Raw genomic sequence first — 922746 nt, forward strand, 5'->3', positions numbered from 1 at the left:
AGGAATCTGCTGCTATATTTACAATATTGTTTTTCAAAGCTCAAAACTGTATTTGAAATTTTAATTTAATAATATATTGACAAATCTATCACTGATAGAGTAGAATTAAGTCATTCGCAAAACCTATCACTGATAGATTTGTGATAATTTTATAGTTTACAATTAATATCTGAAAGGAGCTAAAACTATGAATTTTAATAAAAACAGTATACTGAAACAGTCTAGTCATATGCAGATGTACTGGGGTGTACCAATAGAAAAGGAATATCTATTGAAAAATTTGTCATCAACTCTCGAATTCGCAGAAAACCTGGACAAGTATTTTGCGGCTGATGTTACTGATGTTGTACCTAACAAATACATAGTTACTGAAATAAACGACTATCATGCCTTAGAAGTTACTGATCCTATCAAGCGGGTTTCACATGGTTGCACTTGTGTTTATGTGGATTCTGTGGGATCTAGAAGCTGCTCATGCAGAATGAATCTATTATGTTTTAGGGAGATATAGGAGGAGACTAGCAATGATTAACAATGATAAAAAATTCAATAAAAGTGAGCCCATACCGTTTATTCTATTTTGGCAGGCTATAATTATAGTTATTGGAGCATTTACTTCGATGTTATCTTCGACGATGCTTAATGTTGCTCTGCCATCAATTGCAGCAAGCTTACATACTTCAAGTTCAATTGTACAATGGATATCGACAGGATATTTTTTATCTCTGGCCGCAGGTGTTCCGCTAAGTGCATGGCTGTCCCGTAAATTAGGGCCAACCAAGCTTTGGCTAACCAGCTTAGTTTTGTTCTCGTTTTTTTCAATATTGTGCGCTGAGTCAAAGGTTATTTACATGCTTATAATTTGCAGAGTTCTGCAAGGCTTGTCAGGTGGCCTTCTTGTACCGGCTGGACAAATAGTTATGAGTATGGCAGCTGGTAAAAAACGACTTGGCAGAGTTGTGAGCATTGTAGGTATTGCAGTTGTTCTTGCGCCAACGATTGGTACAACTTTAAGTAATGCTATTCTAAGCAGATTAGATTGGACTTGGCTATTTTGGATCAACCTTCCTCTTTGTTTAGCTGCATTTTTCATGGGATTTAAATGGCTTCCCAAAATCAAGCTCGATGAGGCGGGCAAATTTGATTGGATTGGCTTTTCATTGATAACAATTGGCCTACCGGTACTTATTTATGGTATTACCTCTATTGGTAATACGACAAGCATTAGTTCAACCAATACATCAGTACTAATAATTATCGGAATTGTTTTTTTGGTTGGTTTTATTATAAGGTCGTTAAGTCTGGACAAACCAATATTGCAAATAAGGTTATTTGGTAATGGAATATTTTCAGTAGCTGCTATCGTCATGTTTTTAGGTGGTGCTATAAACTTTGGAGCACAAGTTCTTCTTCCTCATTACTTAACAGATGCTCGCGGTATGAACTTGCTTGCTACAAGTATATTGATATTATCTCAAGTAATAGGAACTGCTATTGGTTTCCCGCTTGCGGGTTGGTTCACAGACAGACATGGAGCTGGAAGAGTTATATTTGCAGGATGTACCATATTGGCTTTATCTACGCTATTGTTTGCTTCTTTTAGTATGAATACGGGAATGCCTTTAGTTGTCTTCGCTTTTTTCGTGTGGGGATTAGGCTCAGCAATGACTACTGTTCCCGCCATGACCGCTGGTCTAACCACTGTTACTCCTGATCAGACAGCAGATTCGGCACCTATACTGAATATGCTGCAGCGAACAGGAGCGTCCATAGGAACAGCTACAATCACTTTACTATATACTAGAAATTTAACTAGCAACTTAAACCAAGCCTACACTTTATCTGCTTTTAGAAATGTCACTTGGTTGTTATTTGGTAGTGTAATATTACTCCTAATATTATCCTTAATTCTAGTATTTGAAGAAATAAAAAAAGCACGCTAGTTAGTTTTATGTAAGCGTCAAAAAATCTCTGTATAGAAAAATAATGCCGCTTGGACCTGGTAAGGTCCAAGCGGCAAATTATTTTTTCTGGCTTTTTTAAGGAAAGACAAAATGACAAGTCACTCTAAAACTCTATCACTTCTGGTTTATATCCGTCAGGTAATTCTTCTTCACTTAAAAATTGGAAATTGTCATCATTCAGTATTGGGAAAAATATCTCGAATGGAATCCCAGAAAACTCACAGGCATAATTACTGGCTCCGAACCACTTGCCCTCTTTGCTACTCAAATTTAAATCTCTAGCAAATTTTGTATAGTTTGAGCAATCATGAACTGCTAAATCCCAGTTTTCTTCATCAGCTATCTTCATGAATTTCAGAGTTAATTCCCTACTCCAAATCGGAGATATATAGCCATGTCTGGAAATATACATGTTTTCCCCATAATAATTGTCTATGTTATTCTCATTTAAATGTAATTCAGCACAATTGATAAAATCGAGTTTTGTCTCGAAGATTGCTTGCTTTTTCTTAGAAAAAGCTTCAAAAAACTCAGGAGTCATTGGAGTTTCAATACCTACATTTTTAATATATTTTTTCGCTATTCCAATGTTTTCAATAACTTTGTCTGAACAGTTAGAAGCACCTAGGTTGAAACGTATCTCATTAAGACCGGCTTCACCTAATGCTTTCAATGTCTCTTCCGTAGCTAAAATGCCATTTGTATATAGATGTTGATAAATTTGAGCATCACTAAATTTCTTTATTACCGAATAGTATTTTTCAATTTCCATGAATGGCTCTAAATAAACGTAGGCAACACCAGTGGGTTTCTGGTGAATGGAAAGAAGTAAATCAATATCCTTCTCATAAAACTTTGTGCCTCCAATTTCCCACATGCCTTCGCCAACTGGTGGAATATTTTCTAGTTGTCCGTAATTATAACAGAACTTACACTCTATGTTACATTTGTTCGTTTTCCTAATTGCACCCAAGCCAGTGCCCAACAGACAAGAGCGACATCCTTTGGAAAATTTGCTTTCATTTCCCACAAAAAAAGTTCTATTCTCTAAAGTTTTTAAACCTCTAATTTTCGACATTAACGTATCATTTCTATGTTCGATCGCCGCCTCAATTTGTGCAAAGGTAGAGTAAATGATTTCTTCATGTTTTGGACTAATTTCCTCATCTTCAGGCATTTGCGAAAAAAAATCAAACCATATCAACGCATCTTTCTTTGAAATTTTCATAATGTATCCTCCTCTAATTAGTCTTCCTAAAGATTCAATTCAAATCTTCTTGCTATGATTTTTCACATATTCTTCTTCAAAAGACATACTTGCTCCACTATTATATCACTTTCATTGTTTCCTTACTATGTCTTTGAAAACATATAACTTTTTGCATAAAAAAACCCTGATTTCTCAAGGTTCTAACTGTGTTTCCTTTGCAGCTTTACCATTGTATTTCTTGAAAACCTGGATACTAATTACGTAATTACAATTTATTCTTCTAGTAAATGCACACTATCTGGAGTAATTTGACCATCTGGTGTATATAATATCCAGTCGGTTAAATCTTTTAAATTTAGTTCCATTTCAGTATTTACTGTTAATTCTCTTATATAATATGGTTCTTGAGTTAAAATTCTCTTTATCTTTTGACCATTTATTTCAAGAACTTCAAACCAAATATGTTTAATGGTATAATATACATAATGAAAAGCATACCTATTAAAACAAAGAAAATCACTTATGTCTCTATCATATAAAATACATCTAAACTAGTAATAACTTATTAAGAGGGGGAAAAATTAAAATGGTAATATGTAAAAATCTCTATGAAAATAAAAATATAGAAGTAGTAGAAGCTAAAGGCGATGTTAAAGTTCTTGAATATAAGAAAGATTTAAGTGTAGATGCTACAAATGCAATAGCTGCATACTTTGCTTCAGAAATGAACGTTAGAAAAAAACAGGTTTTGATTGAACTAAAAGGTAATGCTTATACAATTAGTGCTGGAGCAATGCAGTGGACTTCTGGAGCTGTTAATATGGCAGCAGATGTTAAAGGACTTGGTGATTTATTTGGTAAAGCTTTATCTTCTAAGGTAACAAAAGAATCTACAATAAAGCCAAAATATCAAGGAACTGGTTTATTAATGTTAGAACCTATATATAAACACATTTTACTTGAGGAGGTTTCAGAATGGGGTGGAATAGTACTAGATGATGGACTTTTTCTTGCCTGTGAATCAAAAGTTCAGCAAAAAGTAGTAGCTAGAACTAATCTTTCTTCAGCAGTACTTGGGAAAGAAGGTTTATTCAACTTATGCCTTAAAGGTGAAGGAATTGCTGTTCTAGAGAGCCCTGTTCCAAGAGATGAACTCATAGAATTTGTACTTGAAAATGATGAAGTTAGAATTGATGGAAACTATGCCATTGCATGGTCTGATTCACTAGATTTTAGAGTTGAAAAATCCAGCAAAAGCCTAATTGGTTCTGCGGTTTCAGGCGAAGGGTTAGTTAATGTGTATCGTGGAACAGGAAGAATACTTATGGCACCTATTGAATAAGTTATATCTGTAGTTTCTCTAGATGCAAAGATATTAGTTAACAAGGATACTAATTATCTTCCGCACCTAGGGATATGATATAAATGGGCATAAATTAAAATCCCGATTTTTTCAAATTCGGGATTTTAAATAAATCATTTAATTCTAAATGCCATTAAATAATTCCATATTCTTTCAATAATTGTTCAATATCTGTTCCTGCTAATTGTTTTACAATTTTACGTTTAGTAAGTGGTGGCAAATCAATTTGTGGTTTTTCGCCATCTAATAAACTTACACCTGCATTTAATAAGTAGCGGATATCATATCTGGACGCAAATACCTCAGGAACTCCTTTTTCAACTCCAGTCAAGACATATACTGCTTCCATAGCTGTACGTCCTGAATATTCAATAGTAAATACAGTATCACGTCCCGGATCATCCAATGTTTCAGCAAATTGTCCAAGGAAAGCAAAGTTTACTGCATTCTTTGGTACAACATAAGGACGATCTCCAAATGCACGTGGCATAAACATAGATGTGATAAATGGCATCATAACAGGAATTGCAGTGCAGCTTTCTGCTAATTCTTCTATTTCATCTGCAGGAACACCTATATGATATAGCCATTCTTTTGTGATTTCCTTACCAGTACAATCTCTCATAGATTTTTTAATATAGTCTCCAGGAACATCAGAAAATAAACCATATACCCAAACCACAACGTCTTTTTCAGGTTGTCCATAATACTGCTCTTGACGGTTTATGGTCCAGCTCATAAGCCATGAAGAGTCAACAGCTGTAACTATGCCGCCTGTTACAGTACGTCCGCCATATGGTGAACGTTTTGTGATCTTTTCAATGTACTTAGGAACACGTTCATCATGACAAGTTACTGTACAAGACTCCCAATTAGATTTTTCTGTATCTGTACAGAACTTATCTGGATTTCCAAATTCATCTGATTGAGCGGCTATATTCCTCCACAAATTCCAGCATCCTCCTAGTTCCTTGTTAAATGGAGCAGGGCTATTGTCATCACCATATCCAGAACCTTCAGTCATGGATCCATTAGTGATAAATACTAAGTCATTTTCTGTTAAATCAATAGAAATGTCCTTTCCATTCTTATCTTTTGCAACTATTTTCTTTGCAACCTTTTTATCATCTGAAATTGAAAACTCAACGTTATCCACAGTGATTCCGTATTCAAATTTAGCACCATGGCCTTTCAAATATTTAACCATAGGTTTTACAAAGGAAGTGTATTGATCATGTCTTGAAAATTGTAAAGCTGAAAGATTTGTCAAGCCGCCAACATGGTGGATGAAACGGTTCATATATAGTTTCATCTCTAGGGCACTATGCCAGTTCTCAAAAGCGAACATTGTTCTCCATAATGTCCAAAAATCAGAATTTAAAAGTTCTTCAGAAAAAATATCTTCTATAGATTTATTTTGAAGCTCTTCATCTCTCATGCTTGTAAAAGCAGCTAATTCTTTTGCCAAGTCTTGACCCAAATTAAATTTTCCATTGTCATAGCGCTCCCCTTGGTTTTTAGTAATACGACAATTGCTAAAGTTTGGATCATCATAGTTTGTATAATAAAAATGGTCTAACACAGTCATACTAGGATCTTCTGTGGATGGTAATGAACTAAATAGGCTCCATAAAACCTCAAAATGATGTCCCATTTCACGTCCACCACGTGCCACGTAACCCATATTTTCACGAATAGCACCATCCAAGGATCCACCAGGTATATCTAATTGCTCTAAAAAGGTAATCTTACTGCCATCCATGTGTGCATCACGAATCAAAAAGCATCCAGCAGCCAAAGCACCAATTCCTGTACCTATTAAGTAAGCTTTTTTATCATCAATTCCCTTAGGCTTTCTTGCATTTACTAAAGCATGATAACTTCCATTTGTAAGCTTAAGTCTATCATCATGTGTCTTTATTTTCATTTTTTCTCCCTCTTTCTTAATAGTATTCCAAATCCACTATTATGCTTAGAATTCTGCATATTCACTTTATTAGTATGTCCACGTGGTACAATACATAATAATTCCTACTTTAACTTTGTGAATACTTGCTGTCCGTAGGATTTGTTTATACTTATAATATAGCTTTTTAATATCTTTTACATTAGATAAAAAAACTGCAGTGTTCAAAATTCCAACACTGCAGTTTTTTGCCTAATTTTTAGGCATTTACATTATAATGTCTAGTAAAAAGAAACCTCTTACTACTTTTTTATCAGATATTAGTTAAACCAGCACTTCGCTTAAGGGACAGGACAATGTTTCCATCGAAAAGCTGCCCTATTCGTCTGCTGATAGCATCAGGATCTTCCTTCATTCCAGAAGCAATCCAGTGTAGCACCATTTGAGTGAGGGCACACTGATAAAAGGAAGCAATAAGTTTTTTATCCCCCGAAGAGGCTGAGATACCATCGCTTACTTTTTCAACATACCTAGTCATGACATTTCCTGATACATTGTATATATATTTCTCCAATTCTTCTCTTTGCATGGAATTATATACATGATAAATTGCTTTTCTGTTCCCTAAAGCAAACTTAGCAGCTGCAATAAAGCTCTCCTCCCAGGAGAGTGTATCATTATATTTGTCAATGACTGTCTGAAGTTCTGTTTGGAAGATCTCTGACAAAATTGCATATACATCTGAATAGTAATAATAAAATGTATTTCTATTGATCTCACATTCTGCAACAATAGCCTTAACCGTGATTGTGTTAAGTGGAACCTCATTCAGCATCTTTATGAATACCTCGCGAATCAAATTTTTGGTATATTTCTGTACCAAGACGCCACCTCCTTAATGCTTAATCTGTATTCAAAATTATAGCACATGGTAAGCTATTTTGCCTATTTGCGCCAAAATGACACTATTTCTTTACTCAAATGGATATTTTTGAACTAACATCATAATTCATTTTCATAACACAACTGTCCGCAAGCAGCACTAATTTCAGAACCAAATTGTGTTCTAACAGTTACACTAATACCAGCTTTCTTTAGTGTACTGCAAAATTGCTTGATAGCACTTGAAGATTGAAATTTAAAAGTTGTTTTGTCCGTAGAATTATAAGGTATCAAATCAATGTGATATAAATGCTCCCATGAACCACGATTTTTCAATAAACCTACAACTGCCTCTGCATGTTCTTTCGAATCATTAATTCCTTCAAGCATAATATAAGCAATAAACACTCGTCGTCCCGTATGAATGATATGTTCATCTAATGTCTTCATTACCTCATTCAATGGAAATCTTTTATTTATAGGCATTAAATCACTTCGTTGACTTTCAAATGGTGAATGAAGTGAAAAAGCCAGATTCACTTGTGGAAATTCTTTGGTCAATCTTTGAATTCCTGGTATAATGCCAATTGTTGAAATAGTAATTCTTCGTTGACTTAACCCAAATAAATTTTGATCAGTTAAAATTTTTACTGCATCAAATAACTCCGGATTTGCAAAAGCCTCACCCATTCCCATAAATGAAATACTATTCAATCTATGGTCATTAAAATAGAAATAAAGTAATTGGTCAGTTATCTCATCAGCAGTAAGATTGCGTTTAAATCCAGCACTTCCCGTTGCACAAAAACGACATCCAAAGCCACAACCACATTGGGAAGAAATACAAAACGATTCCCACCCCTGTTTATACTTTAGTCCAATAGCTTCTATTTTTTCTCCATCAGTCAATTCGAATAACAATTTTTGAGCTTGTTTAGAATCTTGTGAAAAAACAGGTATTACACTAGATACACTATTTCCAAACTCATTTACTAAAGCTATCCGTAACGCTTTTGGTAGTATATGCATATCATCAAAATTATCTATTCTTTGATGAAAAATAGCCTTTATAAGCTGCTCGTATCTATAATCAGGTAATTTTAGATTTGATATTATTTGTTTTATTTTCCCATATTTTGTTTTTGTCTGTTTCATGTAGGCTTCCTCCTCACTATTAATAGTTAAGAAGCAAAGCCAGTATAATTAGCGACTTATACTACTCCATGCAAGCGTCGCCCAAAACATCTGGCTTTGCATGGAGCCTATTGTGTGTTACTTTTATATTTCCATTAAACATATTAATTGCCATTTCTACCTTTACAATTTTATTATTTTTGTTGCAACATTTTCACAAAATGCACTATCATGCTCAACAAACAAAATTGTAGGTTTAAGTTCAATTAACAATTTCTCAATCTGCATACGAGAAATGACATCAATAAAATTCAATGTATTTGATTTTCCTCGTCCATTTCTTCCGGTAAAGCCCACTTTCCAATCGGTATCAATTTGAAAGCTTACATTTTCAAAAATATTATCATAACTGCCTTCATAAGCGAAGGTCAGGTTTTTTACATTTATTAAAGACATATTTTTGTCCTCCTCTGTATTTAATAATATAAATAACAAAGTCGGAACAATAGGCGACCTTGTTATTACTCCATATAAATGTCGTCTGCAGTATCCGACTCTATATGGAGATTATCATGTGTTAGCAAAGTGTCTTTATTTATCATAATATTATTTATCCTCCTTATTCGAATTATTTATAAAAAAGTAAGAGCCGCAAGAATTAATTATTCTTACAGCTCATAGATATACGTAGTTAAGCTAATCATTATAGCATAACACAAGTGTATATATTAAGAGAAAAAAGAATAACTTTCTTGCATAAGTACAACAAAACAAACAGAACACACCTGTTTATCTTTGTATTAAATGTACTTTAAAAATTAGCAAGAAAAATTAATCATTTTTTCACCTCAAATTTCAATTTTTTTATCATTATACTATTATACGTCGAAAAAGTCAATAAAGAGTGAATCAAGAAAATCTATTTCTTCTCTATCTTCACAACACACTCTACATGTGTCTAGGCAAAATAATGATACTGAAACGCATAATTACTACACTTATACCCCGGGGGACTTTTTAGAGAGCGGGGGTCGTGAGTTATACCCAATATACAAAAAGTTTTATAAACTATAATTTTTGAAATTGCCTATTTTTCTAGGTTTTGTTGTTTCACACAGAAACTCTATATCTCATAATTTAATTCGCAATACCCACTTCAACTTATCCTTATGGATTTCTAGATAACAGATACCCCCTTAAATTAATTTTCATTTCTTATATCTTTTAACAGTCCTTTAAACCATTGAACATTTACTAAATGATGAGAAAGTGAATTTTCCAACATTTTTCTAAAATAAGTAGGGATAGTTTCATTACGTTCAAGAGATTGTTCTATTAAAGAAATTTTCTGATTAGTTTGTTCGATTTGTATATCTATTAGCTTTTTTAGTTCCTCGCTTTTATATTCATTAGCAAATAGCATTGCTGCATAAAAAGATAAATTTATATACTCTGTCTTAGAGCCATACTTATACATCAATTTTTCAAATTCTTTATCCCCTAGTTCAGTGATGATATAATTATGCGTCTCTCTAGCATTGTCTAATTGGTCAACTTTTTTAATATATTGCTTTTCTTCTAATTGTTGAAGATTATAATAGAATGACCCTTTAGTGAAATTCACTATATATTTATAGTGTCTCTCTTCCATTAAGGCTAATAATTCGTATCCGTAAGAACCTGGGTTTTGTTTTAATAAACCTAAAATTAGTAATGGTATCAAAAAGACACCTCCTTTATGTTCTTCATCAAAATTATATTAATAGTCATTTTATAATTATAAAATTTAATCATTGTTGATTTGCATAACTTGAGATAGGAATTCATCATATGATATTTTTCCTAATGCAAAATCCATACTTTTTATATATATCTGTTCTGCTTTTGTATGTGTTCTAGCATCATTTAAATTTAGCACCTCATTTTCATTAATTAATGGCTTCAATACATGTTGCTTATTAGAAAAAGCTTCAAAATATCGTAAACCAAATTTTCTTTGAGAAATTGCATCGATATGAATACCATCAGGATTAGATGTTAAGCCTGAGGCTGTGACAAAGTAACAATTATCTTGTTCAAAAGCAAATTTTTGTAACTCTTCATTAATGAAATTATATTCAGTACAGCTTTTTCCGAATCCTTCTTTCCCTAAAAAATCTCCTAAGCCACCAAAAATAATTGGAATATCAGGAGCATTCAACTCCTTTCTAAGAGCCTCAATAATTAAAAGTAACTTTTTATAATATGCTTTGTAGTTACCATTAACACTATCACTTTCGCCTTGATGCCATAGAATTCCTGTTAACTCACTACTTTTCATCGCAAACTTAGCTTCAGTTATTGCATGTTTAAAAAGCACTTCGTCTACAGCCCACTCATCCAATGTACTTCCACCTTCTGCGCAAGGAATTAAGCTAATAATATCTTCTTCATTTTGACGACACCATGCATCTGCAAATGAACCCGCTAGACTTATTCCCGAAACTGGACGGTCATAATTGATTGGCTCAGTCATCATTTGCCATCTACCATTACGCAACATTTGTATTCTTTCATTATAAATCGGGGGTACTTCATGAATAAATCCCCTCCCAGCCATATTTGACTGTCCTAACATTAAAAATGATTTAACCATTTTTTTCATCCTTTCTTTTTATTTAATATTTATAAAGAAATGTTTCCAATTCTCAATAAATATTAAGTAGTTACTTATTAAATTCATTGCTTCTATAGATTTTACTAGATATCAAAAACTACCAAATTTATCATTAGTCTAATTAGACTAACGACACTTAAATATTATAGTCTAATTAGACTAATTGTCAACCATATATTTCTGCATAATTTTTAGTCCCCTATAATTTAACTTATTTCTTGGCATTTATACACTCACCTAATGCCCACTATTTTTGCGTATTTATGCACCCTAGGTTGCAAATTCCCCAAACTTTTAGTCTGAGGAATCATAAAAACACATATTAAAAAAAGGGTAAGATTTCTCTAACCCTTTACTATCGCCCTATTTCTTCTCTATCAATGCCACACTCTCTGCATGCGTGATAGCATAATATCTACACAATTACGTAAAAGGTTATTGATATAATAGCCTTTTAGCAAAATCTATCCCTATGAGTAAGTAATTACAAATGGATTAACATCTGATAATATTACGAGCTCTTTAAATTTCTAAATTAGATGTACTTATATAAAGATAGGTTATAATTTCTTATAAATCCTCATTGCAAATATATACGCAACAACTATTATTGCTATACACCAAGCCAAAGCAGCCCATATCTCATTTCCTACTGGCTGGTTTGCTAATAAATTACGAATAGCTTCTACGATAGGCGTTATAGGTTGATTTTCTGCAAAAACACGTACTGCTGAAGGCATAGTATCTGTTGGTACAAAGGCAGAACTGATAAATGGTAAGAAGATGATTGGATAAGAGAATGCCCCTGCACCATCTGGTGTTTTAGCGGCAAGTCCCGCAATTACAGCAATCCAAGTCAAAGCAAGTGTAAATATCCCAAGAATTCCAAATACCGTTAACCATTCTAAGATTCCTGCTGAAGAACGGAAGCCCATTAATAATGCAACAAGTATAATCACTACTACAGAAATTCCATTTGAAATTAATGAGGTTAATACATGTCCCCATAATACTGTAGAACGAGCGATAGGCATAGAGTGAAAACGTTCGAAGATACCACGCTCTTTATCTATAAACAAACGGTACGCTACGTATGCAATCCCACTACCAATAGCCATTAACATTATACCTGGTAATAGATAATTAACATAATTTTCCGTACCTGTTTTGATTGCACCACCAAATACATAAACGAATAATAACATCATCGCAATTGGCGTGATACAAACTGTAATAATTGTATCTATACTTCTAAAAATATGACGCATAGAACGTCCAAACATAACACTCATATCTTTAAAAAAATATTTATTTGCAGATTTCATTTATTTCTCCCCCTTTTTACCTATGATTGTTAGAAATATTTCTTCTAATGTAGGTTGTTTTTCAACATATTCAACTTTTGCAGGTGGGAATAATTTTTTCAATCCTTCTAGTGTATCTAAAGCAATGATCTTTCCTCCATGAAGAATAGCAATTTTATCTGCAAGTTGTTCTGCTTCATCTAAATATTGAGTCGTTAAGAATACTGTAGTTCCTGAAGCTGATAACTCTTTTACAATCTTCCAAACTTCTAAACGTGCTTCTGGATCAAGACCTGTCGTTGGCTCATCTAGGAAGATAATCTTCGGATTTCCCGCAAGACTCATTGCGATATCAATTCTTCTTTTCATACCTCCAGAGTAAGTACCCACTCTGCGGTCTGCCGCCTCTGACATACCAAAACGATTAATTAACTCATCTGCTACTTGATTTGGATTTTTAAGATGTCTGAGCTTTGCTATCATTTGAAGATTTTCACGTCCAGTCAAAATTTCATCAATAGCAGCAAACTGACCAGTAAGACTGATAGAACCTCTAATGTCCCCTGGATTTTTTTCAATATCAAAACCATTAATTACAACACTTCCAGCATCTGCTTTAAGTAAAGTAGCCATGATTCTAATCATCGTTGTTTTTCCTGCTCCATTGGAACCTAGTAATGCAAAGATACCTCCTTGCTCTACTTCAAAATCTACTTCTCTGAGTACTTCTACATCTTTGTAAGATTTCTTTACCCCTTTAACTTGTATGATATTTTTTTTCATTTTCTTTTCCTCCTCTACAATATAGTAACCTTACTCAAATCTGCGCCTAATCCTCTCAATGCAGCTTGAGCAGTTATCATAAAGAAAGAGCCGATAACTGTGATTTCATTCACGGTTATCGGCTCTGCGTCTTAGCGTCTGGCTCTTTGATAACTGATATATTCAGTTGTTTTACATTGATTATCGTTTCCTGTTTACACTTGGGACAAAATAGCGGGAAGTTTTCAAGCACCGTATCAACACCTATCTTGACCCGTGTTTTGTTGCCACAGACCGGGCATAATATCCACTCATATTTACACACTCTACCATCCCCTTACTTGATGTTTTTGTTGACCACTATTTACTTTGTTTTATCCGTAACCTTTTTCATGGCCTTGTTAACTTCTTGGTCAACAGATTCTTGATAGATGTCAGCGTAAGTTTTTGAATCTTTGATTAGATCGTCGCAGAAAGACGCTACGTCACTGCCCGTCACTTCGAGCACGCCTTTCCCCAAGGCCGCACCTTCTTCAAAAAGATCGATAATCCCCGAGAACAAACCAGTCCCGTCGGTTAGCTCAACAGGGCCGACCTTAAAGAGATATTTTTGAATCTCTTTATAAACAATCTGATAATCTTTCGGGAGCGCTTTGACACGCGCCACGTGCGCTCTCCACTCTTTTTGCCTTCGATGATATCTTGTATTCTCATTTTATCCTCCTATTTACCTAATTTTTTAGCGATATTATTGTTGAGTTGCTCGCGCCACTTGTCACGATAAGACTTTGCCCCTTCTTCGCCGACCAGCGCTGAACAGAAACCTTTGATATCGTCACCCAAAACCTCTTGGACACTCTGACCGTCCGCCGCCGTTTCTTCGAGCATGCCAAGCACACCGTCAAGAATTGGCATGAGGTTGCGACCAGTGAAATCTGAATGCGGCCAAAGATTGGCTTTAATTTTTTCCCATGCCTCTTGATAATCAGCTGGCAGCTTTTTGGCTCGCGATTCAAAAGTTTTCAATTCTTTAGTCATGTCGCTCCCTGTAATTCTTTCCCAAAAATTCATTATTTCTTCTCCTTTAACTCATTAATTTTTGATGATACGAACCCCCATTTTTCCCAAAACTTCCGTAGTTCCTCGCGTCCCGCGTCATTGAGTGTGAAAAACTTTCTTGGCGGTCCCATATCCGACGGCTTTTTCGTAGTTTCCACCAACTTGTTTTTCTCAAGCCGCACCAAGATGGTATAAACTGTCCCGTCTACAACATCCGAAAATCCAAGGGCATTCAGCCTCTTCGTAATCTCGTAACCGTATATTTCCTCATGGCTGATGATTTCAAGAACACAGCCCTCCAGCACACCTTTGAGCATTTCTGTAAGGTTCTCCAACGTAACCCCTCCTTGCTATTCTGTATGACTTGTATTCAGTATTACTTACTACCACTATATAGTATCACGCAGTAGTGGTTATGTCAATATGATATGTTTATATATATTTGGCATTTAACTCACTCCATCTCTATATTTAACGTTTGATTGTATTCAAATTCTATATAAGGGGGCGTTTTCTTCTATTTTTTTATTGTAGTTGTAGCTAAATCTATAGCCAAGCTAGTAGATATGTTATAGGCAAGTATTTCATTAGTCGAGCCATCTTTTATGGTCGACAAATAAGCCTTTTTACTATTACCATAAAATAAGTATGTTATGTCAGTAAGAAGCACTTTCCCAGGTATATTTTGTTTGAAATTTCTATTCAATAAATTAGGTAAAGTTGAGTGTTCCAATGTCGCTTTAATTATTTTCCTATAAGGATTAGCCTTTCTTATTGGGCAGATAATATCATATTTTTTCATAATACGTCTTATTCGTTTTAAATTGTAAATAATATCAAATTGTCCTGTTAATGTCATTTTAATCTGTCGGGCACCTTTTTTACGTCCTTTAAATTTATAAGCTTTTAGAATGTTATCCCTTAAAATCTCATCATTATGCCCCCTTTCTTTTCTTTTTTGTATAGAATAGTATAAATAACAAAGTCGGAACAATAGGCGACCTTGTTATTATTCCATATAAGTGTCGTCTGCAATATCCGACTCTATATGGAGATTATCATGTGTTAGCAAAGTGTCTTTATTTATCATAATATTATTTATAAAAAAGTAAGAGCCGCAAGAATTAATTATTCTTACAGCTCGTAAATATATCAAATCCACCCCTCTATTATTGGCACGAAGAGTACATATTTTCTGAGTGAAAAAACAATTAACTTTCTTGCGTAAGCACAACAAAAGAGCGACATTATACGAACCCACGATTTTGTTATGCTTTAAAAAATTAGCAAGAAAAATTAATCATCTTTTCAACTCCAACCATCGTATTTGTTTAAACTGTATCATACTTACTTTAAAATGTAACAAACAAATCAATTTTTCTGATTCAAAAATTTTTTGGAACAGCACATACAATACTACATTATTGCAGCAAACTCTATCTTTTGCATAAGATGTTTCACTTCATTTGATAAAAGCCATACAATGCCATTTGCAATTTCTTCTGGATTACCCTGGATCTATGTCAATATCTTGGACACCAAAAGTTGAACAAATTATGAAGATTTTCTAGCTAAATCTTCACATTTTTGTGGAGTCATATATCCAATGCTGCTATGCAATCTTCTTATGTTGTACCAGGATTCTATATATTCAAAAATAGCAAGCCTAGCAGAATTAAAATCTAAGTATGTAACAAGATTTACCTCCTCCTTCTTAAGGGATGCATGAAAAGATTCAATACAAGCATTGTCATAAGGACATCCCTTAGAGCTAAAAGAGTGAGTGATCAAATTAGTGCTTACTATATATTCTTTAAAGGCGGAGCTTATATACTGACAGCCTAAATCGCTGTGAAGTATAAGGTTATTAGTTGGCTTCTGAAGCCTTACGGCATTTTTTACTGCCTGTAGCGCTAATGTAGTATCAATTGATTTGGACATGGCGTAGCCTATTATTTTCTTACTATATAGATCCATAACCGAGGCTAAATAACACCATCCATCCTTGATAGTATGAATATAGGTTATGTCAGTTACCCATTTCTTATTGATGCTCTCAGCTTGAAAGTCTCTTTTGAGTATATTTTCTTTCTCTTCTACTTTATGCTTAGAAGTAGATGGTCTATATTTCTTTGTTATTACAGATTTTACTCCGATTTTCTTCATCAACCTTTGAGTTCTTTTTATGCTGATTGTTACACCAATTGCATTTAGAGATGCGTGTATCTTATGGGCTCCATAACGGCCTTTACTAGCTTTGTGTATATCTATAATTGCTTTCGCAATGTTATTATTCTCTAAATCTCTTTTGCTAGGCTTCTTTTTTAGGTATTGGTAATAAGAGCTCCTAGATACCTTAAGAACTTTGCACATTAGTTTAATATCATGATATTTCTTGTTGGCTTTTATAAATTCGAATACCGATGCTACTTCCTTGCGAATATGCCCATAGCTTTTTTTAGTATTTCATTTTCTTCTTCAAGCTTTGCCATTTTCTTAATCATTGCTTGATAATCTGCTGCTGTTATTGCTGTATCTTTACCTATAGCGACAGGTTTATTTTTTTTAATCCATCCAGTTATGGTTGATTTAGAAAGGGCATATTCACTACTTAACTCTGCTAAAGTCTTTCCAGAGTTGTACAATTCTATTATTGTATTTTTAAATTCTTCCGTATATTGTTTTTTGCCTCTTGCCATTGTAACACTTCCTTCTCTTTTCTTTATTGTAAAGTGTTCGGCTTTTCGTGTCTACAATATTATACTAACATCACCCATTCTTTATTCTTCATAAAAAACCTCCTTAATTTATAAACTAATCACTAAATTGAATGTTCATTCTAGTGACTTGATAATAAATTTCTTCTTACAAATTGCATATCTATAATAATGACTGATTTTCAATTTAATCTTTGTAGATCTCCTATATTTTATACTAACTTAAAATCCACTGCTCTCGCCTACAACTACTACAGTAATATCAGACATACCTGGCTTTTTTCTTATTACAGAATATGATCTGCAAATTCTAGTGTCAACCTGGCAATTAACACACACCCCTGTTTTGGTGCATGGATTTGTAGTGCTAAGTCTCTTATTATTCATAGGTGCTGCTACAGTTTTTAATCTTTCAAAGGCTGCAGCTTCATCTTTACAAATCTTATCAACACTCACTACTATTATCACTTTTTTTGGACCAAAGTTCATAGCTGCTATCCTATTTCCCCAAGCATCTACATTTACAAGCATACCATCCAAAGTAATAGCGTTGCTGCTACATAAGTATAAATCACTTAGCATTTCTTCTTTTGCTATAGCAGCTCTTTCCTCAATAGTTAGTCCTGATATAGAATGGTCTAAAACTTTACCGCCAGCAGCCCTAACTTTATCTTGCATCCCCATATTATATATAGTCATTGACCCTGGAAAACCTACTGTAGATTCTGAGGTAACATGCTTCATAATAAAATCAGAAGCTTCCTCAGTAGTCGCTACATACATTGCATCAAAATCATTTTTTATTAAAGCTTCCACTGCTTTTTTCCCAACTGTTTCATTGTGCCAATTTTTAATTTCCTTTGTTTCCATGTTTATTCCTCCTAATACTTTACATTGAAAAATAATTTATTATATTACTTTTATTAAGAATTGATCTTTTATTGCTTGTGTTCTTATTAAATGTATCTACGTCTACAAGCAAATTTTTAAACTGAACATTCATTCTAATGCGATCAATTTAAATTTCTTGACCCACTTATAAAGGAAATCAAGAAATTTATAATTTAATTCTTGCTAAATCTCCAATGTATATGCTTGCGAAACTTATAAGTTTTTCTCTTTTTGATTGCAGCATTCCAGCATGCATAAATCGCTGTTTGAATAATATCCTCTGTAAGATCCGTATTACCTTGAAAATATGACTTTAATAAGTAAACCATAGACCCATAATGCATTTGAACCATTAATTTAGGTTCTAATTCAATAAATAGCTTTTGTTCTATGGCTTCTGAATAAAGCATTGCAACTTTTCCGCACCAGACTCCATCATATATTTCCTTTTTTACCTCATCAGTAATATATGGTGAAAATGAATATTGCTCTATAAACTGAAAACCCTTAGGATAATTTATACCAAACTGAATAAAATTTTCCCAAATTCGTTGAAATCGTTCTTTAATTGTTTCATTGGAATAAAAACCTTTTAGTATTTGCTCAGAATGAAATTTAACAATTCCTTTATAAAGCTCATTTATGATAGCTTCTTTGCTATCAAAATAGTGATAAATACTTCCAGTTGATATTCCTGATTCTTTAGAAATCAGAGACATAGAGGTAGCTTGCAATTCTTTTTCACTTATTAGTCGAAGTGTAGTCTCTAGCACAGCTGCCTGAACTTTATTGTAATTCTCAAACATGATACTCCTCCGTATTAGAACTTTTGCGAAAATCATTAAATCGAATGTTCATTCTAATTGTATTTTAATTTCTATCAGTTGTCAATGTTATATTTAGTTCTCTTAAACTTATATAGTAGTACAAAAAGCAAACTAAGGTACAATAAAGTGTCATCATTTCCTACATTGATGACACTTTAAAACATTTAGAAGTATAGATGTTGAGAAAAATTAAGCTTAACTTATTTTCTTAACAACACCAGTACTGCCGTTAACAATTATAAAATCGCCTGTTTTAAGTTCCGTCGTTGCAATTCCACATCCTACAACTGCTGGAATACCCAGCTCACGTGCCACAATAGCGGCATGGGATAATGGTGCCCCAAGATCTGTAATAATCGCAGCTGCTTTAGGAAACAAAGGTGTCCAGCCAATGTTTGTCATAGTTGTTACAAGGATTTCTCCCTTTTGAAAATCTTCTGCTTCCTCAAAGCTGTGCAAAATACGAACGCTTCCTTCAACTGTGCCTGGGGCACCTGCAAAACCTTTAATTATATTTTCATCCTTTACTGGTGTCGCAGCATTAGGGTCATAATAGTCCTGTCTTCTATCCTTGGAATTGATCCATTCCTTTGGATTAAACCTGCCTCTAATTAACTGTGGAAAAACTGGCAGCTTTTGATATTCTTCAAAATTTTTTCGCCTCATTGGCAGCTTAACAAGCATTTCATTGTCTCCCTGCAGGAATTTTGGAACTTCAAAGCAGTACATCATAAATATATCCTCGCCAATTCCTGTTACTGATCCGATTTTCAAAAGCAAATGCCTCATGACTCTAAAGACCTTAACAAACTCATTTCTCAATGATTCACGAGTATGTGCATCCTTAGAGACCTTTTCAAGCTTTTTCTCAAGCCACTCCTGCTTACCAGGGAATTTTTGTAAAAAAATCTCCTTACCCTTCATAAACTCACTTTGCTGCTTTTTCATTAGCTCCGTGGCACTTAAGTTTGCATTCTTAAATTCTTTAACTTGCTTTTCAATAAAGGAAGGGTCATCTGCAGGATATTCATAATAAACCTCAAACTCATGAGGGCTTCTATGGCCGTAAAGCTCCAGATATTTTTCAGGAGTTAAGCTGCCACTCATAACTTGCTCTATTGCCAGCAGCGGCTTCATGCTTACAAGGCTTTGTTCACCGCTGAAATTAGAACATAACAGATTAGCCAATTCTTCTCCTGCCATCTTGGCAAGCTTTTTTCTGAGGGTTGCGAGTGTAGCACTTCCTGCTCCGCCAAACCATATATTCCATAATGCAGATAAAAAAGATCTTACATCAGATGTCCAGAGCCTTAATAACTCCTCCCTAGTGTTTGCAGCTTCTATCCTTTCAAGAGTTTCCACATACCACACAGGTGTATTCTCCAAGTAGTAAGCCTTTTGTTTTTTGAATCCCGCATCCTTTTTATACTCTTTTTGGATCTCTGAAACATCTCCTTGATTAAATAAGCCGTTCCAAAGGGATAAATAGGCACTTCAATGTTCTCAGGAATATTGCCAAACACGTCACTTATAAGCTCCTTAGCCTTTTCTACATTATATCCAAGTACTCTTAATGAAGAAATCATAACACTGATATTTGAATAAGTTCTGCCACAAATATTACCAAACATGAAATACCCAGGCACCTTTTGACACTCCAAATCCATCTCATGCAGCAAGCTCCAGGTAAAAGGACTCATTACATCGGGTACAGCCTCTCCTACATTATTACTGCTCCATAATGCATCTGTAGCAAGACTTTGATTTATCTCATAGGTATCATAACCAATGGTTTGAAGAGTTGTAATTGGACGTGCCTGCACTATATAAAGCTTTCCAACATCCTCATAAGTGGCGCCTTCTTCCATCTGTTTGCAAGTTCTTTAAACTTTGGTGCATATGGAATTGCTACTGCAAGTCTGTCACTTTCACTATACTCTTCTATAGTCATAAGTTGTCCAATTGCTTCTCTCATTAATGGATACTCCTTTGACCCAGCAGATCTCGACAATGGTCCTTTCTTGCTCTCAACGCGCAAATCTACTCCAGAAATTAGTTTTGCAACAACATCTCCTTTACCTGGATTAGAATGTACAATCATGTTGTAATCAAAATTGTCTATTTTGTATGTGCCTCGCCACTCAATTTGATTTGCAACTATTCTACACTTGTTTGCTAACAAGAACTCCTCGATTTGAAAATGTACTGTGCTACCGGTTTTTATCTGCGCACCGTCTATTGCAACTAATACGTCTGATGTAACAAGATTATTGCGAATCAGATATAACGCAAGGGTCAAACTCACTTCTGCTTCTGACATTTGGGTTTCATCAAAAATCATCGTATCTCTCCTTTGAAATTTTTCCACGAATAAAGACGCGGTCTTTTGCTTGTAGTGTCATATAACATATTGTTATACGGCGGCTTTATTGCTTACTTCGATTAGCAACTATCCACTTAAACTTTCTATCTGTAACTTTGCTTGTTGAATTATCTTTTCCTCAACATCACTTCTAGTAAAATACTCATTATAAAATGTGTTATAATTAATAGAATCTATCATTTCACTTATTTCATACCATTCCATTAATTCCTCCGGATAGTCCAATGAAGCAACAATATGGTAAATATCATATGCCAAATCAAAAATTTCTTCATTATTGTTTAAAATCTTCTCTGAAAGATGTTTTATATACGACCTTGAACATGAATCAAAACTTGGTTCTTCAACTTCTAAGTTTTTTAAAGCTTTATGAAAATATTCTTCAACTTCAAAGATATTATCTGATTTTGTGAAAGATGAAATGATACATATTTCTTCACTCTCAATATTATTCCCCAACATTGAGTAGGCCCAATTAATATAATCATCCACACATACTGATTGTTTGTATATTTTGTAGAAAAGTATATCTGTTACTATCATTTATATCTCACCTCCAAAAAAATTAAATCTATTTCAATAACTCTTTTGAGTAAAGTTGTCGTATAACGTTCCGCATTCAAGACGTTCCTGAACCGGACCCCAAAGGAATACCCCTTGGCGTGCTTGCACCGGTGAAGGAATGTGCTTTGGCTTCTTCGAAGGCTTGACCCCAAACAGCCAAAGCGAACTTGAATGCATTGTTATATGTAGTTTTAGCAACTAGACTTTAAGCTGAACCTACTTCATTATTTTCAAATTTAAACCACATTATTTTGAATTGTGACATAAGTTGATGTTACTTGTCACTAATTTCAACTAAATGTATATATTTTGACCCATATGCTTTTTCAATATCTTCAAGTCCAAGTTTAAGAGCTTTAATTAAAACAATTGTTTCATCTTTACCTTGCTTTGAATTAAATTTATTAAGCTGGCATTCTAAATATGGTTTTAAATTAATTTCTTTACTCGTGTAATTTATTTTTGTATCTGTTAATTTATTAATAGAATTAATAGTATTTATTGATAATGCCGACACTCCAGCAGCAACTATATCTTTTCCTTCTTCTGAATAATTTGTCACTCCATAAATTATGAATTTATATATTATCCCTTCTTTATTTGAAAAAAAGAATGCAGTTACCCCTTCATTAGATTTATAAGATTCCAAACTGAATTCTTTTGAATTTGTTTCAATATTACCGTCAAATGTTTTTTGTGAACAACCAACTGTCATAATTAAAATTATAAGTATCAATATAATGATATTATATTTTCTATTCATATTTAATCTCCCCCTTATTGTCCCATAATAATTTATAGTTTTGATTTATATCATAGAAGAATTGTACTAAAATTCAACATCCCAATTAACTAATTTCTCCAAGTTAAGAAACTCAAAATACCGTATTATTTATTTCAAATAACACTCTTCGTACTTTTAAATTCACTTATTAGTTTGTCTCATAATCAAATTGTGACTCATAAAAAAACAAAATTGAAACTTTAAGCTGTTGCTCTGTTTATCTAAAATTACATATAACGTTTCTAATTGCCGACACCAAGACGCTTAGCCAGACTTGGCTTAGTGTCGCAGGTGTGTCTTGGCCGTGTTTTTAGGACAAGACGAACGGCAATTTTTTGTTAGATGACGTTCTTTTACTCTCCCCAAAGTTTTTTATCATAATAATCAATTGAAAAATTTATTTCCTTCCACCTTCTTAAATATATATCAAGATGCTTATGGTCATGGTACCAGTTATATTTTTTAAAGAACTCATCAGGTTCCCCTTCTGCAAGCTCTTTACAGTCATTTGCTATACTTCCATACACCTTTGAACTTCCTACTAAGAATATTGTTTCAAATTTGTTCTTAACATCCAGAACATCTTTGTTTGATCTATAATTGAATTTTCTATAATCTTCATCAATATTTTTAAAAATATCGTCTTCTACTTCAATTGACACAATATCTTTTTTAGTTAACAATCCTCTAATTGTCTTCCAATCATTTATTTTAAGCTGAATTGTATGATGTAAAATTACCAAGTCCTTTGCAGAACGTTCTCCCTGGCTTGATTTTAAATACTCAGTTAATCCATGTCTCTTTAGTGGAAGGTACATAATTATATTTTTTTCATCATACATTACTGCAAAAATATATGCTAATCTTAAGAGACTGCTAATATCCCCTAATATGGTCAAATAGTCAAGATTCTGAGTACAAGTGAAAAGTTCATTATAGTCATTTAATGGTGTAAGGACAATAAACTCTTTATCTTTTAATCTTATCTCTGTTTTATAAAACTTTTCCTCCATGACTATCCTCCATATAAATTCTCTATCATCATTTAACCTGTAACTTTAATTAATGTCATCTAACTAAAGTATTCCTACACTCTATGTCGCTATATCCCTAAATATAATGGTATTCCCGACATTCATGTCGGGAAATATTACTGTATCTTACATCACTAAATCAGTTCAAAAAATTTTATTTTTCGACAATTTGTCTAATGGGCTCTGAATGTTAGAAAGATTTTTCTTAGTAACATGGGTATATATTTCTGTAGTTTTAGAACTTGAATGTCCTAACAATTCTTGTATAAACCTTAAATCAGTACCTCCCTCAAGAAGATGTGTTGCAAAAGAATGTCGTAGTGTATGCACTGATGCTTTTTTGTTTATGTTAGCAAGAAAACATGCTTTTTCAAATATTCTTTCCACTGTTCTTTCAGTAAGAAATTCTTCCTTATTCTGACCAGGGAAAAGCCATTTTTCAGGCTTAAATATTCTATAATATTTTCTTAATTGATTTAGAGCAATTTCAGATAGAAGTGTATATCTATCCTTTTTACCCTTTCCTTGAACAACATGAATTAGCATCCTTTTACTGTCTATATCTTCAGATCTGAGCCTTACAACTTCACCTACTCTTAATCCTGCAGAGTAAACTAAAAATAATATAGTCTTATGCTTTTCATTATTAAGAGCACCTAAAATTTTCTTTACTTCCTCAAAACTCAGTACTTTCGGTAGTTTATTTTCCTTCTTGGGCCTTGGAATGGATTCAATTATCTTCCCTTGTTTTAGCGTATCATTGCAGAGAAACTTAATAGAACTTATTGCTTGATTTGCATATGAATGTGATGAATTTTGTTCATCTAGTAGGAAAAGTATATATCTTCTTATGTCCTGTTCAGTTATTGAATCTAAATCTTTATCGATAAAGCTGGAGAAACGCTTTATATGCTTTATATAGGTCGTTCTTGTCTTAAAACTATATCCTTTCAATTTCAACTGTTCATCCATATATTTAATTATTCTTTCTGCCTTCTCATCGATAATAAAATCTATATATAATTGTTCATTTCTAAATATGTTTTTTAGTATATTAATATTTTCATCACAAAATGGTACTGACCATTCCTTTTCATTTGGATTCCATCTATATCCCTTAATGCTTTTTATCTTATTTATTCTCTCTGTTGAATAAGTGAATGTAATAATTAACTCATTTTCAAGTTTCGAAACTTTAACAGACATGGTAAAAACTCCTCTATCATTATTAGAACATATGTTTACAATTTAATTGTTACCATTATCTGTTTTGCTATTCAATATTTTATCAGTTACTATATAACTATTTAATATTCATTTCATTGTTAGATTACACTTTATAAAAGTTACCCTTATGATTGATGCCATCAAAAAAGTCCTTGATAACAACATACTTTAATTCTTTATAACCTTTCTTAAATTGTAACAAAAATGTATAACAACAAAAAATGAAAATGTCATGATTTTATAAATTAACAACATTTGAAAATACCCGACTTCCCATTATAAACATAATCTACATCTCATTATGACTTCACTTATTTTAATTATTAAACCTATATATTTCTTCTAACAATCCCTATTACATCTTCCCCATGCTTTTCACACTTAACATCTCCAAAGCCTTTAATAGCCTTTAACTCATCTATAGTCTTCTGCTTCTTATTGGCAATCTCCTCTAGCTGAACGTTAGTGTATATAAAATATGGCTTAATACCATCTGCTTTACTTCTTTCCAAACGATATCGTTTTAACTCTTTATACAAGTTATTTTCTTCAATATAAACACTATTAGTAGACTCATCAGCGCGCTTTTCCACATTACTAGATATTAAGCTTTCACATTCTTTAGTTTGCTTTCTTACTTTGTTATCTATATTTTCTATATGCTGCTTCTTTTGCTCTTCCGTAACCTGTGTAATAGTAATAACTTATTATAAATATCATCAATTTCTTGTTTTGTATAAATTATATTTCTTCCTTTGACATCTTTCTTTAACTGTTTTAACATATCAGGTCTTTTTAGAATAATACAGTTTGCACTACTATTAGGCACATCTTTTAGTTCCCAAAGTTGACTAAAGATAATATAAGATATAACCTGTGACATATCTATATTTAAAAATTGTGCCAATGCTTTAATGTGAGTTCTATTTTGCAATATAGGGTTGTAAAACCTACTCTTCTGTTTATTAGGTAGACACTGTGTCCTCTACGTATTTTCAGTCCTCCAAAAATCCAACCGCTATAATTTTTGCTTTCAAATACAAAAATTCCTTTTTCACGAATCATAAGAACATCTATTTCTGATGTTTTCCCATTATAAGGGACATATATGTTACGCAACACTTTTTGGTATCCTGGTATGTTCGCAAGCGCATACTTAATTAAATATTCTCCAAAAGAACCTTTATCATCATAATTTTAGCCTTTAACAGCCTTCAAATTTTACATCAACCCTGACACATTCCATATTCTTAAACTTGGAAATTTCATTCTCTATATCCTTAAACTTATTATTAAATATCGAAATATATTTTAATTCAACTATATTCCTAATACTCTCAGGCAACTCTTTGATTTTATTATTATGAATACCCATATACCATAAGTTAGTTAGCTTGCCAATCTCCTTAGGAATTTCCTCTATATTATTAAAGGCCACAAATAGCACCCAAAGATCACTTAAATTACATATTTCATCAGGTAAAGCAGTTATTTTATTGTTACTTAGTACTAGTACTGTTAGATTCTTAAGATTGCCTATATCTTTAGGTATAACTGATATCATTGTATCCTTTATCCTTAACTCCCTCAGACTAGGTAAATTAAAAATACTTGAGGGAATACTTGATATTTTTCTTCCAGATATACTTAATATTTTTAAATTAGTTAAATTACCTATGAATTCTGGAATTTCATTTATAGTATCATCTTCTACAAAAAGCATCTGTAAATTCTTAAAGTTAACAATTTCTTCTGGTAATTTATATAGATTCATATGATTAAAATTTAAAAATTTTGCTTCTTTATCCTTGAGCAACTGTTCTAAAGTTTTACTTTTATTTTCTTTCAGCTGTAAGTTAGGAATATAGTCTAAAATATTCTGCTTTTCCTCGTCACATATATCAAACCAAGACATTTCTTCATGAGTAGTACTAACAAACCATTCATGATTTTTTTCATCTATGAAGCTTAAATCCATTGGCAATTTTGGAGGAAGCCATGCATAAAGAGAATTAACTGTATTTTGCAATATGGAAACTGTATGTCTATTACATTGAAAATAGTATATGATTGAACAACATCCATAGCTCGTAGTTCCAGGCCAGCTATTATGCTTGATTTTTTTAATTAAATAAGGCTCTAGCTGAGCTAAAATTTTAGAACAACTTTCTTCAACCTCAAGATAATTTGAATCAACCACAAGTACAAACTGCGAGCTTCGTCTTGCTGCATATTCAATTAATTTTTTATAGGTTTCACCTACGGGTTCTTCTTGTATTGAAATCATTTTTTAATCATCCTTTCAGTGGGGTATGTTGTGCTTTTCTATGAGTTTAATCAAAAATTTATATTTCACAAACTTGACTCTTCACCTATCAACTTCTGCCCCATGATATACCTCACTATTTTGTCAGTTATAATCTCCCTTACTTTTCCATATCTAATCATAACATAATATTACATTTTAATCCATATAAGTACCTAAAATGATAAAATTCCAATGTTTACTTGCAACTAAGGAACACATTACTCCGCTACACTTCGTAATGCGGGCTTTCTCACTAAACTCAGATTTCGCTGCGCTCATCTTCACTAAGTGTTCGTTTAAGGTACACATTACTCCGCTTCTCTCCGTAATGTGGGCTTTCTCACTAAGTTCAGCCTTCGCTATGCTCGCCTTCACTAAGTGTTCAATGCCTGTATCTCCGGCATCCACCTAAACCTCACCGTTCCTAACTCTCCATTCCTGTTCTTCGCCACAATACATTCAATAATCCCCTTCTCCTCACAATCCTTGTCATAATAATCATCCCTATATAAAAGCATAACCACATCCGTGTCCTGCTCTATACTCCCCGACTCTCTTAAATCAGAAAGTATAGACCTGTGGTCGCCCCTAGCCTCTGGTGCTCTGGAAAGCTGAGAAAGCAAAAGTACAGTTACATCAAGTTTCTTTGCCATAAGCTTCAGTTCTCTTGTGATCTTGGAAACCTCAACATTTCTATTTTCCGCACCTTTTACACCTTCAATAACAAATAAAAAGAACCTGGACTTCCAAGTTCTTTCCTAAATTAATCTTAGTACTAATCTTTTTTATCTATCTTTTTCCTATGTTTAGCCCCAGCATTATTCGCCTTCTTTTCCTTTTCTTGTTGACTTGAAACGGAAGGATCTTTTTTCTCACTCATAGCAATTATTCCTCCAAAATAGAATTTATTTATTGTATCACTCTATTATTTTGTTTACTATATAAATTATGATACTAGGAAATTAATAACAAAAATCTATGTATAGTTCTTATATTTAAGTTGTCTAAGTTTTCTATTTATAAGGCTTCATAGATATCTATAAATTTTAATACAATTTGCTAAAAATCATTGTTTATATAAACTAAAGTACATCCAGAATCTTCAATTCATTAGCAAGTGAGCCTAGCTCACAAGAAACCCAGGGTGGAAAAGAGTTCTACCCTGGGTTCCTAGTGAGGACATGCTGGACTCACTTGCAGCAAAAACTAGGACAATTTTTGCTGCTGGTATGAAATGATTGAACTTAGTCAAAAAAAATGTTATGCTATCAATGTCGAATTCAGTAGAATGTAAAAATCAATTGTAAAATTGCAATTGACAAGATAATATGTTGAAGAGCTTATTTCTATAGGCTCTTTTTTAGTGATAAAGAGAGGTATTAATATGATAAAAGTTGATAACTTGTCCTACTCATTTCCGCAAAAGGATTTATACAATAACATTTCATTTACATTAGAAGATGGAGAGCATTGTGCTTTTATAGGAACAAATGGCAGCGGAAAAAGCACCTTGATAGATATAATTATGGATCCAGAAAAATATATGTTCGATGGTAATCTAGAGATAGACCCCAATTGTAGAATTGGGTATGTAAGTCAATTCTCCCAACTAGACAAAATAGAAGAAACTACAGTTTTCGAATATATAGGAGAAAAATTTATTAAACTACAAAATGAAATAACATCTATTTGTACTGAAATGGAAACATCGACCGATATTGATTCTTTACTAGAAAAGTACCAACAAGCTTTAGACGCATTTGATGCAATTAATGGAGAGGATTTCGAAAACAACATTAATAAAAAACTAAATCTTGCAAACTTAATTAAATATAAAGATTTAATGATATCTGACCTTAGTGGTGGAGAATTCAAGCTTATTCAAGTAATTAAGGAAATGCTAAATAGTCCCGAGTTAATGATTATGGATGAACCGGATGTGTTTTTAGACTTTGAAAATCTTAATTCTCTTAAAAATCTAATTAATTCACACAAAGGAATAATGTTAATTATTACGCATAACAGATATCTATTGAATAATTGTTTTAACAAAATTCTTCACCTTGAAAACATGGAGCTTCAAGAGTTTAATGGAGGTTATATTGATTATAACTTCTCACTACTTCAAACTAAAATTGAGTTACAAGAGCTGGCTATTGCTGATGATGAAGAAATTAAGAGAAACGAGATCTTAATAAATAAACTAAGAGTTATCGCAACTGAGAATTCTGAATCTGCTAAAGGTAAATCTCTAAATGCTAGAATTAAAATTCAAGAAAGATTAGAAAAGCGTAGAATTAAAGCGCCCTTTGTAGATATTAAACAACCGAATATCACTTTAGTTACAAATAATGAGATTGAAGAAACCATTGCTTTAAAAGTTAATGATTACAGTGTTAGCTTTGATGATATGCTTCTAGAGAATGTTAACTTTGAGATTAAATCTACTGATAAAGTAGCCCTTGTCGGTTCAAATGGTACTGGTAAAACCACTTTAATCCAAGAAATCTTTAAAAATAATCATGATGCTATTGAGATAAATGAACAGATTGAAGTAGCTTATTTATCACAACTTCAAGGAAACACAATAAATGAGTCTAATACCATATTGGAAGAGTTCCTAGCTGTTGGTTTTAAAACTTATGAAGAGATTAAAGCATATATTTCACGGTATGATTTTGAAGAAGAAGTCATTAATCAAAAGATAGGTTCCTTATCTGGTGGAGAAAAAAATATACTTCAACTGGCTAAAGTTTCTGCTAGTCAAGCAAACCTGCTGCTGCTTGATGAGCCTACCAGTCATTTAGACACCTATTCACAAATAGCACTGGAAAAAGCCATAAAAAGCTATAAAGGTGCGATTTTAATGATTTCTCATGATTTTTATTCTATAGTAAACTGTATGGATTATGTTTTAATCATTGAAGATAAGACCATTAGAAAAATGAGCATGCGAAAATTTAGAAAGATGATTTATGCTAGTCATTTTGATAAGGACTATTTAGAAATTGAAGAAAAGAAAAAATTAGTTGAAAAAAAAATAGAATTGGCTTTAAAAAATACTGATTTTACCCTTGCAAAAACTTTATCTGAAGAGTTAGAAGAGCTGATTAAGCTACTCCTCACATCTCAGAGATCCAGAGAATTTGCAAATTAGTAATTTCCAAAAACCCAGAGTGGAAAAGATTGCTACCCTGGGTTCCTAGTAAGGACATGCTGGACTCACTTGCTAATTTTACCCTTCTATTTTTGAAGCTCCGGCTCACTTCCTACAATTTTGTATATACGTTCTTCAATAACTGTTCCATCCGCTTTTAACTTTTTAAAAGTAATCAAATCATATCCATCATTACTTTTACTTTGAGATGTTTCATAAACTATTCTTACACCATTTTCTATCCTTTCTTTCGATCCTAGCCAATAAGGACAACTATTTAAAAATGAATCATCTTTTGTCAGTTCTGAAAACAGTTTATTCGATGCTGAAACATTAATATCTGGAAGTTTTCTTTCAACATAGTTTGGACTTACCAGGGCAGTTCTGCCAATTTTTTTTAGGTATTCTTCAGCTTGAGATTTCTGTGATTTGACAAGGTTAGAATAAGTTGAGTCGTTTCCAGATAAAACCTTATTCCATAACCTTTCAGGAAACATTTTTTTGTAGAATCTAAACAATCATCTCCATCTATAGGTTCAATGGAATATATGATCCATAGTTCTTTTTTAACCAATACAAATAAAGAGATAATGAAAAGAATGATTAATGCATTTCTCTTGCCAAAAAAAGGAATATTAAAATTTTATAAGAGAGGTAAAACTATTTACTATACTCCCCTTATGTCACAACAAGAGGATTCAATCAATTGTAACTTTATACTATGGTTTATATTATTAAAGGAGAAACTAATTATGATTAAAAGTAGGAAAAGCCATAAAAAAATAGCAAGCACATTGGTACTCACTATAGTAGTTGTGTTGATTATTACAGCAGAACTTGCAACTTGTGTCTTAGTGAAGGCAAAAGGTAATAAAGTCACTACTGATTTTGTAGTAATAGCAAAAGAGAATGGACTGTGGTTAGTAAATTTATCAAAAACAGATAAGGAAATGCTTATAGATAAGGGTGGCGTCTTTACAACCCCAAGTATTTCTCCAGATGGACAAAATGTTGCCTATACAAAAGATAAAGCTCTTTATGTAGCCTCAATTGACTTGAATCAAGGCAAAAAGAGATTATAAAGGTTTCAGAACAAGTGTTAAGTTATGGATGGGCAACTTCCAGTGATTTAGCATATTCAACAGAAAAAGGTGGACTAAATGGTTTTAATGCAGCCTCTAAAAAATTCTCTAATTATATAAAAAGTGAAGAGCATTATGAACAAATAGCAGGCGATGGAAAAGGAACAATATATGCAGGTGTATTTAGTTACTATACAAAAGATGGGAATCAATATTATAAAGACAAAGGGCTAATAAGCTATAATTTAGCACTAGGAAAAGAAAAAGTTGTGGTCCCTTCTAAACCTATTAGGAAGGATGCGAATGACATAAATGATTTGGGGTTTCTGCCTGAAGTTGCAGGTATTTCAAAGGATGGAGCTTATGTATATATATGGTGTAAAGTTCACTCAGCTTCCATGAATTCTGATGGAGTTGGATTTGGCGTATATGAAGTAAAAAATAATAAATTTACAGCTTTTAACAAAGAAAAAATCTTTGCTTTGGCTTATAGTGATAATTTAGCTATAAACCCTTTAGACGGGAGATTTCCAGTTTTAAATAACGGCGGCGCAAGAAATATGAATATTAATAAAACCTTAGACGTTGTAGATATAATAAATGGAACCTTTACACCTATTTTACCTAAAGACATGATAGCAAGTACTGAACCTTTTGGATTTACTGCTAAGGGGATGGTTACAATGACCCCAGCCTTCTCACCAGATGGAAAAAAAGTCATTTTTTCCGCAGCCAAAGCCAATGAGAATATGCAGCAGTGGCATAAGGAGCCACACAATATATATACTGTGGATTTACAGAATAAAAAAGTAGAAAAAATAACGGAAGATAACAACTTTAATTTCCACCCTACTTATATTTCAAAAGGAGAAGGAATTGTATTTGCTAGAGTAATGGAGGGTAATACTATTTCTTTATGGAAATTACAAGGAAATAAAAAAGAAAGTGTAGCTACAGGTATCAAATTGGATGAACGCAGCTGGTATTATGGGCATTTTGACTTGGCAAACAGCCTAGATATTTATGTTTCTGAAGAGTAGTACTCCATGTGAAAGGGTTTATTTTACTCAAGTTGATAAAAAATAATTAATTTTCAGAGAATATATTTGATCAAATAAATAATTAAAGGAGACTATATAAATGAAAAAGATTAGAGAAAGAACTTATAATGGCAAAATATTTTCATTTATTTTCGGGTTAATTATAGGATTTTTTATGGTTTTATGTATTTTTGCTATTATAAATAGTGATAAAGAAATATCAGATGTTCAAGGAATCATATCTTTTATACTTGCACTTATATCAATCATAGTTTACGAAATTTTAAGAGAATATTATTACTTAAAAAGATTAGAGCTAACCATTAGTTCAATATATAGTAATATCAATATATATAAGGAACGTGAAAGTAAACTGTTATTAAAAGTAAAAAATTCACACCCAAACTTTTCACATCACGAAAGCGATATTCAAAATACTGTGGCGTCTTATGGAAGTCAAAATGATTTAAATGAAATTTATAATAAAAACCAGATTTCTCTAAACGATTTAGAGGATATAATTGAAATTCTTCCTAACCTAAACTCAAACCCACATATTTCAAATATACTTAATAAGATTGAAGAATTACAAAATGCTATTTTAGGCTCAAAATTACTTTATAATGAATATGTTACATATTATAATTCTGCAATCATAAGTTTTCCTTCTATGCTATTTGTTGGATTATGGAAATTGAAAACATTGCAGTTTTATGGCGATAATGAATAATACCTCTATAACTAATAATTATAGAGGTAAAATCTTACTCAAGGGGTACTCCTAATTATACTCCTATAGCTTCTTTAAATCCTATAACATCCTTCTGATTAAACATACGCTCTATTCTAGGTAAAGAAATCCCCAAAGTTTCTTTAAGCACATCTTCTATAGTCTCTACAGGTATAATTGTAAGCTGCTTCTTCACTTCTTCAGGCACGTCCTTAAGGTCAATTACATTATCCTTTGGAATTAATACTTTTGTTACACCAGCTCTTTGAGCTCCTAATAATTTTTCTTTTAATCCACCTATTGGCAATACGGCACCTCTTAAAGTTATTTCTCCTGTCATTGCAATTTTAGAATCCACCTTAATGCCTGTGACTAAGGAAGCAAGTGCAGTAAATAATGTAATTCCCGCAGATGGACCATCTTTAGGAACCGACCCCGATGGAACATGAATGTGTAAATCTCTTTCCTTAAAATTAATTGAATTTATTGGCAACCTTGATTTTAACAAGCTTAAAGAAATTCTAGCTGATTCTTTCATAACATCGCCTAATTTACCTGTTAGGATAACTTGTCCACTTCCTGACATATCAGTTGCTTCAATAAAAAGTATTTCTCCTCCAACAGGAGTCCATGCCAGTCCTGTGACAACTCCCGGCGGATTATCTAATTGAGCTTTATCGTGTCTTGAAACTTGTTTTCCTAATAATTCCTCTAATTGATCTACATTAATTTTGTAAGGCAATTCTACTGTATTAGATACTATTTTTTCAGAGGTTACTCTCGCAATTGCAGCCAATTGTTTTTTTAGTCCCCTAACTCCAGCTTCTAAAGTATAATCACTGATTATTTTTTGCAACACATCATCTTCAATAACTAATTGTTCCTCTGTTAGTCCATGGTCTTCGAGAATTTCAGGAACTAAATGATTTTTTCCAATATGGAACTTTTCATTTATTGTATAGCTAGAAATTTGAATAACTTCCATTCTGTCCAATAATGGAGCTGGAATACTTTCAAGGGAATTCGCTGTAGCAATAAAGAAAACCTCTGACAAATCATAAGGTAGATCTAAATAATGATCTGTAAAGCTATTGTTTTGTTCTGGATCAAGTACCTCTAGTAGCGCACTGGCAGGGTCCCCACTATAACCACCAGTCATCAGCTTATCCACTTCATCTAGAATCATAACAGGATTACTTTCCCCTGCTTTTTTGATGCTTTGAATAATTCTTCCTGGCATAGCTCCAACGTAAGTTCTCCTATGTCCTCTAATTTCTGCTTCATCTCTAATTCCACCTAAACTCAAACGAATATACTTTCTGTCAAGAGCTTCTGCAATACTTTTACCTAGACTTGTCTTTCCTGTTCCAGGAGGTCCTACAAGTAATAGGATAGAACCCTTCTTGTCTTTTTTTAGCTGCATTACAGCTAAATGCTGTATTATTCTATCCTTAACTTTGGATAGGCCATAGTGTTCATCATCTAAAATTCGTCTTGCTTCCCCTAAGTTAATAGGTTTTGTTTCACTCTTTTTCCAAGGCAGTTGTACTAATAGGTCCAAGTAATTACGTATAATATTATAATCTGAACTATTAGGACTTTGAGCTTGCAATTTATCTAATTCATCAAGAGCAGTATTCTTTATATCAGGCGGCATCTGCGCTTCTTCAATTTTACTTAAATAATCTTTATCCTTTTTAGTACTTTCTCCCTTGCCTTCATTTAGTTCCTCTTGAATAACTTTTAATTGTTCTCTAAGCATTGATTCTCTATAATATTTATTTGTTTTTTTAGAAACTTTTTCTGCCATCTGAAGCTGTAATTCAAGGGTTTCTTTTTGCTTTAAAAGATAGTCCATAAACTTTAAACTTCTATTCTTCAAGGATTGTGTTTCAAGCAAATCATACTTTTCAGAATTTGATATAGGCATAAATTGAGATAGATGTACCATGAGTGAATTTAAGTCCTTTATCTCATCAATTACCTTCATGTACTGCTCTGACCCTTGGAACTTCTCACTTATTTCATAGGTAACTTTTTTCAAATACCCTTGCATTTCTTCCTGACTCTTTTCATTGAGATCAATATTATCAGGGGAAATATCATATTCAGCATGTATAAAATTATTTTGGATACTAAGGCTTTTTATTTCAACTCTATCTAAAACTTTAACCTTAAGCTGGTAGCCCTTTTCTGTTTTCTCCACTTCATCAACTTTAAAGGAAACACCCACTTTGTAAAAATCTTCTTCTTTTAATTCTTTTTTATTAAAGTTTTGCTTTAGGGACAAGGCAATATTTTCACCATCTTCCTTTAGTAAATTTCTAAGTTGCTCTTCACCAAGCCTGCTTACTTTAAGTATAGAAATTACGCCTGGTAATAAAACTATATCAGATATAGGAATAACCATTCCTTCTTTATTGTTTTCGTTAAAATTCATCATAATATTCATCCTTCCTTTACAAACATTCATAAGTGAACGTTCATTTAATTTTTTATTCAATTATGGCGAGAGAATTTTGTGATAATAGCTTCCACAAAATTGTCTCGCTTTTTAGTTTTTCTATTTTAGCAAAGCATACTGTATAATTTTAATCATTTCTTGGAGTAATTCGTCTCTTTCTGCTTCGCTTTTGTGGCTATTAACTGCAATTGCTTTTACTGGATAAAATATAATTGCTAATAAATTATCATTATTATAATTTTTAATAATATGATTTTTTTTCATCTCATCTATGAAATTATTAATATTGCAGATACCTTTTGCTTTTGAACAACTACTAGCTAATGATGGACAATTTGAAAACTGATCTACGAAGTGAAAAATTTCTTCATGTTCTTGAATATAGGTATAATAACTTCTCACAAGTATTTCTATAAGTTTTTGTCCTTCCATCTCTTTATGCACTCTATTTAAAAGATAATTGAAAATTTCTTCTGAGTACTCACGATAAATATCCTGCAGCATGCTTTCTTTGTTTTCATAATATATATATACCGTTGCTGGAGAAACTCCTGCCTTTTTAGCAATTTTTGAAATAGAAGTACCATGAAAACCTTCTTCAAGTATTAGTTTTATTACTGCTTCTTTTATACTTTTTTCTTTTTCATCATCTTTCTTTCTCATCTGACCACCTCTGTCTATGTCTTTATAATAAACGATCATTCATTTATTGTCAATAGTAACTTTACGCCCCTGGGGTACTTTTCTATAAACAGAGCTCCTTACCACATTAGCATATTCTTCATCAATAAACTTATCTGTAGAGGTTAAAACTCCTGCTATAATAAAATACTGATTTCTTTCATCATCTATTTCCTTAACTAACTCTATGGTATCCAATAAGTTCATGTTTATCTTTTTTAATATTCTTATCTTCTTCATAATACTTTCTGGAAATTCATTTGGAAGCATCTCAACTATTTTAGGATAGTTAAGTCCATACATAATATAAATAATAATAGCGCTCATCAAAGGTTTTATTTCATATAGCAAGTAAGGCTTGTCAAGAAACCCAGGGTGAAAATCTTTTCCACTCAGAGTTCCTAGTGAGTGTATGCTAGACTCACTTATAAATGCTTCTACGGCTGATTCCTTCCATATAGGAGAGTTGAGAAAAATTAAGCTTAACTTATTTTCTTAACAACACCAGTACTGCCGTTAACAATTATAAAATCGCCTGTTTTAAGTTCCGTCGTTGCAATTCCACATCCTACAACTGCTGGAATACCCAGCTCACGTGCCACAATAGCGGCATGGGATAATGGTGCCCCAAGATCTGTAATAATCGCAGCTGCTTTAGGAAACAAAGGTGTCCAGCCAATGTTTGTCATAGTTGTTACAAGGATTTCTCCCTTTTGAAAATCTTCTGCTTCCTCAAAGCTGTGCAAAATACGAACGCTTCCTTCAACTGTGCCTGGGGCACCTGCAAAACCTTTAATTATATTTTCATCCTTTACTGGTGTCGCAGCATTAGGATCATAATAGTCCTGTCTTCTATCCTTGGAATTGATCCATTCCTTTGGATTAAACCTGCCTCTAATTAACTGTGGAAAAACTGGCAGCTTTTGATATTCTTCGAAATTTTTGCGCCTTATTGGCAGCTTAACAAGCATTTCATTGTCTCCCTGCAGGAATTTTGGAACTTCAAAGCAGTACATCATAAATATATCCTCACCAATTCCTGTTGCTGATCCGATTCTCAAAAGCAAATGCCTCATGACTCTAAATACCTTAACAAACTCATTTCTCAATGATTCACGGGTATGTGCATCCTTAGAGACCTTTTCAAGCTTTTTCTCAAGCCACTCCTGCTTACCAGGGAATTTTTGTAGAAAAAGCTCCTTACCATTCATAAACTCACTTTGCTGCTTTTTCATTAGTTCTGTGGCACTTAAGTTTGCATTCTTAAATTCTTTAATTTGCTTTTCAATAAAGGAAGGGTCATCTGCAGGATATTCATAATAAACCTCAAACTCATGAGGGCTTCTATGTCCGTAAAACTCCAGATATTTTTCAGGAGTTAAGCTGCCACTCATAACTTGCTCTATTGCCAGCAGCGGCTTCATGCTTACAAGGCTTTGTTCACCGCTGAAATTAGAACATAACAGATTAGCCAATTCTTCTCCTGCCATCTTGGCAAGTTTTTTTCTGAGGGTTGCGAGTGTAGCACTTCCTGCTCCGCCAAACCATATACTCCATAATGCAGATAAAAAAGGTCTTACATCAGATGTCCAGAGCCTTAATAACTCCTCCCTAGTGTTTGCGGCTTCTATCCTTTCAAGAGTTTTCACATACCACACAGGTGTATTCTCCAAGTAGTAAGACTTTTGTTTTTTGAATCCCGCATCCTTTTTATACTCTTTTTGGATCTCTGAAACATCTCCTTGATTAAATAAGCCGTTCCAAAAGGATAAATAGGCACTTCAATGTTCTCAGGAATATTGCCAAACACGTCACTTATAAGCTCCTTAGCCTTTTCTACATTATATCCAAGTACTCTTAATGAAGAAATCATAACACTGATATTTGAATAGGTTCTGCCACAAATATTACCAAACATGAAATACCCAGGCACCTTCTGACACTCCAAATCCATCTCATGCAGCAAGCTCCAAGTAAAGGGACTCATTACATCGGGTACAGCCTCTCCTACATTATTACTGCTCCATAATGCATCTGTATCAAGACTTTGATTTATCTCATAGGTATCATAATCAATGGTTTGAAGAGTTGTAATTGGACGTGCCTGCACTATATAAAGCTCTCCAACATCCACAACCCATTCAATATCAAGCATGCAGCCAAAAATTTTCTCTGCTTTCAATGCTGCTTTATACAAAGCCTTTGCATAGGATGCCAAGTCCTTATCACCATTATACTTTCCACCAATTCTTGAAATGGTAAAAGGATAAGCGTTTTTCTCCCCTGAAACAAGCTGCTCCCCTGCACCAAAAACAAAGTTTCCTACCATATTTACATGGCTTCCGGTAATTGGGTCTGCAGAAAAAAACACCCCTGCCATCTTTGCATTTATCATGCTTTGAACTACAACTGCAATTTTGTGTTCATCATCAATACCATGAACCTTGCTATATTCACTCACACGTTCTGACTTTGCAGAAGCTGCAACCTTTTCTATTGCAGAAAACACATCAACTCTTGCCACATCCAGTACCGATTCAAACTCCCCTGCAAATGAGGTTTTTGCACTGTCCTCTGAAAGAGCAGAGGAACGAACTGCAAAAGTGCCCTCAGGCAGCATTTCAAGACACTTTTCAATGTCTAAGTGTGCCTCTTTCTTCAATTCATTATTTTCGAAAGCCTCAGACAAAATAACAAATCCATTCGGTACCGCAATTCCTGCATTGTACATTCTACAAAGGGAGCTTCCCTTTCCCCCTGCATAGCCAAGAGCTTCATTAGTAATGTCACTAAAATTATAAGCAAATTTCATACTATTATTCCTCCTTCATTACATTCGTCGGAACATGAGGCAACCCTAACATGTCAGTCCCGCTGGCTATGTTACCCGTTAAAGTCCCTTTAGATCTTTGACCTACTTATAAAATGCAGTACGCAGCACAGTTATATATTCATCTATTTCTCTTATATATCGTTCATGTTCCTTATTGTAATCTTCAATGAGTTTTCCCTGTGAAGCCTGAGCCTCACTGTAGCCCCTAAGGGTATATATAATAATGTCGATTACCTTTTGAATATCATTATTTTCTTTAAAAAGAGATAAATCAATGTCTTTAAGTATCTCCTTCTGTGCATCAAAAAACATTTGAGTTGAGTACTTATTAATTTTTTCAGACACAATAGGGTCTTTTTCAAAATAAGCTGATGACACAAAATCGAAAATAGCAGGATATTTATTGGTTAACTCTAATTTTAATAAAAACATTTTACGCAATCTCTTTAAAACATCCCTTTCCTTCATGTCAATCCGGGCATAGAAATCCTGCATTATAGTGGTGATCGCATATTCAAACAAGAAAGTATACAAATCCTTTTGTCCCGAAATAATGAAAAAGTAAGCCCTTTGATATCTCGGCTTCTGAAATTATCTCATCTGTAGCTGTTTTCTTGTAGCCATTCTTTGCAAACTTGCGCATAGCCACAGTAAGCAAGGTGTTCCGCTTCGTATCTTCCATTGTAAATATCTTGTGTTTTGTTAATTTTTCCACTTAAACCTCTCCCTACAATAGCATTGACTGATTTAGTCAATATTATAGACTCATTGACCAATCTAGTCAATAGATTCTGTGAAATATTTTAAGCACCTACTGCATTCACTAATCCAGCACATTTACCTAGTGCCTTCTAGTGTTTGAAATTCAAAAAGGAGTTCTTCATAGCACTCCTTTTAGATTGATTTATCATTTTTTCTTAAATTCCTTATTATCTAAAATAATTACCCCTGACTTATCTTCCTTCGCTGCCTTCTTTGTGTGATTTACAAGTTTTATAACGTCCTTGTATGATTGTTTTGCTCCCTTTACAAGCAAGGGCACTCCTATAAAATCTATTTTTAACCATCTAGAAAATAATCCACCAAAAGTCATTGGTAAGGGAACAGTTGGCGACGTATTAGAAAATATAATTTTCTCATTTAATATATTTTGTTTATGAAGCATAGAAGCTAAATTATATAATCCTGGAATTAAAACCTTAGAACGTCCCCTTCCTACAGCATAGACTTTGTTTCCATCTTCATCACTTCCATAATAAAAAAGTTCTCCACGATTTCCATATACTAACTTATTAAAGTTAGGTAATTCCAATATTTCATCCTTAGTCGGTTCTCGGGTTTCATCCAGCATTTTTAAGTGATAAGCAATTGCTAGAATAGATGAGTGGGTTCCTCCATAGCAATTATATATGTATATCATTTAAATCACCTAATTTCTTATTTTTTTGCTTTATTTTAATTATTGTATTATGTGCATTCTACATTGATATTAAACACTCTATAGTAATTCATATACCCCTACCAAAACTAATCTCTTAACAATTTCATTAATTTATGTGCACCTCCATCAGCATTAACAATATCATCATCTGTAAGGCCTGCCTCAACTGCAATATTATATGCATTACCAAAATCCCCTACATCCTCCGATTTGTGTGCATCACTTCCCAATGAAAATTTAACCCCCATATTCTTCAACTTTTTTATTGTTTCAATATCCATATTCCTATGACTTCTGTTAATTTCCAAAGCAGTATTTCTTAGAGCAGCAATCTTCCCAATTTCGATAATATCTGGATTTACATGCTCTAATGGATGATTTAATATTGCAATTTCATATTTTTTAATAGCATTAATTGCAGCTTCTGTATAATTCCTCAATAGAAGTGGATTTTGTAACGCTCCAGGATGATAACCCACACAAATTATGTCCAGGTAATCAATTATTTCATCTTTAATATCTATATCTCCTTTTTTAGTAACAATATTACACTCTACACCAAGAAGAATCTTAAAGTCATTCTCCTTCAATAATGAACTCTTATTAAAATCATCAATTACGTTACGTAATTTTTTATATTGATTTAGCTTCATTCCGAAGGTAATATGCTTATAACCATGATCTGTTATGGCAATTTCTTTTAATCCTTTTTTTATTCCAGCTTTAACATTTGATTCAATATTTCCTTTTGCATGCTCTCCCCAAATAATATTAAATAGAGGAATATGACCCTTAGCAATATTAGTATGAGTATGATAGTCTGCAATAATCTTAAAACCCATTTTATTCCCTCCATAGTTTAATATCTTGTGAACTACACCCCACTTACTTCGTTGAAGTGGAGGCTTCGTGGTCAATACTACTACTGTAGCAAGTTTACCCACGCTCCAAAGGTTGAACCAACCTCAATATAATACCAAAATTACATAGCTAATTTCAGCAAGTTTTTACTAGCATTTATGTCTCTGTCATGATGTATTCCACAGTTAGGACAAGTCCATTCTCTAAGTGCTAGGTTTTTTACTTCTTCATTTTTATAACCACATTTTGAACATAGTTGACTACTAGCATAGTTTGATGGAGCTATTATTATTTCCCTTCCATACCACTCTGCTTTATACTCTAACATTCTCCTAAACTCCGACCAACTAGCTTCACTTATAGCTTTCGCTAATTTGTGATTCTGTTGCATATTCTTAACTTTTAAGTCCTCAATTACTATAGATTGATTTTCTCTAATTAGTTTAATTGATAACTTGTTTAAGAAATCTGCCCTCTGATTTGCTATTTTTTCATGTAATTTTGCAACCTTTAATCTAGCTTTATTCCTATTATTACTGCCCTTTTGCTTGCGTGATAAATCTTTTTGCAGTTTAGAGAGCCTTTTTTCAAATTTTCTAAGATGTTTTGGATTAGGTTCTCTATATCCATCTGAACATATTGCAAATTCTTTCAATCCCATATCCACACCTATTTTTTTATCTACTTTAGGCAATACAAAATTTTCTATATCAACTAGAATTGATATATAATATCTATCACTAGGTGTTTTAGATATAGTACAACTTTTTATTAATCCCTTGAATTCTCTATGCTGCTTCATTTTAATCATTGATTTCAACTTAGGTATTTTTATATATCCCTTTTCTAGAAATACAGTCCCATTTTGATTATTAGTAGTATAACTATTAGTATTAGTTTTCTTTTTGAACTTAGGAAATCCAGTAGATTTATCTCTAAAAAAATTTTTATATGCTTTATCTAAATTTAATTGTGCATTAGCCAGTGCTAGACTATCAACTTCTTTTAACCATTGAAACTCTTTTTTATATTGTGTTGGTGTTGGATATTTTATATTTTTAATGTCTAATTCTTTATTTTCCTCATAGGCTTTAATCCTATCTGATAACATTTTATTGTATATAAATCTAGTACATCCAAAAGTTTTTCTTAAATATAATCTTTGTTCTTCATTAGGATAAATCCTAAATTTATAAGTCTTCAGCACAATATCACCTCATTTCATACCTTGATTTTCAATATACTTTCTAACTACATCTATGGGAGTACCGCCAGTTGTTATAAGACAGTAACTTCTTGACCAAAAATATTCCTTCCATAGCTGTTCTCTTATTTGAGAAAATTCCTTTTTTATAAGTCTACTACTAGCACTTTTGTAAGCATTAATAAATTTTGATATATCAGTATTTGGATAACCTCTAAAGAGTAAATGTACATGATCTAAATCATGATTCCATTCTTCTAAAGTTATATTTTGGACATATATACTCAAATATATCCTTTAATCTATTCGTCATTTTATCATCTATAACTTTTCGTCTATACTTAATAACTAATACCAAATGATAGTTTAGCAAGAATACTGAATAATTATTATTGTCTAATTTCATTGATAACACTACCTTTCAGTATATGTAATTGAATATCGATTATCATACTTGTTGCCTATCGGCAAGTGCTATCCATCTCCCGCCTATAGAGGATGGGAGAATTCCGCACATTAGGTTAAATAACTGCTTCATTATCAAATTGAAAAGCTTCTTGTATCCACCTATGAAATTCCCTATTGCGTGTTTATCATCCAGTTTTATTTTGCCCATATTACTGTATAATACTTCCTTCCAACGATTCGGAGAAAAGAACGTGACGATTTTGATTGCATTCAAAAGGGCTCTAGCACCAACTGCTAAAGCCCTTGTTTACGCATTTCTTCAACTGTTCCTTGAATATCATTATTTATTTTATTAACATCGATTGAGTTTATTGTAGCATCATTTAAGTTATATTTTTGTTTTAACTTAAGTATCCTGTATACGCTTTCGTTTATCCTTTCCATAGAAATTGTGCCATTTCTTGCTGCATTTATTAAAGCATTAATTACTTTTTCTTCATAATCATAACCATGGGCCACTAAAACTATATCGCTTCCTGCATTAACTGATCTAACGGCAGCATTGCTTATATCGTAGTATTTGACAATTGCACCCATAGTCATATCATCAGTAATAACTACACCCATGAAGCCTAATTGCCCTCTTAAAATATCTGTAATTATTGTCTTCGATAACGAAGCAGGATATGTCGGATCAATCTTATATAATAATATGTGGGCAACCATTACTGCATCTGCTCCATTATTGATTGCAGCTTCAAAAGGTATCAGTTCAAAGCTTTTAAGCCTGTTCAGATCACTGCTGACAGCGGGCAGTCCTACATGAGAGTCAACAGATGTATCACCATGTCCTGGAAAATGCTTGACAACTGGGATTACACCACCACCCTGGATACCTTTCATGGTCTGTACACCCAATTTGCTTACAATTTGGGCATTGGAGCCAAATGATCTGTCTCCTATTACAGGATTGTTGGGATTACTGTTTATATCCAAGACAGGTGCAAAATCCACGTTAAAGCCAAATGCTTTTATTTCTTCCGCTATGGTATATCCAGTCTTATAGGAAAGCTCGCCATTGTTCGCTTTCCCTATTACTTCATTAGAAGGAAACTTTCTAAACTCTGAAGGCATCCTGCTTACCCTTCCGCCTTCCTCATCAACCGACATAAATAAAGGTATTTTATTTATATGATTAGTAATCTTTATATAGTTTATTAAAGCTAAAAGCTGGCTCGCGTTCTTCACATTATATCCATATAAAATGAAGCCGCCAACATGGTAATTTCTAATCAAAGACCTGACCTGATCATTAACTTCATAGCCATCGAATCCTACTATAACCATTTGACCGATTTTTTCTTCCAGTGTCATTTCACTGATCAGCTTTGCTACAGGATCATATACCGGCACGCAAAGCTTTTGCCCAATAAATATTGCATTCGGATTTGTTATCTGAGGATTCGCAACCAATAATTCTTGAATGATTACAGAATATTTACCGGCTATTGAAAACAGGGTATCTCCACTTTTTACCGTATAAGTAGAATACCCTGAGGGACATCCAAGAGGTACGCATATATGTTGCCCAACCGAAAGATAATTGGGATTGATTCCCGGATTTGCTTCCAGGATACTTGCAAGGCTCACATAATGTGCTAGAGCAATTTTATATAACGTATCTCCTGGTTTAATAATATAGGAATATTGGTTTTGTGGACACTGCCTGTTGAGATGATACAGCATAAAATTTTCACCACTTTCATATGTGTTTCTATGCTATATTATGTTCTCTATGAAGGAACTGTTACGTATAGCAAATATTATTTTCCCAATATTTGTAGATTGTCAACTACTTTTGACCCACATTAACGAGCAAAACTGATCCACCAAATGATTATTTTATAACGTCAACATTATAACCATTTTCGCGTAAGCGAGCTAAGTTAATTTCAATATTTTTAGTACTTTGACTTATTTTAATATACTTTGATAACTCTATAAGCCTATCCTGAAGAATATCTATATTTAGTATATCAACAGGATCTTTATAGTAGATTTTTTCAGGGATAGATGCTACAACTTTTGTAGCATCGCCCTTATCTTTGTTAAATAAATCGTTCATACTAATAAATGTATGTTCATCATTAGAGGGAATCTCATATCTTTTAAAACTTCTATTGTATACATATCCTGTATATTTCTTTAATAGCCTAACAAAATAGTCATAATTGATATCTGCAATAGTAGATACAAATTCCTTTGCTGCCTTTTTACCCTCTGTATTAAAAATATGTATAAATTTATTAAAGTCCAAATCTTTATGTTCAGAGCTCATTGTTAAGATTCCCCCTTATTTTTTCCCTTTACTCTATAGCTATCGCCTGTTATACTTATTAAGTGACAGTGATGCATTAGTCTATCAAGTATGGCTGTTGCAGCCAATTTACTTGTAAATACATTATCCCAATTACCTAACGGTATATTGGTAGTAATTATTAGAGAGTGCTTTTCATATCGTTGGCGGATGATTTGAAAGAAGATACTCTCTTTTCTTTATCCATTTGAAAATGACCAAGTTCATCAATAATCAATAAGTTAATTTTATTAAAAGCTTTAAATTTGCTTTCCAGAGTTCCTTGTAGATAACTATTATATAGTTTGTCCATAAGTTCTTGAGCTGTGGTAAATAAAACTTTAAAACCACTTTGGCATGCCAATACGCCTAATGCGATAGCTATGTGACTTTTTCCAACCCCTGGCGGGCCTAGAAGAATTACATTTTCCTTATTATTTATAAAAGAGAGTGTTTCTAAATCTCGTATTTTATCCTTATTAATTTTATCTGGAAAAGTAAAGTCAAATCCATCTAAAGTCTTTATCCCTTCAAACCTTGCAGCTTTAATGTTACGTTCAGTATTTCTTTCTTTTTTACCCTTAGCTTCTATATCTAATAATCTTGCTAAAAATTCTCTATGTCCAAGGCTATTTTCTATAGCGTATGCTATTTCGGTTTCATAATTCAACTGAATATCTAATAATTTGAAGTGCTTTAAAAGAGATTTTATGTGGTCTGGTGATGTGTCAATATTATGTTTTATACTCAAAATTGACCCTCCTCATAATATGATAAATCACGACTAGTATCTTCCATAGTGAGGAGTTCTACTTGTGTATTAATTCCTTTTACAATTTCAAAATACTTTGTTTTTAAAACATCTCTAATTTCTTTAATTGTATAAACATTTCTATTTATGCAATAGCCTAAAATTAAGTCTAACGACTTTATATCATAAAGCTCCTTTAGCTTTATAAATTCTCTTAAATGGTAACTAGGCTGTTTCAAATGTGGAATGCACTTCTTATAAAAGGTTTTACCATTAGTAAATGTACTTTCAAACTGCCTTATTATTTCAGGAATAGATTTTGGAGCTATATTATTTAAGTCTTCATAATGTATATCTATAGTAACCATTCTTCCTTTTTCTTTAGTAATCTCATGTGTTGAAATCACGTCTAATGCTTTATTAAACACCTCTAATTTGTATCCTAATATGACCCTAAATAAAACCTTTTTCCCCACATATTCTACTGGAACGCTATATCTTATTCCATCAACAGAAATATACGAATCTAAACTAACTTTTCGTTCTTTAAGATCAGACATAATGAATGGTTCCATCTTTATCGGAGATAGATGTGGAATTTCTTCTGCAAAAAATCATTTGTTACTCTTAATGTTGTACTATGTAGCTTATTATTTGCTTCTTCTATAAATATATCTGCAGCTTCATTTAATTCTGTCATTGAATTAAATCTACTTCCTTTTACAAACTGTTCTTCAATATATTGAAATGGCCGTTCTACTTTACCTTTAGTCCTAGCCCGGTAGGGCTTACAGGCATTCAGGCTAACGCCTAAATAATGTGCTAATCTAAGGGCATTAGTATTAAAAATAACTTCTTCACCTGACTTATTTGATTCAACCAAAGCTTTCGGATTATCAATTAGTATCCCTTTTGTTACACCACCAACCTTTTTAAACAATAAATGTATTGCCTCATAAATGGCTTCGCCATCGCAAGACCTGGAAAACAAGATTACTTTTTTTCTTGACGCTGATAATATTAAAGCAAAACAGTAGACTGTTATCTTTTCTCCATTTATGTACATATTGTAATGAGCCCAATCAAATTGAGCCTGATCTCCTAACGGAGTTTCTATTCTCTTAGTAGCCTTTAATGAGATATTATTTTTTTCATCTTTCAATGTATTGATATACCTATAAATCGGAGAGATACTTCCTTCATAACCGAGCTTTTTTAATTCTCTATATATCCTTGTCCCAATAAAGTTGTACTCAAGGTTAAGATACCATGTTTGAATTTGATCAAGATATTCATCAATTTTAGTTGTATAGTCTCTTTTCTTATATTTTGGTTCCACCTCATATTTTATTAGTCTTTTAACTGTATTCCTTGATATTTTTAGATTTCTTGCTATTTGTCTAATTGGAATTCCCCTATTATGCATGGTCTTAATAGTAATCCAATCCTTCACATCTTTCACCCTTATTTTCCTCCTAGTCTTTAGTACAAGACTAGGATAATTTATCAATCTAGGTGGGTCAACTTTATTCGTTAAAGGTGGGTCAGTTCTAAGTATAAATCAACACTCCATCCCATATATCCTTCAGAAACATTGATATAATTTTTTATCTGACAATTAAATTTCACTGTTTACCTTAGGCCTTTTTCTTACCAGAGAAACATATATCTCACGTACAACACCTCTTAAATTTACACTTCTTATATTTTCATTATTTTTTATTAGCTTAAGAGTTGTTTCTACTACTTAATTCTTTGTTATTCCTTTCTTCATATAATTAGTCTCATTACATTACCATCAGTAATATATATTTTTCTACTTTTATTAATGAATTTAAAACATCTCAAGGTAATACATTAATTTTTATATTTGTATTCATTAATTATCTGCTTATTTTTATATTCACAGGATTTATAATCAACATTCTTTTCGAAATAAAAGACGAAGGAAAACATCCTCCATCTGGACTTTGTTCTCCTCCGTTACCTAAATACATTATCAAGTTATCATTTATTTTAAGTTCTATTGATTCAATCTCCCTAGCTTTATTTATAGTGAATTTTGAGATTAACAGATGCAGCAGTTTCTTTTGCTGTTCCCTTGTAAGTAAGTCTTACAAAATCTTATCAAAATTTGAAACACATTCTCTTGCAATCTCATATTGCACCTCTTGTACATTGTCATCTATAATGTTGTTTTTTATGTCGTTTGCTTCTTGTTAAAGTATTTTTTCCGTAACTTCTTGTCTGCTACCATTCTACCTGAAAGTCTTTTCAAAATCGTTTTTTGATTGGCTGGCATAGCTTTTCTACTTGAATCTGTGTTTGCTACTATATCCTTAATTGATTTAGTAATTCTTAAAATTTTTTTATTATAGATGACTTAAAAACTACTCCTCTCTATTTTTAATAATCTTTATCCATGAAATGATAGTATCAAGAACTAATTTAGGATTTCCAGTATTACAATGACTTGCTGCATTCTCTTTCTCCGTAAACATTCTGTATGTTAATGATTTTACATTTTTAAGACTATCAATAGCGTCTTTATATTTTTCTATACGTATTAAATGATCTTTTTCAGCACCTAGTAACATAAAATCCTGTGTGATCCTATCCGCAACATCCCTATATTCATATTTATTTGCTGCAAGCATATAATCGTAAGGGTTATTTACTCCCATATTATAAAAGCCATGATGCATTGACCAATCTATTAAAGGTTCCTTCTCCATCTGGTTATACATTATATTATTTATAGTATCTTTATCATTTTGTCTTAGCAATTTTGCTAAAGTCTCTTTTTCTTTTCTAGGAACAGCGTCAAGAAGTAATTCAAGCATATTAACACATACACTCCAGGCTACAACTCTTTTTATTCGGTTTTCAAACGCCGCCGCCCTTGGTGCCAGAATAGCCCCCATGGATATGCCTATTATTGTCACATCACTTAAATTGTAATAATCTAGTAAAGCTTTTACAGGCCTTTCCCATTTAATTGAAAATGTAATTCCTTGTTTCCTTAAGAGATTTCCCTGACCTGGACCTTCAAATAGATATACCTCAAATCCATTTTCCCTAAGATACAATAATGAAGGAAGGAATTCTTCCATATAGGAATCAAATCCGCCATGTATTAGAATTGTGTCTATACACTCCCCTTCAGGTACGGCATGTATTACTGGAAGATACCCTTGATCATATGGAACATGGTCAAACTTTAATATTCCAGATTGAAACAATTCATCATGATATCTATAAAACAATTCTATTGCCTTATCATATGTTTTTATTTTGTCTGGATTACCGTCATACATAAAAAATTCTGTCATTCTGAAATATGCAATAGCATCTTTTATTCTGTCTTCCTTTAAAGCTTTTTTAGCAAGAACCATCATTTCTTTTTCCCATGCTTTAATATCAGTTATTTTTTTAGCGAGTTCTAAAATTTCATCAAGATTCCCATTACTTACGTTGTAGGTCCGGTTTAATTGATAATTGAAATTAGGATTAGCATGTAATTGATATTCACCTAAATTGAAATCAACATCATTTTTCATATTAACCATCATTCCTTTCGCTGTACTCAAAATACAAAAAATATACTCTATATTAAAAATAGATATTATTTTTCACAGTATCCCTTAATATTTAATTTTATTCTATTTTGTCTCCATGCCATATATTCTTCAGAAACATTGATATAGTTTTTCTTCGTGGCAACGCAAGCTTCTACACGTCCTGTAATACTCATATTCGTACCCTAAATTATACATCATTTCAAGATACTCTTTTGCCACAACGTGAGAAGCGGAAAGCTAAATTCAAGTAGCACGAAAAACATGTACATATATGAAGGCAGGCCACACATTAATATGGATATCAAGCGACCAATTCCACCAAGAAAAAAGAAGATCGCAATAACACGAAGCGTGCTCTTATCCTTATCAACCCGCGGGATCATCCACAACATTATAATTCCGACACCTAACCATAATCCACTGTAAAAACGCATGTTGCTGTCTAGCATAAGAAGCCCTTTTGAATACCCCTGCTCAGCTGAAAATCCATAATACCAATTAACCGCACCATAAGCAAATCCTAGATAAGCTGTGTATATGGCTAAAATCGCTATTAGAGCAAATATCAACTGCATGATACGTTTCGACACAACCTTACTCTTGATGTTCTTATTTATCATATTTACTTTACTCAAGTTAATTCACACTTCCTCTCTTATAAATTACAAAATAAAATCTATTATAATCCAACTATTTATCTCTTTTCTCAATTTAAGATAAATAAATTTCCTCGTATCAGAATCAATACTTTTTACAAACGTTATTTTTGTATTATATCTTTTGTCAACTTATTAGCTACTTCCTTAGCTCTATCATTAAAATCAGGTGCTTCGCTTAATGGAATAGTATATTTTCCAATTAAATTGCATTTTAGCACATTTCTCATTGACCTATCGAAAATCTCCTCTGCAAGATCTGCATTTCCTTCTTCACTACCCATGCATGTAATTAAAAGAGCAACCTTCTTTCCCTCAATTGATGATGTGTGGTTGGGAGAACCAAAATTTATTGTAAGACAATAATGCCTGTCAATAAAAGTCTTTAACTGAGAGGTGAAATCATAACAGTAAATAGGAGAGGCATATACAACAGCATCTGCCGATATCATTCGTTTAAATATCAATACCGCATCATCTTTCAAAATACATCCAGGCCCATCGTTATTTGCCATGCAAGCATAACACCCGATACATCCTTTAATAATATGGTCACTAAGTTGCACCCTTTCTACCTCGTGTCCCTGTGAAATAAGATTTCCTTCGAGCATGTCAAGAGCTTTCGCAGTTTTGCCGTTTCTTTTCGGACTTCCTAAAATAGTTATTATCTTCATAAAATTTCTCCTTTCAATTCCTTTAACAAATTATTGCTCCATTCTATTACGTAATTGTAATAGCCGACTCCAAAAATCAATGTAGAAAATTCAAAAGTATCATATTTTCCCTTTACCTTGCTCTCAGCTTCATTAAATTTTTTATATACAGGCTCTACTTCATTAATAAAAGCTTTCAGCTTTTCTATTGCCCTTTCTTTCGGCAAAAACTTGAAGAAAAATATCTTTATAAGGTGATCTGGCTTTGTCCTTGAAAATTCCACTGGCAGTTCAAGCCAATTCAAAAACTCTGATTTTCCTAACTCAGTTATAGCATATAATTTTTTATACTTTCCTCCCTCAACAATTTCCCGTAAACTTATAGCACACTTAGCTTCCATTCTTTTCAAAGCAGGATATATGCTTCCATAACCTGCATCAAAAAAGTTTGATGTACTTTCAGTCATTTTTTGCTTTAAATCATATCCACTCATTTCACCGCTCATTAAAAAACCAAGAATAATATACTCTAACATTTTTCACCTCCATATATATTTATAATATATATCATTTCGATATATATATTATAGATACATATTAACTCGTTATAATAATATTGTCAACATTATTGATTTATTTAATTAAAAATTAATTAATAAAAACTAAATTTGCCTTGATAAATATTTGATTCATATAACTAAAAGAATGAAAAATGTGAATGTTAACATATTTAAAAATATAACGAAAAAACTTGCCACCATCTTAAAATAAATTGTAGCGAAATAGTGATAAATGCCTATTCGTAGAAAACTTTTCAATATTCCTTTCACCAGCATATTCTAGATTTCCGAATGTTTTTCCATGTTTGAAATTACATATTTTGTTCCACATGTTTTACCTCTTTTCTTTTTTTATATTTAAGATAGATAGCTTATTTCTGATATTTTTTTATTCTACTCTAGAAAGATACATAACTGACTGTGTTTTATCAATGGCAAGCCTTGTGCTTCGCACATTCATTTAGATAAATGGTAATTAAACAGACTAAGAAAATTTCTACTAGTTTTCAATGGTTGTGCACAATTCTCATTTTTCTGTTCTTTGCGTTATACGTGAATCACTCCCTTTCTAATTTTTTGACAAAAAATTAGACGCTCATCTATGAACGCCTAATTCTGAAAAATGAATACCATTTTTCACAGTATCACTTAATCTCTAATTTTATTCTGTTGTGTTCCCACACTCCATATCAATAACTACAGAAACATTAATATATTTTTTTAACTGTTTATTACGGATTTTATCACCCTCATTTGTAAAAACAAAATGGTTGAAGAAGTGCCTAAAATTAAGGATTTCTATATAGTTTTTCGTTGTAGCAACACACAAGTCTCCACATGTGTTGTCTTTGGAAACATGGCCTCCAAAGCCTCAGTTACTTATGATACGATTCTCCGTATCAGTTGTAAGTGAGGTTTTTCTATATTTTACCTAAACCTATTTTTCTATAAGAAAAAAATTCATTTCATGCTAAAAGTGATGTAGCCTTAACGTCTCAAAATATAATGCTTGCAGCCCATGCGGTTGGTCTTGATTATTGCTGGATAGGCTCTACAGGTTCATTGTTTAATAGCGCTAAAAGAGGCGAATATTTGGAGAAGTTACAAATACCACATGAATACTCTCCTTCCCATATAATTTTAATTGGAGAAAAAGACAGCAATCCGACAACAGCGCCAACAAGAAAAGAAAATGCCGTTAACTATATAGAATAGAAAATAAACGATTATTCGGATTCTATCGGGTGCATATAAAGCAATAAAAGGAGGGTTTGCTGTGGCTAAGAACATCATTTTTTAGATTTTTACCACTTTAGTGGAATAAGTATTCACAGTTGACTATTTTTACATATTACAATATAATTTGAATAATATGGAGACTATCAAAGTATAGTATTTTTTTGTGGAAACACCGTTGAAAAATAAATATGTCATACTACTGGTTTACCTTAATATATAAGTTGCAAAAATCTAAATACATTTCTTTAGCTTTAAAATCCTTAGGTTCGAACCTATTAAGCTGAAGGATTTTGCATCTAAAAAATGCAAAATTTTTATTACACCATATATATATGGTTCCATACCCAAAACTTATTTTATACATTAATCAAAATCTAGTAATTTCAACTGTTAACTATATGTATAAGTTAATTTTAGACTTAGGAACCCTATATATAAATACTAAGTGAAAGGATGATTGTTTTATGGATACAAGAATAGAAATTAGATTTCTTACAAATACATCTTGGGAAGAAATAGCTGAAACATTTAATAAAGCTTTTTCAGACTATTCTATGAATATGTCTTATATGTCAAGAGAAGTCCTTTTTGCAAGAAGTGTAAAAAATGGAGTAGATTTAAGCACAAGTCCCGGGTTATTCTATGACAATAGCTTAGTGGGATTCACTTTAATTGGTATTGGTGAATGGAAAAACCAAACAGGTGCTTTTGATGCTGCTACTGGCATAATTAAAGAGTTTAGAGGAAAAGGATATGCTAATGAATTATTTAGCTTTGCCTTGCCAGAGTTGCTTAAAAGACATGTTAGTGTTTTTGTATTAGAAGCACTTCAAAATAATTCTAGAGCTATTAAAGCTTACCAAAAGGCTGGTTTCAAAATACTTAGGGAATTTGATTGCTATAGTATGGATCTTGATAGACCTTTAGCTTTGAAAACGGAACCTTTAGATTATGACATAAAAAGTGCTGATAAAAGCATACTTAACAAATACGCCGAATTTGCAGAATGGGAGCCATCCTGGGAGTGTAACAGAAGCGCAATGATAAATTCAGATGAAAACATGGTATATTATGAAGCTTTTTTTCAAGATAAACCTATGGGATTCATAAGCTTTAACAGAAAGCTACATTGGATAATGAATTTGTTTGTTATGAAGGAATGTCGACAAAAAGGAGTCGCTACTTATTTGCTTCATAAGCTTATAGCCGAACATGAGAATTTTTCAGGTGGTAAAGTTAGATATTATAACATACCACCTCAAGACTACAACACTAAAAAAACCTTAGACAAGGTAGGATTTTCAAAAGTAGTTTCCCAGTTTGAAATGGAGCTTGATTTAATGCCATAATTGATTCTAAATATATAACCCTACTAAAATTTTAGTAGGGTTATATTACTTCTTAGATAAAAGAAATCTCTATAAATTATTATCCAGCTTACTATAATTGCTGCAGAATAGCCTGAATATCATTATTTATTTTATTAACATCGATTGAGTTTATTGTAGCATCATTTAAGTTATATTTTTGTTTTAACTTAAGTATCCTGTATACACTTTCGTTTATTCTTTCCATAGAAATTGTGCCATTTCTTGCTGCATTTATTAAAGCATTAATTACTTTTTCTTCATAATCATAACCATGGGCCACTAAAACTATATCGCTTCCTGCATTAACTGATCTAACGGCAGCATTGCTTATATCGTAGTATTTGACAATTGCACCCATAGTCATATCATCAGTAATTACTACACCCATGAAGCCTAATTGCCCTCTTAAAATATCTGTAATTATTGTCTTCGATAACGAAGCAGGATATGCCGGATCAATTTTATATAATAATATGTGGGCAACCATTACTGAATCTGCTCCATTATTGATTGCAGCTTCAAAAGGTATCAGTTCAAAGCTTTTAAGCCTGTTCAGATCATTGCTGACAGCGGGCAGTCCTACATGAGAGTCAACAGATGTATCACCATGTCCTGGAAAATGCTTGACAACTGGGATTACACCACCAGCCTGGATACCTTTCATGGTCTGTACACCCAATTTGCTTACAATTTGGGCATTGGAGCCAAATGATCTGTCTCCTATTACAGGATTGTTGGGATTTGGATCTATGTCAATATCTTGGACACTAAAAGTTGAACAAATTATGCAGATTTTCTAGCTAAGTCTTCACATTTTTGTGGAGTCATATATCCAATGCTGCTATGCAGCCTTCTTATGTTGTACCAGGATTCTATGTATTCAAAAATAGCAAGCCTAGCAGAATTAAAATCTAAGTATGTAACAAGATTTACCTCCTCCTTCTTAAGGGATACATGAAAAGATTCGATACAAGCATTGTCATAAGGACATCCCTTAGAGCTAAAAGAGTGAGTGATTAAATTAGTGTTTACTATATATTCTTTAAAAGCGGAGCTTGTATACTGACAGGCTAAATAACACCATCCATCCTTGATAGTATGAATATAGGTTATATAAGTTACCCATTTCTTGTTGATACTCTCAGCTTGAAAGTCTCTTTTGAGTATATTTTCTTTTTCTTCTATTTTATGCTTAGAAGTAGATGGTCTATATTTCTTTGTTATTACAGATTTTACTCCGATTTTCTTCATCAACCTTTGAGTTCTTTTTATGCTAATTGTTATGCCAATTGTATTTAGAGATGCGTGTATCTTATGGGCTCCATAACGGCCTTTACTAGCTTTGTGTATATCTATAATTGCTTTCGCAATGTTATTATTCTCTAAATCTCTTTTGCTAGGCTTCTTTCTTAGGTATTGGTAATAAGAGCTCCTAGATACCTTAAGAACTTTGCACATTAGTTTAATATCATGGTATTTCTTGTTGGTTATGATAAATTCAAATACCGATGTTACCTCCTTGCGAATATGTCCATAGCTTTTTTTAGTATTTCATTTTCTTCTTCAAGCTTTGCCATTTTCTTAAGAATTGCTTGATAATCTGCTGTTGTTATTGCTGTATCTTTACCTATAGTTACAGATTTGGTTTTTTTAATCCATCCAGTTATGGTTGATTTAGAAAGGGCATATTCACTACTTAACTCTGCTAAAGTCTTTCCAGAGTTGTAAAGTTCTATTATTGTATTTTTAAATTCTTCTGTATATTGTTTTTGACCTGTTGCCATTGTAACACTTCCTTCTCTTTTCTTTATTGTAAAGTGTTCGGCTTTTCGTGTATACAATATTATACTAACATCAAAATACAATTGAATCATATAAACAATTGGCTCAGGCAGATTTAGATTTTCACCAGCAAATATGTAAAATGTCTCATAATACGTTGTATGGAAATAGCTATACCCTTGCCAGAGAAGCGATATATCAATATTTACTGAATATTATAAAATTCCGTCATGATGACTGGAAAAGTAAATCCGTTCCTGCCAAACAGGTAATCGGGTATAATATACATAGAGATTTATGTGATGCGATCCGAAATAAACAGCGTGAAAAATGTAAACAAATTTATCTGACTATGATTGATCATGATATGGAACTTTGATCAAACAAACAAAACGATGCTTTGTGATTGATATCTTTCATATACGAAAAGTCGCCATTTTCCCGATTCGGAAACGGCGACTTTACTATTTTTAATGAATGCCTCCAAATTCTTGATATGTCTTTACTGCTTATATGAGGTATGCAACATCCATAGCACTTCTGGTTGCTGAACGCATGTTTCCAACTTTAACACTATCGCCAATTTGGTAAACTGGAATTCCTGCAGCATCTAAGCTGTCAATGATTTCTCTGCCATATGGCCGACTGCCGACTGCCGAGATGATTAAGTCTGCCCGAACCACCGCTTCCTTTCCATCAGCAGTTTCAAACATAACCTCACTGTCAGCAATTTCCGTTACCAAAACCCCTGTTTCAATCCGTATATTTTCTCGCAGGTATGCTTCTAAAAATTCCCGGTGCATTGGTTCTTCATCTGTACATATCACATTTGATTTTTCAAGAATTGTAATCTTATAACCTTTCTTGTGCAGAAAATGTGCCGTTTCACAGCCAACCATACCACCACCGATGATCACAGCTGTCTTTCCCTGTGAAAGCATTTCTTCATTACCACCTAAAATATCCCATGCTGTGGTAACCTTTTCTTTGCCCATAATCGGAGGTTTTACGGGTCTTGCTCCTGTTGCAATAACAATCGCATCAACAGCATTTGAATTTAGCATTTTGGCATCTGTCTCTGTATTTAACTTTACATTTATACAAAGCCGTTCAATCTCCTGCTGATACCAATGCAATGCCTTCTGAATTACTTCTTTATGGGGTGCCATACCCGCCAATATCATTTGCCCTCCCAGTTTGTCAGTTCTTTCTGTGATTGTCACATCATGACCTCTTTTAGCAGCAATAATTGCCGTCTGCATACCCGCAATACCACCACCGACAATCATTACCTTTTTACGAATACCGGCGGCTGGCACATTGTGTTCGCTGTATTGATGCTCATAACCAGTATATGGATTGATTGCACAACGCAGATTTCCATGACGAAATAATTGATTTAAGCATCCATCATTGCAATTCAGACAAGGCCGAATTTGCTCTTCTTGGCCACACTCAAGTTTTCTAACCCAGAATGGATCACATAGTAACTGGCGGCCAATGCAAATAAGATCGGTTTTCTCTTGTTCTATCACTTCATTACAGAAAGATGGGGTGCGAAATTTTCCGACTGCCGCCACTTTTGCTGTTGTCATGGCTTCTTTGACCGGAGTAGCCATATATAACCGACCACCTTCGTCTTGCCATTGGCTCTCTGTATCCATGCATTGACTTTTGAAAAAGCCCATGGTGGCGTTTATCATATCAGCACCTGCCGTTTCACATAGACGGGCCACCTCAACCCCTTCTTCGATACTTAGCCCATTAGAAATCTCTAAATCTTTGATAGCAAGACGAACACTGATCATAAAATTGCCAGGACACCTCTTTTTTATTCCAGAAATAATTTCTGTCAATATGCGTGCCCTATTTTCCAGTGCTCCACCATACTCGTCTGTTCGATGATTATATTCAGGCGTTAAGAATTCATTGATCAGGTATGTTGAGGAAGCATGTACTTCGACGCCATCTAAGCCAGCCTTATAGAGCATTTCTGCAGCGAAGATATGTTTTTCGATGATTTCGTTTACTTCATCATGTGACATTTCTCTGGCCTTAAACCAAAGGTCGCCATCATACCCCGAAGGCGACATACAAAGTTCTCCATTGTTATATTCCGGGTCTGAAAGAAAACCACCATGATGAATCTGTGCAATAATCTTTGTGTCATAGCTATGTACAGACTCCGCCAACCGACGCCAATCCGGCATAACGGAATTGCTGTTCACCTTTGGCTGACGCTCAACGATCAGACCATGGGGAAAATCTACTGCTGAACATTCTGTTATGATTAATCCAACACCCCCTCGTGCTCGTTCTGTGTAATAGGCAATGGAATTGGGGCTAAGTGTTCCGTCAGCATTCGCCAGGTTATTCGCCATAGGCGGCATGATAAAACGATTTTTTAATGTAATCGGGCCAACCTGAATTGGCTCAAATAATTTCTTATATTCAGTCATTTTTTTCTCCCTTCAAATCGATTAAGTTAAATATAGTACAATTCCGTTAACGTTTTGTGATTTCATTATAACTATCCACCAAACTACTTGCAAGAACGCACTTTTTTGATATATACTGACATAAATGATAGATAGGGGGAATAATTTTGAAACGTAAACCAGAACATTATCGTTGCGCTGTTGAAGCTACCATGGACTTAATCGGCGGAAAATATAAATCGCTTATATTATGGTATTTGAATGATAACAAAATTTTGAGATTTAATGAATTATCACGTTATATTCCTGATGCAACGTCAAAAATGCTGACCCGACAGTTGCGTAATCTTGAACAAGATGGCTTGATTGAGCGAAAAGTTTATCCCGAAGTGCCACCTAAAGTAGAATACAAACTTACGAGCTTTGGCAAAAGCCTTTATCCAATTTTGAATGCCATGGATAACTGGGGGCTTGAGTACCTGGATGATAACGGTATTATTATTGGCGAAAATTAATAATGGGTTTAATGCCTTGACGAAAAAAGCCGCCAGTCGTGATCTGAACCCATTTCATTGGACAGATTTTATGCTGCTTTGTGGAACTGTCAACAAAAAATAGACACAAAGTTAAGTAAATTTTATGAATTCAACTCCTCAAATTGGGCAGGAGAAAGATACCCAAGAGAGGAATGCATCCTCTTTGTGTTGTAGTATAATTCAATATATTTAAAGATTTCTTGTTGAGCTTGTTCGGGTGTTTCAAAATTAGCATCCTGAATAAGCTCTCTTTTTATTGTCCTGTAAAATGATTCCAATAATGCGTTATCATATGGATTGCCTTTCCTACTGACACTTGATATTGCTCCATGTGTACGTAGTAATGTCTGAAAGTTACCGCTGGTAAAATCGACTAAAGAAAAGGGATTACTCCCTTTTCTTTAGTCGATTACACTTCACAAGCATATTTTAACCTAACTCAAGAATATGGCATTATGGATCTATGTCAATATCTTTGTCTGCATTTTCTATGGTGCGAGATTTGGGTAAAATATGTTCAATAGAATTGCCGTTGTTTAAACGGCGCTTATTGAGCTTGACATTAAGTAAAATATAGTTGCATATTGAAATTTTATTATGTATAATAAAGAAAAGCAGACCAGACTGGTTCGGTCTGTTAGAAAGTATCAAATATCGAAAGGGGAATATGTATGAATTTAAATGCACAAGTAAATTTTGATCGTTTTGAAGCAGCTATTCAGGTGATTGATTCCCATACGGCTGGTGAATTTACACGTGTCGTAGTAGGTGGAATCCCTGAACCACAGGGGAACACGATGATTGAAAAGAAAAAATGGCTGGAAACTAACTGTGACCAGATTCGTACAGCTCTTATGCTAGAACCAAGAGGACATCATGATATGTTTGGAGCGATTCTTTGCGAACCTGTCAATCCGGAAGCAGATTTTGGTGTTATCTTTATGGACACAGGTGGATATCTGAATATGTGCGGACATGGTACTATTGGTTCTGCAACAGTAGCAGTAGAAACAGGAATCGTAGAAGTAACGGAGCCTTATACAGAAGTTGTTCTTGAAGCTCCTGCAGGTCTCATTCGTACAAAAGTTGAAGTAAAAGATGGGAAAGCAGTTTCTGTTTCACTTACCAATGTTCCAGCTTTCCTTTATAAAGAAGATTTAATTGCAGAAATTGACGGGCAGGAAATCCCATATGTAATTTCTTTTGGCGGGAGTTTCTTTGCATTGGTTGACTCAGAAAAAATAGGAATTGAAGAAATCAATGTCAAGAATGTTCCATACTTAACAAATTTGGGAATGAAGATGCTTGATAAGATTAATCGGGAAATAGAAATCCAACATCCTACTCTCGATATTACATCTGTGGATCTCGTTGAATTTTATGGCCCTACACCAAATTTAGATAAAGCTACGATGAGAAATGTCGTTGTTTTCGGTGATTCTCAGGCAGACCGCTCTCCGTGCGGAACTGGTACATCTGCGAAACTTGCTACATTGAATTCATGGGGAGAAATTGGTGTAGGTGAAGAATTTATATATGAAAGCTTTATAGGGACTTTGTTTAAAGGTGTTATCTTAAAAGAAACGGAAATAGGCGGATATAGTGCAGTAATACCACAGATTACTGGAAGTGCTTACATTACTGGTCAGTCAACATATTTAATTGATCCTACAGACCCGTTGAAATATGGATTCTATGCTGGTTAAAAGAAAAAGGAGAATAATTATGGATTTAAAACCTATTTTTAAGACACAAAGACAGACTTTTACTACAATAGATATGCATACAGTAGGAGAACCAGCAAGAGTTATTATTGGCGGAATACCTGAACTTCCAGCTGGTACGATGATGGTGAAAAAAGAATATTTCATAGAGCACTATGATTATATAAGGACCTCTCTCTGTTTTGAACCAAGAGGACATAAGGATATGCTCTGTGTTGCACTAGTTGAACCATCCAACGACAAATCAGATTTTGGTGTGCTCTTTCTGGAAAGTGGAGGAGTGGTTAATATGTGTGGACATGGTACGATCGCTGCAGTAACTGCAATTGTAGAATGTGGTTTTGTAGAAGCCACAGAACCTTATACCACCGTTACACTGGATACACCAGCAGGTATGATTATAACAAAAGTTAAAGTCGAAAATGACCATGTAATCAGCGTAGACTTAGAAAATGTACCAAGTTTTCTTTATAAGGAAAATTTAGTTACAGAAATTGAAGGATATGGAAAAATAATATATGATATTTCTTTCAGCGGAAGCTTCTGTGCAATCGTAGACGCAACACAGCTGAATATGAAACTTTTCGGGCAAAATGTAGACGCGTATACAAAACTTGGCATGAGGATGCTGGAACAAATGAATGAAGAAGTAGAAGTGAAGCATCCGTTACTTAATATTACTTCCATCGATGTCATTGATTTTTATGGGCCATCAGAAAGTGGTAATGCAGATTTGAAGAACATCGCAATATTTGGTGAATCCCAAGTAGACCGTTCTCCATGCGGAACCGGAATAAGTGCCAAAGTGGCAGAACTTCATGCAAGAAGGAAATTGGCAATTGGAGATAAATTTGTCTATGAAAGTATTGTTGAAAGCCTTTTCCATTGTGTGATAAAAAAAGAAGTCATGGTCGGAGATATTCCTGGCATTGTACCGATAATTACAGGAAGTGCGTATATGACAGGATACAATCAGTGGATGATTGATGAAAGTGATCCGTTTAAATACGGTTTTATTTTAGGAAAATAAGGCAAGAAGCGAAAGGAGCAATTATTATGCCATTTATTAAAGCAAATGTATCAACAAAAGTATCAACCGAAAAAGAAATTGAAGTAAAGGCAGCTATGGCAAAAGCAATCGGAATGATTGGGAAGAGTGAAGGCGGACTTATGGTTCAGGTTGTAGATGAATGCAAACTATATTTAGCTGGAAATCAGGATGGAGAAACTGCTTATGTGAAGGTTGAATATATGGGTACGCCGGTTGAGGAAGATGTAGAAAAGATGACAGAATGTATCTGTACGTCATTAGAGGATATCCTCGGAATTCCAGCTGCTCGCACCTATGTGACATATCAGAGTTATAATTTATGGGGATGCGATAAAAAGAACTTTTGATAAAAAGAGTTTTAATGCGGTTGAAAAGCAGTAATTGTACTATTTGAAAAATGAGCTTTCTGTGAAATAACCATAGAAAGCTTTTCAGCTATTGAAGTAATTGTTGTGATAAAAAACACAGTATCAGTGAACCTTAAAGAGAGGTGAAGAATTATGAATCAACGATATGAAGGATTCTTTAAAATTAAAAAAAGGGACAGACTTGTAAATGCTGCAATGGAGGAATTCTCTCAGAGCCAGTATGTAACATCTTCTTTGAATAATATTCTAGAAAAAGCTGGGATGTCAAAAGGCGGATATTATCATCATTTTAAAAGCAAGGATGATATGTTTCAATGTATGTGTATTTTCACACAATGCATATATCAAAAAAGGCTCTTTGAAACAATTGCTCAGGAAGGTACGGATTTGCTGAGTCGTGTGAGGCAGTACGCAATGGTACAAATACAGATTATGATAGAATACCCCTATTTCTTTAGATTTTTAAATTATATTTCTTCCTCGGAAGATATGAAAAATTTTCCAGACATTTTGGAAGAAATAAATGAACTGCATAAAAAAGTACTGAAATGTATTTTTGAGGATATAGACACTAACTTGCTAAAATATCCGGAAAAGTCAGAAGAAAGCAAGCAACTGGTTCAGTATACTCTGACTGGGTTTTCATCACTATTAAATGAGAGAGTATCCGCAGAAGAATGTATGGCGGATTTAGAAAAACTGTTGCAGTTTTTGAGGTTTTTATTGTATAAAAAGAGTTGTTAATAAAACATACTCGTAGCAAGTAGCGGAGTGTCCCCTCACTTTGTTTATATTGTTTAATGTTTAAGTTTCCTTTTTCAATCTTGTTTTAAGAAACATATTCACTCACTGCCACAAAAACTGTTACAATATGCTTGATTTTTATATCAACCGAATTCCGCTAAAAATGTATACCCCTAATTTAAAAATCCCTAGGGGTGTGCATTAATTCCAATTGAATCCAAAATTTTATGCCTTCTATTGCATATTTAGTCTTGTGTTTTCGCCAAAATCGAGTAGGAGCTGAATAATTATTTTATTCAGCGACCTCTCACACCACTGTGCGTACCGTTCGGTACACAGCGGTTCATTAAGAATTATGAATTAGTTGATATCTCTTGGAAATGCTTTTATAGTTAAGACTTTCAAGATATCTATTATTTAGAGTTGTATTAAGAATTGGGCTGTTGGATATTCTCCAGTAGCCTTTCCTTGTGTTAGCGTATTCCCAAGCTTTGTGCTCGTATACTCCAAGTTTCATGAGATTACGACCTCTGGTCTTAACCTTCTTCCATTGCTTCCAGATACATGCTCGCAACCTTCTTCTTAGTCATTCCTCCAGTTCCTTTATCCTGGCGGCAGCCTTCGCTACTCCATAATAGTTAATCCAACCTACGGTATACTCATTGAGTTTCTTTATTCTTAACTCCATACTTATACCCATATTTCGATTAGTTATCTCTCTAATCCTTAACTTAAATCTTTTATACAATTTCTCATGAATTCTTATATTCGCTCCACCTTTTCCAAAGTAGAACGAGAAACCTAGATACTTTCTTTTAGATACAAGGTCTACTGCACTTTTATTCTCGTTAACTTTAAGTTTTAGACGTCTTTCAAGTATATTTTTCATACTTTGCATTACTCTCAAACCTGCTCTTCTACTTTTCACGTACACATTTGCATCATCAGCAAATCTGCAAAATCTATGACCCCTCTTTTCAAGTTCCTTATCTACCTCATCAAGCATTATATTAGCTAGTAGTGGACTTAAAGGTCCTCCTTGTGGTGTACCTTCATCAGATTTTACTTTGATTCCATTTATCATAATTCCTGATTCAAGATAATCCCTTATTAATTTTAGAACTCTTTTATCCCTAATCTTCTTTGATAATCTATCCATTAATATATCATGATTAACTTTATCAAAGAACTTCTCCAAATCCATGTCGACTACCCATCTATATCCTTCATTGATATATTCTTTTGCTTTAAATATAGCTTGCTTAGCACTTTTATTAGGTCTAAATCCATAACTACTTTCTGAGAATGTATGGTCATAAATTTTATTAAGTTCTTGAGCTATCGCTTGCTGTATTAATCTATCAAGTACAGTAGGTATCCCAAGCAATCTTATTCCGCCGTCAGGCTTTGGTATTTCTACCCTCCTAACTGGAGATGGCTTATATCTATCTTCCAGTAACTTTTCTTTAATTTTTAGCCAGTTATCAATGATAAACGTTCGAAGTTCATCGACTCCCATACCATCAACACCATGACTTCCTTTGTTTTAAATTACTCGTTTCATAGCAATAAGCATATTTTCACGCTCTAATACTTTGTCGAGTAAGTTACTGGTATCATCTAACTCATCGTTTTCTCTTTCTCTCTTTGTAAACGCCAAATTTTCATTAAGCGCCCCTTGCTTATCTTGAAGTTCCACTTCTACCTCCACAAGGCGACCTCTATATTGAGTTGTCTGCTTTTTATTTTGATTCTCTGAGTTTATCAAAGCTGAAAACCTCCTAATGTTCAGTCCTTCCCACGCTAACGCGTTTTCACGTGGTACTATGACCTCTGCTGACTTCTTACAATTCAGCCATATATCACTACATGGGTTATTACCTAGAAATATATCTTTGGGTAATGTATTTGTAAGACCTCCCCAGGTAAGAACGCTTACTTTCACTCCATATATCTGCTACATTTACACCGCCTGTTTCGGATAGTTTAGGGTTTCGTTTTGGGTTGCAAACTCACCCACAAGCATATGCCTCATATGTAGTTTCTGTTCGTCAGACCAGAGCTTTGCCGCTGACTTCCTTCAGATTCCACCTCACGGTGGACACCCTTGTCTTAAGCTAACGGTTGGCACTATCAACCTCCGTATCGGACTTCCACCGACAAGTAAGCGCCCATGCTGGGCGCACAACTCTGAAGGCATCCTGCTCACCCTTCCGCCTTCCTCATCAACCGACATAAATAAAGGTATTTTATTTATATGATTAGTAATCTTTATATAGTTTATTAAAGCTAAAAGCTGACTCGCGTTCTTCACATTATTTCCATATAAAATGAAGCCGCCAACATGGTAATTTCTAATCAAAGACCTGACCTGATCATTAACTTCATAGCCATCGAATCCTACTATAACCATTTGACCGATTTTTTCTTCCAGTGTCATTTCACTGATCAGCTTTGCTACAGGATCATATACCGGCACGCAAAGCTTTTGCCCAATAAATATTGCATTGGGATTTGTTATCTGAGGATTCGCAGCCAATAATTCTTGAATGGTTACAGAATATTTACCGGCTATTGAAAACAGGGTATCTCCACTTTTTACCGTATAAGTAGAATACCCTGAGGGACATCCAAGAGGTACGCATATATGTTGCCCAACCGAAAGATAATTGGGATTGATTCCCGGATTTGCTTCCAGGATACTTGCAAGGCTCACATAATGTGCTAGAGCAATTTTATATAACGTGTCTCCTGATTTAATAATATAGGAATATTGGTTTTGTGAACACTGCCTGTTGAGATGATACAGCATAAAATTTTCACTACTTTCACATGTGTTTCTATGCTATATTATGTTCTCTATGAAGGAACTGTTACGTATAGCAAATATTATTTTCCCAATATTATTCAGAACTTATATGAACCTATTGAAATTATACCGAATTTTACACCCCTGGGGTACTTGCGAGGGAGAATTCCTGAGCTTGCTAATAATAAGTTATTCATTTATTCATTTATTGTAATTAGGTATTCTAATAAGAAAATTGTTCGTCAATTTTCTTTAACTAATCGACGAACAACTTCTAGCTGCCCATTATTAAATTTCGCTTATCTACCAAGTTCAATTATATTTGCAATAAGTACCTTACATCTTCCACAACCTTCTCCCGTACCTGCTCCTGTAATTTCACCAACTTTTTCTACAGTATTAGCACCGTTTTTAACAGCATCAACTACAGTTTTAAGTGAAACACCCTTGCATCCACAAACAGAAGAAAGAATTTGCTCAAGCTCACTTTTGCACCCTTCACAAATAGTACAAACACCTGTCTTTTCAACTAATTCTTCTACTGTTCTTACGCCTTGACACATTGCCTTTCTAATTGTTGAGTAGTCAACATTATTTGTAGTACAAATCATTTTGTTTCCTGCCATTTTTCATATGCTCCTTTATCTTAAATTTTTTATCACTTTATCCCAATCACTTTCAGCAAGTTCATCTGCTTTTCCAGGTATATATATTCCTGCATTATTAAATAATATATCTAATTTGCCAAAGGTTTTTATTGTCTTTTCAATGAATTTTTTAACATCTTCGTCTGAAACTATCTTTAGTTTACAATAGGTAAAGGAAACAAGCTTTCAATATTTAACCCTAGTCTTTTGAAATATCACCTTTTTTTAAAAGATTACGGTAATCTGTAGGAGATATTTTAAACTTATTATAAAAAGAGGAAGATAAGTATGCTGAACTACTAAAACCACATTCTAAAGCAATTTCTGTAATAGCTTTATCTCCTTCTAATAAGAGCCTTTTTACACGTTCCAAGCGAATTTGATTAAGATAACCTATGCTAGATTGTCCGGTTTCCTTTTTAAATGTTCTCACATAGTAGGAAGGTGACATATTTGCTATTTTAGCTAAGTCTTCCACTGTTATTTTTTTATGTAAATTAGAATGCATAGCTGTTACAGCATAATTACAGAAACCCGATACAGGCATAAACATAGCCACTTTATCACTGATAAAATTATCAGTATTATTTAGCTGATCTTTTCTAATAGGTCCTAAAAGCTTTTCGATTGTTTTTAAATTCGTTAAATTTTCGCTCATAATAAATCTCCTAATATTGCCTTGGAACATGGTTTAATAATATATTCATGCATTTTATTATAAAGTATTAATATATTATGAGATTATAATTTACATCTCATAATTTTACAACTATGAATTAAATGCTTAGCAAAATAATTGTATCATACAGTGATATTATAACTCTATTTCTTCTCTTTTCTGAATAAGTGTTTAGTTTTAAAATTGTTATTTACAACAAGATGTATTTGACAAGTGTAAAATGCTAAAAAAAGCAGTTAAAAATGTAGCACTTGCCACTCTTCCTTATTTTATATTAAATTTTTAACTTTATTTATTCTTTTGCCTTGATATAGATTGTTTTAACCTAAAGCTTTCACCTGTAAAAACTATAATATGAGCATGATATGTATACTCCTCATAATTAGTTGCGTCGTATTTAATTACTGTTGTTCATCCATCGTGAATTTATCCTTATCTTTAAAGAGTTTTAGTAAAATAATAGCGTTTTCCTGTAACAGGATAGTTTTCTAATGCAAACACTTCCTTGTATCCATGCTTTTTATAAAATTCAGGTGCTTGAAAACTAAAAGTATCTAAAAATGAATACTTGCAACCACGCTCTTTCGCTGTTTTTTCTGCCTGATTTAAAATATTACTTCCAATATTATGTCCCCTTAATTCTTCACTTACCCATAGAAATTTTATAAACAACCAATTACCATGTGTATTTCCAATTAGACCAGCAATTTTTTTGCCTGTTTCATCTTGTAAATAAACGCCTAAATCCTTTGGGTTTTTGTCTTCAATTCTCGCTAAATTATATTCTAATAAACCTTGAAAAATAATATCCTCATCTTGTTCTTTAATTTCATCAGTAATCTCAATTTTCATTTTAATTCTATCCCTCCTTTGTTGACATTCAAACACAGATAAATTGCTAATTTATAATCCTTACCTTAAAATAAGAATTTATCACTCTGAAATAAGAGCACTTTTTATCTGTTACCACACGAACTACCAATGTGAAATATAGAATTAAATCATCTCCCCAATCCACAAGTGAACCAGAAATAACAACTTTATCTGAATGTAAAATATCTTTCTTCATCATTTGAAGTCGCTCTGTTTTTTCTCTTGTTTTGTGTACTTTGGATTCGTTGGCAGTCAGAGATAATCATCTGTATCCATAAAAGTATATCCAAGTTGCTCTGATATAGATCTACCTAATGTAGACGTTCCTGAACCTGATGCTCCATATATATGAATTACACTTTTATATATATTTTCCTCCGTTACAAATTACTATTTACATTGCCCAACCTTAAATTGGAACTTTATATACTATATTTATATCGACGAATAGGTCGCTCAATGCCTTGATAATTGCCCAGTCCTGCATATTCCATAACAAAACCACACTTATCCAATACTCTTTGTGATGCAATATTTTCGGCAAGACAAATTCCATAAATATTTGATATTTTAAGTCGTTTCATTATCACCGGCAAAAAAGCAATTACTGCTTCTGTTGAATATCCATTGCCCGTATATGCTTTAGAAACATGATATCCAATTTCCCATTCATTCTCTATTGGCACTGCTTGCACATATCCAATGTTTTTTCTATCTTGTAACAAAATCGGATATACAAAAGGTCCTTTATTACCTTGATAACAAGAAATAAGCCATTCTACAGTTTCACGTGCCTCATCAATCGTTTCGAATACCTCATCTGGCACAAAACGTCTATTATCATCATCTAATGAATTCAAATGTACGCTTTCTATCATACTTTCGTCTAATTCAGTTATAAGTAATCTCTCTGTTTCTATCAGCATTTTATTATTCATTTATAATCTCCTATATAAATTTACTATTTACATTTATGCCAATTATAAAAATCTTTTAGCTCTGCTTTTCGTTCCTGTGGTAAGGCTGTTTTCTTAACACCTTGAATTGCACCTTCCAGTGCTAACAATCTATGAATACACGCAGAAGCATCAATTTCTTGTATTCTCAGCCACACCTGTTCTGCACCAATATCTTTTAATTCATCATAAGTAATTATGCCTACTTTATTCAACTGCCTTTCAACTTCTTTTCCGATATTAGGTAGTTTTGATAATTCACCCATAATAAAACTTCCCTTCAAATTACTATTTATTGAGTTGTTTTACATCTTTCATAAATCGCATTGATTTACTAATACCCAACTATCGTAGATTTACGATTGATAGATAAAAAAAGAATATTGTGTCTTAATCTATTGAATATTAATAATTTCCTTAACACTTTTTAAAAATGAAAGATATATAAATAGAATAAAAAACATTGCGTAGTCCACAAATATAATTTTATTCATTTGTATTCTTTCCCCCAATATACCCGCAAGTGTCATACCTATTGGCATTAAAGCAGAAGACAGGGTATTTCTAAATGCAAATACTTTTGACCTCATATCTGAAGGTACGCAATTTTGCATGCTTGTTTGCAATAATGAACCCATTACTGATAGGCATAAACCATCAATAAAAAATAATACAGCAATAAAATAAAAATTTAAAGTCATGGAGTAAATAATCATAGTACATGAAATAATAATCCCACTCAATATAAACGCATAAAACTTATTTTCTTTTTTAATTTCAAATACAGACAGAATAGTATAACCCGCAAAGATTCCAAATGTATTTATTGCCATTGCTAATCCATATAATCCAACTCCCAGTTGATTATTTATCTTGAACCAAGGTAATGTGAGTGTCATTGACATTGAAGCAAATAAATTCAAAAAAGAAATAGTAATATAAAGATACTTGAGACCTTCTAATTTACTTATAAACTGTATGCCTGTTTTCATATCTTCAATGAAATTCATATTTTTTTGAGATGATTTAATTTGAGGTATTTTAGTGAAACATTCTGAAGTGGCTGAAAATAAAAAACTAAAACCATTGAAAACAAATAAAATTGGAGCACCAACAGTTTGAACTAGAAAACCACCAAAAGCATATCCTACCATATCATTTCCTGAACTAATTGAAGAAAGGATAGAATTAGCCTTTAGTAATTTAGATTTAGGAACTACATCAGGCACACAAGAATTTATAGCTGGATTGAAAAAACAACTGCATACTCCTGTAATTATACCAGATAGAAACACCATCCATACTTGTAATAAGCCTAGTATTGCTGTTATTCCAATAAATAGAATAGTTATACCATTAATAATATCAGTAGTAATCAATACTTTTCTTCTATCATGCCTATCAATAAAAGTTCCAGCTAATGGAGAAATAAATACTTTAGGCAACGTAATAACTGCTAAAAGTATACCCATTAATGATACAGAACCTGTTTTTGTAAGAACCCAAAATTCAAGCGCAATATTAAAAACATTATTTCCCAAAATAGATACCAATTGTCCTTGAAATAATAAAGTAAAATTGCGATTCCATAATTTATCACATAATTTTGGGTTTGCTTTACTACAGTCAACTAAATTTAATTCCTCTATTGTATCTTTAACTAGTTTGTCCATAATTCCTCCTCAATATTGTAAATTAATAAAGCATTTTGGTGTGTATTATCTAACGAATATGACTTTAATCAATACCCTTATTATACAATTTTAACCAATACAAATAAAGTAATTTTATTACAACAAAAATGGCCTGCATTCTTTGTTTAGAATGTAGGCATTAGTTGTTTTACAATATAAATTTTACACCCCTGGGGTACTTGCGAGGGAGAATTCCTGAGCTTGCTACAAGGGATACGCCTCATAGTAATTTCCATTTCAAATAAATCTTGTTTATATAATTTTACACAAAACTATGCACATTCTCTAAAAAAATAGGAAGCTATACTATCATGGTTTCCTATTTTTTTAAGCTTATATTCAGTTAATTCCTTATATGTGAATAATGTCTCCTGCACTTGCTTTTTCCAATCGATTGATTATAGAATTTCCTAAACCACTGTTATTTGGAGCTTGTATATAAATATGACTTACATTCAACTTATCACATTCTCTAAGCAAATTAAATACCTTTTGTGCAGCTATATTTAACATTTTAAAACTTCCTAAACTATATACATGTTGATATTTTTTAAAATCGTTTAAAAATTCTTCAAAACAAATTATAACAGCATTCTCATTTGCATTTTCTTTAATCCATTTAGAAGTCTTTATATAATCTCCTTCAACCAATGTTACAGGTGCATCTGGTGCATAGTGCCTATATTTCATTCCTGGAGCCTTTGGAATTTCATTTTCTTTCACACTTAATAAATTCTTTTTATATATAAGATTTGGAACTATATTACATATGTCATCCAGGCTTACTGCTCCTGGCCTTAGAAGTATTGGAGTTGGGGTAGACATATCTATAATTGTTGACTCTAATCCAATTGAGCATGGACCTCCATCTAAAATACAAGAAATTTTTCCATTCAAATCATTATAACAATGCTCAGCACTGGTAGTTGATGGTTTTCCTGATAAATTTGCAGATGGAGCTACTAATAAAGTTCCGCTTTCTTTAATTATAGCCCTTGCTATTTCACTTTTTGGGAATCTAACTGCTACAGTTTTCATTCCGGCAGTAACTGTATCTGAAATACAATCTTTCTTATTAAAAATCAAAGTTACTGATCCCGGCCAAAAAGCATCAAATACTTTCTTTGCTTCCTTGGGAATGTCTTTACATATATCGTAAACTTGTTCTAATTTATATATATGTACCAATAATGGATTATCTTGTGGCCTCCCTTTAACTTCAAATACCTTTTTTATTGCATCTTCATTAAAAGCATCTGCAGCTAACCCATAAACAGTTTCTGTTGGAATTGCAACAACTTCACCTTTTTTTAGATACTCTGCACCTTTTACAATATTTTTATAATTAACATCTAAATCCTTAACGTTTAATATTTCTGTTTCTATAGCTTTTGCCATCATTTATAAATTACCTCCTATTTCTGTAACTTATGTGCCAAGTTACCATTTACCTAATTAATCATTATACCACACGAATACATCTTAGAAAACAGCTCTATGCAAGATAATTTAAGAAATCATTACTAATAATAGTGCTGGAGTTTTTCTCAGAAAGTAGCAATTTAATGGATTCTAGTGGTATAATTAATTTTTAATTGCTGCTGTTTATAGACAGGCTTTCCTTAGATTAAAATTATAGTTCATTATGAATGGTTGTATGTAAAGTATAACTGTTTCTCTTAAATTATGGCGGTGGAATTGTGATTAGTTTATTATTAGTGAAACAGATTGCTGGACTTTTTTTAGTTATGGCCATGAGATTCGTATTAGTAAAAACACATTTATTGAAAGCAGAAGAGAGCAAAAGTCTTTCAACCGTTGCTCTTTATCTGGTAATGCCTTGCGTGATTATCAATGCCTTTCAGGTTAAATATACAGAAAGCATACGGAATGGATTGATTCTTGCTTTCGTGGCAGCAGTATTGATTCATATTGCACTATTGATTTTAGTAAAAATACTTGAAAGAATATTCCACTTGGATGCAGTTGAAAAAGCATCCATGATATATTCGCCGAAAATCTGATCATTCCAATTGTATACCAAATTTTACACCCCTGGGGTACTTGCGAGGGAGAATTCCTGATCTTGCTATTTTTATAAAACACATCATTGGTTTCAACGTATTTAGTTATTCTTTCATCTTAGAATATTAAATTAATTCTTGTTGCTTTTTTCACTATTTATTTTTCTTATTAATTACATTTAAGAGTGTCTCCAATTCTGGAATCAATTCCGGCTCAAGTTCCCCTCTTTTAACTGTTCAATTAATTCATTCACACTTGTTTTTGCCTTTACTACTTTTTCCTTTTCTTCAACAGTACGCTCTCTATTCAATCTTCGGGTTCTTTCCATCTCCTCAGCAGTAGGTATTTTAAATTTTAACTCATAATTTCTTTCTATACATTGATTTATTTCATCCTCAAGAATGCCCATTAAATCACCAACCCCGCAAATACGAACCCAAGCTCTTGACCTTGTTATAGCAGTAAACAATATGTTTCTTAACTTTGTTAGTTCCATACCTGATGCACAAAAATCACAGTCCATTATATATACCATAGGTGATTCATTTCCCTTTGCTCTATAAATATGAGAACAAGTGATACTTCCATCTTCTCTAAAGATATCTCTATTAGTATCTACACCAGCTAAAACTGAGTTGATATTTTTTTGTTTTAAATATTTCTCAAAATTCTTATAGTGCCTCTTAGCATTATATACATCTGGAAATATAACCAAAATATCATCAGGATCTAGTTCATCATTATGAATATTCTTGTATATTTCTTCAGCAACCCATAAATATTGCTCCTCTTTTACATCAAACCTTTTAAACACTACGCTTTCTTCCTTTTTAATTAGGTTATCAAAGTATTCTGGCGTTGATGAGTTTTTTCTAGATAATGTTACTGTATAATTCGGCTTTAAACTTCCACTTTTAACGGTATAACCAATCTCCTTCCAAAGATCTAAAGAATCAAACATTTGTAAAATAGGCTTATGATATAACCCAAAACCAAGGGAATGTGCTAATGATAAAGTCCAAGGTGGATTTCTATAGCATATAGGCAAAATAATATCCCTTTTCGCTTCATCTTCTTCACTCTCTAGGCTAATATTTAAACTACCAGTAGAATCAGTTCCAAACATTTCTTCCAACGAAGGCATTTCAACTTCTGATAGATTTTGCAGCTCATCATATGCCCAAATTATCCTTTTAGGTTCCTTTACATCATTAAAAACCAACCTAAAAAATGCGCTTGGCATATCCTGTGCTTCATCAATTAAAATAGCATCATACGTTGGCTTATACCCATTCTTAATATAACCTAAAAGTTCCTCACACGCTCCACCAAATGCATTTTGCCTGCCAAACTTAGTCATAGCTGCTGTTAGGTTATATGGTTTTACATTAATCTTATCGGCTATGCTAGAATATACCCCCTTTTCAGAGCTACTGCCCCAGGCATGTATTATATCAAGATTTTCCCATTCAACTGCTTCTCCGGATAGTTCTTTTACGAAATCAGTAATTAAGCTTATATATTGCTGATACAGTGATCTTGTATAATACGTAACTGCGATTTTCATTTCAGGATATTGAGTATGCAGATATGCCGCTTTTAATGCTAAGACTATAGTCTTACCCGACCCAGCCAGTCCCCTTATTCTTTGTGGTCCATCAGGTATTTCAAAGGCAGCTTTTTTTGCCATTGGTCTAAGTTTGCAATTTCTTTTTCTATGCTTTTTATAACACCACCGTATGAATTTTCCAACTTGACATTATTACGTTTTTTTCTTGGTTTTATTTCTGATACTTTTTGAAGTATTTCACATAGCTTACGATACAAAGATTTGTTAAACCCATCTAAGCCATTAATGCTATTCACTATCTCATCATTAGTAACTATACAATATTCATCACTATCAATATCAATTGGCATTGGTAATATCGTAATAACCGTAGGCGTGAATGCCAAATTCCTTCCCTTTCTAAGACTACTGTAATTTCTAAGATAAAAATCCATATGAAAATATAATGCATCTTGTTGTTCATATAGCTCTATTTTAGAATCTGTACTGTTACCAAAAATAAATGCTATCATACCTTTATTTACAGTAACTAATAATGCATCAATTGTAACGGCTGTATCCCTATTTGCTGTTAACGGATATCCCAAATATAGTGTTCCATCATCATCTTGTTCACTCATATATTTTGTAATTTGATCTATTAACTGTTTCGTCTGTTCTGGCTTTGAGACCTTACCTCTAACAATATCAAAACTCAATCTATAACCCTCCTCAAACTATTCTATAACTTATAAAATAAATTCTAATAGACTCATTAATTCATGATTTAAAATAACAGAAACTCACATATTTTACAATACCCTCATATTTATTAATAATTACTTTATTCGTTATACAATCATTTTATCATTAAACTCTCCATTACAAAATATTATAATAAGATTATTACTTTCAATATTAATCTTCGATCTTTTATTTACAGGCTACATCAATTGGTTTTTCAACATGAATATTTAAACTAAGACTATATTTCAAAAGTTTTATAGATGTTTACGCTCCAAAATGCAATAAAAAAAGTAGTTAAAACTACTTTTTTTACTCATTTTTTATCTAGTTAAAAATAACAAAAGCTACTACAATTTTTCTACAAAATCCTTTAGCCTATTTATTTCATATAAACTTAAATCAATGCTACTTAAATCTAAATTTTTTAAAGTAAAAATCAAATCTTCATTATCAATTTTAAACCTCTTTACTAATTCTAATGCAAGTTCTCTCATTAATCCTAAGGAAATTAACTCTATAGCAGTGTCATCACATGCACCTAATTCTAAAAACATCGCTATATTAGATATTTTTTCTATTAGATGTTCTCTTTTCGTTCTTATTAAATATTCTTTTAGGACTTCCTGATACGCATATATACCTTTAATTAATTTATGCCTTATATGAGAATTTAAATAATTTATTTGCTCTTGTACTTGCTTCGTTACTTTATCTTCATCATTGAAATTGTCGAATTCATGAAATAATATCTTTTTTAAAGAATCTCCTCTCATCCAGGCGAGCGAACAAAATACCAAACTTCTATAACTCTTATTATCTTCAAATGATACATCTGGATTTAACTTATATAGTATTCCATCCATTAAATAGGTATTAATTATATCTAATGCTTCAATGTATCTAGAGAAAAAATTACGTTTGAACGGATGGGGAATTAAAAAAGACTCTATGTCATCATCATAACTAATGAAAAGCTGCCAAAGTCTTTGAATATTTTGTGGTCTAATCCCTATTAACTTAATTAACAATCCCTTTATCTCATCATACCTATCCACTATTTCCTTAACATGGTTTTGTATGACTTGTGAACTAAGAACAGTGATATTTTTTTGGTTAACAATCTCATCAAAGACCAATGCAGATTCAATACTATCTATAAACTCTTTCTTTTTGCTATCATAAATATCATATTTAAAAGCATTTTCTATATCTCTTACTTGAGATTCATTTAACTCTGTAGCATATTTTAATACAATATTTTTTTCATCATATGTATTTATATTATCCCATGATGAAGTATCAACTAAAATCACATTACCATTTAAGTCAAATCCTGTTCTACCTGCCCTACCAACTAAATTCCAAAAGTCTAACTTATCAAATCTATCTTTTTTGATTTTCTTGGATTACATATATAAATATTTTGAGCCGGAATATTTATTCCTTGTAATAAGGTTGAGGTACATACAATTGTATGTATCAATCCATCACTAGCCAAACTTTCTATTCCTAATCTTATAAAGCTAGGCAATGACCCATAGTGAAAAGCCATACCTTTTTTTAGATATTTAACTAACATGTAATTTTTATGAATATATCGTTCTACAAAGTTTGCAAATTCCGTCAAACTCTCACTATCATCTTTATCTTCTTTATCTTCTAATAAAGTTCTTTCATATAATTTTTTACAAACTGACTGAGTCATTTTAGGCGTATTACAATAAATAATACTTTTTTCTCCATTATTAAACTGAAAGTATGCATTCACTATATTTTCTGGTAATGTTGACCCCTTTGTTATATCAATCTTTTCCTTAATTGTTTCATTATTTAGTTTTAACTCATATCCTCTTCCTTCTAACCTAAGTAACTTTAAAATGTTTTGTCTAACGGTATACTCTTTCGTACAATATGACTCATTCTCTTCACTATTAAATTTCTTTAATAGTTTGTTGGGGTTATCAATCATAGGAGATAAAAATATAATTCTAATATCTTTCCATATATTACGAGCATACTTTATACTATATTCTAATAATACTCCTCTACTACCATACATTATATTTTGAGCTTCATCTACTATTAATGTACCTATTTCGACATTTCTATTATTGCATAATTGATATAACCTCTCTTGAGTTAATACAAATATTCCAACTTGTTCACTTTTTATATTTCGAAGGTCTGAAGATGAAGTTATAAAATATTTATTTTCTTTCATGTGATTTCTTAAATCTTCCATAACCTGATTTATTAGAGCTCTGGTAGGAACAAGATATACTATACTCTTTTTTGTACTATTTAATTTTTCTATAACAGCCCTCATTAATATATACGATTTTCCTGCAGATGTTGGTGCAGATATACTTATATTTTTATTTGATTCAATTAACTGATATAATGAATATTGTATATTATTTAATACTACTTCTTCGTCTAATATATTTACAGTATTGCTAATAACCTCATACTTTTGTTTTAATCGTTCTAGTATAGACAGAGAATTATTTGAATGTTCAGGAAACAACTCATCTAATCTTCTTTGTGTTAAAAAATTTCTTAATTTATTCAATATAATTTTACATCCAATTATTAACTTATAATCTTCTCTTATATTAGGAATTATTGTCGCTATTTTTAAAGCACGATCCCTATTTCTATATTTAGTCGATAAAGCTAATAAATTGGCACTTTCCACCATAAATACTAGTTCATCATCTATAATATCTTTTTCTATGTCTTCCTTTAAAAATTGCTTTTTTATTTCTAAAGTATTATATTTATGAATTAGTTCATCTATTCTCTTAACTTCTTCTAATTTAAATATTACCATATTCTCACCCCTATAAATACTTATTCTTAAAATTATTATTAAATTCACTAACGTCTTTGAAAGGGATAAAGAACCAGTTTACTTCAATTTTATTTATTAATTCGTTTCCTTGAATAACCTTCAAGAACTCTTCTTCATACTCATCAACACAACTTTTTAAATATTCCATTTTTTGTTCATTGCCCAATTCAGCTCTAAATATCGTCTTGTTATTAAACCCAATAAGTATCGCAATGCTTCCTGTCATTGTTGCTTGTCCAGAATTATGAAGCATATTCTTATTTAACTTATTTTGTATTGAATAGCTTAGCGACTCAATAGCTAATTTATCCTTAATAATTATATTTTTTTTAGTATTATTTTTCTGTATATGATCCTCAATTTCTTTAATACAATTCTTGAATAAATCAATTATAGAGTTATCTAAATAACCGTTACCTATAATAATACTTATATCCTCGCTGTTATTATTTATATATATATCCCTTGGTATATTATTCTCTATATCAACAATATAACTCCCTATTCGTGGACATCCTAATTCTCCCTCTATTAGTATCCATAGTAACATATGTACCAATTGCGATTCATTTTTAATAAGATTGATTATATGTAGCTTTTTGCTTTCAATTTTATCCTCTATTTCCCTTCTTTTCATTCTGTCTCTAGCTTTTCCATACTGCTCATCTAAAATCAGCTCTACACCATACTCGTGAATGTAGGATTTTAAAATAGTTGCTAAGTGCACTATAGAAATTTCATTATCAGAAAATACATGATATTTGAATGTATTTCTTTTTTTACCGCTGTAGCTATCTGAAAAAGTTCTTTACAATCGTTTGATAAGCATTTCAGTCGCTCCTTCAGCAATGGGTGGTATCCCACATCTATAGATTCCAATATTTCTGGTTTGCTTACTTGAAGTTTATCCGTTATAGATTCCATGCTTACAATTTCTAATCTAGTTTTTATATTTCCACCTTTTTCCTGCTCAAGTGCTATTCCCGCTATTTCCTCTTCAATTATAATAGGAGAACCTGATGCTCCAGTCCATTCACCACCTTCCTCTTGATTATTTATATACACTTCATGTCTATTATTATCTCTTTTTTCAGTAACATATCCATTAAAGCCCACCCCATCTATACTACTTGATGGATAACCAAAGGATTCCCATTCATCTTTTTTTTCAATAATATATTTTGATATTCTGTAATTATCACTTTCTATGCTATTCTCAAGTTCTAATATACCGAAATCATTTTCCTCGTCTTCATAAATCAATTTTCCAAATGATCTCTGATTTTTATAACTAAATACGCATTCTACTTTTTTCTCTATTTTTTTCGTCACCTTATCTTCTAGAATATGCCTAGCTGTAAAAACATATTTTTCACTTACTAAAAAACAAGTTCCAAGGGGTCTATCTTTACTATAAACTCTTCCAACTATATTTTTAACCATTATAATCTCCTATAAATCTATTTCCAGTATATCTTTATCATTAATTTTCTCATTTTTATATTCTATGTAACTCGACACGTTCTTCCCTAATACTTTTAAAGTGTCAATAACCTTCTCTGGCTTATAATTAAAATGTATTTTTTTATTACTGTTTCCCAAAAAAATTATTTTTGATATGGTTTCAACATCTGGGTGTTTAAACTTTTTTCCATTGGTTGAAACAAGATACTTTTCACAATTCATCATTTTTATCATTTCTTTTGATAAGTTATTTTTACTTCCGTGATGTGAAATTTTTACAAGTTTAAAATTGTTACAATTATTTTTTATATACCGTTCCATTTGTTCTTCCATATCTATAGGACTACTATCTCCTAAAAATAGCAATCTTTTACCTTTAAACTCAATAACTACAGCTATTGAAGACCTATTAACAATATCAGTATCATAATCGCAGTATTCAACCATATCACTAATACTGTCTAATGAACACTTGCTTTTTTCCACTTTTTTACAAACACTTCTTATTGCGACAAAATATTTTTCAAAAGCTTTAGCTACTTTAATATTTTTTACTTTAACTTCTCCATTAATATAATCCAGTAGGTAATCTTGCCACTCCTTGAATATATCGTCCAATATGCTCTTTCTAGGACCTAATACTGTAACTGCAACATCATTGATTTTAATCGTTCTAAGGTTATCTTCACCTACATATATACTCCCTCGATCGAATGTTTTATTCCATTTATTGTATAATTCATCTTTAGTCAAATACTCTGCAACACAAACAGCACTGTTGTGTCCAATTTTTTCCTTTACAGGGATTGTCGAATCATTTTTGTATTCAACTTGTGATAATGAACTAATAAACTCTTCCGCGTCTTTGGGAATATCTTCTTCTAAATAGTCACCTTCTAAAATTTTTAGATAGTCATTATACCATACTTCCCCAACATCAATTTTTTTTTCTAATAAATACTTTAATACATCTCTCGCACCATTTATATGGTCATTATCTATATGAGTTAAAATAATTAAATCTAGTTTCTGATTATTTTTTTTAATTTCCTTTAGTTCTTCTATAATGAACTCTGTTGTGGATACGTACCCACAATCTATTAAAATGTTGGTAGTAACATCCCCTTGTAATTTAATGAAAAAACTTTCTCCGTTTGAAGATGGAAATGATTTAACTTTTATATCCATAATTTTTGCCCCTATAATATTTAAACTTAATTTACTTATTAGTAACATTTTAATTATATAATACCATGTCGTCCAATATATTACAAAGTACTTCTTTACACATTTTTGGCGTTATTGGCAAAAACCACAAACTACTAATAGAAAAACCGCGACTATAAGTAAAATCTATTCTTTAAAACTGAAGATGATACTCTATTAGTTGATAATGCTTACTATATACTTCATTCGAAAAGAACAATATAAGCTTTTGAATAAGATATAAATTATTCTTACTTTAAGAATGGTTCAAAAAAGAAGAGAATAGCAAAATTAATTACTATACTCTAGCCGAAAAGTTGATATTTTTATTAATTATTTTCAAATATTCTTAAAGTGGTACCCAGAGATTAATCAGAGTTCTTAGGGTTTCTCAACTTTTAAAGTAAGAGTTATTTTCCATTTTAACACCCTTAGGAATATTCGAATCATAAAATTATCACATCTTTTTAATCAATTATAAGAAACGATTTTTTGCGACTGAATTATTTCTTTATAATTGTATTCAGTAAATTTTATTAATTCTTCTATATAATTTCGATAGTTTCTTATAATAATAGGATTTAATAAATATACAAGCTTAAAGAAAAAGGCTTGTTATAAAGCTAATTAGTATTTTAAATTTTTATAAAATTATAAATATATATTATATATGATACCTAGACGGTAGGTAATCCCTCGCGAGAGGCAAGAACATGTAAGCTACTTCATAAACTATACTAAAGTCCAACTAATTAAGAATATAATTATTTCGGATTAAAGAGTCAGTAACTTATTGTTACTGGCCCCTTTAGTCAATGTGCTTGCTTTCTTTTTAATCCTTAGACTTAAAAATCGGTTTGTCATCATCCTATATAAGAGTTAAATATTAAACAAAAAAATAATAAATAATTCAACAGACACTTCATATCTACTAATTGGAGGGTCTAAAGGATTTCGAGCCTCATCCCTTCACTAAGTGTTCAATGCCTGTATCTCCGGTAACCATCTAAACCTCACCGTTCCTACTTCTCCATTCCTATTCTTCGCCACAATGCATTCAATAATTCCCTTCTCCTCACAATCCTTGTCATAATAATCATCCCTATATAAAAGCATAGCAACGTCAGCATCTTGTTCTATACTCCCTGACTCCCTCAAATCTGAAAGCCTAGGCATATGGTCCTCACTCCTAGCCTCTGGTGCTCTGGAAAGCTGAGAGATCAAAAGCACAGTTATATCAAGTTCCTTTGCCATAAGCTTCAGTTCTCTTGTGATCTTGGAAACCTCAACATTTCTATTTTCCGCACCTTTTACACCTTCAATAAGCTGGAGATGGTCTATCACAACTATATCCAGTCCTTCTTTTATCTTAAGCTTTCTGCACTCACTTTTTATAAGGTTTATCTTATAAATTCTATTATAGATTTTCATATTAGAGCTCGCAAAAATCGCTGCAGACTTGGTTACTGCACACCACTGCTTATCCGTTAAATCTGCCTTTTTTATTTTATCCATAGGAATTGCCGTATGTATTGACAGCACTCTATCTATGATTTGTATTGGTCCCATCTCTAAATTAAAGAATGCTACTTTTGCTTTTTCTTTAAAAACAGAATTCAAAATTATATTAAGAGCCGTAGAGGTCTTTCCCATAGAAGGCCTTGCTGCAAGTATTACTAAGTCTTCCTTTTGAAGTCCTCCAAGCATTTTATCTAGAGATTTATATCCTGTTTTTACTCCCTGAACAGCTTCACCTTTTTCATATCTAGCCTGCAAAGTGTCCATATACTTATCCATAATAGGCAGCATTTCTCCAGTATCCTTTGCTTCCGAAGAGTCTAGTTTCATAAGGGAGTTTTGAGCGTAATCTATTACCTCATCCGTGGAATCTTCAGCTTTTTTAAGCTTTTCCATAGAGTTTTCAAAAATTTTCATAAGCTCTCTGTAGTTTGATTTTTCCTTTATGATCTGTCCGTATCTCTTTATATTTGTGGCTGTAACACTGCTATTTATAATCTCGGTTATGTAACTTACTCCACCTATTTCCTTTAAAGCTTCCCCCATCCTATCACAAAAAGTCACGATATCAATAGGTATCCTCTTGTCCTGCATTTCCACTAAATTTTTATATATTATTTTATTGTTTGAGCTATAAAAATCCTCTGCTTTTATCAGGTCTACCACTTCGCATATGCTGTCATTATTCATAAATATAGAAGACAGCACATTTTTCTCCGCGTCAAGGTTGTACATTTTTTCTATATTCAAAATGCCACCTCCTAATCCACATACCTATAGGCATCAAAGTTAACCCTAGGCTTGGTTCTATCAAGTTTTTTCATCAGCTCTTTCATTGTGGTAATGCCCTCTGCTGCCCAACTTTTAATAATGCTCTCAATGTATCCAATATGCTTTGCTTTATATTTAACCGCTTGTTCAATCGCCTTTATTATAACCTCTTCTTCAAAATCCTTTCTCCATTGAATAAATTTTTCTATTTCAGCTTTAGAGGCTTTCTTAATATTTTTACTAAACTCTAATAGAATTCTGCTTATACTTTTATTTATTACTTTTTGTTTATTATAAGATTTATTTATATATATTTCTTCTTCCCCTAGGGGCTTATAAGGGGCTTCAAAAGGGCTTGAAAGCCCCTCCTTAGCTGCTTTTGAAGAATCCATTTCTTCACTCCCATTTTCTAAAAAAGCACCCTCTATTTCTTTTTCACTATTTAAATCATCCACTTCAATGCCGTTAAAAATATCTTTTACAGGATGATTTCTTTCCAAACATATTCTGTACATTCTCTTTACAAACTCTTTATTTTTAACTTCTTTAAGTTCTTTGTTTATACATATTATTGTATTTTTGCTGATTATAAAATTATATTTAGCCCAATTTGTTATCATAATCTCATCTGTTTCTTCGCAGTAATCAATTTTTCCATAGTCCATAAAACTCTTTAAAAGCCTATCCAAAGTTTCTCCATCATATCCAAGTTCAAGCTGAGCAAGAGGCTTTACTAATTTAAATATGCCGCATTGTGTGGTTCTTGCGTTTGTCATAAGATACATGTAAAAATACTTTTCCTCTGGTTTAAGTTCTAATATGAAACCATCCTGCCAAAAACCTGTTCTTACCTGTCTAAATAATGCCATTAAAATCCATCCCCTCTAAACATTTTTTAAGCTTCATAAGTGCCTTTTTCTTTCTATCTCCAGCTGCCTTATAGCATATCCCCTTTAAATTTGCATAGTCCCTTAGACTTTTGCTTTCAAAGTAAAACCAGTAGATAATCTCTTTTTCCTGTTCATTAAGCTTCCTTAAAGCGCTAGCAAGCATAGCTTTTTCCTCTTTCTTAACCATATCTTCTTCAATATCATCTTCGCCCGGTAAAACTTCTATAAGCTCACAGCCTTCCTTGTTCAAGCTCTGTAGACTGCAGCATTTTGCTTCTTTTACACTGCTTCTTATAAGTAAATATAAAGTTCTTCTTACTGTATTGAACACATAGGTAGTAAATGCATTTTCTCTTTCAGTATCATACATGTTTACAGCCTTGATTATTGACACTTGTCCTATTTGTATTAAATCTTCAATATCGTAACCCTTTACATAGATGCTTCTGGCGGTTTTAATAGCAAAAGGCGTATACCTTTTTATTATCTCCTCCATAGCAGTCTTATCCCCTTCTTTTGCCTTTAGGATGAGCTCAATTATTTTGTTGCCATTAATCTCAAAAACCCCCTCATTATTAAATTAAGATAAATCATAAGCACTTTTAATATGTAAAGCTTCTATTACCTTCTTGATCTTTTCCTTAGCCCTCTTTAAAGCTTTCATAACACTTTCATACTTAACTCCTCTACACTCAGCAAAAGCTTTTAAATCTCCGCCATAAATAAATTCTTTCAATAGCTCTAGCTCATATTCAGATATTTTTCCGCATAAGTATCTATCACAGTTACTTTCTAGAGTCATTGTGCTCAATAGCTGCTCTTCAAAATCTATAAGGAAAGGATACTTTTCATAGGCTAAGTTATCTTCCAAATCTCCTAGAATATCCTTTCTACAAAACTTTTTATGTTTCTCACTCATTGTAAGTACTCTTTTACTTACTGTTTCTTCAATATAGCTAACCAACTGCCCAAAGGTGCTTCCTTTAAAATTTTCTGCACAATCTAGAATCATCAAGTGACATTCTGATCTAAAATCATCAAGTAATAACCTATATTTATGCCTTATATGTTTTCTGTACAGATTTCTTATAAATTCATTAAAAGCTATACACAAGTTATTTAAGTTAGAAAACTTTTTCCTTTTAATCCAATTCAGTATTTCATTCTTTTCTGTTTCAGTTAACACCTTAATCTTCATATTTTTACTCCTTTGCATTTAAATTTTGTCTATGTTTCCTTCTTTATATATTTTTTAAGAAGGAAATGTTTTATAATTATTGTTTTTTAAAAACCCCTCTACTTATACAGAGCACGTTTTTTAAAGAAATTCGGACACGATTTGAAAAACAAATTCTTTTACGATTATACATTTTGCGATATTAGTTTTTAATTTTATACCATTTCATTAAAAAGCACTTATTTAACTCTACAAATTAGCCTATAATTACAATTAAAACTATCTTTTTCTTTAATTTTTTCACAGGTATAATTTTTCTTTTGTCATACGATTTTTGCAGGAAATTTAAACAAAAAAGCAGATACAAGAATCTTTTAATTCTTGTATCTGCTTTTTTTATAGCAAAAAAATAAAAAGTTAACTTCTCCTTATAAGACTAAAATAGTCTATAGAAAAGTTAACTTACAATTTGTTTTTAAACAACTTCTATTACTACATCTACATTTCCTCTAATTGCTTTTGAATATGGACAGTTTTTGTGAGCTATATTGGCATATTTTATTGCTTTTTCTTTTTCAACTCCGTCAATTGATACTTGCAGTTTTACAGCTATTTTTAATCCCTTATCCTCTGGATCTTCTACTAAGGATACACTTGCTGTAACAGTAGTTTTTTCAAACTCTACCCTAGATTTTTGCAAAACAACTTCCAATGCACCATTAAAACAAGTACTATAAGTAGCTGCAAAAAGTTGCTCAGGATTTGTTAATGTTGTTTCCTCTCCCCCTAGTTCTTTTGGCATAGCTACATCTAAATTAAAAGACATATCTGGCGAATAAACTCGTCCTTTTCTAGCTCCTACATTAATCATAGTTGCCTCATATAAAGTTTTCATAATTTTACCTCCCTTTTATAAGTTTTTTAAATAAAATCAATCTCGCATTCAATATTATTTATTAATTAATAATATTTATTATACATCTAATATATCATAATTATTCCATTAAATCAACATGATTTAATTATTTTAAGATTATTCCAATTTGATTATATTAAGATTCCATAGTAGGCTTTTCTCTCATTGAGTCAAACCTCACATCGGTTTTGAGAATTGGTATTATTCCCATTTGAAAAATCTAAAAGCTACACCAGTACATATGACTCCAAGAGCAATCATTATAATGATAGGCATCATCACTCCATCTATAGTCAAACCAAGGGAAGTCGCCTTTAGAAGCTTTATTCCTTGTGTTAAGGGTAATACATCGGAATATTTTTGAAGCAATGTCGGCATAATCTCATATGGTAGGGTTGCTCCTGAAAAAATCAACATAGGAAAATATAATACGCTTGCGACAATACTTGCTGTCTTTAGATTTGGAGCAATACCTCCTACCATGATACCTATGCTAAACATGGATACCATTACCAGTAAGTAGGAACCCAAAAACTGAAACCATGAACCGCTGAATCGAAAACCAAAGAAAATTGCTGCTGTGGCATAAACAAGTATGAGCGAAATAATAGAATAGAATGCATAAATTACTAACTGTACCGCTAAAATTATAACAGGACTTATAGGTGTTACCTTAAACCTCTTTAGAATTTTTTTATGCCGATAGTCGGACACCACTAGTGGTAACCCCATCACGCCTCCTGCACATATTGCAATTGTAGTAATAGCTCCAAATGATTGTTCTAAAAATGTATATCCTGCACTATCAAAGGCTGATTTGTTTCCATAGATAATACCAAGAATGATTGTTACAACTATCGGCATACAAATTGCAAAAATGAACATATCCATCCCACGCAAGGACAATTTCATCTCTGTTTTTAAGATTGTTCTAAATGCTCTCATTATCAACTACCTCCTCGTCTGTATACCATAAATAAGCTTCTTCAAACTTTTCATATGGACTTCCTGCAATTGCTTCTTGCACAGTTCCATAGAAAATACTTTCTCCTTTTTTAAGAATGCAAATCCTATCACATAATGTTTCTACTTCATCCATAAAATGCGAGGTTAAAAAGATAGTAAGCCCTTTCTTCTTTAAATTCAAAAGTCCTTTCCATACCTCTTTCCTTGCTCTAGCATCAAGCCCTGTTGTCAGTTCATCTAAAAATACAACTTCTGGATTAGGAATTAAAGCAAGTATAGTAAATAAGCGCTGCTTTTGTCCTCCTGAAAGCTCACTCACTTGGCTTTTGCATTTATCCAAAAGACCAAATTGTTTTAACAACTCTGCATAATCTGATGGCTGTTTGTACAGGGATTGTGTAACTTCGCAAAGTTCTGCTACTGTTATTTTATCTTGATAATTTGATTCTTGAAATTGGACTCCAACTCGCTCAAATAATTTTCTTCTTTCTGTTTGTGGGTTCATTCCTAAAATCGAAATTGACCCACTATTAAATTTCTTTGTACCTAAAACACATTCAATAGTCGTGCTTTTCCCCGCTCCATTAGCACCAAGCAATCCGAAAACTTCGCCACGTTTAACTGATATACTAACATTATTTGCAGCTTGTGTATTTCCGTATGATTTGCATAAGCCATGAATTTTAATTGTTTCCATGTTTATAAACCTCCTATTTCTTAATACATAAAAGAGAATAACACCAAAACAAAGTCTGGTGTTAAACTGTAGGGTTCATATTAAAATTTTCTTGCATGGCTTTTAGCTGCCTTAAAATGCAATTTGCATTTAACTCTGCGCTACTTAGTGAAGTGAGTAGTTTATCACAGACTGCTACAATATTCTCATCAGATTTAGGTGTATTAATGACTTCTCGTATATTGATTTCTGAGTTATTTGATATTGCACTTATCATGCGTAAAATTGCCGAAAGGGAATAATTAGCACAACGTAAAGTACGTATTATCTTCAATAGTTGAATATCATTTTTAGTGTATACCCGATATCCATTCTGTTTTCTTTTTATAGAAAGTAATCCATTCATTTCCCAATTTCGCAACGTATCTATTGTAACTTCCAGATAATCTGCAGTTTGTTTTCTTGTTAAAGATACATTATTTTCTTTCTCCTGTATACCAGAAAGCAATTTTTTTGTAATTTCAATAGCTTCTTCTGCATTTTTTTGCTCTATTTTAACCTGATTTATATAGTTATTAGTACATACGATTGCCTTTTGAAATTCACCTTTGGCAGATAATTTAATAATATTAATCATATTTTTTCTAAGACCACTTTGCAGTACTTCAACTTTAAGTGCTGTCCTCGCCAGCTTAAATTGTGCAATATGAAAATTTGAAAAAACTCGATATCCATTGGATAATCTTTGAGGTTTAGATATCAATCCTAGTTTCTCATACAATCGTACTGTATTAGGATGTATCCCTATTAATTTTGCTACCTGTGCTGTCTTATATTTATTTTCCATTGCATTATCACCTCCATTTAATTCTATCATAACGCAGGTTTTAAGTCTGGTGTTACAGTGTATAGTTTATTATTCTTGTGTGCTTCATCAGGAAATTTTTCTAGTGTATGAATCTGTTATAAGATTTATTTAAATGCTTGTCCCTTTAATGATCTAGTCGCGTTAAGCAAATAAAATTCTCTGCCTTTATCTGTAGTATATTCATATACTACAAAATACTTAAATTCTTTAAATTCACTTTCACTTATTTGTAAGGATGGAAAAATGACTTCTATTTTTCCAGATGAGTCTTCAATTGTTGCTACAATGTATTCACCAGTTTTGGGTACTGAATATGAACGATGTAACTTTGAAAATATCTCCTTTTCATCTGGCAAACTTGCCATTTCGGCAAGTTTTTTGGCATCAACAATATCACTATTTACTATATAGCAAGATTTTATTGGAACTGCTTTGTTTTCTGTAATGTCACCAACCGTTGAAATATGTTCTTCTATTGAAACATCCTGGTTTCCCCAAAGCATAAATTTGACTGCACTTATACTTGAAAAATCAGCCCAGCTTTTTTTAGGATGCTAACAGAAGCAGAAGTAACCGTAGTAAAATTCATGGTGGGGTTTTTTCCAAGTTTAACATAAATAATGTTATCACCAACTACTTTTCTCCAGATAAGACCTTTTTTAGATTCGTAAAAATTCCAAAATCCTTCAAATTCTTTTGGATCAATACCATCGCCATATAGCTCGCATGCAACCGCGAACATGTCTGGCAATTTATCTTCAATAAACTTTCCAGGCTCTTCCCCGCCTATATAACGTTTGGGAGAGAAAGAAATATTTAAATACGTTGCTCCCTCTTTTTTATATGTGCTTAGTATATGATGCGTATGATTACCAGAATTATCGGCGGTCAATTTTACAAAATATCTTCTCTCTTCAATCCCACTTTCTCCCCTAATGCAGTATTTATGCTTACTCATATTATCATTGTATTCATCAATCTTGTTTATATCCTCAACAATAATCATAATATCGATTATTGGTTTTGTACTCATCCCTCTAATTGCAGTAGAACCAAAGTGAATTCCGCTCCATATTCGGTGTCTAGTATTTACAAATTCTATCATTTCAAAAAAGTCTACGTCATTTATGATACGGTTCACCGTACCTTAAACAAGTGCGATTTTTACTACCATATCCAAATACTCAAAATAAGCACATAAGTTATAATTTTTAAATTTAGCCAAAACTTATAACTTATGTGCCTGTCACCTATAATTTATACTAATATCAATTGTAAATGTACCAGATTACTGTCTGCTAGACTTATCTTTCATCCTAGGTTGCTATTTACATAATTCTCTTAATCACAATCATCTTCCACTGTCCTTTAATTTTTCACAATAAAGTAATACTTTTATTGAAATTGATCTTAAGAATTCCTATGGAATTCTTAAGTGTAAATTAATATTTATCCAGTACTATTAATGTATTAACGAATCGAATGTGATAGTTAATTTTTAATTATATTTTTTTGCATAAAGGAGTTAATTTTATTATGAAATCAATTTTTATTAACAAGGACGCTCAATTACGTAGCGGATTCAAGGTTTTGCTTGCACTAATAACAGTTATATTATCTATCATACTATTCTCCAGTCTTTACGGCACTCTATTGCACATACTCTTTAAAGATCAAGTACCTAAAAATGAATGGCTTACTATTCTAGAAAAAATAATTTTAGACGGTTCATTTACATTAATCCCGCTAGCTTTTTGGAAATGGATAGATAAAAAGCCTTTTCAAGAATTGGGTTTGATAAGTGTAAAAAAAGGATCTAGGAGTATAGTTAGTGGAATAATTTGGGGATCTATATCCATGACTTTTGTTTTTATTATTTTGATAGGTTGCGGAAGTTCCTATTTAGTTAATAGCCTTTCATCACCAGAAATATCTCAAAGTCTCATAATAGGTCTAATTATAAATATGTTTGTGGGCTTTAGCGAGGAATTATTTTTTAGGGGATACCTCTTAACGATACTTGCTGATAGAAAAAATAAACTTATGGCTTTGATAGTATCTTCTTTAATATTTTCTCTAATGCATATGGGGAATCCTAACATTAAGCCTCTAGCATTAATAAATATTTTTCTACTTGGACTTCTTTTAGGATTCTTATATTTGAAATCCTCTAACATATGGATGCCTGTTGGTTTTCATATTGCATGGAATTATGTTCAAGGATATATCTGGGGATTTCAGTTGAGCGGCGGTGAGACTCAGGGGTTATATCAAACTCAGTTTTTACATGAGAGTATATTAAATGGAGGTAAATTTGGACCTGAAGGTGGTTTAGTTGTTACTCTTATTTTGATATTAAGTTTTATTCTAGCTAAAATATATTTTAAAAACAAAAATAGTCAATAAAGTTAAAAAAACTCATGTTTAATTGAATGAACTGCACCCCGTCAAGTACACAGTAGAAATAACTATAAATTGGAAATGGTATAATAAAGTAGACACCAAGATAAGAGAAAAATGTAAAAAGGTGGTCTGCTTTATGAGAAGAAGTTATGATAAACAATTTAAAATTGCAGCTGTTAAGTTAGTACAAGAAGATGATATGTCTGTTGCTGATGCAGCAAAAGCATTATCTATTCATTATAATTCCTTATATCGGTGGATAAGTGAATATGAAGAATACGGAGAGAGTGCATTCCCAGGTCATGGAACTGCGCTCTATTCGTGTCAGTATGAAATAAAGAAGCTGAGACAAGAAAATAATGAGCTAAAGAAGGAATTAAAACTATTAAAAAAATACCAAGCCTTCTTGAAGCGAAAGAACAAGTAAGATTTCAGTACTTGAAAGAAAACCATGATAAGTACAATATCAAGAAGGCGTGTAAAGCATTAAATGTATCACGAGCTGGATATTATAAATATTTAAATCATAAACCTTCAAAAAGGGATATACAAAACGAAGTGTTAAGTAAGGAAATAAAACAAATTTTCGAGGAAAACAAAGGTAGATATGGTTCAATAAGAATTGCTAAAGCTCTAGAACAGAAAGGAATTCATGTTAATAGAAAAAGAGTGTCTCGTCTAATGAGAAATATGAAACTTTTCCCTAAAGGATGTCGTTATCGCTATAAACATTATAATCAAAAAGTAAATGCTGTTGAAAGACCAAATTTATTAAACCAAATCTTTCAATCCGATGGCAGAAATAAAATCTGGGTTGGTGATATTACTTATATTCCAACGAAAAAAGGCAACTTATATCTTGCAGTGTTTATAGATATATATTCAAGAAAAGTTGTTGGATGGTCTATGGATAATCGAATGAAAGAAACTCTTGTAATGGGTGCATTTATGCAGGCATATGGGAAGGAGCATCCTAAAAACGACCTAATTGTACATACAGATCAGGGTTCCCAATTCACAGGAGGAAGATTTCAAGCATTATTGAAGAAGTATGGAGCTGTTCATAGTCAAAGTAGAAAAGGAAATCCGTATGACAATGCAGTAATGGAATCTTTCTATAGAACTATAAAGAGAGAGCTTATTCAGGACGCTCATTACGAGTCACCTGAGCAAGCTCAAAAAGAAATCTTTAAGTATATTGAATTATATTATAATACTAAGAGAATGCATTCTTCATTAGGATATCTCTCTCCATCCCAATTCGAAGAATTGAATTCATAAAATTTACTTAACTTTGTGTCTACAAAAGCTGGACAAGTCCATTATATAATTTTACCAACCCATCTAATTTCATAACCCCAACCCCTTACTTAACTAATCATTTTTTCAAATTTATTTGATTAACATATTATAGTAATATATCATAAAATCTCATAGATTAAATAAAGTTTTTTATTAATTTCTCAATGATTATTTTTTTCTATATAATGAAAAGCACATATTATTCTACTTCTTTGAATTTTATCTTTACGTACCAAACAAGTACCTTTTGCACTTCCTTCGATTGGAATAAAATTCATACATGAACCACACCATCTTCTTTCCTTTTTCTTTCCATGTCCATCACATTTAATCATATTGTATCCAACAATATAATTTTCTAATTTATCCCATGGCATACATTCTTCAAGTAAATCTCCATCATTATTTCTCAATACAAAATGAATGTCATTTCCATTTATATCTGCTTTTAATCCAATATCATTATGTAGTAATGCTTCACAATTATAATCATCAATTTTCTCACAATCTAAACTCTTAATATATTGCAATATATCCTCCATTATATTAACTCCCAATCCATATCCGCCATAACTATATTCATAGTAAATATCCCCAAAATATTCTCCGTCCTGTAATACTATTGCTACTAAATAATCTCTTGATTTATAATCATCTGACAAATCATGATACATAAAAATTTCTCCTTTCAATATCAGCTATTGTTTATTATTTTATTTAAAAGTTGAAAAATACTATTAACTAATGTAGGTAGCCTGCTGATATAATTGTGATTTCACATCTTTCTTTTGTAATCAATAATTATATTCTTAATTTGTTTCTTTAATTGCTGAACTTAGTAAATCTATGTTTAATTATATCATAGAGATTTTAATTTTTTTCCAATATTGTAGAAGTATTTAATCTTATTTTTATTTAACTCTTCTATGTTGCCTTTGTTGTTATGTAATATATGAAAAAGTTAGTGCACATAAAAAAATAAAGACTTATATCACTACTAATTAATGATATAAGTCTTTTTAACATTGTTATAATTATAAATTAATTCAAGATGCAAAAACGTTTAACATTATCCTTGGTTTTCAATATTTAAGACACATTCTATCAAATTTCCATCCACAAAAGTCTACGTCACTTGTGGTACGGTTCACTATAGCTTAACGAAGGCGAATTATTAAAAATTATACATTTTATTCCTTAGTGTGGGTTTTGTCGGAAATGTTGACGAGACCCCAATAACATCTAAACATTAAGAAACCAGTGAGGAAAATATTAAGATTCTAAAAAGCAGGGTAAAAAAAGACATATTCGATTTCTCCAAAATGTCTAGTTACTCTTGTGTATATAGTTCAATATTAAACGTAATAATATGATTTTTGTATTCAACCCATATGTTTCCATCATGCAATTCCACAATTCTTTTTGCAATAGCAAGACCAAGCCCCGAACCATCATCATCTTTCCTGGAAGTATCTACCCTATAAAATTTTTCGAAAAGCATATCTAGGTTTCCTACTAGCATTTTATCTGTTTTATTTGAGATTGATACAAGGGCCTTTTTATTGCCATAACTGAGTTTTACATGAATATCAGAAGGCTTACAGCTATATTTTTTTGCATTTACTAAGATATTGTCAAAGACCCTAACTATTTTTTCTGTATCAACCTTTACATAAATATCTTTCTCAGGAATGTCTCCTTTAATTATTAAATCCTCTTTACTAAAGATAGGAATATATTCTCCAATTATTTGTTCTAATAATTGACTTAAATTAACGTTGCTATAATTGATTTTTATCCCGGGAGTTGTAAGTTTTGTATATTCAAATAATTCATTTATTAGTATATGAAGATTTTGGGACTTACTGTAGATAGTATCAATATATTCATCTAGTTGTTGCTCATTTTTATATTCTTTCTTTTTTAATAAATCAACATATCCCACAATAGAAGTAAGGGGGTTCTTAAATCATGAGAAACATTGGTTATAAGTTCATTTTTAGCCTCTTCTATTTCTTTTTCTTTTTCTTTTCTGTATTTTAACTCCTTTGACATGAAATTGATGCTTTCAGAAAGCTCTGCAAGTTCATCATTTCCACGAATTTCAATGATAGCACCTAATTCATCGTTAGATATTTTCTTCACCCTTTCTGCTATATATTTAATATATTTTACTTTTGTATTTATAATTAACAAAAAGCAGAGTATAAATGCCCCTAATGTTAGGAAAAAATCTAAAGGTTCAGGCATAACTGCAGAAAGATTTGTTAAATTTAATAACACGTTTACAAACATTGACATAATAAGACTTACTAAGATGGAGAGCAAAAGCTTAATGCCAATTTTGCTAGTAATTACACTTTTTTTCATATTTTATAACCTACCCCCCAAACTGTTTTTATATAAATGGGGCTCTTAGGGTTAGGCTCAATCTTTTCTCTTATTTTAGTTATATGAACGATTACATTATTATCAGATTTTAAAAAGTCCTCTTTCCATACCAATTCATAGATTTTTCTTACACTAAACACAATTCCCTTATTTCTTGCCAAAAGTTCCAATATATCAAATTCTTTAGGTGTAAGACGTATTTCAGAACCACTAATACAAACTATACGCGTATCTATATTGATAGTTAACTCGCCAATTTCAATTATAGTATTATCTACAACTGCATCCTTATTGTATTTTTTATATCTCCTTAGCTGCGATTTTACTCTTGCTATTAGTTCCATTGGATTAAAAGGCTTTGTTATATAATCATCAGCACCTGAACTAAGACCATAAATTTTGTCCATATCCTCTGACTTTGCAGAGATCATAATGATAGGCATATGCCTTTCTTCACGTATTCTTATACATGCTTCAATACCATTCATCTCAGGCATCATTATATCAAGCATAATCAAATCAACATTATCTTCTTCTAATATCTTTAAGGCTTCTATGGAACTACTTACCTTTATTGTTTTATAGCCTTCATTTTCTAAATAAATTGAGATTAAATTTCGAATTTTTTCGTCATCATCTACAATTAATATTTTTTCATCCATATTTTAAGTCCTCCTTTAGTATTGTCTCATTATATCATATTAGAAACTGCAATAAACCCATGTAGAAAATCTTAATAAATCTTAATAAATTTATTGATAGAATGTTAATGTATTCTCCTTAATATGAAACTAAGAAAATATTAATGTTTTGGGAGGAAGATAAATATGAGACCTTTAGAAATAACTTTAACCGTTCTTAATTTTACATTATTGTATTGGTATATTATTTGCGGTAAGCGGTATAGACAGAATATTGTCATCACTTTAGCGGTGGCATTTGGAGCTGTTGCTATGCAGCTCGTGGCGGAAGGTGGTCGTTGGGAAATGATTCCTGTGTATTTGATACCTATTATTTTAACAGGATATTATTTTCTGTACAGAAGAAATGATAACTCTATGAGTAAACGTACTATTATTATTCAAACCACAATATTGACTTTATTTTTATTAATATCAATAGCAATACCTACTCTTTTGCCAGTATTCACATTAGAAAAACCTACTGGGAAATATCTAGTTGGTACAAAAGTTTATCATTGGGTGGATAATACAAGAAAAGAGCCATATTCAAATAGCCCAAAGGATAAACGTGAGTTGATGGTTCAAATTTGGTATCCTACAAAAGATGGTAATAGAAAGGCACAAAGTCCTTATATTCAAAACGCTTCAAAAATGCTAAAGGCAGTACCAACAAGTGTGCTGGGTGTACCATCTTTTATTTTAAATAGTCTTGAGTTTGTTAAAACATACGCTGTTCCTGAAGCATCTTTGGCAAACTCAAAGACCAGCTATCCAATACTGATTTTTTCACATGGAATGTTAGGTTTTCGAAATCAAAACATGTTCCAGGTTGAGGAACTTGCAAGCCACGGCTATATTGTTGTAGGTATTGATTACACTTATGATGCCGCATCTGTAGTTTTTCCGGATGGTAGAGTCGCTGCCAATAAAACTGATGAAAAACTGAGTGGCTACAGCAAATTTGATGAGCACATTCCTCTTTGGAACGATGATTTTGACTTTGTTCTCAAGAAACTTGAGGATCTCAATAGTAAAGATGACAGTGGACGCTTTACAGGCAGAATGGCGATGGATAAAATTGGAGTATTTGGTCATTCATTTGGAGGTGCTATAAGCATACAGATGTTAATGAAGGACTCCCGTGTGAAGGCAGCTATTGGAATGGATGCAGGGCTTTATGGCTCGCCAGTACCAAAAAGTGGACTTGGAAAACCGGTTCTCATGATGCTTTCAGAAGAGACCACTGATAAAAATAATAGCACTTACGAAGATTTTATAAAAAGTGGTGGAAAAGCAGATCGTCAGTTATTTGAGGCTCCCAGAAAAGAATATAATCAAAGACTAAAAAATGCACTAGCCGGAGGTGGACTATCTATACTTATTCCAAAAACAACACATATTAGTTACTCTGACTTTACACTTTATTCTCCGTTACTACAGCGTCCTATTTTAGGGGGTAGAGGCGAAAATCCTCGGTTAGTCCACAAAATTATAAATGAATTCAGCATTGCTTTTTTTGATGGTTATTTAAAACAAGAGGGAAACACACAACTTAATAATTTAGTTACCAAATACCCGGAAGTCAATTTAACCGTGAATAAGTAAGCCCTGCAAATAGGCACAAATATGCTAACTAACTATAATAAACAAAGGAGGATAAATAGTAAATGATCATAATATTTAAATTGTCGCCATATCTTGCAGTTATGTTTTATATTATAAGTGGGTTTTATTATTTTCGATTCAAAAATATCAAAAATCAAATTAGGAACATAGATAAAAGCCATGTGAACGACTTGGCTAAGGATTATAAAAGAGCAGTGAGCCTGCATTGTATTTATGGGTATATTTCATTTTTTCTAACCCTAGTTCATGTAGTAAACAGATTTCAGAGCATAAGGCTATCATTAAGTTATATCCTTCTTTTGCTCTACATTGCAGTAATTTTTAGCGGTATATATGGTAAGTATTTAAAAAAACTTTCATTCTTTAATAGGCATTGGAAGAAGATACATGGATTTACTAGCATATTAGCATTATTACTGACTGTGGTACACATGCTAGCTGCAGAAATATAGGCTTTCATTAGTTACTCTGACTTCACCCTTTATTATCCAATACTATAGCTTCACATTTTGACTAGGTTTGGATTCAGAAGTTGAGTCGATAAAAGCTATCATCTTTAAGTATAAACCTAAATGATGATAGTCGCTAAAATTGCTCAATTTCTGAAACAAGCTATAGAACGATGCCACGTTGCAACTACTATGGGGATTCAATCTTTATTATAAATCAACATTTGGGGTAATAAATTTATATTTATCTCATCTATTTCCACTAATTTCATTACATCCTCAACTTCTAGCTTGCCTATATTAGGAATATTATTTTACAGTTTATAATTATTTACTATTACTAAATTTGAGCTTGTACTTCTTATAGAAATCATAATAATTCACAAATCTTACTCCATTTTCGTCTACTGTTATGAAATGAGATTTGTTTTTAGGTTCTTTTGCTAAATGAGAAATGTCAGTTGACAACGTCCCCCCATAAGAAATCTATTTTTGTTTACTTTTAAACTCTTACTTAATTCGTTGAAAATATAATAATGCATCATCAAGGAACTCATATTCCTCATCCTCTCTTATACGTAATAGTTTTCAATGACAAATTAAGTTCTAACTAAACTGTACCATACTTTTCCGTATTAGATATCAAAACTATAGGATTATTTTAACTTCACCGTGCTGCTGTATCGGTGGTTTTTCTCCTTATGAGTATAACTGGATAACTTAGTGCGTGGTACCTATCTTAATTGTCATGTTCAATGTACATACATTTTATAATTAGGCTTTGCTGTGATAATATTACAAATCTTAAGGGAAGCTTTTGCCTAACTTAATTTACATTTTAAAAATGTTGTGAAATTAATACTCATATTGAGGCTCATAAATTTAAAGCCATTGATGATACTACATCACCTATTTTTACAACCTATTTTTTTATGCAAATATCCTCCTATATACTGTGCTGCCATAACCCCTGGAATAAATCTTTTTACGCTTCTTATATCATTACATAATACTACTATTATTAAGTCACTCTTAGGATAGTAAGATAACTTAGATGCATAGCTCTTTGGAATGCTACCACTATGCCCAATTTCTTCTTCTCCAAATTTTTCTGTTATCATAAATCCATACCCATATTTTAACGTAATATTCTTTGAATGTATTTTTTGCATTTCTCGAACTAAGTCTTTATTTATAATCTTACCTTCGTTTATTCCCCATATAAATTTACTTAAATCTCCAGTTGTCGATATGATATCTCCACATCCAAAGAATGCACTGTGATGAAATAAATTTGATACTCTACCTCTCTTATAACCCCTTGCTATATCTTTATTATCTTTTGATATAAAAGAACTATCATTCATGCCTAATTGTAAAAATATATTATTTGATATATAATCTTCAAATTTTACCTTAGAAACTTTTTCTATAATTAATGCTAACATTACATAACCTGTGTTATTATAAGAAAGCCTTTTACCTGCTGTAAAACTTCTACTCATGCCACAAACTTTTTCAACTACTTCATCTGGTTTATTGTCTTCATATAAATTAAATTCTTTTCTACATAAAACAAAATTTTTTAATCCTGATGTATGATTTAAAAGATGGATTATTTTTATATCATCCTCTAATTTCTCTACGTCTAAATATTTGTTTACTGCTTCATTTATATCTAACATTTTTTCTTCATATAATTTCATTATTGCTACTGCTGTAAATATTTTAGAAATTGACCCTATTAAGAATTTTGTATTACTCTCATTCCTAATTCCTTTTTCTCTATCCGCAAATCCATAACTATCATTAATGAGAACCTTCTTACCTTTTGCTACAAAAATACTTCCACTAAATCTACTTACACTATCTCCCAATTTATTCATATTTCTCTTCTCCTTACTTAGAATTTAATAGACTATATTTCCACATGAGTGCAAATTGCTTCTTACTTTTCCCTGTGATACAATGCTTATTATAAACTCTCATGTAACATTAGAGTCAATAGGAGGTTTAGAAATTCGAAAAATTTATACAGTGTAGGTAAAACAGCGGAATTATCAGGAACAACCATAGCGACACTACATCATTATGATAAAATTGGTCTGCTAAAACCTTTTAAAGTAGACGAAAATACAGGTTATCGCTATTACTCGGATAATGAATTAGTTTATCTTAATGTTATCAATTTTTGTAAGCACAAAAATATGTCTCTTGAAAGCATTAAGAAAGTATTCGAAAATGATAGTTTTGGTTATATAATTGATTTTCTTGATAAAAAAGAAAAAGAAATAAACATTGAGATAAATAAGCTTGAGGAAACTAAAGTGCAAATCAATGCATTAAAAAATCAATTTATCCAACAACGTTCAAGCTGTAATGTGGAATTATCATGTACTAAATTTGCTACTAAGAAAATTGATGAAAGAGCTATTGTTAAAATCGAATCTTTACATGAAGCATCTATAGAAAATTTTAATAAAATGATGATTTCTCTCAATAATAACATGGATAAACATTTGAGGAATCAGTTTGAATTTGACAATAGTGTTAATATCATTACCAATAAATGTAATTCTTCTCTTTTTGCTAAGTGTACTAAATATCCTATTAATTCAGAATATGTTACTTTACTTCCTAAAGGAGAATACCTTTATGGATATTGTTCAATGGATGACCTTGATAAAACTTTAGAAAATATCATTAAATATGCTAATGAAAATTATCATATCACTCCAGAATTTATTATTAAGTCTGTTGTTTTTACAGGAATGTTCAATTGGTTTTATGAGGTTCAACTATTAATTAGTTCGACTAATAATTATTAAGAACTTATAATGGAATGAAAATACAAAAGGTCTACGTCATTTATGGTACGGTTCACCATATCATATTCTAAAGCTATCAGGAAATTTTAACAAAAAAGCGGATACAAGAATCATTTGATTCTTATACCCACCTTTTTTAAGTTGCATTAGATTTATTTATAACATTAGAAAGATTGTTTATGCTCTGTGTTAACACCTCAAGTCTGCTCTCTAGCCTTACAAGCAGATATACAGAAACTGCTATGGGAAAGCCAACATTACCTATCATGTTTAACAGATCATTACTCATAAGCTATCTTCCTTTAGACTTACTTCACTGCTAATTCAGTGCTGTTTTTATCATCAACCTGTGCAGAGTCCTTAGCTTTTAATTCCCCACCAGTAGTTGCAAATATGTTCTTAGCGAGTATTACATCCATAGCAGCCTTTACTTCTGCTTCAGTGATATCTTCCTTTACATTATTAACCCTTATAGCAGTCTTTTTACCTGACTCGTTTAAAAAGTTCATAACTAATGTTTTACTCATTTAACTTCCCTCCCTTAGGCATTCATTATTCCACTTTGATCTTCTCTTATAACTTCATCTAAAGTTTTTCCAAGAAGCTTACCAACCTCTACAGACACATCGTATATGTCCTGCTCTGTTGCTGTAGTTTTCACTTTTGAAAATCTCTGTGATTTTATTATTTCTTTTCCCTTGGCATCTACACCATCCTTATATTTAATTACTAGTGTAGTCTGCAGTTTTGTTGCTGTTGCAGCCATATTTATCAACCCCTTTCACTTAATATATATACAGCTTCAGGAGATGTAGGTAGTTGCAAGCTTAAATTATTTAATATGTTTTTAATTAGTTTACTTTATGCTTAGTTTACATAATTATATAATTGTTAACATACTGCCCGTTGCTCCCTGCAATAAGGGCTTTCTCGCTAGGCTCAGACTTCACTATACCTGTCTTCACTGAAAATTTCGCAAACTTACTTTAACCTTTTTAGTACGATCTCCTTGTTGCTTAAAATTTGAGAATTATCTGGTTCAAGATCTATTGCCTTTTCGAAACACTCTAGAGCTTCTTCATATCTTTCAAGTTTGCCTAATACAGTTCCTTTATTATTTAAATATTGAGAGCTATCTGGTTTAAGATCTATTGCCTTTTCGAAACATTCTAGAGCTTCTTCATATCTTTCAAGTTTGCCTAATGTAGTTCCTTTATTATTTAAGTATTGAGGGTTATCTGGTTTAAGATTTGTTGCCTTTTCGAAACACTCTAGAGCTTCTTCATATCTTTCAAGTTTATCTAATGCAGTTCCTTTATTATTTAAATATTGAGGATTTAGTGGAGCCAGTTTTATAGTCTTATCATAATAATATAAAGAGGTCTCTACATTACCTTTTCTCTCTTCTATACTTGCCCTTGCAGCAAAAGCTGGAGCATTTTTGTTATCTAATTCTATAACTTTAATTACTTTTTCTAAGGCTTTTTCATATTTTCTTTGGTTAAATAAGTTGCAAGCTTCACTAAGCAATTCATTTATCTGTCTTTTTCTCTTTATAACTATGTGCTCTTTATAATCCTTGCCATTCAAAACTATATTAACCATACCATCCTCTGATATAACAACTACAATACATTTGTTCTGTAAGTTTTCCTTCATTGAATATTTTATAGCTGAATTATATCTTGATCCCCTTGAAGAATCTCCAAAATCTTTTTTGCCAGCCCATCTAATATTACACCTATAGCATGACATGAAGCTTCTGTATCAATATAAATTGCCCCATCTATGTTGGTTATTTTAGATATAATACTCTCTAAATAACAATCTGCTGCACTGATGTCTATTTTTTTTATTTTTATAGACTGCTCTTCAAGGAGTGTAACTTCAGATTCTGCAATATCAGGTTTAGTTATAACTACAGCAGTACCATGCTTTTGATTTATGGCATAATTAATTACTTTTTTTATTGTATCTAGTTTTTTACTATTGTTTTCTTTTGAAAATTCCGGGAATATTTCTTCAAGAGCTTGTTCAAGCATTGTTTCACAATACTTACTTTCTCTTAAATCAGGTTTACCATATTTTATATTTACAATATTACATTCTTCTGAAGACCATTTTATAATTTCTTTATCTGCATTCTTATCTTCTTTTACAGTAGAATTTATAATAGATAAGGTATTAATTTTATATTCAAACTTCCCAATAAAATCAAATATAAAAATAAGGATATCGGAAGGAAAATTTTTAAAATTTGCAAACTTACCTAACCCATAAACTTTTTCACTATCTCCAATTAAATACGTATGCTTGTCGGACATTTCAAGTAACTTTCTTATTTTTCTGTAATCACCAAAATAAATAGGATTATCCAATTTCATGAAACATTTCGTGAACTTATTTATTAAAGTTTCATTACAGATGGCTAATTTAGCAGATACACTTATACCTTCATAGGTTAAAGTAGATATATAGTTAATTTCATCAAACAAATTGCTTATATTAGACTTAACTGGGTTAACCCTTTTATTCTTTCTTACAGATATAGTTCTCACTATGTACTCAATATATTCCCTAGTTTTTATAGTTAAGTAATCATCAATGTTATTATTAATAGTGCCCTCTTTTAAAAATCCATCCAATAAAAATTTTAGATAGGAATAAGCGTATGTATTTTTATAGTTACGTATAAATGTATCGCTAAAACCTTGAAAAGAATAGAAATATATTTTATCAGTTTTATTTTCTTTGAAGTTCATATAAAGTAATGAAGTTGTTGATATACTTTCATCCTCTCTGAACAATGCAGTATTTAATTCATCAATTGTTTCTATGTTTATTTCAATATTACTTTCGTTAATCAGCGAAACATATTCTTCAATTGATTTATTACTATTGATAAGTTTATTATCTTTCACGTTAATAATATATTCTTTGTATATTATCTCTGGATTAAGTTTTGTTATGATATCCCCTATAGTAATTTTGTCCATAAACATTTGGCCTCCTTCATAAAGTTATCTATATAAATGAAATTCAATAGTAGAATAATAATATAAATCCTCTGATGGATAATTCTTTATCAGAGGATTTTTGTGCAATACGTGCTTAAGCGCTGTATTTGGCACTATTTTATGCATGCCTAATATTTGTAAATTCAGATATTTCCTTGTTAATCGTACATAAATCATCCAAACAAATGTCATGAATATTTGAATGTCCAGTAATTCTTCCAAATGTTTTAAGCTCTTCTAATGAAACATTTAAAAAATTTGCTACCCTCTTAGCGGCAGCTTCTACATTTAGTCGTTTCCTAATTTCCGGATCTTGTGTTGCAATACCTACTGGGCACAATCCAGTTCCACAGATTCGATACTGCTGACAAGCTGCTGCTATCAAAGATGCTGAAGCTATTGCAACTGCATCTGCACCCATAGCCAGTGCCTTTGCAAAATCAGAAGATACCCGGAGTCCCCCAGTAATAACAAGTTGTATATTTGATTGAAGGTCATCTAAATATTTTCTTGCTCTATATAATGCATAAATGGTTGGAACACTTGTGGCATCTCTAATTATCTGAGGACTTGCTGCAGTAGCTCCGCCTCTTCCATCAATTGTAATGAAATCAGGTTCGGCAAACACACAATATTCCATATCGCTTTCAATCTTACATGCAGCAATTTTAATACCAATTGGTCTTCCGCCTGATTCGTTTCTTAGTTTACTTACTAACTCTTTTAAATCTTCTTTTGAGTTAATATTCTCAAAGTTAGATGGACTAATAACATCCTGTCCCATTGGTTTATTTCTTATTTCAGCTATTTCCTTAGTTACTTTGGGTCCTGGAAGAAGTCCGCCCATTCCAGGTTTGCTTCCCTGCCCAATTTTAATTTCAATAGCATCTGAATTTTGAAGATTTTCCTTAGTAACGCTGTAGAGATTTGGTACATATTCAAATATGTATTTATAAGAAGCATTCATTTCTTCTGTAAGAATTCCACCCTCACCGCTGCACATGGCAGTTTTAGCCATAGCACTTCCTTTTGCCAATGCAATTTTTGTTTCTTTAGATAAAGCTCCAAATGACATATGTGAAATATAAACAGGATTTTCAAGTATCATTGGCTTCTTTGCATTTTTACCGATTATTGTTGTGGTGTCAACTTTATCGAATTCATCCAAAGGAGGTGGATTTAGCTGATTTCCCAATATAAGAATATCATCCCAGTTTGGAATATACATTTTGGTTCCCATTGAACCAACGATTTGTTTTCCTGTAACTGCCATCTGATGTATTTCATCCATATAACGTTCGTTTTTATCATGTCTTTCATATTCCTTTAAATAGGATAAATCATTTTCATTTTGATATACATGAATATCTCCATCTTCTTTTTTGTTTATTTCTTTAATGTCTGTTATTTTTTCAAAAGCACTTGCAGGTTGCTTACACACAGGACATTCTTCAGGTGGGGCTTCTCCTTTGTACACATAACCGCATACTTTGCATTTATAAGTTGCCATACATTCATTCCTCCTATTGCTAAGATGAGCAGATACTATTCGTTTTATAAAAAATTTATATATATACTCTTTTTAATATGTATTAACCAATATTATTTGCGGCACATAAAAAGCTATATTCATTAATATAGCTTTTTACTTTTCGTATTATTTTATGCAACAGGGGGTTATAGTTTAATGGGGAAAAATTGCTATTCAGCTTGGTCTCCGGATTCAACTAAAATAGCTTATAGTTCAACCCAATTAATCTATTAAGTGGTTTCACCTTTTATAGCCTTGATTGGTCACCTACAAGATGGTGAATTAAAGCACATTTTCTAAACCTAAAATATATTATAATGTTGTAAGTCTATGAAAGGATGTATAGTATGTATAACTCAGATTTTTCGGAACAGCTTGACAATGAAAATTCTCCAATTTCGGAGGTTCCCCTAGGGTCACCTCCGAATAATTTATATATACTTTTGTCTACAAAAATAGTTTCTTCTTACTACTGAATTTCAAAAGTTTCTAAAAGTGTTTAGAAACAGAAGATATATACTGATCTTTCATCCATACTATAGTTATATTTGTATTCAAAGATGGTTCATTTACCCCTGTGTCCATGAGTAATTAGCCAAGCATTTTAAACAGGCAGCACAGTGGTACACATACACAGTGCACTTCCATATTCCTGTGTAATTAACAAATTATTTTTACCAATCCATCCTAATCCAGATAATATAGCAACTTTTTTATGTGGAAGTGGAGTGGTTTTCGTAGCTTGTTCAAAAAATCCATGTATTAGATTTCTATCCGATTGAGCAAAGGCTTTATACCCTTTTGCAATGATAAAATCAGCCGTCCATTCTGCAAGGTCACCTGCACGATGTTCCTTTTCTACAACTCACGACTTAATCTATCAGTATTTTATAATTTTGATTCATATAAAACTGTAAAGGAAGGGAATGGCTTGCAAACAATATAGGAGACAATGAGTATGAATAGCTTCCGGCCTTTGATACTATAACTAAATCACCAATGTGAGCTTTGGGAAGCATCGAATCTTTAACCATTATATCTGTTGATGTACAAAGGCTTCCTACGATGCTTACTTTTTCAAGAGAAGATTCATCTCCTTCAGGAATGAAAAATTCAAAAGCATCTTTTGTTGTGAACAACGGTTCTGAAGCTTTCATTTTATTGATTTCAGGTATATAGTCCATTAATAGTTCTGCAATAGACGTCCTTAAAAAACCATTAAGTCCTTTTTCTACGATTAAGTACTTTGTTCCCATAGATTCTTTTATATCTGCTATACGTGTAACGTATAGTCCTGCTTCACAAATTACAAACCTTCCTGTCTCAACAATAAGCCTTGCATTTATTTTATCCTTGAACCTTTGAACTAACTCTTTACATTCATAGCTAAGCTTATCAATATTAAGAGGAGCATCATTTACCAATGAATATACTATGCCAAGTCCTCCCCCAAAATTAATAAACTCAATATCCCATTCAAGCTTTTCTTTACAGTATACAGCAAGATCGAAGATTTTTTCATAGTATTTATAAAGTTTTCTGTGCTCAAGAACCTGGCTGCGTAAATGAACATGTATTCCAACAATTTTTATATTTGACAAACTATCAAAAAAATCTTTTTGATTAAACAGAGTATTCTCATCAACGCCAAATTTGCTGCTTGCCCCTTTTCCATCACCATCATCCATAGAGAAGTCAGCATTTATTCTTAGCCCTACTTTTATATGTATATTTTTCTGCTTTGCAACATCATTGATTAATAACAATTCATTGTAACTATCTGCTATTATTATTGCTTTATTTATGGTTTTCTCAATATCCTTGCGTGTTTTTCCAGGGGTTGAGTATAATATTTTTTCATAAGGAATGCCTGCCTTCTGTCCAATAATTACTTCTTCAGCTGAAGCTGCATCTGCCCCAAATCCTTTTGATGCTACAAAGTTTACTATTGGAGCGAACGGATTAGTCTTTACTGAATACAAAAACTCAAACTGAGGAAAATTTTCCGAAAGTGTTTTAACCTGCCTGGAGATAACACTTTCATCATATATATAAAATGATTCGCCATATTGTGTCATTAATTTTTTAATAACGTCTAAATTATTTTTCATTAATGAAATCCTCCTTATCTAATCATTTATTTGTCATAATTGGCTTATAGTTGCCAAAGCGAATTCTGATCTTGGAAGTCCATTACTAACTCAAAAGGCATTGTTACCTTTTGCTAAAATTTACTCCTTTGATTCTGAATAATATATTACATTTTGAATATAAATTCCCACTTGCCCTCTTCGGTTAAAAGATTTTTTCCCTCATTGCTTAGTAAGGCTAATAATATACCTAATACAAGGAGAATCATTACTGAAATGAGATTTTTCCCGTCCTGTGAAAACATTGCCGCTACTCCACCGAACATGGCAGGCACCACGTTGAAAATCGTTTTAATATTATTATCCCTCTTTTCTGTAAAATAACAAGGCCTGAGATCGCATTGATCGATTCAGGCCTTTGATCGTTAGTCAAATCAGATTGTGGTTTATGAATTATATGTTTACCTTATCATAATCATAGTAAGGAGTGCTACCATACCACTTGGTCATCATTTCGTAGGTTTCTACACGACGGTCACGCAGCATCGGCCAGAGCTGACGGATTTGACGACAAAGATTGTAGTCAATGTCATTAACCAGTACCTGATCGGATTTATTATTAGCTTGAGCAATAACCTGTCCCCAAGGATTGATAAAGCTACTAGTACCAAAATAGTAACGCCCTTCTTCATCTCCAACGCGATTGCACATCACAACCCAACATCCGTTATGGATGGCATTAGCTCTCAGCATCGTTGTGACGCACTCCACAATAGTTCCTCCTGGAAAATCAGTTTCAGGCAAACCATCACAGTACTTTTCAGCAGTCGGTACCATAATCATATCTGCGCCCCTTAGCGCAAGTGAACGACACACTTCAGGGAACCATGCATCGTAGCAAATAGCTATACCGATTCGGCCGACTGAGGTATTAAATACAGGATAAGCAGTATTACCATTTCCATAGTAGAACTTTTCGTTGAAATCACCAACTTCTTGTGTATGGACCATACGCTGAGTACCTAACAGAGCTCCATCCTTTTCAATTACGATGCAGCTGTCATAATATTCTCCTGTATATCCTTCTTCCATGTAACTAGCAACAACAACTATTTCATTTTTCTTAGCTTCTCTTCCTAAGAATTCACTAATTGGGCCTGGAATCGGCTCAGCAGAATCGAATGCCTTAACATCCCAAGGATGCTTTGGAAAGAATGGTTCAAATCCGATTTCTGGGAAAAGAATTGCCTCTGCGCCCTGCGCTTTCGCTTCTGCAATCATCTCGGCAGCCTTCTTAAGGTTTTCCTGAATTGTCGGTAAAACCTGAATCTGACCAACCGCAACTTTTGTGTTCATTTTTCTCATATAAATCACTCCTTCTTATTTTTATATGTACTTTGAGACGGCTGTGAAAAGCCGATCAAAGATTGACATATCTTATTATTCTATCCGACAACTATATTGCTCCATAATTTGTAGTGGTAATTCCATTCTACAGGTTATTAACGGATCAACGATCTGGCAAATACGCAAATCTGCGCTTGCGGATAAAAGCATTGCAGCTTCATGGGGTTCAATATTCATTTTGTCCACTAAAAATTTGTGCATCTGAATAGTCGCACCCTTTACTGCTTCATCAAGAGTCAATGCAGAAAAAATAGTAATTAAGTGTGTTTTATTAACCAGCATCGGCACAGGCATGTCTATATCCTTAAGTACTGTCACTCTCACGGTAATTTCGCCCGCAATCTCAATTCCACAACCAGAAACTTCGCCGTCCCCCATTGCTGCATGCATGTCCCCCATAGAAAGTAGTGCACCGTCAACATTTACTGGCAAGTAAATCGTACTACCTGATGAAATTAGCTTACAATCCATATTGCCACCATGATGGCCGGGAGTTCCTGTCGGTATCTCATCGCCGTTTGCGGGTGTAGTGCCTATTACACCGATCATTGGACTTGCTTCTAAAATAATCTTTTCATTGAAATAAACTTTACCATCATGAACAGGAACAATACGTGTCACTTCCCGATTCCACTGTTTCCCAAACACTCCCAAGCCTGGCGCAGTTGCAGTAACACCATATGAGGCAAGTTTGATATCCAAAATTTCCACCTTAAGAATATCACCACATTGAGCGCCATCTACGTAGAGTGGTCCAGTTGCAGGGTTGATATGTTCCCAACCAACACTGCTAAACATCTGATCTTCTCGCTTTATTTTGCAACTAAAACAATCCAAAGTTTCAAAGATAACGTTTTCTCCGGAAGATACATGGGCAACAGGAGAATGCTTGTCAGACATGGTTAGTACATGGTGGTCGCTTGTAATTTTTAACATATGAATTCTCCTCTTAATGTGTATTTTTTTACTGGTTCTTCTATAGTTATAGTTTACATAAATATTATTATAACTTCAATTTTTGCTTCTGTTGACTATTTTTACATATTTGATATTAATAGCAAAATCAGCAAACTTTACAACAAATATTACAATAAAAAGTGATTTTTATTATGCGTATATCTAAGGTTTTCTTTTTGTTGGTTCTTTTAGCTTAATTAATTATGCAATTTGTTCTGTATATTGCCTCTATTGGAATATGTTATCTTCATGTAAAAATATGCAACTTAATTAGCAAGAGCGTCCTCTATTAGCTTCAAAACACTTTACTTTCATATTTTAGTTATTATATTATTAGACTAAAGTGTATCTTGTTATTAGGAGGTGTTTTGTTATGTTGACTGTATTAATTGTGGATGATGAAAGGATTGAGCGCAGCTTTCTTCGAAAAATTCTTGAAAAGTATAATGATCAATATCTTATTGTTGGTGAAGCAGGTACCGGCAATGAAGCTGTTCAAATCGCAGAAAAAAACAAGCCGGATATCATAATTATGGATATAAATATGCCTTTTTATAATGGTTTACAGGCTGCCAAGCTTATTAAGGAGAAATCACCTAATCAAATTATCATTCTTAATAGCGCCTACGCAGAATTTGAATTTGCTCAGCAGGCTGTTAAATACAATCTAGACGCTTATCTGCTAAAGCCTGCGCAAGAAGAAGAATCTTTTCCACAATTGCTAACTGTGTGCGAAAAAAAAGCTAGAGCGCCTTGTAAATGGATCTATTTCACTGAGCTTTTCCCCTAAAAGGACATATCCTTTCGAAATTGTAGATCGTCTGCTGATTGCACTTACGCTAAAAGATATTTTAACCATAAAAAAAAATGTAGTCGATCTATTTAATTTCTTCAAAGCACAGCAGCAACAGTTAGATGATTACCGTTTATATATTATCAATATAATATTTTCAGTTGAACAAAAGCTAAATGAGATCAGCATTCCAGATAATCTGTTATTATTACTCGACAGCAATCGCTGTTTGTTGCAAATTAGTCAATCAACAACATGGTACGACATACTATCTTACGTCGAGGAATACTTCTCTCGTCTAATTATGTTGCTAGAAGGATATGATTCCAATAATCAAAGCTGTACAGAAATTGTCGCACAATATATTAAAAAGCATTTTCAGGAAAATATTACTTTGGAGAACTTAGCACAAATTGTTCATTTAAGCCCCACATACTTATCACGTGTGTTCCATCAAGAAAAAGGTGTAGCGATTCGTACATACATTAGTCAGCAGCGTATGGAACAATCAAAGTACCTTTTGTTACATTCTAATCTGCCAATCAAGAAAATAGCAGAGGATTGTGGCTTTATCAATATCTCTCATTTCTACCGTGTCTTTAAAAAATATATCGGCAAATCTCCTGCCGACATAAGAAAAGGAAGGTCTTAACCAATGAATATTAATTTACGTGATATTGTAACTGAGGAATTTCAACAGGAAGTACAGGACTCTTTTGCTTATGCTACCGGGTTTGGTGTGGTATTCACTGACCGCGAGGGAAAACATATCGGACTAGGCAGCAATTTTACCCGTTTTTGTTCTGCAATAAATCAAGATAAAGAAGGGTCTAAGTGTTGCCAGCTATCCAATCAGCAAGCGATTGCTATTGCTCTTAAAACAAATCAACCCTGCATTTATGTATGTCATGCAGGATTGATTAATATAGAAATACCACTGATTCATGATGACTATTATATTGGGGCTATTACAGCTGCACAAGTACTCTGTAGCGATATGGATTATTATCCTCGAGATACAATTTGCAGTTCAAAAAAGTGGCTTGATTATCCTGAATACGCTGAATATTTCAGTGAAATAAAGGTTCTTTCTAAGGCTCAAATAGAAGCTACCACTGTAGCCTTATCAAATTTATCAAATTACATTTTACAAAAGGCAGCCTACACAAAGATGCAGCAAGAACTTTTCGATAAAATGCAAAAACTCCTCATTTACGAGAAAAAGCAGATTGAACTAGAACATCAACTTATGCTTGCAAAATTCTCTGCTCTTCAAAAGCAGGTATCGCCTCATTTTATTTTCAATATGCTCAATTCCATCTCCAGATTAATCTATATGCAGGAATATGACACCGCTGAAAAAATGTTATCCTCTTTTACGAAAATGATGCGTTATAGCTTATACAACAACCAGTCATCTGTTACGCTTCTTCAGGAACTAAATTACATTAAAAGTTACTTATTGATTCAAAAAATTCGCTTTAATGAAAGAATTAGCTATGAAATCATATGTGACCCTGAAATAGAACATATACACATTCCGTTCTTTTCTCTTCAACCGCTGGTCGAAAATTCTATTGAACATGGCATTTTAAATGTACCATCAGGCGGACGAATATTAGTACACTGTCAAAACACCTCTGATAATTTTTACATTTATATATATGACAATGGCATCGGAATCAAAGACGATAAACTGCAGGATATTATTAATAATAGTCTAAGTACTAGTACTAAGCAGCAAATTAATCATGTCGGCCTTTATAATTGTTACAATCGTCTTAAACTTATGTATAATGAGGCCGTTACATTTAACATCGCCAGCAAACCGGATAAAGGCACTGAAATTACTATCTGTATTGCAAAAGGCAACTTATAGCAAAGAATTTCGATTGATTATGCTATGCTTTAATGCAGCTACTTAATCACTCCCCCTTGTACTATTACTTCAATCACATTAGTCCAGGTGGACCTTTGGCTTTGATAAGATCAATAATATCACCAATTTTATCATTTACTAAGGCTTCTCCGAAAGAAATATAGGTAGTTGCAAGCTTAAATTATTTAATATATTTTTAAATTAGTTTACTTTATACTTAGTTCACATAATTATATAATTGTTAATATACTACCCTTTGCTCCCCGTAATAAGGACTTTCTCACTAGGTTCAGACTTCACTATACCTGTCTTCACTGAACTGGTGGGTTGATTTTTTTATCCCAGCCACCTACTCCACTAAATGTACGATGAAACATGTTCTAAATAATACACCTACTTATGGTATGTTTCACTATTAATACTTTCATCACTATTTAAAGGAAAGCTAAAAAACCTCGACATTCCGTCGAGGTTTTCAATTATGGACGCTAAGCACAACCTTTGAAATCAATCATTTTTTTATTTTACTTCATATTGGGCATTAGAGACTTTTCAGAAATGAAATTATTGTCGTACTCACCTCTTCTGCTCTCTCTTGCTGGGCCCAATGTCCACAATCTTGAAGAAAGATAGTTTGACGAATGTTGGGAACTAGATTAGGCATTTCAGAAATTATCTGACCCATCCCTGGAATACTAAGACCAACATCACGATCTCCTACTATAAATAGAGCAGGAATTATTACTTTCACTCCATTGAAGCAGCTTAATAATTCTCTATTTCTATCTAAATTACGATAATAATTTAATCCACCACGAAAGCCTGTTTTAGCAAATGCTTCTGCATAAACATCTAAGTCCTTTTCTTTAAGCCAAGAGGTTGTTCTAGGCATTGGCAATGCTGAAAGCAAGCCGTGCTCTCTTGATACCATGTTAAATGGATTCGGAGTTCCATCGTTACCTTCACGTGGACCTGCATCTCCTGATGCTGAATATAATAAATTATGCATTGTAAAACGTACATCTTGCTCGAATTCTTTCTCTGCCACACCTGGGGTTTGGAAATAGAGGGTATAAAATAACTCATTCTCATTCTGTGGAAAAACTGTAGTTGGAGGAATTGGCGGTTGAGACATCATGGGTACTGTTAACGCAATAATTCCACGGAATCGATCTGGTCTTAATAATGCTGCATTCCATGCAAGTGTTGCTCCCCAATCATTTCCTACTATTACAGCGGTCTCTTCATGTAATGTATCTAGTAATCCCACTATATCACCAACTAAATGAAGCAGCGTATATTGATCAATATAATCTGGCTGTTCTGTATCTCCAAAACCTCTTAAGTCAGGTGCTACTACATGGAAACCTGCTTCAGCTAAAACAGGAATCTGATACCTCCATGAGTACCATATTTCAGGAAAACCATGAAGCAATAATACAAGTGGTCCTTTTCCTTGTTCAGCTATATGCATTTTAATACCATTTGTTTCAATAATTCTATGTTTTAATCCACTCATTTTACTTCCTCCTTTTCACACTAATTATAAATAACAGCATAATCGTTTGGTTATTAAACACGTGTTGTTAAAGCGATTTGTGCATGCTATGATTATAATGTACTAAAATTAATACTTCAACCAACAAAAATACTATAATGTTGGCTACTTAACAAAAACATAATTATAATATGAATTTGCTGAAATTATATACTATTTAAGTTAGAAAGGAAAAAATATGATATCAAAATCTCAGAAAAATGATAGACAAGTAATTAAAACTCGTAATTTAATTCAAGATGCATTTCTTTCATTAGCTAATGAAAAATCCTTTGAAGATATAACTGTTAAGGATATCTCAGAAAGGGCACCAGTAAATCGTTCAACCTTTTATGCTCATTTTGAAGATAAATATAATCTGTTAGATTCTTTTATATCTGATAAGTTTATGACAATTGTATCCAGTAGAATTCATTCTGACACAAAGTTAACTGAGGAAACTTTACGAAATTTAATACTTATTATGTGTGATTATCATCAATCCATAGGCAATAACTATACAAGATTGTATAAATCCGCAGCTGTACTAATTGATATCAAAGTTCAAATTAAATTACAAGATATCGTGCTAAATATGCTCATCAATAGCAAAACTTTTTCAAGGAATGAGCAAGATAAATTAGAATTGATTACTGTTATGATTAGCAGCGGCATATATTGTGCTACTAAACGTTGGCATAGTAAAGGTACTTTGAAAAACGCTTCTGCATTGATCAAAGAGGTTCTTCCTTTTATGAGTTCAGGATTAAAATCAGCAATTGGTAAAGTAACATAATTATTAAAAAATCCATGACAGAGATGCCGTGGATTTTTTGGTCTCCAGATCAGACTCAGATTGGATATATAGGAAACTCTGGCATTACCTCTATTATAAACTTTACAACAATGAGAGTTCCGAAAATTAATCAGATCACTGTTCCAGGGTTTATTGATTGGGCTCCAGACAGTAGAAAGATGGCTTACTTATCGGGATGCAGAAGTGAAAAAGCTAGTGTAATCCACTTAGCTTCCTTAAATCAGACATTGGTATAATTTAATCAATATCCTTATTTTCGAAATTATTAAGGATAAGGTTAAGTTTCTAAAAATTCTTTTATTCTAGTATCCCTCTTCAAATATTTCATCTGCAACGTACCCTATTTAAAGAAGTGCAACTAGTGCATCCTCAGACCAGTCCATAAGTCTTGTCGGTACACTATAATGCTGCATTAAAAACAGCTAGTCCCAATAGCTGGAAAGTTCTTCTGAAAAAGGATATGAGGGCAACTGCCCTAAATATGGTATTGCTTTTGATTTAAATTTTGATAAGAATATTGTCTCATAATCCACATTTAACCCCCTTCTAGAAATAGAAGGTAACATCACATAATCTTGAGCTTTAACACCTCTATACCAAATTTTAGGACTATATTTAAGTGTGTCAGCACTCTGAGTTTCTCCCCAAAATTTTTTATAAACACTGTCTATAGCCTTAAGATATTCTTCAACAGTTTTTATCTTGTCTTTACACTGACTCATTTTTTCTAATGGTTCAATTTTCACATTATCTGGTTTATTTGTACAATTGTTAGACATATCTATCCCCCCATGCTTTTTCACTCTATAATATGCATAATAAATCTGATGAGTCACAACAAAAAAGCAGAGATGCGTCTAACTTTCATAAGTTTAAATAATTCTAATAAACTTTTCACTGAGATACTAGTCTGTGCTCTTGAGGACATAATATCCATGTGAATTAAAGCACATTTTCCAAACATAAAACATATTATAATGTTGTAAGTCTATGAAAGGATGTATAGTATGTATAATATGTATCCATGCCCTTATTTCAGTAACACACCAATGTTTAACTTTGACAATATGTATAGAGCGTACCCTTGTCCTTACTATTTTAGTGAGTCAATGTATAACTCAGATTTTTCGGAACAGCTTGACAATGACTATATTCCTTTTAATGATGAAATAGAGTATGCGTCAAGATGTGATTCTTCATGTTCAGATATGAGAGATGATCCAGTTCAATTGAAGGATTATGGCCCAAAACCTTTTGTAGTTAATATTAATGAGGCTACCAAGCAAAACAATACTTATCGTACGGCTTTATGGACAGGAAAATATTTGCAGGTTACCTTGATGAGCATTAAGCCCGGAGAAAGTATAGGTTTAGAAATCCATCCAAACGTTGATCAATTCTTACGTGTTGAGGATGGCCAAGGAACTGTTAAAATGGGCGCTAGAAAAGATAGACTGAACTTTCAAAAGAAAGTCTCTGATGACTTTGCAATCATGATACCTGCTGGCACATGGCACGATGTAATCAATACAGGTAATAAACCACTTAAGATGTATTCTATTTATGCACCACCTCAGCATCCAAGTGGTACAGTTCATAAAACTAAAGCAGATGCAGAAGCTGCTGAAAAGGAGCACGGTCGCTAATATTAAAAGGATCTAGAAAGGGTCATCAGGTGGACCTCAAAGGTTCACCTGGCTAAGGAAACTTTTGCAAATTGTCCTTTTCATATATGAAACTTAGTTATTTAAAACTTAAATCCACTGTTCCCGTAAAATCATAATCCTCAATTCCGATGTACTTCCCATTAGTTTATATAAAAGTGGACATGCCTAGATTTGGTTCAATTTTTTCCGTAATCCTAATTTTGAAATCATGAGAAAAAATAAGTAATTGAATGCAATACAGAGACTATGTGTCCCTGAAAGGTAAAATCAATCAATAGAGATAAATACATGCATTTCATTAACTTGATATATAGTATAAAATACCTTATCATATATTTATCGCAATTACTTAATGCATTATGAATTTTGCAAAAGCATTTAAATTAATAATTTAAATTTAGGAGAGATAGATATGTGGACTAGAAAAGAATTAAAAGACAAAGCTAAAGCGGTTTTAAGAAAAACCTATTGGAGCGCATTTTGGGTTAGTATAGTTATTGCCTTGGCAGGCGGTAATAACGGTTGGGGGGGCGGAAGAGGCTCTCACTCTAAAGACTCAACAGACTATGTTTATTCAAATATCCATGATAATGGCTTTATAAATTTGAAATTTATATCAATTGCATTAACTGCACTTATAGTAATAATAGTTCTTCGTATTTTTATTGGATATTGCTTAGAAGTAGGCGGAAGAAGATATTTTGTTAAGTCTGCTCAATATAGAGATAATAAAAAGTGCTTTAGTTTTGGATTTGATGGACAAAACTATATGGGAATAGTGAAGACAATGTTATTAACAAATGTTTTTATTTTCCTTTGGACTCTACTATTAATCATCCCTGGTATCATTAAGTCCTATGCGTATAGAATGGTACCATATATCCTTGCAGACAATCCAAACATTGGAGCTCAAGAAGCCATTGCTCTAAGTAATGAGATGACTAAAGGACATAAATTTGATATGTTCGTATTAGACTTATCATTTATTGGTTGGTACTTATTAGGTGCAATAGCTCTAGGAGTAGGCGTACTGTTTGTAATGCCTTATGAGAATGCTACAAACGCTGAACTATATTTAGTATTGAGAAAAGATGCTTTAGAAAATAACTTGTGCAGCTATAAAGATTTATTGTTAACACAGCAAACCTCAGATGATGATAATGGTATGTACTAATGATAGTTAAATTCCAGTAACAACAAAACAAAATAAATGTTCTAAAAATAGGGATGTTTCAAAACTAAGCAATTAGTTGAGAAACACCCCTATTATATTGTTTTTTATTATCTATTGATTAGTTGATGTTTACTGTACTCATTATTATTTTGCTAATAATTGAGCAACTAATGCCTTATTACTCTCTACACATTTACCGCAGCCAGTACCTATTTTAGTAATAGCCTGCACTTCTTCAAATGACTTAGCACCATTTTTAATAGCGTTCATTAAATCTTGTACAGTAACTTTAAAACATCCACACACTATTGGATTTTCGTCAATTTTTTTGTTTAATAATAATTTATTAATTAATGCTTTATTGCTTTCAACACAATTACCGCAACCAGTACCTACCTTAGTAATATCTTGGACTTCTTGAAAGGAATTGGCACCATTTTTTATAGCATTTTTCAAGTCTTGTTCAGTGACATTAAAACATCCACATACTACTTTATTATTGCCTTCTTTATTTTCATCTTTACCTTTTATAAACTTTGAAAATATTGATTTTAACATTTACTTATCTCCTCTTTTAATTCCTATTTTTTAAATTACTTCATACAATTATTTGAAAACTTATATGCTAACTAGAATTAAAGCTTATTGAATACTATTTAAACTTTGAAGTAAGTCTTCTAAATTAATTCCGTGAACTGCAGCTGCTTGTTCTATGCTCTCGTTTTGAGATGCAGGACATCCAATACATCCCATACCAAAACTCATTAATATTTCTACTGCCTTAGGTCCAATTTTCACAATATCTTTTATTAATGTTTTTCCGTTAACTATCATTGTTCATACACTCCTCTATAAACAGAATTCTTTGCTTCAGGTGGAGTTTTAACTCCATCTGAAGCTTAGAAGTCGTTATCCAGGGACGTATCCGCTCTTTACTCCCACTTGAAGAAAAGCAGAGAACCAAAATCTCTGATTTTGTGTGAATCGCTTTCACAGAATGCGATGGGAGTATTAGAGCGGATAGTCACAGGATAAAATATAATTTTTATTCATATCAAATTAATTTTCTTAATATCCAATTAGTTTTACAAATTCTTTTATAATAATGCCCTCCAAGTACTAAGTTATCCTATTCTCATATATTCTTGCTTTATTAACTCTACAAGCTCTGGTTTTTGTTCAGCTACGTTAACTAAGTAGAATTATCTTTGATATTTTTGACAACATAATTAGCGAATCAAATATTACACTTTCTATAATTACATTTTTCTGATTCTTTATGATGACATTCATTACAAATTTCCTTAAAGTTGTTTTCTAAATTATGTGAACTACTCACCACCTACGCTAACGCTAATAGGTGGGGGCTTCGTGGTCAATACTACTACTGTAGCAAGTTTACCCACGCTCCAAAGGTTGAACCAACCTCAATATAATACCAAAATTACATAGCTAATTTCAGCAAGTTTTTACTAGCATTTATGTCTCTGTCATGATGTATTCCACAGTTAGGACAAGCCCATTCTCTAAGTGCTAGGTTTTTTACTTCTTCATTTTTATAACCACATTCTGAACATAGTTGACTACTAGCATAGTTTGATGGAGCTATTATTATTTCCCTTCCATACCACTCTGCTTTATACTCTAACATTCTCCTAAACTCCGACCAACTAGCTTCACTTATAGCTTTCGCTAATTTGTGATTCTGTTGCATATTCTTAACTTTTAAGTCCTCAATTACTATAGATTGATTTTCTCTAATTAGTTTAATTGATAACTTGTTTAAGAAATCTGCCCTCTGATTTGCTATTTTTTCATGTAATTTTGCAACCTTTAATCTAGCTTTATTCCTATTATTACTGCCCTTTTGCTTGCGTGATAAATCTTTTTGCAGTTTAGAGAGCCTTTTTTCAAATTTTCTAAGATGTTTTGGATTAGGTTCTCTATATCCATCTGAACATATTGCAAATTCTTTCAATCCCATATCCACACCTATTTTTTTATCTACTTTAGGCAATACAAAATTTTCTATATCAACTAGAATTGATATATAATATCTATCACTAGGTGTTTTAGATATAGTACAACTTTTTATTAATCTCTTGAATTCTCTATGCTGCTTCATTTTAATCATTGATTTCAACTTAGGTATTTTTATATATCCCTTTTCTAGAAATACAGTCCCATTTTGATTATTAGTAGTATAACTATTAGTATTAGTTTTCTTTTTGAACTTAGGAAATCCAATAGATTTATCTCTAAAAAAATTTTTATATGCTTTATCTAAATTTAATTGTGCATTAGCCAGTGCTAGACTATCAACTTCTTTTAACCATTGAAACTCTTTTTTATATTGTGCTGGTGTTGGATATTTTATATTTTTAATATCTAATTCTCTATTTTCCTCATAGGCTTTAATTCTATCTGATAACATTTTATTGTATATAAATCTAGTACATCCAAAAGTTTTTCTTAAATATAATCTTTGTTCTTCATTAGGATAAATCCTAAATTTATAAGTCTTCAGCACAATATCACCTCATTTCATACCTTGATTTTCAATATACTTTCTAACTACATCTATGGGAGTACCGCCAGTTGTTATAAGACAGTAACTTCTTGACCAAAAATATTCCTTCCATAGCTGTTCTCTTATTTGAGAAAATTCCTTTTTTATAAGTCTACTACTAGCACTTTTGTAAGCATTAATAAATTTTGATATATCAGTATTTGGATAACCTCTAAAGAGTAAATGTACATGATCTAAATCATGATTCCATTCTTCTAAAGTTATATTTTGGACATATATACTCAAATATATCCTTTAATCTATTCGTCATTTTATCATCTATAACTTTTCGTCTATACTTAATAACTAATACCAAATGATAGTTTAGCAAGAATACTGAATAATTATTATTGTCTAATTTCATTGATAACACTACCTTTCAGTATATGTAATTGAATATCGATTATCATACTTGTTGCCTATCGGCAAGTGCTATCCATCTCCCGCCTACAGAGGATGGGGTAATTCCTCACATTAGGTTAAAATAATCCATTCCACTCTCCCCTTTATATTATTAATCAGCTTATTAATATTTAGTAGTGCATAGCCATAATGTAAGGTTCATATATTTGTGAACATTGTAGGTTATTTAGAATTTTTTTCACTAACTTATAAATACTCACCTTATTCAATGAATTTACTTTATTAATTATTTATACTTTAATTAATTATTCAACTTAGTTACATTTAGTAAGTAACTTCAAATTGATTATTACACATTTACTTCAATCAGTCAAGAGTTTTTTCTAACTGCTAGTGTTCCTATATTTTACATTCATCAAGCCTTCCTATTTGAACAAAACCTGAAGATACCATCGCTGTTAAAATCCAACAAAAAAACAGCCCTGTTAGGCTGTTGAACCTTGCTCTTTAATTAAGTTTTACATAGTACTTTTATGAAGCTCATTAATTGCCCATTCCACAGCTTCTCTGCTACTGCCAAATTCCTCATTTGTACTGCTTACATAGGAATAACCCTCTTTGTCATCCACAGTTTGAATAAACAACTCTTTTGCTCCATTGTAGATACTTAGTTCACCATTTTCTTCAAGGACATCTACTAATTCCTCAGGCTTTATTAGGCTTCCTTCCATGTAGTAACCCACCTTTCTATTCTATTTATGAAATTATGATTCAACAAATTATATTATTTTATAACTTATTTTCAAAAATATCTTTCACAAATAGTATATATTGTAGCTATACTTTTTGGGGTGTCGCCAACATTTCCGACAAAACCCACTCTATTGAATATAGATATAAAAAATCAATCCTATAATTGATAGACAAAAAAAGTTTAATAAAATAAACTTCAATAGATATTCTTTCTTTTTATAAGGATATTCAAGGATCAACATCTTGTAAGAAATAATACTTGCCAGTGAAGCAATAGGAGTTCCCAGTCCACCAATAGTTACTCCATAAAATAATGCATGCCAATTGAATGCAAAAGGAGCAAGCAAAATACTGCTTGGTACATTACTTATAATTTGACTTAATAGCAATGCAGACAGATAAATACTTGCTGGTGTATGAGTTAAAAATGTTAGAAAATTACGTATTACAACAATGTTAGATATATTTCCTACCGAAATAAAAAAACAAACAAAAGTAATTAGCAATCCGTAGTCGAGTTTTTTAAATAGACTTTTATCTAAAGCAAGTGTCACCAATATTAAAATAGGCAAGGTTATAAAGTAAGGTATAGTACCAAGAATATTAAGTACCAGTAAAACAAATAATACTGAAAACACGATTATTTTCTTTTTTTTAAGTATTGAGATATCATTCACAATAAAGGAAATTTGTTTAGGATTAATAAAGAAGGTTATGCAAATTAGTAAAGACAAACTTACAATACAAATTGGCAATGAATAAGAAAAAAAGTTTTCAACATTTAATTTATAATGAGAAAAAATGTATAAATTTTGAGGATTCCCAATTGGTGTTGCACAGCTTCCAAGATTTGCAGAAATTGTTATAAGAATAGTAGGTAAAATAATATTATAACTACATTTCCTAGAAATATTAATTAAGATTGGAATAATTGCCATCAGTGCCACATCATTTGTTAAAAACATGGCTGATACAAAAGCAAACAAGCACAAAACTTGAAGTAAAATTCTTTCGTTTTTACACTGCTTCAAAATCAATAACGATATGTGGTTAATCAAGGAATATTCTTCAAAAGCTTTCACAATAATCATCAATTCAAACAAGCAAATAATCACTCTTAAATCCAAATATCTCCAACTTGGATTGTTAAAAAATGAAGTTATAATAGCAGCAGATAAGGAAATGGATAAAAAACAATCATTTTTTAAGGATGTTTTTATTTTTTCTAATATTTCAATCAAAAATTCGCAATTTTTATTTAATAAAAATATTTTAAATCCATTCAAAGCATTTACCACAGTTTTCATAATAGGGTCACCTTCTCTAATATTTAGTATAAAATAAGATCTATATCTTGTAGTACCAATTAAAATAAGCAAAAATATTCATTTGAATCACCGGAAGAATTTATTTGTGGTGGTGTAATGGAGGCTTTGGATGATGCCCATCTCTTTCATGAGGTGGAATGTGTTCTCTCAGATGAGGTGGTAATGGTTCGCTTAAATCATAATCTTCAAGAATCGCCTGTGCTTCAAAATGAGTACAAAGCTTTTTGATTGTATTATAAAATGAGTATTTTTCTTCACTGGATAGGCTTTCAAATACTTGTTCTGAAAAATCATTCTGATTTTCAAATTCTTTTAAAAACTCTAAACCATCAGGAGTTAAAAATACACGCATTTTACGTTTATCCACTTCATCTTTTGTCCTTCTAATAAGATTGGAACGTTCCAATTTATCTAGTAGCTCTGACAATGTTGCTGCTCTGACATCCAATATTTCAGCAAGCTCTTTTTGGTTTAATCCATCGTTTTGAGCTATAATATTTAAAAGTCGAACCTGACCACGATAAGGTGTATAATGAGCTCGTGTTCTATATAAACTTCTTTGGTACATATTTATAAATTTGTTTAGTGCAATTAATAATTCATCAGATGAAATAATTATTTTTTCATCCTTTTCATCAATAGTATTGTTGTCCATTTAAATCCTCCTTAAAATATAGCAAGGTACCTAACTATATTTATAATATAAACTGATTTTATGAGCAAGTCAAGCAATATTTTAAGGTACCTAATTAATTTTATTGTTATTATATCTCTAACATGAATCAAATAGTCTATAAATTTTGTACCAATTGCTTAAATATAAACTCGATAACATTTTAATATTGTTCATTTAATTTAAAAGCTTTATAAAATGATGCTTAGAATTAAGCTTCTTGATTTACTTTGATATATCAGATCTTAAGTTATATTGTATTGGAAAGGCTAGTGATTATCATAAAATAGAAAGATGTTTCTATAGTAGCTTCTATTTGACATTAATATTTATATATAATAAAAAAGCTGAAGAATATCTAACATTATATTCTTCAGCTTTTGAATTAATCTGTTGTAAATGGTAATAATGCTATGTTTCTTGCTCTCTTTATAGCATCTGTAAGTGATCTTTGATGCTTAGCGCAAGTACCGGAAATTCTTCTTGGAAGAATCTTTCCTTTTTCAGTAACATATTTTCTTAACTTATTTATATCTTTGTAATCTATGAATTCAGCTTTATCCATACAAAATGAACAAACTTTTCTTTTTGCTCTTCTCATCTTACCTGAATATCTTCTTCCGCCTTCTCTTTCTGCCATGCTTCTCCCTCCTTACCTTTCGGAATAGAATAACTCCATCATCTACCGGAGTTATATCTTTTCGTATGTTTCTTGATTAAAACTTTCAATTTTTTTCAAATGCTTCAGACATATTATTGTTAACTTTATTTTTCATTGTTAACTATTATGTGTCTTACAACACTGTCATTAATTCTGAATACTCTATCTAACTCTTTTGGTAATTCAGGATCAGCACTGAAGTTTATTAGAGTGTAGTGGCCTTCGCCAATTTTGTTTATCTCGTAAGCAAGCTTTCTCTTACCCCAAGCATCAACGTTATCTACTACTCCTCCACCATTTTCTATTACGCCCTTAAATTTTTCAACGTTAGCTTTAACAGCTTCTTCGTCTAATGATGGGTGTAATATAAATATAGTTTCATACTTTCTCATTAAATTTCACCTCCTCCCCCTGGACTAACGGCTGTGTTTTTCACAGCAGGGATTCCAATTATATATTCTATCACTAATTTGATAATAAAGCAACATATTTTTTTCTAAAATACATTGTTTTATTATTTTTCTACATCTTTTTCAAGTTTTATTTATCCAATGACTACCCGCTCTAATACTCTGATGGGTAAGTTTCAAGCCTTTGACTTTTTTTGAAGTTAACTTTTTGACCGGTAGTGTATATTCTCACTTTTTCAGCACCTGAAATAACCCTAAAGGCACGCTGATGATCTTTAATGATAAATCCTGATAGTGATTCAACTCCATAATCAAATAGCACAGGCGCCAGCGGAGTAGCAGGTCCTACCATGGTAACCCGTTTAGCGTTTTTTGACAATTCAAGCATTCTAGGCAAGGTTTTATCCATAATAGATGCACAAGTTATATAAACATAATCACACTCAGGCAACAAATATTCAGATGCAGATATAGGATAATCCCCGTCTTCTGGTTCCCATTCAATGATAGAAAGATCGCATATTGGCTCAAATAGATTTTCTAAATGTGGAAAATGTCCAACCACAGCAACTTTTTTACCTCTTACATCATTTTGAGACATAATAAAAGGATCAAATAACCTATCCTCAACCCGATTTGAATCTGAAAATTCCACCCCATTTTTTCTTGCCACTTCTGGATTATTATAATAAGCATTTATTGCAGCAACTCCAATAGAAGCTTCAACAAAGTTCCATGACTTTGCACAGGCTGCTACCTCACGCAGTGGTGCTCCAATCAAATTTTTTGTAAACATAGGCATTCTAGTTTCATAGGAGCGAAAACTAGCAATTCCTGATCCCTTTCCACTTCTAACATAGGAAGTTACACTTCCAGTTATAAGCTCATCAACTATAAAATCCTCTGGAATTCCATTTATCAAATCATCATATATTTCCCACATAACATACACTCCTTTTCACTACTTAAGTAAATCTTCTGTTATAATTTCACCTTCCCGCAGCCTGCTGCGAATCATCATCAATGTATTATCAAGCTTTTCAATAGCTGCAAGGCTTTGTTTTTCGGCATCAGAAATTTTTATAACTTTGTATATACCACCATTTTTAATAACAATACGTTTATCTGCACTAATAGCTAGCAGTGGATCATGAGTGGAAACCAAAATAATTTTTTCCTTTTTCGCCAAAAGCTCTATAGCCTGACGCCTGTCAATTCCGGCATTTTCAATTTCGTCAATTAATACAATAGGTGATTTACTTATATAAGCAGTGTCTGCGATCATTAAAGCTCTTGACTGTCCACCACTTAGCTGTGTCACTTTTGTATTTTTAAGAAATTTTTCACCAGCCAAATCATTTGCACACTTAAAACACTTTTCAACCACCTCATCAATGTTAGATGTCAATCTACTTTTTGCATGCATCTCTAAAAATTCACGGACAGTCAAATCCATGACAAAATTCATATTTTGTGAAAGTTGTGCCACCAGTTTGCCTTCCATATCAAAACGCTGAAGTTCATCAACGATCGCTCCATTTACCAGTACTTGCCTGCCTGTTGGAGTATCTCCTTGAGCAAGACACTCAATATCACTTAAAAGTCTACTTTTGCCAGACCCAGTCGGCCCTACAATGCTTATAACTTCTCCGGAACAAATAGTAAGTTTGATGTTTTCAGCTTCCTTTGACTTATTAAAGCCTCCTATAATCGTTATAGATGAAACATTGGTAGACAAAGCTTCTGTCTGTGTAAAAGTTTGAAGAAACTCACAAAAGCTCATCAAAATACTATGCCTGTCCAAGCCAAATTCATTTAAAATTTCTTCGTCTGCTTCTTCAAGTGCCTGAAATAGTGGACATTTCTTTGGAATGGCATCCAAACGAAAATTGGCAAGAAAATCTGCCGCAATAGGGTATGTCTCTATTACTTCCGCAAGATTTTTTTGGTTTATGTAATTCATTAATTCTTCCATTGTCATATCTTTTTAAACTCCATTTTTTTCATCATTCCCATTTGATAGGATTCTCCTATTTTCGTTTCCCCTGTACAATATGAACATATTGCTGCAGGCATTGTAAACTTAAGTTTCATATCTTTAAGGGTATTAATATCTCTGGTTTGCTTCAAATATTTTGACAACAAAAATGTCCCCTGCCCCGTAATACCGTTAACAAATACAATCTTTGCAGATGAGTTAGTCTGTTTTATATTAAAAGCAAATACCTCACGTTCCGCTTGGGAAACAATGTCCCCCTTTGTTACTACTATAATATCAGCAAATCTCACCATAGGACCTATCTTTCGTGGAGTGTTTATGCCTGACAAATTGTCTATTACACACACTGAAAGTATACCTTTAATGTAAGGTGAACAGCGATTACATAGACCAGCACTCTCTGTTATCAGCATATCAAAGCCGGATTGTACTCCCCACTGCACAGCATCTTCAATATTGCTAACAAAATAATGGTCGGGACATATCTTTCCAGAAAACCCAGTCTCTACAGGAATATCTGCTTCAATATATCGTAGATTATCAAAGGAAGTAAGACAATCGAATTTTACAACTCCAACACTTCCCTTTGGCATGTCCATACATTCAATCAGCTTTAAAATAACAGAGGTTTTTCCTGAAGATGGGGGTCCAGCAACAGTTATAAGTTTCATTTCAATCCTCCTCATATAAGTAATAAGAATAACAAATTATGACATCACATAATTTTGTTATTCTTGTTATTTTAGCTATTATTTTTTGAGCAAAGAATTTCCTACCAAAGCTTTATACTGATCTTCTGTCAGCTTGCAGTGATAAAATAATTCATAATATTTTGCTGCTTCCTTATAAACATCATACTGAGCTTTTTCTGGATATAATAACTGCGTAATCCAGATCATTCCCATATAACGATTTACTGATGGCGGATTACCCATCCAATTATATGGACCATTTGGCACTTCATAGTATTTTCCATTTTTAATTGCATCAAGCTTCTGCCATGCTGGATTATCTGCCACAGTGCTATAAATACTACCTGGAGCAAAGAGAATTACATCAGGATTCCATAAAGCAATCTGCTCCATATCCACTGGATCTCCACTTCCCTTGCTGGAGAACTTTTTAAGAACAGCAACATTGTTACTAACCTTATCCAAAATCTCAGCATGGAAAGAACCTTTTGCAAGTACACTAAGGCCGTCATTGCCGGAGCAGTATAAAACTTTAACCTTGCCATTCTCGCCTACAGCATTCATAATATCCTGGGTTTTTTTATAGGTTTGTTCACAATACTGTGCTAGAGCTTCTCCTTGTGCTTCTCTGCCCAGTAGTTTACCAAGTGTTCTATAAGTCTCAGGCATAGTAGCTGTGGTTGCATCAATATGTATAGTTGGAATATTGACCTTGCTTGAGATACTATTCATATCTTCCACAATGGTAGATTTAGCTTCTCCAACATCAATAACAACCTGTGGACTTAGCTTGGCAATTTCTTCAATATTCAAGTTTTTACCACCATAAAACTGTCCAATTACAGGAAGATTGTAATATTTTGAATCCAGATACTTTTTAGATTCTGTGGACCATTTGTCTGATACTCCTACAAGCATATCGGGAGCCAAAGCAAAAAGCACAATTTGAGCAAGAGAACCAGATGCTGCAATCTTGGTAATCTTTGCTGGAAGTTTTACCTGGCGTCCTGCAGAGTCTGTAAAAGTCACACTTTCACTCTTATTTGTTGACACAGTGCTTTTGCTGCAACCAGCTAGCGTAGATATCATAAGACAAAGCGCTAGCAGAGCCGCGAAGAGTTTTTTCTTTCTCATTTTAATTCCCCCTAAATAACTAAAGTATAATTAAGACCATATTAAGAATAGTCATAGCCTTCAAGAAATAACGCATTTTGGTATACAAACTTTTACCTTACCTCCGTATAAAGTCTGCATTTCAACGTCTATACCATATAGTGTTTGAATCAATGGTTCTGTAAAAATATCAGCAGGTGCACCACTTGCCAGTATCTTTCCGTTTTTAAGTGCTAGTACAGCATCTGAAAACTGAAAGGCTTGTTCTGGATTGTGTGTCGATTGAATAATAGTATACCCATCTCTAGTTAGAGATTTTATCTCACTCATAACACGAACCTGATTACCAAAATCCAAATTTGCTGTAGGTTCATCCATAATTAGAACTTTAGCCTCCTGTACCAATGCACGAGCAATTAAAACAAGCTGCCTTTCACCACCACTTATATGAGTGTAGCCCCTGTTTTTCAGATGCTCAATCCCCATTCTCTCTAAAGCCGCCAAAGCAAGCTTAATCTGTTTTTTTCCTGGGCTTGAAATGCTAGAGACCTGAGTAGTGGTACCCATAAGCACCATATCAAAAACACTGAAATTAAAGGATGGATAATGAGATTGAGGAATATAAGCAACTAGCTTGGCCATTTCCTTTGCACTAAGGTCTTTAATATCAATGCCATTAAAAAGAACTTTTCCTTTGTAGCCATTTAATAAGCCAAGTATGCAACGAAACATTGTACTTTTTCCTGCTCCATTTGATCCTATAATGGATAACAACTGATTATCATAAGCTGTAAAACTAATATCCTCAAAGATCAGATGGTCTCCATAGCTAAAAGAAAGCTTGGATACTTCAATACTCAATATGTTTCCTCCTTTCTTGTAATAAGATAGATGAAAAAAGGTGCTCCAATAAATGCAGTAAGGATGCCCAGCGGAATTTCTACAGCCAGCAAGTTCCTTGAAACATCATCTACTAGCAGAAGAAAAATCGCTCCGAGTAGCATAGAAGCAGGCATCAGATGTTTGTAATTGTTTCCTACAACTTTTCGTGCCAGATGAGGTATCACCAAACCTACCCATCCAATAATGCCGCTGACTGATACGCTGGCTGCTGTTACCATGGTGGCAAAAATAATAACAATCAGACGAATTCGCCTGGCATTTACACCCATAGTTCTTGCCTCATCATCGCCCATGGTGAGAACATTTAGCTGCCATTTTAAAAGAAACAGAACAATAAGGCCTACTGCCATAGGAATAATTACAAATTTAACCTGACTCATTTTAGCTCCCGCAAGACTACCTATTAACCAATATGTGATAAGAGGAAGCTGATCATTGATGTCTGCAACCAATTTGATATAAGAGGTTCCTGCTGAAAAAAGTGATCCGACCATAATTCCTGATAGGATTAATCCCAATATATTTTTGCCCTTAGCCCTCTTTCCGATGAAGTAAACCAGAGCAACAGAAAGCAACCCGAAACAAAAGGCACTGATTGTAATCATCTGGCTGTTTCCATAACATAAGATAGCTAATGCTGCACCAAAGGCAGCACCGGCTGAAGCTCCTAAAACATCCGGTGCCGCCATCGGATTTTGAAAAATCCCCTGATAGGCTGCTCCTGCAGCAGAAAGGCAACACCCTACCAGACAAGCCAAAATAATGCGTGGCAGACGGACATTTAAGAGAATAGCTTCAGTTTGATCCGTCCAAAAATGATTAATAGGATAGAATTTGGAGACCAGAATAGCAAGAAGATCTTTTGTTGAGATAGGATATCGTCCTAGTTTGAAAGAAGTTATAATAGTTACTATAAGAATAATTACAAGACCGAAAACCTTAAACGCATAGGCATTTGATGACTTTATTTTCAACATGCTTCCTTTTCCTCTTTCTTTCAAGTTTTTGCATTGTTATAGATTTTAATATTATGATGTAAACAAGCATGTACCAATATCATATGACATAAACAGAATTCTTGTCTCAACTTTTAAGCTAAAAAATTATCTTCCATTTTATACATATACATCTAAATATTCTAAAATACAACTATAGTTCTATATTGTGGTTTCAATAAAAATTCTATAACAATATCACATTTTATGTAAACATGTGGTTTGTAAATACTTTTGTACAATTAATGAGCACTGTTATAAAAACTAACATTATTATTTATATAACTCATTGTAATTTCTCTTCTTTAGGAATCATAACCACTTTAATTTCACTGAATCATTTGCTGGTATTAAGATTTCCGTTTCTATAGAAAAAATAAAAGCCACCTCAAAATAGAAATTAATTTCTATTTTGAGACAGCCCGTAATTATTTGCAAAGACATACAAAATTAATTATTCTTGTCCTCTAAAAATTTTATTCTTTCCTTAAATTGAGGTAAATATTCTTTGTGTGCAACTAACATTTCATCTAAAATTGTTTGTGCGATTTTCCCGCTTGGAACAAGTGGGTTAATTGTAAATGCTTGTAACGCAGTACTATAATCTCCTGTTACCGCAGCTTTAATAGTGGTTAACTCCATGTCTTTCATATGTTGTAACAATCCTCTGCTTGAAGAGTCAAAGGATCCCCATGAAAGTGGAACTGGCCCATTAGAAGTAATGATAGAACTTACTTCAACAACTACATCATCTGGTAGGTCAGAGATAGCACCGTTATTTTTCGTACTTACTACCATATGGCTACGCTTATCATTATATATGGAAGTAATTAATTCACATGCTGCATCAGAATAGTAAGCTCCTCCACGTTTTGCAAGTTGTGGTGGTTTTATACTTAAGTTAGGATCTTTGTAAAGTTCGAATAATTCTGCTTCTGTCCGTTTTACTACTTCTGCTCTAGTTTCACCTTTCTCAAAAGCTTCTAGCTCTTCTTTTAACATATCATCTGTAATATAGTAATACCTATGATACATACATGGTATAATTCCTAAATTGCGAACTTGTTCTGGTAAAAATCCAATATTAGGGATATTTTGAACTCCAGCTTTTTGCTCACCATTTTCATCAGGATTATTGTTTGGATTTATTGGACTCTTAACTCCTTCTAAAGCCTTCACCAATCCCTCAGGGGATGTATATGCAGCTTCAATTACATCTTTTGTTTTTTCTATTCCTGTTTTATCCCATACACGATGCCAATGGAAATGGTTTAATCCTCCAAAACGGAAGAATAAATCTTCCTCTTTTTCTTTTAAAGCTCCTGCTGCAATTTTACTACACATAATAGGTACATTACATAAGCCTACTACTTTATCCCAATGACCATAACGAATAACTGCTTCTGTCACCATTCCAGATGGATTGGTGAAATTAACTAACCATGCATTTGGACAAAGTTCCTTCATATCTTCCACAATATCTAATATTACAGGAATTGTGCGAAATGCCTTAAACATTCCTCCTGCACCATTGGTCTCTTGTCCAATTATTCCATGGGATAAAGGAATTCTCTCATCCTTAATACGAGCATCTAATAACCCTACTCGAAGTTGAGTAGAAACAAAATCTGCATCCTTTAGTGCTTTACGACGATCTAATGTTAAGTGAATCTCCCAATCTAGCCCTGCTGCTTTAACCATTCTCTTTGCTAAATTACCAACAATCTCTAGTTTTTCTCTTCCAGCTTCAATATCTACTAACCATAATTCTTTAATTGGTAATTCATCTTTTCTTTTTATAAAACCTTCTATTAATTCTGGTGTATAACTTGATCCTCCACCAATAGTTACTATTTTCAAATTCTTTTTCATATTCATCACTACCTTTCTATGACCATATTATAATTCAAACTATTAATCCTTAGAATATTTATAGCGCTTATAGTCACAAAGAGGACTGTTTAGTTACATGTTCCACCTAAAAAACAAAGTGTTTTTTGGACAGCAAAAACCCCCCTTAATTTTTTAAGGAGGGTTTTTAACACTCTGAAGGTGTTTTCATACTTTGCTTTTTTAATATAGTTAACTTAGCTAAAGCTTCAATTATGTACATTGCTGGAATTTGTGAAGTTATATCTACTTTCACCCATGAATTCTCATAGGCTAACTCCCTTTGTATATAATATGAAATATTATAATCTGACATTTTTGCTAGTGTGCTATTCTTACTATTGGTTATAGACACTACCGTGGCCTTACTTCTTTTCAATATTTCAGAATTTTGAACCAAAACCTCAACCTCACCCTCAACAGATAAGGTAATTATTATGGTTTCAACTGGTACTTCTAGATTTATTGGAAACATTGGATTGTTGATTCCTGTAGAAAAAATTCCAACATTACAAAAATATCGGCTAGCATAATCAGCAATTATTCCTGAATTACCTACACCTAAAAAAATAACATGTTTCTTTGACGCTATAATATTTGCGATTTTATCAAGCTGATTTTGAAAAGCTTCAGTATTTGCTCTTTGTAAGAAATCCATAACTATTGAAGAATCATACTTTTTGGGGCGATTACTACTCTTGTCTAATTCCAGCTTATATCTCACTTTGAATTCAGAAAATCCATCACAATTCAATTTCCTGCAAAATCTAGTGATAGTAGTAGTTGAAACATGAGCTTCATTAGCTACCTCTCTAATAGTCATATAGGCAATTTTTTCACTATTTTTTAATATAAAATTATAAACCTCATAATCTAAATCACTAAATTGACTTAAAACTTGGTTAGAAAATAAACTCACAATGTATCACCACCTTCCCAACATTATAAAATATAAAATGTTAAAAAACAAATTTCTATCAAAGTAGTTATTTATAGGTGGTTTCCATAGATAAATATTTCTTTATATAAATAATGGATAAAGCCAAGCCTTGAAGTATAATTTTCTTACCACAAAAAATTAATCATTATTATTAATACTATCATAAAAGTATTATCCTGAAAGGAAAAGACCATTTCTACTCTTAGTAATGTACAATATTCTACAGTTATTCAACAACGTAAGAAATATACGCATCAACTCAACCACACATTATGTTCATCTCGTTCAGTTAGACAAATTGGAATTTGTCTTTAAATTTATGCAAAAATTTCAGAATTTCTTTTTATTATTGCTTCAATTTTATTTTACCAGTAACATACTCCATCCCCAATACGTCTATCTATTCAGCATCAAAATCAATAAAGTACTTTCTCTCTGGTGTATGTATCGTGAGAGTTGCTAAATTAATATTGTCCTCTAAAATATCCACTCTGTATTCGAACATGATATCATCATTTTGCTTCTTCATGAATAAGTAACTTCCTTCTTCTTGATCCTCGGCCTCATCACTTATTTCAGCGTAGATTTCTTCGCCACTGACTTCTCCATGATATCCTGACTTTCTTATCTTTTCCTCTATTGCTTTAAAAAACTGCTCCATTTTTTCGCTCTCTTTCTTTTAAAATATCAATTTCTCTTCAAATCAAGTATATACTATGTTTCTAAATAACAGTAGCCCTAATCATTATTAATTAATGATCAGAGCAAAACCTCACTTATTAAGTTCACATGATTCTCAATGACCTCTAGGCTAATAATTACTTCATATTTTAATTATTGAATTAGATTATTATACCTTCAAAATGATCCATTTCATGTTGAATTATTTGTGCTATAAATCCAGTAAACACTTGCTTTTGCTTCTTGAAATTTCTATCAAGATACTCAACTTCTATCATTTCATATCTCTTTGTTTTTCTAAAGCCAATTAAAGATAAACAACTCTCTTCAGTTTCATAAATCTTTTCTTTATTTAATATAACTGGATTTATCATAGGCACAATAAGATTGCCTACCGTATATACCAATATACGCTTTTTTATTCCAATCATATTACCAGCCAATCCAACACAATTCTCTAGGTTTGCACTTAATGTATCTATTAAATCATCAATTACTACTATATCATTTATAGTTGCATCTTCTGATTTTTGTCCTAAAAACAATATATCTTTTACAATTGGTTTTATCATAATTCATACCTCTTTTTCAGTTATATTTTTTATAAATCATACTATCAAATTACTATTTATAATACTCAACCTTAAATTGGAATTTGACGGGCTGAGGTTATGCTCATAACCTCTATGGTAAATGAAAATTATAGTTCAACATCTACCTTGTATTCGTCATCAATCAGAATATAATCGCATCTATATTTTTTACACATTTCTAAATTAGAATCATTTTCTTTTATCAGCATTCCTGGACTTAAAAATGAATCATCAAGGCGACCCTCTATTATATTTTCATATCCTTTAATATCTGAAAAGTGATTATCAATGTATTTTTTTGTCATTACAAGACAATAATACTGAATGTGCTCAAGATATTCATCGCTAAAATCATCCTTCCAGTTGAAGGGAATATAGCACCCCTCTACAACCAAATTTTGATTGTTTTCTATTGCAGTTTTTACCATTTCCCTTACAATCGGCCATAAGTAATTTGTTAATAGGTCATCATCTTCCGGAGTAAGGATAGTCTGTCCACTGCGAATTAAACCCATCTTCAAATGGTCTATAGATAGATATGGATAACCATATTTTTTAAGTAACTTCTGGGCTAAAAGTGTTTTTCCTGTATGTGAACTACCAGCAATTAGAATTATCATTAAAAATTCACTCCCTAATGTAGGTTATATAAATAGTCCATACTTCAAATTACTATTTGTCTACAGATTTTAAAATAATTTTTACTCCGCTGTTTAAGAAGAATGCGAACTAAATTAATTTATAAAGGTGTTTTTTACCCTCTTAGATTTTATAAAATAAGTAATCCAAATAAGAGACGCTATTACAGATGATATTAGCTTAATATAATCCTCTCTAGTATATTCTTGAGTCAAATATGGCACCTGACTTCTAGCAATTACTACAGCAATAGGATATATGGCTAACAAAATATAGAAAATTATCATCATATTAATTGCCCTTTTTTTAGCATTAAAAAAGAATATAAGAGTAATGGCAATGTAAATTAATAACCCCATTTCAATTATAGTTTCAAATAAAATTACGGGTTTCCAGTTAGGGCTATAGTATAGATGACTTGGATTCGCTAAGGTATTTAATAATTTCGAATTATCTAAAATAGTTAAATTGTATTGTAATGACATAAACAAATTAAGAAAGTTACTAAAAACCTGTAACATTACAAGTATTAACCATCCACGTATTCCCTTAGGTCTATCTAGTGTTTTAACCTCAACAGAATTTAACTCATCATGGATTTCTTGATTATCCATAAACTTACTCCTCGCATTATTAATAATTAACACTATTCAATAACTTATGAACATAAATTAAATTCCTAAGTATTTACATATTAATTATACCATAAATTAACAATGAACACGAAATTTATTTATACTTCTAAAAGAAAGGAGAGCACTTCTGCTCCCATCATTATAAACAATTTTAGTTCGTCTAACAAAACTATTGTTTAGATATTATAAATCTATGATTAATGAATATAATAAGAATAATGTGCTACAACTCTTTAATTTTTTATCTTATTCTTTTCGTTTATAAATCAAAGATATTGGACCATCTTCGAAACTTAAACTTCTATAGAATTTCTCATTTTCAATATCTCCCCTTAGCATGTATGTAACTTGTTTGCTACTATCTAATATCGTATTTATTAAAACTTTACCAATACCTTTTCTTCTGTATTTTGAATCAACTACTACATTATTTATTTGTCCATTAAATACATAATCAGTTGTACATCTGGCAAATCCAATCATTGTTTCTTCATCCCATGCAGTAACTACTATTTGAGAATTTTCTACCATAGTTTTTAATCTATTAATATCATCGGTTTTATCAGTCCATCCTACCTCATTAAATAAAGTTTTTAACTTATCATAATCAACTTTTTTGTCTGTACGATACATAGTCATAGTATAACTCACTCCCTTTAATCAATTTTCTAAAAACTTGACGCATTAATTTACAAATATGACTTTATGTATTAATATAATTATATAAATTCTTTTAGTATAAATAGTCCTACATTCTTTTAATCAGAAGTGTAGAACTTATTAGTTTTACAATAATATCAAATATACGCATCGACTCAACCACACATTACGTTCATTTTGTTCAGTCAGACAAATTGGAATTTATCTTTATGTTTAAAGAATTTTAGTAAAATAATAGCGTTTTCCCGTGACAGGATAGTTTTCTAATGCAAACACTTCTTTGTACCCATGCTTTTTATAAAATTCAGGTGCTTGAAAACTAAAAGTATCTAAAAATGAATACTTGCAACCACGCTCTTTCGCTGTTTTTTCTGCCTGATTTAAAATATTACTTCCAATATTATGGCCCCTTAATTCTTCACTTACCCATAGGAATTTTATAAACAACCAATTACCATGTGTATTTCCAATTAGACCAGCAATCTTTTTCCCTCTTTCATCTTGTAAATAAACGCCTAAATCCTTTGGATTTTTATCTTCAATTCTCGCTAAATTATATTCTAATAAACCTTGAAAAATAATATCTTCATCTTGCCTCTTTATTTCATCAGTAATCTCAATTTTCATTTTGACTCTATCCCTTCTTTGTTAACATTTAAACATATATAAATTTGAATTTACTTACCATATTTTTATGTTTTCAGTAAAGACTTCTTCTCCATCTTTCTTTGCTATAACAGTTAAAGAACAAGGAATAAAACTATTGCCTCTATACTCTGGTTTACACTCATAGCCATTAACCTTTTCCTGCTCTAGCAAATTTTCAACCATATTATCATATCTGTCCTTTAATGTAACTACTACTGGAGGCACATATCATGAAAATTATACCATGATATCTATATATCTTCATTGCTTTGCAGAAAACATAGGTATTTTCAACACCACATTATTCGATTTTCAAAGACATTGTTTACATTTTCAAGTTCAATAGTTACGTTACACTATTTTTCATATTAAGCATTAATCTAATAAAAAATAAAATAAAAAGAGCATTTCTGCTCTTGACCTTACACATAGTCTTTGAAGTACGATATAAAAAACACCATAAAATTCACTTATAAATAATACGGCACTTTGTGTATTTTTACTATTTACCCAAAATTCACTATAATTTTTATGTATCTTAATCATATAATGTCTGCAATAAAGCGAGTTACCACTAATTTAGTATTATGTTACATTTTTTATATAAGGTAGCATCTTATTAAACATCTCTTTAGTTATTGTCCCTTTTTCTTCATCTGTTAGTTCTAAATAATCACCTATTTCTGGATAGAATTCTTGAACATTAAATATGAAGTTTGACAATGATACTAAAAATTTAATTATGTGGTTATTAGTGCTATTACTACAAATAAGCTGATCATCAAAGGAAATACTACCATACCTAGGAAAATATAAAAACTCTTTGTCAATATCAATATTATAAATCTTTTTTAATTTATAATTACTATCACTATAAATAAATAGTCCATCATTTATGCTCAAAATCGCATTATGTTTGAAACAACTCTCAATGCCATTTTTCTCATAAAAACTTTCAATTTCATCTATAATATTTGAATTAAAATTTTTTATACTTTCACATATTAGAAATGAAAATGGCAACTCATAAGGATTATTGTAATTTAGTTCCCCAGTGGTTTTACTTACTAACCTACATGGATTTTGAATTTTTCTAATAGCTTTATTTTTTGCTAATTTAATAAGGGCTTCAAATAAGGCATTTTTATCCAACGTTGATTTTATTTCACCAATACCAATAACAGTTTCTGTAGGGAAAAATTTCGTATTTTCATCAATCTCTATTAATGGTGTATTGTTAAAATCATATATTAAAATATCTATCTGAGTACTAACCTCATCCTGGGGATTTAATATGAATCCTGAAGAAATTTGATATTTTGAGGGAATAGCAAATTCTAGTAATTTTTTACATATATTCTCTCTATATGAACCATATTCACCAGCATGAATCAAATTATTTTTCTTATTTAAATCCTCAAATAAACTTGATGAATACTTAAAATCCCTAATAAATTGTTCTATCTTCTGTCTCATAATTTTTTTATAAATCAGCATCATTTCACTCCTAAATTTTATAAATTAACATCTAGCTTCTTTCTATGATGTTTCTTTAAACATATAATTTTTTAATTACCTAATATATAGTATTTTGATACTTTGAAACTAAACTATGAATTAATCTATATACAAATTATATCACATTATTGAAATTTTTGTATTAGTCACTTTAACTTTGTAACTTATCAAATACCATATTATCCACTTTTTAAAGAGCATTGTTCATATCTTCTTTCTATACAGTTACGTCACATAGTTTTTGAAATGCGACACAAAAACACCACAAAATTCAAACTGAATAATGCGGTGCTCTAATAAATTATTCGTTTTTTCAGTGGATCTATGTCAATATCTTGGACACCAAAAGTTGAACAAATTATGAAGATTTTCTAGCTAAATCTTCACATTTTTGTGGAGTCATATATCCAATGCTGCTATGCAATCTTCTTATGTTGTACCAGGATTCTATATATTCAAAAATAGCAAGCCTAGCAGAATTAAAATCTAAGTATGTAACAAGATTTACCTCCTCCTTCTTAAGGGATGCATGAAAAGATTCAATACAAGCATTGTCATAAGGACATCCCTTAGAGCTAAAAGAGTGAGTGATCAAATTAGTGCTTACTATATATTCTTTAAAGGCGGAGCTTATATACTGACAGCCTAAATCGCTGTGAAGTATAAGGTTATTAGTTGGCTTCTGAAGCCTTACGGCATTTTTTACTGCCTGTAGCGCTAATGTAGTATCAATTGATTTGGACATGGCGTAGCCTATTATTTTCTTACTATATAGATCCATAACCGAGGCTAAATAACACCATCCATCCTTGATAGTATGAATATAGGTTATGTCAGTTACCCATTTCTTATTGATGCTCTCAGCTTGAAAGTCTCTTTTGAGTATATTTTCTTTCTCTTCTACTTTATGCTTAGAAGTAGATGGTCTATATTTCTTTGTTATTACAGATTTTACTCCGATTTTCTTCATCAACCTTTGAGTTCTTTTTATGCTGATTGTTACACCAATTGCATTTAGAGATGCGTGTATCTTATGGGCTCCATAACGGCCTTTACTAGCTTTGTGTATATCTATAATTGCTTTCGCAATGTTATTATTCTCTAAATCTCTTTTGCTAGGCTTCTTTTTTAGGTATTGGTAATAAGAGCTCCTAGATACCTTAAGAACTTTGCACATTAGTTTAATATCATGATATTTCTTGTTGGCTTTTATAAATTCGAATACCGATGCTACTTCCTTGCGAATATGCCCATAGCTTTTTTTAGTATTTCATTTTCTTCTTCAAGCTTTGCCATTTTCTTAATCATTGCTTGATAATCTGCTGCTGTTATTGCTGTATCTTTACCTATAGCGACAGGTTTATTTTTTTTAATCCATCCAGTTATGGTTGATTTAGAAAGGGCATATTCACTACTTAACTCTGCTAAAGTCTTTCCAGAGTTGTACAATTCTATTATTGTATTTTTAAATTCTTCCGTATATTGTTTTTTGCCTCTTGCCATTGTAACACTTCCTTCTCTTTTCTTTATTGTAAAGTGTTCGGCTTTTCGTGTCTACAATATTATACTAACATCACAGTTGTTACGTTAAAGATGAAGATTATGCCATTAAATTATATTAAGGCTATTCATATTTCTTTTCAAAACCCTTCCATCCTGTATACCCCATTAGCATTCCGAACAGAGGTGATACAATGCTAAAAACAATTAGTTTAGTTGTAAATGTTTCTTTGTAAATAAAGTTAAACGTATAACTACTTTCTATAAAAGGGACTAAAAATACCCATATTAAGAAGAAAGATAATCCGTAGTAAATTATTCCTGTTTTAAGTATATATGACATTAATCCTTTACTTTTTATTTTTTCCCATTTTGCTAAACGCTTTTCTTGTTTGTCCATATTCCTCCACCTCCATTTTTATCTTTTAAGATTATTTTGCCATATATTACAACTTCGAACTAAACATATATAAATCATAACATATTTTCAATATTATTATATGGAAGTTTTCAACAAAGGAATAAGTACTTATTTTTTTACACCGCATTATTCGATTTTCAAAGAGCATTGTTTGTATTTTCATATTCAAAAGTTACGTCGCTTTATTTTCATATTACGAAATAAAAGCACCGTGGAATTCAGTCTTACTAAATAATACGGTGTTCTTGTAAATTGTTCGTTTTTCAGTTGTTACGTTGAATAAGAAAAACATGAATTAACTTAACCAGACATTATGCTTGTTTTGTTCAATCAGACAAATTGGAATTTATTTCTCAATCATTCTGAATTCTTTTTCCACCAAATGCATGAATTGTCCTAGTCCCTGCAATACATTTACCATGATGTGGTGTTCCCTTAGGCACTAAAAGTTCATCACCAGGATTTAAAACATGTTCTATGCCATCAAATATTTCTATATATTGTCCAGCAACACAAACAGTATATTCATCAAATTCATGTGTTTGTTCTTTTGATTCTCTATCAGAATAATACGTCCAGAATGCCATTTGACTACCATCTTTTCCTTCAAAATAATATCCATCAATATCTGGCGTATTTTGTTGTTTAGATGGAACTTTGTTCATCTCTTTTTTCATAAACTTAGGAAAATCTTTCATAATTATAATCACTCCCACAAATTACTATTTATATTACTCAACCTTAAATTGGAATTTAACCATACATCTTCTTCATCTCTATTTCTGATATAGTATCAGATAAAACATTAATTTTGCCCGTTTTTCGAAAGCCATACTTATAATATAGATTATATGCTCTTTCATTATTATCTAATATCCACAATATTGGTTGACTTTTACACTTACTAATTGCAAATAATAATAATTTGGTTCCATATCCTTTGTATTGTTCCTTTGGTAATACATATAGATTTTCAATAAGACTTTCATAAATCGATACAATTCCAACTGAATAGTTTTCAATCAACATATATACCTCTTTGCCAAATTCAATCTCCTGACGTAAGTATTCTATCTGATTTTCAACATTATGCTTTTCAATAAAATCTTTACTACAAAATGCTTTATGTGAATTTTTCCATGATAATGAATGAATCTCTGCTGCTTCTTGAATATTTTTTTCTGATACTCTTATCAACATTTCAGTTTCCTCCAAAACAATCTGTTGTTCAAATTACTATTTGTCTAAAGATTATATGAATAGTCTTTACTTCATTTACCACTTCGACAACACTTTTTAAATAAAATCTTTATATGCTTTAACTTCTTGTTATTAGCCTAATATATATCAATGATGGGAAGTTTTTAGTTAGTTTATTGCAATTTCAATGCTGTCAGATGATAGTGGCAGTATTCATAAAACTTACCTTAAGTATATCTATTGTCTTGTTCCTGAAGCATATTCACCAGGGCAGATATCCATCACTTCTCTAACCGGTTGAATCAGCGATTCCTCATATTGGCATCTCCATCTAACTGCTCTGCTCATCTTTCCACCTTCAAGTCCATCTATAGTTTCACCATTCTTTACTGGTGCATTTGCAGTAAATATATATGACGCTACATTATAAGCATGTCCCACTATATCATCTGGATTTAAATTATGAAAATGATACTGAACATCAGGCAATCCTATGGCATATAATCCTAAAGTGTCTACCAACATATCTTCTGTATTCTGAATATTAAAGAATCTCACATTTACACATAAATGTGTAAACTTGTCTTCATCCTTCACCTTGTTATTATTTACTTGCTCCGAAGTTAGTAATTTCCCAGCCGATGGAACCCAAATTGCTATACAACTTGGAAATAAGCTTAGCGCAACCTCTAACCACCCAACCAACAGTTCACATCTTTCTTTATATTCCATAGCAGCTGCCATCATATCAGAAATAATCAGCCTATATTTGCAACTATCTAGCAGTTCTTCATTATCTTTTACATCCCATAACTGTGTCCTATCGAATTCACTAATAGTTTCTTGTTTGAATGATTGAACTTCCATCATCAAAACCTGTGGAGGAATAGAGCCCTCTTTAAACTTTGCTGTATATTTTTTCACTGCAAAGGAAGTCAGACTTTTATCTCCTGATACAATATCTATATTGCCAAACTTTCTATTTAAGGCTTCCTTAATAATATTTGCCTCTGGTTTATTTGGTTTATCACAAAATAAAAGATGAATTTGAAATAGAGATTGAAAATCCGCATTTTTATCTAACTCCTGTTTCAATACTTTATCTTTTTTAAACCTATCAAATAATCCCATTTTATTTCTCGCCCTCCTAGCTAAGTTTATAAAATTTATTTTTTGTACTTCCCATTATAGACATAATAACTGTGTTATACCTTGCACTCTCTTATACCATTATTCTACAAATTGTAATAATTTCCTTTAAATTAGTATACTTTTTAGCTAAAAATAAAGAAATCTACAATCAAATTAGTTTGTAGATTTCAATCATTTTAAGTTAGTAAATTGCTAATTTTCTATCTAATACAAATATTATTTGTATACAGATTTTATAAATAATTTTTACTCCCAGTTTTAATAAATTTACGAAGTATAACTTAGTAATGTTTAATATCAATTCTTGTGTTCAACATACTCAACTATAGTGCCATCTAAATGTTGTACAGCCATATTCATTCCTGTTGGAACTTCTTCTAAATCTCTAATAATTGTAGCACCATTACTTAATAAAAAATCTTTAAATTCAATAATAGAATCTACTAAAAATGTTGCTTGTGTATCTTTAATTGGCTTTAATTCTTCATCAGAACCACTTATAATCAAAATGTTTCCAACTTGTGCTAATTCTAAATTTATTTGAGAATACTTAAATTTCAATTTGCATTTTCATTTAATACTTTTTCACTGAAGAAAGCTCCTCAAATTGAGGTTTAGGCTCAGTTATCTATAGAATTATTATAATCTGAGTCAACAGCCGAGTTTTTTTGTTCATATTTCGTAATAAGTATGGCTGATGCAATAGCTGTAATAGGTATAGCCAAAATTAAACCTATGCTCCCTGCTAATGCTTTTAGTATTTCTGCTGCAATAATATCTTGATTAATTGCAGTAGAAATTGATGTAGTATACGAAGCTATCATTATTATTATATACATGGCCCCTCCTACATAAGCAAGTATAAGTGTATTGGCCATAGTTCCCATAATATCTTTTCCTACATTCATTCCAGACTTAATAAGTTCTTTCTTAGTCATTTCTGGCTTTGCTTCTTTAATTTCTTTCATAGCAGAAGCTATGGACATACTTACATCCATTACTGCTCCTAGTGCACCCATAATTATCCCAGCAAAAAGTAACCCTTTAAAATTAAAATTAGGATTCTGTATTGTATAAATTACTGACTGAATTTCATCATCAGTAAGACCATTTACTCTTATAATTGAATTAGAGTAAATTGCGATAGTTCCTGCTATTAATACACCACCAGAAGTTCCAATGATTGCAGCTAAGGTTTTTTTATTTCTTCCACTTACTATAAAAAGATTTATAACAATTACAAAAATACATATAATCACAGAAACTATAATAGGGTTATACCCCTTCATAATTAATGGAATAAGAATTTTAGTTACTGCTAATCCAGTTATAGCTAGCGTTACTACAGATTTTATTCCCTTTACTCCACCAATTAGTATTAGCAAAATTATAAAAACAGCACTTAACTTATATAAATATTTATATCTAACAATATCATAGATATAGGCGCTAGTTATCTTACCTTTTGTATCTTGATCAATGTTAACTAACACTTCATCTCCAACTCTTGCAAAACTTTGGGTATTATTCTTGTCATCAGTAGCGTTTCCGTCTACAAAATTTTCGGCTGTAATAACCTGTCCTTTAAGTTTACCAGATGAAATTCTAATATCCGCATTACAGTATCTTTCTCCATTATTATCTGTTTGTATTCTATCAAAATAAATTTTAATAACAGTTCCATGTATTGCTGCAGCGTCACTATCGACCTTAGATATATTATTCTCTTTATTTGCTTTTGGCCCATCATAAGCCTTTGCAACAGTACCTGTTATAATTAGTATAAATAGCATTACAACAATTATAATATTTTTATTTATCTTGCGTATTTTTATCATCTTTTTCTTAAACTCCATTTTCTAAATAATAAATTTCTTTCCAAAATATTTTATTAAAGTGCACTTTATCAAATTTGGTTAGTTATATTTTATATTTTTCCTTTCCACGGTATCCTTCTAGGTACTATAATACATAAATGTGTGTGCTTGTAAAACTAATACTTGCATTTTAAAATAATAACATACCCAAATAGTATAAAGCTATAATAAATATAAAATTAAAGTGAGGTATAATAATGAAAGTATTACTCATTAATGGAAGTCCTAAAGCTAATGGCTGCACTTATACTGCCCTAACTGAAGTAGCAAAAGAGTTAGAAACTAAGGTCATTGAAACAGAAATTTTTCATGTTGGAAGCAAACCTATTCGTGGTTGCATGGCTTGTGGTGGCTGCTCCAATACTGACGGTCTATGTGTATTTGATGATGATTCTGTGAATGTTGCTTTAAAGAAAGCTAAAGATGCTGATGGTTTTGTTTTTGGTTCCCCTGTACATTATGCAAGTGCATCTGGACAAATAACATCCTTTCTAGACAGATTTTTCTATGCTGGAAATGTTTTTCAATATAAACCTGGTGCTGCAATTGTAAGTTGCCGACGCGGTGGTTCAACAGCAGCTTTTGAACAGTTAAATAAGTATTTTACCATTTCAAATATGCCTATTGTATCCTCCCAGTACTGGAATATGGTTCATGGAAACACTCCTGAAGAAGTAAGACAAGATCTCGAGGGAATGCAAACAATGAGAACACTAGGTAAAAACATGGCTTGGCTTCTAAACTGTATACATGCTGGTAAGGAAGCGGGAATTAAATTACCAGAAAAAGAAACTCGAGCTGTTACTAATTTTATACGTTAATACCCTAAGAGCCAATAAAAAACTATTGGCTCTCTTGTTATTAATACTATTTATCCGATGACTACCCGCTCTAATACTCCCTCGCACTCTGTGAAAGCGACTATCACCAAATCACAGATTTGGGATATCTGCTTTTCTAAAAGAGGGAGTAAAGAGCGGCTACATCCCTGGATTCGTTCAGCTAAGAATCAGATGGGGTTAAAACCCCATCTGATTCAAGTTTCACTTTATTAAACAGTTCTTCTCCTGCAATCTTTAAATTATAGTTTATCAACTATTGTATTCCATGTTAACTCTAGAACTCCTGTCATATTTGATGGTTCATTTGAAACGTAGGTAACCACTGCATTTTTATCTGGCAGCATTACTACATATTGTCCATACAATCCATCCATTCGATAGGAATTAGGGTATGAATTGATCCATATTTGATAACCGTAGCCTTGCTTGTGATCAACAGTTGCAAAATACTCATTAAATTCAGATGTATCAATTTGGGATTTTGTAGCCTGTGCAATATAATCTGCAGGTATAAGCTGTTTTTCCTTCCATACACCATTATTAAGCAGGAGCTGGCCAAATTTTGATAACTCTCGTGCTGTTAAATATAATCCTGAACATCCAAATGGTATACCATTTACATCAGAATCCCATTGTGGCTCAGGTATTTCTAATGGCTTAAAAATACGAGGCATTAAATATTCTTTCAAACTATATCCAGTTGTAATGCTAATAAGCTTTGAAAGCATATAAGTTGCAGCATTATTATATAAAAAATGTGTACCCGGTTCAAAAACAACAGGCTCCTCAAAGAAAAGCTTGCTAATATCATGAAGTGGCTTGTTTTCCTTCATTGCTTTTTCCACAGGACATCTTGCATGTCCTGTACCCATACAAAGCAAATCATGAATGGTCATTTTCTTCAAGTTATCATTTATCTGTATAACATCATCTGCAAAATAATCTACGACTTTGTCATTTAATCTAAAATATCCTTCCTTTTCTGCAATACCAATTGCCATAGATGTAAATGTCTTACTTACAGACCATAAAAGAATTGATTTTTCTTCTTCAAAATCATGTTCAGCAATTATATCCCCATCCTTTCTTACAACTACATTAAGAACGTGAAGATTTTGTATTTTAACTGATTTAATTAAATCATCCAATATATAATTTTTCATTTTCTATTCTCCTAATATTCATATAATATATTTAATTTTTACTAATAAAATTATAACTTTATTCTTCCTACTTTATCTAGTTCGTAAATAATTCTGTAATAAAATTGTCTACACATTACAATACAAAGCTTAAAATGAAAAATGGATAGATATAATAGGTTATTGTTACAAATTGTAATTTACACAAGAATGATATATAATAAAGCCAAAATATTATTACAACTATAATGAGTTACGAGAAAATAATTTGGAGGCATGAGCATGGGAAAAAGGGATTTTTCTGATTTAGAAGATCAAATTAAAGATACATTAAAAAATACATTCGACGCTATAGATTTTGCTAGAATAAAAGATGATATTAATAATAAAACTGAGAGCACTTTAAATGAAGTAAAAACAAATTTAAAGAATAAGTCACAGCATTTTAATGAAAAAATCAAAAATAAAGGGTATTATAAATTTAGAAATATTACAGATGTAACCTCAAAGGACAAAAATGAAGTACAAATGTATATTTCTAAAAGACCAGCCGGAAGCATATCGGGAATACTTTATATGATATTTGGATTTATAGGCTGCGCAGCATTTGGTTCTATGTTAACTATATACTCAATATTTACTTCTTTTCTTATAGCTTTTTCTGAGGCTAATTTTATTACTTTGGGAATTCTGTTTTCTTTTTGTATTCTGCATGGGCTTAGCTTTAAGAGGTGTGCATTTAAGAAAAAGAGTAAAGCGTTTTAAACAGTATGTAAGAACCCTAGGTAGTCAAAATTATTGTTCCATAGAAGAATTAGCTGCATCCATAAAAATGAAGAATAAATTTGTTGTAAAAGATTTAAGGAAAATGATTGACTTAGACATGTTTCCTCAAGCACATATTGACGATAAACAGACCTACTTCCTGTTAAATGACAAAGTTTATGAGAACTATTTGGATTCACAAGAAGCTCTTAAGCATCGTAATGAAGAGGAATTAAATGAAGAAATAAATGATCCAGAAAAAAAAGAGTTAAGATATGTAATTGAACTTGGAAAGAACTATATTGAGCAGATAAAAAGTGTAAGTGATGCTATACAAAAAGAAGAAATCTCAACAAAATTGCATAGACTTCAAAATATTGCGAGCCAAATATTTAATTATGTAGGGAATAATCCTAAAAAGCTGCCTGAGGTTAACAAATTTACTAATCATTATCTTCCTATAACTTTAAAGTTAGTCAATGCATATAAAGAGCTAAATGACCAGCCAGTTCAAGGTGATAATATAAAGAATGCAAAAAATGAAATTGAAAAAACCATAGATACTATAAATATTGCTTTCGAAAAGCTGTTAGATGATTTATTTGGAGAAGTAGCTTTAGATATTTCTACAGATATTTCTGTACTTGAAACACTGTTTACACAAGAAGGACTTACTAAAAATGATTTTGAAAAATAATATTAAAACAAAAAGGGGAAATTGAAAGTGAATAACGAATTCAAAGAAAATATTGATGTGGTACCAAGCTTAACCTTTGAACCTTTTCAAGAGGAAGCTCCTATTGTTAAGGTAAAAGAGGAAAATACACAGGGGGAAGTTCTTGATGATAGCTATTTAACAGAAGAAGAAAAAAAGATGGTGGATGAATTTGTTAATAAAATTGACATAACTAGCTCAAATTCAATTCTACAGTATGGAGTAGGTGCTCAAAAGAAAATTGCAGACTTTTCCGAGACTGCTTTAAATAATGTAAAGACTAAGGAATTAGGTGAAATAGGTGAAATGCTCTCTAATGTAGTAGGCGAGCTAAAAAACTTTGATGCTTCAGAAGAGAAAAAAGGCTTTTTAGGCTTTTTTAAGAAAACTACGGAAAAGTTTTCTCATATGAAAGCAAAGTATGATAAAGTTGAAGGAAATATAAACAAAATTTGCACCACTCTTGAAAAGCATCAGATACAACTTTTAAAGGATATTGCTATGCTTGATAAAATGTATGAAATAAATAAGGTATATTTTAAAGAGCTTTCTATGTATATCTTAGCTGGAAAAAAGAAACTTGCAAAATTGGAGAAAGAAGAGCTTCCTCTCCTAGTTGAAAGAGCAAAAGCCAGTGGACTTCCTGAGGATGCACAGGCAACAAATGATTTTGTAGCCCTTTGTAACCGCTTCGAGAAAAAAGTTCATGATTTGGAGCTAACTAGAATGATTTCTCTTCAAATGGCTCCTCAAATTCGCTTAGTTCAAAATAATGATTCTTTAATGTCTGAGAAAATACAGTCTACTATTGTAAATACTATTCCTCTTTGGAAAAGTCAAATTGTACTGGCTCTTGGAGTTGCCCATTCCAGCAATGCAGCTAAAGTTCAAAGCGAGGTAACAAATATGACAAATGAACTTTTACGTAAGAATGCAGAAACTCTTAAAATGTCAACTATAGAAACAGCTAAAGAATCTGAACGTGGAATTGTCGATATTGATACTCTTCGTCAAACAAATGAATCATTAATTTCCACTCTTGATGAAGTGCTTCGTATACAAACAGAAGGACGTCAAAAACGTAAAGAGGCTGAAGTAGAACTTCAAAACATTGAGGAACAATTAAAAAATAGACTTTTAAAGCTTAGGTAATAATAAAAAGTATTTCTAGGGTTACAAGACCGAAAATTGACTTACACCCCGGACTATGTTTCCAAGCTTCAGTCCGTTAAAAACTTTTAGTCAGTCTAAAGCTTGTGTTTTAGACGACCTAAGGACCTTCGAGAAACTCGCTGTGCTCAGACAACTCGAAGGTGCTAAGGTTGTCTTAAAACCCTTCACTAAGACTTACACAAAGTTTTTAAATCTACCTTCAGCTTTGGAAACATATCCCTTTGTGTAAGTCAATTTTCTAGTTTGGAACCCTATATATTTTTTTTAAAAATGTATAGGGTTAAAAATTGCTCTCTTTTTTTCTTATAGCTTCTTTCAATGTATGCCAAGCAAGCACCGCACATTTCACTCTAGCTGGCATTGTAGAAATATTTTTAAGAGCAATTGCGTCCTCTAATTTTTCTAGCTCTTCATCATCGGTAACTTCTTTTTTTATCATACCTATAAAGGTGTTTACATATTCTAATGCTTCTTCTTTTGACTTTCCTTTTATAAGGTCTATCATCATTGAGGTAGATGCCTGAGATATGGCACACCCACTGCCTTCAAAGGCTGCATCTTCAATGATATCTCCATCAAATTTTAGTGATAGAGTTATATCATCTCCGCAGCTTGGATTGTGCCCTCTCTCTGCACAATCTGCATGTTCTATATGTCTCTTATTGTGTTTACTTTGGTTATGCTCCATAATTATTTCAGAATATATTAAATTAAGATTCTCCATACCCTAACCACTTCCTTACACTTTTTATACTCTCAATAAATTTATCTACCTCTTCAAAGGTATTATAGAAGTAAAAACTTGCTCTTGAAGAAGCTTGAATTCCTAAATACTTCATAAGAGGTTGTGCACAGTGGTGACCAGCTCTAACTGCTACACCATAGCTGTCAACAATACTTGCAACATCATGTGGATGAACTCCTTCTATACTGAAAGACACAATTCCACCTCTATTACTCATGTCCTTAGGTCCATAAATAGTTACATAAGGTATTTCCTTCATTTTACTTAGGACGTACTCTGTAAGTTCTTTTTCATGTTCTGCAATGTTATCCATTCCCACAGCTTCTAGGTAATCTATAGCTGCACATAAAGCTACAGCTCCCTCAACATTTTGTGTACCTGCTTCAAACTTAAAGGGAAGTTCAGCAAAGGTTGAATCCTGCTCTGTTACATACTCTATCATGTCCCCTCCTCTCAAAAACGGAGGCATCTTTAAAAGAAGTTCTTCTTTTCCGTATAGCACTCCAATTCCCATTGGAGCAAGTGCTTTGTGTCCTGAAAATACAAAGAAATCTGCATCTAAGTCTGTTACATTTACTTTCATATGAGGTACACTTTGAGCTCCGTCAACAACAACAACAGCTCCTTTGCTGTGGGCATACTCTACTATATCTTTGACAGGATATATAGTTCCAAGTACATTAGACATTTGTGCTACAGCTACAAGCTTTGTCTTATCAGTAATCTTTTCCTTATACTCTTCTTCTGTAAGTCTTCCATCTTTATTAATGTACATATATTTTAAAGCTGCGTTTTTTGCTTTTGCTACCATTTGCCAAGGTAAAATATTGCTATGGTGTTCTGAAATAGCAACTACAATTTCATCTCCTGGCTGTATAAAAGCCATTCCGTAGGTATAGGCTATCAAGTTTAGTGATTCAGTAGCATTTTTTGTAAATATTATTTCACTAGCCTTCCCAGCTCCAATGAAATTTTTAACCTTCTCTCTAGCTCCTTCGTATGCATCTGTTGCTGCTACACTTAAATAATGGGCGCCTCTGTGAGGATTCCCGTTAATCTTTTCATTATAATCTGTTATTGCCTGTATAACGGATTTTGGCTTATGTGTTGTAGCTCCGTTATCTAAATAAACTAACTTTTTGCCATTTATATCTATAGAGAGGATTGGAAAATCCTCTCTTATTTTATTCACATCAATCTTACTCATCTTTACCCCTCCTATAGGAAATCCAGGATTCCAAGCTAAAAAATCAATTTCCTAGACTATTCTCCTTCTAAGTTCCTCTAATAAAAATTCTTTAAGTTCTTGTACCGGTACTCTATCAAAAATAGGGCTGAACTTAGCCTCCACTACAAGTTTCTTAGCTTCTTTCTCATTAAAGCCCCTACTCATTAAATAGAATAATTTATCCTCATCCATCTGCCCTACACTAGCTGCGTGCGCTCCTTCTACATCATCTTCCTCGCATAGAAGCATTGGCACTGAATCGGTTTTTACTGTAGGATCTAGCAAAAGTACATCTTCATCCTGTGCTCCTTTAGCCTTTGATGCACCCTTTTTAAAATCTATATTACCTTTAAACAATTTCTTTGCTTTATCCTTCAATACACCTTTGATTTCCATGTTACTTTCACTTCTTCTACCGCTGTGGTTTACAGTGTAATAAATGTCCTGCTTTCTAACTCCATCTACAAGGTATGCAGAATGTAGTTCTGAGGAGCTATTATCCCCTTTTAGATTAGTAACATAGTTAGTAACATTTATTTCACTTCCTATTTCAACAGTAACCCAGTTTACCTTTCCATCTCTTTCTACAAAGGCAACATTAGAGTCAAAATGAGTTGATTTATCATTCATTCTCTGTATTTTAACTATAGTTACTTCCGAATTTTCTTTTGCGAAAACTTTTGTTACACCGTTATGGAAGACCTTATTTTCTGCTAAAACATCACTCTTAATCTCCATGTCTGAGTCATTTATACTGTAGTCCATAACAACAGTAACTTTACTTCCTTTTTCTGCAATAATAATATTATGATCTATCACTGTAGGATTTTCTCTATCCATTACAAAGTTAAGCCTAATAGGTGAAGCAACAACATGATTTTCACAGGTTCTAAGGAACACGCCGGAATTAAAGTTATATTCACCTAAAGCTACAAATTTATCAGATACTCCAAAGCTTTCCTTCAAATTTATAAATTCATTTATGTCCTTTACTACTTCTAAAGCTTGTTTTGTTTCCAAAACCAATGCATTATCTAAAGTTCCATCTTCAAAGCTTAAATATTGTTTATTAAAAGCTTCCATTGTTGGAAGTGCAAACTTTTCTAGATTAAAGTTGTTTACCTTCAAATAACTCCAAGCAGGAACCACAGTTTGATTTAACTTATGCTCCTTTTCGCTGTTTACTGCATTTAAAATATCTACAATGTCATCATATTTATTCTTTGACAACTCTCTTATAGTACCATTCATTTTTTGCTCCCCTCCTTAACCTATAGTTCCTTCTAGTTCTAGTTTTATTAAGTTATTCATTTCAACTGCATATTCTAGAGGAAGTTCCTTTGCTATAGGTTCAACGAATCCTCTAACTATCATAGCTTTTGCATCTTCTTCACTTAACCCTCTACTCATTAAGTAGAATATAGCCTCATCACTTATTCTGCCTATTTTTGCTTCATGACCAATATCTATATTGTCATTGGCAGCACTTATAACTGGTACTGTATCTGATCTTGACTCATTATCAAGCATCAAGGATTCACAGGATACAGTAGACTTTGAATGATGTGCATTTGGAGTAGCACTTAAAAGTCCTCTATAAACAGCAACTCCTCCATTTTTAGATATAGACTTTGAGTTTATTGTTGAAGTTGTATAGGGTGCTGCGTGAACAACCTTAGAACCAGTGTCTAAATGCTGTCTTGCCCCTGCAAAGGTAACTCCAGTAAACTCTGACCTAGCCCCTTCTCCTCTTAAAATACTCATCGGGTAAAGCATAGATACTTTTGATCCAAAGGAACCAGATATCCATTCAATAGTTCCATTTTTATCTACTACAGATCTTTTTGTATTTAAGTTATACATATTTCTAGACCAATTTTCTATAGTACTATATCTGAGAGTTGCTCCCTCTTTTACAAATAACTCAACACAGCCTGCATGTAGGTTATTAACATAATACTTTGGCGCTGAACATCCTTCTATATAGTGAATCTTCGCTCCTTTTTCCACTACAATAAGAGTATGCTCAAACTGTCCTGCCCCTGGGGCATTTAGTCTAAAATAGGACTGTATTGGTATATCTACCTGAACACCTGCAGGTACATAAACAAAGGACCCACCTGACCATACTGCACCGTGCAGAGCTGCAAATTTATGGTCACTTGGTGGCACTAACTTCATGAAATATGGCTTCACTAAATCCTCATATTCCTTTACTGCAGTTTCCATGTCCATATAAAGTACACCTTGGCTTGTTAGCTCTTCGCTTACATTGTGATAAACAACCTCTGAATCATACTGAGCACCTACTCCCGCTAGTGACTCCTGCTCTGCCTTTGGTATTCCAAGAAGATCAAAGGTCTTTTTTATATCCTGCGGTACATCCTTCCAATTATGCTTCATGTCAGTGTTTGGTCTGATGTAAGTCACTATATTTTCTACATCTAAATCCGTTAAATCCGGCCCCCAGGCTGGCATAGGCATGCTGTTATATATCTCTAAAGACTTAAGTCTAAAATCTCTCATCCACTGAGGTTCATTCTTTTCCTCAGATATTTGCTCTATTATTTCTCTAGTTAACCCCTTTTCTGTCTTGTAGCTATATTTAAAATCATTTTTTATATCGTAAATACCTCTTTCTATGTCATCAATATAAGTTTTCTTCTTCTCCAATTTACTCCACCTCTTTTTCTGAATATGGTTTTGCTAAGTTTCAAGCTTACTTATCTAACTCAGCTCTTATCGCATCATATCCACTTTCCTCAATTTCTCTTGCCAATGACATGTCTCCTGTTTTAACAATTTTTCCATCCATTAAAACATGAACATAATCAGGCTTTAGATAGTCTAGTATACGATTATGGTGGGTTATTATTAGAATTGAATTTTCTTCATTTACAAGCTTGCTAACCCCTTCTGCAACAATTCTTACAGCGTCAACATCTAACCCTGAATCTGTCTCATCTAATATAGCAAGTTTAGGTTCTAGCACTGCCATTTGAAGTATTTCATTTTTCTTTTTCTCTCCACCAGAAAATCCTAAATTTAAATATCTTTGAGCATAACTCTCATCCATCTTTAGAAGTCTCATCTTTTCCTTAAGTACTTTTCTAAACTGTATAATGTTTTGAACTTTTCCTGCAACTGCACCTTTAGCTGAGCGCAAGAAATTCTCTACAGTTATCCCCGGTACTTCTTCTGGGTATTGGAAGGACAAGAAAATTCCCTTTCTTGCTCTTGCATCTACTTTTAAATCATTGATTATATCTCCTTCAAAGATCATTTCTCCATCTATAATTGAGTATTTTGGATGGCCCATTAATGTATTTGCAAGAGTAGATTTTCCAGCGCCATTAGGTCCCATTATTACATGAATTTCACCTTTTCCTATTTCTAAATTTAATCCTTTTAATATTTCCTTCCCTTCAACAGAAGTTTTTAAGTTATTTATTTTCAATAGTTCATTTTTCATTATTATCTCTCCTTATATATCCGAGTATTTCACTCTGATTTTAAATCAAAAAAATTTACACAATAATTTTTCCCAATGACTAACTGTTTTTCCTTTACAATAATCCTCTTTATATCCGAGAAGATTACTCTGATTTCTCTTTAGCTATATTTTACTACTTAAAACAAAAATAATCAACATCAAATTAAGGATAATTAATATCAAAAAATAATAATTGACAATTGATAATAATAATTGATATGATTTTAAAGGTAAATATTTTGACTATCAAACAAATAATCGCAAAAAAGTACATACTACTAGGAGGAATCAACATAATGAAAAATCTTTATAAAATTAGCTGGTATGCAGATCGCATATCGCCTTATTTACCTGAAAAAGCATTTAAGCCAGTACCTACTCGTCTCTTTGGAGGGATTGCTTATTTAATTGCTATTACTGCAGGGTTTCTTGCAATTGATTTATTCAATTTAAATCCATTGTTTAATTTTTTGATTTCAATTGTTTTGGGATTCAGTTTTGCATCTATAGGCTTGTTGGCCCATGAAATTCTACATGGTACTGTGGTAAAGAAACCTTGGCTCAGAAATCTACTAGGTGCAATTGGATTTTGGCCCTTACTCATTGGACCTAGACTTTGGATTAAATGGCATAATATGAATCACCATGCCTACACTCAGGACGATGATATGGACCCTGATGCATGGATGAGCATCGAGCAGTTTAATAATAGACCTTTTATAGGTTGGATATACCGTCTACCTATTGCATTTCGTTCTTTGTTTAGTTTTACCTTTTTAACTGTTTCATTTACGCTGCATTCTACTAGAATGTTCTTTCACTATATAAATGATTTTAAGCCAAATAAACGATTAGTTGTTTGGATACAATTCATTTTACCTTGGACAACCTCAATAGGATTGCTCTTTTACATAGGTCCTGAAAAATGGCTGTTCGCTTATTTGATTCCAGCACTTATTGGGAACTTTATAGTTATGGCTTATATTTCAACTAATCATCGATTAAATCCTCTTGTACCAGTTAATGATCCTTTAGTTAATAGTCTTACTGTTACAGTACCTGGATGGTTGGATGTCCTTAACTTTAATTTTTCTCACCATACAGAACATCATCTTTTCCCTAGAATGAATCCTAAGTACTATCCTTTAGTGAAGGAACAAATTAAAAAAATGTGGCCGGAGCGTTATCATGAGATGCCTCTAGGAAAGGTATTAATTTCACTTTGGAAGACACCTAGAGTTTATTATAATAATACGGAATTAATTGATCCACACAAAGGGAATATCTATGGCTCTTTAGGAAACGGATTCGATCCTAATAATGTTAAATATCGTAAAATATAAACTGAAAAAAGTAATTTTAGGATATCTAATCTTAAAATGATCCAAAAGAAATGAAGCAGGCCCTTTTAAAATTAACTGAACCCATGGCTTTAAGTGCCATGGGTTTAACTATCCTAAATCATCATTTTTTTATTTTAACAGTAAAACTCTTGTCCTTTAACATTTTCACATTTGAACCATCATAAGTTCCAACCATAATATTTCTTGATGTGCCAATTTTAAATATCCTTACATTATTCTTTAAATTATCATATTTACGATAAAGTTCATTTCTTTTATCATCATCAGCCTCCTTTACTTCAGTACCATCTATTGTTACATATATAGACATATCAAACATTTGTGTTAAACTATCTTTTCCAAAATATTTTTGATTATATCTTACAATCAGATAGTCACCATCTATAGAGTAATCCTTTATACTTACACTTCGATCTTTATCAATGGTTAATTCTATTGGCTTTACATTATTCACATCTAGCTTAACCGCTGGTAATTTTTCAGTATTTTCGCTTCCTTTTGTCCTGTAAGCTGGTATAATAGTTACACCTTTCATATCATTATTGGAAATAAAAGTTGAATTCCATTTATAGGTTCCACGTAAACCATTTGTTCCTCCAGAGCTACCATTCCAGCATAATCCATTACCTTTGTCATCCAAAACTATAAATTCAGAAACAGTATCATTGCTCATATCGTTAAATTTGCCTTCACCTTTTATAGTTACAGTAAGTGGAGAAATAGTTACCGTTGAAATCTCCCCTTTTTCACCATCTATCTCAAGCTTAGAATTAATTTTTTCTTCATAGGTTTTCTCTGTCTGCTTACTTTTATCAAGGAAGAAATGAACACCCCAGTCCCCTGTTTTGCCAAATAACTGTGATATATTGATATCTATATTCATCTTATTTGGCAACTTATCCGCTGACCAATCTATCTTCTTTAATACTCTAATTGTATTGTTGTCAATAAGCTCCCATGATGCTCCTGCACCTGTACTTACACTTTTTCCATTAACCTTCATCTCTGTTGGAATTAATAACGCGTCAGAATAGTTATCTTTAATTTCTTTATTATTATTTTTCACTACAAAATTTAAAAATAGCATATTATTATCCGCTACCGCACTTTCAAAGGTAACGTCAATACCTTCACAGGACTTGGTCTTACCAATTGCATCAAGGTAATTAGAGTATTTTTCATTTACACTAACTAAATCTCTTTTAAATAATTCTCCGATTATTGGAACACTAGTAGCTAATGCTGGGTTTACCACTATAGCAGAGGATATGAAAATCATAGTAATTGCAGCCGCTATAGAAATCTTTTTCTTACTGATAAATCTTTTCTTAGCTATTGGCTTTTCCTTACTTAAAGCTTCTTTTATATTCTTCTTAACCCTTTCTTTTTCTATTTCACTTACAGGCATTTCTTCAAATTCCTTTTCATCTACTTCTATATCATTAAACATTTCATAAATATCCTTCATATTAAATTACCTCCAAGTTTAATGCTTTTTCCTTTAATTTTCTCTTTCCTCTGTAGATTCTATTATCTACGGAGGCCTTGGTAATATTAAGCTTTTTAGCTATATCCTCTGATTTATAGCCAAGGAAAAATTTAAGAATAAAGATATCTCTATCTATCCTTTGTAAGCTGTTAATTAGTTCTATTACCTCACTTCTACTTTCCATAGTAATTAAATCATCTTCTACTGAACTTTTGTCAACAACTTCAATAGCCTCTAAAACTTCCTCAGCCTTTTTTACCCTTGACCTGTAATAATCAATAGCCTTAAACTTAGATATAATATAAAGCCATTTCTTAAATTCACTATCATCACCGTGAAATTTATTTGCGTTTCTCCAAACAGAAAGAAACACATCATTTATACATTCCTCTATAAGCCCTTCATCTTTAAGTGGACCAAGAACCCTATATATAGTTCCTTTAATTAAGGTCAGATAATTGTCAACTATATAATCTAAAGCATCTTCCTTCCCATTTTTTAGCCTTTGTATGTAATTTTTTTCGTCTGATTTCATAAACTCTCTCCTTACTAAAAGGTGTTGTTGTAAAAGCTTTTACACTTTATATAACGAATGAAAAATAAAATATTCTCAAATTTTTCTATTTTATTTTAATAATACATTAGTAAGATAGACTTGTAACTATTCAGCTATATATAATACTGTGAAATTTTAGGTACGCCAAAATGGGGCTGCTGTATTAAAGAATTTACATACAATACATTGTTCTTCAAATTTAAAATTAGAACAATATATTGTAGTATTTATTCTTAATGCAGCAGCCCCATTAATCCATTTTAACTAAACTATTTTAGCTACAACTATCTTTGTTACATAATAAACTAAAATATTATATGCTATAGCAATTGCCCATAATACTATTAAAACTTTTATTGCCTGTTCCGTTTTATTTTTTTCTGCATTTTTATATATATTTATAATTTTATATGAACCTCCAATACCAATACACCAGCTGAATAGGCCCTCTACAGATAATATTGGTATTAACAAATTCAGAAAAACAAGTATGAACATTATACTTTTATTGTATTTTACAGTTAATTCCTCTTGCAACCCATCTAAAGTGTTTTCTACATTCCTTTCTAAATTACTATTCATTCCTTTACTGCCTTTCTTTAAAATAGTTAGCTTTTATCATATCATTTGATTGCTGTAGTATATTAATATATTCCTTCTTCTCCTGACTGGAAATTTCTTTTCCTACATAAGATTTATTAGTTAGCACCGCATAATCTAGATTAGTATTTAAAAGATTTCTACCTAATGCAGTGCCAATATAATTGTTTTCTTTTATACCCATTAAATAGCTAATCGTTGGGAGAAAGTCTACTTGTCCACCATTAACCTTAAGTTCTTTGCCGTGAAAATTCTTAGAATATATTATTAAAGGTACTCTTCTATCGTTATTTCTCCATTTGTCTGATATTCCTTTAATATCTTTTACTTCTCCACAAAAAAACTTGTGAACACCTTCATGGTCGCCATATATAGCTACTATAGTATTTTCTAACATACCTTTTTTATCAAGGTCTTGTATAAACTTTCCTATCATTGCATCTGTATAATGTATGCTTTCTATAAACCCACCCATCTTAGTTCCTTTTAAATTATCTGATAAATCAATAGTTACCTGGTCTCTTGGAATAACAAAAGGGCTGTGGCTAGTTTCCGTTATCATGAAAGTATAAAAGGGCTCCTTTTGTTTTTCTATCTTTCCCGCCGCTTGTGATAAAAAGCTTCTATCACTTAAATTTATCCCTATTATTTCGTCTGCATTAAAATTTGTTATGTCTAAACAGTTATCAAAGCCCATGTGTTTTTCTGCTGCCATCCAATTCCAATAACTACCTTTTTCTCCATGCATCGAATAAGTGTTGTAGCCTTCCTTCTTTAATAGGTTTGGTAATGAATTATAATCATTATATGGATAATTAAAATTATTATTTCCTATTAATACAGGAAGCATAGAAGTATTAGAAACAAAAGTAGCATCAGAAGTTGTACCATTATAGGTTTGCTCATGATAATTGGAAAAATAAAGTGAATTACTGAGCAATTTGTTTAAGTTAGGTGTTATTTCTTGATTGTTTACTTTTTCGTTTATAATAAAGTTTTCCATTGATTCTACTTGAATAACAATCAAATTTTTTCCTTTAAAAATTCCACTATAACTATTTGATTTAAGATTTTTCTCTTTTGAACTAAAGTATCTTTTTATTTCGTCTTTCTCCTGCTGAGACATGATATAAGATGTGTTATCTTCGCAGTAATTATATAAATCATATAGATGATACCCTATTGGCGTCAAATAATACATGCTTTGGTTTTGTGACCATGATCTTTTAAATAAATATTGATAAGCATATCCTCTTTGAAATTTATCTACTTTGACATGATTATAGGCTAGATATAAATTTGGAATTAAAAATAATATGCCAAACTTATTTAGGCTTCTTCTAACATTCTTATAAGACTTTATATTTTTTATAAAAATTGCTATAAGAATTACAGCGTTTATTAAAAATATCAAATCTATTGTTCTAAACATTGCGAGTATACTTGGAGTTAATCTTTCTAAATTAGCTGTCATTTTAAACATATAGTAATTTAAAAATGAACTATTGCTTCTATAATACCATAAGTCCAGTATCAATAATAATGAAATAAATATATTCATTATTATCATAAACACATTTTGTGCTATACCCTTAAATAAAAATCCAAAAGAATAGGGTATTAACGCAAATACTATATATATTAATATTGGCAGTACCCCTAAAATAGCAGTTCTAAAATTTATACTTACTGAATTACCATCGGATAAAAGCAAGATAAATAGAATATATTGTATTAATGTGCCTACTACCGCTGTCATAAAAAATTTATCTTTTATAATTTCTTTTATGTTTTTTTCTATAAAACTAATGGTTCTCTCCACTTTTAGCCCCCTTTGCTCAAAAAATATGTAGATTTATTATATCACATTTTTGATAATAACAATATTTTTTTCATTCCTTAAATATAAAAAGCTAAACTGTGAATCCTTAGGTCACAGTTTAGCTTTTTATATTGTCGCATTGGAATTATACTTACAGCTGTTTATTTGAAATACTTTATAATAAAATCTTATTTTGCATAGTTATGAAATCCTTTTGAAGCCTTTCTTCCAAGCCATCCAGCTCTTACATATTTTCTTAATAACGAGTGAGCTCTATATTTTGAATCTCCAGTTTCCTTATATAATACATCCATTATTGCAAGGCAAACGTCTAAGCCTATAAGGTCACCTAGTGCTAGTGGTCCCATTGGATGATTTGCACCAAGCATCATAGCTTTGTCTATATCCTCAGCACTGGCTATTCCTTCAGCTAATATTCCGCAAGCTTCATTTATCATAGGAATAAGTATTCTATTAACAACAAAGCCAGGAGCCTCTGCTACCTCTACAGGGTCTTTTCCTATAGAAATTGACATCTCTTTAACTGCATCAAAAGTCTCTTGAGATGTAGCCATTCCTCTGATTATTTCTATAAGCTTCATCACTGGTGCTGGGTTGAAGAAGTGCATTCCTATAACTTTATCTGCTCTTTTAGTTGCTGCTGCAACTTCAGTTATTGAAAGCGAAGATGTGTTTGATGCCAATATAGTTTCTGGTTTACATATTTGATCTAATTCTGCAAATATTTTTTTCTTTATATCCATATTTTCAACTGCTGCTTCTACTACTAAATCACAGTTAGCTGCCAAATTTAAGTCAGTTGTTCCTGTTATTCTATTAGCTATAGCATCTGCATCTTCTTGTGCCATTTTTCCCTTAGCTACTAATTTTGAAAGACCTTTCTTTATTCCAGAAATGCCTCTTTCCACAAATTCATCTTTAATATCTCTTATTACAACTTCATATCCTTTAGCTGCAAATACTTGTGCAATACCTGCTCCCATAGTACCTGCACCTAATACGCATATCTTTTTCATTTCAATTACCCCCATTAATAAAAAATTATATGATATGGCATGTCCGCTTGACTAATTCAAGCCTTAGATACACTGTTTTTTCAAATCAACGTTCTACCCTAAAGACATGCCATTAAAAACAAAGTTACTATATGGCAGCTTCTTCTTTATGAGCTTTAATTTTAGCTGTTAGTTCAGGTAATACTTTATTTAAATCTCCAACTATTGCAAGATCCGCAACTTTCATTATAGGACAATCTGGATTTTTATTAATAGCTATTATAAATTCACTGTCCTGCATTCCAGCTAAGTGCTGAATTGCACCAGAAATTCCACAGGCAATATATAGTTTAGGTCTGACAGTTTTACCAGTCTGTCCAACTTGAATAGCTTTATCAGCCCAACTACTATCTACAGCCGCTCTTGAAGCAGCTACTGTACCACCTAAAACTTTAGCAAGTTCTTCAAGTTTTGAAAAATTTTCAGCATTTCCAATTCCTCTTCCACCAGATACAAGTACTGAAGCTTCTCCTATATCTATTATATTCTTTGAAAGTTTGATTATCTCTTCTGTTTTTGTTCTTATATCTTTTTCTGTTAATTTAACAGTTACATGATTAATTTTTTCCCCATTTATCCTTGAGTTATCTTTTTCTAGTCTTGAAAAAACTCCAGGCCTTACAGTTGACATTTGAGGTCTGTGATTTCCACAAACTATTGTAGCCATAAGATTTCCACCAAAGGCTGGTCTAGTCATCATGAGGTTATTAGTTTCAGGGTCTATGTCAAGTCCAGTACAGTCAGCAGTTAAACCTGTGCGTAATCTTGCAGAAACTCTTGGCCCTAAGTCTCTTCCTATAAATGTAGCTCCTATAAATATTATCTCCGGCTTCATCTCAAGAGCTAAATCACAAATAACTTTCGTATATGCGTCTGTTGAATAATGTGATAAAAATTTATTGTCACAAGCAAGGACTTTATCTGCTCCATAAGATAGCAAGTTATCTGCTATGTCTTGAATATTGTGTCCAAGCACAACTGCAGTAAGTTCAGTACCTAATTTATCTGCAATTTCTCTTCCCTTTCCAAGTAGTTCAAGGGATACTTTTTGAAGCTTCCCATCTCTCTGCTCTGCAAATACCCATACACCTTTATGTTCTGATATATTCATCTAAGATTCCTCCAAACTAAATATAGTGATTTTCAATTAATTTTGAAACTGTGTATTCTACTGCTTCTTTAACTGGTTTAGCCACCAATTCTCCGTTTCCCTTGGCTTCTTTAGTTGCTGATTTCATAACTCTTGTTGGTGAACCATTAAGTCCAAGAAGGCTTTTATCAACCTCTATATCATCTGCAGTCCAAACTTTTATTTCTTTATCAAAAGCACCAAATATTTTAGACATATGCATATATCTTGGAATATTTAATTCTTTTATTGCTGTTAAAAGTGCAGGAGTTTTAACTTTTATTATCTCATATCCATCTTCCCAAGCTCTTCTAACTTTTATATATCCCTCTCCTACTTCTTCAACCTTCTCAACATAGGCCACTTGAGGAATGTCAAGATGCTCAGCAATTTCTGGCCCAACCTGTGCAGTATCTCCATCAATGGCCTGCCTTCCAGCAAATACTATATCATAGCCAAGTTTCTTTAATGCACCTGATAAAGCATAGGAAGTAGCCAAAGTATCCGCACCTGCAAAAGCTCTATCTGTAATAAGTATAGCTTCGTCTGCTCCCATTGCTATTGCTTCAATTAAAGCATTTTTAGCTTGTGGAGGTCCCATTGTAATTACTGTTACATGTGCTCCATGATTATCTTTAATTGCTAAAGCCTCTTCTAGTGCATTCTTGTCATCTGGATTCATTATTGATGGAACCCCTTCTCTTATAAGAGTTCCTGTCTTTGGGTCAATTCTAACTTCATTTGTATCTGGAACTTGTTTTATACAAACAACTATATTCATTGTCTAATATCCTCCTCGTTATCTAAATATATTCCCGGAAATAACCATCCTTTGAACCTGTGATGTTCCTTCATATATTTCAGTTATTTTAGCATCTCTCATCATTCTTTCAACTGGATAGTCCTTAGTGTATCCATATCCACCAAATAACTGTAAAGCTTTAGTAGTAACATCCATAGCAACATTTGCAGCATGAAGTTTTGCTCTTGCCGCATCAACGCTATATGGAAGTTTGTTATCTTTCTTCCATGCAGCAAGATAAACAAGATGTCTTGCGGATTCAATAGCAACATCCATGTCTGCCATTATCCAGCTTAATCCCTGGAATTTATCAAGGGATTTACCAAATTGTTTTCTTTCCTTCATATAATTTTTTGCCTCTTCAAAAGCTCCTTCAGCTATTCCTAATGCTTGAGCTGCTATACCAATTCTTCCTCCGTCAAGACTCTTCATTGCTATTCCAAATCCTTTTCCTTCTTTTCCAACTAAATTCTCAGATGGAACTATACAGTCCTCGAATATAAGCTCAGTTGTTGATGATGCTCTTATACCCATCTTATCTTCTACTTTTCCTATTGAAAATCCAGGAAATCCTTTTTCAATTATAAATCCGGATATTCCCTTAACACCCTTACTCCTGTCCGTCATAGCAAATACTACAAATATATCAGCTTTTCCACCGTTAGTTATGAATATCTTTGATCCATTTAATACATAGTGATCACCTTGAAGAACTGCAACTGACTGCTGTCCTGCTGCATCAGTACCTGCATTTGGTTCTGTTAAGCCAAATGCACCGAGTTTTCGCCCTTTGCAAGCGGTACTAAGTATTTTCTTTTTTGTTCTTCTGTTCCATATTCATTTATTAATGAAGCACATAATGAAGTATGAGCTGAAAGTATAACACCTGTTGTAGCACATACCTTTGATAACTCTTCAACTGCCATAATATATGACTGAGTGTCTCCTCCTGCTCCACCGTATTCTTTTGGAAATGGGATGCCCATCATTCCATACTTAGCCATCTTTTTTACATTTTCCATAGGAAACTCTTCTGTTCTATCTATTTCAGATGCTATTGGTTTAACTTCTTTTTCAGCGAATTCTCTAACCATCTGTCTTACTAATTCTTGTTCCTTTGTTGGTGCGAAATTCATATGAAATTACCTCCTACTTATTTTTAAAGCTTTTTTCTCTTCTTTCTACAAAGGCTGTCATACCTTCTTTTTGGTCCTCAGTTGCAAAACACTCTCCAAATACTTCTGATTCATACATAAGTGCCGTTTCTATATCACACTGCATACCTCTATTTATAGCAGCTTTACAATACTTAACGGCTATGGGAGCTTGCGATGCTATTGTATTTGCAAAGCTTATAGCTTCTTCCATAACTTTATCTAGTTCAACAACCTTATTCACTAAGCCAACTCTAAGTGCTTCCTCAGCTTTAATAATTCTTCCTGTAAAAATTAGTTCTTTTGCTATTGCCATTCCTGCGATTCTTGCTAATCTTTGAGTTCCACCAAAACCTGGTGTTATCCCAAGACCAACTTCAGGCTGTCCAAATTTAGCATTAGTTGATGCAATTCTTATATCGCAAGCCATAGAAAGTTCGCAGCCTCCGCCAAGTGCAAATCCATTTACTGCAGCTATTACAGGTTTCTCTAACAAATCAATTTTTCTAAATACTTTATTTCCAAGAATACCAAATTTCCTTCCTTCAGCGACTGACATATCCTTCATTTCTGTGATATCAGCGCCAGCAACAAAAGCCTTTTCACCAGCGCCAGTTAAAATAACTGCATATATTTCATTATCCTCAGCTATCATGTCAATAACACAATCAAGTTCCTTTAAGGTTTCTGAATTTAAAGCGTTTAATGCTTTAGGTCTATTAATAGATATAATTGCAACTTTGTCATTTTTTTCAAAAATTATATTTTTAAATTCCATGTTAATCCCCCTCTGTATTTTAAAATTGCTATCTTTCAACTATAAGAGCTGTCCCCATTCCTCCACCTATACACAAAGTTGCAAGACCTCTTTTAGCATCTCTTCTTGCCATTTCATGTAATAGTGTTACAAGTATTCTTGTTCCTGAAGCTCCAATTGGATGTCCAAGGGCTATAGCTCCACCATTTACGTTTACTATATCCATATTGAACTTTAAGTCTTTAGCAACAGCTAAACTCTGAGATGCAAAGGCTTCATTAGCCTCAATTAAATCTATATCTTCTATTTTTAAGTTCGCCATTTCCAATGCTTTCTTAGTTGCATGGAATGGTCCGTATCCCATTATTGATGGTTCAAGACCTCTTTGACCATAAGAAACTATTCTAGCAAGAGGTTTAACTCCAAGTTCTTTAGCCTTTTCTGCGCTCATTACAACTATTGCTGCTGCACAATCATTTATACCTGATGCGTTACCAGCAGTAACTGTACCGTCTTTTTGAAAGCTGGTTTTAATTTTGCTAAAGCTTCAATTGTTGCACCGAATCTTGGAAATTCATCCTGTTCAAATATTATTTCTTGTTTTTTCTTTTTAACAACGATTGGGACTATTTCATCTTTGAATTTACCTTCTTTTATAGCTGTTTCAGCTTTTTTTGTGATGCTAAAGCAAATTTATCTTGCTCTTCCCTGGTTATTCCCCATTGCTGAGCTATGTTTTCTGCAGTTACTCCCATATGGTATTTGTTGAATACATCTGTTAATCCGTCAGTTATCATTTCATCAACAAATTCTCCATTGCCCATTCTTTGTCCCCATCTTGCATCATTTAAAAGATATGGAGCCTTTGACATACTTTCCATACCACCAGCTACAATTACATCTGCATCTCCAGCTTTTATTATTTGGCAAGCTAGAGAAACTGCTCTTAAACCTGAACCACAAACTTTATTAATAGTCATTGCTGGAACTTCAACTGGAAGACCTGCATTAACCATAGCTTGTCTGGCTGGATTTTGTCCGAGTCCTGCTTGTAAAACATTACCCATTATTACTTCATCTACAGCTCCGTCCTTAACACCTGCTCTATTTAAAGCTTCCTTTATTACTGCAGCGCCTAAATCTACTGCTGCTACATCCTTTAAAGTGCCCCCAAAGGACCCAATAGCCGTTCTTACTGCACTTGCTATGACTACTTCTCTCATTTTCAATCTCCTCCCCATCTATTGATTAAAACGTTATTTTATTAACTCATTATATTGATGTGAAAATGTTATCAATACTATAAGCTTGATATAAATATATATTCTTGGAAAATCTAAAATATAATTTTATATCCTCAAATAGATATAGCAAATACCTTGCCAAAGATATTCCATTTATTAAAACTAGTAATTTAGCCTTTCTACAAGTTCAATTAAATATAATATTTAACAAAATCAGTATTTCTTCAAAAATTTGTGTTAAATTCAAGACAATTTCAATTAAAAGTTGTATGCATTTCAGTACAATTGATAAATTTATAACAATTATTCTTTTTTAAAATGTCTTGTCTTCCGTACAACAACTATAAAAAATAAACAAATTGTTAAATATATAACTAAAAGCCCCAAAAAATATTTTTGGGGCTCTCTAATAGCAATTAACTTTATTCTCTTGCTTAACACATAATAAATTCAGTTTTAATATTATCACGCTAATCTATATGCAGCTTTGACATTTTTTCATATAAACTCGATCTGCTTATGCCTAAAAGATGCGCTGCCTTTGATTTATTTCCTTTAGCGACACTAATACTATTTAAAATTGCTTCTTTTTCTGCATCATTTAATATATCTTGAAGATTCCTAACAGGCTTACACTCTCTCATTGCTGTTATTTTAGAAGGAAGATGTTTTACATCTATCACTGTTTCATTTTCAATAATAGTTATCGCTCTCTCTAGTACATTTTCCAGTTCTCTTATATTTCCTGGCCAGCTATAATTTTTTATATATTCTAGTGCCTCATTTGAAATTCCCTCAATATATTTACTTACTTTGTTACTTATTTTATTAATAATATGATGAACTATAGTTTCGATATCTTCTCTTCTTTCTTTTAATGACGGCACATTGATTGTTAAAACGTTCAATCTATAAAATAAATCCTTTCTGAACTTACCTTCTTTTACTAATTGCTCTAAATTTTGATTAGTGGCTGCTATAACTCTTACATCTATTTTTTTTGGACCATCTGACCCTATTTTTTCAACTTCCTTTTCCTGAAGTACTCTTAAAAGTTTAACCTGCATATATATCGGCATATCCCCTATTTCATCTAAAAAAATAGTACCACCATCGGCTAATTCAAATTTACCTATCTTTCCTTCTTTTTTGCTCCTGTAAAAGAACCGCCTTCATATCCAAAGAGTTCAGATTCAAGAAGTTGTCCTGGAATAGCTCCGCAATTGACTTTGATAAAAGCACCATTCCTTCTTCTGCTTTCTTTATGAATAGCATGGGCAAAAAGCTCTTTACCTGTTCCACTTTCACCTAGTATCAAAACATTTGAAGAACTCCATGCAGCTTTTTCAGCAAACCTTTTTGCACTTTTTATTAATACTCCATCTCCAACTATATCATCAAAAGAATAAGTTGTTCTGTTTAGTGCTGATATATTATTGGTTAATCCTTTAAGTTGTTTTTTCATTGCATTCATATGTTCATGCATATCATTTAAATCTTTTATACTTTTAAATATAATCTTTGCAATGGCTCCAATTACTTCTCCATCTTTAACAATAGGTATACGACTTACAATTAAATACTGACTATTTATTTTAAGCAACTCTGCTATTTCAGCTTGTCCAGTCTTAATTACTCTAGGCAATCTTGTTTCTTCAACTATTTCTGTTATATGCTTCCCAATAATATCCTCTCTTTTCTTTTTAAAAATCATAGCATACCCTTTACTAATCATTGTAATAAAACCTTCTTTATTAATAGCTATAATTCCATCATAAAGTGTATCCATTATAATATTTAGAATGATACTATCGTTTTCTAAAATGTTTTTCTTGTACATATTTACAGCTCACCACCTTAGTAGATTATATTAAAAAAACATCTTCTTTTCCCATACATATAAATTTATCTTTATACTACCTATATAAGGTCCCTAACTAGAAAGTTAACATATCCGGTTGTATAAGTTAACTTTCGGTCTTTAAGCCTATAATAACATACCCTACGAATTATATTATAATCCTTATTTTCCAGCTTTTCCATAATCATATTTAATTTTATTTAATTTTAAATAAAAATTAAATAAAAGGAGCTGTCGCACTAAGAAAATTAGTGCAACGGCTTTCCACGCTCCCGTATTTTTTTGTTTTATGCCTCAGCTTGTATATTTCCGTCAAAAGAAATACAATGGAGCTATGGAGGTGTTATGCGTGGATTATGTAACGACAAAAGAAGCAGCGAAAAATTGGGGAATCACGGACAGAATGGTAGTGTACCATTGCTCTGCCGGACGGATTAAGGGGGCTAAAAAAATGGGAAATACATGGCTTGTTCCGGTTGACGCTGAAAAACCGGCTGACGGACGATACAGGAGCAGTAAAGTAAAGGATGGTGAAAATAAATGAAACGGATATTTTTGGTTGAGGACGATAAGGCAATCGCCAAAAACCTTGTGCTTTTGCTCCGCTCGGAGGGATTTACAGTCACTCACGCCCCTACGCGGAGTGAAGCACTTGCCGCCCTTGCTGGGAATAAATTTGACTTGGCGCTTATAGATATTTCTTTGCCTGACGGAAATGGCTTTACAGTTTGCACGGAAATCAAAGAAACGCAAGATGTTCCCGTTATCTTTCTGACAGCTTCTGGCGATGAGGCGAGTGTTGTTACTGGGCTGAACATGGGCGCAGACGACTATATCACCAAGCCTTTTCGTCCGCGGGAATTGATTGCACGAATTGGAACCGCCTTGCGAAAAAGCGGACGTTCTCCATCGGCTTTTGAAATCTGTGGGCTTCATGTCGATATGGCAAGCGGCGTCGTGAAAAAGGACGGCAGCGAGGTTTTCCTTTCACCCCTAGAATACCGCTTGCTGTTGGTGTTTATTAGCAACCCAAGAAGTATTATCACGAGGGGCAGGCTGCTTGACGAATTGTGGGACGCGGCAGGCGAGTTTGTCAATGACAATACATTGACCGTGTACATCAAGCGCCTGCGGGAGAAGATAGAGAACACCCCCGCAAGCCCGCAAATCATTCTGACCGTTCGCGGGACGGGATATAGATTGGGGGACGGGTATGCTTCGGAATAGAGAGTTTCGGCAGTTTGCCATTTTATTTTCCTTAATAGCTGCCACCACTGTAACACTGGGATTTGCAATCAATAGGTTGGCGGGAATCCTTGCCATTGCTTCTGCCGCCGCCTTTGGAATAGCGTTTTTTGCGTTTACACAAGCCCGATATAAGAGCATTGCACAGATTTCAAATCAAATCGATCTTGTGCTTCATAATGCTAACCATCTGTATATTGGTGAATCGGACGAGGGCGAACTTTCCATTTTGCAAAGTGAGATAACAAAAATGACGCTGCGTATTCGGGAGCAAAATGATGCACTGAAAAAAGAAAAAGAACATCTTGCCGATTCGCTGGCTGACATAGCCCACCAACTCCGTACCCCTCTCACATCCGTGAACCTTATTCTGTCATTGTTAGAGAATAACTCTGACGAAAATGAACGAAAAACATTGATACGGGAAACAAAGGAATTGTTTGTACAGATGGATTGGCTGCTTACTTCCCTATTGAAATTATCTCGCTTGGACGCGGGCATTGTGGTGTTCCAAAGCCAGCAGATAGATGTAAACAATTTGATATGCACCGCACTTCGTCCGTTCCAAATCTCGATGGAACTGCACCATATTGATTTGCAAATAGATGCACTGAAAGGGATGATTATTCAGGGAGATTCAGGTTGGCTTTCGGAAGCAATTCAAAATATCCTGAAAAATTGCATAGAAAGCGCAGGCGACAACGGGAAGATTGAGATTGTCTGCACAGATAACCCATTGTTTACTGAGATTGCCATCCACGACAGCGGCGCGGGCTTTGAAAAAGAAGATTTACCCTGCTTGTTTGACAGGTTCTATCGTGGCAAAAATGCAGGTGCGACAGGATATGGAATCGGATTGGCTCTTTGCAAGATGATTATAACACGGCAGGGAGGGACGATTACCGCAAAAAATCACCCGCAGGGCGGCGCGATATTTGCCATTCGTTTCCCAAAGTGACTAATCTCTCACCTAAAAGTCACAGAGATGTAAGTTGAAGGTTCTATTATATAGGTAAACCATGAGAAAGGAGACTCACATAATGGAATTTTTAAAAATTGAAAATCTATGCAAGGTCTACGGCAAGGGCGAAAACCAAGTTGCCGCCCTTGACCATGTTTCGCTTACAATCGAAAAAGGGGATTTTACTGCAATCATCGGTTCCTCCGGCTCCGGCAAATCCACATTGCTTCACATCATTGGCGGCGTGGACGTGCCGACAAGCGGAAAGGTGTATTTGGAGGGACAGGATGTATATGCCCAAAGCAATGAAAAACTCGCCATCTTCCGCAGGCGGCAGGTAGGACTAATTTACCAGTTTCACAACCTCATTCCCACTCTGAATGTGGTGGAAAACATCACCTTGCCTATACTGATGGATAAGCGGAAGGTCAACAAGGAGAGGCTTGATGACTTGCTGGAACTGCTTGGGCTAAAAGACCGCAAAACGCATTTACCCAATCAACTTTCGGGCGGCCAGCAACAGCGTGTTTCCATAGGACGTGCTTTAATGAATGCCCCGGCGGTCATGCTTGCCGACGAACCCACGGGCAGTTTGGACAGTCGAAATGGACATGAAATTATCAAGCTGCTGAAAGCAAGCAATAAAAAATACGGTCAGACCCTTATCATCGTTACGCATGACGAAAATATAGCTTTGCAAGCAGACCGCATTATCGGCATATCAGACGGCAAAGTAGTACGAGATGAGAGGGTGAGACCATGAATATTTTCAACAAAGTTACCCTGCAAGGCATGAAAAAAAGCCGTACCCGAACGATTGTCACGGTTATCGGAGTTATCCTGTCCGCCGCCATGATTACGGCAGTCGCTACCTTTGGCACTTCCCTATTGAATTTTCTGGTAAACGGTTCTATTGTGAAATACGGCGGTTGGCACGTTGAGTTTTTAGATGTTAATTCCTCTTTCGTGCAGGAGAGAACCCACGACAAGGGAGTTGTAAACACTGCAACCTTTGAAAATATCGGCTATGCAACGCTTAAGGGCGGGAAAAGCCCCGAAAAGCCCTATCTTTTTATAGCCGGATTCAGCGAAGAAGCCTTTGATACATTGCCCTTAACCCTGGTTTCAGGCAGATTGCCGAAAAACAGTGGGGAGGTTCTTGTCCCGGGTCACGTCGCTGCAAAGGGCGGCGTTAAATTCAGGGTGGGCGACACCCTTTCACTTGCTGTTGGAAGCCGCATGAATGGAAACAAGAGTCTCGGTCAACACGCCCCTTACATTTCTGGGAACGAAACTCTTGTGCCAAAAGCAGATAGAACCTACACAGTTGTCGGTATCTGCGAAAGACCCGGTTTTGAGGAACATTCCGCACCAGGATACACCTTGATAACGAAAGCAGATACTCAAGACAAAGCGGACAGCTTCAGCATATTTGTCACTCTTAAAAACCCGCGAGGAGTCCAGGCTTACGCAAGCAGTACAGCGGTCAGCCATAGCTATGTCTTTAACGATAATGTGCTGCGCTTCATGGGTCTTTCGGACAATAAACTGTTCAACACGCTTCTGTACACGGTTGGCGGCATTTTGGTTGCCATAATAATGGTAGGCTCGATTTTTCTGATTTATAACTCGTTTAACATCTCGCTGAACGAACGCACACGCCAGTTCGGGATTCTCTCGTCGGTGGGTGCCACGGCAAAGCAACTGCGAAATTCGGTACTGTTTGAGGGACTTTGCATTGGCGCAATCGGCATACCCATTGGCATTGTGGTCGGCATAGGCAGTATCGGGCTTGTAATTCCTATTGTTGCCAGTAATTTCGGGAACATTGCCTACAGCACCGTGCCTTTAACCTTGTCGGTGTCTGTCCCAGCCATTGTCGCAGCGGCGGCGGTCAGTTTGGTTACCATTTTGATTTCAGCCTATATCCCGGCCAGGAAAGCCGCAAACACTCCCGTGATGGAGAGTATTCGCCAGACGGGCGAGGTCAAAACCGAATCGAAAGCCGTGAAAACGTCAAAACTGGCGCAGCGTATTTACGGTTTGGAGGGAACTCTTGCGCTAAAGAATTTTAAGAGAAACAAAAAACGCTATCGCAGCATTGTGCTATCCCTTGTTTTAAGCGTCGTGCTGTTTGTATCGGGAAATGCTTTTGGAACAACTCTGAAACGGCTTGCAGAAAGGTCGATAATGGACTTTGACTATGACATCGCTTTTACCACTCAGGATATGAACGACAGCGAAATATTTCCCCTTTACGACAAACTAAAAACTGCAGATGGGGTTTACAAAAGCTCGTATCAAGCGATTTTGGCGTATTCATGCGCGGTTAAGGTAAGCGATTTTTCAGACCGTTACCGGAAATCCGCGGGTTATGCTGCGCCGGACCAAACGGTTCATCTTCCAATGGACATCCAGTTTATTGAGGACAGCGAATATCTGAGTTTTATCAAAAAATTGGGCTTGCCCGCAGAAGAATATACCGGGAAGGACGCGAAAATGATTGCCTGCGCCAAACAACGGGTTAACAATAAAGACGGATCAGAAGCGTTTGATATGTTTGCTAGTCGTTCCATGACTTTCAGTGTCGCTCCCGAAACAAATGACAAGCCGAAGATGGAACAGGGGCAAAGCATAAACATTACGTTTGTCGATACGTACCCGGTGGATCCTCTTAAATCCCTGAATCAATCTTCCGAGAAGAAGCCATACGTTTTTATGGTGGTAGCCCCCTATTCGCTCAAAGAGAAGTTTGAAACTTCGGATACCCATGCAGATATAGGCCTGACCTTTAGATCAAAGAATCCTTCGCAATCGGTGGCTAAAATGGAAGCGATGATTCAGGACGCAGGAATTACGTCTGCGTATACCCTGCTCAATATGTACACGATGGTTGAACAATACCGCAGTATGACATTTGTTATTGATGTTTTTACCTATGTTTTTGTCATCATGATTTCGCTGATTGCGGTTGCCAATGTGTTTAACACCATTTCCACGAATATCAGGTTGCGCAGGCGGGAACTTGCCATGCTCCGCTCGGTGGGGATGTCCGACCGCGATTTCCAAAAAATGATGAATTTTGAGTGTGTTTTTTATGGCATGAGGACGTTGCTATTCGGGCTTCCAATAGCGGGAACCATCTCGTGGCTGATTTACAAAGGGTTGGCGACCCAAGAAAGGATAGACAACTTCGATTTTGTATTCCCGTGGGGCAGTATGGCAATCAGCGTGTTCAGTGTGCTCTTTATCGTGTTCATTACAATGCTGTATGCCACTCGCAAGATAAAAAAAGAAAATATCATTGACGCGCTTCGGGATGACATGACTTGATTCAAAATCTATATTGACTTGATAGAAAATCAAAAAACATTTGCATGATTGGGTTCAAGTGATTCGCAATCGTTCCGAAAGGCGATTTAGACATTGAAAATACAGAATCCATCCTACACAAGTAATGTAAATTACAAATGAATGCTATCCTGCGGTAATAAAAAAAACCACAGTTGTGGCAGATGATGTTTTGCGGCCCAAATGTGGCCATGCGGCGGTTTTGAAATAACAATCAAAATCGCCGTTTTTGTGTAACAAAGTAAAGGTAAAGCTAATGCGACAGCCCCTTCGCTTTATGTTATATTAAATACTTCTCAAAGCACCTGGACAATTAGTAATTATGTCATCAACACCCATCTGAATAAGCCTTCTCCAATCATCTACATTATCTACTGTCCATACATGTACCTTTTTATTATTTTTATGGAGTTTTTCTACTATACTCTTATTAACTTTAGGATAGTAAATACTATAATAATCAACATATTCTAGATCTAACTTGTCTTTGTTATTCAAAACCGTAATATATCCTGTCCTAATTTTAGGATTTAGCTTTTTTACCTTTACCAGAGTGCGGTAATCAAAGGAACATACTAAACAATTATCTACGAACTTATTGTCTTCAATAAGTTGTACAACTTTTCTTGGTAAGTCCGTATCATTTTTATAGCTCTTAATTTCAATATCTAATTTAATTTTTCCTTTTGCTGCCTTTATAACTTGATCTAGTGTAGGTATCTTTTCCCCTTTATACTTTTCCGAATAAATACTACCTACATCTAGCTTCTCTACATCTTTATATGCTACCTCTGAGAGGTCTTCATCCACCTTTGCTACTCTTTTTAAGTTCTTATCATGCATTAATACAACTACTCCATCTTTTGTTTCCTGTACATCCAACTCAGCATAATCCGCCTTATCTTCTGCTGCACACAAAATAGAGCTTATGGTATTTTCAGGTGCACGTCTACTGCTTCCTCTATGTCCTATGATTTTTATATCCTTACTTTTAACGGTAAACCTGTTACCAGAGTAATTATCAGCAACCATAATAGAAACCATAATAACTATAAATATAACCAGCGCCCTTTTTATCATAACTAACTCTCCTTCTGCTATAAAATACACTTACTACAAAAATTATCCACAATCTAGATAAAAGTTACAGGTTGCTACAAAAAATTTAAGTTCTTATTATCCATTATATACTATTTATCGGTAGTTGTTAAATCACTTTTCAAAATAATTCTATGATAATTCTTTTTAAAACACAAAAACTGCCTACGTTTGTTTCAATAGGCAGTTAAAGATATAGATACTATATAAAATCTTCTTTGCGTTTGCATTTTTACTAACGAATAAAAGCTGCTTCTTGCTCGCAAAGAGCATCTTTCAACCATTGAGGATGCATTGGTAAAATATCAGTTGGAAGGTCATCTATTGCAAAATAACGCAATTCAAGGGTTTCAGGTGAAGAAGAAGTTATTTGTCCTCCCACTACTTCACCCTCAAAATACGTAGTTATAAAATGTGTTGTAATTCCATTAGGATATTTAAAAACTTGTGACTTTGGATCTGAGTAAACACCAATCAGCCTAGTAATACGAATATCTAATCCTGTCTCTTCCCATGCCTCTCTAACAGCAGCTTCCTTTACACTTTCGCCTAGCTCTACATGTCCCGAAAGTAATCCCCAGAGTCCTACATCTGCACGTTTTTGTAGTAGAACTTTTCTATTTTCATCAAAAATAATTATTGCAACTCCTGGGTGAATGTTATCAATTTTTTGCATCATAAGTATTCCCTCCTCTTAAATTACATTAGGTTATTCCTTTATCCAGTAAGTGCTACAATCATTAGAGCGTTCAATAAATCCATATTCTATTAAAGCCCTTCTAATAGTAGCGTAGTCATCATATACTCTTTTTAAAATTCTATTTATTTCTTTTTCAGAATATTTCTTTCCCTTTGAAAAATTCTTAACTATTTCAGATAAAACTATTATCTTATTTTTTTCTTTAGCTGGATAGGTCTTTATTGCCCCATTTTCATCCATATAATTTTTAATAGTGTTTTCTCGTTCTTTGTCAGTAATATTGTATCTATCATCTATGGTAGTTGCTGTTTTATGTGCGTCACACAAAACCTCTTTATCTAAGATATTTACCTTTTTTCTTATGTCACTAGATATAAGCTCCATCATCGCTAGAAACAATCTTGCTTGCTTTTCTTTTTCTCGTAATTTATAACGATGACTTCTTATAGTAGACTGTGCAACTCCTAACTTTAAAGCAATTTCTTTATCAGTTAACTCTGAAGCTATCAATACTAGCACATCTCGCTGAACCTCAGATATGCCAGTAAAAGCGGTGTTCATACCTAGTAAATATTCTAATGTTGAACCATGGCTTTTCTCTATATGAAGCTCAGCTGCCTTTCTTGAATCATAAAGAATAGAATCTATTTCATATATTCTTCCCTTTGTGAATTCCTCCTCACAAATTATACATTTATAATGCCCATCACTCTCAATAAAACCTTTCTTTACATCCTCAATAGTTGCATCCCAAAATACCTCTCTATTATTCATATTCTCCACCACCTCTTTTATATTTGTTTATACGTCAATTATATACACATTTTTAATTTTTGTCTATATATAAACAAACCTTTTTTGATTAAGTTTATTAAATGTTTTAACATATGCTTTTTAATGTACTATTTTACCCGATGTCTACCCTCTAATGCACTCTGCTTTTCTTAAAATTAGGACTAAGTGGCGCTATGTCCCTGGATAAGGAATTTTTATCTAACCTTTTGTTGACCGATCGATCGGTTAATGTTAATTTTATGCTTGCGTTGTTATAGTCAGTGCCCTAGATCTGCAATTCTTATTGGCGAAGGTACAAAAAATGAAGTAAAGTATCCACGCTATAAAGGTTCTGGAAAATATTTTGACATTATAGAAAAAACCTAAAAAATAGTAGCTCCAATCACAATTGGATGCTACTATTTATATTTAGATTCACTGAAAACCCTACACAAATTTACGTCCGTTCTCTAATTTATTCTTATACATCTCTTTATCCGCTAATTCAATAATCTGTTCTATATTAAGGTTCATTTCTGATTTATATAAGAATAAACCTATGCTTGCATTGATAAAATAAGGCTTACATTTATTCTTATTCAAATCTTTAAATCTATTCCTTATCCTGCCGCAGATCTTATTTATTTCATATTCACTTTTATTATCAAATAATATTATAAACTCATCTCCGCCATAACGAAAAATAACATCATTGGCTTGTATTTCTTCTTCAATGGCCTTACAGATCTCAGTTATTAAATAGTCACCTTCATTGTGTCCAAAGTTATCATTTACCATTTTAAGTTTGTCTATATCAACAAAACAAATAGCAAATTCATCATTTTCATTTTTTAGTCTTTCAAGCTTCCTCTTAGTTATATCCATTCCAATTCTTCTATTTAAAACACCTGTTAAAGCATCTATAGATGCATGTGTGGTCAATTCACTCTCCATCCTCTTTATTTCTGTTATATCTGCTATTCCGGTTAAAATAGACTTCTCTCCAAAATAATCAATAAGCTCGTAATTAACAATAACCCACTTGCTCTGTCCTGAAAAAGTTTTATGTTCAACCACATAATCACGAAATTGTCCACTTTTCTCCAGCATATCAAGCATTAATTCCAAATCAGATGTGTTTTTATATAAATCCTTATGATTTAAAGTATCAACTTGATCTTTTGTAATATTATAAAATACCATGGCTTTATTATTCGCATCTTGTATTTTGCCATCCTTAAGTCTAGATATAAATAAAGGAAAAGGATTCATCTCAAACAATTTTTGAAAAGTTAGCTTATCCTCTTTGATTCTTTCATCATTTAAAAAATTTTCAACATTATGTCTGTACAAAACAAAGAATAAAACAAATGAAGCTATAACTGTAGTAGTGGAGTTTAATTGATTTATTATTGCCTTCTCTTTATTTTCACAAAAAAATGAAAGGCCAATTATAAAAAAGGTATGGTTAAGACTGTATATCCAAAACATCGCTTTGGGATATATAGGAATTATCAATACCACTACAAGAATAGTTATGATATAGGCATCAATGTTCCCGGAAAATCTTTGACTATTTAGAGAAGTAACAGCTGCTAAAAAAATCGCTGAAAAAACATCTAAAATTACTGCTGCTTTAGCAATAAGAGAAGATCTATACCGCTCTCTACTCTCCAATAATTTAAAAATTATAATGTAAATCATAGAAAATATGAAAGCTATAATATGTATACCTATCAATGTTTTTCTGTAAAGTACATTTATATTATTATTTTTATAGAAAATAAAGTCAGCGTAGAAGCTATAAAAACTTGCTATAAGAATTATCCAATTAAATAACCTTCCACGTTGTAGACTTATTAAAATATACTTTCTTTCAAATTCTTTGCTATTTTTAAAGTCCATTTTAAAAAGTGATTTTATTGAAATTTCATCAATAAATTTTGAATAACTCCTCATATAGCATTCTTGCCCTTTCTAAGCAGATTTAATTAACATATTATAACATAACAAAATAATTTTGAATATATCTGCTAATTGGTCATTTTTTGATATGCTACACTAATTATAAAATTGTTATAAATATGCTTTAGAGCAAAACTCTACGTTACTTATGATATGTTTCACCATAACAGTAGTGTTGAAGGCTTCTAAGGAGTTTTTCTTTATTTATATGTTAATTCTTTGAGATATTCTAATTGGATTTTTGCCTTCACAAGGTACTCCAGTTTGACATAAACCACACCCAGAGCCTGGCTTTGGACTTTCGCCATAAGATTCAGCTAATTTACTTAATGCATCACCATAAGCATATTTATGACATTTTATCTTATCATGGCCTTCTTTAGATATAGCATTGACAGGACATCGCTTAATACAAGCTCCACAAATACCTTTGCTACATAACAAACAATTTTCCGTATGATTTTTAGCAACTCTAACATCTGGTGTGAGCTTTAATTCAGTTACAACTGAAATTAGCTTTACTGCTATTCCCTTCTCAGTAATAAAAGCATCATTTATAGAAAAAGTCCCTAACCCAGCTGCATAAGCTATATGACGTTCTGACCAATTTGATGTTAAGTCTGAACCATCTCCATGAATTTTAAACCATTCAGAAAGATGAGGAGCAATAGTTCTATATCCCATTTTATTTAAATAACTTTCTAAATATTTAGCAAAATCTCCAGAAGCACGAGTTAATGCCCATTCTTTTGATGCTAATTTTTTTTGTGCTCTATTACTTTTTCTAGTTTTTTCATTTATAGGCAGCACAACGCTTATAACTGTTCCACCCTTATAGGTACCTTCTCCAAAAGCTAATTCAAATGCTTCTTTGGGAGTAAAGTGATGCTCACCAATTATTTTTTTATACTCTTGAAATAAAGGATCTTCTGTATCTGCAAAGTTTATAATAGGCTCCTCATAATAAGTATCTTTAATTTCTTCAAACCAATTCTCTTTACTTTCCTTAAAATATCTTTCGATTTCATTTTTTATTAAATTCTCCATTTCAAAACCTCCATAAATAATTTAGTTCTAAACATTTAATAAATCCCCCGACTCCCCTAGTAAATACCAATTAGAGTGTATATACACGTTAACTAGTAAAAAATTAAGGCACTAAAGCCTCAATTTTGGAAAGCAATGTTGTAAAAATATCTATGTTGTCTTTGCCTAGATATTCTTCTAAAAAACTTTGTGCCTTTTCCCAAAGTTCTTCTGCATATTTATAGGTTTCAATTCCCTTATCCGTTAATTTAAGTTGTCTATTTCTAGCACCTTCTTCTGATATATCTTCTACAAATCCACTTTTTTCTAAAGGTTTAAGATTTCTCACAAGAGTAGTTCTATCTAGCCTTATGATTAGAGCTAAGTCACTGACACTTACTGGTTCTAATTGCTTTATATGTCTAAGTAATGCAAACTGACCTATCTTTAAGTTACTTGGTGCAAGAAATTCATCATAAACTTCGGTAACTGCTTGTGAAGCTCTTCTGATATTAAGACAATTACAAGGGGATGGTTTCTTATCATAAATGTTTCTATCCATAATTATCACCTTTTTTGATTTCGTGTATTTACACTATTAAATATACTTCTTCAATTCTTTTTTGTCAATATATAGTTTTATATATTTTAGTAAATATTCTTATATACTTCTATTAATTCTCTTGATACAGTAGTATGAAAATAATATGCATGTTAAGATTATCTTACTCTAAGTCCAATTTAATTAATACATAAAAGCATACTTTGTTTCCTTCACTTTCACCCCATATCTTTCCTTTATGCAAATCTACAATACTTTTAGCAATAGATAACCCTAAGCCCGAACCACCAGTTTGAGAATTTCTTGCTTCATCAGTTCTATAAAATCTATCAAAAATTTTAGTCAAATCTTCTTCTTTTATAGGTTTACCTTCATTTTCAATACTAACTATTGCTCCATGCTGAGCTTTAGAAACCTTTATTTTAATATCACCTGGTTTATCGCTGTGCCTTATGGCATTAATTATGATATTTTCAAAAACCCTTACCATTTTTACAGGGTCTATATTTGCATTTAGCTCTTCCTCAGGCTCTTCTAATAAAATGTTTAAATTGTTTTCGCTGCATATTGGCATCATTCCCTCTACAATCTGTCTCATGAATTCATTCAATGAAATCTCCATCTTTTGAAGTTTAATATCACAGGATGCAAGCTTCGTATATTCAAAAAGATCATTTATCAGCTCTTCAAGTCTATGAGATTTATTGTCAATTACATCTATATATTTACTTATTGCATCCTTTTCTTTATATTTTTCTTTTAACAGTTTTACATAACCTACAATTGATGTTAAAGGAGTTCTTAAATCATGTGAAACACTAACTATAAGCATATCCTTATTCTTTTCAGCCTGTTTTTCCTTCTCCTTCATATTCTTTAACTCTTGAGTCATATGATTTATATTTTCTCCAAGGGTGGATAGCTCATCTTTCCCTTTTATTTCAACCCTGTAATTCAGTTTTCCCTTTGATATTTCCTTTAATCCTTGTGAAAGATAATCTATATACTTTACTCTTCCATAGGTTAATACCAAAAATAACAGAATAAATATTACTATGCCTAAAATAAAAAACTTCAACTCATCTCCCATAACTAAAAACTTTGCAATTACAACATATCTATCATTATCTAATGGCTTTATGTTATAATATTTAATCTGTTTTTCATAAAAATTAGTTTGAGTTTTTCTATTTAAAAGACTATTTATATCTATCTGTTTTTCATAATTGTTTTTAGGCTTTAATATTATATATCCCTGCTTATTAACTATAAAAATATCTATATGCCCTGCTTTTTCATTAATAAAGTTTTGCAGTTCTTGAGTATTATTTCTATTTTTGTCCATTTCCTCAAGTAAAACTGAACATTCAGAGTTAAAAACAGATATTTCCTTTGTATAATCAGTTCTTTTTTCTCTTATGGTATCGTTCAGAAAAAACGCAATAAAAAGCCCCACTGTGAGTGATATAAAAAATATTGAAAAAAACTTAGCTCTTATTCCAAAAAAGTACTTACTTTTCAATTTTGTATCCAACTCCCCATACAGTTTTAATGTACTTAGGATTTTTAACGTTATCACCAAGTTTTTCTCTTATATTTTTTATGTGAGTCATGATGGTGGAATCTGATTGGTAAAACACATCATTCCACACGCTTTCATATATATTTCTACTACTGAAAACCACGCTCCTATTTTCAGCTAATAATTTCAATATCTCGAACTCCTTAACTGTAAGCTTTACTTCTTTTCCACATAAGGTAACTTCATGTGTCTCTGAATTTATAATTAAATCATCAATCACTATTTCATTGCTTTTTGCAATTATAGTAGTCTTAAGGTATCTTCTAAGCTGAGCTTTTACCCTAACTACAAGTTCTAAAGGATTAAAAGGCTTTGTTACATAATCATCAGCGCCAGTAATTATTCCTAGAATTTTATCATTATCTTCTCTCTTAGCTGACAGCATTATAATAGGTACATCTAATTCTTCTCTCACTCTTTTACATATTTGTATACCATCAATATTGGGCAGCATGATATCAAGAATAATAAGATGTATTTCATTTTTCTTTAAAACTTCCAATGCTTGCAGACCGTCTTCTACAGTAATTACATTATAACCTTCATTTTTTAAATAAATTTCTATAAGTTCTCTAATTTCTTTTTCATCGTCAACTACCAATATAGTAGCTTTATCCATAATTCTCCTCCTTAATACAGTGAGTACATGATTATTACCATCATCATTAAGGTTGATGTGAAGCTGTCTCTCACCTTAATACTGTCTTTTCTCAATGCTAGAAGTGTTATACCTTCACATATGAAAATCAATGCAGTAAAAACTATTATAGGATTTAAAGTTTTATTTCCTATAAAAATATTACCATTAACCACTGTTGCAATAATTCCTAATAGTACATAAAGTATAAACTTAAAAAATTTCTTAGCGGCAGTTTTAAATAAATTCTTTTTATCTTTATATCTATTCCTCATAACTAATACATAATAAATTATGAAAAATACAATAAACCATATTATAGATCTAGAAATCAAATGTTTTAAATTGGCAGAAAATATATTAGAAAAGCTTTTTTCAAACTTACCTTCGCCAAACTTCTTTTCAAGTTCCTTGCTGACTTCTTTAATTCTCTCTTCACTGCTGCTACTCTTTAATGTTTCAGCACTCCTCTTACTTATTCCTTCAATTTTTTCAAATTCTTTAACATCTTTAAAATATTTATTTTTATCTCTATATGCTATTATCTTTTCAGCGTCACTTTTACTAATATTTTTTAGTTTAAGTAAATCTTCCTTCTCGCAAGTATTTATATTAAATATATAAAAAGGAAACTCAAGCCCTCCGAATTGATCCATAATAATATTAATATGTTTGTCTTCACTGACAACCCAGATTTCTGGAGCACATTCTTCTGTAAAATCATGGCCTGTACTCTCTTTAAAAATATTTAATATCCTTTCCCTGTCTTGTGGATATTCTTTTATATATCCTTTAACAAACTGTATCAACTGAGGATTATTGTCCTTATTTACATATTTATTAAATACATTAAAAATTTTAGAGTATCTTTCATCCAGATTTCCTTTATCTGTAGTTATAAGTTTAATAAAAAAATGAGAAACAACTATTTCTGTAGATAAACTCTGCTCCAGACTTATCTTTTGAGACTTATTTTGGAAAAGCCCCATATTTCTATATAAAATTGTTTTCTCAGCATCTCTAAAGTCATAGCATAAATTTTTATACTTGCCATCCCCACTTAAACCAAGCTCATGCCTCTTTAAATTTTCGTATTTCTGCTGCCATAAAGGTGATGTTTCTCTGTAATAATCCAATCTTAAGGGAAGAATAAAATCTCTGGTACCTCTATTTAATACTGAAGCTATGTTACTTTTAGTTCTTTCTATATCATTATAGATTCCATTTTTAATTTGTTCATTTTCCTCATAGATTCTCGAAATAACTTCAAAGTGCTCTGCAAACCCTTCATTGAAAGCAGTACTGTACTCTGTAATAATATTGGAATAATGCATGTCCACACCATGCTGGTTCATATCTTTATCATAAGCAGCAGTAATTTGATATAAAATATGCCCCATTTCGTGTGGGAAAATCTGTGTTATAGACTCAAGTGCATCATAGTTACCCTTTAATTGATTAGTTGAAAGTTCAATATATGGTGACTTTTTTTTATCATAAAGCTTTCCATCTTTTTTTAGATAGAAACCAATCCTTCCATAACAACCAGAATTATTCTTAAAAGCTATATAGATATCTTCATTCTTTAATTTTGAATATTGCTGTGCTTGAGCATAAAGTTCAATAGAATTTTTAATAAAGGATTTATTATAGATGTCCATAAAGGATTTTTCATCTCCGCCTTCCTCATAGACTGGAAATCCATCCTTCAGTTCATCTGTGGCTTTAAGCACTACTATATTTGCGGCATCTTTTGCAAATACATTTTCCATTGTAAAAAACAGCATTATACATGTAATAAATACAAAAATAAATTTTTTCATAATTCCTCACTCCAATTTTATTTTCTCACTTTAATTTTAAAATAGATTTCTGATGGAAATCTAAAGCAAATCTGAAGAATTTCTGAAGAAATATAAAAAACCATACTGCTTTTGCAATATGGTTAATGTACAAAGAATGAAGGAAGGATTATAAAAGCTACATGAAAGTACCATTATTTTTACTAATTAATTTTTACTCTTTAATAATTGGTCTATAAGTGATGTTAAAACTTCAATCCCTTTAGGCATCAAATGCACACCGTCAGGTGTAAAATATTCCGGATGGGTAATTGCTGTAGAATGCCAATCAATCAATGTAATGTTCTTACTTTCTTTAGCTTTTTTGCTTAAAGTTTCATTCACTTCCTTTTCCCATTGGCGTGGTACACGTGTATTTACTAAATAAATATGTGCTTTCGAGAAAAAATTTAACAAACTATCTATCTGACGGTCTGTAAAATAACCATTTGTCCCCAACTCAATGATAACCGCATTATTTGTATCATTAAATGCTGCATAGGCAGGTGCTAACTCAACTGCTTGACTTAGCTGCCTTCCAACCTTACCATCAATTGTGATATTAGTATATTTTTTATTCAGGCTTGAAACAATATCCAGCATGATAGAATCTCCAATAGCCAGTACCTTGTTGTAAGAATTACCGGTAGATAGAGAGCTCGCTTCACTCTTTTCATTAGAGCTTGGTCCAGAATTTTTACTTGTAGAAGATTGCTTTTCATTATTTATTACTATTTCAGTTGAAGACGCTTTAGCCTTGTCCATTTGCTGTTTATCTTTATGTACACTTCTGATACAAGCAGTTAACAACACAATCACTAAAGGTATTATTATAATTGAAATCCCTCTAGCAAAAGTTAGTCTTCTCCAGTTAACAGCATTAATTAGTAAATTCCTCTTGAAAACTCCTCGGAACCCATTTTGGCGAATAGGCATTTCAATAAAGCGGTATGAAATTTCAGCAATAATAAGTGTAGCAGCCAGTTGCAAGCCCACACGCCAGTACGTTGGATTTCCAATTTCATAAGCTGGAGTACTTAAAACAATAATAGGATAATGCCAAAGGTAAATTCCATAGGATCTCTTGCCAAGCCAGCTTAAAGGCTTCCACGAAAGTAAATGTCCTAAATAGCTACTAGGATGACAAACACAAGCTATAAGTATGGCTGCGTTTAAGCTAAGAAGTAACATTCCACCTCTATATAAAAATGCTTGATATTCATTCATGAAAATAACACTAATAATAAAGATAATAAAAGCAATTATACTTGTAATATTTAACATATTTCTTTGCTTAATAGATTTTTTAGAAGACAGTCTTTTCATCGGGTAGATAATAGCCAGCCAACTGCCTATAAGCAGCTCAAAGGCACGAGTATCTGTCCCATAATAGACACGGCTAGGATCCTCTCCTGGTTTATAAAGTATAGCCAGTAATATTGCCGAGCATAACGCTGCAATAAAAACAATGTTCGAAAACTTTGCTCGCTTTTTAAAAACCTTTAGCCCTGTTATCAGTACAATAGGCCATACAATATAAAATTGTTCTTCTATTGCTAAGGACCAAAGATTCTTTAAAGGCGAAGGTAACCCGAAACTATTGAAATAAGAAAGTTTATGAAAAATAAACCACCAATTACTTACATACATAATGGAGGATGATGCATCACCTTTAAGTGTATTTACCATCTCGGATTTAAATATCATTGTCCACACAAAAACAGCTATTATCATAATATAGGCGGCCGGTAACAATCTTCGAATACGTCTAATCCAAAATTCACGAAAACTAAAATTGAGTTCACTTTCTTGTAATGCTAAAATATTAGATGTTATAAGATAACCAGATATTACAAAAAATATGTCAACCCCTAAAAAGCCTCCTCCAGCCCAACTGAAGTTAAAATGATAAGCTATTACAGCTAATACTGCAAAAGCTCGAAGTCCATCTAATCCTGCAATATATCGATGATTCTGCGTATTGTCTAACATAGAAATCTCCTCCCCGTAGTGCATTTTAATAAAAAAATATTTGCTATACCCATAGGCATTTATATATAATAGACGTTTAAGAGGTGCTAAAAGTTTTAAAAAGCTTTCATATTTATTCATAAAATGCATTTCATCAACCTTTTTCGACATAAAATCAAGTACCAATGACTCTTATAAACTACTAGAGTCATTGGTACTTGATCCTTGCAAAGGGAAAGAAATATTATTTAATATATTCATTACTTACTAAGATATCTGATACTACTTCTGTTGGAATAACAAATTCTACCACTCCCATGTATCCTGGAGCAACCTCGTATTTATTAAAGGAGATAACTAATTTATTTTCAGCATTTATATAAAAATTTTGATTGCTGGATATTTGTTGAAATAATTCCATAGTGGATTTCTGTTCTATTCCTGCAACCCAATAAAACTTATCTTTATCAGCTTTATACTGCTCATTCATTTGTTCTTTTATATTTTCACTAACGGCACCGATATACCTATCATCTTTAAATAAACTTGGCAGGGTTATCATAACCTCGTTTTTCTTATCGATTGTATCGTACTTTAATGTGGTCGAGGATGAACCTACAGTATTTACAACACAGCGGCCTATAGAGAGTATCCTATCAGTGTCAGTTTTTACAACATATCCGCTATCTACCCCTAAATGACCTCCACCTGATTGCTTTAAGTTTTTCATATCCACCATGAATTGATTATATAACTTCTTATTCTCATTAAGATATTTTTCATTTAAATATTTTTCTAAGCTTTTGTTTTGTAAACCAGTAATTTCAGGTGTTTTTATATTTGCTTTAAATTTATCTTCATTTATAGTATAGTTCTTAAAAGTTAGCACTTTTACTAAACTTTTGCCAATGGGCACTTCTGATAGTGTTTGTGCAAATGCCGGGCTTGCATTAATTCCTGCTGTAAGTATAATCACAGCTGCAGCTATTGAAGCAGCCACAGCACCTAGGCTTCTATACTTGTTTTTTCTTTTACTAGTATTTACTCCGATTGTATCTAATGTATTTTGAACCAAACTATCTAGTTCCTTTGGAATAGGTATATTCATATAATCCATTTTTAACTGGTTTAATTTTTCGTTTCTCATACTTAATCCTCCTCATATAAATATTCTAGGGGCTCATTTTTATGTGTAATTTTTTAAGGGCGGTATACAGTCTAGTTTTTATTGTGCTAATGTTCTCTTCAAGAATTTCAGCGATTTCCTCTATCTTCAAATCTTCAAAATATCTTAGTACTATCACATTACGATATTTATCAGGCAATTCATCTAGTGCTTCTTTTAAATCAATATCTTGATATTCGTCTATTACTCCAGAGTCATATTGGGATATAATCTCTTCGTCTAATACTATGCGCTTTTGTTTTCGAAGAAAATCTAATGAAGTGTTTACAATAATCCTATAAAACCAAGTTTTTATGTAATCAGAACTCTTTAATGAATCTATTGATGAAAATGCTTTTAATATAGATTCCTGCACAATATCCAAAGCATTATCAACATTTTTCACGTAGCTATAAGCAAGACGATAGTGATTTTCCTTATTTTCAATAATATAGTCTGCAATAAGCTTTTCCATCCTATCTTTGTTCATTCGTATGAATTTCTCCTTTTTCTCGTTTTGTTTCGTATCTTAGTTGCTTTATATTTTATAGACGTTTAAGCTGCGAATAAAGTTTTATATATGTAAATATTTTTTTATACTAAGCAAATTATTTATTTTCTATTATAGATGAAACAGATGCCACAAGTAATTATTGTATTTATGGAAATCTGAAAGTTTTCTACGGTCCTTTATTTCTTGTTAAATAATAAAAAAGTGGTATTTTATTAAAAAATAAGTACCACTTTATTTTTATCCAAAGTTCGATATAAGTAGACTACCCCCACCGCTTTCACAGCGGCTTAGTCCTATAAGAATATTACGAACTTAATATCTTTTTAATTTTCTCTTTTACTTCTGTCGGTAAATTACCCTTTAATGCTCTTTTTAATAAAAGGGGTTTCTTAATTCCATTCAATAGCAGGTAATCTTCTATTATCTTTGCTTTTGCTTCTCTATTAGGGATTAATTGATAAATTACATACCAATCCTCCAATGATGTGAAGGGGATATTTACTCCGTTAATTGTTTTAAGTTCTGAAATTGAGTTGAGGTCAAAAGTGTATTCAAATACTCCACTAATATGATTAACTGCAAATCCTGCCATTACATCAACATCAAACCCGTCTATTATATACTCATAAAAGTATTTTGTTGAGTAGGTAGCAGTCTTCTCCCATTTTTTCTTCTCACCAATACTTTTAAGAACTTCATCTGCTTTTTCGATATCCTTAATATCCACAAAAATATCTATATCATTTGGTTTTTCTATAAGTCCAAATTGATTTAATAATATAGAAGCACCGACTCCCCATACTATATTTGAACTATTAAGTTTTTCACCTATATAACTTAAGGTATTGAACATTTTATATATCACCTCTTATTCTCCATATTAATTATTGTATATTAAAATCCACATTCTTCATTAACTATGAACAGCTTAATTCTATCACTATCTGATTGTCCTTCAATTATTGAAAGGCTATTACAAACTCTTTCCTTCGATACACAGTTTACACACTTATTTAATGTTACACATGGTGGATTAAATCCTGCTCGTTTTGCATTTAAAGGACATGCAACATTTTTTACTCTTCTTATTGCTTCATCTACTGTATCTACAACCTTATTTTTTCCGACTACAACTATTACTTTATCTGGTCCAAAAGTAATTGCTGCTACTCTATTGCCGCTATGGTCTACATTAACGATTTGCCCATCAATCGATATAGCATTTGAACCCGTAATATACCAATCTGTAATAAGTGCCTTCTTCTTTAAGTCTTTACATTCCTCTCTATTTTTTGCAAGTTCTTTATCGTATACAATATTGCCTCTTTCTAATAAAGCCTTTGTAATATCTATCTTTTGGAGCGTAACTGAATGTCCGATTCCAACGGTACATTTAATGGGTATAATATTTAATATGCATGATTTAACATTTTCTAAAGTCTCAAAATACTGTACTTCTATATTTCTCAATTTAAAGTTTTCCTTTAATTTTATAAACTTTTCTTCATCCATTCCAATTCCTCCATAAAGTAAGCCATTTTAATCTTATTAAATAAACCTATTTTAATTTTTTAAATTCATCTGCTAAATATGTAATTACTTCATCCTTTGTTTGTGGTCTATCATGTCCCAAAACATATGTATTAAAATCTATTCCTTTTAATAATGAAATCAAAGCATCTAACTTCCCTTTATCATATTTACCATTATTATTATAATAATCTTCACAATCTGCATCTCCAATAAAAATAGTTTTTTCTTTAGGTATGTACATCATTACCGAATCATCTGAATGAGTTGCTTCAATTTCAGTTATTTCACAATAAATTCCACCTAAATCAATTTTTAAGCTTCCGCTGAACTCTATATCTGCAGGAGTTACTTTTATTTCTTGTCTATTTGGGTATTCTAGTTTAATACATCTATCACACATTTCAATATCTTTACCTGTTTCAAGTCTATTTTTCATATCTGCATCAGACCATTTCCATTTTGCAACTTCTTTCAACTTATTATTCGTCAATTTTCCTGCGATTGTTTTTCCTACTACTGAACACATTCCAAATGTATGATCCCAATGCCAATGAGTAATTACTGTATAATCTGGCAATTTTAGATTTTTATTATTTAATTCATTATAAAATTTCTCTACATGCTTGGATGAATTACCTGCATCTATTGCCAAGGAATAGTTATCCCCAATAATATATCCAAGAACGGGTCTGTCAGTTTCCTCTTCCGCAGGTAAGTAATAAATTCTATCAGATATTTTTTTTAATTCCATATCGCTATTCCTCCTTTTAGTCGAAACACTAGGTAATTTTGCTTGTTTCCACTAAAATTACCCGTTAAAGTCCATTTAGGACTTTAACCTCCTTCAAAACTGTATATTAGCATATATTATTGCTTCTTTTTTACTTCCACCTTTAAGAAAAGCAGAGAACCCAAATCTTAAGTAGATATCCCAAATCTTTAATTTGGTGATAGTCACTTACACAGCGTGCTGATTTGGTGTGAATCGCTTTCACAGAGTGCGCTGGGAGTATTAGAACGGAGAGTCATTTGAAATTATACCATATTCAACTACCATGTACTATAATTTCCCACACCATAACTACAGGCTTTACCGTTATATGCCTATTTTACCTAAAGCCCCTTTCATTCATAATTCTACAGAATTCCTCTTCTTAAACAAAAAGATAGCAAAACCTCATTATAAAGTTTTACTATCTTTTTTAATTTTCACCTGACATCAGTTAGCTATGCTAATATTTCTATATCATGTACCACAAAAGGTTCGGTAAGTGCGATCTGATTTTTCAGGCAGTGTGGAATAATCAGCCTGTTCAGGAGAGTGTGCGTAAGGGCACGAAAGAGCACCAATAAGTCTCTCCATCACACTGTAGTCTCCATGTTTCACCGCAGCTTCTAGTGCCTCTTCTACCCGGTGATTCCGAGGAATTACTGCTGGGTTGTTACTTTGCATCAACTGATAGGATGAGTCTTTTGATTCCTGCTGCCTATCTAGTCTCGCCTGCCATAGCTCATGCCACTGAGCAAATTCCTCAGTGTCAAACAGCATCATATCCGACCACTTATTAAAAGTTAATGCTCGGAAGGTATTTGTATAGTCCGCATCATACTGCTGCATCATGTTGAGGAGGTCTTGAATTAGAGACTCATCCTGCTGCTCTTCGTTAAAGATTCCCAGTTTTGCTCTCATTCCCTCCAGCCAATTAATATTATATAACTCAGTAAAATCTGAAATTGCATCCTGAGCTAGTTTTACAGCCTGATCCTGGTTGTCATGCAATAGCGGCAATAGAGTTTCAGCAAATCTCGCTAGATTCCACGCGGCAATACTAGGCTGATTGCCATAAGCATAGCGACCACGAATGTCAATGGAACTGAATACCGTTGCTGGGTCATAAGTATCCATGAAGGCACAAGGCCCATAATCAATGGTTTCTCCACTAATGGTCATATTGTCAGTGTTCATAACCCCGTGAATAAAGCCAACTAACTGCCATTTTGCAATCAGCACAGCTTGACGCTTGATTACTTCCTTAAGCAGTGAAAGATAGCGGTTCTCATCATCACCAACCTCTGGAAAATGCCTTTTCAATGTGTAATCAGCCAAGGCCCGAAGTTCCTCAATAGTGCCCCATTGTGCAGCATATTGAAAGGTGCCCACCCGCAGATGACTAGCCGCCACACGGGTAAGAATTGCGCCAGGCTGCTCGGTTTCGCGGATTATTGACTCACCGGTTGTGACTACTGCTAGACTGCGGGTGGTAGGAATACCAAGTCCATACATTGCTTCGCTAATAATGTATTCGCGCAGCATCGGTCCAAGTGCTGCTCGACCATCTCCTCCTCGGGAGTAGGTTGTTTCACCTGAACCCTTTAACTGAATATCAAATCGCTCACCTTTGGGAGTAATCTGTTCACCAAGCAGCACAGCCCGACCGTCTCCGAGCATTGTAAAATGTCCAAATTGATGTCCTGCATAAGCTTGAGCAAGAGGCAAGGCACCGTCTGGAATCTTGTTGCCAGCAAATATTGCTGTACCATCATCGCTTTTCAGTGCCAGGAAGTTCAGCCCCAAAGATGTTGTTAAGGAATCATTGAAAATAATCAACTTCGGTGAGGGCACAGGAGTTGGACTCTGTCTAGTAAAAAATGATTTTGGAAGACGAGCGTAACTATTGTCTAAATTCCATCCTGTTTCTATTATTGCTTCTGTCTCTATCATAGTCTCCTTTCCTCCTTTTATTTTTTATATCTTAGGTTTTTCAAAACAAAAATTATAGGTATTCATGATATTTTTAGTTATTTACTTTCTATATCAACATAACGCAACCCTTTTTAGTGTCTGCTTCTACCAATTTATTATACTCTTTACACAAAGATGCGTTCTATAAGTATTTTTGAGTTTAATTTTTATAAACCGACCATCTTTTAAAACACTATATTGAATTATTTTATTTTTATTTATATCTTATACTTAACTTTATTTCTAGTAAGAGACTTCAATATCTTCAAAAACAAGAAATCACCTTTTCTTCTATATCATCCCTTACTGAATATGTTATTTCAATAAAAAAATAACTCTTGATTTTATACCCCTGGGTGGTATAATTGTTTTATAGTTAGAAATTTTGATTATACTATTAATATAAAAACTAATACTATAGATGAGGAGTGCTTATAATGCAAAACTTTATGTTAATACTTGGTGTTGTTATCTTAGCATTTATACTATACCGTAGATTTGCCTTTACTACTAATAAGGATATACAGAATGTTAACGCTGATGAAGCTCATCAATTAATTAAAACTACCAAAAACCTCATAATTCTAGATGTAAGAACTAATCAAGAGTTTAAGTCTGGTCATATACCTGGTTCAAAATCTATTCCTGTAGGAGAACTTGCTTCAAGAATCAATGAACTTGAAAAATATAAGGATAATCCTATATTAGTTCACTGTGCTTCAGGAGGTAGAAGTCCGGCAGCAGTAAGAGTTCTTTTAAAACATAATTTTAGTAAAATATATCATTTGAATCGCGGTTTATCAGGTTGGAAATATGGCTTAAAATAATTTATCCGATGTCTATCGCCACTAACACCCCAACGCACTCTGTGAAAGCGATTCGCACCAAATTAGAGATTTGGGCTCTCTGCTTTTCTTAAAGTTGGGGATAAGTGGCGCTACGGCCTTGGATAACGACTTCTAAGCTTCAGTCCGGAATGTAATTCAATTTTCGGCCTTATAGCTCTATAATTATTTTTTGCTTAAAGATTTTTCCTCTAATTTTTTCAACTCATTCATTATACTTATGAATTCTTCACTTTCTCTAATTATATCAAATATAGGTTGTTCAAAAATCTTGAATATATTTTCATATAAATTCATTGTTATTGTGCGAGTTCCAACAGGAATTTCATTAAAGCACCAAATAGAGCTGAATTTAGCTGGTTCGTTTATATCATTCTTCCTTAAATCTTCTATCATATTGTGTAACATATCTATCGCTTTTTTTCTTCCATTAAATTGCAGATACGTTTCAGCAAAATTTAAATACTCCATTGACAACCCTAATGCCGGATATCCATCAGGAGAAAGAACTTTTTTCACATTGATAGATAGGTTATAGTATTTTTCTATTATGTTTAAATCCTTTTCTTCTTTCATAAATGAGTTGGCCAGTCCCATACATACCATACCTACATCATTGATACTTTTATATAAACTACCTTGCAGCAGTTCTCTTGCTTTTTTCAGTTCATTCTTATTAATATATATACTAGCAAGTAAAATATCAGGATCATGCTTGCTTTTATTTATTTTATTCAAAGCCTCAATAGCTTTATGTTCTTCTCCTAGTGAGGGATACAATGCACCAAGCTGATATAATGCCGCTTCAACCAACTCTGTTTTACTGCAGTTTTCAGATACATCTTCATATAATTTAATAGAATAATTCATCATATCCTTACGAATTTCTTCATCTGAACTCTTCCATGAATACATTGTAAATAAAAATCCTATTCTAAGTTTTAAATAATAACTAGATGGATACTTTAATATATAATTCTTGCACTTATCTATTGCCTCATCTAAAACACCACTGCTAAATAGTCTCTCACATTCACTAAATATTTTCATAACTTCCTCATCTGAAAGTTCGATTTTAAAATTTAGTAATCTATCAATTGTAATATTAAAAAATGTTGCAATCACTGGTAATAAAGTTATATCTGGATATGAGCTCCCACTTTCCCATTTCGAAACTGCTGCTGTTGATACTCCAATAAAGTTTCCTAATTGTTCCTGAGTAATTCCTTTTTCTTTTCTTAGTTTTAAAATAACTTCCCCTATTAGTAGTTTATCCATGCTTAATCACTCTCCTGATTTCATTTTGCTTTAAGAGCTCTTATACTTTTATTGTAATTTAATTTTCTTCATATACCAATAGATACATAGTTGAACGCTGTACGATAAATTTAACCGCTAGTTAAGTTACAGCTAAATTTAGATAAAACAATAGAACATCGGAGAAGTACCCCGATGTTCTATTGTTTTTATTTATTCATTCCTGTATAGATGAAAATAGCATCTCTTAGAAAGGCTGCTAAGCCTGGTTGATTCTTATCATAATATGCTGTAAATCTCTCATCATCTACATACATTTGAGCAAGTCCTGCATGTGCTTCTTTGCTGTAGTTAGGCCAAGAATAACTTAACCACTGACGATGCAAATCTGCAGCTTTCTGTGCAAGTTCACCAGATGGATCACCAGTTTCAAATGCTTTGCTTAGTGTATCAATTACATCACGTCCAAGCTTTTCTAACTCAGCATATTGCTCCTCTGTCATGTTTTTTAATTTAATATTTAATTCATCTACTGTTTCATTACCATATTTTTCTCTAATTTCTTTACCATACTTTTTCTCATTTTCATCAATCATCTTTTGTTTAAAGCCTTCAAATTTTTCTTTATTACTCATTTTAATTCTCCCTTCCGTTGCAGCTATTGTTTTATCAACATTTGTAATTAACATGTTTAATTGTTCGCGTTTCTCAAGAAGCTTTTCACGATGTTCTCTAAGTGCAGCTGTACCATCAAAGGAAGGCGAAGTTATTATTTCCTTAATACTTTCCAGGCCTACCCCTAGCTCTCTATAAAATAGTATTTGCTGTAATCTATCTACTTCTTTTTCTCCATAGATACGATATCCTGAGGAATTTATTCTTGCCGGCTTAAGAATTCCAATCTCATCATAATATCGCAGTGTCCTAGTGCTGACACCTGCCATTTTCCCTAGTTTTTGCACCGTGTATTCCATGTGTACCCTCTCCTGTATTCTCAATATGCATATTAAGGCTATCAGTCAGTATGCCTCCTGACAACATTAATATACACCTTTACGCAACGTGAATGTCAATAAATTTTTTGAAAATATAAGTAAAATGAAAAGGTAACTTCTTGTTTGCACTACTTAATTCGTGTTTCATGGTTTTAGTCTTGCGCGATATTTGTTACAATAACATTGGTTTAAGGAGACATGTTCGCTATAAATGCAAGGAACGAAAGAAAGGTATGCTAGAGAAGAACCATGAATACATACGTTATGTGATTCCAAAAGGGCAGAGCCTGGATTCCTATAATCAGAGAGATGCAACTGTTTTAATGAATCATGTCAATAGTGAAGCAAGAGACAGTCTAAACGGCTGTACCCCGTATAAGCTGTCTCTCATGCTCCTAAATAATAAACATTAATTTCTTTAATAAAAGTATATAATTAAAGATAATTTAAATAGGTTTTATCTTATAGTAAATTGTAAACCCACATCGGTAATTCTAAGCGAGCAGTTTTAAGCGGATCAACAATTTGAGATATTTGAACATTTCCACTTAAACTAAGCAGGGATATAGCCTCAGCTGCAATCATGCCCTTGGAAACTAATATATCTAACATATTTTTAGTTGCAATTACAGTTGCAACATCCAAGGATACATCAGAAGCAATTGTATAAATGGCATCCTTTGTGAAAACTACTGGAAGGTTATAGGACCGACCTTTAATAACCTCTACTGTAACAGTTATTTCACCAGGGACCTCGGCTCCGCAAACAGAAACCTCACCATCACCCATAATAGTGTGTATGTCACCCATAGCTAAAAGAGCTCCAGGCACTTCAACAGGTAGATAAATTGTTGCTCCAATTCCAATTATTTTGGAATCCATATTTCCTCCATGTATTCCTGGTGTACCACAGGATATGGAAACTGTTTTTGGAGCAGTACCGATTACTCCAATCATGGGTTTGATCGGAAAACTAATTTTATCTGAAAATACCACTTGCTCGTTTACTATTGGAAGAATTTTAATGAAGGTTTTCTTTAAACTATCACCTAAAATTCCCATGTCTGGACCAGTAACCATAACGGCCTGATGACCAACCTTAATATTTTGGATTTTAACAGCCAAGGTATCGCCTGGCATTGCTCCTTTAATATATACGGGCCCTGTAGCAGGATTGATTCTATTCCAATCAAGCTGGTGCATAACAGTGTCTTGTGATTGTATTTGATTTTCAAAGCAATCAAAGGTTTCAAATACAATCTGACTTCCTGATTCAACCTCAGCAACAGGGACATTGTCTTTGCTCATAGCATAAATTATATTTTTACTTGATACTCTGTATATTTCAAATTCCTCCTTTCTTTACTTTCTTAAAAGATACGAATTCAACCCAGCATTTCGGCTACCAATACATGATCAGTGCCATTTTCCTTATAAGTCTTGCAATGAACTATGTAATCTGTTTACATTCTTTATTTTATGCTCTAAAATGTATGTAATCAATAATAATATTGTATTGAATACATTTTTAAGGAGGTGAAGTGATGCCAGTTAATTCCTTTGAAGATTATCCTATGAACTGGAAACCAGACAAAGAGAGGCTGAAGTATCCTTACTACCTGTCTCTTGCAGAGCAATTGGAGCACGATATCAAGAATGGTAAACTTCAGGAAAATTCCAAGCTCCCACCTCAAAGAGAGCTTGCTGATTATTTGGACATAAATTTTAGTACCATTACACGTGCTTACAAACTGTGTGAAAAAAAGGGACTGATTTATGCAACTGTTGGTAAAGGAACTTTCGTTTCGCCCCATATTGGGGTACAAACAACCGTTGTAAGCCATAAAGATGAAATGGACATTGAAATGGGAATGGTACTTCCTTTTGACGAGGATAACCGCATTGTTCGCGAAGTTGCTTCTGAATTGCTTGCAAAACCTTCTGCCGAGCAGTATTTCGATTACAGCTTTCCCCTGGGAAGTCCGTTTCAGAGGAACATGATGAAGAAATGGTTGGAGGACTTTGGCTGCTCAGCAGATGCCGATCATATTTTGATTACCGCAGGAGCTCAGAACGCACTATCTATTGTGCTGACTTCACTCTTCAGTGCAGGCGATAAAATTGCTGCCGATTCCTACACCTATGCTAATTTTATCGGTCTGGCCAATATGCTGAATATCCAACTGATTCCCGTTAAAAACGATGGCTTGGGCATAAGTCCTTTGGAACTTGAAAAGGCATGCCGACTGACCAGCATCAAAGGGATATACCTCATGCCCTCTTGCAACAATCCAACCAATCAGTGCATGGGCGCTAAGCGAAGAAGTGAATTAGCCAAGGTGATAACGGAACAGGATATGATTGTGCTGGAGGATGACAGCTATGCCATTTTATCAGAAGAGAGAATCCCTCCCTTGGCGACGCTGGTTCCTGATCGGGCAATTTACATCAATGGTTTTTCAAAGCCTATCAGCACCGGGTTAAGGGTGGCCACCCTTTCCTTTCCGGAAAGATTTCGGGTGTTACTGGAGAGAGGGCTTCTTAACATAAATCTCAAAACGCCTTCACTCAACATAGAAATCGCCGCGGAACTGATCCGTAGCGGGGTGTATCGGGAAATTCTGCAAAAAAGCTAGAGCGTGCAGTCTGCCGAAATCAGCACTATCAGGAAATTATGAGCTCGTTTCCTCATATCATTTATCCGCGATCATTTTATCAGTGGTTTCCAATACCGAGGAACTGTACTGGCAGAGCGTTTGAAACTATGATGGCCGCCCAGGGAGTCAGTGTATATGGCTCAGAACGTTTTGCGCTGGGCGACACAGAAAATAATCACTTTATCCGCATTGCCACATCCTCGCCGCAAGATGTGAATAAATTACGCGAGGGGCTGCAAATAATCAAAGAGGGCTGCCTCGAACTTAGCCAAAAGGATACCATGTTCATTGTTTAACTTTCACCTACTTGTCAACGCCGGTGGACAAAACAGAAGAAATTACCCCCGCATCTCTTCACTTCGTTAAAAATGTATTCCATACAATATTGTCATTGATTACATACATTTTAAAGCATAAAATAAAGAATGTAGCCAGATATTGTATGGAGATAGATGTATAACGAAGGAGTGTTTAAGATGTCAATGATTTATTTACCTAGTTGCAAATTTACCGCTTATTCTATGGAGGCCAGCAAGAAAATAAAGGGTTATCTCTCAGAGAATTATGATATTCAAATTGGTGGATGTTGCAGACCAGGTCACAAGAAGCTTACGAATCATGATACAGTGGTTTATATATGTAATACATGTGCTGCATTTTGCAGGGAAAACTCTTCTGCCGAAAAAGTAATTTCTATTTGGGAGCTATTGGATAACGACAAACAATTCCCATATCCTGATTATGATCACAGAAAAATGGCCGTACAAGATTGCTGGCGTGTATATGACAATGATTCTCAACAAAAAGCAATCCGAAGAATCATACAAAGAATGAATATTGATATTGAAGAATTAGATGAAAACTATAATAAAACAAGATTTTGCGGAGTTTCGCTCTATGAGCCGCTGCCTAAGCAAAATGGAGATTTTGCACCAAAGCGTTTCATCGAGAACGCAGAAAGTTTTTTTCTTCCGCATACGGAAGAAGAACAGATAACATTAATGAAAAAGCACTGTGATACAATTAATGCTACTGAAGTTATTTGTTATTGTATTGGCTGTATAAAGGGCATCAACCTTGGAGGGAAAAAGGGCATACACTTATTAGACCTCATTTTTGGATTAGATCCTAAATAATGATAGTGTCATTCAAGACAACGTGCATGACAGCATGATTTTTGATATGACGTAACCAAGCAGAAAACGGAACGTGAGTAAAAAAGCGGGATGGTATCAATCAAAGTACCATCCCGCTTTTTTCGGAAGGTCGCCTACTATGGATCTATGTCAATATCTTGGACACCAAAAGTTGAACAAATTATGCAGATTTTCTAGCTAAGTCTTCACATTTTTGTGGAGTCATATATCCAATGCTGCTATGCAGCCTTCTTATGTTTTACCAGGATTCTATGTATTCAAAAATAGCAAGCCTAGCAGAATTAAAATCTAAGTATGTAACAAGATTTACCTCCTACTTCTTAAGGGATGCACGGAAAGACTCTATACAGGCATTGTCATAAGGACATCCCTTAGAGCTAAAAGAGTGAGTGATTAAATTAGTGTTTACTATATATTCTTTAAAAGCGGAGCTTGTATACTGACAGCCTAAATCGCTGTGAAGTATAAGATTATTAGTTGGCTTCTGAAGCCTTACGGCATTTTTTACTGCCTGTAGTGCTAATGTAGTATCAATTGATTTGGACATGGCGTAGCCTATTATTTTCTTGCTATATAGATCCATAACCGAGGCTAAATAACACCATCCATCCTTGATAGTATGAATATAGGTTATATCAGTTATCCATTTCTTGTTGATACTCTCAGCTTGAAAGTCTCTTTTGAGTATGTTTTCTTTTTCTTCTATTTTATGCTTAGAAGTATATGGTCTATATTTCTTTGTTATTACAGATTTTACTCCGATTTTCTTCATCAACCTTTGAGTTCTTTTTATGCTAATTGTTACACCAATTGCATTTAGAGATGCGTGTATCTTATGAGCTCCATAACGGCCCTTACTAGCTTTGTGTATATCTATAATTGCTTTCGCAATGTTATTATTCTCTAAATCTCTTTTGCTAGGCTTCTTTCTTAGGTATTGGTAATAAGAGCTCCTAGATACCTTAAGAACTTTGCACATTAGTTTAATATCATGATATTTCTTGTTGGCTGTGATAAATTCAATTACCGATGTTACTTCCTTGCGAATATGCCCATAGCTTTTTTTAGTATTTCATTTTCTTCTTCAAGCTTTGCCATTTTCTTAAGCATTGCTTGATAATCTGCCGCTGTTATTGCTGTATCTTTACCTATAGTTACAGGTTGGGTTTTTTTAATCCATACAGTTATGGTTGATTTAGAAGGGGCATATTCACTACTTAACTCTGCTAAAGTCTTTCCAGAGTTGTAAAGTTCTATTATTGTATTTTTAAATTCTTCTGTATATTGTTTTTGACCTCTTGCCATTGTAACACTTCCTTCTCTTTTCTTTATTGTAAAGTGTTCGGCTTTTCCTGTCTACAATATTATACTAACATCATAGTCTGTCTTAAATTAAAACGTCGCAAGCTTTTATTGTTTGTGACGTTTAATGCGTAATATTATCCTTTAGTACGTGGTTTTAAGGCATAATGGCAGTTTTAGTGGATAGATAAAAGTTATAGTTAGTGTTTCCGCTAGTTACTACAAGTATATCTCCTGTTACAATATTAGCATCGCTTCCTAAAGTATTGTGGTTCTTATCATGAAAAGTTAAGGTATATGAATCGGCATTAGTAAAGGCATCTATTAAACTTGATACAGATGTTCCTACCGGTATGTCTATAAAGTTACCAGCCATAAAACCAAATGAGCTAGGAATTCTAAGTGGTTTATAGTTTAATTGTTGATAAACAGGTAACTCTACCCCTCCTAAATTATAAATATTATCTGGTAGTACAATCGTGCCAGATATTTGCACATCTTCTGTTATACTTAAATCTTTTGGTATATTCCATTGAACAGGTAAGTTTACAGTTCCATTTGTAGTATCAATGCGCATAATTGAAGGTAAGTTCAAACTATTCGCCACGTCAGCAACAGGTACCGCTATTGGTTGAGGTGGAATTATACTTAATAACGAACTTGAGTTTGATGGTGCTTTACGTATGATACTAAAATAATAAGTATGTGTGTATAGTCCATCGGAGATTTGCAATGAATCTCCATCATTTACAATACCGTCATATACTCTTTCGTTATGTCTGTCTACGACGATTGCAGACATTTTGTCTGTGAGCTTTGCACCGTTGTAGCTTAAGTTACCTATAAGTTCCTTTATGGTAGTAGCCGGAGGTATGTTAACTATCTTGTTATCTCTCACTGTCCCTAGATTACTTTGAAGTCCCGTCCCTTCATATTTTACTGTCTGGGTTACATTTAACTTTATGCTTGTGGTATTTAAAATACTTGGGGGTAATACAATTTTACCGCTTAGTTGAGTAGTTGTATTTATACTTACGCCAGAATAATTAGACCACTGTAATGGTACTAACATAGTTCCTTCCGTAGTTGTAACTAATATATTAGATGGTAAGTTTAAATTACTTACTAAAGTAGGTTCATGTATTGTTATGTCATGAACTGATCCTACCGATACTATGTTTGAGGTTTCATTACATGTTTTTTTAGAATAAGTTTTATTATCCGTTAGTCTATTACCTTCATTATATAAATAAATATTTTTTGTACTTGTTATGCCTGGTAACGAATCTGCAAAAACTAATGTGTTCTGTAATAACATTGCTGAAGTAATTAATAATGGTGCTATTATTTTTATTTTCATATTTATCTCCTTTCCACCCTTTTTACAATATAATACTATTTTACCATTATACAATATAATAGTAAAAATTAAAATAACTTGAGCCTTATTTATATATATCTTACTGTTCTAATTTAACGATGCATAATATACCACATAGGTAAAGATCTAGGTTCTACCAATCCTTACCTATATATAGTTTCTTCTGTTTTCTTGGTGTCTATCATGCTTTTTAATTCTGTATATTGCTCTGTAGTTTTCTATAGCAAATTAAATTAAGCCTGCATTAGATAATAAAGCATTCCCCACAGCAGTTTTATATTCTGGAATTAAGATGTCGTCTATCTTAAAAGGTTCATTGGTCTTTGGATTTATCTCCTGTGTGCTTATTTTTTTAACTAAATTATCTACTAAATACTTCTTTATCAGTTAAAGGATGGTGAACCCTCTGTATCCATTGCCAGAAGCATTGATAAGCATCCAAGTACTGTTACAAAAGAAGTGAAAAAATACCGTTACTTTCCCCAAAGAGAGGATCAGAAAAAAATACTTCAGTGTGCCCATTTTAAGAGCTGCCAGATGCGCTTTATTCAGCCCAGAAGGCTGATGAATCTTCTCATGCCCTTTTGGTTTCCTGTAGAGATGGCATTAATCAATCTCTTGTTGATATTGCCTTACTTGATGAGCTTATTTCACCCTTGTTGAAGCAGGGCCAATCACTAGCTCATATTTATGCTAATCATGGTCATGAAATCCCTTGCAGTAGGAGGACTCTTTATAATTATATTGACAAGGGAGTTTTTACTGCCAAAAACATTGATTTAAGGAGACGTGTCCGCTATAAATGCAAGGAACGAAAGAAAGGTATGCTAGAGAAGAACCATGAATACATACGTTATGTGGTTCCAAAAGGACAGAGTCTGGATTCTTATAATCAGAAAGATGCAACTGTCTTAATGAATCATATCAATAGTGAGGCAAGATACAACCTAAACGGCTGTACCCCGTATAAGATGTCTCTCGTGCTCCTAAATAATAACCTGCATAAACTCCTTAAGCTGGTGGAAATACCGCCTGATAAAGTCACTCTGCGACCCGAACTTTTGAAGAAGTAAAATACGAATACATGGTGAAATCCACTGCCACGAACATAGAAAATCAAGTGTTTTAAGGTTCCTACAAAAAATAATAAACATTACTTCTTTAATAAAAATATATAGTTAAAGACTATTAGGAGAGTGTTAAAATGGTTAAGAGTTATTATTAAATATGGTCAGTCATTAGGATATATAAAACAATTTAGTTAACAGAGCATAAAATCATTTCTTATGGAATAGAAAAGAAAACTATAAAATATAAGAATGGTATCAAGTTCAATATCGTTAAAACAATAGTTATAATCAAACTTATTTTACCTAACTTACTAGGAAACATCCTTTTGGATATAAAAACTGCAATAACCCCTAGTATACACATAAGTAGTGTGAAACCAGGTGTAATGCCCATAATAGTTTTGGCATGAAAGAATCCAAACACCATAGTAATAAATGTAGCTAGAGGAACTATAATAGCACCAATACTAAGTATTCTAGCACGATTTTTAGTTAAATTTGCATTATCCATGTTTTATCTCCTTGTAATATATCATTTTGAAGTTTTTTATTTTGTACATCAATTATCTTATTTCCATAACCATATCCCACCACTTCCAGTCACTAAATAAAAATTGTTTCCCCTCACAAGCATATACATCCCGCTCTTGTAATTATGCATGGTGATATGAATACATATTACCACTCTTAGCAGGATCCACCTTATCAAATAGGTTCTGAACTGAGTGATATCCTACTCCGTACTTTCCGGTAGCCGGTGACCATAATTTGTAAGCACTTTGCGCATTTACTACTGTAGTTTGGTAAGCTGAGCTTCCTTCTTGATACGCTGTAACTCCACTAACCGTTATTGATGAAGGAATCCCGCTTGGGAAGTGCTCTGGGCTAATATAAAGTCTTAGATCTGCTATATGTCCGGTTGCTTTTAAGTATTGTACTACTTGGGCACAATCTTGGTGATCGGGGCTTGTATCTGTATAAGATGTAACCCTAACCATAGTTGCAGATGGTCCACCATAATCATATATCCAATCTTTTATTGCATTGAATATAGTTGTTTTATTAACATTACAAGTATCATCTTTTACACCAACTCTTATAATTGCATTTGTTACTCCTAGAGCATTAATTGCTCTCTGTTGCTCCTCATATCTAGCATTTGACATTTCAACTGCGTCCATATATGAACCTACTGTATACCCTTCTCCTACTGGATTATGATATCTTCCATGAATACCGCACCAGCATGGTTGTGGAGGTGAAACGTTCTCATCTAAGTTATTAATTATATATCTTGCTGAACTACCAGAACCATCTGTAACCAACATAACAAAAACATTATGTCCTACTGCTAAATGATTTTTGATAGCCATTCCCATAGATAAAGTTTCGTCATCTTGATGTGGTGATACAAATAATACGTTTGCCATAATATAATACCTCCGTCAAAATCGTAGTAGTTTACAGTTTCCATTGATTTTATATAAAATTTATATAAAGGCTCATCATTACTTACTAATTATACAATTTACTACAAAGAAAATAAAGGAACATTAGAAGGTTTATAGAATATATAGAAACTAAAGGAGGGTTTCATCATGGAACTTACATCAGATGAGAGATTTTTATTACTAATGCTTAGCAAAGAAGAAGACCATAAACTTGTTTTGGATGAAAATAGAATAATACCCAAAATAAAAGAAATAGGTGACTTATATTTAGATAAGGATTCTTATAATTCTATTGAAGATACAGATGATTTAGCAGACGAGTTAACAATTAGCCATGTTGCCAACACAGATTCTGAATTTTTAGGTGGAGTACAAGCCTTAGATTTTTGCCAAAGAGTAGATGGTCTTACCTTGTATCCACTAGTTAAGCTTTTTTATGATTTAAAAAATCCAATTGATAATGGCGATGAATATATGTTTAAGCCTTTAAGCGATGAACGTATATTTGAATTTATAGAGGAATGTAACACTTTCGGTATTTTAGACCAAGGGTTTTATGATGATGATATGGACGATATTCTTGATGAAGATATACCTGGCAAAAATATGACCTACTTAAATTAAATGTTGTTAATATTCACTATGAAATAAAAATCTAAGACATGTCAATTTCTTAAATGAAATGATTGACATGTCTTTGTTTTATCTGGGTTTATGAAGTTATTCCTTTATCCTTTTTCAGAATATGATCACTTGTCCATTCAACAATAAAATTAAGTACATCAAATAAATATTTATCTTGGTCCTCGTCCACTTTTCTTAGATCAACATTATTTACTTTTTTAATAAACTCATCATGTTCAAGCTTTTGGGAAAAAAACTTCTTATAATGAATACTTGCCATATATTCTTCTTCTGATCTAAAATGATAAACTGCATACTCTTTAAGCTCTTCTAAAATTGCAACGATTTTATCATATTTGTCCACACTAAAGTCATCCTTTAATACGGCATAGGCTTTTCCTGCTATATTAAATAATTCCTCATGTTGCTTATCAATTTCCGGCACACCAATTAAATATTCATCTTTCCATTTCAACATAAGTTCCCCTCCTAAAACCTTGTTATATAATTTTTATCCGATGTCTCTTTTACCTGTAAGTTCAATATGTTCTTCTTCTACTCCAGATAAAGCAGCAAATACTTCTACTATAGTTTTATCCCCTATTTCCTTGCTGTACTTTTCATAATATTCAACGGCATGTTTTTCTCTCTTACAAGCCATTTCCAGCAATATATCATCACTGTCATACTTTGAATAATCCATATCTCTTAAAGCAGGATCATCTTTAAAACCACCTATTTTTTTATGTATTCTTGCATGCATATACTCAATTCTTGATAAGGCCTCAAATATTTTTTTAACTTTTTCATCTTTAGCAATTTTTGATGCTTTCTTGTAAAAATCCCCATTAAATATTTCTAATTTAACAGCATGGTCAACTATTTTTAAGGCATTATCATCAAGTTTACTTTTACCATAATCAAACTCTTTGCCATCTATTTCCAAATATTGTTCTGGTGCACCACAAAATGGACAATATTTTACATCCTCTTTACTGTTTGAACTAAGAAAAGCTTCTTTATTGAAGTTATAATTCTTATCATTAATCTCCATACCACAAATTACGCATACTAATTTTTCCATAGCTCCATCCCTTTCTTCAATTAGCATAATAATCATAATAAGTATACCATAATTTTATGAAATATTACCCATAATCTTAATATTTTAATCCATAATTTGCGTGTTGATGTAAACCTTATTACTGTTTATAATTATGATTGCAGTTCGAAAAAATTCCTCACTAAGTGCATTCAATCCATTATAAAAGGAGGATTTATATAGTGAAAAGATATAAATCATTATTTCTTGCTTCCTTATTTGCAGTTGCTACAGTAGTTACACCTATGAGCATGGTAAGTGCTAGTATAGTACAAACGCCAATTACAAGAGTTCAAGCAGAGCAAAGAGTTTTGAGTATGATTAATCTAACTTGGACATACTCTAATACTCAAAACGGTACAGTTTCTTCTGACTATGCTTCAAGTATTACCCAGCCGAGTCAATTTGCTAACCTTACCGTTGCTCAAGTTACGGGAATCCCATATGACTGGGGTGGACAGGATAGCTTAGACTCAAATTCAATTGATGCTCCATGGGCAAACTTTTTAGACGCTATTAATAAAGGTGCTTATGCTGGCAATGTTAACACAACTGCTGGTCAACAATATGTGCCTACTACTGCCGGAATTGATTGTTCTGGATTTGTACAATCAGCCTTTAACATTCACGATTACAAGTTATCAACTTCAACTATGTTTGATAAGTATTTTGTTAAAATTAATCTAAGTGATATTAAGCATATGGACATATTGGACAGGCCAGGTGATCACGTAGTTATATTCGACAGATGGGGTTCATTAAATGGAATACAAGGTGCTTTCACATATGAATCTACTTATGAAGATGTCTTTGGTGGAATACAAGGTACAAAAAGATATTTCTTAACTATGGATGATATCAATAATGGATATATTCCAGGTAGGTATGTTAACATCGTTGAAGACAGCTCAGGTGATTCATCTACATCAAATTCAGTTAGTGCAGGGACATTTGGTCAGATAACAAATGTAAATAGTTATGCAAATTTTAGAGCTAACCCTTCAACTAGCGCTAATATTATAGGTACTGTTCCTAAGAATACTATTGCATATTTAATTGATTATTCTAACGGCTGGTATCAAATAAAATATAATGGACAAGTAGGTTGGATATATGGCAATTTAATTGCTCCAGTAAAAAGTGGTGAATATGTAACAGTAAACAATTCTACTTATCAGCTAAATATAAGAAGTAATCCTACAACGATATCTTCTAATATTATGGGAGTGCTAAACCAAGGCCAATATGCTCAAGTACTTGATTACTCTGTAGATGGCAGTTGGATGAAAATCAGCGTTAATGGAGTTCAAGGATGGTCATCTAGCAAATATCTAAGCTATATAAATTAAAGAAAAATTATAAGTATCTTTTCAAGTACAGCTTTTACGAGCTGTGCTTTTTTATGTTTATACACATCATTAAATGGAATATAATTATTTAATTTAACATAGTTATTAATACTAGGGAATACAAGCTTTATTTTACATCTGCTTTAGTTTTACTTTAATTACTAAAGTGATAACCTAAAAAACATTATTTAGTATAGGGGTTTGTGTATGAGAAGGGATAGATTTTTAAAGAATTCACTTATATTAATTAGCTCTAATTTAATTACAGGCGTATTCGGTTTTATATTTTCTATAATTTTATCTCGTGAATTAGGTGCTGAAGGAATGGGCCTTTATGGTCTTGTAATGCCTATCTATGATTTATTCATATGTCTTATATCTGGAGGAATGGTCGCAGCTATATCAAGGGTTGCAGCATTATATTTTTCTAAAGACGATTTCAGAAACTTAAACAGATCTATAGATATTTCATTATTATTTGATTGTGTATGGGCTTTAATTATAGTAAGTTTCGTATTTGTTTATGCTCAGTACATAAGTGTTTATATTATAAAAGATGTGAGAACTATACATGCTATACAAGTTATGTGTCCTGCTATGCTTTTCATTGCATTATCCGCAATTTTAAAGGGATATTTCTATGGTACTTCCAATATTAAAATACCTGCTTTTATCGATATTTTAGAAAAGTTTTTAAGAATAATTATTTTAGTAACTATAGTAACTCTCCTTTCACTTGATGATGTTAAAAACACCGTAACTGCTGCTTATGTAACATTGACAGTTGGTGAACTTGTAAGTTTTGTCCTTCTTTATATTGCTTACAAAATTAAAAAATCACATTATAAATCAAACTTTGCCTCAGCTGAAGACAAGCTTCAGCTTTTATTTAATATACTTGTTATATCTTTTCCTCTGTGCTTAAATGGTTTTTTATCAACAGCTATATCTGCTGCATCTGCTTTAATAGTACCAAGAAGACTTGTGAGCGCAGGAATAGAATATAGTACGGCATTGTCCATGATTGGTAGATTCAAAGGTATGTCTTTAAATATAATCTTTTTTCCAATGCTCATAGTTATGTCAATTTCAACTGTGCTTATACCAGATCTCTCTGAAAAAATAGAAAAGAAAAATTACTGGGATGCAGAGCATAGGATATCACAGGTTTTAAAAATAGCTTTATTACTAGGTATTACTACTATGGTAATATGCTTAAATATGCCTAATTCATTAGGAGAACTTTTCTATGGCAGAAAAGACCTAGGATCATATATTAAGTTTTGCTCCTTTGCCGCTCCTATTGTCTTTGCCGCTGCTACCACCTTTGGCATATTGAATGGATTAGGAAAGCAAAATATAATTTTACGTAATTCACTAATTGTAGCATTCGAGGAATTGTTTCTTTTGTATGTACTCACAGGAATATCATGGATAAACATTTATGGTTGTGGTATATCGCTCATAATAACCTCCATCACAACCTTAGCATTAAACTTATACGAAATAAAAAGAATATGTAGTTTAAACATTACCAAATATGATATATTCATAATGACACTTTTGGGAATACTTCTTTATTTTGTACTAGCTATATTAAACAATGTATTACCTTCACAAATGTTTGCACTTAAAAATCTATTCATGATAGCAATTGCTTTTCTCATATCACTTATTTTTACTTTATATATAATTAAAGACAGATATAGATAAGCATTTTACAGAGAATCCTAACATTATAAAAGCTGCAATTACCTAATCTGGATATAACTTGATCTTTTGGCTTGACAAAGGAAATTTGAAGTGTTATTTTAATAATAAAGTTATATAAAGTATCCTTCGGGGTTGGGTGAAATTCCCTATCGGCGGTATAGCCCGCAAGCCATAAGGCAGATTCGGTTAAATTCCGAAGCCGACAGTATAGTCTGGATGAAAGAAGGTGAATGTAAGTATACGTATTTTTAGTATGTATGTTCATTATGTTTTTAGGTCCCCTTAAGGTTGCTTAAGGGGACTTTTTATGTGTAATTTAAGTAAGAGTATTCAAAATAAAACAACTCATTAAATAAACAAGTAATTACATAAAATAATATACATACAATTTTAAAAATTGGAGGTACTTTATGTAAAATTTATTATAACTTGGAGGAATCTTAAATGAATCAATCATTATTAACTCAATTCGGTAATTCTTTAAACCGTGTAGAAAAAGCATTGGACAATCTTAAAAAGGCAAGGGAGTACTTCTTGTTGACGATGAAAATCGTGAAAATGAGGGAGATCTCATTTTTCCTGCTGAAACTATTACAACATCTCAAATGGCTATGTTAATTAGAGAATGTAGCGGCATTGTTTGTCTTTGTCTAACAGATGAAAGAGTTAAGGAATTGAATTTACCTCAAATGGTATCTAATAATACATGTAAGCATGAAACTGCATTCACTATCTCAATTGAGGCTAAAGAAGGGGTGACTACAGGAGTTTCTGCTGCTGATAGAGTTATTACAATTCTTACTGCTATAAAAGATGACTGCAAACCTGAAAACTTATGTCATCCTGGTCACGTTTTTCCACTTCGTGCGCGTACAGGTGGTGTTTTAGCTAGACGTGGTCATACAGAAGGCACTGTTGATCTCATGACTTTAGCAGGATATAAACCTGCAGGAATTTTATGTGAACTTACAAATCCTGATGGAACTATGGCTCGTCTACCACAGATAGTTAATTTTGCCAAAGAACATGATATGACTGTTGTTTCCATTGATGATATTGCAGAATATAGAAAGAGTATGCAAAAGGCTAAAATAAAAAACACCATAGCTTAAACCCTATAATTTCAGCCTGTTGATAAAATATTTTATCAACAGGCTTTTTAAGTTTTAACACTTCAGTATTTATTTTTTGAGGTTTAATCTTCCTGCAATTTATTTTTTAAATCTCGAATATATGTATCTTGTATCTTATTTAAATTCCAAAATAAATAAGAAATAATTCTCACTATAGGATTTTTAATAAAAATACTTTCCCTAATTACTAATTTTGTTCCACCTATTTCAGTAGGATAGAAATATCCTGTCCAATTGCCATAAAACATTTTATTTTCCATATTAAAATTATATTTTATATGCTCTGTCTTTTCACTGAGAGTAAATTTGGTATAATTTTTATTATCGTAATACTCCAACCATTGACTTCCATCCTCAATAACTTCTATCTTTTTTATATCAGAACGCCATTTGCAATCTTCGTTATTGGTTACAGCATTCCAAACAGCATTCACATTTGATTTAAAATATACCGTTTTTTCAGCTATCCTTGCTTTTGCCATACCTTGCCCTCCTTAATTTTGCAATATATTTCAATATCATTTCCTTCGCTATCTTTAAATTCCAATACCCAGTTGTTTTGAATAGCTTCCTTTCAAAAATCTTCATAAGTAAATTTTAACATATTAAGTATGACAACTGTATGTCATATCTAAATCTTTTATAGGCTACAATATGAGATTGAGTCATTATTTCTGAATCTAACTGAAACTCTTTTATTTAAAATTCACTTTAGAATAAAATAATTCACATATCAAAATTGTACATATTAATTATGAATCTTTATATGCATTTTAAATAGAAAACGTTTCAAAAATTTGAAAATCAAATAACTCTTGTAAAGAGATTAGAATCCCAGTAAAATATCATTGTCGCAATAATACAATTAATGACTAAGGAGGAATAATCATGCTCAAAATTTTATTAGCAGCAATCTTAGTTACAGGTGTAATATTTTTATTTGTACTTGTAAAGGACTACATGAATAAATCCAAGCAAGGTGAACTTGGAAATGAAAGTTTTTTAACATCAGGCCTTGTGGGAATGTTTGCAAACTTTTTCGACACTTTAGGTATAGGAAGCTTTGCTATCGAAACTTCATTATTTAAAAACCTAAAACTTGTAGGGGATAAAAAAATACCTGGTACATTAAACGTTGGTGCTACAATTCCAACAGTTTGTGAAGCCTTAATATTTTTAACAGTAGTACAAGTTGAACCAATAACTCTTATAAGTATGATTCTAGCAGCTGTAGCTGGTGCTCTTATAGGAGCTGGGATCATATCTAAACTAAATGAAAAAGCTGTTCAAGGTTCCATGGGACTTGCCCTTGTTTGTATAGCACTCATAATGATAGCAGGACAATTAAATCTTTTCCCAGTTGGAGGAACTGCAATCGGCTTATCTGGTGGAAAACTCATAATCGGAATTATAGGTAATTTTATATTTGGTGCTCTTAATACTCTAGGTATAGGATTATTTGCTCCATGTATGGCTCTAGTATTTGCTTTAGGTATGGATCCAAAGGTTGCTTTCCCAATAATGATGGGCTCTGGTGCAATACTACTTCCATTTGCATCCTTTAAATTTATAAAAGAAGGTGCTCACGCTCCTAAGACTTCTCTGGCTATTAATATTATGGGTCCAATAGGTGTCTTAGTAGCAGCTTATCTTGTTAAATCTCTACCACTTGCTACATTAAAATGGTTAGTTATCGGTGTAGTATTGTATACAGCATTTATAATGTATAAATCCTTTAAATCCAACAAAAATAAAACCTCAGAATTAGAAAAATCTGCTTAATAAAAAATAACACTGATTTTACATCAGTGTTATTTTTTATTTATTTACTTAATTCTTTTTAAAATGAACCTTGGTATAAGTCTAGTTATTTTTCTTGGCATACTTTGTAAATCCCTCTTAGTGATGCCTCCAGTTATTGTTAATCCCATCATATATACAAGCACACCTACTATAACACATACTATAGTTAGAGATGTATTAAGAAAGTATCCTCTCTTTGAAAAGCCAAGTGGATATTTGAATACATAGTTCACAACAAATACTGCTCCTCCCATTATTGCAGAGGCAAAGAAAGGTTTTAAAGCATGAACTACTATACTCAATCTTACTCCTAGAGATCTTCTGATTATTCTATGATTCAAAATTATAGGAACTAAAAATCCAACTACACTTCCGCCTATTGCTCCTAGAATATTTATGCTTGGTATAGCAATTAAGAAGTAATTTGTAACTATTTTAAAAACTATTCCTATAACAGAATATAGTGTTGCAGTATAAAGCTTTCCTATACTTTGTAATATTGTAGTTTGTATTTGCATTATCGACATCAATACTAAAACTATTGATCCATATGTCATTATATATGATCCTCCCCCAAATTTGAGCATTTGGAAAACTGGATCACTTAGTACTGCAAGTCCTACAGCACAAGGTACAGCAATTAAAAAGCAAAGCCTAAAGGAGTAATTAATTTTATCTTTTACTTGCATCTTATCTTTGATAGCAAAAGCTGCTGATATTGCTGGAAGTATTGCCATAGATAGAGAAGATATTATAGCTATGGGAACATTTAAAAGCTGTTGGTATTTTGTTAAAAATCCATACAGTATAGTTGCTTGTATTTCCGGTACTCCACCAGCCATTAATCTAACCTTGGTATTGTATAAATCCACCAAATTTCCTGCATATGTCATACCAACGCATACAGTAATAGGTACTCCATATTTTATAATCTTTCTTACTAGCTGTTTGGTAGTAAATCTTCTTATTTCTTCATTTATGTCGTCTTTATGTACTCTAAACTTTTTATTTTTTTCATAATAAAACATTAAAAATGCAGCAGATATTAGCGCACCTATAGATGTACCTATAGCTCCTCCTGCACATCCAGCTTCAACGCCATACTTTATAAGCATAGCCGCAAACAACAGTGAAAAAACAGTGTTGGCAACTTGCTCTATTACCTGTGAAACAGCTGTAGGGGTCATATTTCCTCTCCCCTGAAAATATCCTCTATAGGCGGAAGCTATTGATGTAAAGAGAATTGCCGGTGCTAATGTTAACAGCGAAAGATAAGCTTTTTTATAATGCACAGCATTGGCAAAGGGCCCTGCAAAAATAAGCAATATCACTGACATGACAACACCAGCTATAAGTAAAATAGATCTGGCTATTTTAAAACTTTTTACTGCATCTTTATAATTTTTAACTGCTATAAGCTCAGATACAAGTTTTGAAATAGCCACTGGTATACCTGAATTTGTCAGCACAAATATAAATACATATACCTGATATGAAGCCCCATATATTCCGTAGCCTTCATCACCTATAATTATTCTTAAAAATGGTATATACAGTAAGGACAGTATCTTTACCATCATACTTGCCACAGAAAGTATAGCAAAACCTTTAGTGGTTGATTGTTCCTTCATTTTAAAAACTCCCTATCCTAAGCATAATTAAGTAAAGTTAAAAGTTGAATATATTAGAATTTCTCAAATATATCATTCTTTATCTTTTTAAATACTGGCGGTAAGCTTTCTGCTATAGTCTTGTTTTCTAAGTAAGATAATTTTTCTGGACAATCCTTAAATATAAGCTTATATGCATATAAAAACTGATAGTTTAGCCCATATTTATTAACAAAAAAGTTGTTTAACTTTGATATTCCGTATTTAGCGTCACCTATTATTGGATTTCCAAGATGGTTCAAGTGAGCTCTTAACTGATGACTTCTTCCTGTCAATAGTTCTAATTCAACCAATGAATATGTTCCAACACTTTGAAGAGTCTTTACTCTAGTAGATATTTTTTTTGTATCTTTCTTTGGTGAATCAAAAATTTTGGATATATTTTCATCCTCATTTTTAGATATATATGCTTCATACAAGCCATCTTTTACTCTTCCCTTTACAACAGCCATATAGTACTTATCTATTTTTCTTTCTCTAATCATTTCATTTAATAATCTTAGTGCTTCAAAGTTTTTTCCGTATATAACGATACCAGATGTGTTTCTATCAAGTCTATTGCAAGGTGCTGGAGTAAAAGTTACTTCCTTTTCCGGATTATAATCTCCTTTATCATACAAGTATGAAAGCACATAATCTGTTAAAGTAGAATCTCCTTTTTGCTATCAGAATGCACCAATACACCTGGCCATTTTTCTACTATTAGCATATTTTCATCTTCATATGTAATCTTTAAAAAATTACTTTCTATTCTAGTAAATTTTTCTTTCTTTTCACTAGAAGATATGTCTCTTGTCTCTACTACATCACCTTCAACTAGAGAATACTTTTCCTTAACCTTTTTTCCATTTACTTTTACGTCACCTTTTCTTATAGTCTTATATATAGCACTTAAAGGAACATCCTTAAGCCATTTTCTCATAAACTTATCAATTCTTTGTCCTGCCTCATTTGGTCCAATTTCAATTCTCATGTAATCACTCCTAGTATTTTATAATAATGTTCTGCATTATTCTTCAATTTTATCTTCATATTGACATTTTAATATATTAAACAACATCTAATTATATACTACTATTGTTACCAAAATCAATACATATAAATACTAATATTTTATCCAGTAACTACCACACGCAGCACTCCCATTAGATATACTGAATAATGCATCTCTAAATAAGTTCTTCTAAGGCCTAATTGAAGAGAGATACTCTTCATAAGTAAGCTCCACTTGATCCTAAGAATCACTTGATATTAGCACTAAAAAAGTACCCTATATAAAATATATAAGGCACTCTTCTGATTAAATAACTATGTAAGGTTATAACTTAGAAAGTTAACTTGCACAAAGGGATATGTTTCTAAAGCTGAAGGTAGATTTAAAAACTTTGTGTCAGTCTTAGTGAAGTGTTTTAAGACAACCTTAGAATCTTAGATAGTGTCTGAGCGTAGCGAGTTTATCTAAGTTCTTAGGTCGTCTAAAACACAAGCTTTAGACTGACTAAAAGTTTTTAACGGACTGAAGCTTAGAAACATATCCCGACGTGTAAGTTAACTTTCGTTTTTGTACACCTACATATTATTTAAGAAATTCAACGGCTGCCTGACATTGTATTGCAACTCCAACTGCAATACAATCCTCATCAACATCAAATAAGCTTCCATGAGCTGGATGAATTATACCTTTGCTTTCGTTTCTAGAGCCTAAATAATAAAATGCCGAAGGTCTCTCTAGTGAAAAATATGCAAAACTCTCTACTCCCATACTTGGGCTTTGAAGCATCTTTATATTATCTTTTCCTATAACTTTTTCTGCAGAGTTTAGAAGTATATCCACAGCCTCATCGTTATTGTACAAGCAAGGATAGCTTTCTTCAATATCTATTTCGCACTGTCCTCTCATTGAATGTACTATACCCTCCACAACTTCCACAAGCCTCTGCTTTACATAAGCTCTGTGTTCTGTTGTCATTACTCTTATAATACCAGATATAGTCACTTCTTCAGGTATTATATTTGGAGCAGTACCGCCATGAATTGAACCTATAGTTAAAACTGCTGGATCTGTAGGTGGTAATTCTCTACTTATAATATTTTGAAGAGCTAAAACTACTGAGCTAGCTATAACTATAGGGTCAACACCTGTATGTGGACGTGCTCCATGTGCACCTTTTCCCTTAATTTTTATTGCAAAAGGATTAGATGCTGCATTTACCACACCAGTTTTTACACCTATTTTCCCTGTTTCCAAATTTTCTTCTACATGAAGTCCAAACACCATATCTACATGAGGATTCTCTAATACTCCCTCATCTATCATTACTTTTGCTCCCCCTGTTGTTTCCTCAGCTGGTTCAAAGAATAATTTTACATTTCCTTTTAATTCACTCTTTATACTATTTAAAACCTTTGCTGCTCCAAGAAGGATTGTAGTATGAGCATCGTGTCCGCATGCATGCATTCTCCCTTTAACTGTTGAAGCATAACCACAACTCTTTTTATCTTCAAGAGGAAGGGCATCTATATCTCCTCTAAGAGCAACAGTTTTTTGTCCATTACCTCTTATTATTCCACATATGCCAGTACCTGCAGTTTCTATATATTCTATGCCTTCCTTTGTTAAAAATTCCTTTATTTTATCAGAAGTTCTATGTTCTTCATAACCTAACTCTGGATGCATATGAAAATCTCTTCTTAAGTCCACTAACTCTTCTTTAATATTACTTGCTAATTTTAGAAAATCTAGTCCCATTGCCATCTCTCCAATCTGTATAATTTAATTCCAACCAAGCTCTATAACATCTCCGTCTAGCAGTTTATCATGATATCCAACATTTTTCCCATTTAATAATAGATATAAACTGCCTTTCGATATTGTTAAGTCAAATTCTATATAGTTGAATATATCTATAAATATATAGTCCTTTTTACCTTTTAAAATTACAGGTTCTTTATTAACTATCACCTGAATATAATCCTTAGCCGTATTTGTGCTATTTTCTTCTACCATACTAGCAGCAGCTTCTTGATGTATTTTTGTATCTTCACTGTTTTTCTGCATGTTCAAGCTATCTAAACTTTGCTTTTCTTCATCAATAACTTTTTGCTCTACTTTATCTTCATTTTCTTTTGTATTTTCACTTTCTGTAACTTCCTCATTTGCCTTGGCTTCTTCCACTATCAATTCTTCTTTACTGATTCTGTATATTCTGTCCCCTTCATTTATGGTACAATCATCAGAAAGTTCCTTACCATTTAAAAAGTAGTTGAAACTTAAATTGTTATCTGCAAAATACTTCTTGTAATCTCCTAGAGCTTCTGGATATATTATTTCAACGTCATCATTTTCTTTAATTTGCGCTTCTAAATCAGCTCTTTCACCATTAATATGTGTAACTGGTTCTAAATTTTCAAGAATATCATTAACAAAGAAGCTTATCGAGTGAATTTTTCTTACATAGTCCTTAATTTTCGGACATGCGTCATTTCCATTAATAGCATAATTTATTTCTATGCTATCTCCTTCTTTTACTTCTTCATCGATACTGCACTTTTCACCGTTTACCTTAATTTCTGCGTTACTTGCAAGTGTTCCAAAGGCTACTCTTTTTATACCATTCAGCATAAACCTTATATTCCTGCCATTCTTCCCAATCAACACCTTTGGATTTACTCCGGCTTGCATCATAACATCCATTATTGTGTGTTTATGAGAATTAAATAGACTAATGACATTATCATTTAAAAATATATCTATAAAATCATGTCCAAGCCTTTTGATTGAAACTAAAGCAATTCCCAAAACAGTAACACCAATACTGCCTAATGAATTATCCTCACATACACAATCTGTAACCGCATCTCTTCCCTTTATTCCTATTCTTTGAAGAGGTATATTTAGTTTTTCTGAAAGAAATTCTTTTAGCTTCGGCGTATGGGCTCCTCCACCAACTAAAAATACCGCATTAGGAGCTTTATCTCCATTTAATTCTATTATCTTGCTTCCTATTTCCTCAGCTATTTTTTTAACGGATGGACTTATTAATTTAATTATCTCTTCTGACGCAATTTCATTTTCAAGACCTAATACATCAGTATATGTAACTTTTTCTTTTTCGCTGCACTGTTTTTTTATAATTTCAGCAGTATTAAAGTCTACTAAATAGTTCTGTGCTATAATTTCAGTTATTTCATCTCCAGCCATAGGAACCATTCCATAGGCGCTAATAGTATCTTTACTACTTATAGCTATATCTGAAGTTCCAGCACCTACATCCACTAATGCCAAATTTAAAAGTCTTAAATTTTTAGGTATTGCTGCCTCCATAGCTGCTATTGGCTCTAATGTAAGACTTATAACTTGAAGTCCCACTTTATCCATTACGGAGTAAAGGCTATCTACAACGGATCTTGGAAGAAATGTAGCTATAACTTCTGCTGCTATATTTTCTCCCTTATGAGAAAGTAGATTACTAATAACATATCCATTTAAATAATAATTTTTTACACTATAGCCAACACAATACAGCTTGCCTTCTGTCTGATTATTAATTTTTTCTTCTGCTGCTTTAACAGCGGTTAACTCTAAGCTTCTAATTGCATCCTTGTCAATTTCTTTATCATAGTCAATTTTCAGTTCAGATTTACAAACTACTGTCCTCAGGAATCTTCCTGCCGCTGCAATTGCCACACATTCCATTTTTACATTTAGCTTGTTTTCAATCTGTTTTTTCACAGTACTTACTGCACTAGCAACTAACGATACATCGTGGATTTGCCCATCCACCATGGCTCTTTCTTCATGTTCCACGCAATACTCAGCTACTACATGAAACTTCTTGTCTTTTATAATACCTGCAGTACCTATAACTGAGCGTGTACCAATATCAAGTGCAAATATTAAATCTTTTGGGTTAACATTATTACCGTCCATAATAGTACCTCTTTTTTTATAATTTAAAAGCTCATATTCTAAGAATATGGTCTATTGTCTTAATAAAATTATAATTAATTATGAAATGTTTGTAAACTAGCCTATATGAATGAATTTATTAAGATTTAAATCATAAAAATATTTAATATCATATAAATTATTTTTGACGTATTTTTGACGACAAAAATAATTCTAATTAAAAAGCTCTGGACTACTCCAGGGCTTTATATAGTTCTATTCAAATTTATATTTTAAACAGTATCCATTTACATGTACTTAACTCGTATTTAATTTCAAATAGCTTTTGTGCTCCATTAATACAGCCTTGTCAGTTAAAAATAAGCATATGATTACCTGCTAGCTTCTCTTTATTCCTGGTAATAATCTTATCTATTTTTATAATAATAGTCTCATCTTTTTCCCCATCTAACCTAAATCTTACGGGATTAGGCACTCCGTTTTTATCGAACCATGCTACCATATCTATTGATCTTACAATAAAAATATCATACCATAGAACTTTGAGTATTACTATTTATTGAACAAGTTTGTTTGTGTCAATTCCAAGGAATGCAAAGAAATATAAAGGAATATATTAATAATGAAGATATTTATCTTACCTTCTTTTTTCTGTTGAACCCTAAAGTATTGAAGAGAACTCAGAGAAAAGAATGTGTTCAATAAATGATAAAGGAGAAAATATTATGACACAAGACGATTATATGTCTCAATCCGAGTTGCAATACAATGAGAGGAACTCACATTCTCAAGGAAATACCCTCTCAAGTCACATGAACCGCTATCCTATGGATACCCGTCATTCGCAAACAGTTGGAGAAAGAGGTCCCGTGGTATTACAGGACAACGTTTTGCACGAAAAACTGGAAACCTTTGTGCATTCTAAAATCCTCGAGCGACTAGTACATGTCAAAGGTTACGGCGCATTTGGATACTTTCAGACTATAAATTCGATGAGAAAATATACAAAGCTCTGCTTTTTGCAGACTCCCGGCCAGCAGGTGCCGGTGACGGTAAGGTTTTCATTTGCCGTAAGCGACAAGGGCACACCCGATACCACCCGCACTGCCCGCGGTTTTTCTACAAAGTTTTATACGAAAGAAGGTATATTTGATCTACTTTGCAATCATCTTCCTGTTCTTTTTGTGAGGGATGCCATGCGCTTTCCGGACGCAATCGCAGCTTTTTCGCCCTCGCCAGTAAATAACCTGACGTATCCGGAGCGGTTATGGAGCTTTATCGCTCGTGCCCCAGAAGCAACGCATTTCATCACCCGGGTGTTTTCTGACGCAGGCACGTTAAAAAGTTTCCGCCATATGCCAGGCTTTAGTGTGAATACGTATGTTTGGATAAATGCAGAAGGTGTGCGCCGCTATGTCAAATACCACTGGCTTCCTCTTGCCGGCGAACAGTATATCGACCGCCAAGAAGCAACTATGTTAGCCGCGAAAAATCCTAATATCGCCGGTCAAGATCTGTATGATACTATCGCGTCGGGAAAATCGGTTCAATATGAACTACGGGTACAGTTGATGGATCCGAGTGATGAATGCAAGCTGCCTTTTGACCCCCTCGACGACACCAAGGTGTGGGATGAACAACAATATCCTTTTATACCGGTTGGCCGGCTAGTACTCAATCAAAATCCAATGAACTTTATGGAACAAGTTGAGAAGCTCGCTTTTTCACCAGCCAACCTCCTGGAAGGCGTTGAGTTGTCTGACGACAAAATTTTGCAAGGTCGTGCGAATATCTACTGGGATGCGCAGCGTCGCCGACTTGGACCGGATTTCCGCAAGATACCTATCAACTATCAGATGAATTGGACACCGAATTCTCTGGTAACCAGCGGTAATGGCAGGTATGTAGAAGGATACCTGATGCGTTCGGGTCTGCCCGATCCAGATGATTTCACACAGGCTGGTCAGTACTACCGCTCGCTTTCCACTGTCCAGCAGAATCATCTAGTTGACAACCTCGCCTCCGACCTTGCAACCGTCTCCTTCGAAATACAAAGAATCGTGCTGGGGTACTTTCACAATGCCTCTGCTGAGCTAGGAGAACGGGTCGCACAGCAAATCTTGGTATATGCAAGGCGATAATATTTGCTACTTCTCAACAGATAACAAACCGCCCAGCTCAGCCCCTTGGTTTGGATGTTTTCTCATGCGTCACAGAGAATTTCAATCCATTTCCTATCATAGAGACGAAAAACTTATTACTAAGGAGAATTATAGGTGATGATACTTATGACATTTTTGAATTAAGAAAAGACCCCAGAATGAATTAATACACTGATACAATGCTGGATGAAAGCCAAGAAGAATAAAGTAAATAGAGTTGATGATGAAGGATACTACAACGACCGAATTTATCATATGTTTATATGTAGACTGGAAAAAATTAATCAATAGTACGCATTCTTCCTAAATACCGTAAAACTAACAAGTCCTACACTCTTGATTAAAAGAATGTAGGACTATTTATTGCTATAATAAAATTCCTTTATTTTATACAAACTATGAATGATACACACGAAACGATAGGAGATGTAACCATGTTAAACATTATATTATTCATTCTCATTGGATTAATTGCAGGAATTTTAAGTGGATTTCTTGGAGTAGGTGGTGGAGTAATTATAGTTCCATCACTTATCTATATTTGTGGATTTAGTCAATTAAAAGCACAGGGAACTTCTCTTGCTATTTTGTTGCCACCAGTAGGAATTCTAGCTTTCATCGAATATTACAAGAATGGCAATGTGGATATTAAGGCAGGTATAGTAATAGCTATTACCCTTATTTTAGGCTCCGCATTATCAAGTAGACTTGTTCAAAACATTTCTCCTATTTTATTAAGAAAAGGGTTTGCAGTCTTCATGATTGTAATATCTATCAAGATGTTTTTTAGCGAATAGATAATAAATTAGTTCGCAATGTTTTCTTAAATAAGGTGATATTATTGAAAAGTTATATAAGAATAGATGTACTTTTAACTATAGCTTGCGTTTTGTCGCTGGAGCGCAAGGAATATTCTTTATTTAATTATTCTTTATTTCCAAGAATAAGTTTTGCAAAAGCCTCATAGGAAGAATCCTTAATTACCTTTACATCCCTTAACTCTTCTGAAACAGCTCTAAAAAAACATGATGGAAGTTCACCAATATTTAGATTTTTTTTCATGCAAGGATTACAACCTTGATCGTGGTTAAGGGGGTGTAATTTACAACTGTAATTTTTACATGTACAAAACTCGGTATTCATCAAATAAACCTCCTTATGTATGCAGTACGAATTAGTTCAAGCTATCAAAGTAAATATAGCAGTTTATATACGGTTGTACAATAATAAGACAATAGATTGTCATGTTTTTTGTGGAAAAACTAACTAAAATACAATAACCAGATTAGAATCTCAAATTAAAATTTAAGATTAAGTGATAGACATTTATTCTTATTATGTATCTCTCTTGTTTTGTAAACTTAAATAAGCCTGTATCAACTTTCGAATACAGGCTCATATAGTATATCATATGTATTTTAGGATGATTTAAATGACTATTTTCCTTTTATCAAATCCACCATAGTTCGCTTTGGTTGACAAAATAATTCCTTAACACCTTCTCGAAATTGCTCGTGTGTGATGTGAGCCTCATGGGTCCCTATAATAATCTTAATGTCCGGAAAGCGCTCTTGTAACATTTTCTTATACTTTTCCTTATAAGGACATAAGGCTTCCATACAATATGAAAAGTGAATCGCATCAATCCTAAATTCCGCTAACGCACGTATTCGACCTAGCAACTTTTCAGGACCTGCTAAAGTTGGACATCCTGAGCAGTTAATAATTCCAATAAGGTCTAGCTTCTCATCATTTGAGTATTGACTAAATGCACCTTTTCTTTTTCTTAAATCGTTTAGGCAACTAACAGATGAACAACCTAAATCCTGAGTTGCGCTAGAACAAGTTAAAATTCCAATTCTCATCTTACCCCTCTCCCCTTACCTCGTTTTTATATCTTAAATATATATTTCTACATCTTAACCGAATTTCCTCTTAGGACTTTTAACTCTTATATTGTAAATAAATAGTCCTACACTCTTGTTTAAAAGAATGTAGGACTATTTATTTACAATTATTTTTCGATTTTTAGATTTTCATTGCCTGCCCATTCATAGAAGGATGCATCATAATTTTTAGCTTTATCGTAGCCCGCCATTCTTAGTACAAGAGCCATATGACCGGATCTAATACCTTTTGTGCAGTAAGTAACTATTTCGTCATTTTTATTAATTCCCTTTGAAGAGAATAGAGCCTCCAAATCTTTTTGACTCTTAAAAGTACCATCTGAATTAAATACTTCAGTCCAAGGAATATTTATCGCTCCTGGTAAATGTCCGCCTCTTTTTTCACCGTATTTTGTTGCTCCATTGTATTCGGAAACATCTCTTGTATCAATTATTTTGATTTTTCCAAGGTTAGCATTAATATAATCTGTAGTTGTATTTAAACTTTGATCCATTGATGCAATAGTAAAGTTTTTAGGTTCGGGAGTTGGTATATTAGCATCAGTTGGGTAGCCTTTTGCTTCCCAAGCATTCCATCCACCATTTAGTATTTTTACATTCTTAATTCCTGCCATTTTGAGTGTCCATGCGATTCTACCATCTTCACCCCAGGTTTTTTCTGGTGCACCGTTGTAAATAACAACTGGTTTTGAACCATCTATACCAAGTTTTCCAATAACTCCAGCAAGTTTAGTAGGTTCAAGTAATGTTCCCCATCCTTTGTCACCAGGTTTTTTAGCCTCCATATCCGTAAATGGCTGCCATGCAACATTTACGGCGCCTGTTACATGTTTAGCTTTATATGATTTTGCCTCTCTTGTATCAAGTACTACTACGTTGTTTAAATTGCTTTTTAGCCAGTCTGCATCGACTAGTAGATCAGGATGAGCATATGTAGGGCTAGAAGCCTGTTGTTCTTGCTTAGGCTGCTCCTGTGTCTTATCAGTTTGTTTTTGTGAGCACCCAGTTGCAAATAGAGAAATTGACATAACTAATGATGCAGCTAGCATTAATGTTTTCTTCATATTTATCCCCCTTTGTAACATTTTAAATTCCACTATAATAATAGCACAATTATATGCTCGTAATTATTTGAATGCTTAATAGTAAGATTAAGTAATATTAGAAAATGTAATGAAGGGTAATATTTGCTACGAAGCTTAATTTCATTTCCATAAGGCTTTATATTAATCTATAGCAATAGACTTGTAATTTATTATTTAAAGATTCCCTTAGATTTTGTATTTAATGATCCTGTAGAATACCAATGACACGATTTAAAATAAAGTATGATATAACAGGTAGTAGAGTTTTAAAACATACTATTTTATTAGGATTGTTTACAATATTGCTAGTATATGTGTTCAAAATATATTCCTATGTCTTAGCCGAATTTCCTCTTTATGGTGAGATTTATAGTATGAGATAATATTAATTGAAAAACTATATTAGAATAGCTGTACTTATAACTACAGCTTGTTTTTTTATCGCTGGAGCGCTTTGTGGAATATTATTTAAAGCAAAATAGAAGAGTCTGTATCTTAAGTAGATACAAGCTCTTTACTATAATAAAATTCCTTTATTTGTATTGGTAAAAACTATATAATTATATTAATGCATAAAGTCATATTTGTAAGAAAATACGAATTAACGGAATTTATTTTAGAGTTCCGTTAAAAAATGTTATATTATCAACACTATTCTTAAACTTAGCCTCTATTTTATATTATATGGGAAGGCGGAAAATGTTATGAAGAAATTATCTAAGAGAACTTATATTTTGATTGCAATTTGTATAACTATGCTTATATATTTTATAGGGATTTATAATTATGGAAAGCCAATTACCATACACAAAACATTTAGTAATGTAATTGTATTAAAATCAGGTACTGAAAAGATAGTAAAGGCTGAATTAAATGCTAAATTATATAGGGGAATATATCAGGGTTCAATAACTAGTATTAATCTTCATTTTACAAACCGAATAGAAGGAAACATTATAATAGATGGTAAGGAGTATAGATTTGATGGGTTTAATGGAGAATCTAAGCCTATCAATATAATAGGTTCTGTATATGAAAACAATCAAAATACTTCAGATGTTTTCTGGTTTAAAATGAATGATTTGGATTCCTTAGAATTACTAAGTGTTGATAAGTCTAGTTAAAAAATAGAAGAAAGCTTACATTTATGAGTGACGGAATGTTCTTTGACTGCGAAGTAAAAATTTTTTATAAAATCCGTATGCAAATAATAATTTGTATTAGATAGAAAAGTAGTAATTTGTAGGTGAGGTAAGAAACATGTACAAGATAATTAAAAAAGCTGATAATGGTTGGGAAGTGCATGAAGTTGTAGGAATTGATACGATTTCCCTTGTAAAGTACAGCGCAAATCATCATGACATAAATAAATTGATAGAAGCATTACGACTTTTATATAAAAGCAAAGTCGTAGAAGGTTCCATTGATATGAATCTGGCTATGCAAGATGAATATTTACAAGATTTATCAATCGGAGCGTATCAATTTATTATAAATTTAGATTTTTGGGAAACTTTTGTTTTTTATCCAAAGCAAAAAGAGGGAAATTTATATGTAATGAAAGTTTTTGATAAATTAGCGATAGATACTAATTGAAATTTCAATTTGCTGATGAGTGACAATAAAGATAAAAATCTTTATTGGAAAAATGATTAAAGGAATGGGCAAAATATACATGGATAAAGAAGAGATAAAAAATAAGCACCGGTTTTTACACCAGCGCTTGGTCGAATATATTATATAAGATTGGGTAACTTATATCATTATAACTTCCAATTATTACAAAAATATAACTAAATTGTTACATTTTTGTATATTTCAAACGAAATAAGCGCTAGTATTTCTACCAGCGCTTTAACAGTATGTTTTAAAGGGGACTGTTGATATATCCTATAAGTTTGGGTAACTTAGGATATTTATTATTATAAGCGCTAATTGTTACACAAATATGTAATTAATGTTAAAAAATTATATATTTTTAATTACTTGTAAAATAATAAGCACTAGTTTTTACACTAGTGCTTGGTCAAGTGTATTGTATCATAGGATTAGGGAATTTAGCCTACAAACTTATGATATCTTAGGACAATCATTATTATAACTTCTAATTATTACATAATTATAACCAAATTGTTACATTTTTATGTATTTTAAAGTAATAGAACTCAGATTTTTCCGAGTGATGAATATTAATATTTTTGTATAGTATATCAAATAATAAAATCATAGTTTCAAAATATTATTTAAGAGGAGCTGTTGTTATGAAGATTAGTGCAAGAAATCAGTTGCGTGGAAAAATTGTTGAGATTAAAGAAGGTGCTGTTAATGCCATAGTAATACTAGAAATTGGTGGTGGCGAAAAATTATCAGCTACTATTTCATTAGATGCTGTTAAAGAATTAAAGCTTTCTGTTGGAACAGAAGCTACAGCTGTTATTAAATCCACTTCTGTTATGGTAGCTACTGAGTAATTTAATATTTACATAAACATTTTTTTAAATATAAGCTAGATTGCTATTTCTAGCTTATCTAAATGACCTATTTTATAATGTTAAACGCCCTTAAGCTCATATTCTAAGAATATGAGCTTAATAAAACTATATAGCATTAAAATTAAACATTCAATAAACTACTCTGTAAGATTTAATGATCCTTCACTTTCTGTTATATAAGGTAATTTTTTAATGATCTTATATACATATTTAAAGGATGATTTTCCTTCTTGTGCAAAGCTCTCTTCATCTACCTTATTAAAAAATAACATGTTACACCAAAAATCAACGAAATCATCTTTATTTACAAAATAAGTGTTTTCGTTTTCTTTTACAACAAAACCACTATTATAATTTTCTATTATTTGTAGGTCTTTAACTTCATTATTTTCTAATATTGCACATACATCATCCCACATTTTTTTAAAGCGACCATCTTTATAACCTCCTAGGCTCAATGATTATAACATTCTCGTAATTAGTATATCATATATTACACAAAATTCATAGCACTTGTTAATAATGAAGCATAATAATGTATCACATTTTATTGAATTTTTATTAATAATTCGCCATTTTACAACAGAAAACGTTAACTTATCTTTTAATTTTATTACATAAGACTTTCTGCTGAAGATATTATTTCTTCTCCCTTTGCAGTAGTTTCTTGTATTGCATCAGAGATAGTTTCAATATCCGTAGCTATGTTTTTCATTTTTCCTGACAGCTTGTCTGATATCTCTAAAATTTTATCTATTAAATTTATCATTATCTCCTCATCTTGCTTGGTAGATATAGCAATACTTTTAGACTGTTCAGCTAGCTTTTTTACTTCTTCAGCAACTACTGCAAACCCCCTGCCTTCTTCACCTGCTCTAGCTGCTTCAATAGAAGCATTTAAGGAAAGTAAGCTTGTCTGTCCAGCTATATTTACAATTTCCTTAGAAGCATTAGAAAAATGTTCAACACTATTTTTTATTTCGTCTACGCCAGCTTTAAGGGAATTTGAAGTATTTACTATATCTTGTAGTTCTTCAGATATATTCTGAATTGCAGAAGCACTTTCTTCACTTCCTTTTGCTACTTCATCTATAGATAAGGCAATTTCTTTAACATATTTGCTTAGCTTTTCAGCATTTTCCTCTCTATTCTTGTTCATCAGTTCTATATTTTTTATAGCTTCTTGTACCTGTATATTTTTTTCTTCTAGCTCTTTATTTTCAATCTCAATAGCTTTTTTAATATAATACATACAGTTATCTTTTATGTTTATATTATTATAAATAGTTTTGGCCATATCCTTGCAATTATCATAACCACAGGCTGAGCAATTAAGTTCTCTATCACTGCTTGTATATTTTAGCATATCATTGAAAATAATATCATAGTCCGAGAAAGAAGGTTCTTTAATCTGATGAATATTCTCCTCGCTGTATTCTCTTATAAAATCATCAAGTTTTAAATTTTTATCAAAATAAATGTCTATAAATTGAACTCTTTTCTTAAACATGCTTTCCTTTTCTAAAAGCTTACTCTCTTTGAGTTTTAAAAACTTATGCTCTATGTCATAATCATCTAATCCTTCTACACAGGCAGTTCCTATATTGCATCCCTTAGAACAATTTAATATATCAACTACATTAGGGGTCTCTCTGCCTTTTTTAATATGTTCACTATATGTGTCTATATAATTTTTAAACTCATTATGACCTTCTACTTGCCTTATCCATAAATCCTTTCTTCTCGCTTCAATATTTGCTTTTAGTCCTCCTGGCATACTGTATATGCTTCCTAAACTGCTGGATACGTTTTCAAAATTTACCTCGCCGTAATTTCTTATATCTACATTGTTTTCTTTTATATATTCATTTAGCCTTTTATATGTAACATTATAATTTATAATGTTTTTTGTATTTTTATCATTAATTTCAACTAACTTCCCTATACATGGAGAAAGAAATGCTATAGAATCTGTTACATTTCTATACTTCCTTAAATAAATAGCAGTACACATAACAGGACTTTGTATAGGTGCTAAATATTCTATTAAATTCTGCTTATATTTCTCAATATATTTAACTACTACAGGACATGGCTGTGCAATTAATGACTTAACATTATTTTCTTTAATATATTTTAAGTATGCCCATGTAGTTATATCTGCGCCAAAGGACACGTCATATATGACCTTAGCTCCTAAATGCTTTAAATATCCAAATAGTCTTTTGTAATCAGAAAAGTTTGCACGTATTGCTGGGGCTGCTATTATACTTATAGATTTCCCACTGGCTAAATCTTTAAAAAATCTTTCAGTATCATCTTCAAAATATCTAGCATCATGCTGACATACTTCTATGCACTTACCACAACCTATACATCTTTCCTCATCAATAACTACTCTATTTTCTTTGTTTTCCCCCAAGAACAAATATTTGCACCAAGTATAGGACATGCTCTTATGCACTTATTGCAGCCTGTACACTTTTCCTTTACAGTCTTTATTGGACTTACACTATTCATAAAAATACTCCCCTTTTACTTTAAACATAATAACCTAAAACCCAATTATTTTATTTACACAAAATTATATCATCATTTGCTATATTACTCCATTAACTTATTTCTTTTTAATTACTAGTGTATTTTATGGTGGCAATCGAATAAAAAAAATAGGTACAAAATTAATTGTACCTTCGAAAGGGGGATATTTTAATGGCTCTAAATCTATATACGTAACAAAACCATTTTTTATTTTTTATCAAGTAATAAATGTTTTCTCTTGATATTTATTATTATACTCTTTTTTCATTATATTTCAAGTATTAAATTTCGACATTAATATGTTTAATATAAAGTTAAATATACATCATATAGCTTCAAAAATAAAAAAATAAGAGAAGATAACTTTATACCTCCTCTACTGCTTTACTTACAAATCATCCAACACTAAAATATCAAATTTTCTTTCTATAACCATTTTTAAAAGTTATACTTATTGTAAGTTGATATAAATAACATCTCCAATATATTTATATCCTTTGTCACTAGGATGACCAGTATTTGTTCCACTACCACCGGAATAATCGTTGGCTGCCATTCCAAATAACCCCTGTTTTTGTGCAGCAGTATAATCTTCAAAAAACGCTTTGTAAATATCGATAATACCGGTGTTATAAGTATCTGCTATTTCATACATCGATGTTACATAGGCAGGCCAATTTTTTGTCCATGAATCAGCAGGTTTTTGATTTGGTACTATACACACATTACTACCTCTTCCCTGCCAATAGGTTACTAATCCTATCATATTTGCTTTATAGTCTTCAACAGGAATGTGGTTTGCTGCTTCATTAAGACCAAAAGACAAAAGCACTAAATCTGGCGCTTGTAAGGTATCCCAACTTCTTTTCTGCAAAGGCGCATTAAAATAACTTGCCCCTTTACTAGAAATTGCTATTTTATCTACTTCAATTCCTGTTGTATTTGATGAAGCAATTGCACCTTCTATAAAAATATTTGAGGATGTGTTAGGAGTTATTGCTAATGTATGAGTAGTGTTACTTAAACCTGAATAAGAAGCTTTATGTGAGAAACTTGCTTCTTTATCTAAACAATTTATAGTACCTACTTCTTTATCATCTATTGTTACTGTTGCCGTACCTCCACCTATTGCCTTAGAGTGTAATAAATCTAAATCTGTTCCAGTAAAAACTAAAGTTGCAGATGAAGTATTTTTATTAGAAGTTGCAAAACAACCACCAAAACCACCGACATTAGAAGTCACAGTATTAAGAGCACCAGAAACACTCCACCCCTTTCCTAATGTCCATCTAGGCTTAGTACCAGGTGGTAAGGCACCTTCGTAGATACTAATAAAGCCTTCTCCTGCATTACCATATTGATTTTGTAAGGATGATTTCATTACACCAACCCAAGACTTATTCACCTCGTCACTGGAATATTCTCCCCTTGTATTAGACTCACCTATACAATATATTTTTACTTTCTGGATACTTGTATTTTTTAATGCATTTTTATATTTCAACAGACTTTTATCTATATTATATCCATATTTTTTATAAGGTGATTGCTCTTGAGTCGCTTTCGGTGGTGTTTTAATGTTCTTTGATAGATTATTTTTCTTTGATAAACTTACAAAAATCATCACACAAGATACAGCTACAGCAGAAATAATTATTACTGATCTTCCTCTCATGTTCATACTCCTTTATAGATTTTTTATGTTTTTCTTTCTCCTTTGCTTTAAGTTCATATACTTTAATATTTGTAAAACTCCTACATTACATACATCATGAAGTATAGTTTGTCTATTTAATTTCCTGATCTATAATGTTTAATAATTTCATCATTATCTTTTCATCATATATTTTTATTTATCTTTAGTTTTCTCTACAAATTCATTACAGGGCATTCCTATAGACTTGGAAACAATTATAGAGGGAACTTGTTTAGATTTAATTCCATACAATTTACATCCATAGGGGAACTGTATATCCCATGTAATATAATAATATTTACAATTGTGACACTGTACTTTTTTTCCTTCCATTACCTACTACCTTTCCCTATTACTCTAATATATCTCAGGTCTAATCCCATTAATATTCACAAATGTTTATAAAAAAAGTAGGATTTCTCCTACTTCAACCTTAATAAATCTTAAATTTTACATTTTATAACTTAAATTATTCATTTTGAATTGCATTTACTTTTTGTAAATAATCATTAGCAACTCTTTTACACTCTTCAACTTGAGCCACTAATTGCTGTTCAAATACTGTTTTCTTTTTTAATAAATCTGCTTTACTTGTACTATTTTCTGGCAGTGCATTAGCTTCTTGTGCTAACTGATCTGCTTTCTGTCGTAATTCATTTATTTTTTCACTATATGCAGCTAACTCTATTTGTTCTTGCTGATACAAAGCCTGAATTCTTGCTTCCTTATTTGCTCCACTATTTGAATTAGTATTTGGGTTAGTATTTGCATTACTATTTGAATCAGTACTTTGACTATTATTTGATTCAGCACTTGTATTATTGCTTGAACTAGTGCTTTGGCTACTTTTTAATTCAGTACTTGCATTATTACTTGAGCTATTAGAGCTTGTATTGATATTTCCAGCTGCACTAGATACATTACTTGTATTTACTTTAGTATTTTTTTGTACATTTTTTTGTGTTGTATAACTATAATTCTTTTTATTACTACTTATGTTATTGCTGGTCGTGCCATCATAGCCATTAACAACTGGATCATTTATATTAATATTAGAAACTTGTGCCAATATTTTTTTCTCTTCTTCAGTAAAACCATCAAAAGCATTACCCTCGGCATCTTTAAATGGTGTACTTTCTTCTTTATCTCCAGTAACACTTTTTTCATTAGTTTTAACACTCTTTGATAAAAATACTTTTAAACTTTTTGCAACTAATATTTGATTCTTAACCTCATTATCATCCTTTATCTGCAAAGCTTCACTATATGATGCTATAGCTGCATCATAATTACCTATTTTAAATTTATTGTTGCCAGAATTAACCAAATCATTAAATTTTTTAGCCTTTATTACCTTATAACCTCCAAATACAGAGCCTAAAAATAATATACTTACTACTCCAGCCATTATTTTTAACTTTTTACTTTTTTCCATATATGATCTTTACCTTTCTGTATTGTATTATATCAATCACTTATACACAAGTATACCAAAAAATGAAATAATCGTAAATAACCCTTTAGCATTCTATAGATAACTTGTTAATTCATCTAATTTGCCTTTACTAATAAATCACTGTTTTCTAACACAACAATATCAAATTTTCTTTCTATGCCATTTTTGAAAGTTATGTTTATACAGTTACCATCAATTGATACTATTTTCCCTTTTCCAAAGGCTTTATGTACAACATACTCTCCAGTTTTGTAGTCTCCACTAAAGCTTTTTTCCTCTTTTAAATCTTCCTTATATCCTATTCCACTCTCATTTATAAACCTTGATATTTCCTTGCTTTTACCCTTTAATACTCTAGTTGAAAACATATTTAAGTTTTTTATAGCTCTAGTTGCAGCAACATAAAAAAGCCTTCTTTCTTCTTCTATGTTCCCAGGTATGCTGTTTATATGAGGATTTACCCCTTCATTACAGTTAACAATAAATACATTGTCAAACTCCATACCTTTTACGCCGTGAATTGTACTTAAAATAACAGCATCTTCATTTTGAGATTTTTTATTTACCTGTTCCTTTATTTCATCTACATGAACTAAAAATGAGGTTATACTGTTAAAGTCTTCAGCAGCTTCTTTAAAGCCTTCTATTATATCTTTTAGTTCTTCAAAATCATTTTTCATTTTTTGACTATATTCATATATGTAATCCAAATACCCTAAATCATTAACTATAAAATTTATGGCGTCTCTTAAGAACATTCTTTTCAATCTAAGTACATTATTCTCTAATTTATCCATGGCCTTAATTTGAAATATAGGAATATCCTCTATATTTTTCAATGTTTCAAAGCAGCTTTCCTTTATTATGTTTCTCCTTACCTTTTCAATATTCACTTTGCTAATGTATCTAAAAGGCTTATTTATTATTCTTATAAAGCTTTCTTTATCAGTAATATCAATACTCAATTTTAAGTACGCTAATATATCTTTACATATGAAATTATCAAAAAAATCGTATTCTTTATCAAGAAGTTTAAATGGAATGTTCTTTTTTAAAAAAGTATCTATTAAACTTCTGCTTTCTAAATTAGTTCTGAACAAAACTGCATTGTTCCTGTATTCCTCATCATTTTTCTCTACTAATTCTTCAATAATTTCTCCAATTTTTATTGATTGACTTTTTTCATCTTCAAAATTAAAAAAGTTTATTTTTCCTTTTTCTTTTTTGTTTGCTTCTATCTCTTTAAAATTTCTAGTTTTATTATTCTCTATAAGCGTCTTGGATAAATGAACAATATTCTCTTTACTTCTATAGTTCATTCTTAAAAATATCTTCTTTCCATCATCAAAATACTTATCAAAATCCACCATACAATCTGGCCTTGAGCCTCTAAAACCATATATACATTGATCCTCATCACCTACTGCAAAAATAGAATTACCCCTGCCAAGCATTTGCAGCAATTCTATTTGAAGTGCATCGGAATCTTGAAATTCGTCTATAAGTATATATTTAAATAGTCTTTTGTAAGAAGAAAAAAGCTCCGGTTTATTTAAGAATAACTTTTTAGCATTGATTTGAAGATCATCAAAATCCATAAACTTATTTTCAGCTTTAAAATTCTCATAAGCATTAAAGCACTCTATAAAAATACTTTTATCTATCTTAGGCTTATAATATTCCATACATTCTCCACTATTCTTAAAAAGAGATATGTCATTTAAAACCTCTTTAACTTTTTCGTCACCTACAGAATCTAAATAAGATATTAAGATTCCATTGACTAGTCTAAAGGCATCACTGCTTTTTATTATATTTATATTACCTATATGTCTGCTCAATATTTTATAAAAAAGCGCATGAAAAGTTCCGAAAAAAGGAGCTTTGCTATTATTAGTTAATTTTAGATATCTATTCTTCATATTTAAGGCTGCTGCCCTTGTAAATGTTATTACTATCATATTATCTGGATTTACTTTTCTATCTCTTATAAGATGAGCAGCTCTATTTATAATTACCGTCGTTTTTCCTGCTGTATCATTATTTAAATATTCCCTCATATGTTCTAAGTCCTCTGTCTTCAATGAATTAGGAACATAATCAGTATTATATACAGGACCAAATGTACATAAGTAGTCTAGTCTATTTATTATAACAGTCGTTTTTCCTGACCCAGGACATGCAATAATTACACAATTATTAGAATTATTAAAAACTGCTTTTCTTTGCATTTCATCAAGATGTTGATATCGTTTTTCAATAATCTTATCTCTTAAGTAACAAAACTCTTTTTTTAATGTTTCTTCTAGCATTATTTGTCCACCTAAATTCTACTTTCTCTATATACTAACCACTTATAAAATAAATAGTCTTTCCTTTTGATTAACGTATATATTTTATATTTCTGCTCTTCAATAGTCAAACTTAAATACATAAAAAATTTAATATCACCTTAAAACTTAGCTTTCAATAATTATAAGTATAAAAAAATATAGGATTCTATTTTTATTGAATCCTATATCTAAATATATTAATATGGATAGTTGATATTTATGACCTCGTCAAATCCTTCTGAACAATCTATATTAAGATTAGATTTATTATAATTTTTTAATACCTCTTCTGACAATCTATTTTCATCATCTCTTTGCTTATTTCTTCTAAGGCATACATGTAAAGGTGTTAATATTACTATAGCAATTATCTTACTATTATATATTTTCCCCAGCTCTATAAGAGCTTTTCTATTTTTCTTATTAGTATTTGTAGCATCAAAAACTATATTAGTTCTCATTGTTAACCGTTCTTTTATTCTTAAGACAGCAATATCAAATATTTCATTATTTAATTCCTTATTGAACTTCATTGTTCCAGTATATTCTTTTCGGATTTCATCTGTTGAAACCACCACTACACCTTGAGGTTTTAAATATTTTTTTGCATAGAATGATTTTCCTGAACAAGGAATCCCTATAAGAATATAAAATATTGGTGTCTTATTACTTGCTTTATTAAAAAGAATAATATTATTTTTATGTAACATTACTTTTATTCCTCTTATTTTTTAAATTTTATCTTCCATATAGTAATTGTGTTTCGAGAGCTCTATTCTGTTTTCTCAATTGGGTAATTATTTTATTTTTGTATTCACGTCTTATTTTTATGTTAATATATTTTTCTCATGCTACGTAAACGTCAAAAATTTGACGTTTACGTAGGAATAATGATTAAAATGAAGGAGAAATCCTAAAGCCATTGATGATTTTTGTTTTGCAGAGTTTAAAGGTGTGCTTATGAGTATAGAGTGTGTTATTGAAAATAAGTGAATGTGAGAATATGTATTTAAATAAATAGAAATAAGTAAGTAAATAGAGAAGGCATGCTCTTAACTGAAGCTTTAGGTTGTTAAAATAGTTTCTGCTGAGACCATCTATGTATATGTTGCTATCCATAGTTGTACCTGTAGGCGAAGATAAGTATATAAATATATGGTTGAAAGATTAGTTTGTTTTTGCTGAATATTATAGTTATTTTGAATAAAGCGTGATTTGTTTTCATTGAACCATTGCTTACTATCGTAAATACGATTTTCAAAAATAAAATCAAAATATTGTTGAGTAATTGCCATTAATGTACATCACCTCCACATTAACTAAAATAAAGATATTTGTGCTGTCTTAAATGATTTTGCATCACGGTTTGTTACTTTATCTTCCCTGCTTGGCTCTCCAATTAAAATTGACGAATTTTTGTTGTGTTTTCGCATATTATTAATTACTGTATTTTGACTTGTAGTAGCATAACAATATATGCATCCGTGAGAGCAGCAATCATAACTTCCAATATCAACGCTCTCAATACACCCACAAGCAAGACGTTGATTAGCATCTTTCTTTGCATTTATAGGGAAGCCAATAATTTTTTCAACAATACCCTTATCAATGCAAGATGCATGGGTTATGCCATATGCACTAAGGTCAATTTCCTCCGAACAAGTTGACAATGTATATTGATGAGTTTTAGCAATTCTGGAAAAGCCCTCTGCAACACGCTTCATGTTCAGCTCATTTACCTCATAATCTACAATACCTTTTGTACTTTCTCTCACTTTAGCATACAAATCAATAAAGCTAAAAATGCATCTATCAGTATAATCACCCAATACATCTGCCATTTTTCCATATGTATCTAAATGGTATTGGACAGAAAATTCCTTACTTACAATAACAGGATCATAACGCCATACTGCTCGATGTGATCCGATTTTATCACTTAGTCGTTTAAATGTCTCCATAATTTCCTGTTTAGGTGGCAATCCTTTTTCAATCTTTTTGTCATATGGGGTTATTGTAAATTGAAAATAGTATTTATAATCCATAGCATCAATTGTGTTTAATTTACTTAGCATTGGCTTTGCATTCTTTGTCCAAAATACAATGCAATCAACCACATCGGAATTTATCATAACACGACTCGACCGGTTTGGATTTCTTGGATTCTTTATTAAAGCATATCCATCTTTCAGTCGATTAATAAACCAGTCAGAATAAAATGCCGGTATATCTGTACGCCTACTAGCACTGATTATCATTTATTATCATCCTTTCACTTTCTAGTTTTAATGTATCAAACACTAAGCTATCATTTACGTTTCATGCTTCTTATAATTGCTTTTGTCTCTTTATCCACTTGTAAAGACTCAGTAATTTTTTGTAGGGATTTATTAAATGTAAAATCATCTAAGCTATTGTTTTTTAAATATTTCATCGTTGGCTCTGGCAATTTCACATAACAAATAGAAACTGCCCAAGCAACTGCCATTTTCACATAATATCCATTATGTTTTACATTATCTAATAATTTAAGTACCCTGTCTATGTACTCCTTAGTAACGTAAAAATCAAGCAACATTACAACTCCAAAACGAACCCCATATTCTTCCTTGGAAAATAAAAAAGGTTGTATAAAATTCCAAACACGTTCCATGTTATTCTTAGTAAATTTTAAACCAATGCAAAAGCTGTCACAAACAGACCAATTATCAATTTTCGGCACAAAGGCAGCAACATATTGAAGAATTTCTTCAATGTCTGCTTTCGCATAACCTAGTACCATTCCTTGAATCATAACTTCTTCGAAATATTCGCTGTCAGCTGTTGCTATAAACCTGCGCCAATCCTCTTTTGCAATTTCTTTTGCCACTTTGCGAAGTGCAGGCAATCTAACGCCTAAGACATTATTTATATTAGGTAAAAGTGCCGAGGAAAACTTTTTATATTCCTCATCAGCTAATTCAAAGATCTGTTTTCTAATCGTTTTATCCAAAGCTTTACTCCTTTTTTTCTGAACTTGATTTTGGTGGTCTTGTAGAACTTCGCTTACAAGAAATATCTAATAATTCTATCTGCTTATAGACTTCATTCACGTTCTTATTAATTGCATCACAATCAATCCCATTAGCTTTTAGCTCATCCATAATCTCAGCAACAGCTTTTGCATATTTTGCTTTATACTTAGCGTTAATCTCTGTCCAGTTGATTCCTTTAAAGTATTCAGCAATAGAGCGATTCAATTTCAATTTACCTTGTAACATCATCACAGCTATCATCGGGTATCCAGCATAACCGCTCCAATAGGATCCATTATCATTTGAAGTATAGATATCATCCTTCCAAGTAACTATATATTCTTTAGCGTGATTTGAAGATGCTACTTTAGCAGAATTATTGCCTATTACTACACGGTTATCAGCAACAGCACTATAGGCCTCGTATATTTTTTCTATTGGTGGCATTTTATTCATTATTTACGACTCCAATCTATTTATATATTCTTTTACACATGTCTTGCAGAGGCTATACTTCATTCTGCTGCAACAGGTAATTCTTTTTTATTCTGTTTGGAAGTTTTGGTTGTTTTTTTTCTTCATAATTTTTTTCCTTCTCTTCTTTTTTGCTATTGGCTTCTTGCCCACTGCATCTTTGAGATCTAGTGCACCTCCTGCAATTTCCCATAAATAAAGAGATGCTACAGTACAGTAAGGAGAGTAACGCCGTCTATACTTTTCAAATTTCTTTTTATCCACTTTTCTATGATGATACAATATCCTAATCCCACGGTGGATAGCAAGATCATCCCAACTCATAACATTAGGACGCTGCATAGAGAAAGTCATAAGCATTTCAGCTGTCCACACACCGATTCCGTTTAATGCTGAGAGTTGTTTGCAAACTTCGTCATCCGGCAAAGTAGCAAGTTCTTCGATATTCAGTTCACCACTCATTACTTTCTCAGCAGCATCTTTGATATACTTTACTTTTCGCATAGACATACCACACTGTTGCACAGATTCATCGGTTTGAGCAACGATATTTTCAGGGGTTATTTCTCCGAAGCACTCCTTCATTCTATTCCAAATAGTATCCCAAGCTTTCATTGAAATCTGCTGACCAACAATGCTATTCACAAGGGCAGCAAATAAATTAGGAATAATCTGGCGCTCAATCATACCAATTCGATCAATGGCTTCCGCAAGAAATTTATCTTTTTCTTTCAAGTATTTAATTTCAGTTTCACCATATTGAAAAATCGGCATATTTTCCCTTCTTATCTCTTGTACAAACCTCTAAGCAAGCTAATTTCCTCGGCAAACCCTGAGAGTTCATTTGGTGTTTCAAGAAAGAGAGGAATACCCTGAAGCTTTGGATGATTCACAATTCTTGTAATTGCTTCTAAGCCTATAGAGCCCTTGCCAATTTTTTCGTGACGATCTTTATGACTGTTAAAAGGATTTTTACTGTCATTTAAATGAATAGCATAAAGCTTATCAAGTCCAATAATTTTATCAAATTTTTCAAGAATCCCATCTAAATTATTTACAATATCATATCCCCCGTCATAAACGTGACAGGTATCTAGACAAATCCCCATTTTTTCCGAATAAATTACTCTATTCAAGATTAGCTTTAGTTCTTCAAAACGGCATCCGATTTCAGTACCTTTTCCGGCCATTGTTTCAAGTAGAACAATGGTAGTCTGCTCTGGCTTTAATATAATGTTAAGCATATCTGCTATGTAGTCTATACCCATTTCTGTTCCCTGATTAACGTGACTACCAGTGTGAAAATTATAAAGGTTATTAGGAATATATTCCATCCTTACTAAATCATCTGCCATTACATCAAGTGCGAATTTTCTTGTTTTCTCGTCAGCAGAGCAGGCATTTAGGGTGTATGGTGCATGAGCCAAGACCTTTGCAAAATTATTCCCCTTAGCAAGCTCACGGAAAGCATCCACGTCCTTTTCATCTATATCCTTTGCCTTCCCGCCTCTTGGATTACGAGTAAAAAACTGAAAAGTATTTGCACCAATGCTAAGAGTTTCCTCCGCCATATGTCTAAATCCTTTTGATGCAGATAAATGACAACCAATATTAAACATTAATAAATCCTCCTCTATTTCAATTATCTTTATTAATAAATTTTAGAAAGTCTTTTTGGTTTATTTATGTTGAATTTTTGTTTTGCGGTACACCTCAAAAGTGTAACCCATTTTCTTTTTGAATAAGTTTGTAAATGAAGATATACTCCCAAATCCACAGTTTGATGCAATCATCATTAGCGTGTTTTTAGGATTGTCAAGAAGTTCTACAGCTTTTTCAATCCGCAGCTTCTCCACATATTCCTTCGGTGTTGAGCCAATCTGTTTTTGAAATAACTCTATCAATCGTCCCTGTGTCACACCTAGTTCTTTGATTTCAGCAGACATTTTCTTATCATTATTAAAATCAGTATCATATGTTTTTTTAGCTTTTTGAACAATTCTTTTTGCTAACTTTTCATCCGTAAGATCAGGACGACATCTCTTACAAGGGCGAAAACCACTTGCATAAGCTTCTCCAAGGTTATCAAAATATGTTACATTTTTTCTTACAGGAACCCTTGATCTACAGGATGGCCTGCAAAAAATACTAGTTGTTTTTACACCATAAAGAAACTGCTCATCGTAGATTTTATCGCAACTTACGACCGCCTCCCATTTTTCATCGTCTATAAGTGCCATAACATTACCTCCCTATACAAACATTTATCTTTAAATATAAACTATATTAAAAGCCTCCCATTTGAAATACACCAAATTCTTCCATTAGATAACACACCACGCATACCCTCAAAAGTGTCAGCACTAGAATATAGTAATAAACGAGCATCTGCAACAGATGCAAAACCAAAGGTTCTTTTAGGATTCCAATTGGTGTTATACTGTAACCGTCTGCTCATCTGCGCCCACCCTAACAGTGCACCTGTAACAACCCAAGCATCAGGATTACAGTATGTAAACTGTGTTGAAGTTTTAAACCAAGATGCAGATCCTTCTGCCCAGCTAATTTGCGTTGCTACGAAACCGCCCTTTGCTTTCCACATTTCAGAAAGTGCATTTGCAGCATTGATAGCCATACTATCTCGCCCGTGGCCTATTGCAATTGATTTGATTGATGGACGAACCAGTTGAAGCAAGTTGATGAGTGCTGTTAATTCTTGTTCAGTATGTGCTGATGGTATACTAATTTGACGAAGTAGTTCAATATTTTCTTGCCTCAATAAAGGAGAGCTATGTCTAAATTTAAACATTTTTATCTACCTTCCTTTTTTGCTTAGATTTCCATACAGCATATTCCTTTGGCATACAGACAGCACAAGGTCGATAACCAGCAGCGATTGCTGTTTCCTCGTCTGCAAAGAACACTCGATATTTTACATAATATCCTTTAGCAATCGCACGTAATGCAGATGGACAATCCAAACGACCATACAATTTATTCTTACGGTGTCCACCAAATTTTCCTTTTGTTCTACTTTCATATGGCTGTCTGTCAGCACCAATTAAGCTATATGTTTTTGGTCTCATCCACTCAATCACCTCCATTATTCAAATGATAGCTCCCATAGATAAATAGAAGCTACAGATCCATATGATGAATATCTCTCTTTATATTTTTTAAATTCCTCTTTAGTAATGCTCTCTAAACCATAAAGCTTACATATTCCTCTACGAATTGCAATATCACCAAAACTGATAACATCAGGTCGTTTCATTGAATTAATGAGCAGCATTTCGGCAGCCCACTTGCCAATCCCATTAAGAGAGGAAAGTCGTTTAATAACTTCTGCGTCTGATAAATTGTACAATTCACTTAAATTGAGCTTGCCTTGCTCTATTATTTCAGCAATATTTTTTATACACTCTGCCTTCTTCATTGTCATACCACATCTTTGAATTTCATCAGCAGCTAGCTTAGCTATGTTTCGAAGTGTGATTTCACTAAATCCGCTCCTGCATTCTATCCCAAATGGTATGGACTGCTTTAACAGAAATAAGCTGTCCAATGATGGCATAGACTAGAGCTGCGAATAGATCGGTGATAACTATACGTTCAACTTTTCCCAAACGATCCATCGCTGCTCCAAGCGTTTTGTCTCTACTTTTCAGATAATTCATCTCTTTTTCAGCATAGTCAAAATATTTAGTCTTAACATTTTCCATTTGTTTTTTCCACTGCCAGCAGATATTTCTTAACCTCCATTCCACCTGCATATCCAACTAAGCTGCCATTTGCACCAATTACACGATGACAAGGAATAAAGATAAGGATAGGATTCTTGTTATTTGCCATGCCAACTGCACGAGCAGCTTTAGGTTGATTAATGCTTTTTGCAATCTCACCATAACTACGAGTTTCTCCATATGGAATTTCCTGCAATGCCTTCCATACTGTTTGTTGAAAATCTGTGCCTACTGGTGAAAGAGGAAGTTCAAATTCTTTTCTCTTTCCTGAAAGATAGTCTAGCAGTTGTTGCCCTGCTTCTTTCAATAAGTCAGTTTCCACAACTTCAGCATCGCTCGGCAAAGTCTTTTCATTAAAATACAAATTGGTAATTGCAATTCCATTCTCAGCTATACCAATTTTACCGATTTCCGTTTGATAGAAATATACGTTTTTCATTTGTGTTACCTCCTGTTATATTTAGATTTTGTGTTGATATGACTATATAATACTTTATTTTTTAAGCTAAATCTTGTGGAATATCACATTCTAATTCTTAATAAAAATCATTAAATTTTTAAACTAAAAATCTACAGTTATTAATACAAAGTACTGTATTAATAAGAGCTAACTACAAACAAAGTATGGAATCATCCCTGGGAAAAGTGTTAAAGACTGAGAATCCTCAGCCTTTTTTCAGATTAAAAATCAATATTAATTTCAGATTTCTATTCCAAACCATGCTTTCCTTTATATAGATGGTTACATTTCCTTATGTGTTTTTCAAAATGCCCATCTTTCATATATAGACCTAATACTTTTTGCTCAATCCATGGAATAGGACAAAAATATAAACTGTATTTTTCCTCAAATCTCTTTCGGGTTACATTGGGGTATTGTGCCAATTATCTTGGCAAATCTTGCAACAGGTGGAGACCCACTTTATGCAATGGCAGGCGTCTGTGGCTTTGCTCAAGTTGGCGTAGCAGTAGCTATCTTCTTCAAAACAAAGGATAACAAATTAAAAGCACTTTCAGGTTCAGCAATTCTTCCAGGTGCCCTAAGCGGTGTAACAGAACCAATCATTTATGGTTTATTGATGCCATATCGCAAGACATTATTCTATGTAATCATCGGTGGTGCACTAGGTGGTGCAATTAATGGTTCCTTAAATGTAAAAATGATATCATTTGCATTTGCAAGTTTCTTAAGTATTCCTACCAATGCACCAATATTATCATACTGTATAGGTGCAGCTGCAGCCTTTATTACAGCAATTATGTTAACGTTTATTTTAGGTTATGAAACAAAAGAAAAATAAAATTAATTAATATAACTATCAGAGCATATATCGATGTATGCTCTGATCTTTTAGAATAAAAAATTAAGAAGTGAAATATCGTAAGAAAAACAAAACTATTTTTGATATAATTGTGTATAGAGTAAGGAGAGGAGGTAATACCTTATGGAATTGATAGATGAAGAAAAATGGAGAGCTGTTGTAGACTGTGATAGTAAATATGATGGCATATTTTATTATGGCGTTAAAACTACAGGTATTGTTTGTAGACCGTCCTGTAAGTCAAAAGAACCGAAGAGAAACAATGTCTTGTTCTTTGATAATATAGAAGATGCTTATGCTATCGGTTTGCGTCCTTGTAAAAGATGTAGACCTGAATTAATTGAATTTAATCCAATAGCTGATTTAGCAAAGAAGACAAAGCATATTTATGACACCTATTATGCTGATAGAGGAAACCTCCTGTTGCAAATAAGTAAATTGAGTATTAGTCAAAATCATCTAATTAATATATTTCGTGAACAATACAATATGACACCAGTTGAATATGTAAACAAAGTCCGAATAGAAAAAGCCAAGGAATTGCTTACTGGAAGTGAGTACAATATTTTAAACATTGCTTTTCAATGCGGATTTGGCAGTTTATCTACCTTTTATGAATTTTTTAAAAAGGAAGTAGGATTCCCACCAAAAGAATATCGTAAAATAAACGGCCTATTAAAAGAAAGTTCTTAATTATAAACAGCGCATGAAAACCATAGCTTGACCTTTATGCCCTGTTTATAATTATATCTGGAAGCAATGGACAAATGGGGAAAGTACTTTGTAGATACCTTTATGAGTTTAAATCATACATCTCAAAAATAAATAAGGTTATCGCTGATTATTAATCAACGATAACCTTGTTTATGAGCCATTGAATGGACTATTCCAAGTGTAGCATTAGAAACTGACATTCCAGCTAAGCATTGAGCTACATGCATATCTTTTCTATCTTGTTCTTCTCCATTAAATGATTTAGCTAAACTATCAACAATCATTTCTATTGATTTTATAGCTAGTGCATCAGTGAACGGGTTTCTAGCAGTTGAAACATAAGCCTCAAAAGAATGGGTTAAAGCATCCATTCCGCTATCATCAATTAATGTCTTAGGCATGTTTTTCACTAAGTTCGTGTCAACTATAGCAACATCTGGAGTTATATTATAGTCAGCGTTTTGTGCCCTTAAACACAAGTATTAGTATAAGCCTATTCATTTCTTAAAAAAAGGAGGCACTTTTTGGTAGTACGGTTTCAAAAAGGTAGGAAATATGTATTTATAATAAAAGAAAATTTTTTTACATTTTCTATACATCAGAACAAACTTATAATTTTGATCTAACCATAACATATAAGTATTACCTCATATGTTATAGTTATCTCTAATCCTTGCAATATCTATAATGTGCAACATATGAGTTTCATTAGTAATGATAAATTTCTAATCCTCTAACCCCTTTAAACATCTATGCTCTAAAATAACATATAAGTAACTTTCCCTCATATGTCACTTCTCTCTATCCATTTATATACAAATGTTCTAAAGCATTTATATTTTTGTACATTCAAATAATGATAACCAGACCCAGGAGGAGCTACCACCAAAACATTTTTTTCATCAGTATAAACTGCATTTCTCTGATAATCATCTAAATTTCCGTCTTTAAACATAGTTTTCTCCCTTTATATATTTTAAGCATACATTATATGATAAACCCTATTATATAATTATATCAAATAAATTTTAAATATATTGTATAATACATTCTTAGTTTTTTTACACTATTGTAATAATATTAGTAAAGTATTACAATATTTATATATATATGATTGTTAACATTTATTGATTTTACTAAAACAAATAAGGGAGATTTAACTATGGAATTCATAAAAAATTTTGACGTAAGAAATGGAAGAAATCTTACTATGTTAGTTGATTTCTACGAACTTACAATGGGGAATGGATATTTAGAAAGTGAAGTTGGAAATAAAACAGCTTATTTTGATATGTTTTTTAGAAGGGTTCCTGACGACGGAGGATATTGTATTATGGCAGGTGTTCAACAGATAATTGAATATCTTTCAAATCTAGAGTTCTCTGCTGAAGATATAGAATATTTAAAAAGTAAAAACATCTTCTCTGAAAAGTTTTTAAACTATTTGAGAAATTTTAAATTCTGCTGCGATGTGTGGGCTGTTCCTGAAGGAAATCCAGTATTTCCGAATGAGCCTTTAGTTGTTGTAAAAGGCCCTGCTATTCAAGCTCAGTTTGTTGAAACAATGATTCTTTTAACTGTAAATCATCAAACATTAATTGCTACAAAAGCTAATAGAATCTGTAGAGCTGCTGAGGGAAAAGCTGTAATGGAGTTTGGTTCTAGAAGAGCTCAAGGATATGATGGAGCAATTTATGGAGCAAGAGCTGCCGCTATTGGCGGATGTAATTCTACAGCATGTGCAATCGCTGAGCAAATGTTTGGTATACCAGCAGTTGGTACTATGGCTCATAGTTGGATACAACTTTTCCCAGATGAATATGAAGCCTTTAAAGCATGGGCCGAGGTTTATCCAGATAACTGTACTCTTCTTATAGATACATATAATGTATTAAAATCTGGTTTACCTAATGCTATAAAGGTTTTCAATGAAGTTTTATTACCTAAAGGTTATAGACCAAAAGGTATAAGATTAGACAGTGGAGATATTACCTACTTATCAAAAAGTGTAGAGAAATACTTGATGAGGCTGGATTTAGTGATGTAAACATTGTTGTGTCCAACTCTCTTGACGAATTTATTATAAGAGATGTATTAAGTCAGGGAGCGGTAATTGACTCTTTTGGAGTTGGTGAAAGACTTATAACTGCAAAATCAGAACCTGTATTTGGAGGAGTTTATAAGCTTGCTGCTGTAGAAGATAATGATGGCACTATAATTCCTAAAATAAAGATAAGCGAAAATGAAGAAAAAATAACTAATCCTGGCTTTAAGAAAATCTACAGAATATTCGATAAATCAAATAATAAAGCTATAGCAGATTTAATAACTCTTGCTGAAGAAAATATAGATGAAAGTAATCCTATAGAATTATTTAACCCTGTTTACACATGGAAAAAGAAAAAAATTAAGGATTACTATGTAAAAGAACTTTTAGTAAAAATCTTTGATAAAGGCAATCTAGTGTACGAAAGCCCTGATGTAATGGAAATTAGAAAAATTGTTCAAGAAGAAACAGAAAAATTATGGCCTGAAGTTTTAAGATTTGAAAATCCTCATAATTACTATGTAGATTTATCAAGAAAACTTTGGGATCTAAAAGAAGCGCTACTTCATAAGTACTCCAGCAAGTACGTTGAATAAAATTTAATTTATAATAAAAGGACAGAAAATAAATAGTCTGTCCTTTTATTATGCTAAAAAAATTGATTTCTTTCTTCGAAAAATGACTTTCCTATAAATGGAAAATCTTTTTCATATAATTCTACTAAATCATTTCTATTTCCTAATGCTTCACATGAATATTGAGAGACTTTTTTGAAAGGGCAAATTCCTCCAGTATCCTTATAGTTATATAGAGCACATCCTTTAAAGCACTCTACATCCTTATCATAAGTTGATAAAAATGGGCATTCATCCATAGTCAACACCTTCTCCCCAAAAGATATAATTCAAGCTAACCTTATTATACAATAACAAATTAGAAAATTGAATATAATTTACTAAATTTTTAAAATTTTCTTATGTCTACTTTAAAGTTTTCTAAATATAATAAATTGAATATAATATACTTAAATGATATAATTTTGTAGTGATATACGTTCATACCCTATACAACTATTAGGTATGAACGTATATAAAGTATACTACACATTTTTAAAAGGAGCATTGCTATGAACAAAGGATGTAATGTTATGAAAATACGTAACAAAGAGTACACTTGTTCAATGGAGTTAACATTGGACATTATAGGAGGAAAGTGGAAGACACTTATACTATGGCATTTAGGTGTTGGCGGAACCAAAAGATTCAGTGAAGTTAAAAAAGCCCTTCCTGGAATTACGCAGAAAATGTTAACTCAACAGTTAAGAGAACTAGAAGCAGACGGCATGATAAATAGGAAAATTTATGCTCAGGTACCTCCAAAAGTAGAATACTCCTTGACTGAGGAAGGACAAAGCCTTATGCCTATCTTAGGTACTATGTGTAAATGGGGCAAAGATTATTATGATAAATACGAAGCTAAATAAGTAGTACAACTATTTACTACTTATTTTTTATTTTTGGTTAAACTATTATCATCAAACCTATGAAAGGAGTTGTTATTATGTATTTGACAAGTATCTCCCTCTCCTATTTTATTTTAGGAGTTGCTATAGCAGCTATTGCAGCTTATTTGTATTTTAAATTGTTAGTTACTAAAACCTCTCCTGAAAGCCCTCAGAAAGATAAAATAATCCGCCAGATGAAAGATCCTGAAAGCTGGAGAATAAAAAACGGAAGAATGGCTAATGTATGTATGTTTTGGTTTATAATTTCTATAATAATTTATGCTTCTATAAAATTTTTATTTAAAGTGCAACTGATTTCAATAATATATTTATTAATATATGCAGTTCTCATAGTTCTATCCTTTATATTTGCTGCAAGAGTACAGAAGAAGGCATCTGCATAAGATTGCCTTCTTTAAATTTTTATATATTTCTTTTTATTATATCCACAAAAGATTTTATAATTAATGCTGTAAATCCCCATATTATATGATTATCATATTTATAAAAGTACTCTGGCATTTTACCACTTCTAAATTTATAATTTTTCCCATTTCTTATAAGATGATAAGGAAATTCGCTTCCTGGCTCTGGTATTATTGAAAGTTCATGCAACATAGGCGAATCTTCTAAAAAGAATTCTAGAGGCACCTTAAAAATATGATCAACTTCAGCTTTATTAGGCTCTATTTCAGACTTATTTGTTTTAGCTATAAAGGGATATATCATGAAATTATATGGTGTAACAATATAATCCATACTTCCTATAAATTCTATGTCTTCTCTTTTAAGATTTAATTCCTCCATTGTTTCTCTTATTGAGGCTTTTTCTGGAGATTCTCCTTTCTCTAGCTTACCTCCTGGAAGGCATATATCTCCTGGTTGATGTCTTAAATTCAAAGCCCTAACTTCAAAAATCACATTAGTTTTACCATTATCTTCGCAAAGCAAAATCATTACTGCACTTTTCTTGTATGGTCCTATTATTCCAGCTTCTCTATTAGCAAATATATTTTGTATTTTATCTAACATAAATGAATGTCCTCCTTAATATTAAGTAATTTTAAATTATAGCTCAATTGCTTTTACATAGTAACCTTATATATAAAATTTAACGGATTTAGCTCAATATAGTCGATTGTCAAATTTTATTGTAAGTGATATACTGAAAAATGTCATGCTTTAATTATAATATTTTCAGTAAAATATGTACACAAATTTACGGTAAATGGAGAGATGAACATTGAAACAAAGAAAACTATCTATTTTGCTAATTTTTATTTTTATACTTTCCTTAAATATTAATGTATTTGCCGCTGGCGACAGCCAAAAAACTGAACCACAAATTTATGGTAAAGCCGCTGTTACAATAGATATGCAAACTGGTGAAATCATATATTCTAAGGATATAGACAAGCAGATGTATCCTGCTAGTACTACTAAGCTTTTAACAGCTCTTCTTCTTGCAGAGAATAAGAATAAAACAGATATGCTTACATATACACAAGATGCAAAAGCTCAGCCTGAGTACTCTTTAAGTGTAAACCTTCACCCTATAGCTGTAGGTGAAAAAATGTCTGCAGATAATGCAATGGATGGACTTTTGTTGTATTCTGGTAATGATGTTGCCTATATGATTGCAGATAATATAGGTAAAGATGCCAAAGATTTTTCAGACAAAATGAATGAAAAAATTAAACAATTAAATTTGAGTAATACTCATTTTGTTACACCTAACGGATTACATGATCCAAATCACTATACAACTGCCTATGATTTAAGTGTTATAGCTCGTGCAGCTTTCCAAAACCCTTGGGTTAAGGAATCTATGGGAAAGCTTAAGAGCACTATCAAAACCTCTAGTGGAACTACTTATCTTATAGAAAATAGAAATAAGCTGCTTGGAACGGATGGCTGCATAGGTGGAAAGACTGGATATACTGTGCCTGCTGGAAGATGTTTAGTAGCAATTTATGATAGAGGTGGTAGAAAAATACTAGGTGTTGTAATGAATTCCGTATACGATCAAAACGATGCTTTTGTATTTGATGATATGAAGAAAGTGATAGACTGGAGCTATGCTGCGAAGCCTGTGAGCCTGCACACAAAAGATTCAGTTATAACTACTAAGACAGTTAAATATAAGCCATTAGTATTTATAGGACCTGAAAAGTCTATAGATGTTCCAATAACTATTAAAGAAGATATTAATTATTATGATAATGCAACAAATAAAAAAGACTTAAAAGAAGTTGTTAACTTAAATGATATAAAAGTTTCTAACCTAAAGGGAACTGACCCTATTGGTACATTAACAATTAAAGAGAGAAGTGCATCTAGAGATTATAAATTATATTCTGCTTTACCTAAAGGAGCTTTAATGAAAAATAACTTACCTATTTATGGAGTTGCCTTACTAGCAGTGCTAGCTTCCCTAGGAGTTATAGCCTTTGCAGTAAAGAAGATACTAGATATAAAGAGAAAGAGACGAAGAGGAAAATATACATGGTAAAAGGAGTGTTAATTCACTCCTTTTTACTTTTCTAATGAAATCATACTTTCAATTAGCTATAGTGTTACAAAGACGAAAATTGACTTACACCCCGGACTATGTTTCCAAGCTTCAGTCCGTTAAGCAGAGAGCCAAAATCTATGATTTTGTGCGAGTCGCTTACTCCTCTGACATAAGGAAGAGGAGTTTCATATAACATAAGTCGCTATGCTCAGTCAGACCAACTTATCAATTAGCATTGACAAGTCGCTCGTGAAAAGCCATTTAGGCTCTTCACCAACTCGAAGGTGCTAAGGTTGTCTTAAAACCCTTCACTAAGACTGACACAAAGTTTTTAAATCTACCTTCAGCTTTGGAAACATAGCCCTTTGTGTAAGTCAATTTTCTAATTTAAAGCCCTATATGTTACTTTAATACATCCTCTATAAACTTTCCATTTTCATAGAAAAGCTCGCCGTCAGCATAAATTTTGCCACCATTTCTCATATCACAAAGCATATCCCAATGTATATTTGATTTATTTTTACCACCGGCATCGGCCATGGAATCTCCTATAGCCATATGAACTGTTCCACCGATTTTCTCATCAAACAGCATATTCCTTGTGAATTTTTGTATGCCATAATTTGTTCCTATAGCTACTTCCCCAAATCTTGAGGCTCCTTCATCTATGGAAAGTAATTTTTGAAGCAATTCCTCTCCTTTTTTAGCTGTAGCCTTAATTACCTTTCCATCTTTCACTTCAAGTCTTATACCTTCAATTTCTTTTCCCATATAAATGCCTGGAAAGCTAAAAGTAATATAGCCATTTATTTTATCCTCTACTGGAGAAGTGAATATCTCTCCATCTGGAAAGTTAACTCTTCCATCACAATTGATCCATTTTCTATTTTCAATATTTACACTTATATCAGTCTCATCAGAAATTATATGCAGTTCCTTCTTTTTATCTAAGTATTTTACCCATCTCTCCTGTTCTTTACTTATTCTTTTCCATTCTGCAACGGGGTCTTCCACATCTAAAAGACCTGCACCATACACAAAGTCCTCATATTCTTCTAGGCTCATTAGGGCCTCTTGTGCATCTGCATAGGTAGGATATTGAGTACCACACCATCTAAGGGAACCCTCTCCTGTACGCTCAGAATAAACTTTTCTCCAGCTAGAAGCTCCTTTAGCAGCTAACTGTAACTTATCTGCTGGTACATTTGAGTTAACTCTGGTATTTCTTGTTGCCCAAGCTGTAAGCCATACATCCGCTTTTTCCAAAGCTGTTCTTTGTATGAAGTACTCTTCTTCAAGCTGTTTTTCACTACTGTACTTTAGTTTTATGTTTTTAACTTCATGAGATTCAAGCATGGTTTCTACGTGTGCCCCTGCTTTTATAGCTTCCTTAACTACTTCTCTCATCCAAGGCTCGGCTATATCTTCACAGCCAACTAACACAAAATCTCCTTCTTTTACTTCAGTAGAATAATTCACTAAAAGTTTTGCAAGTTTGTTAAGTCTCTTATCTCCCATTTCTATATCCTCCTATTGTTTTATTTAAATATTAACAGAGTTCTTGGCATCATATAGAATTTTAATTCAATACGATGCTTAGAAATCGTTATCCAGGGACGTAGCCGATCTTTACTCCCACTAAAAAACACAAATATTTCAAATCCCAAATATGCACCCAAATATATAATTTTGGGATGATCGCTTATACAGAGTACCTGTGGGAGTATTAGAGCGGGTAGTCATCGGATAAATTTTACCACAATATACAAAATAATTTAAGTCGTTTGCTATAATATTATTTTTATTATTTACTAAAATTATATTAGTCATATAAACACAAGCTTTATAGTAACTTAAAAATTTTAATGGACTAGGCTTTGAAAATATAGGCTAGTGAAGAAGTCAAATAGCAAAATTTAATATATATAACTCATTAATAATAATTTTCCTTTTTTTAATATTTTTAAAATTACAAATTTCATGTTATAATATATATAACGACAAGCTTAAGGGGGAATTTGTATGAAGATAGAATTTTATGGCGCCGCAGGTTGTGTCACCGGTTCATGCCATCTTCTAAAAGTAAAGGATAAAAACATTCTATTAGACTGTGGAATGTATCAAGGAAAAGATGAAAGAGAGAGAGGAAATGAAACCTTTAACTTTAACCCTAAGGATATAGATTATGTTATTTTGAGTCATGCACATACTGATCATAGTGCAAGGATTCCTCTTTTATATAAACAGGGCTTCAAAGGAGATGTTATATGCACTGAAGGTACTTTAGATCTTTGTAATGTTATGTTGGCTGATAGTGGACATATACTTGAGTCAGAAGCGGAATGGAAGAATAGAAAAAGATTGAGGCAAGGACTTCCTCCAATTGAACCTTTATATACTGCAAAAATAGCTCAAGTGACTATGTATCTTTTTAAAGGATATCCTTATGATCAGTGGATTGAGCTTTTTGATGGTTTTAAAGTTAGATTTAGAGATGCAGGACATCTTCTTGGTTCTGCTATCGTAGAAATTCTAATAGAAGAAGATAAAAAGCAAACAAAGTTGGTTTATACTGGTGATTTAGGAAATAAAGATATACCTATTTTAAAAGACCCTACTATTATTGATTATGCTGACTATGTTCTAATGGAAACTACTTATGGAGATAGACTTCACACTAATTTATCCTCAGAATTAGAAGATTTAGCTAAAATAATAAAGGATACCTTAAGACGAGGTGGAAATGTCATAATACCATCCTTTGCAGTAGGAAGAACTCAAGAAGTTCTGTATACTCTAAACAAATATGTTGAAGAAAATGTTCTAAAGGGAGTTTCTGTTTATGTAGATAGTCCTTTAGCTTCAGAATCTACTGCAATTTTTTCAAAATATCGAAAATACTATGATGAAGAAGCAACTAAACTTTTAGCTAGCGGTGATGATCCTTTAAATTTTAAAGGTTTAACATTCACAAAGTCTGCTGAAGAATCCGTAAATCTAAACAAACTTCAAGGTGGTGCAATTATAATTTCAGCTAGTGGTATGTGCGAAGCAGGAAGAATAAAACATCATTTAAAACACAATTTATGGAGAAAAGAATCTTCTATAGTATTTGTAGGATACCAAGCTGAAGGCACTCTAGGTAGAAGTATTTCAGAAGGTGCTAAAAAAGTTAAAATATTTGGCGAAGAAATTGCAGTTAATGCTAAAATATACACTCTACATGGACTATCTGGACACGCAGATAGAAATGGACTTTCAGGATGGTTAGAAGCATTTAAAGCAAAACCTGAAAAAGTTTTATTAGTTCATGGAGATACCTCAGCAATGTCTAGTTTTAATGAACTTTTAATATCTAAAGGATATTCAACCTTTGTGGCTAAATCTGGAGATACCTTTGATACAGAAGTTATACCACAAAAATTCAGTTTAACTAGAAATAAGATATTATCATTAATGAACTCCATTGAAGACTTAGATTCCATGGATAAAAATCTTTTACTTGAGCAAATAAATGACGCAATAAAAGACATTTAAAATATCCTTTATTGCACAAGTTATCTAAGAAAATATATTGGTGCCATTTATCCACCAAATAAACCTTGAATAATAAGATATCAGCTGGATACACTAACTAGCATAAGGAAGGTTTAAAGTGGCGGTATAAAGAATATTTTAGGTTTGTGAGAACCTTTATTTTATACCACTTAATCCACATTATTCTTTCCGGAAGCTATTAATACATTTAGTGTTAGTAGTAAGAGGTAGTTGTATTGATTACATCTACCTCTCAGACTGTAGACTTAAGTCTACAGTCTTGGGCAAGTGTCTTGGCACTTGCCCTGTTTGTTGTTTAGTGAATTTGTTTATTTAATCAATTATTATCAAATGATAACTAGCGTTTATTTATTCAGTACTTAGACGCTTTTGCCTCTCTTTTTTCACGTATAGCTCAATTCCTAAAATAATTATTTTAATATTGTTGAAATATAAACAAAGATTTAATATAATATTGTTAATACACCAACGGGTGGGAGGACAGGTCATGAACAAAGAAGAACAGGTCAAAATGCGTTTTAGGGACTTATACAACAAGATGACTTGGCTTAATAAGCTTAAGATGGAAGACAGTCTTAAGGGTTATAAGTCTTCTGAAGTACATTGCATTGAATACATTGAAAGAAATGTAGATTCCAACGTGACAAAACTTGCGGAATCCTTTTATATGACTACCGGTGCCATAACTAAATTAACTAAGAAGCTCATAAAAAAAGGCATTATCGAAAGCTACCAGAAGCCGGATAACAAGAAAGAAATCTATTTTCGCTTGACTTCGCAAGGGAAAGTAATTTATAAAATCCATGAGGAACTACACAAAGAGTTTCAAGAGCGGGATAAAGCCGTATTTGAGCAGGTAACCGAGGAACAATTTGACAGTATGCTTAGCTTCGTGGAAAGGTATAGTAGGCATTTGGATACAGAAATAAAGAAACTGGGTGTAGATATTAAGTCTGAATAAATTTGAATAATGAAAATGAAACCACAGGCAGCCAACTCTATTGAGAACAGGCTGCATTTTTATTGCTATTATTTTGTTGACAAGGAAGGAAAATAATGATACGATAATTTTGCTTCCAAGGAAGCTAAATCATAACTTTTGAGGGGAGAATTTAAATGTTCAAATTTAAATTACACAATGAACAGAACACAGAACAAACCATAGACAAAAAGGCTTTAATATTCGGTATTATATCTATGTTTCTTTGCGGATTAGGCTTCACTATCGTAGCACCTGTCGTCCCATTCTTAGTTCAGCCTTATACAAGAACTCCTGGAGAACAAGCTATAGTTGTTACGCTGCTTACCTCTATTTATGCAGTCTGCGTGTTTTTTGCGGCCCCAGTACTTGGAACTTTGAGCGACAAATATGGCCGTCGTCCAATACTATTAGTATGCCTTCTGGGTTCTGCAATCGGGTACTTAGTTTTGGGTGTAGGAGGAGCTATATGGATACTATTTGCTGGGCGCATAATAGATGGTATAACAGGCGGGGACATAAGCACTATCTTAGCATATTTTGCAGACATCATTCCTCCGAAGCAGAGAACCAAATACTTTGGGTGGGTGAGTGCGGTTGTAGGTGTAGGCACTGTCATTGGGCCAACTCTAGGCGGATTACTTGCCAAGTTTGGTTATTCTGTACCTATGTATTTTGGAGCAATAATAACTTTATTGAATGTTGTTTATGGATTCTTCTTTATGCCTGAGAGTCTTGACAAGAACAATAGACTGAAAGAAATTACTTTTGTAAGACTGAATCCATTTACACAGCTTGCAAACATACTTTCCATGAAAAGCTTAAAAAGGTTGCTTGTCTCAGCTTTCTTACTTTGGATACCCAACGGATCTTTACAGGCAGTTTTTCCACAATTTATAATGGATACTTTCAGTTGGAAGCCGGCACTAATCGGACTTATGTTTTCAATTATTGGCTTCCAAGACATCATTTCACAAGGGTTCATAATGCCAAAGCTTTTGATAAAACTTAGCGATAAACAGATAGCAATTCTTGGAATGTTTTCGGAGATTATAGGCTACAGTCTTATTGCAGCATCGGCTTTGTTCACATTCTATCCTCTTTTTATCGCTGGAATGTTTATATTTGGCTTTGGTGATTCGATCTTTGGGCCTTCATTTAATGGGATGCTCTCCAAGTCTGTGGATTCTAGTGAACAAGGAAGGATTCAAGGAGGTAGCCAGTCTATTCAGGCTTTAGCAAGAATGATTGGGCCTATCATTGGAGGTCAAATCTATGTATCACTTGGTCATGCCGCACCCGCTTTTATGGGTATGATCCTTATAGCAGCGGCAATACCAGTTTTGTATAAGTGTACGCATGTAAATATGTAACCAGATACCTCCTAAATTGTTGATGTGGTGGTCGGGAAACCTTCTACATCTTAACAGTTTCGGAGGTTTTTTAATACTCCACTGTAAGCTTTTAAGAATTATGTTTAATTATTATGCTAAATTTACTGTTATTATTAATAATGTCCTTAACCTCAATGAAATTAAACCTATCTTTTAAATAATCATTTATGTCTACAGTAAACTGTTTTGCATTAAACTCACATAGGTTTCTACTCATACTAAATCCCAATTTATCTAGCAGCGAAATTACTAAATCTGTTGAGCCTTTAGAAGAAATATTAAATACAATCTTCCCTTTGTAAAATTTATCGTATGTCAAAAATAAATTAAAATTAGGTGTCAATCTTCCTGGAGAAATTGTAACTTTTATTTTGTCACGTTCACAGCAAATTTGTTTTATCTGATTAGGCATTTTAACTCCTCTAGCGAAAATATCCACCAACTCACTTAATTCAAAATTAATTGAAGCCATAAGACATCTCCTTTATATCTAACTTAAAAGGCTAGAATATTTTCCCGTTTCACTAAATGTATATGCATGTTTTCCCATATTAATTTAAAAAGTCAAAAATTAATAATACTTTTTTCATGATTTATATATTTATTTTCCTTTATAAGGTTATACTAAGTTGAGAAATAAGAATAATTGTATTAAAGGAGATGTTAGTTATGGAAACAACTATTATGGCATTAACCATTGATCCAAGAAGTGCTCATGCACCACAAGTTCAGACAGTGTTGACAAAACATGGCTGCATTATCAAAACAAGAATAGGGCTTCATGAAACATCAACAGATTCTTGTTCAGAACGAGGTCTTATACTCTTACATATTAATTCTGATGAAAATAAAGTTAAAGAGTTAGAAAAAGAGCTTCTTGCCGTTGAAGGTGTAAATGTAAAATACATGTCTTTATAGGATAACTTCAATTAATAAAAACCTTGTAATGCAAAATTTTTATCTTGCGTCACAAGGTTTTTATTAATTATTATTATCTTATATAATTTATAGCTGCGTCATTACATTTTGTTAAGCAAAGACCGCATCCAAAACACTTATTCTGGTCTATATGGGCTTTATCCTCAATGGTTATTGCACTATAAGAGCAGCTTTTAGCACATATGCCGCAGGATGTGCACTTTTCTTTATTTACCTGCAGTAAACCAGGTTCTTTGTTAATCTTTCGTTCCTTCATTTTTATTGCAGTTAATCCTCTTATTTCATCCAAGCTTTTATAATTATGCTTATCAAGCCATTCATCTAATTCCTTAATTATTCTAGAATATACTTCTGGTCCTTCTAATATAGCTGCTGTACAAAGCTGAACTGCAGATGCTCCAGCCATTATCATTGCAACTACATCTTCTCCACTAGAAACTCCTCCTACTCCTATTACAGGAACTTTAACAGAATTTGATATAGAGTATACATATCTTAATGCTATTGGGTTTAACGCTTTACCAGATAGCCACCCATATCCCTTCTCATTTCCTAAATAAGGAAGTCCTGTTTCTACATCTATTTGGAGGCAAGGTCCTAAAGAATTTACTGCTACAAATCCATCTGCTCCTTCTTCTACCAATCTCTTTACATACCAGCCTATTTTAGTTATACCTGGATTTATTTTTATATAAACAGGCTTATCAAACTTTCTTGCTGCCTGCAATGATTTTATTACAGGTTCTATGTCTTGCTCCATATAGTGAGTTGATATTTCAATTATATCTGCATACGGAGCAACCAAAGGTGCTAATTTTTCTATATCTTCCGCTGTATATCCTAAGCTTATAATAAAAGGTACACCACAATCTTTACACAATTTATATTCTTTTTGTACCCACTGTTCAACAGGAATTTCTGACCATAATTCACTATATAAAAATGCTCCATGTTTCGTTTCTTGAAGAAAAGGTTTCGGAATCTTGGCAGGTATTTCAGATATAGTTTTTGTTACTACCGCTCCAACTCCCTGTCGTACGCACTCCATCATATGTCTAGCATCTCTAACCTGTGGCCCCGAAGCTGGCATAACTGGGTTTTTCAATTTAATGCTGCGTAGATTTACACTTAAATCCGCCATATAATTACCCCCTAAACTATTGTTTTCAATTATTGAACCTAATTAATAATTTCTACATTTTTGCTTCTTTTCCTTCTAAAAAATATGATTAAATTTAAAAAAGCTTATACAATAACTATTATATTCTTTTTTATAGTATATATGTATAATGATGGAATAAAAAAAAGTTGAGGTTTCCCCTTAGGAAACCAACAACTTTTATTGGTTAGCTGCCATCTTAACATCACATTCGCTTTGTTGTTTCATTAAGTTCGCTGTATAGTTCACTAAATCAACAGTTCTAGTGGAATATCCCCATTCGTTATCATACCATGATACAACCTTTATCATGTTTTCACTGATAACCATAGTTGAAAGCCCATCTACTATTGATGATCTATCATCACCTTTATAATCTATTGATACAAGTGGTTCTTCAGAATATCCTAATATTCCTTCCATGTGTCCTTCTGCTGCTTCCTTAAAGGCATTATTAACTTCCTCAACAGTAACTGGTTTTGAAAGCTCACATACTAAGTCTGTAAGAGATACTGTTGGTGTTGGTATTCTAACTGAAAATCCATTTAGCTTACCTTTAAGGTTTGGTAATACTTTTTCAACAGCCTTTGCAGCACCTGTAGTAGTCGGAATTATAGATTCTCCAGCTGATCTAGCTCTTCTCAAGTCCTTATGAGTTTTGTCCAAAATTCTCTGATCGTTCGTATATGAATGTATAGTAGTCATTAAACCTTTAACTATTCCAAACTTATCATCTAAAACCTTAGCAAAAGGAGCTAAACAGTTTGTAGTACAAGATGCATTTGATATAACAACATGCTTTTCAGCATCTAGATCCTTTTCATTAACTCCCATAACTACAGTTATATCTTCACCTTTTGCTGGCGCAGTTATGATTACCTTCTTAGCTCCAGCTCTAACGTGCTTCATTAACTTCTCTTTATCTTTAAATATTCCTGTTGACTCTATAACTATATCAACATTAAGTTTTTCCCAAGGTAAATTTTCAGGATCATTTACATTTAATATCTTTATTTCATTACCATTTATAATCATGGAATTATCTGTAGTTTCAACAGTTCCATTAAATTTTCCATAGCATGAATCATATTTAAATAAGTGTGCTAAAGTTTTACTATCCGCTCTAGCATTTATAGCAACTATTCTTACATCCTCATCCATTCTCTCTTGAGCAATTCTAAGTACCGCTCTTCCTATTCTTCCAAAACCGTTAATAGCAATATTTATAGACATAAACTCTCCTCCTAAAAAGTAATTTATTACTTATGTATCATAAATATATTATTCAATATTATTTTATGTAATAATATTATTGTTTAGTACATTATATATAACACATTAATGAAATGTGCTATATTATTTATACCAATAAACTATTTATATGTCAATTTTATTGAATACCGAGTTACACTTAATTAACTTTACTTTTCATTAATTTGCTCACATTTACATTATTATTTAAAGAAATTTTAGCTAAATTTGGAGTTCTATCAAAAATAGGTCAAAAAGTAACAATACTTTTTTGCATACAAATATGCCTGCTTAAAACAAAAAGATCATTAAAAAGTACTTCAATTACCTTTTAATGATCTTTTTATTTTATTCAACCTTAAATAAGTTTGTTTTCTCCCTAAGCTCTGCAGAATCTTTGTCTACTCTATCTGCCATATGTGATACTTCATTAGAAGAGGTTAATAATTCTTCTGAAGAAGAAGATATCTCTTCTGAAGCAGCTGAAATATCTTGTGCCGCTGAGGATATCATTTGAATTTTTTCTAGAACTATCTTGTTTCCATCTATTGTATCACTTAAAGTATTCGCTGTTTCTTCTATGGATTTCGGAACGTTTTTCATAGAAGAAATAATATCTTCAAAAGATATTATTGTATCATTTGCAGTTACTGCCTGATCCTCAAGTAATTCTCCAACTTTATTGGAATTTTCAATAACTTCTTGAGTTTCATCTGTTATAGATTTCACTAAATCTATTATTTTTTTTGATGAACTACTGGACTCTTCAGCTAATTTTCTTACTTCTTCTGCAACTACTGTAAAACCTTTTCCATGTTCTCCTGCTCTTGCAGCTTCAATTGAAGCATTTAGCGCCAAAAGATTTGTCTGCTCAGATATATTACTTATAACATCCGTTATTTTGCCTATTTCAAAAACCGTAGTAGATAACCCGTTAACTTTTTGAAGTACTACATCATAGGATTGTTTTATTGCTACGATAATATTAATTAACTCATAAATCTTGCTTTCGCCTTCTACAGCCTTAACTTCAGTGTCTTTTGCACCTTCTCCTACTTCAGCAAGCTTTTTACTAACTATATCAATTTCTTCTGTTAAAGCCATTAAAGAGCTTACAACATTTGATATTTCACCAGCTTGAGATGCTGCATTTTGCGACACCTCCTGTATAGAACAGGAGACCTCACTAGCTGATGCTACCATCTCCTCTGATATAGTAGAAAGAGTTGATGCTGATTCTCCAAGCTGCAAAGATGCATTTTTCACTAATCCTAAAGAGTCCCCAATAGTATTTAATGTATCATTTAACTTATTTGACATATTTGCTATTTCATCTTTACCTTTACTATTTATTCTAATAGTAAAATCCCCTTGAGCTATTTCATTCATTGATTGTGAGACTTTTTCTATTGGCTCTGATACATTTTTACCAATGAACATTGCCAATAACATTGACAAAATTCCTCCTATAATAGCTATTGATAATAATACTTCTACTATAGTTATATTAGACTTAGTAAGTTCACTTATCGGTACAGTAGCTACAAATATCCACCCTAAACTTTCATTGTAATCATAGGCTGATAACTTTTCTACTCCATTATAGTTATATTCAATTATGCCTTTTTTCGTTGAAATTATTTTTTTACCAAAATCCGTATCTACAACAGTCTTCTTAAGTATTTCATCTTCTTTGGGATGTGCTACAGTCATACCATCATTTTGAAGTATATACAAATATCCTGTTTCCCCAATCTTATTATTGGCAATATACTGCTTGGACAATAATTTTAAATCTACAGTTTGAGTTATTACCCCTATAAGTTCCCCACTATTGTCTAATACAGGTTCTGATATAACAAAAACAGGTTTTTTAGTTGTGATACTTTCCTTTACTTGGCTAACATAAGCTCTTTTTGTTTTTTAACCTCTGTAAAATAATTCATGCTACTTAAATCTTTTCCTGCTATTGTTCCAGTGGCGTCTAATATCCCTACACCATCTTTGCTAATTAATGCTACATTTTCATAAAATCCGTAATCGCTTTGGTATCTTTTAAATTCACTTATAATTGATGCTTCTAATGTTGGATTTAACTTACCTGCATTCAAATCATTTAAATAATCTATAGTGTTTTTAGAATAAGACATTTCATTTCCTATTTTCTCCATTATAGATTCCAAATTTTCTAATGACATTTTTACAGACTTTTCTTGATTGATAAGAGTATTCTTTGCATCTTCAATATTTATTTTACTATTTATAAAATATATTAGAATTCCACCTATAATTAAGGGTATTATTGCAAAACTAGCGAACAGTATTATAAATTTACTTTTTATTTTCATATAGCTCCTCCTCTTAAGTTATTAATTCATTGCAAATTTAAAATTTTTATTTTATGAAGCTTTCAGTTTTTTATAATTCAATTCATCGTGTATTATTTAACATAATTAGATAAATACAAAATTCATCAAATTATTATATTAATCAAAACATAACAACTCATATAAAAATTATACTAAATGTTAACAATTTTTTAAAGTGTCAAACATCATATTTTATTCATAATTTAAATGTATTTATATGTATATTTAAAACATATTTATTTAATGTGTTTGAAAATACGGAATTAAAATAATACTCTTACATTAATTGTTAAAAATACTACTATAAACTGACGGTAATATACAAGGATATTTCACTTTCCAAAATACAACTTGACAAAAAATGTACATTATTATATGATTTAGAAAGAATTATTTTTTGGTAGTGGACCTTTCGTCTATAATGATGAGAGGTTTTTATTTTAAGTAATGGGAGTGAAAAATATGGCAAAAATTAGAACGAGATTTGCACCAAGCCCAACTGGATATATGCATGTTGGTAACTTAAGAACAGCACTATATGCTTATTTAATAGCTAAACATGAAGGCGGAGACTTCATATTAAGAATAGAGGATACGGATCAAGAGAGATTTGTGGAGGGTGCTTTAGATATTATATATAACACTCTAAAAGCAACTGGATTAAAGCATGATGAAGGTCCAGATGTTGGAGGCCCTGTTGGACCATATGTTCAAAGTGAAAGAACAGAAATATATTTAGAATATGCTAAAAAATTAGTTGAAAAAGGTGAAGCTTATTACTGTTTCTGTACTAAGGAAAGACTTGATTCTTTAAGAGCAGAAGCTGAATCTGAAAAGAAAACTCCAAAATACGATAAACACTGTCTTCATCTTTCAAAAGAAGAAATTGAAAAGAATTTAGCTTCAGGTATTCCTTATATTATAAGACAAAACAACCCTCAAACTGGTACAACAACCTTTAACGATGATATTTATGGAGCTATATCAGTAGATAATTCTGAATTAGATGATATGATTTTAATAAAATCAGACGGATTCCCTACATATAATTTTGCCAATGTTGTTGATGATCATTTAATGGATATAACTCATGTTGTACGTGGAAGCGAATACTTATCTTCATCACCAAAATACAATAGATTATATGAAGCTTTTGGATGGGAAGTTCCAGTATATGTTCATTGTCCACCAATAATGAAAGATGCACAGCATAAGTTAAGCAAAAGAAACGGTGATGCTTCCTTTGAAGATTTAGTTGCCAAGGGATATCTAAAAGATGCTGTACTTAACTTTATTGCACTATGCGGCTGGAACCCTGGTACTGATAAAGAGATCTTTACACTTGAAGAACTAGTAGAAGTATTTAATTATAGAAACATAAATAAATCCCCTGCTATTTTTGATGATGTTAAATTGAGATGGATGAACAGTGAATACGTTAAAAAATTACCTCTAGATGAGTTTAACTCTTTAGCTCTTCCATACTATAAAAAAGTAATAAATAAAGATTTAGACTTTATGAAAATAAGCGAATTAATGCATACTAGAACAGAAATATTCAGTGACATCCCTGAAGTAGTTGATTTCTTTGAGGAATTACCTGAATACTCAATAGATATATATACACACAAAAAGATGAAAACTAATGTAGAAAACTCTTTAGAAAGCCTTGAAAAAATATTACCAAAATTTGAAGCTATTGTTGACTGGAATTTCGGAAATATTGAAAAAGCTTGTATGGAGTTAGTTCAAGAGCTAGGTGTTAAAAACGGAGTAGTTTTATGGCCTGTGAGAACTGCTGTATCAGGTAAGCAATCTTCACCAGGTGGAGCATACGAAATAGGTGAAATTCTTGGAAAAGATGAAACAATAAGAAGAATAAAAGTTGGTATTGAAAAACTTAAATCAGCAAAATAGCCAAAAGATGTGCATAAGCACATCTTTTTTTAATCTATAGCTTTCTATAGAAAGAAAAGGCTGAAAGCGCATTGATAAATTATATTTATAAGCGCATTTTAAACTATTAAAATAATTTATACTACAAAATAGAATGTTAAATTTATGTTAAAATAAACCTGTTATGTAATTTTAGACATAAAAATACTTTATTTTTTCCAGGGAGGGATAATATATGAAGAAAAAACTCGGATGCATTTTGAGCTTAATTGTAGCTGCAAGTATAACTTTTGCTGGATGTGGCAGTAAACAGGCTTCTAATGCTTCACAAAGTAATAAAGATTCAAAAGAGACAAAAATAATGTTTAGTGGTTCTTCCACTATGGCACCTATAATATCAAAAGTTGGCGACAACTTTACTCAAAAAAATAAGACATGGAATAAGGTTGATGCTAAGCTTTCGGACAAGCCTATACAAATAGCTGTTTCTTCTGGCGGTTCTGGTACTGGAGTTAAGGCAGCTTTAGAAAAAACAAGTAATTTTGGATTAGTATCAAAAGAAGTTTCAAAAGATGAAAAATCAAAAATGCCTGAGTATAAAGAATTTAAAATAGGTATGGATGCTCTTACTATATCTGTAAATCCTCAAAATCCTATTCTAACTAAGAAAAAAGGATTAACAAAAGAGGAAATACAAAAGATATTCTCTGGAGAAGCAAAATTATGGAGTGATCTTGATTCATCCTTACCAAAAAATAAAATAGTTGTAGTAGTAAGAGACGCCAGCGGCGGTGCAGGTGAAGTATTTGAAAAAAGCATAATGGGAGATAAAAAAGTAACTAAAGAGGCAATTCAATCCCCATCCATGGGAGCTTTAGGACAAAAAATAATAGAAAATAAAGATGCTATAGGTTATGCATCAGTAGGTATTGTAGATCAAAATAAGGGAAAATTGATTTCAATGGATGTAGATGGTGTAACGCCAACAGCTGAAAACATATTAGATGGCAAATACAAAATAGCTAGACCACTATTAATAATAAAAAATGGCGAATTAAGTGGAGAAGAAAAGGCCTTTATTAATTATTTAGCATCGGATGAAGGATTAGAGGTAGTTAAAGAATTAGGATTTGTACCTACGAAGCCTTCCAAATAATAGAGCTCGTCAGGAATAACACCTGGCGAGTTTATTTAATATTTTGAAAGGTGATTTTAATGCGTAATAAAATTGAAAAGATTTTTTCTATCTTGGTAAAGTTATTAGCTTTCATTTCTGTATCTCTTCTAACTTTGATTCTAGTATTTATTCTAAAAGAAAGCGTTGGATTGTTTAATAAAGTTTCTTTATCTAGTTTTATTTTAGGAAGTGAGTGGCAGCCTTTAAATGCTAATCCCCAAGTTTCCATAAAGCTTTTTTTAGCAGCAACCTTATTTGTTTCAATAATAGCTGTATGTATGGCAATTCCTATTGGAGTTGGATTTGCCATTTTTATTTCTATTTTACTACCTGATAGTATAAGCAAAGTGATAAAAGCCTTTGTAAATATGCTTTCCGGAATCCCCTCTGTAGTATACGGCTTTATAGGTCTTTCGGTTTTAGTTAAATTTTTTGAAGTCCATTTTTCTTTTTCAACTGGAGAGTCAGTATTATGCGCAGGAATACTTTTATCAATCATGATTCTTCCCTATGTAATTTCTAATTGCAGTGAAACTGTAAGTAAAGTTTACGGAAGATATAAAGTTCATTCTCAATCTCTAGGAATTTCTAAATGGTTTATGATGAATAATCTTATACTGCCAAGTTGCAAAGCAAGCATACTAGCTTCAGCAATTTTAGCTACAGGACGGGCAATGGGCGAAACAATGGCTGTTATGATGGTTATAGGCAACAGTCCAATTATGCCTACCCTGCTTGGAAAAAGCGAAACTATTCCAGCACTTATAGCTCTCGAAATGGGCTCTGCGCAAATAGGCAGCACGCATTATCATGCACTTTTTGCTTCTGGCTTTACTCTAATGGTGTTACTTTTAATAATAAATGCTGTGTTTTATAGTATAAGTAGAAAAATTACATTTTAAAGAAGGGTTTAGTATGAGTAGATTTTTTAAAAGCATACCTTTTGTATTGTGGTATTTTGTAAGTACTTTTGTAGTTGTGTCTATAGTTATATTTATATTTAGTTATGTTTTTATGAAGGGAGCTCCCTCTGTAAATCTTCAATTTATTTTTGACTCTCCTAAAGGCATGCCTCTTGGGATGGAAGGTGGAATACTACCTGCAATACTGGGAAGCTTAGCATTAATGCTTTTAGCATGTATAAGTGCTGCAATTCTTGGGATATCTACTGCTATCTATTTATGTTTTTATTGCAGCAGTAATGGTATCAAAAATTTAATTCATTTAATAGTAAGCTCTATTGCAGGAGTACCTTCTATAGTTCTTGGACTTTTTGGATATTCCTTTTTAGTATACTTTTGCGGTTTCGGAGTGAGTCTTATATCTGGAGGTATTACGCTGGGAATAATGGTATTCCCATATGTAGAGATTATGGCAGAAAAAGCTATTCTAGAAGTAGATAAAAATTTAATTTTTTCATCCTATGCTCTAGGAATAGATAAATGTTATACATTTTTTTATATAGTACTTCCTAGATGCAAGGATGAAATTCTATCTGGAATAATTATGTCTGGAGGCTTTGCTATGGGAGCAGCAGCACCGGTTATGCTAACTTCTGCAGTAGTTTCAGCGCCTAATCCCGACTCTTTATTTTCTCCAGTTATGGCTCTTCCCTATCATCTATACATATTAGTAAGTCAAGGCATCTCTTTTGAGAAAGCTTATGGAACTGCATTAGTGCTCATAGTAATTCTAATAATATTGAATACGACAGCTGCTCTTATCAGTGTAGGAAGGAGGCAGTAACTTATGAATGATATACTTAAAATACAAAATCTACAAGTTTATTTAGATAATAAATTGATACTAAAAAATATAAACCTTTCAATTGAAAAAGGGAAAATTACTGCAATAATAGGGCCTTCTGGCTGCGGAAAGTCAACTTTACTGAAAACAATAAATAGAATTATTGAAGAGGAAAGCAAATCTAAAATTCAAGGAAATATTTTTTTCAAAGGTGAAGATATAAAAAAAATCAGTAAAGAGACCTTAAGAAAAAATATAGGTTGTGTTTTTCAAATGCCAGCGCCTTTTCCCCTATCTATTTATAAAAATATGACTTATGCACTTAAATATTATGGTACAAGCAATAAAAAACAACTAAATGAAATTATCGAGGAAAAACTAGAAATGGTAGGTTTATATGAGGAAGTTAAAGAAATATTAAACATGTCTGCTCTAAAGCTTTCTGGTGGACAGCAGCAAAGATTATGTATAGCAAGGGCATTAACTGTTGAGCCTGATATTATTCTAATGGATGAACCTTGTTCCGCATTAGATTTAAATAATACTACTAAAATAGAAGATACCTTGAAAAAACTAAGCAAAGACTATACTATAGTGATCGTTACCCACAATCTAGCACAGGCAAAGAGAATATCAGACTACACCGCATTTCTACTTGATGGTCAAGTTGAAGAATATAGCGAAACAAAAAAATTGTTTTCAAACCCAACTAAAGAAACTACAAAAGAATATATTGGAGGATTATTTGGATAACATGAGTACAAAGATGATAAACTTAAATATACCAGGCAGATGCAATTTAGAACTAAAAAATGTTGTTTTTGATTATAATGGAACTATTGCCGTAGATGGTTCACTTTCCGATTATGTTAAAAATATGCTTACTGAACTAAGTACTTATTTAAATATATACATAATAACTGCAGACACCTATGGAAATGTAAGAAAACAATGCAAAGACCTTCCTGTTATTATTGAAACCTTCTGCAGAGGAAATGCAACTATATACAAGAAAGAGTTTATAGAAAAATTAGGCTATGGAAGTACCATAGCTGTAGGTAATGGACTCAATGACGTAGAAATGCTAAAAAAAGCAGCATTGTCAATAGCTGTTATAGGCGACGAAGGATGTGCCTCTCAAGCTATAGTTAACTCTCATATAACTTGTAAAAATATTAAGGACGTATTTGATATGATACTTAAGAAAAATAGAATCAAAGCAACGCTAAGAGATTAGCGTTGCTTTAATTTAGATGATAATATATTTTAAAATTCTATAATGTCTTTGCAAAATTTCCTCCGAAAGTCTTACATCTCTGTGCTTCCTCATCACCTGGATACCATAATTCTCTTATGCCTTCGTTTACTACTTCTAGACCAGCTTTATTGAGTTCTTCAGTAATCATCTTTACTGATTCTCCACCCCATCCGTAACTTCCAAAAGCTGCTGCTTTCTTATTTTTAAAACTAAGCCCCTTTATCATTTCTAAAATTCCAGCTGTTGAAGAAAGTATTCCTTTATTTATTGTTGAAGAACCTACCAATATAGCTTTAGATTTAAAAACTTCAGTGATAATATCATTTTTATCAGATTTTGAAGAATTAAATATCTTAATAGCTATGTCACTATTAGCGGATTTTATCCCCTCAGCTATCATCTCAGCCATTCTTCTTGTAGCATTCCACATACTGTCATATATAATAGTAACTTGATTTTCCTGATAATTCCTTGCATATTCTAGATATTTATTAACAATTTGAAGTGGATTGTCTCTCCAAATGATACCATGACTAGGACAAATCATGTTAACAGGCAAATTCAAACTAAGTACCTCATCTATTTTCTTTTCCACAAGTGTGCTGAATGGAGTTAAAATGTTCGCATAATATTTTATTACTTCCTGATATAATTCAGCGTTATCAACATAATCATTATACATAAGCTCTGAAGCATAATGTTGACCGAAGGCATCGTTACTGAATAATATGTTTTCACCGGTTAGATATGTAAACATACTGTCTGGCCAATGAAGCATTCTTGCTTCAACAAATATTAATTTATTTTCTCCAATTTCTAATGCGTCTCCAGTTTTAACCTCAACGAAGTTCCAATCTTCATGATAATATCCTTTAAGTAATTTAGCGCCACTTTTAGTACAGTAAATAGGCACATTAGGTATTTCTTTAAGCAATTCTGGAAGTGCTCCGCTGTGATCAGGCTCAGAATGATTTGCAATTATGTAGTCAATTTCTTTTAAATCAATTTCCTTTTTTAAGTTATCTACAAATTCTTTAGCAAATGGTTTCCATACTGTATCTATTAATACGGTTTTTTTATCCCTTATTAAATATGAATTGTAGGATGAACCTTTATGTGTTGAATACTCCTCACCATGGAATCTTCTAATCTCCCAGTCTATTTTCCCTACCCAGGTAACTTTGTCATTAATTTTAAAACTCATAGTAGCACCTCTTTTATTAATTAAATACTTTGCTATATTTTAATTTTTATATAAAACTTATTTAATCTGTGTTATCAATAGTTTGCCTATTTTTCTATTATATAAACAAAATTCTTGGTTTTAAGTGGAGATTAAGCGCTTAGATGGTCATATTTGATCAAATAGTCATGGAATAAAGCTAGCATAGTAAGATTTTGTTATTTTTAATAGACTAAGTAATATAAATTTTGTTATAATTATGTCATAAATAATTTGAATTTTCCGTAACAAGGGTTACTGACTAAACAAATACAACCTTGGTAAAATAATACTATGACAAATTATTAATTTTACGCATTATTTCACTTAAAAGTGAAACACTGTTAATATTATTAATTAAAGTAGGAGGTAATATTATGCAAAAGTATTTATGTGTTGTTTGTGGATATATCTATGACCCTGAACAAGGTGATCCAGATAACGGAGTTAACCCTGGGACATCTTTCGAAGACGTTCCAGATGACTGGCTATGTCCTTTATGTGGTGTAGGTAAAGATCAATTTGAACCTACTGAATAAAATAAAATGTATTTAAATTAAGAAAAACGGCATAACATTTTTATAATGTTATACCGCTTTTCCTTTTCTTACAACTGTAGCTTTGGATAATTCAAATTTAATAATTTATTTGCCTATCTGATTATATACATTAAAGGCATCTAAAATGTGAAATTGCTTTGTTTGGTGATTTCCGCTTGCTCCGGTAGTTACCAAGACATAGTCCTTGTCATTCACAACCGCTAAACTAGCAAGACATAAGCCTGCTTCTTCTGTATATCCCGTTTTTCCTCCTAATATTTTTCCTCCTACTATATCTGTATGATCCATATATTTAAACATTGTATTGCTAAAAGTTATTCCATTTGGATGCAAGTTCGTTGGTTTGGTACTATATCTACTACTAGTGTAGATTTCACGGAACACATCTTTTTGAAGTGCATACTGTAATAAAACAGCAAGGTCTTTTACAGTGGTATAATGCTGACTATCTTGTAGTCCTGTTGAATTAGAAAAGTGTGTATTTGTCATTCCTAATTTAACTGCCTTTTCATTCATCATTTTCACAAAGTTTTTTTCTGAACCTGCAATTTCATTAGCTAATCCAATACAGCACTCTGCGCCAGAGGGCAGCATGACTCCATACAGTAAATCAATAATCTTTACGTTCTCATTAGGCAAAAATCCAGCCATTGAAGCTTGTGCGTTATATAATTCCGGAAAAATATCAGATGAAAGTTTAATTGTTTTATTAAGATCTGATACAGTATCAATTACAACAACAGCAGTCATTATTTTAGTTAATGAAGCTGGATATATTTTATCTTCAGAATTCCTTTCCATTAACACCTGCTTGTCTGATAAATCTAATAAAATTGCATTTGAACTATATAACTTATTTGTTTTAATATCATTTCTTTGTTGTTTCTGATATTTTTTTAATTCTTGATTTTTCTCTGATATTTTAGCGGCATAGTTTTTTTGTTGAAGGGTAGCAAATTTTTTAAGTAATTTCGGTTCATTAAACAGCAATGATTTTCCTTGAACCAATAAAATAATTGAACAAGTAACTATCAAAATAAATATACTCATTTTTAAATAACTAGTTTTTTCCTTTATTTTTTCATTTTTTAACATATTCATTTCCTCCCTATCCTCCCTAATAACCTAACAATTTCTTATTAAAGCTCATAGCCTATTTCGCACTATTAAGAAACTGACCATAAATACGCTTCTCCCTGGAATTGTGAATGCATTAATCATTATCCTTTCCACAAAGAAAAAGCCTGCTCATATCGATAAAACCATTCTATCGAAAATGAACAGACTATACTTTAATATGAAATTATTTAATTATTAAGAAAAGATAAAGAAAAAATAAATATTTTACTAAAGCTAGAGGCTACAGTATATTTATGCTTCCTCCAACTCATTCTGTTTAACAGGTAAGGTGACTGTAAAAACAGTAACACCATTGCTACTTTCCGCAGAAATTGTTCCTCCATGTAATGTAACAATTTCTTTTGCTATGGCCAGTCCTAATCCGGATCCTCCAGTATTTGTTGTTCGTGCTTCATCCAATCTAAAAAACTTTTCAAATATGTAGTTTAATTTTTCTTTAGGAATTGTTTTTCCTGTGTTTCTAAAAGAGATTACAACATTGTTTTGTTGAACCTCTGCTGAAATATCAATGATGCTGTTATCGTTACTATAGACAACCGCATTTTTCAAAATATTATTGAATACCCTTGCTAATTTAGCTGGGTCACCATATATTGTCATGTTTTCATCAGCATGAATCACAGCTTGTTTTCCATGTGGCTCAAGTAACGGATAAAATTCATCTGTCATTTGAATAAGCATATAGTATAGATCAATGGTTTCTCTTTCTAATGTCATTGTTTGAAAATTATATCGTGTAATTTCAAAAAACTCATTAATTAAATTTTCTAGGCGATATGCTTTTTCTAAGGTAATTCGTACATATTTCGCCTTTTGTTCAGTAGGCATATCAGGAGCTTCATCAAGCAAACTTAAATATCCAATAACAGAGGTCAACGGAGTCTTTATATCATGAGCTAAATACATTACCAAATCATTTTTTCTTTGTTCTGCTTGTTGAGCATTTTGTTCCCTTATTTTTAAAGTTTGCTTTAATGCATTTAACTTGCTTTCCATGAAATCCATCTCTGGTGACATCTCAATTGCTTTATTTTCACCTCTTATTAAAGCATCAACACCATCATTCATTTCATTAAAATATTTTGTAAACCAAGAAAGAAAAAAACGAAAGAATATAAGAAAAAATATAATAATTGTTATCATCATAAAAATATCTAAATTATTACGGAAAGTGTATTGATAGATTGTAAATGCATCCTCATAGCGTAATAAAAAACTACGCTCTAGAAATCGAACAACCAGTTCTCCAATCTTCCCTCTACATAAAGAACGTAGAAACAAAGCGACAAGAACCGACGCTACTACAGTCAATAACATTTGAAAAAATATTTTACGCTTTAATTTTATATAGTCAGGCTTTTTTCTTTTATTTCTCAATTTTATACCCCACTCCCCATATGGTTTTAATATATTTGGGATTTTCTACGGAATCGTTCATCTTTTCTCTTAAATGCCGGATATGAACTGTGATAGTATTATTACTTTTGCTAAAATATTCATCGCCCCATATTTCATGGAACAATTCTTCTGCGCTAACAACATTACCTTTTCGCTGACACAGTATCCGCAATATTGAAAATTCAGTAGGAGTAAGTGTCAACGGCTGCTCATTCAACAGGCATTCATGAGTATCTATATTAAGAACTAATCCAGAATGAATAATGATATTTTCTTCTTGTTCTGAAGCCCTATTATATTTCCAATACCTACGTAATTGCGCCTTAACTCTTGCTACTAATTCCAATGGACGAAAAGGTTTTGTAATATAATCATCTGCGCCAAGTGTCAATCCTGTAATCTTGTCAATTTCTTCTTCCTTTGCTGTAAGCATAATCACAGGGTAAGTATATTTTTCTCTAATCTTCTGGCAAATTGTAAACCCGCTTGTGTCGGGAAGCATAACATCTAAAATCGCAAGGTCAATCGTATCCTTTGCAATACAATCCAAAGCATCCTTTGCGGAATAAAATTTATAAACGGTATAGTTTTCATTTTTCAAATACAATTCCACCAAATCAGCAATTTCCCGTTCATCATCCACCACAAGTATTCTTCCATTCATAGTCTTTCACCTCTCTTATGTAATATCTTATTTTACTAATATATCCGATATAAAATATTATTTTACTCTTAATAAATTATTAAGATTTTCCTAAGTTAGAGATCCTTCTCCTTTTAGTATCTATTTGTATAAATCAATCTTCGACTTTGTACCTCTATCTATAGGGAAACTAAATTTATGGTATTATAAATTTTACTCCTCCTGGTACTATCTCAAAAGTAACATTCTTTCTTTTTACTATTTCTCCATCTATATTTAAGGTAACCTCTTCTTCAGAATTTACTATTACCTTTTTTCCTTTATAAAAAGTAACCTCTTCTATTTGATGATGCTCACCTTTAATAAGCTTTGGGAATAGTATAAACATTTTTGCTCTACTTAACTTATCAATAGCACAAATATCAAGTAATCCATCTTGAAGATCTGCATCTGGAGCTACTTTCATCCCTCCACCGTAATACCTTCCATTCGCCAAAGCTAATAAAGTGTTTTTTATTTTTATTTCTTTATTATCAATTATCAACTGAATTTCTCTATACTTATACATAAGTATTGTAATAATAGCACTGAGTATATATGCTATTTTTCCTGATATAAAGGGACGCTTTTTTATATTCCTTGCATTATTTGCAACTTCAGCATCAATTCCTATAGATGAAATATTTATAAAATATCTATCATCAACCTTTGCCAAATCAATTGGTTTTATCTTTCCATTTACAGTGTCCTTTATTATATTTCTAGGCAGTTTTCCTTTATATACGCTTCTAATAAAATCATTTCCGCTGCCACTTGGAATAAAGCCGAGACAACTTTCGCTATTAATCATTCCATTTAACACTTCATTGAGTGTTCCATCTCCTCCAACAGCATAGACTCTATAATTTTCTTTACTGACATATTTTCTAACTATCTCTGTAGCATGTCCTACCTTTTCTGTTATTTCAATTAAAAATTCTTCATTAGTATTTTTAAATTCCTCCTCAATTTCAGGTATTAGCTTAAGTGCTTTTCCTTTACCTGCTTTGGGATTAATAATAAATAAGTGCTTCATAAATTTACCTCTTTCGTAAAGTGCAATCAAATATTGTCTACATACTATTATACACAAAAATGAAAACCCCTATAAAGTAATTCTACAGATTTTTATCTGCATATACTTTATAGGGATCCTAGACCGAAAGTTAGCTTTCTAGTTAATTTCTCTATATATTAGACACTGCTTTGAATTTTCATGTATACAAAGAATTTAACATGCTTATGAGAGTACCATTTTTACATTTATTTATATAAACATCATGAAATTCATTTTAAATCTTATGTGATATATATTCATACACATGATCTTTAAGAGACTTGTGTTCCATTATTCTCTTTCTCTAATTGTGATACCACATATATTACTGTGCTCTATAGGGAAGTTAAATTTTGTTACAGTATTAACTTCCCTGCTAAAGCACTAATTTAATTATGAGAAGATATTACTAAATTCTATTATAATACATTTTTCCAATTAATTCCAATGATTTGTGTTATATTTTTAGATATACTTATAAAAATAATAACTCTTATCCTTCAAAAGTTTTACCTTCAGAAATGAGCTGCATATTCTTTGTTCTTTTTCTGATTAGGAAGGATAGAATAAATCCAACTGCACCTAATCCGGTTAAGAATATAAAGATAAATGCACTAAATCTTAAATTCTTTTATAACTTCCTCTAATCTATCTACACTTTTTATATTCTCTACAGCATTTTCATTTACCTCCTGAAGCTTTTCAAATATATTGGCAGCTTTTTCAGTTATATTCTGCACTCCTTCAGCACTATCATTTACAGTAGAAGCTGTTTCATTTATAGCTTTCACTATTCCTTCAATTGAAGCATTTAACTCCTCTGCAACAGCACTGAAATCCATCATAAATTCATTTACATCATCTGCATCACTATTGTATTGATTAGCTACGTCTATGATATTTTTATACTCTTTTGTTACAGTATTTTCAACAAAATTTAGTATACTAACAGAACTGTCTATTAGTTTCTTCACAGAACCCTCTACTGTACCTACAACATTTTGTATATTACCAGCAGTAACTGCAGACTCCTCTGCAAGCTTTCTAACTTCATCTGCTACTACTGCAAATCCCTTTCCAGCTTCTCCAGCTCTAGCTGCTTCAATAGCCGCATTTAAAGCTAATAAGTTTGTTTGACTTGTAATACTAAGTATACCTTCTGTAAGTTCATTTATTTTATTTACCGCTTTAGTACCTTCTATAGCCATCTCAAGATCAGCTTTTACGTTAATATAGATATTCTCCGCTTCTTTTATAGATTTAACGGAAGTCTGTTTTAAATTTTCTGCTCTTTTTGAAATATCATTGGAGTTTTCTGATCCTCTTTCTGCCTTTCCAGCCATAGACGCTACAGCATTCACCATCTCTCCAGAGGCTGCAGAAATTTCTTCTGTTACAGCTGCAGTTTCTTCCATAGCATATGATAAATTCTCACTTTCTACTGAAGCTTCTTGAGCGTATCCCCTTAATTCCTCTGTAAGTCTTTGTACAAAAGCTGCATTACTGCTTACATTATTTGAAACCGAGGATAAATCTTCGATTATTCTTCTCAATATTTTTCTCATATTAGCAATAGCTCTAAATATGTCGCCTATTTCATCTTTATAATTAAAAAGATATTCATACTCTTTATAATATGTTAAATCAAGCTTACAAGTTTTGTCTACAATCTCAGTAACCTTTTCTATAGGATCTGTTATTTTCTTTGATACGATACTTGTTATAAAAACTGCTGCCAAAGCTATTCCAATCATGATGACTATTATCATAAAAGTTACTTTTCTAGCACCAGAAATTATATCAGATTTATCTGCTGATAAGACAAAGGTCCAATTCACACCTGGTATTATTTCATAATAAGAAATCTTTTCTTCTCCGCTAAATAAATATTCAATCATGCTGCCATTTACTTCTTCACCACTTTGTACTTTTTTTACAACTTCTTTTATCTTATCATTTTCTACTGGCTTACCTATTTTTTCTTTAGTAGGATGGAAGATCATATTTCCTTTTTCATCTGCTAAATAAGCATAACTACTATTTGTCTCTGCTATTTTTACATTTTTAAAATATTTAGAAAAACTTTCTGCTCTCACTGCAGAGGCAGAGTATCCGGAAATTGTTCCATTTATTATTATTGGGCTAGTTACCACTATAATTTGTGCACCGCTGGATTTTGAAGTTAGCGTCTCACTAATTGCTGTTTTACCTTTTAAGGCTTCTTTATTATAGTTTCTATCTGATATATTTTGATTAATAAGTTTTCTGTCACTGTCCGCTATTATAATTCCTTTGTTATCTACTATGAAAGTATGTTCTAAGTTACCTTGTTTTTTTACATATTCGTCCAACTCCTTACTTACATTTTCAATAGCAACTTTATAGGCTTCAGAATCATAAGAAGCATCATGAAGCTGAATAAGCTCAACAATTGATTTTTTGCTAGACAGTCCCCCTACCTCTGTACTTTCTTTTTCCAGCATTACAGCTATAGTTTCTGTAGAACTTTTAGCTATAGATTTCATTTCAGTTTGACTGGCATTATAAAGTTTAGTTGAAACTTGATAATATACTACTGAACAAGAAATTATCATTGTAATTAAAATAAGTGCTCCTATAAATATTGGAATTTTCCGTTTTATTCGCATTTTACCACTCCTTCGTCATTTAACTTAAAATAGATACTTTATTTCTATATTTATCGCGACTTTATTAAGTTTCTTTAAAAATATTATTGAATTTTGTCCATATTAAGCTAGCGGAGCGAGCTTATCTAAGCTCTAACTCTTTTCTTCAACCCTTCGCTGAAACTCAATTCTATTTTTATATACTTAAATGTTATTATAATTGCTTATTTACAAATACCCGAAAAAGTTTTATACTATGTTTAAGGTTAATTCAAACCATATAATACAATTAAATTGTTACTATATCATTAATTCTTATAAAGTGAAACTTATTCCACATCAATGATATAATAATGAATAATCTAAAACTATGATGGAGTAGATAATTATGGATCAAGATATTATAAATATATTTCATTTGTTTTTTATAGTTGTTTTCTTTGCAAGCATTTTTTCCTATGCTATTTATTCAATAAAACAACTTATCAGGAATTTTAGTTTCCAATTTATAAAAAAGATTTATTGTCAAGCTTTGAGCTTTAGGAAACTCATGTCGAGAAAAGACTATATGTCTTTTGAAAAATATGAGATATGGCGGTTTTGTGTTGAATTTTAAAAGAAATGATGTTACGGATAGTGGTAATCTGATAAATAAAAATATAAAATAAGGAGAGATACTATGAACATCATTTCTAGTATATTAAATACATCATTAAACTATTTCTTTAGCTTAACAGGTGATTGGGGCGTTGCAATAATTTTATTGACTATACTAGTTAGAACACTTCTTCTACCAATGTCAATGAAACAAAAATTAAGTATACAGCAGCAGCAAAGTTTATCTAAAAAGATGGAAGAGTTAAAGGAAAAATATAAAAATAATAAAGAAAAGCTAGAATCAGAGTTGCAAAAACACTATCAACAAAGTGCTAAAAGCATGTTTGGATGCTTAGTAAGTTTTCTGCAGCTTCCAATAATATTTACATTATATAGTGTAATTTTAAAAATGCCTGTCCATACAGGAACAATTATTATTCCTTGGATAGCAAATATTAAGCTGTCAGATAGCTATTATGTTCTTCCAATATTATATGCACTTACTACGTTAAGTCCGAATTTACTTTCGTATTTTTCATTTTTAAAAATAAGTTCATATAACAATATGCCAAAATCTACTCTTATACTGACAAGTATTTTCAGTATACTGATAACCATAAAAATCCCAATAGCTGTTGGAATTTATCTTATAACAACAAGTTTATTTTCTTTAATAGAAGAGATAGCCTTTAGATTATACTTAAAAAATAGAAGTTTAAGTTATTAATATCCTCTTATTTAAGGATCATAATAAATTTAAAAATATGTAGTGATAATCTTATCTTATAAATAAAGCCTATATCTTATTTTACACCGTAATTTAAGATATAGGCTTATATTTTCTTATTTTGAATAGCCTGTTGATAAACTAGAGTTTTTCTGTTTGTGAATAATACTAGTATACTCAACTAGCATAACGAGTAAAAATTAATATATTTATACGAAATATGGGTAATACTAAATACACATAATTATAAATTTATAAGTTTAATAGGTGATATCTATGTTAGATAAACTTTTAAGAAAGCTTAACTATTTTAAAATAATTAATGACCCCAAAAATTGTAAAGAGACCATTAGCAACAAACCACTTCCTACTCCTATTTCCAAAAATATTAAAGATAATTTCGAAAAAATTAAGAGTATTTTTGAAAATGATATAGATATAAATATTCGCCAGTTTTTAATAGGTCAAAATAATATAAAGGCATTAGTTGTTAGCCTGGAAGGTTTAAGCGAAACAAGCGCAGTAAGCAAAAATATACTCGACAATTTAATGTGGGAAATCCGAAAGATTCCTATTGATTATGACATTAACTTAGAAAATATTAAAAATTATGCAATAAGCAGTAATAAGATAAGAGAAGTGTCTACTATAGAACAGGCTGTAGATGGAATATTAAATGGTAATACAGTTCTTTTTCTAGATAAAGAAGATACTGCATTGGAATTAGGAACACAAGCCTGGGAGCATAGAGGTGTTGAAACACCACAAACTGAAAACACAGTAAGAGGACCTCGTGAAAGTTTTACGGAAACATTAAGTGTAAATACATCACTTGTTAGAAGAAAAATAAAAAATCCTGATTTAAAGATAGAAGAGATGGTTATTGGCAAAAGGACTAGAACTAAAATATGTATTGTATATTTAAAGGGTATTGCAAATGTTAAAATTCTAGAAGAAGTGCGGCATAGATTAAAATCTATAAATATCGACGCTATTCTTGAGTCTGGATACATTGAAGAGTTTATTAAAGATTCTCCATTTTCTATATTCCCTACAGTTGGTAACACAGAGGTACCAGACAAATTTGCAGCAAAAATACTGGAGGGCAGGATTGGTATTCTCACAGAGGGTACACCAATAGCGCTAACTGTCCCATTTCTTTTTGTGGAAAGTTTACAGGTCACTGAAGATTATTACTCCGCACCTTTTTTAGTAGCACAGATTAGACTGTTAAGATTAATAGCTTTTCATATGACTATTTTTGGCCCTGCAATTTTTGTTGCTATAACAACTTTTCATCCTTCTATTATACCAGAAAATCTTATGCTTACATTGGCGACAACAAGAGAGAAAATCCCTTTTCCTGCTGCTATAGAAGCATTTCTTATGGCAGGTGCATTTGAAGTAATTAGAGAAGCAGGAGTACGTATGCCCCGCGCCGTAGGTCAAGCAGTAAGTATAGTAGGAGCTTTGATTATGGGAGAAGTTGCAGTTAATGCTGGGTTGGTTAGCCCTTTTATGATTATAATAATATCATTAAGTGGTATGATGAGTTTTTTATTACCACCGCAAATCGACCCAATCACATTGCTAAAATTTCCATTATTGATAGCTGCGGCTACATTTGGATTAATTGGAGTACTGTGGAGTTACATATTAATGATAATTCATCTTGCCTCCTTACGGTCTTTTGGAGTTCCATATTTTTCACCAGTTATGCCTTTTAATTTTAAAGGTATGAAGGATTTTATCATAAGGGTTCCATGGTGGTTAATGAAAACAAGACCTAGTTCCATAGTATGGAGAAAATCTCAACGTGTTGGTGATAACAGTACACCTGATCCCAGTAATGGTAAGGTTGGTGATGAATAAAAGTGAAAAAGAAGTTTATTTTTATAATAGTGATAATTTTATCCATCATAAGTCTAACAGGATGTTGGGATTCCATTGAACTTAATCAAAGAGAAATAGTTACTGCAGTTGGTATTGATAAAGGAGATGAAAAGAGTAATATAATTGTTACATTTCAAAGTATAATACCTGAACGTGCATCTACACCCTTGAGACCTGCAAGTGAGAAAAGTAATATTCACGTAGTTTCGGTAACAGCAAAATCCATAACAGATTCATTGGTAAAATATCACAAAAGAACAAGTAAAACACCTGAATTTCAACACAATAGGATTTATGTCATTGGAGAAGATTTAGCAAGAGAAGGCGTTAACTCCTTTATTGATGGTATATTCAGAACCTACGAATTTCGTTCCAGAGGTTGGATTTTGCTATGCAAAGGAAAGGCATCTGATATTCTTCACAAAAGAGTTGAGGCTACAGCAATATCAGCTGATTATATAGGTAATCTTATAAACATTAGCAATCATGTAGCCACTGTGCCAACAGAAACTTTACATACCTTCTTGATGAAGCTTTCAAGCAAAACAACATCACCTGTAGTTACACAAATAGAAATAGAAGCTCCGAAGGAAGGAAATGCTGCTGACATAGGCTATAACGGATGCGGAGTTTTTAAGAAAGATAAGCTGGTTGGGTGGCTTACTATGAATGAGACTAGAGGACTTTTGTGGATAACTAATCAAATTGGTAAAGGAGTTCTTCTATCAGGGTATCCAGGTACAGCCAGTGAAAATATAAGCGAACAAATAGTAAGATCAAAAGTAAAAATAAACCCTAAAATAACAAATGGCAAAATAATGATATCTTTAGATATTTGGGAAGAAGGAGAAATACGTGAAAACGATAAAGGTGTGTATATAAATTCACCTGAAAGCATTAAAGCACTTGAAGATGGATTTGCAACTGAAATAAAAAGAGAAGTTAAAGAATCTCTTCAAAAAATTCAAAAAGAATATAAAACAGACATTGTTGGCTTTGGTAGTAAGATCCACAAGAAATTCCCTAGTCAATGGAAAAATATTGAGGCAAAATGGGATGAAGTTTTTCCTGAAATAGAAGTAGAGGTAAATGTTGAAGTGAAACTAAGAAGTACGGGCAAGATAATTAATTCTATCACCCCATAAAAGGAGTTGAAGTTTTTTGTTTCAGAGTGAAAAAATATCCGGCCATCAGGCTTTAATGCTTGTACTTGCAGGTGCCATAGGCGATATATTTGTAGTTATAACTTCACCTGCAGTTAAATATTCAGGAAGAGATGCTTGGATGTCAATTTTGTTAGCATACATTATTGCTGCAATAGATGGGCTACTGTTAATTAATTTAGGCCGTCGTTTTCCCAAAAAAACATTTGTTCAGTATCTGCCTGTAGTCCTAGGTAAGTTCGTAGGAAAGCTTGCTGGCCTTTATTATATTTTAGGTTTCTGGCTTATGGCTCCAATAATTATGAGAGATCTTATAGAAGCGCTGCGCCCTTTCCTTCCTTTCACTCCACCAATTGCAGTGAACATTCTAATGTCTCTATTAGCTATTTATGTGATGCGAAATGGATTTGAGGTATATGCGAGAACAACAGAATTATTTATGCCAATAATAATTATTTTAATAATTTCGCTCTTATGTCTTAATTTTACAAATGAAAATTTCTCAAATATATTACCTATTTTTGAAAATGGTTTTATGCCAATTTTGAGAAGTCAAGTGGTACTGTTTCCCTTTGCTGTAGAACCAGTACTTTTTATGGCATTATGGCTTCCATGCTTAAATATAATAAAGGAAAGTAAAAAAGTTCTACTTATAGGTATGTCCATATCAGGAATACTTTTAATGCTTTTATCAATTGTAGTAATAGGTTTTACTGGTACTGATATGACAACAAAAATTATAAGTCCTTTAAACTATATTTCGCATTATATTGATATTACTAATTTTCTTTCTGGCTTTGATGCATTTTTTATTATACTTTGGATGTTATCCAGTTATATTGAATTATTAGTTTTCTACTATCCTGAAATTGTGGGGCTAGCCCAATGGTTCAATCTAAAAGATTATAAACCATTAATTATCCCCATGGTAGCTATTAATGCAGGCTTGGCTATGATACCATCAAATATTGTTGAGCATATGAATTTAGACCTTTTAAAAAACCCTTTTATAATACTTCCATTAGGTATACTGATTCCAATTACTTGGCTTATAGCAGTAGTTAGAAAACTTGATGAATCAGGCAAAGATAACCTAAAAAAGAACTGTAAGCATATTAATTAAAAATCCACTTGCAGTTCTTCTATATTTGAAATTTATTTTATACTCTTAAACATCTATTTCAGGCATCTCTTTGATATTATCTTTGTTAAAGACTATTTTAAAGTCGATTTCCTGAAATCAATGTTCCTAACACTATTAATACAGCACCAAAGAATCCCATTAAACTTAAAATCTCTCCTGAAACAATATAAGCAAATATAGCTGCAAAAACTGGTTCTGCTGTATAAATCAAAGCTGTGTGTGTTGCAGTAGTGTATTTCTGAGCCACGTTTTGAATAATAAAAGCCCCTGATGTACAAACTACACTCAACATTATTATGCTTCCCCATATATTATAGCTTGTAGGTATTATAGGCTTTTCTATAAAAAATGATGTTAGCATACTTAGCAATCCAACTGTTCCTATTTGTATAATAGCAAAGGATATAGATTCTACCTTTACAGTATATTTGCCTACAAATATAATATAAAAAGCATATAGAACAGCGCTTATAAGCGTGTATATATCACCTATATTTATGTCCGCAATTCCCTGATTTAGCGTAAGCATTCCTAGCCCTACAAGAGCTAAAGCTACACTTATGCATATTTTACTATTTAATTTTGTCTTGGTCATGATTGAAGAAAAAACTGGTACCAGAACTACGCTAAACCCTGTAATAAATGCTGATTTAGAAACAGTAGTATAGCTCAACCCTACAGTCTGAAATGCAAAGGAAGAATATAAGAGAGCTCCAAGTATAGTTCCGTACTTTAACTCTTTCTTTCCTATTTTCATCATTTGCCTTATAAAAATAAGCGATGATATCATAAAGGCTATAATAAACCTAATTGCCAAAAAATTATAAGTTGGCATTTCAGATATGGAGTTCTTCGTTAACCAAAAGATGTTCCCCAACCTACTGTTACAAATAATAATGCTGCATCTGCTTTAACTTGTTTTGTCATTACTAAGATCCCCCTTAACATTAATAAAAGCAATATACTCTATTGCTTCAATCTACTTATATAATATACTAATTAAGGGGATTTTGGCTTTGTAAGATTTTAAATTCTACAATAGGTCCTTTTGTAATTTTTACAAACTGTTGTTTAGTAAATTATATATTCTTATGGCTACTGCGAGCTCTTCATAAAAATGTGTGTTATCATAATTTTCATTTAGTATCTTATTTATCCTTTCTATTCTGTATCTTATAGTATTACTATGTTGAAATAATTCTTTAGCAGTTGTTTTAATATCTCCGTTATTTTCAATATACTTTACAGCAGTTCTTAATAGTTCTGTATCATTATTTTCATCATAGACAATTAGTGGTTCTATAATTTCGTTATAGTATTTCAATACCCATGGATTATCTATAAGAGGAATTAGAATTCTGTTAACTCCAATCTCATCAAAAAATGAAATATCCTTTTTATAGGCTATTGAATATTTAAAAGAGTATATGCTTTCTTTTATAGAATTATTCAACTCACCTAGTTTTTTATACAAACTACTTACTCCTATGATATACTCTTTGGTAGTAATTCCACATTCCTCTAACTTTTTTACTATAAGTTTTTTAGATTCTTTAGAACTTATTTTTTCAAAGGTATTAATAAAAATATATCCATCTTTATATGGTATGATTTTATTTAAAGATTTATAATCCTCTTTACTAAAAAAAATCGACCTGTGTGTTAATTTTCCGTTACTTTTCTTTTTACAAAAGGCTACTATATTCTTCTCTTTAAAGTTTCTATTAATTTCATGCGCTATCTTTTTTATGATCAAACTATCTAAATTACTATATAAAATACTGTCTACCTTAAGTGATAATGTCTCATTTTCTTTTCTTTCCTGGATAGCTTTAGCAAACTCTGTAATTATGTGCTCAAAATATGTATCACTGAATATCATGATAGGAAAAAAGTTTTTATCCGCCAATTCTATAACTTCCTCAGGTATAGTATTAAAATACACACTTTTTATTGCTAATCCACTTATTTTTACTGAAATCATTTTTTCTACAATCTTGTATAACTCTTCAATATTATCTTTTATTACCATTAGTGTGCTTATTACAAACTCGCCTTCAATGAAGTTTTCTTCTATTAAACCACCCATTTCATAATCTAAAATTCCAACATTAGTGATTTTATTTGAAAGTCCCTTATTTCCAGCAATAATTTTAAATCCCTTAAAGCTCTCGAATTCTAAAGCCTCATGTATAGTTATAGACATATACAATCCTCCTTTCTCACATGATTATATCTTGCTATGTCTTGTAAATACAAATTCATTATCTGAAGACAGCTCCTCATTGTAAACGTAGCCTTCCTCTTCAAAGTTTTTCAATATTTCAATATTATTAACTTTATTTTCTGCAATATATCTGGACATCAATCCCCTTGCCCTTTTAGCATAAACAGCTACAATCTTATATGTACCACATCTGTATTCTTTAAAGCTTATATTAATAATTTTACCTGTGAAACTCTTTGTATCGATAGCAGAAAAATACTCATTGGATGCTAGATTAATTAAATTTTTATCATTATGTTTATTGATTTCCTCATTTAAATAATTAGTAATCTTATCTTTCCAAAAAGAATATAAATCTTTTCCTTTTGGATTTTTAAGTTTAATACCCATCTCTAGTCTATGTGGCTGAATTAGATCCAGCGGTCTAAGTATGCCATATAAACCAGAAAGAATTCTTATATGATTCTGAGCAAACTGCAGCTCATCTTCACTGAACTCATCAGCTCTCATTCCTTGATAAACTGTTCCTGAAAAAGTTAAAATTGCTTGTTTGCTATTTTCTAGAGTAGATTTTACTTGAAAACTTAGATTTCTTTTAAAGTTCAATTCCGCCAAATCATCACTTATTTTCATTAATGTACTTAATTCTGGAGGAGTATATTGTTGAAGTTCCCTCACTAGCTCAGTAGCTTCTTTCTGAAATATTGGCTCCGTATATAAATTAGCTAAAGTTTTTTTGTTATAATTCAAAGTTTTTGCTGGAGATAATACCACAATCATTATTCATTACTCCTTTCAGTATATTATCTTTTCAATAAATATATAGAAAACTATTTCTCTAAACTTATTTCTTATTTAGACAATTTATATTGTATTCTAATTTTACTATTTTCTCATAATTAAATACATAGATTTATCTTAAGGATTTTAAAATGCTAAGACAATTACAATATATTTACAACCATGAGCGAACTTTCATATTATATACCGCTGTAACCTTTTTAGTCAAATAACATATAAAATTCGCAATCACATATTGAATTATTTTCTATTAGTGTTATACTATATATGAAAATAAAATTAAATATGTGTGTTTTTTCGTTGATTACCGCATATTATATAGTATATATTACAATTGTGAGGTGTATGTTATGAACAATACTATAGTTAGAACTCCTGAAGAATTACTAAAAGATTTAGATGCTTGTCTAAAAAAATCTGGTATGTCTCCTGAAGAATTTTTAAACTGTTTCGCTAATTTTTATAATATAAAAGACATTGTTGAAAAGGATATCATTGACTCTGGCTCCTATTATGATAGCTTTATAGCTTAAATTATCAAAATCTAAGATATGTATCATCTCAATAATAATATATTTCAACTTTCATTTAAAAAAGCTAAGGACATGCTAAGTAAATTTAAACTTACTTTCATGTCCTTTTGCTTTTATAGGATTTCAAACTGGAAAATTGGCTTACACAAAGGGCTATGTTTCTAAAGCTGAAGGTAGATTTAAAAACTTTGTGTCAGTCTTAGTGAAGTGTTTTAAGACAACCTTAGAATCTTAGATACTGGTGAAAAGCCTAAATGGCTTTTCACGAGCGACTTATCGATGCTAATTGATAAGTTGGTCCGACTGAGTGGAGCAACTTATGTTATATGAAACTCCTCTTCCTTATGTCAGATGAGTAAGCGATTCACACAAAATCATAGATTTTTGTTCTCTGCTTAAAACATAAGCTTTAGACTGACTAAAAGTTTTTAACGGACTGAAGCTTGGAAACATAGTCCGGGGTGTAAGCCAATTTTCGGACTTGTAATCCTATATGCAAAAGAAAAATAGACCATACCACTAATTTAAAGCAGTATGGTCTATGATTAATAAATTTAGAAGCCTGCTGGTATTACAGCCTGCCCTCCTATCAATATTACAATACTATTTGAGTTAAGTTTATTCTTCATGTAATCTACTGAAGTTTTTGGAATAGATTTACTAGTTAAAACTATTGGTGAACTTCCCTCTGCTGCTAATGCTGCACCAGCTAAAGCATCTGCAAATTCATCTCCATTAGGACCATCTCCTAATGCAACATATACTTTATTAAAGTTAATGTCTTTTTCAAACTGTTTCAATATGTTTACATTAGTTTCAAATCTATCATTTCCACCTAATCTTATAGATGAAGCTGATACTGATCCATCTACTGATGCTTTAACATCTTTGTCTACGGAGCCTTCTAACCCAATTATATATGAATTCACTGGCTTGTTCTTAGCTAGGTATGCACCTACGCTTTCTGGAAGCTTGTTTCTATCTGTTAAAAGTACTGGCATTCCCTTCACAGCTGCTACAGCTGATATTGATAGGGCATCAGCATAATTATATCCATTTGCTATAACCGCACTGTCTTTTGTACCAAGCTCTTTTGCTATATTTACAGAAGTTTCAAATCTGTCTGTTCCTGATATTCTCTTTACATCAGGTTTTACTTTCAAAGAATTTTGGAGAGTATTTTCAATATTTTTTGATACTACTGACTCTCCACCTAAAACTATTACATGTTTTACTCCTAGTCTTTCTAATTCAGCCTTTGTAGCTTCTGGAAGCTCATTGGACTTAGTTAAAAGTATTGGTGCATTATATTTTTTGGCAAGTGGTGCTGCACAAAGAGCATCCGCGAATACTTCTCCATTTGCTATAAAAGCATACTCTGAACCTTTATCCCATCCATTCTTTGAAACATTTGCTGAAGTTTCATATCTGTCTGCACCTTTAATACTCTGCACTGTAAATGGAAGTATTGACATGGTGCTTATCTTCCAATTGTTTGCTACATCTGGAGTAATTGTCTTTTTATCTTGGATGTATTTAATCATCATATTTCTAACTTGTCCATCATCACCTAGTGTTTTTGCTGAATCATAGGTTGTTATGGAAGGATCTCCTGGCTTTAGTCCTGCGGCCTTCATAAAGCCTCCTCCGCCATTGTATCTGTAGTTGTTTATTGCAACTGTGAATACATCAGTATCCTTTACAGGCACACCATTGATTTTCAAGTTTTTAATTCTGTTGCCAGATGTAACTAATCCTGTTTTTGCATCAACAGTACATGCTGGTTGTATTAAGTCAATATCATAAGTTGCCCCATATAACTGGTCTAAATTATAATCCGGAATATTTAATTCTGAATCTTTAACTATTTGATCACCTGGATTTGATACCTGCTTATAGTATCTAACAGAATACTCCATCCAATTTTTAAGCTGAGCACCTGTCATTTTAACTCCATATAAGAAGTTCTCAAACACATATACTCCCATCATACTTTGAATTGTAACCTCTCCTTTTGGTATATATGCGCTTGCACTTAGAGGTGCTGCTATAGACAGCTGAGCTTTAGCTCCATCCATTTGCACTTTATTTATTAAATCCATAAGTGCTGTAGGCTCAGTTGTTTGATTTGTACCTGGAAATTCTCCTGTAGAACTTCCAATAACAGTTCCTACATATTTTACAGTTGCATCCTGATAAGGCTCAGCAATCTTTAATATATTCTGATCTGCCTCAACCTTTTCATCCATTTTTACAGTTTTTGTAGTAATCGTTCCTACAGTTCCATCTGCTTTTACACTTATATCAACCTGCGAAACAGCTTGAGCCCATTTGCCAGGCTCTGTAATTGGAACAACTTTTCCACTTGAATTTTTGACAGTAAGATCACTCGAGATATTAGAATGGGCGTGCCCACATATTATAGCATCGATTCCATTCACACTACTTGCCACAGCTTTAATTTGATTTTCAGGTATTGTATCATTAGCACTTTCTTCTCCACTGTGAATTGTAGCTACTAATATATCAACCTTTTCTTTATCTTTTAATATTGGTACCCACTTTTTAGCCTCATCTACCAAGTCATTAAATTTTAAGCCTTCATAATTTGAAGCATTCTCCCAGTTAGGTATGCATTTGGTTGTTAAACCTAATATACCAACTTTTATATCTTTTCCATTTACTTTAAATGTTTTAACAGTATATGGTTTTACAAAATTTGAATCATCTGAAGTTTTATAGGTGTTTGCTGATAAAACATTTATATTTTCATTTTGAGCATCTTTAATTACCCTATTTAAAACTGTTAAACCATAGTTGAATTCATGGTTTCCAAGAGTCCATGTATCATATTTCATTGCACCCATTATTTTCATCATTGGATATTCTGAGGTTGTATCTACTTTGTCGTAGTAATATGAAAGTGGAGTTCCCTGTATTGTGTCTCCTGAATCTACAAGCATTACATTAGGATTTGCATTTCTAATGCCTTTTACATAAGTTGAAACCTTTGCTAATCCTTGATTTGCAGGCTTCATATTACTATAATCAATTGGTAGTATGTTTCCATGAAGATCCGATGTACCCACTATAGTTATAGTTGCATTACCATTTCCTACAAGTCTGCCATTCATATTTGTAACTATACCTTTGTTAGCTCTTACATTTTCAATTAAAGCATCTCTAACAAGTATATGTGTATTATTTAAAGTTGTTTTAACAGAAGGCTCGTTAAATACTACAAATCCATCGCCGCCTTGTCCTAAAAAGTCATTAGTAGCAACCTTAATTACTTCACTGTCTGATATAGCTTTTCCATCTTCTCTAGTTAAGTTTATCACTCTACTGCCACTTGGTTTAGTCATATCATAAGAAACCTTAAGACCTGAAGATTGAATTCCCTTTCCGTTGTCTGCTACAGCCTGTTCAAATACTTTAATTAACTGAGCTTTATTCATATTAACTGTAACAACTTCATTGTCGAAAGGCATTAGGTAAAACATTGTTCCTACAGTTACATCTCCTGCTGGTACGTCAACTCTTATTCCTCCATTATTTTGGAATCCAACCTCAGCTTGACCCTTTGTTTTTATAATGTCAGAAGTCCAGTTCCCAAGATAAGATTCTCCAAAAGGATTAGCGTTCTGCATTCTTGTTAAATCAGTTTTTGTATTTCCTATAACTTCTTTAAATGTAGGTCCTACTTGATTCTTAGCATCATTTATTACCGCTAAAGCTTCACTGTCAGTAAGCGGCGGCTGAGCTTTATATCCATTAGGATTATTATTATCAAGTGCAATAAAGCTTGACTCTACATTTGTAAAAGATACTTTTCCTGATGGATCTACATTCATCTTTAAGTCTGTAAATCCTTTTCCTTGAGCCTTAGCTATTACAACCGGTATCCCTGTTTTGCTTATAGCTTGTACTGCAGTATGAGAATGTCCTCCTATAACTGCATCCACATTAGAAAGCTTATCAGCTATGTCAAATACAGGTCCTGTTTTGCTGTCTTGATTACTACCTTCATGCATAACAGCTAGTATTACATCGGCTTTCTTGCTATCTTTTATATCCTTTGCAATAGCATTTATTTCTGCTACCGGCTCTGTAAATTTGTAGTTAGCAACGTTAGCAGGTAAAACTACACTTGGAGTTTCTGTAGTTATTGCGCCAATAAGTGCTATTTTAACTCCATCCTTAGTAATAATTTTATATGGATCAAATACCCTTGTTCCTTTATTTTTGTCATAAAGGTTTGAACAAATTATTGAGTATTTTGCATCCTTCATTGTAGTGTTTATAATCTTGTCCAATCCCCAGTCAAATTCATGATTCCCTAGAGCAGTTACTTCCATTCCAATGCTGCTCATAAGTTTTTGAACTGGTACTCCAAATAATACATTGGACATCGGTGAACCTTGATATAGGTCTCCTCCACCTATAACTAGAGTCCTGCTTGGGTTTGCATTTTTTATGTCTTTTATGTTCTTTGCAAGAACTCCACCAACAGGTAGTGCTGGTGTACTAGAATCTTCTAAAGCCCCATGAAAGTCAGTAATTTCAATTAAGTCGAAGGCTTTAGCTGCTGCTTCTGCTTTAACATTCGTAAACGCACCAGGCGTTAGAAGTGAAAAAAGCATAAACAATGTCGTTATCCTTGCTGTCAGTTTTTTGTGCCTAAGCATTTTCAACACATTATTCACCCCTTCTAAAAAAAATAGAAATATAATGATGTATAACCATTATATAACATTGTGAATTTTTTGTAAACTGAACTTTTATCTAATCTCTCTTTATAGATATCTAACTAAGATACATGACTTAACTAAGTCTCCCCCATCAATACCGCTAATAAGCCAAGTACTCAGCTTGGATATCTATGGTATACTAATTCATATTTTCTTAATATGCCATAGATTGAAACTCTCAATATACAATGATATAATGAATTTAAGGAATTAAAATTAAATATAGCTCGGATGATTATAGCGTGAGATAACATTTTGTTAACCGAAGAAGCAATGATATAGCACCACAACTATATCAGAAACTTTCAGGTAAAAGTAGCGTTATATGACGAAACTCTGAAGATCTGTTTAAATACAGAACCCAAGGTGTAAAATATAGGTCTCTATATCTAAACTCTCAGGTAAAGAATACAGAGGACATGTGGGGTAAGCTTATACTTGCCTTCATGGCCTTTATTTTTTATGCAAAAATTAACTGGAGGCAAGGATTCCAATTAATAAAAATTGATACTTTAATTTATATTAAAGTAAAGGGAGGAAGATTTATGGATAGAGAATTATATGAAGTTGAAAAATTTTTAAATCAGTATGGTATGAAGTTAGGTCAAAATAAGAGAATGGCAGGAAATTTACTAAAACAGTTAAATAGAAAGAATATAATAGCACGATCTATGCGTTGCGTATATCGATTAGATAATTTTATAATTAAGGCTTCATCAGATGCCACAGGCTTTTCCTTACCTGTAGGAGCTGATCAATGCATTAATGAATTTAAAATATACACTTCAGAAGATGAACGTCTTGAAAAGTTTAAAGAAATATTATGTCCAGTATATGCAATATATGAAAGTAAATTTTTATATTTGACAGTTCATAAACTCTTAAATCCTATAGAAACTGGGACTGAATCTGATGAGACAATATATAGTTATATTAAAAAAGAGAAAAAATTTGCAAATGAAGAGAAGTTTTTTTCAGTACTAGAAAAGTTCAAAAAATTGTTAGTAACGGAAGTTCCTGAATTGCAAAATGAATATTGTAAAGTAAATTCCTTTGGTTACGATGAAAATAATAACTTATATGTTCTTGACTATGGTATGCTCTAAACTTTTTGACTTTAATCCTATATAAAAAATGGCTGTTTCGAATAAATTCGTAACAGCCATTTTATTTTCTAGCTATGTTTATTATACTTGATATCCCAAATCTCTGATTTGAAGTGAATCGCTTACTCAGCGAGTACTCATTCGACAATAGGAGAAGGAGTTTCATATACATATATTAAACTTTAAAAGTATTATTGCATATTTAGATACTGTATTAATCCTCTTTCAAAAATATCCATTGCATCTTCTAACTCATCAGAATTAATACAATATGAGAAACGAACTTCATCTTTTCCTAAACCTGGTGTAGCATAAAAACCTTCAGCTGGAGCAAACATGACGGTCTTATTATTGTAAGAGAAATCTGTAAGCATCCATTTAGCAAAGTCCTCTGCATCCTTAACTGGAAGTTTTGCAACTATATAAAATGCACCAGTTGGCTTATCACATATAATTCCTGGAATTTTGTATAGTGCATTATAAAGGATATTACGCCTGTTCTCATACTCAGCCTTTACTCCATAAAAATAACTTTCTGGAGTATTTATTAGATTTGCTGCTGCAATTTGCTCTAAAGTAGGTACACAGAGTCTAGATTGACATAATTTTAATATCTGGTTGATTAAATCCTTATTTTTGGACGCAACAAGTCCAATTCTTGCTCCACATGCACTATAACGTTTTGAAATACTATCAATTAAAATTACTCTATCTAAAACATCTGTCATAGTTAATGCAGATGTATATTTTAAACCATCATAAACAAATTCTCTATACACTTCATCAGCAATTATATAAATATTGTGCTCTTTTGCTATATCTGCTAACATTCGTATTTCTTCATATGTATATACAACACCTGTTGGATTTCCAGGATTAGAAATAATTATTCCTCTTGTTTTATTTGTTATTCTACTAACAATTTCATTCTTAGATGGCAAATGGAATCCATTTTCTGCTTTTGTCATAAAAGAAACCACTTTAACACCAGCTACATCTGAAAAACCACTATAATTTGTATAGAAAGGTTCAGGTATAATTACTTCATCACCAACATCGCAAATTGCCATCAAGGCAAACATAATTGCTTCACTGCCGCCATTTGTAATTAGTATATCGTTCTTTTCAAAATCAACGCCCCAAACTTTATAATATTTAATAAAGCTTTCAATTAATTTATCACTTCCTTGAGAACCTGAATACTTAAGTACCCTCTCCTCATACTCTTTGACAGCATTAAAGAAACAATCTGGAGTTACTATATCTGGTTGTCCAATATTTAAATGATATACCTCAACTCCCTTTTCTTTCGCAATTTCTGCATAAGGTGCGAGTTTGCGTATCGGAGAAAACTGCATATCTGATATTCTTTTAGAAAATTTCATTAATAATCTCACCTTCTCATTATAGTATTTATAAACTCTTACTAATATATAAAAACTTAGAATCCTTTATATAAAAACTTAGAATCCTTAAGCAAATATTCTTTTAATAGTCCTCTTCAGATGGCATTACGGAATAATTATTTTTAATTGTAGATAACGAAACTGTGGTCTTTGTCTTGCTAATTCCATTTAAGCCTTTTATTTTATTTAGAAGTTTTTCAAGAGTTTCGGTATTTTCTGTAATGATTTTTAACGCATAATCATAATCTCCTGCAAGATAATGACACTCTAAAATTTCCTCTTCTCTCTGAACTGCTTCTAAAAACTTGTTAGTGTATTTAGGTGATTCTAAACTAACAAACATAATTACTGTAAGATTTCTATTTAATTTTTTAGCATTAATAATTACAGTATACTTTTCTATTACACCAGATGCATCAAGCTTTTTTAATCTATCACTTACCGCTGGTATAGATAGATTAATTTTGCTGCTGATTTCTGAAGCTGTAACTCTTGCATTATTTTGTAGTAACTTTAATATTTTCACATCTAAACTATCCATGGACACACCTCTCTAGCTGAACAATTAATTATTCGTTCTGATTATAGTATATATATTTAAAGATTAAAATAATAACAGTTATAATACATAAATTTTAATGTATTTTATAATATTATCCTAAATTGATTAATATTATACAATCAAACACTACTAAAAGTCTACAAAATTTAAAGAGTTATAACGTTTTCATTTGTTATTTTTTTAACATTTTCCGCATTATCTATTTAAAAATTTAATCCATTTTTAAAGTTGCCTTAAATTTTTAAACAAAACTGTGTTTGTCCATTATTTGCAGTAATAAATTTAAGGTTAATTTTATTTATACATTAATTATTATTGAATTTAATTAAATAAGTTTAAAATTCCTAATAATTATAGTATTATGAATGTAAGCGATTAACCAATGTTATTTTTTATCAAAATTTAAATTAATTTGTCTGGGGGTATCATAAAATGACAAAAGAAAGAGTAACAGCTTATATCAATGGAGTAATTGAAAACGTTAAGAAAAGAAATGGCAGCGAACCAGAATTTCTACAAACAGTTGAAGAAGTTTTAGGTTCTTTAGGACCAGTACTTGAGAAACATCCTGAGTACATGGATGAAAACCTTTTAGAGAGATTCTGTGAACCAGAAAGACAAATCATGTTTAAAGTTCCATGGACAGACGACAACGGGAATGTACAAGTTAACCGTGGATTCAGAGTACAATTCAACGGAGCTATAGGACCTTACAAGGGAGGACTTAGATTCCATCCATCAGTTTACATAGGAATAATCAAATTCTTAGGATTTGAGCAAATATTAAAGAACTCATTAACTGGCCTTCCAATAGGTGGAGGTAAAGGTGGTTCAGACTTCGACCCAAGAGGAAAGTCAGATGCTGAAATAATGAGATTCTGTCAAAGCTTTATGACTGAGCTTTATAGACATATAGGACCAGACGTTGACGTTCCAGCTGGAGATATCGGAGTTGGTGGAAGAGAAATAGGTTACCTTTATGGACAATATAGAAGAATCAGAGGAGCTTTTGAAAATGGAGTTCTTACTGGTAAAGGCTTAACTTATGGCGGAAGCTTAATAAGACCAGAAGCTACTGGATTCGGCGTATCTTACTATTGCCAAGAAATGCTTAAGCATGAAGGAACAGACTTGAAAGGCAAAACAGTTGCTGTATCAGGCTTCGGTAATGTTGCATGGGGAGTATGTCAAAAAGTTAGCCAATTAGGCGGTAAAGTTGTAACTCTATCAGGACCAGACGGATATATCTATGATCCAGAAGGAGTAACAGGAGAAAAGATAGATTACATGGTAGAAATGTTAACAATAAACAAAGGTGCAAGAATTAAAGATTATGCTGATAAGTATGGTGTTCAATTCTTCCCAGGAGAAAAACCATTTGGAGTTAAAGTTGATATCGTAATACCATGTGCAATTCAAAATGACATTAAAATAGAAGAAGCTAAGAAAATAGTTGAAAACGGAGTTAAATTTGTTTGTGAAGCTGCTAATATGCCTTGTACAAACGAAGCTGTTGAATACTTCCAAAAGAACGGCGTAATAGTAGGACCTTCAAAGGCTGCTAACGCTGGTGGAGTTGCTACTTCAGCTCTTGAAATGTCACAAAACAGCATGAGATTAGCTTGGACTGCAGAAGAAGTAGATGCAAAATTACACCAAATAATGGTTAACATCTACAACAACTGTAAGAAAGCATCAGAAGACTATGGTTTTGGATATAACCTAGTTGCTGGAGCTAACATTGCAGGATTCGTAAAAGTTGCTGAAGCAATGCACCAACAAGGAAACTACTAGAAATTACAAGAGAGAATCTTTAAATAGATTCTCTCTTTTTATCCGATGACTTACCCGCTCTAATACTCCCATCGCACTCTGTGAAAGCGATTCGCACCAAATCGAAGATTTGGACTCTCTGCTTTTCTTCAAGTAGGAGTAAAGAGCGGCTATGTCCCTGGATAACGACTTCTAAGCTTCAGATGGAGTTAAAACTCCACCTGAAGCCAAGAATTCTGTTTATACTATACAGCTTATTATTAAGTATGAAAAATCTGAGTAAGAAAAAAACCACGCCATACTATAATCTCGTATGGCATGGTTTTTTTCTTCTATATTTTTATCTATTATCTTTGACTTACCATAGTCTTTTTTCATATCAATTCCTCCAATATTTCAGTATTTTGATCTAGTAATAAAATCAACTTTTTATCATTAATCACTCTAGGAATCTTCACTTGATTTACTGAAGCTCCCTTTTTTAAAAGCTCTTTTCTAACACTTTGAAAAGTTCCACATTTTACAACCTGTAATTTCAAAGGTGAAATCCTGTTAGCTTTTAGAGCTGCTAAATATCGTGGATTAGCTCCACCTAATGCTTTTTCTAGAATAGATCTATTTTGTTCAATATTATTTATCAATCCTTTAGGATTATTTACTTCCACATAAAATTTATAGAATCCAACAGTAGAACTTAAATCTTGAATAACAGTATAATCTACAAGTTCAGCTCCCCAATTCTTTGCTGCTGTCATTACAGCATGCTGTACTGCTGCTTCTTGTGTTTTTTCCGCAGCAATATTAAGCAGCTGACCTTTTCTATATAAAAATTCAATAACAGGACTTTCGTGATAATAATTTACAACTTTAATTACATCTCCAAGTCGATAACGATAAAAACCAGAATAGTTAGTTACCACTACCTCATAGCTTTCTCCTACTTTAAGCTCGTCTATATTTAAAGCTATTGGTTTTTCTGAATCTTGTTCACTTAAAGGTATAAATTCAAAATAAACACTTCCAGGAACAACTACATAAGTTGTATCATTTGGTTTAACTGCCATTCCAATAAGAGCCTCTGTTGCTCCATACACTGATGAAAAAACAGGTAATTCACCAATAAAGTATCTAAGCTTATTAATGTAGATACTAAAACTTCCCCCTGCCACGCAACTCACATAGTGCATATTGGGCCATATTCTTCTACTAATCCCATCCATGCCATTAGTAAACTCTTTCTTAAGCTCTTCTGCTCTTTTAGGATTAGGTTCCATTTTCTTCTCTAGTGTAATTTTAATTTTAGGATCAAGCTTCAACTGTCCACTAATAGTTCCTTCTGCTATATCTTTTATTAGTTCTCTCCAATTTTCTTCCATAGCCCCAAAGATTTGAACTATATTTGATGGAAAAGGAGATGCTATATATGATAGATTTTTTTCCTTTAACGCAAACAATAAGTGTAAATAATTTGCAACCTGCTGTTCAGGAATTTCAAGCACTTCAATTGGCGAAATCCAAATATAAGGCAATATACCTTTCATTGCCTTAATGCCTTCAGAGGTACCAGCTCCAGCTGGAATTCTTCCTTCCGTTATTAATGATGGCTTTGCCATATTCATCAGAAACATCCCCCTACCACCTTTTTTCGCAGCTGGAATAGAATTATACAATAGACCCTGATTTAAAAAGTTCATGTAACTATTATTTATTTTTCTAGCTCTTGTAGTGACTGGAATATATTTTTGTTGACCTGTTGTACCTGAACTCAATCCAAAGTATTCTACCTCTTCACAAGTTAGTATATTTGATTCACCCTTTGCAATTCTTTCAATAAAATTTTCATAGTCGCTATAACTTGTTATCGGTACATTTCTCTTATAATCCTTAACGTCTTTTATATCTTTAAAATTGTGTATCCGACCATATTCACTTTTTTTGTTCATTTCTAAAATTTCCATCAAGACGCTTTTGTTCACTTTTGCAGCTTTTTTGTATTCCTGTTAAAGTTTTTATAGTATCTATTAGAAATTAAGTCAAATGAAAAATTTAGCGCTGATTGAATAATATCCATTTTTGCATCAAAACCTCCATTTTATCTTATAATCTATTTACACAAAATGAACAACGTTCATTTCGTTTTAAAAAAAATTAATGCTTAATAAAATATACTTTTATTTTTAATGAACCACGTTCATATTATACTTCATAAAAAACTGCATGTCAACATTTATGAATTTTATTTGCAATTTTAAAACAAAAAAGCTTATCTCAAACTACTCCTATTGTATATGAGTTGTCTGAGATAAACTTTATATATCTAGCTATTTTAAACTAATAACATATCTTACCGAAAACACTAAGGATAAATTTCCTACTGCACTCTAGATTTCTTAGCTATACCTTCATACAAATAGTTAAGATATTCTATTTCTACACCTTCTTTTTTCAGCATTTCCATTCTGATGTTTGCCTTATTTAAAGCTTCCTTTGATTCATCAAAGTCCTTTTGTTTTACACAAGTACTTGCATATTCTAGCAAATAATCAACCCTTAATACTATTTCTGCCAAGTCTTCTTTACCCTCATTAACCAGATCCACTAATAAAGAATATATTTTAGGAGAAGTTTTTACCTTAGCATTGTTTAATAACTCATTATTTCTAGCACTTTTTTTTGCCACTTTATATCACCTCTTTATGTTGTCTTAATTAGACTATAATAATTACTTCTGTACCATCCTTATTTCTTATATCCACTAACTTTAACCCCTTATATTGTTTTAAAACATTAAAACTTTCTTCAAGCTTTTTAAAGTCAATACAATCAATATATTCAATACTATCTGACGGAATATTTTTTCTTACAATTGAACTATTGGCAAATCTACATCTTAATTTTACAATACCTAATCAACTAAAATAAACTCTTATCAGTTAGCATCTGAAATCAATTTATCCTTCTCATTAAGAATGGGTATATTGAATAGTTGAGCTGTTAAAAGCACACCTAGAAAGAATAATCCCCCAGCCAACATATACATTGCCACTAAGGAAAATTGAATCTTTAACCAACCTGCCAAACTCATCGTTATTACCATAGCCCCCATGAAAAGCGGATTTAACACTCCATTTACTCTTCCCACAAATTCTTCTTCTGTAAGTTGAAGAATTAATGTGTTTATACCAATTTGGATACAAGGCATAAACAATCCATTCAAGAATTGAAATGCAAGAGTAATTATCCAATTTGTAGATAACCCAATCCCTACAATTGAGATTGCGTTAGCAAGCATTCCAATGGCAAGCAGTTTTTGAGGGCTTATCTTTTTCGAAAGACCGAGAAGCACACCACCACCTATAAGCATAGCCGCACCATTTGCTGCAAGCAACCATTGTAGGTTTTCCTTTGGTAATCCCAATCTTTCCATAATAATAAAAATTCCAAGAGGTTGAATAATACCAACTGCTAAACCAGCTATAGCAAAAACGCCACCAAGTATAGTAAGTACTTTTCTTTCCCAAACATAACGGAAGCCATCACTTAGCTCCTGCCAAAAATTTGCCTGCAACTCCTTATTTTCTTCTTTTTCATCTGTTGGAAGAAATGTCAATACTGCAGCTGATAACAGAAATGCTACTCCCATTACCCCAATTGCAATATTAATACCAAATCTTTGATATACCAATGTGCCCATCATTGGTCCTATAATCATAAAAATTGCCATTAGTGTTTGAAACATAGCCATACCCATCTGGAGTTTTTCAATGGGAACATGAATTTTAAATAACTTCATTGCAGAAGGCTGAGAAAATTGTGAAAGTATAGATGAAATAAAAGTTACGAAAAATACAGCTTGCCAAGTACTAAAAATTATTGTAAATAATACTATTAATACAGAAATAGCACTTAATAAATCACACCATACCATTGTGCGTTTAGGACGCCAACGATCTGCATAGGTTCCACCTATAAAAGAAAAAATGAAAATTGGTGCAAATTCTGCAACAGAAATCATTGAAACAGCAAAAGGATTATTATGTGTTTTCTCCATTACAAACAAAAGTATTGCAAAATTACGAACCCATATTCCTATTTGCAGTAAAATACCTGAAATCATAATAACTTGAACAAAACGATTGCGAAAGATACCCGTCGTATCGGGTGTATTACTTTTCATCTTACCACTCCTTTAACTTAATACAATATATAGTTCTAAATATAAAAAATAAATTTTTACTCATTTTACGGTATATCAAATTATAATAGTAACCTCTGTACCATCACTACTGTGCACATCTACTAGTTTTAATCCCTTATATTCTTTTAAGATATCTAAACTTTCTATAAGCTTTTTAAAATCGATACAATCAATATATTGAATGGTATCTTGTGGAATATTCTTTCTTACAATTGAACTATTTACAAGCCTGCATCCTAATTTTGCAATCCCTATAGGTATAGGAAAGAATAGCCTAATACCTCCATTTATTCTTATATATAACCTCATCATACAATTTCTCCTACAAAAATATTAACCTTTTATAGCCTAGATAACTATTTATGATGTCTATTCTATAACAATTTCTACGATATCTCCCTGCGCACTTTTAACATCTACCAATCTACCTTCAATGTCTGAACTTACAGAATCAAGAATTATCTGTATGATATCTTGAATATCTATATCTAATCCTTCTATTTCTTTTATTGGTGGAAGCTTACTTATAGCCCCTCCTACTGCCTGAACTAATCTAACAGGAATAGTTACATTTACTGAATCATTGTCTTTTGAAAGTACTTTTATCTTAATCATTTTGTCATTTCTTTTAACCATTAGCTCTTCCTTGTTATTTCCCAATACTGCTATAAGTTCTGCTGCCTTTTCTGAGCTTATTTTGCCTTCTTCCACCATCTTTAATATTCTTACTACTTCTTCTTTCATTTTAAATTTCCTCCTATATATTTATATTATTCTTCTTTCATCATTTTAATCGCTTCTTCAGGAGTTATATCTCCTTTTTCAAGCATATCTATTATTGTCTTACTTCCTATTGATGTTTTTTTAATTACTGTATATCCTAAAGCTGATACTACATCATCTAACTTAGCTCTTACAGTAGGATAAGAAATACCCAGTTCTTTCTCTACATCCTTTATGTTGCCTCTGCATTTTACAAATACCTCAATAAAATTTATATGTTCATTATCTAAATACTCTAGTTTGGAAAGTTCAAATTCATTTTCAATTACTGTAGAACACTTTTGGCATTTCAATTTTATTATATTTAATTTAGAGTCGCATACAGGACACTTGCTTATTAATTTATATGCCATTTTCTCCACCTCTTTCATTTAATTTCATTATAACATTTTTATTGATTATTTCAATATAAAAATTAACAAAATTAATAAAGTAAATCTAAAAATTAATTTTATTAATTTATTATTCAATAAAAATCAAATCTTCCTTGATAAATTAATTTTATTGAATGTTTTTATTTATTTTATATGTAAGCCAAGTAGGAGCTGAATAAAATAATTATTCAGCTCCTACTTGATTTATTTTCATTTTAAACTAATTGTTTAATTCTTTAATTTGAGCTACAAGTTCAGGAATAATCTTCTTATAATCTCCAACTAATGCAAGATCAGCTACTTTCATTATAGAAGCATCTGCATTTTTATTTATAGCTATAATATAATCACTATCCTGCATTCCAGCTAAATGTTGTATTGCTCCCGATATACCACAGGCTATATAAAGATTTGGTCTAATTGTCTTACCAGTTTGTCCAACTTGATATGCTTTATCTAACCATCCATTGTCTATAGCCGCCCTTGATCCTGCTATTGTTCCACCTAAAACATTAGCAAGTTCCTTTAATAGTTCAAAGCCTTCTTTATTTCCTATTCCTCTTCCGCCAGAAACTATTATTTTAGCTTCTCCAATATCCGTTACTTGTTTGGTAAGTTCAACAACTTCTTTTGTCTTCGTTCTTATATCCGATTCTGTTAAATCTATGGATGCCTTTTGAATTTCTCCATTTCTTGATGTATCCTTAGCTAACTTTTCAAATACTCCAGGTCTTACTGTAGACATCTGTGGTCTGTGATCTCCACAAACTATTGTGGCCATTAAGTTTCCACCAAAGGCTGGTCTTGTCATAAGTAGGTTTTTGTTTTCTGGATCTATATCAAGAGATGTACAGTCTGCTGTTAGCCCTGCAGCAAGTCTTGCTGCCACTCTTGGAGCTAAATCTCTTCCCATAAAGGTAGCACCGACTAGTATTACTTCTGGTTTTATATCCTTTGCTAAGTCGCATATGACTTTTGCATATCCATCTGTTGTGAAGTGCTTTAATAGTGGACTATTAGCATATATTACCTTATCTGCTCCATAGGCTACTAACTCTTTTGCTATATCATCTATATCACTTCCAAGTAAAAGAGCTGTTAGCTCTACACCTAACTTGTCTGATAATTCTCTTCCTTTTCCTAACAATTCTAAGGATACCTTTTGAAGCTTTCCTTCTCTTTGCTCAGCCAATACCCATACGCCTTTATAATCTGCTATGTTCATTGTAACTACCTCCTAGATATAGTGTTTTTCTTTTAATTTTGAAACTGCATATGCTGCTGCTTCTTTTGCTGGTAGGTTTACTAATTCACCTTGTCCTTTTGCTTCCTTAGTCATTGACTTCCTAACCTTTGTTGGTGATCCAGCTAATCCAAGAAGAGATGTATCTACATCTATATCAGCTGCACTCCATACTTTTATTTCTTTCTTGTATGTTTCAAAGATATTTGACATATGCATGTATCTTGGTTCATTTAGTTCTTTTATAGCTGTTAGAAGAACTGGAGTCTTGACCTTTATTACTTCGTATCCATCTTCCCATGCTCTTTGTACTTTTAATGCATCTCTCTCAACCTCTACTTTTTCTACATAAGTGATTTGCGGGATGTTTAAATGCTCAGCTATTTCTGGTCCAACCTGTGCTGTATCTCCATCTATAGCCTGTCTTCCTGCAAATACTATGTCATAGTCTAGTTTTTTTAGTGCTCCTGCTAGTGCATTTGATGTTGCCAATGTATCTGCTCCAGCAAAAGCTCTGTCTGATATAAGTATTGCTTCATCTGCTCCCATAGCTATTGCTTCTCTTAAAGCTGCTTCTGCCTGTGGTGGCCCCATACTTATTATAGTAACTTTGGCTCCTACCTTTTCTTTTAATACAAGTGCTTCCTCTAAAGCATTTTTATCATCTGGATTTATTATTGATGGAACTCCTTCTCTTATAAGGGTTCCTGTCTTCGGATCTATTTTAACTTCTGTTGTATCTGGAACTTGTTTTAAACAAACTACTATATTCATTAATGTTGTCCTCCTTGTCTATTCTTATCTAAATATGCTTCCTGAAATAACCATCTTCTGAACCTGTGAAGTTCCTTCATAGATTTCAGTTATCTTAGCATCTCTCATCATTCTTTCAACTGGATATTCCTTTGTATATCCATATCCACCAAATAATTGAACAGCCTTAGTTGTTACTTCCATAGCAATATCTGCTGCAAATAATTTAGCTCTTGCTGCATCTACAGAATACGGAAGCCCAGCATCTTTCTTACATGCTGCTTTGTATACTAAGTGTTTTGCTGCTTCGATCTTTGTATCCAATTCAGCCACTATCCAAGATAGTCCTTGGAATTTATCTAAGGATCTGCCGAACTGTTTTCTTTCTTTCATATAAGCTACCGCTTCATTGAAGGCACCTTCTGCTATTCCTAACGCTTGAGCTGCTATACCAATTCTTCCTCCATCAAGAGTGCCCATAGCAACACCAAATCCTTTTCCTTCCTTGCTTAATAAGTTTTCCTTTGGTACTATACAATCTTCAAATATAAGCTCAGTAGTTGAAGATGCTCTAATTCCCATCTTCTCTTCTAACTTACCTATTGAGAAACCTTTAAAGCCTTTCTCAACTATAAATGCTGAAATTCCCTTTGTGCCCTTACTTCTGTCTGTCATAGCAAATACTATAAAAATATCAGCTGCTCCACCGTTTGTTATGAATATTTTTTGGCCATTGATTATATAGTTATCTCCATCAAGTACTGCTGTAGTTTGCTGCCCTGAAGCATCTGTTCCTGCGTTTGGCTCCGTTAAACCAAAGGCTCCTAACTTTTCACCCTTTGCAAGAGGTATTAAGTATTTTTGCTTATGCTCTTCAGTACCATATTTATCAATTACTGAAGCACATAGTGAAGTGTGAGCTGAAAGAATAACTCCAGTAGTACCACAAACCTTTGATAACTCCTCAACTGCTAATATATATGAAAGAGTATCTCCACCGGCTCCGCCATATTCTTTAGAAAATGGTATACCCATCATTCCGTATTTAGCCATCTTTTTCACTGTTTCCATAGGGAACCTTTCAGTTTCATCAATTTCTGCTGCTAACGGCTTAACTTCATTCTCAACAAACTCTCTTACCATTTGTTGCACTAATTGTTGTTCTTTTGACAATGTAAAATCCATAATTAGTCCTCCTATCTATTTCTAAAAGTTTTATCTCTTTTTTCTATAAATGCTGTCATGCCTTCTTTTTGATCCAACGTTGAAAAACATAGTCCAAACACTTCAGCTTCATATGAAATACCAGTATCTATATCACATTGCATTCCTTTAGCAATAGCTACCTTACAGAGTTTAACGGCTATTGGTGCTTGAGCCGTTATAGTCTTTGCCAGTGTCTTAACCTCTTCTATCAACTGTTCTGGTTCAACTACTTTATTGACTAATCCTATTCTTAATGCCTCTTGTGCATCTATTATTTTTCCTGAGAATATAAGCTCTTTTGCCATTCCTTCACCAACAAGTCTTGATAATCTTTGAGTTCCCCCAAAGCCTGGAATTATTCCAAGGCCAACCTCAGGTTGTCCAAATTTAGCTTTTGATGAAGCTATTCTAATATCACAAGCCATTGATAGTTCGCAGCCTCCACCTAATGCAAAACCATTAATAGCTGCAATTACTGGCTTTTCCATGTTTTCTAACTTTCTAAAGACCCTATTACCTAATAAACTAAAGTCTCTTCCCTCTATAGTATTAAGATCTTTCATTTCAGCTATATCCGCACCTGCCACAAAAGCCTTTCCCGTTCCAGTGACTATTAGTGCAAAAATTTCCTTGTCTTCTGATACGTCATTAATAGCAGCATCTAATTCTCTTAAAGTTTCTGAATTTAATGCGTTTAATGCCTTAGGTCTATTAATTGTAACTATCGCAACTTTGCCTTCTTTTTCAAGAATTATATTCTTAAATTCCATAATAACTCCTTTCATATAGCCCTACTTACTAACTTATATAGATATCTAACCTGGATATTAGCGGTATTCATGGGGTACCCCTATTAATACCTTGGTTAAGTCAATTATCGAAGTTAGATATCTATATAGGGAAACAAACTAGAAAGTTAACTTATACAAAGGGATATGTTTCCAAAGCCCAGGGTATAAGTTAACTTTCAGCCTAGTACCCCTATATCTCCTAGATTCGTTCAACTATAAGCGCTGTTCCCATTCCTCCACCTATACATAGAGTTGCCAGTCCAGTTTTTACATTTCTTCTTTTCATTTCGTATAATAGTGATACAAGTATTCTTGTCCCTGAAGCTCCAATTGGATGTCCAAGAGCTATAGCTCCACCATTTACGTTTACTTTATCCATATTAAACTTTAAATCTTTTGCAACAGCTAAGCTTTGAGCTGCAAATGCTTCATTTGCTTCAATAAGATCTATATCTTCTATTTTCAAACCAGATAATTCTAATGCCTTTTTAGTTGCATAAAATGGTCCGTATCCCATTATTGATGGTTCTAGCCCTCTCTGTCCATAAGAAACTATTTTAGCAAGAGGTTTAACTCCTAGTTCATCAGCTTTTTCTGCACTCATTACAATAACTGCAGCAGCGCAATCATTTATTCCTGATGCATTGCCAGCAGTCACTGTACCATCTTTCTTGAAAGCTGGTTTTAACTTTGTCAAAGATTCGATTGTTGTACCAAACCTTGGAAATTCGTCTTTTTCAAATATGACTTCACCTTTTTTGTCTTAATAGCTACTGGTGCTATTTCCTCTTCAAATTTTCCAGCTTTTATAGCCGCTTCTGTTTTATTCTGTGATGCTAGTGCAAACTGATCCTGTTCTTCTCTAGTGATTTCCCACTGCTTGGCTATATTTTCTGCAGTTATTCCCATATGATATTTGTTAAATACATCTGTTAATCCGTCATTTATCATCTCGTCAATTAATTCTCCATTGCCCATTCTCTGTCCCCATCTTGCATTGTTTAAAAGGTAGGGAGCTCTTGACATGTTTTCCATGCCACCAGCTATAATTACATCTGCATCTCCAGCTTTTATTATTTGACATGCTAATGAAACCGCCCTTAAACCTGAGCCGCAAACCTTGTTTATAGTCATGGCAGGAACTTCAACTGGAATACCAGCCTTAACCATCGCTTGTCTAGCTACATTTTGTCCGAGTCCCGCCTGCAAAACATTTCCCATTATTACCTCATCTACTATTTCGGGTTTAATACCAGCTCTACATATAGCTTCTTTTATTACAATGGCACCTAAATCCACTGCTGACACATCTTTTAATGTACCTCCAAAGGAACCAATAGCTGTTCTTGTTGCACTGACTATAACTACTTCTCTCATTCTTTATTACCCCCTTTTTGTATAAATTCTTATTTACATCTCAAAAATGCACTCTAATTTTCAATATTTATTTTTCCCTTCTTTTAACTATCTCAGTTATTGCAAAAGTAGCTACATCATCAGCATATTTCCCTGGACCAAACCCTGCATCATAACCCAGTTCTTTTGCAAGCTCATGGGTTATTCTTGGTCCTCCACAGATTAAGATCACCTTATCTCTTAAACCTTCTGCTTCTAGAAGTTCTACGAGCTCCGTTAAGTTTTGTATATGGATATTCTTTTGAGTAACTGTTTGAGACACTAAAAGTACATCTGCTTTAAATTCTATTGCCTTTTTAATAAACTCTTCATTTGGAACTTGGCTGCCCAAATTATGAGCTTCCATCATTTCATATCTCTCTAGCCCATAGTGTCCAGCAAAGCCCTTCATATTCATAATAGCGTCTATTCCGACAGTATGGGCATCGGTGCCTGTACTTGCTCCAACAACAACAACCTTACGCTTTATATTATCTTTAATATATTTATTCGCTTCACTCATATCCATAGTATGAACATCAACAGTTTGAACCTGAATTGAAGTATAATCAACAGTATGTGTTAAGCTACCATATACTACACAGAATGTGAATTCCTTGTCTAGAGCACAGTGATATGCTACCGAAGGATCTTCTAATCCCATCTTTTTTGCTAGTATCTTAGCTGCTTCCACTGCCTTGTCTCCGTCTTTTACCGGAAGGGTAAGACTAACTTGAACCTTACCATCATTCATTGTATCTCCATATGGTTTCAACCTTGTTAAATCTAAATTTTTATCAAATCCTTTTTTATCCGTTGAATATAATCCCCCACCCATTAACATCTACCTCCTTACATTACCTATACGGCACCTATGCACTGGTCATCTGTTTTATCTTTTAACATCATAGCTATAAATGGATTAAAATAATCCTTTCCTTTTTCAATTACTCCATCTAATCCCTTTCCTCCATCTATTGGCCTCTTAACTCCTGCAAACACTCCTCTTTCAAGAGTCTTGAATAATCCTATAGACTCTATCTCTTGTAAAAGCTCACAGGCTTTGTTTAGTACTTCAGACGCTCTTTCTTCCATTATGCCACCTTTTTTAAAACTTATTTCTTCACCTAAATCTTCCATGGTATTAAAAATATATCTGGCATTTTCTATAGATAATGCCCTATCAGACATAAATGGGGTATGAATAGCTTCCGTAAGCATTCCAAGTAGATGAAGCTTTTGAGAGGTTAATACGGTAATCATATTAAATAATGCATCTTGAACGTGACCCTTAAATATATTTCCTGTCATGAATTTTGTAGGAGGCATATATTTTAATGGCGCCTTTGGGAATATTTCTCTAACCATTTGAGCCTGAGCTAGCTCATATAGAAATCCATTCTTTAGTTCAGGATTAATTTCAAACGCATGTCCTAGTCCCATCTGTTCTTCAGGAAGCCCCGAAAGAAGAGCAAATTGTTCATTAATAAATTGGGAAGCAAGTACTGTATGAGCTTCCTCAACTGCATCTGAAGTAGTTAAGTAGTTATCCTCACCAGTATTTATGATTACTCCTGCAAATCCATTAATTATTCTAGAAAAATATTGATCCACAATAGTTCTCTTCATATTTATATCTCTAAATAATATTCCATAAAGAGCATCATTAAGCATAACATCTAATCTTTCTAAAGCTCCCATAGCTGCAATTTCAGGCATACAAAGTCCTGAACAATAGTTACAAAGTCTTATATATCTTCCTAATTCTTCTCCAACTTCATCTAAAGCTTTTCTCATAAGCTTAAAGTTTTCTTGAGTAGCAAAAGTTCCCCCAAAGCCTTCTGTTGTTGCACCATAAGGCACATAATCCAATAAGCTTTGGCCTGTTGTTCTTATTACTGCAATAATATCTGCTCCTTGCTTTGCAGCAGCTTCAGCTTGAACTATATCTTCATATATATTTCCTGTTGCAACAATTACATATAGATATGGCCCTTTTTTGTCTCCAAACTTCTGAAGATATTGTTCTCTTTTATCTCTATTTTTTCTTATTATTTCAACTGTTTCTTTTGCAATTCTATTAATGGCTATCTTTATTTCAAATAAATCTTTCATTGGAAGCTTAGTTAAATCTAGCTCTTTTTTCCCAACTTTTTCTGCTATCTCCTGCGGAGTTAGATTTGTATTGACTATTGCATTTCCTATAAATAAAGCTGCTCCCATTGAAAGCCCATTTCCCTTTTCTATGTTATCAACTACCACGTTAGGAAGAGGGACTCCATATTCATCTACTCCGTCAATTCCAAGAAGTCTACATATAGTTCTTTCTACAGATACAGTGGTATTTTTGTTAATGAATTCTTGAGTATATATCGCTATATTTTTAGCCGCTTGTCTGCTCTTATCCACTACAGTCCAGTCTAAATTTAATTTACTTTCCATAGTTTTTTCCCTTCTTTCCCTCTGATATATCACTTAATTTTGTAATCATCGTTATAATATTTTTTTGCTATATTTATAACCTCATCTTCCAATCCAAGCAGTACACATATATTTAAAGCATCCTTTGGAACTCCACTTTCTTTTGATACTATCTCCAAGCGGTATTCCATATGATCTTGTATTATTTCTACCGAATATCTTTTATTTAAATCAATCTTGTATTTTAAAGAATTAAAATCTATATTTTTAAGTCCTATTACTTGATAGTGCTCCATATCATCATCAGCTATTCCATCGTAGTGAGTTGAAATAAGGCTTACGGAACCGAAATTTTTCAAATACTTCGACACAGATTTAACTAAATAATAGCCTTCCTTAGGATTTGTTCCTCTAGCAAATTCATCTAAAGCAATAAAGCCTTTTTTCTTTTTTGCATCCTCAATAACTTCTTTAAGCTTAAGTATTTCAGCTCCAAAGGTGCTAAGTCCCTTAGATACTGACTGCATATCATCTGATATAAAATGTATAAAATCCAATGTTGGTACTACTGCATACTTTGCAAATACAAAAAATCCACACTGAGCAAGTAGAAGATTTAAAACTATAGTTTTTAAAGCGACACTTTTTCCGCCCATATTTGCTCCAGTTACAATAGTAGTACCTCTTTTAAGCTGTATATTTAAGGCTGTAAAGTTTTTGCCTTTATTCTCTAAAATCTCAGCAATCATAGGGTTAAATACATCTTCAAAAACAATCTCCATCTTGTCTGAAATCTCTGGCTTTACCCCTTTATATCTTAAAGTTAACTTTGCCTTTGCTAATAAAAAATCAAACTTACCAATATTTTCAATACTCTCTTTTAATATATAACAATACTCTTTTATTTTCTTAGTCAACTTTGTTCTTATAACTAATTCTTCTTCCTCTTCTTCTAATACTGTATTTAATCGTTCTTCTTTAAGAGCTTTAAGCCTCAAATCATCTTTTTCTATTATTATTTTTTCTTCAAGTCTTTCTTTATCCGCTCTAATTTTCTTCAATTTTTCAGAATAGCTATTATATATATAAAAGGTAGGAATTCTTTTGCCTTCTGGATCTAATATATTAACTAGATTTTCAAGAGAGTGAAATCTAAAATCTACAATATTTAAATTTAAACTTTCAAAAGCTAATAAAAACTCATTCATCAATAATCCGAAGCACTTTATCTCATATAACTCTATATCATCTAAGTTATCTAGGTTCTCACATCTTTTTATAGAACTTCTAATATCTTTAATTCTATAAAATATTCTTTCTATATCATTATAAATTGCTTTATTAATCCTTAAATTTTTACACATAATATCTAGAATGTTTAGTTCATTACACAACTTATGAATTTCATTTCTTTTAAAAGGCCTAATATTCTTTTTTTCCTGAACTCCATATGGCGTTATAACTTCTAGCTTATCTAATATAAATGAAAAACCTATTTGTTCTCTTTGCTCATCATCCAAAAACTTAATATTAATCACCTCCAACTACATCGAAAACTGGCAAGCTTATATTTTTTCTAAGTTCATCTAAAAACTTATGTCTATCAAATTCATATCCATAAGGTGATTTAGGATTACATGTAATACATATTAAACTTATCTTATTAAGTACCTTTAGTATTCCTCCCTGCTTTTGAAACTTATAAAAGGTCTCTCTTTCTGCAAAACATTTAGTTCCATCTTCTATTAAGAAAGTGACTCCTTTATATTTTTCTGTAGATTTCATAATATCTCTTAAAAGTTTATCTGATGCTATGCCTTTTATAACTACATGACTAACTTTTTCCTTTAAATTTTCACATATTTCTCTAGAAGCCTCTAATGAAGTCAATATATCTAAACACTTTATAGTCTTATCTTTATATATAAATCCAATTTTTGAACTTTTCCTTATCTCTCTACATAGTTCTAAAATTTTCTTGTCATTCTCTGTTTCTAATGATAATAATTGGGCTATATAACTAGTATTATCTACTACCTTATTAATACTCCTTCCAAGTGATGCTCCAGTGGATAATATTGCAGCTTCAGTTACTACTGGTGAAGCTAATGTCTTTCTGCTAAGAGCTCCATCTACTATAACTAATTCACTACCATATTCTAAAAGATTATGACATATATTTTTCATAGCAGAATTTATTGAAGGCCCACCTAATTCCACATATCCATCACTTAAAGCTCTAGTTATAATAACTTCTCCCATGGGAGTGTTAATTCCGGTGGTTTTTATAATTTCTTTAGTAATGTCGCTATTTAATAAACACTGTTTGGCAGTAGCTACATAGGTGCCCTTTTCTATATAAATTTTTGGCTTTTCTGTATAGGTAACTCTATCACTATCTTCTCCATCTCTACCTATGGAGGTAAGACCAAGGGAGATTCTTCCCCTGGCCTCATTTAAAATATAGTTCAACACTGTGGTTTTACCTACATTTTTATCCATACCTATTATGGATATTGTCTTATACCCTTTTATTCTTTCTAATATATTTATTTTTCTCATATTTACTGATACCTCATGAGCTAAACTAAAAGTGTATTATTACATCGAGTAATCATCTTATAAACAGAATTCTTACGCACTCATACTCTAAATTAAATCTCCTTCTTATGCTTTTCTCTTTGTTTTCTTTCTAAGCCTTCTGGCTCAAGAGCCATTTGTTGATGATTTAATAGTCCAGCAACTCCAACTCTCTTTTCTTTCTTTTCTCCGCGGCACTCCTCACAATGACAACCTGGAATATAGCCTGAAGGCTCTTCATAAGTGGTTATAACTCCTTCAAAGTTTCTAAGAATAACTTTGTTATATCCTTGAGAGATTACATAGTTTGGCATCACAGGAATCTTTCCTCCACCACCAGGGGCATCAACTACAAAGGTTGGAACACAGAAACCGGATGTGTGTCCTCTTAGCCCTTCTATAATTTCAATTCCTTTTGATACAGTCGTTCTAAAGTGTCCAAGTCCAACGGAGAGATCACATTGATATATATAATACGGCCTAACTCTTATTTTTACTAATTCATGTACAAGTTTCTTCATTACATGTACACAATCATTAACCCCTCTAAGAAGAACTGATTGGTTTCCAAGTGGTATACCGGCATTAGCTAAAAGTTCACAAGCTCTTTTTGATTCCTCAGTGATTTCATTCGGATGATTAAAATGCGTATTAAGCCATATTGGATGATATTTCTTAAGCATATTTACTAAATTCTCTGTAATTCTCTGAGGCATTACCACAGGAGTTCTTGAGCCTAATCTCACTATTTCAACATGCGGTATTTTTCTTAATCTTTGGATAATATATTCAAGCTTTTCATCAGAAAGAAGAAGAGGGTCTCCCCCTGATATAAGCACATCTCTAATAACAGGAGTCTTTGCTATATAATCTATTGCATTGTCAATTTGAGACACTGGCAAGGCAGTATCACTTTGACCAGCAAATCTCCTCCTAGTGCAGTGTCTACAGTACATTGAGCATTGGTCTGTCACTAAAAGTAATGCCCTATCTGGATATCTATGAGTTAACCCTGGTACTGGTGAATCTCCATCTTCATGAAGCGGGTCCGTTAAATCTACATCAGACTTAATTAATTCTGCTGCTGTTGTTATAGCTTGCTTTCTTATAACATCATTTGGATCATTGATATCAATTAGCGATAAATAATATGGAGTTATTGCCATTCTCAATGATTTAAGGCATTGCTTTACTCCTTCTTCCTCTTCTTCCGTCAACGGTATATATTTTTTCAACTCGTCTACAGTTTCTATTCTATTTCTTACTTGCCATTTCCAATCATTCCATTGCTCATCTGTAATATCTTTAAAGAGTTCATATCTTCTATTAATCTCCATTTGTAGCCCCCCTATGAATTTAGCATCATTATTAAATATACATTTCTTCAAATAATTTTCTTAATACTTCACTTTCTCTTAATTCAGCAAGCGTTATTTCAGCATGATCTTTAGTATATCCGTTACCTATTATCATAGTAACGTCTTTGCCTACACCTTCAGCACCTAGTGCTGCCTTTGTAAAGCTTGTTGCCATTGAGAAGAAGTAAACAGTACCATTATCTTTAACTGGAAGTATGCAAGCCATTTCAGTATTAGCTACATTTACACAGCTAATTGAAATATCAACTTCTTTTCCATCGTTAGCTTCTAATGCCTTATTTAATACATCTACAGGTTTTTGAGCATCACTAATTATAGCCTTATGACATAACCCAAGCTCTAATACTTTCTTAGCTTGAGCTTCCTTTCTTACCATTGCTATTACTCTTCCAGTTGGTCCCACTCTTTTCATAGCTTCATAACAACAAAGTAATCCCGACTTGCCATTGGCACCTAAAATTAAAACACTTTGCCCTGGTTTTACAAGCTTAGCAGTTTGAGCCGGAGCACCTGCTACATCCAATGCTGCTAATGCCAATGTTTCTGACATGTCCTTTGGAAGTTTTGCATATATAGCACTTTCAAACAATATTGCTTTTGCCTTAACTTCAACTCTATCTATTTCAGGTTTTATATCTGTTATTTCTTCAATTTTTAATGGAGTTAGAGAAAGTGATACAAGAGAAGCTATCTTATCCCCAACTTTTAAATCTATATTAGCTAAATCTTCACCTATTTTAGTTACAGTTCCTATTAGCATTCCACCAGATCCGGTTACTGGATTTTGCATTTTCCCTCTTTCATTGACTATTTCAAGAATTCTAGCCTTTATTTTTTCTATATCTCCCTTTGCTTCCTGTTCTATTTGAGTAAAACTAGCTGAATCTATATTTAATGCCTGAACATCAATTAATATTTCATTGCTGTAAATTTCCATATCATTATCAATTTTATATGCTGCTTGTGTTAAAACTCCCTTTGGTTCTATTACTCTATGTGTACCGTATTTACATCCTTTTTTCATAATGATTTCCCCCTATATACTCATAACTTTCAAGTTTTCATCTATAATTAAATCAGCTTCCGTCATGGATCTAATTTCTTCAACACTTGTATCTTTATGAATCTCTTTAAGTACAAGCCCTTCTTTTGCTACTTCTATAACGCAGAGTTCTGTAACTATGAGGTTTACAACCCCTTTCGCTGTTAAAGGTAAACTACATTTTTTAAGTATTTTAGGCTTACCTTTTCCGGTATGCAGCATAGCTACTATTACTTTTTTGCCCCTACAACAAGGTCCATGGCTCCTCCCATGCCTGGAACCATCTTACCCGGTATTATCCAGTTAGCCAAATTCCCTTCTTGATCTACCTCTAAAGCACCAAGCACAGTAATATCAACATGTCCTCCTCTTATTAGCGCAAAAGACATACTACTGTCAAAGAAAGCTCCATGAGGAAGTATTGATACATATTGCCCTCCTGCATTAGTTATATCTAAATCTTCTTCTCCTTCTTTTTTTAAAGGCCCCATTCCAACCATTCCATTTTCTGATTGAAATGTAACATTAATTCCTTCTGGCACATAGTTTGCAACTAAGGTCGGAAGCCCTATTCCTAGATTTACGAGCTGCCCATCCTGTAATTCTTGAGCAATTCTTTTGGCTATAATTTGTTTTGCAAGCTTGCCATCTGTAATCATACTACTCAATCCCCTCTATAATATAATCTACTAATACCCCTGGAGTTGTAACATAATCAGGGTTTAATTGTCCTATCTTAACAATTTTTTCTGCTTCAACTATTACTTTTTCTCCAGCCATAGCAATTATAGGGTTAAAGTTTCTAGTAGTTCCTCTATAAAATGTGTTCCCGGACTCATCCACTATAGTTCCTCTAATAATTGATAAATCCGCTTTTAATGGTAATTCTAAAAGATAATCTTTATCTTGAATTCTTATCTTTTGTTTACCCTCCTCAATGGTTGTGCCTACACCTGTAAGTGTTAAAACTCCTCCAAGTCCCGATCCACCAGCTCTAATTCTTTCAATTAGTGTGCCTTGTGGTACAAGTTCTACTTCCATTTCTCCTAAATTCATAAGCCTGCCAGTTTCAGAGTTTGTTCCTATATGAGATGCTATAACCTTCTTAACCTGCTTGTTCACAACAAGTCTTCCTATTCCTTTATCTACATAACTGGTATCATTTGCAATTATGGTCAAATCCTTTATATTGAGTTGTATTAGAAGATCTATAATTTTATGCGGAGTTCCACAGCCTAAAAAACCACCAATCATAATAGACATACCGTCCTTAAAGAGAGGCTTTAAATCTTCCGGCTTAACAATCTTATCCATTTTGTCCCTCCCTTAATCTTAAATTATTTGCTCAAACTATTTACTAATACCTAAAATTTCTCTTGCTTCCTTTGCACTAGCAATGTCTCTTCCAAGCTCCTTTGCCAGCCTTACTACCTTTTCAACTAATTCACCATTCGACTTGGCAAGTATGCCTTTTGATAAGTAAACATTATCTTCATAGCCAACTCTAACGTGTCCTCCTGAAACGATGCCCATAACAGCAACTGGAAACTCATTTCTACCTATTCCAGACACAGTAAAGGTGCTTCCTTGCGGTATACTTCCTCTTAGAAATTCAAAGTCTCTTATAGCAGCATCTATTCCTCCATTTACACCCATTACAAAGTTAAAATGCATTGGAGTTTTTATATATCCCTTTTTCTGAAGTCTTATTGCCATATCTATCATGCCTTTGTCAAAGACCTCAAGCTCTGGCTTTATACCTAAATCAATCATTTTTTTGCCAAACTCTTTTATTGTATTTTCAGTGTTGACAAATACTTCATCTCCACCAAAGTTACAAGTTCCGCAATCTAGCGTAGCCATTTCTGGCTGAAGATATACAGGTTGAAGTCTTTCCTCGTTAGTCATTCCGACTGCTCCTCCAGTAGATGGCTGAATAATTACATCTGGGCATCTTCTCTTAATTTCTTCCATGCATAATCTAAATCTTTCCTTATCTTGAGTAGAGATTCCATCATCATTTCTTACATGCAGGTGTATAATACTTGCACCTGCTTTATAAGCCCCTTCTGCCTCTCTTCCAATCTCCTCTACCGTATAAGGAACGCTAGGATTGTGCTTTTTTGTGACTTCAGCACCACAAATTGCTGCTGTAATAATCAGCTTCTCCATGAAATAATCTCTCCATTTCCTCTTAATATTTAACTCGTAAATTACTTTATAAAAAATATTCGGACTTTTACTGTGGTACTTATTTTTTTCTTTGTTTATCATTTGGCACAACGCAAGTTCCACTAGCTTTACATACTACAATAGGTTCTTCTAATACGTCACAAGCTGAATCATTGATATCTGGTCTTGGAATAATTACTTTTCTTGCTTCAAATACCATTTTTCTTGAAGAGTTTCCACAGCTTACAATTTCCCCTACTGCTTCAATGTAGTCTCCAGCATATACAGGTGCTAAAAACTCTACACTGTCATAAGCTCTAAATAATCCCTCGTCTCCATCATTTCTAATTAAGAGCTCCGTAGCTACATCTCCAAAAAGATTCAACATTTTTGCTCCATCTACTAAGTTCCCTCCATAGTGAGCATCATGCATACTCATTCTCATTCTAATCATTACTTTCATTGTTCTTCCTCCCTTAAACTATGATTTTTTTTGGACATAAATAAACTTAAAAAGAGCATTGAAAATTTCAATGCTCTAGAGTTATAAGTTATTTACACCACTCATGCAATGAAAATTTTCTTCTCATCACATAAATAGCGCTCCATGATTATTCACGGCAGTGATAGAACCACTATGCTCTATCCCCAAGGATATACCTAATATCAAATATACCCTTTCGGCAAATAAACCCTTTGCTCTTAATATCGGAGGATGTATTCTCCTTAGCACTTAAAAGCTACCTTTTTACTTGCACCTCTATTTATGTACTAGTCTATTTTTTTGTTAAATTGATTTAATTTACTTGTTGTGCCTTTATTTATTCCTATGTCTATTTTTAAGTATTACTTATGTGCCAAATCTGTTATTTTTTTATTTTGCTATACTTAATATTTATAATAGTTTATTGTAAAATATAACCAAATTTTAAATAAATACTTTTATTTTTTTAATTAGTTTTAATACTAATTAATGAAAATAACGAATCTAAAATGCACTCTCTTCATTCAAATATATTTAAATTTCTGTTTTGTAATCATATCATTTATATTTTGCTTCTTTTATTTAAAAAGCTATTATTTACAATAAAAAACACCAGGTAAGTTACCTAGTGTTTTTTATATCTATTTTTCTTATTTCATTTTTACAAGCCTTAGCAAATAGTTTTGCATATACATTTATAGCTATAAAAGTGCTTTATCTGGAGTTACAAGTATTTTAACATGCTTTTTCTTTTCTGGGCCAGTTAAAGAACCAAATCCTTCTTCAACTATATCATCAAGATCTATTTTCTTTGTTATATATCCTTCTGCTTTTATTCTTCCATCACTCATTTGTGCAATTGTTGCAGGAAACTCATGTCTATATGCTAATGTTCCAACAATTTTCTTTTCTGAGAATACTAAAAGATTAGGGTTAAAGCTTGTCTCATTTTCCCAAATACTTGTTATCACCATAGTTCCTTCAAATTTTAAACTGTTAAGTCCTGTCTCAAATCCTATCTTAGCACCAGTAGTTTCAAATGCAGCATCTACACCTACTCCATCTGTAAGTTTCTTAACTTCTTCCACTATATCAACTTCATTTGGGTCTAATACTACATCTGCACCAGCTCTCTTTGCATATTCCTGCCTTATGGATTTTCTTTGTAAAACTATTACAAGCTTTGCACCAGCCGCTTTTAAGCATTCTATAGTTGCAAGTCCAATTGGACCTGATCCTAATACTATTGCAGTATCTCCAGTTTTAAAATTAGCTATTCTTATTGAATGAAGTGCAACAGCCATTGGTTCTATTAATGCAGCTTGTTCGTAAGACATATTATCTGGAATTTTATGTACAAACTCTTCTGGAAATACAGTATATTCAGCGAGTCCGCCGCCACTTCCGCAAAGTCCATGGAAACCTAATGAAGAACAAAGATTGTACTTTCCTTCTTTACAGGCAGGGCATTTACCACATGCTACAATAGGCTCTACCGCTACTCTATCACCAACGTTAAACTTTGTTACACCTTCACCTATTTCTACTACTTCACCGGAAAATTCATGACCTAAAACCACTGGAGCTGTAGTACCACTTAATGGATGCGGCTGTCCAACTGGAATAAATATAGGTCCTCCTAAGTACTCATGTAAATCTGAGCCACAAATTCCACACCACTTAACCTTAATTTTTACTGAACCTTTTACTACCTTTGGCTCCTCAACTTTTTCAACTCTTACATCATTTTTTCCATACCATAATGCTGCTTTCATGATTATTCCTCCTAAAGTATATTTTAGCTTATGTATGTTAATCAATTCACAGATATATAGAGCAAATATTGTGCCAAAATAAAAAAGGCCTCTTTACAAGCCTTTTCATCAAAACAAGTGTCAATATGACACATTATTATATGTGTCATATTGACACTTATACTTTTTTATTCTCATTTTGACACATTTTTATTCTCTTTATTGTTAATATTATATCTTTTAATTTTCCTATATAAAGTTGATCTGCTCATATTTAACAATTTTGAAGCCTTAATTTTACTTCCACCACAGCCTTTTAAAGCATTTATAATGTTTTCCTTTTCTAATATTTGAATAGGAATAATATTATCTCTATTTTGGTGACATTCAATCACAGTATTATCATCCTCATAGCCTTGAACACTAGCTGCTGATACTAATTCAATATCACTTAAATAGTAGTCTCTTTCAACTACGTTTCTAAGTTCTCTTACGTTGCCAGTCCAATGATGATCTTTCAGTTTATCTATATAAGACTTATGTACTTTTTTACTTTGCCTGTTATTTTTAATATTTAATCTTTCTACAAAGTGACTGACAAGCACCTCTATGTCTTCTTTTCTTTCTCTTAGCGGTAAAATTTTAATATTCATTACACTTAGCCTATAATAAAGGTCTCCTCTAAAATTTTTCTTGCCTATTTCCTCCTGCAGTGTTCTATTTGTAGCACCAATAACTCTTACATTTAGTTGCTTTTCATAAGTTCCACCTACTCTAGTGATCTTATTGTTATCCAATACTCTCAATAGCTTAGATTGTATGTCTAGTGGAAGTTCTCCAATTTCATCTAAGAAAATTGTGCCACCATCAGCAAGTTCAAACTTGCCCGGATGACCTTCCTTAGAAGCTCCAGTAAAAGCCCCTCTTTCATAACCAAACAATTCGCTTTCTACTAGCTCTCTAGGTATAGAAGCACAGTTTACTGCAACAAAAGGGCCTCTTTCTCTATCACTAAAATTGTGTATAGATTGTGCAATAAGTTCCTTACCAGTTCCACTCTCTCCCTCAATGAGAATATTACAATCACTTTGAGCTGCCTTTTTAGCAAACTCTATTGTATCTTTCATTCTATTATTACAAGTAATAATATCTTCAAACCTATAGGTAGCTTTATATCCAACTACTTTATTTACTAAATTGTGCACATGTTGTACTTCTCTAAAAGTTATAACTACACCTACAGACTTGCTGTTAACTCTCATAGGTACAGCATTTATTGTGCATTTTATTCTTTTACAATTTATATAAAAATCGCACTCTACGTTATTATAGCATATATCTCCCTTACTTATTATTTCATTAAAGCTAACGCTTCTTAGCGAATCTTTCATATTTAATTTTACTGCTTCTTTATGATTAATTTCCAAAATTTCTAAAGCTCTATCATTAATTCTTTTTATTTCTAATTTTTCATCCAAAACAATCATACCTTCACAAATTGAATCAAAGGTTATATTCATGAGCTTATTTGAAATTGTTAAGGCTAATTGTTTTTGTATAGATTGAGCTGCAGCAGTTACAATTCCTAGTGTATGAGAGTGTGCACTATAATAATTGCCAGACATATTTATACATCCTATTATATCTCCTTCTTCATCATGAATTGGAGCCGCAGAGCATGTCCATGAATGCTGGTTTATTCCAAAGTGTTCTGCACCAATAGTTTGTATTGGCTTATCTAAATAAAGTGCTGTACCTATTGCATTAGTTCCCACCGCCTCTTCCGTCCACAGTTCGCCCTTTACAAAATTTAATTTATCTGCATTTTTCATGATATCACTATCACCAATTACGTCAATTACATAGCAATCCTTATCAACTAGCATTATAGCAAAACCTGAACCTGCTACAATACTATAGATACTTTCCATCGTAGGACGAGCTACTGCTATTAACTCTGAATTTTGTTCAATTTTAAGGTCTACAGAGATATTTCGAGTGTTATTTCCTTTTCCGTTCATCGGATCTACACCATATGCCTTACACCTTCTCCATGACTCTGCAATTTCTGGTCTTACCGCATGACTTATAAAACCCTTATCAATAAATTCTTTCCATGCATTAGATATAAATTTCATATAGTTCTCCAAAATCCTCACCTCATTTTACATATTAAAGCTTTTAGATTGCTAAAACAAGGAGTAAACTAAAAATTCTATTTCTTTATATCTATAGTAGTTTAGTGTATTCCCCCTGTATAGGATTCAAAACTAGAAAATTGACTTACACAAAGGGCTATGTTCCCAAAGCTGTTGGCTCTCTGCTTAACGGACTGAAGATTGGAAACATAGCCCGAGGTGTAAGTCAATTTTCAGCATTTGAGCCCTATACTTTCTTTGTCTTCTTCCATGATGAAACATATTCCTCTAATATTTTGTGGAGTACTCCTCCAATTTTCGAATAAGATTCATCATTTAGATTAGCAAGAGATATTCTAATTGACCATTCTGGACCGTGGAATCCACCGCCACTTAGCAATACTATAGAAGATTCCTCCGCTAAACGGAAAAGAACATCTACAGGTTTATGATTGCTTTGTAAGTAATCAGCAAATTCATTGCCATAATAATGATTTGCCCATTCTAGCAAGTCAAACTCTGTATAATAAGCTGCATCATAGGGATCTTTTCTTAAACTTATTCCTAGGCTGTTGAATAACAGCATCTGGCGGCGGCGACAAATATCCATTGTTAACTTTTTATAGTTATTTTCTTTATCAAGCAGTGCAAAAACTGAAAAAAAAGCCATCTGTACTTGCTGTGGTGTTGATAAGCCTGCTGTATGGTTAAGAGCTACCTGACGACTATCTGCAACAATTCTATCAATAAAAGGCATTTGTTCTGGATTTGTGGAAAGAGCTCCATAGCGTTGTTTCAATTCCTTCTTCTTGTCTTCTGGCAACTCTTTTAACAGTTTATCAAATACATTATGTTCATAGAGTGCAATAGTTCCCAAACGCCATCCTGTTACGCCAAAGTATTTTGAAAATGAATATACTCCAATTGAATTAAATGGCAAATCTGCTACTATAGATCGAAAATTATTAACAAAAGTTCCATATACGTCATCTGATATAATCATCAAGTTAGGATTATTCTTTTCCACTATATCTTTTAGCTGTTCTACTGATTCAGGCTTCATTGCTACTGAAGGTGGATTACTTGGATTTACTATAAAAAGAGCTTTGATACTTGTATCCTGAAGCTTCTCCAGCTCTGATTTAGGATATTGCCACGTGTGTGTGCCATCTTCGGTCATTTCTTTTGCAATAATTTCAACAACTTCTAAACTATAGCGTGGTAAATGAGGAACCTCTAAGTATGGTGTAAATATTGGTGCTGCCACTGCAATTTTATCACCTTTAGATAACAATTCATTAGCAATTAATGAATCAAATATATAACACATTGCTGCAGTAGCTCCTTCAACAGCAAAAAGGTTAAATTTACCTACTGGCGGCTTATTATAACACATTTCCTGAACAAGATAATCATGAACAACTTTTTCAATATGTATTAGCATTCTATCTGGCACTGGATAGTTATCGCCTATAATTGCATCTGACAATTCATATATCCAAGCATCTGGTTCAAAATCTTTGTTAATTATTCCATAGTCAACTATGCTTTTAAGAATTTCTATTCCAGGCTCCCCTTGATGCTTATTAATATAGATGTTGAATCGTTCTGATATTCCTTCCTTTTTAGGCATTCCTGCCAAGTCCTGATTATTCCATACTCTTCGAGTTTCTTCAACGGCAAATTGCCCAAAAGCAAAAAAGCTTCACGCGGTGTTGCTGCAGTCCAGTTAGGATTACCTCTTCCCGCGTCTAATAATGCATGAGCACTTTTCTCCTTCTGTCCTTCCGCTAAATTAATTAATCTATCTTTAAGTTCAAATGGACTAATTTTGCCATAAATAGCTTCTATCTCTTTACGCTGAACATTGTGAGTATTCATATTTACGCTATTCCTCCTTATAATAGTTATCTGCTATAAAAATAGCCATAATATTAGAAATAATAATTCGCCTGATATTTAAACTATCATACTGTTTTCTTTTTAATAATCAATATAGCTTCAAGCTATGAATTTATATTCTCCATTTTTTTGAATATGTATTCTTAATTATTAAGCCCTTAAATTATACTGCCTAATGATAAAAAAATTAGAGAAATGATGTATCATTAAGTCTACTAAGTTTAATTTCTATAACAAAAAAACTAAAGAGCACTAGGATATCTAATGCTCTAATGTAGACTTATAGTTGACTGTACCAAATTTACTGATAAGCCTTTATGATATTTACATTTTTAGAAAGCTTACATTTTAGATTGCACTTTTCATAATTCTACGCATTATATTTTCTGTATTATAGTCTTTTCTACATACTTTATAAGCATACATATTGTTGTCTGCTTTTTTAAAAAGCTCTGTCATTGATTTAAACTCTTTTCCTCTATATGCTGTTCCAGTAGAAATACTTAAATATAAATCTGAATTATCTAAGTTGAATTCATCTATAGCTTCTTGAAGAAGTTTATTTACTCTCTCCAACTCTTCCTTTAGGCAGTTATTTAAAATTATTGTAAACTCGTCGCCTCCAATTCTCGCTGCAATCCCATTGTTTCTTTCACAAATAGCATTAATTATTTTAGATGCTTGAACAATTAGCTTGTCACCAAAATCATGTCCTAAATTATCATTTACAAGCTTTAGCCCATCTACATCACAAACAATAATTCCTATTTTATCATGTTTTTCTTTATCATATTTATTAAGCAGATTTTCAAAATATATTCTGTTATATAAACCAGTAAGCCCATCATGAGTACTCATATAAGTCAGCTCTCTCTCTATTTTTTTCCTTTCAGTGATGTCCTTGTATATCCCAAATACACCTAATTGCTTATTTTCAAAGATAATTGGATAACCAAGTATACAAACCTCTATTAGACTTCTATCTTTTTTCAGCCTCACTGCCTCATATTCAATTACATTGCCATCCATAACTTCTTCAGAGATTTTAGTAGCCTCATTTACGGCTCCGCATTGGACAATACGATCATTTATATAATAATTTATAAGTTCATCTTTAGAATACCCAAAAAGCTTTTCAAAAGCATAGTTTACATCAATAAATCTATCTTCAGTATCTATTATACATATTGCTTCTGGAGAGCTTTCAAAAAGCTTTCTAAAGTAAGTTTTTTGCAATTCTAATGCCTGCTCTGATTTTTTCCTATCGCTAATATCCTTATATACTGCATATATTCCAATTTGATTTATGTCGAGTATGACTGGAAAAGCCAGCACACTTACATCTACTAATCCTCCATCTTTTCTTTTTCTTTTGGTTTCTGCAGTAACTGTTCCCCCTTGCATAACTATCTCAGATATCTCAAAAGCATCTTTTGTTTCACAACTTGCAATAATATCATCTACAAACAATCCTTTTACTTCATTATCTTTATACTGAAAGAGTTTTTCGAAGGATTTGTTGACACTTACTATTCTACTTTTATTGTCTAATATAATAATTGCATCCTCAGAATTTTCAAATAACTCTGTAAAATAAGTCCTTTGTAACTTTAATTCATCATTCAACTTTTTTAAGTTCTTATTCTCTTTTATGCTAAAATAATTTATCAACAAGGATATGAATATTATTGATATACCGTATAAAATAAAATGTATCATTTTAGCACCCCTTAAACTTACTGACAAAGGCATTAAGTTTTCAATAAAATTTAACTTTACATTTAAATTTTACCATAAAAATTTTAAATTTTATAGTGAAAAGTAAACTATTTAATCATGTTAGTTTAATAATTTTATTAAAAATATCAATTTAATAGTAAAAACTTTAAAAGCATATAGCAATTATAAAAATGCTATATGCTTTACTATACTTTTATTTTACTACAAACAAATCAATTCGTGATAAATCTATAGATATTTAACTTCGATAATTGACTTAACCAAGGTACCCCTATGAATACCGCTAATAAGTCAAGCATTTAGGTCGGTTTATTTATAATTCTAAATTAAAGTTTTAATTTAGAAAGTGCTTCTGCCAATGCTGAATTCATTGGTGCTTCACTTTCTTGCTTCATCTTCTTCATATAATTTGCTACATCTCTTTTACTGTTCTTGCCTTCCTTATTGTCAAATCTCTTATTAAAAGAGGCAGCTTTTTCTCTGAAGGTACAAGTTGTACATACATAGATTTGTCCTTCTCCCTGTCCTCTAAGCTCAAGTTTCTTATGACAATTCGGGCATCTCGCATTAGTCAACCTAGCTAGATTTTCTCTATGACCACAGGCTCTATCCTGGCATACAAGCATTCTACCCTGTTTACCTTTAACCTCAAGCATATATTTGCCACACTCAGGACATTTTTTACCGGTAAGGTTATCATGTTTAAACTTATCGCTGCTTCCCTTAACATCTTCAACTAGCTCTGCTGCATAATTTCTCATTCTATCTATGAATGCTCTAGGATCTTTCTTTCCTTTACTAATAAGCTCTAATTCTAATTCCCATTCTGCTGTTAACAATGGAGATTTAAGCTCATCAGGAACTAACTCTATAAGTTGTTTTCCCTTTGATGTTGGAATAATATCTTTTCCATTTTTCTCTACATAGAACATGTTAAATATCTTTTCTATGATATCAGCTCTTGTAGCTACTGTTCCGATTCCTCCAGTTTCCCCAAGGGTTTTAGCATGCTCTTTATCAATATTTACATACTTTTGTGGTTTTTCCATAGCAGATAATAAAGTACCTTCATTAAATCTTGCTGGCGGCTTAGTTTTTAGTTTTTTACTCTCTACTGATGATATATTTAATTTATCACCTTTTTTAATTATAGGTAACTCTTGGCTTTCTTTTTCATCCTCATCTTCAGTTAGATCACTGGCTCTGTCATATACCATTTTCCATCCCTTTGACTTTATAACATTACCTTTTGCTATAAATATTTCTCCATTAATATCTGCAGTTATAGTAGTTTGTAGGTATTCAAAAGGAGGTAACAGAACAGATAAAAATCTTTTAACTACAAGGTCATAAACATTTCTTTCTTCATTGCTTAAAAGTGCTATCCTTACAGTTTCTTCTGTTGGAATTATAGCATGGTGATCACTTACTTTTCTATTATCTACAAAGCCTTTGTGTCCATTTATCTTGTTCTTTAATATTTCATTTGTACAGGTTCTATAGTTACCTATCGATATTGCTTTTAAACGCTCTGGTAAAGTAGGTACTATATCCGTAGAAATATATCTTGAATCTGTTCTAGGATAAGTTAATATCTTATAATTCTCGTATAATCTTTGCATTATAGATAACGTCTGTTTAGCCGAATATCCAAAGATTCTATTAGCATCTCTTTGTAGTTCTGTTAAGTCATAAAGAGCCGGAGCATGTTGCTTCTTATAGCTCTCTGTGACAGCAACTACATTAGCCTCTTTGCCTTTAGTAGCATTCAGTATTTTATTTGCCTTATCTTCATCAAAAATATTACTATTATTATTTTTATCTCTCCACCCTAAAGTAAATCCTTTTGCCTTTGCACTTATTACAAAATAATCCTTAGGTTTAAAATTCCTTATTTCTTCTTCACGATTAACTATCATGGCCAAGGTTGCAGATTGTACACGTCCTGCAGTAAGCTGTGCATTATGCTTACAGGTAAGAGCTCTTGTAATGTTTAATCCTACAACCCAGTCCGCTTCTGCTCTACACTCAGCTGCCCTATATAAATTGTCATATTGTGCTGCAGGCTTTAAATTTCTGAACCCTTCTAAGATAGCCTTATCTGTTTGTGATGAAATCCAAAGCCTTTTTGTTGGCTTATTCACTCTTGCTTTTTCAATTATCCATCTTGCTACTAATTCTCCCTCACGACCAGCATCAGTAGCAATAACAATTTCAGTTACATCTTTTCTATTTAATTGTTCCTTAACTGCATTGAACTGCTTACCACTTTGCTTTATAATTACAAGCTTTAAGTGCTTAGGAAGCATCGGTAAATCTTCTAACTTCCAACTTTTATATTTATCATCATAAGCTTCTGGATCAGCTAATGTAACTAAATGTCCAAGTGCCCAAGTTACAATATACTTATCTCCTTCTATATATCCATTCCCTTTTTTACTGCATTTTAAAACTCTTGCGATTTCTCTTCCTACAGAAGGTTTTTCCGCGAGTACTAGTATTTTATTCATATTAACAATCCTTTCAATTAGCTGTAAATAACAGCTATTTAGTAACCTTATTAATATTAACATAAACTTTCCTATTATTAAAACATATTGTTTTTATAATAGGAAAATTTTAATTAATATATATAATTTTTATTTTAATGAGTGAAATTTTCGCAAATTTATGATATAATAGCGCGATGAGTGTCAAAATTTAAATAGAGGAAGGTATTAACGTGATTACAGTAACAAATATAAGTTTAAGATATGGCGAAAGAAAACTTTTTGAAGATGTAAACTTAAAATTTACTCCTGGTAACTGCTATGGTGTTATTGGAGCAAATGGTGCAGGAAAAAGTACATTTTTAAAGATTTTATCAGGAGAAATTGAACCTAATACAGGAGACGTAAGCATGGCTTCTGGTATAAGAATGTCTGTATTAAAGCAGGATCATTATCAATATGATGAATTTCAAGTGTTAGAAACAGTTATTATGGGTAATGCAAAGCTTTATCAAATAATAAAGGAAAAAGAAGCTCTTTATGCAAAACCAGAGTTTACCGATGAAGATGGAATTAAAGCTTCTGAACTTGAATGTGAATTTGCTGAATTAGACGGTTGGGAAGCAGAAGCTGAAGCTTCTTCAATACTTCAAGGTCTTGGTATTTCAACAGATCTTCATTATAAAAATATGGCTGACTTATCTGGTTCTGAAAAAGTAAAGGTATTGATTGCACAAGCTTTATTTGGTAAACCAGGCGTTCTAATTCTAGACGAGCCAACCAACAATTTGGATATAAAATCTATCAATTGGCTAGAAGAGTTTTTAATAAACTTTGAAGGTACGGTTATAGTAGTTTCCCATGACAGACACTTTTTAAATAAGGTTTGTACACATATGGCCGATGTAGATTTTGGGAAAATCAAGTTATATGTTGGAAACTATGACTTTTGGTATGAATCTAGCCAATTAGCTCTTCAACTTATGAAAGACCAAAATAAGAAAAAAGAAGAAAAAATTAAAGACTTACAGGAATTTATAGCTCGTTTTAGTGCTAATGCTTCAAAATCTAAACAAGCTACTTCTCGTAAAAAACTATTAGATAAAATCTCAGTAGATGATATTGAACCTTCTACAAGGAGATATCCTTTTGTAGGTTTTAAACCTGAAAGAGAAGTAGGAAATGACATATTAAGAGTAGATGGACTTACTAAAACTATAGATGGAGAAAAAGTTTTAGATAATGTCAGCTTCATAGTTTCTAAAGAAGATAAAATAGCTTTTGTTGGAGATAATGAAATTGCTAACACAACCTTATTTAAAATTCTAACTGGAGAGCTTGAACCAGACAGTGGAGAGTATAGATGGGGTGTTACAATTACAAAAGCATATTTCCCAAAAGATAACTCTGAATTCTTTAATGATGTTGACCTTAATCTAGTAGACTGGCTTCGTCAGTTCTCTGAAGAAAAATCTGAAAGCTATCTAAGAGGTTTCCTAGGAAGAATGCTATTCTCTGGTGAAGAAGCCCTAAAAGAAGCTAAGGTATTATCTGGTGGAGAAAAAGTAAGATGTATGCTGTCTAAAATGATGTTAAGTAGTGCAAATGTTCTAATTCTAGACCAACCTACTAACCATCTTGACCTTGAATCTATTACTGCTTTAAATAATGGTTTAAGAGATTACAGTAGCAATATTTTATTTACATCTCATGACCATCAATTTATACAAACTATTGCTAATAGAATTATTGAAATTACACCAACTGGATTGGTTGATAAAAAAGTTACTTATGATGAATATTTAGAAAGCATAAATTCATAAGACTATAAATTAGAATTTACCCCTTAAAGTAGACATTCAGAGAAAATCTCTGTAAAATCTACTCTAAGGGGTAATTTTATATTTAACTAAACATAACTAAATTTATGGAGGCTAACTTATGAGAATATTATTTTATTATATTTTACTTATTAATTTATACGGAGTAATAATTATGTATTATGACAAAAGCAGGTCAATAAAGCATCAATGGCGTGTACCTGAATCAAGACTTTTTTTAATATCACTTATATTAGGTAGTGCTGGAATATTATTGGGAATGTATTTATTTAGACATAAAACAAAACATAAAAAATTCACGATATGTATACCTCTAATTCTTATTCTTCAACTTTATGTATTAACAAAATTCGTTTTTCATTTGCTTTAGTTTCTTTATTATAGTTGATTATCTTTAAAATAAATTAGCCTTTAATATTATCAATAATTAATGTAACGCATATGATAATACTGTAGGAATTTATGAAGGAGTAAAATATATGGAATATAATCAAATGTATTATCCAACTGAGGACTACAATAATTATTCTCCATTGCCAACTCAACACTATCCTATAATGTATAATCAACAACCTATGAGACAGAGAGATGATAACTACTTACTCCCATTATTTTTATTAGGTCTATCATCTTATGCCTTAGGTAATGCTTATTATCCTCCACCTTACCCTTATTATATGCCTTATTACCCTACTTATTATCCACCATATCCTGTGCCTTATTACCCTACTTATTACCCACCATATCCTGTGCCTTATTATCCTTAACTCTATAATCCCCCTCAGTTAGCATAACTTTACAACAGATTGGGAGTTTATAAAATTATTAAATATCATATATAGGAACAGTTCATACCTTCTAAAATGATTTAGGGTGGCATGAGCTGTTTTATTTTAATAATATTGCTTCAATAAGCATAGAGATAAGTTGTAATTTTAGAACACTATTTCTTTATTTAGATAGGGTGTTCTTAATTCACTACTATTATTATAATAAATAATATATATCATAGGTAATTATTATATCATTTTATAATATTTTTTTAAAATGAATGTATAAATGCTTAATATATTGTATAATTTTAATTATGTATAAATAAATCAATAATAATTTAGGAGAATAAATATGGATAGAACAATGCAGGATTATTATTTTAACATATTCCTAAACCTAATAAGAACTACATACATGAACTTAGAAAAGAATTGGGAAAATGTAGCCAAAGAATCCGGTCTTACTCATGCCCAACAACACGCTTTGTGGATTTTAAATTTTTTAGATGGACTTACTTTAGATCAACTTGGTAATATAGCTCTTTGGAATAAATCAACTACTTCAGCATTAATAAGCCGTTTAGAAAAAAAAGGATATATAAGAAAGGATAAGTATTTAGATAATAGCAGGGTAATTAAAATTTATATTACAGAAGAAGGAAAGTCAGTGCTAGAAAATAGCGTTGCTACAAAAACTGCCTATGAATTCATGGGTCTTTTCGGACAGTTTGAAAATAACGAAATAGAATCATTCTTAAAAACATTGCATAAAATTACAGGTATGGTTGGAACATGGGATTTAACAGACTTTGAAAGTTTTTTGAAGATATCTTCTGAAAAAATACTTGATAAGGAAACAGAACAATAATCTTAGATTCTTCTCTGTTTTGCTTCTAATTATAATAATTTATCATAATTTTTAAATATATATTCATATACTTAATATGTATTCATTTATTGCATAGGAGGTACCATGAATATGAACAATGAGAAATTATTAGAAATACATAGTAAAACTTTGGAATTCGAAAATATAAAATATATCTATGTTGAGGATGACCGTTCTATTCTAGTTAAATTAAATAACTCTATATTGAAAATATCAAATGTAGATTATCAACATAAAAGCAGTGTATGCGAAATTATAGATCCTGATAATTGTGTATTTGTTGATAAGAGTTATTTAGACAATTTATTGGACAACATGTTTAAATAATTATACCAGATTTTATACTAAATACTGCAATATAATTTAAACCACAAAAAAGATACTGAAGTTTAACCAGTATCTTAATTTAGGAGGCTATTATAGACTAATTTATTTATATTATTAAATCTTATCATAATAAATAATCATTTAATTTTAGTAGCACTGCAAATTTACAGTGCTACTAAAGGGGACTTTATGAATATTATTTTGTATGTTTGGGTTTGTTATTTGGTGTACATCTTTATTATATGATTTAATTATGTAATAATTATTTCCTTTTGGAAACATTTTGTTAACAACAAAAAGTGCTGATTTGTACTCAGCACTTTGATTTTAAACTGTATAACTTAGTTTAAAATTTCATTAAACATATTACATAGTTCTTGTAAATATCCTTCTCTTACTTTGTCGTCAACATTTGGAACACCGCCTAAAAACTTATGTTGAATTACTTTCATACCACAGAAACTAAATATTCCTACATCACAAGTCTGTTGCATTGAATTAGTCATTCCGTAGTTATCGTAAGTTTCACATGAAGTTCCCATAGGGGTTACAATGATTACCTTTTTGTCTTTTAGCAAATCTGATGAACCTTTTTGTTCATTTGTTGAGCCATCTTTCTTTTGATTAGAATTTCCCGATTCCTCATTATTGCTATCTGATTTTTCACTAGAATTTTGTTTTGAACTATTTTGTTTCGAATCTCTACTTTGCTGCTTTTGATCATTACTTTCCTGCTGAGCAGCCAATTCGTAAGAAAATACTCTATCTATATATCCCTTAAGAATAGCCGGCATACCAGTCCACCATATCGGATATATAAATGTAATTAAATCAGCCCATTCTATATAATTTTGTTCTCTTTTGATATCTTCTGGAGTATTACCTCCACATAGCCCTTCAAAATCAACTGCCCTTAAAATTGGATCAAATCCTATAGAATAAAGGTCTCTTACTTCTGTTTTACATCCCTTTTTCATAGAACATTCTTTAACCTTTTCCAAAATGGCATTGGAAAAACTAGCTGAACTAGGGTGTGCATAAATAATTAAATGATTCATAAAGATGCCTCCGAATTATAATATTTCAATTTAAAACACCTCTATGTTTATTTTTACACTTATTGTTTTTACTTATCCAAATTAATTTAAATTTTCAGCATTAATTTTTTATTCCAAGATAAAAGACTATAATTTAATAAAAAGTTAAATTATAGTCTTAGTCAATTTTGCTGCTTTTGTGTATTTTACAAACAAAAGTATACATGATAAGAATATTAATTTTTAGGCCAATTGATAATTGACCTATTACTCTGTTTTTTATATGAATATTTGCTTTGTCCTTTCTTACAGAGGCTCTTTTCAATTAGTTTATTATTAAAATAATCCATATATTTGCCCATTAAAAATGAATCATCTACAAAATATCTATTCGGCTGTTTTTCATATGTCTTAGCATAGTTACTTTTAACATTAGGAGGGGTATTAAAGGTTTTAGTATCGCGTCGCAGAACTAGTTGTTTTTCACTTAAAGTTATGGAAATAGCTAACAACGCAAGTGTACTCAATACAAATATTAACATCATATTATTACATTCCTCCTTTTAGTTGGAACACTGGGCAATTTTGCTTGTTTCCCTTCGGGTACTTAGTAACTTAAAATTTTCGCTTCCGCTCACAAGTTACCCATAAAAGTTCATTTAGAACTTTTACCTAGCAAAATTACCCGTTAAAGTTCATTTAGAACTTTAACCTTCCATTATAAATATAATACTCAATAACATTCTGTTACTGTAAGTATATTATAAAACTTGAAAAAATTCACTACCTTTTTTATTCAAAATTTCAAATATTCAAATATTTTTTTATTTAATTATTAACTTGATTAAATTTCAGTAAACAAGTGTTTTCATAATACAAACATAATATTATCCAAATACTATATTTATATACCTTTATAATTAATATTTAAAAATATAAAAGTTCAGCGATGTAATCACTGAACTTAAATTACTATTTTTTCATTAATTCTTTTATTTGGATTATTAATAGGTACTGAAGATATTAATTGATTAGTGTATGGATGCTTTATTTTATAACTATTATCTTCATTGTTTATAGTCTCTACTATACTGCCCTTATACATTACCATTATTTTAGAGCATAAATATTTTACCGCACTTATATCATGGGATATAAACAACACGCCCATGTCATTAAAACTATTTAATTTTTTAATCATGTTTAAAATTGCCGCTTGAGTACAAACATCCAAACTAGATATGATTTCATCGCATATTAGAAATTTAGGCTCTAAAAGCAGTGCTCTACATATGTTTATTCTCTGTCTTTCTCCACCACTTATATCTAATGGATATTTATTTAATATATCTTCTTTGAGATCAGCAAAATAAATTATATCTTCAATTTTCTTTATTTTTTCTTTTCTCGGTATTCTATAATGATTATTTAGAGGTTCCATTAAAGAGTCTAATACTTTAATATTAGGATTAAGTGAAGTCATAGTATCTTGAAATATTACCTGACAGCTTTTTCTAAAGCCCTTTATTTCTTCTCTTTTTAACGCCCAAATATCTTTATCATTATACTTTATATATCCATTTGTAGGCTTTTCTAATCTCATCATTAAGCGAGAAAGAGTACTTTTACCGCAGCCACTCTCTCCTACCAGTCCTACTACATCTCCACTATCTATATTAAATGAAATGTTATCTACAGCTTTTATACTTTCGCTTTTGGATTTAATTAAAGATAATTTTGTTTTATAAATTTTAGATAGGTTATCTACTTCTATTAGCATACTTCTAATACCTCTCTATCAAAGGTTGCTTTAATTAATGAAATTGTATAACTGTGCTTTGGGCTATTAAAAATTTCAAATACATTTCTCTTTTCTACTACACAACCATCTTTCATAACAATTACCTCATCAGCCATCTCCGCAACTACTCCAAAATCATGAGTTATTATTAGTATAGTTGTATTGAACTTCTTTTGTATAGCTTTAAATTGTTTTAATATCTCCTTTTGCGTAGTAACATCTAAAGCTGTAGTAGGCTCATCGGCAATTATTATTTCAGGTTCCATAAATATCGCTGTAGCTATCATCATTCTTTGGAGCATGCCTCCGCTTAATTGAAAAGGATATTGCTTTAAAATTACTTGTGGATTTTCCAAATTCAAGCTTTCCATTATATCACAGAATTTAGCTTCAAATTCTTTTTGGGTTACTGTCATATTGCTAGATATCAAATCGTAGATTTGTGATCCCAAAGTTAAAGATGGATTAAAACAATTTATAGGATTTTGAAACACAGAAAATATCTTCTTTCCTCTTATATCTCTCATTTCTTTATCAGACATTTTAACTAGGTCTTGGCCCTGAAAAAATATGCTACCTTGAGAAATAGATGCATTCTTAGGAAGCATGTTTATAATAGACATAGCTGTCATACTTTTGCCGCTTCCACTCTGTCCCACTATGCATGTTATCTTGCCTCTCTTTACTTCAAAGCTTATTCCTTTAACTACTTCCTTAACTTCATTTTCAATTTTAAACTCTGTTTTTAAATTCTTTATTTCTAAAATGGTTTCCAATAGAACACCTCCATTTTTAGTTAAGAATTGAGAGTTAAAGCTTTAACTCTCAACTATCTATTTTTTTATTCCCGTTATACAAATTCTCTTATATGGGTTCATCAGCCCATACTAGTTTATATTCCACTCCTCTACATTCCATATAAAGCCTGCACCATGATGTCCAAGTACCTTTTCCTTTATACCAGAAACTCTTTTATTTACCCCATATAAGGCCTTTAGATAAACTGCAAAATTAAATGCAGGATCTTCTGATAATTCTTTTGAAATTCTGCATAGTATTTTTTTCTTTCATTCTCATCAGATGTAGTTCTTGCTTTTTGTAGTGCTTCATCTACTTTTGGATTTGAATACGCTCCATAGTTATCTCCGCCTTTAATTTCACTTGAGTGGAATAGCTTGAAGGTATGATCATCCGCGTCAAATGGACTTCCCCAGCCAAGTACAAAAGCTTCACATTGATCTATTTTTATTACACTCCAGTCAAGCGCATCTACTTTTACATCTGCACCTATCTTCTTAAACTGAGAAGCAAAATATTCTGCTATTTTAACTCTAACCTCATCTGTTTTTGGAGCAGTTACAGTAAAAGCTAACTTCTTGCCATCCTTAACTCTTATGCCGTCCTCTCCTTTTTTCCATCCAGCAGCATCTAAAAGAGAATTAGCTTTATCTAAGCTATAAGTATACTTTTCCACATCAGCATTGTTAAATTTATTTATTTGTAGAGGTGAATATGCTTCTGAACCATAGCCTAACAATATTCCATCCACCATTCCTTTTCTATCTAAGGCATAGTTAAAGGCTTTTCTTACATTAGCATCTTTCCATATATCTTTTCTCATATTGTACATCAAACATCTATAATCTGCTGTATCTGCTTTATATACCTTTATATTATCTAGCTTTTCAATTTTGCTTACTTGGCTTGGCTCAAGATATGCCAAATCTATTTCACCAGTTTGAAGCTGCATTGCTCTGACATTGTAGTCAGCTATAAACTTAATTACCAACTTTTCTATATTTCCTGTTTTTCCATAGTAGTCTTTAAATTTAGTTAATGTAAGATTATTATCTTTCTCTAATTTTTCAAATTTAAAAGGACCTGCTCCTATTGGCTTTTGATTAAACTCAGCATTATTTATGTCTTTTCCTTCTAATGCATGCTTTGGAACTATTCCTAAAGTAAGCTTGTCTAGCAGAGGTGGAAATGGTTTTTTCACAGTTATCTTAACTTCGTAATCATTTACAGCTTGTATATCTTTTATTTCATTAAATTCTGGCCTTATTTCTGAATTCACTTTTTCATCTAATACACTTTTTAAAGTGAAAACCACGTCTTCTGCTTTAACTTCTGTATCATCATGAAATTTGATTCCTTTTTTCATTTTAAAATCATATGTTAGTTTATCATCAGATATAGTATAAGACTCTGCTATTTCGGGCTTTGGCACATTATTCTCATCAAATCTCATTAAACCTCTAAAAATCAAATCATTTGTAAGTGCATGAGATGATAACAATATTGGGTTTAATTTTTCATCTTCAAACTCTGCACCATATACTAAGGTCTTACCGTTCTTTGAAGCTTGTTTTGTAGATGTAGCTTCTGACTTACCACACCCCGTAAATACTGCTGAGACTACTAGCATACAACTTAATACAATACTTGTTACTTTTTTCTTATTCATATGTATCCTCCTTATTGTAACCATTTAAAATTAAATTTGTTTTTTATTTTTAGACTATGCATAGGTAACTTTCTTTTTTAGATACTCACCAATAAAGTTAATAGAAAGCATAGAAATTACTATAGTAGCACCTGGAAATACAGCTACCCACCAGGCTCCCGATAAAATATCGTTTTGTGCATTATTAAGCATATTTCCCCAGGATGGTGTACCTTGCGGTACTCCTATTCCAAGAAAGCTCATAGATACCTCCATAAATATAGACTGAGCACAGTTTAATGTAGCTATTACCACAATAGCTGGCATGCTATTTTTAAGCAAATGATTGATTAATATTTTCCACGTAGGTGTTCCCATTACAATAGCTGCTTTAACAAAATTCTTGTCTCTTAGCTCTGAAAACTGTGATCTTACTATTCTGGCTGTAGAAAGCCATGATGTACAACCAATTACTAGTATAATGCTTGTAAGCCCTCCCCTAATGATAGCTTGAAGTGCAAGCATTATTATAAGTGTAGGTATAGCGAGAAATGTATCTAAGAGTCTCATCATATAGTTATCTACTCTTCCTCCAAAATATCCGCTTATACCACCATATATTATTCCTATAGCGGTCGATATCATTACTGAAAAAATTCCAACGCTAAGAGAAACTCTACCTCCATATAAAACTCTCGCAAATATATCTCTTCCCATTGAATCAGTCCCCATTACATTAAAACTGTTTGGTCTTTGAAGCACCTTTGATAACTCTACTTCATAAGGGGTGCTGTAAACTATGAATGGGGCGAAAATCGTTGCTAGAATTATAACTGAAAGTATAATTATCCATATAATATGTGTTTTCTTTTTCATTATGTCACCTGCTTTCTTAAGGAAGGATTTATAGAAAGCTCTAATATGTCTGTTATAATTATGCTTATAACCACCATAACTCCTGTTATAAAAATAGTTCCCATAAGCAAAGGATAGTCTTTAGAGTTTGCCGCTTTAACACTTATCATACCTAAACCTGGCCAGGAAAAAACTGTTTCAATCATGACAGATCCCCCAAAAAACTAGGTATAGTTATGCCTAAATAATTTATGAAAGGTACTAATGCATTTTTTATAATTCCCTTCATAAGCTTTTTCTCTTCCATCCCATTTGCTCTGGATGCTGTTACATAATGGCTATTACTCTCTTCTTTAACTTTTTCCTGAATAAATCTCGCATAAGCGCCTACATGAGCAATAACCATTACAGAAACAGGCATTATAAGATGCTTTATAATGTCAATCATACTTCCATCTCCACTTATGCTTTTGTTTCCCGATGAAGGCAGCAATCCAAGTTGCACTGAAAAAACTATTATAAATAAAAGAGCTAACCAAAAAGATGGGATAGAATAAAATATAACACTTAATCCACTTATAAATTTATCCCAAAAGGAACCTTCATTAAAACCTGCCTTCAAACCTAATATAAGTGAAAAAATAAGTATCAAAGTTATTGAATTTAAAAACAACATTAGAGTATTAGGTATTCTCTCTTTTAGTATGTCTGTAACCTTTCTTCCTTCCAAATAAGATACTCCAAGATCTCCTTTTAACATATTGCTTGTCCATTTCATATATCTTTCAGTTACAGGCCTATCAACTCCATAATTTCTATTTATTCTTGCTCGCTCTTCTGTAGTAAGTCTATCAGCTAATGGACCATATAATGCCGTGGCTGGATCACCAGGCGCAGCATTAATAATTGCAAAACTTAGTATGCTAAGAAAAAATATTACAAACAGTCCTTGAAATATTCTTTTTGCTATAAATCTTGAAATCATTGCACATTCCACTCCTCAGCATTCCATAGGAAACCTTCTCCATGATGACCTAAAACTCTTTTAGTACTATATCCTGAAATTTTCTTATTTACTCCATAAATTGCTGTCAAATATACATCCATACTAAATGAAGGGTTATCTGCCAACTCTTTTTGAAACTCTGCATAATATCTTTTTCTTTCATTTTCATCTGATGTAGTTCTTGCTTTTTCTAAAAGTTCATCAACTTTAGGGTTTGCATAATATCCAAAGTTATATCCACTTCCATGTTCTGCTTGACTGGAATGAAATATCTTGTAGGTATTGTCATCTGCATCAAAAGGGCTTCCCCATCCAACCACAAAAGCTTCTGTATCTTTGATTTTCATTGCTTTAGGGTCTCTTGCATCTACTTTTATATCGAAACCAACTTTTTTACCTTGAGCTGCTACATATTCTGCAATTTTAACTCTAACTTCATCATTATTTCTTGCAAATAGTGAAAATTGAAGCTTTTTACCACCTTTTTCTCTTATTCCATCTGCACCTTTCTTCCAGCCTGATTGCTCTAATAGTGCATTAGCTTTGTCAATATTATATTCATATTTTTCTACGTCCGGATTATTAAACTTATTAAACTGAATTGGAGAATAAGCTATTTCACCGTATCCAAGGAGTATTCCTTCTATAATACCTTTCTTATCTGTAGCATAACTCAAAGCTTTTCTAACATTCACATCTTTAAATAACTCTTTTGTTTTAAAGTTAAACATTATACCTCTATAATCAGCTGTAGGTATTTTATTTAAAACAACTTTGCTTTCTTTTTCCAAATTAGCAACCTGATTTGGCTCAATTAAAGTTGCGTCAATCTCTCCTGTTTTTAATTGCATAGCTCTAACATTGAAATCTGGTATAAATTTAAATATAAATTTATCTATATTACCTGTCTTTCCGTAATAATCCTTAAACTTTATTAATGTTAAACTGTTACCTTTATCCCATTTTTCAACTCTAAATGGACCTGCTCCTATAGGCTTTTGATTAAACTCGGCAGTGTTTATATCTTTTCCTTCAAGTGCATGCTTTGGAACTATTCCAATAGTAAGCTTATCTAGCAGCGGTGGAAAAGTTTTCTTCAAAGTGATCTTAACTTCGTAATCGTTAACAGCTTGTACATCTTTCACTTCCTCAAACTCTGGCTTAACTTCTGAGTTTATCTTGTCATCTAATACACTTTTTATAGTAAATACTACATCTTCTGCTTTAACTTTTGTGCCATCATGAAACTTTATACCTTTTTTAATTTTAAAATCATATGTAAGCTTATCCTCGGTTATTTTATAAGATTCAGCTATTTCAGGCTTTGGTATATTATTTTCATCAAACTTCATGAGTCCTCTAAAAACTAAATCGCTAGCAGAAGCATGAGATTGTATTAATATAGGATTTAATTTTTCATCTTCAAGCTCCGATCCATACACTAAAGTTTTTCCCTTATTTGCATCAGCGTTAGTTGCTGCATCTTGTTGTTTGCCGCATCCAGTAAATATTGCTGAAATTACAAACAAAAGACTTAGTAAAATGCTGGTGATCTTTTTCATTGTAGTACCTCCTTAGATTTTGCCATTTAATTTTGTTAATTATATACTTAATTATTCAGCAATTTTTATGCCAATCTTATAAACCTAATGGTACCAATATTTCATCAATTAATTTTATCTAAATGATACAATTTCGGTTTCAAAATGATAATAAATATTTATTTTTATCATTTTGAAACCAAAATTATGCAATTGAAATTTTCCATTTAAAACAAAAGTACTTAAGTGCAGGAGGGCTGCTCTTAAGTACTTTTGTTTTAGGGTTTTAGGCTTTTAGGGTTAAAAATTTATTTCAAACTACACTTAATTTATATAAGCAATTTTCATGCCAATAATAAATTCTCTAATTTTCATGACATATAGTTTATATTTTATCATTTTGAAAACATTTTTGTTTCAAAATGATAAAATTTCTAAAATAAATTTCATTTCGAAACAATGTTTGTAAGTCTAACCTATTGAATACTAACTTAGTTTTATCCGATGTCTACCGCCACTAACACCCCAACTTCTTAAAGTTGGGGATAAGTGGCGCTACGCCCCTGGATAACGGCTTCTAAGCTTCAGATGGAGTTTAAAACTCCACCTGAAACCAAGAATCCTGTTTATATATGAATTTTCTAAACTCAGCATAAAAGCTTCCCAATTCTATAGTTTGGAAAGCTTTTCATTTAACCTATTTTGCTATTGTTAATTTTTTATCTTCAGATCGTATTTCTACATTGTCTAATCCATTTTCCTCTAATTCTCTTTCATATTTTTCTTCTAATTTACAAACTAACTTTAGAAAATCATTAAAATTTTCCTCATTTATATCTTCTTTAAGCTTTTTGGCAGCATCTCTTCTAGCCATTTCAATTGGGAGCTTGGACCAGAATACATAATCATCATATTCATAAATTTTTTCTCTCATATGCTCATCAAACTTTTTAGTTGGAAAGTATTCCTTAAATTCCTCATCATACTCTACATAATCTTGCCATCCATATTCTTTTGCAAGAGAATATATATAGTACTCAAGTCCCTCATAATCTTTATTTATCTCTTCTTGATCCCTAAAGCCATTAATTAAGATGTTCCCAGCATAAACCAAATCCATTAAAAGCTTATACTGCTTTTTAGTAAATTCTACTTTCATAACACATATCCCCTTTATATTATATTATGTAAATATGCAGAATATTTATAAATTTAATTTATTTCTATAATACTATACTAACTTATTTCTATTAATTTTTCCATGAATTTCACAGTTTATTAACCTATTATTTAAAATTTTTATTAAATTAATTTACTTATAACCCTTATAATTTATTATAATTATGCTGTAAAACTTATTTTTCATTAAATAAAACGGTAAATAGAGTCATTTGGTTAAATTATGATTTATTTACATACTATAACCAAACAACTCAATGTTTTACTTAAATATTCTAAATTTAGCTCTTGTCCCATCTTTTTGACTGTTAAACATAGCCATTATATCTTCTTTATCTATAATACGTATATCGCCATTTATATTTCCAATTATCATATCTTTAGATGGATTGCTGCGTCTTCTTATCATTTTACAACACTCCTTTCTAAAAATATAATATCCTTCTAGAAAGCTTTTATCCTAGTATTTAATATCCTAATTAGCAATGCTTCTGCTATTTTTGGAAACAAAAATAAATTATTAAATTAATTTTATATAACTTAAAATTTATATATCTTATAAATTATTTTACCTTTTGTAGCATCTCTTAAAACTTTAATTATTTCTTTTATCAAGAAATTTAATGGTGCACAATCACTTCTTAAGTCTCCACAGACATCTGTGTTATTTCTTTAAATTATCCTGCTAATATTTTATACGAACTTATAATTTCTATAGGTTTTACGCCTTGAGAAATAAGCTTTATGATATCTGACTTTATGCTATCATATCTTTCGAAAGTATTTTTAGCTTTTTCAACATTGCTATTATGATAAACCTTCCAATAACCTACAAGTAAACATTCTCTAGTGGGACAGTTTGAAAATATAGCTACATCCTCTACAGGATACCCCAGGAAGATTCCTATTTCATGAGGACAAATTTTTTTAAAGCGTTGACTTAAAAGAGTTAAGTATTCCTCTAAATTCATATTTCCCTCATATCCAAATCTTTTTAAAAAATATATATTTCTTTTCTTCTTTAAAACCTCTAATAACATATTTTCATCGTAAAATAGTACAACTGAGCTTTCCTCACTAATGTTTAATTCAAAAAATTTTATTTTTAATTTACCTTTTAATTCATGTTTAACTTCTTCCCATACTTTCTTTTGATTTCGATTATATTTATTAAATATTAACAAAGAAGAAGGTTTTTCACCTGCTAATGTCGGTCCAATACTATGGGCTATTGTTGAAAATAAATAATCCTTTTCATTAAAGTTTTTTACAATATTTATATAATCAATTAATTTCTCTTTTACCATAATCCTATTCTCCTTTAAGTTACTTTAAAATATCTTGCTACTATTACGCTATTACTAATTTATTTCTTTCTAATTATAGTTTGTAAATGCATAATAAATTTTATATAGTTTATCTTTAGAAATATTTAATAACACTTTTATACAATTGATAACGATTCTCATTATCATATTAATTTTAATATCTTCTTTGATTTCTGTCAATAAACACTATACACTTTCAGCCAAAACTTTTAACTGATATATAAAATGATTTTCTTGAATTCTTCTTAATTTTAGGCATGTTTTTCCAAACAATACGGGATTAATCATTAAAGGCTCTGTGTACATTTTAGAATTTTTGATTGTGTTTTGTAGAATTTCATTATAAAATAAAGTAAAAGCAATAAATTTGTCAAAATATCAATATAATTAAGAGGTAAAAAATGAAAAAATTCAAAATAATTACTGATAGTTGTTGTGATTTACCCACGGCATATATTAAAGAACTGGATATTCCTTTTATTAGCTTAACCTATCATTATAATAGCATTGAAAGGCTTGATGATTTTGGCATAAGCTATTCATTAGAAAACTTTTATGAGGATATAAGAAATGGCGAAATGCCAAAAACCTCACAACCTAGTACCCAATCATTTTATAACGAATTTAAAAAAGTACTTGATGAAGGAAAAGATATATTATATATAGGTGCTTCCAGCGGTTTAAGTGGTACTGTAAATAGTGCAAACATAGCAAAAAACATGTTACAAGAAGATTATCCTAACTTAAGAATTTGTATAATTGATATTTTAACAGCATCTTTAGGACAAGGCTTAATGGTTTTAAAGTCGCTGGAGATGCAAAAGCAAGGAGCTTCTATTGATGATATAATAAATTACTTAGAAAAATTTAGACAAAATCTAAATACTTTTATGATAGTAAATGATATCAATTATTTAAGAAAAGGTGGAAGAATATCTGCAACTGCTGCATTTGCTGGCATGTTATTAAATATAAAACCTTTCTTAACAATAAGCAACATTGGCAAAGTGCTTCCTTTAAACAAGCTTAGAGGAAGAAAAAAGGCTTTGAATGCTCTTTTTGAAAAGGTTTTAGAAAAAATAGAGAACCCCGAAGATCAGACTATAGCTATATCTCATGGAGATTGCATAGAGGATGCCTTAACATTAAAAAATCTCATATTAAGCAAAATAAAAATTAAAAATGTAATAATGAGTTATATTGGACCTGTGGTAGGTTCTTATGGCGGACCGGGCGCACTTGCTGTATTCTTTTTAGGTAAAGAAAGAGATATTCATGTTGAAACTTAAAATTTAGAATATAATTATAAAAGTCCTAGCTTTTTCTAGGGCTTTTTATAATTATCTTTATAATATAACAGTTAAATCTTATAAAGATAATATATAATTCATTTAAATATAATATTGTCTATTTTATAAATAATATTATATTATATCGTAATTTTTATTACTTATCATTCTAAGTATTACATCTTATGGATAGTTTCCCTCTAATTTTATAGTGTAATAATTTTAAAACTGTGCAAACTGTGATTATAAGACATATAAAAATTTTATAAATTTAAGGAGGTTAAAGTCCTAAATGGACTTTAACGGGTAATTTTGCTAAATTACCCCGTGTTCCTACTAAAAGGAGGAAGTAACTTATGGCAAGTAGAGGTAATAGAGTTTTAGTTCCACAAGCAAAAGAAGGTCTAAACAGATTTAAAATGGAATCTGCTAGTGAAGTAGGCGTAAACTTAAAAGAAGGCTATAATGGAGATCTTACTTCCAGAGAAGCAGGTTCAATAGGCGGAAACATGGTTAAAAAAATGGTAGAAGCTTACGAACAAGGTTTAAAATAATATAGACAAAATAATAACTATATATGTTTATAAAAACATATATAGTTACCATGAATTTGAGTTAGGTAATTTTTAAATTACCTAACTTTATTTATATTTTAAATTGTTGTATTAAATCATTTAATCGCTCAGCAAGTTCCGCCTGGCTCTGCGATGCTTTTGCTACTTCTTCAATTGCAAAAGTATTTTCGTCCACACTTCCCATTATTTCCTGAGAACTTGCGGCAGATTCTTCTGCAATTGCTAATACATTTTCAATAGAACCACTTATATTACTTATAGATTCTGCTACTAAAACAACAGCAGTATTTATCTCTCCTGCTATACTATTAATGAATTCAGCATCTTTTTCATACTGTAATCCTGTATCAACTAACAATTGATAATCTGGCTTTACATTGTTTTCAACAAAATTTAAAATTTCTTCAGCATTCTGTGAAAGGTTATTAAATACTTCTCTTACTTCAGTAACCATACTTTGTATACTCATAACAGTTTGAGATGATTGTTCGGCAAGTTTCCTCACTTCCTCAGCAACTACAGCGAATCCTTTTCCATGTTCTCCAGATCTAGCAGCTTCTATTGCGGCATTTAATGCTAGTAAATTAGTTTGCTCTGCTATGCTTGCAATAGATTCAGCCATAATCTTTACATCATCAACTATTTTACCACTTTCAATAGCTTTGGCTATTTTTAAATGTTTTTCTTCATAAATTCCTATTGCTACCTTCATGGAATTTTGTCCTCTATCCTTTATTCGTGATGCACGACTTTGAATTTCCTGCGACGAATTATTTACTTCTGTCGATTTATTTGTAAGATTACTTACAATAGAACTTATATCATCAACTGAAGCATTAATCTCCTCTGTAGCTGAGCTCAGTTCCTCGGTCCCTTTTGATACATTCTTTGTAGCTTCATTGATAGAATCCATCTTTGATGATATTTCCTCCATGGTAGCTGATAATTCTTCACTGGAAGAACTGATTTCCCCAGAACTGTCATCTATTTGTGTTATTAACTTACTCATGCTTTCATTAGCTTTCGAAAGTTCCTTGGAAAGGCTTCCAAATTCGTCTTCTGAGTTGACTTCTATAGTTTTAGTTAAGTCTCCATTTCCAAGAGCTGTACCAAAATCAAGGATTCTTTTTATTGATGATGAAATATAATTACTAAACAATAATATTGCTAATATTATAACTGCTATTGTAACTAAAATTACAGGAATAAGCTTATATATAAGAACACTAAGTGGTGAATACAATTCTTTCTCTGGCATTGTAAGTACAAGGACCCATCCAGTTTCAGCTATAGGAGCCGAATAAATTATATTTTTCTCATTGTTATCAATAAAACTTCCTGTAGATTTTTTTCCTGACATTATATTTTTTGATAGATCAGCAAGACTTTTATTGTTATCTTCCTGTAGTTTCGTCTTCATAATTTTTGAAGAATCATTTCCTGCTATATAAATTCCATCCTTATCTACAAGAAATGCTTTACCAGTTTGTCCAACTTTTATTTCCTTAATCATCTTTTGAATTCTAGTTAAGTCTATATCTGCAGTTGTTACACCTAAAAATTTTTTATCCTTATCATAAAATGGTACTGCTACAGTTACCATTGATATCTTCGTTACATCATCTAAATATGGAGGTGTCCAAACTGCTTTTCCATCAGAATTTGCTCCTGCCTTATACCAACTCTGCTCTGGATAGTTGTAACTTTCGGCATTATAGTCATCCGTATAAACTAAATTTCCTTTATCTTTATATGCATATGGTCCAAAATATTTAGTATCGGCTCTATATTTATATGGCTCAAACCATACCCCTGCACCAAGAGTCTCATCGTTAGAATTTATATAAGATTTTAGCATTGATACATACTGCTCTTTATCCATAGTGTTCCCTACTACTTCTACTGTTCTTGCCAAAGTCACAGGAATTTTGCCGTGATTAGTAAGAGATTTTTCTATCGAAGAAACAGTACTATCTAACTTTTCATTCATTTGTTTATCAATTTCATTATTTATAAGGTTTTTTGAGGTTTGATAACTTATTGCAGATAAACTTAACATAGATAGTATAATTAATGGTAAGAGTAATGTTAATATTCTAGTTTTTATTTTTTTAAATTTAATTACTTTCATTAAAATCACCTCAAATAAAAATTTTGTCTTATCTTATTAGTATATTTTTATACTTTTACCCACTGCCAATAGCATTGCCAATGTTTATTTAACATCTCCCTTAATTAACGTTCGCTTACTAAATAATAATATGAAATTATTTCTAATGCAATAGTTACTTTATAGGTTTTAATAAAAATTTATAAGACACAGGCATATTAAAAGAACTACTTTCAATATGCCTGTGTCTTATTATTAAATTCATTCCTACCCTCTTATATTTATCTAAACCTTCGTATATTTCTCATGAAAGGTTAATATTTAATCATTTTACATAAGTTAAATTTAATACATAAAACTGTATTAAATTTAAAATCAATATAAAATTTTAAAAGGAGCATAGACCTTATGAAAAAAGATCAATTGTTTATGGTATCATCTACAGATATAGATATTACTCTAGATATAAACTCTGCGTGTTTACAACAGATAATTGCTAAAAGCAAATTAACTCAATTTATATATAACTACAGTGAAATTTCATCTAAACTTATTAACTTAAATAATAGAGAAGATATTATTGAATACATTGAAACTGTACTAGATAATAACCTAAACAGAAAAATTATTAACGCTACTCTTTCTAAAACAAGATTAGGAGAAAAAGCACCTAAAAAAAGTTTAAACTCCGAGCCTTCTAAAAACTTTTCTAGCTTTGATACAATGCTAGCAGTAAGAAATTTCCAAAATAAAAATCATATCTCTTCAGGCGGCAAAATGGATATGCAAATATTTAATAAACTAAATTCATCTAAATTGAATCATGTAGAAGAAACTAGATAGTTTTAGAATTAACTATAGGGGTACTAGACGGTCAGTTAGTGCCCCTATATATTGAATAATTACTCATTTAGTATGTGAATAGCCTCTTTGTTAACTGCAAGTACAGCTTCTTTCATCGCTTCACCTACAGTCGGGTGGGCATGTACTGTTGTAATTATTTCTTCTGTAGTAGCTTCTAATCTCAGCGCTAACGCAGCTTCAGCTATTAAATCTGTTGCTCTTGGTCCAAGTATATGAACTCCGAGTATTTCATCATACTTTTTATCCGAAATAACTTTTATTATTCCTGTAGTTTCATTCATTATAAGGGATTTTCCATTGGCTATTAGCGGAAACTTACCCACTTTGTAATCTATACCTTTCTCCTTTGCCTGCTCTTCAGTTAATCCAACGGTCGCTAATTCAGGTTTAGTGTATACGCAAGCGGGTACAGCTTTATAATCCATTTCTTTGTTTTCCCCCATTATATTTTCTACAGCTACTATTCCTTGATCTGAAGCCACATGTGCCAGCATATTTTTGCCTGTACAGTCACCAATTGCATATATGTTTTTAATATTTGTCTCCATTTTGTCATTAACTACAATGTAATTTTTTTCTGTCTTTATACCTACAGCTTCTAAATTTAAATCCTTAATATTTGCTGTTCTTCCTACAGCAATTAAAACTTTTTCTGCGTTAACGACTAAATCTTTTTCACCAGAAAAGCTAACTTGAAGGCCTTCAGAACTCTCTTCAATTTTTGTGACCTTGTGGTTGGTGTGTATTTCAATACCATCTTTTATTAATTTATTCTTAAGCATTTCCTGAAATTTCCCTATCTATTGGTGGCAAAATATGCCGCATCATTTCAATAACAGTTACCTTACAGTTCATGCTGTTAAAAATATTAGCCAATTCTATACCTATTACTCCTCCACCAATAACAACAAGACTACTAGGCACTTTCTCCAAATTTAATGCACCTGTGCTATCAATTACTCCTGTAAGCTCTTTTCCTTCTATAGGTGGTATAAATGTCCTGGAGCCAGATGCTATTACTAATTTATCATATTTAATTTCTTCTGTAGTCCCATCCTCTTTTACAGCTAGAACCACGTTATCTGCTTGAAGTTTTCCATTTCCGTTAATGACCTTTACTTTATTGGCTGTGAGTAAACCTGAAACTCCTGATACAAGTCTTTTTATTATATAATTTTTTCTGCTTTGAAGCTTACTCCAATTAACTTTTGCGCTGCCTTCAATATCTATTCCTATCTTTTTAGCTTCTTTAAGCTCTTCTAATAAATCAGATGTATGTGCTAATACCTTGGTCGGTATGCATCCAACATTCAAACAAGTTCCCCCAACCTTTTCTTTTTCAATTAATGTTACTTCAGCACCTAATTGCGCTGCTCGAATTGCAGCAACATATCCACCTGGTCCCCCACCTACAATAACTAACTTCATACTCATCATCTCCCTACAATATTAACATCTCTGGTTTCTCAATAAAGGCTTTAAGTTTTGCCAAGAATTGAGCTGCTACTGACCCATCTACTGCTCTATGATCAGCAGTAAGGGATAAGTTCATAAGAGGTTTTATAACTATTTCACCATTCTGGACTATTGGAGTTTCTGTTATTTTATTTACCCCTAATATAGCAACCTCTGGCTGATTTATAATTGGAGAGAAATACTCTATACCATACATTCCAAGATTTGTTATTGTGAATGTGCCACCTGTAATTTCATCAGGCTTAAGTGCATTCTTCTTTGCCTTATCAGCTAATTCTTTTATTGTTGTTGAAATTTCTTCTAATCCTTTTCCATTAGCATATTTAACTACTGGTACTACAAGCCCTTCATCTAAAGCTACCGCTACCCCCATATTTACAAAGTTTCTTAAGATTAATTCATTTCCATCAATAGAACAATTAAGTAAAGGATACTGCAATAATACCTTTGAAACTATTTTTACTAGCAAATCTGTATAAGTTACTTTACACACATCTTTAAGAGCATCCTTAAATCTCTTTAAGTTAGTCATATCAACCTTTATGTCATATGTTACTGTTGGAGAAGTAACCCAGCTTTCATGCATTCTCGAAGCAATTACCTTCCTCATTTGGGACATTGGAACTCTCTTTTCAACATAGGTATCCTCTGAAGTCTTATTACACTTACATAAGGATAGAATATCCTCTTTCATTATCCTTCCATCCTTTTCTATTTCTGATAAATCAACATTTAATTCCTTTGCTATTTTACTTGCCATTGGGGATGCTTTTACTTTGTTTTTACTACTTTCAATATACTTTTCTACATCTTCAATTGTTATTCTTCCCTGTGGGCCTGTACCTTCAACTAATGTGATATCTATATTATTTTCTGAAGCCATCTTCTTAGCAGCTGGAGAGGCTTTTATTCTTCCTTGTTTTCTCTCTTCACCATTCACTTCTTTTAATTCTTTTTCTGGTAATTTACTATCACTTTGCTCCACTGATTCACTATTTGATGAGGAATCATTTAATAAAGAAGATATATCTTCATCAGCACTACCAATAATTGCAACTGGCTTTAAACATTCAACTACATCTCCTTCTTCTACAAGTAATTTTCTCACTATTCCTTCATCACTTGATTCAAAATCATTGCTCAACTTATCTGTTGATATCTCGAACAAAACTTCTCCTACTTTGATTTCATCTCCCTCTTTTTTATTCCAAGTCACTAAGGTGCCTTCTTTCATCGTTAATCCGAGCTTTGGCATAACTACAACCTTTGCCATAAATATTCCCCCTTTTCCAATATCTTCAAAACTAATCTATTTTGAAAAAACCACTTTTTTGAGCTATTTCTAATGCGTTTATGATGTCAACCCTCAGCGGACCATTCCTCGTTATTTTAAAAGTAAATCTTTCTCCGGCCTTAAAGGTAATTTCCCGTTCTCCGTCTAAAGCAATAGTTCCGGCTTCTTTACTAGTAAATTCATACTGATTATTAAGATTGATTATATCAACATCTCCCATATAAATAGGTGTTACAATTCCAGCTGCAACTGGTGCAATAATTTTGTTTTTATTATTCATTAAATCAACACTTACTCCAAAATCATCATTTTTACTCACAATTATTTTACATCCGACAATAGCAGAAAAACCTATTGATGCCGGGTGTGCTTTTGAAACAATAATCCTTAATATATCATTAATATTCCATATAGCTTTGCTGCCAACATATAAATTCTTTGAAATTACTACATCTATTAAAGCAATGTCTATTAATCTTTCATCTTTATAAATCTCAATTCTTTTATCTTTAGAACATATTTTGTTAATGTCAAATTTCTTAGAAGCAATTACTCCTGCTGCCATCCCTGCTACTGTTCCTTCTATCATCTCAGGGTAAACATTATTTGTACCTGTGGACAGGGCTATTATTGGTGTATATTTTATAATCTTAGCTACAGCCCTACTTGTCCCATCTCCTCCTAGGACTACAATACAGTCTACTTCTAATTCTTCCATTTTTTTAGTTGCATTTATAGTGTCCTCTAAAGTACCAGTGATTTCTATATCTAAAATGTTTACTTTAGCTGTGAGCTCCCCCAAAGTTAATAAGTTATCTTCAACTTTATATCCGATTTGATAAACATCAGGCATAATATAAACATTACTCACACCACATGCTTGCGCAGCTAGAATTATTCTTTCAACTATATTTACCTTTTCATTATTATCAACTGTTGTAGCATGAGATACAAGCCGTCTAATATCTTTACCAGAGGATGGATTGGCTATAATTCCAATTTTATTCATATACAACCCTACCTAATTGTGGGGGGAAGTCCCCCCATTAAAATAATTTTTTAACCCCATCAACTATATCATTGGAATTAGGAAGCACAAAATTTTCAAGGACTGGTGAAAATGGTATTGGAGTGTTAAGTGCTCCAATTCTAACTACAGGTGCATCGAGATAATCAAAAATTTCTTCACTTATGATAGCAGAAATTTCTCCACCATATCCCCCTCTTTTATTTTCTTCTGTAACAACTAATGCTTTGTTAGTTTTCTTTACAGAATTAAATATAGCTTCTTTGTCCAGTGGGAATAACGTTCTTGGATCTACTACCTCCGCTTCAATACCTTCCTTTGAAAGCTGCTGTGCAGCTTTTAAGGCTTCATGAACCATTTTGCCTGTAGCTATAATAGTAACATCTTTTCCTTCTTTCTTTATATCAGCAACTCCAAATGGTATTGGTTTGATATCATCTGGTACTTCACCTTTTAAGCTATATATTCCTTTATGTTCTATAAATGCAACAGGATTGTCATCCTCTATGGCTGTAAGCAGTAATCCTGCTGCATCAGCTGGGGTTGACGGATAAACAACCTTAAGTCCTGGTACATGTGTAAGCCAAGCTTCTAAAGATTGTGAGTGTTGAGCTGCAGCTGATAGTCCACCACCACCTGGCAATCTAACAACCATTGGAAGACTTATTTTTCCTCCAAACATATATCTAAGCTTTGCAGCTTGATTAACTAACATATCCATTGCAACTGTAACAAAATCTGCCATCATTATTTCTGCAATTGGCTTTAATCCTGTAGCAGCTGCTCCTATAGCACATCCAACTATTGCTCCTTCAGATATTGGAGTATCTCTTACCCTTTTTTCACCAAACTCTGAATGAAGTGTTCCTGTTAACCCAAAGCAACCTCCAAATGCTCCAACATCTTCTCCAAGTATTAAAACATTTTCATCTTCTTTCATTTTAATTCTCATTGCTTCTCTTATAGCTTCCATATAAGTCATAGTTTTCATATTATCTTACCTCCTCTTTTATGTCACTATAGACATCTTCAAGTGCTACTTCTAATTCCGGCTGAGGACTGTTATCTGCAAATTCTACAGCTTCTTTAATTCGCCTATCAATATCAGCTTGTACTTCCTTGATTCCTTCTTCGTTTAAAATCCCATTCTCAAGTATATATTTTTCAAACCTTGGTATAGGATCTTTTTTTATCCATTCTTCCTGTTCTTCCTTTGGTTTATATGTGCAAGGATCTCCTTCAAAGTGCCCTCTTTGTCTATAAGTTTTGCATTCTACTATTGTTGGCCCCTTACCTTCTCTTGCTCTTTTTATGGCTTCAGCTGCTGCTTCATAAACTGCAAAAACATCATTTCCATCAACTACAACTCCAGGAACATTATATGATGCCCCTCTATCTGCTACATCCTTAATTGCCTGATGTCTCTTCTGGCTCATTGATATTCCATATCCATTATTTTCACATACAAATACAATTGGCAGCTTCCACACGCTTGCCATGTTCAATGCTTCATGGAAGGTGCCTTGATTTGTTGATGCATCTCCAAAGAAACATATACAAACTTCATCAGTTCCTCTGTATTGTGCACTTAAACCTGCTCCTAACGCTAGATCATGACCAGCACCTACTATACCATTTGCTCCTAGAATACCTTTTGTGGCATCTGCTATATGCATTGAGCCGCCTCTTCCTTTACAATACCCTGTTGCTTTTCCAAAAAGCTCTGCCATCATAAATTTTAAGTTTCCACCCTTTGCTACTATGTGACCATGCCCTCTATGAGTACTTGTTATATAATCGTTATCATTTAAACTAGCACAAACACCTGTTGCCACTGCTTCTTCTCCTATATAAAGATGAATAAATCCAGGAATGCTTCCTTCTGAGGAAGCATTCATAGCAACTTCCTCAAATTTTCTTATTTTTAACATAGTTTTGTACATATCAATTACTTTACTATTTGATATATTCAATGTTATTCCCCCCACTCAATTTTTTTCAATACCTACTTCAATACAAGCTATTGCAACTTCTATGCTGTCATCAACGTCTCCAAAGGCTGGATAATACAGCCCTGAGGTTTTTAGCCCCCCTTTAACCGCTACTACATTCTTTTTTCCTATTGGCAAACACCTTTTAATTTTTTCCACATCGATTTTTTCTGGATCTGAAACCGCTACGGTAACCTTTACAATAACTTCATTTTCCATATCCTTCAGCTCTAAAATTTCTTTTAGGCCGCAAAGGCAGCTTCTTGATACAGCATCTGTAACAGCTTTTTCTGCTGCTCTGTTGACACTCTGTCCGTGAAAATCAGCTCCTAATCCGAATTCTATTACAAACCTCCTAATAAAACACACCCCCTTTTCTTCTACTATTATTAATTAGCAAAAGATATGCCAACACTTAATTTACTGAAAATTCTTATGTTGATAAATAATGCTTTTACTTAAGGTTCATTTTGGGAAAAAGGAAAGTGCCAAAGTGGGAATTTTCAGTTATTTTTCCCACTTTGGCACTGTACTTAATTCATACTTTTTTATTTTTCTGTAAAGTGTAGACTTTCCTATACCGATTAGTTTACTTGCCTTAACAACATTTCCATCACAATATTCTAATGCTTTAACAATTAAACTTTTTTCTATTTCTTCTAGCTTGTCAGGTTTAAACTCATTATTATTAGAAAAATCTATGACTTCTTTGTTATTTTCATTAATATATTCAGGTATAAATAAATGAGATATAATATCGCTTTTCGATAGATAGTATGCCCTTTGAATAACATTTTCTAATTCTCTAACGTTTCCTGGCCAATTGTGCTTTTTAATGGAATTAATAAAATCTTTATCAAACACCTTCTTTGTCCCAGAATTTTTATCATTTAGTCTCTGCAAAAAGAATTCTGCACAAAGTTCAACATCTTCTGGTCTCTCTCTAAGTGGAATTAGCTTTATATTAAATACATTTATTCTATAATACAGATCCCCTCTAAAATTATTTGCCTGAATTTCATTATATAAATTTCTATTTGTTGCAGCTATAACTCTTACATCTAATTTTCTTTCGTACTTTCCACCAATCCTTGTTATAGTGTGATTATCTAAAACTCTAAGAAGTTTAGATTGAATTTCTAATGGCAGCTCTCCAATTTCATCCAAAAAAATTGTTCCTGTATTTGCTAGTTCGAACTTTCCAGGGCAGCCTTCCTTAGAAGCTCCAGTGAATGAGCCTTTTTCATATCCAAAAAGCTCACTTTCCACTAAATCCTTTGGTAATGCAGCACAATTTATTGCTACAAATGGTCCATTACGTCTATTACTTGCATTATGAATAGAGTGTGCAAACAATTCCTTACCAGTTCCGCTTTCTCCGTTAATTAATACAGTACAATCATTAGCTGCAATGCTTTTAGCTTCTTGAACAACAGATATCATTTTAGCATTATTGGTTATTATGTTATCAAAGGAATATTTTGAAGAAAAACCTGCTATCTTGTTAACCACATGCCGCAAACTATCAACTTTCTTAGCAAGAATTACAAAACCTATATGTTTTTCTTCCTTTTGTACTAATGTAACACTTATATTACATTCTACTCTACGATTATCTAAGTATAAACTGACTTCTCTATAATTGATTTTATTGCTTTGATTAAAGTTATTCATATCTTTAATTATATCTTTTAGTAACACTTTTATATCAATTTTATAGAATTCTTGCTGAGATATCTTTAATATTTCACACATTTTTAAATTAAAATCTCTTACTGTAAAATCATTATCTATAACTAAAATTCCATCATCAATAGAATTAAACGCTGTTTCTGCCCACTTCCTATGCTCGATTATTGAGAACTGCTTCTGTATAGCATTTGCAGCTTCAACAACTATTCCAAGAGTATGTGAATGAAAATCATAAAAGTGACCAGATAAATCAATAGTTCCTATAATCTTTCCTTTATCATCATGTATTGGTGCAGCAGAACATGTCCATCCATGTTGATTTTTACAATAGTGCTCTGCGCCTAAAGTTTGAATTGGTTTGTTTAGATAAAGACATGTACCAATGGCATTTGTACCTACATCTTCTTCTGTCCATTTACATCCTTTCAAGAAATGTAACTTTGTATTCTTGTTCATTATTTTTTCATTTCCAATTACTTCAAGAACTACTGCATTCTCATCGGTTAGAATAATGGAGTAATTTGACTCCTTCAAAAGATTAAATATATCAAGCATAACAGGTATTGCTATTTCAATAAGTTCCTTATGTTCATATAATATTTTATTAAATTCACTTTTAGATAACTCCTTGCCTTTTCCATCACTTGGATCAACTCTGTATTTTTTACACCTAATCCAAGAATTCAAAATATCTTGCCTTATATCCTTAGGTATCTCATTATGCTCTACAAATCTTCTCCACTGACTTTCAACTTTCAAGACATCAATCATAATTATCACCTTCTCCAGTTATAATTAAGTGCCAATAATTTTTATCATTGTTCGGTTATGGTAATTTATACTATAATCACTTTAATTATAGTACTTTATACAAACAGGAATCAATGCTTTATTGCATATGTATTGATGAAAGCTATATCTTCTTTGGCATTATAAGTAAAATAGCAGGAAAGACTTCTATCTTCCCTGCTCTTCTATTATTTTTCTAACAAATATTCGTGCGACTTATATTTGACTTATTACACAGTTCTAAAAAATATTTATGAAATTTAAGGTCCTTAGTTAATTCTGGATGAAATGATGTTACCAAAATGTTATCTTGTACTGCTGCCACAATATTTCCATTTAGCTTGTGTAAAGTCTTCACTTTATCACCTACATCTACTATATAAGGTGCTCGTATGAATACAAGTGGTATAGGCTCCTGTGTAATTCCCTCAATAGCAGCTTCTGTTTCAAAACTATCTATTTGGCGACCATAAGCATTTCTTCTAACTTTTATATCCATAACCGAAAGATGCGTAATATCTTCACTATCAATTTCTTTTGCTAATAATATCATTCCTGCACAAGTTCCCCAAACAGGTAACCCTGATATTATTTTTTCTCTAAGAGGATTAAGTAAATTTCTCTCTCTTAAAATCTTGCCTATTGCAGTACTTTCTCCTCCTGGAAGAATTAATCCGTCAATACCCTGTAAGTCTTCCAATTTTTTTATTTCAACAGCATCAACTCCCAGAGCCTTTACATGATTAACATGTTCTTTAACTCCGCCTTGGATGGATAGGACTCCTATCTTCATCCTACCAGCCCCTTTCAGCGTATCTGTTACTTAAATCCCTTAAGTCTAATCCACTCATTGGTTCTCCTAAATCCTCTGATACTTCTGCCAAAACTTTTGGATCATTATAATAAGTTGTTGCAAGCACTATAGCCTTTGCTCTTTTTTCTGGATCTGAGGATTTAAATATTCCTGACCCTACAAAAACACCTTCTGAACCAAGCTGCATCATAAGCGCTGCATCTGCTGGAGTTGCTACACCACCGGCAGCAAAATTAACTACAGGTAATTTCCCTTCTTTCCAAACATATTTTATAAGATCATAAGGCGCACACATTTCTTTAGCAATAGTCATTAGCTCTTGTTCTGATGCATTTCTTACTTTTTTAATATCATCCATCATAGTTCTCATATGACGAACAGCTTCAACAACATTACCAGTACCTGCTTCACCCTTAGTTCTTATCATTGAAGCACCTTCACCTATTCTTCTAAGAGCTTCTCCTAGATTTTTAGCTCCACAGACAAAAGGCACCTTAAAATCCCATTTGTTAATGTGGAAAGCTTCGTCAGCAGGTGTTAAAACTTCACTTTCATCAATATAATCTATTCCTAGACTCTCTAGTATTTGAGCTTCTACAAAATGTCCTATTCTAACCTTAGCCATAACCGGTATTGAAACCGCCGCTTGGATTTCCTTAATCATTTTTGGATCGGACATTCTTGCTACTCCACCTTGTTTTCTTATATCAGATGGAACTCTTTCCAAAGCCATAACAGCGCAAGCTCCAGCTTTTTGAGCTATTTCAGCCTCTCTTGGATTTACAACATCCATTATTACTCCACCTCTAAGCATCTGAGCAAGATTTTTGTTTAATTCATATTTTTCCATTTGAATACCCCCTAATAATGTTTTGGTAAATTTGTTTACTTCCTCTGAAACTATAATATATTAAATTTATATTTACTCAAAATGTATCGATACATTTTGAAAGGGTATGTCAAACTTTAGTTGCACAGTGCTCGATACGCACTTTTGCCTCTAGCGGTCCTCTTGTAATTCTATACGCTCCAGAAAAAATTGAAATATATTAGGAATTCACTTTAATTTATTATGAAAAACCCTTATCAAAAGAATTTACTTTGATAAGGGTTTACTCATTGAATAAAAAATATTAAATTTTTATGCGAGGGTCATATAACAGCCTCTAAGTCTAAGATGAAATTTTAAGATAAATAAAAAGTGTGACTTAAGCTATCTATTAGCATAAATCACACATAAATTCTATAAAAGATAACATTATTTATACATTTGATCCCTCAAAATTAAACAGAGTGTAAACAAACCTTCAAGATAGAATTACCTATCTTGTCGACTCCTTAGAAAGGAGGTGATCCAGCCGCAGGTTCTCCTACGGCTACCTTGTTACGACTTCACCCCAATCACTAACCCCACCTTCGGCCGCGTCTTCCTTACGGTTAGACTACGGACTTCGGGTGTTGCCAGCTCTCATGGTGTGACGGGCGGTGTGTACAAGGCCCGGGAACGTATTCACCGCGACATGCTGATTCGCGATTACTAGCAACTCCAGCTTCATGTAGGCGAGTTTCAGCCTACAATCCGAACTGAGGGTAATTTTATAGTTTTGCTCCACATCACTGTATTGCTTCTCTTTGTATTACCCATTGTAGCACGTGTGTAGCCCTAGACATAAGGGGCATGATGATTTGACGTCATCCCCACCTTCCTCCCGGTTAACCCGGGCAGTCTCACTAGAGTGCTCAACTTAATGGTAGCAACTAATGATAAGGGTTGCGCTCGTTGCAGGACTTAACCTAACATCTCACGACACGAGCTGACGACAACCATGCACCACCTGTCTTCCTGCCCCGAAGGGCTTCCTCCATTACGAGTAATTCAGGAGATGTCAAGTCTAGGTAAGGTTCTTCGCGTTGCTTCGAATTAAACCACATGCTCCGCTGCTTGTGCGGGCCCCCGTCAATTCCTTTGAGTTTTAATCTTGCGATCGTACTTCCCAGGCGGAGTACTTATTGTGTTAACTGCGGCACAGAAGGGGTCGATACCTCCTACACCTAGTACTCATCGTTTACGGCGTGGACTACCAGGGTATCTAATCCTGTTTGCTACCCACGCTTTCATGCCTCAGCGTCAGTTACGGTCCAGAGAGTCGCCTTCGCCACTGGTGTTCTTCCTAATCTCTACGCATTTCACCGCTACACTAGGAATTCCACTCTCCTCTCCCGCACTCTAGACTTCCAGTTTGAAATGCAGCACCCAAGTTAAGCCCGGGTATTTCACATCTCACTTAAAAATCCGCCTACGCATCCTTTACGCCCAGTAAATCCGGACAACGCTCGCCACCTACGTATTACCGCGGCTGCTGGCACGTAGTTAGCCGTGGCTTCCTCCTTTGGTACCGTCATTATCGTCCCAAAAGACAGAGCTTTACAACCCGAAGGCCTTCATCACTCACGCGGCGTTGCTGCATCAGGCTTTCGCCCATTGTGCAATATTCCCCACTGCTGCCTCCCGTAGGAGTCTGGACCGTGTCTCAGTTCCAATGTGGCCGATCACCCTCTCAGGTCGGCTACGCATCGTCGCCTTGGTGAGCCTTTACCTCACCAACTAGCTAATGCGCCGCGGGTCCATCTCAAAGCGGATTGCTCCTTTAATTAGTTCTCCATGCGAAAAACTAATGTTATGCGGTATTAATCTCCCTTTCGGGAGGCTATCCCCCTCTTTGAGGCAGGTTACCCACGTGTTACTCACCCGTCCGCCGCTAATCCACCCCGAAGGGTTTCATCGCTCGACTTGCATGTGTTAGGCACGCCGCCAGCGTTCGTCCTGAGCCAGGATCAAACTCTCAATTTAAAAGTTTGAATGCTCATTACTGTTGTTTTTGACTACTAACAAGTAGTTCAAAAGAATTGCTGGTTTAGTTTACTTAATAAAAATCATCTTGATTTTTAACCTCTGTTTAATTTTCAAGGATCATGTCACTCATTTGCGACTAGATTTATATTTTATCATGTTTACCTTAGCTCGTCAACTAGTAATTTGTTACCAGTTTAACTTAACTAAGTTATCGCTGATTTGCGATTGGATTTATATTCTGGTTGCGGGGGCAGGACTTGAACCTACGACCTTCGGGTTATGAGCCCGACGAGCTACCAGCTGCTCCACCCCGCGACATTTACTTTTCACTTTTGTCGCTCACTCTAGCAACGAATGTTATTGTATCATCTTTATAGTTATTAAATATTGCCGTCAGCTGCTTTAAACTAAGCATACACAGGTAATACTCTAATAACCTCTTAAATCCTTTCTATCTAATATATCGACACGCCTGGTCTTGTTGTTATATACTTTTCCTTTAGATTTCTATACTACATTTCTACATAAGAGTTCATGCTAAAAAAATTAAATTACTTTTAGGAATATGTCGCTAAAACTAAAAATACTTAAAGCATTCAAAGTTTAGCAACATATTCTAAAATATAATTTAACTTTTAATTCTCTAAACCTTACAACATAAAATAAATTATTTCTTTTAAACTGATATTACTTAAATTCCTGTACTAACTTCTCAAAAGCAGGAATTGATCTTTCAATCATATCAAACTTTACACAATAAGACATTCTAAAATGTCCTGGACATCCAAAACCACTTCCTGGAACAAGCAATATATTATATTTCATGGCTCTTCTAACAAACTCCACATCATCATCTATCAATGCTTTTGGGAAAAGATAGAAAGCCCCTTGTGGTTTTACACATTCAAAGCCTAATCTTGTTAAATTATCATATAAGAAATTTCTTCTTTTTTCATATCCAGTAATATCTACCTTAGCGTTTATTGCATCTCCAATAACCTTTTGAAATAGTCCTGGAGCATTAACAAAGCCGAGAGTACGATTGCAGTAGGCCAACGCATCTGAAAGAATATCTGCATTTTCTATTCTACTACTTACAGCTATGTACCCTATTCTTTCTCCTGCAAGACCTAAGGATTTACTAAATGAATTAACTATAATAGTGTTTTTAAAAATAGAAAGTAAACTTGGAACTTTAGCGTTATCATAAACTATCTCACAATAAGGCTGATCTGAAATAACATATATAGAAATTCCATATTCTTTTTCTTTTCTCGTCAAAATTTCTTCAATACTTCTTAAAATTTTCTCACTATATACAACTCCAGTTGGGTTATTCGGATTATTAATTATTATAGCTTTTGTCTTTGGTGTAATGCTTTTTTCGAAAATATCTAAATCTGGCTCAAAGGTTGATTTATTAGGAGCTACTACTACTGTTTGTCCACCACAATTGTCAACATAACAATTATACTCTACAAAATAAGGTGCAAAAACAATTACTTCTTCTAAAGGATTAAGAAGTGATTTTAATACAACATTTAGCCCTCCTGCTGCTCCAACTGTCATTACAATATTGTTTGCTGAAAGCTCAACTTTACTTTCCTTCTCTAAGCTTTCAGCGACTTTTCCTCTGACATCTGCATAGCCTGCATTACTCATATACCTATGTATTCCTTTTTCACCGCTTGTTATATGTTTTTTAAGTGAGTCTATGACTTCTACTGGTGGCTCTGCGTAAGGATTCCCTATGCTGTAATCATAAACATTTTCTGCTCCATACTTTTCTGCAAGTCTTGTACCTTCTTCAAACATTAATCTTATCCATGATGAATTTTTTAAATTATTTACTATCTTTTCTGAAAACATAAAACATCCCCCTTGTTTTCTTATATTATTGAAAAGCTGCAGTATACCTTTCAACTATTTTAATTATACCATTATTTTCTTCACTTTTGTGTCTTTATATTTTAAATTTACACTTAAATCTGAATATTTTTGCATTTTTCGTATCTTAATATAATTATAATTCCTTATATTTAAATATTAGTAAATTATTCATTCTACAATTGAAATTATGAAACTCCTCTTCTTTATGTAAGAGGAGTATTTACTGAGTGAGCGGCCATATTAAAATTGGCACGCTGTGTAAGTGACTATCACCAAATCATAGATTTGGGATATCTACTTAGGATTTTGCATCTCTGCTTAAAACAAAATCACTAGATATTTAGCTTCTAGTGACTTTGTTTTATATATTTCAGAATCTAATAGGATAAGACTTTTTGACCTTCTGAATCAAAATACTCTTTTACCGATTTAGCTAAAGAATCTGCTATCTTATTTTGATATTCTTCGCTCTTTAACTTTTCTTCTTCCTGTGGATTAGTCAAAAAACCACACTCCACAATCACTGAAGGTATATCACTATGACACCTTAGAACCTTATAAGCATTTTCAGCAGGTTTCTCCACACGATTATTTTTCTTATTTAAGTCAATTTTGAAATTTTCCTGTATAATATGTGCTAATTTTTCACTCTCCCACTTTTTGAGTACCACACTTGAGCGCCATGGTAATAACTTTGCTCAAAAAAATTCTGATGAATGCTTATAAAAACATCACAATTTGAATCTCTTTTCATTTTGCATCTATTATTTAAGTCTTCATTTTTTTTATTTCTTATGCTTCCTGTGAGCCCATAAAGTCCTTTATCACTGTCTCTTGTCATAACAACTACATACCCCATATTTTTAAGTCTATCTCTTAATTTTAAACCTATACTTAAATTTATATGTTTTTCCTGGCAACCTCTTTTTGATTTTGCTCCTCCATCAATTCCTCCATGTCCCGGATCTATCAATATTATTTTATCTATTTCTGCTTTAACAGGAGTGGTATAAGTTGCAACAGTACTGCTATATTTCACATATATTGCACATATCATACTTATGAATATTACACAAATTCTTAACGTTATTTTTTTATTTATACAATTCAATATCTTTCACCTCCACTTTATGTATTTCAGATTTTCATCAGTATTTTATGTAAATTTATAATTATTATTGCACTTATACTAAATTCAAATAAATAAAAACACCAGACATAAACATCTAGTGTTTTTAAAGCTTATAAATCTATTCTATTTAAAACATCTCTTAATTCTATAAGTTCTTCCTTAGTAAGTGTAACACCTTTACCCATCTTCTCATGTTCTGGTGCCCAGTCTCTAATATCATACTTAGGTTCTTTATCATTCCAACTTATAAGATTTAATTCTTTCTTCCATCCTTTTGAAGATTCTGAAAGAGTACCTATCGCTTTTGTTATTTCATATTTTATCTCTGGCATATTTATACCTCCCGTTTTATATTTTCCGTAAATTATTAATTTAAAAATTTAATGCTTATTTTATCTGAATACTCTATAGTTATTTTACCATGATGATGCTTAAAGTCCATAGCTTCAATAGTATTATAGTTTTATCCAAGTGATTATGTAATTTTAGATAAAATAAACTCCCCTATTGTATACATATCTACAATAAGGGAATTTATATAATACATATTTATGTAATTTTATGCTATTATTTTATTTCTTCCACTGTTCTTAGCCTCATATAATTTACTGTCTGCTTCTTTAATTAATTCTTCTTGATTTAACTGCTCCTCAAGCAGTGTTCTAACCCCAAAGCTAGCTGTAACTTTTATTGTTGTTCCTTCATATTTTATTTCAGCATCCTCTATAGATTTTCTCATTCTTTCTGCGACATTTATCGCAGAATTTTTATTTGTATTCTTTAAGTACACTACAAATTCCTCACCGCCATAGCGAGCTACCCAATCTATATCTTTTCTTATAGATCTACTAAGTATAGCTGCAACAGTCTTTATAACTTCATCACCAGCTACATGTCCATAAGTGTCATTTACTTTTTTAAAAAAGTCTATATCTACCATTATCAGAGATACTGGTTCTCCGTTTAAAGAGCTATTTATCATGTCAACAGGAAGTCTTTCATTTATAAATCGTTTATTGAATACATTAGTAAGAGGATCTGATATCACTAATTCATTCATATGATTTACTACACTATGAATTGTATCGCTGTCCTTACTTTCTATGTTTTCTATTACTCCACTGTTAGTTATATCTTTTAAAAGCTCAATGATTACTGAGGTATTCTCAAATTGGACAGGTATAGCAGTAAGCATGTACACTTTTTCTCCGTTATATTCTATCTTAACAAAAGTTTCATTTTCATTATAGGCCCTAGCCGAAACACAATTACTACAAACCTTTCCCTTTTTCCAAAAACTATAGCAGGATGCTTCTAGTTCAGTGACCTTATTTAACTTTAAGTCTAAAATTTGTTTTTTCATTGGGTTTACTATCCTAATTACATCATATATCTTTTCAAATACTGACATAGTATCTATTAATAACTTTACATTAATATCTTTATTATCCATGGCAGTTCCTCCCCAATATTAAAAATATTGTTTATTATCATATTATATCATTAAATACATTATACTAATAGATAATTATTGTTATATAACCTTATAACTTTTTTAGGGAGAATTTTATTTCTATATAAATAGAATACTGTAATTTAGGAAATACAAGTTAAGGCATCTTCAAAAAAATAACTAGTCAGTATACTAGTCTATTTTCTTTCAGATGCCTAAGATAAAAAATTAGTTTTATTTTTTATAAACTACTCCACCAGTTGCTTGATGGGTTGCTGTTACTGTTACTTCACATATTTGAACGTGATCTGGTACAGAAGCAGTATACAACACTATATCTGCAATATCTTCTGGAGTTAACGGCTTAATCCCTTCATAAACTTTAGCAGCCTTTTCCTTATCTCCATGAAATCTAATTACACTAAAATTAGTTTCTACAATACCAGGTTGTATATTAGTTACTCTTATAGGAGTATGTACTATGTCCATCCTCAATCCATCACTTATAAATTTAACTGCCGCTTTAGTAGCACAGTAAATAGTTCCTCCTGGGTATGCATGTATCCCTGCCACTGAACCCATATTTATAACATGACCTCTCTGATTTTCTATCATAGTAGGAACTATCTTCCTAGTCAAATATAAAAGTCCTTTTATATTAGTGTCTATCACAACATCAAATTCTTCTGGATCACCTTCTTGAACTTTTTCTAATCCTTGAGCAAGTCCTGCGTTATTTACTAATATATCTATATTTCTTAATTCTTTTGGTATATTCTCAAAAACTTCGTCTATAGCTTTTTTATCTCTTACATCTAATTCATACACATAAACCTTTGCTCCATATTCTTTTTCTAACTCACCTTTTAAGCTATGCAGTTTTTCCATGTTTCTTGCACAAAGTAAAAGTATAGCACCTTCCTTTGCAAATCTTCTAGCTGTAGCTTCACCTATTCCGCTACTAGCTCCACTTATAAAAACAATTTTATCTCTTATCATAAACTCACCTCATTTTAAATTTACGCTTATACAGGTATTATACCATATATTAGTATTGCGAGAATATTACCTCAAATAAATTTTATAAGCTTTATTTAATACCTCCCATGCAATTTCCATATCCTTTTCTTCCGTTCTCCAATTACTTATAGCTGCTCTTATTCCAGGTGTTCCTTTATATACAGTTTGAGTAAAGAATGCTCTGCCATCTTCATTAACTATTTTTAAGAACTGCTGTATTTGTTCTAATGTAGCACTATGATTACCTAAATTAATAGTAAAACAAACTACATTTAGTCTAGTATCAGACAATAACTTAAAGTTTTTAGATTCTTCAATCTTTTTAGTCAATACTTCTGCTAAACTACAATTTCTTTCAACTATCTCCTGGTATCCATTACTTCCATAAGCCTTCAAAGTAAACCATGCTGGAAGAGCTCTAAGCCTTCTGGAATTCTCTGGAGTTAAATGAACAAAATCAGGATTTTCTGAAAGTTCCCCTAAGTATATAGCATTATTTTGAAAAACTTGGATTTGAAGCTTAGTATGTTTAGTAAATTGCATTGCACTATCGTAAGGAACGTTAAGCCATTTGTGTGCATCTACCGTAATAGAATCAGCTGCATCTATTCCTTCCATAAGTTTTTTATACTTTGGAGAGCAGGCAGCAAAGCCTCCAAAAGCTGCATCTACATGAAGAAAGAAATTATATTTTTTCTTTAATTCCCTTATTTGCTTTAAATCATCAAAATCCACAGTATTTACTGTACCTGCACTTGCCACAACAATGCAAGGTGTTCCATTATTTTGTTTTAAGTAGTTTTCTAATGCTTCAATGTCTATTGCTTCTCTACCATTAATAGATGGAATATAGTGCATATTGTCTCTTCCCATGCCCAGCATAGATAAAGATTTTAAAATACTTGAATGGGGTGCAGCACTTATAATTTTTATTGGTGGAAGACTATACATACCATTTTTAGCTATATCAAAACCCAATTCATTAGCTACCCACTGTCTTCCAATTGCTAATCCCACAAAGTTAGCCATAGTTGCACCGGTAACAAAGGCTCCTGAATATGCCTGTGGTAAACCAAAAAGCTGTTTTAATAAATTAATAGTTTCTTCCTCAATTTTTGTACCACTGGAGTTATCTCTACCTGAGGCATTTTGATCAAAGGCACTTACCAGCCAATCTCCCATTAACGCCGCAGGAGTTGATCCTCCTGTTACAAAACCAAAGTATTTAGACCCTGCACTAGAAACTATTCCTTTATAAAACCTCTCTATGAATTCCTCTAAGGCTTTTTCTCCCCCTAAACCCTCTTGATTTAATTGAGAATTATTATAACCCTTTGAATCTTTCGAGAAAGTTGGTATCTCATCAATATCCTTTAGAAATGTACATGCATTATTTTTTACTTTCTCTAATAGATTATTTATATTTTCTAAATCACTTTTTAAATATTTGTCCATAATTATTCTCCCTTCAAATTATGTTATACTAGATTAATGACACTTTATAAGTAATTAATATGTTCTATATCTGTAATTCCATAATCTTTTCTATCTTTCCTTTATAGCATTTTTCCTCCTTTAATATTTTATTCGACTCTATTGTTATGATATGATATAGTATTTATATCATAATTATACCTTTATATTATGCATAACAGTCAATAACACACTATAACACTTAAGGAGAAAATAAAAATGCACATAGATTTAAATAGAAATTCTAATATACCTTTATCAGTACAGATTTACCAATCCATATCTGATCGCATATCCTCAGGTTTAATAGAAAAAGGTGCTAAATTACCTTCTGTTAGAAGTCTTTCAAAAACATTGAAAGTAAGCTTGGTTACTGCTGTTAAAGCTTACTCTTTACTGGAAAAAGACAACTTTATAGCAACTATACAAGGAAAAGGTACTTATGTTCAGTCAGAAGATGTAGTTAATAATAACAATCTTGAAAATGATTCAACTTCCCTTGATTGGCAGCTTTCAATCACTGACCATCTTCCAAGGGCCCAATTTTGGAGACAAAATATAAATTTAACTACAAAGCCACAAATTCAGATGTCTGCTGCTCACGTTCACAGTTCTCTACTTCCTGAGCAGCATATTTCTAAGCATTTATCCTCACTTGTTTTAAAAAATCCATCTTTGCTCTTTGAATACGGACCTATACAAGGAGATTTGGAATTACGAGCTTCCATCTCTAACTATTTAAAAACCAAAGATGTTTCCCTGTCTGCAGAAGAAATTGTAATAACTAATGGATCACAACAGGCAATCAATCTAGTTGCCAGAACCTTTATTGGAGCAGGAGATGTTGTAATTATGGAAGCTCCAACATATACTGCTGCTATTGATGTTTTTCGCTGGCAAGGAGCTACTATTTTATCTGTTCCTGTAGATAAGGAGGGAATGCGTATAGACTTACTTTTAAAAATTTGTGATTCTTATTCTCCAAAATTAATTTATACAATACCAAGCTATCATAATCCAACAGGAACCGTTATGAGTATGCAAAGAAGAAGAGAATTACTTCATATTGCAAGAGACTTTAATTGTTTAATAGTTGAAGATGACCCTTGGAGTGAGATAACTTTTGAAAAGAGTTTTTTACCATCTATTAAAAGTTTAGATACCAGTGGACGCGTAATATATATTAAAGGATTTAGTAAGTTTTTAGCACCGGGATGCAGAATTGGAACAGTATCCGCATCAGGCTCAATACTAAATAGACTTGTAGCCGCTAAAGCAAATTCTGATCTTGGAAGTCCATTGCTAACTCAAAAAGCACTGTTACCTTTCCTTCAATCTAACTTTATAGAAAAACACTTGAAGAATTTAAACTCTATTTTAATTAAAAGACGTAATTTAGCTTTGAAATTACTTACAGAGCATATACCAATTGATGTTAAATGGACTGTTCCACAAGGAGGACCAAATATTTGGATTACACTGCCTTCATGGATGAGTGCAGAAAGTCTTCTTTTTGAAGCCCAAAGCCGTAATATCGCCTTTCTTCCTGGCTCCACATGTTATCCAAGCGAACCCGAATTTAACCATATACGTATTGGTTTCTGCTTTTTAGATGAACATCAATTAAAAGAAGGCATTCTGGCTTTATGTAGTATTATATCTTCTTTTATAGATCAGAAATGTAGTCATAATGATATACCAATAATTTAGTAAATGTTAAAAATCATAAATAGAAACTTTTGTAGTGCTAAAAGTGTACTATTCGTTCCTATAAAATTAAAGGTTTATTTATAACTTTTTTACCATAGATGTGTTAATATATAGTTATAGAAAATTAATGAAAAGCATATTAACTTTTCCAAATAGGAGGAGATGACTTTAATGAAAAGCAAAAGAATAATCTCAATTGTACTTTCACTTTCAATAACTATTGGTTCTATATTAGGTGCCTCTTATGCAGCTAAAGCCGCCGATCCGCTGCATGGTGTTGTATCCTCTAAACAAGGTTTGAACGTACGAAGTGAATCTAACTCAAGTGCAAAAATTATAGGTAGTTTAAAATTAGATGATAGCGTAGAGATATTGGAAACTACAAGTGATTGGTATAAAATTAAATTTGGTTCCTCTTATGGATATGTATCTAAACAATATATAGTATTAGATAAAAATACACCTGGTAAAAATACATCAAATAACAATACTCCACCAAAAGAAAATCAAAATTCAAACACAGGTGATAAGACTCCATCTAAAGTACCAGAATATAAAAACTTTGATCAGAGAAAAAACATAGATACCCTTAAACAATGGAAAATCAAATTTAATAGAAAAATAAAAGATACTGAAAGTAATAAAAATGAATTCAAGGTTATAGATAGCAAAGGTAATTTTGTTTCTACTAAAGTTGTAATAGAGGATTACTCAGTAACTGTTATTCCATGGAGCACTAGCTATAACTATGAAGAAACCTATAAGCTAATTATAGGAGACAATATCGAAAGCGCTGATGGCATAAAAATAAAGTATACATCAACTTTACCTTTTAGTATTAAATCAAAGGTAAATTCACTTGGCCTCGGAGAAAAAGAAACAGAATCTGTAAATAATGATAGAGATTATGATTGGTATATTGGCCAGAATGATACTGGAAAATATTTAAATGTAAACTCCGGCCCTGCTGCTGTAGCTATGGCTATTAAATGGACAAACCCTTTGCTTGACAAGTCCACAGCAGATATAAGAGATGCATATGAAAACAGTGGATCAGCTTGGAGCATTAGCAATATTGTTTCCTATCTAAAGGATTCAAAGATAAATTATAGTTCTTGCGACACAATAAGCGAAGACTCATTAAAAAAGCAACTTAAAGATGGAAACATACTTATTGCTAATCTTAATCCTCAATATATAAATTATAATAACAGCTCAGAATCTAAGGTTGGACGTTTCCATGCAGTTGATGGAAATACATATACAGTTATTATAAAAGGTTATAGAGTAGTAGATGGTAAAACTTATTTTGAAATATACGATCCATTTAACATCAACTCAAATTACTCAGATGGTTCACCAAAAGGAAAGAACAATTATTACCCTGCAAATGAGATTTTAAATTCTCTTACTGCAGAAAATGTACATCCTATTGTAATAAGTAAAAGCAACTAAAATTAAAGCACTAGAGGTAAAATCTAGTGCTTCTTTTAAATTCTTTTTGTAGTTCTTTATATAATTAATTTTCAGCCTTGAAACCTAACTTATATTACTGCAATGTTACTACTTTTCTAAAGTAATTTATCAAGCTGTCTGGTTTTTCATCTCTATAAATGTAATATGCTAATTCATCATCTAACCATATAATCACTATACTTAAAATATACCAAGCTATACTATTTTGCAGGTTAATTTGTCCCATGAAGTTAAATTTATTACTTGAATAGTCCCATATGTGTAGACCTAAAATAATATTGAGAAATATTCCAGAAAGTAATTCTACCGCTATAATTAATGAACCTCCCATTATTGTTTGCTGCCACATTTTCAAATTATAATATCCTGGATAGTCATTCAAAGTTCCAATGATAACTGCACAAAAACCTCCTATGGGAAACATCCATAAAGAAGTCCATCCGCATAAACTCAACTCAGATATGCCATTGAAACCAACTAAAGAATTTCCAAGGGCTCTTGTTATAATTTCTATATTCAGATATATGCTTCCGAAAATAAGAAAGTGAATTAATTTATTTTTGAAGTGTCTCATATTTTCATCACTCTCCTAGGTTTGTTTACATATATTTTTATCTTTTAATATTCTTTTATGTTAGGAAAGAGGAGCCTTTTTGTATAAAGCTCCTCTCTTACTACTTGTATATTTAATTTTTATCACATTCGGAATACTAACTCATATAATTTCCGTAACTTTTTTATTTATTGTTTTAATCTTTTTGATTCCTTCCATTCTGCAGCATAGTCTTGTAATATTTTACGAAGAACTTGTCCAATTTTAGAATAAGATTCATCATTAAGATTTGCAAGTGATATTCTAATAGACCACTCTGGCCCATGGAAACCGCTGCCACTTAATAAAACTATAGAAGATTGCTCTGCTAATCTTAAAAGAATGTCAACGGGCTTATAAGTTTCTTGTAGATAATTGGCAAATTCATCATTATGATTACGGCTTGCCCACTCTAGTAAATCAAATTGAGTATAATAAGCAGCATCAAAAGGATCTTTCCTTAAATCCAATCCTAACCCATCAAACAACAGTCTTTGACGACGGCGGCAAATATCTTTTGTTAATTGTTTATATTTGTTCTCTCTATCAAGTACGGCAAATAGCGAAAAGAATGCCATTTGTACTTGCTGTGGTGTTGATAATCCTGCAGTATGATTAAGCGCTACTTGACGGCTATCTGCTACTATTCTATCAATAAAAGGAATCTTATCAGGATTAGTAGAAAGCCCTGAATAACGTCTTCTTGCTCTTTCTTTCTTATCTTCATCCTGTTCTCTTAACAATTTATCAAATACATTATCTTCATAAAGTGCAATAGTTCCAAGACGCCAACCTGTTACTCCAAAGTATTTTGAATAAGAGTATACTCCTATTGTGTTGTATGGCAAATCTGCCATTAATGAACAAAAGTTATTTACAAAAGTACCATATACATCATCTGAAATAATCATTAAATTAGGATTATGATTCTCTACAATATTTTTTAACTGATCTATTGTTTCTGGTCTCATTGCTACTGATGGTGGATTGCTTGGATTAACTATAAAAACTGCTTTTATAGTTGGATTACATAATTTATCCATTTCTGAAGCAGGATACTGCCATGTGCGGGCACCATCTTCAGACACCTCATCAGCTGTTACTTTAATAACTTCAAAATTATAACGTGGTAAATGAGGTATCTCAAGGTAAGGTGTAAAGATTGGTGCCATAAGTGCAATTTTATCTCCTTTTGATAATATATTATTTGCAATTAAGGAGTCAAAAATATAGCACATTCCCGCTGTAGCACCTTCAACAGCAAATATATTAAATTTTCCTTCTAGAGGCTCATTATAGCACAACTCTTGAATAAGGTAATCATTAACCACGCTTTCAATATGTCTTAACATTCTATCTGGTTGAGGATAATTATCACCAATAATTCCATCTGCTAATTCATAAATCCAATCGTCACCATTAAATCCCTTAACTGTTACACCATAATTAATTATTTTGCTAAGAAGTTCAATCCCTGGAGCATCTTGATGTGTTTTTGCAAAGTCTACAAAACGCTCTGCAATGCCTTCCTTTTTGGGCATACCAGCTAAATCATTATCATTCCATACCCTGCGGCTTTCCTCAACAGCAAACTGACCAAAGGTGAAGAATGCTTCTCTTGGTGTGGCTGCAATCCAGTTCGGATTTCCTCTACCTGCATCTAACAGCGAATGTGCACCGCTTTTCTTTGACTCCTCAGCAAGATTAATTAATTTATCTTTAAGTTCAAAAGGACTTATTTTTCCGTAAACTCTTTCAATTTCTTCACGTTGAAAACTAAAATTATTCATGTTTGTATCCTCCCAATCATGTTTCATTTATTATATTGTTGTATTGCTCTTATAATAATTATCTACTCTTGCCCTATGCAAATTGGATATATTAAACAGTCATTTGTTATTTTAGTACTGTAATTTAATTAAATGTTTTTATCATCGCTTATTATATGCTCTTTTTCTACCGAAGAAAGTATTATGAATGTCTCCGTATTGCCAAACATCTGTATCTTTCCAATAAGTTTTTCTAGACTTACAATATTCTCAAGTCTGGCTTTCAAAATCTTACAGTATGGCCCTGTAACATGATGGCATTCAATTATAGAATCCTCGTTTTTAATAAACTCCATAAATTTTTCATTTCTTTGAACATTCATACCTACGTTTATAAGCACATTAATTTTTTTCCCAAGTTTCTCATAATCTACTACTGCTTTGTAACCTGTTATAATTCCTTCTTCTTCAAGCCTCTTTACTCTCTCTGCTACTGCAGGAGCACTGAGTGCCACCTTTTGTGAAAGTTCCTTCATAGGTATTCTTCCATCTTCCAGAAGCAATTCGATAATTCTATAATCCGTAGAATCCATAAACATTCCTCCTAGGAAAATAAATTTTATTTTTAGAGTTTAAATTAATAATAGTTCTTCTCAAATATTTCTTTAATCTCAGACAAGTTCTTAGTCTGGCCTAATGCTACCATTAGCTTGATTCTAGCTTTTTGTCCCGGAAGATTATCTCCGAGAATTACTCCTCTTTCAGTAAGTTCTCTTCCAGCACCTTCGTAACCATAATCATCAAGAACCTTACCCATAAGGCATCTGGATACTAGAACAACTGGTATATTTTTTTCTAAAGCATATTCCACTCCAGAAACCATTTTTGGCGGAATGTTTCCTCTTCCCATACCTTCAATTACTATCCCATGCGTTCCAGAATCTACGCAGAACCTTAAGATACGATCATTCATACCACATCCACATTTTATAAGATCTACATTGCTGTCAATTTCTTTTGTGGATATGTACTGATTTTTAGTGTAACTATAATAAAAGTAAACTTTGTTGTTATCTACAAAACCGATAGGCCCAAAATCCTTGCTTTTAAAGGTATCTAATGTATGAGTATTAGTCTTAGTTACCTGAGATGCCGAATGGACTTCTCCACTCATTACTACCATAACCCCTCTATTTCTAGCCTCATCGGATACTGCAGTATGCACAGCATCTATTAAGTTTGGAGGTCCATCCCACCCTGGCTCAGAACTATTTCTCATCGAGCCTACAAATATTACAGGCTTTGAATCCTTATATGTCAAATCTACAAGATATGCTGTTTCCTCAAGTGAATCTGTACCATGAGTAACTATAACTCCATCATAGCCTTCGAATTCAATTTTATTACTTATTAATCTTGATAATTCTAGCATTTTTTCTGGAGTCATGTGAGGCCCCGGCATCATGCCAAAATCTAAGAAGTGAATATCTGCAATATCTTCAATTCCTGGTGTATGTTTTAATATATCTTCCCCACTCATAGCTGGTACAGCGGCATTGTTATTCTCATCCTTTTTCATTGATATTGTTCCACCAGTAAATATAATAATAATCTTCTTCATGACAGTGCTCCTTTTCCTATTATTATGCTAAAAAATAATTATATCTGGGATAGTTTAAATATATATTTGCTGAAACTCATGAGCTCACCATCTAAAGTAGTTTTATTTTAGCATAATGTATTTACAGCGTACATGCATGAAATAATGCTATATGATGCTTTTGCATAACTTAATTATTTATTTTTATAAAATTACTTAATTAAAAAAATCATTATTGAATTAATGATTAACTTAATAACAAAATACTTAAAATTTTACTGTATTTAACATAATATTGTAAACTTTAATATACTTAATATAGCTATAGATATCCGACTTCGATAATTGATTTAATCATAGTGTTAAAAATATTATTGGATATTATACAATGATTGCTACTTCACATCTTGTAAATGTAACTTTAACAGGTGGTATTGCATTACAAACAAAAGATACTTGGTCAACTTTTATTCACAAACAGGATAGTGGAATTATTTTTGGTAGTAATATTTTGAAGAAGATGATTTTGATGGTTTTATTAAAAAAATGAATGACACTGAAGGAATTACTGTTAGAATGGATGTATCAGTTGATTATGTGAAATCTTGCTTAGAGTAGATTATGTGCATAGTCTGTGTACAATCTTATTAAAGTAAGAGAAGACTTTCAGCTTGGTTTATAATGAATAAGCTGTAAAAAAAGTGCCAGCAAAAACTTTTCTATAGGTCTTATATAATATAGTCATATAAGACTTATAGAAAAATTTTTGCTGGCCATATAATATTATTTGTATATGTAGTTATAAATTACGATTGTGATTATCTATAATTTCCTACTTTATAACAAGTTCTACAGGACAATGATCTGATCCTAGAACCTCTGTGTGGATATTAGCGCTTATTAATCTGTCCTTTAAAGAATTTGAAACACAGAAGTAATCTATACGCCACCCTGCATTATTTTTTCTAGCGTTAAATCTATAAGACCACCAAGAATACATTCCTTCTTTATCTGGATTAAAGTACCTATAGGTATCAATAAATCCAGCATCCATAAGTTCAGCAAACTTTCCTCTTTCTTCATCTGTAAATCCTGCATTTTTTCTATTTGAACCAGGGTTTTTAAGATCTATTTCTTTATGCGCTACATTTAAATCTCCACAGACAATTATAGGTTTCTTTTCCTCTAAAGATTTTAAATAATCTCTAAAGTCATCTTCCCATTTCATTCTGTATTCTAATCTAGCTAACTCTTGCTGAGAATTAGGTGTATAAACTGTTATCATATAAAAATCGTCGAACTCTAAAGTGATAACTCTACCTTCTTTATCGTGATCTTCAATATTAATTCCGTATGCAACACTTAGAGGTTCCTTTTTGTAAATATAGCTGTACCTGAATATCCTTTCTTTTCAGCATAATTCCAGTATTGATGATATCCTTCTAGCTCTAAATCTATTTGACCTTCTTGTAATTTACTTTCCTGAATGCAAAATATATCCGCATCCACCTCTTTAAAATAGTCCAGAAACCCCTTAGTAACACATGCTCTAAGGCCGTTAACATTCCATGATATTAGTTTCACAGCTATCCCTCCAAATTTTACAATATGCTCACAAATTAACCTGCAATCTTCGCAAGTATTTCGTTACTTCTACTTATAAAGCGTGACATCGCCTCTGCATCAAGCTGTTTATGGCTTATCATAGCAAGATCATAAATATGCTGACAAATAAGATTTACATCCTCTTTTTTATCTTCCATCTTATCAAGCTCAATAAGCTTTTTAATGAGTATGTTATTTTTATTTATAACTAAGGTTTGCTCTGAAGGGAACATATCCTTCATATCCATACCACCAAACATAGAACTCATTTCAGACATTCTTCTTGACTGCTCAGAAAGTAATACCATAGCAGGTACCTCAAAAGTTTTTAGTGCCTCTATAGAAATTTTTAATTTATCATTGTTCAATACTCTTTTAAATATACTTTCTACATTTTCATTGAATTCTTTATTTTCATTATCATTATTAGCTTCTGCAGATTTTAGTGTTTCAGATAAATCTGAATCTATTCTATTGAATTTAACTTCACTTTCGTTAGATTCTAAGAAGCTTATAAAGTGACTATCTATTGTGGAATTCAATATAATTGCATCTAAATCATTTTCTTTAAAAAGCTTAATATACTGTGCTTGCTGCTTTTCATCATTTACATAGAAAACTTTGTTTTCATGCTTTTCTTTATTAGCTTCAAGATATTGTTTTAGTGTTATATATTCGCCTTTAATAGTCTTGAATACGATTATATCTTTTACCTTCTCATAAAACTTTTGATCTCTTAGACATCCATATTTAATAAATATATGGATGTTGCTCCAAAAATTATTGTAATTATCTCTTTCATTTTTATAAAGTGTAGTCAATTTGTCTGCTACTTTACTTACAATGTGTCTAGAAATCTTTTTAACATTGCCATCCTTTTGTAAAAAGCTTCTTGAAACATTTAGTGGAAGATCAGCACAATCAATAGCACCCTTTAAAAGCAGTAGAAATTCTGGTATAACTTCTTTTATGTTATCTGCAACAAATACTTGATTATTATATAATTTTATTTGGCCTTCTGTTGCTTCAAATTCGTGTTTTAGTTTAGGGAAATATAGTATTCCTTTTAAATTAAATGGATAATCTACATTTAAGTGAATCCAAAATAATGGTTCATTAAAATCAAAAAATACTTTTTTATAAAATTCTTTGTATTCTTCGTCAGTACAATCCTTTGGAGCTTTTAACCATAGAGGATTTGTATCATTTAAAGGTTGTCTCTCATTATCTTTTTCCTCACTTTTTGCATTTTCATTCTCAATAAATATTTCTACAGGCAAAAATGAGCAATGCTTGCTGATAACTTCTCTTACCTTGTATTCCTCTAAAAATTCCTTACTATCTTCGCTTATATATAACGTAATAGTAGTTCCTCTTTCATTTCTCTCAGATGAAGTTATTTCATATTCAGTACCACCATCACAAATCCATTTTACAGCTTCTGAACCTTCTACATAGGAAAGAGTATCGATTTCAACTTTATCAGATGCCATAAATGCAGAATAAAATCCCAATCCAAAATGTCCTATTATTTGGTTAGACTCATCCATTTTATCTTTATATTTCGCAATAAAGTCTTCTGCACCAGAAAAAGCTACCTGATTTATGTATTTATTAATTTCTTCTTCAGTCATTCCTATGCCGTTGTCAATGATTTTTAATGTTTTATTTTCTTTATTTACTGAAACAATTACCTCATATTTTGTTTCCTCAGGTATCTTTGCTTCGCCTATGGAAGATAGTCTTTTTACTTTACTTATTGCATCACAACCATTACTTATAAGCTCCCTTAAAAATATGTCTTTGTCAGAATACAACCACTTTTTTATAATTGGAAAAATATTTTCCGTATTGATTGATATATTGCCTTTTTCTTTTACCATGAAAACCCCTCCAATTACTTCATTTCAGCATAATTTTATATCTTTTAAAAATTTATGTCAAGAGTCCTCTATTATAGCTTTAAAGTGGAATATTGGATACTTCTAATTTATAGTATATATTATAATTAGTACTATTAAATAGCTTAAGAAGGTGATATACATGATAGTAACAAAAACTCTTGAAATGGGTGGAATTTATAGAGAAGATTTTGTAAAGTACTTTCTTAGTATTGGTGGTAAAACAGAAAATCAAGAAATCTTTAAGGGTCCTTATTGGAAGGTAGAAGTAGGTTATGAAGTTTGGTCTATGATGGGATCATTAAAACTTCATCATACTTTGATTGCCTTTCATGTTGAGGAGGATAAGTATGAAGAGTTTATTTCAAAATTTCGTTTAAGCTTTTTAAGATGTGGTGGTTAGTATTGTAATTTCAAAAGACCCTAAAATAGAAAATATTATTATAATAGTATAGAAGATATATTATTGTGGTGTTATAATTTAATTTGTGATATGTAATTGATAATGGTTTTCAACCTTTAACAATACTATACCTTACTATCAACATTAATAATATGAGGAGAATCAAGTATGAAGAAAATAAAAATATCCACTACAGAATTGACTAATTTGAAAATAAATAATAAAAATCCGAAGAAACACGTTCACGGAGGCAATTACGTAGGTGAACGTAAAGACGGCAAAATGCATGGTCAAGGAACTTATTTTTATAAGGATGGCAGCAAATATGTAGGACAATGGGAAAACAATGAAATGAATGGCGAAGGTACTTTTACTTGGGCATGTGGTGAAAAATACATAGGTCAGTGGAAAGATGATTTACAGCATGGATATGGCATATACACCTGGCCTGATGGCGATAGATATGAGGGTCAATGGGAAAAAGGTGAAAAATGCGGATATGGTATTTTTACTTGGGCTGACGAAGAAACTTATGTTGGCTATTGGAAAAAGGACTTACGCCATGGCAGAGGTATTCACACTTGGATAGACTGCGATAAATATATAGGTGATTGGGACAAGGATATAAGAGAAGGAAATGGTATGTATATACATGCCAACGGAAAAGTCTCCATAGGAAAATTTAAAGATAATGAACTTTTAATAGAGTAGACACTTTAATAAGAGCTTGTTGATATTTATCAGCAAGCTTTTTTATATTGCAGTCACATAGGATTAAAAATGCTTGTTTTCCATGTTAATTACAATGAAACTCCTTCTCCTTTCGTCGAATGAGTACTCGCTGAGTAAGCGAGTCACTTCAAATCAGCACTTCTGTGTAAGTGACTATCACCGAATCACAAATTTGGGATATCTACTTAAGATTTGAATTCTCTGCTTAAGCGATCATCACAAAATCAGCACTCTGTGTAAGTGATCATTTGAAAATCACAGACTTTGGATGCCTGCTTAAATGTAATATTTATACTTATTTGTATATTGACAACTTTGGATCACAGTTGTAAACTAAATATAGATTACAATTGTAGTTTTTAAAAAAGGAGTGACTCTTTATGAAACAAATACCTAAAATATCAGAGGCAGAATGGGAAGTGCTTAAAATTGTATGGGTAAGTTCACCTTGTACTTCAAATCAAATAATTAAGGCTTTAGAAGAAAGTACAAATTGGAGTCCTAAAACAATCAAAACACTAATAAACAGACTGGTAAACAAAAATGTATTAGGCTTCAAAGAAGATGGAAGAAGATATCTTTACTATTCATTAGTGGAAGAAAATGAATGTATAAAGGCAGAAAATCAATCCTTCTTAAGCAAGGTCTATAATGGTGCTTTAAAAAGCATGTTAGTAAACTTTATAAAAGAAAGCGATTTATCCAAGGAGGACATAGAAGATTTAAAGCGCATTTTAGATGAGAGGAAATAGTATTATGTATGAGTTGATTGGTTTCTTTAGTGATTTGTTCAAAATGATATTCCAAGTATCTATTATAGCTGGTACTCTTGTACTTTTAATACTTATGCTCAGAAAATTATTTAAAGGTAAGCTAGGTGTAAAGTTTCAATATGCTCTATGGTTCATTGTAGTATTGCGTTTGATAATGCCAACGTTACCCAGAAGCTCTTTTAGCATTTTTAATCTTATGACTAGAATAAGGGAGCTCCCTTACTTATTATTTGCTATGGGAAAAAACGAAGTTGGCAGCATTGTGGCATATAGTACAGATACTCTCAGCTATATATACAATCAAGGCGCTGTACTAGGTAATTTAACTTCACCGAATCTTAGCAGCAGTAATCCTGCATCTTTTAATTGGTCATTTGTAGCAACTCTAGCTTTTATATGGTTACTTGGTATATTTATAATTAGCCTATATATAGTTCTGGTAAATATAAAACTGAGATCTAGAATAAAAAAGCAGCCTAAATTTTGTAACAAAGAAGTTATATCAATGCTAGAACAATGTAAACAGCAAATGAAGATTGATAAACATATATCATTAATTGAGACGGGAGAGATTAGAACTCCTGCCTTATTTGGTTATATTGAACCTGTAATACTGCTTCCTGAAAACACTCTGGATGTATTATCAGTAGATAAACTAAGATACGTATTTCTCCATGAGTTATCTCATTTAAAACGTAAAGATATAATTACAAATTGGATTATAAGCATATTAAAAATAATTCATTGGTTCAATCCAATTGTTCAATATGGACTTAAAAAAATGTGTGAAGACATGGAGATCTGTTGTGATTCCCTTGCACTTTCCTATACAAAGGACGAAGAAGTAAAGGAATATGGATTTACAATCATAAGCCTTATAGAGCGACTTTCAAAACCTGCTCAGGTACCTGGGACTGCCCCTATGGTAAATAATAAATCTGAAGTGAAAAGGAGAATTGTTATGATTAAACTATTTAATAAAAAGGCCTATAAGTTCTCTGCATTTGCATTAGCAGCTTTGCTGATTTTAGGCTGCACTGCTCTTACAGATGCAAAAGCATCTGCCTTTAAAAAGAGTAAATCTGTGCATGTAGATAAAATTGATTATCCTTTTGTAAGTGATCCTCAACTAATCGGTAGATGGCAGAGTGTAGACTTTGTAGCTAATGTAGAGGATTTTAAAGTAGACACTAAAAGTTTTAAAGGCAATTTATATGTTAAAGAATTAAACTTTATAAGTGATGGTAAAGTTTCAAAAACAGCTTGCACCTGGACAAAAGATCACATTCTTAATCCTGTAGAAAAAACCGACAGTAAGTATCTAATCAAAGATATAAATGGCTCAACTTATATGTTCTTCGAGTGGAAAAGTGGCGATTACACTCTAAGAGGAATGAAGCCAGAATACTATGTGCTAAGAAAGATAAGTTCTACTCCTTCTCTTACAACTAATATGTTTGGAAAAGAAGTAAAAACTAGAACTGACAAAATAGACTATCCATTTGTAAATGATTCTCAGGTTATAGGTAAATGGGAAAGTGTAGACTTTGTTCAAAAAATTGAAAACTTTAAACCAGGCGTCCAAAAATGGAAATCAGACCTATGCATATCGAATTTGACCTTTAATGAAAAGGGAGACTTGCTTATGGAAGGTACAGCTGCCAATGAAAATGGTAAGACAGCTAGCATACACCTTTCCTGGACACAAGGATTAATAATTAATAAAGAGGTTAAAACAGCATCTAAATATATAATAAAAGACATACATGGAGAAAGATACATGTTCTTCGAATGGAAAAATGGAGATTATATAGAAAGAGGAGCAACTCCTTGCTACTATGTATTGAAGCAGGTAAAATAAATAAAAAGCCGTGCTGGATCCACTTCCAGTACGGTTTTTATATTGCCCATAGTTTCTGTTTATCCAAAAACTATTTATTGTCACATGTTCTTTTATATATTTCCATTAATCCAACTACTGCAAGTATAGTAACTATACAATAAATATTATCATACAAGTTAATATTATAATTCATAGTATTTAATCCAAGAAGCTTTTCAATTATAAACTTTATACAAAACATAATAATCATGAGAATAGCTATAGGTCCTATTATGCTTTTATCATTTATATTGATTCTGGAATTGATTCTTTTATGTCCTGGAATATATCCAGGAACATATGCAGGGGGAACCGATACAGTTCCCTGCTTTTTAAGTTTTAAAATAAATATTATAAGTATACACAATGCATTTGTTTCTATAAATTGATCCATAGTAATAGTAAAATTAACAGAATCACCATTAAGTATATTAGAAAAGCCCATTATAGCTACAATTAATATCATTAACATTAAATATTTTTGCGTATAACTAACTATTTTGTAGGCGCTGCTCTTGCTGTTATTATATTCATCAATAATTGATTTACAAAACATCTCATAGTCTTTTCCAATAAACAAATCTATAGATTTATCTTCAATTTGAGCCTGCAGCATCATATCCATAATTTGCTGCAAAACTTCTTCTTTTTCCCTAAGTGTTAAGTCGCTGCTTTGAATATACTCAGTTATATTCTTATATAAACGTAGATTTCCCTCACTCAATTTTTTCTGCTCTTTAAATCTAATTCTTTTTAATCGAATTGCAGATAACATAGTTTACTCCCCCAAGACATTATCAATATTTTTTTTTATTTCTTCCCATGATGATATAAACTCCTTTAATTCGGTAACACCTTCTTCTGTAAGGTAATAATATTTTCTCATAGGTCCTAAAGGAGATTTTTTCATAACAGAATATAATAATTTTTTCTTTTCAAGCCTTATAAGTATAGGATATACACTGCCTTCCGAAATATCTTTAAAACCAAATTCTATTAATTTCTCACATATTTCATAGCCATATGTTTCGTTATTATTTACTACCTTTAAAATGCATCCTTCAAGTAATCCTTTTAATATCTGTGTAGTATTAGCCACTAAATCACCTACTTTGTATTACATAATAGCTTATGTTTTAATAATACACCCACTACTTGGTAATGTCAAGTAGCCTTTTAGAAACTTCTGCTCTATACGCAATTGTATTGTTTCCCATTCTTTATAAAAGTTAGCTTAATAAAAAAACACTGCAAAAAATAAAAAGACTAAGAAATTTCTCTCCTAATCTTATTCTATGTTTTATTACCCTACAACTTCGTACTCTGGTCCCTTTATAACTAGTCCCAATTCACATCTAAGATCTCTATATAAGTCTTCACCTTTTTCATTTTTTCTATTTATAATTTTAACCTTAGGTCTTAGCGTAAAATTAGGATAAACTTCTTCTACTACTGCTATTTCTTCGTTACTTAATCTCACTATAGTGCCTTCTGGATATGGGACTATAGATCTGCTGAAAGCTTTGACTACCTCATAACTAAACTGAGTTTGTCCATTTGCCATAATGTATTCCACTGCATCATTAGGACTCATAGCTTTTCTATAAGGTCGGTCTGATGTCAGTGCATCATACACGTCTGCAACTGCCACTATTTTAGCTAATTGATTTATTTCATCATTGCTTCTCTTATCTGGGTATCCTTTTCCATCTTCTCTTTCATGATGCTGCAAGGCTATGATTCTGGAAACTGCTGATATATCTACACTACCTTTTAAAAAATCATATCCTCTCTTTGTGTGTTCTCTCACAATTTTAATTTCTTCTTCTGTAAGTTTATCATTTTTTTGCAATATACTATCTGGTATTAGCGCCTTACCTATATCATGAATAAGTGCTCCTAAGCATAAATCGTATAATTTTTTCTTATCTAATTGTAGTTGTATGCCTATTACCAAAGATAAAACAGCCACATTAACACTATGCTGATAAGTATAGCTATCTGTACTTTTTATATCTACAATATTAATTAAAACAGTTCTTCTACCAAGAAGTTCCCCCATAAGTTCATTAACAACATCGCCAATAGACTTAAAATAATTTTGCTTTTCCGCTATAAGTTTTTTATCCTGTGTACTGCTTTTTCCTGTATTTAAATTGAACTTGTCAAAGCTATAAAAAGTATCCTTTATAGTTTTAATAGCCTTTTGCCTTAATTCTGGTTTTATTAAATCCTCAACTTCCTTATCACTATATTCATCATTTATGTACATACTGAATATACCTAATTGTTTTACTCTTCTAATATAATTTTCAGTAAGCTTTACACCTTCTCTTAATAAAACCGCGCCTTTGTCATCATAAATAGTTTTCGCTAAAAAACTTCCCGCTTTAGCATATTGTATTGGCACAAGTCTCATTATATTCCCCCCTCTAAGTCAGCAATCATTACTCTGCTTATCTTCTATAAACAGGATTCTTGGCAAATTAGTTTAATATCAAAAGTTTATCTAATATATACACCAATATTTTATTACATATGAAAAAATTGCCAATTAAATTGTATTCCTCTTGAATTAAACATAACTGTCTAAGAACATTATACCAAAAACCTGCCAGTTTTTATACTGGCAGGTTTAAATTTATAAATTTAATCTTGTTTTAATAGAAATTTATCTTTAGTATTGAATGCTTTTTAAACATAAGCCCTTTGCCTGAGCTATTGGCCCTGCTTCTGACCTCTTCATTTCATTTAATATTCTTTCTACATCATCTCTATTAAGATTGCCTTTACCTACTTCTAAAAGAGTTCCTGTAATAATTCTTACCATATTTAACAAAAAGCTATTTCCATTTACCTCAATTTCTATCATTCCATCATCTTTTGTTATATGTATATAATTAATAGTTCTAACAGTGGATTTAGTGCTAGATTTTAAGCTGGTAAAACTCTTAAAGTCATGAGTCCCTATTAAACCCTCTGCTGCATTTTTCATTTCATTTAGATTTAATTCTTCATCAGTATGATAAGCATATTTTCTATTAAATACGTTTCTAAATCTATTATTATTTATTCTATATACATAAGTTTTTGATTTCACATTATATCTTGCATGAAATCTTTCTGTTGTATCTTTCATGGACTTTACTACTATATCTTCAGGCAAAAATTCATACAAATAATTTAACATATCATCTACAGTTAAAGTACAATTAGTATGGAAATTTGCTATATAATTTTCAGCATGTACTCCTGAATCAGTTCTTCCGCAACCTACTACTTGAATATCTTCTCCTGTCATTTTAGATAATACATTTTCTATTTTAGCTTGTATAGTTGGAATATCTCCTTTTTGTTTTTGCCATCCTTTATATCTAGTTCCGTCATACTCAATTGACATTTTTAAGTTTCTCATATAGTACCACCTTTAATTTATTTTCTTATCCTTTTCTTAATTTTTCCCAAGGACATTTTAATTATATACTTCATATTGAAATAAATCTAGCCAGCTGAAAATGTATGAAACTCTGATTTTAAAACACTCCCACTTCTGAGTTAAGTATTTTTAAATTGAAGATGCATACTTATAAATTACATTATAAACACCATCATCATTATTACTTTTAGCTACAAAGTTAGCATGTTTTTTTACATCTTCTGGAGCGTTCTCCATAGCATAGCTATAGTGTGCTGTTTTAAACATAGTTAGATCATTATAATAATCCCCAAAAACCATTGTATTTTTCTCTTCTATTTTAAACTTTTCCTGAAGTATTTTTATGGCATTTCCCTTACTTACTCCTTTGTTCATTATATCTATCCAACAATCCCCTGATACAACAAATTCAAGGTTATCATTAAGGTTATTTCTTAAGTATTGAAGCATAGGTGCTTTTACCCCATCTTTTGCATAATAGGTCATTTTATAAATAGGAACCTTTACTTCACTAAAAGATTCTAGTACTACTGCTTTAACTCCAAAAGTATTAAATTGATGTAATATTGTCTCCGATGGATTTACTATATATCCATCTTCTGCCCCAAATAAAAACAACTCTTCACCAAATTCACGCTCAAAATTTATTACTTCCTGTATATCCTCTTGGGAAATGCAATTTGAATACAATGTTTTACCGTTCCTATTATATTTTATGAGAGCGCCATTATGTGCAATAAATAACATATTTGTATCTACTTTTTCAAAGTTTTTATTAAGCTGATCATAAGATCGTCCACTTGCTGCTAAAAATTTTATACCTTTTTCATTTAGATTATTTATTAAATCAAATATCTTTTCATTTATTTTTCCTTGATCATTTACCAGAGTACCATCCATGTCAGTTGCAATAAGCTTTATCATGTTATTTGTCCTCCTTTAAAGCATGTTCTAAAAATTATAGTATCATAAATTATTCTATTGCTCTATAGAATTCTTCAATATATGCACGAAAAGAACATTAATTTTCACCCCATTAATGGAATGAAATACATTTATTTCCTAGGAAATATAACTCTCTAGTTTTAAAATATTTTCTCTTTATTGCCAATTAGCTTGAAGCGTTTAATTTTGAACTTATAGGTATTTAAAGAATGTTTTCTTTTAAACTCAAGTTTTTTGACACTCAAGAAATAGCAATTTGTTAAAATTATTGCTTAAATGATAAAAACATCAGATTAAATCTATATATTTATTTTCATTTCTCCAATAATTTTATTAAAAAAATGAAAAATTAATATTGACATATTTTAAAAATAGAATTATAATTTACTCAACAGTTAACAATAATAAATACAACGAACTTAAATACTATGAAGAGAAGAGTAGTTATAGGGATATTTATAGAGAGTCGGGAATGGTGGAAGCCTGATATGATACCTATATATGAAGAACGTCTCGGAGTTTCTAACCGAAATCTTTTGAAAGTAGGCTTAGACGGAGCCAACCCGTTAAATATTGGACAGTATCGAATTTTTATTCTGTACTGATTTAAAGTGAGCTATTTAGCTAATTTGGGTGGTACCGCGGAAGTTTGCCTTTCGTCCCTTTTATGGGATGAAAAGGCTTTTTTTATTGTAAAAAACATAGTAATTTAAATTATCAATTTGTGGGAGGAAAAAATTATGGAAATGTTGTACAGTTCATTAATCAAACCGGAAGGATATAAACCAGTTCATAATATAATAGAAACTGAAATTGGAATAAAGAAGCTTAAAGATTTTTTCGAAAAAAGAATTGCAGAAGAGCTTAGACTTACAAGAGTTTCAGCACCTATATTTGTAAAACGCAGTACAGGTGTAAACGACAATTTAAATGGTATTGAAAGACCTGTAGCTTTTGATGCAAAAGCAATAGATGATTCAGATATAGAAATCGTTCAGTCACTTGCAAAGTGGAAAAGAATAGCACTTAAAAGATATGGCTTTGAGGTCGGAGAAGGAATTTACACAGATATGAATGCTATAAGAAGAGATGAGGATCTCGATAACCTTCATTCAATATATGTTGATCAATGGGATTGGGAAAAAGTTATAAACAAAACAGATAGGACAATGGGAACATTAAAAAGCACAGTAGAATCTATTTATAAAGCATTTAAGGATACAGAAGAATTTATTCACCAGTTATATCCTGCGATAGAAGAAATACTACCTGAGAAAATCACATTTATAACTTCACAAGAACTTGAAGATAAATATCCGGAACTTACTCCAAAGGAAAGAGAAGATGCTATTGCAAAAGAATTTGGAGCGGTATTCATATCTCAGATAGGTAAGACTTTAGAATCAGGAGAAAAGCACGATGGTAGATCACCAGATTATGATGATTGGGAATTAAATGGAGATATACTTTTCTGGTATCCAATTCTTGATAGAGCTGTTGAACTATCATCAATGGGTATAAGAGTTGATGAAGAGGCTCTTATAAGACAATTAGAGCTTAGTGGATGTCAAGACAGAAGAGAACTTGAATATCACACAATGCTTATAAACAAAATGCTTCCATATACAATCGGTGGCGGTATAGGTCAATCAAGAATTTGTATGTTCTTCTTAAGAAAGGCTCATATAGGCGAAGTTCAAGCAGCTTTATGGCCACAAGAAATGATTGAAGAGTGTGAAAAAGAAAATATACTTCTATTATAAAATTATAGAGTTAAAAAAACGAAAATTGACTTACACTCCGTGATATGTTTCAAAGCTTCAGTACGTTAAAAACTTTTAGCTAGTCTAAAGTTTTTAAATCTACCTTCTGCTTTGGAAACATATCCCTTTGTGTAAGTCGATTTTCTAGTTTGAAACTCTATAATAATATATATAAAATCTTTTCTTTAAAACTTATTCGCTTGCACTTGAAATCTCTTTTGAAAATATCCAAGATTTTTTGCAAAATCTCTTCCTTTAATAGTAGTCTTGTTTCCCTTTACTTCCACATATAAGCCTTGGATCTCATCATAAAGTCTCTTTATTTTATAATCTTCTGGAAGTATAGCGTAACTTACCGCTCCTGTGTGAGCTGTAGTAAAAGGCTGATTTTGTTTTATATTATCTACACTTAACAAAACATGGGTATGGGATGTAAACAAGATAACTTCAGGATATGATGATAAAATTTTATTAAGTTCTCTCCTCTGCTCTACTCCTATCCATCCCTTTATGCTCGTGCTTAAATGCTGATGTAAAAATACAAAAATAGGTTTTCCCTTTTCGTGTTTTTCAGCTAATTTTTCCTTTAACCAATCTAATTGCTTTTGAGATAAAAAGGCATTTACTGCACCTAATTCCTTTGTATTTCCAGATTCAGACCCTAAAGATATAAAGTGATACCCCTTAATCCAGGTATCATGATATACTGACTTTTCACCAGCGAAATCCAAATACATGTTTTTAAATCTCTCAACATCCTCAGGTTTATTTGGTCCTCTTTGATAATCAAAATAATCATGATTGCCGATGTTTTTAATTATGGTTTTAGGTAATATTTCATGATCTTTATTTAAGGTGTTTTTTATTGCATCATACTGACTTTTTAGGCCTTGATCCACATTATCGCCATTTAATATCATTGCATCCATATTTTCTTTTACACTGTGCAAATCATTAATGGCATTATCTAACTTACCAGCATTCCCATGCACATCTCCTAAAACAGAAAATGTAAGACTATCGTCCTCAGGTACTTTTGTAGTTGCAGTGCTTTCATTTTTTTTAGAATTATCAGATTTTGATGCAGTTCTATTTATATATACTGCTGACGAAATAACTATAGCTATTAACATCACAATTAATGTTGTTATTTTTAATCTCTTCATATATTTTAAGTCCCCTGCCATTCTATAAAATTTCTATGTTACTATAATATTACATTATACCCCACAAAACTATTTTTTACTATTTTATATAAGCATAAATTAATATTTATTATGGGAATGACTTTCATGTACTGCCATTGTGCTGATATAATTAGTATAGTGAAAACAAATAAAGAACTTATATCTCGTATTTAAATTAATCCGAAACACTAGTATGTTTGCTTATAAATAAAATAACAAGGTGGGCATTTATGGAAAATAAAAATTCTTTACAAATTGACAATGAAAGATGTGTTGGATGCAGAAAATGTGAAAACTCTTGTTCTATGGGAGCTATCACTATAATTAATGAATGTGGATATATTAATACAAAATTATGTAATAATTGTGGTATGTGCATTTTAGTGTGCCATAAATATGCAATAAAATAACTTAATTATAAAAAGACTTATAGATAAGGAGCAAAATATGGCTGTTTGTGCTTTAATTGGTAATCCAAATGTTGGACAAGAAACTATTTTTAATAAAATTGCTCATGTGCAGCAAAAATCAGATGAAGAAGGAAACTCTAAAATAGATAAGCAACAAGGATTTATAGATAAGAATACTAAAATAGTTGCTTTTCCTGGAATTTATTCTATAGATACTAATTCTAAAACGGAAGCATTATTTGTTGATTTTATAAAAGAAAATAAAGTGGACTTGATAATTAACATTGTAAATGCTGCAAACTTAGAAAGAAACCTTTATTTAACTTTGCAGTTAACTAAGCTAAATATACCAATGATAATGATTTTAAATACCATTGATAAAGCTAAAAAAAATGGCATATATGTAGATCACGAGAATCTTTCACATATGTTAGGAATTAAAATTATACCTATAGATAAACTTAATAAACATCAGGCGAGGGTTATACATAAATATATAAAAGAAGCTAATTTTTCACTGCCTAATCCCCTACCTGAAAGCATAAAGACTGAAAAACATATATATTCCTATATAGAACAAATATTAGAGTCTTGTGTAAGTATTAAGGAGTATAATATAGTTAACATAACTGAAAAAATAGATAAGATTATTTTAAATAAATACTTAGCTTATCCTATCTTTGTTTGTATTGTTTTCTTTATTTTTAAGATAGTTTTTTCCTGGGTAGGCACTCCTCTTTCTGATATTTTAAGAAGTGCGCTTTTTGACTATACAATACCACTTGTTGATAAACTATTATCTCATCAAAGTCCTTGGTTTAAGTCACTTTTAATCGATGGGGTTATATCAGGTGTAAGTTCAGTATTAGTGTTTCTTCCAGTAATATTAACACTATTTTCTATATTATCCTTTTTAGAAGATTGCGGATATATGAATAGAGTTGTCTTCCTTATGGATAGAATTATGAATATGGGTGGAGTATCTGGTAAGTCATTTATGCCAATGATAATAGGCTTTGGGTGTTCTGTACCAGCTTTAATAGCTGCCAAAAACATTGAAGATGAAAGAGAGCGAAGTATTACGGCACTACTGATACCGCTTATGTCCTGTAATGCAAAGCTTCCCGTTTATATGCTTTTTGCTACTATATTTTTTCACGAAAAGGAAATTATAGTTCTCGCTTTTATGTATGCTACTGGTGTACTTGTAGCTTTTATTTACAGCTTAATTTTTAAACTTCTAGTAAAGGAAGCCAATTACGAACCATATATTGACGAATTACCAGCATACACAATGCCAGACTTAAATTTATTGCTTATGCATACATGGGAAAAGGGTAAAGGGTTTCTAAAGAAAATCGGAACTATTATATTTTCAATGTCTATTATAACTTGGACACTTTCTAATTTTAGTTTTAAAGGTATGGTAAATATAAATGAAAGTTTCTTAGCATTTATAGGAAAGTTAATCACACCTATTTTAAGTCCTCTAGGCTTTGGTAATTGGCAGAACTCAGTATCATTGCTTACTGGTTTAATGGGTAAAGAAGTTATTGCAGGTACCTTGGGAGTTTTATATGGAGGTAATCTCTCAACAACTATAGTACAGCATTTTAATACAATGTCATCCTTAAGCTTTTTACTTTTTATTCTTTTATATACTCCTTGCGCCTCAACTGTAATAACTTTAAAAAAGGAATTTGGTACTAAGATGGCTTTAACCTCTGTGTGTTACCAATTTGCTACCGCTTGGATAGTTTCATTTTTATTTTATAATATAGGAATGAGGTATTTTTATGGATTTTAAGAATTTTTGTGAGGTTTTTATCGCTGCTGCAATAATTGTTTCTGCTGTTTATATTATGTATAAAAAAATAAAAAATAACGGCAAACAATGCAGCAGCTGTGGAAGCTGTTCTAAGATGTGCCCCCATTACAAGGATAGAAAAAAATAAAATATTTATTGTATAATTTTAATTATCTCATATTTCTTTCTGTATAATACACAATAGCAATGGCGCCAGGCCCAACATGAGTTCCAATAACTGGTCCTATTGAACATATTCCAATTTTAATTTTTAGTTTTTCTTCTAATTCCCCTGCAAACTCTAGAGCTTCATCATAAGCATTAATATGATGTACAACAATTTCTCCTAATCCATACTTTTTAATATCCTCAAACATCTTATCAATCATTGTGACTACTGCTTTTTTCTTTGTTCTAACCTTTGTTAAGACTGTTGTTATCCCATTTTCTACAGTTAAAATAGGAATAATTTTCAAAAAATTACCGATTAAAGCACTTGCACGACCAATCCTTCCACCTTTTTGAAGATATTTAAGTGTATCTGGAATAAATAGAAATCTACTTCTCCTTATATTTTCTTGTGCTATTTCTTTAACTTGACCTAAGTTTTTACCTTCTGAATGCGGCCCTTGCAGCTACGATTACTGAAAAACCAAGCTGCATAGAATTTGAAGTGGAATCTATTATTTCTATCTCAGCATCTTTATATACCTCTAGAATCATTTCTCTTACCGTGTGTGCAGTGGAATAGGTACCACTCATATGTGATGATATAAAAATACAAAGAATAGAATCTCCATTTTGCACAATTTTCTCCATCTCATTATATAGTTCCTGTACAGAAGGTTGTGAAGAAGTTGGAATACCTTTTTCCTCCATCATTTTATAAAAAACTTCATTATCTATCTCTCTTTCTTTAAAACTTTCCTTTCCAAATATTACGTTTAAAGAAGCTACTTTTATATCTAATTGATTTTCAATAGTCCTATCTATATAGCTTGTACTATCTGTTAAAATTTTTACTGCCATTACATCATCACCTTTCCGATTATCCCATATACTGATATTACTTCATCTTATAATATTAAACTAAAACATCATAATTACTTACAATTCTTCCAAATTCAATTTGTATATTCTAATATTGAACAATGTAAAGTTTTATATTCTGACATTAATCCCCTCTTCCACAAGCTCTAAAAATTTTTCTCTTGAAACATTTACTGCCCCTAAGCTTTCAAGATGTTCAGTATAAACCTGACAATCTACCATAATATATTCTTTCTCCTCTAGTTTCTTACAAAGAGTAATAAAAGCAGCCTTTGATGCATTACTCATAGTTGAAAACATAGATTCTCCAAAAAAGCATTTTCCGATACTTATACCATATAATCCACCAACTAATTTATCTTCATACCAAGCTTCCACAGAATGTGCATAGCCAAGTTCATGAAGCTTACAATAAGCTTCTATCATATCATTAGTGATCCATGTACCACTTTCTTTTCTTAAATTCGAACAATTTGATATAACATCTCTAAAACAAGTATCAAAGGAAATTTTATATGTATTCTTTTTAAGCAGCTTTTTCATAGAGTGAGAAACCTTAATATTCTTTGGATAGAGAATAAACCTTGGATCAGGAGACCACCATAGTACTGGCTCATCCTCCGAAAACCATGGAAATATTCCATTACGATATGCAAGGATTAATCTCTCAGGGGACAAGTCACCATCTACTGCTAAAAGCCCATCTTCCTCTGCAAGAGAAGGATGGGGAAATATTAAATCGTCACTTAATCTAAAAATAGGCATATTTAGCTCCCTTCAAATGTATGCTTATTCTATCGCTGTTGAATCTTATCATCCATAAGCCGAAGATAGGATTCTCTAGATTCGGATAACAAATCTTAGGCTTGAAATAAAATAATACACCTCTAAAATAATACATCTCATATAAACAGGATTCTTGGCTTCAGGTGGAGTTTTGTCTACGACCACTGGGCAATTCTGCCCGTTAAATGCCATTTAGGCATTTAACCTCCATCTGAAGCTTAGAAGCCGTTATCCAGGGTCGTAGCGCCACTTATCCCCAACTTTAAGAAAAGCAGAGAGCCCAAATGTTAAGCAGACATCCAAAATCTATGATTTTGAGATGATCGCTTACACAGCGTGCTGATTTGGTGCGAATCGCTTTCACAGAGTGCGTTGCGGTGTTAGTGGCGATAGACATCGGATAAAACTTAAAATCCTATTTACATTTTAATATTCGCTTAGATATATGACAAGTACCTTGCATCTCAATATGATGCTATACATTATATTATTTTAAATTTAGTTATTACATATAATACATAATAATGTTAATATTAACTATATCAAATCTATTTCTAGGAGGTACTAAATATGAGTCTAAATTGGAGTCTAAAAGAACTCTATGAATCCTTTGAAAGCGAACACTTTAAACAAGATTTAAGTGAGTGCGTAAAATATATCGAAAGTTTCAGTGATTGGGTAGATCATATTACAGAGAACTACGACAATGTTGATTCAAAGCTAGAAGACTATATAAACAAAATAAGCTATCAAGAAAAGCTATTTAGCAAGCTATTTTCCTTTTGTGAACTTACTCTAAGCGTCGAAACTAATAATAAGGCAGCATTAAAAAACTTAGAAAGCTTAGAACAAAAGGCTTCCTCTTTAGCACAGGGAGAATCCAAGATAAAAAGCTGGATTGGAAAAATTGATAACCTAGATAGTATTGTAGAACAATCAGATTTATTAAAAGAACATTCCTTTTATTTAAGGGAAATAAAGCAAACCAATAAATATTTATTAAGTGATAAAGAAGAAGCAGTAATAGCTAAAATGAAAAACACAGGCTCTAGCTCATGGTCTAAGCTAAGAGACTTGTTAACTTCCTCATTAAAAGTAGATATAGAACTTAATGGAGAAAAAAAGCAGCTTCCTCTTACTGTTATAAGAAATATGGCCTATGATAAGGATGAATCACTTAGAAAAAAAGCTTATGAAGCAGAAATTAATTCTTACAAAAAAATAGAAGATGCTGTGGCTGCCTGTTTAAATGGAATCAAAGGTGAAGTTATAACTATATCTAAAATGAGAGGATATGAATCACCTTTGGAAGAGTCTTTATTAAACTCAAGAATGGATAAAGAAACCTTAGAGGCTATGCTTGCTGCCATGAAAGAGAGCTTTCCTAGCTTTAGAAGGTACTTTAAAAGAAAGGGAGAACTTCTAAAAAAAGAAAATGGGTTAGCATTTTATGATATATTTGCCCCAATAGGTACAGTTGATATGGAATTCCCCTATGAAAAAGGCAAAGCTTTTGTCTATGAAAACTTCAAAACCTTTAGTGACGAACTTGCAAACTATGCACAGAAAGCTTTTGATAATAATTGGATTGATGTAAAACCTAGGGAAGGAAAAGTGGGAGGCGCTTTCTGTAATAATATTCATGCTATAGGTGAGAGCAGATTTATGCTTAATTATGGTGACAGATTTACTGATGTAGTTACTCTTGCTCATGAGCTTGGTCATGGCTATCATGGTGAATGTTTAAATAATGAAAGTATATTAAATAGTGATTATCCAATGCCTATTGCAGAAACCGCTTCAACATTCTGCGAAACTATAGTAAAAAAAGCAGCAATAAGATCTGCAACAAAGGAAGAAGCCTTTTCAATACTAGAAAGTGAAATAAGTGATTGTGCTCAAGTAATAGTTGATATATACAGCAGATTTTTCTTTGAAAGTGAATTATTTAAACATAGAGAAAATAGTTCTTTATCCTCCGAAGAACTTAATTCTTTAATGATAACTGCCCAAAAAGAAGCTTATGGCGACGCTCTTGATGAGAAATATCTTCATCCTTATATGTGGATATGTAAACCTCATTATTATGATAGCGACTACAATTTTTATAACTTCCCATATGCCTTTGGTTTGTTATTCTCAAAGGGATTATATGCTCAATACTTAAAAACAGGTAAGGACTTTGTAAAAGACTATAATAAACTTCTAAGTGTGACAGGAAAAATGAAGCTATATGATGTGGCTAAGCTTATGAATATAGATATTCATAATATAGATTTTTGGAGAAGTTCATTAAAAACCATTGAAGAAGATATTGACAAATTTATTGAACTAAGCCAATATTAAGCTAGATTAATTTGCTCATTGATAGAAAGCAACTTAGCTCAGACATTCATACTGTCTGAGCTTACTAAATTTAGTATTAAGCAATTTCTACACAAAATTATTATTTTCTATATGTACTAAAGCTTTATTATATTAATTAATTTAGCACAAAATTGCAAATAACATTAAATTTTATGAATTTTTATAAAAACAGTTTTAAAGCTTAAGCACTTATACTATAATCAGTGTAAATAATTAATGTCCAATAGTAAAGTTATTATAATAAAATTATTTAAGTAATAAATACTATACACACATTATAAATTACATTTTGGGGAGGAATTTTACAAATGAATAAACCAGTATTATCAGATCATTTCAAAAAAGGATGCCATCAGACGTAAGACTTGGCCAGATGAGATTTGCAGAACGTAAAGAAAAACCAGCATTAATCAATGTCGCAATTGGAAACGTTTCACTTCCAACAAATCCTGCTATGCAGAAAAGAATGTTTGAATTAAATGCACCTGAAAGTCCATTTGCAAAGGGTGTCATAAGATATTCAGGTACTGCTGGTGTAGCTGAGGCTCAGGATGCTTTTAAAAACATTCTTAAGTGCGAAGGTTTTGATACTAGCAAATTATTTGTTCAGGTAACTGATGGCGGATCCAGTGGTATGGAGCTATTATTACTTGGCGTTTGTGGTGATGCAGGCACTGGGGACAGACCTCTTATGATGATTGACCCAGCCTATACAAATTATATTTCTTTTGCAGAAAGAATTGGACGTAAAACTGTTACAGTAAAACGTCATTTAAACGAAGATGGAAAGTTCAGTCTTCCAGAATTAGATAAAATTGAAGAAACTATTAAAGAGCACAATCCTGGAGCACTTCTTGTAATACCTTACGACAATCCTACAGGTCAGCTCTATGATTATCCAGCTCTTAAAGAGCTTGCTAAACTATGCGTAAAATATAATATGTGGATGGTAAGCGACGAAGCTTATCGTGAATTGTATTATGATGAAAACACTGATCTAGTAAGCATCTGGGGATTAACTGACGCAGATGTACCTGGTATAGAAGGCAGAAGAATAAGCATCGAAACTGCATCAAAGGTATGGAATGCCTGTGGTTTAAGAATCGGGGCTGTAATCACTGATAATTCAGAGTACCATACTCAATCAGTAGCTGAATACACTGCAAATCTATGTGCTAATGTAATCGGTCAGTATATATTCGGAGCACTAGCGCATGAAAGCAAGGAAAGCATTGCTGGATGGTGCAAAGGTCTTCGTGACTATTACAAAGGAATAATGTTTAAATTATATGATGGTATGAAGAAACTAGAACCTAGTCTTATAGTTTCTAGCCCTGATGCATCTATATACTCAGTAATTGATGTTAGAAATGTTGTAAAATCAGGATTTGATTCAATCGACTTTGTTTTATACTGCGCGCAAAAAGGTTCAGTAAATTACAATGGCATAGATACAACTCTTCTAGTAGCACCTTTAAAAGGTTTCTACGACATTAAGCCAGGTGAACCTAACCCAGGAAACACACAGTTCCGTATTGCTTTCATAGAATCTCCTGAAAATATGGAAAAAGTTCCTGAGTTATTTGTTAAGCTTTTAAGACAGTATGAAGCTCAACGCTAATATTTGCAATTAAATATCGAGTAGTAGAAAAATAATTGTTTTCTACTACTCGATTGATTTTATTTATTAGATTTCTCTAGTATATTCTTTTAACCATTCTTTTTCTTCTTCATTTAAGTATGGTGAAATTTTATCATATACTACCTTATGATATTCATTTAACCACGCTTTTTCTTGTGCACTCATCATTTCAGGGTTTACTGCATCTAAATCTATAGGTATATAAGTAATTGTCTCAAAGTACATAAATTGACCATATTCATTTTTCTCGCCTTTGCATGCAAGAAGTTCATTTTCAATTCTAACTCCGTGAGAACCTGCAATATATATTCCTGGTTCATCAGTAAGCACCATGCCTTCTTCAATTGGGTGAACTTCATGTGCACGGTACTGCCATCTAAATCCTGTTGGTGCTTCGTGAATATTCATTAAATATCCAACACCGTGACCTGTTCCATGGTTGAAGTTTAAGTTATTATCCCAGAATGGAGCACGTGCAAGTATGTCTAAATTCATACCATTACATCCATAAAGGAATCTTGCATGAGCAAGACGAAGATTACTTTGTACAGTCAAAGTAAAGTGATCCTTCATTGTTTGTGGTATTTCTCCAAATGCAATAGTTCTTGTTATGTCAGTAGAGCCTTCATAGAATCCAGCTCCTGTATCTGTTAAGAATAAAGATCCCTCTTTAAGTTCTACATCAGTTTCAGGAGAAGAAGTATAGTGTACGATAGCGCCGTGCTCACCAAATGCGCATATTGGTTCAAAACTTTGACGGATAAATCCTCCTTGCTCTGCACGTAATTCTTCTAATTTATTAGCTGCGCTCATTTCTGTAATTTTTTCTTTGCCTACGTTTTGCTTCAGCCAGTATATAAATTTTACGTGTGCTACTCCATCTTTAATTTGAGCTTTTTTAATATTTTCAATTTCAGTTGGGTTTTTCATAGCTTTAAATAAAACACATGGATTTTCTTTTTCTACTTTTTTAACATCTTTAGGGATGTTGTTATATAATGCATAATTCATTCTAACAGGGTCAACTAATAATGCATCTTTTGCAGTGAATTTTTTAGCTTCTTCATATACATCATTATATGGATGGAAAGCTGTTACACCATTTTTCATAAGATCTGCTTTTATTTCAACGCTTAGCTTATTTTCATTTATGAAAAGATGTACTTCATCCATCGTAACGATTACATAACTTAAAATCAGAGGGAAGAATTCAATATCGTCTCCACGGATGTTAAGAAGCCATGCTATATCATCTAAAGATGTAATTATATGCGCGTTTGCACCTGCAACTTCCATTGCTTCTCTAACACGTTTTAATTTTGAAGCTGTAGTTTCGCCAGTATATTTTACATCAAGGGCAAATGCTGGTTTTTCAGAAAGTGATGGGCGATCTTCCCATATATCATCAATTAAATCACAATCATATTTTATAGATCCATTTTTCTTTTGAACAATTTCTTCATAAACTTGTCCACTTCCCATAGCAACAACACGGCCATCAAATCCAAGTGTTCCTTTTTCAGGAAGAGTGCTTTCTATGTATTCTTCTATAGTTGGAACCTTTGGCTCACCCATTTTAAATAATTCAACAGTTGTTCCTTCTAGTTGTTTTCCAGCTTGAAGAAAATATCTTCCATCTGTCCAAAGCCCTGCACTATCCATTGTAATAACAGCAGTTCCTGCAGAACCTGTAAAACCTGTTATGTACTTTCTAGCTTTAAAATGTTCACCTACATATTCACTCTGATGAAAATCAGCAGTAGGTACAATATACATATTAATATTTTTTTCTACCATCAAGGCTCTTAATTTTTTAAGTCTTTCAGATACTTTCATTATATTAATCTCCTTTCAATACTTATATGTTCTCATGAAAAGTATAACACAAAAATATGGTTTTGATGACACTCTATGCACTTTTTAAGACTTAATATTTTTAATTATATTTCTATAGGCATTAATATATACCCTAGTATCCATGTCATAAGCTACACCATTAAAACCATCTTGAAAATATTTTTTTGCAGCTTCCTCACTTCCAGCATAAATTAGTGCAAATGTTCCAGACAACCTAATGGCTCACATTGCGGAATAATCATGGTACTTCTATTGCAAATTTCAAAATAATTATTTATATCTGCAGCAAACTCCTCAAAGCTAAATCCTCCTACACGAGTAGGTGTAAATCCGTACTTACTTACATATATAGTAGTTTAAAAGTTAGTCATTTTATTATTTATACACCTATTAATTTAAAAACTTTATTTAATGCATCTTCTGGATACTCTACCTCAATATCTGGTTGTAATGCCCTTTCACTATCCTTGCTTTTATCTGGTCTAGTCCATTTTTTGTATGAAATTTGAATTTCTAACTTAGAGTTATCCAGTTGAAAATTTAATACATCCCCAAATGAAGAAGGCATATTACTGCTTGGCTGTCCAACTATAGTACCTAAATTTCCATCCCTAACCAATGTAGCTAACCATTGAGCTGAACTAAAAGTTTCTTCATTTGTAATAACATATAAGTTTATATCTTTATTTTTCACAACCTCATTACTTCTATCATAAGCTATATACCCACTTTTTCTTAGATACCCATATCGTTCTTGTGCTAATGGAGAAAATCTTATTATAGATCCAAAATGTCCTGGCTTTATTTTAAGGGAGTCCAGTATCATATTGCAGGCCCGCGAGTCTCCTCCTGGATTATCCCTAACATCTATTATTACATTCTTTACATTATTATTAATACCCTCTTTTAAGTCTGTTACAACCCTGTTTAAGTCTTCATTAACTTCGCAAATACCTAATTTTACATATACTGTTTTATCATTAATTTTTTTACTTGAAATTTTGCTATTTATGCTTTCAGAACTATTCTCTTGGCCAAAGTCTACTTTGATATTTTCTTCTCCTGCTTCACTTCTCACAGTTACAAACATGTCCTTTGAACAATCGACACCGGAATTAGTAAGCACCATCTTTCCCTTTGAATAAGTAGAATTATTACTAATTTCAGCTGCGTAATTTTCTGCTGGAAACAAATCTTTAATTGCATCCATAACCTTATTTATTTCTACACCATTAATTTTTTTTACTATTTTATTTGTTGGTTTATTATTTTTATCAAGTAAAACTAAATTACCTTTTAAATATCTCCAATTAATATTTAAGTATTGATCCTCTTCAAACCAAACTCTAGTATGACCATCTTGTATTGCCGATAAATATCTACTAACAGAAAGTTGAAACTCAGCTGTAGTCATATCCTTATCTGTCTCTTTTGAAAATCTCTCCATCGCTTTTTTATACTTTTCTGTTTTTCCTTCCAAAAAAATTGGATGTGTACTTTCCGTTGTATTTATCAGCTTTTCTACATCTTCTTTTACCTCTAATTTGGTCAATTTTTTATCTAACACTACATTCCCACTAGATCTATAGGATTTACTTTTATATGCAGTTATAGGACTTTTAGCATATACATAAATACATGTCCCTAATAACAAAACAACTATAACCCCCAATATTATTCCAAAAATTTTAAGTTTTTTTCTATTCATACCTTTCTCCTTCTTTACCATTTCAATAGTAAACCGTATTACTCTACTGTAAATTATACTAAAATTTTGTGTTATACTCCTTATTTAGAATTATATTTATATAAATACAAATTCTATAAATTAGATTTAATTCCTCCATACACAATTAAATTTACTGCTATTTAAATAAAAAAATTGAAATATATAGAAACTTCATTATTTTGATAGTATACTAAAAGCATAAAATTCAATTGTTTTTGGGGGTATACTAATGAAAAGAGTTGACGAAAGAGATGTAATGTTTTCTAGAGTAAATTATCAAAAAGATACTGATGTTTATGAAGATTATTATAATAGAAATCCTGATAAAAAAGCTATTGATGACAGCATAAGAACTAGACCTCGTCTCTGCGATGAAGACACTATGACTTATAGTTCATTAAACTCTCCTATGGCAAGTTGTGCCTTTGATTTCTTAGGTGATATAAGACACCTGTGTGAAGGTGATGTTAATCCAATAAAAATTGAAGGTAATAAAAAAATCATAACTAAAAGAATAAAAGGCTTTGCTAAGCATTATGGAGCAAAATTAGTGGGAATCACAGAGCTTAAGGATTACCATTTTTACACTCATAGAGGTAGACACCCTGAGGTTTATGGGAAAGAAGTGAAATCGGATCATAAATATGGTATAGTTTTCGCAGTTGAAATGGATAAAGATATGATAAATAGAGGGCCTATGATTGCGGAGGTTATAGAAACCTCTAAGTGCTACGTAGATGCAGCTATAATAGGTATGGTTCTTAGCTATTACATAAGAAGTTTAGGCTTTGATGCCAGAAATCATATGGATGCAAACTATTTACTTATGCCTGTTTTAGTAGCTAAAGATGCAGGACTTGGGGAAATAGGAAGAAACAGCATGCTTACACATAAAGAGCTTGGTTCTAGACTTAGGCTAGGAGTTGTTACTACCAATTTAGAACTTGAAGTAGACGAACCTGTATCCTTTGGTCTTGAAGACTTTTGTGAACTATGTAAAAACTGTGCATTAATCTGCCCTTCTCACTCTATATCAACTGAAACTAAAAAAGAATGTAATAGTAATTTCAATTGGAAAACAGAACAAGAAACTTGTTACATTAAATGGACATACACCGGCACTGATTGTGGTATGTGTATATCAAGTTGTCCTTTTAGCCAAAACATAGAAGTTATAAAAGATATAGATACTTTTAAAGATAATCCTGAACTTATAGCAAATGTTATTGGTGAATTTAGAAAAAAGTATGGTAATAAGCCTTTTGTACCCGGTAATCCTGATTGGCTCCGTTAGATTTAACAAACCTGTGTAAAATAAAAATGCTAGGTACAACTCCTAGCATTTTTTACCTACCAGCCCTTGGCTACCTTAAGCACTTCGTCTGAAATGTCCCCTCTTAAATATTCCACTATTGAAGCCTCAATAACATCAAGTGCTTTATCAATTTGCTCTTTAGTTATTACGAGTGGCGGTTGAACACGTAATACATTGTTTGCAAAAAAGGTGAGCAATACTCCCTTTTCCCAGCATCTATAACAAATTTTTGCCGCAGCTTCTTGTGCTCTTTCTTTTGTGTCTCTATCTTTAACTAAGTCAACACCTATATTCAATCCGACACCTCTAACGTCTCCAATTAGTGAATATCTATCCTTCATCTTATTAAAACGTTCTTTTGTATATTCACCTAAATTTTTAGAATGTTCTAAGAGTTTTTCTTCTTTTATTACATTAATTGTGGCAAGAGCAGCTTTGCAGCATATAGGGTTTGCCATAGTTGTAAAAGCATGTGCAGGCGGTCCTACCGCTTCCATAATCTCCGCTCTTGCAACAATTGCACTCATCGGCATTCCAGAAGCTATTGATTTTCCCATAACTATTATATCCGGTTCAACTCCAAAGCTTTCTATTCCAAACCATTTTCCTGTTCTTCCAAAGCCCTGCTGTACCTCATCAACAGCAAATAAAATTCCATTTTTCTTGCACAAGTCATATAACTTTTTAATATACTTTTGTGGAGGCACAATAAGTCCTGCATCTCCTTGTATAGGCTCCATTATTACTGCAGCTACTTCTTCTGGCGGCAAATAACTTTTAAATTTATCTTCAAAATCTTGAAGACATTCTAAGTTGCAGCTTTCTTCTTTTTTACCAAACTTACAGCGATAACAATGAGGATAATTTATATGATAAATATCTGGAACTAGCGGTCCAATTTTTCTGCGCATATTTAGACTTATAGCAGAAAGTGAAATGGAGCCGTATGTGGAGCCATGATAAGCACCTATAAAGGAAATTATTTTACTTCTTCCTGTATAAGCTCTGGCTAATTTAATCATTCCATCATTGGAGTCAGATCCTGTAAGACCAAATACTACTTTCTTTTTAAAGTTTCCCGGTGTAATTTCTGTTAGCTCTTTTGCCAATTTAACTAAAGGCTCATGATATGTGTAAACTGGTGTGTAGTGAATAACTTCTTTTGCCTGCTCAACAATTGCATCTACAACTTTAGGATGTGAATGTCCCACATTGGTTGCTGCTGCACTAGATAGCATATCTATATATTCATTTCCATCGGCATCTTCAATTATCGCCCCTCGTCCACATTTTACAACCAGTGGGTAATAAGGTACTCTACAAGCAGCCCCAACTACTTCAGCATCTTGGGCAACAATATTTTCACAACGTTTTACATTTATAGCCATTATGCTCCCCTCCCCAAACAAATAATTATTTATTAACTTTTTAAGTATTTATTAATTTCTTTCTTATTAACTATTCTATTACACATTAAAAGCAATTTCAATCATTTTTTAATTATTTATTAAAAAATTAAGTTATACTTATTTAATTGTGTGTAAATGTAATAATTTATAAACCTGCAAATGCTTATTTTCCCCGAAGACAGGCCTAAACTAAATAAAAAATCTTATGACCAAATTGACTATGTACCAGATTTCATTTTAAGCCAATTGTCTAAGCATATAAATAATCTTCATAAAGAAATAATTCCTGTAGTATGGGTAATGTATAAAACGGGACTTCGTATATCTGATGCTTTAGGTTTGAAATAAAATTGCTTGGTCAAGCTTAATAATAAGTTTTGGATAGTGTCTGATATGGATGGCGAGTTACAAGATAAAACAATGGGGAGATACCCGAAGATATACTTGATCTGCTTTGTAATCATAAATCATAAATTCTACAAAGGCGCTTATGGAACAGGCTAATGAAGTTCGATAAAGAACTTGAATTAGATGAAGATGGAAATGTATATGAATATATTGAAAAAGATATTTTTGAACAGATAAGAAAAATGATTGAGAATAAATTCTTCATTTATGGGGGCAATGAGCATTGCCTCCATAAATGAAACCCACAAATATATAACGACCGTATTGGAGAAATTTATCTACTTCATCTTATATACATTTAATTTACATAAATTTATTTCATTTTATAAAAAAATACTATATTAATAAAATCATTAGGATATTGGTCGTATAATTGCTGTAATAAATCTAAATTAGCATTCCCACTACTTGCAATAGTCCACATGGTATCATAAGCTTCAGATTGTTTTTCCATTAAAATAGTTCCAAGGTAAGTGTTATTAAGATACGCTCTTTTAAGTTTTTTTGAACTTTAGTCATATAGAAAGATTTATCATGATTTTGATTAGCTTGTCCTTTAGCAAAATCAATTCTTTCATCTAGCCACTTTGTATGAGCAGCTTCAATCTCAGCTTTTCTTTCTTCTTCTTGTCTTTTTATTTCTGCACTTATTTTTTCAGCTTCGGCAGCTATTTGCTGTTGTGTAACTAATTTTTGCTGATCTTTTAAGAATTTTTCATATTCCTCCATAGAATTAAAGCCTTTATCTTCTAAAAATTGACGTTCTGCAGCCTTTGCTGCTTCTACATCTTGATCTACCTTGTATTGAAGAGTTGAATTCTTTTGTTCTAAATTTGTAAGTTCAGCTTTTAATTCATCTAATTTTGTTTTAAATGTACTAAATTTTTCTTTGAAAATTTTATCACTGCCTTTATCTCCAGTCGTAACATCAATGTTATATCTTTCTAATGCATTATAAGCTTCTTTAGCAGAATTAGCAGTGATCTCTATTTTACTTACAATGGCTTTATTAGAAGTAAAACCATCGAAATAACCAGGTTTGGAAATGTTTTTATTTGCTGATTCCAATAAATCATATTGAGCTTTGCCTTTTTGTAGAGCTTTATATGCTGAATCTAAATCATCATAGCACTTCACAAAATTTTCTGTATATTCTTTCGTAAATTTGTACAGATCTGAGTTAGCCATATTTACTTCTGTAGAATTAAATCCGTTATTTTGTACTATAAAAGAATAATTATAACAGTTTGAAAAATGTTCTGTAAAAGTTTTTATTGCATCATCCAATTGTGTAGTAGCTTTTTTAATTTCTCCTATTTCACCAGCTTTAACACATTTATAAAAGCTGTACCATCCTAATTTTTCTGCTACAGTACTTAATTCAGTACAACTTTTCTCTAAATATAATTTGCTATTACCAGATTTTTCTCCAAGTGGAATTGCAGATATTTCTCTATTCATTTCAGAAATCTGAGATTTTAATGCATCTACATCATCATCAATTGATTTGCTGTCATCTGCATCAACCATTGCTCTTAGAAGTGTAATTTTTTTGTTATACTCAGCAATTTTATCAACATATTTTTTATAGGTTCTATTATATTTTTGGTCAGCGCTATAAGAGTCCCAAAGCTTACGTTCTTTTTGTGCTTCTTTATCTCGAATGTTTAGGGTAGCTTGGTTTATAATCCAATCGGCATATTTAGGCGGCTCTGCTGCTAATACATTTATAGGAGTAGCTAATAAAGAGCCCCCTAAAATTGCTACAGATAAGTTTTTTATAAACTTATTCATTTTATTACCTCCAATGGAATTTTTTATTATAGTATACCATATAAAAATCATATTTTAAAGTGAAAGACTAATACTTTAATTGTAGATATGGAACCTACAGGACACTCTTAGTTTTGTTTAACAAAATTTATCAAACAAAATAGAATTAAGATAGATATTGTTAATCCTATGCATGTTAAGAAGAGTAAAGAGCTTGATGTTAACTCTTCATCTAAAATTGTTAGTTCAAATACAGATGAAGGAATTAGTGAAGCAGGAGTATGGGAATTTCTTGATGCTGCTGTCTTTGAATTTACAGCTTGAAAACTATGCTGAAGTGGATGTTCCGCTGAGGCGAAACATCATCAATCAAACTTCATTTATCGAAGGTAAAACTAAATTAAAGATTTTCCGTAGAGAATCGTAGAAAAATCCTCCGCAATTGTTAACTCTTAATTCTTAACTAATATATTGGTGGAGATATATTGCTTATGCCAATAACTTTTTCGGAAGTTGGATTATAAAACCTATGTGGAATATTTTCTTGTATATAAATACTATCACCTTTATTTAAGGTATGCTTTTCTTCTGATAGATATACTTCAACAGTACCTTCAATTATAAATATACATTCATCTGCCGGATGTATCATTAATTCATCATTGCTCCAGCTGTATGGATCTAACTGAAAATAAATAATTTCCATTTTAGAATTTACTTCTTTATCTGAAGCCATAGGAGTAACAAATTCATATACAATACTGGAATTAGGAAGTTCAAGTTTTTTTCGTTTATCTGCTTGAATAACTACATTTTGCTTCCTTTCATCAGTTAAAAATGTATAAATAGGTACTTCTAGCTCAACAGAAATTTTCCTTAACGATGAGATGGAAGGATCAATAAGATTACGCTCGATTTGTGAAAGGTAACTAGCTGTCAATCCTGTTTTATCAGCTAATTCATTCAATTTTAATCCTTTCTCCTGTCTTATCTCTCTAATTTTAGGTCCTAGCAAAAGTAACACATCCTTATCATCATATAAAATATTATAATGCCTAAGCTATCTTAATTATTATTTTACATTATTTATCTACAATGTCAATTATCAAACCTGGTTCTATTTCTACCTAATAATAAAATTAACATTTATGGTATAATTAAAAATACTGACACAAAAATTATATACATAATACTAATAACAAAAGAAAGCGGTGATTATTATAAATAATGAATATGAAGTAAAAGGAGATACTGCATATATAAAATTAAGAAAAAAAGATGGTAAAATCATTGATACTAAAATAGATACTGATGATTTAAAAATGGTGTTAGATAAAGGTCTTTGGTTTCCAGAGTGGAACAAAGATTTTAATAGCTACCTGGTACAAAGCCTAGTTTATTCCGCTGGTGGTAAAAAGTCTAAAGAGAAACAATCCTTACACTCATTTATTTTAGATGTACATACTAAGACTCCTATTAGACATATTAATGGGGACACTCTAGATAATAGAAGATGTAATATAGAAGTGTATGATCAAAATGCAGTAGTTAATGATTATGAGGATGTAGATTCAGAAACCATCGCTGTTATCCTTAGAGATAAACATGGAATAAAAAAAGATAAAACCTTAATTGATAAGGAAGATTTAGATAAAGTAATAAACAGCGGTTATTCTTGGGTTTATTATGTAAGCCGTGGAGAGCATCATGCTGTAGCCAATTCTCCAAATGGAAGAATTTTTTTAGAAAGCTTTTTAATGAATCCACCTGAAGATATGATTACAAAACATATAAATCATAACACTTTAGATAACAGAAAATCTAACTTAAATAATGTACTATTAGTTGAAGAACCAGAGGAATTACAGGATAGTAGCTTGGATATTAACAAATAAATCCATGTACAATAAATCGAAATAAAAGTGGCAAAGTAATAATTCCTTTGCCACTCTGATTTACTAAGGATTAAATTGTCTCATAACAATAGAATCAATAACAACCTTAAGTTAACTTTTCTTTTTTATTTCAACGAAAGTATCATAATAAGCTATTTGTTTGCCCATATCAGAAACTGCCCCTTCTGTTAAGAAATTTGGATTTGAGCATTTTTCCCACCAACCTATTTCCATATGAACTATGTTATCCATAAGTTTATTATTTATATTTATCTGCACATCTATTTCTCCATTAGAAGACTTTAATGCAACAATTTCTCTGTTAACTAAATTATGATTTTTAGCGGTATTCTGACTTATATTAGCTACAGCCATTGTATCTATATCTTTAAAGCTTTGAGACATTAAAGATCTTTTAGGGTGAGTAGTTATAAGTCTGAGTTTAGAGCTTTTCTCATTAATATAAACTGGTATTGGACTTACATTATTCTGTTTTGCACTTTCAGAATATATCTCTATTTTTTTTGACGGTGTTTTGAATATTAGATCCTTCCATGCAACATCATCTTCTTTTATAGTTACATACTCGTTTTTTATATTTTCAAGAGTTATTCTCCTATCTTCTAAAGGCTTTATAATTTGTGTTAAATATTCCTTCTTAGGTACATAAGGATATTCTTTCATTTCCATTTTTCTTGCAAGTTCTCTGAAGAAATAGTATTCGTCCATTAATTTGTGCTTTGGTTCTACACATTTTTCATTATATATTATATATGGATTACTCATTGAGGTGTATAATAAGTCCTCAGTTTCTAAGGTATTTGTGCATGGAATAACCAAATCGCAATGCTTTGCCGTATCAGTTAAAAACATGTCTATGCATACCTTAAATTCTATGCCTTTAAATGCCTTTGTAAATTCATTTAAATTAGGCCATTGATTAAGAGGATTTGCCTTGCTTATAAATATAGCCTTTAGGTTATCCTTTGCAAAATTTGGAAACTCATTTAAATCAAACTCTCTTTCCTTTGAAGCATATTTATAACTATTGTAAGGATCTAAATTTAACACGTCAGGATATACTTTGTTGCTGTAATTTACTCCCCCACCCTTTTTACCTATACTTCCAGTTATAGCTCCTAAAGCATCAATTGCTCTTATAGAGTTACCTCCATTTTTATATCTTTGAACTCCGTACCCTATATATAGAGAGCTGTATTTTTCTTTAGAATAAAGATAAGTAATCTCTTTTATTGTATTTATACCTACACCACATTCATCACATAGATAATTTATATCTAAAGTGTCTAAATAAGCTTTATATTCCTCAAAACCTATCACATTTTCTTTTATAAATTCTGTATCCTGCAGGTTCTCTTCTATTATTATTTTTGCCATTGCCATAGCAAGTGCAGCATCTGTGGATGGATTTATTTTTATATGAATATCAGCAATATTGGCGGTGTCTGTACAAAGAGGATCTACTACTATTATTTTTATCCCTTTTTCCTTTGCCTTTTTTATTCTATGAAACAACTGTATGTGAGAATTTGCCGGATTTTTACTCCAAAGTATTATATTCTTTGAATTTAGAACATCATCTATAAAATGCGATTTATTATATCCAAAATCATACTTTTGCGCTTTAGAACCGGCGCTCCAGCAAGTCCCTCCATCCGCTTTAGTTATACCGCCATAGAAGTTAAAAAATATGTCTTCTATTCCCTTTAGTATAGAGCCTGAACCTGATTCACTATAATGCATTACAGAATTCGAGGAATACTTTTCTTTATAATTTTTTAATTTATCCGCAATTATATCTATAGCTTCTTCAAAGCTTATGTTTACCCATTTTCCATCTTTCTTTTTCATAGGGGAATATAGCCTGTCTTTATCATTTAATCTTTTTAAATGATTTCTCCCCTTTTCGCACATTATTCCCTTTGTATAAGGATGATTTTTATCTGCTTCTATTTTTACTACCTTATTATCTTCAACATGAACATTTAATTTGCAGCATCCAAAACAATCAAGCGTACATCCATGACTTTTCATAATTTGCAATACCTCCTATAAGCTTCTATTGGTTTCAAATACACTACCTTTCTTGTATATTTTCAAAATTATAGCATATTTTTTTAAAATTGATAATAGAATAAAAACTCTTTCATTTAATCTTCTTATATAGAAAAAGGACTTAAGAAAGAATCCATAGTAGATCGAATTAGGTATAATTAGTAATGTGATATTTTTCATATGATTTTACAGATAACAAGAAAGGAATGTGTTATCTATAGGATATATCAACATTCCTTTTATTTTCTACTGATAACTATAAAAAGCCTTTGCTTTTATTAAGTTATAGATTTAATTTTCTTTTTAAGCTTTTTATAAGTCCTATAGCTTTTCCTTATGAAATTAAGTATAAATTCAGGAATAGGCATAGTAAACTTATATAAAAAAGGTAAATAGTATTTATAATAGGCCTTTTTAAAATCATCCCATAAACAACAATATTCCTTATGCTTAAAATCTGAAATATCAACTACAACTCCGCGATTGTCCATCATCATTATATTTTTTACATGAACATCATGAGGGTAAAGTCCCCTCTTTCTTGCGTACTTAAGAGCTTCGTCAATATCCTTTATTATTTTAGGTGGAACTTTTATTCCTGATCTAAAGCAATTATACAATGTAATACCTTTAATTCTTTTAAGTATTAGATAATTCTCTGTATAATATACTAAATTCGAATAAGCTGGATGATCTCCAATAGCTCTGTATACCTCTATTTCTTCTTTTAAACCCGGCCTTCCTTTAGCGTATATTTTTACTACATAATTCTCAAAGTCTTTATGAGTAAACACTGCTGCATAATTACCACACCCTAACAAACTCCAGGAATCCGGCACATTTTTTACTACTACTGGATCTTCTGAGTCTATACTTTCAATAATTATATTAACTCTGAGATTTTCATCTATTATAGATATAAATTTTTCAATTTCCTGCATATAAGATTCTCTTTCTCCTTTTAATAATGCCATGCTATAAAATAATACTTCCTTTGCAAACTCTTCCATTCATTAAACAACTTAAGTGGAAGCAGTACACTCTTAATGTAAATTTTAACATATACTTTATATTCATAAAAGCTCCTTAAAACTCATAATCTAATTTTTAACAGTATAAGTTTTTATTTTTAAAATTATCATAAAAAATCTGACACAATAAATATATGTATCAGATTTTTTTGTAATTAAAGTATATTTTTAAAAGTAATATTACTTTTCAGGTTTTACAAATATTAATTTATAGATCTGAACTACAACTAATGGAATAAAGGACAATCCATATATATATCCATGTTGACTAGCATTTAATGCTGTAACTTCAAATATTCCCATAAGTGGTCTGAATGTTAAAACTGCTGTTAGGAGCAAATAGCCAACTATAGTCGCAATCCATATATACTTATTTGAAAATATTCCTATCTTAAATATTGATTCTTTAGATCTTGAATTAAATCCATGTATCAACCTTGTTAAGCACAAAGTAGCAAAAGCCATTGTGCTTGCAACTGAAGCATCTCCTGTTGATAATCCTATATGAAAGGCTATAATTGTACTTAATGCTATTAATACCCCTTCTAAAATAACTTCTATTGCAAAGGACTTATTAAGAATTGGAACATTTACATCTCTTGGTTTTTCTTTCATAATGTTTTGATTATAGGGTTCAAGTCCTATAGCTATAGCTGGAAGACTATCTGTAACCAAATTGATAAATAAAAGTTGAACTGGAGCAAAAGGAACAGGTAATGCTCCTAAGGAAGCATAAAGTACTGATAGTATTCCTGCTGTATTTCCCGATAGTAAGAACTTTATGGAATTTTTGATGTTTTCATATATGCTCCTTCCGTTTGATATGGCTCTTACAATAGTTGAAAAGTTGTCGTCTGTCAGTACCATAGATGCAGCATCCTTTGCAACTTCTGTACCTGTTATTCCCATGGCAATTCCTATATCAGCCTGCTTTAAAGCTGGTGCATCATTTACACCATCTCCTGTCATTGCAACTATGTTGCCTCTCTCCTGCCAAGCTCTTACTATTCTTATTTTATGCTCCGGTGACACTCTAGCATAGACGGAAATGTCCTGAACCTTTTGCTTCAATTCCTCGTCACTTATATTTTCTAATTCAAAGCCCTCCATAGCTTCTTTTTCATCCTTTAGTATTCCTATTTGTTTTGCTATGGCGGATGCAGTTATCTTATGGTCACCTGTTATCATTACTGGTTTAATGCCAGCTCTGATGCAGTTTGCCACTGCTTCTGCCGACTCAATCCTTGGTGGATCCATCATAGCTATAAGTCCTACAAAGGTTAAGTCCTTTTCATCTTCTAGAGTAATATCTTTGTCTTCTTTTATATCTTTATATGCAAAGGCTAGTACTCTAAGCCCATTCTTTGAAAAATCCTTATTTATCTTTTCTATTTCCTTTTTATCTTCTTCAGTAAGTTCTTTTATTCCATTTGAGGTTTCTATCTTTACAGCTCTCAATAAAAGTACATCTAGTGCACCTTTAGTAATTGTAATTGGCCTATCTTTAAGCTTACTAACAGTACTCATCAATTTTCTATCAGAATCAAAGGGTATCTCACCTAATCTTGGATAGTCTTTTCTGATAGACAACTCGTCCATGTCATATATTTCACCCAAGTTAACTAGTGCAACTTCAGTTGGATCACCAATTTCCTTTTTTTCAGTAGTAATAGCATCATTACATAATAGCGCCATTAATATTAGCTTTTTCTCTAGAACCTTATTTTTATCCAAATCATCATGTTTCAGTACCTTGTTATCAACGTAAATCTTTTGAACTGTCATCTTATTCTGAGTCAAAGTTCCTGTTTTATCTGAACAGATTACAGAAATACTACCAAGGCTTTCAACTGCATGAAGCTTTCTCACTATGGCATTTTTCTTAGCCATCTTTTGAGTTCCAAGAGCAAGCACTATAGTTACTATAGAGCTTAATGCCTCTGGAATAGCTGCTACCGCAAGGGATACTGCAAACATAAAGGAATCAATTATTTCACGTCCTCTAAATATATCTATGGTAAAGATAAACGCTGATACAGCAAGTATAGCAATAGCAAGTTTTCTTCCAAAGCTATCTAAGCTTACTTGAAGAGGTGTTTTCTTTTCCTTTGCATTCTCAAGCAAATTAGCTATCTTACCAATTTCAGTATTCATACCTATACCAGTTACTAGTACAACTGCTCTGCCATAGGTTACAAAACTCCCAGAGAACACCATATTCTTTCTGTCTCCAATTGATATGTTGTCCTCATTTATTGGTTCACTCACCTTTAATACACTTTCAGATTCTCCTGTTAGAGAACTTTCATTTACCTGAAGGCTGTAAGTTTCTAGTATTCTACCATCTGCACTTACATAATCTCCAGCATCAAAATATAAAATATCTCCTACCACTAGCTCTCGCGAAGGAATTTCTATCTTTTGTCCATTTCTTAGAACTTTAGCCGTTGGTGACGAAAGAGCCTTAAGACTTTTTAAAGATTGCTCAGCCTTAATATGCTGTATGGTTCCAAGAACCGCATTGATTGTTATTACTACCATAATTACAAGCGTGCTTTCAAGTTTTCCAAGAAAAGCAGATATAAGTGCTGCAGCCAATAATATAATAACTAAAAAGTCTTTAAACTGATCAATAAAAACCTGTAAGTGACTTTTTCTTGCAGCTTCTTCTAATTCATTAAAGCCATATTGTTCTCTCTTCCTTTTTACCTCTTCATCATTTAGACCTTTATCCGTAACACCTAATATTTTCATAACTTCATTTGACGATTTCTTGTAGAATTCATTCATCATGTATCCCCCTTTCAAAACTTTAAAACCTTTTATCTAATTTTATTGTTACAAAGCTCACAAGCCTCTACCTTATTACTTAATTACTTACTGCATACCTTATATTTTTTTCTTTTATAAATTGCTATTATAATCACTATTCCAATAATAACCGAAGCAAATATACTGTATTGCTTCATTATCAATTCAATATAGCTCCAATTATGACCTATAAAATACCCTAATGTAATAAGTATTGAATTCCATATTATTATTCCTATCATTGAAAATAAAGTGAATGTTGTCATGCCTAATTTTGTTGTCCCTGCTATAATTGAAATGTATGTACGAGTGAGTGGCACTAATCTTGCAAAAAGCACTGCTAGCTTGCCATACTTTTCAAACCATTTATTTATCACTTCAATACTTCCTTTTATCTTTGGAAATTTTACCTTCATTTTTTCTATGAGAGGATTTCCACCATAATATCCTAAAAGATAGCATAAAAAAGAACCAATTAATCCTCCAATAATACTTGAAAGCAATGCTCCAAAGTATGTAATCTTGCCCTGTGCTGCAGTAACTCCAATGAAAGGCAATATGACCTCACTAGGCATTGCCGGGAAACAGGCATACTCTAAAGCAGTAATTGCTATTACTGCAACATAACCAACTTCATCAACTATATACGTAAGCTGATTTACCATAGTATTTAGTAACTCTATAATAATCACCTCCTAACTCTGCTTATTTTTACTTTACAGATTAAAAATTTAGCTAAAATAAAAAACTCTATAGCTAGAAAAATTACTAGCTATAGAGTCTCACTAAACATTTAATGTTATCAAAGCCGGGATTCTATCCGAAATGACGACTTTGAATCCTGTTAAATTACAGGCAGTTACTCCCTCTATAAACATGGTTTTTATTATTACATATCATATACTTATTAACTATATTATCATTGAATTAAAGGCATGTCAACTATTTCTATATTCCTTTTCCATCATAATTTTAAGATTCCTAAATAAACTTTCGGGATTGTAACTCTATATAAACCTAATTAATAAAATCTGTTATTGGAAGTTAGTGTTGAAAATATGTTTTTATGAAGCTATAATAAATAACTGTAGTAAAAAAGAAATAAATTTAGCACAGCACACTAAGGAGATTGTAATTTTATGAAAAAGATTTTTATAGATACAGAAACTACAGGCTTAGAACCTGGTGAAATTCTACAACTTACATATTGCGTATGTGATATAAATGATTCTGGAGAAGAGAAAGTTTCTTTTGCCAAAAATTTCTTTTTTGCCGTAGATTATATTGACCCTTCAGCAGAAGCAGTTCATGGTTTTAGTACAAAAACATTAAAAGTTCTATCTAATGGACGCAAATTCAAAGATGTAGCTAAAGAAGTAGCTGAAGATTTAAATGGAGGTATATTTATTGCCCACAATGTAAGATTTGATCAAAAGTTTATCACTGCAGAATTTAATAGATTAAACAGCATAAATTGGTCTCCAAAAGAATTTTTTTGTACTATGGAATTCTTTAAATCAATAGTACAGGCAACAACTAAAACCGGTAGATTAAAGAACCCTAGATTGGAAGAAACCATGGCCTTTCTTGAGGTGAATGAATCTACAGTTCTTAAAGGAGCACAGAGGCTCTTTAATTGTAAAGATGTAGGTTTTCATGATGCCAGATATGATGTAGCAGGCCTTGTATCCTGTTATTACAGAGCTAAAAAACTAGGATATGATTTAGATAGGGTTATATAGTAGAAAGGCAATAGGTTTAAAATTATCACCTATTGCCTTATATTTTAGTACTAAGAGGTAACCATGTATAATACTGTATTTCTTAGTTTAAACCTTGTCTATCATATCTAAACACTTACCTGCCCCAAGAACAACACATTCAAGAGGATTTTCTGCAATATGAGTAGGTATATGTATTTCACTATGTATAAGCTTGTCTAATCCTTTTAGAAGTGCACCACCACCTGAAAGCATTATTCCTTTATCCATTATATCCGCTGCAAGTTCTGGTGGAGTTTGTTCGAGAGTAGTTTTAATTGTTTCAATTACTAAAGCTACTGGTTCTTTCAAAGCTTCTCGTATTTGACTTTCTGTTATAGTAATAACCTTGGGAAGCCCTGTCATTAAATCTTGTCCTCTTATTTGCATATCTTTTTCTGTTTCATCATCATCTTCATAGGCGGAACCTAGTTCAATTTTAACATCTTCCGCTGTTCTTTCTCCTATCATTACATTAAATTCTCTTTTAACATAATTAATAATTGTTTCGTCTAATTCATCTCCTGCAACTTTTACGCTATTACTGGTAACAATTCCTCCTAGAGAGACAATTGCCACCTCAGTAGTACCTCCACCTATATCGATGATCATACTTCCAACTGGTTCATCTACAGGTAGACCTGCTCCTATAGCTGCAGCCACAGGCTCCTCAATTAGCATAATCTTACGTGCTCCCACCTGGCTTGCTGTCTCATTAATTGACCTCTTTTCGACCTCAGTAATTTCTGAAGGATGGCAAATTGCAATTCTAGAATTTTTGAAGGCACCTTTGCCACTAGCCTTTTCAATGAATTTTTTGAGCATTTGCTGAGCAATATCAAAGTTGGCAATTACTCCATCTCTCAATGGTCTAATAGTTACAATATTTTCTGGTGTCCTGCCTATCATATTCTTAGCATCTAAACCAACGGCTAGTACTTGTCTATTTGTAGTATTTATAGCTACAACGGAAGGCTCTCTTAATAAAATACCCTTTCCTTTTGCGTATATTAAAGTGTTTGACGTCCCTAAATCTATTCCTATATCCCTAGACGTTACAAAAAATCCCATCAAAATTTCTCCTTTCAAATTTACAATATATCTTTAAGATAATATTGAGGATAATGTATGGAAAAGTAGATTTGTATTTTTCATAAAGTCCCCTACATACTTTTTTTACAGTATATATTTAATCAAGTTGTTTTTCAATGCATAAACATTTCCTATGGTTCCACAATTTATTTAAACCATAAGATTTTTGGGATATATGATTACCAACTTTAATACCTATAGAAACCAAATAAAGCACTAATTTCTTATATTTTCAGATACTTCTCCTTCGCTAATATTAAGATAAAACTAAGCATGTATCTTTCTGCTTTTTTTATCGCTGTACATCTTTTTATCTGCAACTTTTATTAACTCTTCAAGAGCATCTCCATCATAAGGAAATAATGAGTATCCCAAACTTATTCCAGTGTTTTTTTCAGTAAAAATTTCATCTACCAACTGTTTTATTTTTAATAAGATCTGTTGCACTTGTTGTGTATCTTGATATTCTAAAATTATAACAAACTCATCTCCTCCAATTCTTCCAACATATCCTTTTTCTCCTATTGTATCAGTTATAATTTTAGCAGTACTTGTAATATACTTATCCCCCTGCAAATGACCATATTTATCGTTAATTTTCTTCATTCCATCAAGATCGCAAATAATGACGCAGAAAGGATTGTTTGATTCACAAATTGTTTTATATACTCTTTCTATTCCTGTTCTATTAAATAAACCTGTCATTGCATCTTTTAAAGTCATTTCCTCAAGCTTTTCAATTACTTTTTTTGTATAATGACTCCACAGTATTACACCTAATGTATAAATAATCGCTCCCAATGTAAAGAGTATTCTTATAAGTATGTGTACATGTTGAGTCTTAATTATAGGCGATGTCATATCAAGAAATGTAGCAATTGTAAATAACAATAGCCCTACAAATAAAATACTAAATGTGTATGTTCTAAATTGCCATTTTCGCCTTGTAAAAATTGATAATCTTATCATATAAAGGAGTAGGATTAAAACGAATAAAAACACAATTATTTTTTTAATATCAAACATAGAAATCTCCTAAAAATGCATATTTATTTATAATTTTTAATATTTTATTCTTATTTCAGTATATCAAATTATTTTTATTTATAGTATTAATATAATTTTTTTGATTACAACCATTATATGAAAATAGTGTTATAATTATAAAGATTACTTATATAGTAAATATTAGTGAATTATGATGAGATGATAAAATGACAAAAGCGTTTCCATTTATACTACCGCTATTTAGAAGCATTTTTAATAAAATATATAAATTTATTTAAGAAATAATATTTGTAGAGTATATTTTTTATCACAAGTTATATCAAGTTTTATAAACATAAAAATGATATTATTTTAGCAGGGAGTGATAGAAATTGTCAGTAAAAACTATAAAAAATATGGTTGATTGGATAGAAGAAAATATAACGGAAAATCCTACTTTAAGGCAAATGTCTGATTATGTTGGTTATTCTTCTTTTTATTGTTCTGAGAAATTTCATGAATATGTTGGTGTTACATTTAAAGAATATATATCAAAAAGAAAATTAAGTTTAGCAGCTTTGGAGATGAAAAATACAAATCGTAGAGTTTTAGATATTGCTATAGACTATGGTTTTTCTTCACAAGAAGCTTTTACTAGGGCCTTTTTTAATGCTTATGGTTATACGCCTTATAAGTATAGGAGACAATTACCTGAAATTTTATTGTTTAATAAAGTTAAGATTACTTAATAATTTCTATTACTCATAATATCAATTAAGGAGAAAAAATTATGAGTATAAAAATAGGACGAAATAATTTATGTTGGTGTGGTAGTAAAAGAAAATATAAAGTGTGTCATGCTGATTTTGATGAAAAAATAGAAAAATTTAAAAGAGAAGGGCATATAGCACCATCATTAAATATTATTAAGACAAAAGAACAAGTTGATGGAATCAGAGAAAGTGGTAAGGTTAATATTGCTATATTGGATTATATATCAAAAAAAGTACATCCGGGTATGTCAACAGATGAAATAGATAAACTTGTTTATAGTAAGACTATTGAATTAGGGGGAATACCAGCTACATTAGGTTACGAGGGATTTCCTAAAAGCTTATGTACATCTATTAATAATCAAGTGTGCCATGGAATACCATCAGAAAAAGATATTTTAAAAGATGGAGATATAATTAATGTAGATGTATCTACTATTTATAAAGGATATTATTCAGATTCTTCCAGAATGTTTTGTATTGGAAAAGTAAGTGAAGAGAAAAAGAAGCTTGTTGAGGTAACTAAAGAATGTATTTTAAAAGGTTTAGAACAAATTAAGCCTTGGAGTTTTTTAGGTGACATGGGGTATGCAGTGCATCAACATGCATTGAAAAACGGATATTCTGTTGTGGAAGAAATTGGAGGTCACGGGATTGGATTAGAGATTCATGAGGACCCATGGGTTAGCTATGTATCAAAACCTGGAACTGAAATGTTAATGGTGCCAGGTATGGTATTTACAATTGAGCCTATGTTAAACATGGGAACTAGTGATATATTTGTAGATAAAAATAATGATTGGACTGTCTACACTGTAGATGGAAAACCATCAGCACAGTGGGAAGTAACAGTATTGATAACAAATGAAGGATATGAAATACTAGCTTATTAAAAGAGCTGCTGCAAAATTTCATTTTGCAGCAGCCCTCTGGGAATGAGAGTTTTTTGAAGACTATGAAAAACTAAATTTTAGTTTTCAACAATTAAAGTGCCAGTTTTTCCTTAGATGCTAAAAATAATAGTTTAAATTTTCATAGAACAGATAAACTTATTAACTATAGGTGAAATTTTTTCATTTTTCCTTGTGCAAATAACAATTTCATTTTTAAGAGTAATATCATCTACATAAACTCTTGATAATTTTCCCATATCAACAAGCTCTTTAACAACCATTGAAGAGCAAAAATTGGCACCGTACCCTTCCACTACTGCCATAAGTACCTCATGCAATCCATTGAATTCAAGAGATACATTTGGTAATCTACTACCGTATGTGCGGCAGATAGATTCTAAACATATTCTAGTATAACTACCTTTTTCCCGCATTATAAATGGCTCTAACATCATGTTAGCCAAAGTCACTTTTTGATTAGCATATTTGTGGCTAGGAGCAACTATAAACCATAATTCATCTTCAGCAATTTTATTTATGTTAATTTCATCAATATGATTAATAGCTCCGCTACCAACAACTGCAACATCCACTTGGTAACTAATAAGTCTCTGTACTGCATCTTCAGTATTCATAGTGGTAACCTCAATATTTATATCTTCATTCTGTTGCTTCAAATATGAGGCCCATTTAGGTATTAAAAAATTAGATGCAAGATAGTTTCCAGCTATTTTTAAAGTACCTTTTTTCCCTTGTATATAATCACTTATAAGTATCTCCATTCTATCTTCCAATGTGAAAAGTATCCTTGCCTGATCTGCCAACTTTTCTCCTATTTCAGTTAAACGGACACCTCTTCCTTCAGGAGAAAATAGCGATATGCCTAGTTCTCTTTCAAACTTTTTAATCTGAGAAGTAATTGCTGGTTGACTAATTCTTAATTGCTCAGCCGCAAGAGTTACACTTCCAGTTTTTGCCACTACATAGAATAGTCTTAATCCATGTAAATTCATATTCTGACCTCATTCATATATTTTATTTATATATATATCAATAATATATATTATACTTATAAATTTATTTCTTTTATACTAAATTTATAAATCACTTAGGCAGCGCTGCACTAAATATACTTAGGAGGAAATTATGAAAGAAACTACTATCTATTTGGTTAGACATGGACAAACAGAATGGAATTTAGAGAAAAGAATGCAAGGGCATAAAGACTCACCTCTAACAAACCTTGGTATAATTCAAGCAAAAGGACTGCACAATAGACTTCTTAAAGAAAATATTGATATAATTTACTCCAGCGAAAGTAAGCGTGCTTATGATACAGCAAAAATTATCAAAGGTGACCGCAACATTCAAATAGCAATAAAACAACAATTAAGAGAAATTCATATGGGCCACTGGGAAGGCCTACAACAGCTAGATATTATCAATAAATATCCTGAATCTTGGAAGCATTTTTGGAACAAGCCTCATTTATATGTTCCTACTGAATCAGGTGAATCTTATCAAGAACTACAGAATAGAGTTATACCTGTTATTGAAGATATTATCAATATAAACCAAGGTAAAACTATTCTTATAGTAACCCATAGAATTACATTAAAGATGATTATGGCACATTTCAACAACCAAGAAATACATGAAATTTGGAATACACCAGACGTAGAACCAGCCAGTCTTTGTAAAGTATCGATTAAAGATGGAATAACTAAAATTCTGCTGCATGGTGATACTTCTCACTATAGATAACAATTAACCACCAGCTTAACTTTTTTCATATGTTAACTTAAAGCAGGCATCTATTTTAAAAGGCCTGCTTTGCTTCCTTTAAGTCAATATTCTTTGTCACTACAAAAGCATTAGATGGCCCAAATTTCACAAGTTCTTCTTGAAATTGATATAGTTCATTTATAGTTTCTGTCTTTAATTTAAGCAAATAATTATAATTTCCACTCACTCTTTTCATTTCTTTAACAAACTTAAAGTTTCGACAATAGTCTTCAAGTTGCAGACATTTTGATGTTTTTATCATGATATAAGTTTCAATAAAGTTTTCTTTTTCTTGAATTTTTATTGTATAACCTTTAATAATATTGGCTTCTTCTAATTTAGTCATTCTTTCTTTTACAGCAGGTGGTGACATATTTACTTGCGCTGCAATATCCACCAGTGGAATTCTTGAATTACTTTCTAAAATTTCTAAAATCATGTAATCCGTTCTATCTAACTGTAACGACTTCATTCTACTAACACCTCAATATTTTCTAAAAATAAAATTAAACACTTTTTATTTAAAAGTAATTTGGCTATATACCTTTGAAAAGATATTCTATTGAATTAACAAAAAAAGTACAATTTTATTATAAGGAGGAACTTAAATCAATACAATATAATTTTATTATAGGGAGTAGATTATATGAATACAAAAGGATTAGCTCATGTAGCAATAATGTCTTATGACTATAACAAAACAATTCAGTTTTACAGAGATGTATTTGACTTTAAAATAGGACATCATTGGGCCTTACCTTCATTTAAAATTAAGGACGCTACTATGCTTATTTCGCCAGATGGGGTGACATGCATAGAAATATTTGACCGTGACGCAGAGGTGCCCGCTCAAGGATTGAAGTCTAAGAATAAAGAAGATGTTAGATATGGTGCTTTACTTCACTTTGCACTATATGTTGATGATGTAGATGCAATATATGAAAAAGCTTTGGCACACGGTGCTAAACCTGTGGCACCACCTGATGGGTTGCATTTGGGTACACCTATATTAGATGTCTATAATGCTGTTTTTGAAGGGTTAAATGGCGAAATTATTGAAGTAATTAAAAATGTGAATTTTAAAGTAAAATAATATAGCAATTCGCCCTATGGAGTAGACAAATAAAAAAGTCTACTCTGTAGGGCATTTTTATGTACACTGGAGAACTAAGCTTCGTGCATTATAATGCCAATACTAGAAAATTATATTACATTGTAGTATTATTTATTATAATATGAATTTAGATACTTTATTAACATAATATAGATAGTTGTATATTATAGGAGGAAACATATGGCTTACAAAGACTTACAAGATTTCATCAAACATTTGGATGAAAAAGGCTTACTCAAAAGAATAAACACAGAAGTAGATTCCGAACTAGAGATTACTGAAATAGCAGATAGAATATCCAAGAAGTATGGTCCTGCTCTATTATTTGAAAATGTGAAAGGTTCGCCTTATCCACTTCTCATAAATGCCATGGGTACCTATGAAAGGATGAGCTTGGCTCTTGGTGTAGAAAAGCTTGATGATATTGGTAATGACATTGAAGAATTTATAGATATGTCAAATTATTTAGGAATTATGAAAAAATTCAAGTCTCTTCCACGGCTTGCTAGAATGACAGCTGTATTTCCAATAAAACTGCCTATTAAAGGTTCATGCCAAGAAGTTATTGAAAATGACCCTGATTTATCTACTCTGCCTATATTAAAGTGCTGGCCAGGTGACGCAGGTAGATTTATAACTCTCCCTCTTGTTATAACAAAGGATCCTGAAAGTGGGATTCAAAACATGGGAATGTATAGGCTTCAGGTATTTGACAAAAATTCTACTGGCATGCACTGGCACCTACACAAAGATGGTAGAGAAATTTATGAAAAATATAAAGCCTTAGGCGGTAAAATGCCTGTATCTGTCGCTCTTGGCTGTGATCCTGCTATAACTTATTCTGCTACAGCTCCCCTTCCAAAAATGATTGATGAAATGATGTTTGCAGGATTTTTAAGAAAGGCTCCGGTAAAACTTGTTAAATCAATAAAGAGTGATATATATGTACCTGCTGATGCAGAATTTATTATAGAAGGTTATGTGGATGTTAACGAGGCTTTAAGGCTTGAAGGACCCTTTGGAGATCATACAGGGTATTATTCTCTTGCGGATTTTTACCCCGTATTTCATGTAACTTGTATAACTCATAAGAAGAATCCTGTATATCCCGCAACTATAAGTAGGTAAGCCCCCTATGGAGGACTGCTATATGGGCAAAGCTACAGAAAGAATTTTCTTGCCTTTACTTAAAATGCAGCACCCAGAGATAGTAGATTTTAACTTTCCTCTTGAAGGAGTTTTTCACAACTGCGTTATTGTTTCTATAAAGAAGCGTTATCCTGGACACGCTAAGAAAATAATGAACTCACTATGGGGAATGGGGCAAATGATGTATACAAAAATGATAATTGTAGTTGATGAAAATATTGATCCTAAGGATATATCTACTGTAGCTTGGAAAGTTTTTAACAATATAGATGCTAAAAGAGATGTAGTTATATCAGAGGGGCCTTTAGACGCCTTGGATCATGCGTCAAATCTTCCACACTATGGATACAGAATGGGCATAGATGCTACTAAAAAGTGGACAAGTGAAGGCCATAATAGAGAATGGCCTGATGATATTGAAATGACAAAGGATATTAAGGAACTTGTTTCAAGGAGATGGGCTGAATATGGTATTGACTAAAGTTATAAAAAAGGCCCGTGACTATGGAATACTTGTTATGTTTTCACATACTATTTTTTCTTTATCCTTTGCACTTATTTCAATGCTCCTAGCAAGTAATGGATTGCCTTCTTCTCATACAATCTTTTGGATATTTATTGCCTTTATGGGCGCTAGAACCGGTGCAAATGCTATAAATAGAGTGATTGATGCAGAAATTGATGGTAAGAATCCACGTACTGCTATGAGGCAACTTCCTCAAGGCTTACTTCAGAAAAAGGAAGTTATAGTATTCTCTGTTGTATGTTTTTTAATTATGGTTATTGCAGCAGCCATGCTAAATCCATTATGCTTGCTGCTTTCACCTATAGCATTATTTCTAATGATTATATATTCCTATACAAAACGATTTACTTGGGCCTGTCACTTGGTTTTAGGTATCACCTCCGCCGCTGCGCCTGTGGGAGCTTGGCTTGCGGTTACCGGAAATTTTTCTTGGCTTCCTCTTTTTATGGGAGCCGCTAATACCCTTTGGGTTGCAGGCTTTGATATTATATATGGCTCACAGGATTATGACTTTGACACCACTAATGGAATTCACTCAATACCTGCAAGGTTCGGAGTAAAGAACGCTTTGCACATTGCTGCCCTTTTTCATGGGATAACATTGATTCTATTAATCGTAGTGGGAGTTTTAAGTAATCAACTTGGGTTTATTTATTACACTGGACTAGTATTGATATCCATTCTTTTTATAGCAGAGCATAGGATAGTTTCGCCAAATAACTTATCCAATGTAAAAATAGCCTCTTACAGTATAAACCAGCTAATAAGCATCATATTTTTAATCTGTGGAGTTATCGATGCACTAATATAATAAATATAAAGGAGATTTACTTATGAAAAAGATAGTTATTGGTATCACCGGTGCCAGTGGAAGTATATATGCAATAAAGTTAACTGAAGAGCTTTTGAAAAGAGGAATTTTTGTTCATATCATATGTACGGAAAATGGTAAAAAAGTTATGAATTTTGAGACCTCTATAGATATTAATGAGTGGGTGAAAGAATTAAAAGAGAATTATAACAATGTTAAGCTGGAGAATATAAATGATCTGTTTTCTGGAGTTGCCAGTGGTTCCTTTAAATTTGACGCTATGATTATACTTCCTTGCTCAATGGGAACTCTAGCTGAAATCAGCACTGGTTTAGCTAAAAATTTACTATGCAGAGCAGCCGATGTAGCCTTAAAGGAGAACAGAAGACTCATCATCGTTCCAAGAGAAACACCACTTAATGCAATACATCTTGAGAATATGCTGAAGCTGTCAAAGCTTGGTGTAACCATACTCCCTGCAATGCCGGGATTTTATCACAAACCTGAAAGCATGGAGGATTTAATTAACTTTGTAGTTGGAAAGATATTAGATTCTCTTTCTATAGAAAATATATTATTTAAAAAATGGGAGAGCTAAAAAATGATTAAACTAAAGAAAATATTATATATAATTACTGCTTCTGCTCTAGTATTATCCTTATCTGCTTGCTCATCTGCAAAGGAAGCTGCTTCTACTCCAAAGCAGACATTGAATTTTGGAGCAATATCTTCTGTAGATGCAGTACCAATTGTAATTGCTAATGAAAAAGGATTTTTTAAAAAAGAAGGTATAGAGGTTAACTTTCAATCATTTAAAAACTCAAAGGATAGAGATGCAGCTTTCCAAGCTGGAAATCTCGATGGAATAATTTGTGATGAAATAGCTATTTCTCTTTATCAAAATGCTGATTTTGATGTAAAGATAACAGGAGTAACCGATGGTGATTTTATGCTTATAGCAAATCCTAAATCAGGAATAAAATCTATAAGCGATATTAAAGGAAGAAGTGTAGCCATATCAGAAAAAACTTCTATTGAATATACTCTTGATAAAATATTAGAAAAAAATTCTTTTGAACCTAAAGATATAAAAAAATCTGTAGTTCCTGCTATACCTACCAGGCTTGAAATGTTAAGAACTAATAATGTTGATGCGGCACTGCTTCCAGAGCCATTCTCCACTCTAGCCATAAAAGAAGGCGGAATACTTCTTGGAAGTGCAAGTAATCTAACTTCATACCCTTCAGTAACAGCTTTTACACAGAAATCAATAGATTCTAAAAGCAGCGAAATTAAAGCTTTTTACAAGGCTTATAACGAAGCTGTAGATTACGTAAACAGTACACCGATTTCAGAATATGAAGCTACGATAATAAAAACTGTTGGTTATCCTAATGATATGAAAGGCAAAATCACCTTACCTAAGTTTAGAAAAAATGTGCTTCCATCAGATGCTGAAGTTAAATCTGCTATCGATTGGACTATAAAAAATGGATTAGTTAAGAAAACACTAGACCCTAAGGATTTAAAAAACGATATAGGGGTTAAATAGTATTATGGAGGTACCCTATGCTTGAGATAAATAATCTTTCCGTCAGCTATAGCTCTGAAAAAAAATTAGTGAATGCCTTAGGACCTATAAGTATGCAAATTACATCTGGAGATATATATGCGATTATAGGTCCTTCAGGTTGTGGCAAATCCACTTTACTGCATGTGCTTAGTGGTATTATAAATGGTTATCGCGGACAAGTCCAACTGAATAGCGAAGACTTAAGTCCAAAAAAGCATAACATTGGATTTATACCTCAAAACTTTGGGCTGCTCCCTTGGAAAAATGTTCAAAAAAACTGCCTTCTCTCTCTTAAGATAAAAGGGAAAACTATTGATAGTGCTACTAATGAAAGATTTGAATATATACAGAATAAGTTAAGTATCCATTCATTAAAGGACAGATATCCTAATGAGTTAAGCGGTGGACAAAAACAAAGAGTTGCTATAGCTAGAGCCTTTATAATGAATCCTGACTTACTTTTAATGGACGAGCCTTTTTCTGCTTTAGATGCACTTACAAGAGAAGAAGCTCAGGAGCTTTTCATAGATATATGGAATCAGTATAAAACTACTACAATATTTGTAACTCACAGCATTGAAGAGGCTATCTATATGGGAAAAAAGATTGTAATAATGTCACACTGTCCTGGTACCATAGTTGAAATAATTGATAATCCTCTATTTAATACAGAAAACTTAAGACAGAATGAAGAGTATCTAAGGTTATCTGCATATCTTAGAGCTATTATAAAAAAGGGATGGAAAATATGAAGGCAAGAAAAAAAATTAAGACTTTTGTACAAGGCTTTTTAATATTTAATATTTTGTGGTACATTTTTGCAGTAATAGTTCATATGAGAGTGCTTCCAAAGCCTACAGACATATATTTTAAAATAAATGATTTATATGGTGAAAAACTTTATATACATGTTTTAGCAAGTCTATACAGAGTAGCAAGTGGACTTAGCATATCTCTAATTATAGGAATTTCTATAGGACTGCTTATGGCTTATTCAAATGTATGGAATAAAATATTAAATCCATTAGTTTATTTTACATATCCTATACCCAAGACAGCATTGCTGCCAGTGGTAATGCTGTTATTTGGACTAGGAGATACCTCAAAGATTATTATTATTGTACTAATACTTCTATTTCAGATTATTGTGGCAGTTAGAGATGCAGTGCTTAACATTCCGTCAGAAACCTATAATCCCATAAGGAGTCTTGGCGCTTCAAAACTTCAAATATTTACACACATAACTGTGCCTGCTATTTTGCCAGAATTACTAACTAGCTTAAGGTTGTCAATAGGAACTGCTCTCTCTATATTATTTTTTACAGAAGGTTACGGAACTCAATATGGTATAGGTTATTATATCTTAGATGCCTGGACTAGAATTGATTATATAGGAATGTATGCAGGAATAATAGCAATAAGTCTTTTAGGTTTTACCCTGTTTATTTTAATAGATATCCTTGAAGAAACAGTATGTAAATGGAAGGCTTAAGCAAGCCTCTTGACATTCTTACACATTATTAAATTAAAAACTTTCTTAGTTTTCAATATGAAACTCCTTCTCCTATTGTCGAATGAGTACTCGCTGAGTAAGCGATTCACTTCAAATCAAAGATTTGAGTTCTCTGCTTAAGCGATCATATCAAAATCAGCACGCTGTGTAAGTGATCATCTCAAAATCATAGATTTTGGATGTCTACTTAAGATTTTGTATGCCTGCTTATATGTTCTAAAAAAATATTACTGAAATCTATAAATTTCAGTAATATTTTAATTTAAGTAATCTCTAATCTATGACATCGTTCTAAATTCATACCCTTGACTTTTTAAATACTCAATTATTTGAGGTAATGCTTTAGCAGTTTCTTCCTTACCATATGTATCATGCATTAATATTACTACTTTTTCTTTTGTTCCTACACTCTTTTTTACTTCATTCAATAGTTCTGATGCATTTTTCTTATTACCCTCTGAATCAAAATCGTAAGCATTCCAATCTATGCTGTACATATCCTTCTCTTTTAATTTACTATTAAATTCGGCCAAATTAGGATCTTTATAATGCTCTCTTGAAATATAGCCACCGGGCATTCTTAAAACTCTTGTATTAAAGTCCTGTCCAACTACATTTTTAATTGCAGTGTTAGTTTCCTCAATTTCCTCCATGAAATATTCTACATTAATTTTGTTTCCTGGGTATAGATTTTTTAATTTATGAGAATATGTATGATTTGCTAATGCATGTCCTTCTTCAAAAGTTCTTTTTACTATTTTTTTGCTGTTTTCATTAGAGTTTATGCTTTGCCCAACTAAACAGAATGTGGCTTTTATATTATAATTTTTTAATACATCTAATATTTTAGGCGTTACAGTTGTAGATGTCCCATCATCAAAAGTAAGAAAAGCTATTTTTTTACCATCCTTCTCTCCTTTATTGTCTAATATATCTTTAACTTTTTTTACATCATAAGTATATTTTTGTCCTTCACTACTTACATTAGATAATTTACCTTTTGAATTATCTTCTTTCATCGTTTCTTTTGTCTTCTTACTAACTGTTACGTCTTTAGTATTCTTTGTCGTTACAACTTTAGTAGCCGCTATTCCTTTATTGGCTTGTACCATTTTGCTACGATAATATTCATACCCCTTATATGATAAAATTGAAGCTCCAATTAGAAATACTACGATTAAACTCTTTCTTATAATTTTAGTGTCTTTATTTTTTCTTCTGTTTTTTCTTCTCATTATGTGAGACCCCCTTCTATCAACCAAAAGTTCTTCTTTAAATTTTAATTTATAATTAATAATGTCTAAAAGAATCATCTTTGATTTTCCTCAGTTAAGTAAGCATATAAAGGATACTTTTATTATAGAAAATAATTATTTCAAAACTTGTATCAGTTGTATCTAACTTGTATATAATCTGTAAAATTGTATTAAGTCTCATCAATATAAATCGAAATTAACTTATAAAGTCTTTTATAATTTCATTTTAAAGAAAATATCTCTACTTCTTATAAACTAAATATAAACAAAATATAAACTTTGTACTTAAAAATATATTTAATTTAACTTTAAAACGCGCTTAACACTATATCATGAGAAATATCTTTACTCAATTGGATTTTTAGTTTATGTATTAATTTTTCAAGTTTTTCTAATAATTGTTCTAGATTTGTTAATTACTTTTAAACAAAACCTAAACTACTTTTAATTTTGCAGCATTAATTGGAGATAGTATTTTTTCGATATTTATGCATTATTCGCATTGTGTAAATAGCAATAAAATTTCAACATAATTAATTACTATTAATAATTAAATAAAATAAAAAAACGTACCAGATCTCTCTGATACGGATACTATATTAAAAATCACATTCCAAATTTTTTCTTTAACCAATCTATTATCTCTGGAAACACTTCATCTAAATAATTCTGTGTACAATGTTCACCATCTTCATAATATTTAAGTGTCTTTTCACCTATTGCCCACTTCATCATCTTTTCAGCATGAATTTTAGGCGAAGGCATTACTTCATCCTTTCCTGCATGGTAGAATAATAATGGGACTTTTAAATTAGGCTCCTGTTCAATGTCCCAATCAAATTTGTCAACCGCTTCTTCTAATGTCTCACATCCAGTCATATATGTGACACCTCGTTGCCAAATTAGGTTAAGTCGTTTCATTCCTTCTAATCCACCTATATAGACAAGTCCACTATTACCAACTACATATTTTACCCGTTTATCATGTGCTGCACACACCGGTGCTAAATATCCTCCTAAACTAAAACCAACTAATCCAATTTTCTCTAAATCAATTTTATATATCTGTTGCTGACCAAACCAGTCAATAATAGCTGATACCACCTTATGATATTCTTTCGCATCAAATTTCATATCTTTCCATAGTTCTCCTTGCCCTGGCCCGTCAAAGGTAAAAAAGTTAAACCCATGTTGCTTATATATTGTGCCTTGTGAATGACCTTCAGCCTCCTTAATATTATCCATCCCGTTTACGAAAATTATAAGCGGTTTGTTTGAAGTATCTGAAAGTCTTAAATATCCTGGAATTTTTACTCCCTGGAATGGTATCTCAATTCGTATAGGTCTCTCTTTTTCATCATATAAATTAAGCGCTCTTTTATAACTTATTCTTGCTTGCTCTTGTATTCTTTGTTTTTGAATACTGTCAATAAAAAATATATGCTGTCCAATATGATAGCAAGCTACAGCTTCATGAAACAATGCTCTTGCTTTAAACTCGTACCCTTCATTTAAAGCTTGTTCTGCCTTCTTATATAACTCATCACCCTCTTTGCTCCATTCATTGCACCACTGCAGCCAATTAGGAATTCTTGTCACTACTCTTCTCAATCTCCCATAATCTATTCCGAAAGACAGAAATCTTCCATACCATCTTTGATATACTTTTTTCTCACTAAAAATGAGTTTGAATGCAAACTTTTCTTTTAAAGTTAACTCTACCATGATTTCCTCCTTTAAACTATTTTAAATCATAGATATAACCATAATAGTTATAACAACTATTTGGCAAAAATATTTATTCAGTGTTTCTATATATTTTTTCTAAAACATTTTTAAATATTTCTAATTCTTCATCTGATATGTCTTTTCTAAACTGTTCATTTATTGATTTAACAGAAGGTATAAGATCATTAAACATGTTTCTTCCTTCACCTGTAAGGTAAATACATGAACTTCTTCTATCTTCTTCATGTTTTTCTCTTACTACATATCCTTTTTTACAAAGCACATCTAGTATTCTAGTAACATTTGTTTTATCTTTGTACGTTCTCATTGCAATTTCACTTTGAATTAAACCGGGCTCTACATATAATACATTCAGTACTGTCCATTGTTCAAAGGTTATATCATATCCTTTTTCTAAAAATACGCTAAGAATCTTTCTCTTAACGCAAACTTCGCCTTTAACTATTAAATATCCAATTAGCTGTGTATAATCATATTTATTCTTCATACAATCGCCTACCTTAAACAAGTTGATATAACTATAGTAGTTTTATCAACTGTTTTTGTCAAGATACATTTTATCATATGAAAAAATAGTTACTTATGAGTTATTCATCTATATGATTGAAGTCAGAGGTTTCACTTAATCTATTTACTTTTTTCTTGTCTGCAAACATCTTTATAAACAGGAAAATATTTATTAAACCGCAGATTATCTCTAAGGACTGCAACAAATAAAAGGTTGTATCTATCCTATCATTCTGTGCAAGATAATTCAAAGTAATTGCTAGAGGAGCAAGAAAGATTGCCCCATTTAATCCAATACACTTTATTCGTTTAACTCTTCTAAGCTCATAGGAATTGTTCGGATATAGTATAGTCAGTTTTCTTTGTGAGACAGCTGTTAAAATCATACATATAATCAATAATAACAATGCATATAAGATAGTTTTTTTTACAGCAGCAATAAGAATATGATCACCAATAAACTCTGAGACTAAACTAGAAGTCATAAAACATGTAATCATTAAAAATGCAGTAATAGATGCTATTCGATTAAGCAACTTTAATCCCATAACAACATCCTCCTTAAATTTATTATATTATTAATTTTACTTTCAGCTTTTTAGGCACTATGGTGATCGAATAGTCAACTGAATCACCTAAATTAAATTCTATGCAAGAACATATCATATAAATTTGTTATAACAATATTAGTTTAAACAATTGTAGTTATAACAACTATGTTTAAGTTAATAATATAACGTATCAAATTCTAAGTCAATATAATATTACAAAAATTTAGATAAAATATATTAATTTTAATAATTATAAAAATAAAAAAACACTTTGGATCTCTCTGGAATAAAATATTTTTATAACCTAGAACTAACTATTAGTTAAATAATTATAATTTTACAAAGTATTTTTCGAGGAGTGATCTTTTTGGGTTTTATGAATATTCCTACTAAAACTTTGGGAGGTAAAGTATTTTGGTATACTTTAAAATCAAAAAATGGATGGAAGCTTCAACAAAATAAATTTACTTTTCACTATAGAATTCTAGATCCAGAAAATGTTAGGCGTGATTGGGGAACAGATTTAGCTGATATTAATAAAGCTTTTGATTTATTTACAGGTAGTTATTAAAGATTAATTTCCCCTAGTATTAAACTAGGGGGCGGAATTTTATTTTCATATAACTATTAATATTTTCTATCATAGATGTTAGTTCATTATAATCTTCTAGATTTATTTTACCACTTTATGCAACAAACAAACAATTGTTTTTATTTACAAATAATTATTATTAATATATACTACTATTATAAGATTAGTGATTATACAAAGAATAATAAGATATGAAAGAGGTGTTATAGATGCTTCCATCGTTATTTATAGGGCATGGTGCTCCAAATATCATATTTCAAAACAATGAGTATACAGAATTTTTAAGAAACTATGCTAAAACCATAAACAAACCTAACGCCATAGTAATATTTTCAGCTCACTGGGAGTCTGGTATCCAGTCCATAGGTGCTTCTGAAAACTATGACATGATATATGATTTCTATGGATTTGAAGAAGAACTATATACTATACAATATAAAACTGGATCTAATAAAAATTTAGCACTTAAAATTCAAGATCTACTTAAAACAAATGGAATTTCCAGCAATTTAGACTATAAAAGAGGAATTGATCATGGCGCATGGACGGTACTTAAACTTATTTACCCTAATATAGATATACCTGTTATAAATATATCAGTAAATATTAAGTTATCAAATGAGGAACAGTATAACATAGGAAAAGCTTTAGAACCTTTGAAAAAAGAAGATGTACTTATTATTTGCAGTGGTGGAATAGTTCATAATCTTTCTATGTTAAACTATACTTCTGAGAATAATATAAATCCATGGGCCTATGATTTTAATACTTGGATTAAAGACAAATTATATAAATGGGATTTGACTCAATTGTTCAATTATGAGAAAATGGCTCCTTATTCAAAGCTTGCAGTACCAAGAAGTGAGCATTTTATACCTTTATTAATTGCAATGGGTGCTGGTGATACTAATAAATCTCCAAACTTATTGAAGAGCATATATCAATATGGAAACTTAAGCCTTGATTTTTGGGAATTTAAATAACAGGATACAAATTCACTGCGCGTATGTAGCAAAATATATAATGTGCGCAGTGAATTTGTAATTAAACAGTTTTAAATTTATTAACCAAATTATTTAAGTCTTCAGCTAAATTGTTTAATTTTGAAGACATTTCACTAGACTCTGAAATAGTTCCGGTTTGAATATCTATATTATCTGCTATTTTATCTACGGCTAAAGATATCTGAGAATTACTATCGTTTATCAATTCCATATTTGTAGAAAGTTCTTCAATAGAAGCACTTTGCTCTTGAGAGGCTGATGCTATATTTTCAATTCTACTATTTGTATTCTGAATTCCATTTATTATATCTTGGAGTTGATTATATACATCCCCTACCATAATATCTCCCTGCTTTATATTTTCTACTACATCCATAGTAGAACTAATAGTATCACTAATTATTTCTTGAATACTACTTACAATCTCGGAAATCACTTTTGTAGAATTAATATTGTTATCAGCTAACTTTCTAATCTCTTCCGCAACCACACTAAAACCTCTGCCATGTTCTCCAGCTCTAGCAGCTTCTATAGAAGCATTTAAAGCTAATAAGTTTGTCTGATCTGTAATCTGTTTAATAGTATCAACTATTTTTTCTATTTCTTCAGCCTTAATTCCTAACTTCTTGTTTAATTCCACTGTGTTAGAAGATATTTTTTGTATTTTGTCCATTTCCATTTTAGCTTCTAATGCCACTTTACCACTTTGAAATGCAATATCATTTATTTGTTCCGACATACTAGATATCTCTTGTGTGTCTTCGGCCGTGTTATATGATGCTTGTGCTATGTTATCTACTGTTGCTGTAACCTCTTCTACAGAATTAGCTATATTTTCAATATCATTTTTCACCTTTGCAACACTATTATTTATTTCCATTGCTCTATCTTCTATTTTAATGCTACTTTTATTTAAGTTTTTAGAACTATTAGCAACGGTAACAGAATTATTTTTAATATTTTCTATCATTTGAGATAGTTTGTCCATAAAATTATTAAAGGATTGTGCCATAATACCTATTTCATCTCTCGATTTTATGCTTATTCTTTCTGTTAAATCTCCCTCTCCCATTTCCAGGTCTTTGAGAATTAATAACATACTATTAATTGGTTTTGTTATACCTTTAGTAAGTCTTAAAATTATGAAAATCGCTACTACTAATGAAACAGCACCTAATGCTAACGATATTATTAAACTATTATTCATTCTATTAGTTATATTTTTAAGCTCTATATCCATAGAGTTTTTACTATCATCACTTAACTGTTTTGTTTCAATTGATAATTTTGTGGCCATTGGATCAAACTGTTCCATCAATATATTGCCTTGTTCATAGCCTTTATCTATATAAGTATGAGTCATATTAACCCCAATCTCATAAAACTTATCAAAATCACTGTTTATATTTTCAATTCTATCTTTCATTTTTGGATTGACTTCTTCTAATTTCTTTATTGAATCTTTAAATTCTTTTTTGTATTTATCAGCTTCATTAAAGCCATCTTCATTTTTTGTCGCCGATGCATCAGAGAGAAACTGCTGCACTTGAATAATGGACTCATTAATCTGAGTTGAATACTCTACCTGTTTATAAGTAAGTTCTCTAATATTTGTAATACTGTCCTTGTTTTTTTGTATTATATTTATACTTATTATGATATTTGTAAAAAAAGTTATTAAAATGATCCCAAAGGCTATTCCCAGTTTATGCCCTATCTTAAAACGCATTAATATTCCTCCTTAGTATAAAATTACTCTTATTATACACTAATTACTAAAAGTATTAAATAATAGCTTTTATAAATCTATATTGATACTTAAAATTTTACTCGCTTGCTGAGAGAAAATAAAATGGCAAAGAAACAATCCTCTGCCATCTTAATTTTATCATCAATTCGATTCATTTTTAATTACAATATTATCACCATCAGCATCAATATTTATAGTACATCCATCATACACTTCACCAGCTATTATCTTCCTAGCTATGCTTGTTTCCAATGCATTTTCAATATATCTTTTTAGTGGTCTAGCCCCATAAACAGGATCATAACCTTCTCTAGCTAAAAACTCTTTGGCAGATTCTGTAATCTTCATAGTAATATTTCTGTCTTTAAGTCTTTTTCTAACATCCTGAAGGAATATATCTATTATCTTTTTAATTCCTTCATTATTTAATGGCCTAAATAATATTATGTCATCTAATCTATTTAAGAATTCAGGCTTGAATCTTACCTTCATCTCATTCATTACAGCAGCTCTAATATTTTCATCGATTGAGTTTTCGCTCTTGTTTTCTAAAAGATGGCTACCTCCTATATTAGATGTCATTATTATTATAGTATTCTTAAAGTCTATAGTTTTCCCTTTGTTATCTGTAAGTCTTCCATCATCTAAAATTTGAAGGAATACATTAAACACATCTTCATGAGCCTTCTCAATTTCGTCAAATAAAATTACTGAATAAGGCTTTCTTCTAACTGCTTCTGTTAGCTGACCTCCTTCTTCATAACCTACGTATCCTGGAGGCGCTCCTATAAGTCTTGATACTGAGTACTTTTCCATATACTCGGACATGTCTATTCTTATGATATTTTCTTCACTGTCAAATAAATTTCTAGCTAAGGTCTTTGCAAGCTCTGTTTTACCTACTCCAGTTGGTCCAAGGAATATAAAGGAACCAATTGGTCTTTTTTCATCCTTCATACCAGCTCTTGCTCTAATAACTGCATTTGATACACTTCTAACCGCCTCTTCTTGACCTATAACTCTCTTTTGCAAATCCTCTTCTAATCTTAATAGTTTTTCACGTTCTCCCTCTACTAATTTAGACACAGGAATTCCAGTCCATTTAGCTACTATATCAGATATTTCCTGTTCAGTAACTTCTTCTTTAAGCATTGATTTTTCGTTATTTTCTTTCATGGTTTCTTCCTTTTCTTTTATCTGCTGTTCAAGCTTTGGAATAATACCATATTTAATCTCTGCCACTAAATTCAGATTATATTCTCTTTCTGCTTTTTCAAGCTGACCTTTTGCATAGTCTAATTGCTGCTTAAAGTTTCTAACTCCCGTTATCTGAGCTTTTTCCTTTTCATACTTAGCGGTCATTTCATCGTTTTTCCCCTTAAGTTCTGCAAGCTCCTTACTTATAATTTCAAATCGTGCCTTTGACGCCTTATCATTTTCCTTTGATAGAGCCTCTCTTTCAGTTTCTAATTGGAAGATCTTTCTTCTAACCATATCTAATTCCGTTGGAAGAGAATCTATTTCGCTTCTTATCATAGCGCCAGCTTCATCTATTAAATCAATAGCCTTATCTGGCAAAAATCTTCCTTGAATATATCTATCTGAAAGTTTTGCTGCTGCTACAATAGCAGAATCATGAATTCTAATACCATGATGTATTTCAAATCTTTCCTTTAAACCTCTAAGTATAGAAATAGTGTCTTCTACAGTAGGCTCATCAACAGAAACCTTCTGGAATCTTCTTTCCAGCGCCTTATCCTTTTCAATATATTGTCTATATTCATCAAAAGTGGTTGCACCTATACAATGCAGTTCTCCTCTTGCAAGTAAAGGTTTAATAAGGTTACCTGCATCCATGGCTCCATCAGTTTTTCCAGCTCCTACTATGGTGTGGATTTCATCTATAAATAATATTATTCTCCCATTAGAACCTTGTACTTCCTTAAGTACAGCTTTTAATCTTTCTTCAAACTCTCCTCTGTATTTAGCACCAGCGATTAAAGCTCCCATATCTAATGAGAATATTATCTTATCCTTTAACCCTTCTGGTACATCGCCTCTTACAATTCTTTCAGCTAAACCCTCTACTATAGCAGTTTTACCTACCCCCGGCTCTCCAATTAGCACTGGATTGTTTTTAGTTCTTCTTGAAAGAATTCTAATAGTTCTTCTTATTTCTTCATCTCTTCCTATAACAGGATCTAACTTATGCTTTTTAGCTAATTCTACTAAATTTGTTCCATACTTAGCTAGTGCATCATAAGTTCCCTCAGGATCTTGAGTATCAACTCTTTGGCTTCCTCTAACTTGTGATAATACCTTCATAAAATCTGATTTTTGTATATTGAATTTAGAGAGTATATTTCCAACTACACCTTTACTGTCTATATCCATAATAGCTATCATAACATGTTCTACACTTATATAAGAGTCTTTAAAGTTTTCAGCTATAGACCCTGCTTTAACTAAAACTTCTTCTATTCTTCTAGTTGCATAAACTCCTGAGCTTTGTGCACCCTCTCCTAAAACCTTTGGCATTTTATCTAATTGAAGATGTGTATCTTTCTTTAGTTCTTTTAAATTTATCCCCATTTTTTCAAATATATTAGGTACTAACCCGTCCTCTTGATTTAGCAAAGCTGAAAATAGATGAATTACATCCATTTGTTGATGATTATACTTAACCGCCGTAAGTTGAGCCTCATTTAAACTTTGTTGTACCCTTATAGTCATTTTTTCTATATTCATGATTAATTTTCACCTCTTTGTGTTATTACCTTACTCTTTAATAAAATAATAATACAATAGTCAAAGAAAGTCAAAGTATATTTTTATAAAAACATTAAATTTTTATATGATGAAATATGGTAATACACCCCAGATCACAAGCTCGATTTATACTAAGTAGCCCATATAAGTACTATACTTTGTTCAAATTTATTTTAAGCTATCCATGAAATATTAACCAAACTGTCACTAAATTGTAACATAAGAATTATATGATATATTCATACCAAATAATAAACGAATGAATGTAAAAATAAAATTATATAAAAGGAGAGTATAAAGATGAACAGGAAAAAATTAATAAGTAAAATAATGACTGCAGTAATAGCTGGAGGAGTTCTGCTTTCAACAGGAAGTTATGTTTTTGCTAAAAGCAATGTAAATGGAACAACTGGAGCAAATAGAAAAACACAAGAAGCTAGAATAAATAAGAAAAATCCAACAGATAACATGAAGTCAGAACTTGATAAGTTAGTTACCGCTGGAACTATTACACAGGATCAGGAAGCTAAAGTTTTAGACTACTTCAAGCAAAAAGAGACTGACAGAAAAGCCGAAATGGATAAAGTTAAAAACATGACCGAATCTGAACGTAAAACTTATTTTGAAAGCAAAAAAACTACAGAAAAAACTGATTTCTTAAGTGAGCTAGTAACTGCTGGAACTTTAACTCAGGATCAAGCCAATGCAATTAACTCTGTGATTCATCAAGGACCTGGTCAAAAAAGACCTGGTACAAATGCAGAGCAAGCTAAAACTGAGCTTGATAAGCTAGTTACCGCTGGAACTATTACGCAGGATCAAGAAACTAACATAATAAATGCTATGAAACAAGAACAAACTGATAGGAAGGCTGAAATGGATAAAGTTAAGAACATGACTAAGGCTGAGCGCCAAACTTATTTTGAAAGCAAAAAAACTGCAGAAAAGACTGATTTCTTAAATAAACTTGTAACTGCTGGAACCATAACACAAGATCAAGCTACTGCTGTACGAAATGCAATTCATCAAGGCCCTGGCAGAAGAGAAGATGGAGCAAATCCGGAAAGATTTAAGACTCAACTTGATAGATTGGTTACAGCTGGAACTATCACACAAACCGAAGAAACTAACATTTTAAAGTATTTAACAGACAAACAAACTGATAGAAAAGCTGAAATGGATAAAGTTAAGAACATGACTGAAGCTAAACGTAAAACTTACTTTGAAAGCAAAAAAACTACAGAAAAAACTGATTTCTTAAGTGAACTTGTAACTGCAGGAATTATATCACAGAATAAAGCTGATGCTATTAAAGCCACTATGCCTACTCCAAAAGATCATAGTGTAAAAATTAACTAGGAATTTGTTTAAAAAGCTCAGAGATTAAATTCTGAGCTTTTTAGTGTTATAAAATTTTCGTTATAACTATAGTAATATTTTAACACTATTTTATATCGTACTTCTCCAATTTCCTATAGAAAGACATTCTAGGTATTTTTAATTTTTTAGCCGCTTTACTTTTATTATTATTGCATTCCACCAAAGCATTTAAGACCATTTCTTTCTCCATGCGCATCAAAAATTCATCTAATCCCAACTCATTTACATCATATTTGCTCTTAACTGCAGTTTTTAATATATATTCTGGAATATCTGCTTCTATTATATTAGCATCATCAGCATTAACGCAAATTCTATCAATTACGTTTTTCAATTCCCTTACGTTTCCAGGCCATTCATAGTTTACTAGCATGTCAATAGCAGGTTTAGAAATTTTTCTAAACATTCCAGAATGCTTATAAAAGGAATTTAAGAATTTATCTATGAGTACCTCAATATCACTTTTTCTTTCTCTTAAAGGAGGTATTTCTATAGTTAATACATTAAGCCTATAATATAAATCTTCTCTAAATTTTTCTTCTTTAATTAACTGCTTTAGATTTCTATTTGTAGCACAGCACACTCTTACATCTACAGGAATTGTAGTTTTGCCTCCTACCCTAACTATCTCTTTTTCTTGAAGAACCCTTAAAATTTTAACCTGCATGAAATAGGGCATATCCCCTATTTCATCTAAAAATATAGTTCCTCCATTGGCAACTTCAAACTTACCTATACTCCCACCTTTCTTAGCTCCAGTAAAGGCTCCTTCTTCATATCCAAATAGTTCAGACTCTAGAAGATTTCCAGGAATGGCGGAACAATTTATACTTATAAAAGGTTTATTCTTTCTTAAACTTTCATTATGTAAGGCATGGGCAAAAAGTTCTTTACCTACACCACTTTCACCTGTGATTAGCACATCTAAATCTACTTTCGCAAATTTTTCAACTTTCTTTTTACACTGTATCATATCCCTACTTTTTCCTATAATATCACCCAGCGTATACTTTGCTTTATTGAATTTTGCTATATGATTTTTATACAATTTTAATTCTTTATCAAGTGCGTCACATTTTTCTATAATTGACTTCATTTCAGTTATGCCTTCAAAAAGAACCATTCCAAATCCTCCAACTACTTGTCCTTCATCATCTAGGATTGGAATTCTATGGACAATAGCATCCTTACCATTAGGAAATTTGTGCTTTATCGCAATGTCAGCTTTTTTATTCTTTAAAGTATCCATGAATTTTGAAGTTGGATTTATATCCGTTACGAGCTTTCCTATCATTTCTTCTCTAGGAATCTTTAGAAAATCAGCAAAAACTTTGTTTATATAAATCATTTTTCCATCCTTGTCCAAAAAATCTACCGTAATTGGTATGTTTTCAAAAGCCTGATAGCAAAAATGTAAAAACTCTTTGGAATGTATAAAATTTGACATTCATATCCCCCTTAAAATTCTATCATTTATATGTATCTTTAGATGACATGCCTTTTATATGCAATTTTTCATTAAGTATAGCAAAAAAATTTTCACATAACAATAAACCTTATTAATTATGTGAAAATTTTATATTCTAATCTAATTTATACAGAAAGATTATTAGTTTTCTTAACATCTATTAAACGTCCTAATATTACTGTAAAAATTACTGCTAATATTAACCCTGCTATACCAGAGTACCAGATTATATTATAACTCTTAGTAACATCGTATATATATGCTCCAAGGTAAATTGCAACGGCTGCTCCAAGGGATCCAAAAGTTGCCATAACTCCGCTAACTGTTCCTAAGCCTTTACGTCCAAATAAATCCGCAGCTAAAGCACTAAAAAGTCCATAACATCCTGTATATGAAAGCCCTGCTACAAAAACAAAAGCATAAGTCATTCCCATAGAAGTAGCATTTATTAGCATAAACCCACCAACAACTTGAAGTGATAAAGCAATAATTATTGCTTTTTTACGTTCTATATAGTCTGAAATTGCAGGCCATGCTAACATAGATATAACATTTAAGAACATAGTAGCTGCCAGTGCATTAGTTGCATCGCCTTTACTTATGCCGTTATTAACTAGATGTGGAACTTGGTGCACAGCCTGTGCCCATCCGTTTCCTGCCATAAAAAAGTATGCCAAAAACAGTGCCCAAGCTTTTGGTGATTTTAAGACTTTTACTAAAGTCCACTCCTCTTCATAATTATCTATAGGCTTTGAGGTTGTATTTGCAGCAGCTTCTGCAATAACTTCTCCATCAGGACTTAATCCTAAATCTTCAGGCTTATTTCTCATTAATAACAATGCAGGTATTATTACAAGCACCCAAGACATAATGGCCATAATTCTAAAAGTACCTCTCCATCCAATTGTATTAAGCCAATCTTTGGATAAAACAGTGAACAAAGCACTACCTAGTGGAGATGCTGCTAATGCTATAGCAAGAGCACGGCCTCTTTTTTTAACAAACCAGCGACTTACTGCAGTTGGCCCTGGAACCATGCCCATACATGTGCCAGCTACTCCTAAAATAACACCATAGCATAAATAAAATTGAAATGGAGTTTTTATTACAGTCAAAAGATAATATGCTGTGCCTGTTAGAAAACCTCCAAAAGCTAGTGTAGCTTTTACACCTATTTTATCCATTATACGTCCAGTAAAAGGAACTACAATAGCATATATAAACATATTAGCTGATAAAGCACCAGCAACCTGTGCTCTTGTCCATCCTAGATCCTTAAGCATAGATAGCTGTATAACTCCAAAAGCTCCCTTTGTACCGTAAGTGATCCCTACAGAAAGGAAAGCTACAAGGACAATCCACCACCCATAGAAAATTCCTGATTTTTTATCCATAATCAAATCCTCCAATCCTTTAAAAATGTACTACCAAATCATATTCTTTTTTGCTTCAAATCTTAGCCAATCTCTGAAATCTGGATGGGCAATATTAATTAAAGCAGTTACCCTATCCTTTACAGATAGCCCTCTAAGCCATGCCACTCCATTTTCTGTAACAACATAATCTACATCATTTCTTGATAAACTTACAATTGAACCAAGCTTTAAAAAGGAACTATCTTTGAAATTGTTTCTTTTTTACCTTCAGCATTAGTTATTGTAGTAGTTGAATGCATAGCTATAATAGATTTTCCATCTTTAGATCTCTGCGATCCTAGTACAGTATCAGCTTGTCCTCCAGTTCCTGTATATTGTATGTTTCCTATGGATTCTGAACAGCACTGCCCAGTAAGATCAACTTCTAAAGTAGCATTTATAGAAACAAATTTGTTGTTCTTTCCAATTATATAAGGATCGTTAACCCAGGAACCTGATTTAAATAAAACCGTTGGATTGTCATCTAAATAGTCATAAAGTTTTTTATTACCAAAAGCAAAGGCGCATACTGACCTACCATTATAGAATCCTTTCTGTGAGTTATCTACAGCTCCACACTCTATAAGCTCTGCCATAGATTCCGTAAACATTTCTGTATGGATTCCAAGATGTTTTTTACGCCTTAATTCTGCTGCTACTGCATTTGGAATGTTTCCTATTCCAAGTTGAATAGTAGAACCATCTTCAACAAGCTCTGCAATATTTTCTCCTATTTTTCTGTCCACATCTGTATAAGGTACCAGCTGCACCTCTGGAATAGGACGATTTGTCTCAACAAGCGCTTCTACTTCGCTAATATGCACAATATTATCTCCAAAAGTTCTAGGGTAATTGGAATTAACCTCACATATTAGTACTGCACCATTTTCTATTAATTCTCTTTCATATATATTGCTTATGGAAAGTGATAAGTATCCATGCTTATCCATAGGAGAACAGGTTGTAAATAATACTTTTCTCCTATCTTGTATTCCATGTAACTTTTTCCATACCGCTATATGAGCATGTTGTGGAGTGCAAGTAGCATTCCCTCTTTTTGAGCATCTCTTAAGGCTTTAGTAAAATACCAGCCATGAACAAATATATTATCCTTATATTGAGAGTTGTTTATAAATTCATAATTTTTCATTGGTAGGCAATTTTGAAGTTCAACACCAGTTATACCATTAGCACTTATAGTATGCAGTTCATCTAGCAATGTTATAGGCTCTGCTCCTGCCTGAGCAACAAATATCACATCCTTAGACTGAATCAAGTTCAATGCTCCCGCTATATTCTTTACTTTACTGTTATAAATTTCCTGTACATTTTTCATTTTAAATACCTTCCTCTCTATAATCTATTATTACTTATAAATTATTAAACTATTTTAAACTCTTCATTGCAGCAGCTTAAAAATCCAAGAACCAATGAAGAAAATTCATAAGGTTTCTCGTACATAGATGCATGACCTGCACCTTTTATTACTACCATTTTTGCACCTTCGATTTTTTCGTATATTTCTTCTTGAAATCTTACAGGCAAAAGTGAATCATACTCTGCACCAATAACCAAGGTTGGTACCTTTATTTTATGCAAATTGTCTCTTACGTCATATTCTAATGAGCTGTTATTAAGCCTTCTAAATCCCTCATACCATTCAACAGTGAGAGCTTTTTGAAATAACTTTTCCCTATCCTTCAACCACTGTATATTGTCTTGGTAAAATTCTGAGGAATATATATGAGGCATAGTAGCATTAAAGAAAACAGAACCATCATGAGTAGCTGCTGCCATATCCCAACTTGCTCCTATATCTTTTAATCCATTAAAAGTATAGCTAGTGGTATTAGCAAGTATAAGACTACTTAATCTTTCTTCATACTTTATTGCAAACTGTATAGCGACTTCTCCTCCATAGGATACGCCTATCATGTTAACCTTTTCAAAGTTCAGCTCATCAAATACTTCTTTAAGAAATTCAACATGCATACTTTGAGTATATTTTTCTTCAGCCCTATCAGATTGACCCATATCAATAAAGTCTATTAGAAAAAGCTTATAATTTTTTGAAAAAGCCTTTATGAATGGACTCCAGCTTGCAGTACTCATCATTATGCCATTTAATAGTACAAGAGGTTCTCCTTCTCCATAGCTTTCATAATAAATATTCTTATTACGAATTGAAATTTTGGTCATATTACCTTTCCTCCCTTGTTATTTTTTATATATAATTAATAAGCAAAATGTGTGCCACTGCATATTCTAGATATATCAAGGCTTCTGAAGACTTTTTGCAACAAAATGGTACATGTAAAATTATAGTGCTCTTCAAAACTTTCTAAAATCACATGTACCCTTTACTTTATAGCCATACTATCTCAATAAACATGCCAATATAATTTTAAAATGTATCAACAAGATACATATTGCTCGCTACTGGTACATCTACATATAAAATTCATATGTATACTTGCAATCGTATCTGCTGCAATTTCAATACTTTCTTAAACACTGACCTCAATAATGGACATTGAGTTGAAAAACTCCTATGGTAGAATGAACTGAATTTTGAAAAGCGGACAAGGAAATAAAAAATCCCCTATGATAGAACTAAATTTAATCTATCATAGGGGTAAATTTATGTCTGAGAAAAAGAATTAGTTAATATATTTCATTATATTTTACAAACCAAAGAATTTATCCTTTAATCCTATTATACATATTTCTAAATTAGCAGTATAATAATTGTTGTTATTAACTTTAAGTATGCTTATAAAATTGCATTTTTATGGAAAGGAGTTATTCAGATTTTGCTTACTAATTATATTGGTACACTTTATAAAAATAAAACAAAAATATGTCTAAATAATGTTACCTCTGAATCTGTTCATCTCGGAATACTTCTTGCAATAGTTGGAGGTTTTTTGGATGCTTATACTTTTATTGGAAGAGGTGGCGTTTTTGCTAATGCCCAAACAGGAAATATAGTGCTATTGGGAGTAGAAGCCTCAAGAGGAAACTGGAGGCAAGCTCTTATGGCTCTTCCCCCTATTTTGGCATTTATATTAGGAGTAATAGTTTCCGAATGGGTAAAAAAAAGGTCTCCCATACCTTTTATAAAAGATTCGGCAAGGGCTATCTTGATCCTTGAGGTTGTAATTCTTTTTATTATAGGCTTTGTACCTAGTAGTATTCCAGATGAAGTGGTAACTGTTACAATTTCCTTTGTTTCTTCGCTACAAATATCTTCATTTAGGACGCTAGTTGATTCTCCATATAGTACAACCATGTCCACTGGTAACTTGCGCTCAGCATCCTATGCAGCTTATATTGCTTTCACAGAAAAAGATTGTAAAGCAGCTATTCGATCTCTTCGTTACTTTACGATCATATTATCATTTTTATTGGGAGCTTTTTTAGGTGGACTGCTCACATTATCTATTGGAGTTAAATCAATATGGGCAGCATCTTTGATATTAATTTTTTCGATTATTCTATTTAATATAGATGAACGTAGAGCCAAAAAAACCCTTACCTAATAAGTAAGGGTTCGGATTTTGTCCTTAATCTTCTACATTGTATCTATAAATTTTTTTCACCTTTTCCCGTAATTTATACTCTTCAATCTATTTTATCATAGATTATCTAAAGATTAGTAAGCTAATATTAAAGTTATTGTATTTAATAATTTACGATTTTGCTAAATGTATAAGTAGCTTATAAATGTAAATAGTAATAAACTTACAAAATTATACGCATTAAACTTACTCAAATATATTTTATTTTTTCCCTCATTTTCATTCACATATATTTCATATGATATAAGGCTTGCAAGTGAAGCTATAATAGTCCCCATTCCTCCTATATTAACTCCTAAAAGTACTTCTCTCCAGTTGTCTGTGAAATTCGATACCAGTATAGAACAAGGTACATTGCTTACAACCTGACTGAGAATTATAGAAGAAAAATAAGGCATACTCGGTTTTTTTAAAAACTCCTTTAGATATACCCGTATAAGCTCTATATTAGAAATATTACCAATAAATATAAAGAAACATATAAAAGTAGCTAATAAAAAATAATCTACTTTCTTTATAAGATACTTGTCCATACAGACTATACATAAAAAGAGGTAGAGACAGCTAGGAATAATGATATAACAAACACTTTTTCTTTCTTTAGTTTTTCAATAAATCTATATACTTTAATATCATTTGTAGTACAGTATTTCATATATGTCACTCCTTCAATCAAAATACCCTTTCATATTATACAAATATAAGTTGTTATTTACAATATTATAAATATATTAAGCATCATTTTTTCGTTTACTTTTAGTTTTAGTTAACATAATATAGTAATTGTTAACTTATAATTATTTTTGTCCAAATAATTTTGTAGACATATGTTACCTCACACCTTAGAATATAATAGTGAGTTTAAGTACAACAAGAACAGAGACGGAGGTTAAAGTCCTAAATGGACTTTAACGGGTAATTTGGGTAACTTTTGAGCGGAAGCGAAAATCTTAAGTTACTCAGTGCCCGAAGGGGAACGAGCAAAATTACCCAGTGTTCCGACTAAAAGGAGGAATATTTTATGCTACAATCACATTTAGGAGTATTAGCTGCACTTGCAACAGCTGTATGTTGGACAGTTACTGCAGTTGCCTTTGAATCTGCTGGGAAAAAAGTTGGTTCTTTATGTGTAAATTTGATAAGACTTATTATAGCCTTTATACTGCTTTCAGTATTTAATTTTTTCACTAGGGGAATGCTTTTACCTATAGATGCATCAAGCTATACATGGATATGGTTGCTCTTATCAGGCTTAATAGGCTTTGTTTTAGGAGATTTATTTTTGTTCCAGGCCTATGTAGAAATTGGTTCACGTATATCTCAATTAATAATGTCTATAGTACCACCAATAACTGCAGTAACAGGTTATATATTAATGGGAGAAAAAATAACACTATTAGGTTTTGTAGGAATGACTACAACAATTATAGGTATTGCCCTTGTAATATTAACTAAAGGTTCCGATGACAAGAAAATTACCTTTTCTCATCCTATAAAAGGATTGACATATGCTTTTTTAGGAGCATTAGGACAAGCTTTTGGGCTTGTTTTCAGCAAATTTGGAATGGGATCCTACAACCCTTTTGCTGCTACTCAAATTAGAATTATAGCAGCAATCTTTGGCTTTTGCATTGTTGTTACAGTAAAAAAACATTGGGAAAATGTTTTTACAGCGTTAAAGAATAAGAAAGCTATGAAAAACATAACTATTGGATCATTTTTCGGCCCATTCATTGGCGTATCTTTATCTTTGTTAGCTGTTCAGCATGCACCTACAGCTATTGTCTCAACAATAACCTCTATAACACCTATACTAATAATACCAGCATCAATCTTTGTGCTTAAGGAGAAAATAGTCCCAAAAGAAATATTCGGTTCTTTTATTGCTCTAATAGGTGTTGCATTGCTATTTCTATAAGAATAACTAGATATAAAAAGCACTATTTCTAAAACATAATTTTAGAAATAGTGCTTTTTCTTTATATAATTTATATTAATTTAAAAGTTATATGGATCTAGAGAATCAATCCCATTATGATTGTATTATAATAAACTCCATTTATATAATTTTCTTTCTTTAATATACCTTCTTCTTCAAACCCAACTTTCTTATATAAATCTATTGCGCGATGATTATCTTCTCTAGTTAAAAGGCTTATTTTTTTAGTTATGCCATTTGAACTTGCCCATTCTATAAGATAATCCATAATCTTTCTGCCTAAACCTAATCCACAGAATTGCTCTGCAATAGCTATTCCAAAAGTTCCTATATGTTTACATCTAGCTTTTTGATTAGAAGTAATAGATGCTATACTTATTATTTTATCATCAATTGTTGCTACCAATATTATTGAATTATTTTCTTCTGCTGTAGATTCTATAAACTTTTCATAATCTTTCAAAGGCATTTTAAACTCATTTTTCCCAAATGAAAGAAAATCAGTTTCTCCTCCTGCCAAATTGTGAAAATCTATCATAGATTGGGCGTCTTCCTTTTTAGCTTCTCTTAGGGTGACTTCTTGTTTATTTTTTAAACATAATTTTTTCATATCCCTTAATCTCCCTTAAAATAGTGTTAATATAATTTTACTATTACTTAATAAATTTCACAATATCTGTAATTTTTATTGAAAATAATTTTACCTAGTAAAGATTATTTATTGCACAGCACAAACAGGTGTTCCCTTTGTTTTTTTTATATGATATAATAATGTTCATATGAATTTAAACCATTTTTACTTTTGGAGGTTAAAGTCCTAAATGGACTTTAACGAGCAAAATTACCCGGTGTTCCGACTAAAAGGAGGAAAATACGGATGGAAAGAGTTATTCTACATGTAGATATGGATGCTTTTTTGCTTCTGTTGAAGTTATAGATAATCCAAAGTTAAAGGGAAAACCTGTTATAGTTGGAGGGATTTCAGAAAGAGGAGTAGTTGCAACCTGCTCCTATGAAGCTAGGAAATATGGTGTAAGAAGTGCCATGCCTGTGTATATAGCTAAGGCACTTTGTCCTAATGGAATTTATCTTCCTACAAGAATGTTTAGGTATAAAGAAGTATCTGAAAAAATATTTCAGATATTTTATGAAATAACTCCCTATGTGGAACCACTGAGCATCGATGAAGCTTACCTTGATATTACTGAATTAAAAAAAGATCCTGTTTCAGTAGCTATGTATATAAAAGAAAAAGTTAAAAACGCTACAGGACTTACTATCTCTGTAGGGGTTTCTTACAATAAGTTTCTTGCTAAACTTGCTTCCGATTGGAATAAACCAAATGGTTTAAAAATTATAACGGAAGATATGATACCAAAGATCCTCTTACCTTTACCTATAAATAAAATCTACGGATTAGGCAAGAAATCCGCTGGGAAACTTAATGCCATAGGTATATTTACTATTGAGGAATTATATCACCTTCCAGAAGAACTTTTAACTGAGTTTTTTGGTAAATATGGTGTTGAAATATATAAGCGAATTAGAGGGATTGACAATAGAAAAGTAGTAATCTCTAGGGAAAGAAAATCTATCGGCAGGGAGACTACTCTTAGAAGTGATACTAATGATAAAAAAGAATTAGAGGCTTATATAAAAAGCTTTTGCAGCTCTATATCTAAAACTCTAATAACTAAAGGTTTAGGCGGAAAAACTATAACTTTAAAAATAAAGACCTCAACCTTTGAAAATCATACTAAGAACAAGACTTTACCAATACATATATCAAAGGAAAACGATATTCTAAGAGAGGCTTTAGAAATATTATATTCTATAGACTTTCAAGAAAAAATTAGACTTATAGGGGTGTCTGTTTCTTCATTAGAAGAAACAAAACTTCAGCTGCTTACTTTATTTAATTCTGATTTTTAGTGACAAAGATCGTAAGAAGCATTTATGTCTACTCCAGTAGATCATGATTTAAAATTAGCTAGTATTTCTAAAAAGCTCAGAAATTAAATTCTGGGCTTTTAAATATTTTTATTAAACTACTATTTATCTAAATCTTCATTTTTCTTACATTCTACGCATAAGCTATAAATGTAAATTAAAATTTGGAGGTTATAGATGCTTATTCACGTAGTAAAGCCAGGTGATTCACTCTGGAAAATTTCAAATTACTATTATGTACCTATAGAAAAAGTAATAGCTGTTAACGAACTTCAGAATATAAATCAGTTAGTCATTGGTCAGGCTTTAGTAATTCCAACAGAAGACTTTTTGTATACTGTAAAATCAGGTGAATCTTTATGGAGAATTGCACAAACCTACGGGATCACTGTTCAGGAAATTATAAAAGCAAATCCAAATGTTAATCCTAATTCTATCTATCCTGGCATGAAACTATATATACCTGCACGCAGACATACAATTAGTCCAGGAGAGACTCTATGGGAAATTGCACAAGATTATGGAGTTTCTCTCGAAGCTTTGTTACAAGCAAACGAAATTAGTAATCCCGCTATGGTATCTCCAGGCACAACGATAGTTATTCCTCGCACCCAAAAGCCTAGTATATATGTAAATGGATATGTATATGATTTTAGTAATCAAAATATCTCAACTATAGAAAAAGAAGCTAGGCATTTAACATATCTAAGTCCTTTTGCATATAGAATACGAGAAGATGGAAGTCTTGAAACAATCGAAGATGACGCAGTTATAAGACTAGCTTATTCTGTAAATGCGGTACCAATGATGTCTATCACAAACTTTACCTCCACTGATCTTGGTCAAAATCTTGCTCATATTGTTCTATCTAGTGTAGATATTCAACAGAATTTATTTACAAACATAATTAATATAATGAAAACAAAAGGATATAGAGGTATAAATATTGATTTTGAAGGTGTACTACCTGCTGATCGTGAACTCTACAATCAGTTACTTCAACGTATGGTAACTCGCTTGCATAGAGAAGGTTTCTTTGTTTCAACTGCCTTAGCACCAAAAGTTAGTGCAGAGCAGCAAGGCACACTATATACAGCTCATGATTATGCTGCACACGGAAAAATTGCTGACTTTGTTATACTTATGACCTATGAATGGGGATATCGACTAGGGCCACCTCAACCAATTTCACCATTAAATGAAATAATACGTGTTCTAGATTATGCAGTTTCTGTTATTCCAAGAGAAAAAATTTATTTTGGTTTTCAATTATACGCTAGAGATTGGCTCCTTCCTCATGTACCTGGTCAGGAAGCTGAAACTTTCAGTATGCAAGAAGCTGTATCAAGAGCAATAAAATATAATGCTGCTATAAAGTATGATTCGCTATCACAAACACCATATTATAACTATACAGATTCTCAAGGAAGACAGCATGAGGTATGGTTTGAAGATGCTCGCAGTGCTCAAGCAAAATTCGATACAGTAAAAAGTTATAATTTGGGAGGTATAAGTTATTGGGCACTAGGTTTCCCATTCCCACAAAATTGGGCTTTACTTAGAGATAACTTTAAGATTAGGAAACTAATTTAGAATTTAACTTATAGGTTGTCATTCCAGACTGCGCTAATAGTAAGATTTTTTCTAAAATAAAAGCCTTTAAAAGGTTAAGAAATATAGGAATGACACCTATTTGCATAAATAAAAAAACACCAAGCATTTGCTTAGTGTTTCTACTATTACCTGGCGACGACCTACTCTTCCACAGGGTCTCCCCTGCAGTACCATCGGCACTATGAAGCTTAACCTTCGTGTTCGGAATGGGAACGGGTGTATCCTTCACGTCATTACCACCAGATTTAGGAAAATTGCTATAAGCTTCGCATCTCTTCGTCAAAGCATTCACTGCGGTGCTCATTTACTTATCAGTAAACTCCGCTCCTCACTCATACTTTTCCTCGATCTACTCGCTTCTATCAATTTTGTTGCTACTTTTTGCAACAACAAATTTTCAAATATTTGTTCTCTGAAAATTGCACAGTGAATGTATTTGGTCAAGCCCTCGACCTATTAGTATCAGTCAGCTGAACATGTTACCATGCTTACACCTCTGACCTATCAACCTTGTGTTCTTCAAGGGGTCTTACTAGCTTACGCTATGGGAAATCTAATCTTGAGGTGGGCTTCACGCTTAGATGCTTTCAGCGTTTATCCCGTCCCGACATAGCTACCCAGCTGTGCTCCTGGCGGAACAACTGGTGCACCAGAGGTCAGTCCATCCCGGTCCTCTCGTACTAAGGACAGCTCCTCTCAAATTTCCTACGCCCGCGACGGATAGGGACCGAACTGTCTCACGACGTTCTGAACCCAGCTCGCGTGCCGCTTTAATGGGCGAACAGCCCAACCCTTGGGACCTACTTCAGCCCCAGGATGCGACGAGCCGACATCGAGGTGCCAAACCTCCCCGTCGATGTGGACTCTTGGGGGAGATCAGCCTGTTATCCCCGAGGTAGCTTTTATCCGTTGAGCGATGGCCCTCCCACGAGGAACCACCGGATCACTAAGCCCGACTTTCGTCCCTGCTCCACTTGTATGTGTCGCAGTCAGGCTCCCTTCTGCCTTTGCACTCTACGAACGATTTCCAACCGTTCTGAGGGAACCTTTGGGCGCCTCCGTTACTTTTTAGGAGGCGACCGCCCCAGTCAAACTGCCCACCTAACAATGTCCCGTGACCAGATTCATGGCCGCCGGTTAGAATCCCAGTACTGTCAGGGTGGTATCCCAAGGATGACTCCATAAGAGCTGACGCCCTTATTTCTCAGTCTCCCACCTATCCTGTACAGACAATACCGAAACTCAATGCTAAGCTACAGTAAAGCTCTACGGGGTCTTTCCGTCCAATCGCGGGTAGCAAGCATCTTCACTTGCACTACAATTTCGCCGGATTTGTTGTCGAGACAGTGCCCAAGTCATTACGCCATTCGTGCGGGTCGGAACTTACCCGACAAGGAATTTCGCTACCTTAGGACCGTTATAGTTACGGCCGCCGTTTACTGGGGCTTAAGTTCACACCTTCGCTTGCGCTAAGTGTTCCCCTTAACCTTCCAGCACCGGGCAGGCGTCAGCCCCTATACATCAGCTTTCGCTTTAGCAGAGACCTGTGTTTTTGCTAAACAGTTGCTTGGGCCTATTCTCTGCGACCTACTTGCGTAGGCACCCCTTATCGCTAACTTACGGGGTCAATTTGCCGAGTTCCTTGACAACAATTCTTCCGCTGGTCTTAGGATTCTCTCCTCACCTACCTGTGTCGGTTTGCGGTACGGGCACCAACTTCCTCCATAGAGACTTTTCTTGGCAGCGTGGAATCAGATACTTCGCCCGAAAGGGCTCCCCATCACACCTCAACATTGACTAAACGGATTTGCCTGTCTAGTCTGTCTAAGTGCTTAGACACACATCCAATAGTGTGCACATCTTATCCTCCTGCGTCATCCCATTTGTAATAACGTCAGTTGGCGGTATCGGAATATCAACCGATTGTCCATCACCTACGCCTTTCGGCCTCGGCTTAGGTCCCGACTAACCCTGAGCGGACGAGCCTTCCTCAGGAAACCTTAGGTTTTCGACCAATAAGATTCTCACTTATTTCTCGCTACTTATGCCAGCATACTCACTCCTGTACAGTCCACCGCTCCTTTCGGTACGACTTCAATCCATACAGGAAGCTCCTCTACCGCTCTTTCGAGCCCATAGCTTCGGTGGTAAGTTTTAGCCCCGGACATCTTCGGCGCAGGATCTCTCGACTAGTGAGCTATTACGCACTCTTTGAATGAGTGGCTGCTTCTAAGCCAACATCCTAGTTGTCTTAGAAATCCCACATCCTTTTCCACTTAACTTACACTTTGGGACCTTAGCTGATGATCTGGGCTGTTTCCCTTTTGACCACGGATCTTATCATTCGTAGTCTGACTGCTGAGATTCAAGTATATGGCATTCGGAGTTTGATAGGGTTCAGTAACTGTTGTCAGCCCCTAGCCCATTCAGTGCTCTACCTCCATTACTCATTCTCAACGCTAGCCCTAAAGCTATTTCGAGGAGAACCAGCTATCTCCGAGTTCGATTGGAATTTCTCCGCTATCCACAGCTCATCCCATGGTTTTTCAACACCAACGTGGTTCGGTCCTCCACGGAATTTTACTTCCGCTTCAACCTGTCCATGGATAGGTCACCCGGTTTCGGGTCTACGACATGCAACTTATTGCCCTATTCAGACTCGGTTTCCCTTCGGCTGCGCACCTTAAGTGCTTAACCTTGCTACATATCGTAACTCGCTGGCTCGTTCTACAAAAAGCACGTCATCGCACGTAAAAGTGCTTTGACCGGTTGTGGACACACGGTTTCAGGTTCTATTTCACTCCCCTCCCGGGGTTCTTTTCACCTTTCCCTCACGGTACTGCTTCACTATCGGTCACCAGTTAGTATTTAGCCTTGGGAGGTGGTCCTCCCTGCTTCCCACAAGGTTTCACGTGTCTCGTGGTACTCTGGAGCAGATCTAGAGTCTTCTCTTTTCACTTACAGGGCTGTTACCTTCTACGGCGGAGCCTTCCAGCTCTCTTCAATTAAGATACCTCTCCGTTTATGATCTGTCCGCAACCCCAGGAACAAGTTCCTGGTTTGGGCTCTTTCCCTTTCGCTCGCCGCTACTTAGGAAATCGATTTTTCTTTCTCTTCCTCCGGGTACTTAGATGTTTCAGTTCCCCGGGTATATCTCTATAAACCTATGAATTCAGTTTACAGTACACTACGTTAGTAGTGTGGGTTGCCCCATTCGGAAATCTTCGGATCACAGGCTATTTGCGCCTACCCGAAGCTTATCGCAGCTTATCACGTCCTTCTTCGACTACTGGTGCCAAGGCATTCACCATGCGCCCTTTGTAGCTTGACCATCTAAATTAATATTACCTTCGCATTACTGCGTCAGCTTCCCTCACTGCGGTGCTCATTTACCTTAAAGTAAACTCCGCTCCTCATTCGGTTGCTTCCTTGTTCTGCTCGCTACTATTAATTTATATTAATTCTTAAATCTACAAAGGTTACTTACTTATATAATAAGTAGTTTTACCTTCAGCTTTACTTTTATTTAATATCACTGTGCAATTTTCAAAGAACAATTGAAGAATACTATGATCCTTCAAAATTAAACAGAGTGTAAACAAACCTTCAAGATAGAATTACCTATCTTGTCGACTCCTTAGAAAGGAGGTGATCCAGCCGCAGGTTCTCCTACGGCTACCTTGTTACGACTTCACCCCAATCACTAACCCCACCTTCGGCCGCGTCTTCCTTACGGTTAGACTACGGACTTCGGGTGTTGCCAGCTCTCATGGTGTGACGGGCGGTGTGTACAAGGCCCGGGAACGTATTCACCGCGACATGCTGATTCGCGATTACTAGCAACTCCAGCTTCATGTAGGCGAGTTTCAGCCTACAATCCGAACTGAGGGTAATTTTATAGTTTTGCTCCACATCACTGTATTGCTTCTCTTTGTATTACCCATTGTAGCACGTGTGTAGCCCTAGACATAAGGGGCATGATGATTTGACGTCATCCCCACCTTCCTCCCGGTTAACCCGGGCAGTCTCACTAGAGTGCTCAACTTAATGGTAGCAACTAATGATAAGGGTTGCGCTCGTTGCAGGACTTAACCTAACATCTCACGACACGAGCTGACGACAACCATGCACCACCTGTCTTCCTGCCCCGAAGGGCTTCCTCCATTACGAGTAATTCAGGAGATGTCAAGTCTAGGTAAGGTTCTTCGCGTTGCTTCGAATTAAACCACATGCTCCGCTGCTTGTGCGGGCCCCCGTCAATTCCTTTGAGTTTTAATCTTGCGATCGTACTTCCCAGGCGGAGTACTTATTGTGTTAACTGCGGCACAGAAGGGGTCGATACCTCCTACACCTAGTACTCATCGTTTACGGCGTGGACTACCAGGGTATCTAATCCTGTTTGCTACCCACGCTTTCATGCCTCAGCGTCAGTTACGGTCCAGAGAGTCGCCTTCGCCACTGGTGTTCTTCCTAATCTCTACGCATTTCACCGCTACACTAGGAATTCCACTCTCCTCTCCCGCACTCTAGACTTCCAGTTTGAAATGCAGCACCCAAGTTAAGCCCGGGTATTTCACATCTCACTTAAAAATCCGCCTACGCATCCTTTACGCCCAGTAAATCCGGACAACGCTCGCCACCTACGTATTACCGCGGCTGCTGGCACGTAGTTAGCCGTGGCTTCCTCCTTTGGTACCGTCATTATCGTCCCAAAAGACAGAGCTTTACAACCCGAAGGCCTTCATCACTCACGCGGCGTTGCTGCATCAGGCTTTCGCCCATTGTGCAATATTCCCCACTGCTGCCTCCCGTAGGAGTCTGGACCGTGTCTCAGTTCCAATGTGGCCGATCACCCTCTCAGGTCGGCTACGCATCGTCGCCTTGGTGAGCCTTTACCTCACCAACTAGCTAATGCGCCGCGGGTCCATCTCAAAGCGGATTACTCCTTTAATTAGTTCTCCATGCGAAAAACTAATGTTATGCGGTATTAATCTCCCTTTCGGGAGGCTATCCCCCTCTTTGAGGCAGGTTACCCACGTGTTACTCACCCGTCCGCCGCTAATCCACCCCGAAGGGTTTCATCGCTCGACTTGCATGTGTTAGGCACGCCGCCAGCGTTCGTCCTGAGCCAGGATCAAACTCTCAATTTAAAAGTTTGAATGCTCATTAGTTAAGCAGACATCCAAAATCTCTGATTTTGAGATGGTCGCTTAGTTAAACACGTCAGTGTTTAACTTCCTCTACTAATTATATTAGTAGTTCAAAAGAATTGCTGGTTTAGTTTACTTAATAAAAATCATCTTGATTTTTAACCTCTGTTTAATTTTCAAGGATCATGTCGCTCATTTGCGACTGGATTTACATCTTATCATGCTTGTGTCTATCTGTCAACTAGGAACTTATTCCCAAATCAACAATTACTGAGCTTAATTTTAAGCTATGCATTAGACAACCTAATTTGTTGTCAATACTTTTGGTTGCGGGGGCAGGACTTGAACCTACGACCTTCGGGTTATGAGCCCGACGAGCTACCAGCTGCTCCACCCCGCGTCATTATATATTGTATTGAACAAATTTTGTATCTAATCGCTAACTGCGACTGGATTTACATCTTATCATGTCTGTGTCTGTCTGTCAATCAGTGAATTATTGCCAATTTACAACTACTTAACTTGGCATTAAGCCATGCATTAGACAGCTTTCAGATAGTATCATACAACCTAATTTGTTGTCAATACTTTTTGGTTGCGGGGGCAGGACTTGAACCTACGACCTTCGGGTTATGAGCCCGACGAGCTACCAGCTGCTCCACCCCGCGTCATTATATATTGTATTGAACAAATTCTTGTTTTGTGTTTGCCGCTCCTTCAAGCGACAAGTGATATCTTATCATGTATGTAGATGTAAAAAACCGACTATGCACACCTTCAGTTCAAATTGTTATTATAATTCTCATGCATTCTTTAATATACTCATTATTTAATATAGTGATACGCCTGACTTAGTTTATGTGAAAACACTTAATTATATGCAACAAAATTCAAGCTAAGGTCAAAGTATCTCCCCCTGTACACATCTCTTTTCATATCTAAGATAAGATATAGAATAGCAAAATCATTAAAATTATATTTATATCTCACTCATGTGAATTAAAATAAGCATCAAATTATAAGTTAATTTGATATAGAAAAGTATAAATAGGATTATGAAATCAAATAATAAATTTAAAACCACATTTTTATTGATTAAATATACTAGATAAATTTAACTGAGAAGGTATTATCTTAGGCGAAGAATATATACTTCTAAATAAATATGTTAGGTGGTGATATATGGTATGGAAATTAGAGAAGGTCAAATGGTTCCACTTGGATACGGAAAATTTGCCCGTTCAGATAAAATTATCAGTTTAGAACGCATTGAAGACGAGCGCGGTCCTGGAAGAAGAACTCTTGTATACGTCGATAACGTAAAATCACCTTTGGTCGCATCCAGAACTGAAAACTCTATTCTTGCAAATATGGTAGAAATACCGAGTGAAGAATTGGAAGCAGCTGCAGCTTTAGAACTCTTATATGATATTCGAGATGATATACAACAAATTGGGCCCATGCTCCGAAAGAGTATTAAAAAAGAGGCTGAATTTGATTTAGACAAAATTGAAAAACGTATAAATGAAATTCTTCAACATGAAATTGAGTCTGGTGAATTTATGTAAAAATTAATCTAAATTCGGATAAAATATTAAATACAAGAAATAAACCACACTATATCCGCTTTTGATTTTTACAGATATAGTATGGTTTATATAATTATTTATTTTTGTTTTAATAATTAACCATAAATCTTCATTTTCAAAATCAACTCTCCATATGATTATATCCAATTTAATTGTTGTCGTTAACTATGGCACTTACACATCCGTTTTAGATTTTAATATCTTTTTCAATATTTCTTATAACATCTATTAAAGCATCTATCTCTTTAGGCACTCTTAATCTCACAAAATTTTTTCCAAGTCCTATAAAACATTCCCCAGATTCAGTAATGACGTTATTTTTCTTAAAAGCATTATACAAATCGAACTCATTATTCGGATGCATCATAAGCATAATAGGACATTCTAAACTAGTTTCCATAACCCTTAATTTCGAACATTCTTTTATAACCTTATTTTTTATTTCTTTTATTTTATCTACTGACTCTTTAATAAATCCAGTATCTCTTAATGCCATTCTAGCAATATTATAACTAATTGTATTTATACTAAAAGGAAGTTCTACTTTTTTAAAATATTCTAAAAGGAATTCACTGCATAAGATATACCCTACTCTTATTCCAGCAAGTCCGAATCCCTTAGAAAAAGTTCTCGCAACTAATAGATTTGGGTACTTATTTAGTAATGTAATTGCTGAGTTTTTTTTACTCATAAATTCTCCGTATGCCTCATCTATGACTACACATATATCCATGTCTTTTGCTACTTCTATAATTTCCTCTAATTCTGATAAAGGTATAATCTGACCTGTAGGATTATTAGGATTATCTATATAAATAATCTGATTTCTATTGTTCATTCGACTTATTAACTTTTTCTTATCAAACTTAAAATTTATATCATCTTTTAGTTCAACGTATTCATACATACCTCCCTGACTTTTTACATCTGTTATATATTCTGTAAATTGTGGACAATATCCTAAAACACTATATTCTTTATCTACAAACATCATATTAATAGTGTTCAAAATCCCCATAGATCCACACCCAAGTCTTATATTCTCGCTATTTATCTCAGCAACATCGGACCAGTATTTAGAAATTTCTTTTCTTATTTCTGTGTATGGGTATTGTGGATAGTTGTTTAAATTCTCTATGCTGAATAGATCCTTTTCTTCACTAATTAACTTTGAGCATCCAAAAGGATTAACTCCAAGTGAACAATCAATCAGCTTCTTTTCGCTATATATGTTTTCTCCACCTTCATCTACATAACTTACTCTATTGAAATCACATATATGCCTTCTCATCTTAATATTCATGCCTTTACCCTCCCTGTTACTATACTACTCTGTAATTAAGCAATCTTAACCATATCAAAATAAATAGCAAAATATATGCCAATAGACATTAAGAATCTAAACTCTCATTCTATGCATTCTAGAAGAGGTTTCCTTTAAAGTACAAAATAAAAAAGTGTAAAATGATTTACACTTTTTTATTTTGCTTATTATATACTTTTACGTATGATCTGCACTATTAAAGACTACGGCTATTTTTGTTGTGATTTTTCTTGATTGTGTAAATGTATTTACATGTAAACATATTTACACTTTTAATAAATTTTCACCTTCTAAAGTTCTCTTTATATTTTATACTCCTTTAACAATTTATATAAAGTCGGTCTTGAGATTCCTAATAATTCCGATGCTCTTTTCTTATTTCCACTAGTTAATTCTAATGCATCTGTTAAAGCTTTTCTATTTATTTTAATTATCTCTCTTTTTATAAATTTCTCATGCTTATATTCCTTTAATCCGGCCATTGCCAGATTTTCCTCTGTAATGTATTTCCCATCACAAATATACATACATCTTGACAATGTATTTTCAAGTTCTCTTATGTTTCCTGGCCAAGTATATTGCATTATCATTTCTTTTGCTCCACTGCTTAAACCATCAATATTTTTTTGTATCTTTTCACCAAACTTTTTAATAAAATAATCTGCAAGAATCAGCACGTCCTTTTCTCTTTCCTTTAGAGGGGGTACTTCTACATAAAGAACCTTTAATCTATAATATAAATCACTTCTAAATTCTCCTTGTTCAACAAGCTTCTCTAGTCTTCTGTTTGTAGCGGCAATAACCCTCACATCAACTTTAATGGGTCTAGTTCCCCCAATTCTATTAATGCACATGGTTTCAAGAACTCTTAATAGCTTAGCCTGAATGTGTATTGGCATTTCCCCTAATTCATCAAGAAATAATGTTCCTCCGTGAGCTAACTCAAACTTTCCAGGTTTCCCGCCCTTTTTCGCCCCTGTAAATGAGCCTTCCTCATATCCAAATAACTCACTATCTACTAGCTCATTGGGAAAGTTAGCACAATTTAATGCAATGAATGGCTTGTTTCTCCTACTACTGTAATTATGTATAGCCTGAGCAAATAACTCTTTTCCTGTTCCGCTTTCTCCAATAATTAAAATGTTTTCACTACTCTTAGCAAATACCTTTGCAAGCTTAATATTTTCTTTTATTTTTCTGCTTTCCCCTATAATATGATCAAATGTGAAAAAGGCTTCATATCCTGCCATTGTGCTTGTAAGTTTTCTAGACCTTTCAATACTCCTGAATATATCAATTGCTCCAATAACATCCATTTTTCTATCAAACACTGGATATCCTGAATTAGTTAATTGTACAGTTTTTTCCTTAAATCTTAAAAAATATTCTACATCAATAACACTCTTCTTGGTATCAATAATTTCTCTTAGCAGTGGCTTGTCCTTTGAAAGCTTATCCATTTTTTTGCCTATTAACTCTTCCTTACTGGTACCTAAAATGCTGCAGCAAGCTTTATTAACATAAATTAAATGTCCATCTTTGTCACAAAAGGATATCCCCTCATTTACTGAATCCAGAGCCCTTAATAATAGATCATTATGACTGGCATGCTTATCAATTAGGCTCATGTATTTTTCTATATTATCATTGATGCTATTAAACATATCCATACATTCTAAATCTTTTTCGCTTTCTGATATAAAATATAAATAATATTGTGATATATCAAGCATATTTATTTTATAAATATAATGATATAATTTATATTTTTTATCTAGGTCAATAAAGATTTTAGTCATTTTATCATCATTACTATCGGAATTAACATTAAAAGCAGCTCTTTTTCCAACCCATTCCTCTAGCTTTTCATTTTTTTCAAAGGACAATGCAGCAATAATATTTTTATTAATATCAGTAAAAAAGATATAGCCATCTTGCTGCTTGATACATTCAATGGCTAGAAAAAAACAATCCTTAATCTTTTCAAAGTAAGTTTTATCAAAATTTCCATCACTCTCTTCAAATGATGAGCTTATGTACTCTTTTACTAAATTATTGCTCATATCTTATACCTCTTATAAAAACTTATTTAAACTTCATAATTTTAATAGTGATGTTTACAACTATATACTGATTATTCCACACCCCTTTATTATTTCCTTTATTTTATAGATAAACCAACTGTATGATTGACTTATTCGAAAATATTGTTAGTGATTTCTGCACAAACTAAAATCAATTAGAATTTAGTTAGGAGATATTACTATGGGGAGAAAAGGTATTGAAGTTGAATCATTATACGGCTTCACAACAGAAAGCCTTAAGAAAATGAGAAATTCACACGAGAGTGAATTTGCACGCAATGTATTAACTGCTGTCGCTATGCGCTATGAAGGTTTTAGTACTATAAAAATTGCCAAGTTCTTATTAAAATCTAAGCAAACAATTATAGATTATATTAAGAAATGGAATTCAGTTGGGTTAAAAGCATTAGAGGATCATCGTGGAGGTTCTGAAGGAACTTTTACAGCTGAAATGCTTGATGACCTAATAAATACTGTACTGCATACACTTCCAAACGACTTTGGCTTTATAGGTAATGTATGGACATGTCCACTTCTTGTAGAGTATATCTATCAAAACTATGGTGAAAAGTACTCTAAAGAATATATAAGAATATTGCTAAAGCGAAACAATCTTAGCTACAAAAGAGCGCAGCGCAAGCCGACTAAGGCTGATAAGGTTGAACAAGAAGCCTTTAAAAAAAATGAAATACCTTCTACCTATTGTAGAAAACTCTTCTGATTGTGTATTTTATGCTATGGATGAAACTGGCCTTAGGACGGAGTCTGATATCCGTAGAACATGGAGCCCTGTAGGGATATCCCCTAATTTAGAAAGCAATAATTCTCATGAGGGACTTAATCTAATAGGCGCCACCGAAATTACCAAAAACTTTGATACTATCATAGATGCCTATTCGGCGAAACAAGTGATTACCTCTGAAGAAGTACAGACATTTCTTGAGAGGCTACTTGATATAAATGCAGGTAAAAAGGTGTATGTTTTATTAGACAATGCGAGATTTCATGTTTCTAGAGCTATGCAGGCTTTCGCCGAAGCTCATCGATATGAGATGTTTTTGATAAACACTCCTAGATATTCTCCTAAGTTAAACCCTCAGGAGAACATCTGGAATAAATTAAAGAACTGTGTCTTTAGTGTTAGTGCATATCCTTCTATTGATGAACTTTTTGAGTCAATCAAATTAGTTTATTATCATTTTAATGAACAAAAGGATATGATTAAGTCCTTAGCTTATGCTAGAAATTACTATATATGAGTCTAGTTTTGAGTTGGCTTATCTATAAAAGCAAGATAACTTTTTAATTTTCTAATCAAATTTTAATCTTTCACTAATTCTTCTCTAATTATCCTCCATTATTATATAAACATAAGCAATTGGTTCTCATATTAAACTAATTAAATTAAAAATATTGAATTGGAGGAATTAAAATGACAATTACAATTGAACAAATCGATTTATTAAGAAAAAGAGCAAATGTGGGATATAAGGAAGCCAAAGAAGCTCTTGAAAAATGTAACGGTGACATAGTTGATGCTCTATCATATCTTGAAGAGCAAAACAAGATCAGACCTGAACAGGAGGAGTGCATTAAAGGCTCGACTTTCATTAAAAAGGTTAAAAATTTAATTTCAAAGGCTAACAAAATAAAATTAGTAATATCTAAAAATGATAAAACAATATTAAATTTACCTTCTACATTGGTTGTTATATTTAGTATCTGCGCAATGCCAGTTGCAATAGCAGCTTTAATACTTGCTCTAGTTACAAATTGTAAGCTAAGATTTAACAAAGAAAACGGTGAGGAATACGACATTAATAATAAAATAGACAAAGTTGCTAATGTAGTAAATAATGTTACAAATAAGATAACAGAGGAAATTAAAAATGCTTAATACTAAGCCTGCTTATGATTTTTCATAAAGCGGGCTTAATTTTTCTCATATTTTCACAATAATATAAAAAGAGTATAATTAATTTAAAATGCTTTATTTTTGGAGGGTGTAAAATGATCAACGAAAAAATTCTTATTATAGAAGATGAATTAAAAATAGCTAGATTTGTACAGCTTGAACTTGAGCATGAAGGATATGTTGTTGATCAAGCTCGGGATGGAAGGATTGGCCTTGATAAAGCTTTAAACGGAAATTTTGATCTCATAATACTTGATGTAATGCTTCCATCTCTAAATGGAATGGAAGTGCTGAGGAGGCTAAGACAATCTTCTGAAGTTCCTGTTATTATGCTTACGGCCAAAGATGAAGTCATGGATAAGGTTATGGGACTTGACATCGGCGCTGATGACTATATGACAAAGCCCTTTGCTATAGAGGAACTTCTCGCACGTATTCGTGTGACCTTTAAGCGTAAAAGAGTCTCTATTTCTAAATCTAATCTTATTGAAATAGGAAATTTAAAATTGGATATGGATAAGTATACTGTAACCTACGATAACGAATCTATAGATCTGACGAAAAAAGAATTTGATTTACTAAAATACTTAATGATTAACAAGGATATAGTATTATCAAGAGAAAGTATACTTGAAAAAGTGTGGGAATATGATTATGCAGGCGACACAAATGTAGTAGATGTTTATATTCGCTATTTAAGAAGTAAAATTGATGATAAATATAATGAAAAGTTTATTCACACAGTTCGAGGAGTGGGGTATCAGTTAAAACATGAATAAAATAAAATCTATTTTCAAGGTTATATTTCAAGTTATAAGAATTATATTTCTAATAGTAAAGTCCACCTTAAGCTTTTTATCTAAGCTACTGGATAGAGTTATTGAAAATATCTCAAACAAACTTCGTTTTTCAATTACATTTAAAATAACAATAACGTATATCTTTACTTTTATAATAATTTTTTCTTTAATGAGCGCAGGAATATTGGCTAGCTTTAAATACTACATCGAGAGTGGTATAAATAGTGATTATCTATCCATTCTTGGTGCTATTTTAGCAGGCTGCAACATTATAGGATTGATAATAATTATAATAATTGGTTCAAGAGCAAGCAAAAAGTTCCTATCTCCTGTAGAAACTATGACTAAAACCGTAAAAGAAATATCCATAAATGCTCTTGATAAAAGACTTGATGTAAGAGGTTCTAAAAATGAACTTAAAGATTTAGCTAAAACCTTTAATGATATGCTTGATAGAATTCAAAAGTCTGTGGATCAGCAAAATCAATTTGTGTCCGACGCTTCACATGAGCTAAGAACGCCAATTTCCGTTATACAGGGTTATGTCAATCTTTTAAACCGATGGGGAAAAAATGACAAGGAAATATTAGAAGAATCTATTTTAGCTATTAAAAGTGAGTCTGAGAATATGAAAGATCTAGTTGAACAGCTCTTATTTCTAGCTCGCGGAGATAAAAATACTCAAAAAATTGAAAAACAAAATTTTATGCTCAATGAATTAATTCAGGAAATATTAAAAGAGACTAAGTTAATTGATTCAGCTCATCAAATAGAAAATGAATATAGTCAGGAATTTGAAATCAATGCTGATAGAAAACTTATTAAAGAAGCTATAAGAATATTTATAGATAATAGTATTAAATACACTCCAGAAGGCGGTACGATAAAGCTTGATTCTTACAAAAAGAATGATAAAGCTGTTATAACCATTGGTGATACCGGCACAGGAATTTCCAGTGAAGACCTTCCCTATATATTTGATAGATTTTATAGAGCTGATAAATCTAGGACAAAGACCAATGGCGGCACAGGACTAGGGCTAGCAATTGCAAAATGGATAATAGATAATCATGATGGTACAGTTGACGTTTGGAGTAAGCCTGACATAGGAACAGTTATAAAGGTAACTCTATCTATAAATTAATAATACTTCCCCAGCAAAAATCTTATTGCTGGGGTTTATTTAAATGATGTAGCTTATGGAATACTCCGCCGACACTTCCAGTACTCATATAAGCCCTGATAGCATCTAAAATTTAATATCAACAATCCACTCTTTTCTAAGTTCCCACAGACCTGCTTGCAAATCTCTTTCCTGCATAGCTCCAGACTTTATTAATTTGTGATATCTAAACAAGTTGTCCCAGCTCTTTTTTACTTTTGATTTTAAGTTTGGGTAAAAAGGCTTAGTAACTATATCTGATTCAATTGAAATATTCAGCTTTGCTAACATATCTTTATGCATTTTTTCATCTTTTTCATTATCTGCTAAATATTTTAGATTTAAAATCTTGTTCCAATCTTCAGCTTTAAAAAAAACGACTTCTTCAATAGGTACTTCCAAAGAAAGCAGATAATTGCCTGGATACCATCCAGCATACTCTATTTCCGTGTATGCCCAAAATGGATATTCAGCATTTTCAGGCTTTTTTACAATATTCTGTGCCTTACTTATGTACCAATTGTACGCCTCCAAAAACACCTTGGAAACCTCCTGATACTTTTTTACAATGAATTCTCTTTTCACATGGCATACCTTATGTTCCATCAATACTTTAACAACCTCTGGACTTTGAGAAGTATACAGCATTATCTTATTACTCTTTGCACCCATTCTTTTTTCACCTCCCAAATTGTTCCCTGCTTTAAATTTGACAATGAATAGGAATTGTCAAATAATCTATCCCAACTTTTAATTATTTCATTTTTAAGATGAGGGTAAAAGCCACTCATATATGCATTTGAACAATTTGATATTCCGTAATCCTTAAGTTTTTTATCGTATTCCTCTTCATCTTCCTTACTTAATGGAAGATACCAAAAATTAACCACCCTATCCCACTTTTCCGAATCTGTTACAATAACTAAATCCTTCTCTACTAAAAGCTCTAATATAACGGTACCAGGAGTCTGTTGAAGCATAAAATCAGGAGTTATTGAAACCCAGACAGGATATTTTACATCATGAGGCTTTAGAACTATTTCACTTGCTTTATTGGTATACCAAGAATACACTTCAAAATAATATTTAGCACAGCTTTCTAATTTATTTTCTATATATTCTTTCTTTACAATATATCTTTCTTCATTTTCTAAAACATCAAGAATATTCTCATCCTGTCTGGTCCATATTTTTACTTTTTCTTTCATAAAAATCACCTTACTATGAATATCTTAAATTAGTACTACTTAAATCCATTCTTTATAAGTAAATTGACAGCCTTTTCACTTTCATCTTCACTTACCAAAATGATTGGACCTGTGCAACCCATTCCGCTTTCAGAGTATATACCTTCCTTCCAGAGTACCCTGCAAGCATTCTCAAGCTCAAGAATATCGATTCCAGGTATTCCGTATGTTACTACCTTTTTAGGCGGTATCTCAACTTCTTCTACTGATGCTGCTGGCTTATCTTTCTCAAGTATTTTCCCTATTATCTCTCTTAATCCTGCAGCATTAGCACTTTTATACTCACACTCCGCAAGCTTTATTAAATTATTTTTTGCAGAAATAGCACAGTATTTTAAAGCCTCACAAATTAGCGGTGCCCCAGAAGCACGGGATACTATGTTTACTATTTTATCATAACCTTCTCCAACGCCTGAGCCATATCCATATCCGACAGTTTCATAGTTGCCTCCTGTTGTAAATGAAGCAAATATCTTTATTAGTAAATTTCCTGTCAATGAATCACAAACCATAACATCAGGTGTTCCCGCTAGTAAATCATTTCCTCTCATGACTGAACCGCCATCTGCTCTTAGTGATTCACCAAAAGTAAAATCATATCCTCTGCTTTGCAGTTCTTTAAGAGCTCTCTCAACTCCTCTAGCACCATCTACATTTAAAATGCCGACCTTTGGATCTTTAATACCACAGGCCTTTGCAACGGCTATACCATTTATTGTGTTTTTTATCATTCCTTCAACTCTATTCGTTGCGGTTGTCCCTGTAGTTGTTGCAATTATTAACTCTTTTCCAAGTCCTGGAGTTATTAATCTTCCCACTGTGGAAACTCCTATTGGAAAATCAAAATGCTGAGTTACACATCCATCTATTACCCTACTCTCTAATAGCTCTACCATTTTTTTATGACCTTCTTCAGCATCAGCGACTTCAACAACTTCAAAGTCACCTTCAACCTTAGGTCCAATTAAAACTATATCAAAATCACCATATTTACTCTTCGCAAGTGCTGCAGCTTTAGCCATCTCTAGGGCACCATGCTCTGAACCAAAAGTGGTTAATCCAATTTTGACTCTTTTTCCGAAGCTTCCAATTATAATTCCATCAGCTATTTCATTAAATACTTCTGCAATTACTTTTTTAGTTTGCTCCATGTTGCTCCCTCCTCTTTATTAGTATCTACTCGATAATTTCTAATAGCTGTTACCATACAAGGAAATTCTGCTACTTGGCTGAACTCCTCATTGTTTATTCTTCCACCATCTGAGATGCAAATTTCTTTAATTCTTCAGCTATCATACTCTTAATTTCTTCTTTTGAAACTGAAGCTTCATCACTTTCTACTACCCCAGTATTCTTCTCAACTAATATTGAAATTCCATCGAAAAGGTTAGTCATTCTCCCTAAAAATAGACTTCCTTTTCCTATTATCATAAAGTTATTTAACTTTCCTGACATTATATGTTCAATACCATGCCCAACTATAGGAACTCCTGATGGTATATGACCTTGTGTTGGTGCATATCCTGGATAGCCATGCTTTGATACAAAATTCGGTAGTTCCTTTCTATCTAATTGTCCACTCTTTACTGCAAGTGCCCCTATCATCTTGTAGTTTTGAGTTGGAACATCTCCTGCCCCTGCTGGCTCTGTTAAATCTGGAGTTTGCATTTCTGGAGCAAATTTATCAACGTCAGTGATTTTTAATCCATTCTTAGCTAATGGCTCTGAAACTAATGCCTCTAAAACCGCCTGTGGTGCAGCTCCATGTCCAATACTATGTCTTCCTACTACATCTGTTCTTAAAATTGGACTTACCCCATCATTTTCAGATATTAGTATTGCAAATCCTCCTAAGCAATCTTCTAAAACAGGTAATCCCTTTTTAACATGGTCCTTACCATTCATTCCAAGCTTAGCAGTAGCCCCACCAGCAAAGACTATTACATTCTTGTAAATTCCTGATTTAACTAATGCTGCTGCCGTAACTATTGAGTGTGAAGGACCAGCACAGAAACCTCTCATATCTATTCCTGTAGCACCTTTAATTCCTGCAATTTCCCCGCAGGCCTTAGCTATATTTCCGCCACCTCTCTGATTCATATCTCCTATAGCTTCTTCTGAACATTCAATTAAGTATTCCACTTGGTTAACATCAATTCCTGAATTTTTCACTAAATGCATCAAGGCAAGAACTCCTGAAGCCTTAACAGCTAAATTTTCAACAATAATATGTGAAGTCAAGTTCTTATCAAATTCGTGAGCTCTTTTTACACAGCCAATGAGCTTGCCCTTATCATATAGTCCTTCAGCTACATGATTTTCCACTAACTTCTCTATTTCAACTAATTCAATGCCTTCCTTTAAAGCATCAGCCTTTATATTTAAAACAGGGTGGGACTTGAACTTCTCTCTAACGGTTTCTGTAAAGTCCTTTTCTAATAGAACCAGGTCAAATACATCACTTACCTTCATCAAACCATAAAACTCATCTTGGGACATAATTTCGCCGAACTTACCAAATCTTGATAACCCCGTAATCTTTTCATTGTACCATGGTCTCTCTCTTTCACTTAGTTCCTCTGGAGTCATGTTTCCTATATAGGTTTGATTTGGTGCATAGTTAACTACCTCTTCATAAGATCTTAAGTGATTCGGTACAGCCTTTAAATACTCCGATTCTGAATTTGTCTCTCTTTCTAGTGTTTGAGTAGTACCATTGTGTAATATCATATCTGGTGTATTCACTAATACATATGCCGCATTTTTAATTACTGGAAAACTCATTTTTAAAAACCTCCATTCACTATTTTCAATTGCTTTTTATCCGATGACTACCCGCTCTAATACCCCATCGCATTCTGTGAAAGATGGAGTAAAGAGCGTCTACGTTCCTGGATTCGTTCAGCTAAGAATCAGGTGGGGTTAAAACCCCATCTGATTCAAGTTTCACTTTATACTAAAAGAGCATGCATTTCTGCATGCCATTTTAAAACTTCTAAAGCTTTTATAGGTTATTTATTGTATTTTGAATGCTCATCTCTAACAGTTTTTACTTCACTGATAATTGCATCTATATCAAGAACCATTTCCATCATTCCACACTGTTCATCATAAATAGCTGGATCAAATTCATTTTTAACTTCTGGTTCTACCACATGATACACACCAAGACCTAATGCAATTCCTGCAAGTGGTCCTGCAAAAGTAGGATCTCCCACAGCTACAGTTTCCGCTGATAGTCCTGATGCCTCAGCCTCAGCTCCCCCTATTATTACAACTACATTTTCAGCACCGTATTTTGAAGTTAAATCAATTACTCTTTGTTGGATCTCCAGATCCATAGCACCTGCGGCTGTTCAAACAAAGCATTCTGTTGAAGCAAATACGACTTCTCCTTTAGCACTTTTCACACATTCTTCAATAGCTGGACCTGGAATTCCATCTCTGTCCCCTATTGCAATTATTTTCTTTCCTTCTAATAAACTCATAGCTTTTTTCCTCCTATAATTTAAGCATTAATATGTTTTGTAATCATTGCATCAATACTTTCTTTTGTAGCATCTTCCTTTACTACTTCCTCAATCTTTTTCCCATCTTTATATAGTGATATTGTCGGAAGCCCAAGTACCTTTTGAGAAATTGCCAGTCTTCTAGCCTTTGTAGTATTTAGTTTACAAAATTTAACCTTACTTTCATACTTTTCAGCTAATGCTTCTACATCTGGTAATAAAGCTTGGCATGGTGCACAACCATCTCCAAAATAGTCTACAAGTACATATCCCTCCCCTTCTAAAACTTCAGAGTTAAAGCTGTCCTTATCTACAATTATCATATTAGCTACCACCTTTCCTTTAAAAATTATTTTCTATATATTTCTCTGCTTGTACAGCAGCAATAGCCCCATCTGCTGTTGCTGTAACAACCTGTCTTAAAGGCTTTTCTCTTATATCCCCAGCTGCAAATACCCCTTCTATATTTGTTTCCATCTTATCATTTGTTATTATATATCCACCTTCATTCAACTGGATTTTTTCCTTAAATAAATTGTTTATAGGTAGATATCCTGTGAATACAAATATACCAAAGGTACCATCCTCTTCATCAGCAAAGTATTCATGAGTTTCGGAAGTTTTAGTGTTTTTAAATACTGCTGATTCTAATATTCCCTCTCCTTTTATCTCATCAACAACAGTGTTCCACATAAAATGAATTTTTTCATTTTTAAAAGCCTTTTCTTGTATAGATTTAGCAGCTCTTAATTCATCTCTTCTGTGAACTATTGTTACCTTTCTTGCAAACTTTGTTAAATAAATAGCCTCCTCAACAGCAGAATCTCCTCCGCCAACTACGAAAACCTCTAAGTCTTGGAAAAAATCTGCATCACAAGTTGCACAGTAAGATACACCTTTTCCAATTAATTTATTCTCTCCAGGGCATCCAATATGTCTAGGTGATGCTCCTGTGGCAATAATCACAGCTTTAGCCTTATATTCTTCACTTTCTCCCCTAAGTAGCTTTATTTTCCCACTAAAATCTACTTCTTTTATATTGTCTTTTTTTCTTTCAGCCCCAAAACTTTCAACCTGTTTTTCCATTCTTGCTATTAAGCTTGAACCTGTGGCATCCTCCACTGATCCAGGATAATTAGCCACTTCATCTGTAGTTACAATTTGTCCCCCTACCTTCGTCCTTTCAAGTATTAAAGTTTTCATTCTAGCTCTCGCTGCGTATAAGGCAGCAGAAAGTCCTGCTGGTCCTGAACCGATAATTATAACATCGTATAAATTATTCATATTGCACCTTCTTTTTTAATATTTTAATAATATTTCCTTACCACTTAAGATAAATCTACTTCTAATTCCTCATTTTTAGATACTACTATTTCTTCTTTAGCCTGATCTTCTCTAAGAGCCTTGTATATGCTGTAGCACATAACAAGCATAATTAGCATGAATGGAAAGGCGGCAGCAATAGAGGCAGTTTGTAGTGTCTTTATAGCAGCAGTACCTCCTACTAAAACAATCATTATAGTAACTGTTCCTTGTGTAACTCCCCAAAATCCACAGAGTTTTTTACTTGGATTTAGGTCTCCTCCTGATGTCAACATACTTAGTACATATGTAGCTGAATTAGCAGCTCCTGCAAAGGATGCTATAATCAGAATAATAGCTAGAGGTGCAGTGATAACATATAATGGTAGATGCTGCAAGGTTGCAAATAAAGCAGTGGAAACATCAGTTTTAACAGCTGCTTGAATAGCACCATTTGACAATGCATCTAGATTAAAGGCAGCTCCCCCATAGATTCCAATCCATGCTAAGCAGAAACCAGAAGGCAGGAATACTGATGCCAGTATGAATTCACGAATAGTACGACCTCTGGAAACACGTGCTATGAACTGACCTACAAAGGCTGCCCAAGCTATATACCAAGCTCTGTAGAATACCGGCCAAGCCTTAGTCCATTCAATATTCCCCATCCACAAACTCTGTCCGATAAAGTTTTGAATATAATCACCAAGGGTATGAGTAAAACTATTTAGTATAAATACCATTCCACCAAAAAGGAAGATAAATACCATAAATCCAATTGAAAGCCATACCTTCACGTCAGCTACAGCCTGCATCGCCTTATGCAACCCGGATACGGTCGCCAGCGTAAATATCGCTGTCATGATTGCGATAATAATAGCAGTAATACCAGGCGTCGCTTGAATTCCCCAGATATATTGTATTCCTGTGGCAATCTGGCCAGCCCCTAGCCCCAAGCTAGTCGCTACGCCAAACATCGTCGCAAATACCGCTATTACATCGATGGCTTTACCGATAGGTCCGCGAATGCGATCACCAAGTATTGGATAAAAAGCGGAGCTGATTAAGCATGGAAGACCTTTTCGATACTGGAAATAGGCCAGGGCTAAACCGCAAACCGCGTAAATAATCCATACATGAATACCAAAATCATTAAATACAATCCGCATGGCATCATGCATAGCTTGCTCAGTCCCAGCTTGTCCTACAGGAGGTGACATATAATGAGTCATTGGTTCAGCAATGGACCAGAAAACCATTCCTATACCCATTCCTCCTCCGAACAGCATAGTGAACCACTGAAAATTTGTAAATTCTGGTTTTTCATCATCCTGCCCTAACTTGATTTTTCCAAACCTACTTAAAGCAATAATGAATATAAACACTGTAAACACAAATACTGATACAAGATATAGCCAACCAAAGTTTGTGGTTAAAAGTGATAATACACTATTGGCTCCTTTTGCCATTTGAGAAGGCAAGATTATACTAAATGCCACAAATATTAGAGCTATACCTGCTGAAACATACAAAACTGAGCGGTCTTTTAATTGTTGTTCATTTGACATAATTAAATTTCCCCCTTCATAAAGCCAATCCAAATAGGTCTCATCAATTAAGCAACCATGTAAAACCTGTGATTTTATGATGGTCGCTTACTCCTCTGACAGAAGGAAGAGGAGTTTCATTTTTAACAAGACCTATTTAGTTAACTGATTTAGATCTTTACTTTGAATACAGTTTGTTCCTTAATATCAGTTGCAAGAGAGTCTAAAGCTACACCGACTCTATGATATCTTAACTTCCACTGCTGCTCCTTAGAATCTCCAGGATTTCCAAGTGGATATGGTATAGATATTGTTGGAACTATTCTATTTGCACCTACTGTTGTTGCTACAGGGATTAAATTACACATTTGAACAACTGGGAATCCAGCTCTTTCAATTTCTTTTACCATTGTTGCACCGCAACGTGTACAAGTTCCTCAGGTGGAGGTCATTACAACGGCATCTACATTTGCTTCTTTTAGATGTACAATAATTTCTCTTGCCATTCTAGCAGCCTCACCTTGAGTAGTTCCAGTTCCAACTGTGGAGTAGAAATACTCATGAAGTTTACCTATTTTGCCCTCTTTTTCATAAGCTCTTAAAGCATCTAATGGAACTATTACATTAGGGTCTGAATCTGCTGCTGCTGGGTCAAAGCCTGCATGTATTGTCTTGAAGATTCCTCCTTCTAATTTATCTAACTTTGATATATCATATTTGCCCCATCTTGTTGCTGAAGCAGATTGAATTCTATCAGGGTTGTCCACAGGAACTATACCACCAGTTGTTACGCAAGCTATATTTGCCTTGCTTAAATCTTTAATAGCCTCCGCTATAGGCACTCTGTCCATTTTAGGAATAGGCAGTTCAGTTACAAATTCTTCCCCTTTTAATTTCTTTAACATCATTTCCACTACTCTATCCGCAGCTGGTTTTCCTGATTCAAGCCAAACCTGATGTCTCTTACCTCTTCCATAATATCCTTCTTCTTCTGCTGAAAGTAGTTTCTCACCACTTAATATTTTATTTCCAAAGTCAGCCATTGCCTTTATGTCTTTTCTCATTCTTCCAGCATTATTTCCACCCTTGAATATATAAACATCCTTTTTAAACATCTCAACACCTGGGTTTTCAATATGCATTGAGGATATAACTTGTACACCGAACTTCTCTTTTACAGCCTTACAAATAACTCCACAAGCATTTCCATATCTTCCGGCTTGGAAGGCAGGACCTGCAAAGAATATATCAAACTCTTTTCCTTCTAAAAAGCCTAGTATTTTCTCTACTGCTTCCTTCTCATTTGAGCCCATAAAGTTATCCCCACATATTATTGTGTGAGTAATTTCTGTATCTTTTAGTTGTTTGCTTAACTCTAAAGCAGGTCCAACTAGTCCATCTCTTATTTCTGGAGAAAAATCTGCTTTATCTTCTCCCCCTATTTGTCCAAAGAATTGATTTATATATAGAATTGCTTTCTTCATCTAATCTGCACCTCCTAAAACTCTTTCATTGTTTTTGGTGACCATCCAGAAGCTTGATCTCCACAGAACATTGCATTGTTTTCCATAATAATTGAACCATCTTCTCTTACTGAAGGTCCTAATATTTCATCATTTGCCCAGCCTCCTGAAAGACCATCTCTAGCTAGTGACTGTAGCTCTCCTATAACTGTTTCCATTGGTGGCAATTCAATTAGCTCTGAAACGTTTCCAGTAGATACAATAGCATCTGCCTTTACATCTAATGATACTAAAGGTTGAGATTCTCCATCTCTTCCAGTACATTCGTTTGTAATACCACAGGTTTTAACTCCAGCTTCTTCTAAAGCTACTATACAAGCTATAAAGTCAGCATCTGGATTACCATATCCTTCTTCTGCAACAATTGCTCCATCTGCTCCCAGAGATCTTGCCATTTGAGCTACAAATAGAGCTGAACGTTTCTTTTGCTCTAGTGCTACGTTAAGGTTAGACATTATAACACCTAAGAAGTTAAGGGTCTTTCCATGTTCAGCATAAAGCCTTTTAATAGTTGGATTGTTTTGAAAATCATATGTAGCCCATTTTGACGAACATGGCATGAAGCTTCCTGAAATCACAGCCCCATCTAAAACTTCATTTGGATGCATAAATGTAGGAACCATGTGATTTGCATCCCATCCATATACTAAATCGTTGTATCCCATTTCCTCCATCTGTGATTGAGGCTGCATTACAAATACAACTGATGGCAATTCTTGAACCTCTTTTGCTCTCTTAGTAACTGGTTCTAATTCAAAGGCTTCTATTTCTTCTGGTTCTAAATCTTTAACAGCATTTCCAATAAACTCAGCCAATTTATGCCCAGCCCATCTTAAAGCCCTATTTTTCTTTTGCTGTTCATGTTTTTCAAAATCTTCGTCTGTGTCTCCTACAAGGACTATGTTTTTTAACTGAGAATAGTAACTGTACTTTGCACCTTCTCCACTCATATCTATTAAACCGTCTTGGAATCCACCCCAGTGTTTTCCAACTACTAAAACACTACAGCCTTTAAGTGCATGAGTTCGTCCTTCTCCTACTGGAATAACCTCTCCTGTAACTCCTGGGAATAAAGTGTTACCGTTTACTTTTACTCTAGGCTCAATTGCCTCTTTTACAGGAACTAAACGAACCTTGTCTCCTGGTTTTACAATTAGTATATCAGCTTCTGTAATGTGTTCATCTTCTAAGACAAAATCCAATGCTTCCTTCTTATTTATTGTTAATATTCCATTTTTGTAGGAAGTCTTTTCTCCAAAAACAATATCTTTCACATGAAAATTTCCAAATTCTAATTTCACTTATACCACACCTCTTTCACATAAATGTCCATAGTATCACCATGATTTGTTTTTTGAAATATACTTCAATAGCGCTATTTGTTTAAATATTATCACAATTCATATCATTTTGTAAACATGATTATATTATAATCGCGATTATATTGTTATAAAAATAACAAATACCTTTTATTATAAATTAAAATAATATACTAACCTTCCTTATTCTCTAGCTTGAGAGGATGTACTCTAAATTTTAATTATAGAAATTATTAATATATTTTATTATGTTATGTAATAATACAAGTCCATGCTTTTAAAAAAGTGAAATTTAAGATATAATTGTTATGCTTACTAGTGTGTTAAAATTTTTTGCAAGATGGTGATTTTAATGGAAATGGATAAAAAAGCTATTCAAAAAAAACGAATGATGAAATATTTTATAGATGCAGTTCAAAAAATAATAAAAGAAGAAAGCATTGATTTTGTTACTATTAGAAAAGTTTCAGATATAGCTGGATTTAATAGTGCTACAATCTACAACTACTTTAATAATCTAAATGAGCTGATATTTTTTAGTTCAATTAAATATTTAGAAGACTATGCTCACGATCTTCCTAATTATGTTAAAAATCATGATAATGCTTTAGATACTTTTATGAACATATGGAAATGCTTCTGTTATCATTCTTACAATAACCCAAAGGTTTACTACAATCTTTTTTTGAGGAAGGTGTTAATCCTTCCAATAGTTCAATTAAGAACTATTTCCATATTTTTTCTGAGGAACTAAACAATCAATCTGAGGAACTACTTCCAATGCTGCTAGGGGAAAGGATTTATGATAGAAATCTAACTGTTTTAAAGCGATGCGCTGATGAAGGGTTTATACAGGAAAAGGATTTGGAACAAATTAATGAAATGATTTTGTTAATTTATCACAGCATGCTTTATAAGGTATTAAAACGTCAATGCGATTATACAGTTGAAGATGCAACAGAACGGACACTAAACTATATAAAACATACAATAGATTCATTTAGATAGTAAATCTCTACAATTGAATTTCAAAGTATTATTTAGGTTAAAATAGATATGAAACTTATTAATAAACTTGTAATTAAATCTTGGTGTTTTCTAAAAGGAGTAATTTTATGGGAAAAATAATTGAATTCAAAAAATTTAGTAATAGAATTAATAAAGACAACCTAAAAACACAGGGTTTTTCCACAGATATCTTTCCAGAGGAAGACTTTATATACATTAGAAGAGAAATAGAATTTAATCTAGATGAAATGGATGAACTTCTTAATTGTATTTATAAACAAATATCGATTAACGATACTCTCATAATTAGTACTGAAGATAACTATGAATTCGAAAAAATGACTTATTTAAAAGACTTTAATGACAAATTACATGATATTATGTATTTTTTGACAAACACTTTATATCGGGATCCAATTACAATTAATATGAATTTTTTAGAACTTCAGTATTTAGTTGGTACTTTACAATTAGAAACTGAAGTTCTCGAAGACTCCGATGCTTCTATAGATAATGATGCTTCATCAGATTACTTTAAAGTTATAAATAAAATATATCACAGACTTTACCCAGTATATAATTCTTGGAAAAAAGAATTATATGAAAACTAAGCTATTTCTGATATAATTATAATAAAATTCAAAAAATTTATCTAAATAGTGTTTAAAGAACAACTGGGAGGTAAAAATGTTTGATGCAAATTACAAAACTACGGACAACTCTATATGGCAAGGTCGAATTGACAGTGACAGTAATTATGATGCCTTTAGGTGGCATCAATGGATTAAAAGTATTGATCTAAGAGACGATAACTTAATTCCTTACACTGGAAAACTAGGCTTCGCTTTTATTGGCTTTTGCTGTGATGAAGGTGTTAAGCGTAATAGAGGTAGAGCTGGCGCTGCTAATGGCCCACAGAGTATTAGAAAGGAACTATCTATTTTACCATGCCTCTTCACAAAAGATGTTGAACTTTTTGATGCCGGAAACATATTCTGTGAAAACATATCTCTAGAGGAAGGTCAAAATCTACTTTCAATGGCTGTATCTAAAATTTTAGATTTAAATCTTTTTCCAATAGTATTAGGTGGTGGTCATGAAACTGCTTTTGGAAACTATAATGGTATACTAGACCACTTGTCTAAAAGCAATCCTAGTCCAAGCATTGGTATAATAAATTTTGATGCTCATTTTGACCTTAGACCATATCCTAATGGTAGCAGTTCTGGAACAATGTTTAGACAGATATCAGATATTTGTAAAGATCGGAACTTAGATTATTCTTATTTCTGTCTTGGGGTCCAAAAACATAGCAACACCGTTGATTTATTTAAGACAGCTGATAAACTAGGTGTTAAGTATACATTGGCAAAGGATGTAATGAATAGCAACAATTGGAGTGTTTTAGAAAAATTAGATGATTTTATAAAGCTTCAGGAACATATTTATATAACAATATGCTCTGATGTATTCTCCTCTTCTTTTGCTCCTGGGGTAAGTGCTGCTCAGCCTTTAGGCTTGGATCCTGAAAAGGTATTAAACTGCCTCAAGTACATTATAAAATCTAAGAAAGTAGTAGGCTTTGATATATGTGAAGTTTCACCAAGATTTGATCAAGATAACACTACTGCAAATTTAGCTTCAATTATAATTTTTTCAGTAGTTAATACTATAAGTCAAATTCACAATTTATGTGATGAATACTAAAATAAATCCAATATAATTGAGTAATAGGCGATCTGCTAGTTTTCTTATATAGATATTCAACTTCGATAATTGGCTTAGTCAAGGTATTCATATGGGTACATCTGACAGTACAAAAGAAGTCCCCTATGAATACAGCTAATAAGCCAAACACTCAAGTTGGAACTCTATATAAAATATTATTACATTGATCTTATCGCTATAAATATCGCATAAATTAGCATAGCAATAAAATATAGTGAAACTATCATTAGTATGTTACCAATTAGTCTTTGAGTTTTTCTTTTAGAAAGTGAAATAATTAAGAACGAACCAAATATAACTAGCCCTCCAACTAGCATCATTATGGTGTTAAGCTTAGATACAAAAATATATCCTTGCACATATAGAAGGATTCCTAAAAAAATAATGCTAGGTAGAATGCCTCTTTTCTTTATAGCATCTTTTCTATTTATGATTTTTTTCTTGTCCATAGTAATTATCTCCTTATCTTATGTTACTTTCAAGTTTATATTATAATCAAAAATACATAAATATTCTATATGTTTATCTATTACAGACAAATAAAAGGTTGTAATATAAGTAAAAACGAAATAGAATCATTTAAATGTTGATTCTGTTTTTCCTTTTTCAAATTATAACATAGTAGTAATTTCTAAATTACTTTTCTTTGAAAGATCAATATATTCAGAGTTGACACTAACAATTGGCTTAGAAATAGCATGTGGAGGAACGTATAAAATTTCTCCAGTACATCCGTTATTCAATAAAACCTTCGAGCCAACGTAACAAGCAGCCAAATTTCCCAGGAAAGTATTTATTATATGTATATCAAAATAGCCTATACTATCATTCTGAAGCATTTCGAAAGCTTTAAAGGGAGTTTCCCTTTTTCTATATACTCTTTCTGATATAATCGCATCATATACATCTGCAACAGCAATTATTTTAGAATATATACTTAATTCATCTCCATCTTTTCCCACAGGATATCCTGATTTATTCATTCTTTCATGATGAGTTAAAATAACTTCTTTTACATCATCTGAAATAACGCTTAGATCTTTTATCATGTTATATCCATAAATAGGATGCTTTTTTATCACTTCAAACTCTTGTAAATTTAACTTTCCTCTTTTATTTAAAATTTCAGTTGATACCTTTATCTGCCCAATATCGTGCAGTAATCCAGCTTGAACTACTTCATTTATCTCATTTTTAGTTAAGCATAACCATTTACCTAGCAGCATTCCATAAAAAGATACATTTACACTATGATTATATAAATACTGATCCGCTGTTCTTAATTCACTGAGGCATTTAACAATATAGTATTCATCATTTATAGAGTTATAAATGGAATCAGATATTTTATTTATCCTTTGTACATTTGCCTTTTCCCCTCTAGATAAATCATTTATTAATCCATTAATTTCTATGACATTCTGTTTATAATCTTTCTTTAACTTTAAAAAAGTAGCATCCATAACTTTAGGTGTTTCTTTCTCAGAATTTCCATATACCCATATACACTCTATTTCAAATGCTATAAGCTTATTTTTTATATAATTATTTATAATCGTATTTTCTACGGCAATAGTTGCACCATATTTACTTACTATTTTTTGTGCAATTATGTCTCCTAAATTGCACTCTGAAACTAATATGCATACTTTTCTCATACCTATCTCCTCAAAAACACAAAATTATTATTTTTCAACTTAATTTTATATAATTATAGCACTAAATAACATAATTTTCACATATTAGTATTTTAGTTTCTTTAAGGCATCTTCAAAAAATAAAAAACTATAAGAGACAACCACATGGGCCGACCTTATAGTTTTTTCTATAGTTTTATTTCTTTTACATAAGTCTTTTTCAATCCAAGAATCCTGTTTATACCTCTAATTCTACTTTCTTCTCTACTGCTTCAAGGATTTCGCCATTTATCATAAGTTCTTCACACTTATCTATCTCTTTATACATGATTTTATCTTCTTCAATAAAGCTTACTTTTTCTCTTATCACTTTGTATACTTCACTAGTACCTTTACCTAGCTTAATCCTATCTCTAAAATCTATAGCTTGACATGCAGCCATAAGCTCTGTTGCAAGCACTCTTCTTGCATTATTTAAAATATCTAGGCTCTTTCTAGCTGCAATAGTTCCCATACTTACATGGTCTTCTTGGTTTGCTGATGAAGGTATAGAATCCACTGATGCTGGATGCGCAAGAACTTTATTTTCTGATACTAAAGCAGCAGCTGCATATTGTGTAATCATAAAACCTGAATTAACTCCACCATTTTTTACAAGGAAAGGAGGCAAATCATTTAATTGAAAATTCACTAATCTCTCGAGTCTTCTTTCTGATATATTAGCAAGTTCAGCTACTGCAATACCAAGAAAATCGAAACTCAACGCCATAGGTTGTCCATGGAAGTTTCCTCCTGATATTACGTCTCCATTTTCAAACACAATTGGGTTATCTGTTGCGGAGTTTATTTCTATCTCAACTTTTTCTTTCACATAATTTATAGCATCCTTGCTTGCACCATGAACTTGCGGTACGCATCTTAGTGTATATGCATCCTGAGTTCTTATTTCTCCTTGATTAGTTATAGAAGAACTATCTTCTATTAAAGCAAGCATATTTTTAGCTGTTTGTATTTGCCCTTTGTGAGGTCTTACCTCATGAACTCTTGGATCAAAGGCATTTCTTATTCCTCTTAAGGCCTCTAATGTCATTGCTGCTGTAACATCACTAAGCTTTAATAGATTTATAGCATTATATACAGCTATGGCACCTACTGCAGTCATTACTTGAGTTCCATTTATTAGAGCTAGTCCTTCTTTTGCTACCAGCTCTACTAATGGTATACCTGCCTTTTCCATAGCTTCCTTACCTGACACAATATTACCCTTAAACTCAGCCTCACCCTCACCAATCATAGGTAATACCATATGCGAAAGTGGCGCTAAATCTCCAGATGCTCCTAATGATCCTTTTTCAGGTATAATAGGATGTACTTCTTTGTTAAGCATATCTATTAAAGTCTCTAAAGTACTTAATCTTATTCCTGAATAGCCTTTTGATAAAGCATTTGCTCTTAATAACATTATAGCTCTTACTATTTCTTTAGGAAATTTTTCACCTGTACCACAGGAATGAGATATTATCAAGTTTCTTTGAAGAGTTTTGCATTCTTCTCCTGATATAACTATGTCAGAAAATTTTCCAAATCCTGTAGTAATTCCATAAACTACTTTATTGTTATCAACTATGTTATCAACTATCTCTCTTGATTTTTTAACCTTTTCCTTAGCATCATCAGTAAGCGCTACCTTATAACCCTTATATGCAACATTTATTATATCTTCTAATGTAAGATTTGTTCCGTTTAATTCAATAATCCCCATGTTTTTTTCCTCCTTAACTTCTTTTAAACTCTATACCAATTTACTTTCTATGATTCCCATGATTTCCTCTTTTTTCTTCTTACTATTTTCCAATAGATATTTGCACTTATCTTTGAACTCTTGTTTACGCTCTTCATCTTTTAAACCCATGATATTTATTTTTACGTTTAATATTGCACCCTCTATAGCAGTTTCCACTAATGACGCTGCAACTCCAGCATCTGACACTGCATTTTTATTTCCATGCTGTACTGCTATATAAATATGATCATAAAGCTTATATGCTTTTTCAGCCACCTGCAGTGGTATTTCTAAAGCTTCTTTATTACCCTCTGCTATTTTTTCTTTTCTACTTCTGATTTCATCTTCTGTAGTTTTAGGCATTTTAAAAGCTTCCATTAATGACAAGAAAGCATTAGTATCTCTTTCCATAAGTTCTAAAAGCTCTACTTTATATAAGTTAACTTCTTTGAAGGAATCATCAACTTTTTCCTTTAATGATTCATCATACTCCATGTATTCTTTCTTTCCAATTGTAAGATTGAATACCATGCTAGCTAATGCACTAGCAAGAGAAGCAGAAAGCGCTGCTATACTTCCGCCCCCTGGTGCTGGTGATTTAGACCCTAACTCATCTATAAAATCTTTTAAGGCTAGATTTTGTAACATTTTACAATCCCCCATTTTAATATAAAATTATCCCTGCTTATACACAGTTTTTCCATCCTGAACTACAATTGACCCATTTTTAATTACCTTATCTACTGCATTTACTCCAAAATGGTAGAATAAATAATTTAAATTTTTAGCATTAAATATAGCTAAATCTGCCTTCTTGCCAATTTCAATACTACCGATTTCTTTTTCTCTACCAACTGCACAAGCAGCATTTATAGTCATTGCATTTATTATTTCCTCTGGCATCATTCTAAGACCAAAACAAGCAAAAGTCATAGTGCTTTGTAATGATTCAGTTGGGGAAGTTCCAGGGTTGCAATCAGTGGATAAAGCTACTGGAACACCTTCTTCTATCATTTTTCTTGCCCTTGCAAACTTATTTAGCATTAAGTAAAAGGATGTAGTTGGTAACAATACTGCAATAACATTGTTATCAGCCATAGCCTTTATACCTTCATCGGAAGCTGCTACTAAATGCTCTGCAGATACAGCTTTAATTTCTCCAGCAAGTTCTGCTCCTCCTATAGATTCTATTTCATCTGCGTGAAGCTTAGCTTTAAGCCCTAACTCTTGTCCTGCTTTTAAAATTTCTCTAGCCTCTTCTACAGTGAATACTCCTTCTTCACAGAAGCAGTCGACAAATTCAGCTAAACTATTTTCTTTAATATAAGGCATTACTTTATTAATCATAAGATTTATATATTCTTCCCTATTGCCTTTATACTCTTTAGGTATAGCATGCGCACCAAGATATGTTGAGACTATATCTATAGGATGGGTTTTGTTTAAGTTTTTGTTTACTTGTAGCATTTTTATCTCATTTTCAAAATCTAAGGCATACCCAGATTTACTTTCTACTGTTGTAGTACCATGTGAGAGCATTAAATCTAATCTTTTTCTAGTTTCAGTTTCCAGCATTTCTTGTGAAGCTTCTCTTGTTTTACTTACAGTACTCAATATACCGCCACCAGCATTAAGTATGTCTATGTACTTCATCTTTTGAAGCTTTAAAGGCAATTCAAACTCTCTTGAACCTGCATACACCACATGAGTATGACTGTCTATAAGTCCTGGAGTTACAGTTTTACCTTGAGCATCTACTACAACTCTATTATCATTTAAATATTTTTTATATCCATCGCCACTACCTACATCTACTATAAAGTTATCTTCTATTACTATATAACCATTTTCTATTATGCCAGCATCTTTTAATTTATCTTTAGTTTTAGGGAAGCTGCCAGCACAAGTTACTAGACAACTTATATTCTTAATTATCATTCAATTCCCTCCAATATTTATCCGGTGACTACCCGCTCTTTACTCACTCTTACCAAAAGACGGGTAATCACTGGATTCGTTCAACATTCTACTTCATTTAAAAATATTTAGAAACTGCTTTTATTACTAAATCATCATCTGCTAAATATGGAAGTGTTACATGATCTGTACCTGCATGAGTTTTATTAAACTCTATTACTGTTTCAATTGAATGTTCATTTCTTGCCCATGAACGTCTTGAAACTCCTCCCATAACATCCCAAGTCATTGCTGATTTAATTATTTCATCTATTCTATAGCTTCCGTCTAATACTAGTCCAAAGCCTCCATTTATGGATTTTCCTATACCAACACCACCACCATTATGAAGAGCTACAAGGCTCATACCTCTAGCAGCATTACCAGCATAACACTGAACAGCCATATCTGCCATTACATTACTTCCATCTTTAATGTTTGAAGTTTCTCTAAATGGAGAATCCGTACCACTTACATCATGGTGGTCTCTTCCTAGCATTATAGGCCCAACTTCACCTTTTCTTACCATTTCGTTGAATTTAAGAGCTATATTTACTCTTCCAGTTGTATCTTGATATAATATTCTTGCTTCTGTTCCTACTACCATGCTATTCTTTTCTGCATCTTTTATCCAGTTATAGTTATCTCTATCTTGATATCTTCTATTAGGGTCTATACATTCCATAGCAGCTTTATCTGTTTTAATTAAGTCTTCTCTCTTACCACTTAAGCAAACCCATCTAAATGGACCATAACCATAATCGAATAATTGAGGTCCCATTATATCTTCTACATATGAAGGGAATATAAATCCGTCTTTTTCATCTATTCCATTCTTAGATATTTCTTGAACACCAGCATCATATATCGCTTTCAGAAATGAATTACCATAATCGAAGAAATAAGTTCCTTTTTCTACTAAAGCTTTTATTAACTCAAAATGACGTCTAAGAGTCTTACCTACTAACTTAGCAAAAGTTTCTCTATCTTCTGCAAGTAGTCTTGTTCTTTCTTCAAAAGTAATTCCACTTGGACAGTATCCTCCTTCATATACATTGTGACATGAAGTTTGGTCTGATAGTAAATCTATTTTTATGTTGTTATTAACTGCATATTCAAGTAGATCTACTATATTTCCTTCATAAGCAATTGAAATAGGCTCTTTTTTATCTACATATTCTTTAGCAATCTTAAATACTTCTTCTAAGTTAGCTGAAGCTTTATTAACCCATCCTTGTTCAAGTCTTGTATTGATTCTTGATCTATCTACTTCTGCAATTATTCCTACACCATTTGCTATTTCCATAGCTTTTGGCTGAGCACCACTCATTCCGCCAAGTCCTGAACTTACAAAAATATATCCTCTTAAATCTCCATCACTCGGAATACCAAGTTTCATTCTTCCAGCATTTAGTAGAGTGTTAAATGTACCATGAACTATACCTTGTGGTCCTATATACATCCATCCTCCTGCTGTCATTTGTCCATAATTTGCTACACCCATTTCTTCTGCTATTTCCCAATCTTTTAGGTTATCAAACATACCAATCATTAGAGCATTAGTTATTATTACTCTTGGTGCATTTGGATTAGATCTAAATAATCCAAGAGGATGCCCTGATTCAATTACTAATGTTTGATCTTGAGTCATAACCTCTAAATATTTCATTATAAGTCTATACTGCATCCAATTTTGACACACACTTCCTGTTTCTCCATAAGTAACTAATTCATAAGGATATAAAGCTACTTCAAAGTCTAAGTTGTTATCTATCATAACTTGGAAAGCCTTGCCCTCTACACAATTTCCTTTATATTCATCGATTGGTTTTCCGTATAGCCTTCCTTCAGGACGGAATCTATATCCATAAATTCTTCCCTTTGTGGTAAGTTCTTCCAAGAATTCTGGAATTAATTGCTCATGATATTGAGATGGAATATATCTTAAAGCATTTTTTAGAGCAATTTCTGTTTGTGCTTTAGTCAAATTAAAACCTCTATTTGGTGCTCTTCTTATTCCTTTTTCAAATTTGGGCATTTCCGGTAATGCATCGTCTAATCTTACAGTCATAGCGCCTTTAATATCTATATTATTAATCATGGTATATCCTCCTTATTCTTTAATCTATTCTGCTAATCTTGACTCTAATACTTGGTTTATATCAAAGTTTTCAATTTGAAGATAATACTCTGCACAATCTATTAAAGCTTTCATTGGAACTAATCCAATAACCTCAGCTCCTACTACTGGAACACCATATCTTTTAGCTTCCATTTTAACCATTTCCTGCGCAGTGTAGATAGCTGTTTTTTCATACTGTACTAAGTTTATTGAAACTTGAGCTATGTTTCTTTCAGTTAACATTACCCCAACTGCTTTAGCGTATCTTAAACCTCCATTTATGTGTCTTATTTTTCTAGCTATTGCATTTGCTATTTCTATATTATCTGTGCCTAAATTTACATTGTATGCAATTAGTGGGAACCTAGCGCCTATAACTGTAGCTCCACTTTTTTCATTCATTTCATTTGGTCCAAAGTCTGGCTTCCACTCAGGTTGTTTTATTTTTTCAAAGAATCCCTCATATTGACCTTTTCTTATATTGGCTAAATTTTGTCTTTCTGGTGCTGTAGCTGCATCTTCATATAAATACACAGGAATATTTAATTCCTCTCCAACTCTTTTTCCGAGTTCCTTAGCTAGTTCAACACATTCCTCAGTAGTTAAGTCCTTTATTGGAATGAAAGGAACTACATCTGTCGCACCCATTCTTGGATGTGCTCCCTCATGCTTACTCATATCAATTAGTTCTGAAGCCTTTTTAATAAGTTTAAAAGCAGCTTCCTTCACTTCTTCTGGTCCACCTATCATTGTTACAACTGACCTGTTATGGTCTTTATCTGAACAATAATCAAGTAACTTTACTCCTTCTGTTTTTCTAACCTCATCCACAATTTTTTCAATTATTTCTTTATCTCTACCTTCACTAAAATTTGGTACACATTCTACTAATTTTGCCATATGTATTTCCCCCTTAGTTTGTTTTATTTGATTCCATTGTATCGTTTACACATCTACATACCGTCTATTTAATAAGGATTTATTAAGAATTTTCTATATAATTTAATTATTTTTTTATCGACGCTAAAACTTTCACTTATTTTTTATTCTAATAAACAGAATTCACAGATTATATTTCTTTTTTATTTCTTAAATTATTGTTAGTTAATATCAAGAAATGAAGGTTTCATAAAAACAATCAAAAAATTAAAAATGGAATTGTCCTAAATATGCATAAAATAAGTATTTAGGTACAATTCCTATATGGTTCGAAACTTAAATTATATATAAACCTCTCCTTCAGCAACTATACTCACATTACCCTTCATATAAATATCCTCAATCCGACCATTCTTCACGGTGGTAAGAATATCTATATTTCCACCAGGCTGCTTTACTTTTTTATCAATACTACTGTGGAGTTTTGAGGACAATACCACACCAAGGGCAGCAGCACCTGTACCGCAACCTCTTTCCCATATAATGCTTCCAGTGTTTTTAACATAGACAAGGGGCGTCATAAAATCTTCTTCTTCATTATAAAACATTATTCCGAGTGCACTGTAAGGTAATGGAGAAAGCTCTTTTACAAGCTTAAGAAGCAACTCTTCACCAGGAATATCATTACCTGTAGATATCACTACATGAGCGATTCCATCAAACTCTACAAGAAGTCCACTGTAATCAATTTCATTGTAATTAATTTCAATTGTATTGATTGACTTATGCAATGGAATTTTAACCTTTACTTCAAAGGCATTATTGGTGAGCTGTTTAACTTCACCGTAGAGAATCTGCTCAACTGCTGATGATTCAAAAGGCACAATATGCTTGCCCTCTTTCAATTCAAAGGGACTATAACCTTTCTGAACCATTACAGCAGCAAAAGCTCTTGAAGCGTTACCACAAAACTCTCCTCCCATCATATGAAGCCTTGAACAGCTTCCATGAAGGTTAGGCCTTTCAATAAACCCTACTTGCTCAGCATGAAGATTATTATAATTCATAAGCTTGTTTGCTACTTCGGGATATATTGATCTAGGAAGAGGATCAAGTATGAATATTGTCATATTTTCAGTTGGGTTTACCTTTACAAAATTTAATTTCATTAAGATCAACACCTCTTTTTATATGATATAATAACCAATATTCCGCTACTATTTATCTACATGTTCAAAGTCACATTCCATTATAGGAACTACCTTTGTTTTATGTACTACCTTATATCCAAGGTAAAAACATAAAAATAGAGGGATAATTCCATAGTTAGTTATAAAGTCAAACCAACTGAAAGTTTCAGCCTGAAATACCCATATATTAGCACCAAATAGAACAATGACACAGAGTATTGTTGCAAATATAGGTCCAAATGGATACCACAAGGCTTTATACTTTAGATCTTCAATCTTTCTACCTTGAGCAACATAAGCTTTTCTGAATCTGTAATGGCAAATTGCTATTCCAAACCATGCTAAGAAGATTGTAACTCCAGATAAATTATAAAGTATATAATATATCTTACCATCACCAATAAGCGATGCAAAGAATGCTGTTGACGCAATAGCTGCTGTAAGAATAAGTGCATTTATTGGAACGCCTCTTTTATTTACCTTAGCAAATAATTTTGGGGCTTTTCCCTCTTTAGCCATAGCATATACCATACGAGATCCTGCATAAAGTCCTGAGTTACCACAAGAAAGAACAGAAGTTAATATAACTGCATTCATTATTGACGCAGCGGCAGCAATACCAGATCTTTGGAATACAATAGTAAATGGGCTATATGCTATTTCTGATACACCATTTTTCAATAAATTGGGATCAGTAAAAGGAATAATAAAACCAATAACAATAATTGCGCCAATGTAAAAAATAAGTATTCTCCAAAAAACTGAATTTATGGCTTTTGGCACATCTTTTTCAGGATTTTCGGATTCACCAGCTGCGAGTCCAACCACTTCTGTACCAGCAAAAGAAAATCCAGCTGTTAAAAAGCTCATCAGTATTGCTACTCCTCCACCTACAAATGGTGCAGAATTACCTTTTCCATCCTTAAGCGTCCAATTGCTAAAGCCTGTTGAATGGCCTCCCATGATTCCAAATATCATAAGTATACCAACGATAAGAAATATGATAATTGTTACAACCTTTATACTTGAAAACCAATATTCACCTTCACCGTACGCTCTTGCGGACATTAAATTTAAACCAAACAAAATAATTAAAAATCCTACACTCCAAAAAGTAGTCTGTGTATTAGGCAACCAATACTTAATAACAAGCCCAGCTGCAACTAATTCTGCTGCAACAGTAATTGCCCAGTTAAACCAATAATTCCAGCCTAGTGCAAATCCAAGTGCTGGATCAACAAATCTTGATGCATAGGTTTCAAAAGAACCGGAGCTTGGTATCATTGTCGCCATTTCTCCTAGTGACGTCATTAAAAAATATACAAGAATCCCCATAAGTCCATATGCCAAAATTGCACCACCAGGACCTGAAGAACTAATGGTGTTCCCACTGGTAAAGAATAGACCTGTTCCAATTGCACCCCCTATAGCAATCATGTTCATGTGTCTTGTTTTTAAGCTTCTTTGTAATTCACCATGATTTTTTGTTTCCAAATTTTTGTTCATAAAATCCCCCCTTGTTCTCTTTAAGTTAATATCACTTTAATTAGCTGCAGCTAATTTAATTATATCGTTTACACATCTCTAAAACGTCTATACAGATAAAGATTTGTTAAAAATTTGTTAAGAATATTCTATAAATTTTAATTATTTTTATTGACGCAAAAAATAAGCTGATGTTTTTACACCAGCTACTCAATATTTATTTTATTTAAAGCATCAATTTGATGCTTATCTCTTGCTTCAGTTAAATATTTTTCCCCCTGTTCAACATATTCTTTCAAATCATCATTTAAGTATTTTTCAAAAGTTTGCTCAATATAAAAATTATCTTTCATATTTGCCTTTAATTCTGCTTTAACTTTAAAAACTGTCCCTATCTCTTTAGGGTTTTTTAACGCCTTTGAATTTATGTCAGCATTCTTTAAATATTTTAAAGCTCCTTCAAAATTTTCTTCTTCTACTAGAATCAGTGACATAAATGCCTCTGCTATGGCTCTTCCCCATATGAAATCAAACTGTCGGTAGATATTCATCGCATTTAAAAAATATCCCTTTGCCAAAATATAATCACCAATATAATAAGCTGTTTCTCCTGCATTTGTTTGAAATAAAGCAAGACAAGTAAGTACATTTTTTTCTTCACATATTTCAATAGCTTTATTATAATAGTGTAATGCCTCTAAAAAATTACCGTTCTTCTTTCTTATATCTCCAATATAGTTATAACAAGCAGCTATGTTTAAAACATACTGTTCAGAATTATTTTTAGTGGTACTTAGTGTATTTATTGATTTGTGCATTAAGGCCTCAGCTTCTTCATAGTCTCCAATCATCTTTTTATACAATGCCTTAAGCCTCAATAATATACCTATTTCTTTGTTACAATTATATTCCGCAGCTATATTAAGTCCAAGATTAATATAAGTTATCATTTCATCAGTGTTATTTGTTTGAATACAATAGTAAATCATCTGCTTGCATCCCTCAATAGCGTAGGCTGAGCTGCTAATTTCCTCGGCCTTTTCAATCATATTTTGAATATTTCTAATTCCTTCGCCATACTCACCTCTTCTTATTAAATATCTACCTTTTATATGAAGAACATAGACTTCAAATTCTAATGTTTCAGCTGAGTTTCCTTCTTCATCCTTTACCTTATTTAAAAGTTCTTCTATTTCAGAAATATTCTTTACAGTTTCACTCTCATTAAAATATAATTTATTGTAGGTCTCATTGCTATTGTAAATTATCGGAAAAAGTTCATGACTGAAATTAAAATATATATTCAAGATTTTGATTCTGTATTTTAAGGTAGCCATATAATTGCTAGCACTTTGAAAATGATAAATTAATTTATAATAAACATTGATATCACCTATATTGTTTTTAAGAGTTCTTTCAAAAATCTCTCCTATCCTGTTATGAAGTATTCTCTTTCTTCCTTGGGATAGCTGTGTGTATTGAAATTCTCTTAATTTTTGGTGAGTGAACTTAAAACATATATTATTCCCGTTAATCTCCTCCCTCAAAATGCACTTTTTCTCAAGTTGTTCTATTATGTCCATAATCTGCAGTTCATCCTTATGTGTCAATTCTTTTAAAATAAACATAGGCACTTCATCTGCAAATAGTGATGATATTTCAACTATCCTTCTTTCATCCTCGGACATGTCTATAAATCTACCCTTTAAAACATCTTGCATCTTAGATGTCATTATATTTACATTTTTCTTTGATTTAATCATATTTAGATATTCTGTAAGAAAAAGGTATTTCCTTCGGTCTCTATATATATTTTGTTTATCATTTCTTTCGACAAAGTTGCATCTGGAAGAGCTTTTTTAATAAAATGTTCTACTTCTTCGGCATTAAATCTAAAAAGTTCTATAACTTGAACCCTATTATATTTACAAATTGAAGCAAAGAATTTTTCTGTACAAGTATTAATCTCATTTCTACAAGTAATTAAAAATGTTATATTACTTCCTTGCGAATGAGAAATGATACTTGTAAGCAGTGATATGCTAGTCAGATCCATCCATTGAATATCTTCAAAAATTAATAAAACCTTCTTTTTTATAGATATTATTTTTAAAATATCATTTACTATATTTCCTATTACATCGTACTTTAATAAATCTATTGCATTTTCTATCTTAATACTTTCCGAAAATCTACCATTTCCTATTTCATTAGTAAAATTACCTATTATATTTTCTAAAATAGCAGGGATTTTAATATTATCAATACTTATTGTATATGCCAAATCTGAAATGATATTTCTCCATGGTTTTAAGGCATAATCGTTCTCAAATTGATAACAGTTTGTTTCAAATATGTATGTATCTTTTCTATTTATTGATTTAAGAAACTTTTCTTTAAGGCTCGTCTTTCCTATTCCCATTTCTCCCTTTATTAATATAGATTTTGCACTCTTATCATTAACAAAGTTTGTATAGTTTTTTTCCAGTAATCTTAATTCATTAAACCTTCCATAAAAATAACTTTTGCAGTTTTCAGTCTCTCCTCTTGCATTCATTAAATCAAGCACTTCTTCAAATACTTCTTTAGTTTTATCGCTAGGAGTTATAGATAGTTCTTTTTCTAGTATATCAGAAAGTTCATTATATACTTTTATGGCATTATTAAATTTATCTTGGTTTTTATAGCAATTAATTAGAGTTCTATATGCTTCCTCATTAAATTCATCTACTTTTATAAGCAGCTTACAATAATGCTCAACTTTGTTATAGTTTTTATTTTCTTTCTCTAATTCTATTTTATGGCTAAGTTTTTTTAAATATAGTTCTTCAAGATACCCTTGAGTTTCAAGCATCCACTTCTCAAAGTTCTCAGCATCCTTAGGTATATACCCCTTTAAAAGCTTGCCTGCATATATATCTATTTCATCTTTATTAGCAACAAATGTATCAACATCTGTTTCAATATTTATATTAGGATTTAACGTAATTATAGATTTATTTGAGAAGGATAAAATCTCCTCATCTCCAAAGGATTTTTTAAGCTTATATATTGCATTTCTTAAATTTTTCCTTGCAACATTTTCTTCCATATCTGGCCATAAAAGCCCTGACAGTTCTTCTCTTGTAGCTTGTTTCTTAACTACTAGATAGCAAAATAAAGCTTGTACCTTGCTATAGGGAAATTCTACATTTTTTCCATTTAAAGTTACAATAAAGCAGCCAAGCAATCTTACATGGATATAACTCATATCATCACCCCTCTGGACCCACATAATTATTAGTTGCCAATTCATAATTAATTATAAATTTTTCGAATTTTGTTGTCAATTTACTGCACTAATCTGTTAGCCTAGTATCTAGGTGCTGCTTTTTTCTTTAGTACATGAAAATTTATTTAAATGTGTCTTATATAAATAATTATTCAAAAATAAGGCAATGGAAAAGCTCCATTGCCTTATTTTAAATTTAAATCATTAGTATTTCTATAGTGCCATTCCTTTTTCAAGTGCAGACACATTTAAATCAATAAATTTTTCTTTTACATTTTCTTTTACAGCTTTAATCCAGTCAACATTTTCAACATTTAAAGCTTTTAATAGTCCACCTAGCATAACTATATTTTGTGCTTTTATATTCCCTAATTTTAAAGCTTCTTCAGCAGCATTTATAATAGTTACATTTTCAAATGCTCCTTTTACTTTATCAATAACATTTTCAGGATATTTTTCTTTTCCTGAAAGTACAGTAGCTGAAGGAATTGCGTAATCATTTATTACTATCTTTCCATTTGGTTTTAGGTAATCTATCCATCTTAATGCTTCTATTCTTTCAAAAGCCACTATTAAATCTGCCTGTCCTAAACCTATTATAGGAGAGTAGACTTTTTCACCATATCTAACCTGTGTTGTAACACTTCCTCCCCTTTGGGCCATTCCATGAACTTCTGACATTTTAACATCATAACCTGCATCTATTAATCCACTAGAAAGTATCTTTGAAGCTAGAATAATACCTTGTCCTCCAACTCCTACTAAAAGAACGTTTTTTACTTCACTCATTATTATTCACCAACCCTTTCTATTGCACCAAACGGACAAACTTGTGCGCATACAGAACATCCTACACACATAGTTGGATCTATGCTTGAGTATTCTTTCATAGCTATCGCTGGACACCCTGTTTTTGTACACATTTTGCACTTTTTACACTTTTCTTCATTTACACTATAAGTTTTTGAACTTAAATCAAATTGTTTTTTATCTTCTTCAGTAAACTTTTTAAGAACACATGGCCACTTTGTAATAATTACTGTAGGTTCTGTTGCTGTCAACGCAGCGCTTAAAGCCTCATCTGTTTCTTTTAAATTTAATGGGTTTACAACTTTTAAATTCTTTACGCCAATAGCCTTACAAAGATTTTCTATATCAATAGCTTCCGTCTTTTCTTCCGCCAATGTATAACCTGTTCCTGGGTTTTGTTGATGTCCTGTCATTCCAGTTATTCTATTATCTAATATAATAGTAACTGAGTTTCCCCTGTTATATACTACATCTATTAAGCTTAAAAGTCCTGAATGGAAGAAAGTTGAGTCTCCTATTACGCTTACTACTTTCTTGTCTACTCCATTTACGTCGAAAGCTTTCTGAGCTCCATGTCCTGAGCTTATAGATGCTCCCATGCAGATACAAGTATCCATTGCATTTAAAGGCTCTGATGAACCTAATGTATAACATCCTATGTCACCCGTAATCATTATGTTCTTTTTCTTAGATAATGTATAGAATAAGCCTCTGTGAGGACATCCTGCACATAATGTAGGTGGTCTTGCTATAACTTCATCTTTTAAAGCTTCTACTGAGCTTGCCGCTTCAGTTTTAGCTTCACATTCTGTACCTAATAGAGCATTTGCAATTATATCAGGATTTAACTCTCCTATATTTGAAATTTTTTCTTTTCCTATACAAGCTATTCCCCTCGCCTTTAATTGCTCTTCTATATATGGCTCTAACTCTTCAATTACATATAAAGTTTCAACTTCTTTTGCAAACTCTTCTATCTTTGCAAATGGAAGTGGATGTGTAAAACCTAACTTTAAGTATGAAGCCTTGTCACCAAATACTTCTCTAGCATATTGATAAGATATACCTGAAGTTACAATACCTATCTTTTTATCTCCATATTCCACTCTATTTAAAGGAGTGTTGTTACTGAATTCTTCTAACTTCTTTAATTTATCTTCAACAACTACATGAAGCTTTTTACCATTTGCAGGAGTTGCAACAAATTTAGTTATATTTTTTACATATGGTTTGATTTCAAATGCTTGTCTTTCTCCAAGCTCAACAAGAGTTTTTGAGTGGCACACTCTTGTTGTAACTCTATAAAGAATTGGTGTATCAAATTTTTCTGATATCTCTAATGCCTCTTTTATAAAATCCTTAGACTCTTGGCTGTCACTTGGCTCAATCATAGCAATTTTTGCAAATTTAGCATAATATCTGTTATCTTGTTCGTTTTGTGATGAATGCATACCTGGGTCATCTGCTGATACTAATATAAGTCCACCATTTACTCCAGTATATCCATATGTCATTATAGGATCTGCTGCTACGTTTACCCCTACATGTTTCATTGCCGCAAGTGATCTTGCTCCTGCTATGGAAGCTCCTACAGCTACTTCTAAAGCTACTTTCTCATTTGGAGCCCATTCTGAATAAACCTCTTTATACTCTGCCATATTTTCTAATATTTCTGTTGATGGTGTTCCTGGGTAAGCTGCAGCTATTGTTCCTCCAGCTTCATAAAAACCCCTAGCAATTGCCTCATTACCTGTCATAAGCTTTTTCATTTATATTCCTCCTCTTTCTAAAACCTATCTTATTAATTGGTTACTTCATTTAATTGAGTCTTTTGTGCTTTCTTTTTTGCAAAGGCTAATATTAATCCTAATGCCATTGATAACATTGCGGCAACCAAGACTCTATATTCAGGCGGTAATAAAAAAGTTATTGTATGCGCTGGTATCCAGAAAATTGGAACAGTCTTTAATATAACAAAAGACACAAATCCAGCCCAATCAATCCTTCTAACAACATCACCAATATTTGTACTGCTTCCTTCATACTTTGAATCTATGAAGGTATCAGTTATTCTGTGGAATGCCATCATTGTTGGAGCAAAGGTTACATTCATTATGGCACTAGTGAAGAATGCAAAAGCAAACTTAGAACCTTTTCCTGGAAGAAGACCTTTAGATAATGCTGCCATAACACCTGATGCAAACATATCGAATATCAATACGATGGCCATACCTAAAAATCCCCAGATAGCAGCTCTAAAAATTACTCCCTTAGGAATAATCCAACCTCCTGCTATAATTCTTATCGCTAAAAGTTCGCCCATTGTTGCAAGTATACTAAACTTTACAAACCCGCCTGCATAAGGATGCGCAGTTGTAAACTTAATAAATACATCATGTGTGGTAGGCACTACTAGTATTGCTATTAATGCTGCTAAAACTAAAGTCCATACTATATCTCCTTTTTTCAATCCATATCCTCCTTGTATTCTTCACATTATTTTTTAAACTCTAGCCTATGCTAGAATTGTTCATTACTTCTTATTTTCTAAATTTCCTTTAACACTTCATCTAATCTCTTTATAAACTTTTCTGTTTGTTCCATTGTTCCTGTACTTACTCTAAGCCAGCTGCCCCATCCCCATAGGTATCCTGGTCTTATAATTATTCCTTTTTTAAGTAGACCTTGGAACACTATTTTCGAGTCTTCATTTACATTAACAAAAACGAAATTTGCATTAGGTTTTATATACTCAAAATTCTTTTCTTGAAAATAATTTTCCATTAAATCCAGTGATTTGTAGTTTAATTCAACAGTTTTATCAAGATGTTCTTGATCTTCTAGTGCCGCAATAGCTGCTGCTTGCGCAAGCCTATTTACGCTAAAGGTTAATTTTATTTTATTCATTGCATCAGCGATCTCTTTTGTTGTCAATAAATACCCTACTCTAACTGCTGCAATTCCTGCCACTTTAGAGAAAGTCCTTAGAATGATAGTATTAGGTCTTTGTTTTAATATATCCAAGCTTTCTGGATATTCTGGGTTCTTTATTGCGTAGTCATAATAGGCTTCATCTAATACAATTACTACGTCTTCAGGTGTATTTTTCACTAAATAATCTAAATCTTCTTTAGACGTTATATTTCCTGTAGGATTATTAGGATTACATACAAATATTAATTTTGTTTTTTCATTTATTCTTTCTACAAAAGTTTCAAAATCATGCTTATAATTCTTTAGAGGAATTTTAACTGCGACTCCTCCCATAAAACATACTTCTGAAGAGTATTTATCAAAACTAGGATTAGCCATTATCGCTTCATCACCAGGATTTATAAAGGTTTCTGCTATCATCTTTAAAAGTTCTTCTCCGCCATTACCTATAACAATATTTTCAACAGGTAGCGCATATTTTTCTGATAGCTTAATTTTAAGTTCTGTTGAGTTTGCCTCAGGATAGATATGTATATTTGCCGCTTCTCTTCTTATAGCTTCTATAGCCTTAGGAGATGGTCCTAAGGGATTTTCATTTGATGCCAATTTCTCAATTTCCTCTATGCCCAATTCTCTCTTTAATTCTTCAATTGGCTTACCAGGAACATATGGCTTTACATAAGATACTTCATTTTTAAATAAACTTTTCCCCATGATCTTATCCCCCTATCCTAAATTATATTCATGCGCCTTTTCTTCACCCTTTAATACTCTAAGAGTTCCAAAAGCTAATGCCTCCAATTCATTTTCTCCAGGAACAATTTCCACTGGAGCAATAAATTGTACTCTTTTCTTTATCCAACCAGTCATCATCTTTGAGTATGCAATACCACCTGTAATTATTACTGCATCTACTTCCCCGTCTACCACAGTTGCAAGTTCCCCAATTCCTTTTGCTATTTGATATGCCATAGCTTCATAGACTAATTTAGCATTTTCATCGCCACTTTCAATTTTCTTTTCAACTTCTAAAGCACTATTTGTACCTAAATTAGAAACTAATCCGCCTTCCCCTCTCATTTTCTTTTTCATTACATTTTTGTCAGTACTATAACACATTTGCATTAAACGTTTGCAAGCTATTCTTCCAGCTCTCTCAGGTGAAAATGGTCCTTCATCATCAGAAACAATGTCAACCATCTTACCTTTATTGTGAACACTAATAGATATTCCTCCGCCTAAATGAGCAACAATTAAATTACAATCATCGTAAGCTTTATCTAATTTTTTTGCTACTTTTATTGCCACAGCTCTCATATTTAATGCATGAGAGAAGCTGTCTCTTTTTACATCAGCCATTCCTGTTATTCTTGCAATATCTTCTAGCTCATCTACGGCCACAGAATCATAAATAAATGCTGGTATATTTAATGGCTTAGCTATTTCATTTGATATTATTGCACCTAAATTTGAAGCATGCTCCACTAAAGGTCTATTAGCTAGTCTATCTACCATAGAATCATTTACTCTATATGCTCCTGATTTTACTGGAGGCAATAATCCACCTCTCCCAACAACAGCAGATAACTCCTTAACATCGAAATTCATTTCTTTTAGGAAGTTCATTATAGCTTCATATCTCATTTCATATTGTGCTGTTATGTTTTTGTATTTTGCAATCTCCTCATTAGAATGCTCTATATTTTTCTTAAATAGCTCTTTTGTTTCTTCATAAAGAGCTATTTTAGTAGAAGTAGACCCTGGATTAATAGCTAATATTTTGTACATTATTTCACTCCTCTATTATAGAATTTTTCTAAAATTACCCTCAATTCTGTATTTAGCAAATATTGTGCCAATAATTACAGCATTCATAAATCCTCTATTTTTCTACATTGTTATAAAAAAAGTATAAACAAAAGGGGTAAATGGTATGAAAATTCAATACCATTTACCCCTTTTACTGTGAAGCAATCTCTCCTATTGATAATGCACCTTAAAAATATATTAATTATTAAATTCCATTATTGGTAATCATTTAAATTACATTATTATTTTTCATACATTTTCTACATAAATTATTATTTTTTTATAAATATTTTAAGTTCGTTATCGAATATTTGTATTATTTTTTATATTAATTTTAAAAATTGCTATTTATTTATAAACTTTATATTTATTTTTGTATAAAAACTCGATTTATATATATAAAAAAATGTTATAAACTATATAATTTTCCTGCAATTAATTTTATAATCTTTATATGGATATGATTTTATTTTTTTATGAACTCTAATAAATTTAAAGGATGATACTATGAAAGATTTTTGGGGATATTTTTTCAACTTATTAATGAAATACAGAGAGACCACTATAGTGGTCTAATTATTTGCCATTATGTTATGCTGATAATATTTTTTATAATAACAACTTTATTAGTTATAAATATTTCAAAGCGTAAGAAAATTGAAGCTGAACTAAATGAAAATAAGAAAAGCTTACAAAACAATTTAAATTTTCTTCGGCTAGTTCTTGATACAATTCCTGATCCAGTATTTTGTAAAAATGCTGACGGTGTATATATAGAATTTAACAGCGAGTTCGAGAAATGCTTAGGTTTAGCTAGAGAAGAAATATTGAATCATACTGCTTATGATATTAACCAAGGTGAATATTCTAAAATCTATCATGAAGCAGATATATCTCTAATGAAAGCTAGAGGTGTTCAGACATACGAATCAAAAGTAAGATATTCGGATGGTAAATTACATGATATACACTTTAGAAAAGCAACGATAGTTTCAGAAAACAATGAAGTCGAAGGACTTGTAGGCATTATGATAGATTTTACAGATTTGAAGAAGAACGAAAATAAAATAAGCAGACTTCTAAAGATTAATGAAGCTATGCTTGAAATAAATCAATCTATATTAGAGTTAGATAACATTAATGAGCTGTTCGACTTAATGCTAGAAAAAGCGTTGTCAATTATCGATGGAGCAGAATATGGTAGTATATTAATATTAGAAGATGATAAAATGCTTAAAATTGGATCATCTAAAGGATACGATCCAGTTAAAGCTAAAAATTTTAATCTTCAATTGAATCATTCATTCCACTGGCTTAAAACTAATGGTAATATTAAGGGCACCATTATCATTAACGATGTTTCCAAACTTCCAGGAGCTGATATGACCGACATAACTGAAGAACTAAAACAATGGTTCATTAAGTCTTGTATCAGCACTCCTATCATTATTAATCAAAAGCTATATGGTATGCTAAATATAGATAGTAATCGTATAAATGCATTTACTGAGGAAGATGCTCAAATTTTACAATACATGAAAAGTCAAATTGAAATAGCAATTAATAAACATAATCTATACAAAGAAACTATTTATTTATCTAAATACGATAAATTAACTAATTTATATAATAGAAACTACTTTGAAGAAATGTTTAGCAAGAGTTTTCAAAATACTATTAGCAATAGTGAAGAATTTAATCTTGTGATTTTTGATTTAAATAAATTAAAGTATGTCAATGATAACTATGGCCATATAGCAGGCGATGAATATATTAAATTGTTTACTAAAAATTTAAGTAATCGATTTAGCTCTCCAGATATTTTAGCAAGATACGGCGGAGATGAGTTCATAGGAATATTTTTTAATACAAATGATGAAATTTTAACTGAAAAATTTGAAGAATTAATTGATTATCTTAAAAACAATCCCTTAAATTTTAATGGACAAAATGTAATATGTAGTTTTAGCTATGGTATTGCTAATTTTCCTGCAGATTCTATTATATATGATCATTTAGTAATAGCTGCTGATGTAAAGATGTATAACTACAAAAGACAGCGAAACATCAGACTTGCAAGTTGTGCAATCTCTAGAAAAGATTAAGGTATAAAATATCTATAGAACTCAAGGCCGAAAATTGACTTACCCAAAGGGCTATGTTTCCAAAGCTGAAGGTAGATTTAAAAACTTTGTGTCAGTCAATTTTCTAGTTTGAAACCCTATATTCTAACACTTTTCTTTTAAACATTTAATAACTTTTCTGCCAAAATCCGTTATTAAACTTCCACCTCTTCCTACAAAAACCTTTGCCATCGAGAACTTCTCAAGATTAATTAATATAGTTCTTATTTCCTGTTCACTTAAAAAAACGTTATGTTCCATTGCAATTTTATATAAGCTCCTTCTTCCAAGTCTGCTTTTATTAATATAGCTTTTTTCCAATTCTTCTAGAACAAATAAATACTTTTCTATCTTTTCTTCTGAACTTTCCCAAAACTCATCTAATATACTTTTTTCATTTGAAGTTAAAATATTATCATTTGCATCTTCCTCATTGTCGAAGGGAAGATCTATTACATCTATCTGTTTCAATCCAAGATTAGCAAAATACTCGACGTAGTTTTTAAGTTCTCTAATATTTCCTTTCCAATTATGATTTAGTAAAACTTCTTTTGCCTCCTGTGTTAGCTCAAACTCACTGTAAAATTGTTTTTTAATTTTGTCAATTAACGGCAGAATATCTTCTTTACGATCTCTAAGAGGAGGTAGTTTCAACGGAAGTACCCTTAATCTATAGTACAAATCTTCTCTAAACTCGCCCTCCTTAACCATTTCTTTTAAGTTCCTGTTTGTTGCTCCAATTACTCTAATGTTTACATTAATAAGTCTATCGCCTCCGATTCTCATAACTTCTCTCTCTTGAAGAACCCTCAGAAGCCTCATTTGAAGATTAAGAGGCATTTCTCCAATTTCGTCAAGAAACAATGTCCCATTATGGGCTAATTCAAAAAGTCCTGGTTTTCCTCCTTTTCTCGCTCCTGTAAATGCTCCTTCCTCATATCCAAAAAGCTCACTTTCTAAAAGGCTTTCTGGGAGTGCACCACAGTTTATTGCCACGAACTGATAATTTCTTCTTTTCGAATTATTGTGTACAGCTTGAGCAAAAAGCTCTTTTCCCGTTCCACTTTCACCGGTAATTAAAATAGACGATTCTGATTTGGCCATTCTCTTTGCGATATCTATACACCTTTTTATTGCTTCACTTTCTCCTTGTATATCCTCAAATCCATATTTTGCTCTATGCCCTTTACCTATAAGCTGTTCTCTTAATTTATGCTGTTTCTTTTCTATATCATTGAATTTTTTTACAATAGCAACAGCTCCATATAACTTGTTTGAATGTATTATAGGATCAACAGACACAACTACGTCGTATCCATTTATTCTTATAAGCTTTTCTTTGACAGGTTCCAAATTTTCTAAAACATATTTGAAAGGAATATCTGGCAGCACATGTAATCCAGGTTTTCCGATTATATCATTTTTTTTATATCCTATAATATTTTCAGCACCCTCATTATAATTAGTGATTATTCCTTTAGAAGTAATACCTATAATGCCATCATCTAATACCTGAAGTAATATATCTATTTCACTTTCAAAGCGATTTGTTTGTCCTATTATTGTTGACAATCCAGCATCAGTGGTTACAATTTCTTTGTAACTCTTCCTAATATTCTGTTTTTGTAAAATATGAATCAAGTTTAACTTTGCTCCAATATTCATTATTGTACTTATATCCAAAAGACTACCACCAATATCTATAACAATATTTGATATATTTGAAACATATTTTGTTTTCCCTAATACAATTACAGTCTTTCCTTCGACATCTATATTAATACTTGGACAAATAGGCGTCAATTCTATATGTCTAACTCCTAATTGATATATCACCGAAACCATTTGTGACGCCATATCCATATTTTCATCCATTAATAAGGCTTGTGTACCCTCTGGGATAGCCATAATTTTTTCCAAAGAAGATTTTAAAATTGTTCTGTTTGCAATAACAATCTCACTTCTCTTATTTATATAGGGCTTAATGAGCTTAAATATATTATAAGATTGAATTAATATTAAATCTGCTTGTATACCTTCTTTTATATGTTCGCTATTTATACAAAATCTATCTACAATGATATTATCTGAAAATAAGCTTATAATTTGCTCATTATAGGTATCAGCAGTTGATGTACTGTAACTTATTATAGCTAACCTTTTCTTCATATGTTTCCTCCTTTTAAGTTTAAGCAAATCACCGTATAAATTATACTTATACTAAAAATTATATCACAAATTGAAAAAGAAGTAGTATCATTGTATTTCCAAAACTTCACACAAGTGGTAACATGTAAATATAAAAATGTGCTATATTTAAGATATATTGCAGCATTTTATAAATAGCATACTAGACAAGTTGATTTTCATCAGCACTATAATATAAATTGTAATAGCTTAAATAGACAAAATTGGAGGGCGATATCTATGAGCAAAACTTTAATTAAAAAAGTTAGCATAATAATTAGTTTTGCACTATATGTTATTTTAAATATAAATACCTATGTAAAAGCAGAATCTCATAAAAAGGTTTTAATTCTTCACTCATACTCAGAAGATTTTAAATGGACAAGTAATATTTCTGCTGGAATCAGATCTGTATTAGGTGATGTAGATAAAATTGATCTACAATCTACTTATATGGATACAAAAAAAGTTAATAACAGTACCTATATTGAAAGCCTTAAGAATCTATGTGAAATAAAATATGCAGATACTAAGTTTGATGCCATAATTTGTTCAGATAACGATGCATTAAATTTTCTAGTTAAATATGGAGATAGCTTATTCCCCAATATACCTGTTGTGTTCTGTGGAGTAAATGATTTTAGCCAATCAATGTTAAATGGGCATAAAAATTATACTGGTATAGCTGAAACAATTGATATAGAGCCAACTATTAAGTCAATGATAAGACTTCAACCTAATATTAAGAATATAATAGTAGTCTGTGATTCTACGTCTACAGGAAAGTTAAATGAAGAAGATACTAAAGATATCATAAAACGTATGAGATTAGATGTTAGCTTTTATTTTTATCGTGATATAAATATTGAGACATTAGATAAAACTGTAAAAAAATTTGGTGATAACACTGCAGTTCTCCATATAGGTCAGCTTAAAAATAATGAGGGGGAATTTATTAACTACGAAAATATAGGCCCTTTAATTAGTAAACATATAAAGGTAGCCAACTACATATGCTGGGATTTTGCTCTAGGAAATGGCCTATTAGGTGGTAAAGTACTTAATTCTACAGAGCACGGTAGAGCTGCTGCTGGAATGGCACTTAAAATATTAAATGGTGAAAAAGTAGAAAATATACCTATATTATCAAAAAGCGTGAGTAGTTATACCTTTGATTATAATGAGTTAAAAAACTTAAAAATTGATACAAATAAGCTTCCAGATGGGAGTGCAATAATAAATAAAAATTTTTCTTTTTATGAAACCTATAAAAAGCTAGTTTGGACAGTAATCAGTATACTTATTATATTGTCTACATTTATAATTATACTTTTTATAAATGTTAAGAGAAGAAAAGAAAGCGAAAGAAAACTTCAAGAAAATTTCGAAGAATTAAGTGCTGTATATGAAGAGCTCGCAGCTACAGAAGAAGAGCTTAGGGCTCAATATGGTGAACTCCAGGAAAGTGAAGAATTTTTGAGATTAAGTGAAGAAAGATATAAGCATTTAGCTTATTATGATAACCTAACTTCTCTTCCTAATAAAATTTCCTTTGTAGGCGAATTAGACAAAGCAATCGATTATTCTAATAAAACTGGAGAAAAAGGAGCCGTTCTTTTTATAGATCTTGATAACTTTAAAAGAGTCAATGATACCTTAGGGCACCACTATGGTGATAGACTGCTTAAAGTTGTAGCAGACAGATTAGAAACTATTATCGATAAGAGTCACATCCTTTATAGATTGGGCGGAGATGAGTTTTTAGTTCTTATGAAAAATGTAGAGAATAAAAAGCCTATTATAAATACTTGTAAAAAAATAATAAATAATTTTAGAAATCATTTTGAAATAGATGGAAAACAAATTTTCACAACAGTTAGCATAGGAATTTCATTATATCCTAATGACGGACTTGATTCTAATTCGATTTTAAAAAATGCGGATACAGCAATGTATAGAGCAAAGGATTTAGGTCGAAATAGATATGAGTTTTATGACATAGAAATGTTTAACGAAGTTCTAAAGAAGTCTCAAATTGAAAAAGGACTAAGAGATGCTATAATTAAAAATGAATTTCAATTATACTACCAACCTCAAATTGACTGTAAAACAAAAAAAATCAAGGGAATGGAGGCTCTATTGAGATGGAAAAGCAATGATTTTGGTTTTGTTTCTCCAGCAGAATTCATTCCTATTGCAGAGGAAACTTCTTTAATAGTACCAATTGGCCAGTGGGTACTGAAAACCGCTTGTAAGCAAGCGAAACAATGGCTCGACTTTGGTTATAATTTAGGAGTCATAGCTGTAAATGTTTCTATCGTTCAACTTCAGCACCCAAGATTTATTCATATAGTAAAAAGCGCTTTAATTGATAGTAATCTTCCACCAAAACTTTTAGAAATTGAAATTACAGAAAGTGTGCTTATGCAGTGCTTGGATTATAATATAACAATCTTAAATGAATTAAAAAGATTAGGAATTAATATATCTTTAGATGATTTTGGGACAGGCTATTCTTCTTTAAATTATCTAAGAATACTTCCAATAAATAATCTTAAGATAGACAAGTCTTTTATTGATTCAATTCATTTAAATAGTGGAGATAAAGAAATAGCAGATGGTATAATTCAACTAGCCCATAAGATGAACTTAAATGTAATTGCTGAAGGTGTGGAATGGGAAGATCAGTTCCAGATACTTCAATCCCTAGATTGTGAAATGGTTCAGGGATATCTATTTAGCAGACCTATACCAGCTGATCATATTGAGAATTTGAGTGATTTAATGTAATTTAAAAGTGTAGATGGATTTAAAAACTAAAACCATCTACACTTTCATTGGGTCTGATTTATCTGCACTATTATCCTCAAACTCTTAAACTAATTGGCTGCAGTACAACAAAGGTATTTTCCATTTTTTCTACCTTCCAATTTAGAATCATACAAGAATCTAGTTTTGGTTTATACATATTAACTGCCTCATCCTTAAGAAACATTTTTAGATTATATGCTGCATATATGAATGCTGCCTTTCTCTTATTTGTATCTGTATATTTTCTTAGATTAATTAATCCTGAGGCAACTCCTGCTAAGTAAAACGAAGGATTATATAAACTATTTCTGCTATCTGAAACAACTAATTTAACATTTTCTCTAAGCTTAGGCATAAGCTGCCTAAGTAAACTCATTCCTCTTCCTTGTGGAATTTCTACTTCTGTAATTCCTTCACTTAGACTTTCGCAAACTTTGCTCCATAACTCCCTACTGCATTCTTTATCAATCTCTAGATAATCTCCTAAAGTAATAGATTCAAGGTATCTTAAATCATGAAAAACATTGCATTCCTCAATCAAATCACAGAAATCAATTATAATTGGCTTATTTTCAGTAATGATTATGTTGTCTCCTTGAAAATCTCCATGGGCACAAGCTGTAAGGCAAGTTACTTTTAAACCATTCCAAACATCTTCGTTATTAAAATAGTAATATGGGTTAGGCAGTAATATATCTGTTCCATCTAGAGATATCCACTTTGTATATTTATCTACTCCTATTGATTTGAAAGCCTGCTCGTACTTAGTATCCATATATCTATAGGAAAGTTCATTTTTAATTATATCTTTAGGAGACATGTACTTCTTTGCATGTTCTTTATTCCAGATAAACAAAAACTTAGTCATTTTTGAAATTATGCTATCTTTAAGATCGTCTTCATTAATAACCTTGTCCAAAAATGTTTCGCTTTTATATATATCATCACCGGCTAAATCATATAGATTAGCATGTATAGTAGGCTGCGTTTCACTTTTTATTTCGTAGTTTGCTATAAGCTTAGCAATATACTTATGCATATTATTTTGTACAGCTAAGTCATATGCTTTCTGAAAAACTTCTGCTTCATTGCTGCTTGTTATTTTTAATATTCCTACCCTGTTATCATCTCCGTATTCAACCATATATACTCCTGCTCCAGACCTTCCTCCATTAAATCTCTTCAATACTTCCACGGGAGCAATTTTATCCTTAACCTCATCACTTATTTTATTTATTTCATCTAATATTCCTGCAATATCCATCACTAAACCACCCTATAAATATAAAACTTATTCTATATGTTATATTATAACTGTTAATAATAAACAAGTCATCAAGAAAAAAGTGAATATATTATTAAATTGAATATACTATTAAGTTGTAGTAATTAATGCAAAAAGTTGTTTATTTTACTTTATATTTAAATGTTAAGTGAAGGATTAAAATAATTTTATAATTCATATGGATTTATAATTGGAATAACATTTATTATAGGTACTTCATAAGGATGAGCTTCTTTTATAGCATCCACTGTTTTTATCAATACTTCTTTGCTACAACAAAATTCAACCTTACACTCTTCTGCATAACAAATTTCTCCGATCTCACCTTTAAAAGGATCGGCTCCTTTCAGCGGTCTCCATGAGCCTGTCACTTTAGAAACAGCCATACAGTTATCATAGTTTCCACCTATAGTAAGCGCTCCAATATCATTTAGACTTTTTCTTAAATTTTTTAGATATTCCTCCGGTATAAAAGTTTCCACTTTAAAAAAATTAAATTCCATTTTGCATTCCTCCATTAAATATTCGAATCATATAGATAAGTTAACTATAATTAAATTGTGTAATCTGTTAAAAATTATTATAAGATCTAAAAATTATATTACAGAATTATAATGGACTTAAAAAGTATAGTAAAGGATTTTTAACTATTAAAAATATTGCTAATAATCTTATTTAATATTTGTCTTTCTATATATTCCATGTTAATATTAACTAATAAACTAAGTGAAGGGGGAACTGGTAGATGGATACAATGAAAGAATTTGTTTTTTACCCACGTTTTGCTCAATTTCAAGGTGTTAGAGGTGTAACTGTAGATGATAGTCATAAAATATTAAATGGAATAGTTCGAGATGAAGAACTTAGTTTAGGTAATAGACAGGTTGGTAATAGAAGCTATCACGTTTTCTATTTTAAAAACGATTGTTTTGCAGTTTATTATCATGGTGGCGGCACAGATGCATTATTCACTTCTAGATCATTGGATGAAGTTTTAGATTATATAAATGGTTTAAATCCTGAGGATTTTAAATAAGACATGCGATATTGAGGCTTTAGCAACTACTAAAGCCTCAGAATATTTTTAAACTTTTCTAGAATTTCAGAGTCAAATTGGCTTCCTGCTCCCCTATTTAACTCTAATATTGCTTCTTCCCTAGTAATTGCTTTTTTATAGGGGCTATCATTAGTCATAATATCATATGCATCTAAAACTGCAACTATTCTTGATAACAATGGAATCTCATTTTGCTTCAAACCTTGAGGGTATCCTTGTCCATCCCATCTTTCATGATGACTTAATATTAAATTTGCAATGCTTCTCAAATCTGGTATAGAATTTGCTATATTATATCCAATCTTACAGTGATCTACTATTACTTTCCATTCATCCTTAGTTAAATTTCCTGGCTTTTCAAGTATACTTTTAGGTATTGTAATTTTACCTATATCATGTAGCAGTGCTAATAGTGACAACTCATTTATTTTTTCATCAGTAAAACCTAAGCTTTTACCAAATATAATAGCCAATTCCTTCATCCTATTACAGTGTGCTGCAGACTCTGGAGTATTTTCATACATAGTTTCTTGCAATGATATGATCACAGAGCTTCTAAAACTTCTACTTTCCGTTAGCTTGTTTGTATACATCATATTTTCTGCTTCTTTTATGATGTCGTCTATATTTTTCGTCCTATTATCCATAATGCTATAACCTAATGAAATACTTGGTCTAATAGGCAGATTATAATCTTCTATATTACCTTTTTTAATTTTATATATAATATCTCTTGTTAAAGTTTTAGAAGACTTAGTTGATAAAACGATAAACTCATCTCCACCTAAACGTATAATATACGAATTATTATCCACGCTTTGTTTTAAAATGTCGCTAACAGCCTTTAATAATCTATCGCCTTCTTGATGCCCAAATGCATCATTAACAAGTTTTAGTCCATTTACATCAGCCATGATTATACTTAATGGAAAATTGTCCTCATCTATAAGTGTATGAATTTCATTTTCAAAGAAAGCACGATTATAAAGACCGGTTAATTTATCATGTAAACTTAAATATTTTATTTCTTCTTCTAACACCTTACGTTCTGTAATGTCTCTAGCAATAACTTGAACTTCTATTAGTTCACTGTTTTTGTATAGGACACTTTGACTTAATTCTAAAAATATAGCTTTGCTATCCGCTTGTTTAAATTTTATAATCAAATTACTGGTAATGCCATTCTCTTCACTATTTTCCTTGACTATATTATTTATATATTTATGATATTCTTCATCAACGATATCATAAATATTCATTTCAAGAAACTTGTCCTTACTATATCCTAATATTCTCTCACAGGCATTATTTGTCGTAATAATTTTTCCATCTAACTTCCTTGTATAAACAAGATCGTTAGCATTTTCAAACAATAATCTGTATCGCTCTTCACTTTGTTTTAAATCGGCTACAGCCTTTTCTCTCTCTGAAACGTCTCGTATTATGCTGCATAAAATACTTCTGTTTTTAATCTTAGTACCTACTGAACTTACCTCTACGGGAAATACGCTTCCATCTTTTCGTTTATGTATTGCATTAAAAACTATACTTTCTTTTTCTGCTTTCTTCATTTGATGATGCAATATATACATACTTTCTGTAACCCTGATATCTTTTATATTTTTTGAAAGCAGTTCCTTTTTATCATAACCATAGAACTTAATGGCCGAGTCATTTGCTTCTATAATATTACCATTACTCTCTATAAATAATATTATATCTTTTGTGTTTTCATACAGAATCATATAGTTATGCAGCTTTTCATCCAGTTCAATTGTTTCTTTAACATCATTAAATACGGAAGCAACTTCATTAGAAGAAATTTTAAATAGATAGTTTTCTTTCCACATACTAACTCTATCATCACTATAATAATAAAAAGGGGTTTTTTCACTTACTCCTGTTTTGTATACTCTAAAAAGTGAATCATAAAAATAACTATTTTTTAAATTAGGAAAAACTTCAATTATATTTTTGTTTATAACTTCTTGTTTCTTTAAACCTGTCAACTTTTCAGCAAAAGAATTAAAATCTTTAATGGTAACTTTAGTTTCGTCACTATTTACCTGATATATTGCAATAGAACTATTTATATTTTTAAATAAGCTTTCATAAGAGCCTTCCTTATAATTATTTTTCATTTTAATTTTATACTTTTTCTTAATACATTGAATAAATTTTATACCCACTTTTCCCACACCCTTATATTATACTCAGCTTACCATAATAGTATATATATGACGGAATATTATCTGTATTATATCAATTTTTGGATTTTCTTGAAATACTTCGTTATCTTTTTACAATAAATTACACATAATTCAATTCAAAGTAGATGGAAAATAAAAAAGTCTAAGCTCTAGACTTTTTATTTATTAATTAATAAATTATATTTAATTTTGATTCACAACTATCTTAATATTAATGCCTTTGGGAATCCTATATGTTTACACTAAAAATATCATAAATATCAGAGAACTCTATATTTAAATTTTCCAATATCTCATCAACATCTCTAGAGACAAATTTATAATTAATATTTTCTTTATTTTCCTTGGAAGCTATTAAAGGAATATTAAAGGTGAATTTACTTCCTTTACCTATAGAACTTTTAACGCTTATGTTTCCGCCATGCAACTCTACTAGAGATTTAGTCAAAAACAAACCCAAACCGCATCCCTCGCTGTTTCTTGTAAAATATTTATTTACTGATGAAAATCTATCAAATATTCTATCAAAATCGTCATCATCAATTCCTTGTCCATTATCATTAATCGATACAGTCACGTCACTATTACTACAATTTACAGTTACTTCTATTAATCCTCCTTGCTTAGTAAACTTAATCGCATTAGACAATAGATTAAATATAACTTTTTCAATTTTTTGTATATCACAAACAACTATTTTTTCTTCTTCATCAGTATCAAATGTGACTTCTATCCCTTTATTTTTTGCATAATCTGCTACAAATAACGTTAGATTCTCAATTTCTCTAACAATATCATAATGCCCCAAATTTAATTTGCACATGTTTCCCTCTATATTTGTTATGTCAATAATATTATTAATTAATTTTAAAAGCCTTCTGCTATTCTGCTTCATAATAGCTAGATTGTACTTAACCTTTTCCTCATATTTTTCTATCGAACAGTTATTGTTAGAATAAATACTCAGTAGTTGAATAGCTGAAAGTATTACATTCAATGGAGTTCTAAATTCATGAGATATATTAGCAATTGATTCAAATTTTTTCTTTTCATATTCTTGTAATTTATATAATTTTTCACTGCTTTTATCTAATTCTAATTCCAGCTTTTTTCTACTAGAAATATCTCTTATTATGCTACATAAAACCTTTTCTCCATTTATTTCAACTCCTATAGAACTAACTTCAACAGTAAACTCATGCCCATCTTTATGCTTATGTATTGTTTCAAAACAAACTCCACCATTTTTTGCAATTGTCATTTGCTCCTTAATCAACTTTATCGTATTTGTTGCTCTCAAATCTTGAATTTTCTTAGAAAATAATTCCTCCCTGTCATATCCATATGACTTTAATGCTGAATTATTTGCCTCAATAATTTTACCATGAGAATTTACGAAAAGTATTATGTCTTTAGTAACTTCAAATAAAGTGCTAAATTTTTTAAGCTTGTTATTTATGTTTGCTATATCTAATACATTAATAGAAAGATCAAATCTAGAATCTAATTTTTTATGAATTGAATTTTTTTGATATATATTTTGCTGCTTACCATCTTTTAGTTGAATATTATTGTTAGTATTTTCATAGAGGAAAGTTATAAGAAAGTTATCTTCTGAGATGTTTATATATTCAGTTTTTATTTTCACATTAAGCGCTTTTTTATTGGCTTTTTTACCTATATCTCTAGCCAAAGATTGAGGATAACTAATTGTAAAATCATTAAAATAATATTCTATCCCTATATTCATATTATTATAACTTATAAAATCAGAGAGATTTTCATTTACTATGTCATCCAATGCTGTAATTCTTAATAATCTTAATCCACTCTTATTTACAAAAATTATTCTATCGCTATTATGAATTATAACAGCTTCAAGTAATTGGTCCCATATCTTTATATATAGCCTATTTTTCTCTGCAAAAGAAGATATAATCCTATCTAGTTCACTAGATTCTTTTGAACTGATAACCTCAATACCAATTTCAGTATTCTCCATACATTAATCCTCCATTCAACATATTGTAATATGTAAAATAGTTAGATTATATATTCTACAAAATTGTTACTTATCCTTCATTCTTTCATATTTTTATTATTATTTTAAATTTATTACTAAATATGATATTTTTTCAATTACAATATTCTCATACTTTTTAAATTTTTTGACAATAAATATTCCTCTATTATACAAATAGAACTGAGACATTTTGGGAAAGAATTTGATAACCATGTCTTCATTTAATAAACAGAGTTCTAAGCATCAGATGGAGTTTTAACTCCATCTGATGCCAAGAAATCGTTATCCAGGGACGTATCCGCTCTTTACTCCCACTTTGAGAAGGGGGAGTATTAGAGCGGGTAGTCATCGGATAAAGTTGAGCGAGGTTTAAATAAAGCAGTTAACATATAAAAATAATGCTAGGAGTTAGATTATAGCTCCTAGCATTATTTTCAATTAAAATCTTTTTGCTACTTCCTTAGCTTTAGCTACAGCACTTGCTTTAATTTCCTCTGCCTTATCAGGCATTGCATTTACCCCTTCTACGATAATAGATTCTTTATCATTTATTCCGATAAAATTTAATATTGTATTTATATATTTGTCTCCCATCTCTAAATCGGCAGCAGGGCCACTAGAGTATACTCCCCCTCTCGCCTGAATGTGAACGGCTTTCTTATCAGTTAAAAGTCCTACTGGACCATTGTCAGTATACTTAAAAGTCTTGCCTGCAATACAAATATTATCTATATAAGCTTTCATCTTTGGTGGCACTGTAAAATTCCAGAATGGTGTTACAAAGACATATTTATCAGCAGATATAAATTGCTCTAGTATATAGTTCATAGCTGCTATCTTACTTTGTTCCTCTGGTGTTAAATTTTCAAAAGAAAGTCCTTTTCCAAACTTATCCCATGCACTAAAAACAACTTCATCAATTAGCGGAATCTCCATCTTATATAAATCTACAGGTATTATTTCATCATTAGGATTAGCATTCTTATAAGCATCTATAAAAGCACTTCCTACTGATAAGCTATATGAATATTCCTTAGACTTTGGATTTGCTGTAATATATAATACTTTTGACATTTTTACATTCTCCTTTTCATTTTTAAATATATTTTTTATAAATTTTAACATCTTTTCACTCTTCTTCTTAAATATAGAATAAACCAAATAATAATTTTTACACAAAGTGACAATAATATATATATATACTTTATAAAACTAAATAATTTATTAAAACTTAGTTACTTTATGCAACTATAGTACAATAAGTCACTTACTTTTGTCAAGTAAATATGATAAAATAATTATAGGAGTTGATATACATGGAAAAATTTCATTTATGTCCTAGGTTTGAATCTGCTTTTGAATTACTAGGGAAAAGATGGACTGGATTAATCATACGATCCTTATTAAATGGAGCTAAGAGATTTTCTGATATTCAAGAAATAATACCTAACCTTAGTGCTCGTATGCTTACAGAAAGGTTTAAAGAATTAGAAGAGCAGGGCATTATTACTCGTAATGTTTATCCAGAAATGCCAGTACGTATTGAATACGAACTAACTGAAAAAGGAAGAGACCTAGAAAAATCTATGGACGAAATTCAAAAATGGGCTGAAAAATGGGCATAAAATAGAAAGCTTCCTCTATTATTCTAGGGGAAGCTTTCTTAATTTTCACAAATTTATTCACTAAATAAAACTTCAATTTTTATATTGCTTCTGGAAATTTCTGCTCTAGTCCGATTATTCTTTATGACCTTCTTTTCTTGTTACCGGAATTCTATATTCACAAGGTACTGCTGTTTGGCATTTCCCACAGCCATAACGTGGTGCAAAACGCTTCTTAGTGACATTAGCAAGAAAATCATCGCAGGGCTCATGTTTTTTCCCTGATTTGTCAATTGCTTGTGCAGGACATCTATTAATACAAGCACCACATTGACTACAATAATCATAAACACCTTCATATTTTCTTTCAGTGGCTTCAAAAGGTATACTAACGATTATACTTCCTAATCTGCCTGCAGCTCCTTTTTCTGTTATTATTGACTTACTTAATCCAAAGGTACCTAGACCTGATATAAAGGCTACATGCCTTTCAGACCAATTGCTTTTATAGTTCCCAGACACAAAACGAGAATCTAATGCCGGAATAATCGCTTCTCCTCCTATGTCAGCTATTTTTTCTGCTAAAAACTTAGCAAGTTCTTTATTAACTATCTCCCCTTCAATTCTTCCATACAACCATTCTATTGCTGGTAAATCCTTATTTTCACGATTTGCCTTTCTCACAGCTTCAGTAAAAGGCAGGAAATATGATATAACTGCTTTTGCCTGTGGCATCCATTCTAGGGGCGTCATATGACCATCGCCTATAGCCTCTTTGTCTTTTAACTTTAAAAACAATGGATCGTCAGCAGCAGCAACTCCTATAATTGGCGCATCAAATAGTTCAATTCCATTTAGTTCTTTTATTTTATTGTAGCCAGTATTTGTTATAAATTCTCCTGCCTGATTAATTATCTCTTTAATATCATGCATTTCCATTCCCCCACATATTTTACTATATAATAATAGAATAGACTTTAAACCTTATCTTTTCAAGCACTCTTTTCTAGTTTTGTAATAATACTATTTACATCATTCTATTGCTATAGATAGTTATAAAAATTATATTGATGATTTCCATTGTAACTACAAATATAATGCCTATCATGTATATAGGCATATTTAATTTTATAACTTCTGCTGCTGTTAATATAGTAAAAATTATTATAGTAGATACAGTGATTTCAAAAGTAGTGTAGGCTGCTCTATATCTAATCAGTTTCAGCATCTCATCATCTTTATTTACTACTCCAATACTTTTTATAGGGTGTTTTTCAAATAGTTTAGTTAAAATCATACCGCTAATACCAATTATTATAAACATTAATGAGAGTGCTTTAGCAAGTTTCATTCCTTCTCCAGTTATTCCTTGATAACTTGAGTATAGATAAATTACTGAGCCTATTAAACCAATTATTGTTGCTCTAATAAATCCAATGAAATCAGCTCCTAATTTACTAGTTTTCATAATTATTCCTCCTCATAAATAAATATATTTTCTATAGGCATATTGAATATTTTTGAGAGTTTAAAGGCAAGCTGTATTGATGGATTATACTTTCCTTTTTCAAGAGATATTATTGTTTGTCTTGATACTCCTGCTGCTAAAGCAAGTTCATCCTGTGTATATCCATTTTTTTCTCGAAGTTCTCTTATTACGTTTTTCACTAAAAAATCACCTCACAAAATAATGTAAAGTCAACTTTACATTATCATTATATTCTAATGCTTTAAAAATGTAAAGCTTACTTTACTAAATATATATAAAAATATTTATATATAAAAAAATCCCTGTAAATTTACAGAGATTTTTTATAATAATTTTAGCTATTTTTGAGTAAAAATTATACTAATCTATTCTATTTTAGCAAGTTTAGTGAAAATAGTTGAATTGGTATACTGAATCTTTTTCTTGTTTTTTATTATTTTTTTCTTCATGTTTATTTATATGTTTATTTTCACTTGTTAGATAATCAATAACGTATTCTCTCATAGCGTTCATTGCATCTGCATTTCTAACCATATCTCCATGAGCATAGGAAGTTTGTATTGAGCAAAATCTCTTGTTAACACTATCGAATTTAGAAACTTTTGTTCTCAAAAAATTATATATATCTAGAACATTATCTTCTGTCATATCAGGAAGTAATTTAGCAGCTTCCGGATCAATTCCAAACTCTGATGGATTTTGCTTAATCATGGCTATAATACCTGCTAGTGATGGAGATCCTGTGGCAGGATCCGCTAAAAAGTTGTTAGCACTTCCACCAATCAGTAATACATTTCTATTTAAATTCCATGTTTTAGTGATATCATTATTCCAAAGCATATCCATGTATTGTAAGAACTCATCATGGGATAACCCAGATTGAGGATCATACTCGAGAGTACTTAAAACACTTTTTGTAAGATTAAATTTTTCATAATCTTTGTAATTATAATATGCTCTGTCTAATAATATAACATCCTTTACTCTCTCAGGATATTTTTTTGCAAACATCATAGCGGTATCAGCTCCAAAGGAATGTCCAACAACGTGAGCTTTCTTAATGCCATATGCATCTAACACAGCTTTTATTGACTCTAGCTGTTTATCCCATGACATTGTAGGAACATGTCCACTATTACCATGATCTAAATAATCCATTGTTATTGTCATGTATGGATTGCTTTGATCATATAAAAACTTACCGTGAGCATAACTTCCTCCTAAACCATGCAAAAATATAATAGCTTCTTTTTCTTTTGGAGAATAGTTATAAGATTCAGTGTATATTTTCACCCCCTTGTAATCAACATACTTTTGTTTAACTGCACTTTCAGCTTTACAAGGTATTATCATAAGACCGAAAGTCAACAGCATTGTAAAAATATAAGTAAAAACTTTTTTCATCAATGTTTCTCTCCCTTCTACGTTATATATTATTTACCTACAGTAATATTCCACATTTAAATAACATTTCCTTCAATATTTTATTTTTTTCTTTTACTAATGCCAAAATCAGTTATTATTTACATTTATATAATGCAATTATTTTACGACAATATTTAATCCCCCTAGCCTGCAAATACAATTTATTTATAGCAGGTTAGGGGGATTTTATTTCTCCTAAGTCTCACGATACATTCCAAATTTTAAAATGTCAATATATTCATTAAACTCTTTAATGATATTCTCTACATCATTAAAAACTTCATCTATAGGTCTATTTTTATATTTTTCAAGATACTTTTTAGAAATACCATCCATACACATCATCATCAGCTCTATAGCCTTTTTAGGATCAATTCCTTTTTGAATTTTGATGTATCTATATCTCCAAAAAATTCGGGCATATGCTTCACATAGTACTTATTATATCTTTCCGTAATCTCTTGTTTTAACGATTCCGGCATATTTGAAATTGCTGAAAAGACCAATCTATTTTTAAGAGGTTCTTCTTGGGTTATTTTTATCTTTATTATACTAATCCACATAATCCTTTCAAAAATATCCTTTGGCTCTTCTTTTTTCACAGCATAGTATCTATTTATTAAATGATCCATACAGTAGTCAAACACATAAAGAAACAGATTTTTCTTATTTCCAAAGTAATGAAATAATATACCTTTAGAAATATCTGCTTTTTTTACTATAGAATTTGTAGATGCTTTATCATATCCCTTCAAAGCGAATTCTTCAATACAAGCATCCAATATTCTGTTCTTTTTTTCCTCTGGTAAGCTTTCGAATCTATCAATCAATTATAATCTCTCCCACTTTATTCCTTAGCTAAATATCCTATATGAAATAGCTTTCACTTTATTTGTTTCTAATTTTCATTCCTTCTTTTATATTGTTATCAAGTTTAACTAATATCCTTTCTCCTGGTTTCAGTCCTTCTATTACTTCAATTGATTTTTCACTTTCTATCCCTTTTTTTATTTGTCTTATGACAGCTTTGCCGTTGTCCACAACAAATACACAGGAACTTCCTTTATAATCAAATACAGATGTATCCGGTACTACTAAGGCATCCTTTTTAACCTCTGTTATCACTTTTATATCTAAATCATAACCTGGTTTTAATAATCCTGCTTCATCCTTTATTTCAATAGTTACTGGTACCCTCTTTTGGTTTACCCCTAAAGATGAGGTTATATTCTTTGCTTCCGGTGCTATTTTTGTAATCTTACCTATAATAGTTGAATTTCCTATAGGTTTTCCACTTACTTGAACCTCATTACCTATTTTAACCTTATAGATGTCATCAGACAATATATTTGCTTCAAGTTCTAAACTTTTAGTGTCTGCTACTAAAAATGCCGCTGTACCTGCAGTTACCGATGCATTCTCATTTATAAGCTTTTCAAGAATGACTCCATCAACTGATGAAGCAACCTGCTGTTTTTCAATTTCTCTATTGATGGTATCCCTTAAAATAACCGCTTGTTTAACCTGAGATTCATATTGATTTTTCACATAATCAGGAGTACCACCTTTGATATCCTCCAATTGGAAATTTGCTGATTTTAAAGCGGCTTCAGCAGTTTTATATGCATCTTCAGCATTATTCAGTTCCTGTTTGCTTATACTTCCAGAACCATAAAGCGTCTTTGCATTATTTAAATTTCTAGATGCAGCATCATAAGTGACTTTAGCCTGGTCTACAGCTGCTTGTGCAACTTCTATTTTATTTACGCTATTTGCAATATCAGCGCCCTGCAGCTGAGCCTTGGCAGCCTCAATCTTTGCATTTGCATCTTGAAGCTTTAGCTCTAAGTCCCCTTTATCCATAATTAACAGTATATCACCTTTTTTTACGGCATCACCTACATTAACCTTAATGCTAGTTATCTTTCCTGAAGCATCAATATAAGCGGTTTGTTTTTTATTACTTTGAACTGTGGCAGTATCTTCAATGTACTGTTTAATTTCACCTTTTGATACAGCTGTAGTATCTACAGTCTGTCCATTTTGAAGCTTTACATACACTAATGCACTAACCGTACATACTATCATTGGGGTAACTATCCAAAATAGCTTTCTTCTTCTCATATAATTTACATCTCCTCTAAAAAATATAGAATTAAACTACAAACTTCAGATTGTTCTAGTTAGATAACTTATTTTGAGACATAGCTGATTTTAAAGTTTCCTTTCTATTTGCCTATTCTTTATTCTTTAAAACTTCTATCATATCAATGGATTTGATTTTTTTCATTAAAATAAAATTAGTTATAACAGTAAATATAAGTGTAAGCGCTGTTGTAATAATATAAGTCTTAAATTCAACTACATAAGGAAAACTATAGGAATCTGTACTACTTGCAGACATAATAACTGCTCCAAGCCATCTTCCTAATGGCAATCCTACAACTATTCCCAATACAGTAATAATATAATTTTCATTGAAGATTAACTTTTTAATTTCATTATCTTTAAATCCTAATACCTTTATAGTAGCCAATTCTCTCTGTCTTTCAAAAATATTTATAGTAGCAATGTTATATACAACAGCAATAAGAAGAACTGCTGCAAGCATAACCAATACTCCTATAGAGGATTTCATTGCTCCCATATTTTTCAACAGAGCATTAAGAGCATCTGTCTTTGATTCTACAGAATTTACTGCAGCCATATCTCTTAGCTTACTTTTAACTTCATTTTCAAAAGCACTGTTATCCAGCTTTATCACAGCTGAATTGGCCACCCTACCTTCCCCTAGCATACTGTTTATGCTATCCATGGAAACGTAAGTACTTAAGCCTAAATACTGAACCACAATGCCCTTAACAGCTACCTCTTTCTTCTCTTTCCCTGGGTAGAAAAATTTTATATTTACACTGTCATTTGGTTTTACACCTAATGTATTTGCGAGTTTTTCAGATATAAGTATGCCATTTATTGGAAGACTTATAGCTTCCCCACTTTTATCTTCAACTTTATACATTTCAGGATTTTTTACAAGCGCAGTAAATCCTACATCCTTGCTTCTCCAGCCATTTGATATTTCAACTCCGGTCTCAAGAACCGGTTCTATTGCTTTTACATGAGAAATATTCTTAATCTTATTTAATTCTTCTATACTTATTAATTTAGAGAAGTTAACTTTTATATCATAGTTCTGAATACTTCCATATTGCTGACTTATCATAAAATCAATAGAATCTTTCATGCTTAGAGCTATCAAAAGTATAGCTGAAGAAAATATAATTCCTAAGGATGTCAATAAAGCTCGTTTTTTATATCTAAATAAGTTTCTTAATATAATCTTCCATAGGTACCCAATATTTCTCCATATTACTTTCACTTTTTCAATAATTATTTTTTTACCAATTTCCGGTGATTTTTCTCTCATAGCTTCACTAGGCATAATTTTAAAGATAACTTTACAAGAATGGTACCCTGCAAATAAACAGAAAAATAGAGTTAGTATGGACGCTGGAAGTACAAGTTCCCCGTAAATTTTCGCACCTTCAAGAGGTAAGTTAAAATACTGATTAATAAGTTTAGTAAATCCCACTCCCATATAAGTTCCTAGTATATAGCCTATTAAACTTCCGATAACTGCAATAAGTGCAGAATAACACATATAATAGGTAAGTACTTGTATATTAGTAAATCCTAAAGCCTTCAATACTCCAATCTGCACTCTTTGATTTTCAACCATTCTTCCCATCATAATATAGATAATAACTGAAGCAACCATAAGAAATATGATAGGGAACGTACCTCCCATAGATTGCAACTTTTTTATTTCTTGAGTTAGCATCATAGTACTTGTCTGTTCGTCTCTATCAATAACACTTTTTACTCCATAATTTTTTAGAGTCTTCTTTATATCATCCTTTACATTTTTAACATCGCTACCACTAGAAAGTTGAATAGAAATATTATTTATAGATCCCTTAAAATCAAAAATTGCTTCACCGAAGGATTGTTTGATATATATTATCCCAAATTTTTTGTTATCAGGCATTAGTTCGCTTGCATCCTTCAAAGTATATACATATTCAGGACTTTTTACCGAAGCTACAACCTTTAACTTAACCTTATCTCCATTAATGATTGGATATATATAATCTCCTAATTTTAAATCATTTGCCTTGAAAAAATCCTGATCTACAAGGCATTGATTGCTATCTCCTTCTGAAAAATATCTACCAGATTTTATTACTATATCATTTACTATATCTTTTTTTACCTCCGGAAGAGTTATAAATCTCAAAGTTGCATTTTCGCCTGAAATATTTATGCTAGCATCTTTAACAATTCTTCCTGTAGCTGCTTTTACATAGGGTAGCTCTTCTACCTTTTCTTTTATACCTGTAGGTGCCTTATAAAGATCTACCCAAAGATCTGCTAATTTATAATCTTCGTAGTACTTTGCACTTGAATTAGAAAGATTTCTAAACATAGAATTTATTGATGTGTAAAAAGTAACTCCTAAAATAACAATAACTAATATAGAGACAAACTGTCCCTTTGATTTTCTTATATCTCTAAGTAAATTCCTGAATAAAATATTCATTACCACTCAATCCTTTCAGGTGGCTCAGGACTCTCATTAACAGTTACAGACTCAACAGCACCGCTTCTAACTCTAATGACCCTGTCAGCCATAGCTGCAATAGCAGCATTGTGTGTAATAACTATTATTGTCTTATTCATACTTTTATTAATGTCGCATAAAAGCTTTAAAACCAATTTTCCGGTATTATAATCTAAAGCTCCTGTAGGTTCATCACATAAAAGCAGTAATGGATTCTTTACAAGAGCTCTCGCAATAGCTACTCTCTGTTGTTCTCCTCCTGAGAGTTGTGCTGGGAAATTTGATGATCTTTCACTTAATCCTACCTCTTTAATAATATCCTCGGGGTCTAAAGGATCATCACTAAGTGATTTAACCAGTTCCACATTTTCAAGTGCTGTAAGGTTTGCCATAAGGTTATAAAATTGAAATACAAATCCTATATTTTTTCGCCTGTACATAGTAAGTTGATTATCAGAATATCTAGTTATATCTTTTCCATCCACATAGACCTCTCCTGAGGTAGGTCTGTCCATTCCACCAATTATATTTAGAACTGTACTTTTACCAGAACCACTTGGTCCAAGTACTACTACAAATTCCCCTCTGAGGATTTCAAAATTCATTCCATCGGAAGCCTTTACGATTATTTCTCCCATAGTATATTCTTTTACAACATCTTTTACTACAACAATAGGATCTTTCATTTTTAATCACCTCATATCCATTTTCCTTGACCATTTGGTCAACTTGATATTATTATGCTCCTTTTTGACCATGTAGTCAATAGAGAAATATAATAATTTTTCTTTAATTTAATGTTCTAAAGTTTTATAATTTAAGGATGTCTCAATTCATAACGAAACTAAATTAGAGGTGATAAAATGTTTAAAATTATGATAGTAGAAGATGATCATAAGATAAGAGAAATAATGATAGAAAACATAAAAAAGTGGAACTTTGATGCCATAGCAGTAGAAGACTTCAACGAAGTATTTCATACCTTTGTAAAATATGAGCCTGATCTAGTTCTAATGGATATAAATCTCCCCTGTTTTGATGGATTTTATTGGTGCAACAAGATAAGGGAAGTCTCCAGAGTACCTATAGTTTTTATATCTTCAAGAAATACTAATATGGACATAATAATGGCAATAAATATGGGCGCAGATGACTTTATTCAAAAACCTTTTTCACTAGATGTACTAATAGCCAAGATAACTGCTATTTTAAGAAGAACTTATTCTTATTCAAATATAGAATCAAATGTACTAGAGTATAAGAGCGCCATACTTAATCTCAAAGATTGCAACCTTATGTATAACGACGAAAAGATAGACCTCACCAAAAATGAATTTAAAATCTTATACACACTTATGAAAAACAATAATGAAGTAGTTAGTAGAGATAAGATAATGAAAGTTCTTTGGGAAGATGAAAGCTTTGTAGATGATAACACTCTAACTGTAAATATAAATAGACTTAGAAAAAAATTAAGTGATATGGGGCTAACAGATTTTATTCAGACTAAGAAAGGACAGGGATATATAATACAATGAGTTTAAAGGAATATTTAATAGATAAAATAAAATTTATTATTTTTTATGTATTACTGATGAGCTTTATATCTGCTGTGGTTTACTTAGATGGGTTGGTAAAAATACGGCTTGGAAATATACTATATATCAATGCTATAGGATTGACTTTGCTCTTATTATACTTTTTATTAGATTACTTTCCTATGAAAAAATATTATAGCACCATAAACTATATAGCAAAGAATAGAAAAGAAGATATTCTAACTAGCCTACCTAAAGCTAAAAACTATGAGCAGGCTTTATGGAGTGAAATTGTAATGAGTATTTACAGAGAACAGCAGCAAAAACTTGATAAATTATATCAAGAAAAAAGCGAGAGTTCAGAGTTTATAGATTCCTGGGTACATGAAGTAAAAACTCCTATTGCAGTGAGCAGACTTATAATCGAAAACAGCTGGAATAAATCTAAGGATGAGACTTTAAACAGCATAGAAGAAGAAATAGACAAAATAGAGAGCTGCATAGAACAGGCTCTCTACTATTCAAAAATAGATGATTTCTCAAAGGATTACTTTGTAAATGAAAACAATATTGAGAAGATAATAAAAGAACTGATTAAAAAGAATGCTAAAGCTTTTATAAATAAAAAAATAAGCATAGAATTGTTAAACTTAGATGTGAATGTGTGCACAGATAAAAAATGGATACTGTTCATAATAGACCAAATTTTATCTAACTCTTTAAAATACACTAATGAAAAAGGGAAAATAACAATAAATACTGAAACGAACAGTAAAGAAAAGGTATTGATTATAGAAGATAACGGTGTAGGTATAAAAGAAGAGGACCTTGATAGAGTGTTTAACAAGGGCTTTACAGGATACAATGGCAGAAAAGAATACAAGTCTACAGGCATGGGGCTATATTTATCCAAAAAGTTAGCTATAAAACTAGGACATGATATAACTATAGAATCAGTATATGGCAAGTATACTAAGGTTAAACTTCACTTTCCTAAACTTATAGATTATTTTAAGCTAAATTAAGACCTTGCTTCAATGTTACAAAAATGTAAGCTTTAATATTTACTTTGTAAGTTAAAAAAATGGATAATGCCACTGCCTTTATGTAAAATAAGGTTACAAACTTAGTTAAATGAGTTTTAACCTTATTTTTATATAGGTTTAAATAAGCAAATACTAGGAGGCAATAAAATGAATACTGTTGTAGATGTCAAAAATCTTAGAAAAATATATGGTTCAAAAGGTAATGTATATACTGCACTTGACAATATCGATTTGCAGATAAAAGAAGGAGAGTTTGTAGGTATAATGGGTCCTTCCGGAGCAGGGAAAACCACTCTTTTAAATGTAATATCAACCATAGATAAGCCTACTTCTGGAGCTATTAATATAGGCGGAGAAAATATAGTAGCTATGAATGAAGATAAGTTATCTTCCTTTAGAAGAAATAAGCTCGGATTCATATTCCAGGATTTTAACTTATTAGATACCCTAACTTTAAAGGAAAATATAATACTTCCTTTAACTCTTTCAAGAATAAAGACTACTTTAATAGATAAAAAAGTAATTAAAATAGCAGAAATCCTTGGAATATCTGAGATATTAAATAAATATCCTCACGAGGTATCTGGTGGACAAAAACAGAGAGCTGCTGCTGCTAGGGCTATAATAACTGAACCTACATTGATACTGGCAGATGAACCTACAGGAGCTTTAGATTCAAAATCTTCTCAGGAACTGCTTCAATGCCTTACTGATTTAAATAAAAACAATGAAGCTACCATAATGATGGTAACTCACGATGCCTTTGCAGCAAGCTACTGTCAAAGAATACTCTTTATAAAAGACGGTAAAATATTTGCTGAACTTGTAAAAGGAAATAACTCACGCAGAGAATTTTTCCAAAAATATTAGATATGTTGGCTGCTATTGGCGGTAAAAACAACGATATAATATAGGCATCTTTCACTTGTTATTTTATTTCAGATGTCATAAATAAGTTGATATGGAGGTGTATATAAATGAAGAAAGTAATTATTTCTACACTATTAGTAGTTATGAGTTTAAGTTTAGCAGCCTGTGGTTCAAAGGAGAACAAGACTTCAAAGGTCAACAGTTCAACTCAAGTTGAGCAATCTCAAAAAGGCACTTTTGCAGGTTTGAAGGTTATGCCTCAATTTAAGGTTAAGGATATAGACGACAAAGAAGTTACAAATGACATATTTAAAGACAAAAAGGTTACTATGATAAACATATGGGGAACCTTCTGCGGCCCATGTGTAGAAGAGATGCCAACACTTCAAGAATTATATACGGAGTACAAATCACAAGGTTTTAATTTAGTAGGTATTGTTGCTGATGGAGATACAAATGAGGTACAAGCATTACAAATATTAAAAAAGACAAAGACAGACTTTGTAAATTTAATACCAGATGAAAAGTTTAAAAATGATTTTGTTAGCAAAACTAAAGCTGTTCCGGTTTCAGTATTTGTAAACAGTAAGGGAGAGATCCTAGAAACTGTAGTAGGTTCAAAGAGCAAAGAGGAATACAAAAAAATAATTAAAAGAAATCTTCAGCAAATTAAGTAGGTGTGGAATATGAAGTACAGAATTAGAACTCTCTTATTTACAGTAAGTATACTGTTTATAGGCGCCGGGATATATAGAGGAGAAGTTCAGAAGGTATTAATAAAAGCTATAAATATTTGTTTGGAGTGCATAGGAATTGGATAAAATAAAGAGAAAATTAGTTCAAATAATAACGCTTATAAGTACTAATGGATACTTTAAGGGATTTTTAGAGGGCAGCATTTACAGTGGAAAATTAAAAAGCATATGTGTCCCTGGGCTTAATTGCTATTCCTGTCCTGGAGCCTTTGGTGCTTGTCCTATTGGTTCTCTTCAGGCAGTTATATCAGACATAAAGTATAAGTTTTCCTTTTACATAGTTGGATTTTTAACTCTAATGGGAGTAACTATGGGAAGATTTATATGTGGATGGCTGTGCCCCTTTGGATTAATACAGGAGTTGCTAAACAAAATACCTTCCCCTAAATTTAAGGTCAGTAAAAGATTTGAAAAACTAAAATACCTAAAGTATATAATACTTTTAGTATTTGTAATTTTACTTCCTATGTTCTGGGTAAATGATGTAGGCATGGGTAGTCCAACCTTCTGTAAGTATATATGCCCTGCTGGAACTCTTGAAGGAGGGATACCTCTTACTTTACTAGATACCTCTTTAAGATCCGCTGTAGGATTTTTGTTTGCTTGGAAATTAACCCTACTTATAATCACAATAATTCTATCTATAATCATCTTTAGGCCCTTCTGTAGATTTATATGTCCCCTTGGAGCCATATATTCTATTTTCAATCCTATAAGTATTTATAGATTAAAAATAGATAAAGATAAATGTACAAGTTGTGGTGCTTGTACTAAGAAGTGCAAAATGGATATAGAGGTTTATAAAAAACCAAACAGTTTGGAGTGTATAAGATGTGGTGAATGTAAATCTGCCTGTTCACAAGGCGCTATAAAGACATTAATAAGTATGAAAGATACAAAGTAATGAAAATTGCTTATTAATATAGAAATAAAAAACTGTAGGAGGAAAAAATGTTATTTACAATAGCTAAAAAAAACGTAAAGAATAACTTTGAAAATTATTTTATATATTTTGCTTCCATAGTATTTAATGTACTAATATATTTTACTTTTGAAAGCATAAGGTATAATAAACAAATTGAATCATTTTTAGAAGGTGACCCTAAAGTTCTTTTGGTTTTTAAAGGTGCTTCTGTGATAATTGCTATATTTTCAGTTGTATTCATGTTATACTCTAGCTCTTTCTTCATAAAGAAAAGAAAAAAGGAAGTAGGTCTTTATTCCTTATTAGGATTAAAAAAGAGACAGGTGGGAGCACTTCTATTTTATGAGAATATAATTACAGGAAGTCTTGCATTAATTGTAGGTGTATTGCTTGGAAGTTTACTTTCCAAACTGTTTATAATGATTTTAGTTAGATTTATTGGAATAAATATAGCAATAAATTTTTCTATAAGCATGAAGGCCCTTTTAAATACTATAATAGTTTTTGGAGCATTATTTTTATTAATTTCCATAAACGCCTATACCATAATTTACAGATTTAAGCTTATTGAGCTCTTTAAAGCTGAAAGTAAAAGAGAGAAAGAACAAAAGTCATCAGTAATTTTAGCAGTACTTTCTATCGCCTTATTCATAATAGAAATCTATGCAGCCATGACTGTTACTGACTCTCCTACATTTATGAGAAACATGCCTATTATTTTCATATGCTCAATAGCTGGAACTTTCCTTTTCTTTAGATCCTTTTTGATATTTATAATAAAAGCTTTAAAAAATAAAAAAAGCATATACTACAGAGGAAGTAACTTAATAAGTATATCCCATATCCTATTTAGAGTAAAATCTAACAGCAGAAGCCTATCAATAATAGCTTTGCTTAATGCAGTTACTATAACTTCTATAGGTTACGGTTATAGTTTCTATTATAGCTTTGAAAAAATGGATAAATTAGCAACACCTTTTTCATATTCTTATGTAAGTAATGATATATCTTTAGATAAGAAAATCGAGGAATTGATAGAGAAACATCCTGAAAATAAACTTGTGGCTTCAAAAGAAGTAGAACTTATTGAAATAAATGCTAATTTATCAGAGATTTCGAAAAACGAAAAAAATATTTATTTAATATCACAAAGTAAAGCTGAGGAACTTATTAAATTTAGAGGTATAAAGGATAAGCTCAAGCTTTCTTCTCCATCAGAAGGAATAATATTAAAATATGGTGGTTCATCAGAAGATAACTTTAAGGGTAAAACTATAGGAATATCAGATACAGGATTAAATAATCCTATTAAAATAATAGATAGAAAAAGCTATGATCCTATGAACGCTTTATATGGTAAAACAACAGTTTTAGTGGTGAAGGATACAGTATATAATAAATACTATAACAAGAATAACATTGTCAGAATTAAAGGTTATATAGTAGAAAATCAAAGAAACAGCAAAGCTTTGACAAAGGACATTGTAAGGATTATTCCTGATAATTTACAGTTTACTTATGAATCCGAAAATTTAGGTATATTAGTTTTTTCTTCTATGATATCTTTTATTGGCATTTTTGTAGGGTTAGTATTTTTATGCGCTACAGGAAGCATAATATACTTTAAGCAGCTTACAGAAGCTAATGATGACAAAAAAAGATATGACGTATCGAAAAAGATAGGTATAGGGAATGGTGAAATAAAAAGATCCATCCGCAAACAGGTGTTTACAGCCTTTGCTTCACCATTATTTATAGGAATGTTTCACTGCTTAGCAGCCTTTGCATTTCTTAGCAGCGTGCTAACTGCAATGGATGTATTTCTGCCGGCGGTAGTTACTATAGTGTTTTATGTTTTAATTTATACCATATATTACTTCCTGACAGTAAATTCATATATTAAAATAATAGAGTAAATCATTAATATCACTTAATCCTTTAAGGTGGCTATGGCTCTTGCTATAGCCACTTTCATTAGCAGAAATTTTACAATTATCACTGATCATTATAGTCCGAATCATAATTTGGTGCTAAGTTTTTTTCTAGACCTTCTGCTGTCATTATTATTTTTATATTATGTCTTTCTAGTGGTGAAAGTTGTTTACCTTCTCCTGTAAATTTAGGGTTAGGCTTATACCAAGATTTTTTATTAAAATAACTTTTATAGGGATCATCAGTAAATATATAACCATGCCTTGCAAAAATTTCATTTCTTGCTAACGCTAACTTTTCTTTGCTCATATTTTTAAGATTACGTAACTCTAAAGGTTTTACATTGCTATATGGAAATATATATTCATTTAATTTATTATCAACTCTTTCATTGATACCATTTGAGTCTAAATTATGGGAGTTTACAGTGGAATTATTACTAATTTCAGCATTAGAGTCACTTTTAGTATTATTGCTTATAAAAAATATATAACTTCCAATAAACCCTAAAATAAAAAGAACCACGAGTATAATAATAAAGCTCCTACTTTTCCCTTCACTTACTTCATCTCTGTACTGCTCTTTTATATTATCTGTTTTTAAAGTTTTATTTGCCTTATCATTTATAGATATGTTAGGCCTTGAATTTTGCTTTATTACTGTGTCTTTATTAGCTTGCATAATTTCTATCTTAGGTTCTGTTTGTTCATTATATTTAGGTTTAGCATTGGATTCATATGGTTTAGGCACTTGGAGATTTTCATCTAATTTATTTTCTATGCTGCTTATTACTTTTTCATTAATTATCTTTTCATCTTCGTATTCTCGTTTTGTGCCACAGTTAGCACAAAATTTATCATTTTCATCAAATTGTGTACCACATTTTTTGCAATTACTCATTTTATCAACCACCTTAACTTTCTATTACAAAGGTTAATAGGCCTAAACTATCATTTGATTAAATCTAGGAGTTAGCTATTTTTAAAAATATATTTTTATTATATAGAGTCGCCACTATTCTTATTAATGATATTTTTAATCTTCCTCCAAATAGCATAAATGCTTCCTGTGTTATTTCCCTTTTTTTCATATTTGGTGTTACTATTATCTTTTGTTTCAATTAAAGATATTTTATCCTCTGTAGATAAAGAATTTTTATAGTTCTTCTTCTCGTCAACAGGCTTAAGAATGTTGTCATATTCATAGATGTTAAGCTTATCACTAATAATACCTTTGTCCGCTTCATAAAAGAAATCCTTTAAAATTTCTTTATTTTCTATATTTTCCATAACATATTCAATAAATAGATGATTTTCTTCATCGATACCATCCAAATAGAAATTTCCCTCTGCTAGATCAAAAACATAACCTGCTTTTATTTCAGTAGTTAATCTTTTTATGCTCCCTTTGCATAAAAAGATTATGTTAATTAGATTTTTGTTTTTGGGCTCCTTCATATAGGTTATAAATCCAACCTTTTTTCTTACTTCAAATGGGATTGCTCTATATAAGTATTTTAATATTCCTTTAGCTAATGTTGTTATAATTTTGTTATCTGAATCTAATACTATGTATATGTTTTTTCCATGCTTGGCTCCATCAAAGGAAGCCTTAATAAGATTCAAAAACGTTTCTTGACTCATATTGGTAGCTAGAAGCATCTCTTCTATTGAACTAAAACAATCCTCTCTGTTATTATTTTCAATTTTTGAAACTTCTGGTAAAAAAGCTTCTTTATCTAAATTATAGTCTGACATAAACCCAGTTGAAAATATCACCTTTTCAGGATTTTCTATGTATTTATTTCTCTCTTCTTCTGGAATTATATAATTATGAGTAAAGTATCTATTTCTCTGTCCTGTGTAGTCTTTACCGACAAAGACTGACTGTCCAACTACCATTCTATTATCTTCCGCGTTTATACAAAATAAAGATGTAGGATATTTTAATATATCCTCCTCTCCTGCAAGAGATGATGGTGCTTCATAGAAGCATAAGTCATGAAGAATATTAATTATAAAATTATCCTCTAAATTTTTACTTTTAGCTACTGTATCATAGCCTGGAGTTTTGCTGAATATTCCTTTCCGATCCCTTGTGTAATAATGCTGTTGAATCATCTTTATTCTCTTCCTCCATCTAAATAATTCATCCTATAAAGCAGCCATAAGAATGGTTCATCTACTCTTAAAGGGTTTATATTGGTGCTGCTATCTATCTGAAGATTTTGAGGATTACAACCTAGTGATGATACTGCAAAATATCCTGTGACTCCGAAATAAGTATCCATAGCCCCTTTAAAAGGACTATCTACTTTTCCTAAAAATTTTCTAACCTCTCCATCTATATTTTCATACTCGTTTAAATTAAAGAATTTTTCATGTTCATAATTTCTAAATATATTGCTGTTTTTGCTTATATACTCTTCATCATTTAAACTCTTCAGCATATCACTCTTAGTAACTACTACTGCTGTAGGTATGCTAGTTTTTTCATGAGATTGTTTAGAGATAAAATTTTCAAATAAATATACAATTATATCTTTTGGCTCTTGGTATTTCTCAGTAAAATCACCTTTCAGTTCTCTATTAGTAAGATTTATCTTTTTCCTTAAAGCTCTCATCTGAAGTGGATCAACGAGAAATATTATTCCATCAGAATTTTTAATATGCTCTCCATGCTTATCTATGTATCCTTTATCAGTCATTCCTTCACCAGGAATATCATAAAAAATTAAAGTAATAGGTGGTATTTTATCATTCTTAAATTTTAAGTTTTCAATCAACGGCTCTATATGTTGTTTAGGTGTTGGATCTAGCATTATATTTTTATCAAAAATTCTTTCTTGATTTTCTCTTATTTCATCATTATAAGCAGAACTGCCTGCAATAAGGGATGCATCTATCCTTTCACCGGTATACTTTTCAAGCACATATAAAAGTGTTGTCATATATACTGATTTACCCACTTGTGATGCCCCTACAACTGAGATGATCTTTGATGGCCCTCTACCTGAGGTCACAGGAAGTTCATTATGACAATAAGGGCATAATCTCTCACTGGTATTAATATCATATTTATCTCTAATTTCTATAAGCACTCCATCTACCCTAGTTTTGCTACTTTCAGGTAGGCCTTCTGGTTTAACTACAGGATTTATTTCTCCAAGAATCCCCTTACCTATTTTTCTATTACAATGATTAAGCAGCTCGTCTATTGTCTTTTCATATTCAGGGTCTCCTTTTTCTGAGTGTGAGGCTCTGAATACCACCTGTTCTGTTTTAAACTTCTTGAAACAAAAAGGACATTTTATCATAAAGGGTCCTTTTTCATAAGTTGCTTTTTTATAATCGTTGTTTTGTTTTCTATTGTTGCCACGAAAAAAATCCAAAAGCCCCATATACTAATACCCCTTCCATATATAAGTACGTAACTAATCCTTTGTTTTTGTAGTTACTTTTGCTTTAATTTATATATATTACCATACTTTTTTATATCTTTTATAAAAATTTTCACATATTCATTTTTATCTACTATTATTTCTGGCATAATGCTTCGACCTGCATTAATGTTGTTAATAAAGTCAAAGCATATCCCATCATCTTTATTGATGGGATATGAATCATATTTTTTTACATAGCATAATGCATCTTTTGGTAAAGCTACTTCTGAATCTATTATAATTTCTAGAGACTTTTCTTTTGAAAAAAAGCTCTTAATGGATTTTATCTCTTTAATATCGTATAGAATTTCCGGCTTTCCTGTACTTATCATTAATTCATTTTTACCATTACCTTGCTTTATGAGCAAAATCTCTCCATCACTTTCAACTGCTGGAAACACCCAATAGTTATATTGATTAATTTCTTTAATGGCTTCACAGTATCCATTAAACTCCTTATATTCTTCTCTGGTATATAACTTCACATTATTTTCATTTATATTGTCCAATGAAAAATCATCCAAAAAATTTGTTTTTAGTATATATACTATATCTATATTTTTAGGCCATTTCCACCTTATATTAAACTTTTCCTTATCAAGTTCATAATCCATATCATATATTTCATAACTTGTATCGGGAACCTCAACTATTTTCATTGTAACACCATCCTTTAATATAGCAGAAATCATAAAGCACTATTTGAAACTATTAAAATTGTTGTTGTCGCTAAAATTAATATTTTTTTCTTTCCCCATATAAGTAGTTTTTGAATAATCTTTTACATCTATATTTATAGGAATAAGGGTAAAAACTAATGCCATAATTATATCCGCTAAAGCTCTATATAGTATTCTAATCCATGGAAGATATAAAAATCCTAGCTCTATAATCACCCCTGCGACAATTCCTGAGATGGCACCACCTAATAAAAAAACCTTTAATAGATTTTTATTATCAAATACAAGACTTACACTTGCAGCAATTAGACATCCTAGTAACGAAATTAATATTACTCTTAACATTATATAGAAAATTGAAGATTCATAAACTCCATTTCTTTTATCCATGAGTAATCGCTGCTGTCTATCTTTATATATTTTATTAAATATGCCTTTTAAGTCCTTTGCTTCTTTCACACCATAGTAGTTTCCATTACTTTCCCTTGATATTTTCTTAAGCATATAATAATTATTTCCATCAGCCATTCCAACAGTGTATATAGGTATTCCAGCATTTTTAAATGGCTTCATGATTTCATTAAAATTGTTGTCCAAATTGTATGTGTCACCGCCATCTGATAATAAAATTATCATTGCATTCCTATCAGGTTTTTCTGTTAACTTTACTTCATCATAGGCTTTTTGCAAGGCCTCTCCCATATTTGTATTTCCCTTTGGATTTTCATGTAATTTTAATTTTTCCTTTATATCCTTTTTCATCTTATCAGTAACTTCAGTCATAGGTAATATCTGCTCTGAAGTATCATCAAATCTATAAAAAGAAACTCTATTTTCTTCATTCATACTATTTAATAGATTCAAAGCCGCTGAAAACCTTTCGTTATTCGGATCTGTTTTACTCATACTTCCAGATGTATCTATAACAAATACAACATCATTGATTTTTTTTATTTTTCCGATGCCAGCTTCATATAAAAATTGAAAAAGTGCTCCAAATATAAAAATTAGAACTAAAGTACACGGAATTAGAAATTTGAACGAAGTTTTTAAATAATTGTTTTTCCAACTAAAACCATTAAGTCTTGGATTTATCATTTCTGCTATAAGACACATTGATCCCACACATAATGCTAAGATTCCAAAATACAATCCCATTAAAATACTGTTTGGCAGTCTGTATCTATATACATTTAGCAGAACTTCACCAATAATAAATCCCGCACAGCCTCCGATTAGGCTCATCACCATCATAGTTAAGTTTATCCTTTTCTCTTTCAAGCAGTCCCCCTCCAATACACCTCTAAATTTTATTTTAAATTATAGAGAAAATAACTAGAAAGTTAACTTATACAGAGGGATATGTTTCTAAAGCTGAAGTAGATTTAAAAACTTTGTGCCGGTCTTAGCGAAGGGTTTTAAGAGAACCTTAGAACTTTAGAGTTGTTTGAGCAGAGCGAGTTCTCGAAAGTTCTTAGGTTGTCTTGAAGCACAAGCTTTAGACTGGCTAAAAGTTTTTAACGTGCTGAAGCTTTGAAACATATCACGGCGTATAAGTTATCTTTCGGCCTTTGAGCCCTATAATCAAGTTATTTTAGGCAATTTTTCTATAGCTATTCCATGCATAATATACCCATTCTCTATGCAATAGTTATAGAAGTCAATTGCATTTCTTACGTATATGATGTCCTTTACTCCAAATCCACCCATTAGATTTAATTTTTCAATACCGCTGCTTCTTCTCTCATGTATATATCCTATTTTGTAATTTCTTGTTTTCCTATCAAATTCAAAAGCGTATTTTATAAAATCACTGCTATAATCCCCAAAAAGTATTTTTCCTGATATTTCTTTACATCATAATTCATTAAATAACATTTGAGTTCAGAATTACTATCAAGGATATTATAAAGCTTACGATAAAGCTCTTCCTTTGAAAGTACTTTACTCTCCAAGTTCTCTACATTAACATTTGCTCTTTCATTAAACTCTTCTTCAAAGGATTTATTAAATTCCTGTTCTGTTAAAATATATCTATTACAGAAATATATTATTTTATGTAACAATTCTTCTTGTCCTTTTTTTAAATTCTGAGATAGACTCCCAATATATTTATCGCTAAGGTAAAAAGCTTTTCCGTAATTTTTCTCAAGTTTATCTATAATATTATTTATTACATTCCTGTAATAAATCTTCACATTTTGCGCCATGTATTCCTCTTGATGTTTTATCATATCATCTTCATACTTTTTAATTCCTTCACTGATAAAGTTAAGTTGATTTATTTCTTCATATAGCTCATCATGAATTTTTAATAAGATCTCCTCATACTTTTCCATAATTTTTTCACAAATGCTTAGTTTTAAGAGCTCAAATCTTTTACCATATATATCTAAAAATATTTTTTTTCTTACTTCTTGTATATTTCCGCCTTTACTGAAAAGCTTCTTAAAACTAAATCCTTCAATAAACCTTGACTCATATATACTCTCAATTTCGTTCTTTATATTTTCAATATGTCTATTAACTAAATTTCTGCTATCTCTTATGTATTTTATACCTTCACCCTCATCAGAGGTCCATTCCCAAGCACAATATAGTCCTAATTTAGGATTATTGAGTATATTATCATTTAGTAAAGTTCTTATTTCTTTCTCTAAATTTATATTTTCAATATTTTTCTCTGCAACATTTTTAAAGTTTAGGCGAAAAAAGTTCTCACATCTATCTTCATATAGGCCTTCCTCCACCTGTCTTAAGGTCAGCTTTGAAAGCCTCTTTTCTATATTAGAAGAGTTTGACATCATAATTCCATTCATATCCATTACAGTTATATTATTTGGCATAATAGATTCTAGCTTTGATGCAATGCTATTCTCATCTATCTTTAAAGCTTTAGCTATAAATTCTCTATCTCTTTTTGACAACTCATCTAGTTGTTTTAGAATTCTTTCATAAAAAGCTCTCACTACTGTTACAGCAATAGCTCCATTTGGCCTTTTCACCTTTGAAAGCCCTGCTGTAATGTATCTATTTATAGACTTATCGATATTTATATTTGCCTTAAACCTACTGTTATCATAGTGCTGATTTTCCGTATCTGAATAAGTTTCTATACTAACATTCCTGTTCTTTAAAAGATTAATATAGGATATTATTTCATAATTATTTTTCATTGATGCAGCAGGTATTGTTCCTCTTTCACTTTTCTCCTCTAGTAAATATGTCATGTAAAATATAGGACCTTGCCAGGTTATTGGAAGTTCCCTTTCTTCTCCATAAACAGCTATTTTTCCATCAAATATAAAGTCATTTTTTTGTATATATTCTACCTCTCTAAAAAAGCTTACTGAAGCTGCCTTGGAAAAAAACTCATCTTCTATATTCTTTTCTTTTATTAAAACATAAAGATCAGCAGTACTAAGCTTAAAAACTTCTAGCATTCTTTTTCTAATAAGTAAAGTTACTTCTGGAAGTATTATATTTAAAGGATCATCTGCCATAGTAACTACAGAAATATTTATTCCATCAAAGGAATTGAATAAATTGCCATAAGATAGTATTCTATCTCTTACCATTGTTACTTTGCTATTCAAGTCTTGCAAAAATTTTTTGTCGTTATAAAACTTATCTCTTACACTCTTTCTCAAATTCTTTTTATCTGATAAGTTACAGCTAAACTGGAAATTAAAAGAGTTATCTTTATCTTCATTAATATCTGTAAGTATATTAATGAATGCTATTCCCCGTCCATTATCCCATTTTTCCTGTATAGTACTGCTAATATATTCAGAAGCCTCTCTAGTGCTGTTTCCTATAAACAGAAAAAGTATAGGATTATTTGCACTTCTTTGAGAGTCATCACTGTAAACTTTTCTGTCTATTTTCAAATCATACTCTTCTGCAAAACTCTTTAATATATTTTCCATAAAAATTCCTCCAAAATATACATTAAGGAACTGGAAGGCAAGGTTTAAACCTTACCTTCAAAGCTGTTATTCTAACTGTTTTCTTACCTCTTGCATCCTTGAAAGTATTTCACTATAGAAGGCAAAAAGTTCATCTCCATTTACCAATTGATATTTTCTAGTATCTAGTTCCTCTGCAATCTCTTTAATATTTTCTAGTAGTGTATTTACATTTAAAATAAGAGTTTCCGCTCCATCCTCCATTGAAAGTTGCTCAAGCTTTTTATCAGAAGTCTTGTCCACGATCATTCTTTCTCTTTCCTCAAGAGCAACATATTTTCGGAATATAGCCTCATGTTGGTATTCTTTTTGTTTTAAAGCATTTATAAAAGGTTCAATATTTACCTTGCTGTCTTCTCCGCCGTTATAAACATAAAACAATCCTTTTTTCACTATAGTGTCTGTATATAGTGCTCTTAAGAAGTTATCCAAGTCTAGTTCCGCTTTACTCATATCTTTTATTATATTTTCAAGTTCATCTTTTTTAGCAGTAATTTCTTTGTATTTTTCAACTTCTGCTCTTACTAACTTAATAAGTTCTGGTGTTCTTATTAAATTATTTTTTGCCTTTTCCTCATTGCTACTTTCAAAAATATAATATTTCTGCATGTCATGATTTTCTACAGGAGTAAGACCTGCTTTTAAAAGCTTCTTAATATCTGCTATAGCTCTTTTTATCTCTCCTACATTTGGAATATCACTTTCTAGATTAATTGAATAATCTTTCATAAATTCATCAATGTCAAAATACTCAGTAACATTGCATTTATATTTTTCATTACTACCTTTTTCGGTGTTTACAATACATCCAAATTCTATAGCTCTATCAAATAAACTTCTTACCTCAGCATTATAGCTCTTTAATCTCTTATTTGCATAAGTCGTACCCCATGACTGCTCCGGAATTGGAGAAGGAAGATTTACCCAGTTTTTATCCCCATTTTGGTATAAGTGTCTTCCGATACCATCATGTTCAAATAATGTATTTTCATATATTTCTTCATAATGCTTTATTGGAGTATAAGAATATAGAGGCACTCCATTTTTTGTATTTAACCAAAATATTCTATTAGTCACCATACTCTCTTTTATATTTAAAGAATTACCTGTATTGGAATTTTTCTTATATTCTGTAATTCCTTCAAGAATCTTTTTAGCATTTCTTGGAACAGAAACCATACTCCAAGATGGAAAATTTATTGCCTCCATATTGTTTAAATGGAAGATTGGAACTGCATCTTTATCAAGTCTAGGAGCAATTTGATTTTTAACTATGTTGATAATTGACTCATCTTTTCCATACTGTAGAGTCAAAAATTCTTCCATTGATTGAGTTATTACTCCTCCATATTCTTCAGATACAAAATCAGATATTGACCCTACAATATCAATACGAACCTCATCTAACCATTTTTGAGACTCCTCTAAAAGCTTATTAGAAAATCTTCTTACTAATTCATCAGCAGTCTCTTTATTTACTATATTTTCAATATAATCTTTTAAATCTGGTACACTTACTACTGTCCAAGAATAGCTTCTTCCTAGTGCTCCTTCTATTTCTTCTCCCTTGGCAAGTATATCCCCGTCTTCTTTAAATATTTTGTTTAACTCGTTAAGTATTTCAGTATAGACTCTATAAATTTTGTTATTTAGATCACTTAAATCACTAATTACTTTGCTATAGAACTCTATCATTCTCATGATTCTTTCTTCTTCAGACCTTAGTATATACTCTTCACTTTTCGCTTCAATATAGTCATTCTTCTTGCTTTCCTTAGTAAATAAAATTGCTTTTTTGGCTTCGATAAACTTATCCTCAGCTAACTCTCTCTCAAATTTTATTTCCCTAGAAATATTTGAAAGTCTTTCTTGTAGTGAAGTTATTTCTGCTTCTACCGTCTTTACAATACAAAAACTGCTTGAAAACAATAATCTTGATGCATAAAATGGTCCCTTCTTAGCGTCTTTAAAAATTCCATCTATTATTTCTTTTACACTTTTTTGAACTTCACCTGGATACTGAGTTTTTACTTTATTATACTCATTTGTGCAATCCCTTAAATATTCCTTCATGTCGTCATCAATGTCTATTGATTGCTTTTTTATTACATTATCATAGCTATATTTTTCTCTATTTTTATAACCAGTTAGAGGTTTTCTGCTCTGAAGTTGCTCCTCGAATCTTTCAATTACTGCATCTTCATCCAACTTGAGTTGTCTTATTACTGCATCTACCTCCTGCTCTGTTGGTATATTGTCAAACATATATTGCATTTTCTCAAAAAGTTTATAAGCAAGATATGTGGTTATTTCTTCAAGAGGCAGCACTGCAGAAGATGCGCCTATCATTGTATACTTATAATTTGACATATAAGGTTTTGCCATGTTGTCAGTATTTTGCTTTAAATTGCTAATATAGTCCTGTATTGCAAATTCTCCTCCTGACTCCCTTACTTCGTTAGACATAAAGTTTACTATATTCTCTGCCGTAACATTCATACAATAATCATAGGCGTTACTCATAGGTCTGCCATCAATATTGGTTGCAGAAATCAAGTGACATAAATTAAATGGAGGCATTGGAGAGTCAACTGTAAGTCTATTTCTATACTTTTGTTTAAACCTTTCATGTCTATCTCCTATTCCCATAAGATAGTCCAATTCTTTAAGAGCTGCAAATCCATTTTTTATAATATAAGATTGAGAAGATTGATTGTCAGCTGCCTTTGATAAATTAACATCTGGTGTAAATAAATATCCCATAATATTAACTCTGTCATTGCCCTTAGCACCATTTATGCTATTCATAATTCCTCTTACTATGTAGGCAATGTCAATAAAAGTTCCTCCACCAGTTCCTCCTGAAAGTCCTGAAAGAATAAATACATGAAGCGGTTGGTCAGTATCTTCTTGAAGAAGTCTTATCTTCTTTTCTATACAATCAACTATTTCATTAATTTTAGTAAATAAAAGCAATCTTCCTATTTGTCTGACTCCACCAGCACCATCAGCACCACTTTCTGAAGACAGTTCTGGTGCCAGCCATTCTTTAATACAATCATCTAGTATTGCTCTATCGTTTAGGATAGATCTTATCTCTGCATTTGATAACATTACAAGCTCACTTTGAGGGTCAAGACCTACTCCACCTGTAGCTGGATACCTTTTTGTTTTTTCCTTTTGATTTGTTTCAAAGCCTAAAAATTCTACTTTTCTAGGCTTATCCTTTCTTGTATTTGAAATAATGTCTTCTTCTAAAATAAATCTTTTGCTGATTTGATATTTTAATCTTAACATAGCATCTATACCAGTTCCTCCAAGTCCTATTATGAGTACTGGATTTTCTATTGTCTCAATACGTATTTTATCACTTATAATTCCTCCACCCTTGCTTACATCAAGGTCCTGGAGATGCTCTCTAACTCTAGTGTTCATATTAATTCCTCCATTTTATCATCCTATTTAGCATGAAATTCCATTATAATACTTTTAGGTACCTTATTTAAGATTACTGTTACCTTATTTTTATTATAAAGTGTCACCATAGAATCATTATCTAACTTTTTACCTGATTTTTGGATAACACATTCCGATTTATTAATTAATTCTATGCTATCATCATTTTTAAATACAAATTTTATGTTCTCTGTCTCTGAATATTCTTCTTTAAGTCCCAGTACATCAAAAAGTGTAAAGCTCCCAGTATAACCATCTAAATTCCTAAATTGAGGTGGTAAAACTTCAGCAGTATTTTCATCTCTAATTTGAAGCTCTACTCTTCCAAAGCCCTGTATGCGATTCCTTTTTACAAAAACATATATAGCATAAATTAAAGCAGCCGCCAAAATAGCTCCAATCACACCTAGAATTATAGGGTTTTGAAATATACCTTTTTTAGAAATTCCGCTTGCTTGAGATTTAGAACTCTCATCTCCTATAATTATAGCCGCACTTTCTCTATAAAAACTATTTCCGTCTACTCTTACTTTTAGTTCATACTTTCCTTCTCCTGGAAGCTGAAATTCTCCTTTAAATGAACTTTCTGTAACACTTAGCGGCACTTCTTTAAGAGAGTTGTCCTTTAAATTCTTAACAAGAAGCTTTGCTTTCATATTATTATACAGCTCTTTATCGGATATTTTCTGGCCATTGCTTGTAAAATAAGATTCTATATTTATTTTATCCCCTTTACTTGGATTCTTAGGAGTAATACTTGCTTGTATTTGAAGGTCATAATTAAATATGTAACTTACTTTTATATTGCTTCCACTAACACCTTTAACTCTTACAGTCCATTGGCCCTCCGTAGGCTTAACTAGCTTAAGCATTGAATATTTCTTTGATGAGGTAAAAACTGCATTTGATGATGGTATTGCTACTTCCTTACCAGATGGATCTAATAACTTTAACTCTATAGGTTTATCAGAAAGCATGGAGATATTTGCCTCTAATACATTTGAGTTTGGAATGTTAACTTTCAAATCTTGAAACTCTCCATTTCCAGTAATAGTGCCTCCATCTTGAACTTTCAACTTTGAATTATCTGCATAAATATCTGTAAGAATATTAGGAAGATCCGCTGCAGTATTAGTTATGTAATTTTTTCCTCTAGTTGAATTAGATATTTCGCTAAGTTGAGCCTTATCTACGGTACCATCATAATTTAAACCTATAGTATATACAGGATAACCTTTGCTCTTGCATATGGTAAGAGCATTATTTAAATCATTTAAAGATTCTTGTGCGCTTCTCTGAGGATCATTTTTACCATCCGATAAAAGGATTATCATAGGCTCATGTCCTTTTTCATGACCACTATCCAACAATTTTACCGCTTCCAGTAAACCATATCCTGTATCGGTTTTTTGTCCAAGAGGAATATTAGAAGCCATATTTTTTATTCTATCCTTATCTTCCGTTGAATTTATACTGTCAAGATTATATTCTCTTACTATATTATCTGAATAGGCTACGAGACCCACCTTATTTCCTTGCATTTGACCCATATCAAGGAACATTTTTATAGCCTCTGTTCTTATTTCTTCAGGATCGCTTTCTTTCATAGAACCACTGGAATCCAGTACAAAAATCACGTCCATATTAGATGAAGATTGGCTAGCATATACCTTTGAAAATGGCATAAAAACTATTTGAAATACATATATTAAAGCTACAGCCAAAATCCATTTATTTTTAGTTTTCACAATAATAACACTCCTTATTATATCTAGTTTATATCACAATACACTTCTTCAATTTATTTACTTCATATCTTGATTTGTCTGCCCTAAAATCCACTCTACAGGTTCAAATATTCCCTGTGCCTTATAGGTTTCTCCAACACTTGAATGCCCTAAAGCACTACAAGAAAAAAACTGATAGTTTGAAAAGTTGTGTTCAAATTTTCGTATTAATTTTTCTTCTCCTGAATCTTTAAGGAACTCTATAATATCTTCTTGGTCTTCTAACACATCCATCTTATTTACAATAACTGCAACAGGTATATCAATAAGCTTATTAAGTTTTATTTCTCTAACTTCTCTTAATCCTAATATAAAGCGATCTAATAAATCATTTACGTTTGTATTACTAGGACTACTCTTTATAAACTCTTGCTTTTCTGAAATACTCTCTACCACTCCTTCTATAGATAGGGGGTCTATTATAAAAATCAGCCCATCAATATGTTTATAATAGTTGTGCCTTCTAATAGAAGCTCTTATATCAAAATACTCTCCTGCAATATCATACATATGCAAGAGTTTTTCACTACGAAACTTATCTGAATTTATAAAAACACTATAAGGTGCTGTATCCTGCTTAATAGTTTTTTTAGGTAAGATCCCTCTGTTTAATGTATCTAGACATTCCCTAATCTTTGATTCTTCTTTTTCATTCAAGAATCTTATATTCCACTTTTTTGCTTTTGCAAGATCATTTATTAAAGTGTCTAATGCAGAGTACATAAAGGAGGTTTTTCCAGCAGATACTCCACCTATTATAGGTATACATATCGGCGATGTTTCCTTGCTTTCAATATTCTTAGAGCATCTAGGACATACAGCTCTAAGCTTAGATCTGCCTGCAAAATTAGTTGAAGAGATCACCTCACCACACTCACAAGTTCTTTTCATAATTCCATATGGTCCCGCTTCTAATCTTTTATGGACTTTTTCACAGCTTGGACATATATAATAAGGTATATTGAACTTTATATGACAATGAGGGCAAACGCCTGATATTCTTTCCCTTGTAAACTTTATTTTCTCCATGGCTATAACTATGAAGTAAAATATATAAATAGGGATGCTTATAATTGTAATTATCAAAAATGTATAAAAAAGCAAATTGCATTTAAAATATTCCCCATTATGTATATGATAAATTGCGCAGTTTTTATCCTACCAAAGGTAAAGTATGATCCATTTATCAACTGCTGCTTTAAAACTAGAATTTTACCCTTATTAACAGAAGTCGCACTTTTATATGTATTATTTAAATCTTCATACTGCTTGTAAAAAAAATATTTTTCCTTTGCTGGTTCGTAAAATTCTCTTTTGGTCTTCAGTGAATTTCCTTTATGAATGCTGTATCTTAAGCCTCTAAAATAGCTATCTACAGTTTTAAAAAATCCTTCACCTATTCCTATGACGGCTCCAGCTATAATAGCTATTATTGATCCTAATACTATAAAAATAGCTCCTATAGCTTCAAGTATTCCTCCCAAAAAATCACTCCTTCGATTTAAAACTATTCGCTACTTTCTAAAAAGGTTAAAAGGGTTTCTTTTTGTTTTTTCTCTCTTGCTTTATCCTTAATTATTGACCACTTCTCTATAATTTCCACCTTATTTTTATAAGCGTTAACTTTTCTTTTAAAATAATTATCATAAGCCTCCAACTTTTTTTCAGAGCTTTCTTTTAGTATATTTATAATTCTATTTTCTAAGTATTCTTCTGTTTCTTCCTTTACTTTCATGTCATTTTTAAATAGGAATATTAAGAAATCAATAAATACTTGATAGCCTTCTCTATTATTAGATTTTAATATATCTTTGTATTGTTTAGTAAGAACAATATTATCTAATACATTAAAGTATTTATTATAATAAATTTCTTCATATTCTGAGCAAAATAAAGCCTTCTTTACTTTGTCGTGCTCAGATGGACTCTGAAGGTATACACATAAGTTGTTAAAAAAACTTTCTAAGAGCTTTTCATAGCTCTTAGCATCTATATTTAAAAAGTCAACTTTAAGATTTTCTAAATGATTTATTTTAAATGCTGCATCACTATCTTCAATCTTCTGTATACTATAAATTAGCTCTATTATATTGCAAGGTGTTTTTATACTACATTCACTCTTTAGTTCAAACATTTTTCTAATAGTATAACTTTCTAAAGCTACCTTCTCTACATTAATTTTATCTTCTAACTCTATAAAAAATATTTTTAGTACATCTTCATCTATATATTGGCATAAGGACTTTTTATCTATATAACTTATAATTTCTTTATATTCCTCTAAAGAGAGCTCTCCATCTTCACATAAACTTAGATACAGCCTAAGTGCATCTGAGAACTTTTTCTCTCTATAATTTTCAAAATAATTAAAGACTTTATAACAATAAGATATAAAAAACTCTTTTTTATTACTCTCATCTCTTAATTCGATACTGTACATAGAAAATAAAAAGTCATTTGCATTAGTTAACTGACTTATACATGTGCATGTCTTCTTTTTCCACTCTTCATCTATTCTTCCTTCTTCTATAATAAACCTTACTAAGGTCTCCTCAATACTGCTGTCTTTATACAAATAATTATTAATAGAATATGCCTTAGTAATTATTTCCGGAAAATATTCATATTCACATTTTAAAGTATGAAGAGTGTCTAAAATGTCCTCCGGAGATTTTATAAGTATGCTTAAGCATTTGTTTAAAAGTATAGTTATGTTCTTAGCGTCTTCTGATTTTATATTGAAAAGATCTATTCCGTCACCATCACTATATTTATCATTAAACGCTATAATGTCACTAATCAAAGACCTAAAATAAAATTTAGCATGTCTTATTTTACCTCCTTCAAGGTAAGTTTGAAGCTCTTTTATCCTAGACTTATGAAGAGATAATTTTACCAACTGTCCAAGAGTAACTTCTTCTATTTTCCTTATTCTTTCATGTAAACTTAATATATCTTCTACATTGATATCTTCATTATCTATGACTAAATAATGTATAGAATTAAAATAGAACTCATAAGCTTTTCTTATATGTTCGCTATCATTAGTTTCTCTTCCTACCATAAATAAAAATTTTGTTATCATCTCTGCTAATTCAACATCTACTTGCGTGCTAATTTTTTCAAGATTAGGATCGAGCTGCTGAAAAAGCTGTCTATAAGCCTGAATAGATTTATAGTTAACTGCAAAACTTACCGCCCTTTTAACATCTTCTATAGTTGATTTTTCAACCCCTCTATTTACCATGTTATACAAGCACACGCAGTTATCTATATTTTCATCTAGAACATTATATTCAAATTGATCGAGAAAGGATATAAAAGGTAAAAATGTTTCCTTTGAAACTGTATATCCTACTTCTGCTCTCTTTATAAAACTACTATTATAGGTCAAATCCGAATTCTGCCCATTGATAAAGTCAAAAACATTATATTTATAAGACTTTTGAATATCTCTAAAATTAAATTTACTTCCTTCTCTGTCTACAGCACAAATCATATAAGAAGCATCATCGGGATTGTAACAATAGGTAGTAAAGCTAAATTGCTGTGCTAATTTCCTAGGTAAAGACATCTGCACTGCTCCAATCCAGTATGCAGTGTTGTCTTTATAATCACAAAATATTATTTTTTTCTCAGTTTTATTAAATTCTATAGCTGACTTCATTAATTCTATGAAATCTTTACTCCTTTTCCCAACATCTGTTCTCTTTAAGAAATTACCTATTGAATCGAAACAAATAGAGTTACCTAAATGTATTTCCTCCAGCTCAGGTAAATACTGTATTTCCGATATATTTTCTTCTTCAGGAGTCAATCCAGTTCTAAAGGTAATTGATTCATAAAGCTCTATAGGATAGAATGTCCATGGCTTGTCAGATACAAGTACATGACAAAAATAATTTCCATATCTCCCTGAGTAATCTTTGCCCACATATTTAGCAGAAGAAATGCAGTATTTTCCCGTCTTTAATCTAAAAGATGAAAATGCTATCGGAAATAACTCATCTATTTCTTTATCTGAAGGTTGTGTGGGAAGGTTGTCTGGAGGTATATAAACACAATAACCTTCTATCTCTTTTCTTTCCTCTTCAGTAATTCCCCTTGACATAGAATAGGTTTGAAATCCCATTCCGAAAGACAGTCCCTTCTTACATGAAGTGTAAAAAAGCTGTTGAACTGCCATAGCTGAATCACTTCCTTTTTTCCGTCTTTATTAATTTATGTTCATATAGTAACCATAAAAATGGATCTTCTATTCTATGAGGCCTCAATTTTGAAATCCTACTGCTTTCTGGATTACAGCCTAGTGCAGTTATTCCAAAATAAGCATGATTCTTAAAATTTGAACTTAATTGATTTGCAAAGTTTTCTCCACCCCAACTTCTAACTAAAGATTCCATAGTTCCGTTCATATCTTGAAAATCTGAAATATCAAAACTTCCTTTACTTATGTGTTTACTTGAGTAATTTATGCAACTTGATGGATCTACTAAAGATTCAACTGCATCTATTTTTGAAAAAGCTACAGCCACAGGTATATCAATAAGCTTATCTACCTTTACGTTGTTTGCTTTTCTAATAAGGTTCGCCGTTCTTGAAAGTAAGTCTTCTATTTCAGTGTTTTGTTCTGGCAGTGGTGTTCCTGCTGGAAGCATTTCTCTTACATTTTCTAATTGAAGCGGATCAAGCAAAAATATAATACCAGAGGAGTTATATATGTATCTGTTTACGGCCTTCATTGTATCTTCAGAGTCTAAGTCTTCACCTGCAGTATCAAAAAAGGCAATGGTAACAACATTGCTTATCCTTTTACCTTTAAACAGTCCGCCAAACATCCCCTGTTCCGTAAAAGTAAGATTGTAAATAAGAGGTTGCTTTACAGATGAGTCTGTCTTAGCTGAACGAGTTACTCTTATTAATTCATTTCTTTTAAAAACAGGGTCATAGAAATCAGTTCTATATCTTTTTATTGTTGCATCATTTACCGCTGAGAGGCTACAGTTGAAAGCCGAACCTATTTCATTCATTATTTTGTCAATCAAAACTGCGATGTAATGACTTTTGCCGGCCTCTTTTGCACCTATAACTGCAAAGACTAAATTATCATATTGTCCTATAGCGTAAGGCAGCTCCTCATGACATGTAGGGCATATTTTTACATTTGTTTTTTCACCGCACTCAGTGCAGAAAATAGAGTCTGGCATTTCTTTTTTGCTCTCTCCTCTTTTGGACCTGAGAAAAATACCATCTCTTGCATTTTCACATCCTTCTGGATCATTCTTGCATATAAAACTTACATCATTTAAATCATGTTTAGAAAAACAATATGGACATATATAATAATCTTTTTTCTTTAAATTAAGCTTCATTTCATTGTTCCTCCTTAACTACAATATCTATTAACTATTTAAAATATAATTTTTCTTTTGCCGGTGATATTATTCTGTACAACTTGCTATTACTGTCGTCTAAGAAAAATAACTTTACATACATGTTTCTACCTATATTTTCAATAGGCAAATTTAAAGTTATAGGTTTATCAATAGCAATAGTTTGATAGTCTATATTAAGTATACTTTTACCATCTGATTTCTGAAGAGGCATATTGCCAAACTTACCAACCAATTCAAGTTGTGGCAGATTTATTTCTTTATCTGTAGTAGATAAAACTATTTCCGCCCCTTTAAGTTTTCCAAGGAGACTCTTTTTATGCCTTATTTCATAGAATATTTCTGAAGGTATTTTATTCATCACAAGTCTTCTTTGTCCCTCAGAATATAGTGTTTTTCCGTTACAATCAACAGAAATATATATACAAAAATAGTAGTTTCCTTCTACTGCCTTATGAATTAAATACTCTCCTTTTTCATCACCGTACTCTCTTTTAATCGTAAACTGTGAAGCACAGCCATCTGTTGGCCCTATTGGAAATCTATCCATCCTGTAACATATAATAGCCTTGCTTATACCTTCTGGCCATCCCCATTCTAATGAAAGTTGTCCATATTTGATATCAGCTTTTATAAAAGAAACTTCTGGAATATTACCTTCACTAAATACACTGCTTCCTATATTTTCATCCTGTATTTTATCTTCTATCATATTACTTTCCACAACATCAGTATTAATCGTATCTTGATCTTCTAAAAAAACATTGGATGCTTCAAGTAAATCAATTTTCTCTGAAGTATCATTTTGTGTATCACCTTGATTACTATTTACAATTTCATTAGTTTTATCTATAAAGTTCTGTACGTATATAGAATCACCAGTAATTTCTTCAATCTTTTTTCTTACATCGTATTCTGATAATAAATTAAACTTATTTACAAGATTGTTTATTTCTTCATGGGAAATATTGTCTTTTACAGAAAGTATTATTTCCACTTCATCTGATAGCTCTTGAAGTTCCTGTTGTTTTTCATCAATCATTCTTTATATCCCCCATCTTTATCTGCCTATTTTATTAACATTTGTTAGTAAAAACTTTACAAAGAAAATAATTTCTTTAAATATAGTATAAATTAGTATACTATTACTACTATAAATATTTTATCACACATATATGTTTTTTAAAGTGACATTACAAAAAGTTCAGTAAAATATAAGAATTTAGTATTTATTAATAAATAATCATAAGAACATGAAGAACTAAACAAAAATCAAAATATTAGGGATAACTTTTAGGTATTATAGATATAAAACTTTATAATAGGTAAATCATTTTTCATGCACAAAGTTTATATTTTGTTTATAATTAGTTTATAGAAAATAGAGAGACTCCCTTTAAAATAGAATTATGAAAGGCTTTCATATTATGAACTAATTTAAAACTAAAAGGAGATGGTAAAAAATGAAATTTAAGAAGAAAACAGCAATGATTTTGAGTTTTGCTGTAGGTACTCTAATGTTTGCTACCACCGCTATGGCTGAAGTAGTGTCTAAAAGCGGCTATGATCAACTTAAAGATTCTCTAAAGTATACAGCAGAAAGTTGTACAACTAAACTTTCAAATTATACTGCAGATGTATCCTTTGTTGCAAAAGATAATGGTACTCTTATTTATTCCGAAAACTCACTTAATAAGTATGATACATCAAAAAAGGCTATGGAAAATGTATCAACAAGAGTAGAGGGTTCTACTAAGAAGGAAAACTATTACTATTCCGACAAAAATGGTTTTATAAGCAAAAATAGTGATCAAAATGTTTACTATGTAAGTGAGTATACAAGCCCTCGAGAAGAAGTTAGGTCCTTTGAGAATCCTTTTAAACAGAAAGAAGCAGGAGATGTTGAAAGAATAGCAGATGCTCTTGTAGGTAATTTAAAAGATTCTGTTGTAGTTACTCAAAATCCAGATGGAAGCAAAGAATTATCTGGTTCTTTAAGTGAAGCACAGATTCCAGCACTAGTTAATGCAGTAGTATCTCTTCAATCTAAGAATACATTTGGCAATAGACCTAATAATGAAAACAACATGCCTAAAATTACAAAAGATATATTTGTAAAAGAAGTTAAAGGAAAAATGATAACAGGTAAAGATGGATTAATACAAAGTGTTCTTGGTACTGGAGTTCTTTCTGGTAAAGATGAAAGCGGCAAAGAGCATAATATAACTTTTGAGTTATTAGTTAAAATTACAGGAGTTAACTCAACTACTGTAAAAAAACCTGATTTATCTGGCAAGAAGGTAGAAAAAAGTATAGAAAGAGATTATAGTAAATTATCTAACCCTTCAAAATATATTGGAAAATATAAAACTGATATTTTAATAGAAAAAGATGACAAATTCCAAAAAATAGGCGAGAGAATTGTAGATATTGAAAAAATAGATTCTAAGAGCGTTAGTGGAAGCTACCATGAAGAGTATGCTAAAGGTTATGAAGAATACGCAGTTAATAAAAAAGACTTGAAATTTAGTGCAACATTTGAAAAAGATCAATTTAATGCACCTTTCACTGCTACTAATTCCTCAGGCGCTAATGTTAAAGGAAATATATCTATTAATCCTCATTCAGCAAACGTATACTTTAATATAAACGAAAATATGAATGGAAACTTAATATCCGACGGTGAATATAGTAGAGTATTTAATTAATATTATAAAAGTTTTGCGACATAAAACTTTATATAGGGTACTAAACTGAAAGTTAGCTTATACAACCTGCTATGTTTCCAAGCTTCAGCACGTTAAAAACATATCTCTTTGTATAAGCTAGCTTTCTAGCTAATTTTTCTATAACAAATGTGTCATGTTATTTATAATTTAGGAGGTACATAAATGGAGAAGGTTATTGAAATTAAAGAACTTTCTAAGATATATAAAAATGGAAGAGGTATAACAGATATTAATCTTGATATACATAGAGGCGATATTTTTGGATTTTTAGGTCCTAATGGAGCTGGTAAAACTACTGCTATGAAAATTATGACTGGACTTATAAAGCCTGATAGTGGTGATGTTAAAATTTTAGGACATAGCATCTTAGATGAATTTGAACAAGCTATGAAAAAAGTTGGGTGTATTATAGAAACTGCTGAATCTTATTCTTATTTAACAGCCTTTGAAAATTTAAAACAATTTTCAAGATATTACGAAAACGTTGATAATAAAAGAATAGAAGAAGTTTTAGAACTTGTAGGTCTTTTAAAATATAGAAACGAAAAACCAAGGAAATTTTCCCTTGGAATGAAGCAAAGACTAGGGATTGCAGCTTCAATCCTATCTAAGCCTGAGATAGTTATTTTAGATGAACCTTTAAATGGACTTGATGTTGAAGGAATGATTGATGTAAGAAATATTATAAAAGATCTTGCAGAAAGAGAAAAAACTACATTTTTTATATCAAGCCATCTTATTCATGATGTTGAGCTCACTTGTACCCATATTGGCGTGCTATATAATGGCAAAATGCTTAATGTAGATACTACTAAAAATATATTAAATAACTATGCTTCTCTTGAAAATTACTTTATCAGCGAGGTAGAAAGAAATGGTAGAATTTAAAGCAACTTTAATTAATGAGATTGAAAAATTATATAAAAAGAAGAAGGTTTTAGTGGCAGCAGTAGTGTCACTTATTTTCATAGTAATAGGACAAGTATCTATTATTGGCTTAAGGAGCGGCTTTGGAGTACGTGGAGTTTCTAGTATGGAATTTCCTTTACTTGTACTTTCTGTAGTTATTAACACGATTCTTCCTCTATTTACTGCACTTGTTACTATAGATAGTTTTTCAGGAGAATTCTCTCAGAACACTATGAAAATTGCACTGACAAGGCCAATTACAAGACTGAAATTTTTTACAGCCAAGATAGTTTCTATAATATTATTTGTTTTTGTAAATCTTATGTTTGTAATGATTTTTTCAACTTTAGCAGGTTTTATTTTTAATTCAAGTTCCTTTACAGCACAGGGTATTATTAAAATATTAGTTTCATACTTTGTAACATTAATTCCTATGCTAGTTTTATCACTAGTTATTGTACTTCTTACAAATATATTGAGAAGCGGAATAGGCGTGTTTTTTGTATCTATTCTTATTTTTATTGTTTTCAAAGCACTTGGAATTGTTTTTTCTAGTTTTTCTGCTTTGTTTTTCACAAGCATGTTAGACTGGTACAAACTATGGATTATGAACAATGTTTCCTTATTAAAAATCTTACGTCAGTTTATGATGATGCTTAGTTATGCTATACTACTATTTACAGGAGGCTATTATTTATTCGATAAAAAAGAATTTTAGAAAACCTGTTACTGTATTGAATGTACCTATTTATAATGAAATTAAAAATTCTACAGATTATGTAAGGTGAAGAAATGGATATAAAAAAACGTCTAATTATTTTTAATACCATAACAGTTGTAGTTCCATTTATTATTGCATGCTTAACAATTTTCATCTTTATGTTTGTATCTTCAAAAGTTTTTAGTACAAATATAAGCTATGATAATTTCAAAAAACTTGCAGCTACAAAATTTGAGCTAATAAATGCAGTAAAAGATGTATCAAAGTTAAATCCTGAAAGCATTGAAACTGCTGGATTTCAAGAATACTTATATCAAAAACTTTCAATCATAAATGGAGAAGTTATAATAATTAAGAACAATAGCATTATATTTGCTTCAAAGGATATTACTAAAATTGATATAGAAAAGTGCTTAGACGAAGCAAAAACTAGCTCTATTAAAAAAGCTGTGAAAATTGATAATATCTCTTATATGGTTGAAACGGCTTCACTTAACTATAAAGACAACTCTACAGGAAATATTATATTATTAGCTCCATTAGAAAAACCAACTGATATTTTTGAGAAATTTATTATAACCATTGTCGTTATCTTTTTCATTTCTTTTGTAGCTATAAATGTATTTATGTCCTATCTTTTTTCAAAAGAATATTAAAACCTATATCACTTCTAAAAAAAGCTACTGCAGAAATTAGCAGAGGTGATTTAAGCTTTGAAATCGTAGAAAGTGGTGATAGAGAAATTAGAGAGTTGTGTGCAGACTTCGAGAGAATGAGAATACAACTTAAGGACTCTATTCGTATGAAAATGAAGTACGATGATAATAGGAAAATGTTAGTTTCCAGTATATCCCACGACTTAAAAACTCCTATAACTTCTATAAAGGGATATGTGGAGGGAATTTTAGACGGTGTTGCAAATACTCCTGAGAAAACAGAAAAATACTTAAAAACTATTTATTCAAAAGCTGAACAAATTGATATTATGATTGATGATTTACTTTTATATTCTAAACTAGATTTAAACCAAATGCCCTTTAATTATGAGAAAACAGATATTGCGAAGTACTTTGATTATTGTATTGAAGAAAGCGCACCTGACCTTCAAAAATCTGATATAAAAATATATTTAAAAAACGACTTGAAGCAATCAACGCATTTTATAATTGATAGAGAAAGAATGAGAAGAGTTATATTAAATATTATTGATAACTCTAGAAAATATATGAACAAAGAGAATGGACAAATTGCTATAATGTTAAGAGAAACAAACTCTAGCATTATTATTGAAATAAAAGATAATGGATCTGGTATTAATAAAAATGATATAAATAAAATATTTGATAGATTTTATAGAGCTGATTTAGCAAGAAGCGGTACAAAAGGCAGTGGTCTAGGTCTTGCCATAGCAAAACAAATTGTAGAAGGTCACAAAGGAAAAATATGGGCTGTTAGCTGCGAAAACTATGGTACAAGTATTATAATATCATTAGCAAAAATATCATAAAAATAGAGAGGTTACTATGAAAAGAATTTTAATAGTTGAGGATGACTTAAGTATTGCTGAGCTTCAAAAGGATTATCTAGAACTTTCAGGGTTTGAAGTTAGTGTATGTACTGATGGTGTACAAGGCCTAAATACTATAAAAGAAAAGGAATTTGATTTAATAATTCTTGATATTATGCTTCCTAAAATTGATGGCTTTAGTATTTTACGTATCATACAAGAAGATAAGGATATTCCTGTTTTATTGGTCTCTGCCAAAAAGAAGAAATCGATAAAATTAAAGGCTTAAGCCTTGGAGCTGATGACTATATTACAAAACCTTTTAGTCCTGGTGAATTAGTTGCTAGAGTTAAATCTCACATTCAAAACTACGAAAGAATAAAAAGCAAATTTACACCAAAGTCAAAAAATAATGTTATAACTATAAGAGGACTAGAAATAATTAAAGACTCAAGGCAAGTTCTTATAAACGGTACTGAGGTAACTTTAGCTCAAAAAGAATTTGACCTATTACTTTATTTAGCTGAAAACCCTAATAGGGTATTTAGTAGAGAAGAGTTATTTGAAAAAATCTGGGGATTTGACGCGCTTGGTGATACTGCTACTGTTACAGTACATATCGGAAGAGTAAGAGAAAAAATAGAGTCTTCTCCATCCGATCCACAGTATATTGAAACTGTATGGGGAGCTGGGTACAGGCTTAGGGTATAAGATTATATCCTAAGCCTATTTTGTTTATTATGTTTTTACCAAAATTTTACATCACCGGTCAGTAGTTTTTCGAAAGTCTCTGCATCTATAGGCTTACTAAAAAGGTACCCCTGTAGTTCGTCACATTTTTGATTTTTTAAATACTCTGCCTGAATAGAAGTTTCTACTCCTTCAGCAACAACTAAAATATTTAGCCCATGTGCCATTTGAATTAAGGCATCAATAATAACCTGCTTGTCCTCTAAATTTACAATGTTATCTACAAATGCTTTATCTATTTTTAGGACATCAATCTGTAACCTTTTTAAGTAATTCAATGAAGAATACCCTTTTCCAAAGTCATCAAGAGCTATATTAATTCCACATTCTCTTATTTCCTTCAATATTTTATTGCATTCGGATATATCCTCCATTAATAAGGATTCTGTAATCTCTAGCTCCAGTAGGTTAGGTTCTAATTTTGTTTCTTGTATTATATTTTTTATCACATCTGTAAGATTTTTTTGTTGAAATTGAACTACAGAAAGATTTACGCTAACCTTTAAGTTTGGCACTCCTCTTTCATGCCATTCCTTTAGCTGCATACAAGATTTTTTTAATACATAATTTCCAATATCAATAATCAATCCTGTTTCTTCAGCTAGTGGAATAAATTCATCAGGAAATATTTTTGCCCATCTTGTTTTTCCCACCTTACAAGAGCTTCTGCACTACCAATTTTACCTGTTCTTGTGTCAATCTTAGGCTGGTATACTACTTTAATTTCGTCTTTTATTAAAGCTTCCTTTAATTCCTTTTCCATAACTAATCGATTAATTAAGCTTTTTTCCATTTCCTTAGAATAATACATATATTCATTGAGTCCTTTGTTTTTGATATGATGAAGCACAAGTTCTCCATTTTTTAGTATTTCCTCACTTGTAGTTCCATGTTCTGGATATATCACAATCCCAGCATTAAAAATGACATTTAAGCTTTTACTTGGAATAAATTTTTCTTTCTGAAGATCATTCATTAAATCCTTTATTTTTTTATCCATATGATGAAAATTTAGAAAATCCTCTAATATGGCAAATTCATTATCACTTTTACAGGATATAAATGCAGTTTTCCATTTAACCTTTAAAAAGGTAGCTATACTTAACAATATCTCTTCTCCTGCAATATGTCCTACGATATCTGTAATCTGAGTGAAATTATGTATTTGTAAAATTATCATTGAACAAGTGCCTTTACATTCACGAATATATATTCTTTCATCTATTTCTTCCTTTAATAACTCTTTATTAGGCAGTCCAGTTACGCTATCATAATATGCCATTGTGCTAATTTTAGCCTCTCTATCTTTAATACGATTTTTCATGATGCTTATATTTGATGCAATTTGTGCAAATTCGTCTTTACCTGCAATTGTAAGCTCTTGTGAATAATCTCCTTTAGAAATCTCTAAAAGACCACTATTAATTTTTTGTACTTTTTGTATAAAGAATTTATTTAGAAATTTCCTAATTAAAAAATAAAAGATGGCTATTATAACTAAAGAACTTTTTATGGAATTTATTATTGTCTGTTTTTTTATTCTTTCAATTGCAGTAAAATCACATCTTATTTCTACATAAAACTTTTGTGAAGAACTAAAGCTTTTCCAGGGTGCATTTAATTCATAATACCCATATGTAAATCCATCTTTATTCTTAGTAAGTTCTTTATTATTTTTTAATTGCTTAAATTCTTCATTTGTCAAATCTAGCTGCTTTCCTTCATCTGATAAAGCCCAAGTACCTTTTCCATTATTATTATAAATCTCTATATTTATTTCGCCTTTTTCTAAAGAGTTTGGAAATTGAAACAAGTCCTTAAATAAAAAATTATAATAACTAGTATCATATTTCTTTCTCACATATTCCTTTACATCAACAGATATCTCTATAATGTAATCACTTTTTAAAGGACTGTAGTAAGTATATCTATTTAATTTTCCTTGTTTCATAGAAAATCCTATTCCTTGGTCATATACTTTTCCTGTGCCATATATTTTAGATAAGTAGCTTTTCATATAATTATTTTTACTAATCAAGTTCATTCCTTTATCTAGTTGAAAGCTAGTGTGTACAACTTTACCCTCCTTATTAATGATATAAATGTCTGAAATTGGCAAACTCTTGGCAAGTTTCTTTAATTCTTCATCCTCTACTTCTAAAGGATTTTGATTGTTTTGAACAAACCGTTGTTCAATATTATTTATGCTGTTCTTTTCTAATTGTAAAAACTCATCGTTCATTCCATATAAAATCATGTCAAACTCCATAATTTGCTCAGTTGCATGAGAAATAGCATCTTTTTTGTTTTGCAGTTATATTTCCAATTTCACTTTCTATATTAAAAATGGTTAAAATAGAAAGTGCTATTGTCGCAAATATAACAGATGAAATAAGAAATAATATAGTCTTATTTTTCACAATGCCCTCCATTTTATATATTTAAAAATTCAAAAATTTCCTTACCATATTTTAGTTTAAAATATTTATAAGCGCATGTCCATATTGTCTTAAAATTATTATGTATATTAAGTTTTTACAACCTAATCTAAACATTGTGCAAGAGTTTCTTCTTCATTTTTTACTACCATACATAATCTAATAGTAATCATTATATTTATCCGATCGCTACCATTGCTAACACCCCCATCTTTGTATGAAACTCCTTCTCCTATTGTCGAAGGAGTAAGCGATTCGCACTAAATCATAGATTTAGGCTCTCTGCTTAACTGTGGGATAAGCACTGCTACGTGCCTGGATAAGTTCTTCTAAGGTTCAGATGGAGAAAGTCATCCTTATAAGCAAACTCCATCTGAACCTAAGAATCACTTGATAGTACCTCCTTAATTTTAGTCTTGCATAAAAACTAGAAGGAAATGAATGCCATTTCCTTCTAGTTTTAAAGTCTATCTAATAAATATCTTCTATAGTATAAGTAGATACTAATGTAGAGTTTCCTAAAACAGCTATTCCATATGCAGTATGGGTTACACTATTTGATTCTAATAAATTTCCACCTGCTATTATATTTACTGCTGCTTTGCCTTGAATTAGTGATTCTAATGTGTTCCTTACCGCTGATTCACATTCAGCTGCACAGCTTATTGGCAGCGGTGCTGGCGGTGGAAGGAAAGCTATTTTCATTGATCCATCAAGATTAAACAAAGAATTATTACAAGTAAGAGTTATTGCTACTATCTTACGAATGGAAATTCTATGAGTTTTAACTTCTGCAGAATTAGATAACACTAGTATACCGCTATCTAAAAGTGAAATTGGTACTCCTATAGCTGAACCTTTATTTTCATAGTTAATAACTACAGTGGTTCCAGGGAATAGCTCTATTATCTGGCTTAACACATTTTTTATTTGAGCAGTGCATGCACATTCAACAGCATCTCCTGGTTGTCCCTGAGGACCTTGATCACCTTTAGGTCCCTGACAACCTGGGTCTCCTTTGCACCCTTTCGGTCCCGGGCATCCCTGGTCTCCTTTACACCCTTTTGGTCCTGGGCATCCCTGGTCTCCTTTGCACCCTTTTGGCCCTGGGTCTCCTTGCTCTCCCTTTGGTCCTGGGCATCCTGGGTCTCCTTTTTCTCCCTTTGGTCCTGGGCATCCTGAATCTCCTTTTTCTTCCTCTGGTTCTGGACATCCTGGATCTCCTTCTTCTCCCTCTGGTTCTGGGCATCCTGGATCTCCTTTGCACTCTTTTGGTCCTTGTGGACCAGTCTCTTCGCAAACTGTTATACAATTATGGACATAGTACGGATCAGAATGTCTTGATCTATCATGGCACTTATATTGTCTTTCATTGTGATCATCTTCATCAAATTCATCTACGTCATTCTTATAGCTTTCATAATATAGCATTTCGTTTGTATCAATATTTTCACTTTGATGTTCATTAATAAATGAATGGCTTTTTTTTGAGTGGCTTTTTTTTGAATGGCGTGACCTTCTATGACTTGCCATATTTATTTCCTCCCTATATAAAAATTCACACAACTAACACACTATTATGTTGGAAGTGACTAAAATAAAATTTAAGGAATTTATCCTTTAATTAATAGTATGATGATTTATTGAAATTGTTACAGAATGATAGAGCAATTCGACACCTTTTTTTTACAAGCTAGGAGATGAATCAAAAAATTAAAAACTCCTTGCTATAAACAGTTAGCAAGGAGTTTTATATTTCTATTTAATTTTAGATCCACTGATTAAATCTTGGAATTGAACAGAATTTTCGCTATTAGTCTCTGGGAATTTTATCTCAAGATTTTTATTTATATTGAAAGTACTTGTATTAAAATCAATTCCTAATTTGTATACACCTGTAAGTTTATTTGTTGTGCTTGTACCACTTAAGCTTTGAACTACTGGTATAAATTTAGCTGAGTCAAACACTAAATCTATATTTCCTTTTTCATTAACAATATATCCATTTGAGTCTACTGCATAATCAATTACAATTCCTTTATCCCCGATAAGAGTTACTCCATCAAAGGAATTTAGCACTTTGTTCATCTGTGATGTAAATTCAGGTAATCCTTTGTCAAAGTCTGAAAAAGCTTTATCTATTCCTGCTTGATTAGCTTTTGCTTCTTCTTCACTTGCAGCAGATGTTTTTGTAACTGTAGTTAAGTAGTCTTTTAATAATCCTTTAGCTTCCTTATTATTTATTAAATTATTCGAAGTATATTTTATTAAATCTTTAAACTTCTTATCATCTAGCTTAACTTCATAAGTATGCACTAATTTTCTTCCATCTGGTAAAGCCATATATGTATACCCTGTATCTGTAACAATCTTAAACCCAGGATCAAAACTTGCCATACTACCAAGAATCATTTGTGAGAATTTCTTCTGCATGTCCTCACTTGCTTTAGTTAAGTCCACATTTGTACCATTAGTCTTGCCCATCTTTGAACTATCTAATATAACATACTGCTTTCCACCCATCTTCTGTGCTTGTGCAGCTGGTACTTTAATAATCTCTTTAAATTCATTTTTACCATTTGCCATGTTTACATCTGCCCAAATTCCCATATCTAATGGCATTGTTCCTAATTGCATTGCCACATCTGCCTGCATCTTTGCAACTTTACCATCTTCATTCTGGTTTACTTTAGTATTAATAGCCATTTTTGAACTATTAATCATAGGGATAACTTTACTTACCTCATTTTGCTCTTCAGCGGAAAGATTTTCTGCAGTAAATCGTAATCCCATCTCTGTTTTAGTTTCTGCACTAGTAATTTTTTGTGTTTTGCTAAAAGCATCAGAAAGCGCTTTTCCCTCATTGCTACATCCTGTAAAAAGGGAAGTGGACATTGCTACTACAGCTCCAATTAAAACTAATTTTTTTAAACTTTTCATTATTACACCCCCATCAAAATCATGGGTTAATTATACCATAGTTGGCAATATCGCGCAATGAGGTTATCTATACCTTTTAATAAGTTTTCTTTTCCTATTGGCCTTCTATGTAGATTTATTTCAGTTTTGCTCCTGTTTTCTTCTATATATTTAATTTAGCTATTCTTATTTACTTTTGACTAATATTAGATTCCTTTAAAATGTTGTTATACTGAACTAGCCTTTTCATCATTTTTTCTTTTACATATTCTAGTACACCCTTTTTACCCATATTTTCATCGTCAAACATTATTTCAATACAATCACTAATATACTTAGCTGCATATATATGGAACTTTCCTTTATCTACCGCATCTATTACTTCTTCTTTTAATACAAGATCATCCATATTGGTGTTTGGAATTATAACTCCATGTGTTCCATCAAGTCCATACAATGAACATATATCAAAAAAACCCTCTATTTTATCGTTGACTCCTCCAATTGGCTGTATTTCACCCTTTTGATTGACCGATCCAGTTATAGCCATACTTTGTTTTATTGGAGTCTCTGACAAACTCGACAATAATGCTAGAAGCTCTGCTGCAGATGCACTGTCTCCCTCAATTCCTGAGTAAAGTTGTTCAAACACAACATTAGCATTAAAAGATATTGGAATATCCCTTCCTACAAGCTCACCAACAAAACCTGCCAAAATCATTACGCCTTTATTGTGAATACTGCCACTCATATCCGCCTCTCTTTCAATATTTATTATTCCACTTCTTCCCGCAAAGGTTGAAACGGTTATTCTATGCTGTTGTCCAATTGTACAGTCTCCATAATTTACAACAGAAAGGCCATTAATTTGCCCAACTTTTGTTCCTCTTAAATCAACTATATATTTTTTCTTTCTGTACATATCAAGGATTTTCTTTCTAACAAGTCCATGCATTGATTCTTGTTCCTTTAAAGCTTTCAAAATATGCTTAGCTCCAACAATATCACAACCGTCTTCTTTAGCATAATAATTTGCTATATCAACTATTTTAAACATATTGCTCATAGATGCAGAAAAGTAATTTTTATTTTCTGCAAGCCTAGAAGAAAATTGTAATAATTTAATTATTGCTTCTCTACTTATATGCTTAATATTATTTTTATTTGCATAACATTTTATCAAACCAATAATATTAGCAGTATTATCTCTATCTTTTTCTATTTCACTGTCAAATTCAGCTTTTACTTTAAATATCTTTTCAAACTCTAAATCTCTTTGCAAAAGTAGTGAGTATATATATTGACTTCCAACCATTATTATTTTAACTTTTAAAGGTATTTCTTCTGGATTTAACGTTGAGATTGGTAATGTATCAATATTATATTTTGAATTATTGATAGATATATTCTCTAATTTAATACACTTTTTTAAAAGTTCCCAAGAAGATGGCTGAGCTAGCAGTTGCTCTGCTTTTATTATAATGTAACCTCCGTTAGCCTTATGTAAATATCCTGGCCTTATTAATGCAAAATCAGTAATAAGGTTACCCATTTTATTTTCATATTCGATGTTACCAAATATATGACTCTGTAGTGATGAATCAGCAAAGACAACTGGTGCACCTGCATTTTCATTATTACTTACTAAAACATTAACCTCATATCTCCTTAAAAGAGCTAATTTTATATTTTTAGCTTTTTTATCATCGTCATCATCAAAAAAATATGATATTTTTTCAGTAATATCTTTTTTTAAAGAATGCAAATATTGAACGACCTTTTTGCTAAATCCATAATTGTTTATTAGCTCCTCTATTTTAGGTGAAATTATGGTTTCAGCAATTTTATAGTCTAAATTCTTCAATTCTAATTCTAATTTCTTTTCAAGCTCTCTAGTCTGTTTAAAAATATCTGAAGAAATATTTCTAAGCTCATTTATTGAAGTCTGTATGCTATTTTTTTCTTCTTCACTTAATTTTTCAAACTCATCATCTGTTATCTCTCTATCGTTTTTTTGAGCAATAAATATAAAATCTCCAGTGGAGTTTCTCTTTACATCAAAGCCTCTTTTTTTGATTCAATATTTAATTCTCTAGACAAATTCAAAAGTAATTTCTCATAATTATTGATTATATTATTTTTCTCATTATCATAATTTTCAGAATTAAAATAAATAGGTGCTTCCTTTTCAACATATTTGATAAACAAACTCATCTCTTCTTTAAATTTATTAGCTTTACTTGTATTAAGAGAAATTGCTATTGGATTATTGGGATTTTCAAAGTTATAAACATAGCACCAATCTTTTGGTGTAGGCATCTTTTTTGCATATTCTTCTATTTTTCTCACAATATATCCAGTTTTCCCCGTGCCCGTTTTGCCAGATATAAAAATGTTATATCCCTTACTATCTATGTTTAATCCAAGCTCTATAGATTCGACAGCTCTTTTCTGCCCTATTACCATATCATAGCCCTCTATTCTTTCCGTAGTGTCAAACTCTGGTATTTCATCTAACTTAAATTCTAAATCTTGTTTCGTTAATTTTATATAATTTTTCATAAACCTACCTCCACGAATCAATTTTAACAATTTATACTTTTATACCTACAATTATCGATTTTCTATATATACATATTTCAATAATTTATTTTTAAATTCCTGCAAGTTTTCTCTAACTATAGCAGTATTTAAATATTTTATTTTTTCTCTATTCTTATAATTAAACAACTTAGTTAATATTTTAACTTCAGTATCTATGACGTTTTATGACGTTTTGCCGAAATATTAAAAATTTTTTAATAAAAACTTTTATATTTTAGCATTTTTTGCTAAAATGTTTATATATCATATTAAATATTATTAAATATGCTATTTAATTTTAGATTAAGGGGGATAAAAATTTGAATATGTTAGATTCTATGTTAAATGTTATTACGGTTCTTGAAGATATGTTTCAAGATGAAGATGCAATGCTTGTAGTATCAGATTTAGAGAAAATAGTATATTATAAAGCGGGAAAAACCGTTGACGCGGGACATGTGGGCTTACCATTAGCTCCTGGAGATGGTTTATTGGAGGCTATTCAATCTAAAAAAACTTTAAGAGTCATTGTTCCAAAGGAATTATTAGGTACTCCATTTAAAGCCATTACTATACCTTTGTTTGATGAAAATAAGCAAATAATAGGTGCCGCAGGAGTAGGTTGGAGCTTAGATGCTAGAGTAAAAATATACGAGCAACTAAGCAATGTTGTTGATAGTTTGGCAAGCTCTATCGAGCAAATTTCAACGGGTATGAACGATATTACTGCAAATGCACAAAATATAGCTTCCTCACAGGAAGAAATGGTATCTTCAGCTCAAGTGACAAGAAAAAACGTAGATGAGACTTCTAAAATTACAGATTTCATAAGAAATATAGCTAACCAAACTAATCTCTTAGGACTTAATGCCTCAATAGAAGCTTCGAGAGCTGGACAAGAAGGAAGAGGTTTTCAAGTAGTAGCTGGAGAAATACGTAAGCTTGCAGTAAATAGCAAAAATGCTGTAAGTCAAATAGAGCAAGGGCTTAAAGGTATGCAGAGTTCTATAAATTTTATTATGAATATGATAGAAAAAAACGCCTCAACAACCCAATCACAAGCTGCTGCTTCTGAAGAAATAAGCGCTTCCATCCAGGAACTAAGAACGCTATCAGATGTATTATTACAAGTCACTAAACAGTTAGAAGTTAAATAGATAGATAGAAAGAAGCCCCTTTTAAAAGAGGCTTCTTTTTACATATCATTATTAACTTAATTCTTTAAACTAGCAATATGTCATTTGTTATATCTTATAACTCTACTAATTACCCTATAATGCATTTTACCCCTAAAGACTCGACTGATTCCTTTAACAATTCCATTTTCTCCTTATCTGGTAAATTTACATCTGAAATACCATATGTTAATCCTAATTGTTCATATTTTGCCACGCCTAGCTTATGATAAGGTAAAAGATTTATTCTATCTATATTATTTTCAGCACAGAACCTGCTTATACTTATAATATTTTCTTTATCATCATTTAAACCTGGTATTATAGGTACTCTAACTACTACAGGCTTGTACTTTGATATTATTGAAATATTATTTAAAATTGGCTTATTACTAACTCCTGTAAGCTTTTTATGTTTACCTTCATCCATATGCTTTATATCTGTCAGAAAAAGATCTGTAACAGGTATAAACTTATTAACAGTCTCAACGTTAGTAAACATTGCACTTTCAACAGCAGTATTTATATATTCTTCCTTGCAGGCTTTTAAAATATTAACTGCAAATTCTGGCTGATAAGTAGGATCTCCTCCTGAAAGTGTTACTCCACCATTTCTTTTGTAATAAGGACTATCCCTTTTTATAACTTTCATAACTTGCTCTACAGTCATGGCCTTTCCAGTAAGCTTTAATGCATCATTAAGACAGGCATCTATGCATTTTAATTCACTACATCTAATGCACTTCTCCTTATTTATGTTTATACTAGCTTTGGTGCCTTCATCATTTTTTAAAGTAATAGCATTGTTTGTACAAGCTTTTGAACATTCCATGCATCCTGTACAATTCATCTTATGATGTCGAATCTCTGGCAATATCTTTTGTCCTTCTGGATTAGCACACCATAGGCAGTTTAGTGGACATCCTTTTAAAAATATAAGAGTTCTTATACCAGGTCCATCATGAAAGGATAAGCTTTGTATATCAAATACTATACCTGAACTCCTTGAATCTCCCATAATTCATGCTCTCTTTCTTATTCTACATACTTGTAGCATTATACTCTGTTCTTGCTATTATTTCATCCTGTATTGGCTTTGAAAGCTCTACCCAGTAAGCACTAAAGCCTGCTACTCTAACAATTAAGTCACGATATTTTTCAGGATGTAATTGTGCATCACGAAGCATATCAGAGTCAACTATGTTAAACTGTATATGATACCCTCCTTGCTGAAAATAAGACTTAACTAAATCAACAAGATTCTGAGAACCTTCTCCTCCCTTAACTGCATTTGGATGTATCTTCATGTTAAGTTGAACACTTCTCATTCTTATAGGATCTAGTTTGATTCCTGATTGGAATAGAGCTATTGGGCCGTTGACATCTGTACCTGGTGTAGCTGATAGTACACCATCTGTTAAGCTAACACCGGCTACTCGTCCATCAGGGGTAGCACCACATACACGTCCAAATGGTCCATGTGCTGATATTGATAGTCCAGCTGGTATCCATTGAAGTCCTAAATATGTTGTCTCTGATAAACATACTTCATTATAATGCTTCCAGCATTCAACAAATATTGAATCTGCATAGTCATCATCATTTCCGTATTTAGGCGAATTTAGTAAATCCCTATGTATTCTTTCAAAACCACTACTAATACGTTTTTGCTCAAGCATTGAGAAATTTCCAACTTTGTCTGCTCTTTCAAAGCCAAAGTTTTCTTTTAATGCATGTCTTAATTCTTCAAGTGTATATTTCTTATCCTCAAAAACCAACTGTTTAATAGCTACTAGACTATTTGCTACATTTACCATACCTGAATTTAGCAATGTTACTGACTTATTATAACGAGCTCCATTAGAATCTAACGGTTTACCATTCTTAACACAATCTTTGACTAATACGGAACCCATAATAAGAGGATTCACTTCTCTGTGCACTGCCATAACATAGTTCCAGTAACGCATGTAAACTCTTAGGAATCTTTCTTCCACCTTACACCATGCATTCCACAAATCCTCATATGTATTGATATCTCCTAAAGGCTCAGCGCAGCGTATTCCTGTTCTTGGGTCTACTCCATCATTTAAAACTATTTCCAAGCACTTAACCTCATTAAAGAAGCCTGGATGGCATATACCATGACATGTTCCCTGCATTTGCATTTCAACACAACCACCCATTCCTACATCTCTAGCATCTTCAATAGTTATATTCTCATCTCTGTGGTTTTGCAGTAAATGCTGAATGCAAGCTTCATTATTAAACCAAGCAGGATATCCCGCACCAGTTTTTGTAGTTTGTGCAGCTTTCATTAATAGTTTATCAGTTGTTTTAGAATTTACCATTATACCTAAAGTAGGTTGAATAGTCTGCATACTGCAGCCTGCTTCAAGTATTATTTCTTCTAATTCGTTGTCTGCACATTTTCCATCTCTTGTGACTCCTCCAACTATCATGTGCTGGAATAGGTTTCCTGACGCTAATGCTTCCCAGCTTCTTGGAGATACATACTCTTCACTTGAAAATTTTACTCTCATTAGCTCCATAAGCTCTAGAGCTTCGTCTCTAGTTAGCCTTCCTTCTTCTATATCCTTTTTGTATAGTGGATATAAAAGTTGTCCCCAACGTCCAGGAGAAAGTCCTACAATTGGACCATCTAATGCAATAGCTATGTGTGCTGTCCAAGCTGCCTGTAATCCTTCATAGAATGTTCTTGCTGGCTTTGCTGGAACCCATCTTAAGGTTTCAACCATCTTCAATAATTCACTTTTTCTCTGTTCATCTTTTTCTTCAGCAGCCATTTTCTCTGCTTTGTCTGCATAATTCTTAGCCCAATTTATAACACCTTCACAGGATAATATAGTTGCTCTCCAAAATAGAACCTTTTCAGCAACTTCTCTAGTAGTAGGAACAGTACTTTTAATTTTTTCTTTACATTCCTTTATAATGCCATCTAGGCCTCTCTCAACAACCATATCATATGCTGGTATCCATCTTCCTTCCATAATAGATACAACACTTGGAGGAAATATTACAGTTTTGAAAGCGTTATCAAGGTCATCATATTCTGGCATAGTTTCTTTTAAGAACTTGTCTGACTCATCTTCAATACATTTACCTTCCCAAAACTTGGAGGATTCTATTAAAGGTACTGTATCTTCTTCTTTCATTGCAAAAGTACCCATTTCAATTATACCCTTGGCTTCTTTATGGCTGCGTCCTCCTCCTACTCCGACATCATAAACCTCGTCACCTGAGCTTTCTGCCTTTTCAATCATATGTGAATAGAATTTTTGGCTATATTGTAGATATACTGGTGCTCCTCTCATATATCTAGTCTTCTGCATAGTAATAAGTTCGTAAGGCTGAATTGCTGGTGTTATATTTTCAATAGCATACTTATATGCTCTTGCTCTACGAATGAGAAGTGGTTCTCCTTCTGCTCTCTTCCACTCCTCTGTATAAAGTATACTAAATTCTGGGTCAAGCATACACCTTGCTTCTAGCAATCTTTTTTTAACTATCCTGCCTCTTTCTGTTGTAGGTTCTTCTGATACTTCTCTCGAAACATATCCCTCTTGTTTCTGCTCTTCATTAGTTGGTGGCCATTTTAATGTTTTTAAATTTTCAAAATCGATCACCTTTAATTCCCCCTTCAATGTAATTAAATTTCTCGTACAATCTATTATACCATAGCAAAATGTAATATTTTACACTTAAATTATAATTATACAATTCTTTATAATTATTATATAAGTTAGCTTGTTTTACCTTAGAATAATTAAAATAAATAGGAGCTGAATTTATTATCAGCTCCTTACATTTCAAATAGTCTCAGTATTTCTTCCTCAGTTAAAGTAGCAAAGCTCTCACCGCTAGTCAATTCATCTCCTAAAATTCCTGATATAAGCTTTTTCTTTTCTTTCTGAAGTAATAATATTTTTTCCTCAATAGTATCTTTAGCTATAATTTTTATAACTTCTACCACATTCTTTTGACCTATTCTGTGAGCTCTATCTGTAGCTTGCTCTTCCACCGCTGGGTTCCACCAAGGATCAAAATGAATTACTAAATCTGCAGAGGTTAAATTCAATCCTGTTCCACCAGCCTTCAAACTTATCAAAAATACTGAGTTTTCTCCATCATTAAAAGCCTTTACCATGTTCATTCTTTTTTCTGAAGGCACAGACCCGTCTAAATAATTAAAAGATATTCCTTCAGCATTAATTCTTTTTCCAATATTCTTAAGAACTGATGTAAATTGAGAAAATATCAATGCTCTATGCCCTTCTCCTACACTCTTATGAATAAGCTCAACCAATGCTTCTATTTTTCCACTACCACCACTATAATCTTTCATTAATATCGTTGGATCTAAACACAGCTGTCTTAGTTTTGTTATATAAGAAAGTATTTCTATTTTACTATTTTGAAATTCATAATCCTTTACCTTCTTTTGAATAAGCTCAACTGCGTAGTTTGCATAAGTTTTATAGATTTTCTTTTGTTCATCCTCCAAATTCACCACTAATGTTTTTTCTATTTTATCAGGCAATTCCTTTATAACATCTCTTTTTTTTCTTCTAAGAATAAATGGTTTTATGAGTTTATTTAAATCCTCTAAGACTTCTGGACTTTCTCTAAGTTTTTTATGATACCTTACACTAAATCTCTTTTCATCATATAGGTATCCTGGCATTATGAAATCAAATATAGACCACAATTCCATAAGAGAGTTTTCTACTGGTGTCCCTGATAGTGCAAATCTTCTTTTTGCTTTTATTTTCTTAACAGCTATTGCATTTTGAGAGTTTGAATTTTTTATATTTTGAGCTTCATCTAATATACAATAATCAAATTCGATAGAATTATATCTTTCTAAATCTCTCTTTAATAAATTATAAGTTGTTATAAGAACATCATATTCATCTATTTTTTTAATTATTTCTTCTCTATCTTCCTTTGGTCCATTGACAGCTGCTACTCTTGCCTTCGGTGCAAACTTTTCAAATTCACTTATCCAATTATATATTAGTGATGTAGGAGCTACAATCAGTGATTTACTCCCCTTATTAGACAATAAAAAAGTAATAGTTTGAATAGTTTTACCAAGCCCCATCTCATCACCTAAGATTCCGCCAAAACCTAAATGATCTAAGGTTTTAAACCAATTATATCCTACTTTTTGATATACTCTTAAATTACCCTTTAAATCTTCTGGTTCCTTAAAACTTAACTTTTCTATATTTTTAAATTTATCTCTTATTTTATTTAATTCTTTTTTCCCCTTTATAAACTTAATTCCATTATCCTCTAAGTAATTATTAATAAAAATGCTCCTATTATTGGGTATTTGAATACAATTATCCTCTGTGTCCTTTAAAGAAACTACATCTAAAAGCTTTAAAAATCTATTAAGCTCTAATTCTTCTAGATCTATATACTCACCATTTTTAAGTTTATAGTATTTGAGATTATCTCTAAAAGCTCTTAGTATGTCAGTAGTCTCTTTGGGACTAATATCGCCTATTTTAAAATTCATTTCAAAATAATCGTATCTACCTGATTTGATACCTCCACTAATACCCTTTGATCCGATGGACTTTATGCCTTTAAAATTTTCAGAGTAATAAACTTCTCCTATCTCTTGAAGTTTATTTATTTCAGTTTTAAAAAACCTAAATATGTAGTCGTCTCCCATTAACAGATAAAACTTACCCTTTATTTCTTCAAAGCCTAAACCTCTGAGTATTTCAATTACCTGTGATTCTTTTCTAGAGTCTCTGTATATGATTTTTTCCTTATAATCCTCAAAAATATTAAATTCAAGAGTTCCATACATAACCTTTACTGTCAGTGTAATATCTTCCTCTTCCTTATCAAAATAGAAATTGAAGTGACAGTCATCTATTACCACTTTTTCCCTTATTGATTTAGACAGAGTAACATTAGGAGACAATCTATTAATATCTGGAATCAACCTTCTCAATATAGTTTCTTCTTCAAGAGCCCCTATGGTTACTACCTTAGCTTCATTAAATACTTGAAGATATGGACTTATCTTATAACAAAATTCATAGTCTGGAGTGTATATAGATGTACCATATAAGAAAATATTATTGTTACATCCTAAAGCCTGTGGCATTCCTCCTGGAGATTTAAGAACATATTCATCTTTTATTAATTTTAAATCAAAATCTATCGGTGGAATTTTATTTAAAATTTCAGTTTCTATAGGCCTATAAAAGAACCCTTCATTTAGATAAACTCTATGATTTTTTATAACCTCAAAAAATTCTCTAACTAAGTTTTTAGGTATATTTACATATTTTCCATCTACAATGCTATCTTCACTTTTGTAAATAGTTTTATTATTTCCTTTTATCTCTTTCAATGTTTCAATATAATCAATAAGCCTTTTATCCTTTGTACTTAACCTTTGATTTTTTATATTAAAACTAAAGTTTTTACCATAACTTATAGAAATATTATTATAAAGAGCTATCAAAAACTGATTAATATCTTTTAGAATGTAAAGATTGCTGGAACTCATAGACTTAAGTCCTATTTTAAACTCAACAGTAATATTATGACTCCATTCATTTTTATTTACATAAACCTCAATTTTTATTTCCTCTTTATGATCAGCATCTCCTAAAAGCATATGTAATAGGCTATTTTTGCTTTTAAATATACCTTCGTCACGAATACTCTCTTCCGCCAAAAGAGGATGCCTAACTAACTCTTCTAATGCTTTATAAAAAGTTGCAACTAAATGCTTACAACAATAATTTCTTTTTTTAAACTCATTTTTTTCATAATCTAGACAGCTGCAATATGTAGAAAAAATACTTCTTTTTTCTGCATCCATCTCTATTTTTGTATTATATTCATTAAAGAGATTTTCTGAAATTACATTACCATTTATACATATTAATTTATCTTCATCAGTTATATCTACAGAAGATACTAAATCATTATTAAAAACTCTTTGCCCATTAGCATAATTTTTGCCACTAGTCTCTTCATTAAATATTTGTAATAATATATCTTCTTTCAACGTTCTTTCTCCTTAATAATTTAAAATTTCCGATCCCTTAATTATATCATAAAATGAAATATAAATCAGAGTTTAAGCTTTACGTCAAACTTCTTTGTCTTATGGTAGCTCTATCTATACCCAAACTAGGAATAACTTACTATATGCCGAACGCTTGTGCTAGTAATCTAAATATGTTATTATATTCTCAGCGAAAGATAATAACTACTTTTAATGAATAACTATTCGTGCTAGATGGGGAGCTAGCGGTGCCCTGTAACCTGCAATCCGCTACAGCAGGATTTAATTCCTTCTTTAGGCTTTAAGCTGTTAGGACAGTCTTACTCAAGTGGTGTTGAGAATTGGGTCCCATGCAACAGAAATTCATAAACTCCGTCAGATCCGGAAGGAAGCAGCGGTAAGTGAACCCTTCTGTGTGCCGTGGAACAACCTGATTTGAGCTAACTAGGTGAGAAACGCTGGTAGATTACTGTCGATAGAAGGTGCACGATCTACATAGACCATAATTTCTGAGATATTCGTTAGCTCTTATTTTGAACCTACATTAGAACCTTGGGAGTCCAATATTTAGATGAGGATATGTACCTTCTTATGAGTCCTTTTTACGGCATTGAGGGCGATAGATACATCTGTGAGGACACCCCCCTATCGAGAGATAGGTGTCAAAATGGGAGTACCGGTATTTTGGATTTAATTTTGTAAATTTTAAGGGAGTGCTTCAACACTAAGTAATTAGTTTTGAAATACTCCCTTTTCTATTAATTATTGACTAACAATGCGCAATGATTTTAAACTGAATTTTTGCTTTAAACTTGTAAAAAAATTTCGTAAGTGTTCCTGTCTTCTAAAACTCATACCGTACATACTCGTGTTCGCAAGGATTGCCAGCGGCTATATATATAGCCCCTTCCTCAGGCACCATGATAAATGATGCAAGTGTCGCTGATGATATTGGAACCGTGGAATCAATGTGGCGGCATATGGAATATGGATTTTGGTCGTGATCGGCCAGGATTTTCTTAATGATTTCAATATTTATGCGCCCATAATGCTGATCCACTAAACTACGAATTCTATCTAAGCGATGGTAGCTGTCGGGCTGTAATTGTGGTGCAGTGTCCTCTCCCTTGAAGCGTTCTGTAATGTAATGATTTGAATGCAACATCATATCCCTTTCGGGGTATAGAAGTTCAAAATCGTTATGAATACTCTCAATACCGAACATGTGCCCATTTTTATCGGCTAAATGATAGTAGCCAAGACCACGGGCAACTTGTTTAAGATTATCCATGGCGTCGTGGATATTTTTCTCCCTCATCACTCTTGGAAGGTAACAGCCCACCGGAATATTAAATGAATAATTTTTACCTATAGTAGCATTTGCGCACATACCGATTCCGGCGGATGAGAATATGAATTCACTGGAGTTTGAAAAACTTAATATAAATTGATGAATGCCATTGGCATGATGAATTTTTAATAAATCTATCGGTGCTTCGGGAAGAAAATCTATGTTTTGCCCCAGGATGGTTTTCCCGTCTTGTGTTGCTTTTCCTGTTACCGCAAATGAGGTACATAGTCCTGAAAGTCCCGAAATATTATTATAGCTGAAAGTAAGCTCATTAAAGCACTTCTGAGTAAATATTTCTTCCAAAGTAAGCCCGGTAACGTCAGCCTGTCCCCGCATTATTTCAATCAAATAGGGATCAAACTTTTGAACTGCAGAGAAAAACTTCATAGCATTGGAGATGACCTCTTCCTTTGAGGCTTGGTAATAAGACATCATACTATTACAAATGTTTTCTGAAACTTTTAGGATACTCTCTTTGCAGCCTTCTCCCCACTGCTGGCCGATTTCATAAGGAGTTCCCCCGCACTCAATGAGTTTAAACTCTTTAGCATTCTTCATTATAATTTCTCCTTTCATTTTCGATCAAAAACCAGTCTGATCTTAATTACATTTCATGTAATTAAAGTTTCTTTTCCAAAAGTCAATCATCTTCGAAGAAAGACCTGTTATATCAAGTTGCTTCATGATTAGGTATCCTACTTAATGTCTTCATCTGAAAGAAATATTTTACCGTTATCGCCATCAACTACTATTGTCTGGCCCTCTTCTAGAATACCCATTACTCCTGGTATATTCACCACCGCTGGAATTCCATATTCCCTGGCCACAATGGCTCCGTGGGATAAGAAACCTCCTGTTTCCATAACAATAGCTCCGGCTTTTAAAAACAATGGCGTCCACCCTGGGTCAGTGGATGGGGCTACTATCACCTCTCCTGGCTGAAGTCGTCCTCCCTCATCCGGATGGCTAATCAACCTAACTGAGCCAGAGGCTTTCCCAGCGGCAGCCGGCACCCCTACTAGGCAATTTCTAGAAACTCGAGTAATTGGTTCCGTAAACTTTGGGGTCTTCCCAAAAATCACATCTGGTGGAGCCAGCGATTCCATTTCTCTCGTCCAGTCTTTTCTTACAGCGATCAGAGCCTGAAGTCCCCTGCCGTCCCATTCACCACTTAATACCGAAAAAAGCTCCGTCCAGGTACAGAAAAAGACGTCATCTGGTTCTTTAATGAGAGCTTTTTCGTAAAAGCGGCAACCTAATTCTCTGGCAATCATCCGGTACGCATCCATTACCAAGGCCAACACCGATTTGGTCTTCTCTCGCACTGCTGCCCCAGCCTGGCTCTCCCTGACCATGTTCCTTATGGAAGAGTGTTCAGAAGCCGGTACTTTGTCTTTGATCTCAAGCCAGGCTTGCTTCTGTTTCTCTTTCTGATCCTCTCTCAGCTTACCAAGACCAGCAGTGTTCATGGTGCTCTGAATAATACCCAGCAGATAAGTCTGGTCCTCATTCCATCTAGAATTTATAATATCGAGTTCATACACCGCACGGTGACCGTATTCTTTGATAAATTCACAAAAGGCCTGCTTGAAGGGAGAACATTCGGGTAATTCCTTCCATGCTGACGGATCAAAAGAGGTTCTGCTCAAGTATTTGGCAGCATCAGCGTCCTTTCTTGCGATTTCAGCCAGCTCCACCAGTTTATAGCCATGGTCGGCGCTAGTAATACCCTCCGTTCCACCTACCATCAGGGCATTCATTATCATCAGCTCCCGACCTTCGAAGTATTTACTAAGGGTTTGGAGTAAAAAAACCACCGGCATGCTGCCCACAGCTGCTAAAAGGTTGAATTCACTGGCAAACACCCTAGTTATCCGTCCTAGCTCGTCATAGTGAGTAATAAAATCCAGATCCGTCCAATGTTTTAGTCCCTTTTCAGTTATCTTTTGAACCGAAGTCGATACCCGCTCCCAGATTTGGGCGGCGTTTTGCTTGGTCTGGTTAATCAGCGCACCAAACTTCATTGCGCGTTCTTCAAATCCGGGCTGGGGTTTCAGATCGCCGATATCGATCGTCGGCTGGTGACCTCCCCAAAAAACATTAAATCCATCTGGTGGGCTACCCATGGAATCATACATACCCCACTGATAAGCTGGTAAGTTGCAATAAAGCCGACCGTTATAAAAACGAGAAAACTGTATTCCAACCGGAAGCTTATAACCTAATCCTTTAAAACTCATAAAGTGTATGATGTCAATGATGTTTTTCATCAATCTACGGTTTAGAGGCGATTGGACCATAGGTATGGCGTCTCGATAATTACCGTTAGACCATATATCAGGCTGGTTCTGCAGGGCCGGGAAGGTCTTACGTGGCAGGGTAGTTACCGGCCTAGCCTGAACCAAGACAAACTCCCGGCCATCATAAACCCATTCAACATCTTGGTGCTTCTCACTGTTTCCCAAGGCATCAAAGACCCGTAACAGAAGTCGGCCAAGCTTTTCAATTTCCTTGTCCTGAAGCACCTGCTGGGAGTGTATTTCCGCTGACTCAATAAATTGGGTTCCTTCGTTTTCCCTCTTGATAGTCAGTCCTTGCTTGCGCCCAATTTTTCTCGCCATTAACCGTGGCCCGGCGTTTATAGCTTCGGCTTCTAGATAATACGTATCCGGTTCCACTGTGCCGGACACCACCGACTCACCCAGCCCAAAATTGGCGTTAACCACCATAACATCTTGGCGGCCTGACAAAAGATCGCAGGTAAAACCTACTCCAGCAGCCTGGGCTTCCACCATCTCCATGACCACCACCGCCGTTTTTATATCAGTATCGTTTATATTCATCTTTTGGCGGTATGCTACAGCCCGCGGCGACCACAAGGAGGCATAACACCCTTTCACCGCTGACAGGATGTCGTCTAAACCGCAAACATTCAGAAACGAATCATGGATGCCGGCAAAGGACGCCTTTTCAGAATCTTCCGCAATTGCGGAGGATCTCACTGCCCATGCTTTTTTTAGCCTGCTCCAGCTATTAAGCCACTCCGATAATTCCTCGACAATGGATGGCGGTATTGATCCGCCCATAATTTTTTTCCTTAATTGGCCCAATCTATCCTTGACATCGGCTTCATACAAATTCTCTAGGGTAGTCGATGAGGCAAGATTACCAACTATCTCCTGCAATTGGTTGTGCTTGATATACTCGTCGTAAGCCTGTGCAGTCAGTACTCCTCCCTGAGGAATGCTGAATCCATATTGGGCCAGGCGCCCTAGATTCCAGCCTTTACCTCCGACCATTGATACGCCTGACTGAAAAGCCTCTTCCCAATTCAAAAGATACTTCATCTCTTTCACTCCCCTTTACTTATCTGATCTAGCGCAGATTTCTCAGGACCAGCTGACTGGCTAGCTGCGCCATACAGAAATAAATCTACTAGCTTGGCTATTTCCTCATGAAGTTCAAACCTTGAGGGATCATTCAACCATTCGAAAGTCATTGTGCCCCTAAGAACATCTATATGCGCCACCAACATTTTAACTGAAATATCTGGCCTGATTTCGCCCGCCTGCTGTCCTAGACTGATAATTTTGGCCAAAACACTCTGAGTGCCGGTTTCAACCTTTTGAGATTCTGAATCCTTAAACATATTTCTCATACGATAATTAATACATATTCCTGTAAGTTCTGAGTTGTTTTCAACCCAACCATAAGCATGATTAAGGGCAACCAGCAGGCGAGACTTGGTATCCGGCAGATTCTGGATAGTTTCAAAGGTCTCTCTCGCTAATTCCTGTGAAATACCTCTTACGTATTCATCAACTATGGCCTCTTTGACTGGAAAGTAGTTATACAGAGTCTTTCTTGCGATATCTGTTTCGTCTGCTATCTGCTCCATAGTTGTATTGTTGAACCCCTTGCTCTGAAATAGATCCATAGCAACCTTAACGATTTTCTGTCGGGTCTCCTTTTTTTTCCTCTCTATCCGACCTTCTGCCAACATTTGCCTGGCATCCATCTTTACACCCCCTAAATACATTTTGTGTTAATATATACATTCGGTATTTTTACACATTGTGTAATATTTATTTAATTCTATATCCTACCAGTTTGTTTGTCAAGAGCCAAAATAACTTAACCTTTGCCCCTATAGAATTTCAAACCTCTAAGATTTACTTATCCTGCTGCATGTAGATAAAAGGATTTTCATTAAATACATCGAATATTAAAATAATTAAGAAATATTTATATTTTATCTTAAAATTTTATTAATATATAGTAATTTATAAATAATTAAGAGGTAGGTGTTATAACATGAGTAATATAAACTTAAAGGAAGATTCTCTACCATCAATAAACTACATAATTAAGCAAACAGAACAGTTGATACCGGGAGATATTATTTTACACCCAATTTATAGAGAAGATGGATTAATGCTTATCAACCGATATACACATTTATCTATCCTTTCTATTAAACAAATACATATACATCTTAAAAATAACGTATCAGTCGTTGTTATATCTTCTAAAGATCACTTACAAGAGTTTTTAGATAACAAGCTATATGCGGATATTAGGTTTATAAGAGAGTTAGAAAATATTATTATAAATATTAAAGAAGTATTTAAGCTTCCATTATCTATTTATTCTTATGTAGATCCAAGGGTGAATCTTAAATCCTATTTGAAAAGAAAACATCTAAAAACTCAGGAAAATATTAAAGTTGAAGAGAAAGAAAATATTAAAATCGAAGAGGAAGAAAATAATACTTTAATTAAGGTAATTACTACTTCTCCTCTATGGAATTGCTTTGAGTTTAGACTAGAATCTACAGAATTACAAGATAGAGCAAAAACTATAAAAAATCAAATTATTGACGTAATCTACAATGACAAATCCTTACTTGATTTGATTAGTAAAATGAAAAATTATGACGATTTGTTAATTATACACGGAGTAAATACTTCTTGCATTTCTCTTCTATTTGGATTAACTCTTGAACTATCAGGATAATGATCTGATAGACCTAGCAATTTCTGCATTGTTTTGTAATATTGGTTTTACAAATCTAAAAAAAGATATTTTCTATAGTTTTTTAAAAAATCAAGAACATGAGGATTTGATAGATAGACATATTAAGGACTCTTTAGAAATGCTATTGAAAGCATCGAATTACTGCAAAAATAAAAAAATAATTTATGGAATACTTGATCATCATGAATATTATAGTGGAGGTGGATATCCAGGAGGCAAAAATTCGGAATCTATTAGCTTATTTGGAAGAATTATAGCAATAGCCATGACTTATGATGAGCTTGTCGGTGGATACCTAGAAAGTTCAGGTATTCTTTCCACTAGAGCAATTAATATAATGTGGGAGAATAAAGGTGAAAAATTAGACCCTAATATTTTAAAAATATACATGTGTCGTTCTACTCTATATAAAGTAGGAAAAAATTTTTACAATTCCGCCGGAAATAAAGGTATAATTATTGGATTTAGCAACTATCTAAAGGCTCCACATAAACCTATGGTAAAATTCGGAAATGATACTGTAATTGACTATTTTAATAAAAATAGCATGTAAAGTTATGACAACCTGTCAGGATTAATGAATATCTGTTAATCCTGACAAGTTTACTTTTAAAAAATTTTTATTAGAATTCTAAATTCTATAAAATAAACAGTGAATATTATTTTAAAGTTTTAATCACTTTCACTTGGAAGAGTTATTTTAAAACATGCTCCACCTTTAATACGATTTTCTGCAACAATACTTCCACTATGCTTTTCAATAATACTTTTTGTTATGGCTAAACCAAGTCCATAGTTTCCCTGTTTTCCTTTATAAAATCTATCAAATATATTTGTTATGTCCTTTTCGTCGAAACCTGGACCATCATCTTCTAATAATATAATTATTTTTGAGCCTTCCTTTTTTAACGTTACATCTATATATTTTTTAGAATATCTTAGCGAGTTTCCAAGAATATTAATTATTGCTCTTATAAGTTTTTCCTCATCACCTTGCAGCATTATATTATTTTCACTTGATGAAAAACTTATCACCTTTTCGTTTTTAACTGCAATTCCACTTACTCTTTCAATGCTACTTCTTATCATATCTTCTGTGTTTATTCTCTCAAAGTTCATTTCTTCTTGCAAAGCATCTATTTTGGATAAGTATAACAAGTCTTCTACTAATTGTGATAGTCTTTTACTCTCTTCTATTACAATATCAATAGCTTTATTCTGATCATCTACCACACCGTACTTTATACCTTCTGCATATCCTTGTATTGACATAAGAGGGGTACGTAGTTCATGCGAGGCATTTTGCATAAATGTTTTCATAGTGTTATCATATGCAGAAAGCTTTTGCGTCATAGAATACATGGTTTCTGCCAGCTGCCCTATCTCGTCATCATTGTATTTTATAGGTTCCATATCATATTTTCTTTCACCAATTTTACTTGCATATTTACTAAGCTGAGAAATAGGTCGTGATATCTTTTCAGATACATTATTTGATATTATCAGTGCAATAATTGCCGCAATAAGCATTATCGATAAGAGCATTATATTAACAATAGTTGTAAGCTTACTGCTTTTATCAAGATCAGAATAAATCAATAGATAACCTTTTTTCAAATTATTTGAGGATTCCAGTGGATATATTGTAGCTGCATATCTTTTTCCAGATACATTAAAATAAAACACATTATTTTTCTTTGTTTCAGACGTTATCAATTTTCTCTTATTTATCGCAGGAATTAAGTTATTTTGCAACAATAAGTACTCCTGGCTGCTTTCTTTTAAAGGGTAAATTATATTTTTATTTTTCCCTAATATGGCGTAGTTAATATCTAAAAAGATTGGGTCTTTCTCAAAGTTCTATTAATTTCTAACATACTTTTTATAAGTTCTTTGTTGTTTTCACCTTGTATTATAATATTTAAGTCCTGTAAATCTTCGGACATTGATTTTTTAACAATATCCCCTGCGGCTATAAGCTGTTTTTTAGTCTGTGTCCTAACAAAAATTCTAAGACATGCATCAAATACTGCTGCAGTTAAAATCAAAGAAATTAAAATTATTATTATATGCGAAAAGAAAATTCTTTTCTTTATTGTTGTTTTAGAAGGTTTCATGGATATATTCCTTTCCTGTTAACTTGGATAAGATATTTTGAACCCAAATCCCCATAAAGTCTCTATTTTTAATGAAGATCCTGTGCCTGCAATCTTTTTGCGAATTCTTTTTATCATATCATCTGTGGCTCTAGTATCCACCTCGCTATCGAATCCCCATACCTTATTTAAAAGTTCTTCACGGGATATTCCTCTATTCACATTTTTAGCAAGGTATAATAAGAGATTAAATTCCATTGGCGTAAGCTTTAAATCCTGTCCATTACAAACTGCATATCTACCTCCAATATGAATAGTTACGTCAGAAACAGTTACATCTGCCTGATTCACTTTTGGTACCTTCTCAAATTCCATCCGTCTAAATATACTTTTTACTCTCAGAACTAACTCTACGGGACTGAAAGGTTTTGTCATATAATCATCACTGCCAAGCATGAGTCCAGCTATTTTATCTGATTCACTATCCTTTGCCGATATTATAATAATTGGTACATTACTTTCTTTCCTAATTTCAGAGCATAAGGTGAGACCGTCAAGCTGAGGCATCATAATGTCTAAAATCAGCATATCTGAAGGTCTTTTCATAAAAGCTTTCAGAAGTGTTTCTCCATCTGAAAAAACCTGTACGTCATAGCCCTCTTTTTCAAGAAACATTTTTATTAATTCCTGTATTTTTAGTTCATCGTCTGCAATATATATAAGCTTTTTCTCCATGTCAGCACCACCTTTAACCTACTCAATAATTATTTTTATTATATCATTCATAAATTATTTATCCCATATTTGAAATATTCCTGCCACAATTCTGCCACAATCTATCGGAGATTTATCCTAAACTAAGATGTTAAACTAAGTTTATATTGAAAGTACCTAATATAAATTATAGAGAAATTTTGAGTAAAGGAGATTTTTAAATGACCAAAGGCATATTATCATTATTTATAGTAGTGATTATATCTTTTTCCATTACTGGATGTACAAAAGAGAAGCTGTCTCAGCAAATAGAAATCTAAATAATTCTAATGAGATTACAAATAAATCCACTTCGAGTCAGAGTAATTCTTCTACCAAACAAGGCTCTAATACAAAGAATGATACAATAGATAATTTGTCCAATTCAATGGACACATTAGATAAAACACTAAATGACATGGATAATACTAAGGATATTAATGACACTGAGTCTTTAATAAATAATTTAAAATAAGGAGATGTAAAAATGAAAAATTTAAAATTTAAAATTGTTTCAGCATTGATTTCTGCTTCCCTTTTTGTACCTGCAATATCTGTTAATGCTGCAGGAGTAACTAGCGGTGCAAATAACTTAGGAAATGGATTGACAAAACAACAGAAAATTGCTAACAAACAAGAATGGCAGCAATATAAAGCTACTATAACACCTAAAAAAGATGCAATAAAACAAAATCACCAAACAATTGCTTCTTTAAGAAAAGAAGTATCTGAAAAAAGAGCTACTATAAAAACTTTAACTAAAGAGATAAAGCAAAGCAATAAAAAATTAGCATCTGATGATTTATCTAAAATAAAAACTCAATTGCAAACCATAAAAGATGAAACCTCTGCATTAGCATCCACTAAGGGGGCTATAACAAAAGATTTTCAAACAATAAAGACCGATGTTAAAAATAAAAACTTTCAAGATGCTGAAGCACAACTAGACAATGTTATTTCTATCCAAAATACGAGAATAGATGGATTAAAAAAATTAAGTGCAGATATGGATACGCTAATAAACTCACTTCAGACAGTATCCGCTAATGTTAAAACATCATAAATAAAATAGAGAGCTCAAATTTTACATACACAAAATTTGAGCTCTTGTATTTTTAGTTTACCCAGTTACTTAATTCTTCAAATATAGATCTAACACCACTCCCCCACTTACTGTCCTCTGCATATTTCTTACCTATCCATAAAAATGGATCTGTATCTTCAGGTGTATTTTTAGACAAATTAATCAATGTTCTAGCAGCTATACTTGTGGAGTCTTTTATGTTAGTGTTATATTCCTTCCAACTATGAAACACATTATATGGATTATTCGCTATCTTAGAAGCATAAGGATTATCTTTAGGCACAAAACTTTGTTCCTGTCCTGCTACAGAAAAAAGTACAATAGGATTTAAATTAAATTCTTTTGATACAGAAAGTATAGTAGAAAAATAAGGCTCTTTAGTTAAAAGAGAATTACGTTTATCTAAAAAGTTTTTTAATTTTTCCTCGTTTACTTTTTTATATCTCATGTATACAGGCATGTGAATATTAGGATGAATATTAGAAGTTTCTATGATTTTATCAGTTTGAAAAATATAATTTTCACTTTTGTATTCAGCTTTTTTTACGTTTAAAAACAATCCTTTACTTAAAGTATATAACCCGATACTAAATACACAAATAGCTAGTACTACTGTCCCTCTACGAAAATTCAACTCTCTTAAGTAACTTAAAACATCTTGTAAAGTAGGTTTAAAATTACTGCTGCATGAGTTATCTAGTGGCATAACACTATTGAGTGGTATTTTTTCACTCTTAATTGTTATAGCATTGCTAGAAGGCATCTCTTTACTTTCAATATGCATGTCCTCTTTTAGCAATGTATTTGAGTTAACCTCTTTATCATACTTAAATTGTAAATAAAGCTGAGCCTCATCCATTTCAATTTTAGTGTTGCTATGTACATTAACCCAGCTTATTAGTTCTCTTGTAAAGTTAGTTCTTAGATTTTCATCAATTACACAAGAATCAAAAATGTCATAAAGAGTAATTAAATTTTTGCTGCTTCCAAGAGTATTTTTTAAAGTAATAATTTTAATAGATAACTTAAAGTCTTCAGGTATGCCATCTAATTTAGTATATATAATCTGATGAATTGTATCTGAAAGTATTTTTGCATTTTTTACTGCTGTGTTTTCAGGGTACTTTTTATATATATAATTTTTAAACTTTATAATGTCTTCCCTATCTATAACCTTTATCTTTTTTAACTCTTCTTCAATATGCTTCATAATCTTTACTACCTGTATTACTATTGTCTATATCAATACCTGCCATTCTCATTAAGTATATTGCATTTCTAGTTGTAGAAACTCCTGAACGTAATTTGTAGTCAAAATATATTTCATCATTTTCATAATGCTCTCTAAAGTGGTAATTTTTAACTTTATCGTTTTTATATTCTATATCAGCTAACTCAAGGTCATGAGTTGACACCATTCCCAAAGCATTTTCATTGCTTAATTTTTCTATTAAGACTTTTGCACCTGTATGTCTATCTTTAGAATTTGTTCCCCTAAAAATCTCATCCAGTAAGAAAAAGACTGGTTCTTTTTCTTTTGTAGCATCTACAAGCTTTCTTATTCTTAAAAGTTCTGCATAAAAAGATGATACATTTTCCTCCAGGTTATCACTTATTCTCATGCAGGTATAGATATTCATTATAGAACAACAAAAGGTATCAGCACAAACTGATGCACCTGCATAAGCTAAAACTAAGTTAATTCCTACAGTTCTAAGCAATGTACTCTTACCAGACATATTGGAACCAGTTATCAAGAAAATGCTTTGATTTCTATCTATTCTTAAATTGTTACATACGCGATTTTTAGTTATTAACGGGTGGCCTATATTTTTAGCTTCAACTATTAGAGAAGTTTCCTTTATTTCTGGCATTGCCCATTCTGGATAGTCATGCTTAATTACAGCTAGGCTTGATAACGCTTCAACCTCTGCAATAACATTTAGCCATTGCTCTATACATCCACCAGATTCTTTTTTCCAACGTTCCAATCTAATTAAGCAGTGATATTCCCACAAAGTTACAATATTTACTATATGATAAAAAAAATTAGCTCTATCAGAGATTAGATCTACCACTATAGATAATTTATTAATTTGCTTCGTTGCAGTTATTTCGTTTTCGCTAATAAGATTCTCCTTTAGTTTTACTAAATATCTAGATTTAAATCTTTTTTTCTCAATAAGATTTAACATTTTACTATATACTTCTATATCCTTTTTGTATTTATAAACTACATTTAATATTTTATTGCTTTTCTTAAAGTTAAACTTAATTATAATTGTCTGAATTCCTATACATATAAGTGGAAAATAATATGGTATACTATGTGATAAAAAATATAATAAACTAACTCCTATTGTAATAATGGGTAAAATATATGTCATAAGTATAAACTTTCCGCTACAAAACAAATTATTTTTCTCTTTTCCCCATTTAAATAATAGTTCTGGATTTTTCTTTTTTTCTGTAGCTATCTTTCCCTCGGCCATAAATCTCTGTCTCCACCCAAGATTATCCGAAAGCTCTTTTACCGCCTCCTGTCTATCATATATTTCTTCTATACTATAATTTGGAGCTGTTAACATGTACTTTATCTTTTCTCTTCCTAAATAAGTACTAGCAGTGTTAATGTACTGAAAAAGTGATCCTTTTCCAAAAATGTCTAAATCCTTTGAATAATTATGGTCATCATTTAAAAAATCTTCTCCAGCATCCTCAAAAGATTTCCATTCTCCTTTTAGACGTTTTAAAGAATTATCATTTATTTTACATATCAATGTTGAGCATTTTTTATTATATCTAATTTTACTGTGTTTACTAAGTAAAATTATAAACAATATACCAAACACAATTAGTACTGGAATACTAAAATAGTACTTTTTAATCATATAGGAAAAAATCGCTAAACCTGTAACGGCAATAAAAACTATAAGCCTTAAAGCAGATATAAAATTAATTGAATATACTTGCTTTTTTAGTAACTTTTCATAGATAGCTTTTCTCTTTAAATAACGGGATTCTATAGCATTCAAATTAACTATTCCTCCTCTTTTGCATAAATTATTCTTAATTATATATCCATAATGTAACATATTTGTAATCTATGTGTCTAGTTTATCATATATAATACATATATAATGAAAATTTTACCTCAATCGGGAGCGCTTTGCAATTTTGTATCGTCTAATAAAATACCAATAATCTCTACCTATAAAATATACAAAGGGGGATAACTATGACAAGTAAAAAAACATACGCTATTATTCTAACCGCTCTAATTTCTCTTAGCCTTGTATCACCGGTTTATGCACAGGAAACAAGTAAAGCATTGTCCAATACGACTGTATCTAATACTACAACAGTAAGTGCCATAAACGAAAGCAATTCTAAAATATCAAAGGATGAAGCAAAAGTTATTGCTAAAAAAATTCTAAAAGATTATTTTGATTTTAGTATTGATGACACAAAATATCAAACCAACGTGAATTTTACACCTGATTATCAGTATTCTCAATTTGGTGCTAATAATAAAAACTATATTTGGCAGATAAACTGGAATTCACATGATCAAGAAAAAGATGTGAGCGTTAATGTTTCGGTAGACGCTACGAACGGTAAAGTTACTAATGTAGATGTTATGACATCTTTGCGCGGACAAGCTTCTGGAATTGCAACTCTAACAGAAGATCAGGCAAAAGAAGTGGCAGTAAAATTTCTAAATAAAATAAACCCACAAGAATTTTCACAATGCAAATTGGTAAAAAATGATTCTATGACTTATGGATGGAAGGGAGATCCAACATCATATAATTTTAACTATTGCCGAGTAGTTAATAATATTCCTTTCTCAGGAAACTTTTTGAACGTAACTGTGGACAGTATTACAGGTAAAATACGTTCTTACGGTTTCAGATGGAATGACTATCAGCTTCCTTCACAAGATGGGATTATATCACAAGAAAAAGCAAATCAAATATTTAAAGATAACTTAAATTTAGATCTTAAATATGTGCCTTATAGAGATGAATATGGATATGATACAAAAACAAAAACTACTAAGATTGCCTATATGCCTGATATGTCAAGCGGAGTTAACATTGATGCAAAAGAAGGTAAAATGTTAGATTATAGTAATACCAGTCCATTGGATAAAAAAGTAACGGATTTAGATGAAAATCAGAAAAAATCTTTTATAGGAAGCTATAAATCAGTACAAAAGTTGGACAAGGAACTAACCAGCAATGCTGCTGAAACAATAATGAAATCATTAATTAAAGAAATATATGGAGATGGCTATGATATTGAGGCAACAAGCTATCAAGATAATAATGGTATATATGGATCAGGACTTACATGCTGGTCAAGTCATTTCATAAAAAAAGGTGCAAATAACGATTTTGCAGATCAAGGACAGATAACTATAGACTCTTTAACAGGACAACTAGTATCCATAAATAGATTTAATCCTGTTGATAAATTTGGCTCAAATGACGATAATTCCAAACCAAAAATTACTTGGGAACAAGCATATAGTAAGTCTATAGATATAGTAAAAAAATACTTCCCAGACAAAGTTAAAGATATTGATACTAAGCAAACATATATTCAGCGTACAGAGTATTATAATAATGTTCCTCAGTTTGATAGATTATATGGATTTAATTTTAATAGATTAGTAAATGGATTATCCTATCAGGATGATTCTATTAGTGTAAACTTTAACTCATCAACAGGTGAAATAGCTAATATTGACAGCAGATGGACTCAGAGTTTAAATGCACCTTCAGCTAATGGAGTTATAAGTAAATCAGATGCACAGAATATATTCTTTAATACCTATAGACCTCAACTTCAATACACACTTTTTAATACAAGCAAAGATCCAAAAAATTCAGAGCTTGGAGTTAAATTAGTATACAGTGTACTAGATGGATTACAATACAGACAACTTAATGGTATAGATGCTTTTAAAGGTAAATTTATAGATTATAATGGTCAAGAAATTGATAATAATTTTGAAGCATTTAAAGCAAAAATCAAGGGAAGTCCTGTAGAAAAAGAACTTAGCATTTTAGCTTCATTAGGAATAATTGACACTAAAGATTTTGATTTAAATAAGCAAATCACCAGAGCTGACCTGGTAAAAATTCTTGTCAATGCAAAAGGTTATAGACCTTATATGTTAGAGACTTCATCAGTCCTTAAAATAAATTATGGCGGATCAAAAGACGATGAAACATATAAGTATTTACAAATGGCAGTTTCATATGGAATGCTTGATAACTCAGGAGACTTCAATGCAAATGAAAAAGTTACAAGAGAGGAAGCTATCAAATCTTTAGTAAAACTTCTAGGGTATGATAAGCTTGCGCAAGCAAAAGGAATTTTTACTCTCTCATATAGTGATGCTAATGATATAACCCCTGCAAATACAGGATATGTAGCCATATCAAAAGGCCTTGGACTTACTAATGATACTGATAATAAATTTAGACCAAAAGATCAAATAACAATATCAGATCTAGCAGTTAATGTATATAGAGCTTTAAACAGCTTAAGAGGTAATGGATATTAATAAAATAATAAAAACTTAAATTTTAAAACACGTTGTATGACCTACAACGTGTTTTATTCGCTATTATTTTACGTTATAATTTATTTAATAAAAGATTGTTGTTCTTATAATCTTCGCTTCTTTATCTCCTTTGTTGTAAATACTCAGCTCACACTTACTTTCATTATTCTCTCTTGTAACAGATAGTAATTCTCCCTCATTAACCTCAAATACTTTATCCTGTTCAGCTATTTGAATACTACCCTGCACAATATAAAAAGCATCTGTAATCTGATTTGATTCTTTACTACTTTCATTTAACAAAATTTTAATAGTATCTTCAGTTTTAAAAGATAGGGCTTGTAATTTTCCAGTACATTCCTCATTCATCATTAAATTAAAATCCGTTACAATCCCCGAACTCTTGGTTTCCCAATCTCCCATAAAACTATCCTGTTCAAAGACGCCAAGTACTGCTTTGTGGTGCCCTTTATGTTCAAGTGTCAATTTCCCATCGATAATCATAATAATCCTTGAAATGCCAGGCAAATACGTAAACTCTGATTCATTTACTTCAACCTTTGCAGAACTAAGTCTCCATTTAAAGTTTCTCTCACTATACTTTGCTTCTTCCGGATATATTAAAAGTTCTGTTGTAGTTCCTCCGGACCATCTACTTATTTGAAATTCATTTTTTCTTATTAAGTTGATTTTAGTTTCCATATGGCATCCCCCTATTACTAATAAACTTTCTATTTGTTGTTTTTCTCTTTATAATCTTAAGTAATCTCCTGCACTTTATCTACTTCAAACCAGAAAGTTACTCCCCCCTCGCTATTTTCTACACCATAGGAGTTATTATGAAGATCTTGAATAGCTTTTACTATAGAAAGTCCAAGACCATATCCTCCATAAGCTCTTGTTCTAGCTTTATCCACTTTATAAAAACTGTTCCACAATTTTTCCAAAGATTCTTCTGGAATGTGTTTTCCAGTATTGAATACATATACTTTTATCTTATCATTTTTAATAATTTTGCTTATTTTTATGACCCTATCGCCGTCTATGTGGTTAATTGCATTATTAATATAATTCGTAAGTATTTGCTCAATTCTTACCATATCCCCACAAGCAATATTACTTTCACCAATATCAAATCTTATTTTTATATTCTTTTCATCAACTATAGCTTTGTATTTATTAAGCACATATTCTATTAAAGATGTTAGATTAAATTCTGTTTTTTCGATGTGAAAATATCCTGATTCAATTTGAGAAAGATTTAATAAATCCTTTACCAACTTATTCATTTTGTCCGTTTCATTCATTATAACATCGCAGTAAAACTTTCTGTCTTCTTCATTTTCAGCAACATTGCTAGTTAGCCCTTCCGCATACCCTTGTATTACTGCCAGAGGAGTTCTTAGCTCATGTGAAACACTGGATATGAACTCTTTTCTCATCTCATCTATTTTTCTTTCTTTTTCAATATCTTCCTCAAGCTTTTTGTTTTTTATATTTAACTCTGTAATTACCCTGTCCAGCTCACCAGATAAATAGTTAACACTTTGCCCCAGTTGACCAATTTCATCTTTACCTTTTATACTGCATTTTTGTGTAAAATTAAACTTAGCCATATTTCGAGCAATCTTATTTACCTCTAATATTGGCTTAGTAAATTTCCTTGAAAACATATAAGCCCATATACTGCCAAGAATTATAATTATAATTCCTGTAATAATAATAAATTTATTTGCAATATCCACGCTTTCTCTTATTGAAACTAATGGAACTCTTATAGTAAGAATCTCCCCACCGCTTAACTTTGTTACAAGAGTGAGAAAATCTATTTTTAACTGTATATCTCTTCTGATTTCAAAGGTATATTGTCCCTCAGTATATTCGTTCAGTTTATCACCAGGAAGCTGCTCCGGTGGTGGTTTCGGTCCTCCTTTGAGAGGATTATCACTTTGTATGTGTTTTTCATCTGGTAATCTACGTGCAGAATTATAAATTGGTTTTCCATCTTTATCACGAATATCAATATTACTTCCAGTTATATTAGCTGTTCTATCTAGCTCATTTTGTATGTCTCCTACATTCCCTTTGTATATGTTTGTTATATTTTTTACATTATCTTCAAGTATTTTTTTCTTTTTGCTTATATAATACTGATTAAGATATAAAGTATTTAACATCCATAGAAGAAAAATAAAAAATATTAGCAAAAATGTTATGGAGATAAAAAGTTTTGATCTTATAGATTTATTCATTTCTCAACCTCAAATCTATAACCATATCCACGTATCGTATGTACATAGTTACTTTTTGAGTCCAGTTTTATTCTTAATCTATTTATATGAGTGTCAACTGTTCTTAAATCTCCATAATAATCATACCCCCATACTTTATCTAATATCTGTTCTCTACTTAGTGCCTTTCCATAATTCTCAGTAAGATATATTAGTAAGTCATACTCCTTTGGACTTAAATCCACTGTATATCCCTCGATAGTTACTTGATGCGCATTATGATCTATCGTTAATCCGTTAAATTCCTTAGAGTCATTGTTTTCTATAGATGCAACTCTTCGCAGCACAGCATTTACTCTTGCTATTAATATATTAGGACTAAAGGGCTTTGCAATATATTCATCTGCCCCAATGTCTAAGCCAAAGATTTCATCAAATTCTTCTCCTCTTGCAGTTAACATCATGATTGGAATTCTTGATTTTTTCCTTATCTCTCTACACACAGTCCAACCATCATATTCTGGAAGCATCACATCAAGAATTACTAAATCTATATCTTCCTCATTAGAAAACACCTCTAATGCCTTTCGCCCATCTTCTGCTTCAATGGTACTATATCCTTCCTTTTTAAGAAAATCTGTTACGAGTTTTCTTATTAACGGCTCATCATCAACTACTAGTATCTTTTTGCCCTTCATAATATACCTCCGAAAAATGTTACTATCTATATTATAAAGTATTTTTGTTACAACTTTGTCACAATTATATCACTTAACCAATAACCCCGCAAAACTATAGTATAGTTCTTCATTTACTACGGTATTATTTTTTTCCTTAATACTTAAAAGATATTTTATGAGATTTTCTCTTAAATCTTCACGTTTTAAAGCATATTCTATATTAGCTTGTATAAATCCTAACTTATCTCCAACATCATATCTTTTTCCTTCAAAACAGTAGGCGTATACTGCCTCTTGCTTTGCTAACTTCTTTAGAGCATCCGTCAACTGTATTTCACCACCTTTGCCCGGTCGTTTCCTCCAACATTTCAAATATCTTAGGAGTTATTATATACCTTCCAAGAATGGCAATATTAGATGGTGCCTCTTCAATTCTAGGTTTTTCTATCATGTTGTTGACCTTGTAAATACTATTTTCAATCTCTATACCATTTACAATTCCATACTTAAATACATCTTCTTTTTGAACCGATTGTACTCCTAAAATAGAAGTTTTATATTTATCATAGCAATTCATTAGCTGCTTTAAACATGGTACTTTACTATCAACTACATCATCACCAAGCATAACAGCAAAGGGTTCATTTCCTACAAAGGTTTTAGCTCTACTTATAGCATGACCTAGACCTCTAGGTTCTTTTTGTCTCATATAGTAAATATCGGCCATATTAGATATACCCTGTATCATTTCAAGCAAATCCCCTTTGCTGCTGTTTTGCAACTCATCTTCAAGTTCAACGGATTTATCAAAATGATCTTCTATGGCCCTTTTATTTCTACCTGTGATAATTAGTATTTCTTCAATACCAGAAGCAACAGCTTCCTCAACTATATACTGAATAGTAGGCTTATCTACTATAGGCAGCATTTCTTTAGGTTGAGCTTTTGTTGCTGGCAAAAATCTTGTGCCGAGTCCGGCTGCTGGAATTATCGCTTTTTTTACCGTCATAACCATACAATCCTCTCTTTAAAAACTATTAAGTCTCTCTTAATATTGTTAAATCCTGTTAATAATTATAAAATTTAAACTTATATAATCGTAATATTTTTTAGTTTTTTACTGCGTTTTTCAAATCATATAATTGTCCTGAATTTCCTCCAGGTCCACCAAAATTCTGTCTTACTAAATTAGAATCTTTGTTAGTTCCTTCATTTGAATCCTTCCATTCACTTTCTGGAACGATAGTACCATTTTTTTGAACCCAACTCATAATGTCTTCATCAGAGCCTCTTCCGCCCATGCCTCCTGTGAGCACATATCTTACTTCACCTTTCTTAACTAGCTCTTTAAATTGATCTAAAGTAAGTATTTTGTCAGATCCTGAAAAACCTCCAAGGGCCATTACAGACTCACCAGTATTAACTATTATATCTTGTGCACTGCCAGCAGATGAAACCACAAGCAGATATTTTTCATTTGTTTTGTGGCTTTTTAAGAATTCAATTAATTTCGTATTGTTATTATTAGGACCACTACCTCCACCAAAGTTATTTCTCTGTCCGCTGGAAAGAAGCTCTAGTCCAGCTGAAGGAGTAACCGCGCTTAGCTTATGTGATATAGGGGTACTTGCACCAATAAGTGGAGTTACTAAAGTTCCTATTAGAGCAATGCTCACCAATGCCTTACTTAACTTCATTTCCTTACTTTTATTTAGATCAGTGTTGTTATCTTCAGTAATGTGTTTTTTCGCTTTTACTACATTTATTATATTCCATATAGCAAGTGCAGCTGAGGCTGTAAAGCACAGAATTAATGATGCTATGATTATAGTCCTTATAGTAGTAGATATACTATTATAGAAATAGGATAGCATTAATAATTGTGTCAATCCTTCTAATACAAAGGATACTGGTAAAATCCAAGACTTCCAACCACCTTCTTTATGCAATTCGCACATTGCTGTAACTCCTATTCCAGTTAAGGCAGCAATTGGTGGTGCCATCATAGTTAAATAATATGGGTGAAACAATCCTTTTGTAAAACTAAAGTATATAAATTCAGGTGCTAACCAAACACTCCACAATACTAATGCCAACTTTCTTTTATTATCAAAAGGAAATTTTAGTTTTTCCTTTATTGTTGCTGCTGCAAACCCCAATATAGCAAGTGGTAAGAACCAAACTATTTGATCCGATAAAACATTTTTAGAAAACAATCTTGTTATTCCTGATGGTGTTTCTCCTCCAAAAGATCCTGCCAGTCCACCTTGACCTCCTCTTGATCCGTCGCCAGTACCTCCTCCACCTGGTGGCTGCATATTTCCATTACCTTGTCCTGATCCTCTTTGACCTTGATCATCTTTATTTGAAAAATCTCCTGGCACACCTTGTCCCTGATTACCATCTTGAGGACCTGATGGCATTCCTTGACCTAAATTTTCTTGTGTGGCACTGGAAGTTGCATCAACACCCTCTTTAGATTGATTTTGCCCTTCTTTCATTTCTCCATCCATTTGTCCTCTGCCACCAGCGGTTTTATTTCCGCCAATAATTCTTTCTAGTCCGTTGTGTCCTAATATAAGTTCCTTAACTGTATTATTAGTACTACTTCCCACAAAAGGTCTATTTGCTGCAGGTACTGAATCCACAATTAAGGCCCAGGAGAAGGATACCGCTAATAGAACAACCGTTGCAGAAGCAAGATGTATTATTCTCTTTTTGATAGATACTGCTGAAGAAAGAAGATATGTTATATATAAAGCTGGTGCTACCATATAAGCCTGCAGCATTTTTATATTAAAGCCAACTCCCACGAGAGCTAAACTTATTATAATATACTTAACTTTTCCTTTTTCTGCTGCTATCGAAATGGCCCAGCAAGCAAATAATAGAGTTACCACAAGTAAGTTATCTATCGTATTACTTCTGCTTGCTGCTACAAACACTGGGGTCACAGCAAGGCATAATGCTGAAATCAAACCTGCTGCGATTCCAAAGGATCTTTTAACAAGATAATATATAAGCCAAACTGAAATCACTCCAGCAAGAGCCTGTGGTAAAAGTATACTCCACCCACTAAAGCCAAATATTTTAGCTGATATAGTTTGTATCCAAAATCCTAATGGTGGTTTGTCAATAGTTACAAACCCTGCTGGGTCAAAGGACACAAAAAAGAAATTTTTAAAACTCATAAGCATGCTCTTTACGCCAGCAGCATAATACTCATTTGCATATCCTTCTATACTTATATTTGCAAAATTTAATATTGCAGATAATATTAAAATCAGTGACAATCCTAAAGTTTCTTTTGTGAATTTTACTCTTTTCATTTTTATCGCCTCCCTTATAAAGTTACCTTTATTTATCCTATTTTAAATAACCTCTATAAAATTCAATACATACCTAGTTGAATACCCATAACTTATACCCAAGAAAATTTGTTATTTGAGCTATGAATGTTACAATTATTTTTGCTACATATACATTAAGCTCAAAATTTTTTATTAAAAGTTTCATAAATATTATTGTAATTGCCAGTGAAATTAAGTTAATTACAATAAATTGTAATAATTCATGAACTGTCTTTTTATTTGCGTTTCTATCCCCAAATGTCCAATTCTTATTAAATACAAAGCTATTTATAACCCCAAAGCTATATCCTGCTATCTGGCTTACTGCATAATTTACTTCAAAGAGACTATGAAATATTGTAAATACAGCAAAATCCATAAGAGTATTTAATACTCCAATAATAGAAAATCGACTTAAGTTCTTGAATTTTCCATTTAAAACATAGTTGGTTACTCTAATTACTAACTTCATATTTCTTATCAACTCTCTTATAATTTGTAGTACTGTCAATTATATAAATGGGCCTTCCTTTGCTTTCATCAAAAATTCTTCCAATATACTGCCCCATTATACCTATACTTCCAAGAGTCATGCCAAACATCATTACATTCATCGCTAAAATTAACCCAAAGTTGATTATCTCTGTTCTGTTTATCATATCTCTTATAATAACAACAATAGTTACAATTACTCCTATTAAAAAAGTTAACCCTCCAAAGTACCCCGCAACTACTAGTGGTTTGTAAGAAAATGATGTTATGCCATCAAAGGCTAGCTTCATCATTTTCTTTAAAGGGTATTTGGTTTCACCTGCAAATCTTTCTTGCCTAACAAATTCCACAGAGGTTTGCTTATACCCAACCCAACTTACAAGCCCCCTCACGTATCTATTTTTTTCAGGAAGTGCTATTAGAGCATCGCATACCTTTCGATCTATGAGTCTAAAATCTCCTGTGTCCACTGGAATATTGACTGTAGTCATACTTTTTAGTACTCTATAAAATAATTTAGCAATAATTTTTTTAAAAAGTGTCTCCCCTTCTCTTTTTATTCTTTTACCATAAACAACCTCATAGCCTTCCTTCCACTTTTCAATCATTTTAAGAATGACTTCTGGCGGATCTTGAAGATCAGCATCTATTACAATGACTGCATCTCCTAAAGCTAAATCCATTCCTGCTGTTATGGCAGCTTGGTGTCCAAAATTTCGAGAAAAATTTATAAGTTTTATTTTCTCATCATTTTTGCATATTTCTTCTACCTTATCTCTTGTTTTATCTTTACTTCCATCATTCACAAATATAATTTCATAATTATCTTCAGCACAATCCATAACCTTTTTTAATCTTTTATAGCTTTCACTAATAACAAGTTCCTCATTATACAAAGGTACTATTACAGAATAAACTGTGCTATTGCTCATTTACCTCACCTCAATTATTTATATTTGCACTCAATACTGCCTTTCAGTATTAAACTTATATTTGTATTTTAGTCTTGGATTGTTACAGTTTCTTTACAGGAAAATCACAACTTAACTACATTTTCATATTTTTACTGTTAGTTTTTTGCATATAAAAACTGCCGGTAAATAGTATTTACCAGCAGTTTAAAGCAATAATTTATAATTCTTAAAGTCTTTGATTTTAATGATGAAATAGTCTTAATCCAGAATAAACCATAGCAATATCATATTCATTACATGCATCTATTACTATATCGTCTCTCACTGATCCACCAGGTTGAACAATGTATTTTACTCCACTTTGAGCTGCCCTGTCAATGTTATCTCTAAATGGGAAAAATGCATCTGACCCCAATGAAACTTCAGTTAAATTGGATAACCATTCTGCCTTTTCTTCCTTCGTCAATCTGTTAGGTATTTCTTTAAACACATTGCCCCATTCTTTCATCTCCATTTGAGTAATATCATCTCTAAGATATTGGTCTATGGCATTGTCTCTCTCTGGCGTTGAAATACCTTCTTTAAAAGGTAAGTTAAGCACAACAGGAAGCTGTCTTAGGTACCAAATATCTGCCTTTGATCCAGCCAATCTTGTACAATGTATACGGGACTGCTGTCCTGCACCAACACCAATTACTTGTCCATCTAATACAAAACAAACAGAATTAGACTGAGTATATTTTAACGTAATCATTGAAATAAGCAAATCTCGTTTCGCTTCTTCTGTAATATTTTTATTATTAGTTACTATGTTATTAAGCATATCTTTATTTGCTAAAATGTCATTTCTCTTCTGCTCAAAGGTTATTCCATAAATTTCTCTTGTTTCTATCTCTTCTGGTTCATAATCCCAGTCCATTTCTATTATACAATAGTTACCTTTTTTCTTCTTCTTCAAAAGTTCTAGAGCTTCATCTGTATATCCTGCTGCAATTATTCCATCTGAAACAGATCTACTCAAAATTGTAGCAGTAGGCAAATCAACAACATCGCTTATTGCAGCCCAATCACCAAAAGAAGACATTCTATCTGCCCCTCTTGCTCTTGCATAAGCAGCGGCAACAGGAGTTAACTCTATATCTTCAACAAAATATGATTTTTTCAATGCGTCACTTAAAGGAATCCCTACTGCAGCACCTGCTGGACTTACATGTTTAAAGGACGCAGCCGCTGGAAGCTTCGTTGCTTGTTTTAACTCCTTAACCAACTGCCATGAATTAAAAGCATCCATAAAATTAATATAGCCTGGATTTCCATTTAGAATCTTAAAAGGTAATTTTCCGCCTTTTGTATAAACTCTAGCTGGCTTTTGATGAGGATTACATCCATACTTAAGTACAATTTCAAAATCTTTCATAAAAATAACCTCCAAAAATAAATTAAAACAAAAAACCACCTGGATAAATTTATATTTACCCAGGCGGTCGATATTCTTCTTCAATCATGCTCCCTATGGTAAACTCCATTTCCGCCAGTTACATGATCGTTTTTATTCTTTTTTATTTAAGTATATCTTATAGGTATAGTGTAGTCAATAATAAAAGATTCTCTGTCTTCCTTATCCTTCCAAACATTTTAAGTAAAACATAATTACATTACATAACTTAATATTGATTGTAAAATAATCCAGCCCCTTCTATGATTTCCTGTTCTGCAAATAAACTTAAGACAGCTGCATTATAATCACTTAACTTTTGTGACTTCTTTATTTTTTTAGCATATTTTTTATTATCTGAGAAAATGTAAATCATATATCCCCATAGTTCTTTCATTCTAAATATTGCATTTTTATCTTCATTATATACTTCTATGTATGTATTTAAAATTTCATCATGAAAGTCTTTTAAAACTTTTTTATCTAAATTAGTATTATCTTTTATAGAATCCATTAACCCTGGATTGGCTAGTATACCTCTTCCAATCATAACTGTTTTTAGTTCTGGAAAAGCTTTAATTAATTTATCACAATCATCAACAGTAAAAATATCACCATTATAACATACTGAGTTAGTACTTAAAGATAATGCATCTTTAAACGCCTCTAAATTAGGTTTATTTCCATAAAAATCTTTTTGTGTTCTAGGATGAATGATTAATTCTTCTATAGGATATTTATTGTAAATTTTTATTAACTCATAAAACTCTTCTGGATTATCTTTTCCTATTCTAGTTTTTATAGAAATTTTCATATCATCTATTTTAAATATTTCATCCAAAAACGTATCCAGTTCTTCTCTTTTGGCTAAAAATCCTGAGCCTCTATTTTTTGAAACAACCGTTCCAGAAGGACAGCCTAAATTTAAATTAACCTCGTTATAACTCAATTGTTGTAATTTTCTAGAAGTAGTAATAAAACCTTCTGAATCGTTAGTAAGTATTTGAGGCACTATATTCATTCCTTTATTATTTTCAGGCAAAATGTCTCTTAATTCTTTAGTTTTAAGGCTTGTACTATTATTTGGAACAATAAAAGGTGTAAAGTATTTATCAATATTATTAAAAAATTTTTCATAAGAATTTCTATATATGTATCCCGTAATTCCTTCCATTGGTGCTAAATAGTATTTCATTTAATAACTCCTTTATAAATATTCTAAAAACATTATATCAGCCTTCTTTTTTCTTATCTACCTAATATTAATTAATGTTTAATAATTATAAAGCCCTCCCCTCTCCCCTCGTAATAGTAAATATACTGGTAAATGATAAAGCTTAAAGAAAAATTTTATAGCGCACTCATGACAATAAAATAATAAAAACCCTCAACATCTCTGTCGAGAGTTTTACTGGTGGAGGCAAAGCACAATGGATGAAATCCACTAATCTTTTTTCTATTTAACTCTTCCTAAACAATCTAACAACATATCCTTATGTTTCCTCATAATTGAACCTTCTGTACCAGTTTTATATTCAAAAACAAGCTTAAAATTTAATGATGTATTCTTTAAAACTTTAAAAATACTTTCCCAATCTATACTACCTTGTCCAATAGGATTATGTTCATCAGCTTCCCCAAAATTATCATGTAAATGTAATGCAATTAATCTATCTTCAGTTTTTTCTATTAACTCAGGTATATTCCATTTGTTTATATGAGCATGGCCTGTATCAATAAGATAGCCTATGTTATCATCCACGTTTTCAATAAATTTTATATATTCCTCCTGAGTAAATAGAGAATCTCCGTTACATCCAACATTTTCAACAGCAAGCTTAATTCCTAATTGTTTTGCCATCTTATTTAACCTACTCACTAGCTCATAGGCCCTCTTTTTAGTATTTTCTTTACCAAAAGCAGATGAATAGTAGAATCCTGGATGGATAACTATATATTTAGCATTTATTGCTTTAGCAAATAATATAGCTTTTTTATGTTCATTAAAAGTTGTTTCACTTATAAGCTTATTTTCACTAGTTAAATTTGTATTCCAAGTTGGAGGGTGTATAGAAAATTCTACTTTATACTTATTAAGGATTTGGCTTAAATTACAAATAGTTGATTCCGTATCACACCAATACTGCCCATCCATCATTAACTCTATGCTATCTGCACCATAACTTATTAACTTTTGTATATTATCTTCTATATCACAATTGAGTAAACATAAATCAGAATAACTTATCATATTTAAATTTAATTCACCCTTTTTCACTAAAATTTTATACTTTTATCTTACTTATAATATGTTAAAGGAATGTTATTTATAGTATAAGTTTGTGTTAAGACTATACTTTCACTGCTGAAAACAAAACAATTAGTGCTATTCTTGCAAATCAAAAAAACATAACCACCTACAAGTAGCTATTTAAGCCATCTGCAGGCGGTTATGTATATATATGGTTTTGACGAAGATAAATTTAATAGCTAGCTTACTTCGAGCTTGCTAGAATATTAAATTTTCTGTTTCAATATCGAAACTATGAATATAGCTATTATCTATGGCAATTTTTATTTTATCTCCTACTTTAAACTTTATATCCATTGGCACCCTTGCTGTAACATTATATCCATGTAAATTCAAATATAGATATGCTTCTGAACCTAAAAGCTCAATTAGCTCTACCTCAGTTTCCATTATAATATAATCTTTTTCTTTTCCTTCCACCTTATTTGACAAATACATATGTTCTGGTCTTACACCCAGCTTTATAGTTTTATTTATATATCCACCTTTTTCTAGTTTCTCAACTTTATCCTTTGCAATTTGAAACTTATTTTCTTCTATTATTCCTAGAACCATGTTATTTTCCTTAATGATCTTTACATCAATAAAGTTCATTTGAGGACTTCCTATGAAACTTGCTACAAACATATTTGTTGGTTTTTCATAAATAGACATTGGCGAGCCTACCTGTTGAACTACGCCATCTTTCATTACCACAATTTTAGTTCCCATTGTCATAGCTTCCGTTTGATCATGGGTAACATATACAAAAGTAGTATTTAATTTTTTATGCAGCTTAGAAATCTCAGCTCTCATTGTTACTCTAAGTTTTGCATCTAAATTAGATAGGGGTTCGTCCATTAAAAATACCTTAGGTTCCCTAACTATTGCTCTTCCCAAAGCAACTCTTTGTCTTTGTCCCCCAGATAACTCCTTTGGTTTCCGAGTAAGAAGGTCATTAAGTCCTAATATCTGAGCTGCTTCCTTAACTCTTTTATCTATTTCATTTTTGTCCATTTTTTTCAGCTGTAGTGAAAATGCCATATTTTTGTAGACATTCATATGAGGGTATAAAGCATAATTTTGAAACACCATAGCAATGTCTCTATCTTTAGACTCTATATCATTTACAAGCGTATCTCCTATATAAAGTTCTCCTGAGGATATATCTTCTAATCCAGCTATCATTCTAAGAGTAGTGGATTTTCCACATCCTGAAGGTCCAACTAATACCACAAATTCTTTATCTTCAATTTCTAAATTTACATTCTTTACTGCATTGTATCCATTTTCATAGCACTTATTCATATTTTTTATAATTACTTTAGCCATATTACACCATCCTATATATTGGTTTATTTAGAAAAATCATAAACAATTTGTTCCTTGCAAAACCTTATTTAGCTTATCTGGATAATTCGTTATAATTCCATCTATCTTAAGTTCTATCAACCTCTTCATATGCTTCTCATCGTCTACTGTATATGCATTGATCATTATTCCATTTTTCTTAATATTATTAACTATTTTCTCATCCATCATTGCTGGAAAGGAAGGATGTAGTGCATCCGCTCCCACTGTTTTTATATATTCATGGGCATTGTAAAGAATCGCCTCATATAGCAAACCTGTTTTTATACTGTGGTTATATTGCTTTACTCTAATCATGGAATAATGATTAAAAGAGGATAATAATACGTTTTTTTCTAGTTTAAATTCACATACTTTATCTATTACCTTTTTCTCCAATCCACTGTATGCTATTATGTCATTTTTTAACTCTAGATTTAATAATAAATTCTTATCTTTTACATAATCTAAAAATTCATCAAGACTCGGAATCTTTTCTCCTCGAAATTCTTCACTGAATTTAATTCCTGCATCAAATCTACACAGTTCTTCATAAGTGTAATCATGAATAAAGCCTTCACCATTGGTGGTTCTATTTATAGTTTCATCGTGACAAATAACTATAATTCCATCCTTTGTCATGTGAAGATCTGTTTCAATACCATTACAACCAGCTTCTACAGCTTTTATAAAAGCAATCATAGTATTTTCAGGATACTTGCCACTAAAGCCCCTATGTGCAATATTCAAACTTCTTTTCATATCTAAAATCTCCTCTTTATATTTCCTATAGACTTATGGTTAAACCAGTACTTTAAGAGTAAAGTACTGGTTTTTTGAATAAAAATTAATTACTTATTAGATGTATTATATTTTTCAATTGCTGAATTTATGTTTTTTGCTGCATTTTCAATAGCCTGATCAGGAGTCTGTTTATTTTGAAGCATTTGTTCTATATTAGTTTCAACAGTTTGTCTTGCTTCTGGGAATACAGACATTAATGCACCCTTAGCTGTCTTTGGTGATGCATGTAATTGGTCTATAGCAGTTTGAAATTGAGGTGCTTTCTTTAAGTTATCTTTCATAACCTGAACGTCGTAAGCTTTTTGTGTTACAGGAAAATATCCTGTTTGTGTATTCCAATAAGCTTGTTCTTCGGGGGATACCATGAATTTTATAAACTCCCAAGTTGCTTTTTGTTTTGCTTCATCTTTGCTATCTAAAGCCCATAATGAAGCTCCACCTATTGAAACACCACCATCTTGTATTCCATCAAAGGCTGGTAAAAAAGCAGTTCCAACTTCAAACCTTCCTCCAACACCATTTAAAACTGATGATAAATCCGCTGTAGATTCAATATACATAGCTGTTTTTCCTGCAATAAATGCATTTTCAGTATCGTCTTCATTTCTTCCAAAGTTTCCTACATATCCGGAATCAACCATCTTCTTCCACTGATTTAAAACTTTTAATCCTGCCCCATTTTTGTCAAATTCAGTTGCTGTTGGAGCGGTTTCTCTACCATTGCCGTTATTTACGTAGTTTGCACCTTGTTTAACAAGGAATTGCTCAAAAAACCATCCATATATAGCCATGGAGTATCCATACTGAGTAACTTTTCCTGAAGCATCCTTTTTAGTCAAAGCAGCTGAATATTTCTCTACATCCGCAAAAGTCTTTGGAGGATTATTAGGATCTAAGCCAGCTTCTTTAAAAGCATTTTTATTATAGTACAATATCGGGGTTGATGTATTAAATGGCATTGAATAAAGTTTATTATTAACTGTATAGTATCCTAATATGTTAGGTTCTAATTGTGAAGTATCGTATTTTTCTGCATCTATGAATTTTTGCATTGGAACAGCCCAATTACTATCAATCATAAATCTAGTGCCTATGTCATACACTTGCATCACATCAGGTCCACCATTAGCTTTTTTAGCACTTTTCAACTTATTTATAGACTCATCATATTTCCCTTGATATTGGGCGTTAACTTTAATATCCTTATGTGAACTGTTGAAATCATTGACCATTTTTGTTATAGCCTGCCCATTCTTTCCTCCCATGGAATGCCAGAAAGTGATTTCCACAGGTTTTCCAGTTCCAGCAGCTGCCTGCTGACTGTTTCCACATCCTGCAAGCATACCAGTAACCATTAGGGATGCTGCTAATAAGCTTATTAATCTTTTTTTCATTATTTTTCTCCTCTCAAAATACATTTATTTTTTATTAATATATAAAATTATTGTATTAACCTTTTACTGCACCTGATGTCATACCTTCTATAAGCTGTTTTTGTCCAAATATGAAAATTATAATTGAAGGCAGTAATACCATTACAATACCTGCCATTATAATACCAAAGGACTGATTCTCTGAAAATTGCAGCATACTTATTCCTATTTGTACCGTTCTTGAAGTATCATTGCTGGTTACAAGCAGCGGCCAAAGGTATTGATTCCAAGTAGCTAAAAAAGTATACACTCCTAAGGAGCCTACTACTGGTCTTGACATAGGCAGTACTATATGCGTTAAAAACTTAAAGCTATTACAGCCATCAATTTTGGCTGCCTCATATAATTCTCTAGGCAGTGTTAAATAATATTGTCTCATCATAAATATTCCCATGGCAGAACTTAAATAAGGTATTATAAGCGCTTTATAACTATCTAACCACCCAAGAGAGCCAACGGTTAAATAATTAGATATCATAATAGACTCTGCAGGAATCATCATTGTAGCTAGCATTGCTGTAAACAATATGTTTTTCCCCTTAAAGTTGAAAAAAGAAAACGCAAATGCTGCCATACAAGAAGTTAAAACTTGACCAATAGTTACTAACAAAGACACAACAAAACTATTTATTATAAATCTTATTATTGGTGCTATACTTAACGCATCAATATAATTTTGAATATAAAATCTCTGTGGAATTAACTTAGGCGGAAAAGCAAATATCTGTTCTGGCGGCATTAAACTAATAGATAATGCATATAACAGTGGCGCTATGGCTATAAATGCAAATAAAATATTTACTATATAAAGAATTAATTTATTTACTTCTTTTTTCATTTTAGTATCATCTCCCTACTAGCTATAAAATACTTTATTTTTTTCATATCTAAATTGAAGTAGTGTTATAACGAACATTATCACAAAAAGAATTATAGACTCAGCACTAGCTGCCCCAAATCTATTATTAAAAAATGCATCTCTATAGATAGAATAAACCAATACATTTGTAGCCTCTCCCGGTCCTCCTAAGGTCATAATGTTTATTTGTCCAAAAGTTTGGAATCCGTTAATAATGTTTATTACTAAGACGAAAAATAGTGTTGGAGACAGACATGGCAAAATTACGTTTTTTAAACACTGAAAATAATTTGCTCCGTCTATTGAGGCACTTTCACTTAACTCCTTTGGAATATTTTTAAGTCCTGCAGTTATAAATATAAAATTCATACAGGTATTCATCCAAATAGCCACAATGGATACTGCAATTAGTCCCCAAAATGGACTTACAAGCCATCCTATATTTCTTTTTAATATATAGTTAACTAAACCTATGCTTGGATTAAAAAGAAGCAGCCAGATAATAGACGCAGATGCAGATGATACAGCCATTGGCATAGCATACATTGTATTAAATACCCGTTTAAATTTTAATTTATTATTACATAATAGTGCTGTAATAAGTCCTAATATAATAGATGGAATAGTAGTTAAAATTACAAATTTAAAAGTAACCATTATACTATTTATAAAAGAAGGTGATTTAAAAAGATCTGTGTAATTAGTTAATGCTGCAAAGGAACTTATTTCTCCTTGGGCATTAGTATTAAATAAGCTTAGATATATGGTTTTGAAAAAAGGGAAATAAGTAAAAGTTAAAAAAATAAATAAGCAAGGAATAAGATATAAATATGGTTCAATTCTTTTTATGCTTCCCTTTTTTGTTATAATTCTATTGGCGCTTGAATGTGATTTAACTATTGTTTGCTCCATGTATATACCTCCATAACATTTTATTTATGCATGTACAATAACATTTTGATATTAATTGCACTTTATGATTAAGTAAAAAAGATTTTACATTCCTCTTATAAAAACACCTTCCTTTTAAAAATTTATAACAAAAATTGGAGACTCAAAAAAACCATAAATCATCTTCTTTCGTTTATCTATATTCGCAATAAATACACTTTACAAACATAGTTTTTTAAAAAAGATGATTATGGTTTTCACAAATCTCCACCAGTAATCACTTATCCTATTAAATTAATTGTATGATAGCAAATAGTTAGATATCTAGAGCAAACTATACATATATTATAGTTCATTTTTGATATCTATGTTCCATAAATCACCTCTACTAAAAGATATACCATCTGCCCCCGCTTTTAATCCATCTATTATTTGTTCTTTCTTATTTATTAAACCACCTAATATTATAGGTTTATCTATTTCATTTTTTAATATTTCAACAATAGAATATGCTAAAGCCGGCATAACTTCTACTACATCAGGGTCATTTTCTCTAATGCTTTCTATAGCATTTTTTAATGATTTAGAATCAATTAGAAAAATTCTTTGTATTGTATTTAAACCTTTCTTTTTAGCAGCCTTCAACATAACACTTTTAGTCGATACAATTCCAGCAGGATTTATATACTTTTTCAAGAAGCTTATAGCTTCTTTGTCATTAGATAGCCCTTTTACTAAATCTGTATGCAAAAATATAGGTTTTTTCTCATTGCACATCTGAAAGTTCTTTTCCATTAACTCATTTAGTTTTCCATCCATTAATAATATGGCTGAAACTTTTGAATCTGCAGCAAGATGTAAATTTTCATATTGTGCTGCAGCAATTAAAGGATTATCTTTTAAAATTTCTTTCATATTCAAAATTAACTCATCCTCTTTAGACTCAAATTTTATATTTTAATTTTACTTCTAGCATGTTAACTGTATGTTACGTACAATATAAGTTTCGGTTAAAAGATACCGATATTTCCGGGAATTTTTTATAACTTACTAGATCAATTGCCGTTTTTTTTAATATCAAAATGTTTAGTGGAGATATCGTCACCCACCAAAAAATACAACCGCCTGCAAGAAGCTACCTAAGCCACTTACAGACGGTTATCAATATGTATGGTGGAGGCGAGCCTCATTGAACCCCTATCTGAAGAGTTTATGATAGTCGAGTAGGGAAAACCCTCTCGAACTTTAATTCGCTAAGCCATTCCATGCTGAAATTTTGAGCCCATTCCTTATAACCGCCCATGCTTATCCCCCTTTTTCTATATCGCAATAAAATAACCACTTTCATAATAGCACTGACTAGAAAAGGTTCCACCTTAAACATTTTTGATAAAAGAAAATGAACCAATATAGTCATAAAAACTATATCGGCTCATTTTAAGCTTGCTTCTTTCTACCTTGTAAAAAAATAATCCACCATTATACAAATTCTAAAAGATGTCCTGATTACAATTAACCCACATTGATTTCATCAAGAGTTTGGCCTTTGGTTTCAATACCCGCTAAAGCAACTACTGCTGCTACCAATGCAAACACTATAGTTAGCATAAGAAAGACATAAGTGAAACCACCCTGTTTACCTTTAGTCTGATATACCAGCCCAACGATGTAAGGGGCGGCAATTGCACCAATACGACCAACAGCAGCTGCCCAACCTGCTCCACTGCCCCTAACCCTTGTAGGATAGACTTCTGGCGTATAAGCATATACAGCACCCCAAGCTCCAAGGCTGAAAAAATAAAGTAGGCAACCAAAAATAAGAACATTAGTTACAGATGTCGCTTGACCATATGAATATGCTGATAAGGCGGTACCCGTTAAGTAAACTACTAAAACGAATTTACGACCAATCTTTTCTATTAGATAGGCTGCACTGTAATATCCAGGTAATTGAGCAATGCTCATAATTAATGTAAATTCAAAACCCTTTACTAAACTGAACCCTTTGCCTACAAGGAGAGTCGGGGTCCATAAAACAAATCCGTAATAGCCAAAATTAATACCTAACCATAGAATCCATAACACAAAGGTACGTCTAGCATAAGCTGGGGACCATAGATCAAAAATGGTAATACTACTGCTCTTCTTCTCTTCAGGCTCATTAGCTACGGTTTCTTTTTTATTGTTTACTCCGGCCTGTTGTTCCATCTTAGCTACAATCTCGTTTGCTTCTTGAAGACGCCCTTTTTGTTCCAAGTATCGAGGAGACTCTGGAATATTTCTTCTCAAATAAGCTGCATATAGTGCAGGTATTCCTCCTAAGAAAAATCCAATACGCCAACCGTAAACTGGAATTAGAAGATAAGCAATTAAAGCAGCAACTATCCATCCCCAAGCCCAGAAGCTCTCTAGCAGAACAACCATTCTGCCGCGTGCTTTAGCAGGTGAGAATTCACTAACCAAAGTAGATGCTGCTGGCAGCTCTCCACCCAAACCTAATCCCGTTAAAAATCGGAAAAACAATAATATGGTAAAGTTAGTGGCAAGCCCAGATAGGGCGCTAGCTACCCCGTATAGCACAAGAGTAAACGCAACAACTGTTCTTCTACCCCATTTGTCAGCCACCATCCCAGCAACAGCGGCACCAATAGCCATTCCCACCGCTGAAGCGCTGCCTAATAAGCCTAAATCAGCGGGAGTAAGCTTCCACGATTTGCCAATTGCAGCCATAACACCGGATACCATCCCTTGATCCATGGCGTCAAATAGCCAGCCAATACCTGTTAAAAACAACACTCTCCAAAGCATTGGTGTAACTGGCAATCTTTCAATCCTATGCGAAATACTACTCATTAATATTCACCTCTAATAATATAAATTTTATAGCTTGTATAATTATATCACAGTGTATATTCACCTGCAAATACATAAGTCTATTTATTTTTTGAAGAACAATCTTATTAATTTCTTGCCATTGTTACTCAAATTCTTCCGATTATGATGCTTTATTATTGTTTTCTGTACTAAGACAAAATATACTTTTGACTTTACTTAGCTTTAGCTGCTATAACTATATCTTTACCATATTTTGTCATCTTGTTTATTTTAAAATTGGTACCACGATAAATAGTGCTTTCGTACCCACTGTTTTAAACATAAATTATGCTGCTTTGTATTCTAATTTTAGTTATTAGATTTCTTTAGTATATCCTTTTATCTATTCTTTTTCTTCTTCATTTAAGTATGATGAAATTAAATATAGACTTTAAGCAAGAGTTTAGTTACTTCAAATATTTTTGTTTGAAGTAGCCTTAATGCATTACAACGACATTGAATATATTGTTTAATTGTATTATAATATATATTAAATGTAATTATGTAGAAAGAGGGTGTATTTATGGCAATTAGAATAATATCAATTTCAATATTTTTATCATTTGTAATACTATGTACTTTATACAAAGTTGGGAATAACCAAAACAAAGAGGATGAAGAAATAACATATCAAGATTTTGAAGATTCTAAAGCCTTTAGGTCATGTGGTAATGAGTGTTATAAATGTGAAATCTCTCAAAAGTGTTGGGAAGTACTCAATCATATGGAAGTTTAAAGTTTATGTTTAATAATAAAAAGCAAATAGCCCTGGATTAAACCAAGACTACTTACTTAAGACTTTGAATTTAAAGTTTGTACCTATTGTATTGGTTTTATTTACAGATCTAAATTTAATAATTTCCTTTGAGCAATGGTGTTATCTTCCCACAGTAGTATATGTGTAAAACATGAAGTGCTCTAGTGCAGGCAGTATAGAGCAGAAGTCTTTCTTCTTCACAATTGTAATTTTCATCTCCTGCATTATATATAAGCACTACATCAAATTCTAATCCCTTAGCAAGGTAAGCTGGGATTACCAATGTATTACTCACATATTCCTCATCATCCTTCATTATTGCTTTAACTGGAACCTTGTCTTCCAAGAAACTGTATACATTCTGCGCTTCCTTTACAGTCCTTGTTATGATACCAATAGATTTATAGCCTTTCTCCTTATATATTTTTATATCTTCAAGAAGTTTTTCTTTTATAGCTTCTTCATCTGAAAATCCAAGTAATAAAGGCTCCTCTCCACTTCTTTCTACACATTCAACCGCAATCTCCTTATTAATCAGCCTTCTTGAAATCTTAGTAATTTCCATTGTGGATCTGTAGCTTTTGGTTAAATTTATTATGCAGGTATTACCTTTAGGGAATATATGAGAAATATTATTATAATCCCCTATATTCATGAATGGATTTATGGATTGATGTAAATCGCCCAGTATGGTCATACTGGCATGGTTAAAAAGCTGATAAAAGATCTCATACTGCAGCGGTGTATAGTCCTGAGCCTCATCAATAATAACGTATTTGATTTCTGAGGTTTTTGGAAGATCTCCTAATGCACCTTTTAGATATAAAAGAGGTGGTTGATCCTCATAATTAAGCTTTAGAACCTTCAGGTTTTCTAAAGTATAGCTTTTTATTTCGTCAATTTTCTTCCCATCGTATTTAGTATTTGAATTACTCAAGAAAAGCTCCAGATTCTCAAATAGCTTTTTATAAATATCCACTAAATCAAACTCTGTCATTCTATTGATTTCACAGTAAATATCTTTCAGCTCGTCCTTTATCATAGCTGTACTGCATTCCATAATTTCTTCTTTATCTATATAAGAGCCTGAATCCCTAAGTTCATCAGCAACTTCTTCTATATGATATTTTTCATAAGGCTCTAAAAGGAACAAAATTCTTTCTCTTATCTTTTGAAGTCTCCTTTTCAGCGGAAGCTGCGCATAATCTTTAAAAAATAGTTTTTCTAACTCCTTTGAGGAAATTATTAAATTGCCTCTGAAAATTATATCTACAAAATTTCTATCGAATTTTTCAACGTAGACTACATATTGCTTTAATATATCTATAAACTCCATGGAAGACTTAAATTTTATATTGGTGATTCTCTTTTGATAGGAGCCTTCCTTCCTTGAGTCAAGGATATATTCCATCATCTCGCAGTAGTTTTCCTTCTTAAGCTCACTTCCTAAGGCTTTATGCATATATTCCTTAAACGTGGTCTGACACATATTGTCTTCTCCAAGCTGCGGTAATACGTTAGAAATATAATCATTAAAAATATCATTTGGAGAAAATATTATTATATTCTGAGGTGTTATCTTATCTCTATACTTATATAATAGATAAGCAATTCTATGAAGAGCAACAGAGGTTTTTCCGCTTCCAGCAGGACCTTGAACAATCAAATTTTTGTACTCCTCATTACGAATTACTTTATTCTGCTCTCTTTGAATAGTTGTTACTATAGCCTTCATTTTGCTATCAGTACTTTTACTCAAGATATCCTGCAGAACTTCATCGTCTATCTTAAGATTACTATCAAACATATATTTAATTTTGCCATTATTAATTTTATACTGTCTTTTCAGTGTAAGGTTCCCATATATCGTTCCTTCTGGACATTTATAATTTGCTTCTCCAATTTCGTAATCATAAAACATGCTGGAAATTGGCGCTCTCCAGTCATATACGAGGAAATCAAAATTATCATTAATAAGGTTGGAGATTCCTATATAACACTTTTCGGCCTTCTCCTCCCCCTTTTCAACAAAATCCATTCTTGCAAAATAGGGCGACAAAAGCATTCTCTCGTATTTTTCCTCAAGCTTTCTGGTAAACTCGTGCCTTCTCTTTTGTAATTTCATTGTACCGATAAATTCCATAAAGCCCACAATCTGTTCCAGGCCATTGGTTATGGAAACAGAGCCTATATCCTGCCAAAGTTGCTTTTGTGTTTCGAGGGCATCCTTTTTAAATTTTTCCTTAAAATCATGTTTTTCATCAAATTGTTTTCGAGCCTCTTTAAGCACCTCTAGCAACCATTCATTTTCAAGCTTCCATTCAAAATCGCTATTGTTCATAATATTTCCTCCTTTTAGTGGTCACACGGGGTAATTTTGCCTTGCTCCTTTCCCTTCGGGAACTGAGTAACTTAAGATGTTCGCTTCCGCTCACAAGTTACCCGTAAAAATTCATTTAGAACTTTTACCTAGCAAAATTACTCATTAAAGTCCATTTAGGACTTTAACCTCCTTATAATAAATAATTCAGTAAGATTATTTATTAAACCTGTTGACATTGCTTTTTTAAAGGTGTATAATATAATTAGGGATTTATAAAATAAATTCTAAATAAAATGACACCAGACTTATAATATCACTTTTATTTTGTTGTGTCAATATTAAAGCCATTTGTCATTGGACAAATGGCTTTTTGTGATATTGCTCCTCCAAGCTTTCTTCAGGCCCTACTGCTACCAGTAACTCCTTGCTCTCAGATTGTCTTCCCGTTGGTTAGGCGACATAGGCTTCTTTCAGTCTATCAGTTCAGCATACACGCTGGACGTACAAAAAACTAGGAACCTATAATCCCTAGTTTTTTAACTTATAATTTATTTCTCTAATTCTTTAATATGGAATCAAAATTATTTATACATATTTTTTTAATTCTTCTTCACTTAAAACATCTATGTTATCAATATAATAAGAATAATCTTTCAAAATTGTTTCAACAGTCATTTCTAATTTGCTCTTATCTTCTTTTGAATTAGCTACATAGATATATTCTTTTCCATCTTCTCTTAACAAGAATTTATCTTCTCCAATTCTTAATAAACCAGCATTCTTTGAATCCTTATATTCTTCTAAATTTTTATAAATAGTTGTTTTCTTAAGATATGGGAAGCCGCCCTTTGGACAGAACATATGGCAGTTACCACATTCGTTACACATGTTTTCAACGTGAGCTATTTGGTAATTAGATGTAAGTCCTTCAACAACAACTCTCATATTTGCTCTATTTGGACATACGTCAACACAGATTCCACAGCTCTTTAAGCAGTCAAAAGTTTCTAGCTTGTCTTCTAAAACTTTTCCATTACCTTTGTTTTTGTAGTTAGCATCGTTCTTTGCTTTATCAGCTAATGCATCTATAGCTTCAAGGTTTAATCCCTTAGGTGCTTGTCCTGCTTTTTTCATTTCATTTAATACAGTATTGTTGTTTGTATATCCTTTTGGTTGTAAGAACAATGTTGATATAGTAATAGGAGCAATTCCAGCATTAAATACATCTAATACATTGTTTTTATCTATTCCACCTGACATAGATATAGTTATATCATTAAACTCATTAGCAATTTTTTTAGCTACATTTATTGCTATTGGATATAATGGTTTTCCAGACATGTACATAGCTTCGCCTGGCATAACATTTCTAGTATTAACTACAGGTAGTGTATTTGTTAATTTAACTGCGAATTTTACGTTGTTTTCCTTAGCTGTTTCTAATAGCTTAGCTATTATTTCCTTAGCCATATCAAATTGTAAATCGTGATCGAAATCTTCTCTCTTTAATTCTATATCATTGTAACCTAAATTGTCCAAGATTTCTCTTACAGCATCATATCCTAATAATGTAGAATTACATTTTAGTAATGTGTTTATCTTTTTATTTGATATTAAATGACTTGCTATATTTAAAATTTCACTTGCCTTACATCCGTGCATTGTAGAAAGTGTAACTATATTTGTAATCTTTGAAGTAATCTTATCTATATCTTCTAGCTTAAATCTTTTGAATTTATTTATGTTTTTCTTTAATACTTCTATACACTCTTTAAATGCCTCAGTATTCTTTGCATCTTTAAGGTCATCAATAAAGTCGGAAATCTTCTTTGATTGAATTCCTTCAAGATCATATCCTACACTTATATTAAGTATAAAATCCTTTACATCTGATAGTCCAAGTTCAATACCCATAACTTGCATTAATACTGAAGCTTTTATATATTCTTCTTTTGCTTCTTCAACTGTTAACTCTGTAGACCATTCTACATTGTATCCTACATTTTTAACATCGATACATGGTCTTGCAATCATTTCTTGCATTTGCTTTCCATCTACTATTTGAACAGTCTTAGGTTCAAAATATCTACAACCTGTTAGATAAGCTGCTAAGAAGTTTTGAGTTAATTGTGTATGTGGACCAGCTGCAGGACCTACTGGGTATCTTAGATATTCTCCACAAAACTCCATTTCTATACTGTTATCGATATCCTTATGAAAATCCTTTTCCTCTACTTCAAATATTTTTCCTTTTGTATAATAATCTTGAAGAGCTAGCTCAAGAATTCTTTCAAAAGACATTGTTTTCATTACTTCACTCATGGTTGTTCCACCCTTCTTCAAATAAATTTTATATGAATTAATATTGATATAAATTTTTACTATATAAATATACAGCAATTTTTATGCCAGAAATAAAGGTCAAATACTGTTTCTTCCTGTAGTAAATTGTAAACACTGCTATTTCTTATAGCCATTTTATATATATTTCACAAAAAACTTATAAAAATATCGAAATAATAATCTTCATCAAAGCTTGTCCTACTATCACAAAATATAAAATTGATAATTTACTATCAATCCGACAATTAAAAATTATCATTTTGATAAAAAATTATCAATTTGACAGTGAAAATTATCAATTTGATAATAAAGGATATTGAACCTAAAGCTAAAATTCAGGTATTTTCACCTAATGGAGAACTAATTGAAACAGGTGATTATAATCTGATAACCTATTATCGACTTCATTAAAAATAAGTTGGCTAGATACAATTTCTGCAAACTAGCCAACTTATCATTTATATACCCTTATTTAAAATCTATCTTTGATCGTTTCTTCTTTTCAAATATCTCTTTCAATGTTTCTGTATATGGAGCTCGGGCTATTCCATACTCTGTTACAATCCCAGAAATTAAATCATTATCAGTAACATCAAAGGCTGGATTGAATACCTTAACACCTTTTGGAGCCATACGCTCTTTATACCACATTTCTGTAACCTCTTCAGCTGGTCTTTGCTCTATTTTAATATCTGCACCAGTCTTGGTATTCATATCAATAGTAGAGGTTGGAGCACAAACATAAAAAGGTATATTGTATCTTTTTGCAACAGTAGCAACTACAGAAGTCCCAATTTTATTAGCCGCATCGCCATTAGCAGCTACACGGTCACATCCTACAAATATAGCGTTAACCCAGCCATTCTTCATTACTGTAGCTGACATATTATCACAAATCAAAGTAACATCAAGTCCAGACTCAAATAATTCGTAGGCAGTAAGTCTTGCTCCTTGGAGAAGAGGTCTTGTCTCATCAGCAAAAATTTTGAAATTATAACCTCTCTCATGCCCCAAATACATAGGTGCAGTTGCTGTTCCATATTTGACTGTAGCCAATTGTCCTGCATTGCAGTGTGTTAAAATACCATCATCAGGTTTAACAAGAGTTAGTCCAAATTCTCCAATTTGTTTACACACCCAAATATCTTCTTCTCTTATGACAACTGCTTCATCATGAAGTAGTTGTTTAATTTCTGAAACAGATTTATTTTTATTTTCTTTAACAACGTTATCCATACGGTCTAATGCCCAGAATAAGTTAACTGCTGTTGGCCTTGAAGAAGCCAAATAACTTTTCACCTCATTAAATTGGCTGTAGAAATAATCAAAATCGTCTGTGTCGATTTCTTTAGCAGCAAGATATACTCCAATGGCTGCAGCAACACCAATTGCAGGTGCCCCTCTAACCTTAAGCAAATAAATAGCATCCCATATATCTTTTATATTTGTAAGTCTTAATATTTCTGTTTTACCCGGAAGCTTTGTCTGATCGATAATTACTAAAGCATTATTTTCATCATCTAAAGCTACCGTGTCGTACTCTGTAATTAATTTTTCCTTGTCCATATTCTTTTTTCCTTTCTTTCATATAAGTTTTAGCGATAAGTATTCTATTTTCCAACGACTACTATACCTAATAGTACCATCGCGCTCTGTGATTGGATTCCTTCAACTAAGAATCAGATATGGATTAAGAGAAATCTGATTTAAGCTTAACTTTATGAATACATTTCGATTACTTCATTAATTGCCCTTCTATAATCTGCTCCAGTCTTGAATTTATCTCTATTAATTATATAGTTCTTAGCCAATGTAATTACCATTTTCTCTGCTCTAGCTCTTTTATCTTGATCTGAGATCGTAGTAATATCTTTAACATTGGCCATGCCTACAGTTCTTCTTATAGATTCAAGCCCTGCAACTCCTGCAGTGTCAGATAAAATACTTCCTAAATACCAATCTAGAAAGCCCTCTCTTTTAGCCATTATTTCAGTTACACTCTCTTCAAATTTTGCTTTAAACTTAGCTATAAACTTATCAACAATTTCTTCTATAGTATCAAGAACCCAACTACAGAATTTTTCTTTTTCCTCTTTGTTATCAATAGTTGCATCTCCATTACACCAAGTAAAGAACATATTAGCGATAACATTACCCACATCATATCCAATAGGCCCAAAGAAAGCAAATTCAGGATCAAACATAAAGGTATGCTCCTTATTTATAAATATGGAGCCTGTGTGTAAATCTCCATGAATTAAGGCTTGAGCATTATTCATAAAATCAAATTTTAGTTTCGCTACTTCTAGGTGAAGCTTTTTATCTTCATATAATTCCTTCTTAACGAAACCTGCTACCGGTGGAAAGACGTTATTTCTATGATTGTAATCAATATATGGTTCACTATAAACTAAGTCTTCTGTAATTTCACAAAGGTCAGGATTAATAAATTCTTTAACCAGTTCTTTCTTTTCCTTATGGTTCATAACTACGTCAGTTGTAGGCAGCAAGGTATTTACCATGAATGTTGTTATATGTTCTGCAAACTTTGGATATATTTCATGATTCATTAATCCAGTACGCATCATAGTGTATCCAATCATATCTTCCATAATAATGGCACACATTACTTCATCGTAAATATATACTTTTGGAACAAGCCCAGGAGCATACTCCTCTTGCATTTGCAGTATCTTCGCCTCTATTCTGCCCCTATCAGTAGAAAGTTTCATTTCACTTGATATTCTCAAAGCTTCTGCTGCTTGTTTTACAACAATGGATTTTCCCAATTTAGTATCTTTTATTCTGAATACATAATTTATATTCCCATCACCTATCTCTTTGGATTCTAATTTCGCATCATCATCAAAATAACGAAGTTTTTCCTGAACATATTCTCCAACATCTTCAGTTTTCATTAAAAAGTAAGCGTCAAATCGAGACATTATCTTTCACCTTTCCTTTCTTAGGTATATTAGATTTTATATAAGTTTGTTATAAGTAATTAGAGAAAATTCTTTGCTAAGTCTCTTTTTTAGTAGCATAAGTAAGTGCTAAAGCTATTGCTAACACTGCACCCTTTATAATATCCATCGCATAATATGGGACAGACATCATAATTAATCCGTTTTCCAGCATGCCTACCAATACCGCTCCCGCCAAGGTGCCTAATGCGTTAGGTTTTCCTGCTCCAGCAACGGAGAATCCAATATATGCCGCTGCCACAGCAGGCATTAAATATGCAGCTCCAGCATTAACCTGAGCTGTGCCAACTCGTGCAGCAATCAATATACCTCCTAATGCTGCAAAACTTGCAGACAATAAATAAGCTAGTATTCTATATTTATTAACAGGAATACCTGATAGCCTTGCCGCTTCGGGATTGCCTCCAACTGCGTACATATATCTTCCATACTTAGTGTAGTTTAAAAAGAAATGTGCAAATAACACTACTATGAGCATGATTACAATAATCCAAGGCTCCTTACCTAGACCTCTAAATGCAGGTGGTGCTAAGCCTAAAGCAGCCTTACCACCTTTCATCATCATACGCTCAGTAATAGCCCCACCATTTGAATATGTCATTGCAACGCCTTGAAACATAAACATTGTAGATAGGGCTGCAACCATATCTGGTATCTTCATTTTTACTATTAGAAAACTGTTAATTAATCCGATGACTAGACAAATCACTATAGATAGAGCAATAGATGTGCATATACCCATACTGTGCCAAACAAACATTGACATAACTAAAAAGTCTGCAAAGTTCGCATTAGCACCAATTGACAAGTCCATTCCATTGACAGTTAACGAATAAGTCAATCCTATTGCTATAATTGCTGTAATTGATATGCTCCTAACAATGGTTATCATGTTATCATAAGTTAAGAAAACACTTGAATTTTTAGCGCTATTCCAGTTGGCAAACGTAAAGAATATGAATAGAATTACTATTGTTATAAAAGTACCCCATTTAGTAATAAACTTCATTAAAGACTTGCTTTTCTTCTTATCTTCAACTATTTCTTCTTTCATTTGATTCTCCCCCCATTGAATAATATAGCAGTTCCTTCTCATCAGTATCTGATACCTTGTTCAATTCTTTAATAATCTCCCCATCAAACATTACATACACTCTGTCTGCAATTGATAGTATTTCTTGAAATTCACAAGTTGCATATAATATACCTTTTCCTTGTGCTGCCAATCGTTCAATTAGTTCATACATTTCACGTTTTGCACCAACGTCAATACCTTTCGTTGGCTCATCAAAAATATAGATTTCTGATTCAGAATTCAACCATTTTCCTAGGACTACCTTCTGTTGATTACCACCTGACAATAATGCAACTATTTGATTCTCTGATGGTGTCTTAATTCCAAGGTTAGCAATCATTGTACGGGCATCCTTCTTTTCTTTATTTTTATCTACTATTGAAAGAGCTTTGGCATATTTTTTTATAGATGCAATACTAATATTACGATATATAGGATCAGTAATTAATACGCCTTCCTTTCGCCTTTCTTCCGGGACAAGAGCAAATCCGCATTTTACCGCTCCATTTGGATCTTTATATTTAACTTCTTTACCATTTAATTTTATAGTTCCGTTTTTTTGCTTTAAGGCACCAAATAGTGTTTTGCAAAGTTCAGTTTTTCCAGCACCAACTAAACCTGCTATTCCAACTATCTCTCCTTTATTGATTGTTAGGTTTATGTTTTTAACCAGATTATTTATCTCTGTAAGGTTTTTCACTTCTAATAATGTAGGACCAATAGCAGCTTGTTTTTTTATATATTGATCAGTAATCTTTTGACCGAGCATCAATTCAATCACTTTACTCTGCTCTAATTCTTCCGTAATAGGCATACTGGTAACAACTTGGCCATCACGCATTATAGTGATTGAATCACAGATTTCGAATAATTCACTAATTCTATGTGATATAAATACTACAGATACACCTTCTTTTGCTAATTGACGAACGATCCTAAATAATTCTTTAGTTTCTGAATCAGACAAAGGAGCAGTAGGCTCGTCCAAAATTAGCACTCTACATTTTTCAACTACACATCTGGCAATAAGCACCATCTGTTTTTCTGACAAGGTCAAGTCTGAAGTTAACCGTCTAACATCAAGTTCCAAATTTAATTTTTTTAGAATATCACTGGCTGCTGCCCGTATTTCATTCCAATTAACCAAATGTTTTTTTTCCATTTTGTTTACAATGTAACCAAACATAACATTCTCTGCAACAGTAAGATAAGGAATTAAAGCCGTATCTACCTCCTGGAATACAATCTCAATGCCAAGATTTTTTGCACCTTTAGGGGACCGGATTTCAACCGATCCCCCGTCTATAAAAATCTCTCCTGTATAATTTGAATTAGCACCTGCTAGGACTTTCATTAAAGTTGACTTGCCTGCACCATTCGCACCAATAAGCGCATGGATTGTTCCACCCTCAAGGTTGAAATTAACGTTAGATAAAGCTTTAACCCCTGGAAACTCAATAGAAACATTCTTCATTTCTAGTTTAATTTTATCCATTTGCTTCACCCTCACATATAATTAAATATTACTTATTATCTTTAGGATTATTGACCGTTAACCTTCTTAACTTCATCCATCCAAGGCTCTTTAAGTGCGCCCTCTTTTGAATTAGGATCACCCCAACCATTTATAACAGTTTTAAGATTTGTCATGTTAACATTTGAAGATAATTGTGATGTTTTAACTAAGTTTGCACTTAAGTTAAAATACTGTGGAGTCTCTAAATTCAAGAATTTCTTAGCTAATAGTCTAGTGTCAACAATACCGATTAATTTAGGGTCAACAGCAGCTGTAGATTTCCATACATCCTTATTTTTAAGCATTAATTGAATATCATCATTAGATATGTCAATCGTATACATAGGAATATCTGTTCTTTTAGCATCGTTTAATGCTTGTAATACACCTTTTGCAAGCTCATCATAGCAACCCCAAATAGCATCTACAGATCCTTTTGGATACTTAGGAAGAATAGCAGAAGTTTTATTAGTCATATCACCACGAACATTTGCTGTATCTGATGGAGCAATAACTTCAACTGTTTTAATCTTGCCTTCTTGTTCTAATTTTGTATAAACAACATTACGTCTATCTAGAGGTGGTATTCCAGGTCCCATAAATGTCTTTAAGACTTTCACAGGATACTTTCCACCATTTTTTTCAAAATCTTCCATCATGAATCCAAGTGATAGACTTGCTAAAGCATTGTCATCCTGTGCTGTCGAAGTTACACCTTCAAGTAATTGACCTTTTGCATCACCATCTTTAAATGGCATACTATCAAATGTAACTACTTTCATTCCCTTATCTATAGCAGGCTTTAACATATTATACGCATAAGATAACTGAGCATGGGAAACTATAAGTCCGTCATATCCTTTTTGGATGCATTGAGCTGTAACCTCCTGAGCTTTAGCATCATCACCATCTGTTACAAAAGTATCAACTGTAAAACCAAGCGCTTTACCCTCCGATACACAACCATCTAAAAATTGTTGAGTATGGTCACCAGCTGCAAGATTACGAACAACTGCAACTCTTTTACCCTTTAGAGCCTTAGCATAAGATGCTGTGTCTCCTGCTTTTGGTGCAGAATCCGTTGAAGTTTGAGTTGAAGTTTGTCCACTACCACATGCAGACAAAGATATACACATTAAAGCTGTTAACGTCAAAGCTAGTATCTTTTTCATAAAAACCTGTCCCCCTTTTTTTATTTTATGCCTTGTCTATACATAATAATTTTATTAATTCCAGTTGACAAATATACCATTATTTGCATATACTGATTGTATTATTATTCATGATGTAGTTATTAATCTTATTGGGGGAATGAAAATTGAGGAAAACTAACCAATAATTTTGATAGCACTCATTCAATTGAAAAACTTATACTCTTAAATCCAGTGGTTCAGGCATAGCAATAGAACATAAAGATGAAAGGATAAAAGTTAACATAAATTATTGATGGAAAAATACAAACAATTGAATTAAAAAACGTACAGCAATAAGACTGTACACAAATTTATGTACAGTCTTAAATTTCTAGGGTTTTTAATTAGTTAACAATGAGTCAATTCTTATTTTTGCAGCTTTCATTGCAACAGCTGACATATCTTCACTATTTCCTATACTTATCGCTGCATTAACATAAACTTTTACTGCTGGATCTGCCACTGCCAATACTTTTAACTCTCTATTACTCATAAAGCCCCTACTTTCCATTTGAATTGCTTCTGGCACCTGATAATTCTTCAACTTGACTAGGTGATAGTTCATTTTGTTTTCCGATTATATAGCCTGTATACAGAAGTATACTAGCATAATATTCTACTGATTCCATCCTATAATAAGCTTGGTAAATATCTTTTCCCCAGCTTAGGGCACCGTGGTTTGCCAAAAGTACAGCATTATGTGTTTTGCAGTAAGGCGCTATTGAATCAGGAACAGCTTGTGTTCCAGGAGTAGCATAGCGAGCTACTGGAACTGTTCCCAATTGAACAATTCCCTCTGGCAGAATTGGTTTATCCAAGCTAATTCCAGCAATTGAAAAAGAAGTAGCAATTGGAGGATGTGCATGAGTTACTGCCATAATATCAGGGTTTTCTTTATAAACACGCAAATGCATTTTCAATTCGGAGGTTGGTTTTAGTTTTCCTTCTATTATGTTACCATCCATATCCGTCTTTACCATCATGTCAGTGCTCATAAAACCTTTAGATACACCTGTAGGAGTTACCCATATGGTATTAGGGCCAACTTTGCAGCTAACATTCCCATCATTTGCTGCTACAAACCCTTTTTCATATATTCTTCGTCCAATATCCACTATTGACTCCCTAGCTTCGGAATCAGAAGAGTAATTGATACCTTGGATAATCATTTTATATCACCTCATTATATATTTGTTCTTATTCATTTTGTAATCCCTCTGTATAAAAGCAATTTTTCCCAACCCATAATAATGAGTTTATATTATAATTTATTCTTACCCTGTTGTTAAAATACACGTAAATTAAATAAAAAACTGGCTTAATCTTAAATATATCCTTTCAATTAGACAAAAGAAAAACAGCCACATAAAGTTTAAGATAAAAACATATATTTACATAAAGCATTATTAAAAAATTACAAAAGTAACTTCTATTTTCTTCAATCATATTTTTATTCATAATTGAAGTAGAAAGTACTTCTCCAGCTTTTATTAAAGCACTTTCAACTCTTTCTTTTATGTTCTGCATCTCAATAACTCCACGTTATTTCTGATAAACTTAATTCATAGAAACTTTTCCTATAATTAAAGAATATTTTATTAGTTTAATGTAAAAATTATGATTGTCTAAAAAATAATAAGTGGAGGTTATTACCATGGATAAAGTACGCGCAAAGGAAATTGCTTCATCAACAATTATGGCTGATGTAACACATAATGGAACACGAATTTACATCGAAAGTGTAGACGACAATAAAGAGACTGCTAAAATACATCCTCTAAACAACCCTAAAAGTGAACAAGAGGTCTCTTTAACTGATCTAATGGAACATTAAATAACAAGGCAACTATTTTCATAAAAAATAGTTGCCTGTATTATGTATAAATATATTATATGGTTCATCATTAGAAATGCAAATTAGAATATTGTTTATTAGCATTACTAAATATTTAGTAATGCATTTGAAATTTCCTCAAGTCTTTCATCAGTTATACCAAGTTTTTTCTTAAATCTTTCATCTTCCATTCTTGCAATAATTATCTTGTTAGGAGATATTTCCTTAATAATATTTTTTATCTTCTGAATTGATTCTTCATCATCGTTATAGCCCTTAATGATAGTAATTTCAAATATAAATTTCCCTTCGTATTGCTTATTAAAGGAAACCATGTTTGAAATATATTCTGCTAACGTATAACCTTCAATCGGTCTTTGGACTTTTTGAAAATCTTCTTCTGTTATTACTTTTATCTCTCCAACAACCTCATCACATTTATTAGCAATTTTTATATATTCATCTCTGCCTAGTAAATATCCATTAGAAAGCAGTCTTACAGGTAAACCTTTTACTTTGATAAAGTCAACAATATCACCAATTTTATCATTTACTAAGGCTTCTCCTTTTGAGTTAATAAAGATTAATTCTGCTTTTGTATTCTCCATCATGCTTTCTAGTTCTTTCAATGAACTATCTATTTCATCAAATGACTTTTGGGTATCTACCTTATTTTGCGACCTTCCAATAGGACAAAATATACAGTCAAAGTTACAATGCTTTTCTGGAAGTATGTTAACTTCCAGTACCCTTCTTCCATCTTCAATATAATTATCTTTATAACTGAAACCACCCATCACCTTTTTCTCCTTTCTTACGACACTGGGTAGTCTATCTCACTAGTTCTCACCAGTAGACTACCCGTTAAAGTCCATTTAGGACTTTATCTTGCGACCACGGGGCAACCTAATCTTGCTCGCTCCCGCTTGCAGGTTGCCCGTTAAAGTCCATTTAGACCTTTGGCTTCGCCCACGGGGCGACCTAATCTTGCTCGCTCCCGCTCGCAGGTTGCCCGTTAAAGGTCATTTAGACCTTTAACCTCCTCAAATTACATTATTAATACTTCTTTATTGTTAATATCAAGAATTGAAATGTTACATGTTCCACCTAAGTTATCCTGTACCATTTTTGCTAAATCTTTTAAAGCATTCTCAAACTCTTTTAATCTTCTTTCATCAATTAATTCAATGCACAAAAAAGCATTCTTTGTATTTTCAGTGAGCATTGTTCTTACTGATTCGCGCCAATTAAAGCACCTGCAAATTGCTCCTTCATTATCTTTATATACTATTTCACCTTCATATGGTGGTGCATTTTCATCCGTTCCTAATGTAACAAATTTTTCATTTCCAACTGCCTTAGTCAATCTTATATTCCCAACAAATGTATCGATATCTTCACCACCACAGGGCAATCCATATCTTAATGAAATAGAGTTGTAAATATCAACCAGAGGATTAATAGTTCCTAAATGGTTTCCATTATGCACACGCTTTAGTAATGCCTCAATCGATGACCTTGCACCTTTCTTTGTTTTAAATTTTTGAAACGCCTCTCTCCATACTTTTATAACTTCGTTACTACTGAATTCTGCATTATGTAGATGGTTTAAAGCTTCTTTTTCTGCTTTTGAAATCATTTCCTTATATTGTTCTTCATCTTTTATAGAGTTATCTATGCCATGGCAAGCAACAACACCAATCCTTGCATTGGGAAATAGGTTCCAAAAGTCATCTTCAGTAACAAATTTTTTCATTAGAATATACCTCCTCAACAATAAAAAATAAAAAAGCCATAGAAATATTATTAAATATCTCCCAGGCTTTTATCCTTCCGTGTACACAGTCAACTGTGAGTTTTCTCTCGGACCTGCCAGTTACAAACTGCGGAACCCTAGAAAACTTAAATATATAATTAAATTATGATTTACAAGTTTAAAATTATAAACTAATTTTAGCACAATATTAAGATTTAATCAACTATATGTCTTCCTTCGCAAAATTTTACTATTCTATTAACGATATCTTTCTTCTTTGCTAAATCCCAGCCTAATAATAAAACTATGTGAATAAAAAGTGTCATCATTTACCACATTGATGACACTTTCTAAATCGAAATATTGAAAATTATAATGTACATTTTATATACATAAACTCCCCATTATTAGCCTAATGAGAATTACTACATTTTGTCCAATTAATATGGATAATTGGAAGCTGATAAATTAAATTTATACTACCTTTTACTGAACATAGATTAGGAATCAGTTCCCCATATCAAGAGTACTAAGCCGCAATTCATAAAAATACTGTACAATTGGGTGCTTCAACTTCATTTTCTCGGCCATGTTTAAAAGTCGCTTTTTTCCCACTCGTCTGTCCACCAAGGCCAAAATATTCAATAAGATATCATTACTCTCTAGACTTTCCTCTATAGAAATAGTTAAAAATCTATTTGCTACAACATTAAAATTTGATTTGCTTAATGCTGCCTGTACGGATAACATTTCCTTTGCATATTCTGATATTTTTCTATTTCTTGCAATTACTTTTAACCGATCCTCTGGGACTGTCCCATTTGTATCTTTTCTGACCGTTTCAATTTCCTCACTATTTATAGAAATTTGAATATCCGAATCATCCTTTATTTCCTGCTCTGTCTGATACCATCTGATTAAGGTGCTTGTATCACTCATATTGAATATGTTCTTTTTATCTACTTTAATATAGCATTGCCCCGCTTTATCAGATAAATATCGGTAGCTAGTGGCACTATATTCTACCCTGCCATATAATGCAGGGCAAAGAAAACTCTCTAGACTTTGCTTCATTTTGCTCCAAGCCATGAATCCCTCCTATGAATTAACATCCTAAATTAATTTACAATTTGACCACTCTACCATTAAAGTATTAACTTCTGATTATTAGCCTAACTGGTAGATATATAGCATACCAATTTTTATAGATAATGTGAAGTTCAACTATACCTAGAAACCTCACATTACCTATGATACGGTTTTCAATTAAATTATGCAATTTTATTATTGTGTGATTTGCAGTACGCCTGAGACATTGTACCTGTCCCCTGTCCATATAAACATATAGAAATTCGGACTTTAAGGCACATTGGATTTTCTAATGTGCCTTATTAGCTAAAACATATATTATATTTACTTAAACTCTCCAAGTATACTTTTAAGTTTAGATAGCTTTTTCTCAAGCAAATCTTCGCTGTTTGCTTCAACCACCAGCCTAAGATATGGCTCAGTATTGGACATTCTCACGTTAAACCACCAGTCTTTGAATTCTATCCTGTAGCCATCAAAGTCGTAGAATGCTACTGCTATTTCCTTTTGTGTGAGTTCATTTTTTAATCTTTCCATGGCTTCATCTTTTTGCTCTATGCGAAAGTTGATCTCCCCTGAATTAGGGTATTTCCTTATGGAATCAATCAATTCGGAAAAAAGCCTTCCTTCTTTTTTTACTCTACTTATTACATTCAATGATATGAGGCTTGCAAAAATTCCAGAGTCACAGTTGAAGAAGTCCCGGAAGTAGTAATGGCCTGCAAGCTCGCCTCCAAAGATACCCTTTATCTCTCTGAGCTTTACCTTTGCAAAAGCATGCCCCACCTTCCACATATGAGGCTCGCCTCCCAATTTCGTTATGCATTCCGAAACTGCCTTTGATGTCCTGATATCATAAAGAACATTACCCTTTTCCCTTTCAAGGTAGTACATGCCAATTACAGCAATCATAATATCCGGCGGAATAAATCTCCCCTTCTCATCAACAAAAACAACTCTATCCCCATCACCATCGTATATAACCCCTGCATCACATTTGTTTTCAACAACTGCTCTTTGGAGATCTACTACATTTTTTTCGTCTAGAGGATTGGGTTCGTGGTTGGGAAATGTACCATCCAGTGTATCAAATATGTAATGGGGTGATGTTCCCAATATATCCCTTATAATCAAAGAAGTCATGCCATTGGAGCAGTCAACTGCTATGGAAAGACTCGAGAGGTCCAGCATATGTATTCTTTGAAAATTAATATATTCCTCTCTTATTTTAAAATCTACTACCTTTCCCTTTTTACCTGCTACTTCTATTTTATTATTTCTTACCATGCTCTCAAGCTCAGCAAGGCCTGAATCAATTCCAACGGGCAAGGCACCTGTTCTGGAAATCTTAAGCCCATTATATTCCTTAGGGTTATGAGATGCTGTTATCTGTATCGACGCATCAAACCCGTGCCTGGCTGTTGCAAAATAAACCATTGGAGTTGTGGACAATCCTATGTTATAAACATCTGCCCCACTGTCGGTTATACCCTTTGAAAGGTATTCGAATACCTTATCCGACGACACCCTGCAGTCGCGGCCTACAAGCACTTTATCAGCTTTCAGAAGTCTAGGGATAAAATATCCTATCCTGTACACATCGTCCCTACTAAACTCTTTGTTGTAGATACCCCTTATGTCGTATGCCTTAAATATACCACTCATAATTCCTTCCTCCTTGCTAATACATCATTGAAAATTCTTTACTACGGCAAGCATAGTGCCCTTAATCAAAACGCTGAAAATTAAGGTACAATAATACTATTATTTGTTGATAGCCTTTTGTTATGCTTTTTCTATACCAGTCTATTTCTTTTCTACAAACACAGCTCTTCATATATTGTATAATAACTATTTTTCTTAATTGTGCATTAAGATTATCTGAGTTAGCTAGTTTAAACATAGACCAAGTAAATAATGATATTTTATCTGTAGTCGGTAAAGGTAATAAAAAACGTAAAATTTTTCTAACACCTGCTGCTAAAAAAGCTATTAATAATTGGCTACATATTAGAAATTCCATTAAAATTTCTGACAATGCTCTATTTATATCCAGAAATAATAAACGTATTACTACAAAGGCTATCCAAAACATTGTAAAAAAATATGTTATTTCTTCTGGACTTGACACAAATTCTATATCAACGCATAAACTTCGTCACACAGCTGCTACTCTTATGTATAAATATGGCAGAGTAGATATTCGTTCTCTACAACAAATCCTTGGTCATGAAAGTGTTGCTACAACTGATATATACACATATCGATGATCATCAATTACAATCTGCGATAAACTCTAATCCATTAGCAATGATGTTTAATTAACCTTGTTTATTATCTGCTATACAATGTGATAGCGTATATTTTATGAATTAGCATACATCACATATGTCCAATTTTACGTACAATTATAAGTTACACCAAGCCTTCTTAATTTCACTACCTACAACAAGTTATATCTTAATTAATTGCCCTTGTAACAGAAAATAGGAAAAATACGAATTTTTGATTTTTTACTCAATTATAGCAATATCATTATCTGTAATTATTATGGCTTGATTGTCCGTTAATTTAATATTAGGACAATCACTTGTATTTAAATATCCACATTCTGTACCTTCTTCTGCGTGAACAATGTTTTTATTAGTAAATCCAGTAGGTGTTAATATCAAATTTTGCATATTTAACTCTCCTAATTTTTTATAGTAAAAATGTGTCACTATAAATTACAGTTTTCACGTTTTATCTTACTATTACGACACTTTTTGAATCATAATAAATAAGGTATTGAACTTCCTATTTTAAACATAATCTACTGTACTATATATTCTACAAATAATGCTATTTGCCTTTATTTTTATGGGCAAAACTACATAATTAGCATATAAAATCCATTAGGGAGCTGTTATTGCGCCTGCCTCATTTGACAGCTAAAAATTCTTTTCTGCCAGCCTACTTTACAAGTAATATCTTAAGCTGACCGCTCCCATTCTTTGCCGCAATAAACTCAATAATCCCATTGCTTTCACTATTCTTAGGCAGTGCTCGTCCTTATACAAAAATACCCTCACATCTGCATACTGCTCTATACTTCTTTATTCCTCTCAAGTCAAAAAGTATGGCCCTGTTCACCTCGGCACTCTATTACTCTTGAATTTAGTCTACATACACATATGCTGCTGTATTGCACCTATTAATAGACCTATCAGGCTTTTTCTTTTTTTGTTTCTTTTTCCCCTAGCCCCTTATAAGCCCCTTCATAGGGGCTTATAATTTTCTCATCTCCGTCTACTTCAAAAGTATTTTCTAAATCATAATCTATCTCCTCTTCAATACCTTCATCAACATAGCTTGTGTCAGCTTCAATATCTTTACAAGCATTTTTCCTGTTGTATTTTACTTCGTCCTCAATATTAACATAAATATCCTTCTCATCACATTCTGTTTTATTTTTAATATTTTCTCCATCACAATCTATGTCAACTTCAATATCCTTAAAAATCTCTTCCACAGGATAGTCTCTATCAACACATATTTTATATAGTATATTTCTAAACTCTTTATGTTTAATCTCTTTAAGTTCTTTGTTTATACAAGCTATTGTATTTTTGCTGCTGCTGAAGTTATATTTCATCCAGTTTAAAATCATAAGCTCTTTAGTTTCTTCACAGTATGCGATTTTACCATAACATACAAATCTTTTCAAAAGCTTTTCTATAGTTTCTCTGCTGTATCCTATTTCTGCCTCAACAATTTTTTTGGCTAACTTAAATATGCCACATTGAGTGGTTTTAAAATTTGTCATAAGAAAAAAGTGCATACAGAATTATTTCCTGCATACACTTTTTAAATTTATCAAATCTATTCTGCTATATATACAGCTTTCTAATATAGATTTTCATATATACCCATTATGTCTTCTCTTGAAAGCGGAACATAACTATTTACCAATAGTCTTTGCTGACCAGCTATTACACTGTCAGTAAAGATTTCTATTTCTTCTGTCTTCATTCCATATTCTTTTAATGGCTTTCTACATAATAATTTATCTAAAACAACTGTTAACTCCTCATATACTACATCAGTGTTACATCCAAGAATATTAGCTAATACTTTATTAATATCCTTAATTTTTCCCTCAGGATGTTTTCTATTATATGTTTTAAACACTTCCACAAACATTTGATAGTTTACTTCTCCATGGGTAACGTGATAAATGCCTCCTAATGGATAAGAAAGTGCATGTACTGGACCCGTACCTGTATTACTGAAAGCAATTCCAGCATAGTTGCTAGCTACAAGAAAATCCTCAATTATTTCTGTTCTATATTCTTTTCCCTTCTCTAATATCTTTACATATCCATTTAAAATTAATTCTATTGCTTTTACACTGAACAATTCAGTATATGTATTAGATTTTGGTGATACGAAGGATTCTATAGCATGTATCAATGCATCTATAGAACTTGTTACAAAAAATTTATAAGGAAGTCCTTTTACTAGCTCTGGAATAAGCACCGCATAATCTGGGAATAATTCATCTACTGCAAGTCCCATCTTTGTATTCTTTTCCTTTATTTCAGCTATTGATATATTGGAAACTTCAGAACCAGCTCCACAGGTTGTAGGTACTATAATCAATTCTTTATCTTTAACAAATGATATTCTTTTTTCAAACAAATCAAGGGTATTCTTTGCATCCTTGATTACAAGTAACTTAGCTATGTCTATAATTGATCCTCCACCAATAGCAATGATTCTCTTATACTTCTTGCCTTCCATATCTTTTATAATTAAATTAATCATTTCATCTGATGGTTCACCTTGTCCGTATTTTCCTTTAAACATCACATCTGCTTTTAAATTTAAAGAACTCATGAAAGATTTATATGTAGATTCACTAGTTAATATAAAATCTCCTTCACCAATGTTAAAGAATTCTACAAATTCCTTACAATCATTAAATTTACAAACTTGAGTTCTTACTTGAAATAATTTCATAATTCAACACTCTCCATGTAGTCTATTCTAAAACTCACTTTGTCAGTTTCTATTTTTTATGTTCTTTACAGCTTCATCTCAAAAACTCTCTCATCAATGGATCTTACTTTTTCTGCAATAACATTTAAAGTAGAAATTACCTTATCAGACAATTCTTTAGTTTCTTTAAATATATTATAGACGTCTTCACTTCTGTTTTCATCTATTGCATCTATTATTTTATGTGCTTTGCTGTGTAAAAGTAAATGATTTTCATTTATTCCATCCCATTCATCTTTTATCTTTGGATGCTCAACATTTATAGAATTATAGAAATGTCCAAACTTACATTTCATACCATTATGCTGAATTGGCATTGCTTCATTACTTTCAACTATTTTCTGAAGCTTATCCATCCACGTTTTATGAGCTTTTATAGCGTCCTCCAGTATATTTAAAAATTCTTCATTTGAAATTGGATTAGTACTGCTATTTAAAACTTCTACTAATTCTTTCATAATTTCAGAAATGTTCTCATCTATTTTACCAAGATTGTTAGCATAATAATGAGCCTTTTCAGAGTCATCCGACACTACTCTTGTCATATGACTAATTTTTTCTGACTCAACTGCAACAATATCCATAGCAGAAGATATTTCTTCAGAGGATGCCGTTATCTCTTCCATACTGCCTGCTAGGCTAGTAATCCCACTTACAGTGGTTTCGAGGCTATGAGCGCTTTCTTCAAAAGATATATTAACTTTTTCAATTTTTTTACTCATATCTATCATTGACGTTATAGTATTATTAACGCTATTCATACTTTCACTGGTTGCGTTTCTAATATCGTTAGTAAAAGCTTGCATATTATTAAGTTTAAGCTTTGTATCTTCAGCCAACTTACGAATTTCATCAGCAACTACAGAAAATCCACGTCCATGTTCTCCAGCACGAGCCGCTTCAATACTAGCATTTAATGCAAGAAGATTTGTCTGATCTGCAATCATACTTACACCAGCAACAATCTCATCAACCTGCAAAGATAGCTCTTCTAATGCCTTTATTTTCTCAGACATTATTTCCGCATCATTGACTACCGTTTCTTTTATTTGATTAATTTGCTGAAGCTGATTCTTATTGTCATCATTCGTTTCAATTAAATTATTGGATTTCTCCACCAAATCGTTTAATACTTCTGTATTATGGATGATCGCCTCACTTACTTGACTTACATTTGCAGTAGTTTGCTCAACTACTGCCATGTTTGATTCACTAGATTCAGCCAATTGCTGAGCAACTTTTTTTAATTCTTTTGAAATAAAGGACATATTTATGTCAAAATCGCTAAGTAATGACGCCTCATTGACTAATTCTAAAAGGAGCGAATTATTTAATGATCCAGATTCTAAAATTTTGTTAAACAATTCAAATATATATCGATGAACATCCTTTTCTAAAACTGGTTTTTCTGGTTTTCCTCCTTTTAGATAATCTTGCACATAATTTGTAATATACGCAACCTCATAACATTGTGACTTTTTACCAAACATATTGTTTCCCCCTACCCATACCTTATTTATCCTTTTATTTATCGTATTAATTTTAGAATTTCATTATGCTAATTGCTTATTTTATATAAAATTTATTTGATTAATATTTTATAAATTCAAATTTCGAAACATCAAACAATCCTTGATCTGTTATCCTAATTTCCGGTATTACTGGAAGAGCTAAAAATGATAATGTTATAAAGGGATCTATCTTATTATTAATTCCAAGCTTAAATGCTTCTTCAAGCATACTATTGAGAGTATTCTCAACATATTCGGCAGTACTATTGCTCATTATACCAGCAACTGGCAGTTCAAGTGTACCAACTACCTTTCCTCTGCTTACAATCGTATATCCTCCATTTACTCTTTTTAATTCTTCTATAGCAATAAGCATATCTTCATCATTATCACCTACAACAATGAGGTTATGCGAATCATGAGCAACGGTACTTGCAATCGCTCCATTTTTAATATTAAAATTACTTACTATACCAAGTCCGATATTTTTTGTTGACTTATGCCTTTCAATAACTGCAACCTTCGAAAACTGTTCATCCTGTACAAAGGCACCATTTATAACTCTAACTTCTGCTGTTTCTTTCTTTGTAATAAGTTCCTTAGAAGTTAGACCTATAACTGTAGCTGTATTATTTTCTAGGCTTATTCTCAAATCCTCTATACTTATGTTTGGAATTCTAACGGTATTAAAAACATTTCTATCCTCTATTTTTAAAGATATTTCTGTGCATAACTTATTATTCTCATATACAACATCTCCACGATACAAAACCTTATCAATATTAAACTCATCAAGACTATCTAATATTATTAAGTCTGCAGAATAACCGGGAGCAATAGCTCCAAGTCTTTTTAGCCTATAACATTGAGCAGTATTAATGGTAGCCATACATATCGCTTCAATTGGATCAACTCCACAAGCTATAGCTTTCTTTATGTTGTAACTTATATGTCCTTCTTTTTTTATGTCCTCAAGATGTTTATCATCAGTACAAAATATACATCTATTGAATCCCATATTTTTTCTTAACATTCCCTTTATTATGTTCTCTAGATTTCTAGCAGCAGAGCCTTCCCTTATTTGTAAATACATTCCGAGTCTTAAATGTTCTATTACTTCATCTATAGTTGTGCATTCATGATCCGTCATAATACCGGCAACACGATAAGCGTTAAGGGCCTCCCCAGTTAAATTTGGTGAATGCCCATCTATAATTTTATCGTCAAATAAATCAATCTTTTTTAACATTTCTTCTTTTCCGCTAACTACAGAGGGGTAATCCATTACTTCTCCAAGCCCCAAAATTCTTTCACTTGATAAGAGCGGTTCAATTAATTCGGCACTTAAAACTGCTCCATTATTTTCAAAAGGAGTACTTGGAACACATGAAGGCATCATAAAATAAACATTTAAAGGTAGTGATTTAGATTGATTTAACATAAAGTGAATTCCATTAATTCCACATACATTTGCAATTTCATGCGGATCAGCTATTATTGTTGTGGTCCCATGTGGTAGAACAGCTTTAGCAAATTCTGAGGGAGTAACCATAGTTGATTCTATATGTACATGACTATCAATTAATCCTGGACATACATATTTACCTTTAGCATCAATTTCATTAATACCACTATAATTACCTATCCCTACTATTTGGTCCATACAAATAGCAATGTCACCCTGAACTATTTCCTTTGTAAATACATTTATTATGTTTGCATTCTTTATTACTAAATCAGCCTTTTCTTTCTTCATGGCTACGTTTACTCTTTTTTGTTTTAATTCTACACTCATTTTATGCCTCTCCTTTTCAAGTTACTGTAGATCCGTTCTATTCTAGCTATATTTACATTTTTTTATAAAATATTACATGTTTTAAGTACTATGATACCAAATTTATATATAGTATAGCAATAGTTTAATTAATTCTTTAATATTTAATAAATAAAACTGTAACAATCCTATATACTTTCAAAATATAATTACTTTTTCATATATTATATTAAAATTTTGTAATACATAAATGATGAAGAGAATACATTAAATATAGATATATATACAAAAGTTTAGGAGGGGTTACATTGAAATTGAAAAACCTATCAATTATACTTTCAACAGTAGTTATTACTTTTTCTTTACCAAGCTCAGTTCCTGCAAAAAATAATTATAATATAGACAGATTATATGGTGAAAATCGATATGAAACATCCGTTGACATTTCAAATAAGTTTAGCCAGGATAAAATAGATAATATAATTATTGCAAGTGGAAATGATTTTCCTGATGCACTGGCAGGAAGTGTACTTTCTAAAAAGCTTAATGCACCAATTCTACTAGCAGATAAAACACCGGATAAAAATCTTAATTCAATAAACTATATAAAGAATCATTTAACAAATAACGGTACAATTTATGTACTTGGTGGAAACGCATCTGTGAATGAGGATTATATAAATTATTTTAAAGCAACAGGATATAATGTAAAAAGATTAGGAGGGGCTAATAGATTTGAAACCAATAAAGCTATAATAAACTTTTTAAATGTAAAAAAAGGTACTCCATTAGTTTTAGCTAATGGATATGGATTTGCAGATGCACTGAGTGTTTCAAGCATTGCAGCATCAAAAGGATATCCTATATTGATGAGTGACGCTAATAACCTACCTACTGAAATTGGACAAGTTATAAATAATATTCAGCCGTCCAAAATATTTATAGTAGGCGGCGAAGGCTCGTTATCTAGCAGCCTTGTAGATCAAATAAAAAATTTAGCACCTTCATTAGACATTAATATAGTAAGGATCGGGGGAATTAGCAGATACGAAACCTCCTTAAATGTATGTAAGTATTTTAATCTAGATACGGATACAGCACTTATAGCAAATGGTGGAAATTTCCCCGATGCTCTATCTGGTAGTGCACTTGCTGCTAAATTAAATGCACCAATTATACTTACAGATGGCAGCAATATAATAACTCAAAAAAGATATTTAGATAGTATGAACTATTCAAACTTAATATTATTAGGTGGAAAGAGTGCTGTAAGTGAGGCTGCAGAAAATATATTAAAAGGAAACGAAAAAGCCCTATTTATTGTAAAAAATGCATATCAAGAGCATAACAAAAAGTATATAGATGGTTATTTTATAAGATGGGTTACTGACCTAAATGAAGCAAGAGATTATGAAAAAAGAACGGGAAATACTGTAATTTGGAATAATCATGATAAAGTCGGAGAATATATACCGGATGATGGTTTTGATATGCCTATAAGCAGCACTGTTACTTTAGAAGTTGATGACAATGTAAAGATTAATAAAATAGATTTTGATACTTCTGGATCTATTCTACATGTTGACAAAAATTTTAATGATATAATAAGTGGTTATTACAAGGATAAGCCAGTTTTTAATATAGCCCTAAAAAATGGTACTGTGATAGAAATGTATCAAGAATACAGACCTTAGAAAAATGGGGCACAGTGCTATCTAGATAGCATTGTACCCTATTTTTTATAGTGAGCATATATTCTTTTTTGTAACATATACATGTCTTATCAAAACACTATATCAAATTTTTCTATGCTGCATTCATTTTGAGACAGTCTTTAAAAATATAATGTTAAGTACTTCCCTATCTATATTGAGGTAAATATTCTTTGTTTTCATTTATAATATCATCTAATAGCCCTTTAGCTATAGTTGATGATGGAACAAGAGGATGTATTGCAAGTGCTTGAAGCGCTGTATAGTAATTACCTGTTACAGCAGCCTCAACAGCTAGCTCTTCATATGCCTTAACTGCTTGCATGAGACCTCTTATTTTAGTCGGTACATGTCCGATGTTTATAGGGTGTGCTCCGTTCTTATCTATTACACAGTTTGTCTCAATAACTACATTATTTGGTAAATCTAAAATAGCACCATTATTTCTAACATTTACTGTGTGAATATCTTTCTTATCGTTATATATAGAACTTATTAAGGAACAAGCAGCATCAGAATAATGAGCTCCTCCTCTTTGTTCTAACTGATGTGGTTTTATATCAATATTAACATCTTTATAAAGCTCAAATAATTCATATTCTACCTTCTTTACAACCTCTCCTCTTGTGCCCTCAGCTTTGAAGGATTTTAGTTCATCCTCTAGCATATCTTTTTCATTATAGTAGTATCTGTGATAAGGGCATGGGACCATTCCTAATGATTTTATAAAGTCAGAATTCCATTGAAGATCTGGAATGTTTTTCATAGTTGTAGATTTTCCATTTGAAAGTTCATCTATAAACCTATCCGTTATATCCTGTCCATCCAGATAAACTTTTGTTCCCCACACAAGATGATTAAGCCCTGCAAAATCAATGTAAATTCTTTCAGCACTAACTCCAAGTATTTCTGCAACTCCATTTATCATACCAATAGGCACATTACATAGGCCTATTGTCTTTATATTCGTATGTTTTATCACTGCTTCAGTTATTATGCCTGAAGGATTTGTAAAGTTTATCAGCCATGCATTTGGAGCTAACTCTTCCATATCTTTGCATATATCAAGAATAACTGGAATTGTTCTTTGAGCCTTTGCAAAGCCTCCTGGCCCTGTAGTTTCCTGACCAATCACATTATATTTAAGTGGAATTTTTTCATCCCTAATTCTTGCATCTAACAATCCTACTCTAAATTGAGTGGTTACAAAATCAGCATCCTTAATTGCTTCACGTCTATCTAATGTTAGATGAATCTCTATATCCACTCCTGATTTTTCTACCATACGTTTAGAAAGGTTACCCACTATTTCAAGTTTCTCTCTTCCTTGTTCTACATCCACTAGATAGATTTCTTTTACAGGTAGTTCTTTATATCTCTTTATAAATCCTTCTATAAGTTCTGGAGTATAACTAGATCCCCCTCCAATAGTTGCAATCTTTAAGCCTTTCTTAGACATTATTAATCATCTCCTATTTGAATAGTTCAACTTATACATATCTATCAATTCTACAATCAAGTCTTTTGCAAGCATTGCATTCATAAGATGGTCTTCAGCATGCATGAGAAGTAATGTTACCTCTTGCTTCTGACCTAAAGCTTCCTTTTGAATCATAGTATTTTGTATGCCATGAGTTTCATAAAGCTCTTCTTTAGCTTTATTTATCAAATTTTCCGCTTCTTTGAATTCACCTTTTTTAGCTAAATTTAGTGCTTCAAAACATATAGATTTAGCACTTCCAGCATGGCTTATTATATTAAATACAATTTGTTCTAGTTCCATATTAGCCTCCATTATTGATTTAATATGCTTACTGCTAATTCAAAAGTCTTTTTTCCATCCACCATTCCATACACTTGCGGCGGAATACAAACATATCGTTTTCCTTTTGCTTCTACTATTTCCTTGACCCATTTTTCTCTATATTTAACCTGGGGACCAAGTAAAAATACATCGTAATTATCTACATTTCTATCTAAGTCTTCTACAGGCTCAGCTTTAATAACTACACCATTATAACCAGCTTGCTTAGCATAGGCCTCCATTTTAGTTACTAGTAAACTTGTTGACATACCCGCTGCACACATTAATAAAATTTTCATATTTTGTACCTCCCAGTATTTCTTATTAGATATAAATATTATAAATCTCTGTATTCTATAAACATTAAGCCTCTGCACCTTGTCCAGATACTTGTGTCATTGCTTCTTCATTTTTTTCATTCATTAGCTGTTGTTTTTCAGCCGACTTGAAGAATGGATAGTAAATTATTGCTGCTATTATCATAGATGTAGCAGACCAAACAGCTGCCCTCCAATCTCCACCGGTAGCAAGAAACGGTCCTATAATAGGTGGCATTGTCCATGGCATCATTGCCACTGGCCTTCCAATTATATTGAAATACATTAATAAATATGATCCAGTAGTGAGAATTAGTGGTACAAGGGTAAAAGGAATTAGTATTATTGGATTAAGAACGACTGGAAAACCGAATATAACCGGCTCATTTATCTCAAAGCAAGCCGACGGAAATGCAACCTTACCTAAAGACTTGTACATCTTGCTTTTAGATCTAAGCATTAATATAACCAAACATAGCGTAGCACCTGTACCGCCTACATTAACAAATAAGGAATAGAAACCTGATGCTGTAATATAAGGTATTGGCTTATGTGCAACAAAAGCAGCAGTATTAGCGGTTAAAAATTGAATGAATATAGGATCAGCTACACCTTCAAGTGTCATATCTCCATGAATGCCTGTAGACCAAAGTAGCGTTACCAGCGAACTATACACTAATATACCTGGTAAGGTGTTAAGAGCAAATACTATTGGTCTAAATATTGATGTTATAAATTCAGTTATATTAAAACCAAAAACGACTCTTATTGTCCAAACTATAACTACTACTGCTAATGTAGGAGTTAAAGCCACAAATGAATTACCAACTGCTGGCGGAACTCCTTTCGGTAGTTTAATAACTATATCTCTCTGAACAAAGAACCTTAAAATTTCTACTGCTAAAAGTGAAACTATAATTGCTGTGAAAAGTCCCTCTGCTCCAAACTTGCTTGTATCCAATTGAAGATCTCCTGTAACCTGTGTTAAAGCAAACGCTACAAAAGCTATTACTGAACCGGTTATAGGATCAAGGTTATAACTCTTTGCCAAGTAATATCCTATTCCTAAAACTGCCAAAACTCCTAAAACACCAAAGGAACAGTTTACAACGACATTGATCATGCCTGCAAATTTACCTATAAAATTTGGCCACCATTCAAAAGGTAAATTGCCAAAGATAAGAAATATACTTCCTACAATAATGAAAGGAATGGTTATTGCCAATCCATTACGAACTGCAACTAAATGCCTTTGGTTTCCGACTTTAACTAATGGCGGTATCATTTTTTCTTGAAAAAAATCCATAAATCTTTCCATGTACGTCCCCCCTATTTCTATGTTTATTCTACATAAGTATCTTTAGCAATTACCATGCCATTATTTTACATATAAAAAAGCCATTGAAATAAGAGACCTGTATATCGCTAAGAATATATCTGTATTGTTTAGTTTGTTTTAATACACATATGTGTATTATGCATTTTTTATATTTTTACATTTATAGCTAAAAATTAGTCTAAACAATATTGTTCAAAACTGTGATTTTACAAGGAATTATAATTCCTTGTAATTAGCATTCCATTGGAAAGCACAATATGTGTTTTATGTGTTTTATCATTTATCTATTACAATACACATATGTGTATCATAATAGATAAATAATCTTAAGAACGTTTAGATATTCACTTGTAGGCAACTTTATATTAAATATTTTTTCTATTGGCTTCAAAATATTTTTAATAAAATTATATTTTTCTATATATTTATTTATTAACCTCTCATCACTTTCTCTATATAATAGTTTTTCACCACTTAATGTACGTTCTATAGCACAAGCAAGATGTAATATTAAACCTGTTAAAACGTTACTATTAAGTTCCACTCCATTATTCAAAAGTGATAAGTAAAAATTTTTAAAGCCCTCAATATACTTATAGGAATCTATGTTAATATTCTCCTCAATGACTTCCGTCATATTGCATATAGTTTCCATTAAGTTTATTCTTGATTTTAATTTGCAGGTTTTTTCTCTATCAAATATATCCGAAGTTGAAATATATAATAAAGATTCATCCTCAGGTTTTACAGCGCTTACAACAGCTAATATATTTTTTTCAAGCTTGATTTTCTTGATTTTATTATTGAACTTATCTTTACTTGAGATGTCAATGTTTAAGATATCAATATCATTATTCATATCCCCTAGCTTTTCTTCTATAATTGATTTAAGTTTAATGGCTGTTCCTTCTCCAGTAATGCATGCTGTTATAATAACATTCTTTTTAAGCTCAGAATTTATATTTAAGCTGTCACTATAAATTCTTCCTATATGGGGACTTATATTGACACAACTATCATAAATTTCTTCTAAAGAAGCTTTTAAAATTGCTTTTCTTGTTGCCTCTAGCACAATAGGCGTAGATACCATTTCTACTGTTTTTACAGGTATTTTTGTTTGTTCATATATCATGTCACCAAATAATACAAGAGACCCCATATCAACAAGCAGCAATACTCCCTTACACTTATCTATTTTTTTTACAATTTCAATTAAGTTCTCTAATGCAGCTTCAGGCTTTTGATCTAAAGGCATATTATAGCCAATAGCATAATTTTCTCCCAGTAATCTGTTTGCTACTTCTGCTATTGAGGTAGCTGCTGACTCTCCATGCATAGCAACTATTATCCCAACAACACCACTACTTTTAGAACTCTCTTTATCTATGCATAAAAACATGGTTATAAATCCAACTTCATCTTCTGGAATAGAAATATTAAATTCCTCTTCAACCTTTGTTTTTAAATTATGTGCAATTTTAAATTCTTTATTATAGTTTTTTCTAATATCCTCTAACTGATGATTCTGAATTTCTTTTCCACTAGAAATTCTTTCAATTGAACTTGCAACATGCATGGATAATCCATATAATATCTTTCCATCAAATTGCATTGCTAGCTCCAATCCCGCTGAATTTAAAAACTCATTTACTAAATCTACAATCTTCTTATTAACAACCTTGTACAACTCTTCAAGATTTTCTTTATTTATATTTAATATGTACTTTTTAAAATAAGTGTCTATATCTAGGCTCATTATGAGTTTTATATCTTTTTCACTGGTTCCCTTAGATTCTAAAAGCTTTCTTTTTTCCTCTAAAGCTCCATAAAAATCAAATATGCTTATATTTTCATCATCCCTAGTATTGTTTTCATCTATGCAAAACTTAATTATATCCTTGTCTACAAACTTATCTATTTCATTTCTTATCTCTTTATATCTAAACAACCCTCTAAGTATATATTGAGGTAAATCTTGGCTATGAATACAAATATTCTTGTCTCTTTTCATCATATTTTCAAGAAATGCCTTAGAACAGCATAATTTTATATCACTTTTAAGCTGTCCTATGTTATTAGAACAGTTATACAATAGTAATGCCTTCAGTGCATTGGCAGTAATTCTAATACTTCGTTTTATACAGCTTGCTTCAATTTTAAAAAAGCTTTCTATAAGTTCATATCTTTCTTCTACACTTCTATCCTTCAAAGCAGGCAGACGTATTATCATTGGAATTCTTCTGGTAAAGGTTTTCAGCAATGCAGATTCTACATTTTCTGTCGTAGCACATATTATAAGAATCTTTGCTTTATGTTCTTCATCAACTTCTCCTAGACGCCTATATATGCCCTTGTCAATGAGATAAAAAAGCATTTCTTGTCCTTCAGCAGGAAGTCTATGGACTTCATCCAGAAATAATACACCTTCGTTGGCCTTTTCCACTAATCCTATTCTGTCCTTGTTTGCACCTGTGTAAGCTCCTTTTTGACACCAAAAATATGGCTCATTAAAAGTTGAACGTTGTTAGCATAATCTGCACAGTTGAAAGCTACGAAAGAAGCATTAGCCTTTATCTTTCTAATTTCTTTGGCATACTTGTACATAGTTTCTGCAAACATTGATTTTCCTGTTCCAGTTTCTCCCAAAAGCAATGTATGCAGTCCATTAGGTGGGTATATTATAGCCGCCCTTGCCTGTTGTGATGCGTTCTTTAAACTGAAAGTAGCTCCTATTATGTCATCAAATACATCTTTAGAAATCCTTACTTCATTTACATTACTTTCAATATCTTTATCTTTAATTTTATACAGCACTGGCTTGCCAGATACTTTTTCAATTAAATTATTCTTGTAAAGTTTGTTTAAATCACTGGATGCATTTGTTCTTTGTATATTTATTACCTCTGATATTTCCACAGCAGAAAAGCCATTTATTTTTCCATTTTTAGCATAATCTTTACTGCATAACTTTTTTAGGGTCTCATATACATTATCAATTCTCTTCATAAGCTTCCCTTTCATATAATCTTAGTTATAGTACTTAATTAATAAGTATTCAATTTAAATTTTATATATTCTCTACTATGCAACGAACTCCTTCTACCATTTATTTAATATTTTTTTGTTGATGTATTTTTATCAATTGACACCAGTATTGCGAGCACTTACAACAACTGTTTTTAAATTTTAATCTGAGGCCTTTCTTCTCTCCTCTAACCCAATTTCTGGTATAAAAATAGAGCTGAGTTTAAATTCTCAGCTCTGGTATTTTCTCTGATTTTTGGTTTGTGCATAATTCCACCCCCCTTCGGGGATTCCGTCATGGTTTAGTGAGAATCGCCAGGGATTCGTGGGAATCATCGAGGTTTGATGGTTGGATACATTTATAGTGAGTGTATTGTCTCAAGAGCAATTTCCATCATACTTGTGAAGGTTTTTTGTCTCTCTTCTGCTGTAGTAAGTTCACCAGTTATAAGATGGTCACTTACAGTAAGTATAGTAAGTGCATCAACACCATATTTAGCAGCTAATGTGTAAAGTCCAGCCGCTTCCATTTCAACTGCTAAGCATCCAAACTTAGCCCAATGCTTCCAAGCATCTGGATCATCATGATAAAAAGTATCTGAACTAAAGATATTACCTACCTTTGGCTCAATTCCTTTTTCAACTGCTATGTCATAAGCTTTCTTTAACAATTTAAAGCTCGCTGTTGGAGCAAAATCTCTTCCGTTAAATCTTATCTTATTTACATTAGAATCTGTTGACGCTGCCATACCTATGACCATATCTCTGACTTTAACTGACTCTTGAAAAGAACCACAAGTACCAACTCTTATAAGGTTTTTAACTCCGTAACTTTGAATTAATTCATTAGCATATATTGATATTGATGGAATGCCCATTCCTGTTCCTTGAACTGAAACTTTCTTTCCCTTATATGTTCCAGTGAAACCATACATTCCTCTAACTTCGTTATAGCATATAACATCTTGAAGAAAATTTTCTGCTATAAATTTAGCTCTTAATGGGTCTCCAGGTAACAATATACTTTCAGCTATTTGACCTTCTTTTGCATTTATATGAACACTCACTTTAAATACCTCCTACAAAAACATATTATAAATTATTATTTGTTTAAATCTTCCTTAGTGAAAGCTCCTGGCAATACTTCAGATAAATCTTTTACGATATAGTCATTCTCATTTTTTGCAAGTATTACTTTAATATCCATATTACCAAATTCAGCAATTACTTGACGGCATATCCCACAAGGATAGGTATATGTGTTTAAGTCTCCCACTACTGCCACTGCTTTTATTTCTTTTTCGCCTTCTGATATACCTTTAAATATAGCAGTTCTTTCTGCACAATTTGTTGCTCCAAAGGATGCATTTTCTATATTACATCCTCCATAGATATTACCACTATCAAATAAAACTGCTGCACCTACTTTAAAGTTAGAATAAGGAATATAAGCTTTTTCTCTATATTCTAATGCTATCTTTATAAGCTCTTTATAATCCATTATACATATCTCCTTATTAAATTTACTTATCTAAAATAATATTCTACATAAGTTTCACTCTATCTAACAACATCATAAACTAGTGGAATGTTTTCATCATATTTAGATGCAATTTTGTAATTAGCTAATATATCTTTAGCTGCTTTTTCTGTCTTTGATTCATCATTAGCATGAATGTGAGCTATTATATCTCCTTTTTCAATCTTGTCTCCTCTTTTTGTTAAGTACAATACCTACAGCTAAATCCACTACATCTTCCTTAGTAGCTCTTCCTGCGCCAAGTTCCATAGCTATTAACCCTATGTTTTCAGAATTAATCTTTGACACATATCCCTCTACATCACTTTTAACTTCATAAATATACTTAGCTTTTGGAAGTAACTCAGGATTGTCTATTTGTTCTACATTTCCACCTTGCGCTCCAATAAATTCTTTTAGCTTTGTTAATGCTGAACCATCTTTTATTGTTCCTAAAAGCATTTCTCTAGCTTCCTCAACAGTTTCAGCCTTTTTAGCTAAAACTACCATATTGCTTCCTAAAGCTAAACATAACTCTAATAAATCCTTTGGTCCCTTTCCTCTTAAAGTATCTAATGCTTCTCTTACTTCAAGAGCATTTCCCACTGCCAACCCTAAAGGTTGATCCATATCTGAAATTACTGCAACTGTGTTTCTTCCCACATTTTTTCCTATGCTAACCATTGCTTCGGCAAGCTTTTTAGCATCTTCGAAGGATTTCATAAATGCTCCATCTCCAACTTTAACGTCTAGAACTATACAGTCTGCTCCTGCAGCTATTTTCTTGCTCATTATACTTGCAGCTATCAACGATATGTTATCAACTGTTCCAGTAACGTCTCTAAGAGCATATAATTTCTTATCTGCTGGTGCTAAATCAGCAGTTTGACCCATTATAGCTATTTTCTTAGTATTAACATTGTTTATAAATTGTTCTTCTGTTATTTCAACAGAAAAACCTTCAAAAGATTCAAGCTTATCTATTGTTCCTCCGGTATGACCTAATCCTCTACCTGACATCTTGGCTACAGGTATTCCTAATGCTGCTACCATTGGTGTAAGCACTAAAGAAGTTGTATCTCCAACTCCACCTGTGCTGTGCTTATCAACCTTTATGCCTTCAATTTTTGATAAATCCAGAATATCTCCAGAATTAACCATTGCCATAGTTAAATCTGCTGTTTCTCTCATATTCATCTTTTGAAAGTATATTGCCATCAAAAGAGCTGAAACCTGATAATCTGGTATATTACCTTTAGTGTAGTTATCTACAAAGTAGTTAATTTCCTCTTTACTTAACTCGCTGCCGTTTCTCTTTTTAATTATTAAATCATACATTCTCATGGTTAAATTTCTCCTTTCATATATTTTTGTATTTATAGTATTCTAAAATTAAAGAATTTATTTATTCAGTTACACAATTAATTTCAAGTTATTTAAAATTCGCAACAATATGTAACCGCTTACCTATATGTTAAAAAAAATTATTTTTTTATTTTTTCTGATCCGTTTAAAACAATAGTTGGAGAAATTCTAATTCTCTTGACTTCATTTATCTCCTTACCATTAATTCTTTCATTAAGCATACACATAGCAGCTTTTCCTAGCTCTATTGGAGAATCCTCTACATAGGTAATATCTATTCCAACCATATCAAGAAATTCAAGCTTGTTAAAACCTACTATGGATAAATCCTCTGGAACCTTTTTATGCTCTTCTAACATTGCCTTAACACAACCTAATGTCATCATATTACTACATACAACAACTGCAGTTGGTTTATCTTCCATTGATAATATCTTCTTTGTTATTTCATAACTAGTATCTAATTTATAATCGCCTTTAAAGATGAATTCATCTCTTGTACGTATATTATTTAAAGTTAAAGCTTTTTTGTAACCTATTAATTCATGTATTGCTCTTTCAGAGCTTAAAAGTCCTGTAATTATTGCTATTTTCTCGTGTCCTTCTTTAATTAAAAGATTGGTAGCTTCAAAACCACCTTTTATATTATCTACAAAAACTCCATTAAAGGTTGAGTACTTTATATCTGCAGCAACTAATACAATAGGCATACTTAAACTTTCTATGGTATTAAAGTACTGACTGTTAAATTCGTCTCCTCCAAAAATAGGAGTCATTATAACACCTCTTAATCTTTGTTCCTTAATTACATTAAGAGCTCTTATTTCTTTTTCAAGTTTATCATCTGTATTAAATAATACTATGTTTAAGCCCTGTTCTTCTGCTGCGTCACTTATTCCTTTGATGATTTCACCAAAATAAGAGTTTGTTATATCTGGAACTATCACTCCTATTGTATTTACCTCATTTTTAGATAAGCCTCTTGCTATAGCACTGGGAGTATAATCCAAATCTTTTATTGCATCCAAAATTTTGGTGCGCGTTTCTTCTTTTACATATCCTGAATTATTTAGAACCCTAGAAACAGTTGCTAAGGATACTCCTGCCTTCTTAGCAATATCATTTATTGTAGCGCCCATTATTATGTGCCTCCCTTATATAAAACACTCTTTATCCTGCAGGTTATTATACCACAAAGTGGCAATTTTATATATAATTAAGGAGAATTTAGTTAAATTTATATGTAGTATTTTAGTTTTAAATCTAATGTAAAAAATATATTTATTTAATAATAATCAGATGGAGTACAATAAACCCCATCTGATTATGTCATTAATACTTATATTTGTGGAACTACAAATTTTGTTGCAGCATCCCTTGTTGAAGGAACTTCAATTTTTCCAGCTTTTATAGCATCAGTATACTTCTTAACTAAATCTAAAACATCTTTTGGAGTATTCTTATTTGAAGTTGGAGCTATACCAACTCCATCTTCTTTTAATCCATACTCTATATGTTTTCCACCTTGGAACTTTCCGTTAACTACCTCTTTTACTGCACTATATGTAGCTACGTCAACTTTTTTAATCATACTTGAAAGGATTACACTTTCATATTCTGGAACTGTAACTGCTTGGTCCATATCAACTCCTATAGCCCAAACTTCCTTTCCTGAGTCTTTAATTTCCTTAGTAGCTTTGAACATTCCTATACCAACACCACCAGCTGCATGATAAATAACATCGCAACCAGCACCGTATAATGATTTAGCTAATTCATAACCTTTATTTGTATCACCAAAGCTATCAGCATATTTAACCATTGTTCCTGGGCTCTTACCATCTGAACTTATTAATCCTTTAGCCGCTTCTGGGTTTACAGCCTTAACACCTGCAGCAAAACCTGCTTCAAATTTATTTATTGCTGCAAAATCTTTACCGCCTATAAAACCAATTTTGTTAGTTTTAGTCATTTTACCAGCTATAACTCCCATTAAGAAAGAACCTTCATGTTCCTTGAAAGTTATTGATTCAACGTTTGGTGCATCAACAACTGTATCTATTATAGCAAAATTCTTGTCTTTGTATTTTCCAGCTACATTTTTCATAGCTTGCTCCATTTGGAATCCAATTCCAAATGTTAAGTTTGATCCAGCATTAACTAATGCGTCCAAATTTGATTCATAATCTTCTTTTTTAGCTGATTCTACTGGCTTATAGTCAACTCCAAACTCTTTTACAGCATTCTTTATTCCAGTATCTGCTGCTTGGTTAAATGACTTGTCATTTAATCCACCTTCATCTGTTGAAAGACCTATCTTTACGCTTTTTCCAGCTTGTCCACTTTGTTGAGTTGTGTTTTGCTTGCTTCCACAACCTGCAAATAAACTAGTAGCAATAGCCATTGTAGCTAAAATAGTAATAATCTTCTTTTTCTTCAATTAGTACACCTCCAAATATGTTATCGCTTACATATTAATAATAATGGGAATTTTCCTATAAGTCAATTCTTTTTTATAAAGGCTTAGAAAAATATTTTTATTTTTTTACATGATATTTTCATATTATTTTCACAATTTTTCATATGTATAAAATCATAGGATTCAAAACAAAAATACTACCAGGCCTTATTAGCCTGATAGTATTTTTTAGATTACTTAGATTTATTTTTTTATAGTTCCAAGAGATATATATACCGCTTTAATTAATTCTGACATTGTTACATTATCTTTTGGTCTGATTTTACCTTCATTATTTGGGTCAATAAGTTTAAGTCCTCCTGCTAATGAAACATAACCTGTTTTATCAGCGCTTATTGTATTGCTATCAGAATAGGTCAGGTTTAATAAACCTTTAGTTTCAGCAATTCTATCATATCCTAATAACTTTATCAAACTTTTCGATAGTTCTTCTCTTGTAACAAGTTCATTGCCTTTAAACTCATCTTTTTTATCTTCTATAATCCCATACTTTACTCCAAGCTGCACATATTTATAATCCGTTGAGTCTTTTGCTCCTACTCCACTGGTAAAACTAACATCATCTATTCCTCTTAAATAAGGATTAAAACCTTTAGCATTAACAAGCACTTTAACTAGCTGTAACCTTGTAATTCCACTATCTAGTTTAAAATCTTTAGTGTCAATTATGCCTTGTGAAGCTAAAATTAAAGCTTCTTTTTCCACAGAACTTCCTTTAATTTTAGCTTTAAATACATCGGCATTATCATCTACATTTTCTCCGTAAAAATTTAAAGCCTTCCCGGTAAAAGCATCTATAGTATTTAGTGGCTTATTGTATCCAATAGAATATACTAATTTTATTTTTGAATTAGACTTGTCCACACTATTTCCATTATTAAAAAGCAAGTATGTAAGTTGTGGTTTATTTGTATTTAAAAATACTTTTTTAGCATCCTCATTACTTATTGTATTTACAGCCGATGGTAAGTCTAGTTTATCTTGCCACATACACCCAAAAGAGTTTATTTCTCCTGTTTTACAATCAAGAGTAACATTTATACCGTCATTTTTATAAGGTATATCATTAGTATTAAAGGTTACACCATTTACAACTCTTCCAAAATTAAATGAAATAAATCTTTTAGCATGAGGCCCCATGTATATATAGTTTTGATTAGTAGGGTTTTTTGCTCAGTATTTATATCTTTAATTTTTTCCGGACAATTTTTAGCTATAAACTGAATGGCCTTATCATAAGCTTGTTCCCAAGTTAATTTAGATTGAAAATTTTCATCTTCTTCATCATTAAAATTAAATCTGTCTGCTCTTACAAGTTCTTCTGTTAGTGCATTTATGGAAATACGTCCTTCAGGTGGTCCAAAATTAGTACTGTTACCTTTTTTAACAAAATCTGCTGACCAAACTTTAAGTTCCTTTCCCAAATAACCATATCCATTTTCTTCATAATTTACAGAGTTGAGTTCATATCCATCTCCGTATAAATCCTTAAGTTTATCTTTTATTAATTGCTCCGCTCTTGTACTACTAATTGGGCTATCAAGCTTTTTATTTGGTTTAGCATTTTTAAATATATCTTCTTTTTGATTATCTGATATATTTCTAGTCTTTACACTTTCTATAACTTCTCCATTCCAACTTAATGACTTTCCACTTACTGCATCAATTATAATTGGTGAGGAAGAGTCTAATCCATAACCAAGCTTTGTCTTACTTTCTTGTCTTCCACTATATTTATCTATGTAAGAATTATAATTTAGGTCCATTTTTGTATTATTATTAAATATATCTTCCGCCTGTTCTTGCTTTATGGATTTATCATTATTAGGAACCTTTACATCACTATCCCATGTAATTTCATAAGACGTTACTTTTCCAGTTGCTCCGTCTACACCTACTCTTATATTATTGCTTTCAAATGGTATAGAATTTATTGTCCTATTATACGCAAAACCATAATTAGATGAGCCAAAATAGTTAACTGAAGTATCCTCTTTAACAGGAGTAGTTTCTTTAAACTCTTGTGGATTTATCTTTTTTAGAAAGGTTTCTGCTACTTCTCTAGCCTGCTCTTGTGTAATCTTTGCAATGCTTGGCGTTGATCGTTTATTTCCAAATTCAAATCTATTTGCACGTATTACTTTTCCTGTATTTGCATCTATTGATACACCAATACCAATTTGTTCATCTTCATTCTGGTTGTCCCAGTGTATGTCCCAAAGGCTTACCTTTACACCATTTACATAATTTGAATTAAAATTCACATTACTTTGAAACTTTGTATCATCTATGTTTATTTCAAAGTAATCTCTCAATATATTTTTTGCTGTATCCTTTGCTTGATCCTGTGTTATTTTTGCTTTATCTTTCGTAGGTACTGCAGCAAGCTTGTCTGTATTAGCCTCTTTTGTAGATGTAGATATGTTAGTATTATTACTATTGGAATTGTTACATGTTTCTGCAGCAAAGACAGGTTTCGCTGATAATATGATTGCAGTAGTTAAAACAAGTAATAGGGTTCTCTTACTCTTCATATTAAAAATCCTCCTAATTAATTTAGGCATCTGAAAAAATAGATGCCTTAATATTATTAATAAATTATACACTAGTCTTTGGAAAATAATTGCATAATTATGGCGATTATAGGAAACTTTTTTAGACATATTACTCCATTTTTTGGTTAATATTGAAAGAAATATTACTATCTTTGCTCTAATAAGAAATTTATATTTATAAAGAATTTATTAAATACAAAAAAATGATAAAATGCCAATATATAATGTGAATTGTAAGGAGGTAGCTTAATGAAAGAAAAACTATTAATAGTTGAAGATGACGAAGCAATTGCTAATATTATAGAGGAAACTAAAAAAATAGCTGAAAATTTAGTCTTCACAAATTAATCATATATAGATATCTAACTTCGATACTCAAGTTGGATATCTATAAAACTTCTATTCAATTTTAAATCTAAATATTTCCTCAAATAATATTTGTATTCCAATTCTAATTTCATCTTTTGTAAGTTTTGATATACATATTCTGAAACTATTTTCATTTGAACTATTTTTAATAAAGAACTTTTCTCCTGATGCAATATAAACCTTTCTTTCCTCTAATCTTTTAATAAGTATAGTCATATCAACTTTCTTAGGTAGCTTTATCCAAATAAAAAAGCCTGTAGGAGGAACAAAAAATTCTATTCCATTTTTATTTAACCCCTTTAAACATTGCCTTAAGCAATCCATTTTCTTTCTATATTCTAATTGAGCCTTTTTAATATGGTTCTTATACATTCCACTATTAATGAAAATTTCTAATGCACCTTGAGCTAGTACTGATGTATTTAAATCATAGAGTTTCTTATGTTTTAAAAATTCCTTTTTCAATTTTTCATGAATCACTACTGCACCTATTCTTATCCCTGGCATGAATGCCTTAGAAAAACTCTTCACATAGATAACTCTTTCCGAGGTATCATAATAATAAGTTGGTAGGACCTTTTTGTTTGTATCAATATCAGCTAAGTAATCATCTTCAATAATATAAACATCGTATTTTTCAGCCAACTCAACAATTCTCTTTTTTTCTTTCTCAGAGTAATCTGTTCCCAGTGGATTATGCATTCTTGGAATTATATAAAAAAACTTTATATTTCCATGCTTAAAAATTTTATCTAACTCCTTTAAATTTATTCCGTTATAGTCTCTTTTTATACCAACTAGTCTATCTCCATTTATCTCTACTAATTCGTGCATTAGACTATAAGTGGGCTGCTCAACTAGTATATTTTTCTTTCCATTCGGAAAAGGCATCTTTGATAGTATGCTTAGCGCTTGCTGCGCACCAGATGTAATAAAAACATTTTCCTCTGAAGTAAATATCTGATATTCACTGAAATGGTCTACTAATACTTTCCTTAGAGACTTTAATCCTTGAGCATGGCTGTATGAAAATAAATTGTTTTTATATAACTCTACCGCTCGATTTATACAGTGATTAAATTCCTTATAGGGCAATAATTTATACTCAGGTAATACTTCTGAAAAATCAATAGCTTCAATTTCATCCTTATTTAATTCATTTTTTTCTACCAAATAATATCCACTCTTTGGAATAGCATATATCTTATGATTTAATTCAAGCTCTTTATAAGCTCTTATTACAGTAGACTTATTACACTTATATTTAATGGCTAGAGCTCTTATAGTAGGCAATCTCTGTCCTTGTTTTAATTGATTGGATGCAACAAGTTTTTCAATATATTTTATTATTAATTCATATTTCTTTTCCATGATTTTCTCCTATAGCTTATCCCGCTTATTTCAAGTATTAATCTAGTTTTGTACCAGTACAAAACCGCTTATTTGACGTTGTACCGTATAATTTCATTATATATAATCTAGTTATAACAGGAAAGTAAAAATTATTATGATAAAGGAGATTGTAACATGGTAAAGTCAAAATTAGATCATATATTACATTGTCATCCAATTATAAGGACAGATATAGTAAAAGGTGAAAATACAAATTTATATAGTAAAGATGGTAAAAAAATTATAGATTTTGAGGCTGGAATTTGGTGTACTGCCTTAGGTCATAGCAATCAAAGGATAAAGGCCATTATAATGGAGCAGCTAGACAAGATTATTCATGTTCATTATAAGTTAACTAATGATATTGCAGAAACCTCAGCTGTAAATTTGCTTGAGCAATTTCACTTTAAAGATGGAAAAGCTGTATTCTTGAGTTCTGGTAGTGAAGCCGTAGAATTAGGCATTACAATTTCAAAATTAATTTCAAAAGGGAGTAAGATATTAACCTTCTCTAATTCCTATCTATCTGCATACTCTAATACTGCTATTCCTCGTGATAGAAATTTGTGGGTTGAATTAGATTTTTTACAATGCAATAATTGTCCAAATGAGGAGTGTACAAGTAAATGCAGTGTGCTAGGACACCTTGTATTCAGCGACATATCGACTTTCGTTTTAGAACCAGGAAGTTCATCTGGCAGAGTTCTTTTTCCACCCTATAAATTAGTAAATTTTTTAGCAAAGACTGTAAAATATTACGGTGGTTCAATTGTTGTTGATGAAGTTACTACTGGCTTTGGAAGAACAGGAAAGTGGTTTGGATATAATCATTATGACCTTGAACCAGACATCATTGCACTTGGTAAATCTCTTGGCAATGGGTATCCAATCAGTGCAGTATTAATGAGCAAAGAAACAGCCAATGAAGTTGAAATGAAAAATTTTCATTATGCTCAATCTCATCAAAATGATCCACTAGGCTGTGTAATTGCAAATGAAGTGATAAACATTATTAAAGAAGATAATATGATTTCGTATTCAGCCAATATGGGAGAATTTTTTATCAACCAGTTAAAAGATATTCAAAATTCCAGTTCAATTATAAAAGAAGTTAGAGGAAGAGGACTTATGCTTGCAATAGAGCTAAATATTAAAAATATCACAGAAATTGTATGTGAAAAGATGTTAGAAAGAGGTTATTTTATTGGAACAACAGCAGCTTGTAATGTTCTAAGATTTTATCCAGCACTGACTATTTCTAAAAATGATATTTTAAGCATGTGTGAAGCTCTGAAAGATGTGTTAAAACAACTGGAGTATAACAAATAATCAACTTAATTGTATTAATCGTAGTGAGGAATTTAAATATGAATATAAATAGAAAAAAAGCAGTAGTATTTCTTGTAATTACAGCGCTTTTATGGAGCATTGGTGGGCTATTTATTAAGCTAGTAGACTGGAATCCTATAGCCATTGCTGGAGCGCGCAGCGGTATTGGAGCAGTAATTATGCTGCTTTATTTAAAAAAACCATTAAGAAGTATAAAACTAGGAAAGATTAAATTGTTAGGTGCATGTAGTTATGCATCATTGCTAATACTGTTTGTTACAGCTAATAAGCTTACAACTTCTGCTAACGCCATATTATTACAATTTACAGCTCCAATATGGGTAGCATTATTTTCTGGATGGTTTCTAAAAGAAAAGCCTACAAAATCTGATTGGATTACAATTATTATTGTTCTGTTTGGAATGACTTTATTTTTTATTGGTGATATAAAAAGTGGTAATATTGCTGGCAACTTTGTAGCTCTTTTAAGTGGAATAGCTATGGCAGGAGTTATTATTTTTTTAAAACTTCAAGATGAAGGCTCTCCAGTAGAGATGACGTTAATTGGTAACATTCTTACCTTTATTATTGCTTTACCCTTTTTCTTCTTATCTGTTCCAAGTTTGAAAAGTATTTCAGGACTTCTTATATTAGGTGTATTTCAGCTAGGAATTCCTTATATTTTATATGCAACAGCTATTAAACATGTATCAGCCATTGAAGCAATTCTAATACCGATTATTGAACCTTTGCTAAATCCGGTTTGGGTATTTTTATTCACAAAAGAATCACCGGGAATCTATACTTTTATAGGAGGTATGATTGTCATTATTGCCATAATAATAAGAGGATTATATCAACAAAGAAAAAATTGTTTATGTAAACAAAATTCAAATATAACCTAGGTTAATTTCTAAATTAATTCTTTGCAGAATTATATATTAGTATGTTCTACTAAACTTGACATTAAACTTATAGTTAAATACTATAAGTTTATCTTTTCCTGTAAAAGCAAGGATAAATAGATCTAAGCACTGGCTCTTTCTTGCTTTTACAGGAGAATTATCTATCTTTAAATATTTCTTTTCTCTACAAACTGAAATATTGAGTTATTACATTTGTAGCAGCCTTTTGCTTTCAATTCTTCTATAGTCTTAAATCTCTCTAAAACGCCAACTTTAATCATTTCACCACACTCTTTACACATATAAGAACGTGCTGTAATTTTTAGCTCCCCGGTGTAAATTGATTCTTTGTAATAAGTTTTTATTAAAGCTCTGCTCTTTCTAGTAGTTTTAAGAAGAATCATCTGTCCAACACTTCCAATTATACTTGCTCCATCGTAAACATTAAATTTAGTTAGTATTTCAGAAACAGTAAGTCCCATATCTACAAAGCACTTTTGCATTGTAAGCTCAAACTCTTGAGATTTATGCCCAAAAGATAAAAAAATCTTAAGTCCTCTTTCTTTTTTTAATGCCTCAATCCCTCTGGAAAGAAACAGTTTCATTCCTTGAAGTGTGTATGGTGGATCAGTAAAAAAACAATCGAACTGATTTCTAAATTTTTTTGATAATGGTAGTCTTAAATCTACATGTTCACACTTAATAGGCAACTTTTCTTCTTCAGCCACCTCCATTATGTAATCAAGGATTCTCTTATCAATATCTACTACGTAGATCATTGTTTTACAGTATTCCATATTAATAAATAGCTTCTTTAGCAAGAAACCTAAAGCTATACTTACTAAGTCATCATCCCCCACACATAGAATTTTCTTGCCTATTAACCAAGAATTTTTAAGGCAAAGAACTGCTCTTTTACAGCTGTATCAACAGTACATTTAGATTGATCTATAGTAACATCAGCCTGAGGGCGATTTATAAATATTTTGTTTAGCATTTCTTTTATTTCCTTAATTTCCGTATGTTCCTTCCACGGTTCAGACAACAACTTCATATATAAGTCTTTATTTAACCCATAAAAGCCTAGCTCCTCTTCTATAAAAAGTCTACCTTTCTCAGTAACTCTTACTCCTCTAGCTTGAGTAAGCAGCCCATATTTAATAAACTCTTTTTTTATAGCTGAAATAACAGGAATAGGCAAAAGATTAACTCTCGCTAATTCCTTAGTTGAAATTCCTTCTTTAAAATATATATTAATCAACATATTTTGTATTGCTTGTTTTCCTTCTTCTATGGTTACACTTTTATTTACTTTCTGTAGGTAATTATTCATTGACTATTATCTCCTTTTTTTAACGTTAAAAATTTCATTCATTTTACTAACTTTACCAACAGAATATAGTTGAGTTATAAACTCGGACAGGAAAATATAAAAGGCCATAGTAACACAAAGTCACTACAGCCTCTTATAATTTAAAATATATGTCAAAATTAGTATTACTCAAAAAATCATACAAAAATGTCTATAATCCTAAAAATAAAAGGTACTGTTTTTATTTTTATAATAAATTCAAATTAAACAGCTTAGATTTTAGAGTAATAAACATAAAAGCGTATGATAAAACATAAACCTTCTTTTGAACATAAAAATGCCGTGCAAATGCACGGCTTGCTAACATATATTATAAGGCTAAATGCTATCCGTGTTCTAAAACCTTCCTAAAAAACTTTTCAAGAAATAAACTTAAAACATCTCAAGTTTAAAAGTTTTTTAAGAAACAACTATTTAGTTGGTTAGTTAAGAACACCCACACTCATAAAGCACTCTCCTTAATTTTACTTTTTAATTACAACTATTTCATAGTATATCACAGGAAAATATAACTTACAATAGAAAAATTATCACCATAACATCTTAATTACTCTATTGTTAGTAATGTACACGTACTAGCCAAAACCTTATATCTTTATCGCTCCACCCAAGGTCCCATGGGACTTTGTCTCTATCCGTATTATGGCAACTAACTAAAGAATATCCTTTTGAGTCTGCTCCTGTTACTACAGAAATATGAATTATATCTCCTTTCTTTTCATATGCTACAAAATCCCCTGGCAAAAGATTATAGGAAGTTTTATATACATTATCATAATTTCCATAGGTAATAACTGATGCCCTTCCACTGTTAACCATATAGTTTTTAAATCCATCTGCATTAAGCCATGCTCGTGTTGCATCTCTACTATCATAATTCCATGCAGAATTCTTTCTAAATTTGCCTCCCTCAAAAAGAATTTGGGATGCAAAGTTTGCACAATCTCCACCTTCTTGATTATAATTTCTATATTTCTTATTATACTTATAATCGTGTGTTTCTTCTTTTGAAATGCCACAATACTTATCAGCATATTCTATAGCCTTCAGTCTTTTTTTATTGATTCTGGAGAAATCTCTTTCACTTTTTGATAAAATATATTGTCTTATAGAATCAGCTTTTGAGTTATCTAAATATAATGAATCTCCAAATGGATCCTTATACCATTCCTTTATTATTACCCAATCACTATCTTTTTTCACAAGTTGAAGAGTATGATATGTTCCAATTCTTGAACTATTTATTCTCTCTTGCTGGTTTTCATATATATATTTATACTCTGTTGAACATTCAAGGTTAATTGAGTATTTATCATCAACATTTTTAACCCCTTTAATCACTATAGTAGGATTAATCTCAGTAAATCTAACTCCCTGTTTTTCTTCCCAATTACGAATGTATTTTAACTTTTTTGCTTCATATTCATATGCCCACATCCCATACTTTGTTTTTGTGTCATAAATAGATTTAATCAACTCTAAATCTCCGTCTAGTATCGCTTTATTTCTGTTCACAAAAATATTTTGTATAATTCCTCTAATGTCCTCATTAGAATTAATAACTTTTGCTGACACTGAAGAGCATTGAAGTATAAAGACAAAAATTATAGTTTTTATTATTAGTCTTATTAGATCAAATTTAGAATTTTTCACTATAGAAACCTTCATTTATTCTACTCCTTTATCTGAGAAATAAAATCCAATTAACATCTTTTGAAATTTGCATCAATATCTAAAAAATCATTTAAAAACTTGATTAATTTTTTCAATATAATTTTTTACAGAAAGATCTTCATAAGGTGCACCAATATACCACTCTTTGTCATTAAGCTTATCTCCGAAATATCGAGCCTTTAATATTATCTCTGGCCGATATTCAAAATGAAGAATATCAAAATGTCCCCATTTTCCACCCCATATAAAGTTGTTTTTTTCAAATATTTCTACTAATTCCTTTGGATAAGAAGCTATTCTTTTCTCTCCTTCTTCTCTTGATCCCCATTTCCAATAATCTCTTTTATCTCGCGCTAAATCAATAGCAATTCCAAAGGAATGGGGACTTAATTGGTTTGTTCCTGCAATCAAACGATAGTTAAATGTTCCACTGCAAGGATATACGCATACTTTAATATCTTTTCTTTTTTCTGTAATAGGTATTATCTCCTTCATAGCATTCTGTAGTGATTCTGCTGCTTTGTTGTTATTATTAAACTGATAGTTTCCATATCCTAAACTAACATTTTTTAGATTAGATTCAACCTGCTGCTTAGACTCACCATAAACTTCTTTTAATAAAGCATATACTCTGCGGCGTCCAGGGTCAAAATCTTCTTCCATTAAGCTTTTGCTATAAGAAAGAGGATATTCTTGTTCCATCATATCTTGCAAATCTGGATCACTTAACTTTTTTTCAAAATTTTTGCTTTTCTTGTCATCATAAAGTATTTTTCTTCCCGATTTCATCACCAAATACACTTGTCCACTCTCTTCTTTTTCAATATTTGTAATATATTCAGGGTAAGCCATCATTAAACATAAAAGATCTCTTTTTATTGTGTAATAGTACTTAATAGTATTTGTATCACTAGAAGTATTGTTTGAACTTAGTACTTTTGCCCTAAAACTTATATTTCCAAATAAAAGAAGTATCATTATACAAGCAACTGCTAATTTCTTCATAATTACTTTCACCCTTTAATAAATTTATCCTAAAACTATATATCTTTTAAATTTAAATATTGTGATATGTTCTTATGTAAGAATCTTCATTTTATATACTTCCCAATGATCATATATAGTATGTACAAATAAAAATATTTATATAATTAAAATTTTCCTAATAAACCTAATCTATACATAAAAAAAAGACATGTTATCCTAAGATAACATATCTTTTTTATTATTTATCCGATGTCTAGCGCCACTAACACCCCAACGCACTCTGTGAAAGCGATTCACACCAAATCAAAGATTTGGGCTCTCTGCTTTTCTTGAAGTTGGGGATAAGTGGCGCTACGACCCTGGATTCGTTCAGCTAAGAATCAGTTGGGGTTAAAACCCCATCTGATTTAAGTTTCACTATATAAACAAGTCTTGAATTTACATAATATCAAAATCTTTCTGAATATCTATTATTCTCCACTTACCATTTTCTTTACTTGCTATCAATGTTGCATGCCATATATATGTATCAGAAGCTGATGTTACTGCTTTAAAAACTATATTATATTTCCATGTTGATTCATTAGATTTTTCCTTAGTAATACTGTAGCTTTCAACCCAGGGACTTGAGAATCCAGTTACCCAGCTACCTCTTTTTTCCGCTAATTCTTTAAATTTTTCTTTTAATGGTGTATTGAGTGTGGAATATTGTAATACGCCATTTCTTTCCTTAACTCCTTGAGCCCAGAGTTCGGCAATCTCATCTGGAGTTTTTGGATTATAATTATCTATAAACTTTTCAAATAATTTTATTCTACCTTCAAGAGCTATCTTGTCTGTGTCATAGAGTCTTACCTTATTTTCATTTTTATCATAAAACACATTAAAACCAAAGTCTCTTTTTAAGGCGTCTTGGGATATATATACTTTGCTATCTTTTAGTATATATTCTCCATTATTTTCAACCTCTTTATCTTCAACAAGCACATGAATTGGATCTTTGGCAGACACAAATCCCGCAGTAAATGACATTACAAAGCAAATAAGTAATACCATTATTCTTTTCATATTAGCACTCCTTAAAATAAAAATCACTTATGTATATTTTGCCTAGTTTTTTAAATTTTATCATTATTAAAATGAAATAAATAAAGAAGCAGTATAAAACTGCTCCTTTTAAACTAAAACTCTAATAACTATACTGACAACATAAAGTCCAAAAACTATAAATGATGACTTTTTTATATTCATTTTGTATGCAATAGAAGTGCCAATTGATATTAATATTGCACTCCATATAACAAACATATCAATACTTGCTAATAGCTTATAGATACGACTTGTCTCACTTACTGTTGAACTTAAAAATATAGCCAAGCTCGTTGTAACATTTTTGATATTTTGAGGTTCTGTAAACATTATAACTATTGCTCCCACTATCCCGCCTATAAGCATAGGTATATAGGCTAAAATATTTACAGCTAACAACTGTTTAAAGTTTGCATTTTCCTCAATAAACATAGTTACAAGCTTAATTAATGCTGTTATTATTACTGCTATTACTATTGGTGAAAATATTGATGTAATTATAACAGAAGCCGTAACTGTTTTTCTTAAAATCGGAATAACATTATCCGGTAAATTTTGAGTCTCATGTGCTTTTAATATTGTAAAATTTACAAGTTTTGGCAACTCAATTATTGAAATAATTAGCTGTACTAGTGTTATAGGTATTAAATACTTTAATATCTTAGGATTATCACTTACTCTTTGTAATACTGCTTTTGGTTCTACTATAACCCCAATAATATTTTTAAAAACTCCACCTATACCTTCTTTAGACATTTAAACTTCCCCCTAATATAAAATATTTATAATTTTAAGCATTTATGCTTTATCTTATACTGGCTAAATTATATATATGTTGATAAATTTAGCTTTATGACTTTAGAACCCTCCTGCATCGCCACCACCAGCACATCCTCTGCTATCTCTATACCAAAGAAGTTTGTCTACGACCACTAGACAATTCTATTCTTTAGATGCTTTAATTAGCGTATTCTTAAAATAAGCTAACAATACATTTAATACATCATATACTGTTACCATGAGGAGGATGATATTGCATGCAACCTTTAAATGCTTGGTCTTTAAATGTTTTATATAACAAATCAGATAAAATCCACAATTATGTAAAAAAACATCATAGGATTAGTTTTGTTGTTTTAGGAGATAGTCATCTAGTATGTGCTGAAATTAAAAATAATCAATATATTATAGATTCCAATGGTCATCAGTATGAAAAAATTTTAAAACATATTGTAAAAAATAAAAAAATTGATCCAATGTTTATTATTCATGGTGGTGATGCTGTTAATGCTGGAGATAATCTTAATAGCTTTGCCGCTTTTGTGCAAATTACCAAAGGTATATTAAGCAGTAGCAATATTCCTATCTTTGTTTCTTTAGGCAATCACGACTACAATAGATATGATGCTAGTAGCAAAAACTTTAAATCTTATATTGGCGCAATAAGAGATATTGTTCCTATCCCAGGAACATATATAAAATATATTTATCTAAACACGCATTTCTCCGATGCTCCAATGAATAATTATTTTGCAAAATTTAGCGAAAGTGATATAAAACTTATTCTTGACGAAACCGAAATAGGAAACAATAAATATCATTATATAATCGATTTTCATACACCCTTAGGAAATTCTTCATCTTTACTAACTCTTAATGACCATGAGTTATCCATCTTAGAAACAACTAGATTTTTAAATAGTATCAAGAAATTAAATGTTATCGGCATATTTTGTCACCATAAGCATATATCCTATAAAACTAAGATTAGGATAAATCATTCAGATGATCCTATAAGATATGTATTAAGCGGCTGTGGCGGAAACCATAATAATAACGAAAACTTTAGCTATTACTATGTAACTATAGATACCAATAGTTTTAAAATGACAGGCTGTAAAAAATATATAGTATCTTAGGCTACTATCTAAAAAAATATAGATATATCAGCTTTGATGCTTGACTTAACCAAGGTACCCCTATGAATACCGCTAATTGGTCAAGCACCTAGGTTGCATATCTATATTTTTATATTTCTACTCTTCTAAAACTACTGAACCTTCAATTAAATATTCATATATATCATCTACCTTAAAATTGCCAAATGAATAATTTGCAAGATGTGAGTTTAATGGAACATAATTCAGCCCTCTCCAGTAGTTTCTCCACAGAATTTCCTTACCTTTTTCATCAAGCATAGAGTTTAAATACATAGATCTAGCTTGTGATACAATTTCCATGTTTACTTTTATCACTCTTGTTAAGTTCCCTTTTACTAACCTAAACTTTCTGACGCTTTCTAATTCCCAGTTATGTTTTCTAGAAACTCTTATACAAGTATCATAATCACCAAATGCATATACAGCGGACATTCTAGAAGGATATAGTGGATAAAACTTTTCTCTAATTTTTTCTGCATCGTATTCAACACTAAACTCGTTAATTACAGAGGTATAAAATGGAGATGATATATTCATATCATTACTAGACCTTTTATATGGTAAATATTTAACTCTTCCCTTAACGTATTTTTCTAAAAAAGATTTATCATATTTACACATAGTATATGCTGAAGAAGAAAATGTTCTCGTAGATCTTAAAGCCTTTGCTGTTAAAGGATTTTCCATATCAACAAATATATAAAAGCTTTCTGGAATATCTAACTTAGTATTAAGCAACATAAAACATCCCTCTTTTCTTTCATTAAGAACTCTGTTTATGTATTACGTCCACATTAGTATCATATTTAAATATGTGGATTATTGTTCCACATATAATATGAATTTCTTTAAAAACGCATCAAAAAATTTAAAAGCCCAAGACAAAATCTTGGGCTAAATTATATTTAAAGTTCTATCCCCTATATAACTCATCGAACATTGCTCTGAAGAAATGTTTAGTTTTATCAGTTCTATGTTTACTACGAATGCCATCAGTAACTATTACTGTAGGAGTCGTATCACTTTTTATTTCTTCAACTTTAAATTCAACCATACACATTGCTGAGTTACCTTCCATAGGTTCCCTTACAACCTTTGCAGTTCCCTTTATACTAACTGCTATATCAGTACCCTCTAAAACTGTAATAAAAGCTTTTCCATTATCTTTAATGTTTTCTGTTGTTTTGTGCATACTCATTAATGCCATTCTTACAGTTTTATCATCTGGAGCAGCTATTAGATGAACAGACATAGCATGTGGAAATCCTTCATTAGTAACAGTTGAAAGTATAATCGTTGTCAGTTCCTTATTAAATAGTTCAACAACCTCTTTGGACATTGAAGTTCCTATAATTTTACTCAATTAAATCATCCTCTCGTATTACTGATCTATTTAATTTTAATTGCACGCAAATAATTTGTCAACAAATAAATTCATAAAAAAACAAGTGTTGACATATACCAACACCTTTTAAAAAATTTGACGATTTGCAATTTGCCCTAAAAATTTTTTTAATTGCTCTTGTTCTTCAAAAGTAAATATTTTTAAAATATGCTTATTTACTTCTTCTATAACTTCTTCTATACACTCACGCAATTCAAGTCCCTGATCAGTAATTACAACTTTTAGAGTTCTACGATCATCTGGATCAGGAGTTCTTCTAACTAAGTTTTTATTTTCCATCCTATCAAGGATTCCAGTAATAGTTGAGCCGTCTAAGCTTAAAGTTCTAGCAATCTGCTTAGGTGTTTGACCATCTTCATCCCACAGACACTTTAATATTCCATATTGAACTGGTGTTACATCAAATTGTGCAAGGTTAGCTTTTAAATATTGAAACACAGTATGTTGTGCTTTTGTTAGTAAAAAATTAATGCATTCATTTAATTCCATAATTAATGCCTCGCTTAATCTAATAATATATTTATTTTATTTTAAGTTAGCCTAATTTGTCAAATAAATCCTATTAATTTAGTAATTGATATACTTTTATATTAACAGCAAATTTATTTGTTTATAAACAGGATTCTTGGCTTCAGGTGGAGGTTAAATGCCTAAATGGCATTTAACGGGCAGACTTGCCCAGTGCTCCATCTGAAGCTTATTAACAGGCTTCTTAGTGTCTTTAGCACTTAGAAGGCGTTATCCTTTAGGGGAAACCGTTATGCAGGGCCGTAGCGCCACTTATAACTTTACTGCATTTACAGATGCAGACATAATATATTCACCTACTTTTAAATTATGTCCCCATTTTTCAGCATATTCTTTTGATACTTCACTAGTTTTAATACTAATTTCACCAAAACCTGCATTTTCTAAATATACCTTTAACTCTTCAACTGAAGATGCTCCAGTCACTCATCCACAATAGAGTTTTTCGTCTTGTTTCATTTCATCTGTTAACTCTCTCACAAGAACTATATCAGAAATAGCAACTCTTCCACCTTTTTTTAATACTCGATATGCTTCATTATACACTCTTTGCTTGTTAGGAGATAAATTTATAACACAATTAGATATAATTACATCTGCAGTATTATCTGCTACGGGAAGGTTTTCAATTTCTCCTAATCTAAAATCAACATTTTTATAATTATGTCTTCTAGCAATAACCCTTGACTTACTAATCATCTCTGGAGTCATATCAACACCAATAACATACCCATTATTTCCAACCTTTTTTGAGGCTAAAAAACAATCAAATCCGCCTCCACTTCCAAGATCTATAACGGTTTCTAATTCTTTTATATCGGCTATCAGTTGAGGGTTTCCACATCCAAGCCCCATATTAGCTCCATCTGGAGCCGTAGATAACTCTTCATTAGAGTATCCTATTTTACGTGATATCTCTACAGCAGAATTTTTTAATGTAATATCGCTATTACAACAGCCTCCTTTTTTTATATTGCCAACTGCAATCTTTTTATAGCTATTGCGTACAATATTTCTAATATCTTCTTTTTTTAAATCACCCATATTTTCACTCCTCATTTTAATTTTTCAGCTATATATAAAAGTTGTAAAATATTATCATCGGCTATGCTATAATAAGTCCACATCCCCTCTTTCCTTGAATTTAGAATACCTGCTTCTTTTAATATTTTAAGGTGCTGAGACAAATTGGATTGACTAAAATTAACATCCTCATTTAATTTACATACACAAAGCTCTCCATCAGATAGTTTTTTAATTATTTTTAATCTTATAGGATGAGCTAATGCTTTAAAAATTTTAACTTGCTTTTCCATATTGGATCTCCTATTTAAATATTAGCGTATAAGAATATACTAATATACTTATTGGTATATGTCAATTTAAAAAATAAAAAGAACCTGGGCAAACCAAGTTCTTAATTAATAATCAAAATCATCATCTTCAATGTATAGCATCAATTCCTCAACACTTGTTATTTTTCTTTTCTCAATTAATATTCTTAGCCTTTCATTTTCCATAAAGTATTTATTCCATACTTCATTTTCATTAAATATAAGGCTTCTACCTTTTTGTTTATAAGTGCAACTATTTTTCAATTTGTTAAGAATATTAACTCTTGAGTATTCTTCTCTATTGTGACCTACTAAATTTTTTACTATACTCTCAACATCTTTTACATAAATCATATTAACCTCTCTATTAAAATTACTAACTATAACATAATATACGGAAATTTTATAATATGTGCTATTTAAATTAGTCGAGAGTTTTTTAACAAATTATTAATTACATTCTTAATAGGACTGCTGATACTGCAATTAATATTATAGTCATTACTGATACTAACATTATTTGTCTTTTTTTCTTCTTTTTCTTTCTTATATTACGTCTTTGTCTCTTGTTTATTAACTCCATTCTTATCCCACCCTTTTATAACATAGCCTTACTATAATTATAAATGGATATATATGGAAATTCAATCTTTTAAACTAATTATTTTTAACGATATTCTTTCCCATTAGTACTCCCATTACAGATGCCATCATTAATCCCCTGGTCCATCCACTGGAATCCCCTAAGCAATAAACTCCCTTTATGTTAGTTGCAAAATTTGTATCTATATTTATCTTGTTACTATAGAATTTAATCTCTGGACCATATAATAATGTTTCCCTGCTTGCAAATCCAGGTACAACAGTATTCATCGCACTTATAAAGTTTAAGATATTCATCATAGGTCTATAGGGAATAGCCGCAGTTATATCTCCTGCCACAGCATCTGGCAGTGTAGGTTTTACATTTGATTGATATAGTTCTTTCTGCCAAGTTCTTTTTCCATCTAGTATATCACCATATCTCTGAACTAGAATTTTACCATTTCCAAGCATATTAACTAATTCTGCAACCTGTTTTCCATATTCTATAGGCTGATTAAATGGCTCTGCAAAATTGTGTGAGCTCAATATAGCCAAATTAGTATTATTTGATTTTTTCTCTTTATATGAATGTCCATTAACTATTGCTAAATTGTTATCATAATTCTCTTGACTTACAAATCCTCCTGGATTTTGACAAAAAGTTCTGACCTTGTCTCTAAAAGGTGCTGGATATCCTATAAGCTTTGATTCATAAAGAACATTGTTTACTCTTTCCATAACCTCATTTCTAATTTCAACACGAACACCAATATCCACAGTACCAGCTCTATGATTAATATTATGTTTTACACACATATCTTTGAGCCAATCTGCACCTTTTCTTCCAGCTGCTAGAACTACTTTATTGCTACTTACAACTTCTTCGTTGTTCTTAGTTCTGGAATCTGCTATTATTACACCTTTTATTTCTTCGTCTTCTATAATCAAATCTTTAACTATTGTATCAAACTTAATTTCTACACCTGATTCCAAAAGATAATTTTGTATTTTAAGATATATTTCCTGAGCCTTCTCTGTTCCTAAGTGCCTTATTGGACAATCTACCAACTTAAGCCCTGCCTCTATTGCTTTTCTTCTTATTTCCTTAACTTCTTCAGTGTTTTCTATTCCTTCTACTCTTGTATCCGCTCCAAATTCAAGATAAATTTTATCTGTATATTCAATAAATTCCTGTGCTTTATCACTTCCAATTAAATTTGGTAAATCTCCTCCAACTTCATAACTTAATGATAATTTACCATCAGAAAATGCACCTGCTCCTGAAAATCCTGTAGTTATATGACAATATGGTTTACATAAAATACATTCCTTTGTTTTTTCTTTTGGACAATATCTTTTATCTATACTTCTTCCTTTTTCAATTAGCAAAATCTTTTTATCTGATTTTTGTTTTACTAACTCCAATGCAGTGAAAATTCCTGATGGACCAGCACCTACTATTATTACATCATACTTCAAACTAATCATCTCCCCGATATTTTTTATTATTTCCCCCTATAATAAGGTTTTACTATTGACTTCTTCGAATTCAGCAACATTCGACCCATTACGAACTTTTTTCAGCAATTCAAATATGTTATATTTTGTTTTTTCATAAAATTAATCATTTGATTTTTATAGGGAAAATTCAAATAAGAAAGCTTAAAATTACATGATTGTAGCCCTTAAAGCACTTATAGCCTACAACTATTTAAGGTAGCTCGGTAGAGACATCCAGCCCATATTGCCAGATTTATATAAGTGAACATTTTAGATTATTTCATCATTAAAGTTCTTACTACAACGAAATTTTAACTTAATTTAAGATAAAAATCAATACTTTTTGTTTTTTTCTTATGACCACAATAGCTATCCTTAATATTTTATCTATTACATATTTTAAAAAAATAGATAAATTAACATTGCCAAAATATAATAAAATATATATTTAAAAATAAAAGAACCTAAAAGTCAGGTTCTTTAGTTTATAAGTTATTAATCATCTAACCATTGCTCATTCTCTTATTTTTTCTCATCATATAAGCTGCACCTAAGCTTAAAGCGGTTCCAACTACTCCAATCATGGTTGTAGACATTACTTTTCTATTTTTTCTTCCTCGAAATGCTGAAGCAACTGTTTTTGCACCAATAATTTCTCTTATCATAATGTTCCTCCTTAAATATACATTTACAAAAATTATTTTGTATTAAATATAATTAATTATCCATTTTAATATTTTATACTTTTACCTATTTTCTATACTTAATTAACAGATTAAAGTCTAGCGTAAAATAAAGACATTTTTTAATGCTCAACCCATATATGTATTCAATTTAATAGGTTAAATAAGTGATGTTGAAGTAAACTATTAATGTAAGTATAGTAGAAATAAAAAAGTTGATAAAAAACAAAATTTTAAAGAAGTTTTACTGTTTTATCCATATAATGCTATATTCGGAGGTAATGTTATGAAAAAAGTAGTAAGCATTATAGCAACAGCTTTAATAACTTGTTCCCTTTCTGCCTGTGGTAACAAAAATACTGCTAATAGAACTCCTGGAACTACTCAAGGTGGTACAAATATTAACCTAACCCAGCCTATAGGTGCTGCAGCTTTTAAAGACGGAGTTTATTTAGGTGAGGGTAATAAAACTTCACAGGAAAATCACGCAGCTATAGTTACAGTGTGGAATGGTAAGATAAATAATGTTGTTCTCAAAACACTTGATAATCAAGGAAAAGAAATCACTACTAGAAGCAGCTATAACTTTAGTACTGCTGGTACAAACACTACCACAACGGGAAGGAGTACGGTAACTGGGACAACGAATGTAACTACATCTGGAGTTAGTCCTTCTGGAGCACCAACAACTGGTTCGAAAAATGGTATTCCTAATAATGCAACGTTAACTCATTCTGAAAGAGTTAGACAGGATTTAGCTAACGCTATAGTTTCTCAGCAAACTTACAATGTTACTATCAACAACGTTGGTAATGATACCTTCGCTGTAGACAATTGGAAATTAGCTGTAAGTAGAGCCTTAGTTGGCGCTAAAAGATAAATAAAAAATTAGGTACGAGAATTTTGTGATTTTTGTACCTGATTTTTTATTTATTTTTAAATTTAATAAATATTTTATTATAAGCAAAAGTATTTTAAATAATAAATAGTATAATTTTGTTGTTATGAGTATAAAAAAATAGTATTTTGCTTCGATAATTTAAATATTGTGTTTATATATAGAGCTACTTCAAGGAGGATTAAGACAAAATGAAAAAACTTATAAAAAATCTAAAAATATCTCGGATAATTTCATTAATAATTGTTGTTGCATTGATATTTACGTCAGCTATCGGAATTTTAGGATATCTTAATATGAAAAAAATCAACAATAACATGACTAAAATGTATAATGATAGCTTATTACCAATTACATCTGTAACTTCAATAAGAGCAGATTTCTTAAACATTAGAGTATATGTTAATAAAGAAATTTCAGGTTATAACAAAGAAGATGATACAAAGATACAAGATTATAAAAATAGAATAGAAAAAAGATTAGCTGAGCTCACCTCAGTTCATACAGATACAAAGGAATCTGAATTAATTAACAAATTTAAGAATGACTACTCACAATATATAAATACATATGAAAAATCCAAAGACTTGTTAGAAAAAGGCCAGAAGCTACCTGAAGAAGATCTTAATACACTTAATAAAGTATCTGAGAATATTGAAAACTTACTAAAAGAATCAAAAGATTATGAATTGAATGTAGCAAATGAATTAATGAATCAGTCCAATACCATATATGATAAAAATTTAAAATTGTTTGTGTTATTATTTTTATTTTCTGTTATTTTCTTAGCTATAATCTCAATTCAAATTATAAAAGTACTAAAGAGCTCCACAAAAGAAATGCTTAATATACTAGATGAGGTTGCACAAGGTGACTTCTCTGTTAATATAGAAAGCAATGGTAAAAACGAGTTTGAAATAATGAAAAAGTCTTTAAGAAGGACATTAGGAATTATATCTCAAATGATTAATGATATAAAAGATAAATCTCGTGTAATAGATGAGGCTTCCGAAAATTTATCTTCTATATCAGAAGAAATGGCTTCTTCTGCTGAAAATGTATCTAGTACAGTACAAGCTATGGCTAATGGAACTAGTGAGCAAGCTGAAGATTTAGTATCTATAACAAGTATACTTAATGAATTTAGTACTGATTTAGAAAGCGTAGTTAAATTAATAGCTGAAATTGACTCAAATACTAAAGGTATTCACTCTATGGCTGAAAAAAGCAACGGAGATATGGGTAATGTAACAATTTCTGTGCAAACTGTATCAAATTCATTCGAAGATTTAATTTCTAAAATTTCAAGCGTAGGACAGAATGTAAACAGAATAACTGAAATAACAAACCTTATAAATAGTATTTCTGATCAAACTAACTTACTTGCATTAAATGCTGCTATCGAAGCTGCTAGAGCTGGAGAGGCAGGTAGAGGTTTCTCTATAGTAGCAGATGAAATAAGGTCACTTGCAGAGCAATCTAAAACCTCACTGGATAGTATAAATACTTTAATTAACACAATATCCAAAGATGCCAGCAATATGATAGAAACAACAAACACTGTAAAAAATGAACTATCTAATCAAAAGGTAAATATAGATACAGCAATACAATCATTTACTAATATAACTAAGGCAGTGGATGAAGTAACTCCAAAAATACATTTAGTTAATACAAGTGCTGAAAAAATAACTGATAAGAAAAACTCTATTTTATACAAAATAGAAGATGCAACATCAATAGCTGAAGAGGTTTCCTCATCTGCCGAAACGATAGCAGCTTCTTCTGAGGAAATGAATGCTTCTACAGAAGAGGTCTCACAAGCATCACAAAGCCTAAGTGATATGGTTAAAGAAACAATGAATAAGGTAGGAGAATTTAAAACGGCTTAATTTTAAAAAACATACCTGTTACTTTAAATAAACAGGTATGTTCAAAATATTTATTTGCTTATAAAATTTCAGGACATTTTTTATTTAAACTGAGTTTTCACAGCATCTACTAAAGTTTCTCTTCAATAATTTTTTCTTTTAAGCAGCATTTATATTTAATTTTAAATTATTGTTATCTCCTTTAATATTTTCTGGTAACTCTTTTGGAGTTTTTATTGTAGCCACTATAACAATTGAAGCTATACACAATATTCCAACAACCATAAATGTAGGCTTAAAACCTCCAACAAGTGCAGCTATAAATGATCCTGAAAGTGCACCAAATCCGAAACCTTGATATATAATTCCATAATTTTTACTATGATTTTTCAATCCGAAGAAGTCACCTACAATAGCCGGAAAAACTGTTATGTTTCCGCCAAAGCAAAATGCTATTCCAGCAACACAAGCAAAGAAAATTGCATAATTTAAATGCACAAAGCTCAATACGAACACTGCAACCGCAGTAACTGTAAGTGTGAACAATACTACTTTTAATCTACCTACTTTATCTGATAAAGCACCTAATATAATTCTTCCCGATGTATTAAATATCGCTACCATAGCTACCGCATTTGCCGCTACAGCAGGTTTTAGCCCAGCTAGTTGAACCCCTATGTCTTTAACTATCCCTATTAAATAAAGGCCACTCATACATGCAGTAAAGAACACTATAAATAAAAGATAAGCTTGTCTAGTTTTTAACATTTCTCTTACAGTAAAGTTGTTTTCTTTTGAGCTGTTATTAACAGCAACTGTTTCAGATGAAGCATCTTTTAATAATTGAGCACCAGTAAGTATTAAGATCATTGTCATAACACCCCAATATAAAAATGCTCCAGAAACCCCTTTAGAACTAATTAAACTTGCATTAATGTACTTAAATATTAAACTTCCAGTTCCATAGGCTCCTACTGAAATACCTGATATAAGCCCCTTTTTCTCTGGAAACCATTTTATACAATTTGAAAGAGTCGTAATATATGCAATACCGTCTGCTGCCCCTACAATCAAACCAGCTAACACATACAACATAGATATTGATGTTACCTTAGATGTTAATATTAAACCAATTCCCATTATTATGCCAGCAATTGATATAAGCTTTCTAATTCCTAGCTTGTCTTGAAGCTTACCTGCAAATAACGTGCTAAATGCTAAAGCAAAGCTTGTAATTGAAAATGTAAGAGCTACTTTGCTTAATTGCCAACCAAACTTATTTACAAGAGGCTGATTGAATAAACTCCAAGTATAGATTGTTCCTAATCCTAATTGCGCAATTACTGTGCCTAATACTATTAACCAAGGTCGTTCTGATGTGTTTTTCATTTGAAAATCTCCCTTCACCCACTCTTTAATTTTAGTTCTGCTACTTTAATAACTTAATAAAATTTTTTATATTGTTGTAAACCTTTGCCGTTTTGTGTCATTTATTGTTTTAAATTATATAGCAATACAATATAAAATTATTAATTATTGAATGAGATGCAAAGAAAACTACATGAAATACACTTACGAGATAACTAGCTACCGTTAATAATTCTTACTATATAAAAAATCAGATAGGAGCTAAATGTCTCTGACTGTAGACAATTAACTCCTATCTGTCTTTATTTAAATTCATATATTCATAAGATGCTTAAATTCCTTTAGATTACTTCTGCTTACTGGTATTTCGTAGTCTATATCTTGAAGTCTTAAATTATATGTGTTATTAAACCAAGGAATTATTTCTCTTATTTTAGTTATGTTAACAATATAAGATCTATGACATCTAAAAAATTTATCCTTTGGCAAGCTATTATAGAATTCAGTTATACTTACACTTACTGAGTATTCTTCATCCTTTGTAAAAACATAAGTTACTCTTTCTCTAGCTACACAATAATATATATTATCTAAATCTACTACTATTATCTTTTCATTTTTCCATAAGTTTATTTTATTAGTTACACTACTTTTATGTGAATTGTCTTTTTGCTGATTATAGCTCAATTCTAACTTTTTTAACATAGATATAATTCTAGATTCATGGTAGGGCTTTAATATATAATCAAAGGCCTCTATTTCAAAAGCTTCTACAGCATGTTCTTTATAGGCTGTTATAAATACTATATAAGGCTTCTTAGAAAATTTACTTATATTCTTAGCTAGTAGTACACCGTCAAGTGATGGTATATTTATATCTAAGAATATAACATCAACTTCATTTTGTTGAATAAATTTAAATACCTCTATTCCATCTTCAAATTCATCTACTATTTCTATACTGCTATAATTTTTTATAAAATATTTAAGCTTCTTCTCTTGCTAGAAATTCGTCTTCAACTATTATAGCTCTCATAATCTCACCTCTTTATATAAAACTCAATTTTAGTTCCTTTTTCAAGTCTTTTTATTGTAAGTCCTTCTCCATAAATAAGTTTAAGCCTTAGATGTACATTGTAAAGACCAATTTTATTTTCAGGTATATTATCATTGTAAACTCTCTCTATTATATCTTCACTTATACCAACCCCGCTATCAACTATAGATATTTTTACCTTTTCGTCCTGTTCCTTTACACTAATATTTACAGTTCCTGACCCCTTATCTTTTAAAATACCATGAACTATGGCATTCTCAACTAGAGGCTGTATTGAAAGACTTGGTATTTTAACATCTACATCGTCTATGTCATAAATTATATTTAATTTATTTCCAAATCTAGCTTTTTCTATTTCTATATAATCTTTAACTTGTTTTAGTTCCTTTTTTATATCTATAAATTCATTATTTAGTTCTAAATTATACCTTAAATAGCTAGATAAATTAATTATAAGTTCTCTTGCTTTATCTGGATTTATTCTTATAGAAGAAGTTATAGCATTTAATGCATTAAATAAAAAATGTGGATTTATTTGAGTTTGAAGCGCTTTAATTTCTGCTCTATTTGCCATTTCTTTTATTTGTTCAATCTTTGATACTTCCATTAAAGTAGAAATAATCTGTGAAAGTCCTACTGCAAGAGTTTGTAGTGAGTATGTGATTTTATGAGCTTTTCTATAATATATCTTTAATGCTCCTATGACTTCATTTTTTTCTTCAAGTGGAATTATAATAGCTGATTTTAACATTGCACTTTTATCTTCTACATTATCATTTTTTATAATTATTTTGCCACTTTTTATTGCTTCTTTAGTTATTTCAGTTATTATCTCATGTCCTATATTATAATACTCTTCCCCAACTCCAACATAAGCTAATATGTCTTTTTTATCAGTTATGGCTACTGCATCAGCTTGTATGTCTTCTTTTATAATAGAACATATTTTATTTAAAGAATCACTATTTATATTTCTAAAGTATGGAAGAGTTTTGTTTGCAATATCAAGCGCTAATTTTGCCTGCTTTGCAGCTATCTTTTCTTTATCATCTTCTACACTTTGGACTAGTAAAACAATAAATCCTACGGAAATTTGCCCAAGTATCATCGGAATGGCAATTTTAGATACAATATCAAACCCTAGGGAATGTGGCTTACTCAGTATAAGTATCAGTATCATTGTAATAGTTTCGCTTAGCATTCCTGCAGCTATGCCTGCTATCCATCTGTACTTCCTCTTTACCTTTTTATTGATATATCCAGAAACCATTCCTGCAGTTATGCTACTTATAAGACATGGTATTGAAGTTACACCATTTATATCTATTAAGTATCTGTGGAGTCCTGATACTACTCCTGTTACTATTCCTACAAACGGACCAAATATTATTCCACCGGATACTATAGTTATTGTTCTAACGTTTACCAATGATCCTTCTACATTTAACCCTGTATAAGTCGCTAATATAGCAAATAGGGAAAATACTGTACAAATAATTGCATAATCTTTTCTTTCGTAATTCTCTTTTAAAAATATTTCTCTAAAGCTTTGCATTCTAGTTATAATAAATAAACATATAAGGAGCAGCGTAGCTCTATCTACAAATTGGAATAGTATATTATATATATAATACAAGTTAACTCTTCTCCTTTCTTTAGATAACAAAAGTTAAAATATTAAGTTTTACCTATTATTACTGGTTTTTTTGCTTCTATTTGATCGAAGTTTCCCTTTATCTGATATATTATCTACCTTATTATAAACTCATGTCAACAGTATAAAAATACAATTTCTATGTTGTTAATAGTAGAAAACTGTTTTATGTGTTTATTTTTAAATACATTAAAAGGTTGATTTTCTTATGAGAGAAAATCAACCTTTTAATATATTTATGCTATGCTTGCACTCTGTGAAAGCGATTTGCGCCAAATCAGCACGCTGTGTAAGTGATCATCTCAAAATCATAGATTTTCGATGCCTACTTAAGATTTGGGCTCTCTGCTTGCACTCTGCGAAAGCGATTCGCACCAAATCAAAGATTTGGGCTCTCTGCTTTTAAACCATGCTCAATAATATCATGTAAGATTTCCGCTAAATTCTTTTTCTCGTCCGCTGATAAATCTTCTAGATATACTGGTTTATGAAATATAAGTTTAATGGAGTTTCCCCTTACCTTTTCACCAGCTTCTAGTACTCTATAAGTACCATCAATAGTAACAGGCACTATTGGCACATTTGCTTTAAGGGCTAACTTCATGCTTCCTTTTTTAAATTCACCCATTTCTGATTTTAAACTTCTTGTTCCTTCTGGAAAAATAATCATTGATTGTCCTTTTTTTAAGTTTTCTACACCTGAATTAATAGCTTTCATTCCTTCTCTGATATTATCTCTATCAATGTATACAGTGTCAATTTGGCTTAACCAGCTTCCCACTAAAGGGATTTTCTTTATTTCTTTTTTAGCAATAAAGGCTGTTAACTTGTTTATGTTTGCAAGTAATAGAAAAGCATCAAAAATTGCTTGATGATTACTTACAAAAAGACAAGGGCCTTCTGGAATATTCTCCTGTCCCTTTACTAAAGTGTTCGTTTTAGATTTCCTCAAAACATGGTTAGATATATCCTGTAATTGTTTATATGCATATTTATCAGCAAGTTCCTTTGATTTTTTTCTCAAAAAGAATAATTTAGTTCTACCTGTTACGGTTTTAATAAAAAGATAAATTGCAAAATAGACATACCAAAGTAACTTAATCATTAAAATACCTTCTCTCTCATGACGTATAGCTTTTTTATTCTATTCGATTACTATTATATATCATATACTAGGCATCTTCAAAAAATAATTAGTCAGTATGACTCGAAATATCCGTCACATACTTAACTTTTTATTTTCTTTCAGATGCCTTATCAATTTTTTATATAATTATTTTTCTAATTCAAATAATTCTTTCGCTCTTATATATATATATTCCTTATCAAAAGAGGAGCATATTCTTCTATTCTCGTTATCTATTATTCTATAATGACTTGATATTATATTTTGCTGAAGTTTGTAGTTATCCCGTACTTCTACATCTCTCCACCAAACCTTTCCTCCCATAGTCTTCATGTGGTTTCCTTCGCATTTTCCAAAGGCTAGAGAAATCATTATATCCTCTAGGTCTTCCCCTAAAGTCATTTGAAGCACTTCACTATCTTTAAATAATGAACATACTACTACTGCTCCACTCCATCCCAGAGTGCCTCTTTCTTTTTCTATCTGAACTAGTGTTTTCTTAGATATTCCAAGTATCTCTGCCATTCTATCTTGAGTATAGTTTTTCTCGTTTCTTATTAATTTTAGCTTTGAATCAACTTTTTCTACAAATTCTTCTCTTGTCATGTTATCACCCCTTGTACTTATCCTATGCTAAAAACTTTATTTATAGTGTAATTTTATACTATAGGTGATCAAAAGTAAATATTTAGACAAAATACATTTTAGATTACGAGATCTAAAAATTTATATTGGAATATTTACAAACAAAAGGGTTTGCAGAAAAAATTTATATTTTAAAGATTTTTACTCTACATTTATAGTCACAGGAATCTTTATATAATCCTTAATCTGCTCTCCATATACTAGAGATATTTTTTCGACACCTTTATTTTCACCAAAGAACTGGAAATACCTGTGCTGGAATCGTTCTCTTTCTATCTCTTTTAAAAATGATCTGTATGAATACACACTTCCATCATTAACTGGTTCTGCAAACTTTCCCTTAAGATTTAAATCAATAAAATTACTGTGCCAACTCCAATCAGCCTTGTTTAAGTTCTTTTCCCCAATAAGATTCAAACTTGCAAGGTCGCTGTTCTCATTCCAATGATCCCTATCTGAGTCTTTTTCCTCAATACATATAAACAAATTCTTATTTTTAGGTAAATTTATATTTATTTCTTTGCCATTTTCAATATCATATCTTTTATAATTTAACTTGTCTCCATCTAATATAAATGCATAAATATATTTTTTATCATCGTATGAAGGAAATACTAACCCACTGATATTATTCATTGGCTGGCTATCTATCATTTTTACACTGCCGCTATAGCCAAGAGGCTCAACTATGCTTTTACTTCCCATAGAATACAAGTGCAGCATCATAATTGCTACTATTACTGCTAAAATTGGAATCTTTATTCTATACATAAATCTTCCTCCCTGCTTATAATTCTCCAACCTATATATACAGATATAGCATAAATAATAATTTCGAACAAATAAGTTGTAGATTGGTTGGTAATAAAATTCGGTAGGTCATCTCCAAAGATTTTAATTAGGAACATATGCAATAGCATAAATCCCCAATAATAGCCGAAACTCATAGCAATCGCTTCCCCTAAATCAAGTCTTGTATTTAAAGTCCCTATTAAAGCTCCTACACAAGCTGCACACATAAACCCTATGAATTGATAAAGCCATAATCCTAAAGGAGTAAAACTAACTACTTCTAGTAAATTAAGCTCACCATAATTTCCATTAAATACTTGAATTTGTGACGCATAGTGAATAAATACTAAAGTTTGTACATAAGAAATTATTGCTGCAGTAAAAATATAGAGAATAAAGCTGCTCAAATAAAAATCCTTTCTTCTCCCGCTCATACTAATCCAATATATAAAAGAATTCTTATAGTTATAAGCTGCATAAATTATTAAAAATAAGCTTTCTAACTTATATACATTATCTATACTCATATAAATATTATTTCTTTTTATTTCTACACAAAGTATACACATTAAAACTGTGCCTATTAAAATAGGAATTTTTCTACATAAAAAATTAAGCTTTAAACAAACATTTAGCTCTCTCATAACCCTATACCCCCTTCTTTAATCTATGTCCATATGCATAAGTACTTTTTTAGCTAAAATATATAATATTATAGATAAAGCTATATAAAACATAAGAGCTAAAGTTAAATTATTATTTATATAGGAAATGAATTTAACAAATTTATTACTGAATTTTTCTTGGAAGATTACTAAAAAAAGCACTAAAAATATAACTAAGTTTATTATTATTCCTAAAAATTTACTTGAAAGAGCTATTACACTCATGAAATTTGCAAAGGCACAAATAAAGGTCATTACTATAACTGTTATAAAAACAATTTTTACATAGGAATAAACTGTAAATCCTTCAAAATGGAATCCCATATAAGTAATAATTCCATTTAATTTATATAATTTATCACTTAGTAAATTTATTATATAAACAAGCAATATTACTATTGATGTCATGACACTTATAATAAAACTGAATATAATATTGCCTTTATAATATTTTTTTCTTGTATAGCCTAGATTTAAAAAATAAGCAGCTGTCTCCTTGTAACCAATGGCTAAAGCTGTATTTACATTTGCGAATATTGCCAACAACCAAAATAAATCATAAGATGTTTTCCCATTATACCCGTATCTTAGTGGATATAAGTTTTGTATACTAAATAAGGCCAGACAAAAACCAACTACAGCTATAGTTATTAAATGCCATATATTTTGTCTTAAAACTGATACTAACTGAAACTTTAATTTGTTACCTTCTTGCATATTCATAAAAACTACCTTCCTTCACTTTCAATTGAAGTTAAATGAATAAATAGCTTTTGAAGAGGCATACTTTTCATTTCAAGTCCCATATTTTCAATTTTTATTTTTTCTTCTTTGGAAATGGTATGTAGTACAGCAGCATTAATGTTATTTCCCATAACTTCTTTATAGATAACATTTTTGTTTTTTGTAACATCACTTACCTTATTACTGTCACCATTTATATAAAAGGCTTTAGTTCTTAGGAGGTCTGTTTCTTCCTCCAATATAACTTTACCTTTATGGATTATTATCACATTCTCAAACAGTTTACTAACTTCATCTATTAAGTGAGTTGAAAATATTATAGTCCTAGGATTTTCACTGTAATCTTCTAACAAAATGCGGTAAAACTTCTCTCTAGCAACTGCATCTAACCCTGTATAAGCCTCATCGTATATAGTTATAGCTGCTCTGCTTGCTAGTCCTATTATTATTGATACTATAGACTGCATCCCCTTTGAGAGGTTTTTATATTGTTTGTTTAAATCCACATCAAATTCTTTTATAAGTACCTTTTCAAATTCCCTGTCCCAGTTTTTATTAAAGGCTCTTGCTATACTAAATATTTCTCTTACTGTAAAAGTTGGTATAAACTTTGGCTTGTCACTTACAAAGCAGATTTTGCTAAGAGCTTTTTCATTTTCAAAAGACTCTTCACCAAAAACCTTTACTGTACCTGAACTTTTTACATATTGGGCTGTGATTATTTTTAAAAGTGTGGTCTTTCCTGCACCATTTCTTCCTAGTAGTCCATATATTTTACCTTCTTCTATGTTTAAATTTAAGTTATCTAAGGCTTTTATATTTAAAAATTTTTTATTTAAGTCTTTTATTTCTATTGCTAAGCTCATTTTCATTCCCCCATATATTCATAGCTATAACTCTTTATAGATTACTTATTTTCAATACTATTAATCATTTCTATCAATTCTTCAGTTGTTATATCTAGTTTTTTAGCTTCAGAAATCATCTTACACAAATATTCATTAAAGAAATCCTTTTGCGTTTCTTCTTTATATATTCTTTTGCCCCCTCTTTTACAAACATTCCTATTCCCCTTTTCTTAAAAAGTACACCTTCATCTACCAACATATTTATGCCTTTACCTGCAGTTGCTGGATTTATTCCGTAAATAGCTGCAAATTGATTGGTAGATAAAACTTGATCTCCTTCATTTATAATTCCATTCAGAAGATCGTCTTCTATGCCCTCTGCCACCTGCAAATAAATCGGTTTACTATCATCAATTAAAATTTTCATATTATATCCCAACCTCATTAGTTAGTTACTTATGTAACTAACTATACAACACCTGGTTTTATTTGTCAAACAAAAATGTGAAATTTCATTGAGCTTAAAAACTGTTGCATTTTGTGTTGAGAATAAAAATATGAACGTAAAAAGAGCCGCACGAAAACCATGCGCCTCTTGAATTAATTCTGATTGACAATTTTAAAATAAGAATGAACGGTTAAAAAATAATAGCAAATATAAATGACACTATATACACCGATACTTATTAATAACGGAATCAAAATTTGGTATGCCATTAAAGTGGATAAAGCTTTTACCGCAAATAAACTGTGTAAAATACCAACAACTAATGGAATTACAAAGATAAATCTTACTTGTTTTGCTATCGCTTTTTTCATCTCTTTTTTCGTCACACCAACTTTACGGAGGATAACATAACTATCATGATCCGCATCAGCTTCTGCTAACTGCTTAAAGTAAATGATAGAACCTGTTGCAAGCAAGAATACAAAGCCTAAAAATATACCAATAAACATCATTAAACCTGTTGCTTCAATTCCACTTTGAAAATCAGTGTAAAAATCTCTAAAAGGTTGTACACTTGCAAATTCTCCTACTGGCATTACCTTTTTCAACTTTTCCGTTAATATCCTGCTGTTTTTTTCATTTTTTATATTAATATTTTTGACAACACGTATCCCAGCGATCCTTTTTGCACTTTCATATACCTCATTTGGTACAATAATAACTAATTCGTCTAAGCTCGTAAGACTACGACCTACTGCTTCTCGAATTATTAATGTTTTTGTTTCATTCCCAATAGGAAATGCCGCTTTATTTCCCTTATATACTGGACTAAACTCATAACCTTTGACATACGTATCATCATATACGAAAGCTTCTTCCGGGTTTAAATTTATAGTGTCTGTACCTATTTTTTTTGCAATCTTATTAAATGATGATTGAGATACAAGATGATAATATTCTGAAATAAGATAATTAGCATTTCTAATCTTATCAGACTGTTCACCTTCCAACTTCCCTTTAACAGGAACCATTTCTATTTCAAACTGATCTGTTACTGGATGGTTGTCTTTTTCTTGATTAAAAATATTATTTACTTTACTATCCAATTCCCCATCCTTCTTTTCATAGGAATAACTAAATGGTGCAAACCTCTTAGCTTGTACAAATGTGTTATAATACATTGTGACAGAGGCTCCAACCGATGTTAATGTAACAGCACTTAATACTGCAATTGTTGCAAGTGATTTCGCATTTCCTTTAATGCGATACAGTAACTGCGATGTTGTTACTATATTCATACCATGATAAAACGAAGTCTTCTTTTTCCGTGCTCTTTTCAGTATAAAAACAGTAAAGAAGATAAATAGTAAATAGGTACCAATCACTGTTGAGAGTAGGATGTAGAGAGCGATTGTCAGGGGATCTGCACCTTTAATAACTTCTGCAAATGTCAATGATAAAAAATAACCAGAACCTATTAAAAAAACCGAAATACATGCCATAATAACCGATCCTTTTGGCATTACTTCTCTCTCACGTTCAGCGTGAAAAAGCTCAATTAATTTAAAACGATAAATTAATCGATAACCTTGAAAGGATGTATATAGTATAATCACAAAAAAGATAATAGCTGTATCTATAACTGCATCCATAGGTACTTCAAAATGAACATTCAAATTTAATCTCATTATACTTATTAATAGTTCAATAGATAGCTTGGATAGCAAACCTCCGATTACAATTCCAATTACTAATGATAGTAGCCCCATTAACATATTTTCATAAAATAGCATTCTACCAATTTGTTTTTTACAAATTCCTAGTAATGAATATAATCCCACTTCTTTTTTACGTTTACGTATGAAAAACCCATTGGAATATATAATAAAGACTGCAACAAATATAATTAACATCACACTGGAAATCTTAAAAGCATCCCCAATCTTATTGGACTTACCAGCAGCTTTTACTATTTGGGAATTGTACTGTAATGCTTTGAATGTAAAATAAATTACAATGCTAAAAATCATGGAAGCAAAGTATAGAAAATAATCTTTAAAATTGCGATTTATATTACGGATGGCAATACTAGATAGCTTCATTTACTGAACCTCCAGAAATGGCAGACATAACATCCACTACTTGTTGAAAGAACTGCTTTCTTGTTAACCTAGAACGGTGCAATTCTTTGTATAATTCACCATCTTTAATGAAAATGACGCGCTTACAATAACTAGCGGCAAATGCATCATGGGTTACCATTAAGATCGTCACCTGATCATGCTCATTTAATGATTTCATGCTTTCTAATAAATCTGTCGCTGATTTCGAATCAAGAGCTCCTGTTGGCTCATCTCCAAAAATTATACTTGGATTTGTCACAATGGCACGTGATGCTGCACAGCGTTGCTTTTGTCCACCCGAAACTTGATATGGATATTGTTCTAAAATATGCTCAATTCCAAACTTTTTTGCAATTTCAAGTACCCGAAAATCTACTTCACTAGCTTTTACTTTTGATAGTGCAAGAGGCAATGCAATATTTTCTCTTACCGTTAACGTATCTAATAGATTATAGTCTTGGAAGATAAATCCTAAATAATCTCGACGAAATAACGCCAATTTATCATCATCCATCTTTACTATATCTTTTTCATCAATTAAAATTTCACCTTTGGAAATATTATCAATTGTAGATAGAACATTTAAAAGCGTGGTTTTACCTGACCCCGAAGGACCCATTATTCCAACAAACTCACCTTCTTTTACCTGTAAGTTAATTCCTTTTAACGCTTCAAATTTATTTCCACCTGTATCATATACTTTCGAAATATGTTTTGCTTCTAATATTGTTTTCATATTCGTAATCTCCTCTTCACCGTTATCACTATCCCTGTTTTCTCAGAATTTGTATAATACAGCTCTAAATATAAATTTAGTTAGTGACTTTAAAATCTATATCTTATAATAAATTTTTACTTTAATCCTAATTTTACTTTTGCTGCATTAGGTATTTCATTTGGTTGTACTTCTTCGTAGTTTTTTCCACTTTTTCCTGCTGATAGTATTGATAAGTAAGCTCCATGGCGTAAATTCTTCGGTGCATTAATTATAATCTTTTGCTCTTTTCCTTCGCTATTGTAACCTACAAATTCATACTGATAGCATTTATCTTCTTTTCTAACCTTATCTTGTCCTAAGTATTTACCATCTGTTTTTACAACTGTGTAATAAATTTCCCTTTTAAGAAATGGGTTCATTCTGTCAGCGAACTCACTTCCACTCGTAAAAAATACTCCTGCTCCAACTACTAAAAGCATAAATATAATTATAAACTTTTTCATATTTGTTCCGCCTTTCATTACAAAATAGAGTTTTTTATTGGTTATCCTCCAAAGCAAAGTGCTCCTTGCTTTGGTAATATAATTATACCGAAGCAAGGAGCACTCTTTGTTCGTTTTTCCATAACAGAAACCTACTTTATTATGATGAAATTCTTACGATTTTCCTACGAAATTATAGGAATGAAAACCTCAAATTCAATTACTTCATTTTTACTATATGCTGTAATAGTTCCTTTGTGCAATTCAACAATTTCTTTCGCAATTGCAAGCCCCAATCCTGCCCCACCCGTCTTAGAGCTTCGTGCAGCATCTAATCGATAAAACTGCTGAAAAATACGGTTCAACTTTTCTTCTGGAATAGTGTTACCCTGATTATGGAATCTTAGCTTTAAGCCAGTTCCATCTTGGATAACCGTAATTTTAATAATGCTGTTTTCAAAACTATAGTTGATAGCATTACAAATTAGATTATCAAATACTCGTTCCATCTTTTTAACATCACATTTAATTATTACATCCGGAGCTATATTTAGAATACATTGCAAGTTTTTTGTTGCCAACATTGGCCTAAATTCATAAGTAATTTGCTCTAACATCCTTGTTAGGTTAACCCGACTTAATTCCAAAATAAGATTTGACAGATTAAATCTTGTGATTTCAAAAACTCGTTAATTAAATCTTCCAAGCGTTCAGCTTTTTCTAAAGAAATATTAAGGTATTTTTCTCTTAATTCTTCTGAAATTTGTCTCTCATCACGCAGCAAAGTCAAGTAACCGATAACAGATGTAAGGGGCGTTTTTAAATCATGTGCTAAATAAACCACTAAGTCATTTTTTCTTTGTTCTGCTTCTTTTACAATTTGTTCTTTTCGAAGCATATCTACTTTTATACTATTCATCTGATCTTCCATCTGTTTTAGCACAGTTGGAAAATGAATAAGCTCCTCATTTGAATTAATAATGGAATTACTGGCTTCTGCTACTATTACAATATAGCTGATTGTTTTAATCCAATACCATGCAAGAATAATAATAATTCCAATAATCCATATAGCTGGGGCGATGAGGCTTTTATTATCATCAATAAATTTTAAAATTCCATAACTAGTGGTACCCTTAATAACATCATAAATAAGAGAGCCTATGACTACAAGCGTAACTGAGAATATTGTTACCGTTAAAATGAACTTTCCAAATATATTAAAAAATAAGTTTCTTGTGAAATTTTTCATGTTAATTTTATTCAATTTTATAGCCAACTCCCCATACTGTTTTTATAAATTTAGGATTTCTGGATGGCTCATTCATTTTTTCTCGTAATCGTCCAATATGAGCCATAACTGTGTTATTATTATCTAAGTATTTTTCTCCCCATACTGCTTCAAACAGCTCTTCTGAAGAAACCACCTTACCTTTATGTTCACACAGATACCAAAGAATAGAAAATTCTATTGGCGTTAACGATAACTGCTTTCCATATAAAGTACATTTATGAGTATCCTTATTGATAAGCAATCCTTTAAGATCATATTCACTGCACTTTTCAGAGCCGTTACTATTTGCTTGTTTATCTTGATTATAATTCATATATCGTCGAAGCTGTGTTCTTACTCTTGCAAATACTTCTAATGGATTAAAGGGTTTCGTGATATAATCATCTGCACCTATAGTTAAGCCCATAATTTTATCTATATCCTCACCTTTGGCTGTTAGCATAATAACAGGAAAAAAATGATTCTCTCTAATTTTCTTACAAATGGTGAAGCCATCTATATCAGTAAGCATTACATCTAAAATGGCTAAATCCAAATCCTGGGAATGAATGCAATCAAGTGCATCTCTACCATTATAGTATTTATAAACGATATATCCTTCATTTTTTAAATATACTTCTAATAAATCTGCAATTTCTTTTTCATCATCAACTACTAAAACTTTAGCATCCATAATTTAATTCTCCTTTCTTAAAATACGAATACCGTATTAATGAGTAATCTCAACTATACTGAAAATGTTAATACTTATTATATCATGATATTTTTGGTTTTACAAAAATCGATTCGATATATAAAAATAGTTTATTATAAGTTGCATTAATCTCAAACTACTTAAAATCTCATAAAAAAGACAGGAACTGATTTTTCTATTTAAATCAATTCCTGTCCTATTTTAAGAACTAAACATATCCTTCAATACATCATATCTTTCGTGAGTTAAAAGAGCATCTTTATCTGTATTTTTTAGCTTTACAATATAAGTCCATCGCCCATAGGGATATATTTTGTGAATCATAGAAAGATTAATAATATATGATTTATGGCTTCGAAAAAACTGAGTTTTATCTAATTTTCCTTCTAGTTCACTCATGCCTTCAGAGGTAGTGTAACTGTTATCTACAGTATAAATAACTGTAGTTCTATCCTCCCTTTGTATTATAATAATATCCTTTGTATCCACAAAACTTATACCTTCTTTGCTTCTAATCAATACTTTATCTAATCCTTTTTCATGGCGAATAATTTTATGAACCTCTTGTTCACTATGATATTGGTTTAAGGACTTTATGCGATTTAAGGTTTGATAAATTCTATCAAGCTTAAAAGGTTTTACTATATAATCAAAGGCATAAAGTTGGAAGGCATCAGACATATACATAGAATGTGCTGTTGCAAAAATAATTATAGTTCTAGGGTTTATATCCATTATTCTTTTTGCGCATTCTACACCATTAAGCTTTGGCATTTCTACATCTAAAAATATAACGTCTGGATGTATTTCCTCCACAGAAGAGACAACAGCTTCACCATCTTCTGCTTCTCCTACTAATTTAAAACCTTCTATTTTTTCAATGGCCTTTCTTAGAACCATTCTCATTCCAGCTTCGTCATCTCCAATGAAAACTTTAAGCTCCAATACTTATCACCGCCTTCTTGTCTTTGCCTTTGGTTTGCCAAGTATTTCTGAATATACAATGGCCTGCAAAACTTTCTCTTCTGTGAACTCAATATCTAATCCTGTTTTTTTATCTTCTGCTTCACTCTTTTCTATAGAAATTGGCTTTTGCCTATACTTTATCTCTTCCTTTTTTCGTGAATATGCATCTATTAATTCTGATCCTTTATCAGAATCTCTTTCTTCAGATTTACTTACTTCATTAATGCTAGAAAATGCACCATTAAGCTTTTCAACTCTAGAATTCAACTCTTCTTTTAAATCACTAAACATCTTTTTCATAGCATATCCAAATTCTTTAAAATCATAAGAAGAAATCATATTTTATTACTCCTTCATATCCTTAGAAGTTTTATATGAATTATTTTCATTTTTATTCTTGCTGACTTTAGATATAGATTCTCTCATTTTTGTATCTGAGATGATATTTTGCATATCATAATAATCCATTACCCCTAGCTTTCCCTCTCTAAATGCTACTGCCATAGCTCTTGGTATTTCTGCCTCAGCCTCTACTACTGCAGCTCTCATTTCTTGTTCTTTTGCAACAGCCATTGCTCTTCTTTCTTCAGCCTTTGCTTGAGCAATATTTTTATCTGCCTCTGCTTGAAGAGTTTGAAGCTGAGCACCTATATTTCTTCCAACATCAACATCTGCAATATCTATTGATAGTATTTCGAAAGCAGTACCTGCATCTAATCCCTTTGCTAGAACTGTCTTGGATATAGCATCTGGGTTTTCTAATACTTCTTTATGAGAAATCGATGTACCTACTGTTGTTACAATACCTTCTGCAACTCTCGCAAGCACTGTTGCTTCTCCAGCTCCACCTATTAATCTATCTAAATTTGCCCTTACTGTTACTCTTGCCTTTGCTAAAAGCTCAATACCATCCTTTGCAACTCCTGAAACATTTGGTGTTTCAATTACTCTTGGGTTAACACTCATTTTTACAGCTTCAAGTACATCTCTACCTGCAAGATCTATTGCTGCTGCTCTTTCAAAAGGTAGTTGAAAATCTGCTCTGTGAGCAGCTATAAGTGCATCTACCACTTGATCTACATTTCCCCCTGCTAAATAATGGGCTTCTAATTCATTTACACTTATATCCAATCCTGCCTTTGTTGCTTTAATTAGAGGTAAAAGAATTTTTTTTGGTGCAACTCTTCTCAGCCTCATTCCTATTAAATTAAAAATGCTAACTTTAACATTTGCTGCTATAGCTGAAATCCACAGTGTAATAGGTACAAAGCTTAGAAATAAAGCTAAAAAGCAGGCAATACCTCCTAAAATTATAACAACTAAAACTGTACTATTCATAATACTATTCCTCCTAATTTATAGTTAATTACGATTTTCTAATAAACACCCTTTATCTGATGACTATCCGCTCTAATACTAAGAATCCTGTTTATCTTATCTATACTTTTTCTCTAACAACAATCCTTCGTCCCTCTACTTTTATAATTTCTATTTTTCTATCCTTAGAAATAAACTCCCCCTCTGAAACCACATCAAGTTTTATACCATTGACATCTGCTATACCCGCTGGCCTTAAAATTGTTAAGGTAGTCCCCACTTGTCCAACAAAATAATTAAGATCTTCTGTACCTATATATCCTGCTTCTTTTTTTGAGTTTCATGCAAAATTAATATTTTTGAAAGCCGCCCTTTAGTTACAGATTTTAAAACAAATGTAAGTGCTACTCCAAGTACTGAAATAATAATAACAAGTAATATTAAAACTTGTATTGCACTTGTTGCTGTTAAGACTACTCCAGCAATGAGAAGTATTCCTCCAAAAATACCAGGAATTCCGAATCCAGGATGAAACATCTCAACAATTACCAGAAAAAATCCGAATCCAAAACACAGCAGTGCAGCCCAACTTATATTAGATAAAAAATTCACCATTTCCAAATAACTATACCTCCCTTTCTTATTTATACTATACATGATTGTCACCAAGCATATATAACCATAATGTCAGTGACACTAAATTCCTAGATTCAAGTCTCACTAGCTGAGTCTATAACAATATACTACCTCTGCTTCATTTATTAATGAATATGTAGTTGTTAAGATATACATTCAGCAGTTTAAAATGTCGTATTTTTAGCTTTTCTTTATTACCTTTGAACCCATCCCTCAAAAACCGTAGTATCTTTGTTACTAATTACATTAATATCTCCACCGTATTCGGTAAGTATGTCTTTTACAATAGATAGTCCCATACCTTCTCCCTTTTCTCCCTTTGTAGTAACTCCTGCCTTAAAAATCTTTTCAATAATTTCTTTTGGAATCATTGGCCCATTGTTTTTTATTCTGAATCCATATGACTTTAAATCTTCAAAGAGTTCAATTTGTATAGTTCTATTTTCTTTTACTTCCTGCAGTGCATAGATTGCATTATCTATAATGTTTCCAAGTACTCTACAAAACTCCCAAGATGGCACTTTTAAATCATTAAATGAAGTTGTAATAACTATTTTTGTTTTTATTCCTCTTTTTTCTCCATATAATGTTTTTGCTTGAAGCAATGCATTTACTGCCGGGTTTGAAGTCTTTAGGACTTTATTTACCTTTTGAATATCTTTAAATACTTTTTCAATATACTCTCTTGCATCAAAGTACTCCTCCATTTCCATAAGGCTATATACTACCTGCAAATGATTCATAAAATCGTGCCTTTGACCACGAAGAGTTTTATTTAGATTTTCTAATTCTTCTAAGGTGCTTTTTAATGTGGTATATTCATAACTCTTCCCATAAAGATATCTAATGTTCTTCACAGTAAAAAAACTATTAATAATTCCTATAAACATAATTGCATATATGAGCAAATCTCCATTATAAAGCTTTTCCTTGAAGTTAAAAGGATTTTGATGAAAATAATTATATAGCACTACTATTATTACTGTACTTATTTGCATTATACTTAAAGCAATTATCGTTATGATTGTCTTATTTATGTCTAATTTTTTTCTCATTGTTGGCTTGGACTCCCTTCTTATTCCATCAATACCTTTTATTTTAACATATTTAAAATAATATCCAAATACCCACTGTAGATCAGTGCAATAATTTAAGCAGATACAACCCACATTTATTCACACTTTGATGCAAAATATTGCAAAATTATATATTTTTCTATATATAATTTAATTACTTTATTCCACATTTTATACTTGATGGTATAATATACATAAAGAGGAGGGGATTTTATGATTAGAAGAGTTTTATCTATATTATTTTTCTTTATGCCTATATTATTACTTTCAGAAACTTCAGTTTACGCAAAGTCTACCGTAGATAAACCATGGTCTCATACATATGTAGCTGATTATGAAAATATACTTTCTAGCGATACCTCAAAGAAGTTAGAATCTGATTTAGGCAAACTAAAGGATGATACAAATGTTGCAGTATATGTGATAACAATAGATAAATTAGAGGATATGAGCATTGATAAATATTGCAAAGAATTGATATCTAATTGGAAAATTGAAGGTAAGTATGTGATACTTCTAACATCAACTAAAGAAAAACAATATATACTTTTTTCCAGTAAAGACTTGCAATCCTATATTTCTATGAGTACTATAAAAGACTTTCCAACATATTTTAATGAAAAAAAGTATGATGATGGAGCATTATATGCATCTAATAGTATTATTTCTGCTATAACATCACATTCTGATAAAATTCATCCTTCTAATAACTATAAATATATATGGTTAGTTGTTCTAGCTACAATAATAGTATACTATGTGAAAAAATCACGTTTAAAATTAAAAACTTCATCACAAGAGACACTTTGATGAAGTGGAAACTTGAATCAGATGGGGTTTCAAGCCCCACCTGATTCTTAGTTGAACGAATCCAGGGACGTAGCCGCTCTTTACTCCCTCTTTGAGAAGAGGGAGTATTAGAGCGAGTAGTCATCGGATAAAATACAAAATACAATTTTTCATTTATTAGCTTAGTTTAAGGGGGAGTTTATCATAAAGAAATATTTGTTATGCTTTTTAATGGCCTTTCTTCTCATATTTAATAGTTTTTCTACAGTTTATTCAAAGGGGGGATCATCTTCAAGCTCTTCATCTTCAAGTTCATCCTCTAAGCCTTCCAGTTCATCCTCAAGCTCGTCATCTTCAAAGTCCGCTGGAAGTAGTTACAAAAGTGGAAGCTTTAGTAATTCGAGCTCAACTAAGAGCGAATCTACAACTTCAACTAAAAATTCCCCTTCTGGTTCTAGTAACTTTAAAAGCGGAGACTTTAGTAATAAAAGCTCTACTAAAAACGAATCCAAATCTCCAAGTAAGAATTCATCTACTACCTCTAATACTTCTAAGACCTCTAGTACTTCTAAAAGTGGAGATTTCTCTAATACAAAAACCGTAAGTAAACCTTCAAGTGCTAGTACACCTATTAAAACTGAGAAAATTACTTCTGCACCAACTATTGATAGCACAACTAAAAAAGATTCCGTAATTACAAACGGTAAATTTAAAGGAGGTATTCTTAAAAGCAGCAACGTTGTACCTGCAAATGGTATGCCTGTAATTATATCTATGAATGGAAATGATATATATGTTGATTCTTCTGATGACGGAGAATATGTCTATTCATATTATGCATCGCCTCCATCTGAAAATCCATCTTCTTGGCAAGGAAGTGTAGGCTACTTAGAGTCTGCACCAGTTAAAGAATCTCATACTGGAACTTATATCATTGCAGGATTGATTATAATATTCTTTTTACGTAAAATAGTTAAACTAAATTGATTTCACTAAACTAATGTTAAAAGACTTTCTATAAACAGAATTCTTGGCTTCAGGTGGAGTTTGTCTACGACCACTGGGCAGCCCGCCATTTAGGCATTTAACCTCCATCTGAAGCTTAGAAGTCGTTATCCAGGGATATAGCCGCTCTTTGCTCCCATTTGAAGAAAAGCAGAGAGCCCAAATCTCTGATTTGGTGCGAATCGCTTTCACAGAGTGCGATGGGAGCATTAGAGCGGATAAGTCATCGGATAAATCTTTTATATTACATTTTTTAGTATAAGATGTTAATATAATCTCTAAAAAAACAGTTGCTGCTTTTACATTTTAATAGAAATTTACAGTTTATAAATTGTCTACATTTGTCATATTTTGTTGAATATATTTACAATAATGTAATAAGAATATATAATTTACATTGTGCTTCATTTGGTTACAAATACTTGAAATGGGATGAAGTGTACAAACTATACTCAATAACATTATTGTATTTTAAGGGGGATTAATTATGAAAGTCTTTAAAAAATTAACTCTAATATTAACTTTAGTTTTATTCACTTTAACATTGGTTGCATGTGGACCTAAACCAGATGAAACAGTAAAAAATTTCTTTGATGCAGCTAAAAAATCAGATTTTAATGCTATGGCAACTTATATGAAAAAAGAAGGTAACAAAGATGAATTTAAATTTGATGATGCAAATCAAGAAAAAATAGTTAAAGCTGTTTTCTCAAAAATAAGTTATGAGACTGTTTCTTCTACAGTAGATGGTAATAATGCTACTGTAAAAGCTAAAGTTACTTCACTAGACTTACCTAAAATATATGGTAAGACAGTTGGAGATTTAATGCCTACTCTTCTTGCATCAGCTTTTTCTGCCACTGAAAATGATGCTAAAAATAAGGCTGATGTTGAGAATCAGATAATGCAAGCATTTTTAAATGCAATGAATGATCCAAATGCAGCTAAAACCACAACAGAAGTTGACATTAAATTGGTTAAAGGTGATAAAGGTTGGGTAATAGAGCCTAATGATAATCTATTAAATGCCTTAACAGGTAATTTAAGCAAAGCCTTTAAAGATACAAATAAATAGTTAATAAAAAATGCCCTAGGACACTAAACCTAGGGCGTTTTTATTAAAGTTTTTCATTTATCCGATGACTACCCGCTCTAATACTCCCGCTTCTCCAAGCGGGAGTAAAGAGCGGCTACGTCCCTGGATAACGATTTCTAAGCATCAGGTGGAGTTAAAACTCCATCTGATGCCAAGAACTCTGTTTATCATAATAGTGAATTTACACTTATACAAATACCTCTATAGTATATTTCAATAGTTCTGGTAATAATAAATTAAGCTTCATATTGACATCCGCAGAATTATTATACCAAAAGTTAAACTAACTATTTTAAAATTACGGAGGAGAAAAAATGGCTGAGAATAGTGGAAATTCATCTGATTTAAAGCAAACTGTTGGGTACTATTTATATGATTGTTTAAGCAAGGAAGGTATTACAGAAATCCTTGGTGTTCCGGGAGATTATAATTTTTCACTTCTTGATATTCTAGAAAAGTATGAGGGCATAAATTTTGTTAACTGCCATAATGAATTAAATGCTGGCTATGCAGCTGATGCCTACGCAAGAGTTAAAGGAATAAGCGCCTTAATAACTACCTTTGGAGTAGGCGAATTAAGTGCTTGTAATGCTATTGCAGGCTCCTACTCAGAAAGTGTGCCCGTTATACATATAGTTGGAGGCCCTAAAACAAAGGATCAGCAAGCGCATAAACAAATGCACCACACCTTATTAGATGGAGACTTTGATGTTTTTAGAAAAGTTTATGAACACTTGACAGAATATACAGCAACAATAACTCCTGAAAATGCAGCCTTTGAGATTAAGGCAGCTATTCAAAAAGCAAAGGAAACAAAGAAGCCCGTATATCTGCTTATCGCAACCGATATTGCCAATCAGCCTATAGTGAATAGAGATGTTAACCTTACGATTAAGCAGACAAATCAAAATTCCTTACAGGCTGCAATACAACATATAGATAAGATAATAAATCAAGCACAAAGACCAGTTCTTATTTCTGGCGTTCATGTATCAAGATATAATCTTCAACATCAAGTTCAGCAGTTAGTAGATAAAATGAACCTTCCTGTAGCTACTATGATGATGGGTAAAGGCTCCTTTGATGAGAGCCATAAAAATTTTATTGGCCTATATGCTGGAGACCTTGGAAGCAAGGAAGTACAAAATATAGTTGAAACTTCTGACTGTATTTTAGCTATTGGTACTATGTGGTCAGACTACGATACCGGTTCCTTTACTGCAAAGTTAAATCCTTTAAATATTATAGAACTTCAGCCTGATAGTGTGAAAATTGGCATGTCAGTATACGAAAATATATTAATACAGGATATGTTAAATGAACTTTTGACAAGGATTAACAAAAGAGCAGATTATGTTCCAACTACTGCTTCTTCTTACAATGATGAGAATATATCATTGGAGGAAGATGTTTCTTCAAAATATTATTACCCAAGATTTCAAAAATGCTTAAGGAAAATGATATACTCATTGCAGATGCCGGTACTTTTGAATTTGGAATAGCACAATTGAAACTGCCAAAAGGCGCAACTTATATAACTCAGGGGGGCTGGGGCAGCATAGGTTATGGAACCCCTGCAGCCTTTGGTGCTTGCATAGCAGCAAAAAACAGGCGTGTAATATTGTTTGTGGGAGATGGCTCTAATCAAATGACAGTTCAAGAGTTCAGCTCTATGCTGCATAATAACTGTAAGCCTATTATATTCTTGGTTAACAACAAGGAATATACCATCGAAAAATATCTTAATGTAGCTCAAAAAAATACCCATTACAATGATTTGCCTTTGTGGGACTACTCAAAGCTCATAACATCCTTTGGAGGAGAATCTTATACAGCAAAGGTTTATACAAATAAAGAACTTGATGAAGCAATAAAGAAGGCAGAGGTTCAGTGCAATGAGAGATTATGCTTAATTGAAATATATGCTCCTAAAATGGATGCTCCACCTATAGTCCATAAAATGACAAAGGTGCTTGAGCAAATGCAAAAATAAAATAGGCACTGTTTGGTTTAAGAATAGTGTTGATTTTATAACAAAATTAAAGGAATCTTTATTTAAGAGATTCCTTTAATTTGCAGAGTTTTTAAATTATAAATTGCAGTTAGAACCCTATACTTTTAAACTTGTTTAGCTTCTACATTCCAAATTTCTTTTGCATACTCCATAATAGTTCTGTCGCTGCTGAACTTACCTGCATTGGCAATATTCATTAGACATTTTTTGCCCAACTTAATTTATCTCTGTAAGCTGCATCAACCTTATTTTGAGCATCTCTGTAATCTGCAAAATCTCTGAATATGAAATAATTGTCTGGACTATGCCAGCTTGCACCTTCAAGCAGAGAGTTATATAATTCTTCAAACATTCCAGTATCACCATCGTCAAAATTTCCATCAATTAGCGTATCTACAGCTCTTTTTAATCCGGTCACAGTTTCATAGTATTCTTTAGGACTATAAGTATCTTTAATTTCTTCTATTTCTTCAACTCTAGCTCCAAATATAAAGTTATTTTCTTCCCCTGCCTCCTGTACTATTTCTACATTAGCACCATCGTAAGTTCCAATTGTAGGAGTTCCATTTAACATGAACTTCATATTTCCAGTACCAGATGCTTCTTTACCTGCAGTGGATATTTGCTCAGATATATCCGCTGCTGGGAATAATTTTTCCGCATAAGAAACTCTATAGTTCTGTACAAATACCACTTTTATTTTATTATTTATTTCAGCATCATTATTAACCAAATTAGCTATTTCATTTATGAACTTTATTATACCCTTAGCTCTAAGATATCCTGGTGCTGCTTTAGCTCCAAAAATAAAGGTTCTTGGTACAATATCCATTTGTGGATTTTCTTTTAATCTATAATATAAATCCAAAATACTAAGGGCATTTAAAAGCTGTCTCTTGTATTCATGTAATCTCTTTATTTGAATATCAAATAAGGAATTAGGGTCAATTTCTATCTTTTCATTTTTATTAATATAAGCCGCCAATTGCTCTTTCTTCAATTGTTTTATTTCCAAAAGTTTATTTAAAACAACTTTATCATCTATATATTTTTCTAAGTCCTTTAAATCACTTAAGTCTGTAATCCAGTTATCACTGCCAAGAAGCTCTGTAATAAATGCTGATAACTCTTTATTGCATAATGCCAGCCATCTTCTTGGAGTTATACCATTAGTCTTATTTAAGAATCTATCTGGATAAAGCTCGTACCAATCTTTTAATTCTTGATTTTTTAATATGTCTGTATGAAGTTCTGCCACACCATTGGTAGCATGAGTACCATGAATTGCAAGCCATGCCATTCTAATTCTGCCCTTGTAAATTATCTTCATTGAATTAATTTTTTCATAGCTATATTTTTTTTGTCCAAGTATTCTTATAAATCTTTTATCTATTTCTTTTACTACTTTATAAACTGAAGGTATTAGTTTTTTATAAAGTTCAATATCCCATTCTTCAAGAGCTTCTCTTAGTATAGTATGATTCGTGTATGAGAATGTAGCTATAGTAATCTCCCATGCCTTGTCATAGCTAAGTTTTTCTTCATCAATAAGTATTCTCATAAGCTCTGGTATAGCTACCACCGGATGGGTATCATTAAGTTGAATTGCATGATAATCCTTAAATAACTCAAAGTTATTTCCATGCTGCTTTTTAAAACTTCTAACTAAATCCTTCAAAGCTGCTGAAACAAAGAAATATTGCTGCTTTAACCTTAGCATCTTACCTTCCACTGTAGAATCATTTGGATATAACACTCTTGAAATATCTTCAGCCTTATTTTTTTCCTTTACTGCTTCTGTATATTCCTGAGAATTAAACAATTCGAAATCAAAATCCTGTAAAGGTTCAGCTTTGAATAGTCTAAGTTTATTTATATTATTTGTTCCATATCCAATAATAGGAGTATCATATGGAGTAGCCTTCACTTTTTCATCGCCAAACTCAACGATAACAGCATCATCTTCATGTCTTATTGACCAGGGATCTCCATATTTTAACCAGTTATCTGCTTGTTCCATTTGGAAGCCACCTTTAAAGCTTTGTTTAAATAGTCCATGGCTGTATCTTATTCCATAACCTGTTAAAGGAATATTTGTAGCAGCAGATGAATCCATGAAACAGGCCGCTAACCTTCCTAATCCTCCATTACCAAGGCCTGCATCTTCCTCTATTTCTTCTATATCATTAATATTTATATTTAACTCTTTTAAAACTTCCTTTACTTCCTCATAAATTCCTAAGTTCATTAAGTTATTTCCTAAGGCTCTTCCCATTAAAAATTCAGCAGATAAATAATAAGCTTGTTTACCTTTTGCATATACTTCATCTGTCTTATCCCACTTGTCAATTATTATTTCCATGACTGCCTTAGAAAGTGCATTGTATTTCTCATAATCCTTTGACTTATCTATACTTTTGCCATAGTCTGTTTTTAAAATTCTTTCTATAGTTATCTTAAATTCCTTAGTATCTAGCATTTTACCTCTACCTTCCATATAGTTTTGTAATTTTATTAATTTTTTGTGCTAATTTATGATTTAAGTACTCTTTCTTTACTCTCCAGAGCCAGTTTCCACCTAAAGTCGAAGGAATATTCATTCTTGCTTCACTTCCAAGTCCTAAATAATCCTGCATTTGAGCTATTGCTAAGTTTCCAACAGAACTTAAGGCGCCTCTTATAAATCCCCAGTTATATCCTTCTTTTTTATTTAATTTTAAGTATCTCTTTGCAAAATCAGTATCACTCTTTTGAGTGTTTTCAAACCATCCCATTACAGTATCATTGTCATGGGTTCCAGTGTAGACTATACAATTCTTCTCATAGTTATGAGGTAAATAATCGCTCTCTTCTCTTGTATCAAAAGCAAACTCTAATACTTTCATTCCTGGGTAGCCTGTAGCATCTCTAAAATCTATAACTTCCTGTGTTAAATATCCCAAGTCCTCAGCAATAATATCCACTTCTCCTAATACTTCCTTTACTGCATTAAAAAGCTTTATTCCAGGGCCTTTCACCCATTTTCCATTTACCGCTGTTGGCTCTCCATAAGGTATTTGCCAGAAGGATTCAAAACCTCTAAAGTGGTCTATCCTTGTTACATCATATAAATTAATATTTCCTTTGATTCTTTCAATCCACCATTTATAATTAGTCTTCTCCAGATATACCCAGTTATATATTGGGTTCCCCCACAACTGCCCTGTAGCTGAAAATGCATCAGGAGGACATCCAGAAACAACAATAGGTCTTTTTTCTTCATCAAGCATGAACACTTCACTATTTGCCCAAGTATCTGCACTATCCTCAGCTACATAAATTGGAATATCACCAATAATTTTTATTTCATTAATATTTGCATAGTTTTTTAATGCTTTCCATTGTTTAAAGAATACATATTGTAAAAATACCCAATAATCTATTTGATTTTTCAATTCTTCCTTATAATGCTCTAAATCTGTTTTCTTTCTTAATTTAATATCCGTATCCCATTCCTGCCAGGACTTCAAATCGAATTCTGATTTTACAGCCATATATAATGCATAGTCCTCAAGCCATGCCTTATTTTCAAATCTAAATTTTTTTATTTCATCTTTATATTTTCCTTTGCTATTTTGAAAAGCAATTCTTAATATAGGCATTTTATTATTAAACATTTTTTCATAATCCACTTTTTCCGGATCATTACCAAAATCCACATTTTCATACTCTTCTTTTGTAAGTATTCCCTCTTCTTTAAGTAAATCCAAATCTATAAAATATGGATTACCAGCAAAGGTTGAAAAGGATTGATATGGTGAATCTCCTGCTCCTGTAGGCCCTATAGGGAGTATCTGCCAATAACTTTGTCCTGCTTCAACTAAAAAATCTACAAATTCATAAGCTTCCTTGCCAAAGGTTCCAATTCCATATGGGCTAGGCAAAGATGCAATATGCATTAAAATACCACTACTCCTTGTAATCATTGCCCTTCTCCTTTATCCATTTAAGTAAGTCTTTTTTCTATTTATGTTTCCATCAATATCAACTATTTCAAAATTCAATTCTTTAACAAATTCATTTCCTCTATTTTCAACGGTTATTACATAATCTTTTTCTGTCTTTTCAATTTGAATAAATATTTCTGTATATCTATTATTCTTATAATCACAGGTTTTTCCATCATCATCATAGTAAATATATTCTGCTTTATCTTCTACAAAAGCTATTATATTTAATTCTTTGTTATCTAGTTTTTCAACATTTTGTGCATGTTTGCCTAAAACTAACATTTTATTTTTTCTAATAAAAATTGATACTTCATCTAAATCTACATCTATGTAGTTGTGCCCCTGCTTAATTATGCTGTAATTCCTCTTCTCATATTCCTTGACCTTCCATAAAATCATATCCTCTGGAGCATAAACATATCTTCCTTTTGCATTTTCTTCATATATAGGAGCAAGCATTAGAGAATCTCCTAATAACAACTGATTTTCTATTCTTTTTGACATTTCATCTTCATATACAAAAGATAATGGTAAGAAATATATATCTCTATTCTTAACTGCTTTCATATACTCCGAATAAATATATGGTATTAGAGCATATCTGAGTTCTATTGCTTTTTTAAGTATACTATTTGCTTCTTCTTCAAAGGAAAAAGGTTCTTGGAATCTAGTTCCCATAGCAGAATGATTTCTAAATAATGGTGTGAATAAACTAAACTGCGTCCATCTTATAACTAATTCACTATTAGAATTACTGCTGAAACCTCCAGTATCTGCACCGATATACAAAAATCCACACATATTTAAAGATGGCATCATTTTTATATTTAGTAATATATGTTCCCACCAAGAACTATTATCTCCAGTCCATATACCAGAATATCTATGCATACCTATATACGAAGCTCTGGAAAATAATAAGAATCTTTTATTATTTTCTATTTCCTTTAATCCTTCTGATGCACTTCTGGTCATATTATAGCCATAAAGATTATGAACCTTATAATGATTTATAAGCTTTCCATCTATGTTATGATAAAAACTTTTATAATCTTCTATGTTATTTGACATATTAATAAATTTATCTTTTAAAGCAAAACAAGAATAAATATCTAAATTTTCCTTCTCAGAAGCCTTTGCCGCTTCAATTGCTTCTTTTAAACCTCTATTTGTATAAAATAGAGCTGGCTCATTCATATCATTCCAAAAACCTTCTATTCCTAATTCAGTAAGATTTTTATATTTAAGGCCAAACCATCTTCTTGCTTCACTATTTAAAAAGTCTGGGAAATGACATCTTCCTGGCCAAACTGCAGCAATAAAATTATTGCCATTTTCATCAGTACAAAAATAACCCTTTTGCACACCTTCCTCATAAATATTATAATCTTTTTCTATTTTAACGCCTGCATCAATTATAGGTATAAGCCTAAAGCCCTGATTCTTAATATCTTGTACAAAGTCCTTAAAGTTTGGAAAAGCCTTTTTATCTATAGTAAAATCTTTAAAGCTCTCCATGTAATCAATGTCAAGATAAATTGCATCGCAGGGAATTTTATTTTCTATAAACTTATCTGCAATTTCGTTAATAGCATTAGCATCTTCATAGCTCCATCTAGATTGCTGATATCCAAAGGCCCACTTTGGAGGAGCATAGGCTTCACCAATGATATTTAAAAATTCTTTTACAATCTGTTTTGCTGATTTTCCATTAATAATATAAATATTTACATCCTTTTCTTCTATTTTAATTTTCAATTCATCTTTGTGAGAAAAGCCTATATCAAAAATAACTTTTCCCGGGCAATCAACAAAAACTCCAAATTTGTCTTTTCCCTCTATAACTATAAAGTTATGAGCACCATATAATGACTTTTTGTCAGGAGTATGCATTGGATCATCACTGCAAAAGGCCTCATATATTCCGCCTCTCTTATTTATTCCTCTTTGATTTTCACCAAGTCCATATATAATATCAGTTTTGTGCATTATATAGCTAAAGCTTAAGTCCTCTTCAATCTTTATATTAAAGAAATCAATATTATCTTTATAAAGTTCCTCACCACTTAAAACCACAGCATCAGTATTTATAGAATTTCCAAAAGTATATTTAACTACATTATCATTTAATTTATAAACTTTCATTATTATCACCTCATGAGTAAAACATTCATCACTTAATAGATCCTTGAGTAATTCCTTTTACTATATGTTTTTGAGCAAATATATAGAATATTATTATTGGAATCATTGCCAAAACAAGTCCCGCTAATGCTAAGTTCCATTGTTTAGAATACTCTCCAAAGAAATAGAACATCTTAAGGGGAAGAGTTTGCCAACCTGGTTTATTTATAACAAGCTGAGGCAGCAAGAAGTCATTCCATATCCACATAGCATTTAAGATGCTTATAGTAACAGTTATTGGCTTCAATAGTGGAAAAACAATGAGCCAAAATATCTGCAATTTGTTACATCCATCAATAGTTGCTGCTTCTTCTAGTTCTATTGGTATATTTTTAATAAAACCATGGTACATAATTATTGATAAACTAGATCCAAATCCTAAATACATAAGTACTATTCCTACAGGGTTTAATAAATGTAATTTTCCCATTAGATTTATAAGAGGTAGCATTACAGCTTGGAATGGAATAAGCATAGCTATTGCAAATAGAAAGAATAAAAATTTACTTAATTTTGTCTTTGATCTAACTAACATCCAAGCAGCCATTGAAGCAAAAGTTACTATAAGTAAAGTACTAGATGTTGTAATTAAAAAAGAATTCATAAAAGAATGAAAAAATTCTAAATCTCTAAAGGCCTGAATATAATTTCCTAAGGTAAACATGTCCTTTGAAGGAATACTTATAACATTCATGTAAATACCTTTTGGAGTTTTAAAAGAATTTGTAAAGGCAATGTATAATGGTGCTAAGAATATAATTGCTACAAAACACGCAAATATGTTCCATAATATATTTTTTTGAAGGTTTTGTTTCATTACATCTCTACCTCCTTTTTCTTACTAAAGCTTAATTGAGTTAATGTTATTGCAGCTACTGCAATTAAAAATACTACAGCTTTAGCTTGAGCTAAACTAAATTTATTATAAACAAATGCTGAGCTATAAATATTCAATGCTAACATTTCAGTTGATCCATATGGGGTACCACCTGTAAGAGATAAGTTTTGATCAAACAACTTAAAAGAGTTAGATAGTGTTAAGAAAAGTCCTACTGTAAATGCAGGTGCTACAAGTGGAATTGTTATATTTACAAGCTTTTGAAAAGAATTTGCTCCATCTATTTCAGCAGCTTCCAATAGATTCTCTGGAATACCTTGAAGTGCAGCTATATAAACAACCATCATATACCCTGACATCTGCCAAGACATTAGTATTACTAATCCCCAAAAACCAGTTCCTGTAGTTGAGAGCCATCCTCGCAGGAAATCTAATCCTAGTTTAACACCTATTGCATCAAAGGCTTTTGTAAAAATAAACTGCCATATAAAACCAAGTATAAGTCCTCCAACCATGTTTGGCATAAAGAAAATGCTTCTTAAAATATTGCTTCCTTTCATTCCTCTAGTAACCAGCAGCGCTAGCCCAAAACCAATTAAATTTATCATAAAAACAGATACAATAGAGAATTTTGCAGTAAATATAAAGGCTCTCAAAAATCCGTTTTCTTTTTTAAATATCTCTAAATAGTTTGCAACTCCAATAAATGCTGCTTTGTTTTCTATACCATTCCAATCAGTAAAAGAATAATATATTCCTAATAAAGCAGGTATAATTACAACCAGTAGAAATGCAATTAGTATAGGTCCAACGAAGAAACTAAACCATAACTTTGACTTTTTCATAGTAACCTCCCTTATCTTGTTCTTATATAATTTGAGGAGAGAAAAAATCTCTCCCCATAGTTAATTATTATTTTCTCATTTCTGTCCACTTAGCTTGAGAATTCTTTATAACATCTTCCCATTTTTCTTCCCCAGATAAATACTTTTGAATTTCTAGTCCAAGAACTTTTTGACCCCATCCAGTTGGATATCCCATGAATACCCATGGTGATGTCTTTCCAGCTTGAACATATCTGTTAACTGCAGCACCAAGTGAATCCTTAGGTTGGAATTTTTCATATCCCTTTAATGCAGGTATAAAGGAGAATTTATTAACAACAAAATCTTTACCCTTATCAGAAGTATATAACCAGTTTAAGAAGTCTTTAGCAGCAGCTTGTTGTTCTTTTGAAACTTTGTTGTTAACTGCCCAATACATTGGAACTCCTACTGGAATTGTATCTTCTTTTCCACCTTTAATTGGCATTGGCAATATGTCTAAATTGTTTGCAACTTTTTCATCTACTTTTTTAACATTATTAAAAATCCAGTTTCCTTGTTGAATCATAGCAACACGCTCAACTGCTATACCTTGATCAACTTGAGTTGCATAATCAACTGCATTTAATTTTCCTTTTGAGTCTTTACTTGGTGTATAATTAGCTTGTAAATCTAATAATGCTTTTAATCCATCACCATATTTAAAATCGACTTTTTTAGCATTAAAAGCTTCTACACCACTCTTAAATTCCTGAGATAATGCCGCATTTGATGCATGTAATCCAGTTACCCAGTCTTCTTTAGCTGGAAGTTCAAATACTGCTTCTAATTTTGGATATTTGCTCTTTAATTCTCCTGATTTTATCTTAGCATCAAGAGTTTTCACTGCAGTTTCTAAGCTTGCATAATCTTTAATATTCTTAGCATCTATTCCTGCAGCTTCAAAAATACCTTTATTATATACAAAACCATAACCTTCAACTGCAAATGGCATTCCATAAACTTTATTGTCTACAGTTACTCCTGTTAAAGTTCCATCAATGGCTTGCTTTACCCATGACTCGCCTGTTAAATCTACAAGCCTTGATTGCCAATCTTTAACGTCTTGTGGTCCACCTATGTTAAATATTGATGGCTCTGCACCAGACTGAATTTTGGCTCTAAGTGCGGCACCATAATCATTTCCACCGCCAACAGTTTCAATATTGATTTTAACATTTGGATGATCTGCAGAGTATGTTTTCGCAGCTTGTTCAAGTTCTTTAGCCATTTCAACTTTGAACTGGAATATGTTTACGGTTACAGCATCCTTTCCGCCAGATGCACTTTCAGATTTTGATGAACATCCAGCTAATCCTAGTGACGATGTGAGCATTAGTGATGTAACAGCTAATGCCACAACTTTTTTGATATTCTTCATAGTAATTTTACCCCCTAAAACTTTATACTTTTTATTAATCTGCCTAATTAACTAAGCAGTATTGGTGACTTTAATTTATAAAGATATATTTTCTTCACTTTCAAAATCGAATATATGACAGTTTTCCATATCAATCATAAATTTTTCTCTTTTACCATCTTTTAATGTTCTTGAGTCCATCATACCTATTTTTGCATTGAATACGGTTCCAGCAAATTTAAAATATACATAGGATTCATTTCCCATATATTCAATAACATCAACTGTTCCCTCTACTGGTACTGCTGAGTTTTCTTCTTTTAAACTAATATGTTCTGGCCTAATACCAAGCCAAATCTTTTTCCCTAAATATTTCTTTACTTTATCACCTTTGCTTTGTGGCAGTGCTAATTCTATATCTCCTATTTTTACAGCTATCTGTGTATTTTTATCAATTAATTCTCCCTCTACAAAGTTCATAGAAGGAGATCCAATAAATCCGGCTACAAACTTATTTGCAGGATAACTGTATAAATTTATTGGTGTATCTACCTGCATAATTCTACCAAGTTTCATTACACATATTCTATCTCCCATAGTCATAGCTTCCACTTGATCATGAGTAACATATATCATAGTAGATTTAAGTCTTTTATGAAGTTTAGAAATCTCAACTCTCATATGAACTCTTAATTTTGCATCTAAATTAGATAATGGTTCATCAAATAGGAATACTTTAGGATCACGGACTATAGCTCGTCCAACTGCTACCCTTTGTCTTTGTCCTCCTGACAGTTCTTTAGGTTTTCTATCTAAAACAGCCTCCAAATCTAATATTTTTGCTGCTTCTTTAACCTTTTCATCAATAACATTCTTTGGTATTTTCTTTATTTTTAATGAAAAAGCCATATTTTCATAAACTGTCATATGTGGGTACAATGCATAGTTTTGAAAAACCATTGCAATACCTCTATCTTTAGGTGGAATATTATTTACTAACTTATCTCCTATATAGACTTCTCCTCCTGAAATTTCTTCAAGACCTGCTATCATTCTTAAAGTAGTAGATTTAGCACAGCCTGATGGCCCTACGAAAACCATAAATTCTCCATCATTTATTTCTAAATCAACTCCATGAACAGCTTTGAATCCATTTTCATAAACTTTTTCAACTTTCTTTAAAAGTACTTTAGCCATGACCTTCCTCCCTAATCGATTTTTTTACAAGATTCTCTTTCTAATAATTCTGTTTCTAGCACTATATGCTGATGTTTTTTCTTATTTTTGATTAAGTGAAATAAAATATCTACACTTTTTTCCCCATCTCTTCTACTGGCTGCCTAACAGTAGTCAGAGATGGATGGAAGAACTGAGAATAATCTATTCCATCAAAACCCATTACAGAAATATCTTCTGGAATTTTAAGTCCTTTGCTTAATATTGCCTTTGAAGCCCCTATAGCCATAACATCAGTAGTTACAAATAACGCTGTAATATTCAAGTTTTTATCCAACAATCTGTTCATTGCCTCAAATCCAGACTCAAAAGTATAGTGCCCTATTTCCATGAGGCTTGAATTATATTCAATATTATTTTTTAAAAGTGCCTTCTTATAACCCTCAAATCTCAGTTTTCCAATACTTCTATCCTGTTCTCCAGTAGTTATAATTCCAATTTTTTTGTGACCTAATTTGCATATATAGTCTACTGCATTATATGCTGCCTTTTCATTTTCTATTATTACACTTGAAAAAAAGCTTTTATCTAAATTTTCAATAATGCTTGTTGACGTGAGAACTAATGGCGTATCTAAATTTTCTATCTGTTCTTTATCTAAATTATCAAAGTCACCGCCAAGACATATTAATCCTTTTAGTTTTTTCTCTTTAATAAGTTCAACAGCTGCATCAAAATCATTAGGATTAGTTTCATTGTAGTGAAGAAACATAGAATATCCTTTATCATCTATTTTTTCTTCTATGGACTTTATCATACCGGAGAAGAATGGATTATGAATACCTTTAATTAAAACACCAATATTATTTGAAGTATTTCTCTTTAAATTTCTTGCACTATTGTTAGGTATGTAATTAAACTTCTCTATAACACTTAGTACTTTTTGCCTTGTTTCTGGCTTAACGTCCGGATGATTATTTATAACTCTTGATACAGTGCTTACTCCAACACCTGCAATTCGTGATATATCTTTTATAGTAAAATCGCTCATTAATAACTCTCCTCTAAAGATATTTTTACAACGTTTACTTAAATTCTGTAAAATAAAACCTGTAAAAGCTATCTTTAATAATATTTTCAATTGCTTGTACCTTTATATTTTATGATTACTATTTTCGGCAACGTTTTCGGTAACGTTTCTGGTAACGTTACCAATTTTAAATTTATTATACCATATTTAAAAATTTTTTAAATACCTTTTTAAGCTTTTTTAAAAATATTTTACATAATAATGAAGTTTCAGAAAATATACTTTGAAATAAAAAAGGTATCTCATAAGTAAATGAGGTACCCTTTGCTAGTTTTAACATTATTCAGCACTTAATCCTGCCAAGTTTAATAAATTCCAAGGTTTATTGTAATGCGGTTGGAAGAAGAAATCAACAAAAGCCAATTCATCTATGTTCATTTCATTTTGAATGCACACTGACATTGTGTTTATAGACTGAGTTAAATCTGCTTTTGAAATAATTTGCGCACCTAAAATTCTTTTAGATTCTTTTTCATAAACTACTTTCAATTGTGCAGAATCATAAGTAGGCATAAATTCTGGGCGATAATTGTCTTTAACCATTACAGTTTTGATGTCAATACCATATGCTTTAGCTGAATTTTCAGTTAACCCCGTGGAAGCTATATTGTAGTCATAGATCTTAATTCCAGAAGTCCCTTGAGTTCCCATGTATTTAGTAGTCGGTTTTATCAAGTTTCTAGCAACTAATGTTCCCATACGAACTGCATTTGTAGCTAGCGGAATATACTCTTGTTTTCCTGTAGGATTATATCTCACAGCACAACTATCCCCAGCTGCATATACATCTTTCTTACTCGTACGCATATATTCATCTACTACAATAGCACCATTATTCAGCATTTCTAGCTGACCTTTAAATAACTCTGTACTTGGTATAAATCCAATACAAAGTATTACTAGATCCGCTTCATATTCACCTTTATTTGTAACTACTTTTGAAACCTTTCCGTCTACTCCTTCAAATCTCATAACAGTTTCACCTAATGCTAGTTTTATAGAATGGTCTGAAAGAGCCTTTTCTGCTATATCTGTAAATTCTTTATCTAAGTATCTACTCAAAATACGATCTTGACTATCAATTAATGTTACTTCTTTACCATTTATCTGAAATGCTTCTACTAACTCAGCACCTATATATCCAGCTCCCACAACTACTATATTATTAGCCTTTTTGAATTTTTCAATAATAATGTTTGAATGGTAGTAATTTTTAGATATTAGTATATTTTCCAACTTACTTCCATCAACTTTAGGAACTATTGGCCATGAACCTGTTGTTATTATTAATTTATCAAAGGTATCTTCAAATTCTTCATTTGTTTTCAAATTACGAATTTTAAGCTTCTTTTCATCTACATTAACATCTAATACATCATGAGACATTTTAGTGCATACTCCTAATTCCGCCAACTTTTCAGGCGAACTGTAGAACAATCCTTTGGGATCTTTAATTATTCCTCCTACATATAGTGCAATTCCACAGGATAAAAATGAAATTGTATCATTTCTCTCATATACAACAATTTCTGCATTTGGATATAATCTAGCTGCATTTAATATTGCTGCAGTTCCAGCATGTGTACATCCTATAACAACTATTTTCATCTGTACTGCTCCCTTCAAATTGATAATAATATCATATTAAAACATAATTACTCAATTATATTTTATATATTTAAATAATTTATGTTTTTATAAACTAAATAAATTTAATTTCACTTTAGTTCTGCGGTGAAACTTTTCTATTTTTATTTTTTACTATTATATACTCTATGATAACCTTGTTTTTCATATCTTAGTCATAATACTCGTATCTACATAAAAGTGTAATTTTGTATAGTAAATAAAAACAGTGCACCCTTATTTTTATAAAGGTTGTGCACTGTCTTTGCTATTTTGAACTTTGAATTATCTTAAGCAATTTTAGCATTAGATATTCCCAAACCTAAGGCTTTAGGCTTTTCAGTATAGGATGTTGCTTATATACTTTAATATTTTTACTATAATCTAGGAAAAAAGCTTTGAGAAAAAGTTCTTAATTCCATCAAATAGATTACTAAAGAAACCCTTAGCTTGATCACTATTTAAGTTTTGTTTTAGTTGATTTGTTACATCATTTAGCTGATTTTTCATCTGTTTAAAATCCAAATTCAATCCATTTATCTTACCCATTAAGGAAGTTATATTCTTAATATCATCATTGCTTAAATTAATGTTATAATTGTTAGTTACATTCGACACTATTTTTTCTATTTCTTTTTCATTTTTAGGCTTTTCTTTGATAACTTCTTTTTTTACTTCATTTATTAAACTAGCTGCTTTGTCTTGTCCAATTTTCTCACCTAAATTACCAGTAGTAACTATTTCTTCATTAGCAACTTTCTTTTTGTTTTCATCAATCTTTTTACCACCAGTACTGTTTTCAAATCCTTTCAATATTCCTGTAAGTGCTGCAGTACCAGATACATTAAAAGGAGCTGATGCTTTAACATTGGCGTTCTCTATACCTGCAGTAATCAAAGCATTTTTTATCATATTTTCATTAACCCAATATATATTGTTTGTAGATATCTTCAATCCGCCTTTTGTAGTAGGTTCTACATAAGAACAGGATATGGACTTTGTTCCTATCTGTTTTTCAGAAGCAACACCACCAAGGTACTTAACTTCCTCATCTCTATTAACTTCTAATATATTAGCTTCTTCCTTAGTAACACCAAAATACTTTAGCATGTCTTCCTTTTGTTGTTTTGTTAAATCTGCTCCTAACGTTACAACCTTATAAGCATCAGCATGAGCCTTTCCCACAGGTACAGCTGTGATTATAGATGCAACAAAAAACATAAATAACAATTTACTTATAAATGTCTTACATCTCATCTTCTAAATCTCCTTTGTTTTTTTATGAATAAAATTCCCTAGTTTATTTAACCAACATAATATATTATATACATAATTAAACTCAAATCATATCCTAAAATTTTAGAATTAAATATCTTTAACTTTATTTTCCTACATTATAGACCTTAAAATCATTTAAAAACTTAGCATGATTATATAAACTTTGTACTTATATAATAAGATGGAAGTATTATAGCTGGTAATTATCGGATAAAAAATTTACAATATATAGATACAAATGGTGATTTGTTATATAATTATATTTGGAGCAAAACATAAAGTCTATAAGGCTTTTATAAATATTAAAGCCTATAGGACAGGAGGGATATTATGAAAAAAAGAATAGGAACATTGCTTATGGCATTCATGCTTGTAGCTTCAACATTGTTTGCAATAGGCTGCTCAAAGGACTCCGGCACTACTGGACAAGCTTCTAAGGAAACTAAAAAGGAAAAAGTTAAAATAGCCGCACTAAAAGGACCTACAGGTATGGGTATAGTTAAACTTATGGAGGAAAACAAGGATGCTTATGATATTACACTATTTGATTCACCAGACCAATTAGTATCTAAAATTGTAAACGGCGAGTTAGACGGTGCTGCAGTACCATCTAACCTTGCACCGGTTTTATATAATAAAACAAAAGGTGGAATTCAATTAGCAGGTATAAACACCTTAGGAATTCTATACATTGTTGAAAATGGTAACACAATAAAAGATATAAAAGATTTAAAGGGAAAAACCATTTATTCTAGCGGAAAAGGTTCAACTCCAGAGTTTGTACTTAATTACATATTAAAGAAAAACGGTCTGGAACCAGATAAAGATGTTAAAATTGAGTACAAAATGCAGCATAGTGATCTAGCTACAGCAGTAGCTTCAAAGGAAGTTAAAATAGCTGTTTTACCAGAACCTTTTGTAACTACGACAAAAATGAAGGACAAAGACTTGCAAGTAGCTATAGATTTAACTAAAGAATGGGAAAAAGTATCACAAGGCAATAGTAAGTTAGTAATGGGAACCTTAGTATTTAGAAAAGACTTCTTAGAAAAAAGAGGAAAAGACGCAGAAGAATTCTTAACTAAATATAAAGAATCTGTAGATTTTGTAAATAAAAATAAAGAAGATGCAGCAAAGCTTATAGAAAAGAATGGTATACTTCCAAATGCTAAAATTGCAGAAATGGCTATTCCAAAGTGCAATATAGTATTTATAAACGCAAAGGATGGCAAAGATTCCTTAGATAAATTCTATAAAGTTTTAGAACAAAATGATCCAAAATCCATTGGAGGAAAACTACCAGATGAAAATTTCTATTACAAAGGAAACTAGAAAAATAGGAATATTAATATTTTGGGTGTTAATTTGGGAGCTTTGCTCCCTTTTTATTAATAAACCAATCCTACTTCCCTCTCCCATTGAAGTTTTAAAGGTCTTAATAGTGCTTATTGGAAAAAGTTATTTCTGGGAAAGTGTTTTCAGCAGTGTATTTAGAGTTATATTAGGGCTTTTTTTATCAATAGGCGTAGGGGTGTTAACAGGGGTTATTGCAGGAGCTAATAAATTTATAGAAGAATTATTAGAGCCACTAATTGTATGTATAAAATCTACTCCTGTTATGTCCATAATAATTTTAGCTTTAGTTTGGTTTAAGTCTTCCCATGTACCTATATTTACTACTATACTAATGTGCTTTCCAATAATATATACTAATGTGCTTCATGGAATAAAATCTGTAGATGTACAATTGGTTCAAATGGCTAATGTATATAAAGTAAAGAATAAATACATAATAAAGGACATTTATTTGCCTTCAATAAGCCATTATATCATTTCTGGAATATTGATGTGTTTAGGTCTTGGATGGAAAGTTTCTGTGACTTCTGAAGTTTTAAGCACTCCAAAATATTCTATAGGTTTGAATCTACTAAATGCTAAGTCAACTTTAGAAACAGCAGAGCTCTTTGCATGGACTATTGTAGTCGTCTTGCTAAGCTTTATCTTTGAACATATATTTAAACTCTATATTAAGGCATCTTCAAAAAAATAACTTCAGTCGATAGAGGATGGTATTTATGGAACTATTAAATAATTACGAAGTGCAAATAAAAGACTTATGTAAATCCTATGAGAATCATAAAGTTCTATACAACTTCAGTATGAATTTTACAAAAAATAAAATTACTGTTATTACAGGTCCTTCTGGTTGCGGAAAAACTACACTCTTAAACATTATAGGTGGTATTGAAAAAGACTATAACGGACAAATAATTTCACCTAACAATAGTATATCATACATATTTCAGGAGGATAGACTTCTTCCTCATCTTACAGTTTATGAAAACATAGCCTTTGTATTGAAGTCTACAATGAGTAAAGAAGATATGAATACTATAATAAATAAATATTTAAACATGGTTAAGCTATCTGAATATAAACATAAACTTCCAAGCAAATTAAGCGGAGGTATGAAAAGAAGGGTTGCTATAGCTAGGGCTTTTGCTTATAAAAGTAGATTGCTCTTAATGGATGAACCTTTTAAAGGGCTAGATGATAAGTTAAAAATGGAAATAATAGATGAATTCTTAAAGCTTCATAGAGAGGATAGACGAACTGTTATTCTTGTAACTCATGATATGAAAGAGGCAGAGCTTTTAGGTGATATCATTTACTCTATGCCATCATTGAATAAATAGTAATTTTGAAACTTGTTGTGCTAGTTAAAGTAACTTTAACTAGCACAACAGATTAATTTATTTTCCTCCTAGTGATCCATCCCAGGAATCTACCTTAGTATTCTTCATCTCATCTTCATCAAACCATCTAGTAGTTACTGCCTTAGTTTCTGTATAAAATCTTATTCCATCTTTACCTAAACAATGCAAATCACCAATAAAGGAATTTTTATGACCTGTAAATGGAAACATTGTTACTGGAACTGGAATTCCTACATTTATTCCTACCATGCCGCCATGGGTTCTCCTAGCAAATTCACGACTATAGTATCCGCTTTGTGTAAACACTACTGACCCATTTGCAAATGGATTGTTATTCATAACTTTTAGTCCTTCTTCAAAATTCTTAACTCTCTTTATACATAATACTGGCCCAAATATCTCACTATCTCCTACTGTCATCTCTGGAGTTACATGATCAAGTATTGTAGGTCCAAGATAAAAGCCTTTTTCATATCCTTCTACAGAGGTATTGCGGCCATCTAATAAAAGTTTTGCTCCTTGCTCTAATCCTTTTTCTATCCATTTTAACACAAAATTTCTGTGTTCTTCTGTTACTACAGGACCAAGTTGGGATTTTTCATCATATGCAGGACCTACTTTAAGTTCCTTTGCATATTGTACAATAAGTTCTACTAGCTTATCTGCTATACTTTCATGAGCTACTACCACTGGAAGAGCCATACATCTTTCTCCCGCACATCCAAAAGAAGAGTTTATAATGCCGCGAGCTGTTCTTTCTAATGCTGCATCTTCTAACACAAGTCCATGATTTTTTGCTTCACATAACGCTTGCACTCTCTTACCATTAGCTGCTGCTGTTGCATATATATGCAAGCCAACAGAAGTTGATCCAACAAAGGTTATACCCTTTATATCAGGATGTTTTAAGAATATCTCAGCTTCTTTTCTGCTACAGGTAACTATATTTAAAACACCATCTGGAAGACCAGCTTCTTTCCAAAGTTCTGCACATCTTAAAGCAGTCATAGGTGTCATTGAAGATGCTTTTATAACAATAGTATTTCCTGCTGCTATACAAAGAGGAGCCATCCATCCCATTGGCACCATACCTGGAAAATTAAATGGAGCTATACCTGCAAAAACTCCTAAAGGTTCACGATATAGAACAGTATCGTATCCTGTAGAGGTATCCATAAGTGATTCTCCCATCATTAATGTAGGAGCACCACATGCAAATTCTACACACTCCTTAATTTTCATTATGTCTCCTTTTGATTCTTCCAACACTTTTCCGTGCTCTGTTGCTACCATCCTAGTGAGCTCTTCAGCATGCTCATCTATAAGCTCCCTAAATCTATATAATACTTGTACTCTTTTCATTACAGGTTGTTGAGACCAGGAAGGAAATGCATCGCTTGCTGCCTTTATTGCAAAGTTAACATCCTCTTCTGTACAGCAAGGTGCCTGTGCTAATACTTCCCCTGTACTTGGATTAAATACATTCATATATTTATCTGTTTTCGATTCATGAAATTTTCCATTAACAAAAAACCCTAATTTTTTTACTTCGCTCATAGTAACCCTCCTACATTTGCGTGCGCAATAATATAATTATTTTAATATTAAAAGTCATTCATCTGTTTTATCAGATATCCAAGATAAAATTCTACTCTTACCTTTACATCTGTTAGATCCTGTTTCAATATTTCTTGTATTTTATTGATTTTATATATCAATGTATTTCTATGCATGTAAAGCCTCTGTGCTGTTTGTACGTAATGTCCATTTTCTTGAAGGAATATATAAAATATCTTGGTGAAATCTGTACCATTTTGTGCATCATATTGTTCTAATTTTCCAATTGTGGCGTCGTAATACTCCTTTAAACTGCTTATATTTTCTATTTCAGTAAGCAGCTTATATGCTCCTATATTTGAATAGTACATGGTTTCACCCATATGTTCTTCTGACTTTATTGCTTTTAAAGCTTTCTCTGCTTCTATATAGCTCTTTTTTATTCCTGAAAACTCTGTATAAGCATTACCAATCCCTATACTTATACCGACATCGGGAAAACCATTTTTAATGCTTTCTCTAATAATCTGCGAAAGATCCTTTAAATTAGTAAACTTATTTTTTTCATTAATTATAAGCAATACAATAGAGTCATTTTGTAAAAAACTTATAGCTCTATACCTAGGATCCCAAACTGCATTATTTACCGTTCTTAGCAAGCAGTTCTTGACATGAACTATGTTTTGTTCATCTTCAATATTTTTAAAGGATAGATATTTTTCAAGCTTATTCATTTTTACAATAATTATTCTAAATGAATTTAGATAGCTATAACCATAGGCCGAAATCTTTTCTATAAAATCTTCATAAATAATCTTGTTATTAAATATGATATTCTTTAATAAGTCTTGACAGGCAATCTCCTCCAACTGTCTTTTTATTATATCCCCACATATAATTCTTGTTATTTCAGCTAAACTAATTTCCCAAGGAATTTCAAATACTGGAAAATCATTTTTATCTGCAAGTTTCTTTACTTCAGCAGGGATCTCTGTAAGATATCTGCCAGTGTTTACAATAAGTCCTGATGCCTTTTTTTCAATTAGTCCTTCTATCATTTCAATTAAACCTAATGTATTGTTTAGAATTCCTATACCTGTAAGCATTATTAAATCATCATTTTTTACGTATTTTATAAGATCTGGAGTTTCCAAAGCATGGACCCATGTTACTATTTTAGAAACTCCCTTATTTCCGCCTACTAGCTTTAAATCCTTTAATTCAGGTAAATTTATCAACTGATCAATTCTAACACCCATAATTCAACCTCACTGTATACAGTATTTTAAAATATAATCAATACACTATTATATTTAATTATACATTAAATTATTTGTAATTAAAATTCAGTTTTGTTTAATTATGGATGTATAGCGTAAATTATTACTCTACATAGCCATCAGCAATATCTAAAGCTTTATCTATTGCAGTAAATGCCTTTTTCATTTCTTCTTCGTTGATTATACAAGGTGGTACAATGAAGATATAGTTCCATCTAATATACATATAAATACCATCATCCATCAATGATTTTTTCACTCTATCCGTTACTTCTCCACTTCCATTCCATGGAACAATAGGTTCTTTAGTATTTCGATTCTTAACAAGTTCTATACAGCCAAATAAACCTATATTTCTCACATTACCTATACATTTATGCTTCTTTATCTGTTCTTCTAAAAGCTCTGTCATTAAAGCACCTTGTAATTTTGCATTTTCAATTATTTTCTCTTCTTTATAGGCTTTTATGGTTGCAACAGCTGCCGCACAGGCTACAGGATGACCACTATATGTGAGACCACAGAAAAGATTTTTATCATAGATAGCTTTTGTAACTTCATCAGATAAACCTACAGCACCTAATGGTATATAACCAGAATTTATACCTTTTGCCATTGTCATTATATCAGGAAGCACTTCAAAGTTATCAATACCAAACCATTCTCCAGTTCTGCCAAAGCCACTCATAACTTCGTCAACAATAAGGAGTATCTTATATTTATCACATAATGCTCTAAGTTCAGTAAAGTATTCTTTTGGAGGAATAAAAATTCCATTAGATCCAGTTACAGCTTCTATAATTATTGCTGCTACAGTATCAGGATTTTCATACATAATTGTTTCTTCAATATGCTTTACACATTCCATGTTGCATTTACCATGTTCTTTGCCAAAGGTACATCTATAACAGTATGGATCAAATACTCTAACAACACCAGGCATCCCAGGTTCAACTGGCGGCCTTCTAGGATCTCCTGTCATTGCTATTGCTCCATAAGTAGAGCCGTGATATGAACGATAGCGTGAAATAACCTTCCATTTTCCCGTTGCCATTCTTGCTATCTTAATAGCATTCTCATTTGCATCAGCTCCACCATTGGTAAAAAAGAAATGATTTATGCCTTTTGGTGTAATCTCACTTAATAACTTAGCGAGTGAACTACGAGATTCTGTAGCAAAACTTGGAACAATGTAACAAAGCTTTTCTGCTTGTTCCTTTATAGCTTGAACAACCTTTGGATGCTGATGACCAATATTTTGATTTACCAGCTGAGCGGCCATGTCCAAATATTCTTTTCCTTTGTCATCCTTGAAATAGCATCCTTTTGCTTCATTAACTACTAAAGGATTGAGCTTAGATTGTACCGACCAAGAATGAATTACATGATTTCTATCATTTTCATATACATCATTCGTATTCACCTTATCAGAAATATTAGTATTCATTATTCCTATACACCTCGCTTCTCTAGATTATAAATTAACTACTTATTTGAATTCCCTTGCTTTATGATATTATAATAGCATCCGTAAAAAGCAATGTATATGTACCAAATGTACAAGTATTTTCGTATTTTTTACGAATAATTTAATTTTATTTAATTAATCATAGCGGTTTATATTAAAAATGTTAAAATTATCACAATCCTTAGTCACATATTGTCAATATTTAATATATCTATAGTAAAATAAGAGCCCCATCCAGTATAGAACTGGACAAGGCTCTAATCAAGCACTGCTTTTTGCAGTACCGTTATTTCTTTATCTTTCAATGTATATGAGTATATGAAAACATTATGCGATTTTACTCTGCTGATTTTCTTGTTTTTTTTCTCTCTACTAATCTTCCCATATAGAAGGCTAGAACACCTACTCCAATACCTGTCTGTACACAGAAGAGTAAACTCTCAATTTCCCCTGGTAGTTCTCCACCAATCCAAGTTTCCATAACAGGCGTAAACCAAGGCTTATACTCAGTACCTGTAATCTGGGAAACAACTTGGCTTCCTGCATCATCGGAGCCACCAAATTCGGCACCCTTTAATGTAAATAATGGTATAATAGCAATTAATGCAGCAATTACTAATAAGATTATAACCTTCTTTTTTGTCTTTGCCATTAATTTTCACCTCTCTTTAAAAATCCAAGACCTGTTAACTCAGATTTTGCATATGCTTCAAGACCTATAATGATGACAACAGTCAAAATACCTTCGATAATTGCAAGTGGAAGCTGTGTCGGCGCAAATACTGCAAGGAACTTGGCTGCAGATGCTGCGACACCACCGTTCTGAGATGGATATGCAAGTGCAAGCTGAATACTGGTTACACAATAGGTGAATAAATCACCTATTGCTGCTGCTAAAAAAACACCTACATGTTTATTTACTTTCAACTTTTCGCATAATTTATAGATTCCATAAGAAACTAATGGACCTGCAATAGCCATGGAAAATGTATTAGCACCAAGAGATGTCAATCCTCCATGAGCAAGCAGGATTGCCTGGAAAATCAGTACAATGATACCTAGGATGCCGACTGCGGTTGGTCCGAATAAAATTGCGCCAAGTCCAGTACCAGTCATATGTGAACAACTTCCTGTTACTGATGGAATCTTTAAAGATGAAATTACGAAAATGAATGCGCCTGCCATAGCAAGAATAGTAATGGATTTACGGTTTTCGGACAATGTTTTCTTAATTGATAAGTAACCTGTTACTAAAAATGGAACGCAGATAGCACCCCATATAATACAGAACTTTGGTGGAAGATATCCTTCCATAATGTGCATTGCGTTTGCTACGGTATCTACTCCGAAAGTTAACGCAAAAACCGTCATAATAGCGACAATTCTCTTTTCTTTTTGATTCATTTTATTTCTCCCCCTTATGTTGTTTTAATTTATATTAATCTAAGCTAAAACACCTAGAAAAATTTCCTGTTTTTCAAGCATTTTCTTAAATTCTTGTGTACTTTTGGGATAAGCTTTTGTATTCTCCAGCAGATGTTTTTCTACAAGCAATTCATAGACCTCCAGCATGGTTGGCTGTTTTAGATTTGCCTGTTTTAAAATTGACCTGTTTTGGAAAATTTCTAACGGTGTTCCATCTGCGATAATTTTACCATGGCAGAATACAATGACTCTTTCAGCCCATCTGTATGCGAAATCTACATCATGGGTAGAAATCAGCATTGTCTTACCCTCAGAACCAAGCTTGTCCAGAACTTCTTCCAACATCAATGCATTTAAAGGATCCAGTGCTGCTGTTGGTTCATCAAAAATGATGATTTCTGGTTTCATGGCAATGATATCCGCAATGGTGACACGCTTTTTTTCACCTCCACTCAAATAATGTGGTGGACGATCCTTGAAATCCGAAATATTCATATATGCCAATGCTTTATCAACACGTTCCTGTACTTCCTCTTTTGGAAGCTTTAAATTCATTGGCCCAAATCCAACTTCTGCCCTAACTGTTGATGCGATAATTTGATTATCCGCATCCTGAAATACGATTCCGATATTTTTTCGAAGCTCCTTTAAATTCTTTTTATTAACAACTGTATCTCGGTAAGTGATTTTTCCCTGTTCCGGTGTAAATACACCGTTAATGTTCAAGAAAAATGTAGATTTTCCGGATCCATTTGAACCAATGACAGCGATTTTCTCACCTTCATAGATATCCACGCTTACGCCGTTCAGTGCAGCCTCTCCATTTCCGTAGACATAGTATAGATCTTCAACCTTTAATATTGGTTTTTTCATAATTACTCCTTTCTATCTTGTAAAGTCCCAGAGTAGAATTAAAAAAATTATGAATGCTACTGATGTAACAATCTGTATTGTCTCTATCCTTTTATCTTCCTCCAAAAATATAAGATCTCCGTCATAGCATCTGGCCTCCATAGCATCATAATAGGAGCCTGCCTTTTTTAACGAAATAACCAGCATATTGCTTGCAATGCTTCCAAATGTATAGCAGGAAGTTTTAAAATTATAGTATCCCTGACGAGATTCCGCAGAGTTTTTCATTTTAGTATAGACATCCATTAAAATGAAAATGTAACGGTAAATGATATTCATCAGTTCTATAATAAGCTTTGGCACATGTGCCTTTCGAAGCACATATATAATTTCTGAGGATGGAGTTGACAGTATCATCATCTGTAAGGCACTGATAGCTGCAAAAACCTTCAGAATCAAGAAGATCACATTCTTAAGCTTTGCCTGAGAAGTAAACATATAGCAGAAACCAAGATAAAAGTTATACTGCCCCATTGGCTGCTTTGAAAAATCAATAGCAATGGTAAAAGTACCAAGGAGGATAAAGCCGATTTGAACTGCCAATATTGACAAGTATTCACGTATTGGAAGCTCTCCTTTTACAATGGTAAGATAAGCCATTGCAATAATGACCATGGTAGATACATAGGGGTTGTCCAATACAATACAAAGAATCAGTGTCACAACAGAAAGAGATACTTTAAAAGTAGGATTCCAATGTCTGATTTTAGAAGTATAAGCATAAAAATCAATTGAAAACCCTTCACCGTGTCTATGTCCTATTCTATGGCGGTGATGATGTTTTCTATCCCCATGGGTGTGGCCATCCCGACGTTTCCATTTAAAGAAAAAGATAACCATCAAAAACATGGCACATAAAATAATAATTTTCCCCATGTCACACCTCCTTCGATTTAGTAAAATACATTAATTTATATTTTATTTTATTGCAGTAATTTTAAAATTTGCAATAAAAAAACCTGCAACAACATGCAGGTTAAGATAATACCATATTGAATTTACATAAGGCTAGCTAGTACTATTGACAAAAAAAATTAATATTAGTAAGCGCTATAACTTTTATGTAAACAAATATTACCACATACTTCCCACCGAAGTTGTTGTTAATTACTTTAAGGCAGGTTTCCTGACTCGTAGATCAATTTACTTTCTAAACTTCCCAGCAATATGCCAGTGTTTACTAGATTTCATCCCTACTTACAGTAGCGGGGGCTGTAAAGGCTTTGAACCTTTTTCCCTATTATCTTCATTTTGAAGCACCTTAAAATATTCATATTAAATTAATGTTTCATTACACACGTACATTATATCCACAAAATATATGTTTGTCAATATTTTCTATAAAATTACACCAATTGTAGCCTCTTTAATTTAGATTTCAGCTAAAACTAATACGGATTTTAAGGGTAAAAATCTGCAACAAATACCAACCGGTTATTACCAAAAATTATTCTATTTAAACTTTTGATTGTTCTTTACAAACTGTGCTAATTTCAGATATGAAGTTTTTTACATTCTCAATAGCATCTTCTCTGTTTACAGATTCCATTACTTTTTTTATAACGGCACTTCCAATAATAATACCATCACAGTATTCTTTAAATTCTTCAACCATCTTAGCATTGGATATTCCAAAACCCAAGGCTTTAGGCTTTTCAGTATAAGATTCTACTGTTTTCATATATTCTTCTATATTGGTGTTTATTTTATTTCTAACACCTGTGACTCCCATCGTTGATACACAATATATAAAACCTTTAGCACCATCAGTTATATTTTTTATTCGCTCTTTTGAAGTTGGTGCTACTAATGGTATTAAATATATATTATATTTATCTGCTATTTCCAAAACGTCTTTTCTTTCTTCTATTGGTAGATCTGGTATTATAATTCCATCAATTCCAACCTCTTTAGCTGCTCTAATAAACTTTTCCATTCCATATTTAAATATAGAATTATAATACACCATGTAAACAAGAGGAATACTGCTTTTTGCTCTAATAGATTTTACTGTATTCATTATTTTGCATATCTTAGCTCCATTTTTCAATGCCAGCGAAGAAGCTTCTTGTATAATAACTCCATCTGCTAATGGGTCCGAATAAGGTATTCCAAGTTCAATTATATCAGCACCTGCTTCTTCCATAGCAAGCACCAAATCAACAGTTGCATCTAAACTTGGATATCCCGCTGTTATAAAGGTTATTACAGCTTTCTGTCCCTCTTGTTTTATTAAATTTAATTTAGTATCTATTCTATTTTTCATTATAATTCTACCCCCATAATATCAGCTACAGTATTTATATCTTTATCCCCTCGTCCTGATAAGTTTACAATAATGATATTATCTTTATTAAGCCTTGGTGCTAGTTTCACTACATAAGCCAATGCATGAGAGCTTTCCAATGCTGGAATGATGCCTTCTGCACAAGAAACATAAGTAAATGCATCTAAAGCTTCCTTATCTGTTATAGGTACATATTCTGCTCTTTCCATTTCCTTTAACTGAGCATGTTCAGGTCCAATACCAGGATAATCTAATCCTGCAGATACTGAGTGTGCAGGAAGTATTTGTCCATCTTCGTCTTGAAGTACATATGTCATCATTCCATGAATTACACCGATAGATCCTTTATTCATAGTAGCCGCATGCTCATCTGTATCAACACCACGACCAGCCGCTTCTACTCCAACGAGCTTTACTGTTTTGTCATTAATGAATGGATAAAATATTCCCATTGCATTACTTCCGCCACCAACACAGGCTATCACATAATCAGCTAAACGTCCTTCCTTTTCTATGATCTGCTTTCTTGCCTCATCTCCAATTATTCTTTGGAAATCTCTAACCATAGTTGGATAAGGGTGAGGCCCCATAACTGATCCAATTACGTAAAAGGTATTTTCTGCATTTGATACCCAGTCTCTCATAGCTTCATTTACCGCATCCTTAAGAGTGCCAGTACCTGAGATTACTGAATTCACCTTAGCACCTAATATTTTCATCTTGAATACATTAAGAGCTTGTCTTCTTATATCCTCTTCTCCCATAAATATCTCACATTCCATGCCAAACATAGCTGCTGCTGTAGCTGTGGCAACTCCATGTTGTCCTGCTCCAGTTTCTGCTATAATTCTTCTTTTCCCCATTCTTTTGCAAGCAATACTTGGCCTAAAGCATTGTTTATTTTATGTGCACCAGTATGGTTTAGGTCTTCCCTCTTTAGATATATCTTTGCTCCCCCAAGTTTTCTAGTTAGGTTTTCGGCAAAATATAATGGACTCTCTCTTCCTACATAATCTTCGAGATAATATTTGTACTCATTTATGAACTTTTCATCTTCTATGGCTCTATTGTATTCCCTTTCTAGCTCTATTATAGGGTTCATTATCGTCTCAGGTACATATTGTCCTCCAAATTTTCCAAACCTTCCATTCATTAAAATTCCCTCGCTCTCTTAATAAATTCATTTATTTTATAAAAATTCTTCACACCATGTTCTTCTACTCCACTAGAAACATCTACTACATAAGGCTCTGCTATTTCTATGGCCTTTTGTATATTTTCTGCCTTTAAACCACCTGCAAGAATTAAAGGCTTACAAGCTTTAATTTTTTTAACTATACTCCAGTCGAAACTTACTCCGGTTCCTCCAGCTGCACTTATAGCACTGCTATCTAAGAGAATACCATCAATATCATATTTCCCTATGGTATTTAACTTTTGCTGGTAGCTATTTTGATCCTCCGGCAGTAGATTTTTTCTTTGAGCTTCTATGCTTAGAGATTTCCATATGCTAAAATCACCAAATTTTTTTATATAATGCTCATCTTCACTGCCATGAAACTGAAGTATATCAAGCTTTAAATATTCCGCAGCGCTTCTTACTTTCTTAACATCTCCATTTACAAATATCCCTACTGTTTTTATTCTCCTGTCTAATAAATCAGTAAGTCCTTTAGCTTTCTCTAAGTTCACTTGCCTTTTGCTTTTAGCAAATACAAAGCCAACATAATCTGGAAGAAGTTCATTCACATACGCTATGTCTTCCTTTCTAGTTAAACCACATATTTTTATCTTTGTCATAATCCACCTCCACTCTTACAATATCTATAGCCTAGTCATAGGATTTTGATTTCGATACAAAATTTTCAATATTGCGAATTTTATCTATATCTCTCATAAAGGTTTCACCTATAAGTACTGCATTTACACCTAGATTCCTTAAATATCGGATGTCCTCATAGGTTTTAATTCCACTTTCAGATACAACTATAGTATTTTTAGGTATATACTTTATAAGTCTTTCTGTGTTTTTTAGATCAACTGTAAAGTCTCTAAGATTCCTATTATTTATCCCCACAATATCGCAGCCTGCAGATAACGCTAAGTCTAGCTCCTGTTCATTATGAACTTCCGTAAGGCAGTATAATCCAAGTTCTCTAGCTAAGTTCAAAAATTCTTTACCTTGTTTCCTAAAATTGAAACTATTAATAAAACTGCATCAGCACCTATAGCTTTTGATTGAAACATCTGATACTCATCTATTATAAAGTCCTTTCTTAGTATAGGCTTTTTGTTTGCTTTTTTAACCTCTGCTATATATTCATCTTTTCCCTTAAAAAACTTTCTCTCAGTAAGTACAGATACCGCATCAATTTCAATTTCCTCATAAATTCTAGCTGTTTTTATATGATCAAAATCCTCTCTTATTATTCCTTTAGATGGTGATGCTCTTTTTATCTCTGCAATAATAGCTATATTTGGCTCAGTTAAGGCTTTTTCAAAATTCCTTATATTTTTATATTCACAACTTACTAATAACTCATCTAAGGGACAACGCTCCTTCTCAGTTATTACTTGTAGTTTTTTATGGGCAACTATATCCTCTAATATCATTTTGCTCCTCCCCTCTTGTAAAAACTAATTGAACCTTCTGCTATAATCTACAAGTTCTCTAAGCTTAGAATAGGCTGCTCCAGAGTCAATAATTTTTTCTGCGAGCTTTACTCCTTCCTCGATACTGCTGCATACTTTTCCTACGTATAGTGCAGCAGCACTATTTAGAAGAACTATGTCTCTCTTGGAATCCTTTTTACCTTTAAGTACATCAAATAGTATCTTCGCATTCTCCTCTGGCGTCCCCCCTTTATATCATCCGAAGTAGCTAATTTTATCTTAAAATCCTTAGGGCTTATGTTATAATCTACTATCTTTTCATCCTTTAATTCGCTTACATGAGTAATAGTAGTTGTAGTTATTTCATCTAGACCATCTTCTCCACAAACTACCATAGCTCTTTCACAGCCTAAATTCAAAAGTACCTGTGCTATAGGCTTGGTTAGTTCTTTATCATAAACTCCTAAAACCTGACCTTTTACAAAAGACGGATTGGTCAGAGGACCTAATAAGTTAAATACAGTTCTTATTCCAAGCTCTTTTCTTGTAAGTGCTGCATTTTTCATAGCGCTATGATATTTAGGTGCAAAAAGAAATGCCATGCCTTTTTCATCTATACATTGTCTAGCTTGCTCTGGTTGTAAGTTTATATTAAATCCTAGCTTTTCAAGTACATCAGCACTTCCACTTTTGCTTGAAACTGCTCTATTACCATGCTTTGCTATTTTAATGCCTGCTGAAGCTGCTATTATTGCTACCGCTGTAGATATATTAAAGGTTTTCCCCCCATCACCTCCTGTGCCACAAGTATCAATAACATAGCTTGATTTTGTTTTTAAAGGTGAAGCATTGTCTCTAATAGCTTTTGCAAAGCCGGTGATCTCATCTACTTCTTCTCCCTTCATCCTAAGGCCTATAAGAAATGCTCCTATCTGAGAATTTGTTCCATTACCTACCATAATTTCATTCATAGCATTATAGGCTTCTTCTTCCGTTAACTTTTCCTTAGCGACAACTTTTTTAATTGCTTCCTGAAGCATTGCATATCCCCTCCACAAAATTTTTAATTATGACTTTCCCTTGTTCAGTAAGTATGGATTCTGGATGAAATTGAAGTCCATATACTTCATGGTCTCTATGCTTAATACCCATAATTACATTATCATCTATGCTTTCTGCTATAATTTTGATATCTTCTGGCAGTGTATTTCTATCTATTATAAGTGAATGATACCTCATGACTCTTATTAACCTTTCTATCCCTTTAAACAACTTATTTTCTTTAGCTGTTATATGAGAAGTTTTCCCGTGCTTTATGTTTTCTGCTCTAACAACCTTTCCGCCATATGCACTTCCTATAGCCTGATGTCCAAGACATATTCCTAGTATAGGAATACTGCTACCGAGTTTTCGTATAACATCGATGCAAATTCCTGCATCTTCTGGAATTCCCGGACCTGGTGACAGTATAATCCCCTGAGGTTGTAAATTCTTCAGAGTTTCAATATCTATTTCATCATTTCTTATTACTTTTACATTGTCATATATCTCACCAATATATTGGTAAAGGTTAAATGTAAAGGAATCATAATTGTCTATTATGAATATCATTTATATCACCTCTCTCATTGCCATTGCTTTATTCAGTGTTTCCATATATTCATTTTCAGGAATAGAATCATATACAATTCCTGCTCCTGCCTGCACATATGCGTAGTTTTTCTTAAATAAAATAGTTCTTATTCCAATACAAGTGTCCATGTTTCCACTGAAGGAAAAGTATCCAATGGCTCCTGCATAAATTCCTCTTTTGCTCTCCTCAAGCTCATCAATTATCTCCATAGCTCTTATTTTGGGAGCACCAGATACAGTTCCTACAGGTGAACAAGCTTTTAAAGCATCAAGATAACCTATTCCCTCCTTTAGCTCTCCAGAGACTTTGGAGACTATATGCATAACATGAGAATAAAAATCCACTTCCATAAACCTATCAACATTTACAGTTCCAAACTTGCTTACTTTTCCTATGTCATTTCTGCCTAAATCTACGAGCATAACATGTTCAGCTCTCTCCTTTTCATCACAGAGTAGTTCTTCCTTTAACTTTAAATCCTCCTCCATACTTTTCCCTCTAACCCTTGTTCCTGCTATAGGGTTAGTAGTCACTTTTCTACCACTTACAGTAACTAAACTTTCTGGTGATGAACCTGCTACCTGCATATCATTAAAGTCTATATAGAAAAGATAAGGAGATGGGTTTTTTGTTCTTAATCTTCTATAGATATCAAAGGGCTGTGATAAGTTTTTAAACTGTAATCTTTGTGATAAAACAACTTGAAATATATCTCCAGCTTTTATATATTCTTTAGCTTTATCTACAAGGCTGCAAAATTCTTCTTTAGTGACATTAGACTCTAGCTCTTTATGTGATTGTACTTGCTGTAATTCATGTGTCTCAACATTGCTCATAATTAAATTTTTAAGTGTATTTATTTCATTTAATACATCTGAGTAATCTTTATAGTCATCAGTCATAACATTGTAGACTATATAAAGTTCATGTTTAAAATGGTCATAACAAATGAAGCTTTTGTAAAACATTAAGTATGCTTCTGGTACCTCTAAATCATCATCCTTTGTAAAAGGAAGTCGTTCATATTGCCTTACTATGTCATAACCAACATATCCTATAGCACCTCCTGTGAAAGGTACATCAAGTCCCGCAGAGTCATAGTCTATAGTTAAATATTGCTGTACATGTTCTAAAAATTTACCTTTTACTTCTCTTCTTTTCTTATCACTAGATAAAACTATATTTTCACCATAGCTTTTGATTGTCATATAAGGCTCTGCTCCAATAAATGAATATCTCCCTATTTCATTTTCTGAATATATGCTTTCAAGTAAAAATTTGCATTTACCTTTTAATCTATAGTAAATTGCTATAGGTGTAAGTTCATCTCCATTCATCTTTAGAAATATGGGAAAAGCTTTATTAGAACTTTTATATTTATTAAAGCTTCTTTCAGATATACTTAGCATTTATAACCCTCCTATTTTTGTTTAATATTTGTTATCAGTACTTTATTTAAATACAAAAAAGGCCATTCCATCCACATAATGGGACGAAATGACCGCGGTGCCACCCAAATTAGTTTATACTTATAGTGTATTTTTAGAAATAAAAAACACCTCATCCACAAAGGACGAAATGCCAAATTTCGTTATACCACCTAAGCATAAAACTATCTCTTACAGGTACAGATTTACTCGATACCTTGTCTTTTTAACGGTAGACTACCGGCTGCTGCTACTATCATTTCGCATCACACCTCCAAGACCCATTCAATACAGGCTACAGTGTTTGGCTCACACCATTCCAAACTCGCTTAAACTAAACTCCTCTATCTACTATTTCTTGTCATCGGTTTTAAATTGATAACTTATTTAGAATTCTATACAATTTTTTATATCTTGTCAACATTAATTTTATTCAATCTTAAGCATAAGGTTAATAGTAAACTTGTTTTTTTCTTCTACTATATCAACTATTCCATTGTATTTTCTCACCACAGCCTCTATATTAGAAATTCCCATGCCATGATTAAGCTTATCAGATTTTGTACTTATAATTTTATTTTTAACATAAGAAAGCCTGTTTGTAGTAGTATTTGAGACTTCAATTATCATGTACATATCTTTGATATAAGATTTTATCCATATTATCTTAAAGATATTGCTATCTGTAATTCTCATGCAAGCCTCTATTGCATTGTCTAAGGTATTACTTAAAATAGTACATAAATCCATAGGTTCCAACAAGGTTTCTTTAGGTATCATAAAATCACATACAAACTCTATTTCCTGTTTTTTTGCTATATTATATTTTTCGTTTATAACTGCATCAGATATAGGATTACCTGTTTTTATTTTAAGGTCAAGTTTATTTATGGTTTGACTAATGTTATCTAAATAATTCTTTATCTCTTCAATATTGTTAACACATGCCAAAGTTCTTAAACAAGCAAGATGGTTATTCATATCATGCATTATTCCTCTTATTCCATTATAAAGTATTTCAATGCTTTTACTATGTTTAAGCTGCTGTTCCATAAGCATATTTTTTTGTTTTTCCTGTTCTCCTTCAATCATTTTTTTAAATGTGTAAGCCGTAATTACTATTGATATTATTAAAGCGAAACTTAGAAGAGGCAAAACATAATAAATTTTAGGGAAAATAAAGGGTAAATAGTATTGCCTACCATCAATTTTAATACTTTGAATAATATAAAATACAAGTGCTAAACTATAACTTGAAAGACAAGGAATAAGTAAATATAAGCCCTGATATAAATTCACTGTCCTTTCTTTTAGATCTAGTAAGTTACAGATTTTTTTTAAGAATACAAATAATATTGTAAAACTTATAATATCTCTACTAATGTTATTTATAAAACTTATGATCATGTGTTCATTAAAAGACATATTTAATTTATGTGTAATGCGAAGAACTGAGAAATCAAAGGTTAAAAAAGTTATATTAATAAGCAATAATATTGCATTTTCCACAATAACAGCATAAAGCTTAATCAGAAAACTTCCTTTACATAAAATACATACAATTATTATCCAAATTGTACCATCCATAATTATTTTCAATATCTCAGATGCTGTTGTTAATATAAAAAGATTAGCAACTGTGAATAATACTGTACTTAAAACAAACTTCCAAGCTTTACTTCTAAAGCCTAAAAAGCTTTTATAAAAATAATATTTAACTGCATATAAAAAAGGTAATGTGAAATATGTTGATGAAAATTCAATAATTTCAGCTATTTGTTGTTTTTCCATACTTATTGTGCCTCATCTTTTAAATAATACATAAATGCCTTTGAGAAATTATTCAACCTGTATTTAGATATATATATCTTTTCTGAATTCTTTAAGGTTATAAAGGTATTATCAAAACTCTGAACATAACTTAAATTTACAATATAACTTTTATGGCATCTAAAAAAGTGGCATTCACGAAGCTCCTGCTCGATATCGGACAACTTATGGTAATATTCAATAATATCATATATAGTATGAACCTTTAGCTTTCTTTGTTCTGATTCTAAATACATTATATCCTTGAGAAAAATTTTAGTTGAATGACTAATTGTTTTAGCGACAATAAACTTGTCCTTTTTTTTCAATTGTAATAAAGCTCTATATAAAATGTTCTTAAGCTTTTCCTCATCAATAGGTTTTAAAATATAGTGAAATGCGCTTACATCAAATGCATCAAAAACATAGTCTTTATATCCTGTTATAAATATAATAATTGACTTTTCATTTACAAGTCTTATTTTTTTTGCAACCTCTATTCCTGTTAGTTTATCCATCTGTATATCCAAAAAATATATATCAAAATCTAAAGCTGAGAACATTAATTGTTCACCATTTGTAAATGGCACTATTTTATAATGTTCATTTGTTAACTCTAAAGCTTTGTTAACAATATGCACTATTGTTTCTCGTTGTTTATTTTCGTCATCACAAACAGCTACTTTTATCATAGAATCACCCCAAAAGTAATTATAACATGTTTTAAGCCTGTGGATAAACCTTCCACAGACTGTAATGAAACTTAAGCTGTTGCATTAATTTTTTCACCATTATTCTCAGCGTTATCAGCGGAATTATCATTATAATGTTTAAGCTTTTGTTCAGCTTTTTGTTGTTCTATTACTAATTTATCTTCACTTTCCAAATTACTCTTACTACTTAAATCCTTACTTTTTTTATTTTTAGCAGCAGCATTTTTTGAAGTATCACCTTGTACACTATCATTATTGGGATTATTTGCTTCCTTTAGTTTATCATTGATTTTTTCATTAACATTTTCAATATTTTCCTCTAATTGAGCAACACGTTTCTTTTTATTAATAGGATTAATTCCTCTTCCCTCGTCTATCTTTATTTCACAATTTAAAACCCTTGCTTCACCTGACATTGAAGTTCTTTGAGTTGATAGCATTTTAGCCTGAGATAGGCTTCCCGAAAGACTTAGCATACTGTCCATTTTATCTTTAGGAATACCTATTTTTTCATCTTCAGTAGAAGCTTCATTTGATATTTTGTTAGTTTCTTTGCCTTTCTTATCCTTATCTTCATTGCCAAGAGCCTTACGCTGCTCCTCCAGTTGAATTTTGCTCATCTGCTTATCGATTTCTTCAATTTGTTTATCAATTTCTTTAAGCTTTTCTTTTACAGATGATGGATCTCTGCCATCTTTCAAAGCTTTCTCCATAATGGCACCTTTACTATCCATTAAATTTTCTTTTTGTTTCATTAGGTTTTCTAGAATATTATTCTTCCTTAGGCTTCCTCCTAAAGATTTATCCATATTCTTTTTATTTATGCCCAAATGTTTTTCAGTCTTTTCATTGTTATCAAGAACATTTTTAGTCGAGCTATCATTAGAACGATAGCTTAAATTTACTAAACCTATGTGTTGTTGTGGTGAAAAAGATATACGCATATAAGCGCCTCCTTTCGCTGTATTTTCAAATTTTGTTATACTTGTTATATCGTCAGGATAATATATTAACTACACTAGATTGCAGTAACAGGTCATAAAAATGTAATGAATAGGTTAAAATCCACATAATATTTTTAAGTCTATATCCTGTAGTTTTTCTACATCAGATACTAAAGTTTACTTGCTGCTTCTTTGTCTACGATTATTATAACATTTTTATGCAATTGTAGAACTGACGCAGGAACCTCAGGAGATATTTTCCCAGTTATTGTTTTAGTAATAGCATCAGCTTTTGCTTCACCATTTGCTAATAAAATTATGTTTTTAGAATACATTATTGTTTTTATTCCCATACTTATAGCTCTTGTAGGTACTTGTTCTATAGACTTAAAAAATCTTGAGTTTGATTGAATAGTTTTTTCATCAAGATTTACAAGATGAGTTCCTGCTTCAAAGTTAACAGCTGGTTCATTAAATCCTATATGACCGTTTACACCAATTCCAAGTACTTGAATATCTATTCCACCAACTCTATTTATTTTTTCATCATAATTTTTACATTCTTCCTCTATATTTTCAGCCATTCCATTAGGTATATTTATTTTTTCTTTTTCAATATTAACATGACTAAAAAAATTCTTTACCATGTAATAATGATAACTTTGACTGTTATTCTTATCTATACGATAATATTCATCCAAGTTAAAACTTTCTATCTCTGAAAAATCTATTTCTTTTTTGTTATACATAGTAATTAACTCTTTATACATACCTAAAGGTGTATCTCCAGTAGCTAATCCCAATACACTATTAGGCTTAAGAATTATTTGACTTGCTACTACTGATGCTGCTTTTTTACTCATTTCTTCATAATTATCTACAACTATTATTCTCACGCTAATCACCTTCCTGAGACAATTTCAGCTAACACTGTTTTTCCCTAAATAAGGGAATATACATTATATTGTATATTCTGAATAAAGGACCACTTCATTTTAAAAATATTCAGCATTAGCAATAGTTTATTTTGCAAAACCAATTTATATTATATTTTATCAATAATAATTTTACTTTAAATCTATTAGAGCTTACTACTCTTAAACAATTATATCTAAGAATGAATGTCCATGTTCGATAGTGCTATAACCAAAATAATCAGCTACAGTAGCACCAACATCAGATAGAGAGCTTCTTATTCCCAATGATGCTTTCTTTACTTTTGGTCCAAATACAAGTACAGGAACCATTTCTCTAGTATGCCTGCTGTGTCCTATAGTTGGATCATTACCATGATCAGCCATAACTAGCAGTATATCATCCCCTTCAAGTCTCTCCATTATTTTACCTAAATACTCATCAGCTATAATAAGTTTCTTAATATATTCCTCAACATTTTCTCTATGGCCACAAAGATCCGTTTCTTGAACATTAGTGCAAATAAAGCCTTTGTCCATTAATTTAAGTTCTTCAATAGTTAACTTAAGTACTTCCTCAGTATCTACACAAGAAATACTTTTTCCATAGTCATTAGAAACTATATCTGCAACCTTTCCTAAAAGAGTCACCTTAATTCCTGCCCTAGCTAATATAGTAGGAACTTGAACCTCAGGATCTATGCCATAACCTAAATGTATACATTGATATCCTTTGTTATATACTCCAGACTTTGGTGCATTTATACCAATAAATCCATTGCCCTTTTCCTCTACAGCATTTAAAATATCTTGAAGGGTTATGCCTTTTCCTCCAAAAGTAATAACTCTTGATACTCTAGAGTGTTCTCTTACTATCTTTCCTATTTTTAATACATCCTCAAATGGCAGTATATCTAAAGTAGCTGTTATATTATAAGCTTGACCCAAATCTGCCTCAATGTTATCTGCAACAGTAAGAGCATTGTTAACTATTAGAAACTTACTTTCTTTACCTTCTTTTATTTCAACTTTATAATCTTTATATTTTAAAGCATCATATACCTTGTTTATTACAGTTGTAAATGATTCTTTAACAGGCATTTTAGGTAACGTTCCCATTATTTCCTGGTGTCCCATAAAGGTATCTGCGCCAAAATGAGTTAATTCAGCTTTTCCAAAAGTTGCATCTTCCACAGGTTTTAAAGCTCCAACCGCTTCACCTAGAGCATTCATTAGACCTAATTTTTCTATGTTAGGCAATTTCACTTCAGGCTTTTTCTCTAATATATGTTTACATGTATTCGCCCCTAAATCAGCAGGTCTTACTTCTTCCACATCTTTCATATATCCAACGCCAAAGCCATCTAAAATTATTACTATAAATCTATTCAAATTTCTCCCTTCTTTCACCATATAGAATTATTTTGTTTTTTTACCTAATGAATCATATATTCCTAATAACTCAGGTTTACCTTCTTTAATTCCTTTTACTACCGCTACGCTGCTGCGTGTTACAAAGACCTGTGTCCTATATGACATAACTACAGTTTCACCAACGTTGGCATTTCCTTTTAAGGCGATGTAATAATCAATACTTTCATTTGAAGGTTCCTCAGCTTTAAGCTCAATGTAGTTCTCAATGCTACTGCCAACTAGCGCCTTATTCATATGGGATCTTCTGTAATGTCCTCCACCATAACAGTAGCATTCTTCCTTCAAGTTATGAGATACTTCACTAACATATACTAAACAAGGTATTTCTTCTGCTTCATTCTCTGCATGATAAGGTGTAGTACCTGTTAATCCGTGTCCAGGTTCACCATGGGTTCCTCCGTATTCTGCTATACTCTTAATATTTGCAACACAGGTAGCTGATGGTAGATTTAATTCCTGAATTTTTATATTTAGTTTATCTTCTAAAAGTTTTTGTGCTTGCTTTAATGTCTCTATATTTTTAGTAGCTTTTATATCTCCTTCTTTCGGGTCAAATAAAAAGCAAGGGAAAGAAGTAATACCATAAATATTTATATTTGGGAGTTCTTTTATTTCCTTAGCTTTTTCAATTAGCTCATTCAAATAAAAGCCTCCGTACTGAGCTGGATAAAGTGTATCTCCTTCATCTAACACTCTGAGCATTATATTTTGAACTTGTCCTAGTTTTTGTGATATTTTAGATACTTCCCTAGCCTTATCTACTGAATAGACTGTCACAACCTCGGGTTTAGCTTCAATTATTTCTTCCATGCAATGTGTAGGTATCTGAACAAGATGACCTACATGTCCAAGCTTTATTCCATTTTCTTTTAAAGTAAGTGCTTCTTTAAAGTCCACTACGACAGCTCCGCTATATCCTAATTTCATTAATTCATGACACACAATAGGGTTTCTTCCGAATTGCTTTGTCATGAAATAAAGTTTTATTCCATACTTATCTGCCTCTTCTTTTATTTTTCTTCCATTCTCTATTATATTGTCTAAATCTATAATATAAGTGTCTGGTTGAATTAAGCCTTTTTGATGAAGTTCGAAGGCTACTTTAATTAAGCCGTGATTTCTTTTTTTAGTTATATCTAAAAACATTCCTTTAACCTCTTTTCTACAATGAATGCTAACTATATATGACTATTGTTAAAGCTACCGTTAACCCTTTTAACACTTTCTCTTAAAATTCTTATTACTGTATCTGCCCCACTTCTCATTGGATTAATTCTTATCATTCTCTTCTCTAAGCTCTTATCTGAAGCTCTAAAGGTTCCAGAAACTCTATAAAACATTGGAACTAGTTCATATTTTGATTCTGCACCTACTGGATTAGGCGCTGCACCTAATTTTTCTGCTTCTAATAATACCTCTTCTGCAATTTGTTTATTCAATTCTACTAACAATACCTTTGATTGTGCATTAGCAAGAAATGCACTTTTTACCCCTTCTATTTCACCAGAGTTTATTCTACTTACAATCTCTTCGTTAACCTCAGCCTGTAATGCTAAAGACACCGGAGCATATACTAATCCCCTTAAAACCTCCATAGCCTCAAATCCCTGAACTTGGCTTCCTCCTGAATAATTTAAACTTATTACTTTATCTATAAGCACTTTTTTACCTATTAATATACCAACCCCTTCAGGTCCTAAAAGCTTAAAAGATGAAAAACCAGCTAAATCAGCACCACATTGAGTCCCAATTTTCTTAACCTTCATCACAGCATAGTTATCATCAGTAATTATTTTTATATCATTATTTAATTCTTTTATAATATTTATTATCTCTTCCATATCATAGGCATCATCAATTTTTTGTCTTGTATATTGTACTAAAGCACCTTTGATTTCCTTATTTTCTTTAAGTACTTTTGTTATTTCTTCTTTATTATTAAAGTTAGCTTTAACTACTTTAATCCCCATGGTTTTAATGGTAACTTCAGTAGTTGGATAAATTGGTGCATCATGTACTAACATTGTGTCTCCACTTTCCATAAAACTAATAATGCCCCATCTTAATGCTCCTGTGCCAGCCCCTCTAACAAATGCTGCTGCTTCTGCATCAAAAAATTCGGCCACAACTTCTTCTGCTTTCTTTGTATATGTTGGTTTATTTAATCCTTTTATAACTCCTAAATCACCTAAAGATAATATTTGTGTACCTCTAAAATGTTTAGTTATAATATCGATCATCTTAAATTGAAATTTTTTTGCATCCTGCAATGATATAGATTCTAAAGGATATGTCTTCATATTTATTCATTCCTTTCTTCAGATCCAAAGTCCATATAAAGCTAATAATCTATTAATTTAACCTAGTTTTTATGATAAAATCCTGCAAATATTATTCTGCGTCATATTATCTATGTCTTTACTAGTTACTCCGTTTTCCTTTAATCTTGGAATAAAGTTATCTATTAAATAAGAATACCCAATTCCACCTCTCGTTTTTAAATTAGACTTTCTGGTTATATCCATAGACATCAATACTCTTTTGCTAAGTCCTCTATTACATATTTCTTTTAATAATTCTACTCTTAAATCATCTGGTTGATAATTTTCTTTACCAATGGTATCAAAGGCTACATTAACACCTTTGTCTATTAATCTCAAAATATAATTCAAATCACCGCTTAAATCAACGTGACTAATTATCACTCTATCTAAATTTACTCCATTACTCTTAAAAAACTCTATTTGTTCCAGACCAAAAGTACCTAAAGTTGTATGTGTTATTATTGGTCTTCCCGTATCAATATGAGCCATAGAGCTAGCAGCAAATATTTTTCTCTCTACTTCTGTCATAGTATCCTTACTAGTACCTATTTCACCAATAACTTCAGCCCTTATACCTGTATCCTCAATTCCTTTAGTAATTTCCTGTATCATTATTTGGGATAGCTCCTTTTCCGACAATTTATAAACTTCCTCCGGAAGAAAAGGCTCCTTGTAATACCCAGTTGAGCATACAATATTCATACCAGTTTCTGCTGCAACCTTTAAAATATACTCTACATTTCTTCCCATTCCTCTATTAGTAACATCAATGATATTATTTACATTCTTACTTCTTAATTTCCAAAACTCTATTACTGTTTCATCAAAACAATTTAAATTACAATCATCTGTTTTTTTTACGCCTGATAAATCTATAGTTACATGCTCGTGGGCAAAAGTTATTCCATTTTTTAGCTTCATAATTTATTCCCCCAAATTATTACTAAATTATAGTTTTAGGAGATGAATTCACCTCCTAATCAGCTATCTTTTCATTTATTTAACTGGTAGATATAATCCTATTTTATAAAGAACATTTATTAATATACCTACGAATATTGCACCTACTGGACCAACTGCCATATCAACAATTGGCTTTTTAGAAGTTTTATTTATAACATATATACCTACAACTACGAATAATCCTAAACCTGGCGCCATAGCATTAGCTGCTATCATACCACCTACAAGTAATGCTACTTCTAATACTCTGCTCATAGCAGTTCTTATATTGTCACCACATTTTCTAACCCCTGGAAATTTATCTAACATTCTAGCCAAAACATCAAGTAAAAGTATTTCTAATGCCATTACTACTGCGCCACCAATAAAGGCTATAAAAGGATTTTTAATTAATAGTCCAACTACAAATACAAAAGTCATTCCTGCCGGAGCATAGACACCTGTAGTTATACCAGTGGTTGCAACGAGCGGTATAAAACCAATCCCTCTTGCAAAAGCTGTCATAGCAGCTTCAACATTTTTACCTCCCTTAAGAAGGTTTAATGAAATAGGATCACCAGCCAGCAAACTTAAACTTGTAGCTGCTGCAATTAACCCACCCATAACAGCTAATATAGGCATATTTTTCTTAATCTTAGCAACTCTATCACTAAATATAGACGCCAAATCTACTTTTGATGTATTGGGATCTGATTTCTCTCTCATTGCAAATGCAAGCATTATTATCATACCTGCAAGTAACGCCATACCCTCTTGGTCAAGTTTTATTGTCGCTCCATCCCACTTAAATTTTCCATAATATAAAGTGAGCTGCCTTACTAAAAATGATACTACTAAAGTTATAGCTCCTTTTTTAACTCCATATTGATAAGCTACAACTAAAGCTGGGAATACAGCAAACGCTGCAATTACTGGACTACCAACTTGTCCAAGTTGAGGTAAAAAATTAACTGGAAGTTTTGCAAATACATCAACTATAAATTTAAGTCCTGATACAAGTCCTATGCCATATAAAGCTCCAATTACCCCTGAAGCTATTAATCCAACCTTTCCTTTTGGACACCATGTTCCTATGATGTCCGTCCCTAATAAAATACTGTGAACTAACATTATTGAAGCTGCTACGGACACAGGTATACCGAAACCAATAACTAGTCCAAAACTTAGTGCAAATGAAGTCGCTGCCAAAGCTTTTTTATCAAGTCTTCCTTCAAGATATTCTGGAACTATTGGCCTTAAGCCATCATTAAATACTGCAACACCCTTATTAGAGAGTATTGATGCTAATGCACCAAGCAAAGCAATAATTACATACTTTAATACGATCCCCATAGATAAGTTCCTCCTCTTATTTTTATAAGGCTGATTTTTAGCTCAAAATTTTATTTAAGATTACAGGTATTACTTGTTCAGCGTGTTGAGGTGTAAATCCAAAGGCTTTTTTCCCAGACTCTATTTCCTTTATTATTTCTTCATCACTTCTTATGTTACCCGGCATGGAAACTGTAGCACAAAGATTGTACCCTAGTAGTGCTATAGCCATTGCTAATGCTCCTCCACCACCAGTGTTACAAGCACCCAAATAATAATCTGCTTGGTTAGTTTTAACTGCCATTGCTGCCTCAATATCTGATTTTATCTCAATGGTTGCTTTGTCTCCTGCCACTTGTTTTGCAATATTAGCAACTTTTTCTTTATCTATTTGTCCTCCAATAACTATTCTTATCATTATATAATCCCTCCTAAATTTAATTAATAATCAATTATTTTAAAGCTAGTAACTAAGAGTTACTTATTTTATTTACTTAGAATAGTAACTATGTGCATTAATATAAAAGTTCTTTCTACTTCAGGTATATAAATTTTTATAATTTCTTCTAACAAATCTAAAATTTCATTAGCCTTTTTAAAATTATTATCTTTTTCAACTTCTGTAAATATTTCTTTTTCTATAGGCTTTACCAGTTCATTTTTCTTTATTCTATTTAATGCTGCTGAAAGATGAGTTACAAACATTGCTCCATTTTCTTCAGTAAGTTTAATTTCGAAATTTTTGTCAAAAATTTCGATTGTTTTAATTAAATTATTATAAATACCCTCATCGATTTGTCCTCCCTCCTTTAAAATGTTTAATCTTAAACCTAAATCCATATTCACCTCTCCTTTGTACAATATACTGAATTTTGTATATTCACTTTAAAAATTTTGCTTTATTATATTCTTTTGCTATAAACATATAATAAAAGTTAACTATATGTTTATAGGATAAAGAAAAGAGTAGCACCTTCTATATTACTTATCTAACTAAAGACTCTGGTAATTACAAAATATTATTTATAGATTGTTATAGGTTTGCACCCTTCCAATATCCTTACATAAAACGAAAATTAATAGTTTGGAACCATTTGTTCATTTACGACTTTACGCTGAATATCTAATATTTTACTTTCATCTAAAAATTTTTTTAATAATTTTGCTAGATATTCATTTGACTTCTTCACTATTACAACAGCCTCAGTATCAGAGTAATTAAACTTTTCATTATTAATAGTATAATAATTAAAACTTAAATTACTCTCTTTTATAGCATCTATATTCCATATTGCTGCATCAATTTCTCCACTTAAAATCTTATTTAAGAGCTGACTATATAATAGAGGTACATATTGTACATTTTTACCCTCACATTGATAGAAAGATAAAATTTGATGATCTAAAGAGGAATAATCTATACCTATTCTCATTCCATCTTTTATTTCACTATCCTCTACATTCTTAAAAATAATTACGTGCTCATTTACATAACTGTGTGGCCCAAAATTTAAAACTACCTCTATCTCTTCACCACTATTTATATAGTGCTGAGCAGCCAATTTTGATATAACAGCAAAATCATATCTTCCTTCTATTAAGGCTTGAAGTCTACTATTAGCTCCTCTCATGTATGCTAAAGATATGTTAAATGATGTAGAACCTAAAGTATTATATAGACCAGTAGCTAGCCCTTCATAAACTTTAGAATAAGGTAATGGCATAACCCCTACTATAGTTTTTATATCAGCAATTTCCAATAGCTTAGAATAAGATATTTTATTTATAAAGGTTCCTAAGTGACCTCTTGGTTCTAAGCTAATTGCACCATAATCTTGAAGAAATTTTAAGGCTGATTGTATAGTTCCTCTAGCAGTTTTATAGTTTTCTGCCATCTGGGCTACTGTAATAATTCTTTCTCCTTCTTCCATAGACAAAAATTCTTTTGCTAAATTCATAGCCATTAGACCGTTTTTTTGCATAAGCTTTAATTTTATATCCATAAACTCACTCTTTTATTATAAATTTTTACAATGTACACTTTTTTGTATTTTGAATTAATTAGATAGTAACATACATTGAAAACAATTTCAAGGAAAAATTTAAAATACAATAAAGTACTATAAATTTCACCATTAATTTATAGCACTCTCTCCATTTACATTGTACATACTTTTCAGTACATGACATGGATACTTGTATTGCCACTATATAATTAATACCCTTTCAAATGATTTCCTACAAACTAAAATCTACTTTAAACAATGCATATACCTTTCTGCTTCATCTCCACTTACTAGAAAGGACTGCCCTTTTGAACAAAAAATCGAAGTAGAAGTATAATCAATATCCGCATTTTTATCGTAACCTATTTTTTTAATTACTTCCTCTCCATTATGACAGCTATCATATCCATCAAAAATGAAATTGGCTTTTCCCTTACCTTTTGTTAATGCTGCGAATTCCATGCTATAGTTCATAAAAGTAGCCACAGGGCCTCTTCCAGTTATAATAACTTTATTATTAAAGGTTTGTGGTGCTTCAAAGGAACCATTTAGCTTCTGTATATCACTTAGAATTCTTCCAATATAATCAATATCTGCTTTCATTTTAAAACGATAATAGGGTTCTAATAAGAGATTTTCTGTATTTTCCAAACCCTGTCTTAAAGCTCTTAAGGTTGCTTCTCTAAAATCTCCTCCACTGGTATGTTTATTATGTGCTCTACCAGTCAACAAAGTAATTTTCAAATCAGTTATAGGAGAACCTGTTACTATACCATGGTGCTCCCTTTCATAGATATGTGTACGAACTAAATTTTGATTGCCAATAGTTAAATCATCGGCATGACATATGTTATAAAATATTATTCCGCTATTTCTTTCTCCTGATTCTATCTTAAGATGTACTTCTGCATAATGTCCTAAAGGTTCAAAATGCCCATAACCCTTTGTCTCTCTTAAAATAGTCTCCTTATAGAGAATTTCACAAGGTCCAAAATCTACACGTAAGCCAAATCTCTCTTCCATCAGCTGTTTTAAAACCTCCAGCTGAATAGCTCCCATGATATGAACCTGTATTTCCTTTAATCTTTCATCCCAAATTATATTTAAAGCAGGATCTTCTACTTCTAAAAGCTTAAAATAAACTAAAACATCTTTTACATTTAATGTTTTATCAAATATAACTTTTGATTTTAGTGTTGGAACCATTTCATAAGTTATCTTTTCATTTAATGCCCCAACTCCGTCTCCTATAGCTGCACTGTTTAAACCTGTAACCGCAAAAGTCCTCCCGCTAAGACTTTATCTACAGTCTTAAACTTTGTTCCATTATAAATTCTTATCTGACTGACTTTCTCATAAGTATTATCATCATTAATTCCTACAGATATTTCTTCTCTAACCTTTAAAGTACCACTTAAGGACTTTATATAAGTTAATCTTGTCCCCTGCTCGTCATGACGTATTTTGTATACCAAACCGCTAAATCCTTCTTTATCATCATATTCTGTAAAAGTCAGCATATCTAATTTTTCTAAAAAGCTTTCTATGCCGATATCCTGAAGGGCTGAACCACTTAAGCAGGGAAAAATTTTATTTTCCTTAATCATTTTCTTCATAGCATTAAGCCATAATTTCTCTTCATAGTTCTCTTCTAAATATTTTTCAAAAAGTATATCATCATGTTCTGCAATAAATTCTACAAGTTCTTCACTCATTTCTCCATTATTAAAGGAGTCTGTAATAAAACAAACATCTTTGGTTAAACTTAATCTAATTTCTTCAAGAACTCCTTGAATATTTGCACCTACTCTATCAGTTTTATTAATGAAGAAAAATGTAGGAATATTGTGTTTTCTAAGGAGCTGCCACACTATTTCTGTTTGTCCCTGTACTCCCTCAACTCCACTTATTATGACAATAGCATAATTCATTACTTGAATAGCCCTCTCCATTTCCGGCGAAAAGTCCACGTGTCCAGGGGTATCTATTAAATAGTATGTTGAAGAATTATATTCAAAAACACCCTGATCGGAAAATACCGTAATTCCTCTCTCCTTTTCTATATTATGGCTATCTAAAAAAGAATCTCTATGATCAACTCTTCCTCGATTTCTTATACTTTTCGTATGATATAGTATTTGTTCTGCAAAAGTAGTCTTACCAGCATCTACATGAGCTAATATTCCAATTGTTTTATTCATCTTTAGCACCTCAATAAAGTAATTATATAGATTATTATAAATTAAGTATGCCTTTAACTCAATTATAGAAGGACTGTTATAATTACAATAGCTGATAGGATCTGAACTGCAGCAACTCCTAATGCATAAATTGAAATTTTAATTCCTTGATGTATGAGCTCTCTAAAGTTTACTCTCATTCCTATACCTGCAAGAGCAATTATTTCAAAATTGTTACTTATCAATTTAAATGTTTTAGAAATCTGTGGTGAAAATATACCAATGGTAAATAAGAAGCACATAATAAAAAATCCTAGTACATACCAAGGGATCTTTATCTTTGTATTAGTTTTTTTGCAGTTTGATTGAGAATGATTTTTCTTCATTGTTCCAAAGCTTAGTACAACAAAAACTAAAAAAATTATACGAACTATTTTAAATATAGTTGACAAATCCTTTACATGTTCATTCACTAAGCTGCCACTAGCAACAACCTGTCCTATAGATTGAAGTATTCCCCCTATAAAAGCAGAGGTTTTTATTATTTCTGTTGAAAATATTATTTTAGAAATCAGAGGAAGTAAAAGCATTAAGACAGTACCAGTAACATTTACTGTTGTTATAGCAATTCCTTTTTCACTGTCATCTGCACCTATAACGGGAGCAGTAGCAGCAATAGCAGAGGAACCACATACCGCATTACCGCTTGCCATTAAAAAGCGAAAGTTTTCAGAAAAACCAAGTTTTTTTCCTATCAACATTGCGAAAGTAATTGTTATAAGCATTTGTAATACTATGAAGGTTACTCCTGAACCTCCTAACTTCAGTATAGTTTGGGCACTTAATGTTCCACCAAGCAGAACTATGGAGTAGGATAATAAGTCACTTTCAGCAAATTTTGATCCTTTAGCATATATTTTTTTATTTCCAAAAGTATTTCCAACTGCCATACCTATAAATATCGCTATAGATGCACCACCGATACTAGGAATATAATTCCCTATAAACTTACCCATAGAGGCAATAATTATGCATATAATAAGACCTGGTAAAATTTCGACAACTTTATTTAGCTTTTTTGCAATATTTTTATGAACTCTAAACGAAGTCAATAACATTTGATATCATCCTTTCAAAATAAGCTTTATATAAACAGGATTCTTGGCTTCAGGTGGAGTTTTAAACTCCATCTGAAGCTTAGAAACCGTTATCCAGGGCCGTAGCGCCACTTATCCCCAACTTTAAGAAAAGCAGAGAACCCAAATCTTTGATTTGGTGTGAATCGCTTTCACAGAGTGCGTTGGGGTGTTAGTGGCGGTAGACATCGGATAAAATGATTTTTTTTACATGTTTGAGTATAATAGATATATAATCATAAGTAAAATATATATATATCATGATAATCATTAAGAAAATTAATGATTATAGAGAAAGGATGATGCTTTGTGCTAGAGGAGATTAAAACATTTATAGCAGTTGTAGAATATAAAAACTTTACTAAAGCTGCTGAGTCTATTAATTTATCTCAGCCTAGTGTAAGTTTACATATCAAACATCTTGAAGAATACTTTAATACAATATTGATACAACGCTCAGTTAAGCAAAAAAAATATATATAACTCAAGCCGGAAATTTACTTTATGAGCGTTCAAAGCAAATCATTAAGTTATTAGAGGATACAAAAGATGAATTAGCAGATTATGAGAATACTGTACAAGGTCGATTACATATAGGCGCTAGTTTCACTATAGGCGAATATTTTTTACCAGCCTTCTTAGGACAATTTGCTAAAAAATATCCTAATTTAGAGTTGGAAGTTACAATTGAAAATACTTATAATATTGGTGAAAAAGTTAAAAATTTTCAAGTTGATTTAGCATTGATTGAAGGTACAGTTCCATCATCAAATTTTGTAATCAATCATTTCTATAAGGATAAAATGGTGTTAGCTGTTCCTTATAATCATTATTTAGTCAATAGGGAACTTTCTATTGAAGAATTGCAGAATCAAACATGGATTAGTAGAGAAGAGGGCTCCGGAACTAGGGAATATTTAAACCTTTTTCTGTCATCTAACAATATTAATGCTAAAAATATTATTGTATTTGGAAGTAATTATTCTGTAAAAGAAGCAGTTAAAAATAATTTAGGTATTACATTTATATCTTATCTTGTTACAGAAAACTCCTTAAGAAATAAAGAAATTTCTATTTTGAAAACTAGCCAAGAATATACTCGTCACTTTTCATACATTTTCCCAAAGGGTATACAACCCTCAAGGAGCACACTAGTATTTATAGATATGTTGAAAAGCTATATAAATCAATAATGCAATTATATTGCGGAGACTAATATTGAGAATTTAATTATAATTTAAATAGGACAAATTTTGCTATAAACACCTTCCTTTTTCAGAATTAACACATTATTCTTATTTTTTGTTGTATTTTTACATGAAGGTAGTGTAAAATGTTATTAAAACATTTTCATTTTTTAAGGAGGGTTAAATATGGCTGAACAAATGTTTTGTTATCAATGTGAACAAACTGCAGGTGGTAAAGGATGTACTAAAGTAGGTGTATGCACAAAAACCCCGGAAATTGCAGCAATGCAGGATTTACTAATTTATCAATTAAAAGGGACTAGCTGTTATGCTGTCAAGCTTCTAGAAAAAGGAGAAAAGATTGATAAATCAATAGTTTCTTTTGTTGAAGACGCATTGTTCATGACTTTAACTAATGTAAACTTTGACCCTGAAGCTCATATTAATATGCTTAAAAAATCTCAGAAAATTAAAGAAGAACTACGAGAAAAGGTTGGACAAGTATCTTTAAATACTCCTGAAGCACTATACAACTTAAGTGATTCAAAAGAACAAATTCTTGAAGACGCTAAAAAAGCAGGAATTATGTATAATCAAGATTTAAATGAAGATATTCGTTCTGTCAGAGAAACTATAAAATATGGATTAAAAGGAATTGCTGCTTATGCTCATCAAGCAAGATTTATAAATTATAATAGCGATGAAGTAGATGAATTTTACTTTAAAGCCCTATCATCGTTAACTGACGATAGTTTAACTCTTGAAGATTTAATCAAATGTTTGATGAAAACTGGCGATATGAGCGTTAAGATTATGGAAGTACTTGATAAAGCTAATAATGAAAAATATAACTCTCCTTCCCCTAAGAAAGTTAGTGTAAATATTAAAAAAGGACCATTTATCATAGTTTCTGGACATGACTTAAGAGATTTACAGATGCTGCTTGAGCAAACTGAAGGTAAAGGTATAAATATTTATACTCATGGTGAAATGTTACCTTCACATGGATATCCTGAATTAAATAAATATCCTCATTTAGTAGGTAACTTCGGAAGCGCATGGCAAAATCAACAGAAAGAATTCGATGGTATACCAGGCTGCATTTTAATGACAACAAATTGTTTGATGAAGCCGAAAGATTCTTACAAAGATAGAATTTTTTCAACAAGTGTTGTTGGCTTTGATGGTATAAAACATATAGCAAAAAATGAAAATGGTTATAAGGATTTCTCTGAAATAATAGATAAAGCATTAGAATTAGGTGGCTTTGAAAAAGATGAAGAGGTAAAAGAAATTTTAGTAGGCTTTGGACACAAAGCAACTTTAAGTCATGCTGATACAATAATAAATGCAGTTAAAGAGGGAAAAGTTAAACGTTTCTTCCTAATAGGCGGATGTGATGGGGCAAAACCTGGAAGAAATTATTATACAGAATTTGCTGAGAAGATTCCTAAAGATTGTATAATCCTTACTTTAGCTTGTGGAAAATATCGTTTCAACAAATTAGAGTTTGGTGAAGTAGCAGGGCTTCCAAGATTGCTAGATGTTGGCCAGTGTAACGATGCATACTCAGCAGTTAGAATAGCTTTAGCTTTAGCAGATGCATTTAACTGTGGAATTAATGATCTACCATTATCATTAATAATTTCTTGGTATGAGCAAAAAGCTGTAGCTGATTTATTAGCGTTGCTTTCCTTAGGGGTAAAAGGAATTTATCTTGGACCAAGCTTACCAGCTTTCTTAACTCCTAATGTATTACAATTCTTAGTTGATAATTTTGACATTAAACCAATTAGCACTCCGGATAATGACTTAAAGCAAATACTTGGATAAAATAATGTTCTTGTAGATTAGATGAGCTGTTTCAAAAGGGCTTAAATTACCTTTTGAAGCAGCTATTTTTGACCTATTGCAATAAATGTAATAAAATTCAATACCTTATTAAGATTTAACTGCATTTTCATAACTAATAATCTTTTCCTTATTAACCATCCATATACCTAAACATACTAGTATAAGAGCAATAATATTTTTATACTCAAGAATATTTTCTCCTAAAAATACTGCCGAAAGTATTGCACCGAAAATTGGAGTTAAAAAGTTGAAAATCGATACTGGACCTACCTTATTATATTTTAAAAGTAGATTCCATAATGAAAATGCCGCAGAGGATAATAAAGCCAGATAAATTAGTAATAATGAAGATGCCATTGTGAAGTGATGAACCCTTCCACCACAAAGAGCACCAACTAATATTAATAGTATACCTCCTATAGAAAGACTATATCCTGTTACTAACATTACATCCATACTTTTAGTAAGCTTTTTCCCATAAATAGCTCCTACTGAAAAAACGAATGCCGCAATTACTAAAAAGCCCTCTCCCCAAAAACTAAAAGAGAAACTCAATAAATCATTACTGAAATTTACTATCATAACTCCTATAAATCCTGCAATGCACCCAACTATTTTTTGCATATTTAACTTATCATTTATGTATATATAATGAGCTAAAATAACACTAAAAAATGTAACAGTAGAATTCATTATAGAGCTTTTAACACCGGTGGTATTAGCAATCCCAATATAAAAGAATATATATTGTAGTGTTGTTTGGACAGTACCTAAAAATAATAAATTTGATATATTTTTCTTTGAAAGTTTAAATACATTTTTCCCATACTTTTGTGCAATGATAAGTAAAATTATTCCTGATGCAGCAAACCTGTAACCTGCAAACACAATTTTTGATGGGATATCACCAGTAGAAATATTAAATAATATATATCCACTTTTTACTGCAGGATACGCACTTCCCCATAGCAAACAGCATAATGTCGCAATAATAGTAACAAATTTTTTGTCTGTAAAAATCTCTTTGTTTTTCAAAATAATCAAACTCCTCTCTTACTCATTACCTATATATTTTTCGCACAAAAGTTACATCAAAATATATTTGAAATACAGCATAAAAATTAATTATATTAAATTTATACTGAACTTAAAAGTTTCAACTCGTAACATCATTTAACAGTCTACATTTCTGATATACTTCTGCCTATTTCTCTAACAGTTTCTATATATGTTGGATACTCCATTATTTTCCCTTTTTCCATAACTCCATAAAAATAGTGTTCATCTAAAAGCGTAATTTCATAAGAATTGAATAACATATGATAAGTTTGACGAATAATATTAGTTTCTTGTTCATCTACTTGATTTAACGAAGAAATAGTGATGACCTTTTTACCTTTTAAACGCTCACGATTTTCCTTACTATAATATGCAAACAGCCTATCAATTAACTTCTTCATTGTACCTGGTACACTCCACCAATATATAGGAGATGCAAAGATAACTACATCTGAATTCTCTATACTACTGTATATTTCTCTCATATCATCATGTTGAATACAATGCCCATTCTTCATACACGCGTAACATCCAATGCAATCATTAATATCCATGTTTCTTAATTTGAAAACTTCTACAGTAAATTTATCATTATCAATATTAGATAATAGCTCATTGATAATAATATCAGTATTACCATTAGAACGGGGGCTTCCATTAATTATAGTAAGAGTTTTTTTCTGCTGACTCATATATTTATCTCTCCTTTTCTATTTCTGAAACTAAATATCCATTTGGTTTTATGAAAAATGAAATTTTTTCAATATGGTATTATTAAATTTCAATGGATATTGTTCCTACTTTCAATCTAGATAGTTACATTATTTTTTACATATTTTGAATAAACTTATTTGCAAAGTTAAATTATAGAATAATTATATTATAGGTATTTAAATTAGTAAAATTAATGTTTATAATATATAACATGAATATTTTTCATGAAAGAAGGTTTTTTAATGACACTGCAACAATTTGAAGTTTTTGTTAAGGTTGTTGAAACTGGAAGTTTTACAAAGGCTGGAGAGCTTCTAGCACTTACACAGTCAGCGATTAGCCATATTATATCCGCACTTGAAATTGAGCTAGGTTTTACACTTTTATATCGGAATCGTACTGGTGTTAGTATCACTAACGAAGGACAAAAATATTTCAACATGCTCTAGATATTCTAAATAAAGCTGAGTTGCTAAAGCAAGAAGCGGCAGCTATACTTGGAATTGAGTCAGGAATACTAAAAATAGGGTGTTTTCCAAGCATATCTGCCAAAATATTACCGGATATAATTTTGAGTTATCAAAAAAGTATCCTAAAATAGACCTACAAATCTTTGAAGGAAGTTATAATGAAATTGAGAACTGGGTTTCCACTGGAGTTATAGATTTAGGTTTTTCCGCTATTCCACCTGAAAGCTTAGATTTCATTCCCTTATTTCAGGATGACATGGTAGTTATTGTAAGCGAAGATCATCCATTCAGTTTAAAAGAAGAAATATCTATTAATGAAATGGAGTCTCAATCTTTTATAATGCCAAAGTCCGGCTGTGACATACAATTAAAACAACTCTTTAAAGAAAATAAGGTGAGTCCAAATACAAAATTTGAGCTTGAGGATAACAATACCATTTTAGCTATGGTCGGTAGAGGATTAGGAATATCAATAATGCCAGAAATACTTTTAGATTTTAAATCCTTGCCATTAAATGCAATTAGGCTATTACCTAGACTTTCTAGAACTGTGGGCATTTTGATAAAATCCTACAAAACTGCATCTCCAGCTTCTTTGTCTTTCATTAAAGAGACAAAAAGTTGTCTAAAAAGGTTATCTTGATTTTTACTATGTTTTAAAATAACAAGCCAATAGGAGAACTAGTATTAAGTCCTATTGGCTTACTTTAATCTATATTAATATTCTTATCATTAGCTATCTTTAATTAATTCCTACATTTTTTTAAACAATTCTTTCTAGTGATCCCTTAATATCTTTCGTGTATATTCCACCATGGTAGCATATGATTTTATCTATTTCATAGTCTAATAGTTTTTTTATAGAATTCTTTGCCTCATCAATATCTAGAGTATATTGTGGGTTTGCTATAGTTAATTTATCATCTTCTACTACTAATGCATCTCCGGAAATCAATGTTTTACTGTCTTTTATATAAATTGATATATGTCCTGGCATATGTCCCGGAGTAGCAACTATTTCTACTCCTCCACACCAAGAAAATGAATCTTTATCTCTTAGACATACATCCACTTGAACATTCTCTATTGATTCAATAAACTGCTGAAATTTCTTTGCATTTTCCTTTTGGTCTTCAGGGAGATTGTCGTATATAGATTCCGCTTGTTGTAACCTTAAAGACTTTTCATTGCCGCTAATATATTTCTCATCATCAATTGATGATAGAACCTTAATATGCGGATACTCTCTTTTAAATTCTGCCAAAGCTCCCATATGATCAAAATCATGGTGTGTTATAATTATTTTCGTTAATTTACTAATATCAATTCCCTTCGCCTCAGCATCAGCTTTTATTAAAGGTAAAAATTTAGGATATCCACAATCAATTAAAACAACTTCCTTCTCATCACTTAATACAACCGGATAAATAACATTTGAACTGCCATTAAAATCAAACTTTATTTCTAAAACTGTTAATCTATTCATTAGCTTATACCTCCATATTTAGTATATAAATATATTACCCTCATTCTATATATTTTTTCAAATTCATAAATAATTCTATATCAAACTTGTTCATATCCTGGTATAAAACTTTGAATATTCTTGAGTTAACTCTATAGAAAATAGGCTAGTCCTTGATATATCACAAACATTATTATACAATGAAAATTACAAGGATGTGATTTTTATGGAAAGTAAATTATTGAGTATTCCTCAAATGATTTTAATTGGTTCATCAGGCCGTAATAGTGGTAAAACTACCCTAGCTGTTGAAATGATTAATAGATGGAAAAATAAATCTTCTATTATTGCACTAAAAATAACTTCGCTTCAAGAAAAAAACGGAAAATGTCAAAGAGGTGGAGAAGGCTGTGGTGCTTGTTCTCATATAAGCGGAAACTTTGAACTCATAGAAGAAGCTAATAAAAATGCCAACAAAGATACTTCCCTACTGTTAGCCGCAGGTGCGGAAAAAGTATTTTGGCTTAAATCCTTACGTACTGATATTTATGATGCTATTAAGTTTTTTATGTCAATGGTTCCTCCAAACACTTTAATAATTTGTGAATCTAATAGTCTTCGCAAGGTCGTGTTGCCTGGAAGCTTTATAATGTTAAATAATACAAAGAATAGTACCATAAAAAAATCCGCCAGTGAAGTAATTGAAAAGGCTGACCTAATTATAGAAGATGATTTTAGAAATGATATAGATAGCATAATAAAAAAAATTGAATCAGATCTATTTTGTCTGCCATTAAATTTAGAAAAAGGAAAATAACAAAATACTCTCTTTTAAGAAAGTATTTAATATCGACTCTCTAATATAGGGCTAAAAGATCGAAAGTTAACTTATACCCCGGGCTATGTTTCCAAGCTTCAGTCCGTTAAAAACTTTTAGTCAGTCTAAAGCTTGTGTTTTAGACGACCTAAGAACCTTCGAGAAACTCGCTATGCTCAGACAGCTCGAAGGTGCTAAGGTTGTCTTAAAACCCTTTACTAAGACTGTCACAAAGTTTTTAAATCTACCTTCAGCTTTGGAAACATATCCCTTTGTATAAGTTAACTTTCTAGTTAGTTTTCCTATGCTTTTAGCTTCTTAGCCTCCTAAGTAGCTAAAGTGCATATAATCTTTCGAGTTTGGGAAATTGCCTCCCCAGTCCCAGCCATATTTCTGAAACACTTTAACAACCTCTGGTGTAATTGAATATGGATCTTTATAAGGATTATAATACTTCCCTACTTGTTGCTTTACTGTCCCATCTTTTCCTAATTGGATGAAATAATTTTCATCTGGATTTATATCAATAGCAGCACCAGCGGGATGATTAATACAGGAGTCCTTGTCCCTAAATCCACCGACATCCTTAATTGGAAATTGTTCTGGAAGATTATATATTTCATCAAAAATTTGTTTTACTTCCTCTGATATTTTTTTATTAACTGAAATGTTTTTAGTTACAGTACGCTTTCCTTTGCTTCTATCATTGTTATCTATGTAATCCCATACTTTAACAGTGACAACTTCTATATTTTTTTGTTTTACCTCTTTGCTGGTATATTGCCAGTTGCCGCCTATTTTTGCAAAGTCTCCATTTTTTTCGTCATCACCAATAAGAAACTCTCGTCTATCCGCTATAGGAATAGGCTTATTTTTATCACCATTAATTACTTGGGATTGCTGAAATAAACTATTAACTACTTTTATAGGTAGTACGCCTTCTCCACCTAATATTATATTATTATTAATAGATTTCCCAGTTAAAAGCTGTTTCATATCACTATTAGTAGAATTGCTGGCAAATATTATTGGATTACCACTTTTAACTGCCAATCCTATGCCGCTTAATGCATCTGCAAAACCTTCTCCAGATGTTATATAAACAGTGTTAAAATCCATACTTGATTTAAAATTATTTATAATGTTTTGATTTAAAGAATAACGCGTATTGCCAGATATTCTTTTATTATTAGGAAATTTGCTGGCAACTGCATCTGTTATTACTGTTTTATCTCCTAATACATATGTAGTTTTTATATTTTGTTTTTTAAGATAAGTTTGCACTACACTTGACACCTTATCTTTGGAAACTAATATTACAGGAATGCCATTTTTGCCAGATATCGGAGCCACCGATAATGAGCCTGCAAAGTCTTCACTATTTGATATGATAACCTCACTTACATTTCCCAGCTTTTCTGCTATTTTAATGGATGTCGCATATCTATCTTCTCCAGCTAACCTTTGCAAATTGTAACCACTTTTTTTTAATGAATCTTCAATGCTTTGTGAGACTACACCAGTTCCACCTAGTATTGTTATATTTTTAACTTTTAGCCTCTCTAACTCACTTACTAATATAGGATTATCTTTTAGAGAATTACCATGAACTAGCAATATAGGTGCATTATATTTACGGGACAAAGCCGCTGCTCCTAATGCATCCGGATAATTTTCACCATTTGCTATAATAACATTTTCTGAAGTGGTCCAACCACTCTTTGAAATTTCTTGACAAGTATCATAGCGAGTTTGTCCAGCTAATCTTTTCATTGTAGTTTCTGCATTTACGCTACTTCCCAATAGTCCTGTCATTAAAAGTGTTAACGCTATTGGCATTATTATTTTACTTTTGTTCATTTTCTCCTCCTTCATTTTCTAATTGCAGTTAATATTAACTGCAATCAAAAAATAGGCAAATATATAATATATGCTATATTCTGCAATTATGAAAAATATCCTTTATTTTTAGCTAAGGCATCTTCAAAAAAATAACTAGTCAGTATGCTAGTCTATTTTGCGTCATACTGCGTCTGCAGAACCCTTAGTTAGTGCTGACTATCTGCGGAACCTGCCTCCTTGTCTGACACAAAATATCCGTCGCATCTTTGAATTGTTATTTTCTTTCAGATGCCTAAAAGAAAATAATACTATATCTTGAGCAATTTAATTATCAAAATATATATCAGAAAATTCTACGCTTAATTGATCTATACTGTTGCTATCTGCTGCAACTTCAAGAGTATCATCCTCAGCAGTCAATATTCTTATAGGAAACTCCATCTTAAACTCACTGCCTTTCCCATATTCACTATTTACAGTAATTTTCCCACCGTGCATAGTAACAAGAGATTTTACAATAGAAAGACCTATACCACTTCCCTCATTGTTTCTTGTTAGTGACTTGTCTACTTGCCTAAGTCTATCAAATATAAATTTAAGCTTATGCTTAGGTATACCAATTCCTGTATCCTTAACTGATATAATGATGCTTTCTCCTCTATCTTCTACTGTCACTAATATTTCATCTCCTGGATTTGTAAACTTAACAGCATTTGAAAGAAGATTAAGCATAATTCTTTCTATTTTTTCTGCATCACAGGCCATCGTTTTTTCCTCTACATTTGTGTCAAATATCAACTTAACTCTTTTAGTTTCTATATATTGAGCAACAGACAAAGTTATTTCTTCAACAACATTTACAATGTTATGGTTATTAAGCCTTAATTTTAAAAATCCTGAGTCCATCTTTGTAATATCAAGCAAATTTCCAACTAATCTAATTAATCTATAACAATTTTGTTTTATGGCTTTAGTATTTTTTTCTAGTGTTTCCCTTGTTTTATCTGATGTATTTTTGACAACATATAGTTCCATAAATTGAAGTGTTGCATGTATAACATTTAAAGGAGTTCTAAATTCATGTGATATATTTGCAAAAAACTCACTTTTTAATTTATCATACTCTATTGCTTCATTTAACAATCTGCGTTCAGTTGTATCTCTTACAACGCTAACAACAACATTTTTTCCTCCTCTTAAAGAAGATGTACTTGTAATTTCAACATCTACATCTTGCCCATTAAATTTAACAAACTTTTCTTCAACTATTGGCACCATACTAGAATCCTCTTTTAGCTTGTCTAATCTATTATTGAGCAATTCATGATAGTCCTTGTGTACAAAGTCCGACATCATTTTGCCTATGATATCGTTAGAATCGAGTGCTCCCAAAAGCTTTTTTGCTTCATCATTTACAAGTACTATTTTTCCGTCTACATGAACAAATATGGCGTCAGGTAAGTTTTCTACAAGATTCTTATATCTTTTTTCACTTGCTATAAGTTTATTTTCTGTAATTTTACGTTCTCTTATTTCTGCTTTTAGTTTTTCATTAGAACTTTCTAATTCCTGAGCTTTTAGCTTTAATTCATTATTGGCTTGGGTTAATTCATAGAATAAAAGATTATATGGACGCTGAAGACTTGTCCCACTAATTGCCTTATACATAAGATAAAAAGATACTGCATGTAAAATATGTCCAACCATATTAAGTATTCCAAATACATTTAAATATAGTGTAAAACTTATTTCCTGAAATAATCATTGTTATTAAGGAAAATATCATATAAATATATACACTTTTATGAAACATCCTATTTTTTTTAACTAAAGCAAGAATTGAAAAGATTAAAATGGCTACTATGATATATTCACTTATTTTTTTAAATAGAGTTAATCCGCTGCCCTCTATATAGCATGCAGGAAATATGTTCCATAAAAATATTGACATTAACAAAAGTATTGATGCTATTAAATAAATTAATAATATAGTTTTTTCTTTTAATTTTTTTTCTAATAGATTAAATGACACTAATATAGATATACTTTCTATAAACTTTGTGACAATCCACAATTGTGTTGCTAAATTTGGTGTACCATCTTGAAATATCCCCATGCCTTTATACGCAAATGCATGTAATAAATTAAAGCTCCCAATAAATGCAAATGCCATTCCTAAAAAAGTGAAATAACTGTTATATGATATCTTATAGGTATTTATAGCAATTATAGATATGATAAAGGCAGAAGTAACACTGGCAATTTCGATAAGAGTATGAAATAGCAAATAATTCTTAAAGCTTATACATACTGCAGCTATTATTAGTACAATAGATACTGCTATATTCTTAAAGACTTCTAAATTGATTGATATTTTATTTCTCTCTATAATTTTAGTATTCATCACAATTAACCCCACCTTTTTTGTTAAATATTGGTAAAGTTCAATTTGAAATTATATCATAAGATTACTTAAGTGAGAAATGCCAAACATAATGAAATAATTAACTTTTATTTTGGATATTTTTATTAAAATTTTCTAATTTAAAGATATGCATTTTAAAAAGTCTTTGTATTACATAGTAACATTAGTTACACAGTAATTATTTTCCTTTGATTTCATATTATAACATATATTCTTGTTTTTTTCAAATTTATTATAAGTCAATATTTTCTATTAAACGACATATTATAATATTTGCAATTTCGCCAAATATTTTAGATAATGTCATGTTAATATTAATTAGTTTAGTATAATACACCTTAATCTATTGTTAGTTTAGTCGTATTATACTATAATAGTTAAATGAAAAATCTGAAAAGGATTAACTAATGGAGGTCATAATGAATTTAACATCCTTATTCAATGACAAAAAATTCTTAAAAACCTTATTTAAGCTTGCATTGCCAATTGCACTTCAAAATTTAATACTTTCTTCTCTTAATCTTGTAGATACAATTATAATAGGTGGTCTTGGAGAGTATGCTATAGCTGGAGTAGGTATTGCTAATCAATACTTCTTTTTATTAAATTTAGTTTTATTTGGAGTAGTTAGTGGTAGTTCTATATTTACTGCTCAATATTATGGTGATAATGATTTACCAAATATTAAAAGAATATTAGGCATTTCCATCATAACAAGTGGAACTGCTGCATTTATATTTTTCATAGTAGGCTTTTTCTTTAATAATCAAATTATAAGTATTTTTTCAACTGATAAGGTAGTTATATCAATAGGAAGTGAGTATTTAAGAATAATAGTCTTTAGCTATGTTATTACTGCTATTACTTTTTCCTACTCCTTTACTTTAAGAAGCATAGGACAAGTTAAAATTCCTATGATAATAAGTATTATTGCGCTGGCAATAAATACAATACTTAATTATTTGCTTGTTTATGGTTACTTTGGTATGCCTAAGCTTGGAACTAATGGGTCAGCCATAGCTACTCTTATTGCTAGAGCTATTGAAATGATGCTTATGATTACTGTTGTATACTCTCAGAAACTTATTATCGCTGCTAAAGTTAGAGAAATGTTAGACTTATCTCTTGATTTTATAAAGAACTTCTTTAAAATCACTGCTCCTGTAATTTTAAATGAATCTATGTGGTCACTAGGGGTTAGTATGTATGCCATTGCCTATGCGAGAATGGGTACTGAAGTAATAGCTTCAACCAATATTTCAGCTACCATTGAAAGAATCACTTGGGTAATATTTATGGGACTAGGAAATGCCTGTGCTGTTATGATAGGAAATAAAATAGGGGAAGGCAATGAAGATGAGGCTTATCTATTAGCTAAAAGATTTATAATACTATGCCCTATCCTTGCAATTTTAGCTGGTATCATAGTATTTTTTACTTCTGGATGGACTCTTTCGGTATATAAAGTGTCACCAACGGTATATAATTATTCTCATAACATTTTAATGGTATTTTCCATATTCTTAGTTGCAAAAGTTATTAATTATGTTAGTGTAATCGGCATTTTTAGAAGTGGTGGAGATACTAAATTTTGCTTAATTTTAGATACTGGTGGTGTTTGGCTTATAGGTGTACCCCTTGCCTTTCTTGGTGGGTTAGTTCTTAAGCTGCCAATTCATTTTGTTTATGTTTTGGTATACTTAGAAGAAGTAGTAAAGCTTATGTTTTGTATACCAAGAATTATATCGAAAAAATGGATTAATAATTTAACTGCTAAAGATTAAATTTGGAGGAGATATTGTGGATTTAAAAGCAAAAGTTAAAAAGCTTCCTTCTTTACCAGGTGTATATATGATGAAGGACTCTCTCGATAGTATTATTTATGTTGGAAAATCAAAGAACCTTAAAAGTAGAGTTGGATCCTATTTTCAAAACTCAAAGTCACATTCTCCAAAGGTTGTGAAATTAGTTAAAAATATAAAAGACTTTGAATATAAACTTACCGATACTGAGTTCGAAGCTTTTATGCTAGAATGCAAATTGATAAAAGAAATAAAACCTATATACAACAAGCTAATGAAAAGTCCAAAGTCTTATTCTTATATAAAAATTAAAATCAGTGAACAATGTCCTGATATTGAAATCTCCAACGAAGCTAATAAAGATGATGGAAATCTTTATTTTGGACCATACACCAGCAAAAATACAGTCTTAAGAGCTCTTAATGGTATGAGGGAATGTTGTAAAATACTCTGCAACAATAGTTCACGAAAAGCTTCTTCTTGTTTAAATTATTCTTTGGGCTTATGTATTGGTATGTGTTTGGAGGGTGCTGCCCAAAAGCAGTATCTTGATACAATGCATAAAATAATACTGCTGCTCAATGGAACTGACAAAAGCATTCTTCAAGAAATGGAGCATAAGATGACCGTTGCATCGGAGAAATTTGATTTTGAGAATGCCGCTAAATATAGGGATTATATAAGTGCAGTAAACTATTTGCTAGATAATGTAAAGGTTATAAAATTCACTGAGGATAATAAAAATATTGCTTTACTTGAGTACCTAAGTGATACTACCCTTAAGTTTTTTCTTATTAAAGGAAATAAAGTTCTTTTTAGTAAAAACTATGACCTAGAGAGCTTTAATTTAGAAAAATTAAAATCTGCTTTCAAATTCAATATCTTAACTTGCTTTAATGACAAATCTCTAAAAAACCGGATAAAGATTGAAAAAGAAGACATCGATGAAGCTCAAATAATTTACACTTACTTAAAAAGCAAAGCTAGCAGCTGCAGACATGTTGTAATTTCAAAAAAGTGGCTTAATACTTCAAATAACGTAAATATTGATAAGGCAATTAATAAATTACTGTTTGAACAGTAACTACAGGTATGATATTCTAAATATCATTATTAAACAATATGGTATTAATTTTAAAGGCAGAACTTAATGAAAAGGCCTAGTCTCTTTATAGGGCTCAAAAGCCGAAAATTGACTTACACCCCGGACTGAAGCTTGGAAACATAGTCCGGGGTGTAAGTCAATTTTCGGTCTTTTAACCCTACACAGAAAACTTATGTCGCATTTTTTTATAGTGTTCTATTACTTAGCTACATTTCCTTCTCTAAGGTAAGCTCTGTCCATTTCCTTATCCTTTTGCCTTTTCCATGCATGAAGCACCAGTGCCAAGGTAACAACACCATAAGATACGAACATTCTAAAATATTCACCTATCATAGCTTGCCCTGTTAGATTTTTACCTGCCATTGGCATAACCACGAACATTAGATGGAATAAACCTGTACCAATAATCGCATTTGGTATGGTGGCTTTACTTACGGTAGCGCCACCTACAAGTAGTGCAGCAGCGGCAAATAATGCTGCTTGATCTGCTCCATTATAGGTATTTAAGGTACCTATGTTCTGCAAATATATAATTTGACCATAACAAGCAAGTACAGTAGAAATTATGATTGATTGTATACGAGTTTTTTCTACCTTTATACCTGCTGTTCCTGATACTATCATATCTTGTCCTACAGCTCTCATATTCTGTCCAAGTTTAGTCTTTCTAAACCATAATGTAAATACACATATTGCACCAATTATTAAGAATGTTCCTATTGGTACAGCTACTCCTCCTATATTAACCAGAAGCAACTTATCAAATGCACTTGACGCATCCAAATTTATAGCATTTCTGATACCATAACCTCTTGAAAGAACCAGTGTACGACTTTTTATAGGTATTATAGATCCACATAGATATAATAGAAAAAATTGATATATTCCTGATATAAAAAAACCTAGCATCATGGAAGTAATCATTTCACGTCCCTTTGCCCTATTTAAAACAGCCCCACAGAAATATCCTAGAACTATTGCAATAGGAGTGCCTATTATCATCGCTAGTATAAGGCCTGCAGCTCCCTTAATACCCCAGTCTGTTATAAATATCAATCCTATCTGTCCTGCCATTGCACCTAAAATCATTCCAAAGTTGATTCCCATACCTGCCATTACAGGTAACAAAAGTGCCAGTACTAGAAATGAGTCTCTTGAAAGACGAGTAACAATCTCTCTAACAAGATATATTCCACTAAATTTTGAAATAGGTATTGCTATTATACTAATTAATAAAAACATAATTGGAACAGCGCTGCTAGTTAAAAGTTTTTTCATATCTTGATTACTAAGTTTCATATTTCTACCTCGCTTTCCTGGTAAGAGCATATACTATCATTCCGTTTGATACAATAATCCTTATAACTTCGGAAACATCTATGCTGATTGCACTATTAATTACGGAAGGTGTCATTGTAAGTATTCCTTGGAATAATATAGTTCCTATAACAACATTGACAATAGAGGCTTTATTTACAGAAGCTCCGCCAAGAAGTATTGCTGCAACTGTTGGAAATACAAATGCCTGTGGGGCACCATACAGTTGTACAAAACCAAAACTCTGTGCATAAACAATCATTCCTATAGCTGCAAGTACAGTTGAAAAAATAACGGATACAGTTCTCATGTTGTCTACATTGATGCCCGCAGCCCTTGCAAATTCTGGGTTAGATCCAACTGCAGTTATTGCAGTACCAATTTTAGTTCTAAAAAATCCCCATACTAACAAACTCATAAAAATGAAAAACAATATCATTCCAGTTGGAATTATAAAATTATTTGTTACTTTTATGCTTAAAAAATTACTAATCTTATGAAACCAATACTCTTGAATACTTATCGTTACACGAAGTCCTTCTCCTTTAAAACCCTGTACACTTGCTGGATTCTTAAAAGGAAGTATAATCCACATCATATTCATGAAGAATACAAAGGAATATCCTACATAAGTAGCGATAATCATTTCATCTCCCTTGACCTTATTTAAGAGCAGGGCATATGCATATCCAAAAACTACTGCTATAATCATAGCAATTATAAAAGCTACTAGTATTCCAATTATCCCTACAAGCTTAAATTCCAAGCTTATAACTGCACCTAAAAGTCCTGCAACCAATCCTACAGGAATACCGAAATTCAAGCCACATCCAGACTGTATCATAGGTACCATAGCCAAAACAAGAACGGCATTCATTCCGAAACGAACTATAACATCATTAAGTGACATATCTGTTTTGACACCAAAAAACGGTCCTATAATAAATAACGCTACCAAAAATAATCCTATAATAATACGAGGCCATCCAAAATTCTTTATAAACTCTTTAATCTGCATCATAGCTTTTCACCTTCTTCGCTCAAATCATATTGACCTGACATAAGCAATCCGAACTCTGCTGCTTCAGCACCTGGAGATAAAATTCCTGATACCTTACCTTCACTGACAATAGCAATTCTATTGCATATAGACCTTAGTTCTTCAAGCTCTGATGAGACCATTACAATTGTAGTATTATTTTCCGCATTATATCTCCTTAATGCATCGAGTACAAGTTTTTTGCCCCAACATCTATACCTCTGGTAGGTTCAGATACAAACAAAAGACTTGGTTCGAGCGCAAAAGCCTTAGCAATACAAACTTTCTGCTGGTTACCTCCAGAAAGTTGTCTAGTAAACTGCTTTTCGCTTGTACATTTTATTTCTAAAGACTTAATGTATTCTTGTGCACATTCTTTCATGGCTTTATCATCACGCCATTTTATTAACCCGCCTAATAGTTTTTTAATAAACTTTTCCTGAACCTGCATTGCATCAAAAGCGATATTCCAGTCAATAGGCTCATCTAATAAAAGGCCTACGCCTCTACGATCCTCTGATACAAAGGCTAAACCGCTTTTTAATGCATTAAAGGTTGAGTTTAATGGCAATGAATTCCCATTAAATACGATTTCCCCCTCTGCAGGAAACAAACCTAATATACCATTTGGTATCCCAAGCTTCCCTTGTCCTGCCAGACCACCTATCCCAAAAATTTCACCTCTTTTAACACTAAAGCATACATCTCTTACTGTTTCTCCTGGCATATCAACCCAAAGATTTTTTACTTCTAGGATAATATCCTTATTGCTATCAGTGACATCTACAATTTTTGCAGATGCCGCTTTTTTATTATCAACATCTCTTCCTACCATCCATTCAGCAATCTGTCTTATATTTACACCTTCAACGGGTTTTTCAACCACAACCACACCGTCTCTTAGTACTACTAGTGTATCACAAGCTGCTGTAATCTCATGTAATCTATGTGAAATAAAGATAATAGACACACCCATATCCGCAAGTCTTCTCATTGATTTCAAAAGTATTTCTGCCTCTGATTCAGTTAAAACAGCTGTTGGTTCATCTAATATAAGCAATTTAACCTTTTCTCTATCAATCTCACGTGCAATTTCAATAAACTGCTTATGCCCAACAGGCAGTTCTGAAACAAGGGTATCAGGACTAAGCTGTACTCCTAAGGTTTCTATTGCCTTTTTTGCACTCTTTTTCATCTCATTCATATCAATAGTTTCTAAATTTCTACCAAATATCTTTGATACTACACTAGATTTAGTTTTTTCCATATTCAATAATATATTTTCTGATGTTGTAAAACCAGGTATAAGAGAAAATTCCTGGTGTACCATTCCAATTCCTGCTTTTAAAGCATCACTGGTATTTTTGAAATTTACTTTTTCACCATCCAGGTAAATTTGACCTTCATATCCTCCAGTTTCTGCTATAACAGTCATTCCAAAAAGTATTTTCATAAGTGTTGATTTTCCTGCACCGTTTTCACCTACTAGCGCTAATATTTTGCCCTTCTCCAGTGAAAAATTAATATCTTTTAATACCCTATTACCTTCAAATTGTTTGCTAACACCTTCTACCTTTAACAATAAGCTCTTATTTGACAATTATTTCACCTCTTATCATGCGAATCAATATATCCATACTTTATAGACATAGGGTTCCTAAATGAAATTTTAAGCTAGGAACCCTAAATTTTAACCTCTTTTTATATTGTCATAGTTATTTTATTTTCTTATATTTATCAGGTATTACTTCCTTTGTCTGACCTAAATAACCTTTTCCAAAAACATAAGTATCTTGATATAACATAACATGGTTCTTCTTTTCTGTTCCAGTTGCTCTGTCAATATAGTATGAACCGTTCCATGCTGCTCCTGGAGTAGATTTTTCATAGCAAGCCATTAAATCTTTAAAGGAATCTTTCTGTGCCTTTCCTTCAATTATTCTCTTTGCATACTCAGCAAGTGCCTCTGTTGAAGCATAGTTATATGAATAAGCCCATGTTCCCATTCTTCCGCTGCCACCTTTATCAATTACAGTCTTTTCAACTTTTTTAAGTATTTCAGGCCAATTTCCAGCTTCAGCTTTAAGATCAATTCCAAATGCTCCTGGATATCCCATTATTGGAGATGGAAGATCTGGTTCTACAAATATTGCACCAAGCTCAGCAACTCTCTTTAAAAGAGGCTCTGTCTGCGCATCGTTTGTGCAGAAGAAAGCAGTATCTTTTCCATACTTTTGTACCCATGCTGGCATTTTTTCAAGTATGAATTGTTGTGCACCTGGAATTCCAACGTCACTCATTGGGTCTGGAGCTGTTTCAAAAGCAAAAGTCAATCCTAAATCCTTACAAGCTTGTTCCATTATAGTTTTTCTTGCAGATAAAAGCTCAATACTCATGTGTCTTGGGAATGAAATGTGGACAAATGTCTTTGCTCCCATTTTCTTTGCAGCAAGAATCATTAAGTAACCACGGTTTATATTGTCTGCATTTACTACTAAATCAGATGCAGCTTCAACCATGTTAGTATCTTCCTGTGGCTCCCCTGCGAATAAAAGTATGTCTGGTCTCTTTTCTTTTATTTTCTTAAAAGCTGCAACTGTACCAGGAACTGATTGGTTAACAACAATAGCTTTCATATCTGGATCATCAGCTAGTCCAGCAATTTGAGCTATAGTTGTTTCTTGTTCCTGCATAAAGTTATCAGGATAAGTAACATGTTTTACTATTCCACCTTTTTGTACATCACCATATTCTTTAATAAATGCTTCCGCACCACGCAGTTCATCTTCTGATTGTGATACTGTGCCTGTTACTATACCGATGTGAAATTTAGTTTTTTTAGCACTTGAATCAGTGCTTGAGCCTCCGCATCCAACTAAGCCTAATGCCATTGTTGCTGTGATAATTAATGCTAGTACTTTTTTCAAAATAGTCCCCTCCTAAAATACGTTTTTTATATTAGTTTGAAAAGCAAAGCTTCTCAATTACTAATCACCTATAACTCTCCCCCGATACCTATTCCAGCATATTTATATTTAATTATGATTAATATATTCCAAAATTATCAAAATATTCATATTTTCATCAGCACTTTTTATACAGCATTTTTAAGGCATCTGAAAGAAAGTAACAAGTCAAAGATGCGACGGATATTTTATGTCAGACAAGGAGTCAGGTTCCGCAGATAGTCAGCACTATCTAAGGGTTCTGCGGACGCAGTATGACGAAAGATAGACTAACATACTGACTAGTTATTTTTTTGAAGATGCCTAAAGTAATAAAATCTTTAATTTTATGAACATAATGAGAAAATATGCATATAATAAATCGATGTAGTGTTTATTAGGAGGACAATTGTGAATAAAAATTATCAAGTTACAGATTTTGTGCCTTTTCAGTATCCTGTAATGTGCCCAATGATGATGTATAGAATGGGGTATAGAATGGAGGATTCAGAAATGGAAAGAAAAATTAAACCTCCAACTCAGCCGATGCCTCAACCACAACCTAAACCAAAACCTCAACCTCAGCCAATGCCTCAACCACAACCTAAACCTATGCCACAGCCTATTCCTAAACCAATACCTCAACCTATACCACAACCTACACAAGAATTAAAAATACAACCTAAAATACAACCAGCAAGTATGGAATTAAATATCCAACCTAAAATGGAACCGCAAAGTATGGGATTAAATATTCAACCTAGTATGCAGCCTCAAAATATGGGATTGAATATACAGCCTAGCATGCAGCCTCAAAACATGGAATTAAATATTCAACCTAAGATGCAGCCTCAAAACATGGAATTGAATATTCAACCTAGTATGCAGCCTCAAAATATGGGATTGAATATACAACCTAGCATGCAGCCTCAAAATATAGAATTGAATATTCAACCTAAGATGCAGCCTCAAAATATGGAACTAAATATTCAGCCAATGATACCGCCTACTAAAATGGAGCTTGATGTACAACCTAAAGTAGAAGCACAAAGTATGGAATTAAATATAAAACCTAAGATGGGATCAGTAGAAACTGAACCAATAAAACTACATTTAAAGATAGAACCTATAATGGAACCAACAAAAATGCAATTAAATATTCAACCAATAGTTCAGCCAGTTCAGCAACCAATAATGATGCAGCAGCCTATGATGAAGCCTATGATGTCATGTTATATGATGCCATGTTATATGATGAAACATCCATGCCATATGATGAAGCATCCATGCCATATGATGAAGCATCCATGCCATATGATGAAATACCCATACCATATGATGATGAGTCCAATGGCAATGCAGCATTCATCGATGTATCCTGACGCAGTTTCTCCAATGTCAATGCAGCATATGCACAGTTGTAAGTAATTTTATCTTAGTAGGTCTTTTTGACTTTACAAACATAAATAAGAATAAATAATGGAATATTGAAAGTTTTTCTTGAGAGTGTAAAAATTATCAATATAAAAGAAAATCACCATGAAATTTACATGGTGATTTTTTGTTTATATTCTTTTATGATTCCTTAATAATATTCTTTTCTACCATCTTTCTCTACCACAAGAGGAATAGTTATATCACCCTTTAACTCTTTATTATCACTTATAGTTATATATTTGTCTGTGATAATATTGTACAGCCTCGCATTTTTTCCTATAATTGAATTCTGGAGAATTATGCAATTTCTAAGCTCTGCTCCTTTAGAAACCTTAACCCTTCTAAAAATTATGCTATTTTCTACTGTTCCTTCAATTAAACATCCACTAGCTATTATAGAGTTTTTAACGATACACTCGTTGTTATATCTTGCTGGAATTTCATCATTGGTCTTTGTATATATAGGTCTTTCCTGTGAAAAAAGCTCTTTATTTATTTTATGATCCAATAGGTCCATGCTCGCCTTATAGTAGGACTTTAAAGAATTCACACAAGCTAAATATTCCTTAAATTCATAGCTTCCTACTTTTAACTTATCTAAAGAATTATATATATATAATTTCACTTTTCTATAGAAACCTGTACTTATACATTCATTAATTATGTCTATCAAAAACTTCTTTTTCATTATATAAATTCCCATGCCAATATTAGCATTTTTCCTATTTCCTATGTTTTTCCCAACACTCAGCACGGTTCCTTCCTCATCTATGTTTAAAGCCTCACAACCACAGAAATTTTCGTCTGCATCTCCCACTTTCTTATACGCCATAGTTATATCACAGCCTGACTCTATATGATTCTTTAATATGGATTTAAAATCAATATTACATATCATATAAGAAGAGGCAAATATAACATATTCTTGTTTGGCTCTATATAAATATTCTATGTTATTTGCAAAATTAGTTATATCATCTATACAAGGATCTGTGGTGGTAAAATTAAAAAATCTAAGCCCATCTATTTTTCTGTTTAAATCCCAAGGACGACCGTTACTCAAATGATCCATCAATGACCTTGATTGCATTTTAGAAAATATTCCTATACTTTCAACTCCTGCATTAGTTAGATTTGATAATATAAAATCTATAATTCTATACCTTCCTGCTATTGGGATAGAGGCTAACGGTCTATTTCTTGTAAGCTCTCTTATTTTATCTTCATTTTCGTCTAAATTAATTATACCCAAACAATTTTTTAACATAATACCCCTCCTCTAAAAATCCCTTAAAATTTCACTTTATTCTCTTGCAACTATGGACCCTGCCCTTATATCTTCGCCTCCACCTATTACTGTAACTTTCTTTCCATCTCCAATAATACAATCTCTTCTTATAATTACACTGCTTCCTACAATTGCTTTATTTATGATTACGTTATCTCCAATTTTAGTGTCTGGCATCACTACAGAGTTTATTATTTTAGAATTTTTACCTATTATGACTCCTGAGAATAATACGGAATTACTTACCTCACCATAGATTTCACAACCATCTACAGAAAGACTATTTTTAATCAATGCATTAGGTCCTATATATTGCGCTGGTCTAACATGGTTCTCAGAATATATTCTCCAGCTCCTATCATCCATGTTTAGCTCATTATCTTCTCTAAGCAAGTCCATATTTGCTTCCCATAAACTTTCTATAGTTCCAACATCCTTCCAATATCCTTGAAAAGCATAGGCATACATTTTCATGCCCTCGTAAAGCATCTTAGGTATTATGTCTTTTCCAAAGTCGTTGCTAGATTCTTTGTTATGCTGGTCTTCTCTTAAAAATCTCTTTAAAAGTTTCCAGTTAAATATATAAATTCCCATAGATGCTTTTGTACTCTTAGGATTTTTAGGCTTTTCTTCAAATTCATATATTGAGCCATCTTCATTAGTATTCATAATACCAAATCTACTTGCCTCTTCTAATGGTACGTCTATAACTGCTATAGTAGCATCTGCATTTTTTTCTTTGTGATATCTCAGCATATTCTCATAATTCATTTTGTATATGTGGTCTCCAGATAAAATTAATACATATTCTGGATTGTAACTATCTATAAAAGAACTATTTTGATGTATTGCATTTGCAGTACCTTTATACCAATCTCCTCCGCTTTCTTCTTGGTAAGGTGGTAGAATATATACCCCTCCATCTCTTCTATCAAGATCCCAAGGACTACCTATACCTATATGAGAGTTAAGCACTAAAGGCTTATACTGTGTTAATACCCCTACAGTATCTATGCCTGAGTTAGAACAATTGCTCAAAGTAAAATCAATTATTCTATATCTTCCACCGAAAGGAACTGCAGGCTTTGCAAGTCTTTTTGTAAGTATACCCAATCTCGAGCCTTGACCGCCCGCCAATATCATTGCCACAATTTCTTTTTTTAACATATAGCACCCTCTCCTCATTAACCAATTTATTAGAAATATTAAATGTATATAAATTTGTATATTTGGGTCTCTAATGGGTTCATTTTTACATACTCTGAAGTTATATCTTTCTTCATTAATTTTTCATCTAATAAATTATTAACATTTATGCTCAAGTCTTCAGTATACTGATAATATTCAAGTCCTAGGGGCTTTAATCTGATATTATAAGATTTTTCCTCAGACTTATTTATTATTATTATTGCTTTTGTCTTATCATAGTTTCTTTCATAGCATAGTATGTCTTCATTTATATTGTGGAAGTTTAAGTCTCCCTTAACAAAAACCTCATGTTTTCTTCTTAATTTTATAATTGCTTCGTAAATGTTGTAAATATTTACATCTTCATGTTTCCAAGGGTAAGGTTTTCTATTTAAAGGGTCTTTACCACCTGTAAGCCCTGCTTCATCTCCATAGTATATAAGAGGAACTCCTGGCATGGTCATTTGAATGGATAGAGCTATGATAAGCTTGTACATATTTTTTCTATTATCTTTATCTATTGAAGTTAAAATTCTTTCCGTATCATGAGTACCTAGTATATTTAAATTACAGTAAAAACTTTCCCTAGGGTAATTTTCATAAAGGCTCATAATATTTCTTATAAAGCCTTCTGCAGTAATTCGTGAATTTATAAAGTTAATCACTAAATTTCTAAAGGGATAATTTGTTACTGAGTCCAACTCTTCACCGAATAAATATTTTCTTTTTCTGGAATAGCTTATTTTATTAGATGCATCTTCCCAAACTTCTCCTATTAATACTGAATCCTCTTTAATTTCTTTTATATGAGATTTAAACAATTTTATAAACTCATCTGGAAGCTCGTCTGCTACATCTAATCTCCATCCACTGATACCAAGCTTCATCCATTTATTAATTACAGAATCTTTATCTTTTATTATAAAATTTATGTAATCTTCATTCATCTCATCTATACTTGGATGGTTGTCTATCCCCCACCAGCATTCATATTTATCTGGATATTCACTAAATATATACCACTTATAGTAGGTTGAGTATTTTGATTGATATGCTCCTAAACTTGAATAGTTTCCAAATTTATTAAAATATATGCTATCTGACCCTGTATGATTAAAAACTCCATCTAATATTATTTTTATTCCTAATTGCTCTGCTTTATGGCAGAGTTCTTTAAATATATTTTCATCGCCAAACATAGGGTCTATAGACTTATAGTCAGCTGTGTCATATTTATGATTGCTGGAAGCTTCAAAGATTGGATTTAAATAAATTATATCCACACCTAAATTCTTTAAATATTCTAGTTTTTCAATAACTCCTTTAAGGTTCCCGCCATAAAAATCCCATCTAACTACTTTACCATTAGCATCTCTTATATACATTGGCTCATCTTGCCAGGTTCCATATATGAAGCTGTTCTTCTTAGGATTATCCACTTTTCCATCTTTATTACCATTTCTAAATCTATCTACAAATATCTGATATACTATACCTTCTTTAAACCATATAGGAACTTCAAAGTCTTTGTGCACCGTTATTTGATAGCTTTTGGGTGAATATTGATAAACTCTTCCTTCTCCTCCTAGGCCATCTGCATTATTGCCGTAATATATAATCTGATAATCTTTATAAAATTTAAAATAGTAGTTTATTAATCCTTTATAATCTTCTTTTATACTTATTTCAGTAAAATAATTATATAGATCTTCATTAATTTTTTTTGAAGAAAGTCCTATGCATTCTTCTGTTCCGTCAAAATATATAAGAACTATTTCGGCTTTACTAAAATTCTCTGCCTCCAAATTTATATAAACCTTTTCTCCCGATTTTACTGCTCCAAAGGGTTTTCTGAACCTCCCTTCCCATGAATTATGTTTTATATAGTAGTCCATAAAAGTCACCTCTCCTTTAAGTAATCGATCCTTTATGGTTTCTAACTAAGAAGGTTAGATTGTACAAAGGGATACATTTACATTATTGCGAATAGATTTAAAAGGGGTTATCCTGCCAAAAACTCTGTAAACATATCCCAAGGCGTGAGTTAAGTGCTAAAGATTTTTATATAAATATCCTGAACCCCATATACCTGTAGCATACTCTTGTATTGTTCTATCGCTAGAAAATATACCGGAATGTGCTATATTCACAGCGCACATAGATTGCCACTTTGAAGAATCCCTATATAAACTATCTACCCTCTTCTGTGCTTTTAAATAGGAGTCAAAATCTTTAAGCACAAAAAATTCATCATTATAGGTGATAAGGTGTTCATAAATGGACTTGAATTTTTCTTTGTTACTGCAATAGAATCCATTTACTATATCCTCCGTAACTTGCTTTATTCTATAGTCTCTATTAACTATATCCCAGGCTGAATAGCCTCCTTTATGATAATAATCTAGAACCTCTCTTTTCGTTAGACCAAAAATGACGATATTTTCATCTCCAACTTCATCTCTTATTTCTATATTTGCCCCATCTAATGTAGCTATGGTAATTGCTCCATTCATCATAAACTTCATGTTACTTGTACCTGAAGCTTCTTTAGTGGTAGTTGATATTTGTTCACTTAAATCTGCGGCTGGAATTATAGCTTCAGCTACAGAAACTCTATAATTTGGGATAAAAACCACCTTTATTTTTTCATTTACCCTTGAATCATTATTTATCTTATTAGCCACGGCATTTATAAGTTCAATAGTATTTTTAGCAAGATAGTATCCTGGTGCTGCCTTACCTGCAAATATGAAGGTTCTAGGAATTACATCTAAATTAGGATTTTCTATAAGTCTTCTGTATAGTTCCATTATTCTTAAGCAATTCAAAACCTGCCTTTTGTAAGCATGAATTCTCTTAACCTGGACATCAAATAAAGAATTTGGATTTATAGAAATTCCTTGATTAAATTTCAAGTATTCTGCAAGTTTCTTTTTATTAGAAAACTTTATATCCTGCAGCCTTTCTTGAACTGCCCTGCTACCTGCATAAGCTTCAAAGGCCTCCATATCTGTAGGATGCTTTATAAAACTATCTCCTATAGTTTCTTTAAGAAGACCTGTAAGCTGAGGATTTGCTCGCATAAGCCATCTTCTATGGGTTATTCCATTAGTTTTATTGTTGAATTTTTTAGGATAGAAATAATAAAAATCGGCCATTTCCTGTTTCTTAAGTATCTCTGTGTGAAGTTTAGCCACACCATTTACACTATGGCTTCCTACTATAGCTAGGTGTGCCATCTTTACATAGCCATCGGATATTATGGCCATTTTACTGATTTTATCCCATTGTCCAATATATTTATTCCAAAGTTCTTCACAAAATCTTCTGTTTATTTCCTCAACAATCATATAAATTCTTGGCAATAAACTTTTAAACATTTCCACAGGCCATTTTTCTAAAGCTTCTGCTAAAATCGTATGATTTGTATAAGATATTATATTAGTAGTCATTCTCCAAGCTTCATCCCAACTAAAATTCTCTTCATCCATAAAAATTCTCATAAGCTCTGGAATAGCCAAGGTAGGGTGAGTATCATTTATGTGTATAGCTATTCTTTCATCTAAATCCTTTAAAGATCCTACATGAGTTCTAAAATGTCTTATAATACTTTGAATTCCAGCAGATACAAAGAAGTATTGCTGCTTTAATCTAAGCATTTTTCCCTCATAAAAACTATCATCAGGATATAAAACTTGTGATATAGCCTCTATAGAATTTTTGTATTCTATAGCCTTTAAGTGGTCTCCCCTACTAAAAGAAGAAAAATCAAATTCGTCATATAAAGGCTCTGCACTCCAGAGTCTTAAAGTGTTAACCACCTCATTTTTATAACCTATGATAGGAATATCATAAGGAACTGCTAAGACAGGCTCATATTCTGTATGGTTAAATTTTAGCTTACCATTTTCACTGAACATATCTACTTTTCCAACAAATCTAACTATTTGAGCCTTATCTGACTTTTTTATTGACCATACATTACCATTTTTTAGCCACTCATCTGGCGCTTCTACCTGCGAGCCATCTATTATCTTTTGTTCAAAAAAACCATACTTGTATCTTATGCCACAGCCATGTCCAGGTATATTTAGTGAAGCCATAGAATCTAAAAAGCAAGCAGCTAATCTTCCTAAGCCACCATTGCCTAGCCCTTGATCTTCCTCTAAAATCTCTAAAGCATCAAGATTTATATTTAAATCATTTAATGCTTCTTTGCATATATCTCTTATCCCTAAATTGCTCAAAGCATTATCTAACAATCTTCCAAGTAGAAACTCCATAGAAAAGTAATATACCTGCTTTTCTCCAGTGGTGTCATACCTTTTATTTGTGTTAATCCAGGTTTTGACTACATAATCTCTAGTAAGGCTTGCTAAAGCTTCATATTTGTTATAGTCTGTTCCTTCCAATAAGTCCTTTCCATGAATTTCTATAAACTTTTCTTCATAGTCTTTTTTAAAAGTTTCCTTATCTATTTTTAACATCTAATTCCTCCTTTTAGTCGGAACACTGGGTAATTTTGCTTGCTTCCCTTCGGGTACTGGGTAACTTAAGATTTTCGCTTCCGCTTACAAGTTACCCGTAAAAGTTCATTTAGAACTTTTACCTCCTAATATAAAATATTAAGATAGACTAAAGCATACTTTCATAAAGCTCTTTATAGGCTTCCGCTGACTTGTTCCAGCTATTATCACTTTCTAAGGCTTGAATTACTATGCTTTTCCAAAGATCTTTATCTCTATAGAATTTCAGTGCTGTTTCTATAACATAAAGTAAGTCATGGGCATTGTAATTAGTAAAACTAAAACCATTACCTTCACCAGTAAACTTATTGTATGCTTCTACAGTATCCTTAAGTCCACCGGTTTCTCTTACTATAGGTAAAGCTCCGTATCTTAAAGCTATGAGCTGACCTAATCCACAAGGTTCAAATAAAGAGGGCATTAAAAATATATCTGAAGCTGCATATATTTTGTGAGCTAATACATCATCAAAATATATATTGGCAGAGACTTTATGTGGATATTTTTCATGAAGATATTTAAAATACTCCTCATAATCACTATCTCCGGTGCCAAGTACCACCAGCTGTATATCCCTATTTACAAGCTCCTCACCTATATGCTTTATTAAATCCATTCCCTTTTGGGCAGTAAGTCTTGATACTATACCAATCATTGGAACTTCTTTATTTATCTCAATACCTAATTGTTCTTGAAGTTTCTGCTTATTAACTGCCTTATCTTCTAAATTATTTTTGCCATAGTTTTTGTATATAACGACATCTTTTTCTGGATTATAAATATCATAGTCTATTCCATTTACTATGCCTGATAGATTACTAGCTCTGTTTTGCAGAAGTCCATCTAATTTTTCTCCATAATAAGGGCTTTGAATTTCTTGAGCATAACTTCTGCTTACGGTGGACACCTTATCACTGTAGTTTATACCACCCTTCATAAAGCTTACTGCTCCATACAATTCTACACTGCCGTCTTTATATATATCATCACTGAATCCAAAAAGTTCACCTAATATACTTACATCATAATTTCCTTGGAATAATATATTATGTATGCTATATAAGACTTTTATGTTCTTATAAAAATCCTCTTTACCATACTGAAGTTTGTATAGCACTGGTATCATACCTGTATGCCAATCATTGCAGTGTATAACATCTGGCTTCCAATCTATCTCCTTTAACATCATAAGTACTGCTCTATCAAAATATGCAAATCTCTCTCCATCATCATAATGTCCATAAAGATTATCTCTAAAAAAGTAGTATTCATTATCTAATAGATAATATTTAACTGAATCTACATCACATTCAAATACTCCAGCATATTGATTTCTCCAACCTACAGGGACTGTAAAAGATTTTTGAAAATTATACTGTATTTGTCCCTTAGCTTTATATTTTTATATTTTGGTATTACAACTCTTGCATCTATCCCTAAAGCTTTAAGATACTTAGGAAGAGCGTAGGCTACATCTGCCAGCCCTCCTGTTTTAATAAAAGGATCCGCTTCAGAGGCTATAAATAATATTTTCATTATTCCACTTTCCTTTCATTTTTGTCCTTTTTATTCACTACTTCCTTTATATCTTGCTTATTTCTTTTATCCTCATCATCAGTTATTATCTCTATTATTTCCTTATGTTTTTTATCATTTAATTTGTAAACTTTATTTACCTTAAGTATGACTGCAGCCATAGGAGGGACCTTAATTTTTATATGATATAGCTCTTTGTGCCAAGGTTTTTTCTCTGCATAAAGTGTACTCTCCATTGTTTGTCCCGACCCACCATACTTTTTGCTATCTGTATTTAAGAGCTCCTTATATTCCCCTAAGTATGGAACTCCAATTTTGTAATCGTAATATACCATAGGGGTAAAATTGCATATAATGATTAAAGTTTCCTGTGGTACATTGGTTTTTCTCATAAAAATTAATATACTTTGATTAGAGTTGTCTGCATCAATCCACTTGAAGCCTTCAAATTTATAATCATAAAGCCATAAAGCTTTTTCTTTTCTATATAAATTATTTAAATCTCTAAAAAATTCCTGGGTACTCTTATGTATTTCAAAACTTTCAATAAGCTTCCATTCTAATTCTTCATAATGTCTCCATTCTATAAATTGAGCAAATTCTGTTCCCATAAAGGTACTCTTTTTACCTGGATGAGTGAACATATAAGCCATAAACAATCTTAGTCCTGCAAACTTGTTCCAATAATCGCCCCACATCTTATCTATTAATGATTTTTTCCCATGTACCACCTCATCGTGAGATAGAGGTAATATGAAATTTTCTGAGTAATTATACATTATAGAGAAGGTTATGCGGTTATGATGATGTTTTCTATATACAGGGTCTAAACTTATATACTCTAAAATGTCATTCATCCATCCCATATTCCATTTAAAATTAAAGCCTATTCCCCCTATGTCTGTAGGTTTGGTTATCATAGGCCATGACGTGGATTCCTCTGCAATCATTAATAGATTAGGAACTTCTTTAAACAAGGATTTGCTTAACTCCTTAAAGAATTCTATAGCCTCAAGATTTTCACTGCCCCCATTTTTATTTGGAGTCCATTCTCCTTCTTTTCTGTCATAATTTAAGTAAAGCATATTTGTTACTGCGTCTACTCTCAATCCATCAATATGATATTCTCTAAGCCAAAATAATGCATTTGATATAAGAAAATTCCTTACTTCTGGTTTTCCCAGATCAAAATTGGCAGCTCCCCAGCCTCTATTTTCCGCCTTATTTACATCTTCATATTCATAGGTAGGCGTGCCATCAAATCTATAAAGTCCATGCTCATCTTTACAAAAATGTCCTGGAACCCAATCCAATATAACCCCTATACCTGTTTTATGCAGTGTGTTTATCAAATACTTAAAATCATCTATTGTACCATATCTGCTTGTAACAGAATAGTATCCAGTAAGCTGGTAGCCCCAAGAGTCATCTAGAGGATGTTCCATTACAGGCATTAGCTCTACATGTGTATAACCCATACTTTTCACATAGGTCGCTAGCTTATCTCCTATTTCCCTATAATTTAAAAACTCTCCCTTTTCATCTCTTCTCCAAGAGCCTAGATGTACCTCATAAATATTTATAGGATTTTCATATATATTTTGAGAATTTCTATACTCCAGCCACCTTTTATCTCCCCATCTGAAATTTTTCCTTTTCACAGCATAAGAGGCAGTATTAGGTCTCTTTTCACTATAAATTGCATATGGATCGGCTTTTAAAACCTTTTTGCCGCTCTTTTGAGTTATTTCATACTTATAAATAAAATTTTCCTTTAGCCCTGACACAAACAAGCTCCATAAACCTTCATCATTCAATCTTTTAAAAGAATATTCTTTTTTAGATTGCCAGTCATTAAATTCTCCAACTACCCTTACTTCTGTAGCCTTTGGAGCCCAGACAGTAAATCTTACTCCCCACCTTCTGTCCTCTTTTACATAATGCGCTCCCATAAATTTATAACAATTATAATGGGTTCCTTCATGAAAAAGGTGAATATCGTAATCTGCTATAATAGTTCTGCTCTTTTCATAGATTTTATTTTTCACTCTCATACTTCTCACCTCTTTTTAAGAAATTTATAAATATTTCTACTTGTTCATTAATTCTACAAAACCTTTTTTATACCTTCTAAAAATAGTACAAATATTCATAATTGAAGCTTTTCAGTGAAATCTTATGCTGAAAATGATTACTGCATGCTTTATATAGATATTTCAAGCTGTATTGGTTTTATTAATAAAAAAATAAAAACATGAAAAATATAGAAAAATAAACTAATTTCACGTATAATTTATACAAAGATAAAGCTTATTTTTAATAAATAATATTTTCTGTAATTTTTATATTAAATCTAGATGTAAATATAACTTAAGCTTAGAAAAGAGGTTGAAATCGTGGAAACAAATATTTTATTAGAAAGTGGAACTGGAGAGGTCGAAATACTTGAATTCGTAATTAATAACAAACACTATGGAATAAATGTAATAAAAGTAAAAGAAGTGTTGGAAACAGACAACTTAACTAAACTTCCTCAAACACCTCCTACTATTGCTGGACTTATTTTAAATAGGGATGAAATTATAACCCTTGTAAACTTAAAATATGTATTAGAAAAAAACTCTGAGGTATCTAAACAGAACACTATAATACTATGTGAATTTAATAAATCTAGAGTTGCTTTTAATATTGATAGAGTAGTAGGAACTCATAGAATAGGATGGAACAAAATAACTAAACCAGATAATCTATTCGCTGATTCTTTAGTTATAGGCAATATAATACTTAATGATAAGATACTTTTTTTATTGGATTTTGAAAAAATAGTTACCGATATAAATCCAAAAGTAGGTATAAGCGAAGAAAGAATTGAGAATGTTGAGTATAAGGATAGATCCAATATTAAACTTATGCTAGCAGACGATTCTTTCTTAATAAGAAGCTTATTAAAAGATACTTTAACAAAGGCGGGATTCAGTAATTTAAGTTTTTTTGATGATGGTGAACAAGCTTTAAATTATTTATATGATCTTGTAGAAGAAAAGAAGGAAAAGTTTATTGATGAAGTACAAATACTTATAACTGATATAGAAATGCCAAGAATGGATGGTCATACACTTACCAGAAAGATTAAAGAACATAAGATATTAAAAAATCTTCCAGTAATAATTTTCTCTTCTTTAATTACTGATGATTTATCTCATAAGGGAATATCTGTTGGAGCTGATGCTCAAATGAGCAAACCTGAAATAGATAATCTAGTAAAATTGGTAGATGAGCTTATGGTAAAAAACAAAGCTCATTAGTATGTCTATATAGGGTTTCAAACTAGAAAATTGACTTACGCAAAGGGCTATGTTTCCAAAGCTAAAAGTTTTTAACGGACTGAAGCTTGGAAACATAGTCCGAGGTGTAAGTCAATTTTCGGCCTTGTAACCCTATATATTATATTCTCTTACTTTCTAGTTCTTTTTCCTGAAGTAGCTGGTTTGTATATAATCTATAGTAGTATCCTTTTCTTCTTAACAATTCTTTATGATTTCCAGCTTCTATTATCTTTCCTTTTCTTATAACAAGAATTTTATCTGCTGATACTATAGTAGATAGTCTATGGGCTATTATAAAACTTGTTCTTCCTGATAGAGTTTTTTCTATAGCGTTTTCTATCATTTTTTCTGTTTCTGTATCGATAGATGAAGTAGCTTCATCCAGTACAAAAATAGCTGGATTTGCTATAATTGCTCTGGCAAAAGAGATAAGTTGTTTTTCTCCTGTGGACAGATTCCCTCCACCTTCCCCTACCTCAGTGTCATAGCCTTTTTCCATATCCATAATAAAGTTATGAGCATTTACAAGCTTTGCTGCTTCTTCGATTTCTTCTTGCGAAGCATCAAGTTTTCCATATCTTATATTGTTCTTGATAGTTCCGCTAAACAAATGAGGACTTTGAAGAACATAACCTAAGTTTGATTGAAGCCATAAAAGAGATCGTTCTCTATAATCTTTTCCATCAATTAATATCTCTCCACTATTTGGTTCATAGAATCTACAGAGTAAATTTACAATTGTACTCTTTCCAGAGCCAGTTTCTCCAACCAAGGCTATAGTTTCTCCTTTTTTAACCTTTAAATTAAAGTTTTGAAGTACTTTTTCCCCATTTTTATAAGAAAAGCTTACATTCTTAAATTCTATTTCTCCATAAATCTTTTCCCAATTTTCTTTGTTTGGGTTAAATAAGTCTCCATAAACTTTCACTACATCTTTTTTGTCCCATATGTCTGGTTCAGTTTCTACAAGAGTTATTATTCTCTCTGCTGAAGCCTGAGCATTCTGCAGTTCCGCTAAAGTTTCTGCCAATCTACTTAATGGATCAAAGAACTGTATAGTGTATGAAATAAACATTACAAAAGTACCATAAGTTAAAGCTCCTGTAATTACTTTACCTCCTCCAAACCAAAGAGCTAATCCTGTTCCTATGCTTCCCATGGATATAACTATAGGAAGAAATAATGATGAAAACATTACAGCTCTTACTGCTGAGTACCTCATACTGTCGGCATCTCTCTTAAACTCTTTTAAATTTTCATTTTCACGTACTAAAGTCTTAGTAGTTTTTGCCGCTGCTACCTCTTCACTAAAGTCCGCAGTTATCTGTGAGTTTAATTTTCTAACTTTTCTGTAGGACTTTAAAATTTTCCTTTGAAAGAACATTCCTATGACAAATAATATTGGAACTACACACATGCTTATAAGTGTCATTCCAACGTTGTAATATAACATAATAGCCAAGAATCCTATCATCATCGATACGGCCCACACCATATCAATCAATCCCCAAGACACTATTTCACTCAGCCTTGTTACATCAGATGTCATTCTCGACATAAGCCAACCAACTGAGGAATTGTCATAGTAAGAAAAAGATAGCTGCTGAAGTCTTTTAAACCCAAGTTTTCTTATATGATAAGCCAGTTCCGTCTCTATTTTACCAGCCTGCATTATAAAAAGCTTAACATTTAAAGCCTGAAAAGCAAAAATTCCAAAATAAGCTATGGTGAAAGCTTTGAGTCCATCTGTGCTTTTCTTTGCGATAAAGTTATCTATAGCATATTTAGTTAAAAGAGGAAGCACTGCATCTATTCCTGCTACTATAATCATTAGAAAAGCCATTATAATAAGACCTTTCTTAAATTCATATAAATATTTAAAGAATCTTTTCCAGATACCAAGATTAAACTTTTCCGTTATTTTATATTCATCGATTCTTTCCATAAAAATCACCTCCTAAATTACTCATTACAAGCCACATCTTCATCCTCAAGGTTATCTACAGAATTTTGTATTTCCCAAATTCTCTTATATACACCATCTTTGTTTATCAATTCTTTGTGGCTTCCAATAGCTTCAATTATTCCTCTGTTTAAAACAATAATCTTATCTGCATCCATAACTGTAGAAATTCTGTGAGATATTATAAAAGTAGTGACACCTTTACTTTTTTCCTTTAACTTTTGTCTTATGATTTTATCTGTCTCCGCATCTACTGCACTTAGTGAATCGTCAAAAATCAAGATAGGTAGATTTTTTATAAGAGTTCTTGCTATAGAAACTCTTTGTCTCTGACCACCAGATAAGGTAACGCCATTTTCCCCTACTATGGTGTCATAGCCTCTTTCAAATGAAGTTATTACACCATGAACTGCTGCCATAGAAGCTGCAGTTTTTACCTCCTTGTCATCTGCATCCAGCTTAGATATTTTTATATTATCTTTAATTGTTCTCGAATAAAGGAATGCTTCTTGAAGCACCATGCCTATTCTACTTCTTACCCACTTTCTTTCTATATCCATAAGCTCTACTCCGTCAATCTTTATAGATCCTTTGTTATAGTCATAAAGCCTTAATAAAAGGTGCACTAGCGATGATTTCCCTGAACCTGTAGGTCCTACTACTGCTACTGTTTCTCCTTTATTTACTTTAAAACTTACATCCTTAATTACAGGAGTATCTTCTTCATATCCAAAAGTTACATTTTCAAAGCATATTTCACCCTTTATTTCAGGTCTTAAAGCTTTGCGCGTTTCTTTTTCTTGAGGTACATGCAGTATCTCCCATATCCTTCCCATGGAAACTGTCATCTTTCCCATATCCGAAAGAATCCTTCCAAGCTGTCTTACAGGCCAGAGAAGCATAGTTTCATAGGTTATAAATACTACTAAAGTACCAAGACTTATGTCTCCATTTACTGTGAAGTAAATACCAGACATTAATACTAGACCTATCTGAATTGTACAAAGGAAGTCTGATATTCCCCAGTAATTTGACATTAAATAAATTATTTTATAAATAGAATCTTTATATTTCTTATTTTCTTTCTCATATTTTTCTATTTCAAAGTTTTGTCTTCCAAAGGCTTTTACTACTCTCACGCCTGTTAGATTTTCTCTTAACACAGATGTAAGGGCACCCTCTTGTTCATCAGCCTTTATAAAATTATGCTGAATTTTATTGAAAAATGTTAAAGAAAATATAAATATTATAGGCACCACACACATTGCAATTATTGTCATCTTCTTGTTTAACGAGCTCATCATAATAATGGCAAAGGTTACTATAAATACAGCTCTTCCTATCTCAACCATTTGAAGTGCAAAGAACTTTCTTACTGTATCTACATCCGAAGTACATCTTTGAATTAAATCTCCAGACTCTGATTTTATATGATATCCATAAGGAAGTTTTTGAATATGGTCATATAATCTAACCCTTATATTTCTTGCCATATTTTCAGCAGCTTGCGCAGAAAGCTTTCCTTTTAAATAAAGAAAAATACCTCTTACACAAGTTAAACTTACTAGAGTTAAAGAACATATCCATAAATTTCTTCCTAAAATTTCTCTTCCTCCTAAAACTTGTACTAAACTTTCAACAGGCTTAGGAACATTTAATGGTTTATTTCCTATTATAGAATCTATAGTAACTCTAATAACCATAGGTTCTACCATAGCTATAAAAGAAGCAATTCCGATAGATAGTATTGCTATTGTATATAAAAGCCTACTTCCTTTAGTCAACTCTATAATTTTTTTCATCCTATTCATCTCCTTTTAACTGCCAATATAGAGTTTTAGGTTCCAAATCTGTATTAGCCTGGTCAGGTATAAAATATAGAATTCCAGTCATTAGTTTTTCTTAAATTCTCTTTTTTGTTCATAATCACCACTCCTTTTTAAATGAAACTCCTTCTCCTTTAGTCGAATGAGTACACGCTGTGTAAGCGACTATCACCAAATCAAAGATTTGGGATATCTGCTTAACCCATTCACACAAAATCAAAGATTTTGGTTCTCTGCTTAAATATAAAAAGCCGCAGAATAATTTTTCTACGGCTTTTAGACAGAATTTATTATATATTGGGCATAACTTCCCCAACATATAAATAGGTAAGCAATATAAAAAGCCATAGGTATACAACCTATGGCAATTTTCCACTATAATTAATGCTAACTATTAAAAGTTAACTATACCAAGGTCGTATATATGTGTTTTATGTTGTTTTGCACTTGAACTGGCTGCTAATAACATTAATCTTCTAAACATATTGACGACCTCCTTATTTTTTAATATTGATTAATACTACATTATCCATTCTATACCTAAATTTGAAAAAATTCAATACATCATTTAAAATTTTTTCTTCAAATTTGAAATCTAAGTTCATTAAATCCCTTCAAATATTAAAATTCTTATTTATTTTTTGTTAGCTCTGCAATACACTTATTGGTATTATTATTGTACAGCTCACCATGATAACATATTACCGTTTCAATATCATATTCTGTAAGTTTTTTTAGAGATTTTATATTTAAATCCGCATCAAAATTAATAAAATCAGGAGCTTTCACAAGCATTCCATCTTCAACAGCTAAAATATCTCCTGCTATAAGGATTTTGAGCTGTTTGAGATACAGGCAAATATGTCCTAAAGTATGTCCAGGAGTGTGAATCACCTCAATTCCTCCGCAGTAAGGAAGCTCTTCTCCATCAATTAGTGTTTGATTTACATCTGCTTTGCAGCCTTCAAAGCCTGCTTTAAGCTTTTCATATATAATTTTCATATCATCTGACAAAGAGCTAAAATTAGCTTCAAGTTGAGCTAATTTAATTGGTGTTTTTATACCGTTAATATATGCTTCCTCTTCTTTATGCGCAAGTGCTTTCACACTGTTAGGTAGTTCCTTTACAATACTAGAAAGGCTTCCAATATGATCAATATCATGATGAGTAAGAATTACCCTATTTAGTTTATCAAATGATACACCAGCATCTTCAATTGCCTGACGAATTTGAGGTAACTGTCCCGGATACCCAGTATCCACCAAAATTACTATGCCTTTATCATAAATCAATGTTGGATTAATAATTCTCCTACTCCCCATAACATTGCTGGATACTTCAAGCATTTCAACCCCATCAGCTATTTTCATTATTTATTCTCCTTTCATAAATAATTTTTTTCACAATAACTATTGACTTTTGCATTGCAATATGTTATGATATTATTGTATAATTGTGTTTTATAATTATACAATACTTTCATGTATAAATCAATAAATAGATTAAAAATAATATAAAACGTATACCTATTATAAGTAGATATACGTTTTAATTTTTTTCAATCTTTTACGAATTAACTTTTCCTATTATAACCTAATATAGATTTTTTTTACTTCAAGTTTGAATTTCTATATACTTTAATGGTATAATAAAGAACATCAGCAAATATATTGATAAAAATAACTTGATAACTGGCTTAAGGAGGTAAACGAATTGAATAAAAAGACTTTATCTGTTATTTTCACGCTGGCATTGACTATAATTATAAATGCTAATATCTTAGCTGCTCCAAGCACATCAGATGCTCTAAAGCAAACTCAAGATAAAAAGAAAGAGTTGCAATCAAAAGTTCAAGAATTAGACAAGCAAATTGATGATGTAATAAAGAAAATTGACAGTAATAAAAATGATATGAATAAAATTTCTCAGGATATGAAAAAAACTCAAGTTAAATTAGAAGATGCAGAGAAAAACTCAAAAGCTCAAGAAGATTTATTTAAACAAAGAGCAAGAGCTATGTATATAAATGGTACTGGCAGCTACCTTCAAGTAGTTCTAGCAGCAGATAACTTAAGTGATTTTATGTCAAGAGTAGATTTAATTACAAAAGTAATAGGCTATGATAACAAAGTTGTTGCTAAACTGAAAGAACAAAGACAAGCTATAGCAAATCAAAAAGAAGCTTTAAATAATGAAAATAATAAATTACAAGCTTTAAAGACAAGCAATGAAGTTACTTTATCAAAGTTGAGTAAAGATATAAAAGAACAAAGATTGCTTCTAAGCAAAACCACAGAAAAAGAAAAACAGTTAGTTGCCATGGAAACTGCATCCAACCAAACATCTAAAAACGTTTCCTTATCCCGTGGTATGTCAAAATCTATGTCTTATTCGCAGGTACTTAGCATGCAGGCAACTGCCTATTCAGGTGATGGGGTCACTGCATCAGGTACCTCAACGCAGAGAGATATAGATGGATATAGTACTATAGCTGTGGATCCTAGAGTTATACCACTAGGTTCTAGAGTTTATGTAGAAGGATATGGATATGCTGTCGCAGAAGATATAGGTGGAGCTATTAAAGGAAACATAATAGATGTGTTTTTCCAATCGGAGTCTGAAGCACGAAGTTGGGGAAGAAGATCCGTTACAGTCTACATACTTAATTAAAGAAGAGGCTGTCTCAAAATAGGTTTTCACAAAATATTTGAGATCACTTGTAAAATAAAGGATTTAGCACTAAAAATAACTTATTTCTTAGTGCTAAATCCTATTTTTATCCGATGATTACTCAGCTTGTTTTACTAATCTCTTCATAACATCTCTTAATTTTGGTGTTCCGAGTTCTTCATGGGCTGTAGCCATAACTAGTTTTATATCATTATCTGATTGATCCCATTTATAAGCTTTAATATCGAAAATAGCTTCTTCAGGAATATACTCTTCAATATCAGCTGCAAGTTCTTCTGCTAAAGTAAGATATTCTTCAAATAACTCCTCTTCTGTTAGTTCAACTATATTATATTCCTCTTTCATGATTTCATTTAAAATATTTATATTAATACTTAAATTAAAGGCTAGTATATCCTCTCTTTTTGAACCTTTGCTCATATCTTTGACTACTTTAAATTTTGTATTTGCTTCGATTAGTTCTTTTATTTCTTTACTATCTACAATATTATTACCAAATACTATATACATTTTTTATCTCCTAAAGCTAATTATTTTTAATTATTATAGATTATATCATAAATTTACATTTCATACACCAATAAGCTATTTTACTTAAACAAACTTCCTAAGATTTTGTTACCCTCTTTACTTACTACTCCATAGTTATATATTCCCACCAACTGACCTTCATATTGTATTGATTTCCCTGTAGCTATTTCAGTTACAGTTTTTTTAGATGAATTATTTATGTATATTCGTCCATCTCTTAATATATATACATCTTTTTTATTTGCATATTCTTGTAATTGATATGTCTTCCAGTTCTTTTTATCTTCATTTAAATTAGCAACAAATATCTTATTTATATTCTCATCCTTCCCATTTCCTATACACATCTGATCATTATTGTCAGTACCTAACAAATAATGCTCAGCATTCTCCCCTGTAGCTATTGTCTGTTGGTTCTTGCCCATTCTTATTCTATTATTACTTCTATCTTCATATATAAGCTGATCTCCATCTTGATTATTTATAACCGCCATATTTCCAAGTATAGCTTTCGGAAGTTTTACCATATTCATTTCAGTCATACGATTTATTCTATATATTCGATTTATTTGCTCATTTGTCTTTGCAGCAATATAAGTTACATTACTTGCTCCAGAAAAGACTATGTTTTCAATTTCACAATTACTGTTTGGCAATAGAATTTCAAGTACTTCATTTTCGTCATTTTTACGCTCTGTTTTAGAATCTCTCTTAGCGTCATAAGCCTCGAGTTTTAAATACGTTGATTTTTTTCTTGAAAACTTCTCTGCTATAAGAATTACATCACTTTCTATATCCCACGTATAATAAGCTATTTTTGAACCATCTTCTACAGATACTTTTCTCTCCTTATTGCTGCTAGTGTCAATTACGTATATGCTATCATCTTTGTAATAGGATATATAATTTCCATTGCGAGAAACTTTTATATTTTCTGCATCATCAGGTATTTTAGTGTTGATTTTAGTATGAGAATTTTTTAAAGAAATATCGACTTTTTTCACATTGAAACTGGTTTTATTTCCAATGTAAAATTTATGTATAACAAATAAACCACTTAATTCTAAAATTATAGGAATTAAAGTCAAAATAATTATTTTCTTAAGTACTTTCATTAAGGTTACACTCTCCTCTAAGGCTTTATATATATTGCAGTAGCTACAGTTCTCTCCCCATTCCAATCACAGGGATTATTTATTACTTCCCCATTTAAATACATAGTAGAAGAAGATCCACCATCTAGATTAGTAGCATTTTCTACCCCCTGCTGTAAAAGTATATTTTGGACTTCTTTTAAAGTAGCTCCCGGTTTACTCACCCTTCTTCCATCAATAACCAACAATACAAGAGTTCCATCGACTTTTTGACCTATAGCGGTTCTCGGATTTAAACCTACTGCATCTACAGATACAGTTTTTCCATTTATTATAAGTGGAGGGTCAAAAGAAATTGCTTCTTTTACATTTTGTGATAATAATTCATCTAAACTATGCATTCCAACTATAAGCTTTCCAGTTGAAGTAAAAGCTGCTACACTCACTTTTTTACTTGGATTTACATTATTAATACTTTTTCCTTCAGATATTACAATTCCATCAGGATATGCTCCTGTACCTACCCAAAGTTTATCATTTGTCCCTTTGTCTACAAAGCCTCCTCCATTTATCGCTGCAATTGCTCCATTATCTTGTGCTATTTCACTTGTTTTTTGTCCAACTTGTCCTAGTTTTTTAGTATAACCCACTTTTAATCTGGTTGGGTCTTTAACTTCAAGTATGTAGCCATCAAACCTCTTATCTGGTATATCATATCTTTCTATTCCCTTGTCATTAAAGTGCTTTATAGTAACATTATCCTGATTTTCAGTCTCTTTTTCAGATATCTCACCACTTTTACTTTCTTTCATTATTTGATTTATCTTTTCATTAGATAAAAAAGTAGTAGCTATATACTGATGGGTGAAAGTTTTCATAGCTGTATTAACTACCATATTTGTAACATCTTTAAAAGGACCATAAAATACTAATATGGGTGCTGTTATTATAACAACTATAATTTCATAAATTATAAAAGGTAAGAAAAACTTGAAGGTTCTTTTATTCTTTTTATTCTTTCTACTCTTTCTATTCTTATTAACATTTACCATATTATTTTCACCATCTCCTACTTAATTCTTATTTTTACTTCGCCAATATCCTCTGCAAAGTTTTCTGTGCCATTATTATAATTAAGCTCATTTATTACTAAATAGAGTTCTTTTGAATTATTGAAATAACAACTTTGAAAATCTAAATCTATGCATTTATCGTCATCCATCTCTTTAAAATCATTATCAGAAAGCATATATTTCGTTCCCTTTTCATCAACTAAATAAGGTAATCTGTTGTCGCCAGACTTACGATTTTTGGTAAATGTGCGTCCTATTGAATAACATTGAGATGAATCTATTTTATTTTTACCTAATTGTATTTTTGTTTCTATACGTGTAGGATATATTTTAAAAGATTTTATGTTAAAATCCGTATGATTTGCAGAAAATTTAATGTTACTATATACTTGTGTTTCTTTACCTACTAGTTTCGGGTCAATCTCTAAATTAAAGCTCCAATCCCCTTTTATACTTATTGGCTCTCGATCAAATTTTGAAAGAAAATTATCATATTTTTCTTTTGAATAGCTCATTTTATAAATTTCAGTGAAGCTTATAAACTTTAAATTCAATTTCTCAGGTATTTTACTTCCGTCACGACTTGATATCTCTAAAGCTCCATAAGTTTCCTCATTTTGTCCATAGTTTTTAATATTATTACCTAGGGATGTAACTATACATCTATATTTTTTATTAAATGTCAACAGAAAATCTCCATCCCTATTGTATAGCATTGCTGGAAGCTCAGTATAATAGTTAAAGGTGCTATCTAAAAGATCATTTCCCTTATCATCTACTATTTTAAAGTTTTGAAGAAGAAGATTTTTAAGTCCTTCTTTATTTTCCCTACCATTCAAAGTGTAGAAAACAAACAAATTCTTATCATCTGCTGCTATGCTATTTATGGTAACCTTTATATTTTTATCTGTTTTAGATTCATTTATACTTTGCGCCAGCCCTTCTTTTACTATAGTTCCTACATTTTTATCATAGTGATACTGCAATTCTCGAGTTATGGATGGCCCCATAGTAACACTACTTAATACTTGAGCAAATACTGGCATAAATTTAATACTAGTAATAAATAAAATAAATATAGATGCCACAGCTATACTTATTTTATTGATCTTTGATTTTTTTATTAGTTTCTTTTTCTTGTCTTTTATCGCTCTATTGATTGCTTTTTCAACTACATCATCAAGTTTGTCCGAAACTTTTATCTGTTCAAATCCGTTTCCAGGTTTAAAATCCATTTATATAAACTCCTCCTTTAACTCAACTTTTAATTTCTTTAAAGCTCTATGTAAATATACTTTTGTGGTTCCCTCTGGAATCTTCAGAACTTCTGATATTTCTGAAATAGTCATATCTTGAAAATATCTTAAAATAATTATACTTTTTGACTTTACATTTAATTTATCAATGGCGTTATAAAGATCTATGCACCTAGGTATATCAAATTCTATGTCTGAAATATTTAGATTAAAGCTTTCAACTTTTTCATATTCATCTATTAGAACAATTCTTTTATTCTTTTTTAATCTATTTATTGCGCTATTTATAAGTATTCTTGTAATCCAAGTATTAAAATACTGTGGATTTTTCAATTTATTTATATCCATATAAGCTTTATATATAGTATCACTTACAATGTCTAAAGCCTCTTCTTCGTTTTTCAAATAAGCAAAGGCTATCTTATAAAGCTTTTCTTTACAAGAGTTTATCAATTTACTAAAGGCAACATCATCTCCTTTTTGAGCCTTAGCTACTATATCAATATCATTCATCTTTCCACCTCTTTACCCAATGAAAAATGCCAACATTTTTCTCTTGTTACACAAATTAGACAAACTTATTATACAAAAGGTTACACTAAAAAAAATAAATTTTACAATAAAATAGGTGCAGCGAGATCACTGCACCTATACCTTAAACATCATATTTTTCTATTTTAGTGTCTTAAACTCATATCCTTGACTTTTTAAATATTCTATAATTTGAGGTAATGCCTTAGCAGTTTCTTCTTTGCCATAGGTATCGTGCATTAATATAATAACCTTTTCTTTGCCTGTTGTAGTTGATTTTACCTCATCTAATAGCTGTGAAGCATTTTTCCATTTACCTTCTGCATCTGCATTAAAGGCATTCCAATCTACACTACACAAATTTTTTTCCTTTAGTTTAGCATCAAAAGCAGGTAGATTAGGATCTTTATAGTATTGTCTAGATATATATCCACCAGGCATTCTTATGATTCTTGTATTAAAATCTTGTCCAAGAATACCTTTTAATGCATTATTAGTCTTGTCCACTTCTTGCATAAAATAATTTACATTAACTCTATTGTGAGGGTACAACTTTGATAAACTATGAGTATAGCTGTGATTCCCTATTGCATTACCCTCTTTAAAAGTTCTCTTTATCATTTCTTTACTTCCTTCATTCCGTTCTACATTTGATCCAAGTACAAAGAAAGTTCCCTTAATATTATATTGTTTTAATACATCTAGTATTTGGGGAGTTACAGTAGTAGACGGGCCGTCATCAAAAGTTAAATAAGCAATTTTTTTGCCATCATTAACAAGTGCTTGTTCAGCGTTAACACTTTCATTGATACCTTCATTTTTTTCTTGTGTGACAGCTTGGCTACTGTTAGTATTGTTTGCTTCAGTATCTGGACTTATATTTTTCACCGAATTGCTTTCTTTTGTTGTATTTTCCCCACTTTTAACTGGTTCATCTATACTTTTATCACTACCTACGCTAACTTTACTCTGATTAACTTTGTTAACGGAAGTTACATTGTTATTTTTAGCATTATGCAAAGTCTTAAATTTAGATATTATGGCCATAGAAGATATTATTAAAATTATAATAAAAATACCTACTCTTATTCTTTTTTTTCTAATTCTGTTTTTTCTTAATTTAATATTTCTTCTTCTGATTATATCTTGCATTTTTACTCTCCAGTTCTAAATTAATCTTCTATTATATCAAACGCTTGTCTAAAATAAGTACTTATATTATATATAGAAGTTATTTATAATAATTTCCATATATATATTGTATCAAATTGTAGAATACAAGAAGTTACAAAAACACTAAAAATTATTACAAATTAGTTACAAAAATCTTAAATATCAGCTATTAAATCTTAATAAATAAAATATTTCTACATAATTATAACATTGAAATATTTTAATAACTTTCTTTTAAATTATAAAATCTAGCAGTATTTCTTTTCTGCTAGATTTTATTTAATAAAGCTTAAGTTGTTACAATTTTTGCTTTTGTTTTTATAGGCACATTCTCCATATCTTCTGCTCTATTACACTTAATATAAACTATTGAAACTACGAATGAAATAATATCTGCAGCAGGATAGGCTATCCATGCCCCTAATACTCCAAGCTTAAATCCATAGACCATAATATGAAGAAGAGGAATAAGAACTAGTATTTCTCTAAATATTGAAAGCAATAATGATGATTTTGCCATTCCCATTGCTTGATAGTAGTAGATTGCAACAAAATATGCCCCTACGCAAGGAAATACTGCAATTACTATTCTAAAAGCGCTAACAGTGTAATTAATAATATTCTGATCATTAACAAATAATCCAATAATCTGTTTTGTAAATATCATTGTTACTAACCATAGGAAAATTGATGTTATGGTTACTGATTTTATTGAAAGCTTTACTATTTTCTTCACTCTATCATAATTTTCTGCTCCATAATTATAGGCTGCTATTGGCTGCATAGCTGAGCTTATACCTATAACAGTAATAAACAGTATCATTGATACTCTGGTTACGAGACCTACTGCAACTATCGCCGTATCTCCTCCTATTTCAACAAGCATCTTATTTAACACTACAGCTAGTATTGCATCTGATATTTCTACTATAAATGTAGAAAAACCAACGAATATTATTCCTTTAGCTATACCTTTATCTAATTTACATTCAAAGTTTAAGCCCATTTGCTTTTTATTCTGTATAAATTTAATCAGAGCATATATAAAAGCAGCTATTTGTGAATTAACTGTAGCAATTGCAGCTCCTTCAACTCCATAATTAAATTTGACTACCAGAATGTAATTCATTATAACATTGCATATTGCACCTATAGAAATACTTGATAAAACAATCTTTGTATTTCCAAAGGCTGTTAGGATGTAGGACATTAAGAACATTAGACCTTGGAATAGTGTCCCTATTAAAATGATTAATATATATACTTTTGCATATGGAAATATATTTTCACTGCTTCCTAGTTTTATAATCAAACTATCACTAAATATAAATATTGCAATTACTAAAAATAGAATTATTGAAGTTAATACAATAAATGCATTTGGAATTATTCTTTTAACTTTTGAATAGTCGTTCTCACCACAACTTCTCGAAACTGCACTAGAAGTTCCTATTGCAACAAGCATTGATACAGCAAGAAATAATCTTTGCACTGGAAATGCAATTGTTAATGCACCTATTCCTACTGCTCCTATAGCCTGACCTAAGAACAATGAGTCAACCATATTGTACATTTCAGCTACTAATAATGAGAGTATAGCGGGAATGGAGAACTTTAGCAATAATTTGCCTATGTCTTCTGTCAGGAATTTGTTCTTTTCACTTCTCCTGCCTCCATCTATTAACATAACCTTTCACCTCAAAACTTTTTTATTTATACTTCTATTATAAAGTTTTCCTTGAATTCCAACATTCACTGAGTTGCTGAACAAAAAGTACAAAGTTGCACAAGTTAAAATATTTATGAATTATGAAATAACAAAAAAACACCCTAAAATAGGTGTTTTTGTACTTTTTGAAGAGTAATTAGCACAGCTCCGTACCCTTCTATCTTTGATATTAAGTTATATACAGGCTTCTTTTTGCAAAATTTAAAGACATTCTTGGCTCTGAGATATTATACAAAACATCCATTTCCTCATAAGTAAGCCTTTTTGGTCTCCCCATAAGAATCCAGTTATTAAAAGCAGATCCTATTTCTTCTCCAATTTCATATACAGTTACCTTATAATCATATTGAAGATTCTTAAGGGATAAAGATATTTCCCTTTCAGTAACTTGCTTCTTCCTTTTTTGTTTTATTGACTTTTCATTTTCTATAATCTCATTTAGATCTTCACTAAAGCTATAAATAAGAATTTGGTAATTATCTTCATAACTAGTTACAATATATCCATCCTCCTTTTTAATTAAAACATCCCCCAACTTTGATAAAAAATAATATGCATAATAAGATGCTTTTCTTATACCATTAAGGGTTGTTATGCCTGGCGAACCAAAAAATAATTCATTACTCATAACAGAATTTTCTTCAACAGTATCATAAGCTTTTAAGAATAACATATTATTTTTTTCATTTATGAAGTTATGAATTATGTAAGGAATCATGTAAGACGTATCAAAAATAGAGTTTACTGTGTTATTCTCTTCAAAAGCTTCCTCTATTATATCTTCTAATTCATACTTATCAAATATTTCTTGGGCAGCTTCAATGTAATCTTGCGGAAGATCCTTTGCTGTTCTAAACTTCCAGTTTTGGATTTCCTCTATACCATATAGATCTAGAAAATATAGAATAAAGCTTTCTAAAAGCCTTAAAAACAAGTCTATTTCATCAAATATTTTATCTAAAATTATCATAGGAATAAGTTTAATATCTACCATAAAATTCATAAGCTTTTCAACTTCGTTCCAATTAAGAAAATCTAAATTTTTATTAAAATAAATTCTCATATCCCTATGAAATAAATACTGAACTATACCATATTTAAAGCCTATATTTTTTTGAATATCCGCTGCAAAGCTTTGCTCTCTCTCTTTTAAAAGCTCTATTCCATCACCTAGATTTATTGTCTCTCTCCAATAATCGTTAACTTCACATCCTAAGTCAGAAACATCAACATTTATCTTAATTATCTCTTTTTCATAATTAAATCTATCATAATCTTCAAGATATGTAGAAATATACTCAATTGCATCCTCAATATTAAGCTCTTTGTAATTTTTAGTATTTGTGTATTTTTCTTCTGAGATATAGTTCTTTCTCCTATACTGAAGAGGCGTTATATTGTAATACATTTTAAAATATTTATTGTAATAGCGAGTGTGTGAAAATCCTACGTCCTCAGAAATATCTGATATAGTTTTTTCTGTATCCAATAAAAGCTTAACTGATTCATGAACTCTGGTAGAGTTTAAAAACTCTTTAAAATTAATACCTGCCATATTTTTTATTTCATGAGATAGATAATACGAACTTAAAAATTCACGTTCTGCTATGTCTTGAAGGCTTATCTTATTCATGTAATTGTTATATATAAATTTAGAAATTCTATGATACCGTTCAAATTGTATATCATTTTCCTTTAAGCCTTCTTCATCATATAGTAAATAGTGAAAGTTATTTAACAAGTGAAATAACAGCTTTACCATGTATTTTTCTATCTTTTCATCATAATCATCACTTTTTTGAATTACTTCACAAGCAAGTATAGACAAAACTCTTCTTAAAACTTGATACTTTTCTTCCTCCTGTGCCCATTCTACCGTTGAGTTAGTATAAAAATATATATTTTTTACATCGTTATAGTATTTTTCAAAGAATTCTAGATCCATTTTAAATACTAATATTTTGTTCCCCTCATCATTAGAATATATTCTATGGGGCTCATCTGCATTTACTATTTCAACTTCTCTTTCAAGCAGCTCATATGTCTCAGACTCTATCTGAACATATATGTTTCCTTTTAAAACAAATATTATTTCTACACAGTTATGCCAGTGAAGCGGATAATCCTTAACTGTGTTTAAACTGATATTGACAGGAAGATGCTCCATGAAAGTTACATATTCCCTTCTCATAAACCTTTCTCCATTTCTTTATTTAATAATGTTATTATTTCAATTTTACCATATATATCTGATATCATTTGTTAAAATATAGTTACACTTAATATGAAATTCAGAAATTTATTTTATGTTATTCAATTAAAATATATTGTTTTTTAAAAAAAATTTATTGAATAACAATAAAATTAATGTTATTATATATCTAAGAAAAATTTGTTAATGGGGGAATAAAAATGAACTTTATTGGAGAAAAATCTTTATCATCTTTTATCTATAAATTTTTAAAAATTTGTCTTATCGTCCTACTTGTATGTATCCCTTTAGTAATTATAGGAATAGCTGTTGATTATTCAAAAGGAGTAAAAGATTTTTATGATTTAACATCATCTGGCTTGATGCTATCATTTATACCACAAGCCAACAATGAATTTATTGCTAATTATAATATTAAATCTCTATTGTACAATATACCTGCAATAATTACATCTCTATATATACTATATTCTTTAATTAAATTATTTAAAGACTTTTCAAAAAATAAAATTTTTGAAATAGAAAATTTTAAAAGAACAAGAATTATTGGTATATCAATAGTTTTACTAGCAATATTTGAAAATGCAGCGAACTATATTTCTGCTCTAACAATAAACAATTTGTCAACTAATGGTGTAACTTTTCACACTGACCTTGTATCAGTTATAATAGATTCAAGATATATAGGTGGTTTAATAATTATAATTATTGGAGAAATATTTAAAAGAGCTATTGAACTAAAAAAAGATCAGGATCTCACAATATAAATTATAACTAATCGTTGGATGGAGATGATGCAATGTCAATAATCATAAGATTGGATAGAGTTATGGCTGATAGGAAGATATCTCTTGGAGACCTGGCTGATAAAGTTGGTATAACTTTATCAAATCTCTCGATTTTAAAAACTGGAAAAGCTAAAGCTATAAGATTTTCAACTCTTGAAGCAATATGTCGTGAGTTAAATTGTCAACCTGGAGATATATTAGAATACGATCCAAATGTTAAAGAAGATAACTTATAGAGTTCTAGGGTGAAATATCTTCACTTATAAAACGAAATGTTTTTTACTGATAGTTTATGTAGAAAAACCATTTCTACACTAAAAATATTTTATCAATTTAAGGGGATAGTTCTATGAATTTAAGTTTATTTAAGGAAATTAAAACAAGGCACTTGTTTTTAAAAATGTTTTATGCAACAATTTTATCTATAGTAATACTTATATTATATAAAAAAGTTTTTAACGGAACTTTAAGAGATGATAATATTGAATTTATTGCTGCTGTAATCACTTCATTATTCTTTGTGTTAATACTTCAGTTTATGAGACAAAACAAAATAACACTTATGCAGATTATAGGGAAACCATCTAGTAAAAAATTCATATTGGAAGTTCCTCTAACTTGGATTATAACGATAATAGGTGGCATAGGAGCAATGTTGGCAGTAATTTTTATAGTATATTCTGCAAATCCTAACTTATTAAATTCAGTAAATTCAAATTTTGTTTCAAAACCTTCCATTTATAGTACACCTTTTACTGTTGTCATAGGCTTCATATATGGAGTGATAATAGCGCCTATAACAGAAGAACTTACATTTAGAGGTATATTGTTAAATAGATTTCACAATAAATACGGGGTAACTAAAGCAATCATATATTCTTCATTAATATTTATGATAGTGCACACAAAAGTAAACCCATTATTGTTTTTTGTTGGAGTAAGTTGTTCTATTCTTGCTTATAAATACGATTCTTTAATTCCTTCTATTTTGCTACACGCTGTAAATAACTTAATTGTCCATTTACGCGATTTAATGACACCCTCAAATAGTTCTTCTACAGGTATTTTTAATCCCAATTTGGGTGTTTTCATATTAGGAGTTGTTTTATTGTCTATATATTTACTGTATATCTACAAAAATTATCCTAAACGAAATTTATTGAATGTAAATAACGATTATATTAAACATATATAGGGTTTCAAAATTGAAATGTTCGAATCAATATTTAAATTTAAACCTAAACCCCAAAATTGTTTATATCACTTCTTTTTAAGGTTTTTAGAAAAACAAACTTGGAATAAAATTGAACTAATTTGAAAAGTTTTTTTGACGGATTTTTGACGTCAAAATAATTTTAATTAAAAAGCTCTGGATTACTCCAGGGCTTTATATTGTTCTATCCAAATTTATATTTTAAACAGTATCCATTTACATGTACTTAACTCGTATTTAATTTCAAATAACTTTTGTGCTCCATTGACACATCCTTGGCAGTTAAAGATAAGCATATGATTTCCGTCCAGCTTCTCTTTATCCCTACTTATAACCTTATCTATTTTTATGGTAATAGATTCGCCTACTTCTCCATCTAACCGAAATCTGACTGGATTCAGCACGCCCTTTTTATCAAACCAAGCTACCATCTCTATTGACTTTGCTATTACCTTCATGTCTCAACCACTCCAAACAAATATTTTATAATCAGATTATATACGAACACTTGTTTGTAGTCAATATGGTGATAGTTTTTGTATGTCAACGTTACTTATATCGTGGCTGGTTTCTTGTAATGAATCAATGGCTGCTTCCATATAACGTGTATTCCATACAACTATAGCATTAACAATAAGACCTAATGCTCCCATTACCCCAATTCATAGAGCATTGCAGACCCAACAAGCAAACGAATGTCTCCCGCGGCAAAATCGTCTTGGATATGCCGCTCATCCAGAACGCCGCAATCCAGGATGATGAAGTTATAATCCTGATTCAACTCCCTTGTGAAATAAAAATCGCTACCCTCCATGACATAGGCATTGCCACTTTGTTCAGGCTGAAACAGATGGATAATGTGGGCTAGGTGACGGCTGGTGTTGACTTCTACGTAGCAGGCCGAAGTGCCGTGATTGTTCAACCAGCAGACCAAATTGAATGCGGTAGTGGTAACGTATATGAAATTATACAAAATTGTTAATTTCGTTTATTTTGTATCTTTTTTATGCTATATTGAGTATAGCAAATCGAGACAATAATAGTGAATCGATTGAAATTAAAATTGGGGAGGAACTAAAAATGTTTAAAGTGATGTCTTTTCTTACGAAAAAAGAAGGGTTGAATACAAAAGAATTTATTGATTATTACGAGAATAATCACGTACCTTTAATTGCAAGTATTGCTCCTGTTCCGGATGGATATAAAAGAAACTATATTATTGGGGGTACAGAAGAAGATTTTGATGTAATAACCGAAATGTCTTTTCAGGATCGAGAGGCTTATGAAGCTTGGGTAGCTAAAATGTATGCACCAGATACTGGGGTAATTGAAGATGAAACAAGATTTCTTGATAGGGCAAAAACAAAACCACATTTTATTGAAGAACATAAGACGGATAAGTAATTTGGGGGATATTGAAATAGAAAAGCACTCCTTTTATAGAGTGCCTTTTTATATTGCTTTATTAGTATAAAAATAAGTAGGATATTAGATAGATACAAATTAGACAAATAAACATATCTTCTGAACTTCTTGTTTTAAATAACTTGAAGCTATAATACTTACTTTTAATTGGATATAGCAAAGGTACACCTGTAACAGTTAAGCTATCCAATAGTAAATGCGTACCATAATTAAGTCCCCATAGCAACCCTAATTGTAGACTATATATGCTGAATAGGCTTGATGTTATTAACAATGCTAGTGCAGTATGAGTAATCCCTCTATGCTTTAAACCTATTTTATAATCCCAACCTGCTACAAATGATTCTGCTAAAACTATAGGAAAAAACAGAATGTTAGTTGCATTTATAAAAGGTAATGTTGCTGTAGCTCCAGCAAAAATATGAGTTCTTTTCATCATAAATTTTTATCACCTCTATCTAAAAACATATCAAAAAAGGTATCCAATTCACTGGATACCCTAATGTTTCTTAAGCTATTGATTTTACTTACTTTATATCATTGATTTAAATTGTGATACTATAGTACTATCTATTTATAACTTAATATCTTTTATATTTTTAATTTCTATATATTTTATTCCTCGCACCTGCTCACGCCTCTTGCACTTGCAGACAATCCAAAATTCTATTGCTGCTTTAGTTTCTGCCAGTGTCTCCATTACGTCTTTTATCTTAGTTTCTTTTGTGCGGTTATATATATCAACTTCTAATATTATTATTTTGCCCGTTTTTAAGATAAATATACAATCAACTTTATTATTTTTTATTTTATATTCTCTTCGCATGACTTTTAGATTATTCTTCACCCTAAGATAACCATCTCTATATACTATATTCTTTAAGTGTTTACAATTTCCTTCTCTTGTTAAGAATATAGGTAGTAGTTTTCTTCTTGGAGGTAAAATCATGAAATTAGAATTAATAGAACTAGTGTATTACGGTTTTGGAAGTGCAATTATATTACTGTTTATATACATAACAGCACTAGCATCATTTTTTTATTAGACATATAAGAAGTGTACGAGAAAAAGATTTTTAACAAAGAGCCCGTATCCTAAAAAGATACGGGCTCTTATGCTATAATAAAATTCCTTTATTTGTATTGGTAAAAACTATATAATTGTATTAATACGTAAAGTCATATTCGTAAATTATTATGTTCTAAAATCAAATTCATACAAGATGGAGGGGGAGGATAATCATGGTTTTAGAAAATCAAGCAGACATATTCTCTATCTTTCATGATGGTAGTTTTACAAAGTTTATAAAAAATCAAAGTGATGTTGAATTTATAATTGAAATAGAGTATTTAGCAGAATTAATAAACCCAATGTTTTCACTATTTAAAGGTAAATTGAAAAATTGTACCAAACTTGAATATCATGTGTGGGGTGAAGAACATAGGATTATAGATAATTTAAGTACTTTAGGAGCATTAGATTTAGAGGTTTTGTATGCAGAAGTTAAGGGCAATTACATAGAGGCAAAGTGTTTTGATGATGAAAATTGCGGGGGAGACTTAGTTATTGTCACAGATGATATAATTATTTTTGATGAAAATAATCAAGAAGTCCTGCTTAATAAGTTAGTTGAAATTTGTAAGTCGTACTGGAACAGTAAGCATAAACAATAATACGCATTCTTCTTATATGGAGAAGCAAAAGGATGGTGATTCAGTGAAAGAAATACCTGAGTTATGGGAACTTATAGCACTTTTTGAGATGGAGCCTTTATATGTTTATGGAGAAGAAAAAGATATACCATGGTTTTACAGTACAATTAATTTTAAACTCACAAGAAACAGAGAAACTTTGGATATAACATTTTCACCAGCCAATGGTATTACTGATATTTGGGTACTTACTGGAGATAGAAAAATAATGCAATTTAACCTTGAAAATGTAGAAGGAATGAGGATAGAAAAGTTGCATAATAAAGAAATTTTGCATATTCTTTTTCCTAACGATGATGTAATAGAAAAGTTTTATATCGAAACAAATCCTCAAATCTATGTTTATTGTAGCAAAGCAAGGTTCTAATAGTGCATGCTTTTCTTATATCGTAAAACTAACAAGTCCTACACTCTTGATTAAAAGAATGTAGGACTATTTATTGCTGTAATAAAATTAACAATCTAAAATAGAGGGTATTTATAGTTTATACAGTTATAGGATAATTATTATAAAATTTATATAACATTGCTTAACCTACATTAAAGTAGTTATAATTTAATATATGTTCTCATATCAAAATAACAGTTTCTATACAAAAACCATGTAGCTGGCTTAATACCGGCTTATTTTTCTCCTACCAAATGTCTACGATTATATCCCTTTGAAAACCGTCTTTTTCTCTGTCACTATTCTTTTCTATAGTAATAATATCATCTTTTATATTTAATATGTCTCCTTCTTTTGCTTCTATAGGAATATTAATTCTTTTTATGTCTACTATGCCAAAATCTTCTTTCCTGCAAATAGCATATATTTCTTCAAACCTTATTATTGTAGCTTTCATTAGTATTTCTCCTAAAACCTATTATTCAATATTTTATCATATTTATATCTTATAACATCTATCTTACAAAACTCTTACAAAATCAATACACATATTAATCTAGAGATAAGCTTTATTACTATGATTCTTATTTTGTAAGCTAACAAGTGACTGTTGTAAAATGAAAGTTTTGCTGTTTATTCTATTTTTTATCCATGCACTTATAAATCTTGTGACATAATCTAAGGCCATAAATATTACTAAAACTACTAAGCATGTGTCCCATCTACTAAATAGATAGGTTAAACTAATTTTAAACCCTTATAAATTATAATTTTTTGGTATAAGCACAGTTAGAAGTTTTTTTCTTTTCATTTAAGTCAAGTTGGTTGTAGGTGCTTATAATAAAAATAAACCCTTGATAAATCAAGAGTTTATAATCATAATAAACGTTTTAATATTGAAACTCTATAGTTTTACTCAACTAATCCACTTTCCTTAAATTGATGAACAAATTTTTTACCTATCTTATTTATCTTTTCTTTCAAGAAAATTCCAATCAATATCGATGCAATAAAATATAAGAATAAAATAGTCATATTGTGGATTAGTACATTTCTTAAAATACCTCCAACTGCCTCTCTCATTCCTCCTATAGCATAGGTAAAAGGTAATAGAGGATTTATATATCTGAAAAAGGATGGTGTCAATTCTATTGGAAATGTACCTCCTGAGGCTGAAACCTGCAGTACCAACCCTATCATCACTAAGGCCTTTCCTACATTTCCAAAAACAGATACTAAAGTGTATATAATCATACTAAATATAATACTTACATATATTCCGTACAGCACATATATAAAAGGAGCTGAAACATAAGTTTTTAAGAGAAATAAGTTACCCATTGTTACTACAAAAGCCTGCATAATTCCAATAGTTACAAAAGTAAGATATCTCCCAAAAAATTGATCTCCTGCCTTTATTTCCAATCCATCATCAAAGCTTTTAACTTCTACTGATAGCAATGAAAGTAGTATAAAAGCTCCTACCCAAAGAGCAAGTATAGTATAAAAAGGCGCCATAGCTGAACCATAGTTTGGTATTGGAAAAATTCTGTCCTGTTTTATCTCCACTGGATCTGATAGAAAATCGCTTTCTGCTTTTGCATCCCTTTTTAGTATCCTTACAATCTCATCAAATTTTTTATCACCACTTAAACTTCTTAACTTCTCAGCATTCGAGTGTATATCATTTTGAACTGTAGGGAATTTATCCTTAACTTCCTTTAATCCTTTTACTCCTATATCAGTTCCAGTTTTGACTCCTTGGAGTAAACTATCAACTAATGGAATGTTCTGCTGAGCATTTTGTAAAAGTTGTAATGTATCATTTGAAATTCCTGCAAAATTTTTCATTGTATTTTCAATTGCTGGAGCTGTTACTGAATCAAAATTGCTAATCATACTACCTGTTAAATCTGAAACTTTATTAGCTCCGTCTATTGCAGCATCTATATTTTCAGGTAAAACTTGTTTTCCATAATCTATACTACTAATCATAGAATCAACATAAGCTTTTTGGTTTGCCATCTGATTTTTAGTACTCTGAAGCTGACCAATAAAGTTTGCTATAATATTATTATTTAAAGTTTTATTAATGGATTGAAGCAAATTTATACCACGACTAAGTCTTTCTATTCCATCGCTATACCTACTGCTAACTGTAGCCAAAACCTCTCTAATCTTACCACTGTCAGATGCTTCAAAGGACTTAGCGCCATTTAAAAGAGTCTTAGCTGTATCCGTTGAGCTTTTTATAAGTGCTAAATCTGCTTTTATAACTGGTGATATAGTCTGCAATGAATTCGTTGCTTTTCCTATTACTTCATTACTTGTTTTAGCAATATCTGTTGTTTTGTTCAGTGTGTCAGATATAACAGGTACATTTTTTTGTACATTTTGTACATATTGCTGAAGTACTAAAGAGCCTGCATAGGCATTGTCTATATCTCTGCCAACATCAGGCATCTTATTATCTATATCAAGGATAACATCAATAATTCCCTGAAGCTGTGGTTTAATGTGTTCTAAGTCAACTCCAAATTGGTTAATATAAGAGAGAACTGTATCACTACAGGTTTGAATAAATGATTTTGTTATTTCCTCTTGAAGGCCAGTTATTCCTTTTTGAGTAATTTTAGGAGCTATAGCATTTATCTTTTCGTTAACAGCATAAATTAGTTCTGCTTTTTTGGTGTATCTTTCTTTGCAATAGAAAGAAGATTTTCCGAGAAATCCTTAGTGATTGTGATACTAGCATAATATTTGCCTGTCTTTACCCCATTTTGAGCCTCGCTTTGACTGACAAATTTCCAACCTATGTTTTGGTTATCCTTTAACTTTTTTACCACATCATTTCCTACATTAATTTTAACATTCCTAAATTCTGAACCTTCATCTAAGTTAACTACTGCTACTGAAAGATTTTTAGTATTTCCGTAGGGATCCCATGAAGCTTTGATGTTAAACCATGCGTAAAGTGATGGCAAAATAGTTAGGGCTAATATTATTATCAGCGCTACATAGTTTGTATATATGTTTCTTATATCTCTTTTATAAATTTTAAAAATACTTTTCATATCTTTTTTTAAATTCTGAAAGACATTTTTCATAAATCTCGCCCCCGTTTCGCTGAACGTTGTAAAATATTCACTAATGTTATTTACTATTTTATCATAATTATACTAAATCATCATAGCGGCGCAAGTTTATTTTAAAATCACCTATTAAATAATTATAGAATAAAAAAGCTTAGAATAGTAATATTCTACTATATCTAAGCTCTTTATAGCGTATGACAGTCTATAAATCCAGGTAGTGCATAATGTTCTTTAACATCAATAACTCTTAATTTATCTGATTCAAAGTTTATATTATCAGCTATCTGTTCTATTTTCCCATTCTTCAACAAAATATCTTTTTTCAATATACTGTAATTTTCGAAATTTATTAACGTACAATTTTTTAGCAATATAGGCTGCATACTTTCACCTCATAATTTGCTGTAATAATCTCCCTGAGCATATATAATTCCAAAACCTATTATTTACTTAAAATGTTTCATTATACATATAATATACTCGTAACTGAACTCTATTCTAAACATAGCAAATGAAAAATTACTTAAGAGATAAAGCCTATTTAAACTAAGATACTTTCACCTTCTTTTTCTCTAAATAATTCAAAAATATTTTGTCTATACAAATACCCATAGTTACCAAAACAACACCAAAAAGCTTAACATATGAAAAATTCCCACTAATTATTATATCTATTATAAAGCCAGTAGCTAATTGACCGATTAAAATTAAAATTGTTGAGTACGTCACCGGAATCTTTGGCAGCGAAATAATTGTCAACACTAATGCTGCCAATCCAAAAACTCCACCTAAATATACCCATGTCGGAACTGACTTTATAATACTTAAGCTAAAGATATTATTACTCCTTATTACAAGGACAACTAGTATTGAAATAACTGATGCCACAACATAATTTACTAAAGTTCCATTAAGTAATCCTATCCGTTCTGATAATTTAAAGTTAATCATCTTAGAAATTACTGCTATAAATCCACTTACAAGTGCTAACACTAATCCAACTACCATGTATCCACCTCTATTCTTATTAAAAGCTCATGTAATCTAATTTTTATTTTATTATTAAATATAAACCTATAAAGATAATCATAAAAACTGGCAATCTCTGTACTTTGAATTTAACTTTTTTTACTCCAAAGAATCCAAAGTGATCTACTAATGCTGAAATTACTATTTGTCCTAATAATGATAGTGCTATCGTTAACGTAGCTCCTACTAGTTTAAAACTAAGGCTATTTGCTGAAACTAAAATAACCCCTAATATACCAGCGGAATATAGTAGAAAAGATTCTTTTCCAAATTCTATAGACTGTTTTTTAACTAGTTTTATATATATAACTAACAAAATTACTCCAATAATATGAACAATAAAGCTAATCTCAAATACATTCAAATAATTACTCAATAATCCATTCAATGTTATCATTATAGATAAAAAAATTCCTGCTGTTATTGCTAAAATCACATTCATTGTAGTAACCTCACCTCCTGATTTTTTAGTTTTTCCAAATCAATAATTATAATTTTTCCATCTTGATATTCTAAAATATTTTCTCGCTTCAATTTATTAATTATCCTATTAATACTTCTGATTGATGCAGCCAAATCTTCTGATATTAATTCTTTTGATATAAGTATACTATCAGATTTATTTTTACTATATAGATTTAAGGCCAACCGTACAAATTTATACTCAAGATTATAAAACACATCATTAGATGACTTTTCTATTTTTGAATAAAGTTTACTGCTAAGTTTAGTTATAATAAACATTGAAAAGCTTGTGTCTATTTCTAGCCATTTTACATATGTTTTTCTAGGAACCATTAACACTTCACAATCTGATAGAGCCTCAACTGTACAGATATATGTCTTATTGTTTGATAATTCGAGCTCCCCGTAAATCTCTTCCGGTCCAATAATAAGTTGTAAATAATTTGTTCCTAATATAGAGGTTCTATATATTTTATTAGTTCCTTTTAGCAATATATGAAAATGTCTAGCTTCAAAGCCTTGTTTCACTATTTTTTCTCCTTTTTTAAAGTTTTTAACAATAAACTTTTTCTTTATTTCACTTGGACAATTTTCAATTATATCTAAAATGTTTTTTCTCATCTTATCCCTCCTGTAATAGATACTACATTATAAGTTAAAACAGTTAAAGGACATTTGTCCTAAGATAGTATTTTTGTATTTCAGCGAATTATGCTTTCATATTAATCACAACTCTATAAAATACTCATATTATAATTAATGAATTAACTCTATTTCAATATTTTCTCAAAACAAAAGTAAAGACTTAAAACTTAACTTCACCATAGTTAAGTATATAACCTTTACTTTTTTAATAGGAGGTATTTATGTTGTATTGTACCTTAATTTGTGATCTTAAATCTTCTAGAAAACTAAAAAACAGAGAAGAAGTACAATATAAAATCATTGATATGCTTAAAAAATCTAATATAGAATTTGAAAATATCATTGTATCTCCATTTTTAATAACTACAGGCGATGAATGGCAAGGACTTTTAAAATATCCTTGTGATTATAAGAAACTGATAGATTTTTTCAAAAGTTTTATCCCGGGTATACAATTTTATACTGGAATAGGTATTGGAGATATATGCATCCATAATTTTGAGTTAACTGTAAATCAGCTGGATGGACCTTCTTTCTACAGAGCAAGGGAGGCCTTAAAATATGCTAAAAGAAATAATTTACCCTTAGTTATTTTATTTGATAACTGGAATAACCTGTAGTGTTTTTATTATTATACCTCCTGAAATTGCTAAAATAAAACTTATAAAAGTACCTATAATAAAATATTCAGCAAAGTTGCTGTCATCCATTTTTTTAAATCTTGCAATTGATTTTGCAGTAAGTACAAAACCTACCATAGAGGGTTGTCCAATAGCCATTACTAAAAGTATAAAAATTCGCTCTAATATTCCTATCGTAAATCCACCATTTGGACTTCCTATATCTGTTTCTTTAACACTTTTAACTATTACAATTTTTTTATCTATAAGCTTTCTATATACTTTTAAATTTATAGCTTGGATATACTTACGTATGAATACCCCAGTCCCCCAAGTGCATGATAAAAAAATGATACCTACTATAAGCCATCTATCTATCATTCTAATATTGTAAGGATAATTGTTAATAATACTAATTAATAGATTTGAAATACTGCTGATATTTAAATTAGATGTAATCATAACTATTATTGAAATATGTATTAACTGATCTGTTATAAATATAAAAATACTATTTTCAAAAGAAGGTTTTAATTTAACTGTAAAAGTCTTTATTTCATCAATTATAGAGTGTAAAAAGGCTATACAAAACAAAATTTCAAAATAATATATATAATTAAGTGTTGAAGATTTATATAGACTAATATATATAATTAAAATAAGAAACATTGTACAAAAATGAGTAAGCCCATGTATTACATTTCCGATTAAGCTATCTTTAAAATTTTTACTAAATCTCATATTTAAGATATATTGACCTTGAAAAATGAAATCACAAATTAAATGACTTATAATAAGTAATAAAAGAATACTTAAATTCATTTTATATATCCTTTCTTATTTTGCAATAGGAATCTATTAGACATTCTATAATAAAATTATTATTATTAATTACAAAATAATTAGAAGCATTTAGCTTTTGACTAATATCCGCTTTAGAGATATCTGGTACTTGTTTAATTATATTATTATATGATCCTAATTCTTCATATAATTCTATTATTTCTAATTGTTTATTCGTTATTTTATGTTTTAGAATCTCATTATTTTCAATTAGAGTATTGATAATTTTATTTATAGACAAATCATATCCTTTTTCTTCACTAGTAGTAAGTGCTATCTCACTAAATATAAGGGCTTTCTTCATAAACTCATTTATAAAAGAAACTCCTTCAGCATTGAAATATATATTATTATTTTTGCTATTCATTTTTTTGTTATAATATCTATTTTTATTTTTTACTATATTTAATGCTTCTCTTGCTTTAATAAAGCATTCACCATCCATTGATGCTGTATCCTCATATATATTAGTACTAATCTCTCCTATACCAACTCCTGCATATATATTTATGTTTTTCTTTTTTAAAAATTTTTGAAATATATTTATAACATAATAACTTTTATTGGGATTCTTTAAAACAATTTGCCACTCATCTCCTAGAGTAATTGATATTGGAGCTGCCAATATGTCTTTGAATTCAATATTTAACTTTTGTATGTAAAACTTTAAATCCTCTTGTATAACTTGCCTATTTTTTAATTTTCTTGACCCAGCTATATCTATGTTTATAACACTAAATAAATCCATTTTATCATCACCTTAAAATATTTTCATCTAAATTGATTTTTATAATTAAAATTATATCATAAACCAATTAATTTATATATTTACCATTTTTTATGCTTATTAAACCTTTAAAGTAAAACCTTATTAGTAACTATCATAACCTCTATTATGTATTTTAACATTTTAGCTTGACAATAATCCATGTTATAACTATTATGATTACATTAAGAGGTGAGAATAAATGAAAAAATTAAGCAGTCGTTTTTCAATTGCTGTACATATTTTAATTTTATCAGCAATTACAGATAAAAATTGTACATCAGAATTTATTGCTTCAAGTGTAAATACTAACCCTGTTCTAATTCGCAGAATTATAGGATTTTTAAAAAAATCAGACCTTGTCAATGTTCAAGCAGGTACCGGCGGAACATTCCTTCAGAAAGCTCCTTCTGAAATAACACTACTTGATGTATACAATGCAGTTGAAGTTACTGAAGATAACAGGCTTTTTAATTTCCATAAAGGTAACATAAAATGTAAGGTTGGTGCTAATATTGAATCTATATTAGGTGCTTCCTTTAGAAATGCTCAAAATGCAATGGAAAATGAGCTAGAAAAGGTAACTATACAAAATATAATAGATGGAATAAATGAAATTCCGTAAGCTTTATAATGAGAAAACTGTGAAATTAAATAAATACAAAAGCATAACATAAAGGTAAGAATATCTAGTACATTTACCTTATATTATGCTTCTGTATTTGTATAATAATTTGCTGTTACTGACAACTTTTATATTAAAATCCACAAAATATTAGAATTTTATTATTTCAAAAGGTTCAAATCCCTTACTAATCTTAATTTCTCCGCTTTCTATATAAAAAATTTCAAAAACCGGATTAGATGCACTTTTATACATGCCCTGAACTACAGGTGAAAATTTAGCAAAAGCTTCTTCTTTTTGCTCATTATCAGTCACAAAAATCGCCTTACCTGAAATTCTAACGTTATATTCATTGCTGGCACACACAAATGCTACTTGCGGATTAGCCTGCATTTGCTTATAAACATCTTTTGTATTTGCTGTACCAAAATAAAATCTGTTTCCTTTTGCAAACTGAAACTGCCATCCTCTAACCTCAAGTTGTTCTCCATTCGTTGTTGCAAAATATCCTGCTGTGCCATCAGCTAAAATCTCTTTAACTTGTTCAATAGTCATATTCTGTACCTCCAAAACTTTATATTACCAAGAAAGTTTATTGTATATTATTTTCATAAAAAATTTTTTAATTCAATTTCTTTCTTGTTGTAACCATTATAGTTTCAACAAAAATATTTGTCAAGTGTTAGTTTCTCTATATATAAAGAGTATTACAAAGACTCTTGTACTATAACGAAGATTGACATTATTATTTAGCAATAGTAATATCTATATGTTATTTAATAATTAAAAACAACTTGGAGGATATATATGATTCATACATTAGCTATTACGAGGGATATGCAATTAAAAAAGGATTTGCCTCTCAATGAACTTGATGGAACAAATATAAAGTGGTACTGGGTAGATTTCGATTCTTCTGACGAAAGTGAGTCTGCTTTACTAGATACTCATTTTCACTTTCATCATTTAGCAATAGAGGATTGTCTCCATTTTCTCCAAAGACCAAAACTTGATTTTTATGATAATTATAATTTTTTTGTTCTTCACGCATTAAATAATAATGGACTAACTCCTAGTGAAGTAGATCTATTCGTAGGAAATAATTTTATAGTATCCTATCATAAAACTCATCTTGAAGAAATTGAAGAAGTAAAATTAAAAATTAATAATACGGAAAACTCCTGGGGTGATGGCAGCATATATGTTTTTTATCAAATACTTGATAAGCTAGTTGATCACTACTTTCCAGCTGTATATAGACTTGAAGATCAAATAGATGTGATTGATGATAACGTAAATGGGGCATCCTTAAGAAAACTTTTAGATAGAACTTTTGAAGTTCGTTCAGATCTTCTAAGGTTAAGAAGAATAATTACTCAAATGCGCGATCTAGCATATAGAGTTTTAAGTTCTGATCATTTAAAAGATATCAAAGAAAAACATATATATTTTTCCGATGTATATGATCACCTTTTAAGACTTACAGAAATGATTGAATCAAGTTTAGCCTTAACATCGGAACTTAGAGACAGTTATCTTTCAGTAAATTCTCATAAGATGAATAAAATAATGATGCTTCTAACTGTAGTTACTACAATATTTATTCCTCTTACATTTATAGTTGGTGTTTATGGAATGAACTTTAAATATATGCCTGAGTTAGATCTCAAATATGGCTATTTTATAGTGCTAGGGATTATGCTGCTTATTGGATTTTTCATGTTTACATGGTTTAAAAGAAAAGGCTGGTTTGATATTGATTAAATCAATATCAAACATTTTAAATTTATTTTACAATTCTTTATAGAATTTTTAAAATTACTTTAAATGATTTTTAATCTCTGTCTTTATAATGAACTCATAACAAATAAGAATACGTAATCAAACGTTTCTTATTAATATAAGGAGGTCATTCTAATGAACAAGATTAAACTTTTATATGATGTATTCAAAACTATGAAGGACAAAGAACTATTTAATGGAACAATTAGTGTAGACGCAGCTAAGGGTGAGTCAAAGGTGTTATCATTCTCTAACAAATTTAATATTAATGTTGCCACTGGAGAAACAAAGGCTGAAATAAGCAGTGAATTTGATTTAGAAGGCAAAAAAGCAAAACATCAAAGCAATACAGAGTTTAACATTAAGGACTGCAAACATCATAAATTTCATCAGCATATGCATATGAAGCACCAAGATATTGGTAATCATTGCTGTGAGCATGGCGGTATAAAAGCAAAACTTTCAAAAATCACTTTTATACTTAATATCCTAAATAATCTTAAAGCTGATGGAAAAGATGAAAAAACAGTATTATCTCTTGACTTAAAGGAAGTAATTAAGGAAATTAAAGAACAGCACAAGGATTTAAATAATGAACATCAAAATTCATGTAAGCACCATATAAATGATCATCATGAACATTGTGCGTGCATAAAAGAATTCCTGTGCTCTGACCATGATGAAGCTATATTAAATATATACATTAATAAAAATAATGAAGTGGAAAAAATAGAGGTTGATGCTAAGGGTGAAAATAGTCTCAATGTTTTAGTAAACTTAGCTTGGTAACCAAATAACGGATGTAAACTAAAAATATTTACATCCGTTATTTGTTTTAAGTAAAAAGGTATTGTGGTAATATTAATATAATTAAATTTAAAAGGTGATGGCTATGAGCGTTTGGAGAAACAATAAAAACAAATCTCACAAAGAGTGGCATGAATTTCATCGTAGAGCTCATGAATTACATGGCATGAAACACAAACATTACTATAATATTCATCAAAAACACCAAAAGCATAAAAATGAATTTTATCTGTGCCATAAATATTTAACATGGTTGCGCCCTGCTGCTTTGGTTATTAATATATTTATAATTTACCTAATCTTTAAGGTAGTAGGTCTCAAATTTATAACTATACTTTTCGCAACAATATTTACTGTTAAAGAAATTGCACATTTATACATATATGCAAGATTAGAAAAAAAAATAATGAAACCTATTGAAGAATTAAAAGCCGGGGTAGAAGAAATTGCTAAGGGAAACTACGAAGTAAGAATTGAAAAAAGTGTTTATAATGAAATTGGCATTTTAATAGATGAATTTAATGAAATGGCTAAGAAACTACAACAAGGTGAAAAGCTAAAAAAAGAATATGAAGAAAATAGGAAGACACTAATAGCAAACATATCTCATGATTTAAAAACCCCAATTACCTCGATAAACGGATATGTTGAAGCCATACTAGATGGAATAGCTGACTCTCCTAATACAACCAAAAGCTATCTTAGAACAATTCATAGTAATATTGACTATATAAACAGGCTAATCGATGATTTGTTTTTATTTTCAAAGCTAGATATGCAAAAGCTTAACTTTAAATTTGAAAAAGTAAGAATAAAGCCTTTCATGGAAGATATGATGGAAGAGTTTAGATTTGTTTTAGGAGAAAAAAATATCAATTTTAATTTTATTGATAAAATTGAAAAAGAATCCGAAGTTAATATAGATGGAAAAAGGATATATCAAGCTATCAGAAATATTATAGGTAATGCAATTAAATATGGTCAAAACGAAAATCTAACTCTCTCTGTAGAATTAAGTAAAGAAAGAGAATATATAAAAATTGACATCAGTGACAATGGCCCTGGCATATCAGAAGATAAACTTCCTTATGTATTTGATAGATTTTATCGTATAGATACAGAAAGAACAAAAGATTTTATGAGTACAGGACTTGGTCTAGCAATCTCCAAAGAATTGATAGAAGCTCATGGTGGAACGATTTATGTTTCAAGTATCTTAACAAAAGGCAGCACTTTTACAATAGAACTTCCCCTAGCAGCTTCATAAATTGTATGAGATATCATGAAACAAGAAGGGAACGGTTTTTATGAAACAGGTTTTGATAATTGAAGATGACAACAATATTGCTGAATTAGAAAGAGATTATCTTCAACTAAATGGATACAAAGTGGATATAGAACAAGATGGATTGTCAGGCTTAAAAAAAGCTCTACTAGGTATTTACGATGTTATAGTAGTAGACTTAATGCTGCCTAGTAAGGATGGCTATGAAATAGTGAAGGAAGTCAGAGATAAGTTTGAAATTCCTATTATAATTGTGTCTGCCAAAAATGATGATATAGATAAAATAAGAGGTTTGGGCTTTGGTGCAGATGACTACTTGACTAAACCCTTCAGCCCTGCTGAATTAGTTGCAAGAATAAGATCTCACATAATAAGGTATGAACGTCTTTCTGGGAAAAAACCCGCTACAGGGATTATCAGCCACAAGGCTATAGAAATTAGAACGCATTCTCATAAAGTATTTGTAAATGGTAAAGAGGTTATACTCACAACAAAAGAGTATGAGTTATTAGTCTTTCTAGCTTCAAATCCCAATATTGTTTTTAGTAAAGATCAACTTTTTAATACTATTTGGGCAGAGGATTATTGTGGAGATACAGCAACTGTAGCAGTCCATATACAAAAGATTAGAAAGAAGATAGAAAAAGACTCTGGAAGTCCTGAATACATTGAAACTATATGGGGTACAGGGTATAGATTTAATTCATAATTAAAGAGGATAATCTAAACGATTTATCCTCTGACACTCTAGATCTTTTCTATAATGATTTCTCCTCTAACTCATTTAAAATGTTTATGCTAACGCTTTTGTCATTTTTTAGTTTTTCAAAAAATTCACTGTCATTCATTTGCTTGTATAAATTCTTTATTATGTTTTTCATTTTAACTTTATCGCATTCACTTATACAAAGCATAAATACAAATTTCACATATTCCTTATGCCACTTTATTGGATGTTCTAATACTGTTAAAGCAATACAAGATTCCTTAACATTTTCTGCTTCTCCATGAGGAATAGCTATTTCCATTCCAACTTCTGTGGCCATCAAGTTTTCTCTTGATATTACATCATTAACAAAATCTTCATTTATATATTGTTTTTCTAGCAATACTCTGCACATATCATAAATAATTTCTTCCCTATTGTTAAATCTCTTACTTCTATAGAAAATCTCCTTCTTTATATACCTTCTTTTTTCCCCTTCTATCTCATTAAAGTTATGCTCAATATATTGTTCTATCTTCTTTATATCCTCCTTTGTCATAAGAGGGCTTACAACTATAATAGGCCTGTTAATATCTAAAGGTACTGTAGATATTAACATATCTGATTTATCCAGTAATTCTTTCTTAATATCTACAGAAGAAACAATGCCTATTGTTTCTATCTCTTTAAAGGCCCTTTCAAGTCTAGCAGAAATCAACTGTGAAGTACCTATTCCACTGTGACATATTACTAGTGTCTTTATAGTTTTTTTATTTCTTTCAACTGCGGCACCTATATGAAGAGCAATATATCCTATTTCAGACTCTGGAATTTTTAAATCTAAGTATTTTTCAAATATAGTACTGCACATCCAAGCTACTCCAAATATTTCTGGATAATTAGCTTTTATATCATCAATCATGGGATTTTTTAAATTCAATCCATATTTTAGTCTATTAATAGTTGGCCTTAAATGCAGTATCAATCCATTTAAAAAGGCTTTATCTTGAGTAAAATCTATATTTAAAGATTTGCTTGCCACACCTATAATATTTTTTGCTATTTCTTCCTCTAATTTTAACTCTTCTACCTGATTTAAAGGAAAGTATGCTAAATCCTTCTCCTGCATCTTACTTCCTAATATATGAAGAGTTATATATCCGACTTCAGATTCCGGAATTTTTATATTAAAGTGAGATTCTATTTCTTCACTAAGATCTTTTGCATATCTAAACTCTTTTGTGTTATATATATTATTTAAAACTTTTTCTGATAAACTAATATCACAGCCTTCTTTAATCCTTTTGATGCATATAGCAATATGCATCAATAAGCTTATATATGCTTCCTGCGAAAATGAAAAATCCATCTTTATCTCTACAATTTTCAACAATTCTTCTAATTTTCCATAGTCTATGTTAATCAACATTTTAAGTTGAGATATTGTTTTATAGTCTAATCGTCCTTTATAATCTGTAAAAAATGATTGCTGTGATTTTTCTATATTTTTAGTTTGAGAAAGCACTTCTGAAATAGCTCTTCTATAATCTTCTTCTTTCCCCTCAATTTCTATACCTTGATTTCTTTTCTTTATTAAAGTTAAACTAAAATTTTCAAGCCACTTTTGGACTTCTTCTAAATCCTTATGAATAGTAGTAACAGATACATATAACTCTTCCGCTATTTCGGTAGTGGTCACTCTTTTTTTACCGGTGAAAAGTCTTTTTAATATATAAAGTTTCCTGTTAACTGAAGAACATGGCTCCACATAGCTGTGCTTTTCCTTTATTTTTTGTAATAAATTAATTTTGTTTTCTGTAGAACCATCAACCCCTATTCCCACACCTGTTTTTCTAATTAGAGTTAGTCCATTTTTCTCTATTAGTTCCTGTACTTTTTTCAAATCATTCCTAATAGTTTTATTTGATACATTAATCTTTTCAGCTATTTTATCAATAGTTAAGTTTTCTTCACTTTTAAGTAGTATTTTAGTAATTTCTACAATTCTATCCTCCATGAAGTTTTCTCCTTTGCATATATTGATAAAAATGAAATTGGCTTCCCAATATTTTAGATACAACATTGGGAAGCTAAAGTATTTTTACTTATTTTTGTTTAAATGTTCTTCAATCTTATCAAGTAGCGCTGAAGTTTTCTTTATGAGATCTCCTATGCCAACGTTTACTGTAGGTATATTCTTAAATCTCTCTTTATTTTTTATTGCTATATCTTTTGTTAATATAACCACATCTGCACCACTTATATCTTTTTCTGTTATTTCATTTTCTATTCCTATTGACCCTTGCGTTTCCACTTTTACTTCATATCCTCTTGATTTTGCTTCTTTTTCTAAAGCTTCTGCTGCCATATAAGTATGTGCAATCCCTGTTGGACAAGCTGTTACACCTAATATCTTCATCTCTATTATCTCCTTTACTTTTGATTATAACAATACTGTTGAATTATAATTATACATTATTTTTGCATCTGTATTATATTTTTATTAAAACTCTATATTAAATTCCACATTATCTTCATCTTCTTTTGTTTCTTCCACAACCTCTTTCTTCAACAAGTTTACTAATGTTGCTGCTACAACAACGCCTACTAGAATTGCTATTATAAACATTATCTTGTTATCTACTACTGGCAGCACTATAGGGCCGCCATGTGGAGCATGGTCTGCTACTTTACCTATTGCTGCTATAGCTGCTCCAACTGCAGATCCTGCTACTATTGAAGGAATTACCTTTATTGGATCTGATGCCGCAAAAGGTATTGCACCTTCTGTTATACCGATGAGTCCCATAGCTAATGCACCTTTACCCGCTTCTTGTTCTTCTTTAGTATATTTCTTAGGTTTTAATAGTGTAGCTACCCCCATAGCAAGAGGTGGTATACATATTGCTACTGCCACTGGGCCCATTACTGTAGATACACCCTCTGCAATCATTGATGATCCAAACATAAATGCAACTTTATTTACTGGTCCTCCCATGTCAAAGGCTATCATTGATCCCATTATTACTGCAAGAAGTACCGAATTTGCTGAACCCATGTTCTTTAGGCCAGCTGTCATCGCCTTCATAAGATTGCTTATAGGAGCTCCTATTGTATACATAACTGCACCAACCACTAATGCACTCAAAAGGGGAATTACAAATATAGGCATTATTGCTCTTATCTGCGCTGGAACCTTCCATGACTTTATCCATTTTGCTGTATATCCTGCCACAAAACCAGCTACAATACCGCCTAAAAATCCTGCTCCAATTTCACTTGCTAATGCACCACCTACAAGGCCTGGTGCAAGTCCTGGTCTATCAGCTATACCAAAAGCAATATATCCTGCTAAAACAGGAACCATTAACCCAAAGGCCTTAGCTCCTATATTTAATACATCCTTCAGAATGGGATTTGTAACATTTGCACCGGTACCTGCCTTTACCCCACTAAGAGCGATAGATGCAGCTATTAACACCCCACCTATTACTATTATTGGTATCATGTGAGATACTCCTGTCATTAAATAACCCCTTAAATTTTTTAATTCATTTTTCATAATATCCCTCCTTAATATTTCATTACTTGTTATCTATAATTCCTTCAAGCAACTCTAGCAATTCTTCCTTATCCTCTATTTTGAAAATTTTATCTCTAAAATCTTCATTCATAAGTTTTCTTGATAAAGCTGCTAATATTCTTAGATGTTCATCCTGAGCTGCCTTTTCTGGTACTGCAATTAAAAATACCACTTCAACAGGCTTTCCGTCTAATGATTCCCATTCTAGTTTTTCTAAACACCTACCAAAACATAAACTTGGTACTTTTACAGCATCGGTTTTGCCATGTGGTATAGCTACTCCAAAGCCTATACCTGTAGTAGATAACCCCTCCCTTCTCATAACACATTTTACGTACTCTTCTTTATCATTAAGTCTATCCGCCCTATATAGATTTTCTGCTAAACTTAATATAGCTTCTTCTTTATTTTTTGCTTTAATATCTAGCTCTACTAAATCAATTTCAATTAGTTTTTTCATAATTTGAACTCCTTCTTTAACTATATTTTTGATGTCTGTTTTCCCGTAATGCTATATTATCATATTTCAATTAGGCTAATTTAAAATGTTAGTACCACAATAATGTGGTAAAAATTTTTATTCGATAGTTAACCGCTTCTAATACTTCCTTTACAAAAAAATGATTCAAAGCTATTTTAATAGCCTTGAATCATTTTTTGTTGGATACTATATACTTGAAACTATAAAAGATACGTCTCCATTGATTTCAAAATCATTGTAACCAAATGGTATTACGAAGTTATCACCTTTTTTAATTTCTTCTCCATCTAAAGTTCCTTTTCCCTCTATAATAGTAACTAGTGAAAATAATGCCTTATAATTAATATGAGCTTTATCTTTCACATCGAATTTTACAGTGTTAAAATACTCAGAGTTAACATAATGAGTCTTTACATACCCCTCTTTCTTTTCAATTATTGGTTTTACATTATTCTCGTCTCCAAAAGGTACTTTAATTACGTCTATAGCTTTTTCTACATGTAGTTCTCTTTTTTCGCCAGTATTTTCATCTACTCTATCATAATCATACACACGATATGTTAAATCTGAAGATTGCTGTATTTCATATATTAAGGTATTCTTACATATGGCATGCACTGTTCCTGAAGGTATATAAAAAAAGTCTCCTCTTTTTATAGGCTTAAATGTTAACAATTCCTTCCACTTTCCTTCTTGAATGTAATTAACTAATTCTTCTTTTATATTTGCATTATGGCCATATTCTAAAACTGTATCTTCATTGCAATCTATAATATACCAAGCCTCTGTTTTCCCCAACTGACCATTTTCCTTTGAATATGCATATTCATCATTTGGATGAACTTGTATTGATAAATCATTAGATGCATCTATCAACTTAACTAATAAAGGAAACTCTTTATTAGTTAAGTTTCCAAAATATTCTCTATGATTTTCATATAACCATGACAATGTTTTCCCTTTGAACTCTTCATTTTTTATTATACAATCTCCATTTTTATGAGCAGAAATTGCCCAACATTCCCCTGTTTTATCTGTTGGTATATCATACCCAAAATATTCTTTTAGTTTTCTTCCTCCCCATACTCTGTACTTAAAAACAGGTTCTAATCTAATAATTTCCTTCATACCTTTCTCCTCCTATAATCTAAAATATATTTAATAATATTGCTATTCTATTTTTCTATTCTTTATTAAACCATGTTTTTAAAGTGTTATCAAATTGTTAAGCAAGTATATAATTAGATTTTCCTGTAGCATAATCTGGTATTACTACACTAGTCAGCTTTCAAAGTTAAATATGAAATTGAATAAAATAAAGAAAAGCACCAAAATCTAGGAAGCTAAACTTTCCAGTCTTCTGACAGTGGTATTTAAATCACTCTTAATAATTTAAATATCATTTTAAATATAAGTTAAGCAAGAATTAAACAAAATTCTTTTTTTGTGACATTTCTATTTAGAAACTCAAAAAAATTACGATAATAAATACATAAATGTAATATACTACTAGCTTAGTTTGTTTTACAATATATTTAATCATGTACAAAATTACTGTAGATATAAAAAGCTTTTCTAAAAGAATTATTAGTTATATATGAGGTGAATTAATATGGTATATGAAAAAAAAACATTGCCAATCAGCGAATTACAACCAGGTATGATATCATCTATGGATATATATTCTGAAGGCAAAATATTGCTAGCTAAAGATGTTGCTATATCTGAATCAATTATAAATAAGCTTAAGAATAACTATATCATCGATAAGGTAGACATTTACTTAGATAGCGATTCTGATAAGGATTTAGAACTTAAAATAAAAACAGTGCAAGAACTTGAAAATACCTTTAATGAATTTTCTTCAAATTTAGAAAGTATATTTAATAGCATATCTACTCTAAAGATACCTAAAATGGACGAGATAAAAACTTTTTCACAAAAAATTCAAGCGGAATTTAATGCACCTGGAATAGTTATAAAAAATATAGTTTTTTATGGCAGTGGAAACGACTCAATTTATAGACACAGTGTAAATGTGGCGGCTATTAGTTTTATACTAGGCAAATTGTTAGGACTTGATGAAAACGAATTGTCTTTATTAACTTATGCAGCGGTATTGCACGATTTTGGCAAAATGGAAATAAGTAAGGACATATTAGATAAAACAACTAACTTTACTTCTGAGGAATATGAGATTTTCAAAACTCATCCTGTCATAAGTTATCACTTTGTTAAACAGATTCCAAATATAGACCCTTCTATAAGTCGTGCAATACTTATGCACCATGAAAGAATGGATGGGTCTGGTTATCCTCTACATGTTAAAGATGATAAAATCCCAAAGTTCTCCAAAATAATAGCTATTGCGGATTTATTTGACGAGGTTAGTTCTAACAGATATTCTGAAGAAATTAAGGGCCCTTTAGAATCTTTAAAAATTATTCAAGAGGAAAGCCTTACAAAACTTGATTGCCACTATTGTACTATGTTTTTAAACCACATAATAAATTACTATATGGGTGAAAATGTGATACTAAACGATAATCGCTCTTGTAAGATTATTCAAATCCACATAAATGACTTAACAAGGCCACTTTTACTTAGCGATAGTGGATTCCTTGACTTAAAAAAAGATAAAAATTTACATGTTCAAAAATTAGTTGTTTAATATTTAGTTAAAAATACAAAATAAACTCAAACATAGTTTTTTTAAATATGTTTGAGTTTATTTTCAATTATTTTTACTACTCTTTCTTTTTCAACTCAATTTTCATACCTTTAACATACTTTCTTTCCATAACATGTTTTTTCTTTCTATTTTCTTTGCTTTCAAATATGATATCAAAATCATAATCTTCAGGGTACAATTCCTTTTTATCAATATACAATGAAAGTCTTTTATGGTTTATTTTAAGTTTTTTCTTCATCACCATAACTCCCACTTCGCCTTTGCTGTTTTCAAGTTCACATACAATACCCTTACAATTCATAGTACTTATATAAACACAGTCTCCTATTTTAAATCTTGACTCTTTCCTACTTTTTTCTAGGTTTGCTTTCTTAGATACTGAATCTCTAACCTCCTTTATTCTGTTTTCATGAATTTCTTTTAACTCATCAGCTTTATTTTTAAATTCTAAGTCTATAATGTTCTTAGAATTTATATAGCTAGAATAATCCTTTTGTTCTTTGTAAGTAACCTTATGTGCTTTTTCTATAATTTCTTTTCTCATGCCAAGCCTTAAAGCTATTAAAAAAGCATTACTCTCTCCTGCTTTACCTATTTTTAATTTATATAAAGGTTTCAGAGTATTTATATCAAATTCCATACATCCATTTTTAAAGCCTTCTTGATTTTCTGCATAATACTTTATTTCGCTATAATGGGTTGTAGCTAATATAGTTGCTCCCTTATCATATATATCTTGAAGCACTGCTACTGCTATTCCCATACCTTCTCCTGGATCTGTTCCTGCTCCAACTTCATCTAATATAACAAGTGTACGTGGATTAGAACACTCTACTATAGATATAATATTTTTAATATGAGATGAGAAAGTGCTAAGAGATTGTTCAATGCTTTGGCCATCACCTATATCTACTAAAATATTATAAAATACTGCAAATTCACTTTCCTCCTCCACAGGTACATGAAGCCCTGTCTGAACCATCATAGTAAGAAGTCCTACTGTTTTAAGCGCTACTGTTTTTCCTCCAGTATTAGGACCTGTAATCACAAGGCTTCTATAATCGCTTCCAATAGTAAAATCTAAAGGCACAGCACCTCTTCCTATAAGAGGATGCTTTCCACACTTTATATTTATATAATTGCTTTCATTTATCTTTACTGCGCTCCCCTCTATGGCCTTACTATATTTAGCTTTAGCCATTATAAAGTCATAGTGAACCATAGTCTCAATATTTATTGATAGCTCTCTTTCGTAGCCTTCTACCATAACAGTTATTGTTGAAAGTATTCTATACACTTCATTTTCTTCTTGTATTTTTAATAAATTTAATTCATCTTGAGCCTTCTGAACCTCAACAGGCTCTATAAATACCGTAGACCCGCTTCCAGAGCTATCTAAAACATTTCCTTGTATTTCTCTTTTATATTCGCTTTTTATAGGTATAACATATCTGCCATTCCTCATACTTATAAGGTTATCTTGAAGAAATTTACGATAATTAGAGTTCTTCAGAACATTCTCAAGCTTAGTTTTAACTCTATCTTCAGCTATAGCAATCTTCTTTCTAATTCTTGCTAGTTCATTACTTGCTTTATCAATAACATTGTTTCTATATATACATCTTTCTATTTCTTCTTCTAACTCTTTAAGTTCATATATTGATTGTGCATAGCTGCTAACAATGGGTGCAACTATCTCCTTATCTTCCATAAATCTTTTAAGCCTCACTCCCTCTTTTTGAAGCTCATATATTGCTACAAGTTCTTCTGGTTTAAGCACTGCCCCTTTACCTAGTTTAGACATGATTTTTTCAATGTCAGTCAAACTGTGAATTGGTACACTGGAGCTTCTATTTACTATAGCTCTGGCCTCTGTTGTTTCTCTCATCCAGTTCTCTATTTCTCTAAGGTCTACAGAAGGCTCTAAATTCTTTATAATTTTCTTAGCAGGCTCTGAAATAGCATATTCACAAATTATCTCTTTTATTTTGTTATATTCTAATATTTCAATAGTATTATTATTCAACTTTTATTCCTCCTAATTTTATTAATTTTTTCTATGTCCAATTAATATTAATATCCTGGAATGCAGACAAATCTTATATTATTTACTCTTTATTTTATTAAAATAAGATTCCTACACTTGACATAAACATCACTCCTTACTAAAGTTAAACGCAAAAAGGCTGCAAATGAACATGGGTTCACCTGCAGCCTAAAAATGTATCATCAAAAAGGTAAAGATATCCTGTAAAGGGCATAAAAATACCGTGCTGAAAGCACGGTATACTACTCCCAAGTATATCCTATTGATTTTATCTGCTTCCCTGTTCTTAACTAATCATCCAAAAGAATTGCAATGCAAACAAACCTGATTAAATCAGATTATTTAACAACTTCTTCTAGACGAAACTATTCAATTAGTTAGTTAAGAACAACCTCTATCATAAAACATACTCCTTTTTTGATACATTTAAATATCTAATCACATTATAGAGCTAATATCTAAACTCCTAATGCTATTTTAGTTTAACAACCTTATTAGGTTATCTACATTATATTTTAAATTTATGGCCTTTGCAATAGCTTTTATCGAACTTTTGTAACATTTTTACTAAATTACAACATTCTCCATTAACCTTACTTTATTTCCATGATATTAATCCTTTTTACTCTATTATGAAGATCAGAAGATTTACCTCCCCTTTGCGGAACTTCCTCTTCTTTTATGCTTAAAGTTTTTGCAATTAAAGCTCTTACTCTTGGACCGCAGAAAGCTCCTTGACACATTCCCATTCCGGCTCTTGTACGTCTTTTAATAGCATCAATAGATTTTATTTTAATACCTCTTTCTAATGCATCTACAATCTCCGCTTCGGTAACTTTTTCACATCTGCATATTATATGCTTACCTGGTTCCTTTGAATTAACATCCCCATTAAAATCTTCATCTTTTTTAATTATAATAGGTTTTCTATAAGGCTTAAAATCTTTCTTTTCTTCTAAATTTAATCCTGAATTTTTAAGTATATCTAATACCTTTTTAGCAATAGCAGGTGAAGATGTCAATCCTGGAGAATCGCCTGTTACATTTAGGAATCCTTTTACTTTTGTTTCTTCCACTATAAAATCTTTTCTTGTATTAGTAGGCCTAACCCCTGCAAAGGAAGTTAATGCTTTTTTCATATCAAAATCACTTACAGATTTTTTAGCTGTTTCAACAATAGCCTTAATTGAGTCTTCATCTGTAGATACATCTTCTCTATGTGTCACCTGTTGGGCATCTGGACCTATCATAAGATTACCATGATAAGTAGCCGTTACCAGTATACCTTTACCTTTTTCTGTTGGAACTTGAAAAATCACTTTTTTTACTAAATAAGATTGGTCTTTATTAAATATAACATATTCTCCTTTTCTCGGAATAATGTTAAAATCATCTACTCCTATCATTCTTGAAATTCTATCACTGTGAACGCCTGATGCATTTATAATATATTTACTTTCAAATACTCCTTTATTAGTTGTAACCTTAAAGGTATTTTCTAGCTTTTCTATAGCTGTAACTTCATGATTTAATTTTAATTCCACACCATTTTCCAAAGCATTTTCAACTAAAGCTATGGTGAATTCATAGGGAGAACATATTCCTGAATCTTTACAATATAAAGCCCATTTTACTTCTTTGCTTAAATATGGTTCCATTTTTCTTACTTCAGCACCATCTATTATTTCCAATCCACCTACACCATTGTCAATACCATCTCTATAAAGATTCTTCAAATGCTCCTTTTCATCATCGGAAAAAGCAATTACTAAAGATCCGGTTTCTCTGTAGCCAAAGTTTAATTCTTTTTCAAGCTGTTCAAACATTCTGTTTCCTTTTACACAAAGTTCAGCTTTTAAAGTACCAGGCTCGTCTGAATATCCGCCATGTACTATACCACTATTGGCTTTAGATGAGCCGCAGCTCACATCTTCCTCCTTTTCAAGAACACAAATATCAAGATTGTACTTTGAAAGTTCTCTGGCAATGTTAGCACCTATTACTCCAGCACCAATTATTATTACATCATACATCGAAATCCCTCCATTCTTGTAATTAAGTTTTTACAAAATTATAGGGTTACACCTCTTAAGCTATAATACCATTAGATATTATGTATAAATAAGACAATATTGTTAGTTGATAACTTGTATTATTTAATAACTTTATACTTATTATAACATATAATCTAAATATTTTGTGAATTATAATTATTAAATAGCAGTAAATTAAAATATAAGTGGAATTAGAACTTTTATTTTAATATTTCTTCTCTTTCCCGTTTCTTAAGCCCTTTGAATACTAAATCGTAGGAAATATCAATAAGCATTTTTACAGTTTTATCTTCTATTGAACCATCTATTTCTACAGTATTCCAATGTATCTTATTCATATGATATCCAGGCTTTATTGCATTAAATTCTCTTCTTAGGTCCTGAGACATAATAGGGTCACATTTTAGATTTACCTTTAAATCTTTTTCATTAATATTGGTAAGTGCAAACATTTTGCTGCCAACTTTAAGTACTAATGTTTCATCATCAAAAGGAAAGTCTTCATAAACTCCTTTTTTACTTAAACAATAATCTTTTATCTCTTGTAGATTCATTATCTACACCACTCCTTTATTCTAATCCTTATTTAAAGAATATTTCACCGTATATTTAACTGATACTAATACTTCAACTTCTACAATTAAGCAGACATACAAAATCTGTGATTTTAATATGGTCGCTTACTCATTCGACGATAGGAGAAGGAATTTCATATATTAATAGTAAACCAGAATCTTATAATTATTTTGAACTATACTAATCTCATGAACTAATCTAACTAGAAGTAAAACTGACACCGTATAAAAAACGACGTCAGCTTTTACATCTTCTGCAATATTTACTACTTTTGTCTACCTTATTTGTAGATCTTTACTTCTTATTTTTTAATGTTAACATAAGTGTTACTTAGTTTAATTATAGTCATTTCTTCCTTTAAATTTAATAAATCCAGGAAACTCCTCAGAGGTTAATTCTTTAATTTTATCCTCATCTTCTAGTAATTCACTTAAACCATCTATATCATCAATATATTCTATGCTATCATTCCAAACATCTTCGTCCTGTTTCTCTTCACTAAGCTCGTAATCATCTACATATTCATCATATAACACTTCTTTTTGTTCAGAATCCTCTTCTGTTTCCTCTATATCATCTTCGGGCCTTGCAAAATCATCAACTTCTTTATTATTTTCTGAATGGATTTTGTAATCTTTTTGCTCTAACTCATCCTCTATAATTTCATCAATTTTTATAGCTTTCATATCGTACCCTTCCATCTCTAGGCACTTACCACAGTTATTACACTTTTTATTTGCATTTAAATCGCATTTTTCACATTCTCCGCAATCATTGCAACTCTTTTTATTACTAAATATACAAACTTCTCTTTTCATGGCTACTTCCTTTCTAAATGAACAATATGTAAAAATAGTCTACATACTATTATACATTATCTAATTGAAAATCCAAGCTTTAGATTTACAAATAATCTTGTATACATAGGTGTATAGGATTACAATTTCTAAGCTCAGCCTCTAAGTTAATTATTCCCAAAAACTACATTTATAATACAGAACATAAGTTTGATATTTGGAATCCTATATGATATAATTCAAGATAACTAAATTAAAGAGGTGCATTTTATGGCGGAACACAAAAACAACAAACAATTGGAGATTTATGAATATATAAAAAATCAAATCAAAGAAAAAGGATACCCTCCATCAGTCAGAGAAATTGGTGCCGCTGTTGGATTAAAGTCTACATCTACAGTTCACGGTCACCTTGAAAGACTTGAAAAAAAAGGCCTTATTAAAAGAGATGCTACTAAGCCAAGAACTATTGAAGTTATAGAAAACTCTACGAATAGAAAAGAAATAATAAACATTCCTATAATAGGAACTATAACTGCCGGCTCTCCCATTTTAGCCATTGAAAATATAGAAGACATATTCCCACTTCCTATAGATTATGTGAAAAGCAACAAAGAGCTTTTTATGTTAAAAGTAAGTGGTGAAAGTATGATTGAAGCTGGTATACTGGATGGTGACTTATCTATAATTGAAAAGGCAAACTCTGCACAAAATGGTGACATAGTTGTTGCTCTAATAGAAAACGAAGCAACACTAAAAAGATTCTTTAAAGAAAAAGATCATATAAGACTTCAGCCTGAAAACAAAAATATGGATCCAATTATTGTACCAGACTGTCAAGTTATTGGTAAGCTTGTTGGTATATACAGACAATACTAAAATATAGGGTTAATATGTTAAAAGTTCACTTGCATTTTAGAAGAATTCCCCAAAATGTAAATGAACTTTTAATAATTATCTTATAACCTTAGATAGAGCAATAAGTATACCTATTTTAGCATGGTCAAAAGTAAGTCCGCCTTGAAGGTATGCTATATAAGGTTCTCTTATAGGAGCATCAGCGGAAAGTTCTATAGAAGAACCTTGTATAAATGCACCTGCAGCCATTATTACTTGATCTGTATATCCTGGCATATCCCATGGTTCACATTGAACAAAGGAATCAATAGGAGATCCAAGTTGTATACCCTTACAGAAATTTATAAGCTTTTCCTTGTCATTAAATTTAATTGCTTGAATTATATCACTTCTCTTATCCGTATATTTAGGAAGAACCTCAAAACCAGCAAGTTCCATTATTCTAGCACAAAAAGAGCTCCTTTTACAGCTTCAATTGCAACCTGTGGTGCAAGAAATAAACCTTGATATAAAAGCCTCATAACTCCAAAAGTTGATCCACACTCTCCTCCAATGCCAGGAACAGTTAATCTATATGAAGCTTGAGTAACATACTCCTCTTTTCCTGCTATGTATCCTCCTGTTGGCGCTATCCCTCCACCTATATTTTTGATTAGAGATCCAGCTACTAAGTCTGCTCCTACATCTGTAGGTTCTTGAGTATCTAAAAATTCTCCATAACAGTTGTCTACAAAACATATTACCTCTGGTCTTATATTTTTAACAAAATCAATGATTTCTTTTATATCTGAGATTAATAAAGCCTTTCTCCAGCCATAACCAGTTGATCTCTGTATATGAACTAGCTTGATACTTTTATCACTTTCAAGCTCAACCTTAATTTTATCCAAATTAAAGCCGCCATCTGATGTTAAATCTACTTGCTTGTAATTTACACCGTACTCTCTTAGCGAACCAATATTTTTTTTATCACTAATACCTATTACATTATGTAGTGTATCATACGGAGTACCACAAATTGACATCATTGTATCTCCAGGCCTTAAGTTGCCAAATAACGCCGCACCTAATGCGTGTGTTCCATTTACGAAATGAGGTCTTACTAAAGCGCTTTCACAATTAAAAACTCTTGCATAAACTTTATCTAAGGAGTCCCTTCCTATATCACCATAACCGTAACCTGATGAATTGGTAAAATGTGAATCACTTATTCTTTCATCTTGAAGAGCGCTTAAAACCTTTAATTGGTTATACTCTCTTATTTCATCATAGATTGCAAACTGCTCTTTTATATCATCTATAGCTTGTTCATAAAGTTCAATTGTTCTATCACTTATACCATAAATTTTACTAAGTTGTTTTTTCGTTAGATCTATCATTTTAAATAAAAACCTCCTGAATTTTATCCTGACCCTCCATTGCTTACGATGTCTTAATTCTCATCATTTGCAAATAACACATTGTTTATATTAACATATAAAAAAAGAATAGGCAATTATAAGCCTATTCTTAAGTATCACTTTCTGAAACATTGTTATTAAATAAAACTGGCTTTGAAGGTGTAATAGTAGAAATGGCATGTTTATATACCATCATCTGTTTACCATCACAATCTAATATCACTGTAAAGCTATCAAAACCTTTTACATTGCCTTTAATTTGAAATCCATTTGTTAAATGTATTGTAACAAAGGTTCTATTCTTTCTTGCTCCATTTAAAAATATATCTTGTAGATTGTTCGCTGTTTTACTCATATTCTTCACCCTCCACAACTTTTAATTATATTAATTCTATAAATATTATAAAATTCCTTTTATATTTTACGAATTCTTTAATGAAAGAAATTTTCCTGTTATATATTCCACTATTTCATTCTCATCATTAAATTTATCTTTATCTATCCATATTACTCTGTCATCTTTCCTGAACCAAGTAAGCTGTCTTTTGGCATAGTTTCTACTTCCCTTTTTGATGAGATAAATGGCTTCATCAAGAGATATATTGCCATCTAAATAATGCAGTATTTCCTTATAGCCAATTCCCTTCATCGACTGCATATCTGCCGTGCAGCCCATGGCTTTTAATTTCTTAACCTCATCTATAAGTCCATTTTCAATCATAATATCCACTCTTCTATTTATTCTGTCGTATAATTTATCTCTATCCATATTTAGAACAAAGTAATAAACATTATATGGTATATCATAAATGTCATTTTCTAAATTAAACTGACTTATAGTCTTTCCTGTAAGTTTAAAGACCTCTAAAGCTCTTATAACCCTCTTTAAATCATTAGGAAATAATCTGTTATATGACTCCAAATCGATATCCTTTAGTAAATTGTGCACATATTCTTTTCCATTGATTTCAGCCATGCTTTGCAAGTACTCTCTATATTCTTCATCTACAGATGCTTCTGTAAAATCATAATTATAAATTAAAGAATTTATATATAGACCAGTTCCTCCAACTAGCATTGGAAGTTTTTGCCTTTCATCAATATTATCAATTGCTTTCTTTGCCATTTTTTTAAATTCAGAGACATTAAAACTTTCCTCAGGCTCTACGATATCTATGAGATAATGCGGTACTCCCTGCATTTCTTCTTTGGTAATTTTAGCTGAACCTATATCCATATGTTTATATATCTGCATAGAGTCAGCTGATACTACTTCTCCATTAAGCCTTTTAGCTAATTTTATAGAAATATCTGTTTTTCCAACAGCTGTAGGGCCTGCAAGTATAAATAAGTCTTTCATAAAATTCCCCCTTATCACTGTATTCTCTTAAATCTTTTCTCTAATTCATTTAATGTGAATTTCATTATGGTCGGTCTTCCGTGGGGGCAAGTAAAGGGATCATCAATAAACCTTAAATCCTCAACGAGCGTTTTCATTTCTATATTTGATAAGCTATTGTTAGCTTTTACTGCAGATTTACATGCAAGCTTAGCTATGGAGTTATATTTAATTTCCCAGGTTTGACCAGAACCCATATTTTTCAAATTATCTAGTATATCCATAAATAAATTTTTAATATCTGGTTTACCTAATATAAGAGGTACTTCCCTTATACTTATGGTATTTTCTCCAAAGACTTCGATATTAAAACCAGATTTCTTAAATATGTCATTATTTTCTAAATAGTAATCGTAATCTTCTGGTGTAAGCTCAATAACCGCTGGAGTTATGAGAACCTGTGACATAACTTTATTTTCTTGTATGCTTTTTTTATATTTTTCAAACAGTATTTTTTCATGTGCTGCATGCTGATCTATTAAATATAAGTTGTCTGAAGCTTCTGCAAGAATATACGTACTTCGAAACTGCCCTATTATAGCAAGAACTGGGAACTTTGCAACCTTTTCTTCCTTTGTTTCTTGATATGTTTCTATATTCTCTTTCACATTACTTTGCTCACTTAATACTTCAGTACTATTAATATTAAGTGGCGTATTTTGCTTTGATACTTCACTTTCCTTTATACTATCAGCTGAATTATAACTTAATTCTTTTAAATCATTTTTTTGATTACCTAAAAAGTTATTTTCTAGGTTGCACTCATAGTTTTTATTATTACCATAATTTTCAACTTTATAATTACTTTCATTAAAAGTATTTAAATCTATTGGCAATTGAATGGTGCTGATTTCTTCCTTTATATAATTTGATTCCTCATTCTTTGCCAAAACCTCATCATCAAAAGGTATATCAAAAGAGTTTCTTAAGCTATTTCTTAAAGCTTCATGAATCGCATCAAAGGTTAGCTTAAAAATTTCTCTATCATCCCTAAATTTTATCTCTGATTTTGTTGGATGAACGTTTACGTCAATAAACTCTGGGAATATATCTAAAAAAACAACGAAAAAGGGGTATTTGTTAACAGTTAAAAAGGATTTAAATGCATTTTCTACTGCTGCAGTAATAAGTTTACTCTTAATATATCTCTTGTTTACAAATATACTTTGATTATTTCTGCTTCCTCTGCTTATCTCTGAATTGCCAATGAATCCATGAATGGAGGATATATCTGAATGTTTTTCAAAAGCTATAATATTATCGCATATTGATTTACCATATACTGCCCTTATAGCGTCTGCTAGTTTTCCTGTTCCATATGTGTTTAAAACCTTTTTTCCATTATTAAAAAGCTTAAAAGAAATATTAGAATTAGCTAATGCAAGCCTATTAAGTATATCTGATATGTAAGCAGCTTCTCTACTGGATGATTTCAAAAACTTCTTTCTTGCAGGAACATTAAAGAATAAATCTTTTATTTCTATAGTTGTACCTACATTACAACCTGCATCTTTAATATAATCTAAAATACCGCCATTTATGGAAATTTCCTTACCATAATCATATTCTTCAGTTCTACTTTTTAAAACTGTATTTGAAACTGCAGCAATGCTGGCTAAAGCCTCTCCTCTAAAACCCATGGTGTTTATAGCGTATATATCGTTTATGGAATTTATTTTGCTTGTTGCATGGGGCATAAAAGCCTTTTCTATATCTTCTGGATGAATACCATGCCCATCATCTAAAACTTTAATACTTTTCTGCCCACCGTCTTCTATTTCTACAATTATATTTTTGGCTCCTGAATCTATACTATTTTCAATTAGTTCTTTTACAACAGAAGAAGGACGTTCCACTACTTCACCAGCAGCTATTTTATTAGAAGTTTCTATATCTAATATATTAATTCTCTTCAAATAATCACCTTCTAACTACAAGTTAAGCATATGAAAATAAATAACGAGTCAAAGATGCTAGTATATTTTGTGTCAGACGGAAAGCAGGTTCTGCTGACGCAGTATTCATAAAATATACTTTCATACCGACTTGTTATTTATTTCAATATGCCTTAATCTTCTATAATGTTTTTGTTCTTTTTATTATATCATAAAGTTTATTGAATCCTTCCATAGGAGTCATATTTAATATATCAATGGAGGCTATTTCCTTAAGCATATTTTCTCTTTCTATATAAGAAAAATCAATTTGCTCCAAAGTATTCTTATCTAAAGCTACTTCTTTTTGAGCTTCTATACTTGAACTTTCTTTTACTATTTCATTTCTATTCTCTGTTCTATCCGTTTCATCTATCTTATCTTTAATGACCTTCTTTGCTGCATCATTAATTTCTTCTATATTTACATCACTTGATTTATCACTTTCTATCTTACTCAATATCTCCTTAGCTCTATCTATAACATCGCTAGGGAGTCCTGCAAGCTTAGCTACTTCTATACCATAAGATTGATCTGCTCCACCTCTTATAATCTTATGTAAAAATACTATATCACTTCCAACCTCTTTAACAGATACCGAGTAGTTCTTAACACCCTCTAGCAGCCCTTCAAGTTTAGTAAGTTCATGGTAGTGTGTAGCAAAGAGGGTTTTACATCTAAGTTTTTTGTTTTTGCAGATATATTCTATTACAGCCCATGCAATACTTAAGCCATCATACGTACTGGTTCCTCTTCCAACCTCATCAAGCAATATAAGACTTTTATTAGTTGCGTTTCTTAGTATATTAGAAACCTCCCACATTTCTACCATAAAAGTACTTTTACCTGCCGCCAAATCATCTGATGCCCCTATTCTAGTAAATATTTTGTCACAAATAGATATAACAGCCTTTTTTGCAGGAACAAAACTTCCTATCTGAGCCATAATTACCGTTAAAGCAACTTGCCTCATGTAGGTTGATTTTCCAGCCATATTAGGTCCAGTTATTAATAAAAGCTGCTCATCCGTCGTATTAATATGAGTATCATTAGATATGAAACTTCCTGATGATATCATCTTTTCTACAACTGGGTGTCTTCCTTCCTCAATATATATATCTTCACTATTGTTTATTTCCGGTTTGCAAAAATTGTTTTCCAGCGCTATGATAGCTAAAGAGCTCAAACAATCAAGCTCAGATACTATTCTTGCTGTTTGCTGCATTCTATCAACCTGAGCCTCTATCTTTTCTCTAAGTTCAACAAATATATCATACTCCAAATTTATAAGTTTTTCTTCTGCACCTAGTATTTTATCTTCCATTTCTTTTAGCTCTGGAGTTATATACCTTTCAGCATTTGCTAATGTCTGTTTTCTTATGTATCTCCCCTCTGGAACTAAGTTGAAATTACTTTTCGTTATCTCAATATAATACCCAAATACTTTGTTGTATCCTACTTTAAGAGATTTAATTCCTGTTACTTCTCTCTCATTATTTTCTAGAGAGGCTATCCATTCTTTTCCGTGTACCTTAGCTATTCGTAATTCATCAACTTCTTTATTAAAGCCTTCCTTTATTAGATTTCCTTCTTTTATTGAAATAGATGGATTTTCTAATATTGCTTCATCTAATATTTTATAGACATCCTCTAGCTCATCTAAGTTTTTATACATGTCTAAATGTAGTTTGCTTGTAAAGCTTGAAAGTATGTTCTTTATGCCTGGTATTTTTTCAATAGATGCTTTTAAAGATGTTAATTCCTTTGCATTAACACTTTTAGAAGATATTTTGCCAACTAATCTTTCAATATCGTATATCTCTTTTAACGCATCTTTTAAATCTTCATGTAAGGACAGATTGTTTAAAAGTTCTTCTACTGCATCCAATCTGTTTTGTATAGCAGTTTTATCTACTAAGGGCTGTTCAACCCATCTTCTTAGTTGTCTTCCGCCCATTGCAGTATTAGTTTTATCCATTACCCAAAGCAAAGAACCTTTTTTGCTCTTTTCTCTTAAGTTTTCAGTTAGCTCAAGATTTCTTCTTGAATTTGAATCTATACTTAAATAATCTACAATACTATAATATTGAAAATTATTTATATGTGATAAGGAAGTTTTCTGTGTCTCTATTACATATTTTAAAAGGGAACCGCAGCATCTTACTAAATCACTGCTGTATTCTTTTTCATTAAAGTTAGGAAATTGCTCTTTTAATATATCCACTATATTAGATAGAAAAAATTCTTCTGGAAGCTTTGTAAAGGATGCAGTGCATCTTTCTTTAATTTCAGAACATATTTTTTCGTCTAATGCATCTTGTATTAATATTTCTTTAGGCATATACTTTGCCACTTCATCTAAAACAACAGATATATCTAGTGATGCATCTGTACAGTTAAAATCTCCGGTAGAAATATCTGCAAAACTTAAAGCGAAAGAGTTTTTTTCATTATTTATATATAAACTCATTATATAGTTATTTTTATTGTCCTCTAGGAATGAAGAATCGGTGTACGTACCTGGAGTAATTACTTTTATGATACCCCTTTTAACTATTCCTTTAGAAGCAGAAGGGTCTTCAAGTTGCTCGCAAATGGCTATTTTATATCCTTTGTTTACTAATCTGCTTATATATGTATTAGCAGCATGAAATGGTATTCCGCACATAGGGGCTCTTTTTTCCAATCCACAATCTCTACCTGTAAGCACAAGTTCTAATTCTTTTGATGCTGTTTCAGCATCCTCAAAAAACATTTCGTAAAAATCGCCTAATCTAAAAAATAATATACAATCTTTGCAGCTTTCTTTTACCTGTAAATACTGCTGCATCATTGGAGTTAAACCCACTTTGCTACCTCCCTCTATAATCTTTAATTTTCCTTAATATATTAGCTCCTTAGTTAGCTTATAAAATAAAAAGCCCTTTATATTTAAGAGCTTTTTATCCGGCGGCTATCGCCTCTGGATAACTTATTCTAAGCTTTAGGTGAAGCAAATCATTCTCCCTAAAGCTTTAGAATTCTGATTATCTTATAGTATAAGATGTTAAATCTGTTCTCCAACTAATGAAAATGAATTAGCTTTTATTATCTTAACATTAACTAATTTACCTATACTGTCTTTTTCACCAGCCAAATTTACTAGTTTGCCTGTTCTTGTTCTTCCCATTAATTTTTCCTCATCATTTTTACTTAAACCTTCAACAAGCACTTCAACTGTTCTACCTTGATATTCCTTGTTTTTATTAGCAGATGATTCATTTATTACTTCAATCAATCTATTAAATCTATCATGCTTAATATCATCAGATATTTGGTCTTCCATCTCGTCTGCTGGAGTTCCTTTTCTTTTTGAATATATAAATGTAAAGGCTGAATCATACTGCACTTTTCTTGCAAGGTCTAGAGTTTCTTCAAAATCTTCTTCTGTTTCACCAGGGAAACCTACAATAATATCAGTACTTATAGCCACATCTGGTATGGTCTTTTTTATTCTATCCATTAATTCTAAATATTGTTCCTTTGTATAACTTCTGTTCATCCTTTTTAGTATTCTACTAGAGCCTGATTGTACAGGAAGATGTATATATTCACATAATTTATCACATTCAGCTATAGCATCTATTACATCTTGAGTTAAATCTTTAGGGTGAGATGTCATAAACCTAACTCTTTCCAAACCTTCTATATTATTTATTCTTCTTAAAAGTTCAGCAAAAGTAAGTCTTGGCTCTAAATCTTTTCCATATGAATTTACATTTTGTCCTAGCAAAGTAATTTCTTTGTATCCCAATGCAACTAATTCACCAATTTCTTTTTCTATATCTTCTGGTTTTCTACTTCTCTCTCTGCCCCTTACATAAGGTACTATACAATAGGTACAGAAATTGTTACATCCATACATTATTGTAACAAAAGCTTTGACATCGCTTTCTCTGTCTACCGGAATACCTTCTACAATTCCTTCCTCTTTATCTTGTATCTCTATTACTGATTTGCCCTCTTGTTTTACTCTGTTTAGATATTCTGGAAATTTGTAAGCATTATGTGTTCCAAATATAATATCTACAAAAGGAAACTTCTTTAATATACTTTCCGCCATGTCCTTTTGCTGCATCATACAACCACATACTGCTATTACTAGTTCTGGGTTATTTTCCTTCAGTTTTTTTAATGCACCAAGATTTCCGTATACCTTAAGCTCTGCATTTTCTCTTACACAACAGGTGTTAAATATTATTAAATCTGCATTATGCTTATTATTTGTTCTTCCATAACCTATTTTTTTAAGCATACCGGAAAGCTTTTCTGAGTCTTCCTCATTCATCTGGCAGCCCCAAGTTTCAAGATAAAAATGTTTTTTACCTTCTGTGCTTTCATTTATTTTAAAATTAATTCTCTTGTAATTATTCATTATTTTTCACCTCATAGTAACCTTAAATTTATATGCAATATACTATTAATATTGTACTATTTACATTACAATTAATATATTATACTGTATTTTATATAAAATTAAAAGAGAAAGAATTGTTTCTACAATTTATTAATATATACTTATTCTTTGCAAGTATATATTAATAAATTTAAGAATTTACCCCATTCAAAATTTCAAATTATTATAAATTGCCATTGAAAACTTACAAAAAAAATTGTATCATTGATAGTGGAGAGAATGTTTTATATTAATTTAATGAAATTTGAAAAGGTTTACAAAATGTTCTTAATTTTGAGACAACCTTCTCTTTATGTTGCAATTTATGTATTTTTATACTGTTAAAGAAGGGTTTTTTCAATTTTTGTAGAATAATATACTAAGTAGACCTTAAAAAATTAATTTCGGAGGGATATTTTATGGAAGTACGTTTTTCAGAAAGAGCTATGGGATTAAAGGCATCAGAGATTAGAGAATTACTAAAGTTAGCTGAAATGCCAGAAATTATTTCTTTTGCTGGTGGATTACCTGCACCAGAGTTGTTCCCTGTAAAAGAAATGGAAGAAATTTCACAAAAGGTTTTAGAAAAAGATGGCAGATTGGCGTTACAGTATAGCTCAACTGAAGGTTTTGCACCTTTAAGAGAAATAATTGCAAAAGAAAGAATGGCTCCAGCAGGAGTAAACGTTTCAGCGAACGATATTGCTGTAACATCTGGTTCACAACAAGGACTTGAATTCTCAGCAAGAATATTCGTTAATGAGGGCGATACTATAATATGCGAAAGCCCAAGTTATCTAGGTGCAATCAATGCATTTAAAGCTTATAGACCAAATTTTGTTGAAATACCAATGGATGACAATGGTATGATAGTCGATGAATTAGAAAAAGCATTAAAAGCTAATCCAAATACTAAAATGATATATACTATACCAGATTTCCAAAATCCAACTGGAAGAACAATGTCAGATGATAGAAGAAAGCGTGTAGCAGAATTAGCTGCTGAATATAAAGTTCCAGTAATTGAAGACAACCCATATGGAGATCTTATTTTTGAAGGTAAAAGACATCCTTCAATAAAAAGTTTTGATAAAGAAGGTTGGGTTGTTTATCTTGGAACATACTCAAAAACTTTCTGTCCTGGATTAAGAATTGGTTGGATATGCGCAGCACCACAAATATTAGAAAAATATATAGTAGTAAAACAAGGCGCTGACTTACAGTGTAGCTCATTCGACCAGAGACTAACTGCTTTATTCATGGAAACTCATGATTTAAATGAACACATTGAAAAAATAAAAGTAGTTTATAAGAATCGTAGAGATCTTATGATTGATAGCATAAAGAAATATTTCCCAGAAGGAATAAAATACACATTCCCAACTGGTGGATTATTTACATGGGTAGAATTAAAAGAAGGTCTTAATGCTGCTGACGTATTAAAGGAAGCATTAAAAGAAAATGTTGCTTATGTTCCAGGCGGTTCATTCTTCCCTAACGGAGGACATCCTAACTTCTTTAGAATGAATTATTCATGTATGGATGAAGAGAAAATAGTTGAAGGAATGAAAAGATTAGGAAAAGTTCTTGCAAAATTTTACTAATATTGTATGTAATTTAGTTGTATAAAACTCCCCTTTTAGGTAAAACTACTCCTAATAAAAGGAGGGGTTTATATGTATGATGCTAAAGTTTTAAACAATATTGGTGAATTGAACAACATTCGAGAAACTAATGACTGTATAAGATGTGACTGTATTGGAGACAGAGCATATTTTAGGCAAATTCAATATGAATCTATGTTTGAATTTAAAACAGTTCATATTCCTATGGAAAATGTAATAAAATAATTATTGCCAGTATATAGAAAAATGGTAGTAGGACAATACAAAGAGACTCATAAATAGAAATTACAAACACCCCATAATTTAGCTATGGGGTGTTTTTTTATAAATTATCTCTTTAATTCCCACGTACACACTTCATTTTTAATCTTAAACCCTAACTTTTCATATAAATTTACTGCAGGAATATTAGTATTTTTTACTTTTATTTTTACATTTTTAAATCCAGTATCCTTTATTATTTTTAAAAGATAACTTAAAAAAGCTTTACTGTAACCATTACCTCTGTATTCCTTTAATATACCAAAATTAACTATAACTGGAATACTATCTTCAATTATTATTTGACCATATCCAATATATTCTCCATCTTTTTTTAAAAATACGGCACCTTTATCGAAATAATAACTTTGTACCTGATCAAAATAAATATCTTCTATGCTTAATGGCACTCTGTTATCATCTCTAAAGACCTCATTCTGAATTTCACATCTTTTTTGCTCATCTCTTTCTCTTTTTAAAATCTCAAATTCCAATTCCTCATTTGAATACAAAGGAATATTTTCTGAAACATTAGAATAGAGAACTAAGGTCCCCTCTTTTTCTAAACCCTACATCCTTTAAAATCTCATAATTATAATTGTTACTTTCACATAGATAGGTTATTGAATAATTTCTTTTTATAGTGTCTATCAGAGTTTTATATAGCATATTAGTCTTCATATTACCTATTGCCTTTAAAACGCTTATAGCGTTTATACAGCATGAATTTTTATCACCCATATCCGACCATATATAGCCTATATATTTTGAATCGTCTTTTAGTAATTTAACTCTTCTTCTTAAAAGAATTTGTTGAGCAAAATTGCATTTATTGTAGATTTCGAAAAAGTCCTCATTTAAGGTGTTAAATTCATATCTAGCTTTATTTAACTCTTCAAAACAAATAAGGTTTCTTTTATTTAATCCTACACATTCATACATAAAATTTATCCCCATGTCGTATTTTATTATTAATTCTAGTTCAATATTAGTATAAAACTTAATTATATCTATGTCAAAACCCTTACTGGTAATCTTTAAGGTAATTTAAATAATCTTCCAAAAAATTATTTTGGTTATCATTGTATCTTACTAATCTGTTTAGCTTATGCATATATTTAGATTCATTCCATTCTTTATGCTTTATATATCGTTTTTTACCAAGCTTCCAAAACTTATGAGGGAATATAATTAAAGCTAACATTACTTCTAACTCACTTTTATCAAGCTTGCTAATAGAATTATATTCTTCCATTAATATCTTAGCTTTTTCAAAATCCCATTTATAGCTTCTCTTAAACATCAGGCGCCTTATAAGCTTTCCTAGGTCATTTACATGAAGATCTACTATTATGCTATCTAAGTCTATTATATAGTACTCTCCATCCTTTTTAATGATGTTTTGATAGTAAAAGCTATCATGACATATAGTTTTATTCTGACTAGCTTGTCTTGACAACTTATAATACTCAGAAGTATTTAGAAAATTGAGAGCAACCATACCTCTATGATATATACTCTCTATATAATTACCAAAGGCAATGTCAAATCCGCTTTTAATCTTTTTTCTATTTATAATTCTCTCAAATTTTTCTAAGTCCTGAAGGTTATCTTTAAAAATCACAGGCCAATTTTTTAAATTATTTTTAATTTTAAGTCTTTTAATATCTATATTACTTGAAGCTATATGATAATGTGCTAATAATTTTACACAATTTTTTGCTTCTTCTATACTATCTAAATTACATTCTTCTCCATCAATCCATTCAGTGGCATAAAAAAATGAGTTTCTATATTTTACATATATTCTATCATTTTTTGTTTTGTAATATTTTGCTATATTATAAAATCCTTTGTCAACAAGCTCTTGAACCAATATACTTCCATTAAGAGGTTTGTGTTCACCATGTTTCATTCTTTTTAAGCATATATTTCCAAAAGAAGTTTCCAATTTATAGGCACTTCTTACTTTAACAAACTTAATAACATCAAAACTGTAATTTTCTAAAACTCTATTTACCATTCTTATTTCTTTTTCTGAAAGTTTATCAATGGAATTAATGCTTCTATCTTCCACTTTTCTACCTCCCATAAGCTCTCTAGTAAATTATATTATGGAAAGCAGAAATTATTACATTTATTTATTAAAAAATAAAAGACCATCGATGTCGATGGTCCTCTATATATTTGACGCCTTAACTGATACTGGCTGTTCAAAGATTCCTCTTTTTACTTCAGTAGCAGTCATGTTCTTTGCTTCAAATTTTTCTGTCATGTAATTACATGCGTCCCATGGATTTATCTTATCACCACAAGTAAATACGTCTACAGCGGCGTAACCAAGTTCTGGCCAAGTGTGAATAGTTAAATGAGATTCTGATATAATAACAACCCCACTTACACCTTGTGGACTAAACTTATGAAAGGCTACTTCTCTAACTTCGGCACCTGCTTTCAAAGCAGAGTCAACCATTATCTTTTCTATAAATTCTTTATTGTTTAAAATCTCAGAATTACATCCATAAATTTCTGCTAAAATATGACGTCCTAATTCATGCATTCTCCGTATTTACCCCCTTACATAAAAATATAACAATTAAATTTTATCAAAAATAACAAAAAAGTCAATATATATAGCTATTTTTTTAATAATACACCTATAAAACTCTGATTTTTTAAACTTTTCTCTTTTTTTCTATGTATCTTATTGAAAAATAATAAAAAATGCGTGCATATAAACACTTTATTACACGCATTTTTAAATAAGTTTTATAGATATTTCTATTCAGAAATATATGAGTTCATTATAAACAGAGTTCTTGGCATCAGATGAAGTTTTAACTCCACCTGATGCTTAGAAATCGTTATCCAGGGACGTAGCTGCTCTTTACTCCCGCTTGGAGAAGCGGGAGTATTAGAGCGGGTAGTCATCGGATAAAGATTTTTTAAATTTCATCTACTTCCTTAATGCTTAATCCTATTTTTTTATTTTCTTTATTAACTTCTAATATTTTTGCTTTAATTTCTTCACCAATAGTTAAAACATCTTCTGGTTTGTTTATTCTCTTATGACTGATTTGTGATATATGAACTAATGCATCAACTCCTGGCTCTAATTCTACAAAAGCTCCAAAATTTGCAAAACGAACAACTTTTCCTAAAACTATATTGCCTATAGGGTATTTAATATCTACATTAGTCCAAGGATCTTCCATGGCCTTCTTCATAGATAGAGATAATTTTTTATTTTCTTTATCCAAATCTAATATATAAACTTTTACTTTGTCTCCTATGCTAAGCACATCTCCAGGTTTTCCTACTCTACCCCAGGATACTTCAGATACATGAAGTAGTCCATCAACTCCTTGTACATCAACGAAAGCACCAAAGTCTGTAAGTCTTTTTACTTCACCATCTACAATAGTATCTTTTTCAAGTGAGCTCCATGTTTCCTTTTCTTTATTTTCTTTTTCTAATTTTAATGATTCTCTTCTTGAGCCTACTATTCTAGTTCCTTTTCTCTCCTCTTTAAATTCAATTAGGTTAACCTCTAATTCTTTATTTATGTATTGATTAAGGTTATCTACATGAAAAAGTTCTAAGTGTGATGCTGGTATAAATACTCTAATTCCTTTAAAACTTGCTACTAGTCCTCCATTTACCGCATCTTTAACCAATACTTTAATTAATCTATTTTGCTCACTAGCTTCTTTTAGTTCTTTATAAGCTTCTTCTCTCTCAAGTTCTATTCTTGATAGTACTACATATCCGTCCTCATTTTTTCTTCTTATAATTTTTACTTCTAACTCATCACCTTCATGAATAACATCATTAAGGTTTGTGGAATCATCTTTTACTACTTCATTTTTAGGAAGTATTCCATCAGCCTTATATCCTATATTTAGGAAAGCTTCCTTTTCACCTACAGAAATTATTTTCCCTTTAATAATTTTTCCTACTATTATTGGCTTGTCATTCTGCTCCATGTAAGCTAGCTGCTCATTCAGTTCTAAATTTTTATCATCACCCATTTTTGAAATTGCCTCCTTTATTATCCAATCTGGTGTTGAAGCCCCCGCCGTAACACCTATAGTTTTTATTTTATTAGAATTAATTATATCATCAGGTATTTCTCCTGAATTTTCAACATGAATAGTATTAGAACAATTATCTTTACAGATCTCATAGAGCTTAGTGGTATTGGAACTATTGCGTCCTCCCAAAATTATCATCATGTCTACCTTCTTAGAGATTTCCCCTGCTGCCTTTTGTCTTAATTCTGTAGCACTGCATATAGTATTAAAGGCAATAAATTCTTTACATCTCTTAACAACTATATTTAAAACCTTTTCCCAATTTGATTGTTTTTCCGTTGTTTGTGATACAACACATAACTTGCCAGGAAGTTTATCTAAATCTGAACCATCCTTTGTTATAGTCGCCTCATCATTACACCAACCATTGATACCAATTACCTCAGGATGACTATTATCACCAACAATAAGTACAGAATATCCTAAATCATAATATTTTTTTACTTTTTTGTGTATATTAGAAACATAAGGACAAGTTGCATCCGCTACATTGATTTCTTTACTTTCAAGAAGATCGTAAATTTTTTTAGGCACTCCATGTGAACGTATAATTACAACATCACCTTTTTCTAATTTATCTATATCTTCTATATTAATAGGATATATATCCCTTTCTTTTAGATAATTTACTACATCAGTATTATGAATTAATGGCCCTAAGGTATATATTTTCTTATTGTATTTATTCTGAATATTTACCGCTTCGTCTACAGCTCTTTTTACTCCAAAACAAAAACCTGCCTTGTCAGCTAATATAACTTGCATATAAATTCACCTTCAACTATTAATTGTTTTTTTCAATATATTCTTTTACATAATCAGAAATAACTTCTACAACTTCACTTATTGAAAGTTTTGAAGAGTCTATTTCAATAGCGTCTTGTGCTTTGCATAAGGGATTACTTTTCCTATTAGAGTCTATATAATCCCTTTTTAGTATATCATTAAGTACATTATTATATTCTGTGTCTATTCCCTTATCTTCAAACTCTTTGCACCTTCTTTTAGCTCTCTCCTCAGCACTTGCTGTAAGGAAAAACTTAAGTGGAGCATTCTTAAGAACGACAGTTCCTATATCCCTGCCGTCCATAATAACATTATATTTATGTGACATATTTTGTTGAAGTTTAACTAATATTTCTCTAATTCCCGGAATAGCCGCATAATTAGACACATTATTACTTACTTCTGGAAGTCTAATTTCCTCGGAAACATCTTCTCCATTAACTATAAGTTTATCATTTTCAAAATGCATATCTAGTGAATTTGTAAGTTTACATAGGCTTTCTATATCAGAGAAGTCAATATTATTTCTCATTGCCATAAGTGTAACTGCTCTGTACATTGAGCCAGTGTTTATATACATTAATTTAAATCTTTCAGCTATCATATTTGCAATAGTGCTTTTTCCTGCTCCAGCAGGTCCATCAATTGCTACAGATATATTCAAAGTTGCATTCCGCCTTTCCAAAGGTAACACATTTTAAACTATCTTTATATATTCTATAAAAGTGTTTAAAATCCTTTAATTTTTACTATTATTCGCTAAATAAATCTTTCCTTAAATTTCTGGCATTATTTAAATATACAAACTCTCTATTTTGTTGATTTGTGTCTGCAAGTATTAAAATTCTAATACATAAGGGTATAGATGCCTCTACATCGTCTTCAACGTACATCTCGTTAAAATGCATTATGGCTGCATGTTTAACATCGAAGTTCTCCCTTATAAACTTGCCTGGATAAGACTGTGTAATATCTCTAGTACAAGAGAATTCAATTGTAAGAATCTTATCGAGTTCTAAATTGTTTCTTTTAATTAGTTGATCAAACAATTCCACTGAACACTTTTTTATCTCTTCCTCACAATTGCATGAAATAGTAGTAGCACCTCTAAGAGCTATCATTGATTTTCACCAACCTTAATTCCCGCTAAAAATCCCGTAGATAAAGCAATTTGAATATTATATCCTCCAGTATAGGCATCTACATCTATTACTTCACCTGCAAAATATAAGTTATGTATAATCTTAGACTGCATTGTAGAAGGGTCTATTTCTTTAACACTAACTCCTCCTGCAGTAACTATAGCTTCCACTATAGGTCTTAATCCCTTTATTTCTAAAGTAAAGTTTTGCAAAAGGTGTACCAATTTCTTTCTTTCTTCTCTAGTTATCAAATTGACTTTTTTATCAGGGTCAATTTCAGAAAACCTAATAATTATATCAATTAATTTTTTAGGAAGTAAGTCATCTAGAGAGTTTTTAAAATCCTTGTTGATATATTTAGCAAAATCCTTTTGTATTCTTTTATCAAGCTCCTCTTGAGATAATGCTGGCTTTAAGTTTATAACAGCTTTTAAGTTTTTTCCTTCAGTTACTACTCTACTTCCACTTAATACTATAGGTCCTGAAATCCCAAAATGAGTAAAGAGCATTTCACCGAACTCCTTAAAAAGGGACTTATTTTTACTATCTAGTATTGTTAACTGTATATTTTTAAGAGAAAGTCCCTGAAGCTCTTTTATCCATGGCTCCTTTACTTCTACAGGAACTAGAGAGGGCGCAATTTTTGTTATACTGTGACCTAAATCTTTAGCATATTTATGCCCTTCTCCACTGGACCCAGTTTGAGGATAGGACATTCCACCTGTGCATAATATAAAATAATCACCTTTTATAACTGTATTATCTTCAAGTTGAACAGCCTCTATATTATTATCATTACTTATGATTTTTTTAACTTTACTACTTAATCTTACATCTACTTTTTTTCTATGTAGTTCTTTTTGAAAGGCTCCTATTATGTCAGAGGATTTATCAGATTCAGGAAATACTCTTTCTCCTCTTTCTATCTTTAATTTGACACCAACATTTTCAAAAAACTTCATAGTATCTTCATTGGTAAAGGTATAGAGTGAACTGTATAAAAAGTGCGGATTACCAGGTATATAATCAAAAAATTCACTTATATCTTTTGCATTAGTTATATTACATCTACCTTTACCTGTTATAAATAATTTTTTGCCTAATTTTTCATTTTTTTCTATTAATATTACAGTATGCTTATCTGCAGCAGCTAAAGCTGCCATCATACCTGCTGGACCTCCTCCGATTACTACGACCTTCGCCATTACATCACCATCCTTTTATTTTATGCATATTCAAGCCGCTGATTATATAATTTATCAATATGTATAATATTAATTATCTATATTATAGTAATATAATATAATTATTTATTCAACAACTATATTAATATGTGAAGCTATTGATATGCTTAGGTTTAAAGCTGTTAACAGTATTAGGAAAATTAATTTAAAGTGCTTTTGCAAACAATTTTGCAAACATACTAGTTAACTTTTACAATGATTTATTATAAAGCACTAATATCTATTGTGCAAAGCTTATTATTTTATTTAAATGAGTCTGCATCCTAAAGATACAGACTCAAAGGTAAAACATAAATAGAAAAAATTATGGTAAGTTAAAAATATTCTTAATTAAGTTATTGTTAAAAAAGCAAAAATAATGTATTAATGGCTTTGAATATTAATAAAAATAGACACTAAGAGTTATATAAACTTTTAGTGCCTATCCTTTATTATAAATTATTTCAATGGAACTTCAAAAGAATATGGATCAAGTTTAAGTTCGTAATTTTGTGAGGTACCTTCTAATATAATTTTTACATTTTCGCCATTTACATCCATAGGTTCAAAATTCAGTACTCCTTCTTCTTTCACTCCAGGAAGAATTTCAGTTTTTATATCAGGTAACTTCTGTTCATAGTTATCTTTTAACTTAAGTTGTTTACTACCTTGAACTGCATTAGAATTATACTTATAAAAGTTAAACCTTTCTTTTGAATTGTTAGTAATACTTAAATATACTCTAGTGTTCTCTTTTGAAAATTCAACTTTGCTAATTTTCATTACATACCCCTGTTGATCTATTTCCTTGTTTAAATCAACTGTTTTAATAGCTGGATCAAATGCTGTTGTATAATCAGTCTTTTCAATTTTAGAAGCCTTGATAACAGGAGCTGTTATTGTTGCTCCAAAAGCATTTTTTCCTTCATATTTTTTTTCAACGACACCTACAACATGTATAATATTATCTCTTTTAACATCTAATTTAGCATCATTAATTGCTATTATTATATTATTACTAGAATCTTTAGGATTTAGCCATGCTTGAAGATATGTACCTTCGCCATCTTTCTCAGGCTCTCCAAATACCCTTGCGTAAAAGTCAACTGTTTTGCCCTTAAACTTATCAGGATTTGAATACATCTGCTGAAATTCCTCTTTTGATAGAGGCTTACTTGATTCTGAGTTCTTATTATTGCTGGTACTCTGGGCAGTATTGCCACACGCAGTAAGACTTAATAATAATATTAACCCTAAAATAGTACTTATAAATTTTTTCATTTAAAATTCCCCCTATAATACTAATATTAATTATTATTCTACATTTTTGAAGAAATTCCTTTATTTTTATCATTTCATATCATTAATTACATCTACTGGTTTATAATTTTTGGTGCATCTGGGCGCCTGTCTAGCAATAGATTATCCAAAATAAAACGCTATCACTAGAGAAAACACTATTACTTTCTCAACAATGGCTAAGTAGCAAAATACTATAATAAATAATAGATATCCTTGAATCTATGCTTTTGCTTCTTTCGTCTTCTTTATAATATCATCTCTTTCTTCTCATGCAGCTCTTAGTCGTTCTACTGTTGTATCTATACTTAATTTTTATAAGACCTCATATTTATCTTTTATCTGTACACTATAAAGAATGGAGGTGATACTATGACTGATAAATTAAATAATAAAGACAAAGCTTCAATCGCTGACTTCGCTAGTGCATTTGTTTCTAACCCTAAAATTGTTGAAAACCCAGCTGACTATGTAAATTATGATGAAGTTCATTTAACACCACTTAACGATTTGCTTAATGATAATAATCAAATCAACCATAAAAAATAACACTTACTTTTTAGCTACTACATTGGGACATATAGCCTCTTATTTATATAAATTCTGCCATTCCTCGATGGCGGTTTGGACATAAGGGGAGGAGAGACCTCCTTTGTCTCTCCTCCTTTCTTAGACTTCTTGACTACTTTCTTTTTTACTTTCCAAAAGCTTGTGATAGGAATTAAGAACTTCGTCAAGGTTTTGACTGGCTTGTACTACTTTTTGATCCACTAAGCCTGTCCGCTCATCAATTAAGTCGCACATAGTTTTTCTCATTTCGTCAATTTTAATTATCAATTCTTCAACTTTATCCACAATATCCCTCCTTTCTACTTTAAGCGTAGCATTAGAAGGAACTTATGTAATAATATTACGTATTTTATAATTTATTGGTATATACATTTTTTACTTCTATTTAGTTTTAATAATAATTTTCTAAAAAAATAAGCACCAGTATTTCACCAGCGCCTCTGTCAAATATATATTTGATAAATTATTTAAGTCTACACTCTTAATCAAAAGAATGTAGACTTTCTATTTATTCATTATTTATTATTTTAAACCTTGTTCGTAAGCTTCTACCATTTTTTTAACCATATTTCCACCTACTGATCCAGCTTCTCTTGAAGTAAGATCTCCATTATAGCCTTCTTTTAAGTTTACTCCTACCTCTCTTGCTGACTCCATCTTAAATTGATCTAACCCTTGCTTAGCTTGTGGAACTAGTACTCTATTATTTCTATTTGCCATAATCTTGTTCCTCCTTTTTTAAAATTTGTACTATGCTTTGTATTTACAGTTTGTACAGTTTAAACTTAATTATTCTATAAAGTTTAAAGCAAAAACTCCATATAATGTAAAATATAGCTATATATAAATGTTATTCTATATAATTAAACACATATTGTATAAGCTTTTTGAAAACTTTCACATTATGTGTTTAACTTAGTTCTATGTGGTTATAATCTAATATATATCCCCATTATTATACTTCCTTTATAAAATTCTACAGCTGGTATTTATATTACCAGCTTAGATTGTTTATAAACCCCATACTTTTTTGAAATATGGGGTTTATCTTTATTTAAAATATCCGCAACGTTTCTTTATTCGAAATGATCTGTCCGCAATGTAATTACTTAAATCTTTTTTCCCTTTTTTCTTTTCTTGTTGATATTTAAGTGCAAGCAATTTAAACTGTTCTACATTTAAACGAACTTCCAATATTATCACCTCAAATTTAGTGTATCATTTCTATTTCTATTTTGTGTTATGAAATTGTAAATTTTTATTATATTCTAAATTTTTTCACCAATACACTTTCTATTCATACAAATAGCAATATTTATAGCATAAGACTATTGATTCTAAAATATATCTATATAAAACACATTTTTACACAATTAATAAAATTATAATGAAGGGTGGTATTATGAATTTAAAAGAGGTTTTAGAATCTATTAATGATGTTAACTTAAGAATAGAAAATGAGTACAATAAATGGAATGAAACGGATGACCTACACCTTATAGAGGAATGTATATGGTCTATAAAAAGTCTAGAAATTCGACGTAATAATTTATATATTAAAGCCAAAACATTAAATTTTTCAAACGAAGAAGTAATGTAAAATTTCTTTGAATTGCTACATAATACTAATACATTTAAAATAAGCATCGACTTTGTGTCAGTGCTTATTTTAAATGTATATCATCTTCGTAAGCTTATAGATATAAAACATTAGCCCTCCTTTAACTTAGAAGCGCTTACCATAAACTCTTCATTTGTTTTTATATTTTTAACCCTTACTTCGTTGCTCTCCTTACTGATACTCTCTATCCAAACTGGATTTCCATTATAAGTTACATCAATTACACCTCGTGATTCAAAAATTTCAACAATCTTTTCTATATCCATGATTAGTTCTCCTTTTCAAATAATTCTACTATTTATTTTGTCCATTAAGATTTAAATTAATGTGGCTCAAACTCTATACAATAATATGGAATTATTTTAGATACTTACACTCATATTAAATTAAACTTATACAAATAAAAAGAGAGAACCTATTTAAAGATTCTCTCCTGTAATTTCTAGTAGTTTCCTTGTTGGTGCATTGCTTCAGCAACTTTTACGAATCCTGCAATGTTAGCTCCAGCAACTAGGTTATATCCAAAACCATAGTCTTCTGATGCTTTCTTACAGTTGTTGTAGATGTTAACCATTATTTGGTGTAATTTTGCATCTACTTCTTCTGCAGTCCAAGCTAATCTCATGCTGTTTTGTGACATTTCAAGAGCTGAAGTAGCAACTCCACCAGCGTTAGCAGCCTTTGAAGGTCCTACTATTACGCCGTTCTTTTGGAAGTATTCAACAGCTTCGTTTGTACAAGGCATATTAGCAGCTTCACAAACAAATTTAACTCCGTTTTCAACTATTTTCTTAGCTTCTTCTATTTTAATGTCATTTTGAATTGCACATGGTATTACGATATCAACTTTAACTCCAAATGGTTTTTCTCCTGGGAAGAATTGAACACCATATTTATCAGCATAATCTTTAATTCTTGCACCTTTGTTTATTGTTAACATTTCTACCATGTAATCTATCTTTTCTCCTGTTACTCCTTCTGGATCATAGATATATCCGTCTGGTCCTGATAGAGTTACAACTTTACCGCCTAATTGGCTAACTTTTTGACATACTCCCCATGCAACATTACCGAAGCCTGATACAGCAACTGTTTTGCCTTTCAAGTCTGTTCCTTCATGCTTAAGCATTTCTTGGCAATAGTAAGATACGCCGAATCCAGTAGCTTCTGGTCTTATTAAGCTTCCGCCATAAGTTAAGCCTTTACCAGTAAGAACTCCATTTTCAAAAGCTCCTCTGATTCTTCTATATTGTCCATAAAGGTAACCTATTTCTCTTCCGCCAACTCCGATATCTCCAGCTGGAACGTCAACGTCTGGTCCTATATGTCTATAAAGTTCAGTCATAAAGCTTTGACAGAATCTCATTATTTCAGCATCTGACTTTCCTCTTGGGTCGAAGTCTGAACCACCTTTACCTCCACCTATTGGAAGGCCAGTTAATGAGTTCTTTAATATTTGCTCAAATCCTAAGAATTTGATTATTCCTATGTAAACTGATGGATGGAATCTAAGTCCTCCCTTGTAAGGTCCTATAGCTCCGTTGAATTGTACTCTGAATCCACGGTTAACTTGTACGTTTCCGTTGTCGTCTGTCCATGGAACTTTAAACATGATTTGTCTTTCTGGTTCACAGAATCTTTCTAAAAGGTTTTCATCCATGTACTCAGGATGTTTTTCAAGTACTGGTCCTAAAGAACCTAAAACTTCTTCAACTGTTTGTAGAAATTCTGGTTCGCTGCCGTTTCTTTTCTTAACGTTTTCAATAACTCCATTGATATAAGCTGATACTCTTTCTTTTGTCATTATAAAAACCCTCCCCATGATTATGTATATTATTCATCACTATTTATTGCGTGATGCATCTTACAATATTATATATTCTCCAATATTTCTTTTTTTCCTCCTTATTTTTTAAAAAAATTTGATTATTTTAAAAATTTTTTAAATAGAAAATGAAGGAGAAATTATAAAACTTCTCCTTTTAAAATTTAATCACTTTCTTTAAATGAATACACTTGGTATTCTTCCCAAATGCCTTCCAAATCTGTAAATGTAGAGGATATCTTTTCTTTTTCCCTTAAACCAACAGCTATTATTAATGCATTTATTACACTTAAAGGTGCAACTAATGAATCAACAAATGAAGCCATATTGCTTTGAGCTATTAATGTATAATCTGCTCTAGCTGCTAATGGTGACAGTAAACTGTCAGTGATAGCAACAACTTTTGCACCTCTACTTTGAGCAAACGCTAATGATTCAATAGTTCTTGCTGCATAACGTGGAAACCCTATACCAATAACCAAATCATCTCCAGTTACATTAATCATCTGTTCAAATATATCACTTATTCCATATCCAACTACTTTAACATTGTCTGAAATTAATCCCAAATAAAAACCTAAAAATTCAGAAAGTGCAGTTGAACTTCTAAGACCAATAATATATATCTTCTTAGCAGTAAATATGCTATTTACAACATCCTCAAAAGTTTTATGATTTATCTTTTCAAGAGTTGCTCTTATATTTTCCATATCGGATTTAAGAACACCTTTTAATGCACTTTCTTCACTGACAAAATCATTAGATAGTTCAATTCTCTGAACAGTGGTAAGTTTATTTTTTATTAACTCTTGTAGAGCCTTCTGCAATTTAGGATATCCTGTAAATCCTAGTTCATTTGCAAATCTAACTACAGTAGATTCACTTACACCAACACTTACACCAAGCTTCGCTGCTGTCATAAATGCTGCTTTATCATAATGCTTTAAAATGTATTCAGCAATTAGCTTTTGTCCCTTACTAAGTCTAGGAAATTTAATTTGTATCGTTCTCATTAGATCTTGTTTATTTCCATCATCCATGTCTTTCAGTCCTTTCTTTCCAATCCCCTTTTTTTGCAATAATTATGAAATATTTATTTCATTTTAACATTTATTGAACTATTTTTCAATATACCTTTCAATTGTTAATCACTTTTCTTTATAAATGTTTATTATATGTTTATCATCTCTTTCAGTTATCCCAAATACAAGGTCCTGTTCACTAAGATTTTTATTTAAAAAATCAACTACTTTATACATTTCATCATAATATGTGAATTCTTTTGCTGCTATTAATTCTAATTTATCTTTCATAATTTATTTTTATCAAATTTGTTAATTTGATAAAAATTTTCACCTCCAGTTACTTTTTTTCTATTATTATCAAAATTGGGGGATTATTATCTCTATTTGCAAAGGAATGAATCATAACTCCATATTTATTTTTCGGAAGTTTTTCAACATAGTTTATAACCACTTCTTCTTCTTTCTTTCCTTCCTCATGTCCTCTATAAAGGGCTATGCTTACAATCGCTCCTTTATCTATTATATTTAAAGCATCCTCTAGGCTTTTTAAGGTAGATTCCCACCTGGTTGTTACATTCTTATCGCCTCCAGGTAAAAAACCTAAATTATACATTATACAATCAACTTTTTCATTTATGTATTTAGAAAAATTCTCGTGTGAATCATTAATTAGATAAACATTATCTATGTTTTTTTCTGCATACTTATCAACTGCAGATTTCTGTATATCAAAAGCATAAATTTTAGCGAAGTTTTCACTTAAAAAATCACTGTCATATCCATTGCCTAATGTAGCATCTACTGCTATGCTAAAATTAATACAAAAGTTCTTTACTATATAATGTGATAGCTTACTTACGTCTGTAACGTATCTGTACATAAATTCCGCTCCTTACAGCTATTTCTATATTATTTTATTATGTTATTATTGTTAAATCAACAACTTTCCTTCATTGTTTACATATTATTGCTTATGTAAATCGTTTCCAAGACTCGTTTTATCCAATGAATGCCTGCTCTAATACTCCCATCTGATTCAAGTTTCACTTTATAGCTTCCTTAAATAGTTTAATTCGTCATCATTTAGGAATCTCCATTCGCCTTTAGGTAAATCCCCTAACTTAATATCTCCTATCTGTACTCTCTTTAGTTCTAATACAGGATGTTTTATTGCTTCACACATCTTTCTAATCTGTCTATTTTTGCCTTCATGTATCATTATTTTCACTTCTGAACAATCACTGTTACTTTTTAGAACTTTAAATGAAGCTTTTGCTGTAATGTATCCATCTATGTTTATTCCATTTTTGAATCTTTCTATCTCTTCTTTTGTTGGTAACCCCTTAATAATTGCTATATAAATCTTATTTTTTTCCTCTCTCGGATGTATTATTTTATTATAAATATCTCCATCATTTGTTAAAAGTATTAACCCAGATGTATCATAATCTAATCTTCCTATAGGGTACACTCTTTCTTTAATTTTTATTAAATCAATTACAGTCTTTCTCCCTTTTTCATCCTTAACTGTAGAAACATACCCTTCAGGCTTGTTTAATGCTACATAAACCTTTTTTTCTTCAGGCTTTATTAATTTATTATCAACAGTAACCTTGTCATTATCTGCATCAATTTTATATCCTAGTTCGTTAACAACCTTGTTATTCACCTTAACTTTTCCTAGTAAAATAATTTCTTCGCATTTTCTTCTTGATGCTACTCCGCATCTAGCCATATATTTCTGCAATCTTTCTTCCATGGTTATCACCTTTCCTAGCTGCATGTATAATTTTACTACTATATTAATTTATAATTAAATTAATATACATGCAAGTAAAAAATTTACAATTTATTTAATCTAAAACTAAGAAAGCATAAGCTGACTTATATATCATCAAGTTGCCTATGCTTTCTTACTATAAATATCTTGTTATTTTACAGCTTTACTATCAATTTGACTTTTTATTTCTTCTGCTGTTAAGCCATCTGCTATTATTTGAGGAGTCTTAGTCATAGTGTCTTCATATCCCATAACATTTACACTTCCACCAGTTATAACAACTGCATCAAATTGATCATAAAAACTTGAGTTTTCTGTACTGTTCATCTCAAATTCCTTTACACTGTATCCTTCATTTGATAAGTATTGCTCAAGATCCTTTAATCCTTTTTCAACTGCAACTTTTTTCACATTCAACACCTCCATCATTATTTTTCACAAAAATAATAAAACTAATTCATTATTTTCATTAAAAGATATTAACGAGGTATGTTATAGGTTTCTATTAATCTCATTAAAACCATTGATAAACCAATGCTGAATTGATTTGTAAATTGATTTATATTCCGCTTCATCTTTAGAATAGATCTTTAGTTTTTTATATCTAGTTATATTCATTGAAAGATGATTAATGGAATAGGAAACAATATTATCTATAGATATATTAGGCTTAACTATAATATCACCCTCCATGCAATCACTATTCTTTGAAAAGCTGATTAGCTTTCTGCAATTAAAAGGTCTTACATCATATATTGAACAACTATTGTCCTCTGATAAAAAAATACATGGTAAATGTTTAGCACCATATTTATTAATCAAATCAATTTTATTACTAGCTTCAAGTATCTCATTATATTCTGGTATTTGATTTATAGTTTCTTTTATTTTATCATTTAAGGACATAATTTGCTTTTCATTAAAGTTTTTTAATATATATTCTCTTATGAGTTCCGCCTCAATAGCAGTACAGTCCATATATATATGACAGCAGCCACTACACCCTTTTTTACATGATGCATATTTAGTAAAATAACTTGTACCATTTTCAGCATTTCTATACAAGTGTTTCAAATATTCCTTTCCTTTACTAACACTTAATTCTTTATCCAAAATATCTTTTAATAAAAAATTAGAAATCTCCTCATAAAGATCGTTGATTTCAGTGGAATTAAAAGTTATATTTCTTCCTTCATAATTTTTACCTAAAGTTTTGTAATCAAAATTTTTATCTAAGCAGCATTCTTTATATTTTAAGCCGCTGCCACAAATACACTGTTCATTAGGCTGAAGCTTTATTTTTTTCTCTATACTATATAAATTTTCTTTCATATGTCACCTCATATGTCAAATACTTTTATCAAATAGTATTAACACTTTTAAATTTTCATTATATATTATATCAATCATGTTGAACAATTTAAATATGTAACTTACTTACAGAACTAATAAAAAAATAATAGACAAATTTTCATATTTAGATGTATACTTATATGAAAACTTGTCTATTGAGTATAGTTTATTCTTCTTCATCTAATTTTTTTCTCGTTTCAGCAATTTTTTCTTCTGTTAAGTTAGTCTTTTTCATTACTTCTCCCATACACATATCTTTTGCAAAAAGTTCTTCAGCGTATTCTTTGGTATGTTCATATTTATGTTTTTTATCAATACTATTCATGCCATATACACTCCTCTCAAAATATATTTTCCCAAATATTAGGCTCAATATTCTTTTTCCTAAAATATATATTAAATTTTAACTTTAATACAGATTTTACTTTATCTCTCTTTAAATTTTTATTATTCGAGTGTATAATTACAGATTGTGTAATCATATAAAATGCGAGGTGATAAATTTGTCCTTATTAGAATTTGTTAATGTTTATTTTTCAAATGAAGATAACTTTATTATAAAAAATTTATCTTTTAAAATTGAAGCTGGAGATTTTATTTCCATAGTTGGTCCATCTGGAAGTGGAAAGAGCTCACTTTTAAAGTTGTGCAGTCATTTACATAAACCAAGCAGTGGCAAAATACTTTATAAAAGTATAGACATGCTAGACTATAATCCAATTGAAATTAGAAAAAATATATGCTATTGTTTTCAAACTCCATATCTATTTGGAGAAAACGTATTAGAAAACTTAGTTTTCCCTTATAAAATTAGAAATAAAACAGCAGATATGAATAGAGTAAAGTATCTTTTAAATATTTTTAATATGTCTACAGACTATTTAGAAAAGGATATAACAAACTTATCTGGTGGTGAAAAACAAAGGATATCTTTGATAAGATCTTTGATATTTAAACCTGAAGCTTTACTTTTAGACGAGGTAACTTCTGCTCTGGATGTAGATAATACAAAAATAGTAGAAAATATTATAAATAATTTAAATAAGGAGGGTGTAACTATTCTATGGATTACTCACAATCCTGAACAAAGTAGAAAGTATGCAAATAAGATTTTAACTATAGAAAATGGCTCTCTGAAGTCTCTGGAGGTGCTGAGATAATTATGAGTAACACAATGAATATATCCTCTCTCCTTATATCATCATCCTTAATTATTATATCACTTGTTTTTTCACGATATCAAAAACTAAATCTAGAGAAAGAAACTATTATAGGTGTGGTTAGAGCTATAGTTCAACTCTCTATTATAGGTTATATTCTAAACTTCATTTTTGGACTTAAAAATCCTATATTCACAAGCTTATTGCTGCTATTTATGATACTAAGCGCATCACATAATGCATCTAATAGAGCCAAAGGAATAAAACATGGAATTCTAGTATCCTTTTGTGCAATATCCAGCGGTACCATAACTACTATGTTGGTTCTAATAGTATCTAAAGCAATCAAATATGAGCCTTATGAAATAATACCTATAGGTGGAATGGTTATTAGCAATGCAATGGTAGCCATTGGCCTCTGTTACAGACAGTTAACTTCAAATTTCAAAAATAGAAGAGCTGAAATTGAGACAAAGCTAGCTTTGGGAGCAGATATATTACCTTCTTCTATTGATATAATACGGGATTCTATAAAAACAGGAATGCTTCCTACTATCGATTCAATGAAAACTTTAGGAATTGTTTCTTTACCTGGAACAATGACAGGTTTAATTTTAGCTGGTACCTCCCCACTACAAGCTATAAGATTTCAGATAATGGTTACCTTTATGCTGTTGTCAACTACCTCAATAGCAGCCTTTGTTGCCTGCTATTTATCTTATAGATGCTTTTTTAACGAAAGAAAACAATTAATATAAAATACAAGCCTGAAATAACTTAATTTGTTATTTCAGGCTTGTATATATGTTAAAGAGTTATATTTATTATTCGACTTCTTGGATACTTATCTGTCTAACGTGTTTAGTATGACTCCATTCTTTATTGTCTTTATCCATTATTCCCTGTATTGTTATTGGAATCCAGGTTAATGTATATATACCATATAAAAGGTATCTAAAGAACATTAAGAAATTATGTTTTCCGAGAATCATATAAGTAATCAACAAAAATGCTACAGTGTATGCTACATGCACAAATAATATAATTATAAAATCTTGAGTATCTAAAAAGTTTATCAAACGAGTATATACAAAAACATTTAATGAGTATACTGATAATATCGCAAATAATGATTTTGATAATTTTTTATCTTTAACCATTATGAACGGAGTAAGTAAAAATTGAAATACACAAAATACTTTCCAAACATTATCCAATCCGTAATTACTCATCATTTGATTTATAGTAAATATATTTAATCCAGATGTACTATTTTGCGCAAAAGTTAATATTGTAGCTGCAGCCAGTAATAATACTACAAATGGTTGAACAACATATAATGCACAATCAAAAGCTACAAAGTCTTTTTCTTTTACAGCCTTCTTTATTAATTTAAAGAAAAACCTTGATGCAACATCAGCAAACCCTTGCATCCATCTTTTTCTTTGATTCCATGATTGTTTTAATGTAAGTGGTTTTTCATCGTATATTATAGCATCATGTGCCCAGCCAACCTTATGTCCATTCAAAATCAACTTACAGCTAAACTCTAAATCCTCTGTAAGACAAGTAGCACCCCATCCTAATTCCTTTAGGGTTGCTGTATCCATACAAAATCCTGTTCCACCTATTTGATTTGATAATCCTACATTAGCTCTAGCTAATTGGAATAACCTGTTAGCACTCCAAAATGCTATAGAATATGACTCAGTAATCCATGAATCATGTGGATTCTTACTATCTATATAGCCTTGTACAACCTTATAGCCTTGAAGCAGCTTATAGTTCATTTCTCTTAAAAAGTTTTTTGAAACAAGGTTGTCAGCATCAAAAATAGCTATGGCATCATATTTTTTATCCATTTTAAATATTTTATCAAACGTCCACTCCAAAGCATATCCTTTACCTCTTTTATCAGTAACATTTCTTTCAAAAACATTAACATTATGTTTTCTAGCTATGCTAGCAGTGTTATCGTTACAGTTATCTGCTATAACAAAAATATCATACATTTCTTTAGGATAGTCAATCTCCAATAAGCTCTCTACAATCTTACCAATAACCATTTCTTCATTATGGGCCGCCACTAAAAGCGCAAATCTTTTTTGTGGTTCACAACTTTCTACACCTTTATCTTCTTTTTTATAGAGCCCAAATAACGAAAGTAGCAAATAATACATTGTAATTACAAAGGTAGCTATCTGAAAAATAACTATTGAATTATAAATAAAGTCTTTCATTACAAAAATCCTTTCTATATTTATTATGCCTTTTCATCAAGTCATAAACATAAAATACCGTATATCATAATACCACAAATTTCTCCTACAAACTTATATGTTTGAATTTTCTGATTATTAATTTTTACTTAATTTATTTTAAATTATATAATATTTCATTATAGTTAGCCTTATTACTATTATTAAAAACTATAGTTGTAAATATACCATTATGATATAATTTACCTAAGAATTATACAATTATTTTTAATTGATTTCTTATATATTAATTTAACCAAATATTCATAATATATAATTATGTTGTTATTTTTATTTCAGGAGGATGATGACAATATGAAAAATACAATTGATTGCAAAGGTTTAAAATGCCCACAACCAGTTATTAACACAAAAAAATACTTTGATGCTATAGAAGAAGGTGAGGCTACTGTAATAGTAGATAATGAAGTATCCAAAAATAACGTAGTTAAATTTGCTGAAAGCAATGGTTTTAATAGCAGTGTTGAAGAAAAAGATAACTTATATTATATTGTTGTTACAAAAGGAGCCTGCTCATGCAAACCTATGAGTTTTGATACTAAAAAGCTCACAATTGTTATTTCTACTGATAAGATGGGACTTGGAGATGACAAGCTTGGTGCAACCTTAATGAAAAGCTATTTATACGCTCTTTCCGAGAGTGATAATTTACCTTCAGACTTACTATTTTTAAATGCTGGTGTAAAGCTTACTGTTGAAGAATCAGATTCTTTAGACAGTATAAAGAAACTTGCTGAAAAAGGCGTTAACGTATTAAGCTGCGGAACCTGTCTAGATTTTTATGGTTTAAAAGAAAAACTAGCAGTTGGTGAAATCACTAATATGTATACAATAGTAGAGAAAATGAACTCATCTGATAATACTATAAAATTATAGTGTAATAATAAAATATACATAATTGTAAAAGCCTAAAAGTCTTATATCTAAAATAGGACTTTTGGGCTTCTGTAGGATTCAAGTTTCCGCTTCATAACCTTCTACTTATATTAAACTTTGAAAAATCCTTGCTATAATAGGTGCTATTATAACAGTTATAATTCCAGCGATACCTATAGATAAACTGCTCATGGCACCTTCTATCTCTCCCATTTCAATCGCTTTTGTAGTACCAACAGCATGAGAAGCTGTTCCTATTGCTACACCTATTGCCACTTTATCCTTTATTTTAAAGAACTTACATACATATGGTCCTATTATCGCTCCAATTATTCCTGTTAATATTATTACTGCTACAGTTATGGAAGTTATTCCGCCCAACTGTTTTGATACCTCAATTCCTATAGGTACTGTTATAGATTTCGGTATTAGGGACACATTTATAGTTTTTGGTAAACCAAATAATTTACATAATAATATTATAGTAATAATACTAACTATGCTACCTACTGTTATCCCAGAAATTATTGGCACTGCATGGGATTTTAATAGCTCTATCTTTTTATATAGAGGTACAGCTAATATTACTGTAGCAGGAGATAGAAAGAAAGTGATAAACTGTCCGCCTTTATCATAATCAGTAATATTTATATTAAAAATATTTAAAAAAGCTATTACTAATACTATACTTATAAATAATGGATTAAATATAGGAAGCCTTGTTTTTTTATTTATAATACATCCTATTTCAAAAGCTATTAAAGATAGCATTATACCAAATAATGGTGTAGAAATTAATTCTTTCAAGATACTCAACTCCTCTTAAATAATTGTACTGTTATTCCTGTTGTTACCATAACAACTATAGTTGATATAATGGTTATTAATACAATATACAGCCAGTAATCTTTTAAAACTCCTACTGAAGTTATTAACCCTACTCCTGCCGGTAGAAAGAAAAACGCTAAATGATCTAAGAAGAATTTACTTGCCTCCTCTATTGCCTCTATCTTTATAATTCCAGTGGATAGGCAGATAAATAAAATTACCATTCCAATTACATTACCGGGTAAAGCTAAATTAAAAACTTTTCTAAGCAGTTCACCTAAAAAGCAAATTATAAGGATAATCGCGAGTTGCCTAATCATCTTCATGTTAAAACCTCTTTCCTAATTTTAAATATATGAATTTACACACACTATAATAATATACACTCTTTTAGTGGTCATACCTCTTTTTTCGAAAAAGATAAAATATAAAAAATTTTCTATCACCTAAAATTGTATACAACAAATAATAAATCCTAAGTTCTTAAACTTAAGCATAAGAACCTAGGATTAAGCAATCCTGTTTATAATAAGCTCACTTTATACACGTCTTCTCTTCTGTGCTTTAAAAGAGGAAGCGATTCTCTAACTTCATTTATATAATCGAAATCTATATCTTCTATGAGCATTGCTTCTTTCTCATCTAATCTACCAACTACCTTCCCCCAAGGATTAGCTACTATTGAATTTCCATAAGCTACGTAGGAATAATTAATATCTCTAGCGGCAGAGATTCCTGCTACATATATTTGATTATCTAAAGCTCTGCTTTTAAATAATATTTCCCAGTGTGCTGGTCCTGTTGTCATATTAAATGCTGCTGGAATAAAAACTAATTTAGCTCCTTTTAAAGCCATAATTCTAATGAGTTCAGGAAATCTTATGTCATAACATATTGCCACTCCAATTTTTCCATACTCTGTATCAATAACAGTTACATCTTTTCCCCCTGTAAGAACTTCTGATTCTCTGAATCTGACATGGTCTTTTATATCAATATCAAACAAATGCATTTTTCTATGTTTTCCAATTAAGTTTCCTTTGTTATCAAAAACAAAAGAAGTATTGTACACTTTACCTTGGTCATCTAACTCAGGAATTGACCCACCAATCAAATAAATGTTTTTTTTCTTTGCAGCACCTGATAGCATTTTTACAGTTTCACCCTGCGAAAAAGTCTCTGCATATTCTCTAAAGCGTTTATTATCATATGGACAATTAAACATTTCTGGAAGAGAAACAATTTTAGCACCTTTATCCGCCGCATCGTATATCATTTTTTCAGCCTTATCTATGTTCTCTTTTTTATCTGCCACAACCATCATCTGACACAAAGCTATTCTCAACTTCTCCATCACAAATCCTCCTTATAAAACTAAGCATAAATATATATTCCTTCTTATTTAATATATTATATCGCTTTTAATAAAGTTAATATTAATTTTATTATAGTTCATATTGACATTTACGTATATTACTATATACTATATGACGTAAAACACTATCAATTTACTTTTCTATAAACAAAATATTAAGCATTAATCTATACTCTTATATGTATTATTAGTTTTGTATTTAAGGCATCTGAAAGAAAATAACAAGTCAAAGATGCGACGGATATTTTGTGTCATACAAGGAGGCAGATTCCGCAGATAGTCAGCACTATCTAAGGGTTCTGACGACGCAAAATAGGCTAGCATACTAACTAGTTATTTTTTTGAAGATGCCTAAGTATAGACTATATATTTTTATCAATATAAACAGAGGAGATAAATTATGAAACAGCATTCACTTTCAAGAACAGAACTTTTAGTAGGCAAAGAAGCCCTAGAAAAGCTTTCAAATAGCAAAGTTGTAGTTTTCGGTCTAGGTGGTGTAGGAAGCTTTACATTAGAGGCCTTAGTTAGAGCCGGAGTTGGACATCTAATACTAGTTGATGATGATACTGTTTGTCTAACTAATATAAATAGACAAATACATGCTAACTTTGATACAATCAGCAAGCCGAAGGTTGAGGTTTTAAAAGATAGAGTTCTAAGAATAAACCCTAAATGTACTGTTGAAATACATCAGACTTTTGTAAAGGAAGATAACATTGCTGAAATAATTCCTTTAGATACAGACTATGTTGTAGACGCAATTGATACAGTTTCGTCTAAGCTCTCTTTAATAGTTTGGTGCCAGAAACATAATATAGATATAATAAGCTGCATGGGTACTGGTAATAAACTAGATCCTACTAGATTTAAAATTGTAGATATATATGACACTAAGATATGCCCTCTAGCAAAGGTTATGCGCTATGAACTTAGGAAAAGAGGCATTAAGAATTTAAAGGTATTATTTTCTGATGAAACACCTATGAAGCCAAAATTAGAAGAAGTGATTACCTGCAAGGAGGGCTGCGTTTGTACTGGCGGAACAAAAAAATGTAGTGCTAAGAGACAGATACCTGGAAGTATATCCTTTGTTCCTCCTGTAGCCGGTATGATAATAGGTGGAGAGGTAGTTAAAGGTATTATTAAGGAATATATATAGGGTTCCAATCTGGAACCCTATACCCATAGCACTAATTAAATTCTACCAGTATATTTTTGAAACAATTCATTTATAGCTTCTTTTTCTGAAGCTAAAACCATCCAGTCTTTAGTTTGTATCTTTTCATTCTTTCTAATCTTAAATATAAGTAAATTATCCTTATCTTTAGACCAATTCCATTCAACAATATTGTTCCAATCAGTAAAATTATAATAAGAATTACTATAAAAGCTTTTTTGACCTATACCAGTACTTGTTATTATTTTCAGTTTGCTGAAATCATAAATGCTTAATAAAAAATAAACCACTATAAATATTCCAAGCACTGTAAAATACCCTGTAATTATTACATAAATAAAATAAGCTATTAAACCTATAAACAATAATGCCAAAAATCTTCTTTTTGCATATCCTGTGTTAAGTACAAATAATTTATCTCCATATTCTTTATTCATACTTCTTCCTTTTATGAAGGAAAGAAAAAACTGAATGACTGACGCAACAATTAATGCTATTCTTAACAATTCTTCAAATCCCAAATACTTTCACACCTAACTTCTTATATTTTAATATTATCTACAAATATAACTTATTACTTATACCTTTTTACTCACCTCCTAAAGGATAAAATATATATTTAGATTATAATATATTTAGTAAAATTTTTCACTAAATTATAAATCTACATAAAATAATAAATTTTTTGTTTAAAATATTTACTAAAAAAATTATAAATAGTCTTTTAAGAATTAATTATTTTTAAAACTAGTGAGAATAATAATTTACATTGAATAATAAAAATAATATCATTATTGTCAAACTATTTATGCAATTTATAATTCACCAACATTTCTCCTTAACCTAGTTACAATAGAAAATCTGTATAATACAACGTAAAAATTAACCTTTTTTCTTTTCTTTATTGCAATTTTCTCTCTTTTCTAAAAAATCACTTGTTAAAAATACCGAAAACTTTATCTGTTATTTCTCAATCAATCTTTGTCGAAATTTGTATTTTATTTAACAAAATAATATGCGCATTTTTTCTTTTTATAATGATTATTTCTTTTTTATTTATTATTTTATTAATTTTTTTCAAAAAACACTTATATTTTCAAAAAAAGTTTGATATAATTTAATTGCAGAGAAAAAAACATATCCATTCAAAGGGGGTATACCTTAGTGTGTTCAAATAATCTAAAAGATCAATATTTTAAAGAACTTGGTGAATTCATTGACAATCTTTCTGACAAAAAGGAGCCTTAATAGCTGTACTTCATAAGGCCCAACATATTTTTGGCTATTTACCTCAAGAGGTGCAGAAATTTGTAGCCAAAAAACTAGACCTACCTGTATCAAAGGTTAACGGTGTTGTTACTTTCTATTCTTACTTTACAGAAATACCAACAGGCAAATACGTTATAAACGTATGTATGGGAACTGCTTGCTTCGTTAAAGGTGCAGGAGACGTTCTTGAAGAATTCGAAAGAAAATTAGGTATAAAAGTTGGACAAACTACATCTGATGGAAAATTTACTGTTCAAGTTTTAAGATGCGTAGGCGCATGTGGACTTGCTCCTGTAGTTACTGTAAATGATAAGGTTTACGGTCACTTCACAAAACAAATGGTTGATAAAATTTTAGATGAGTATAATGAATAGGAGGTAGCAGCATTGAATAGAATCAATTCTTATGAAGAGCTCCAAAAAATGTCTCAAGATTTTTCAAAAAAATTAGATATGAGAGAACCTTCTCATGAAGAAGAACTTGCTGTTGAAAATAAAAGATGTGAACGCTATGTAACAGTTTGCGGTGGAACAGGATGTAAATCTGCTGAAAGTGATAAGATTATCGAAAATCTACAAGCTGAAATAGATAAAGCAGGATTATCTAAAGAAGTTACAGTAGCTGTTACTGGATGCTTTGGATTCTGCGAAAAAGGACCTATAGTTAAAATAAGTCCTGACAATGCATTCTATGTACATGTTACACCAGATGATGCAGCTGAAATAGTTACTGACCATTTATTAAAAGGTAAAATAGTTGATAGACTTCTATACGAAGAACCAACTATAAAAGAGAAAGTTAAAAGACAAGACGAAATGTCTTTCTATAAAAAGCAAGAAAGAATTGCTCTTAGAAATTGTGGTTTAATAAACCCTGAAGATATAACTGAATCAATTGGAGCAGAAGGCTATTTAGCGCTTGGAAAAGTTCTAACTCAAATGACTCCAGATGATGCTATTAAAGTAATGATCGATTCTGGCTTAAGAGGTAGAGGAGGCGGCGGTTTCCCTACAGGTAAAAAGTGGGCATTTGCTAAAGCATATGATGCAGATCAAAAATATATAATCTGTAATGCTGACGAAGGTGACCCAGGTGCATTCATGGATCGTTCAATACTTGAAGGAGATCCAAATAGTGTACTAGAAGCTATGGCAATAGCAGGATATGCAATTGGAGCTACTAAAGGTGTTATATACATTAGAGCTGAATATCCTCTTGCTGTTAATAGATTAATGATAGCATTAAAACAAGCTAAAGAACTTGGCCTTCTTGGCGAAAACATTTTAGGATCAAACTTTAGCTTTGATATAGAAATAAAATATGGTGCTGGTGCTTTTGTATGTGGTGAAGAAACTGCTTTAATTCATTCAGTAGAAGGCTGCCGTGGTGAACCTACAAATAAACCACCATTCCCAGCAGAAAGCGGACTTTGGAATAAGCCTACATGTGTAAACAATGTTGAAACTTATGCTAATATTCCAGCAATAATAAATAAAGGTGCTGACTGGTATAGTTCAATTGGTACTGCTGGTTCTAAAGGAACAAAAGTTTTTGCCCTTGCTGGAAAAATTAATAACGTTGGTCTTGTTGAAGTTCCTATGGGTACTACTTTAAGAGAAATAATCTATGATATAGGCGGTGGAATTAAAAACGGCCGTAAGTTTAAGGCAGTTCAAACTGGAGGACCTTCTGGTGGATGTATCCCTGCTGAAGACTTAGATATTGCAATAGATTATGAATCATTAACTTCTATCGGATCCATGATGGGTTCAGGCGGAATGATAGTTATGGATGAAGATAACTGTATGGTTGACATAGCTAAATTCTACCTAGAGTTCACTGTGGAAGAATCCTGTGGAAAGTGTACTCCATGTAGAGTTGGAAATAAACGTTTACTTGAAATACTAACAAAAATTACAAATGGACAAGGTACTGAACAGGATTTAGAAAACTTAAAAGAATTAGCACAGACTATAAAAGATACTTCTCTTTGCGGTCTTGGACAAACTGCTCCTAACCCAATATTAAGTACTATGAAATACTTCTGGGATGAGTATGTAGCCCACGTTAAAGAAAGAAGATGTCCTGCAGGTGTTTGTAAGAACCTAGTACGCTATGAAATTACAAACAAATGTATTGGATGTACTAAGTGTGCAAGAAACTGTCCTGTATCATGTATCAGTGGTAAAGTTAAAGAGCTTCATACTATCATACAAGATAAGTGTATTAAGTGTGGCGCATGCTTTACTGGCTGTCCAGTTGATGCAGTAGTCAAAAAGTAATGCATGAAAATTTTAAGAAAGAGGTGGACGTTTTGAGTTTAGTTACTCTTACTATAAATAATAAACAACTACAAGTAGAACAAGGAACTACTATTCTACAAGCAGCAAAACTACTTGAAATTAATATACCAACATTGTGTCATTTAAACCTACATGATGGAGTTGAAAATAAACCTGGCTCCTGCAGAGTATGTATGGTAGAAGTTGAAGGAAGAAGAAACTTAGCTCCGGCTTGTACTACTCCTGTATTTGAAGGCATGGTTGTAAAAACAAATTCTATAAAAGCTATAAAAGCTCGTAGAACAGTTGTGGAACTTCTTTTATCTGACCATCCACAGGATTGCTTACTTTGCGAAAAAAATACTAACTGCGAACTTCAAACATTAGCAGCAGATATGGGTATACGTGAAATTAAATATAAAGGCGAAATGTCTACTTATCCTAAAGATACTTCCAGTGCTTCAATTGAACGTAATTTAGATAAATGTATATTATGTAGAAGATGTGAAACTGTATGCAGCGAAATTCAAACAGTATCTGTTTTATCAGCTGTTAACAGAGGTTTTGAAACTGTTATCTCCCCTGCTTTTGGTATGCCAATGGTTGATACAAATTGTACTTTCTGTGGCCAATGTGTATCTGTTTGTCCAACTGGTGCTTTAACTGAAGTTAACAATACATCAAAAGTATGGGATGCATTAAATGATAAAGATAAATTTGTTGTAGTTCAGACAGCACCTGCTGTAAGAGCTGCTCTAGGTGAAGAATTCGGAATAGAAATTGGAAAAGCAGTTACAGGTAAAATGGTTGCATCACTTCGTTCCCTTGGATTTGACAAAATCTTTGATACTGATTTCGCTGCGGATTTAACTATAATGGAGGAAGCAACAGAATTAATGGGAAGAATTCAAAATGGCGGAAGACTTCCAATGCTTACAAGCTGTTGTCCTGGTTGGATAAACTTCTTTGAACATGAATTTACAGATTTATTAGATGTTCCATCTAGCTGTAAATCACCACAGCAAATGTTCGGCGCAATAGCTAAAAGTTATTATGCTGAAAAGATGAATATAGATCCGAAAAATTTAGTTGTAGTTTCAGTAATGCCTTGCTTGGCTAAAAAATACGAAGCAGCAAGAGAAGAAATGAACAACGATGTAGATGTAGTTATAAGTACTAGAGAGTTAGCTAAAATGATAAAAGAAGCTGGAATTGACTTTAATTCATTAGACAATGAAGAATTTGACAGTATTCTTGGAGAATCTACTGGTGCAGGAGTTATATTTGGTGTTACTGGTGGAGTTATGGAAGCAGCTCTACGTACAGCTTATGAATGGATAACTGGTGAGAAACTAGATAATGTAGAGTTTACAGTTATTCGTGGTTTAGATGGAATTAGAGAAGCTACAATAAAAATTAAAGATATGGAAGTAAAAGCTGCTATTGCTAGCGGACTTGGAAATGCTCGTACACTTCTTAACAAAATAAGAAATGGAGAAGCAAATTATCAAATAATCGAAATCATGGCTTGCCCTGGTGGATGTATAGACGGAGGCGGTCAACCATATATACATGGTAATTATGATATTTTATCTAAGAGAGCAAATGCATTGTACGAAGAAGATAGAAATAAGCCAATTAGAAAATCTCATGAAAATCCAGCTATAATCAAGCTTTATGAGGAATACTTAGGTAAACCAAATAGCGAAAAAGCTCATAAGTTACTTCATACTCATTATACTTGTCGCGAATGTTAATTGTTTGCCCTAATCCCTAAAACCCTAAAAAGTATTAGGATTATTTAAAAAAGATGGTGTCTCAATATCCCCGAGACACCATCTTTGTTTATTAAGTTTTAAACATAATTTACAGTTACCTTTTTTCCTAGCTTTTTCATTACCTCATATAATTGTTCTACAAGTTTTAATTTTATACTTAAATCAGAAGGAAAATCAGGGTTTTGATGAGCAGGATTTACAGCCTTTCCAACCCATAAATTCAAGTGAGTACATTCCTCAATTAGTAATTTCCCTAATCTTGAAACAGCATCCTCACCATTAAAATCGATAATTTCATTATCTTCCGAAAATGGATCAGCATATTTTTTTATCTTTTCCAAAACCTTGCTCAAGGTTAAAACTCCTTCTGTAATCAAATCTATTCCTTCCATTGTAGCTGTTGGAGGTATATTCTTATCTATAAAATTTAAGTTTACTTTAAGCTTTCGGTTAAGTTCTCTTTCCGCAATATTAGCAGCGGTCCCACCACAGATAACCTTCTTACCTTCACTACCGATAAAGTTTTTAATAACACGACTGTCATCATCCTTATTTTTAGGTGGTCCTGTAAATATATTGATACATGAAGGTCTCTTTATTTTTATTGCTACCACCGTTGTATCGTCTCCAGGCTTTCTATAGTATAAATCCCAACAAACCTCAAGCAAATCTTTAGCGAGGCTTTGTGCATTTAAATCTTCCACTGATCTCTTTTTTAAATAATTTTGAACATCCTTCCACTGCCACCCAAGGTTTAATATGTTTCCTAGACCAGCATGAATAACTCCGTCGCTTACCACCGTTAGTACATCTCCCTCTTTTAAGGTTATATTGCTTTCTGTAATTTGTCTTCCGTTTATATGAAGCTGCTTTTTAGAAATATTTATAGTGGCACCGTCTCTAATCATAAATATAGGAGGATTATCATACTCTGCAATATAAGCTTCTCCATTATGATATATTTTAATTAATGTAAAAGTTGAGTACGCTATGTTTCTGACTTTGCAAACAGGCAATGTATTAGCTATGGTATCAACAGTTTCATATATATCTGCTCCTTCTTTAAGCATGGTACCTGCGATCTTTGAGGTCAATGTAGCTAATATATTTGCTTTTACTCCACTTCCAAGCCCATCAGCTATAACAATTACAGTACAATTGTCCATTCTAATTACATTTACCATATCCCCTGCAAGTTCTTCCCCATGTTTAACTAAAGTTCCATAGGCAACATCTATGAAATAATCCATCAGATTATCAACCTCCTTTTAAAAGTAGATATGGTTACAATATACTGTCATTTTCTCCTTCAACAATCTTCTTAAGCTTTGTTAATGTTATTTTTGTTTCCGCAGTAGTTTCACCAAGTAGGCTTGCTATTTCCTGTGCCACTCTCATCTGTTTTTCAATTACCTGCTGAGCAGCATTTATAGTGTTTTCCTTAAGCTCAATAAGCTTTTTCTTATTTTTTTCTTCCTTGGTGATATCAACCATAGCTACCATAACTACATCTTGTTTTTCAATGTAAACTACCGTTTCAATAAAATCTAAATTATACTTAGGCAGCGAAACTTTTTTACTTATTATACTTTCACCAGTATCTTTTACATATTTAAAGTCTGTATCGTCCATTAGTATGGTTATAGGCTTACCTTTAACATTTTGAGACTTAACCATAAAAGCAGACTCGGCTGCTGGGTTAATATCCTTAATCCTCATTTCGCCATCTAATAATATATTACAATTAAGTGTATTTTCAAATATGACATTTCTTATGCTTTCCGCCCTGTTTCTCATATAATGTAGACACATATTACTTTCGGCCATACCTTCAAATATAGCTTGAGCCTTTTCCTTGCAGGTGTTATATCCACAAACACCGCAGTTTAATTCATCCTCTAGTCCATATTTACCCATCTCTTTCATTATTTTTGCTATCTGTTCTTCACTTGCAACCTCTTTTGTAATGCTTTTATCAATAAAAGTTCTTGAGAAATCTAGCTGTTTTTTTAGTTCTATGCTTGTACCGTTTTCGTCAGGTATACTTTTAATATAATTCTTAACCTTTTGAACCCTTTTGTAATATCCCTTTTCGTTATTAATCATACCAGGACCGCCTATACAACTACCTTTACATGCACTAACCTCTATAAAAGCATTGTTTACCTCGCCTTTTTCTATACTTTTAAATAATTCCATACATTCCTCTGTACCACTAACGGATATTACTTCTAAACCTCTTTCATCTATCACCGGACGAACACACTGTACGATTCCACTAAAAATAGGATAATTTCTGTCGCTGTTTAAATAGCTTCTATCAAATTCACAGTCTTCCAGTTCACTGACATTAATATCAAGGTTGTCCACCCAATCGTTTAGTTCATCAAAGGTTATTACCGCATCTACTATTTCTTTGGTTAAAAAACTTTCTGATTCTATTTTTTTCGCAATACATGGTCCCATAAATACAATAAGACTATCTTCTCCGTACAATTCTCTTAAAAGCTTACCATGAGCTATCATGGGGGATACTATTGGCATCATGTATTGAACTAGATTAGGGTAGTATTTTTCAATAATATAGTTAACCGACGGACATGCTGTGGAAATATAGTTATTTATTTCACAATTTTTAATATATTGCCTATACATATTAGAAACTATATTTGCTCCAACTGCTGTTTCCTCTACACATGAAAACCCTAATTTTTTAAGTACAGCTACAAATTTACCTGGGTTTGCATCAAATACTCCTGCAAAGGACGGTGCTATAGTTGCTACAACTTTTTTACCAGATGACAAAGCCTCTTTAACTCTCTCTAAATCACTTACTATGTGTCTTGCCTTTTGAGGACAGATAGCAAGACAGTGACTACATGCTATACATCTATCTTCCACAATCTCCGCTTGCTCATTTTTAAATTTAATTGCTTTTACAGGGCAAGAGCGAAGACATTTGTAGCAGTTTTTACAATTTGCCATAGAGAAGTTCATATATTTCATTAACTAATCCTCCTTTCAGTGGTCACACTGGGTAATTTTGCTCGTTTCCACCAGCAAAATTACCCGTTAAAGTCCATTTAGGACTTTAACCTCCCTAAAATCTCTTCTACAAAAAGTTATCTACATTTGCTCTATTGACAGAGTAAATTTTATCTTCTTCATTAACAGTTACCGATACACCTTCAGTACAGTGCCCCAAACAAAAAGCTCCCTTTAACTCAACCTTATCCAAGACTTTATACTCTTCAATTAACACCTGAATTCTATTAATTACATCATAAGAACCTTTAAGATGACAAGCACTTCCTACACATACACTTACAGTTACCATAAATACCACTCCTATAATTGTGAGTTTACAAGCTCTCTTAGTTTTTGAAACATTTATGCAGTAGATTTACTTTTGATTATAGACAAACCTCATTTTGTTTAGGTTTCATTTTATATAATTCTATTTAAGTGTTTGTTTATTTTTTGTCATATATATTTAATTATAATATATATATCAAACTTTTTCATTAAGATATATAGAATTTAAATTACCTATTTAAAAATGTCTTCTAATATTCCTAAATCTTTAACGTAATTTAAATTTACAAAAATATCTAAATCAGGGCTATACTTTTTAGTGATTTCCTCAGGTATATATTTTATTTTAGAATTTTTAATTATGTCATAAAGAACAAGCCTATTTTCTTCTATTCCCTTCTGAAAATCCTTAATTAAATCCTTTGAATAAAAGGCATGAAGCGGCTCAATCCAATCATCCTTCTTACATATTAGGCCGTCACATTCATCTTGTTCTACAATGCTCATCAAATATTTTATATAGTCTATATTAATTTTAGGCATGTCACAAGCTAAAAAGAACACATATTTAGAAGATGCGTATTTCAATCCTGTATAAATTCCACCAGCTGGACCATAATTTTTTTCCATATCTTCAACAACTTTATACTTTAAGTTTTCAAACTTATCTTCCTTCTCTGCTACCAATATTATTTCATCAAAAATCTTTTCTAACTTTTCACCAATTATCTCCAAAAGTAATTTACCGTCTATCTTTATCTTACTTTTGTCAAATCCCATTCTGCTGCTCTTTCCACCACATAGAATTACAGCTGTGCCAACTTTCTTCATATAATCACCCCATTCTAATTACCAACTTGCCAGTATTTAATTTAATAAATTTCTCTAGCTAATATCTTAATTTAAATATTACCATAACATTAAAATGATTCACAACTTTAAGCTTTTAATATAAGCCTAAAAAATACTTATTTATCACCATATCCTTTCATTAATTCTGTTCTAAAAGATATGAGCTTAAGAATATATTTTCTTAAAATAAAAAAGCAGCATAACATGCCGCTTTTTTATAGTAAAGTTGAATATACAAACTCTGAAAATCTCACCAAATCATCTTCCTTATCAAAAGTTCCCTGTGCCCTAGATGCATTTCCTCCGCCTTTTCCATTAAATTCTTTTATGTTTTCTTTGAATATCTTTCCACAGTTAACGTCTTTATCTGTTTTATTTAAAAATAGTATTTTATTGTCTCTTAAAGACGCAAGTATTATTATGTATCTTTTCATACTAAGTTCTGAAGCTATCAGTTGTATGTCATCAAAATCTTTATTATCGTACTTTCTAAAAACCACCTGAGTTTTTTCATTTTCAATTATATTTTCTGCTTCAACTTCTGCAAGATTTTTTTTCAACTTCCCTAATTCTTTTCTCAAATTATCAAGCTCTATACACTGACTTTCAATTCTTTCAATGATATCATCTTCTTTTGCAGAAAAACTCCTAATAAGCTTAGTCACAATATCATGTTTGTTTTCAAAATCCTTTAAAGCCCTTTTTCCGCATTTAAAATATATTCTTGTCATTCCCTTGTATTTTTCAGTTTTTATAATTTTAACAATACCAATCTCACCAGTTTTAAATACATGAGTTCCACAACAAGCACAGCAATCCATGTCCTTTGCTTCTACAACTCTTATGTCCTCATCAACATTTATTTGTTTTCTTAGAGGAAACTTTTCGCATTCATCTTTTGAAACCACATACGTGTTAAATGATTCATTTAAATATATGTACTGGTTAACTTCATCTTCTATTTTATTTACCATTTGCTCATCAATCTCATTCATATCAATGTCAATAGTTACATAATCAACACCTAAATGAAATCCTTTATTATTTCCACCATATAATTTTAAAATAGCCCCTGATAGCAGATGCTCTCCAGAATGCTGCTGCATATGGTCAAAACGTCTATCAAAATCAATTTTACATGATGCAATTTTTCCCTCTGGAACCTTTTCTACTTCATGGTAAATAGTTCCACTATTTTCAAATACATATGTAACTTTTACTCCATTAATTTCACCAGTATCAGAAGGCTGGCCACCTCCTTCAGGATAAAAAATTGTTTTATCTAAAATCACTAAAATTTTATTGTCCTCATTAATTATATCGACAATTTCCGCCTGACATTCCTTTAAATAAGGATCATTATAAAATAGTTTTTCTGTCAAATTAAACAACTCCCCTCTGCATTATAAACAAATTTAATGTTATTATAGTTTTAATTTTCAAGCAATATTTTATCACCATATTCTATTTTACCACATAATCACTTACGATTCCAAAATAAACAAGAGGCAAACATCCCTATAATAACTACACCAAATATTGTTTCAAACATTACAAGAACACGAACCATAGTAGAGTTAGGAAGAATGTCACCATAACCTAGTGTAGTAATAGTCACAGCACTGAAATACAAAAAATTCCACATTGGATATTTAAAGCTTCCATTAGCTACATTTTTTAATACTAATGGGCTATCATCTATAAATGAAATGGAATTTTCCATAAGGTTTACAAAATAAAAATTTAAAGGATAAAAGCAGTCCTCTGATTTAAATAATTCCTCATGAATAGTTGGATACCCTTTTACCCAAATTGTTATTGCAGCTAGTTTTTGTAAGCTTTTATTTTCTTCTTTATCATATATTATATAATTTTCATTATTATCTTTTTGAGATGTTCTATACAATGATATATTTAATTTATAGGTAGGAATTCTTCTATTTATAATTTGTTCTTCTGAACTTTCAATCTTCATATGCGTAATACCTTTTCCTTGAAGCAATAGATAATAATAGTTGGCCCAGTTTTCTCCTAAAGGCTCATCAAAAGCAAAAGAATACATATTTTTATCTTTATCAGTTCTAATCTTAACTATAGGTCTTTTATACTCTTCAGAAGCAATTAATTTACTTACAACATTATTAAAATCCTTATTGTAAATATTTATTTTCATTTTCTTCCTAAAGGCACTTATCTTTGTATTCATGTTAATGTCATTTTGAAATATAAAAAATTCTCCAGAAGACATATTGGCTATTTTCCAGTATGTTATTCCAAAAGCAATTAAAGTTAGTATGTACATTGCTCCTAATATCATTAAGAGGTTCTTTTTTCGCGTTTTATATATATATGTTACTAGTTTCATATACTTCCACCTTTTATTTTTACTTACTCTCTTTAATTAATTTTATTATAAGCTCAACTGTAGTATTCTTAACAAATTTATGCAATATAGATATTCAACACCTTACAAATAAAAAAACCTTATGCGTTAAAACATAAGGCTTTGAAATAAACTTTTGTACAATTACTTTAAATTGTATTATATTTACTATAAATCATTAATAATTTTTCCTGCTATATAATCTGCATCTACTTTTTCATCAACATCAATTTCTATTACCTGACTTAATCCAGCTGCCTCGCCAGTAATATATACTATTTCGCCTGAATTTTCACCTACCTTCCTTACAACCATAGCCTTATCACCCTTTACAATTCTAGCCTTTTTACCTTTTTCAAGCTCAACCGTAAAGTTATTTGTAAACTCAATTTTTTGACCTATCTTATACTTCATCTAATTTCATCTCCTTGTTATAATATTCAATTCATTATGATATAATGTACTCCTTGAGCCTATAGCATTAATAGTTAGCATACCAACCATTTAATTCAAATGTATTCTATCCGTTAATATTATTAACCATTTTCTTTAATACATTTTTAAATATCTCTATTTCCTCCTCTGATATACCTTTAGAGACATCCTCACTCATTCTTTCTCCAACAGGGAATAGCTTCTCCCTAAACTCTCTTCCCTTATCGGTAATCATTAAATTTACTGTCCTTCTATCATTAATATCTCTTTCTCTTTTTACAAATCCATCTCTTTCCATTCTATCAATTAGTCTTGCTGTAGTAGATGGCTTTATATCCATTTGATCTGCAAGTTCAATTTGATTAATACTTTTATGTTTTCCCAGGTAATATAGCGCTGTCCATTGAACTCTTGTAATTCCTAATTCGCTTAATCTATCGTTAAATTCATCTGATATTTTTTTTGCTGCATTGTTTGTTATAAATGCTATACATGTATCTAAGTCGAACATTTTTTCCTCCTGCTTATTTATCTACTTAATATTATTTTACTTATATGCAATACCATAAGCAACCTTTTTACAAAAACTCTTTTATTCTTATAAACAAAGTTCTTGGCATCAGATGGAGCTTTAACTCCAACTGATGCTTAGAAATCGTTATCCAGGGACGTAACCGCTCTTTACTCCCACTTTGAAAATGTAGAGTATTAGAGCGGGTAGTCATCGGGTAAATGTCTAAGCTCAATACTTGCTTTATGTAGATGTATATATTTACACTACTAAAGACATATTTAAATACTTTCTTAGTAAATCTTATCAAAGAATCTTATAAGAAATAAATTTAAGAGGTTAGCTCAGCGCTAACCTCTTAAATTTATTTCTTACTTTATTCCAAACTATCCTTTGTGTAATTCAACTAAATTGGTTAATATAAAGGCATTTTGGCTATTAAATTAATATAGGTGCTTTTCTTACAACAAATTTACCTGCACCTTCTTTACCAACGAATTGTCCATCTTTTGCAACAATGCTTCCTCTGCTTATTGTAACTACCGGAGCACCTTTCAATTTAAATCCTTCATATGGTGTATAGTCTACATTTTCATGAAGCATTGGTTTTGTAGCTGTAATTTCAACCCTTGGATCAAACACAACTATATCAGCATCACTTCCTACTGCTATTGTGCCTTTTTGTGGGTACATTCCATATACTTTTGCAGCATTAGTTGAAGTTACTTGTACAAACCTATTTAAGTCAAATTTTCCTTCTGCTACTCCATAAGTATACATTAATGACATTCTAAGCTCTACTCCTGGAGCTCCATTTGGAATTTGAGCAAAGAATTCCTTTCCCATTTCTTTTTGTTTCATGAAGAATGGGCAGTGGTCTGTAGCCACAAATTGTACTGTATTATCTTTTAATGCCTTCCACATAGTTGGCCAATTTTTCTTATCTCTTAATGGAGGTGACATTACATACTTAGCTCCATTAAAATCCGGCTCTCTATAGTTATCTTCTGATAATAATAGATATTGGGGACAAGTTTCTCCTATTATTGGATATCCTTCAGCTCTAGCACGTGCAATTTCAGAAACTGATGCTTCACAGCTATTGTGCACTATACAAAGAGGCGCATTAGCGATTTTAGCAAGCTTTATAGCTCTTCCAGCAGCCTCTCCTTCTGCTAAATCCGGGCGAGATAATGCATGATAGATAGGTTCTCCTTTTCCTTCTTCACGGAACTTTTTAGTAAGATAATCAATAACATAGTAGTTTTCCGCATGAACACAAGCAAGTCCACCACTTTCATTTACTTTTATTAAAGTTCTTATTATTGTTCCATCATCTACTCTTAAACCATCATATGTCATAAACATCTTAAAGCTTGAGTATCCTTGTTTTATTATTTCAGGCATTTCATTTAAAATGTCGTCATTTAAATCTGTAACACTTATATGAATACCATAATCAATAACCGCTTTACCATCTGCTTTTTCACGCCAAGTATCAGTAGCATCCTTTAATGTCTTACCATTTTGTTGTATAGCAAAATCAACTATAGTAGTTGTTCCCCCACAAGCTGCTGCTATTGTACCAGTTTTAAAGTCATCACTTGAGTAAGTTCCACCAAAGGGCATATCCATATGAGTATGTGGGTCTATTCCACCTGGGAAAACATATTTGCCAGAAGCATCAACTACTTCTGCTCCTTCAGTACATAAATCTATTCCAATTTCTATAATTTTCTCATTTTTAATACCTAAGTCTGCTTTAAAAGTATCGGAAGCTGTTATTACAGTCCCATCTTTTATCACTAAATCAAATTTACTCATTTATATTCCCTCCTAGAATATAGGATAAACATATTAACTTAAATATTTATTTATTAAAATTCCTTAACATAATTTACAAATTCATCCATACAGGATAACTCTTTACCCCATATGGATGAATTAAGTGAATTTAACTCTTATGCTACTTTCGTATCATCATCTTTAGTTTTTTCTTTTTTATTTCTAGTGGTTAGCTTTACTATTATTTCTCCACCAACATCTGAAAGTAATCCTACAACTGATCCCATCAAAAGTACTGATGCTGTGGTTAAATAAGAATTATTCAAAGCAAGCATACCAAAAGTTGTTGAACATCCAATATATACACCTGGTATGAATGATAAAGGTTTCCATTTAGCTTGTGCAACTATTCCAAAGGAAATAACCCCTGTCATAATAGCCACTATATTGGGAAGGTGAAGAACATTTGAAACTTCTACGCAAACTATAGCCCATAATACTCCAACCATGTTTGCCACTATCCCTTTTACCCATCCTTTGATAAAGCGCTCACCTGATGCATAATATGTTGTAGTTCCCATGAATCCTGCCCAAGTAGCAGCACCTATTGCTGCACTTACATTAGCCCATATCCATGCTAATATCCCCATGCTTATGGCGTTAGCTATTAAAGCATTCATGAAATCTCCCCTTTGTGTCTCAATAATAAAAATTTTATATTTTTACTAAAGAGCTATTTCTCTTTCTACTCCAAAATCTTTGAATTTTATTTCTCCTTTAATTATGCACTTTTCTATTGGACATACTAATGAACATAAATGACATCCTACACAGTTTTCTTGTTTAAGCGATGGTTTTCTAGTTTCTGAATCCCAAACTATAGCTTGGTGAGCTCCATCATAACATGAAACATAGCATCTTCCACATCCTACACATTTATCGTGATTGAAGTTTGGATATACTATATAATCTCTATCTAGGTTTTCAGCAGGTACAATATTATTAAGTGCACAACCTACTAAGTCTTGAAGTTTTTCAACTCCTTTTTCTTCCATATAGTATTGTATTCCACTTATCATATCTTCAACTATTCTGTATCCATATTGCATTATAGCTGTAGTAACTTGAACTGTTCCTGATCCAAGCATTATGAATTCAAGAGCATCTTCCCAAGTTTCTACTCCACCGATACCGCTTATAGGAATATTCTTAAGAGCTGGATCTTGTTTCATTTGAGTTATAAATCTTAAAGCTATTGGTTTAACAGCTTTTCCTGAGTATCCTGATATTGATGATTTACCATTTACTATTGGAAGACCTACTTTCTTGTCTAGGTCAACTCCAGTTATACATTTTATTGTGTTTATAGCGGCTATACCCGTAGCCCCACCTTCTATTGCAGCTCTTGCAGGCACTTCCATATTTCCTATGTTTGGAGTCATCTTTGCAAGTACTGGAAGATGAGTTCCTTTTCTTACTGCTTCTGAGTATTTTTTAACTAATTCTGGGTTTTGTCCAACGTCTGATCCCATTGCATGAGTTGTCATTTGCGGACATGAGAAATTACATTCTATTATGTCTGCTCCTATTTCAGTAACTTGCTTGGCAAGTCTTGTCCATTCTTCTTCACTAGCTCCCATTATTGAAGCTATTAGAACCTTATTTGGATAATTTTCTTTAAGTTTTTTCATATCTCTTAGGTTTTCTTCAAGTGAATGTTCTGAAACCTGCTCCATATTTTTAAATCCTACAAAAGGAGTTTCCTTCTTTTCTTGTAGCATCAAAACGTGGTGAAACTTCTATCATTTTTTCTGAGTTTACAGTTTTAAATACTACTCCAGCCCAACCAGCTTCTAAAGCCTTAGCACACATATCATAGTTGTTTCCAACTGGTGATGATGCTAAGAAAAATGGATTTTCACATTTTACTCCACAAAATTCTATCGAAAGATCTCTTTTTTTCATTATCTTACACCCTCCTTAGCTGATGCTGCTTCATCTAATCCTGGTTTTCCTTTTAAGAAAGCTTCTATTTTTTCTGCAGCTAATTTACCTGATGCAACAGCTTGTACAACTGTCTTATCATCTTCAACTATATCTCCTGATGTAAATACATCTGTTGATTTAAGATCTGTAATTCCCTCAACATTCTCTGCTTCTTGTCCAACTGCAAATATAATCATATCTGTGTCTAATTCCATTTTTGAAGCATCAAACATTCCTTCAGCTTTTAAAGCCGTAACTTTTCCGTCTTTTCCTATAATTTCTGCTGGTTTAAATCCTGTGAAGATTGGAATATTCAATGAGTTAACATATTCTTTTTCTTCAGAGCTAGCTGGCATTTTTTCAATTGTTCTTCTGTAAACAATCTTAACATCTTCAGCACCAAGGAGTTTTGCTGTTGATGCGCAATCCATAGCAACATCTCCGCCACCAATAACGATTACATGATTTTCAACTTTAACATCGCCTTTAGTAGTTTTAGCTTGTGCTAAAAAGTCTACTCCATTTACAACTCCTTCTAAGTCTGAACCCTTAACATCTACAAGTTTTCCTTTTGCATTCCACATGCAACTAAGAAAGCCTTATATCCTTCAGCTCTTAAGCTATCTATACTTAAATCTTTTCCTACTTTACAACCTGTTTTAAATTCAACACCTAATTCTTTTATATAATCGATTTCATTTTCAACAACTTCTTGTGGTAATCTTTGAGGTGGTATTCCATAACTTAACCATCCACCTAAAATATCTTTTTCTTCAAAAACAGTAACTTTATATCCTTTTAATGCTAAAGCTGCTGCTGCAGTAAGACCACTTGGTCCTGATCCAATTACTGCTACTTTTTCTTTATCCAATTCTACTTTGTCTAGAACTTTCATATTTATGGATTGTTCGTAGTCAGTTAAATATCTTTGAAGTTCTCCAATTCTAATAGGCTTGTCTATTCCACATCTGCTGCAAGCTCCTTCGCAATATTTGTCGTAAGGACAAACCCTTGAACATACTGCTCCAAGAGGATTGTTTGTTCTTATAGTTTCAACTGCACCTTTTAAATTTCTAAAGCGAAGTGAACGTATAAATTTAGCTGGATCTGTCTCTGCTGGACAAGCCTTACTACAAGGTGCATCATGACATAATAGACATCTTGCAGCTTCTTCAATCGCTAGCAGAGGTGTGAATGGTTTTTTTGTTTCTTCTAAGTACTTTCCGTTTTCCATTTCTATATTTTCCCCTTTCAAAATTATGTGTATTTTGAATTAAAGCGAATGACTTATATCATTTTCTGCTTTATGTGAATATAATAACACCAATTTTTTAAATACACCATACCCTTTCTATATACATATTTTTTCTTTAAACGACATTTATTGTTTTTTCATTACGACATTTTTTTCATTTTTGAATATTCTTTATCTTTTTATGTTTTTTAAATAAATTCAAAAACACTTTAGCAAATTCTCAATATACATATCTTTTTATTTTAAATTTAATGTTAATATTCTATTATTTTTCAAAAAATTCTTTACAAATATTTTGTAATTATTTCTGAATAATAATTAATTGAATTTAATTTTTTTAATTATTTTTTCATAAAATAATCGATATATTTTAATTTTTTTAAATTTTATTTTTATCTATAAATAATTTTTATAAAAAATTATAATTCAATTGCATAATCTTTCACAATATTATGTGTAGGTTTATTATAATTTAAAAATATAAAAAAAAAGAAAATGTCATGTTTTAGACATTTTCTTTTTAATAAATACATTATTTTTTTATTTTCCACTCACTTCCAAGTTTTGAATCGATTAGTTCGATGTTCATAGCTTGTAATTCATCTCTAATTTCATCTGCCCTAATCCAGTTTCTATTTTTTCTAGCTTCATTTCTTTCTTTTATAAGTTTGTTTATTAAGTCCTCATCAACTTTCATGTCATTTTCGCTATTTTTCTTTGTCAATTCAAGCGACAAAACTTTGTCGAAATCTGCAATTAACGTGTATTTCTCTCTATTAGTTAATTGATTATCTTTTATAACTTTCGACAATACAGTTAAGGCATTAGGCATATTTAAATCATCACTAATTTGTTCAGCAAATTCACCTTTGTATAAGTTGATTTTACTTTCATCTAATCTTTCCTCTTCTTGCAAAGCATCTATAATGGATAATACTTTACTCTTTAACTTCTTGTAAGAATTCTGTGCATCCCTTAATGCTTCAAAACTAAAAATCAACTGCTTTCTATATCTAGATTGCAAACAAAAATACCTATAATCTAAAGGACTAAATTCATTCTCTTCAATTTTTGAAAGCGTTAAAAAATCACCTTTCGATTTAGACATCTTTCCACCGTCAAGTACTAAAAATTCTCCGTGCATCCAATAATTTACCCACTTATGTCCAAGTGCTCCTTCTGACTGAGCAACCTCGTTGGTATGATGAACAGGTATATGATCAACTCCACCACAATGAATATCTATTGTTTCTCCTAAATATTTAATTGACATAGCTGAGCATTCAATATGCCACCCTGGAAAGCCTCTTCCCCAAGGAGAATCCCATTGCATTATCTGATTCTTAAACTTAGAATTTGTAAACCACAGAACAAAATCTAAAGGATTTTTCTTGCCTTCATCCACTTCTACTCTGCTTCCTGCTTCTAATTCTTCTATACTTAAATTTGCAAGCTTATTATAATCTTCGAATTTATCAATTTCAAAATATACGTTCCCGTTAGAGATATACGTGTAGCCTTTTTCTTCTAGCCTTTTTATTAAATCAATCATGTCTTGTATGTGTTCCGTTGCTCTACTTATGACTGTTGGTCTTTCTATATTTAACTTGTCACAGTCCTCAAGAAAAGCATTTTCATAAAACTTAGCAATTTCCCATACAGTTTTATTTTCACGCTTTGCTCCAAGCTCCATTTTATCCTCACCGGTGTCTGCATCTGACTGCAAATGTCCTACATCAGTGATATTCATAACATGCTTTACTTGATATCCTATATATTTTAAAGACTTTTTAAGAACATCTTCAAATATGTATGTTCTTAAGTTACCTATGTGGGCATAATTGTACACTGTAGGTCCACATGTATATATGCCCACTTTCCCTTCTTGTGCAGGTATAAGCTTTTCTTTATTTCCGGACATGGTGTTGTACACAAAAAAATCCATATATATTACATCCTCCATTCTTTATATCATATATTTTACTTCTTTAATTAAAATAAAAACCACAGGATAATATATACCTGCGGTTAAAAAAATCTATTTAACTTATATTAAATATAGAGATAGCGCGCAGGCTCTATGTGATTTAAAAGCTTTCATTAAGTAATTTCTACAACAACAGCAAAACATTTCACATACCTCCTCAAACACTAATCTTATATAAATATTACCACAAATTTAAAATAATGCAACATTTTTAGTTTTTATATTTTATAAAAAATACTCAAATTTACAGTATGTTAATTTTACTAAAGCTACATAATATACTATAGAAAATCATGATAGTTGAATTTTCTATTATTTTATATTATTATAACTAAGTAGAAGTATTTATACAATACTTTATTAATTAATATTTGTTACTTGTTAGTAGCAAATAAAGTAAAAATTTAATGTAAAGTGAGGTAATATACATGGCAGTTATTCATATGAGCGATATAGCTTATACAGAATTCAAAGAGCTTTTAGCAAATAATAACATCGATTCTAATGTTATTAGAATTTATTTAGCAGGCATGGGCTGAAGCGGTCCAGCATTTAATCTTGTTCTGGATGAACAAAAAGAGAACGACGCTACTGAACAAATAAAAGATTTAACTTTTATTGTGGATAAAGACCTTGTTAAACAATATGGAAGTTTCACGTTGAAATCCGGAAGTGAAAATGGTCGTGGAGGCTTCTCAATAGAAAGCGAAATACAGGTAGGTAGCGAATGTGGTGGAAGCTGCTCAACTTGCGGCTAACTAAATATAGTTTACTTGGAGGCCAGCTAACTTATACACTATAATGTGCTGGCAATATTTAAATTTAAAGTGAATACTTTTAGTTGAAAGTTGAGAGTTGTTTTACCTATATAGGGCTCAAAGCCGAAAATTGACTTAACTCCCGGGGTATGTTTCCAAGCTTCAGTTCGTTAAAAACTTTTAGCTTTGGAAACATACCTCTTTGTGTAAGTCAATTTTCTAACTTAAAATCCTATATCTAGCCTTACTTTATTGTATAACCATAGTATATGCAATTGAGTAATTCTTTCATTTCTTCCTCTGAACTTTTAACCGGGTTAACCCTTGTTGATCCTTTTAATGAATTTTCTACTAAAAGTCCAAAACTGATTCTAAAATCATCTTCTGATATTCCTGCATCTTTTAAACATTTAGGAATGTTTAATGTATTATTAATGCTTTTAACTGATTCAATAAAATCTAAACTATCTATAACCTTTGCAAGTATTTTTAGCTTTCTTTCTACTGCTTCGTTTCTTGAGTTATATTTAAGCACATAGGGCAACACAATAGCATTAGCGATACCATGACCTAGATTAAATTTTCCTCCTAATGCATGTGAAATACCGTGAGCCATGCCAAGCCCAACATTATCAAAAGCCAATCCAGCAATACACTGATAATGATGTACCTTTTCTCTAGCTTCTAAAGTTTTATCTTTATATGAAAGTGGCAAGTATTTAAACAATCCTTCTACTGCACCTTTAGCGATACACTCAGTAAAATCATCTAAATTGTCGTTTATATAGCATTCTACCGCATGGGTTATAGCATCCATACCTGTTTCTGCAACTATATTATCCGGCATAGTCATTGTTATATTAGGGTCTAAAATAGCTACATCGGGAATAAATGCATTTGTCTTAATGCCTATTTTTAGATTATCCTTTTTGAAAGTTATTACCGCTGCCTTTGTAACTTCACTTCCTGTTCCAGATGTGGATGGTATAGCAATAAGCTTAACCTTATTTCTCTCTTCTGGAAGTTCTATTGAAAGTATATTATCGAAGTTTATATGTTCATTTTCATATAATAATGTCATTACCTTTGCAGCATCCATTGATGAGCCTCCACCAACTGCTATCACAGTATCGGGATTAAATTTCTTCATTTTCTTTACACCTAATATTACTTCTTCTGTGTCAGGATTCTTCTTTATTCCAGATATAATACAGGTTTCACAATTATTTTGCTTTAATACTTTGTCTATACCTTCAATAGTTCCATTTTCAAGCATAGATTTACCACCAGTTACAATCACTACTTTTTCATCATTTATGTTATTAAGGTATTCTAAAGCTCCCTCACCTGTTATTATATTTTTTCCTCCAAAGGTTAACTTCTTCATGATATTTTATGCCTCCTATCTGATAACTAAAGTTGCGCATTACAATTCGCCTATTATTTTTATTAAGTCTTCTGATGGCGATAAATTTACTATTGGATTATTTAAATACTTTTTTCCATTTCCATAATACATTAAATATTGCCTATTCTTCTTATCATTTTTAGCCGATAGCGGAAAAAATAGTCTTGTATACTTAAACTGTTTCACCCCCTCTGCCACAACATTAAATTCCTGCTCTTGAGCATAAATAAATTCTATATCAATACCATCATCTTTTGCTTTTTGGATACACTTATCATCTACATCTATTGTATCTGTATATATATTATTAAACCGCTTGTTAGTGAGCATTATGATGTTTTTAAAGCTAGGATTAGATTGCTTCAATACTTGTTTTGTGCCATTTCTATAAATTATAATTTTCTCTGGATAAGATAATATGGTTGTTTCTTTTTTACATGCAGTAGCAAAAATACTTATCATAATAAACAAAAGTATTAATGATATTTTCCGCGCCATAATACCATCCCCTTCAGAATACATTAGAAATTATGCATTTTTAACATATTAAAATTTTTAAGGAGTAACTTTTTAAAACTTACCATTCCACTCTGAATAAAACTGTTTTAAAAATTCTTCCATAAATTCATGTCTCTTAACTGCTAATTCCTTTGCTCTAGCAGTGTTCATCAAATCTTTTAAAAGTAAAAGCTTTTCATAAAAGTGATTTATTGTAGTGCCTTGACTTTTTTTATATTGTTCAAAACTTTCATGATACACTGGCTTTATATCTGGATTGTATAGCTCTCTTCCTTTATGTCCTCCATACGCAAAAGCTCTCCCTATACCTATAGCCCCAATTGCATCCAGCCTGTCCGCATCCTGCACTATCATACCTTCAATAGTGCTCATTTCTCCCTTAACTCCTGCTCCTTTAAAAGATATATCCTTTATAATGCTTGCTATATGTTCAATTCTTTCATAATCTACCTTTTGTTTTATTAACCATTCCACAGCAATCTTAGGCCCAATTGTTTGATCTCCATTATAGAACTTCCAATCTGCTATATCATGAAGCAAGGCTGCTAACTCTACTGTTAGCAAATCAGCCTTCTCATATTTTGAGATATTCACAGCACTTTTCCAAACCCTATAAACATGCCACCAATCATGTCCTGAGCCTTCCCCCTCTAGTTTTTCCCTTACAAATTCCGCTGTTTCCAAAACTATTCTTTTAAATTCTTTTTCGTTAGCTTTATATAATCCCATATCCGTATCACCTCAGCTTAGTATATGTTATCCGAACTACTCTTTTACTAATTATACCAAAATAATTCAATAATTAAATAATAAAATAATAATTAATCCCTATATTTTTTTATATATTGTTGAAAATCCCATGAATTTAAAAATTTTTCTGCACTTTTGTAACCTGAATCAAACAGTTTAATTTTCATTTCCTTTGACAGATTAAACTGAGTAGTTTGCACACCTAAAGTTGGAATGAATATAGTTCTAACAGCATCTTTATCTCTAATATATATATCTTCATTTTTTTCTATCATTGTATCGAATATGTCAAATACAAATGCTGGAAAATCCGTTTTTCCCTCTGCAGTATTACTGATCTTCTTGCTAATTAATTTAAATCCAAATGTAGGCCATTTTGGTACGCCATATACATCAAAAATCCAAATTGGAAATTTGCTCAAAATTCCTCCATCAACTATATAGCTAACTTTGCCTTTATAATAAAGTTTTACTGGCTTAAAATATAGAGGAATGCTTATACTCATTCTTATGGCTTTTTCAATTTTAAGCTCCATAGGATCAATGCCATAACTTTTTATATCCTCCGGAAGTACTAGCATTTTTCTCTGCGTTATGTCAGAGGCTATAACTTTAAGCCTTGATTTTCCATTCTCGCTCACATCCTTAAACTTAATCTTTCCTTTTTCCGCTAACAATTTTCCAATAAACTCTTCCAAAGGGTCTCCAGAATGAATTCCTTTATTTTTAAAAAGATTTATGGACTTGTTTATTGGAGATATTATATTTATTTTATTTTTGTCAAGAAACTTTGTACAATCAATATTCATTAATATTTCTTTTAATTCACTAGCTTTATATCCTGCAGCCAAAAGTGCTGCTACAATTGATCCTGACGAAGTACCTGCAACATAATTCCACTCGTATCCTCTATCTTCTAAACAGCACGCAGCGCCCACCAAACCTATAAATTTCATTCCACCGCCCTCAAAAACAGCATCAATCTTCATATTTCTATCACCTCGTTATAAAATATGATTTAATATACATATAAATAACAAGACTATAGAAGTTTTTAATGCTATAACCTTACTATTTTTTATACATGCAGATTAATCCTGCTATATTTAAAATTATTCCAATAATATTTATCCGATATCTACCTTCACTAACACCCCAACGCGCTCTGTGTAAGCGATTCGTACCAAATCAGCATTCTGTATAAGTGATATATACTCTTTATATAATAATCCTATTAGAATAATATTTGTACCTAGCGGAAAACTATTGATAAATATATGTATCTAATACAAGGAGGATTTATTATGAAAGTAGAAGCTTATTTTAGAGGCATTAAAAATGCAAATGATGCAGCTGCAAAGCTTAAAAGTAAAGGGTTTAATAATGCAGTAGTAGATATAAACGATCACTATGAAGATTTTAATAGCGGTGTTAAACCAATATTGCCTGGAAATGAAAACGCGCCAAATCTTTCGAGAATGGTTCTAAACTCAGGTCCATACATTGAAGACCCTTCTAAAAACCCTTTAAACGCTGCAAGCCCTATGGTAAGCGGTATGAGTGGATTTGAAGAAATTGCAGATGTTAATTATAAACTTACTATGGAAGTAGATGAGAATAACGAAGAAAAGGTAAAAGGAATGTTAAAAGAAATGGGTGGTACTCTAAAAGATCCCAATTTAGATTTGCCTCATAGATTGGAAGACATTCATCTTAATACAGAAGATTTAGATCTTTAATATTATAGAGGTACTAGGCGGTCAGCTAACTTATACGCCGTGATATGCTTTCAAGCTTCATTACGTTAAGCAGAGAGCCAAAATCTGTGATTTTGTGCGAATCGCTTACTCATCTTACATAAGGAAGAGGAGTTTCATATAAACAGAGTTCTTGGCATCAGATGGAGTTTTAACTCCACCTGATGCTTAGAAATCGTTATCCAGGGACGTAGCCGCTCTTTACTCCCGCTTGGAGAAGCGGGAGTATTAGAGCGGGTAGTCATCGGATAAAACTTTTAGCCAATCTAAAGTTTTTAAATCTACCTTAAGCTTTGGAAACATACCTCTTTGTATAAGTTAGCTTTCTAGTTATTTCCCTATATAAATATCCGATCATAGGGGTACCTTGCTTAAGTCAATTATTAAATTGGGATATCTATATAAAACTATTTAATTATAGGGTATAATTCCCTATCTTCTTTAGAAATTCTCTTTTCTAATAAATTAATTATCTCAACAGATTGAATTTTAAAGTCATTTAAATTATTAATTATCTTAGTTTTAGTGTTAAACTGATTTTTGAAAACAGTAAAAGATTGGCATAAACTTCCCATCTCTTTTATATAATCATTTGCCATCTTTTTTATTTTAGCATCTTTACTATTCAGTAGCTCAGGATATAAAAACTTATCTTCTGTGTCTAAGTGTATTTTTAATTTTCCAGCAAGTAAACTTATATGTTTTGCTATTTCACTTGAATCCTCTTGAAAATTTGTTTTCTTAACTAAACTTTTAATTATTCCTATACTTTCAGAAATATCAATATGCTGTCTTTTTAAACTTTCTATGTTAGTCATATAAATCACCCTTCTTAACTAATCTTTATTATTTTTTCCTCTATATCCAAATGATAACATCTTTTAATAAAAGCTTCCGTAACATTAGTTACATAACAAAAATAAAAAAGTACCAAATAATATATTTCATACCTTTTTAGATAGTATATTTTTTATTTTAATTTACAAAAGTTTTCCCAAAAGTTTATATGCTTTTTCTTCAAGTTAACTATTTTAAATTCCTTATTTACAAATGCATGAGTTGTTTTTCCTTTTGCTAAAAGCTTGTTGTCTCTTTCTCTTATCACATTATAATTAAAAATAACCTTTACTGGAGAGAGTTCTTCTATAAAAGTTTGTATTATTATATCATCTTCGTATTTTGCACCTTCGTTATATTTACAATAGCTTTCTACTAAAGGAAGCAATACTCCTTCCTCTTCCATCTGGCTATATGAAATTCCTGTTTCTGTAATAAATTCACTTCTTCCAACTTCAAACCATGGATAATAATTTGAGTGATGAACTATCCCCATCTGGTCTGTCTCCACATATCTAACTTTTAATTTACTTTCACTTATGTACATCTAATATTCCACCTTCTTCTATATACTTGTGTATAATATATATTTTACTACTTTATAACACTTTGTCTATATAGTTGAATTATTAAAAACTGTTTCCATATACCAATGATGTGCATATTATACTAACAGTATATGCAAAATTTATAGTTTAGATGGGACTCATGGAGTAGTAATACCAAGTAAGAATATTAGTAACTTAGTATTAGACCACAAAGTATTAGATGCAGTAAATAAAGATCTCTTTCACATATATTCTGCACGTACAATTGAAGACTGTATTGAAATATTATTTGACTTCACTGGAATAGAAATGGGAGGTACTCCTATTATTGATTTTGTAAAATATCGTATTTTAATCAAAATTAGGAAATACAGGTGTTTATTATAAATGTCGCTGCGAACCTAGATAATGGCTTCCCCTAAGGATAACGCCTTCTAAGTGCTAAAGACACTAAGAAGCCTGTTAATAAGCTTCAGATGGAGTTTTAAAACTCCATCTGAAATTAAGAATCCTCTTTATAACACTCAACTTCTTCAACTAAAATAATTTTATAAAGAGATATTATAATACTATCTTCAATAACAACAAAACCCTCTCCTACTGCAGTTATTTTTTTACAATTAATATGTCTAAAGTCTGCATTTCCTTTTGTTTGTATAAAAACTCTTTTTCCTATTATAGTATAGAGATAGTTCTGTAATTCTCCTCCATCATAATGTTCTTTCTTATTAAAATAAACATTTTTAACAAAAGCAATATAGTCTTTTTCATCACATTGTATTGCCACTATTTCTTTTATGCATAATATTATTATAGTATTTACTTCTGTTTTTAATTTTACAATATCACTACTTACCTCTAATATAATAACGTTGTATATTATACTTCTTATAGGATCTGAAATAACTATGTTAATCCTTTTATTAATTAATAATTTTAATATTTCTTTAAATTGAGCTTTATCATTATATATATAGTTTTCTTTTATAAACTTATCGCCTGTTTCCTTATTTGGTGTTTTTTCATTATTACTTAAATTTAAGTCACTTCTTTTTTTATCTTCATCAAATTTGTTAAATTTATGATTACCATCTTCAGTATCTTCTTTAATAACATTTCTTTCAGTATTATTTTTACGCAGCTGATGATTATCTTGAATCTTTTTTACATTACAATTCTTACAATCCTTACACTCATTATTAAACTTGTTACATTTTTGATCACCATCTTCAGTATGTTTTTCTTCTATATTATTTCTGTCGATATTATTTTCACGCAGCTTATGATTATCTTGAACTTTTTTTACATTATTTTCCTTATGCTCACTCTTCACATTATGCTTATCATCATCAGCATTATTTTTACTTACCTGATGATTGCCTTGAACCTTTTTTGCATTACCTTCCTTATGCTCACTTTTCGCATTATGCTTATCATCATTAAAAGCAAGTGATTTAAATTTTTTAAAAATTTCTTCTTTTATCTCGTCTCTAAAACCTTCTATTCCCTCATCTCTAAGACCTTCTCTTTCGTCGTCTCTTAAACCTTCTCTTTTCCTGTGGTTCTGATTATTATATTCATCCATATACTGAGGAAGTACATAAAAAAGAAGGTCTACTAATTTATCTGTGTTATTTTTTGACCTTGACAAAATTATACCTCCTTAACTTGCTAATATATAGTATGAATACTATCCTAAGTTAGTTACGATATATAATTTTGCATTTTAGTGATTGAGTTATTAATTCTAAGGTTCATTGAACTTAAACTTTTTATATATTTCCCAGGTATTATTCCTCCATATATATAAAGATAAATTATCGAAGTATAAATCAAACTCACATTCATATTGATTTACATATTCCCAAATTTCATTAAATTTATCTTGTATCCTCCTTGAAAGTATAGTGCAATGAAATACTCTATCTTTTCCTTCATTCTTTTTAAACTCTACCCATGGAATTTGTGCAATTTCATCTATTAGCTCATCATGAACTTGCTTTGCTTCATTAGATACTTCTACATCCATATAAACTACATCCTGCCTAAACTTGCCGAATCCCTGTATTCTTATAGGAGTTTTAACCTTACTGTGAGAAAACTTTTCTAAAACATTTACCATATCATCTATCTTATCTGTTTCAAAAGGTGCTTTTATTGTAAAATGTGCAGGAAGCTTTTGACGCTTTTTATTGAATTTATGACATACCTCACTCGCAATCTTCTCATGAAACTTTAAAGCGTCACCTTCAATATTACATACTAACACATATCTCTTCATAAAATATCAGCTCCTTATTATCTTTTCTTCATCTTACAATAATTCCGCTATTTATCCAATAACTATCCGACATAAATAGTTTTACCAAAATCCCTTTGCTTATCCAATAACTAATTGACATTAACACCACTCATCTATAGGCATAGGGGTAAGTGTTTTTACCTATTTACTCAGGTAAGATCCTTATGTGCTTTTTAGCTTATGGTCTCGAAATAAAACAAAAGTAGTATGTACTTAACTTCAGCACATACTACTTTTGTTTAAATTATTTTATTGTTACAATATCTCTTTGTCCTCTTTTTACTTGTTCTCCAACCTTAACTGACACTGTCTCTCCTTCAGCTAAATTTGTAAATATAATTGGAGTAATAACTGATGGAACTTTTCCTCTTACTTGAGCTAAATCAACTTTAAGAAGTGGTTGTCCGGCCTTTATTGCATCTCCTTGTTTTACCAAAGCCTCAATTCCTTCTCCTTGAAGGTTTACAGTATCTATACCAAAATGAACTAGTATTTCACGACCATTGTCTGCAGTTATTCCTATAGCATGCTTTGTTGGGAAAAGAGTTGTTATTGTACCGTTAACTGGTGATACAACTTCTCCATTTGCTGGTTCTATTGCAAAACCATCACCCATCATTTTTTGTGAAAAAACTTCATCTGGAACTTCAGTTATAGACAATATTTTTCCGTCTATTGGTGCAACAAAAGTATTATCCGCTGATTTTGTCACAGCAGCTTCCTTTTCAACAGATGTGTTCTCTGCAATAACAGGAGTTTTTCCAGCCATAATATCTTTAATTTGTGACTTTAATTGATCTGATTTTCCTCCAAATATAGCTTGAACATTATTTCCTACTTCCATAACACCTGCTGCACCTAATTTCTTAAGTTCAGCCTTATCTACATTTTTAATATCATTTACACTTACTCTTAAACGAGTTATGCATGCATCTAAGTTTGTTATATTCTCTTTTCCACCTAATGCTTTTAGAATTGCTGCTGGAAGTTCCGCATTTCCAACATTAGCTGTTGATGTTTCTTCCACATCATCTTCACGTCCTGGAGTCTTAAGATCCCATTTTCTAATTGCAAATCTAAATCCGAAGTAGTAAATTACTGCGAATACTAAACCTACTGGTATTACTAACCACCAAGCTGTTCTGTTTGGTATAACTCCAAATAGGATATAGTCTATTAAACCACCTGAGAATGTCATACCTATCTTAACATTTAATAATTGCATTGTCATAAATGATAAACCTGCGAATATACAGTGAATTCCAAATAGTACTGGTGCAACGAATAAGAATGCAAATTCTATTGGTTCTGTTATACCAGTTAAGAATGAAGTTAAAGCTGCTGATGCAAGTATTCCTGCTGCTAATGCTTTCTTTCCTGGTTTTGCTTCATGATACATTGCTAATGCTGCTGCTGGTAATCCAAACATCATAAATGGGAATTTACCAGTTGTAAATGTACCAGCTGTAAAGTGTGTAGCACCGTTGCTAAGAACACCAAATTGAGTGAAATCTTTTAATTGAGCCATAAATATTGTTTGGTCTCCGTTTACAACCATACCAGTTGCTTTGCTTACATATTCCCCAAATTGATACCAGAATGGATTATAGAATATGTGGTGTAATCCAAATGGTATTAATGATCTTTCAATAACACCGAACACAAATGCTGCTAATGTTGGGTTTGCATCGATCATATTATGTGAGAATGCATTTAATCCGTATTGAATTGGCGGCCATACAAATACAAGCATAATTCCTATAGCGATAGCTGCTACTGCTGTTACAATTGGAACGAATCTCTTTCCTGCAAAGAATCCTAAATATGAAGGTAATTCTATGTTATAATATTTCTTATAAAGCTGTGCTGCTACAACACCCATTATGATACCGCCAAACACACCTGTTTGTAATGAAGGAATACCTAAAACTGATGTGTAAGCTGGATTATGAGTAGCTAATACTTCTGGAGTAACTCCTGCTACTATTCCTAAAGTTTTATTCATTATTAAGAAACCAACGATTGCTGCAAGTCCTGCAACTCCTTCGCCTTCAGCTAAACCTACTGCAACCCCTACTGCGAATAATAATGCAAGATTACCAAATACAATATCTCCTGATTGCTCCATAACTTTAGCGAAAGTTTGGAAAGCATGATTATTTAAAAATGATGCATGGCTTAAGAAAGCCGGATTTTGAAACATGTTACCAAAAGCAAGTAATATACCTGCTGCCGGTAATATTGCAACTGGAAGCATTAATGCTTTTCCGATTTGCTGTAGTTTACCAAAAATACTACTCTTCTTAGACATATGATTATCTCCCTTCAATATTTTTAATTTAGTTCATTACTTATAATTATTATTGTGCTCTAAAACACAAAAGGCATGAGCAAGGTAATAAGAAATTCTTAAACATCTATTTGACTAATACAAATAGATACAATACTATTTCTTATAACTACCTTTGCTCATGCCTGATCGAATCAGTAACACGCAAAACTTTTATTAAGTTTTATTTATTAGGCGTAAACTTTTACATTGCTTGTCTGCCTTAATATAAATTCATTATATCAAGATATTTTTCTTTTTTCAATATATATTTTAAAGTTTTTTATATTATTTTTGTGGTTGTAGACAAGCTCCATATGATACCAAGAACTCTGTTTATATAAACAGGATTCTAAGCTTCAGGTGGAGTTTTAAACTCCACCTGAAGCTTAGAATCCGTTATCCAGGGTCGTATCGCCACTTATCCCTCACTTTAAGAAAAGCAGAGATCCCAAATCTCTGCTTTGGTGTGAATCGCTTTCATAGAGTGCGTTGGGGTGTTAGTGTCGATAGACATCGGATAAAAACTTAACTTATACACATACACAGTTGTATAAGTTAAGTCTCCTTTTAAAATATCTATACGTTAATTTCCGCTTCTTCCCCAAGTAATTCTTTGTTTTCTTCAAGTATAGGTCTTATTTGCTTTTCAATAAAGTCTTCTACTTGCCCTGGCGCTCTACCTATAAATTTCTTTGAATCAATTAATGATAGTATCTCTTCTTTTGTCATATTAAAGAAATCATCATTTATGATTCTTTCAATTAAATCATTTTCTTTTCCTTCTATTTTAACCATTTTAGCTGCTTCCATGGAATGCTGTCTTATTCTCTCATGAAGTTCCTGTCTGTCTCCACCTCTTTTAACAGCTTCCATTATTATATTTTCAGTAGCCATAAATGGTAACTCACTCTTTACATGTGCTTCTATAACCTTTGGATAAACTACCATATTACTAGATACATTCATATATAGGTTAAGTACTCCGTCTAAAGCTAAAAATGCTTCTGAAACTGCAATTCTCTTATTAGCAGAATCATCTAAAGTTCTTTCAAACCATTGTGTCGATGCAGTTATTGCTGGGTTTAATGAATTTACAATTATATATCTTGCTAATGCTCCTATTCTTTCAGATCTCATAGGATTCCTTTTATAAGCCATAGCGGATGATCCAATTTGATTCTTCTCAAAGGGCTCCTCCATCTCTTTCATATTTTGAAGTATTCTCATGTCATTACTAAATTTGTAAGCACTTTGAGCAATTTCTGATAAAGTATTTAGTATAATTGAGTCAAGCTTTCTTGTGTAAGTCTGTCCTGTTACCATGAACTCTTCTTTAAAGCCCATTCTCTCTGTTACCATTTTATCTAATTTTTTCACTTTATCTTCATCACCATTAAATAGTTCCATAAAGCTTGCTTGTGTACCAGTTGTTCCTTTTACTCCTCTAAATCTCATATGATCTATTACAAACTGTAAATTTTCAAGATCTAAAAAAAGCTCTTGAATCCAAAGCGTTGCTCTCTTTCCCACAGTAGTTAATTGAGCTGGCTGAAGATGAGTAAAACCTAATGTAGGTGCATCTTTGTATTGAATTGCAAATTTAGACAAAGAATTAATTACATTTATAATTTTCTTTTTTATAAGTAGCAAAGCTTCTCTCATTGCTATTAAATCAGTATTATCACCTACATAACAACTGGTTGCCCCTAAGTGTATTATCCCTTTTGCCTTTGGGCACTGTACACCATATGCATAAACATGGCTCATAACATCGTGACGTACTTCTTTTTCTCTCTTTTCAGCTACTTCATAATTTATATTATCTATATTATTTCTAAGCTCTTGTATTTGTTCATCTGTAATATTAAGTCCTAATTCTTTTTCACATTCTGCTAATGCCACCCATAGTTTTCTCCAAGTTTTAAACTTCATCTCATCTGAAAACAAATAGCTCATTTCCTTTGAAGAATATCTTGTATTTAACGGTGTATTATACGTATTTCTCATAATCAAAGTACCTCCAGACGTATGTAATTCATTTTTTTTATTTTTTCATTCACATTATAGCATATATCAAGCTTATTTCATATATGTTTTGTTCGTATTTTTTCTTTTTTATCGCATATTTTATCTTTTCTTATTTATTAATTTTTATTAATAATTTTTATCTTAAGAATAATATTAATTAAATTGTGTACAAACTGTTCTATTTCATCGTTGAATTAATATAATTTATTAGAATAAAATTATAGGGGTTTGGAGGTACTTATGTATAAGTTTAACTTGTTAGATAAAATTTCTTTAATTCTAGTAATTATCGGTGCAATAAATTGGGGACTTATAGGGTTATTTAATTTTAATTTAATAGGAGCGCTCTTAGGAGAACCGGTAAATTTAATTGGAAGAATAATTTATATACTTGTTGGAGCAGCCGGTATGGACATGCTTATGCTTTTATTAAAAATGAAAAAATCCTTTAAATGATAAATAAAAGGCTCATATTAATGAGCCTTTTATTTATATAAAAAATTATTTTATTCTTCTAATGATTCTATTAACTTAGATACTTCTTCAGCTGCTAAAGCTTCATCATCTCCTGATGCAGTAACCTTTACTGTTGAATTTTTAGTTACTCCTAATGATAATACTCCAATTAAGCTTTTTACATTAGCTTTTTTTCCATCAAATTCAATGCTTATATCTGATTTGAAAGAAGAAGCTTTTTTCACTAATAGAGTTGCTGGTCTTGCATGTAAGCCAGTAGAACTTTTCACTGTAACTTCTTTAGATACCATCAAATTCACCTCAATCCTCTATAATATAATAATATATGACAAACTTTCCTTTTTATTATAACATTTTTTAAATAGGTTTCAACGGCTATTTTTTGATGTAAAAGATTACATCAAATAAATTTTATTAAAGATTTTTAGTTTGTTAAAAAATAATTTTTATATTAATAAATAATACTATTTTAGCTGACTAATAAATTTCTCCACTCTATCTAACCCTTTTTGAATATTATCCATAGAAGTTGCATAAGAGAATCTTACATAGTTATCTACGCCAAAGCCTATGCCTGGTATGACAGCTACCTTTGCTTTATCAAGTAATTGTTCAGAAAAACTCATAGAATCTATAATTTCAATGCCATCAATTTTTTTGCCAAAAATCTTTGATATGTTCATCATTACATAAAATGCACCTTCTGGGTTAATACAGGATACACCTTCTATTGAATTTATTTTATTTACCATATAGTCTCTTCTTGCTTTGAACTCTGAAACCATTTCTACCATTTGTGCATCATCACCTTTTAAAGCTTCTACAGATGCATACTGAGCAATTGAGTTAGGATTTGAAGTAGTATGGCTTTGAATATTTGACATAAGTTTAGTTATTTCCTCGCTAGATGCAGCATATCCTATTCTCCAACCAGTCATAGAATATGCTTTAGACACTCCATTAATAACGATTGTTCTATTATATGCGTCTTCGCTTAGACTAGCTATACTTATGTGTTTAGTATTCCCATATATCAATTTTTCATAAATTTCATCTGATAAAATTAATATATTTTTTTCTTTAGCAAGTTCTGCTATAGCCACAAGTTCTTCTTTAGTATACACTGTACCTGTTGGATTATTTGGACTATTTAATAATATCATTTTTGTTTTTTCTGTTATAGCACTTTTTAAGGCTTCTATATCATATTTAAAACCCTTTTCTTCACTTGTCTCAACAAATACAGGTACTCCATCTGCTAGCTTTATAAGCTCTGGATAGCTTACCCAGTAAGGTACTGGAACAATAACCTCATCTCCAGGATTTAATGTAGCTAAGAAAGCATTAGCTAAGCTTTGTTTAGCACCTGATGATACAATAATTTGAGTAGTTTTATAATTCAAATTGTTATCTTTACTAAACTTATCTACTATCGCCTCTTTTAGCTCCATTATTCCTGATGCAGGTGTATATTTAGTAAATCCTTGTCTAATGGCATTAATGGCTGCATTTTGAATATTTTCTGGAGTATTAAAATCTGGCTCACCTGCACCAAAGCCAATAACATCGATTCCATCTGCCTTCATTTTTTTAGCTTTAGCAGTTATTGCTAATGTTATAGATGGTTGTATTTGCTGCGCTTTTTTTGATAATATCATTTTGTTTCCTCCATATCACGAAAGTTTTTATATTTTGCTTTAAAAAATTTATAAGTTAAAGTTTCATTAATACCTATAGTCCCTAGCGTATAATTACCATTTACAATAGTGCCATGACAATCACTTCCACCAGTAATAATCAATGAATATTTTTTAGCTAAATTATAGCAATTATTTACTGTTCTAGAAGAGTGCGCTGGATGAAACACTTCTATGCCTTTTAATCCGTATGACTTCAGATCTTTTATTATGTTTTCTAGTTCTATATTCCTATATATCTCTCCAGGATGAGCTAAAACCGGTACTCCTTTTGCATTTAATATAAGTTTCATTGCTTCTTTATAATCTATTTTGCACCGTTCCACAAATGCAGGCCTATTTCTAATCAAATATTTATGAAATGCTTCTTTAGTACTTTCGGCAAACCCCTTATTAACTAGAATTTTTGCTATATGAAGTCTTCCAATAGATCTATCATAATCTACCTTGTCTATATCTTCTATATTTATGTCTATGTTCAATTCATTTAATTTATTTATTATCTTTTGAGCTCTTTCTTGTCTGCTTTGTTTAACATCCATAAGTCTATTTTTAAGAGCCTTGTCATCTAAATCAATAAAATAAGCTAAAATATGGACTTCTGTACCCTTGTATTGAGAACTAAGTTCTAACCCTGGAATGATGTTTATATTTGCTCTGTTTCTATTCTTAACTATATATTGAGAATCAATACTGTCGTGGTCTGTTATGGAAATACACTTTATATTTCTTAATTGTGACAAATCAACTATCTTTTCTGGAGAAAGCTTTCCATCTGAATAGTTTGAGTGAATATGTAAATCTGAATACAACATTATATCACCCGTTTTCTCAAAATATAAAAAAATTCATTTACTACAATATATCACCATTTAACTTAATTATCAATTATAGATATTTTTTTAACTTCTTGCTACCAATACAACTCCTATTATAATAAAAATTACTCCTGATATTCTTATTAGTGAAATGTTTTCTTTAAAAATAAAATAAGAGAAAAACATGATCAGTATATACCCTATACTAACCATAGGATATGCATAACTCAACTCAACCTTACTCAAAACTTTTATCCAAAGCAGAAAGCTAAGTCCATAAGATATAATTCCCAGCATCACAGGTGCATTTTTTAATATACTTAATATACTTGAAAAAATGTGACTTGCCGCAAAATTCAACTCAAGATTTACAGCTCCATATTTTACCAAAACTTGTCCTATAGCGCCTAAAAAAACCGATATTAGAATTAACCAAATCATAGAAATAACTCCTTTAACTTATATATTGCTGATTTAATAAATTGATAGAAACAATATATCATTATAAATATTTCAGGAAAAGCATATCTTCCTTGACCTTCTGTAATAAAATATACTGAAGTAAACATAAAAAATATTACTACAATATATAATGTGAATTTATTTAATAATTGAGTTTTTCCTAAGACAATTGCTCTTAAGATTACTATACTGTAAATTAAAATATATAGTACAGCAGGTGTAAATATTATGTTTCTTATATTATTTGCTGCAGAAAAAATTATCGTCTTAGTATTATCACTTAAATTACTTCCATAAGTGCTGTACGAGATATCATCACTTACAAAATAAGTATTATACAATCTTTTAAAACCAAGAGTTAAGAATTCTTTTGGATGGCTTTTAATCCACTTTTTTGCTGCATCTCCAAGCATTTTATTTTTTTCAGTCATATTTGCTTTTTCATATTCCGGTGTTTTTACAATTGAATTTTCAACATCACTAGCAGCCATCCATCTACCTAGGTCATTTTGAGAATTATTATTTATATATAAAACAATACCTCCATTATTTGATACATATGTAAATTGCCCTACAAGTTTTGTATTTCTATATATCCATGGTGAGATTACTATTATACAAACTATTAAAACTATAAAAGAATTCTTTAACGCTAATGCAAACCTTTTTTCTTTAAATATCTCTACGATAAATATTGCAAAGAAAATTGCTATAAAGAATGGCTTTATCATTGTATTAAGTCCCGCAAGTATACCTATTAATATATACTTAAATTTAATTTGTCCAAAATAAATATTAGTTATAACTAGTATTATTAAAGTAAAAATCATTTCCGTGGCAAGAATACTATTATACACAATATTATTTGGCATAAATACGAATAAGGTAAATATAATTCTTCTATCCAATTCATTTATATCTAACTTTCTAAGTATTGATAAAAGACAGAAATTAGATGCAAATGTAACAATTAAATTGAATACCTTAGCAATAAATAAACTTGAACCAAATAATTTAAAAATTCCACCAAGAATTATAGGATATCCTACAGATGTATAGGTATCTCCCCAAGGTAACCCATTTGCTATATTAACAGCAAGGTTATAATAATATTGAAAATCTGAAAATGGTTTTGTATCTACAAATACTACCCATAGTGTAGAAACTAATAACCCAATAATTAATACAATTTTATAATATGTACCTATTTTTGAGTTTTTACTTTTCATATTATCTAATGTCCTTTCTATAATTTTAAATATATTATGGTTAAAACTGATATTACCCATAATATTATATTTATCAAAAATGGTATATCTTTTCCAAACACGTCTTCCGGTTTTCCACCAACATTTTTCTTATCTACAAGATATTCATATCTAAAAATTCCATACAATACAAATGGAATAGTAAATATCATAGTCTTACTTTGAACAGAACTAAAGGTATATAGACAGTATGCCATTAATATAGATGGAGTTACTATAATAAGCATCTTATCTAACATTTCAACAGAATATTCCTCTAATATTTTTCTATGTGAGCCACTTCTATCCTTTAAAGTTATAATTTCGCTTCTTCTCTTATTAAGAGCTAAAAATAATGCCAATAATATAGTACATAAAAATAACCATGGAGAAACTTGAACTCCTGTTGCTAAACTTCCACTTTCAACTCTTAGTACAAATCCGAAGGTTATTATCATTACATCTATTATTACTACATTTTTTAGTTTAAAGGAATAAAATATATTTATTACCATATATATTGCTAATATACTTAATATTTTAATACTGAGCATTTTATAAGAAAAATATGTTACAAATAAAACAATTATTATATCTAAAATTACAGCAGCTTTTATAGAAACACGTCCACTGGGAAGGGGCCTTCTTTTCTTATCAGGATGACATCTATCTTTTTCAATATCTACAATATCATTTAGCACATATATTGAAGATGATGTAAGGCAAAACAAAATAAATGTTATAATATTTAAATACAATATATTTTCATTGAAAAATTTTCCTGAAAAAATTATTGCAGCAAATACAAAAAATTCTTAATCCATTGTTTAGGCCTCATTAATTGGAATATAGCTTTTACGTCCATAGGTTTCCTCCTCGATAATTTAAACTGAAAATTGTATATCATATTTGCCTACTTGTCTACTAGTAAGTACCTTTTTACATTTTATCATAGGTTATAATATAGTCAACATCATCTAATTTAACATATTTTCATCATAAATTAAAGGACTTGATTTAAATTCAAGCCCTTTTTAACAAATTTATTATATTTTGATTATTTTTTATCTTGGCTGCACTATTAACTTAATTGCAGTCCTTTCTTCACCATCTATCTCAATGTCAGTAAACGCTGGAATGCAAACTAAATCTATTCCACTTGGTGCAACAAACCCTCTTGCAATAGCAACTGCTTTAATTGCTTGATTTAATGCACCAGCACCTATCGCCTGAATCTCCGCTGCTCCTCTTTCTCTTAAAACTCCTGCTAGCGCTCCTGCCACTGAATTTGGACTTGATTTTGCTGAAACTTTTAATACTTCCATGATAAACCTCCTATATACTATAATTAACTTTATTTGTTATTGTCGCTACAATATACTATTCTACAAAAAATTAAAAATTCCTTCTAAATTTTGTAAAGTTTTCATGTTTTACAAAACTCAAAAGGAATATTATTGTCTTTTTAACTATTTTGCATATTCGATTGCTCGGGTTTCTCTTATAACATTTACTTTAATTTGACCAGGATACTCTAATTCGCTTTCAATTCTCTTAGCAATATTCCTTGCCATCTCAACAGCCCCTGCATCGTCAACATCTTCTGGTTTGATCATAATTCTAAGCTCTCTACCTGCTTGAATGGCATATGACTTCTCTACGCCTTCACATGTGTTTGCTATCTCTTCCAACTTCTCTAGACGCTTAATATAAGCTTCTAGTGTTTCTCTTCTAGCACCAGGTCTTGCAGCTGAAATTGCATCCGCGGCCTGAACGAGTACAGCTTCTAAAGATTGAAACTCTACATCGCCATGATGAGCCCCAATAGCATTAACTATTACAGAAGATTCACGATATTTCTTCGCAACTTCTGCCCCAATAATAGCATGTGGACCTTCAACTTCATGATCTACTGCTTTACCAATATCATGAAGTAATCCTGCTCTCTTTGCTAAAGTCGGATCAATACCAAGTTCTGAAGCCATGAGACCAGCTAAATATGAAACTTCTATAGAATGCTTTAGCACATTCTGACCATAACTGGTTCTATATTTTAATCTTCCCAATAACTTTATTAGCTCTGAATGAAGACCATGTACTCCAGTTTCAAAAGTTGCTTGTTCTCCTTCTTCTTTGATATCATTTTCAACTTCTTTTTTAGCTTTTTCAACCATTTCTTCAATTCTTGCAGGATGAATTCTTCCATCAATTATCAACTTTTCTAAAGCTATTCTCGCTACTTCTCTTCTTATTGGGTCAAATCCTGAAAGAATTACTGCTTCAGGTGTATCGTCTATTATTAAATCTACACCTGTTAGGGTTTCTAATGTTCTTATGTTTCTTCCTTCCCTACCAATTATTCTTCCCTTCATTTCATCATTAGGAAGAGCAACAACATGTACTGTAGTTTCAGCTACATGATCCGCTGCACATCTTTGTATTGCACAAGTTATAATCTCTCGTGCTCTTTTATCAGCTTCTTCTTTAGCTTTTGATTCTACCTCTTTAATCATAATTGCTGCTTCATGCTTAATCTCTTTGTTAATTTCCTCTAATAATATTTCCTTAGCTTCTTCGGATGTTAATCCTGATAATCTTTGAAGTTCTTCCCTTTGTTTTTCATATAATTCTTCTATACTTGCTTGCAATTCATCAATTTTTTGTTGTTTTTTGTTTAGGCCATCTTCTCTTTTCTCAAGTGAATCACTCTTCTTGTCAAGTAGCTCTTCTCTTTGAATTATTCTTCTTTCAAGCCTTTGTATTTCGTTTCTTCTTTCTCTTAATTCTCTCTCAGAGTCAGATCTCAATCTATGAACTTCTTCTTTAGCTTCAAGAATAGCTTCTTTCTTTTTAGATTCAGCTTCTCTCTCTGCTTCTTCTTTCAATCTATGAGACTCTTCAAGAGCCTGTGATTTTATAGCATCAGCCTTATTTTTTGTTGTATAAAATCCAATAAATAAGCCAACTGCTACGATTATACCAAAAATAACAATGTATATAATTCCACTCACATGAACACCTCCTTCGCTTATTTGTGTATCTATTATTTAGTCAAATATGCAAGCATAGAAAGGTGTCATATTTATTCAACTGGTAATTACTAAGCAAATGATAAACCAGAATTTGTCTTAATTTTATATTATATTTTTCATATTGTCAAGTTTATAGTGCTACATTAATTATTTTATAGTAATCTATTAAATATTCAGAATGTAACACTGCTTATACAATACTATATTTTGCCCAATAATTACTTCTCTAATCACCAACAGAGTATAAATATATAATAAAATCGCAAGTTTTGTATACTTGCGATTTTTTAGAAAACTACTCATTTTCAACAGTTTCTTTTGGTTGTTCACTATCTACTTTATTAGCATTTAAAGCCTTAGCTAAAGGCAATTCGTATTTTTCTCTAATTTTATTCTCAATTTCAAGTAAGATCTCAGGGTTTTCCTTCAAGAATTGCTTTGCATTTTCTCTTCCTTGTCCTAACCTAGTTTCTTTATAAGAGAACCAAGCACCACTTTTTTGTACTAGTTCCTCCCTTACCCCTACATCTAGAACATTACCTTCTCTTGATATACCTTGATTGTACATAATATCAAACTCAGCTTGTTTGAAAGGTGGCGCAACCTTATTCTTTGTTACCTTAACCTTTGTTCTATTACCTACAATATCATCGCCCTGTTTAATTGAATCTATTCTTCTAACATCCATTCTCACTGATGCATAGAACTTTAATGCCCTACCACCCGGAGTCGTTTCAGGATTTCCGAACATAACACCAACCTTTTCTCTTAACTGGTTGATAAATATAGTTACACATTTTGACTTGTTTATAGAACCTGTAAGTTTTCTTAAAGCTTGAGACATAAGTCTAGCTTGTAGTCCTACATGAGAGTCACCCATTTCTCCTTCTATTTCTGCCTTAGGAACTAAAGCAGCTACAGAGTCTACAACAATTACATCTACTGCCCCAGATCTTACTAAAGCTTCTGCTATTTCTAGAGCCTGTTCTCCAGTATCTGGTTGTGATACAATTAAGTTCTCTATATCTACTCCTAAATTTTTGGCATATGCAGGATCAAGTGCATGCTCTGCATCAATAAATGCTGCTGTTCCACCTGATTTTTGTGCTTCAGCCACTATATGAAGTGCTACAGTAGTTTTACCTGAAGACTCAGGCCCAAATATTTCAACAACTCTTCCTCTAGGTACTCCACCAATGCCTAAAGATATATCAAGATCAAGGCATCCTGTAGAAACAGCATCAACATTTAGTATACTGTGCTCTCCAAGCTTCATTATAGAACCTTTTCCAAATTGTTTTTCTATCTGCCCCATAGCTGCTTCTAAAGCTTTTAGTTTATCAGTATTAATATTCCCCATAGGGTTCACTTCCTTTCAAATCGAACATTTGTTCTATTAATATTATATACCATCTTCTGTATATGGTCAACTGAATGAGCAAATTTCATGATAGTTTTTCAATAGGCTTCATCTCTATAGAAAAATAAAAGTTCCTGAAAGTCAGGAACTTTCTATTTTTAATTATAGACATATCTCAAATATTTAACCAAATAATGTAAATAAATTAATTTATCATCTACAGCTTTTCTTTTATACAACATTATCTTTATCGGTCAGCCCTCATTACTTCTTTATTCTTAATAAAGTAATCTAACCCTGATATTATTGTAATAGCAATTGCAATTGCCATAGCAATATCCGTTGTCAGATTTAAAAATCTGTGAGGATAAGTTATGTATTTCTTAATTATTCCAAGAGATACATGATTATAGTTTAGATTTATCAATGCCAAAATAAGAGCAATTATTTGCGTTACTGTTTTAGCTTTACCCCAATTGCTTGCTGCAATAACTATGCCTTCTGATGCCGCAATTGACCTTAATCCAGTTACTGCAAACTCTCTTGCTATAATTATCATGGCAGCCCAGGCAGGTACAATATGATACTCTACAAGGGAAATCAATGCTGCTGTAACTAAAAGTTTATCCGCTAATGGATCCATAAATTTACCAAACCTAGTTATCTGGTTTCTACTTCTTGCTATATATCCATCTAATTTATCTGTAATAGACGCAATTACAAATATACCTATAGCAATAGCCTTTCCGTAAGGAATATCTTTAATTGTAATAAACATTAAAAAAAATGGAACTAAAAGTATTCTAAGTAATGTAAGTTTATTTGCTAGATTCATTCCATACAACTCCCATTAAATCATACTCGGAGCTATTGGTAACTTTAACCTTAACCATAGTTCCTATTTGTAAATTTTTATCACTTTCAAAATAGATTAAGCCATCTATTTCAGGAGCCATTTCACGACTTCTGCCATACCATGCTTCTTTGTCTTTTCCTTCAATGATAACTTCGTATGTTCTATCTATCTTACTATCATTAATTTCTTTTGATATTGTTTGTTGAAGCATCATTAATTCCTCTTCACGTTTTTGCTTTACATCTTCGTCAACTTGCTCTTTCATTTCTGCAGCTGGCGTTCCTTCTTCTTGAGAATACTTAAATACACCTAACTTATCAAATTTTATTTCTTTTATAAAATCCTTTAACTCATTAAAGTTTTCTTCACTTTCTCCTGGGAATCCTACAATTATAGATGTTCTTATTGCTATCCCATCTACTTTTGCCCTTAATTTATTTAGGTTATTTATTATTTCTTGCTTTCTTCCTCTTCTTCCCATAAGCTTCAATATGTCATCACTTATATGTTGAATAGGAATATCCAAATACTTGCACACCTTATCATTATCAGCTATTTCATTTATTAACTCATCTGTAATCTCTTCGGGATAACAATATAATATTCTTATCCACTGGATTCCCTCAACTTTAGATATCTCATTTATAAGTTTTGGAAGCATTTTTTGTCCATATATATCTATTCCGTACCTAGTAGTATCTTGTGCAACTAATATAATTTCCTTTACTCCCTGAGCTGCAAGGGTTTTAGCTTCTTCCAATATGCTTTCTATATTTCTGCTTCTATATTTTCCCCTAATTTTAGGAATTATACAATAAGTGCAAAAATTATCACATCCCTCAGCAATTCTTAGGTATGCTGTAAAAGATGCAGTAGTGAGTATTCTTTTACCCTCATTTATAGTAGAATCGCTATAATTACAGCTATAAAATTTGGAACTTTTATCTCCCATACATTTTATTATGCTTTCATTTAGCTTATCATAATCATTTACTCCAAGCATTATATCTATTTCAGGTAAAAGCTCCATGAGCTCCTTACCGTATCTTTGAGTTAAACATCCTGTAACTACAATTAACTTGCAATTAAATCTTTCCTTGTACTTTGACATTTCAAGAATGGTATCAATAGATTCTTGTTTTGCAGATTCAATAAACCCACAGGTATTTATAATTATTACATCTGCTTCCTTAGGATTATTTACAATAACATTATCCATGTTTATATGACTTAGAATAATTTCAGAATCAATCCTATTTTTATCACAGCCTAAGCTTATTAGCCCAAACTTTTAATTTATCCACTATTTTTCCTCCTATTAGATAAGTAATTAAATCCAAAACTCATATTTTATTTTAAATCTACTTTTTATATTTTACAAGAAAAAATTATAACAATAAAAGACTGAATTATCTTATCCTATGATTACCATACATAATAATTATAGACTTAAATAACTCCTTGTTAAGTAAATTTAACCTTACCTGTCATAGTTTTCCCTTTTTATAAGAACTTGCCTCGGCTTACTTCCATCTCGCCCTGATATTATGCCTCTTTCTTCCATCTGATCAATTATTCTAGCAGCCCTATTATAACCTATTCTAAGCCTTCTTTGCAGAAGTGATGTGGATGCTTGTCCTATTTCTACCACTATTCTAGTAGCTTCTTCTAATAATTCATCTGCATCTGAACTTTCTCCATTGGTATTCGTATCAATGTGATCTATTATATCATCTTCATATTGTGGTGCACCTTGTTTATCTTTAATAAAGTTAACTACCTTTTCAACTTCACCTTCAGATATAAATGCTCCTTGAATTCTTATTGGCTTTGCCTCACCTACTGGATAGAATAGCATGTCTCCTTTCCCAAGAAGCTTCTCAGCACCTGCTGTATCCAATATAGTTCTTGAGTCAATTTGAGAAGACACCGCAAAAGATATTCTTGAAGGTATGTTAGCCTTTATTACCCCGGTAATAACGTCTACAGAAGGCCTCTGGGTTGCAATAACTAAATGCATTCCTGCAGCTCTAGCCATCTGAGCCAAACGACCTATGTAGTCTTCAATATCATTTGGACACACCATCATTAAATCTGCTAATTCATCAATAATTATTACAACAAAAGGAAGCTCATTTTCTGTTATTCCTTTTTCATATAGTTCATTATAACTTTCAATATTTCTCACACCATTATCTGCAAAAAGTTTATATCTTCTTGTCATCTCCTGTACAGCCCAGTTTAATGCTCCTGCTGCTTTTTTAGGATCCGTAACTACTGGTATTAATAAATGAGGTATTCCATTATATACACTAAGTTCAACTACTTTCGGATCTATCATCAATAGCTTGACATTATCCGGAGAATATTTATAGAGTAAACTTATTATTAATGTGTTTATACATACACTTTTTCCTGAACCAGTAGCTCCTGCAATAAGCATATGTGGCATTTTTGTTAAGTCACAAACTACACAGTTTCCACCTATATCTTTTCCTAATGAGCAGGCTAAATTTTTACTTGAATTAATAAACTCTGGAGATTCTATAACTTCTCTCAAATAAACTGCTGTTAACTCTCTATTTGGTACTTCTATTCCTATAGCAGATTTTCCTGGTATAGGAGCTTCAATTCTCACTCCTGATGCAGCTAATCCTAAAGCTATATCGTCAGATAGATTTACAATTTTACTTACCTTAACTCCTGGACTAGGCTGAAGTTCAAATCTGGTTACAGAAGGTCCTTTACTTACCTGAATAACTTTAGCTTCTACTCCAAAACTGCTTAGAGTTTCTTCTAGTTTATTAGCATTGTTTATTAATTCTTTTTTATCTTCCTTGTTAAGCTTTGATTGAACATTTGTTTTTAGTAACTCTACAGATGGAAAATTATATTCTTGATTAAAGCTTATATGGCTAACTGTCATTTGTTTATCCAGTTCCTCATTTATTGAATCATCTATTGCCTTATCAGAAGCACATTCAATCTCAATATTACGCTGTACATTTTTATTTTCTTTAATATCTGCATCAGGCTTTTCTTCAACATTTTTGTCTGCTGATTTCATAAAGTCCAAGATCTTTATTCTATTATTAATATTTTTTATAAAGCTTTCTTTCTCTCCGCTGCTACTATGTTGAGTCTTTTCTGGTTCTTTGTCCTTTTCATTAATGATTGTATCTTCTTCTATATAATTGCTTTCTTTTAGTGCAGACTTTATTTTATGCAATATATCGTAAATTGTTATCCTACTCATTAATATAAAACATATTATATATATTGAAGAAAAAATCACATAACATCCTACACTACCGAATAACTTAAAAAGAGGTACATCTATTAAAAAACTTATAATTCCTCCATGTACTGGGTTATCCGTTTCATATAGCATTTTTATTCCCTTTATTATGTCATTATTTACATAATACTCTGACATTATTATCATTTGTATAAGCAGAAGAGTATTAATAATAAACATTAAAATTCCATAAAACTTTTTGCTGAAATTTATTTTATTTTTTTTACCCACAAAGCAAAATCCTGTAAATATTATTAAGACTGGAAAAACAAAGGCCCCTAATCCCATTACAGCTATTAATATTTTTTTAGTAATGTTTCCAATAATTCCAGATGATGCTGATGAGAAAACACTTATTATCATTAATACTCCTAATGTAATTAGAAGTATTCCTTTTATGTCTCTATCAAACTCATATTTTTCTGTTTTTCTAGCCATATTATATCACCTCAAGACAATTGTAATAACACTTATCTATGTAGTTATTCTACATAATTAATATATTTCCTTTTAATTTAGGCATCTGAAAAAATAACTAGTCAGTATGCTAGTCTATTTTGACTTGTTGTTTTTTCAGATGCCTTATAAATATAAATCACCATAGGAAATATCCTATGGCTGACTTTTAGTATCTTTTCTTTTCTCTTGTATAAGCTCATCTAGTTTTTTAATAGCATCACTTATACCTCCAACTTCATCAATTAACCCTTGGTCTACTGCCTGTTTTCCAATTAAAATAGTTCCCATATCATTTAGTAATTCATCTGTTTGAGCCATAAGTTTACGTAGCTTATCTCTATCTATCTTAGAGGTTCTTACTATAAACTCGATAATTCTCTCCTGCATTTTATTAAAATATTCAAAGGTTTGAGGCGCACCTATAACAAGACCATTCATCCTTATTGGATGAACTATCATTGTAGCTGAAGGTGAAATAAAGGAGTAATCTGCAGCAGTAGCAAGAGGTACTCCAATAGAATGTCCTCCGCCAATCACTAAAGATACCGTAGGTTTACTCAAACTTCTTATCATTTCTGATATTGCTAATCCTGCTTCTACGTCACCTCCCACAGTATTTAGTACCGCAAGTACTCCTTCAACATTTGGATCATTCTCAATGGCAATTAGTAGTGGTATAACATGTTCATACCTAGTGGTTTTAGTTTGTGGTGGTAACGCCACATGCCCTTCAATTTGTCCGATTATAGGTAATATTTGAATTCTATCTTTAGCCTTAGGAATATTTTGCATACCTAATTCTTTTATATTCTGCAGCTCTTTGTTGTCTTTATTTTCTTCCTGCTCTTTAGTTCCTTTGTTATCTTTTTCTTCTTGCATATCAATCCCTCCTTGCATAAATGTATTTTGTGCATTATAAGGGACTGATATTCATTTTAATTTTATTCGCAGCCTAATTTAAACTCATTATGCAGCGCATTTATTGCTTTTTCCGAATTTTTACTTTCTACAAGACACCAAATTGTAGTATGAGAGTCGGCAGTCTGAAGAACTTCTATACTTGCCTTAGTTAATATTCTTAATATTTTAGCCATTACACCTGGAAGACCTCTCATCCTACTTCCGATTATTGCAATCTTACTGCATTCTTCTACATATGAATAAATTATACCAAGCTCTTCCATAATAATATTAAAGCTATCTAAATCTTTTCCATCTATAGTAAATATTTTTTGCTTAGGAAACACATTTATTAAATCTATACTTATTAGATTTTGAGCTAATTCATCTAAAAGTATATCATAATTTTCATTCTCTTTATTTTCATCTAATTCTACTGTTACTTGTACTCTTTTGTCCATAGAAGTTATTCCAGTAATAATGTTTTGAGTATTTCTAATTGCATTACTGTTTATTAAAGTACCTTTGCAATCACTGAGAGTGTTTTTTATAACAAGTGTTACATTTGACTTCATAGCTATTTCTACAGCTCTAGGGTGAATCACCTTTGCACCTTGATCTGCAAATTGAAATACTTCGTTATAACTTATTTTTTCAATTAATGATGCATCTGAAACTATTCTAGGATCGGCAGTCATAATTCCATCTACATCAGTATAAATATGAACTTCTTCCGCCTTTAAGGCAGCACCAATCAAGGAAGCAGTTACATCGCTCCCTCCTCTTCCAAGAGTTGTTATAAATCCTTTCTCACTTATGCCTTGAAAACCAGCCACAACAGGTATTTTCCCTTCTTTTACTATATTTAACAACTTTTCCGAGTCTACTCTTGAAACAGATGCATTACTATAATTATCATCTGTAATAATACCAGCTTGACCTCCGGTTAATGGAATAGCCGGTAAACTATTTTGGGATAATACGTCGCTCATCACTACAGTGCTTATAATTTCACCACAACTCATAAGCAAATCCATTCCTAAAGTATTAACTCTTTTGTATTCATCACCTATTAAAGAAAGAAGGGTATCTGTTGCATAGGGCTGTCCTTTCCTGCCCATAGCAGATACTACTACTACTGGAGAAAAACCTTCTTCTTTTGCCTTTAATATTTTTTGAACTACTAACTCTCTTCTGTCATCAGTAGATACAGAGGTTCCTCCAAACTTTTGTATTAATATTTTCATTTTTACCCTCCATCACTTTTTCTAATAATAGTATATTAGAGAGATCTCCAATATGTTAACGAGATCTCTTTAGTACTTTTTCTTCTGCATCAATAATTATCGTTTTTGCACCTATTTTTTTCACATATTCCCATGGTACTTCTAAAAATTCATTTTTAGAAAATAAACCAAACTTAGATTTGTTGTCATTTAGAACTAATAATTTAAGATTACCCTCTTCATCAATTATTATATCATTATTACCCAAGCAGTTAAATCTATCTCCATCATTTACATTTATAATCTCGTATCTTTCCATTTCACTGTAAAATTTTATATTTTCACCCATATATATACCTCCTTAATAATTTAAAAATATTGCAAAGCAATATTTTTAATAGAGCACAATTGAAAATTGACAGAGAACAGTGAGCGATGTTTTGCTTTAGCAAAACGAGTCCGAAAAAATAAATTATTTTTCTGACGTAAGGAAGAAAACTAACCTTCACTGTCAATTGTCCACTGTCAACTGTCCTCTAAAAAATAATACAACCTATTATTTTTATATTATGAATTATACTAAGGAGTTATTACACTTATTTAAGTATATAAAAATAAATACTAAACAAAATTTAAATTGAATTTATTTTTGAATTTTTAAAAGGCACTACATCTTTACTAATAACATTCTTTAAAACTTCTACATCTATCTCTTCACCTACAAAGGCTGCATTGGTTATACCTTTTATAAAGGTCTTTTGCATAACCTCATTTAACTTATCTTTATTAATATTGTTTATCTTTTCTATTATATCTTTAGGTTTGTTTATTCTATTTAAGAATAGTACTGATTTCCCATTATTGAACATTCTACTGCTAGTACTTTCTAATCCTAGAATATAACTACCTTTTAACTGTTCTTTTGCTTTAAGAAGTTTTTCATCACTTATACCAGTCTTAATAAACTTATCCATTTCATCCTTTATCATGTGTAATGCATCTGGCGCATACTGTGGATTTAAACTGGTGTATATGCTTACAATGCCAGTATTTCTAAAAGATGATATATATGAATAAATAGAATAACATAATCCTTTTTCTTCTCTTATCTTTTGAAATAATATAGAAGATGCCCCTCCTCCAAATACATTGCTCAAAAGAAGTAATGAATATAATTCATCTTTACCAGATTCAATCCCTGGTATTCCTAAGCTTAAATGAAGCTGTTCTATAGTTTTCTTCTTATATAAATGACTTGTTAAAATATTTGGTTTCGAATAATTAGTTACTTCTTTATTGCTGCTGTTCCAGTTTCCAAAATATTTCTCCACAAGCTTCTCTACAACTTTGGCATCAAAATTTCCTGAAATAGATATAACAGAATTTTCAGGTATATAATAGGAAGAAATATAATTAACTATTTGCTCCCTATCAAAAGATTTTACCGTTTCTACTGTGCCTAGTATAGGAAGAGATAAAGGATCATTTCCCCAAATTGCTGAGCTATGAAGATCCATTAGCACATCTTCTGGAGAATCTTCACTCATTTTTATTTCTTCAATTACTACACCTTTTTCTTTTTCAATGTCTTCTGGTAAAAATTTGCTATTGAAAAGCATATCTGATATTACATCTAAAGCAAGTTCTAGATGAGAATCTAATGCCTTAATATAAAAGCAAGTAGCTTCTTTTCCTGTAAAAGCATTAATTTGTCCTCCAACATCCTCTATACACTCTGCAATTTGCAATGCTGTTCTATTTTTTGTCCCTTTGAAAAACATATGTTCAATAAAATGAGATATTCCGTTATTATTTTTATCTTCATTTCTTGATCCATTTTCTACCCATAAACCTACACTTACTGAATTAACATAATCAATATTTTCTAAAACTATTCTCAATCCGTTATCTAATTTAAATAAATTGTACATCAGTGCCACCTCAAAAATTAATATTTGACTTCTGGAACTATAAGTAAATTCATCAACATTATACCATAATTTAATAATTTTATAGTATATAAAAATAAAAAGGCACAATAATGCCCTTCTATTTTCACTATTCTTCTGAAGCTTTTTCTTCTGAATTTTTTTCTTCTGAAGCTTTTTCTTCTGAATTTTTTTCTTCTGAGTCTTTTATAGCATCCTTTCTTGAAAGATTAATTCTACCTTGATTGTCAATTTCAGTTACCTTAACTAGGATCTCATCTCCTAGAGAAACTATATCTTCCACTTTATTTACCCTTGCAAAATCAAGTTTTGATATATGAACTAAGCCTTCTTTTCCTGGAAGTATTTCAACAAATGCTCCAAAGTTAGCTATCTTAGTTACTTTACCAAGATATATTTCTCCAGCTTTAACTTCTCTAGTCAAATCATCTATTATTTTAAGAGCTCTCTTAGCACATACGCTATCATCGGACATTACAAATATTTTTCCGTCTTCTTTTATATCGATTTTAACGCCTGTTTCAGCAATTATCTTATTTATAACTTTACCGCCAGCTCCTATTACATCTCTTATCTTGTCTGGATCAATAGTCATAGTGTATGTTTTTGGAGCATACTTAGATAATTCTTCTCTTGGCTCTGAAATACACTCGTTCATCTTTCCTAATATGTGTAACCTAGCAACTCTTGCCTTATCTAAAGATTCTCTTATACATGTATTAGATAGACCATGAATTTTTGTATCAAATTGAATAGCAGTAATTCCAACTTCTGTTCCTGCCACTTTAAAATCCATGTCTCCAAAGAAGTCTTCTATTCCTTGTATATCAGTTATAACTTCTTCTTTAGATAAGTCTTCACTAGTTATAAGTCCCATAGCTATTCCTGCTGCAGGTCTTTTTATTGGAACACCAGCATCAAGAAGCGCTAATGTGCTTCCACATACGCTTGCTTGAGATGTTGACCCATTTGAACTCAACACTTCTGATACAAGTCTTATTGTGTATGGGAATTCATCTTCATTTGGAATAAGTGGTTCTAAAGCCTTTTCAGCTAATGCACCATGACCTATTTCTCTTCTTCCAGGTCCTCTTAGAGGTCTAACTTCTCCAACACTATATGATGGGAAGTTATAGTGATGCATATATCTTTTAAATTCTTCTGAACCAAGTCCATCAAGAATTTGAACATCTCCTAGTGCACCTAATGTTGCTACAGTCATTACTTGAGTCATTCCTCTTGTAAATAGTCCTGTACCATGAGTTCTTGGAAGCAATGCAACATCACAGCTTATAGGTCTTACTTCATTAAAATCTCTTCCATCAGGTCTTCTATGCTCATTTAATAACATATTTCTTACTATTTCTTTTTGCATTCCATAAATTGTATCCGCTATGTCTGAACCATTATCAGGATATTTTTCGCTAAATTGCTCATTAATCTTTACTTTTACAGCATCTATAGCTGCATTTCTTTCGTCTTTATCCATTATGTACATAGCTTCTTTTACCATATTAAAAGCAAAATCTCTAACATCTTGTTCTATTGCTTCATCAACTTTATATAATCCAGGAATAACCTTTGTTTTTCCCATTTTCGCCATTACTTCTTCTTGGAATGCAACTATTTTTTTACATTCTTCAAATCCAAACATAATAGCATTATACATGTCATCTTCCGGTATCTCCTGACCTCCAGCCTCAACCATCATTACTCTTTCTTTAGTAGCACATACAGTTAGATTTAGAGTGCTTTTTTCTCTTTGAGTTAAAGTAGGATTTATAATAAATTCACCATCTACTAAACCTACAGATACTGTTGCTACTGGAGTAGTGAACGGAATACTTGAAATACATAAGGCTATTGATGCACCATTGACAGCTAGTATTTCCGGCAAGTTATCTTGTTCTACAGAAACTACAGTACATACTACTTGAACATCGTTTCTGTATCCTTTAGGGAATAACGGTCTTAAAGGTCTATCTATAGCTCTACCATGTAATATTGCTTTTTCAGAAGGTTTACCTTCTCTCTTTATAAAACCTCCTGGAATTTTACCTACAGCATATAGTCTCTCTTCATATTCTATACTTAAAGGGAAAAAGTCTATTCCTTCCCTTGGTTTATCTGAAGCATTGGCATTAATTAATACTACTGTATCTCCGTAACTTACAAGCACAGCAGCATTTGATAGCATACCTACTTTACCGTATTCAACTTTTAACGTTCTTCCAGCAATAGTAGTCTCCATTATTTGACTCATAAATTAACCTCCCTTCACAGGTTTCAATATTATTATCATTATTTATCAACATTATTATACAACTTTAGTTATTAATTTTTAACATAAATAATTATTATAGTAAACCAATTTTACATTTTAATTCCATGTAAAATTTTTAAAATAATAGAGCGGTATTAGCCGCTCTAGAATTACTTTCTTAACTTTAATACTGCTATGATAGCACGGTATCTTTCAATATCTTGCTTCATTAAATAATTAAGAAGACCTCTTCTTTTACCAACCATCATTAAAAGACCTCTTCTTGAGTGGTGGTCTTTCTTGTGTGTCTTTAAGTGATCATTTAGGTGATTTATTCTCTCAGTAAGTAGCGCTATTTGCACTTCTGGAGAACCAGTATCTCCTTCATGTCTTGCATGTTTTTGCATTATTTCTTCTTTAACTGCCTTATTCATGTGTATGCACCTCCAAAAATTTAAAATCCCCTATAGTCCAAGAAAGCCGTCGGCAAGTCGAATTTCTTAGAATAAGGTTCACGAATGTTATTATAGCAAATAAAAATAATGTTGTAAATTAATTTTTAAAATTAATTTCTAATTTTTGCTTACTTGCAAAAACCTTGTCTTTTTTTAGTTGATCGATTAATTCCTGTAGGGAATTAAACTTTTTTTCATCTCTTATTCTATCGATATAGTATATTTTTATATTCTTATTATATATATCCTCATTAAAGTCCAATATATGGGTTTCAATGCTCAATTTATTATCATTTACTGTTGGGTTATAACCTATATTTGTAATTCCTCTAAATAAGTTTTCATTATACTCAACTATGGTATAATAGACTCCCCCTCTAGGGATTACAAATCTTTTATCATAATCTAGGTTACTAGTTGGAAAGCCCAGCTTTCTTCCTAATTGTTTTCCTTTTATAACATCACCTTGCATCATAAAAGGTCTTGTGAGCATTTTATTAGCCTTCTTTATATCTCCTTCGTCACATATAATGCTTCTTATAATTGAACTGCTTACTATTTGGCTTTTAAATTTAACAGGTTCAACTATATTCAATGAAAATCCAAGGGTTTTGCTCATCTTCTTTAATAACTCTACATCACCAAGATTTTTATATCCAAATCTATAATTAAAGCCAACAATTAAACCTTTAAGTCTATAGTGACTTACTAAGTTTATAATAAAATCCTCTGGATTTAACTTCATAAATTCTATGTTAAATCCTACCATGTTTATTATATCCAAACCTTTGCTTTCTAATACTTTTAATTTAGTATTATTATCCATAATAAGCTTTGGTGCTAATTCTGCATTAATAGTCGCTAATGGATGATCCTTAAAAGTAAAAACCATACTTTTAGCATTATTTTTTTTGCTAACTTAATGGTTTTATTAATTAAACTCATATGTCCTATATGAAGTCCATCAAAGCTTCCTAGTGCAATATAAGTATCCTGTTGTAAATACTCTTTAAAATTATCTTCCATTACAATCATACTTTATTACCTCTGAATAAGTAGTTTAACAATTTTAAATCCCGTACTATTTTTTATGCCTATTCCAATAAACTCATTATTTTTTAAATATACTCTATATAGCCTATCATTTTCTATATCATTTATCAGAGATTTGTCTTTTATAGTCACTCCATTAAATACAAGTTTTTCGTATTTTTCATCTAAATGTATCTCTGGATATTCGCTAAGAGCTTTGTCCATTGGAATTAAATGCTCCAATATATTATCACTATTTAAATGTTCAAGTTCTACGGAGTCTAAGATATTAAAAGATCCTGTTTGAACTCTTTGAAGATTCCACATGGCTCCACCGCATTTTAGCTTTTCACCAATATCATAGCAAAGACTTCTAATATAAGTGCCTTTAGAGCATTTTACATTAAATGTTACAGTAGGAACTTTTATATCCAGTATATCTATATTATATATATTGATTCTCCTTGCTTTTCTTTCAACTTCAATACCCTGTCTCGCAAGGGAATATAATCTCTGTCCATTTACCTTTAAAGCAGAGTACATAGGAGGAACCTGGTCTATTTCTCCTATGAAACTTTTTATTGCCTCTTCAACTTCTTCTTTAGATAAAGTAACATCTTCGTTCTTTAAAACTTTACCCTCTCTATCATAAGTATCTGTTACAACGCCAAGTCTTAACTCCACTTTATATATCTTATAGTCATTCATTATATAGTCAACAAGCTTTGTGGCACGACCTATACATATTGGTAGTACCCCTGAGGCCTCAGGATCTAATGTTCCTGTATGACCAACTTTCTTGGTCTTAGCTACTGCCTTTACCTTTCTTACTACATCAAAGGAGGTCATACCTGTAGGTTTATTTATATTTAATATTCCATTCATTTATATCAACTCTTTTTCTAGTTCCTTAATTATTATTGCCTTAGCTTCTTCTACCGTTTTATTTTCCATAGAAAGGCCTGCCGCTTTTATATGACCGCCTCCACCAAATTTTTCTGCAATTTTTCGCACATCAACAGTATCCTTCGATCTTAAGCTCATCTTAACACCGACCTCTGTTTCTTTTATCAATACAGTAACTTCAACGGAGTCTATCTTCATACCAAAGGTTATAATATCAGAAGTATCTGTGTTATTGTCAATACCTAGTTCTAGCAGCATATCCTTAGTTAATGACATAACACATATTTTACTTCCTATAAGCTCCATATTATCAATAGCTTTTCCGTATAATTTTATTCTTTCAAATTTTTTATTATCAAAAATAATTCTATGAATTTCACTAAAATTGATTCCGGTGTTAATAAGGTCTCCTGCTATTGTATGAGTTACAGATGTAGTGCCAGAATACCTAAAGGAACCTGTATCCGTAATTAATGACGTATAAAGGCACTTAGCCATATCTTTGTCTATGTTTATTCCCATAATACGAAGCATCTGATATATTATTTCAGACATAGCTGATGCATTAGTATCTACATAGTTCAAATCACCATAAAGTTCATTTGACATATGGTGATCTATGTTTATCAAAGTATAATTTCTATCTTCAAAATTTATATGGGCATTAATTCTTTTTACATCGCCGCAGTCTAAAACTATGACACATTCTGTGCCAGGAATTACTTCATAAATTTTTTCATCAACAGCCTCTGAACAAGGTAAAAAACTAAAATCTTTAGGTATATCTTCTTTAGAAAGTATATACACCTCTTTGCCTATTTTACGCAGCCCCTGCATCAAAGCTAATGATGTTCCTAAAGAATCACCATCAGGAGAGGTGTGGAAAGTAATAGCTATCCTACTACTTTCCTTTATCTTTTCCAGAATTTTATTCATTATCATTATGCTCTTTCTCCTTTATTTTCTCTAATAAAGCATCAATATGCATACCTTGTTCTATAGTGTTGTCTAATTCAATAATTATTTCTGGTGTATATCTTAAGTTTATTCTATGACCTATTTCTCTTCTAATAAAACCTGAGGAACTTTTCAATGCATCTAAAGTGCTTTTTTTAGAGTCATCGTTACCAAATAAGCTAACGTAAACTTTAGCATATCTTAAATCTTTTGTTACATCAACCTTTGTAACGCTTATCATAGCAGTAAGTCTTGGATCTTTTATATCATTTTGAATTATACTACTTATTTCTTTTCTCATTTCCTCATTTATTCTATTTCCTCTATATTTAGCCATACAATTCACCTCATTTTTGTGCGCTACTAACAGTCAAGTTATAGCTTAATTCTCAATTCCAAGTAAAATTATAGTTCTTTCTTTTTAATTTCTTCCATAGTATAAGCTTCTATTATATCTCCATCTTTTATATCATTGAATTTTTCAACAGAAAGACCACATTCATAACCTGCTGCAACTTCTTTTACATCATCTTTAAATCTTTTTAGAGATGCAAGTTCGGATTCAAATATAACTATACTATCTCTTATAACTCTTATACTGCTATTTCTTGTTAATTTTCCATCTAATACATAACATCCTGCTATAGTTCCAACATTGGATATTTTGTATGTCTGTCTTATCTCCGCTTTACCAAGAATTACTTCTTTATAATCTGGTTCAAGCATTCCCACCATAGCAGCCTTAATATCATCTATTGCATTATATATAACTCTATAAGTCTTCACATCAACAGATTCTTTTTCTGCTACTACAACAGCATTATCATTTGGTCTTACATTAAATCCTATAATTATAGCATTAGATGCAGATGCAAGAGTAACGTCTGCTTCTGTTATAGCTCCAACAGCTCCATGTATAACTCTAACCTTAACCTCATCAGTAGATAACTTTTGAAGTGATTGTCTTACAGCTTCTACAGAACCTTGAACATCCGCTTTAACAATTATATTTAACTCTTTTACTTTTCCCTCTTTAATTTGGCTATATAAGTCTTCAAGAGAAACTTTATGTGTTGATTGTAAGTACTCAGCTCTTACCTTTTCTTTTCTCTTTTCAGCCATATCCCTAGCAGTTTTTTCATCTTTTACTTCATAGAATCTATCACCTGCAGCAGGTACTTCTGATAGTCCAAGTATTTCAACTGGTATTGATGGTCCGGCAGACTTAATTTTCTTTCCTTTATCATCAAACATTGCCCTAATTCTTCCATATGTAGTTCCTACAATTATAGAATCACCTACATGTAAAGTACCATTTTGAACAAGTAATGTAGCAACTGGTCCTCTGCCCTTATCAAGCTTAGCTTCTACTACTGTTCCTCTAGCATTTCTATTAGCATTTGCTTTTAATTCTTGCATTTCAGCAGTTAATAGAACCATCTCAAGTAATGTATCTATTCCTTCTTTAGTATGAGCTGATACAGGTACAGTGATTATATCTCCACCCCAGTCTTCAGCTAACAATCCATGCTCAGTTAACTCTTGCTTAACTCTATCTGGATTAGCTCCTGGTCTATCCATTTTATTTATAGCTACTACCATTGGAACATTTGCTGCCTTACAGTGGTTTATAGCTTCTACAGTCTGAGGCATTATTCCATCATCTGCAGCTACAACTAAAATAACTATATCAGTAATTTGGGCTCCTCTAGCTCTCATAGCTGTAAAGGCTTCGTGACCTGGAGTATCAAGGAAAGTAAGCTTTTCATCATTTATAGTTACAGTATAAGCACCTATGTGCTGAGTAATTCCACCTGCTTCTGTTTCAGTAACTTTTGCTTTTCTTATGGCATCTAATAATGATGTTTTACCATGGTCAACATGACCCATAACAGTTATAACAGGAGGTCTTTTTTCTAAGTTAGTGTCTTCTTCTTCATCTTCATCTATCTGCTCTACAGCTTCTTTATCAATATCTCTTTCTTTTTTAACTACAATAGCATTAAATTTTTCTCCTAATTTTTCAGCAGTTTCAAAGTCAATTTCTTGATTTATAGCCGCCATTACTCCCATAAATATTAGCTGCTTTATAACTTCTATTGAAGATTCATTTAACTTCTCTGATAACTCTTTTACAGTAATTGTATCATCTATTTCAATTACTTTCTCATCACTATCTTCATTTTCTGTGTAATTACCTTGATCGTCCCTACCTTTGATTTTACCTTTATTTTTCTTGCGATTTTTTGTTTTATTATCTTCAACTAACTCTTCATATTTTTCTACTATATCTTCGCCAGAATTAGTTTCCTCTTTCCTTCTTTCTGCTAAAAGTTCTTTTATTAATTCCGCATCTTCTTCCTCTATCACACTCATGTGATTCTTTACTTCTATGCTAAATTCGTCTAGCAGAATACTAATTAAATCTTTGCTTGATATTTCTAATTCTTTGGATAATTCATAAATTCTTACTTTTGACATAGCATTCACCCCCGACACTAAATTTTTTCGATGTCTTTATATATACTAATTAACCGTTCGCTCATTTTTAAATCTGTAACGCCTAGGATTTTTATTTCTTCCTTTCCCAAAGCGCTTCCTAATTCGTCCTTATCGTATCCCTTTAAAACAGGTATTTTATATTTTTCACCATACTTTAGGAATTTATCTACTGTATTATCAGATGCATCAGAAGATAGTATTATTAAATAAACCTTATTTCTTTTTATTGCATCCTCACATTTATTATACCCTTCCAAAAGCTTTCCTGCACGCTTCGTTAAGCCTAAAAATTGGAGAAATTTATCTTTCATGCTGTATTTCATCTCTCAATCTTCCATAAATTTCTTCATCTATTTGAGCCTCTAAGTTCTTCTGCAATCTTTTTGCTTTGAAAGCTTTCTCCAAGCATTCGATATTTCTGCACACATAGGCTCCTCTGCCATTTTTCTTACCAGTCAAATCTACTGAAATGTTTCCTTCAGCATCTCTAACAACTCTTATAAGTTCTTTCTTAGGCTTCATTTCCATGCATCCAGTGCACATTCTTTGTGGTACTTTTTTTTGCTTCATACAAAAACCACCTCACCTAAAATTAAATATTGCTTTTATTTATTCTTCATCTACAAACTGGTCGTCATCTTCATTTATAGGTTCCTTGAAATCAACTCCAGCTTGTGATTTGCTTTTAATATCAATTTTCCAGCTAGTAAGTTTCGCTGCTAATCTAACATTCTGCCCTTCCTTACCAATAGCTAAGGATAACTGATTATCGTCTACTATTACCTGAGCAAATTTATTATCCTCATCTAGTGTTACATCTAATACTTTTGCCGGACTTAATGCATTTGCAATATATTCTTCTGGTAACTTACTCCATTTTATAATGTCAATTTTTTCATTTTTAAGCTCATTTACAATGCTTTGTACTCTTATGCCTTTAGGTCCTACACATGCTCCCATTGGATCTACATTTTCATCATTTGAAAACACTGATATTTTTGTTCTTGATCCTGCTTCTCTTGCAATAGCTCTAATTTCAACTGTACCATCAAATATTTCAGGTACTTCAAGCTCAAATAATCTTTTTATTAGACCTGGATGTGTTCTCGAAATAACAATTTGAGGTCCTTTTGTTGTACTTTTAACTTCAACAATATATAGTTTTAATTTATCATTGAAGTTATATTTCTCACCTGGCATTTGCTCATTTGGTCCTAGTACCGCTTCTGTCTTGCCTAAATCAACTAGTACGTTATTTTTATCTTTTCTTATAACAGCACCTGTTATAATGTCATCTTCTTTTTCTGCAAACTCACTATAGATAATTCTTCTTTCTTCTTCCTTTATTCTTTGAATAACAACTTGCTTCGCTGCTTGTGCTGCTACTCTTCCAAACTTTTTAGGAGTTACTTCAATACTTACTACATCCTCAATATTATAGTTAGGATCTATATCCTTTGCTTCTTCTAAACTTATTTCATCTACTTCGTCATAAACTTCATCCACAACTTTTTTCTGAGAATAAACATGAATTTCTCCATTTTCTCTATTCATTGTCACTTTTACATTTTGGTTATTTCCACCTAAATTAGCGTAATTTTTCTTATATGCGGCAACTAATGCATCTTCTATAGTTGTAAATAACAAATCTTCACTTATACCTTTTTCTTTAACTATTTCTTTTAAGGCTTCTATAAATTCCTGGTTCATTTCCTAAAAATACCCTCCCTTAAAGTTCGCATCTGAGACTTACACTTGAAATCTTATCTCTTGGAATAGAAAGATCTTCATCTTGGTATTTTATCTTTAGTTCCTGAGAGTTAAATCCTAAAAGCTCACCTTCAAATTTTTTCTTTCCATTTAATAATCCAGATATCTTTACTAAAACATTACTTCCAATATATCTTCCTAAATGTTTATCTGTATGTAAAACCCTTTCCATTCCTGGTGATGAAACTTCTAGATAATATGCCTCAGCTATAGGATCCTCTACATCTAGCATATCACTTACAGCTCTACTTACTTTTTCACAATCTTCTAGTGATATTCCACCATCTTCTTTTTCTATATATATTCTCAGATAATTTTCTTGACCTTCTTTTACATATTCTAAATGATAAAGTTCATAATTCAACTCTTCTACTATTGGTCTAATTAGTTCTATAAGTTTATCTATTAAAGCATTTTTATTCATTTCAATCCCTCCTTACCTATATATTCTGCAATTTACAATAAAAAATGACTTTTTATAAAAAAATTGCATAAAATATTACGCTAATTTAAAAACGCAACATAAGCTGCGTTTTTTAAAATAGAAAGAGCGGGTCGGTACCCACTCTTTACAACAGTTAACATAGTTCTTTAGATTTGCTAAGTTCATTTTAACATACTACATTAATTATTTCAAGGAAAAGTTAAAAAATGGCTTAAGGCATCTGAAAGAATATAATAATTACATATTCTTTATTTGTTCTATCAATTCGTCAACTAATTCTTCTTCCTTAACCTTTTTCACTATTTTACCTTTTTTAAAAATAAGTCCTTCACCATTTCCCCCAGCTATTCCTATATCAGCTTCTCTTGCTTCTCCTGGACCATTTACTACACATCCCATTACTGCAACCTTTAAGTTTTTATTATAATTTATAAGTTTTCTTTCCACTTCTTCTGCTATATTGATTAAATCTATTTGTGTTCTTCCGCAAGTAGGACATGATATAAACTCTATTCCTTCATTCAAATATCCAAGAGATTTTAAAATTTCTCTACCAACTTTTATCTCTTCCACGGGATCCCCTGTTAGAGATATTCTTATAGTATCTCCTATACCTTCACTCAGCAATGCACCTATTCCCACACTTGATTTAATTGTTCCCCTCCATATTGTACCAGCCTCTGTAACTCCTAAATGAAGAGGATAATCCACAACTTTTGAGATCATTCTGTAGCTATCTATCATTTGTATAACATTTGAAGATTTGATAGATATGACTATATCCTCATAATTTACGTCTTCTAATATTCTAACATGTTCTAACGCACTCTCCACTAAAGCTTCCGGGCACACTTTGCCATACTTATCTAATATCTCCTTTTTTAAAGAACCTGAATTCACGCCTATTCTTATTGGTACATTTTTATCCTTAGCTGCTTTAGCCACTTCTTTTACCTTATCTATGCTTCCAATATTACCTGGGTTAATTCTAAGTGCTGCTACACCATTTTCAATAGATTTTAGAGCCAATCTGTAATCAAAATGAATATCTGCAACTAGTGGTATATTTATATTATTTACTATTTCTTTTATTGCATTACTGGCTTCCATATCAGGAACAGCACACCTTATTATATCGCAGCCTGCTTCTTGAAGTCTATGTATCTGCGAAATAGTTTCCTTTACATTTCTTGTATCTGTATTAGTCATAGACTGTACTGTTATTTTTGAATCTCCGCCAACATATGTATTTCCAACCTTTATCTTCTTGGTTTTTGCTCTTTTCACTTATTTCATCTCCCTAAAAAAATTGGAAATTGGGAATTAAAAATTGAATAATACAATTTCTAATTCCCAATTATTGTCTTATATTTATTATGAATTAAAATTTAATAGGATACAATATATCTTTAATGGTTACCAGCACCATCAAAGTCATCAGAATAGCAAATCCTACATAATTTATCAAACCTACCTTATTCTCATCAACCTTTTTACCTGTAATTATTTCAAATAAAAATAATAGTATATATCCTCCATCTAAAGCTGGAAAAGGTATAATATTAAATATAGCTAATTGTATGCTTATATATGCTGCAAAAGCCATTAAACTTAATACTCCAGCCTTAGCTGCCGCCCCTGAAACTTTAATTATTGTCAGTGGTCCACCTACATCATTCATAGATGCATTACCTTTAAATAATGTTTTAAAGAAACTGAATGTTTGTTTTACTAGGGAGTTAGTTTCTATAAATCCATAGGTTACGGATTGTGTAACTGTAGGTTTTTCAACTGTAGTTGGATATATACCAACTATGTATCTATTTTCATTAGGATCTTTAACTGGAGCAACTTTTACAGTTTTTGTTTCACTACCGCGCATATATGTTATATCAATTGGTTTACCATTAGCTATATACACTCCGGTTACAAAATCCTCCCATGTTAAGACCTTAGATTCATTTACTTTTACTATTTTGTCTCCAGCTTTAATCCCCATCACATCTGCTGGCTGATTTGGCACCACTTTACTTACTTCTGGAGATAAATAACCTCTTAAGCCAGCTATAGATGCAAATAAAGCTATTCCAAGTATAAAGTTCATTATAGGACCTGCAATTACAATACTCAACTTTTGTAAGGGCCTTTTGTTATTAAAAGCTCTAGGGTCTGTGCTTTCCCCCTCATCTCCTAACATTTTTACGTATCCACCTATTGGTAATAGTTTTATTGAGTATGTTGTTTCCTTTCCTTTTACTCCAAAAAGCTTTGGTCCCATTCCTATAGCAAATTCCTCTACTTTTACTCCATTTAACTTTGCTAATGTAAAATGACCTAATTCATGGATTATAATTAATACCCCAAAGGCTATGATAGCCATTATAATATACAAAAGTTATTCCTCCCAACCAAACTAAAATTAATTCTTCTATTTACCAAAATTTTCGTTAACATAGCTTTTTACTTTACTATCTAGTTGTAATATATCCTCTAAAGTATAGTTTTGCTGTACAGTAAACTTATCCATACATATCTCTAATATATTGCCTATTTGTAAAAATTTAATTCTTTTATTCAAGAACAAATCTACTGCACATTCATTTGCTGCATTTAATATTGCTGGCATTGTTCCACCAGCCTTACCTGCTTCGTATGCAAGCTTTAATGGTTTAAATGTATTCATATCTGGCTTTTCAAAAGTTAAAGTTCCCATTTTGTAGAAATCTAATTTTTCCACTACAGCATTTTTTCTCTTAGGATAATTAAGGGCATATTGTATAGGGAGTTTCATATCTGTGCTACCCATCTGAGCTATTACGCTTCCATCAATATACTCTACCATAGAATGTATTACGCTTTCAGGGTGAACTACAACTTCAATCTGATCGTAATTTATATCAAATAGCCAGTGAGCTTCTATTACTTCAAGACCTTTGTTCATTAAAGTAGCAGAATCTATAGATATCTTTTTACCCATATTCCATCGTGGGTGCTTTAAAGCTTCATCTACTGTAACCTTAGATAGTTCATGCTCTTTTTTACCTCTAAAGGGTCCTCCTGAGGCTGTGAGCAGAATTTTGTTTACTGAAGACTTTTCATTTCCTTGAAGGCACTGGAATATAGCTCCATGTTCTGAATCTACAGGAAGTATTTTAACATCATACTTTTTAGCTTCTGACATAACAAGCTTTCCGCCTGTAACTAGTGTTTCTTTATTTGCTAAAGCTATATCTTTTCCTGACCTAATTGCAGTAATTGTAGGCACTAGCCCTACCATTCCAACTACTGAGGTTACCACTATGTCTACCTCAGACAAACTTGCTATTATATTTAATCCATCCATACCAAATAATACTTTTGTGTTTTTGCTTGTATTGATACAATAATCTTTAACTTCTATGTACGCTTTTTCTTCTGTTAATACAACATAAGGTGGATTAAACTCATTAATTATCTCTATGACTTTTTTACTGCTGCTGTTTGCAGAAATAGCAATAAGTTGAAATCTATCCTTTTCTTTTCTTATAACATCAAGTGTTTGGGTTCCTATAGAACCTGTAGCACCAAGTATTGAAATTTTTCTCATTTAAACATCTCCTAATTCTGATTAGGCACTTGAAAGAAAATAACAAGTCAAAGATGGGACGGGTATTTTGTACCAGACAAGGAGGCAGTTTTCTCAGACAATCGATTCTATCTAAAGATTCTACCGACATAGTATGACTCAAAATAGACTAGCATACTGACCAGTTATTTTTTCGAAGATGCCTTAAACTTTAGTGTCTTGAATTTTCCTTATATAACAATTATATATGATAGAGCTATAAATAAATTGGCAAACACAAAAACTTAATACTATATAAAGAGATAATATAATAAACAGTAGATGAACTTCAAGCCTATTATCCATAAATTTTGTGTTAACAATTTCTCTCTATTAATATCTCCTATTTTTTCTTATAACAGAAATCCTATACTTAAATATAAATTCTATAGCATGATTAACTATAACATATTTATCTTCCAAAATAAAGTAAACAGTTATATTACCTATAAAATATGCAAACAATCTATATGTGTCAGCTTATTTTCTAAAGCATATACTATTACAAATGCCATTAATTAAATTGTTAATCTTATTATTAAATAAATTATTATTGCATAATAATTTATAAATAGGAGAATATAGAAACATCATTACAACTATAAAGAAGAAAGTTTAAAATAATGCCTTTTTATTATAGTAAAAATTATACATATAATCAATAAAATTAAATTATAGCTAACTTTTTTGTAATTTAAATTTACAATACCTCTTAATATTATTGCTTTATAGTATTATATTCAGCTCTATACTTATATATTAATTGCAGTTTCATTATATAAAGAAAGGTAGGTGAATTCATTGACTTAAATAAACTATAAGTCAATGATTTTGAAATTGAATGATAACGCAGAGATAGTAAAAGCATTGCTAGACAAAGGTTATTCCGATGTACAAATTTGTGGCGAAGTTGGTTTAGACTGGGAAGAGTTTTGGAATATTATTGAGTATATAAATGATGCTGAATAGAATTATAAAAAGGAGCAATGAAAAAACTCCTTTTTATAATTCTATTGATTTTGTGAAATATTTTGAGCTTCAACTACGTCTTGCTGTATTTGCTGCACCGGATCTGCAAAAGCGTTATACCATTGTTTATTTACTGCCATATCCGATAGTCTAAAATGTTCATTAATACTATTAGTTAACTCACAGCTAAGAATCTGTCTCAATTGAGGATTTGTAGCTTCAACTGCTGCTTTAGTTAATATTCTTATTCTATTTTTTGATAAAGTGAGCATATCTATAGCTACATCCTTATCATTAGGATTAGGATTACTTCCATTACCAGAAGTATCATCTACTCCAAATAGGTCATCTAACCACGACATATCATTCCACCTCCAACACAAATTATTTTTCCCAGCAAATGCTTAAATATCCATGTGAATAAAGTGAAACCATAAAAAGACCCAAAAGCAATATTAATATAGCTTTCGAGCCTTTTTATGAGTCTAGATATTAAATTCCTATAATGAAAGTTATGTAATAGTATACAACAACAGAGGCAAATAGTATGCTATCAAATCTATCTAATATGCCTCCATGACCTGGAATTAGATTACTGTAGTCTTTAACGCCAATATACCTTTTTATAGATGACGCAGTAAGGTCACCAAATTGGCAGAACACCCCACAAATAGCTCCTATTAAAAAAAAGTGATAAAGAGGTATAGAAACTCCATTAGAATTAATCACATACCCAAATACTCCACAAGCTATAGTGCTTCCAAGCATTCCTCCTATAGATCCTTCTACAGTTTTTTTGGGGCTTACTTTAGGGCATAATTTTCTCTTTCCAAAGGCTTTTCCTGTATAATAAGCTGCAGTATCACAAAGCCATGATGATATAAATATTAACCAAACTAAATAATTCCCATAATTCTTATTATTAACCAAAACAATAAAACTAAAGAACACAGCCACATATAAAAACGCTAATATTGTAATAGATATATCAATAAAATTATATTCAGTATCTAATACAGGGATACACATAATTATAAAAATAGCAATTATTAAAAGAAAAAAAGTCATTCTATAATCAATAGCTTTATTTAACGTTATATAGTAAACTATACATAGTAAATATCCCGCCACAGTTATTGGCTGAATATTTTTAGATTTTACCACCTTGTAGAATTCATACATTCCTAATAGAGACAAAATCATAATACCATATTTTAGGTATATACCACCTAAAAATAGAAATATAATAAAAGGGGCAAGAATTAATGCTCCTATATATCTATTATCCATCTAATCATCTCCTAGCAATAATTTTACTTCACGCCTCCAAATCTTCTATCTCTATTTTGGAAATCATAAATCGCTTTATGCAAATGTTCTTTTTTGAAGTCAGGCCACTTTATATTAGAATACCAAAACTCAGAATAAGCACACTGCCAAAGTAAAAAGTTGCTAAGTCTTTGTTCTCCGCTTGGTCTTATTATTATGTCCGGATCTGGCATTCCTTCTGTATCCAAATGACTTGCTATAGCATTTTCATCTATATCTTCTTCTTTTATTTTTCCATCTTTAATGTCTTCATATATTTTTTTAACAGCACGAATAATTTCATCTCTTCCACCATAGTTTAGTGCTAAGTTCAAAGTTAATCCTGTATTATCTTTTGTATTCTCATTTGCATTTATTAATTCCTGCTGACAAACTTGTGGAAGCTTTGATATATCTCCTATATGATTTATGATAACATTATTTCCATTTAATTCCTTGAATTCATTTCTTAAGTATTGAACTAATAAATTCATAAGAGCATTTACTTCTTCATTGGACCTTTTCCAATTCTCCGTTGAAAATGCATATAATGTTAAGTATTTTATACCTAAACTGCTGCATTCTTTTACAATTTCTCTTATGGCTTCAACTCCTGCTTTATGTCCCATAGTTCTTGGAAGCATTCTTTCCTTCGCCCATCTTCCATTGCCATCCATTATTATAGCAATATGCTGTGGTATATTATCTAAGTCTATATGTATATCTTCACCGGCAGCTTTATTCTCTTTTTTTAAACCGAAAAAATTTAACATATGTACTCTCCATTCATAATTTATATTAAAACCTTCATTTGTTAATAAAAACCTGCGAATTCGCAGGTTTAAAACTCAAATTATATTGACATAATTTCTTTCTCTTTAACTTCAGTCATTTTATCTATTTCTTTGATGAAGTTATCTGTCTTCTTTTGAATATCATCTTCAGCTTTTTTCATTTCGTCTTCTGATACTTCGCTTTCTTTCTTTAAAGCCTTTATTTTCTCATTACAATCTCTTCTTATTCCTCTTATGGCAACCTTTGAATCTTCACCAAACTTCTTTACATTTTTAACTATATTTTTTCTTGTTTCTTCAGTAAGCTCTGGAATAATAAGTCTTATAACTTCACCATCATTTGAAGGATTAATTCCAAGATCTGACTTTAATATAGCTTTTTCAATAGCTTTTATTGAACTTCTATCCCATGGTTGAATTGCAAGTATTCTTGGCTCAGGAACAGATATGTTCGCTAATTGATTTAGTGCTGTCATTGCTCCATAGTATTCAGCCTCTATTCTATCTAGCATTGCTGGAGTGGCTCTTCCTGCCTTCATTGAAGCTAATTCATTCTTTAACACTGATATAGTCTTATTCATTCTTTCATCCGCTGACTTTAAAATGTCTTTAATCATTGAAAATATACCTCCTTATAAATTTATTTTTATTGCTTGGAAACTAAAGTTCCAATGGACTCACCTAATACCGCTTTTTTTATGTTTTCTGGATTATCTAAGCCAAACACTAAAATAGGTATGTTATTGTCCATACATAATGATGTTGCTGTGGAATCCATAACTTGAAGCCCTTTTTCTAGTACTTCAATATAATTTAACTTGTCAAATTTCTTAGCATCACTATATTTGTGAGGATCCCTATCATAAACTCCATCAACTTTCTTAGCAAGAAGTATAACTTCAGCTTCAATTTCAGCAGCTCTTAATGCTGCTGCTGTGTCTGTTGAAAAGTAAGGGTTTCCAGTGCCTGCTCCAAATATTACAACTCTGTTTTTCTCCAAGTGCCTCATTGCTCTTCTTCTAATAAAAGGTTCTGCTACTTCTTTCATTTCTATAGCAGTTTGGACTCTTGTATTAACTCCAATGTTTTCAAGAGAATCTTGAAGCGCTAAAGCATTTATACATGTAGCCATCATACCCATATAGTCCGCAGTAGTTCTATCCATCTCTTCTCCACTTCTGCCTCTCCATATGTTTCCACCTCCAACTACAGCACCTACTTCTACACCCATATCTACTAGTTCTTTTATCTGTACTGCTATCTCTTTAGTAACATCAAAGTCTATCCCATACCCCTTTTCTCCTGCTAGGGCCTCTCCCGATAGCTTTAACATAACTCTCTTGTATTTAGCATTATACATATATTATACCTCCAAATTGTCATAAATTACATATATTAAGCTTTATACCTTAAAAAAAGAGAACACGCAGTGTCCTCTTTTCAGTTACTATTTACCTTGCATCTGCTTTTGAACTTCTTCAGCAAAGTTTTCTTCTTTCTTTTCGATTCCTTCGCCTTTTTCAAATCTTACATAAGCAGCTACTGTTATTGGTGCTCCAACTTCTTTTGATTTTTCCTGAAGGTATTTCTCAATAGTTAGATCTGAATTCTTAACCCAAACCTGTTCAACTAAACAGTTTTCTTTATAGTATTTTTGAACTCTTCCTATAACCATTTTATCAACTATCTTTTCAGGCTTTCCTTCATTTAAAGCTTGAACTCTGTAGATTTCTTTTTCTTTGTCAAGTGATTCATTATCCACAGCATCTCTGTTTAAGAATAGAGGGTTAGTTGCAGCAACTTGCATAGCCACATCTTTAGCAACCTCTTTTAAAACTGAGCTTTCTTTTTCACACTCAACTTTAACAAGAACACCTATTCTTCCACCACCATGGATATAACTTTCGATTGCTCCATTTTCAACAGCTAATTTTTCAAATCTTCTAACTGCCATGTTTTCACCTAATTTTGCAATTAGTGCAGTTACAGCATCTTTAATTGTTATATTTTCATCTGCTATGTACTTTTCTTCAATTAATTCTTCTACAGTTGTAGCTTTTGAATTTGAAGCCTGCTTAGCAACATTGTCAGCTAATTCTACAAAAGCTTCATTAGCTGCAACGAAGTCTGTTTCACAGTTAACTTCTACTATTGAAGCAACTTTTCCATTTTCAGAAATGTATGTTTTTACCAATCCTTCTGCTGCTACTCTTCCAGCCTTTTTAGCCGCAGCTGCTAAACCTTTTTCTCTTAATATTTCTACAGCTTTTTCTGAATCTCCATTAGATTCATTTAAAGCTTTTTTGCAGTCCATCATGCCTGCTCCGGTTCTTTCTCTTAATTCTTTTACCATCTGTGCAGTAATCATAGTAACTTCCTCCTATTCAAACTTAATTTAAAAGGTAAATGAAGAAACATCTTCATCTACCCAATTAAATTATTCAGCTAATTGTTCGCCTTGTCTTCCTTCAATTATAGCATCAGCAATTTTAGCTGTTATTAATTTTACAGCTCTTATTGCATCATCATTTCCAGGTATAACGTAATCAACTTCATCTGGATCACAGTTAGTGTCAACTATAGCTACTACTGGAATTCCAAGAATTTTAGCTTCTGATATAGCATTTTTTTCTTTTCTTGGGTCAACAACAAATAATGCTCCAATGTTGTTTGCATCCATTTCTTTAATTCCGCCTAAGTTCTTTTCTAATTTTTCTTTTTCATTCTTAAGCTTTATAACTTCTTTCTTTGGAAGAACTTCAAAAGTTCCATCTGCTTCCATAGCTTCTAATTCTTCTAATTTTTTTATTCTTGCTTTAATTGTTGTAAAGTTTGTTAGCATTCCACCTAACCATCTATTGTTAACGAAGTGCATTCCTGATCTTACTGATTCTTCTCCAATAGCTTCTTGAGCTTGTTTCTTAGTTCCTACGAAAAGTACATCTTTTCCTTCTTCTGAAACTGATCTTACAAAATCATAAGCTTCTTCAACTTTTTTAACAGTTTTTTGTAAATCGATTATGTAGATTCCATTTCTTTCTGTGAAGATATAAGGAGCCATTTTAGGATTCCATCTTCTTGTTTGATGTCCGAAATGAACACCTGCTTCTAATAATTGTTTCATTGAAATAACTGACATAATATTTTCCCTCCTAGTTTTTCCCTCCACTACCGTCATATCTATAAAATACCTTATTAGGCACCATTTTATAAATTGGGCAGTGTGTGTATTTTTCTACCTTATGTAGTATATCATATGAATTAATGCTATTCAACAACATTTTTAAATTTATATGTATAAATTTAAAAAATATTTTATGCATAAATTTATAATATTAAAGCCTAATGATTATTATTATCTAAATTTTACAAATTTATACTATGAACAGAAAAAATTCACCTTTAATATTCTAAATTAAATCACAGCTTTAAAATAAAAATGGAGAATTATCTAATTCTCCATTTACACTACTTTATTTTCTTTAATTCATCAATTAACTTTTCATTAAGTATTCTTATATGAGTACCTTTCATACCTAATGATCTTGATTCGATAACTCCAGCACTTTCGAATTTTCTTAGTGCATTTACAATTACTGATCTTGTAATACCAACTTTATCCGCTATTTTAGAGGCTACAAGTAATCCTTCGCTTCCATCTAATTCATTAAATATATGTTCTACAGCTTCTAATTCTGAATAAGAAAGAGTACCTATTGCAAGTTGTACAACAGCTTTTTTTCTAGCATCTTCCTCTATTTCATCATGCTTAGCTCTTAATATCTCAAGTCCAATAATCGTAGCACTATATTCTGATAATACTAAATCCTCATCTGTAAACTGCTCATCGAATCTAGCAATTAATAAAGTTCCTAATCTTTCTCTATTACCAATAATCGGAACAATTGTAGTTAACTTATTTTCAATACCACATGATTTGTCTTCATCGAATACACAATCACCTTGATTTGTTAAATTTGAAAGAGTCTCATGAATATTTAATAGCTTATTATTATAATTCTCTGGGAATCTCATCTCATTTAGAACTTTATCTTTAACTGTGTCACATTCAAATCCTGAAGAAAGATTGAAACCTAATATCTTTCCTCTTCTGCTTATTATATAAACATTACAGTTTAGTACCTCGCTTAACAATTTACATATATCATCAAAAACTACTGGTTCAGTTCCTGTCTTCTGCAGTATCTTATTTAACATTCTTGTTTTATTTAATAACGATGACATTTGCACTCCTCCTTAACATTATCTTTTATATGAATAACCCAAATTCACAAATCAAATGGTATTATAAAGTTCACACATTCCTTTTTAATTATTATTGTCAAAAATAAGTAAGATTATTGCACTAACAATTTAGACTTTTTGAAATATTTAGAATTATTTCTTATTCTTTAATTATAATAACATAATAGCAAGTACATTTCAACAGTAATTTTGTAATATTCGACATATTTATTAGTATTTTTTGATATATTTCCTTTATACTTTATTATTGTTAACATTTTCAATGTCATTTACAGAATTATTTATATTTTCTCCCTCTACTTTGTATTCCACATTCTTGCACTCAGCATTCGTGCATTCCAAGTAATTTCCTTTAGACTTGCTATATTTTTTTACCATCATACTGCCGCAAACTGAACACTTTTCTGCTGCTGGTTCAAACCAACTTACAAAGTCACAATCTGGATAATTACTGCATCCATAGAATTTTCTTCCTTTTTTACTCTTTTTCACTAATATTTTCCCACTGCACTTTGGACATTTAACTTCTAACTCTTCTACTAATGGCTTTGTATTTTTACAATCAGGATAACCTGGGCATGCAAGAAAATCACCAAATCTTCCATGTTTAATAACCATATTTCTTCCACACTTCTCACATTGTATATCTGTAACCTTATCTTCTATTGTTATCTTGGCTACTTCTCTTTCCGCTATATCTATGGCATCTTTTAAAGGTGTAAAAAACTGCCCTACAACTTCATTCCAATTTGCATTTCCGTCTTCTACATTATCTAATTTTTCTTCCATTTCAGCTGTAAATTCCGAATCAACTATCTGTTTAAAATACTCACTAAGTATATTATTTACTATATCTCCAAGTTCTGTTGGTTTTAGAGTTTTCTTTTCTCTTTCAATATACTTTCTTTCCAATAATGTGGATATAATAGGAGCATAAGTACTTGGTCTTCCTATACCATTTTCCTCCAATGTCTTAACAAGACTTGCTTCCGAAAATCTAGCAGGTGGTTGAGTAAAATGTTGTTTTCCATCTATAGATTTTTTTATAAGCTTTTCATCTTCGCTTAGCTCAGGTAAATTGATATCCTCTTTTTCCTCATCAGTTGAGTATTCATACACCTTCATAAAACCATCAAATTTAACTATAGATCCACTAGCCTTAAGACCATAGTCTCCATTAGTTATGTTTATTGATGTAACATCCATTATGCATGAAGACATTTGGCTTGCAACAAATCTATTCCAAATTAAAGAATATAATTTATACTGTTCATCCTTTAAGCTTGCTTTGGCAATTTCGGGAGTAATCTCCACATGAGTTGGTCTTATAGCTTCATGAGCATCCTGAGCATTTTTTTTGCCTTTATAGTTTCTTGCTTCTTTAGGAGCATATCCTTCTCCATACTGATTTATTATAAAATTTTTGCAAGATTCTTGCGCTTCTGTGGCTATTCTTACAGAGTCCGTTCTCATATATGTGATAAGACCTACTGTTCCAAACCCTTTTATATCTATACCTTC

At 31.6% G+C, this 922746-nt stretch carries 825 protein-coding genes, 3 tRNA genes, 4 rRNA genes, 2 other RNA genes, 52 pseudogenes, 7 riboswitches and 2 other annotated features (1 of these 895 running past the window's edge); of the genes and pseudogenes, 208 read left to right on the forward strand and 678 right to left on the reverse strand.

From position 1 onward, the window contains the following. Positions 1-229 precede the first annotated feature (229 nt). Positions 230-511 carry a hypothetical protein gene (locus tag RCG18_RS23930; protein ID WP_308038498.1) on the forward strand — a complete coding sequence of 94 codons (282 nt, stop codon included), beginning with the start codon at positions 230-232 and terminating at the stop codon, positions 509-511. Between the two features lie 13 nt (positions 512-524). Continuing rightward, positions 525-1943: a DHA2 family efflux MFS transporter permease subunit gene (locus tag RCG18_RS23935; protein ID WP_308038499.1), complete on the forward strand. Its 1419-nt coding sequence runs from the start codon at positions 525-527 to the stop codon at positions 1941-1943. A 124-nt stretch (positions 1944-2067) separates the two neighbouring features. Here the strand turns inward: RCG18_RS23935 and RCG18_RS23940 are convergent, their stop codons facing one another. Then, the gene (locus RCG18_RS23940) at positions 2068-3192 is read right to left on the reverse strand and encodes a radical SAM protein (protein ID WP_308038500.1); all 1125 of its coding nucleotides are present in this window, start codon (positions 3190-3192) and stop codon (positions 2068-2070) included. Between the two features lie 254 nt (positions 3193-3446). Continuing rightward, entirely contained in the window at positions 3447-3716 is a 270-nt protein-coding gene (locus RCG18_RS29185) for a DUF2314 domain-containing protein (RefSeq protein ID WP_374119165.1), read from the reverse strand. A 44-nt stretch (positions 3717-3760) separates the two neighbouring features. Here RCG18_RS29185 and RCG18_RS23945 point away from each other — a divergent pair, with 44 nt between their 5' ends. Beyond that, complete coding sequence (locus RCG18_RS23945; RefSeq protein WP_308038501.1) at positions 3761-4516, forward strand: AIM24 family protein; 756 nt, start codon at positions 3761-3763, stop codon at positions 4514-4516. A 154-nt stretch (positions 4517-4670) separates the two neighbouring features. Here the strand turns inward: RCG18_RS23945 and RCG18_RS23950 are convergent, their stop codons facing one another. The 28 genes and pseudogenes from RCG18_RS23950 to RCG18_RS24085 form a co-directional block, all read right to left on the reverse strand. Next, positions 4671-6464 carry an oleate hydratase gene (locus tag RCG18_RS23950; RefSeq protein ID WP_308038502.1) on the reverse strand — a complete coding sequence of 598 codons (1794 nt, stop codon included), beginning with the start codon at positions 6462-6464 and terminating at the stop codon, positions 4671-4673. 292 nt (positions 6465-6756) lie between these two features. Beyond that, entirely contained in the window at positions 6757-7326 is a 570-nt protein-coding gene (locus RCG18_RS23955) for a TetR-like C-terminal domain-containing protein (RefSeq protein WP_308038503.1), read from the reverse strand. 119 nt (positions 7327-7445) lie between these two features. Next, complete coding sequence (locus RCG18_RS23960) at positions 7446-8480, reverse strand: Cfr family 23S rRNA (adenine(2503)-C(8))-methyltransferase (RefSeq protein ID WP_308038504.1); 1035 nt, start codon at positions 8478-8480, stop codon at positions 7446-7448. Between the two features lie 282 nt (positions 8481-8762). Next, positions 8763-8915, reverse strand: a pseudogene (locus tag RCG18_RS23965) (Lsa family ABC-F type ribosomal protection protein); the annotation flags it as partial. A gap of 745 nt (positions 8916-9660) precedes the next feature. Continuing rightward, positions 9661-10182, reverse strand: coding sequence for a helix-turn-helix transcriptional regulator (locus RCG18_RS23970; protein ID WP_308038505.1), 522 nt, complete (start codon positions 10180-10182; stop codon positions 9661-9663). A gap of 63 nt (positions 10183-10245) precedes the next feature. Beyond that, positions 10246-11094 (reverse strand): sialate O-acetylesterase, encoded by an 849-nt coding sequence (locus RCG18_RS23975; RefSeq protein WP_308038507.1) that lies wholly within the window; start codon positions 11092-11094, stop codon positions 10246-10248. Positions 11095-11675: 581 nt separating this feature from the next. After that, a complete protein-coding gene (locus tag RCG18_RS23980; protein WP_308038508.1) occupies positions 11676-12440 on the reverse strand; it encodes an ABC transporter permease in 765 nt (254 codons plus the stop codon). Beyond that, on the reverse strand, positions 12441-13202 hold the full coding sequence (locus tag RCG18_RS23985) for an ATP-binding cassette domain-containing protein (RefSeq protein ID WP_308038509.1): 762 nt from the start codon (positions 13200-13202) through the stop codon (positions 12441-12443). Between the two features lie 115 nt (positions 13203-13317). Beyond that, positions 13318-13506, reverse strand: coding sequence for a cysteine-rich KTR domain-containing protein (locus RCG18_RS23990; protein ID WP_079421726.1), 189 nt, complete (start codon positions 13504-13506; stop codon positions 13318-13320). A 39-nt stretch (positions 13507-13545) separates the two neighbouring features. Beyond that, positions 13546-13895: pseudogene (locus RCG18_RS23995) on the reverse strand (DUF1048 domain-containing protein). Between the two features lie 9 nt (positions 13896-13904). Continuing rightward, positions 13905-14252: a DUF1048 domain-containing protein gene (locus RCG18_RS24000; protein ID WP_308038510.1), complete on the reverse strand. Its 348-nt coding sequence runs from the start codon at positions 14250-14252 to the stop codon at positions 13905-13907. Continuing rightward, entirely contained in the window at positions 14252-14575 is a 324-nt protein-coding gene (locus RCG18_RS24005) for a PadR family transcriptional regulator (RefSeq protein ID WP_308038511.1), read from the reverse strand. The genes RCG18_RS24000 and RCG18_RS24005 overlap by 1 nt, the downstream gene beginning before the upstream one ends. A gap of 185 nt (positions 14576-14760) precedes the next feature. Beyond that, positions 14761-15219, reverse strand: a pseudogene (locus RCG18_RS24010) (IS3 family transposase); the annotation flags it as partial. 575 nt (positions 15220-15794) lie between these two features. Further along, positions 15795-16939 (reverse strand): IS3 family transposase gene (locus tag RCG18_RS24015; protein WP_308037684.1). Its coding sequence is split into 2 segments (ribosomal slippage): positions 15795-16693 and positions 16693-16939, totalling 1146 coding nucleotides; the frame shifts between segments, so codons are not numbered across the junction. A gap of 240 nt (positions 16940-17179) precedes the next feature. After that, on the reverse strand, positions 17180-17827 hold the full coding sequence (locus tag RCG18_RS24020; RefSeq protein WP_308038512.1) for a lactate utilization protein: 648 nt from the start codon (positions 17825-17827) through the stop codon (positions 17180-17182). A 194-nt stretch (positions 17828-18021) separates the two neighbouring features. Further along, positions 18022-18654: a TetR/AcrR family transcriptional regulator gene (locus RCG18_RS24025; RefSeq protein WP_308038513.1), complete on the reverse strand. Its 633-nt coding sequence runs from the start codon at positions 18652-18654 to the stop codon at positions 18022-18024. A gap of 216 nt (positions 18655-18870) precedes the next feature. Next, the gene (locus tag RCG18_RS24030; RefSeq protein WP_308038514.1) at positions 18871-20046 is read right to left on the reverse strand and encodes a PEP-utilizing enzyme; all 1176 of its coding nucleotides are present in this window, start codon (positions 20044-20046) and stop codon (positions 18871-18873) included. Further along, positions 20016-20498, reverse strand: coding sequence for a hypothetical protein (locus tag RCG18_RS24035; protein ID WP_308038515.1), 483 nt, complete (start codon positions 20496-20498; stop codon positions 20016-20018). Before RCG18_RS24035 ends, RCG18_RS24030 begins: the two co-directional genes overlap by 31 nt. Further along, entirely contained in the window at positions 20498-21016 is a 519-nt protein-coding gene (locus RCG18_RS24040; RefSeq protein WP_308038516.1) for a hypothetical protein, read from the reverse strand. Before RCG18_RS24040 ends, RCG18_RS24035 begins: the two co-directional genes overlap by 1 nt. A 108-nt stretch (positions 21017-21124) precedes the next feature. Continuing rightward, positions 21125-21601 (reverse strand): hypothetical protein, encoded by a 477-nt coding sequence (locus RCG18_RS24045; RefSeq protein WP_308038517.1) that lies wholly within the window; start codon positions 21599-21601, stop codon positions 21125-21127. Positions 21602-21896: 295 nt separating this feature from the next. Continuing rightward, a complete protein-coding gene (locus tag RCG18_RS24050) occupies positions 21897-22385 on the reverse strand; it encodes a ribosomal-processing cysteine protease Prp (protein WP_308038518.1) in 489 nt (162 codons plus the stop codon). Positions 22386-22759: 374 nt separating this feature from the next. After that, positions 22760-23419 carry a hypothetical protein gene (locus RCG18_RS24055; protein WP_308038519.1) on the reverse strand — a complete coding sequence of 220 codons (660 nt, stop codon included), beginning with the start codon at positions 23417-23419 and terminating at the stop codon, positions 22760-22762. Positions 23420-23584: 165 nt separating this feature from the next. After that, complete coding sequence (gene xerA / locus RCG18_RS24060; protein ID WP_308038520.1) at positions 23585-24646, reverse strand: site-specific tyrosine recombinase/integron integrase; 1062 nt, start codon at positions 24644-24646, stop codon at positions 23585-23587. A gap of 350 nt (positions 24647-24996) precedes the next feature. Then, a complete protein-coding gene (locus tag RCG18_RS24065; RefSeq protein ID WP_308038521.1) occupies positions 24997-25260 on the reverse strand; it encodes an HRDC domain-containing protein in 264 nt (87 codons plus the stop codon). Between the two features lie 62 nt (positions 25261-25322). Then, the gene (locus RCG18_RS24070) at positions 25323-25550 is read right to left on the reverse strand and encodes a hypothetical protein (protein WP_308038522.1); all 228 of its coding nucleotides are present in this window, start codon (positions 25548-25550) and stop codon (positions 25323-25325) included. A gap of 8 nt (positions 25551-25558) precedes the next feature. Beyond that, positions 25559-25840 (reverse strand): annotated as a pseudogene (locus RCG18_RS24075) (nuclease-related domain-containing protein); the annotation flags it as partial. A 31-nt stretch (positions 25841-25871) separates the two neighbouring features. Further along, a complete protein-coding gene (locus RCG18_RS24080) occupies positions 25872-26954 on the reverse strand; it encodes a leucine-rich repeat domain-containing protein (protein ID WP_308038523.1) in 1083 nt (360 codons plus the stop codon). Between the two features lie 395 nt (positions 26955-27349). Next, positions 27350-27691, reverse strand: a pseudogene (locus RCG18_RS24085) (replicative DNA helicase); the annotation flags it as partial. 668 nt (positions 27692-28359) lie between these two features. Here RCG18_RS24085 and RCG18_RS24090 point away from each other — a divergent pair. Further along, complete coding sequence (locus tag RCG18_RS24090) at positions 28360-30132, forward strand: ATP-binding cassette domain-containing protein (RefSeq protein WP_308038524.1); 1773 nt, start codon at positions 28360-28362, stop codon at positions 30130-30132. An 86-nt stretch (positions 30133-30218) separates the two neighbouring features. Here the strand turns inward: RCG18_RS24090 and RCG18_RS24095 are convergent, their stop codons facing one another. Beyond that, entirely contained in the window at positions 30219-30629 is a 411-nt protein-coding gene (locus tag RCG18_RS24095) for a hypothetical protein (RefSeq protein ID WP_308038525.1), read from the reverse strand. Between the two features lie 255 nt (positions 30630-30884). Between RCG18_RS24095 and RCG18_RS24100 the strand changes: the two genes are divergently transcribed. The 3 genes from RCG18_RS24100 (at position 30885) to RCG18_RS24110 (ending at position 32984) form a co-directional block, all read left to right on the forward strand. Beyond that, the gene (locus tag RCG18_RS24100) at positions 30885-31214 is read left to right on the forward strand and encodes a hypothetical protein (protein WP_308038526.1); all 330 of its coding nucleotides are present in this window, start codon (positions 30885-30887) and stop codon (positions 31212-31214) included. 14 nt (positions 31215-31228) lie between these two features. Continuing rightward, the gene (locus RCG18_RS24105; protein WP_308038527.1) at positions 31229-32254 is read left to right on the forward strand and encodes a hypothetical protein; all 1026 of its coding nucleotides are present in this window, start codon (positions 31229-31231) and stop codon (positions 32252-32254) included. Positions 32255-32354: 100 nt separating this feature from the next. Then, on the forward strand, positions 32355-32984 hold the full coding sequence (locus tag RCG18_RS24110) for a LemA family protein (RefSeq protein WP_308038528.1): 630 nt from the start codon (positions 32355-32357) through the stop codon (positions 32982-32984). A gap of 55 nt (positions 32985-33039) precedes the next feature. Here the strand turns inward: RCG18_RS24110 and lon are convergent, their stop codons facing one another. The 23 genes and pseudogenes from lon to RCG18_RS24225 all read right to left on the reverse strand — a co-directional run bounded on the left by lon (position 33040) and on the right by RCG18_RS24225 (position 51409). Continuing rightward, on the reverse strand, positions 33040-35427 hold the full coding sequence (lon, locus tag RCG18_RS24115) for an endopeptidase La (protein ID WP_308042101.1): 2388 nt from the start codon (positions 35425-35427) through the stop codon (positions 33040-33042). A gap of 120 nt (positions 35428-35547) precedes the next feature. Beyond that, positions 35548-36111, reverse strand: coding sequence for a TetR/AcrR family transcriptional regulator (locus tag RCG18_RS24120; RefSeq protein ID WP_308038529.1), 564 nt, complete (start codon positions 36109-36111; stop codon positions 35548-35550). Between the two features lie 39 nt (positions 36112-36150). Then, positions 36151-36432: a hypothetical protein gene (locus RCG18_RS24125; protein ID WP_308038530.1), complete on the reverse strand. Its 282-nt coding sequence runs from the start codon at positions 36430-36432 to the stop codon at positions 36151-36153. Between the two features lie 179 nt (positions 36433-36611). After that, positions 36612-37787, reverse strand: a complete 1176-nt coding sequence (locus RCG18_RS24130) for a PEP-utilizing enzyme (RefSeq protein ID WP_308038531.1) — start codon at positions 37785-37787, stop codon at positions 36612-36614. Next, entirely contained in the window at positions 37775-38941 is a 1167-nt protein-coding gene (locus RCG18_RS24135) for a PEP/pyruvate-binding domain-containing protein (protein ID WP_308038532.1), read from the reverse strand. Before RCG18_RS24135 ends, RCG18_RS24130 begins: the two co-directional genes overlap by 13 nt. 102 nt (positions 38942-39043) lie before the next feature. Continuing rightward, positions 39044-39394: a hypothetical protein gene (locus RCG18_RS24140; RefSeq protein ID WP_308038533.1), complete on the reverse strand. Its 351-nt coding sequence runs from the start codon at positions 39392-39394 to the stop codon at positions 39044-39046. An 82-nt stretch (positions 39395-39476) separates the two neighbouring features. Next, positions 39477-39605 carry a TetR/AcrR family transcriptional regulator gene (locus tag RCG18_RS29190; protein ID WP_374119166.1) on the reverse strand — a complete coding sequence of 43 codons (129 nt, stop codon included), beginning with the start codon at positions 39603-39605 and terminating at the stop codon, positions 39477-39479. Beyond that, a complete protein-coding gene (locus RCG18_RS24145) occupies positions 39559-39747 on the reverse strand; it encodes a hypothetical protein (RefSeq protein WP_308038534.1) in 189 nt (62 codons plus the stop codon). The genes RCG18_RS29190 and RCG18_RS24145 overlap by 47 nt, the downstream gene beginning before the upstream one ends. A 122-nt stretch (positions 39748-39869) precedes the next feature. Beyond that, entirely contained in the window at positions 39870-40382 is a 513-nt protein-coding gene (locus tag RCG18_RS24150; RefSeq protein WP_308038535.1) for a DUF3189 family protein, read from the reverse strand. 107 nt (positions 40383-40489) lie between these two features. After that, positions 40490-41245 (reverse strand): PHP domain-containing protein, encoded by a 756-nt coding sequence (locus RCG18_RS24155; RefSeq protein WP_308038536.1) that lies wholly within the window; start codon positions 41243-41245, stop codon positions 40490-40492. 140 nt (positions 41246-41385) lie between these two features. Then, positions 41386-42471, reverse strand: a complete 1086-nt coding sequence (tnpB, locus tag RCG18_RS24160; RefSeq protein ID WP_308038537.1) for an IS200/IS605 family element RNA-guided endonuclease TnpB — start codon at positions 42469-42471, stop codon at positions 41386-41388. Between the two features lie 9 nt (positions 42472-42480). Beyond that, positions 42481-42874: pseudogene (gene tnpA, locus RCG18_RS24165) on the reverse strand (IS200/IS605 family transposase). 42 nt (positions 42875-42916) lie between these two features. Continuing rightward, positions 42917-43150, reverse strand: a complete 234-nt coding sequence (locus RCG18_RS24170) for a hypothetical protein (RefSeq protein WP_308038538.1) — start codon at positions 43148-43150, stop codon at positions 42917-42919. Positions 43151-43170: 20 nt separating this feature from the next. Next, positions 43171-44622 (reverse strand): beta-N-acetylhexosaminidase, encoded by a 1452-nt coding sequence (gene nagZ / locus RCG18_RS24175; RefSeq protein WP_308038539.1) that lies wholly within the window; start codon positions 44620-44622, stop codon positions 43171-43173. A gap of 151 nt (positions 44623-44773) precedes the next feature. Next, positions 44774-45214, reverse strand: a complete 441-nt coding sequence (locus tag RCG18_RS24180) for a hypothetical protein (RefSeq protein ID WP_308038540.1) — start codon at positions 45212-45214, stop codon at positions 44774-44776. A 2-nt stretch (positions 45215-45216) separates the two neighbouring features. After that, a pseudogene (istB, locus tag RCG18_RS24190) lies at positions 45217-45983 on the reverse strand (IS21-like element helper ATPase IstB). Continuing rightward, positions 45980-46558 (reverse strand): hypothetical protein, encoded by a 579-nt coding sequence (locus tag RCG18_RS24195; RefSeq protein WP_308038542.1) that lies wholly within the window; start codon positions 46556-46558, stop codon positions 45980-45982. Before RCG18_RS24195 ends, istB begins: the two are co-directional and overlap by 4 nt. Positions 46559-46560: 2 nt before the next feature. Then, a complete protein-coding gene (istA, locus tag RCG18_RS24200; RefSeq protein ID WP_308038543.1) occupies positions 46561-47445 on the reverse strand; it encodes an IS21 family transposase in 885 nt (294 codons plus the stop codon). 928 nt (positions 47446-48373) lie between these two features. Next, positions 48374-49543 (reverse strand): alpha/beta fold hydrolase, encoded by a 1170-nt coding sequence (locus RCG18_RS24205; protein ID WP_308038544.1) that lies wholly within the window; start codon positions 49541-49543, stop codon positions 48374-48376. A 65-nt stretch (positions 49544-49608) separates the two neighbouring features. Then, complete coding sequence (locus RCG18_RS24210; protein ID WP_308038545.1) at positions 49609-49737, reverse strand: hypothetical protein; 129 nt, start codon at positions 49735-49737, stop codon at positions 49609-49611. A gap of 21 nt (positions 49738-49758) precedes the next feature. Further along, positions 49759-50184, reverse strand: a complete 426-nt coding sequence (locus RCG18_RS24215; RefSeq protein ID WP_308038546.1) for a DUF4345 domain-containing protein — start codon at positions 50182-50184, stop codon at positions 49759-49761. Positions 50185-50324: 140 nt separating this feature from the next. After that, positions 50325-50894: a flavodoxin family protein gene (locus tag RCG18_RS24220; protein WP_308038547.1), complete on the reverse strand. Its 570-nt coding sequence runs from the start codon at positions 50892-50894 to the stop codon at positions 50325-50327. Beyond that, the gene (locus RCG18_RS24225) at positions 50891-51409 is read right to left on the reverse strand and encodes a PadR family transcriptional regulator (RefSeq protein WP_308038549.1); all 519 of its coding nucleotides are present in this window, start codon (positions 51407-51409) and stop codon (positions 50891-50893) included. Before RCG18_RS24225 ends, RCG18_RS24220 begins: the two co-directional genes overlap by 4 nt. A 1002-nt stretch (positions 51410-52411) precedes the next feature. On the opposite strand from RCG18_RS24225, the pseudogene RCG18_RS24230 reads away from it, so the two are divergent. Both RCG18_RS24230 and RCG18_RS24235 read left to right on the forward strand, forming a co-directional pair. After that, a pseudogene (locus tag RCG18_RS24230) lies at positions 52412-52648 on the forward strand (hypothetical protein); the annotation flags it as partial. 488 nt (positions 52649-53136) lie between these two features. Then, positions 53137-54021 carry a GNAT family N-acetyltransferase gene (locus tag RCG18_RS24235; protein WP_308038550.1) on the forward strand — a complete coding sequence of 295 codons (885 nt, stop codon included), beginning with the start codon at positions 53137-53139 and terminating at the stop codon, positions 54019-54021. 91 nt (positions 54022-54112) lie between these two features. Here RCG18_RS24235 and RCG18_RS24240 read toward each other — a convergent pair whose 3' ends face one another. Together RCG18_RS24240 and RCG18_RS24245 are read right to left on the reverse strand one after the other, a co-directional pair. Beyond that, positions 54113-54835, reverse strand: coding sequence for a glycoside hydrolase family 3 N-terminal domain-containing protein (locus tag RCG18_RS24240; RefSeq protein WP_308042103.1), 723 nt, complete (start codon positions 54833-54835; stop codon positions 54113-54115). Beyond that, a pseudogene (locus RCG18_RS24245) lies at positions 54826-55826 on the reverse strand (IS3 family transposase). Before RCG18_RS24245 ends, RCG18_RS24240 begins: the two are co-directional and overlap by 10 nt. A 98-nt stretch (positions 55827-55924) precedes the next feature. Here RCG18_RS24245 and RCG18_RS24250 point away from each other — a divergent pair. After that, positions 55925-56203 (forward strand): FCD domain-containing protein, encoded by a 279-nt coding sequence (locus tag RCG18_RS24250; RefSeq protein WP_308038551.1) that lies wholly within the window; start codon positions 55925-55927, stop codon positions 56201-56203. Between the two features lie 130 nt (positions 56204-56333). Here the strand turns inward: RCG18_RS24250 and RCG18_RS24255 are convergent, their stop codons facing one another. Beyond that, on the reverse strand, positions 56334-58283 hold the full coding sequence (locus tag RCG18_RS24255) for an NAD(P)/FAD-dependent oxidoreductase (RefSeq protein WP_308038552.1): 1950 nt from the start codon (positions 58281-58283) through the stop codon (positions 56334-56336). A gap of 191 nt (positions 58284-58474) precedes the next feature. Here RCG18_RS24255 and RCG18_RS24260 point away from each other — a divergent pair, with 191 nt between their 5' ends. Next, complete coding sequence (locus RCG18_RS24260; protein ID WP_374119167.1) at positions 58475-58777, forward strand: winged helix-turn-helix transcriptional regulator; 303 nt, start codon at positions 58475-58477, stop codon at positions 58775-58777. Between the two features lie 122 nt (positions 58778-58899). Here the strand turns inward: RCG18_RS24260 and RCG18_RS24265 are convergent. Beyond that, positions 58900-59166 (reverse strand): annotated as a pseudogene (locus tag RCG18_RS24265) (IS3 family transposase); the annotation flags it as partial. Between the two features lie 303 nt (positions 59167-59469). On the opposite strand from RCG18_RS24265, the gene RCG18_RS24270 reads away from it, so the two are divergent. From RCG18_RS24270 to RCG18_RS24285, 4 genes are all read left to right on the forward strand, one after another. Then, complete coding sequence (locus RCG18_RS24270; RefSeq protein ID WP_308038554.1) at positions 59470-60504, forward strand: proline racemase family protein; 1035 nt, start codon at positions 59470-59472, stop codon at positions 60502-60504. A gap of 19 nt (positions 60505-60523) precedes the next feature. Then, positions 60524-61552 carry a proline racemase family protein gene (locus tag RCG18_RS24275; RefSeq protein WP_308038555.1) on the forward strand — a complete coding sequence of 343 codons (1029 nt, stop codon included), beginning with the start codon at positions 60524-60526 and terminating at the stop codon, positions 61550-61552. 26 nt (positions 61553-61578) lie between these two features. Continuing rightward, the gene (locus tag RCG18_RS24280) at positions 61579-61920 is read left to right on the forward strand and encodes a phenylpyruvate tautomerase MIF-related protein (RefSeq protein ID WP_308038556.1); all 342 of its coding nucleotides are present in this window, start codon (positions 61579-61581) and stop codon (positions 61918-61920) included. Positions 61921-62073: 153 nt separating this feature from the next. Continuing rightward, positions 62074-62685, forward strand: coding sequence for a TetR/AcrR family transcriptional regulator (locus tag RCG18_RS24285; RefSeq protein WP_308038557.1), 612 nt, complete (start codon positions 62074-62076; stop codon positions 62683-62685). Between the two features lie 346 nt (positions 62686-63031). Here the strand turns inward: RCG18_RS24285 and ltrA are convergent. The 12 genes and pseudogenes from ltrA to RCG18_RS24340 form a co-directional block, all read right to left on the reverse strand. Further along, positions 63032-64453: pseudogene (ltrA, locus tag RCG18_RS24290) on the reverse strand (group II intron reverse transcriptase/maturase). Positions 64454-64777: 324 nt separating this feature from the next. Then, positions 64778-65497 carry a LysM peptidoglycan-binding domain-containing protein gene (locus RCG18_RS24295; protein WP_308038558.1) on the reverse strand — a complete coding sequence of 240 codons (720 nt, stop codon included), beginning with the start codon at positions 65495-65497 and terminating at the stop codon, positions 64778-64780. Positions 65498-65793: 296 nt separating this feature from the next. Then, positions 65794-66120 (reverse strand): (2Fe-2S)-binding protein, encoded by a 327-nt coding sequence (locus RCG18_RS24300; protein ID WP_308038559.1) that lies wholly within the window; start codon positions 66118-66120, stop codon positions 65794-65796. Positions 66121-66135: 15 nt separating this feature from the next. Beyond that, positions 66136-66303 (reverse strand): annotated as a pseudogene (locus RCG18_RS24305) (SDR family NAD(P)-dependent oxidoreductase); the annotation flags it as partial. A gap of 37 nt (positions 66304-66340) precedes the next feature. After that, positions 66341-66799, reverse strand: coding sequence for an AraC family transcriptional regulator (locus RCG18_RS24310; protein WP_308038560.1), 459 nt, complete (start codon positions 66797-66799; stop codon positions 66341-66343). Between the two features lie 459 nt (positions 66800-67258). Then, entirely contained in the window at positions 67259-67672 is a 414-nt protein-coding gene (locus tag RCG18_RS24315) for a GNAT family N-acetyltransferase (RefSeq protein WP_308038561.1), read from the reverse strand. A gap of 46 nt (positions 67673-67718) precedes the next feature. Next, entirely contained in the window at positions 67719-67892 is a 174-nt protein-coding gene (locus tag RCG18_RS24320; RefSeq protein WP_308038562.1) for a hypothetical protein, read from the reverse strand. 53 nt (positions 67893-67945) lie between these two features. Beyond that, positions 67946-68062, reverse strand: a complete 117-nt coding sequence (locus RCG18_RS29195; protein WP_374119168.1) for a shikimate kinase — start codon at positions 68060-68062, stop codon at positions 67946-67948. Between the two features lie 53 nt (positions 68063-68115). Next, positions 68116-68631: a GNAT family N-acetyltransferase gene (locus RCG18_RS24325; protein WP_308038563.1), complete on the reverse strand. Its 516-nt coding sequence runs from the start codon at positions 68629-68631 to the stop codon at positions 68116-68118. Positions 68632-68654: 23 nt separating this feature from the next. Continuing rightward, positions 68655-68915, reverse strand: coding sequence for a TfoX/Sxy family protein (locus tag RCG18_RS24330; protein ID WP_308038564.1), 261 nt, complete (start codon positions 68913-68915; stop codon positions 68655-68657). 129 nt (positions 68916-69044) lie between these two features. Beyond that, positions 69045-70322, reverse strand: coding sequence for an MFS transporter (locus tag RCG18_RS24335; RefSeq protein WP_308038565.1), 1278 nt, complete (start codon positions 70320-70322; stop codon positions 69045-69047). Between the two features lie 372 nt (positions 70323-70694). Then, the gene (locus RCG18_RS24340) at positions 70695-71744 is read right to left on the reverse strand and encodes an L-threonylcarbamoyladenylate synthase (RefSeq protein ID WP_308038566.1); all 1050 of its coding nucleotides are present in this window, start codon (positions 71742-71744) and stop codon (positions 70695-70697) included. A gap of 353 nt (positions 71745-72097) precedes the next feature. On the opposite strand from RCG18_RS24340, the gene RCG18_RS24345 reads away from it, so the two are divergent. Then, a complete protein-coding gene (locus RCG18_RS24345; protein WP_308038567.1) occupies positions 72098-72367 on the forward strand; it encodes an AEC family transporter in 270 nt (89 codons plus the stop codon). A 203-nt stretch (positions 72368-72570) separates the two neighbouring features. On the opposite strand, the gene RCG18_RS24350 is transcribed toward RCG18_RS24345, so the two are convergent. The 17 genes from RCG18_RS24350 to RCG18_RS24430 form a co-directional block, all read right to left on the reverse strand. Beyond that, on the reverse strand, positions 72571-74058 hold the full coding sequence (locus tag RCG18_RS24350; protein ID WP_308038568.1) for an ATP-binding domain-containing protein: 1488 nt from the start codon (positions 74056-74058) through the stop codon (positions 72571-72573). Continuing rightward, on the reverse strand, positions 74010-74636 hold the full coding sequence (locus RCG18_RS24355; protein WP_308038569.1) for a hypothetical protein: 627 nt from the start codon (positions 74634-74636) through the stop codon (positions 74010-74012). The genes RCG18_RS24350 and RCG18_RS24355 overlap by 49 nt, the downstream gene beginning before the upstream one ends. A gap of 375 nt (positions 74637-75011) precedes the next feature. Continuing rightward, the gene (locus RCG18_RS24360) at positions 75012-75977 is read right to left on the reverse strand and encodes a hypothetical protein (protein ID WP_308038570.1); all 966 of its coding nucleotides are present in this window, start codon (positions 75975-75977) and stop codon (positions 75012-75014) included. A 56-nt stretch (positions 75978-76033) separates the two neighbouring features. Continuing rightward, positions 76034-77497 carry a DEAD/DEAH box helicase gene (locus RCG18_RS24365; protein WP_308038571.1) on the reverse strand — a complete coding sequence of 488 codons (1464 nt, stop codon included), beginning with the start codon at positions 77495-77497 and terminating at the stop codon, positions 76034-76036. Positions 77498-77507: 10 nt separating this feature from the next. After that, positions 77508-78245 (reverse strand): Hachiman antiphage defense system protein HamA, encoded by a 738-nt coding sequence (locus RCG18_RS24370; RefSeq protein ID WP_308038572.1) that lies wholly within the window; start codon positions 78243-78245, stop codon positions 77508-77510. Next, entirely contained in the window at positions 78245-78961 is a 717-nt protein-coding gene (locus RCG18_RS24375; protein ID WP_308038573.1) for a trypsin-like peptidase domain-containing protein, read from the reverse strand. The genes RCG18_RS24370 and RCG18_RS24375 overlap by 1 nt, the downstream gene beginning before the upstream one ends. Before the next feature lie 9 nt (positions 78962-78970). Then, on the reverse strand, positions 78971-80170 hold the full coding sequence (locus tag RCG18_RS24380; protein ID WP_308038574.1) for an MBL fold metallo-hydrolase: 1200 nt from the start codon (positions 80168-80170) through the stop codon (positions 78971-78973). Between the two features lie 990 nt (positions 80171-81160). Beyond that, positions 81161-82456 carry a replicative DNA helicase gene (dnaB, locus tag RCG18_RS24385; protein WP_308038575.1) on the reverse strand — a complete coding sequence of 432 codons (1296 nt, stop codon included), beginning with the start codon at positions 82454-82456 and terminating at the stop codon, positions 81161-81163. Positions 82457-82467: 11 nt separating this feature from the next. Continuing rightward, positions 82468-83346: a DnaD domain protein gene (locus RCG18_RS24390; protein ID WP_308038576.1), complete on the reverse strand. Its 879-nt coding sequence runs from the start codon at positions 83344-83346 to the stop codon at positions 82468-82470. Beyond that, complete coding sequence (locus tag RCG18_RS24395) at positions 83333-83923, reverse strand: sigma-70 family RNA polymerase sigma factor (protein ID WP_308042104.1); 591 nt, start codon at positions 83921-83923, stop codon at positions 83333-83335. Before RCG18_RS24395 ends, RCG18_RS24390 begins: the two co-directional genes overlap by 14 nt. Positions 83924-83947: 24 nt before the next feature. Next, entirely contained in the window at positions 83948-84565 is a 618-nt protein-coding gene (locus tag RCG18_RS24400; RefSeq protein WP_308038577.1) for a hypothetical protein, read from the reverse strand. A gap of 454 nt (positions 84566-85019) precedes the next feature. Next, the gene (locus RCG18_RS24405) at positions 85020-85439 is read right to left on the reverse strand and encodes an organic hydroperoxide resistance protein (RefSeq protein ID WP_308038578.1); all 420 of its coding nucleotides are present in this window, start codon (positions 85437-85439) and stop codon (positions 85020-85022) included. Positions 85440-85661: 222 nt separating this feature from the next. Beyond that, on the reverse strand, positions 85662-86405 hold the full coding sequence (locus tag RCG18_RS24410; RefSeq protein ID WP_308038579.1) for an ABC transporter permease: 744 nt from the start codon (positions 86403-86405) through the stop codon (positions 85662-85664). Beyond that, positions 86392-87123 (reverse strand): ABC transporter ATP-binding protein, encoded by a 732-nt coding sequence (locus RCG18_RS24415; RefSeq protein WP_308038580.1) that lies wholly within the window; start codon positions 87121-87123, stop codon positions 86392-86394. The genes RCG18_RS24410 and RCG18_RS24415 overlap by 14 nt, the downstream gene beginning before the upstream one ends. Before the next feature lie 61 nt (positions 87124-87184). Next, positions 87185-87949, reverse strand: coding sequence for a MerR family transcriptional regulator (locus RCG18_RS24420; protein ID WP_308038581.1), 765 nt, complete (start codon positions 87947-87949; stop codon positions 87185-87187). A gap of 125 nt (positions 87950-88074) precedes the next feature. Then, positions 88075-88473 carry a hypothetical protein gene (locus tag RCG18_RS24425; protein WP_308038582.1) on the reverse strand — a complete coding sequence of 133 codons (399 nt, stop codon included), beginning with the start codon at positions 88471-88473 and terminating at the stop codon, positions 88075-88077. A gap of 14 nt (positions 88474-88487) precedes the next feature. Beyond that, positions 88488-89075 carry a GrpB family protein gene (locus tag RCG18_RS24430; RefSeq protein ID WP_308038583.1) on the reverse strand — a complete coding sequence of 196 codons (588 nt, stop codon included), beginning with the start codon at positions 89073-89075 and terminating at the stop codon, positions 88488-88490. A gap of 431 nt (positions 89076-89506) precedes the next feature. Here RCG18_RS24430 and RCG18_RS24435 point away from each other — a divergent pair, with 431 nt between their 5' ends. After that, the gene (locus tag RCG18_RS24435; protein WP_308038584.1) at positions 89507-90376 is read left to right on the forward strand and encodes a type II CAAX endopeptidase family protein; all 870 of its coding nucleotides are present in this window, start codon (positions 89507-89509) and stop codon (positions 90374-90376) included. Between the two features lie 133 nt (positions 90377-90509). Continuing rightward, positions 90510-91654 (forward strand): IS3 family transposase gene (locus tag RCG18_RS24440; protein ID WP_308038585.1). Its coding sequence is split into 2 segments (ribosomal slippage): positions 90510-90768 and positions 90768-91654, totalling 1146 coding nucleotides; the frame shifts between segments, so codons are not numbered across the junction. Positions 91655-91836: 182 nt separating this feature from the next. On the opposite strand, the gene RCG18_RS24445 is transcribed toward RCG18_RS24440, so the two are convergent. The 4 genes from RCG18_RS24445 to RCG18_RS24460 all read right to left on the reverse strand — a co-directional run bounded on the left by RCG18_RS24445 (position 91837) and on the right by RCG18_RS24460 (position 94728). Beyond that, positions 91837-92349 (reverse strand): hypothetical protein, encoded by a 513-nt coding sequence (locus tag RCG18_RS24445; protein ID WP_308038586.1) that lies wholly within the window; start codon positions 92347-92349, stop codon positions 91837-91839. 656 nt (positions 92350-93005) lie between these two features. After that, entirely contained in the window at positions 93006-93620 is a 615-nt protein-coding gene (locus RCG18_RS24450; RefSeq protein WP_308038587.1) for a HAMP domain-containing sensor histidine kinase, read from the reverse strand. Further along, the gene (locus RCG18_RS24455; RefSeq protein ID WP_308038588.1) at positions 93599-94045 is read right to left on the reverse strand and encodes a HAMP domain-containing protein; all 447 of its coding nucleotides are present in this window, start codon (positions 94043-94045) and stop codon (positions 93599-93601) included. Before RCG18_RS24455 ends, RCG18_RS24450 begins: the two co-directional genes overlap by 22 nt. After that, positions 94042-94728, reverse strand: a complete 687-nt coding sequence (locus RCG18_RS24460) for a response regulator transcription factor (RefSeq protein WP_308038589.1) — start codon at positions 94726-94728, stop codon at positions 94042-94044. Before RCG18_RS24460 ends, RCG18_RS24455 begins: the two co-directional genes overlap by 4 nt. Before the next feature lie 165 nt (positions 94729-94893). On the opposite strand from RCG18_RS24460, the gene RCG18_RS24465 reads away from it, so the two are divergent. Beyond that, entirely contained in the window at positions 94894-96354 is a 1461-nt protein-coding gene (locus tag RCG18_RS24465; RefSeq protein WP_308038590.1) for a dienelactone hydrolase family protein, read from the forward strand. Between the two features lie 1375 nt (positions 96355-97729). On the opposite strand, the gene RCG18_RS24470 is transcribed toward RCG18_RS24465, so the two are convergent. Further along, complete coding sequence (locus RCG18_RS24470) at positions 97730-98710, reverse strand: serine hydrolase domain-containing protein (RefSeq protein WP_308038591.1); 981 nt, start codon at positions 98708-98710, stop codon at positions 97730-97732. 108 nt (positions 98711-98818) lie between these two features. Between RCG18_RS24470 and RCG18_RS24475 the strand changes: the two genes are divergently transcribed. After that, positions 98819-99652: a MerR family transcriptional regulator gene (locus RCG18_RS24475; RefSeq protein ID WP_308042105.1), complete on the forward strand. Its 834-nt coding sequence runs from the start codon at positions 98819-98821 to the stop codon at positions 99650-99652. A 136-nt stretch (positions 99653-99788) separates the two neighbouring features. Here RCG18_RS24475 and RCG18_RS24480 read toward each other — a convergent pair whose 3' ends face one another. The 10 genes from RCG18_RS24480 to RCG18_RS24525 all read right to left on the reverse strand — a co-directional run bounded on the left by RCG18_RS24480 (position 99789) and on the right by RCG18_RS24525 (position 108633). Then, on the reverse strand, positions 99789-99941 hold the full coding sequence (locus tag RCG18_RS24480; protein ID WP_308038592.1) for a YvrJ family protein: 153 nt from the start codon (positions 99939-99941) through the stop codon (positions 99789-99791). A 19-nt stretch (positions 99942-99960) separates the two neighbouring features. Further along, the gene (locus RCG18_RS24485) at positions 99961-100179 is read right to left on the reverse strand and encodes a DUF2922 domain-containing protein (RefSeq protein ID WP_308038593.1); all 219 of its coding nucleotides are present in this window, start codon (positions 100177-100179) and stop codon (positions 99961-99963) included. Between the two features lie 14 nt (positions 100180-100193). Continuing rightward, entirely contained in the window at positions 100194-100418 is a 225-nt protein-coding gene (locus tag RCG18_RS24490; protein WP_178910605.1) for a DUF1659 domain-containing protein, read from the reverse strand. Positions 100419-100633: 215 nt separating this feature from the next. Then, positions 100634-101311, reverse strand: a complete 678-nt coding sequence (locus RCG18_RS24495; RefSeq protein ID WP_308038594.1) for a tetratricopeptide repeat protein — start codon at positions 101309-101311, stop codon at positions 100634-100636. Positions 101312-101319: 8 nt separating this feature from the next. Further along, complete coding sequence (locus RCG18_RS24500; protein WP_308038595.1) at positions 101320-102648, reverse strand: hypothetical protein; 1329 nt, start codon at positions 102646-102648, stop codon at positions 101320-101322. A 139-nt stretch (positions 102649-102787) separates the two neighbouring features. Next, positions 102788-104179 (reverse strand): glutamate synthase-related protein, encoded by a 1392-nt coding sequence (locus RCG18_RS24505; RefSeq protein WP_308038596.1) that lies wholly within the window; start codon positions 104177-104179, stop codon positions 102788-102790. An 893-nt stretch (positions 104180-105072) separates the two neighbouring features. Further along, positions 105073-106311, reverse strand: a complete 1239-nt coding sequence (locus RCG18_RS24510; protein ID WP_308038597.1) for a hypothetical protein — start codon at positions 106309-106311, stop codon at positions 105073-105075. A 146-nt stretch (positions 106312-106457) separates the two neighbouring features. After that, positions 106458-106628 (reverse strand): hypothetical protein, encoded by a 171-nt coding sequence (locus RCG18_RS24515; RefSeq protein WP_308038598.1) that lies wholly within the window; start codon positions 106626-106628, stop codon positions 106458-106460. Positions 106629-106743: 115 nt separating this feature from the next. Further along, a complete protein-coding gene (locus tag RCG18_RS24520; protein WP_308038599.1) occupies positions 106744-107655 on the reverse strand; it encodes a nitrilase-related carbon-nitrogen hydrolase in 912 nt (303 codons plus the stop codon). Between the two features lie 75 nt (positions 107656-107730). Further along, complete coding sequence (locus RCG18_RS24525) at positions 107731-108633, reverse strand: acetamidase/formamidase family protein (protein ID WP_308038600.1); 903 nt, start codon at positions 108631-108633, stop codon at positions 107731-107733. A 394-nt stretch (positions 108634-109027) separates the two neighbouring features. Between RCG18_RS24525 and RCG18_RS24530 the strand changes: the two genes are divergently transcribed. From RCG18_RS24530 to RCG18_RS24540, 3 genes are all read left to right on the forward strand, one after another. Then, on the forward strand, positions 109028-109444 hold the full coding sequence (locus RCG18_RS24530) for a response regulator (RefSeq protein ID WP_308038601.1): 417 nt from the start codon (positions 109028-109030) through the stop codon (positions 109442-109444). A gap of 307 nt (positions 109445-109751) precedes the next feature. Further along, the gene (locus tag RCG18_RS24535) at positions 109752-110099 is read left to right on the forward strand and encodes an AraC family transcriptional regulator (RefSeq protein WP_308038602.1); all 348 of its coding nucleotides are present in this window, start codon (positions 109752-109754) and stop codon (positions 110097-110099) included. Between the two features lie 3 nt (positions 110100-110102). Beyond that, entirely contained in the window at positions 110103-111326 is a 1224-nt protein-coding gene (locus tag RCG18_RS24540; RefSeq protein WP_308038603.1) for a PocR ligand-binding domain-containing protein, read from the forward strand. A 541-nt stretch (positions 111327-111867) separates the two neighbouring features. On the opposite strand, the gene RCG18_RS24545 is transcribed toward RCG18_RS24540, so the two are convergent. Next, complete coding sequence (locus RCG18_RS24545; protein ID WP_308038604.1) at positions 111868-112845, reverse strand: alpha/beta hydrolase; 978 nt, start codon at positions 112843-112845, stop codon at positions 111868-111870. A 217-nt stretch (positions 112846-113062) separates the two neighbouring features. Here RCG18_RS24545 and RCG18_RS24550 point away from each other — a divergent pair, with 217 nt between their 5' ends. Continuing rightward, entirely contained in the window at positions 113063-113659 is a 597-nt protein-coding gene (locus tag RCG18_RS24550; protein ID WP_308038605.1) for a TetR/AcrR family transcriptional regulator, read from the forward strand. A gap of 23 nt (positions 113660-113682) precedes the next feature. Beyond that, a complete protein-coding gene (locus tag RCG18_RS24555; RefSeq protein WP_308038606.1) occupies positions 113683-113916 on the forward strand; it encodes a hypothetical protein in 234 nt (77 codons plus the stop codon). Between the two features lie 108 nt (positions 113917-114024). On the opposite strand, the gene RCG18_RS24560 is transcribed toward RCG18_RS24555, so the two are convergent. Together RCG18_RS24560 and RCG18_RS24565 are read right to left on the reverse strand one after the other, a co-directional pair. Then, positions 114025-114093, reverse strand: a complete 69-nt coding sequence (locus RCG18_RS24560) for an FRG domain-containing protein (RefSeq protein ID WP_308042106.1) — start codon at positions 114091-114093, stop codon at positions 114025-114027. A gap of 9 nt (positions 114094-114102) precedes the next feature. Continuing rightward, positions 114103-114459: a hypothetical protein gene (locus RCG18_RS24565; RefSeq protein WP_308038607.1), complete on the reverse strand. Its 357-nt coding sequence runs from the start codon at positions 114457-114459 to the stop codon at positions 114103-114105. A gap of 219 nt (positions 114460-114678) precedes the next feature. Between RCG18_RS24565 and RCG18_RS24570 the strand changes: the two genes are divergently transcribed. Together RCG18_RS24570 and RCG18_RS24575 are read left to right on the forward strand one after the other, a co-directional pair. Beyond that, positions 114679-115326, forward strand: coding sequence for a cupin domain-containing protein (locus RCG18_RS24570; RefSeq protein ID WP_308038608.1), 648 nt, complete (start codon positions 114679-114681; stop codon positions 115324-115326). A 433-nt stretch (positions 115327-115759) separates the two neighbouring features. Beyond that, on the forward strand, positions 115760-116521 hold the full coding sequence (locus RCG18_RS24575) for a DUF975 family protein (protein WP_308038609.1): 762 nt from the start codon (positions 115760-115762) through the stop codon (positions 116519-116521). Between the two features lie 144 nt (positions 116522-116665). Here the strand turns inward: RCG18_RS24575 and RCG18_RS24580 are convergent, their stop codons facing one another. The 32 genes and pseudogenes from RCG18_RS24580 to RCG18_RS24735 form a co-directional block, all read right to left on the reverse strand. Then, positions 116666-117079: a (2Fe-2S)-binding protein gene (locus tag RCG18_RS24580; protein WP_308038610.1), complete on the reverse strand. Its 414-nt coding sequence runs from the start codon at positions 117077-117079 to the stop codon at positions 116666-116668. 84 nt (positions 117080-117163) lie between these two features. Then, positions 117164-117355, reverse strand: a complete 192-nt coding sequence (locus tag RCG18_RS24585; RefSeq protein ID WP_211142880.1) for a DUF1858 domain-containing protein — start codon at positions 117353-117355, stop codon at positions 117164-117166. Positions 117356-117965: 610 nt separating this feature from the next. After that, the gene (gene tnpB, locus RCG18_RS24590) at positions 117966-119051 is read right to left on the reverse strand and encodes an IS200/IS605 family element RNA-guided endonuclease TnpB (protein ID WP_308038611.1); all 1086 of its coding nucleotides are present in this window, start codon (positions 119049-119051) and stop codon (positions 117966-117968) included. A gap of 9 nt (positions 119052-119060) precedes the next feature. Next, a pseudogene (gene tnpA / locus RCG18_RS24595) lies at positions 119061-119454 on the reverse strand (IS200/IS605 family transposase). A 517-nt stretch (positions 119455-119971) separates the two neighbouring features. Continuing rightward, positions 119972-120184 carry a hypothetical protein gene (locus tag RCG18_RS24600; protein WP_308038612.1) on the reverse strand — a complete coding sequence of 71 codons (213 nt, stop codon included), beginning with the start codon at positions 120182-120184 and terminating at the stop codon, positions 119972-119974. 150 nt (positions 120185-120334) lie between these two features. Further along, a complete protein-coding gene (locus RCG18_RS24605) occupies positions 120335-121513 on the reverse strand; it encodes an SLC13 family permease (RefSeq protein WP_308038613.1) in 1179 nt (392 codons plus the stop codon). A gap of 100 nt (positions 121514-121613) precedes the next feature. Beyond that, positions 121614-122189, reverse strand: a complete 576-nt coding sequence (locus tag RCG18_RS24610; RefSeq protein WP_308038614.1) for a MarR family transcriptional regulator — start codon at positions 122187-122189, stop codon at positions 121614-121616. Between the two features lie 403 nt (positions 122190-122592). Continuing rightward, positions 122593-122847: a 30S ribosomal protein S18 gene (gene rpsR, locus RCG18_RS24615; protein WP_178910584.1), complete on the reverse strand. Its 255-nt coding sequence runs from the start codon at positions 122845-122847 to the stop codon at positions 122593-122595. A 125-nt stretch (positions 122848-122972) separates the two neighbouring features. Then, entirely contained in the window at positions 122973-123260 is a 288-nt protein-coding gene (gene rpsF, locus RCG18_RS24620) for a 30S ribosomal protein S6 (RefSeq protein WP_308038615.1), read from the reverse strand. A gap of 172 nt (positions 123261-123432) precedes the next feature. Beyond that, entirely contained in the window at positions 123433-124221 is a 789-nt protein-coding gene (locus tag RCG18_RS24625) for a DUF364 domain-containing protein (protein ID WP_308038616.1), read from the reverse strand. 18 nt (positions 124222-124239) lie between these two features. Continuing rightward, positions 124240-125259: an ABC transporter ATP-binding protein gene (locus RCG18_RS24630; protein ID WP_308038617.1), complete on the reverse strand. Its 1020-nt coding sequence runs from the start codon at positions 125257-125259 to the stop codon at positions 124240-124242. Further along, a complete protein-coding gene (locus tag RCG18_RS24635; RefSeq protein WP_308038618.1) occupies positions 125256-125948 on the reverse strand; it encodes a GTP-binding protein in 693 nt (230 codons plus the stop codon). The genes RCG18_RS24630 and RCG18_RS24635 overlap by 4 nt, the downstream gene beginning before the upstream one ends. 78 nt (positions 125949-126026) lie before the next feature. Next, positions 126027-127103, reverse strand: coding sequence for an ABC transporter substrate-binding protein (locus RCG18_RS24640; protein ID WP_308038619.1), 1077 nt, complete (start codon positions 127101-127103; stop codon positions 126027-126029). 60 nt (positions 127104-127163) lie between these two features. Further along, positions 127164-127943: an ABC transporter ATP-binding protein gene (locus RCG18_RS24645; protein WP_308038620.1), complete on the reverse strand. Its 780-nt coding sequence runs from the start codon at positions 127941-127943 to the stop codon at positions 127164-127166. Continuing rightward, positions 127940-128962 (reverse strand): iron ABC transporter permease, encoded by a 1023-nt coding sequence (locus RCG18_RS24650; protein ID WP_308038621.1) that lies wholly within the window; start codon positions 128960-128962, stop codon positions 127940-127942. Before RCG18_RS24650 ends, RCG18_RS24645 begins: the two co-directional genes overlap by 4 nt. Before the next feature lie 468 nt (positions 128963-129430). Then, positions 129431-130852 carry a 6-phospho-beta-glucosidase gene (locus RCG18_RS24655; protein WP_308038622.1) on the reverse strand — a complete coding sequence of 474 codons (1422 nt, stop codon included), beginning with the start codon at positions 130850-130852 and terminating at the stop codon, positions 129431-129433. 166 nt (positions 130853-131018) lie between these two features. After that, positions 131019-131789, reverse strand: coding sequence for a MurR/RpiR family transcriptional regulator (locus tag RCG18_RS24660; RefSeq protein WP_308038623.1), 771 nt, complete (start codon positions 131787-131789; stop codon positions 131019-131021). Between the two features lie 421 nt (positions 131790-132210). Then, positions 132211-132471 (reverse strand): hypothetical protein, encoded by a 261-nt coding sequence (locus tag RCG18_RS24665; RefSeq protein WP_211142903.1) that lies wholly within the window; start codon positions 132469-132471, stop codon positions 132211-132213. 181 nt (positions 132472-132652) lie between these two features. Then, complete coding sequence (locus tag RCG18_RS24670; protein ID WP_211142904.1) at positions 132653-133063, reverse strand: peptide deformylase; 411 nt, start codon at positions 133061-133063, stop codon at positions 132653-132655. Positions 133064-133191: 128 nt separating this feature from the next. Then, positions 133192-133704 carry an adenylate kinase gene (locus tag RCG18_RS24675; RefSeq protein ID WP_308038624.1) on the reverse strand — a complete coding sequence of 171 codons (513 nt, stop codon included), beginning with the start codon at positions 133702-133704 and terminating at the stop codon, positions 133192-133194. Between the two features lie 114 nt (positions 133705-133818). Beyond that, a complete protein-coding gene (locus tag RCG18_RS24680; RefSeq protein ID WP_308038626.1) occupies positions 133819-134337 on the reverse strand; it encodes a DUF2569 domain-containing protein in 519 nt (172 codons plus the stop codon). A gap of 267 nt (positions 134338-134604) precedes the next feature. Then, positions 134605-134997 carry a GNAT family N-acetyltransferase gene (locus tag RCG18_RS24685; RefSeq protein ID WP_308038627.1) on the reverse strand — a complete coding sequence of 131 codons (393 nt, stop codon included), beginning with the start codon at positions 134995-134997 and terminating at the stop codon, positions 134605-134607. A gap of 234 nt (positions 134998-135231) precedes the next feature. Then, on the reverse strand, positions 135232-135645 hold the full coding sequence (locus RCG18_RS24690) for a GNAT family N-acetyltransferase (RefSeq protein ID WP_308038628.1): 414 nt from the start codon (positions 135643-135645) through the stop codon (positions 135232-135234). 54 nt (positions 135646-135699) lie between these two features. Further along, positions 135700-135891: a hypothetical protein gene (locus RCG18_RS24695; protein WP_308038629.1), complete on the reverse strand. Its 192-nt coding sequence runs from the start codon at positions 135889-135891 to the stop codon at positions 135700-135702. 360 nt (positions 135892-136251) lie between these two features. Beyond that, complete coding sequence (locus tag RCG18_RS24700; RefSeq protein WP_308038630.1) at positions 136252-137142, reverse strand: DUF6602 domain-containing protein; 891 nt, start codon at positions 137140-137142, stop codon at positions 136252-136254. Positions 137143-137542: 400 nt separating this feature from the next. Continuing rightward, positions 137543-138687 (reverse strand): IS3 family transposase gene (locus tag RCG18_RS24705; RefSeq protein WP_308037684.1). Its coding sequence is split into 2 segments (ribosomal slippage): positions 137543-138441 and positions 138441-138687, totalling 1146 coding nucleotides; the frame shifts between segments, so codons are not numbered across the junction. Positions 138688-138808: 121 nt separating this feature from the next. Then, on the reverse strand, positions 138809-139084 hold the full coding sequence (locus RCG18_RS24710) for a hypothetical protein (RefSeq protein WP_308038631.1): 276 nt from the start codon (positions 139082-139084) through the stop codon (positions 138809-138811). 374 nt (positions 139085-139458) lie between these two features. Then, entirely contained in the window at positions 139459-139803 is a 345-nt protein-coding gene (locus RCG18_RS24715; protein WP_308038632.1) for a cupin domain-containing protein, read from the reverse strand. Positions 139804-139858: 55 nt separating this feature from the next. Beyond that, entirely contained in the window at positions 139859-140305 is a 447-nt protein-coding gene (locus tag RCG18_RS24720; RefSeq protein WP_308038634.1) for a GNAT family N-acetyltransferase, read from the reverse strand. Between the two features lie 237 nt (positions 140306-140542). Further along, on the reverse strand, positions 140543-141436 hold the full coding sequence (locus RCG18_RS24725; protein ID WP_308038635.1) for a DUF4261 domain-containing protein: 894 nt from the start codon (positions 141434-141436) through the stop codon (positions 140543-140545). 318 nt (positions 141437-141754) lie between these two features. After that, entirely contained in the window at positions 141755-142018 is a 264-nt protein-coding gene (locus RCG18_RS24730; protein WP_308038636.1) for a VOC family protein, read from the reverse strand. 59 nt (positions 142019-142077) lie between these two features. Continuing rightward, positions 142078-143295 (reverse strand): YibE/F family protein, encoded by a 1218-nt coding sequence (locus RCG18_RS24735; RefSeq protein WP_308038637.1) that lies wholly within the window; start codon positions 143293-143295, stop codon positions 142078-142080. Between the two features lie 236 nt (positions 143296-143531). On the opposite strand from RCG18_RS24735, the gene RCG18_RS24740 reads away from it, so the two are divergent. Continuing rightward, positions 143532-144155 carry a flavodoxin family protein gene (locus RCG18_RS24740; protein WP_308038638.1) on the forward strand — a complete coding sequence of 208 codons (624 nt, stop codon included), beginning with the start codon at positions 143532-143534 and terminating at the stop codon, positions 144153-144155. A gap of 260 nt (positions 144156-144415) precedes the next feature. Here the strand turns inward: RCG18_RS24740 and RCG18_RS24745 are convergent, their stop codons facing one another. Next, the gene (locus tag RCG18_RS24745) at positions 144416-145339 is read right to left on the reverse strand and encodes a serine hydrolase (RefSeq protein WP_308038639.1); all 924 of its coding nucleotides are present in this window, start codon (positions 145337-145339) and stop codon (positions 144416-144418) included. Between the two features lie 261 nt (positions 145340-145600). Here RCG18_RS24745 and RCG18_RS24750 point away from each other — a divergent pair, with 261 nt between their 5' ends. The 3 genes from RCG18_RS24750 to RCG18_RS24760 all read left to right on the forward strand — a co-directional run bounded on the left by RCG18_RS24750 (position 145601) and on the right by RCG18_RS24760 (position 147950). Then, complete coding sequence (locus RCG18_RS24750) at positions 145601-146083, forward strand: hypothetical protein (RefSeq protein WP_308038640.1); 483 nt, start codon at positions 145601-145603, stop codon at positions 146081-146083. 67 nt (positions 146084-146150) lie between these two features. Then, positions 146151-146780 carry a 5-bromo-4-chloroindolyl phosphate hydrolysis family protein gene (locus tag RCG18_RS24755; protein ID WP_308038641.1) on the forward strand — a complete coding sequence of 210 codons (630 nt, stop codon included), beginning with the start codon at positions 146151-146153 and terminating at the stop codon, positions 146778-146780. A 27-nt stretch (positions 146781-146807) separates the two neighbouring features. Further along, the gene (locus RCG18_RS24760; protein WP_308038642.1) at positions 146808-147950 is read left to right on the forward strand and encodes a toxic anion resistance protein; all 1143 of its coding nucleotides are present in this window, start codon (positions 146808-146810) and stop codon (positions 147948-147950) included. A gap of 301 nt (positions 147951-148251) precedes the next feature. Here RCG18_RS24760 and sufU read toward each other — a convergent pair whose 3' ends face one another. The 5 genes from sufU to sufC are packed head-to-tail and all read right to left on the reverse strand — an operon-like array spanning position 148252 to position 153416. Further along, positions 148252-148695: a Fe-S cluster assembly sulfur transfer protein SufU gene (gene sufU / locus RCG18_RS24765; protein ID WP_308038643.1), complete on the reverse strand. Its 444-nt coding sequence runs from the start codon at positions 148693-148695 to the stop codon at positions 148252-148254. Next, entirely contained in the window at positions 148682-149923 is a 1242-nt protein-coding gene (locus RCG18_RS24770; protein WP_308038644.1) for a cysteine desulfurase, read from the reverse strand. Before RCG18_RS24770 ends, sufU begins: the two co-directional genes overlap by 14 nt. Positions 149924-149974: 51 nt before the next feature. Continuing rightward, positions 149975-151195 (reverse strand): Fe-S cluster assembly protein SufD, encoded by a 1221-nt coding sequence (sufD, locus tag RCG18_RS24775; protein WP_308038645.1) that lies wholly within the window; start codon positions 151193-151195, stop codon positions 149975-149977. 15 nt (positions 151196-151210) lie between these two features. Next, positions 151211-152617 (reverse strand): Fe-S cluster assembly protein SufB, encoded by a 1407-nt coding sequence (sufB, locus tag RCG18_RS24780; RefSeq protein WP_308038646.1) that lies wholly within the window; start codon positions 152615-152617, stop codon positions 151211-151213. Between the two features lie 46 nt (positions 152618-152663). Continuing rightward, complete coding sequence (sufC, locus tag RCG18_RS24785; protein WP_308038647.1) at positions 152664-153416, reverse strand: Fe-S cluster assembly ATPase SufC; 753 nt, start codon at positions 153414-153416, stop codon at positions 152664-152666. A 317-nt stretch (positions 153417-153733) separates the two neighbouring features. On the opposite strand from sufC, the gene RCG18_RS24790 reads away from it, so the two are divergent. Beyond that, on the forward strand, positions 153734-154780 hold the full coding sequence (locus RCG18_RS24790; protein ID WP_308038648.1) for an acyl-CoA desaturase: 1047 nt from the start codon (positions 153734-153736) through the stop codon (positions 154778-154780). A 121-nt stretch (positions 154781-154901) separates the two neighbouring features. On the opposite strand, the gene RCG18_RS24795 is transcribed toward RCG18_RS24790, so the two are convergent. The 12 genes and pseudogenes from RCG18_RS24795 to RCG18_RS24850 form a co-directional block, all read right to left on the reverse strand. After that, on the reverse strand, positions 154902-156269 hold the full coding sequence (locus RCG18_RS24795; protein ID WP_308038649.1) for a DUF4179 domain-containing protein: 1368 nt from the start codon (positions 156267-156269) through the stop codon (positions 154902-154904). A gap of 1 nt (position 156270) precedes the next feature. Further along, positions 156271-156825 (reverse strand): sigma-70 family RNA polymerase sigma factor, encoded by a 555-nt coding sequence (locus tag RCG18_RS24800; RefSeq protein ID WP_308038650.1) that lies wholly within the window; start codon positions 156823-156825, stop codon positions 156271-156273. Positions 156826-157110: 285 nt separating this feature from the next. After that, the gene (locus tag RCG18_RS24805; RefSeq protein WP_308038651.1) at positions 157111-157428 is read right to left on the reverse strand and encodes a hypothetical protein; all 318 of its coding nucleotides are present in this window, start codon (positions 157426-157428) and stop codon (positions 157111-157113) included. 4 nt (positions 157429-157432) lie between these two features. Continuing rightward, positions 157433-159268, reverse strand: coding sequence for an LTA synthase family protein (locus RCG18_RS24810; protein WP_308038652.1), 1836 nt, complete (start codon positions 159266-159268; stop codon positions 157433-157435). A gap of 188 nt (positions 159269-159456) precedes the next feature. Next, positions 159457-160305 carry a 3-hydroxybutyryl-CoA dehydrogenase gene (locus RCG18_RS24815; RefSeq protein WP_308038653.1) on the reverse strand — a complete coding sequence of 283 codons (849 nt, stop codon included), beginning with the start codon at positions 160303-160305 and terminating at the stop codon, positions 159457-159459. A 127-nt stretch (positions 160306-160432) separates the two neighbouring features. Then, positions 160433-161455, reverse strand: a complete 1023-nt coding sequence (locus RCG18_RS24820; RefSeq protein WP_308038654.1) for an electron transfer flavoprotein subunit alpha/FixB family protein — start codon at positions 161453-161455, stop codon at positions 160433-160435. Positions 161456-161471: 16 nt separating this feature from the next. Continuing rightward, positions 161472-162254, reverse strand: coding sequence for an electron transfer flavoprotein subunit beta/FixA family protein (locus tag RCG18_RS24825; protein WP_308038655.1), 783 nt, complete (start codon positions 162252-162254; stop codon positions 161472-161474). An 18-nt stretch (positions 162255-162272) separates the two neighbouring features. After that, a pseudogene (locus tag RCG18_RS24830) lies at positions 162273-163411 on the reverse strand (acyl-CoA dehydrogenase). 13 nt (positions 163412-163424) lie between these two features. Next, positions 163425-164207, reverse strand: a complete 783-nt coding sequence (locus tag RCG18_RS24835; RefSeq protein WP_308038656.1) for a short-chain-enoyl-CoA hydratase — start codon at positions 164205-164207, stop codon at positions 163425-163427. A 28-nt stretch (positions 164208-164235) separates the two neighbouring features. Then, positions 164236-165409, reverse strand: a pseudogene (locus RCG18_RS24840) (acetyl-CoA C-acetyltransferase). Positions 165410-165900: 491 nt separating this feature from the next. Then, a complete protein-coding gene (locus tag RCG18_RS24845) occupies positions 165901-166509 on the reverse strand; it encodes a sigma 54-interacting transcriptional regulator (protein ID WP_374118976.1) in 609 nt (202 codons plus the stop codon). Positions 166510-166562: 53 nt separating this feature from the next. Beyond that, positions 166563-167270 carry a sigma 54-interacting transcriptional regulator gene (locus tag RCG18_RS24850; RefSeq protein WP_308038657.1) on the reverse strand — a complete coding sequence of 236 codons (708 nt, stop codon included), beginning with the start codon at positions 167268-167270 and terminating at the stop codon, positions 166563-166565. A gap of 310 nt (positions 167271-167580) precedes the next feature. Here RCG18_RS24850 and RCG18_RS24855 point away from each other — a divergent pair, with 310 nt between their 5' ends. From RCG18_RS24855 to RCG18_RS24875, 5 genes are all read left to right on the forward strand, one after another. After that, positions 167581-167835 carry a DNA-binding protein gene (locus RCG18_RS24855; protein WP_374118977.1) on the forward strand — a complete coding sequence of 85 codons (255 nt, stop codon included), beginning with the start codon at positions 167581-167583 and terminating at the stop codon, positions 167833-167835. Continuing rightward, a complete protein-coding gene (locus tag RCG18_RS24860; RefSeq protein ID WP_308038658.1) occupies positions 167832-168518 on the forward strand; it encodes a response regulator transcription factor in 687 nt (228 codons plus the stop codon). The genes RCG18_RS24855 and RCG18_RS24860 overlap by 4 nt, the downstream gene beginning before the upstream one ends. Next, positions 168505-169494, forward strand: a complete 990-nt coding sequence (locus RCG18_RS24865; RefSeq protein ID WP_308038659.1) for a HAMP domain-containing sensor histidine kinase — start codon at positions 168505-168507, stop codon at positions 169492-169494. The genes RCG18_RS24860 and RCG18_RS24865 overlap by 14 nt, the downstream gene beginning before the upstream one ends. Positions 169495-169576: 82 nt before the next feature. Continuing rightward, on the forward strand, positions 169577-170260 hold the full coding sequence (locus RCG18_RS24870) for an ABC transporter ATP-binding protein (RefSeq protein ID WP_308038660.1): 684 nt from the start codon (positions 169577-169579) through the stop codon (positions 170258-170260). Further along, a complete protein-coding gene (locus RCG18_RS24875; RefSeq protein ID WP_308038661.1) occupies positions 170257-172830 on the forward strand; it encodes an FtsX-like permease family protein in 2574 nt (857 codons plus the stop codon). Before RCG18_RS24870 ends, RCG18_RS24875 begins: the two co-directional genes overlap by 4 nt. Before the next feature lie 303 nt (positions 172831-173133). Here RCG18_RS24875 and RCG18_RS24880 read toward each other — a convergent pair whose 3' ends face one another. The 16 genes from RCG18_RS24880 to RCG18_RS24955 all read right to left on the reverse strand — a co-directional run bounded on the left by RCG18_RS24880 (position 173134) and on the right by RCG18_RS24955 (position 190938). Beyond that, a complete protein-coding gene (locus RCG18_RS24880; RefSeq protein WP_308038662.1) occupies positions 173134-173928 on the reverse strand; it encodes a glycerophosphodiester phosphodiesterase family protein in 795 nt (264 codons plus the stop codon). A gap of 253 nt (positions 173929-174181) precedes the next feature. Further along, positions 174182-174625 carry an NUDIX domain-containing protein gene (locus tag RCG18_RS24885; protein ID WP_308038663.1) on the reverse strand — a complete coding sequence of 148 codons (444 nt, stop codon included), beginning with the start codon at positions 174623-174625 and terminating at the stop codon, positions 174182-174184. Between the two features lie 30 nt (positions 174626-174655). After that, positions 174656-175420: a DUF2087 domain-containing protein gene (locus tag RCG18_RS24890; protein ID WP_308038664.1), complete on the reverse strand. Its 765-nt coding sequence runs from the start codon at positions 175418-175420 to the stop codon at positions 174656-174658. Between the two features lie 447 nt (positions 175421-175867). Then, positions 175868-177325 (reverse strand): sensor domain-containing diguanylate cyclase, encoded by a 1458-nt coding sequence (locus RCG18_RS24895; RefSeq protein ID WP_308038665.1) that lies wholly within the window; start codon positions 177323-177325, stop codon positions 175868-175870. A gap of 264 nt (positions 177326-177589) precedes the next feature. Continuing rightward, a complete protein-coding gene (locus tag RCG18_RS24900; protein ID WP_308038666.1) occupies positions 177590-178432 on the reverse strand; it encodes a hypothetical protein in 843 nt (280 codons plus the stop codon). 103 nt (positions 178433-178535) lie between these two features. Then, positions 178536-178973, reverse strand: a complete 438-nt coding sequence (locus RCG18_RS24905) for a MarR family winged helix-turn-helix transcriptional regulator (RefSeq protein WP_308038667.1) — start codon at positions 178971-178973, stop codon at positions 178536-178538. Between the two features lie 163 nt (positions 178974-179136). After that, a complete protein-coding gene (locus RCG18_RS24910; RefSeq protein WP_308038668.1) occupies positions 179137-180495 on the reverse strand; it encodes a HAMP domain-containing sensor histidine kinase in 1359 nt (452 codons plus the stop codon). Continuing rightward, complete coding sequence (locus RCG18_RS24915; RefSeq protein WP_308038669.1) at positions 180485-181174, reverse strand: response regulator transcription factor; 690 nt, start codon at positions 181172-181174, stop codon at positions 180485-180487. The genes RCG18_RS24910 and RCG18_RS24915 overlap by 11 nt, the downstream gene beginning before the upstream one ends. 11 nt (positions 181175-181185) lie before the next feature. Next, positions 181186-183015 carry a helix-hairpin-helix domain-containing protein gene (locus RCG18_RS24920; RefSeq protein ID WP_308038670.1) on the reverse strand — a complete coding sequence of 610 codons (1830 nt, stop codon included), beginning with the start codon at positions 183013-183015 and terminating at the stop codon, positions 181186-181188. A 186-nt stretch (positions 183016-183201) separates the two neighbouring features. Next, the gene (locus tag RCG18_RS24925; RefSeq protein WP_308038671.1) at positions 183202-185190 is read right to left on the reverse strand and encodes an acyltransferase family protein; all 1989 of its coding nucleotides are present in this window, start codon (positions 185188-185190) and stop codon (positions 183202-183204) included. Between the two features lie 58 nt (positions 185191-185248). After that, a complete protein-coding gene (locus RCG18_RS24930; RefSeq protein ID WP_308038672.1) occupies positions 185249-186151 on the reverse strand; it encodes an RsiV family protein in 903 nt (300 codons plus the stop codon). Between the two features lie 25 nt (positions 186152-186176). Beyond that, positions 186177-186659, reverse strand: a complete 483-nt coding sequence (locus RCG18_RS24935) for an RNA polymerase sigma factor (RefSeq protein WP_308038673.1) — start codon at positions 186657-186659, stop codon at positions 186177-186179. Between the two features lie 328 nt (positions 186660-186987). Next, entirely contained in the window at positions 186988-187536 is a 549-nt protein-coding gene (locus RCG18_RS24940) for a nucleotidyltransferase (RefSeq protein ID WP_308038674.1), read from the reverse strand. Positions 187537-187577: 41 nt separating this feature from the next. Continuing rightward, positions 187578-188195, reverse strand: a complete 618-nt coding sequence (locus RCG18_RS24945; RefSeq protein ID WP_308038675.1) for a lactate utilization protein — start codon at positions 188193-188195, stop codon at positions 187578-187580. Between the two features lie 46 nt (positions 188196-188241). Further along, positions 188242-188967, reverse strand: a complete 726-nt coding sequence (locus RCG18_RS24950; protein ID WP_308038677.1) for an MBL fold metallo-hydrolase — start codon at positions 188965-188967, stop codon at positions 188242-188244. A gap of 495 nt (positions 188968-189462) precedes the next feature. Further along, a complete protein-coding gene (locus RCG18_RS24955; protein ID WP_308038678.1) occupies positions 189463-190938 on the reverse strand; it encodes a protein adenylyltransferase SelO family protein in 1476 nt (491 codons plus the stop codon). A gap of 458 nt (positions 190939-191396) precedes the next feature. Here RCG18_RS24955 and RCG18_RS24960 point away from each other — a divergent pair, with 458 nt between their 5' ends. Then, positions 191397-191786, forward strand: a complete 390-nt coding sequence (locus tag RCG18_RS24960) for a rhodanese-like domain-containing protein (protein WP_308038679.1) — start codon at positions 191397-191399, stop codon at positions 191784-191786. A gap of 183 nt (positions 191787-191969) precedes the next feature. Here RCG18_RS24960 and RCG18_RS24965 read toward each other — a convergent pair whose 3' ends face one another. From RCG18_RS24965 to RCG18_RS24975, 3 genes are all read right to left on the reverse strand, one after another. Continuing rightward, positions 191970-193082: a helix-turn-helix domain-containing protein gene (locus RCG18_RS24965; RefSeq protein WP_308038680.1), complete on the reverse strand. Its 1113-nt coding sequence runs from the start codon at positions 193080-193082 to the stop codon at positions 191970-191972. Positions 193083-193270: 188 nt separating this feature from the next. Beyond that, complete coding sequence (locus tag RCG18_RS24970; protein WP_308038681.1) at positions 193271-194035, reverse strand: MerR family transcriptional regulator; 765 nt, start codon at positions 194033-194035, stop codon at positions 193271-193273. A gap of 483 nt (positions 194036-194518) precedes the next feature. Beyond that, entirely contained in the window at positions 194519-195364 is an 846-nt protein-coding gene (locus tag RCG18_RS24975; RefSeq protein WP_308038682.1) for an acetamidase/formamidase family protein, read from the reverse strand. A gap of 236 nt (positions 195365-195600) precedes the next feature. Between RCG18_RS24975 and RCG18_RS24980 the strand changes: the two genes are divergently transcribed. The 3 genes from RCG18_RS24980 to RCG18_RS24990 all read left to right on the forward strand — a co-directional run bounded on the left by RCG18_RS24980 (position 195601) and on the right by RCG18_RS24990 (position 197849). Beyond that, entirely contained in the window at positions 195601-196692 is a 1092-nt protein-coding gene (locus tag RCG18_RS24980) for a PLP-dependent aminotransferase family protein (RefSeq protein ID WP_308038683.1), read from the forward strand. Between the two features lie 128 nt (positions 196693-196820). Further along, a complete protein-coding gene (locus tag RCG18_RS24985) occupies positions 196821-197009 on the forward strand; it encodes a hypothetical protein (RefSeq protein ID WP_308038684.1) in 189 nt (62 codons plus the stop codon). 180 nt (positions 197010-197189) lie between these two features. Further along, a complete protein-coding gene (locus RCG18_RS24990; protein ID WP_308038685.1) occupies positions 197190-197849 on the forward strand; it encodes a hypothetical protein in 660 nt (219 codons plus the stop codon). Positions 197850-198030: 181 nt separating this feature from the next. Here the strand turns inward: RCG18_RS24990 and RCG18_RS24995 are convergent. From RCG18_RS24995 to RCG18_RS25010, 4 genes and pseudogenes are all read right to left on the reverse strand, one after another. After that, positions 198031-199175 (reverse strand): annotated as a pseudogene (locus tag RCG18_RS24995) (IS3 family transposase). Between the two features lie 154 nt (positions 199176-199329). Further along, a complete protein-coding gene (locus tag RCG18_RS25000; RefSeq protein ID WP_308038686.1) occupies positions 199330-200532 on the reverse strand; it encodes a hypothetical protein in 1203 nt (400 codons plus the stop codon). A 1305-nt stretch (positions 200533-201837) separates the two neighbouring features. Further along, positions 201838-202134, reverse strand: coding sequence for a hypothetical protein (locus RCG18_RS25005; protein WP_308038687.1), 297 nt, complete (start codon positions 202132-202134; stop codon positions 201838-201840). A gap of 142 nt (positions 202135-202276) precedes the next feature. Next, complete coding sequence (locus RCG18_RS25010; protein WP_308038688.1) at positions 202277-203053, reverse strand: PIG-L family deacetylase; 777 nt, start codon at positions 203051-203053, stop codon at positions 202277-202279. Between the two features lie 168 nt (positions 203054-203221). On the opposite strand from RCG18_RS25010, the gene RCG18_RS25015 reads away from it, so the two are divergent. Beyond that, a complete protein-coding gene (locus RCG18_RS25015; protein ID WP_308038689.1) occupies positions 203222-203698 on the forward strand; it encodes a hypothetical protein in 477 nt (158 codons plus the stop codon). An 88-nt stretch (positions 203699-203786) separates the two neighbouring features. Here the strand turns inward: RCG18_RS25015 and RCG18_RS25020 are convergent, their stop codons facing one another. Continuing rightward, the gene (locus RCG18_RS25020; protein WP_308038690.1) at positions 203787-204176 is read right to left on the reverse strand and encodes a hemerythrin family protein; all 390 of its coding nucleotides are present in this window, start codon (positions 204174-204176) and stop codon (positions 203787-203789) included. A gap of 33 nt (positions 204177-204209) precedes the next feature. Continuing rightward, entirely contained in the window at positions 204210-204782 is a 573-nt protein-coding gene (locus RCG18_RS25025; RefSeq protein WP_308042109.1) for a ferritin family protein, read from the reverse strand. Positions 204783-204982: 200 nt separating this feature from the next. On the opposite strand from RCG18_RS25025, the gene RCG18_RS25030 reads away from it, so the two are divergent. The 3 genes and pseudogenes from RCG18_RS25030 to ribB all read left to right on the forward strand — a co-directional run bounded on the left by RCG18_RS25030 (position 204983) and on the right by ribB (position 208974). Next, the gene (locus tag RCG18_RS25030; RefSeq protein ID WP_308038691.1) at positions 204983-206149 is read left to right on the forward strand and encodes an SH3 domain-containing protein; all 1167 of its coding nucleotides are present in this window, start codon (positions 204983-204985) and stop codon (positions 206147-206149) included. A 207-nt stretch (positions 206150-206356) separates the two neighbouring features. Beyond that, positions 206357-207862: a stage V sporulation protein B gene (spoVB, locus tag RCG18_RS25035; RefSeq protein WP_308038692.1), complete on the forward strand. Its 1506-nt coding sequence runs from the start codon at positions 206357-206359 to the stop codon at positions 207860-207862. A 118-nt stretch (positions 207863-207980) separates the two neighbouring features. Beyond that, positions 207981-208094, forward strand: a riboswitch (FMN riboswitch). 212 nt (positions 208095-208306) lie between these two features. Further along, positions 208307-208974: pseudogene (gene ribB, locus RCG18_RS25040) on the forward strand (3,4-dihydroxy-2-butanone-4-phosphate synthase). Positions 208975-209057: 83 nt separating this feature from the next. Here the strand turns inward: ribB and RCG18_RS25045 are convergent. Next, a complete protein-coding gene (locus RCG18_RS25045; RefSeq protein WP_308038693.1) occupies positions 209058-209477 on the reverse strand; it encodes a hypothetical protein in 420 nt (139 codons plus the stop codon). 406 nt (positions 209478-209883) lie between these two features. Here RCG18_RS25045 and RCG18_RS25050 point away from each other — a divergent pair, with 406 nt between their 5' ends. Further along, positions 209884-210777 carry a sulfite exporter TauE/SafE family protein gene (locus RCG18_RS25050; protein WP_308038694.1) on the forward strand — a complete coding sequence of 298 codons (894 nt, stop codon included), beginning with the start codon at positions 209884-209886 and terminating at the stop codon, positions 210775-210777. Positions 210778-210821: 44 nt separating this feature from the next. Here the strand turns inward: RCG18_RS25050 and RCG18_RS25055 are convergent, their stop codons facing one another. The 4 genes and pseudogenes from RCG18_RS25055 to RCG18_RS25070 all read right to left on the reverse strand — a co-directional run bounded on the left by RCG18_RS25055 (position 210822) and on the right by RCG18_RS25070 (position 217398). Beyond that, complete coding sequence (locus RCG18_RS25055) at positions 210822-212429, reverse strand: polysaccharide biosynthesis protein (RefSeq protein WP_308038695.1); 1608 nt, start codon at positions 212427-212429, stop codon at positions 210822-210824. 53 nt (positions 212430-212482) lie between these two features. Then, positions 212483-213441: pseudogene (locus RCG18_RS25060) on the reverse strand (RluA family pseudouridine synthase). 603 nt (positions 213442-214044) lie between these two features. Next, the gene (locus RCG18_RS25065; RefSeq protein WP_308038696.1) at positions 214045-215217 is read right to left on the reverse strand and encodes a M20 family metallopeptidase; all 1173 of its coding nucleotides are present in this window, start codon (positions 215215-215217) and stop codon (positions 214045-214047) included. A 24-nt stretch (positions 215218-215241) separates the two neighbouring features. After that, positions 215242-217398, reverse strand: coding sequence for a rod shape-determining protein (locus RCG18_RS25070; RefSeq protein ID WP_308038697.1), 2157 nt, complete (start codon positions 217396-217398; stop codon positions 215242-215244). A gap of 704 nt (positions 217399-218102) precedes the next feature. On the opposite strand from RCG18_RS25070, the gene RCG18_RS25075 reads away from it, so the two are divergent. Together RCG18_RS25075 and RCG18_RS25080 are read left to right on the forward strand one after the other, a co-directional pair. Continuing rightward, positions 218103-219518, forward strand: a complete 1416-nt coding sequence (locus RCG18_RS25075; RefSeq protein WP_308038698.1) for a catalase — start codon at positions 218103-218105, stop codon at positions 219516-219518. A 419-nt stretch (positions 219519-219937) separates the two neighbouring features. Beyond that, complete coding sequence (locus RCG18_RS25080; protein WP_374118978.1) at positions 219938-220336, forward strand: sulfite exporter TauE/SafE family protein; 399 nt, start codon at positions 219938-219940, stop codon at positions 220334-220336. 127 nt (positions 220337-220463) lie between these two features. On the opposite strand, the gene RCG18_RS25085 is transcribed toward RCG18_RS25080, so the two are convergent. From RCG18_RS25085 to RCG18_RS25095, 3 genes are all read right to left on the reverse strand, one after another. After that, on the reverse strand, positions 220464-220682 hold the full coding sequence (locus RCG18_RS25085; RefSeq protein ID WP_308038700.1) for a DUF6485 family protein: 219 nt from the start codon (positions 220680-220682) through the stop codon (positions 220464-220466). A 293-nt stretch (positions 220683-220975) separates the two neighbouring features. Further along, positions 220976-221404, reverse strand: coding sequence for a CGGC domain-containing protein (locus RCG18_RS25090; protein ID WP_308038701.1), 429 nt, complete (start codon positions 221402-221404; stop codon positions 220976-220978). A 149-nt stretch (positions 221405-221553) separates the two neighbouring features. Next, positions 221554-222510 (reverse strand): sulfurtransferase, encoded by a 957-nt coding sequence (locus RCG18_RS25095; RefSeq protein WP_308038702.1) that lies wholly within the window; start codon positions 222508-222510, stop codon positions 221554-221556. A 725-nt stretch (positions 222511-223235) separates the two neighbouring features. On the opposite strand from RCG18_RS25095, the gene RCG18_RS25100 reads away from it, so the two are divergent. From RCG18_RS25100 to RCG18_RS25110, 3 genes are all read left to right on the forward strand, one after another. Beyond that, positions 223236-223655, forward strand: coding sequence for a hypothetical protein (locus RCG18_RS25100; RefSeq protein WP_308038703.1), 420 nt, complete (start codon positions 223236-223238; stop codon positions 223653-223655). 136 nt (positions 223656-223791) lie between these two features. Next, the gene (locus RCG18_RS25105) at positions 223792-224127 is read left to right on the forward strand and encodes a hypothetical protein (protein ID WP_308038704.1); all 336 of its coding nucleotides are present in this window, start codon (positions 223792-223794) and stop codon (positions 224125-224127) included. Between the two features lie 665 nt (positions 224128-224792). After that, a complete protein-coding gene (locus RCG18_RS25110; RefSeq protein ID WP_308038705.1) occupies positions 224793-225002 on the forward strand; it encodes a TOBE domain-containing protein in 210 nt (69 codons plus the stop codon). Between the two features lie 158 nt (positions 225003-225160). Here the strand turns inward: RCG18_RS25110 and RCG18_RS25115 are convergent, their stop codons facing one another. From RCG18_RS25115 to RCG18_RS25205, 19 genes are all read right to left on the reverse strand, one after another. Further along, positions 225161-225442, reverse strand: coding sequence for a hypothetical protein (locus RCG18_RS25115; protein WP_308038706.1), 282 nt, complete (start codon positions 225440-225442; stop codon positions 225161-225163). A 194-nt stretch (positions 225443-225636) separates the two neighbouring features. Further along, entirely contained in the window at positions 225637-227445 is a 1809-nt protein-coding gene (locus RCG18_RS25120) for a [Fe-Fe] hydrogenase large subunit C-terminal domain-containing protein (RefSeq protein ID WP_308038707.1), read from the reverse strand. Continuing rightward, positions 227418-227543, reverse strand: a complete 126-nt coding sequence (locus tag RCG18_RS25125) for a 4Fe-4S binding protein (protein ID WP_308038708.1) — start codon at positions 227541-227543, stop codon at positions 227418-227420. The genes RCG18_RS25120 and RCG18_RS25125 overlap by 28 nt, the downstream gene beginning before the upstream one ends. A gap of 472 nt (positions 227544-228015) precedes the next feature. Beyond that, positions 228016-229239: an SGNH/GDSL hydrolase family protein gene (locus RCG18_RS25130; RefSeq protein WP_308038709.1), complete on the reverse strand. Its 1224-nt coding sequence runs from the start codon at positions 229237-229239 to the stop codon at positions 228016-228018. Positions 229240-229413: 174 nt separating this feature from the next. Then, positions 229414-229593: a uracil-DNA glycosylase gene (locus RCG18_RS25135; protein WP_308038710.1), complete on the reverse strand. Its 180-nt coding sequence runs from the start codon at positions 229591-229593 to the stop codon at positions 229414-229416. 136 nt (positions 229594-229729) lie between these two features. Beyond that, a complete protein-coding gene (locus RCG18_RS25140; protein ID WP_308038711.1) occupies positions 229730-230695 on the reverse strand; it encodes a hypothetical protein in 966 nt (321 codons plus the stop codon). 116 nt (positions 230696-230811) lie between these two features. Next, the gene (locus RCG18_RS25145) at positions 230812-233028 is read right to left on the reverse strand and encodes an ATP-dependent helicase (protein WP_308038712.1); all 2217 of its coding nucleotides are present in this window, start codon (positions 233026-233028) and stop codon (positions 230812-230814) included. A 218-nt stretch (positions 233029-233246) separates the two neighbouring features. Beyond that, positions 233247-233759 (reverse strand): ATP-binding protein, encoded by a 513-nt coding sequence (locus tag RCG18_RS25150; RefSeq protein ID WP_308038713.1) that lies wholly within the window; start codon positions 233757-233759, stop codon positions 233247-233249. A 609-nt stretch (positions 233760-234368) separates the two neighbouring features. Continuing rightward, positions 234369-235307 (reverse strand): DUF1848 domain-containing protein, encoded by a 939-nt coding sequence (locus RCG18_RS25155; protein ID WP_308038714.1) that lies wholly within the window; start codon positions 235305-235307, stop codon positions 234369-234371. Positions 235308-235357: 50 nt separating this feature from the next. Further along, positions 235358-236041, reverse strand: a complete 684-nt coding sequence (locus RCG18_RS25160) for a DNA alkylation repair protein (protein WP_308038715.1) — start codon at positions 236039-236041, stop codon at positions 235358-235360. Positions 236042-236045: 4 nt separating this feature from the next. Continuing rightward, a complete protein-coding gene (locus RCG18_RS25165) occupies positions 236046-236519 on the reverse strand; it encodes a hypothetical protein (protein WP_308038716.1) in 474 nt (157 codons plus the stop codon). 87 nt (positions 236520-236606) lie between these two features. Continuing rightward, positions 236607-237311, reverse strand: coding sequence for a DNA-3-methyladenine glycosylase (locus RCG18_RS25170; RefSeq protein WP_308038717.1), 705 nt, complete (start codon positions 237309-237311; stop codon positions 236607-236609). A gap of 11 nt (positions 237312-237322) precedes the next feature. Further along, positions 237323-238156 (reverse strand): deoxyribonuclease IV, encoded by an 834-nt coding sequence (locus tag RCG18_RS25175; RefSeq protein WP_308038718.1) that lies wholly within the window; start codon positions 238154-238156, stop codon positions 237323-237325. Between the two features lie 60 nt (positions 238157-238216). After that, positions 238217-238777 (reverse strand): Ada metal-binding domain-containing protein, encoded by a 561-nt coding sequence (locus tag RCG18_RS25180; protein ID WP_308038719.1) that lies wholly within the window; start codon positions 238775-238777, stop codon positions 238217-238219. Positions 238778-238818: 41 nt separating this feature from the next. Then, positions 238819-239316, reverse strand: coding sequence for a hypothetical protein (locus RCG18_RS25185; RefSeq protein ID WP_308038720.1), 498 nt, complete (start codon positions 239314-239316; stop codon positions 238819-238821). Between the two features lie 22 nt (positions 239317-239338). Continuing rightward, entirely contained in the window at positions 239339-239623 is a 285-nt protein-coding gene (locus tag RCG18_RS25190; RefSeq protein ID WP_308038721.1) for an Ada metal-binding domain-containing protein, read from the reverse strand. A gap of 17 nt (positions 239624-239640) precedes the next feature. Further along, complete coding sequence (locus RCG18_RS25195) at positions 239641-240111, reverse strand: hypothetical protein (protein WP_308038722.1); 471 nt, start codon at positions 240109-240111, stop codon at positions 239641-239643. After that, positions 240038-240259, reverse strand: coding sequence for a hypothetical protein (locus RCG18_RS25200; protein WP_308038723.1), 222 nt, complete (start codon positions 240257-240259; stop codon positions 240038-240040). The genes RCG18_RS25195 and RCG18_RS25200 overlap by 74 nt, the downstream gene beginning before the upstream one ends. Next, positions 240246-240719 (reverse strand): methylated-DNA--[protein]-cysteine S-methyltransferase, encoded by a 474-nt coding sequence (locus RCG18_RS25205; protein WP_308038724.1) that lies wholly within the window; start codon positions 240717-240719, stop codon positions 240246-240248. Before RCG18_RS25205 ends, RCG18_RS25200 begins: the two co-directional genes overlap by 14 nt. A 412-nt stretch (positions 240720-241131) precedes the next feature. On the opposite strand from RCG18_RS25205, the gene RCG18_RS25210 reads away from it, so the two are divergent. Then, positions 241132-241581, forward strand: coding sequence for a PTS transporter subunit EIIC (locus RCG18_RS25210; RefSeq protein WP_374119169.1), 450 nt, complete (start codon positions 241132-241134; stop codon positions 241579-241581). A 144-nt stretch (positions 241582-241725) separates the two neighbouring features. Next, positions 241726-242295 carry an Ada metal-binding domain-containing protein gene (locus RCG18_RS25215; RefSeq protein WP_308038726.1) on the forward strand — a complete coding sequence of 190 codons (570 nt, stop codon included), beginning with the start codon at positions 241726-241728 and terminating at the stop codon, positions 242293-242295. Between the two features lie 164 nt (positions 242296-242459). Here RCG18_RS25215 and RCG18_RS25220 read toward each other — a convergent pair. After that, positions 242460-242774: pseudogene (locus tag RCG18_RS25220) on the reverse strand (iron-containing alcohol dehydrogenase); the annotation flags it as partial. Between the two features lie 326 nt (positions 242775-243100). Then, the gene (locus RCG18_RS25225) at positions 243101-243271 is read right to left on the reverse strand and encodes a hypothetical protein (protein ID WP_308038729.1); all 171 of its coding nucleotides are present in this window, start codon (positions 243269-243271) and stop codon (positions 243101-243103) included. Positions 243272-243478: 207 nt separating this feature from the next. On the opposite strand from RCG18_RS25225, the pseudogene RCG18_RS25230 reads away from it, so the two are divergent. Continuing rightward, a pseudogene (locus RCG18_RS25230) lies at positions 243479-244959 on the forward strand (nicotinate phosphoribosyltransferase). A gap of 53 nt (positions 244960-245012) precedes the next feature. On the opposite strand, the gene RCG18_RS25235 reads toward RCG18_RS25230, so the two are convergent. Continuing rightward, entirely contained in the window at positions 245013-245237 is a 225-nt protein-coding gene (locus tag RCG18_RS25235) for a hypothetical protein (RefSeq protein ID WP_308038730.1), read from the reverse strand. A gap of 252 nt (positions 245238-245489) precedes the next feature. On the opposite strand from RCG18_RS25235, the gene RCG18_RS25240 reads away from it, so the two are divergent. After that, a complete protein-coding gene (locus RCG18_RS25240; RefSeq protein WP_308038731.1) occupies positions 245490-245846 on the forward strand; it encodes a helix-turn-helix domain-containing protein in 357 nt (118 codons plus the stop codon). Between the two features lie 77 nt (positions 245847-245923). Then, a complete protein-coding gene (locus RCG18_RS25245) occupies positions 245924-246271 on the forward strand; it encodes a hypothetical protein (protein ID WP_308038732.1) in 348 nt (115 codons plus the stop codon). 19 nt (positions 246272-246290) lie between these two features. On the opposite strand, the gene RCG18_RS25250 is transcribed toward RCG18_RS25245, so the two are convergent. After that, entirely contained in the window at positions 246291-246899 is a 609-nt protein-coding gene (locus RCG18_RS25250; RefSeq protein ID WP_308038733.1) for a CoA pyrophosphatase, read from the reverse strand. Between the two features lie 211 nt (positions 246900-247110). Between RCG18_RS25250 and RCG18_RS25255 the strand changes: the two genes are divergently transcribed. Continuing rightward, on the forward strand, positions 247111-248379 hold the full coding sequence (locus RCG18_RS25255; protein ID WP_308038734.1) for a D-alanyl-D-alanine carboxypeptidase family protein: 1269 nt from the start codon (positions 247111-247113) through the stop codon (positions 248377-248379). 405 nt (positions 248380-248784) lie between these two features. On the opposite strand, the gene RCG18_RS25260 is transcribed toward RCG18_RS25255, so the two are convergent. Beyond that, positions 248785-249900, reverse strand: coding sequence for an aminopeptidase (locus tag RCG18_RS25260; RefSeq protein WP_308038735.1), 1116 nt, complete (start codon positions 249898-249900; stop codon positions 248785-248787). 504 nt (positions 249901-250404) lie between these two features. Between RCG18_RS25260 and RCG18_RS25265 the strand changes: the two genes are divergently transcribed. The 3 genes from RCG18_RS25265 to RCG18_RS25275 all read left to right on the forward strand — a co-directional run bounded on the left by RCG18_RS25265 (position 250405) and on the right by RCG18_RS25275 (position 254292). Next, entirely contained in the window at positions 250405-251919 is a 1515-nt protein-coding gene (locus tag RCG18_RS25265; protein ID WP_308038736.1) for an MBL fold metallo-hydrolase, read from the forward strand. A gap of 508 nt (positions 251920-252427) precedes the next feature. Then, entirely contained in the window at positions 252428-252901 is a 474-nt protein-coding gene (locus RCG18_RS25270) for a MarR family transcriptional regulator (RefSeq protein ID WP_308038737.1), read from the forward strand. Between the two features lie 155 nt (positions 252902-253056). Further along, entirely contained in the window at positions 253057-254292 is a 1236-nt protein-coding gene (locus RCG18_RS25275) for an MFS transporter (protein ID WP_308038738.1), read from the forward strand. 91 nt (positions 254293-254383) lie between these two features. Here the strand turns inward: RCG18_RS25275 and RCG18_RS25280 are convergent, their stop codons facing one another. After that, positions 254384-254785 (reverse strand): hypothetical protein, encoded by a 402-nt coding sequence (locus tag RCG18_RS25280; RefSeq protein ID WP_308038739.1) that lies wholly within the window; start codon positions 254783-254785, stop codon positions 254384-254386. A 197-nt stretch (positions 254786-254982) separates the two neighbouring features. On the opposite strand from RCG18_RS25280, the gene RCG18_RS25285 reads away from it, so the two are divergent. After that, positions 254983-255231 (forward strand): hypothetical protein, encoded by a 249-nt coding sequence (locus tag RCG18_RS25285; protein WP_308038740.1) that lies wholly within the window; start codon positions 254983-254985, stop codon positions 255229-255231. 73 nt (positions 255232-255304) lie between these two features. Here RCG18_RS25285 and RCG18_RS25290 read toward each other — a convergent pair whose 3' ends face one another. From RCG18_RS25290 to RCG18_RS25305, 4 genes are all read right to left on the reverse strand, one after another. After that, positions 255305-256393: a 4Fe-4S binding protein gene (locus RCG18_RS25290; protein WP_308038741.1), complete on the reverse strand. Its 1089-nt coding sequence runs from the start codon at positions 256391-256393 to the stop codon at positions 255305-255307. A gap of 198 nt (positions 256394-256591) precedes the next feature. Next, positions 256592-257644 carry a type I glyceraldehyde-3-phosphate dehydrogenase gene (gene gap, locus RCG18_RS25295; RefSeq protein WP_308038742.1) on the reverse strand — a complete coding sequence of 351 codons (1053 nt, stop codon included), beginning with the start codon at positions 257642-257644 and terminating at the stop codon, positions 256592-256594. Between the two features lie 366 nt (positions 257645-258010). After that, positions 258011-259546, reverse strand: coding sequence for a methyl-accepting chemotaxis protein (locus RCG18_RS25300; RefSeq protein ID WP_308042111.1), 1536 nt, complete (start codon positions 259544-259546; stop codon positions 258011-258013). Positions 259547-259554: 8 nt separating this feature from the next. Continuing rightward, entirely contained in the window at positions 259555-260010 is a 456-nt protein-coding gene (locus RCG18_RS25305) for a hypothetical protein (RefSeq protein ID WP_308038743.1), read from the reverse strand. Positions 260011-260493: 483 nt separating this feature from the next. Between RCG18_RS25305 and gltX the strand changes: the two genes are divergently transcribed. The 6 genes from gltX to RCG18_RS25335 all read left to right on the forward strand — a co-directional run bounded on the left by gltX (position 260494) and on the right by RCG18_RS25335 (position 266087). Then, positions 260494-261948: a glutamate--tRNA ligase gene (gltX, locus tag RCG18_RS25310; RefSeq protein WP_308038744.1), complete on the forward strand. Its 1455-nt coding sequence runs from the start codon at positions 260494-260496 to the stop codon at positions 261946-261948. Positions 261949-262162: 214 nt separating this feature from the next. After that, complete coding sequence (locus tag RCG18_RS25315; protein ID WP_308038745.1) at positions 262163-263083, forward strand: phosphate ABC transporter substrate-binding protein; 921 nt, start codon at positions 262163-262165, stop codon at positions 263081-263083. 59 nt (positions 263084-263142) lie between these two features. Next, positions 263143-264006, forward strand: coding sequence for a phosphate ABC transporter permease subunit PstC (gene pstC / locus RCG18_RS25320; protein ID WP_308038746.1), 864 nt, complete (start codon positions 263143-263145; stop codon positions 264004-264006). 13 nt (positions 264007-264019) lie between these two features. Beyond that, positions 264020-264850 (forward strand): phosphate ABC transporter permease PstA, encoded by an 831-nt coding sequence (pstA, locus tag RCG18_RS25325; RefSeq protein ID WP_308038748.1) that lies wholly within the window; start codon positions 264020-264022, stop codon positions 264848-264850. A gap of 3 nt (positions 264851-264853) precedes the next feature. Next, positions 264854-265603, forward strand: coding sequence for a phosphate ABC transporter ATP-binding protein (locus tag RCG18_RS25330; RefSeq protein WP_308038749.1), 750 nt, complete (start codon positions 264854-264856; stop codon positions 265601-265603). A gap of 13 nt (positions 265604-265616) precedes the next feature. Continuing rightward, the gene (locus RCG18_RS25335; RefSeq protein ID WP_308042112.1) at positions 265617-266087 is read left to right on the forward strand and encodes an HAD hydrolase family protein; all 471 of its coding nucleotides are present in this window, start codon (positions 265617-265619) and stop codon (positions 266085-266087) included. 37 nt (positions 266088-266124) lie between these two features. On the opposite strand, the gene RCG18_RS25340 is transcribed toward RCG18_RS25335, so the two are convergent. After that, complete coding sequence (locus tag RCG18_RS25340; protein WP_308038750.1) at positions 266125-267312, reverse strand: anaerobic nitric oxide reductase flavorubredoxin; 1188 nt, start codon at positions 267310-267312, stop codon at positions 266125-266127. 395 nt (positions 267313-267707) lie between these two features. Here RCG18_RS25340 and rd point away from each other — a divergent pair, with 395 nt between their 5' ends. Then, positions 267708-267869 carry a rubredoxin gene (gene rd, locus RCG18_RS25345; RefSeq protein ID WP_211144775.1) on the forward strand — a complete coding sequence of 54 codons (162 nt, stop codon included), beginning with the start codon at positions 267708-267710 and terminating at the stop codon, positions 267867-267869. 105 nt (positions 267870-267974) lie between these two features. Here the strand turns inward: rd and RCG18_RS25350 are convergent, their stop codons facing one another. From RCG18_RS25350 to RCG18_RS25370, 5 genes are all read right to left on the reverse strand, one after another. After that, positions 267975-268985, reverse strand: coding sequence for a serine hydrolase (locus RCG18_RS25350; protein WP_308038751.1), 1011 nt, complete (start codon positions 268983-268985; stop codon positions 267975-267977). Between the two features lie 276 nt (positions 268986-269261). Then, complete coding sequence (gene vanS, locus RCG18_RS25355; RefSeq protein ID WP_308042113.1) at positions 269262-270413, reverse strand: vancomycin resistance histidine kinase VanS; 1152 nt, start codon at positions 270411-270413, stop codon at positions 269262-269264. Beyond that, entirely contained in the window at positions 270397-271092 is a 696-nt protein-coding gene (vanR, locus tag RCG18_RS25360) for a VanR-ABDEGLN family response regulator transcription factor (RefSeq protein WP_308038752.1), read from the reverse strand. The genes vanS and vanR (RCG18_RS25360) overlap by 17 nt, the downstream gene beginning before the upstream one ends. Before the next feature lie 175 nt (positions 271093-271267). Continuing rightward, a complete protein-coding gene (locus tag RCG18_RS25365) occupies positions 271268-272146 on the reverse strand; it encodes a diacylglycerol kinase family lipid kinase (protein ID WP_308038753.1) in 879 nt (292 codons plus the stop codon). 635 nt (positions 272147-272781) lie between these two features. Further along, a complete protein-coding gene (locus tag RCG18_RS25370; RefSeq protein WP_308038754.1) occupies positions 272782-274815 on the reverse strand; it encodes a methyl-accepting chemotaxis protein in 2034 nt (677 codons plus the stop codon). A gap of 658 nt (positions 274816-275473) precedes the next feature. Between RCG18_RS25370 and yidC the strand changes: the two genes are divergently transcribed. The 4 genes from yidC to RCG18_RS25390 all read left to right on the forward strand — a co-directional run bounded on the left by yidC (position 275474) and on the right by RCG18_RS25390 (position 280297). After that, positions 275474-276118, forward strand: coding sequence for a membrane protein insertase YidC (gene yidC, locus RCG18_RS25375; protein ID WP_308038755.1), 645 nt, complete (start codon positions 275474-275476; stop codon positions 276116-276118). 276 nt (positions 276119-276394) lie between these two features. Next, positions 276395-277990 (forward strand): spore germination protein, encoded by a 1596-nt coding sequence (locus RCG18_RS25380; RefSeq protein ID WP_308038756.1) that lies wholly within the window; start codon positions 276395-276397, stop codon positions 277988-277990. A 2-nt stretch (positions 277991-277992) separates the two neighbouring features. Next, on the forward strand, positions 277993-279156 hold the full coding sequence (locus tag RCG18_RS25385; protein ID WP_308038757.1) for a Ger(x)C family spore germination protein: 1164 nt from the start codon (positions 277993-277995) through the stop codon (positions 279154-279156). Positions 279157-279172: 16 nt separating this feature from the next. Beyond that, positions 279173-280297 carry an endospore germination permease gene (locus tag RCG18_RS25390; RefSeq protein ID WP_308038758.1) on the forward strand — a complete coding sequence of 375 codons (1125 nt, stop codon included), beginning with the start codon at positions 279173-279175 and terminating at the stop codon, positions 280295-280297. Between the two features lie 97 nt (positions 280298-280394). Here the strand turns inward: RCG18_RS25390 and RCG18_RS25395 are convergent, their stop codons facing one another. From RCG18_RS25395 to yaaA, 3 genes are all read right to left on the reverse strand, one after another. Continuing rightward, positions 280395-281153, reverse strand: a complete 759-nt coding sequence (locus tag RCG18_RS25395) for a DMT family transporter (RefSeq protein WP_308038759.1) — start codon at positions 281151-281153, stop codon at positions 280395-280397. Between the two features lie 222 nt (positions 281154-281375). Then, positions 281376-282524 carry a PucR family transcriptional regulator gene (locus tag RCG18_RS25400; RefSeq protein ID WP_308038760.1) on the reverse strand — a complete coding sequence of 383 codons (1149 nt, stop codon included), beginning with the start codon at positions 282522-282524 and terminating at the stop codon, positions 281376-281378. A gap of 24 nt (positions 282525-282548) precedes the next feature. Continuing rightward, on the reverse strand, positions 282549-283325 hold the full coding sequence (gene yaaA, locus RCG18_RS25405; protein WP_308038761.1) for a peroxide stress protein YaaA: 777 nt from the start codon (positions 283323-283325) through the stop codon (positions 282549-282551). Positions 283326-283696: 371 nt separating this feature from the next. Between yaaA and RCG18_RS25410 the strand changes: the two genes are divergently transcribed. After that, positions 283697-283879: a hypothetical protein gene (locus RCG18_RS25410; protein ID WP_308038762.1), complete on the forward strand. Its 183-nt coding sequence runs from the start codon at positions 283697-283699 to the stop codon at positions 283877-283879. A 554-nt stretch (positions 283880-284433) separates the two neighbouring features. On the opposite strand, the gene RCG18_RS25415 is transcribed toward RCG18_RS25410, so the two are convergent. After that, positions 284434-288567, reverse strand: coding sequence for a 5'-nucleotidase C-terminal domain-containing protein (locus tag RCG18_RS25415; RefSeq protein WP_308042114.1), 4134 nt, complete (start codon positions 288565-288567; stop codon positions 284434-284436). A gap of 294 nt (positions 288568-288861) precedes the next feature. Next, positions 288862-288961: riboswitch (glycine riboswitch) on the forward strand. A gap of 214 nt (positions 288962-289175) precedes the next feature. Here RCG18_RS25415 and RCG18_RS25420 point away from each other — a divergent pair. Further along, positions 289176-289736, forward strand: a complete 561-nt coding sequence (locus tag RCG18_RS25420; protein WP_308038763.1) for a hypothetical protein — start codon at positions 289176-289178, stop codon at positions 289734-289736. Positions 289737-289927: 191 nt separating this feature from the next. Here the strand turns inward: RCG18_RS25420 and RCG18_RS25425 are convergent, their stop codons facing one another. Both RCG18_RS25425 and RCG18_RS25430 read right to left on the reverse strand, forming a co-directional pair. Next, positions 289928-291121, reverse strand: coding sequence for a pyridoxal phosphate-dependent aminotransferase (locus RCG18_RS25425; RefSeq protein ID WP_308038764.1), 1194 nt, complete (start codon positions 291119-291121; stop codon positions 289928-289930). 103 nt (positions 291122-291224) lie between these two features. After that, positions 291225-291683 (reverse strand): Lrp/AsnC family transcriptional regulator, encoded by a 459-nt coding sequence (locus RCG18_RS25430; protein ID WP_308038765.1) that lies wholly within the window; start codon positions 291681-291683, stop codon positions 291225-291227. A gap of 453 nt (positions 291684-292136) precedes the next feature. Between RCG18_RS25430 and gdhA (RCG18_RS25435) the strand changes: the two genes are divergently transcribed. Continuing rightward, positions 292137-293498 carry an NADP-specific glutamate dehydrogenase gene (gene gdhA / locus RCG18_RS25435; protein ID WP_308038766.1) on the forward strand — a complete coding sequence of 454 codons (1362 nt, stop codon included), beginning with the start codon at positions 292137-292139 and terminating at the stop codon, positions 293496-293498. 219 nt (positions 293499-293717) lie between these two features. On the opposite strand, the gene RCG18_RS25440 is transcribed toward gdhA (RCG18_RS25435), so the two are convergent. The 27 genes and pseudogenes from RCG18_RS25440 to RCG18_RS25570 form a co-directional block, all read right to left on the reverse strand. After that, positions 293718-293855 (reverse strand): hypothetical protein, encoded by a 138-nt coding sequence (locus RCG18_RS25440; protein ID WP_308038767.1) that lies wholly within the window; start codon positions 293853-293855, stop codon positions 293718-293720. Continuing rightward, positions 293852-295435, reverse strand: coding sequence for a GH3 auxin-responsive promoter family protein (locus tag RCG18_RS25445; protein WP_308038768.1), 1584 nt, complete (start codon positions 295433-295435; stop codon positions 293852-293854). The genes RCG18_RS25440 and RCG18_RS25445 overlap by 4 nt, the downstream gene beginning before the upstream one ends. 413 nt (positions 295436-295848) lie before the next feature. Then, positions 295849-296157 (reverse strand): hypothetical protein, encoded by a 309-nt coding sequence (locus RCG18_RS25450; RefSeq protein ID WP_308038769.1) that lies wholly within the window; start codon positions 296155-296157, stop codon positions 295849-295851. Between the two features lie 249 nt (positions 296158-296406). Further along, entirely contained in the window at positions 296407-297654 is a 1248-nt protein-coding gene (locus RCG18_RS25455) for an MFS transporter (protein ID WP_308038770.1), read from the reverse strand. Between the two features lie 75 nt (positions 297655-297729). Further along, a complete protein-coding gene (locus RCG18_RS25460) occupies positions 297730-297987 on the reverse strand; it encodes a hypothetical protein (RefSeq protein WP_308038771.1) in 258 nt (85 codons plus the stop codon). A 57-nt stretch (positions 297988-298044) separates the two neighbouring features. After that, complete coding sequence (locus RCG18_RS25465) at positions 298045-298419, reverse strand: hypothetical protein (RefSeq protein WP_308038772.1); 375 nt, start codon at positions 298417-298419, stop codon at positions 298045-298047. Between the two features lie 26 nt (positions 298420-298445). Further along, positions 298446-298811, reverse strand: coding sequence for a DUF2089 domain-containing protein (locus RCG18_RS25470; protein WP_308038773.1), 366 nt, complete (start codon positions 298809-298811; stop codon positions 298446-298448). A 241-nt stretch (positions 298812-299052) separates the two neighbouring features. Then, positions 299053-300057, reverse strand: coding sequence for an electron transfer flavoprotein subunit alpha/FixB family protein (locus RCG18_RS25475; RefSeq protein WP_308038774.1), 1005 nt, complete (start codon positions 300055-300057; stop codon positions 299053-299055). A gap of 12 nt (positions 300058-300069) precedes the next feature. Next, complete coding sequence (locus tag RCG18_RS25480; RefSeq protein WP_308038775.1) at positions 300070-300849, reverse strand: electron transfer flavoprotein subunit beta/FixA family protein; 780 nt, start codon at positions 300847-300849, stop codon at positions 300070-300072. A gap of 24 nt (positions 300850-300873) precedes the next feature. Further along, on the reverse strand, positions 300874-302013 hold the full coding sequence (locus tag RCG18_RS25485) for an acyl-CoA dehydrogenase (RefSeq protein ID WP_308038776.1): 1140 nt from the start codon (positions 302011-302013) through the stop codon (positions 300874-300876). Positions 302014-302024: 11 nt separating this feature from the next. Continuing rightward, positions 302025-302804: a short-chain-enoyl-CoA hydratase gene (locus RCG18_RS25490; RefSeq protein ID WP_308042115.1), complete on the reverse strand. Its 780-nt coding sequence runs from the start codon at positions 302802-302804 to the stop codon at positions 302025-302027. 220 nt (positions 302805-303024) lie between these two features. Continuing rightward, positions 303025-304202: pseudogene (locus RCG18_RS25495) on the reverse strand (acetyl-CoA C-acetyltransferase). Positions 304203-304269: 67 nt separating this feature from the next. Then, entirely contained in the window at positions 304270-305058 is a 789-nt protein-coding gene (locus RCG18_RS25500) for an OAM dimerization domain-containing protein (RefSeq protein WP_308038777.1), read from the reverse strand. A 23-nt stretch (positions 305059-305081) separates the two neighbouring features. After that, positions 305082-306662, reverse strand: coding sequence for a lysine 5,6-aminomutase subunit alpha (locus RCG18_RS25505; protein ID WP_308038778.1), 1581 nt, complete (start codon positions 306660-306662; stop codon positions 305082-305084). A 29-nt stretch (positions 306663-306691) separates the two neighbouring features. Then, the gene (locus tag RCG18_RS25510) at positions 306692-308179 is read right to left on the reverse strand and encodes a hypothetical protein (protein ID WP_308038779.1); all 1488 of its coding nucleotides are present in this window, start codon (positions 308177-308179) and stop codon (positions 306692-306694) included. Further along, positions 308172-309203, reverse strand: a complete 1032-nt coding sequence (locus RCG18_RS25515) for a hypothetical protein (protein WP_308038780.1) — start codon at positions 309201-309203, stop codon at positions 308172-308174. The genes RCG18_RS25510 and RCG18_RS25515 overlap by 8 nt, the downstream gene beginning before the upstream one ends. A 92-nt stretch (positions 309204-309295) precedes the next feature. After that, complete coding sequence (ablA, locus tag RCG18_RS25520; protein ID WP_308038782.1) at positions 309296-310558, reverse strand: lysine 2,3-aminomutase; 1263 nt, start codon at positions 310556-310558, stop codon at positions 309296-309298. A gap of 31 nt (positions 310559-310589) precedes the next feature. Next, on the reverse strand, positions 310590-311624 hold the full coding sequence (locus tag RCG18_RS25525) for an L-erythro-3,5-diaminohexanoate dehydrogenase (protein ID WP_308038783.1): 1035 nt from the start codon (positions 311622-311624) through the stop codon (positions 310590-310592). A 12-nt stretch (positions 311625-311636) separates the two neighbouring features. Beyond that, positions 311637-312301, reverse strand: a pseudogene (locus RCG18_RS25530) (CoA transferase subunit B). Between the two features lies 1 nt (position 312302). Further along, positions 312303-312956: a 3-oxoacid CoA-transferase subunit A gene (locus RCG18_RS25535; protein WP_308038784.1), complete on the reverse strand. Its 654-nt coding sequence runs from the start codon at positions 312954-312956 to the stop codon at positions 312303-312305. A 36-nt stretch (positions 312957-312992) separates the two neighbouring features. After that, positions 312993-313814, reverse strand: a complete 822-nt coding sequence (locus RCG18_RS25540; protein WP_308038785.1) for a 3-keto-5-aminohexanoate cleavage protein — start codon at positions 313812-313814, stop codon at positions 312993-312995. A 79-nt stretch (positions 313815-313893) separates the two neighbouring features. After that, the gene (locus tag RCG18_RS25545; RefSeq protein ID WP_308038786.1) at positions 313894-314277 is read right to left on the reverse strand and encodes a hotdog fold domain-containing protein; all 384 of its coding nucleotides are present in this window, start codon (positions 314275-314277) and stop codon (positions 313894-313896) included. A gap of 127 nt (positions 314278-314404) precedes the next feature. Next, a riboswitch (Lysine riboswitch) is annotated at positions 314405-314585 on the reverse strand. A gap of 414 nt (positions 314586-314999) precedes the next feature. Next, complete coding sequence (locus RCG18_RS25550; RefSeq protein WP_308038787.1) at positions 315000-316073, reverse strand: 2,3-butanediol dehydrogenase; 1074 nt, start codon at positions 316071-316073, stop codon at positions 315000-315002. 173 nt (positions 316074-316246) lie between these two features. Then, positions 316247-318202, reverse strand: a complete 1956-nt coding sequence (locus RCG18_RS25555; protein WP_308038788.1) for a sigma-54-dependent Fis family transcriptional regulator — start codon at positions 318200-318202, stop codon at positions 316247-316249. Positions 318203-318437: 235 nt separating this feature from the next. Next, positions 318438-320071: pseudogene (gene aspD, locus RCG18_RS25560) on the reverse strand (aspartate 4-decarboxylase). A 369-nt stretch (positions 320072-320440) separates the two neighbouring features. Then, positions 320441-321811, reverse strand: coding sequence for a PAS domain S-box protein (locus tag RCG18_RS25565; protein WP_308038789.1), 1371 nt, complete (start codon positions 321809-321811; stop codon positions 320441-320443). Between the two features lie 347 nt (positions 321812-322158). Continuing rightward, entirely contained in the window at positions 322159-324342 is a 2184-nt protein-coding gene (locus RCG18_RS25570; RefSeq protein ID WP_308038790.1) for a DNA topoisomerase III, read from the reverse strand. Between the two features lie 212 nt (positions 324343-324554). On the opposite strand from RCG18_RS25570, the gene RCG18_RS25575 reads away from it, so the two are divergent. The 5 genes from RCG18_RS25575 (at position 324555) to RCG18_RS25595 (ending at position 328151) form a co-directional block, all read left to right on the forward strand. After that, the gene (locus tag RCG18_RS25575) at positions 324555-326144 is read left to right on the forward strand and encodes an ATP-binding cassette domain-containing protein (protein ID WP_308038791.1); all 1590 of its coding nucleotides are present in this window, start codon (positions 324555-324557) and stop codon (positions 326142-326144) included. A gap of 118 nt (positions 326145-326262) precedes the next feature. Then, complete coding sequence (locus RCG18_RS25580) at positions 326263-326532, forward strand: DUF1294 domain-containing protein (protein ID WP_308038792.1); 270 nt, start codon at positions 326263-326265, stop codon at positions 326530-326532. Between the two features lie 109 nt (positions 326533-326641). Then, positions 326642-326929, forward strand: a complete 288-nt coding sequence (locus RCG18_RS25585) for a hypothetical protein (RefSeq protein ID WP_308038793.1) — start codon at positions 326642-326644, stop codon at positions 326927-326929. Between the two features lie 358 nt (positions 326930-327287). Continuing rightward, a complete protein-coding gene (locus RCG18_RS25590; protein WP_308038794.1) occupies positions 327288-327803 on the forward strand; it encodes a MarR family transcriptional regulator in 516 nt (171 codons plus the stop codon). 111 nt (positions 327804-327914) lie between these two features. Beyond that, on the forward strand, positions 327915-328151 hold the full coding sequence (locus RCG18_RS25595) for a hypothetical protein (RefSeq protein ID WP_308038795.1): 237 nt from the start codon (positions 327915-327917) through the stop codon (positions 328149-328151). Positions 328152-328492: 341 nt separating this feature from the next. On the opposite strand, the gene RCG18_RS25600 is transcribed toward RCG18_RS25595, so the two are convergent. From RCG18_RS25600 to RCG18_RS25650, 11 genes and pseudogenes are all read right to left on the reverse strand, one after another. Next, positions 328493-329209, reverse strand: a complete 717-nt coding sequence (locus RCG18_RS25600) for an NAD(P)H-dependent oxidoreductase (protein WP_308038796.1) — start codon at positions 329207-329209, stop codon at positions 328493-328495. 215 nt (positions 329210-329424) lie between these two features. Continuing rightward, positions 329425-329733 carry a hypothetical protein gene (locus RCG18_RS25605; protein WP_308038797.1) on the reverse strand — a complete coding sequence of 103 codons (309 nt, stop codon included), beginning with the start codon at positions 329731-329733 and terminating at the stop codon, positions 329425-329427. 419 nt (positions 329734-330152) lie between these two features. Continuing rightward, a complete protein-coding gene (locus RCG18_RS25610) occupies positions 330153-330968 on the reverse strand; it encodes an ABC transporter ATP-binding protein (RefSeq protein WP_308038798.1) in 816 nt (271 codons plus the stop codon). After that, a complete protein-coding gene (locus RCG18_RS25615) occupies positions 330962-331765 on the reverse strand; it encodes an ABC transporter ATP-binding protein (protein WP_308038799.1) in 804 nt (267 codons plus the stop codon). Before RCG18_RS25615 ends, RCG18_RS25610 begins: the two co-directional genes overlap by 7 nt. Before the next feature lie 111 nt (positions 331766-331876). Then, positions 331877-333456: pseudogene (locus RCG18_RS25620) on the reverse strand (ABC transporter substrate-binding protein). 54 nt (positions 333457-333510) lie between these two features. Beyond that, positions 333511-334311, reverse strand: coding sequence for an ABC transporter permease (locus RCG18_RS25625; protein ID WP_308038801.1), 801 nt, complete (start codon positions 334309-334311; stop codon positions 333511-333513). Continuing rightward, positions 334311-335275, reverse strand: a pseudogene (locus RCG18_RS25630) (ABC transporter permease). The gene RCG18_RS25625 and the pseudogene RCG18_RS25630 overlap by 1 nt, the downstream one beginning before the upstream one ends. Continuing rightward, positions 335272-336858, reverse strand: coding sequence for an ABC transporter substrate-binding protein (locus tag RCG18_RS25635; RefSeq protein ID WP_308038802.1), 1587 nt, complete (start codon positions 336856-336858; stop codon positions 335272-335274). Before RCG18_RS25635 ends, RCG18_RS25630 begins: the two are co-directional and overlap by 4 nt. 676 nt (positions 336859-337534) lie before the next feature. Further along, entirely contained in the window at positions 337535-337996 is a 462-nt protein-coding gene (locus RCG18_RS25640) for a hypothetical protein (protein ID WP_308038803.1), read from the reverse strand. A 282-nt stretch (positions 337997-338278) separates the two neighbouring features. After that, complete coding sequence (locus RCG18_RS25645) at positions 338279-338425, reverse strand: hypothetical protein (RefSeq protein WP_308038804.1); 147 nt, start codon at positions 338423-338425, stop codon at positions 338279-338281. A 268-nt stretch (positions 338426-338693) separates the two neighbouring features. Beyond that, positions 338694-339323 (reverse strand): DUF3793 family protein, encoded by a 630-nt coding sequence (locus tag RCG18_RS25650; RefSeq protein WP_308038805.1) that lies wholly within the window; start codon positions 339321-339323, stop codon positions 338694-338696. A 422-nt stretch (positions 339324-339745) separates the two neighbouring features. On the opposite strand from RCG18_RS25650, the gene RCG18_RS25655 reads away from it, so the two are divergent. Then, positions 339746-340633 carry a DegV family protein gene (locus tag RCG18_RS25655; RefSeq protein WP_308038806.1) on the forward strand — a complete coding sequence of 296 codons (888 nt, stop codon included), beginning with the start codon at positions 339746-339748 and terminating at the stop codon, positions 340631-340633. Positions 340634-340989: 356 nt separating this feature from the next. Then, positions 340990-341187, forward strand: a complete 198-nt coding sequence (locus tag RCG18_RS25660; RefSeq protein ID WP_308038807.1) for an alpha/beta-type small acid-soluble spore protein — start codon at positions 340990-340992, stop codon at positions 341185-341187. Positions 341188-341278: 91 nt separating this feature from the next. On the opposite strand, the gene RCG18_RS25665 is transcribed toward RCG18_RS25660, so the two are convergent. Further along, a complete protein-coding gene (locus RCG18_RS25665) occupies positions 341279-343339 on the reverse strand; it encodes a methyl-accepting chemotaxis protein (protein ID WP_308038808.1) in 2061 nt (686 codons plus the stop codon). A gap of 387 nt (positions 343340-343726) precedes the next feature. Here RCG18_RS25665 and RCG18_RS25670 point away from each other — a divergent pair, with 387 nt between their 5' ends. Then, positions 343727-344161, forward strand: coding sequence for a hypothetical protein (locus RCG18_RS25670; protein WP_308038809.1), 435 nt, complete (start codon positions 343727-343729; stop codon positions 344159-344161). A gap of 59 nt (positions 344162-344220) precedes the next feature. Here RCG18_RS25670 and lpdA read toward each other — a convergent pair. The 17 genes and pseudogenes from lpdA to RCG18_RS25755 all read right to left on the reverse strand — a co-directional run bounded on the left by lpdA (position 344221) and on the right by RCG18_RS25755 (position 363069). Continuing rightward, a pseudogene (gene lpdA / locus RCG18_RS25675) lies at positions 344221-345610 on the reverse strand (dihydrolipoyl dehydrogenase). Between the two features lie 13 nt (positions 345611-345623). Beyond that, positions 345624-346931 (reverse strand): dihydrolipoamide acetyltransferase family protein, encoded by a 1308-nt coding sequence (locus tag RCG18_RS25680; RefSeq protein WP_308038810.1) that lies wholly within the window; start codon positions 346929-346931, stop codon positions 345624-345626. A gap of 31 nt (positions 346932-346962) precedes the next feature. Continuing rightward, a complete protein-coding gene (locus RCG18_RS25685) occupies positions 346963-347961 on the reverse strand; it encodes an NAD(+)/NADH kinase (protein ID WP_308038811.1) in 999 nt (332 codons plus the stop codon). 37 nt (positions 347962-347998) lie between these two features. Continuing rightward, positions 347999-348970: an alpha-ketoacid dehydrogenase subunit beta gene (locus RCG18_RS25690; RefSeq protein WP_308038812.1), complete on the reverse strand. Its 972-nt coding sequence runs from the start codon at positions 348968-348970 to the stop codon at positions 347999-348001. Between the two features lies 1 nt (position 348971). After that, on the reverse strand, positions 348972-349922 hold the full coding sequence (locus RCG18_RS25695; RefSeq protein ID WP_308042116.1) for a thiamine pyrophosphate-dependent dehydrogenase E1 component subunit alpha: 951 nt from the start codon (positions 349920-349922) through the stop codon (positions 348972-348974). Between the two features lie 45 nt (positions 349923-349967). Further along, positions 349968-350339 carry a Lin0512 family protein gene (locus tag RCG18_RS25700; protein WP_308038813.1) on the reverse strand — a complete coding sequence of 124 codons (372 nt, stop codon included), beginning with the start codon at positions 350337-350339 and terminating at the stop codon, positions 349968-349970. Between the two features lie 138 nt (positions 350340-350477). Beyond that, positions 350478-352433, reverse strand: coding sequence for a sigma 54-interacting transcriptional regulator (locus RCG18_RS25705; protein ID WP_308038814.1), 1956 nt, complete (start codon positions 352431-352433; stop codon positions 350478-350480). A gap of 214 nt (positions 352434-352647) precedes the next feature. Then, a complete protein-coding gene (pdxT, locus tag RCG18_RS25710) occupies positions 352648-353244 on the reverse strand; it encodes a pyridoxal 5'-phosphate synthase glutaminase subunit PdxT (protein ID WP_308038815.1) in 597 nt (198 codons plus the stop codon). A 1-nt stretch (position 353245) separates the two neighbouring features. Beyond that, on the reverse strand, positions 353246-354115 hold the full coding sequence (gene pdxS, locus RCG18_RS25715) for a pyridoxal 5'-phosphate synthase lyase subunit PdxS (protein WP_374118982.1): 870 nt from the start codon (positions 354113-354115) through the stop codon (positions 353246-353248). 492 nt (positions 354116-354607) lie between these two features. After that, positions 354608-356116: ribosomal RNA gene (locus tag RCG18_RS25720) — 16S ribosomal RNA — on the reverse strand. A gap of 242 nt (positions 356117-356358) precedes the next feature. Further along, a tRNA-Met gene (locus tag RCG18_RS25725) sits at positions 356359-356434 on the reverse strand. A 372-nt stretch (positions 356435-356806) separates the two neighbouring features. Further along, entirely contained in the window at positions 356807-357988 is a 1182-nt protein-coding gene (locus RCG18_RS25730; RefSeq protein ID WP_308038816.1) for a pyridoxal phosphate-dependent aminotransferase, read from the reverse strand. A gap of 398 nt (positions 357989-358386) precedes the next feature. Next, positions 358387-359120: pseudogene (cwlD, locus tag RCG18_RS25735) on the reverse strand (N-acetylmuramoyl-L-alanine amidase CwlD). Between the two features lie 131 nt (positions 359121-359251). After that, the gene (locus RCG18_RS25740; RefSeq protein WP_178910836.1) at positions 359252-359473 is read right to left on the reverse strand and encodes a YdbC family protein; all 222 of its coding nucleotides are present in this window, start codon (positions 359471-359473) and stop codon (positions 359252-359254) included. A 227-nt stretch (positions 359474-359700) separates the two neighbouring features. Beyond that, complete coding sequence (locus tag RCG18_RS25745) at positions 359701-360594, reverse strand: GGDEF domain-containing protein (RefSeq protein ID WP_308038817.1); 894 nt, start codon at positions 360592-360594, stop codon at positions 359701-359703. 234 nt (positions 360595-360828) lie between these two features. After that, positions 360829-361593, reverse strand: a complete 765-nt coding sequence (locus tag RCG18_RS25750; RefSeq protein WP_308038818.1) for an SDR family NAD(P)-dependent oxidoreductase — start codon at positions 361591-361593, stop codon at positions 360829-360831. 66 nt (positions 361594-361659) lie between these two features. Beyond that, positions 361660-363069 (reverse strand): aminotransferase class I/II-fold pyridoxal phosphate-dependent enzyme, encoded by a 1410-nt coding sequence (locus RCG18_RS25755; RefSeq protein ID WP_308038819.1) that lies wholly within the window; start codon positions 363067-363069, stop codon positions 361660-361662. 237 nt (positions 363070-363306) lie between these two features. On the opposite strand from RCG18_RS25755, the gene RCG18_RS25760 reads away from it, so the two are divergent. Together RCG18_RS25760 and RCG18_RS25765 are read left to right on the forward strand one after the other, a co-directional pair. Continuing rightward, positions 363307-364797 (forward strand): PLP-dependent aminotransferase family protein, encoded by a 1491-nt coding sequence (locus RCG18_RS25760; RefSeq protein WP_308038820.1) that lies wholly within the window; start codon positions 363307-363309, stop codon positions 364795-364797. Between the two features lie 171 nt (positions 364798-364968). Continuing rightward, on the forward strand, positions 364969-366252 hold the full coding sequence (locus RCG18_RS25765) for an SH3 domain-containing protein (RefSeq protein WP_308038821.1): 1284 nt from the start codon (positions 364969-364971) through the stop codon (positions 366250-366252). Between the two features lie 94 nt (positions 366253-366346). On the opposite strand, the gene RCG18_RS25770 is transcribed toward RCG18_RS25765, so the two are convergent. From RCG18_RS25770 to htpG, 6 genes and pseudogenes are all read right to left on the reverse strand, one after another. Further along, positions 366347-366847: a hypothetical protein gene (locus tag RCG18_RS25770; protein WP_308038822.1), complete on the reverse strand. Its 501-nt coding sequence runs from the start codon at positions 366845-366847 to the stop codon at positions 366347-366349. Between the two features lie 167 nt (positions 366848-367014). Next, a complete protein-coding gene (gene aspD, locus RCG18_RS25775; protein ID WP_308038823.1) occupies positions 367015-368655 on the reverse strand; it encodes an aspartate 4-decarboxylase in 1641 nt (546 codons plus the stop codon). A gap of 128 nt (positions 368656-368783) precedes the next feature. After that, positions 368784-369227 carry an Lrp/AsnC family transcriptional regulator gene (locus RCG18_RS25780; RefSeq protein WP_308038824.1) on the reverse strand — a complete coding sequence of 148 codons (444 nt, stop codon included), beginning with the start codon at positions 369225-369227 and terminating at the stop codon, positions 368784-368786. Between the two features lie 44 nt (positions 369228-369271). Next, complete coding sequence (locus RCG18_RS25785) at positions 369272-370255, reverse strand: asparaginase (RefSeq protein WP_308038825.1); 984 nt, start codon at positions 370253-370255, stop codon at positions 369272-369274. An 811-nt stretch (positions 370256-371066) separates the two neighbouring features. Next, positions 371067-371818 (reverse strand): annotated as a pseudogene (locus RCG18_RS25795) (exodeoxyribonuclease III). A 35-nt stretch (positions 371819-371853) separates the two neighbouring features. Further along, positions 371854-373722 (reverse strand): molecular chaperone HtpG, encoded by a 1869-nt coding sequence (gene htpG, locus RCG18_RS25800; protein WP_308038826.1) that lies wholly within the window; start codon positions 373720-373722, stop codon positions 371854-371856. A 160-nt stretch (positions 373723-373882) separates the two neighbouring features. On the opposite strand from htpG, the gene RCG18_RS25805 reads away from it, so the two are divergent. The 4 genes from RCG18_RS25805 (at position 373883) to RCG18_RS25820 (ending at position 377509) form a co-directional block, all read left to right on the forward strand. After that, a complete protein-coding gene (locus RCG18_RS25805) occupies positions 373883-374143 on the forward strand; it encodes a hypothetical protein (RefSeq protein ID WP_308038827.1) in 261 nt (86 codons plus the stop codon). 168 nt (positions 374144-374311) lie between these two features. Continuing rightward, on the forward strand, positions 374312-374854 hold the full coding sequence (locus tag RCG18_RS25810) for a phosphatidylinositol kinase (protein ID WP_308038828.1): 543 nt from the start codon (positions 374312-374314) through the stop codon (positions 374852-374854). Positions 374855-375255: 401 nt separating this feature from the next. Further along, complete coding sequence (locus tag RCG18_RS25815; protein WP_308038829.1) at positions 375256-375627, forward strand: BlaI/MecI/CopY family transcriptional regulator; 372 nt, start codon at positions 375256-375258, stop codon at positions 375625-375627. Continuing rightward, positions 375614-377509: a M56 family metallopeptidase gene (locus tag RCG18_RS25820; protein WP_308038830.1), complete on the forward strand. Its 1896-nt coding sequence runs from the start codon at positions 375614-375616 to the stop codon at positions 377507-377509. Before RCG18_RS25815 ends, RCG18_RS25820 begins: the two co-directional genes overlap by 14 nt. A gap of 70 nt (positions 377510-377579) precedes the next feature. Here RCG18_RS25820 and RCG18_RS25825 read toward each other — a convergent pair whose 3' ends face one another. From RCG18_RS25825 to RCG18_RS25845, 5 genes are all read right to left on the reverse strand, one after another. Continuing rightward, the gene (locus RCG18_RS25825; protein WP_308038831.1) at positions 377580-378305 is read right to left on the reverse strand and encodes a DUF1048 domain-containing protein; all 726 of its coding nucleotides are present in this window, start codon (positions 378303-378305) and stop codon (positions 377580-377582) included. Between the two features lie 3 nt (positions 378306-378308). Beyond that, complete coding sequence (locus RCG18_RS25830) at positions 378309-378629, reverse strand: PadR family transcriptional regulator (protein WP_211144595.1); 321 nt, start codon at positions 378627-378629, stop codon at positions 378309-378311. 204 nt (positions 378630-378833) lie between these two features. Continuing rightward, entirely contained in the window at positions 378834-379949 is a 1116-nt protein-coding gene (locus tag RCG18_RS25835) for an HD-GYP domain-containing protein (protein WP_308038832.1), read from the reverse strand. Positions 379950-380207: 258 nt separating this feature from the next. Continuing rightward, on the reverse strand, positions 380208-380945 hold the full coding sequence (gene truA, locus RCG18_RS25840) for a tRNA pseudouridine(38-40) synthase TruA (RefSeq protein ID WP_308038833.1): 738 nt from the start codon (positions 380943-380945) through the stop codon (positions 380208-380210). A gap of 150 nt (positions 380946-381095) precedes the next feature. Beyond that, positions 381096-381890, reverse strand: a complete 795-nt coding sequence (locus RCG18_RS25845; RefSeq protein ID WP_308038834.1) for an HAD family hydrolase — start codon at positions 381888-381890, stop codon at positions 381096-381098. A gap of 440 nt (positions 381891-382330) precedes the next feature. Further along, positions 382331-382578 (forward strand) — a binding site (T-box leader). A 79-nt stretch (positions 382579-382657) separates the two neighbouring features. Between RCG18_RS25845 and asnA the strand changes: the two genes are divergently transcribed. Next, positions 382658-383674: an aspartate--ammonia ligase gene (gene asnA, locus RCG18_RS25850; protein WP_374119170.1), complete on the forward strand. Its 1017-nt coding sequence runs from the start codon at positions 382658-382660 to the stop codon at positions 383672-383674. Positions 383675-383859: 185 nt separating this feature from the next. Here asnA and RCG18_RS25855 read toward each other — a convergent pair whose 3' ends face one another. Continuing rightward, a complete protein-coding gene (locus RCG18_RS25855) occupies positions 383860-384840 on the reverse strand; it encodes a metallophosphoesterase (protein ID WP_308038836.1) in 981 nt (326 codons plus the stop codon). Positions 384841-385091: 251 nt separating this feature from the next. Here RCG18_RS25855 and RCG18_RS25860 point away from each other — a divergent pair, with 251 nt between their 5' ends. Genes RCG18_RS25860 through RCG18_RS25870 form a run of 3 tightly spaced genes read left to right on the forward strand, consistent with a single transcriptional unit; the run spans position 385092 to position 387226 of the window. Beyond that, complete coding sequence (locus tag RCG18_RS25860) at positions 385092-385271, forward strand: 4Fe-4S binding protein (protein WP_308038837.1); 180 nt, start codon at positions 385092-385094, stop codon at positions 385269-385271. A gap of 37 nt (positions 385272-385308) precedes the next feature. Beyond that, positions 385309-387078 (forward strand): ferrous iron transport protein B, encoded by a 1770-nt coding sequence (gene feoB / locus RCG18_RS25865; protein WP_308038838.1) that lies wholly within the window; start codon positions 385309-385311, stop codon positions 387076-387078. Beyond that, a complete protein-coding gene (locus RCG18_RS25870) occupies positions 387068-387226 on the forward strand; it encodes a FeoB-associated Cys-rich membrane protein (protein ID WP_308038839.1) in 159 nt (52 codons plus the stop codon). The genes feoB and RCG18_RS25870 overlap by 11 nt, the downstream gene beginning before the upstream one ends. A gap of 22 nt (positions 387227-387248) precedes the next feature. Here the strand turns inward: RCG18_RS25870 and RCG18_RS25875 are convergent. Continuing rightward, positions 387249-388107 (reverse strand): annotated as a pseudogene (locus tag RCG18_RS25875) (DegV family protein). 132 nt (positions 388108-388239) lie between these two features. Beyond that, the gene (gene aat / locus RCG18_RS25880; protein WP_308038840.1) at positions 388240-388893 is read right to left on the reverse strand and encodes a leucyl/phenylalanyl-tRNA--protein transferase; all 654 of its coding nucleotides are present in this window, start codon (positions 388891-388893) and stop codon (positions 388240-388242) included. Positions 388894-389484: 591 nt separating this feature from the next. Between aat and RCG18_RS25885 the strand changes: the two genes are divergently transcribed. Together RCG18_RS25885 and RCG18_RS25890 are read left to right on the forward strand one after the other, a co-directional pair. Beyond that, positions 389485-391260, forward strand: coding sequence for a M3 family oligoendopeptidase (locus tag RCG18_RS25885; protein WP_308038841.1), 1776 nt, complete (start codon positions 389485-389487; stop codon positions 391258-391260). 367 nt (positions 391261-391627) lie between these two features. After that, entirely contained in the window at positions 391628-392902 is a 1275-nt protein-coding gene (locus tag RCG18_RS25890; protein WP_308038842.1) for an aminotransferase class I/II-fold pyridoxal phosphate-dependent enzyme, read from the forward strand. Positions 392903-392968: 66 nt separating this feature from the next. Here the strand turns inward: RCG18_RS25890 and RCG18_RS25895 are convergent, their stop codons facing one another. The 3 genes from RCG18_RS25895 to RCG18_RS25905 all read right to left on the reverse strand — a co-directional run bounded on the left by RCG18_RS25895 (position 392969) and on the right by RCG18_RS25905 (position 396488). Further along, positions 392969-394759, reverse strand: a complete 1791-nt coding sequence (locus RCG18_RS25895; RefSeq protein WP_308038843.1) for an aminopeptidase P family N-terminal domain-containing protein — start codon at positions 394757-394759, stop codon at positions 392969-392971. A gap of 84 nt (positions 394760-394843) precedes the next feature. Continuing rightward, positions 394844-394993 (reverse strand): hypothetical protein, encoded by a 150-nt coding sequence (locus RCG18_RS25900; RefSeq protein WP_308038844.1) that lies wholly within the window; start codon positions 394991-394993, stop codon positions 394844-394846. A 166-nt stretch (positions 394994-395159) separates the two neighbouring features. Next, on the reverse strand, positions 395160-396488 hold the full coding sequence (locus tag RCG18_RS25905; protein WP_308038845.1) for a S41 family peptidase: 1329 nt from the start codon (positions 396486-396488) through the stop codon (positions 395160-395162). 250 nt (positions 396489-396738) lie between these two features. Here RCG18_RS25905 and RCG18_RS25910 point away from each other — a divergent pair, with 250 nt between their 5' ends. Beyond that, on the forward strand, positions 396739-397803 hold the full coding sequence (locus tag RCG18_RS25910) for a reductive dehalogenase domain-containing protein (protein ID WP_308038846.1): 1065 nt from the start codon (positions 396739-396741) through the stop codon (positions 397801-397803). Between the two features lie 56 nt (positions 397804-397859). Here RCG18_RS25910 and RCG18_RS25915 read toward each other — a convergent pair whose 3' ends face one another. Beyond that, positions 397860-399212, reverse strand: coding sequence for an aspartate aminotransferase family protein (locus RCG18_RS25915; protein ID WP_308038847.1), 1353 nt, complete (start codon positions 399210-399212; stop codon positions 397860-397862). Positions 399213-399736: 524 nt separating this feature from the next. Here RCG18_RS25915 and RCG18_RS25920 point away from each other — a divergent pair. Then, the gene (locus tag RCG18_RS25920) at positions 399737-399880 is read left to right on the forward strand and encodes a hypothetical protein (protein ID WP_308038848.1); all 144 of its coding nucleotides are present in this window, start codon (positions 399737-399739) and stop codon (positions 399878-399880) included. A 74-nt stretch (positions 399881-399954) separates the two neighbouring features. Here the strand turns inward: RCG18_RS25920 and RCG18_RS25925 are convergent, their stop codons facing one another. Together RCG18_RS25925 and RCG18_RS25930 are read right to left on the reverse strand one after the other, a co-directional pair. After that, the gene (locus RCG18_RS25925; RefSeq protein WP_308038850.1) at positions 399955-400095 is read right to left on the reverse strand and encodes a hypothetical protein; all 141 of its coding nucleotides are present in this window, start codon (positions 400093-400095) and stop codon (positions 399955-399957) included. Next, entirely contained in the window at positions 400095-401435 is a 1341-nt protein-coding gene (locus tag RCG18_RS25930; RefSeq protein ID WP_308038851.1) for a hypothetical protein, read from the reverse strand. The genes RCG18_RS25925 and RCG18_RS25930 overlap by 1 nt, the downstream gene beginning before the upstream one ends. A gap of 168 nt (positions 401436-401603) precedes the next feature. On the opposite strand from RCG18_RS25930, the gene RCG18_RS25935 reads away from it, so the two are divergent. Continuing rightward, positions 401604-401738 (forward strand): hypothetical protein, encoded by a 135-nt coding sequence (locus tag RCG18_RS25935; protein WP_308038852.1) that lies wholly within the window; start codon positions 401604-401606, stop codon positions 401736-401738. A 139-nt stretch (positions 401739-401877) separates the two neighbouring features. Here RCG18_RS25935 and RCG18_RS25940 read toward each other — a convergent pair whose 3' ends face one another. Beyond that, positions 401878-402429 carry a cupin domain-containing protein gene (locus tag RCG18_RS25940; RefSeq protein ID WP_308038853.1) on the reverse strand — a complete coding sequence of 184 codons (552 nt, stop codon included), beginning with the start codon at positions 402427-402429 and terminating at the stop codon, positions 401878-401880. Positions 402430-402625: 196 nt separating this feature from the next. Between RCG18_RS25940 and RCG18_RS25945 the strand changes: the two genes are divergently transcribed. Next, positions 402626-403309 (forward strand): hypothetical protein, encoded by a 684-nt coding sequence (locus RCG18_RS25945; protein ID WP_308038854.1) that lies wholly within the window; start codon positions 402626-402628, stop codon positions 403307-403309. A gap of 111 nt (positions 403310-403420) precedes the next feature. Here the strand turns inward: RCG18_RS25945 and RCG18_RS25950 are convergent, their stop codons facing one another. The 4 genes from RCG18_RS25950 to RCG18_RS25965 all read right to left on the reverse strand — a co-directional run bounded on the left by RCG18_RS25950 (position 403421) and on the right by RCG18_RS25965 (position 409919). Further along, positions 403421-405364 carry a molybdopterin-dependent oxidoreductase gene (locus RCG18_RS25950; RefSeq protein WP_308038855.1) on the reverse strand — a complete coding sequence of 648 codons (1944 nt, stop codon included), beginning with the start codon at positions 405362-405364 and terminating at the stop codon, positions 403421-403423. A 299-nt stretch (positions 405365-405663) separates the two neighbouring features. Then, positions 405664-406359 carry a serine/threonine protein kinase gene (locus RCG18_RS25955; RefSeq protein ID WP_308038856.1) on the reverse strand — a complete coding sequence of 232 codons (696 nt, stop codon included), beginning with the start codon at positions 406357-406359 and terminating at the stop codon, positions 405664-405666. Positions 406360-406596: 237 nt separating this feature from the next. After that, positions 406597-409206 (reverse strand): cation-translocating P-type ATPase, encoded by a 2610-nt coding sequence (locus RCG18_RS25960; RefSeq protein WP_308042118.1) that lies wholly within the window; start codon positions 409204-409206, stop codon positions 406597-406599. An 83-nt stretch (positions 409207-409289) separates the two neighbouring features. Continuing rightward, complete coding sequence (locus RCG18_RS25965) at positions 409290-409919, reverse strand: DedA family protein (RefSeq protein WP_308038857.1); 630 nt, start codon at positions 409917-409919, stop codon at positions 409290-409292. A 447-nt stretch (positions 409920-410366) separates the two neighbouring features. On the opposite strand from RCG18_RS25965, the gene RCG18_RS25970 reads away from it, so the two are divergent. Further along, positions 410367-410969, forward strand: a complete 603-nt coding sequence (locus tag RCG18_RS25970) for a 3'-5' exonuclease (RefSeq protein WP_308038858.1) — start codon at positions 410367-410369, stop codon at positions 410967-410969. 87 nt (positions 410970-411056) lie between these two features. Here RCG18_RS25970 and RCG18_RS25975 read toward each other — a convergent pair whose 3' ends face one another. After that, positions 411057-412058, reverse strand: coding sequence for a rod shape-determining protein (locus RCG18_RS25975; RefSeq protein ID WP_308038859.1), 1002 nt, complete (start codon positions 412056-412058; stop codon positions 411057-411059). 288 nt (positions 412059-412346) lie between these two features. After that, positions 412347-413105, reverse strand: coding sequence for a GGDEF domain-containing protein (locus RCG18_RS25980; protein ID WP_308038860.1), 759 nt, complete (start codon positions 413103-413105; stop codon positions 412347-412349). A gap of 353 nt (positions 413106-413458) precedes the next feature. Here RCG18_RS25980 and RCG18_RS25985 point away from each other — a divergent pair, with 353 nt between their 5' ends. Together RCG18_RS25985 and RCG18_RS25990 are read left to right on the forward strand one after the other, a co-directional pair. Then, on the forward strand, positions 413459-413815 hold the full coding sequence (locus tag RCG18_RS25985; protein ID WP_308038861.1) for an AraC family transcriptional regulator: 357 nt from the start codon (positions 413459-413461) through the stop codon (positions 413813-413815). A 41-nt stretch (positions 413816-413856) separates the two neighbouring features. After that, the gene (locus RCG18_RS25990) at positions 413857-414732 is read left to right on the forward strand and encodes a methionyl aminopeptidase (protein WP_308038862.1); all 876 of its coding nucleotides are present in this window, start codon (positions 413857-413859) and stop codon (positions 414730-414732) included. A gap of 131 nt (positions 414733-414863) precedes the next feature. Here RCG18_RS25990 and RCG18_RS25995 read toward each other — a convergent pair whose 3' ends face one another. Next, complete coding sequence (locus RCG18_RS25995; RefSeq protein WP_308038863.1) at positions 414864-415745, reverse strand: LysR family transcriptional regulator; 882 nt, start codon at positions 415743-415745, stop codon at positions 414864-414866. A 133-nt stretch (positions 415746-415878) separates the two neighbouring features. Between RCG18_RS25995 and RCG18_RS26000 the strand changes: the two genes are divergently transcribed. Next, a complete protein-coding gene (locus RCG18_RS26000) occupies positions 415879-416496 on the forward strand; it encodes a histidine phosphatase family protein (RefSeq protein WP_308038864.1) in 618 nt (205 codons plus the stop codon). A 55-nt stretch (positions 416497-416551) separates the two neighbouring features. Here the strand turns inward: RCG18_RS26000 and RCG18_RS26005 are convergent, their stop codons facing one another. Further along, positions 416552-416989: an Lrp/AsnC family transcriptional regulator gene (locus tag RCG18_RS26005; protein ID WP_308038865.1), complete on the reverse strand. Its 438-nt coding sequence runs from the start codon at positions 416987-416989 to the stop codon at positions 416552-416554. A 174-nt stretch (positions 416990-417163) separates the two neighbouring features. Between RCG18_RS26005 and RCG18_RS26010 the strand changes: the two genes are divergently transcribed. From RCG18_RS26010 to RCG18_RS26040, 7 genes and pseudogenes are all read left to right on the forward strand, one after another. After that, complete coding sequence (locus tag RCG18_RS26010; RefSeq protein ID WP_308038866.1) at positions 417164-417610, forward strand: VOC family protein; 447 nt, start codon at positions 417164-417166, stop codon at positions 417608-417610. A 201-nt stretch (positions 417611-417811) separates the two neighbouring features. After that, positions 417812-419261: pseudogene (locus RCG18_RS26015) on the forward strand (menaquinone biosynthesis decarboxylase). Further along, positions 419248-420117, forward strand: a complete 870-nt coding sequence (locus RCG18_RS26020; RefSeq protein ID WP_308038867.1) for a UbiA-like polyprenyltransferase — start codon at positions 419248-419250, stop codon at positions 420115-420117. The pseudogene RCG18_RS26015 and the gene RCG18_RS26020 overlap by 14 nt, the downstream one beginning before the upstream one ends. A gap of 22 nt (positions 420118-420139) precedes the next feature. Beyond that, entirely contained in the window at positions 420140-420715 is a 576-nt protein-coding gene (locus tag RCG18_RS26025; RefSeq protein WP_308038868.1) for a flavin prenyltransferase UbiX, read from the forward strand. Between the two features lie 3 nt (positions 420716-420718). After that, on the forward strand, positions 420719-421669 hold the full coding sequence (locus tag RCG18_RS26030; protein ID WP_308038869.1) for a MetQ/NlpA family ABC transporter substrate-binding protein: 951 nt from the start codon (positions 420719-420721) through the stop codon (positions 421667-421669). Between the two features lie 17 nt (positions 421670-421686). Next, a complete protein-coding gene (locus tag RCG18_RS26035) occupies positions 421687-422442 on the forward strand; it encodes an ABC transporter ATP-binding protein (protein WP_308038870.1) in 756 nt (251 codons plus the stop codon). Continuing rightward, positions 422439-423182, forward strand: coding sequence for an ABC transporter permease subunit (locus RCG18_RS26040; protein WP_308038871.1), 744 nt, complete (start codon positions 422439-422441; stop codon positions 423180-423182). The genes RCG18_RS26035 and RCG18_RS26040 overlap by 4 nt, the downstream gene beginning before the upstream one ends. Positions 423183-423481: 299 nt before the next feature. Here RCG18_RS26040 and RCG18_RS26045 read toward each other — a convergent pair whose 3' ends face one another. The 4 genes from RCG18_RS26045 to RCG18_RS26060 all read right to left on the reverse strand — a co-directional run bounded on the left by RCG18_RS26045 (position 423482) and on the right by RCG18_RS26060 (position 427263). Beyond that, entirely contained in the window at positions 423482-424438 is a 957-nt protein-coding gene (locus RCG18_RS26045; RefSeq protein ID WP_308038872.1) for a polysaccharide deacetylase family protein, read from the reverse strand. 627 nt (positions 424439-425065) lie between these two features. Beyond that, the gene (locus RCG18_RS26050; protein ID WP_308038873.1) at positions 425066-426184 is read right to left on the reverse strand and encodes a dienelactone hydrolase family protein; all 1119 of its coding nucleotides are present in this window, start codon (positions 426182-426184) and stop codon (positions 425066-425068) included. 73 nt (positions 426185-426257) lie between these two features. Further along, positions 426258-426695, reverse strand: a complete 438-nt coding sequence (locus RCG18_RS26055; RefSeq protein WP_308038874.1) for a MarR family transcriptional regulator — start codon at positions 426693-426695, stop codon at positions 426258-426260. A 100-nt stretch (positions 426696-426795) separates the two neighbouring features. Then, complete coding sequence (locus RCG18_RS26060; RefSeq protein ID WP_308038875.1) at positions 426796-427263, reverse strand: hypothetical protein; 468 nt, start codon at positions 427261-427263, stop codon at positions 426796-426798. A 379-nt stretch (positions 427264-427642) separates the two neighbouring features. On the opposite strand from RCG18_RS26060, the gene RCG18_RS26065 reads away from it, so the two are divergent. Then, the gene (locus RCG18_RS26065) at positions 427643-427837 is read left to right on the forward strand and encodes a hypothetical protein (RefSeq protein ID WP_308042119.1); all 195 of its coding nucleotides are present in this window, start codon (positions 427643-427645) and stop codon (positions 427835-427837) included. A gap of 230 nt (positions 427838-428067) precedes the next feature. After that, positions 428068-428841, forward strand: a complete 774-nt coding sequence (locus RCG18_RS26070; protein ID WP_308038876.1) for a class III extradiol ring-cleavage dioxygenase — start codon at positions 428068-428070, stop codon at positions 428839-428841. Positions 428842-428902: 61 nt separating this feature from the next. On the opposite strand, the gene RCG18_RS26075 is transcribed toward RCG18_RS26070, so the two are convergent. Together RCG18_RS26075 and clpB are read right to left on the reverse strand one after the other, a co-directional pair. Then, the gene (locus RCG18_RS26075; protein ID WP_308038877.1) at positions 428903-430591 is read right to left on the reverse strand and encodes a methyl-accepting chemotaxis protein; all 1689 of its coding nucleotides are present in this window, start codon (positions 430589-430591) and stop codon (positions 428903-428905) included. Between the two features lie 162 nt (positions 430592-430753). Next, entirely contained in the window at positions 430754-433360 is a 2607-nt protein-coding gene (gene clpB / locus RCG18_RS26080; protein WP_308038878.1) for an ATP-dependent chaperone ClpB, read from the reverse strand. Between the two features lie 321 nt (positions 433361-433681). Here clpB and RCG18_RS26085 point away from each other — a divergent pair, with 321 nt between their 5' ends. Further along, positions 433682-434740, forward strand: coding sequence for a hypothetical protein (locus RCG18_RS26085; protein WP_308038879.1), 1059 nt, complete (start codon positions 433682-433684; stop codon positions 434738-434740). A gap of 85 nt (positions 434741-434825) precedes the next feature. Here RCG18_RS26085 and RCG18_RS26090 read toward each other — a convergent pair whose 3' ends face one another. The 5 genes and pseudogenes from RCG18_RS26090 to RCG18_RS26115 all read right to left on the reverse strand — a co-directional run bounded on the left by RCG18_RS26090 (position 434826) and on the right by RCG18_RS26115 (position 439843). Beyond that, on the reverse strand, positions 434826-436208 hold the full coding sequence (locus tag RCG18_RS26090; protein WP_308038880.1) for a sigma 54-interacting transcriptional regulator: 1383 nt from the start codon (positions 436206-436208) through the stop codon (positions 434826-434828). Between the two features lie 146 nt (positions 436209-436354). Continuing rightward, positions 436355-437623, reverse strand: a complete 1269-nt coding sequence (locus RCG18_RS26095; RefSeq protein WP_308038881.1) for an MFS transporter — start codon at positions 437621-437623, stop codon at positions 436355-436357. A gap of 30 nt (positions 437624-437653) precedes the next feature. Next, a pseudogene (locus RCG18_RS26105) lies at positions 437654-438594 on the reverse strand (acetyl-CoA hydrolase/transferase family protein). A gap of 65 nt (positions 438595-438659) precedes the next feature. Continuing rightward, the gene (locus tag RCG18_RS26110) at positions 438660-438980 is read right to left on the reverse strand and encodes a hypothetical protein (protein ID WP_308038883.1); all 321 of its coding nucleotides are present in this window, start codon (positions 438978-438980) and stop codon (positions 438660-438662) included. A gap of 44 nt (positions 438981-439024) precedes the next feature. Continuing rightward, complete coding sequence (locus tag RCG18_RS26115) at positions 439025-439843, reverse strand: alpha/beta hydrolase (RefSeq protein WP_308038884.1); 819 nt, start codon at positions 439841-439843, stop codon at positions 439025-439027. Between the two features lie 629 nt (positions 439844-440472). Here RCG18_RS26115 and RCG18_RS26120 point away from each other — a divergent pair. Then, positions 440473-441186, forward strand: a complete 714-nt coding sequence (locus tag RCG18_RS26120) for a YoaK family protein (protein WP_308042121.1) — start codon at positions 440473-440475, stop codon at positions 441184-441186. Positions 441187-441347: 161 nt separating this feature from the next. On the opposite strand, the gene RCG18_RS26125 is transcribed toward RCG18_RS26120, so the two are convergent. Beyond that, positions 441348-441758, reverse strand: a complete 411-nt coding sequence (locus RCG18_RS26125; RefSeq protein ID WP_308038885.1) for a citrate transporter — start codon at positions 441756-441758, stop codon at positions 441348-441350. 488 nt (positions 441759-442246) lie between these two features. Between RCG18_RS26125 and RCG18_RS26130 the strand changes: the two genes are divergently transcribed. Beyond that, a complete protein-coding gene (locus RCG18_RS26130; protein WP_308038886.1) occupies positions 442247-443143 on the forward strand; it encodes a DMT family transporter in 897 nt (298 codons plus the stop codon). A 97-nt stretch (positions 443144-443240) separates the two neighbouring features. On the opposite strand, the gene RCG18_RS26135 is transcribed toward RCG18_RS26130, so the two are convergent. Beyond that, the gene (locus tag RCG18_RS26135; RefSeq protein WP_308038887.1) at positions 443241-443774 is read right to left on the reverse strand and encodes a GNAT family protein; all 534 of its coding nucleotides are present in this window, start codon (positions 443772-443774) and stop codon (positions 443241-443243) included. A gap of 267 nt (positions 443775-444041) precedes the next feature. Between RCG18_RS26135 and RCG18_RS26140 the strand changes: the two are divergent. Further along, a pseudogene (locus RCG18_RS26140) lies at positions 444042-445096 on the forward strand (DNA polymerase IV). A 195-nt stretch (positions 445097-445291) separates the two neighbouring features. Beyond that, positions 445292-446707 (forward strand): LysM peptidoglycan-binding domain-containing protein, encoded by a 1416-nt coding sequence (locus tag RCG18_RS26145; protein WP_308038888.1) that lies wholly within the window; start codon positions 445292-445294, stop codon positions 446705-446707. Positions 446708-446855: 148 nt separating this feature from the next. Here RCG18_RS26145 and rrf read toward each other — a convergent pair. The 5 genes from rrf to RCG18_RS26170 form a co-directional block, all read right to left on the reverse strand. Continuing rightward, a 5S ribosomal RNA gene (gene rrf / locus RCG18_RS26150) occupies positions 446856-446972 on the reverse strand. A gap of 192 nt (positions 446973-447164) precedes the next feature. Beyond that, positions 447165-450059 (reverse strand): 23S ribosomal RNA (locus RCG18_RS26155). 310 nt (positions 450060-450369) lie between these two features. After that, a 16S ribosomal RNA gene (locus RCG18_RS26160) occupies positions 450370-451878 on the reverse strand. The 16S, 23S and 5S rRNA genes sit together here with 2 tRNA genes alongside, the layout of an rRNA operon. Before the next feature lie 324 nt (positions 451879-452202). After that, positions 452203-452278 (reverse strand) — tRNA-Met (locus RCG18_RS26165). A gap of 192 nt (positions 452279-452470) precedes the next feature. Continuing rightward, positions 452471-452546 (reverse strand) — tRNA-Met (locus tag RCG18_RS26170). A gap of 519 nt (positions 452547-453065) precedes the next feature. Between RCG18_RS26170 and RCG18_RS26175 the strand changes: the two genes are divergently transcribed. After that, positions 453066-453446 carry a hypothetical protein gene (locus RCG18_RS26175; RefSeq protein WP_308038889.1) on the forward strand — a complete coding sequence of 127 codons (381 nt, stop codon included), beginning with the start codon at positions 453066-453068 and terminating at the stop codon, positions 453444-453446. 208 nt (positions 453447-453654) lie between these two features. Here the strand turns inward: RCG18_RS26175 and RCG18_RS26180 are convergent, their stop codons facing one another. Both RCG18_RS26180 and RCG18_RS26185 read right to left on the reverse strand, forming a co-directional pair. Continuing rightward, the gene (locus tag RCG18_RS26180; RefSeq protein WP_308038891.1) at positions 453655-454770 is read right to left on the reverse strand and encodes a histidinol-phosphate transaminase; all 1116 of its coding nucleotides are present in this window, start codon (positions 454768-454770) and stop codon (positions 453655-453657) included. 323 nt (positions 454771-455093) lie between these two features. After that, positions 455094-456854, reverse strand: a complete 1761-nt coding sequence (locus RCG18_RS26185) for a sigma 54-interacting transcriptional regulator (RefSeq protein ID WP_308038892.1) — start codon at positions 456852-456854, stop codon at positions 455094-455096. A 202-nt stretch (positions 456855-457056) separates the two neighbouring features. On the opposite strand from RCG18_RS26185, the gene RCG18_RS26190 reads away from it, so the two are divergent. The 5 genes from RCG18_RS26190 to RCG18_RS26210 all read left to right on the forward strand — a co-directional run bounded on the left by RCG18_RS26190 (position 457057) and on the right by RCG18_RS26210 (position 460734). Beyond that, positions 457057-457596, forward strand: coding sequence for a winged helix-turn-helix domain-containing protein (locus RCG18_RS26190; protein WP_308038893.1), 540 nt, complete (start codon positions 457057-457059; stop codon positions 457594-457596). Then, positions 457559-458134, forward strand: a complete 576-nt coding sequence (locus RCG18_RS26195) for a transposase (RefSeq protein ID WP_308038894.1) — start codon at positions 457559-457561, stop codon at positions 458132-458134. The genes RCG18_RS26190 and RCG18_RS26195 overlap by 38 nt, the downstream gene beginning before the upstream one ends. Positions 458135-458307: 173 nt before the next feature. Continuing rightward, the gene (locus RCG18_RS26200) at positions 458308-458772 is read left to right on the forward strand and encodes a DUF4342 domain-containing protein (protein WP_308038895.1); all 465 of its coding nucleotides are present in this window, start codon (positions 458308-458310) and stop codon (positions 458770-458772) included. Between the two features lie 113 nt (positions 458773-458885). Further along, positions 458886-459569 carry a response regulator transcription factor gene (locus RCG18_RS26205; RefSeq protein ID WP_308038896.1) on the forward strand — a complete coding sequence of 228 codons (684 nt, stop codon included), beginning with the start codon at positions 458886-458888 and terminating at the stop codon, positions 459567-459569. Beyond that, positions 459562-460734, forward strand: a complete 1173-nt coding sequence (locus RCG18_RS26210) for a HAMP domain-containing sensor histidine kinase (protein WP_308038897.1) — start codon at positions 459562-459564, stop codon at positions 460732-460734. The genes RCG18_RS26205 and RCG18_RS26210 overlap by 8 nt, the downstream gene beginning before the upstream one ends. A gap of 105 nt (positions 460735-460839) precedes the next feature. Here the strand turns inward: RCG18_RS26210 and RCG18_RS26215 are convergent, their stop codons facing one another. From RCG18_RS26215 to RCG18_RS26260, 10 genes are all read right to left on the reverse strand, one after another. Continuing rightward, on the reverse strand, positions 460840-461424 hold the full coding sequence (locus RCG18_RS26215) for a DUF3841 domain-containing protein (protein WP_308038899.1): 585 nt from the start codon (positions 461422-461424) through the stop codon (positions 460840-460842). Further along, positions 461400-461960: a DUF3841 domain-containing protein gene (locus tag RCG18_RS26220; RefSeq protein ID WP_308038900.1), complete on the reverse strand. Its 561-nt coding sequence runs from the start codon at positions 461958-461960 to the stop codon at positions 461400-461402. The genes RCG18_RS26215 and RCG18_RS26220 overlap by 25 nt, the downstream gene beginning before the upstream one ends. 35 nt (positions 461961-461995) lie before the next feature. Next, the gene (grdD, locus tag RCG18_RS26225) at positions 461996-463150 is read right to left on the reverse strand and encodes a glycine/sarcosine/betaine reductase complex component C subunit alpha (protein WP_308038901.1); all 1155 of its coding nucleotides are present in this window, start codon (positions 463148-463150) and stop codon (positions 461996-461998) included. Between the two features lie 94 nt (positions 463151-463244). After that, the gene (gene grdC / locus RCG18_RS26230) at positions 463245-464783 is read right to left on the reverse strand and encodes a glycine/sarcosine/betaine reductase complex component C subunit beta (protein WP_308038902.1); all 1539 of its coding nucleotides are present in this window, start codon (positions 464781-464783) and stop codon (positions 463245-463247) included. 227 nt (positions 464784-465010) lie between these two features. After that, positions 465011-465487 carry a glycine/sarcosine/betaine reductase complex selenoprotein A gene (grdA, locus tag RCG18_RS26235; protein ID WP_308038903.1) on the reverse strand — a complete coding sequence of 159 codons (477 nt, stop codon included), beginning with the start codon at positions 465485-465487 and terminating at the stop codon, positions 465011-465013. 20 nt (positions 465488-465507) lie between these two features. Then, a complete protein-coding gene (locus RCG18_RS26240; protein ID WP_308038904.1) occupies positions 465508-465831 on the reverse strand; it encodes a thioredoxin domain-containing protein in 324 nt (107 codons plus the stop codon). 19 nt (positions 465832-465850) lie between these two features. Beyond that, positions 465851-466792 carry a thioredoxin-disulfide reductase gene (trxB, locus tag RCG18_RS26245; RefSeq protein ID WP_308038905.1) on the reverse strand — a complete coding sequence of 314 codons (942 nt, stop codon included), beginning with the start codon at positions 466790-466792 and terminating at the stop codon, positions 465851-465853. A 44-nt stretch (positions 466793-466836) separates the two neighbouring features. Further along, positions 466837-468378, reverse strand: coding sequence for a BCCT family transporter (locus tag RCG18_RS26250; protein WP_308038906.1), 1542 nt, complete (start codon positions 468376-468378; stop codon positions 466837-466839). 149 nt (positions 468379-468527) lie between these two features. Continuing rightward, a complete protein-coding gene (grdH, locus tag RCG18_RS26255; protein WP_308038907.1) occupies positions 468528-469841 on the reverse strand; it encodes a betaine reductase selenoprotein B in 1314 nt (437 codons plus the stop codon). Positions 469842-469855: 14 nt separating this feature from the next. Further along, positions 469856-471181: a glycine/sarcosine/betaine reductase component B subunit gene (locus RCG18_RS26260; RefSeq protein WP_308038908.1), complete on the reverse strand. Its 1326-nt coding sequence runs from the start codon at positions 471179-471181 to the stop codon at positions 469856-469858. 370 nt (positions 471182-471551) lie between these two features. Between RCG18_RS26260 and RCG18_RS26265 the strand changes: the two genes are divergently transcribed. The 4 genes from RCG18_RS26265 to hutG all read left to right on the forward strand — a co-directional run bounded on the left by RCG18_RS26265 (position 471552) and on the right by hutG (position 473914). Further along, complete coding sequence (locus tag RCG18_RS26265; RefSeq protein ID WP_308038909.1) at positions 471552-471953, forward strand: TetR/AcrR family transcriptional regulator; 402 nt, start codon at positions 471552-471554, stop codon at positions 471951-471953. A gap of 26 nt (positions 471954-471979) precedes the next feature. Further along, entirely contained in the window at positions 471980-472207 is a 228-nt protein-coding gene (locus tag RCG18_RS26270; RefSeq protein ID WP_308038910.1) for a hypothetical protein, read from the forward strand. A 107-nt stretch (positions 472208-472314) separates the two neighbouring features. After that, positions 472315-472818: a hypothetical protein gene (locus tag RCG18_RS26275; RefSeq protein WP_308038911.1), complete on the forward strand. Its 504-nt coding sequence runs from the start codon at positions 472315-472317 to the stop codon at positions 472816-472818. Between the two features lie 76 nt (positions 472819-472894). Continuing rightward, positions 472895-473914, forward strand: coding sequence for a formimidoylglutamase (gene hutG, locus RCG18_RS26280; protein ID WP_308038912.1), 1020 nt, complete (start codon positions 472895-472897; stop codon positions 473912-473914). Positions 473915-474093: 179 nt separating this feature from the next. Here the strand turns inward: hutG and RCG18_RS26285 are convergent, their stop codons facing one another. From RCG18_RS26285 to buk, 16 genes are all read right to left on the reverse strand, one after another. Next, positions 474094-474384: a hypothetical protein gene (locus RCG18_RS26285; protein WP_308038914.1), complete on the reverse strand. Its 291-nt coding sequence runs from the start codon at positions 474382-474384 to the stop codon at positions 474094-474096. Positions 474385-474546: 162 nt separating this feature from the next. Next, a complete protein-coding gene (locus RCG18_RS26290) occupies positions 474547-475593 on the reverse strand; it encodes an HD-GYP domain-containing protein (RefSeq protein ID WP_308038915.1) in 1047 nt (348 codons plus the stop codon). Between the two features lie 217 nt (positions 475594-475810). Then, entirely contained in the window at positions 475811-477334 is a 1524-nt protein-coding gene (hutH, locus tag RCG18_RS26295; RefSeq protein WP_308038916.1) for a histidine ammonia-lyase, read from the reverse strand. 30 nt (positions 477335-477364) lie between these two features. After that, positions 477365-478003, reverse strand: a complete 639-nt coding sequence (locus RCG18_RS26300; RefSeq protein WP_308038917.1) for a cyclodeaminase/cyclohydrolase family protein — start codon at positions 478001-478003, stop codon at positions 477365-477367. A gap of 27 nt (positions 478004-478030) precedes the next feature. Further along, complete coding sequence (hutI, locus tag RCG18_RS26305) at positions 478031-479293, reverse strand: imidazolonepropionase (protein WP_308038918.1); 1263 nt, start codon at positions 479291-479293, stop codon at positions 478031-478033. Positions 479294-479390: 97 nt separating this feature from the next. Next, a complete protein-coding gene (locus RCG18_RS26310; protein ID WP_308038919.1) occupies positions 479391-481412 on the reverse strand; it encodes a urocanate hydratase in 2022 nt (673 codons plus the stop codon). A 24-nt stretch (positions 481413-481436) separates the two neighbouring features. Continuing rightward, positions 481437-482333: a glutamate formimidoyltransferase gene (gene ftcD, locus RCG18_RS26315; RefSeq protein ID WP_308038920.1), complete on the reverse strand. Its 897-nt coding sequence runs from the start codon at positions 482331-482333 to the stop codon at positions 481437-481439. 320 nt (positions 482334-482653) lie between these two features. Further along, the gene (locus RCG18_RS26320) at positions 482654-483481 is read right to left on the reverse strand and encodes a diaminopimelate epimerase (protein WP_308038921.1); all 828 of its coding nucleotides are present in this window, start codon (positions 483479-483481) and stop codon (positions 482654-482656) included. A 48-nt stretch (positions 483482-483529) separates the two neighbouring features. Then, the gene (locus tag RCG18_RS26325) at positions 483530-485008 is read right to left on the reverse strand and encodes an amino acid permease (RefSeq protein ID WP_308038922.1); all 1479 of its coding nucleotides are present in this window, start codon (positions 485006-485008) and stop codon (positions 483530-483532) included. A 185-nt stretch (positions 485009-485193) separates the two neighbouring features. Continuing rightward, positions 485194-486750: a hypothetical protein gene (locus tag RCG18_RS26330; protein WP_308038923.1), complete on the reverse strand. Its 1557-nt coding sequence runs from the start codon at positions 486748-486750 to the stop codon at positions 485194-485196. Between the two features lie 2 nt (positions 486751-486752). Next, positions 486753-488237 carry an AAA family ATPase gene (locus RCG18_RS26335; protein ID WP_308038924.1) on the reverse strand — a complete coding sequence of 495 codons (1485 nt, stop codon included), beginning with the start codon at positions 488235-488237 and terminating at the stop codon, positions 486753-486755. 234 nt (positions 488238-488471) lie between these two features. Next, entirely contained in the window at positions 488472-489047 is a 576-nt protein-coding gene (locus RCG18_RS26340; RefSeq protein WP_308038925.1) for an indolepyruvate oxidoreductase subunit beta, read from the reverse strand. 2 nt (positions 489048-489049) lie between these two features. Further along, positions 489050-490837: an indolepyruvate ferredoxin oxidoreductase subunit alpha gene (iorA, locus tag RCG18_RS26345; RefSeq protein ID WP_308038926.1), complete on the reverse strand. Its 1788-nt coding sequence runs from the start codon at positions 490835-490837 to the stop codon at positions 489050-489052. Positions 490838-490869: 32 nt separating this feature from the next. Then, positions 490870-491538, reverse strand: coding sequence for a hypothetical protein (locus RCG18_RS26350; protein WP_308038927.1), 669 nt, complete (start codon positions 491536-491538; stop codon positions 490870-490872). Between the two features lie 77 nt (positions 491539-491615). Continuing rightward, complete coding sequence (hisC, locus tag RCG18_RS26355) at positions 491616-492716, reverse strand: histidinol-phosphate transaminase (RefSeq protein WP_308038928.1); 1101 nt, start codon at positions 492714-492716, stop codon at positions 491616-491618. Between the two features lie 12 nt (positions 492717-492728). Then, positions 492729-493790 carry a butyrate kinase gene (buk, locus tag RCG18_RS26360; protein ID WP_374118987.1) on the reverse strand — a complete coding sequence of 354 codons (1062 nt, stop codon included), beginning with the start codon at positions 493788-493790 and terminating at the stop codon, positions 492729-492731. A gap of 614 nt (positions 493791-494404) precedes the next feature. On the opposite strand from buk, the gene RCG18_RS26365 reads away from it, so the two are divergent. Continuing rightward, the gene (locus RCG18_RS26365) at positions 494405-495916 is read left to right on the forward strand and encodes a diguanylate cyclase domain-containing protein (protein WP_308038929.1); all 1512 of its coding nucleotides are present in this window, start codon (positions 494405-494407) and stop codon (positions 495914-495916) included. A gap of 123 nt (positions 495917-496039) precedes the next feature. Here the strand turns inward: RCG18_RS26365 and RCG18_RS26370 are convergent, their stop codons facing one another. Next, positions 496040-498103 (reverse strand): sigma 54-interacting transcriptional regulator, encoded by a 2064-nt coding sequence (locus RCG18_RS26370; RefSeq protein ID WP_308038930.1) that lies wholly within the window; start codon positions 498101-498103, stop codon positions 496040-496042. Between the two features lie 258 nt (positions 498104-498361). On the opposite strand from RCG18_RS26370, the gene RCG18_RS26375 reads away from it, so the two are divergent. Further along, complete coding sequence (locus RCG18_RS26375) at positions 498362-500911, forward strand: ABC transporter substrate binding protein (RefSeq protein WP_308038931.1); 2550 nt, start codon at positions 498362-498364, stop codon at positions 500909-500911. A 76-nt stretch (positions 500912-500987) separates the two neighbouring features. Here the strand turns inward: RCG18_RS26375 and RCG18_RS26380 are convergent, their stop codons facing one another. Then, entirely contained in the window at positions 500988-502196 is a 1209-nt protein-coding gene (locus RCG18_RS26380; protein ID WP_308038932.1) for a hypothetical protein, read from the reverse strand. A gap of 188 nt (positions 502197-502384) precedes the next feature. Next, positions 502385-502720, reverse strand: coding sequence for a cytochrome C biogenesis protein (locus tag RCG18_RS26385; protein ID WP_308038933.1), 336 nt, complete (start codon positions 502718-502720; stop codon positions 502385-502387). A gap of 242 nt (positions 502721-502962) precedes the next feature. On the opposite strand from RCG18_RS26385, the gene RCG18_RS26390 reads away from it, so the two are divergent. Further along, on the forward strand, positions 502963-503253 hold the full coding sequence (locus tag RCG18_RS26390) for a hypothetical protein (RefSeq protein ID WP_308038934.1): 291 nt from the start codon (positions 502963-502965) through the stop codon (positions 503251-503253). 29 nt (positions 503254-503282) lie between these two features. Here the strand turns inward: RCG18_RS26390 and RCG18_RS26395 are convergent, their stop codons facing one another. The 3 genes from RCG18_RS26395 to RCG18_RS26405 form a co-directional block, all read right to left on the reverse strand. Further along, positions 503283-505463, reverse strand: a complete 2181-nt coding sequence (locus RCG18_RS26395; protein ID WP_308038935.1) for a PAS domain S-box protein — start codon at positions 505461-505463, stop codon at positions 503283-503285. A 250-nt stretch (positions 505464-505713) separates the two neighbouring features. Beyond that, entirely contained in the window at positions 505714-507486 is a 1773-nt protein-coding gene (locus tag RCG18_RS26400) for a PAS domain-containing sensor histidine kinase (protein ID WP_308038936.1), read from the reverse strand. Between the two features lie 459 nt (positions 507487-507945). Next, complete coding sequence (locus RCG18_RS26405; protein ID WP_308038937.1) at positions 507946-508581, reverse strand: FMN-dependent NADH-azoreductase; 636 nt, start codon at positions 508579-508581, stop codon at positions 507946-507948. Positions 508582-508823: 242 nt separating this feature from the next. Here RCG18_RS26405 and RCG18_RS26410 point away from each other — a divergent pair, with 242 nt between their 5' ends. Continuing rightward, the gene (locus tag RCG18_RS26410; protein WP_308038938.1) at positions 508824-509132 is read left to right on the forward strand and encodes a helix-turn-helix domain-containing protein; all 309 of its coding nucleotides are present in this window, start codon (positions 508824-508826) and stop codon (positions 509130-509132) included. 114 nt (positions 509133-509246) lie between these two features. On the opposite strand, the gene RCG18_RS26415 is transcribed toward RCG18_RS26410, so the two are convergent. From RCG18_RS26415 to RCG18_RS26455, 9 genes are all read right to left on the reverse strand, one after another. Next, positions 509247-510044: a 4Fe-4S binding protein gene (locus tag RCG18_RS26415; protein ID WP_308038939.1), complete on the reverse strand. Its 798-nt coding sequence runs from the start codon at positions 510042-510044 to the stop codon at positions 509247-509249. Positions 510045-510138: 94 nt separating this feature from the next. Continuing rightward, entirely contained in the window at positions 510139-510579 is a 441-nt protein-coding gene (locus RCG18_RS26420; protein ID WP_308038940.1) for a hypothetical protein, read from the reverse strand. A gap of 2 nt (positions 510580-510581) precedes the next feature. Continuing rightward, positions 510582-510779 (reverse strand): helix-turn-helix transcriptional regulator, encoded by a 198-nt coding sequence (locus RCG18_RS26425; protein ID WP_211141776.1) that lies wholly within the window; start codon positions 510777-510779, stop codon positions 510582-510584. A 205-nt stretch (positions 510780-510984) separates the two neighbouring features. After that, positions 510985-512004, reverse strand: coding sequence for an alpha/beta hydrolase (locus RCG18_RS26430; protein WP_308038942.1), 1020 nt, complete (start codon positions 512002-512004; stop codon positions 510985-510987). Between the two features lie 216 nt (positions 512005-512220). After that, entirely contained in the window at positions 512221-512373 is a 153-nt protein-coding gene (locus RCG18_RS26435; protein WP_308038943.1) for a hypothetical protein, read from the reverse strand. 5 nt (positions 512374-512378) lie between these two features. Next, positions 512379-512855, reverse strand: coding sequence for a TetR/AcrR family transcriptional regulator (locus RCG18_RS26440; protein WP_308038944.1), 477 nt, complete (start codon positions 512853-512855; stop codon positions 512379-512381). Between the two features lie 58 nt (positions 512856-512913). Then, positions 512914-514149: an efflux RND transporter periplasmic adaptor subunit gene (locus RCG18_RS26445; protein WP_308038945.1), complete on the reverse strand. Its 1236-nt coding sequence runs from the start codon at positions 514147-514149 to the stop codon at positions 512914-512916. Between the two features lie 112 nt (positions 514150-514261). Then, positions 514262-516625: an FtsX-like permease family protein gene (locus RCG18_RS26450; RefSeq protein ID WP_308038946.1), complete on the reverse strand. Its 2364-nt coding sequence runs from the start codon at positions 516623-516625 to the stop codon at positions 514262-514264. Next, on the reverse strand, positions 516625-517332 hold the full coding sequence (locus tag RCG18_RS26455; protein WP_308038947.1) for an ABC transporter ATP-binding protein: 708 nt from the start codon (positions 517330-517332) through the stop codon (positions 516625-516627). Before RCG18_RS26455 ends, RCG18_RS26450 begins: the two co-directional genes overlap by 1 nt. Positions 517333-517509: 177 nt before the next feature. Between RCG18_RS26455 and RCG18_RS26460 the strand changes: the two genes are divergently transcribed. From RCG18_RS26460 to RCG18_RS26490, 7 genes and pseudogenes are all read left to right on the forward strand, one after another. Next, entirely contained in the window at positions 517510-518184 is a 675-nt protein-coding gene (locus tag RCG18_RS26460) for a response regulator transcription factor (protein ID WP_308038948.1), read from the forward strand. Beyond that, on the forward strand, positions 518181-519209 hold the full coding sequence (locus RCG18_RS26465) for a sensor histidine kinase (RefSeq protein WP_308038949.1): 1029 nt from the start codon (positions 518181-518183) through the stop codon (positions 519207-519209). Before RCG18_RS26460 ends, RCG18_RS26465 begins: the two co-directional genes overlap by 4 nt. Before the next feature lie 168 nt (positions 519210-519377). Then, positions 519378-520144 (forward strand): annotated as a pseudogene (locus tag RCG18_RS26470) (ABC transporter ATP-binding protein). A 63-nt stretch (positions 520145-520207) separates the two neighbouring features. Continuing rightward, positions 520208-520777, forward strand: a complete 570-nt coding sequence (locus RCG18_RS26475) for a redoxin family protein (protein ID WP_308038951.1) — start codon at positions 520208-520210, stop codon at positions 520775-520777. A gap of 9 nt (positions 520778-520786) precedes the next feature. Beyond that, entirely contained in the window at positions 520787-520921 is a 135-nt protein-coding gene (locus RCG18_RS26480; protein WP_308038952.1) for a CD1871A family CXXC motif-containing protein, read from the forward strand. Then, entirely contained in the window at positions 520914-521759 is an 846-nt protein-coding gene (locus RCG18_RS26485) for a 4Fe-4S binding protein (protein WP_308038953.1), read from the forward strand. The genes RCG18_RS26480 and RCG18_RS26485 overlap by 8 nt, the downstream gene beginning before the upstream one ends. Before the next feature lie 47 nt (positions 521760-521806). Next, positions 521807-523696: an ABC transporter permease gene (locus RCG18_RS26490; RefSeq protein WP_308038954.1), complete on the forward strand. Its 1890-nt coding sequence runs from the start codon at positions 521807-521809 to the stop codon at positions 523694-523696. Positions 523697-523775: 79 nt separating this feature from the next. On the opposite strand, the gene RCG18_RS26495 is transcribed toward RCG18_RS26490, so the two are convergent. The 14 genes from RCG18_RS26495 to RCG18_RS26560 form a co-directional block, all read right to left on the reverse strand. Then, positions 523776-524612, reverse strand: coding sequence for a YARHG domain-containing protein (locus tag RCG18_RS26495; protein WP_308038955.1), 837 nt, complete (start codon positions 524610-524612; stop codon positions 523776-523778). A 98-nt stretch (positions 524613-524710) separates the two neighbouring features. After that, positions 524711-525832, reverse strand: a complete 1122-nt coding sequence (locus RCG18_RS26500) for a hypothetical protein (protein WP_308038956.1) — start codon at positions 525830-525832, stop codon at positions 524711-524713. 2 nt (positions 525833-525834) lie between these two features. Next, positions 525835-527112, reverse strand: a complete 1278-nt coding sequence (locus RCG18_RS26505; RefSeq protein WP_308038958.1) for a hypothetical protein — start codon at positions 527110-527112, stop codon at positions 525835-525837. A 53-nt stretch (positions 527113-527165) separates the two neighbouring features. Then, a complete protein-coding gene (locus tag RCG18_RS26510) occupies positions 527166-527813 on the reverse strand; it encodes a hypothetical protein (protein ID WP_308038959.1) in 648 nt (215 codons plus the stop codon). A 39-nt stretch (positions 527814-527852) separates the two neighbouring features. Continuing rightward, positions 527853-529115, reverse strand: a complete 1263-nt coding sequence (locus RCG18_RS26515) for a vWA domain-containing protein (RefSeq protein WP_308038960.1) — start codon at positions 529113-529115, stop codon at positions 527853-527855. 303 nt (positions 529116-529418) lie between these two features. Next, positions 529419-529544, reverse strand: a complete 126-nt coding sequence (locus RCG18_RS26520) for a hypothetical protein (RefSeq protein WP_308038961.1) — start codon at positions 529542-529544, stop codon at positions 529419-529421. Between the two features lie 92 nt (positions 529545-529636). Further along, positions 529637-531763 (reverse strand): hypothetical protein, encoded by a 2127-nt coding sequence (locus RCG18_RS26525; protein ID WP_308038962.1) that lies wholly within the window; start codon positions 531761-531763, stop codon positions 529637-529639. Between the two features lie 66 nt (positions 531764-531829). Further along, positions 531830-535237, reverse strand: coding sequence for a tubulin-like doman-containing protein (locus RCG18_RS26530; protein WP_308038963.1), 3408 nt, complete (start codon positions 535235-535237; stop codon positions 531830-531832). 23 nt (positions 535238-535260) lie between these two features. Further along, positions 535261-537006, reverse strand: coding sequence for a vWA domain-containing protein (locus RCG18_RS26535; protein WP_308038965.1), 1746 nt, complete (start codon positions 537004-537006; stop codon positions 535261-535263). Between the two features lie 57 nt (positions 537007-537063). Continuing rightward, positions 537064-538131, reverse strand: a complete 1068-nt coding sequence (locus RCG18_RS26540) for a hypothetical protein (RefSeq protein ID WP_308038966.1) — start codon at positions 538129-538131, stop codon at positions 537064-537066. Next, entirely contained in the window at positions 538128-538529 is a 402-nt protein-coding gene (locus RCG18_RS26545; RefSeq protein ID WP_308038967.1) for a hypothetical protein, read from the reverse strand. The genes RCG18_RS26540 and RCG18_RS26545 overlap by 4 nt, the downstream gene beginning before the upstream one ends. Positions 538530-538552: 23 nt before the next feature. After that, positions 538553-541231, reverse strand: coding sequence for a hypothetical protein (locus RCG18_RS26550; RefSeq protein ID WP_308038968.1), 2679 nt, complete (start codon positions 541229-541231; stop codon positions 538553-538555). A gap of 7 nt (positions 541232-541238) precedes the next feature. Then, positions 541239-542417 carry a zinc ribbon domain-containing protein gene (locus RCG18_RS26555; RefSeq protein WP_308038969.1) on the reverse strand — a complete coding sequence of 393 codons (1179 nt, stop codon included), beginning with the start codon at positions 542415-542417 and terminating at the stop codon, positions 541239-541241. A 34-nt stretch (positions 542418-542451) separates the two neighbouring features. Continuing rightward, positions 542452-543480, reverse strand: coding sequence for a hypothetical protein (locus RCG18_RS26560; RefSeq protein ID WP_308038970.1), 1029 nt, complete (start codon positions 543478-543480; stop codon positions 542452-542454). A gap of 421 nt (positions 543481-543901) precedes the next feature. On the opposite strand from RCG18_RS26560, the gene RCG18_RS26565 reads away from it, so the two are divergent. The 6 genes and pseudogenes from RCG18_RS26565 to RCG18_RS26590 all read left to right on the forward strand — a co-directional run bounded on the left by RCG18_RS26565 (position 543902) and on the right by RCG18_RS26590 (position 549015). Further along, complete coding sequence (locus RCG18_RS26565) at positions 543902-545146, forward strand: hypothetical protein (RefSeq protein WP_308038971.1); 1245 nt, start codon at positions 543902-543904, stop codon at positions 545144-545146. Between the two features lie 183 nt (positions 545147-545329). After that, the gene (locus RCG18_RS26570; protein WP_308038972.1) at positions 545330-546055 is read left to right on the forward strand and encodes an ABC transporter ATP-binding protein; all 726 of its coding nucleotides are present in this window, start codon (positions 545330-545332) and stop codon (positions 546053-546055) included. Beyond that, positions 546042-546794: an ABC transporter permease gene (locus tag RCG18_RS26575; RefSeq protein WP_308038973.1), complete on the forward strand. Its 753-nt coding sequence runs from the start codon at positions 546042-546044 to the stop codon at positions 546792-546794. Before RCG18_RS26570 ends, RCG18_RS26575 begins: the two co-directional genes overlap by 14 nt. A 74-nt stretch (positions 546795-546868) precedes the next feature. Further along, positions 546869-547453: a hypothetical protein gene (locus RCG18_RS26580; RefSeq protein WP_308038974.1), complete on the forward strand. Its 585-nt coding sequence runs from the start codon at positions 546869-546871 to the stop codon at positions 547451-547453. Between the two features lie 116 nt (positions 547454-547569). Then, positions 547570-548304: a HAMP domain-containing sensor histidine kinase gene (locus RCG18_RS26585; protein ID WP_308038975.1), complete on the forward strand. Its 735-nt coding sequence runs from the start codon at positions 547570-547572 to the stop codon at positions 548302-548304. Between the two features lie 16 nt (positions 548305-548320). Continuing rightward, positions 548321-549015: pseudogene (locus tag RCG18_RS26590) on the forward strand (response regulator transcription factor). Between the two features lie 35 nt (positions 549016-549050). Here RCG18_RS26590 and RCG18_RS26595 read toward each other — a convergent pair. The 7 genes from RCG18_RS26595 to RCG18_RS26625 all read right to left on the reverse strand — a co-directional run bounded on the left by RCG18_RS26595 (position 549051) and on the right by RCG18_RS26625 (position 556973). Further along, positions 549051-549707 (reverse strand): EAL domain-containing protein, encoded by a 657-nt coding sequence (locus tag RCG18_RS26595; protein ID WP_308038976.1) that lies wholly within the window; start codon positions 549705-549707, stop codon positions 549051-549053. After that, entirely contained in the window at positions 549656-551323 is a 1668-nt protein-coding gene (locus tag RCG18_RS26600; RefSeq protein WP_308038977.1) for a diguanylate cyclase domain-containing protein, read from the reverse strand. The genes RCG18_RS26595 and RCG18_RS26600 overlap by 52 nt, the downstream gene beginning before the upstream one ends. A 7-nt stretch (positions 551324-551330) precedes the next feature. Continuing rightward, the gene (locus RCG18_RS26605; RefSeq protein WP_308038978.1) at positions 551331-551474 is read right to left on the reverse strand and encodes a hypothetical protein; all 144 of its coding nucleotides are present in this window, start codon (positions 551472-551474) and stop codon (positions 551331-551333) included. Positions 551475-551963: 489 nt separating this feature from the next. Continuing rightward, positions 551964-553025: a hypothetical protein gene (locus RCG18_RS26610; protein ID WP_308038979.1), complete on the reverse strand. Its 1062-nt coding sequence runs from the start codon at positions 553023-553025 to the stop codon at positions 551964-551966. Positions 553026-553250: 225 nt separating this feature from the next. After that, positions 553251-554432 (reverse strand): hypothetical protein, encoded by a 1182-nt coding sequence (locus tag RCG18_RS26615; protein ID WP_308038980.1) that lies wholly within the window; start codon positions 554430-554432, stop codon positions 553251-553253. 169 nt (positions 554433-554601) lie between these two features. Further along, positions 554602-556275: an AAA family ATPase gene (locus RCG18_RS26620; protein WP_308038981.1), complete on the reverse strand. Its 1674-nt coding sequence runs from the start codon at positions 556273-556275 to the stop codon at positions 554602-554604. Positions 556276-556463: 188 nt separating this feature from the next. Continuing rightward, positions 556464-556973 carry a Lon-like protease helical domain-containing protein gene (locus RCG18_RS26625; protein WP_308038982.1) on the reverse strand — a complete coding sequence of 170 codons (510 nt, stop codon included), beginning with the start codon at positions 556971-556973 and terminating at the stop codon, positions 556464-556466. Positions 556974-557320: 347 nt separating this feature from the next. On the opposite strand from RCG18_RS26625, the gene RCG18_RS26630 reads away from it, so the two are divergent. Further along, complete coding sequence (locus RCG18_RS26630) at positions 557321-558151, forward strand: methyl-accepting chemotaxis protein (protein ID WP_308042123.1); 831 nt, start codon at positions 557321-557323, stop codon at positions 558149-558151. A gap of 109 nt (positions 558152-558260) precedes the next feature. Here the strand turns inward: RCG18_RS26630 and RCG18_RS26635 are convergent, their stop codons facing one another. From RCG18_RS26635 to RCG18_RS26645, 3 genes are all read right to left on the reverse strand, one after another. Then, on the reverse strand, positions 558261-559187 hold the full coding sequence (locus RCG18_RS26635; RefSeq protein ID WP_308038983.1) for an indoleacetate decarboxylase activase: 927 nt from the start codon (positions 559185-559187) through the stop codon (positions 558261-558263). A 22-nt stretch (positions 559188-559209) separates the two neighbouring features. After that, positions 559210-561816, reverse strand: coding sequence for an indoleacetate decarboxylase (locus RCG18_RS26640; protein WP_308038984.1), 2607 nt, complete (start codon positions 561814-561816; stop codon positions 559210-559212). Positions 561817-561992: 176 nt separating this feature from the next. After that, positions 561993-565235: an SNF2 helicase associated domain-containing protein gene (locus RCG18_RS26645; RefSeq protein WP_308038985.1), complete on the reverse strand. Its 3243-nt coding sequence runs from the start codon at positions 565233-565235 to the stop codon at positions 561993-561995. Between the two features lie 225 nt (positions 565236-565460). Between RCG18_RS26645 and ffs the strand changes: the two genes are divergently transcribed. Together ffs and ssrS are read left to right on the forward strand one after the other, a co-directional pair. Further along, an RNA gene (ffs, locus tag RCG18_RS26650) (signal recognition particle sRNA large type) lies at positions 565461-565725 on the forward strand. A gap of 13 nt (positions 565726-565738) precedes the next feature. After that, positions 565739-565930, forward strand: a non-coding RNA gene (gene ssrS / locus RCG18_RS26655) — 6S RNA. Between the two features lie 149 nt (positions 565931-566079). Here ssrS and RCG18_RS26660 read toward each other — a convergent pair. From RCG18_RS26660 to RCG18_RS26670, 3 genes are all read right to left on the reverse strand, one after another. Then, positions 566080-567144 carry a C45 family peptidase gene (locus RCG18_RS26660; RefSeq protein ID WP_308038986.1) on the reverse strand — a complete coding sequence of 355 codons (1065 nt, stop codon included), beginning with the start codon at positions 567142-567144 and terminating at the stop codon, positions 566080-566082. Between the two features lie 137 nt (positions 567145-567281). After that, a complete protein-coding gene (locus tag RCG18_RS26665) occupies positions 567282-569933 on the reverse strand; it encodes a PEP/pyruvate-binding domain-containing protein (protein ID WP_308038987.1) in 2652 nt (883 codons plus the stop codon). 5 nt (positions 569934-569938) lie between these two features. Further along, a complete protein-coding gene (locus RCG18_RS26670) occupies positions 569939-570604 on the reverse strand; it encodes a TetR/AcrR family transcriptional regulator (RefSeq protein ID WP_308038988.1) in 666 nt (221 codons plus the stop codon). 296 nt (positions 570605-570900) lie between these two features. Here RCG18_RS26670 and RCG18_RS26675 point away from each other — a divergent pair, with 296 nt between their 5' ends. Together RCG18_RS26675 and RCG18_RS26680 are read left to right on the forward strand one after the other, a co-directional pair. Next, positions 570901-571602, forward strand: coding sequence for a hypothetical protein (locus tag RCG18_RS26675; RefSeq protein ID WP_308038989.1), 702 nt, complete (start codon positions 570901-570903; stop codon positions 571600-571602). 28 nt (positions 571603-571630) lie between these two features. Then, positions 571631-572176, forward strand: a complete 546-nt coding sequence (locus tag RCG18_RS26680) for an HD domain-containing phosphohydrolase (RefSeq protein WP_308038990.1) — start codon at positions 571631-571633, stop codon at positions 572174-572176. A gap of 119 nt (positions 572177-572295) precedes the next feature. Here the strand turns inward: RCG18_RS26680 and RCG18_RS26685 are convergent, their stop codons facing one another. The 3 genes from RCG18_RS26685 to RCG18_RS26695 all read right to left on the reverse strand — a co-directional run bounded on the left by RCG18_RS26685 (position 572296) and on the right by RCG18_RS26695 (position 574454). Then, a complete protein-coding gene (locus tag RCG18_RS26685) occupies positions 572296-573378 on the reverse strand; it encodes a HAMP domain-containing sensor histidine kinase (protein ID WP_308038991.1) in 1083 nt (360 codons plus the stop codon). 77 nt (positions 573379-573455) lie between these two features. Beyond that, positions 573456-573740 (reverse strand): hypothetical protein, encoded by a 285-nt coding sequence (locus RCG18_RS26690; RefSeq protein ID WP_308038992.1) that lies wholly within the window; start codon positions 573738-573740, stop codon positions 573456-573458. A gap of 18 nt (positions 573741-573758) precedes the next feature. Continuing rightward, on the reverse strand, positions 573759-574454 hold the full coding sequence (locus tag RCG18_RS26695; protein WP_308038993.1) for a response regulator transcription factor: 696 nt from the start codon (positions 574452-574454) through the stop codon (positions 573759-573761). A 259-nt stretch (positions 574455-574713) separates the two neighbouring features. Here RCG18_RS26695 and RCG18_RS26700 point away from each other — a divergent pair, with 259 nt between their 5' ends. Together RCG18_RS26700 and RCG18_RS26705 are read left to right on the forward strand one after the other, a co-directional pair. Beyond that, complete coding sequence (locus RCG18_RS26700) at positions 574714-574947, forward strand: hypothetical protein (protein ID WP_308038994.1); 234 nt, start codon at positions 574714-574716, stop codon at positions 574945-574947. 12 nt (positions 574948-574959) lie between these two features. Continuing rightward, positions 574960-575535 carry a hypothetical protein gene (locus RCG18_RS26705; RefSeq protein WP_308038995.1) on the forward strand — a complete coding sequence of 192 codons (576 nt, stop codon included), beginning with the start codon at positions 574960-574962 and terminating at the stop codon, positions 575533-575535. A gap of 52 nt (positions 575536-575587) precedes the next feature. Here RCG18_RS26705 and RCG18_RS26710 read toward each other — a convergent pair whose 3' ends face one another. Both RCG18_RS26710 and RCG18_RS26715 read right to left on the reverse strand, forming a co-directional pair. Further along, on the reverse strand, positions 575588-576766 hold the full coding sequence (locus tag RCG18_RS26710; protein ID WP_308038996.1) for a hypothetical protein: 1179 nt from the start codon (positions 576764-576766) through the stop codon (positions 575588-575590). Further along, a complete protein-coding gene (locus tag RCG18_RS26715) occupies positions 576753-578591 on the reverse strand; it encodes a DNA mismatch repair protein (protein ID WP_308038997.1) in 1839 nt (612 codons plus the stop codon). The genes RCG18_RS26710 and RCG18_RS26715 overlap by 14 nt, the downstream gene beginning before the upstream one ends. A gap of 203 nt (positions 578592-578794) precedes the next feature. Here RCG18_RS26715 and RCG18_RS26720 point away from each other — a divergent pair, with 203 nt between their 5' ends. Continuing rightward, positions 578795-581134, forward strand: a complete 2340-nt coding sequence (locus RCG18_RS26720) for a YcdB/YcdC domain-containing protein (RefSeq protein ID WP_308038998.1) — start codon at positions 578795-578797, stop codon at positions 581132-581134. 84 nt (positions 581135-581218) lie between these two features. Here the strand turns inward: RCG18_RS26720 and RCG18_RS26725 are convergent, their stop codons facing one another. The 17 genes and pseudogenes from RCG18_RS26725 to RCG18_RS26805 form a co-directional block, all read right to left on the reverse strand. Next, entirely contained in the window at positions 581219-581836 is a 618-nt protein-coding gene (locus tag RCG18_RS26725; RefSeq protein WP_308038999.1) for a HutD family protein, read from the reverse strand. A 56-nt stretch (positions 581837-581892) separates the two neighbouring features. Further along, positions 581893-583386 (reverse strand): histidine kinase dimerization/phospho-acceptor domain-containing protein, encoded by a 1494-nt coding sequence (locus tag RCG18_RS26730; protein WP_308039000.1) that lies wholly within the window; start codon positions 583384-583386, stop codon positions 581893-581895. Continuing rightward, on the reverse strand, positions 583383-584063 hold the full coding sequence (locus RCG18_RS26735) for a response regulator transcription factor (RefSeq protein ID WP_308039002.1): 681 nt from the start codon (positions 584061-584063) through the stop codon (positions 583383-583385). Before RCG18_RS26735 ends, RCG18_RS26730 begins: the two co-directional genes overlap by 4 nt. 69 nt (positions 584064-584132) lie before the next feature. Further along, positions 584133-585054: pseudogene (gene galU / locus RCG18_RS26740) on the reverse strand (UTP--glucose-1-phosphate uridylyltransferase GalU). A gap of 100 nt (positions 585055-585154) precedes the next feature. Then, a complete protein-coding gene (locus RCG18_RS26745; RefSeq protein WP_308039004.1) occupies positions 585155-587374 on the reverse strand; it encodes a glycosyltransferase family 39 protein in 2220 nt (739 codons plus the stop codon). A 73-nt stretch (positions 587375-587447) separates the two neighbouring features. Next, the gene (locus tag RCG18_RS26750; RefSeq protein WP_308039005.1) at positions 587448-587867 is read right to left on the reverse strand and encodes a GtrA family protein; all 420 of its coding nucleotides are present in this window, start codon (positions 587865-587867) and stop codon (positions 587448-587450) included. Next, a complete protein-coding gene (locus RCG18_RS26755) occupies positions 587851-588819 on the reverse strand; it encodes a glycosyltransferase family 2 protein (protein WP_308039006.1) in 969 nt (322 codons plus the stop codon). The genes RCG18_RS26750 and RCG18_RS26755 overlap by 17 nt, the downstream gene beginning before the upstream one ends. Before the next feature lie 223 nt (positions 588820-589042). Beyond that, on the reverse strand, positions 589043-590218 hold the full coding sequence (locus RCG18_RS26760; protein ID WP_308039007.1) for a phosphoribosylaminoimidazolecarboxamide formyltransferase: 1176 nt from the start codon (positions 590216-590218) through the stop codon (positions 589043-589045). A gap of 50 nt (positions 590219-590268) precedes the next feature. After that, positions 590269-590350: riboswitch (ZMP/ZTP riboswitch) on the reverse strand. Positions 590351-590465: 115 nt separating this feature from the next. Further along, a complete protein-coding gene (locus RCG18_RS26765) occupies positions 590466-591431 on the reverse strand; it encodes a tRNA-dihydrouridine synthase family protein (RefSeq protein ID WP_308039008.1) in 966 nt (321 codons plus the stop codon). Between the two features lie 261 nt (positions 591432-591692). Further along, complete coding sequence (locus RCG18_RS26770) at positions 591693-592487, reverse strand: sugar phosphate isomerase/epimerase (protein ID WP_308039009.1); 795 nt, start codon at positions 592485-592487, stop codon at positions 591693-591695. Positions 592488-592745: 258 nt separating this feature from the next. Continuing rightward, on the reverse strand, positions 592746-593858 hold the full coding sequence (locus tag RCG18_RS26775; protein ID WP_308039010.1) for a sn-glycerol-3-phosphate ABC transporter ATP-binding protein UgpC: 1113 nt from the start codon (positions 593856-593858) through the stop codon (positions 592746-592748). Positions 593859-593894: 36 nt separating this feature from the next. Next, positions 593895-594638, reverse strand: a complete 744-nt coding sequence (locus RCG18_RS26780; protein ID WP_308039011.1) for a glycerophosphodiester phosphodiesterase — start codon at positions 594636-594638, stop codon at positions 593895-593897. An 89-nt stretch (positions 594639-594727) separates the two neighbouring features. Beyond that, on the reverse strand, positions 594728-596074 hold the full coding sequence (locus RCG18_RS26785) for an ABC transporter substrate-binding protein (protein ID WP_308039012.1): 1347 nt from the start codon (positions 596072-596074) through the stop codon (positions 594728-594730). Positions 596075-596129: 55 nt separating this feature from the next. Next, positions 596130-596951, reverse strand: a complete 822-nt coding sequence (locus RCG18_RS26790; protein WP_308039013.1) for a carbohydrate ABC transporter permease — start codon at positions 596949-596951, stop codon at positions 596130-596132. An 18-nt stretch (positions 596952-596969) separates the two neighbouring features. Further along, positions 596970-597884: a sugar ABC transporter permease gene (locus tag RCG18_RS26795; RefSeq protein WP_308039014.1), complete on the reverse strand. Its 915-nt coding sequence runs from the start codon at positions 597882-597884 to the stop codon at positions 596970-596972. 324 nt (positions 597885-598208) lie between these two features. Beyond that, a complete protein-coding gene (locus RCG18_RS26800; RefSeq protein WP_308039015.1) occupies positions 598209-598778 on the reverse strand; it encodes a glycerol-3-phosphate responsive antiterminator in 570 nt (189 codons plus the stop codon). Between the two features lie 597 nt (positions 598779-599375). Then, the gene (locus RCG18_RS26805; protein WP_308039016.1) at positions 599376-600716 is read right to left on the reverse strand and encodes an MFS transporter; all 1341 of its coding nucleotides are present in this window, start codon (positions 600714-600716) and stop codon (positions 599376-599378) included. Between the two features lie 544 nt (positions 600717-601260). Here RCG18_RS26805 and RCG18_RS26810 point away from each other — a divergent pair. Continuing rightward, on the forward strand, positions 601261-601473 hold the full coding sequence (locus RCG18_RS26810; RefSeq protein WP_308039018.1) for a hypothetical protein: 213 nt from the start codon (positions 601261-601263) through the stop codon (positions 601471-601473). Positions 601474-601588: 115 nt separating this feature from the next. Here the strand turns inward: RCG18_RS26810 and helD are convergent, their stop codons facing one another. From helD to RCG18_RS26860, 10 genes are all read right to left on the reverse strand, one after another. Continuing rightward, positions 601589-603835: an RNA polymerase recycling motor HelD gene (helD, locus tag RCG18_RS26815; RefSeq protein WP_308039019.1), complete on the reverse strand. Its 2247-nt coding sequence runs from the start codon at positions 603833-603835 to the stop codon at positions 601589-601591. A 567-nt stretch (positions 603836-604402) separates the two neighbouring features. Next, positions 604403-606139, reverse strand: a complete 1737-nt coding sequence (locus RCG18_RS26820) for a 4Fe-4S dicluster domain-containing protein (RefSeq protein ID WP_308039020.1) — start codon at positions 606137-606139, stop codon at positions 604403-604405. A 489-nt stretch (positions 606140-606628) separates the two neighbouring features. After that, positions 606629-607726, reverse strand: a complete 1098-nt coding sequence (gene mtnA / locus RCG18_RS26825; protein WP_308039021.1) for an S-methyl-5-thioribose-1-phosphate isomerase — start codon at positions 607724-607726, stop codon at positions 606629-606631. A 152-nt stretch (positions 607727-607878) separates the two neighbouring features. Then, positions 607879-609105, reverse strand: a complete 1227-nt coding sequence (mtnK, locus tag RCG18_RS26830; protein WP_308039023.1) for an S-methyl-5-thioribose kinase — start codon at positions 609103-609105, stop codon at positions 607879-607881. 76 nt (positions 609106-609181) lie between these two features. Continuing rightward, positions 609182-610198, reverse strand: a complete 1017-nt coding sequence (locus RCG18_RS26835) for an ABC transporter permease (RefSeq protein ID WP_308039024.1) — start codon at positions 610196-610198, stop codon at positions 609182-609184. Beyond that, positions 610179-611693: a sugar ABC transporter ATP-binding protein gene (locus tag RCG18_RS26840; RefSeq protein WP_308039025.1), complete on the reverse strand. Its 1515-nt coding sequence runs from the start codon at positions 611691-611693 to the stop codon at positions 610179-610181. The genes RCG18_RS26835 and RCG18_RS26840 overlap by 20 nt, the downstream gene beginning before the upstream one ends. 68 nt (positions 611694-611761) lie before the next feature. Then, positions 611762-612907, reverse strand: coding sequence for a sugar ABC transporter substrate-binding protein (locus RCG18_RS26845; RefSeq protein ID WP_308039026.1), 1146 nt, complete (start codon positions 612905-612907; stop codon positions 611762-611764). A 361-nt stretch (positions 612908-613268) separates the two neighbouring features. After that, the gene (locus RCG18_RS26850; RefSeq protein WP_308039027.1) at positions 613269-613421 is read right to left on the reverse strand and encodes a hypothetical protein; all 153 of its coding nucleotides are present in this window, start codon (positions 613419-613421) and stop codon (positions 613269-613271) included. 7 nt (positions 613422-613428) lie between these two features. Further along, positions 613429-614097, reverse strand: coding sequence for a class II aldolase/adducin family protein (locus RCG18_RS26855; protein ID WP_308039028.1), 669 nt, complete (start codon positions 614095-614097; stop codon positions 613429-613431). Between the two features lie 169 nt (positions 614098-614266). After that, the gene (locus RCG18_RS26860; protein WP_308039029.1) at positions 614267-614455 is read right to left on the reverse strand and encodes a hypothetical protein; all 189 of its coding nucleotides are present in this window, start codon (positions 614453-614455) and stop codon (positions 614267-614269) included. Positions 614456-614582: 127 nt separating this feature from the next. Between RCG18_RS26860 and RCG18_RS26865 the strand changes: the two genes are divergently transcribed. Then, positions 614583-614762 (forward strand): H-type small acid-soluble spore protein, encoded by a 180-nt coding sequence (locus RCG18_RS26865; RefSeq protein WP_308039030.1) that lies wholly within the window; start codon positions 614583-614585, stop codon positions 614760-614762. A gap of 107 nt (positions 614763-614869) precedes the next feature. On the opposite strand, the gene RCG18_RS26870 is transcribed toward RCG18_RS26865, so the two are convergent. From RCG18_RS26870 to RCG18_RS26885, 4 genes are all read right to left on the reverse strand, one after another. Next, positions 614870-615559 (reverse strand): radical SAM protein, encoded by a 690-nt coding sequence (locus RCG18_RS26870; RefSeq protein WP_308039031.1) that lies wholly within the window; start codon positions 615557-615559, stop codon positions 614870-614872. Between the two features lie 251 nt (positions 615560-615810). Beyond that, a complete protein-coding gene (locus RCG18_RS26875) occupies positions 615811-616518 on the reverse strand; it encodes a B3/4 domain-containing protein (RefSeq protein ID WP_308039032.1) in 708 nt (235 codons plus the stop codon). A gap of 56 nt (positions 616519-616574) precedes the next feature. Beyond that, positions 616575-616670: riboswitch (guanidine-I (ykkC/yxkD leader) on the reverse strand. A gap of 355 nt (positions 616671-617025) precedes the next feature. Next, positions 617026-617607, reverse strand: a complete 582-nt coding sequence (locus RCG18_RS26880; protein ID WP_308039033.1) for a hypothetical protein — start codon at positions 617605-617607, stop codon at positions 617026-617028. A 324-nt stretch (positions 617608-617931) separates the two neighbouring features. Next, positions 617932-619272 (reverse strand): phosphomannomutase/phosphoglucomutase, encoded by a 1341-nt coding sequence (locus RCG18_RS26885; protein WP_308039034.1) that lies wholly within the window; start codon positions 619270-619272, stop codon positions 617932-617934. A 173-nt stretch (positions 619273-619445) separates the two neighbouring features. Between RCG18_RS26885 and RCG18_RS26890 the strand changes: the two are divergent. Next, positions 619446-619932, forward strand: a pseudogene (locus tag RCG18_RS26890) (tyrosine-type recombinase/integrase); the annotation flags it as partial. Positions 619933-620120: 188 nt separating this feature from the next. On the opposite strand, the gene RCG18_RS26895 reads toward RCG18_RS26890, so the two are convergent. The 5 genes from RCG18_RS26895 to ade all read right to left on the reverse strand — a co-directional run bounded on the left by RCG18_RS26895 (position 620121) and on the right by ade (position 625953). Beyond that, positions 620121-620288: a hypothetical protein gene (locus tag RCG18_RS26895; RefSeq protein ID WP_308039035.1), complete on the reverse strand. Its 168-nt coding sequence runs from the start codon at positions 620286-620288 to the stop codon at positions 620121-620123. 524 nt (positions 620289-620812) lie between these two features. After that, positions 620813-621412: a hypothetical protein gene (locus RCG18_RS26900; protein WP_308039036.1), complete on the reverse strand. Its 600-nt coding sequence runs from the start codon at positions 621410-621412 to the stop codon at positions 620813-620815. A gap of 80 nt (positions 621413-621492) precedes the next feature. Next, complete coding sequence (locus RCG18_RS26905) at positions 621493-622608, reverse strand: 4-hydroxybutyrate dehydrogenase (RefSeq protein WP_308039037.1); 1116 nt, start codon at positions 622606-622608, stop codon at positions 621493-621495. 65 nt (positions 622609-622673) lie between these two features. Next, complete coding sequence (locus RCG18_RS26910) at positions 622674-624137, reverse strand: methyl-accepting chemotaxis protein (RefSeq protein ID WP_308039038.1); 1464 nt, start codon at positions 624135-624137, stop codon at positions 622674-622676. A gap of 100 nt (positions 624138-624237) precedes the next feature. Next, the gene (ade, locus tag RCG18_RS26915) at positions 624238-625953 is read right to left on the reverse strand and encodes an adenine deaminase (protein ID WP_308039039.1); all 1716 of its coding nucleotides are present in this window, start codon (positions 625951-625953) and stop codon (positions 624238-624240) included. A 287-nt stretch (positions 625954-626240) separates the two neighbouring features. Between ade and RCG18_RS26920 the strand changes: the two genes are divergently transcribed. After that, positions 626241-627626 (forward strand): cell wall-binding repeat-containing protein, encoded by a 1386-nt coding sequence (locus RCG18_RS26920; RefSeq protein WP_374118991.1) that lies wholly within the window; start codon positions 626241-626243, stop codon positions 627624-627626. Positions 627627-627792: 166 nt separating this feature from the next. Here RCG18_RS26920 and RCG18_RS26925 read toward each other — a convergent pair whose 3' ends face one another. From RCG18_RS26925 to RCG18_RS26990, 14 genes and pseudogenes are all read right to left on the reverse strand, one after another. Continuing rightward, on the reverse strand, positions 627793-629103 hold the full coding sequence (locus RCG18_RS26925) for a 6-phospho-beta-glucosidase (protein WP_308039040.1): 1311 nt from the start codon (positions 629101-629103) through the stop codon (positions 627793-627795). Positions 629104-629109: 6 nt separating this feature from the next. Next, positions 629110-629427: a PTS lactose/cellobiose transporter subunit IIA gene (locus tag RCG18_RS26930; RefSeq protein ID WP_308039041.1), complete on the reverse strand. Its 318-nt coding sequence runs from the start codon at positions 629425-629427 to the stop codon at positions 629110-629112. A gap of 11 nt (positions 629428-629438) precedes the next feature. Next, positions 629439-629747, reverse strand: coding sequence for a PTS sugar transporter subunit IIB (locus tag RCG18_RS26935; RefSeq protein WP_308039042.1), 309 nt, complete (start codon positions 629745-629747; stop codon positions 629439-629441). Positions 629748-629811: 64 nt separating this feature from the next. Beyond that, positions 629812-631083, reverse strand: a complete 1272-nt coding sequence (locus RCG18_RS26940; protein WP_308039043.1) for a PTS sugar transporter subunit IIC — start codon at positions 631081-631083, stop codon at positions 629812-629814. 328 nt (positions 631084-631411) lie between these two features. Next, positions 631412-633547 (reverse strand): PRD domain-containing protein, encoded by a 2136-nt coding sequence (locus RCG18_RS26945; RefSeq protein WP_308039044.1) that lies wholly within the window; start codon positions 633545-633547, stop codon positions 631412-631414. Between the two features lie 5 nt (positions 633548-633552). Beyond that, positions 633553-634110, reverse strand: a complete 558-nt coding sequence (locus RCG18_RS26950) for a sigma 54-interacting transcriptional regulator (RefSeq protein ID WP_308039045.1) — start codon at positions 634108-634110, stop codon at positions 633553-633555. Between the two features lie 377 nt (positions 634111-634487). Then, complete coding sequence (deoD, locus tag RCG18_RS26955; protein ID WP_308039046.1) at positions 634488-635195, reverse strand: purine-nucleoside phosphorylase; 708 nt, start codon at positions 635193-635195, stop codon at positions 634488-634490. Positions 635196-635230: 35 nt separating this feature from the next. Next, a complete protein-coding gene (locus RCG18_RS26960) occupies positions 635231-635629 on the reverse strand; it encodes a cytidine deaminase (RefSeq protein ID WP_308039047.1) in 399 nt (132 codons plus the stop codon). Positions 635630-635688: 59 nt separating this feature from the next. After that, positions 635689-636991: pseudogene (locus tag RCG18_RS26965) on the reverse strand (pyrimidine-nucleoside phosphorylase). A 140-nt stretch (positions 636992-637131) separates the two neighbouring features. After that, positions 637132-638151: a LacI family DNA-binding transcriptional regulator gene (locus RCG18_RS26970; RefSeq protein ID WP_308039048.1), complete on the reverse strand. Its 1020-nt coding sequence runs from the start codon at positions 638149-638151 to the stop codon at positions 637132-637134. A 200-nt stretch (positions 638152-638351) separates the two neighbouring features. Next, entirely contained in the window at positions 638352-639452 is a 1101-nt protein-coding gene (locus RCG18_RS26975; protein WP_308039049.1) for a BMP family ABC transporter substrate-binding protein, read from the reverse strand. 222 nt (positions 639453-639674) lie between these two features. Then, the gene (locus tag RCG18_RS26980) at positions 639675-640631 is read right to left on the reverse strand and encodes an S-layer homology domain-containing protein (protein WP_308039050.1); all 957 of its coding nucleotides are present in this window, start codon (positions 640629-640631) and stop codon (positions 639675-639677) included. After that, complete coding sequence (locus tag RCG18_RS26985; protein ID WP_308039051.1) at positions 640580-642025, reverse strand: YcdB/YcdC domain-containing protein; 1446 nt, start codon at positions 642023-642025, stop codon at positions 640580-640582. The genes RCG18_RS26980 and RCG18_RS26985 overlap by 52 nt, the downstream gene beginning before the upstream one ends. Positions 642026-642445: 420 nt before the next feature. Next, on the reverse strand, positions 642446-643786 hold the full coding sequence (locus RCG18_RS26990; RefSeq protein ID WP_308039052.1) for a PLP-dependent aminotransferase family protein: 1341 nt from the start codon (positions 643784-643786) through the stop codon (positions 642446-642448). A 156-nt stretch (positions 643787-643942) separates the two neighbouring features. On the opposite strand from RCG18_RS26990, the gene RCG18_RS26995 reads away from it, so the two are divergent. Next, a complete protein-coding gene (locus tag RCG18_RS26995) occupies positions 643943-645136 on the forward strand; it encodes an aspartate aminotransferase family protein (protein ID WP_308039053.1) in 1194 nt (397 codons plus the stop codon). A 38-nt stretch (positions 645137-645174) separates the two neighbouring features. After that, complete coding sequence (locus RCG18_RS27000) at positions 645175-646041, forward strand: DMT family transporter (protein WP_308039054.1); 867 nt, start codon at positions 645175-645177, stop codon at positions 646039-646041. 167 nt (positions 646042-646208) lie between these two features. Here the strand turns inward: RCG18_RS27000 and RCG18_RS27005 are convergent, their stop codons facing one another. From RCG18_RS27005 to RCG18_RS27030, 6 genes are all read right to left on the reverse strand, one after another. After that, positions 646209-646901: a bis-aminopropyl spermidine synthase family protein gene (locus RCG18_RS27005; RefSeq protein WP_308039055.1), complete on the reverse strand. Its 693-nt coding sequence runs from the start codon at positions 646899-646901 to the stop codon at positions 646209-646211. A 20-nt stretch (positions 646902-646921) separates the two neighbouring features. Further along, entirely contained in the window at positions 646922-647374 is a 453-nt protein-coding gene (locus RCG18_RS27010) for a hypothetical protein (RefSeq protein ID WP_308039056.1), read from the reverse strand. Between the two features lie 597 nt (positions 647375-647971). Then, positions 647972-649081: an amidase domain-containing protein gene (locus tag RCG18_RS27015; RefSeq protein ID WP_308039057.1), complete on the reverse strand. Its 1110-nt coding sequence runs from the start codon at positions 649079-649081 to the stop codon at positions 647972-647974. A 72-nt stretch (positions 649082-649153) separates the two neighbouring features. Next, a complete protein-coding gene (locus tag RCG18_RS27020) occupies positions 649154-650092 on the reverse strand; it encodes a M15 family metallopeptidase (RefSeq protein ID WP_308039058.1) in 939 nt (312 codons plus the stop codon). A 420-nt stretch (positions 650093-650512) separates the two neighbouring features. Next, positions 650513-651142, reverse strand: a complete 630-nt coding sequence (locus RCG18_RS27025; protein WP_308039059.1) for a hypothetical protein — start codon at positions 651140-651142, stop codon at positions 650513-650515. Positions 651143-651250: 108 nt separating this feature from the next. Further along, entirely contained in the window at positions 651251-651919 is a 669-nt protein-coding gene (locus RCG18_RS27030; RefSeq protein ID WP_308039060.1) for a YIP1 family protein, read from the reverse strand. A gap of 281 nt (positions 651920-652200) precedes the next feature. Between RCG18_RS27030 and RCG18_RS27035 the strand changes: the two genes are divergently transcribed. Next, positions 652201-653082, forward strand: a complete 882-nt coding sequence (locus tag RCG18_RS27035; protein WP_308039061.1) for a metallophosphoesterase — start codon at positions 652201-652203, stop codon at positions 653080-653082. A gap of 117 nt (positions 653083-653199) precedes the next feature. Here the strand turns inward: RCG18_RS27035 and RCG18_RS27040 are convergent, their stop codons facing one another. The 9 genes from RCG18_RS27040 to RCG18_RS27080 form a co-directional block, all read right to left on the reverse strand. Further along, a complete protein-coding gene (locus RCG18_RS27040; protein WP_308039062.1) occupies positions 653200-653844 on the reverse strand; it encodes a hypothetical protein in 645 nt (214 codons plus the stop codon). A gap of 172 nt (positions 653845-654016) precedes the next feature. Then, on the reverse strand, positions 654017-654466 hold the full coding sequence (locus RCG18_RS27045; RefSeq protein WP_308039063.1) for a pyridoxamine 5'-phosphate oxidase family protein: 450 nt from the start codon (positions 654464-654466) through the stop codon (positions 654017-654019). 108 nt (positions 654467-654574) lie between these two features. Beyond that, the gene (locus RCG18_RS27050) at positions 654575-654997 is read right to left on the reverse strand and encodes a MarR family transcriptional regulator (protein WP_308039065.1); all 423 of its coding nucleotides are present in this window, start codon (positions 654995-654997) and stop codon (positions 654575-654577) included. 291 nt (positions 654998-655288) lie between these two features. Next, on the reverse strand, positions 655289-656080 hold the full coding sequence (gene arsM, locus RCG18_RS27055) for an arsenite methyltransferase (protein ID WP_308039066.1): 792 nt from the start codon (positions 656078-656080) through the stop codon (positions 655289-655291). An 11-nt stretch (positions 656081-656091) separates the two neighbouring features. Then, positions 656092-656352, reverse strand: a complete 261-nt coding sequence (locus tag RCG18_RS27060) for a metalloregulator ArsR/SmtB family transcription factor (RefSeq protein WP_308039067.1) — start codon at positions 656350-656352, stop codon at positions 656092-656094. A gap of 105 nt (positions 656353-656457) precedes the next feature. Continuing rightward, positions 656458-656724, reverse strand: coding sequence for a hypothetical protein (locus tag RCG18_RS27065; RefSeq protein ID WP_308039068.1), 267 nt, complete (start codon positions 656722-656724; stop codon positions 656458-656460). Between the two features lie 100 nt (positions 656725-656824). Further along, positions 656825-656953: a hypothetical protein gene (locus tag RCG18_RS27070; RefSeq protein WP_308039069.1), complete on the reverse strand. Its 129-nt coding sequence runs from the start codon at positions 656951-656953 to the stop codon at positions 656825-656827. 74 nt (positions 656954-657027) lie between these two features. Then, complete coding sequence (locus RCG18_RS27075; RefSeq protein ID WP_308039070.1) at positions 657028-658434, reverse strand: FAD-dependent protein; 1407 nt, start codon at positions 658432-658434, stop codon at positions 657028-657030. A 198-nt stretch (positions 658435-658632) separates the two neighbouring features. Beyond that, positions 658633-658736, reverse strand: a riboswitch (purine riboswitch). A 222-nt stretch (positions 658737-658958) separates the two neighbouring features. Beyond that, positions 658959-659120, reverse strand: a complete 162-nt coding sequence (locus tag RCG18_RS27080) for a hypothetical protein (protein ID WP_308039071.1) — start codon at positions 659118-659120, stop codon at positions 658959-658961. Positions 659121-659424: 304 nt separating this feature from the next. Here RCG18_RS27080 and RCG18_RS27085 point away from each other — a divergent pair, with 304 nt between their 5' ends. Next, positions 659425-660018: a hypothetical protein gene (locus RCG18_RS27085; RefSeq protein WP_308039072.1), complete on the forward strand. Its 594-nt coding sequence runs from the start codon at positions 659425-659427 to the stop codon at positions 660016-660018. 209 nt (positions 660019-660227) lie between these two features. Continuing rightward, positions 660228-661928: a methyl-accepting chemotaxis protein gene (locus RCG18_RS27090; protein WP_308039073.1), complete on the forward strand. Its 1701-nt coding sequence runs from the start codon at positions 660228-660230 to the stop codon at positions 661926-661928. 138 nt (positions 661929-662066) lie between these two features. On the opposite strand, the gene RCG18_RS27095 is transcribed toward RCG18_RS27090, so the two are convergent. The 21 genes and pseudogenes from RCG18_RS27095 to RCG18_RS27195 all read right to left on the reverse strand — a co-directional run bounded on the left by RCG18_RS27095 (position 662067) and on the right by RCG18_RS27195 (position 680539). Beyond that, positions 662067-663296, reverse strand: coding sequence for an OFA family MFS transporter (locus RCG18_RS27095; protein WP_308039074.1), 1230 nt, complete (start codon positions 663294-663296; stop codon positions 662067-662069). A gap of 291 nt (positions 663297-663587) precedes the next feature. Beyond that, positions 663588-664311 (reverse strand): annotated as a pseudogene (locus RCG18_RS27100) (LytR/AlgR family response regulator transcription factor). Between the two features lie 4 nt (positions 664312-664315). Then, the gene (locus RCG18_RS27105; protein WP_308042125.1) at positions 664316-665959 is read right to left on the reverse strand and encodes a sensor histidine kinase; all 1644 of its coding nucleotides are present in this window, start codon (positions 665957-665959) and stop codon (positions 664316-664318) included. 406 nt (positions 665960-666365) lie between these two features. After that, entirely contained in the window at positions 666366-667091 is a 726-nt protein-coding gene (locus RCG18_RS27110) for a lysophospholipid acyltransferase family protein (RefSeq protein ID WP_308039075.1), read from the reverse strand. A gap of 168 nt (positions 667092-667259) precedes the next feature. Further along, positions 667260-667718, reverse strand: coding sequence for a helix-turn-helix domain-containing protein (locus RCG18_RS27115; protein WP_308039076.1), 459 nt, complete (start codon positions 667716-667718; stop codon positions 667260-667262). Between the two features lie 180 nt (positions 667719-667898). After that, a complete protein-coding gene (locus RCG18_RS27120) occupies positions 667899-668528 on the reverse strand; it encodes a hypothetical protein (RefSeq protein ID WP_308039077.1) in 630 nt (209 codons plus the stop codon). Continuing rightward, positions 668516-669193, reverse strand: a complete 678-nt coding sequence (locus RCG18_RS27125) for a hypothetical protein (protein WP_308039079.1) — start codon at positions 669191-669193, stop codon at positions 668516-668518. The genes RCG18_RS27120 and RCG18_RS27125 overlap by 13 nt, the downstream gene beginning before the upstream one ends. A gap of 18 nt (positions 669194-669211) precedes the next feature. Next, positions 669212-669937: a hypothetical protein gene (locus RCG18_RS27130; RefSeq protein WP_308039080.1), complete on the reverse strand. Its 726-nt coding sequence runs from the start codon at positions 669935-669937 to the stop codon at positions 669212-669214. A gap of 5 nt (positions 669938-669942) precedes the next feature. Then, complete coding sequence (locus RCG18_RS27135; protein ID WP_308039081.1) at positions 669943-670824, reverse strand: ABC transporter ATP-binding protein; 882 nt, start codon at positions 670822-670824, stop codon at positions 669943-669945. A 115-nt stretch (positions 670825-670939) separates the two neighbouring features. After that, positions 670940-671233, reverse strand: a complete 294-nt coding sequence (locus RCG18_RS27140; RefSeq protein WP_374118993.1) for a GntR family transcriptional regulator — start codon at positions 671231-671233, stop codon at positions 670940-670942. A gap of 173 nt (positions 671234-671406) precedes the next feature. Continuing rightward, positions 671407-673356 (reverse strand): ABC transporter permease, encoded by a 1950-nt coding sequence (locus RCG18_RS27145; RefSeq protein WP_308039082.1) that lies wholly within the window; start codon positions 673354-673356, stop codon positions 671407-671409. Further along, complete coding sequence (locus RCG18_RS27150) at positions 673343-674113, reverse strand: ABC transporter ATP-binding protein (RefSeq protein ID WP_308039083.1); 771 nt, start codon at positions 674111-674113, stop codon at positions 673343-673345. Before RCG18_RS27150 ends, RCG18_RS27145 begins: the two co-directional genes overlap by 14 nt. 116 nt (positions 674114-674229) lie before the next feature. Further along, on the reverse strand, positions 674230-674598 hold the full coding sequence (locus RCG18_RS27155; protein WP_308039084.1) for a YxeA family protein: 369 nt from the start codon (positions 674596-674598) through the stop codon (positions 674230-674232). A gap of 164 nt (positions 674599-674762) precedes the next feature. Beyond that, positions 674763-675448 (reverse strand): annotated as a pseudogene (locus RCG18_RS27160) (sensor histidine kinase); the annotation flags it as partial. Positions 675449-675836: 388 nt separating this feature from the next. Further along, positions 675837-676544 (reverse strand): VanR-ABDEGLN family response regulator transcription factor, encoded by a 708-nt coding sequence (vanR, locus tag RCG18_RS27165; protein ID WP_308039085.1) that lies wholly within the window; start codon positions 676542-676544, stop codon positions 675837-675839. Positions 676545-676766: 222 nt separating this feature from the next. Beyond that, positions 676767-677510: a LytTR family DNA-binding domain-containing protein gene (locus tag RCG18_RS27170; RefSeq protein ID WP_308039086.1), complete on the reverse strand. Its 744-nt coding sequence runs from the start codon at positions 677508-677510 to the stop codon at positions 676767-676769. A gap of 6 nt (positions 677511-677516) precedes the next feature. Continuing rightward, entirely contained in the window at positions 677517-677870 is a 354-nt protein-coding gene (locus RCG18_RS27175; RefSeq protein WP_308039087.1) for a hypothetical protein, read from the reverse strand. A gap of 6 nt (positions 677871-677876) precedes the next feature. Continuing rightward, positions 677877-678869, reverse strand: coding sequence for a flotillin-like protein FloA (gene floA, locus RCG18_RS27180; RefSeq protein ID WP_246517132.1), 993 nt, complete (start codon positions 678867-678869; stop codon positions 677877-677879). A gap of 100 nt (positions 678870-678969) precedes the next feature. After that, positions 678970-679128: an NfeD family protein gene (locus RCG18_RS27185; RefSeq protein WP_308039088.1), complete on the reverse strand. Its 159-nt coding sequence runs from the start codon at positions 679126-679128 to the stop codon at positions 678970-678972. A gap of 32 nt (positions 679129-679160) precedes the next feature. Continuing rightward, the gene (locus RCG18_RS27190) at positions 679161-679469 is read right to left on the reverse strand and encodes a hypothetical protein (protein ID WP_308039089.1); all 309 of its coding nucleotides are present in this window, start codon (positions 679467-679469) and stop codon (positions 679161-679163) included. Positions 679470-679678: 209 nt separating this feature from the next. Beyond that, positions 679679-680539 carry a Spo0B domain-containing protein gene (locus tag RCG18_RS27195; RefSeq protein ID WP_308039090.1) on the reverse strand — a complete coding sequence of 287 codons (861 nt, stop codon included), beginning with the start codon at positions 680537-680539 and terminating at the stop codon, positions 679679-679681. A 234-nt stretch (positions 680540-680773) separates the two neighbouring features. Here RCG18_RS27195 and RCG18_RS27200 point away from each other — a divergent pair, with 234 nt between their 5' ends. The 5 genes from RCG18_RS27200 to RCG18_RS27220 all read left to right on the forward strand — a co-directional run bounded on the left by RCG18_RS27200 (position 680774) and on the right by RCG18_RS27220 (position 685443). Continuing rightward, a complete protein-coding gene (locus RCG18_RS27200; protein WP_308039091.1) occupies positions 680774-681370 on the forward strand; it encodes a TPM domain-containing protein in 597 nt (198 codons plus the stop codon). A gap of 210 nt (positions 681371-681580) precedes the next feature. Continuing rightward, positions 681581-682336 (forward strand): hypothetical protein, encoded by a 756-nt coding sequence (locus RCG18_RS27205; protein ID WP_308039092.1) that lies wholly within the window; start codon positions 681581-681583, stop codon positions 682334-682336. Positions 682337-682841: 505 nt separating this feature from the next. Next, the gene (locus RCG18_RS27210; RefSeq protein WP_308039093.1) at positions 682842-683429 is read left to right on the forward strand and encodes a DUF5105 domain-containing protein; all 588 of its coding nucleotides are present in this window, start codon (positions 682842-682844) and stop codon (positions 683427-683429) included. Positions 683430-683764: 335 nt separating this feature from the next. Then, positions 683765-684952, forward strand: coding sequence for a thiamine pyrophosphate-binding protein (locus RCG18_RS27215; protein ID WP_308039094.1), 1188 nt, complete (start codon positions 683765-683767; stop codon positions 684950-684952). A gap of 5 nt (positions 684953-684957) precedes the next feature. After that, a complete protein-coding gene (locus RCG18_RS27220; RefSeq protein WP_308039095.1) occupies positions 684958-685443 on the forward strand; it encodes a thiamine pyrophosphate-dependent enzyme in 486 nt (161 codons plus the stop codon). A 125-nt stretch (positions 685444-685568) separates the two neighbouring features. Here RCG18_RS27220 and RCG18_RS27225 read toward each other — a convergent pair. The 10 genes and pseudogenes from RCG18_RS27225 to RCG18_RS27270 form a co-directional block, all read right to left on the reverse strand. Continuing rightward, positions 685569-687943, reverse strand: a pseudogene (locus RCG18_RS27225) (glycogen/starch/alpha-glucan phosphorylase). 7 nt (positions 687944-687950) lie between these two features. Further along, on the reverse strand, positions 687951-689429 hold the full coding sequence (malQ, locus tag RCG18_RS27230; protein ID WP_308039096.1) for a 4-alpha-glucanotransferase: 1479 nt from the start codon (positions 689427-689429) through the stop codon (positions 687951-687953). A 12-nt stretch (positions 689430-689441) separates the two neighbouring features. Beyond that, positions 689442-691598, reverse strand: coding sequence for a TIM-barrel domain-containing protein (locus RCG18_RS27235; protein ID WP_308039097.1), 2157 nt, complete (start codon positions 691596-691598; stop codon positions 689442-689444). 28 nt (positions 691599-691626) lie between these two features. Continuing rightward, positions 691627-692454, reverse strand: a complete 828-nt coding sequence (locus RCG18_RS27240; protein WP_308039098.1) for a carbohydrate ABC transporter permease — start codon at positions 692452-692454, stop codon at positions 691627-691629. Next, entirely contained in the window at positions 692454-693320 is an 867-nt protein-coding gene (locus RCG18_RS27245) for a sugar ABC transporter permease (protein ID WP_308039099.1), read from the reverse strand. Before RCG18_RS27245 ends, RCG18_RS27240 begins: the two co-directional genes overlap by 1 nt. A gap of 67 nt (positions 693321-693387) precedes the next feature. Continuing rightward, a complete protein-coding gene (locus tag RCG18_RS27250; RefSeq protein WP_308039100.1) occupies positions 693388-694719 on the reverse strand; it encodes an ABC transporter substrate-binding protein in 1332 nt (443 codons plus the stop codon). A gap of 75 nt (positions 694720-694794) precedes the next feature. Beyond that, positions 694795-695895, reverse strand: a complete 1101-nt coding sequence (locus tag RCG18_RS27255) for a sn-glycerol-3-phosphate ABC transporter ATP-binding protein UgpC (RefSeq protein ID WP_308039101.1) — start codon at positions 695893-695895, stop codon at positions 694795-694797. 109 nt (positions 695896-696004) lie between these two features. Next, entirely contained in the window at positions 696005-696925 is a 921-nt protein-coding gene (locus RCG18_RS27260; RefSeq protein ID WP_308039102.1) for a LacI family DNA-binding transcriptional regulator, read from the reverse strand. A 318-nt stretch (positions 696926-697243) separates the two neighbouring features. After that, a complete protein-coding gene (locus RCG18_RS27265; protein WP_308039103.1) occupies positions 697244-698572 on the reverse strand; it encodes an FAD-dependent oxidoreductase in 1329 nt (442 codons plus the stop codon). A gap of 402 nt (positions 698573-698974) precedes the next feature. Further along, complete coding sequence (locus RCG18_RS27270; protein ID WP_308039104.1) at positions 698975-699847, reverse strand: DUF1002 domain-containing protein; 873 nt, start codon at positions 699845-699847, stop codon at positions 698975-698977. A gap of 351 nt (positions 699848-700198) precedes the next feature. On the opposite strand from RCG18_RS27270, the gene RCG18_RS27275 reads away from it, so the two are divergent. From RCG18_RS27275 to RCG18_RS27285, 3 genes are read left to right on the forward strand one after another with little or no spacing between them, the layout of a single operon-like run. Further along, the gene (locus tag RCG18_RS27275) at positions 700199-701200 is read left to right on the forward strand and encodes an ABC transporter substrate-binding protein (RefSeq protein WP_308039105.1); all 1002 of its coding nucleotides are present in this window, start codon (positions 700199-700201) and stop codon (positions 701198-701200) included. Continuing rightward, positions 701172-701918, forward strand: coding sequence for an ABC transporter permease subunit (locus RCG18_RS27280; RefSeq protein WP_308039106.1), 747 nt, complete (start codon positions 701172-701174; stop codon positions 701916-701918). Before RCG18_RS27275 ends, RCG18_RS27280 begins: the two co-directional genes overlap by 29 nt. Before the next feature lie 25 nt (positions 701919-701943). Then, positions 701944-702564, forward strand: coding sequence for an ABC transporter ATP-binding protein (locus tag RCG18_RS27285; RefSeq protein ID WP_308039107.1), 621 nt, complete (start codon positions 701944-701946; stop codon positions 702562-702564). 57 nt (positions 702565-702621) lie between these two features. On the opposite strand, the gene RCG18_RS27290 is transcribed toward RCG18_RS27285, so the two are convergent. The 28 genes and pseudogenes from RCG18_RS27290 to RCG18_RS27425 all read right to left on the reverse strand — a co-directional run bounded on the left by RCG18_RS27290 (position 702622) and on the right by RCG18_RS27425 (position 732903). Continuing rightward, on the reverse strand, positions 702622-704142 hold the full coding sequence (locus tag RCG18_RS27290; RefSeq protein ID WP_308039108.1) for a CoA-acylating methylmalonate-semialdehyde dehydrogenase: 1521 nt from the start codon (positions 704140-704142) through the stop codon (positions 702622-702624). A 47-nt stretch (positions 704143-704189) separates the two neighbouring features. Further along, the gene (locus RCG18_RS27295; RefSeq protein WP_308039109.1) at positions 704190-705401 is read right to left on the reverse strand and encodes a PucR family transcriptional regulator ligand-binding domain-containing protein; all 1212 of its coding nucleotides are present in this window, start codon (positions 705399-705401) and stop codon (positions 704190-704192) included. 124 nt (positions 705402-705525) lie between these two features. Next, on the reverse strand, positions 705526-706869 hold the full coding sequence (locus tag RCG18_RS27300) for an aminotransferase class III-fold pyridoxal phosphate-dependent enzyme (protein WP_308039110.1): 1344 nt from the start codon (positions 706867-706869) through the stop codon (positions 705526-705528). A gap of 358 nt (positions 706870-707227) precedes the next feature. Then, on the reverse strand, positions 707228-707542 hold the full coding sequence (locus tag RCG18_RS27305; protein WP_308039111.1) for a cobalt transport protein CbiN: 315 nt from the start codon (positions 707540-707542) through the stop codon (positions 707228-707230). After that, positions 707542-708294, reverse strand: a complete 753-nt coding sequence (locus RCG18_RS27310) for an energy-coupling factor ABC transporter permease (protein WP_308039112.1) — start codon at positions 708292-708294, stop codon at positions 707542-707544. Before RCG18_RS27310 ends, RCG18_RS27305 begins: the two co-directional genes overlap by 1 nt. Positions 708295-708333: 39 nt before the next feature. Then, the gene (locus tag RCG18_RS27315; RefSeq protein ID WP_308039113.1) at positions 708334-709188 is read right to left on the reverse strand and encodes an ATP-binding cassette domain-containing protein; all 855 of its coding nucleotides are present in this window, start codon (positions 709186-709188) and stop codon (positions 708334-708336) included. Positions 709189-709200: 12 nt separating this feature from the next. Beyond that, positions 709201-710103 (reverse strand): cobalt ECF transporter T component CbiQ, encoded by a 903-nt coding sequence (cbiQ, locus tag RCG18_RS27320; protein ID WP_308039114.1) that lies wholly within the window; start codon positions 710101-710103, stop codon positions 709201-709203. Positions 710104-710325: 222 nt separating this feature from the next. After that, positions 710326-710506: riboswitch (cobalamin riboswitch) on the reverse strand. Positions 710507-710683: 177 nt separating this feature from the next. Then, entirely contained in the window at positions 710684-711493 is an 810-nt protein-coding gene (gene trpA / locus RCG18_RS27325; protein WP_308039115.1) for a tryptophan synthase subunit alpha, read from the reverse strand. Then, positions 711493-712667, reverse strand: a pseudogene (trpB, locus tag RCG18_RS27330) (tryptophan synthase subunit beta). The gene trpA and the pseudogene trpB overlap by 1 nt, the downstream one beginning before the upstream one ends. Continuing rightward, positions 712667-713314, reverse strand: a complete 648-nt coding sequence (locus tag RCG18_RS27335) for a phosphoribosylanthranilate isomerase (protein ID WP_308039116.1) — start codon at positions 713312-713314, stop codon at positions 712667-712669. The pseudogene trpB and the gene RCG18_RS27335 overlap by 1 nt, the downstream one beginning before the upstream one ends. 31 nt (positions 713315-713345) lie before the next feature. Further along, positions 713346-714127, reverse strand: a pseudogene (trpC, locus tag RCG18_RS27340) (indole-3-glycerol phosphate synthase TrpC). A gap of 24 nt (positions 714128-714151) precedes the next feature. Next, positions 714152-715167, reverse strand: a pseudogene (trpD, locus tag RCG18_RS27345) (anthranilate phosphoribosyltransferase). Then, the gene (locus RCG18_RS27350; RefSeq protein ID WP_308039117.1) at positions 715148-715738 is read right to left on the reverse strand and encodes an aminodeoxychorismate/anthranilate synthase component II; all 591 of its coding nucleotides are present in this window, start codon (positions 715736-715738) and stop codon (positions 715148-715150) included. The pseudogene trpD and the gene RCG18_RS27350 overlap by 20 nt, the downstream one beginning before the upstream one ends. Next, on the reverse strand, positions 715739-717169 hold the full coding sequence (gene trpE / locus RCG18_RS27355) for an anthranilate synthase component I (RefSeq protein ID WP_308039118.1): 1431 nt from the start codon (positions 717167-717169) through the stop codon (positions 715739-715741). A 76-nt stretch (positions 717170-717245) separates the two neighbouring features. Continuing rightward, positions 717246-717561 (reverse strand) — a binding site (T-box leader). Between the two features lie 55 nt (positions 717562-717616). Beyond that, complete coding sequence (locus RCG18_RS27360; protein ID WP_308039119.1) at positions 717617-718978, reverse strand: GHKL domain-containing protein; 1362 nt, start codon at positions 718976-718978, stop codon at positions 717617-717619. 2 nt (positions 718979-718980) lie between these two features. Then, the gene (locus RCG18_RS27365; protein ID WP_308039120.1) at positions 718981-719688 is read right to left on the reverse strand and encodes a LytTR family DNA-binding domain-containing protein; all 708 of its coding nucleotides are present in this window, start codon (positions 719686-719688) and stop codon (positions 718981-718983) included. Between the two features lie 71 nt (positions 719689-719759). Next, positions 719760-720653 carry a hypothetical protein gene (locus RCG18_RS27370; protein WP_308039121.1) on the reverse strand — a complete coding sequence of 298 codons (894 nt, stop codon included), beginning with the start codon at positions 720651-720653 and terminating at the stop codon, positions 719760-719762. A 170-nt stretch (positions 720654-720823) separates the two neighbouring features. Further along, positions 720824-721549 (reverse strand): glucosamine-6-phosphate deaminase, encoded by a 726-nt coding sequence (gene nagB, locus RCG18_RS27375; RefSeq protein WP_308039122.1) that lies wholly within the window; start codon positions 721547-721549, stop codon positions 720824-720826. Between the two features lie 201 nt (positions 721550-721750). Then, positions 721751-722959: a phosphopentomutase gene (locus tag RCG18_RS27380; protein WP_308039123.1), complete on the reverse strand. Its 1209-nt coding sequence runs from the start codon at positions 722957-722959 to the stop codon at positions 721751-721753. A 27-nt stretch (positions 722960-722986) separates the two neighbouring features. Then, positions 722987-724147 (reverse strand): YhfX family PLP-dependent enzyme, encoded by a 1161-nt coding sequence (locus RCG18_RS27385; RefSeq protein ID WP_308039124.1) that lies wholly within the window; start codon positions 724145-724147, stop codon positions 722987-722989. A 32-nt stretch (positions 724148-724179) separates the two neighbouring features. Continuing rightward, complete coding sequence (locus tag RCG18_RS27390; RefSeq protein WP_308039125.1) at positions 724180-725301, reverse strand: aminotransferase class V-fold PLP-dependent enzyme; 1122 nt, start codon at positions 725299-725301, stop codon at positions 724180-724182. 69 nt (positions 725302-725370) lie between these two features. Continuing rightward, positions 725371-726246: a phosphotriesterase-related protein gene (locus tag RCG18_RS27395; protein WP_308039126.1), complete on the reverse strand. Its 876-nt coding sequence runs from the start codon at positions 726244-726246 to the stop codon at positions 725371-725373. Between the two features lie 75 nt (positions 726247-726321). Continuing rightward, on the reverse strand, positions 726322-727620 hold the full coding sequence (locus tag RCG18_RS27400) for a YhfT family protein (RefSeq protein WP_308039127.1): 1299 nt from the start codon (positions 727618-727620) through the stop codon (positions 726322-726324). Positions 727621-727657: 37 nt separating this feature from the next. Further along, positions 727658-728017 (reverse strand): DUF2620 domain-containing protein, encoded by a 360-nt coding sequence (locus RCG18_RS27405; protein WP_308039128.1) that lies wholly within the window; start codon positions 728015-728017, stop codon positions 727658-727660. A gap of 68 nt (positions 728018-728085) precedes the next feature. After that, the gene (locus RCG18_RS27410) at positions 728086-728439 is read right to left on the reverse strand and encodes a PRD domain-containing protein (RefSeq protein ID WP_308039129.1); all 354 of its coding nucleotides are present in this window, start codon (positions 728437-728439) and stop codon (positions 728086-728088) included. A 236-nt stretch (positions 728440-728675) separates the two neighbouring features. Beyond that, positions 728676-729602 carry a GntR family transcriptional regulator YhfZ gene (gene yhfZ / locus RCG18_RS27415; protein WP_308039131.1) on the reverse strand — a complete coding sequence of 309 codons (927 nt, stop codon included), beginning with the start codon at positions 729600-729602 and terminating at the stop codon, positions 728676-728678. Positions 729603-729851: 249 nt separating this feature from the next. Beyond that, positions 729852-731806, reverse strand: a pseudogene (locus tag RCG18_RS27420) (GTP-binding protein). Between the two features lie 62 nt (positions 731807-731868). Beyond that, the gene (locus RCG18_RS27425; protein ID WP_308039132.1) at positions 731869-732903 is read right to left on the reverse strand and encodes a putative sulfate exporter family transporter; all 1035 of its coding nucleotides are present in this window, start codon (positions 732901-732903) and stop codon (positions 731869-731871) included. 327 nt (positions 732904-733230) lie between these two features. On the opposite strand from RCG18_RS27425, the pseudogene RCG18_RS27430 reads away from it, so the two are divergent. Both RCG18_RS27430 and hcp read left to right on the forward strand, forming a co-directional pair. Continuing rightward, positions 733231-734114, forward strand: a pseudogene (locus RCG18_RS27430) (LysR substrate-binding domain-containing protein). A gap of 180 nt (positions 734115-734294) precedes the next feature. Continuing rightward, complete coding sequence (gene hcp, locus RCG18_RS27435; RefSeq protein ID WP_308039133.1) at positions 734295-735941, forward strand: hydroxylamine reductase; 1647 nt, start codon at positions 734295-734297, stop codon at positions 735939-735941. Positions 735942-736049: 108 nt separating this feature from the next. Here hcp and RCG18_RS27440 read toward each other — a convergent pair whose 3' ends face one another. Together RCG18_RS27440 and RCG18_RS27445 are read right to left on the reverse strand one after the other, a co-directional pair. After that, positions 736050-736997, reverse strand: coding sequence for a DMT family transporter (locus RCG18_RS27440; protein ID WP_308039134.1), 948 nt, complete (start codon positions 736995-736997; stop codon positions 736050-736052). Positions 736998-737143: 146 nt separating this feature from the next. Further along, positions 737144-737713, reverse strand: coding sequence for a flavodoxin family protein (locus RCG18_RS27445; protein WP_308039135.1), 570 nt, complete (start codon positions 737711-737713; stop codon positions 737144-737146). Positions 737714-737977: 264 nt separating this feature from the next. On the opposite strand from RCG18_RS27445, the gene RCG18_RS27450 reads away from it, so the two are divergent. Both RCG18_RS27450 and RCG18_RS27455 read left to right on the forward strand, forming a co-directional pair. After that, entirely contained in the window at positions 737978-738184 is a 207-nt protein-coding gene (locus RCG18_RS27450) for a LysR family transcriptional regulator (RefSeq protein WP_308039137.1), read from the forward strand. A gap of 79 nt (positions 738185-738263) precedes the next feature. After that, positions 738264-738848 (forward strand): LysR family transcriptional regulator substrate-binding protein, encoded by a 585-nt coding sequence (locus RCG18_RS27455; protein ID WP_308039138.1) that lies wholly within the window; start codon positions 738264-738266, stop codon positions 738846-738848. 120 nt (positions 738849-738968) lie between these two features. Here the strand turns inward: RCG18_RS27455 and RCG18_RS27460 are convergent, their stop codons facing one another. Next, on the reverse strand, positions 738969-739691 hold the full coding sequence (locus RCG18_RS27460; RefSeq protein ID WP_308039139.1) for an MBL fold metallo-hydrolase: 723 nt from the start codon (positions 739689-739691) through the stop codon (positions 738969-738971). Positions 739692-739896: 205 nt separating this feature from the next. Between RCG18_RS27460 and RCG18_RS27465 the strand changes: the two genes are divergently transcribed. Then, positions 739897-740487, forward strand: a complete 591-nt coding sequence (locus RCG18_RS27465) for a hypothetical protein (RefSeq protein WP_308039140.1) — start codon at positions 739897-739899, stop codon at positions 740485-740487. Positions 740488-740805: 318 nt separating this feature from the next. Here the strand turns inward: RCG18_RS27465 and RCG18_RS27470 are convergent, their stop codons facing one another. The 3 genes from RCG18_RS27470 to RCG18_RS27480 form a co-directional block, all read right to left on the reverse strand. Next, entirely contained in the window at positions 740806-742347 is a 1542-nt protein-coding gene (locus tag RCG18_RS27470; protein WP_308039141.1) for a cell wall-binding repeat-containing protein, read from the reverse strand. A gap of 306 nt (positions 742348-742653) precedes the next feature. Beyond that, the gene (locus tag RCG18_RS27475) at positions 742654-744036 is read right to left on the reverse strand and encodes an ATP-binding protein (RefSeq protein ID WP_308039142.1); all 1383 of its coding nucleotides are present in this window, start codon (positions 744034-744036) and stop codon (positions 742654-742656) included. A gap of 1 nt (position 744037) precedes the next feature. Further along, positions 744038-744733 (reverse strand): MASE3 domain-containing protein, encoded by a 696-nt coding sequence (locus RCG18_RS27480; protein WP_308042126.1) that lies wholly within the window; start codon positions 744731-744733, stop codon positions 744038-744040. Positions 744734-745173: 440 nt separating this feature from the next. On the opposite strand from RCG18_RS27480, the gene RCG18_RS27485 reads away from it, so the two are divergent. Together RCG18_RS27485 and RCG18_RS27490 are read left to right on the forward strand one after the other, a co-directional pair. Next, positions 745174-746538 (forward strand): MATE family efflux transporter, encoded by a 1365-nt coding sequence (locus RCG18_RS27485; protein ID WP_308039143.1) that lies wholly within the window; start codon positions 745174-745176, stop codon positions 746536-746538. 16 nt (positions 746539-746554) lie between these two features. Continuing rightward, positions 746555-747640: a GIY-YIG nuclease family protein gene (locus RCG18_RS27490; protein ID WP_308039144.1), complete on the forward strand. Its 1086-nt coding sequence runs from the start codon at positions 746555-746557 to the stop codon at positions 747638-747640. Between the two features lie 219 nt (positions 747641-747859). Here the strand turns inward: RCG18_RS27490 and RCG18_RS27495 are convergent, their stop codons facing one another. From RCG18_RS27495 to RCG18_RS27510, 5 genes are all read right to left on the reverse strand, one after another. Further along, positions 747860-748960 carry an ABC transporter permease gene (locus RCG18_RS27495; protein WP_308039146.1) on the reverse strand — a complete coding sequence of 367 codons (1101 nt, stop codon included), beginning with the start codon at positions 748958-748960 and terminating at the stop codon, positions 747860-747862. Positions 748961-748964: 4 nt separating this feature from the next. Continuing rightward, on the reverse strand, positions 748965-749999 hold the full coding sequence (locus tag RCG18_RS27500) for an ABC transporter permease (protein WP_374118996.1): 1035 nt from the start codon (positions 749997-749999) through the stop codon (positions 748965-748967). After that, positions 749996-750160, reverse strand: a complete 165-nt coding sequence (locus RCG18_RS29200) for a hypothetical protein (RefSeq protein WP_374118997.1) — start codon at positions 750158-750160, stop codon at positions 749996-749998. The genes RCG18_RS27500 and RCG18_RS29200 overlap by 4 nt, the downstream gene beginning before the upstream one ends. Positions 750161-750195: 35 nt before the next feature. Beyond that, on the reverse strand, positions 750196-751617 hold the full coding sequence (locus tag RCG18_RS27505) for a sugar ABC transporter ATP-binding protein (protein WP_374118998.1): 1422 nt from the start codon (positions 751615-751617) through the stop codon (positions 750196-750198). Positions 751618-751732: 115 nt separating this feature from the next. Continuing rightward, positions 751733-752944, reverse strand: coding sequence for a DUF3798 domain-containing protein (locus tag RCG18_RS27510; RefSeq protein WP_374118999.1), 1212 nt, complete (start codon positions 752942-752944; stop codon positions 751733-751735). Positions 752945-753373: 429 nt separating this feature from the next. Here RCG18_RS27510 and RCG18_RS27515 point away from each other — a divergent pair, with 429 nt between their 5' ends. Continuing rightward, positions 753374-754390, forward strand: coding sequence for a hypothetical protein (locus RCG18_RS27515; protein ID WP_308039147.1), 1017 nt, complete (start codon positions 753374-753376; stop codon positions 754388-754390). Positions 754391-754547: 157 nt separating this feature from the next. Here the strand turns inward: RCG18_RS27515 and glgD are convergent, their stop codons facing one another. The 6 genes and pseudogenes from glgD to glgB all read right to left on the reverse strand — a co-directional run bounded on the left by glgD (position 754548) and on the right by glgB (position 764991). Then, entirely contained in the window at positions 754548-755666 is a 1119-nt protein-coding gene (gene glgD / locus RCG18_RS27520) for a glucose-1-phosphate adenylyltransferase subunit GlgD (RefSeq protein WP_308039148.1), read from the reverse strand. A 36-nt stretch (positions 755667-755702) separates the two neighbouring features. Further along, complete coding sequence (locus RCG18_RS27525) at positions 755703-756854, reverse strand: glucose-1-phosphate adenylyltransferase (protein WP_308039149.1); 1152 nt, start codon at positions 756852-756854, stop codon at positions 755703-755705. Between the two features lie 38 nt (positions 756855-756892). Next, positions 756893-758770: a glycoside hydrolase family 13 protein gene (locus RCG18_RS27530; RefSeq protein WP_308039150.1), complete on the reverse strand. Its 1878-nt coding sequence runs from the start codon at positions 758768-758770 to the stop codon at positions 756893-756895. A 156-nt stretch (positions 758771-758926) separates the two neighbouring features. Continuing rightward, the gene (locus tag RCG18_RS27535) at positions 758927-761362 is read right to left on the reverse strand and encodes a glycogen/starch/alpha-glucan phosphorylase (RefSeq protein WP_308039151.1); all 2436 of its coding nucleotides are present in this window, start codon (positions 761360-761362) and stop codon (positions 758927-758929) included. A gap of 148 nt (positions 761363-761510) precedes the next feature. After that, positions 761511-762937 (reverse strand): annotated as a pseudogene (gene glgA / locus RCG18_RS27540) (glycogen synthase GlgA). Next, positions 762937-764991, reverse strand: a complete 2055-nt coding sequence (gene glgB, locus RCG18_RS27545; RefSeq protein ID WP_308039152.1) for a 1,4-alpha-glucan branching protein GlgB — start codon at positions 764989-764991, stop codon at positions 762937-762939. Before glgB ends, glgA begins: the two are co-directional and overlap by 1 nt. Before the next feature lie 342 nt (positions 764992-765333). On the opposite strand from glgB, the gene RCG18_RS27550 reads away from it, so the two are divergent. Next, positions 765334-766242, forward strand: coding sequence for a chemotaxis protein (locus tag RCG18_RS27550; protein WP_308039154.1), 909 nt, complete (start codon positions 765334-765336; stop codon positions 766240-766242). Positions 766243-766381: 139 nt separating this feature from the next. Here RCG18_RS27550 and RCG18_RS27555 read toward each other — a convergent pair whose 3' ends face one another. The 3 genes from RCG18_RS27555 to RCG18_RS27565 all read right to left on the reverse strand — a co-directional run bounded on the left by RCG18_RS27555 (position 766382) and on the right by RCG18_RS27565 (position 771423). Then, a complete protein-coding gene (locus tag RCG18_RS27555; protein ID WP_308039155.1) occupies positions 766382-768208 on the reverse strand; it encodes an ABC transporter ATP-binding protein in 1827 nt (608 codons plus the stop codon). A 17-nt stretch (positions 768209-768225) separates the two neighbouring features. Beyond that, positions 768226-770028 (reverse strand): ABC transporter ATP-binding protein, encoded by a 1803-nt coding sequence (locus RCG18_RS27560; protein WP_308039157.1) that lies wholly within the window; start codon positions 770026-770028, stop codon positions 768226-768228. Between the two features lie 654 nt (positions 770029-770682). After that, a complete protein-coding gene (locus RCG18_RS27565; protein ID WP_308039158.1) occupies positions 770683-771423 on the reverse strand; it encodes an MBL fold metallo-hydrolase in 741 nt (246 codons plus the stop codon). A gap of 343 nt (positions 771424-771766) precedes the next feature. Here RCG18_RS27565 and RCG18_RS27570 point away from each other — a divergent pair, with 343 nt between their 5' ends. After that, on the forward strand, positions 771767-772723 hold the full coding sequence (locus tag RCG18_RS27570) for a 3D domain-containing protein (protein ID WP_308039159.1): 957 nt from the start codon (positions 771767-771769) through the stop codon (positions 772721-772723). Positions 772724-772840: 117 nt separating this feature from the next. Here the strand turns inward: RCG18_RS27570 and RCG18_RS27575 are convergent, their stop codons facing one another. The 8 genes from RCG18_RS27575 to RCG18_RS27610 all read right to left on the reverse strand — a co-directional run bounded on the left by RCG18_RS27575 (position 772841) and on the right by RCG18_RS27610 (position 782322). Further along, a complete protein-coding gene (locus tag RCG18_RS27575; protein ID WP_308039160.1) occupies positions 772841-773254 on the reverse strand; it encodes a hypothetical protein in 414 nt (137 codons plus the stop codon). An 80-nt stretch (positions 773255-773334) separates the two neighbouring features. Next, positions 773335-774390, reverse strand: a complete 1056-nt coding sequence (locus RCG18_RS27580) for a hypothetical protein (RefSeq protein WP_308039161.1) — start codon at positions 774388-774390, stop codon at positions 773335-773337. Positions 774391-774407: 17 nt separating this feature from the next. Beyond that, entirely contained in the window at positions 774408-775421 is a 1014-nt protein-coding gene (locus RCG18_RS27585; RefSeq protein ID WP_308039162.1) for a phosphodiester glycosidase family protein, read from the reverse strand. A gap of 17 nt (positions 775422-775438) precedes the next feature. Further along, a complete protein-coding gene (locus RCG18_RS27590) occupies positions 775439-776677 on the reverse strand; it encodes a DUF4179 domain-containing protein (RefSeq protein WP_308039163.1) in 1239 nt (412 codons plus the stop codon). Then, positions 776678-777211: a sigma-70 family RNA polymerase sigma factor gene (locus RCG18_RS27595; RefSeq protein ID WP_308039164.1), complete on the reverse strand. Its 534-nt coding sequence runs from the start codon at positions 777209-777211 to the stop codon at positions 776678-776680. It lies immediately after the preceding gene. 159 nt (positions 777212-777370) lie between these two features. After that, entirely contained in the window at positions 777371-778381 is a 1011-nt protein-coding gene (locus RCG18_RS27600) for a polysaccharide deacetylase family protein (protein ID WP_308039165.1), read from the reverse strand. Between the two features lie 310 nt (positions 778382-778691). Continuing rightward, complete coding sequence (locus RCG18_RS27605) at positions 778692-780089, reverse strand: MATE family efflux transporter (protein ID WP_308039166.1); 1398 nt, start codon at positions 780087-780089, stop codon at positions 778692-778694. A gap of 211 nt (positions 780090-780300) precedes the next feature. After that, on the reverse strand, positions 780301-782322 hold the full coding sequence (locus RCG18_RS27610; protein ID WP_308039167.1) for a helix-turn-helix domain-containing protein: 2022 nt from the start codon (positions 782320-782322) through the stop codon (positions 780301-780303). A 221-nt stretch (positions 782323-782543) separates the two neighbouring features. Here RCG18_RS27610 and RCG18_RS27615 point away from each other — a divergent pair, with 221 nt between their 5' ends. The 3 genes from RCG18_RS27615 (at position 782544) to RCG18_RS27625 (ending at position 784326) form a co-directional block, all read left to right on the forward strand. Beyond that, positions 782544-783110 carry a DUF2975 domain-containing protein gene (locus RCG18_RS27615; protein WP_308039168.1) on the forward strand — a complete coding sequence of 189 codons (567 nt, stop codon included), beginning with the start codon at positions 782544-782546 and terminating at the stop codon, positions 783108-783110. Between the two features lie 32 nt (positions 783111-783142). Further along, positions 783143-783367: a helix-turn-helix transcriptional regulator gene (locus RCG18_RS27620; RefSeq protein ID WP_308039169.1), complete on the forward strand. Its 225-nt coding sequence runs from the start codon at positions 783143-783145 to the stop codon at positions 783365-783367. A 113-nt stretch (positions 783368-783480) separates the two neighbouring features. Then, a complete protein-coding gene (locus tag RCG18_RS27625; protein WP_308039170.1) occupies positions 783481-784326 on the forward strand; it encodes a type II CAAX endopeptidase family protein in 846 nt (281 codons plus the stop codon). 212 nt (positions 784327-784538) lie between these two features. Here the strand turns inward: RCG18_RS27625 and RCG18_RS27630 are convergent, their stop codons facing one another. The 3 genes from RCG18_RS27630 to RCG18_RS27640 are packed head-to-tail and all read right to left on the reverse strand — an operon-like array spanning position 784539 to position 785158. Further along, the gene (locus tag RCG18_RS27630; RefSeq protein WP_308039171.1) at positions 784539-784802 is read right to left on the reverse strand and encodes a hypothetical protein; all 264 of its coding nucleotides are present in this window, start codon (positions 784800-784802) and stop codon (positions 784539-784541) included. Positions 784803-784862: 60 nt separating this feature from the next. Then, the gene (locus RCG18_RS27635) at positions 784863-784997 is read right to left on the reverse strand and encodes a Tn3 family transposase (protein WP_308039172.1); all 135 of its coding nucleotides are present in this window, start codon (positions 784995-784997) and stop codon (positions 784863-784865) included. Further along, positions 784997-785158 (reverse strand): hypothetical protein, encoded by a 162-nt coding sequence (locus RCG18_RS27640; protein WP_308039173.1) that lies wholly within the window; start codon positions 785156-785158, stop codon positions 784997-784999. The genes RCG18_RS27635 and RCG18_RS27640 overlap by 1 nt, the downstream gene beginning before the upstream one ends. 266 nt (positions 785159-785424) lie before the next feature. On the opposite strand from RCG18_RS27640, the gene RCG18_RS27645 reads away from it, so the two are divergent. After that, on the forward strand, positions 785425-785748 hold the full coding sequence (locus tag RCG18_RS27645; RefSeq protein ID WP_308039174.1) for an EthD domain-containing protein: 324 nt from the start codon (positions 785425-785427) through the stop codon (positions 785746-785748). A gap of 61 nt (positions 785749-785809) precedes the next feature. Here RCG18_RS27645 and RCG18_RS27650 read toward each other — a convergent pair whose 3' ends face one another. Together RCG18_RS27650 and RCG18_RS27655 are read right to left on the reverse strand one after the other, a co-directional pair. Continuing rightward, on the reverse strand, positions 785810-786208 hold the full coding sequence (locus tag RCG18_RS27650; protein WP_308039175.1) for a metal-dependent hydrolase: 399 nt from the start codon (positions 786206-786208) through the stop codon (positions 785810-785812). Between the two features lie 135 nt (positions 786209-786343). Next, complete coding sequence (locus tag RCG18_RS27655) at positions 786344-786718, reverse strand: hypothetical protein (RefSeq protein WP_308039176.1); 375 nt, start codon at positions 786716-786718, stop codon at positions 786344-786346. A gap of 293 nt (positions 786719-787011) precedes the next feature. Between RCG18_RS27655 and RCG18_RS27660 the strand changes: the two genes are divergently transcribed. Continuing rightward, positions 787012-787443: a hypothetical protein gene (locus RCG18_RS27660; protein WP_308039177.1), complete on the forward strand. Its 432-nt coding sequence runs from the start codon at positions 787012-787014 to the stop codon at positions 787441-787443. Positions 787444-787459: 16 nt separating this feature from the next. Next, positions 787460-787849, forward strand: a complete 390-nt coding sequence (locus tag RCG18_RS27665; RefSeq protein WP_308039178.1) for a hypothetical protein — start codon at positions 787460-787462, stop codon at positions 787847-787849. A 268-nt stretch (positions 787850-788117) separates the two neighbouring features. Here the strand turns inward: RCG18_RS27665 and RCG18_RS27670 are convergent, their stop codons facing one another. The 8 genes from RCG18_RS27670 to RCG18_RS27700 form a co-directional block, all read right to left on the reverse strand. Further along, complete coding sequence (locus tag RCG18_RS27670; protein ID WP_308039179.1) at positions 788118-788327, reverse strand: DUF3006 domain-containing protein; 210 nt, start codon at positions 788325-788327, stop codon at positions 788118-788120. Between the two features lie 99 nt (positions 788328-788426). Further along, complete coding sequence (locus RCG18_RS29205) at positions 788427-788618, reverse strand: phage holin family protein (protein WP_374119171.1); 192 nt, start codon at positions 788616-788618, stop codon at positions 788427-788429. Between the two features lie 164 nt (positions 788619-788782). After that, a complete protein-coding gene (locus RCG18_RS27675) occupies positions 788783-790333 on the reverse strand; it encodes a YhgE/Pip domain-containing protein (protein ID WP_308039180.1) in 1551 nt (516 codons plus the stop codon). Positions 790334-790542: 209 nt separating this feature from the next. Continuing rightward, positions 790543-790977: a YhgE/Pip family protein gene (locus RCG18_RS27680; protein ID WP_308039181.1), complete on the reverse strand. Its 435-nt coding sequence runs from the start codon at positions 790975-790977 to the stop codon at positions 790543-790545. Between the two features lie 173 nt (positions 790978-791150). Beyond that, positions 791151-791348: a hypothetical protein gene (locus tag RCG18_RS27685; RefSeq protein WP_308039182.1), complete on the reverse strand. Its 198-nt coding sequence runs from the start codon at positions 791346-791348 to the stop codon at positions 791151-791153. Between the two features lie 163 nt (positions 791349-791511). Next, on the reverse strand, positions 791512-791973 hold the full coding sequence (locus RCG18_RS27690) for a DMT family transporter (protein ID WP_308039183.1): 462 nt from the start codon (positions 791971-791973) through the stop codon (positions 791512-791514). 43 nt (positions 791974-792016) lie between these two features. After that, positions 792017-792436: a DMT family transporter gene (locus RCG18_RS27695; protein ID WP_308039184.1), complete on the reverse strand. Its 420-nt coding sequence runs from the start codon at positions 792434-792436 to the stop codon at positions 792017-792019. Further along, a complete protein-coding gene (locus tag RCG18_RS27700) occupies positions 792433-793080 on the reverse strand; it encodes a Crp/Fnr family transcriptional regulator (protein WP_308039185.1) in 648 nt (215 codons plus the stop codon). The genes RCG18_RS27695 and RCG18_RS27700 overlap by 4 nt, the downstream gene beginning before the upstream one ends. A gap of 245 nt (positions 793081-793325) precedes the next feature. Between RCG18_RS27700 and RCG18_RS27705 the strand changes: the two genes are divergently transcribed. Further along, positions 793326-793724: a SatD family protein gene (locus RCG18_RS27705; protein WP_308039186.1), complete on the forward strand. Its 399-nt coding sequence runs from the start codon at positions 793326-793328 to the stop codon at positions 793722-793724. Here RCG18_RS27705 and RCG18_RS27710 read toward each other — a convergent pair. Both RCG18_RS27710 and RCG18_RS27715 read right to left on the reverse strand, forming a co-directional pair. After that, positions 793698-794546: a DUF3307 domain-containing protein gene (locus RCG18_RS27710; protein WP_308039188.1), complete on the reverse strand. Its 849-nt coding sequence runs from the start codon at positions 794544-794546 to the stop codon at positions 793698-793700. The two genes, RCG18_RS27705 and RCG18_RS27710, sit on opposite strands and share 27 nt — an antisense overlap. Before the next feature lies 1 nt (position 794547). Then, positions 794548-795315, reverse strand: coding sequence for a SatD family protein (locus tag RCG18_RS27715; protein ID WP_308039189.1), 768 nt, complete (start codon positions 795313-795315; stop codon positions 794548-794550). Positions 795316-795535: 220 nt separating this feature from the next. On the opposite strand from RCG18_RS27715, the gene RCG18_RS27720 reads away from it, so the two are divergent. Beyond that, positions 795536-795958, forward strand: coding sequence for an Rrf2 family transcriptional regulator (locus RCG18_RS27720; protein ID WP_308039190.1), 423 nt, complete (start codon positions 795536-795538; stop codon positions 795956-795958). A gap of 150 nt (positions 795959-796108) precedes the next feature. On the opposite strand, the gene RCG18_RS27725 is transcribed toward RCG18_RS27720, so the two are convergent. Beyond that, positions 796109-796513: a pyridoxamine 5'-phosphate oxidase family protein gene (locus RCG18_RS27725; protein ID WP_308039191.1), complete on the reverse strand. Its 405-nt coding sequence runs from the start codon at positions 796511-796513 to the stop codon at positions 796109-796111. A gap of 252 nt (positions 796514-796765) precedes the next feature. On the opposite strand from RCG18_RS27725, the gene corA reads away from it, so the two are divergent. The 4 genes from corA (at position 796766) to RCG18_RS27745 (ending at position 800541) form a co-directional block, all read left to right on the forward strand. After that, a complete protein-coding gene (corA, locus tag RCG18_RS27730; protein ID WP_308039192.1) occupies positions 796766-797722 on the forward strand; it encodes a magnesium/cobalt transporter CorA in 957 nt (318 codons plus the stop codon). A 153-nt stretch (positions 797723-797875) separates the two neighbouring features. Beyond that, positions 797876-798529, forward strand: coding sequence for a hypothetical protein (locus RCG18_RS27735; RefSeq protein WP_308039194.1), 654 nt, complete (start codon positions 797876-797878; stop codon positions 798527-798529). Positions 798530-798632: 103 nt separating this feature from the next. Next, positions 798633-799814 (forward strand): HAMP domain-containing sensor histidine kinase, encoded by a 1182-nt coding sequence (locus RCG18_RS27740; protein WP_308039195.1) that lies wholly within the window; start codon positions 798633-798635, stop codon positions 799812-799814. A 40-nt stretch (positions 799815-799854) separates the two neighbouring features. After that, positions 799855-800541 carry a response regulator transcription factor gene (locus RCG18_RS27745; protein WP_308039196.1) on the forward strand — a complete coding sequence of 229 codons (687 nt, stop codon included), beginning with the start codon at positions 799855-799857 and terminating at the stop codon, positions 800539-800541. A gap of 49 nt (positions 800542-800590) precedes the next feature. Here RCG18_RS27745 and RCG18_RS27750 read toward each other — a convergent pair whose 3' ends face one another. The 5 genes from RCG18_RS27750 to manA form a co-directional block, all read right to left on the reverse strand. Continuing rightward, positions 800591-802555, reverse strand: a complete 1965-nt coding sequence (locus tag RCG18_RS27750; protein ID WP_308039197.1) for a BglG family transcription antiterminator — start codon at positions 802553-802555, stop codon at positions 800591-800593. Positions 802556-802639: 84 nt separating this feature from the next. After that, positions 802640-802957: a PTS fructose-like transporter subunit IIB gene (locus RCG18_RS27755; protein WP_308039198.1), complete on the reverse strand. Its 318-nt coding sequence runs from the start codon at positions 802955-802957 to the stop codon at positions 802640-802642. A gap of 84 nt (positions 802958-803041) precedes the next feature. Further along, positions 803042-804100, reverse strand: coding sequence for a fructose-specific PTS transporter subunit EIIC (locus RCG18_RS27760; RefSeq protein WP_308039199.1), 1059 nt, complete (start codon positions 804098-804100; stop codon positions 803042-803044). Between the two features lie 22 nt (positions 804101-804122). After that, on the reverse strand, positions 804123-804581 hold the full coding sequence (locus RCG18_RS27765; protein WP_308039200.1) for a fructose PTS transporter subunit IIA: 459 nt from the start codon (positions 804579-804581) through the stop codon (positions 804123-804125). 207 nt (positions 804582-804788) lie between these two features. After that, positions 804789-805730, reverse strand: a complete 942-nt coding sequence (manA, locus tag RCG18_RS27770) for a mannose-6-phosphate isomerase, class I (RefSeq protein ID WP_308039202.1) — start codon at positions 805728-805730, stop codon at positions 804789-804791. A 484-nt stretch (positions 805731-806214) separates the two neighbouring features. On the opposite strand from manA, the gene RCG18_RS27775 reads away from it, so the two are divergent. Continuing rightward, positions 806215-807273, forward strand: coding sequence for an HD-GYP domain-containing protein (locus tag RCG18_RS27775; protein ID WP_308039203.1), 1059 nt, complete (start codon positions 806215-806217; stop codon positions 807271-807273). Positions 807274-807349: 76 nt separating this feature from the next. Here RCG18_RS27775 and RCG18_RS27780 read toward each other — a convergent pair whose 3' ends face one another. The 4 genes from RCG18_RS27780 to RCG18_RS27795 all read right to left on the reverse strand — a co-directional run bounded on the left by RCG18_RS27780 (position 807350) and on the right by RCG18_RS27795 (position 812789). Then, positions 807350-809320, reverse strand: a complete 1971-nt coding sequence (locus RCG18_RS27780; RefSeq protein ID WP_308039204.1) for an endonuclease MutS2 — start codon at positions 809318-809320, stop codon at positions 807350-807352. 614 nt (positions 809321-809934) lie between these two features. Beyond that, a complete protein-coding gene (locus RCG18_RS27785) occupies positions 809935-811374 on the reverse strand; it encodes an NAD(P)/FAD-dependent oxidoreductase (RefSeq protein ID WP_308039205.1) in 1440 nt (479 codons plus the stop codon). Positions 811375-811595: 221 nt separating this feature from the next. Then, positions 811596-811949, reverse strand: a complete 354-nt coding sequence (locus RCG18_RS27790) for an MmcQ/YjbR family DNA-binding protein (RefSeq protein WP_308039206.1) — start codon at positions 811947-811949, stop codon at positions 811596-811598. A 357-nt stretch (positions 811950-812306) separates the two neighbouring features. Further along, entirely contained in the window at positions 812307-812789 is a 483-nt protein-coding gene (locus RCG18_RS27795) for a hypothetical protein (protein ID WP_308039207.1), read from the reverse strand. Between the two features lie 249 nt (positions 812790-813038). Between RCG18_RS27795 and lexA the strand changes: the two genes are divergently transcribed. After that, positions 813039-813647 carry a transcriptional repressor LexA gene (gene lexA, locus RCG18_RS27800; RefSeq protein WP_308039208.1) on the forward strand — a complete coding sequence of 203 codons (609 nt, stop codon included), beginning with the start codon at positions 813039-813041 and terminating at the stop codon, positions 813645-813647. A gap of 75 nt (positions 813648-813722) precedes the next feature. On the opposite strand, the pseudogene RCG18_RS27805 reads toward lexA, so the two are convergent. From RCG18_RS27805 to miaB, 6 genes and pseudogenes are all read right to left on the reverse strand, one after another. Beyond that, a pseudogene (locus tag RCG18_RS27805) lies at positions 813723-815005 on the reverse strand (aminotransferase class I/II-fold pyridoxal phosphate-dependent enzyme). Between the two features lie 130 nt (positions 815006-815135). After that, positions 815136-815381, reverse strand: a complete 246-nt coding sequence (gene hfq / locus RCG18_RS27810) for an RNA chaperone Hfq (protein WP_308039209.1) — start codon at positions 815379-815381, stop codon at positions 815136-815138. Positions 815382-815447: 66 nt separating this feature from the next. Further along, on the reverse strand, positions 815448-816386 hold the full coding sequence (gene miaA / locus RCG18_RS27815; protein WP_308039210.1) for a tRNA (adenosine(37)-N6)-dimethylallyltransferase MiaA: 939 nt from the start codon (positions 816384-816386) through the stop codon (positions 815448-815450). 14 nt (positions 816387-816400) lie between these two features. Next, positions 816401-818341 carry a DNA mismatch repair endonuclease MutL gene (mutL, locus tag RCG18_RS27820; RefSeq protein ID WP_308039212.1) on the reverse strand — a complete coding sequence of 647 codons (1941 nt, stop codon included), beginning with the start codon at positions 818339-818341 and terminating at the stop codon, positions 816401-816403. Positions 818342-818501: 160 nt separating this feature from the next. Then, positions 818502-821207: a DNA mismatch repair protein MutS gene (gene mutS, locus RCG18_RS27825; RefSeq protein WP_308039213.1), complete on the reverse strand. Its 2706-nt coding sequence runs from the start codon at positions 821205-821207 to the stop codon at positions 818502-818504. A gap of 198 nt (positions 821208-821405) precedes the next feature. After that, a complete protein-coding gene (gene miaB / locus RCG18_RS27830; protein WP_308039215.1) occupies positions 821406-822773 on the reverse strand; it encodes a tRNA (N6-isopentenyl adenosine(37)-C2)-methylthiotransferase MiaB in 1368 nt (455 codons plus the stop codon). A gap of 440 nt (positions 822774-823213) precedes the next feature. On the opposite strand from miaB, the gene RCG18_RS27835 reads away from it, so the two are divergent. After that, positions 823214-824398: a PLP-dependent aminotransferase family protein gene (locus RCG18_RS27835; protein WP_308039216.1), complete on the forward strand. Its 1185-nt coding sequence runs from the start codon at positions 823214-823216 to the stop codon at positions 824396-824398. A gap of 72 nt (positions 824399-824470) precedes the next feature. Further along, positions 824471-824644, forward strand: a complete 174-nt coding sequence (locus RCG18_RS27840; protein ID WP_308039218.1) for a hypothetical protein — start codon at positions 824471-824473, stop codon at positions 824642-824644. Positions 824645-824748: 104 nt separating this feature from the next. On the opposite strand, the gene RCG18_RS27845 is transcribed toward RCG18_RS27840, so the two are convergent. The 9 genes from RCG18_RS27845 to RCG18_RS27885 form a co-directional block, all read right to left on the reverse strand. Beyond that, on the reverse strand, positions 824749-825174 hold the full coding sequence (locus RCG18_RS27845; RefSeq protein ID WP_308039219.1) for a GNAT family N-acetyltransferase: 426 nt from the start codon (positions 825172-825174) through the stop codon (positions 824749-824751). Between the two features lie 37 nt (positions 825175-825211). After that, positions 825212-825622, reverse strand: coding sequence for a hypothetical protein (locus RCG18_RS27850; RefSeq protein ID WP_308039220.1), 411 nt, complete (start codon positions 825620-825622; stop codon positions 825212-825214). A gap of 82 nt (positions 825623-825704) precedes the next feature. Beyond that, positions 825705-826757: a CotS family spore coat protein gene (locus tag RCG18_RS27855; protein WP_308039221.1), complete on the reverse strand. Its 1053-nt coding sequence runs from the start codon at positions 826755-826757 to the stop codon at positions 825705-825707. Positions 826758-826859: 102 nt separating this feature from the next. Next, on the reverse strand, positions 826860-827240 hold the full coding sequence (speD, locus tag RCG18_RS27860; protein ID WP_178909716.1) for an adenosylmethionine decarboxylase: 381 nt from the start codon (positions 827238-827240) through the stop codon (positions 826860-826862). Between the two features lie 385 nt (positions 827241-827625). After that, positions 827626-829539, reverse strand: a complete 1914-nt coding sequence (locus tag RCG18_RS27865; protein WP_308039223.1) for a bifunctional 4-hydroxy-3-methylbut-2-enyl diphosphate reductase/30S ribosomal protein S1 — start codon at positions 829537-829539, stop codon at positions 827626-827628. 19 nt (positions 829540-829558) lie between these two features. Further along, positions 829559-830224 carry a (d)CMP kinase gene (gene cmk / locus RCG18_RS27870; protein ID WP_308039224.1) on the reverse strand — a complete coding sequence of 222 codons (666 nt, stop codon included), beginning with the start codon at positions 830222-830224 and terminating at the stop codon, positions 829559-829561. Between the two features lie 88 nt (positions 830225-830312). Next, positions 830313-830681 (reverse strand): chorismate mutase, encoded by a 369-nt coding sequence (gene aroH, locus RCG18_RS27875; protein WP_308039225.1) that lies wholly within the window; start codon positions 830679-830681, stop codon positions 830313-830315. After that, positions 830678-831907, reverse strand: a complete 1230-nt coding sequence (locus RCG18_RS27880) for an NAD(P)/FAD-dependent oxidoreductase (protein ID WP_308039226.1) — start codon at positions 831905-831907, stop codon at positions 830678-830680. Before RCG18_RS27880 ends, aroH begins: the two co-directional genes overlap by 4 nt. A 477-nt stretch (positions 831908-832384) precedes the next feature. Beyond that, on the reverse strand, positions 832385-833206 hold the full coding sequence (locus RCG18_RS27885; RefSeq protein ID WP_308039227.1) for a DUF4352 domain-containing protein: 822 nt from the start codon (positions 833204-833206) through the stop codon (positions 832385-832387). A 390-nt stretch (positions 833207-833596) separates the two neighbouring features. On the opposite strand from RCG18_RS27885, the gene RCG18_RS27890 reads away from it, so the two are divergent. Continuing rightward, the gene (locus tag RCG18_RS27890) at positions 833597-833773 is read left to right on the forward strand and encodes a hypothetical protein (protein WP_308039228.1); all 177 of its coding nucleotides are present in this window, start codon (positions 833597-833599) and stop codon (positions 833771-833773) included. Between the two features lie 120 nt (positions 833774-833893). Here RCG18_RS27890 and RCG18_RS27895 read toward each other — a convergent pair whose 3' ends face one another. The 3 genes from RCG18_RS27895 to RCG18_RS27905 all read right to left on the reverse strand — a co-directional run bounded on the left by RCG18_RS27895 (position 833894) and on the right by RCG18_RS27905 (position 834988). Continuing rightward, entirely contained in the window at positions 833894-834079 is a 186-nt protein-coding gene (locus RCG18_RS27895) for an aspartyl-phosphate phosphatase Spo0E family protein (protein WP_308039229.1), read from the reverse strand. Between the two features lie 237 nt (positions 834080-834316). Continuing rightward, positions 834317-834514, reverse strand: coding sequence for an alpha/beta-type small acid-soluble spore protein (locus tag RCG18_RS27900; RefSeq protein ID WP_178909723.1), 198 nt, complete (start codon positions 834512-834514; stop codon positions 834317-834319). 330 nt (positions 834515-834844) lie between these two features. Then, positions 834845-834988 carry a hypothetical protein gene (locus RCG18_RS27905; RefSeq protein WP_308039230.1) on the reverse strand — a complete coding sequence of 48 codons (144 nt, stop codon included), beginning with the start codon at positions 834986-834988 and terminating at the stop codon, positions 834845-834847. Positions 834989-835181: 193 nt separating this feature from the next. Between RCG18_RS27905 and RCG18_RS27910 the strand changes: the two genes are divergently transcribed. Further along, a complete protein-coding gene (locus tag RCG18_RS27910; protein WP_308039232.1) occupies positions 835182-835394 on the forward strand; it encodes a hypothetical protein in 213 nt (70 codons plus the stop codon). 110 nt (positions 835395-835504) lie between these two features. On the opposite strand, the gene RCG18_RS27915 is transcribed toward RCG18_RS27910, so the two are convergent. The 9 genes from RCG18_RS27915 to RCG18_RS27955 all read right to left on the reverse strand — a co-directional run bounded on the left by RCG18_RS27915 (position 835505) and on the right by RCG18_RS27955 (position 841723). Continuing rightward, positions 835505-835681 (reverse strand): H-type small acid-soluble spore protein, encoded by a 177-nt coding sequence (locus RCG18_RS27915; RefSeq protein ID WP_308039233.1) that lies wholly within the window; start codon positions 835679-835681, stop codon positions 835505-835507. A gap of 176 nt (positions 835682-835857) precedes the next feature. Next, entirely contained in the window at positions 835858-837219 is a 1362-nt protein-coding gene (gene gdhA, locus RCG18_RS27920) for an NADP-specific glutamate dehydrogenase (protein ID WP_308039234.1), read from the reverse strand. 185 nt (positions 837220-837404) lie between these two features. Next, complete coding sequence (locus RCG18_RS27925; protein ID WP_308039235.1) at positions 837405-838280, reverse strand: MurR/RpiR family transcriptional regulator; 876 nt, start codon at positions 838278-838280, stop codon at positions 837405-837407. Positions 838281-838388: 108 nt separating this feature from the next. Beyond that, positions 838389-838553, reverse strand: a complete 165-nt coding sequence (locus RCG18_RS27930) for a YpmA family protein (protein WP_308039236.1) — start codon at positions 838551-838553, stop codon at positions 838389-838391. Between the two features lie 49 nt (positions 838554-838602). Next, positions 838603-839145 (reverse strand): class I SAM-dependent methyltransferase, encoded by a 543-nt coding sequence (locus RCG18_RS27935; RefSeq protein ID WP_308039237.1) that lies wholly within the window; start codon positions 839143-839145, stop codon positions 838603-838605. A gap of 168 nt (positions 839146-839313) precedes the next feature. Continuing rightward, the gene (locus RCG18_RS27940; protein WP_308039238.1) at positions 839314-840024 is read right to left on the reverse strand and encodes a pseudouridine synthase; all 711 of its coding nucleotides are present in this window, start codon (positions 840022-840024) and stop codon (positions 839314-839316) included. 171 nt (positions 840025-840195) lie between these two features. Further along, positions 840196-840456 carry a YkuS family protein gene (locus tag RCG18_RS27945; protein ID WP_308039239.1) on the reverse strand — a complete coding sequence of 87 codons (261 nt, stop codon included), beginning with the start codon at positions 840454-840456 and terminating at the stop codon, positions 840196-840198. A gap of 81 nt (positions 840457-840537) precedes the next feature. Then, positions 840538-841377: an SEC-C domain-containing protein gene (locus RCG18_RS27950; protein WP_308039240.1), complete on the reverse strand. Its 840-nt coding sequence runs from the start codon at positions 841375-841377 to the stop codon at positions 840538-840540. Between the two features lie 187 nt (positions 841378-841564). Beyond that, complete coding sequence (locus RCG18_RS27955; RefSeq protein WP_308039241.1) at positions 841565-841723, reverse strand: hypothetical protein; 159 nt, start codon at positions 841721-841723, stop codon at positions 841565-841567. 178 nt (positions 841724-841901) lie between these two features. Between RCG18_RS27955 and RCG18_RS27960 the strand changes: the two genes are divergently transcribed. Further along, entirely contained in the window at positions 841902-842558 is a 657-nt protein-coding gene (locus RCG18_RS27960; protein ID WP_308039242.1) for an ATP-binding cassette domain-containing protein, read from the forward strand. A gap of 2 nt (positions 842559-842560) precedes the next feature. After that, positions 842561-843316 carry an iron export ABC transporter permease subunit FetB gene (gene fetB / locus RCG18_RS27965; protein WP_308039243.1) on the forward strand — a complete coding sequence of 252 codons (756 nt, stop codon included), beginning with the start codon at positions 842561-842563 and terminating at the stop codon, positions 843314-843316. 66 nt (positions 843317-843382) lie between these two features. Here the strand turns inward: fetB and RCG18_RS27970 are convergent, their stop codons facing one another. After that, entirely contained in the window at positions 843383-844798 is a 1416-nt protein-coding gene (locus tag RCG18_RS27970) for a glycosyltransferase family 2 protein (protein WP_308039244.1), read from the reverse strand. A 333-nt stretch (positions 844799-845131) separates the two neighbouring features. Here RCG18_RS27970 and yedF point away from each other — a divergent pair, with 333 nt between their 5' ends. Beyond that, positions 845132-845713, forward strand: coding sequence for a sulfurtransferase-like selenium metabolism protein YedF (yedF, locus tag RCG18_RS27975; protein WP_308039245.1), 582 nt, complete (start codon positions 845132-845134; stop codon positions 845711-845713). A gap of 105 nt (positions 845714-845818) precedes the next feature. Here yedF and RCG18_RS27980 read toward each other — a convergent pair whose 3' ends face one another. The 3 genes from RCG18_RS27980 to RCG18_RS27990 all read right to left on the reverse strand — a co-directional run bounded on the left by RCG18_RS27980 (position 845819) and on the right by RCG18_RS27990 (position 847895). Further along, the gene (locus RCG18_RS27980; RefSeq protein WP_308039246.1) at positions 845819-846520 is read right to left on the reverse strand and encodes an LrgB family protein; all 702 of its coding nucleotides are present in this window, start codon (positions 846518-846520) and stop codon (positions 845819-845821) included. A gap of 5 nt (positions 846521-846525) precedes the next feature. After that, a complete protein-coding gene (locus RCG18_RS27985; protein WP_308039247.1) occupies positions 846526-846867 on the reverse strand; it encodes a CidA/LrgA family protein in 342 nt (113 codons plus the stop codon). 197 nt (positions 846868-847064) lie between these two features. Next, positions 847065-847895, reverse strand: coding sequence for a carbon-nitrogen hydrolase family protein (locus RCG18_RS27990; RefSeq protein WP_308039248.1), 831 nt, complete (start codon positions 847893-847895; stop codon positions 847065-847067). 421 nt (positions 847896-848316) lie between these two features. On the opposite strand from RCG18_RS27990, the gene RCG18_RS27995 reads away from it, so the two are divergent. Further along, positions 848317-849078: a tRNA threonylcarbamoyladenosine dehydratase gene (locus RCG18_RS27995; protein WP_308039249.1), complete on the forward strand. Its 762-nt coding sequence runs from the start codon at positions 848317-848319 to the stop codon at positions 849076-849078. A gap of 35 nt (positions 849079-849113) precedes the next feature. Here RCG18_RS27995 and RCG18_RS28000 read toward each other — a convergent pair whose 3' ends face one another. Continuing rightward, on the reverse strand, positions 849114-849617 hold the full coding sequence (locus RCG18_RS28000) for a DUF5673 domain-containing protein (protein WP_308039250.1): 504 nt from the start codon (positions 849615-849617) through the stop codon (positions 849114-849116). Positions 849618-850260: 643 nt separating this feature from the next. On the opposite strand from RCG18_RS28000, the pseudogene RCG18_RS28005 reads away from it, so the two are divergent. The 3 genes and pseudogenes from RCG18_RS28005 to RCG18_RS28015 all read left to right on the forward strand — a co-directional run bounded on the left by RCG18_RS28005 (position 850261) and on the right by RCG18_RS28015 (position 854404). Continuing rightward, positions 850261-850739: pseudogene (locus RCG18_RS28005) on the forward strand (NAD(P)H-dependent oxidoreductase subunit E). A gap of 12 nt (positions 850740-850751) precedes the next feature. Continuing rightward, on the forward strand, positions 850752-852647 hold the full coding sequence (locus tag RCG18_RS28010; RefSeq protein WP_308039251.1) for an NADH-quinone oxidoreductase subunit NuoF: 1896 nt from the start codon (positions 850752-850754) through the stop codon (positions 852645-852647). Between the two features lie 32 nt (positions 852648-852679). Next, positions 852680-854404 carry an NADH-dependent [FeFe] hydrogenase, group A6 gene (locus RCG18_RS28015; RefSeq protein ID WP_308039252.1) on the forward strand — a complete coding sequence of 575 codons (1725 nt, stop codon included), beginning with the start codon at positions 852680-852682 and terminating at the stop codon, positions 854402-854404. 98 nt (positions 854405-854502) lie between these two features. Here RCG18_RS28015 and RCG18_RS28020 read toward each other — a convergent pair whose 3' ends face one another. From RCG18_RS28020 to cysS, 13 genes and pseudogenes are all read right to left on the reverse strand, one after another. Next, positions 854503-855675, reverse strand: a complete 1173-nt coding sequence (locus RCG18_RS28020; protein ID WP_308039253.1) for a PP2C family protein-serine/threonine phosphatase — start codon at positions 855673-855675, stop codon at positions 854503-854505. A gap of 34 nt (positions 855676-855709) precedes the next feature. Then, complete coding sequence (locus RCG18_RS28025) at positions 855710-857431, reverse strand: [Fe-Fe] hydrogenase large subunit C-terminal domain-containing protein (protein WP_308039254.1); 1722 nt, start codon at positions 857429-857431, stop codon at positions 855710-855712. Positions 857432-857537: 106 nt separating this feature from the next. Beyond that, a complete protein-coding gene (locus RCG18_RS28030; RefSeq protein ID WP_308039255.1) occupies positions 857538-857762 on the reverse strand; it encodes a (2Fe-2S) ferredoxin domain-containing protein in 225 nt (74 codons plus the stop codon). A gap of 212 nt (positions 857763-857974) precedes the next feature. Next, positions 857975-858571 carry a molybdenum cofactor guanylyltransferase gene (locus tag RCG18_RS28035; RefSeq protein WP_308039256.1) on the reverse strand — a complete coding sequence of 199 codons (597 nt, stop codon included), beginning with the start codon at positions 858569-858571 and terminating at the stop codon, positions 857975-857977. A gap of 236 nt (positions 858572-858807) precedes the next feature. Then, complete coding sequence (locus RCG18_RS28040) at positions 858808-859974, reverse strand: DHHA1 domain-containing protein (protein ID WP_308039257.1); 1167 nt, start codon at positions 859972-859974, stop codon at positions 858808-858810. Between the two features lie 98 nt (positions 859975-860072). Then, the gene (locus tag RCG18_RS28045; RefSeq protein WP_308039258.1) at positions 860073-860957 is read right to left on the reverse strand and encodes a potassium channel family protein; all 885 of its coding nucleotides are present in this window, start codon (positions 860955-860957) and stop codon (positions 860073-860075) included. 186 nt (positions 860958-861143) lie between these two features. Next, the gene (locus tag RCG18_RS28050) at positions 861144-861389 is read right to left on the reverse strand and encodes a hypothetical protein (RefSeq protein WP_308039259.1); all 246 of its coding nucleotides are present in this window, start codon (positions 861387-861389) and stop codon (positions 861144-861146) included. A 106-nt stretch (positions 861390-861495) separates the two neighbouring features. Then, positions 861496-861921 carry a MarR family transcriptional regulator gene (locus RCG18_RS28055; protein ID WP_308039260.1) on the reverse strand — a complete coding sequence of 142 codons (426 nt, stop codon included), beginning with the start codon at positions 861919-861921 and terminating at the stop codon, positions 861496-861498. A gap of 438 nt (positions 861922-862359) precedes the next feature. Then, a complete protein-coding gene (gene hydA, locus RCG18_RS28060; protein ID WP_308039261.1) occupies positions 862360-863745 on the reverse strand; it encodes a dihydropyrimidinase in 1386 nt (461 codons plus the stop codon). Positions 863746-863882: 137 nt separating this feature from the next. Next, entirely contained in the window at positions 863883-864386 is a 504-nt protein-coding gene (locus tag RCG18_RS28065) for a DUF1097 domain-containing protein (protein WP_308039262.1), read from the reverse strand. Between the two features lie 45 nt (positions 864387-864431). Then, positions 864432-865671, reverse strand: a pseudogene (gene preA / locus RCG18_RS28070) (NAD-dependent dihydropyrimidine dehydrogenase subunit PreA). Continuing rightward, positions 865671-866926 (reverse strand): annotated as a pseudogene (locus RCG18_RS28075) (FAD-dependent oxidoreductase). The pseudogenes preA and RCG18_RS28075 overlap by 1 nt, the downstream one beginning before the upstream one ends. Positions 866927-867479: 553 nt before the next feature. Further along, positions 867480-868892, reverse strand: a complete 1413-nt coding sequence (cysS, locus tag RCG18_RS28080; protein ID WP_308039263.1) for a cysteine--tRNA ligase — start codon at positions 868890-868892, stop codon at positions 867480-867482. Between the two features lie 662 nt (positions 868893-869554). Here cysS and RCG18_RS28085 point away from each other — a divergent pair. Then, complete coding sequence (locus RCG18_RS28085; RefSeq protein WP_308039264.1) at positions 869555-869692, forward strand: hypothetical protein; 138 nt, start codon at positions 869555-869557, stop codon at positions 869690-869692. Between the two features lie 244 nt (positions 869693-869936). On the opposite strand, the gene RCG18_RS28090 is transcribed toward RCG18_RS28085, so the two are convergent. From RCG18_RS28090 to RCG18_RS28105, 4 genes are all read right to left on the reverse strand, one after another. After that, on the reverse strand, positions 869937-871079 hold the full coding sequence (locus RCG18_RS28090; RefSeq protein WP_308039265.1) for an iron-containing alcohol dehydrogenase: 1143 nt from the start codon (positions 871077-871079) through the stop codon (positions 869937-869939). Positions 871080-871118: 39 nt separating this feature from the next. Further along, the gene (locus tag RCG18_RS28095; protein ID WP_308039266.1) at positions 871119-871598 is read right to left on the reverse strand and encodes a hypothetical protein; all 480 of its coding nucleotides are present in this window, start codon (positions 871596-871598) and stop codon (positions 871119-871121) included. Positions 871599-871670: 72 nt separating this feature from the next. Beyond that, complete coding sequence (locus RCG18_RS28100) at positions 871671-872348, reverse strand: HD domain-containing protein (RefSeq protein ID WP_308039267.1); 678 nt, start codon at positions 872346-872348, stop codon at positions 871671-871673. A 92-nt stretch (positions 872349-872440) separates the two neighbouring features. Next, positions 872441-873358 (reverse strand): patatin-like phospholipase family protein, encoded by a 918-nt coding sequence (locus RCG18_RS28105; RefSeq protein WP_308039268.1) that lies wholly within the window; start codon positions 873356-873358, stop codon positions 872441-872443. Positions 873359-873673: 315 nt separating this feature from the next. Here RCG18_RS28105 and RCG18_RS28110 point away from each other — a divergent pair, with 315 nt between their 5' ends. Beyond that, complete coding sequence (locus tag RCG18_RS28110; protein ID WP_308039270.1) at positions 873674-874108, forward strand: hypothetical protein; 435 nt, start codon at positions 873674-873676, stop codon at positions 874106-874108. Positions 874109-874533: 425 nt separating this feature from the next. Here RCG18_RS28110 and RCG18_RS28115 read toward each other — a convergent pair whose 3' ends face one another. From RCG18_RS28115 to purB, 6 genes are all read right to left on the reverse strand, one after another. Next, positions 874534-874944 (reverse strand): hemerythrin domain-containing protein, encoded by a 411-nt coding sequence (locus RCG18_RS28115; RefSeq protein ID WP_308039271.1) that lies wholly within the window; start codon positions 874942-874944, stop codon positions 874534-874536. A gap of 152 nt (positions 874945-875096) precedes the next feature. Then, positions 875097-875510 carry a thioesterase family protein gene (locus tag RCG18_RS28120; protein WP_308039273.1) on the reverse strand — a complete coding sequence of 138 codons (414 nt, stop codon included), beginning with the start codon at positions 875508-875510 and terminating at the stop codon, positions 875097-875099. 503 nt (positions 875511-876013) lie between these two features. Next, positions 876014-877162: a hypothetical protein gene (locus RCG18_RS28125; RefSeq protein WP_308039275.1), complete on the reverse strand. Its 1149-nt coding sequence runs from the start codon at positions 877160-877162 to the stop codon at positions 876014-876016. 96 nt (positions 877163-877258) lie between these two features. After that, positions 877259-877792, reverse strand: a complete 534-nt coding sequence (locus RCG18_RS28130) for a 2'-5' RNA ligase family protein (RefSeq protein ID WP_308039276.1) — start codon at positions 877790-877792, stop codon at positions 877259-877261. A 265-nt stretch (positions 877793-878057) separates the two neighbouring features. Beyond that, on the reverse strand, positions 878058-880124 hold the full coding sequence (ptsG, locus tag RCG18_RS28135) for a glucose-specific PTS transporter subunit IIBC (RefSeq protein WP_308039277.1): 2067 nt from the start codon (positions 880122-880124) through the stop codon (positions 878058-878060). 597 nt (positions 880125-880721) lie between these two features. Continuing rightward, positions 880722-882152 carry an adenylosuccinate lyase gene (gene purB, locus RCG18_RS28140; RefSeq protein ID WP_308039278.1) on the reverse strand — a complete coding sequence of 477 codons (1431 nt, stop codon included), beginning with the start codon at positions 882150-882152 and terminating at the stop codon, positions 880722-880724. A gap of 261 nt (positions 882153-882413) precedes the next feature. Between purB and RCG18_RS28145 the strand changes: the two genes are divergently transcribed. Beyond that, positions 882414-882629 carry a DUF378 domain-containing protein gene (locus tag RCG18_RS28145; protein WP_308039279.1) on the forward strand — a complete coding sequence of 72 codons (216 nt, stop codon included), beginning with the start codon at positions 882414-882416 and terminating at the stop codon, positions 882627-882629. Between the two features lie 50 nt (positions 882630-882679). On the opposite strand, the gene RCG18_RS28150 is transcribed toward RCG18_RS28145, so the two are convergent. The 30 genes and pseudogenes from RCG18_RS28150 to RCG18_RS28295 all read right to left on the reverse strand — a co-directional run bounded on the left by RCG18_RS28150 (position 882680) and on the right by RCG18_RS28295 (position 913870). Next, the gene (locus RCG18_RS28150) at positions 882680-882940 is read right to left on the reverse strand and encodes an HPr family phosphocarrier protein (RefSeq protein WP_178910834.1); all 261 of its coding nucleotides are present in this window, start codon (positions 882938-882940) and stop codon (positions 882680-882682) included. 174 nt (positions 882941-883114) lie between these two features. After that, positions 883115-884308 carry a pyridoxal phosphate-dependent aminotransferase gene (locus tag RCG18_RS28155; RefSeq protein WP_308039280.1) on the reverse strand — a complete coding sequence of 398 codons (1194 nt, stop codon included), beginning with the start codon at positions 884306-884308 and terminating at the stop codon, positions 883115-883117. Continuing rightward, complete coding sequence (locus RCG18_RS28160; protein ID WP_308039281.1) at positions 884305-885162, reverse strand: PHP domain-containing protein; 858 nt, start codon at positions 885160-885162, stop codon at positions 884305-884307. Before RCG18_RS28160 ends, RCG18_RS28155 begins: the two co-directional genes overlap by 4 nt. Positions 885163-885249: 87 nt before the next feature. After that, positions 885250-885606, reverse strand: a complete 357-nt coding sequence (locus RCG18_RS28165) for an EamA family transporter (RefSeq protein WP_308039282.1) — start codon at positions 885604-885606, stop codon at positions 885250-885252. Continuing rightward, positions 885603-886856: a hypothetical protein gene (locus RCG18_RS28170; RefSeq protein ID WP_308039283.1), complete on the reverse strand. Its 1254-nt coding sequence runs from the start codon at positions 886854-886856 to the stop codon at positions 885603-885605. Before RCG18_RS28170 ends, RCG18_RS28165 begins: the two co-directional genes overlap by 4 nt. A 17-nt stretch (positions 886857-886873) precedes the next feature. Further along, a pseudogene (locus tag RCG18_RS28175) lies at positions 886874-887739 on the reverse strand (decaprenyl-phosphate phosphoribosyltransferase). 199 nt (positions 887740-887938) lie between these two features. Next, a complete protein-coding gene (locus RCG18_RS28180) occupies positions 887939-888199 on the reverse strand; it encodes a stage V sporulation protein S (RefSeq protein ID WP_066620210.1) in 261 nt (86 codons plus the stop codon). 144 nt (positions 888200-888343) lie between these two features. Continuing rightward, positions 888344-889885 (reverse strand): ribonuclease Y, encoded by a 1542-nt coding sequence (gene rny, locus RCG18_RS28185; protein ID WP_308039285.1) that lies wholly within the window; start codon positions 889883-889885, stop codon positions 888344-888346. A 316-nt stretch (positions 889886-890201) separates the two neighbouring features. Further along, the gene (recA, locus tag RCG18_RS28190) at positions 890202-891266 is read right to left on the reverse strand and encodes a recombinase RecA (RefSeq protein ID WP_308039287.1); all 1065 of its coding nucleotides are present in this window, start codon (positions 891264-891266) and stop codon (positions 890202-890204) included. Positions 891267-891513: 247 nt separating this feature from the next. Then, complete coding sequence (gene pgsA, locus RCG18_RS28195) at positions 891514-892101, reverse strand: CDP-diacylglycerol--glycerol-3-phosphate 3-phosphatidyltransferase (protein ID WP_308039288.1); 588 nt, start codon at positions 892099-892101, stop codon at positions 891514-891516. Further along, positions 892085-893401, reverse strand: coding sequence for a 30S ribosomal protein S12 methylthiotransferase RimO (gene rimO / locus RCG18_RS28200; RefSeq protein ID WP_308042129.1), 1317 nt, complete (start codon positions 893399-893401; stop codon positions 892085-892087). The genes pgsA and rimO overlap by 17 nt, the downstream gene beginning before the upstream one ends. Positions 893402-893602: 201 nt before the next feature. Further along, complete coding sequence (locus RCG18_RS28205; RefSeq protein ID WP_308039290.1) at positions 893603-895858, reverse strand: DNA translocase FtsK; 2256 nt, start codon at positions 895856-895858, stop codon at positions 893603-893605. Positions 895859-896032: 174 nt separating this feature from the next. Then, positions 896033-896758, reverse strand: a complete 726-nt coding sequence (locus tag RCG18_RS28210; protein ID WP_308039291.1) for an ATP-dependent Clp protease proteolytic subunit — start codon at positions 896756-896758, stop codon at positions 896033-896035. A 62-nt stretch (positions 896759-896820) separates the two neighbouring features. After that, complete coding sequence (gene dapG, locus RCG18_RS28215) at positions 896821-898026, reverse strand: aspartate kinase (RefSeq protein WP_308039292.1); 1206 nt, start codon at positions 898024-898026, stop codon at positions 896821-896823. A 55-nt stretch (positions 898027-898081) separates the two neighbouring features. Next, positions 898082-898354 (reverse strand): YlmC/YmxH family sporulation protein, encoded by a 273-nt coding sequence (locus RCG18_RS28220; RefSeq protein ID WP_308039293.1) that lies wholly within the window; start codon positions 898352-898354, stop codon positions 898082-898084. A 283-nt stretch (positions 898355-898637) separates the two neighbouring features. Then, positions 898638-899936 (reverse strand): pitrilysin family protein, encoded by a 1299-nt coding sequence (locus RCG18_RS28225; RefSeq protein WP_308039294.1) that lies wholly within the window; start codon positions 899934-899936, stop codon positions 898638-898640. A 127-nt stretch (positions 899937-900063) separates the two neighbouring features. Continuing rightward, a complete protein-coding gene (locus RCG18_RS28230; protein ID WP_308039295.1) occupies positions 900064-902217 on the reverse strand; it encodes a polyribonucleotide nucleotidyltransferase in 2154 nt (717 codons plus the stop codon). A gap of 170 nt (positions 902218-902387) precedes the next feature. Beyond that, complete coding sequence (rpsO, locus tag RCG18_RS28235) at positions 902388-902651, reverse strand: 30S ribosomal protein S15 (protein ID WP_308039296.1); 264 nt, start codon at positions 902649-902651, stop codon at positions 902388-902390. 118 nt (positions 902652-902769) lie between these two features. Beyond that, a pseudogene (locus tag RCG18_RS28240) lies at positions 902770-903707 on the reverse strand (bifunctional riboflavin kinase/FAD synthetase). Positions 903708-903713: 6 nt separating this feature from the next. Then, positions 903714-904589 carry a tRNA pseudouridine(55) synthase TruB gene (gene truB / locus RCG18_RS28245; protein WP_308039297.1) on the reverse strand — a complete coding sequence of 292 codons (876 nt, stop codon included), beginning with the start codon at positions 904587-904589 and terminating at the stop codon, positions 903714-903716. After that, positions 904590-905552: a bifunctional oligoribonuclease/PAP phosphatase NrnA gene (locus RCG18_RS28250; protein WP_308039298.1), complete on the reverse strand. Its 963-nt coding sequence runs from the start codon at positions 905550-905552 to the stop codon at positions 904590-904592. It lies immediately after the preceding gene. Further along, entirely contained in the window at positions 905539-905904 is a 366-nt protein-coding gene (rbfA, locus tag RCG18_RS28255) for a 30S ribosome-binding factor RbfA (RefSeq protein WP_308039299.1), read from the reverse strand. The genes RCG18_RS28250 and rbfA overlap by 14 nt, the downstream gene beginning before the upstream one ends. A gap of 68 nt (positions 905905-905972) precedes the next feature. After that, positions 905973-908048 carry a translation initiation factor IF-2 gene (gene infB / locus RCG18_RS28260; protein WP_308039300.1) on the reverse strand — a complete coding sequence of 692 codons (2076 nt, stop codon included), beginning with the start codon at positions 908046-908048 and terminating at the stop codon, positions 905973-905975. Between the two features lie 17 nt (positions 908049-908065). Further along, positions 908066-908380, reverse strand: a complete 315-nt coding sequence (locus tag RCG18_RS28265) for a ribosomal L7Ae/L30e/S12e/Gadd45 family protein (protein WP_308039301.1) — start codon at positions 908378-908380, stop codon at positions 908066-908068. Then, positions 908370-908639, reverse strand: a complete 270-nt coding sequence (rnpM, locus tag RCG18_RS28270; RefSeq protein WP_211144365.1) for an RNase P modulator RnpM — start codon at positions 908637-908639, stop codon at positions 908370-908372. Before rnpM ends, RCG18_RS28265 begins: the two co-directional genes overlap by 11 nt. 39 nt (positions 908640-908678) lie before the next feature. Continuing rightward, positions 908679-909779 carry a transcription termination factor NusA gene (gene nusA, locus RCG18_RS28275; RefSeq protein WP_308039302.1) on the reverse strand — a complete coding sequence of 367 codons (1101 nt, stop codon included), beginning with the start codon at positions 909777-909779 and terminating at the stop codon, positions 908679-908681. Positions 909780-909798: 19 nt separating this feature from the next. Further along, positions 909799-910263: a ribosome maturation factor RimP gene (rimP, locus tag RCG18_RS28280; RefSeq protein ID WP_308039303.1), complete on the reverse strand. Its 465-nt coding sequence runs from the start codon at positions 910261-910263 to the stop codon at positions 909799-909801. Between the two features lie 258 nt (positions 910264-910521). After that, positions 910522-911571 carry a flavodoxin-dependent (E)-4-hydroxy-3-methylbut-2-enyl-diphosphate synthase gene (gene ispG, locus RCG18_RS28285; RefSeq protein WP_308039304.1) on the reverse strand — a complete coding sequence of 350 codons (1050 nt, stop codon included), beginning with the start codon at positions 911569-911571 and terminating at the stop codon, positions 910522-910524. 94 nt (positions 911572-911665) lie between these two features. After that, on the reverse strand, positions 911666-912676 hold the full coding sequence (gene rseP, locus RCG18_RS28290) for an RIP metalloprotease RseP (protein ID WP_308039305.1): 1011 nt from the start codon (positions 912674-912676) through the stop codon (positions 911666-911668). A gap of 36 nt (positions 912677-912712) precedes the next feature. Next, on the reverse strand, positions 912713-913870 hold the full coding sequence (locus RCG18_RS28295) for a 1-deoxy-D-xylulose-5-phosphate reductoisomerase (RefSeq protein ID WP_308039306.1): 1158 nt from the start codon (positions 913868-913870) through the stop codon (positions 912713-912715). Positions 913871-914713: 843 nt separating this feature from the next. Here RCG18_RS28295 and RCG18_RS28300 point away from each other — a divergent pair. Then, positions 914714-914857 (forward strand): hypothetical protein, encoded by a 144-nt coding sequence (locus tag RCG18_RS28300; RefSeq protein ID WP_308039307.1) that lies wholly within the window; start codon positions 914714-914716, stop codon positions 914855-914857. 41 nt (positions 914858-914898) lie between these two features. On the opposite strand, the gene RCG18_RS28305 is transcribed toward RCG18_RS28300, so the two are convergent. From RCG18_RS28305 to topA, 9 genes are all read right to left on the reverse strand, one after another. Beyond that, entirely contained in the window at positions 914899-915219 is a 321-nt protein-coding gene (locus RCG18_RS28305) for a spore coat protein (RefSeq protein WP_308039308.1), read from the reverse strand. A gap of 130 nt (positions 915220-915349) precedes the next feature. Then, complete coding sequence (locus RCG18_RS28310) at positions 915350-916147, reverse strand: phosphatidate cytidylyltransferase (protein ID WP_308039309.1); 798 nt, start codon at positions 916145-916147, stop codon at positions 915350-915352. A 23-nt stretch (positions 916148-916170) separates the two neighbouring features. Beyond that, the gene (locus tag RCG18_RS28315) at positions 916171-916938 is read right to left on the reverse strand and encodes an isoprenyl transferase (RefSeq protein ID WP_308039311.1); all 768 of its coding nucleotides are present in this window, start codon (positions 916936-916938) and stop codon (positions 916171-916173) included. Between the two features lie 80 nt (positions 916939-917018). Then, positions 917019-917576 (reverse strand): ribosome recycling factor, encoded by a 558-nt coding sequence (gene frr / locus RCG18_RS28320; RefSeq protein ID WP_308039312.1) that lies wholly within the window; start codon positions 917574-917576, stop codon positions 917019-917021. A gap of 29 nt (positions 917577-917605) precedes the next feature. Next, positions 917606-918319: a UMP kinase gene (pyrH, locus tag RCG18_RS28325; RefSeq protein WP_308039313.1), complete on the reverse strand. Its 714-nt coding sequence runs from the start codon at positions 918317-918319 to the stop codon at positions 917606-917608. 87 nt (positions 918320-918406) lie between these two features. Then, positions 918407-919327: a translation elongation factor Ts gene (gene tsf, locus RCG18_RS28330; RefSeq protein WP_308039314.1), complete on the reverse strand. Its 921-nt coding sequence runs from the start codon at positions 919325-919327 to the stop codon at positions 918407-918409. 69 nt (positions 919328-919396) lie between these two features. Then, entirely contained in the window at positions 919397-920098 is a 702-nt protein-coding gene (gene rpsB / locus RCG18_RS28335) for a 30S ribosomal protein S2 (protein WP_308039315.1), read from the reverse strand. A gap of 329 nt (positions 920099-920427) precedes the next feature. Continuing rightward, positions 920428-921204, reverse strand: coding sequence for a GTP-sensing pleiotropic transcriptional regulator CodY (codY, locus tag RCG18_RS28340; RefSeq protein ID WP_308039316.1), 777 nt, complete (start codon positions 921202-921204; stop codon positions 920428-920430). A gap of 255 nt (positions 921205-921459) precedes the next feature. After that, positions 921460-922746, reverse strand: partial view of a type I DNA topoisomerase gene (topA, locus tag RCG18_RS28345; RefSeq protein ID WP_308039317.1) — the 3' portion only. 852 nt of this gene lie beyond the right edge of the window; 1287 of the gene's 2139 nt are visible here — the last part of the coding sequence; its start codon lies off the right edge, out of view; it ends in the stop codon at positions 921460-921462.

This window comes from Clostridium sp. OS1-26 (assembly GCF_030915445.1).
In the GTDB taxonomy this organism is placed as follows: domain Bacteria; phylum Bacillota; class Clostridia; order Clostridiales; family Clostridiaceae; genus Clostridium_AM.

Bases quoted from the DNA above. Each gene is read 5' to 3' on its own strand.
- RCG18_RS23930 (WP_308038498.1), top strand. From the start codon at position 230: ATGCAGATGTACTGGGGTGTACCAATAGAAAAGGAATATCTATTGAAA.
- RCG18_RS23935 (WP_308038499.1), top strand. From the start codon at position 525: ATGATTAACAATGATAAAAAATTCAATAAAAGTGAGCCCATACCGTTT.
- RCG18_RS23940 (WP_308038500.1), bottom strand. From the start codon at position 3,192: ATGAAAATTTCAAAGAAAGATGCGTTGATATGGTTTGATTTTTTTTCG.
- RCG18_RS23945 (WP_308038501.1), top strand. From the start codon at position 3,761: ATGGTAATATGTAAAAATCTCTATGAAAATAAAAATATAGAAGTAGTA.
- RCG18_RS23950 (WP_308038502.1), bottom strand. From the start codon at position 6,464: ATGAAAATAAAGACACATGATGATAGACTTAAGCTTACAAATGGAAGT.
- RCG18_RS23960 (WP_308038504.1), bottom strand. From the start codon at position 8,480: ATGAAACAGACAAAAACAAAATATGGGAAAATAAAACAAATAATATCA.
- RCG18_RS23975 (WP_308038507.1), bottom strand. From the start codon at position 11,094: ATGGTTAAATCATTTTTAATGTTAGGACAGTCAAATATGGCTGGGAGG.
- RCG18_RS23980 (WP_308038508.1), bottom strand. From the start codon at position 12,440: ATGAAATCTGCAAATAAATATTTTTTTAAAGATATGAGTGTTATGTTT.
- RCG18_RS23985 (WP_308038509.1), bottom strand. From the start codon at position 13,202: ATGAAAAAAAATATCATACAAGTTAAAGGGGTAAAGAAATCTTACAAA.
- RCG18_RS24000 (WP_308038510.1), bottom strand. From the start codon at position 14,252: ATGAATTTTTGGGAAAGAATTACAGGGAGCGACATGACTAAAGAATTG.
- RCG18_RS24020 (WP_308038512.1), bottom strand. From the start codon at position 17,827: ATGGAAACAAAGGAAATTAAAAATTGGCACAATGAAACAGTTGGGAAA.
- RCG18_RS24025 (WP_308038513.1), bottom strand. From the start codon at position 18,654: ATGTTTGAGAATTACAATAAAGTTCAGGCAGCTGTGCTAGAGACTACA.
- RCG18_RS24040 (WP_308038516.1), bottom strand. From the start codon at position 21,016: ATGATTTTTGATGAAACCCAAATGTCAGAAGCAGAAGTGAGTTTGACC.
- RCG18_RS24045 (WP_308038517.1), bottom strand. From the start codon at position 21,601: ATGATAGTAACAGATATACTTTTCTACAAAATATACAAACAATCAGTA.
- RCG18_RS24050 (WP_308038518.1), bottom strand. From the start codon at position 22,385: ATGAATAGAAAATATAATATCATTATATTGATACTTATAATTTTAATT.
- RCG18_RS24055 (WP_308038519.1), bottom strand. From the start codon at position 23,419: ATGGAGGAAAAGTTTTATAAAACAGAGATAAGATTAAAAGATAAAGAG.
- xerA (WP_308038520.1), bottom strand. From the start codon at position 24,646: ATGTCTGTTAAAGTTTCGAAACTTGAAAATGAGTTAATTATTACATTC.
- RCG18_RS24070 (WP_308038522.1), bottom strand. From the start codon at position 25,550: ATGTCACAGGTTATATCTTATATTATCTTTAGTCAACTTTGGGAACTA.
- RCG18_RS24080 (WP_308038523.1), bottom strand. From the start codon at position 26,954: ATGATTTCAATACAAGAAGAACCCGTAGGTGAAACCTATAAAAAATTA.
- RCG18_RS24090 (WP_308038524.1), top strand. From the start codon at position 28,360: ATGATAAAAGTTGATAACTTGTCCTACTCATTTCCGCAAAAGGATTTA.
- RCG18_RS24095 (WP_308038525.1), bottom strand. From the start codon at position 30,629: ATGTTTCCTGAAAGGTTATGGAATAAGGTTTTATCTGGAAACGACTCA.
- RCG18_RS24100 (WP_308038526.1), top strand. From the start codon at position 30,885: ATGATTAAAAGTAGGAAAAGCCATAAAAAAATAGCAAGCACATTGGTA.
- RCG18_RS24110 (WP_308038528.1), top strand. From the start codon at position 32,355: ATGAAAAAGATTAGAGAAAGAACTTATAATGGCAAAATATTTTCATTT.
- lon (WP_308042101.1), bottom strand. From the start codon at position 35,427: ATGATGAATTTTAACGAAAACAATAAAGAAGGAATGGTTATTCCTATA.
- RCG18_RS24120 (WP_308038529.1), bottom strand. From the start codon at position 36,111: ATGAGAAAGAAAGATGATGAAAAAGAAAAAAGTATAAAAGAAGCAGTA.
- RCG18_RS24125 (WP_308038530.1), bottom strand. From the start codon at position 36,432: ATGTATGGACTTAACTATCCTAAAATAGTTGAGATGCTTCCAAATGAA.
- RCG18_RS24135 (WP_308038532.1), bottom strand. From the start codon at position 38,941: ATGAAATTTGCTTATAATTTTAGTGACATTACTAATGAAGCTCTTGGC.
- RCG18_RS24140 (WP_308038533.1), bottom strand. From the start codon at position 39,394: ATGTTTTTATTAAAATTAGAGTTAACCAATAAATATCCTGCTATTTTC.
- RCG18_RS29190 (WP_374119166.1), bottom strand. From the start codon at position 39,605: ATGCGCAAGTTTGCAAAGAATGGCTACAAGAAAACAGCTACAGATGAG.
- RCG18_RS24150 (WP_308038535.1), bottom strand. From the start codon at position 40,382: ATGATATACATATATAATTGCTATGGAGGAACCCACTCATCTATTCTA.
- RCG18_RS24155 (WP_308038536.1), bottom strand. From the start codon at position 41,245: ATGGGTTTTAAGATTATTGCAGACTATCATACTCATACTAATATTGCT.
- nagZ (WP_308038539.1), bottom strand. From the start codon at position 44,622: ATGCTGTATCATCTCAACAGGCAGTGTCCACAAAACCAATATTCCTAT.
- RCG18_RS24180 (WP_308038540.1), bottom strand. From the start codon at position 45,214: ATGAGCTCTGAACATAAAGATTTGGACTTTAATAAATTTATACATATT.
- RCG18_RS24195 (WP_308038542.1), bottom strand. From the start codon at position 46,558: ATGGAACCATTCATTATGTCTGATCTTAAAGAACGAAAAGTTAGTTTA.
- RCG18_RS24205 (WP_308038544.1), bottom strand. From the start codon at position 49,543: ATGAAAAATGATGTTGATTTCAATTTAGGTGAATATCAATTACATGCT.
- RCG18_RS24210 (WP_308038545.1), bottom strand. From the start codon at position 49,737: ATGAGTATTACAGGACGTGTAGAAGCTTGCGTTGCCACGAAGAAAAAC.
- RCG18_RS24215 (WP_308038546.1), bottom strand. From the start codon at position 50,184: ATGATAAATAAGAACATCAAGAGTAAGGTTGTGTCGAAACGTATCATG.
- RCG18_RS24220 (WP_308038547.1), bottom strand. From the start codon at position 50,894: ATGAAGATAATAACTATTTTAGGAAGTCCGAAAAGAAACGGCAAAACT.
- RCG18_RS24225 (WP_308038549.1), bottom strand. From the start codon at position 51,409: ATGTTAGAGTATATTATTCTTGGTTTTTTAATGAGCGGTGAAATGAGT.
- RCG18_RS24235 (WP_308038550.1), top strand. From the start codon at position 53,137: ATGGATACAAGAATAGAAATTAGATTTCTTACAAATACATCTTGGGAA.
- RCG18_RS24255 (WP_308038552.1), bottom strand. From the start codon at position 58,283: ATGACTGAATATAAGAAATTATTTGAGCCAATTCAGGTTGGCCCGATT.
- RCG18_RS24260 (WP_374119167.1), top strand. From the start codon at position 58,475: ATGGACTTAATCGGCGGAAAATATAAATCGCTTATATTATGGTATTTG.
- RCG18_RS24270 (WP_308038554.1), top strand. From the start codon at position 59,470: ATGAATTTAAATGCACAAGTAAATTTTGATCGTTTTGAAGCAGCTATT.
- RCG18_RS24275 (WP_308038555.1), top strand. From the start codon at position 60,524: ATGGATTTAAAACCTATTTTTAAGACACAAAGACAGACTTTTACTACA.
- RCG18_RS24280 (WP_308038556.1), top strand. From the start codon at position 61,579: ATGCCATTTATTAAAGCAAATGTATCAACAAAAGTATCAACCGAAAAA.
- RCG18_RS24285 (WP_308038557.1), top strand. From the start codon at position 62,074: ATGAATCAACGATATGAAGGATTCTTTAAAATTAAAAAAAGGGACAGA.
- RCG18_RS24295 (WP_308038558.1), bottom strand. From the start codon at position 65,497: ATGCTGTATCATCTCAACAGGCAGTGTTCACAAAACCAATATTCCTAT.
- RCG18_RS24300 (WP_308038559.1), bottom strand. From the start codon at position 66,120: ATGGCAGGAAACAAAATGATTTGTACTACAAATAATGTTGACTACTCA.
- RCG18_RS24310 (WP_308038560.1), bottom strand. From the start codon at position 66,799: ATGAGCGAAAATTTAACGAATTTAAAAACAATCGAAAAGCTTTTAGGA.
- RCG18_RS24315 (WP_308038561.1), bottom strand. From the start codon at position 67,672: ATGAAAATTGAGATTACTGATGAAATTAAAGAACAAGATGAGGATATT.
- RCG18_RS24320 (WP_308038562.1), bottom strand. From the start codon at position 67,892: ATGATGAAGAAAGATATTTTACATTCAGATAAAGTTGTTATTTCTGGT.
- RCG18_RS24325 (WP_308038563.1), bottom strand. From the start codon at position 68,631: ATGAATAATAAAATGCTGATAGAAACAGAGAGATTACTTATAACTGAA.
- RCG18_RS24330 (WP_308038564.1), bottom strand. From the start codon at position 68,915: ATGGGTGAATTATCAAAACTACCTAATATCGGAAAAGAAGTTGAAAGG.
- RCG18_RS24335 (WP_308038565.1), bottom strand. From the start codon at position 70,322: ATGGACAAACTAGTTAAAGATACAATAGAGGAATTAAATTTAGTTGAC.
- RCG18_RS24340 (WP_308038566.1), bottom strand. From the start codon at position 71,744: ATGATGGCAAAAGCTATAGAAACAGAAATATTAAACGTTAAGGATTTA.
- RCG18_RS24345 (WP_308038567.1), top strand. From the start codon at position 72,098: ATGAGATTCGTATTAGTAAAAACACATTTATTGAAAGCAGAAGAGAGC.
- RCG18_RS24350 (WP_308038568.1), bottom strand. From the start codon at position 74,058: ATGGCAAAAAAAGCTGCCTTTGAAATACCTGATGGACCACAAAGAATA.
- RCG18_RS24365 (WP_308038571.1), bottom strand. From the start codon at position 77,497: ATGGTAATATTTAAATTAGAAGAAGTTAAGAGAATAGATGAACTAATT.
- RCG18_RS24375 (WP_308038573.1), bottom strand. From the start codon at position 78,961: ATGGTTAAAAATATAGTTGGAAGAGTTTATAGTAAAGATAGACCCCTT.
- RCG18_RS24380 (WP_308038574.1), bottom strand. From the start codon at position 80,170: ATGGATATAAAAGTTAAATCATTTCCATCTTCAAACGGAGAAAGTTTT.
- RCG18_RS24390 (WP_308038576.1), bottom strand. From the start codon at position 83,346: ATGGCATTATTTAGACAGGTAAGAACAGGTTTTTGGCAGGATGGTTTC.
- RCG18_RS24400 (WP_308038577.1), bottom strand. From the start codon at position 84,565: ATGAAGATTAAGGTGTTAACTGAAACAGAAAAGAATGAAATACTGAAT.
- RCG18_RS24405 (WP_308038578.1), bottom strand. From the start codon at position 85,439: ATGAAAACTTTATATGAGGCAACTATGATTAATGTAGGAGCTAGAAAA.
- RCG18_RS24410 (WP_308038579.1), bottom strand. From the start codon at position 86,405: ATGAGAGCATTTAGAACAATCTTAAAAACAGAGATGAAATTGTCCTTG.
- RCG18_RS24415 (WP_308038580.1), bottom strand. From the start codon at position 87,123: ATGGAAACAATTAAAATTCATGGCTTATGCAAATCATACGGAAATACA.
- RCG18_RS24420 (WP_308038581.1), bottom strand. From the start codon at position 87,949: ATGGAAAATAAATATAAGACAGCACAGGTAGCAAAATTAATAGGGATA.
- RCG18_RS24425 (WP_308038582.1), bottom strand. From the start codon at position 88,473: ATGCTTTGGGGAAACCAGGATGTTTCAATAGAAGAACATATTTCAACG.
- RCG18_RS24430 (WP_308038583.1), bottom strand. From the start codon at position 89,075: ATGATAGAATTTGTAAATACTAGACACCGAATATGGAGCGGAATTCAC.
- RCG18_RS24435 (WP_308038584.1), top strand. From the start codon at position 89,507: ATGAAATCAATTTTTATTAACAAGGACGCTCAATTACGTAGCGGATTC.
- RCG18_RS24445 (WP_308038586.1), bottom strand. From the start codon at position 92,349: ATGTATCATGATTTGTCAGATGATTATAAATCAAGAGATTATTTAGTA.
- RCG18_RS24455 (WP_308038588.1), bottom strand. From the start codon at position 94,045: ATGAAAAAAAGTGTAATTACTAGCAAAATTGGCATTAAGCTTTTGCTC.
- RCG18_RS24460 (WP_308038589.1), bottom strand. From the start codon at position 94,728: ATGGATGAAAAAATATTAATTGTAGATGATGACGAAAAAATTCGAAAT.
- RCG18_RS24465 (WP_308038590.1), top strand. From the start codon at position 94,894: ATGAGACCTTTAGAAATAACTTTAACCGTTCTTAATTTTACATTATTG.
- RCG18_RS24470 (WP_308038591.1), bottom strand. From the start codon at position 98,710: ATGAATAAATTGGGAGATAGTGTAAGTAGATTTAGTGGAAGTATTTTT.
- RCG18_RS24480 (WP_308038592.1), bottom strand. From the start codon at position 99,941: ATGAGTAATGATCTGTTAAACATGATAGGTAATGTTGGCTTTCCCATA.
- RCG18_RS24485 (WP_308038593.1), bottom strand. From the start codon at position 100,179: ATGAGTAAAACATTAGTTATGAACTTTTTAAACGAGTCAGGTAAAAAG.
- RCG18_RS24490 (WP_178910605.1), bottom strand. From the start codon at position 100,418: ATGGCTGCAACAGCAACAAAACTGCAGACTACACTAGTAATTAAATAT.
- RCG18_RS24495 (WP_308038594.1), bottom strand. From the start codon at position 101,311: ATGAAGGAAAACTTACAGAACAAATGTATTGTAGTTGTTATATCAGAG.
- RCG18_RS24500 (WP_308038595.1), bottom strand. From the start codon at position 102,648: ATGGACAAAATTACTATAGGGGATATCATAACAAAACTTAATCCAGAG.
- RCG18_RS24505 (WP_308038596.1), bottom strand. From the start codon at position 104,179: ATGGCAACTTATAAATGCAAAGTATGCGGTTATGTGTACAAAGGAGAA.
- RCG18_RS24510 (WP_308038597.1), bottom strand. From the start codon at position 106,311: ATGAAAAATAATTTAGACGTTATTAAAAAATTAATGACACAATATGGC.
- RCG18_RS24520 (WP_308038599.1), bottom strand. From the start codon at position 107,655: ATGAGAAAAATGAACACAAAAGTTGCGGTTGGTCAGATTCAGGTTTTA.
- RCG18_RS24525 (WP_308038600.1), bottom strand. From the start codon at position 108,633: ATGTTAAAAATTACAAGCGACCACCATGTACTAACCATGTCTGACAAG.
- RCG18_RS24530 (WP_308038601.1), top strand. From the start codon at position 109,028: ATGTTGACTGTATTAATTGTGGATGATGAAAGGATTGAGCGCAGCTTT.
- RCG18_RS24535 (WP_308038602.1), top strand. From the start codon at position 109,752: ATGTTGCTAGAAGGATATGATTCCAATAATCAAAGCTGTACAGAAATT.
- RCG18_RS24540 (WP_308038603.1), top strand. From the start codon at position 110,103: ATGAATATTAATTTACGTGATATTGTAACTGAGGAATTTCAACAGGAA.
- RCG18_RS24545 (WP_308038604.1), bottom strand. From the start codon at position 112,845: ATGAGTGGATTAAAACATAGAATTATTGAAACAAATGGTATTAAAATG.
- RCG18_RS24550 (WP_308038605.1), top strand. From the start codon at position 113,063: ATGATATCAAAATCTCAGAAAAATGATAGACAAGTAATTAAAACTCGT.
- RCG18_RS24555 (WP_308038606.1), top strand. From the start codon at position 113,683: ATGCCGTGGATTTTTTGGTCTCCAGATCAGACTCAGATTGGATATATA.
- RCG18_RS24565 (WP_308038607.1), bottom strand. From the start codon at position 114,459: ATGTCTAACAATTGTACAAATAAACCAGATAATGTGAAAATTGAACCA.
- RCG18_RS24570 (WP_308038608.1), top strand. From the start codon at position 114,679: ATGTATAGTATGTATAATATGTATCCATGCCCTTATTTCAGTAACACA.
- RCG18_RS24575 (WP_308038609.1), top strand. From the start codon at position 115,760: ATGTGGACTAGAAAAGAATTAAAAGACAAAGCTAAAGCGGTTTTAAGA.
- RCG18_RS24580 (WP_308038610.1), bottom strand. From the start codon at position 117,079: ATGTTAAAATCAATATTTTCAAAGTTTATAAAAGGTAAAGATGAAAAT.
- RCG18_RS24585 (WP_211142880.1), bottom strand. From the start codon at position 117,355: ATGATAGTTAACGGAAAAACATTAATAAAAGATATTGTGAAAATTGGA.
- RCG18_RS24600 (WP_308038612.1), bottom strand. From the start codon at position 120,184: ATGGAAGGAAGCCTAATAAAGCCTGAGGAATTAGTAGATGTCCTTGAA.
- RCG18_RS24605 (WP_308038613.1), bottom strand. From the start codon at position 121,513: ATGAAAACTGTGGTAAATGCTTTGAATGGATTTAAAATATTTTTATTA.
- RCG18_RS24610 (WP_308038614.1), bottom strand. From the start codon at position 122,189: ATGGACAACAATACTATTGATGAAAAGGATGAAAAAATAATTATTTCA.
- rpsR (WP_178910584.1), bottom strand. From the start codon at position 122,847: ATGGCAGAAAGAGAAGGCGGAAGAAGATATTCAGGTAAGATGAGAAGA.
- rpsF (WP_308038615.1), bottom strand. From the start codon at position 123,260: ATGAGAAAGTATGAAACTATATTTATATTACACCCATCATTAGACGAA.
- RCG18_RS24625 (WP_308038616.1), bottom strand. From the start codon at position 124,221: ATGTGGGAAATATATGATGATTTGATAAATGGAATTCCAGAGGATTTT.
- RCG18_RS24630 (WP_308038617.1), bottom strand. From the start codon at position 125,259: ATGACAATGGAAGAATTAATGAATTACATAAACCAAAAAAATCTTGCG.
- RCG18_RS24635 (WP_308038618.1), bottom strand. From the start codon at position 125,948: ATGAAACTTATAACTGTTGCTGGACCCCCATCTTCAGGAAAAACCTCT.
- RCG18_RS24640 (WP_308038619.1), bottom strand. From the start codon at position 127,103: ATGAGAAAGAAAAAACTCTTCGCGGCTCTGCTAGCGCTTTGTCTTATG.
- RCG18_RS24650 (WP_308038621.1), bottom strand. From the start codon at position 128,962: ATGTTGAAAATAAAGTCATCAAATGCCTATGCGTTTAAGGTTTTCGGT.
- RCG18_RS24655 (WP_308038622.1), bottom strand. From the start codon at position 130,852: ATGAAAAAGAATTTGAAAATAGTAACTATTGGTGGAGGATCAAGTTAT.
- RCG18_RS24665 (WP_211142903.1), bottom strand. From the start codon at position 132,471: ATGGAGCAGTTTTTTAAAGCAATAGAGGAAAAGATAAGAAAGTCAGGA.
- RCG18_RS24670 (WP_211142904.1), bottom strand. From the start codon at position 133,063: ATGATAAAACCAATTGTAAAAGATATATTGTTTTTAGGACAAAAATCA.
- RCG18_RS24675 (WP_308038624.1), bottom strand. From the start codon at position 133,704: ATGATAATTCTAATTGCTGGTAGTTCACATACAGGAAAAACACTTTTA.
- RCG18_RS24680 (WP_308038626.1), bottom strand. From the start codon at position 134,337: ATGGATAATCAAGAAATCCATGATGAGTTAAATTCTGTTGAGGTTAAA.
- RCG18_RS24685 (WP_308038627.1), bottom strand. From the start codon at position 134,997: ATGACTATGTATCGTACAGACAAAAAAGTTGATTATGATAAGTTAAAA.
- RCG18_RS24690 (WP_308038628.1), bottom strand. From the start codon at position 135,645: ATGAAAATTGAGATTACTGATGAAATAAAGAGGCAAGATGAAGATATT.
- RCG18_RS24700 (WP_308038630.1), bottom strand. From the start codon at position 137,142: ATGAGACAGAAGATAGAACAATTTATTAGGGATTTTAAGTATTCATCA.
- RCG18_RS24710 (WP_308038631.1), bottom strand. From the start codon at position 139,084: ATGGACAAACAAGAAAAGCGTTTAGCAAAATGGGAAAAAATAAAAAGT.
- RCG18_RS24715 (WP_308038632.1), bottom strand. From the start codon at position 139,803: ATGAAAGATTTTCCTAAGTTTATGAAAAAAGAGATGAACAAAGTTCCA.
- RCG18_RS24720 (WP_308038634.1), bottom strand. From the start codon at position 140,305: ATGTTGATAAGAGTATCAGAAAAAAATATTCAAGAAGCAGCAGAGATT.
- RCG18_RS24725 (WP_308038635.1), bottom strand. From the start codon at position 141,436: ATGGGATTATTTGATAGGTTTAAAAAAGATAAAGTATTGAAACAGGAG.
- RCG18_RS24735 (WP_308038637.1), bottom strand. From the start codon at position 143,295: ATGATAAAAATACGCAAGATAAATAAAAATATTATAATTGTTGTAATG.
- RCG18_RS24740 (WP_308038638.1), top strand. From the start codon at position 143,532: ATGAAAGTATTACTCATTAATGGAAGTCCTAAAGCTAATGGCTGCACT.
- RCG18_RS24745 (WP_308038639.1), bottom strand. From the start codon at position 145,339: ATGAAAAATTATATATTGGATGATTTAATTAAATCAGTTAAAATACAA.
- RCG18_RS24750 (WP_308038640.1), top strand. From the start codon at position 145,601: ATGGGAAAAAGGGATTTTTCTGATTTAGAAGATCAAATTAAAGATACA.
- RCG18_RS24755 (WP_308038641.1), top strand. From the start codon at position 146,151: ATGAAGAATAAATTTGTTGTAAAAGATTTAAGGAAAATGATTGACTTA.
- sufU (WP_308038643.1), bottom strand. From the start codon at position 148,695: ATGGAGAATCTTAATTTAATATATTCTGAAATAATTATGGAGCATAAC.
- RCG18_RS24770 (WP_308038644.1), bottom strand. From the start codon at position 149,923: ATGAGTAAGATTGATGTGAATAAAATAAGAGAGGATTTTCCAATCCTC.
- sufD (WP_308038645.1), bottom strand. From the start codon at position 151,195: ATGAATGGTACTATAAGAGAGTTGTCAAAGAATAAATATGATGACATT.
- sufC (WP_308038647.1), bottom strand. From the start codon at position 153,416: ATGAAAAATGAACTATTGAAAATAAATAACTTAAAAACTTCTGTTGAA.
- RCG18_RS24790 (WP_308038648.1), top strand. From the start codon at position 153,734: ATGAAAAATCTTTATAAAATTAGCTGGTATGCAGATCGCATATCGCCT.
- RCG18_RS24795 (WP_308038649.1), bottom strand. From the start codon at position 156,269: ATGAAGGATATTTATGAAATGTTTAATGATATAGAAGTAGATGAAAAG.
- RCG18_RS24800 (WP_308038650.1), bottom strand. From the start codon at position 156,825: ATGAAATCAGACGAAAAAAATTACATACAAAGGCTAAAAAATGGGAAG.
- RCG18_RS24805 (WP_308038651.1), bottom strand. From the start codon at position 157,428: ATGAATAGTAATTTAGAAAGGAATGTAGAAAACACTTTAGATGGGTTG.
- RCG18_RS24815 (WP_308038653.1), bottom strand. From the start codon at position 160,305: ATGAAAAAGATATGCGTATTAGGTGCAGGTACTATGGGAGCAGGTATT.
- RCG18_RS24820 (WP_308038654.1), bottom strand. From the start codon at position 161,455: ATGAATATATCAGAACATAAAGGTGTATGGGTATTTGCAGAGCAGAGA.
- RCG18_RS24825 (WP_308038655.1), bottom strand. From the start codon at position 162,254: ATGAATATAGTTGTTTGTATAAAACAAGTTCCAGATACAAATGAAGTT.
- RCG18_RS24835 (WP_308038656.1), bottom strand. From the start codon at position 164,207: ATGGAATTTAAAAATATAATTTTTGAAAAAAATGACAAAGTTGCAATT.
- RCG18_RS24845 (WP_374118976.1), bottom strand. From the start codon at position 166,509: ATGCCGATATATATGCAGGTTAAACTTTTAAGAGTACTTCAGGAAAAG.
- RCG18_RS24850 (WP_308038657.1), bottom strand. From the start codon at position 167,270: ATGTACAAGAAAAACATTTTAGAAAACGATAGTATCATTCTAAATATT.
- RCG18_RS24855 (WP_374118977.1), top strand. From the start codon at position 167,581: ATGCCTCAGCTTGTATATTTCCGTCAAAAGAAATACAATGGAGCTATG.
- RCG18_RS24860 (WP_308038658.1), top strand. From the start codon at position 167,832: ATGAAACGGATATTTTTGGTTGAGGACGATAAGGCAATCGCCAAAAAC.
- RCG18_RS24865 (WP_308038659.1), top strand. From the start codon at position 168,505: ATGCTTCGGAATAGAGAGTTTCGGCAGTTTGCCATTTTATTTTCCTTA.
- RCG18_RS24870 (WP_308038660.1), top strand. From the start codon at position 169,577: ATGGAATTTTTAAAAATTGAAAATCTATGCAAGGTCTACGGCAAGGGC.
- RCG18_RS24875 (WP_308038661.1), top strand. From the start codon at position 170,257: ATGAATATTTTCAACAAAGTTACCCTGCAAGGCATGAAAAAAAGCCGT.
- RCG18_RS24880 (WP_308038662.1), bottom strand. From the start codon at position 173,928: ATGATAAAAAGGGCGCTGGTTATATTTATAGTTATTATGGTTTCTATT.
- RCG18_RS24885 (WP_308038663.1), bottom strand. From the start codon at position 174,625: ATGATGCAAAAAATTGATAACATTCACCCAGGAGTTGCAATAATTATT.
- RCG18_RS24890 (WP_308038664.1), bottom strand. From the start codon at position 175,420: ATGAATAATAGAGAGGTATTTTGGGATGCAACTATTGAGGATGTAAAG.
- RCG18_RS24895 (WP_308038665.1), bottom strand. From the start codon at position 177,325: ATGGACTTTAAAAATAGCAAAGAATTTGAAAGAAAGTATATTTTAATA.
- RCG18_RS24900 (WP_308038666.1), bottom strand. From the start codon at position 178,432: ATGGAGAATTTAATAAAAAATGAAATCGAAAGATATTTTAAGGAAAGT.
- RCG18_RS24905 (WP_308038667.1), bottom strand. From the start codon at position 178,973: ATGGATAGAAACATTTATGATAAGAAACCATCCCCTTGTAATTGTCTT.
- RCG18_RS24915 (WP_308038669.1), bottom strand. From the start codon at position 181,174: ATGGATAAAGCTACTATATTGGTAGTTGACGATGAAAAAGAAATTAGA.
- RCG18_RS24920 (WP_308038670.1), bottom strand. From the start codon at position 183,015: ATGAAAAAATTTATTTTTGTATTTATTACATGTATAATGCTGTTTTTT.
- RCG18_RS24930 (WP_308038672.1), bottom strand. From the start codon at position 186,151: ATGAGAAACGAAAAATTAAACCAGTTAAAAATGGATTATATGAATATA.
- RCG18_RS24935 (WP_308038673.1), bottom strand. From the start codon at position 186,659: ATGAACAAAGATAGGATGGAAAAGCTTATTGCAGACTATATTATTGAA.
- RCG18_RS24940 (WP_308038674.1), bottom strand. From the start codon at position 187,536: ATGTTCAATACCTTAAGTTATATAGGTGAAAAACTTAATAGTTCAAAT.
- RCG18_RS24945 (WP_308038675.1), bottom strand. From the start codon at position 188,195: ATGGATGAAGAAAAGTTTATAAAATTAAAGGAAAACTTTAAATTGAGA.
- RCG18_RS24950 (WP_308038677.1), bottom strand. From the start codon at position 188,967: ATGGAATTAAAAAAAATATCTGATAGAATTTATTACTTACCTGCGGAA.
- RCG18_RS24955 (WP_308038678.1), bottom strand. From the start codon at position 190,938: ATGATAGAGACAGAAGCAATAATAGAAACAGGATGGAATTTAGACAAT.
- RCG18_RS24960 (WP_308038679.1), top strand. From the start codon at position 191,397: ATGCAAAACTTTATGTTAATACTTGGTGTTGTTATCTTAGCATTTATA.
- RCG18_RS24965 (WP_308038680.1), bottom strand. From the start codon at position 193,082: ATGGATAAACTACTAATAGGGGAAGTTATTTTAAAACTAAGAAAAGAA.
- RCG18_RS24970 (WP_308038681.1), bottom strand. From the start codon at position 194,035: ATGGAATACACGGTGCAAAAACTAGGGAAAATGGCAGGTGTCAGCACT.
- RCG18_RS24975 (WP_308038682.1), bottom strand. From the start codon at position 195,364: ATGAGCAAAGACAATGTCCCTGTTGCTGAGGTTGAATCAGGAAGTCAG.
- RCG18_RS24980 (WP_308038683.1), top strand. From the start codon at position 195,601: ATGCCAGTTAATTCCTTTGAAGATTATCCTATGAACTGGAAACCAGAC.
- RCG18_RS24985 (WP_308038684.1), top strand. From the start codon at position 196,821: ATGATGGCCGCCCAGGGAGTCAGTGTATATGGCTCAGAACGTTTTGCG.
- RCG18_RS24990 (WP_308038685.1), top strand. From the start codon at position 197,190: ATGTCAATGATTTATTTACCTAGTTGCAAATTTACCGCTTATTCTATG.
- RCG18_RS25000 (WP_308038686.1), bottom strand. From the start codon at position 200,532: ATGAAAATAAAAATAATAGCACCATTATTAATTACTTCAGCAATGTTA.
- RCG18_RS25005 (WP_308038687.1), bottom strand. From the start codon at position 202,134: ATGGATAATGCAAATTTAACTAAAAATCGTGCTAGAATACTTAGTATT.
- RCG18_RS25010 (WP_308038688.1), bottom strand. From the start codon at position 203,053: ATGGCAAACGTATTATTTGTATCACCACATCAAGATGACGAAACTTTA.
- RCG18_RS25015 (WP_308038689.1), top strand. From the start codon at position 203,222: ATGGAACTTACATCAGATGAGAGATTTTTATTACTAATGCTTAGCAAA.
- RCG18_RS25020 (WP_308038690.1), bottom strand. From the start codon at position 204,176: ATGTTGAAATGGAAAGATGAATATTTAATTGGTGTGCCGGAAATTGAT.
- RCG18_RS25025 (WP_308042109.1), bottom strand. From the start codon at position 204,782: ATGGAAAAATTAGTATGCGTAATTTGTGGTATGGAGATTAATGATAAG.
- spoVB (WP_308038692.1), top strand. From the start codon at position 206,357: ATGAGAAGGGATAGATTTTTAAAGAATTCACTTATATTAATTAGCTCT.
- RCG18_RS25045 (WP_308038693.1), bottom strand. From the start codon at position 209,477: ATGGCAAAAGCAAGGATAGCTGAAAAAACGGTATATTTTAAATCAAAT.
- RCG18_RS25050 (WP_308038694.1), top strand. From the start codon at position 209,884: ATGCTCAAAATTTTATTAGCAGCAATCTTAGTTACAGGTGTAATATTT.
- RCG18_RS25055 (WP_308038695.1), bottom strand. From the start codon at position 212,429: ATGAAGGAACAATCAACCACTAAAGGTTTTGCTATACTTTCTGTGGCA.
- RCG18_RS25065 (WP_308038696.1), bottom strand. From the start codon at position 215,217: ATGGGACTAGATTTTCTAAAATTAGCAAGTAATATTAAAGAAGAGTTA.
- RCG18_RS25070 (WP_308038697.1), bottom strand. From the start codon at position 217,398: ATGGACGGTAATAATGTTAACCCAAAAGATTTAATATTTGCACTTGAT.
- RCG18_RS25075 (WP_308038698.1), top strand. From the start codon at position 218,103: ATGACACAAGACGATTATATGTCTCAATCCGAGTTGCAATACAATGAG.
- RCG18_RS25080 (WP_374118978.1), top strand. From the start codon at position 219,938: ATGAATGATACACACGAAACGATAGGAGATGTAACCATGTTAAACATT.
- RCG18_RS25085 (WP_308038700.1), bottom strand. From the start codon at position 220,682: ATGAATACCGAGTTTTGTACATGTAAAAATTACAGTTGTAAATTACAC.
- RCG18_RS25090 (WP_308038701.1), bottom strand. From the start codon at position 221,404: ATGAGAATTGGAATTTTAACTTGTTCTAGCGCAACTCAGGATTTAGGT.
- RCG18_RS25095 (WP_308038702.1), bottom strand. From the start codon at position 222,510: ATGAAGAAAACATTAATGCTAGCTGCATCATTAGTTATGTCAATTTCT.
- RCG18_RS25100 (WP_308038703.1), top strand. From the start codon at position 223,236: ATGAAGAAATTATCTAAGAGAACTTATATTTTGATTGCAATTTGTATA.
- RCG18_RS25105 (WP_308038704.1), top strand. From the start codon at position 223,792: ATGTACAAGATAATTAAAAAAGCTGATAATGGTTGGGAAGTGCATGAA.
- RCG18_RS25110 (WP_308038705.1), top strand. From the start codon at position 224,793: ATGAAGATTAGTGCAAGAAATCAGTTGCGTGGAAAAATTGTTGAGATT.
- RCG18_RS25115 (WP_308038706.1), bottom strand. From the start codon at position 225,442: ATGTGGGATGATGTATGTGCAATATTAGAAAATAATGAAGTTAAAGAC.
- RCG18_RS25125 (WP_308038708.1), bottom strand. From the start codon at position 227,543: ATGAATAGTGTAAGTCCAATAAAGACTGTAAAGGAAAAGTGTACAGGC.
- RCG18_RS25130 (WP_308038709.1), bottom strand. From the start codon at position 229,239: ATGAGAGGAAGATCAGTAATAATTATTTCTGCTGTAGCTGTATCTTGT.
- RCG18_RS25135 (WP_308038710.1), bottom strand. From the start codon at position 229,593: ATGGAAGGAAAAAAAGTACAGTGTCACAATTGTAAATATTATTATATT.
- RCG18_RS25140 (WP_308038711.1), bottom strand. From the start codon at position 230,695: ATGGAAAAAAGTAAAAAGTTAAAAATAATGGCTGGAGTAGTAAGTATA.
- RCG18_RS25145 (WP_308038712.1), bottom strand. From the start codon at position 233,028: ATGCTAGAAGAAACATTAAAAAAAGAGTTTTGTTACTTAAGAGATAAG.
- RCG18_RS25150 (WP_308038713.1), bottom strand. From the start codon at position 233,759: ATGTTACATAAAAATAATATTATTCTTTTTAATAAAGCAAGTAATAAG.
- RCG18_RS25155 (WP_308038714.1), bottom strand. From the start codon at position 235,307: ATGATAATCAGTGCTAGTAGGCGTACAGATATACCGGCATTTTATTCT.
- RCG18_RS25165 (WP_308038716.1), bottom strand. From the start codon at position 236,519: ATGAATAAAATGCCACCAATAGAAAAAATATACGAGGCCTATAGTGCT.
- RCG18_RS25170 (WP_308038717.1), bottom strand. From the start codon at position 237,311: ATGCCGATTTTTCAATATGGTGAAACTGAAATTAAATACTTGAAAGAA.
- RCG18_RS25175 (WP_308038718.1), bottom strand. From the start codon at position 238,156: ATGTTTAATATTGGTTGTCATTTATCTGCATCAAAAGGATTTAGACAT.
- RCG18_RS25180 (WP_308038719.1), bottom strand. From the start codon at position 238,777: ATGGCACTTATAGACGATGAAAAATGGGAGGCGGTCGTAAGTTGCGAT.
- RCG18_RS25190 (WP_308038721.1), bottom strand. From the start codon at position 239,623: ATGAGACCAAAAACATATAGCTTAATTGGTGCTGACAGACAGCCATAT.
- RCG18_RS25195 (WP_308038722.1), bottom strand. From the start codon at position 240,111: ATGCCATCATTGGACAGCTTATTTCTGTTAAAGCAGTCCATACCATTT.
- RCG18_RS25200 (WP_308038723.1), bottom strand. From the start codon at position 240,259: ATGGAAAATGTTAAGACTAAATATTTTGACTATGCTGAAAAAGAGATG.
- RCG18_RS25205 (WP_308038724.1), bottom strand. From the start codon at position 240,719: ATGAAAAACGTATATTTCTATCAAACGGAAATCGGTAAAATTGGTATA.
- RCG18_RS25215 (WP_308038726.1), top strand. From the start codon at position 241,726: ATGGAATTGATAGATGAAGAAAAATGGAGAGCTGTTGTAGACTGTGAT.
- RCG18_RS25225 (WP_308038729.1), bottom strand. From the start codon at position 243,271: ATGTTTAAAGACGGAAATTTAGATGATTATCAGAGAAATGCAGTTTAT.
- RCG18_RS25235 (WP_308038730.1), bottom strand. From the start codon at position 245,237: ATGGATGAATGCCCATTTTTATCAACTTATGATAAGGATGTAGAGTGC.
- RCG18_RS25240 (WP_308038731.1), top strand. From the start codon at position 245,490: ATGAACAAAGGATGTAATGTTATGAAAATACGTAACAAAGAGTACACT.
- RCG18_RS25245 (WP_308038732.1), top strand. From the start codon at position 245,924: ATGTATTTGACAAGTATCTCCCTCTCCTATTTTATTTTAGGAGTTGCT.
- RCG18_RS25250 (WP_308038733.1), bottom strand. From the start codon at position 246,899: ATGTTAGATAAAATACAAAATATATTTGCTAATAGAGAAGCTGGAATA.
- RCG18_RS25260 (WP_308038735.1), bottom strand. From the start codon at position 249,900: ATGGGAGATAAGAGACTTAACAAACTTGCAAAACTTTTAGTGAATTAT.
- RCG18_RS25265 (WP_308038736.1), top strand. From the start codon at position 250,405: ATGAAGATAGAATTTTATGGCGCCGCAGGTTGTGTCACCGGTTCATGC.
- RCG18_RS25270 (WP_308038737.1), top strand. From the start codon at position 252,428: ATGAACAAAGAAGAACAGGTCAAAATGCGTTTTAGGGACTTATACAAC.
- RCG18_RS25275 (WP_308038738.1), top strand. From the start codon at position 253,057: ATGTTCAAATTTAAATTACACAATGAACAGAACACAGAACAAACCATA.
- RCG18_RS25280 (WP_308038739.1), bottom strand. From the start codon at position 254,785: ATGGCTTCAATTAATTTTGAATTAAGTGAGTTGGTGGATATTTTCGCT.
- RCG18_RS25285 (WP_308038740.1), top strand. From the start codon at position 254,983: ATGGAAACAACTATTATGGCATTAACCATTGATCCAAGAAGTGCTCAT.
- RCG18_RS25290 (WP_308038741.1), bottom strand. From the start codon at position 256,393: ATGGCGGATTTAAGTGTAAATCTACGCAGCATTAAATTGAAAAACCCA.
- gap (WP_308038742.1), bottom strand. From the start codon at position 257,644: ATGTCTATAAATATTGCTATTAACGGTTTTGGAAGAATAGGAAGAGCG.
- RCG18_RS25305 (WP_308038743.1), bottom strand. From the start codon at position 260,010: ATGAAAATAAAAAGTAAATTTATAATACTGTTCGCTAGTTTTGCAATA.
- gltX (WP_308038744.1), top strand. From the start codon at position 260,494: ATGGCAAAAATTAGAACGAGATTTGCACCAAGCCCAACTGGATATATG.
- RCG18_RS25315 (WP_308038745.1), top strand. From the start codon at position 262,163: ATGAAGAAAAAACTCGGATGCATTTTGAGCTTAATTGTAGCTGCAAGT.
- pstC (WP_308038746.1), top strand. From the start codon at position 263,143: ATGCGTAATAAAATTGAAAAGATTTTTTCTATCTTGGTAAAGTTATTA.
- pstA (WP_308038748.1), top strand. From the start codon at position 264,020: ATGAGTAGATTTTTTAAAAGCATACCTTTTGTATTGTGGTATTTTGTA.
- RCG18_RS25330 (WP_308038749.1), top strand. From the start codon at position 264,854: ATGAATGATATACTTAAAATACAAAATCTACAAGTTTATTTAGATAAT.
- RCG18_RS25335 (WP_308042112.1), top strand. From the start codon at position 265,617: ATGATAAACTTAAATATACCAGGCAGATGCAATTTAGAACTAAAAAAT.
- RCG18_RS25340 (WP_308038750.1), bottom strand. From the start codon at position 267,312: ATGAGTTTTAAAATTAATGACAAAGTTACCTGGGTAGGGAAAATAGAC.
- rd (WP_211144775.1), top strand. From the start codon at position 267,708: ATGCAAAAGTATTTATGTGTTGTTTGTGGATATATCTATGACCCTGAA.
- RCG18_RS25350 (WP_308038751.1), bottom strand. From the start codon at position 268,985: ATGTTAAAAAATGAAAAAATAAAGGAAAAAACTAGTTATTTAAAAATG.
- vanR (WP_308038752.1), bottom strand. From the start codon at position 271,092: ATGAATGGAAGAATACTTGTGGTGGATGATGAACGGGAAATTGCTGAT.
- RCG18_RS25365 (WP_308038753.1), bottom strand. From the start codon at position 272,146: ATGAAGCACTTATTTATTATTAATCCCAAAGCAGGTAAAGGAAAAGCA.
- RCG18_RS25370 (WP_308038754.1), bottom strand. From the start codon at position 274,815: ATGCGAATAAAACGGAAAATTCCAATATTTATAGGAGCACTTATTTTA.
- yidC (WP_308038755.1), top strand. From the start codon at position 275,474: ATGAACATCATTTCTAGTATATTAAATACATCATTAAACTATTTCTTT.
- RCG18_RS25380 (WP_308038756.1), top strand. From the start codon at position 276,395: ATGTTAGATAAACTTTTAAGAAAGCTTAACTATTTTAAAATAATTAAT.
- RCG18_RS25395 (WP_308038759.1), bottom strand. From the start codon at position 281,153: ATGCCAACTTATAATTTTTTGGCAATTAGGTTTATTATAGCCTTTATG.
- RCG18_RS25400 (WP_308038760.1), bottom strand. From the start codon at position 282,524: ATGTCTATAACTATACATGAGGCTTTAGAATTCGAGAGCTTTAAGGGA.
- yaaA (WP_308038761.1), bottom strand. From the start codon at position 283,325: ATGATTGTGGTATTATCTCCAGCAAAAACTTTGAATTATAACAAAAAA.
- RCG18_RS25410 (WP_308038762.1), top strand. From the start codon at position 283,697: ATGAACAATACTATAGTTAGAACTCCTGAAGAATTACTAAAAGATTTA.
- RCG18_RS25415 (WP_308042114.1), bottom strand. From the start codon at position 288,567: ATGCTTAGGCACAAAAAACTGACAGCAAGGATAACGACATTGTTTATG.
- RCG18_RS25420 (WP_308038763.1), top strand. From the start codon at position 289,176: ATGGATAGAGAATTATATGAAGTTGAAAAATTTTTAAATCAGTATGGT.
- RCG18_RS25425 (WP_308038764.1), bottom strand. From the start codon at position 291,121: ATGAAATTTTCTAAAAGAATATCAGATATGCAGTTTTCTCCGATACGC.
- RCG18_RS25430 (WP_308038765.1), bottom strand. From the start codon at position 291,683: ATGGATAGTTTAGATGTGAAAATATTAAAGTTACTACAAAATAATGCA.
- gdhA (WP_308038766.1), top strand. From the start codon at position 292,137: ATGACAAAAGAAAGAGTAACAGCTTATATCAATGGAGTAATTGAAAAC.
- RCG18_RS25440 (WP_308038767.1), bottom strand. From the start codon at position 293,855: ATGAAAAAAGACTATGGTAAGTCAAAGATAATAGATAAAAATATAGAA.
- RCG18_RS25445 (WP_308038768.1), bottom strand. From the start codon at position 295,435: ATGGAAATTTTAGAAATGAACAAAAAAAGTGAATATGGTCGGATACAC.
- RCG18_RS25455 (WP_308038770.1), bottom strand. From the start codon at position 297,654: ATGAAAAGTAATACACCCGATACGACGGGTATCTTTCGCAATCGTTTT.
- RCG18_RS25460 (WP_308038771.1), bottom strand. From the start codon at position 297,987: ATGATGAGGTTATATATAAGAATAAATGGAGGTATTAGGCTATTCTTT.
- RCG18_RS25465 (WP_308038772.1), bottom strand. From the start codon at position 298,419: ATGAAAGAAGAAGTAGTAAGAATATTAAAGATGGTGGAAGAAGGCAAA.
- RCG18_RS25470 (WP_308038773.1), bottom strand. From the start codon at position 298,811: ATGGCATATAAATTAATAAGCAAGTGTCCTGTATGCGACTCTAAATTA.
- RCG18_RS25475 (WP_308038774.1), bottom strand. From the start codon at position 300,057: ATGAACATAGCAGATTATAAAGGCGTATGGGTATTGGCTGAGCAAAGA.
- RCG18_RS25480 (WP_308038775.1), bottom strand. From the start codon at position 300,849: ATGAATATAGTAGTTTGTTTAAAACAAGTTCCAGATACAACAGAAGTT.
- RCG18_RS25485 (WP_308038776.1), bottom strand. From the start codon at position 302,013: ATGGATTTTACATTGTCAAAAGAACAACAATTAGTGCAACAAATGGTA.
- RCG18_RS25490 (WP_308042115.1), bottom strand. From the start codon at position 302,804: ATGGAATTTAAGAATATAATTCTTGAAAAAGAAGGCAAAGTTGCGATA.
- RCG18_RS25500 (WP_308038777.1), bottom strand. From the start codon at position 305,058: ATGGGTGGGGGATTATATTCAACGGATAAAAAAGGATTTGATAAAAAT.
- RCG18_RS25505 (WP_308038778.1), bottom strand. From the start codon at position 306,662: ATGGAAAGTAAATTAAATTTAGACTGGACTGTAGTGGATAAGAGCAGA.
- RCG18_RS25515 (WP_308038780.1), bottom strand. From the start codon at position 309,203: ATGAGAAAAATAAATATATTAGAAAGAATAAAAGGGTATAAGACAATA.
- ablA (WP_308038782.1), bottom strand. From the start codon at position 310,558: ATGGAGATTAATAGAAGATATGAACTCTTTAAAGATATTACAGATGAG.
- RCG18_RS25525 (WP_308038783.1), bottom strand. From the start codon at position 311,624: ATGAAAAAAGGATGTAAATACGGTACACATAGAGTAATAGAACCAAAG.
- RCG18_RS25535 (WP_308038784.1), bottom strand. From the start codon at position 312,956: ATGGATAAGATTGTTAAGCCGGAAGATTTAAAGCCTCTCTTTAAGGAC.
- RCG18_RS25540 (WP_308038785.1), bottom strand. From the start codon at position 313,814: ATGGAGAAGCTGATTATTACAGCAGCAATTTGTGGTGCTGAAGTCACA.
- RCG18_RS25545 (WP_308038786.1), bottom strand. From the start codon at position 314,277: ATGAAAGTAATGATTAGAATGAGAATGAGTATGCATGATGCTCACTAT.
- RCG18_RS25550 (WP_308038787.1), bottom strand. From the start codon at position 316,073: ATGAAAGCAGCATTATGGTATGGAAAAAATGATGTAAGAGTTGAAAAA.
- RCG18_RS25565 (WP_308038789.1), bottom strand. From the start codon at position 321,811: ATGATACATTTTATTTTATACGGTATATCAATAATATTCATATCCTTG.
- RCG18_RS25570 (WP_308038790.1), bottom strand. From the start codon at position 324,342: ATGAATAAAATACTAGTACTCGCGGAAAAACCTTCTGTAGGAAGAGAA.
- RCG18_RS25580 (WP_308038792.1), top strand. From the start codon at position 326,263: ATGAGAATATTATTTTATTATATTTTACTTATTAATTTATACGGAGTA.
- RCG18_RS25585 (WP_308038793.1), top strand. From the start codon at position 326,642: ATGGAATATAATCAAATGTATTATCCAACTGAGGACTACAATAATTAT.
- RCG18_RS25590 (WP_308038794.1), top strand. From the start codon at position 327,288: ATGGATAGAACAATGCAGGATTATTATTTTAACATATTCCTAAACCTA.
- RCG18_RS25595 (WP_308038795.1), top strand. From the start codon at position 327,915: ATGAACAATGAGAAATTATTAGAAATACATAGTAAAACTTTGGAATTC.
- RCG18_RS25600 (WP_308038796.1), bottom strand. From the start codon at position 329,209: ATGAATCATTTAATTATTTATGCACACCCTAGTTCAGCTAGTTTTTCC.
- RCG18_RS25605 (WP_308038797.1), bottom strand. From the start codon at position 329,733: ATGATGTTAATATTTGTATTGAGTACACTTGCGTTGTTAGCTATTTCC.
- RCG18_RS25610 (WP_308038798.1), bottom strand. From the start codon at position 330,968: ATGCTAATAGAAGTAGATAACCTATCTAAAATTTATAAAACAAAATTA.
- RCG18_RS25625 (WP_308038801.1), bottom strand. From the start codon at position 334,311: ATGAAAAAGAAAACACATATTATATGGATAATTATACTTTCAGTTATA.
- RCG18_RS25635 (WP_308038802.1), bottom strand. From the start codon at position 336,858: ATGAAAAAGATCACCAGCATTTTACTAAGTCTTTTGTTTGTAATTTCA.
- RCG18_RS25640 (WP_308038803.1), bottom strand. From the start codon at position 337,996: ATGAAAGTAGAATTTACTAAAAAGCAGTATAAGCTTTTAATGGATTTG.
- RCG18_RS25645 (WP_308038804.1), bottom strand. From the start codon at position 338,425: ATGATAAGAAGACGCAGCAATCCATCTAAAGATATGATAATTGGAAAT.
- RCG18_RS25650 (WP_308038805.1), bottom strand. From the start codon at position 339,323: ATGGTAAAAGAGAAATTAATTGATTATATAAATATTGTAAAAAACTTT.
- RCG18_RS25655 (WP_308038806.1), top strand. From the start codon at position 339,746: ATGAAAAAATTCAAAATAATTACTGATAGTTGTTGTGATTTACCCACG.
- RCG18_RS25660 (WP_308038807.1), top strand. From the start codon at position 340,990: ATGGCAAGTAGAGGTAATAGAGTTTTAGTTCCACAAGCAAAAGAAGGT.
- RCG18_RS25665 (WP_308038808.1), bottom strand. From the start codon at position 343,339: ATGAAAGTAATTAAATTTAAAAAAATAAAAACTAGAATATTAACATTA.
- RCG18_RS25670 (WP_308038809.1), top strand. From the start codon at position 343,727: ATGAAAAAAGATCAATTGTTTATGGTATCATCTACAGATATAGATATT.
- RCG18_RS25680 (WP_308038810.1), bottom strand. From the start codon at position 346,931: ATGGCAAAGGTTGTAGTTATGCCAAAGCTCGGATTAACGATGAAAGAA.
- RCG18_RS25685 (WP_308038811.1), bottom strand. From the start codon at position 347,961: ATGAATAAAATTGGAATTATAGCCAATCCATCCTCTGGTAAAGATATT.
- RCG18_RS25690 (WP_308038812.1), bottom strand. From the start codon at position 348,970: ATGAAAACTATGACTTATATGGAAGCTATAAGAGAAGCAATGAGAATT.
- RCG18_RS25695 (WP_308042116.1), bottom strand. From the start codon at position 349,922: ATGTACAAAACTATGTTAAAAATAAGAAAATTTGAGGAAGTTGCTATG.
- RCG18_RS25705 (WP_308038814.1), bottom strand. From the start codon at position 352,433: ATGATTGATGTCTTGAAAGTTGAAAGTCAGTGGAGAAGATTTGTAGAG.
- pdxT (WP_308038815.1), bottom strand. From the start codon at position 353,244: ATGAAGATAGGAGTCCTATCCATCCAAGGCGGAGTTAAAGAACATGTT.
- pdxS (WP_374118982.1), bottom strand. From the start codon at position 354,115: ATGGAAAAATATGAATTAAACAAAAATCTTGCTCAGATGCTTAGAGGT.
- RCG18_RS25730 (WP_308038816.1), bottom strand. From the start codon at position 357,988: ATGTTTTCAGAAAAGATAGTAAATAATTTAAAAAATTCATCATGGATA.
- RCG18_RS25740 (WP_178910836.1), bottom strand. From the start codon at position 359,473: ATGCCAGAGATAAAATATGAAATAACAAAAGCGATAGGTACTCTTTCA.
- RCG18_RS25745 (WP_308038817.1), bottom strand. From the start codon at position 360,594: ATGGATAATAAAGATATTAATGTAAAGTTATTAATAGATACTATGTCA.
- RCG18_RS25750 (WP_308038818.1), bottom strand. From the start codon at position 361,593: ATGATAAGAGATAAAATTGTTTTTATAAGTGGAGCTAGTAGCGGAATA.
- RCG18_RS25755 (WP_308038819.1), bottom strand. From the start codon at position 363,069: ATGGACAAATATTTAAAAAGTGATTTAGAAAATATAAATAATCTATTA.
- RCG18_RS25760 (WP_308038820.1), top strand. From the start codon at position 363,307: ATGCACATAGATTTAAATAGAAATTCTAATATACCTTTATCAGTACAG.
- RCG18_RS25765 (WP_308038821.1), top strand. From the start codon at position 364,969: ATGAAAAGCAAAAGAATAATCTCAATTGTACTTTCACTTTCAATAACT.
- RCG18_RS25770 (WP_308038822.1), bottom strand. From the start codon at position 366,847: ATGAGACACTTCAAAAATAAATTAATTCACTTTCTTATTTTCGGAAGC.
- aspD (WP_308038823.1), bottom strand. From the start codon at position 368,655: ATGAATAATTTTAGTTTTCAACGTGAAGAAATTGAAAGAGTTTACGGA.
- RCG18_RS25780 (WP_308038824.1), bottom strand. From the start codon at position 369,227: ATGGATTCTACGGATTATAGAATTATCGAATTGCTTCTGGAAGATGGA.
- RCG18_RS25785 (WP_308038825.1), bottom strand. From the start codon at position 370,255: ATGAAGAAGATTATTATTATATTTACTGGTGGAACAATATCAATGAAA.
- htpG (WP_308038826.1), bottom strand. From the start codon at position 373,722: ATGGTAAAAGAAAAAGGCAATATATCAATCAATACGGAAAATATTTTT.
- RCG18_RS25805 (WP_308038827.1), top strand. From the start codon at position 373,883: ATGATAGTAACAAAAACTCTTGAAATGGGTGGAATTTATAGAGAAGAT.
- RCG18_RS25810 (WP_308038828.1), top strand. From the start codon at position 374,312: ATGAAGAAAATAAAAATATCCACTACAGAATTGACTAATTTGAAAATA.
- RCG18_RS25815 (WP_308038829.1), top strand. From the start codon at position 375,256: ATGAAACAAATACCTAAAATATCAGAGGCAGAATGGGAAGTGCTTAAA.
- RCG18_RS25820 (WP_308038830.1), top strand. From the start codon at position 375,614: ATGAGAGGAAATAGTATTATGTATGAGTTGATTGGTTTCTTTAGTGAT.
- RCG18_RS25825 (WP_308038831.1), bottom strand. From the start codon at position 378,305: ATGTTATCTGCAATTCGATTAAAAAGAATTAGATTTAAAGAGCAGAAA.
- RCG18_RS25835 (WP_308038832.1), bottom strand. From the start codon at position 379,949: ATGAGACTTGTGCCAATACAATATGCTAAAGCGGGAAGTTTTTTAGCG.
- truA (WP_308038833.1), bottom strand. From the start codon at position 380,945: ATGAGAAACTTAAAAATGTCAATTGAGTATGACGGAACTAGATATAAA.
- RCG18_RS25845 (WP_308038834.1), bottom strand. From the start codon at position 381,890: ATGATAAAGCTTATTGCAACTGACATGGATGGTACTCTGGTAAATGAT.
- asnA (WP_374119170.1), top strand. From the start codon at position 382,658: ATGTTGTACAGTTCATTAATCAAACCGGAAGGATATAAACCAGTTCAT.
- RCG18_RS25855 (WP_308038836.1), bottom strand. From the start codon at position 384,840: ATGAAGAGATTAAAAATAACAACATTAATTGTGATGTTAATAGCTATA.
- RCG18_RS25860 (WP_308038837.1), top strand. From the start codon at position 385,092: ATGGAAAATAAAAATTCTTTACAAATTGACAATGAAAGATGTGTTGGA.
- feoB (WP_308038838.1), top strand. From the start codon at position 385,309: ATGGCTGTTTGTGCTTTAATTGGTAATCCAAATGTTGGACAAGAAACT.
- RCG18_RS25870 (WP_308038839.1), top strand. From the start codon at position 387,068: ATGGATTTTAAGAATTTTTGTGAGGTTTTTATCGCTGCTGCAATAATT.
- aat (WP_308038840.1), bottom strand. From the start codon at position 388,893: ATGCCTATTTTTAGATTAAGTGACGATTTAATATTTCCCCATCCTTCT.
- RCG18_RS25885 (WP_308038841.1), top strand. From the start codon at position 389,485: ATGAGTCTAAATTGGAGTCTAAAAGAACTCTATGAATCCTTTGAAAGC.
- RCG18_RS25890 (WP_308038842.1), top strand. From the start codon at position 391,628: ATGCCATCAGACGTAAGACTTGGCCAGATGAGATTTGCAGAACGTAAA.
- RCG18_RS25895 (WP_308038843.1), bottom strand. From the start codon at position 394,759: ATGAAAGTATCTGAAAGACTTAAAAAATTAAGAGCCTTGATGGTAGAA.
- RCG18_RS25905 (WP_308038845.1), bottom strand. From the start codon at position 396,488: ATGAATAGAAAAAAACTTAAAATTTTTGGAATAATATTGGGGGTTATA.
- RCG18_RS25910 (WP_308038846.1), top strand. From the start codon at position 396,739: ATGAAAAGAGTTGACGAAAGAGATGTAATGTTTTCTAGAGTAAATTAT.
- RCG18_RS25915 (WP_308038847.1), bottom strand. From the start codon at position 399,212: ATGGCTATAAATGTAAAACGTTGTGAAAATATTGTTGCCCAAGATGCT.
- RCG18_RS25920 (WP_308038848.1), top strand. From the start codon at position 399,737: ATGAAGTTCGATAAAGAACTTGAATTAGATGAAGATGGAAATGTATAT.
- RCG18_RS25925 (WP_308038850.1), bottom strand. From the start codon at position 400,095: ATGGAAAAACAATCTGAAGCTTATGATACCATGTGGACTATTGCAAGT.
- RCG18_RS25930 (WP_308038851.1), bottom strand. From the start codon at position 401,435: ATGAATAAGTTTATAAAAAACTTATCTGTAGCAATTTTAGGGGGCTCT.
- RCG18_RS25935 (WP_308038852.1), top strand. From the start codon at position 401,604: ATGCATGTTAAGAAGAGTAAAGAGCTTGATGTTAACTCTTCATCTAAA.
- RCG18_RS25950 (WP_308038855.1), bottom strand. From the start codon at position 405,364: ATGAAAAGTCATGGATGTACGCTTGATTGTTTTGGATGCTGCAAATTA.
- RCG18_RS25955 (WP_308038856.1), bottom strand. From the start codon at position 406,359: ATGGCATTATTAAAAGGAGAAAGAGAATCTTATATGCAGGAAATTGAA.
- RCG18_RS25960 (WP_308042118.1), bottom strand. From the start codon at position 409,206: ATGAATGAATTCTACAAGAAATCGTCAAATGAAGTTATGAAAATATTA.
- RCG18_RS25970 (WP_308038858.1), top strand. From the start codon at position 410,367: ATGAAAAAGATTTTTATAGATACAGAAACTACAGGCTTAGAACCTGGT.
- RCG18_RS25975 (WP_308038859.1), bottom strand. From the start codon at position 412,058: ATGGGATTTTTTGTAACGTCTAGGGATATAGGAATAGATTTAGGGACG.
- RCG18_RS25980 (WP_308038860.1), bottom strand. From the start codon at position 413,105: ATGTTTGATATTAAAAAAATAATTGTGTTTTTATTCGTTTTAATCCTA.
- RCG18_RS25990 (WP_308038862.1), top strand. From the start codon at position 413,857: ATGAGTATAAAAATAGGACGAAATAATTTATGTTGGTGTGGTAGTAAA.
- RCG18_RS25995 (WP_308038863.1), bottom strand. From the start codon at position 415,745: ATGAATTTACATGGATTAAGACTATTCTATGTAGTGGCAAAAACTGGA.
- RCG18_RS26000 (WP_308038864.1), top strand. From the start codon at position 415,879: ATGAAAGAAACTACTATCTATTTGGTTAGACATGGACAAACAGAATGG.
- RCG18_RS26005 (WP_308038865.1), bottom strand. From the start codon at position 416,989: ATGAAGTCGTTACAGTTAGATAGAACGGATTACATGATTTTAGAAATT.
- RCG18_RS26010 (WP_308038866.1), top strand. From the start codon at position 417,164: ATGAATACAAAAGGATTAGCTCATGTAGCAATAATGTCTTATGACTAT.
- RCG18_RS26020 (WP_308038867.1), top strand. From the start codon at position 419,248: ATGGTATTGACTAAAGTTATAAAAAAGGCCCGTGACTATGGAATACTT.
- RCG18_RS26025 (WP_308038868.1), top strand. From the start codon at position 420,140: ATGAAAAAGATAGTTATTGGTATCACCGGTGCCAGTGGAAGTATATAT.
- RCG18_RS26030 (WP_308038869.1), top strand. From the start codon at position 420,719: ATGATTAAACTAAAGAAAATATTATATATAATTACTGCTTCTGCTCTA.
- RCG18_RS26035 (WP_308038870.1), top strand. From the start codon at position 421,687: ATGCTTGAGATAAATAATCTTTCCGTCAGCTATAGCTCTGAAAAAAAA.
- RCG18_RS26040 (WP_308038871.1), top strand. From the start codon at position 422,439: ATGAAGGCAAGAAAAAAAATTAAGACTTTTGTACAAGGCTTTTTAATA.
- RCG18_RS26045 (WP_308038872.1), bottom strand. From the start codon at position 424,438: ATGAGAAGAAAAAACAGAAGAAAAAATAAAGACACTAAAATTATAAGA.
- RCG18_RS26050 (WP_308038873.1), bottom strand. From the start codon at position 426,184: ATGGTAGAGTTAACTTTAAAAGAAAAGTTTGCATTCAAACTCATTTTT.
- RCG18_RS26055 (WP_308038874.1), bottom strand. From the start codon at position 426,695: ATGAAGAATAAATATGATTATACACAGCTAATTGGATATTTAATAGTT.
- RCG18_RS26060 (WP_308038875.1), bottom strand. From the start codon at position 427,263: ATGGGATTAAAGTTGCTTAATCGAATAGCATCTATTACTGCATTTTTA.
- RCG18_RS26065 (WP_308042119.1), top strand. From the start codon at position 427,643: ATGAATATTCCTACTAAAACTTTGGGAGGTAAAGTATTTTGGTATACT.
- RCG18_RS26070 (WP_308038876.1), top strand. From the start codon at position 428,068: ATGCTTCCATCGTTATTTATAGGGCATGGTGCTCCAAATATCATATTT.
- RCG18_RS26075 (WP_308038877.1), bottom strand. From the start codon at position 430,591: ATGCGTTTTAAGATAGGGCATAAACTGGGAATAGCCTTTGGGATCATT.
- clpB (WP_308038878.1), bottom strand. From the start codon at position 433,360: ATGAATATAGAAAAAATGACTATAAGGGTACAACAAAGTTTAAATGAG.
- RCG18_RS26085 (WP_308038879.1), top strand. From the start codon at position 433,682: ATGAACAGGAAAAAATTAATAAGTAAAATAATGACTGCAGTAATAGCT.
- RCG18_RS26090 (WP_308038880.1), bottom strand. From the start codon at position 436,208: ATGTCAAATTTTATACATTCCAAAGAGTTTTTACATTTTTGCTATCAG.
- RCG18_RS26095 (WP_308038881.1), bottom strand. From the start codon at position 437,623: ATGGATAAAAAATCAGGAATTTTCTATGGGTGGTGGATTGTCCTTGTA.
- RCG18_RS26110 (WP_308038883.1), bottom strand. From the start codon at position 438,980: ATGAAAAATGTACAGGAAATTTATAACAGTAAAGTAAAGAATATAGCG.
- RCG18_RS26115 (WP_308038884.1), bottom strand. From the start codon at position 439,843: ATGACCAAAATTTCAATTCGTAATAAGAATATTTATTATGAAAGCTAT.
- RCG18_RS26125 (WP_308038885.1), bottom strand. From the start codon at position 441,758: ATGGACAAGTATCTTATAAAGAAAGTAGATTATTTTTTATTAGCTACT.
- RCG18_RS26130 (WP_308038886.1), top strand. From the start codon at position 442,247: ATGCTACAATCACATTTAGGAGTATTAGCTGCACTTGCAACAGCTGTA.
- RCG18_RS26135 (WP_308038887.1), bottom strand. From the start codon at position 443,774: ATGAAAAAATTATGTTTAAAAAATAAACAAGAAGTCACCCTAAGAGAA.
- RCG18_RS26145 (WP_308038888.1), top strand. From the start codon at position 445,292: ATGCTTATTCACGTAGTAAAGCCAGGTGATTCACTCTGGAAAATTTCA.
- RCG18_RS26175 (WP_308038889.1), top strand. From the start codon at position 453,066: ATGGAAATTAGAGAAGGTCAAATGGTTCCACTTGGATACGGAAAATTT.
- RCG18_RS26180 (WP_308038891.1), bottom strand. From the start codon at position 454,770: ATGAATATTAAGATGAGAAGGCATATATGTGATTTCAATAGAGTAAGT.
- RCG18_RS26185 (WP_308038892.1), bottom strand. From the start codon at position 456,854: ATGAGCAATAATTTAGTAAAAGAGTACATAAGCTCATCATTTGAAGAG.
- RCG18_RS26190 (WP_308038893.1), top strand. From the start codon at position 457,057: ATGGGGAGAAAAGGTATTGAAGTTGAATCATTATACGGCTTCACAACA.
- RCG18_RS26195 (WP_308038894.1), top strand. From the start codon at position 457,559: ATGAAATACCTTCTACCTATTGTAGAAAACTCTTCTGATTGTGTATTT.
- RCG18_RS26200 (WP_308038895.1), top strand. From the start codon at position 458,308: ATGACAATTACAATTGAACAAATCGATTTATTAAGAAAAAGAGCAAAT.
- RCG18_RS26205 (WP_308038896.1), top strand. From the start codon at position 458,886: ATGATCAACGAAAAAATTCTTATTATAGAAGATGAATTAAAAATAGCT.
- RCG18_RS26210 (WP_308038897.1), top strand. From the start codon at position 459,562: ATGAATAAAATAAAATCTATTTTCAAGGTTATATTTCAAGTTATAAGA.
- RCG18_RS26215 (WP_308038899.1), bottom strand. From the start codon at position 461,424: ATGGGTGCAAAGAGTAATAAGATAATGCTGTATACTTCTCAAAGTCCA.
- RCG18_RS26220 (WP_308038900.1), bottom strand. From the start codon at position 461,960: ATGAAAGAAAAAGTAAAAATATGGACCAGACAGGATGAGAATATTCTT.
- grdD (WP_308038901.1), bottom strand. From the start codon at position 463,150: ATGGAGCAAACTAAAAAAGTAATTGCAGAAGTATTTAATGAAATAGCT.
- grdC (WP_308038902.1), bottom strand. From the start codon at position 464,783: ATGAGTTTTCCAGTAATTAAAAATGCGGCATATGTATTAGTGAATACA.
- RCG18_RS26240 (WP_308038904.1), bottom strand. From the start codon at position 465,831: ATGATAATTGTAGATAAGGACAGCTTTAACTCTGAAGTTTTAGAAGGG.
- trxB (WP_308038905.1), bottom strand. From the start codon at position 466,792: ATGAATAATTTATACGATGTTATAATTATCGGTTCAGGACCAGCAGGA.
- RCG18_RS26250 (WP_308038906.1), bottom strand. From the start codon at position 468,378: ATGTCAAATGAACAACAATTAAAAGACCGCTCAGTTTTGTATGTTTCA.
- RCG18_RS26265 (WP_308038909.1), top strand. From the start codon at position 471,552: ATGGAAATGGATAAAAAAGCTATTCAAAAAAAACGAATGATGAAATAT.
- RCG18_RS26270 (WP_308038910.1), top strand. From the start codon at position 471,980: ATGCTGCTAGGGGAAAGGATTTATGATAGAAATCTAACTGTTTTAAAG.
- RCG18_RS26275 (WP_308038911.1), top strand. From the start codon at position 472,315: ATGGGAAAAATAATTGAATTCAAAAAATTTAGTAATAGAATTAATAAA.
- hutG (WP_308038912.1), top strand. From the start codon at position 472,895: ATGTTTGATGCAAATTACAAAACTACGGACAACTCTATATGGCAAGGT.
- RCG18_RS26285 (WP_308038914.1), bottom strand. From the start codon at position 474,384: ATGGACAAGAAAAAAATCATAAATAGAAAAGATGCTATAAAGAAAAGA.
- RCG18_RS26290 (WP_308038915.1), bottom strand. From the start codon at position 475,593: ATGAGAAAAGTATGCATATTAGTTTCAGAGTGCAATTTAGGAGACATA.
- hutH (WP_308038916.1), bottom strand. From the start codon at position 477,334: ATGGGGATTATTGAATTAAACGGAACAAATCTTACATTAGAAGATATA.
- RCG18_RS26300 (WP_308038917.1), bottom strand. From the start codon at position 478,003: ATGTTACAAAATCTAGCCTTAAAAGATTTTATAGATGAGTTAGGGTCT.
- hutI (WP_308038918.1), bottom strand. From the start codon at position 479,293: ATGATAATTAAGAATATAAGTTGTCTAGTAACTTGTGCTGGCAGCTTC.
- RCG18_RS26310 (WP_308038919.1), bottom strand. From the start codon at position 481,412: ATGATTAATAATATAGATATTAAAGGCGCTATGACTGTAAGATTAGAC.
- ftcD (WP_308038920.1), bottom strand. From the start codon at position 482,333: ATGGCAAAATTAGTAGAATGTGTACCAAATTTTAGTGAAGGTAGAGAT.
- RCG18_RS26320 (WP_308038921.1), bottom strand. From the start codon at position 483,481: ATGAAATTAAATTTTGTAAAGGTAAACCCAACTGAAAATATGACAATA.
- RCG18_RS26325 (WP_308038922.1), bottom strand. From the start codon at position 485,008: ATGAACAAAAATTTGGAAACAAAAAATCATGGTGAATTACAAAGAAGC.
- RCG18_RS26330 (WP_308038923.1), bottom strand. From the start codon at position 486,750: ATGATTAAATCAAAGAAAAATGTAAATATAATGACATCTAAGATGCAA.
- RCG18_RS26335 (WP_308038924.1), bottom strand. From the start codon at position 488,237: ATGAGTTATATCCATGTAAGATTGCTTGGCTGCTTTATTGTAACTTTA.
- RCG18_RS26340 (WP_308038925.1), bottom strand. From the start codon at position 489,047: ATGAGTGAAGTAAAAAACGTTCTTTTAGTAGGAGTTGGAGGACAAGGT.
- iorA (WP_308038926.1), bottom strand. From the start codon at position 490,837: ATGAAAAAGCTTATGACAGGTAATGAGGCAATTGCTAGGGGTTTTTAT.
- hisC (WP_308038928.1), bottom strand. From the start codon at position 492,716: ATGGGGAAAAGTTTATTTAAAAATGAAGTATCTTATGTAAAGCCATAT.
- buk (WP_374118987.1), bottom strand. From the start codon at position 493,790: ATGTACAAAATATTAGCTATTAATCCAGGGTCTACTTCTACTAAAATA.
- RCG18_RS26365 (WP_308038929.1), top strand. From the start codon at position 494,405: ATGCTGATAATATTTTTTATAATAACAACTTTATTAGTTATAAATATT.
- RCG18_RS26370 (WP_308038930.1), bottom strand. From the start codon at position 498,103: ATGAAGAAAAGGTTAGCTATAATAAGTTACAGTACATCAACTGCTGAT.
- RCG18_RS26375 (WP_308038931.1), top strand. From the start codon at position 498,362: ATGAGCAAAACTTTAATTAAAAAAGTTAGCATAATAATTAGTTTTGCA.
- RCG18_RS26380 (WP_308038932.1), bottom strand. From the start codon at position 502,196: ATGGATATTGCAGGAATATTAGATGAAATAAATAAAATAAGTGATGAG.
- RCG18_RS26385 (WP_308038933.1), bottom strand. From the start codon at position 502,720: ATGGAATTTAATTTTTTTAAAGTGGAAACTTTTATACCGGAGGAATAT.
- RCG18_RS26390 (WP_308038934.1), top strand. From the start codon at position 502,963: ATGGATACAATGAAAGAATTTGTTTTTTACCCACGTTTTGCTCAATTT.
- RCG18_RS26400 (WP_308038936.1), bottom strand. From the start codon at position 507,486: ATGGAGAATACTGAAATTGGTATTGAGGTTATCAGTTCAAAAGAATCT.
- RCG18_RS26405 (WP_308038937.1), bottom strand. From the start codon at position 508,581: ATGTCAAAAGTATTATATATTACAGCAAATCCAAAGTCTAAGGAATAT.
- RCG18_RS26410 (WP_308038938.1), top strand. From the start codon at position 508,824: ATGGAAAAATTTCATTTATGTCCTAGGTTTGAATCTGCTTTTGAATTA.
- RCG18_RS26415 (WP_308038939.1), bottom strand. From the start codon at position 510,044: ATGCATGATATTAAAGAGATAATTAATCAGGCAGGAGAATTTATAACA.
- RCG18_RS26420 (WP_308038940.1), bottom strand. From the start codon at position 510,579: ATGAAAACTAGTAAATTAGGAGCTGATTTCATTGGATTTATTAGAGCA.
- RCG18_RS26430 (WP_308038942.1), bottom strand. From the start codon at position 512,004: ATGAAAAAAGTTTTTACTTATATTTTTACAATGCTGTTGACTTTCGGT.
- RCG18_RS26435 (WP_308038943.1), bottom strand. From the start codon at position 512,373: ATGATGATGTGTATGGATGGTATTTCTAAAAAGTATCTTGAAAAATAT.
- RCG18_RS26445 (WP_308038945.1), bottom strand. From the start codon at position 514,149: ATGAGAAGAAGAAAGCTATTTTGGATAGTTACCCCAATGATAGTATGT.
- RCG18_RS26450 (WP_308038946.1), bottom strand. From the start codon at position 516,625: ATGAATATTTTATTCAGGAATTTACTTAGAGATATAAGAAAATCAAAG.
- RCG18_RS26455 (WP_308038947.1), bottom strand. From the start codon at position 517,332: ATGAAAGATCCTATTGTTGTAGTAAAAGATGTTGTAAAAGAATATACT.
- RCG18_RS26460 (WP_308038948.1), top strand. From the start codon at position 517,510: ATGTTTAAAATTATGATAGTAGAAGATGATCATAAGATAAGAGAAATA.
- RCG18_RS26465 (WP_308038949.1), top strand. From the start codon at position 518,181: ATGAGTTTAAAGGAATATTTAATAGATAAAATAAAATTTATTATTTTT.
- RCG18_RS26475 (WP_308038951.1), top strand. From the start codon at position 520,208: ATGAAGAAAGTAATTATTTCTACACTATTAGTAGTTATGAGTTTAAGT.
- RCG18_RS26480 (WP_308038952.1), top strand. From the start codon at position 520,787: ATGAAGTACAGAATTAGAACTCTCTTATTTACAGTAAGTATACTGTTT.
- RCG18_RS26490 (WP_308038954.1), top strand. From the start codon at position 521,807: ATGTTATTTACAATAGCTAAAAAAAACGTAAAGAATAACTTTGAAAAT.
- RCG18_RS26495 (WP_308038955.1), bottom strand. From the start codon at position 524,612: ATGAGTAATTGCAAAAAATGTGGTACACAATTTGATGAAAATGATAAA.
- RCG18_RS26500 (WP_308038956.1), bottom strand. From the start codon at position 525,832: ATGATTCAACAGCATTATTACACAAGGGATCGGAAAGGAATATTCAGC.
- RCG18_RS26505 (WP_308038958.1), bottom strand. From the start codon at position 527,112: ATGGGGCTTTTGGATTTTTTTCGTGGCAACAATAGAAAACAAAACAAC.
- RCG18_RS26510 (WP_308038959.1), bottom strand. From the start codon at position 527,813: ATGAAAATAGTTGAGGTTCCCGATACAAGTTATGAAATATATGATATG.
- RCG18_RS26520 (WP_308038961.1), bottom strand. From the start codon at position 529,544: ATGGGTGGATTTGGAGTAAAGGACATCATATACGTAAGAAATGCAATT.
- RCG18_RS26525 (WP_308038962.1), bottom strand. From the start codon at position 531,763: ATGGAAAATATATTAAAGAGTTTTGCAGAAGAGTATGATTTGAAAATA.
- RCG18_RS26530 (WP_308038963.1), bottom strand. From the start codon at position 535,237: ATGAACACTAGAGTTAGAGAGCATCTCCAGGACCTTGATGTAAGCAAG.
- RCG18_RS26550 (WP_308038968.1), bottom strand. From the start codon at position 541,231: ATGGCAGTTCAACAGCTTTTTTACACTTCATGTAAGAAGGGACTGTCT.
- RCG18_RS26555 (WP_308038969.1), bottom strand. From the start codon at position 542,417: ATGAAGCTTAATTTAAAGAAAAAAGATTATTATATATGTCCATATTGT.
- RCG18_RS26560 (WP_308038970.1), bottom strand. From the start codon at position 543,480: ATGATTGATGAAAAACAACAGGAACTTCAAGAGCTATCAGATGAAGTG.
- RCG18_RS26565 (WP_308038971.1), top strand. From the start codon at position 543,902: ATGAAATTTAAGAAGAAAACAGCAATGATTTTGAGTTTTGCTGTAGGT.
- RCG18_RS26570 (WP_308038972.1), top strand. From the start codon at position 545,330: ATGGAGAAGGTTATTGAAATTAAAGAACTTTCTAAGATATATAAAAAT.
- RCG18_RS26575 (WP_308038973.1), top strand. From the start codon at position 546,042: ATGGTAGAATTTAAAGCAACTTTAATTAATGAGATTGAAAAATTATAT.
- RCG18_RS26580 (WP_308038974.1), top strand. From the start codon at position 546,869: ATGGATATAAAAAAACGTCTAATTATTTTTAATACCATAACAGTTGTA.
- RCG18_RS26585 (WP_308038975.1), top strand. From the start codon at position 547,570: ATGAGAATACAACTTAAGGACTCTATTCGTATGAAAATGAAGTACGAT.
- RCG18_RS26600 (WP_308038977.1), bottom strand. From the start codon at position 551,323: ATGGAGTTTGACATGATTTTATATGGAATGAACGATGAGTTTTTACAA.
- RCG18_RS26610 (WP_308038979.1), bottom strand. From the start codon at position 553,025: ATGGCAAGTCATAGAAGGTCACGCCATTCAAAAAAAAGCCACTCAAAA.
- RCG18_RS26615 (WP_308038980.1), bottom strand. From the start codon at position 554,432: ATGAAAAGTTTAAAAAAATTAGTTTTAATTGGAGCTGTAGTAGCAATG.
- RCG18_RS26625 (WP_308038982.1), bottom strand. From the start codon at position 556,973: ATGAAAAATTATATAAAATTAACGAAACAAGATTTAGAATTTAAGTTA.
- RCG18_RS26630 (WP_308042123.1), top strand. From the start codon at position 557,321: ATGTTAGATTCTATGTTAAATGTTATTACGGTTCTTGAAGATATGTTT.
- RCG18_RS26635 (WP_308038983.1), bottom strand. From the start codon at position 559,187: ATGGGAGATTCAAGGAGTTCAGGTATAGTATTTGATATACAAAGCTTA.
- RCG18_RS26660 (WP_308038986.1), bottom strand. From the start codon at position 567,144: ATGAAGAATGCTAAAGAGTTTAAACTCATTGAGTGCGGGGGAACTCCT.
- RCG18_RS26665 (WP_308038987.1), bottom strand. From the start codon at position 569,933: ATGAAGTATCTTTTGAATTGGGAAGAGGCTTTTCAGTCAGGCGTATCA.
- RCG18_RS26670 (WP_308038988.1), bottom strand. From the start codon at position 570,604: ATGGATGCCAGGCAAATGTTGGCAGAAGGTCGGATAGAGAGGAAAAAA.
- RCG18_RS26675 (WP_308038989.1), top strand. From the start codon at position 570,901: ATGAGTAATATAAACTTAAAGGAAGATTCTCTACCATCAATAAACTAC.
- RCG18_RS26690 (WP_308038992.1), bottom strand. From the start codon at position 573,740: ATGAAACCTTCTAAAACAACAATAAAGAAAAGAATTTTCTTTTCGCAT.
- RCG18_RS26695 (WP_308038993.1), bottom strand. From the start codon at position 574,454: ATGGAGAAAAAGCTTATATATATTGCAGACGATGAACTAAAAATACAG.
- RCG18_RS26700 (WP_308038994.1), top strand. From the start codon at position 574,714: ATGTACAAAAGAGAAGCTGTCTCAGCAAATAGAAATCTAAATAATTCT.
- RCG18_RS26705 (WP_308038995.1), top strand. From the start codon at position 574,960: ATGAAAAATTTAAAATTTAAAATTGTTTCAGCATTGATTTCTGCTTCC.
- RCG18_RS26710 (WP_308038996.1), bottom strand. From the start codon at position 576,766: ATGAAGCATATTGAAGAAGAGTTAAAAAAGATAAAGGTTATAGATAGG.
- RCG18_RS26720 (WP_308038998.1), top strand. From the start codon at position 578,795: ATGACAAGTAAAAAAACATACGCTATTATTCTAACCGCTCTAATTTCT.
- RCG18_RS26725 (WP_308038999.1), bottom strand. From the start codon at position 581,836: ATGGAAACTAAAATCAACTTAATAAGAAAAAATGAATTTCAAATAAGT.
- RCG18_RS26730 (WP_308039000.1), bottom strand. From the start codon at position 583,386: ATGAATAAATCTATAAGATCAAAACTTTTTATCTCCATAACATTTTTG.
- RCG18_RS26735 (WP_308039002.1), bottom strand. From the start codon at position 584,063: ATGAAGGGCAAAAAGATACTAGTAGTTGATGATGAGCCGTTAATAAGA.
- RCG18_RS26745 (WP_308039004.1), bottom strand. From the start codon at position 587,374: ATGAAAAGAGTAAAATTCACAAAAGAAACTTTAGGATTGTCACTGATT.
- RCG18_RS26750 (WP_308039005.1), bottom strand. From the start codon at position 587,867: ATGAAGTTAGTAATTAGAGTAACCAACTATGTTTTAAATGGAAAATTC.
- RCG18_RS26755 (WP_308039006.1), bottom strand. From the start codon at position 588,819: ATGAGCAATAGCACAGTTTATTCTGTAATAGTACCTTTGTATAATGAG.
- RCG18_RS26760 (WP_308039007.1), bottom strand. From the start codon at position 590,218: ATGAAAGATTTTGAAATTGTACTTAAGTATGGATGTAATCCTCATCAA.
- RCG18_RS26765 (WP_308039008.1), bottom strand. From the start codon at position 591,431: ATGAAATACTATTTAGCACCAATGGAAGGAATTACGGGATACATATAT.
- RCG18_RS26770 (WP_308039009.1), bottom strand. From the start codon at position 592,487: ATGATAAGTTATTCTGATTTATGTTTACTCAATTGTGATATAGAAGAT.
- RCG18_RS26775 (WP_308039010.1), bottom strand. From the start codon at position 593,858: ATGGCTAAAGTAATTATAAAAAATATGAATAAGTGCTATGAAAATGGA.
- RCG18_RS26780 (WP_308039011.1), bottom strand. From the start codon at position 594,638: ATGAAAAGAAGTTTGAATATTGCACATAGGGGCTTTAGTGGCAAGTAT.
- RCG18_RS26785 (WP_308039012.1), bottom strand. From the start codon at position 596,074: ATGAAAAAAAGATTAATAAGCTTATTAGCAGCATCCCTAATGGTTACT.
- RCG18_RS26790 (WP_308039013.1), bottom strand. From the start codon at position 596,951: ATGAAAAAAGAAGTAAATAAATTAATTCTTTATATAGTAAATATTTTA.
- RCG18_RS26795 (WP_308039014.1), bottom strand. From the start codon at position 597,884: ATGGAGCAAACAATAGTTAAATCACATTCAAGCGCCAATAGAATTATA.
- RCG18_RS26800 (WP_308039015.1), bottom strand. From the start codon at position 598,778: ATGAAAGAAATTTTAAAAGATAATCCTTTAATTGCTGCAGCACAATAT.
- RCG18_RS26805 (WP_308039016.1), bottom strand. From the start codon at position 600,716: ATGAGTAGTATTTCGCATAGGATTGAAAGATTGCCAGTTACACCAATG.
- RCG18_RS26810 (WP_308039018.1), top strand. From the start codon at position 601,261: ATGGCAATTAGAATAATATCAATTTCAATATTTTTATCATTTGTAATA.
- helD (WP_308039019.1), bottom strand. From the start codon at position 603,835: ATGAACAATAGCGATTTTGAATGGAAGCTTGAAAATGAATGGTTGCTA.
- RCG18_RS26820 (WP_308039020.1), bottom strand. From the start codon at position 606,139: ATGAGTGAAGTAATGAAAACAATGTCTTTTGAAAGAATTCTTGAGCTA.
- mtnA (WP_308039021.1), bottom strand. From the start codon at position 607,726: ATGGACAAGGAAAAATTAATTACAGAGTACGACACGGTAGCTTTAGAT.
- mtnK (WP_308039023.1), bottom strand. From the start codon at position 609,105: ATGTCTCGATTTGACGCTTACTTTTTAATGAAAACTGAAGATGTTGGA.
- RCG18_RS26835 (WP_308039024.1), bottom strand. From the start codon at position 610,198: ATGAAAGAAGAAATAGTTGAAGATAAGAAGAAAAGCAAGTCTTTAATG.
- RCG18_RS26840 (WP_308039025.1), bottom strand. From the start codon at position 611,693: ATGAAGAATGTTTCTATTGAGTTTCCAGGGGTTAAAGCTTTATCTAAC.
- RCG18_RS26845 (WP_308039026.1), bottom strand. From the start codon at position 612,907: ATGAAAAAGATACTAGCTTTGACGTTAACAGCTTTAATGTGTATATCT.
- RCG18_RS26850 (WP_308039027.1), bottom strand. From the start codon at position 613,421: ATGAGTAATAGAGAGTTAAAAGTATTGGCAGTGGCAGATCCAGCAGTA.
- RCG18_RS26855 (WP_308039028.1), bottom strand. From the start codon at position 614,097: ATGATTATCCAAGGTATCAATTACTCTTCTGATTCCGAAGCTAGGGAG.
- RCG18_RS26860 (WP_308039029.1), bottom strand. From the start codon at position 614,455: ATGCAGAACATAAAAGAAAGAGTTGAAAGTGCTTTAATAAAAGCTGGA.
- RCG18_RS26865 (WP_308039030.1), top strand. From the start codon at position 614,583: ATGGATAAAGTACGCGCAAAGGAAATTGCTTCATCAACAATTATGGCT.
- RCG18_RS26870 (WP_308039031.1), bottom strand. From the start codon at position 615,559: ATGGGTGGTTTCAGTTATAAAGATAATTATATTGAAGATGGAAGAAGG.
- RCG18_RS26875 (WP_308039032.1), bottom strand. From the start codon at position 616,518: ATGAAAAAATTTGTTACTGAAGATGACTTTTGGAACCTATTTCCCAAT.
- RCG18_RS26880 (WP_308039033.1), bottom strand. From the start codon at position 617,607: ATGGCTTGGAGCAAAATGAAGCAAAGTCTAGAGAGTTTTCTTTGCCCT.
- RCG18_RS26885 (WP_308039034.1), bottom strand. From the start codon at position 619,272: ATGAGTGGTATATTTAAGGCATACGACATAAGGGGTATCTACAACAAA.
- RCG18_RS26895 (WP_308039035.1), bottom strand. From the start codon at position 620,288: ATGCAAAATTTGATATTAACACCTACTGGATTTACTAATAAAAACATT.
- RCG18_RS26900 (WP_308039036.1), bottom strand. From the start codon at position 621,412: ATGACAAATTTTAAAACCACTCAATGTGGCATATTTAAGTTAGCCAAA.
- RCG18_RS26905 (WP_308039037.1), bottom strand. From the start codon at position 622,608: ATGAAATTATTTCAAGTAAGAACTCAAGTTTGTAAATTTAATGATTGT.
- RCG18_RS26910 (WP_308039038.1), bottom strand. From the start codon at position 624,137: ATGTTTGGTAAAAAGTCACAATGTTATGAGGTTGCGTATATTACAAAT.
- ade (WP_308039039.1), bottom strand. From the start codon at position 625,953: ATGAGTGTAGAATTAAAACAAAAAAGAGTAAACGTAGCCATGAAGAAA.
- RCG18_RS26925 (WP_308039040.1), bottom strand. From the start codon at position 629,103: ATGTCTAAGAAAGGCTTAAAGATTGCAACTATTGGAGGGGGATCTAGT.
- RCG18_RS26930 (WP_308039041.1), bottom strand. From the start codon at position 629,427: ATGGAACTAGAACAAATTGTATTTAATATAATAAGCCATGCTGGAAGT.
- RCG18_RS26935 (WP_308039042.1), bottom strand. From the start codon at position 629,747: ATGAAAATTTTATTAATGTGTGCAGCGGGTATGTCAACAAGTTTACTA.
- RCG18_RS26940 (WP_308039043.1), bottom strand. From the start codon at position 631,083: ATGGAAAGATTTATGGATTTTTTTCAAGAAAAAATGATACCGCCATTA.
- RCG18_RS26950 (WP_308039045.1), bottom strand. From the start codon at position 634,110: ATGAAGAGAATTGATAATGTATATGAGACCCTAAAAAAGTTATGCAGT.
- RCG18_RS26960 (WP_308039047.1), bottom strand. From the start codon at position 635,629: ATGGATTATAAAGAGCTTATAAAGATAGCATTAGAATATAGAGAAAAA.
- RCG18_RS26970 (WP_308039048.1), bottom strand. From the start codon at position 638,151: ATGGGCGCTACAATAAATGATATTGCTAAGAAGGCAGGAGTATCCTTA.
- RCG18_RS26980 (WP_308039050.1), bottom strand. From the start codon at position 640,631: ATGGGGCCTCATGCTAAAAGATTTATTTCATTTAATTTTGGAAGAGTT.
- RCG18_RS26985 (WP_308039051.1), bottom strand. From the start codon at position 642,025: ATGAAGAGTAAGAGAACCCTATTACTTGTTTTAACTACTGCAATCATA.
- RCG18_RS26990 (WP_308039052.1), bottom strand. From the start codon at position 643,786: ATGGAAAAGAAATATGAATTAATAATAAAATATATTGAAAAACTTGTT.
- RCG18_RS26995 (WP_308039053.1), top strand. From the start codon at position 643,943: ATGGTAAAGTCAAAATTAGATCATATATTACATTGTCATCCAATTATA.
- RCG18_RS27000 (WP_308039054.1), top strand. From the start codon at position 645,175: ATGAATATAAATAGAAAAAAAGCAGTAGTATTTCTTGTAATTACAGCG.
- RCG18_RS27010 (WP_308039056.1), bottom strand. From the start codon at position 647,374: ATGAATAATTACCTACAGAAAGTAAATAAAAGTGTAACCATAGAAGAA.
- RCG18_RS27015 (WP_308039057.1), bottom strand. From the start codon at position 649,081: ATGAAGGTTTCTATAGTGAAAAATTCTAAATTTGATCTAATAAGACTA.
- RCG18_RS27020 (WP_308039058.1), bottom strand. From the start codon at position 650,092: ATGAAGAAATTAGCAGTTGCTTGTATAATGATACTTCTTTTATTTGGA.
- RCG18_RS27025 (WP_308039059.1), bottom strand. From the start codon at position 651,142: ATGAAAAGAATAATGGTATTACTTATTTGCTTTGTAATGTCATTTACT.
- RCG18_RS27030 (WP_308039060.1), bottom strand. From the start codon at position 651,919: ATGTCTAAAGAAGGTATAGGTGGAGTTTTTAAAAATATTATTGGGGTT.
- RCG18_RS27035 (WP_308039061.1), top strand. From the start codon at position 652,201: ATGCAACCTTTAAATGCTTGGTCTTTAAATGTTTTATATAACAAATCA.
- RCG18_RS27040 (WP_308039062.1), bottom strand. From the start codon at position 653,844: ATGTTGCTTAATACTAAGTTAGATATTCCAGAAAGCTTTTATATATTT.
- RCG18_RS27050 (WP_308039065.1), bottom strand. From the start codon at position 654,997: ATGGAATTAAATGAATGCATTAATTTTTTACTAACAAAAGCACAACAT.
- RCG18_RS27060 (WP_308039067.1), bottom strand. From the start codon at position 656,352: ATGGAAAAGCAAGTTAAAATTTTTAAAGCATTAGCTCATCCTATAAGA.
- RCG18_RS27065 (WP_308039068.1), bottom strand. From the start codon at position 656,724: ATGATTTATGTAAAAGATGTTGAGAGTATAGTAAAAAATTTAGTAGGT.
- RCG18_RS27070 (WP_308039069.1), bottom strand. From the start codon at position 656,953: ATGGAGTTAATAAACAAGAGACAAAGACGTAATATAAGAAAGAAAAAG.
- RCG18_RS27080 (WP_308039071.1), bottom strand. From the start codon at position 659,120: ATGATAAGAGAAATTATTGGTGCAAAAACAGTTGCTTCAGCATTTCGA.
- RCG18_RS27085 (WP_308039072.1), top strand. From the start codon at position 659,425: ATGAAAAAAGTAGTAAGCATTATAGCAACAGCTTTAATAACTTGTTCC.
- RCG18_RS27090 (WP_308039073.1), top strand. From the start codon at position 660,228: ATGAAAAAACTTATAAAAAATCTAAAAATATCTCGGATAATTTCATTA.
- RCG18_RS27095 (WP_308039074.1), bottom strand. From the start codon at position 663,296: ATGAAAAACACATCAGAACGACCTTGGTTAATAGTATTAGGCACAGTA.
- RCG18_RS27110 (WP_308039075.1), bottom strand. From the start codon at position 667,091: ATGATTAAGTTACTTTGGTATGTCTATTTTGCAATTTATCTTTTTATT.
- RCG18_RS27115 (WP_308039076.1), bottom strand. From the start codon at position 667,718: ATGACAAGAGAAGAATTTGTAGAAAAAGTTGATTCAAAGCTAAAATTA.
- RCG18_RS27120 (WP_308039077.1), bottom strand. From the start codon at position 668,528: ATGTATAGAATAAAGATTCCAATTTTAGCAGTAATAGTAGCAATTATG.
- RCG18_RS27125 (WP_308039079.1), bottom strand. From the start codon at position 669,193: ATGAGAGAGCTAAATGTTTGTTTAAAGCTTAATTTTTTATGTAGAAAA.
- RCG18_RS27130 (WP_308039080.1), bottom strand. From the start codon at position 669,937: ATGAATATGCAAGAAGGTAACAAATTAAAGTTTCAGTTAGTATCAGTT.
- RCG18_RS27135 (WP_308039081.1), bottom strand. From the start codon at position 670,824: ATGAGCTTAGCAATAGAAATAAAAGACTTAAATAAAAAATTTTTAAAT.
- RCG18_RS27140 (WP_374118993.1), bottom strand. From the start codon at position 671,233: ATGAAAATTTTAATTGATGATAGTAAACCGATTTATTTGCAGGTGGCA.
- RCG18_RS27145 (WP_308039082.1), bottom strand. From the start codon at position 673,356: ATGAAGCTATCTAGTATTGCCATCCGTAATATAAATCGCAATTTTAAA.
- RCG18_RS27150 (WP_308039083.1), bottom strand. From the start codon at position 674,113: ATGAAAACAATATTAGAAGCAAAACATATTTCGAAAGTATATGATACA.
- RCG18_RS27155 (WP_308039084.1), bottom strand. From the start codon at position 674,598: ATGAAAAAGTTTATAATTATATTTATGCTTTTAGTAGTTGGAGCAGGA.
- vanR (WP_308039085.1), bottom strand. From the start codon at position 676,544: ATGGATGCTAAAGTTTTAGTAGTTGATGATGAAAAAGAAATTGCAGAT.
- RCG18_RS27175 (WP_308039087.1), bottom strand. From the start codon at position 677,870: ATGATTTCTTCTTATGATTTTAAAGAATTTGGATATGCTATGAAAAAG.
- floA (WP_246517132.1), bottom strand. From the start codon at position 678,869: ATGAATAGTACAGTTTTAGTTGTTATAATTTTAGGAGGTATTGCCTGC.
- RCG18_RS27195 (WP_308039090.1), bottom strand. From the start codon at position 680,539: ATGAGAAAAAAATTAGACATAAATAAGACAATCATAACGATAATTGCT.
- RCG18_RS27200 (WP_308039091.1), top strand. From the start codon at position 680,774: ATGATTAGAAGAGTTTTATCTATATTATTTTTCTTTATGCCTATATTA.
- RCG18_RS27205 (WP_308039092.1), top strand. From the start codon at position 681,581: ATGGCCTTTCTTCTCATATTTAATAGTTTTTCTACAGTTTATTCAAAG.
- RCG18_RS27210 (WP_308039093.1), top strand. From the start codon at position 682,842: ATGAAAGTCTTTAAAAAATTAACTCTAATATTAACTTTAGTTTTATTC.
- RCG18_RS27215 (WP_308039094.1), top strand. From the start codon at position 683,765: ATGGCTGAGAATAGTGGAAATTCATCTGATTTAAAGCAAACTGTTGGG.
- malQ (WP_308039096.1), bottom strand. From the start codon at position 689,429: ATGATTACAAGGAGTAGTGGTATTTTAATGCATATTGCATCTTTGCCT.
- RCG18_RS27235 (WP_308039097.1), bottom strand. From the start codon at position 691,598: ATGAAAGTTTATAAATTAAATGATAATGTAGTTAAATATACTTTTGGA.
- RCG18_RS27240 (WP_308039098.1), bottom strand. From the start codon at position 692,454: ATGAAACAAAACCTTCAAAAAAATATATTATGGAACATATTTGCGTGT.
- RCG18_RS27245 (WP_308039099.1), bottom strand. From the start codon at position 693,320: ATGAAAAAGTCAAAGTTATGGTTTAGTTTCTTCGTTGGACCTATACTA.
- RCG18_RS27250 (WP_308039100.1), bottom strand. From the start codon at position 694,719: ATGAAGAATATCAAAAAAGTTGTGGCATTAGCTGTTACATCACTAATG.
- RCG18_RS27255 (WP_308039101.1), bottom strand. From the start codon at position 695,895: ATGGCTAAAGTACTTTTAAAGAAAGTTGAAAAAGTTTATGAAAATGGA.
- RCG18_RS27260 (WP_308039102.1), bottom strand. From the start codon at position 696,925: ATGAGCGATTTTACTATAAAAGATATATCACGAATTGCAGGTGTTGGA.
- RCG18_RS27265 (WP_308039103.1), bottom strand. From the start codon at position 698,572: ATGAAAATAGTTGTTATAGGATGTACACATGCTGGAACTGCAGCAATA.
- RCG18_RS27270 (WP_308039104.1), bottom strand. From the start codon at position 699,847: ATGAGATGTAAGACATTTATAAGTAAATTGTTATTTATGTTTTTTGTT.
- RCG18_RS27275 (WP_308039105.1), top strand. From the start codon at position 700,199: ATGAAAAAAAGAATAGGAACATTGCTTATGGCATTCATGCTTGTAGCT.
- RCG18_RS27280 (WP_308039106.1), top strand. From the start codon at position 701,172: ATGAAAATTTCTATTACAAAGGAAACTAGAAAAATAGGAATATTAATA.
- RCG18_RS27285 (WP_308039107.1), top strand. From the start codon at position 701,944: ATGGAACTATTAAATAATTACGAAGTGCAAATAAAAGACTTATGTAAA.
- RCG18_RS27290 (WP_308039108.1), bottom strand. From the start codon at position 704,142: ATGAGCGAAGTAAAAAAATTAGGGTTTTTTGTTAATGGAAAATTTCAT.
- RCG18_RS27295 (WP_308039109.1), bottom strand. From the start codon at position 705,401: ATGGGTGTTAGAATTGATCAGTTGATAAATTTACCTGAATTAAAGGAT.
- RCG18_RS27300 (WP_308039110.1), bottom strand. From the start codon at position 706,869: ATGAATACTAATATTTCTGATAAGGTGAATACGAATGATGTATATGAA.
- RCG18_RS27305 (WP_308039111.1), bottom strand. From the start codon at position 707,542: ATGGCAAAGACAAAAAAGAAGGTTATAATCTTATTAGTAATTGCTGCA.
- RCG18_RS27310 (WP_308039112.1), bottom strand. From the start codon at position 708,294: ATGAATCAAAAAGAAAAGAGAATTGTCGCTATTATGACGGTTTTTGCG.
- RCG18_RS27315 (WP_308039113.1), bottom strand. From the start codon at position 709,188: ATGAAAAAACCAATATTAAAGGTTGAAGATCTATACTATGTCTACGGA.
- cbiQ (WP_308039114.1), bottom strand. From the start codon at position 710,103: ATGGGGAAAATTATTATTTTATGTGCCATGTTTTTGATGGTTATCTTT.
- trpA (WP_308039115.1), bottom strand. From the start codon at position 711,493: ATGAAAAATAGAATAGATACTAAATTAAATTTAATAAAACAAGAGGGA.
- RCG18_RS27335 (WP_308039116.1), bottom strand. From the start codon at position 713,314: ATGACAAAGATAAAAATATGTGGTTTAACTAGAAAGGAAGACATAGCG.
- RCG18_RS27350 (WP_308039117.1), bottom strand. From the start codon at position 715,738: ATGATATTCATAATAGACAATTATGATTCCTTTACATTTAACCTTTAC.
- trpE (WP_308039118.1), bottom strand. From the start codon at position 717,169: ATGCTAAGTATATCTGAAAGAAGCTTTAATAAATATAAAAGTTCTAAT.
- RCG18_RS27360 (WP_308039119.1), bottom strand. From the start codon at position 718,978: ATGGAAAAACAACAAATAGCTGAAATTATTGAATTTTCATCAACATAT.
- RCG18_RS27365 (WP_308039120.1), bottom strand. From the start codon at position 719,688: ATGATAAAAGTAGCTGTTTGTGATGACGAAAATAAACAACGAGAAACA.
- RCG18_RS27370 (WP_308039121.1), bottom strand. From the start codon at position 720,653: ATGCGTATATCTTTTTCACCACAACAACACATAGGTTTAGTAAATTTA.
- RCG18_RS27385 (WP_308039124.1), bottom strand. From the start codon at position 724,147: ATGTTTTTAGATATAACTAAAAAAAGAAATCACGGCTTAATTAAAGTA.
- RCG18_RS27390 (WP_308039125.1), bottom strand. From the start codon at position 725,301: ATGAAGACATATCCTTTAGAATCTATATCATTGCAGGATGCAAAAAAA.
- RCG18_RS27395 (WP_308039126.1), bottom strand. From the start codon at position 726,246: ATGAAGCTAAAAAATGGAATAACTTTTGCCCACGAGCATGTAACTATA.
- RCG18_RS27400 (WP_308039127.1), bottom strand. From the start codon at position 727,620: ATGGGGATCGTATTAAAGTATGTAATTATTGCTTTGCTTGGTGCATTA.
- RCG18_RS27405 (WP_308039128.1), bottom strand. From the start codon at position 728,017: ATGATAAGAATAGTTATTGGAGGACAAATAGATAAAGAAAAAGTTGCT.
- RCG18_RS27410 (WP_308039129.1), bottom strand. From the start codon at position 728,439: ATGGATTTAGGTTTAAGATTAAACATTTTAAAGGAGGGAGGACAAATC.
- yhfZ (WP_308039131.1), bottom strand. From the start codon at position 729,602: ATGGATATAAAATTAAAGCTTATGCAAAAAAACGGTCTAATGGCTATG.
- RCG18_RS27425 (WP_308039132.1), bottom strand. From the start codon at position 732,903: ATGTTATTGACTTCGTTTAGAGTTCATAAAAATATTGCAAAAAAGCTA.
- hcp (WP_308039133.1), top strand. From the start codon at position 734,295: ATGGCTGAACAAATGTTTTGTTATCAATGTGAACAAACTGCAGGTGGT.
- RCG18_RS27445 (WP_308039135.1), bottom strand. From the start codon at position 737,713: ATGAGTCAGCAGAAAAAAACTCTTACTATAATTAATGGAAGCCCCCGT.
- RCG18_RS27450 (WP_308039137.1), top strand. From the start codon at position 737,978: ATGACACTGCAACAATTTGAAGTTTTTGTTAAGGTTGTTGAAACTGGA.
- RCG18_RS27460 (WP_308039139.1), bottom strand. From the start codon at position 739,691: ATGAATAGATTAACAGTTTTAGAAATAAAGTTTGATTTTAATGGCAGT.
- RCG18_RS27465 (WP_308039140.1), top strand. From the start codon at position 739,897: ATGGAAAGTAAATTATTGAGTATTCCTCAAATGATTTTAATTGGTTCA.
- RCG18_RS27470 (WP_308039141.1), bottom strand. From the start codon at position 742,347: ATGAACAAAAGTAAAATAATAATGCCAATAGCGTTAACACTTTTAATG.
- RCG18_RS27475 (WP_308039142.1), bottom strand. From the start codon at position 744,036: ATGGTTGGACATATTTTACATGCAGTATCTTTTTATCTTATGTATAAG.
- RCG18_RS27480 (WP_308042126.1), bottom strand. From the start codon at position 744,733: ATGAATACTAAAATTATAGAGAGAAATAAAATATCAATCAATTTAGAA.
- RCG18_RS27485 (WP_308039143.1), top strand. From the start codon at position 745,174: ATGAATTTAACATCCTTATTCAATGACAAAAAATTCTTAAAAACCTTA.
- RCG18_RS27495 (WP_308039146.1), bottom strand. From the start codon at position 748,960: ATGAAACTTAGTAATCAAGATATGAAAAAACTTTTAACTAGCAGCGCT.
- RCG18_RS27500 (WP_374118996.1), bottom strand. From the start codon at position 749,999: ATGATGCAGATTAAAGAGTTTATAAAGAATTTTGGATGGCCTCGTATT.
- RCG18_RS29200 (WP_374118997.1), bottom strand. From the start codon at position 750,160: ATGGTCTCATCAGAGCTTGAAGAACTAAGGTCTATATGCAATAGAATT.
- glgD (WP_308039148.1), bottom strand. From the start codon at position 755,666: ATGTTAAAAAATTGTTTGGGTATAATTAATTTAGACGAAAATGAAGAT.
- RCG18_RS27525 (WP_308039149.1), bottom strand. From the start codon at position 756,854: ATGTTAAAAAAAGAAATTGTGGCAATGATATTGGCGGGCGGTCAAGGC.
- RCG18_RS27530 (WP_308039150.1), bottom strand. From the start codon at position 758,770: ATGGACTACTATATAAAACATAATTCATGGGAAGGGAGGTTCAGAAAA.
- RCG18_RS27535 (WP_308039151.1), bottom strand. From the start codon at position 761,362: ATGTTAAAAATAGATAAGGAAACTTTTAAAAAAGACTATGAAGAAAAG.
- glgB (WP_308039152.1), bottom strand. From the start codon at position 764,991: ATGAGAGTGAAAAATAAAATCTATGAAAAGAGCAGAACTATTATAGCA.
- RCG18_RS27555 (WP_308039155.1), bottom strand. From the start codon at position 768,208: ATGGAAAGAATCGATGAATATAAAATAACGGAAAAGTTTAATCTTGGT.
- RCG18_RS27560 (WP_308039157.1), bottom strand. From the start codon at position 770,028: ATGAAAAAAATTATAGAGTTGACTAAAGGAAGTAGGCTTTTATATACA.
- RCG18_RS27565 (WP_308039158.1), bottom strand. From the start codon at position 771,423: ATGAAAATAGCTGATGGGGTTGAAATGCTTGAAGTATCCAGCAATGTT.
- RCG18_RS27575 (WP_308039160.1), bottom strand. From the start codon at position 773,254: ATGTATATAGTATTTGGTAATAATATTGTAGATAGTAAAGAAATAAAA.
- RCG18_RS27580 (WP_308039161.1), bottom strand. From the start codon at position 774,390: ATGAAAGTACTTAAGAAAATAATTATTTTGACTTTAATTCCTATAATT.
- RCG18_RS27585 (WP_308039162.1), bottom strand. From the start codon at position 775,421: ATGGTAAATGTTAATAAGAATAGAAAGAGTAGAAAGAATAAAAAGAAT.
- RCG18_RS27590 (WP_308039163.1), bottom strand. From the start codon at position 776,677: ATGGATTTTAAACCTGGAAACGGATTTGAACAGATAAAAGTTTCGGAC.
- RCG18_RS27595 (WP_308039164.1), bottom strand. From the start codon at position 777,211: ATGAATGATATTGATATAGTAGCTAAGGCTCAAAAAGGAGATGATGTT.
- RCG18_RS27600 (WP_308039165.1), bottom strand. From the start codon at position 778,381: ATGCAAGATATAATCAGAAGAAGAAATATTAAATTAAGAAAAAACAGA.
- RCG18_RS27605 (WP_308039166.1), bottom strand. From the start codon at position 780,089: ATGTTAATAGATGGAGGCAGGAGAAGTGAAAAGAACAAATTCCTGACA.
- RCG18_RS27610 (WP_308039167.1), bottom strand. From the start codon at position 782,322: ATGAGAAGGGAATATGTAACTTTCATGGAGCATCTTCCTGTCAATATC.
- RCG18_RS27615 (WP_308039168.1), top strand. From the start codon at position 782,544: ATGAACTTTATTGGAGAAAAATCTTTATCATCTTTTATCTATAAATTT.
- RCG18_RS27620 (WP_308039169.1), top strand. From the start codon at position 783,143: ATGTCAATAATCATAAGATTGGATAGAGTTATGGCTGATAGGAAGATA.
- RCG18_RS27625 (WP_308039170.1), top strand. From the start codon at position 783,481: ATGAATTTAAGTTTATTTAAGGAAATTAAAACAAGGCACTTGTTTTTA.
- RCG18_RS27630 (WP_308039171.1), bottom strand. From the start codon at position 784,802: ATGAAGGTAATAGCAAAGTCAATAGAGATGGTAGCTTGGTTTGATAAA.
- RCG18_RS27635 (WP_308039172.1), bottom strand. From the start codon at position 784,997: ATGGGAGCATTAGGTCTTATTGTTAATGCTATAGTTGTATGGAATACA.
- RCG18_RS27640 (WP_308039173.1), bottom strand. From the start codon at position 785,158: ATGGAGGGTAGCGATTTTTATTTCACAAGGGAGTTGAATCAGGATTAT.
- RCG18_RS27645 (WP_308039174.1), top strand. From the start codon at position 785,425: ATGTTTAAAGTGATGTCTTTTCTTACGAAAAAAGAAGGGTTGAATACA.
- RCG18_RS27650 (WP_308039175.1), bottom strand. From the start codon at position 786,208: ATGATGAAAAGAACTCATATTTTTGCTGGAGCTACAGCAACATTACCT.
- RCG18_RS27655 (WP_308039176.1), bottom strand. From the start codon at position 786,718: ATGATTTTACCTCCAAGAAGAAAACTACTACCTATATTCTTAACAAGA.
- RCG18_RS27660 (WP_308039177.1), top strand. From the start codon at position 787,012: ATGGTTTTAGAAAATCAAGCAGACATATTCTCTATCTTTCATGATGGT.
- RCG18_RS27665 (WP_308039178.1), top strand. From the start codon at position 787,460: ATGGAGAAGCAAAAGGATGGTGATTCAGTGAAAGAAATACCTGAGTTA.
- RCG18_RS27670 (WP_308039179.1), bottom strand. From the start codon at position 788,327: ATGAAAGCTACAATAATAAGGTTTGAAGAAATATATGCTATTTGCAGG.
- RCG18_RS27675 (WP_308039180.1), bottom strand. From the start codon at position 790,333: ATGCCTGATGTTGGCAGAGATATAGACAATGCCTATGCAGGCTCTTTA.
- RCG18_RS27680 (WP_308039181.1), bottom strand. From the start codon at position 790,977: ATGAAAAATGTCTTTCAGAATTTAAAAAAAGATATGAAAAGTATTTTT.
- RCG18_RS27685 (WP_308039182.1), bottom strand. From the start codon at position 791,348: ATGCAGCCTATATTGCTAAAAAATTGTACGTTAATAAATTTCGAAAAT.
- RCG18_RS27690 (WP_308039183.1), bottom strand. From the start codon at position 791,973: ATGGTAGTTGGATTAGTGTTAGCACTTGTAAGTGGATTTATAGCAGTA.
- RCG18_RS27695 (WP_308039184.1), bottom strand. From the start codon at position 792,436: ATGAATGTGATTTTAGCAATAACAGCAGGAATTTTTTTATCTATAATG.
- RCG18_RS27700 (WP_308039185.1), bottom strand. From the start codon at position 793,080: ATGAGAAAAAACATTTTAGATATAATTGAAAATTGTCCAAGTGAAATA.
- RCG18_RS27705 (WP_308039186.1), top strand. From the start codon at position 793,326: ATGTTGTATTGTACCTTAATTTGTGATCTTAAATCTTCTAGAAAACTA.
- RCG18_RS27710 (WP_308039188.1), bottom strand. From the start codon at position 794,546: ATGAATTTAAGTATTCTTTTATTACTTATTATAAGTCATTTAATTTGT.
- RCG18_RS27715 (WP_308039189.1), bottom strand. From the start codon at position 795,315: ATGGATTTATTTAGTGTTATAAACATAGATATAGCTGGGTCAAGAAAA.
- RCG18_RS27720 (WP_308039190.1), top strand. From the start codon at position 795,536: ATGAAAAAATTAAGCAGTCGTTTTTCAATTGCTGTACATATTTTAATT.
- RCG18_RS27725 (WP_308039191.1), bottom strand. From the start codon at position 796,513: ATGACTATTGAACAAGTTAAAGAGATTTTAGCTGATGGCACAGCAGGA.
- corA (WP_308039192.1), top strand. From the start codon at position 796,766: ATGATTCATACATTAGCTATTACGAGGGATATGCAATTAAAAAAGGAT.
- RCG18_RS27735 (WP_308039194.1), top strand. From the start codon at position 797,876: ATGAACAAGATTAAACTTTTATATGATGTATTCAAAACTATGAAGGAC.
- RCG18_RS27740 (WP_308039195.1), top strand. From the start codon at position 798,633: ATGAGCGTTTGGAGAAACAATAAAAACAAATCTCACAAAGAGTGGCAT.
- RCG18_RS27745 (WP_308039196.1), top strand. From the start codon at position 799,855: ATGAAACAGGTTTTGATAATTGAAGATGACAACAATATTGCTGAATTA.
- RCG18_RS27750 (WP_308039197.1), bottom strand. From the start codon at position 802,555: ATGGAGGATAGAATTGTAGAAATTACTAAAATACTACTTAAAAGTGAA.
- RCG18_RS27755 (WP_308039198.1), bottom strand. From the start codon at position 802,957: ATGAAGATATTAGGTGTAACAGCTTGTCCAACAGGGATTGCACATACT.
- RCG18_RS27760 (WP_308039199.1), bottom strand. From the start codon at position 804,100: ATGAAAAATGAATTAAAAAATTTAAGGGGTTATTTAATGACAGGAGTA.
- RCG18_RS27765 (WP_308039200.1), bottom strand. From the start codon at position 804,581: ATGAAAAAACTAATTGAAATTGATTTAGTAGAGCTAGATATTAAAGCA.
- manA (WP_308039202.1), bottom strand. From the start codon at position 805,730: ATGAAGGAAATTATTAGATTAGAACCTGTTTTTAAGTACAGAGTATGG.
- RCG18_RS27775 (WP_308039203.1), top strand. From the start codon at position 806,215: ATGGTATATGAAAAAAAAACATTGCCAATCAGCGAATTACAACCAGGT.
- RCG18_RS27785 (WP_308039205.1), bottom strand. From the start codon at position 811,374: ATGTATGATGTAATAATAATTGGTGCTGGAGTAATAGGTGCTAACATT.
- RCG18_RS27790 (WP_308039206.1), bottom strand. From the start codon at position 811,949: ATGAATCTACAAGAGATAAAAGATTATTGTTTAAGTAAAAAAGGAGTT.
- RCG18_RS27795 (WP_308039207.1), bottom strand. From the start codon at position 812,789: ATGAAAAGAGAAGTTTGTATATTTAGTAATAAAAAGAGTTGCAATGAT.
- lexA (WP_308039208.1), top strand. From the start codon at position 813,039: ATGGCGGAACACAAAAACAACAAACAATTGGAGATTTATGAATATATA.
- hfq (WP_308039209.1), bottom strand. From the start codon at position 815,381: ATGAGTAAAACAGCGAACAATCTACAAGATATATTTTTAAATGGAGCA.
- miaA (WP_308039210.1), bottom strand. From the start codon at position 816,386: ATGAAAGACTTATTTATACTTGCAGGCCCTACAGCTGTTGGAAAAACA.
- miaB (WP_308039215.1), bottom strand. From the start codon at position 822,773: ATGAATAATTACAAGAGAATTAATTTTAAAATAAATGAAAGCACAGAA.
- RCG18_RS27835 (WP_308039216.1), top strand. From the start codon at position 823,214: ATGGAAGTACGTTTTTCAGAAAGAGCTATGGGATTAAAGGCATCAGAG.
- RCG18_RS27840 (WP_308039218.1), top strand. From the start codon at position 824,471: ATGTATGATGCTAAAGTTTTAAACAATATTGGTGAATTGAACAACATT.
- RCG18_RS27850 (WP_308039220.1), bottom strand. From the start codon at position 825,622: ATGTATGAATGTGTAGGATTAAATAAAAGAAACCTTATTTGTTTTGAA.
- speD (WP_178909716.1), bottom strand. From the start codon at position 827,240: ATGCATGAATTAGGACGTCATATTTTAGCAGAAATTTATGGATGTAAT.
- RCG18_RS27865 (WP_308039223.1), bottom strand. From the start codon at position 829,539: ATGCAAGTTATATTAGCTGACAAGGCAGGTTTTTGTTTTGGAGTAAAA.
- aroH (WP_308039225.1), bottom strand. From the start codon at position 830,681: ATGATAGCTCTTAGAGGTGCTACTACTATTTCATGCAATTGTGAGGAA.
- RCG18_RS27880 (WP_308039226.1), bottom strand. From the start codon at position 831,907: ATGGCGAAGGTCGTAGTAATCGGAGGAGGTCCAGCAGGTATGATGGCA.
- RCG18_RS27885 (WP_308039227.1), bottom strand. From the start codon at position 833,206: ATGAAAAAATTTATAAGTACTATTTTAGGGTTAATATTATTATTAAGT.
- RCG18_RS27890 (WP_308039228.1), top strand. From the start codon at position 833,597: ATGACTGATAAATTAAATAATAAAGACAAAGCTTCAATCGCTGACTTC.
- RCG18_RS27900 (WP_178909723.1), bottom strand. From the start codon at position 834,514: ATGGCAAATAGAAATAATAGAGTACTAGTTCCACAAGCTAAGCAAGGG.
- RCG18_RS27910 (WP_308039232.1), top strand. From the start codon at position 835,182: ATGAAGGGTGGTATTATGAATTTAAAAGAGGTTTTAGAATCTATTAAT.
- RCG18_RS27915 (WP_308039233.1), bottom strand. From the start codon at position 835,681: ATGGATATAGAAAAGATTGTTGAAATTTTTGAATCACGAGGTGTAATT.
- gdhA (WP_308039234.1), bottom strand. From the start codon at position 837,219: ATGACAAAAGAAAGAGTATCAGCTTATATCAATGGAGTTATTGAAAAC.
- RCG18_RS27925 (WP_308039235.1), bottom strand. From the start codon at position 838,280: ATGGATGATGGAAATAAACAAGATCTAATGAGAACGATACAAATTAAA.
- RCG18_RS27930 (WP_308039236.1), bottom strand. From the start codon at position 838,553: ATGAAAGATAAATTAGAATTAATAGCAGCAAAAGAATTCACATATTAT.
- RCG18_RS27935 (WP_308039237.1), bottom strand. From the start codon at position 839,145: ATGTACAGATACGTTACAGACGTAAGTAAGCTATCACATTATATAGTA.
- RCG18_RS27940 (WP_308039238.1), bottom strand. From the start codon at position 840,024: ATGGAAGAAAGATTGCAGAAATATATGGCTAGATGCGGAGTAGCATCA.
- RCG18_RS27950 (WP_308039240.1), bottom strand. From the start codon at position 841,377: ATGAAAGAAAATTTATATAGTATAGAGAAAAAAATAAAGCTTCAGCCT.
- RCG18_RS27955 (WP_308039241.1), bottom strand. From the start codon at position 841,723: ATGAATAGTATTGATAAAAAACATAAATATGAACATACCAAAGAATAC.
- fetB (WP_308039243.1), top strand. From the start codon at position 842,561: ATGAGTAACACAATGAATATATCCTCTCTCCTTATATCATCATCCTTA.
- RCG18_RS27970 (WP_308039244.1), bottom strand. From the start codon at position 844,798: ATGAAAGACTTTATTTATAATTCAATAGTTATTTTTCAGATAGCTACC.
- yedF (WP_308039245.1), top strand. From the start codon at position 845,132: ATGAAAAATACAATTGATTGCAAAGGTTTAAAATGCCCACAACCAGTT.
- RCG18_RS27985 (WP_308039247.1), bottom strand. From the start codon at position 846,867: ATGAAGATGATTAGGCAACTCGCGATTATCCTTATAATTTGCTTTTTA.
- RCG18_RS27990 (WP_308039248.1), bottom strand. From the start codon at position 847,895: ATGGAGAAGTTGAGAATAGCTTTGTGTCAGATGATGGTTGTGGCAGAT.
- RCG18_RS27995 (WP_308039249.1), top strand. From the start codon at position 848,317: ATGAAACAGCATTCACTTTCAAGAACAGAACTTTTAGTAGGCAAAGAA.
- RCG18_RS28020 (WP_308039253.1), bottom strand. From the start codon at position 855,675: ATGGATTATTTCATAGATGTTGCCTATGGAACTTTAGTTAAACATGGG.
- RCG18_RS28025 (WP_308039254.1), bottom strand. From the start codon at position 857,431: ATGAAATATATGAACTTCTCTATGGCAAATTGTAAAAACTGCTACAAA.
- RCG18_RS28030 (WP_308039255.1), bottom strand. From the start codon at position 857,762: ATGGTAACTGTAAGTGTATGTGTAGGAAGTGCTTGTCATCTTAAAGGT.
- RCG18_RS28035 (WP_308039256.1), bottom strand. From the start codon at position 858,571: ATGAAGAAAGTTGGCACAGCTGTAATTCTATGTGGTGGAAAGAGCAGC.
- RCG18_RS28045 (WP_308039258.1), bottom strand. From the start codon at position 860,957: ATGAAACTAGTAACATATATATATAAAACGCGAAAAAAGAACCTCTTA.
- RCG18_RS28050 (WP_308039259.1), bottom strand. From the start codon at position 861,389: ATGAAGTATAAGATAGGTCAAAAAATTGAGTTTACAAATAACTTTACG.
- RCG18_RS28055 (WP_308039260.1), bottom strand. From the start codon at position 861,921: ATGTTCGACTTAGATACATGTATAGCATTTATAACAAACAATGCAGCA.
- hydA (WP_308039261.1), bottom strand. From the start codon at position 863,745: ATGAGTAAATTTGATTTAGTGATAAAAGATGGGACTGTAATAACAGCT.
- RCG18_RS28065 (WP_308039262.1), bottom strand. From the start codon at position 864,386: ATGAATGCTTTAATAGCTAACGCCATAAGCATGGGGATATTAGCATGG.
- cysS (WP_308039263.1), bottom strand. From the start codon at position 868,892: ATGGATTTTTTTGTGTACAACACCATGTCCGGAAATAAAGAAAAGCTT.
- RCG18_RS28090 (WP_308039265.1), bottom strand. From the start codon at position 871,079: ATGAAGAAGTTAACCTTTGGAGGAAAAAATATAATAACAGGTGAGGGA.
- RCG18_RS28095 (WP_308039266.1), bottom strand. From the start codon at position 871,598: ATGGCGCGGAAAATATCATTAATACTTTTGTTTATTATGATAAGTATT.
- RCG18_RS28100 (WP_308039267.1), bottom strand. From the start codon at position 872,348: ATGGGATTATATAAAGCTAACGAAAAAGAATTTAAAAGAATAGTTTTG.
- RCG18_RS28105 (WP_308039268.1), bottom strand. From the start codon at position 873,358: ATGAAGATTGATGCTGTTTTTGAGGGCGGTGGAATGAAATTTATAGGT.
- RCG18_RS28110 (WP_308039270.1), top strand. From the start codon at position 873,674: ATGAAAGTAGAAGCTTATTTTAGAGGCATTAAAAATGCAAATGATGCA.
- RCG18_RS28115 (WP_308039271.1), bottom strand. From the start codon at position 874,944: ATGACTAACATAGAAAGTTTAAAAAGACAGCATATTGATATTTCTGAA.
- RCG18_RS28120 (WP_308039273.1), bottom strand. From the start codon at position 875,510: ATGTACATAAGTGAAAGTAAATTAAAAGTTAGATATGTGGAGACAGAC.
- RCG18_RS28130 (WP_308039276.1), bottom strand. From the start codon at position 877,792: ATGAAGAGATATGTGTTAGTATGTAATATTGAAGGTGACGCTTTAAAG.
- ptsG (WP_308039277.1), bottom strand. From the start codon at position 880,124: ATGTCTAAGAAGAGTAGTATTTTTGGTAAACTACAGCAAATCGGAAAA.
- purB (WP_308039278.1), bottom strand. From the start codon at position 882,152: ATGAGAAATACGTATAATACACCGTTAAATACAAGATATTCTTCAAAG.
- RCG18_RS28145 (WP_308039279.1), top strand. From the start codon at position 882,414: ATGTATAAGTTTAACTTGTTAGATAAAATTTCTTTAATTCTAGTAATT.
- RCG18_RS28150 (WP_178910834.1), bottom strand. From the start codon at position 882,940: ATGGTATCTAAAGAAGTTACAGTGAAAAGTTCTACTGGCTTACATGCA.
- RCG18_RS28155 (WP_308039280.1), bottom strand. From the start codon at position 884,308: ATGATATTATCAAAAAAAGCGCAGCAAATACAACCATCTATAACATTA.
- RCG18_RS28160 (WP_308039281.1), bottom strand. From the start codon at position 885,162: ATGTTGTATTCAGATTTACATATTCACTCAAACTATTCAGATGGAAAG.
- RCG18_RS28165 (WP_308039282.1), bottom strand. From the start codon at position 885,606: ATGATTTGGTTAATTCTAATATCGGTTTTTTTAGGCGCTATAGGACAA.
- RCG18_RS28170 (WP_308039283.1), bottom strand. From the start codon at position 886,856: ATGAAAAGTAAAAACTCAAAAATAGGTACATATTATAAAATTGTATTA.
- RCG18_RS28180 (WP_066620210.1), bottom strand. From the start codon at position 888,199: ATGGAAGTATTAAAAGTTTCAGCAAAATCAAGTCCAAATTCAGTGGCA.
- recA (WP_308039287.1), bottom strand. From the start codon at position 891,266: ATGGGGAATATTAATACTGATAAACTAAAAGCTTTAGAAGCAGCTATG.
- pgsA (WP_308039288.1), bottom strand. From the start codon at position 892,101: ATGAATCTAGCAAATAAACTTACATTACTTAGAATACTTTTAGTTCCA.
- RCG18_RS28205 (WP_308039290.1), bottom strand. From the start codon at position 895,858: ATGGCTAGAAAAACAGAAAAATATGAGTTTGATAGAGACATAAAAGGA.
- RCG18_RS28210 (WP_308039291.1), bottom strand. From the start codon at position 896,758: ATGCAAGAAGAAAAAGATAACAAAGGAACTAAAGAGCAGGAAGAAAAT.
- dapG (WP_308039292.1), bottom strand. From the start codon at position 898,026: ATGAAAATATTAATACAAAAGTTTGGAGGAACCTCTGTATCTACTGAT.
- RCG18_RS28220 (WP_308039293.1), bottom strand. From the start codon at position 898,354: ATGGGTGAAAATATAAAATTTTACAGTGAAATGGAAAGATACGAGATT.
- RCG18_RS28225 (WP_308039294.1), bottom strand. From the start codon at position 899,936: ATGTACAATTTATTTAAATTAGATAACGGATTGAGAATAGTTTTAGAA.
- RCG18_RS28230 (WP_308039295.1), bottom strand. From the start codon at position 902,217: ATGAGTCAAATAATGGAGACTACTATTGCTGGAAGAACGTTAAAAGTT.
- rpsO (WP_308039296.1), bottom strand. From the start codon at position 902,651: ATGAATAAGGCAGTTAAAGAAGAAATAATGCAAAAACATGCAAGACAT.
- truB (WP_308039297.1), bottom strand. From the start codon at position 904,589: ATGAATGGAATATTAAATATAAATAAACCTACAGGTATGACCTCCTTT.
- RCG18_RS28250 (WP_308039298.1), bottom strand. From the start codon at position 905,552: ATGATAATGAATAAAATTCTGGAAAAGATAAAGGAAAGTAGTAGGATA.
- rbfA (WP_308039299.1), bottom strand. From the start codon at position 905,904: ATGGCTAAATATAGAGGAAATAGAATAAATGAGGAAATGAGAAAAGAA.
- infB (WP_308039300.1), bottom strand. From the start codon at position 908,048: ATGTCAAAAGTAAGAATTTATGAATTATCCAAAGAATTAGAAATATCA.
- RCG18_RS28265 (WP_308039301.1), bottom strand. From the start codon at position 908,380: ATGAAAGATAAATTTCTCCAATTTTTAGGCTTAACGAAGCGTGCAGGA.
- rnpM (WP_211144365.1), bottom strand. From the start codon at position 908,639: ATGAAGCAAAAAAAAGTACCACAAAGAATGTGCACTGGATGCATGGAA.
- nusA (WP_308039302.1), bottom strand. From the start codon at position 909,779: ATGAACCAGGAATTTATAGAAGCCTTAAAAGAAATAGTTAAAGAAAAA.
- rimP (WP_308039303.1), bottom strand. From the start codon at position 910,263: ATGAATAAAAATGCTTTAATAGATAAACTTATAGAACTAATTAGACCA.
- RCG18_RS28295 (WP_308039306.1), bottom strand. From the start codon at position 913,870: ATGAGAAAAATTTCAATACTTGGTGCTACAGGTTCTATAGGAACCCAA.
- RCG18_RS28300 (WP_308039307.1), top strand. From the start codon at position 914,714: ATGATTTTGAAATTGAATGATAACGCAGAGATAGTAAAAGCATTGCTA.
- RCG18_RS28305 (WP_308039308.1), bottom strand. From the start codon at position 915,219: ATGTCGTGGTTAGATGACCTATTTGGAGTAGATGATACTTCTGGTAAT.
- RCG18_RS28310 (WP_308039309.1), bottom strand. From the start codon at position 916,147: ATGGATAATAGATATATAGGAGCATTAATTCTTGCCCCTTTTATTATA.
- RCG18_RS28315 (WP_308039311.1), bottom strand. From the start codon at position 916,938: ATGTTAAATTTTTTCGGTTTAAAAAAAGAGAATAAAGCTGCCGGTGAA.
- frr (WP_308039312.1), bottom strand. From the start codon at position 917,576: ATGATTAAAGACATTTTAAAGTCAGCGGATGAAAGAATGAATAAGACT.
- pyrH (WP_308039313.1), bottom strand. From the start codon at position 918,319: ATGTATAATGCTAAATACAAGAGAGTTATGTTAAAGCTATCGGGAGAG.
- tsf (WP_308039314.1), bottom strand. From the start codon at position 919,327: ATGATTACTGCACAGATGGTAAAAGAATTAAGAGAAAGAACCGGAGCA.
- rpsB (WP_308039315.1), bottom strand. From the start codon at position 920,098: ATGTCAGTTATTTCAATGAAACAATTATTAGAAGCAGGTGTTCATTTC.
- codY (WP_308039316.1), bottom strand. From the start codon at position 921,204: ATGTCATCGTTATTAAATAAAACAAGAATGTTAAATAAGATACTGCAG.